We start from the raw sequence: 914,177 nt of genomic DNA, 5'->3' as shown, positions 1-914,177 counted from the left end.
CCTACCTCAGTCGCGCCGGTTTCCAGGTGCGTGGCGTGCCGGATGGCGCGGGGTTCCGCCAGGCGATGAACGAGGCGCCGTGCGACCTGGTCATCCTCGATGTGATGTTGCCGGACGAAGACGGCTTCAGCCTCTGCCGCTGGATTCGCCAGCATCCGCGCCAGGCGCAGGTGCCGATCATCATGCTCACCGCCAGTTCCGACGAAGCCGACCGTGTGATCGGCCTGGAGCTGGGCGCCGATGACTATATCGGCAAACCGTTCAGCCCTCGCGAGTTGCAGGCGCGGATCAAGGCCCTGTTGCGCCGCTGCCAGTTCGGCCAGGAGCGCAGTGGGAATGCTGATGTGCTGGTGTTCGATGAATGGCGCCTGGACATGATCAGCCACCGCCTGTTTCACGTCGACGGCGAGGAAGTGATCCTCTCCGGTGCCGACTTCGCGCTGCTCAAGTTGTTTCTCGACCATCCGCAACAGATTCTCGACCGCGACACCATCGGCAACGCCACCCGTGGCCGCGACCTGATGCCGCTGGACCGCATCGTGGACATGGCAGTGAGCCGGCTGCGCCAACGCCTGCGCGACACCGAAAAACCCCCGAGGCTGATCCGCACCGTACGTGGCAGCGGTTATCAACTGGCAGCCAGCGTGGTTGCCGGCAATGTCCAATGAGCCGGTGACAGAACGCCGTCGCCGCTTCCCGGTACCGCGCTCGCTGTTGGGGCGCATGCTGCTGTTGACCTTGCTCGCGGTGTTGTTCGCCCAAGCGTTGTCCAGCGTGATCTGGGTCTCGCAGTTGCGCGCCACCCAGCTTGAGGGCCTGGTCACCAGCGCCCGCAGCCTGGCGCATTCGATGACCGCCAGTGTGAGTTACTTCCGTTCGTTGCCCGTGGCCTATCGCCCGCTGGTCCTGGACCAATTGCGCAGCATGGGCGGCACCCGGTTTGTGGTGACCCTCAATGACCGCCCGCTGGACATGCAGGTCTTGCCCGAAACCCCGCGCAAACAGGCGGTACTGGTGGCAGTGGACGAAGTGCTGCGCCAAACCCTGGGCGCCGACGTGCATATCTCGGTGGAGTTCGTCAGCGCCGAAGACCTGCGCATCTTCAACGCCGGCCTCAAGCTCGATGAGCTGCCGCGTTCCTGGGCCCATTACGCACTGACCCTGGAACCGGTAAACCCGCCGGTGCTGGTGACCCAGATCCAGCTCGCCCCCGGCGAATGGCTGTACATCGCTTCGTTGCTGCCTGAGCCTTACACCAGTCTTGAAGAACAGGGCCTGCCATCGCAGCAGGTGTGGTTTATCGTACTGACCAGCGGTTTTCTGCTGTTGTTTATTGGCCTGCTGGTGCACTGGCAAAGCCGGCCGCTCAAGCGCCTGGCGCGGGCGGCGCGGGATATGTCCCTGGGCGCCGACGTAGAACCTGTGGCCGAAGGTGGCGGTAGTGAAGTGGTGGAAGTGGGACGCGCATTCAATGCCATGCGCGAGCGCATCAGCCGCTACCTGACCGAGCGCAGCCAGCTGTTCAGCGCGATTTCCCACGACCTGCGCACACCGATCACCCGTCTGCGCCTGCGCGTGGAGCTGCTGGAAGACGAGAATCTGCAAACCAAGTTCGGCCGCGATCTGGATGAGTTGGAACTGCTGGTGAAGGGCGCGCTGCAATGCGTGAAAGACACCGATATCCACGAGAACATCCAGCCCGTCGATCTGAACCATGTGCTCGAATGCCTGGTGGAACCTTATGTTGCGCCCAACGGTAACGGCCGCGTGACCCTGAATGGCGCTGCATTGGTGGCCTATCCGGGCAAGCCGCTGGCGCTCAAGCGTTGCATTGGCAACCTGATCGACAACGCCTTGAAGTACGGGCAGAACGCGCATTTGCATGTCGAGGATGATGGCGCGGAATTTGTCCTGCACGTCGACGATGAAGGTCCTGGCGTGCCGGAGCAGCGCCTGGAGCAGGTGTTCGAGCCGCACTTCCGCCTGGCCGGGCAGCAGCAGGGCTACGGGTTGGGTCTGGGGATTGCGCGCAATATTGCCCACAGCCATGGTGGCGAGGTGAGCTTGCAGAATCTGCGCGAGGGTGGGTTGCGGGTCACCTTGCAGCTGCCGCGCACCCTGGACTGAAAAACACTGAAGATCAGATGCTTTGGCGCAGTCTGGCTAGATCCCGCAACGGCGGCGCACCAAATAGTCGGCTGTACTCCCGGCTGAATTGCGACGGGCTTTCATACCCCACCCGATAACCGGCTGCCGAGGCTTCAAGCCCTTCGGCAATCATCAACCGCCGCGCTTCCTGCAAGCGCAGTTGCTTCTGGTATTGCAGCGGGCTCATGGCAGTGATCGCCTTGAAGCGGTGATGCAGGGTCGAGACGCTGAGGTTCACTTCCCTGGCCAGGTCATCAATGCGCAGCGGTTGCTCATAGTTGCCGTTGAGCCACTTGATCGCCTGGCTCACCCGATGGCTCTGACTATTGGCCACGGCAATTTCATACAGGCGATACCCCTGCGGCCCCCGCAGCAGGCGGTAGAGAATTTCCCGGTTGATCAGCGGCGCCAGTATGGCGATGTCTTTGGGCGTATCCAGCAAGCGCGCCAGGCGCAGCACGGCGTCGAGCAATTGGGTGTCGATGCGGTCCACGTACATGCCGCGTGATGTCGGGCGCGTGGGGACGCCCATGGGGCCGGCCTCTGCAATCAGGGCTGTGAGTTGCGCCGGGTCGATGTTGATGCGTACCGACAGGTTCGGATCTTCCGGCGTCGCATCGATGATCCGCCCGGCCACCGGCATCGCCACCGAGAACACCAGGTAGTTGAGCGGGTCGTAGGCAAAGATTTCATCGGCCAGGCGCACTTCCTTGCTGCCGTTGGCGAGGATGCACAGCGCGGGCTCCACCAGCACCGGCATAAAGTCGCGCGGTGTGTTGTGGCGGTTCAGGTACAGCGAGGTGATCGCGGTGCCGTAGGAGCCATCTTCCCAGGTATGCCGGTGCACAATACTGGCCAGTTCGGCGCGCTGTTTTTCCATCTCGGCATCGAGGGGAATGGGCTGATGTTCGGGCGACGACATGAAGCGTCCTCTGCAGGCGGCTTTGATGGGGTCAGCTTAGCGGCGGCTTTTCAAAGAGTGTTAGGTCGATTCTGCATAATCCTTGCCTGATCCTGCGCCATGTGGGCAATCAGGCAAGCGCGAGGCCTGTCATCTCCCTGAAACACGGCGTTCGCCCCTGCGTAAAACCGCTGGGCCGAATACCCGGTTTACGCTTCTCGCAGGATTGTGCAATAAGCCGGCAGGAATCGACTAACCGCGTCCACCCCCGCGCCGTTATCGTTGATCCTGTGGCAACACACCCTCACAGTGCTTGCCGAGCATCACTTCTCAACGGGAGAGTCGAACATGTCCACCCCCATTCCCGCGAGCCATATGGCCTTTATCCGTGCCCGCACCGGGTGCAGCACCGAACTCGGTGCACGTTTGAGCAGTTTGATCGAACCAGGGCGTCAGGCTCAGGGTTGTCTGCAATTCTCGTTGCAGCATTCCCAGGTCGACCCCGATGTGTGGCTGGTCTCGGGTTTCTGGAGCAGCGAGCAGGCGATGAGCGCCTACTTCAGCTCGCCGGCGCTGATGCTCTTCACCGAGTTGTTGAACGACATGGTGGTGCGCAGCATGGACTTTCAGACCTTCACCGATGCATCCGCCGCCCACGCCTATGGCGAGTACCTGCAACTCGCCGGTTGAACCGGTTTAGAATGGCCGCCTTTCCATTGGCCAGGACCTGCAACATGGCACGTAAACAATTTGCCCACCACGAAGCCGTTTCCGCCGTAGTACCGGGTGAAGGAGGCTACAGCGCCGCCGTCGCCGTCAAGGCACTGGATGGCATGGGCGCACCGCAGTTTCACAAGATCCTCGATGGGCAGACGTTCAAGACCGCTTCGGATGCCGATGATGCGGCGACGCTGCAGCTTGCAGGCTTGGTCGACGTGGATGCAGAGGGTCAACTGATTTGGGCGCCTGCCGCTGACTAAATGTGGGAGGGGGCAAGCCCCCTCCCACAATTGATCGCATTCCGATCAGCGTTGGGTGGCGCCTGGGCGGTGCATCTTGAACAGTGCCTCTGGCCCTAGCTGGAAGTAATCCGCCGGGCCACCGCCGCGCAAAATCGGCTCGGCGGCGGCGGTGTCGTAGACGCCGTCCTTGAGCAGCCACTTGGCAATATGCACCGCAACCACCTCGCCCAGCACCAGCCAACTCGGTACCAACCCTTTGTCGGCGCGTTGCAGCTGGATGATCTGCGTCACCTTGCATTCGAATGACACCGGGCTTTCGCCCACCCGTGGCACGGCGACGATTTTCGAGGCCACCGGCGTCAGGCCTGACAACTCGAACTCATTCACGTCTGGCGCGACCGCTGCGCAACTCTGGTTCATCTGCTCGGCCAGCGGGCGGGTAGCGAGGTTCCACACGAACTCGCCGGTCTGTTCGATGTTGTTCAGGCTGTCTTTGCGCCCGACACTGGAAAACCCAATGATTGGCGGAATGTAGTTGAACGCATTGAAAAAACTGTAGGGCGCCAGGTTCAGGCGGCCTGCGCTGTCGTGGGACGAAATCCAGCCGATAGGCCGTGGGCCGACGATGGCGTTGAACGGATCATGGGGCAGGCCGTGGCCGTTGGCGGGTTCGTAGAAATGGATATCGTCAGACATGGGCCGGGTTCCTGCTACGCAATTCTGGGAGGCGGTCATAGTGCAACCCGTGGCAGCGAATTTCCATTGGCCCATGGAATTTTCATTCATCGCCCACCTATTTTTCACAGCGCCCCGTTCAGTCTGCGCCCAAGGTCGACACCCCCATAAGTCGGCCATCGAAAGACTGAATCTCGGAGCCTTCTACCCCATGAATAAACTTCCTCAGATCACCCTGGCGTTCTGGGTCATGAAAATCTGCGCAACCACCTTGGGCGAAACCGCCGGGGACTTGTTGTCGATGACCCTGAATGTCGGTTATGCGATCAGTTCGATGATTTTGATCAGCGTGTTCCTGGTCACTCTGGTGACGCAACTCTGGTCGAAAACCTACAACCCGGTGCTGTACTGGATCGTGATTTTATCCACCAGCACGGCCGGCACCACCATGTCCGACTTTATGGACCGCACCCTGGGCTTGGGTTACGCCACGGGGTCGATGATCCTGATCGTGATCCTGATGATCATTTTCGCGCTGTGGCACCTCAGCGGTGACTCGCTGAACGTGAACAAGGTGCAGACTTTCCGGGGTGAGTTGTTCTATTGGATGGCAATTCTGTTTTCCAACACCCTCGGCACGGCGTTGGGCGATTTCCTGGCGGACGATTCGGGGTTGGGGTTTGCTGGCGGGGCACTGTTGATCGGCTCGACCATCGCCGCAGTGGTGGCGCTCAAATACTTCACGCAGATTTCGTCGGTGCTGTTGTTCTGGGTAGCGTTTGTGCTGACCCGGCCGTTTGGCGCGACGTTGGGGGATTTCCTGACCAAGCCCCATGAGCAGGGTGGCCTGGATTTTGGCACCATTGGTTCATCGGCGGTGTTGGCGGGAATATTGGTGATGATGATTGCAGGGGCGTCGTATGCGCAGCGGCGGTATGGGCGTAGTGAGGTGGCGGAACTGCGCTGATTAACTAAGCGATGTAAAGCCAATGTGGGAGGGGGTAAGCCCCCTCCCACATTTTTTAGTCCGTGGTAATGCGCGAATGCTTGCGGGTGTCCTTCATGGTCACGTAGACCACCAGCGACACTGCGATACACGCAGTCACATACCAGTAGTAACCGGTTTCCATGCCGATGCTCTTGAACCACAGCGCGATGTATTCAGCGGTGCCGCCGAAGATCGATACGGTCAGTGCATACGGCAGGCCCACGCCCAAGGCACGGATTTCGGTTGGGAACAATTCGGCTTTCACCACTGCGTTGATCGAGGTGTAACCGCTGACGATGATCAGCGCCGCCATGATCAGGAAGAACGCGCCCCACCAGGATTGGATGGTGTGCAGGGTGGTGAGGATCGGCACAGTGAACAGCGTGCCGAGGATGCCGAAGGCGATCAGGATTGGACGACGGCCGACTTTATCCGACAGCCCGCCGACGATCGGTTGCAGGCACATGAACAGAAACAGCGTAGCTGCCGAGATGGTGGTGGAGTCGGAGATGCTCATGCCGACCGTGTTCACCAAGTACTTCTGCATGTAGGTGGTGTAGGTGTAGAAGGCCAGGGTGCCGCCCATGGTCAGGCCGACCACGGTCATCAGTTCCTTGGGGTGACGCATCAAGGTGCGCATCGCGCTTTCCTTGGCTTTTTCTTTCTTGGTGAACGACTCGGTTTCTTCCATGCCACGACGCAGGTAAAGCGCGACCACTGCGCACAGGGCGCCGATGGCGAACGGGATACGCCAGCCCCAGGCATACAGTTGCTCGGTGGTGAGCACCTGTTGCAGCACGATCAGCACCGCCAAAGCGATGAGCTGGCCGGAGATCAGGGTCACGTACTGGAAGCTGGAGTAGAAACCACGGCGTTCCTTGGTCGCCATCTCGCTGAGGTAGGTGGCGGAGGTGCCGTATTCGCCGCCGACTGACAGCCCCTGCAGCAAACGGGCAAACACCAGCAGGATGGGCGCACCGATACCAATGACTTCATAGCCTGGGCTCAGGGCAATCAGCAACGAGCCGAAGCACATCAGGTAGACCGAGGCCATCAGGGCTTTTTTACGCCCGACCTTGTCGGCGTACAGGCCCATCAGCCAGCCGCCGATCGGACGCATCAGGAAGCCCACGGCGAAGATCGCGGCGGTGTTGAGGAGTTGGGCGGTAGTGTCGCCTTTCGGGAAAAAGGCTTTGGCGAAGTACAGTGAAAAAGCGGCGTAGACGTACCAGTCGTACCACTCGACCATGTTGCCGACTGATCCGCTGAAGATCGACTTGATGCGGCTGGAAGTGGTGCGTGGTTGTGCCGGCGCGGCCGCCGACCCCAGAGGCAAGGTGTTGGAGTTATCCATTGAAGGATCCTTCATCTAGTTGTTTTTATGGAGCGGCGCGAGCGCTGCCTGGCTGGGGCTATAGCAGGAGCTGTGCCAGTTAGATGAAGGCCCGGTCTAGAAGGGTTTGTGGTTTTTTTTGAGCGGAATATCGCTGGTTATTCTGGAGTGATGAGCGGAAATCCGCTCATTCATCCTTGATGAACATGTCGCGTGCCAGGCCATGGCGTTGCATTTTTTCATTGAAGGTACGGCGGGGCAGTTGCAATTCCGCCAGCACGGCCTTGATGTCGCCTTTGTGCCGGGTCAGCGCTGCCTTCAGGCAATGGGCTTCGAAGGCTTCTTGCTGTGCCGCGAGGGATTGCCCGGCCTCGATGCCTTCCGGTTCCGGGTCGCCAAGGCCCAACACCTGGCGCTCGGCGACGTTGGCCAGTTCACGCACATTGCCGGGCCAGTCATGGCTGAGCAGGCGCCCCAGCGCCGGCCCGCTCAATGGCTCGGCCGTACGCCCCAAACGTTCAGCAGCGCTCTGGGCAAAGTGCTCGTACAGCAGCGGAATATCTTCACGGCGCTCGCGCAACGGCGGCAGGCGCAATTGTGCGACGTTGAGGCGATAAGCCAGGTCTTCGCGAAACCGCCCCGCTCGGGCCTCTTCCAGCAGGTCCGGCTTGGTCGCGGCGATGATGCGCAAGTCCACGTGGATGCTCTGGTTGGAGCCCAGTCGCTCCAGCTTCTGTTCTTGCAGCACCCGCAACAACTTCACTTGCTGGGCCAGGGGCATGCTTTCGATTTCATCGAGGAACAGCGTGCCGCCGTGGGCGTATTCCAGCTTGCCGATGCGCTTGCCCTGGGCGCCGGTGAACGCGCCGCTTTCGTGGCCGAACAACTCGGCTTCAAACAACTGCTCGGGAATAGCCGCGCAGTTGAGCGCCACAAACGGCTTCTTGGCCCGAGGGCCGAAATCATGCAGGCAGCGGGCAACCAGCTCCTTGCCGCTGCCGGTCTCGCCACGGATCAGCACGTTGACCGGCAAGCTCGCCAGGTCGAGCACCTGACGGCGCAGGTTCTGCAAGCCGCGGGACACGCCGAGCAGGCTGGATTCGAGCTTCGAACGGTGGTCGGCCTGTTGGTGCAGGCGACGGTTTTCCAGGATCAGCCCACGTTTGTCCAACGCCCGGCGCAGGCTGTTGAGCAGGGCTTCAGGGCTGAAGGGTTTTTCCAGAAAATCGTAGGCGCCGTCGCGCATGGCTTCGACAGCCATCGGCACATCGCCATGGCCGGTCAGCAATATCACCGGCAAGTCGGCGTCGCGACGCTGCACCTCGGCCAGCAACTCCAGGCCGCTGAGCCCTGGCATGCGCACGTCGCTCAAGATCACGCCGGGAAAGTCCTTGGGCAGGTGTGCCAGGCATTCTTCGGCGCGGCTGAACAGCTGCACCTCAAACCCGGAGAGGCTCAACCACTGCTCTACGGCCGTGCGAATGCTGGCTTCGTCATCGACCACAATCACCGCATTCAGCATAGGTCCGGCGTCTCCAGCGCGATGGGCAGGGTCAGGGTGAATATCGCGCCGTCGCCGTGGTTGCCGGCGATCAGGCGTCCACCGAGTTCATGCACGATAGCGTAAGACACCGCCAGTCCCAAACCGAGACCATCGCCCACCGGCTTGGTGGTAAAGAACGGGTCAAACACGTTGTTCAGGTGTTCCTCGGCAATCCCGCCGCCGCTGTCGCTGACGGTCAAAAGCCAGAGCTGCTGGTCGGCGTGCAGGCGGATTTCCAGGCGCTTGCGCGGCTTGTCGGCCATGGCGTCCAGGGCGTTGCGCAGCAGGTTGATCAGCACCTGCTCCAGACGAATCGCGTCGCCGCGCACCCAGGCCGGGCGGGTCAGGTCCATCACCACGCCGATGCCTTCATCGCGCAGGCGTGCGTCGAGCAGGTGCAGGGATTGGTCGACCACCGTGGCCAGGTCCAGGCGTTCGCGCAGGCCGCTGGGGCTTTTGCGTGCGAAGGTCTTGAGGTGGCCGGTGAGCGCGGCCATGCGCGTGAGCATATCGTCCAGCGGCGTGAGCGCCTTGTAGGCGTCGTCCACGCGGCCGTGATCCAGCAACAGGCGCAGGGTGGCAAGCTGCATGCGCTGGGCAGTCAGTGGCTGGTTGATTTCGTGGGCGAGGGCGGCGGACATTTGCCCCAGCGCCGCCAGCTTGGCCGATTGCACCAAGCCGTCCTGTGCGGTGCGCAGGGCCTGGGTGCGTTCTTCCACCAGTTGCTCCAGCTCTTCGCGGCTGCGCTGGCGCAAGCGGGCCAGGCGCCAGCGTTGGCTCAGGAACAGCACGAGGAACACCAGCGCCAGCCAGGAGCCCGCGGCGGCCAGGCCCGCGTTGCGTTGGTCTTCAAACGGCAATTGCGGTTTGCGCAGCAGGTGCAGGGTCCAGCCTTCTGCCTTCAGCGGCAGCGATTCCCAGATGTACCGGGCACTGCCGTCGGGGCCGTTGACGCGCATCAGGTGGCTGTTTTCGTCAAAGCGCTGCAGGGTTTCGGTTTCCAGCGGCTGCAGTTGTTTCTTGTCGTATTGGCGAGTGGCCTTGAGCTCGGCGAGGTCATTGGCCGATAGCGGCCTCAGATTGCGATAACGCCAGCCCGGCTGGTTGGCAATAAACACGATGCCACGTGCATCACTGACCAGCAGCAAGTCATCGCCCTGAGCCCATTCGCGCTCCAGCTCGGGGAACTCCAGTTTCACCACCATGGCGCCCAGGAACTGCTCGTTTTCATCCAGTACTGCGCTGGAGAGGAAGTAACCCGGAATCCCGGTGGTCACCCCCACCGCATAAAAGCGCCCGGTGCCCTGGCTCTTGGTCTGGCTGAAATACGGCCGGAATGCATAGTTGTGGCCCACATAACTGCTCGGCAGCGCCCAGTTGCTGGCGGCCACGGCGAGGCCGCTGCGGTCCATCAATTCCAGGGTGGACGATTGCGCGGCACCGTTGATGCGTTCCAGTTTGCGATTAAGCACGTCCTGGGTAGCGGCATCCAGCGGGCCTTTGAGCGCGCTGATCATTTCCGAGTCCAGCGCCAGCACGGCGGGCAGGGCGCGGTAGCGTTCGATCAGGGTGTGCAGCGAGTTGGCGTACAGCGCGAGCTGTTGATTGGCGCGTGCGGCATCGTCGGCCAGGGCCTGGCGCTCGGCATGACGCGTGGCCAAGGCAGCGGCCAGCACCGCTCCGGCGATGATCAATAACGAGTAGAAGGTCAGGCGCAGGGGGCGAGGGATCGCGATCATACGGATATGAACAGCTGCAATATGGGGCGAGCACCATACCATGAGCCATAAAAAAGGCGACTGGGCCATGGGGCCGCAGTCGCCTTTATCCTTGCAGTAAAGTGCTTACTGCACTTCTACCGCCAGGCTTTCACTGATCTTTTTCTGCCAGATGGCAGGACCGGTGATGTGCACGGATTCGCCTTTGCTATCAACGGCAACGGTGACCGGCATGTCTTTGACGTCGAACTCGTAGATCGCTTCCATACCCAGTTCGGCGAACGCGACAACCCGCGACCTCTTGATGGCTTGCGCCACCAGGTAAGCAGCGCCGCCCACGGCCATCAGGTACACGGCCTTGTTGTCCTTGATCGCTTCGATCGCAGTCGGGCCGCGCTCGGACTTGCCGATCATGCCCAGCAGGCCGGTTTGCTCAAGGATCTGGCGGGTGAACTTGTCCATCCGCGTGGCGGTGGTCGGGCCAGCTGGGCCAACCACTTCTTCGCGCACTGGATCTACCGGGCCGACGTAGTAGATGAAGCGACCCTTGAGGTCCACCGGCAGGGTTTCGCCCTTGTTCAGCATCTCGACCATGCGCTTGTGCGCGGCGTCGCGGCCGGTAAGCATCTTGCCGTTGAGCAACACGGTTTCGCCCGGCTTCCAGCTCTGCACGTCTTCCGGGGTCAGGGTGTCGAGGTTGACGCGACGGGCCGACGGGCCGGCTTCCCAGACGATTTCCGGGTAGGCGTCCAGCGGTGGTGCTTCCAGCGACGCCGGGCCGGAACCATCGAGCACGAAATGCGCGTGACGGGTGGCGGCGCAGTTGGGGATCATGCACACCGGCAGCGAAGCTGCGTGAGTCGGGTAGTCCATGATCTTCACGTCGAGCACGGTGGTCAGGCCACCCAGGCCCTGGGCGCCGATGCCCAGTTGGTTGACCTTCTCGAACAGCTCCAGGCGCATCTCTTCGATACGGTTGGACGGGCCGCGCTTGATCAGCTCGTGGATGTCGATGGATTCCATCAGCACTTCCTTGGCCATCACTGCGGCTTTCTCGGCGGTGCCGCCGATGCCGATGCCGAGCATGCCCGGCGGGCACCAACCGGCGCCCATGGTCGGAACAGTCTTGAGTACCCAGTCGACGATCGAGTCGGACGGGTTGAGCATGGCCATTTTCGACTTGTTCTCGGAACCACCGCCTTTGGCAGCTACGTCCACTTCCACGGTGTTACCCGGGACGATGGAATAGTGGATCACCGCTGGGGTGTTGTCCTTGGTGTTCTTACGCGCACCGGCCGGGTCGGCGAGGATAGACGCTCGCAGGACGTTTTCCGGCAGGTTGTAGGCGCGACGCACGCCTTCGTTGATCATGTCGTCCAGGCCCATGGTGGCGCCATCCCAACGTACGTCCATGCCCACGCGCACAAACACGGTGACGATACCAGTGTCCTGGCAGATCGGGCGATGGCCGGTGGCGCACATGCGCGAGTTGATCAGGATCTGCGCCATGGAGTCACGGGCTGCTGGCGATTCTTCGCGCAGGTAGGCCTCGTGCATCGCCTGGATGAAGTCAACGGGGTGGTAGTAGGAAATGAATTGCAGGGCGTCGGCAACGCTCTGAATCAGGTCGTCTTGCTTGATCACGGTCATGAGTCGCGCTCCTCTATAAGGGAACATTCAATAAAGGTGGCTTCAGTGGGGTGTATCGGTCGGCTGAAGCCACCTTTCCAAGGCACGCCAAGTGGTGCAGGCGCGACGCTAAAAAGGCGCGGCAGTATAACCCGACGCGGTGGCCGATACACCCGACTATGGTCAAACTGTCGCAGGCATGATTCCCTGTGCGCCTCCCCTGTGATTGAGCCCTTATATGCCTGAACTGTACGTCGGCGAACGCCATTGGTCGGTAACTGCCGGCAGCAACCTGCTGGATGCCTTGAACCAGGCGGGAGTGGCCGTGCCCTACAGTTGCCGCGCCGGCAGTTGCCATGCATGCCTGGTACGTTGCCGGGGCGAGGTCGAGGACAGGCAGCCCGATGCCCTGAGCCCTGCGCAACGCCAGGACGGTTGGCGGTTGGCCTGCCAGTGCCATGTGACGGGTGATCTGCAGGTCGAAGCGTTTGATCCGCAACGCGATGGTCTGGCGGCTCGGGTGGTGGGCGCCGACTGGCTGAACTCGAATGTTGTGCGCGTGCGCCTGCAACCCGAGCGCGGCCTGCGATATCGGGCCGGGCAGCATATGGTGCTGTGGGCCGGGCACGTGGCGCGGCCGTATTCCTTGGCCAGCTTGCCTCAGGAAGATGCATTTCTGGAGTTTCATATCGATTGCCGGCAGCCCGGTCAATTCAGTGATCTCGCTCGGCAGCTGCAGGTCGGCGATCCATTGCGCCTGGGCGAGTTGCGCGGCGGCGCTTTGCAATACGATCCAGACTGGCAATCCCGCCCGCTGTGGCTGCTGGCCTCCGGCACTGGCCTTGGTCCGTTGTGGGGCGTGTTGCGCGAGGCCTTGCGCCAGAATCATCAAGGCTCCATCCGTGTGATTCACGTGGCCCATGATGCCGACGCTCATTACCTGGCCGAACCCCTGGCAGCGCTGGCCGCGCAGCATTCAAACCTGTCGGTGGAGTTGTGGACGGCGGCTGAGTCGACCCAGGCATTGGCGCAACTGCGGCTTGTTTCCCGGCAAACGCTGGCCTTACTCTGCGGACACCCCGCGAGTGTCGAGGCGTTTTCCAAGCGCTTGTTCCTGGCGGGACTGCCGCGCAATCAACTGCTGGCCGATGTGTTCCTGCCCCGTGGTTGAGCGCTGAACCCTACAGCCGCGAGACGCACCATGACCGACGCCATCCTGCTGCACCGCGAGCGCGGGTTGCTGACCCTGCAGCTCAACCGCCCGGACAAGAAAAACGCCCTGACCCGCGCCATGTACACCCAGCTCGCCGAGGCGCTGGAGTTGGCGGATGCCGATTCAGCGATCAGCGCCGTGCTGATCCAGGGCAGCAGCGAGTGTTTTACCGCCGGTAATGACATCGGCGATTTTCTTGAACAGCCGCCCAGCGACCTCGACAGCCCACCGTTTCACTTTATGAAAAGTCTGCTCAACTGTCGCAAGCCCGTAATCGCTGCGGTGGCAGGAGCGGCGGTGGGGATTGGCACAACCCTGCTGCTGCACTGTGACCTCGTGTATATCAGCCGTGATGCGCGCTTGCGTATGCCGTTCGTCAACCTGGGGCTGTGTCCTGAGTTTGGTTCGAGCCTGATCCTGCCGCGTTTGCTGGGGCATGCGAAGGCGGCTGAATTGTTGTTGCTGGGCGAGGGGTTTACCGGGGAGCAGGCTGCTGCATGGGGGATCGCCACCGAGGCGTTGGGCAGTGGCGAAGCGGCGTTGGCCAAGGCGCGGGAAATCGCCGAGCGCTTTGAAACCCTGGCGCCGGGGGCGGTGCAGGTGACCAAGCAATTGATGAAGAGTGTGGATCGTGAGCAGTTGCGGCAGGTGATTGAGGAGGAGGGCGCATTGTTCGTCCAGCGTTTGAAGTCACCGGAGGCGATTGCGGCGTTATCGGGGTTTATCACCAAACGCTGAGCCACATCAAAAACAAAAAGCCCTGCCATTCACATGGCAGGGCTTTTGTTTTTCAGCGTTTGACTCAGACCATTGGATCGCCAACGTGCAGGATTTTCATGCCGTTGGTGCCGCCGATGGTGTGGTAGCTGTCGCCCTTGGTCAGGATGACCCAGTCGCCTTTCTCCACGACGCCACGCTTGATCAACTCGTCGATGGCCGCCTGGCTGACTTCATGGGGCGGCAACGAAGCCGGATCGAACGGTACGGTGTACACGCCACGGAACATCGCCGCGCGGGCCTGGGTTTCGCGGTGTGGGGAGAACGCGTAGATCGGCACCGAGGAACGGATGCGCGACATGATCAACGGCGTGTAGCCACTTTCGGTCAAGGCGATGATCGCTTTAACGCCCGGGAAGTGGTTGGCGGTGTACATGGCGGCCAGGGCGATGCTCTGGTCGCAGCTTTCGAAGACCTTGCCGATACGGTGGCTGGAGGTCTTGCTGGTCGGGTGCTTTTCGGCGCCGACGCAGATGCGCGCCATGGCCTGCACGGCTTCCAGCGGGTACGGGCCAGCGGCGCTTTCAGCCGAGAGCATCACGGCGTCGGTGTAGTCGAGCACGGCGTTGGCCACGTCGGACACTTCGGCGCGGGTCGGCATCGGGTTCTGGATCATCGACTCCATCATCTGGGTCGCGACGATCACCGCTTTGTTGTGGCGGCGTGCGTGCAGGATGATCTTCTTCTGGATACCGATCAGCTCGGCGTCGCCGATTTCCACACCCAGGTCACCACGGGCAACCATCACGGCGTCGGATGCCTTGATCAGGCCGTCGAGGGTTTCGTCATCGGCCACGGCTTCGGCGCGTTCGATCTTCGCCACCAGCCAGGCGGTACCGCCGGCTTCGTCGCGCAGTTTACGGGCGTATTCCATGTCAGCGGCGTCACGCGGGAAGGACACGGCGAGGTAGTCCACTTCCATTTCAGCGGCGAGCTTGATGTCGGCCTTGTCTTTTTCAGTCAGGGCTGGAGCAGTCAGGCCACCGCCGCGACGGTTGATGCCTTTGTGATCGGACAGCGGGCCGCCGATGATCACGGTGCAGTTCAGTTCGGTCGGGGTGGCAGTGTCGACACGCATGACTACGCGGCCGTCATCCAGCAGCAACTCGTCACCGACGCCACAGTCCTTGACCAGGTCCGGATAGTCGATACCCACGACGTCCTGGTTACCTTCGGTCAGCGGATGGCTGGTGGAGAAGGTGAACTTGTCACCGATCTTCAGCTCGATACGCTTGTTGGTGAATTTGGCGATACGGATTTTCGGGCCTTGCAGGTCACCCAGCAATGCGACGAAGCGACCGTGCTTGGCGGCCAGGTCACGCACCAGCTTGGCGCGAGCCTTGTGCTCGTCCGGGGTGCCGTGGGAGAAGTTCAGACGGGCAACGTCCAAACCAGCCAGAATCAGCTGTTCGAGGACTTCCGGCGAGTTGCTGGCCGGGCCAAGGGTGGCGACGATTTTGGTACGACGGACGGACATGCACAGACTCCTGAGTTCAAGCGCTGAGGAAGGCTACTATGCTCTTTGGTTGTAGTCATTGTTCGTTTGCACTACTTATCGACGATTCGCTTGTTTTCGCTCCGATTGAATAGACCAACATCCTTGAAGATTTTCGACGAGGGGTCGATACACTGCACAAGACAGGAGAACCCTCATGCGAATTTTGCTCATTGCTGCCCTGGCCGTCAGTGTTGTCGGCTGCACCCGCTGGTCGATGGACCATCATTTGAACAACGCTTACCGTGCGTACAAGGTCGGTGACTGCGAGCGTGTCACGCTGGAATTGTCCCAGGTCGACCGCGAGAGTCGTACCCGGCGCTATGTGCAGCCGGAGGTCTCGATGTTGCGCGGGCAATGCCTTGAACGACAGAAGCTGTTCGTTGATGCGGTGCAAACCTACCAATTCATCATTAATCAGTACCCGTCGAGCGAATACGCCTACCGTGCACGCGCAAGGTTGGACACCTTGCAACAACTGGGGCATTACCCCGGTGCAAGCGTTGCAAAGCCGCGTCCGGCCTCGTTGTAATGGCGTTCGTCATTTAATAACTGGCCCCTTGCCAGTCTTGGGCTATCCTTTGAATGGGCGTTTGTATAGGTTTTCTATTCGAACGAATGCGGGGCCCGGATTCGGCAGCTGTCTAGTGACAAGGCGTTGTCTTTCGTCACACCGAGATCCAGGGAGAGCGAGCAATTGCGCTCGTTCCGAATCACTGGCACGGCCAGAGTCATGGCCACTGGATGGCGATCTCACCATGTTTACCGACCGACGGATCGAGCGGCATCAACTTCCTTATTTCCTGCAGGTGTTTAACCGCGTCACCGACAAGCCCATCGGATATTTGGGTAACCTCTCTGACGACGGGCTGATGTTGATCAGCCAGTTACCCATGATGGTCGACGCAGAGTTCGAGTTGCGCTTGAAAATTCCTGGGGCTGACGACACCTTCCATGCCATTGACCTCACGGCGACCTGCCTGTGGAGTCATGAAGATATCAACCCGCAGCATTACGATTCCGGGTTCAGCGTGCTTCAGGCGCCCGAGGAATATGGGCAGCTCATCAAGGTGCTGTTGCATTACTTCAGCTTCGATCCCTTGGAGGCCTCGGCCTAGAAGCAGCATGCAGTCGACATGTCCGGGGGAATGGTGCTGTCCCCCAGCAATCGTGCGCTTTTTTCAGAAGACTCCAGCTTTTTTCCAGCCCAGGTAGCGTGTTACCAGGGCGGCGCCCATGGCTGATGGCAGCGTATCCAGCACCGACAGGCCGTGTGCGTTCAAACGGTCATGCAATTCGTCCCGCATGTTGAGGTAGTCGACAGTGCCGCTGTAGGCCAAAGCCTCGGGCAACGTCTGTACGGGAGACTGGCGCAGTAGATCGAGGACTTCCTCCCGCATACTCGCCACCAGCACCCGATGTTGACGGCTGATGCGTTTGACGGCGCTGAGTAGTGCTTCATCGTCCTCATCCCGCAGGTTGCTGACTACGATCACCAATGCCCGCCGCTTTTGCCGGGCCAGCAGTTGGCTGGCCGCCGCCTCGTAGTCGGCAGTTCGGCGGGTGGTGTCCAGGTCATAGACCGCATTGAGCAACAGGTTCAACTGACTACTGCCCTTGACCGGCGCCAGGTAGCGTGGGTGGTCGCAAGCAAAGGTGCACAATCCCACCGCATCGCCCTGGCGCAAGGCTACATAACTGAGCAACAGGCAGGCATTGAGGGCGTGGTCGAAGTGTGACAGTTCATCATCCTGGCTGCGCATGCGTCGGCCGCAATCGAGCATGAACACGATCTGCTGGTCGCGCTCGTCCTGATACTCTCGTGCGATGGGAGTACGTTGCCGCGCAGTGGCTTTCCAGTCGATCTGCCGCAGGCTGTCACCCTCACGAAATTCGCGCAGTTGATGAAACTCCAGCCCCAAGCCCCGTCGTTGGCGTTGACGCACCCCCAGTTGGCTCAGCCAGTTATCCACCCCCAGCAGCTGTGCTCCGTACAGTCGGGCAAAATCCGGATAGACGCGGGTGGCATCCTCGACTTCGATAAAGCGCCTGGCGGACCAGAGGCCCAATGGGCTGGGCAGGTGGACTTCGCATCGACTGAACGTGAAATGCCCGCGCCGTAAAGGCCGTAGCCGATAGCCCAGCTCGCTGCCTTCACCGGGGCGTAACTCGATGGACTGGGGCAGGTTTTCCAGGCTCAGCCCGTCGGGAACGTGATCGAACACCTGCACCGTCAACGCTTGTGGAGAGCCATGTTCCAGGACCAGGCGTACTTCGCCCCAGCGTCCCAGCGCCAGGCTGCCGGGCATATGCCGATGCACGTTCGGTGATGGTCTGCGGCGCAGTCGCAGCGCGTCCAGCAACGCCAAGAGGAGCAGCGCCAGGAGCAGACCCCACGCCACCGAGTGCAGGGTGTCGGGCACCTTGAACTGCAAGGCTGCCGCAGTGCCCAGCAGGATGTTCAAGCCCAGCAGCACGCCAAGCCAGACTAATAACAGACGGGTCGGTTTCATGGGCGCTTCATTGCCGGGGTGCCGGAATCTGGTCGAGCAGTTGCTTGAGCACCTGGTCGACCTCCAATCCGTCGATGTCCAGTTCTGGTGCAAGGCGTACCCGATGACGCAGTACCGCAAGGGCGCAGCTTTTGATGTCATCCGGCGTGACGAACTCGCCCCCACGTAGCAGTGCACGGGCGCGGGCGCCGCGTACCAGGGCGATTGAAGCTCGTGGGCCGGCGCCGATGGCCAGGCCTGGCCAACTGCGTGTGGCTCGCGCCAGGCGCACGGCATAGTCGAGTACGTGTTCATCCAGGGCCAGTTCACTGGCGATCTGTTGCAGTTGCAACACGTCTTCGGCCTGCAGCACTGTACGCAAAGGTTGCACATCCAGCATGTCGGCCCGTGACGAGCGCGTCACTTCTCGCACCATATCCAGTTCCTGCTGCGCGTCGGGATAGTCCATGCGTACCTTGAGCATGAACCGGTCCAGCTCGGCTTCCGGCAGGGGGTAGGTGCCTTCCTGTTCGATTGGGTTCTGCGTGGCCAGCACCATGAACGGCTGGCCGATGGGCAGGGCTTCACCTTCGAGGGTGACTTGCCGCTCCTGCATGGCTTCGAGCAGGGCCGCCTGGGTCTTGGCTGGGGCCCGGTTGATTTCGTCGGCCAACAAGAGGTGGGTGAACACGGGACCCTTGCGCAGTTTGAACTGCTCGGTATGCAGGTCGTACACGGCATGGCCGGTGACATCGCTGGGCATCAGGTCCGGAGTGAACTGGATCCTCGCGAAGTCCCCGCCAAAGCAACGGGCCAGGGCGCGCACCAGCAAGGTCTTGCCCAGCCCGGGTACACCTTCGAGCAAGACGTGGCCGCCGGCGATCAGTGCGGTCAGTACGTCATCGATCACCTGATCCTGCCCGATCACCGCCTTGCGCAGTTCAATACGCAGAGCTTGGGCTTGCTTGCTGGCGCGTTGCAGGGGTTCGCCGGTCGAGGCTGTGGTGCTGGGGAAATCGCTCATAGGGCATTCCTGAGGGTTTGCAGGCATGCCACCTGCCGGCTGAAATCGGCGCTGGAAAGCCGTTTTGCCGGGAGTGGGCCGAGGGCCTGGCTGATGACGTGAGAGGGTTGGCGCGTCAGGTGTTCCAGTACCCGCCATTGTTCTGCTGTGTCGAGATGTTCGAAGCCTGGATGGCGACGTCGGGCCGCACGCAGAATATCGTGCTGCAAAGCCTGCAATAGCGTGCCTTGACCGCTGCGGCGCAGCAGAAAGTCGGCGCTGGCTTTCAAGTGTTCCTGCAATTGCCGGCGCGCCTTGGAGGCTGGGGCCTGGATCGGGCCCTGGCGCATCCAGGCCTGCCAGAGTGCCAGGGCTATCAGTGCAATGAGCGCAACCACTGCCTGGGGGAAGTAACGCAACAGCAGGGTGAACAGATCATCCACGTTGCTGTTGGACAGCAAGGTGACGGCAGTGCCCTGGTTCAGATACCACAGCAGCCAGGCATTATCGTGTTTGCCGATCTCGGGTGTTTTCCACAGTTCGCTGTCGGTGATTACCGTAACGCGGCCTTGCCCGAGGTCAAGTTGCATAAGGTGACTCGACCTGGCGCTATTGGCTGAAAATTGTGCGAGGTGCCTGGGGTCGATAAGGTTGAAGTCGGTATCGAAGCTGAAGTAGGCCGGGGCGGTGTCATTGTCGATGTAGAGTTTCGTCAGGTCCGGCGCTTTCTTTTTACTGGCGGGTGCGGGCTCTTCGGGTTCGTCACTCAGCACTTGGTGGATATGCAGGCGATCGAGCAACAGGTCGCCGCTTTTGCCGGTCTCTTCATCCCAGAGTGCTTCGGCCACTAACAACAGATGTCCACCGGACTTGGCCCAATCCAGCAACTGTTCGACCTGGCGTGGCGACATGTTGCTGCGTTCTTCCAGTAGCAACAGACTGTTGCCTGCGGCCGGCAGGGTGGCCAGGCGTTCGAGGCTATTGGCATGTTCCACGGGCAGGCCTTGCTGGCGCAGAAAGTGTTCGGCAGCCAGGTAGGGATTGGCCAGGGCTTGCGGAGCGGGACCGCGGTCCACCACCTCTTCATAGGGGATCGCCTTGCTCCAGGCATAAAAGCCGCCCGCAGTGATCAGGCATGCCAGCAGCAGTCCTATCCCTAGTAAGCATCGGTTCATTGGGCGCCCTCCGAACTGAACAGGGCACGCCAATCGTTGCATAGTTTTTGCTGGGCCGAGGCGGGTGGGAGTTGATGACCGTAGGCCAGGTTTTGCCAGTGTCGGGTCAACTCATCGCTGAACGCCATCAGTTGTGGTTGCTGTAACAGGTGAACGCGTTCCAGCACCTGGCCTTCGGTGTCCGCGCTTTTAAGGGGCAGGTTGAAGTCATGCAGCAAGCGGCTCAGCAGGCCACGATATAACAGGCCAAGGGCTTCCCGGGGTTGGCTCGACCAGAGTTGCTCGGCAGTGCTGGCGATGTCCCTGGGCAGGCTCTCTGTGCCCAGCTCCAGACCGAACAACTGGGCGGGTACTGGTTTGGCGGCTTTGGGTTTCCCTGGCCCGCGCCGGCTGACAAAAGTACGCAGCCATTCCCGATAACGCCATATCAATAGGACCAGGCCGCCGATCAGTACGCTCCACAACAGCACTTCCAGGCCCTGGGCGACATGCTTGAAAGTATTGCCGTTGAAGTTGTCCAGCAGTGCCTGCAGCCACGCCGGAAGTTTGCCGTCACTGTGTGTCTGGTTTTTAACGACGGGCTTTTCTTCGCCAAAGCGATAGCGAGTGACGGTCTCCGGGTTTTTGAAGGGGGGCTGGTCCAGAAGCGACTTGATGGATTGGCTTGCGCTTTCATGGCTCAGTGGTTTGCCTTCCTCTGCCATGGCGTGCGGGCTGTATGGCAGGAATGTCAGCCCGAGCGCCAGCAATAAAAGCGACGCTACGTTGCTCAGGCGCTGGCGCAGGCGGCGGAATACAAGCTCCAGGTCCCACGCTTCCAGCACGGTGCGGCGATTGAGATAAAGGCTGAAACCACAGGCGACATAAATGGGCTCCCAAAACACCAGTATCAAGGCATAGAACGCGTTGCCCAGATGCTCCAGCCACAAGGCTTCGGAACCCGTAGCCAGCGCCAACCGTTGCCAGTCCCAATCCAGTTCAAGTTGCTGCGGAATGAGTAGGTAGAACAGCGCCATGCAGCCAAACCACAGCCCGACTTCCAGGTGCACCCCGACAGTGGTCAACCAGCGCGCGGCACCGGCGTTACGTTGCAGCAGCACGCCCAGGCGTTGTTGACGCGCCTGGCCGTCGAGGCCTTCGAGCTGACTGACCGGCATCACAAAACTGCGGCTGAGGCTTAGCCTGCGCCAGGTCAGGCTGGCCAGCAGTTGGCTGTTAAGCAGTTTTGGCCATTGGCGCACAGCCTGCTTGAGGCTAGGCGTTTCACCGAACAGGGCTTTGGAGAGAATGTATAAAGGCAAGCGGTCGAACGCCGGTTTGAACCACCAGAACAGGAACATGGCCGTGGATGGGTAGTTCCATAGCAACGTGGTGAGCACGGCAAACACCGGCAGGGTCACCAGCGCCCAGCTCCCCATCAACAGCAGGCGATGCTCCCGGGCCATTGATACGCCAAGGTCCATGGCCTCCCATGCGGTTCGCGGGCGAATCGCCACGCTGGCATCACTCAGGCGCATGGCGAGTCCGTCCGGCAAAGGTCAGGTAAGCAGCCACCAACAGCCAAAGTGCAGTGCCCACAAGGTATTTTATCCAAGGGTCGATGTGGGTGGTGGAAGACCAGTAGGCTTCGATAAAGGCTGCGATCAGCAGGAACACCATGACACCGCACAGCAGTTGCACGCTCTTGCGAGCGGCAAGTCGCAAGGATTCGCTGCGTGTCAGTTGCCCAGGCGCAATCAGCGCCCAGCCCAGTTGCAAGCCTGCGGCGCCAGCGAGGGCGATAGCCGTCAGTTCAAAGGCACCATGGCCGATGACAAATGACCAAAAGGTCTGCCCATAGCCGATTTCGGTCAGGTGCCCGGAAATCGCGCCGATGATCAGCCCGTTGAATATCAGGAAAAACACACTGCCCAAGCCGAACAGCAACCCCGCGGCGAATGTCTGGAAGGCGATGCCGACGTTGTGCATCACGTAGTAGCCAAACATCATCCAGTCTTCGCTTGACGCCCGTTCGGCGGCGCGACCCAGGCGGCTGGCATCGGGGTCATACATGCCCTGCATTTCGGCTACCTGCTGTGGGCTGACAATGCTGTAGATCAGGTCGGGAAACAGGTAGACCAGCAGGGCAATGCCCAGCAGGCTGCCAAAGAACAGCAGGCTGGCAATCAACACGAAGCGCCATTGTTCCCTTACTTGTCGCGGAAAGTCGGCCAGTAGGAAACTCAGTACATTCGCCGCCAATTGGCTGCGGTGGCGATAGAGTTGTTGATGGCCGCGCAATGCCAATTGTTGCAGCGGGTCCACCAGGTAACTGCTGTAACCACGCTCCTGGGCCAGGGCCAAGTGCTGGCATAGATGGCGGTATTGATGAGGAAAGTCGGCGAGGTCACCGGCCTTGGCCTTGCCTTGTTCCAACTGCTTAAGTTGTTCGGCAAAGGCTTGCCATTGGGGCTGGTAACGGCTTTCGAAGAGGCTCTGTTTCATGCTGGCCCCAGCAGGCCACGGGCCACGCCATTGAGTTGCTCCACGGCACGTGCTGGGGATACTTGCAGCGGTGTCGCGAGGATGGAGGCGAGTTCGTGTACCCGCTCGGGGGACAGCTCAGCCTGGCGTTCGGCGAAACCCAGGATCGCCCGCTGCTCACTCAGGTCCAGGGCAAACGGTAGGCGCAGTGCTGCAGCTTGAGGTATCTGGGGTCGTGCCAGGGGCTGCTCGCGATAGACCACCAAGGTGCCGGCGGCCAGGTCGCCAAGGCGTTTGAAGTGAGGGTGCTGCAGGCAACTGATGGCGCCGAGGAAGTAGCCGAACGGAAGCATATCGACGAACCGCAGCAGGTTGCGGATCAGTGACGCTGACCAGCCTATGGGCGTGCCATCGTCCTGCACTACCCGCAGGCCCATGACCTGTTTGCCCGGTGAACAGCCCTGGTTGAGGACCTCGAACAGCACCATGTACCACCAACTGACCAGGAACAGCAGCAGCGAGCCCAGGCCGATCCCAATATTGCCGAGCAGGGCTAATGGCACCATAAATACGCCCATGATCACTGCGCGTGCGCCGAGGTCGAAGGCAAATGCCAGCACCCGTGGCACCAGGCCGGCGGGGCGCAGTGGCAGGTCGATGCCCTCTGGGGTTTCGATCTGGTAGCGGGTATCCAATGGGGCTGATGGCATCGCGATCCTTGGCAGTGCAGAGCGGCTGGGTGACACGGATGCTAACAGCGTCGGCGATGGAAGCAACCACTCAAGGTTTTGCTGGATGTTTGTACAGTTGATTTGGTGCTGGCCCCGAACCAGGCTCAGCGCCTAGACTTTGTCGATCTTCAGCACAGGAATAGCCCGTGACCACCATTTTCTGGTACGACTATGAAACCACCGGCATCAACCCGCGCAGTGATCGACCGCTCCAGGTAGCGGGGATTCGTACGGATCTCGAACTCAACGAGGTCGGCCCGCCGGTCAACATCTACTGTCAGCCCAGCGACGATATCCTGCCCCATCCCGCCGCGTGCGCGATTACAGGGATCACCCCCGCCATATTGGCCGAAAAGGGCCTGGCCGAGGCTGATTTCATGACCCGCGTACATGCCGAACTGGCAACTCCGGGAACATGTGGTGCCGGCTATAACACATTGCGGTTTGACGATGAAATGACGCGCTACAGCCTGTATCGCAACTTCTTCGACCCTTACGCGCGCGAATGGCAGGGCGGTAACAGTCGTTGGGACTTGATCGATGTGGTTCGCACCGCCTACGCCCTGCGTCCGGAAGGCATCGATTGGCCGCAGCAGGACGGGCGTGTGACCCTCAAGCTTGAACGTTTGACGGCTGCCAACGGCATCGATCATGGGCAGGCCCACGATGCGTTATCCGACGTGCGCGCCACGATCGCCCTGGCTAGATTGGTGCGCGAGAAGCAGCCAAAATTGTACGACTGGCTGTTTCAATTACGCAGTAAACAGCGAGTGATGGACCAGGTGCGCCTGTTGCAACCAATGGTGCACATATCAGGGCGTTTTTCCGCCGAGCGTCATTACCTTGGCGTTGTCCTGCCCTTGGCTTGGCATCCGCGCAACCGCAACGCGTTGATTGTCTGCGACCTTGGCCTGGACCCTCAGGGGCTGCTTGACGCTGACGCCGCCACCTTGCGCCAACGCCTGTACACCCGTCGTGATGACCTTGCCGAAGGTGAGTTGCCGGTGCCGCTGAAGCTGGTGCATATCAATCGCTGCCCAGTTGTCGCGCCCTTGAACGTATTGCGGGTCGAAGATCGTGAACGCCTGCAATTGGATATGGACATTTATCAGGCGCGCGCGCTGCGGCTAACTGACGCACAGGAACTGTGGCGCGATAAGTTGGCGGTCATTTATGCCGACGAAGATTTTTCAGGGAATACCGACCCGGAACAGCAGCTTTACGACGGCTTTATTGGCGATCGTGATCGACGCTTATGTGAACAAGTCCGGATGGCAGAGCCCGAGCAATTAGCAAGACAGCAGTGGCCTTTTGATGATCATCGATTGCCGGAATTATTATTTCGCTACCGAGCGCGTAACTTCCCCGATACGCTGAACAGCGAGGAGCTACAACGCTGGAAACTTTTCTGTCGGCAACGTTTGTCCAGCCCTGAATTTGGCGCTCCCAATACCCTTGAGGCATTTAATCAGGCGCGGCAGGAGTTGGCTGTTAGTGCGACGCCGTTGCAGCAGCAGGTGCTGGTGCAGTGGCAGGAATATGCCGATGCTTTAGCGGCCCGTGTGAATCTGTAATTAGGTTGTGCAGAATTGACGGCCAATAAAAAACGCCAGCAAGCTGGCGTTTTTAATGTGTTGCGTATCAGGCGCAGGCCTGGCAAAGCTTAGCCCAGCAGGGTAGCCCAGCCTTCAACCACGTCACCGCCCCACTTGGCTTTCCACTCTTTCAGCGTTTTGTGGTTGCCACCTTTGGTTTCAATCACTTCGCCGTTGTGCGGGTTTTTGTATTGTTTGACCTTGCGAGCACGCTTGGTACCGGTAGTTTTCACGGCGCCACGAGGTGCTTTAACTTTCGACTCTGGATCCAGCAGCGCGATGATGTCACGCAGGGATTTGGAGTATTCACCCATGAGGGTGCGCAGTTTGCCTTCGAATTCCAGCTCGGTTTTCAGCTTGTCGTCTTGGGACAGGTTCTTCAAACGGGCTTGCAGCTCTTTGATAGCTTCTTCGGTGGCACGGTATTCGTTGATCAGAGACATGTGGACTACCTTATGTAGAACGCTGATTGACAGGGACAGTGGCCCAATAATAGTCAGGCAGTTTCCCCAAGTAAACATTTAGGTCGCATTTATGTGAATTACTTTGAATGTTTTTAGCACACCTAATGCAATCGAGTTAATTATCACGGTGTAAACCTAAAGATAATATTGCTGACATCAGGGAACAGCCTTGGGTACAGTAAATTCATAGTAGCGGTGGTAATCCTTGGGTTGGCGAGGGGGAGGTCGCGGGCAGGTGAACAGAATAAGCGCTAACGAATACTGCAGTTTTCCTGCGTAATCGCTAGAATGGCGGCCTTTGCGAAGTTCTGGAGTTTCCCCCTAATGCGCACTTTTCGGCTGGTGATTGCTTGCCCGGACCGGGTCGGCATCGTTGCCAAAGTCAGTAATTTTCTGGCCTCCCACAACGGTTGGATCACCGAGGCGAGCCATCACTCGGACAATCTCAGCGGTTGGTTCTTCATGCGTCATGAAATCCGTGCCGACACGCTGCCCTTTGGCCTTGAGGCTTTTCGCGAGGCCTTTGCGCCAATCGCCGAAGAGTTTTCGATGACCTGGCATATCACCGACACCGAGCAGAAGAAGCGCGTGGTGTTGATGGCCAGTCGCGAATCCCACTGCCTGGCCGACTTGCTGCACCGCTGGCACAGTGATGAGCTGGACTGCGAGATCGCGTGTGTAATCTCCAACCATGACGACCTGCGCAGCATGGTCGAGTGGCACGGGATCCCGTACTACCACGTGCCGGTCAACCCACAGGACAAGGAGCCGGCGTTCGCCGAGGTTTCTCGCCTGGTCAAGCAGCATGAGGCTGATGTTGTGGTGCTGGCGCGCTACATGCAGATCCTGCCGCCGGAACTGTGCCGCGAATACGCCGGCAAGGTGATCAACATTCACCACAGCTTCCTGCCGTCATTTGTGGGGGCCAAGCCATACCACCAGGCGTCCCTGCGGGGCGTGAAGTTGATTGGCGCAACCTGCCATTACGTCACCGAAGAGCTGGACGCCGGTCCGATCATCGAGCAGGACGTAGTGCGCGTCAGCCATAGCGACAGCATTGAGGACATGGTGCGCTTCGGCCGCGATGTCGAGAAAATGGTGCTGGCCCGTGGCCTGCGTTACCACCTGGAAGACCGCGTGCTGGTACACGGCAACAAGACTGTCGTGTTCTGATCAAGGCGTTCTGATTGAAGAATGAAGGGCCTGGGCGTTAAATCGCTGCAGGCCCTTTTTCTTTGTGTGCCATTGAGGATTGACCGATGAGTGACCCACTGGACAAAGCCACCTCCAAAGCACCTGCGACATTGGGTGAAGGGTGCTTGAGCCGGTACGATCCGGATGACCTGGACAGTGAAGACGGCACCGAATTTCCGGGTGCCGCCGAGCTGTGGGAGCGTGAGCAGGCCAAACCGGATCCCGCTGCTGAATAAAGCAGATCAGATCCGGAAGCTGCCCACCAATTGTTTCAACCGTGCCGCCTGCTGTTCCAGGTCGGTGCACGCGCGCAGGGTGGAGTGCAGGTTTTCCACGCCTTCTTGATTGAGGGTGTTGATCTCGGTGATGTCCATGTTGATTGACTCCACCACCGAGGTCTGTTCCTCCGTCGCAGTCGCCACCGACTGGTTCATGCCGTCGATCTCGCCAATGCGTTGAGTCACGCTGTTGAGGCGCTCACCCGCCAGGTTGGCAATCTCTACGCTGTCATGGCTGTGGCGCTGGCTTTCGCTCATGGTGCTCACCGACTCCCGCGCGCCGACTTGCAGTTCCTCGATCATCTTTTGTACTTGTTGCGCCGATTCCTGGGTGCGGTGCGCCAGGTTGCGCACTTCGTCGGCGACGACCGCAAACCCGCGTCCGGCTTCACCGGCACGGGCCGCTTCGATGGCAGCGTTCAACGCCAGCAGGTTGGTTTGCTGGGAAATGCTGGTGATCACTTCGAGAATCTGGCCGATGTTCACGGTCTTGCTGTTAAGCGCTTCGATATTGCTGCTGGAGGCGCTGATCATTGCAGACAACTGAGTCATCGCCTTGATATTGCGCTCAACCACCTGTTGACCGTCTTCGGCCAAGTGCCGTGCATCGCTGGCCTGGTTGGAGGCCTGCGCAGCGTTGCGTGCGATTTCCTGGGCGGCGGCGCCCAGCTCGTTGATGGCGGCAGCCACGCTGTTGGTGCGGTTGGCCTGTTCGTCAGAGTTGACCATCGACGAGTTGGACGCGCTGACCACCCGCAGTGCCACTTCATTCACGTGCTCGGTGGCTGAGGACACTTCGCGGATGGACGTGTGAATCCGCTCTACGAAGCGGTTGAAGGCATTGCCCAGAGTGCCGAATTCATCGTGGTTCTGGATGGTCAGGCGGCGCGTCAGGTCACCCTCGCCGTCGGCGATGTCCTGCATGGCACGGGTCATCACATGCAGTGGTTGCAACAAGACACGAATCAGCATGCCCAGCAAGGCAATGATGATCACCACGGCAATGATCGTGGCGATCACCGCCGAGGTGCGGAATTCGCTGAGCATGGCGTAGGATTTATCTTTATCCACCGAAATACCCAAGTACCAGTTCACCGACGGCAGGCCTTTGATCGGTGTGAAGGTCACGATGTTGTCCTTGCCGTTGGCTTCGACTTCACTGAAGTCGCCACTGATCTTCGGCGTATGTTTTGGATACACATCGGCCAGGGTTTTCATCACCAGGTTTTTGTCCGGGTGTACCAGCACTTTGCCGTCGGCGCTGACCAGGAACGCATAGCCCATGCCGCCGAAGTTCAGCGCGCCAATGTTATCCACCAGGGTTTGCAGGCTCAGGTCACCGCCCACCACGCCAATGCTCTGGCCGCCTTTGGCGCTGGGGGTGGCGATGGAAATGATCAATTGCCCGGTAGCGGCATCAATGTACGGCTCGGTCAGGGTCGAGCCGTTGCTGTTCTGGGCGCCCTTGTACCAGGGGCGAACCCGTGGGTCGAAGCCGTCCGGCATCTTGGTGTCGGGGCGGATGGTGAAAGCCCCTTTGCTGTCACCCACGTAGGTCGCCATGAAGGAGGATGTCAGGCTTTTCTGTTCCAGCAGGCTGGCAACGGTCGAAGGCTCAGGGTTGATGGCGATGTTTTGTGCGGCGTTTTCCACCAGCGCAATGCGCCCGGTCAGCCAGGTCTGAATGTTGCTGGCGGTGACATCGCCCATTTCGTGAAGGTAATTGTTGAGGTCGTCACGGATAGCGTTACGTTGTAGGTAGTCGTTGTAGAGGGTGAACAGGGCAAAGGCCGCGATGACGATAAGGGAGGCTGCAAGCAGGATCTTGTGGCTGAAGCGCAGATTTTTATTCATAGCTTGAAGGGTCCGCTAAGGTCTTAATATCCGAAGCGCGTCCTTGTGGAACACGCGAAAGGGTGCGTAAAAAAAGTTTGATATTTCCGTTGGTCCCTGTAGGAACTATCTGAGCGATTTTTAGACTTTATGGGTCTCACATCTTTCTTATCGACCTGGCGACACTAAAGCTTAACCATGGGTGACGAAATGCCTGATTCCACGCAACTCCTAATCGGTGCCGGTCTTGATGGCCAGCCCATTGCCCAGGCCATGCGCCTGGCCAACCGCCACGGGCTGATCGCCGGCGCCACGGGCACCGGCAAGACCGTCACGTTGCAACGCCTGGCTGAAGCCTTCAGTGATGCGGGCGTGGCGGTATTTGCGGCGGACATCAAAGGTGACCTCTGTGGCCTGGGTGCCGCTGCCAATCCTCAGGGCAAGGTGGCCGAGCGTATTGCCGGAATGCCTTTCCTTAATTACACGGCCAAGGCGTATCCCGTTACGTTGTGGGATATCCACGGGCAGTCCGGTCATCCGTTGCGCACCACCATCAGTGAAATGGGGCCGTTGTTGCTGGGCAGTCTGCTGGAACTGACTGACAGCCAGCAGTCGGCCTTGTACGCAGCGTTCAAGGTGGCGGATCGCGAAGGCCTGTTGCTGCTGGACCTCAAGGACCTCAAGGCACTGCTCAACCATCTACGCTATCATCCGGAACTGCTCGGTGAAGACGCGGCGCTGATGACCACCGGTTCCAGCCAGGCGCTGTTGCGGCGCCTGGCTGTCTTGGAACAGCAGGGGGCGGAGGCGCTGTTTGGCGAGCCGGCCCTGCAGCTTGAAGACATCTTGCAGCCCACGGCTGACGGGCGTGGGCGCATCCACTTGCTGGACGCCAGCCGCCTGGTGCATGAGGCGCCGAAGGTGTATGCGACCTTCCTGCTGTGGCTGTTGGCGGAGTTGTTCGAGCAGTTGCCGGAGCGCGGCGACGCGGATAAACCACTGCTGGCGCTGTTCTTCGACGAGGCACATTTATTGTTTGCCGACACGCCCAAGGCATTGCAAGAGCGCCTGGAGCAAGTGGTGCGGCTGATTCGTTCCAAAGGCGTGGGTGTGTATTTCGTCACTCAATCGCCGGGCGACCTGCCGGACACTGTGCTGGCGCAACTTGGTTTACGGGTGCAGCACGGCCTGCGGGCGTTCACCACGAAAGAGCAGAAATCCCTCAGGGCGGTAGCGGACGGTTTCCGGCCCAACCCGACATTCGATGCCTTGTCAGTGTTGACCGAGCTGGGCACGGGTGAGGCGTTGGTGGGTACGTTGCAGGAAAAAGGCACGCCGGAAGTCGTCCAGCGCGTACTGGTCGCGCCACCGCAATCGCGGATCGGGCCGCTCAGCACGGCGGAGCGCGCCGCACTGGTGGCGAGTTCGCCGTTGCAGGGCCGCTATGACAAGCCGATTGATCGGGAGTCTGCCTATGAAGTGCTGATGGCGCGTAAGGAACTGGGTACCACGGAAGAGGCCAGTCAGCCCGCCGAGGAGCCCAGCTTCACGGACAAGGCGGGTGCGTTCCTCGGAACCGCCGCAGGCAAGGCGCTGAAATCAGCCATGCAGCAGGCAGCCAATCAGATGGGGCGCCAATTGGTACGGGGTTTGTTGGGGTCTTTGTTGGGCGGCAGCAAGCGCAAATAGCGCTTCAGGCCTTGGGCTTGCCATGGGCGGCCAGGCGCTCAAGCGCGGCGCGCAAGCCTGGATCGCTGATGCCGTCGGCCGTGGCCTGAATAGTCTCGGCCGCATTTTCCGACAGGTCCATAGTATGGCCGGCTGCCCCTTGCTGCACGGTCGGTGGTTGCACCTTGAACTGGATGCGGGTCAGGCTGGCGAACTCATCGAATGCCATCAATTGACGCTGCAGACGTTTTTGCTGATAGCGCAACCGGGTGGCCCAATGACCGTCGGTGACAATTAACAGCAAATTACCCTCACGCCACGACGCTACATGGCAGTGCTCGCGGGCGGCGGGTTGCAGTTGGCTTTCGAGCAGGCGTTGCAGGTGGCCCAAGCGTTGCGCATGGCCAAAGATGGCTTTCAACGGCTTGGCTTCGCGAAGCAACACGCTGGGTGCGCGGGCTGTAAGAGGGCGAAATGCCATGATTGGACACCTTAAGTAACAGAGCGGCCATCTTAGCAGAATGCGTCTGCGCGGCCCCGGACAATGCATTGCCGGGGGGTTTCCCATGAAATCAATCGGCTCCATGGGTTGAAGTTCGCGCAAAAGCCCTTATTTTAAACAAGCCCTCTCACAGCACCATGCCAGCGTCGGGGAACAACGCCACTTTCCTCACCCACGATTCCGGGTAGAATGCGCGTTCGCATGCGGCCGTGAGGGCTGCTCGGGCCACTCACGGTGCGCCCTCCATCCCTATGTGTGGAAGAACCTGCCGATATGTTTGCGCCTTTGTTAAAGAAACTTTTTGGAAGCAAGAATGAGCGCGAAGTCAAACGCATGCTCAAGACGGTGCAGCTGGTCAATGCCTTCGAAGAGCAGATGGTTGCCCTGTCGGACGAGCAATTGCGCGCCAAGACCCAAGAGTTCAAGGCCCGCATAGCTAAAGGTGAAACCCTCGACAAGCTGCTTCCCGAAGCCTTTGCGGTCGCCCGTGAAGCCGGTAAGCGTGTCATGGGCATGCGCCACTTCGACGTCCAGTTGATCGGCGGCATGACCTTGCATGAAGGCATGATTGCCGAAATGCGTACCGGTGAAGGCAAGACCCTGGTCGCGACCCTGGGTGTTTACCTCAACGCACTGTCCGGCAAGGGCGTGCACGTTGTGACGGTGAACGACTACCTGGCTCGCCGGGACGCCAACTGGATGCGCCCGCTGTATGAATACCTCGGCCTGACCGTCGGTGTGGTCACACCGTTCCAGCCGCCGGAAGAGAAGCGCGCTGCCTACGCGTGCGACATTACCTACGGCACCAACAACGAATTCGGTTTCGACTACCTGCGCGACAACATGGCGTTCAGCATGGATGAAAAATTCCAGCGCGAACTCAACTTTGCCGTGATCGACGAAGTCGACTCCATCCTCATCGACGAAGCCCGCACCCCACTGATCATCTCCGGCCAGGCCGAAGACAGCTCGCGCCTCTACACCGAGATCAACAAGTTGATCCCGCGTCTGGAGCAGCACATCGAGGAAGTGGAAGGCGTGGTGACCAAAGAAGGTCACTTCTCCATCGACGAGAAGACCCGTCAGGTCGAACTCAACGAGGCGGGTCACCAGTTCGTCGAAGACATGCTGACCCAGATCGGCCTGCTGGCTGAAGGCGAAAGCCTGTACTCGGCGCACAACCTGGGCCTGCTGACCCACGTGTACGCCGGCCTGCGCGCCCACAAGCTGTTCCATCGCAACGTTGAATACATCGTGCAGGATGGCCAGGTGGTACTGGTCGACGAACACACCGGTCGTACCATGCCGGGTCGTCGTCTGTCCGAAGGCCTGCACCAGGCTATCGAAGCCAAGGAAGTGCTCAACATCCAGGCCGAAAGCCAGACGTTGGCCTCTACCACCTTCCAGAACTACTTCCGTCTGTACAACAAACTGTCCGGCATGACCGGTACAGCGGACACCGAAGCGTTCGAATTCCACCAGATCTACAGCCTGGCCGTGATGGTGATTCCACCGAACAAGCCGCTGGCACGTAAAGACTTCAACGACCTGGTGTTCCTGACCGCCGAAGAGAAATACGCGGCGATCATCAACGACATCAAGGACGGCCTGGCCCAGGGCCGCCCGATCCTGGTGGGTACCGCAACCATCGAGACTTCCGAGCACGTGTCCAACCTGCTCAACAAGGAAGGCATCGAGCACAAGGTCCTCAACGCCAAGTTCCACGAAAAAGAAGCAGAGATCATTGCCCAGGCCGGTCGCCCAGGCGCGCTGACCATCGCCACCAACATGGCCGGTCGTGGTACCGACATCCTGTTGGGCGGTAACTGGGAAGTGGAAGTGGCGTCCCTGGACAACCCGACTCCTGAGCAGATCGCCCAGATCAAGGCTGACTGGCAGAAGCGCCACCAGGCCGTGTTGGAGTCCGGTGGCCTGCAGGTGATTGCGTCCGAGCGTCACGAATCGCGCCGTATCGACAACCAGCTGCGTGGTCGTGCCGGCCGTCAGGGTGACGCCGGTTCCAGCCGCTTCTACCTGTCCCTGGAAGACAGCCTGATGCGCATCTTCGCCTCGGATCGGGTGAAGAACTTCATGAAAGCCCTGGGCATGCAGTCCGGTGAAGCGATCGAGCACCGCATGGTGACCAACGCCATCGAGAAGGCGCAGCGCAAGGTTGAAGGCCGTAACTTCGACATTCGCAAGCAACTGCTTGAGTTCGATGACGTCAACAACGAACAGCGTAAAGTGATCTATCACATGCGTAACACGTTGCTGGCCGCCGACAACATTGGCGAGACCATCGCCGATTTCCGCCAGGACGTGCTCAACGCCACCGTCAGCGCACATATCCCGCCACAATCCCTGCCAGAGCAGTGGGATGTTGCCGGTCTGGAAGCCGCGTTGAAGAGCGACTTCGGTGTCGACTTGCCGGTCCAGCAATGGCTCGACGAAGACGATCACCTGTACGAAGAGACGCTGCGCGAGAAGCTGATGACCGAGCTGCTGGCCGCGTACAACGAGAAAGAAGAGCAAGCGAGTGCCGAGGCACTGCGCACCTTCGAGAAACAAATCGTGCTGCGCGTGCTGGACGACCTGTGGAAAGACCACTTGTCGACCATGGACCACCTGCGTCACGGCATCCACCTGCGTGGCTACGCCCAGAAGAACCCGAAGCAGGAGTACAAGCGCGAGTCGTTCACGCTGTTCTCCGAGTTGCTGGATTCGATCAAGCGCGATTCGATTCGTGTGCTGTCCCACGTTCAGGTGCGTCGCGAAGACCCGATCGAGGAAGAAGCCCGCCTGCGTCAGGAAGCCGAAGCACTGGCGGCGCGCATGCAGTTCCAGCATGACGAAGCGCCGGGTCTGGAAGCACCTGAAGTGTTGGGTGAAGAGGTCGATGTGGCCTTGGCTCAGGCTCCGGTTCGCAATGATCAGAAGCTGGGCCGCAACGAACTGTGCTACTGCGGTTCGGGCAAGAAATTCAAACACTGCCATGGCCAGATCGAATAAGATTTTCGCCTGACGCTGCAATACCCTGCGCCGCGACCGGCCTCTGCCGTCGCGGCGTTTTGCCATTAATTTCACCGTCGATTACGACGGCACAGACATCATCTATTTATAAGGAGCGCGTTCATGGCTGTTGGTCTTGGTCCTTTGCCCACATTGCACCCGGTTGCCGGTTTTGAGCTCGGTATCGCGTCGGCCGGCATCAAACGCCCGGGGCGCAAGGATGTGGTGGTGATGCGCTGTGCCGAAGGTTCGACCGTCGCCGGTGTGTTCACCCTCAACGCCTTCTGCGCCGCTCCGGTGATCCTGGCCAAGCAGCGTGTTGCCGGCACCATCCGTTACCTGCTGACCAACACCGGCAATGCCAACGCTGGCACCGGTGAGCCGGGTTTGGTTGCAGCAGCGCGTACCTGCGCCAAGCTGGCCGAGTTGACCGGCGTGGATGCCAGCCAAGTGCTGCCGTACTCCACCGGCGTCATCGGCGAGCCGCTGCCGGTGGAGAAAATCGAAGGCGCCTTGCAAGCCGCGTTGGACGACCTGTCTGTGGATAACTGGGCGGCCGCCGCCACTGGCATCATGACCACCGATACCCTGCCCAAAGGCGCGAGCCGTCAGTTCGTGCACGACGGTGTGACTGTTACCGTCACGGGTATCAGCAAGGGCGCGGGCATGATTCGCCCGAACATGGCCACCATGCTCGGCTACATCGCCACCGACGCCAAAGTCTCCCGCGACGTGCTGCACAGCCTGATCCTGGATGGCGCCAACAAATCGTTCAACCGCATCACCATCGATGGCGATACCTCGACCAACGACTGCTGCATGCTGATCGCCACCGGCCAGGCCAACCTGCCGCAAATCACCGAGGCCAGCGGCCCGTTGTTCGCAGCATTGAAGCAGGCGGTGTTTGAAGTCTGCATGGACGTGGCCCAGGCCATCGTGCGTGACGGCGAAGGCGCCACCAAGTTCGTGACGGTTGAAGTCAACGGCGGCGGCAATCACCAGGAATGCCTGGATGTCGGCTACACCGTGGCCCACTCGCCGCTGATCAAGACTGCACTGTTCGCCTCCGATCCGAACTGGGGTCGCATCCTCGCCGCCGTCGGCCGTGCCGGTGTGCCGGACCTGGACGTGAGCAAGATCGACGTTTTCCTCGGTGATGTGTGCATCGCCAGCCGTGGCGCCCGCGCCGAGAGCTACACCGAAGCCCAGGGTTCGGCGGTGATGCAGCAGGAAGAAATCACCATCCGCATTGAGTTGGGTCGCGGCGACTGCAGCGAAACCATCTGGACCACCGACCTGTCCCACGAATACGTGAAGATCAACGCGGAATACCGTACCTGAGCCTGGAGGATAAGCGCGGTGAAACGAGTGCATGTAGCAGCAGCGGTGATCCGCGGTGTCGATGGCAGGATCCTGCTGGCGCGCCGCGCCGATACTCAGCATCAGGGCGGTCTCTGGGAGTTTCCCGGCGGCAAGGTCGAGGCGGGCGAGTCCGTCGCTACGGCCTTGTCCCGCGAGTTGCAGGAAGAACTGGGCATCCAGGTGACCACGGCGCGGCCGTTGATCAAGGTGCAGCATGACTACCCGGACAAGCAGGTGTTGCTGGATGTCTGGGAAGTCTCGGCCTTTACCGGCGAGCCCCACGGTGCCGAAGGGCAACCCCTGGAGTGGGTGGCACCTCGGGATCTGATCAATTACGAGTTCCCGGCCGCTAACGCTCCAATCGTTGCCGCCGCGCGCTTGCCCGCCGATTACCTGATTACCCCCGGCGAGCTGGAAACCCCGACCCTGTTGCGCGGGATTCAGAAGGCTATCGCGGGTGGCATCAAGCTGGTCCAACTGCGTGCGCCCAACGGTTACGACCCTAAATATCGCGACTTGGCGGTGGATGCGGTGGGGCTGTGTGCGGGCAAGGCACAGTTGATGCTCAAGGGACCGTTTGAATGGTTGGGGGATTTCCCTGCGGCCGGTTGGCACATGACCTCGGCCCAATTGCGCAAATACGCGAGCAAGGGCCGGCCGTTGCCGAAAGACCGTTGGTTGGCGGCGTCCTGCCACAACGCTGAGGAACTGGCGCTGGCAGAAATGATGGACGTGGATTTTGTCACGCTGTCGCCGGTGCAGCCGACCCAGAGCCACCCAGATGCCCAGCCTTTGGGTTGGGAGCAGGCGGCGGAGTTGATTCGTGGGTTCAGCAAGCCGGTGTTTCTGTTGGGCGGGGTTGGACCTGCAGAGCGGGAACAGGCTTGGGAAGCCGGGGCTCAAGGTGTTGCTGGGATTCGGGCGTTCTGGCCTGAGGGTTGATGTTGTCCTGACTGGCCTCATCGGGGGCGAGCCCCCTCCCACACTTGAATGCATTCACAAATCAAGGGTGGGAGGGGGCTTGCCCCCGATAGGGCCCTAAAGGTCACCCAAAAAACATCAGTGTGGCTTGGCGGCAGCTTGCCACAGCACTTCAGCCACACCCTGGCGGCTGGCGATCACTCGCGCCGCCACAAACAGCAAGTCCGACAGCCGATTGATATACGCCAGCCCCACGCCCTCCAACGGCTCCACTGCATTGAGGTGCTGACAACGTCGTTCTGCAGTGCGCGCCAGGCTGCGACATACATGGGCCTGGGCGATCAGCGCCGAGCCACCGGGCAGGATGAAGTTCTCCAGCGGCCCGACCTCGTCATTCCAGCGATCAATCGCGGCCTCCAGCCGATCCACTTCCGCTGCGTTCAACGCCTTGTACACCGGCATCGCCAGCTCACCGCCGAGGTCGAACAGTCGATGTTGGCAGGGCGCCAGCACCTCGATCACATCTTTCAGTTCTGGATGCTTGCCGCTCTGTTCTTCCAGCCCCGCCAGCAATAGTCCCAGCTGGCCGTTCAACGTATCGACTTCGCCGATGGCCTCCACGCGCGGGTGGTCCTTGGGCACACGGCGGCCGTCGCCGAGGCCGGTTTCGCCCTTGTCTCCGGTGCGGGTGTAAATCTTCGACAGGCGAAAGCCCATGGTCAGTGCTCCAGTTGGGTCAGTTCGTAGGGCGGCAGTTGGCTGCCGGCCAAGGGTAAGCGCAGGGTAAAGCAGGTGCCCTGGCCGAGAGTGGAGTGCACCTCCATCTGGCCTTTGTGATTGTTGGTGATGATGAAGTACGACACTGAGAGCCCAAGCCCGGTGCCCTGGCCGATTTCCTTGGTGGTGAAGAACGGTTCGAAGGTGCGTTTGCGCACGTTTTCACTCATGCCAATGCCGTTGTCTTCCACCTGGATCTCTGCCCACGGCGGGTTGAGACGTGTGCGCAGGATGATGCGCCCCGGTTCGCGATCGTCTTCACGTAAGTGAATGGCCTGGGCCGCGTTTTTCAGCAGGTTGAGCAGCACTTGTTCCAGTTCGTTGGCGGTGCCCGGCACCGGACCCAACTGTGGGTCGAACTGGCGGGTGATCGCCTGGCCCTTGAAGTCGAAGCCGATGGCCAGGTCGAAGTCGTTGCCGGCAATTTCCACGGCCTGGTCGATCAGCGCTGGCAGGTCGCAAGGCGCCATCTGCCGGTTGCTGCGGCGGCTGAAGCTGAGCATATGGGTAACGATCTTGGCCGCCCGCGCTCCAGCCTGCTGGATACCGTCGAGGAGTTGCGGCACCTCACGGCCTTCAAGGTAGCGGTTGACGATGTCCAGCTCGATACCTGCCTGCTCGGCGTATTCCAGGTTCTTGGGCAGGTCGGACGACAACCGGCGTCGGATGTTTTGCACGTTATGCAGGATCGCCCCCAGCGGGTTGTTGATCTCGTGGGCCATGCCGGCGGCAAGCCCGCCGACCGAGAGCATTTTTTCCGACTGCACCATCATTTCTTCCAGGGACAGGCGCTGGGTGATGTCGTCGATGCGGATTACCACGCCACGCCCGGCGCCGCCCATCAGTGGGTAGAAGGTCAGGGCGTAATGCTTGGGCTCGTCGTCCTTGATCCAGGTGACGCGCTCGATGCGCTCTACCGTGTGTTGCTCCACCGTGGCCTTGATCTGCGGCAGGTAGGGTTTGAGCGGTTGGAACGCGAGGTAGATCGGCTGATTCAAGGCCTCGTCCAGACGTGTACCGGAAAGCGCGCTGGCTTCCTGGTTCCACTGGGTGACATAGAGCTGCTCGTCCAGGGCGATCAGTGCCGACGGCATCGAGTCGATGATGCTGTTCAGGTAATTCTGAAAACCGGTGAGTTTTTTCTCGATCTTGCTGCGAACCTGGACTTCCAGCTCCAGTTTCCGGTTGGTGTGGCGGGTCTCTTCGGCCAGGCCTTGGGCTTGGTCGTAAGCCGCTTGAGAGTCGTCCCGTGCGCGCTTGAGTTGTTGTTCGCGGGCTTCGATGCGCGACAGCATGGTGTTGAAGGCTTCGGCCAGGCTGCCGATTTCATCGTGGTTGCCACGGCCGGCGCGCAGGGCGTAGTTCTCTTCGCGGGTGACCTGGCGTGACAGTTCTTCCAGCTCGTGGATCGGCCGGGTGATCAGGCGTTTGATCTGCCGGGCGATGATCAGCCACAGCAACACGCTGAAAATCAGGATCCCCAGGCTCGCCGTCAGCGTACCGGTGTAGAAGGCCACCGGCAGCTCACTGCTGGCCACCAGCAGCAAGTGCCCGGAAGGCTGGCCAGCGCGGGGCAGGGTGATGATCTGGTTGCTGCGAAACTCCGTCACGCGCCACGCCTCGATATGCCGATAGTTGTCTGGCAGGTGCAGGCGGTCACCGTGTTGCATCTGCGCCAGGCGGTTGCCTTCGCCGTCATACAGCGCGGCGGCACGCAATGGCGAATAGCTGGTCAGCTCACTGAGCAAGGCGTCGGCGTTGGCGGGGGATTCGAGGGCTTCGGCGGCAAGGGCGGGGTTGGAGACCAGGCGACCGATGGCCTGCAGGGCCTGGGGCGCCATGCTTTCCTGGGAGATCCAATAGGCGGCGCTGATAAACGTCAGGTTGGCCACCAGCAATACGGTGGTCAACAACACCAGCAGGGCCGCCAGCAGTTTCTGCCCTACCGGTAGATTTTCAAGACGCTGGCGCAGTGGCATCAGGGTTTTCCCAGGTGATAGACAGGTAGGCAGGGTAGCGCGTGCCTCAGTCGCTGGCCAATCCGTGTGCGCGCAAATGCTCGACCAGGCGCGCTTGCAACTGTTGCAGGTGCGGCAACACCAATTGATGGCGGGCCGCTGCCTGGCAGGCGTAGCCCAGCAGGTAGCTGATCTCGGTACGCCGTGCGTTGGCCACGTCCTGGTGCATGGACGAGTAATTGGCCGCCGTGGCCTGGATCACCCGCAGCACTTCGCTGTGCAGGTCCTGTGCGGCGGCGGGCTGGCCGCAGCATTCGAGCAGCTCGGCCAGTTCAGCGCACAAGGTCGCCACTTCACACGCGTGGGCTTGCAAGCCGCCGTTGCGGCACTGGTAAAGCACGGTCAAGGGATTGATGGCGCAATTGAGCGCCAGCTTGCGCCACAGGCGCGTGAGGATATCGCTGGCCCAATCGTGGGGAATGCCGGCCGCTTGCAGGTCGTCCAGCCACAGCGGTGGCGTGGGGTGGCTCGCATCCCCCAGCCAGGTGTAGCCATGGCCGGCAAATACCACCCGCCAATCGCCTTCGCGAAACGCGCCTTCGGTACTTGAGGCATAGATGCAACGGGCCGACGGTACCTGTGCAGCCACTGCGTCCTGGCTGCCGAGGCCGTTTTGCAGCAGGATCAGTTCGGCGTCGGGCGCCAGTCGAGGTTGCAGCTGGGCAATGGCGCTTTGGGCGTCGTAGGCTTTGCACGCCACCAGCAAGCGATGAATCGGCTCTGGGCTGTCAGGCGTTTCGCCGACTACCGGGTAAGTCTGTTCCACACCCTGCTCGACTAGGGTCAGGCCCTGGCCGGCTCGATAGTCGGTCAGGCGCGCCTCATTGCGCAGGATCAGCCTGACGGGCACGCCTGCGCGCGCCAGCCGAGCGGCCCATAGGGTGCCCAGGCTGCCGGCGCCAAGAATATGCCAGGGGGTCGCCATCAGTGTGTACTCCATAAGCTCGCCAGCGGTGAACGGCGCGAAAGAACCGCTATAATGCCCCGGCATTTTAGCTCGGGCGCGCTCCATCTCTACTGAACCCGCCCCTTATATTGGAGAAATCACATGCCTTCGTTCGACGTGGTATCTGAACTGGACAAACACGAAGTCACCAACGCCGTCGAGAACGCCGTCAAGGAACTGGACCGTCGCTATGACCTGAAGGGCAAGGGCAGCTTCGAGTTCAAGGAAAAGGAACTGACCGTCAACCTGACCGCTGAAGCCGATTTCCAGCTGGAAGCGATGATCGAGATCCTCAAGCTGTCGCTGGTCAAGCGCAAGATCGACGCGCAGTGCCTTGAAATCAAGGACGCCTACGCTTCCGGCAAACTGATGAAGCAGGAAGCCGTGCTCAAGGAAGGCATCGACAAGGAGTTGGCAAAGAAGATCGTCGCTCATGTCAAGGACGCCAAGCTCAAAGTCCAGGCCGCCATCCAGGGCGAGCAGGTTCGTATCACCGGCAAGAAACGTGACGACCTGCAAGAGGCCATCGCGGCCCTGCGCGCCAAGACCTTCGACATGCCGCTGCAGTTCAATAACTTCCGCGACTGATGGCACCTTGGGGAACCCGTAGGCGATTTTGACGTCCCACGCCCCATAACCAGTGCCTACACTTGAGCCCTACGGGGCTCATTTGCGTTTTTAGGCAGTCAATAAAGCCGCACATCCGCCAAACAGGAGAAGCTACATGGATTTGAACGCTGAAATGGATCACTTGATCAAGACCTCACAGTCGTGGATCCCGATGATCATGGAATACGGCAGCCGGGTATTGCTGGCGGTGCTCACGCTGGCCATTGGCTGGTGGCTGATCAACGTATTGACCAATCGCGTGGGGCGCCTGCTGGCCATGCGCAATGCCGATCTTGCGTTGCAACACTTCATCACCAGCCTTGCGAATATCGCGCTCAAAGTCATGCTGGTGGTCAACGTGGCGTCGATGATCGGTGTGGCAACCACCTCGTTCGTCGCCGCGATTGGTGCCGCGACCCTGGCTATCGGCCTAGCGCTGCAAGGCAGCCTGGCGAATTTCGCCGGTGGCGTGCTGATTCTGTTGTTCCGCCCGTTCCGCATTGGTGACTGGATCGAAGCACAGGGCACCTCGGGCACTGTCGACAGCATCCAGATTTTCCACACCGTGCTGCGCACCGGTGACAACAAGACGGTGATTATTCCTAACGGCAGCCTGTCCAACGGCCTCATCACCAACACCAACCGTCAGCCGACCCGCAAGGTGGTGTTTGACGTGGGTGTGGATTACGACGCTGATTTGCAAAAAGCCCGTGAAGTGCTGCTGGAGCTGGCAAAAGATCCACGCGTGCTGACCGATCCGGCTGCGGTGGCAGTGGTTTCGACCCTGGGCGATAGCTCGATCACGGTTTCCCTGCGCTGCTGGACTAATACGCCGGATTATTGGGACGTAGTGTTCATGTTGAATGAACTGGCACGTGATCGCTTGAAGGCCGCTGGGATTGATATTCCGTTTCCGCAACGGGTGATTCGCGTGGTTCAGGAAGCTGCTGTGTAATCGGTCGCATTGTTAACTTGGCCACTCGGTCAGTTATAGCGGTTAAAAACAAGGGGCTTCAGGCCCCTTGTTTGTTGTCAGTCTCTATTTGGTAACTATCAAGTCCTAATTGTGTTGAGTGGCATAATTAGCGAAAGTGACTTGCTTAGTTAGCTTGCTATGTAAGTACTCGGTCCCATCAATACACTTTTTATTGGGCATAAAAAAACCGGCGACCTGATCAGGGCGCCGGTTTTTTATTAGCGTTACGCGTTAGCGCAATCAGCTGACCACTGAAATTACAAAATGCTCAGTGGGTATTCCACGATCACACGAGTGTCGATCAGGTTGTCGTAGTTGGTCGCACGGTAGTCGCTGTTGGTGCCGCTGTAGATCGCGTTACGTACGCGGAAGGACAGGCCTTTGGCCGGGCCTTCTTGCAGCACGTACTTGGCTTCCACGTCCCACTCGTGCTCTTTGCCATCGCTGGAATCGGCAACGGTAACGTTGCTACCGCGAGTGTAGCGGGTCATGAAGCTCAGGCCTGGCACGCCGAAGGAGGCCATGTTCAGGTCGTAGCGAGCTTGCCAGGACTTCTCGTCTTCGCCAACGAAGTCGGAGATCTGCACGGAGTTGGCCAGGTAAACGGTACCGCCACCGTCGACGCCGTAGTTGTAACCGGTTTTACCCGAGGACTGCTGGTAAGCCAGGGTGAACTTGTGGGCGTCGATGCTATAGGCAGCTGCCAAGCTCCAGACGCGGTTGTCCAGTTCGCCGGCCAGTTTCTTGCCGTCGTCATTGCTGCGGTAGCCGTTGAAGTCGAAACTCAACGATTGCTTGTCGCTCAGCGGCAGGGTGTAGAAGACGTTGACGTACTGCTTCTTCCAGTAGTCTTCAACATCGGACGCGTGGAACGCGAAAATGAAGTTCTCAAGACCCGAGTAGGTGAAGCCCGCGATGTTTGCTGCGGTCAGACCTGGGTTTTGCTTGCCGGTAACACGGCTGCGACCGTTGATGGTGTCGCGGCCCATACCGGTTTGCGCGCTCAATGCGCTGAAGCGGCCGGCGGTCAATTCGAGACCTTTGATCTCGTTGCTGGTGATCAAGGTGCCGGTGGCGACTTCAGGCAGCAGACGGCCGTCGTCGGTGGTGAAAACCGGGCTGGAAACGAATTGGTTGCCATATTTCAGTACGGTGTCGGAGATGCGCAGTTTCGCCGCACCAGCCACTTTGGACTGGGTGGTTTCTGGCTCGCCGGCGCCATTGGTTGCGAACAGGCCGTTACCGGCGCGGTCCGAAGTACCGTCGAGTCTGAAGCTGCCCATTGCCATGGCATCGATGCCGAAGCCGACGGTGCCTTGGGTGAAGCCGGATTGGTAGGTGACCAGCTCGCTGATGCCGGTGTCCTGGCGGTAGCCGCTGACTTTGTCGTCGGTACCGGTGGTGTAGGTACCGTTACCACGACGTACGTTGCCCACGCCGTCCTTGTAGTCACGGTTCATGTACATTGCACGGGTTTTCGCGGTCAGGGTGCTATCTTCGATAAAACCCTTTGCGTCGTCCTGGGAGGACGCGATTGCGAACTGCGAGGTGCCTGCAGAAACAGCCAGGGCGATCATGCTCCACTTCATCACGCGCATCGTGATTTGCTCCTTTGGTTTTCGGAAGAGTACTGCCGTCCCACCTGTATTTTTATCTGGGCGGCTCTTTCTTTTTTGTGTCGGCGCAAAGTTATATCACGCAGACTCTATTGACGATACTTACCAAACTTTCCTTTCAGCTTCTTTACGAGGCTGTCGTAAATTGCTAGCTCCATGTCGCAAATTCACAGCCCTGAATGCAACGGGACTGACAACTTCAATGCTGTTTCCAAACCGCTTTCGAAGTTTGGAATCTTCCTTGGGATGCATTGAAACGCTGGTGTTCTTCTATCGCGAAACACCTGCTTCCAAACGGGTGTCGTTGCCGACGATGTGAGTGTGAATGCAACAAGCGCGCCCAAACCGGTAACCGAATGTCATTTTTTCGTGAAAAACGTGACGGGCGCGTAAAAACCTCATAAGTACGGGCTTTTTACGCCGTTTTGTTTGGCCTTGACGTGCATGTGTTACGTCCGTTCAGTGGTACTGAAAAGCTGTGCCAGGGAAAAACGTTACCGGTCCACCCTACAAGTGGGTAGTCCGCGGATCCCTTTGATGCACAAGTGGGTCATTTTGGTGCGCCTTTGGGAGGCCCGGATTAGCGTAGCTCAAATAGTTGCCTGCCTCTAAAGGGTGCAGGTTTTTATCGGTTTGCGTTACGTTGCCGCCATTCGCCGTGAAGCCGGGTGCGTTCAACGGTATGCTGGTGCCCTGAACCTGACCTGCCGAACGGAGTGCCCGTGGTGTTCGCCTTAGATCAACGCCTGCAACAAGACACACTGGTCATCGGGGACTTCCCGCTGTGCCGCCTGCTGCTGTCCAATGACGCTAACTATCCCTGGTTCATCCTGGTGCCGCGTATCAAGGATATCAGCGAAGTATTTCAACTGGATGTCTCCAATCAACACGCGCTGTGGCAAGAGACCACGGCCCTGGCGCAGTGGCTGAACGAGGGGTTTGGCGCTGACAAGATGAACATTGGTGCACTGGGCAACGTGGTCAGCCAGTTACATGTGCATGTGATCGTACGCAAACGTGACGACGCCGCCTGGCCCGCCCCCGTGTGGGGCAAGCATCCGGCCCGGCCGTACACGGAGGAGCAAGTGGCGGCCGTTCGTGCACGTCTGCGTGAACGGCTACCTGCCGACTTTATCTTTACCCAGGGCTGAACCATGGATCTGCAAGACCGCGTCACCGACCTCGAAAGCCGCCTGGCCTTCCAGGACGACACCATCGAGACCCTCAATGACATTCTGGTCACCCAGCAGCGGGCCGTCGAACGCCTGCAGATGCAGATGACCGCGCTGCTCAAGCGCCAGGAAGAAATGGGTGGGCAATTCGAGTCGTCCGAAGAAGAAGCGCCGCCGCCTCACTATTGATCGGCAGGCTATAAAAAACCGCGATCCAGCCAGGCTGGATCGCGGTTTTTTGTTGCTGCGATCGCTGGAATCAGCGACGCGGCAATGCTGCGATCACGTCTTCGGCTTGCAGGCCTTTGTCGCGATTCATCACGGAGAACTCCACGCGCTGGCCTTCAACCAGAACACGATGGCCTTCGCCGCGAATAGCCCGGAAGTGGACGAAGATATCGTCGCCCGAATCACGGGAAATAAAGCCGAAGCCTTTGGACGTGTTGAACCACTTGACGGTACCGGTATCCCGATTGGTCATGTCGTAGTTTTGCGACGCGGCAGCTGGGGACGAACGGTAGAAGCTGATGGCCAGGTGAAGAGCAATGGCGACCACAGCAATCACCAGGCTGAGCAGGATGGCCGGATGGCCGCCGACTTCAGGCATAGGTGCCAGGAGGGTGAGGGTTTGTACGACAACGGTCAGTACCAGCAGCGCGCTGACCAGATTTTGCAGTTGATGACGTGTGCCTTTGTTCCAGTAAGGGATTACTGGGGCGAGCGTCAGGTTAAGAAGGCCGAACAAGGCCAGGTACAAAGCATCATGTTGTTGCAGGTAGGGCAGGCTTTCAGGCTGCAGGCTCGGGATAAAGGACAGCAGCAACGCTGCAACGCCCGTTAGCAGGTGGACGATTTTCAACATTTTGATTAACTCACGTTAAGACGGATCGCAAGGAAGAGCTGACTGGCACGGTTCGCTTCTGAACAATGGGAGGCGTTGGGCACGTGCACGGGTATCAGCCTATGCCGCTTGCCGTGGGAAAAAACGACGGCGACACGCTGCCTATTTAACAGCAAAGGCTGTGCCTACTCAAATCCAGCATTTGCACGGTGTGCAGGGAGCAGGGCATTTGCGCGTCAAACGTTGGTCCTAGACGGGTGCAGGTGTTTTTAAAGGACGGCGGTGAAACTCCGGCCGTGCTCAAAGACGTGCCTGCCGCCGAAGAGAGCGTGAAGCGCGGGACCATTTGCCGCACCTTGTGCACGGCGGGCTGCGCGTCAGCAGCACTCTTGCTACAGTGGTCCTGCACCTGATCAATGAATGCTAGTCAATTGAAGGGGATAAACATGGCAATCGATATCGGTATCAGCGAAGAAGATCGTAAATCCATCGTCGATGGGCTTTCACGCCTGCTTTCCGATACCTATGTACTGTACCTGAAGACCCACAACTTCCATTGGAACGTCACGGGCCCGATGTTTCGGACGCTGCACTTGATGTTCGAAGAGCAGTACAACGAACTGGCGCTGGCGGTGGACTCCATTGCCGAGCGTATCCGTGCCCTGGGTTTCCCGGCGCCGGGTGCCTATTCGATCTATGCCCGTCTGTCTTCCATCAAGGAAGAGGAGGGTGTACCCAACGCAGAAGAAATGATCAAACAGTTGGTGGCGGGCCAGGAAGCGGTCACCCGTACCGCGCGCGGTATCTTCCCGTTGCTCGACAAAGTCAGCGATGAGCCGACGGCGGACCTGTTGACCCAGCGCATGCAGGTTCACGAAAAAACCGCGTGGATGCTGCGCTCGCTGCTCGAAAACCAGTAAACCTCGAACCGGAGTGGCGCCGATCGGGCGCCACTTGCTGGTTTCCACGCATTTCCTGGCGTTGTCCTACGCTTATCAACGTCCCGTCTTCTGGCTGCCTGTCTCGTCCTGCTGTTTTATAGGGCCACTGCCCCATGGGAGACCCCGTGGGCTGCTGTTTGGCAATGGAGTGTCAGGTGTATGTCACGTGGAGTGGATACTGGAGTGATGGAAACCGGTGGTTTTCATAAGATAAACGTCGACCCCTTCGCCAAGGGGTTCGATATGGGGCTGGCCAAGCCGTTGTCCCGATCGGTGCGTCTCAATGGGTTTTCCACATGTCTGCGGCTTGAGCAGATCTATTGGAATATCCTCACGGAAATCGCCAGGATCAATGCCTGCTCTGTCAGTGCATTGCTGTCTTATGTCGATCGGGAAGTGCACTTGCGCTATGGAGGCGTGAAGAACTTCAGTGGCTTGGTCAGGGTGGTGTGCGTGGTTCATCTGTTAAAAGGTCGTGCTACGTCGCCTACCCCGGAGTGATCGGTAGGCTTTGGGGCCGGTCCGCCGTCGAGGTGGACCAGGCTCCGGGCAGAAAGCCGGCTGCGCTGCCTCGATTTACCAGATATAATCCCGCGCTTTGCTGCGCGTGCCGAGGCTTTATCTTTTGGGCAGGCGTGGCGCAGTAACGATTTGATCGCCGAGACATCGCCATGCCCATGTACGACTATCAATGTGCTTCCTGTGGTCACCAGTTGGAAGCCATCCAGAAGATCAGCGCCGCGCCGCTGGTCGATTGCCCGGCCTGCCAGGCACCCGAGCTCAAGAAGATGTTGTCCATGCCAGGCTTCCGCCTGAGCGGCAGCGGCTGGTACGAGACCGATTTCAAGACCGGCTCGAAGAAGAATCTGGCCGGCGGCGACAAAGCCGACTGAGTTGAACTCCATGCGCAGGCTCCTGCATTATCCGTCCCCTGCTTAACTGTGCGGTGACGAGGCAAGCCTCCACCGAATTTCGAATTACGAGAAGTGAAACCACGACCATGATGCGCAGCCACTATTGCGGCCAACTGAACGAGACCCTGGATGGTCAGGAAATTACCCTTTGCGGATGGGTTCACCGTCGCCGCGACCACGGCGGGGTGATCTTCCTCGATATCCGTGATCGTGATGGTCTGGCCCAAGTGGTATTCGACCCGGACCGCGCCGAGAGCTTCGCCGCCGCTGACCGCGTGCGCAGCGAGTACGTCGTGAAGATCACCGGCAAGGTCCGCCTGCGTCCGGCCGGTGCCGTGAACGCAAACATGGCGTCCGGTGGCATCGAAGTGCTGGGTTATGAGCTGGAAGTGCTGAACGAGTCGGAAACCCCGCCGTTCCCACTCAACGAATACTCCGACGTCGGCGAAGAAACCCGCCTGCGCTATCGCTTCCTGGACCTGCGTCGTCCGGAAATGGCCGAGAAGCTGCGCCTGCGTTCGCGCATGACCACCAGCATCCGCCGCTTCCTCGACGAAAACGGCTTCCTCGACGTCGAAACGCCGATCCTGACCCGGGCCACCCCGGAAGGCGCACGCGACTACCTGGTGCCTAGCCGTACTCACGCCGGTTCGTTCTTCGCCCTGCCGCAATCGCCGCAGTTGTTCAAGCAACTGCTGATGGTGGCCGGCTTCGACCGTTACTACCAGATCGCCAAGTGCTTTCGCGATGAAGACCTGCGCGCCGACCGTCAGCCGGAATTCACCCAGATCGACATCGAGACCAGCTTCCTCGATGAAAAAGAGATCATGGGCCTGACCGAGCAGATGATCCGCAACCTGTTCAAGGAAGTGCTGGACCTGGAATTCGGCGAATTCCCGCACATGACTTTCGAAGAAGCCATGCGCCGCTACGGTTCCGACAAGCCAGACCTGCGTAACCCGCTGGAACTGGTGGACGTTGCCGACCAACTCAAAGAAGTTGATTTCAAAGTCTTCAGCGGCCCGGCCAACGACCCGAAATGCCGCATCGCCGCCCTGCGCGTGCCTGGAGGCGCGAGCATGCCGCGCAAGCAGATCGACGACTACACCAAGTTCGTCGGCATCTACGGTGCCAAGGGCCTGGCGTACATCAAGGTCAACGAGCGCGCCAACGGTGTTGACGGTCTGCAATCGCCGATCGTGAAAAACATTCCGCTGGACAACCTCAACGCGATCCTGGATCGCGTCGGCGCAGTCGACGGCGACATCGTGTTCTTCGGTGCCGACAAAGCCAAGATCGTCAGCGAAGCCCTGGGCGCGCTGCGCATCAAGCTGGGCCACGACCTGGACCTGCTGACCTGCAAGTGGGCACCGATGTGGGTGGTCGACTTCCCGATGTTCGAAGAGAACGACGACGGCAGCTTCAGCGCCTTGCACCACCCGTTCACTGCACCGAAGTGCTCGCCCGAGGAGTTGGAAGCCAACCCGGCCGGCGCGCTGTCCCGTGCGTACGACATGGTGCTCAACGGTACCGAGCTGGGTGGCGGTTCGATCCGTATCCACCGCAAAGAGATGCAACAAGCGGTCTTCCGCCTGTTGGGCATCAACGAAGCGGAACAGGAAGAGAAATTCGGCTTCCTGCTCGACGCCCTGAAATATGGCGCGCCGCCTCACGGTGGCCTGGCCTTCGGCCTTGACCGCCTGGTGATGCTGATGACCGGCGCCCAGTCGATCCGTGAAGTGATCGCCTTCCCGAAAACCCAGAGTGCTGCGGACGTCATGACCCAGGCACCGGGCGTGGTGGATGCCAAGGCGTTGCGCGAACTGCATATCCGTCTGCGCGAGACGCCAAAGGCTGAGTAAGGCTGCTGCGCGAAAGCGCTATAGGGTTTTACACAGTCAAAAAGGCGCATCTTCGGATGCGCCTTTGCGTTAAAGAGCTGTATCTCGCCTGGGGCGGGATTGATCAAGGTTTCTAGAGAATTTCGGAGTTGTGTTATGGCTGGCCATTCCAAGTGGGCGAACATCAAGCACCGCAAAGAGCGTCAGGATGCCAAGAAAGGCAAGATTTTTACCAAGTGGATCCGCGAGCTGACCGTCGCTGCCCGTCAGGGCGGCGGTGATCCAGGCTCCAACCCGCGCCTGCGCCTGGCGCTGGACAAGGCTCTGGGCGCCAACATGAGCCGCGACATCATCGACCGCGCCGTGGCCCGTGGTGCCGGTGCGGCCGACACCGACGACATGGTCGAGTTGACCTACGAAGGCTACGGCCCGGGCGGTGTGGCGGTAATGGTCGAGTGCATGACCGATAACCGCAACCGCACGGCCGCTGCCGTGCGTCATGCGTTCAGCAAGTGCGGTGGCAACCTCGGCACTGACGGTTCGGTGGCCTACCTGTTTGAACGCAAGGGCCAGATTTCCTTCGCTCCGGGTGTGGATGAGGATGCGCTGATGGAAGCGGCGATGGAGGCTGATGCCGACGACGTTGTCACCAATGACGACGGCTCCATCGATGTGTTTACCTCGTTTGCCAGCTTCTACGCCGTGCGTAATGCGCTCGAAGCTGCCGGTTTCAAAGGTACTGACGCGGAAATAGTGATGCTGCCGACCACCAGCGCCGAATTGGACCTGGACGGTGCACAGAAGGTACTGAAGCTGCTGGATATGCTGGAAGACCTGGATGATGTGCAGAACGTCTATTCCAACGCTGATATCCCCGAGTCCGTAGCTGAACAGTTGGTCTGACGGACGATGTAGATCCAGATGTGGGAGGGGCAAGCCTCTCCCACATTGGATTTTCTCTGTATCAAAATAGTTTTCATCCAACCCGCAGGCGTTATGACTTTAATCCTAGGTATCGACCCCGGTTCGCGCATCACCGGTTTTGGTGTGGTGCAACACACCCCGCGCGGCTGCGTCTATGTCGCGTCGGGGTGCATCCGCACCGGCGCGGGCGAGTTGGCCGAGCGCCTGCAGATTGTCTATCGCGGTGTGCGGGAAGTAATCCAGACCTACGGGCCGGTGACCATGGGCATCGAAAAGGTGTTCATGGCAAAGAACGCCGATTCGGCGTTGAAACTCGGCCAGGCCCGTGGCGCCGCCATCGTCGCCGGCGCCGAAGAGGGCCTGGAAATCGCCGAGTACACCGCGACCCAGGTCAAGCAGGCCGTGGTCGGCACCGGCGCGGCCAATAAAGAACAGGTGCAGATGATGGTTATGCACATGCTCAAGCTGACGTCGAAGCCGCAGATCGACGCCTCCGACGCCCTGGCCATCGCCATTTGCCATGCGCACACCCGTTCCAGCCTGCTGCCGCACGGCTTGGGCACTGCACGCAGTCGTGGCGGGCGGCTGCGTCTCTGATAGCATCGGCGCAATCGAAATGTGCGGTCAGGCCTTGATCTGACCCCCACGCTTTAAGGATCTGAACCGTGATTGGACGTTTGCGCGGCACCCTGGCTGAGAAACAGCCGCCGCACCTGATTCTGGATGTAAACGGGTTGGGGTATGAGCTTGAAGTGCCCATGACCACCCTGTATCGCCTACCGTCGGTCGGTGAGTCGATAACGCTGCACACCCATTTGGTGGTGCGCGAAGACGCGCAACTACTCTATGGTTTCATCGGCAAGCGTGACCGGGACTTCTTCCGTGAGCTGATTCGCCTTAATGGCGTAGGGCCGAAACTCGCGCTGGCCTTGATGTCGAGCCTGGAAGTGGACGAATTGGTACGTGCCGTTTCAGCCCAGGACACCTCGGCGTTGACCAAGGTGCCTGGCGTCGGAAAGAAAACCGCCGAGCGCCTGTTGGTAGAACTCAAAGACCGCTTCAAGGCCTGGGAGGTCGTGCCGAGCATGTTTGCCCTGGTGCCGAACCAGCCGGACATGCCTGCTGCGCAAGTCGCCAGCGCTGAAAGTGATGCCGTCAATGCGCTGATCTCCCTCGGCTACAAGCCTCAGGAAGCCAGCAAGGCGGTGTCGGCCATCAAGGACAAGAACCTGAGTGCTGAAGACATGATTCGCCGCGCCCTGAAGGGAATGATTTAAGTGATTGAAGCTGATCGTCTGATCGCGGCCACTGGCCCGCGCGACCGTGAAGAAGTCCAGGATCGGGCCATCCGCCCCCTGAGCCTGGCCGACTACATAGGCCAGCCCACCGTGCGCGAACAGATGGAGTTGTTTATCCAGGCTGCGCGCGGGCGCAGTGAGTCCCTGGATCACACGCTGATCTTCGGTCCGCCGGGGCTGGGTAAAACCACCCTGGCGATGATTATTGCCAATGAGATGGGCGTGTCGATCAAGTCCACCTCCGGGCCGGTGCTGGAGCGGCCGGGTGACCTGGCGGCGCTGCTGACCAACCTTGAACCCCACGATGTGCTGTTTATCGACGAGATTCACCGACTGTCGCCCATTGTCGAGGAAGTGCTGTACCCGGCGATGGAAGATTTCCAGCTCGACATCATGATCGGCGAAGGCCCCGCGGCGCGCTCGATCAAGCTCGACCTGCCGCCGTTCACCCTGGTGGGCGCGACCACCCGTGCGGGCATGCTGACCAACCCGTTGCGAGACCGTTTCGGCATTGTTCAACGTCTTGAGTTCTATAGCACGACGGACCTGGCAACCATCGTCAGCCGTTCGGCGAGCATCCTTGGCTTGCCGCTGGACCCGGAAGGTGCGTTCGAGATTGCGCGCCGGGCCCGTGGCACGCCACGGATCGCCAACCGTTTGCTGCGCCGGGTGCGCGATTTTGCCGAAGTGCGGGCCAAGGGGCATATCACCAAAGCCGTGGCTGACCTGGCGCTCAACCTGCTGGACGTGGACGAACATGGTTTCGATCACCAGGATCGACGTCTACTCTTGACCATGATCGAGAAGTTCGACGGTGGGCCGGTGGGCGTCGACAGCCTGGCTGCGGCCATCAGTGAAGAGCGTCATACCATTGAGGACGTGCTGGAGCCTTACCTGATCCAACAGGGCTACATCATGCGCACGCCAAGGGGGCGGGTGGTGACGCGTCACGCTTATCTGCACTTTGGGTTAAACATTCCGTCACGATTGGGTGAGATGCCCGTGGTAGACGAATTCCTCGATGCAGTGGACGATTAAAAGCATAAGTTGAGTCGATTTATTCGAGGTTTGTGCTGTCCCAGTGTCTGGCGTCGTCATTCAGTCATTGGAAATGTTCGCGAGAATGCAAAAACAGTTGCCCAGCCGGATTGGCAACCTCAGGAGTAAGCACTAGAGTATGCGCGCGCAAAACGGGGATCAGTCGTTCGCACATCGCTGTCGCGTTTATTACGAGGACACTGATGCTGGCGGCATCGTTTATTACGTCAATTACCTCAAGTTCATGGAGCGGGCTCGAACCGAGCGGCTACGGGAGCTGGGCTTTGCCCAATCCCAGCTGGCAGGGGAGGACCTGTTATTCGTCGTGCATTCCAGCGAGGCGCGTTACCACGCGCCGGCGCGACTGGACGACGAGCTGCTGGTCAGCGCTGAAGTAATCGAATTGAACCGTGCCAGCCTGCGTTTCAAGCAGCAGGTCAGGCGGGCCACGGATGCAACGCTGCTCTGTGAGGGGCAGTTCCTGGTGGCGTGTGTGCGCACCAACAGTTTGAAACCTCGGGCCATTCCCGAAACTCTACGTGCGGCCTTTGCCGCCGTGAGCGGCGCGGGTAAACAATCAAAGCAGGAGATTTAGCGTGGAACCTACCGTCGTCGACCATTCCTCCATGTGGAGCCTGGTCAGCAATGCCAGTGTTGTGGTTCAACTGGTGATGCTGATCCTGGTAGCCGCATCGGTTACCTCTTGGGTCATGATTTTTCAGCGCAGCAACCTGCTGCGTGCCGGTCGACGTGCCCTGGAGAGCTTTGAAGAGCGCTTCTGGTCGGGTATCGACCTGTCCAAGCTCTACCGCCAGGCCGGCAGCAACCCGGACCCGGACTCAGGCGTGGAGCAGATCTTCCGTGCCGGCTTCAAGGAATTTTCGCGCCTGCGCCAGCAGCCGGGTGTTGACCCGGAAGCGGTGATGGAAGGCGTGGCCCGTGCCATGCGCGTCGCCATCTCCCGCGAGGAAGAGAAGCTTGAGCAAAGCTTGCCGTTCCTTGCCACCGTCGGTTCGGTCAGCCCCTACATCGGTCTGTTCGGTACCGTGTGGGGGATCATGAACTCCTTCCGTGGCCTGGCCCAGGCCCAGCAAGCGACCTTGGCCACTGTGGCCCCCGGCATCGCCGAAGCCCTGATCGCCACCGCGATCGGTCTGTTCGCCGCTATCCCGGCCGTTATCGCTTACAACCGTTTTGCCGCACGCGGCGAGAACCTGATTGGCCGTTACTACACCTTCGCCGATGAATTCCAGGCGATCCTGCACCGTAAAGTGCACACCAGCGAAGAATAAGCAGGTACTCCCCGATGGCTTTAATCACTCGAGCTCGAACCAAGCGCAAGCCGGTCGCCGAGATGAACGTAGTGCCTTACATCGACGTGATGCTGGTGCTGCTGGTGATCTTCATGGTGACCGCGCCGATGCTCAACCAGGGCGTGAAGGTTGATCTGCCCAAGGTTTCCAGCGAAGCCTTGCCCCAGGACAACAACACCCAGGTACTGACCATTTCGATCAAGGCTGACAAGACCTATTACTGGAACCTTGGCAGCGAAGTCGACACTCAGAAGCAGCAGGACAAGGCTCTGACCCTGCCGGCGATGACCGATGCGGTGACCAAGATCATTCGCTCCGGCAACGAAGGCGGCAAGCACACGCAGGTGTTCATTCGCGGCGACAAGTCGGTCGACTATGGCTCCGTCATGGGCGCCATGGGCGGGCTGCAGAAGGCCGGCGTCGGTAACGTTGGCTTGATTACCGAGGCGCCCTGATGCAGCAACAGCGAGAGCCGTCCGCCTCGGAAAGCTACTTCTGGCCTAGCGTCTGGGCAATTGCCCTGCACGTCCTGGTGTTTGGCATGCTGTTCGTCAGCTTTGCCATGACCCCGGACCTGCCGCCAGCCAAGCCGATCGTGCAGGCGACCCTGTATCAGCTGAAATCGAAGAGTCAGGCCACCACCCAGACCAATCAGAAGATTGCGGGTGAGGCCCAGAAGTCGGCTGCGCGCCAGACTGAAGTCGAACAGATGGAACAGAAGAAGGTCGAGCAGGAAGCGGTGAAGGCTGCTGCGGAACAAAAGAAAGAAGAGGCGGCTCAAAAGGCCGAGGAATCGAAAAAGGCTGACGAAGCGAAGAAGGCCGACGAGGCGAAAAAGGCTGATGAAGCCAAGAAGTCCGAGAAAGCTGCCGAAGCTAAAAAAGCTGAAGAGAAACAATTGGCTGATATAGCCAAGAAGAAATCTGAAGAAGAAGCGAAAAAAGCTGCCGAAGAAGAGGCCAAGAAAAAGGCCGCTGAAGAAGCCAAGAAGAAGATAGTCGAAGACGCGAAGAAGAAAGCCGCCGAAGACGCCAAGAAAAAAGCTGAAGCAGACGAGGCGAAGAAGAAGATCGCCGACGACGCGAAGAAGAAAGCTGCCGCCGATGCCACCAAGAAAAAGGCCCAGGAAGCAGCGCGTAAATCCGCCGAAGAGAAAAAGGCCCAGGCCTTGGCAGATTTGCTCTCCGACACGCCGCAGCGTCAGCAAGCCTTGGCCGATGAACGTGGTGATGAAGTCGCGGGCAGTTTCGACGACCTGATTCGGGCACGGGCAGCAGAAGGCTGGACACGTCCACCTTCGGCACGCAAAGGCATGACAGTAGTGCTGCAGATCGGCATGTTGCCGGACGGTACGGTGACTTCGGTCAGCGTGGCCAAGTCCAGTGGTGACGGTTCGTTCGACAGTTCGGCGGTTGCCGCGGTCAAGAACATTGGCCGGTTGACCGAGATGCAGGGAATGAAACCAAGCGACTTCGCTCCCTATCGTTCATTCAAGATGACATTCACACCTGAGGATCTAGCCTTGTGAGAAACCTTCTTCGAGGAATGCTTGTCGTTATTTGCTGTATGGCAGGGATAGCGGCGGCGGATGAAAAAAACATCCTGGTAACCAGCGGTAGCGACCGGGCCACCCCGATTGCTGTAGTTCCGTTCGGTTGGCAGGGCGGTAGCGTGCTGCCGGATGACATGGCCCAGATCGTCAGCGACGACCTGCGTAACTCCGGTTACTACGCGCCGATTCCGAAAGGCAACATGATCAGCCAGCCGAACCAGGCCAGCGAAGTTGTGTTCCGTGACTGGAAAGCCGTTGGTGCCCAGTACCTGATGGTCGGCAACATCGTGCCGGCCGGCGGTCGCCTGCAAATCCAGTACACCTTGTTCAACGTGGCCACCGAGCAGCAGGTCCTGACCGGCAGCGTTTCGGGCACCACCGAGCAACTGCGCGACATGGCCCACTACATCTCGGACCAGTCGTTTGAAAAACTCACCGGTATCAAAGGTGCGTTCTCGACACGCCTGCTTTACGTAACGGCTGAGCGTTTCTCTGTAGATAACACTCGCTACACCCTGCAGCGCTCGGACTACGACGGCGCACGTGCCGTGACCCTGCTGCAATCGCGTGAGCCAATCCTGTCGCCGCGCTTCGCGCCGGACGGCAAGCGTATCGCCTACGTGTCTTTCGAACAGAAGCGTCCGCGCATCTTCGTCCAGCATATCGATACTGGCCGTCGTGAGCAGATCACCAACTTCGAAGGCCTCAACGGTGCGCCAGCCTGGTCGCCGGATGGTTCGCGCCTGGCGTTCGTGCTGTCCAAGGACGGCAATCCGGATATCTACGTGATGAACATGGCTTCGCGCCAGATCAATCGTGTGACCAGCGGCCCGGGTATCAACACTGAACCGTTCTGGGGCAAGGATGGTTCGACCATCTATTTCACCTCTGACCGGGGCGGCAAGCCACAAATCTACAAATCGAGCGTGAGTGGCGGCGGTGCGGAACGAGTGACCTTTATTGGTAACTACAACGCCAACCCTAAGCTTTCGGCTGATGAAAAGACGTTGGTGATGATTCACCGTCAGGATGGTTTCACTAATTTCCGGGTTGCGGCCCAGGATTTGCAGCGCGGAACCGTAAAAATCCTCACAGATACCAACCTTGATGAGTCAGCTACTGTTGCGCCCAACGGCACCATGGTAATCTACGCCACCCGCCAGCAGGGCCGGGGAGTCTTGATGCTCGTGTCCATTAATGGACGCGTAAGGCTCCCGCTTCCTACCGCTCAAGGCGAAGTCAGAGAACCGTCCTGGTCCCCTTACCTGAACTGACGCGGCGCTACAAAAAGAAGTACTTAACACACTGGGGTTCATTAGGAGTTTCACGATGGAAATGCTGAAGTTTGGTAAGTTTGCTGCTCTGGCTCTGGCTCTGTCCGTAGCCGTTGGTTGCTCGTCTAAAGGCGGCGACAATGCCGGTGAAGGCGCAGCTGTTGATCCAAACGCTGGTTACGGCGCTAACACTGGTGCAGTTGACGGCTCCCTGAGCGAAGAAGCTGCTCTGCGCGCTATCACCACTTTCTACTTCGAATACGACAGTTCGGACCTGAAACCAGAAGCCATGCGCGCTCTGGACGTTCACGCGAAGGACCTGAAAGCTAACGGCGCTCGCGTTGTTCTGGAAGGTAACACCGACGAACGTGGTACTCGTGAGTACAACATGGCACTGGGCGAGCGTCGTGCGAAAGCCGTTCAGCGCTACCTGGTACTGCAAGGTGTTGCTCCAGGCCAACTGGAACTGGTTTCCTACGGTAAAGAGCGTCCAGTTGCTACTGGCCACGACGAGCAGTCCTGGGCTCAAAACCGTCGCGTCGAACTGCGTAAGTAATTCGTCATGCGAACGTGCCGTCGTGCTCTAACTGTATTGGCTCTCAGCTTTGCACCGCTTGCGGTGTGGGCTGCGGTTCCTGTGGAAGATAGCAACTCTGGCTATAACAATAGCGGGAGCAGCTATCCGCCAGCAGGTTATGGCACGAACGGCGCCTATGCTGGGGGGGCGGCTACGTCCGCCCCCTCGGCACAGGGCGAACTGTTCAACCAGCTGCAACGCATGCAGGATCAATTGGCGCAGCAACAAGGCACCATTGAAGTTCTGCAGAATGAAGTGCGTCAGCTGAAGCAAGAAGGCCTGGAGCGTTACCAGGATCTTGATCGACGTATAGGAGCCGGTGTTACACCTGCCGCTACTCCTGATAATTCTTCTGCCGGTGGTGCGCCAAGCGCCGCTGCCGGTGGTGCAGCAGCAGGGGCCGCAGCCGCGAGCCAAGCCCCCGCAGCCAGCAGCGAACCGGGTGATCCGGCGAAGGAAAAGCTGTATTACGATGCAGCCTTCGACCTGATTAAAGCCAAGGATTTCGACAAGGCCAGCAAGGCCTTCACCGCATTCCTGGGCCGTTACCCAAACAGCCAGTACGCGGGCAACGCCCAGTACTGGTTGGGTGAGGTGAACCTGGCAAAAGGTGATTTGCAAGGGGCGGGCCAGGCATTTGCCAAGGTCAGCCAACTGTACCCCAAGCACGCCAAGGTGCCGGACTCGCTGTACAAACTCGCTGACGTAGAACGCCGCCTCGGTCATGCCGACAAGGTTAAAGGCATTCTGCAGCAGGTTGTTGCCCAATACCCGGGCACCTCTGCCGCACAGTTGGCCCAACGGGATCTGCAACGCTTGTAAGCGATGCCGCCCGTTTAGAAGAAACCCGCGCCTGGCGCGGGTTTTTTCGTTAGAATCCACGCCCTTTTATGACACCCGCTTCCTGGGGCCTACGCGTTGGCGGGGTTTCTTGAAGTGCCTGACGGAGGCGGACAGCCTGTTTAGCTGTTACGCCCGTGGCGACTATGCAAGACACATTACGCATCACCGAAGTTTTTTACTCGTTGCAGGGTGAAACGCGCACCGCCGGCCTGCCCACAGTATTTGTGCGCCTGACCGGCTGCCCGTTGCGTTGCCAATACTGTGACAGCGCCTACGCCTTCAGTGGCGGCACCGTGCGCACTCTTGACGACATTCTTGAGCAAGTTGCCAGCTACCGGCCGCGCTACGTCTGTGTGACCGGCGGCGAGCCCCTGGCCCAGCCCAACGCCATTCCTTTGCTCAAGCAGTTGTGTGACGCCGGTTACGAGGTGTCCCTGGAAACCAGTGGCGCCCTGGATATTTCCGCGGTAGATCCGCGTGTGAGCCGAGTGGTCGACCTCAAGACCCCTGGTTCCAAGGAAGCGCACCGCAACCTTTACGAGAACATCGAACTGCTGACGCCCAACGATCAGGTCAAGTTCGTTATCTGTTCCCGTGAGGATTATGACTGGGCCAACTCCAAGCTGATCCAGTACGGCCTCGACCGCCGTGCCGGTGAAGTGCTGTTCTCCCCCAGCCACCATGACTTGAACGCACGCGATCTGGCCGACTGGGTAGTTGCCGATAACTTGCCCGTACGCCTGCAATTGCAGCTGCATAAATACCTGTGGAACGACGAGCCAGGGCGCTGAGATGACGGATCAAAAGCGTGCAGTCATTCTGCTGTCCGGTGGTCTCGACTCCGCCACGTTGGTGGCCATGGTCCGAGCACAAGGCTACAGCTGCTATTCCATGAGTTTCGACTACGGGCAGCGTCACCGCGCTGAATTGAACGCGGCTGCGCGTGTCGCCCGCGACCTCGGTGTGGTTGAGCACAAGGTGGTTGGCCTGAATCTGGGGGGCATGGGCGGTTCGGCCTTGACTGACAGCACCATCGGCCTGCCAGAGGCGCCCTCGGAAGGCATCCCCGTCACTTACGTACCGGCACGCAACACAGTGTTTCTATCCCTGGCCCTCGGCTGGGCCGAAGTGCTGAACGCCCGCGACATCTTTATCGGTGTCAACGCGCTGGATTACTCCGGTTACCCGGACTGCCGCCCGGAGTACGTCGAATCGTTCGAGCGCATGGCCAACCTTGCGACCAAGGCCGGTGTGGAAGGGCAGGGGTTTCGTATCCAGGCGCCGCTGCAAAACATGACCAAGGCCGATATCGTGAAGGCTGGCGTAGGACTTGGCGTCGATTACGCGCTGACTGTTTCCTGCTATCAGGCAGACGAAGGCGGTCGTGCTTGTGGGAAATGCGACGCCTGCCGACTGCGTGCAGAGGGCTTCAAAATGGCCGGAATTACGGACCCAACGCGTTATTTCTGATTTATTTCAAATAAGGTGTTGAATAATCCTTAGAAATCAGTATTATACGCGCCACCACACAGCGGGTCGTTAGCTCAGTTGGTAGAGCAGTTGGCTTTTAACCAATTGGTCGTAGGTTCGAATCCCACACGACCCACCATTTTTGGCGGTTTAGAAAATCCGGAAGGCCCACGCAAGTGAGGATTTCCGGGTTTTTTTTTGCCTGCGTTTTGGGGCTTACCTGCCGGTGCGCAATGCACCCAAGCTATACCAGCATTTGGCAAACCTCCCTGTTGACTCTCCTGTTACGGGCACACCCTATCCTGGCCGCTCGACTTTTCAGGATGAAGTGATGATGAGCAAGCGAGTACTGGTGATTCTGGGGCACCCCTCAACCGACAGTTTCTGTGGGGCATTGACCGACACCTATGTGAAGGCGGCCACAGAGGCCGGGCACGATGTGCGTCTGTTACGCCTGGATGCACTGCGGTTTGATCCAGTGCTGCATGATGGCTACAAACAGGTTCAGTTGCTGGAGCCCGATCTGCTCAAGGCCCAGGCCGATATCACGTGGGCTGAGCACCTGGCGTTTGTCTATCCCATCTGGTGGGGCGGAATTCCGGCCCTGATGAAAGGCTTCTTCGATCGGATATTCCTTCCCGGATTTGCCTTCAAGTATCGCGAAGGCAAAGCCTTTCCCGACAAGCTTTTGAAGGGGCGCACGGCCCACCTGCTGGTCACGATGGATACCCCGCCGTGGTACTACAAGTGGGTCTACTGCATGCCGGGCCTGCACCAGATGCGCAAGACTACCCTGGAGTTCTGCGGCATCAAACCTTTGAAGACCCTCACGTTCGGGCCGATCCTCGGTTCCGGCGACTCCCAGCGCGAAGCCTGGCTCAAGCAAGCCCAGGCTATTGCTTGCCGCTGACATAGCCGTTGCACAGCATCGCCTTGCAGCAGGCGATGCCGGCTTTATCCCTGCCAATTACACTGCCTTTTGCCACCTTCGGGTTTCCGACCCCGTAGACATGTGTGAAGATGCGGCGCGCCAAAGTACGCGCCTCTTCTGCGCCATAAAAAAGGACTTTTACATGTATATCGGCAAAGCTGCCCAGTTGTCGGGCACGACAGTCAAGACGATCCGCCACTATGAAGACATTGGTTTGCTGCCGCCGCCGGTGCGCGAAGGGAAGTATCGGGTCTATAGCCAGCAAAGCGTTGAGCTGCTGACGTTTATCAAATGCGCTCAGCAGTTGGGCTTCAAGCTCAAGGAAATGCAGGCGATCCTTCAGGATCACCGGGGCCAGGAGCTGCCGTGGGATTTGGCCAACCAGGCGATTGCGGATAAAAAGCTGGAACTGAAAAACCAGATCGAAGGCTTGCAAAGTATCTACGACGGCCTTGAACAGTTCGAGAGCAGCCTCAAGGACGCCCAGTATCAATGCCAGTTTGAACATCTTTCCAAAACGGCCTGAACGAACGTGCTGCATGACCTCATGAAGCGTTGTGTGCTGTTCGGAAACGCCGGCAACCCCTGGTTACTCAATGGCTATGGCCGGCGTCGTCCGTTCCAGCCTCTAGCTCAAGGCGCCCTCGCGTCCTGGGTGCTCGCGTTCATCAGTGCTCTGCTCGGGCACAATGGCTGCAAAGAACCACGGAGATATCAAGGTCACTAACAGGATGGTCATGACGCCGCTGGAGAAGAGGGCCAGCGCTACCAGTGTTCCCAAGTCAATGACCGGCTTGTAGGCGGAAAACAGCAGGGCAAGGAAGCCCACCGAGAAAATCACCACGTTGACCACTGTCGAACGCCCGACACTGTGCATCGCCGTCAGGATTGCCTCGTCCACGTGGATACCTTGCTGAACCAGCAGCTTGATGCGCGACAGCAGGTGCACCGCGTAATCCACCACACCCACGACCAGGAACGTCACCAGCGTCGTGCCGATATTCAGCTCGATGCCCAACAGGTACATAAAGCCATATACCGTCACCGACGTGGTCAGCAGCGTCAGCATGCCCAGAATGCCCAGCCGGACGGACTTCAGCCAGAACATCATCATCAGCGTGACCACCAGCAACGCGAGCGAGAAGCTCAGGACCTGGCCCTGGGTGATCTCGGCCAATATGCCGGTCCATATTTTTGGCGTACCGGCATGGGTAACCTGCAGATTGGCCGGCTTGTTTACCAGCAGCCAGGCGTCCAGGCGATCGAGCATGGCCTTGTAGTCGCTGGCCACCGAAGAGGTCATGGTGTAGAGCGTCAAGGCTTTGGAGTAGTCGGCATTCAGTACGTTCTGCAAGTCTGAACCACCGCCGTTCTCGAACATCATGATGTGTTGCTCGATAAGCGAGTTACCGTCGACCTCAAAGGTTTCCGCCTGCCCCTCATCGTTGACCGATGTCACCTGCTCCAGGGCCTGTGGGACCCGCAGGTACTCGGGGTTCATATCATTGAGCACCAGGTTCATGCGCTTGACGTAAGCCGCCACCGAATAGGTGTAACTGACGTTTGGCTGAGACTTGAGAAAATGATCGAGCTTGTCGAGGAACTGCACGGTCTCCGTGGTCAACGCCCCACGCGGGGTCTTGGTGTCGAACGCTATCCAGCCGGGGGACGTGCCCGCGATCCGGGAGCGGTTGATGAACTCATCGGACACGCGCACCGGGCTGTCTTTCTTGAAGTATGCGATGCCCGAGTCTTCGATATCGACCATGAAGGTAAACACCGTCATCAGTGCCAACAACGGCAAGCTGACCAGCAGCACCGGTTTGCGCCAGCGGATCAGGCGGGCACAGAAAGCTACCAGGTAGCGCGAGATGATCGACTCTTTGTGCACGGTTTTACGCGGCGGCTGATCTTTGCCCCAGATGGAAATCCAAGCCGGAATCAACAGCAGCGAGATGATCAGGGCGGCCGTCAGCCCGATGGACATGAACACCCCGAAGTTTCGGATGCTGACGATGTTGTTGGTGGTGGAGATCATAAAGGTGGCGATGGTGGTCACGGTGGTCAGCACCACCGGTACGACCATGCGGCGCATGGTCTCGCGGTTGGCCTCGCGGTACGTCTTGCCGGCATTGAGTTGCTCATAGTACTCAGCCATCACATGTATCGCGTCGGCGCAGCAGATGGTGAACAAAAATACCGGCAGCACACTGGTGAGCAGGTCGATGGGCACTTTTAACAAGGCCATCAGCCCCAGCGTCCAGATCGTGCAGAAGAGGATATTGAACAGCGGCAGGAACACACCCAGCGGCTTGCGAAAGAAAAACACCAGCATGGAAGTCACAAGCAGGAACACGATAGGAAACAGCAGCGCCAGGTCGTGATCGATGATCTCTTGTTGGGCTGCGATGAAGATCGGCGTCCCGGCAATAAACACTTCATCGGTGAATTGCGGATGTTTGCTCTGATAGTCCGCGACGATCTGGCGTACCTGCTGGTACGCCCGCAGTTGCGCCTGGGCGTCGTCCTGCTTGGTGCCCAGCTCGGCCACCACCACCGCGACTTTCTTGTCAGGGGAGACCACCCCGCCAACCATTTGCTCGTTGCCCATGATCTGCGCTTCGACGACCTGCGGGTCCATGTCCAGGCCGTGCAGGGTCTTGTGAATCCACAGTTCGCCATCGGCGCTCAGGCTGATGTTTTCCAGGTCGGCCATCGAGGCCATTTCCTGGATGGGGTTAATCCGCTCCGCCAGGAACGTCAGAAACTGCTGGTCTCGTTCTGCCCAGCCCTGGTTGCGGGCGTGATCGCGCAGAGCTTTGGCTTGGGCATAGTCGTTTTGGTTAAACCCGCCGCCGAGGATATCGCTGGCCAACAGTTGGGCGCGGCTGTCGTTTTCGTGCTGGCCGACAACACGGCGCAACTCGACTTCATCGTCGGCATTGGCCAGCATCAGCCGTCGAAGGGCCTGGGAGATTTCGAACTGCGCGTTGAGCGACTGCGTGTTAAATACACTGTGCGCATTGCTCTGGGCCACCATGACCGAGTCATAGGTGCCGGTGAACTCGTGCTGCAGGTCGATAATGGTTTTGCGCGCCGGGTGGCTTTCCTTGAGCAAGTAGGGGTTGGTGTCCGACATCAGCGAGCCGAGGGTATAGGTGAAGTAGGCCGTGATCGCCACCAGCACAAATACAATCGTGCGCGCATAGCGCTCAACGAAGTTCAGGTATCTTTCCATAGTTCAATCGGTTCCACGAAAGGCAGGCGCAGTATTCAGCGGGCGGATACGGCGAATTCAGGCAGGTCGCCGGTTTTCAGGCCGCGCTTGATTGCGGTCTGGTTGAACAGCCAATCGTCCAGTTCGACGTTGTACTGCAACTGGTTGAACCGCAGTTGGGAGCGCGTGCCGGCGATGAAGTCTTCGGTTTCGCTGAGGGTGATGCTGTCGATTTGATCGACCGTCTCGACTTTCAGCGTACGCATCTGCTTGAACATCACGCCTTTGACGTCGAAGAAATCCTGGCGCATGACCAGGTTGTTTTGCTTGTCGATCCACACCTTGAGCTGGTTGTAGCCAGTCTTGGCGAGAATCTGCGCAGACACCGGCGTGCGCTCGATGACGTAGCACTCGCGCCCGCCCATGCTCTCCTCGCCCACCAGTGTCTGGCGGTAGTCTTCGGCGCGGATCTTGTCCAAGTCCGCGTAGGAGTAATCGCTGCCCATAAACGCGCCACGCTTATCGGTGGTCGAGATCCGACGGGTCTGTCGGCTGACCGGCAGGTACATCCACTGGCTGTCCTCGGCATTCAGTGCTTCGTGGGGGTTTTCGATGTGGAAGGCGACGTTGCGCACATCGTTGGGCGCCGAGAAGTACATGGTGAACTTGTCACTGTCCGGGTAATCCTTTTGCAGGTAGCTGAACTCCCGCACCCGGCTATTGCCTTGCTTGTCGAGCAGGATCAACGACACCTGCGACATGAAACTCTTGCCGTCATTGCGGTCACGGGCCTGACGAATGATGTCGTCGGCGTTCGGGGCGGCCAATGCCCCCATGCTGGTCAGCATCAGGAGGCTGGCGGTCAAGACCTTGAGGGGCGGCAACATAGAATTTCCTTTTCTTGAAGAGGGTTTTATTGAGATCAGTTCAGGGCTCAGAACAGGTAGCCGGCGGACACGCGCAGTTGATCGCGTTGGCGGTACTGGCCAAAAGTGCGGTCTTCCTTGCCAAAAAACACATCCACCTCCAGGCCCAGCTTCAGCCAGTCCACTGGGGTGTAGGTGAAGATGCCTTGCAGCAAAGCGTCGTCTTTGGCAGGCGGTGACATGGCCAGGACCAGGCGGGACTTGAGGCGGTCACGCAGGTGATTGCCCTCGGCGGACAGGGTGAACAACGGCTGGCGTTTGTCCTGCACCATGCCCATTTGCCAGTCCAGTAACTGCTGCTCCTGCCATTGCACGGAAATCAGCCAGTTGCGCAGCAGGTAGTCGACCCCCAGCAATGACTTGAACATCGGGCTCTGGCTGCTGCCGTGGGTGCGGTAGGGGTTGGTGACGTGCCAGCGATCGAAGTAGGCCACCTCGCTGCGCACCACGAAGCTGTGGCCGGCATCGATCGCCAGGCCTGCGCCGCCCATGCTGTAACGTGGGAACTGGCGCTCCAGGAGCACGCGCTGATCGTCGGCGATGCCTTCGACCGCATACACCGGGTCCTGCTGGCGGGCGTTGAGGGCGACAAAACTGGCGTCCACCGAGCCGATCCTGCCGTTGGCGCTCATGCCATAGGAAAAACCTTTCTGCCCGCTGTAGTCCGGCTTCGAATCGATCACGAACAGGTCCGGGTCCGGGACTGCGAACAGCGGTGCGTCGAACTCGCTGCCCTGGGCCGGTGCCTGGTTTTTCAGGAAGTCGTTGATCCACAGGGCTTCCACTTCCCACTCGCCCACGGGCTGGGTCAGGCGCACCATCGGCACTGCGATGCGGCTGTCTTCAAGCAAGGCCGTGACCCCTTCGCGATAGTCGATGGGGTTGACCTGGTCCAGCACCCGCAGCTCGTCGGCGCGGCCCCAGACCACTTGCTGCCAACCTACGGTGACTTCACCGTCGCCCAGGTACTGGCCCCAGTAGAGGTGTCGCCAGTCGGCACTGAAGCGGTAGTCATCCCGTGCCTCCTGGCTGTAAGGGTTATGCCCGTCATAGCGCGCGTCGTAGCGCACCCGGCCCTTGGCCTTGTAGTAGCCGCTGTCCCAGTTGTCTTCCAGGTTGGCCTTGAAATACGCCGCCTTCTGGGTGACAGGATCGTCGCCGTGCAGGCGCAAGGCACTGGCCAGTCCTACTTCCGCATCGGCATGGGCGGGCAACAGGTCTGCACCGGCCAGTCGCGGCGCCAGCGATACCAGGCCGAGCAACAGGCTGCGCGTGAACAATGCTGTGCTCATGACTACATCCCCAACCCGGCGCCGCCATCGATCATCAGGCTCTGAGCCGTGACCCCGGAGGCCTCAGGGCTGACCAGGTAACGCACCATGGCGGCGACTTCATCGGCCTGGATAAAACGGCGCAAGGGCAGCTTTTTCTTGGCATTGCGCAGGATCTGCTCCTGGCTGATCCCGGCAATACTGGCTTGCGTTGCCAGCTCGCCCTGCAGCATCGGCGTATCGATCCAGGCTGGCAGAATCGCGTTTACGGTAATTCGGCGCGGCGCCAGGTCCAGTGCCAGAGCCTTGGTCAAGCCGATAATGCCGTGCTTGGAGGCACAGTACGCGGTGTTGCGGACCTTGCCGATGCGACCAAGGATCGACGACAAGTTGATGATGCGGCCGCGATCCGCCAGCAGTGGCAGGCACAGCGAGGTGACATAAAAGGTGCCGTTCAGATTGACGGAAATCACCTTGTGCCAGTTGTCCAGGTCCTCTGGTTCATTCTCGTTGCAGACCCCGGCGCTGTTGACCAGTACATCGATAAAACCGAGGCGCGCCGACAGGTCGTTGAATAACCCCTGCACGCTGGCAAGGTCAGCGATATCGACGCCATGGGTCTCGACGCTCGCGGCAAAGGTTGCGGCGCCGACCCAGTCCTGCAGCGATGCCACGTCACGGTCCACCAGGATCAGGCGGTGGGCCGGGTCGTTGGCGAAATGTTCCGCCACTGCCCGGCCGATACCGTTGGCGGCGCCGGTAATCAAAAACGTTCTGGGTGTATTCATGGCATTTTCAGCCCGCCGTTGACCGACAGCACTTCGCCGGTCACATAGGTTGCGCGCTCGGCGAGGTACAGCACGGCTTCGGCAATGTCCCCCGGCACGGCAAAACGCTTGATCAACAGTCGCGACTGTACTTCCTGCTCGTGGGTTTCGAGCAAGGCGGCGGTCATGTCGGTGCTGACGATTCCCGGTGCGACCGCGTTGACGCGGATATTGCGCGGTGCCAACTCAACCGCCAGGGCGCGTGTCAGTGCCTCCACACCGCCCTTGGCGGCGGCGTAGCTGCTTTGCCCTTTGCCAGGCTTTTGCGCAGCTACTGAACTGAGGTTGATGATGCAGCCTTGACGCTGGCGCATCATGCCGGGCACCACCTGCTGGCAGCAGAGCAGAGTGCCGATCAGGTTGGTCTGGATCACCGCGCAGATGGCCTCGGTGGAGAGTGTCGCCAGCAATCCATCGCGCGTGATGCCGGCGTTATTGACCAGCAGGTCGATGCGCTCGAAGCGCTGTTCAACCTGTTCGAAAAACACCTTGATGCTGTGGGCGTCACTGATGTCGCACTGCGCCGTGAAGCATTCGCCACCGAGCTTTTCGACTTCATCACGTACCGCCAGGGCCGCCGCCTCGTCACGCACGTAGTTGAACGCGACCTGGTAGCCGGCCTCGACCAGTGCCAGGACGACCGCTTTGCCGATGCCGCGACTGCCTCCGGTGACTACCGCTGTTTTAGAAGACATGGCCGTTCCTTAGAGTGAGTTGTGGGTCTTGAACTGCGCCAGGCCAAAGCCATGGATCGCCGCCAAGGCACGAATCTGCTGCACTTGCTCGCGGCTGATGTCGCCGTAGGAGTAATGCTGGGTGATCCCCGCCAGGCCCATGAGCACAGACTCGGCCATGCAGGCATACAACTGGCCCTGTTTCAGGTAGGCCCGCACATTCGGCGCCAACCCATCGTCGAATGGCGTCTGCACGATGCCGCCGTGCATGTACAGCACGTCGCTGCGCTGGCTATTGATCGCCTGATCAACGTTCAACGGCACGGCGATGTCACAGATCACGCTGTGTTCGGCAAAATGCCCGGCGTCGAGAAACGGCTGCGCCGCGTTTGCCGCACACAGGACGATGCGCGCCTGCTTGAGGGCATGCAGGTCATCGGTGACGGTAATGAACGCGTTGGCACCCAGTCGCTCCTGCACCAAGCGCGAGACCTGCAACCCCAGCTGTGTGCTGTTGCCGTATTCGCTCAGCAGTGCACGGATACCGTCGATTTTGAGCAGGCGCTGCGCCAGCAGATCCTCGGTGGCCGTGCCCTTGATAATCGAGCGGGCAGCGTCGGCGTAGATCAGTTGAGCGGTTTTTTCCAGGCGGCGTACCGAGCCATCGCGGCCGCTGCCGATCAGGATCAAGTGGTCGACCGTGGCTGACAGCAGCGACGCATAGGTCGACGCCACGTTGCCGGCCGCGCCGACCACGGCCGCCGTCTGCGCCTGCAGCTCCAGCCCCTGTTGCTTGCAGCCTTGCTCGATGGCTTCCAGGCCCATGCCGATGGTCAAGGCGTTGCCGGAGGTCAGCGCCATGTCCGGGATTTTCAGGGCCTGGCAGTTGTTGGTCACGATGGAGGTATACATACCCAGGCCCGCGACGCGGTAGCCATCGGCGCGGGCATCCAGGATGCGATTGCCGACTTCTTTGCGAATCACGTCGAGGTCGCCACTGATGATGTAGTCCGCCATGGCGTTGGAGTCCATGCACAGCGGGTACAACGTGAACTCCACGGCCATGCCCAATTGCGAGCGGATCACCACCGGGCCCACGGGGGCTGCCCGGCGTTCCGGCGCAGTGCGTTGCATGAACACACGTTTTTGCTCGGTGCTCAGTTGGCCCAGGGAAGGGTCGACATCACCGAGGATGTCGGCATCGATCAAATGATTGATAAAGGCCACGCGGGCGACGATGGGGGTGTCCTGCGGGGCATTGGCATGGGCGGTGACCTGGAAGCCGGTGTCGCGGGGCGCCACAGCGGGGATCAAGTCATGACAAATGGTGGCGGCCAGCGGGAATGCATCCCCGCGTTGCAACAAGTCACAGACCTTCTGCAAGGCTTTGATCAGCCCGTCGATCTCGGCGAAGCTGATGCAGGCGGGCGGTTCCAGGCGGATCACATTGGAGTTGCTGCCCGACGGCGCCACGCGCAGGGCTTCGAATTGCAGCAGGTAGCCGGCAATCAGGTAACCCAAGGCATCGTTGTATTGGGCCGACGCCTGTACCAGCGAGCTGTTGGTGCTCTGGTCGTGCAGTTCAATGCCGAGCAACAGCCCGCGACCTCGCACGTCGGCGATCACCCCGGGGTAGGCCGCCTTCAACTCAAGCAGCGAGGCCTTGAGGTATTCGCCCTTGGTGTGCACGTCCTTGAGCATCGCCTGGTCATCGGCGAACAGACGATTGAGCGCCGCCAGGGCGATATGGCAGGAGGCGTCGTCTTCGGCGAAGGTCGAGCTGTGGATATAGCTGAAGTCTTTCTCATAGTGGCTGCTGCGAATCACGGTGGCCGCAATCTTCATCAAGCCACCACCCAGAGCCTTGGACAGGCAGTAGTAGTCGCCTTGCAGATTGAAATGACTGCTGGCCAGGAAGGTGCCGGTACGACCGAAACCGGATTGCACCTCGTCGATGATCAGCGGGCACTGCTGCTCATTGCACAGGCGGCGCAGGGCTTTATAAAAATCGGCCGCGAACTCGATGATGCCGCCTTCGCCCTGAATAGGCTCCATCAATACGGCGGTGATTGCGCTGAACGCATCACGCTTGACCAGCAGTTGATCACCGCACCATTGCAGGTTCAGCCAATGGCGGGTGTGGCGCGCCGGCAGCTCCTGGAGTTGATGGGGTTGCTGGGGGTCAATGAACTCCACGTTCAGGCCGAAGCGCGCGAACGGCTGGCGATACTGTCGGCCATAGGTCAGTTGTACCGTGTTGACCAACTTGCCGTGAAAACTGCCGCGCAACGCGACGAACACCGGCTCGACGTGCAGCTCGGCGAGGTTGTGCTGACGCACCGCCTCAACCACCTGGCGCACCGTGGCCGTGGTCAGGTGGGCAGGCAGCAGGCCTGCCGGCAAGTCGAGGTCAGTCACATCCACTTCGCGGTAGGCGCGGTCGCTGGAGGTCAGTTGGGCCAGGGTAAAGTCCAGTTCGTCGAACTGGCGCTGCAGGTTTTTCTGGCGGCGAAACTCGGCGTGCTTGACGGCAATTTCTACTGCTTCGGCACCGCTGTTGGAAAAGGTCGAGATGTACGGTTCGTTGTTCTTCAATTCACGATTGAAGGCTTCGCTCAACGCGCGTCCCAGCGTACCGGCCGTGGCGCGGACCGACATCTGGGCGTTAAAAGGCACGTCATTGCGCAGCAGTGTGCAGAGCTGTTCGACAAACTGCGGGTCGTTATGGCCAAACAAGGCCGCGCCGTAGCCCCCGAGGAAATCGGTGACGGTCACTTCGTCACCTTGGCGGTTGCGGTAGAACAATTTGCTGCCCAGTGCCCGTTTGAACTCACACTCAAGCCCCAGGGCCTGAAGCAGATCGACAAACTTGGGGCGAACAAAATCACGGTAATCCATCACAGCCATGTCCTTTAAAAGAGGGAGGGGGGTACACACACGTCAGGCGCTGTTGGCCTGTTCGCTGTACTTCAATTGGTAGCAAGCGCTGAAACCGTTGTCGTCGCGGTTGAGCACCAGGCCATCGTCGAGCCGCGTCGAGCAGGGAGCCCCCAGCACAAACGGCAACTGCGCGGCCACGGGTTGGCTTAATCCGGCAATCGGTGGCACACGCTGGGCGAGCAGGGCGCAGCGGGTCAGGATCAGGTCCGCCAGGCTGGGAGCCGCACTCAGCAGGCCGGTCAGCGGTACGCCACTGGTGATGTGGGTGGCGCCGGTTCGGGCCAGTGTGTGGCTCAACTGTCGGTCTTTGTCGGGCGTGCCGGTGCCGCTGCACACCAGCACGTCGACTTGCTGGTCTGGCAAGTTCAAGTGCTCGATCGCGGCGTCGGCGGTCATTGTCTGCAGGCAGACCTGGGGTTCATCGCCCAGATCCTCGCGACGGCGCAGGACCAGGGCCGCCGCGCCTTCGCCAGCGATACCGCCGGTGCCGTGCGCATCGAAAGCGCGCAGGGTGTCCGAACCGTCGGCGCTGATCGTGCCGGCCTGCACCAGGGCGCTGAGTGCCAGCGCATCGAGTTCGCTGCCCGCACCGACGATGATCGCCACGTCAATTCGTCCGCTCTGCAACGCGGCGCACGCTTCACGCAAGGCCGCCAGGTTGCCGGAGACCCCTTGCATGTAGGCGTTGCATTCACACTCAAGCTTGAGCGCCAGGCTGACCACGCCCAGGAGGATATTGCTCAGGCCCTTGAGCACCAGGAACGGGTCCTGTGCCCGCTCGTGCAAGATACGCCGGGCCAGGTGCTGCATGTCGGCACCTTCGCCCTGGCGGCATTCGTGGAGCAACTCGCCGTAGGACGCCAGTGACGGGTGGGTATAGCCACCCTGGCAGCAATAGAGGCCGTAGGTCAGGCCGTCGGCGCCCGGCGTCAGTTGGGCTTCGGCCAGTGCCTGTCGAACGGCGCTGACGCCCCAGATGACGGCGGGCGTGCAGTAACGTTGCAGATTTTGGGCGAGGTCCTGGCGACTGCGCTGGTGGTCGTCATAGTGAATCTGCCCGAAAGCCGTGACCCGTTCACTGTAAAACTGCAAAGAGCGCAAGGGCTTGATCCCGCTGCGCGACTCACAGGCCGCCGACCAGAAGGCGTCCACGCCCCAGCCGCTGGCCAGGACACAGCCGCTGCCGGCAATGGCGATGGGGGGCGGTACGCCGCTCATTGCGCGTGCTCCTGGTATTTGCCCAGCACCAGGCAGGTATTGAGCCCACCGAAGCCGAATGAATTGCTGAGTGCCACATCGACCCGGCGGTTGACGGTCTGATGGGCGCAGTAGTCCAGGTCACAGTCGTCGGCGGCACTGTGCAGGTTGAGGGTCGGGGTAATCCTGTCCTGTTGGCAGGCCAGTGCGGTGACGATGAATTCGGGGGCGCCGGCGGCCGCGATCAAGTGGCCGAATTGGGATTTATTGGCGCTGATCGCCAGCCGTCGATAGTGCTCGTCCTGGGCGAACACCGACTTGATCGCCAGGGTTTCGGCGGCATCGTTGAGCGGGGTGGAGGTGCCGTGGGCGTTGATCAGGTCCACCTGTTGCGGGCGGATGCCGGCGTCGTGCAAGGCGGTCTGCATCGCCAGGGCGGCGCCTCGCCCTTGCGGGTCGGGCGCGGTGACCTTATAGCCGTCCAGGCTGCTGCCGAAACCCAGCACTTCGGCATAGGGCACGGCGCCACGGGCAAGTGCCCGCTCGAGGGTTTCGAGCACCACAAAACCTGCGCCCTCACCGGCAACCAGACCGCTGCGATGGCGATCGAACGGGCGGCAAAGCCCGGTGCCCCAGCGTTGCTCGCTGCTCGCCGCACCCAATAGGTAAAGCGCGGTCATGGTGTCCAGGCTCAGCACCGAATCGGCGCCGCCAGCGATAGCGACGTCGACTTCTCCCCGGCGGATCATCTGGAATGCGTTGCCGATGGCCTGGGAAGCCCCGGCACAGGCGCTGCTGATGTTGATCACCGGGCCTTCGCAACCTATGTCGTCGGCGATCACCCGGGCCAGGCGGTCATTGCTCTGGCACAACGAGTGGGCGGCATCGACCTGCTCAGCCTTGGCCATCAAGTAGCGCCAGGCCGGAGGGGCATTCGGCTCATCGGCGACGGTCAGCAGCATGTCCTGGATCTTGTGCGCCGGTGCGCCGGAAGCACACAGCACGGCGGCATCCCGCAACTGCGCGGGGCTCAGGCCGCTGTCGCTGATGGCTTGGCTGGCCGCCACCCAACCCAACTGGCTGCGTTTTTCCAGGGGCGTCTGCCAGGCGCGGTGACCTTGCAGGTAGTCCGGTAGTTGGCGAGTGTCCACCGGCGCCGCGTAGCGCACCGGGAAGGTGCCGTCGGCCACGCCTTCGGGCTGCCAGGGGCGGATGCAGTGCTCACCGAGCAGCATCTGCGCCCACATGGTTTGCCATTCGAAACCGAAACCGGTCACGGCACCCAGGCCGGTGATCACAATCCTTGGTGGACTCATGCCTGTTTCTCCATGGCTTCATTGACCAGTAATACGGCGCCCCAATGGCCCGTACGGCTGTGATTGAGCAGCAGCGTGTAGCCATCGTGTTGATCGTGAAAGGCCAGGGCAATTTCAGTCAGCAGGGCGCTGGCGCCCAGGTTGCCGGTCATGGGCTGGCAGCTGTGGAGAATCGCCTGGGTGTCTGTGAGTAGACGCGCCAGGGATGGAGTGTCAGGCGCGGCGACAATATGGGCTACGTCGCGCAAACCCAGTTTTTCTCTGCTTAATGTCTGTTGGATGACCTTGCTCGCCACGGCGTGGGAACGTTCGGGCGAGGCGCTGTAGCCACGGGCGAAGCCGGCGATGCGCAGGGCGCGTGCACCGTTTGCAGGAGGGCAGGCGGTCAGCAACAGCGCTGCGGCGCCTTCGCCGTAAACGTCCGGGGTCGCGAGAGGAGGGCGTTCGGTGGTGTCGCGCAGGTACAGGGCCGGCGAGAGATTCGGGCTACTGCTGACCACGACCCCTGCATCGGCACGCCCCTCGGCGATATGTTCGAAGGCCTCGATCAGCGCGTCGACCCCGGCATTACTCTGTGAGCAGAAACCGCCCATCGGACCATGGCAGTGCAACGCTTCGGCGACATAGGCCATGACACTGCTGTTGAGCATCATCAATGCATGCAGCGGCGGGGTATAGGCAAACAGTTGCGTGAGCAGCGCATCCGGTTGCTCGGCGATGGCCTGCACGGCCTCCCAGCAGGAACTGGGGCCGTCCACTTCCGGGATGGCAGCCATCAGCGCCACCCGTTCGCCAGGCAGCTGCAAGTCCTTCAACGGGCCGGCAATCTGCCCGGCGCAGTACAGCAGCCGAGCGCCCTGAGGTTCGACACTGCGTTGAATCTTGCGGTCGAACACCGTGGTCGGCAAGCGCGGTACGCTCACGGGGTACGCCAGCTGGTCCGGGGCAAAATCCAGCGGTTGTGCCGCCTGCACCGGGCCGTGCAAGTCGGTGCACTCAGTGCCGGCGTGGTTGAACACCGAAGCGGCGATCAGGTAGACGGGTTTTGCTTGAAGGCTGTTCATCTCATGCTTTTCCCAAAACCAGCGAACTGTTGACGCCACCGAAACCGAACGAATTGGACAGCACCACATCGATGGGCTGGCGCTGCGTTTCGGTCAGGAAATTCAACTCAGGGAACTCGGCGTTTGCCGGGTCATAGTTAAGGGTGGGTAGCAGCACGCCCTGTTGCAGGCTCATCAGTGACAGCACCGCCTCGATCGCGCCGCTGGCCGCAAGGGAGTGGCCGATCGCCGATTTGTTGGCTGTGAAGGTCATCGTGCTTACGCCGGTGCCGAATACCTGCGCAATCGCCAGGGCTTCACTGCGGTCATTAGCCTGGGTCGACGTGCCATGGGTATTGACGTGATCGACCGCGTCGCAGCCCAGGCCTGCATGGGCGAGTGCTGCCTTCATGCAATGGGCGTAATGGCTGCCATCGCGGCTGCTGGAGGTGATCTTCTGCGCTTCGCAATAGTTGGCGTAACCCAGGACGCGGCCGATTGGCGTGGCCTTGCGGCGCTCAGCATGTTCCCTGGACTCCAGCACGATCATCGCCGCACCTTCGCTGAGGACGAACCCGCAACGGTCGTTCATGAACGGGCGGCTCTGTTGTTCGGGCGCGAGGTCGGCACGTTGGCAAATGGCGCCCAGGCCGTCGAAGCTGTAATACGACAGTTCATGGGCCATCAACTCGACGGCGCCACATAGGGCCAGGTCGATGTCACCGCGCTCAATGGCGCGAAACGCGGCGCCGATTGCCATGGTGCCGGCCGCGCAGGCATCGGAGTGGGTGCTGATATGGTCGCGAATGCCGAGCAGGCGGGCGATGTGCACCGTCTGCTGGTCGATCCGACGAGCGAATGGGCCGCCCACCAGGGTGTGGTTGTCCAGGTAGCGATCCAGGTCGACGCTGCCGACGTCGTCCATATAACGGCTGGCCTCTTGCAGGTTACGGCTTACACAATGCTTGTTGGCGCCGAGGAACACGCCGCTGGGCACGCGGGCGAAGTCGGCGCGAACCAGGCCTGCCTGCTGCAGCGCCTGCCTGGCCACGAACTCGGCGAGCAGGCTCTGGCGCGGCAGGATTGTGTCACCCGTCGCCACTTGTGCGCTGATGGCTTGCCATTGAACGGGGTCAATGTAACCCGCGGCGCTCGCCGCAAAACCCAACTCGGCAAACACCGGGTGTTGGCGAATGCACGAACGCTTTGCGCCGATCTGCGCAAACAGCGTTGCAGCGTCCAGTGCCGTGGGCGCTACCAACCCATAGCCCGTGACTAAAACCTCTCGCGGCCCCATGAAGAAACTCCTAGACCGCTTCCGGCAAGCGGGACGCGGCAAACTGCTCAACCAGATGGCGAGAAATGTCGTCGCCTTCCATCGGCGTCAAGCGCGCGCTGCAACCGCCGCACACCACCTGGCGACGCTCATTCAGACGCGCCTGGTCGGCATTGCATTCAGGGCAGGTCGCGGGCAGGTGGTCGAACATCCGGTAGCATTGCACGGCCCAGTTACGCACCGTCGTGGCCGCGAACACGTCCGCCGGCTGCATGCCGGCGCGCAGTTGCCCGGGTGCAAATGCGCTCAGGCTCTGCTCCAGGAGCGCTACCCCAGCTTGGGTGATACGGCCTTTTTCGACCAGTTCGCTGACGTCGCCAAACACGGCTACCGCATGGTCCAGCACGCTGGTTTTAGGCAACGTGCAGCCATAGTTACGGCCAAGCTGAAAACTCAGGTCGACGATATCCAGGGAGTCGGCATTCAGATCCTCCACGATGCTGCTGTGCTCATCGACCTCTGCGAGGTCCATCACCAATAGCTGCGCGAGGATTTCGCGGGTGGTGGTGATGACGCTGTCCAAGTCCAGTGGATTGTTCAAAGGTTATTTCCCTATAACGCATAAATGAAGGGTATGAGCATTGGCCCTGACGGGGATTTGCTTGAGGTGATTTTTGACGGCGGGTAGCGTAAACCCTCCTGCCAGGGGGAGAGTCAATGTGCTACTACTGTTTTTATCGCTTGCCCTGTGCCGGGCTGGTTGGATTTAATCAAGGCAGTTCAACTCAAGACAGGGATCGTCATGACTACGCTTTCGCCTATCAGCTCCGTCAATACATTGGTTATCCGGCCTGCTGAACCTTCCACCGTCGGTCTTGCGCAGACCACCTCTACCGCCGTTGTACGACCCTCTTCGGTCGTCAGCCTGGGCAATGTGATGTCTGATAAGCTTGCCGACACCTACTCGCGTCGCGGCCAACTGCCTGGCCAGGAGGTCGTGCGAGCGTGGGAGAGCGACAGCCAGGACGCCCTCAGCAAGGCGATCAATACCAATTTCAATTCATTGTCGACAGCCAATCGCTTCAATGGCCTGGGCGCCGGCCTTGTGGAGCTGTTCGCCAAGAGCGGTACGAACATTTCTCAGTCTGTGCTCTACGCGAGCGCCGACCGCGCGCAAAATGCTGGTGAGATCAAAGTCGACCAGACGCTGCTGCACAGCAGCGCCGACAACTTGGTCAGCCTCAGTATCAAGACCGCCAGCGGCAAGACCGTCACCTTCAGCCTGTCCAGCCAGAGCGACGGCCTGGGCGTGCAGGCAACGGTGGAAGGGGGCAGCCTGACCGACGACGAACTCAAGGCGGTCGGCCAATTGGGCAGCGCCTTCCAATCAGCGATCGATGGCCTTACCGCAACGCCGCCTAAAATTGATCTGGGTAACCTGACCAGGTTTGACCCCAAGGTACTGGCCTCGGTTGATCTCAACGCTAAAGTGAAGACGCTGGACGGTCAGAACCAGACCTTGGCCTTCCACGCCGACGCCCAGCGCCGCACCACGCGCATGAGTGGTCCGGACGGCGAAGTGAACGTGGCGGTAGACCTGAAAAACGCTGCGATCCTGGGCAATGCCCAGCAGCAGGCCAAGGCCCTGAAAAGCTACCTGGCCCAGTTTGACCGGGCGCAGGAGCGTGGCAATGCCAAGGCGGACCTGATGACGATGTTCAAGGACGCGTTCAGCGCGATGAACAGCAACTACCCACAAGGTATAAGCCTTCCTGACGCGCTGACCCGTAACCCGACTGACCAAGGCCTGCTGACCGGCCTGGCGGACTTCAAGGCCTCTCTCAGGCAAGCCAGCGAATCCTCCAACCCGATACGCCCCTCTGAAATCGACAGATTTGCCTACAGCGTGTCGCAGAAGACCCGTGTCAGCGGCAGCAGCGCACTGGACCGCAGCGTGACTCAGGACCAGCAATCGAGCCTTTCGGCCAGTTATCACAAGGGCCTTGATGGCAGTAAAAATCCGGGGCTGACTCGCGATGAAAACTCGCAAAACTACCTTTATGTGCAGGTTGAGGACAACGCGAGCAGTTCGGCCAACCTCGCCTATAAGGATGGCCTGCTGACCAACGCCTCTGTTTCGCAAGAGGCCAGCCAGTCCACCCGCACGCAGAAATACGTGTTGGGCAAGTTGGTCGACGAGACCTTTGTGCCCAAGCAAGCCTCGGTCCAGCGCGACTATTTGGTGCTGCTGGAGTACGCGGCGACGCAAAGCAAGAAGTCCAAGGACGCGCTGCAAGAGTCGACCATGAAGGACGCCCTGGCGAACATGCATGAATCGGTGATGTTGCAAGAAGATCCCTCTGCACTGATACGCTGACGGCCGTCGTAAAAAACGGGAAACCCCACTGTCGGGGGTTCCCGTTTTTTTGCCCGACGGACGCACTCGCGAATGCCAGATTAGGCTTTTGAAACCATTGGATATTCTGTAGCCTTGCGCAGCTTCACCTTTACCCGTGCTTGATGAACACAATCACTTCGTCCGGCGGCGCCCGAAGGGCTCCAGAGCCGGTGGTACACTCGACTTTCGCGCAACTGCGCCTGCAGGTCTTGCGAACATGACGCAGATATCTGAACGCCTACTGGTTCAAGCCCACCTCGACGCCAAGCAGCCCAAGGCCCTCAGCGCCGATGAAGAGGCGAGCCTGCGTGCCGCCATCGCCGCCGAGCTGAAAGCTCAGGACGCGGTGCTGGTTGCCCACTTCTATTGCGATCCGGTGATCCAGGCCCTGGCCGAAGAAACCGGTGGCTGTGTCTCCGACTCCCTGGAAATGGCCCGCTTCGGCGCCGCCCACCCGGCCAAGACCGTACTGGTCGCCGGTGTACGTTTCATGGGCGAGACCGCCAAGATCCTCACCCCCGAAAAACGCATCCTCATGCCCACCCTGGAAGCCACCTGCTCCCTGGACCTGGGTTGCCCGGTGGATGAGTTTTCGGCCTTCTGCGACCAGCATCCCGAACGCACCGTGGTGGTGTACGCCAACACGTCGGCGGCGGTCAAAGCCCGGGCCGATTGGGTGGTGACCTCCAGCTGCGCGCTGGAAATCGTCGAAAGCCTGATGGACAACGGCGAGACCATCATCTGGGGCCCGGACAAGCATCTGGGCACTTACATCCAGCGCCAGACCGGTGCCGACATGCTGCTGTGGGACGGTGCGTGCATCGTCCATGAAGAGTTCAAGTCCAAGCAACTGGAAGACATGAAGGCGCTGTACCCGGATGCTGCGATCCTGGTGCACCCGGAATCGCCGACAGCGGTGATCGAACTGGCGGATGCCGTGGGCTCTACCAGCCAACTGATCGCTGCAGCGCAACGCTTGCCCAACAAGACCTTTATCGTCGCCACCGACCGCGGCATCTTCTACAAGATGCAGCAGCTGTGCCCGGACAAGGTCTTCGTCGAAGCGCCTACGGCCGGTAACGGCGCCGCGTGCCGCAGTTGCGCGCACTGCCCGTGGATGGCGATGAACACGCTGGAACGCACGTTGCAGTGCCTGCGAGAGGGGAGCAACGAGGTCTTCGTCGAGCCTTCGGTGATTCCTCATGCCGTGCGACCACTCAAGCGCATGCTGGACTTTACCCACGCCGCGCGCCTGAAGCTGGCCGGCAACGCCTGAGCCAGCTGTGAATACAGTCCAAATGTGGGAGCGGCAAGCCCCCTGCCACATTTGGATCTTCAGTGTTCCTGGGATTACTTTTTCTGCTTCGGAACCCGCACCAGTTGCGTGTTTGAGTAGATGTCATGCCAGCCGCGTTTCTGCTTGTCGAACAACGCCCAGATAAACCCCAGCCCCACGCACAACCACGACGCAATCGACACCACAAAGCGCAACAGCGCCTGCCACAAGCTGATGCGCGAGCCGTCGGCGTTCTGTACGCGCACGCCCCATACCTGCATGCCCAGGGTCTGCCCGGAATGGGTCCAGAACTTGGCGAAGAAGCCGAACAGCACAAAAAACAGAATCGTCGACAGCAGCGGGTCCCCATCCAGGGCGCCGGACTCGGTGAGGGTGCGCATCCTGGCTTCGCCCAGGAACGCCACCCACACCAGCTTGTAGATAAACGCCGTGACGATCAGCAGGGCGGTGCACAACAGGAAGTCATAGAACATCGCTGCCAGGCGACGGCCCAGGCCAACGGCGGGAAATTCGCCTTGGGGGCTCAGCAAGGGTTTGGACATGGCAGGACTCTCTGAGGAAAAAACGCATTTTACGGAATCGCGCCCATAAAAAAGCCCCTGATGTCATGTCAGGGGCTTTTTGTCGCAGGAAGGATCAGGCTTCTGCTTGTACTTCGTCGGCCTGCATGCCTTTTTGGCCTTGCACAGCAATGAAGGTCACTTTCTGGCCTTCCTTGAGGCTCTTGAAGCCGTTGCCCTGAATGGCGCGGAAATGCACGAACAGATCCGGACCGCTCTCCGGCGTGATAAAACCAAACCCTTTCTCGTCGTTGAACCACTTGACGGTACCGCTCTGACGTTGGGACATTTTCTTCTTTCCTTTGACGCTAAAATTAATGACAGCCCCTTTCACATGAAAGAGTACTGGGCTGGGTTGCAGGAAAGTAAGAGACGTCGAACGGGTTGTAGCATAACGACTTCAGCTACTGCCCAGGTCCAGGTTCCAAGCGACCCATGCAAACACAGTGGGCAAACTCTACGCCAACTAATATGAAAAAAACAAGCCCTGGAAAACCCCAGGTTTTGCTCGGTTTGATGACGCTTGGTTGAATAATCCGGAACCGACTTATTCGATAGAGTTGGTCACTTGTTATAGGTGGACACCTATAAAAATGACTATCGTGAGTGCACTGTTTTATGGCGGTTGCGTTACAGATTAGTGCACGTTAACGCAACCGCGTTACTTATAGGAACAGTCAATCAACCACGGTAGTAACGCTGTGGCACGAATGGCATTTTACTTACACGAAGTGGCACCTTTTTCCCACGCACCAACGCAGAGACTTCGGTATCCAGTGCGATAAACGCGCTGTCTAGGTAACCCATGGCCAACGGGCCGCCGAGGCTTGGGCCAAAGCCGCCGCTGCAGACGCTACCGATCACCGTGCCCTGCGCGTCGACAATCTCGGCGCCTTCGCGTACCGGGGTGCGTTCCTGGGGTAGCAGGCCGACGCGCTTGCGGCTCACACCGGTCTGCTGCTGGGTGAAGATCTGGTCGGCACCCGGGAAGCCGCCGGCACGCGGGCCATCGGCGCGACGGGCCTTGGAGATCGCCCACAGCAGGCTGGCTTCAATCGGCGTGGTCTCGGTGTTCATGTCATGGCCGTACAGGCACAGACCAGCTTCCAGGCGCAGGGAGTCGCGGGCGCCCAGGCCGATGGCCTGTACTTCGCTTTCGGCCAGCAGGCTGCGCGCCAGGCTTTCGGCATTGGCGGCAGGTACGGAGATTTCAAAGCCGTCTTCACCGGTATAACCGGAGCGGCTGACGTAGCAATCCACGCCCAGCAGGCGCAGGGAGGCGAACTGCATAAAGGTCATCCCGGTCACTTCCGGCGCCAGGCGCGCCAGCACCTTCACTGCCGCCGGGCCTTGCAGGGCGAGCAGGGCGCGTTCTTCGAACAGTGGCTCGATGGTGCACTGATCGCCAATATGTTTGCGCAGGTGCGCCAGGTCCTGGTCCTTGCAGGCGGCGTTGACCACCAGGAACAGTTCGTCGTTGCCCAGGTTGGCGACCATCAAGTCGTCGAGGATGCCGCCTTGCTCGTTGGTGAACATCGCGTAGCGCTGCATGCCCACCGGCAGGTCAATGATGTCGACCGGCACCAGGGTTTCCAGGGCCTTGGCCGCGTTGGCGCCGGTGAGGCGGATCTGGCCCATGTGGGACACGTCAAATAACCCGGCCTGTTCACGGGTGTGCAGGTGTTCCTTCATCACACCCAACGGGTACTGTACCGGCATTTCATAGCCGGCGAAGGGCACCATACGCGCCCCCAATTCGATGTGCAGGGCGTGCAATGGGGTTTTCAACAGGGTTTCGGTGGACATATTCAGCTCCTGAAAAACGTGCTGCCGCGCCTTGGGCGTCAGCACTCGATAATGTTGACCGCCAAACCGCCACGGGCGGTTTCCTTGTATTTGCTTTTCATATCGGCGCCGGTCTGGCGCATGGTGCGGATGACCTTGTCCAGCGAGACGAAATGCTGACCGTCGCCGCGCAAGGCCATGCGCACGGCGTTGATGGCCTTGACTGAGCCCATGGCATTGCGCTCGATGCAGGGCACTTGCACCAATCCGCCAATCGGGTCGCAGGTCAGGCCGAGGTTGTGTTCCATGCCGATTTCGGCAGCGTTTTCCACTTGGGACACGCTGCCGCCCAGCACTTCGCACAAAGCGCCTGCGGCCATGGAGCAGGCTACGCCGACTTCGCCCTGGCAACCGACTTCAGCCCCGGAGATCGACGCATTTTCCTTGTACAAAATCCCGATGGCGGCGGCGGTGAGCAGGAAACGCACCACGCCGTCTTCGTTCGCGCCCGGGATAAAGCGCATGTAGTAATGCAGCACCGCCGGAATGATCCCGGCCGCACCGTTGGTGGGCGCCGTCACCACGCGCCCGCCATTGGCGTTTTCCTCGTTGACCGCCAGCGCGTACAGGTTGACCCAATCGAGCACCGACAACGGATCGCGCAGCGCCGATTCCGGGTGCTTGCACAGTTGGCGATGCAACGCGGCAGCGCGGCGTTTTACCTTCAAGCCGCCGGGCAGGATCCCTTCATTGCGGCATCCGGCGTCGACGCAGTCCTGCATCACCTGCCAGATCTTCAGCAAGCCGGCGCGGGTTTCGGCTTCCGGGCGCCAGGCACTTTCATTGGTCAGCATCACCTGGCTGATGGACAGGCCGTAGGTGGCGCAATGACCGAGCAAGTCCTTGGCGTGCTTGAAAGGGAAGGTCAGCGGCGTGGCATCTTCGACAATCCGGTCGGCGCCGGCGGCGTCTTCATCCACCACAAAACCGCCGCCCACCGAGTAGTACTCGCGGCTGCGGATCTGGATGTTGGCGGCGTCGAAGGCACGGAAAATCATGCCGTTGGGGTGGTAGGCGAGGGGTTTGCGAATCATCGCCAGGTGTTCTTTCTCGTTGAACGCAATGCTGTGTTCGCCGAGCAGGTTCAGGCGGCCATCCTTGCGCATCTGCGCCAGGCGGGCGGCCACGGTTTCAGTGTTTACGGTGTCCGGGTGTTCGCCTTCGAGGCCCAGCAGCACGGCTTTGTCGCTGCCGTGGCCTTTGCCGGTGGCGCCGAGGGATCCATAAAGCTCCACCTTGATGCTGCAGGTGGTGGTCAGCAGGTTGTCGCGCTTGAGGCCTTCGACGAAGCGGGCAGCGGCGCGCATCGGGCCGACGGTGTGGGAACTGGAGGGGCCGATGCCAATCTTGAACAGGTCGAACACGCTTAAAGACATGAGTTGTTCTCCGGTTTCTTATTATTGAGGTGGTCAAATGTGGGAGGGGGCAAGCCCCCTCCCACATTTTGACTGAGTGCGTCCTCAGATTATGCGTAGCTCTCGATTGACGGGCACGCACACACCAGGTTGCGATCCCCAAACACGTTGTCGACCCGGCCAACCGGCGGCCAGTACTTGCCTTCGATCAGCGAGACAACCGGGTACACCGCTTGCTCACGGCTGTAGGGGTGGCTCCATTCGCCCACCAGTTCCGCCGCCGTGTGCGGTGCGTTCTTCAGCGGGTTATCGTCCTTGTCCAGCGTGCCGTTTTCCACTGCGCGGATTTCTTCGCGGATGGCGATCATGGCGTCGCAGAAGCGGTCCAGTTCTTCCTTGGATTCACTTTCGGTCGGCTCGATCATCAAGGTGCCGGCCACCGGGAACGACATGGTCGGTGCGTGGAAGCCGAAGTCGATCAGCCGCTTGGCCACGTCATCCACACTGATGCCGCTGCTGTCTTTGAGTGGGCGCAGGTCGAGGATGCATTCGTGCGCCACCAGGCCGTTGCTGCCGGTGTAGAGCACGGGGTAGTGCTCTTCCAGGCGACGGGAGATGTAGTTGGCATTCAGGATCGCCAACTGCGAAGCGCGCTTGAGGCCCGCGCCGCCCATCATGCTGATGTACATCCAGGTGATCGGCAGAATGCTCGCACTGCCGAACGGTGCCGCGCAGACCGCGCCTTCCTTGCGTGCCATGGCCGCGTGGCCCGGCAGGAATGGCGTGAGGTGGGATTTGACACCAATCGGGCCAACGCCCGGGCCGCCACCGCCGTGGGGGATGCAGAACGTCTTGTGCAGGTTCAGGTGGGACACGTCGCCACCGAACTTGCCCGGTGCGCACAGGCCAACCATGGCGTTCATGTTGGCGCCATCGATGTAGACCTGGCCGCCGTTGTCGTGGATGACGCCGCAGATTTCGCGGATGCCTTCTTCGAACACACCGTGGGTGGACGGGTAGGTGATCATCAGCGCGGCGAGGTGCTCGCGGTGCTCGATAGCTTTGGCGCGCAGGTCTTCGATGTCCACGTTGCCACGGGCGTCGCAGGCGGTGACGACGACGCGCATGCCGGCCATGTTGGCGGTCGCCGGGTTGGTGCCGTGGGCCGACGAGGGGATCAGGCAGATGTCGCGGCGTTCTTCGCCACGGCTCTGGTGATAGGCACGGATGGCCAGCAGGCCAGCGTATTCACCTTGGGAGCCGGCGTTCGGCTGCAGCGAGATCGCGTCATAACCGGTGGCTGCGCAGAGCATGGCTTCCAGGTCGGAGGTCAGTTGCAGGTAGCCGGCGCTTTGTGCGGCTGGGGCGAACGGGTGCAGGGCACCGAATTCGGCCCAGGTCACCGGGATCATTTCGCTGGCGGCGTTGAGCTTCATGGTGCACGAGCCCAACGGGATCATGGTGCGGTCCAGGGCCAGGTCTTTATCCGCCAGCTTGCGCAGGTAGCGCATCAGCTCGGTTTCCGAGTGGTAGCGGTTGAACACCGGGTGGCTGAGGATCGGCGACTGGCGCAGCAGCGCGGCTGGCAGGGTGCTCTCAGTGGCGGCGAAGGCGGGCAGGGCCTTGCCGTCGGCAAAGATCGACCACAGGGTTTCGATATCGGCTTGGGTGGTGGTTTCATCCACCGACAGGCCGACACGCTCGGCATCCACCACACGCAGGTTGATGCGCTGGGCGCGGGCCTTGTCGTGCAGCGCGGCGGTGTTGGCGCCGGTGTTGAGTGTGAGGGTGTCGAAGAAGTGTTCCTGCTCGACCTTCAAGCCCAGGGCGGTCAGGCCCTTGGCCAGGATCGCGGTCAACTGGTGAATGCGCTGGGCAATCTGAGTCAGGCCTTTGGGCCCGTGGTACACGGCATACATGCTGGCGATGTTGGCCAGCAGCACTTGGGCGGTGCAGATGTTGCTGGTGGCTTTCTCACGGCGGATATGTTGCTCGCGGGTCTGCATGGCCAGGCGCAGGGCCGGCTTGCCGAAACGGTCAACGGACACACCGACCAAACGGCCAGGCATATCGCGCTTGAACGCATCCTTGGTGGAGAAATACGCCGCGTGCGGGCCACCAAAACCCAGCGGCACGCCGAAGCGTTGCGCGCTGCCGATGGCCACGTCGGCGCCGAACTCACCCGGCGGGGTCAGCAGGGTCAGGGCCAGCAGGTCGGCAGCCACGGCCACCAGGGCGTTGGCGGTGTGGAAGCGCTCGGTCAGCGCGCGGTAGTCGAATACGTCACCGTTGCTCGCCGGGTATTGCAGCAGGGCGCCGAAAAACGGGCTCACGTCGGTCAGTTCACGCTCGTCGCCGACTACCACCTCGATACCCAGCGGCTCGGCGCGGGTGCGCAGCACGTCGAGGGTCTGCGGATGGCTGTGCACCGAGGCGAAGAAGGCGTTGCTGCCTTTGTTCTTGCTCAAGCGCTTGCAGAAGGTCATGGCTTCGGCGGCGGCGGTGGCTTCGTCGAGCAAGGATGCGTTGGCAATCGGCAGGCCGGTGAGGTCGCTGATCAGGGTCTGGAAGTTCAGCAGCGCTTCCAGGCGGCCTTGGGAAATTTCTGGCTGGTAAGGTGTGTAGGCGGTGTACCAGGCCGGGTTTTCCAGGAGGTTGCGCAGGATCGGCGATGGCGTGTGGCAGTTGTAGTAGCCCTGGCCGATGTAGGTCTTGAACAGTTGGTTCTGGCTGGCAATGGCCTTGATCTTGGCCAGGGCCTCGGCTTCGCTCAGGCCGTCTTCCAGGCCGAGCACGCTGGTGCCCTTGATGCTTTCCGGGATCACGCTGGCGCTCAAGGCTTCCAGGGAGTCAAAGCCCAGGCTGGCGAGCATTTGCTGCTCATCTTCCTGGCGCGGGCCGATGTGGCGGGCGATGAATTCGTTGGCGGTGCTCAAATTAACAGTCATGGCGCGCTCCTCAGGCTTCAGCGTTGGCTTTGATCAGGCGGTCGTACGCATCCTGATCCAACAGTTTAGCTACAGCCTCGGCGTCGGCCGGTTTAAAGCGGAAGAACCAGCCTTCGCCCATCGGGTCTTCGTTGACCAGCTCCGGGCTGCCGTCGAGTTTGTCGTTCACTTCCAGCACTTCACCGTCCAATGGCATGTACACGCCGCTGGCGGCTTTTACCGATTCCACGGTGGACGCTTCAGCGCCCTTGGCGTAGGCCTGCAACTCCGGCAGTTGCACGAAAACCACATCACCCAGCGCGTTCTGCGCAAAAGCGGTGATACCCACGGTGACGCTGCCGTCAGCTTCGGCGCGCAGCCATTCGTGATCTTCAGTGAAACGCAACTCGCTCATGGAAACTCCTCGGGGCCAGATTCGTCTGGTGGACGGGATTGAAATAATGGGAAGTTGCTTAGCAAGATCGCGGCCAATCCAAATAAGTTGTTATAAATCAAAAGGTTAACCAATAGGGTTATAAGCCTATGCGTTTTGGCTGTAGCGATTTCGCTACAGTCGGGCCGGGTAAAAAAAGCCTATGTGGATCAAAGCGTTGCATGGCGTGCAAAAACTAGGGTTGTAGCGAAATCGTTACGCTGTAGCGCTTTCAGTACGGGTCGGCGTCGCTTTTGGCGCTGCCAAGGAGATCTATCTACCGTAATGCCCGCCTGCCCGCGTTTTAACGTGCACTCATCTCGTTATCAGGATGCGATCCATGCGTGCTTCAACTGCAAATCCCCCGGAGGCCACCCAGGCCCGGAAGTCCCGCGATTACTTATCCAAACTGTTTGCCCACCGCCTGAGCCTGACTCAGGTGGCCCAATCAATGATCCAGGCGTGGATAGGCGAGTGGTTTACCGAATCCCGTCTGCAGGCGAGCAACAGCTGGATCGGTGTGATACAGCCAGGCGGTCGCTACACGCAGCTCATCACCTTGAGCGATGCGCTGATCAAACGCTGCATGAGCGGCGAAGCGTTGAACTACACGCCAGGCCATCATCAGTTGTTGATCCGTTTGGGAGAGGAGGTGTTCCAACCGGTGACCCAAGCCATCAGCGTGGACGACATCGAATTGATGCTCAACACCCTGGCCCCCGGCGTGCTCGTGGGGTTTGGCCAGCGGTTGGTGGACTATTGGAATGCCCGCGTGCCTCACGATCCGGCCCGCAGCCGTTGGAACGCGGTTGGCAGCCAGTTGCGAGCATGCCTGCTCACGGCGCGGCAAAATCCACCGCTGCTGCCCGAGCACGCGCAGTCGTTGCTGGGGCTGGGTGTCGAGGAGACCGTGCTATGGGGATATCGGGCGGATCGAGAGGTGGTGGGCAGCCCCGATGCGCTGCATATCTATCAGGTGTATGCCGTGCAGGCAGAGCGCGCGGGCGAGTGGTTGCCACTGCTGGTCCTGCAGCGTCGGGTTCTGGGGCAACAGATCAGCTTGGTTTACGTCCCGGCGATGAACCTGCTGAAGCTCGATACCCTGGACGCGTTGGGTAACCTGTTGCCTCGCTATATGAACCACTACCGGCCTGGCATGCCCATCAACTGGGTGCTTCGTGAGCCCGACGGTAATGTGTTCGATGCCTTGGCCCAGACCTTGCTCGAGCGTCAGCTTCGCAACGTTTATCGTCTCGACTGGTCGGCACTTCCCTACATCAGCAGCTATGAACAGCTGTTCATCAAACTCACGTCGCCGTTGGCCTGGTTCGATCCTGATTACCTTCAGCAACCTCATGAAGAACAGTTGCCTGTCTGGCTGCAACTAGCCAACCGTGCTGATCGCCTGGTTTATGGCCAGTGGCTCGAACGCCTGGAGCACCTGCAGCGAGCCACCGGTGGAGCGTCGTTCCTGGAGGGCCTCGACCCTATCGATGTGTATGCACGCAAAGCGCTGCAACGGCAAATGCGCCTGGACTACCCCACTCAAGCGCCCATTAACCCGGACGATTACCTCCTGACCTTCGAGCGCACCCAGGGCGCCACCGTCGGCTGGACGCAACGCACCTCCAGGACCTTGACCCAATGGTCGTTGGAAAACCCCTTCGCCACGGCCTATGCCCGTGTGCAGATCAGCAACCAGGCCATGCCGGGCCAGGTGCCCGGCCGGATCACCCCGGCATACCTCAAGCACCTGATCGAAAGCGTGGATGTGGGTAAGCACTACCCCGCGCTGCTTGAGCACGCGTTGATCGCCGACCCGGCGGAGTCCGCACGGCGGCGGCGATTGTTCGTTGATCAGATGGCGATCCAGTTGCCGATGCTCGCCTTTGAACACAGCCTGCGCCAGCGCTACGGTTTTACCCGCGCTGGCGCCTTGGTGGTGCAAGCGATGTTGCAGGGCGATCCGCAAAAGCGCGTGATCGACGGTGAAGTGATAGTGGCCCGGCCGCTGGCGTTCCTGGTGCACGCCGGGGGGCGTGCCCATCAAACGGACAACCTGTATGTCATCGGCCCGCGTGACAACGGCCAGTTGCCGCACATTCTTTATCGCCCGGATCACACCGAAGCGGTTTTACAACAGTTTGCCAGTCGCCAGGCGTTGCTCGACGAGATCGCGCGAGTGGGCAGCGACCTGCAATGCCTGGTGCTGCAGCGTTTGCCGGATGGCAGCCGGGCCATGTTTGGCAATGGCGGCTTTGTGAACCCCCATGTTCAGCGGTTTCTTCAGGGCGATGAATACGACGCGCTGCCCGGCTCTAGCCCGGCGCTGCTCAGCGATGCATTGGTGCAGGGCGATTTTCTGACGACCGTCTTCAATGAAAACGCCAAAAGCCTGTGGCAGCTTGCCATGAAGCAATCTGCTTCCAACGAGGCATTGCGCTGGACCGTGTTCAAGAATGATCTCTGGCAGTTGTTCAATGCGCTGTTGCCCATGATCAGAGGGCCTGTGGCGGTAGCGGGCTGGCTGTTCCAAACCTTCAGGACCTTTCGCACAGTGCTGGCGTTACCGGCACAGGCCAGTCGGGAAGAGACTGCCAATGCCCTTGCCGAGCTGATGGGCAGTGTGGCCGGCCTGCTGATGAGCCCCGTGGTCACGCTGGATCAGCGTTTACGCCTGGACGCGATCAAAACCGTGACGACAGGTGCGGCCCAAGGTTCGGAGGTAATTCCGGTCAGCCACACGCTTGAACCCGTGTGGAAATTCGCTTGGCAGCGTTCACACGCAGATATCACGGCCATGGATTATGCCTGGGCCAACTCTCGGCTCAAGCTTGACACGGCGCAGCGAGCACAGCTCGAAACCTTCCAATGGTCGCCAGAACCGGGGGAAACCTGGCCTGCAAACCCCAGCGTGATCTCGACAGACAGTCCTGTGCGCGGTCGGGTGAGGGTCCAAGGCCGTCATCAGGATTACACGCTGATAGACAGCAAGCTATATGGCGTCAAGCCCGATGGCGATCGCTGGCGGATCGCCGACTTGAGAAACAACCAACGCTTGGGCCCATGGCTCAGGCAAGACTCAAAAGGTATCTGGAAGATTGACCTGGGCCTGCGATTGCTCGGCGGGCAGCCAAAAAAGACCACGGCCGCCGAGCGGCGTCTGCACCTTCAGAATGAAAACCGCAGACTGGAGGGTGACTACGACCGCGCGTCAGCCAGGCTCGCTGAGGTCCTGTCTCGGGTGGCGCAGGCCCAGAAGCGTTACAAAGAGGCTCACGCTGCGGGCGCCACTACGTTCACTGATCACCAACGGCGCGACATCAGCACCGAGTATTTGATCGAGTTGGAAAACGAATACCGGCTGCAGTGCGACAGGATAAATGCGTTGAATGCACTGAACACCCACAAACCTGTGAGTGCTTTCGAGCGGGAGAAGATGAAGCAGTTGGAGGCCATGATCGAGAACTTGCGCGACCAGATGACGGTGGTGATCAACGTGCGGGCAGACGCAATTCTTCCCGATGAGCGTTTGATTGAGTTGGACGCGCAAATGGATGGCGCCGACGAGGTTATTGCCCAAGCGGCACATCGCACCTTTGTTCAATCCTCGCGGACGATCGCAGGGTACAACGTTCAACTGATCGAACTGAGTACGCTGGAGCAGAATGCCCGTGAGCGATTGATGGGCGTGCCTGGGTTTGAGCCGTATGCACATTTAAAGGCCCCCTCGGATATGGGCACGCCTCTGGACTGGCAGTCCATGCAATTAAAGGCTTTATATGGGGCAGTGCTGCGCCGTTTGCCGTCCTCTGAAGAGTCTGCGCCCTTCGAGCAGGTTCACGGGTTGCTAGGTGAGGCGATCCAATCGATTCAGTCGCAAAAAACCTTGCAAGAGCCCGGTTTGCTGAGCATGCAGCAACGAATCAATGGGTATGAAGCGATTGCCAGGGAGTATCGCCGGTCTCAGGCAGGGGTGCGGGAGTACGGTGATATGGCCGCTGACGTGGTTGACGAGCGTGTTATCGAACAACTGAGCCGTTTGCTCGAAGAGTTGGGGCAGCAAGCGGCGCAGTCTTTGTCGGGGCTGCTTCGCGAACAGGAGGAACATTGCGCGCCTCAACCAGTGTCGGTGCTCAGTGCCGACAAACGTTTGTTTCGCGACCGGAAAAATCGCTATCAGCTCGGGAAGGTAAGGGCCCGCACGCCCGAATCGGATGATGAGATCGTGGATATCCTCAATCCCATCGATAAGCGCGTACAGACCAGCTTTCGGCGTAGCCCCAGCTCCAATGACTTTGAACCGGTTATCGAGGCGACGGCGCCCGTACCACGCCCGACACGCTCACTGGAAAACCTCAAGGGCGACGCCCGTCGGTTGTTGGACAGGGAACCCATCGTGTTGCAGCAGGCGCGTGCCGAGGCTCTTGGCTCCAGTTTGCCGGACAGTGTCGAGACGCGGTTGATACGTCAATCCACGACTATCCAGGCGGTTGCCGAGAAAATTCGCAAGGCGTTGCCCTCAACCCCCGATACCGCGTCCCAGGCGCTGCTCGATGAGTTGGAGCAGGCTGCGCGCCGTTATCTGGAGGCGGGACGTCGGATGCGTATCGACATGATCAAACGTCTGCCGCCCGATGAGGACGGGATTGCCTGGCTCCAGGCCCAGGATCAGGTGCAGATACTGCGCATTGAGGGCCGTATCGCACTCAAGCGTGTCGATGATTTTTTGCAGGAGTATGTGGTCAAGGACAAGCAGGGCAAGGTTCTGGCGTATGCGCATTTTCATTACTCGACGCCCACCGCACCTGACACCGCCTACAACGCCGGCCATTTGAAACGGCCGGAGCAGCGCTTCATGAGTTTCCGCAGCCTCGCGGACAAAACCGACAGGGATGTTATCGAGATCTACTATTCGCGCATCAGTGCACCTAAGGCCGCGCAGTTGTTCTTCAACACAACGGGCTCGGTCAAGCACCGCGGGCGGCGCTCATTCTGGTGATGAGTGGGTTCAGGGTTTGCCGGGAATGCCGTACTTGCGCAAGCGGTGGGCGATGGCGGTGTGGGAGGTCTGCAAGCGGCTGGCCAGCTGTCGTGTGGAGGGATAGCTGGTGTAGAGCTTCTCCAGCAGGCTGCGTTCGAAGTCTTCGACGGCCTGTTCGAGGCTGTCGATTTCACCGTCGCTTTGGCGGGCCACCGAGGTCCCGGCGATGTCCAGGTCGCCGATGTCCACCAGGCTGCTTTCGCAAATGGCGGCGGCGCGGAAGATGACGTTCTGCAACTGGCGCACATTGCCCGGCCAACGGTTGCCCAACAGCGCCGGATAGGTACCGGGCGCCAGGCGGCACACCGGGCGCTGGATCTGTGCGCAGGCCTGCTGCATGAAGTAGCGGGCCAGCAACAGAATGTCCTGGCCGCGTTCGCGCAGGGGCGGCACCTCGACGTTGAGCACATTGAGGCGATAGAACAGGTCTTCACGAAAGGTGCCTTCGCTGACCATTTTTTCCAGGTTGCGGTGGGTGGCGCTGAGGATGCGCACATTGACCTTCACTTCGCGGTCGCCGCCCACCCGGCGGAAACTGCCGTCGTTGAGAAAACGCAGCAGCTTGGCTTGTAAATACGGCGACATTTCGCCGATTTCATCGAGGAACACCGTGCCCTGGTTGGCCAACTCCATCAGCCCCGGCTTGCCGCCGCGCTGGGCGCCGGTAAAGGCGCCGGGGGCGTAGCCGAACAACTCGCTTTCGGCGAGGTTCTCCGGCAGCGCGGCGCAGTTCAACGCCAGGAACGGCGCACTGTGGCGCGTACTGATGGCATGGCAGGCCCGCGCCACCAACTCCTTGCCGGTGCCGGTTTCGCCCTGGATCAACAGCGGTGCATCCAGCGCGGCCACCCGTTGCGCGCGGGCCTTGAGGGTACGGATCGCCGGCGACTCGCCCAGCAGTGCGTCAAAGCCTTCGGCATGGTCATGGTGCAGCGCCGAGAGTTGTTCACCGATGCGGTTTGGCTGGTAAAGGGTGAGCAGGGCGCCGGCATCGGTGATCGGTGTAGCGTCCAGCAGGAGGGTCTGGCCGTTGACGCTGATCTCGCGCAGGGGCAGGCGAAAGCCGTTTTCCAACAAGGTATCGAGCAGCGCCGGGTCATTGAACAGCTCTGCGATGCTTTCCCCGGCCGGTTCACGCCCGTACAGGGCAATCAGCGCCGGGTTGGCCAGCAGGATCGTGCCCGCGCTGTCCAGGGCCAGCACCGGGTCGGTCATGGCCGCCAGCAGGGCGTCGAGTTGCAGGTGGCGGCGTTGGCCGGGGAGGATGTCCACCACCTTCACCGCCCGCACGCCGTGTACGCTGAACAGTGCGTCGCGCAGCTCTTCGAGCACCTCGGCGCTGAGGGTCGGGGCGTCGATGTAGACGTTGGGCGGTACCATTTCCACCGCATCCAGGTTGAGATTGCGCCCACCAAGCAAGGCCAGGACTTCCTGGGTAATGCCGACGCGGTCGATGAAGCTGACGTGGATACGCATGCAGTGGCTGACGATTCTGAGGTGCGAGAGGCCGCAAGTATGCCTGACAGGCGATGCAGATCAAAAAATGTGGGAGGGGCGAGCCCCCTCCCACACTTGTTCCGCGTTACTCCAGGTGTTCGGGTTTGACCGGATCACCGGATTTCATATCCAGTTGATGCCGCACATCTTCGAACATCATGTCGTAATGCTTGTGTTGCGAGCCGACGCTGCTGTGGGTCTTGGGAATGCCGTATTTCTCGACGATCTTGGTCACATTGCTGGCGAAGTTGTAAGCCTGGTCCTTGGGGAGGAAAAAGGTTTCCTTCACGTCCTTGCCCTGGATGTTGCCGTGCAGGGTGAATTGCATGCCTTTGCCTTCCGCCTCATGTGTGACGACTTCGTAGTCCAGGCAAAGGTCGTAGCTGACATCGTTATTGTTGAGCGCGTGACGTTCGATATGCAGGTGACCGGGTTTAAAGGTGGCCATAGGCGTATCTCCTCTACTTCACAGATAGGTGATGCCAGGTGTTGCCGTGCTGATGCGCGTGCCGGCGCTGCCCTGGACGATGGCTTCGATGTCCGAGAGTGAACCGATCACTGCGGTTTTGCCAGTCTGGCGGGCGAACTCACAGGCGGCCTGGACCTTGGGGCCCATGGAGCCGGCGGCGAAGCCGAGTTTTTCCATTTCGTCCGGGTGCGCCTGGCCGATGGCTTTCTGGGTCGGCTTGCCGAAGTCGATAAAAGCGGCGTTGACATCGGTGGCAATCACCAGCAAATCGGCGTCCAGTTGCGAGGCCAATAGCGACGAGCACAGGTCTTTGTCGATGACAGCTTCGACGCCGCGCAGTTTGCCGTCTTCGCCGTACAGGGTCGGGATCCCGCCACCGCCGGCGCAAATCACGATGCTGCTTTTTTCCAGCAGCCACTTGATCGGGCGAATCTCAAAGATGCGTTTGGGGCGTGGGCTGGCTACCACCCGGCGGTATTTATCGCCATCGGGGGCAATCGCCCAGCCTTTTTCGGCCGCCAGTTTTTCCGCGTCGGCCTTGGAGTAGACCGGGCCGATCGGCTTGGTCGGGTTCTGGAATGCCGGGTCCTTGGCGTCCACTTCCACCTGGGTCAGCAGCGTGGCGAACGGCACCTCAAAGTCCAGCAGGTTGCCCAGTTCTTGTTCGATGATATAGCCGATCATGCCTTCGGTTTCGGCGCCCAGCACGTCCAGTGGATACGGTGAAACCTGGGTGTAGGCGGCGGCTTGCAGGGACAGCAGGCCGACTTGCGGGCCATTGCCGTGAGCAATCACCAACTCGTTGCCGGGGTGGATCTTGGCAATCTGTTCGGTGGCGATGCGGATGTTGGCGCGTTGATTGTCCGCCGTCATGGGTTCACCACGGCGCAGGAGGGCGTTGCCGCCCAGGGCTACGACGATGCGCATAATACGATCCTTCTAGAATTCAGCTTTGGGACACAAGGCACAATGTGGGAGGGGGCAAGCCCCCTCCCACATTTTATTGTGTTCCGACAGTGAGAGTTAGATATCCGCCAGCGCCGACACCAGGATCGCCTTGATGGTATGCATGCGGTTTTCCGCTTGCTCAAAGGCGATGTTGGCCGGCGACTCGAAGACTTCCTCGGTCACTTCCACGCCGTTTGCCAGGTTCGGATACCGCGCGGCGATGTCCTTGCCGACCTTGGTTTCGCTGTTGTGGAACGCCGGCAGGCAGTGCATGAACTTCACCCGAGGGTTGCCCGAGGCTTTCATCATCTTGGCGTTGACCTGGTACGGCAGCAGTTGCTCGATGCGCTCGTCCCATGCCTCCACCGGCTCGCCCATGGACACCCAGATGTCGGTGTGGATGAAGTCCACGCCCTTCACGGCTTCTTTCGGGTCTTCGGTGATGGTGATGCGTGCGCCGCTTTCCTCGGCAAATGCCTGGCATTGCTTGATGAAATCTTCATGGGGCCACAGGGCTTTCGGTGCGCCGATGCGCACGTCCATGCCGAGCTTGGCGCCGATCATCAGCAGCGAGTTACCCATGTTGTAACGGGCGTCGCCCAGGTAGGCGTAGCTGATGTCATGCAGCGGCTTGTCGCTGTGTTCGCGCATGGTCAGGGTGTCGGCGATCATCTGCGTCGGGTGGAATTCGGCGGTCAGGCCGTTGAACACCGGCACCCCGGCGAACTTGGCCAGTTCTTCGACGATTTCCTGCTCGAAGCCACGGTATTCAATGGCATCGAACATCCGACCGAGCACGCGGGCGGTGTCTTTCATGCTTTCCTTGTGGCCGATCTGCGACGACACCGGGTCGATATAGGTGACGTGAGCGCCTTGGTCGTGGGCCGCGACTTCGAACGCGCAGCGGGTGCGGGTCGAGGTTTTTTCGAAGATCAGCGCGATGTTCTTGCCCTTCAGGTGCGGACGCTCGGTGCCGGTGTATTTGGCGCGTTTGAGGTCGCGGGACAGGTCCAGCAGGTAGTGCAGCTCGCGCGTGGTGTGGTGCATCAGCGACAGCAGGCTGCGGTTGCGCATATTGAAAGCCATGATGGAATCTCCTTAATAGTCGATAGGGTCGCGGATGATCGGGCAGGTCATGCAGTGGCCACCGCCACGGCCCCGGCCGAGTTCACCGGCACTGATGGTGATGACTTCCACCCCGGCCTTGCGCAGCAGCGTGTTGGTGTAGGTGTTGCGGTCGTAGCCGATCACCACGCCGGGTTCCACAGCCACCACGTTGTTACCGTCATCCCATTGCTCGCGTTCGGCGGCGAAGCTGTTGCCGCCGGTCTCGACGACACGTAGCGCCTTGAGGTTGAGCGCTGCGGCGACGGTTTCCAGGAAGTTGGTTTTCTCCCGTTGGATGTCGATGCCGTGTGGCTTGCTTTCGTCAGGGCGCAGGGTGAACGGCACGATCTGGTTGACCACTTCGGGGAAGACGGTGACCAGGTCGCGGTCGCAGAAGCTGAACACGGTATCCAGGTGCATTGCGGCGCGGGATTTGGGCAGGCCGGCCACAATGACTTTTTCCACGGCCTTGTTCTTGAACAGATTGCGCGCCAGTTGGCCGATGGCCTGGTGGGACGAGCGCTCGCCCATGCCGATCAGCACCACGCCATTGCCAATCGGCATCACGTCGCCGCCTTCCAGCGTCGCGGCGCCATGTTCCTGGTCGGGGTCGCCGTACCAGATCTGGAAGTCGGCGTTGGTGAATTCAGGGTGGAATTTGTAGATGGCGCTGGTCAGCAGGGTTTCCTGGCGACGCGCCGGCCAGTACATCGGGTTGAGCGTCACGCCGCCGTAGATCCAGCAGGTGGTGTCGCGGGTGAACTGGGTGTTGGGCAACGGCGGCAGAATGAAACTGGCGTGGCCGAGGAAATCGCGGAACATCTCGATGGTCTTGCCACCGAAGCTGCTCGGCAGGTCATCGGCCGATACGCCGCCGATCAGGTACTCGGCGATCTTGCGCGGCTCCAGGCTGCGCAGCCACGAGCCGACTTCCTCGACCAGGCCCAGGCCCACGGTGTTGGCGGTGATCTTGCGTTCCAGGATCCAGTCCAGGGCCTCGGGATTGGCAACGATGTCGGTCAGCAGGTTGTGCATTTCCAGCACATCAATATCCCGCTCGCGCATCTTGGTCACGAAGTCGAAATGGTCGCGCTTGGCCTGGGCCACCCACAACACGTCATCGAACAGCAGTTCATCGCAGTTGTTGGGGGTCAGCCGCTGGTGGGCCAAGCCTGGGGAGCACACCATGACTTTGCGCAGTTTGCCGGCTTCGGAATGTACGCCGTACTTCACTTTTTCCGTGGTCATTACAGATCCTCCAAGGAGCAACAATTACAGAGTCAGGAAGCCGTCGTAGAGGCCATAGGCAGCCACCAGGGCGCCAATGACTACCGCGGCGAAAATCAGCTTCTCGACGTTGGTGAAAATCGGTTTGCCCAACTCACGCTTGGCCTTGGCGAACAGGATTGCGCCGGGGGCATAGAGCAGGGCGGAGAGCAGCAGGTATTTGGTGCCGCCGGCATAGAGCAGCCACACCGCGTAGATCAGCGCGACGGCGCCGATGAACAGGTCTTTCCTGCGCTCTTTAAGGGCGTTTTCGTAGGTCTCGCCGCGCACCGCCAGCAGCAGCGCGTAGGCCGCCGACCACAGGTAGGGCACCAGGATCATCGAGGTGGCGAGGTAGATCAGCGACAGGTAAGTGCTGGCGGAAAACAGGGTGATGATCAGGAACAGTTGCACCATGGCATTGGTCAGCCACAGCGCATTGACCGGCACGTGGTTGGCGTTCTCCTTGCGCAGGAACTCCGGCATGGTGTGGTCCTTGGCGGCGGCGAACATGATCTCCGCACACAGCAGCACCCACGACAGCAACGCCCCCAGCAGCGAGATGATCAAGCCGACGCTGATCAACACCGCGCCCCAATGGCCGACCACATGCTCCAGCACCGCAGCCATCGACGGGTTCTGCAGCTTGGCCAGTTCCGGTTGGGTCATGATGCCGAGGGACAACACATTCACCAGCATCAAAAACAGCAGCACGGTGATAAAGCCGATCACAGTGGCCTTGCCCACGTCGGAGCGTTTTTCCGCACGGGACGAGAAGATGCTCGCGCCTTCGATGCCGATGAACACCCACACGGTGACCAGCATCATGTTGCGCACCTGGTTCATCACGCTGCCCAGGTCCGGGTTTTTCACGCCCCAGATGTCAGCGGTGAAGATCTCCAGCTTGAACGCAAACAGCGCGATCAACACGAACAGCACCAGCGGCACGACCTTGGCGACGGTGGTCACCAGGTTGATGAACGCCGCTTCCTTGATCCCGCGCAGCACCAGGAAATGCACGGCCCACAGCAACACCGAAGCGCCAATCACGGCCGCGGGGGTGTTGCCTTCGCCAAAGACCGGAAAGAAGTAACCGAGGGTGCTGAACAGCAGCACGAAGTAGCCGACGTTGCCCAGCCAGGCGCTGATCCAGTAACCCCAGGCCGACGAGAAACCCATGTAATCACCGAAGCCGGCCTTGGCGTAGGCGTAGACGCCGCCATCGAGGTTGGGCTTGCGGTTGGCCAGGGTCTGGAATACGAACGCGAGGGTCAACATGCCAATGGCAGTAATCACCCAACCGATCAATACCGCACCGACGTCGGCGCTGGCGGCCATGTTTTGCGGCAGGGAGAAGATCCCACCGCCAATCATCGAACCCACGACAAGTGCAACCAACGCGCCTAATCGAAGTTTTCCCGGAGATTCAGACATTGCATAACTCCAATGCAGGAGAAGAGAGACCACAGAATAATTCCGTGTGCTAATCAAACAGCTGACTCAGATCACTTCATTGGCACATTCCATTGTGAATTAATGACTTAGGGTGGGAACTCGTGGGCGATAAGAATCCTCGGAAACACGCTGTGCAGAGCGGTTACGCCATTGGAATTAATTATTTAGCCAGGGCTATGGACGTTTGAAGCTAGACCGTTTTTGCGGATGTGCAAACTTTTCAGCGTCGCTTCACGTATTGGCTATAAAGGTTAAAGGTGATGCAGTATTTAAAATATAAATAAGCCTGAATAGCGTTGAGTTGACATGCCATTAGGTTATGAGTGTGCCAGTTTTATCGCTGTCTCTAATAACCGCTACACTCGCTGAGTTAATTAGTGGAGTGCACGGTGGTCAGCTAAAACTGTTAATTCTTCAGGAGTGTTCATGTCCCAACCGGCCCAGAAACTTCGACTCAGCGCCCTGATCGCCTTGGTGGTGGGTTCTATGATTGGCGGGGGGATCTTCTCCCTGCCGCAAAACATGGCCGCCCGTGCCGAGGTCGGTGCCGTTCTGATCGGCTGGGCAATCACTGCCGTCGGCATGCTCACCTTGGCGTTTGTGTTCCAGACCCTGGCCAATCGCAAACCCGAGTTGGATTCCGGGGTGTATGCCTACGCCAAGGCCGGTTTTGGCGATTACATGGGGTTCTCGTCGGCCTGGGGTTATTGGATCAGCGCGTGGATGGGCAACGTCGGTTACTTCGTGTTGCTGTTCAGCACCCTTGGCTACTTTTTTCCGGTGTTCGGCCAGGGCAATACGCCGGTGGCCATCGGCTGTGCCTCGGTGCTGCTGTGGGCCGTGCATTTTCTGGTGATGCGCGGGATCAAAGAGGCGGCGTTCATCAACCAGATCACCACTGTGGCGAAGATCGTGCCGCTGCTGATGTTTATCGTGATCGCAGCGGTGGCGTTCAAGGCCGATATCTTCAGCCGCGATATCTGGGGCCTGGGCAACCCGCAGCTCGGCAGCGTGGTGGACCAGGTGCGCAACATGATGCTGGTCACGGTGTTTGTGTTTATCGGCATCGAAGGCGCCAGCGTCTATTCGGCGCGGGCCGAGAAACGCTCGGACGTGGGCCGGGCTACGGTGATCGGTTTTCTTGGCGTGCTGGCGCTGCTGGTGCTGGTCAATGTGCTGTCCCTAGGGATCATGAGCCAACCGGAACTGGCCAACCTGCAAAATCCCTCCCTGGCGGGCGTGCTGGAGCATATCGTCGGGCCTTGGGGCGCGATGCTGATCAGCCTCGGCCTGGCGGTGTCGCTGTTGGGCGCATTGCTGTCGTGGGCGCTGCTCTGCGCGGAAATCCTCTACGCGACTGCCCAGGACAAGACCATGCCTGCGTTCCTGAAGAAAGAAAACGTCAACCAGGTGCCGGTCAATGCGCTGTGGCTGACCAATGTGATGATTCAGGTCTTTCTGGTGATCACGCTGTTTTCCCACAGCACTTACACCACGCTGATTTACCTGGCTTCGTCGATGATCCTGGTGCCGTACCTGTGGTCGGCGGCCTACGCGGTGCTGTTGAGCGGGCGCGGCGAAACCTATGAAGGTGCCCAGCGTCAGCGATTCAAGGATCTGTTGGTGGGCGTGATTGCCCTGAGTTACGCGGTATGGCTGCTCTACGCCGGGGGGTTGAAGTATTTGCTGCTGTCGGCGCTGCTCTATGCGCCGGGCGTGATCCTGTTTGCCCTGGCCAAGCGTGAACAGGGGCGGCCGTTGTTTACTCACATGGAGAAAGGCATTTTCAGTTGCGTGATCGCCGGTGCCGGGCTGGCGGCGTATGGGCTGTACAGCGGGGTTCTTTCGTTATGATTGGGTTGGCTGTACTTGCCCCATCGGGAGCAAGCTCCCTCCCACATTTTGATTTGTGAACACAGTCACATGTGGGAGGGGCGGTGCGACGGTTCGACTTGCCCCCGATAGCGGCCGCCAGATCACCACTGTGCTCGGTGCGAGCCTAATTCCCCGGCCGGCAAATCCCACTGCAATGGCGTACCGCTGATGGTCAGCGGGGGGAGCAACCGGTGGGCCTGGCCCCAGGGGGGCTGTTCCACGACCAGACCTTGATCACACGGCTCTTCGGCCCGCAACGCTGGTTGCTCCGGCGCTTGTCCCGCTTCTACCAACAACGTTGCCGTGCGCGCCAAGGACAACCGCGCCGACCCACCACGGCCGGATTCCAAACGCTCGCTCAAGGCCTGGATCGCGCTGGCCGCCATCAAATACCCGGTGGAGTGGTCCAGGGCCTGCAACGGCAGCGGCACCGGTTTATCCGCTTGTTTCCAGGCCATGCCCGCGTCGGCGATGCCGCTGCTCATCTGCACCAGACTGTCGAAGCCTCGGCGGTTGCGCCATGGGCCGCTCCAGCCGTAGGCGTTGAGGCTTACGTCGATCAGACCGGGGGCGCGGGTTTGCAGTGCACTTGGGGTGTAGCCCAAGTGTTCCAGGGCATCGGCGCGGTAACCGTGCAACAGAATGTCGGCGTCCTTGAGCAGGTTTTCGAAAATCTGCTGGTCTTCGGGTTTTTTGAGATTCAGTCGGGCGCAGCGTTTGCCGAGGGTCATTTCCGGCACCACGCCGGGCTCGTTCCAGGTGGGCGAGTCGATTCGCAATACATCTGCGCCCAGGCCCGCCAGAAAGCGGCTGGCCACGGGACCGGCCAGTACGCGGGTCAGGTCGAGCACCTTGATGCCGGCCAGCGGACGGGCGACCGAGCCGAGCCAGGGCGTGCCACGGCTGGTGTCGAAGGTCTGGCGCTGTATCAGCGCTTCAGCATTCACCGCCAACCCCTGCGGATGGATTTGCCAGGCCTGCCACGTGCGCATCTGCGCCGCGCAACCACCGGCATCGACAATCGCCTGTTCCAGCTCTGCGGCATTCCACGTTGAGACTTTGGCTGCCATCTCGGCGCGATCTGCGACGTTGCCCAGCACCTGTTCGGCGGCGGCACGGTGATGGGGCGCGTTGGTGTGCAGGCGAATCCAGCCATCGGCGCTGGCGTAGTCGCCAGCCACCGGGTCCCACAGTGGCGGCACTTGCCAGCCCAGCGGGCGAATTGAGGAAGAGAACCAGAACGACGCGAGGCGGCGGTCGACACTCACGCTGGGTAAACGTCCGGTCTGTTGTTGGATCAATCGGGCGACGGCCTGTCCGGCGGCGCCGATGCTGGCGCTGGCCAGTTCGGTAACGGCGAAAATCGAGGGCAGGGCGCCAGCCTCGGTCAGGGTCAGCGGTGTTTGGGGCAGATCGAGTGCGGCTTGGATGGGAGTCAGCAGGTCAGTCATCAAAGGCCCTCCATAAGAGAAGGGCCACTATAAAAGAACATCACACCGGTGTGACAACCCCAGGTTCCAACGGCAGGTCGATGCTGGCGATAAAGCCACCGCCGGGGTGATTGGCCAGAATCAGGCTGCCGCCATGGCGTTCGGCTGCACGCCGCGCAATCGCCAGGCCCAGGCCGTGGCCTTGGGCGGTCTGGCCGGGCGCGCGGTAGAACGGCTCGCCCAGTTGGCTGAGGTGCTCGGCGTCCACGCCGGGGCCATGGTCGCGCACGCTGATCAGGATTCGTTCGTCGTGGCGCTGCGCCCGCAATTCGATGGCCTCGCCTGGCGGGTTGAACCGTTGGGCATTGCGCAGCAGGTTGTCGACGGCGCGTTCGATCATGGTCGGCCAGCCCTTGAGCTGCAGGTCGTTTTCGCTGGTCAGTTGCACCACCTGGTCGGGCGCGCTGAGCTGGGCGTCTTTTTGCAGGGTCTTGAGCAGGGGATTGAGGTCGACGTCTTCGGCGCTGGCGTTATCGGCATCGACGCGGGCCAATACCAGGATCTCGCTGATCAAGGCCTCCAGGCGGTCGCATTCGCGGGTCAGGCGAGGCCAGAGTTTTTCCCGCTCTTCGGGGCTGGCGCGTTCGGCCAGGGCCAAGGCTATCCGCAGGCGCGCCAGGGGCGAGCGCAGTTCGTGGGACACGTCGCGCAGTAATTGGCGTTGACTGCCGATCAGGCTTTGCAGGCGTGCACCCATGCGGTTGAAGTCGGTGGCGAGTACGCCGAACTCATCACGACGGTTGGCCAGGCGCGCCAGGCTGTTTTGCTGGTAGGTGGCCTGGCCAAGGTCATGCACCGCACCGCGCAGCCGGCTCAGCGGGCGGGTGATGGATAGGGTGACGAACAGGCTGAACAGGGTCAGCACCACCAGGGCAATCGCTAGGGCGCTCAATGGCCACGTGAGGCTGCTGCGGTGCCATTCGTCGAGCTCCGGGTGGGCGATGCGGTAGATCAGCAAGTACGTGTCGCCGGTTTTCTCGCTGGTGTACTCGGCGGTCAGGCGGCGCCAGGGCAGGTGGCCTTCCTTGCTGTCGTTTTGCCGTGCTTCAAAGGCGGCGGCGCGGCGCGGGAAGGTGCCACGCACCACGGGCTCGCCGCTTTCGTTCAGCACTTGCACATCGATGTGGTACTGGCGCTTGCGCTGTTGCAGCAAGTCCTGGGCAGCGTCTTCGCCCTGGGTTTCGTAGAGTTGGGTCCACTCTTGCGCCAGGTTTTTGAGGCCGGGGTGGCGGCTGAGAATCCAGGCATCTTGATTGAGCATATGCCCAAGCAGGATCGACAATCCGGCAACCAAGGCGATGGCCAGCCAGAAACTGGCCAGGATGCGCCAGAACAATGAACGCACAGGAAACCCTCAAACAGGAAAAGCCCAGTGGCGGGGGCCACTGGGCTGGGAGCGTTAACGCGGGGGCATTATTGCGCTTTTTGCGGCTGTTGCGCTTTCCATGCCTGGAATTCCTTCCATTCGGCGCGGCGCTGTTCCTGCTTCTTGATGATCTCGTCGAACTGCTTCTGCTGGTCAGGCTTGAGCACGGCCCGGATATCGGCCTGGGTCTTCTGCTTGCCGGCGGCGATTTCATCCTGCATGGCTTTCTGGTCAGCGGCCGGGAGTTTGTCCAGGTACTTTTTGGTCAGGTCTTTGCGAGCGTGCCATTGGTCGCCCATCAGCTTGCCGATCTGCTGGCGCTGTTCCTTGCTCAGGTCCAGCTGGCTGAAGGGGCCGCCTTTGCCACGCGGACCGTGTTCACCGCCGTGGCCCGGGCCGCCCATCATGTGGCCTTCAGGACCGCCCATCGGGCCTGGGCCTTCGGGCATCGCGGCCATGGCAACGGTTGGCAGGGCTGCGGCGAACATCAAAGCGATAAGGGTCTTGCGCATGGTGATTCTCCTGTCTCTATTCCGGTGAGTCCGGATGTGAGTAGATTACCCAGAGCAAGGTCAGCGGCGGTCAGGGGAGCGTAAAGCTTGGGTAAAGAGGTTTTTGATGCGAGCTGACAAAAGGTTCGCGAGCGCAGAGGTAAATAGTGGGAGCGGGCTTGCCTGCGATGGCCATGCGTAGCGTACGTATTGACACCCCGCGATCACCGAGACCCCAACGCAGCCTCGCTTGCGCTCGGCAGCTGCTACACATGGGGCTTGCTCAGGGGGGCGGGGATGCTTAGATGCTGTAGTAATAGCCACGACTGCGCAACGCCACGATCCGTGGCCGGCCATCCGGGTGCGGGCCGATTTTTTTGCGCAGGTTGCTCACGTGCATGTCCAGGCTGCGGTCGTACAGGGTCAGCTTGCGGCCCAGGGCGATCTGCGCCAGTTCCTGCTTGTCCAGCGGCTCGCCGGGCTGGCGCAGCAAAGCTTCCAGCAGGCGGCTTTCGGAGACGGTGAGGGTGAATTCCTGTTCATCGATACTGACCACGCCGCGCACCGGGCTGAAGCACAGGTCGCCCAGCTCAAGCTGGCTGGATACGGCGGCCGGGTGGCTGCGGCGCAATACGGCGCGCAGGCGGGCGGTCAGTTCCCGTGGGTCGCAGGGTTTGGCGAGGTAATCGTCGGCGCCCAGTTCCAGGCCGAGGATGCGGTCCAACGGTTCGCCCCGTGCCGAAAGCATCAGCACCGGCAATTCAGGGTGATCGTTGCGCAATTGCTTGAGCAGCTCCAGGCCACTGCCGTCGGGCAGCATCACATCGAGCACCACGGCGGCCGGAGCGCTGTCGGCCAAGGCCTTGCGCGCGCTCAAACCGTCGTGACAGGCATGCACCTGAAAGCCTTCCTGGCTCAACCAACTGGTCAGCAGCTCACAGAGCTCCTGGTCATCATCTATCAGTAACAGCTCGCTCATGACTCACTCAATTTAGCCATTGTCGACGGCGACGGTGCCCACCGCTGGCGAAGATCCCGCACAGCAAGGCGATCAGTGCGACGGCCCCGCCGGTGACAAACCATTGCTGTTGCTCGGTCAGCCATCGGGTCAAGGCACCGCCCTGTGAATCTTTGAGTTGCTGGGCCAGCTTTTGGTTCTCTTGACGAAGGCGACTCAATTGAGCGCTTTCGCGGGCAGCATCCGCGTTTTGCAGTTGCTTGTTCAGTTCTTCACGCTGGCGCTCGCTTTCTTTCAAACGTTGCTGCAACTCGCTGATCTGGCTGCCGGCACTCAAGGACAGCGGCGTGGAACTGCCGGTGTTCGAGGTTTCTTCAGCATGGGCCGTAGCCCCGATCGTTAACACTGCCAACAGACACAACTGACGTAAGCGCATCGGAACTCCTGATTCCACACGAATATTCAGACTGTTGTCGGCCGGTTACCGAGAATAATGAGCAATTAGCAGCGCGCCGAACGCAATGTGTCCGGCGCAGCATGGGTCACGGCAGGACCTGCTTGAACGGCTTGATCACGACATCGGCGTAAACGCCGGCCGCGACATAAGGATCAGCCTTGGCCCAAGCCTGGGCATCGGCCAGGGAGGCGAACTCGGCGACAATCAGGCTACCGGTGAAACCGGCGTCACCCGGATCGTTGCTGTCCACGGCCGGGTGCGGGCCGGCCAGTACGATGCGGCCTTCGGCTTGCAGCTGCTTGAGGCGCTCGACGTGGGCCGGGCGTACGGACAGGCGTTTTTCCAGCGAGTTGGCAACGTCAGTGGCAATGATTGCGTAGAGCATGTCAGTCCTCGGTTTTCGGCGTGGTGGGCTCGGCGTCATGCAGGTGGCGCGACAGGTAAATACCCTGGGCGACCAGGAACAACACGGTCATGCCCAGGCTGCCGAACACTTTGAAGTCGACCCAGTATTGCTGGAAGGTAAAGGCCACGAACAGGTTGGCCGCGCCGCAGAAGATGAAAAACACGATCCAGGCCACGTTCAGGCGTACCCAGACCGGTTCCGGCAGGGTCAGCGCGTGGCCCATGATCCGCTTGATCAGCAGGCGGTCGCCGATGAAGTGGCTGCCGATAAACGCCAGGGCAAACAGCCAGTTCACCACCGGGGCTTTCCATTTAAGGAAGGTTTCGCTGTGAAAAGCCAGGGTCAGGCTGCCGAAAACCAGGCACGCGACCAGGGTCAGCCATTGGCTTTTTTCCAGTTTGCGCTGGGAGATGAAAATCGCGCCGTAGACCACGACAGAGCTGATGATCAGCACGGCAGTGGCGCTGTAGATGCCGCCGACAGTGAGCTCATGGCCGGCCAGATCGACGACCCGAGGGTCGAGTTTGTAAACGATGAAGAACAGCAACAGCGGGATGAAGTCGATGAATTGTTTCACAGTAAGAGCCAGAAGCTGGATGTGGCGGCATAATAACAAACATCCTTGGTTGCGAAAGCGCCAGCTGACTTGAGGTTACACACTCCCGTGAATGTTGATTTGCACTGCCACAGCACGGCCTCCGACGGCGCCCTGGCGCCCGCGGTACTGGTTGCGCGTGCGTTTGAAAAAGGCGTGCGAGTTCTGGCGTTGACCGACCACGACACCCTCGAAGGCCTCGACGAAGCGCGTGTAACCGCCCATTCGTTGGGCATGCAGTTGGTCAACGGCGTGGAATTGTCCTGCACCTGGGGCGGCGCGACCATTCATGTGCTCGGCTACGGCTTCGATCAGAAAGCCCCGCCGCTGGTGGAGGCTATCGCGCAATTGCACGACGGCCGCTGGCTGCGGTCCGAAGAAATAAGCCGCAAATTGGCCCTCAAAGGCATGCCCAATGCCCTCGACGGCGCCCGCGCCATCCAGCAGGAACTGGGTGACAGTGGCAATGCACCGGCCCGTCCGCACTTTGCCGACTGGATGGTGCGTGAAGGTTTTGTCAAAGACCGCGCTGAAGCCTTCCGCAAATGGCTGGGGGCTGGCAAGTTGGGTGATGTGAAGCAACATTGGCCGACCCTTGAGGACACCGTCGAGACCCTGCGGGCCTCCGGGGCCTGGGTCAGCCTGGCGCATCCCTGGCATTACGATTTCACGCGCAGCAAGCGTCGCAAGCTGATCAGCGACTATATTGGAGCGGGCGGCCACGCGATCGAAGTGGTCAACGGGCATCAACCCGCCGAACAGGTCGGCAGCCTGGCGATTCTTGCCCGCGAATTTGGTCTGCTGGTCAGTGCCGGCAGTGATTTTCATGGCCCAGGCGGCTGGTCCGAGATCGGCGAGTACCGCGCGGTCCCGGAAGATTTGCCGCTTTTGTGGGGGCGATTCAAGCATGACCCCATTATTGCCACCGTCTGAACAGGTAGAACCCGTGAGTCAATTCTTCCAGATTCATCCGGAAAACCCCCAGGCACGCCTGATTAAACAGGCCGTGGAGATCATTCGCGCCGGCGGCGTGGTGATCTACCCAACGGATTCGTCCTACGCCATCGGTTGCCAGATCGGCGACAAGGGCGCGGTCGAACGTGTGCGCCGTTTGCGTCAATTGGACGACAAGCACAACTTCGCGCTGATCTGCAGCGACTTGTCCCAACTGGGCCTGTTCGCCAAGGTCGACACCGGCACTTTCCGCCTGCTCAAGGCGCACACGCCGGGCCCGTACACCTTCATTCTCAACGCCACCCGCGAAGTGCCGCGCCTGCTGTTGCATCCGAAGAAGCGCACCATCGGCCTGCGTGTGCCGGAGCACCCGATTGCCCTGGCGTTGCTGGCTGAGTTGGGTGAGCCGCTGATGAGTGTGTCGTTGATCATGCCCGGCGACACCGAACCCCTGGAAGACCCGTACGAAATGCGTCAACTGCTGGAAAAGCAGGTGGACCTGATCATCGATGGCGGCTTCGGCGGCGGCAAAGCCTCCACCGTGATCAACCTGGCCGATGGCGATCCAGAAGTGATCCGTGTGGGTTGTGGTGATCCGGCGCCCTTTATGGTCGAGGCCTGAATGTCGTCAGTGGAAACCGTCGACCCTCAGGCAGGCGCCCAGCAGGAACTGCCGTTTGCCATGGTGTACGGCCAGGCCGTGCTGGAAATGCCCCTGGATCTGTACATCCCGCCGGACGCGCTGGAGGTCTTCCTTGACGCCTTCGAAGGCCCGCTGGACTTGTTGCTGTACTTGATCCGCAAGCAAAACATCAACATTCTCGACATCCCGGTGGCGGAAATCACGCGCCAGTACATGGGGTATGTCGAGCTGATGCAGTCGGTGCGCCTGGAACTGGCCGCCGAGTACCTGGTAATGGCCGCCATGCTGGCCGAGATCAAGTCGCGCATGTTGCTGCCGCGTTCGGAGACGGTCGAAGCCGAAGAAGACGACCCACGGGCCGAACTGATCCGCCGTCTGCAAGAGTACGAACGCTTCAAGGCCGCCGCCGAAGGCATCGACGGTCTGAGCCGCGTGGGCCGCGACGTGGTGGTGCCCAAGCTGGATGCTCCCGAAGCCCGCGCGCGCAAACTGCTGCCAGACGTGAGCCTGGAAGAATTGCTGATGTCCATGGCTGAAGTGCTGCGCCGTGGCGATATGTTTGAACACCACCAGGTCAGCCGTGAGGCCCTGTCCACCCGCGAGCGCATGAGTGATGTGCTGGAGCGCCTGAAGGGCGGTGGGTTTGTGCCGTTTGTCGAGCTGTTCACCAAGGAAGAAGGGCGCCTTGGGGTAGTGGTGACCTTTATGGCGGTGTTGGAATTGGTCAAGGAGTCCTTGGTCGAGCTGGTCCAGAATGAGCCTTTTGCGGCTATCCACGTGCGGGCGCGAGCCGAATAAAGAGCTGAATCGATGAATCTGACTGAACCCCGCGAACTGGCGCCCCTGCTGGAGGCCTTTCTCCTGGCCTCGGGCAAACCGCAATCCCTGGAGCGCCTGTTCGAACTCTTCGAAGAGGCCGAGCGCCCCGAACCGCCGGTGTTCAAAAAGGCGCTGGAGATTTTGCGCAAGTCCTGCGAAGGCCGCGCCTTTGAACTGCGCGAAGTGGCGTCGGGTTATCGCCTGCAAATCCGTGAGAAATTTTCCCCGTGGGTCGGCCGTCTGTGGGAAGAGCGCCCGCAGCGTTATTCACGGGCGATGCTGGAGACCATGGCACTGATCGCCTATCGCCAGCCGATCACTCGTGGCGAGATTGAAGATGTGCGGGGCGTGGCGGTCAACAGCCATATCGTCAAGACGTTGCTGGAGCGCGAGTGGATCCGCATCGTCGGCTACCGCGACGTGCCGGGCAAACCGGCGATGTTCGCCACCACCAAGGTATTCCTCGACCACTTCAACCTGAAAAACCTCGACGACCTGCCGCCGCTGGCCGAATTGCGCGAGATGGAAGCCGAGCCGGTGCTGGACTTCGACGACGCCCCGGTGCCGGCAAGCCTGCAGGAACTGGCCGATGCCAGTGCCGAGCCGGAAGAGCCCAAGGACGAAACCAGTTTCCACACGTTGTTGCTGGAACTGGACGACATGGAGCAGGGCATCAAGACCGACTTTGACGATCTGCTGCGTGATGGGGTGGCGGAGCCGGAAGCCGAAGCCCAGCCTGAACCAGAGCCAGAGGAAGACATCCTCGGTGTGGCCGAAGCCCGGGAAAAACTCCTGGCCGCCGTCGCCGCGCTCGAACAGCCGCCGTTGAGCGATGAAGAAGACGAAGCTCGCGCGTTGGCCGAAGCTATCGAGGCCGAACGTCGCGAATTCGAAGACTGATGAGGGCATATGTGGGAGGGGGCTTGCCCCCGATTGTGGTGTGTCAGTTTGCACATGTATTGACTGACCCACTGCCATCGGGGGCAAGCCCCCTCCCACATTTTGATCTCCATTTGACTGGGAGAAACCATGAGCTCAACCAAAGACCCGTGCATCAGCATCTGCAAATTCAGTGACGACATCTGCGTCGGTTGCGGTCGCAGCAAACGCGAAATCCGCGCCTGGAAGAAACTCGACAAAGTCGACAAACGCAGTGTCCTGGCCGAAGCCGAACTGCGTTTGCTGGCCCTGGGCGCCACCGGCCGGCGGAAAAACAAATGACTTGGCGCATATCGACTAGTCTCTGATGCGCAACGCTCACCATGAGCGTATGATTCGCGACCCTTTGCCGACCTATTCGGCCAAAGCCCCGCTTTCAACACTCTTCAGGCCACGCCTGAATCGACCCACCGGGAGGTGCTTAAGATGAACGACAAAGACCAGAACGACAGCCAGGAAATCGGCCCAGCAGGTGAAAAACTGCAAAAGGTGCTGGCGCGTATCGGCGTGGGCTCGCGCCGCGACGTCGAAGCCTGGATCACCCAGAAGCGCATCAAGGTCAACGGCGTCGAGGCCACGCTTGGCCAGCGCGTCGACCTGCACGATGCAATCACCATTGATGGCAAGGTCATCAAGCGTGAAGAGGCCGCCGAATCGGTGCGCCGCGTGATCATGTACAACAAGCCCGATGGCGAGATCTGCACCCGTGACGACCCTGAAGGCCGTCCGACCGTGTTTGACAAGATGCCCAAGCCTAAAGAAGGCCGCTGGATCAACATCGGTCGCCTCGACATCAACACCACCGGCTTGCTGATGTTCACCACCGACGGTGAACTGGCCAACCGCCTGATGCACCCGTCTTACGAGATGGACCGTGAATACGCGGTACGTGTACGTGGCGAAGTCGATGACGAGATGATCGAGCGCTTGAAAGCCGGCGTCGTGCTGGAAGACGGCCCGGCCAAGTTCACCGATATCAAGCAGGCTCCAGGTGGCGAAGGTTTCAACCACTGGTACCACTGCGTGGTGATGGAAGGCCGTAACCGTGAAGTACGTCGCCTGTGGGAGTCCCAGGGCCTGGTGGTCAGCCGCCTGAAGCGCGTGCGTTTCGGTCCGGTGTTCCTGAACTCCGACCTGCCGATGGGCCGCTGGCGCGAAATGAGCCAATACGAAGTCGACATCCTCAGCGCCGAAGTGGGCCTGACGCCGGTCGCCATGCCGCAGATGAACGCCAAGAGCAAAGACAAGCTTGAGCGTATGCAGCGTAAATCGTCGCGTCCTGTGGCGCGTACCGAGCGTGTTGCGCGTACCGTACGCCCGGCGCTGGATGCCCCGGCGACCGGCGGGCGTATCTCCCGTCAGCCGCATATCGAAGGTGAGCGCCGCCCAACGGCCCCATCGCGTCAGGAAGGCGAGCGCGCACCGCGTACCCCGCGTCCGGCGCCGGCCGGTGGTCGCAGCAACCGTGGCGAGGCAGATCGCCCAGCCGACAACGCCAGCACCAAGCGCCCAGCCAAGCCGGCGGCGAACAAGCGCCCCGGCCCGAAACTGGTGGCCGACGAGCCATCGGGCAAGCGCCGTGGCGCTCCGGCGGGTTCGGGTCAGCGTCCGGGTTTTGGGCGCAAGAAGCCGCAGTGATGCGCTAAGCGCTGCGCAAAAACGCCAACCCTCGGGTTGGCGTTTTTTTTAGATCTGGATTTGAAATGCATTCAATTGCGGGCAAGCCCGGCTCCCACAGGGGGCCTCGTCATCCTGATGTCCTTCTAAAACGCGAAAGTGCCATCAAACACCGGCTTGTCGTCGAGTGCCAATACCCCGCTGGCAAAGATCAGATCCAGGTGATGGCTGCCTTTCTGCCCGCCGCCCAGGCCCAGGTGCAAGCCGCAATGGCGCTCCTCAAACCCGGCATTGCGTGCATACAGGTCCTTCACGCCTTCATTGGTACCAATCCCCAGTTCTTCCACACGCCGGTTCGACGGGTTGGCGTTCAGGTACTTATTGAAATCATCCACCAGCCCCGGCACATCGCTGGCGACGCTGCAGACGGTCGAGTTCTCGATCCACAACTCCAGCGGCGATTGCAGCACGCCGTATTTGCGCGCAAACGGGATGGTGCTGAGAAAAGTGCCGACAAACCGAACCTGGCCGTTGATGGCTTCGCTGTGGGTGGCGATCTCGCCGGGGGCCAGGTCGTGGTTACCGACGCCGTTGATATTGGTCCACTTCTTGATGCTGCTCAGTGGCGCCTCAAGGCGCGAGCCATGTTTGTCGGTAAAGCTGAGCACATTGGCCTGGCCCATGCGCCGGATCAGCGTGGCGTTGAGATCGGCAATACGCTGCGGCTCCACGCTGAAGGTGTCGTAGAAGTAATCGCCGTAATCCTTGAACAGCAGGGACTTCTTCCAGTGCTCAGCCATTACACCCTGCAAGGCGCGGATAAAGTCCGGGCCTTCGGCGCGTGGGTTTGGCAGGGTCGAGGAATCGTAGAGAAACAGGTACAGGTCACAGGTTTCGATGGAGTGGGCCAAGGTATCGCTGGCGGTCAGGTCCAGGCGCTGTACCTGGAAGTTGAAGCGGGCGGCGCTGCGGTGGGAGATGGCCTGGGCGATGGCGTCGTAACGCTCGGTATGGCCCAGCAGCACGGTGGGGCAGTTCAGGCCGCTGAGAGCCGGGTGGTGGGCGAGGTAGTAGAGAAAGTGTTCGACGGCGCGGGCCTTGTCCATGACGTGTGTCCTTGTGTGCCTTGGGAAAGGGGGCAGGCGCCGTGCACAGCACCTGCCGGATGCCTGCCGGTTAGAACGGCCACATCGCGGTGCCGAACGGCACCACGGCATCGGCTTGCATCATTTCAACGGCGGCCTCGTGGGTCGGTGCTTCAAACCAGTCGTCGAGTTGCAGTTCGGTTTCCAGGTCGTTTTCCAGTACTTGCATGGTGTATCTCCTAGAGGACGGTGTTTGAGTACGGCCTGCCAACGGGCTTCGCTGGCAAGTGGAATGAACCTAGGAGAGGCTGTTACTTAATGCAAAATATTTATTGACACGGTTTCATTTGGATTTTTTCTTCTGTTTTTTTAGCACGCATTTTTTCTGAGGAAAAACAGTGAGCTGGCAGCCTCTTGTTGACGGAAATTTCGGATCGCCAATTTTCCCAAAGATGACAGCTGTAACGCAGGTTTTCCGCGATGTAACGATTAGTTTACGACTAAACGGTGGCGTTATTGGGCGACTCGAAGCTGTAAGGAATCCCTGACAGATCGTCGCATGCACCGTTCGGGGGCGGGCGTAAGCTGTCGAGCGGTGTACAATGCGCCGCGTTTTACTGTGACCCCCTTTGCGTAACCCGCAAAAGGCCAAGACCTTGGGGTTTGCCGACCCCGATCACTCCGCCCGGCCACGAGCCTGGCGGGTTCGATTTCGTCACAGATAAAAACAAACAGGTGACGCATGACCATTAGAAAGACGCTGTACTCCTGGTGCCTGCGCTGGGGTTTGAGCGGCGCTGCTTGAGTCGAGATTCCAGGCAGCAACCTGCATTCAATATCCTCAAACCTTGCGTGAGACCCTTTTCATGAGTGGACCCCATTCCCCTTCAGGCGAGCTGAAACGCGGCCTGAAAAATCGGCATATCCAGTTGATCGCCCTCGGTGGCGCCATCGGCACCGGCTTGTTCCTCGGCTCGGCCGGGGTGCTCAAGTCCGCCGGCCCGTCGATGATCCTGGGTTATGCAATCTGCGGCTTCATCGCCTTCATGATCATGCGCCAGCTCGGCGAAATGATCGTCGAAGAGCCGGTCGCCGGTTCCTTCAGCCACTTTGCCCACAAGTATTGGGGCGGTTTCGCCGGCTTCCTGTCGGGTTGGAACTGCTGGATTCTGTACATCCTGGTGGGCATGTCCGAGCTGACCGCCGTGGGCAAGTACGTGCACTACTGGTGGCCGGAGATCCCGACCTGGGTCTCGGCGGCGGCGTTCTTCGTATTGATCAACCTGATCAACCTGGCCAACGTCAAAGTCTTCGGTGAAGCTGAGTTCTGGTTCGCCATCATCAAGGTCGTGGCCATCGTCGGCATGATCGCACTGGGCAGCTACCTGCTGGTCAGCGGTAGCGGCGGCCCGCAGGCCTCGGTGAGTAACCTGTGGGAACACGGCGGCTTCTTCCCCCATGGCGTGGGCGGCTTGGTGATGGCCATGGCGATCATCATGTTTTCCTTCGGTGGCCTGGAAATGCTCGGCTTCACCGCCGCCGAAGCCGACCAGCCACGCACCGTGATCCCCAAGGCCATCAACCAGGTGATCTACCGCATCCTGATCTTCTACATCGGCGCCCTGGTGGTGCTGTTGTCGCTGACGCCGTGGGACAGCCTGCTGGCGACCCTCAATGCGTCCGGCGATGCCTATAGCGGCAGCCCGTTCGTGCAGGTGTTTTCGATGCTGGGCAGCAACACCGCTGCACACATCCTCAACTTTGTGGTCCTGACCGCAGCGTTGTCGGTCTACAACAGCGGCACCTACTGCAACAGCCGCATGCTGCTGGGCATGGCCGAGCAGGGCGACGCGCCCAAGGCCCTGGCCAAGATTGATAAACGCGGCGTGCCGGTGCGCTCCATCCTCGCCTCGGCGGCAGTGACCCTGGTGGCGGTGCTGATGAACTACTTCATCCCGCAACACGCGCTGGAACTGCTGATGTCCCTGGTGGTGGCCACGCTGGTGATCAACTGGGCGATGATCAGCTTCTCCCACTTCAAGTTCCGCCAGCACATGAACCGCACCGGTCAGGTGCCGCTGTTCAAGGCGCTGTGGTACCCGTACGGCAACTTCGTTTGCCTCGCGTTTGTGGTGTTTATCCTGGTGATCATGCTGATGATTCCGGGGATCCAGGTGTCGGTGTACGCGATCCCGGTGTGGGTGGCGTTTATGGCGGTGTGTTACTGGCTCAAGAACAAGCGCAGTGCTGAAGCCGCGTTGAACACAGCGAGTGCTGCGTTGAAGTAAACAGATGCACGTCCACAGAAAACCCCGCGTCCTGTAGTCCTCTATCGGGAACTCAGGACGCGGGGTTTTTGAGTTTTCAAGTCGTCAATTTTTTGAAATCACGCCGCTCATGTATTCATTCAAATCGCGAAAGTCCTTGACGGTCCAGGCATGCGGCGCGACCTGCACCCCGTTCTCGCGCAGCGTTTTCGGGATCAAATCTCCATTCGGGCGAAGTATGACCGAAGACACAATAACGCCCGGATAAGCCGCCAGCCGTTTTTTGAAGGCGGGCGTTGTAAGGTCGGGTGTAGGCGGGTTGCTTTTCTTCGCCAACGGCCCCGTGGCCTTGAGGTCTGGCCCGTGGCACATGGCGCATCGCTGTGAATAGAGGTTTTTGCCATTGGCATTATCTGCAAAGGACAGTGATGTTTGAATGAGTGATAAGGTGCCGAGCAAAGTGATCAGTAGTGTTTTCATGTTCATGCGTCCTTGTTGATGTTGTCCGAATTGGGCGTGTCCGTTGCCTAAGGTTTTTGATTGATGCTGGTAATTTCCAATAACGTCCACCTGCCCGACGCCGAGATCGAGTTGACCGCCATTCGCGCCCAGGGGGCGGGTGGGCAGAACGTCAACAAGGTGTCGAGCGCGGTGCACCTGCGTTTTGATATTCCGGCGTCGTCGTTGCCGGACTTCTACAAGGAGCGCTTGCTGGCGCTGCGCGACAGCCGCATCACCAGCGAAGGGGTGCTGATCCTCAAGGCCCAGCAATACCGCACCCAGGAACAGAACCGCGCCGACGCGCTGGAGCGCCTGGTGGAGTTGATCCTCAGAGCCACCAAAGTGGAGAAGAAGCGCCGTCCGACCAAGCCGACCCTGGGCTCGAAGAAACGCCGTCTCGAATCCAAGACCAAGCGCGGCAGCATCAAGGCCGGGCGCGGCAAGGTCGACTTTTAGTCAGTCGCCACGTGCCTCGCGGGCCTTGGGTGCCTGTCGGTACAGGTACACGCTCAGCAGCAAGCCGCCGAGGGCGGCGAGAGCGGCGAACAGGAAGATCGAGGCAAAGCCGAAGCCAGCCGCCACAGCCCCGGCCAATGGGCCGGTGATGCCCAGCGACAAGTCAATAAACAACGAGTAGGCCCCCACGGCGGAGCCTCGGCTGGACGCCGGCACCAGGTTGACGGCCTCCACGCCAAGCGCCGGGAACACCAGGGAAAAGCCAAAGCCGCTCAATGCGGCGCCAGCCAGGGCCAGGTTGGCGTCCGGCGCCAGCCACAGCAACAGCAAGCCGAGAATCTCTACTGACAGGCAGGCAATCGCCACGCGAAAGCCGCCGATGCGGTTGATCAAATTGCCGAACAACAACCGTGCACCGATGAAGCTGGCGCCGAACAGGCTCAGGGCCCACACCGCGTTATCCCAGTGCTGCGTGGTGTAATACAACGTGATAAAGGTGGCGATGGTGCCAAAGCCGATAGAACCCAAGGCCAACGCGCAGCCGTGGGGCAGTACGCGGCCCAGCACGTTCATGAACGGCAGGCGCACGCCGGCCACAATCGGCGCGGCGACCTTGTTCCAGGCCAGCAGCAGGCCGACGATGGCCAGCAGGATAATGCTGACGCCCATGCTCCAAAGGCCGAAACTCTTCACCAGGACCACGCCCAGCGGCGCGCCAACGGCCAGCGCGCCATAGCTGGCAATGCCGTTCCAGGAGATGACCTTTGCCGTATTCGCCGCGCCTACCCGGCCGATGCCCCAGCCGATGGCGCCCGAGCCCACCAGGCTTTCCGCGCTGCCCAGTACCAATCGACCGACAAGCAAGCTGCCCAGGCTGACGGCCGGCAGGTTTGAAAACCACGCTGCGAGCAGCATGAACACGCCACTCAGGCCGCAGCCCGCCAGGCCGATCAGCACGGCGCGCTTGCTGCCCAGGTTATCGATGATTTTGCCGGCGTAAGGACGGCTCAGCAGGGTGGCCAGGTATTGCACGCTGATCACCAGCCCTGCGATCACCGCGCCATAGCCCAGCTCACTGTGGACATAGCCCGGCAACACGGCCAGGGGAATGCCAATATTCAGGTAGCCGATAAAGGTGAACAACACGATGGAAACAACTTGCAGCGTGACCGCCATGGGGCGCTGGGTATCTGGCATGGGGAGAGGTCCACTGTCGCAGCAGGTAAAGATAGGCTGCTAATGATACCGGGGCTTTGGCGTGCGCAGGGCGGTAAAACGCAAAAACGTCAGATCAAAAAGACGTCAGGTTTTGGCAGGCGCCACTAATTGGGTGGTGACCAGGGCCGCCAAGGCGTTTTCCTGGGTGCCGAAGCGCTTGAGCAGCACGGCTTGTTTGTCCGCGCTGAGACGGTTCCACACGTCGACCATTTGCAAGGCAGCATCGAGTACGGCGGTGTCGGGGAGGGTGTCGGTCATGATGGGGAATCTCGGGTGATTCAGGCAGTGTGGAAAGCGCTCAAAGCTGCGCTTTCCACACGGTCTGGTACGGCGTCAGTCCTGGCTTTTGCTGTCGACTGGTTTTGCTTCTTTGGCCTCAGGCTGCTTGGCGCTGGCCTGCTGCGGTGTTGGCTGCTCAGTTTCGTGCAGGCTTGGGAAGGGGAGATTAGGTATCTCGTGCATCGTCGTCGCTCCTCGCAAGGTCTGTTTTTTCAATCGCAGGTGATTCCGCGCTCTCAAAAAGCCTTGGCAGGATACAGCACTGTAAATGACAAAAAGACTTTTATATCGACGGATGCACGAACCTTCATGGTTTTTACGCAAGTGACAAGAGGTCACACCGTTCAGAACGGCACTTTGCCCAGGATCATGTCGCGGTACATCACAAAATCCCCTATCAAGCTGTAGAACGGGTGCTGAAAGGTGGCCGGGCGGTTCTTTTCGAAGAAGAAGTGGCCAATCCAGGCAAAGCTGTAGCCCGCGATAGGCAAGGCGATCAACAGGCCCAAGGAGCCCCGGCCGATGGCATACGCCAGGATCCCGATCACCAGCGTGGTGCCGATAAAGTGCAGGCGCCGGCAGGTGCTGTTGGCGTGCTCGGCCAGGTAATAAGGGTAAAACTCGGCGAAGCTGTTGAATCGCTTGACGTTTTCCACGGTGATCGGCCCTTTGGTTGTTATGCCGCCCAACAGGTGTTCGGCGGGGAGCTTATTTGAGTCTAGAGTGATCAGTGGTAACAGCCAGTGACATTAGATGCCACTTTAGTATCCTTGGCTTCCTGGCTGCCGTTTTGAGCCTGCTTTATTAAGAAGACGCCATGAGCGAACGAACAACTTCTGCAAGCTGGGCAATGGGGATAGTCAAGGCACTGGAAATGGATGGCCTGGATTGCCGCGCTCTGTTCAAACAGCTGGGCCTGGACTACGCCGCCCTCAACGACCCCGACGCGCGGTTCCCGCAGGATTCCATGACCCGCCTGTGGCAGCGCGCAGTGGAGCTGTCGGGCAACCCGGCGATTGGCCTGAACATGGGCAAGGTGGTGCGCCCGGCGTCGTTTCATGTGACCGGTTATGCGTTGATGTCCAGTAACACACTGGCTGAAGGTTTTATGCGGCTGGTGCGTTACCAGCGGATCATCGCCGAAAGCGCCGACTTGAGTTTCCGACTGTTACCTGAAGGCTATGCGCTGATTCTGACGGTGCATGGCGACCATCTGCCGCCCACCAGGCAAAGCGCCGAAGCCTCCCTGGCCTGTGCGTTGGCGCTGTGCGGCTGGCTGACCGGGCGCACCCTGCAACCGCGCAAAGTCCTTTTGCAAGGTGAACAGCCGGCGGACCTGGAGCCCTATAAGCAAGCGTTTCATGCCCCGTTGGAGTTCAACGCGGCCTATGACGCGTTGATTTTCGAGCGCGCCGACATGGACGCGCCGCTGCCCACGGCCAACGAGGCCATGGCGCTTTTGCACGACCGGTTTGCCGGTGAATACCTGGCGCGCTTTTCCGAGAGCCGCGTGACCCACAAGGCGCGCCAGGTGCTGTGTCGCCTGCTGCCCCAGGGCGAACCCAAGCGTGAAGTGGTGGCCCAGACGTTGCACCTGTCCCAACGCACCTTGCAGCGGCGTTTGCAGGAGGAGGGCACGAGTTTCCAGACCCTCCTTGACGACACCCGCCGCGAACTGGCCGAGCAATACCTGGCGCAGCCAAGCATGACGCTGCTGGAGATTGCGTACCTGCTGGGCTTTGCCGATCCCAGCAACTTCTTCCGTGCGTTCCGCCGCTGGTTCGATGCCACGCCCGGCGAATACCGGGCGCGGTTGCAAGACACGGCGCCCGTCAGTGACGCCAGAACGCCGGGATGCACAGAACAAAGACTGTGATGATTTCCAGGCGGCCCAGCAGCATGCCCAGGGACAGGATCCACTTGGCCGCATCCGGCAGGCTGGCGAAGTTGCCCGCCGGGCCAATGGTTTCGCCAAGGCCGGGGCCGACGCCGGAGACGGTACTGGCGGCGCCGGTGAGTGCGGTCATCCAGTCCAGGCCCAGCAGCGACAGGGCCAAAGCGATCGCGCAGATGGTGATGGCGAAGAAAAACGAGAAGGTCAGGATCGACCGTACGATTTCTTCGTCGAGACGGTGGCCGTTGTACTTCTGCTTGATCACGGCACGCGGGTGAATCAGCTGGTTCAAGTTGGCCTTGAGCAGGATGTAGGCAACCTGGAAGCGGAAAATCTTGATCCCGCCAGCGGTGGACCCCGAGCAACCACCGATAAAGCCCAGGTAGAAGAACAGCATCAGTGAGAAGTTGCCCCAGAGGCTGTAGTCCCCCAGTGCAAAACCGGTGGTGGTCACGACTGACGTGACGTTCAGCGCCACGTGGCGCAAGGCATCCAGCCAATGCAAGTTGGTGGTCCACCAGTACCAAGTGCCGAGCACCAGCCAGGTCACCACCAGCAAACCGAGCAAACCCTGTACCTGTTGGTCGCGGATCAAGGCCTTGCGATTACCGCGCAAGGTGGCCACGTACAGGGTAAACGGCAGGCTGCCGAGGATCATCACCACCACCGCCACCCAGTGCACCGCCGGTTGTTTCCAGTGCGCGAGGGATTCGTCGGAGGTGGAGAAACCACCGGTGGAAATCGCCGACATCGCGTGGTTGATCGCATCGAACAGGCCCATGCCGGCCCACCAGAACGCCAGGCTGCCCAGAATGGTGATGCCCACATACGCCGCCACGATCAGCCGCGCCACCATGTGCGAGCGGGGCATGACCTTTTCCGAGCGGTCCGAGGACTCGGTCTGGAACAGGCGCATCCCACCAATGCGCAGCAGCGGCAGGATCGCCACCGCCATGCCGATAAAGCCGATACCGCCCAGCCAGTGCAGCAGTGAACGCCACATCAGGATGCCCGGCGACATGCTGTCCAGGCCGCTCAGTACCGTGGAGCCGGTGGCGGTGATGCCGGACATGCTTTCGAAAAACGAATCGGTGTAACTGATGTGCTGAGTCAGCAAAAACGGCAGCGCAGCGAACACGCACACCACCACCCAACTGGTGACCGTGAGCAGGTACATGTCGCGTGGGCGCAGGTGCACATGTTCGGGACGGCCTGGGATAACCAGCGCCAGCCCCGCGATAAAGGTGATCAGGCTGGCCCACAGGAACGAGGGCAAGTCGCTGGTGCGTTCGAAGATCACCAGGGTGGCCATGGGCACAACCATGGCGATCGCGAGTGTGATCAGGAAGATGCCGATGATGAAACCGATGATGCGCAGGGTCGGCAACGCCATGAAGTGAACTCGAAATAGGGCAGAGGCGCCATTCTACCTGGGGTGCGGGGCATGTAAACCCGGGGCTGGCGGTGCGCCGCGAGTCTCATCGTTCCGGTTGCGCAAGACAACTATGTAATTCATCCGCGGCCCTTGATCCAAGCAGCATGGAGGCTTCTCAGTCAATGGCTCCAAGGTGGTTCCATGTTCTCTAATCACGTGCCGCTGCATCCCTCGATCAGGCGGCGACTGTCGTCGATCGATACGCCGCTCCAGGTTTCCCAACTGAACGACCTGGTTGCGCTGAATGTCACGATCCGACGTTTTTTCCAGCAACAGCCAACGTTCCACGGATTTGTCCAGGACGCACTGGAACAGGCGTTCCCCGCGTTGGGTTCCCACAGCGATCCTCAGGCGATCTTCATCCGCGAGGGCAACACCAACCCGTTGTTCGACCGTGACCACACCCACAACCTGCCTGCCCATGTGTTGGATGCCGTGGTCCGGCGAATTGTCCATCAGCAGCCGTCGGACTATGCCAAAGGCAAGACTGTCTTTGAGCGCCGGACCGGAACGGGGGATGCCACCACGCCGGTGACCGAGTTGACCCCCGCCACTTTCGATCGTTTTCTGGACGCCTTGGCGGGCGAGCTGCCGGTGCGTTATGAGCGTTATCTGCAGCATTATTGGTCGAGCCCGGTCGGCCTGACCGACACTCGAACGCGCAAGGCCTGGCTGATCGCCCAGAGGTCCGAGCAACTGCGGCTTGAGGCCGAGTTGCTCAAGAGCGATGGCACCTTGAGCGACGGTGCCTACGTGCTGCTGACTAAAATCCTGCGCTATCCCGATAACGCGTCCCGGCAGCAGCACCTCAAGGGCTACCGGCCCTCTGTGTTCAGTGTGGCGCTCAAGGGTGAGGGCGCCGCGCCGAATTTGCTGCTGCACGGTGCGTTGGTGCTGACTGCCAGGGAGCCCGGCGGTCAATCCGCCAGCTCGGCACCAGATCGTGAGTTGGCGAGTGATGCCTCGGTCGGCACGGTTGTGTTGTTCACCCCGGAAAGAGGGCTTGAAGGGTTTGAAACGCTGGCGCAGCTCGATCAGGAGCTGCATCGCCGATTGAGCGCCGAGACGACCTTCGAAGAGCTGTTGATGATGATTGCCCAAAAGCACCACATCCGTGGGATGGGCACGCACAAGCAGGCGAACGCACAGAACCAGTGGCTGTACCGGGAAATCACCGACTCGGCCTGTGCGGCAAGCGTTGAGGCGCAATGTGAGCGACTGCGTGAGGACTTCGCCACCCAGATCGAGCATTTTCGCGGTCGTGAGCTGTTTGACGGGATCAGTGACCTGCCCGATAGCCTGAACCGCGTCACTGATTTGGGCGATACCTTCGGCCTGCAATCCATTGAGCTGGCGCGAGAGCCCAAGCGCATCGCCGGGCGACTCAAGGCGTTCCTGAAGTCGGCATCACCGGCCGAGCAAACCGCATGGACGAACGCTTTCACACAGTATCAACACGAGCTTGCGCGTGTGCTTGAATGGGACGGCTTGCCCTCCCTGCAGCAGTTCGGTGACAAGGCGACGTTGCTGGCCTACGCCAATGAGCAACTGCGCAACGCCTTGAAAGCCGAGCATGGGCTTGAGGTGGACCCCGATCACATCAAGGTCCAGACCAGAACGCCACGCCTACCGTCGGCGGTGTATGGCGCCGGCGCCAGGCCGGTGGTACCGGATGAAGGACCGCGCCACCTGACGCACACCCGCAGCTTGACCCAAGTGGCCCTGGAAAACGTCGGCGGGTTGGATTTCAACTTCGTCAATTTCTCCACGATCACCGATAACCAAGGCAAACCCTACGAGGGCCTGAGCGCTTCCCAGGTCAAGGACCTGGTCCGAGGCCTGAACATCGGTGAAAAATATGATGCCTTTCTCAAGGACCGCTTGCTGACATCGCCCGCAGCCCTTGCCCAGCGAGACAGTTACGCGACGCTCATGCAATACCAGGTGCGTCTGGATGCCGTTGAGGCAAAGATCGCCGGGGATTTCCTGCCCAATCGACACGACCGGGGATTCAACTGGGTCAATTGCGCTCTGGACCACCCTGAAGATACCAGTGAGCGTGCCCTGGTCGAGGGCCATCGCATTTTGGTGCGCAGCCTCAAACTGCGCGGTGCCCGGGTGCGTGGTGTGTGGGTGTTCAGTACAGCGTCGGAGTCTGTCGGCTCGCTGGTGGTGTATATGCCCCAGGCGCCTTTGGGGCGTGTGTTTTACGAGTTCAGCGATCGCGCTGCCTTTTATCGCGAGGTGATCAACCACAGCGCCTGGCACGACTACCTGGTGAGTCGCGTCAGTCGAGATGAACAGTCGAGCGTGCGTAACCTGTTGAAGACGCTGGTGCCCGGCACGCTGGTGCATCTGGCCAGGATTGCGGACAACATTTTTCTGGAGGCTTACGAGATCGAAGCCTCGGCGGCCATCAATTCAGCCGCCGCCCAATCGACCACGACCCAGGAAACCAACATCGACACGGTGTCTGGTGTGACTGAAGTGGCGCTGGATGTGGTCATGGCGATCCTGCCGATCAAGGTGACCATGGTGATCGGTTTGGCCAGGAGCCTGTATTCACTGGTCAAGGCCATCGAAGCGGCGAAACAGGGTGACCGGGAGGTGGCGGCCCATGGCTTTGTCAGAGCTTTCGCCGAATTGGTTGGCACGGTGTTTGACGGCTGGATGGGCCATGCACCGTCCCGCAAACCCTCCCAGCCCTGGAGCTTGAACAGCAAAATGGCGCAACGCACAGTGCCTTCGCGGTTAACGCCATTGAAGGGCTGGGAGCGCCAGAACGTCTTCACCCAGGCGCCCGTAAACGGTGGTTTGGCGAGGCATTTTCTGAAGGATGCCGGGCATTGGTACCTCGTCAAGTACGACGCCGATGTGCACGTCTGGCGCGTAATCGATGCACGCACGCCGTTCGCTTTTCATCATGCGCCGATCCGCCGACATGCCTTGGGGCATTGGGAAATCGCTGCACCGGCCATTGGCTTGAAAGGTGGTTTCCCCGTTGAGCGGACATTGATGAATGCCTTTCCCTATTTGTCTCGAACCCGTGCGCGGCAAGTGCTCGACTCGTTCAGCTTCCCTCAGGGGCGGGTCCTGGAACTGGAGTTGGAGTTTGCGAGGGAAATAAGTACCTGGCGTGAGATCCCCAGCCGTTTTCAGGCCTACCTGAACCGCCCCGTGGATGATGTGTGGGACTTGTTGAACGGCTACCAACCGCTTGGCGCGTCGACCGTCACGGTCAGCGAACCTGCCGTCGTGGTGCCAGGCCCCGGTTTCCCCATAGTGCCAAGTGTGTTGCCGGGCAAGTACGTATGGTCTGGCTGGAGGCTGGAGCTGGATGCTTCGCAGTTGACGCCCAATGCATCTCGTCCTCACACGTTCAAGGTACCTCAAGCGTCAGGCGTTGCAGCCGCAGATGTCATCCAGGTGGAGCAGCAGTTCTATCCAATCCTGCCCAAGGGGGACAGTTTTCCCGACAATTGGGTTCATATCTATGATCCGCGCTTGCCGCCGAGTGTCACCGCTGACATTGACGTGATGGTGAGCCGCAACATCTTTCAACAGCCTCGCTTGGCGTGTTTCGATGTGTCTAGCAATCAATGGCTGATCGATAGCAGTCGGCACTTTAAGCGAACTCCAGCTGGCTATGCGATGGAGGCCTTTCCGGTCTTGACCACACGCGCCGCTAAAAAATTGGTCGGTGCGCTGTCCGATTACTGCAATCCTGGCGGCGTTGTCAGCTCAAGCGGGCTGACGGCGTTCCTGGCTCAGTTGAACAGATGGCGTGCAAAAGGCATGGGGTTGGGGCTTGATCCATTGATGCTGCTTCAGCCTTTATCGATTATCGACAACCAAGCCCTTTCAGGGTTTGTAACGCTGAATTTCAACTTGCCCAAGGCGTACGGGAATAATCTGCTGGACCCATGGGGTGCAGTCCAAGCCAGAGCATTGCTGAAGGGCCATTTGGGCGCGATGGGCTACCAGTTCATTGCCGACGGAGGGCCGAGCCCGGAGTTGTTATTTCGATGGCCGCAAGGTGACACGGTGTACTGCATGATTCCGAGGGGCGGCGTGTCCTCGGCGCGTCACTTCGTCCCAGGTGCGCCATCGCAGTTGAGCCTGAATGTTCTGGATGAGGTGAGCAAAACGCTCATCAGGCAAAGTCAGGACAGCGGGAAGTTTGTAGTGCTGCAGGGCGGGCTGATCAATCGTTATAACAGCGCTATTGCTTCCATCATCAGGGGCTGACGCAAAGGCGGGAGACTTGTGACCAGGCACCGCAAGCATTGCGCTTGCGGTGCGCTGCTTTGATCAGAACTCGTGATCAGCATTATCCGGATTGAGGTCGCTGATGCCCAGTTTGCCCGCTGCGGCTTCGATCGAACCGGTCTGCTTGACCAGCGAGGCGATCGCGTCGCGCACGATCTGGTTGCCTGCGTCATTGCCGGCCGCGATCAACTGGTCGTAGTGCTCACCCTTGTTGGCGTGATCAACGATGACCTGCATCTTGGCTTCGGTCGCAGCCAGGTCTGCCTTCAGCGCGGTGTCGGCAGCCGGATCGGCCTTGGCCACCAGGGATGCCAGGCTCGCGCCGGTCATCTTGGTGCCGTCGACGCGTGTGTACTCGCCCAGGTAGACGTTGCGGATGCCCTTGGCGTCATAGAACTGCGAGTTGTGGGTGTTATCGCTGAAGCAATCGTGTTCGTCTTCCGGCGAGTTGGCTTCCAGGGAAACCTTCATGCGTTCACCGGCCAGTTCGCCGAGGGACAGGCTGCCCATGCCGAACAGCATTTTGCGCAGGCCGTCGGTGGCAGGTTCTGCCTCCAGGGTGGCGCGGTAGTTGTCTTCGACGTTGGGTTTCCAGTTGCCGACCATTTCCTGCAGGTCGCTGACCAGCAGTTGGGTCACGGCGCTCAGGTAGGCACGGCGGCGCTCGTTGTGGCCGCCCGTGGCGCCATCACCGGTCAGGTAGTCCGACGCAGGACGGTTGCCGGCGCCAGGGCCGGTGCCGTTCAGGTCCTGGCCCCAGAGCAGGAATTCGATGGCGTGGTAGCCGGTGGCGACGTTGGCTTCGGAACCGCCCAGCTCATTGAGGCTGGCGAGTTTTTCCGGAGTGATGTCCTTCACGTCGATCTTGTCTTCGCCGACCTGGATCTCGGTGTTGGCGATGATGTTGGCCGTGGCACCTGGGTTACCCAGGGCGTGCTCGTAGGATTTGTCTACGTAGTCGATCAGGCCTTCGTCCAGGGGCCAGGCGTTAACCTGACCTTCCCAATCGTCGATGATGGTGTTGCCGAAGCGGAACACTTCGCTCTGCAGGTAAGGCACGCGAGCGGCAACCCAGGCGGCACGGGCGGCTTTCAGGTTTTCGTCGTTCGGCTTGGCGAGGAACGCGTCGATAGCGGTCTGCAGGGTTTTCGCCGTGGACTCGGAATCGCTGTACACCGCGAATACCATGTCGGCGTAATGCGCGACCACGGCCTTGGCAGCCGCTTCGTCGACCTTGCCGGCAGGGGTGGCAGCCGCTGGAGCGGTAGTGCTGGCAGCCGGGGTCGGCGCCTGGGGCGCTGCGGCCTTGTCTTTACCTTCGCCGCAACCGGCGAGAGAAATGGCAATGGCCAGCAGACTGGCGGTGGCCAGGGGCATACGAATCATGGCGAACATCCTGCTTCGGTTGTTGATAGGGCGCGCGCGAGAGCGCAAAAACTGCGACATAATGCGAAAGATTTGCATTTTGTGTAAAGGGTTAAACGCGGGAAATATTCAGTATCGTTTTGCCGCGTCAGAGAATGGCTGCGTTATTGCGCTCGGCCTGCTTCAAAAAAACCGCCAGCTCCCGGGCCTGCAGGGGTTTGCTGTAGTAGTAGCCCTGACCTTCATGGCAGCCCTCGGAGATGATGTAAGCCTCCTGCTCGGCGGTTTCCACGCCTTCGGCGATGACCTGCATGCCCAGGCTTTTGCCCAGTTGGATAATCGCCCGCACGATCGTCGCATCGTCGTCATCGTCCAGCAGGTCCTGGACGAAGCTCTTGTCGATCTTGATCTTGTCCAGCGGCAGGCTCTTGAGATAGCTCAGCGATGAATAGCCGGTGCCGAAGTCATCAATGGCGATCAATGCCCCGGAACGGCGCAGGCTCAGCAGGTGCTGGGCGGCCGTGCTGATGTCTTCCATCAGGCCGGTTTCGGTGACTTCCAGCTCCAGGCTGCGCGGCGGTAGCCGGTAGATTTGCATCAGGTTATTGACCACCCGTGGCAACTCGGCGTGGTGCAACTGCACGGTAGACAGGTTGACCGCCATGCGCAGGTCGGTGAAGCCCTGGTCATGCCATTCGCGCAATTGCCGGCAGGCCTGGTCCAGCACCCATTCGCCAATCGGGATGATGGTGCCGTTCTGCTCGGCCAGCGGAATAAACAGGTCCGGCGGCACCAGGCCGTGTTCCGGATGTTGCCAGCGGATCAGCGCCTCTACACCCACTACATGTTGGTCGCGATAGCTGATTTGCGGCTGGTATACCAAGTGGAACTGCTCACGGCCCAAGGCGTCGCGCAGGTCTTTTTCCAGCTCGCGGCGACGGCGCATTTCGCTGTCGACGCTGGCGATATAGAACTGATAGCGGTTGCGCGAACGGCTCTTGGCCAGGGTCATGGTCTGTTCGGCTTTTTGCAGCAACTTCTCGGTGCTGTCGCCGTCTTCCGGGAACAGGGTGATGCCGATGGTGGCGCGCAGGCGAATTTCCTCATGATCGAGGGCAAACTCCGCTTCCAGGTCGTCGAGGATACTTTGCGCCAGCTCCGCCGCTTCGTAGGGCTGGTCAATATCGGCCTGTACCAGGGCGAATTGGTCGCCGCCCAGGCGGGCGAGGGTGCCGAGGCGGCCGCTGTGGGCACGCAACCGGTCTGCCAGGGCCAGCAACAATTTGTCGCCAGCCTGGTAGGTGAACTGCTCGTTGACGCTTTTGAAGTCATCCAGCCCCACGCACAACACCGCCACGCGGCGCTGGCGGCGGCCGGCGTCGATGAGGATCCTGTCCAGTTGCTCCTGCAGTTTCTGGCGATTCGGCAGGCCGGTCAGGAAGTCGTATTGAGCCATGCGCAACAGGCTGCTTTCTGCTTCATGGCGCAGGTGGGTGTTGCGCTCGATGGATTCGAGCAACTGGTTGGCGGTGTTGATCCACAACCCCAACTCGTTGTGCTCGTGGCCCTTGAGTTGCGGGATCTTGTGCTCGCTGGGGCGGTCCGGGTTGATCGACGTCAGGTGCTCGATAATCCGCGAGAGCGGCTTGGTCAGCAGCCAGTGGTAAACCAGATACAACACCAGGCCCATGGCCAAGGCACGTAACACCCCGGAAATAAAGATGATCACCGAGCTGACAATAAAACCTTTGCCATAGGTGGCCGTGTCCAGAGTGATGCTCAGGTCGCCGTAATACTCGCTGTAGGGGCCCTTACCGACCAATGCGGTGGTGAAGGTGCGTTCCCGTCCCAGGATCAGATCGGTCAACCAGCGGCTGGAGGATTGCTGCAAGGCACGGCTTTTTTCCGCGAGCATGGTTTCGTTGGGATGACCGATGGAGGCCATGCGCACGGCGTCGTCCTGAAACAGCCCTTCGATCACCTGCATACCCATCTCGCGGTCCAGGCTGTAGACGGCCTGGGTCGAGGGGTCGCGAAACATGTCGAGGATGCGCTGGGCATCGCCCGCAACGGCCTGGCGCGTCTTGTACGCATCGAAAACGATCTGCGCCACGCTCAGCGCCACGCCCACGATCAACGCCGACAGCAGCACAACCCGTAGCAACTTCACCGACAAGCTGTTCTTGAGTTCCAGCTTCAAAGGGGCATTCCTTGTCTCATGCGGGTGGCCTTCACTATGCCATGAGTATTGGCAATCTGGTGATGGCAGTCAAAGGGACATTGGGCCATCCGTAAAAAGTTACGAAAAACGGAACCGAAGACTCGGAACTGGCCACCCAAGCCATGAAAGGAATACCCCTTTCACACATTTCGGAGTATTGACGGATGATCGCAGCAGGAGCAGGAATGGCAGCAGCATCGGCGCTGGCCCCTATGGTTCTTCCACTGGTGGGCCAGGCGGCAAGCATGGCAGCGGACCTCGCAAAAACCGTGTTGAGTGGCTCAGTGGGTTCTGCCGGCGGGAGTTCGAGCCAGCCGCCGCAAATCACATTCTAATGGCGCAGGCCTGGTGCCCGCGCCGAAAAGCCCTGAGCGAGGGGGCAAGCAAGACTGCTTGCCCCCTTGAGCTACCAGCGTCTTCTTGTTTATTGCGAGAACGTGACCGTCATCTTTTCAGCCTTTGGCGCGGAAAAATCTACGGGTTTGTCTGAAGCCTCAGTGTCCTCGCCTCCAATTTTCTTTGCCATCGCATCCGCAAAGGGTTGAAGCAGTGGCGCAATCGCCTTGACCACATCTCCCACGACGGGAATGGCTGCTTTCAACAGGTCTCCAACCACCGGAATTGCTGCCGTTGCACCATTAATCATTGTTATTTCTCCGACAGGTAGTAGAGGAAAATTCCTCTCGCTGATTGCGTGGCAAAAACTGCCTGTTGGGTTCCGCCTTTTTTACAGCATAAAAAAGCCCGGCAATCGCCGGGCTCTTTTTACTGCAAGGGTTGCTTAGGCAGTGAAGGTCTTGCCTTCGAACTGCTCAGCCACGAACTTCCAGTTGACCAGGTTCCAGAACGCTTCCACATACTTTGGACGCACGTTGCGGTAGTCGATGTAGTAGGCGTGTTCCCATACGTCGCAGGTCAGCAGCGGGGTGTCGCCGCTGGTCAGCGGGTTGCCGGCGCCGATGGTGCTGGCCAGGGCCAGGGAACCGTCAGCCTTTTTCACCAGCCAGCCCCAACCGGAACCGAAGGTGCCGACGGACGTCTTGGTGAACTCTTCCTTGAACTTGTCGAACGAACCGAACGCAGCGTTGATGGCTTCAGCCAGTGCGCCGGTAGGTTGGCCGCCGGCGTTAGGCGCCAGGCAGTTCCAGTAGAAAGTGTGGTTCCAGACCTGAGCGGCGTTGTTGAAGATGCCGCCCGAAGAGGATTTGACGATCTCTTCCAGGGTCTTGCCTTCGAACTCGGTGCCAGGCACCAGGTTGTTCAGGTTCACGACGTAGGTGTTGTGGTGCTTGTCGTGGTGGTATTCCAAGGTTTCCTTGGAGATGTGCGGCTGCAGGGCATCGTGTGCGTAGGGCAGCGGCGGCAATTCGAAAGCCATGATGATTCTCCTAATCAGGTCAGTTGCGGTGAGCGCAAGGCCGATCACGGGCGGCCAAACAAGCGCCGGGGAGTTTGTACTCTTTGCGGCGCAGGGGCAGGATCATAGCACCGGGGGTGCGGCAAAACCACGCAACAACTGTGTGGAATAGAGGTTCCAGAGCCTTTTGGAATAAGTTCATGGCGCGCTTATTAATTGGTAGGCCACGCTGAACATCATCACCGCCACCAGCAGGTCCAGCAGGCGCCAGGTGGCGGGGCGTGCAAGCCAGGGTGCGAGCCACGCCGCGCCGAGCGCCAGGGTGGTGAACCACAGGAATGATGCGCTTGCGGCCCCGGCGACATAGGCGCCAGGTTCGGTCTGTTGTGCGCCGAGCGAGCCGATGAGCAGCACGGTGTCCAGGTAAACGTGGGGGTTGAGCAGCGTCACCGCCAAGGCACTGAGCAACACGGCGCGCAACGAGCGCACTTTCAGGTTGCCGCCTTGTTCCAGGCTCTGCGTGGAGAACGCCCGCCGCAGTGCCAGAGTGCCATACCACAACAGGAATGCCGCGCCGCCCCAGCGCGCAATCGCCAACAGCAGCGGGTTTTGCGCAAGCACCGTGGCCAGGCCGAACACCCCGGCGGCCACCAGTAGCGCATCACACACCACGCACAATGCCGCCACGGGTAAGTGATGTTCGCGGCGCAGGCTTTGTGCCAGGACAAAGGCGTTCTGGGTGCCAATGGCCATAATCAGGCCGAGGGCGACCAGCAGCCCGTTCAGATAGCTTTGCCACATAGGATTTACTCCGCGTCCGCCGCCAGTTGCCCCAGCACGTGCATTGCGCGCTCGGCATCGGCGCGCCCGACAAACAGATGATCGTGGTAGTAGCCGGTTGGGATCCGGTGGTCGGGCAGGGTGCAGAACACGTAGTCACCGTCATTGAGGTGCGGGCTCATGCTGCGCAGCAGGGTTGCCAGGGCGGTTTCGCCAGCCATGGGAGGTTCCTTATAGAGGTAAGCAATGCTGGTCATTCTCACGGGCGAGGCTGTATAAGAAAAACCAATATTGCTGATCGCTCATTAGAGAAACTGATGTTCGACTATAAATTGCTTTCCGCCCTCGCGGCGGTGGTGGAACAGGCTGGCTTCGAACGCGGCGCCCAAGTGCTCGGGCTGTCGCAGTCGGCCATTTCCCAGCGCATCAAGTTATTGGAAGCGCGTATCGGCCAGCCGGTGCTGGTGCGTGCATCACCGCCCACGCCCACCGATATCGGGCGGCGCCTGCTTAACCATGTGCAGCAAGTGCGGTTGCTGGAGCGCGACCTGCAAAGCCAGGTGCCCGCGCTGGACGACGAGGGCATGCCCGAACGCCTGCGCATCGCCCTCAATGCCGACAGCCTTGCGACGTGGTGGGCCGAGGCCGTCAGTGACTTCTGCGCCGAACAGCATTTGTTGCTGGATCTGATTGTGGAAGACCAGACAGTCGGCCTCAAACGCATGCGCGCCGGTGAAGTGGCGGCGTGTATCTGTGCCAGCGAACGCCCGGTGGCCGGAGCCCGCAGCCTGTTGCTGGGCGCCATGCGATATCGGGCGCTGGCCAGTCCGGCCTTTATTGCTCGTCACTTCCCGCAAGGCGTGCGCGCCGATCAACTGGTTCGCACCCCGGCGCTGGTGTTTGGCCCGGATGACTTCCTACAGCACCGCTACCTGGCATCCCTGGGCGTGGACGGCGGTTTCGAACACCATTTATGCCCATCTTCCGAAGGCTTTATCCGCCTGGCGGAATCCGGGCTTGGTTGGGGCCTGGTGCCCGAATTGCAGGTGCGCGACCAACTTGAAAAGGGCGTGCTGGTGGAGTTGTTGCCAGATAAGCCCATCGATGTACCGTTGTACTGGCATCATTGGCGCAGCGGCGGGCAGTTGTTGGGCCTGCTGACCGACCATCTGGCCCAGGCATGTGGCCAATGGTTGGTGCCGTTGGACTGATGGCGGTCGTCAAGGCAACAGCGATGAAAAACGAAAGAACACGGGGTAATACATGAAGATTCTGGTCACCGGCGCAAGCGGCTTCATCGGCGGGCGCTTTGCGCGTTTCGCCCTGGAGCAGGGCCTGGACGTGCGGGTCAACGGGCGGCGCGCCGAGGGTGTGGAGCACCTGGTACGGCGCGGTGCCGAGTTTATCCAGGGTGATCTGAATGACGCCGACCTGGTGCGCGACCTGTGCCGCGATGTCGAAGCCGTGGTGCACTGCGCCGGTGCCGTGGGGCTGTGGGGGCGTTACCAGGACTTTCACCAGGGCAACGTGCTGGTCACCGAAAACGTTGTCGAGGCCTGCCTTAAACAGCGGGTCGGGCGCCTTGTGCACCTGTCGTCGCCGTCGATCTATTTTGATGGCCGTGATCATTTGGGCCTGACCGAAGAACAAGTGCCCAAGCGCTTCAAGCATCCCTACGCCGCGACCAAATACCTGGCGGAGCAGAAGGTCTTCGGCGCCCAGGAGTTCGGTCTCGAAGTGCTGGCCCTGCGCCCGCGTTTCGTCACCGGCGCCGGGGACATGAGCATCTTCCCGCGCCTGTTGAAAATGCAGCGCAAGAAGCGCCTGGCGATCGTCGGTGACGGCCTGAACAAGGTCGACTTCACCAGCATTCACAACCTCAACGAAGCCCTGCTCAGCAGCTTGCTGGCGCCCGGCTCGGCGTTGGGCCGGGCCTACAACATCAGCAACGGCGCGCCCGTGCCGGTGTGGGATGTCGTGAACTACGTGATGCGCCAAATGGAATTGCCCCAGGTCACCCGATATCGGTCCTATGGTTTGTCCTACAGCGTGGCGGCGCTGAACGAGGCCGTCTGCTCGATGTGGCCTGGGCGGCCGGAACCCGCGTTGTCGCGCCTGGGCATGCAAGTGATGAACAAAGATTTCACCCTCGACATCAGCCGCGCCAGGCATTATCTGGATTACGAGCCCAGGGTCAGCCTGTGGACCGCCCTCGACGAGTTCTGCGGTTGGTGGAAGGCCCAGGATCCAGGGTTCAAGTAAGGTCACACCAGGCAACACATGGGGAACCGAATTCGCGGTTCCGAGTCGATCAGTGCGACGGGGCTGCGGTTTATACTCCCGTCGTTCGGCGTTCCAGCCACTTCAGCGATTCAGGGTTGATTCATGCGTAACGATGCTAAAGACGACTTCGACAACGTTCCCAGCCTGCGGGCCGATACTGGGGATGACGACGATTTCGAACCTTCCCCGGCCACCTCGGTGCGTTCGCGCAACACGCCAGTGGTCAAGGTCAAGGGCGCCAACACCGGCCCGCTGTGGGCATTGATCGGCGCGCTGCTGATCGCCTTTGCCGGCCTGGCCTGGTGGAGCTTCCAGCAGATATCCCTGATGGGGCAGCAATTGGTTGCCACCCAGGAAAGTTTTGCACGCATCAGCGAAGAAGCGGCGGGGCGCCTGCAGGATATTTCCGGCAAGGTCGTCGCCAGTGAAGCCAGCGTGAACAACGGCAGCGAAGCATTGAAACTGCAGATCAAGCAGTTGGAAAGCCAATTGCTGGAGCAGGGCAAGCAGCAGCTCGGCGTCGCCGGCCAGGCCACCGAACTGGACAAACGCCTCGCCCAAATGACAGCCAGCACCACCGAGCTGTCGAGCGCCAACGCCAAGCTGCAAGGCCAGGTCCAGGCCCTGACCGACGCGGTAGCCACGCTCAAGGCGGCACAGGGTGATGCGGGCAAGCGCGACACAGAGATCAAAGAGCTGGTCGCCGACGTTGCTGCGTTGAAAAAACAAGGCAACCCAAGCGCCGCCATCGCGCGTCTTGAGCAGGATTTGGTGGTGCTCAAAAGCGCGCAGGACAACCAGCCGGCCAATAGCGATGCGCCGACCAACAAAGAGTTCGACGTGTTCCGCATCCAGACCACGCGCAATATCACTACGTTGCAAAGCCAGGTGCAGAACCTGCAGCAACAGCTCAACGCGCCGGCGAAGGTCACCCCGCTGGGCCAATGACGTCTGGCATCCGGGGTGACTGACCCTTGTGGTGAGCCCGCTCACCACTGGAGTCATCTGTCCTTTTGCAATGTCACCACTTGGTGACATTTCCCATCCCCTTCGTTACTTGCCCACCTCCCGCCCTTGTTTAGACTCCGGTCATCCCACAAAAAATAATAAGGGCCACCCATGACCATGCAACCACTGCCTGCCAGCAGTTGGCTTAACGCGCCTGCCCACCATGCCTGGCTCGCTGCCGAAGGCCAGCGCCTGCTGTCATTTGCCAAGGCGTCGCGCCTGCCAGAAGGGTTTGGCAACCTTGACGACAAAGGCCTACTGCCGGCCAATGCCCACGCCGAAACCATGAACACCGCCCGCATGACCCACAGCTTCGCCATGGCCCATGCCATGGGTCTGCCGGGCTATGCGGCGCTGGTCGAGCACGGGGTCGCGGCCCTCAGTGGCCCTTTGCGTGATAGCAAGCACGGCGGTTGGTTCGCCACGCCCCAGGCCCAGGATGGCAACACCGGCAAGGCCGCCTACCTGCATGCGTTCGTCGCCCTGGCGGCCAGCTCGGCCGTGGTGGCGGGAGCAGCGGGTGCGCAAAACCTGCTCAATGACGCGACCCACATCATCGACCAGTTTTTCTGGAGCGAAGAAGAGGGCGTGATGCTCGAATCCTTTGCCCAGGACTGGAGCGGCGTCGAAGCCTATCGCGGCGCCAACAGCAATATGCACGCGACCGAAGCCTTCCTCGCCCTGGCCGATGTGACGGGCGATACCCGCTGGCTGGACCGTGCACTGCGGATCGTCGAGCGCGTGATTCACACCCATGCGGCCAGCAACCAGTTCATGGTCATCGAGCATTTCGACCCGCACTGGCAACCGCTGCTCAACTACAACGAAGACAACCGCGCCGACGGCTTCCGCCCCTATGGCATCACCCCCGGCCACGGTTTTGAATGGGCGCGGCTGGTGCTGCACCTGGAAGCCGCTCGCCTGCAAGCCGGGCTTGTCACGCCAGAGTGGCTGGTGAGCGACGCCGAGGGCCTGTTCGCCAGTGCCTGCGAATATGCCTGGGCCGTGGATGGCGCCCCCGGCATCGTCTATACCCTGGACTGGCACCACCAGCCGGTGGTGTGCGAACGCCTGCATTGGACGCACGCTGAGGCCAGCGCTGCAGCCCAAGCCTTGCTTAAACGCACGGGCGAACTGCATTACGAGACCTGGTATCGGCGCTTCTGGGAGTTCTGCGAAACCCACTTTATCGACCGTATCCACGGCAGTTGGCACCACGAACTCAATCCGGACAACCAGCCCAGCAGCAACATCTGGGGTGGCAAGCCGGACCTGTACCATGCCTGGCAAGCGGTGGTGCTGCCTGCACTGCCCTTGGCGCCGAGCATGACCAGCGCGTTGAGTGCTGGGCGCTATGTCACCAAGTGGTGACATTTGTGCATCCCTTTGTTACCTGCGCTCGAAAAAACCATGTTTAAACTCCGTGCAGCGCAAGCCCTAGACTTGCATGCATAACAACAAGAAAAGGTATTCAGATGAACGCGATTAATCGCCTCGCCGTAGCTATTTCCGTTGCCTCGTTGTTTCCCCTCAGTGCATTTGCCGCCGACTCCAAAGGGACGGTTGAAGTTGTGCATTGGTGGACCTCGGGTGGCGAAAAAGCGGCTGTAGATGTCCTGAAGGCCCAAGTTGAGAAAGACGGCTTCACCTGGAAAGACGGTGCCGTCGCAGGTGGCGGTGGCGCCACGGCCATGACCGTGCTGAAAAGCCGCGCGGTCGCCGGCAACCCGCCCGGCGTTGCCCAGATCAAAGGTCCCGACATCCAGGAATGGGCGTCCACCGGTCTGCTCGACACCGACGTGCTCAAAGACGTCGCCAAAGCAGAAAAATGGGATTCTCTGCTCGACAAGAAAGTCGCCGACACCGTGAAGTACGACGGTGACTACGTTGCCGTACCGGTCAACATCCACCGTGTGAACTGGCTGTGGATCAACCCGGAAGTCTTCAAGAAAGCCGGCATCACCAAGAACCCGACCACCCTCGAAGAATTCTACGCAGCCGGCGACAAGCTCAAGGCCGCAGGCTTCATCCCGCTTGCCCACGGTGGTCAGCCTTGGCAGGACAGCACCGTGTTTGAAGCGGTCGTGCTTTCGGTGATGGGTGCCGATGGTTACAAAAAAGCCCTGGTCGACCTGGACAACGCTGCGCTGACTGGCCCGGAAATGGTCAAGTCCCTCACCGAGCTGAAGAAAGTCGCGACCTACATGGACGTCGATGGCAAAGGCCAGGACTGGAACCTCGAAGCTGGCAAAGTCATCAACGGCAAGGCCGGTATGCAGATCATGGGTGACTGGGCCAAGTCCGAATGGACCGCCGCCAAGAAAGTCGCCGGCAAGGATTACGAGTGCGTAGCCTTCCCGGGCACCGACAAAGCCTTCACCTACAACATCGACTCCCTGGCAGTGTTCAAGCAGAAAGACAAAGGCACCGCCGCCGGTCAGCAGGACATCGCCAAAGTCGTGCTGGGTGAAAACTTCCAGAAGGTGTTCAGCATCAACAAGGGCTCGATTCCTGTTCGTACCGACATGCTCAACGAAATGGACAAGCTCGGCTTCGACTCCTGCGCCCAGACCGCCGCCAAGGACTTCCTGGCAGACGCCAAGTCCGGCGGCCTGCAACCAAGCATGGCGCATAACATGGCCACCACCCTGGCTGTGCAAGGTGCGTTCTTTGATGTCGTGACCAACTTCATCAACGACCCGAAAGCCGACCCGGCCGACACCGCCAAGAAGCTCGGCGCTGCGATCAAGTCAGCCAAGTAACAGCTGACCTTGTGAGGGGGACCCCTGACCCCTCACAAGGCCTGTTTCTGTAGTCCTTTTTCCCTGTATTGGATTTTCCCATGAGTTCTGTTGCTGTGTTCAGCAAAGCCTCGCCGTTCGATGCACTGCAGCGCTGGCTACCCAAATTGGTGCTGGCGCCCAGCATGTTCATCGTGTTGGTGGGCTTCTACGGCTACATCCTGTGGACGTTTGTACTGTCGTTCACCACGTCTACGTTCCTGCCGAGCTACAAGTGGGCGGGCCTGGCGCAGTACGAGCGTTTATTCGACAACGATCGCTGGTGGGTGGCGAGCAAGAACCTGGCGCTGTTTGGCGGCATGTTTATCGGCATCACCCTAGTGATCGGCGTGACCCTGGCGATCTTCCTCGACCAGAAAATCCGTCGCGAAGGCTTCATCCGCACTATTTACCTGTACCCGATGGCGCTCTCGATGATCGTCACCGGTACCGCCTGGAAATGGCTGCTCAACCCGGGCATGGGCCTGGACAAACTCCTGCGTGACTGGGGCTGGGAAGGCTTCCGTCTCGATTGGCTGATCGACCCGGACCGTGTGGTCTATTGCCTGGTGATCGCCGCTGTCTGGCAAGCCTCCGGTTTCATCATGGCAATGTTCCTTGCCGGTTTGCGTGGCGTTGATCAATCGATCATCCGTGCCGCCCAGATCGACGGCGCGAGCCTGCCGCGCATCTACTGGAGCGTGGTGTTGCCCAGCCTGCGTCCGGTGTTTTTCAGTGCGGTGATGATCCTGGCGCACATTGCGATCAAGAGCTTCGACCTGGTGGCGGCCATGACCGCGGGTGGTCCGGGCTATTCGTCCGACCTGCCGGCGATGTTCATGTATTCGTTCACCTTCAGCCGTGGCCAGATGGGCATGGGCTCTGCCAGTGCCATCCTGATGCTCGGTGCGATCCTCGCGATCATCGTGCCTTACCTCTACTCCGAGCTGAGGACCAAGCGTAATGACTAGTCTCGCTAACAAACCGGCCATCAGCCTGAGCCGCGTTGCGATCTACGCGGTGCTGATCCTTGCGGTGCTGCTGTATCTGGTGCCGCTGGTGGTGATGCTGCTCACCAGCTTCAAAACCCCGGAAGACATCACCAACGGCAACCTGCTGAGCTGGCCCACCGTGGTCACCGGCATTGGCTGGGTCAAGGCCTGGGACACCGTCGATGGTTACTTCTGGAACTCGATCAAGATCACCGTTCCCGCCGTACTCATTTCCACCGCCATCGGCGCATTGAACGGCTATGTGCTGTCCTTCTGGCGCTTCCGTGGTTCACAGCTGTTCTTCGGCCTGCTGTTGTTCGGCTGCTTCCTGCCGTTCCAGACCGTGCTGCTGCCGGCGTCGTTCACCCTCGGCAAGATGGGCCTGGCGAGCACCACCACCGGCTTGGTGTTCATCCATGTGGTCTACGGCCTGGCGTTCACCACGCTGTTCTTCCGTAACTACTACGTGAGCATTCCGGACGCGCTGATCAAGGCCGCGCGCCTTGACGGTGCGGGATTCTTCACCATCTTCCGTCAGATCATTCTGCCGATGTCGACACCGATCATCATGGTCTGCCTGATCTGGCAGTTCACCCAGATCTGGAACGACTTCCTGTTCGGCGTGGTGTTCTCCAGTGGCGACTCCCAGCCCATCACGGTGGCGCTGAACAACCTGGTCAACACCAGCACCGGGGCCAAGGAATATAACGTGGATATGGCGGCGGCGATGATCGCCGGGCTGCCGACCCTGCTGGTCTATGTGATCGCAGGCAAGTATTTCGTGCGCGGCCTCACGGCCGGCGCGGTCAAGGGGTAATCATGGCTACGCTTGAACTTCGCAATGTAAACAAGACCTATGGCGCCGGCCTGCCCGACACCTTGAAGAACATCGAACTGTCGATCAAGGAAGGTGAATTCCTGATCCTGGTCGGCCCTTCTGGCTGCGGTAAATCCACGCTGATGAACTGCATCGCCGGCCTTGAGACCATCACCGGCGGCGCGATCATGATCGGTGATCAAGACGTCAGCGGCATGAGCCCCAAGGACCGCGACATCGCCATGGTGTTTCAGTCCTACGCGCTGTACCCGACCATGAGCGTGCGCGAGAACATCGAATTCGGCCTGAAGATCCGCAAGATGCCTCAAGCCGACATCGACGCGGAAGTCGCGCGCGTGGCCAAGCTGCTGCAGATCGAACACCTGCTCAACCGCAAGCCGGGCCAACTCTCCGGCGGCCAGCAGCAGCGCGTGGCCATGGGCCGGGCGTTGGCGCGTCGGCCGAAGATCTATCTGTTCGACGAACCGCTGTCCAACCTCGACGCCAAGCTGCGCGTCGAGATGCGCACCGAAATGAAACTGATGCACCAGCGCCTCAAGACCACCACGGTCTACGTGACCCACGACCAGATCGAAGCCATGACCCTGGGCGATAAAGTGGCGGTGATGAAGGACGGCATCATCCAGCAGTTCGGCACGCCGAAAGAGATTTACAACAACCCGGCCAACCAGTTTGTGGCGAGCTTTATCGGCTCGCCGCCGATGAACTTTGTGCCGCTGCGCCTGCAACGCAAGGACGGTCGCCTGGTTGCTCTGCTCGACAGCGGCCAGGCGCGTTGTGAGCTGGCGCTGAACGTGACAGATGCCGGCCTGGAAGACCGCGACGTGATCCTGGGCCTGCGCCCGGAGCAAATCCTGTTGGCGGCGGGCGAGGGCGACAGTGCGTCGAGCATTCGTGCCGAAGTCCAGGTCACCGAGCCGACCGGGCCGGACACCCTGGTGTTCGTGCAACTCAACGACACCAAAGTCTGCTGCCGCCTGGCGCCCGATGTGGCACCTCAGGTGGGCGAGACCCTGACCCTGCAATTCGATCCGGCCAAGGTGCTGCTGTTTGACGCCAACACCGGTGAGCGTCTGGGCACGGCTACTTCAGTGCCGACACAGGGGCACGCCGATAACGTGGCCCAATTCAAGGGTCGCTGAACGAGATAAGTTGTTGTTTTAGTTAAAAAATGTAACCCGCGTTAGATAAAAACAGTTTAATAACAATAAAGACGAGGATGTAGGGATGAAAAAGCAACACAACAACACCCGGCTGATCTGCCAACTGTCAGCTGCAGCAGCCCTTGTATTGTCCGCCAATGCGATGGCGGCCGATGCGTTCAGCGCCGATTCCAAATGGATGACCGGCGATTGGGGCGGCGAGCGTACCAAGCTGATCGAGCAAGGTATCGATATCAAGGCCGACTACGTAGGGGAAATGGGCTACAACGCCCACGGTGGTTACAACAACGACAAGACCGGTCGCTACGCTGACCAGTTCGGTCTGGGCGTTGCCCTGGACCTGCAAAAACTGTGGGGCTGGGACAACACCCAGGCCAAGATCCAGTTCACCAACCGTAATGGCCAGAACATCTCCAACGACCGCATTGGCGACCCGCGTGCCGGCACGCTCAGCTCGTCGATGGAAGTCTACGGCCGTGGCCACATGGTGCGTCTGACCCAGTTCTGGATCCAGCACCAGATGTTCGACAACAAGTTGGACGTCAAGCTCGGCTATTTCGGTGAAGGCGAAGACTTCAACACCTTCCCATGCGACTTCCAGAACCTGTCGTTCTGCGGCTCGCAAGTGGGTAACTACGTCAGCACCTGGTACAACTGGCCGGTCAGCCAGGCCGCGATCCGCGTGAAGTACAACATCACGCCTGAGCTGTATGCGCAAATCGGCGCGTACAACCAGAACCCGTCGCAACTGGAGCACGGCAACGGCTTCAAGCTGAGTGGCAGCGGCACCAAAGGCACTGTGATCCCGGTGGAATTGGTCTGGTCGCCGAAGGTTAACAATCTGCCGGGCGAATACCGTGTGGGTTACTACAAGAGCGCCGCTGACGCCAGCGACGTTCGTGAAGACGTCAACGGTAACGATGCTGCCACTACTGGCGCAGACTACCGTACCCGCAGCAGCAAAAAAGGCTACTGGTTTGTTGCCCAGCAGCAACTCACCAGCCACAACGGTGACTCTTCCCGTGGCCTGAACATTGCCGCCAATGCCACGTTCCACGACAAGGAAACCAACACCGTCGACAACTACCAGTCGATCATGCTGGTGTACAAAGGCCCATTCGATGCGCGTCCAAAAGATGACGTCGGTATTGGTGCCGCGCGTCTGCACGTCAACGATGACGTGAAGAAAGACGCCGAACTGCTCAATGCCTCCAACGGCGTGAGCGACTACGACAACCCGCTGTACCGGCCGATTCGCGAGACCGAGTACAACTTCGAAATCAACTACGGTTTCCACGTCACCAACTGGCTGACCGTGCGTCCCAACCTGCAATACGTTGTCCAACCGGGCGGCGTGGATAAAGTCGACAACGCGCTGGTGGCTGGCCTGAAAATTCAGTCTACGTTCTAACGCTGTTGCGATAAGCTCCTTCTCTCTGTGCGCATTTGCGGGTAGCCATGGCTATCCGCTTTTTTTTGGGCTGCACTGTGATATTCAGGACCGTGGCACATGCATGAGCATCCGCTGCAACGCTTTTTCAAATCCCTGCGCGAGCGTCCGGTGTTCGCCTGGGAGCGCTTTCAGATGCGCGATGTGTTGGTGATTGACCACCCGCTGTGCCAGGCGGTGTTCAGCCGCCAGGGTGCGCAACTGTTGCATTTCCAACCCCGTGGTCAGAAGCCCTGGTTGTGGTGCGCGGCCAAGTGGCCGCAAGTCGGCGCCATCCGTGGCGGCGTGCCGGTGTGCTGGCCGTGGTATGGCCGCCATCCGAGCGAAAACGCATGGCCATCTCACGGCTGGGCGCGGTTGATCGACTGGAAGCTCCTCGACAGCAGCACCGACGACGACGGCGTGCGTCTGCACTGGCAATTGCAGCTGTGCGACTGGCAGGTCGACCTGCACGCGCACCTGGGCGACACCCTCGAACTGCGCCTGAGCACCGAGCATCAGGACGAACTCCCATGCCAGTTGAGCCATGCTTTGCACGCTTACTGGCGTATTGGTCACGTCGACGAGATAGCGCTGTCTGGGCTCGACGGTGCGCAAGGTTATGACCAGCTCAGTCGCCAGGTTTGCCAGCAGGAAGGCGAGTTGCGGGTGGACGGTGGGTGTCAGCGGGTGTTCCAGCACGAGGGTGAATTGCAGCTCAAGGATCATGCTTGGCAGCGTGAACTGTGCATCGACACGGGTGACAGTGCGGACACCGTGGTCTGGCATCCGGGCAGCCGGCCGTTGCTGGGCGTGAGCTTCAACGAGGCGTCGGGGTTTGTGTGTGTGGAATCGGCGATGGCCGGGGCCAGTTTGGCGCCGGGGGAGAGGGCGCATTTGAGTTTGCAGGCTCGGGCTGGGGTTTAGCGGTGTGGCTGATGGCCCTATCGGGGGCAAGCCCCCTCCCACACTTTGACCTGTGAATACATTTCAAATGTGGGAGGGGGCTTGCCCCCGATAGGGCCAGTAAAGCCAACACACATGCTGGCTTAGTTAAACTCATCCCCCACCGGATACCGGCTGTCATTCAAGCTCTCTTTGATCTTGCGCAAATGCGGCTGGAAATCCACGCCACGGCGCAAGGTCATGCCGGTCGCCAGCACATCCAGCACCGTCAATTGGATGATCCGCGAGGTCATCGGCATGTAGATGTCGGTGTCTTCCGGCAGCGGAATGTTCAAACTCACGGTGCTGGCCTTGGCCAGCGGTGAGTTCTCTGCGGTGACACCCAGTACTGACGCACCGTTTTCCCGCGCAATACGCGCCACTTCCACCAGCTCGCGGGTACGCCCGGTGTAGGAAATAATCACGAATAGCTCGCCCGTATGCGCCACCGAGGCGATCATGCGTTGCATCAGCACGTCGGCATGGGCGGTCACTGACAGGTTGAAGCGGAAGAACTTGTGCAGCGCATCCATGGCCACCGGCGCCGAGGCGCCCAGGCCGAAGAAGTGGATCTGCCGCGCCTGGATCAACAGGTCTACGGCCTTGCTGATCAGGTTCGGGTCCAGGGCCTGGCAGGCGCTGTCCAGGGAGGCGATGGCGCTGCCAAAGATCTTCTGGGTGTAGGCCTCGGGGTTATCATCGGCTTCCACTGCGCGGCTGACATACGCCGCGCCGCTGGCCAGGCTTTGCGCCAGTTGCAATTTAAGTTCAGGGTAACCGCTGACGCCGAATGAACGGCAGAAACGGTTGACCGTCGGTTCACTGACCGAGGCGGCCTGGGCAAGGGCGGCGATAGAGAAGCGGGTCGCCTGCTGCGGGTTGAGCAGGATGACCTCGGCGACTTTTTTCTCGGCCTTGTTTAATTCTTCGAGGCGGTTCCGGATCTGTTCCAGAAGATTTCGCACGCGGTCCATTCAGTCTTTCCTTCGGGCGACGATGCAAATAAAGGGCGGTAGCCAATCGACGAGTGGCATTTCGCGGTGGCCTATCCTACTGAGGGTAGCTGAACACCACCACTCGGAATGCGTATTTCGGGAAAATGTTGTGGTTATTACTACATTTTTCCTTGAGTGATGCCTTGAAAAAAGGTATTTGTAGCTTAACTTGATAAAAGAACAAACATCATGCCTTCGATAACCGTAGAACCCTGCACCTTTGCCCTCTTTGGCGCCTTGGGTGATCTGGCGCTGCGCAAGTTATTTCCTGCCCTCTATCAACTTGATGGCGCCGGGCTGCTGCACGACGACACGCGCATCCTGGCCCTGGCCCGTGAAGCCGGTTCCGAGCAACAGCACCTGGCCCATATCGAAAAAGAACTGCGCAAGTACGTCGGCAAGGAATTGGACGAAAGCATCGCCCAACGTTTCCTGGCGCGCCTGACCTATGTCCACGTCGACTTCATGAAGGCCGACGACTACGTGGCCCTGGCTGAACTGGCCGGCACCGAGCAATGCCTGATCGCCTATTTCGCCACGCCGGCGGCGGTGTATGGCGCGATCTGCGAGAACCTGTCAAAGGTCGGCCTGGCCGAAAACACCCGCGTGGTGCTGGAAAAACCCATCGGTTCGGACCTGGAGTCCTCGCGCAAGGTCAACGACGCCGTGGCGCAGTTTTTCCCGGAAAACCGCACCTACCGCATCGACCACTACCTGGGCAAAGAGACCGTCCAGAACCTGATCGCCCTGCGTTTCGCCAACAGCCTGTTCGAAACCCAGTGGAACCAGAACTACATCTCCCACGTGGAAATCACTGTGGCCGAGCAGGTGGGTATCGAAGGCCGTTGGGGCTATTTCGACAAGGCCGGCCAACTGCGGGACATGATCCAGAATCACCTGCTGCAACTGCTTTGCCTGATCGCCATGGACCCGCCGGCCGACCTGTCTGCCGACAGCATCCGTGATGAGAAGGTCAAGGTGCTCAAGGCCCTGGCGCCGATCAGCCCGGATGGGCTGACTACCCAAGTGGTACGTGGCCAGTACATCGCCGGTTACAGCGCCGGCAAGGCCGTGCCGGGTTACCTGGAAGAAGACAACTCCAACACCCAGAGCGACACGGAGACTTTCGTCGCGCTGCGTGCCGATATCCGCAACTGGCGTTGGGCCGGGGTGCCGTTCTACCTGCGTACCGGCAAACGCATGCCGCAAAAGCTGTCGCAGATCGTTATCCACTTCAAGGAACCGTCCCACTACATCTTCGCCCCCGAGCAGCGCTTGCAGATCAGCAACAAGCTGATCATCCGCCTGCAGCCGGACGAAGGGATTTCCTTGCGTGTGATGACCAAGGAGCAGGGCCTGGACAAAGGCATGCAACTGCGCAGCGGGCCGCTGCAACTGAATTTTTCCGACACCTATCGCAGCGCACGCATCCCCGATGCCTACGAGCGTTTGCTGTTGGAAGTGATGCGCGGCAATCAGAACCTGTTTGTCCGTAAAGATGAAATCGAAGCCGCGTGGAAGTGGTGTGACCAGTTGATCGCCGGGTGGAAAAAATCCGGTGATGCGCCCAAGCCGTACGCGGCGGGTTCCTGGGGGCCGATGAGCTCCATTGCACTGATCACGCGGGATGGGAGGTCGTGGTATGGCGATATCTGAATTGAAACTGCCTCGGGGCGTAACGGCCCACGAGTACCGCACCCCGGTGCTGTTGGCCGAAGGCCTGGCCCTGGATGTAGCCGAACAACTGCGCGCGGCCATCAGTGCCCGTGGCGAAGCAACGTTGGTGGTATCCGGTGGCCGCAGCCCCGTGGCGTTTTTCCAGCACCTGGCCAAGCAAGGCCTGGACTGGTCCAACGTCACCATCACCCTCGCCGACGAGCGCTGGGTGCCAGTGGAACATGCCGACAGCAATGCTGGCCTGTTGAAACAGCACCTGTTGCAAGGTCCTGCGGCCAAGGCCAGGTTCCTCAGCCTGTACAGCGCCGCCGCCAATCTCGAAGACGCTGCCGAGCAGGCCGATCGCCTGCTGGCCGAATTGCCGGCAATTGACGTGCTGGTACTGGGCATGGGCGATGACGGCCACACCGCCTCGCTGTTTCCCAACAGCCCGAACCTTGCCCAAGCGTTGCAGGCCGACGGTACCCGCCGTTGTTGGCCGATGCTTGCGCCAACCGTGCCGCACCAGCGCCTGACCATGAGTCGTGCGCTGCTGGCCACGGCCAAGTACACCGTGCTGTCGATTTCCGGCAGTTCGAAATTGACCACCTTGAGCGCCGCCCTGGCCAGTGACGACGTTGCTGCCATGCCGATTCGCGCGTTTTTGCAACCTACATTAGAGATTTACTGGTGCCCATGAGCCAAGGATCAGCCGCTATGAAAAGCCCTCAACCGACCGTGTCCATGGCGGATAAAGTTGCCTTGATCGACAGCCTCTGCGCCAAGGCGCGGATCCTGCCGGTGATCACCATCGCCCGCGAACAGGACATCCTGCCGTTGGCCGATGCCCTGGCAGCCGGTGGTTTGACCGCATTGGAAGTGACCCTGCGTTCCGAGTTCGGCCTCAAGGCCATTCAGGTGCTGCGCGAGCAGCGTCCTGAACTGTGCACCGGTGCCGGCACCGTGCTCGACCGTCACATGCTCGAAGCAGCCGAGGTTGCCGGCTCGCAATTTATCGTCACCCCCGGCATTACCCGCGACCTGCTGGAAGCCTCGGTGCACAGCCCGATCCCGCTGTTGCCGGGCATCAGCAATGCCTCGGGCATCATGGAAGGCTATGGCCTGGGTTATCGCCGCTTCAAGCTGTTCCCGGCGGAAGTCAGCGGCGGCGTGGCGGCCATCAAGGCCCTGGGCGGCCCGTTCGGCGAAGTGAAATTCTGCCCGACCGGCGGCGTCGGCCCGGCCAACATCAAAAACTACATGGCGTTGAAAAACGTGATGTGCGTGGGCGGTAGCTGGATGCTTGATCCTGAGTGGATCAAGAACGGCGACTGGGCCCGCATCCAGGAAGTCACCGCCGAGGCGCTGGCGCTGCTGGATTGATCTGATTTACCGAATCGTTGTTGCTGTGCTTAACGGCATTTTTGCGGTGCACTTGGTCGGTGTACCGCTTTTTTTTGCCTGCAAAAAGCCGTGAGGCCACCACATTTTCAGTCTGTGCTCAGTTCGGTAATGGCGTTGACCAGCACATCAATGTCCGCCTTTGATGTGAGCAACCCTGGTGTCACCCGGATGCACGTACCAAACGCCGCCCCGGTGCGCGTGGTGGTGAACAGGCCGTAATCCTTGAGCAACCGATCCACCATCACCTGCTGGTCACGCCCGCTGAATTTGAGCGCGGTAATCCCGCAATACAGCCGTGGATCATCCGAAGTCAGCACCTCAATGCCTTTGAGGGGGCGCGCCTGGCTTACCCACAGATCGCGCAGGTAATTGACCCGCGCACCTTTGGCCGCCGCGCCCCCCAATGCCCGATGTTCTTCAAACACCAGTGGCAAGGTCATCAAGGCCGGAAAGTTTGGCGTGCTGTAGGACGTGCGTGCGCGCACGTCCGTGATGGGGTAGTGGAACTCACCCATGTCCGGGTCGATATCTGCGAGGCGCTCCGGGGCGATGTACAGAAAACCCAGGGTCAGCGGCGCGCCGATCCATTTATGCAGGTTAAAGCCAGCGAACTGGATGCCCAGCTCGGCGAGGTTGAAGTCGATCTGGCCCAGGGCATGGGCGCCGTCGAGAATCACGTCGATACCCTGTTCACGCGCCGCCTCGGCGATGGCTGCAATGGGCATCACCAGGCCTGTGCGGTGGGTGACGTGGGTCAGCGCCATCAGCTTTATACGCGGGTACTCAGCGAAGGCCGTGCGATAGGTCTGCAACAGGTTGTCGAAACTGGCCGGGTGCGTGTGGGAAAGCTCAATCACCTCGACACCGCGAACCCCGGCCAACCAGCGCATGGCGCCCTTGACGGTGTCGTACTCCAGATCACTGATCAGCACTTGGTCGCCCGGTTGCAGGCGGTTGTAGTTGCGAATCAGCGACTGCAAGGCTTCGGTGGCGTTGCGGGTGAAGGCGACCGACTCCGGGTCCACATCGATCAACTCGGCCAATTGGCGGCGGATCTCGACGTTTTCGCCTTGTTCGAAGCGCTGGCGCACGTGCAACGAATTGCTGCGGTTGATAAACGCCACGTGGTCCAGGTACTGCGCCTGGACTGCACGGCTCATGCGCCCGAAGTAGCCGTTTTCCAGATTGATCGGACCCGGTTCCAGGTCGTAGCGCTGGGCGATGGCCTGCCAGTGCAGTTCGTTGTCAGCATTGCGTGGCATGGCGACGCTCCTGATTAATGACGCGGGGCAGGCTTGCCGTGCTTGGCGCGCAAGGGGTCGAGCAGTTCCGACAAACCGTTGTGGTCGATTTCCTGCATCAAGGCCAGCAAACCGCCCAGCTCGCCGTGGGGGAAACCCTCACGGGCAAACCAATTCAGGTAAGGGCCCGGCAGGTCGGCGATGATCCGGCCCTTGTATTTGCCGAAGGGCATTTCGCGGGTGATCAGCAATTCGAGTTTTTCGGGGTTCATGGGGACGTCAGTGGCGTGAGTCGAGACTTCGGAAAATACAGGCATTCTGCATGAAGGCCAAATGACAGATCATGCAAATAACGTACATACAGATGGTTCAAATATTTTTAAGTTGTTGAAATTAAACATAAAAACTGTTTTTAAAAACCTGGCACGAGCGCTGCAATCATTAAGACAACCCTTCGTAACCTGCCTGAGGAATTGAAAAATGACTGACATCAATAAAGAATCGATCTCCGTACTCAACGACCTGATCGAGACCAGCATCGACGGCCAGAAAGGTTTCAAAGAATGCGCAGAAGACATCAAGCACCCAGAACTCAAGGCGCTGTTTGCCAAGCGTTCCGCTGATTGCGCAACCGCTGCCGCCGAGCTGAAAACCGCCGTACGTGCACTGGGCGGTGATCCGGAAGACTCCGGCAGCATGGCCGGCGCGCTGCATCGTGGTTGGGTCGATGTGAAGTCGATGCTCACCGGTAAAGATGAAGAGGCTGTGCTGAACGAAGCCGAGCGCGGTGAAGATCACGCACTCAAGGCTTACAAGGAAGCGATCGAGAAGATCAACAAGCACAACCTGCTGGGCATCCGTGACCTGGTTGAGCGTCAGTACCATGGCGTACAGCGCAACCACGACCAGGTGAAAGCCCTGCGTAACCAGGCTCGCGCTCAGTCGTAAGCCAAATGCGGTAAAAAAATGTGGGAGGGGGGAAGCCCCCTCCCACATTTGTGTTGTGTGGGCCTTGAGTCAGCCGATGCTGATTGGCGGCAGCTCGGTCAACGTTACAACCTGCTGCTTACGCGGGGCGAGAATCTCGGCTTCGCCATCCACTACCAGCTCATCGCGCTGGTTGAACACGCGAGTGGCAATACGCACGCGGAATTTCGGCAGTTTTTCAAGGATTTCCAGGCGCACCGTCAGTGTGTCGCCGATCTTGACCGGCTTCTGAAAGGTCATCTGCTGGCCGATATAGATAGTGCCCGGCCCAGGCAGCTCGCAGGCCACCGCCGCGCTGATCAGCGCACCGCTGAACATGCCGTGGGCAATACGCTCCTTGAACATGGTCGCCTTGGCGTATTCGGCGTCCAGGTGCACCGGGTTGTGGTCGCCGGACATGGCGGCGAACAGCTGGATATCGCGCTCTTCTACAAGTTTGCTGTAGCTGGCGGTCTGGCCGACTTCCAGGGCTTCGTACGGGGTGTTGGTTACCTGTGTCATCTAAAGGTGCATCCTGTGGCTAATCGGTAATTATCGGCCGATTTTAAACGGCTGATTTTAAAAGAAAAGTTATTCGCAGTGAGCCGGCCTGCGCAAGGTCAGGGCCTGGTCGAGCCACGTCAGTACATCCGCGACAACGGCATCGCGGTTGGTTTCGTTGAACACTTCGTGACGCGCCTGCGGGTAGATATTCAGTTGCAGATGCTGACAGCCGGCCTCACGCAGCGCATGGGCCAGGCTTTTGAGACGCTTGCCCTCACTCACCGGATCACATTCGCCCCCTATCACCAGGATCGGCAGCCCCGGATCGATCTGGACGAGATTGGACGCTTTGCTGATTTGCTGCAAGCCGCCCAGCAGGTCGATCCACAGTTGGTTGGTACACCGGAAGCCGCACAGTGGATCGTTGATGTACTTGTCCACTTCAGCCGGGTCACGGCTGAGCCAGTCGAACGCCGTGCGGTTGGGCTTGAATGCTTTGTTGAACGAGCCAAATGACAGGAACTCGATCAACGCACTGCGCCCGCGCGCACCCTGGCGCAAACGCTCGGCCCGCGCGATCACCCGTGCGGCGCGGTACAGCGCCACCGGCTGGAAATTCGAACCACTGAGAATCGCCCCGTGCAGGCTGGCGCTGTGATGCAGCAGGTAGGCCTGGGCTATATAGCTGCCCATGCTGTGGCCCAGCAGGATAATCGGCAGCCCCGGTTGCTGCTGGCCGATGTGCTGATTGAGGCTGGCCAGGTCGCCCACTACTTTGTTCCAGCCATCCTTTTCGGCGTAGAGCCCCAAGGTGCCTTCGTCGGCGGTGCGGCCGTGGCCACGCTGGTCCGGTGCATACACGCCATAGCCAGCGCCACATAACGCTTCGGCCAGCCGCGCATAACGCCCGCTGTGCTCAGCCATGCCGTGGGACAGCATGACCACGGCGTGAACCGGGCCTTCAGGCATCCACTGATTGACGTACAGGCGACTGCGGTCATTCGCGGTCAGCCAGAAGGTGCTGTGGTTCATGGCGCTTCCTTTCTTCAAGGTCTGCTCGGGGTCGTTGCAGTGTATAGCTCATCTGCCGAGGGCCGGGGTATCTGCCTACGCATCAGCGGCAAGATTCATACAATCAATGACACGATTTAGCGTATTTGCCTGTTTGGTCATAGCTGCTAACGTCCCCAAAGCTCCGCTTTTTTTAAGCGGCCGGACACACTCAGGTAAGGGGACAAGAATAATGCAACCTGGTTTCTGGAATGACAAACGCGCGGCGGGCGTTCCCAATGATATCGACCTCACGGCCTACAAGTCGGTGATCGAAGTCTTCGAACGCTCGTGCAAGACCTTCGCCGACCGTCCGGCCTTCAGCAACATGGGCGTCACCCTGACCTACGCCGAGCTTGAGCGCCAGAGTGCGGCGTTCGCCGGTTACCTGCAACAGCACACGGACCTCAAGCCCGGCGAGCGCATCGCCGTACAGATGCCCAACGTGCTGCATTACCCGATTGCCGTGTTCGGCGCCCTGCGCGCCGGGCTGATTGTGGTCAACACCAACCCGCTGTACACCCCGCGCGAGATGCGCCACCAGTTCAAGGACGCCGGCGTGCGTGCGCTGGTCTACCTCAACCTGTTCGGTGCGCGGGTGCAGGAGGTGTGCAGCGACACCGAGATCGACTACCTGATCGAAGCCAGGATGGGTGACTTCCTGCCCGCCGCCAAAGGCTGGCTGGTCAACACTGTGGTCGACAAGGTCAAGAAGATGGTCCCGGCCTACAGCCTGCCGCGTGCGGTGTCGTTCAAGCGTGCGCTGCGCATGGGCGCCGGCTTGGGGATCACGCGTCATCCGGTGACCCTCGATGACGTCGCCGTGCTGCAATACACCGGCGGCACCACCGGCCTGGCCAAGGGTGCGATGCTGACCCATGGCAACCTGGTGGCGAACATGCAGCAGGCCCGTGCGTGTATGTCCCAGGTTGGCGACGACGGCCACCCGTTGATCAAGGAAGGGCAGGAGGTGATGATCGCGCCGCTGCCTCTGTACCACATCTATGCCTTCACCGCGAACTGCATGTGCATGATGGTCACGGGTAACCACAACGTACTGATCACCAATCCACGGGACATCGGCGGGTTTATCAAGGAGCTGAAAAAGTGGCGCTTTACCGGGTTGCTGGGGCTTAACACACTGTTTGTGGCGTTGATGGACCATCCGGAATTCAAGACGCTGGATTTCTCCCACCTCAAACTCACCAACTCCGGTGGCACGGCACTGATCAAGGCCACAGCCGAACGCTGGCAGCAAATCACCGGCTGCACCATTGGCGAAGGCTACGGCCTGACAGAAACCTCGCCAGTGGCCAGCACCAACCCTTATGGCAACAAATCGCGCCTCGGCACCGTGGGCATCCCCGTGCCGGCTACCGCGATGAAAGTGATTGATGATGAAGGCGTCGAGTTGCCGCTGGGCGAACGCGGCGAGCTGTGCATCAAGGGCCCGCAGGTGATGAAGGGTTACTGGCAGCAGCCGGCTGCGACCGCCGAGACCCTGGACGCCGAGGGTTGGCTCAAGACTGGCGACATTGCGGTGATTGATGAGGACGGCTTTGTACGTATTGTCGACCGCAAGAAAGACCTGATCATCGTCTCGGGTTTCAACGTGTACCCCAACGAAATCGAAGACGTGGTGATGGCGCACCCGGCGGTAGCCAACTGTGCGGTGATCGGCGTGCCGGACGAGCGCACGGGGGAGGCCGTGAAGCTGTTTGTGGTGGCGCGGGCCGAAGGCGTGAGCCTTGAAGAATTGAAGACCTACTGCAAGGCCAACTTCACGGGGTACAAGGTGCCCAAGCAGATTGTGTTGCGCGATTCGCTGCCGATGACGCCGGTGGGCAAGATCCTGCGGCGGGAGCTGCGCGACATCGCCTGATCTTGAATTGAAATGTAATTCAAATGTGGGAGGGGGCTTGCCCCCCGATAGCAGAGTATCAGTCACCGCATCTGGTGACTGGTCCGCTGCCATCGGGGGCAAGCCCCCTCCCAAATTTGTTTGATGTTGTTCTGGAAGCCTTGTTCCAGAGCCTTCTGTCGGGGGATTTCAGCTACGATTAAAGTGTGACTAAATATTGTAGGACAGTCATGTTTATGACTGTCGAGCCCTCTTTAGGCTCTAGTCGGCCCTTGGCAAAGCTGCTACTCTCGGCGCGCTTTGTGACGTCTAGGCCTGCTTGAAAGCGCCAGATTCACCTTAAAAAAACATACACCAATAATAATCGCATCAAATGCGATGATGAATTCGCGTCGCTGACGTCGCTGAGGAGTGGGCTTCCATGAACGAAGACTTTTGGAAGGATAAGTACCCCGCCGGGATTGCTGCACAAATCAATCCAGACGAGTATCCGAATATTCAGGCGGTACTGAAGCAGTCCTGCCAGCGCTTCGCCAACAAACCGGCCTTCAGCAACCTGGGCAAGACAATCACCTACGGTGAATTGTATGAACTGTCCGGCGCCTTCGCCGCGTACCTGCAACAACACACCGACTTGAAGCCCGGCGATCGAATCGCTGTGCAACTGCCCAACGTCCTGCAATACCCGGTCGCGGTATTCGGCGCCATCCGCGCCGGCCTGATCGTGGTCAACACCAACCCGCTGTACACCGCGCGGGAAATGGAACACCAATTCAACGACTCCGGTGCCAAGGCCCTGGTCTGCCTGGCCAACATGGCCCACCTAGCGGAAAAGGTGGTGCCCAAGACCGCCGTCAAGCATGTGATCGTCACCGAAGTCGCCGACCTGTTGCCGCCGCTCAAGCGCCTGCTGGTCAACAGCGTCATCAAGTACGTGAAGAAAATGGTCCCGGCGTATCACTTGCCTCAGGCGATCAAGTTCAACGACGTGCTCGCCAAGGGCCACGGTCAACCGGTCAGCGACGCCAGCCCGGCCAGCAGCGACGTGGCCGTGTTGCAATACACCGGCGGCACCACCGGCGTGGCGAAGGGCGCGATGCTCACCCACCGCAACCTCGTCGCCAACATGTTGCAGTGCAAGGCGCTGATGGGCTCCAACCTCAACGAAGGCTGCGAGATCCTGATCACGCCGCTGCCGCTGTACCACATCTATGCCTTCACCTTTCATTGCATGGCGATGATGCTCATCGGCAACCACAACATCCTGATCAGCAACCCCCGCGACCTGCCTGCTATGGTCAAGGAGTTGTCGAAGTGGAAGTTCAGCGGTTTTGTCGGCCTGAACACGTTGTTCGTGGCGCTGTGCAACAACGAAGGCTTCCGCAAGCTGGACTTCTCCGCGCTGAAAGTCACCCTGTCGGGCGGCATGGCCCTGCAGCTGGCCGCCGCTGAGCGTTGGAAGGCCATGACCGGCTGTGGCATCTGCGAAGGTTACGGCATGACCGAAACCAGCCCGGTAGCCACCGTCAACCCGATCCAGCATATCCAGATCGGTACCATTGGCATTCCGGTGCCGTCTACCGTGTGTAAAGTCATTGCCGACGACGGCACTGAGTTGGCGCTGGGTGAAACCGGCGAGCTGTGCGTCAAGGGCCCGCAAGTGATGAAGGGCTACTGGCAGCGCCAGGACGCCACCGACGAGATGCTCGACAGTGAAGGCTGGCTCAAGACCGGCGACATCGCGATCATCCAGCCGGACGGCTACATGCGCATTGTCGACCGCAAGAAGGACATGATCCTGGTCTCCGGTTTCAACGTGTACCCCAACGAGCTGGAAGACGTGCTGGCAGGCCTGCCGGGCGTGCTGCAATGCGCGGCCATCGGTGTGCCGGACGAAAAATCCGGGGAGATCATCAAGCTCTTCATCGTGGTCAAACCGGGCGCCACCCTCACCAAGGACCAGGTGATGGAGCACATGCGCGCCAACGTCACTGCCTACAAGGTGCCCAAGGCGGTGGAGTTCCGTGATGCATTGCCGACCACCAACGTGGGCAAGATCCTGCGTCGTGAGTTGCGTGATGAAGAACTGAAGAAGCTGGGCCTAAAAAAATAACCCGCCAAATTGAAATGCAGTCCAATGTGGGAGGGGGCTTGCTCCCGATAGCACTGGTTCAGTCAACACATACTGTGACTGACCCACCGCCATCGGGGGCAAGCCCCCTCCCACATGTTTAACCGTGTTTTACAGCGCGAAATGCGCGAAGCTCACGTTAGCGCCTGATGGGCGCACGTCTTTCAAGAACGAATCCTTGTCTGCGCTCAGCTCCAACGTAATCTCCGGCTTGCGCTTGCCCGCATTGCGCACCACCAACCCTTCGATGTGCTCGCGCAGAAACGCCGTCGGCACCTTCAGGTGCAGCAACTGGTCGGTCTCGGCGTTGTGCATCAACAGGTGGATCCACTCGTACTGGCCGACGGCAATGCGGCCCAGCGGCAGGTCGAACCACCAGATATTGCGCTTGCGGTCCAGGTCGGTGAAGTGGCAGTTGTTGACGCCGAGTACGGCACCGCCCAGTTCGGTATTTCTGCGGGCAATGGCCTGTGCTTTATTGAGTTTCATAACCTTCCTACGGGATCTGTTATCCAGCGTTATAGCCTGAATGTGCCGGGCATTCTCGTGGGTTGGCTCCCAAACATAAAGCCAAACCTGCCGCTTTCGACGAAATGCCCGCCGAAAATAATTGAAACTCTGCCGAAGGGCCCCGGGTCAATCTCTAGGTAATCACCAAAACCCTTGATTGTTCTTTCGGAGAAACACCATGAGCAGCACATCGGATAAGGCAAAAGGCTTGGCGAACGAAGCGGTCGGCAATATCAAGCAAGGCGTCGGCAAAGTCACCGGCAACGACAAGCTGCAAGCGGAAGGTGTGATCCAGGAAAAGAAAGGCGAAGTGCAGAAAGCGGTCGGCGATACCAAAGATGCGGTAAAAAAAGCCACCAAGTAAGCCTGCGTCACTGGCTGTGTTCCTACAGCCCGGCGGCCATCCACGGATGGCCGTTTTTGTATCTGACGATGCAACTAAACTTTCGTAATTGTTTCAAAGTCGCCAAATGGGCTACTTTGATGTAGAAAACGGCCCCTGAGTCGCCCACGAACTTAACCTTTTTGCGGCGAAAGGAGACGCTATGATCTTTCCGGTTCTCGATGGTCTCAAGCTGCACAAAGTGCTGATACGCACCGTCAAGGAATTCGTCGACGACGAAATGCCCACCTACGCCTCGGCACTGGCCTACCAGATGCTGTTCTCGCTGTTTCCCTTCCTGCTGTTCCTGATTGCCCTGATCGGTTTCCTGCACTTGCCCGACTTTTTCACCTGGCTGCGCCTTCAGTCGGAACTGGTGTTGCCGCCCCAGGCCCTGGAGCAGGTCAACCCGGTGATTGACCAGTTGCAGCAATCCAAGGGCGGCCTGCTGTCGGTGGGTATCGTGATTGCGCTGTGGACTGCTTCGGCGGGCGTGCGGCTGATGATGAGTGCGATGAACGCGGCCTACGACGTGGTGGAAGGCCGGCCGATCTGGAAGCGTTTTCCGCTGTCGATTTTCTACACCGTGGGCATCGCCGGCATGCTGCTGGCCGCTGCTGCCTTGATGGTGCTCGGCCCACAAGTGATGGAATGGGTGGCGGGGCAGATCGGCATGCAGGAGTTCGTGGTCACCTTGTGGACCATTCTGCGCTGGCCGCTGATTGTGATTTTGCTGATGTTCGCCGTGGCCCTGATGTATTACGTAATGCCCGACGTCGAACAGAAATTCCGCTTTATCACCCCAGGTTCGGTACTCGCGGTGGTGGTCTGGATCGTGGCCTCACTGGGCTTTGGCTATTACGTCAAAACCTTCGCCGACTACAACGCCATGTATGGCAGTATCGGTGCGATCATCGTGTTGCTGCTCTATTTCTACATTTCCGCTGCTGTGCTGCTGCTCGGTGCGGAGATGAATGCGGTGATCGAACACATGTCGGCCGAGGGCAAGGATCCTGGTGCAAAAGAGTTCGACGAACCCGGCCACACCGATGAAAAACAGCACGTCTCTGGCCTCGGCCGTGACCACTCCAAGCCCACTCCCGTTGAGCCTGATCAATGATCCGTGAAATCCTGAAAATGGGCGACGAGCGCCTGCTGCGTATCGCGCCACCGGTCCCGCCGGAGATGTTCGACAGCCCCGAGCTGTGGCAATTGATCGATGACATGTTCCAGACCATGGAACACGTCGGCGGCGTAGGCCTGGCAGCGCCGCAAATTGGCGTCGACCTGCAATTGGTGATCTTCGGTTTCGAAGCCAGCGAACGTTACCCGGACGCGCCGCCGGTGCCGCAGACCATCCTGATCAACCCGTTGATCACGCCCCTCAGCCCCGTGCTGGAAGAGGGTTACGAAGGCTGCTTGTCGGTGCCCGGCCTGCGCGGTGCGGTGGATCGTTACCAGCAGATCCGCTACGAGGGTTTCGATCCCAAGGGCGAGCCGATCGTGCGCATTGCCGACGGTTTTCATGCGCGGGTGGTGCAGCACGAGTGCGATCACCTGATTGGCCGGTTGTATCCGTCGCGGATTACCGACTTCAGCAAGTTCGGGTTTATCGAAGTGATGTTTCCCGACATGGACCCCACGGCTGACGACTAATCTCACTCTACCCGCCGATCACACATTATCCGAGGTCGGCCTCACCAACGGTTCTAAGCCCATGGCAATCATCGGTTTGTTGCGCTTGTAACGCACCAGCCGTTCGCTGAGAGATTGGGGCAGGATGGTGTCCTGGCTGAACCCCATGCGCTGATACAGGCGTTCCAGGTCTGGATGGCACAACAGCCATACTGTGCCTTCCACTTCCGCCACTGCTTGATGCACCAAGCGCGCCGCCAACCTCTGGCCGCGATACGCCGGCGCCACAAACACCCCCGTCAGCCACTGACCGCCTGTCACCGGCGTCAAGCACAAGCCGGCGACAATCTCGCCCTCGCGTACCACCCATAAACGTCCGCCTTTGAGCGCCTTCATCGACGAGTTGTGGCTGCGGTAAAACTTGTTCAGCAGCGGCCACAAAGGCTCTGCCAGCAGATCGATGGACAACTCAGTCATGGTGTTCAGACAGGCGTGATAAAGGGGCGGGGATTATAAACCCCTTCTGCCGGGTGATCGGTGTTATACCCAGTGCTACATCCCCTTTCAGTGGAGCACGCATCATGGCCAAAGGTATGGATTCAAAGAAAGCCGCGAAGAAAAAACCGGCAAAGACCGCCGATGAAAAACGCGCCGACAAGAAAACCAAGAAATCCGAGAGCGGTTTGTTTGGGCACTGATCACCGTCCAGCCCATGGATCTTCAGCGGCTTTTAACCCCTGTGCGGCTTAGATCGCTGCCAGGGTCTCTTTTACGCTATGCGCCGGATCAGTGGCTTTCGCCGCTACCTGCTGCTCTTGCTGCTGCTTCAGCCGCTCGGTCACTTGCTTGGAAATCGCGTCCTGTTTTTCCTGGGACATGTTCTGTACGTCCGCCTCGGTCAAACCCTGCTCCTTGAGCAATTGCTCACGGATGCGCTCGGCCGGGGATTTGCTCATGTACTCAGTGAATTCCGAGCGCGCGCCAGTGGTGGACGTGGTGGCTGGCGTTTCGGTCGAGGAGGTGGCGGCGGTCGTGGAGGCTTGCAACTGCACACGAGTCTTGGCAAAGGCTTCGTCGATGCGGTCGGTGGCTTTGTCCAGTTCCTTCTGCGCGACGGGCACAGTCACACTTTGTTGTGCGGCTTGCACGGCGCCGCTGTACAGCGCGCTGGCGGCGGCGTTGGCGGGGTCCATGTCGGGGCGCTTGAGCTGTTGGACGGTCGATATAGCTTGGGTGTTGTTGTTAACCAACATGATCGGTCACCTGGGAAAATAGACGGTGCGACAGCTGGAGCAAATAACATGCCGGGCCTAAAAACCCATGTTTTACCGGGGCAGGCCCGACCGTAGCGGCAAGTGTTGGCCCGCCGACGGCCAGCCATTGCCGCCTGCGTTCGTGAGGGCCGGAACACTCAATAGGTGATGGGCATCTCAAATACCCGGAACGCATCATCCACGGGTTGGTAACCCAGTACCCGCGTGGTTTCGCTGAGGTCCAGGCGTTTGAAACGGTTATTGGAAATGCCGTGGGCAATCAAGTGTTTTACGCCGATGGTCTCTACCGAACGTTGCAGTAATTGCACCGCATCCCGTGGGCTGAGCCAGGCGCTGAGGTCGCGGGCGTTGTTCAGGTCATGGGTTTCGGGGAATTCGAAGGCGCCGATGCGCAGGGCGATAGTCGACAGCGGGGTTTTCGCCGCGTAGTAGCCGCACAGCGCCTCGCCATAGCATTTGCTCACGCCATACAGGTTGGCGGGCAACACCGGCATGCCGGGGGTGATCTGGCGGTCCACGGGGTAGCCTTCGATGGTCTGGGCGCTGCTGGCGAATACCAGGCGCTGCACGCCAGCGGCCACGGCGGCTTCGAACAGGTAGGTAGTGGCAAGGAGGTTGTTGGGCAGCAGTTCGTCGAACGAGGCGCTGGCGTGGGGGATGCCTGAGAGATGCACGATCACGTCGATGCCATCGAGCAACGCGGCGAGGGTGGATTTGTCGCTCAAGTCGGCGTGTATGAAGCGGTGGTCGCCCAGTTCGAAGTCCGGTGTGATGCGGTCGGTAAGGGTGAAGCGGTAGCGGTCTTTCGAGGCCTCGAAAAACGTCCTGCCGATTCTGCCGCAGGCGCCGGTGAGCAATACGTTGAGTCCTTTCACGTGCATGTCCTTAGTTGTGGCCGTCGAGGGCGAAGGTCTGAAAGCCCGAGTGCTGGCTGAGGCGTTCGTAGTACGCCGCGATGGCGGGGTAGGGTGGGCGTTCCATCGGGGTCATCTGCCAGCGGTGCACCGAGAGCCCGATAAGGATGTCGGCGAGGGTGAATTCGTCGCCGGCGACGTAGGCATTTGTGCGAATAAGCTGCTGTTCCAGCAGGCCCATCTTGTCGTTCCAGGCCTGTACGCCGGCGGCGAGGCGGTGCGGGTCCTGGTAGTCCGGGTGCTTGCGTACCAACGCATGAAACGCATAGCCCCATGAAGGGTTGAGCTCGGTGGCCTGCCAGTCCATCCATTGCTCCACCCTGGCCCGTGGCGCGGGTTCGGCGGGCAAGAGGTCGTGGCGTTGGTAGAGGCTGACCAGGTAGCGGCAGATAGTGTTGGACTCCCACAACACGCCGTGGTCGTCGATCAATACCGGTATTTGCGCATTGGGGTTCAGGGCAAGGAATTCGGGGGATTGGGTGGGGGTGTAGCCGATGCCCCAATCTTCACGCACGTAGTCGATGCCCAGTTCGTGGCAGGTCCACAGGACTTTGCGCACATTGATCGACGAAGTACGGCCCAGAATCTTCAGTGAGTGTCCCATGGTGCTTCCCTTGCATTTGGAGAGCAGCCAATCTAGCAGGGGTCGCAATCGACGGCGATATTTCCAGGCGGGAGCGGTAAAAAATACGGGTCTCAACAGCGCGGTGCGTGCTGGTCCATGGCCTTGCCAACCAGCAGGACCGAGAGCTCACTCAGCTGATGAATAGCCAATGCCACATCACGCTGTTTTCCGCTGAGGTCATCGGACAGGTCAAGCAACAAGGTGCTGACCGAACATACGGTTTCGTAGCTGTTGATCAACAGTGTTTCGGTGGAGACATCGGGGATTACGGTGAAGAGCGTGCATGATGGTTTTTCGACGGCTTTCAGCATTTCAGTGCTCCTGGTCCAGGGAGTCCAAAGGTGGGCTTCTAAACCCGATCACCGAAACATTCAGCGACCGGTAAACCTTAGAGACCGCCACCCAGGTGCACAAGCCAGCTGATTCTGACGTAAGTGTAGGCAATCGGGCCAAGTGCTCACAGCAATGTCAGCCCGGTCCTACAAGCGTCCTACGTGCTTTCCCGCACCTGCAACTCAAACCCCATATCAACCACCGGCTTGGCGATCTTGTTGCCCGCCATGATCGTCAATAAATGCTCCGCTGCACGTCGACCAATCGCCTCACGTGGTGTGCTGATGCTGCTCAAGCGCGGCACCATAAAGGACGACGCGGGCAGGTCGTTGAAGCCCAGCACCGCCACGCGCTCTGGCACCTTGATGCCATGGCGCATGGCTTCGAGCAGCGCGCCCTGGGCCAAGTCATCGTTGCCGAAGAAAACTGCATCCACGTCCGGATGGGCAGCCAGCAACTGCAGGAACAACTCGCCGCCCAGGCCCACGGAGGAAGGACGCGGCGTCAGCAGTTCCAGCGCAGGGTCGTACCTCCCCGCCTGTTGCAGGGCGCGGCGGAAGCCTTCGCCACGCAGCAGGGTGCGTTGGTCCAGTTGTGCGCCGATGTAGGCCAGGCGCTTGCGGCCACGGGACAGCAAATGCGCCGCAGCTGTTTCGCCGGCGGCCAATTGCGAGAAGCCCACGCAGTTCACGCCTGCATTCGGGTCCAGATCCATCATATAAACGCAGGGCACATTGCTCGCCTCGACCATTCGTCGGGCGCTTTCGGTGCGGTCGAAACCAGTCAGCAGCAAACCCCGTGGCTGGTAGGCCATGTAGTTGCGCAGCAGGTTTTCTTCTTCATCGCGGGAATAGTGAGAGTTGCCGATCAGCACTTCGAAGCCCTTGGGCCGCAGCACCTGGTGGATGGCTTCGAGGGTTTCGATAAACAGCAGGTTGGACAACGACGGCACCAATACCACCACCGAATGGCTCTGGGCCGAGGCCAGGGCGCGGGCGGCGGGGTTGACCACGTAGTTGAGTTCGGCGGCGGCCTGCTGCACTTTTTCTACCAGTTCAACGGCCACGGTGCTGATGCCGCGTAGCGCGCGTGAAGCGGTAATCGGGCTGACGCCAGCCAGACGGGCGACTTCGTTGAGGGTCGGGCGACCCGTAGTGCGCGTATTTTTATCGTTCTTAGAGGTCATCAGGCGGCTTGCCAAACAAAAATCGAGGCACTAAGGTAGCGCTGTCTCCAAATGGCTGCAAATTATTGAATGCTGGGTTGCCTGATCCGGTTCAAATGATTGGAGCGGATGCACGCGTCACTCCATAAAAATGACAAGACGGCGCGGGAAAAGCCTGTTTTTGCACTAGCCTTACAGCGTGCAAAGGTAGCGCTATCTGCGTCCTGAGGTGTTTCATGAGTCAACCTGTTACTGCCCTGGTCATCATGGGTGTTGCCGGCTGTGGCAAGACCAGTGTCAGCGAGGCCCTGTGCCGGCTGAACGGCGCCACCGCGATTGAAGGCGACAGCTTTCACCCTGCCGCGAACATCGAAAAGATGAGCGCCGGCCACCCTCTCAACGACGACGACCGCGCCGGCTGGCTCGACATCCTGTGCGCTGAACTGCGCCGCTCGCTCAAAGCGGGTGAACATCCGGTGCTGACCTGTTCGGCGCTCAAGAAAAAATACCGCGACCACCTGCGCGAAGCCGCGCCGGGCCTGGGTTTCGTATTTCTTGAGCTGACCCGCGAAGTGGCCTCCGACCGTGTGTCCCATCGGCCCGGTCATTTCATGCCGGCAAGCTTGATCGACAGCCAGTTCGCCACCCTTGAATCGCCCGTGGGCGAGCCGCTGACCCTGGCTCTCAACGCCAGTGAAGACAGTGTCGAGAAACTGGCCGAGCAGACCAACGCCTGGTGGCTGCGACACGGTTTTGAACGAACTCAATAATTTTTTGCCGGAAAAGATAGCGCTATCCCCGGCGATAAATTGAATACCCGCTTTAATAACAACAACAAACAGGAGAGACCCCCCATGTTTGGCATGTCCCACGAGTCGTACCTGCTACTAGACGCAGTCGTCACTATCATCGGGTTGATCGTTCTGATCACCAAGTTCAAGGTCCACCCGTTCATCGCACTGATCATCGCGGCCGGTTTCCTCGGCCTGACCTCGGGCATGCCCGTGGACAAGATCATCAAGGCCTTCCAGGACGGTTTCGGCGGGGTGCTCGGCTTTGTCGGCATCATCCTCGCGCTGGGCACCATGCTCGGCAAGATGATGGCCGAGTCCGGCGGCGCCGATCAGATCGCCCAGACCCTGATCCGCGCCTTTGGCAAAGAGAAGGTCCAGTGGGCCATGATGTTCGCCGCGTTCCTGGTGGGCATCCCGCTGTTCTTCGAGATCGGTTTTGTACTGCTGATCCCGCTGGTGTTCATCGTGGCGCGCCGCACCGGCGTGTCGCTGATCAAGATCGGCATCCCGCTGCTCGCCGGCCTGTCGGCAGTGCACGGCCTGGTGCCGCCGCACCCTGGCCCGTTACTGGCCATTGGCGTGTTTGGCGCGGACATCGGCAAGACCATCCTGTACGGCCTGATCGTCGCACTGCCGACCGCCATTATCGCCGGCCCGATCTTCGGTACGTTTATCGCCAAGTACATTCCGGGCAACCCGTCTCAGGAACTGGTCGACCAACTGGCCCGCGAGACCGATAACAAGTCGCTGCCGAGCTTCAGCGTCACCCTGATCACCGTGCTGCTGCCGGTGTTCCTGATGCTGCTCAAAACCTTCGCCGACATCGCGTTTGCCGAAGGCAATGTGGTACGCAACTGGATGGACATGATCGGTCACCCGATCAGTGCGCTGCTGTTGGCGTTGCTGCTGTCGCTCTACACCTTTGGCACGCGCCAGGGCATCCACTCCAAGCAAATCCTCAAGCTGCTCGACGCCAGCCTCGCGCCGACCGCCGCAATCATCCTGATCATCGGTGCCGGTGGTGGCTTCAAGCAGATGCTGGTGACCAGCGGCGTGGGTGACGTGATCGGCCATATGGCGGTGAACGCGCAGATCAACCCGATCCTGCTGGCGTGGCTGGTGGCGGCGGTGATTCGTATCGCCACGGGTTCGGCGACGGTCGCCACCATCACGGGCGCGGGCATTGTGGTGCCGGTGGTGGGGATGATCCCAGGGGTCAACCGCGAGCTGCTGGTGTTAGCGACGGGGGCGGGTTCGTTGATCCTGTCGCACGTCAACGATGCAGGGTTCTGGCTGGTGAAGCAGTACTTCAACATGACCGTGGCCGAGACCTTCAAGACCTGGACGGCGATGGAGACCATCCTGTCGGTCGTGGCGCTGATCTTCATCATGTTGCTGTCGTTGGTGGTGTAAGCCACACCACCAGACAAATGTTGGAATGCAATCAAATGTGGGAGGGGGCAAGCCCCCTCCCACATTTTGATCGCGTCAAGCTACAGGTTTTTGCACCGCCCCATCTGCCCTGAACATCCCGCGAATCCCCCGCACCGCCTGGCGAATCCGGTCCTGGTTTTCGATCAGCGCAAAGCGCACATGGTCATCGCCATATTCGCCAAAACCAATCCCCGGCGACACACACACCTTCGCTTCCAGCAGCAGTTTCTTGGCAAATTCCAGCGAGCCCATGGCCGCGTACTGCTCGGGAATCTTCGCCCAGACGTACATCGACGCCTTGGGATTCTCCACCATCCAGCCCAATTCATGCAGGCCTTTGACCAGCACATTGCGGCGCTGGCGGTACTGCTCGGCGATGTCTTTCACGCATTGCTGATCGCCTTCCAGCGCAGCGATCGCCGCCACTTGCAGCGGGGTGAAGGTGCCGTAATCGTGGTAACTCTTGATCCGTGCCAAGGCGTTGACCAGTTCCGGGTTGCCGACCATGAAACCGATGCGCCAGCCGGCCATGTTGTAGCTCTTGGACAGGGTGAAAAACTCCACCGCGATGTCTTTGGCGCCGGGCACCTGCATGATCGACGGGGCTTTCCAGCCGTCGTAGACGATATCGGCGTAGGCCAAATCGTGGATCACCAGCACGTCGTACTGCTTGGCCAGCGCAATCACGCGCTCGAAGAAATCCAGTTCCACACACTGCGCGGTGGGGTTGGATGGGAAACCCAGAATCATCATCTTCGGCTTAGGGATCGAACCGCGAATCGCCCGTTCCAGCTCAGCGAAGAAGTCCACGCCCGGCACCAGCGGCACCGAACGCACTTGGGCGCCGGCAATCACCGCACCGTAGATGTGAATCGGGTAGCTCGGGTTGGGGACCAGCACGGTATCGCCTTGGTCCAGGGTGGCCAGCATCAAGTGCGCCAGGCCTTCCTTGGAACCGATGGTCACGATGGCTTCCGACTCGGGGTCGATGTCCACTTCATAACGGTCTTTGTACCAGCGCGAAATCGCCCGGCGCAGACGCGGAATGCCTTTGGACGTGGAGTAACCGTGAGTGTCTTCACGCTGGGCGACTTGTACGAGTTTCTCGACAATATGCGGCGGCGTGGCGCCGTCGGGGTTGCCCATGCTCAAGTCGATGATGTCTTCGCCGCGCCGACGCGCAGCCATCTTCAGCTCGGCAGTGATATTGAAAACATAAGGGGGGAGTCGATCTATGCGCGCAAAGCGGCGCGGCGAACCTTGGTCGGCCATTGTTGCCTCGAAGTACGTAAGCGCCCGGAACCGTCCGAGCGACGTCGGCCACTGCGGTGGCCTGCGGGGCAGACAATACGACCCGTGATGGCCAGTTGTCCAGATGTGTAGGAAAATTTTCTGCGTGGAGCGAAGCCTGGATATGCCCCTATACTCGATGCGGGTTTGTTCCCTTATAAGAAGGAGACTGTTCGTATGGATCAGCAGACAAAACAACCGTTAGAGCCACGCATGGAAGCAGGCAAGGCGCTGGTAATCGCCGGGGTGAAGGGGCGTTATTCCAAGGCGACGGTGGGCGATATTCCCAGGTTGTGGGAACTGTTCGACACCTGCATCAAAGACATCAAAAAGCGTATCGGCGGGGTGACCTACGGCGTTTGCCATAACCCCCAGCACGGCGAATTCGACTACATGGCCGGTGTGGAAGTCCCCGGCAAAAGCGACGTGCCGAGCAACTTCGAAGTGATCGAAATTCCACCGCTCAACTACGCCGTGTTCGCGCATTACGGCCCGGTGCAGGCGTTGGAACAGACCTACGAGCGCATCATGTTCGAGTGGTTGCCGCACTCGGGCTACAAGGTAATGGGGGCGGATTTCGAGCGCTACAGCGCGGATTTTGATGCGAGGAAAGGCACGGGAACAGTGGAGATCTGGCTGCCGGTTGGAGAGAGGGGCTGACTGCTCTCATGGAGGCGCTGGCTTGCTGGCGCCCGCAGAGGCGCGTCAGCCGCCAAAGCTGCGTTGGTACACCTCAGCCAAACACCCAACTCAAACGCCGCTCATAGCCAACTCGCGCTTTGTAAGCCTCCCCGCAATCTACCCACCCGAGCCCCAGATACAAGCCCATCGCCGCCACATTCTCCCTGTCCACCGACAACTCCAGCCCCTTGATCTGCGGCCACGCCTCAAGCGCTACCGCCGGCAGCGCCTGTAAACACGCTTTACCAAACCCCATGCCCTGCTGCCGCCGATCCACCTGCAGTGCATGCAGCGTGGCGCTGTGTTCATCCGCCCAATGGGGCAGGCAGGGCGGGCGTTTGAGCAAAAGGAAGGCGACCGGGATGTCATCGGCCAGCAGGGCAAAGCCTTTGACGCCAGGGCTGGGCTTGGCCAGCAGCGAATTGAGCGCGCAATACATGTCGCCGCAAAACGGCAGTTGCTCAGGGTGGACTTCGATGGCGCTGACTTGCTGTTGTTGCACGGCATTCAGCGCCTCATAGGCGACAAGACAGGTTTGCATCGGAACGTCCGAACGGCTGCAAATAAGGGCGCAGTCTATCGGGTTTACCGAAGGCGAAATTATTTTTCAGTGGGCTGTCGATTTGCTCCGAGCACGTTCGACTAAGGGTGTCTTCGATGATTTTTGCACCCCAAGGAGTATCGCCATGAGCACTGCAATCAATACCCTGATCGAACAATGGAAACAGGCCGTCATCGGTGGGGATATCGATAAAATTGTCAGCTTTTACGCCGACGATATCGTCTCGTTCGACGCCGTCACCGCCCTGCAATTCAAAGGCAAGGCGGCCTACCGCGCACACTGGGAGGAATGCATGAAGCATTGTCCTGGCCCCGGTATTTTCGAGTTCCACGAACTGCGCATTGTTGAGGCCCAGGACAGCGCCTTCGCCCACTGGCTGGCGCACTGCGGCGGTGCAGACAAGGCGTGCTGGATGCGCGTCACCGCAGGTTACCAGCGCTTCAGTGGTGAATGGAAAGTGGTGCATGAGCACTGGTCGGCCCCCTTCGACATGCAAAGCGGCGCTGCGCTGTTCGACCTGAAACCTTGAGCGTCGCGAACTATAGTCAGTAGTTGCTAAAACGGAGAACGCCATGAAATACCTGTGCCTGATCTACAGCAACGAACAGGTGCTGCACACCTCGCCTGACAGCCCGGCCGACCCGGAGTGCTTTGCCTACGCCCAGTCGGTGCAGGCCAGTGGCCGCATGCTCGCCGCCGAGCCGCTGGAATCGGTGAGCACCGCCACCACGGTGCGCATGCGCAACGGCAAGCTGTCGATCACCGACGGGCCGTTTGCCGAAACCAAGGAGCAGCTCGCCGGGTTTTACCTGATCGAAGCCCGTGACTTGAACGACGCGATCCAGGTGGCCGGTGGCATTCCGGCCGCCAGGGTCGGTAGTGTCGAAGTACGCCCCGTGCGTGAATTGAATCTCTGACAACAACAAAACCACTACTCAGGAGGTTTATCCCATGTCCCAGCAACCTGCCGAATTTGAACTGTCCATCAGCCGCTTGATCGATGCCCCGCGCAGCCGGGTGTTCCGCGCCTGGACCGAGCCCGCCTTGCTGCAACAATGGTGGGGCCCCCACGGCATGACCACCCCCGAGTGCGAAATGAACCTGTGGGTCGGCGGACTGTTTCGCACCCTGATGCGCGCACCGGATGGCTTTGAGTACCCGACCCAAGGCGTGTTCCTGGAGATCGACGCGCCCAATCGCCTGGTGTTCACCGATGCCTTCCTGCCGGGCTGGATCCCGTCGGGCAAGCCGTTCATGAGCGCCGAAGTGATCTTTGAAGAACAGGCCGGCAAAACCCTCTACACCGCCCGCGCCATGCATTGGAATGCCGAAGACAAACACGCCCACGAAGCCATGGGTTTCCATGATGGCTGGGGCCAGAGCCTGGACCGCTTAGTGCAACTGGTGACCGAAGAGATGCGTGATTGACGCCGCAGATCGAGGCGATCTACCGCAGCGAATCGCGGCGTGTGCTCGCCACCCTGATCCGCCTGCTCGGCGATTTCGACCTCGCCGAAGAAGCCTTGCACGAGGCGTTCTTCGTCGCGGTCGAGCGCTGGCCGCACGACGGCGTGCCGAGCCATCCACGGGCCTGGCTGGTGTCGACCGGGCGCTTCAAGGCCATCGACCGCCTGCGCCGCCAGGCACGGTTTACCCCGTTATTGCAGGCGCAGGCCGACGCATTGGAGGCCGCTGATTGGAGCGATGAGGATGTGGAAGACGACCGCCTGCGCCTGATCTTCACCTGCTGTCACCCGGCGCTGGCGGCCGATGCCCAGGCAGCGCTGACCTTGCGTGAGATCTGCGACCTCACCACGGAGGAAATCGCCCGGGCTTTCCTGGCCACGCCCGCCACCATTGCCCAGCGCATCGTGCGGGCCAAGGGCAAGATCCGTGAGGCCGGAATTCCCTATCAAGTGCCATCACTGGCCGAATTGCCAGAGCGCCTCGACAGCGTGCTGCGGGTGATCTACCTGGTATTCAACGAGGGCTATTCGGCGTCCATCGGCGCAGACCTCACCCGCGAGGACTTAACCCGCGAAGCCATTCGCCTGGCCCGCTTGCTCATGGAGTTGCTGCCCGAGCCGGAAGTGATGGGCCTGCTGGCGCTGATGCTGCTGCACCAATCGCGGCGGGCGGCGCGCACCTCGGCCAGCGGCGAACTGGTGTTGCTGGAGAAACAGGATCGTTCGCTGTGGGATAAGTCCTTGATCGCTGAAGGCTGCACGCTGGTGGAACAGGCGCTTATCACACAACGCTTTGGGCCGTATTGCCTGCAAGCCGCGATTGCCGCAGTGCATGCCGAAGCGCCGAGCGCCGGGGCGACCGATTGGCCGCAGATTGTCGGGCTCTACGACGTATTGCTCAGGGCGTGGCCGTCGCCGGTGATTGAGCTCAACCGTGCCGTTGCCGTAGCCATGCGCGATGGCCCGCTGGCGGGATTACAGGAGGTGGAGGCGATTCTGGCGCGGGGCGAGTTGCTGGATTACCACCTCGCGCATTCGGCGCGGGGCGAGTTTTGTCGGCGCTTGGGGCGGGGCGAAGACGCGCGCGTCGCCTACGAAAAAGCCCTGTCCCTGACCCAGCAGATCCCCGAAAAACGCTTCCTCGAAAGCCGCCTGACTGAACTCGAATCTTCCTCCCGGCATTAATCTCCAGTGTCGCCAGGGCGGGTTCGTCACTCCAGCATCTTGCCCAACAACCAACTCCCCGCCGGCCCCGGTGGGTGGTGGCGTGACCACAGTGCATCCACGGCCACCGAGCGCGGCCAACCACGCGCTTTGAGCTCCACCAACTGGCCTGCGTCAAACCGCTCTACCAGCCAGCGCGGCAGGGGCGCCCAGCCGAAACCCAGCTGCGCCATCTCCATCAGCATCAGGTAACTGGGGGCTGACCACACGCGGCCGCTGGCGCGGGTTTCATTTGGGTTGATGATGCTGGCCAGGCGCAGCTCGCGGTGTTGCTGCAAGGTATCGGCGGGAATGCTGTCCAGTCGGGCCAACGGGTGGCTGGGTGCCACATACAGCGCGATTTCGGTGCGCTCTTCCACCGGTGCGCCGGTGAGGTCGGGCGGATAGGTGTCTTGTTGTTCGATAAACGCAATGTGCGCCCGGCCGCTCTGTACCAGGGCGATCAAGTCTTCGCATTCGGCAATCAGGCATTCAAGTTCAAGGTCCGGGTAGCGCTCGTCGAACGACCGCAGGGCGATTTCGAAGCGGTCCGACTGGTAGGTATCGGACATGGCGATGGTCAGTTTCGGCTCCAAGCCTTGAGCCAACTGGCTCGCCGCCAGCTCCAGGCGGCTGCTGGCCTCCAGCACCTGCTCGGCCCGTTGCAGCAACACGTGGCCGGCCTGGGTCAGCGTCGGCTTGCGGCTGCTGCGATCAAACAGCACCACATCCAAGTCAATCTCCAGGCTGGCGACTGCCGCACTGACTGTGGATTGGCTTTTGCCCAGCTTGCGCGCCGCCGCCGAAAACGAGCCTTGGGTGGCCGCCTGGACAAACGCCTGCAGCACTTCATTGGAGGCCATGACTATCGCCTTGATCGATGGTTGTTGGTTATGAAGTATCGAGTCAAAGGGTAATGATGGCAACCATCCTCACTCACGGAGACGGCTCATGAGCCCTACCAAATCCCTCACCGAACGCGTTTGCCAGGCCATTGGTTTCGAGGCCCTGGCGTTGTTGATCTGCACCCCGTTGCTGGCGTGGATCATGGACAAACCCGCCCTGGAAATGGGCATGGTCACCCTGGCGATCAGCCTGATGGCGTTGACCTGGAACGTGATCTTCAACGGCCTGTTCGACCGCCTCAAGGCACGCCTGCAACTGGCCAACAACGCCTGGACCCGCGTGCTGCACGCGCTGATGTTTGAAGGAGGCCTGATCCTGGTGTGCGTCCCGCTGATTGCGGCGTGGCTGAATATCAGCCTGATGCAGGCGTTTATCCTCGACATAGGTGTGCTGCTGTTTTTCCTGCCGTACACCTATGTGTATCACTGGGGCTATGACGTGCTGCGCGACAAGCTCCTACAGAAACATGCCGCCCGACGCCTCGATGCGTTGCCCGGTGATCCACTGGCTGCCGTCTGCCAGCAGGCTGGCAATCGCGCCACCGATATCGTCCGGTAAGCCGGCGCGGCCCAGGGCGGTGTTGTTCGCGACCATCGCGTTGAGGTTGGCGTTGTCACGCACGGCGCCGCCGCCGAAGTCGGTTTCAATCGCACCCGGGGCCAGGATGTTGACGCTGATCCCGCGCCCACCCAGCTCTTTGGCCTGGTAGCGGGTCAGCACTTCCATCGCGCCTTTCATCGCCGCGTAGGCGGCATAGCCAGGCAGGCTGAAACGCGCCAGGCCACTGGAGACATTGAGGATGCGGCCGCCGTCACGGATCAACGGCAACAGCTTCTGCGTCAGGAAAAACGGGCCCTTGAATTGGATCGCCACCAGTTGGTCGAACTGGGCTTCGGTGGTCTCGGCAAAACTGGCGTGAATGCCAATCCCGGCGTTGTTGATCAGAAAGTCGAAGTGTTCCTGTGCGAAAACATCCTTGAGCACGCCGGCAACGTCGCCGACAAAACCTTCAAACGTCGCGCTTTGGCTTACGTCCAGTTGCAGCATGGCGGCGCGGCCACCCAATTGTTCGATGTCGGCCACCAATGCCTGCGCCTCGTCGGCCTTGCTGTGATAAGTGCCAATGATGTCCACGCCTTGCGCCGCCAGGTGCAAAGCGGCGTTTCTACCCAAGCCACGGCTGGCGCCGGTGATCAATGCGATTTTACGGGTCATGGTGCAGTCCTCTTCAGATGTGAGCGTGGGATTGAGTGTATTTGTCCGTCGCTAACGTGATAAACAGGGCTGAGCCGGAATCACTGGCCGGATAAGGCGAACAATCCCATGAACAAACTTGAGCTGCTGCGCACCTTCGTGCGGGTCACCGAACTGTCGAGTTTCACCCAGGCGGGCGAGCGCCTGGGGCTGCCGCGCTCCACCGTGTCCGAGCATGTGCAGGCGTTGGAGGAACTGCTCGGCGCGCGCCTGTTGCAGCGCACCACACGCAAGGTACAGGCGACCCAGGACGGGCGTGTGTTGTACGAGCGCAGCAAGGATCTGCTCGCGCATATGGAGGAGCTGGAAGGACTGTTTCGTCAGGACGAAGCGCAACTGAGCGGGCGCGTCCGCGTCGATATGCCCAACGTGATGGCACGTGACCTGATACTGCCGCGCCTGCCGCAGTTCATGGACGCACACCCGTTGATCGAGCTGCAAATCAGCACCACCGACCGTCAGGTGGACCTGCTCGCTGAAGGCTTCGATTGCGTATTGCGCGTGGGCGCGCAGCCCGACCAGACGGTGGTGGCGCGGTTGCTGTGCAGCATGCCGATGATCAACTGCGTGAGCGCCACCTACCTGCAACGTTTTGGTGTGCCGCAGACATTAGCCGACCTGGCCGACCACCATCTAGTGCACTACGTGCGGCCGTTGGGTTCGCGCTCTGCGGGGTTCGAATACCAGCAGGGCAACAAGGTGCAGCGCATTCCCATGGCTGGGCGGATCACGGTCAACAGCACCGATGGCTACAAGTCAGCGTGCCTGGGTGGCTTCGGGATTATCCAGGTACCGGCCCTGGGCATGGGCGATGAGTTGGCCAGCGGTGAGTTGGTGGCGATACTGCCGGACTACCCGGCACCGTCGCTGGATGTGTCGCTGCTTTACGCGGGGCAACGGCATTTACCGTTGCGGGTGCGCGTGTTTATGGATTGGCTGGCGGATACGTTGCAGTCACAGCTTTAACGCCTTGCCGACAACTGCTGCGGTGCCAGGAACGCATCGTGAAAGTAATCCCGGAACGCCTGCATCGCCGGGGTAAATGCCCGCTCGCGGTGCCATGCCAGGCCGACACTCATGGGCGTGACCGGGTCGGTGACCGTCAGGGTTTCGATGCGCTTGCCTTCCAGTGACCAAGGGCGGTGCACCAGGTCCGACAGAATCGCCACGCCGCTGCCATTGGCGACCATGCTGCGCACCGCTTCCACCGAGCTGGTGCGCAGCCGCACCTTGGGCGCTTGCCCTGCCTGCTCCCAGTAGCGCATGGCGCTGTGTTCGGCTTCATCGACGGTCAGCAGAATGTAGGGTTCCTGGGCCACATCGGCCAGGCTCACGGCGCCGCGTTCGCACAACGGATGATGGCTGGGCAGCCACAGGCGACGTTCCGAGTTGAACAGAATCTCGGAAACGATCGCGGGGTGAGTCAGGTTGGCGGTGAGCACCACGGCCATGCCGAACTGGCCGTCGAGCAGGCCTTGCTCGATGGCCTGGCGCTCCTGCTCGAACACCTCGATGGTCACGTCCGGGTGCCAGTGCTCCATGCGCTGCAAGTGATGGGGCAGGAAGTAACCGAGCACCGTGTAACTGGCCGCCACCCGCAGCACACCGCTGGCGCGGTAGTCGGGCAATGGGCTGTTCAGCGCATCGTCCACACTGCGCGCAATCACATAGGCGCGGTTGAGAAAGTGCCGCCCGGCGTCGGTCAGGTTCATGCCCTGGGCCGAGCGCACAAACAGCTGCACGCCGAGCATCGCTTCCAGCTCCTTGATCGCCGTAGTCACCGCTGACTGGGAGATATTCAGGTGGAGCGCCGCCTGGGAAATCTGGCCGATCTCGGCGGTGGCGACGAAGTAGCGGATTTGGCGCAAGGTGAGTGACATCTGCCTCTCCAATACCTAGGGTTATCTGATTTTCAGAAGATAGGGCATCTGATAATAGATCTTCCCAAGGGGTCAAGCGCTAGCCTACTTTTCAGCATGACCTTTTGCGGAGCGACCCCGATGCAGGCAGTAGATTTCAATTCGGACATGGGCGAAGGCTTCGGGCCCTGGACCATCGGTGATGGCGTCGACGCCGAGCTGATGGCCTACATCAGCTCGGCCAATATCGCCACCGGCTTCCACGCCGGCGACCCTGGCACCATGCGCCGCACCGTCGAGCGCGCCAAGCAATTGGGCGTGGCTATCGGTGCCCATCCGGGCTTTCGTGACCTGGTGGGTTTTGGCCGTCGGCATATCAATGCACCGGCCCAGGAACTGGTGGACGACATGCTCTACCAACTCGGCGCCCTGCGGGAAATCGCCCGCGCCCAAGGTGTGAAGCTGCAACATATCAAGCCCCATGGCGCGCTTTACATGCACCTGGCCCGCGACGAAGAAGCCGCCCGATTGCTGGTGCAAAACCTGCAACTCATCGAGCCAACGCTGTTGCTTTACTGCATGCCCAACTCGGTGATCTGGCGGGTGGCCAAGGAACTGGGGCAACCGGTGGTGCGCGAATTTTATGCTGATCGTGAGTACGACCTGACGGGCTCCATCGTGTTTACGCGCAATGTGCGTGCACTGGATCCTGCGACGGTGGCGGCACGTGTCCTGCGTGCGTGTCAGACCGGACTGGTACGAACCGTGGAAGGCGAAGACCTGTTTATCGAGTTCGATTCCATCTGCCTGCACAGCGACACGCCCGGTGCGCTGGAGTTGGTGGAAGCTACCCGTGAAGCGCTGGATCGAGCGGGCATTGAAGTCAAAACCCCCTAATAAGATCGACCCATCAATTTTTGCCTGCCTTTCTACAATGATTCCAAGAGGAACAGACATGGCTGAAACGTCCCCCATCCGCTACAGCTTCGGCGGTGATGAGCACCTGTTTGCCGAGGTCAGCGACAGCATGTCGTTGGAGGCCTTTTTCAAGGGCATGGCCGTGACTCGTGCGGTGGAGCGCCTGGCGCTGGAAGGCGTGCTGGATGTGTGCCTGGCCAACGCCTCGTTCCAGATTCGCTTCGACCCCGACCGCATTGCGCCCCACGCCTTGCTGGATGCCGTGCAAAGCGCCGAAGCCCAGGCCGTGGCCGAACGCACCTTGCACACGCGCATCGTCGAGATCCCGGTGTTGTACAACGACCCCTGGACCCACGAAACCCTGATGCGTTTTCGCGACCGCCATCAAGACCCCAGCGGCACCGATCTGGAGTACGCCGCGCGCATCAATGGCCTGGCGGATGTGGACGCGTTTATCGCTGCCCACAGCGGCGCGCCGTGGTTTGTGTCGATGGTCGGGTTTGTCGCGGGCCTGCCATTCATGTTCCAGATGGTCGAACGTGAACGGCAGTTGCAGGTGCCCAAATACCTGCGCCCGCGCACCGACACGCCGAAACTCACCCTCGGCCACGGCGGCTGCTTTGGCTGTATCTACTCGGTGCGCGGCGCGGGCGGTTACCAGATGTTCGGTGTGACCCCGGCGCCGATCTACGACCCGGCGCAGCAGTTGGCCTACCTCAAGGAACACATGGTGTTCTTTCGCCCCGGCGACATCGTGCAGTTCAAGCCTATAGAACGTGATGCCTACGACCAGGCCGTCGCCGAGGTGGACGCAGGACGTTTCGACCTGCGCATCCGCCCGGTGGAATTTTCCCTCGACGCCTTTCTCGCCGACCCGGTTGGCTATCCGAAAACCCTGCAGGAGGCGCTGGCATGATCAAGGTCCTCAAACCCGGCCTCGCCACCTCCGTGCAGGACCTTGGCCGTGAAGGCTATTACCACTTGGGCATCCCGCCGTCGGGCGCACTGGACCAGTACGCGCTCAGCGCGGCCAACCATCTGGTGGGCAATCCGGTTGGTGCGGCGGGCCTGGAGTGCACGTTGATCGGGCCTGAATTGGCGTTCCAGCAGGACGCGTTGGTAGCGCTCAGCGGCGCCCTCATGTCGCCGCGCCTGGACGGTGAAGTGGTGCATCAGGACACCGCGTTCCAGGTGCGTGCCGGGCAAGTGCTGCGTTTCGAATTCCCCAAGGCCGGCGCGCGGACATACCTGGCGGTGGCCGGCGGCATTGATGTACCAGTGGTGCTTGGCAGTCGCTCCACTTACACCCTCGGCGCGCTCGGTGGGTTTCACGGTCGGCGCTTGCAGGAGGGCGATGAGCTGCCTATCGGCAAGGCGTGTGGGCAGGGAAGGGCAGGCAACAGTCTGCCCATGGCCTTGCGCCGCTCGGTGGGCGGCGATATCACCCTGCGCGTCGTGCCTGGCCTGTATTACGAGCGTCTGAGCGCAGCCGCCAAAAGCAGCTTTTTTGCCGAGCCCTGGACCGTGGGCTCCGAGGCGGACCGCATCGGCTATCGCTTCAAGGGTGGCAGCGCGTTGAGTTTTGAACCAAGGGAACAGCCGTTTGGCGCGGGCTCGGATCCCTCGAATATCGTCGACAGTTGCTACCCCATCGGCTCGATCCAGGTGCCGGCGGGGTTGGAGCCGATTGTGCTGCATCGGGACGCCGTGTCGGGAGGTGGCTACGCGATGATCGGCACGGTGATCAGTGCGGATCTGGATTTGATCGGGCAGATGCAACCGAACCAGCGGGCGGGATTTGTGGCGGTGACGTTGGAGGAGGCCCTGGAGGCGCGGCGTATCTACAAGAAGCGGCTGAAGGCGATGGCTGGTTTGTTCGCAGGCTGAAAATGTGGGAGGGGCTTGCCCCTCCCACATCTGGATTTTTGTCGGGTCAGAAGAGTTTGGTAAACAGCCAGTAGAGGCTGCCTGAAAGCACAATCGCCGCCGGTAACGTCAACACCCACGCCATCGCCAAATTGCGGATAGTCCGCATCTGCAATCCACTGCCATTGGCCACCATGGTCCCCGCGACACCCGAGGACAGCACATGGGTTGTCGATACCGGCAAGCCATACATATCCGCCGCGCCGATGGTCAGCATGGCCACCGTTTCCGCCGCGGCACCCTGGGCATAGGTCATGTGGGTCTTGCCGATCTTCTCACCCACCGTCACCACGATGCGCTTCCAGCCCACCATAGTGCCCAGGCCAAGCGCGATGGCCACGGCGATCTTCACCCACAGCGGAATAAAACGCGTGGCGTTGTCTATCTGTTGCTTGAACAGTTGCAGCTTGTCTTGGGTGTCGGCGTCGAAGTTGCCGACCTTGCCTTTGTCCATCAGGCGAATGGTTTCGCTGGTCAGGTACATGTCATTACGCACGTTGCCGACGGCTTCGGCGGGGACTTTGGCCAGTGAGCCGTAGCCTTTGACTTCTTCACCGATATGCCCGGTGAGCGAGGCGAGGGCCGGTACCAGTTCCGGCGTGGCGTCCTTGGTGCGCACGTAGGTTGACAGGATCGGACGCGGGTCGCCCGGCAACGTCTGCGGCGCGGTTTTCAGCAGGGCGGCCTGGGTCACTTCGGCCACCGCCGCGAATTGCAACGATTGCTCTGCGGGCATGGTGCGGTTCAGCGCGTAGGCCATTGGCAATGTGCCGACCAGGATCAGCATGATCAGGCCCATGCCTTTCTGGCCATCGTTGGAACCATGGGCGAACGACACGCCGGTGCAGGTGGCGATCAGCATGCCGCGAATCCACCACGGCGGCGGGGTGTCCCCTTTGGGCGCTTTGTACAACGAGCGGTTTTTCACAAAGGCGCGCAGGGCCAGCAGCAACAAGGCCGCAAACGCGAAGCCTATCAGCGGCGACAGCAGCAATGCGTAGCCAATCTTGGTCGCCTGGGCCCAATCCACCCCGCTGGTGCCGTCACGCCCGTGCATCAAGGCATTCGCCACGCCGACGCCGATGATCGAACCGATCAGCGTATGGGAGGACGAGGCCGGCAAGCCCAGCCACCAGGTGCCGAGGTTCCACAGGATTGCAGCGATCAACAGCGCGAAGATCATGGCGAAACCCGCCGATGAACCCACTTGCAAAATCAGCTCTACCGGCAGCAACGCAATGATGCCAAACGCTACCGCGCCGCTGGAAAGCAGCACGCCGAGGAAATTGAAGAAGCCCGACCAGACCACCGCGAAATGCGGCGGCAGCGAGTGGGTGTAGATCACTGTCGCCACCGCGTTGGCGGTGTCGTGGAAACCATTGACGAACTCGAACCCCAGGGCGATCAACAACGCCACGCCCAGCAGCAGGAACGGCGTCCAGGTGGTGACCACCGTGCCCAGTTCGTGCATGTCCTGCATCAGGCTGTAGGCGGTGAACAACAGGCCCATGGCGAGCACGGCGAAGAAAATGATCACGGTGACCAGGCCGGGCTTCTTGTCCAGCCTGGGTTTGGGTTCGGTGTGTGAGGCGGTCAGGGAAGAAGTAGCCATGCAGGAGCATCCAGGTAATGAAGGATGCCGTTCATAGTCATTGCAGAATGTTACAGAGGTGCTGCCGCAGGTCAGTGTTTAGGTCATTGGATTTGCCACTGGTCTACTGACACTGCAGGTCAGAATGCGGGAGGGGCAAATCCCCTCCCACAATCACTGGCATTTCAATTTGAAAATTTTCGGAACGCCCAGCGCCCGGCAATCAAGGTAAACGTCGCCACCAATGCCACCAGTATCCAGAACCCCTCCGGGTCCTGGGAAAGTGGCACACCGCCCACGTTCATGCCAAAAAAACCGGCGATGATGTTGATCGGCAGCGCCAGCACCGTCACCACCGTCAGGGTGAACAGCGTGCGGCTGCTTTGCTCGTTGAGGTTGGCGGCGATCTCTTCCTGCAACAGTTTGATCCGTTCGCCCAGGGCCATCAGGTCGTTGATGATCAGCGCAAACTCCTCGGTGGATTTGCGCAACTCCTTCACGTCTTCTTTTTGCAGCCATTGTGGCGGGCGGTTGAGCAGGCGCAGCAATGAGCCCGGCTCCAGCGCCAGCAGGCGTTGCAGGCGCACCAACACCCGGCGCGCGGCACCGAGTTCGGCGCGGTTGGTGGACAGGCGCGAGGAGAGCAACTGGTCTTCGATATGGTCGACGCTGATGCTGGTCTTGCGCACGATCTGCGTCAGCACTTCGCCCTGATCGCGCAGTAAATGCACCAACAATTCCAGCGGCGAGCGAAAGTGTTCGCCGGCCTTCACCGACGAACGCAGCTTGTCCACCGAGTGCAGCGGTTGCAAACGTGCGCTGATCAACAGACGGCTGCGGGCGCACACCCACAGCGTGGAAATATCCGACGAGACCATGCTGCTGAAGTTGAACACCACATCGTTGACCACCGCCAGCAAGGCCGAGTCGACGTGTTCGATGCGCGTGGAGCGCGAGCCCTCGTGCAAGGCCTCGAAAAACTCTTCCGGCAGTTCCAAGTGCGCCTGCATCCAGCGTTCACAGGCGGCGTGGGCCAGGTTCAGGTGCAGCCACAAAAACTCGTCCGGGTCTTGCGGTTGCTTCAATGCCGCCAGGGCGGCGGCGGAATCAATCTGCTCGCCCTTGACGCCTGGGCGAAAACGAAAACCGTAAAGCAAGCCAAACAGATCGGAGTCCTGATGGCTGTGGTCGAGGCTGTGGTTCATGGAGGCTCGCAGAGAAAAGGCCTGTAGGACATTTCACAGGTCGCGTGGCGAATCATTACAGGGTTGTTTGACATTTTTATGACAGCTTTCTGTTTATTTCGCTTTGGTGACATTTTATTGACCGGCCATCGAAAACCCTTCAAGAAGCCTCTATTCCGGCCGATTCAGCGCATTAACAACCGTCAGGGATGAGCGGTGCCTTTGTCGACACGGCGGTCAAGGCGTGCATGCGCTACTTACTTGTATCGAGGCTTTCCCGATGAATGTTTTGCGAACCTCCTTGAGAGCACAAATTTTGTCGCTGCTCGGCGGCAGCTTGCTGGCGATATTGTTGATCGCCCTGGCCTGTTTCAACTTCCTCTCCAACGGGGTGCAGAGTTACCGCAGTTTGATTGACGGGCCGTTGCTCACTTCGCAACTGATCGACGAAGCCAACCTGCAGTTCAAGGTGCAGGTGCAGGAATGGAAAAACGTGCTGCTGCGCGGCAAACAGCCTCAGGATATGGAGAAGTACTGGGGCCAGTTCCAGGACCGCCAGCGTGATGTGCAAGGTATCCTCGCACGCTTGGTGGCCCAGACCAGCAGTGACGCGCCGTTGAGCCGACGCATCGAAACCCTGCGCCAGGAGCATCAGCAACTGGGCGTGGCCTATCAGAAAGGCCGCGATGCCTATGTGGCGGCGGGCGGGGATGCAACGGTCGGCGACATGGCAGTCAAAGGCGTGGACCGCGCCGCCAGTGAGCAAATGAGTGCCCTGGTCAGCGACCTGCGGGCCCAAGGCAGCCAGCAATCTCAGACCATCACTGCCTATGCCGAGCGCACCGTAATGGTGGGCCTGGCGATCATGTTGCTGTCCGGCGCGTTGATCGGCCTGTTCAGCCTGTGGTTGATCAACCGCAACCTGATCCTGCCGATCCGTGGCTTGATCGACTACGTGACCCAACTCAGCCACGGCCGCTTTGCTGAGCGCGTGGCCAGCCGCCGCCAGGACGAACTGGGCCATCTGGCCGCCGCCGCGAATACGTTGCGCGACTTCCTCGCCGAAACCTTCAGCCGCGTGCAGCGCAGCGCCACCGACCTGGTCAGCGCCAGCGGCGAGTTGAATGCAATCGCCGGACAGATGGCAACCGGCACCCAGGAACAATTCAACCGCACCGATCAAGTGGCCACGGCCATGACCGAAATGTCGGCCACCGCCCAGGAAGTGGCGCACCACGCCGCCAGCGCCTCACGTGCCGCCGACGAGGCGGATCATTCGGCCCGCGAAGGCGGCGAAGTGATGCAAGTGACCATTGCCACCATCGGCCAGATGCGCAATGAAATCCTCAATACCGGCACCATCATCCGCCGCCTGGAAACCGATAGCGTACGCATCGGCAAGGTGCTGGAAGTGATTCGCGGCATCGCCGAACAGACCAACTTGCTGGCGTTGAACGCGGCGATCGAGGCGGCACGCGCCGGCGAGGCGGGCCGGGGTTTTGCGGTGGTGGCCGATGAGGTACGCAGCCTGGCGCAACGCACGGCGGCGTCGATCATCGAGATCAACCAGATCATCCAGGCGGTGCAAACCGGCGCGGTGGATGCGGCCGAGGCGATTGTCAGCGGCCAGTCGTGCAGCGACGAGAGCGTGGAGAAAGTCACCCAGGCCGGTGCGATGCTTGCGCACATCACCCAGGCGGTGGAAGCGATTCGCGATATGAACCGTCAGATCGCGACGGCGGCAGAGGAGCAGACCTCGGTGGCCGAGGATATCTCGCGCAATATCACGCAGATCACCACGGTAGCCACGGCTAACCTCGACAACGTGCGACGTACTGAGGCGGCGAGTCAGAACTTGCGTGGCTTGTCCGCAGAGTTGAATGAAGTGACGGAGCGCTTGGGTGGCTGATCAGGCGGTCGGCAGGCTGAAGATAAAAACGGTGCCTTGCAGGGCGTGGGTGGTCACGCTCAGGTGACCGCCATGGGCATCGGCAATCTGCTTGACGATATACAACCCCAGGCCGAGCCCGGCTTGGGGCGCGTTTGAGGTGGGGCGTGAGTAAGGTTGAAACAGCCGGGGCAGGGCCTGGTCGTTGATCTGCCCAGCGTTCTTCACCGTCAGCTCGAACCGATCGTGCTCAACCTTTGCGCTGACTTCCACAGGGCCATCAGGGCTGCCGTGATGGAGCGCATTGGCAACCAGGTTAGAGAGCAATTGCGCCAACCGATCCCGGTCGCCTTTGACGCCCTGAAGATCGCCGATATCGGCCCGAACCTCGCGTTGCGTGTGCGCGCTTTGCACTTCTGAAACCACATGTAGCAACGCCGCCTGCAGATCCTGGCAGTCGGTGATGCTCAGCGGGATGCCGTTGCCCATTCGGCCCCGCGCAAAATCCAGCACGTCCTCGACCAATTGTGCAGCGCGGCGCCCGCTGGCGAGTATGTGACGTATGAGCGTGTCCGTGGCGGGGTGCGGGTGTTTGCGCAGCAGCCGCTCGGCGCTGAAATTGATCGCGAACAGCGGGTTGCGCAGGTCGTGCCCGAGCACGGCGATGAACTGCTCGCGCAGTTCGGCGGTGCCGCGTTCTTCCTGCAAGTCGGCTTCCGTTTGCTGCTGGTTTTCCTCGGCTTCGATCTGCAACGACAACACACGGGCGAAGGATTCCATGGTCGATTGGATCGTGCTGCTGCGCAATGGCGCCGGCTTGGGATCGAGTGCACAAATGGTGCCGAAAAAACGCCCGTCGGTGCGGAACACCGGCACCGAGATATAGCTTTCAAACTGGTAGAGACGCGGGGTGTGGTGGTCGTGGTAGATCGGGTCTTCGCTGGCCTTGTCGATCACTACGGGAATGTGGGAACCGCGAATCTCGTGGCAGATGGTCGTGGTGAGGTCCAGCTCGCCGCCGACGCCGAGGCCGAAGTCCAACTGGTCGAGCACGGCGCAGGCGGTCCAGGTGTCATCGGTCACCCGCGCAACAGCGGCAAAGCGCAGGCCAGTCATGTCGCTGATCACTTGGAGCATTGCGGGTACAGCACTGATTCGGCCGATGGTGGCAATGTCGGCGGCTTTTTGCTCCATGGCGTGATCTCGGTGTGCTGCGCAATGGCGTAATGCCCTGGCTGATGCTGGGAAGTCTAACGACCTGGAATTGAGTAGGGGAAATTTGATTCATCGCGGCCACGCTTTTCTTGGACATTGCCGACGAGCGCCCACAAAAAAACCGCGCCACCCGAAGGTGGCGCGGTTTTGGGGATTCAACTCAGGTGTCTTGTTTGTTTTCCAGTACAGCGCCGGTCTTGGCGTCGAGCTTGACTTCAAACCGCTTGCCAGCGGTATCAGTCAGGTCCACTTCGTAGACATATTCGTTGGCTGCACCGTGTTTGTTGTCCAGCTCAGTGTCGGTAATCGTTGCGCCAGGGTGAGTGGCTACGGCAGCGGCGTTGAGCTTGTCGAAAGACATCACTGCGCCGGATTTGACCAGGCCTTCAATCTGATCCGGACGAACATCTGCCTGGGCCAGGCCGGCAGTCAGGGTCAGGGCAGTGGCGGCGAACAAAGTGGTCAAGGTTTTCATGGTGTGTCCTTCTTGGGTGAGCTGTTTAAGTGGGTTCAGATTAATCGTCGCAACTTAATTCACCCTTAATTAGTTCAAGCAGTTGCGCAGTTCGTTCAATTCGAGCAACGCGGAAAATTTCATGCTGAGGGCTCACATGATGGGAGACTCGGATGAAGCAGTTAGTGAGCGGGATCTATGCGCCTGTGTTCTGGACAGGGTTTATCGGCTGGGCACTCGCGCAGCCAGACTGGCTGGTGCTGGTGTTTGCGACGGCGGTGGTAGTGTCATTTGCCATGGAGCAGTGGTTGCCCTACGAGCCGCAGTGGAATCGCAGCCTGGGTGATCGCTGGCGTGACAGCGTGCATGCCTGTGTCAATGAAGGCCTGAACGTCCTCGGCTTGCTGGTCCTGCCGGGGCTTACGGCGTTGCTGGCGTTCGACGGGATTTGGCCGCGTGGCTGGCCATTGTGGGAGCAATTGCTGCTGGCCATCGTCCTCGCCGATGCAGGCATCACCTTGATGCATTACGCCAGCCACCGCATAGCGCCGCTGTGGCGCTTGCATGCCGTGCACCACAGCGTGCAGCGGCTCTATGGGTTCAACGGGTTGATGAAGCATCCGTTGCACCAGATGCTGGAAGCCACGGCAGGCCTGCTGCCGTTGATCCTGCTGGGGATCCCGCTGGAGGTGGCGCAGTTGCTGGCCCTGGCCATCGGCATTCAATTGCTGTTGCAGCACTCCAATGTCGATATGCGCCTGGGACGGTTGCGCTGGGTGTTCGCCTGGGCGCCGGTGCATCGGTTTCATCATATGAAATACGGCCGTGCCGGCGACGTGAATTTCGGGCTGTTTTTCAACCTGTGGGATTGGCTGCTGGGCACCGCGTTTTATCGCGAGGGTTATCGCATGGGGCCTGGGGATTTGGGCATCGGCAGCCGGCCGGATTTTCCCGTGGCGTATGGGGCGCAACTGCGTGATCCATTTGTGCCGGTACGCGTGGGCAAGGAACCGCCGCTGCCCGACGATCTACGCTAGCAGTTGCACCTCCAGCTGACGTAACGACGCAGCGGCCGTCACGCCGAACAACTGCTTCATGGTCCGCGAAAAGTGCGCCGAATCGGCAAAGCCCGCAGCGTGGGCGGCCTCGGTCAGTGTGCTGCCGGCGAGGGCCCATTGCAGCGCGACACGTAATCGCCGCCACAGCACCAGGCGGCGTACGGGCAGCCCGAGTTGATCGGTGAACAGCCGCTCCAGCTGGCTCAATGACAGGTGCGCCACCTCGGCGAGTGCCTGGGCCGACACTTTGCCGGTGAGGCGCTGATCAAGCGCACTGAGGGCGCGTTCCAGGCGAGGGTCGACAAGCTGGCGCCTGGGGAGCTGCTGCACGGCTGTCAGGGACAAATCGCCAGCGCTCGACAGGTGCTGCAAGGCGGCGATCTCAAAGACTGCAGGTTCGGCATACAACACGCTCACTTCACCGTGTGTATCGAGAATGGCGTGGGTTTGTCGCGAAGGAATCAGCAGGCGATGGGCCGTGATGACTTGCCCCTCCAGGCTGACCGTGATGGGCTCGCCCAGGCACTGCATCAACTGATGGGCGTAGTGCGCATGGGGCGCGGTGCGCCCCAGCTCGCCGATGATCAGGCCGTAGTCAGGCCCCAACCACAGGCGGCCTGACCATTCGGGCTTCACTCAGTACTTATGGTCGTTGAGCAAATCCTGCACGCTGGACGAAGGCCAGCGCTTGTAGAACTTCAGCAGTTCGGCGGCGCGGTTAGTGAAGATGCCGTCGACGCCGGCGTTCATCACTTTCTCGAAATCCACCGGCTCATCCACGGTGTACACATGCACCAGCAGGCCTTTGTCGTGGGTCAGCTTGTTCATTTCGGGCTTCACCAGGTCCGAATAGCTCTGGTCGCCGTGGTCGGTCAGCTCGGCCGAAGGGCCAGTGCCGATGGCGCCGAGGCTCTTGGCTTCGTCGACCCACTTTTCGAACTCGGCGGCGTCTTTCGGCTCTTGCTTGGCGTAGTAGGCGGCCTTGGTCGGCTCGCCGGATTCGGCGAAGGTCTGCTTGGATTTCGGCTCGATGCTGCCTTCACCCACCCACAACAGCAGGATCTTCGGGGTGTTCGGCATTTCTTTCTGCAGCTCTTTGAGGCTGGCGGTCTCGAAGGTTTGCAGCACGACGCGGCCCTTGCCCTGGCCGACGCCGGTGTTGCTCTTGCCCAGTTTGGAGCCGGCGGAACTCAACCAGCCTTTATCCAGCAACTTGTTTTTCAGGTCGGCTTCGATGCCCGGGAACTGCTTGGGCTCCTTGGTTTCGATGTACAGGCCGGGTTTGTGCTGCGGGTTGCCTTCGGCGATCTTGATGATGTCGTCCAGGCTCAGGATCTTCAGGCCGACGAACCCTGGGCGCGCACGGTCCGGGTAAGCAGCGTTGAACCAACTGCCGGCGTCGAGGCTTTGCAGTTCTTTCCAAGTGAATTCGTTGGCCGGCGCGTCTTTGCGCTCAGGGAACTTGGTGGCCACGTCGGTGGTGCGCTGCAGGTTGTTGTCGTGCAGGGCGAACAGCACGCCGTCCTTGCTGCGCTGCAGGTCCAGTTCCAGGTAGTCGGCACCCAGGTCGCGTGCGACCTTGTAGGCAGCGGCGGTGGACTCCGGCGCGTCGTAGGAGGCGCCTCGGTGTGCGATCACGGCAGGGTAGGGAATGCCTTCGTTAGTTGCCAATTCAGCCGGGCTGATCGGGTCGGCAGCCTGCGCCTGGCCAAGGCCGAGCATCAGGGCCAGCAGCAGGGCGCTCTTGGTAAACGTGACAGGCATATGCGAAGTCCTTTCGTGGAGGTAGCTTTGAGAAGGCCTCCTTTTTAACAATTGATTGCGAAAGGCGCTATCACCAAACCGACATTAACGTGCGTACCCGTCAATTTTCTCGGTTGTTTTGCCAGGCATTGCAGTACTCTTGAACGCAGCCGCCCCGCTAGAGGGCAGTACTTTCCGCCACGCGTGTAAACCATCTTTCCAGTCCCTGTGGGACTTTTCAGTGAGGTTTACCATGCGCATCACTTCCGAGCTTATCTGCCAGGCCGCCGACCAACTCCACGGGTTTGTGGGCCTCAACCGCAAGACCGGCCAGTACATCGTACGTTTCAGCGAAGACTCTTTCGGCATGGACGTGGCCGATGACGGCATCATTCCTACCGCCGAATTTGTCTGGCTGCCTGCCCCCGAGCAGACCATGACCCTGTCCCGTGAACGCATCCAGTTGCTGTTGGACCAGAACATCGACGACCGCATCAATATCACTGAGCCGCTGCGGGTATATATGCGCCGGGTGGAGATTCCACAGATCAGTGCGTTGCGCAGTCTGGTGAGCTAGTTCGCTTCAAAACCGTAGGCCCGCTCCACCTTGCACACCCGTGTCTGAAACGCCGAGTACCAGGTGGCGCGGCCCTGCTCGCGCACGTCGCGGTGCTCGGCCTGCTGCTTCCACGCCAGGATCGCCGCTTCGCTGCTCCAGTACGACACCGTAATCCCCAGGCCATCTTCCCGCGCCGACTCCACGCCGAGAAAACCAGGTTGTTGCCGCGCCAGTTCCAGCATGCGTGTGGCGGCCTCGCCGTAGCCGTGATCGCCGTCGGTGCGCAGTGAGCTGAAAATGACCGCGTAGTAAGGCACCGCGGGAGTCTTGGCGATCATGCCGATTGCTCCTGGCAGGCCTTGAGCAGCGCGAGTGCCAAGGGTGGTGTGATGCCCTCGAGCGCTGCGCGTTCTGGCTGGAACAGGGTGGCGACGAAGAACGGATGGTCGAGCAATTCCACCGCACGCAGGTCGCCTGCGCTGTCGTGGCCGCTGGCGATCAGATCGCCCTCCAGCAACGCGCTGGCAAATTCGGGGTTCATCCCATAGCGGCAGCGATATCCTTCTTCAAGATCATGGGTGCCGTAGGCGTCGGCGATGCGCGTGTAAGGCACTAAACGTACGGTGTCGGTGGCTTCCACCAATGCGCAGGTCAAGGGTGTGATCACGGCGCGTTTTGCGTTGGGGACCATTTCGCCGTGTTCGGCGTCGACCCAGCCCAGCACGTTGCGGGCATATTCCAGCAGCGCATGTTGAAAACCACCGCAGGTGCCAAGGAAAGGGCGGCGCTGCTCGCGGGCAAAGCGGATGGCCCGCAGTGCGCCGTCGGTATCCCGGTAAGGGGTGGCCGGTACGCACCAGAAACCGTCGAAGTCGTGCAGGGGGGCGGGCAGGGTGTCGGTGTCGAGCCATTGCATATGAACCGTGAGGCCGAGAATGTCTGCCGCCCGTTGCAGAGCCACGGGGATCGCCTGGTGCGCGGTGACGTCCGGGTTGTAATCGCCAATCAAGGCGAGGCGTAGGGCGTTGGCTTTCATCGTGTGCGTTCCATGGCTTGTTGGGGGCTGAGGCGCACTATAGATTGGCGTCCACGCAATCAATATTGGCGTTTGCCCATATGCTTAATGCACCGACGCACTATTCAATGGATTACCCCGATCTCTCGCTGATCCTCGCCCTGGTGCGCGGCGGCTCTCTGGCGCGGGCGGCGGCGCTGCTGCGGGTGGATGTGTCCACCGTGTTCCGTGCGATACGGCGCCTGGAGGCGGCACTGGGCCAGACATTGTTTGAAAAGAGCCGCGCCGGTTACCTGCCCACCAGCCTGGCCAGCAACCTGGCACAGCAGGCAGAGCGCGCAGAGCTGGCTCTGGAAGCGGCGCGTATCGGAGTGGAGCAGGGCGGCGAAGTGATCAGCGGCACGGTGCGCCTGACCTGTACCGACTCAGTGCTGCAAGGCTTGCTGCTGCCGGCGTTGGCGCAGTTCATGCCGGACTACCCGGCGCTGATCCTGGAACTGAGCACCTCCAATGATTTTGCCAACCTCAGCCGCCGCGACGCGGATATCGCCCTACGCCTGACCAAGACACCGCCGGAGCATCTAGTAGGACGTTGCCTTGGCAGCGTGTCGTACCAAGTCTGTGCGAGCGCCGACTATGCCCGCCGCCATACAGGCCGTGAGCTGGCGGACCTGGCCTGGATCGCACCGGATGACTTCCTGCCCGACCACCCCACCGTCGCCTGGCGCCGCGAACACTTGCCGGGCGTGCGGCCCGGTTATCGCTGCAACAGCATGTTGTCGGTGACCGAACTGGTACGGGCGGGACTGGGTGTGGCCGCGTTGCCGGATTTTCTACTGGATGACGGACTGCAACCGCTGGGCCCTGCACTGGCAGGGCATGACACCGCGCTGTGGTTGCTCACGCGTCCCGATTGCCGCGCATTGCGCTCGGTGGTGACGTTATTCGATGAGTTGGGCCGGCATGTGCGACTGCCGAGTCGTTAGGTTTTTCGTACGAGCTGCTCATGCATTTCGCACGTCCGGCTTTCGAGCGAATGACCCAAGCCCTGCTTAGCGGCCGCCACGGTCATTGGCAAACGCACTCACCGCCTGTAACGCCTCGTTAGTGCCTTGGCGAATTTGCAGGATCACGGTGCCGGCGCGGTTGGCCAAGTCCACGCCTTGGGCTGCGCGGTCGCGGGTGCCGTCCATGCTATCGATGGCCTGGCGGGTTTCGTCCTGGATCATCGCGATCATGCTGGAAATTTCTGCTGTCGAACCACTGGTGCGCGCCGCCAGTTGCCGAACTTCATCGGCCACCACGGCAAACCCACGCCCTTGCTCACCTGCGCGCGCGGCCTCGATGGCTGCGTTGAGCGCCAGCAGGTTGGTCTGGTCGGCAATGCCACGAATGGTGTTGACGATGGTGGTGATCTGCTGCGAACGCTCACCCAGCCTGGCGATCAGTTGCGATGATCCGTCAATGTCGGCGGCTATTTCGCGCATGCCGCTGGCACTTTGCTGAATCACCTCGGCGCCTTTTTCCGCGATGTCCTGGGTGTTCAAGGAAATGTGATACGCCTGGGAAGCGCTCGCTGCATCGGCGGCATGTTGCTGCACCTTGGCGGTCACGTCCGAGGCGAATTTGACTACTTTGCACAAACGTCCGCTGGCGTCATACACCGGGTTGTAGTTGGCTTCCAGCCATACTGTCCGGCCGTTTTTATCGACGCGCTCGAATTCGCCGCTGAACAATTCGCCTTGGTTGAGGCGCTGCCAGAACTCGCTGTAGGCCGGGCTGCTGGCCAGCTCCTGTGTACAGAACAGACGATGATGCTTGCCCTGGATTTGCGCGAGGCTATAGCCCATGCGCTGCAGGAAGTTGGCGTTGGCGGTGATGATGGTGCCGTCGAGGTTGAACTCGATCACCGCCATGGCCCGACCGATCGCCGCCAATTTGGCGTTGGCCTCGCTCTCGGCTTGCAGACGCGGGGTCACGTCCATGGCGAACTTCACCACCTTGATCACCTGGCCTGCTTCATCCCGTACCGGGTTGTAGCTGGCTTCCAGCCACACCGATTCACCATTGCTCGCCTGGCGCTCGAATGTACCGGATTGAAATTGGCCATTGCGCAGGTTCGCCCACAGCTGTTGATACTCGGCGCTGCGGGCGAACGCTGGTGTGCAGAACATTCGATGGGGCTGCCCCATCACCTGCTCGGCGCGATAACCCATGGCTTTGAGGAAGTTGTCATTGGCCCGCAGCACATTGCCTTGCGGGTCGAATTCGATCACCGCCATGGACCGTTCGATGGCATCCAGCATGCTGGCCTGATGGGCCACAGTGTGTTGCAGGGTGTTGATGGTTTTTTTATGGGCGTTGAATAGCATGGTTGGGGCTCGGGCAGGCAGCATCGGGGGTTTTCCATGTATGGGCGCTTGCCCCGTTCGGCGCCTGGCCTACGGTTGACGTGCTCATTGTCGGCTTCCTGATGCCGACAGAGGGAGTTGGAACAAGGTGTTCAGAGTGATCAGCCTGACAAGAAGTTCGCCCCAAGGGCAGGACCTTTTTTGGGTAGGCGACAAATGGTGGCTCTGTGCTATCTCTGCGGGGGGTATCAGGCCGAATAAGCCACTCTTTCGTCGCTCATATTCACCCGGTTACGCCCGGTATCTTTCGCTGCATAAAGCGCCCGGTCCGCCGCGTTCAGCCACATGGCCGCGTCCTTGAAAGAGGGCTGGAAGTCCGCCAGGCCGATGCTCAGGCTCACGCGCAGCTCGGGGATGTTCGGGGCGCGATAGTTGCTGAACGTTTCGCGCATGCGTTCCATGACCCGTGCGGCTTCGTGCTGGGTCATTTGCGGAAGAATCACACAGAACTCATCGCCCCCGTAACGCCCAGCCAAGTCGTTTTCCCGCAGGTTGCGCCTTAATTCCAGGCTCAATTGGCGCAATACGGCATCGCCGACAATATGCCCATGGGTGTCGTTGATCTGTTTGAAATGATCGATATCGATCAGCGCGATCGTGGCGTGGGTGTGTTGTTGCTGGCACTTATGGAACTTGAGGTGCAGCAAGTCTTTCCAGGAGCCGTGATTGAGCAACCCCGTGAGGCTGTCGATACGGCTCAAGGCACTGAGGGCGCGCTTGTGGTCGGATAGTTTGATCGCCAATTGATAGCAGATCATGCCGATGGACATGGGGTAGAACGTCAGCATCGGCAGGCACGCGTAGACCTGAGCCAGGCTGACGCCGGGGTTGAAGTGCAGGCCAAACAGCAATACCGCGACCCCGGCACCCAGCAGTTGGGCCAGTGCGCCACGTATCAGCAGGCGTTTGCCGCCGGCGGCGACGTTGTTCATGGACACCATCGACAGCAACGTCACGGTGGTCAGGGGCGCGAACTGCAACGTCGCAGCCCAGAAACCACTGAATAAAGCGTCATACACTAAGTTGCGTCGTTCGGCGTCGTAGGGGACTTTGGCACGGGTTGCCAGTTGATACGCCAGGTGCGGCCAGACGAAACCATTGACCAGCAGCGCTGCCCAGATCCACCCAGGCGCAGTCATTGGATATAAGGCGGCGATCACACTGATGCTGCACAGGGCAGAGCCGATGATCCTGGGCCTGTAGATGCGCTTGGCAAACGAGAGACCCTTGCCTTGTCTGTTTTCCATAAAGTCCTGGGTGAGCTGCTTTTTATACCTATACGGCGGCGCCCGTTCACTGGATGAACCGTTGATCGGAAAAGGCTTATGAATATTGTCAGTTATTCCCGTGGGAATAATCAGTGGCCTTCCAGGCCATTTACGCAAAACAGAGGGCGAAAGCGTCAAAAACGACCATAAGTGTCGCTTAGGCAACAGGCATTACGGTGCAGGCATGGGCGTGACTTCGTAGCCAGCCAGGAACAGGTCAATGGCGGACTCGATCACACGGGCCTGGTTCTCGACATCCAGTGTCGGCTGGCCGAGGGTGATCTGCGGCCAGAACGCGAAGGCTTTGAGCAGGCTCTGGATCTGGTGCGCGGCAAACGCCGGGTCGGTACAGGAGAGGCGGCCGTCTTCCTGGGCGGCGCGTACCCACTGGGTGAAGCCTTCTTCGCGCTGGCTCAGGCGGGTGACCATGTCTTGCGCACGTTCCGGCGAATGGATGGTGGCGGCGATGGCGACTCGGGCGAGGTCAAGGAAGTTGGCGTCCGCCATCATCTTCATCTTTGCCTCCAGCAATCCGCGTAATTGCTCACGCAGCGGGCGGTCACTGGCGTAGCAGACATCGAGTTGGGCGACGCTGCTCGCCCAGAGCTGGTGAAGAATTTCGGCGAACAACTCTTCCTTGCTGGGAAAATGGTTGTACACCGTGCGCTTGGAAACCCCGGCGGTGGCGGCGATCTTGTCCATGCTGGTGACCTCGAAACCGTTATCGCGAAACTCAGCGATGGCCGCCGCCACGATGGCTTGGCGTTTGCGGTCAGTGAGGCGTTGAGGGGCAGTCATGGATGGCGCTCGGCTCTTGAAGGAAAATTACACTCGGTAGTTTACTTGCTCCCGGTTTTGTTGCAATCTTGAAACTACACTGTGCAGTGTAATTTATGCGCGGACCTAGGAGTCACTCTGCAATGGCCACCCACTCACCCCGTGTCGACCGCGCGCCTGCAGCGCTCAAGCCTGCCGAGCAGGGCAAGACGCATTTCAGCAACGAGGCCCCTGTACAACACGGCGGGCTTGGCAAAACGTTGCGTATCTTTTGGAACATGTTGTTTAACAAACCACGCACCACGCGGCCGGTGGGGGCGATCCCGGTACAACCGCTGACTCGCGAGCAACTGCTGGCGGCACCCGATCACAGCGTGTTTCGCCTGGGGCATTCCACCGTACTGCTGAAAATGCGCGGCAAGTTCTGGGTGACCGATCCGGTATTCGCCGAGCGTGCCTCGCCGTTCAGTTGGGCCGGCCCCAAGCGCTTCCATCAGCCGCCGATCAGTCTTGAAGCGCTGCCTGATCTGGAAGCGGTGATTCTTTCCCACAACCATTACGACCATCTTGACCGCAGGGCTGTCGTCCAATTGGCCGCCAAGACCCGTTACTTTCTCGCGCCGCTCGGCGTGGGTGACATTCTGGTCAAGTGGGGCGTCGACGCCAGCAAGGTTCGCCAGCTGGACTGGTGGCAAGGGGTCGAGGTTGAGGGCATCCGTTTTGTGGCAACGCCGGCGCAGCATTTTTCTGGGCGTGGCTTGTTTGATGCCAACCAGACCCTGTGGTGTTCATGGGTGATGATTGATGGCGCACGGCGGATCTTTTTCAGCGGCGACACCGGTTATTTCGATGGCTTCAAGCGCATCGGCGAGCAGTACGGCCCGTTCGATCTGACGTTGATGGAAACCGGTGCTTACAACGTTGACTGGCCCCACGTGCACATGCAACCGGAACAAACCCTGCAAGCGCATATCGACCTCAAAGGGCGCTGGCTGCTGCCGATCCACAACGGTACGTTCGACCTGGCGTTTCATGCCTGGCATGAACCGTTTGACCGCATCATGGCGCTGGCTTGGGAGCGCAATGTGTCGATTACTACGCCTGCCATGGGCCAGGCGTTCAGCTTGAATCAGCCTGAGCGTGGGTCTGCCTGGTGGCTGGAAGTAGAGACGCGAAAAGATTCACAAGAGCACCTTTTGAGCTGATGGAGGAGGTGTGGGAAAAAGGAGTTTTCAGGTTGTTTCAGGGCTGCGACACACGCCAGCGAAGGATGCGATGATCCCCGGAAATTGACGGTTCTGGGGGCGTTCTGATGGAAAGCAAATGTAGTAAAAATCCGCGAATGGCGGCGACTTGCCTGCTGGGGCAGCCGGTGGCTGCGCTTACGGATATGGCAGGTCGGGCGCCGGCCTGTTCCCCTCCGCCCGCCGATCAAACCCCTCCCCGCAGCATCGCTTTTGGTGGCGATCAACACCTTCAAGTCCATCCCAAGGATGGTGTTTTGATACCCGGCTATAACGTACCGGCACTCCCTATCAAACCCGTGCGCGACCCCGCGTTGACGCTGATTGCCTTGAGTGGCATCGAACCTGAGGGGCCGGTAATGGTAGAGGTGCCTCTGGTGCAGAACAACAGCACCTTTACCCCCGACAGCGCGCTGGCTGGTCGACGCGTTGGTTTTGCCGACCGGTATGGGCGCGGCGGTGAACATGAACCCATCAAGCACCGGGCACCGTTCACGCGAGCGTTGGCACTGTTACGACAGGCCGGGGTGCTGCTGCTGCCGGTGCCAGCACAACGGGTCGATGACTCGCTGCAATTCGACCTGCACACGCGCAATGAAATCGATGACCTTATGAATGAGTACCGGCTGGATGCGCTGGTGTCTGACAGTCAGAGTGCCGCGTTCCATGGGGCCTGCTGGAGCGGATACCCGAGGCTGGGTGAGCCATTGGGGGAGGGGACTACGTTGTGGTTCTACGGGGCGCGATGGTCGAAGGATTCGCTGGCTACCCTGGTGCAGGGCTATCGCAGTGTGCGTGGCCTGGCGGATGCACAGTAGGGGCTACCTGCGGTGATGAACAATCCTACGTGATGAGTTACCTGCGTCATGCAGGCTGGGCTGAGGGAAGTTTTTAGACTGGCGCAAGGGTCAACGGTGATCCTGCGTTATTTCAGATTCTTCCCTAGAGGTCGTTCATGTTTGGTATTGGTTATGGTGTGAGCAGGTTCGTAAACCACGCAGCCTCCTGGATGGTGCTTCAGTCGACAGATGTGGCTCCAAAACCGGTGCCGCCAGGAACGGAATACGCCAGTGTTCGCGAGCTCAGTGAACAAATGGCCCGGCCAGGTGGGCTGACCTCGCAAGACCTGGTCAGTTTTCTGCAAACGCGTATTCGAGAACGCGATCCTGCATTAAACGCGATCATCGAACTCAACCCCCAAGCGCTGGAGATTGCTCGCGAACTGGACCTTGAACGCGCCAACGGCAAGGTGCGGGGACCACTGCACGGCATTCCGGTGCTCCTCAAGGACAATATCGAGACGGGCGACACCCAGCAAACCAGTGCAGGCGCCTATGGATTGGTGGGCGCCGCTGCGACTAAGGATGCGTTTATCGTCGAGCGCCTGCGTGAGCAAGGCGCAGTTATCCTGGGTAAAACCAACCTGACTGAACTGGCCGGCTTTCGCGGCTGCCCCGATGGTTTCAGCCAGCGGGGCGGGCAAACGTTCAATCCTCATCAGGCGGATGCAGAGGTCGGTGGGTCAAGCTCAGGCTCGGCTGTCGCGGTCGCCGCGGGCTTTGCACCCTTGGCCGTTGGGACTGAAACCAATGGTTCGATCATCGTACCGGCGGCGTTTAACGGCGTGGTCGGTTTGAAACCCAGCGTGGGCTTGTTGAGCCGCAGCGGCATCATTCCGGCCAGCCATCGACAGGATACGCCGGGGCCCATGACGCGCTCGGTATTTGATGCTGCGCTGATGCTCAACGTCATGTCAGGCAACGACCCTCAGGATGCCCAGAACGCGAATGCCCCAACAGCAATTGACTACACGGCGCTGCTAAAGCCTGGCGCCTTGAAGGATAAGCGCATCGGTTTTCCCTCGACCTTTTCCGCGAATGGTGAAAGCTCGGCGGTGGACGATAGCCCACAGTTCAAGAAAACCCTCGAAGTACTTCGCGCACAAGGTGCCGTACTGGTACCGGTGAACTTGCGGATAGCGGACTCCACAGGTTATGACGAGTTGCTGCTCGCCGATGTAAAGGATGAACTGAATGAATACCTGGAAAAGCGCAATGGGTTGCCGGTCAAGTCAGTGTCCGAGTTGATCCAGTTCAATGAGCAGCGTGATGGCACCGAGACTGACCACCAGCCTGTACTCAGGGATATCGATGCGTCCACCTTGACGGCCGAGGAACGCAAGCCTCTATGGGATGCCCTTATCCAGGGTTTTCGAAGCACCGTGGATGAGTTGATTGACGGGCAAAAGCTCGACGCCATGGTGTCGGACTTCGAAACGAACAGCTACTTTGCGGTTGCCGTCGCCGGCTATCCAGGGATTTCGGTCCCTTCCGGCAAGGATGAGCGGGGCGCGCCAACCAGTGCGTACTTCTTTGGGGCCCGCTGGACCGAACCCACGCTGCTGGCCGTGGCCCATGGTTACGAAGAGGCCGCGAAAGAACATCCCAAGGTCGGACGCTAAGTCTCGGTATTGGCTTGCCCGACCCTATGCACCATTGGGTTGGGCAGTGGCCGAGTCGATTGATACGCTAGTTGAACTCATCAACCGAGACATGATGCCCCGTGCCATGGGTTCAGCTGGAGCGGTGTCAAAGCGGCGCGCACTCATTCCCCACCCCGGCGCAAACCCCGGGAAAAACACCAGCCCTTCCGCTTCCAACCGAAACGCCAGGATCAAACGGGTTTCATCATCCACCTCGCCCTGGCTTTCAAGCTGTTGAACCAACTCCACAGCCACGCCCGCGTGACGGGCCAGGTCTTGCCTGCTCCAGCCCAGCATCGCGCGGGCCTGTGCACTGTGCTTGGCGGTGAATTGGTGCAGGACGATCTGCTGTTCTACGAAAGAGCTCATTGCCAGGGAGGACATGGGGTTTCTCCAGGGTTCGACGGGGGAGGACAAACTATACTGTGTTTTTGTACAGTTGTTTTGACCGCTCATCAACTGGATTTTTTTGCTGTCCTCTGTGCGGGCTTTTACCCAGCGCTGGACTGAGGGGGTTTTGAACATCGCATTGAAGCGGCGCTCACACTGAAGTACTGATGCCTTCAGAGTCCCGGCGCCTCTCGAATAATCAGGTGATCCAGGTTCTCGATATTCGCGCTGAACACCCCGAACGTCTGCTCGGGGTTCTTCTTGCTGGGCACGTGTTTCAGCTCCGGCGTCACCCCGTAGAAAAAGCAATACAGCGCCCGCTCACTGTCCACTGCCGCCTTGATCTGCTCCAGGAACGCCGTGCGCTTGCGGTAGTTTTCGATAAGTTTTTTGCTCAGGTAGACATTGACCGAGTAGGGCTTCTTGTCGAGCCATACCTTCTTCTCGAAGTCGATGCGAAAGCTGCTGGTGTAATCCTTGATCGCCTTGATCTTGCCCCAGTAGATCAGACCCTTGTTGTCTTGCAGGTATTCGATCTTCTTGAAAAACGTCCAGTAGGTCGCGGTGTGCTCGCCGATTTTCAGCGGCATGCGCTTGAGCGTGTCTTTGTCGTCGATATTGGACACAAAGCATTCCACCGGGTGGGCGAATACGCTGGTTTTATCCGGGGTGGTGTCGCTACTGCTGGCAGATGGGCCGGCGAGGTTTGAGGGAGTTTTCGCCGGCTCCTGTGGGATCTGCGTCTCGGCACCGGCCACCGGCGTGCTGCGCGGGTACGTCCGTCGAGTCAGTAAAAATTCCGACGGGAAATGGTCCTCGCGCTCGTCATCGGTTTCATCGGTAGCGCCCTTGTGCGTGCTGGCGTAGCGGCACCCTTCGATATGCCGGGTGCTGGTCTTGTTCTTGAAATGCGGCGTGCGCACGTAGTTGACGTTTTTTGCATTGAACGTGCTCAACGCACTGCCCGTATCGAACGCCCCTCGGCACGCATCGTTGGGGCAGAGGAAACTGTCCTTGTCGGAGTCGTAGGCAGCGGTCTCGTCGAAATTCAGGTCTCGTACGTCGTAGATCGACAGCTTGTCATCTAGACTCAGGCTGTAGGCCGTGTCGAATTTCATGGGGCTCGGGTCCGTGAGAAGTTTCGCTATTAATAGCGGTATCCCATGTAAATATCAGCAAGAACCTGCACCCCGCCGCCCACTCAGAAACATAAGGTGCCACCCACCGCCGTCAATGCACCCAACGCATAGAACATGCTCGTGGGCGCTGCATTGATCAGCAAGCAACCACTAATCACCGGACTCATCGCCCCGCCAAACGCCGCCAGGTTCTGGGCGCCGTAGTAACTGCCGCGCAGCCAGATCGTAAAAGCCTTTGCGACGGCGTTGGGCGTAGAGCTCAAAGCCTCTGTTTGATCAACCTGTGGTGAGCGGGCTTGCCCCGCGCTGGGCTGCGTAGCAGTCCCAATAAAAACGCCGCATGCTGTCAGACAGAATGCGGCGTTTGGTTTTAGGGCCGGTACGCGCCCCAGCGCGGGCAAGCCCGCTCACCACAATGGTCAGCGCAGCACTTTCGCCCGCTTCTTCTTCGCATGAAAATGCCGAAAATGCGCATCCTGCGCCGCCGCCAGCAACTCCCGATCCCCACGCGTATCGCCCCAGGCCCGCAGCCGATACTCGCCCAGGTCGCCATACACCGCTTCAAGCCGCAACACCTTGTTCTCACACCGGCAATTATTCCCGGTGAGCTTGCCGGTCAACACACCGTCGACCACCTCAAGCTCAGTGCCAATCAACTTGATACCCAGCCGATCCGCAAACGGCTGCAACACCAATGCCGGCGACGCCGAACACAGCGTCACCACGGCGCCCGAGCCCAACTCCTGCTCCACCGACAACACCCCCGTCGGGCGCATCAACCGCGCCCAATTGCGCTGGCAATACTCCTCGGCCTTCTGCTGCACCCACGTCTTCTCCACCCCAGTCATAAAGGTGCGGATCAACTGAGCCTTCAACTCATCCCGGCTGATCTGCCGCACCAAAAAGCGCAGCCCAGGCACGGCGAGCTTGACCATCCGGCCATAAAACTCGCCGGGGCCAAAGGCAAACTTGAGGAAGGGCACGAAACTGTCGTGGTGGGTGAGGGTGCCGTCGAAGTCAAAGACGGAGAGTACTTTGGCGTCGATGGGGCCGGCTTCGAGCATGTCTGGGTTCACGGGTGGTCCTTGATCGTTTGGAGCGGTTCTCATAACTGTGTGACTGGTACCCACTGCATGGGTTCAGGCTGATAACGGTTATGCGATTCAGATCTGCCAGAGAGTGTGATGTTGTGCTTTTACTGGCAATGATCAAGGGAGTTTACCCGGTCGGGCATAGGAATAAACGTCTGAAGGTATCCGGCATTGTTACAGCGCGGACCAGGAAGATCGTGTTGGTTGTCCGTCCGAACACCAGCCCGGACGGAATCCCCTTCAAGATTCAGCGTGTCGAATGACTCGCAGACTGGAAATACTCAGCTACTTTTTGCAACCAGGTCTTACTCGGCGGAACTCGTCGACGAGTCCTGTTAAGCAACAGATACGGCATATCTCGCAACCGAATCCAGCCTTCATCCTGCCAATGCAGCAGGCTCAGCGACATCTCCGGCCAATCCAGCAAGCTAAGCATTGGGCGGTCTTTGGACCGAGGTTGATACTTGTCGCGCAAAGTCGGCACCACCTGATGGGTCAGCCATTCACGCAGCAGGCGATGCCCGGGTGAGTAGTGATATACCAGCAATGCATACACACCGGATTCGCTGATCATCAGCATGTTTTCAGGCTGCCCGTGATAGCAGATTTCCAGCGTTTGCCGCTGATCCTCATCGAGCTTGCTGACCATTCGTTCATCCAAGTACAGCCCCGTCAGACGACCAAGGTCGCGAGCACAGAGCCATGGCTGATTCTCCAGCAGCAGTGCATGCAGTTGCAGGTTCTGGCGGGTAAAGACAGTAGGTTCATGCATGGCACACCTCCGAGCCGGAGCGTGTTTGAGAAATAGTGCAGGTGCTGCGAATGACCTTCGCAGGGGATGCAAAGTATCCAGGCATTTCCGTTACCTCTGGTTGCTTTCTTAGGGCATGCGTTATGGGTGTCGGGAGCTAAGAAACCCACCAGAGACGGGCCGGACATATTCCCCTTTCGGGTCTTGTATTCGCCCACTCCCGACATAACGGGGATTTTTTCACACACGTAGAGAAACCGCTGGCGAAAAAAAGCCGCATGGCTGTCGGGTGCGGAGGACCGCTCTGGTTTGTAGAGTTTCTTAGGCTCATGAGGAGCCTAATCTGTCTCAAAATTGCGGTCAAGCACGGTAAATTTTGAGGAGGACGGGCGTGTTAAATCACGGCATTTTGCTATGGTGGCACTTCATGTACATTATGCAGCAGAGACTCAAAGCATCGTCTATAGGTCTACCGAGTGATTTGGTGGGTTTATACAACTTAAGGACTGAAAATGGCGAAGTTAAGGCCCAGAGCAAGGATTGTAAGGACAATTGGAGACCAGTTAATAAGCGGACCGGAGGCTGCCCTCATAGAACTGGTGAAAAACGCTTTTGACGCAGATTCGCCATCAGTGAGCATCACTATTAAGCCACCGTCACACGGCGACTGGAGTGCCGGAGAAGGTGCAATAATCGTCGAGGATTGCGGTCATGGAATGAGTGCTACTGAGTTGCTTGAAAAGTGGTTTGAGCCCGCTACGAGCGATAAGGTATCTAGGCGTCACAGCCCAACAAAAAAAAGAAATATGTTGGGGGCAAAAGGTGTAGGTCGTTTCGCTACAGCTCGGCTTGGGAATAAGCTACACCTCAAAACAATCAGCGTTGTTAAAGGGGGGGCTCTAGAAGTAAGTGAAATTGTCGTTGATTGGAACTTGTTTGAGCAGACACTCTATCTAGATCAAGTAGATATTGAGGTTCTCACGAGAAGCGGTAAAAGTACAGAGCGACCTGGAGTGACATTAAATATTCAAGGTCTGAGAGATCAGTGGACTAAAAAACAACTTGAGTTACTTGTTCGAGAGTTGCGTCGTCTTGCATCACCTGTAGAGGCGAGAGAGGATGATTTTAAGATTTATCTAAATATTAGTGGCTTTAAAAAAGACATTCATGGATTTGATGGGCAATCTATAATTGCAGGCGCTCTTGAGGGAATCGCGGAGGACGAAGACGACTTTAATCCCGAAGAAATAAAACCGTTTGCTATAAACAAGATCTTTCACTATATGGTTGAAGGAACTTTTGATTTTCAAGGTCAGTTTATTGGAAGTTTTATTAATCAGCGGGGTGATGGGAGGCGACAGGAGCTTATTGTTTCGGCCACTCAACTTTCATCGGATGAAGAGTTCTGCGGGAAGGTTTCGTTAAAGTTAAATATCTATGATAGGGAGGGAGCCGCGGTTGTTGAGTTGTTTGAAAAGTTAGGGCTAGGGAGTATTGGAAGGCTTGAAGCAAAAAAAGTACTTGATGAGAATATCGGTATAGGTATTTACCGAGGGGGATTCAGAATACGGCCTTACGGCGATGCTGAAACTGATTGGCTAGAGCTAGAGCGAATGAGAGTTCAGAATCCGTCTAGAAAAATCGGCCTAAATCAGGTGTGGGGGTTGGTGGAAATTGAAGACGAGAAAGACTCGGGACTAATCGAGAGAAGTAGCCGAGAGGGGCTGGAACACAATGGCTCATTTGTTCGTTTAAAACGAATGGTATCTGAGGTATTGACTCATGTTGAGACGATCAGACAAGATTTTAGACAAGCTGCGGGTTTAAGTAGAAAATCAGCTACTGATACAGACGTAGTCAGAAGTAAAGCTAATCTCAGTGCGATAACGAGAGCAGCCGCTAACTTACCAACTCAGTATCGAAATAAGATGGAGCGAGCGATAAAAGCAGATAGCCTCGCACTTAAAACGTCAATTGCGGAGCTGGAAACTTATCAACAGGCCCTATCATCGCGTTCGACGCTCGGTTTGGTTGTCGCGCAGATATTGCATGACGGAAGAAGGTTTCTGTCAGATATTGCCACTCGATCTAAGCGGCTATCAGACGGGGCGCCTAGATTAGAAGAGAACTCTAAATTTGGAGAGCATTTTCGAACTATATTTAGTAAGGAAGCTTTCTCGATTCATCATTCTTCGGGTCAGCTCAGTAAATTATTTAAGTCTTTGGATCCTATTTCCGGGAAGCGCCGAGGAAAGAGTCAGGTATTCAAAATAAGAGATGTACTAGATCGGTGTTTGGCGCTGTTTAATGACAGTATTTCGGATGTTGGAATAATTTTAGACCTTCCGGAAAGTGACGTAGAGTGCTTTGTTACGGGATATGAGTCAGATCTGATGGCGGCACTGATTAATATTATTGACAATGCCGTTCATTGGTTAGGGGTTAGTAATAATCACCCGAGGATATTAATGTTCCAAGTAACATCATCAAAGAAATATGTGAGAATCACTGTTTCTAATAATGGTCCTATTATAGCTGAGCGGTTTTATGGGAATCTTTTTAATCCGGGGTTTTCTCTGAAGTCAGAAGGTTCAGGAATTGGGTTGGCTATTGCTAGGGAAGCTATGAGAACAAGCAAGGGAGATGTCGCTTTTGATTCTTTAGCGGATCAAACGACTTTCGTAATTGAAATGCAGAGGGCGCCAACATAATGAATTCCGTAGTTATCTCATTAAAAATACTAATTGTAGAAGATGAAGATTCAAAGCTTGTGGAGTGGCAAGATGCTATTGATTCACATAATGCTGATGCGGAAAATAAGGGGTATACGCTTGATTATAAAGTGGCTAAGTCAATCACTGACGCAGAAAAAATATTGGAGTTATTCCGATTTGATGCGGCAGTTGTAGATTTACGTTTACAAAAAGAGGTTGGGGTCGCTGATAATAATACGGATGGCAATAAATTAGTTCACTACATTATCAAAGCACAGCCCATGGGCGTTGCTGTCTACACGGGGCAACGTGGTGATGCTGATGTCGCAAATTATGGAAGTCCTCAAGTTGAGGTAATGGACAAAGGAGATGGGTTCGAGCAGGTTTTTATTTGGCTTGAGAAAAATAAAGATATTTTTTTGAAATTGCGGGGTGTTAAAGCTATATACAATCGCGAAACTGCGAGGATATTTTATAAATCCATTTGGCCTCGCTGGCAACATTGGAATTTAGATCTTACTCAAGATTTGACTGAGGTAGTCGCTAGGCACATCATTGCTCATGTACATGATGCCCTTTTAGTTGCCGGTGGCGATTCTACTCATCCGGAGGAGTCCTATTTTGTACCTCCTATGAAAGAACGACTTGATACCGGAGATTTGATTAATTTTAATGATCGAAGATGGATTGTTGTATCTCCACGTTGCGATTTAGCTAATCAAGGGAAAGTTAAAACCATTCTTTTGGCAGCATGTGAAGATATTTCGGAAGTTTGGGATCCGTTGTTTATATCTACTTCAAAGGGTTCTAAGGAGAGAGTTAAGAAGCTAATTCAACACGATGGATCACTTAAGCAGCATTTTCTTTTGCCTATGCGAGACGGGATATCAGGATCCAAGGGGCCTTGGATGGTTCAGTTTGACGACATCTGCGCGCTCTCCGCCGACCAAGCGTTAAATAACGTTGTAAATCTCCGATTCGCTTCACTTTCACCAATGTTCGTGCCATCTCTTGTTGAACGATTTGGCGCATATTTTAGTAGAATTGGCACACCGGGTTTTTCAAGTGAGTAGTTAACGTAATTATTAGACGTCTGTGTTAAGGGGAGTCGTTCAAGAAAATATGTGTTAGCAATTCAGAAATATATCTGGTTTGCCTTGAAAGGCTATTACAAATGAGTCCAAAAGCGGAAACTATAGAATGAGAGAGTTATTTAGATATTGTTTATGAATGGCCGTATTTGTCGTTTCTGATATTAGGCATAGTCAGTGATTTTATTTATATTTACAATGTCCACTATTATGCCCATAAAGTTAAGTTGCTCATGCAGTTAGGTTTTCAAAGATTTATGAAGCTATCGAGCCCGATACAAATTGTAGACCTCTTTGCAGGACCTGGGGGATTAGGTGAGGGGTTTTCATCCTTTTTAGATGCTCAGCGCTTTCGTATCATTGTTTCCGCAGAAATGGACTCTAATGCGCGAAACACTCTTAGGTTGAGGTCTTTTTTTAGGTTGCTTAAAAGCGATAATCCTGATGCACTAGGTGATTATTATAATTTCTGTAATGGCCTTTCAGAAACACCTTGGTCAGAAAGAAGCAAGAAAGAATGGGATGAAGCTGGCAAAGAAGCTCGGTGCATTACTTTAGGGACGAAAGAAGGAAATGCCGAGCTAGATGAAATATTAGACCGAAAGTTAGATAAGACTCGTCCATGGGTTTTAATTGGCGGTCCTCCTTGCCAAGCATATTCTATGGCCGGCCGCTCTAGGAACAGAAGCAAAGCGAATTACAATCCTGAGGATGATCATCGGCATTTTTTATATAAAGAGTATCTTCGCATAATTCATGAAAGGCAGCCTGCTATCTTCGTAATGGAGAATGTTAAAGGTATACTTTCTTCAACGATAAATGGGGAAAAGATTTTTAAAAAAATCCTTGAGGATCTTTCAGATCCTGATAAGGCCTTGGGGGGCCGGAGGTCTGGAAGGAGGTATAAAATTTGCTCATTCGTAAGAAACAGTAGTCACGATGAGGCGCCTATTCGCGAGATTGATCCTAAAGACTACATAATTCGGGCTGAGAAGTACGGTATTCCTCAAGCACGTCATAGAGTAATCTTATTAGGGATTGCAGTTGATGCCATGGGAGAGATTCCAAAGTATGTGGAATTAGAAAAAATTAAAGATTCGGTAAGCGTACGATCTGTATTGCAAGGCCTTCCCGCTATTCGGAGTCGATTAACTAGGGGGGAAGACACAGATGAGCGTTGGTCTGAAGTGGTGCGAGAAGAATTAATCTCCCTGATGTCTAGTGTAGATAGAAAGAAGAATCATAGGCTGGGTGAAGAGCTTGATTCAACTTACAATAAAATATTAGCTAGTAAGTTGCGAGTTGGTGCATTACGCACTCCGATAGATACCGATGTTATCCAAGAACTAGGGGCGCTTGATAACTGGTACTTAGATAAAACTCTTACCAAATGGTTGAATCACGACGCACGCGGCCATATGCCTTCAGACCTACGTCGTTACGTATTTGCCGCAAGCTTTGCGCATGTAAAGGGGTATTCTCCGAAGGGACATCTAGATTTCAATTTGCCGGGGCTGGCACCTGCTCATAAAAATTGGACTACAGGGAAGTTTAGTGATCGTTTTCGGGTACAGTGTGAGAATTTACCTTCTTCTACTATCACAAGCCATATCTCAAAAGATGGGCACTATTTCATACACTATGATCCAGTTCAATGTCGTAGCTTGAGTGTGCGTGAAGCTGCAAGACTGCAAACCTTTCCTGATAATTATTTTTTCCAAGGAAATCGGTCTCAACAGTACCATCAAGTAGGGAACGCGGTGCCCCCACTGTTAGCCTATAAGATAGCTTCAGTAGTGTCTAATATCTTGAGCTATATAAAAGTTTAAATAAATTATTATGTTGTGGGCGTTACCCAAAAAGCTGATTGATATGGGGAGTTAATATGGATTACATGGAAGCTATTAGGAAGGGAGGTGAGGCGAAAGTTTCTTATAATGAAATTGCTCGTAAGATATTTTTGACTTATCCAACTCATGCATTCGTCGGGGAGGAGGAGCGTCAGTATAAAATATATAATGAAATTGCAAATTTTTTCGAGGTATCCATTTCCTCAATTCATGTTGTTGGATCGGCGAAAATAGGTAAAAGTTTTCATAAAGGAAGAGATTTTATTCCGGGATCTTCAGATTTGGATATAGCGATAATTGATGCGAGACTTTTTATAAAGTATATGGAGCTTGTTTCTCGTATTTCCAAGGGGTATTCTGATTTGACAAGATTTCCTGTGATAAAAACGGTACCTGCACACGAGACCTACTTGAGTTACCTGTCGAAGGGGATATTTAATTTTGATCTAATGGTTATGGGCCCGGAGAGAGCTAAGGTTAATAATTTTTTTGGTGGTCTATCCTCTAGATATAGTGATTTATTTGGTTCTATAAGTGCTGTTTTATATTTGTCTCAATCATTTTTTGAAAGTAAGCAGCGCTCGGTAATTAAGAATTTTTTTGATAGGGAGAGTTATTAATGGTTGAGTATCGTGTGCGGTCCGTATCACTTCTTAACTTGGTCAGTGATATTAGATCGGGAAGATTGATACCCGACGCCTATTTTCAGCGTAATTTAGTGTGGAGAGATGTGCATAAAAAAGATTTTATTCGAACTATTCTTCTAGGTTTTCCATTTCCTCAAATTTTTATTTCAAAGGGTAAAGTAGATGTAGAGACTATGTCTACTGTTTCGTGCATAGTTGACGGCCAGCAGAGAAGTAATGCAATTGTTACTTTTATTGCAGATGAATTAGATGTTGATGGTAAGAGGTATAGTGACCTGCCAGAGTCTCAGAAGTCTGAATTTCTTAAGTATGAAATCGCGGTGATCGAGCTGGATCTTGAAAACGACGATCCAAAGGTTCAAGAGATTTTTCAACGAATTAATAGAACTTCTAATTCTCTTACGTCTATTGAAAAGCTTGCTTCCGAATATTCGACCTCTGACTTTATGCTGGTCGCAAAATTTCTATCTGATCATATTTCATTGGATCGCCGTGAAGAAGATGATTTTCGTGAGGATCCCAATATTCCGGAAGAGTTTTTCGTGTGGGCGAATTCTAAAAATATAAAAAGCTTTCCAAAAATAGTTAATGAGAAAGGAGTGTTTAATAGTTACGAGATTGCTCGAAAGACTAATTTGATGCATGTGCTGAATATCATGTCTGCTGTGTTAGGTGGCTTTTCTAACCGCAACGAAAAATCAATTCAGCACCTTGATGACTATTCTGCATCTTTTAACGAGCGAGATTATTTGGTTGACGTAATGGAGCAGGCAGCTGAGTTTTTATTGAAGCTAGGGTTTAGAGGTAAGTCGTACTGGCTAAATAAAGCAAACTTCTTTTCGTTAATTGTCGCATTGGTCTCCCTGCAGCAGCGCGGGCTCGTCCTAGATGTTAGCAAAGTCAAAGCGTTACTAGATAAGTTTGAACGAAATCTGCCAGATGACTATAAATTGGCAGCTACTGAGGCGGTTAATAGCACTCGAGCCAGGCAGTTACGAAACAAATACTTGCAGGAGCTTTTGATAGAGGGTGCTGCGTAGGTGTAAGCGGATATTCAAGGTTTTTTGTGGATTGCTATTTTTTATAATAAAGGCCTCACGCGGAGGCCTTTATTCTTTCTATCAATCCCAGCTCAACGCCCCACCCGTCTGATACTCAATCACGCGAGTTTCGAAGAAGTTCTTCTCTTTCTTCAAGTCCATAATCTCACTCATCCACGGGAACGGATTCGTTGTCCCCGGATACTCTTCCTTCAACCCAATCTGCGACAGACGACGGTTCGCGATGAACTTGAGGTAATCCTCCATCATCGCCGCATTCATGCCCAACACGCCGCGAGGCATGGTGTCGCGCGCGTATTCGATCTCCAGCTGAGTCCCTTGCAGGATCATCTGGGTCGCTTCTTCCTTCATCTCGGCATCCCACAAATGTGGGTTTTCGATTTTGATCTGGTTGATTACGTCGATACCGAAGTTCAGGTGCATCGACTCGTCACGCAGGATGTACTGGAACTGTTCCGCCACGCCGGTCATTTTGTTGCGACGGCCCATGGACAGGATCTGGGTGAAGCCGCAGTAGAAGAAGATGCCTTCTAGGACGCAGTAGTAGGCGACCAGGTTGCGCAGTAGTTCTTTGTCGGTCTCGACGGTGCCGGTTTCGAACTTCGGATCGGAGATGGAGCGGGTGTACTTCAGGCCCCAGGCTGCCTTTTTGGCGACCGATGGGATCTCGTGGTACATGTTGAAGATCTCGCCTTCATCCATGGCCAGCGATTCGATGCAGTACTGGTAGGCGTGGGTGTGGATCGCTTCTTCGAAGGCCTGGCGCAGGATGTACTGGCGGCACTCCGGGTTGGTGATCAGGCGGTATACGGCCAGCACGAGGTTGTTGGCAACCAGGGAGTCGGCGGTGGAGAAGAAGCCCAGGTTGCGCATGACGATGCGACGCTCGTCGTCGGTCAGGCCTTCGGGGTTTTTCCACAGGGCGATGTCGGCGGTCATGTTGACCTCTTGCGGCATCCAGTGGTTGGCGCAGCCGTCGAGGTACTTCTGCCAGGCCCAGTCGTACTTGAAGGGTACGAGTTGGTTGAGGTCGGCGCGGCAGTTGATCATGCGCTTTTCGTCAACGGCGACGCGGGCGGCGGAGCCTTCGAGTTCGGCGAGGCCTTCGGCGACGTCGAGTTTGTCCAGGGCGGCCTTGGCGCGCACGATGGCGGCGGAGTCACTCGCGGTGACGGCGCGGGCTTCGATGGCGGCAGCAGCGCCGGCACCGTCGAGGCGGTCCATGTTGGCTTCGGTGGCGTGGCCGGCGTTGGCGCCTTTGGTGGCTACTTCGCCTTCTTCTTCTTTGTCGAATTCGTCCCAGCTCAGCATGACGTGTCGTCTCCTGCGTGAGGGCTCAAAGGTGCCCGTGTGAAACCGGATGGTTGGGTGTTCACACGACCCTCAGGCCGCGGTGGTTCTTTAAAGGAATCGTTTGTTGCAACAGCTCGCGCAGGCAAATAAACGCAATTGGGTAACGGGTTCTGCGTGAGGCTTGAGGTGCGGAGCGCTAGGTGCATGCTCCAGCGGAGGCCTCAGGTCTGGCTCTTCGTCCCTGTGTAAAGGGATATTGCAGGCCTGATTTACCCGCGCATTATAGGGAAAAATTCGGCTTTGTGTTGCGGCGGATGGTCTCGGATCGCAGACAAAAAGCCTGCTTTTCGGGCCAAGGCGCGAGTTTGTTGGGGTTGGTTGAAGGGACGAGCGGCAGGATTTTTTTCGAGGGGGGCGACGAGGGGACGGAGTGCCGGCTCTTTGCCGCAAGAACGATTTCTTGCGGCGAATAAGAATCCAACTTCAGACGTTATTATCCGTTAGAGCAGCCATTGCCCATGATCTTGTAATTAAGAATATGGCGCTGACCGTGGGAATCTTCATATTCCATCTTGGCCGGTACAACTTCACATACATTAGGAACTTCACTCATGGACACTACTTTGGCAACGTCCAAGTGGGTGCTGTAGGTGTAATCCTCAACAATCGGGGCGTTGTGGCCGGCCAGCTCGGTCGGGGCTTCGTCGGCCAGGGCGGCGGTGGCGCACAAGCTGCTGAGGGCCATAACTACGAGAGCTTTCATTTCTGTACTTACCTTCTTCAGGGCGAAAGGGGTCACGTGGCCCTTGTGAGGCCGCGTGTGTAACTTAGGATTGGTTAGTTGCGATTAACGTTGCCTTCGTGGGGGCTGTTACGTTGTTAATCACTGCTGTGTAAACCACAGTGCCTTGGTTGGCGGAGTTGATTTTAGGCCTGCGGGTTATATTCATATACCCGTGCTTTTGATAAACACTATTGGCGGTTTTTGTAACAATCCCGTGGTAAAGGTTTTTTCACACAACGACAAAAGCCTTGCAGGCCTTAGGCCAGAGGCCTGTCAGTCGATACCAGGGCAATGTGTAGGGGCTTGTTACTACCATCGTCGAATGGTTCTATGGGGCCGCCCCGGCTACAACAGGGCATACAAAAACAACTATTGTCACCGAGGTAAGAAAGATGAGTGCGGCTTCCCTGTACCCCGTTCGCCCCGAAGTAGCAGCCAACACGCTGACCGATGAGGTGACCTACAAGGCCATGTACCAGCAGTCGGTGGTCAACCCCGACGGTTTCTGGCGTGAGCAAGCCAAGCGCCTCGACTGGATCAAGCCTTTCACCACGGTGAAGCAGACCTCGTTCGACGATCACCATGTCGACATCAAGTGGTTCGCCGATGGCACCTTGAACGTGTCCTACAACTGCCTGGACCGTCATCTCGCCAAGCGTGGCGATCAGATTGCGATCATCTGGGAAGGCGATGACCCGGCCGAGAGCCGCAACATCACTTACCGCGAACTGCATGAGCAAGTCTGCAAGTTCGCCAACGCCCTGCGTGGCCAGGACGTACACCGCGGTGACGTGGTGACTATCTATATGCCGATGATCCCCGAAGCCGTGGTCGCCATGCTGGCGTGTACGCGCATCGGTGCGATTCATTCGGTGGTGTTTGGCGGTTTTTCCCCGGAAGCCCTGGCCGGTCGCATCATCGACTGTAAGTCGAAGGTGGTGATCACTGCCGATGAAGGCATTCGTGCCGGTAAGAAAATCCCACTCAAGGCCAACGTCGACGACGCCCTGACCAATCCGGAAACCAGCAGCATCCAGAAGGTCATCGTGTGCAAGCGCACTAACGGCCAGATCAAGTGGAACCAGCATCGCGACATCTGGTACGAAGACCTGATGAAAGTGGCGGGCACTGTCTGCGCGCCGAAAGAGATGGGCGCCGAAGAAGCGCTGTTCATCCTCTACACCTCCGGTTCCACCGGTAAGCCTAAAGGCGTGCAGCACACCACCGGCGGCTATCTGTTGTACGCCGGCCTGACCCACGAGCGCGTGTTCGACTACCGCCCAGGCGAAATCTACTGGTGCACCGCCGACGTCGGCTGGGTCACTGGCCACACCTATATTGTCTATGGCCCTCTGTCCAACGGCGCGACCACCGTGCTCTTCGAAGGCGTGCCGAACTACCCGGACATCACGCGGGTGGCGAAGATCGTCGATAAGCACAAGGTCAATATCCTCTACACCGCCCCGACCGCAATCCGCGCCATGATGGCCTCGGGCACCGCCGCCGTTGAAGGGGCAGACGGCAGCAGCCTGCGCCTGCTCGGCTCCGTGGGCGAGCCGATCAACCCGGAAGCATGGGATTGGTACTACAAGAACGTCGGCCAATCCCGTTGCCCGATTGTCGACACCTGGTGGCAGACCGAAACCGGCGGCAACATGATGAGCCCGCTGCCAGGCGCCCACGCGCTCAAGCCGGGTTCGGCGGCACGGCCGTTCTTCGGCGTGGTGCCGGCGCTGGTGGATAACCTGGGCAACCTGATCGAAGGCGCTGCCGAAGGTAACCTGGTGATCCTCGATTCGTGGCCGGGTCAGGCGCGTACGCTGTTTGGCGATCACGACCGCTTCGTCGATACCTATTTCAAGACCTTCCGTGGCATGTACTTCACCGGTGATGGCGCGCGCCGTGACGAGGACGGTTACTACTGGATCACCGGGCGTGTGGATGACGTGTTGAACGTGTCCGGCCACCGCATGGGCACCGCCGAGATCGAAAGTGCCATGGTTGCCCACCCGAAAGTCGCCGAGGCGGCGGTGGTGGGTGTGCCGCATGACATCAAGGGCCAGGGTATCTATGTGTATGTCACGCTGAAAAATGGCGAAGAGCCGAACGAAGCGTTGCGCCTGGAGCTGAAAAACTGGGTGCGCAAGGAGATCGGGCCGATTGCTTCGCCGGATGTGATCCAGTGGGCGCCGGGCTTGCCGAAGACCCGTTCGGGCAAAATCATGCGCCGTATCCTGCGCAAGATTGCCACGGCTGAGTACGATGGGTTGGGCGATATCTCCACCCTGGCGGATCCGGGTGTGGTGGCGCATTTGATTGAGACGCACAAGACCATGAACGTCGCGTAAGGCGGGTGAGTGGGACAAAGCCCCATCCGGCGTGTGTCGGGTGGGGCTTTTTTGTGGGCTCTTGAAACCAATGTAGATCCAATGTGGGGGGGGGGCTTGCCCCCGATTGCAGTGGGTCAGTGCCAAATTAGCCCACTGACACTCCCTCATCGGGGGCAAGCCCCCTCCCACATTTGGATTGCATTCCAAGGTGGGTATGGAGGAGTAGCTGACAGATCTGCATGACCACCAGGCCAATAAATATCGGTTTTTCGCGTAGGAGGTTTCTGAATGTTACCGAGCGGCGCAAATGTGTAACCCCATGCCCAAACATGAGGCAAAGCGCTACGCCCGTGCCCCGAAAAACCCCATTCCAGACACACCAATAAATAAGATTAAACGCCAGACTTGCCGTGCCAGAAGGGTTTGCGAATAATAGGCCCGCAATTTGCAGCGTCTACAGGTTTAATGTCTTTTGTCTCTGCATAAAATTCAGAGGCTGTCAATGAGCTGGAACCGCTTTCTCGGTGCTTCTGTAAATTGTTGTCGCATTGAGGAAATATCGGCTTCCGGCCTGTCGTTAGAATGCCGATCACTCGCTCGTCGTCGCCGTTGTTGAATTGGTGTAGGACGCAGCACCGCAATTCGGTTTCACCTTCGCCGCATCGTGGGCCATGGCTCATACTGCTGTTTTGCCCTATACCGATGGAGTCCCAAGATGAAGAAACTCGTGCTGTTGGGCGCCCTGGCGCTGTCCGTGCTGTCCATGCAGGCTTTCGCTGAAGGCAAGCCTCTGAAAATTGGTATCGAAGCGGCCTACCCTCCGTTTGCCTCGAAGGCGCCGGATGGCAGCATCGTCGGTTTTGACTACGACATCGGCAACGCCTTGTGCGAAGAGATGCAGGTCAAGTGCACGTGGGTCGAGCAAGAGTTCGACGGTCTGATCCCTGCGCTCAAAGTGCGCAAGATCGACGCGATCCTGTCGTCCATGTCCATCACTGACGACCGCAAGAAGTCTGTGGACTTCACCAACCGCTACTACCTGAGCCCGGCGCAGCTGGTGATGAAGCAAGGCACCACCGTCAGCGATAGCCTGGACGAACTGAAAGGCAAGAAGATCGGCGTGCAGCGCGGTTCGATCCACGACCGTTTCGCCAAGGAAGTCCTGGCGCCTAAAGGTGCAACCGTTGTGCCTTACAGCTCGCAGAACGAAATCTACCTGGACGTGGAAGCCGGTCGCCTCGACGGCACCGTGGCGGACGCTACCCTGTTGCAGGAAGGTTTCCTCGACACCCCTGCGGGCAAAGGCTACGCGTTCGTAGGCCCACAGTTCACCGACGTTAAATACTTCGGCGAAGGCATCGGCATCGCGGTACGCAAGGGCGATAAGGAAAACTTGGAGCGCATCAACGCAGCCATTGCCGCGATCCGCGCCAACGGCAAGTACAAGGCTATCCAGGACAAGTACTTCAACTTCGACATTTACGGCCCAGAAGCCAAGTAAATCGTCGCAGCGATCTGTCCCAAATGGCGCAAGCAACAGAATTCCTGCGGTTTGCGCCATTTTTTCATCCCCCTTTTCGAGGACCTGAATCATGTTGAAAGGCTACGGGGCCGTCATCCTCGATGGCGCATGGTTGACGCTTCAGCTCGCCTTGTCGTCCATGGCCTTGGCCATTGTTCTGGGTCTGATCGGGGTCGCGTTACGCCTGTCGCCGGTGCGCTGGTTGGCCTGGCTGGGTGACTTGTATTCCACGGTGATCCGCGGGATCCCCGACCTGGTGCTGATCCTGCTGATTTTCTACGGCGGCCAGGACTTGCTCAACCGCGTCGCGCCGATGCTCGGCTATGACGACTATATCGACTTGAACCCCTTGGCCGCCGGTATCGGCACCCTGGGTTTCATCTTTGGCGCCTACCTCTCGGAAACCTTCCGTGGCGCCTTCATGGCCATTCCCAAGGGCCAGGCCGAAGCCGGGCTTGCGTATGGCATGAGCAGTTTCCAGGTGTTTTTCCGGGTGATGGTGCCGCAGATGATCCGGCTGGCGATCCCTGGTTTCACCAACAACTGGCTGGTCCTCACCAAGGCCACTGCGCTGATTTCGGTGGTGGGCCTGCAAGACATGATGTTCAAGGCCAAGCAGGCGGCAGATGCCACCCGCGAGCCTTTTACCTTCTTCCTCGCAGTGGCGGCGATGTACCTGGTGATCACCAGCGTGTCGTTGCTGGCCCTGCGCTATCTTGAGAAGCGCTACTCGGTAGGCGTAAGGGCGGCTGATCTATGATCTTCGACTACAACGTCATCTGGGAGGCCATGCCGCTGTACCTTGGCGGCCTGCTGACCACCCTGAAACTGCTCGCCATCTCGCTGTTCTTCGGCCTGCTTGCCGCCTTGCCCCTGGGCTTGATGCGTGTGTCCAAGCAACCGGTCGTCAACGGCGCGGCCTGGCTCTATACCTATGTGATCCGCGGCACGCCGATGTTGGTGCAGCTGTTCCTGATCTACTACGGCCTGGCGCAGTTCGAAGCGGTACGCGAGAGCTTTATGTGGCCGCTGCTGTCCAGCGCGACCTTCTGCGCGTGCCTGGCCTTTGCGATCAACACCAGTGCCTACACCGCCGAGATCATTGCCGGCAGCCTCAAGGCCACGCCCAACGGTGAGATCGAAGCGGCCAAGGCCATGGGCATGTCGCGCTACAAACTGTACCGCCGCATCCTGCTGCCGTCGGCCCTGCGCCGCGCGCTGCCGCAGTACAGCAATGAGGTGATCATGATGCTGCAGACCACCAGTCTCGCGTCCATCGTCACCCTGATCGACATCACGGGTGCCGCGCGCACAGTGAACGCGCAGTTCTACCTGCCGTTCGAAGCCTATATCACCGCTGGCCTGTTCTACCTGTGCCTGACCTTCATCCTGGTGCGCCTGTTCAAGTTGGCCGAGCGCCGCTGGCTGAGCTACCTGGCTCCACGGAAGCACTGATATGGAACGTATCGACCACCTGTTGCCCTGGGGCCACCTGGGCTGCGAGCGCCAACTGAGCGTGTTCCGTTTCGGCAGCGGCGAGCGCAAGGCCTATATCCAGGCCAGCCTGCACGCCGATGAATTGCCCGGCATGCGCGCTGCGTGGGAGCTGAAAAAACGCCTCACCGAGCTCGAACAGCAAGGCGCCCTCAATGGGGTGATCGAACTCGTGCCGGTGGCCAACCCGATGGGCCTTGGCCAGCTGTTGCAAGGCAGCCATCAGGGGCGTTTCGAGATCGGCAGCGGCAAGAATTTCAACCGCGATTTCGTCGAGTTGAGTGAACCGGTCGCCGCGTTGCTGCAAGGCAAGCTGGGCGATGATCCTCACGCCAACGTGCGCATGATCCGTCAGGCCATGAGCGACGCACTCAACGCCTTGCCCGCGCCGAGCAGTCAACTGCAAGGCATGCAACGCGTCCTGCTGAGCCACGCCTGCATCGCTGATATCGTTCTCGATCTGCATTGCGACGCCGAAGCCGCGCTGCACATGTACGCGCTGCCCCAGCACTGGCCGCAGTGGCGTTCGTTGTCGGCGCACTTGAATGTGAAAGTCGGTTTGCTTGCGGAAGACTCCGGCGGCAGCTCGTTTGATGAGGCTTGCTCGTTGCCGTGGCTGCGTCTGTCCCGCGCCTTCCCCGACGCGCAGATCCCACTGGCCTGCCTGGCGACGACGCTGGAGTTGGGCGGTCAAGCGGACACTGGCCGTGACGAAGCGATCTTCCACGCCGAAGGCATCCTCGCGTTCCTCGCCGAGCAAGGTCTGATCAAAGGCGAATGGCCGGCGCCGCAGCACGAACCGTGCGAAGGCGTGCCCTTCGAAGGCACCGAATTGCTGTTCGCGCCCCACGCCGGGGTGATCAGCTACCTGCGTAAAGTCGGGGACTGGATCGAGAAGGGCGAGCCGATTTTTGAAGTGATTGATCCCCTGGAAGACCGCGTCAGCGTGATCTGCGCGGGCACGTCCGGGGTGTTGTTTGCCGTTGAACGGCTACGTTATGCCCAAGCGGGTTTCTGGCTGGCCAAGGTGGCGGGGCGCGAAGCGCTGCGGCACGGGCGCTTGCTCAACGACTGACCACCTGTTTTTGTGAGAACCGACAGCATGTACAAACTTGAAGTCCAAGACCTGCATAAACGCTATGGCAGTCATGAAGTGCTCAAAGGCGTGTCCCTGGCCGCCGCGGCGGGTGATGTGATCAGCATCATCGGTTCCAGTGGTTCGGGCAAAAGTACCTTTTTGCGCTGCATCAACCTGCTGGAGCAGCCGCATGCCGGCAAGATCCTGCTCAATAACGAAGAGCTGAAGCTGGTGGCCAACAAGGACGGCGCCCTGAAGGCTGCCGACCCGAAACAGTTGCAGCGCATGCGTTCGCGCCTGTCGATGGTGTTCCAGCATTTCAACCTGTGGTCGCACATGACCGCGCTGGAAAACGTCATGGAAGCGCCGGTGCACGTGCTGGGCATGTCGAAGAAAGACGCCCGCGAAAAGGCCGAGCACTACCTGGCCAAGGTCGGCGTGGGCCATCGCAAGGATGCGTTCCCCGGCCATATGTCCGGTGGCGAGCAGCAGCGTGTGGCGATTGCCCGCGCCTTGGCGATGGAGCCGGAGGTGATGCTGTTCGACGAACCCACCTCGGCCCTCGACCCCGAGCTGGTGGGCGAAGTGCTCAAGGTGATGCAGGACCTGGCCCAGGAAGGCCGCACCATGGTGGTGGTGACCCACGAAATGGGCTTTGCCCGTGAAGTGTCCAATCAGTTGGTGTTCCTGCACAAAGGTATTGTCGAGGAGCGTGGCAACCCGCGCGAAGTGCTGGTCAACCCGCAGTCCGAGCGGTTGCAGCAGTTCCTGTCCGGCAGTTTGAAATAGTTTCCCTGTGGGAGGAGGCAAGCCCCCTCCCACATTGATCTTCATCAGTTTTTGAGCTTTGTGTTGGTTTACGGGCTAGCATTGGCCTTTGTCTTCATTACTGTTACTCGCTTCGGATAGCACTCCATGACCGCCCACAAAATTGGTTTCCTGATTTGGCCCAGCACAAAAGCACTCACGCTTGCGCTGGCTGAGGAGGCCTTGCGCGTTGCCCAGCGGGTGCATCCGGATGTGGTCTACGAACTGTCGTTTTTGCTCGCCGAGCCGGCTACCGACGGCGCCTGGCAATTGCCCGGCGAACCTTGGGCCGGCAAGTTGGAAGGTTTCCAGAAACTGTTCCTGCTGGCCGATGAGCCGCCCACCGTGATCGCCTCGCAACTCGGCTCCGCCCTCAAGCAACTGGTGCGTGCCGGGTGTGTAATTGGCGGATTGTCGGCTGGGGTCTACCCATTGGCGCAACTGGGTCTGCTCGATGGTTATCGCGCCGCCGTGCACTGGCGCTGGCAGGACGACTTTGCCGAGCGCTTCCCCAAGGTTATCGCCACCAGTCATCTGTTCGATTGGGACCGTGATCGCCTGAGCGCCTGTGGCGGCATGTCGGTGCTCGACCTGTTGCTGGCGGTCCTGGCCCGTGACCACGGCGCCGAACTGGCCGGCGCGGTCTCCGAAGAGTTGGTGGTGGAGCGCATCCGCGAAGGCGGCGAGCGCCAACGCATTCCACTGCAAAACCGCCTGGGTTCCAGCCATCCGAAGCTGACCCAGGCGGTGCTGCTGATGGAAGCCAATATCGAAGAGCCGCTGACCACCGACGAAATTGCCCAGCATGTGTGCGTATCCCGACGACAACTGGAGCGAATCTTCAAGCAATACCTCAATCGCGTCCCCAGCCAGTACTACCTGGAGTTGCGCCTGAACAAGGCTCGCCAGATGCTCATGCAGACCAGCAAGTCGATCATCCAGATTGGCCTGTCGTGCGGTTTCTCCTCGGGGCCGCATTTCTCCAGCGCCTACCGTAACTTCTTCGGTGCCACGCCCCGTGAAGACCGCAACCAGCGGCGCAGCAGCAGCCCGTTTGAGTTGTCGTCGGCGCCTTCCGAGCGCGGTTGAAGCCTACTCTTCCATGGGATCCGGTGTGCCGGGCGGCGTCAACGCCACGCCGTGCTCATCATACATAGCCTCTTCCACCCCCAGCTCATAGCCCGTTTGACGGTAATAGGTGCGCAATATCGCCAGGCTCTCGGCGGACAGGGGGTTGCCGCTCAGATCGGTGTCATCGTTGAGCGGCAGGGGCATATCCAGCAGGTCTGTGGGCAAGTGCTCGATCAGGTTGTCGCTCAGGTCAAGGGTGCGCAGTCGCGGCAGGTTGAAGGTGCCCAGCGGAACCTCGGTCAACCCGCAGTTGTGCAGGTATAACGTGGTCAGGTGTGACAGGTTGCGCACATCGAGTCGGTTGTTGAGCGGGTTGTCGCTCAAGTCCAGATGAATCAGATCGCCCAGGCGCGACAATTGATCGGTGCTGTCGGGCGTCAAGCGGATCAGGTTTTCGCTGAGGTTGAGAAGGTGCAGTTGATTGAGACTGAACACGCTGTCGGGAATCGCAGTGAGGGCATGTCGCTCCACGGACAGGCTCTTGAGGTTTGGAAAGCCGCGCAACAACCCGTCGATTTGCTGGTTGGTGCCTTCGCCCAGCAATTCCAGGAGCGTCACATGTTCGAAACGCGCGCTCAAGACGGGCAAATCCCCCAGTAGTTGGCCGTGAAAGACCAACTTGTAGGTGTGCCGTTGCAGCGTTTCGCTGTCGTCCAGCTCCACCTCTCGCCGCCAGCAACGCAGTAGTAAATCCTTGAAATGCAGGCGTCGGATCTGTTCCTCCGCGCGGCTGTTTTCATCCAGCACGGTATCGAGCAGCGGGTCTCTGAGCGGCACATCCAGGACCCAGGCATGCAGGTCGGTTTCCAGCTGTGCGTATTCAAGGCCCAGTCGGGTGATGTGCTCACTGGCATCCTGTAGCTCGCTGGGCAATAGGAGCAGCTCCCGTTTGGCGTCTTCCTCCGACAGCATGGGGAACAGTGCCTTGATACGTTGCAAATTACCGTCCGCAAGGCTGACGTTCCAGTGCTCCCGGGTGGCTTGGCAGTAGTGTTTCACACGGTTCAAGGTGGCGAGCGACAGCGGGTTGTCGGCCAGGTCGAAAGAGGCGCTGATGCTGGCCGGCAACATGAACGCTTCGTCCGGCAGTTCGCTGATGCTGTTGTGGCTCAAATCTACCCGTGCCCTTACGGTTGGCGGGGTGATGAGTGACGCTGGAAACGCTGTCAGCCCGGTGTTGTGCAATGACAGGTTGGTGAGTTGGGGCATTTGGCCAAAGTCTGGCAGCCACCCCAGTGGGTTGTTGCTCAGGTCCAGCAGTTTCAGGTCGTGCATGCTTTGCAGCGTAGTGGCCGAAGAGGGGGATAAGTGAATATCGCATTGGTTCAGGGTTAGCTCGGCAAGCTGGTGCAGAGGGCTGAGATCGGGGAGTTCGCCCAAACTATAGTGCTCAAGGGTGAGGGTGTTGATATTCGGGAAACTTTGCAGGAACTCCCCCAGGCGCAACGTTTCGCCCGTGCCCTTGAGGGTCAGGGCAGCGATATGGTTGAACCGTGTGCGCAGGCGGGGCAATTCGCCGCTTATCGGTCTATGCAGGATGAAGGCGTAGCTTGCAGCCCCGTCCTCAAAGTGCTCTCCAGAGGTGATTTCACGGCGCCAGCCGGCTTCAAGGGCAGTGATGAAATAATGGCGGCTCTCTCGCTCCTGGGTGTCGATTTCGCTGTGTTCAGCCCAGGGCGTCAGGTCTTCGCGGATCTTCAGCAGATCCGCTTCCATTTGCGTCATCTCTGCTCGTCCTGCCGCCAGATCTCCAGGCAGGCCGAAGATAAAACGGTTGACTGTATCGTCGTCCGAGCGGGGAAACAGACGTTTGGCCTGGGCGACATCGGCGCTATCAGGGGTTGCCTCCAAGTACCTGCCGGTGCGTCGGAAGTAAGCCTTGACGTGCTCCAGGGTCTGGTATGAAAACGGGTTGCCAGACAGGACGTAGTGATCGGTGGTAGCGGTGGGCAAGTCGAAAAGCGGTAGTGGCAGTTCGCTGATGTGGTTGTTGGAAAGTATTACCAGGGAGGGTTGGTTGAGGTTTAGCAGGCCCGGCGGCAGTTGGCTGATACCGGTATTACCCAGGTCCAGGTAGTTCAGGTTCGGCATTTGCTCCACGCTGGGCAGCAGCGTCAGCGGGTTGTTGTACAGGTCCAGCGTGAGCAGGCGGTTCATGCCATTGATGGTCGCCTGGCTGCTGGGTGTGAGGGTGATGTTGCAATTGTTCAGTATCAGTTCATTGAGGTGGCTCTGTGATGAAATCGAGGCTGGTAATTCGCCTAGGCGCAGGTCGCGAATGCTCAAGTTGCGCAGTCTCGGGAAGTGCGACAGGAACGGGTTGACCTCCACTGTCTGGTTCACGCCTTGCAGCTCCAGGTAGGCGATATGATCGAAGCTGGCGTTCAAATGGGGTAACTCGCCAATCCGTGGCACGGTCAGTCGCAGAACGTGACCGTTGAGGGTTGGCGTTTCGTAGAAAGCGTCGATGGGTGTTTCCTGGCGCCAGGCACGTCGCAGTTGATGGCTGAATAACTGGCGATCGCGGCGCAGGTACTCGCGGTCTGTATCGCTCAGCGGTACGCCGGACTCCGGATGTACGCTGGGTGTGCTCGACTCCCAGGCCAGCAGGTCGATGTCCAGGCGCATGTACTCGTTTCTCAACCTGTCCAGCCCCAGTTGCGCGCCTTCGGGGCCGCGTCCCAGTGTGGTGAGCAACTCCCGGATCGGTTCTTGGGTGAGAGCGGGCCGCAAGGTCTGAATCTGCTGTTCAAGTGAGGGCAGTTGACTGGGGCCCGGTTGTTCGGGAGGGCCAGGGCGATAGCCTTCCATGCCGCCCCGAAGACGCATGACGCTCGGGTTGTAGGTGGGTTTGAGCAGCGGGTCGCTGCCCAGCAACTGGCGCAGGATGTTGCGGTCCAGTGGGTGTTCGCCAATCGCCTGCTTGAGGCGTGGGCCCTGGCCGATATGAATGCCCAGTGCATCCCTTGCGGTATCGGGAAGCGCCTGGAGAATTGCGGTGTACAGGTCGGTGGTGCCAAACAATGTGCCTTGATCGTCCTGTGGTATGTACTGGCCGTCGGGGGTTTCCACCAAGGTTCGCTGGGTCAGCGCATAACGTGGGCCAATAGCGTCCAGCAGCTTGCCTGCGGCGTGGTATTGCCGCATTTCAAGGCGTATCCAGTTCGGCCAGCCTGGCAGGTTTTCCAGGGAATGCAGGGCCAGGCGAGCAGTGTCAGGGGGCTCCATGGTTTCCATGTACAGCCCCTCGTAGGCACGGGTAGTGCGGACTTCATGCAGCGACCATTCGGCCAGTTCCACCAGGCGCAGCGGAACCTTGCCGGCATCTATCGCTTTGAGTTCATCGCCGGTGGCATTGGCCAGCAGTTCTTCGGCGATGCAGGTGGGGAGGCCGGGGCGTGATGCACTGTCGATGATCTTTTGCAGGCGGGCGTTGCCGGCACGATTCTGGCCTCGGTAGTGTGAGTCGAACAGGCTGTAGCGCTTGTCTTGGGCGAGCCTGGCCAGTTTCTTGCGCAGGGTGGCGGCACGGGTGTGGGGCGAAGAGGGCGGCACGCCAAATTCCTCTTCCAGAAGTTGCTTGCGTTCTGTTTCGTTGAGGCCCTCGATCAGGGTGGGTAACAAGTCGCCGTTGCGCAGTTGGGCATCGAGCACCTGCACCACGCTGGCACCTTCCTCGCCTTTGTACTGCCAGAGGGTTTCGCCCCTGGTGTCGACGACGCGCAGGGTCTTGCTGGTGGGCCACCAGCCATAGCTGGTCAGCAGTTGCAGCTGGGTTTGTGCATCGGCTTTGGTGTAAATCGCCGGATCATCGCTGTTCATCTGGGTAATGAAGTCTTGCAACTGCTGGTCGATCTTGAAGCGCTTGAGGGTGTCGGCCAGCAAGGGTGGCGGCGTTTGCTGGGTGGCGTGCATGTGTCGCAGGGTGTTGTCGTGGGTGGCGCTGACGTCACGGGCTCGCGCCAGTTGTGTGTCGCTGAGTGTTTCGGTCTGGTCGCCAAGTCGGCGCAGCAGGGTGCTGCGGTCCCAACCCAGAGGATTCTCTAGCTCGGTGAGCCAGGCGCCCTGGCCGTTAGTCATCACTGGCGGTTGGTAGGCGCCGGGGCGTGTGGGGTGCTGCAGGTAATAGCGACCACTGCGCGCATCTTGCTGCACTTGATAATGCTCGCCGTCGAGACGCAGCAGCGTTTTACCGGCGTGCTGGTGCAGGCCCTGCGCATCGGCGCGGGCGTCGGCCGGCAGCCTCAGTTCCTGACGGTAGGGTGTCAGGTCGGGGCGCCACAGGCGGCGGTTGCCATTGGGCAGCGTGACTGGCTTGAAGCGATCGATAAACTGCAACAGCTCCTTGGGCAGTTTTTGGCGTAACAGGGCTTCGGCAATGGGCAGGCCGGTGGCAAACAGGCCCAGTTGTACAAGCTGTTCCATGAGCCCGAGGGCATGTCCCAGCGCCTCATGTTGCAGGCCCTCGGCCCACTCGATAACGCCTTCGAAGGCCTCGTCGAGCACTTGGTAGGCGGTGTACGCCAGCATCAGCGCGCCCAGAGGCGGTATGAAGGGCATGGCCACAAAGGCGATAGCTTGCAGCAGCGCCTCGCCGATTTTCTGGAGAAAGGCCCAGCGCGCCCAACGGGCCTTCTGGTTGGCGGTGGCAGTGGATACGGCGCGGCTACGGGCGTCGTCCAGCAGCTTGCTCAGTTTCATCTCGAACAGGTGTTCGAACAGGCCGCTGTCGATTTTCGCGCTGCTGAGTTGCAGCTTGGGGCGCGACACTGGCGTCTCACGCCAACTGGGGCGCGGATCGCCCACGGTGTGCGGGTGCCACTCTACATGGCTGAGACGCTGATTGAGGTTGGCAAAGAACACCCCGGCATCTGCGTGGCGTACAAAGCGACTGAAGAAGCGTTGATAGTCCGTCGAGCGCAGTTTTGTCGCCAGCGCCTGGCTGAACTGTGCACTGCTGGCGTAGTACTTGATGGGGTGTTCCGGGTCGTCGGGAATGTAGGCGACCACCGGCTCCACGCCGCGACTGGCTTGCAGGTCCTGGGCAAACAGCACAATGCCAGTGAGTCGGCAGCCCATGATAAACAGGTCATGCCCCAGCACATGGGGGCAATCGCTGTGCCCTGGGTGATCCTGATTGATCAGGTTGAGTAGCCTCAGGTAGTGGTCCGTGGGCAGGTCCTTGTTCAGCACGGCCATGAACAAAGCCAGCTTCAGCGCTGCGAGGTGGCTTTGTTTGAGCCAGTACTGCAGGGCGGTGCGGGCCACCGGGTTGTCCAGATCCAGGGCCTGGTCCAGGTAGCGCTGGTACTGGCCGCCGATGTCCAGGCGCCGGCACAGGGTGGTGAATTGCACCACGCTGATCTTCTCGTCGAAGCCGGGCAGGCTGACGAACTGGCCGGTGGCGCTGGGCGCGGTGGTGAAGCCGGAGTTGCGCTCATAGGCGCCATCGGTGGCTTCAGCGGCTTCGAAGTTATGCAGGGCGGCGTCGAGCAGGGAGACCGACCAGGTCCTGGCGGCGCCTGGTTTAACAGTGATGCCTGCCAGAGTCAGCGGGATATAGAGTTGCAGGTAAGTGGTGCGTACGTTGGCGTCGAGGTCGAACTCATCCTTGAGCGCCTTTTGCAGTAACTCGGCGCCGAAGTCTTCGGGGCTCTTGATGACGGAAAATGCCTGGTCCACACGGTTTTGTGTGGTCCAGGCTTCGCCGTTGAGGCGTTTGAGCTTTTCATGTTGCAGGTCGGTGATCGTGCTGTACCAATCGGCAATGGCCGGCGGGTTGGCTGCCAGCGCCCCGCGCTTGGCGGCAGAGGCGCCGCCCAGCCAAGGGGCGATGGCATTGCTGAGGATTGTCAGGTGGAGGGCGTCGGGAGGAGCTTGCAAAGGCATGGTGCCTGTCCTTGATAGCTTTAGAAGTGAGCCCAGCAGATCAGATCAGGTAGCAGCGCCGGCGGTAGACAATTAGCGCGGCCAGTCTTGGCGGATTTGCGAAGATCCCGTCATCCCCTGCCCACGAAGCCCTTGCACGGTTTAAACTGCGCCTTTGCGACGCTATTTGTCGCATTGGCGTAAACCCGCCAAAAACGGGGGTTTGCGCTATAAGAAGTTGTCGCTTGGCGGCAAGGCCGCGCTGAAAACTGTCCTTACAATCCCTGCATCGCCCGCCAGTTCCAGGCAGGCGTTCCTCTTCAGGAGACTCCGATGTCCGTTGAGCAAGCCCCGGTGCAACGTGCCGATTTCGATCAGGTCATGGTGCCCAACTACGCACCTGCCGCATTCATCCCTGTGCGTGGCGAAGGTTCGCGCGTGTGGGACCAGGCGGGTCGCGAGCTGATCGACTTTGCCGGCGGCATCGCAGTCAACGTGCTGGGCCATGCCCACCCGGCGTTGGTCGGTGCGCTGACCGCACAGGCCAACAAGCTGTGGCACGTCTCCAACGTCTTCACCAACGAGCCGGCCCTGCGCCTGGCCCATAAGCTGATCGACGCCACGTTTGCCGAGCGTGTGTTCTTCTGCAACTCCGGCGCCGAAGCCAACGAGGCCGCCTTCAAGCTGGCCCGTCGCGTGGCGTTCGACCGTTTCGGCAGTGAGAAGTACGAAATCATCGCCGCGCTCAACAGCTTCCACGGCCGTACCCTGTTCACCGTCAACGTGGGCGGCCAGTCCAAGTATTCTGATGGCTTCGGCCCTAAAATCACCGGCATCACCCACGTTCCTTACAACGACCTGGCCGCGCTGAAAGCCGCTGTGTCGGACAAGACCTGCGCTGTGGTGCTGGAGCCGATCCAGGGCGAGGGCGGCGTACTGCCAGCTGAGCTGGCTTACCTGCAAGGCGCCCGTGAACTGTGCGACGCCCATGACGCGCTGCTGGTGTTCGACGAAGTGCAAACCGGCATGGGCCGCAGCGGCCACCTGTTCGCCTACCAGCATTACGGCGTAGTGCCAGACATCCTCACCAGCGCCAAGAGCCTGGGCGGTGGTTTCCCCATCGCGGCGATGCTCACCACTGAAGCACTGGCCAAGCACTTGGTAGTCGGCACCCACGGCACCACCTACGGCGGCAACCCGCTGGCGTGCGCGGTGGCCGAAGCAGTGATCGACGTGATCAACACCCCTGAAGTGCTGGCTGGCGTGAACGCCAGGCACGATCAGTTCAAGGCGCGCCTGGAACAGATCGGCAAGCAGTACGGCATCTTCACCGAAGTACGTGGCATGGGCCTGTTGATCGGTTGCGTGCTCAGCTATGCCTTCAAAGGCAAAGCCAAGGACGTGTTCAACGCGGCCGAGAAAGAAAACCTGATGATCCTGCAAGCCGGCCCGGACGTGGTGCGTTTTGCGCCGAGTCTGGTGGTGGAAGAGGCGGATATCACTGAAGGTCTGGATCGTTTTGAGCGGGCTGTAAAAACGCTGACGCAAGCCTGATACACATTTATTGCCGGACTGTGTCATGTGAGAGGGGGCTTGCCCCCGATGCGGTGGATCAGTCACCAGATTTATCAAGTGACAGACTGCTATCGGGGGCAAGCCCCCTCCCACATTTTGGCCCTGTGTTGAATCAGGAGCTGTCCGGTATTTTTTCCTATGAGTTTTTCGAGTTAAAGGAGTGACACCATGCTGGTGATGCGCCCCGCGCAAATGGCTGATCTGGGCGAGGTACAGCGTCTGGCCGCAGACAGCCCGATTGGTGTTACCTCCTTGCCGGATGATGTCGAACGCCTCAGCGACAAGATCGCCGCCAGCGAAGCGTCCTTCGCGGCCGAGGTCAGTTTCAACGGTGAAGAAAGCTATTTCTTCGTGCTTGAAGACACCGAGACCGGCAAGCTCGCCGGTTGCTCGGCCATCGTCGCCTCGGCCGGTTACTCGGAGCCTTTCTACAGTTTTCGTAACGAGACCTTCGTGCACGCTTCCCGCGAGCTGAAGATCCACAACAAGATCCACGTGCTTTCCCAGTGCCACGACCTCACCGGCAACAGCCTGCTCACCAGTTTCTACGTGGTGCCCGAGCTGGTCGGTTCGCCGTGGTCGGAACTCAATTCCCGTGGCCGCCTGCTGTTCGTCGCCAGCCATCCCGAGCGCTTTGCCGACTCGGTGGTGACCGAGATTGTCGGCTACAGCGACGAGAACGGTGATTCGCCGTTCTGGGACGCCATCGGTCGCAACTTCTTCGACCTCAACTACGCCGCCGCCGAGCGCCTGTGCGGGCTCAAAAGCCGCACCTTCCTCGCCGAGCTGATGCCCCATTACCCGATCTACGTGCCGCTGTTGCCGGACGAAGCGCAGGAGGCGATGGGCCAGGTACACCCGCGTGCGCAGATCACCTTCGACATCCTGATGCGCGAAGGCTTCGAGACCGACCATTACATCGACATCTTCGACGGTGGCCCGACGCTGCACGCACGGGTTTCAGGCATTCGCTCGATTGCCCAGAGCCGCGTGGTGCCGGTGAAGATCGGCGAGATGGTCAAGGGTGTCGGCCGCCAATACCTGGTGAGCAACGCGCAGTTGCAGGATTACCGCGCGGTGATGCTGGAACTGGACTACGCGCCCGGCAAACCGGTGACCCTGGACCTGGCAACCGCCGAAGCCCTGGGCGTTGGCGAAGGCGCGAGTGTGCGCCTGGTAGCGGTTTAAAAAGAGAGTTTCGCGGGTGGCTGACAACAGCGGCCCGTTCGAGGAGATAGCATGATCGTTCGTCCCGTACGCAGCAGCGATTTACCGGCCCTGATTGATCTGGCGCGCAGCACTGGCACCGGCCTCACCACCTTGCCGGCCAACGAAGAGCGCCTGACCCATCGCGTGGGCTGGGCGGAAAAAACCTTTCGCGGCGACGCCGGGCGTGGCGATGCCGACTACCTGTTCGTGCTGGAAAACGACGAAGGCCGCGTGGTGGGGATTTCTGCCATTGCTGGCGCCGTTGGCCTGCGTGAGCCCTGGTACAACTTCCGGGTCGGCCTGACCGTCAGCGCCTCCCAGGAGCTGAATATCTATCGCGAAATTCCGACGCTGTTCCTGGCCAACGACCTCACCGGCAATTCCGAGCTGTGCTCGTTGTTTTTGCATGCCGATTACCGCACCGGCCTCAACGGCCGCATGCTGGCCAAGGCGCGCCTGCTGTTTATCGCGGAATTCCCGCAACTGTTCGGCAACAAGATCATCGCCGAGATGCGTGGCGTATCCAACGATGCCGGGCGTTCGCCGTTCTGGGAAAGCCTGGGCCGGCACTTCTTCAAGATGGAATTCAGCCAGGCCGACTACCTCACCGGCGTGGGCAACAAGGCATTTATCGCTGAGCTGATGCCGAAGTTTCCGTTGTACAGCTGCTTCCTGTCCGAAGACGCGCGCAACGTGATCGGCAAGGTCCACCCGGACACCGAACCGGCGCTGAGCATGCTCAAGAGCGAAGGCTTCAGCTACCAGGGCTATGTGGATATTTTCGACGCCGGCCCGGCGGTGGAATGTGAAACCAGCAAGATCCGTGCGGTGCGCGACAGCCAGTCACTGGTGTTGGCCATCGGCACGCCGGGGGACGACGCTACGCCGTTCCTGATCCATAACCGCAAGCGCGAGGACTGCCGCATCACCGCCGCACCGGCACGTCTGGCGGCAGGCACCCTGGTGGTCGATCCACAGACCGCCAAACGCCTGCAACTGGTGGTGGGTGATCAAGTGCGCGCTGTTCCGTTGTCTGCTGCTCGGGAGTCGAAGTAATGAATTCGCTGTATATCGCAGGTAGCTGGCTGGCTGGCCAGGGTGAGCTGTTTGAATCGCGCAACCCGGTGACTCAAGGCGTGTTGTGGGCTGGTAATGGCGCCACCGCCGAGCAGGTCGAGTCCGCGGTGCAGGCTGCGCGCCAGGCGTTCCCGGATTGGGCCAAACGTTCGCTGGAAGAGCGCATCAGCGTGTTGGAAGCCTTCGCCAATACACTGAAAAGCCGCGCCGATGAAATTGCCCGCTGCATCGGTGAGGAAACCGGTAAGCCGCTGTGGGAATCGGCCACTGAAGTCACCAGCATGGCCAACAAGATTGCAATCTCGGTACAAAGCTACCGCGAGCGTACCGGCGAAAAGAGCGGCCCCCTGGGCGACGCCACCGCCGTATTGCGCCACAAACCCCATGGTGTGGTGGCGGTGTTTGGCCCTTACAACTTCCCTGGCCACCTGCCCAACGGGCATATCGTCCCGGCATTGCTGGCGGGTAACACCGTGTTGTTCAAGCCGAGCGAGCTGACGCCCAAAGTTGCCGAGCTGACGGTGCAGTGCTGGATCGACGCCGGCCTGCCGGCGGGTGTATTGAACCTGCTGCAAGGCGCACGGGAAACCGGCATCGCGTTGGCGGCCAACCCAGGCATCGACGGTTTGTTCTTTACCGGTTCGAGCCGTACCGGCAATCACCTGCACCAGCAGTTCTCCGGGCGCCCGGACAAGATCCTGGCACTGGAAATGGGCGGCAACAACCCGCTGGTGGTGGACGAAGTGGCTGATGTGGATGCGGCGGTCTACACCATTATCCAGTCGGCGTTTATCTCTGCCGGCCAACGTTGCACCTGTGCCCGGCGCCTGCTGGTGCCGGAAGGCGCCTGGGGCGATGCGTTGCTGGCGCGCCTGGTGGCGGTGAGTGCGACGATCGAAGTGGGTGCGTTCGACCAGCAACCGCCGCCGTTCATGGGCTCGGTGATTTCCCTCGGTGCGGCGAAAGCCCTGATGGAGGCCCAGGAACTGATGCTGGCGAATGGCGCTGTCGCACTGCTGGAAATGACCCAGCCACAGGCTCAGGCCGCCTTGCTGACGCCAGGCATCATCGACGTGACCGGCGTGACCGAGCGCGAAGACGAGGAACTGTTCGGCCCGCTGTTGCAGGTGATCCGCTACGCAGATTTTGCCGCGGCGATTGCCGAAGCCAACAACACCCAGTACGGCCTGGCCGCGGGTTTGCTGTCGGACTCCGAAGCGCGTTACCAGCAGTTCTGGCTGGAAAGCCGCGCCGGGATCGTCAACTGGAACAAACAACTGACCGGCGCCGCCAGCACCGCGCCGTTTGGTGGGGTAGGGGCCTCGGGCAACCATCGCGCCAGTGCGTATTACGCGGCAGATTATTGCGCGTACCCGGTGGCGTCGCTGGAGACCCCAAGCTTGGTAGTCCCCGCCACGCTAACCCCCGGCATTACACTGATCTAAATGTGGGATGGGCTTGCCCCCGATAGCGGTGGATCAGTCACCTGATTTATCAACTGACAGTCAGCTATCGGAGGCAAGCCTCCTCCCACACTGGATTTGTGGTGTGTTGAAGAATTCTGATGCCTATAAAAACAGATGTTCGTGGAGCCTCGCCGATGAAATCCTATGAAGTCAATTTTGACGGTCTAGTGGGGCCGACCCATAACTACGGCGGTTTGTCCTTCGGCAACGTCGCGTCCCAAAGCAACAGCCAGCAGCATTCCAACCCCAAGGAAGCGGCGTTGCAGGGCCTGCAAAAAATGAAAGCCCTGATGGACAGGGGCTTTGTGCAAGGTGTGCTGGCGCCCCAAGAGCGTCCAGACGTGGCCGCTTTGCGCAGCCTCGGCTTCAGCGGCACCGATGCGCAGGTGATCCAGCAGGCGGCCAAGCAGGCCATGCCGTTGCTGGTGGCAAGCTGCTCGGCATCGAGCATGTGGGTGGCCAACGCCGCCACCGTCAGCCCAAGCGCCGACACGGCAGATGGCCGCGTGCACTTCACCGCCGCCAACCTCAACTGCAAATACCATCGCAGCATCGAACACCCGACCACCAGCCGCGTGTTGGGGGCCATGTTTGCTGACAGCAAGCACTTTGCCCACCACGCCGCGTTGCCGGCCGTGGCGCAGTTCGGTGACGAAGGCGCGGCCAACCACACACGTTTTTGCCGTGAGTATGGCGAGGCCGGCGTGGAGTTTTTTGTGTTCGGCCGCAGCGCGTTCGATCCCCGTTACCCGGCCCCGCAGAAATACCCGGCACGCCAGACCCTCGAAGCCTCCCAGGCCGTTGCGCGCCTGCATGGCCTGAAGGATGAAGGCGTGGTCTACGCCCAGCAGAACCCGGCAGTGATTGACGCCGGTGTGTTCCACAATGACGTGATCGCGGTCGGCAATGGCGAAGTGCTGTTCTATCACGAGGACGCGTTCCTCAATACCGAACAGATGCTCGCCGAACTGCAAGGAAAGCTAGGCAAACTGGGGGGCAACTTCCAGTCGGTGTGCGTGCCACGCGCCGAGGTCAGCGTCGAGGATGCGGTGCGTTCCTACCTGTTCAACAGCCAGTTGCTGACCCGTCCTGACGGCTCGATGCTGCTGATCGTGCCGGAAGAATGCCGTGCCAACGAGCGTGTGTGGCAGTACCTGCAAGGCCTGACTGCCGCCGGTGGGCTGATCCGCGAAGTGAAGGTCTTCGACCTCAAGCAAAGCATGCAGAACGGCGGTGGCCCGGCGTGCCTGCGCTTGCGCGTGGCGTTGAACGAAACCGAGCTGGCGGCCGTGAACCCAGGGGTTATCATGACCGCGCCGTTGTACGAAACCCTGACCCAATGGGTGGGCAAGCACTACCGCGACAGCCTGCGTGAAACCGACCTGGCTGACCCGCAGTTGCTGCTTGAGTGCCGGACGGCACTGGATGAACTGACGCAAATCCTTAAACTGGGCTCGGTTTATCCTTTCCAGATCAATTAACGCCACGTGGCTGAGATATTTTATTTATGACCGACACCCTGAAGCTGATCCTTGAAGACACCGACGGCACCCAGCTGGAAACCTCCTGCACCCGCGTCGCCGTGGTCTGGCAGGGCAAGGAAATCTGGATCCAGCACGACGGCCGTGGCCAACTGCTGATCGGTGTGGACGTTGAAGAAGGCGACGCTGAATACGCCAACCTGCTGATGCGCCCATTGGCCACCAACCTGATGAGCCTGCAACTGGAAATGGAACCGGCCGACGTTGAAGGTGATGACGACGATCACGTCCACGGCCCAGGCTGCAACCACTAAGGAAGCTGCGTATGCTCGCCCTCGGCAAATTGCTTGAACTGACCCTCGCCGGTCGTGAACCGGCGCAAAAAATTCAATCGACTGTCGACGGCGTGCAGATGCGCTGGCTCAGCGAGGGCGCGCTTGAAGTGCGTCCTCCTGAAGCACGGGACAACGGCAGCGACCTGCTGCTGTCGTCCGGCATCCATGGCAACGAAACCGCGCCGATCGAACTGCTCGACCGCCTGTTGCATGGTATTGCCCGTGGGGAGATCAAACCCCGTACCCGCATTCTGTTCCTGTTCGGTAACCCCGAGGCCATGCGCCGCGGTGAGCGTTACCTTGAACTGGACGTCAACCGGCTGTTCAACGGCCGACATGAAAAAAACATCGGCCCCGAAGCCATGCGCGCCGCCGAGCTTGAGCAACTGGCCCGCAGCTTCTTCAGCCAGCCCGGCCGTTCGCGCCTGCATTACGATTTGCACACCGCCATCCGTGGTTCGAAGATCGAGCAGTTCGCGCTGTACCCCTGGAAGGATGGGCGCCAGCATTCGCGTCATGAGCTGGCGCGTCTGAACGCTGCCGGCATGGAAGCGGTGCTGCTGCAGAACAAGACGTCGATCACTTTCACGGCGTTTACCTACGAACAGCTGGACGCCGAGGCCTTCACCCTGGAACTGGGCAAGGCACGGCCATTCGGGCAGAACCAGGGGGTTGACGTGTCACGCCTGGAAACGCGCCTGAAGCACATCATCGAAGGCACTGAGCCGGCCACCGAGAGCCTCGATGGCCTGCAACTATTTGCCGTCTCCCGTGAAGTCATCAAGCACAGTGACGGGTTCCTAATGCACCTGCCGGCGGATGTGGAGAACTTCTCACCGTTGGCCAAGGGTTACCTGCTGGCCGAAGATGTCGCCAAGACCCGCTGGGTGATCGAGGAGGAGGGCGCACGCATCATCTTCCCTAACCCGAAGGTGAAGAATGGTTTGCGCGCAGGCATCCTGATCGTGCCGACGACCGAGCAGGGGCTGGCCTAGAGCCTGTACTGCTTGCGCGGGGGCAGCCCTAGCTCCTGGCGTAGCCCGTTTTCACTGAACGCATGCGGGTTGGTGTTGGTGCTTGGGGTGGTGGGGTCTGCGTCAAAGTCGAAGGGCTGTGCTGTCGTTGGCAAGCCGACTGCTTGCAATTCGATGTTTCGTATTTGGTGACGTGGCTTGCGACCGTCGACGCCATCCGGGCTTTCACCCGGCATGATCGAGCCGGTTACGTGGTTGTAGGCATGGCACAGTTCATGGAACAGGTTGATGACACTGGGCGTGCCCGGAACGATGTCCGTGGTGTTGTACCAGATCTTTCCTCCGTATGACGGGCGCCCTCGCTGGTCATTGTTGATATACGGCCCAGCAGCACTCGTTGGGTCCGGTACGAACAGGCCATTCGGCTGCGGGTAGAATTCATGGATCGTGACGGGCTGCCCGCTGGCCAGTGACGCGCGCTCCAGTTCTGCCAGCAGACGTTGTCCGGTCGGTGAGCCCAGCAGCAGGCGCAGGTCATCGTTGACCCGGTCGATGAACAACGCGCTGCCCTGCACGCTGACCCCACTGCGGCTCAGTGCTTCAGGCTCCAGGTGAATAGCGTGCGAGGCCAGTGCCCCTGGAGGCAAGTCTGCGGGGACGTCCGTGTGCATCATCAGCGCGCAGTCCACTGTCAGGGTGCTCTTGTAGTTGTAGTAGGTCACATCATCGGCTTTGAGTTGGGTGACATCGTTAAGGCCGTCGCCGGTGTAGATGACATTACTGCCCGGACCCGCCTTGATGCGGTCATCGCCGCCGGCACCGCTGATAATGTTGTGACCCGCGCCGCCAACGATATGGTCATCACCTTCTCCGCCATCGATGAAGCTGGATCCTTGGCCACCACTGATGTCGTCATTACCGGGGCCACCGTACACCGTCATATGGATGTCCTGGTAACCGTGGACCTCATCGTCACCTTCACCCGCTTCGATATGGCATGAGCCGTTGATGGCCGAGATGAAATCATCGCCACGGCCCGTATACAGGCTGGCATTCTTTGCAGCGCTCAAGACACGATCATCGCCGTCGCCGCTGAAGACAAACACGGGAATGATCACGTTGTCATCGATATGAATGCGGTCGTTGCCACCCTGGGTATTCAGTAAAAGCGTCTGGCTTTTCCAGTTCAGCGTGATTTCGTAGCGCGGTTGGTTGAGCTGCACAGTCAGCGTCAACGAGGTGTCGATTGCGGGAGCGGCAGCGAAGATATTGACCGTGTCGTGCCCATCGAAACTGGTGATGCACAGTTGGTCTACCGCTTCCTCCCTGAAAATTCTGCGCTCGATGCGCACATTTTCGTCTTCGAGAAGCCGATGGACTTCGATAAAGCCCGGGCCGCTGGGGCGCTCGTTGGTGGGCTCGTGGCGGGGGTTGTCGGTGAGCGTGTTGGCATCGATGACGTAGATGCCATCAGCCCTTTGGGTTTGAGTCATGTTGCACGACCTGTCGAGTCAGTAAGGAGAAGGCCTTACTTAACGGGAAGTGCGCGGCGATGATGCGGTAGATATACACGCGGATAACGAAAAGCCCCGGCGCCTGAAGGTGTCGGGGCTTTTTTTCAGCGGCGTGTCAGACCGCCAGTTTCTGTTCGCTGCGACGGATCGCCCGTACCTTGTGCAGCGTGTCGGCGCAGGTGCGTGCAGCTTCCTGGCCCTTGTGCACAAAGTGATCATGGAAGAACGCATGATGCTCGCTGCCCGCATGGAAGTGATGCGGCGTCAGCGATACCGAAAACACCGGCACTTCAGTTTCCAGCTGCACCTGCATCAGGCCGCTGACCACCGATTGGGCGACGAACTCGTGACGGTAGATGCCACCGTCCACCACCAGCGCGGCGGCAACGATACCGGCGTAGCGGCCGGTCTTGGCCAGCAGCTTGGCGTGCAGGGGCATTTCAAAGGCGCCGCCGACTTCGAAGAAATCGATGTCCGATTCCTGGTAGCCCTGGGCGATCATTTCGGCGAGGAAGCCTTTACGGGATTGATCGACGATATCCTTGTGCCAGCAGGCCTGGATAAACGCGACGCGCTCGCCGTGGTGGTTTTTGCTTTTGCTGTCGATAGCGGTGGGTTGCATGTTCTGACTCCTGTTTAAGAAAAAAACAGGGCGTTATGAATCGAATGGGATTTAAGGGTACGCATGCGTCAACAGACGCGCGGCCCTTAGGTGCCAATCCCGTTCTCTCTTCATCCGGACTATGACCGTCGGCCCCGGAATCACACCGGGTCTGCTGACCTTGTCGCCGTCCCGCGTGAGCAGTTCGAGGCGCCAAGCGCTCGCGGGCTATACACATTGCGTGTAATTACCGCCGGTGGGGAATTGCACCCCGCCCTGAGAACGTTGCCACCAGAACCCTGGCGGCGGAGAGTTTTTAACATGCTTTTTCAAAAACTGCACGAGCGTCGTATTGATAGCCTATATCGGTTTGTTTGGTTGGTATTCGATTGAATGTAAACGGGGCTTGATATTCCGTGGCGTTGCCCGCAGTAATCACTGACAAAAGGACGTATCCAATCTGTTAGAGGCCTGTTTCATGACTGTGATTGACCTGCGCAGCGACACCGTGACCCAACCCACCCCCGGCATGCTCGACGCCATGGCCACCGCCGTCAGCGGTGATGACGTCTACGGCGAAGACCCCAGCGTCAATCTGCTGGAAGCCGAACTGGCCAAGCGCCTGGGGTTTGCGGCCGCGTTGTTCGTGCCCACCGGCACCATGAGCAACCTGCTGGCGTTGATGGCCCATTGCGAACGCGGCGAGGAATACATCGTTGGTCAACAGGCCCACACCTACAAATACGAAGGCGGTGGCGCAGCGGTTTTGGGCTCGATCCAACCGCAACCGCTGGAAGTGCAGGCGGATGGTTCCCTGGATTTGCACCACGTACTGGAAGCAATCAAACCGGACGATTTCCACTTCGCCCGCACCCGCTTGCTGGCCCTGGAAAACACCATGCAGGGCAAAGTGCTGCCCTTGGAATACCTGGTCAAGGCGCGGGCGTTTACCCGTGAACATGGCCTGGCCCTGCATCTGGATGGCGCGCGCCTCTACAACGCGGCGGTCAAGCTTGGGGTGGATGCGCGGGAGATCGCCCAACATTTCGATTCGGTGTCGGTGTGCCTGTCCAAGGGCCTCGGTGCGCCCATCGGCTCAGTGCTGTGCGGCTCCACGGCGTTGATCGCCAAGGCCCGGCGGCTGCGCAAGATGGTCGGCGGCGGTATGCGCCAGGCCGGCTCCCTGGCAGCAGCGGGGCTGTACGCCCTGGATCACCAGGTGCAGCGCCTGGCCGACGACCACGCCAACGCCCAGTGGCTGGGCGATGAACTGCGCAAAGCAGGGTATGAGGTGGAGCCTGTGCAGACCAACATGGTCTACGTGCAGATCGGCGATCAGGCCCAGGCCTTGAAGGCCTTTGCCGCCGAGCGCGGGATCAAGTTGAGCGCCGCGCCGCGCCTGCGTATGGTCACGCATCTGGATGTCAGCCGGGCGCAGATCGAGCAGGTGCTTGGGGCATTCGTCGAATTTTCGCGCAAATGACCGTGCAGGCCGTCTAATTGAGCCTCTCTATCGCATAAACACGCTGTACCACCGGCAAAGGGCCGATATAATGCGGCCTTTTGCCGTCGCTCCGTCTGATGATGTTGCGCACTGGCCTTTGGCCGCAGCCTCCGTGGAAGAACCTAATGAAAAGCGCAGAAATCCGTGAAGCCTTCCTTCGCTTCTTCGAAGAGCAAGGTCACACCCGTGTCGCCTCCAGCTCTCTGATCCCTGGCAATGACCCCACCCTGCTGTTCACCAACGCGGGGATGAACCAGTTCAAGGACTGCTTCCTGGGCCAGGAAAAGCGCGCCTACACCCGCGCCACCAGCAGCCAGAAGTGCGTACGCGCCGGCGGCAAGAACAGCGACCTGGAAAACGTCGGTTACACCGCACGCCACCACACGTTCTTCGAAATGCTGGGCAACTTCAGCTTCGGCGACTATTTCAAGAAAGACGCGATTACCTTCGCCTGGACCTTCCTCACCGGCGTGCTGAAGCTGCCCAAGGAAAAACTCTGGGTCACCGTCTACGCGACGGACGACGAAGCGTATGACATCTGGACCCAGCAAATCGGCGTGCCTGCCGAGCGCATGATCCGCATCGGCGACAACAAGGGCGCGCCGTACGCCTCCGACAACTTCTGGACCATGGGCGATACCGGCCCGTGCGGCCCTTGCACCGAGATTTTCTACGATCACGGCGCCGACATCTGGGGTGGCCCGCCGGGCTCGCCGGAAGAAGACGGCGACCGTTACATCGAGATCTGGAACAACGTGTTCATGCAGTTCAACCGCACCGCCGATGGCGTGTTGCATCCGCTGCCGGCGCCGTCGGTGGACACCGGCATGGGCCTGGAGCGGATCAGTGCGGTGATGCAGCACGTTCACTCCAACTACGAAATCGACCTGTTCACCAACCTGCTGAGTGCCTCGGCGGCAGCCATTGGTTGCGCCAATGAGAGCCAGTCTTCGCTCAAGGTTGTGTCGGACCACATTCGTTCCTGCGGCTTCCTGATTGCCGATGGCGTGCTGCCGTCCAATGAAGGCCGGGGCTATGTGCTGCGTCGCATCATCCGTCGGGCCTGCCGCCACGGTAACAAGCTGGGCGCCACCGGCAGCTTCTTCTACAAGATCGTTGCCGCGCTGGTGGCCGAGATGGGCGAAGCCTTCCCGGAACTCAAGCAGCAGCAAGCCAATATCGAGCGCGTGCTCAAGGCCGAAGAGGAGCAATTCTCCAAGACCCTGGAACACGGCCTGAAGATTCTGGAGCAGGACCTGGCTGAGCTCAAAGGCACCGTGGTGCCGGGCGATGTGGTGTTCAAGCTCTATGACACCTATGGCTTCCCGATGGACCTGACTGCCGACATCGCCCGTGAGCGCGAGCTGACTATCGATGAAGCCGGCTTTGAACGTGAAATGGAAGCCCAGCGCGTACGTGCTCGTTCCGCCAGCTCCTTTGGCCTGGACTACAACACCCTGGTCAAGGTTGATGTGCCGACCGAATTCACCGGCTACAAGGCGACCGTTGGCTCGGCCAAGATCGTTGCCCTCTATAAAGATGGCAAGTCGGTCGACGTTCTGAATGAAGGCGACGAGGCGGTTGTGGTCCTGGACCAGACGCCGTTTTACGCCGAGTCGGGCGGCCAGATTGGTGACTGTGGGTTCCTGAGCTCGACGTCGGGTCGTTTCGAAGTGCGTGACACGACCAAGACCGGCGGTGCGTTCCTGCACCACGGCGTATTGGTGCTGGGCAACCTGACGGTCGGCGCACCGGTTGATACCCAGGTTGATGCCGACGTACGGCACGCAACTGCCTTGAACCACTCGGCCACTCACCTGTTGCACGCTGCATTGCGCCAGGTGCTGGGCGAGCACGTCCAGCAAAAGGGTTCGTTGGTCGATAGCCAGCGCTTGCGTTTCGACTTCAGCCACTTCGAAGCGATCAAGCCAGAGCAGATCAAGGCCCTGGAAGACATCGTCAACGCACAAGTGCGCAAGAACACCCCGGTTGAGACCGAGGAAACCGACATCGAGACCGCCAAGGCCAAAGGCGCCATGGCGCTGTTCGGCGAGAAGTACGGCGACAACGTGCGTGTACTGAGCATGGGCGGCGACTTCTCGGTGGAACTGTGTGGCGGTATCCACGCCAACCGCACCGGCGACATCGGCCTGCTGAAAATCATCAGCGAAGGCGGTGTGGCGTCGGGCGTACGTCGTATTGAAGCGGTGACCGGTGCTGCGGCCCTGGCCTACCTCAATGCGGCCGAAGAGCAACTCAAGGAAGCGGCCAGCCTGGTCAAGGGCAGCCGCGACAACCTGATCGACAAACTGTCCGCCGTGCTGGAGCGCAACCGTGCGCTGGAAAAACAGCTGGAGCAGTTGCAGGCCAAGGCCGCCAGTGCGGCGGGCGACGATCTGTCGGCTTCTGCGGTGGACGTCAAGGACGTGAAAGTCCTGGCGGCTCGCCTGGATGGCCAGGACGGCAAGGCGCTGTTGGCCCTGGTCGATCAGTTGAAGAACAAGCTCGGCCGCGCAGTGATCCTGCTCGGCAGTGTCCATGAGGATAAGGTCGTTCTGGTTGCTGGTGTAACCAAAGACCTGACTGGCCAACTCAAGGCCGGTGATTTGATGAAGCAAGCCGCTGCGGCAGTGGGCGGGAAGGGCGGTGGTCGTCCGGACATGGCACAAGGCGGTGGTGTAGACGCCGGTGCCCTGGACGCGGCCCTGGCCTTGACCGTGCCGTTTGTCGAGGCAGGTATTTAAGGCATTGTTAACCGGCCCGTGGTCTAGTCGCGGGCTTGTTCGGTGCTGGTTGATTGGATATTTAGGCGCCCCTTTACGGGCTGAGGCGGCTTGGAAATGGCTTTGATCGTACAGAAATTTGGAGGCACCTCGGTCGGCTCTGTCGAAAGAATCGAGCAGGTGGCCGACAAGGTTAAGAAATTCCGCGATGCCGGTGACGACCTGGTGGTGGTGCTATCGGCCATGAGCGGCGAGACCAATCGCCTGATCGAGCTGGCCAAGGCAATCAGTGGCGACCAGCAACCGCTGCCGCGTGAGCTGGACGTGATCGTGTCGACCGGTGAGCAGGTGACCATCGCCTTGCTGGCCATGGCCCTGAACAAGCGTGGCGTGCCAGCGGTGTCCTACACGGGCAGCCAGGTGCGCATCCTCACTGACAGCGCGCACACCAAGGCGCGCATTCTGCAGATCGATGATCAGAAAATTCGCACCGACCTGAAAGCCGGCCGCGTGGTAGTTGTAGCTGGGTTCCAGGGTGTGGATGAGAACGGCAACATCACGACCCTGGGGCGTGGCGGTTCGGACACCACCGGCGTGGCTCTGGCAGCGGCCCTCAAGGCTGATGAATGCCAGATCTACACCGATGTGGACGGCGTCTACACTACCGATCCGCGTGTCGTGTCCGTGGCCCAGCGCCTGGACAAGATCACCTTCGAAGAGATGCTGGAAATGGCCAGCCTCGGTTCCAAGGTGTTGCAGATCCGTGCGGTGGAATTCGCCGGCAAGTACAACGTTCCGCTGCGCGTATTGCACAGCTTCAAAGAGGGTCCGGGCACCCTCATTACTATTGATGAAGAGGAATCCATGGAACAGCCGATCATTTCCGGTATCGCTTTCAACCGTGATGAAGCCAAGCTGACGATCCGTGGCGTGCCAGACACCCCGGGCGTGGCTTTCAAGATCCTGGGTCCGATCAGCGATGCGAATGTTGAAGTCGACATGATCGTGCAGAACGTCTCGCACGATAACACCACCGATTTCACCTTCACCGTGCACCGCAACGAGTACGATGCGGCATTGAAAATCCTGGAGAACACCGCGAGCGAGATTGGCGCCCGTGAAGTGGTCGGCGATACCAAGATTGCCAAGGTGTCGATCGTGGGTGTGGGCATGCGTTCCCATGCCGGCGTTGCCAGCCGCATGTTTGGGGCTCTGGCCAAGGAAAGCATCAACATCCAGATGATCTCTACCTCGGAAATCAAAGTCTCGGTAGTGATCGAAGAGAAGTACCTGGAACTGGCTGTACGTGCGCTGCATACCGCGTTCGAGCTGGACGCTCCGGCCCGCCAGGGCGAATGAAGTAATGCCAGGAAGGCGCGGTCTACCGCGCCTTTCCTTTTTTTGTAGGGCGCATGGTCTTTTGCGTGCGCTCGACAATACTTAGGCCGTTGGGGCTATGACTCTCGGGTCGTAGGTCGAACGCCTTTTTTTTGCAGACTGTTGTTCCTGAAATGAAATGCGTGAGGAGAAAGGTATGCTGATTCTGACTCGTCGGTGCGCAGAAAGCCTGATTATCGGTGATGGCGAAATCACCGTGACCGTGCTCGGCGTCAAAGGCAATCAAGTACGTATCGGGGTTAATGCTCCGAAAGAGGTAGCGGTCCACCGCGAGGAAATCTACCTGCGGATCAAGAAAGAGAAGGACGAAGAACCAAGCCTTTAATTTTTATCGTTTTTTATGTTTGCAAACGGGGAGGAACGTGGTTAATATACGCCCCGTGTTGCGGAGAGCTGGCCGAGTGGCCGAAGGCGCTCCCCTGCTAAGGGAGTACACCTCAAAAGGGTGTCGGGGGTTCGAATCCCCCGTTCTCCGCCATTATTTGTTTAGTACGTTGCAATCTGGTTTTTTCGGTAAGTTGTTGAAAATTAACGAAAAAATAGCTTTACATAGAGATTGAACGGCCTATAATGCGCGGCAACAAATGCACTCGTAGCTCAGCTGGATAGAGTACTCGGCTACGAACCGAGCGGTCACAGGTTCGAATCCTGTCGAGTGCACCATTTAAGAGTTAACTGCAGCAACGCAGGTAACTTTGCTTCAACCAGTTGTGATCTGGTCTAAAAACACAATCTGCACTCGTAGCTCAGCTGGATAGAGTACTCGGCTACGAACCGAGCGGTCACAGGTTCGAATCCTGTCGAGTGCACCATACAAACAAAAAGCCCGCCTAGTGCGGGCTTTTTGCCGTCTGGCGTTTGTGTCGGACTTTATCTTTTTCTCCTTCCTCATGTGTTTTCCGTTCAGGCGGTGGCGTCGCAGTTCTTATATGCAGCCAATACTCAGCTTTGGCTCGCAAGCGCTTGTTCTTTCCAGTTTTTTGACGTTAAAGACGGCCGGGCGGTGTATCATTGCGCCCGTCAGCCCCGCCGGGGCTTGTGGAATACCTCCATGGACTTACCCAGTAGTTACTCAGTACCCCGCTTTACCAATCATGAATTGACTGATTGATCCTTCCGGCGTGCCCCGCTGCTGGGAGTGGAGTTCGCCTATGACCGAAGTAGAAGTAAAGAAAACACAGGACAGCCTGCAGGATCGCCTGGCTCAAGTCATCGAGCTGCTGCAGCGCCAGCGCGTGGTCGAAGACCTTACCCATCGCCAGGAAGGTCCGAACCACGACCGCGTTGAAAACCTGGTCCACCGGCAAAACCTCGTCGAGTTGCAACGCAAACTCGATGACCTGCACTCCGCCGACGTTGCCTACATTCTCGAAGCGTTGCCGCTCGATGATCGACTGACCCTCTGGCAGTTGGTCAAGGCTGACCGCGACGGCGACATCCTGCTCGAAGTGTCCGATTCGGTTCGTGAAACCCTGATCGCCGACATGGACGATCACGAGCTCCTGGCTGCGGCCAAAGAGATGGATGCCGACGAGCTGGCGGACCTCGCGCCTGAGCTGCCCCGTGATGTTGTCCATGAGCTGATGGAGGCTCTTGATGGCCAGCAGCGTGAGCGCGTGCGCTCCGCGTTGTCCTATGACGAGGATCAGGTCGGCGCCCTGATGGACTTCGAGATGGTCACCATTCGCGAAGACGTCAGCCTGGAAGTGGTTCTGCGTTACCTGCGCCGCCTGAAAGAGCTGCCTAGCCACACAGACAAACTGTTCGTGGTCGATTACGAAGGCATTCTCAAGGGCGTGCTGCCGATCAAGCGGCTGCTGGTCAACGATCCGGAAAAAAGGGTTGCTGACCTGATGGCCAGTGATACCGTGAGTTTTCACCCGGATGAAGACGCCTACGACGCGGCTCAGGCCTTCGAGCGTTACGACTTGATCTCGGCGCCCGTGGTCGACAAGAACGGCAAGCTGATTGGCCGTCTGACCATTGACGAAATCGTCGACCTGATTCGTGAAGAGAGTGAAACCGAAGTCCTCAACATGGCGGGTCTGCGTGAAGAGGAAGATATTTTTGCGTCGGTCTGGCGTTCACTGCATAACCGCTGGGCGTGGCTGGCCGTTAACCTGATTACGGCGTTCATCGCTTCCCGTGTGATCGGGCTATTTGAAGGCTCCATCGAAAAACTGGTGGCGCTGGCGGCGCTGATGCCGATTGTGGCGGGTATTGGCGGTAACTCCGGCAACCAGACCATCACCATGATCGTGCGCGCCATGGCGCTGGATCAGGTGAGTACTGCCAACTCTTCTCGGCTGCTGCGCAAGGAACTGGCTGTGGGCCTGATCAACGGCCTGGTGTGGGGCGGCGTGATTGGTGTGGTGGCCTACTTGCTGTATGGCAGCTGGTCGCTCGGGGTGGTGATGACCGCCGCCATGACGCTCAACCTGCTGCTGGCCGCGCTGATGGGGGTGCTAATCCCCATGACCCTGGCGCGCCTCGGTCGTGACCCGGCCATGGGCGCCAGCGTGATGATCACGGCCATGACTGACAGTGGTGGCTTCTTCATCTTCCTGGGCTTGGCGACGATTTTCCTGCTCTGACCTGTCTCCCCTGCGTTGGCGTCCCCGCTGGTCGCGGGGTGTCAATGCGTCCGCTACACCGCCTCGAAAAGGCTCGACAGCTGCGTGCTAACGCTGTCGAAGCCTGTCTAAATCCCAGGCAAAAAAAAGCCAGCACATGGCTGGCTTCGGCTTTCAGTTGCAGATCAATTGGCTTCTGCGGCCGCCTCGACGTCGTGCGCGATAAGCGAGACGAGGGCATTTTGCTGGCGGTGGGAGAGCTGACGAAAACGCTGCAGCAGTTCGCGTTCGTGCAGCGACAGCTCAGGGCTGTCCAGGCGCATGCTTAGCTCGTCACCCAGCGCACCTTCCTGAATAAGGCTCTGTTCCAGGCGCGCGATGATTTCGGAGTTCATGCTGCGGTGATGATTGCGAGCCACCTCGGCAATGCGTTCCCGCATTCCGTCTGGCAGACGTACGACGAACTTGTCAGCCGTACGGCTGGAATAAATTGCCTGTTTCAATGGGCGCATATATTTAACCGGTTAGTTCAGGGGAGCGGTTTTTGGAATTGGCCGCAAGCGATGAGAGTTAAGACAAGACTCACGACCAAAGTTCAACCCGAATTGCAAAGAGGCCGCATCATGCCTCAGATTTGCCAGTTCCTTGGCGTCAATTCTGTGACAAATATTGAACTGCCTAAAGGCTTTATGCCAGCACTCATTTGTATTTTTGCGGACTGGTTGGAAATCTTTTCTGCGAGGACGACAGATACTCGATCATCCCGCAGGCCGGGCCGCAACGGGGTTTTGAGGCCGCACGTGGTGTAGCAAAGTGGCCTTTTGCCCTTGTGTTAAGACTAGTGGCAATTTGCCGATTTACTAGGGCGAGGCGACATAAGGTAGGGCGAAGGGGAGGGGGATCAGCGCAAAACCGGGTCGAATTTGATGCGGCGACCCATAACCAGGCTTAGCAGCAGAAGGCTTGCGCACACACCGCTGGCGATCAGTGAGGTGAGTTGAACGTCTTGGGAGTCGGCCACCAAGCCATAGATTCCAGTCACGGTGGTCATGCACACAAACAGCCAGGCAAATTTGGTCATGAGCGGTTTCCTCAGAAAACCCAGTGTTCAGCGGCTGGGGCGGCCTGGGTAGCTTGGGCCAAGCGTACCGGCGGTTGGGCATTCGGCGTCATGACTGCCAATTGCGGGCGTTGTTGCAGGTGATGTGGTACCGCTTGGCTGATCTGAGCCGGGTCGTTGCTGCCAGTCGACTGAAAGTGAAATGTCACCAGTGCCGTCAGGGCAACGGCGTTAAGGACTAACAGAAGGGCACTGTTCATGGTCATGTTCTCCGCTTAACGCCGTAGTTGAAAGGGGTGTTGCAGGAGAAGTATTGCAGGTCTCGTGCCAATCTATTAAGTCAATATAATCAATGACTTGAGACTTGATTTATGCGTCGGGAGGTTGCAATTTGCAATGCCGGCATTTTGGGGGAGTGCATTTTGCACGATTGGGCGAAGTGCCCGTATTTATGGGGCGAAACGGCAACTATCCGGCCGCATCTCGTCCTACACTCAAAAAGCCCACGGACGACATGACAAAACCGACCTCGGCCGTTAACATGCACGCCGTCCGTCACAACGCCACTGGCCCGACGGCTGTCATAAGTCCCAGTAGCTCAATTGGATAGAGCATCCCCCTCCTAAGGGGAAGGTTGGCCGTTCGAACCGGCCCTGGGACACCAGATTCAAAGCCCCGCACAGCTTATTCTGTGCGGGGCTTTTTTGTGCGTGTGCGGTCTTTTCAAACATCAATCGAACCTTGCCGCCGATCAATGTTCACAGCAGGTGTTGCCGGGTATTTTTCGCCACGGTGTACCTCTCACGCCACCCCGCGTCGTCTGAGCTGTTCAAGCAAAATAATCCCCGGAAACAGCTCGTACCGCCTGTCCGGAACCGGCCACCCAGGACTATCATGCCGATAGCCCTGTCTCTCACTGCAAGGAGCCGCTCGGAACGCCGATGCGCCAGATCTGGAAATCTTTTCGAGCCCTTTATTTCGCCTCCTTGATGATGCTGATCGGCTCCGGCCTGCTCAGCACTTACCTGGCTTTACGCCTGGCGGCCGACCATGTCGACAGCCTGTGGGTCGGTGCGCTGATGGCGGCCAACTACTTCGGCCTGGTGCTGGGCGGCAAGATCGGGCACCGCCTGATTGCCCGTGTCGGGCACATCCGTGCCTATGCCACTTGCGCCGGGATCGTCGGCGCCGCGGTATTGGGGCACGGCCTGGTCGACTGGTTGCCGGCGTGGATCGTGCTGCGGATGATCGTCGGCCTGGGCATGATGTGCCAGTACATGGTCATCGAGAGCTGGCTCAATGAGCAGGCGGATGCCAAGCAGCGGGGCGTGGTGTTCAGTGGCTATATGATCGCGTCCTACCTTGGGCTGGTGCTGGGTCAACTGATCCTGGTCATGCATCCCCAGCTCGGCCTTGAACTACTGATGTTGGTGGCGCTGTGCTTTGCCCTGTGCCTGGTGCCGGTGGCCATGACTCGGCGCATTCACCCGGCCCCCCTGCATCCGGCGCCGATGGAGCCGCGCTTCTTCATAAAGCGCGTGCCGCAGTCGCTGAGTACGGTGTTGGGCGCGGGGCTGATTGTTGGTTCGTTCTACGGCCTGGCGCCGCTTTATGCATCTCAGCAGGGGCTGACGACGGAGCAAGTCGGTCTGTTCATGGGTAGCTGCATTTTTGCCGGGCTGCTGGTGCAGTGGCCGTTGGGTTGGTTGTCGGATCGCTATGACCGTGCGCTGCTGATCCGTTGCTTTGCCCTGTGCCTGGCGGTGGCGGCATTACCGCTGGCGATCATGACCCAGGTGCCGCTGGAAGTGCTGTTCGTCGCGGGATTCCTGTGTTCCCTGGTGCAGTTCTGCCTGTACCCGCTGGCGGTGGCGTTTTCCAATGACCATGTGGAAGGCGATCGTCGGGTGTCGCTGACCGCCATGCTGCTGGTGACTTATGGCGTCGGCGCGAGTATCGGGCCGTTGCTGGCTGGTGTGATCATGAAGATGTTCGGCAGTCATATGCTGTATGCCTTCTTCAGCCTGTGTGCGTTGATCCTGGTATGGCGCATCCGGCCGAAGGCGGTGACCAACCTGCATCAGGTGGAAGACGCACCGCTGCATCACGTGGCGATGCCCGACAGCATGTCGAGTTCGCCGCTGGTGGCCGCGCTTGACCCGCGCGTCGATGAGCAAGTGGTACAGGAGCAGATGCAGACTGTCCCCGACCCCGAGCCGCAAGTTGATCCGCAGCCGCCGGTGGACGAGCCCGCCTTTGTTGGGCCCCCGGAACCCCTGGGGCCAGAGGAACATCCTCACGACTTGAGCAGGGCGCGCCCCTGAAAGCAAAAAACGGGCAGATCCCCTAAGGGGCTGCCCGTTTTTTTTGCCGCGATCTTCAAGGATTAAAAATCGTCGTCCTTGTCGAAGCGTCGCGCTTCACGCTGCAATTGGTATACAAAGCGCTCGACCTGACGCTGCACCAGGCCGCTCATGTTGTGGAAGCGCACACCGGCGAAGGTGGTGTTGATCTTGTCTTCGAAGTGCAGGTACCGCAGTTCGACCGAGGTCGTCATGCTGCCAAACGGCAGGGCGGCGACAAAGCGGTCGTAGACCTGGCCCAGTTGCAACCGCTCGGAGATGTCGCCTTCAAAGCGCAGTTTGCAGCCGGTGGCGGAGATATCCAGCAATTTGCCGTTGACCGGCGCCTTGAGTTTTTCGCCGCCGAGTTCGATGTTCACCAATTGCGCCAGCTTCAGCGCGGCGCGGAAGGCGTTGCGGCGCTGATGGTAGACCACCTCGTCCGGCAGGCTGCCGGTGTAGATACGGTGGCCATCTTTTTCGCTGATGGTCAGGGTGCCGCTGCTTTCCCAGGCGACGCGCACGCCGTCGTGGAAGCCTTCGATACGGAAGGGTTCACCGTTTTCGAGGTAGCGTTCGCCATCACGGGGGATCATTTCGTCCAGCGCCAGCGTGTTGCTGTCGCGGTTGACGTCCACCAGATAGCTCTGGAAGCGCTGGCTGCGCTCGTGGAAGGTGATGATCAGCGGGTCATGGCTGTCTTGCAGCATCCGCAAGGTGCCGGCGATTTCCAGAGGCGTGGTGAGGACCTTCGGTGGCTGCGGGGCATCTTCCGCATTAAGGGCGTTGAACACGGTTCTTCCATCTCCAGACAAAATACGACTACACGCAAGAACCGGCATTTTGCCAGCATGTGGCGCGCCTTGGATAGGGCGCACGGTAAACCGGCGTCAGGCTTGGCTGCGGGTGCTTGGCTTGACCAGGCGCGAGGTGGAACCTTGGGCGTTATACAGTGCCGGCGGCTCGCCGCCGTGGAGTATACGCAACTGGTTGGCGGTCGTGGCTTGCTGAAGCTGGATCGATTGACCGTTAAGCAGGTTGGCTTCCTGGCACTGGGCGAGCACTTGATTGAGTTCTTTGCTCTGGCTCAGTAACTGATCGCCGACCGAAGAGTGGCTGGCCAACTGCGCCAGGCCATCGTGGTCTGCCGGCAAGCCAAGGCTGATCAGGATCTGGCTGCGTTTTTTGCCATGCTGTTCCAGCAGGACAATCAACGACTGCTTGCGCGCCAGAATTTCTTCCAGCAGCGGCATATCCCGGCCGTAAAGGGCCAGTGACTCTTCTCTTAGCAGCTCCAGCAATTGTTGCGTCGGCGCTAGATCATCAATGATCAGTTGCAGCAAATGTTCGTCGTGATGCATGGCTGGCCTTGGGTTTTAAGCGTCCAAAAGCCCTGCGCAGGCCTTTGCCTAGCGCTCGGCTTCGAAATTAAGCAGCTTGCTGGCTACACGGTTGCTGTCGACTTTATAGCTGCCATCGGCGATTGCCTGTTTCAATTCGGCCACACGGGCTTTATTGACCACCGGTTGATCGCGCAGCGAGTCAGTGACCTTCTGCAACTGTTGAGCCTCATTGCTCAGGTGTACGGATTCCCCGCTCTGGCTGGCCTGTTCTGCCTTGGCGGGCAGTGGCGGGGCCTTGGCTTCTACGCTTTCCTTGGTGCCGGTGGTACGCGTAGTGCCTGACGTTGCCGGGGTGTTATTTAAACGACTGAAATCGATGACCATGATAAAAAACCTCTGGGTATTTGGACGCTTGCCATGTTTTCGGCCATACCCGGATAAACTTTAGACGCAAATGACAATAAATCTGCGTATGGGCTACCTCCTGCACAGTGTAGGAAAACCCGGCGTCCTGTACCAGTCATCTATAGAGCGACCTCGACTTGCCCTGGGGCTGTTACCCGCGCCTTGATCACGCGGTTGGAGTTGAGGTTCTTGACGCGAATCTGTTCACTCATGCCGCCATTGGACAGCGCTTCACCGGGCATTTTCACGTTCAGCGTACCGCTGCTGGCGGAAATCACCACCTGGTCGCCCTTGCGAATTACCTCGGCCTGCTCCAGATGCACCAACGTGATGACCTGGTCGGTGACCACTGGTCGGGTTAATTTTTGCCCGACGGCCTGGTCCACAGACGTCAAGTAGCCCTGGCTGATCAGGCTGATGTCGCGTTCGCGCAGTACAACGTCCTCAAAACCGATGATGCCGGTGCGTTTGAGCGGCCGGGCCACTACCACTACATCGCGGAACAGCTTGACCTGAGCCGGCACAAACACCGTCCAGGGCGAGGCGCCGTCGCAGCGCACCCGCACCGTTACGCGGCCGATGGGCTGGGCGGGGCTTTCCAGGGTGGCTGTCAATTCCTTGTCGCACATGGGCATGCGCAGCCGTGGGTCCAACTGGTTGACCTGGATTTCATAACGCCCTGGTGTCTGGGTGGTTGCCAGATAATCTTCTACAGTGAACTCAAGAAAGCCCTGAGTGACGCCGATAAGTAGATCAGGCAAGGTGACGTTATCTGCGCGGGCCGTGGTGTTCAGGCTCAACGCAAGCAGCGCCACCAAGGCGCAGAGCAATCTGCGGTCCTGTGGGAATCGAAGGCGTCGGGAAACTGTCGTTTTAATATCCATGGCCAATAAATAGCAAAGCTCGTGCCGTTTAGTGTTGGGTGCGCGTCGCACCTTCAAGGTTTTAGCGTAGGAGTCTGGGCATGGCAGGAGTAATGGATTCAGTAAACCAGCGCACACAGCTGGTAGGGCAGAATCGCCTGGAGTTGTTGCTTTTTCGCCTGGATGGCAAGCAGCTGTATGGCATCAACGTGTTCAAGGTGCGGGAAGTGCTGCAATGTCCCAAGCTGACGATCATGCCCAAGTCCAGCCCCGTGGTGTGTGGCGTGGCCAACATCCGTGGCGCGACCATCCCGATTCTTGACCTGGCCCTGGCCACCGGTTCGGCTGGCCTGCAGGACCGCGAAAACCCGTTCGTGATCATCACCGAGTACAACACCAAGACCCAGGGTTTCCTGGTGCGCTCGGTGGAGCGCATCGTCAACATGAACTGGGAAGAGATTCATCCGCCGCCCAAGGGCACCGGCCGCGACCACTACCTCACGGCAGTGACGCGGGTCGATAACCAATTGGTGGAAATCATCGACGTGGAGAAGATCCTCGCTGAAGTGGCGCCGACCTCGGAATCGATTTCCGTGGGTGTGGTGGATGCCGAAACGGCGCACAAGGCGGTCTCGCTGCGTGTGCTGACGGTGGATGACTCCTCGGTGGCGCGCAAGCAGGTGACCCGTTGCCTGCAAACCGTCGGCGTGGAAGTGGTGGCGCTCAATGATGGCCGCCAGGCGCTGGATTACCTGCGCAAGCTGGTAGATGAAGGCAAGAAACCGGAAGAAGAATTCTTGATGATGATCTCCGACATCGAGATGCCGGAAATGGACGGCTACACCCTCACGGCTGAGATACGCAGCGATCCACGCATGCAAAAATTGCATATCATCCTGCATACTTCGTTGTCGGGCGTATTCAACCAGGCGATGGTCAAGAAGGTCGGTGCCGATGACTTCCTGGCCAAATTCCGTCCTGATGACCTGGCATCCCGGGTAGTCGCCCGGATCAAGGCAGCAGATCACAGCTAAGGGCTTTTTTCCCCTGGCGATCACACGATTTTAGAGGCGGTATCAGTGTCTACGGGTAATTTGGATTTTGAACAGTTCCGGGTCTTCCTGGAAAAAGCCTGTGGCATATTGCTCGGTGAAAACAAGCAATACCTGGTATCCAGCCGTCTTAATAAACTGATGGAGCAGCAGGGCATCAAGTCCCTGGGCGAGTTGGTTCAACGGATCCAGGGGCAGCCGCGCAGTGGCCTCAAAGAGATGGTGGTCGATGCCATGACCACCAACGAAACCTTGTGGTTTCGTGATACCTACCCCTTTGAAGTGCTCAAGAGCAAAGTGCTGCCGGAGGCCATCAAGGCCAGCCCGGGCCAGCGCTTGCGCATCTGGTCGGCGGCCTGCTCTTCGGGGCAGGAACCGTATTCGATCTCGATGTCCATCGATGAGTTCGAGCGGACCAACATGGGCCAGTTGAAGGCCGGGGCGCAGATTGTTGCCACTGACCTGTCCGGCACCATGCTCACCAACTGCAAGACCGGTGAGTACGACAGCCTGGCCCTGGGCCGTGGTTTGTCCCAGGAGCGCCTGCAACGTTACTTCGACCCCAAAGGGGCAGGACGTTGGGCGATCAAGGCGCCGATCAAGAGCCGCGTGGAGTTCCGTTCGTTCAACCTGCTCGACAGCTACGCCAGCCTGGGCAAGTTCGACATGGTGTTCTGCCGCAACGTACTGATCTACTTCTCGGCAGAAGTGAAGAAAGACATCCTGTTGCGCATCCACGGCACCCTCAAGCGTGGCGGTTACTTGTTCCTCGGTGCTTCCGAGGCACTGAACGGCCTGCCGGATCACTTTCAGATGGTGCAGTGCAGCCCGGGGATCATCTACCAGGCCAAATAAAAATGTGGGAGGGGGGCAAACCCCCTCCCACATTTGTTTCTGCGGCAAAGTTGATGAAAGCGGCAACTCCCCATTGCCGCTTTACTGGCGCCACGCGGAAACCCGTTGCCGCTTTTCTGGCATTGCCGCCGGCAACCTCCTCGCAACCCCTTGATTCATGGGCTTTTCAGAAACTGGCATGCGCCTTGCTATAACCCAGTTAACGAACAGCAGGTCAGCCTAAAGGTTTCCGCCATGAGCATCAGCTTCGATAAAGCGCTCGGTATCCACGAACAAGCCCTGGGCTTCCGCGCCCAGCGTGCTGAAGTCCTGGCCAATAACATTGCCAACGCCGACACCCCGAACTACAAGGCTCGGGATCTGGACTTCTCCGCCGTGCTCGCCGCACAGCAGGACAAGACCAAGAACGGCACCTTCGCCTTGAACATGACCAACAACCGTCATATCGAAGCGCAAGGCCTGAGCAGTGGTGACGAGTCGTTGCTGTATCGCACGCCGATGCAGCCGTCGATCGACCAGAACACCGTCGACGCCCAGCTGGAGCAATCGGCGTATGCCGAGAACTCGGTGAACTTCCAGGCCAGCTTTACCCTGCTCAACAGCAAATTCAAAGGGCTGATGTCAGCCCTGCGTGGAGAGTAAGCCATGTCCCTGTCCAGTGTTTTCAATATTGCCGGTAGCGGCATGAGCGCCCAGACCACGCGGCTCAACACCGTCGCCAGTAACATCGCCAACGCCGAGACCGTGTCGTCGAGCATTGACCAGACGTACCGTGCCCGTCACCCGGTGTTTGCCACCATGTTCCAGGCCGGTCAGAACGGCGGCAGCGACTCGCTGTTTCAGGAGCAGGACGCAGCCGGCAAAGGCGTGCAGGTGCTTGGCGTGGTCGAAGACCAGAGCAACCTCGAAGCCCGCTACGAGCCTAACCACCCGGCGGCGAACGAAAAAGGCTACGTGTACTACCCGAACGTCAACGTGGTCGAGGAAATGGCCGACATGATTTCCGCCAGCCGCTCGTTCCAGACCAACGCGGAAATGATGAACACCGCCAAAACCATGATGCAGAAGGTCCTGACCCTGGGTCAGTGATAAGGGGCGCCAAATAATGGCCATCGTTGATACGACTACTAATTCAGCAGTCCAGGACCTTTTCAATTCCAAGGTCAGCACTGCAACAAACAATGTCGCAAGCACGGCTTCTGCGGCCACCGGCAATCAGTCGTTGGGCAAGGACGCATTCTTGCAACTGCTGGTCACCCAACTGAAAAACCAGGACCCGCTGTCGCCTCAGGACAACGGTGCATTCGTGGCCCAGTTGGCTCAGTTCAGCAGCCTGGAAGGCATCAACACCCTGAACGACTCGGTGAATGCAATCTCCAGCAACTTCAGCTCTTCGCAGGCGCTGCAAGCTTCGTCGCTGGTAGGGCGTTCGATCATCACCCAGACCGACAAGGCCCTGGTGGATACGAGCAAGAGCATGAACGGTTCGGTGGCGGTGACTGCTGCCACCGGCAACGTCGCCATCAAGATCACCGACAAAGACGGCAACGTGGTGCGCACCATCGACATGGGCGCCCAGAGCGCCGGCACCTCGGACTTTATCTGGGATGGCAAGAACGACGCGGGTGAGGTGGCTCCAGCGGGCACCTACACCTTCGCGGCCACGACCAAGAACGACAAGGGCGATTCAGTGGCCCTGGCCACTTCGCTGCCGGCAACAGTGACCAGCGTTACATTGAGCAAGACCGGCGGCGAAATGCTGCTGAACCTTGCAGGCGGCATGGGCAGCGTCAAACTGTCGCAAATTCAGACTATCGGTACATAGAGCCGGCTAACTACGGCAGAGGGAGAGAAACATGTCTTTTAATATCGGCCTTAGCGGCCTCTATGCGGCCAACAAACAATTGGACGTGACCGGCAACAACATCGCCAACGTCGCGACCACTGGCTTCAAGTCGTCCCGTGCGGAATTCGCCGACATCTACGCCGCGTCCAAACTGGGCACCGGGCAGAACAGCATCGGCAACGGCGTGAACCTGGCGGCGGTGTCCCAGCAGTTCACCCAGGGTGACGTCAACGGCAGCGGCGGCGTGCTGGACATGGCGATCCAGGGCGGCGGCTTCTTCGTGCAGAAGGGCAGCGACGGTTCCCTGGAATACACCCGTAGCGGTGCGTTCCGCGCCGACAAAGACGGCTACATCACCAACAACACCGGCACCTCGCGCCTGCAAGGCTACGCGGCGGATGACGACGGCAAGATCATCAAAGGCGGCTTGACCGACCTGCAACTGAACTTGTCTTACCTGCCGCCGAAGGCGTCCACCAAAGTGGACTCCACCAGTAACCTGAACTCGTCGGAGCCGGTGATCAACCAGACTACCAAGCCGTTCAACCCTGCCGACACCACCACGTTTACCACTCAGTACAGCACCACCTTGTACGACTCCCAGGGCAACTCCCACGCCATGGTGCAGTACATGGTGAAAACCGACGCCAACGAGTGGAACGCCTACACGTTGATCGACGGCCGTAACCTGGATGGTTCCAAGCCGACAACGACCGGCACCACTGCTCCTGTGCCGTCGACCATTACCTTTGATGGCGCGGGTAAGCTCAAGGACGTTGTGACCGGCGGCGTGAGCAGCAAGACCTTGACGCTCACTGGCTGGGTTCCAGGGTCGGTGACCGATGGCACTTGGACGCCGAACGACGCGACTGCCGGCCCTATTGCCGTGAACATGGGCAATATCACCCAGTACAACTCGGCCAGCTACCGCAACCCGCCGACCACTGACGGTTACGCTACCGGCCAGATCACCGGCCTGAAAATCGACGGCAACGGTGTACTGTTCGCCACGTTCAGCAACCAGCAGAGCAAGGCTATCGGCCAGATCTCCCTGGCCAGCTTCAACAACGAACAGGGCCTGCAACCGGCAGGCGGCACTACCTGGAGAGAGACCTTCTCCTCGGGCCAGCCGGGTTACGACACCCCGCAAGCCGGCACCCTGGGTTCGATCGTGGCCAACTCCCTGGAGAACTCCAACGTTAACCTGACCAACGAGCTGGTGGACCTGATCAAGGCCCAGAGCAACTACCAGGCGAACGCCAAGACTATCTCCACCCAGAGCACCATCATGCAGACCATCATCCAGATGACGTGATGCGGTAACGCTCCACAAAAAAGCCCCTCGCAAGAGGGGCTTTTTTATGGACGGTGGAAATGTATCTGGCAAAAAAAGCCCCCGATACACCGTAGGCATATCGAGGGCTTTTCAGCCTTGGGAAATCAGGCCCAAGGCGGATTCAGCTTATTGGCAAGCTTCGCAATCCGGCTCGTCAATCGCGCAGGCCTTTGGCACAGGTGCCGGGCCGGCTGGAGCAGCGAGTACCGAGTCATCACCATGGTTGCCGCTGGACACAGCGTTCAGCTTACCGGTGTTGATGGTCGACTTCTCGGTGCTGGTCGCGGCCAGGGCACGGAGGTAGTAAGTGGTTTTCAGGCCACGGTACCAAGCCATGCGGTAGGTCACGTCCAGCTTCTTGCCCGAAGCGCCAGCGATGTACAGGTTCAGGGACTGAGCCTGGTCGATCCACTTCTGACGACGGCTGGCGGCGTCAACGATCCACTTGGTGTCCACTTCGAAGGCAGTCGCGTAGAGCTCTTTGAGTTCTTGCGGGATGCGCTCGATCTGCTGCACGGAACCGTCGTAGTACTTCAGGTCGTTGATCATGACCGAGTCCCACAGGCCGCGGGCCTTGAGGTCGCGAACCAGGTACGGGTTGATCACGGTGAATTCGCCCGACAGGTTCGATTTCACATACAGGTTCTGGTAAGTCGGTTCGATCGACTGCGATACGCCAGTGATGTTGGCGATGGTCGCGGTCGGCGCGATGGCCATGATGTTGGAGTTACGAATGCCTTTCTGCACACGGGCACGTACCGGCGCCCAGTCCAGGGATTCTTCCAGGTCAACATCGATGTACTTCTGGCCACGTTGCTCGATCAGGATCTGTTGCGAATCCAGCGGCAGGATGCCTTTGGACCACAGCGAACCCTGGAACGTCTCGTAGGCGCCGCGCTCGTCGGCCAGGTCGCAGGAAGCCTGGATCGCGTAGTAGCTGACCGCTTCCATGGACTTGTCGGCGAACTCGACTGCTGCATCCGAACCGTAAGGAATATGTTGCAGGTACAGCGCATCCTGGAAGCCCATGATGCCCAGGCCGACCGGACGGTGCTTGAAGTTGGAGTTCTGCGCCTGTGGCACCGAGTAGTAGTTGATGTCGATCACGTTATCGAGCATGCGTACTGCGGTGTTGACGGTGCGTTCCAGCTTGGCGGTGTCCAGCTTGCCGTTGACGATGTGGTTCGGCAGGTTGATCGAGCCCAGGTTGCAAACGGCGATCTCGTCCTTGTTGGTGTTCAAGGTGATCTCGGTGCACAGGTTCGAGCTGTGAACCACGCCCACGTGCTGCTGCGGGCTGCGCAGGTTGCATGGGTCCTTGAAGGTCAGCCAAGGGTGGCCGGTTTCGAACAGCATGGACAGCATCTTGCGCCACAGGTCTTTGGCCTGGATGGTCTTGAACAGCTTGATCTTGCCTGGGTACTGGGACAGGGCTTCGTAGTACTCGTAACGCTCTTCGAAAGCCTTGCCGGTCAGGTCGTGCAGGTCCGGCACTTCGGATGGCGAGAACAGGGTCCATGGGCCGTCATCGAAGACACGCTTCATGAACAGGTCCGGGATCCAGTTGGCGGTGTTCATGTCGTGGGTGCGACGGCGGTCATCACCGGTGTTCTTGCGCAGCTCGATGAACTCTTCGATGTCCATGTGCCAGGTTTCCAGGTACGCACACACAGCGCCTTTGCGCTTGCCGCCCTGGTTGACCGCTACGGCGGTGTCGTTCACGACTTTCAGGAACGGCACGACGCCTTGCGACTTGCCGTTGGTGCCCTTGATGTACGAACCCAAGGCACGCACCGGAGTCCAGTCGTTGCCCAGGCCGCCAGCGAATTTGGACAGCATGGCGTTGTCGTGGATCGCGTGGTAGATGCCCGACAGGTCATCCGGCACGGTGGTCAGGTAGCAGCTCGACAGCTGTGGACGCAGGGTACCGGCGTTGAACAGGGTCGGCGTCGACGACATGTAGTCGAAGGACGACAGCAGGTTGTAGAACTCGATCGCACGGTCTTCTTTGTGCTTCTCTTCGATCGCCAGGCCCATGGCCACGCGCATGAAGAACACTTGCGGCAGTTCGAAGCGGATCCCGTCCTTGTGGATGAAGTAACGGTCGTACAGGGTTTGCAGGCCCAGGTACGTGAACTGCTGGTCACGCTCGTGGTTGATCGCCTTGCCGAGTTTTTCCAGGTCGAAGGTGGCCAGGATCGGGTTCAGCAATTCGAATTCGATACCCTTGGCGATGTAGGCAGGCAGGGCCTTGGCGTACAGGTCAGCCATCTCGTGGTGGGTGGCGCTGTCGGCCACGCCCAGGAAGCCCAGGCCTTCGGCACGCAGGGTGTCCATCAGCAGGCGCGCGGTCACGAACGAGTAGTTCGGCTCACGTTCAACCAGGGTACGGGCGGTCATCACCAGGGCGGTGTTGACGTCGGTCAGGGCCACGCCGTCGTACAGGTTCTTCAGGGTTTCGCGCTGGATCAGGTCACCATCGACTTCTTCCAGGCCTTCGCAGGCCTCGGTGATGATGGTGTTCAGGCGGCCGAGGTCCAGCGGTGCAAACGAACCGTCGGCCAGGGTGATGCGGATCGACGGGTGCGCTTGCACGGCGGCTTCTTCGGCCGGGGTGCGCACGGCACGCTCCTTGGAGCGGGCGTCGCGGTAGATCACGTAGTCGCGTGCGACTTTCTGCTCGCCGGCACGCATCAGGGCCAGTTCGACCTGGTCCTGGATTTCTTCGATGTGGATCGTGCCGCCCGATGGCATGCGACGCTTGAAGGTCGCGGTGACTTGTTCGGTCAGGCGGGCAACGGTGTCGTGGATGCGCGACGAAGCGGCAGCGGTGCCGCCTTCAACTGCAAGAAACGCTTTGGTGATGGCGACGGTGATTTTGTCATCGGTGTAAGGAACGACAGTGCCGTTACGCTTGATCACGCGCAGTTGGCCAGGTGCAGTGGCGGACAGATCCATATTCGAATCTGCTGCCTGCGGCACGGAGCCCTGCGGGTTCTCGCGAGTTGTGTCGGTTTGCATGGGGGGTTGTCTCCACATTCTGTATTTATTTGGGCACCATCAAGGTGCCCACCGTTCCGTCCTGAAGCATTTACAACAGGCCTGGGCCTGGCATAACAACTTCGGGACAGGAGGAAGGGGGCTGTTCGCGCCGCTTCCATGCCGAAGTCTTCGGTTCGGGGCTTGAATGCCCTTGGCCGTATTCCTGATGGGTGACAGTTGCCAGCTTCCAGCACTGCAACACCCGTACCGTTTTCCGCTGTTGGAGCTTGAAAACGGCTGCCATCCGCTTGAGCGGTTTGGGCTTTCAAAAAATGCTTGGGTTCGACCAAACAGGAGCAAGAAAGGGCTTGAGTTTCTTGTCTGATTTGTGTTGGGTCTTTTCGCTCAAAACCCTACATGTAGGGTTTTTTTAGCGCCGAGGTACAAGATAATGCGTTTTGGGGGGCTTAGCAACGCACTGCCTGTGGATAACGCTGTGGGTAAAATGTGTATGAAACGTAGAACACCCGTGTAGGCCGCAGTGCTGCTGGATTCGGCCGTTTGTCACTGAATATTCCAAGTTAAAAACAGCCGGTTGGATTTTTGAGGGCGCGAACCCTATCACAAAAAAACGCGATCACCGAATGGATTTACCGGCTTGTGTTTGAGGGTTGGGGCATGGCTACAATCGACCTTCAATAGAGGCAGTAGTGTGCTTCCCGTACATGACAATAATTAGAATCGAGGTAGCGCATGGAGCAAGAAGCCTGGCAAATCCTGATCGTCGAGGATGACGAGCGATTGGCTGAACTGACCCGTGAGTACCTGGAAAGCAACGGCCTGCGCGTGGCGGTTGAAGGCGACGGATCCCTGGCCGCCGCGCGGATCATCGCCGAGCAACCCGATCTGGTGATCCTCGACCTGATGTTGCCCGGCGAAGATGGCCTGAGCATCTGCCGCAAGGTACGCGAGCGCTACGATGGGGTGATCCTGATGCTCACCGCCCGCACCGACGACATGGACCAGGTGCTGGGCCTGGACATGGGCGCCGATGACTACGTGTGCAAGCCCGTGCGCCCGCGCCTGTTGCTGGCGCGCATCCAGGCGCTGCTGCGGCGCAGCGAGCCGGCCGAACCCGCCACCGTGGAAAACCAGCGGCGCCTGCAATTCGGCCCATTGGTAGTAGACAACGCCCTGCGCGAAGCCTGGCTGCACGACGGCAGTATCGAACTGACCAGCGCCGAATTCGACCTGCTGTGGCTGCTGGTGGCGAATGCCGGACGCATCTTGTCCCGCGAAGAAATCTTTATCGCCCTGCGCGGCATCGGCTATGACGGCCAGGACCGCTCCATTGATGTGCGCATCTCACGCATCCGCCCGAAAATCGGCGACGATCCGATCCATCCGCGCCTGATCAAGACCATTCGCAGCAAAGGCTACCTGTTCGTCCCCGAAGCCTGCGCCGACGTGCCGCTGTGAACTCGATCTTCCTGCGCATCTATGGCGGCATGTGCGCGGCGCTGATCCTGGTGGCGCTGCTGGGCGTGCTGGCTCTGCACCTGCTTAACGAGGTGCGCAGTGGTCAGTACCGCGAGCGCCTGGCCCACGGCACCTTCGCCCTGATGGGCGACAACCTGCAGCCTATGAGCGCCATCGAACGCCAACGCGCCCTGGCAGTGTGGGAGCGTTTGCTGGGCATCCCCCTGGAGCTGTGCAGCCTCACCGACGCGCAGTTGGACCTCAGCCAGCGCAACCGCCTGCAACGCGGCCAGGTACTGGTCGAGCAGACTGGGCCCCATGCCGCCCGGGTGCTGCGCCTGGTCAGCGATAAAGAGCAATGGGTGCTGACGGGTGAGGTGCAGCAGATCAGCGAACAACTGGCCCGTGCGACTATTTACCTGCTGGCCGACGAATTGGTGCGCTTCCCCGTGGCCGAGCAGCCGCAACGGTTGGCGGATATAAAGCAAGCCAAGGGCTTTGGCTTTGAAATGCACCTGATGACCGTCGATCAGGCCGACATGGACGACGACCAGCGCCGTCGTGTGTCGGAGGGTGACACGGTGATGGCCCTGGGCAAGGGCGGCGACTCGATCCGCGTGTTCTCCGGCATCGTTGGCACGCCCTGGGTACTGGAACTTGGCCCGCTGTATCAAATGAACCCGTATCCGGTGCAATGGCTGGTCCTTATCGCCTTGATCGGCCTGACCCTGATCGGCCTCATCGTCTATTTATTGGTACGCCAGCTTGAGCGCCGGCTCCGTGGCCTGGAAGCCGCGGCGACACGCATCGCCAAGGGCAACCTGGAAGTGCGCGTGCCGGCCCGGGGCGCGGACTCGGTGGGCCGCCTCGCCGCCGCCTTCAATGGCATGGCCGAGCACTTGCAGCAATTGCTGGCGATCCAGCGCGAGCTCGTGCGTGCGGTGTCCCACGAACTGCGCACACCGGTGGCGCGCCTGCGCTTCGGCCTGGAGATGATCGGCGATGCTGCCACCCCCGAGGCCCGGCGCAAGTACCTGGAAGGCATGGACGGCGATATCCAGGACCTCGATGGACTGGTGGATGAAATGCTCACCTACGCACGGCTCGAACAGGGCGCGCCGCAGCTGACTTTTCAGCGGGTCGACCTGAGTGCGTTGCTGGATCAGGTGATTGGCGAATTATCGCCACTGCGTGCGCAGGTGGCGGTGGCGCGGGGAATCTGCTTGTCATCGGCCCATTGGGACGACGCCTGGGTCGACGCCGAGCCCCGCTATTTGCACCGCGCCCTGCAAAACCTGGTGAGCAACGCAATGCGCCATGCCAAGGGCCAGGTGCTGATCAGTTATCAGGTGGGGCAGGTGCGCTGTCGCATCGATGTGGAGGACGACGGCCCTGGTGTGCCGGAAAGTGCATGGGAGCGTATCTTTACGCCGTTCCTGCGACTGGACGACAGCCGCACCCGCGCTTCCGGCGGCCACGGTCTGGGCTTGTCGATTGTGCGGCGGATCATCTATTGGCACGGCGGGCGGGCGCTGATCAGCAAGAGCAACAATCTGGGCGGGGCGTGCTTCAGCCTGAGTTGGCCGAGGGATCAGGACAAAACCTGACACCGCCATCGGGGGCAAGTCGAGTCGTCGATGGCGATCAATCAGGCACCAACGGCCACCAGGCTCAACAACTGCCCGTTATCCACCGCAAACTGCCCAGTCAGCTCCTTGCCGTGGCACCACTCGCTGGACAGGTCAGTCAGCAGCCGCAAGCGCACATGGCCGGCCTCGGTCCATTCAACCACCTCGGCATGCTCAAAATAGAAGCGCTTCTGCACAATCGGGTAGAGCGCCTTGAACAGGCTTTCCTTGACCGAAAACGTCAGCGTCACCAGCAACGCAATCTGCTCTCGCGGCACGTTGGCCATCCGTTGCAGCTCATCAGCCGTCAGAATTTCCCCGGCCAGCCGCTCCGCCCGTTCCAGCGTCAGTACATTTTCCAGGTCCATTCCCAGCCCGCGCCATTGCGCCTTGTACCCGACAACCGCCGCAGCATGCCCGGTGCTGTGGGTGATGGAGCCACTGATGTGCCCAGGCCAGACCGGTGCACGGTCTTCGCCAATGGCCGGGACGCATTCAAGTTGGTCAAGCTGTTGCAAGGCTGCGCGGGCGCACAGGCGACCGGCCAGGAACTCGGCCTGGCGCTTGGCCACCGAGCGCTGGATGCTCGCCGGTGGCGGCACGGCGCAGTGCTCGAAATCACCCGCCGCCAACAATGCCGGGTCGAAGCGGGTGCCGATAAACACCGTGCCCGGTAAAGGTTCGGGCAGCGGCCAGTGGTCGTTGAGTGGGGTGCAGCAAGCAGGTAGACGGTTCATGGGCGGTAGTTTGCCGAGTTGACGCGCCAGAGGATACCCCGCAGCGGTGTGCCGCCTGTTCAGGGGGAGTTCAGGGGCGTTTGCGTAGGCTGGTTCCAACAGCCAAACGCGTATGAGGTAACACCATGACTGCGATCAAAAAGCTGATGTTGGCGTTGACCATGCTTAGTGCCACCGCCGGGGTCCAGGCCTCTGATGGTGACTTTGCCGCATTCGGTCGCGAGAAAACCAAGAAAACCAGCACCTTGATTCAACGCGTCAGCTTTGATGACGCAAGCAGTCAGCCTGCGCCTTGGGGTCAGTCACTGGGCGTTACTGCACCACAGCCGGCGTACCGCACCGGTTATGCGCACCTGAGCGGCCGGTTCAATGGCATTAAACTGCGCCCGCAAGACCTGCAGGGCCGCTATGATGTCCCCCTGTCGGACAGTTGATTTGCTTTGGAGAGCCTTATGAAATTGCTGGTGGTGGAAGATGAGGCGCTGCTGCGTCATCACCTGTTTACCCGCCTGACCGACAGCGGCCACGTGGTCGAGGCTGTGGCCAATGCCGAAGAGGCGCTGTACCAGACCGGTCAATTCAACCATGACCTGGCGATCATCGACCTCGGCTTGCCCGGCATGGGCGGCCTGGACCTGATCCGCCAACTGCGCAGCCAGGCCAAGACGTTTCCGATCCTGATCCTCACCGCGCGCGGCAACTGGCAGGACAAGGTCGAAGGCCTGGCCGCCGGCGCCGACGACTACGTGGTCAAACCGTTTCAGTTCGAAGAGCTGGAGGCGCGCATGAACGCCTTGCTGCGTCGCTCCAGCGGGTTCACCCAGTCGACCATCGTTGCCGGGCCCTTGCTGCTGGACCTCAACCGCAAGCAAGCGTCCCTCGACGAACAGCCGCTGGCGCTGACTGCCTACGAATACCGCATCCTTGAATACTTGATGCGCCATCACCAGCAAGTCGTCGCCAAAGATCGCTTGATGGAACAGCTCTACCCGGATGACGACGAGCGCGATCCAAACGTCATTGAAGTCCTGGTCGGTCGCCTGCGCCGCAAGCTGGAAGGCCCGGCCGGGTTCAAGCCGATCGACACCGTGCGTGGCCTGGGCTACCTGTTCAATGAGCGCTGCCGTTGATCCGCTCGTTACGCGTGCGCTTGATGCTGGCGGCCGCGACCTTGGCCGTGTTGTTTATGCTCGGCCTGCTACCGGCCATGCAGGGCGCATTCAGCCTGGCGTTGCAGGATTCCATCGAGCAGCGCCTGGCGTCGGACGTGACGACGCTGATCTCCGCCGCGCGGGTCGAAAATAATCGCCTGATGATGCCGGCGCAGTTGCCGGACGAACGTTTCAATCTCACCGACAGCCGCTTGCTCGGCTATATCTACGACCGCGAAGGCCACCTGGTGTGGCGCTCGCGGGCGACTCGGGAAGAAAACATCAATTACAAGCCGCGCTATGACGGACGCGGCAATGAGTTTGCGCGGATTCGCGAGGCGGACGGCCAGGAGTTCTTCGTCTACGACGTGGAAGTCAAACTGCTCGGCGGCAAGAGCGCGGCGTTCAGTATCGTTGCCCTGCAACCGGTGCGTGAATATCAGTTGACCCTCGAAGGCCTGCGCGAAAACCTCTACCTGGGCTTCGGTGCCGCCTTGCTGGTGCTGCTCACATTATTGTGGCTGGGCCTGACCTGGGGTTTGCAAGCCCTGCGGCGCTTGAGCCAAGAGCTTGACCAGATCGAAGGCGGCACCCGCGAAAGCCTGTCCGAACAACACCCGCGCGAACTGCTGCGCCTCACCGGTTCCCTTAACCGCTTGCTGCACAGCGAGCGTGAACAACGGGCGCGGTACCGCGATTCCCTTGATGACCTGGCCCACAGCTTGAAAACGCCGCTCGCGGTGTTGCAAGGCGTGAGCGAAGACATGGCCAAGCGCCCCGAAGACCGCGACCAGGCTTGGGTGCTGCAATCTCAGATCGAGCGTATGAGCCAGCAAATCAGCTACCAGTTGCAGCGCGCCAGCCTGCGCAAAAGCGGCCTGGTACGCCATCAGGTGCGCCTGGAACCGGTGCTGCAAAGCCTGTGCGATACGCTGGGCAAGGTCTACCGCGACAAGGGCGTCAGGGTGTCCTTTGAGTTGCCGCACGCCTGCGACGTACCGATCGAGAAGGGCGCCCTGCTCGAATTGCTCGGCAACCTGCTGGAAAACGCCTATCGACTGTGCCTGAGCGAAGTGCGCGTCAGCCTGACGGAGAATCTCGAAGGCATCGAGTTGTGCATCGAAGATGATGGGCCAGGCGTGCCGCCCGACCAGCGTGCGCGGATTCTGCAACGGGGCGAGCGGCTGGACCGCCAGCATCCGGGGCAGGGGATTGGGTTGGCGGTGGTCAAGGACATCATCGAAAGCTACGGCGCGCGGCTGACCTTGGGGGATTCGCCGTTGGGTGGGGCGGCGTTCAAGATTCATTTTCCGGCGGTGTAATCTGCAGTGTCTGGGCTTGCCCCCGATGAGCCCCTCACACACAACACACTTCTAACTCTCCTGCGCGCGATAGGCCCCCGGCGTCAGCCCCGTCCACTTCTTGAACGCCCGATGAAACGCCGACGGCTCGGAAAACCCCAACTGCTCGGCAATCTCCTGTAACGACAAATCCGCCCGTCCCAGATGGTAGATGGCGATGTCCCGTCGCAACTCATCCTTGAGCGCCTGAAAGCTGGTGCCTTCTTCACGCAAATGCCGACGCAGGGTTTGCGGGCTGATGTGCAGGTGCTGCGCAACGGCTTCCAGGTCCGGCCAGGGCGTGCGGTCGCGGCTCAGCAAGCGACGCAACTGGCTGCTCAAGCTGTCGCCTTCGTCCGGGCGTGACAGCAGGTCGGCGGGGGAGCGCTCCAGAAAGTGCTTGAGGGTGCGCTCGTCCTGTAACAGCGGCAGGCTCAGGTAGCGGGCGGGAAATACCAGGCTGCTGCTCGGTGCGCCAAACACTTGGGTGCAGGGAAACAGCAGGTCATATTCCCCGGCGTGGGCAGACATCGGGTAACTGAACGTGGCCTGGTGCAAGCGAATACGCTGGCCGATCAGCCAACTGCCCAGGCGATGCCAGATCACCAGCAGGCATTCGCTGAGGAAGTGATCCGGGTCCCAGAGTTGTGAGTCATCCAGGCTCAGTCGGGCCATTTCGCCTTCCCGCGTCAGCTGCCAGCGCGGGCCTTGCGGGAATAGGCTATAAAATAATAAGCCGCGTTCCAGAGCCTTCTCCAGGGTGCGGCAGTGGATCAACGCATGGCACATCATGGCGAAGGTGCCACGTTTGCTTGGACCGTCGGCAAAACCCAGGTACTCGTCGTCCAATGCCAACCAGAGCATTTGCAACAGCCGGGTAAATTGCTCCGGCGCCATTCGGGCGCGAGGTTCAGTCAGCAGCTCCGGGGTGATGCCCAGTTGTTGCAGCAGGGCCGAATAATCGTAACCGGCCCGACGCGCACCGCCGAGGGCGGCCCGGGCGTAGTGACTGGCGATGGTACGTTCACGCATGCGGGGCCCTCGTCCATGGAATGGCGGATGGTAGTCAGCACCCGGCAGGGCGACAAGGCGGATATCCGCCAAATTGTAGGACGCGATTGGGCACAGTGGCGGAAACTCGCCAACAGATCTGGCGCTTGGGAGGGCGCCTGAAAACCCTCAGCCCTTATGCCTGAAGGCGTTTGGCGTTTTTCGGCAAAGTGGCACGACGTTTGCGATAAGGATTACAGCGCAGGCCTGAACCTACAGGCTTCGCAAACAACAAATCCCTCCAGTGCAGGAGGGTTCGCAATTCAAGTGTCGTGGGCAATGGCGGATATTTGCCACACGGGACGATTGAGGAATTTTGCAATGACGACTCGTCAGCCAATCTACAAATCCCTGTATTTCCAGGTGATCGTTGCAATCGTTATCGGTATTTTGCTCGGTCACTTCTACCCGCAGACCGGTGTGGCCCTCAAGCCGCTGGGTGACGGGTTTATCAAACTGATCAAAATGGTCATCGCCCCGATCATCTTCTGCACCGTTGTCAGCGGCATCGCTGGCATGCAAAGCATGAAATCGGTCGGCAAAACCGGTGGCTACGCGCTGCTGTACTTCGAAATTGTTTCCACCGTTGCCCTGCTGATCGGCCTGATCGTGGTGAACGTTGTGCAACCGGGCGCCGGCATGCACATCGACGTCGCGACCCTGGACGCTTCCAAAGTCGCGGCCTACGTGACCGCCGGTAAAGACCAGAGCATCGTCGGCTTTATCCTCAACGTGATTCCGAACACCATCGTCGGCGCCTTCGCCAACGGCGATATCCTGCAAGTGCTGATGTTCTCGGTGATCTTCGGTTTCGCCCTGCATCGCCTGGGTGCCTACGGCAAGCCGGTGCTGGACTTCATCGATCGCTTCGCCCACGTGATGTTCAACATCATCAACATGATCATGAAGCTCGCGCCAATCGGTGCCCTGGGCGCCATGGCGTTCACCATCGGTGCCTACGGCGTAGGTTCCCTGGTGCAGTTGGGCCAACTGATGATCTGCTTCTACATCACGTGCCTGCTGTTCGTGCTGGTGGTGCTGGGTGGTATCTGCCGTGCTCACGGTTTCAGCGTGATCAAGTTGATCCGCTACATCCGTGAAGAGCTGCTGATCGTGCTGGGTACTTCCTCCTCGGAATCCGCGCTGCCACGCATGCTGATCAAGATGGAGCGTCTGGGGGCGAAGAAATCCGTAGTGGGCCTGGTCATCCCGACTGGCTACTCCTTCAACCTCGACGGCACTTCGATCTACCTGACCATGGCTGCCGTGTTCATCGCCCAGGCGACTGACACCCACATGGACATCACCCACCAGATCACCCTGCTGCTGGTGCTGCTGCTGTCCTCCAAAGGCGCAGCTGGCGTGACCGGTTCGGGCTTCATCGTACTGGCTGCAACCCTGTCGGCCGTAGGCCACCTCCCGGTTGCCGGCCTGGCGCTGATCCTGGGTATCGACCGCTTCATGTCCGAAGCCCGCGCACTGACCAACCTGGTCGGTAACGCGGTTGCCACTATCGTTGTGGCCAAGTGGGTCAAAGAACTGGACACCGACAAGCTGCAAAGCGAGCTGGCGTCCGGCGGTACCGGTATCTCGGAAACCCGCGAAATCGATGACCTGGGCGTGGCCGAAGGCCCGGCACCTGTCGTCAAGTAAGTCGCCGATGGCGTGAATCCGCGCCAACAGCTATCCGCAAACGCCCCGACTGGTTCGGGGCGTTTGCGTTTCTGCCCGGCCACTTTTGAATCGGTTTGCTTTACAGTAAATGAATACTTCATCAACAACGCTGGCGGGAGACTGAATGGACAGTGTGGATTTGAATGTCCTGCGCAGCGTGCTTGAGTGGCGCCGCGCCGGGCAGCGAGTGGTGTTGTACAGCGTGGTCCAGACCTGGGGCAGTGCTCCGCGTCCACCGGGGGCGATGCTGGCCCTGAGGGGCGATGGGGTGGTGATTGGCTCGGTCTCCGGCGGTTGCATCGAGGATGACTTGATCGCCCGGCTGCAGGACGGCCGCTTGCCCGATGACGGCCCGCCGGTGCAGTTGGTGACCTACGGTGTCACCCGCGATGAGGCGGCGCGTTTTGGCTTGCCCTGTGGCGGTACGCTGCGCCTGACCGAAGAGCGGGTGGACGACTGGGGCTGGGTCGCGCAGTTGCTGGCGCGCTGCGAGGATCATCAGATTGTTGCGCGGGAGCTTGATCTGGCAACTGGCGAAGTGACACTCAGCGGCGCGAGCAAGACCGATGTGGTCACGTTCGACGGCGAACGCCTGCGCGCCATCTACGGCCCACGCTGGCGCCTGCTGCTGATTGGCGCCGGGCAGCTGTCGCGCTATGTGGCAGAAATGGCGCGCCTGCTGGATTTCGAAGTGCTGATCTGCGACCCACGCGAAGAGTTCGTGTACGGCTGGGAAGAGCAACATGGCCGCTTTGTGCCGGGCATGCCCGATGAAGCGGTGCTGAATATCCAGACCGACGAACGCACGGCCATTGTCTGCCTCACCCACGACCCGCGCCTGGACGATATGGCGTTGCTGACGGCGTTGAATTCCAGTGCCTTTTATATCGGCGCGCTAGGTTCACGGGTCAATACCCAAAAGCGCCGCGAAAACCTCGCCGCGCTGGGTCTGTCGGCAGAGGCGATTGCCCGTTTGCATGGGCCGATTGGCTTGCATATCGGCAGTCACACGCCGGCGGAAATTGCGCTGTCGCTGCTGGCGGAAATTGTCGCGATCAAGAACGGCGTGGCGCCGATGCAGAAAAAACCGTTGCCGGCGGTGGCTGAGTGACCGTGACGGCGATTGTGCTGGCGGCGGGGCAGGGCAGCCGGTTCCGTGCCGAGACGGGTCAGGACAAACTCTTGGCACAATGTATCGGCCTGGACGGCGTGACGCGGCCAATGATCGAGCAGGTGCTGATGAATTTGCCGGCGAGTGTAGTGGATCGCTGGGTGGTGACCTCGCCGGGGCGTGTGGAGGTTATCCGCTTAGCTGAGGCTTATGGCTGTCAGGTCTTGCTGTTGCAATCAGCGGGGATGGGCGACAGCATCGCGGCTGCGGTTGCGGCCAGTGCATCAGCCGAGAGTTGGCTGGTGGTCTTGGGCGATATGCCGTTTATCCAGCCAGCGAGTATTGAGCGCGTGATTGGCGCGGTGTCGGCAGAGCGTATTAGTGTGCCGGTGCAGCTGGGGCAGTATGGGCATCCCGTCGCGTTTGGCCGGGCGTTCGGGCCGCACCTGATGGCGCTGACCGGTGATCGCGGTGCCAAGCTGCTGTTTGACCAGGCAGCGTTGCAGGAGGTGCAGGTGGAGGATCCAGGCGTGTTGTGGGATGTGGACGTGCCCGCGAAGTTGCAATACCGATAAATCGGCAGATAAAAAAAAGCCCCGCCTGATCACTCAGGCGGGGCTTTTTAGTAGCTACTGGAATCAGACGAGGGATTAGTCTCGTGCTTCTGTTTCCTGAGCTGCCGCAGCGGCGGCCTCAGCTTCCTTGCGACGGCGACGCACTTCACGTGGGTCGTTCGGCGCACGGCCGTTTTCGGTCAGGGCGCTGGCCGGCGCGGCTTCAACCACCGGGGCGGCGACTTCGGCAACCACTGGCGCTTCAACCACTGGCGCGGCCTCAACGACTGGGGCTGGCTCGACAACCACGGCTTCGACAACCGGCGCTGGCGCTTCTTCTACAACAGGTGCTGGAGCAGGTGCTTCAACCGGGGCGGCAGGTTCGGCAGTCCACTGGAAGGCGGTCTGTTCTTCGCGAACTTCACGCACCGCCGGGGCAGCTTCTTCGGCAGCCGGGGCTTGAACCGGAGCTTCTGCTACGGCTTCAACCACTGGTTGAGGCTCAGCAGCCGGTGCAGGTTCAACGGCAACCACTTCGGTTTCTGGCTGTGCGTCGCGAACCGGTGCTACTTCCACTTCCACTTCCGGAACCACTGGGGCTTCGATCGGGGTGGTGGCTTCGACAGCAGGGGCTTCAACAACTGGAGCTTCAACCACTGGGGCCTCGGCAACGGGTGCTTCTTCTACAGCAGGAGCTTCAACCGCGGCGGTAGCGCGTTCAGCTTGCTCGTGAGCCTGGGCTTCAGCAGGTGCGCTGATGACCGAGCTGGCAACGGCAGCGGTAACGGCCAAGCCGGCAGCCAGTTCGGCACCTGTTGGTTCGTTGGCTTCGTGAGTCGCGCCTTCAGCGTTCTCGCCGGTCTCTTCCGAGCCTTCGATCACGTTGCCGTTGGCATCACGCTGACGCTCACGACGGTTGCTGCGACGACGCTGGCCACGGGAGCGGCGGCGTGGACGATCGCCTTCGGCGTTGTCCTGGCCGTCTTCCTGCAGTTGCTCTTCGCCGGTCAGTACTTCTTCTTCGTCACTGGCAGCAGCAGCTTGCTCGGCGCGTGGTTGACGCTCCTCACGCGGTGGGCGCGGCTGGCGCTCTTCACGGGGGGCGCGCTCTTCACGCGGCTGGCGGGCCGGACGCTCTTCGGTGGTTGCAGCGGCGGCGGCAACGGCAGGTGCAGCGTCCAGTGGCTCACGCAGTTCACGCACGCGTTCTTCACGCTCGCCACGCGGCTTGCGATCTTCACGCGGAGCACGTGGGGTACGTGGTGCGCGCTCTTCACGCGGTGCACGTTCTTCACGGGCTACGGCCGGGGTTTCTTCACGGGCTTCGCGAGGTGCGCGCTCTTCACGTGGCGCGCGTTCTTCACGCGGTGCACGTTCTTCGCGAGGCTTGCGCTCTTCGTCACGGCGACCGTTGCGGTTACGGCTTTGCTGACGGCCGTTGCGACGCTCTTCGTTACGTGCAGGGCGCTCGGAAGCTGGTTTTTCAACCACAACCGGAGCCGCAGGCTCTTCCTTGGTGGCGAACAGGCTGACCAGCGACTTCACCAGGCCTTTGAACAGGCTTGGCTCAGGCAGGGCGGCTGGCGCGGCAACCGGGGCGGCAGCTTCAACCGGGACCGGTGCGTTGGCACGGGCTGGCGCGGTTTTCACGGCAGCTTCCTGGCGAACCAGGGTGCGGGTCGCGGCGGCCGGCTGGACTTCTTCCACTTCGGCGGCGGCAGCGGCGATTTCATAGCTGGACTGGCCGCTGTGGGCTTCCGGGCTGTCGTCACGCAGGCGCTGTACTTCGAAATGCGGCGTTTCGAGATGATCGTTCGGCAGGATCACGATACGAGCACGGGTGCGCAGTTCGATCTTGGTGATCGAGTTGCGTTTTTCGTTGAGCAGGAAGGCGGCAACCGGAATCGGCACTTGGGCGCGAACTTCGGCGGTGCGGTCTTTCAGGGCTTCTTCTTCGATCAGGCGCAGGATCGCCAGGGACAGCGATTCAACGTCACGGATGATGCCGGTGCCGTTGCAACGCGGGCAGACGATGCCGCTGCTTTCGCCCAGGGATGGACGCAGGCGCTGACGGGACATCTCCAGCAGGCCGAAGCGCGAGATGCGGCCGACCTGTACGCGGGCACGGTCAGCTTCCAGGCATTCGCGGACTTTCTCTTCCACGGCGCGCTGGTTCTTGGCAGGGGTCATGTCGATGAAGTCGATCACGATCAGGCCGCCGATGTCACGCAGGCGCAGTTGGCGGGCGATTTCTTCAGCCGCTTCCAGGTTGGTCTGCAGGGCGGTTTCTTCGATGTCGCTGCCTTTGGTCGCACGCGCCGAGTTGATGTCGATGGACACCAGGGCTTCGGTCGGGTCGATCACGATGGAGCCGCCGGAAGGCAGTTCGACCACGCGCTGGAAGGCGGTCTCGATCTGGCTTTCGATCTGGAAACGGTTGAACAGCGGAACGCTGTCTTCGTACAGCTTGATCTTGCTGGCGTACTGCGGCATCACCTGGCGGATGAAGGTCAGGGCTTCGTCCTGGGCTTCAACGCTGTCGATCAGCACTTCGCCGATGTCCTGGCGCAGGTAATCGCGGATGGCGCGGATGATCACGTTGCTTTCCTGGTAGATCAGGAACGGCGCGGAACGATCCAGGGACGCTTCTTTGATGGCGGTCCACAGTTGCAGCAGGTAGTCGAGGTCCCACTGCATTTCTTCGCTGCTGCGGCCCAGGCCGGCAGTACGAACGATCAGACCCATGTCGGCTGGTGCGATCAGGCCGTTCAGCGCTTCACGCAGTTCGTTGCGCTCTTCGCCTTCGATGCGACGGGAGATACCGCCGGCACGTGGGTTGTTCGGCATCAGCACCAGGTAACGGCCGGCCAGGGAGATGAAGGTGGTCAGGGCAGCGCCCTTGTTGCCACGTTCTTCTTTTTCGACCTGGACGATGACTTCCTGGCCTTCGCTCAGGACGTCCTTGATGTTCACGCGGCCTTCAGGAGCTTTCTTGAAGTATTCGCGGGAGATTTCTTTGAGGGGCAGGAAGCCGTGGCGCTCGGAGCCGAAATCGACAAAGGCAGCCTCAAGGCTTGGTTCGATGCGAGTAATACGGCCTTTATAGATGTTGGCCTTCTTCTGCTCGCGTGCACCGGATTCGATGTCCAGGTCGTAGAGGCGCTGGCCATCTACCAGTGCAACACGCAACTCTTCGGGTTGAGTTGCGTTAATCAGCATTCTTTTCATGTTGTACCGTCGGTTTCCGGGCTGCCGGAAACGGCGTTCGGCACACACGACTTCTCACGGTCGGTGTCAGGTGCGTCAAGAGTGGTTGGCCACTCCAGTGTCCAGCAAAATCGGCCAATGTGGGCCGGTATCGCGACGGACGCGTCCTGCTTGTTAGCGGTGGTGACAAAGGCACCACTTCAACAAAAGCTAAGGTCAGGAGGAGGAATCAACCGGCGACTGTGGACGAGATGAAGCGTCTAAATATAAGCCTAGTGCTACACGGTCCGACGGTTGTGCATCTCCACCCTACACGTATCCCTGATAATTCGGGTGCTGCCGCGCGCAGAATCCGCAGCGGGTTGGCATTTACCGTGTTCTCCAATGGGGAGTTCACGCTCATGGCTAAACAAGACTGAATGTGGGCGACTGCGCTCACACTCAGCTCTTAACAGGCGTTGTTTCCGAAGCATTCGCCGTGGTCTGGCACAAGACTGACTGCACTTTGTGAACTGGCCGTAAATATCGGCGCAGAACGCGAGTATTCACTCTGCTTTCTGCACTCGCTTCAGGCCTCATGTCACCTGCGCTTGTTACAATCTCGAACCTTCCAGGGTGACGAAAGCCCCGTAGGACGGCCTCGCGTCCTGATGAATTGCGATGGTCAGGGCCGGCAGTTTGCCGCAAGTCCTCTGTCCAGGCCGCTTTTGGCGGCGTTCGCGACTATAGCAGCAATGATTAAGTGCTTCAATTCCATAAAAAATTGTTATCATCGCCGCCATGACGACTACCGCCCCCCAGACCCCCAGCGTCCAGCTGCTTGAGGTCTCGCCGGAATATGCCGGCCAACGCATCGACAACTTTCTCCTGGCCAGGCTCAAAGGCGTGCCCAAGACCTTGATTTACCGCATTTTGCGTAAAGGCGAAGTGCGCGTGAACAAGGGTCGGATCAAGCCCGAGTACAAGCTGCAGGCGGGCGATATCGTCCGTGTGCCGCCGGTACGCGTGCCCGAGCGGGACGAACCTGTGCCCCTGGCCCAGGGCCTGCTGCAACGCCTTGAGGCGTCGATTGTCTTCGAAGACAACAAGCTCATCGTGATCAACAAGCCCTGCGGCATTGCGGTCCATGGTGGCAGCGGCCTGACGTTCGGGGTGATCGAAGCCTTTCGTCAGTTGCGCCCTGACGCCAAGGAGTTGGAGTTGGTCCACCGATTGGACCGCGACACCTCCGGGCTGTTGATGATCGCCAAGAAACGCAGCATGTTGCGCCACCTGCACACCGCCCTGCGTGGTGATGGCGTGGACAAGCGCTACATGGCGCTGGTGCGTGGCAACTGGGCCAGCTCCATCAAAAGCGTTCGTGCACCGTTGCAGAAGAGCAACCTGCGTTCCGGCGAGCGTATGGTTGAAGTGGACGAGGAGGGCAAAGAAGCCCTGACCCTGTTCAAGGTGCTGCGCCGCTTCGGTGACTTCGCCACTATGGTCGAGGCCAAGCCGGTGACTGGCCGTACCCACCAGATTCGTGTGCACACCTTGCATGCGGGCCACTGCATCGCTGGCGATACCAAATACGGCGACGAAGACTTTTCCAAGGAAATTCGGGACTTGGGCGGTAAGCGCCTGTTTCTCCATGCCTACATGCTGACTGTACCGCTGCCGGATGGTGGCGAACTGAAATTGCAGGCGCCGGTGGACGAGATGTGGGCCAAGACCGTGGAGCGTTTGAGTGTCGCACCTTGACTACAAGCTGCTGATTTTTGATTGGGACGGGACGCTGGCCAACTCCATTGGTCGCATTGTCGAGTCGATGCACATGGCGTCCACCCGCTCAGGCTTTGCGCTGTGCAGCGACTTGGCGGTCAAGGGCATTATTGGTCTGGGCCTGCCTGAAGCGATCCGTAGCCTGTACCCCGAAATCAGTGACGCTGAGCTGATCGCCTTTCGCGAACATTACGCTGATCACTACATTGCGCTGGAAGCTGAGCCTTCGCCGCTGTTTGAGGGCGTTGTGCAATCGCTGGAGGTGTTTCGCGCCGAGGGTTATCACTTGGCTGTCGCCACCGGCAAGGCTCGGCGCGGGCTGGATCGGGTGCTCAAGGCTCATGGCTGGGAAAATTACTTCGACATCACCCGCGCAGCGGATGAAACCGCCAGCAAACCTCACCCTCTGATGCTGGAGCAGATCCTGGCTCATTGCGGCGTGTCGCCGCGTCAGGCGCTGATGGTGGGCGATGCCTCCTTCGACCTGATGATGGCGCGCAACGCTGGCATGGACAGCGTGGCGGTCAGCTATGGCGCCCAGGCTGCCGAGGCCTTGCAGCAATACGAGCCTCGGCTGACGATTGATCATTTTTCCGAATTGCAGGCCTGGCTGAGTCGGGCCCAATAAGTCTTTGCTGGGGTTGATGGTATGAGTGACGAGTGGAAAGCGCCTGAAAAGGCTGGAAGTAGTGACGATAAAAGCTGGAAGCTGCTGGAGAAAACCCTCCTGGCTGGCGTCCAGGAGCAGCGTCGCGCACGGCGTTGGGGGATCTTCTTCAAGCTGCTGACCTTCACGTATCTGTTGCTCATGCTGGCGCTGTTCAGTCCGCTGATGGATATGGAGAAAAGCGCAACCCGTGGCGCCAACTACACCGCGTTGATCGAAGTGCGCGGCGTGATTGCCGACAAGGAGCCAGCCAGCGCCGATAACATCGTCGGCAGCCTGCGCGCTGCCTTCGAAGATCCCAAGGTCAAAGGCGTGATCCTGCGCATCAACAGCCCTGGCGGCAGTCCGGTGCAGTCGGGTTATGTGTATGACGAGATTCGTCGTCTGCGCGGCCTGCATCCAGATATCAAGCTGTACGCGGTGATTTCCGACCTGGGTGCTTCGGGGGCCTATTACATTGCCAGTGCTGCTGACCAGATTTATGCCGACAAGGCCAGCCTGGTGGGTTCCATTGGTGTGACGGCGGCCGGTTACGGCTTTGTCGGTGCCATGGAGAAGCTTGGCGTTGAGCGTCGCACCTACACGTCGGGCGAGCATAAGTCGTTCCTGGATCCGTTCCAGCCGCAAAAGGCCGATGAAACCCAATTCTGGCAAGGCGTGCTCGATACTACTCATCGCCAGTTCATTGCCAGCGTGAAGCAGGGGCGTGGTGATCGTTTGAAGGATAAAGACCATCCGGAGCTGTTCTCCGGGTTGGTGTGGTCCGGCGAGCAGGCGTTGCCGCTGGGCTTGATCGATGGCCTAGGCAGTGCCAGTTCGGTGGCGCGGGACGTGATTGGCGAGAAGGAGTTGGTGGATTTCACGGTTGAGGAATCGCCGTTTGATCGCTTCTCCAAGAAGCTCGGTGCCAGCGTGGCGGAGAAGCTGGCCTTCTATATGGGCTTCCAAGGCCCGACCTTGCGCTGAGCCGCAGGTTACATGTAGATCAAAATGTGGGAGCGGGCTTGCCCCCTCCCACATTTGGTTTTGTGGCGTTCTCAGGGGGTCTGTACGCCTTCGGCCAGCAGCATATCTACCAGTCGGATCAGTGGCAGGCCTACCAGGCTCGTCGCATCCGGTCCTTCGGTGCTTTGAAACAGGCTCACGCCCAACCCTTCAGCCTTGAAACTGCCTGCACAGTCATAGGGCTGCTCTATGCGCAGGTAACGCTCGATGCGTTCAGCGTCCAACTCGCGCATGTGCACCGTAAAAGGTACGCAGTCGACCTGGCAGCGGCCTGTCTCAGCATTGAGCAGCGCCAGGCCAGTCAGGAAGCTCACGCGCTTGCCGCTGGCGGCCAGTAACTGCTCGCGGGCGTTTTCGAACGTGTGCGGCTTGCCGATGATGCGGCCGTCCAGCGCAGCGACTTGATCCGAGCCGATAATCAAGTGGCCAGGGTGACTGGCGGCGAGGGCGCGCGCTTTCTCTTCTGCCAGGCGCTTGACCAGCTCCACGGCGGATTCATTTGCGCCGTGGCTTTCGTCGATATCCGGCGAACTGCACGTGAACGGCAGCTGCAGTCGGCTGAGCAATTCCCGGCGGTAAACCGAGCTGGAAGCGAGCAATAAAGGCAACATATACGACTCCTCAAGGCAGCCGCCGATTCTAGCGGGGCGACCGGCTGACGCACAGGGCTGAATTTCCTTTGACATGGCTGGGTGCATCCCTATAATGCTGCGCCTATGTTGAATGACCCGATTCCACCTCACGTTGACCCGCGCAAATTGGCTGATCGTGGCACTTCCCTTCAAGGTGAATTGCTGCTGGCCGATTTGGAGAGACTCTGCGACCCGCTTTCCGACACTGTCGGTACGGTGCAGGCCAAATTCGTTTTTGAACGAGATGAACGTAAATCTGTGGTAATCCACAGCTTTATCGACACCGAGGTCAAAATGGTTTGCCAGCGTTGTCTTGAGCTGGTCACCCTGCCGATTCACAGCGAATGCAGTTACGCTGTGGTGAAGGAGGGTGCGAATACCCAGTCGTTGCCGAAAGGTTATGACGTGCTGGAACTGGGCGAAGATCCATTGGATCTGCATGCACTGATCGAGGAGGAGCTTCTGCTCGCCTTGCCCATTGTGCCTGCTCATCATCCGGAAGAATGCCAGCAGCCGGAGGGTCTCGATGACGAGGCCGAACCGAGCGAGGACGAGGTAACGCGGTCCAACCCGTTCAGTGTATTGGCGCAGTTAAAGCGTGACCCAAACGTTTAGGAGTTAATCAATTATGGCTGTTCAGCAGAACAAAAAATCCCGTTCCGCCCGTGACATGCGTCGTTCGCACGATGCCCTGACGGCGAGCACTCTGTCTGTAGAAAAAACCACTGGTGAAATTCACCTGCGTCACCACGTATCGCCAGAAGGCGTATACCGTGGCCGTAAAGTGATCGACAAGGGCGCTGACGAGTAATCACTTGTCTGCTCAAGTCATCGCGATTGACGCAATGGGCGGGGACTTCGGTCCCCGCAGCATTGTTCAGGCCTGCATTGCCAGCCTGATTGCTACGCCCTCGCTGCACCTGACCCTTGTCGGTCAACCCTCACTCCTTGAAGAATTGATTGCCAGCCATCCGGTTGTGGATCGCGCGCGCCTGACAATTACGCCGGCCAGCGAAACCATCAGCATGGATGACAAGCCGGCGACGGCCCTGCGCGGCAAGCCTGACTCTTCAATGCGCGTGGCCTTGGAATTATTGCGTGATGGCAAGGTGCAGGCCTGTGTCAGTGCCGGTAATACCGGAGCGTTGATGGCATTGTCGCGGCATGTGCTCAAGACGCTGCCCGGCATTGATCGGCCGGCGATGGTTGCGGCGATTCCAACGCAGAAAGGCTATTGCCAGTTGTTGGACTTGGGCGCGAACGTGGATTGCAGTGCCGAGCACTTGTTCCAGTTTGCCGTGATGGGCTCGGTGGCCGCTGAGGCGCTGGGTGTGGCCCGACCGCGCGTGGCCTTGCTGAACATCGGCACCGAAGACATCAAGGGCAATCAGCAGGTCAAGCTTGCCGCCACGCTATTGCAGGGCGCTCGGGGCTTGAATTACATCGGTTTTGTCGAGGGTGACGGCTTGTACCGTGGCGAAGCGGATGTGGTGGTGTGCGACGGTTTTGTCGGTAATATCCTGCTTAAATCCAGCGAAGGCCTGGCAACCATGATCGCCACGCGCATCGAGACGTTGTTCAAGCGCAACCTGGCATCGCGCCTCGTAGGGGCCTTGGCGCTGCCGTTGATGCGGCGTCTGCAGGCTGACCTGGCTCCGGCGCGGCACAATGGTGCGAGTTTTCTCGGGTTGCAGGGCATCGTGGTGAAAAGCCACGGTTCGGCCGGCGTGGAAGGTTTTCAAAGTGCGATTGCGCGGGCCTTGATCGAAATCCAGGAGAACCTGCCGCAACGCTTGCACGGACGTCTTGAGGATCTGTTGCCTTAGGCGAATTGGCCCCGGAGTGCTTAAATGTGACCGGCCAGTTCAATTGACCATCCAATCTGTCAGTTTCGTGCGCTCCCACAGTCGGCGCGCGCATTTTTGACGACCAGATCATTAGGGGCTTGTTACATGTCTACATCCCTCGCATTCGTCTTTCCAGGGCAGGGTTCGCAGTCCCTCGGCATGTTGGCCGAGCTGGGCGCGCAATACCCGCTGATCCTGGATACCTTCAAGGAAGCTTCCGAGGCCCTGGGTTACGACCTGTGGGCGCTGACCCAGCAGGGGCCGGAAGAACAGCTCAATCAAACCGATAAAACCCAGCCGGCCATCCTGACCGCTTCGATCGCCCTGTGGCGCTTGTGGTTGGCCGAAGGCGGCGCGCGCCCGGCATTCGTCGCCGGTCACAGCCTGGGCGAATACAGCGCCCTCGTTGCGGCGGGCAGCCTGACTCTCGCGGAAGCGGTCAAGCTGGTCGAGCGCCGTGGTCAACTGATGCAGGAAGCCGTTCCGGCCGGGCAGGGCGGCATGGCCGCTATCCTGGGGCTGGACGACGCGGTGGTGATCGAAGCCTGTGCCGAAGCGGCTCAGGGCGAAGTCGTCAGCGCGGTGAATTTCAACTCTCCTGGCCAGGTGGTGATTGCCGGTGCCAAGGCGGCGGTCGAGCGTGCCATCGAAGGCTGCAAAGCCCGTGGCGCCAAGCGCGCGCTGCCGTTGCCGGTGAGCGTGCCGTCCCACTGCGAATTGATGCGCCCGGCGGCCGAGCGGTTTGCTGAGTCCATTGCAGCCATCAACTGGCAGGCACCGCAGATCCCGCTGGTGCAGAACGTCAGCGCGGCCGTCGCCGCCGACCTCGACACCCTCAAGCGCGACCTGCTGGAGCAGCTCTACAAGCCGGTACGCTGGGTTGAGTCGGTCCAGACGTTGGCCGCCAACGGCGCGACCGAGCTGGTCGAGTGTGGTCCGGGCAAAGTCCTGGCCGGCCTGAACAAGCGTTGCGCTGACGGCGTGTCGACCGCCAACCTGAATACCCCGGATGCCTTCGCTGCCGCTCGTGCGGCACTGGCCTGAACTCAGAACCCTGAAGAATTAGGAGAAGCCTGCATGAGTCTGCAAGGTAAAGTTGCACTGGTTACCGGCGCGAGCCGTGGCATTGGCCAGGCGATCGCCCTGGAGCTGGGCCGTCAGGGCGCCGTTGTGATCGGTACCGCCACTTCTGCTTCGGGCGCCGAGCGTATCGCCGCGACCCTGAAGGAAAACGGCGTGCAAGGCACTGGTCTTGAATTGAACGTAACCAGCGATGAATCCGTGGCGGCTGTATTGGCCGAGATCACTGCACAGTTCGGTGCGCCGGCTATTCTGGTGAACAATGCCGGTATCACCCGCGATAACCTGATGATGCGCATGAAAGACGACGAGTGGTACGACGTGGTCGATACCAACTTGAACAGTCTGTTTCGCCTGTCCAAGGGTGTTTTGCGCGGCATGACCAAGGCGCGTTGGGGCCGAATTATCAATATTGGCTCCGTAGTGGGTGCCATGGGCAACGCAGGCCAAGTAAACTACGCAGCCGCCAAGGCTGGTCTGGAAGGTTTCAGCCGTGCGTTGGCGCGTGAGGTCGGTTCGCGGTCGATTACGGTCAACTCGGTAGCCCCAGGGTTCATCGACACCGATATGACCCGCGAACTGCCGGAAGCACAGCGTGAAGGCTTGCTGACGCAGATTCCGCTGGGCCGTCTGGGCCAGGCTCAAGAGATCGCGAATGTGGTCACTTTCCTGGCATCCGACGGTGCGGCATACGTGACTGGGGCTACAATCCCGGTGAACGGCGGGATGTACATGAGTTAAATTGTGACGGATCGCTTCAAAAAAATGTCATACGAGCTGTCTAAAATCCGTTATAAAGCTGCAACTTAATTTATAGGCAGGTGGCCGACCGGGTACAGCGTGAAGCTTTCAGTTGAAAAGCTGAAATGGCTTTCTATACACTTACCCACTGGCCAGCTGCCTGAATTTGTCCATTAGGAGTTAAACAAGGTATGAGCACCATCGAAGAGCGCGTCAAGAAAATCGTTGCCGAGCAACTGGGCGTTAAAGAAGAAGAAGTGGTCAACACTGCTTCCTTCGTCGAAGACCTGGGTGCCGATTCCCTTGACACCGTTGAGCTGGTGATGGCTCTGGAAGAGGAATTCGAGACCGAGATCCCGGACGAAGAAGCTGAAAAAATCACTACTGTTCAAGCTGCTATCGACTACGTTACTAGCCACCAGGCGTAATAGTTTGTAGTCGTCGCTTGCTGTTAGGGAAAACCGCACTGCTGTAACGGCGTGCGGTTTTTTCTTTAAGCGGTGATGAAAAGTAAGCCCTGAAGCAAAGTGTCGTCATTAGAAAAAGGAGAGTGCTGTGTCGCGTAGACGCGTCGTAGTCACCGGTATGGGTATGTTGTCGCCACTGGGTACGGATGTGCCGAGCAGTTGGCAGGGCATTCTGGCTGGCCGCAGTGGTATTGGTCTGATCGAACACACGGACCTTTCTGCCTATTCCACCCGTTTTGGCGGCTCGGTAAAGGGTTTCAATGTCGAGGAATATCTCTCGGTCAAGGAATCCCGCAAGCTCGACCTGTTCATTCAATACGGCCTGGCAGCCGGTTTTCAGGCGGTGCGTAACGCCGGCCTGGAAGTCACCGACGCCAACCGTGAACGCATCGGCGTGGCCATGGGTTCGGGTATTGGCGGTCTGACCAATATCGAAGAAACCAGCCGCACGCTGCATGATTCCGGCCCTCGTCGAATTTCACCGTTCTTCGTGCCTGGCTCGATCATCAATATGATTTCCGGCTTCCTGTCCATCCATTTGGGCGCACAGGGGCCTAACTACGCGATTGCCACGGCGTGCACCACGGGTACTCACTGCATCGGCATGGCGGCGCGCAATATCGCCTATGACGAAGCTGACGTGATGATCGCCGGTGGCGCAGAAATGGCTGCCTGCGGCCTTGGCATGGGCGGCTTCGGCGCGTCCCGTGCATTGTCGACCCGCAATGACGAGCCGACCCGTGCCAGCCGTCCGTGGGACAAGGGCCGTGACGGTTTCGTACTGTCCGATGGCGCCGGTGCCCTGGTGCTGGAAGAGTTGGAGCACGCCAAGGCGCGTGGTGCCACCATCTACGCCGAGTTGATCGGCTTTGGCATGAGCGGCGACGCCTACCACATGACCTCGCCGCCGTCTGACGGTGCCGGCGCTGCGCGTTGCATCGCCAACGCCCTGCGGGATGCCAAGGTCAATGTCGACCAGGTGCAGTACATCAACGCCCATGGCACTTCCACGCCGACCGGTGACCTGGCGGAAGCCGAGGCCATCAAGTCGGTGTTCGGCGAGCACGCCTATAAGCTGGCGGTCAGCTCCACCAAGTCCATGACCGGCCATCTGCTGGGTGCGGCGGGCGCGGTCGAGGCGATCTTCAGTGTGATGGCCATCAAGGACCAGGTCGCTCCGCCGACCATCAACCTGGATGAGCCGGACGAAGGCTGCGACCTGAACTTCGTGCCGCACGAGCCGCAACAGATGCCGATCGACGTCGCGATCTCCAACTCGTTCGGCTTTGGTGGCACCAACGGTTCCCTGGTGTTCCGCCGGTACGCCGAGTGATGCACAGCTGGGTCGACGGTCAGCCAGCGGACAGCGTGCCCCTGAAAGATCGCGGCCTGGCGTATGGCGATGGCCTGTTCGAGACCATCGCCGTTAAGGTCGGGCAGCCCATGTTGCTCGACCGCCACCTGCAGCGCCTCGATGAGGGCTGCAGGCGTTTCGCGTTCGAGGTGGATCACGGTGTGATCCGCAACGAAGTACTTTCCTATGCCGCCGCCCTCGGCGACGGTGTCCTCAAATTGATCCTGACCCGTGGCGATAGCCTGCGCGGTTATGGCGTCAATCCCGGCGCACCGGTGCGCCGTATCCTGCAGGGCAATCCGCCCGGGAGCTATCCCCACGCCCATGGAGCCGAAGGCATCCGCCTGTTTGCGTGTACGACGCGCTTGGCCGAGCAGCCGCTGCTGGCCGGTCTCAAGCACCTCAACCGCCTGGAGCAGGTGATTGCCCGCGCCGAGTGGCAAGATGTCGAGCACGCCGAAGGCCTGATGCTGGATATGTCCGGGCGTGTGATCGAGGGCGTATTCAGCAACCTTTTCCTTGTACGCAACGGCTTGTTACTAACCGCTGATCTGACTCGTTGCGGGGTTGCGGGCGTCATGCGCGCCGAGATCCTGGACCAGGCACAAGCGCTGGGTATCCCGCTGGCCGTGGCTGACATCACGGTCGAGCAGTTGCAGCAGGCCGACGAGGTCTTCGTCTGCAACAGCGTATATGGCATTTGGCCGGTGCGCGGCTGTGCGGCGATGAGCTGGCCGGTTGGGCCGCTCACCCGTAAACTGCAGGGCATTGTTCGCGCACTATTGGATATTTGAGTTGATACGAAAACTGGTTGTACTGCTGCTGATTGCTCTGTTCTCGGCGGCTTTGCTGTTGGGGTTTTCCGCCTGGAAATACGACGCTGCCTTGAAGCAGCCGTTGAACCTGACCCAGGAGCAGTTGCTCGATGTGCCGGCAGGGGCGACCCCGACCGGCACCTTTAATCGCCTGGAAGCAGACGGCGTGCTCGACGGTGCGTTCTGGCTGCGCCTGTACTGGCGCTTCAACCTTGACGGCCAACCGCTGCACAGCGGCGAGTACCGCATGACGCCTGGCATGACCGCCGAGGGCCTGATCGGCCTGTGGCAGCGTGGCGAAGTGGTGCAATACAGCCTGACCCTGGTGGAAGGCTGGAACTTTCGCCAGGTGCGCTCGGCCCTGGCCAAGCATGAAAAGATCGTGCAGAGCCTCTCCGGCCTGAGTGACAGCGAAGTGATGGAGAAGCTCGGCCACCCTGGCGTGTTTCCTGAAGGGCGGTTCTTCCCGGATACTTACCGCTTCGTGCGCGGCATGACCGATGTCGAATTCCTGAAAAAAGCCTACAACCGCCTGGACGATGTACTCGCTCAGGAGTGGAGCAAGCGCGCCGCTGATGCGCCATACACCGACCCTTACCAAGCGCTGATCATGGCCTCCCTGGTGGAAAAGGAGACCGGTGTGCCGCAAGAGCGTGGCCAGATTGCCGGCGTATTCGTGCGCCGCCTGAAGATCGGCATGCTGCTGCAGACCGATCCTACGGTGATCTACGGCTTGGGTGAGCGTTACAACGGCAAGTTGACCCGTGCTCATCTCAAGGAAGCCAACCCTTACAACACCTATATGATTGCCGGGCTGCCGCCGACGCCCATCGCCATGGTCGGCCGCGAGGCGATCCATGCCGCGTTGAACCCGGTGCCGGGCAGCAGCCTGTATTTCGTCGCCCGTGGCGATGGCAGTCATATTTTCTCCGATGACCTGGGTGCGCATAATGCCGCCGTGCGTGAGTTCCAGCTCAAGCGCCGCGCCGATTACCGCTCCAGCCCGGCACCGGTGGTCACGCCGCCGGAAGATGTAGCACCGCCAACGGATGCTCCCGCCGAGCCCGCGCCGGACACCACCGCGCCGCAAAGCCCGCAATGACTCTGACTAAGGACTGCCTGTGACTGGCTTGTTTATTACCCTGGAAGGCCCCGAAGGCGCCGGCAAGAGCACCAACCGCGATTACCTGGCCGAGCGTTTGCGCGCGCAAGGGATCGAGGTGGTGTTGACCCGTGAGCCCGGCGGTACGCCGCTGGCCGAGCGCATCCGCGAAGTGTTGCTGGCCCCAGGCGAAGAACAAATGAACCCGGACACCGAGCTGCTGCTGGTGTTCGCCGCCCGTGCGCAACACCTGGCCGAAGTGATACGCCCGGCCTTGGCACGCGGTGCCGTGGTGATTTGTGACCGGTTTACCGATTCCACCTACGCCTACCAGGGCGGCGGCCGCGGCTTATCCCTGGAGCGCATCGCTACCTTGGAAACCTTTGTGCAGGGTGATCTGCGCCCTGACCTGACCCTGTTGTTCGACCTGCCGGTGGAAGTGGGCATGGCCCGCGCCAGTGCCCGTGGTCGTCTCGATCGCTTCGAGTTGGAAGGCCAGGCGTTTTTCGACGCTGTGCGCAGCGCGTTCCTCAAGCGTGCCCACGCAGAACCTGCGCGGTATCACCTGTTGGACGCGGCCCAGCCGTTGACCCAGGTGCAGCAGGCCATCGACGGCCTGATGCCAACGCTGTTGGAGCGCGCCCGTGGCTGAAGCCTACCCGTGGCAGGACAGTCTCTGGCAACAACTGGCCGGTCGTGCCCAGCACGCCCACGCTTATTTGCTGCACGGCCCAATCGGGATTGGTAAACGGGCCCTTGCCGAGCGCCTGATGGCCAGCCTGCTGTGCCAGCGCCCGGTCAACCTGGAGGCGTGCGGCGAGTGTAAATCCTGCCTGTTGCTCAAGGCCGGCAGCCATCCCGACAATTACCTGCTGGAGCCTGAGGAAGCCGACAAGGCGATCAAGGTCGACCAGGTGCGTGACCTCGTCAGCTTCGTGGTGCAAACCGCGCAGATGGGCGGGCGCAAGGTGGTGCTGATCGAGCCGGTGGAGGCGATGAACATCAACGCCGCCAACGCCCTGCTCAAAAGCCTTGAAGAACCCTCCGGCGACACGGTGCTATTGCTGGTGAGCCATCAGTCCAGCCGCCTGTTGCCGACCATCCGCAGCCGCTGCGTGCAGCAGGCTTGTCCGTTGCCAAGCGAGGCGATGAGCCTGCAATGGCTGGCGCAGGCACTGCCGGACTGCTCCGCAGACGAGCGCGTCGAACTGCTGACCCTGGCTGCCGGTTCGCCCCTGGCCGCCGTGAAGCTGCAAGCCCAAGGTGTCCGTGAGCAACGTGCGCTGGTGGTGGATGGCGTTAAAAAACTGCTCAAGCAGGAAATGTCCGCGACTCAACTGGCTGAAAGTGCCTGGAAAGACATTCCCCTGTTGTTGCTGTTCGACTGGTTCTGTGACTGGTCGAGCCTGATCCTGCGCTACCAACTGACCCAGGATGAAAATGGCCTGGGCCTGCCGGACATGCGCAAGGTGGTGCAGTACCTCGCGCAGAAAAGTGCCCAGGACAAAGTGCTGGCTATCCAGGACTGGATCCTCGCCCAGCGCCAGAAGGTCCTCGGCAAGGCCAACCTCAACCGTGTGCTGTTGCTTGAAGCGCTGCTGGTGCAGTGGGTGGGCTTGCTCGGCCGCCGTTAATTTCCGTGGCCGACGGGTGTATCGTCGGCCAGACCCTCTCCGTGACTCAAGTTGTAACTTCCTATGCTCGTAGATTCCCATTGCCACCTTGATCGCCTTGACCTCGCCCAGCACGGCGGCTCCCTCGACGCCGCCCTGGACGCTGCTCGCCAGCGTGGGGTAGGGCACTTCCTGTGCATCGGCGTCAGCGCGGACAACGCCGCCGACGTCAAAGCCCTGGCTGATCGTTATACCGACGTGGATTGCTCCGTGGGTATCCACCCGCTGGACCTCAAGCCCGGCGAAGCGCCGGCTCTCGACTGGTTGCTCGGTGAACTCAACCACCCGCGCGTGGTGGCCATCGGCGAGACCGGCCTGGACTACCACTACGAACCCGAAGCCGCCGAGTTGCAGCAGGCGTCCTTTCGTTTGCACCTGCAAGCCGCCCAGCAGACGGGCAAGCCGGTGATCGTCCACACCCGTGGCGCCCGTGCCGACACGCTCACGTTGCTACGCGAAGCCGCGTTGCCACAGGCCGGCGTATTGCACTGCTTCACTGAAGACTGGGGCATGGCCAAGGCGGCGTTGGACCTGGGTTTCTATATTTCCCTGTCGGGCATCGTCACTTTCCGCAATGCCGACGCGCTGCGTGATGTGGCGCGCCAAGTCCCGGCCGATCGCCTGTTGGTGGAAACCGATTCGCCGTACCTGGCGCCCATCCCCCATCGTGGCAAGCCGAACCTGCCGGAGTATGTGCGTGATGTGGCGGAGTTTCTGGCGATGCTGCGGGGTGAGTCCTACGAGCGTTTTGCCGAGCAGACTACCGAGAACTTCAAGCGTCTGTTTCCATTGGCTCACGTTGCTGCGTAGGCCCGCGCTCAAATCGCAGGCAAAAAAAACCCGGGTTCTGGGGGGTGAATCCGGGTTAAGACCATTAGGAGTAAAACAAGGGCACACAGTCCGTCGGTACCCAGGTCGGCGCTTCACTTGGGGGAGATGTCACGCCAACAGTTCAAGTATTGATCAGTATCTGATTCAGTCCAGTCGCGACTGATCGTTTTTTAAACAGATTTGGAATACAGGGGCTTCGCTTGAGTTCTCATTGGGCCGGTGCACGGGTGCAGTTGTTGCGTATTATTTCTGACTGATAGCCATGAATTCGTTGGCACTCTGAAAGTAAAGTGCGTAGCGGGTTCACATAGACGTTGCCCAGCGACCGTTCAGTCGGGATAATCCCTCGCACTGGGTAAATCGTATCGCCATGTATTCGTGGCCCTGCGCGACCCTCCCTATTCCGACCTTTGCAGACCTCTTCCTCATGCACAAAGAACCCCGTAAGGTCCGTGAGTTTCGCCGCCGTGAGCAGGAAATTCTCGACACCGCACTCAAATTGTTCCTCGAACAGGGCGAAGACAGCGTCACCGTCGAGATGATCGCGGATGCCGTGGGTATCGGCAAAGGCACCATTTATAAGCACTTCAAGTCCAAGGCCGAGATCTACCTGCGCCTGATGCTCGACTACGAGCGCGATTTGAACGAGCTGCTGCACTCTGCCGATGTCGACAAGGACAAGGAAGCGCTGTCCCGCGCCTACTTCGAGTTCCGCATGCGCGACCCGCAGCGCTACCGCCTGTTCGACCGCCTGGAAGAGAAAGTCGTCAAGGGCCATCAGGTGCCGGAGATGGTCGAGGAACTGCACAAGATCCGCGCCTCGAACTTCGAACGCCTGACCCTGTTGATCAAGGGTCGCATCAGCGAAGGCAAGCTTGAAGACGTGCCGCCGTACTTCCACTACTGCGCCGCCTGGGCCTTGGTACACGGCGCCGTGGCGCTGTACCACTCGCCGTTCTGGAGCAATGTGCTGGAAGACCAGGAAGGGTTCTTCCAATTCCTGATGGACATCGGCGTGCGCATGGGCAATAAGCGCAAGCACAGCACCGAGCCAGCAGCTGTCGACTCTGCGCGTGTTGAGACGCCGGCGTCGTAATCTTTACTGCCAGGCGTAGTACCCCAGGAATATACTCAGGCAAGGATCTTGCTAAAAGCTGATTTATCAGTCAGCTTTTAGCGCGCCCGAATCATCCTCTGCCGGAGTGATCCATGATCGTTGATCGTCAAGGCAGGCGTTTTCGCAATTTGCGGATCAGCCTGACCTCAGCCTGCAACTACGCGTGTACCTACTGCGTGCCCAACGGCAAGCGGCTGGTGGCTGCCCAGGACGAACTCTCGGCCGAGGCCATGGCCCGTGGCGTGGCTTACCTGATCGAAGCGGCGGGCATCGACCGCCTGCGCATCACGGGCGGCGAGCCGTTGGTCAGCCCCAAGCTGGAAGCCTTTATGGGCGCAGTCGGCGGTATGGGGCTCAGCGATATCAGCCTGACCACCAACGGCCAGTTGCTGGCGCGCAAACTGCCACTGCTGGTGGATGCCGGCATTCGACGTATCAACGTCTCCCTCGACACCTTGGATGCCGATGCCTTCCGCAGCATCGCCCGTGGCGGCGACCTGGCCACCGTGCTCGATGGCATGGACCAGGCTCGCGCCGCTGGAATCAACATCAAGGTCAATATGGTGCCGTTGCGCGGCCAGAACCTCGACCAGGTCATGCCGCTGCTCGACTACTGCCTGGAGCGTGGTTATGAACTGCGCTTTATCGAGTTGATGCGCATGGGCCACCTGGCCAAGGATTCCAATGCGTTCCTGCAACAATTCGTCAGCCTGCAGCAACTGCTCAGCCTGATCGGCGAACATCACGAATACCTGCAAGCCAACGCCCCTGTGGATGCAACCGCCGTTCGCTACGAGGTGCCGGGCAAGGGCTACTTTGGCGTGATCGCTAATGAAAGCGTGCCGTTCTGCCGTACCTGCTCGCGATTGCGCCTGTCGTCCACCGGCTGGTTGCATGGTTGCCTGTCGTCGAGCAACCGTCACTACGTCGGCGACCTGCTCGACAAGCCGCGCCACCAGGCGCTGCCGGCGCTGCAAGGATTGCTGATGAAGGCCCTGGGCGACAAACAGGAAGTGGCGTTCTCGGGCGGGGCCACCATCATGAAGATCATCGGCGGCTGACGCCGAGCGTGTAGCTTAAAGCTGCTCCCCTGGCCCAGAACCTGCATCTCACGCCCATTCGCCGGTTTTCCGTCACCGGCTTCTGGAGGATTAGGATGCGTAGTCTGGTTTTGTTGCTGGCGTCGTTGACGCTGAGTGGTTGCATGACCGTCAGCGATATGGCCGAAGGCACCCGCTATCAGATGAGTGATGCCGGGTTGCTCGACCACAGCGATACCCGCCGTACGGCGTCGGTTCGCATACAGCCGGACTCCTTTGTCTTTATCGCCCAGGGCGCCTTCGTGCCGCCGGGCAGCGCCTATCCGCGTCCGAACGTGGTAGCCGAGGAAGCCTTCAACGGCTTCGTCGAATACTTCCCTATGGTGCGCCGCGCCCGTCAGCCTGAAGGTCTGGAGCAGGCGATGGCCGAAGCCCGTGCGGCCGGTGCCCACTACCTGCTGTACTGCCGATTCGCCAAGGCGGATGACCGTATCGGCAACGCCGATGAGTGGGCCGATCAAGAGGCCCTGGACCGGGTTGGGCTGGACAGCGGCGTGATCCAGATCATGTTGATCGAGACCAGCACCCAGTATTTGATTGATACTGCACGCATTCGCAGTCGTGGCGGTTTACTGACGTTCCACGACAATCGGCCACAAGACCTGATTGCCCGCCCGCTCGCGCAGTACGCCCGAGGTCTGCTGGGCATGGGTGATCAGTAGGGCCAGATCAAAAAAAGGGAGAACCTCATGACCGATTCCGCCAAGGCCAACGACTTGTTGGCCCAGTTGCCCAAAGGCAAGGGACCGGCGCCGGTGCACCTGTGGAACCCGGATTTCTGCGGCAATATCGACATGCGCATCGCCCGCGATGGCACCTGGTTCTACCAAGGCACGCCCATCGGGCGCAAGCCGATGGTCAAGTTGTTCTCCAACATCATCCGCCGCGACGGCGATGATTACTTCCTGATTACTCCGGTGGAAAAAGTCGGCATCACCGTCGACGACGCGCCCTTTGTCGCGCTGACCCTGGAGGTCGAAGGGCAGGGCGAAAGCCAGTTGCTGCGCTTCACCACCAACGTCGATGAACAGATCGAAGCCGATATCGAACACCCGCTGCGGGTGGTCATCGACCCCGTCACCCAGGAACCTGCGCCCTATCTACGGGTACGCACCAACCTCGAAGCCCTGGTGCATCGCAACGTGTTCTACCAATTGGTGGAGCTTGCTGTAAGCCGCCCGATCAACGGTCAGAACTGGTTGGGCGTCTGGAGCGGCGGCGAGTTTTTCCCGATTGGCCTGGAACCCTGAGGCCGCTTTTTTCATCTTCCTGAAATAATTCGCTTGCTGCATAAGGACCGTTTCGGTTATCAATTTGTACATGATTAGACATGTCCGATTTGACAAGAAAAAACGTGTCGTCGACGAGCTCATCCGCCGTATCGAGGGTGGAGTGATGGCCGACGGTTTCCTGCTGCCGGGCGAGCACCAGCTCGCCGAGGAGTTTGCGGTCAGCCGCGGCACCTTGCGCGAAGCCCTGGCCGAACTCAAGCGGCGCAATTACATCGCGACCCAGAGTGGCGTCGGCTCCATCGTCACGTTTGACGGCATGGTGCTCGATCAAAACAGCGGGTGGGCACAGGCTCTGGCGGACACCGGTGCATTGGTGACCACCGATATCCTGCGCCTGGAAGCGGTGACGCGTCCCGATCTGTTCAGCCGGTTCGGCACCGAGCGCTTTATCGCCCTCGACCGTCGCCGGCGCACCAGCGATGGCACTGCGGTGTCCCTGGAGCGTTCGCTGATGCCCGAGTCCGGTGGCCTGGAAAGCCTGCCCCGTGTCGGCCTGATCGACAATTCCCTGACCATCACCCTGGCGGCCTACGGCTATATCGGCGCTGAAGGGGACCAGTGGATAGGCGCCGAACCCCTCAGCGATGAAGACGCCCAGTTGCTCGGCCGCCCGGCGGGCAGCGTGTTCCTCAAGGCCTCGCGCACCACCTACGACCGGCGCGAGCGCTTTATGGAATACGTCGAAAGCTTGCTCGACCCTCTGCACTTTCGCCTGCACCTGCAATTTGGATCTTCGAAATGACCACGGATACTCGCGCCCTCGGCGCTTTCTACGGCCTCGCGCTGGGCGATGCCCTAGGCATGCCCACTCAGTCCCTGAGCCGCGAGCAGGTGCTACAGCGCTTCGGTGCGATCACCGCCCTGGAGGATGCCGGTGCCGATCAACCCATCGCGCCGAATATGCCCGCTGGTTCCATCACTGATGACACCGAGCAGGCCATTCTGGTCGGCGAGTTGCTGGTCGAAGGCCAAGGCACGATCGAGCCCATCGTGCTCGCCCAGCGCCTGATCGACTGGGAAGCGGTGATGCGTGCCAAGGGTTCCCAGGACCTGCTCGGCCCGTCGACCAAACGCGCTATCGACATGATCCTGGCCGGGCATACCCCTGAGGAATCCGGCCGCTACGGCACCACCAATGGTGCTGCCATGCGCATCACGCCCGTGGGTATCGCCGCCGATGTCAGCGACCCGGCAGCGTTTATCCAGGCGGTGATCCAGGCGTGCCAGGTCACTCATAACACCACGCTGGGTATCTCCAGTGCGGCGGCGGTGGCGGCAGTGGTGTCCGCTGGCATCAACGGTGTGGACCTCGGCGAAGCGCTGAACATCGGCACCCAGATCGCCCAGCAGGCGGAAGGCCAGGGTCATTGGATTGCCGGCGGACGCATATCCACCCGCATCAGTTGGGCGCGCACCTTGAGTGTCGGCAGCGGTGACACAGCATTGTTTGCCGACCTGCTCTACGAGTTGATCGGCACCTCCGTTGCTTCCCAGGAATCGGTGGTGGTGTCGTTTGCCCTGGCCCAGCAAGTGGCGGTGGGGGTTATGAACGCCTTCGAGGCCCTGTGCCTGGCCGCCAGCCTTGGCGGTGACACCGACACCATCGCAGCGATTCTGGGGGCGATGCTCGGCGCTTGTCTGGGCATGCAGTGCTGGCCTGTGGCAATGATCGAACAGGTCAAGGCCGTGAACGGCTTGGACTTGCAGCCGTTGGTTGAAGCGCTGTTGAAACTGCGCTGAGCCAGGACGACCGGAATACCGATTCACCTTGCATACCTGCCACAACCACAATAATACAGGCACCAGGAGCGCCCCTCATGAGCAGCACATCTTCCGGCCAAAACGCCGGGCAATTGGAAACACGCGGCATCGAGCCCGTCCCCGAAGGCGAGTGCAATGGCCATCCGCTGCAACTGTTCTGGGTGTGGTTCGCCGCCAACATCAGCATCCTCGGCTTGCCGCTGGGCGCGACGCTGGTGGCGTTCCGGGGGCTGGCGATCTGGCAGGCAATCATCGTGGCGATCCTCGGCGCTGCTGGCTCCTTTGCGGTGGTGGGCATCATCTCCATCGCCGGTCGTCGTGGCCGTGCGCCGAGCCTGACCCTGTCCCGCGCCATCTTCGGCGTGCGCGGCAATATCGGCCCGACGCTGGTGTCACTGATGTCGCGCCTGGGCTGGGAAACCGTCAACACCACCACCGCCGCCTTTGTGCTGCTGTCGTTGTGTTCGATTCTGTTCGGCTCGCCAGTCGAGGCCAAAAGCGCGCCGGTGCTGACCTTGATCTTTATCGCCATCTTCGTGCTGCTGACCCTGTCCGTTTCCGGCCTGGGCCACGCCACCTTGCTGGTGATCCAGAAGTGGGCCACCTATGTGTTCGGCGCCTTGAACATCCTGGTCGGCGGTTTCCTGTGCGCCACCATCGACTGGAGCGCCGTGTTCAACGCCACGCCGGCACCGCTGAGCGCAATGATCATCGGCGTCGGCACCATGGCCGCCGGCACCGGTATCGGTTGGGCCAACGCCGGTGCCGACATGTCGCGCTACCAGCACCGCAGCGTCAAGGCCGTGCGCCTGGTGGCATCCGCCGCGTTTGGTGCGGGGATTCCACTGGTGCTGCTGATCACCCTCGGTGGCCTGCTGTCGGTGGGCAACAATGACCTCGCCTCGGCCACCGACCCGATCATTGCGATCCGCGACATGCTGCCCACCTGGATGGCTGTGCCGTACCTGATCACCGCGTTCGGTGGGTTACTGCTGTCGAATAACCTGTCGGTGTACTCGGCCGGTCTCACTACCTTGACCCTCGGTTTGAAGGTCAAGCGCGTACACGCGGTGATCGTCGACATCGTGGCGATTTTCGCAGGCTCGATCTACTTCATGCTGATCGCCGACAGTTTCTACGGCCCGTTCATCACCTTCATTTCGTTGCTGGCGGTGCCGATCACCGCATGGGTCGGGATTTTTGTGGTCGACCTGATCCACCGTCACTACTACAGCCCCAAGGATCTGCTCGACGTCAGCCCAAGCAGCGCCTACTGGTACCGCGGTGGTGTGGAATGGCGTGCGTTTGGCGCCTGGGCCGTGGCGATTGTTCTGGGTTTCACCTTCACCACCATTGGCACCACCGCCGAGAACATCTGGTTCGCCGGGCCGTTGTCCGACTCCTGGCTGGGCCACAACGGCCTGGGCTGGATCGTCACCTTCCTGGTGGCCGGCGGGATTTATGCCGTACTGGGCGGCGCGGCTGATCGTCGCCCGGCGTTAGTCGAGAGCCCCAATGTCTAGATTGCTGCACACCGGCCAGGTCATCGTCGACCTGGTCATGGCCCTCGATACCTTGCCCGCCAGCGGCGGCGACGTGCTGGCGCAATCGGCCAGTTTCGAAGCCGGCGGCGGCTTTAATGTGATGGCGGCGGCGCGACGCAACGGGTTGCCGGTGGTTTACCTGGGCCGCCACGGCGATGGCCGTTTTGGCGACCTGGCCCGCGCGGCGATGCAGGCCGAAGGCGTGGAAATGGCTCAGGCGGCGAGTAAGGGCAAGGACACCGGGTTGTGTGTCTCGCTGACCGAAGCCACTACCGAGCGCACCTTTATCTCCCATATCGGCGTTGAGGGCGACTTGAGTGCTGAGGATTTGGCTCGCGTTGTGCCGCAAGCCGACGACTATGTTTACGTCAGCGGGTACAGCCTGTTGCTGGAGGGCAAGGCCCAGGCATTGCTCGACTGGTTGCTGGGTTTGCCGCGTGAGATCACCGTGGTATTCGACCCGGGCCCGTTGGTCAAGGCGCCGGATTCAGCGCTGATGGCCGCCTTGTTGCCACGCATCGATATCTGGACCAGCAATGGCCCGGAAGCCTTGGCATTTACCGGTGCGAAAACACTGGCGGACGCACTGCTCGACCTCAATCGGCATCTGCCTAAGGAGGCGCTGCTGGTAGTGCGTGATGGGCCGAACGGGTGTTGGGTCAGCCGCGCGGGGCGCGCCGAGCATGTGCCGGGTTTCAAGGTGAAGGCGGTGGACAGCAATGGGGCGGGTGACGCGCACGCAGGGGTGTTTATTGCCGGGTTGGCTGCGGGTTTGAAACCTGCTGAGGCGGCGCGCAGGGCGAATGCGGCAGCGGCGCTGGCAGTGACACAGTGGGGCCCTGCAACCTCGCCGGGCACCGAAGAGGTTGACGCCTTGCTCACCCAATAAACGCAGATCAAAAATGTGGGAGGGAGCTTTCCCCCTCCTACATTGGGTTTGCGTGAAGGCTACTGAAGGGCGTCCAACTTACGCGCTTCATCTACCCCGGACGCCGTCAGCTTGATCGGCAGATTCAGTGAATATTCACCGGCATCGTCGGTGGTCACATGCCCATCCTTGATCAGCCCGCGGTCCTGCAGAAATGCCAACACACTGGCCACCTCTTTTTCGCCGCGGTAATTATCCAGCACCTCCTTGCCCAAACCTTGCGGGTGGGCGTGCAGCAGGCGGGTGAGGACTTCTTTTTCAAGGTTTCTATCGACGTTCATGCGTACCTCTTCACGGGGAAATGATCGGGTGTTCGTCTAACGGTCGAGGGCTTAGGGCGCAGGTTGTTTTGGCGCGCCCGGCAGGTTCGAGTCGTCGCCTTTGTTGATCTTCGGCTCATTGACCGACGGGCCCATCTTGCCGTTGCCGACTGCGGCGGGAGCCTGGCGCTCGGTGTCATGCCCCTTGGTGTGCGGGTCGGCGCCGTTGGTGTTATCGATGATGGCGCCGCCATTGGTATCCAGGCCGGTGCCCATGGATTTCTGCGACTCGGTGGTGGCGTCCGGCGTCGGATCGGTCGGGCCGGTGGTCGAGCTGGCAGCGATGGCGCTCAGCGAGGCAGCGGACAGCAGGCCGGTGAGGGCGAAGGCAGCAAACTTTGAAGGCTTCATGAGGATATCTCCGTAGAATTAATGTCCTTACCCTCTATTGGTCAGCCGCCATTTGTTGAAGGTGCCTGGATGGCGACGAACGGTATCAGACTACCTGTAAGATTTTGTGTGACGTTGCCCGACGCCAAATCAGACGCGCCACGCTGATCAACCAATTGCCCAAGGCCACGGCCAGCACGCTGAGCATCAGCGCCGGCAGACCGAAATCGACGATGATCCAGCCCGCCAGCCAGGGAAACCCGAAGACCCCGACAAAATACGCCAGGCTGAACAACAGCAGCGCCTGGGACGTGGTGCCGGCTGGCGCCTCATTGGCCACCAAGCCGTTGATGACCGAATACGTCAGGCCGTATCCGACCCCCAGCGTCACGGCAGCCAACAGGTAACTCGCGTTGCCGCTGACGCCAAAGGCAAACAGCAGAATCGACCCCAGCATCACCCCGGACAGCACGCAGGCGGCCACATAGGCATCACGCTTGACCACATAGCCGGCGATCAACAGGCGGCTGCTGATCGCCGCACTGACAAAACCGGCAAAGAACAGCGAATAATCCAGGCCGTGGGCCGCCGCGTAGCTGGTCTGGAAGGAAGACAACCCACCAAACACGCAACCCCCGAGCCCGACCATGACGATGGCAAACACTGCCCGTGAAGACAGCACGCGACGGCAGGCGCCCCAGGAAATTTTCGACACCGGCGCCGTGGCATGACGCTTGAGTGCCGAGCCCAGCAACCAGAACATCCCCACCCCGACCAGGCTGGCCAATGCGGCAATGTAGAAGGCGCTTGTCAGAGGCAGCCCCAGTGCATTCGCGGCTCGGCCCAGCAGAGGGCCAGAACCGATGCCGCTCATCATGCTGCCCGACAACAGTGCGAAATATTTGGCGCGCTGCCGGGGCTCCACCAACATGGTCACGATGATTGGCCCTAACGTGTAGAACACCCCCCAACCCAAGCCCAGGGACAATCCGAACAGCATCAATCCTTCACCAAACCCCGGCATCAACGCAAAGCCCAGGCACGCCACCACCAGCAACACGCCCATCCCGGCAATGGCCCGCGCCGCGCCCAAGGCATCCGCCAAGTGCCCGGAAAGCAGCACTGCGACGAAGGTGCTGAGCATCGCCGTGGAAATCACACTGCCGGCATCGTGTTCATTGCCACCGCGTGTATGAATCAGCAACGACAACAAAAACGTCGAGCCGTAAGACAGCGACAACAGGAAACTGGCGAGGCAAAACAGGGCGAACAGTTGGTTGCTCACCGGGGACTTGGACTGCATTGGGGCCGCCTGGAGATGGTTGGAGTAGTGGCCACTGTTTATCACGCACCTTGAGCGGGTTTGTTCTGTAGTTGCTGGTGCTTGCATCAGTGCCGGCCGGAGTAACGGCGCGGCGCATGAAAATGCGCTGCAATCCGTCATCAAAGCGCCTTAGTATGTCGGCTTTGAAATTGCCCAAGGCGTGCCCATGACCATCGAGATTCGCCCCGCCGTGCCCAGCGATGCTGCGCAGATCCTGACGTTCATCACCGAACTCGCCGAGTACGAGAAAGCCCGGCATGAAGTGATCGCCAGCGTGGTGGATATCGAGCGTAGCCTGTTCAGCGAGGGCGCCACCGCCCATGGCCTGATTTGCCTGCGCGATGGCCTGCCGATTGGTTTTGCGGTGTTCTTCTTCAGCTATTCCACCTGGCTGGGCAGCAACTGCCTGTACCTGGAAGACCTCTACATCAACCCCGAGCAACGCGGTGGCGGGGCGGGCAAGAAGCTGCTGCGCCACTTGGCCAAGATCGCGTTTGATAACGGCTGCGGGCGCTTTGAGTGGAGCGTGCTGGACTGGAACGAGCCGGCGATTGCTTTCTACAAATCCATCGGCGCCCAGCCACAGGAAGAGTGGGTGCGCTATCGCATGGAAGGTGACGCATTGCGCGATTTTGCCCTCGGCTGAGGGTCATCCCGTCTCAAAAAAACCGGCTAATCCAAGGCCGGTTTTTTTATGGGTCAGCTCACAATATGGGATGCAAATTTATATATTGAGATGTTTCAAGATCTGGGTTTATAGTCGGCGGCATCAGCACTCACTACCAAAAATAAAACAGGTGAAGCGATGCAGGCACAACCATTGTCACTCCCCGCCGTGCCCGAGCCCACTTACGGCGAGCGGCTCAAAGGCAAGGTGGTGATCATCACCGGCGCCGCCCAAGGCATTGGCGAGGCAATCGTCGCGTGCTTTCAGGCCCAGCAGGCGCGCTTGGTCATCGCCGATATCCAGGGCGAAAAAGTCGAGAAGGTGGCCGCCCATTGGCGCGAACGCGGCGCTGAAATTGTCGCGCAAGCCGTCGACATCACTTCAAAAGAGCAATGGCAGGCGCTGGTCAATGTGGCCATCGAGCGCTTCGGCCGCGTGGATGTGTTGGTCAACTGCGCGGGCGTCAATGTGTTCCGTGACCCCCTGGAAATGACCGACGAAGACTGGCGCCGCTGCTTCGCCATCGACCTCGACGGCGCCTGGTTTGGCTGTCGCACGGTGCTGCCGCACATGATCGAGCAGGGCATCGGCAATATCATCAACATCGCCTCCACCCATTCCAGCCACATTATTCCCGGTTGTTTCCCGTACCCGGTGGCCAAACATGGCCTGCTGGGCCTTACCCGCGCCCTCGGCATCGAATACGCGCCCAAAGGCATTCGCGTCAATGCTATCGCGCCGGGCTACATCGAAACCCAACTCAACGTCGACTACTGGAACGGTTTCCCCGACCCTCATGCCGAGCGCCAGCGTGCCTTTGACCTGCACCCGCCCAAACGCATCGGCCAGCCGGTCGAGGTGGCGATGACGGCGTTGTTCCTGGCCACCGACGAGGCGCCCTTTATCAATGCCACCTGCCTGATGATCGATGGCGGGCGGTCTGTGATGTATCACGACTAGAACTTGTAACGCTCAATAACAACAAGAGGTGGTCCATGTTCAAGAAAGCAGTTGGCACTCTGGCACTCGCCCTGGCATTCAGCGGGGCGGTATCGGCCGAAGAAGTAAAGATCGGCTTCCTGGTCAAACAAGCCGAAGAACCCTGGTTCCAGACCGAATGGGCCTTCGCCGAAAAAGCCGGTAAGGAACACGGTTTTACCGTGATCAAGATCGCCGTGCCCGATGGCGAAAAAACCCTCTCTGCCATCGACAGCCTGGCCGCCAACGGCGCCAAGGGCTTTGTGATCTGCCCGCCGGACGTGTCGCTTGGCCCGGCCATCGTGGCCAAGGCCAAGCTCAATGGCTTGAAAGTCATGGCCGTGGATGACCGCTTCGTCGACGCCAAGGGCAATTTCATGGAGGACGTGCCGTACCTGGGCATGGCCGCGTTTGAAGTCGGCCAGAAACAGGGCGCCGCCATGGCCGCCGAAGCGAAAAAACGTGGCTGGGATTGGAAAGACACCTACGCGGTGATCAACACCTTCAATGAACTCGACACCGGTAAAAAACGCACCGACGGCTCGATCAAATCCCTCGAAGAAGCTGGCATCCCGAAAGACCATATCCTCACCGCCGCGCTGAAAACCCTCGACGTGCCCGGCAGTATGGACGCCACCAACTCGGCGCTGGTCAAGCTGCCCAGCGGCGCGAAAAACCTGATCATCGGCGGCATGAACGACAACACCGTGCTCGGCGGCGTGCGCGCCACGGAAAGCGCCGGCTTCAAGGCGGCCAACGTGATCGGCATCGGCATCAATGGCACCGACGCCATCGGCGAACTGAAAAAGGCCGACAGCGGCTTCTTCGGCTCGATGCTGCCAAGCCCGCATATCGAGGGCTACAACACCGCGCTGGCGATGTACGAGTGGGTGACCACCGGCAAGGAACCCGCCAAGTACACCGCGATGGATGAAGTGACCCTGATCACCCGCGCCAACTTCCAGGAAGAACTGACCAAGATCGGGCTGTGGAAATGAGTACGGCGGCCCTGCGGTTCGAGGGGATCGGCAAGACCTTTCCCGGGGTCAAGGCGCTGGACGGCATCAGCTTCAGCGCCCAGCCGGGGCAGGTGCATGCGTTGATGGGCGAAAATGGCGCGGGCAAGTCGACGCTGCTGAAAATCCTCGGCGGCGCTTACATCCCAAGCACGGGCACCGTGCAAATCGGCGAGCAGACCATGGCGTTCAAATGCGCGGCGGACAGCATCGCCAGCGGTGTCGCGGTGATCCATCAGGAGCTGCACCTGGTGCCGGAAATGAGCGTCGCCGAGAACCTGTTCCTCGGCCATCTGCCGTCGCGCTTCGGCGTGGTCAACCGGGGGCTGCTGCGCAAGCAGGCCCTGGCTTGCCTCAAAGGCCTGGCGGATGAAATCGATCCTGAAGAAAAGCTCGGGCGGCTGTCCCTGGGCCAACGCCAACTGGTGGAAATCGCCAAGGCGTTGTCCCGTGGCGCCCATGTGATTGCCTTCGACGAGCCCACCAGCAGCCTGTCGGCGCGGGAGATCGACCGCTTGATGGCGATCATCACGCGCCTGCGCGATGAGGGCAAAGTGGTGCTCTACGTGTCGCACCGCATGGAAGAAGTGTTCCGCATTTGCAACGCGGTGACGGTGTTCAAGGACGGCCGTTACGTGCGCACCTTTGACGACATGAGCGCGTTGACTCACGACCAGTTGGTGACCTGCATGGTCGGCCGCGACATTCAGGACATCTACGACTACCGCCCGCGTGAGCAGGGCGAGGTGGCGCTCAAGGTCGATGGTTTGCTCGGCCCCGGCCTGCGTGAACCGATCAGTTTTGACGTGCGCAAAGGCGAGATTCTCGGCCTGTTCGGCTTGGTCGGGGCAGGGCGCACGGAGTTGTTCCGCTTGCTCAGCGGCCTGGAGCGTTCAAGTGCCGGCAGCCTTGAACTGTGTGGGGAGCCGTTGCAACTGCGCTCCCCGCGCGACGCCATCGCCGCCGGTGTTCTGCTGTGTCCCGAGGACCGCAAGAAGGAGGGCATCATTCCGCTTTCCAGCGTCGCCGAGAACATCAACATCAGCGCCCGTGGCGCCCATTCCTCGTTCGGCTGGTTGCTGCGCGAGACCTGGGAAAAGGGCAACGCTGACCAGCAAATCAAGGCGATGAAAGTCAAGACGCCGGATGCGCAACAGAAAATCATGTACCTGTCCGGCGGCAATCAGCAGAAGGCCATTCTGGGCCGCTGGCTGTCGATGCCGATGAAGGTGCTGCTGCTGGATGAACCGACGCGGGGCATCGACATCGGCGCCAAGTCGGAGATTTACCAGATCATCCACAACCTCGCGGCCAGCGGCATTGCGGTGATTGTGGTGTCCAGCGACCTGATGGAAGTGATGGGGATTTCCGATCGCATCCTGGTGCTGTGCGAAGGCGCCCTGCGCGGTGAACAAACCCGTGAACACGCCACCGAATCCAACCTGCTGCAGCTGGCCCTGCCGCGCCGCGTGACGAACTGAGAGACGACCATGACCACTCAAAACAACGCGTTGCCAACCGCACGCAAACCCCTCGATATGCGCGCACTGCTCGACAACTGGGCGATGCTGTTGGCGGCGGTGGGCATCTTTGTGCTGTGCGCCTTGCTGATCGACAACTTCCTCTCGCCGCTGAACATGCGCGGCCTGGGCCTGGCGATTTCCACCGTCGGCATCGCCGCCTGCACCATGCTGTTCTGCCTGGCGTCGGGTCACTTTGACTTGTCGGTGGGCTCGGTGATTGCCTGCGCCGGCGTAGTCGCAGCTATCGTCATGCGCGACACCGAAAGCGTGATGCTCGGCATCGGCGCCGCACTGCTGATGGGCCTGATCGTCGGGCTGATCAACGGCATCGTCATCGCCAAGCTGCGGGTCAACGCGCTGATCACCACCTTGGCGACCATGCAGATCGTGCGCGGCCTGGCCTACATCTTTGCCGACGGCAAGGCGGTCGGCGTGTCCCAGGAGCAGTTCTTTGTGTTCGGCAACGGCCAGTTGTTCGGCGTGCCGGTGCCGATCCTGATCACCATCGTGTGCTTCGTGTTTTTCGGTTGGCTGCTCAACTACACCACCTACGGGCGCAACACCATGGCCATCGGCGGCAACCCGGAAGCGGCGCTATTGGCCGGGGTGAACGTTGACCGCACCAAGATCCTGATCTTCGCCGTCCACGGCTTGATCGGCGCACTGGCCGGGGTAATCCTCGCCTCGCGCATGACCTCGGGCCAGCCCATGATCGGCCAGGGTTTTGAACTGACGGTGATCTCGGCATGCGTGCTGGGCGGGGTGTCGTTGAGCGGCGGGATCGGCATGATCCGGCATGTGATTGCGGGGGTACTGATTTTGGCGATCATCGAAAACGCGATGAACCTGAAGAACATCGACACGTTTTACCAGTACGTAATTCGCGGCTCGATCCTGCTGCTGGCGGTGGTCATCGACCGCATGAAACAACGCTGATTTGAATCATATGAAGGCCAAATGTGGGAGGGGGCTTGCCCCCGATGAGGGTGCGTATCTACACAACTCTCACCGGTTTATACAAAACTCTGTGGTGAGCGGGCTTGTCCCGCGCTGGGCTGCGAAGCAGCCCCAAAACCTTCACCTCGATTGGTTCTGGCACTCTGCTGTGACCTTATTGGGGCCGCTTCGCAGCCCAGCGCGGGACAAGCCCGCTCACCACAGTGTTATGTGTAAGCCTTTGAGAGTTGTGTAGATACCCATGGCTATCGGGGGCAAGCCCCCTCCCACATTTGGATCTCCACTGCATTGAGGTTTTTGCCATAATGCCCGCGCTTTTTTACTTATAGGCCTGATATGCAACAACCTCCCGACAGCCCGAGCAAAGACACCGCCCCCACCGGCACCCAGACCCTGCTGCGTGGCCTTGGCGTGGTGCAGGCAGTGGCGGCCGGAGCACGGGATCTGAAAGAGATCGCCAAGCGCATCGGCACCACCCGCAGCACCACCCATCGCCTGGCCAGTTGCCTGGTGGACGAGCGTTATCTGCGCGTGGTGCCGCAAGTCGGTTACCTGCTGGGGCCGAAGTTGATCGAGCTGGGGTTCCAGGCCCGTGAAGAGCTGCCGTTGGTGAGCCTGGCGGTGCCGTACCTGGACGAGCTGTCGGCACTGACCGGCGACACCATCCACCTGGCGATTCGCGAATACGACGACGTGCTGTACCTGCACAAGAACCCTGGCCGTAACGGCCCGGAAATGCGCTCGCGGGTCGGCCATCGCATGCCGCTGGCGCGCACGGGCGTGGGCAAAGCGATGCTGCTGGATGACACGGTGCAAGAGTGGCAACGCTTGTACGAAACCAGCCTGCCGGCGGGCGGAAAAAACCTGCAGTGGCCGCAGCACCCGGAACAGTCCTGGGCACAGTTCGAGCAGCGCATGCATGAATACGTGGTGGGCGGGTATGCGTTCGATCTGGAAGACAACGAACCGTCGATCCGTTGCGTCGCGGCACCGGTGCGCGATGCAAGCCGGCGAATCGTCGCCGGCATCAGCATCGCCAGTACCGTGCCCTACATGCCGCTGGAGAAAATGGCCGAGCTGATCCCTGTGATCAAACAGGTCGCAGCGCGGCTGTCAGCGGAGTTGGGCGCGAAGGCCTGATCAGGCCTTCAGGGTCGCCATGTCGATGACAAAACGGTACTTCACATCACCGGCGATCATGCGGGCGTAGGCCTCGTTGATCTGGCGGATGTCGAGCATTTCGATGTCGCAGGTGATGCCATGCTCGGCGCAGAAATCCAGGACTTCCTGGGTTTCGGCAATGCCACCGATCAGCGAGCCGGCCAGTACCTTACGGCCGAGCACCAGTTTGGCGGCGTTCACCGGCGGGTCTACCGGCTCGATCAAACCGACCAGGATGTGCACGCCATCAAAGCGCAGCACGTCGAGGTAGGGGTTGAGGTCGTGCTGTACCGGGATGGTGTCCAGCAGGAAATCGAAGTGCCCGGCAGCGGCTTTCATCTGCTCGGCGTCGGTGGACACGATCACATGATCGGCGCCCTGGCGACGGCCTTCTTCAGCTTTGCTCGCCGAGCGGGTGAACAGCGTGACTTCTGCGCCCATGGCCTTGGCGAACTTGATGCCCATGTGACCCAGGCCACCCATGCCCAGAATCCCGACTTTATCGCCGGCTTTTACGCCGTAGTGCTTGAGCGGCGAGTAAGTGGTGATGCCGGCGCACAGAATCGGCGCGGCGCTGGCCAGGTCGAGCTTGGCCGGGATCTTCACCACAAAGTGCTCGCTGACCACGATGCTGTCCGAATAGCCGCCCATGGTGTTGCTGCCGTCCACGCGGTCCGGGGTGGCGTAGGTCATGGTCGGGCCTTCGAGGCAGTACTGCTCCAGGTCCGATTGGCACGCTTCACAGTGACGGCACGAATCGACCATGCAGCCCACGCCGACCAGGTCGCCGACTTTATGCGCGGTGACGCTGGCGCCGACGGCAGTGACCTTGCCGACAATCTCGTGGCCCGGCATCAGTGGGTACACGGCAATGCCCCATTCGTTGCGTGCCTGGTGGATGTCGGAGTGGCAGACGCCGCAGTACATAATCTCGATCGCCACGTCATCGGCGCGCGGGCTGCGGCGTTCAAACGACATGGGGGCGAGGGGAGTGGTGGCCGACTGGGCGGCATAACCGATGGCGGTGTACATGATGATACCTCGCAAAAAGCAGTGACAAGTGAGGCGGGCCATTCTCCCCATCGACCCTCGGAGCAGCCATGGCGATTGCTCCGAGTCTCATGCCTATTCGTCCGGGAGTGCCCCTTGTTTGGATTTATGTGTCGCCAGACCTGCGATGATGTTCAAATCCCTTTTTCGCGAAGTTTTTTGCCATGTTGTTGACCCGCCATCTCGACGCCAACGCCACGCTGGTTTCCCTGATTGAGGGGCTTACGCCCTGTGACGGTTTTTCCCCGACCCACCTGCCCGGTGTGAAGGTGCTGCGCGCCAGTTGTGACGTGGCGCGTGGGCCGCAGATCTATGAGCCAAGCCTGATGTTCGTGGCCCAGGGCAGCAAACTCGCGTACCTGGGGCCGCGGACCCTGGAGTATGGCGCCGGGCATTACCTGATCCAGGCGATGCCGGTGCCGTTTGAGTGCGAGACATTCGCCATGGCGCCTGGCGCGCCGCTGTTGGGGGTGTCGGTGGGGATCGACCGTGTGGTGCTGGGGGAATTGGTGATGGCCATGGGCATGCAGGCCGGGCCGCCGCCGACCGCGCAAACCCTGGAGTCGATGAGTTCGGTGATACTCGATGACGCCATGCGCGGTTGCGTCGAGCGGCTGTTGCAGTGCCTGCACGATCCGCTGGAAAGCCGGATCATGGGCCCGGCGCGGGTGCGCGAGTTGTTGTTCACCGCGCTGCGCGGGCCGCAGGCGGATGTGCTGCGTGCGCTGGTGGAGCAGCAGGGGCAGTTCTCGCGGATCGCCACTTCACTGAATCACCTGCATGCCCATTTCGCCGAACCGCTGAATATCGAGACGTTGGCCGGGTATGCGCACATGAGTGCGTCGACCTTTCACGAGCACTTCAAGCGCTGCACCTTGCTGTCGCCGGTGCAGTACCTCAAGCGCCTGCGCCTGCTCAAGGCCCAGCAATTGCTGCTGGTCGAAGGCATGGGCGTGGCCCAGGCAGCGCACAATGTGGGCTATCAGAGCACGTCGCAGTTCAGCCGCGAGTACAAGCGCTACTTCGAGCGCAATCCGGGCGAAGAGCGCGCAGCCTAGTAGTAACGTCGCGGGTCGGAATCGATCAGGCTGGCCAATTTGGTCAGGGCGAAACGCAACTCGTCCTGGCTGGTGGGCGACATCAGTACCAGCCGCACACTGCGCGTCACCCCGGAACGTTCGGCCTGGAACTGTGTGCCACTGAGCACCAGCACCCCATTGGCCCGCGCCAGCATGGTGAATTCGTCAGCGGTCCAGGGCTCGGGCAGCGTCAGCCACACATGGTAGGAATACGGCTGGGTCTTGAGTTCGTAATTGGCGAAGATCTCCTGGGCAATCGCCTGGCGTCCGGCGGCTTCGTTGCGCTGGATGCGGATCAGTTTTTTGTCCAGGCCTTCGGTGACGACATTGCTGGCCAGTTGCGCCGTCAGTGGCGATGGCATCCACACACTGCTGCGGACCATCGAGGTCAGGCGTGACAGCAGTTTTGGCGGGCTGTACAGATAGCCGATACGCAGCGCCGGCATCACCGACTTCGACAGGCTGGTCAGGTACACCGAACGGTCCGGGGCAAACGCCGACAGCGGTTTGATGGACGGATCGGTGGCGAGAAAACCATAGATGTCGTCGTCGAGGATGATGAAGTCGAACTCTTCGGCCAGCGCCGCGATTTGCGCCCGGCGCTTTTGCGACATGATCGCCGCCGTCGGGTTCTGGCAGGTTGCCACGCACACCAGCATCGCGGGTTTTTCGCGCTGGCACAGCTCGCGCAATGCTTCGGGAATGATGCCTTCGTCATCCATCGGCACGCCCCGCAGGCGGCGCTCCAGGCCATGGGCCAGGGAGATGATGCCGGGGTAGCAAAGTGCTTCGCAGAGCACCAGGTCGCCGGCGTTGGTCAGGGCGCTCATTGCCACCATCAAACCGTGCTGGGCGCCGGCGGTGATGATCACCTGCTGCCACTGCGCGTCGGGCAATGAATGCCGCAACCACTGTGCACCCGCCTCGCGATGCGCCGGATGGCCGCCATCCGGGGCGTAGTCCAGGGCACGGGCGAAATCGGTGCTCTTGGCCATGCCCACCAGCGCGTCGCGCAGCCAGTATTCCAGGGTTTCGCTGTAGGGCTTGATGATCGACAGGTCGAGCAGTTCGGACTGCCCCAGGTTCAACGGCATCGACGCGCTGTTACTCGCCGGTAACTCCAGCTGCTTCTGATTGAGCACATACGTCCCGCGCCCCACTTCACCCTGCACCAGGCGACGGCGCTGGGCTTCGCTGTACGCGCGGCTGATGGTGCCCGGCGTGACATTCAGGGTCGTGGCCAGCTCCCGCAGGGTCGGCAGGCGATCGCCTTCGTTCAATACACCGTTGCCGATATCGCGTGCCAACGCATCGGCAATCGACAAATACATCGGCTGGCCGAATTCGCTTAGCTGGGGAACCCACATGAATGATCACTGCCCATCGTAGAAATGATGAATATCCGAGCATATCACAGGGAGGTTAGGCAACTAATAAATCGACACAATCGATAAATTGAGTCGATTGATGTCGTGATTGAATCGATGTTGATCGCCAGGTTCAGATATTTTTTGGTTTTTTAATCGCCTTATAAATCAATCTATTAACTGCTTAATAGCAGAAAAACCGGCGTCAATGGCAAAAAAACATCTCGTAACAACCTTGTCGCCTATTGAATCAACTCAATTCCTTCAAATACACTCATCTCGAATCGAAGCAATCGACTCAATCTCCCCACGTTCACCGCCGGCACCGCCGCGCCAAGTCGAGACATCATGGACACACTCAGAAAGGATCTATCCCTGTCAGCCGTCATCGCGGGCTTTATTGCCGTGATCATTTCCTATGCCGGCCCGTTGATCATCGTGTTCCAGGCGGCCAAGGAAGCGCACCTGCCCAATGACGTGGTGTCTTCGTGGATCTGGGCGATTTCCATCGGCAGCGGCATCACCGGCCTGTTTCTCAGCTGGCGCCTGCGGGTTCCGGTGATTACCGCGTGGTCCACACCCGGTGCGGCATTGCTGGTGTCGATGCTGCCGACGGTCACGCTGCCACAGGCCATCGGCGCGTATGTGGTCGCCTCGGTGATCATTGCCGTGGTGGGCTTGTCCGGCGCCTTCGACAAGTTGATGAGTCGTCTGCCCAAGGCCATCGCCGCCGCCATGCTTGCGGGCATCCTGTTCCGCTTCGGCGCCGAGCTGTTCACCTCGATCAAGCTGCAACCCGCGTTGGTGCTGGCGATGATTGCGGCGTACCTGATCTTCAAACGTCTCTCGCCGCGCTACGCGATTCTGTCGGTGCTGATTGTCGGCTGCGCCGTCGCCGCGTCGTTTGGTGAATTGAACAGCGGTGCAATCACCATTGCCGTGGCGCACCCGGTGTTTATCGCGCCAGAGTGGAGCTGGCACGCCATTATCAACATCGGCCTGCCGTTGGCGCTGGTGACGCTGACCGGGCAGTACGTGCCAGGCATGGCCGTGTTGCGCACCTCGGGCTACAACACCCCGGCGCGCTCGATCATTTCGGTGACAGCCATTGGTTCGGTGCTGATGGCGCCGTTCGGCTCCCACGGCTTCAACCTGGCCGCGATCACCGCCGCCATCTGCACCGGCCGTGAAGCCCACGAAGATCGCGACAAGCGCTACATCGCCGGGATCGCCTGCGGGGTGTTCTACATCCTCATGGGCACCTTCGGCGCAACCCTGGCCTCGGTGTTTTCCGCCTTGCCTAAAGAGCTGATTGCGTCCCTCGCCGGGCTGGCACTGTTCGGTGCTATCAGCGCCGGGCTGACCGGCGCGATGGCCGATGAGAAGCAACGGGAAGCCGCGTTGATCACCTTCCTGGTCACCGCCTCGGGCATGAGTTTCCTCGGCCTGGCTGCTGCGTTCTGGGGCTTGATCTTCGGTCTCGTCGCGCACTTCGTGCTGACCTACACCCGCGAAAGCAAGGCCGTCGCGATGGCGCAGGGCAGCCGACCATGACCGCACGTTACGATTTCATTGTGGTGGGCGGCGGCATCGCTGGGGTTTCTGCGGCGTATGAGCTGGCGGCCCACGGCAGCGTTTGCCTGCTGGAGCAGGAGCAGCAACTGGCCTATCACACCACCGGCCGCTCGGCGGCGATCTCGATGGAAAGCTACGGCAACCAGCAGATCCGCTCGCTGACCTGCGCTTCCCGAGGCTTTTTCGAGAACCCGCCCGAAGGCCTGGCCGAACACCCGTTGTGGTCGCCACGGGGTGCGTTGATCGTGGCGCAAGCGGCGCGAGTGGACAAACTGGCCGCCCGGTTTACCGCCGTACTCGGGCAAGTGCCCACGGCGAGATTCCTCGACGACAAACAGGTGCTCGAACTGGTGCCCTACCTGGCCGAAGGCGCCTGGAGCGCCGGCATCTATGAGCCCAGCGCGTTCGATTTGGATGTGCACGGCATTCATGGCGCCTACCTCGGCGGCCTGCGGGCTCGCGGCGGAGTGGTCAAGCGCGAAGCCGAAGTGCTGCGCGGCGAACACCGCAACGGTCACTGGACCTTGCACACCGCGCACGGCCAACTGCTGGAGGCGGCGATCGTGGTCAACGCGGCCGGGGCCTGGGCTGATGAGTTCGCCCAGCGTTGCGGCGTGCCCAAGGTCGGTGTGCGGCCGCTGCGCCGCACGGTGCTGGCGGTGGACCCACAGTGCGACGTGCACCACACGCCGTACCTGGGCACCGTGGACGAAGACATTTTCATCAAGCCGGAAGCCGGGCGCCTGATCGTCTCGCCCTGCGATGAAAACCCGTCGTTGCCCTGTGATGCGCTGCCCGACGAGCTGGACCTGGCGATCACCATGGACCGTCTGCAAAGCACCACGCGCCTGCGGCCACGCTCGATTATCAACAAGTGGGCGGGCCTGCGCACTTTTGTCGCCGACCGCTCCCCGGTGCTCGGCCAGGACCCGCAGCACGAGAGCTTTATCTGGCTCGCTGCCCTCGGGGGCTATGGCATTCAAGCCGCGCCGGCCATCGCCCGGTTGTGCAGCCACGCGGCACTGGGGGTCGCCATGCCGGCGGACCTGGCGGCGCTGCAACTCAACTACCAGCATTTCTCCCCGGCGCGTTGCCGCGACGAGGCGTTTTCCAGCCTGGCCGTCAAACAGGTTGCTGATTTGCACTAACCCTTCACCCACTTCACAAGGAACGTCACCATGCAGACCAACGCTCAACTCCAGTCCGTCGCCAAGCCTTTCCTGGGCGAAGAAAACGTGATCTTCACCGACAAGGCGCCGCTGCCCCTGGGCACGTATTCCCAAGGGATCAAGGTCAGTCACGGGCAAACCATCTACCTGTCGGCACAGACCCCGGTCTCGGCGCTGAACAACGAGGTACTGGCCCATGACTTCGAAGGCCAATTGCGTCAGACCCTGGACAATCTGCAACAAATGGCCGAAGCCGCAGGCGGTACCCTGGCGAACGTGGTCAAGGTCACCGCATTCATCACGGACTTGAGCGAGTTCCCGACCCTCAACCGAGTGATGGAGGAGTACTTCACCCAGCCATACCCGGCGCGCACCACCGCCGGTGCCAGCGCCCTGGCGCGCAATACCCTGGTCGCCATCGACGCCATCATGGTGGTCTGAAGCCCACTCTCCGCGTGCAGTGCCCGTCGGTCCGCAGCAATGGGCCGACGTCGGCAGCAAAAGCACCCGCACCGCGTATTTTCAGGGGCTTGGCCATGAAGCATTCGTACAGCGAATATGTGTTGCAGTGCCTGGTCTGCGATCGCAGCTACCAGCCGCATGAGGTCAGTTACTACTGCCCCCATTGCAAAACCGAAGGTGCCCTCGATGCGCTTTACGATTACTCGACGCTCAAGCGCGAATGGTCCAAGGACAGCCTGGCCCAAGACCACGCCCGTGGCATGTGGCGCTATGACCGGCTGATGCCGTTACGTTCGACGCAGTTCATTCCGCCGCTGCTGGTGGGGAACACGCCGCTTTATTCGCGCCCGGAACTGCTCGGCAGGGGCGCGCAGATCAAGGTCTTTATCAAGGATGAATCCCGCCAACCCACCGGCTCGCTGAAAGACCGCGCCAGCGCCCTGGCGGTAGCCCATGCCTTGCAGTCCGGCGCGCGCACCGTGGCGGTGGCCAGTACCGGCAACGCCGCCTCGGCCCTGGCCGGGATGAGTGCGAGCCTGGGCCTGCATAACGTGATTTACCTGCCAAAAAGTGCACCCCGCGAAAAGCTCGCGCAGATGCAGGGCTATGGCGCCGAGATTGTGTTGGTGGACGGCCAATACGACGAAGCCTTCGACCAATGCCTCGACGCCTGCGAAACCCACGGCTGGTACAACCGCACCACCGGGATCAACTCCTACATGAGCGAAGGCAAGAAAACCGTCGCCTTCGAGATGTGCGAGCAACTCAATTGGCAGGTGCCGGACCTGGTGTTCGTGCCGGTCGGCAATGGCTGCATTCTCGGTTCGGTCTACAAGGGGTTCTACGACCTGCTGCAACTGGGCTGGATCGAGCGCATCCCGCGTTTGATCGGCGTGCAGGCCGAGCACAGCAACTTTATGTACCGGGCCTGGCGCAGTGAGCGGCCGATGCAGCAGATAGAGCGCATTGCGCCGACAAGCCTGGCCAGCAGCATCAATGTGGCCTTGCCGCGTGATCGTCTCAAAGCCATGCGCGCCGTCACGGCCAGCGGCGGCGAGTTCATGTGCGTCAGCGACCCGAGCATTGTCGCGGCGGCGTCCCGCTTGGCCGCCAGCACCGGTGTGTTTCCCGAAGCCGGCGCCGCCAGTGCCTTCGCCGGGCTGCTCAAGTACGCCGAAGCCCACCCTGATACCCCGCAGACCGCCGTGATCCTGATCACCGGCAGCGGTTTGAAAGACACCTCGATTTTTCTCTCCAACTCGACCAGGGGCCAGACACGCTTGCAATCCCAGCCCCTGGCCGACCTGCTGACCTAGGAACCTCATCATGAGCCTGCAAAATTTCGACCCCGCCGTTGCCCGCCTGATCGACCGTGAACGCAATCGCCAGGAAACCCACCTGGAGCTGATCGCTTCAGAAAACTATGTGAGCGACGAAGTGCTCCAGGCCCAGGGCTCGGTGCTCACCAACAAGTACGCCGAGGGCTATCCGGGCAAGCGCTATTACGGCGGTTGCAAGGTGGTCGACGAGATTGAAAACCTGGCCATCGAACGCGCCCGCAAGCTGTTCAATTGCGAATACGTCAACGTTCAGCCGCATTCCGGGTCGCAGGCCAACCAGGCGGTGTTCCTTGCGGTGCTGGAGCCTGGAGACACCATTCTGGGGATGTCCCTGGCCCACGGCGGACACCTGACCCATGGCGCCTCGGTGAATTTTTCGGGCAAGTTCTACCAGGCGTTTTCCTACGGCCTGGACCCGGACACCGAGACCCTGGACTACGCCGAAATGGAAGCCCTGGCCCGGCAACACAAACCGAAGATGATCATCGCCGGGGCCTCCGCCTATTCACGCACCCTCGATTTCCAGCGCTTTCGCAAGATTTGCGATGAAGTTGGCGCCTACCTGATGGTGGACATGGCGCACTACGCAGGCTTGATCGCGGCGGGGCTGTACCCATCGCCGGTGGGGATTGCCGACTTCATCACCTCGACCACCCACAAAACCCTGCGCGGCCCGCGGGGCGGACTGATCCTGGCCAAGGCGCAATACGCGGCGCTGCTCGATAAGACCATCTTCCCGGTCTATCAGGGCGGGCCGCTGATGCATGTCATCGCGGCCAAGGCCGTGGCGTTCAACGAGGCGCTGAGCGAGGGGTTCAAGCATTACCAGCAACGGGTGATCGACAACGCCCGCACCATGGCCGATATCCTCACTCGCCGTGGTTTGCGCGTGGTCTCCGGGGGTACCGATTGCCACATGTTCCTGCTCGACTTGCGTGCGATGGACATCACCGGCAAGGATGCCGAGGCGTTGCTGGAGAGTGCGCACATCACACTGAACAAGAATGCGATCCCCAACGACCCACAAAAACCGGCGATCACCAGCGGCATCCGTATCGGCACCCCGGCGCTGACGACGCGGGGTTTTGGGGAGGCTGAGTGTGCGGAAGTCGCGAATTTGATCGCCGACCTGTTGGCGCAACCGAACAACCCGACGCTGCTTGAGAATACCCGGCGCCGGGTGATGCACCTGTGTGAATGCTTTCCGGTTTACCTGCTGAGCTGACGCAAACAAAAAAGCCAACGCGCTGGGGCGTTGGCTTTTTGTGTTTCTGGCAACCGTCTTACATGTTCGGGTAAGTCGGCCCACCTGCGCCTTCCGGCGTGACCCAGGTGATGTTCTGCGAAGGGTCCTTGATGTCACAGGTCTTGCAGTGCACGCAGTTCTGGGCGTTGATCTGGAAGCGTTTCTCGCCGTCTTCCTTGGTGATCACTTCATACACACCGGCCGGGCAGTAGCGCTGCGCCGGTTCATCGTAGAGCGGCAGGTTGGTGCCGATCGGGATGCTCGGGTCCTTGAGCTTCAAGTGGCACGGCTGTTCTTCTTCGTGGTTGGTACCGGAGATGAACACCGAGCTCAGCTTGTCGAAGCTCAGCTTGCCGTCGGGTTTCGGGTAGTCGATCTTCGTGCTGTCCTTGGCCAGCTTGAGGCAGGCGTAGTCCGGCTTGGTGTCGTGCAGGGTGAACGGCATTTTGCCGCCGAGGATGTTCTGGTCGAACCAGTTGAAGCCGGCGCCGATGATCGGGCCGAACTTGTGCATCGCCGGGCCGAAGTTACGGGTGGCGAACAGTTCTTCGTAGAGCCAGCTGGCTTTGAAACCGTCGACGTAGTTGGTCAGTTCGTCACCGCCTTCGGACTCGGCGAACAGGCGCTCGGCCACGGCGTCGGCGGCGAGCATGCCGGACTTCATGGCGGTGTGGCTGCCTTTGATCTTGGCCACGTTCATGGTGCCCAGGTCGCAGCCGATCAGCGCGCCGCCCTTGAAGACCATTTTCGGCAACGAGTTGATGCCGCCCTTGGCCAGCGCACGTGCGCCGTAGCTGATGCGCTTGCCGCCTTCCAGGTACTGGGCCAGCACCGGGTGATGCTTGAGGCGCTGGAACTCATCGAACGGCGACAGGAAGGTGTTGCTGTAGGACAGGTCGACGATCAGACCCACGACCACCTGGTTGTTTTCCAGGTGATAAAGGAAGGAGCCGCCGGTGTTCTCGTTGCTCATGATGTCCAGCGGCCAACCAGCGGTGTGGACCACCAGGCCTGGCTGGTGCTTGGCCGGGTCGATTTCCCAGATTTCCTTGAGGCCGATGCCGTAGTGCTGGGCGTCGGCGTCGCTGTCCAGGTTGAAGCGCTGGATCAGTTGCTTGCCGATATGGCCACGGCAGCCTTCGGCGAACAGCGTGTACTTGCCACGCAGTTCCATACCGGGGGTGTAGACGCCTTCTTTGGGATTGCCTTCGCGGTCGACGCCGAGGTCACCGGTGATGATCCCGCGCACCACGCCGTTCTCGTCGAACAGCGCTTCCTGGGCGGCGAAGCCTGGGTAGACTTCCACGCCCAGGTTCTCGGCCTGCTGGGCAAGCCAGCGGCACAGGTTGCCGAGGGAGATGATGTAGTTGCCTTCGTTGTGCATGGTCTTGGGCACAAAGAAGTCAGGCACCTTGGTGGAGGCTTCGGGGCTGCGCAGTACATAGATGTCGTCGCGCACCACGGGAGTGTTGAGCGGGGCGCCGAGTGCTTTCCAGTCCGGGAACAGTTCGTTCAGGGCGCGCGGTTCAAACACGGCACCGGAGAGGATGTGTGCGCCGACTTCGGAGCCTTTCTCGACCACGCAGACGCTGATTTCCTTACCGGCTTCGGCGGCCTTCTGCTTCAGTCGGCAGGCGGCGGACAGGCCAGCCGGGCCAGCGCCGACGATGACCACGTCGAATTCCATGTATTCGCGTTCCACAGGCTATCTCCTACTCAAGGCTCAACAGGCTTTTTTTCTAATGGGTGGAGGTTCGGTGTCGTCTTGCGGCAACGGCAAGACTCGCCTTTCTCTCTAGGTGGCGCATTATATATAGACCACTGTCAGCGTCCAATACAAACGTTTGTTTGAATTGCCCGCAGGCTAGGTAAATCAAAGCAACGCGGCTTATGACTGACCATTTTGCCGTATTGACCAGAATAGGCGTTCCGGTCAATATACGGTCGGTTTTGCGCTTACCGTAGGCAGACAGCAGGTTTCAAGAGCACGTCCAAAAGCGAAACAGGTGACGCACGCCCGAGCACCGGCGCGCAGTTTACACGCCGCGATAAAGAATGACCTCTCAGTCACCACTGACGAACGGTCATCATTTCCCGTGAGCAAGGTCATTTGTCCAGGTTTTTGGAGGTGCCCTTGTGTGCCGATGAGCATCAACCGCCAGGTTCGCCTAGGCGACTTTCTTTTCACCGGAGAGTAACGAGGAATCCATGAAGGTTCTTGTAGCTGTCAAACGCGTTGTCGATTACAACGTGAAAGTTCGCGTCAAGGCGGACAATTCCGGCGTCGATCTTGCTAACGTCAAGATGTCGATGAACCCTTTCTGTGAAATCGCCGTGGAAGAAGCCGTACGCCTGAAAGAGAAAGGCGTGGCGACTGAAATCGTCGTGGTTTCCATCGGCCCGACCACTGCCCAGGAGCAACTGCGTACCGCTCTGGCACTGGGCGCCGACCGCGCCGTGCTGGTTGAGTCCGCTGAAGAGCTGACCTCCCTGGCCGTGGCCAAGTTGCTCAAGGCCGTTGTCGACAAGGAACAGCCTTCGCTGGTGATCCTCGGCAAACAAGCCATCGACAGCGACAACAACCAGACTGGCCAGATGCTGGCTGCACTGACCGGTTACGGCCAGGGCACCTTCGCTTCCAAAGTGGAAGTGAGCGGCGACAGCGTTGCCGTGACCCGCGAAATCGACGGCGGTGCACAGACGGTTTCCCTGAAACTGCCGGCCATCGTCACCACCGACCTGCGTTTGAACGAGCCGCGCTACGCGTCCCTGCCAAACATCATGAAAGCCAAGAAGAAGCCTCTTGAAGTGCTGACTCCGGACGCTTTGGGCGTTTCCACCGCCTCTACCAACAAGACCGTCAAAGTCGAAGCGCCGGCTGCACGCAGCGCGGGCATCAAGGTCAAGTCGGTGGCTGAACTGGTCGAGAAACTGAAAAACGAAGCGAAGGTAATCTGATCATGACTATCTTGGTAATCGCCGAACACGACAACAAAGTGCTGGCCCCGGCCACGCTGAACACCGTGGCTGCTGCTGCCAAAATCGGCGGCGACATCCACGTTCTGGTTGCAGGCCAAGGCGCTGGCGCCGTGGCTGAAGCCGCTGCGAAGATTGCTGGTGTGAGCAAAGTCCTGAACGCTGACAACGCCGCTTACGCGCATCAGCTGCCGGAGAATGTTGCGCCATTGGTTGCAGAGCTCGGCGCTGGCTACAGCCACATCCTGGCCGCCGCCACCTCCAACGGCAAAAACATCCTGCCACGCGTTGCCGCGCAGCTGGACGTTGACCAGATCTCCGAGATCGTTTCGGTTGAAAGCGCCGACACCTTCAAGCGCCCGATCTATGCCGGTAACGCCATTGCCACCGTGCAATCGACCGCTGCCATCAAAGTCATCACCGTACGCGCCACCGGTTTCGATCCGGTTGCCGCTGAAGGTGGTTCGGCTGCCGTTGAAGCCGTCGCTGCTGCACACGACGCTGGCACCTCCAGCTTTGTTGGCGAAGAGCTGGCCAAGTCGGATCGTCCTGAGCTGACCGCTGCCAAGATCGTCGTTTCCGGCGGACGTGGCATGCAGAACGGTGACAACTTCAAGCACCTGTACGCCCTGGCCGACAAGCTGGGCGCTGCGGTCGGCGCTTCCCGCGCTGCCGTCGACGCAGGTTTCGTACCCAACGACATGCAGGTCGGCCAGACCGGCAAAATCGTTGCGCCACAGCTGTACATCGCGGTCGGTATCTCCGGCGCGATCCAGCACTTGGCCGGTATGAAAGATTCCAAAGTGATCGTTGCGATCAACAAGGACGAAGAAGCACCGATCTTCCAGGTGGCTGATTATGGCCTGGTGGCGGACTTGTTCGAAGCTGTACCTGAGTTGGAGAAGCTGGTCTAATCCAGCCGCTTCACTTATAAAGAGCCCGGTCGTGTGACCGGGTTTTTTTTGCCCGGCTTTTTGTGAATATCGGAGAAACCGCCATGGAACTGCGCCCTTGGGCCGTGCTGCTGGGCCTGTCGCTGCTGCCGAGCCTGACCCTGGCCGCTGGCAAATGTGAGCGCCTGGTCATCACCGGCAGCCCTGACGCACCGCCGTTGCTATGGCGTGACCCCCAAGACCCCACGCACTTGATCGGCGCCACCGCCGACGTGCTGCAATATGTGGCCAAGGACCTCGGGTTGAAAATCGACCTGCTCTATGGCGGCAGACGCTCCCTGGCCCTGGACGAGGTGCGCAGCGGTCGCATGGATATCCTCGCGGATACGCCGCTGAACCTTGGTGAGCTGGACAACCTCGACTACATCCACCCGGCGTTGGTGCAGACCGATTATCTGGTCTGGACGCGCAAGGATTCGGCACTGGTCTACACCACGGCTGCCGACCTGCACGGGCACAAGGGTGCAGTGTCGGAACGTTCACGTTTGAGTGCCGGATTTGAAACCTTTGCCAGCGAGCAACTGACCTTGCAGCGTCTGCCAACGTTGACTCCGGCGTTCCAGAAACTGCTGTTGGGGGAAGTGGACTACGTGCTGGCCGGACGTTACTCCGGCATGGCCATGGCCCAGACACTGGGCATGAACAACGACCTGATCGCCCGTGATACGCCTGTCGACCAGCCGGGCCTGTACCTGGCGATTTCCCACAACTCGGCCTGCAATGATCCTTGGTTACGCGGACAGCTCACCAAAAAGATGACAGAATTGCCCGGGTCTGGTGTGGCGCAAGCCGCGCTGCAGCGCAATCTGGAGCGTTGGAAAGCGCAATTGCAACAACCCGTGGGCACCCCAACAAAGTAGGGATTTTCAGTGACTCTTCGACCTTTTTTCGCGGCCCTCGCCGTTGTCGCTCTGGCGGGATGTGCGGCCGATCCTGCGCCGAATGAACAGATTCGTCTTACCCAGCAAGCCCTGGAGCAAGCCAATGCGGTGGGCGCCAGCGCCGATGAATCCGCCGAACTGAAACTGGCCGAAGACAAATTCGCCCAGGCCAAGGCCGACATGGCCGACGAGTCCTACAAGGACGCGCGCATGCAGGCCGAGCAGGCCGAGTTGGACGCGCGCCTGGCCGAAGCCCAGGTGCTGACCCGCAAGAGCCAGGAGCAACTTAACGTGCTTAACACCCGCATCACGCGCCTGCGCAAGCAATTGCAGTTGGGAGAAGCCCAATGAGCCGGATGATCCGTGGGTTGGGCTGTGCCGTGTTGCTGGGCAGTGCAGTCTTGGGCGGTTGCGCCAGTCATCCGAATGGCGAGCACGCCTTGCAACAGGCCGGCAGCGATTTCCAGAAGGTCAAGGAAGACGCCAACGTGCTGCGCATCGCGCCCAAGGACGTGATTCGTGCCGGTGAGTCCCTGGCTCGCGCCGACCGTTTGTCCAGCTACTGGGGCAGCGGTGCAGACGTGGTGCATTACGCTTACCTGAGCCAGCGATACAGTGCCATCGCCCGTGAGCACACTGAGCAGACACTCAACGAAGAACGCGCCGCCAAGCTCGAACTGGAACGCCAGCGCCTGCAATTGGCCCTGCGAGAAAGCAAGCTGATCAGCGTGCAGCAACAGGGCAAATGGCTTGAAGAGCAAATCGCCAGCCTGACCACCACTCAGACCGATCGCGGTTTGGTGATGACCTTGGGCGACGTGCTGTTCGATACCGGCGAGGCAGAGCTGAAAAACTCGGCCAACCGCACTGTGCTGAAGATCGTGCAGTTCTTGCAACTGAACCCCAAGCGCGTAGTGCGCATCGAGGGTTATGCGGACAATACCGGCGGCCAGCAGGAAAACCTCAAACTGTCCCGCGACCGTGCGCAGTCGGTAGCCGATGTGCTGGTGGACCTGGGGATCGATGAAAAACGCATCCAGGTAGAAGGCTATGGCGACCAGTACCCGGTGGAAGCCAATGCTTCCGAGCGGGGCAGGGCGCAGAATCGTCGCGTTGAAATAGTCTTCTCTGACGAGAAAGGCCAACTGGGCGCCGCGCGCTAAAGCGCTGCACACACCTGAAAACTCTATCCGCCACCCTTACAGTTTTTACTGTCACTCCCACGCGCGCTCGACTATTGTGGCAACTGTCCCCGTACACTTCTAAACTGTGCCGGTATGTTTCACACAAAAATAAAATACCCGTGAAATCGAGTGCTGCGTCATGACCAATCTGTTGCTTTACCAACGTATCGCCCAGCAACTGGCTGAGGACATCCGACGCGGTGTCTATCAGCCGGGTGAGCGTGTGCCTTCGGTGCGCAAGATGAGCTCCCAGCTCAATGTGAGCCACGCCACGGTCTTGCAGGCTTACGCCAACCTGGAAGACCAGGGGCTGATCCGGGCGCGGCCGCAGTCCGGCTACTACGTGCACCAGACGCCGGCCCTCACGGCGCCGACGCCGGATATTGCACGGGTCGAGCGCCCGGGGTTGGTTACGCGCAGCAGCATCATCCAGCAGGTATTGGGCGAGTCGCGCCGCGAAGGTGTGTTCCCGCTGGGTGCCGCCGTGCCGAGTGTCGACTACTTGCCGGTGCGCGCGCTGCACCAGCAACTGGCCAAGGTCACGCGGTTCCAGAGCCCTCGCGCGTTCAGCTATATGTTCAGCCCGGGGTTTGAACCGCTGCGCCGCCAAGTGGCGATCCGCATGCGTGATGCAGGCGTTGTGGTGGACCCGTCCGAGGTGGTCATCACCCACGGTTGCGTCGATGCTTTGCAGATGTCTTTGCGCGTGCTGACGCGCCCTGGCGATTTGATTGCAGCGGAATCACCGACGTATTACGGCTTGTTGCAACTGGCCGACTTGCTGGGTCTCAAAGTCATTGAGATCCCCAGCGATCCGTCCACCGGCATGAGCCTGGAAGCCCTGCAACTCGCCGCCAACCAATGGTCGATCAAGGCGCTGGTGCTGACCACGCGCCTGAGCAACCCGTTGGGTGGCACCATGCCCGAGGAGCGGCAGAAACAGTTGCTGCGCCTGGCCTCGGATTTCGACATTCAGATTGTCGAGGACGATATCTACGGCGAGCTGATGTTCGAAATCGGTCGCACCAAGGCCCTCAAGGCCTACGACCGCCTGGACCGGGTCATCTATTGCTCCAGCTTCTCCAAGACGTTGTCGCCGGGTGTGCGCATCGGCTGGATGATCGCCGGCAAGTACCAGCAGGAAATCCAGCGTCTGCAAATGTTCAGCACCCATTCGGCGTGCAGCGTCACCCAGATGGGCGTGGCGGCGTACCTGGAGAACGGCGGCTACGACCGGCACCTGCGCTATATCCGCCAGGAATACCGCAAGAACCTCAGCGCCTTCCAACTGGCAGTGCAGCAGTATTTTCCCGAAGGCACCCAGATGACCCGTCCGACCGGCGGTTTTATCCTGTGGGTCAGTTTGCCCGGCCGGGTCAATACCCAGGAACTGCACGTGCGCGCCCTGCAGCAGGGCATCAGCATTGCGCCGGGGTTGATCTTCAGTAATACCGAACAGTTCAACCACTGTATTCGCCTTAACTGCGGCACGCCGTGGAACCGCGAGGCAGAGCGGGCGCTGATGACGCTGGGGATGTTGGCCAGCCAGTTGTGTCAGGAAACCGCAGCAGGACTTTGAGGCGCAGAAAGGGGACAACTCCGATAGCGGGCTAATCACCGGGCTTGTCATGCCGCGCACAACAAGCGAGCATATGGCCCTCTGCCGTTAATGCTGTAGGCAATATGACCTCAATTGTTCGCGCTGCTTTGGTGATTGGCCTGTTGAGCCTGTGCAACGTCAGCACAGTGCTGGCGGCGGCACCTGTGACTGAAAACAAGCCTGCTGCCACGACCGAGCAGAACACTCCCGCCAAAAAGCCAATCGCTGCCAAGCCAGCCGCCGCTACCAAGAAGCAAACCGCCACGGCGAAAAAACGTGCCGCGAAGGCGAAAAAATCCAAGTCGGCCCAAGAGGTCGCGCAAACCAAATTGCCACCGGCACAGTTGGACCTGACACTGCCATCGGACATGGTCAGGCACCTGCAACCCCTCGGTACGATGCCCAAGCCCCAGAGCGTGCCGTTGCTGCCGCCGATGTTTGGCGAAAAGCCCACCGACAACAGTGCGTTCCAGATCAACGGCCGTTTGCTCAGTAACGAGATGAAACTGCAACTGCGCAACGAAGAACGCCGTGACGTGGAAGGTGCTGCGCTGGAATTCGAGTTCAAGCAGTAAACTTTTCCCACAGACGTGACGCAGGCCACCGACCATCTGTCGCAGACTGGTCAGTCATGTTTGTTTTGTGCGGAAAACCCCTGTTAGACCATTTTAAAACGGCTGTTTAAGGGCGTAGTCTAGCCCGGCCATCCCCATTGAGTCGTCGAGGACCTGCTGGTCATGAATTGCCGTGAAGGCTGTGGCGCATGCTGCATCGCCCCCTCCATCAGTTCGCCGTTACCCGGAATGCCCCATGGCAAACCGGCGGGCGAACGCTGCCTGCACCTATCGGTCGAACAGCTGTGCCAACTGTTCGGCCAACCGGAGCGTCCGGCGGTGTGCAGTGATTTCAAGGCGGATATCGATGTCTGCGGCACCGACCAGGCCGATGCGATCCGGTTGATCGGCTGGTGGGAGCAGATGACGGCGGCTTGATGGGCTTTACTATCGCAACGTCAACAATAAGGAATACAACAATGGGTTCGCTGAAACGAATGGCTGTGCTGTGCGGGTTTACGGTGTTGTTCGCGGCTACTGCGCAGGCTGAGGATTGGCAAGTCGCCAAGGATGAAGACGGTATCAAGGTGTCGTTAAGCGAAGTCGCTGGCTCCAAGTACAAGGCCTATCGCGGTGTGACGGTGATCAAGGCGCCTGTGGCCAGGATCCAGGCGCTGCAGGAAGATGTGGCCGGTGCCTGTTCGTGGATTCACGAGTGCAAATCCCAGAAGCTGGTGGACAAGAAAGGCGATGAGGCTTGGACCTATACTCAATTCAAGGCGCCGTTCCCGGTGACCGATCGCGATTCGTATATCCATGTCACCACCACCAAGAATGCAGATGGCAGCGTAACGCGCAAGTTGGAGGGCGTACCGACCTACAAGCCGGAAGAAAAAGGCTACGTGCGTGTGGCCCAGGTTGAAGGCTTCTGGAAACTGGTGCCCAAAGGCGACAACCAGACCGAAGTTACGTATCAGGTCCACACCGAGCCAGGCGGCAGCGTGCCATCGTGGCTGGCCAACAAGTTCGTGGTGGATGCGCCGTTCAACACCTTGAAAGCCCTCAAGGATCACGCCGAGAAGTAAGCGCAGTTGATCCGGTGCCTGTGACCTTGAGTGGAACGTTTGGCGATCCCTCAAGGTCCAGATAGATGTGAGCCCACACACGGGCTTTATCGAGGAGGCACCGATGCAAACGTGGCAAATTACCTTCGTTGATGATCACGGTGAAACGTCCGTGGAGCAGTTCACCTGCGAACAAAAGCCCAGCCTCGAAGATGCTGCGCACATGATCCGCAGCAAGCTGGTGCCCGTCGCCGCCGAACTCGACCTCAATGACCTTGAGGGCCGCCAGCCCGAGCCTACGGTCAAGATCCTGAAAGACCAGAACAGCATCCAGATCCTCGACATTTCCCCCGCCGCCTGAATATTCCTTGTATGCCATCCAACCGCCTCTGGTGGAGGTGGTAGCTTCGCGCTACTCTGCAAGAGAGATCAGCGAATGAATCGCTAAGGTCTGGTCTTGTCAGCTACATGCTTGTTTTCCCTCAGTGACTTGTTTCATTGCCATAGATTCCGCGCCAGCCAGGCGCGGATTGGGGAAGCACGGAAAGTCTATCCATCGGTTTGAGGAGGACGTTTCATGAGCACAGCCTATCAAGAAGACATCAGCACCAACGTTCTGCGCCGCATGAAAGAAGGCGGCTTCGACTTTTCACGTTTCCACCCCATCGAGTTCTACGCCATTTTCCCGGATGAGGAACGGGCGCGCAGGGCTGCGGGTGAGTTTCGTGGAGAATCCCTGAATGCCCAGGTCAGTGCGCGCGATGATGGCGCCTGGTACCTGGAACTGAGCAAAATCATGTTCGCCACCTACGACGGCATAGGAGACTTCGAGCAAGACTTTGAGGCGGTGGTCGAGCCGTTGGGCGGGATTATCGAAGGATGGGGCGTCAAGCAGGAGGTGCGTGGGTTACCCATGTAGCGAGATTGTATGAGTAACGCAGCGTATCGGCTGACCTTAGGGTCGGCCGATTTTGTGTGCGCTGTATGAAAACTCCCGGAACTTGAGCTGCCTTTTCGTGCACAAAAAAAAGCCACCCAAAGTGGGTGGCTGAAAGGGAAGACCGAGGAGCCGGTCGGTACACGAGCTGTCACGGTACCGAGTGCGTAAGGGTTAAAGCTGTAGGACACATCCTGTTCAGCTGATGGAGGCGATTATCCGCAGGCTTGGCCGGGCAGTGAAATCAACTCTGACTATGCTGTTGATAGGCAAAGCCTGCATTGCGATGAAGCGTGCAGCAATGCGACGGGCATTCCGCGCACCAGGACGGTGCGGTCAGCTGTTCGCTTATATTTAACTCACTGTTTTTTAAGTGTTTATGCCGCTGGCACGGGCCTTGCGATGGTTCTTGCGTCCGGGTGACAAGGAGTACGGCATGATCCGCACTTATTACGACGAAATGTACGACGGGGCAGGGCAGGTCCGCCCCCATTACCGCGAGTTCGCCCGCTGGTTGGCCGAAACCCCCGCAGAACTGCTGGCCCAGCGCCGGCGTGAAGCCGATTTGCTGTTTCACCGCGCCGGGATCACGTTCACGCTCTATGGGGACGAGCAGGGCACCGAACGCCTGATTCCCTTCGATACCATTCCCCGCAGTATCCCCGCCAGTGAATGGCAAATTGTCGAGCGCGGCTGCATTCAACGGGTCAAGGCGCTGAACATGTTCCTTGCCGACCTGTACCACGAACAACGCATCATCAAGGCCGGCATCATCCCGGCCGAACAGGTATTGGCCAACGAGCAATATCAGTTGGCGATGCAGGGCTTGGACCTGCACCGCGATCTTTATTCCCACGTCTCCGGAGTCGACCTCGTACGCGATGGTGACGGCACCTACTACGTGCTGGAGGACAACCTACGCACACCGAGCGGCGTCAGCTACATGCTCGAAGACCGCAAGATGATGATGCGCCTGTTCCCCGAACTGTTCGCCGCCCAGCGCATTGCGCCCATCGACCATTACCCCAACCTGTTGCTCGACACCCTGAAAAGCTCCAGCCCACTGGATAACCCCAGCGTGGTGGTGCTGACGCCGGGACGCTTCAACAGTGCGTTCTTTGAACATGCGTTTCTCGCCCGGGAAATGGGCGTAGAGCTGGTAGAAGGTGCCGACCTGTTCGTGCGCGATGACCGCGTCTTCATGCGCACCACCGACGGCCCCAAGGCGGTAGACGTGATCTATCGCCGTCTTGATGACGCGTTCCTCGACCCGCTGGCCTTCAACCCGGACTCCATGCTCGGTGTGCCCGGCCTGCTGGCGGCCTATCGCTGCGGCAACGTGGTGCTGGCCAACGCCATCGGCACTGGGGTGGCGGATGACAAGTCGGTGTACCCCTTCGTCACCGAGATGATCCGTTTTTACCTGGATGAAGAACCCATCCTGAAGAACGTTCCTACGTTCCAGTGCCGCAAGCCTGACGAATTGTCCCACGTGCTGGCTAACCTGCCGGACCTGGTAGTCAAGGAAACCCAAGGCTCGGGCGGCTACGGCATGCTGGTCGGCCCTGCGTCGACGGCGGCGGAAATCGAAGCATTTCGTGCGCGCATCAAGGCCAAGCCCCATGCCTATATCGCCCAGCCGACCCTGTGTTTATCCACCTGCCCGACCTTTGTCGAAAACGGCATCGCCCCGCGCCATATCGACCTGCGCCCGTTTGTATTGTCCGGCAAAGAAACCCGCGTGGTACCCGGCGGCTTGACCCGCGTGGCGCTGCGCGAAGGTTCGCTGGTGGTCAACTCGTCCCAGGGCGGCGGCACCAAAGACACCTGGGTGGTTGAGGACTGAATGCCATGTTGAGTAGAACTGCCTCGGATTTGTATTGGATGTCGCGCTATCTGGAGCGCGCCGAAAACCTCGCGCGCATGCTCGATGTCAGCTATTCGCTGTCGCTGATGCCTCAGGATGGGCGCGGCGATGGCTTGCACGAACTGGCCATGCCGCTGCTGATCACCGGCACCCTGGAGGATTACCGCGAGCGCCACGGTGAATTGCACGCTGAGCACTTGCTGCACTTCTTTGCCCTGGACGCGGCCAACCCGGCGAGCATCTATAGCTGCCTCGGCGCGGCGCGAGCCAGTGCCCACGCGGTGCGTGGGCGAATCACCGCCGACATGTGGGAAAACATCAACGCCACCTGGCTGGATATCCGCGATATCGCCCAGCAAGGCCTGAGTCGCTATGGCATGAGTCGCTTCTGTGAGTGGGTCAAGGAACGCTCCCATCTGTTTCGGGGCGCTACATACGGCACCATCATGCGTAACGATGCTTTCCGTTTCATTCGGCTGGGCACCTTTATCGAACGCGCCGACAACACATTGCGGTTACTCGATGCGCGCTATGAAATGGCCGGCGACCGTGCCGAAGCCGTCACCGATGGCACGGCCCACGCTTACTATCAATGGAGCGCCTTGCTGCGGGCGTTGTCGTCGTTCGAGGCCTACACCGAGATTTATCGCGATGCTCCCGGCGCCCGGCAAGTGGCGGAGTTGCTGCTGTTGCGCGCCGATGTGCCGCGCTCACTGCGGGCGTGCAGCGAGGAAATCGACCAGATCCTCGCCAGCCTGCCTGGCCTCAACGGTCGACCGGCCCAGCGCTTGGCCGCCGAGATGGATGCCCGCCTGCGCTTTACGGCCATCGATGAAATCCTTGAGGAAGGCCTGCACGCCTGGCTGACCGACTTTATCCCCTTGGTCCGCCAGTTGGGCGACGCCATCTACAGTTCCTACCTGGAGGCTGCATGAGACTCTCCATCAGTCACGAAACCACCTACCACTATGACGACCAGGTGCGCGCCAGCATCCAGTATCTGCGCCTGACGCCCCATGACAGCGAGCGTCAGCATGTGCTCAGTTGGCAACTCGACCTGCCGCGCCCGGTGCGTGCCCAGGTCGACCCCTTTGGCAACATCCTGCATGTGCTGACCCTGGACGAACCCCACGACGCCATCATCATCGGCGCCCGTGGCCAGGTGGATATCGACGAATTACGCGAGGCCGAGCATGAGAGTCAGTCGGCGTTCCCGTTCCTGCGTTGCACCCGCCTGACCGAGCCGGATGAAGCCTTGCGTGGCTTTGCCGCGCAGCATTGTCACCAGCGCCGCGACCGCACGGCGTTGATCGACCTGATGCACGCGCTCCACCAGGCGATGGTCTACACGCCGGGTGTCACCGAAGTCGACACCTGCGCCGCCGAGGCCTTTGCTGGTGCTGCGGGCGTGTGCCAGGACCATACCCACGCGTTCCTGGCCTGCGCGCGCAGCCTCGGGATTCCGGCGCGGTATGTGTCGGGGTATTTGTACACCGAAGACAGCACGCACCTGGCCAGCCACGCCTGGGCCGAAGCCTGGCTGGATGACGCCTGGTACAGCTTCGACGTGACCAACCAACTGGCGCGCCCGGAGCGGCATCTCAAACTGGCGGTCGGCCTGGATTACCTGGATGCGTGCCCGGTTCGAGGCATGCGCCGTGGCGGCGGGCATGAGCAAATGCATGCCAAAGTGTTTGTGGCGCCGACGCCGCTGGTGTCCGTACAGCAGCAGTAAGCGACAAGTTGATAGCGGTTTCGGTGGTGACCAGGCTTTTGTGGTGAACGGGCTTTTGTGGTGAGTGGGCTTCTGTGGTGAGCAGGCTTCTGTGGTGAGCGGGCTTGCCCCGCGCTGGGGTGCGAAGCAGCCCCAAAACCATCCGCCGCCTAATGTCTGGCACACCGCATTCTGCTTTTATTGGGGCTGCTTCGCAGCCCAGCGCGGGGCAAGCCCGCTCACCACAGAAGCTCGCTCACCATCAACCTAACCAGCCAGTTCACTTGCTTCACGGCTGCTTACGGCTCGCCATATGCTTCAAATAGCCCACCAATAAATCCAGCTCGCTGTCAGGCAACACGCTGGCAGCGAAAGCTGGCATCTTCGCCTGTGGCCAATGCCTCAAACTCTGTGGGTCACGGATATAGCGCTTGAGGAAATCTGCGCTGAAATATTCCGTAGGGCTGTAGGGAATATTCAGATCCGGACCCACCTGCGCAGCGCCCGCGCCATTGAGGCGGTGACAGGCCAGGCAGTTTTTCTGGAAGAGTGCAAAGCCCTGGTTGATGGGATCATTCGCTGCCAGTTTCGGGTCGGGCAACAGCGCCGGAAACCGCTCCGCCACGGTCTTTAATTGTTTGATCGCCGAGACTTGGAACGGCCACTGCTCAGGGCTGATAGGCCCGGCTTGCGGGTCGGTCCACACCAGGTAAAACGGCCCGGCGCTGTGTTTGCCTTCGCCCAGGGCGGGCCACGGTTGGGCGGGGTCTTCCACCGCAAGCCAGGCGCGGGCGCCGTGCTGTTCCAGCAGCGGTGCGGCGCTGAGTTCGGCAGCGAAGCCATCCAGGGCAACCGCTTGCAGATGGCTCTGCGGTGTAAGGCCTGGTAGGAGCACCGCCAGCGGCACTGCACGATAGGTCATGCTGCGTTTGTAGGACACGTCATCGATGATTTGCACCATCTGCGCATCCGGGTGTTTGAGCAAGTCGGCGGTCTGCCAGGTCTTGCGGCTGTGGTCCAACTCGATGGTCAATTGCGCCGCAGCAGCGGGGAGGGCGAGCAGCAAGGCCAGGAGTGCGATGATCGGTTTCAAGACAGAGGCCCCGTGTTAAGTGGCGATAGGGCTCACGATACCGGAAAAACGCCCGTAAAAAGGCAGCCCCTGCAACGGGGTCGCTATGCACGAAGTCCCGGCAGGTGCTGCCAAAAGCTGCAATCCTGATGCAAAAAATGCGGAGGATAAGGAGGTTACCCAATGACCTTGGTCAAGTTGGGCAAGATCAGAATCAGTGTGGTGGCGAAAAGAATAAGTCCCGCCTGACGTACTTTCGAGTGCTTGAACATGGCTGACTGCCTTTTGTTGTTATTCCTGAGCGTCAAATACGTGCCGTTTTATTTCAGTATGGCGCTTTGACGTGTCACTTTTCTTACAGCTGCTCCAGCAAAACCCGGCAGCAACCTCTTACTGATTGAACCTTAGAGCCCTCGTTCTTCGCGGCTTAGATCCATTTCATATCAGCTAATCAGTATTTCTGCTTAAAAGCGCATGAGGCAGAACGCCATCTTGGCGCCAATGCCTTGGCTAGACAGCTAAAACGATTAATCGGCTTCGGCGCTTAGGGACCTACCGTTCGTCCGAGCGTGGGGGTCAAAAGCAATGAGCGCATCCGTCATTGAAACCGTGTCAATCGGGCCTAAGGTAAGGGCACTACTGCGCAATGGTTCGAGGATGTCATGACCCAAGCTTTGATCTTTGATGCGATCCGCACGCCCCGAGGCAAGGGCAAGGCCGACGGCGCCCTGCACAGCGTCAAGCCGGTAAACCTGGTGGCGGGTTTGCTCACGGCGTTGGCGCAACGCAGCGACCTCGATACCCAGCAAGTCGATGACATCGTGCTCGGCTGCGTGACCCCGGTGGGCGACCAAGGCGCGGACATCGCCAAGACGGCCGCTCTGGTGGCGGACTGGGCCGTCAGCGTCGCGGGCGTACAGGTCAACCGTTTCTGCGCCTCGGGCCTGGAAGCAGTCAACCTGGGCGCGATGAAAGTGCGCTCCGGCTTTGAGGATCTGGTCGTGGTCGGCGGTGTGGAGTCCATGTCCCGCGTGCCCATGGGCAGTGATGGCGGTGCCTGGGTGCTGGACCCGCAGACCAATCTGCACAGTCACTTCACGCCCCAAGGCATCGGCGCGGACCTGATCGCCACCTTGGAGGGTTTCAGTCGCGAAGATGTCGATACCTTTGCCCTACAGTCCCAGCAGAAAGCGGCCAGGGCAAGTGCCGACGGTTCCTTCAGCAAGTCGCTGATTGCAGTGCAGGACCAGAATGGGATTGTGCTGCTGGGCCATGACGAATTTATCCGTGGCGACTCGACGCTTGAAGGTCTGGGCAAGCTTAAGCCCAGCTTCGAGATGATGGGGCAGATGGGCTTCGACGCTACTGCACTGCGGGTCTACAGCCAGGTAGAGCGCATCAACCACGTACATACTCCAGGTAACAGCTCCGGCATTGTCGATGGCGCCGCATTGATGTTGATCGGCTCCGAAGCGAAGGGCCGCGAGTTGGGCCTGCAACCCCGGGCGCGCATTGTCGCCACGGCGGTCACCAGCACCGACCCCACCATCATGCTCACCGGCCCCGCGCCAGCCACCCGAAAAGCCCTGGCCAAGGCCGGTTTGCGCGTGGAAGACATCGATCTGTTCGAGGTCAACGAAGCCTTTGCCTCAGTGGTGCTCAAGTTCATCAAGGACATGGGCATTGATGCTGCACGGGTCAACGTCAACGGCGGTTCCATCGCCATGGGCCATCCGTTGGGGGCAACGGGCTGCGCGATCCTTGGCACCTTGCTCGACGAGCTTGAAGTGCGCCAGCAGCGCTACGGCCTGGCCACCCTGTGTGTTGGCGGTGGCATGGGCATCGCCACGATTATCGAACGCCTCTGAGCCTAAGGAATTTCTGATGACCGATGCCATTCGTTACGAAAAAGGCCAGGACCGGATCGTGGTGCTGACCCTCGACATGCCAGGCCAGAGCGCCAACACCATGAACAGTGTTTACCGCGAGGCCATGGCCGCCACGGTCCTGCGCCTGGAGTCGGAAAAGGACCACATTGCCGGTGTAATTATCACCTCGGCCAAGAAGACCTTTTTCGCCGGCGGTGACCTCAATGAACTGATCAAGGTCGACAAGGCCCACGCCAAGGATTTCTACGACAACGTGCAACTGCTCAAAGCACAACTGCGCCGCCTGGAAACCCTCGGCAAGCCGGTGGTGGCTGCAATCAATGGTGCAGCCCTGGGCGGCGGCTGGGAGATTTGCCTGGCGTGTCATTACCGCGTCGCGCTGGACGACACATCGGTGCAGCTTGGCTTGCCGGAAGTCACCCTGGGCTTGCTGCCGGGCGGCGGTGGCGTGGTGCGTATGGTGCGCATGCTGGGATTGGAAAAAGCTCTGCCGTATTTGCTGGAAGGTAAAAAAGTACGGCCGCAACAGGCGCTGCTGGCCGGGTTGATCAACGAGTTGGCGGTGGGCCGCGATGAGCTGCTGGCCAAGTCCCGCGCCTGGATTCTCGGCAATCCAGAGGCTAAACAACCCTGGGACAATAAGGCGTACCAGATTCCCGGCGGCACACCCTCGAACCCAAAAGTCGCGCAGATGCTGGCGATTGCACCGTCGATCCTGCGCAGTAAAACCAACGGCTGTTTCCCGGCCCCGGAGAAAATCCTCTGTGCCGCCGTTGAAGGCGCCCAGGTGGACTTCGACACCGCACACCTGATCGAAACCCGTTACTTCACCGAGCTGGTCACCGGGCAAGTGGCGAAAAACATGATCGGCACCTTCTGGTTCCAGCTCAATGACATCAACGCCGGCCGCTCGCGGCCCCAGGGCTTTGCACCTTATGTGACTCGTAAAGTGGGTGTGCTGGGCGCCGGGATGATGGGGGCGGGAATCGCCTATGTCAGCGCCTGCGCAGGGATCGAGGTGGTGCTCAAGGACATCCACCTTGCTGCCGCCGAGAAGGGCAAGGCTCACTCGGCCGCGCTGCTGGACAAGCAGGTTGGCCGTGGGCAATTGACCGCCGAGCAGCGGGAAACCACTTTGGCGCGGATTTATCCTACGGATTCGGATGCTGATTTGGCAGGCTGCGACCTGATCATCGAGGCCGTCTTTGAAGACCGCGAACTCAAGGCCAAGGTGTCAGCCGCCGCCCAGGGCGTGGTCGGCGCCGATGCGGTAATCGCCTCCAATACCTCCACCTTGCCCATCAGCGGCCTGGCCAAGGCCGTGCCGGATCAAGGCAGATTTATCGGCCTGCATTTCTTCAGCCCGGTGGACAAGATGCACCTGGTAGAAATCATCAAGGGCGCGCAGACCTCGGACGAAACCCTGGCCCGAGGGTTCGATTTCGTCATGCAAATCAAGAAGACTCCGATTGTGGTCAACGACAGTCGCGGCTTTTTCACGTCGCGGGTGTTTGGCACGTTCACCAACGAGGGCATCACCATGCTGGGTGAAGGTGTGGCTGCGCCGATGATCGAGACCGAGGCGCGCAAGGCCGGTATGCCGGTGGGGCCGCTGGCGGTTTCCGATGAAGTGTCCCTCAGCCTGATGAGCCATATCCGACAGCAGGCGGCGAAGGATCTGCAAGCCGAAGGTAAGTCGGTGCCTGGGCATCCGGCAACGGCGGTCATCGATCTGTTGGTGAATGAGTACAAGCGCACAGGCAAGGCGGCGGGAGGCGGTTTTTACGAATACCCCGCAGGAGGGCAGAAGTACTTGTGGCCTGAGTTGAAACACCGCTTTGAACGGCCGGGCCAGCGGATTTCAGCGCAGGATGTGCGCGACCGATTGCTGTTTATCCAGGCCATCGAAACCGTGCGCTGCGTGGAGGAGGGCGTGTTGATGTCCACGGCTGATGCCAACGTCGGTTCTATCTTTGGGATTGGTTTCGCGGCGTGGAGCGGCGGCGCGTTGCAGTTTATCAATCAGTACGGTTTGAATGATTTCATTGCCAGGGCGCGCTACTTGGCTGAACAGTACGGTGAGCGGTTTGCGCCGCCGGTGTTGTTGCTGGAGAAAGCGGCGAGGGGTGAAGTGTTTCGGTGATCAAGGGAGGGGCTTGCCTTGAAGGGGTGTTTCAAGGCAGGCTCTGGGTGTTCAATATTCCCATCGCCGTGTCAGGTATTTTTTATGTCGCTACGCGTCTGCATCCTGGAAACCGATATCCTGCGTCCAGGTTTGATCGATCAGTACCAAGGTTACGGGCAGATGTTCAAGCGCCTGTTCTCCAAGCAGCCGATTGCCGCCGAATTTGTGGTCTACAACGTGGTGCAGGGCGAATACCCGTCAGACGACGAGGTGTTTGACGCCTACCTCGTGACGGGCAGCAAGGCCGACTCCTTCGGCACCGACCCCTGGATCCAGATCCTCAAGACCTACCTGCTGAAGCGCTATGAGCGTGGCGACAAATTACTCGGCATCTGCTTCGGCCACCAGTTGTTGGCATTGCTGCTGGGCGGCAAGACCGAGCGCGCCAGCAAAGGCTGGGGCATGGGCATCCACGACTACAAACTCGACGCCAAGGCCCCGTGGATGAGCCCTGAGGTGCCCGAGTTGACGCTGCTGATCAGTCATCAGGATCAGGTCACCACCTTGCCGGACAATGCCACGGTGATCGCTTCCAGCGATTTTTGCCCGTTCGCCGCTTACCACATCGGCGACCAGGTGCTGTGCTTCCAGGGCCACCCGGAGTTTATCCACGATTATTCCCGCGAACTGCTGGAGATTCTTCAGACAACCCTGGGTGAAACGGTCTACACGAACGGCGTCGCCAGCCTGGAGCGCGACCACCACGGCGCCACCGTTGCGGAATGGATGATGCGCTTTGTCGCGCACAAAGCCTAAAGCCAGCCCGAGCGTTTGAAACTGGCCCACAGGCTGGTGCACCCCACCGCGATAAACCCGAGTACCGCAAAATAGCCGTAGTGCCATTGCAGCTCGGGCATGTTCTGGAAGTTCATCCCATAAATCCCTGCCACCGCGGTGGGGAATGCCAGGATCGCCGCCCATGCCGCGAACTTGCGCTGTACCACGCTCTGGCGCGACGCCTCCAGCAATACACCGATCTCGATGGTCTGGCTGGCGATGTCGCGCAGGGTGGTGAGGTCTTCCATCTGCCGGGTCACGTGGATCTGCACATCACGGAAGTACGGGCGCATGTTCTTGTCGATAAACGGGAAACTCAGCTTCTGCAACTCCTGGCTGATCTCCACCATCGGCGCCACATGGCGCTTGAGCCGCAGCACATCGCGGCGCAGGCCATGGATTTTCTGGATATCGCGCTCGCTCAATGAGCTGCACAGCACGTTGCGCTCCAGTTCATCGATCTCGGCGTGGATCGCCTCGCTGACCGGCTGGTAGTTTTCGGTGACGAAATCCAGCAACGCATACAGTACGAAATCTTCCCCGTGCTCCAACAACAGTGGCCGTGCCTCACAGCGTTGGCGCACAAAGCCGTAGGACGCCGAATGCCCATTGCGTGCGGTAATGATGTAGCCATTGCCGGCAAAGATATGGGTCTCGATAAACTCCAGCTTGCCGTTCTCGCGCACCGGTGAGTAGGTGACGATAAACAGCGCATCGCCGAAGGTTTCGAGCTTGGGGCGGCTGTGTTTTTCCAGCGCGTCTTCGATGGCCAGTTCATGCAGGTTGAACTGGCGTTGCAGGTTGGCCAGCTCCTGCGCGTCGGGCTCTTCCAGGCCGATCCACACAAAGTGCCCGGGCTTGGCGGCCCAGGCGGCGCCTTCATCAAGGGTGATATCAGTGACTTTCTTACCGGCGCTGTAGACGGCGGCCGCAACAACTCTACCCATGGTGCTGATCACTTCTTGTTAGGAGGACAGATGTTGGGCAGCTTAGCCTGAATGACGTTCCGTTGTAGCCGCCGTTGCGGTGCGCTTTGTGTGGCGAGCGAGCTGGCCCGTGCTGGGGTGCGAAGCGCGCCTCAACGGTGTTCAGGCGGATTGCACTTCGCGATCCATCTGCGAAATACATTCATCCATCTGCGCCTGACACGCCTGCATCAACGCCGGGACGTCATCCACCGTCAGCCCGGCTGTAGGAACTGGCGGCAACGAACGTATGAGCACATCACCACTGTTCCAGCGATTGAGCTTCATATGGACAACATAATTGCTGACGCACACCTGCACGATGGGTACGCCCGCCGCAATCGCCATGTGAAACGCGCCTTTCTTGAAGGGCAGCAGGCCCTTGCCCAGGTTGCGCGTGCCTTCCGGGAACACCCAGATCGACGTGTCTTTGTGTTGCAGCGTATGGGTGGTGGTCAACATCGCACGACGCGCCTTGTGCGCATTGCCGCGGTCAATCAACACATTGCCCGCCAGCCAGAACAACTGGCCGAACAACGGCACCCATTTCAGGCTCTTTTTCGCGATACACACCGTGCGGTACGGCACCACATTGCCGACCACGAACAGGTCATAGTTGGACTGGTGGTTGGCGATCACCACACAGGTGCCGGGCTTGTTGCGCAACGAGTCGACATCGGCCGTCACGTTCAGCCCCAAGATGCGCATTGCGGGCAGTGCATATAAACGCGCGCACAGGCGACTGTTGTCCGGGTTGAACGGCCGGCAGATACCCAGCAGCACCCCCAGCACGCCCGCCACCATAAAGTGCAGGCTCATCAACAACATACGCAGCAGAAAAAGCATCGACACGGCCTATCGGGACAAAAGGTGGCGCAGTGTACGGATGTGCACTGTCTTCGGCAATTAGCCGGGTAGAGGTCGGAGATAGGCGATGTTTAAGTGCATGTTTCAACATGTGCCAACACTGGCTGGCTAGAGCGGTTGAGGGCGTTTCGGATTTACGTGTAAGAAAAAGCCCGACACAAGGTCGGGCTCTGGCACGGCAGGTGTAGGATTTAGCTCAGGTTGTGCCCCTGATCCTGAATAATCGCATCGTCCAAGGCTTCAAGCAGAGCCTTACGCACCTTCAGCTTAGTGTGCTTGTGGGCGTTCATATTGATCTTCTTCAACTGGCGCGCCGCTTCCAGTGCGGCCGCGTGCAACTCTTCAGGCGCCACCACCTTATCGAGGAAACCGGCCTGCAATGCGCCCTGCGGGTCAAACATCTCGGCATTGATCACCGAGCGGTGGAACGCCGATTTGCGCAGGCGATCACGCGCCAGCTCGATCCCGGCGTGGTGCATGGTCATGCCGATCGCCACTTCATTCAGGCCGATGCTGAACGGGCCCTCCACACCAATCCGGTAATCCGCCGACAGCAACAGGAACGCGCCCTTGGCCACCGCATGCCCTGGGCACGCCACAATCACCGGGAAGGGGTGCGACAACAGGCGGCGCGCCAACGTCGAGCCCGACGTCACCAGGCCGATGGCCTCTTTAGGGCCTGCCGTCATCACCTTCAAATCATAACCACCCGACAAAATCCCCGGCGTCCCGGTGATCACCACCACTGCCCGATCTTTCTCGGCCTGATCCAGCGCCGTATTAAACGCACTGACCACATCCGGAGAAATGGCATTCACCTTGCCGTTGCTCAGGGTCAGGGTCGCAATACCGTCTTCGAGGTGGTAGGCAATCAACTCACTCATGACGCGGTTCCTTGTAGGACTTGTTATAGAAGAATGCAGCAGACGTTACCCACCACGCCCGCCCCGGTAAAGCGCCGTGACTGACTGGCCAGTCAGCCTTTTCCCGCATCCCCGGTCGCAAATGGCCTGCAACAGGGCACAGCACCCAGCCTAGACCATCAAAACCCTGCCCGAGATTGGCACAATCACCGCCCTGTACCGGGACCATTCCTGCATAACTGCCTAACCGCATGAAAATTCTCAAAAAAACCTTTGCCATCAGAAAGGCTTTCGACTACATTAGCGCGCCTCGACAGACTGAACTTGTTTGACGAGATACGGTGAAGTGTCCGAGTGGCTTAAGGAGCACGCCTGGAAAGTGTGTATACAAGAAATTGTATCGAGAGTTCGAATCTCTCCTTCACCGCCAAATTCGCAAGGCCCCGGTAGTTAACAGCTCCGGGGCTTTTTGCTGTCTGGCTCCCACAAAGCTCGCCCGAAACGCGTACACCGGACGAGTACACCGCATGGTTTTAGCTATGACCCGACCTACCCTGGATTCCCGTGGGGTTTATCAGTTTCGACGCAAGGTTCCCAAGCACCTTATTGCGGTTGTGGGCAAGGTGGACTGGAAGCGAAGCTTGAGCACCCGTGACCCCGCCGTTGCGCTCCGTATGGCCCGCGCTGTCAGTGAGGAGTGTGCCCAGGTATTCGCGCTTGCGCAGGGGATATATGACGGTAGCGTGCGTTTGGATGCTTCAGACGTTCAGCAGTTAGCCGCCCGCTGGTTTCGGGAGGAGCTGTCGCAGTTGGAAGCCACTGGGGAGTATTGGCGCTGGCTTGTCGAGGCGGATGATGACTCTCTAGACTTAAGAACCGGCGAGCCAATTGGTCGGCACTTCAGTACGTTCCAGTCCGAAGTCAGCGTTGACTCCGCCGCCGATTTGAGCCGGCATACTTCTCCTTTCATTGCTGCAATGTTGGAAGCGCACAAGCTGCCCCCTGTGGCTGTTGGAACGTCTTTGCACGCGCAGTTGGCCGAAGCCTTTTGGTCCCACCTTTGTGATCTGTCGACGCTTTGCCTGGCGCGCATTGAGGCCAGTGGGCGTTATGTTCCTTCCCCTGTGATAGCTCCTGTTGCACCGTTGTCCTTCGAACGTGCGGCAGTCACCAAAATTGAGGGCCGCACCCTTCTGGCTGTTTGGGAGGCCTATAAAACAGACCGTATTGCCAGCAAGGGAGCCGCTACGGCCACAACGCTCAATGACTATAGGGGTATCGTCCAACACTTCGTTGAATTGTTCGGTGATATTCCAATTTCCAGTTTCACTAACGAGCTGGCCCAGGAGTACAGGCTGAAGCTGGCCAGGACTCCCGTTAGTAAGGGCGAGGGAATTCGTGGGATGACCGCGCTGGAGCAAATCGCGTTAGCGGATGCCCAGGGCTTGCCACGTATTAGCCCGGCAACCACGAAGAAACGTCTTCGGGCCATGTCGTCGATCCTCACTTTCGCGAAGGATATGGGTTGGATTCAGACGAACCCAATTGTCGACTCTGGGGTATCAAAGCGCGTAGCACGGGATATTACTAAGGCAGGTGTCAGTCGTCGTCGCAAAGACTACAGCCGAGATGAATTGAAGACCATCCTGTCTAGCCCTGTATTCGTCGCGGACTGGAAACCGCCGGTTACGGATCTTGGCCAAGCGCTTTACTGGATGCCGTTGCTAGCTGCGTATACAGGTGCCCGTCAGAATGAATTAGCCCAGCTCTACGTTCGTGACGTGCGCCAGACTCCAGAAGGGCTTAATTACTTGAGTATCCTGAACGACGACGCTGATGACGGACATGGCCGACGTGTCAAAACCGCCAGTAGCCGAAGGGATGTTCCGCTCCACGCTGATCTATTTGCCTTGGGCTTCGGCGCCTACGTGGAGTCTTTGTCGTCGTCGGGTCAGCTGTTTCCGAAGTTGGTACAGGACACTCTAGGGAAGTTCGGCCAGTCTTTCGGTCGTCATTGGGGGCCTTACCTGGTGAAGGTAGTGGGTCTTGAAAGTCCAGCTGCCCCAATGCACGGTTTTCGACACGCATTCAAAACCTTGTGCCGTGGGGTGGGAATTCCCGATGACGTCCATGAAGCCATCACAGGCCATAGTGGAGGCACCGTTGGCAGGTCTTACGGAAGTATGCCCCTCGCCCGGATGGCCGAGGAGTTACGAAAGTTTCCGAGCCTGGCGCATGAAGCAGGGTTATTGCCATTACCTTGACCCGCAACGGTAAGGTCGAGCGCTGGACCAAACGAAGCCGCCGAGTAGTACGGGACTGAAAGGGGCGCTACTATCCGTCACTTCTGAAAGGGACTTCATCATGATTAAACGCATTGCACTGCTTGCGCTGTTGGGCTCCGTATTGACCGGCTGCGTGTCCGCGCCCCCCACCAACTTTTCCGTGCCGGGGGTCCAGCGGTCTACGACTCAGCAACCAGTGGAGCTAAAGGCCGTATCGGTCTCTTATGGCCTTCCGAGTGAAATCAAAGGGGACATCCCAACCTACGGGGAAGGGTTTCCAATCTTGTGGGAAAAGTCGTTGGTAGAGGCAATAGACAAGGCCGGTATCTTCAATGATGACGCCCCGGAAAAGGTCAATATCTTCGTCAAGGTGCTGGAGCTAGATCCACCTGCGGGCGGCATCACTATGGTCACACCGGCAAGGGCACGTTACAGCGTTGTAAGCCGACGCACAGGGAAGACCTTGTTTGAAAAAGAGGTCTACACCGAAGGTACTGTCCCACCGGGTTACGCCTTCTCCGGCCTGGTACGTCTCAAGGAGTCGCTCAACCGTTCGGTGCAGGCAAACATTGCTCAGTTTCTTGAGTCGTTATCAGCGGCTAAGCTTTAGCCGTATGGCCCACCTTCCTCTGTAACTCGGGCCGTACGCAAGCGCAATGGAGGTTGCCATGAACACAACCGAACATGAGAAACAGGCCGATGCGCACCGTGAAGCAATGGAGCGGCTATGCCGTGAATACGGCGAAGCCTTGAAGACCTATGACATGGCGAAGGCGGCGGGGGATTCTGCATTAGCCGCCCAGTTGGAGCTGGTCGTGGCTGAAAAGTCCAACGTTATGCAGGCCTACATGGAGCGCCACTTAGAGTCACGCGCCGTCCTGCACTGAAGCTCCAGCTAAAACGACAGGGGGGCGGACCCGCAAGCCCACTCCCTGGCCGGTGATTATGCTGGCTTTTCATTGTCAGTCCATGCCCGCGTCCCCCATTACCCCCTGGGCAGCCCAAACCTTCTGTTTCTCAAGTAATACACTGTTAGGGGCGCTCTCGACCCAAGCAAAACCAACTTCCCGCTTCTTGGCGTACTCGAAGTTCGACCACCATATGTGGGGCAGTGGGCATCCCATGCCCGTGGGGGAAGGGAGCCCCCTAGGGGCTGGGCCCTACAGAAAAGGTAATTAGACCATTCTTGTCCGGCCCAGCGTTGTCGGGGCCGTGAGCCCATTGAGAGCTCTCAGGTCCCCTATTGTGGAGCCCCCGTTAGAAGTCTCCAGGTTCCCTGGATTCGACCTCCTCAGCGCGCATACGGGCGACCTCCAGTCCAAGCTGGTGATAGTCAACGTGGTCACTCTCGGCTGCGTCGTCGTCCGTCGTCACCGGCTGATATATCTTCGGTTTGTACTTCGACTCCAGGTACGCGGCGCCATCTGGCCGTTCGGCTTCTCTACCCATATCAATCAACGCTGCAACGACGAGCTTGAGGTCGTGTCGCCCTTCTTCGCCGAACAGCAACTGGGCAATCTCCATCTTGATCCGGTGCTTCTCGGCCCCGGCGCTGATTGGGTTATTCGGCTCCCTGCGCGCCCTCTTGAGCACGTGCCAAGGCATGATGCTGAAGCGCCCCCACGTACTTTTCCTGTTCCAGTAAGCCTGGAGCTGCTGCTCAACTTTATCCCGTGGGGCTTTGGGCTCAATCTTCCGTGACTGAATACCTTCTTGTCGTACCGCGTCACGGAACCGCTTGATGGTGGTCTCTGAAACACTGAACGTCGCTGCCGCCGTCTTGACGCTCATCCGGCGGTAGGTGTCGCGCTCAAGGTTTAATGCGGTCCAGGCGTTCTCCGTGCGTTCCAACGGTGACAGAGACTGGACCACCTGTTGGTTAGCTAAGCGGGCCGCATCCAGTGCGTCAGCAAAACCTTTTCCAGGCACAACCTCTACCTGGACCGCATCGCTGCCAATCTTCTTCAGTGCTTCCAAGCGGTGGTGCCCGTCTACCAGCCAGTAGCATGTGGGGACAAAGTGCGCTTGGTCTGCGCCGGAGGCAAGGTGATAGGAGCCGCCTTCTTCGGCAGCGACTACCGTCAATGGCGTTAGCTGCCCATTTGTCCTGATGTCCCGTGCCAAGTCGTTAACGTGGTGCTTGTATCGCTTTGCGTCGCTGTGCTCCTTGAACTTCTGCATCCCGACGTTTCTGTTTTGGAGCTTCGGGTTAGTTCGGATAGCCGTTACGGGGATAGATTGAAGTCGTCCCGTCATATTCAGCGACTCCGCACAACGGGGCCGAGGGCCTTCCAGTAAGGGGCCTCCCAGTCTGGCGGGAGAAGGTCGAGCATGTCGGCGTCGGTCCAAGTAAGGCCACTTACCAAGGCCAGCTCCAAGGCTTCAGCAAGCCGTGTGTCGCGCCCTTTACGCCTGCTGATAGCAGTGGCAAGAGAGGTAAGGCGGTCAAGGTGGTCCGCACGTAGGTGTAGATTGAGGCGCACAAGGCGCATGGGTTGTTTCATGGGATAGAAGTCCTGTGATAGCAAACGCCAAAGCCCCGCCGTGGTTTTCCAGGCAGGGTTCATGGTTTGCAGGAGTTGGGTTTGAGGTGCTGCCGGACGGGATGCCAGCAAGGGGGTATACAAGGATGGGCACTAATAGCCCTTGACCGCTTGAAGGGCTAACACGGTGCATTAGTCTATGACGGGCCCCATTACCGCCATTCAAGTCAAAACCCGTTAGGGATGGGGGTTGCGAAGGATGTGGGAGGGGAAGGATTAAGGCCTGACTTCCGTCTCGAACGCGGCCTCTACTGTGCTGTGCTGTGCTGTGCTGTGCTGTGCTGTGCGCCGCGTTCCGCAAAGCCAAACGCCTACAACTTCGGGGGTGCCCTCTAGACGCTGCCCCTCCAGCTTTAACCTCCCGCGGACTCCTTATCCAACTTCTTTGCCCGGATGACGGTGGATGTGCTGGTGCCGGTGGTCTCGGCTGTTTCGCGGATGCTCATGCCCTTGGTAAGACAAGCCAGTATGCGCTTGTGCTTATCCTGGTCGATGGACTTGCCCTGATAGCGCTTCTCCTTCTTGGCCTTCTCGATGCCCTGGCGTTGACGCCTGATACGGTCTTCATAGTCCTTCCTGGCAACAGCGGCGAGCATGTCCAGCAACATGGCGTTCACGGCCTCTATGACGCGCCCTGTGAAGGCGTCTGCGGCGTTGTTTGTTGTAGTGGGGGCCATTGCCATGTGCGAAGTCGGCAAGTCCAGAGACACGACCTTAACGCCCTTGGCCTTGATGATGGTCAGGAGCTGTTGCCAGTCTCCTTCGGTCAGGCGTGATAGCCGGTCAACCTGCTCGACCAAGAGGACGTCCCCCGGCTCGGCTACCTCCAGGAGGCGGAACAGCTCTGGACGTTGGAGCGATGCACCGCTGACGTTCTCGGTGTAGTACAGGACGCGGGAGTGGCCGTGTTGGACGGCGAAGTCCTTCAGTTGCTGCTTGGCGCGGTTGGCGTCCTGGTCTGCTGTACTGGCGCGGAGGTAGGCGTGGATAAGCATGGCGGGCAGCCCTTGTTGTCGTTGAAGTGGTGTCACTATGCGCGTTGTCGTATACATGGTCAACACGAACTAAACGATAACACCTTGACTGGCCTCCAGCCGTTGCCGCTGAAGCATACCCTAATGACTGCGTGACGTTCGCACGTTCAACGTGTTCAGCGCCTAGCCTCTATCGTGTTATTTCTGCTTTATTCTGAAGCTGCGCCCGCCAACAGCCGTAAGCACGAGGCTTAGATAGGCCCCGTTCGAGTCTGCGTCAGCTAAGGCATAATGGTCGATGGTCGCGGCCCCCGGGAGGGGGGAATCACATGGCCTCAACACAGTTAAAGATCGCACAGGTTTTTTGGACCAAAAACAGCTGGGGCGTCACGCCAATTTGAAGCCCTCATGGAGCTATTGACACCTGAAGGCATACGGCATTAACGTCAATCACGGCCCATGGGGCTGGGGCTCCAAGGAACGGACCAGGGCGGTGAAAATACACATACGCGGAACGCCTTCAGACGCTCATGTCGTGCGGTAACGCTTCCATACCTGCAAAGCAGGTGGAGTGTGTATGCCTAAGCTAAAATCCCCCAAAACTGAAACGTCCTTGCTCCTTTGCTTCATCGTGTCCGCGATAGGGTACGTCCTCCTTTCTGAATCCCCCCCCTTCGCTCTAGAGCAGGTCTGTAGCTGGTGCGTGTTTATGTTGTCTGCCCGAAGCTTGGCTAGAACGGGCTAATACTACGGGTGTAAAGGGCGGGAGTCATACGGAGCCCGCCTGGCTCCCGCAAACCTTCAATCAGTGAGTCATGGAAGAAAATGATGCTGAAACAGTTTTTTGTCGCTTTACTACTCACACTTATCGCCCAGCAGGCTCATGCTTTCCTTTCCACTGAGAAGACTCTCAACTGGCTTGACAAAGAAGGACAAGAAGCTGCTGCTGCGCGAATGTACCTGAGTGGGATGGCTGAGGCCTTCTGGATGGGGTCTTTGGCGGCTCAGACCATGGGGAAGCAGGCGGTAATTTGTTTTCCTGAAAACCAGAATCTTCAGACTGAGGAGCTGCGTTTGATGGCCGTATTGTCACTGAAGAAAGCGTTGAACAATTTTGAGCTCAACAAAGATGTAAAGGGGAAGATTACGTTCCTAAATAACCCAGTTTCGCTGAGTTTGCAGATGGTTTGGCAATTTGAATTTCCGTGTGACTAGCTGTTCCAGATGGTTTGGCGTTGGCTTTTTTACGTACCCGGAATCCGTACATTTGGAATGATCGGTTGGGGTTGAACCGCAGCAAACGTTGGGCTTTGTAGGTCTTTGGTAGAATCGAAAGTACAGTGCTGTTTCGAGCCAGTGACCGTCACATAGATTTGTTATAAGTGTTGATGACTTTAAATACTACTATATTCACATTGCATAAAATGCGCGAGCGTTCTGCGCTTTCGCATGCCAGATGAATTGAAAGCTGGCGATAAACTGATAAAAAGAAGGCGGCATCATTGATGCTTGTATGCACAATAATCACAATTTTATGCCGCCCTTAAATTAAACTTGTAAGTATTAAAAGTATTATCGGCTCTTCATTTAATGGACAGGTTGCTTATTAGTTTTTCAAGTCCCAAAAAATTCATTTTATGGATGGAGGGTATATGCTCTTCTAAATAAGCGTCATGTCCACGGCTCGCTGCGGCAACAACTCCCGCCGCAAACTTTTCGAATGCCTTTTCAATATTAATATTTTCTGCCCCTTGCGCCCTTACCTCAACGAAGTGCCTGTTGAAATATTCTTGGCTTTCCGCACTGTGCATCGCGCATTTACCCAGAATTGCAATGGCCATGCGTGCATCACGAAACGAAGGGTCTCCGTATGCGTCATAAAGAGCGCCGAGAGGTACTCCAATTGCAGAGAGGGCTTTTACACAAGTTTCCCTGTCAACACTGCTGAAAGCACATTCATCGCTTAATGAATAGGCTACAAGAAGAATATTGGCGACGTGATTTTTACACTCTCCCTCTGCAACTCCCCACTCTGTGTAGAAGGCTCGATTGTTATCTATAACGCCCACAGTGGCCAAACAAATTCGCACACTCTCTTCTGGGGCGCCTGCTCTACGATAAAGACTGACCAAGTTTGTGCGGGTTAATGAATTTCCTGGCTCCTGAGATAGGATCGTGTTAGCAATTTCAAGTGCTAGCTCTTTCTTCCCTTTTTCAAAAAAGTTGCTTGCGAAGTCAAAGCGCCAGCATCCAAGCTCCAGTATATAGGCGCCACTATGGTAAGCGCTTAACGCAGCTCTAGCGAGAGAAACATACCGTGATCCTACATCATCGAGGAACTCTTCCTCTAAAACGTAAACGAGAGCTTCTGCAATGCGTCGATGACGAGTAAAAAGAAAGGATGAGGTAGAAGTGGCTGCTGCCTCCTGTCCTAACGGGATAAGTACATCTCGGCGTAGTTTATCTAAAGGGCAATTTAAAGCTTCGGCAAGGACGGCGCGAGAGAGAAAGTTGAATCCCTCCGAATGCATTGCGGCAATGAATGCAAGCGCATCGTACAACGTACTTCCACCCGGAGTTTCCCGATGACTCAGTCTTTCGAGTAGATGTCTAGCGTGGTTGTGTAAGTCAGTGCCATTTCGTACGGTGAGCAATGCTCCGAAAAAGGCTCCAGCCTCAGTCTTAGCCTCAGCAGTGGCTTGATATCTTAGAGCATTAACTCGCTGGTCACTTGGTAACTTTGCTAGGTCTCCCAAGCCCTCCTCACCAAAACTCTGCCAAGCGGAAACGATACTTTCAGCATCGGATTGGCCCAATCCATTTAGCCGCTCGGTATGAAAAATAGTATCCCTTGACCAGTCCAATGCTTCCGCGCCAGAGGATCGCCAGTCGGAATCTCGACAGCCCAGAATGCAATGGACTCTGCCACAAAGTTCTGGAGGGAGTTTCGCTATCAACTTCAATAATGCAGGCGCAACACGATCAACTTCGTCCAAAACTATCAGCCAATTGAAGGCAGGATTCAACACAGGGATTATTTCTTTCTCCAAAAACTCTTGAGAATCATCACGGCGCTGTAAGATTCTCCAGTTAGCTTTACCTTTAATAATTTCGTAAGCTGCTTGTAGTAGAGCGGTTGTTTTTCCCTCGCACCCGGCGGCCAACAAAACAGTGGCAATAGGCCTCGATGCAGTATCTGCATCGTGATAGTTGCCAGTTAAATCACCAACAATTTTACGGCGGGGAATTGATGATGACAAGGCTGTATTCCAATCAGGAACTGCACCATCAAAAAACCTAAGGGCAACTTCCTTCTCCAAATCAACGTGATAACTACTAAGCTTTTCGGCATCGAATATGCCCCATCCTCTCGGTGGTGTTATTTCTCGAGTTGCCCGAGTGTAATCAACAGTCATTAATTTGGCGTGGGGCAATTCGTAATGCCACCAGCCTTCCCTGAGTTTACTTGCGTGAAATGCCTCAGAGGCGGGAGTCCATGCTTGCTGGCTTGGGGTCCAGCTCCAAGCTTGGAGTTTAACTTCTCCAGTCTTAAGATCAGCTTCCCCCCAAACTAATCCATTGCGCCACTTTTCATTTTCTCTCGCTTGAAATCCCGCGCCCGCTTGAATCGCAAGGTAGGGATAGCCACCGCCATAGTTTGGCTCTGCCCACGCCTCATGTAAATGCCCATGCAAATAAAGGACATTATGTTTTCCTAGTAGGCTGTGAATTGATTTTTGTTGGTCTGGGTAAAGCCAGCTTACTGGATGATGACCGAGAACGATATTAAGATGTGCTCCCTTTATTTGGTTTAATGCTGCTTCCAGAAGGGACTTTCCTGGAGACAGCCTGCGCTCGTCTTTATCATCTTTGCTAATCCAAGCTGTATTGATACCTGCGACTCCAACTTGTATGCCGCGGACGCTAATGGTTTGCGCAAACGCACCATTAGCATCACTGAATGCTCCTGCTGTTTCAGTAATATCATTTTCGATATACGCCTTGAAGCGAGGGGCAAGCATCTTCCGGAGATGCATGCCCTCATCAGTCGGATCAAAATAACGGCTATTTGGGGCGTTGATTTCATCAGGACTGAAAGCTGGGTGTTCTTTCCGATTTACGTCATGGTTTCCAGGGACGGCAAAAGTACGCTGAGAAATATCACCCCCTATCGCGGTATGAAGCGGATCCACAAACTCCAACCAAAAAACTTCATACTCAGCTTGTAATCCGTTATTTGCCAAGTCGCCAGTTAGAAAAATGAAATCAGGAGTGAATCCTCGTGCTTTTTGTTCTAGTACATGCTCTATAATGTACTCGAACATTTTACGACTTGCGTAGTCATCCTTGCCTACATGGAAGTCAGACAAATGTAGCCAGCGTATTGTTTCAGTATTAGTAGTCATATTTTCAGAGGCGGCTGTAGAAAGAGTAATTGTTTAGCACGAGGAGTGGCGAATTGCCAGCAGTGTGAGCCCCCGTGGCGTTTTGATATTTCTGAATCGCTACTCTGTACCCGAAACGGAACCGGGCCCAGCGTCGGCTATTGGCCGGTAGCTGCCTATCCGACCGTCCGTATCGGGTCGGATACGCGCAGCTTTTCATGCGTACCTCCCATGCGTACACTCTAGCCTCTGTGGCAACGCTGTAGGCCACGTAAATACTGGGCTTTGTTGAACGTCGGTAGAATCGAGAGTTCGAATCTCTCCTTCACCGCCAAATTCGATGTAAACAAAACCTCTGGTTTCGAAAGAAACCAGGGGTTTTGTGATTTCTGGGGTTTGAAAACCAACCGGTTTCAAGTCATGGGCTTGGTGTATCCATCCTTCGTCCTACGGCGTCCAGCAAGTCACACCCATCGCGTAAAGGGATTGAGCACAGTAAGGCGAAGTCGCTGAGTACGACCGCATCACTACTTATTTCATTACGCAGCGCAAGGTTCTCCAAGACTTGTGTAACGGCACGAAGTCGATAGGTTGCGGCGTCGAGGAGAATTTCCATTGGCGCTGCTGTATCGATAAAAAGAGTAGGGGTGGCACTGTCGTTGCTGGTGAGGGGCATATAGTTGTTCATATTTGGAGCTCCGGTTGTCGAAGGGTAGCAACCACACATTTGTCGCCAAACAAAAGGGTGGCAGCTGTACGCAGGTTGGCGAACCGGGACAATCGGAAAAACCGGCAGACCCGAAGGTCTCCCACGCACAGCTACCGTCGAGCAGCTTATTGCGCGCAGAAGCATCCCGCAAATCGCCGGGAGGCATCTGTCGATTTATCCTCGGGTCGCCAAACCCGTTCGCCATGTGGGCGACCGAGCGACTATAGGCTCTGCAATTTTGAAGCGGGAGGCTGACGCTTCTGAATGGAATGTAGGACATTACCCAAACACTGTTATGCGCATGTAATCACCGCCCTCAATGCCTATGCCGATGATGCACATCCGGAAAATGCGCATGACTATGCCTCACCGGGCTGTGCACATGCACATGGCTGTGGGGCACATCCGGATCCCACTCAAACCCATGCTCATGCTGATGATGTTCATCATGCACATGCCGATGCCCGTGTTCCGTCGCCTCATGCTGATGTTCATGGGCGTGCCGCTCCGTCAGGTGCAGCCACACGCCCACGGCCATCAGCGCTGAGGCGATCCAGAACGCCGTCGTCACCGATTCCCCCAACACCAGCATTGCAATCGCGGCCCCCAGGAACGGTGCGGTCGAGAAGTATGCCCCGGTGCGTGCACTGCCCAGTCCACGCAATGCCAGTACAAACATGACCAGGCTGATGCCATACCCCAGAAATCCAACCAGCAAGATCGGCGCGAGTTGTGCCGCTCCGGGGATCTGCGCGCCGAGATAGAGCGCCACTGCGGCATTCACTGCACCTGCGATCAACCCCTTGGTACTTGCGATAAACAACGCGTCGGATGCCGACACTTTGCGCGTCAGGTTGTTGTCGATGCCCCAGCACAAGCAGGCGAGCGCGACTGCCAGGGGGCCTGTCCAGTCATGGCTGCTGCCGCCGCCCTCAGGCCATGACAACGCAACGCCGCCCAACACAATCGCGATCATCCCAAGCACGATTCGGCGGTCGGCGTTTTCTCTGAATACCAGCCAGGCGATCACGGCGGTCAACACCGATTCGAGGTTGAGCATCAGGGACGCGGTCGCGCCAGTGGTGCGGGTGAGGCCGAACATCAGGGCCACGGGGCCAAGGATGCCGCCGAAGGCGATGGCGCCGAGCAGCCATGGCCATTCGGTGGGGGTGAGGCCGGAGGATTTCCAGCCGCGGTCACGGACAAGGCGTACGCCGGCGAGCCCGATGCCGCTGCCCAGGTAGAGCAGGCCGGCGAGCAGCACCGGTGAAAGACCCAGGCCGAGATTTTTGGCAAGCGGGGTACTGGCGCCGAACAGGGCGGCTGCCGCCAGCGCGTAAACAATGCTGAGGTTCATGGGCACTTCCTCGAAAGGTGGACCCATGATACGTCGCTCGCCCTGGTTAAATCTTCGGCAGTTAAGCGAGTAAGTCTTCGTAGAAAGCGCCGTAAGGTCTGCTCGGGTGCGCGATCTGGATCTCCAGGATCCACAACCTGGCATTGGGGTAGTGCTCGAAATCTCCCAGGTCGCCGCCGCGATGAATGGCCTGGGCGTAGCACATGCGGACACCGGTCTCTCCTTGATAGCGCTATGACATTTACTATATAGCGATTGAGGTAGCGGGCCCAAATGAAAATATCAAAGATGCAGCCCGGCCAGGCTGCCTAACACCACTGCCACGCCCGCCGCCGTATACGCCATGCGCTTCAACCACTCCTTGCGTGTGAGCAACGTAATCGCCGCCAACGAAATCGCGATCTGAATCGCGGTCATCGCCTGGGCCCAGCGGTGGTGCTGGTGCAAAGCCTGCTCTGATTTTTCATCCCATTCCCGCGAGGTGGCCTCAAGTTTTTCTGCCTGCTGGCGCACGTCTTCCTTCTGGCTTTTGTAGCGTTCGATTTCATCCTTGTAATGCGCGGCGTCCACGCCCGGAATATGGGTGGCCAGTTCCGCCAGGTTCTGGCGGCCGGATTTGGCCTGGTAGTAGTTCCACTGGTTGGCGGCTTCGGTCTTGAAGATGGCCGCGTTGTTTTTGTCCATCGCCGCTTCGCTTTCGGTGGAGCCGGCCTGGTAGCTGAGCATGGCGCCGAGGGTGGCCATCAGCGCGGTCATGACGGCGATGCGGCTGGCGAAATTGTCCCCGCGTGCGTGGGCATGTTCAGTGGTGTGTTCGATGTGTTTTTCGTGGGGGCTGGGGACTTCGAAGGCTTCGGACATGGTGGCGGCTATGAACGGACTGAGGGAGTCTGATTCTTCACCTCTGCGGCTGTCTCAAGCCTGTACGTAACGCCGAATCAGCTGCGTATACACCGCGATGTTGATCAATAGCACCAGGGCACCCAGCCCCAGTTGAATCTGCGGGGTCAGCCCCGCTGGGTAGATGAGCGCAACAATGTAGTGTTCGATAAACCCGCCGCCATAGCCGTCTTGACCGGCCAGATGGCGAAGCAGGTTTTCCCAGCGCGTCAGTGGGCAGGGCAGGTGGAAAACCTCGACGGCCACGCCCCACGCGGCGGCGGGCAGGTGCAGCCAGATAACCGGCCGCCACTTTAGGGCCAGCAGCCCGCCGAACAGGACGAACAGGATGAAGCAAAGGTGGAACAGCACGAGGCTGTCGGCAGCTAGGCGGTAGAGCATTGTGTGTGCTTCAAAAGGGGGAGGGCATAGTCTAAAGGGTTGCCCGCAGGTAAGTGGGGCCGTTATTGTGCTGAATCCTTTTAGTCCTTCGCCCCAAGGATCTGTTGTGATGAATCCACCGCGTACCGTTGCCCCGATCAAGGCTGTGATTTTCGATATGGACGGGTTGTTGCTGGACACTGAAGGCATCTACACCGAAGTCACGCAGATCATCGCCGAGCGTTATGGCCGTACCTATGACTGGGGGATCAAACAGCACATTATTGGTCGCGGGGCGCAGGACTTGGCGGAGTACGTGGTCAAGGCCCTGGACTTGCCGATTACGCCGGCCGAGTTTCTGGAAATTCGCGAACCGTTGATGAGTGAGCGTTTTCCCAGGGCTCTGGGCATGCCCGGTGCCGAGGCATTGGTGCGGCATTTGAAGGCGCACAATATTCCGATTGCCGTGGGCACCAGTTCGTCGCGCAATTCGTTTGGCCACAAAACCACGTTGCACCGCGAGTGGTTCAGCCTGTTCGGTACCATTGTCACCGCCGACGACCCCGAGGTGGGCGCCGCGAAACCTGCGCCGGATATTTTCCTCACCGCCGCCCGCCGCCTGGGTGTGGCGCCGCAGGATTGCCTGGTGTTTGAAGATTCACCGTTCGGCGTCACCGCCGCGAAGGCCGCTCATATGACCGCCATCGCCGTGCCCGATGAAGCCATGGCTGACAGCAAGTACCACCACGCCGACCAGATCATCCGCAAGCTGGCGGACTTTGATCTGGCGGCTTATGGTTTGCCACCGATGTCCTGATTCACCGCAGGGCAGAAAATGTGGGACGGAGCCCCTCCCACATTTGATTTCATTGCTCCCGAACTATCAGGCGCTGAACCCGCCATCAATGGTCAGGCTGGCACCGGTGATATACCCCGCTTCCGGCCCGGCCAGGTACGCCACGAAACTGGCGATCTCTTCCACATGCCCGTAACGCCCCACCGCCATCAGCGCCATCAGGCTCTCGGCAAAATCGCTGTTCGCCGGGTTCATATCCGTGTCCACCGGCCCAGGTTGCACATTATTGATGGTGATGCCCCGCGGCCCCAGGTCCCGCGCCAGACCCTTGGTCAACCCCACCAGCGCCGCCTTGCTCATCGCATACGGCCCGCCACCGCCAAATGGCATGCGCTCGGCATTGGTGCTGCCGATGTTGATCACGCGGCCACCTTCACCCATATGTTTTGCCGCTTCCTGGGTAGCGATAAACACGCTGCGCACGTTGATTGCCAGGGTCTGGTCGAAGTCTTCCAGCTTGAAGTCTTCCAGCGGTGCGATGGCCAGTACGCCCGCGTTGTTCACCAGAATATCCAGGCGTCCAAAGGCTTCGACGGTGGCGTTGACCGCATTGCGAATCGCTGTCGCGTCTGCGCTGTCAGCGTGGATCGCCAGGGCTTTGCCGCCGGCACTGATCACGCTGTTTTGCAGTTCTTCGGCCTTGGCCGCCGAGCTGACGTAGGTAAAGGCGACGGTTGCACCTTGTGCGGCAAGGCGCTTGACGATAGCGGCGCCGATGCCGCGGGAACCGCCTTGAATCAAGGCGACTTTGCCGCTGAGGTTGAGTGTGGTCATGTCGATCTCCTGGCTGTTCAAGGCGGTATGCCTTGTTGTTGGAGTCGAGTATCGACCTCACCCAACCCTACCGGTAGACCGTGATTGCTATAGTCTGTGTAAACCAAAAGTTTAGAGTGGGCGCAGATGGAGAGCTTTGGGAGTATCGAATGCTTCGTGCGCAGCGCCGAAGGCGGCAGCTTTGCCGAAGCGGCGCGGCACCTTAGCCTGACTCCGGCAGCGGTCGGTAAAAGTGTCGCCAAGTTGGAAGCGCGCCTCGGTGTGCGGCTGTTCCAGCGCAGTACCCGGCGCCTTACGCTGACCGAAGCGGGCAAGCTGTTCCTCGAAGAGGTCAGCGGCAGCCTCACCACCATCCAGAACGCCGTGGCCAACCTGGCCAGTGCCGAAGGGCGGCCGGTGGGCACGCTCAAAGTCAGCATGGGCACGGTGTTCGGCAATCGTTATGTGGTGCCGCTGCTGGGGGAGTTTATGCGCCGCTTTCCGGATATCAGTCCGGACTGGCATTTTGATAACCGCCAGGTCGATCTGATCGGCCAAGGCTTCGATGCTGCAATTGGCGGTGGTTTTGAACTGCCCCAGGGCGTGGTGGCGCGCAGGTTGACCCCGGCGCATCGGGTCCTGGTGGCGTCTGCTGCTTACCTGGCGCAGTGCCCGCCGGTAGTGGCGCCCGAGGACCTGGCGCACTGCGATGGCATCCTCATCCGCTCGCCGCAGACCGGCCGCGTACGCTCCTGGCAATTGACCAGCCGCGAGCGTGAACACCGCCCGCTGGTGCTCAAGCCCGGCATGACCATGAGCGACTCCGAAGCCGCCTGCTGTGCCAGCGCCCAGGGTCTGGGCGTTGCGCTGGTGAGCATGCCCATGGCCGTGCCGTTCTTCGACAGCGGCGCGGTGGTGCGGGTGTTGCCGGACTGGTATGTCGACGACGGCAATATTTCCATTTACTACGCCGAGCACAAGTTACTGCCCGGCAAGACCCGGGCGTTTGTGGATTTCATCATTGAGCGGTTTGCCGAGCAGGGTTTGGCACAACAATTCAGCGCGATCTAATGTGGGACGATTCCACATTTTGGACCTTCAGCGGCCGAACATGCCGGGCCAACCAATGACCCTCTTCGGCCGTGGCGTCGCGTAAGTCCTGACCTTCGACGTCGACAACCCCAACCGCACCAGCGACTCGGCAATGGTCACCGCCGCCGTCACCCCATCCACCACCGGCACTCCGGTGCGTTGTCTGATCTGCTCATCCAATCCCGCCATGCCACCGCAGCCCAGGCAGATCACCTCCGCTTTGTCCTCGCGAATGGCCAGTTCCGCCTGGCGCACGATGGCTTCCATGGCGGCCAATGGGTCTTCTTCCAGCTCCAGGACCGCCATGCCACTGGCCCGCACTGAGGCGCAGCGCTGGTACAGACCGGCGAGTTTCAGGCGGTCTTCAATCAGCGGCACGGTGCGGTCCAGGGTGGTCACCACCGAATAGGCATGGCCCAGGAACATCGCCGTGCTGGCGGCGGCTTCGGTGATGTCTACCACCGGCACGTTCAACAACTCCTGCAGACCTTCGCGGCCATGTTCGCCGTAGCCGGCCTGGATCACGGCATCGAACGGCTGGTCGTAGGCCATGACCCGGTCCATCACTGCAATGGCGGCCAGGTAGCTTTCAAAGTTGCCTTCCACCGATTCGGCGCCGAAGAAAGGCGTGAGCCCGACAATCTCGGTGCCCGGTGAGGCCACGCCCCGCGCTTGCTGGGCGATGGTGTCGGTGATGGATTCGGTGGTGTTGACGTTGACCACGAGGATGCGCATGGAATGTCCTTGTTTAATGACTGACGTTATCTACTGCAATGCTTTCGCCGCTGACATCGGCGTAGAACGGCTGGCGTTTGGCGATCAGCAGGTACAGCAGCCCTGCAATACCGGCGCCAAACAACCAGGAAAACGGCGAGACGCTGGCAAACCCTGGCAGCAGCGCCAGCAGAATGGCGATCACGGCTGCAGGAACAAACGCAGCCACCGCGCGTAAATTGACCCCTCGGCTGTAGTAATAAACGCCTTTCGGGTCTTCGCTGTACAACTGCGGTACGTCCACCTGGCTTTTACGGATCAGCCAGTAGTCGACCATGATCACCCCGTACAACGGCCCCAGCAGCGCGCCCAGGCCGGAGAGGAAGTACACGATCACCAGCGGGCTGTTGTAGAGATTCCACGGCAGGATCAACACCGCCACAGTGGCGCTGATCAGGCCGGCACGACGGAAGTTCAGGTACTTGGGCGCCAGGTTGCTCAGCACAAAGGCGGGCGCAACGAAGTTGGCCATGATGTTTACCGCCACGGTGACGATCAGGAACGCCAGGCAGCCCAGCACGAGGAAGAAGGTATTGGGGATGGCCGCGATGATTTCGGTCGGGCTTTCGATCACCCGGCCGTTGAGTTGGAACTGCCCGCCGCACAACAGCACGGTGATCGCCGCGAACACCAGGATGTTCACCGGCAGGCCCCAGAAGTTGCCGATCTGGATCGTCTTGCGGCAGGGCGAGGAACGGGCGAAGTCGCAGAAGTTGAGGATCAGCGTGCCGTAGATCGACAGCCACAGTGCGCCACCGGCAAAGATATTGCGCCACATTTCGCCACCGCTCAGCGGCTCGCGGATCGACCAGGCAATGTTGCCGCCCGCCTGGAAGTACATCCAGCCGGCCAGCGCGGCCACCGTCAGCAAAATCACCGGTCCGGCGAAGCCTTCATAACGCCGCACCATCTCCATGCCGTAGGCCAGGATCACCAGTTGCACGAACCAGATGGCCACAAAACACGCCCAGCCAAGGGATGACAGGCCGAGAATCGAGTTGTGGTCATAGTCAGCAAACCCTGGATGAATCGCCGTCAGCAGCACGCGGAAAACCACCGAGGCCAGGTAGGTCTGGATACCAAACCAGGCAATCGCAATCACTGCCCGGATCAACGCGGGAATCTGCGCGCCGTGAATGCCGAAACTGATGCGGCTGATTACCGGGAACGGAACGCCGGTCTTCTGCCCCATATACCCCGAAAGGTTCATGAAAAAGTACACCAGCGCCGCACCGATCCCCAGGGATAACAGGATCTGCCAACCGCCCAGGCCCAACGCATATAGGCCTATCGCGAACGAATAGTTGGCGATGTTGTGCACGTCGTTGGTCCACAGCGCAAAGATGCTGTAGCGCCCCCAGCGTCGGCCTTCGACCTTGGTTGGCGCGAGGTCTTTGTTGTGCAGGCGTGGGCTGAGCACCAAGGGGGCGGGGCTTGCGGCGTCTGGGTTCAGGGCAGAGGAGGGCAGATCCAGTGCGATATTGTTCGAGAGGCTTGTACGCATTCCGGCAGGCTCCAGCACATCTGCTGGAAGTCCGCAGATGGCAAAGTGTATGTAGGTTTTGTATTTATTGTATACAAAGCGCACTTCACCTTAAGCCACATACGTGCCACTTTCCGATCTATGAAAATCGTGGGTAATTTCGTTTTTATAGGATGATTAAATAAATAGCTGAATTCAAAGAGATATAAATTGACCGGTTGAACAGCTATTTATTTTTTGGTTGCGAGCTGTGGATTCACCGTAGCAATCGATAAGCCGGGGAGGGTGTTACGTTATGGTGCGGGTCAAGGCAGATTGCACACATAAATGGCACCGATGGTTACATGTGTGTGTACATCTCTAACACTCCACCCAAAACAAAATGTGGGAGGGGGCTTGCCCCCGATAGCGGTGTGTCAGTCACTGATGCAGTGCGTGACACTCAGCCATCGGGGGCAAGCCCCCTCCCACATTTTCCAACTGCGTCAGCCCTTAGGCCTTGCTGATGATATTCCCCGCATGCAGCCCGCACTCCTTCTGCGTGGCCTCTTCCCACCACCAACGACCCTCTCGCTCATGCTGGTTCGGCAGCACAGGCCGGGTGCACGGCTCGCAGCCGATGCTGATAAACCCGCGCTCATGCAGGCTGTTGTAAGGCAATTCCAGCATGCGGATGTATCCCCAGATCTCCTCGCTGCTCATCTGCGCCAGCGGGTTGAACTTGTACAGGGTGCGTTCCGGGGTGGAAAAGGCGGTATCGATCTCCAGCGCCGCCACCTGGCTGCGCGTGCCTGGGCTCTGGTCACGGCGTTGGCCGGTGGCCCAGGCCTTCACGCCGGACAGCTTGCGGCGGAGCGGCTCGATCTTGCGCACGCCACAGCATTCGCCATGGCCGTCCTTATAGAAGCTGAACAGGCCCTTTTCCTTGACGAAGGGTTCCAGCTTGCTCTGGTCCGGCGAGATCAGTTCGATATCGATCTTGTAGAAGTCACGCACCTGCTCGATAAACCGGTAGGTCTCCGGGTGCAGGCGGCCGGTGTCGAGGCTGAACACCTTGACGTTCTTGTTCAGCTTCCAGGCCATGTCCACCAGCACCACGTCCTCGGCACCGCTGAAGGAGATCCACAGGTCATCGCCGAACTGGCTGAACGCCAGTTTGAGAATATCCTGGGCGGATTTGTTGGCGTAAGTCGCGGCGAGTTCAGCGACATCGAAGGCTTGGTTCATCAGGACGGTTCCTACAGGTCAGTGGCGCTGAGCGCTCTATAGGGGAGCGATGGTATCAAAATCCGCTCTGCGTTGCGGCGGGGAGCTTGAATCGCTAGAGTTCGGCAGTCCTTTTGCTCGCTCAACCAATAACATCCAATAGGAGTGTCTTGTGGAAATTGCCTGTCTTGACCTGGAAGGGGTGCTGGTTCCGGAAATCTGGATCGCCTTCGCCGAAAAAACCGGTATTGAATCGCTGCGGGCCACCACCCGGGACATTCCCGACTACGACGTGCTGATGCAGCAACGTCTGCGTATCCTCGACGAACATGGCCTCAAGCTCGCCGACATCCAGGCCGTGATCGCCACGCTCAAGCCACTGGACGGCGCCATCGAATTCGTCAACTGGCTGCGCGAGCGTTTCCAGGTGGTGATTTTGTCCGACACCTTCTACGAATTCTCCCAGCCGCTGATGCGCCAACTGGGTTTCCCGACTCTGCTGTGCCACCGGCTGATCACCGACGAAACCGACCGCGTGGTGAGCTACCAACTGCGCCAGAAAGACCCCAAGCGCCAGTCGGTGCTGGCGTTCAAGACGCTCTACTACCGCGTGATCGCCGCCGGCGATTCCTACAACGACACCACCATGCTGGGTGAAGCGGACCGTGGGATCCTGTTCCATGCGCCGGAAAATGTGATCCGTGAGTTCCCGCAGTTTCCGGCGGTGCACACGTTTGAGGATCTGAAGAAAGAGTTCATAAAGGCGTCGAATCGGCAGTTGAGCCTGTAAGTCATTTTGTGATGCTGATGGCCCTATCGGGGGCAAGCCCCCTCCCACACTTTGATCTGTGAATACATTTCAAATCTGGGAGGGGGCTTGCCCCCGATAGGCCCGGCCCCGCCATCGCTTATCCCTCTGCCAGCAACCGCTCGTAAGGAATGCTCAAGCCTTCATGCAGCCGCTTGATCATCGACAGGCTGAGCTTGCGCTTATGGTTCAACACCTCTGACACCCGTCCGCTGGTGCCGATGAATGGCTCCAGGTCGCGAGCCGTCATGCCGAGCTGCTCCATGCGAAACCGAATGGCTTCCACCGGATCAGAAGGTGGCATTGGAAAATGTTCCGCTTCGTACTTTTCAATGAGTACGGCAAGAATCTCCAGCTCGTCACCCTCTGGCGAGCCGATCTGCGCCCCCCAGAGCTGCTCCACCCGTGCGAGCGCAGCCGTCAGGTCTTCCTGGGAATGTATGGGTTTGATGTTCATTACACGGTCTCCGCATTGATCTGGTCGTACTGCGCATGGGTCCCCACGAAACGGATGAACCCAAGTTGTCGCTGATAATCGATCGCCATGATCACTCGATACTTGTTGCCGCCGACGTTGAATACAACCCTGCCGCCTTTGAGGATGCTCGCTGTCCTGAGCACTGCCTTCAGTGCTTGTGGCGTGGGATAAGTGGTCCTCTCCATATGGCGATAGAGCTCGACCAGCGGCGTTCTGGCATCGCCATACATAGGATGGCTTTCCCAGAATATTCGTAAGGTGGAGAGGGCGATTACCCGCATCGCTGTGTCCTCCCGTTTTGGGAGATACTAGAGGTGGTGGCGTGGAGATGCAATCTCGGAAATAATTCCTGACGAATAGGCAGTCGCTTCATGTGATCCTTCACAGGTGGCGGGTGGACGGTCGGAGCTGGACGCTATCCTCCGGCTCATACCTCGTCCACAGCGTTTCTGATTCAGGCTTTTTCTGCTGGTGGGCGTTGCGCCCCCCCTGCCAGGAAGTAGCTGTGTACTACAGGCTTTCCAAAGTGTGTAACAAAACCCGCACCTTCGTCAGCGACTCCTGATACTCCGCCTCCCACTCGGAATCCGCCACGATCCCACCGCCGCCCCAGCAGCACACCTGGCCGTCCTTGACCAGCAAACTACGGATGGCAATGGAGCTGTCCATCTCGCCGCGCACGTCCAGGTACACCAGCGAACCGCAATACAAACCGCGTCGGGTCGGTTCCAGTTCGTCGATGATCTGCATGGCGCGAATCTTCGGCGCGCCGGTGATGGAGCCGCCGGGGAAGCTGCCGGCGATCAGGTCGAGGGCGTCTTTGTCGTCGGCCAATTCGCCGATCACGCTGCTCACCAGGTGGTGCACGTTGGGGTAGCTTTCCAGGCTGAACAACTCCGGCACGCTCACCGAGCCGGTGCGGCAGGTGCGGCCGAGGTCATTGCGCAGCAGGTCGACGATCATCAGGTTTTCGGCGCGATCCTTGGGGCTGGCCAGCAGTTCGGTGGCGTGGGCAGCGTCTTCTTCAGGCGTGGCTCCGCGGGGGCGGGTGCCTTTGATCGGGCGGGTTTCGACCTGGCGTTCGCTGATACGCACGAAACGCTCGGGTGACAGGCTCACTACCGCGCCGTTATTCGGCAGGCTCTGGAACCCGGAGAAGGGCGTCGGGCAGGCTTCGCGCAAGGCGCAATAGGCGACCCAGGGATCACCGCTGCACGGTGCGCGAAAACGCTGGGCGAAGTTGACCTGATAGCAGTCGCCGGCCTGGATGTAGTCCTGGATGCGTTCAATGGCCAGGCGGTAAGCCGCGACGCTGAGATCCGCTGCCATGGGGCCCTGCAATGTGAAGCGTGCAGGGGCGGCGGCAACGTCACCGCTGAACAAGGTGATCAGCCGCTGCCGTTCGCTATCGGCCAGCGCCGGGTGAAATACCAGTTGGCTGGTCTGCGCCGAGTGATCACTGATCAGTGCCCAGGCATACAGCCCGAAACGCGCATCCGGCAGGTGCAAATCATCCACGGCCAGCTGGGGCAGCTGTTCCAAGTGTCGGCCAAAGTCGTAGCTCAGGTAGCCGATCAAGCCGCCGGCAAACGGCAACTCGTAGCCGTCGGGCAATCTCGCCTCACCCAGCTGTGAAAGGTTTTTCCGTAACCGCTGTAGGAAGTGGCTGCCGCTTTCGTCAGGATCCACCGCTAGAGTCGCCTCAGGCCAGGCGCTGAGCAGGTCATAACGACCGCGTTCGGCCGCCGGTCGACCGCTGTCGAGCAGCACCGCGCCGGGGGCATGGCGAATCGCCGCAAAGTACTCGGCGGGGTTGGCCCGATAGGGCAGCGGGTGTACGGAACAGGTCGACATGCGAGGGTGGATCAGCCAAGGCGCGGGGGAGGGGATTGTAGTCCCCCGTAGGGCTTGCTCCTAGGGGGGATGTCGGGGATAGACAGATTGAAGGCTGGATCAGCCCTCTACAGGCGGAATATGCCCAAACATTTCCTGCACGAACTTGACTCGCTCTTCCGGGGTTTCCGTCACGCCGGCGGCTTTCAGCGCTTCCAGTCGTGCTTCTACCGCGTGGGTGCGCAAGGTCAGGCCGCAGTCGTTGGCGATCTGGATGTTCAGCCCTGGCCGCGCATTCAGTTCGAGGATCAGCGGGCCTTTTTCCTGATCCAGCACCATGTCCACACCGATATAGCCCAGCCCGCACAGCTCGTAACAGCCGGCGGCCAGTTTCATGAAACCGTCCCAGTTGGGCAGTTGCACGCCATCCACCGCATTGGTGGTATCGGGGTGTTTGGTGATGATGTTGTTCAGCCAGGTGCCGCGCAGGGTCAGGCCGGTGGCCAGGTCCACGCCGACGCCAATCGCGCCCTGGTGCAGGTTGGCCTTGCCGCCGGATTGGCGGGTCGGCAAGCGCAACATGGCCATCACCGGGTAACCCATCAGCACAATGATGCGGATATCCGGCACGCCTTCGTAACTGATGCTCTTGAAGATCTGGTCGGGCACCACGCGGTACTCGATCAGCGCACGGTCGCGGTGGCCGCCCAGGGAATACAGGCCGGTGAGGATGCTGGAAATCTGATGTTCGATTTCCTCATGGCTGATGATCTTGCCGGACACCGTGCGATAGCGCCCTTCGAAACGGTCGGCTACCACCAGAATACCGTCGCCGCCCGCGCCCTGGGCCGGCTTGATCACGAAGTCGCTGCGCCCGCCGATAATTTCATCGAGCTTGTCGATTTCTTTTTCGGTCGAGATCACCCCGTACATTTCCGGCACATGGATGCCGGCAGCGATCGCCCGCTCCTTGGTGATGATCTTGTCATCCACGATCGGGTACAGGCTGCGTTTGTTGTACTTGAGCACGTAGTCGGCATTACGCCGGTTGATGCCCATGATTCCCCGCGCTTCCAGGGCTTTCCAGGTCTTCCAGAAGCCGAACATTATGAGTCAGCCTTCAAGAACGCCTTGAAACGCACCAACTCGGTCAGGCGGTAGCCGCGATAACGACCCATGGCCAGCATGAAGCCCACCAGGATCAAAAGGATCGCGGGGAAGGTGAACACGAAGTACACCAACTCGGGCACGCTCATGATCAGGTGCGCCAGGGAAGCAGCGAACAACGTACCAATCGCCACCTTGAGCGCATGGTTGGCCCCGCGCTCTTCCCAGGTGATCGACAGGCGTTCGATGGTCATGGTCAGGATCACCATCGGGAACAGCGCCACCGACAGCCCGCGTTCCAGGCCGAGTTTATGGCTGAACAGGCTGATGGCCGCGATAAGCACCACCACGAATGTCAGCACCACCGACAGTCGCGGCAGCATCTGCAACTTCAAGTGTTCCAGGTAGGACCGCAGCGACAGCCCCAGCGCCGTGATGATCGTAAACAGCACAATCCCGAAGCCCAGCTGCGTTTCGCGGAACGCCAGGGCAATCAGCACCGGCGTGAACGTGCCCAGGGTCTGCAGGCCGATCAAGTTGCGCAGGATCAGAATCACCAGCACGCCAATCGGGATCATCACCATGATCATGAAGGTCTGCTGGGTTTGCAGCGGCAGGCCGTACAGCGAGTATTCGAGGAAGTTGGCGTCGGTGTTCTCGTCGGTCAGCTTGGCCAGGCGAATTGCGTTCATTTCGCTGTTGTTCAGACTGAACGTCACCATGGCCTTCTTGCCGCCGTCGACCGTGATCAGGTTTTCATCGCCGGTCCACCACAGCAGGCGGTCGGTGGGCAGGCCCTGTTCGCCGGTTTCCGGATTGAAGTACAGCCAGTCATTGCCATTGAAGCTGCGCAGCCACAGTTCCGGGGATTGCGGCTGGTCGGCGACCAGCCGGATGGTGTGGACCTTTTCCACCGGCACATGGGCTATCGACAGCAGCAACTCGACGATCTTGGCCTTGTGCGGTACGGAAGGGTCGCCCGCCAGCAGCAGCTTCACATTGTCGTCGTTGAGGTTGTTGGTGCGCTTGATGGCTTCGGTAATAAAGGTTTCGACGTCGGCCGAGTGCTGGCGGATCGGCGCCAGCAGGGCTTCGGCGGCGATTTTTTCAGGGCCTTCCACGGCAATGCTGTCGCGGAAGGTCGGGCCTTTGATCTTGGTTTTTTCGCCGCTGTAACGCTTGGTCAGCACCAGGCGGTAATACAGGGTCTGATTGCCCTTGGCTCGGCGGGCAGACCAGGTGACCTTGCGGTTGCCGTCGGTACGGTTGACGCTCACCCCGTAGTTATTCGAGATAAAACTCTCATTGAGGCTGACAAAGTCGCGGCTCAACGGTGGCACGAACATCTGGATCTTTACCGGGTCCTTCGGGTTGGCGACGAACTCGACCTTGGCGTCGATGTTCCACAGGTCGTCGGTGGCGTCCTCGGTGACAGGAATGCCCAGCACGAAGATCTGGTAGGCGGTGACCGAAATACCCAGCACCACCAGGATGGCGATCAGGATTTTCAGGTGCAGGGTAAGAGAGCGCATTCGGTTTACTCGGCGGTATGAGCGTCGGCGGCGCAGGCGGGTTTGCCTGCTGCGTATTTAAGACTGGGGTCGACCAGCGCATCAAAGCGTTTCAACGCTTCGGAGCCGATCAGCAGCGGGTATTGGAATGCGCTGCGGTCAGTCAAGTTCACTTCGATGCTGCGTAAAGCGGTGCCCATGCAGATATCCAGGGCAATCACTGGTCGGGCGGTGTAGTTCTTGTCCTCATCGGGGTCGTAATCGCCGGCACGGCGCTTGATCTTGCTGACGCGGGCCAGGGGGCGTTCGATGGGGTGGGAATGGGCGGTGTCGATCGCCAGGTAGAAACGCACCCAGGATTCGCCGTTGCGCTTGAAACGCTTGATATCGCGGGCGCTGAGGGAGGCGGTCTTGGCGCCGGTGTCCAGCTTGGCGGCGACTTCCAGGTTGATGCCAGCCAATTGGGCGTATTCGTTGAGGCCATACACGGTCTTCTCGGCGGCAACGCCAAGGCCCGGTACGAACAGTAGGCAAAACAGGGAAAAGGGCTTGAGTCTCATAGATCCTGAGGCGATGCAGTGCGATGTTCAATTCAAGGCGACTGGCATTACTGCGCAAGCTCCCTCGTGCGCCGTTTCATCCAATGATGTCAGGCAAATTCGGCGGGCATTCTAACATGATGCTTTTTTGGCGCCAGCGCTGGCAGGCGGCCATGCCTTGAGAGAGGTTAGTCGTGGTTATTAGACGATTGTCGACAATGTGGATTTATTCTTTGACTATGCAGGTCTGATTAGCTAGTTTTTGCCACATTGCTTTTAAAGGTGTCGACAATATGCTGGATCAGCTGCAAACGCCGGTGGTGGCGCAGGACGATTCCCAGACCATGTCCGAGAACGTCTTCCGGCGCATCCAGGCCGCCATCGTCAAGGGTGAGATTGCCCCCGGCAGCAAGATTTCCGAGCCTGAGCTGGCGCGCACCTACGGCATCAGCCGTGGCCCGTTGCGCGAGGCGATCCATCGCCTGGAAGGCCAGCGCCTGCTGGTCCGCGTGCCTCACGTCGGCGCTAGAGTGGTGTCCTTGAGCCACGCCGAGCTGGTCGAGCTGTATGAGATCCGCGAGTCCCTGGAAGGCATGGCCTGCCGCCTGGCCGCCGAGCGCATGACTGACGCTGAAATCGAAGAACTGCGCCAGGTGCTGCACACCCACGAACGGGATGCCGCGTTCCAGGCCGGTGTCGGCTATTACCAGCAGGAAGGCGACTTCGATTTTCATTACCGGATCATTCAAGGCGCCGGTAACCGCACCCTGACCCAAATGCTCTGCGGCGAGCTGTACCAGTTGGTGCGCATGTACCGCATCCAGTTCTCCGCCACTCCCAATCGTCCACGCCAGGCCTTTGCCGAGCACCACCGCATTCTTGATGCGATTGCCGATCGCGACGGTGAACTGGCCGAACTGCTGATGCGCCGTCATATCGGCGCGTCCAAACGCAACATTGCCCGTCACTTCCCGGACGGCGCCCCTGATAGAGGTGAGTCATGAGTTCGAATAATAAAAGCACACCCGGCCAGCGTTTCCGTGACGCGGTCGCCAGCGAACAGCCGTTGCAGGTCGTCGGCGCAATCAACGCCAACCATGCGCTGCTGGCCAAGCGTGCGGGCTTCAAGGCGATTTATCTGTCGGGCGGCGGCGTTGCGGCCGGCTCCCTGGGCGTGCCTGACCTGGGCATCACCGGCCTGGACGACGTGCTCACCGACGTACGCCGCATCACCGACGTGTGTGACCTGCCGCTGCTGGTGGACGTGGACACCGGTTTCGGCTCGTCGGCGTTCAACGTGGCGCGCACCGTCAAGTCGATGATCAAGTTCGGCGCCGCTGCTATTCATATCGAAGACCAGGTCGGTGCCAAGCGCTGCGGTCATCGCCCGAACAAAGAAATCGTGTCCCAGCAGGAAATGGTCGACCGCATCAAGGCCGCCGTGGATGCGCGCACGGATGACAGCTTCGTGATCATGGCGCGCACCGACGCCCTGGCCGTCGAGGGCCTGGAGTCCGCGCTGGAGCGCGCCGCCGCCTGTATCGAGGCCGGCGCCGACATGGTGTTCCCGGAGGCCATCACCGAACTTGAGATGTACAAGCTGTTTGCCGCCCGGGTGAAAGCGCCGATCCTGGCCAACATCACTGAATTCGGTTCGACCCCGCTGTACACCACCGAACAGTTGAAATCTGCCGATGTTTCCCTGGTGCTGTACCCGCTCTCGGCCTTCCGCGCCATGAACAAGGCCGCCGAGAACGTCTACACCGCGATCCGTCGCGACGGCACCCAACAGAACGTGATCGACACCATGCAAACCCGCATGGAGCTTTACGACCGCATCGACTACCACACCTTCGAGCAGAAGCTCGACGCGCTGTTCGCCGCGAAAAAGTAACGAACGGCCTCCCTGAATAACTACAAGATTGGAGAACGAACATGGCTGAAGCAAAAGTATTGAGTGGTGCCGGCCTGCGTGGTCAGGTAGCCGGGCAGACTGCATTGTCCACCGTGGGCCAGGCCGGTGCCGGCCTGACCTATCGCGGCTACGACGTGCGTGAACTGGCCGCCGAAGCGCAGTTTGAAGAAGTTGCCTACCTGCTGCTGTACGGCGAACTGCCGACCCAGGCCGAACTGGCCGCCTACAGCAAAAAGCTGAGCACGCTGCGCGACCTGCCCCAGGCCCTGAAGGAAGTGCTGGAACGCATCCCCGCCGACGCCCACCCGATGGACGTGATGCGCACCGGTTGCTCGTTCCTGGGCAATATCGAACCCGAGAAAGACTTCAGTGTGCAGCGCGATGTCACCGACCGCCTGCTCGCCGCCTTCCCGGCGATCATGTGCTACTGGTACCGCTTCAGCCACGACGGCAAGCGCATCGACTGCGTGACCGACGAGCCGAGCATCGGTGGCCACTTCCTGCACCTGCTGCACGGCAAGAAGCCGAGCGAGCTGCATGAAAAGGTCATGAACGTGTCGCTGATCCTTTACGCCGAGCACGAATTCAACGCCTCGACCTTCACCGCCCGCGTGTGTGCCTCGACCCTGTCCGACCTCTACTCCTGCGTCACCGCCGCCATCGGCTCCCTGCGTGGCCCGCTGCACGGCGGCGCCAATGAGGCGGCGATGGAAATGATCGAGCGCTTCTCCTCGGCCGAAGAGGCGGTGGAAGGCACCCTCGGCATGCTGGCGCGCAAAGACAAGATCATGGGCTTTGGCCATGCGATCTACAAAGACAACGACCCGCGCAATGAAGTGATCAAGGGCTGGGCGAAAAAGCTCGCCGATGAAGTGGGCGACACGGTGCTGTTCCCGGTCTCCGAAGCCATCGACAAGACCATGTGGGAGCAGAAGAAACTGTTCCCCAACGCCGACTTCTACCATGCCTCGGCGTACCACTTCATGGGCATCCCGACCAAGCTGTTCACGCCGATCTTCGTCTGCTCACGCCTCACCGGCTGGGCCGCGCATGTGTTCGAGCAGCGTGCCAACAACCGCATCATCCGTCCAAGCGCCGAGTACACCGGCGTAGAGCAGCGCAAGTTCGTGCCAATCGAACGTCGCTGAAGACCGGCGATTCCAGGGTTGGAATGAGCTCAAAAGTGGGAGGGGGCTTGCCCCCGATAGCAGTGTGTCATTCAACACATGTATCAACTGATACACCGCCATCGGGGGCAAGCCCCCTCCCACATTTTGATTCCATTCCAGCCTCGGATCGGCGCAGGTCTTCCTTTTTGCAACTACCGTGACCGAGTCCTGACGATGAACACTGAATTCCGCAAACCGCTCCCCGGCAGCCGCCTGGATTTCTTCGATGCCCGAGCGGCCGTCGAAGCCATCACCCCCGGCGCCTACGCCACCTTGCCCTACACCTCCCGTGTACTCGCCGAGAATTTGGTGCGCCGTTGCGACCCGGCCACCCTTGACGCGTCCCTGAGCCAGTTGATCGAACGCAAGCGCGACCTCGACTTTCCCTGGTTCCCGGCCCGCGTGGTGTGCCATGACATCCTCGGCCAGACCGCCCTCGTGGACCTCGCCGGCCTGCGCGATGCCATCGCCCTGCAAGGCGGCGACCCGGCGCAGGTCAATCCGGTGGTGCCGACCCAACTGATCGTCGACCACTCCCTGGCCGTCGAAGCCGGTGGTTTTGACCCCGATGCGTTCGAGAAAAACCGCGCCATCGAAGACCGTCGCAACGAAGACCGTTTCCACTTTATCGAGTGGACCAAAAAGGCCTTCAAGAACGTCGACGTGATCCCGCCGGGCAACGGCATCATGCACCAGATCAACCTGGAGAAAATGTCCCCGGTGATCCAGGTGCGCGACGGCGTGGCGTTCCCTGATACCTGCGTCGGCACCGACAGCCATACGCCCCACGTGGATGCGTTGGGTGTGATCGCCATTGGCGTTGGCGGCCTGGAAGCGGAGAGCGTGATGCTCGGCCGCGCCTCGTGGATGCGCCTGCCGGAAAGTGTCGGTGTCGAGCTGACGGGCAAGCTGCTGCCGGGCATCACCGCCACCGATATGGTGCTGGCGCTGACCGAATTCCTGCGCAAACAGAAAGTCGTCGGCGCCTGGCTGGAGTTCTTCGGCGAAGGTGCCTCAGCCCTGACCTTGGGCGACCGTGCGACCATCTCCAACATGGCCCCGGAATACGGCGCCACGGCGGCGATGTTCTATATCGACCAGCAAACCATCGCCTACCTGAAACTTACCGGCCGTGAAGACGAACAGGTTGCGCTCGTCGAGCAATACGCCCGCCACACGGGTTTGTGGGCTGACGACCTGAAAGGCGCGCAATACGAGCGCGGCCTGACCTTCGACCTGTCCAGCGTCGTGCGCAACATGGCCGGCCCGAGCAACCCTCACGCCCGTGTTGCCACCCGCGACCTGGCGGCCCAAGGCATCAGTGGGCAATGGGATGACGTGCCAGGGCAAATGCCCGATGGCGCGGTGATCATCGCCGCCATCACCAGTTGCACTAACACCAGTAACCCGCGCAACGTGATCGCCGCCGGCCTGTTGGCGCGCAATGCCAACAAACTGGGGCTCAAGCGCAAGCCGTGGGTCAAGTCCTCGTTGGCGCCCGGTTCGAAAACCGTGGCGATGTACCTGGAAGAGGCCGGCCTCGGGCATGAATTGGATCAGCTCGGTTTCGGCGTGGTGGCGTTTGCTTGCACCACCTGCAACGGCATGTCCGGCGCGCTCGACCCGGTGATCCAGCAAGAGATCATTGACCGCGACCTCTACGCCACCGCCGTGCTCTCGGGCAACCGTAACTTCGACGGGCGTATTCATCCCTACGCCAAGCAAGCGTTCCTTGCCTCGCCGCCGTTGGTGGTGGCCTACGCGATTGCCGGCACCATCCGTTTCGACATCGAGAAGGACGTGCTCGGCCTCGACGCCGACGGCAAGGAAATCCGCCTGCAGGACATCTGGCCGAGCGACGAAGAGATCGACGCCGTGGTCAAGGCTTCGGTCAAACCGGAGCAGTTCCGCGCCGTGTATATCCCCATGTTCGCCATCCACGAAGACACCGGCCCCAAAGTCGCGCCGCTGTACGACTGGCGCCCGCAAAGCACTTACATCCGCCGCCCGCCGTACTGGGAAGGCGCGCTGGCCGGGGCGCGTCCGCTCAAGGGCATGCGCCCGCTCGCGGTGCTGCCGGACAACATCACCACCGACCACCTGTCGCCGTCCAACGCGATCATGCTCGACAGCGCCGCCGGCGAATACCTCGCGAAGATGGGCCTGCCGGAAGTCGACTTCAACTCCTACGCGACTCACAGGGGCGACCACTTGACCGCGCAACGCGCAACGTTCGCCAACCCGAAACTGTTCAACGAAATGGTCGTGGAAAACGGCAAGGTCAAGCAGGGCTCCCTGGCGCGCATCGAGCCCGAAGGCAAGGTTACGCGCATGTGGGAAGCCATCGAAACCTACATGGAACGCAAGCAACCGCTGATCATCATCGCCGGCGCCGACTACGGCCAGGGCTCGTCCCGCGACTGGGCGGCCAAGGGCGTGCGCCTGGCCGGTGTGGAAGCGATTGCCGCCGAAGGCTTCGAGCGCATCCACCGTACCAACCTGGTGGGCATGGGCGTGTTGCCCCTGGAGTTTTTGCCGGGCACCGACCGTCACACCTTGCACATCGACGGCAGCGAAACCTATGACGTGGTCGGCGAGCGCACCCCGCGTGCGCAACTGACCCTGGTGATCAACCGCAAAAATGGCGAACGTGTCGAAGTGCCGGTGACCTGCCGCCTGGACACCGCCGAAGAAGTGTCGATCTACGAGGCGGGCGGCGTGTTGCAACGTTTTGCCCAGGACTTCCTGGAATCGGCGGCGACGGCTTAAGAGGACGACCATGGCACACGCACCGCAAATCAAGATCCCCGCCACCTACATGCGTGGCGGCACCAGCAAGGGCGTATTTTTCAGCCTCCAGGACCTGCCCGCCTCGGCGCAGGTACCGGGCGCGGCACGCGATGCCTTGCTGCTGCGGGTGATCGGCAGCCCCGACCCCTACGACAAACAGATCGACGGCATGGGCGGCGCCACGTCGAGCACCAGTAAAAGCGTGATCCTGGCCAAAAGCACCCGCGCCGACCACGACGTGGACTACCTGTTTGGCCAGGTCTCCATCGACAAGCCCTTTGTCGACTGGAGCGGTAACTGCGGCAACCTGTCGGCGGCGGTGGGCTCGTTCGCCGTCAGCGCCGGGCTGGTCGATCCGGCCCGCGTCCCGCACAACGGCGTGGCCGTGGTGCGGGTGTGGCAGGCCAATATCGGCAAGACCATCATTGCCCACGTACCGATTACCGACGGTGCAGTGCAGGAAACCGGCGACTTCGAACTGGACGGCGTGACCTTCCCGGCCGCGGAAGTGCAGTTGGAATTCCTGGACCCGGCGGCAGAAGAAGAGGGCGGCGGTGGCTCGATGTTCCCCACCGGCAACCTGATAGACGACCTTGAAGTGCCCGGTGTCGGCACCTTCAAGGCCACGCTGATCAATGCCGGTATCCCGACGATCTTCATCAACGCCGAAGACCTCGGTTACACCGGCACCGAGCTGCAAGGCGCGATCAACGGCGACCCCAAGGCCCTGGCCATGTTCGAGACCGTGCGGGCTTATGGCGCACTGCGCATGGGCCTGATCAAACATCTGGACGAAGCCGCCCAGCGCCAGCACACGCCAAAGGTCGCGTTTGTGGCCAAACCTGCGGATTACGTGGCGTCCAGCGGCAAAGCGATCAAGGCTGGCGATGTGGACCTGCTGGTGCGCGCACTGTCCATGGGCAAGCTGCATCACGCGATGATGGGCACGGCGGCGGTGGCGATTGGCACCGCGGCGGCGATTTCCGGAACCCTGGTCAACCTCGCCGCAGGCGGCATTGAGCGTAATGCGGTGCGCTTCGGGCATCCGTCGGGCACGTTGCGCGTGGGTGCCGAAGCTACCCAAGTGAACGGCGAATGGGTGGTGAAGAAAGCCATCATGAGTCGTAGTGCACGGGTGTTGATGGAAGGCTTCGTGCGCGTACCCGGCGACGCCTTCTAAAACCCTGCACACATCCAATATGGGAGGGGGCTTGCCCCCTTCCACAGTCATAAACAGGCATTCAGACCTGCGAAACGATCAACCCTGACCCTGAGGATGCAACAACCCTAACTCACTTTGGAGATCTGCCATGAGCGCCAACGTCGACCAGAACAACCGCCCCGACTACGACCAGGTCCTGCAAGACATCGCCGACTACGTCCTCACCTACCGGATCGACTCCCCAGCCGCGCTGGACACCGCGCGCAACTGCCTGATGGACACCCTCGGCTGCGGTCTGCTGGCCCTGCGGTTTCCCGAGTGCACCAAGCACCTGGGGCCGATCGTCGAGGGTACGGTGGTGCCGTTTGGTGCACGGGTGCCGGGCACGTCGTTTCGTCTGGACCCGGTCAAGGCGGCGTGGGACATCGGCTGTATCGTGCGCTGGCTCGACTACAACGACACCTGGCTCGCCGCTGAATGGGGCCACCCTTCGGATAACCTCGGCGGCATCCTCGCCGTGGCCGATCACCTGTCGCAAAAACGCGTGGCCAATGGCGATGCGCCGCTGACCGTGCGTGCGGTGCTGGAAGCGATGATCATTGCCCACGAAATCCAGGGCGTGATCGCGCTGGAAAACTCCTTCAATCGTGTCGGCCTCGACCATGTGTTGCTGGTGAAAGTCGCGTCGACAGCGGTCACCGCCAAGCTGATGGGCGCCAACCGTGAGCAATTGCTGGCGGCCTTGTCCCACGCGTTTGTGGACGGACAGGCGCTGCGCACTTACCGCCATGCGCCGAATGCTGGCTCGCGCAAATCCTGGGCGGCGGGCGATGCATCGAGTCGAGGCGTGCGCCTGGCGGATATCGCGCTGCGTGGCGAGATGGGCATCCCCGGCGTATTAAGCGCGCCGCAGTGGGGCTTTTACGATGTGCTGTTCAGCCACACCAACAAGGACTTGGCGCTCAAGCCAGAGGACAAGCGCGTATTCAGCCTGTCACAGGCGTACGGCACTTATGTGATGGAAAACGTGCTGTTCAAGATCAGCTTCCCCGCCGAGTTTCATGCCCAAACGGCTTGCGAAGCGGCGGTGATGCTGCATCCGCAGGTGAAAAATCGGCTGTCCAACATCGATCGCATCGTGATCACCACCCATGAGTCGGCGATCCGCATCATCTCCAAGGTCGGCCCACTGGCCAACGCTGCCGACCGCGACCACTGCCTTCAATACATGACCGCCGTGCCGTTGGCGTTCGGCACCCTGGTGGCCGAGCAATACGAGGATGACTTCCACGCCGCACACCCGATCATTGATGTACTGCGCGACAAAATGGTCATCGTCGAAGATCCGCGCTACAGCCGCGAATACCTGGAAGCCGACAAGCGTTCCATTGCCAATGCGGTGCAGGTGTTCTTCAGTGATGGCACCTGCACCGAGCAGGTGGCGGTGGAATATCCGATTGGTCATCGCCGCCGTCGGATGGACGGTATTGCTTTGCTGGAAGACAAGTTCAAGGCCAACCTGGCCACACGGTTTACCGCGCATCGCAGCGCCGAGATTTTTGCGTTGTGCAAGGACCCGGCGCGGCTTGAGGCCACGCCGGTGAATCGCTTCATGGACCTGTTCGTGATCTAAAAACCTGTGCAGGACTAAAGTGTGGGAGGGGGCTTGCCCCCGATAGCGGTGTTTCAATCAGCATATGCAGTGACTGACACCCTGCTATCGGGGGCAAGCCCCCTCCCACTTTGTCCTCCACTGTTGCGCTATTGAGTCAGGTTCAGGAATCACTCAAACCGCAGGATCACCCTGCGGTTGTGCTTGCTCTTCTTCTCGATCTTCTCGCAGAACACCCGGCCGATTTCCTCGGTGTTGATCACGTGGGTGCCGCCACACGGCTGGATGTCGATCCCGGCAATTTCAATCACCCGTACCGAGCCTTGGATCACCGGCGGCGCGACCGCCTGGGTGCGGGTTATCTGCAGCAGCGTGGAGTATTCCGTGGCGGCCATCGACAGGGTTTTCACCGGGTGAGCCTGTTCGATCAGCGCGTTGAGGTCGCGGGTGATGCTGTCTTTGTCGAGGGTCATTTCCGGCAGGTCGAAATCCAGGCGGCCCTTGTCGGCACTGATGCTGCAACCCGTCACCGGCGCATCGATGATCGAGCACAGCAAGTGCAGGCAGGTGTGCATTTTCATGTGCTGATAGCGCCGTTCCCAATCGAGGCCGGCATCGACCTGGCCCCCCGCAGTCAACTGCTCGGGGCAGTGTTCCACCTGGTGCCAGATGATCGAACGCAGCACCGGGTCGCGTACGGTGCCGGTCACGGCCACCTGCGTCCCGTCGGGCAGGGTCAAGTGGCCGGTGTCGCCCGGCTGTCCGCCGCCGGTTGGGTAGAACAACGTGTGTTCCAGGGCAATGCCGTGTTCGCTGACGGCAATCACCCGGGCGCTGAAGGCGTTCTGGTAGGGCGCGCTGTCAAACAGCGCCAGGGTTTCCATGGTGTGCACAGACATGTTCAACCTCCGACGATCAGTGGGCTGGCTTGCAACAGGTGGCGCACCATTGCACTCAAGCCAGGGGGGGAAAGCAGGGTGATTTCAAACTCCGGACCGCAGATTTTCAGGTTCAGCGGCAGGCGTGGCAGCTGATTGCCGGCTTCAACGCGGTGCAGGCGAAACTGCAGGTGGTGACGCTCCTTCACCGTCGGTTCCAGCATCAGCCCCTGCAGAGGGTGGAAGTCGGCGTCCAGTACCGTGACCTTGTGGCTGGCATTGACCTCGCCGACCACATGCAAGCGCTCATCCAGGGCGAAGGCGCCGAGGTAGTTGCTGTGGTCCGATTCATCGTTTTTTTGCAGTTGGATCTGGTTCACCACCTTGACCTTGGTCCCGGCGGGTACGTCCTGGGTGATCACGCAGGACGGGCTGATAAACACGTTGTCGCCAATCAACACATACCCCAGCACACGGGCGCCGGAGCCGACTTCGACGTTGTTGCCCAGGCGTGGATGGCGCTTGCCGTCGGGGTTGTTGGCGATGCCCCGGGCGCCGAGGGTCACGCCGCAGAGGATGTAGCAGTCGTGGCCGATCTCGCAGGTTTCACCGATCACGGTGCCGTAGCCGTGGTCCAGCACAAAGCGGCGGCCGATGCGCGCCGCCGGGTGAATCTCCGCACCGGACAGCACTTTGCCCTGATTACTGAGTTTGAGGGCGATGCGTGAAAACACGCCGTTGGTCTGGTCGGGGAAATTCCACACAAGGTGTGCCAGGCGGTAATACAGCACCGCCTTGAACGAGGCATAGGATTCCAGGATCAGCTCGCCGCGCCCGCGTGATGCCGGATCGCGGTAGGCGTAGGCGATCAGGTCTTCGGCCACCGCCTGGGCGGCGTTCTGGATCAGCGGCGCCAGGTGCGGTTCCAACTGCTTCATCTGCGCAGGCGTGAGGGTCTTGATGAGCTGGGTGAGCAACTCATCATGCAGCTGTTGCATGTCGATAAAGCCACCCATGGAGGCACCCCCGCAATCTGGCTGGTTGGAAAACCGGTTATTCAAAACTGGGAAGGTAGCTGTCGGCATTGTCGTAGACCATGGTCAACACCACCGTTTCGGGTGGCAGTTCGGGGGCGAGCCGGGCGATGGCGACCATGTTGGCAGCGGAGGACAGGCCCAGGCTGATGGCGTCGGTGCGCATGATGCGTTTCATCATGTCGATGCAGTCCTGGCGCGAAACCTTGAGCATGCCGTCGATCACATTGAGGTTGAGGATGCTCGGGATCAGGCCAATCGACAGGCCCTGGATATGGTGCGGCGCGTGCTGGTCTTTCAGCAGGTCGCATTCCTCCGGTTCCACGCCCATGACGCGGATCGCCGGCCAGGCGGCTTTGAGGGTTTCGCCGATACCGGTGATATGGCCACCGGTGCCGATGCCGCTGACAAAGTAGTCCACACGGCGCTCGCCAAAGGCGCGGAGGATTTCCGGCGCGGTGGTGTCGCGGTGGGTCTGCGGGTTGGCGCCGTTGCGTTGCTGGTTGAGCATCACGTAGCTGGGATTTTCCAGCTGCAGCTCCATGCACTTTTCGCCATGGGAATTGTTGCCCCGGCGGCTGTCCGACAGCACCACCTTGGCGCCGTACAGGCGCAGCAGCTTCTGTTTTTCGGGGCTGTAGTTGTCGGGGATCACCAGCACCACTTTGTAGCCCAGCACATTGCCGGCCATCACCAGGCCGATGCCGGTATTGCCGCCGCTGGGCTCAATGATGGTTTGCCCGGAATCGCGTATCAGCACGCCCCGGCGCTCGGCGTCGAGGATCATGCCCAGGGCGATGCGCGCCTTGTGGCTGCCACCGGGGTTGAGGGATTCGAGCTTGGCGTAGACCTCGATGCCGAGGTCTTCGGAAAACTGCGCCAGCCGCACGATGGGCGTGTGGCCGATGGCGTCGAGGATCGAGTTATGCAACATCAGTCGGTCCTCGGCTCAGTACAAGGGCATGTCAGGTTCGACGTCGCGAACCCAATGTTTCATGCCGCCTTGCAGGACTTTGGTGTTGGCAAAGCCCGCCGCCAGCAGCGTACTGGCCGCTTGCTCGGCGCGGGTGCCCGCGTAGCAGATCAGGTAATGGGTGTTGTCGCGGTTGAGGCGGTCGAGTTGATCGTCCAGCTCGGCGAGGGGGATATGCAGCACCCCCGGCAACTTGCACACCTCCAGTTCGCTGGCGTCGCGCACGTCCAGCAGTACGTCGGCGCTGCGTGGGTGTTCGAGCAGTTGCTTGAGGACGCGGGGCTTGATGTAGCGTTCTTCGGCCAGTGACGGGGCGCTGGGCACGGCGTCGGCGCACACGGCCGGCGCGATCGTTTCACTGTGGCGCAGTTCGGAACAGCACGGGCAGTCGGCGCGGCGCTTGAAGCGGATTTCGCTGAACTTCATCGCCAGCGCATCGAAACGCATCAAACGCCCGGACAGCGGCTCGCCAATGCCGATCAGCAGCTTGATGGCCTCGGTCGCCTGGATCATCCCGACCACGCCGGGCAGCACGCCGATCACGCCACCGGCGCTGCAATTGGGTGCCAACTCTGCGGGCGGTGCGCTGGGGAACAGGCAGCGGTAGCACGGCCCGCCCTTGTAGTTGAGCACGCTGATCTGCCCGTCGAAACGGTAGATGGCGCCATACACCAAGGGTTTTCCAAGCTGGACGCATGCGTCATTGACCAGATAGCGGGTGTCGAAATTGTCGGTGCCGTCGATCACCAGGTCATAGGCGCCCACCAGTTCCAGGGCGTTATCGGCATTCAGCGCGGTGTTGTGGGCATTGATCTGGATGTGAGCATTGAGGTCTTGCAGGCGCTGTTTGGCGGATTCGACCTTTGGCAGGCCCAGCGTGCTGTTGCCGTGGACGATCTGGCGTTGCAGGTTGCTGCTTTCCACCACGTCGAAATCCACCAGGCCCAAAGTGCCGACGCCGGCCGCCGCCAGGTACAGGCTGATGGGCGAGCCCAGGCCGCCGGTGCCGATGATCAGTACCTTGGCTTTCTTCAGGTTCAACTGACCCTCGCGGCCCACGCCCGGCAGGGTGATATGGCGCACGTAGCGCTGGACTTCTTCGTTGCTCAGGGATTCGACGTCGATGCCGCCGGACGTGGCGAGCAGCACTTCGATCCTGGCTTTTTCCGGCAATGGTTCGTCGGCCTCGATCAGCGCTTCCTCGGCGGTAAACAGGAAGTGTTCCTTGAGCTGGTTGTTCTTCTCGTGAAACAGATGCGTGCGCAACTGCGGGTGGCTGTTGCAGAGGTTTTCAATGACTTCGCGCAATGTCGATCCGGTGCTCTCAAGGGTCGATTCCGGCAGCTTGGCCACGCGAACCAGGATATCGGGGAAAGAGACAGCGTTCATGGACAACTCCGTGTGCAGGTCGTTGAAGGGTTGAAGGGCGAACTGTGTGCCATCCCAGGCAAACAGCTTGGAACCGAGAGCCTGGCCCTGGCGAACATCGACTACCAGGTAGCTCACGGGGTAGATCGGTTCACCCAGGAACAGCGCCTTGTCCTGGTCCTCATCGCTGAAATAGGCGCCGACGTCAGGGTGAGAGTGGTAGATCACCACCACGGGGTTGTCGCTGCGAAACGCCTTGTTCAACAGTAGGGTGTCGGCCACCGAGAAGGTGTAGCCGTTGGCTGCGCTGCGTGGGTACATCTCGGGGTTCTTGCGGTGCAGTTCATTCTGGATATTGCTGCCCAGGTACACGCTGCCGTCGGCGAAGACGTAGCCGCAGCATTCCTCGGGATAGCTGCGGCTGGCGTGGGCGTAGATCTGTTCCAGGGCGGTGTGGCGGAGGACGTCCATGTTTCTCTCGCGTTGGTGGGTGGTCAATTTTTCTTGGCCATGAGTTTTTCGATGGGCAACTTGGTGATCGCAAAACCGGCCAGCAGGATGGCCGAGTACAGCATCAGGTCGCGGGAAATCGCCACGCCTTCGTACCAGGCGCCGATGATCACCGCGAACACCGGGAAGATAATGAATACGAACGACAGGATGATCGGGCTCAAGCGCTTGAGCAGCATGAAGTACACGATGAACCCGCCCACCGAGGCCACCAGTCCGAGGTAGAACAGGGCGCTCCAAGAACGCAGGGTGATGTCTTCAAAGGTGGGTGTTTCAAACCACAGCCCCGCGACGAACAGCATCAACCCGGCAATGCCGATGGGCAGGGTGTTGTAGGTGATCACGCTGATGGCGCTGCCTTTCTGCTTGGTAATCACATAGCACAAGGCATGCATGATCGCGGCCGTTAGAATCGCCAGCACCCCGAAAAACTCGGCGTGGTCCAGGTGCAGGCCCTGGCTGCGGATGATCATGTACAGGCTGCCGAAGCCGATGCCGATGCCGACCACCTGGGAAAAGTAGATGCGCTCGCGCAGGAACAGCGCGGAGAAAATCAGGATGAATACCGGCATGCAACTGAAGAGCAGGGCGGTGAGGCCGGACGAGACATGCATCTCGCCGTAGTTGAGCAGGTAGTAGGGCACGCTGAAGTAGGACAGGGTCACGAACACGAAAAACCAGCGGCTTTCGCGAGGGAACAGGATCGGCTCGCGGCGCACCATGGCGAAACACAGGAACAGCGGGAAGGCGATGAGGAAGCGCAGGCCGGCGGAGGTCAGCGGTGGCACGCTTTCCACGGCAATCTTGATGCCCAGCCAGGTCGTGCCCCAACTCAGGCACACGATCAAGAACATCACACTGGTGATCAGCCCGGCCAGCCACTGCTTTTGGGTTTTGGTTTTGGCGGTGTTTTCGATAACGGCGGACATTGGCATCGTTTATTGCTTCCCTGAGCCGGAATTGAACTCTATATTGAACTTGTAATGAGTGATTAAATTCGGCGATTGAACCCGTAAAAGCACACTATTAGGGCGAAAGATGGCTGTCAAAACAAATATTGACATGGTGTCAATTATGCGTGAGGGCTTGTCCAACGGTCAGGGCGTGAAGTACAAGCGCCTGTCCGATGTCATGGAACGGGGCATCCTCGAAGGCTTGATTGAACCGGGACGAAAACTGCCGCCCCATCGGGTGCTTTCCGACAATCTCGGGGTGACCATCGGCACCATCAGCCGGGCCTACGGTGAGTTGGAACGCCTGGGTCTGGTGGTCGCCCGCGTTGGTGACGGAACATTCGTGCGCAAGCGTGGTATGGAGCGCCAGCGCGATGAAGGCTTTCGCAACGTCAGCGAGGAGCCGCGCCAGTACTTCGATATGAGCCGCAACATGCATATCCCCGGGCAGGAGACGGCCTTCCTGGCCCAGAGCTTCCAAACCCTGTCGACCAACGCCAAGTTCCTCCAGGACATCAGCGCCTACACCCCGGACGCTGGCCTGCCTCGCTACCGCGAAGCCGGTGCGCAATGGTTGGTGCAGCGTGACTTTCATCCCATTCCTGAACAGGTCATTTGCGTGAATGGCGGCCAGCACGGCCTGCTCTGCGCGATGATGGCGCTGCTGCGGGCAGGCGATACGGTGGTGACCGAACAACTGACGTACCCAGGCCTGATCACCGCAGCGCGCATGCTCGGCATACGCTTGATCGGCCTGGAGATGGATGACGAAGGCGTGCTGCCGAATGCGCTGGATGAAGTCTGTCGAAACCACCGGATTTCGGCGCTGTACTGCACGCCGACGATCCAGAACCCCACCACCGCCGTGTTATCGGTGGCGCGCCGCGCTGCGCTGGTCAAGGTATGCCGCGAGCACAATCTGCTGATCCTGGAAGATGAAGCCCACGGTGTATTGGTAGAAGATCGGCCGCCGCCTCTCAGCCATTTCGCCCCCGAGCGTACGATTTTGATCAGTAGCCTGAGCAAGGCGGTGTCCGCCGGACTGCGCGTGGGGTATGTACATGCACCGCCGGCGCTGGTCAGCCGGATCTCGGCAGCCCTGCGCTCAACCTGCTGGATGGCCACGCCAGTAACCCTGGAACTGGCCACCCAGTGGATCGAAAACGGCACGGCGGAGTACTTGCTGCGCCAGCAGATCAACGAGATCAGTCGGCGTAAAGCCCTGGTGCGTGACCTGCTCGAAGGCCTGCAATATCGCACTCACCTCAACAGCCCGCACTTCTGGATTGAGGTGCCCGAGCCGTGGCGTGCGTCGGAAATCGAGGCTGAACTCAAGCAGAACAACTACCTGATCGCCACCGCCGAGGCATTTGCCGTGGGGCAGACGGCAGTGCCGCAGTTTATTCGGGCGAGTATCTGCAATACGTCAGGCGACGATCAGTTGTTGCGCGAGGGGTTTGACGCGTTGGCGACGGCGTTGGGGCAGGGGGGTGGCCGGTTTCACCTGTAGGCCTTGGTCTTTGTGGTGAGCGGGCTTGCTCCGCGCGAGGCAAGCTCGCTCACCACAAAAGTGCCAGGCAGAAAATATTACTTGAAGCGCCGCTCCACACCCTTCTCCACCAGAATCTTCGCTGAAATCTCTTCAACCGAAAAATGCGTGGAATTGATGTGCGCAATATTCTCGCGACGGAACAGATTTTCCACTTCACGCACTTCGAACTCGCACTGGGCATAGCTTGAGTAGCGGCTGTTGGGCTTGCGCTCGTTGCGGATGGCCGTCAGGCGGTCCGGGTCGATGGTCAGGCCGAACAGCTTGTGGGAGTGGGCGCGCAGGGCGGCCGGCAGCGTCAGGTGTTCCATGTCGTCTTCAGTCAGCGGGTAGTTGGCTGCGCGGATGCCGAATTGCATGGCCATGTACAGACAGGTAGGCGTTTTGCCGCAGCGCGACACGCCCACCAGGATCAGGTCGGCCTTGTCGTAGTAGTGCGTGCGGGCGCCATCGTCGTTGTCGAGGGCGAAGTTCACCGCCTCGATACGCTCCATGTAGTTGGAGTTGTGCCCAATGGAATGGGACTTTCCGACGGAGTAGGAGGAGTGCTCGCTCAACTCCTGCTCCAGTGGCGCCAGGAAGGTCGAGAAAATGTCGATCATGAAACCATTCGACGTTGCGAGAATCTCACGGATGTCTTGATTGACGATGGTGTCGAAAATGATCGGCCGAAAACCGTCTTTTTCAGCCGCCAGATTGATTTGTTGTACCATGGCCCGCGCTTTATCCACGCTGTCGATATAGGGCCGCGTGAATTTGGCGAAGGTAATGTTTTCGAACTGCGCGAGCAGGCTTTGACCCAATGTTTCGGCTGTGATGCCGGTGCCGTCGGAGATAAAGAAAGCAGATCGTTTCATTTGAGCCCTGGGCCTTAAGCTGATGGCGAATCTTGGATATGATAGGCGCGATTTTGCCGTCCCGCAGTGGGCCGCATTCTCACTTATTTTCCAGGTCCAGGCCACAAGCGCTGGCGAACGCTCCTACTGAGCAGCCGGCGTCCTGAGCTTTTCCAACACAGAAAGTGGAGAGATCACCTTGGTAGAGTACGTAGTTTCCCTCGATAAGCTCGGCGTCCATGATGTAGAGCACGTAGGGGGCAAGAACGCATCCCTCGGCGAGATGATCAGTAATCTTGCAGGCGCTGGTGTCTCGGTGCCCGGTGGTTTCGCCACCACGGCCCAGGCTTACCGCGATTTTCTCGAACTGAGCGGCCTCAACGCCCAGATCCACGCCGCGCTGGACGCCCTGGACGTCGATGACGTCAACGCCCTGGCCAAGACCGGCAGCCAGATCCGCCAATGGATCATGGACGCCGAGTTCCCCGAGAAACTCAACGAAGAAATCCGCACCGCCTTCGCCGCTCTGTCGGCCGGCAACCCGGATATGGCCGTTGCCGTGCGCTCCTCCGCCACTGCCGAAGACTTGCCGGACGCCTCCTTCGCGGGTCAGCAAGAGACCTTCCTTAACATCCGTGGCGTAGAAAACGTGATCCGCGCCGCCAAGGAAGTGTTTGCCTCTCTGTTTAACGACCGCGCCATTTCCTACCGCGTACACCAAGGTTTCGACCACAAGCTGGTGGCTTTGTCTGCCGGTGTGCAGCGCATGGTGCGTTCGGAAACCGGCACCGCCGGCGTGATGTTCACCCTGGACACCGAGTCAGGCTTCCGTGACGTGGTGTTTATCACCGGCGCCTACGGCCTGGGCGAAACCGTCGTACAAGGCGCGGTCAACCCGGACGAATTCTACGTACACAAGCACACCCTTGAAGCCGGCCGCCCGGCCATCCTGCGCCGCAACCTGGGCAGCAAGGCAATCAAGATGATCTACGGCGACGAGGCCAAGGCCGGTCGTTCGGTCAAGACCGTTGATGTGGACAAGGCCGAGCGCGCACGTTTCTGTCTGTCCGACGCTGAGGTCAGCGAATTGGCCAAGCAAGCGATGATCATCGAAAAGCACTACAAGTGCCCGATGGACATCGAATGGGCCAAAGACGGTGACGACGGCAAGCTGTACATCGTGCAGGCCCGCCCGGAAACCGTGAAGAGCCGCACTTCGGCCAATGTCATGGAACGCTACCTGCTGAAAGAAACCGGCACCGTACTGGTGGAAGGCCGTGCCATCGGCCAGCGCATCGGCGCCGGCAAGGTGCGGATCATCAAGGACGTGTCCGAGATGGACAAGGTCCAGCCAGGTGACGTATTGGTCTCCGACATGACCGACCCGGACTGGGAACCGGTGATGAAGCGTGCGAGCGCCATTGTCACCAACCGCGGCGGGCGTACCTGCCACGCGGCGATCATCGCCCGTGAGCTGGGGATTCCGGCCGTCGTGGGTTGCGGCAACGCCACCCAGCTGCTGAAAGATGGCCAAGGCGTGACCGTGTCCTGCGCCGAAGGCGACACCGGTTTCATCTTTGAAGGTGAGTTGGGCTTCGATATCAAGCAAAACTCCATCGACGCCATGCCCGACCTGCCGTTCAAGATCATGATGAACGTCGGCAACCCGGACCGCGCCTTCGACTTCGCGCAGTTGCCGAACGCCGGTGTGGGCCTGGCCCGCCTGGAATTCATCATCAACCGCATGATCGGCGTGCACCCCAAGGCCCTGCTGAACTACGACGGCCTGCCGCTGGACATCAAGGAAAGCGTCGACAAGCGCATCGCCGGTTACAACGACCCGGTGGGCTTCTACGTCGAGAAGCTGGTTGAAGGCATCAGCACCTTGGCGGCGGCGTTCTACCCGAAAAAGGTCATCGTGCGCCTGTCGGACTTCAAGTCCAATGAATACGCCAACCTGATCGGCGGCAAGCTCTACGAGCCGGAAGAAGAAAACCCGATGCTGGGTTTCCGCGGCGCCTCGCGTTACATCAGCGAAGCGTTCCGTGATTGCTTCGAGCTGGAATGCCGCGCGCTCAAACGTGTACGCAACGAGATGGGCCTGACCAACGTCGAGATCATGGTGCCGTTCGTCCGCACCCTGGGCGAAGCGAGCCAGGTGGTCGACCTGCTGGCTGAAAACGGCCTGTCCCGTGGCGAAAACGGCCTGCGCGTGATCATGATGTGCGAACTGCCGTCCAACGCCATCCTGGCCGAAGAGTTCCTGGAGTTCTTCGACGGCTTCTCCATTGGCTCCAACGACCTGACCCAGTTGACCCTGGGCCTGGACCGCGATTCGGGGATCATTGCCCACTTGTTCGACGAGCGTAACCCGGCCGTCAAGAAGCTGCTGGCCAACGCTATCCAGGCCTGTAACAAGGCCGGCAAGTACATCGGCATCTGCGGCCAAGGCCCTTCCGACCACCCGGACCTGGCCAAATGGCTGATGGAACAGGGCATCGAAAGCGTCTCGCTGAACCCCGACTCCGTGCTGGAAACCTGGTTCTTCCTGGCGGAAGGCCAAGCGCCCGCTTAAGGTCGTTACGTCAAAAGTGCCGGTCACTCGTTGTGGGTGACCGGCATTCTTATCTGTACAGGGCGGAATCCTTGCGGGCGTCGCCCTTTTTTGTGCAAGAGCATTATGCAAAGCAGCAGCAACCTGTTTCCCGTCGCCCTGATCAGCGCTGAACGTCGTGGCGACCTGAGTGAAGACGTGTACCGCCTCAAACCCGGTAACAGCCCCGACGGCACTGTCGAGCTGGCGGTTACCCGTTTAGGCTTGGCCGATGTCCCGGAAAACCGGGGCATTCCGGTTATTTTGTTGCACGGCAGTTTTTCCAACCGGCGCTTCTGGTATTCGCCCAAAGGCATCGGCCTGGGCGCTTATCTGGCGCGCCAGGGGTTTGATGTGTGGATCCCGGAAATGCGCGGCCATGGCCTGTCCAAGCGCAACCATGACTATGCGAAAAATCGGGTTGCCGACTACGCGCGCTATGATTTGCCGGCCATCGGTGCGTTTGTGCGCGAGCAAAGTGCCCAGATCCCCCATTGGATCGGCCACTCCCTGGGCGGTACAGCCTTGGCGGCGGCGCTGGGTGGTCAGCACCTGGGCGCACCGGCAGTGGCGTCGGTGGCCTTGTTTGGTTGCCAGGTCAGTCGCACCCACTGGCCCCTGAAACTGCCGCCGGTGGAATGGACCGGTCGATTGCTTCTGAAACGCATTGGAGAGCTGTCCGGCTCACGCCTCAAGCGCGGCCCGGAGGACGAACCGGCGGGCGTGCTGATCGAAGCCATGCGTTGGAATGGCCTGTTTGGACGCTTTGGCGAGGGTAAGCAGGATTGGTGGAAAGGCCTGGCAGACGTCGATGTGCCAGTGTTGGCCGTCAGTGCGGCCGGTGATCATCAGGACCCTGACTGGGCCTGTCGCAAGCTGTTCGAGCAAATCGGTTCTGAGCATCGCCAATACCTTTGCCTGGGTCGCCAGCAAGGGTTTACCGGTGATTTCGGGCATGTGGAAATGCTTGTGAGCAAGGCCGCCCAAACCGAAGTATGGCCACTGGTGGCGCAATGGTTGAAAGACCCGCTCACACCGTTGTTTGGCGCCCCGGCCGAGGTGCTGGCGACGGTTTGACGCAGCGCTCTGCCAAGGGCGTTTCGCTCGTGCAAGGTTGCGGCTAAGATATGACGCGCTGAACGCTTCTGGTCATATTCAGTCGCGCAGTGGCTCTTGCGTTGCGGCGAAGCGAATGGGATGTTCCCCGTCCGCTTCGACCGATACTTCTTTGAAAGACACTTCTTTGGCAGAAAGGAATTTTTCGATGAACCATTACGTGACCCCCGACCTGTGCGACGCCTACCCGGAACTGGTGCAGGTGGTCGAGCCGATGTTCAGCAATTTCGGCGGCAGAGACTCCTTCGGCGGCGAGATCGTCACCATCAAGTGCTTCGAAGACAACTCGTTGGTCAAGGAGCAAGCCGACCAGCCGGGCGCCGGCAAGGTGCTGGTGGTCGACGGGGGCGGTTCCCTGCGGCGGGCGTTGTTGGGCGACATGATTGCCGAAAAGGCCGCGAAAAACGGCTGGGAAGGGCTGGTGATCTACGGTTGCATCCGTGATGTCGATGTCATAGCGCAGACCGATCTTGGCGTGCAGGCCCTGGCCAGCCATCCACTGAAGACCGACAAGCGCGGTATCGGTGACCTGAACGTGGTGGTCACGTTTGCCGGCGTGACCTTCCGTCCGGGTGAGTACATCTATGCGGACAATAATGGCGTGATCGTGTCGCCAAATCCGTTGAAAATGCCTGAATAAACCGCAATAAACGACGGGGTGAGGATGTTCGAGGAAGAAAACGCGCAGTGGGGCCTGGTGCATGCCCTGGTGCTGGACGGTAAAGGCGGTGCGCGTTCGATTGCCCGGACTGAGCTCGATGAATTGCAACTGCAGCCCCAGGAAAGCCTGTGGCTGCATTGGGATCGCAGCCACCCGCAAACGCAGACCTGGCTGCGTAAATCCAGTGGCCTGAGCGAGTTCGCCTGTGACCTGCTGCTGGAGGAGAACACCCGCCCGCGCCTGTTGCCGTTGCCGGAGGCCGAGCTGCTGCTGTTCCTGCGTGGGGTTAACCTCAACCCCGGCGCGGAGCCGGAAGACATGGTTTCGGTGCGTATCTTCGCCGCCGCCAGCCGTGTGATTTCACTGCGTCTTCGCCCGTTGCGGGCGACCGATGAACTGCTGGTGCAACTGGCAGAGGGCAAAGGGCCGAAAACCGCGTCCGAACTCATCCTTTATATGGCGCAGTACCTGACCAATAAGGTGCAGGATCTGGTCACGGACCTGTCTGAAATCGTGGATACCGAGGAAGAAAAACTCGATACCGACGAACGGTACACTCCGGAGCACGGCAGCGTGTTGCAGATCCGCCGGCGAGCGGCCGGGCTCAAGCGATTCCTGGCACCGCAGCGGGACATCTTTGCCCAACTGACGCGGATCAAATTGCCGTGGTTCTGCGACGACGATGCCGACTACTGGAACGAATTGAATAACAGCCTGACCCGCTATCTGGAAGAGCTCGAATTGACCCGCGAGCGCGTGGGGCTTGTGCTGGAGGCCGAAGACAGGCGCTTGAGCGTGCGCATGAACCGCACCATGTACCGCTTCGGGATCATCACCGGGATCTTTTTGCCCATGAGCTTTTTGACGGGGTTGCTGGGTATAAATGTGGGCGGTATACCGTTCTCTGAGAGCCCTTACGGATTCATGGTGGCGTGCCTGTTAATGGTGTCTGTAGCGCTCGGACAATGGTGGCTATTTCGACGATTACGCTGGGTTTGAGCTGAATATCAGCTGAACGTAGGAAGGGTCCTATGTGACCCCAGGAATTTTACCCTCGTCTTTTAAATCACTTGCGAGAGGTCTCTATGCACGATCCGTTCGAACAGTCTTTACGTGACATGCTCAATGCCTCGCCGTCCAACCGTGACGACGATGCCTGCCTGGGCCGCGTGTTGAAAACCGCTAACCGCCAGGTGGGCGCGGGTGACCTGTTCGGTCTGCTCGGCCGCTGGGTGCCGGCCTTGATGATGGCCCTGAACAACGGTTCGGCCCACGTATCGCCGGTTTCTCGTCGTAAACCTCTTGCTCGCACTGCTGATAAGGCTGATTGAATATGGAACTTGATCTCTGGACCCAGAGCCTGGTCACCGCGATGACCGCATTGTGGACCAAGGTGGCGAATTTCATTCCCAACCTGTTTGGTGCGCTGGTCCTGGTATTGCTGGGTTTTGTCGTCGCCAAATTGCTCGACACCCTGTTGTCCAAATTGCTTGCAAAACTCGGCCTCGACCGCCTGATGGCAGGTACAGGTCTGACCAAGCTGCTGGGACGCGCCGGGCTGCAGGTGCCGATCTCCACGTTGATCGGCAAGATCGTTTATTGGTTCGTTTTGCTGATTTTTCTGGTTTCTGCGGCTCAATCCCTTGGACTTGAGCGAGTTTCAGCTACGCTCGACATGCTGGCGCTGTATTTGCCGAAGGTTTTCGGTGGTGCGCTGGTGCTGCTGGTAGGTGTTCTGCTGGCGCAACTGGCCAATGGGCTGGTGCGCGGCGCTGCCGAAGGCGTGGGGCTGGACTATGCTGCTGGCCTGGGGCGGATCGCTCAGGGGCTGGTGATCATCATCAGTATTTCGGTCGCGATCAGCCAGTTGGAGGTCAAGACTGACCTGCTCAACCATGTGATCGTGATCGTTTTGATTACCGTTGGTCTGGCCGTTGCGCTGGCCATGGGCTTGGGAAGCCGGGAAATTGCCGGCCAGATTCTTGCGGGAATCTATGTGCGTGAGCTGTATCAGGTAGGGCAACAGGTGCGTGTAGGCGAGGTCGAAGGGCAAATCGAAGAGATCGGCACAGTCAAGACGACAGTGCTGACCGATGACGGTGACCTGGTGTCGTTGTCCAATCGGATTCTCCTTGAGCAGCAGGTCAGTAGCCGCTAACCCGGTAAACCCTGCTAATGTACGCCGCCGCAAACCCGGCTGACCGGGCTGTAGCGGACATTGACCTGACTGTCGGCACGACTTGTTTTGAATAAAGCCCAAACGCTGTCTACGCGCTACGACCCCCGTGAGCTCTCTGATGAGGAGTTGGTCGCGCGCTCGCACACGGAGCTGTTTCACGTAACTCGCGCGTACGAAGAATTGATGCGCAGGTATCAACGCACTCTGTTCAACGTTTGTTCAAGGTATTTAGGGAACGATAGAGATGCGGACGATGTCTGTCAGGAAGTGATGCTGAAGGTGCTGTACGGCCTGAAGAACTTCGAGGGTAAATCGAAGTTCAAGACATGGCTGTACAGCATCACCTACAACGAGTGCATCACGCAGTATCGGAAGGAACGGCGAAAGCGTCGCTTGATGGACGCTTTGAGTCTGGACCCCCTTGAGGAGGCGACCGAAGAGAAGGCGCCGGCACCCGAGGAGAAGGGCGGACTCGATCGCTGGCTGGTGTATGTGAACCCGATTGACCGAGAAATTCTGGTGCTACGTTTCGTCGCAGAGCTGGAATTCCAGGAAATCGCTGACATCATGCACATGGGTTTGAGTGCTACAAAAATGCGTTACAAACGTGCTCTAGATAAATTACGTGAGAAATTTGCGGGCGAGACTGAAACTTAGTGCGTGGCAAATATCTCTTACGTGTAGGCAAGTTCTGTTAGACTTGTCGCCGAGTTGTCCCCCGGTTTGTGGGACTGCTTTACAATCACCAGATGGGGATTTAACGGATGAAACTGAAAAACACCTTGGGCTTGGCCATTGGTTCTCTTATTGCCGCAACTTCTTTCGGCGTTCTGGCACAAGGCCAAGGCGCAGTTGAAGGCGAGCTGTTCTACAAGAAGCAGTACAACGATAGCGTCAAGCACATCGAAGACGGCTTCAATCCTGGCGCTCGCATCGGTTACTTCCTGACCGACGACCTGTCCTTGAACCTGTCCTACGACAAAACCAACCACACCCGTTCGAACGACGGTACTGGTAACCAGAAGATCAAAGGCGATACCGGCAGCCTGGTTGCCCAGTATCACTTCGGTCAAGCTGGCGTTGACAGCCTGCGTCCATACGTAGAAGGCGGTTTCGGCCACCAGAGCCGTACCAACGTTCAAGCTGACGGCCACAGCGGTCGCGACCAGACTACCTTCGCTACCGTTGGTACTGGCGTGAAGTACTACTTCACCAACAACCTGTACGCTCGTGCCGGTGTTGAAGCTGACTACGGTCTGGACAACGGCAAGTGGGACTACTCCGCACTGGTCGGCCTGGGCGTAAACTTCGGCGGTAACGCTGGCGCAGCTGCTCCAGCTCCTACCCCAGCACCAGCTCCAGAGCCAACTCCAGAGCCAGAAGCTCCAGTTGCTCAGGTTGTTCGTGTTGAGCTGGACGTTAAGTTCGACTTCGACAAGGCCGTTGTTAAGCCTAACAGCTACGGCGACGTGAAAAACCTGGCCGACTTCATGGCTCAGTACCCAGCTACCAACGTAGAAGTTGCTGGTCACACTGACTCCGTAGGTCCAGACGCTTACAACCAGAAGCTGTCCCAGCGTCGTGCTGACGCTGTTAAGCAAGTCCTGGTTAAAGACGGCGTTGCTCCTAGCCGTGTAACTGCTGTTGGTTACGGCGAATCCCGCCCAGTTGCTGACAACGCAACTGAAGCAGGTCGTGCTGTTAACCGTCGCGTAGAAGCGTCGGTTGAAGCTCAAGCTCAGTAATTACTGAGTAGAAAAAAGCCCGGCTCAGGCCGGGCTTTTTTTCGCCTGGAATTTGCCTCAGGCGCTGGCCTGTGCTGCGAAGTGAGCAGCCGGCTCCGTGGCGGCAACGCTGCCGATCACCAGGATTGCCGGGCTCTTCAACGCGAAGGCGTGGGCATCCTCGTGCATCCGCGACAGCTCGCTGCGGCATTCGCGCTGCTGGGGCAGTGATGCATTTTCGATCATCGCCACCGGCATATCCGCTGCCATCCCACCTTCGAGCAATTGCTGGCGAATCTCCTCCAGCTTGGCCACCCCCATATACACCACCAATGTCGTGCCACCTTCAGCCAGCGCGCGCCAATTGAGCCGGCTGTCGTCCTGAGTGTGCGCCGTGACCAGGGTCACACCTCGGCTGACACCGCGTAACGTCAGAGGAATCGCGCAGTTCGTCGCTCCCGCCAACCCTGCGGTGATCCCATTGACCAATTCCACCTCGACGCCGCGCTCGCGCAACCATATGGCCTCTTCGCCACCCCGTCCGAAAATGCACGGGTCGCCGCCTTTGAGCCGAACTACGCATTTTCCTTGGCGGGCATAACGCAGCATCAGGCGGTGGATAAAGTCCTGCGGTGTAGAACGGCAGCCGCCGCGTTTGCCCACGGTAATCACGCGAGCCCCGGCGCAGTGCTCCAGCACGGCCGGGTTGACCAGATCATCGATCAACACCACATCGGCTTCGTTCATGGCTCGTACGGCCTTGAGGGTCAGCAACTCCGGGTCGCCGGGGCCTGCGCCCACCAGCCAGACTTTTGCGTTCATGTGTTTTCCCTCGCGTTGAGACTGCGTCAGCTGTGAAAGAGTGAGTAGAGGAGCACCAGATTGAGCAACATCGACAGCAGCGCCAGGGTTCGCCAGACCTTCAACGGCTCTCGCTCCAGCAACGGCCGGGGGCGAATGTTCAATTCCTGGCGATCCGCCTGCTCCAATACCCGCAACCACTCTTCGGCGGTTTCGTAGCGTTGCGCGGGTTGAGCGGCCACGGCCCGTTCCAGGCTCAGCGGTAGCCAGTCCGGCAGGTCGGGGCGATAACGGCTGGCGCTGACCGCCTGGGTAAACCGGGGCCGTTGGAAGGCTTCGATTTCACCGTAGGGGTAATGCCCGGTCAGCAGGTAATACAAGCTGACGCCTACGCTGTATAAATCCTGCTGGGGCGTAGGACTGTCGCCATTAAACGCTTCGGGCGCGATAAAACTAGGGGTGCCAGGCAGCACATGGGCGCGGTCCTCTGAAAGGCCGGGGCAGTAGGCCAGACCGAAATCCAGCACGCGCAATTCACCGTCCTCCCCCAGCAGCAGGTTTTCCGGTTTGATATCGCGGTGCAGAATCTGCCGTCGATGCAGCATGCCCACTGCGCGCAGCAAGCGCTCGGCCACCGCCTGCCATTGCGCCAGAGGCAGCGGGCCTTGCCGCTCAAACAGCTCGGCGAGGGTCTGCCCTGGATATTCACGCATCACATAGTACAAATGCTGACGCCCGCTGGCCGCATGGACTTCAGGAAACGCCCGACCGGCGACCCGCCGCAAAAACCACTCTTCCGACAGCAATGCCTGGCCGGCGTCGCTGTCATCGTCGCGGCTCAAGGGCAGGGTTTTCAGCAGCCAGGGTTGCTGCTGGGCGTCGCGTACCCGGTACAACAATGACTGCCTGCTTTGCGCCAGCACGGCGTCCACTTGCCAGCCTTCAAAGTGTTGCCCGGCCTTCAGCGGCGGTGGCAAGGGCCATTGCTGCAACTGCACCAAAGCATCGCCGAGGGTGGCTTCGCCGAGGGTGTCGACACGCACCAACAGCGCGCTGGCATTGTCCTGGCTACCTGCCAGATGCGCGGCGTTGACTAGAGTGTTTACCGCCAGATCCAGGTCACTTTGTTCACGCAGGATTGCGCTGATGCTGTGATCGCCCAGGGTCGCCCACACGCCATCGCTGAGCAGCAGGAAACACTCACCCTCGCGCAACTGACCGTCGAGAAAATCCAGCACCAGGTGCTGATCCAGGCCGAGCGCGCGCTTGAGCACATGCTGCATGCCCGGCTGCTCCCACACATGGTCTTCGCTGATGCGCTGCAACTCGCCGTCCAGCCAGCGATACACCCGGCAATCGCCGACATGGGCCAGGGTGAAGCGCTGCCCGCGAAAGACCAGGGCACTGAGGGTGGTGAGCAACGGCTGACCACCGCCATTGGCCTGCAGCCAGCGGTTCTGTGCGAGCAGCAAGCGCTCCAGTGCCTGGGCCACGCCCCAGGTTTGCGGCGTGGCGTAGTAATCCAAAGCCAGGGCCTGCAGGGTCGAGCGGGCGGCCAGGCCACCGTCAGCACACTGGCTCACGCCGTCAGCCATGGCGCAGAGGTAGCCTTTGCTCGCCGCCAGTTCGGCGGCGGGGGTCACCACCCGCAGCGCGTCCTGGTTTTCCGCCCGTGGGCCGATGGCGCTGGCGTGGGCGACGCTCAGTTGCAGGCTCATCAGACGCGCGCGGCGGTCACGGCCGCCGAACCCCAGGTGGTCCTCCAGCGGCGCTTGACGCCATGCAGGCCGAACCAGGCCAACACGCCCAGGCTCGCGAACAACCACAGGGCCAATTGATAGCTTCCGGTGCTCTGCTTGATAGCACCCATGCCCGCCGCCAGGGCGAAACCGCCGATGCCGCCGGCCATGCCGATCAGGCCGGTCATCACGCCGATCTCACGACGAAAACGCTGTGGCACCAACTGGAACACGGCGCCATTGCCCGCGCCCAGACCGAGCATGGTGCAGACGAAAAGAGCCAGTGCCGCGTAGGAGCTGGGCAGGTTGAAGCCGACTGCCGCAATGCAGATGGCAGCGACGCTGTACATGCCGAGCAGCGTGCGAATCCCGCCGAAACGGTCGGCCAGTGCGCCGCCCAGAGGGCGCATCAGGCTGCCACCGAACACGCAGGCGGCGGTGTAGTAGCCGGCGGTCATGGGGCTCAGGCCGTATTGGTCGTTGAAATAGCCGGGCAGGGCGCTGGCCAGGCCGATAAAGCCGCCGAAAGTCACGCTGTAGAAAAACATGAACCACCAGCTGTCGCGGTCGCCCAGGGCCTTGAAGTAATCAGCCATGGACTTGGCTTTTGGCCGCTCAGGGGCATTTTTTGCGAGCCAGGCGAAGACGATCAGGGTCAGGATCAGCGGGATCAGCGCAAAGCCGAACACGTTGCTCCAGCCGAATGCCGCCGCCAGTACCGGGGCCAGCAACGCCGCGAACACCGTGCCCGAATTACCGGCACCGGCAATGCCCATGGCCTTGCCCTGGTGCTCGGCCGGGTACCACTGGGACGCCAGCGGCAATGCCACAGCAAAGGATGCGCCGGCCATGCCGAGGAACAGTCCCAGCAACAAGGCTTGTTCGTAGCTGTGAACGCCTAGTTTCCAAGCGCCGAACAACGCCACGATCACGATCACCTGGCCAATCAGCCCGGCTGTCTTGGGCGACAGTTTGTCGGCCAGCATGCCCATCAAGAAGCGCAACACAGCGCCCGCCAGGATCGGCGTCGCTACCATCAGGCCGCGTTGTTGCGTGGTCAGGTGCAGGTCGGCGGCAATCTGCACTGCCAGCGGGCCCAACAAATACCAGACCATGAAGCTCAGGTCGAAATACAGGAACGCGGCAAACAGGGTCGGGGTGTGCCCGGATTTCCAGAAGCTTGATTTCATCACGCACCTCAACGGTTGGGAGTCTTGTAAGAAGGCCTGGTGATGGAACAGCCAGCTAAGGCCGCCCCACCGGCCCCGTGCTGCGGGGGCCAAAACGAAAAAACGCCGCCACCGGGTTCGCGAGGGCAAACCGGATGTGCGACGTCTTTGTCGTGGAGGGGCAACCGCCGTTGGTTACCTGTGATGATTACTTAGCAAGTCCTGCGCCAACCTTTTATGTGTGTTCAGCCGAGCAACTCACTCATGGCGATAATCTGCTCGGCCACCTGGATCAGTTTCTGCTGGCGGCTCATGGCTTGGCGGCGCATCAGGGTGTAGGCCTCTTCCTCATTGCAGGCTTTCATTTTCATCAACATACCTTTGGCCAACTCGATGCGCTTGCGCTCGGCCAGTTGCTGATCACGCTCCTGAAGCTGGGCGCGCAAGGCCTGGTCGCTTTCAAAACGGGCCATGGCCACGTCGAGGATCGGTTGCAGGCGCTGGGCCTGTATGCCCTCGACGATGTAGGCACTGACCCCGGACTTGATGGCCTGGCGCATCACATTCGGGTCGTGCTCATCGGTAAACATCACGATCGGCCGGGGCTGGTCGCGGCTGACCAGCACCACTTGCTCCATCACATCGCGGCCCGGTGACTCGGTATCGATCAGAATCACATCTGGGCGCACTGTTTCGACGCGTGCTGGCAGGTCGATGGTCAGTCCGGACTCATCGATCACCTCGAAGCCGGCTTCGATCAGTGCTGTGCGCAGGCGCCCGACCTTGCGCGGGGTGTCATTGATCAACAGGATTCGCAGCATAGATGTGCTCCTGTCAGCGCAAGGCTTGGCGGTTGGCGTGGTCGGCGAGGGCATGCAGCCGGAAGCTGTGGGCGTAGCCGACGGGATCCGAGCCGTCCCAGACCTTGCCGTCGATCAACTGGCTGCTGCGCATGTCCTGGCTTTGCGGGGCGATGCCCAAGGCGTCGGCCGCCTGGCGATAAAGCGCCAATTGCTGGACCTGGCGGGCAACGCCTAGATAGTCAGGGTCATCGCGCAGCAGGCCCCAGCGTCGAAACTGGGTCATGAACCACATGCCATCGCAGAGGTACGGCAGGTTCACTTCGCCACCGGCAAAAAAACGCAGGGCATGGGGGTCCTGCCAGTGGTTGCCCAGGCCGTCATCGTAAGTACCCAGCAGACGGGGTTCGATGCAGTCGAGAGGTGCGTCAAGGTACTCGCGGCCGCTGAGCAATTGCGCGGTGGAACGCCGGTTTTCGGTACTTTCTTCAATAAAACGGCTGGCTTCGAGAATGGCCATGACCAACACACGGGCAGTGTTGGGGTATTGGTCGACGAAGGCTTGGGTACAGCCGAGCACTTTTTCCGGATGGTTCGGCCAGATCGTTTGGGTGGTTGCCAGGGTAAACCCCTGATTTTGCGCGACTGCGCTGGCACTCCACGGCTCTCCGACGCAAAAGCCATCAATCCGCCCGGCTTGCAGGTGCGCGACCATTTGCGGGGGCGGTACCACCACGCTGTCCACATCCTGTAACGGATGAATGCCCTGACTCGCCAGCCAGTAGTACAGCCACATGGCGTGGGTACCTGTGGGAAAGGTCTGGGCGAAGGTCAGTTTTGTTCGGCTTTGGTGCACGTGACGGTCCAGCGCCTCAGGAGTGACCACTCCTTGCTGTTGCAGGCCGTGGGACAGGTTGATGCTTTGACCGTTCTGGTTCAATCCCATCAACACGGCCATGTCGGTGGGCGCAACGCCGCCAATGCCCAGGTGAACGGCATAGATCAGCCCGTACAGACTGTGGGCGGCGTCCAATTCACCACTGACCAGTTTGTCCCGCAGGTTGGCCCACGAAGTTTGGCGCTTGAGGTTGAGTGTCAGGCCATAGGGTTGTGCGAAGCCCTGGGTGGCGGCCACCACCAGTGAGGCGCAATCGCTCAGAGCCATGAAGCCCAGGTCGAGGCTGCTCTTTTCCGGAGCATCACTGCCGTTGACCCAGGCCCGCGGGTCGTTCGTCGGGCTGCTGCCTACCGAATCGTTCATCAACACCTACCTTTTCTTTCAAAAAAAAGCGTCGTTCCCTCAGATGGCGATGCGAGGCCATTGCGGGTAACGACGCCTTTGTCCGTAAGCCCGTTCCGCCGTTGGAGTGGGCTCTGATACAGAGTGCAAAGCAAGGCACATGCCACGGGCCGACAAGGACGGTCGGCCGTCAACTTTCCATCAAGATTGAAAGTGGGCGCCCTCTCAGTATGGCCGCTTCTCACTGCCGGACCGGCCAGGAAACCCAAGGTGTACGCTGACTTCACCGTAATGATGCCCCGCTTCTGGCTCCTGCTTGCCGCATTGATGCTGGGCGGCAACGGCGCCTGGGGGGATACCTATCAGGCACAGGACGAAAGCCTGCATACCGTCTTTACCGTCTTGTCCGTGCCTTTAGGCCTGCCCATCGTTGTGAGCCGTGACGTAGCGCGGACACGCATCAGTGAACTCATTGATCTCGATACGCCTCAACACGCGCTGGAGACGCTTGCATTGCAATACAGCTTGATCTGGTACAGCGATGGCCAGGTGCTTTATCTCTATGACGCAAGTGAGGAAAAAAGCTCGGCAGTGGCGTTGCGGCATATCTCCGTTGACAGGTTTCGCAGCCTCATGCGTCGCGCGGGGATTGATGAAACACGCTATCCGTTGCGGGTGAGTGGGGCGCGGACGTTTTACGTGTCAGGCCCGCCCAATTATGTCGACCACGTATTGCACTTGGCCCAATTGATGGACCGCGAGCGTGCCGATTTACGCGCAGGTACCCAGGCGTTCGCAGTGGTGCAGGTGCTCAATACGCATGTGGCAGACCGCGAGTACGGCATGGGCAACGAAACGGTCACCGTGCCGGGAATCGCGTCGACGATCAAAACCGTGCTGGCTGCTGAACAGAAGGGGCCGCTGGCAGACAAGAGTCTGGCCGTAATCGCCTACCCGGATACCAACAGCCTGCTGATCAAGGGCAAACCTGCGCAGCTGAGTGTTATCGAGCGACTGGTGGCAGAACTGGATACACCCAAGCGGTCTGTCGAGGTTTCGTTATGGATGGTGGATGTCGATCGTGACGAACTGAAAAAGCTCGACCCTGCCTGGGATAAGGACGCCAAGACTCAGGCCACGCGAATTCTGGCGCCGCTGGACGATAAGCGTCTGATGGCGCAAATCGCCGCTCTGGAGCGCCGGCGGCGAGCGAGGGTGACGACGTTACCGGTGATCCTCACCCAGGAGAACGTGCCGGCGGTGTTTCAGGACAACCACACCTTTTACCTGCCCCATCCCGGAGATGACTCAACCGACTGGAGGCCTGTGCGTTATGGCGCACAGGTCAGCGTGCTGCCGCGTTTCGCCGAAGCGAACCAGATCGAGATGCTGCTCCACATTGAGGATGGTCGCCAACTGAGCGAAGCAGGGCGGGGCGCAAAACCGGCTGCGGTCGCAAGGGTGGGTATCAGCAGCGTGGTGCGGGTGCCACAGGGCAAGCGCCTGTGGCTGGGCGCGTTTAGCCGCGAGGCGCGCGAGTCGAGCCGTAGCACGGTAGCGTCGGGAGCCGCCAAGGTTCGCCTGTTTGTGATTCAGGCCAGGGCCGTGGACAGCGAGTTGAAGTCGCCGGGATCAGGCCTTGGTGCGCCCCCGTTGACGGCGGCTCAATACGAGCGTGTGCAGCGTGCGTTTGTGCGTCCGGGTCGCGATATCTCTCCGTGAACAAGGTGTTAGCCCATGCATTTGGAAATTCTTCTACAGGAACAACGGGTCAGTCGCAGGCGCCTGGCAGCCTTTGCGCCTGGGAAGGTGCTGCCGTTGGCGCCTGAGGTTATTCACTGTGTGGAATTACGGGTTGATGGCCTGTTGTTCGCCTTGGGTGAACTGGTGCAGTTGGAGGACCGACTAGGGGTAGAACTGCACGAAGTTTACGAGGGGGTGGGAGCCGCTGGCGGGTAGAGAAAAGTCTTACGGGTAGGCCCTGAAAAGTCCTGAATATATGGGCTTTTTCTTACGGTGGAATGTAAGGCAGGTTTTTATAGTTGTGAGATGGGCGCTAGAGCCGGTAGTGGAAATAGGGGCTTCAATGTCAGTAGTCGGATGCCGAGGTAGATATGGCCGTCGTGAGTGATGGGGTGACGGTGACTTCCCAAGTCTTTTCCCAGTGGACCCTGCATGTCGATGGCCGTCTCACCGGCGAGGGCACTGATGTGCAACTGCCGCCCAAGGAGTGGCATGTGTTGCGTTTGCTGCTGGTCTCAGGGGGCGTGCTGATGACCAAGGATCAATTGCTGGAGCTGGCCTGGCCCCAAGGGGAGGTCGCCGAAGAATCGCTGACGCGGTGCATTTATTCGTTGCGCAAGCACTTGGGTGCAGACAAAGGGTTTATCAAGACGATATACGGTCGAGGGTATCGCTTTACCTGCCCGGTGAGGGCTGTGTCGCCAGTTCAAGGTCGCACCGGGCACCAGGAGCATGTGTGTTCGGCCTGTGGTCAAGTCAACCATGGGTAAGGTGTGGCGCGCAGTGCTGTTGCTTGGAGTCTTGATGAGTGGCAATCAGGCCTTGGCCTTTTGCTGGGAGGAAACGGCCCGTCGCTACGATATCGAGCCGGAGTTGCTGCAAGCGATCGCTGCCGTGGAGTCAGGCTATCGACCAGACGCGATGAATAATGCCAACAGTAATGGCACCCGGGATATTGGTCTGATGCAGATCAACAGCATCCACTTGCCTCGTTTGCTCAAGCTGGGCATCACCGAAGAGCGACTGTTGAGTGAACCCTGCCTCTCGGTGGAAGTGGCGGCGTCGATACTGGTCGAGTTCATCCAGCGCTTTGGTTATAACTGGACGGCGGTGGGGGCCTACAACGCCGGACCAGGTCCCGGGCCACTGCGTGAGGCGCTGCGCATGCGCTATGCAGAAAAAGTCTGGGGGCGTTATGAGGCTTTGGTACAGCAGCGCTATTGACGTTTGGGCGGCACGCCTCGCGTGCAGCCCGTCACCCCGGCTATAATCGCCGCCACCTTTCGCCGCCATCCGAGTCTAGCCCGCCCATGTATACCCTGGCCCGCCAGCTGTTGTTCAAACTCTCCCCGGAAACCTCCCACGATCTGTCCCTGGACCTGATCGGCGCCGGTGGCCGTCTGGGGCTTAATGGCCTGGTATGCAAGGCCCCGGCAAAGATGCCGGTGTCGGTAATGGGGCTCGACTTCCCTAACCCGGTCGGACTGGCCGCCGGCCTGGACAAGAACGGCGCGGCCATTGATGGTTTTGCACAACTGGGCTTTGGTTTTGTCGAGATCGGCACCGTGACGCCGCGACCGCAACCGGGTAACCCCAAGCCGCGTATTTTCCGTTTGCCGGAAGCGGAGGCGATCATCAATCGCATGGGGTTCAACAACCTCGGCGTCGATCACCTGCTGTCGCGGGTTGAGGCAGCGAAGTACAAGGGCATCCTGGGCATCAATATCGGCAAGAATTTCGATACACCGGTCGAGCGTGCAGTCGATGACTACCTGATCTGCCTGGACAAGGTCTACGCCCACGCCAGCTACGTCACCGTCAACGTCAGCTCGCCCAACACGCCGGGCCTGCGTAGCTTGCAGTTTGGTGATTCCCTCAAGCAATTGCTCGAAGCGTTGCGTCAGCGCCAGGAAGACTTGGCCCTGCGCCATGGCAAGCGTGTACCGCTTGCAATCAAGATCGCCCCGGACATGAGCGACGAAGAAACTGCGCTAGTGGCTCAGGCCCTGGTGGATTCCGGTATGGACGCGGTGATCGCCACCAATACCACCCTCAGCCGTGTTGGCGTCGAAGGGTTGGCCCATGGCGATGAAGCGGGTGGCCTGTCGGGTGCGCCGGTGCGGGACAAGAGCACTCACATCGTCAAGGTACTGGCTGCTGAGCTGGCCGGGCGTCTGCCCATTATTGCGGTGGGTGGTATTACCGAAGGCAAGCACGCGGCCGAGAAGATCGCCGCCGGCGCAAGCCTGGTGCAGCTGTACTCCGGCTTTATCTACAAGGGCCCGGCGCTGATTCGTCAATCGGTGGATGCCATCGCCGCATTGCGTTGAAGGATCGCCCATTAAAAAGGGCTCCATAAAGGAGCCCCCTGGGCCGAAGCCCGCCGCCCGGATAGGACGTGCGTGGTTAAGTCGTTACATATTCGTGGTGATGTCGGAATTAAGTGCCCTTGATTAGCCGACGGCGTGAAGTTCGTTGAGTCTGTGGATTCCCGCAGTGCCAGTCATACCGTCCCAGTTGTCGCCGCGTCCTTCTCGCCAGCCGTTGATCCAGGCTTGGCGTACCGACGGTAGAGTAAATGGGCAAAGCTCACGGGATTTGCCATGAACGCCATATTGATATCCGCGTAAAAATGCTCTTTCCAACGGATCACGCTTAAGTCTTCTCATAGGGTGTTTCCCTCACTTGTTGACTGTCTTGATATCCTTCGGCCTCGTCTGAGGCCGGGCAGAGTTTTTCTGCCGTTGGTGGGCTCGCTGCCGGCGTGGCGAGCCTAGGTGTCGACGTCGTTACGGCGCCAACCTGTGTTGAGTTCTAACCAATAGGTCACATGGATTCAATGATCGTTTTGTCATAAGCACGTAACGATAACGATGCTATAGCCATAAGCTGGGATGGCTTTTCGCCCCATTTGTGCAGCAAAGCCAGCTATGATGCACCCTGCACAGAGGAAGGATTTAATCCTTTAGTGAGAATGTCCCCCTGTTGCGGTCGGTTACTATTCGACGAAGGGTCGGAATATTTCTTTTTGTTGCTTCAAAAATTCACTCTGCCCCGTCAATAAAGGCTCAAGGGCCCGTCAGACGGGGTGGGACGGCACATTCGTGCCACGCGGGCACTCTTCAAGAAAAGTGCTTGATTGAAAACCGAGCCGGCGATGCGTCGCCCGTTCATTTATTGCTGAAAAGCCTGGATTGCCCCATGTCGGACCGTTTTGAACTCTTCCTCACCTGCCCCAAGGGCCTCGAAGGCCTGCTGATCGAGGAAGCCGTCGGGCTTGGCCTTGAGGAAGCCCGCGAGCACACCTCGGCCGTGCGCGGCATGGCCGACATGGAAACCGCCTACCGCCTTTGCCTCTGGTCGCGCCTGGCCAACCGCGTGTTGCTGGTACTCAAGCGTTTCCCGATGAAGGACGCCGAAGACCTTTACCACGGCGTGCTGGATATCGAGTGGGCCGACCATATGGTCAGCGACGGCACCCTGGCCGTGGAATTCAGCGGTCACGGCTCGGGCATCGACAACACCCACTTCGGCGCGCTGAAGGTCAAGGATGCAATCGTCGACAAGCTGCGCACCCCGACCGGTGAGCGCCCGTCCATCGACAAGATCAACCCGGACCTGCGCATCCATCTGCGCCTGGACCGTGGCGAAGCGATCCTCTCCCTCGACCTTTCCGGCCACAGCCTGCACCAGCGCGGCTATCGCCTGCAGCAGGGCGCAGCACCGCTGAAGGAAAACCTGGCGGCCGCGATCCTGATCCGTGCCGGCTGGCCGCGCATCGCTGCCGAAGGCGGCGCGCTGACCGACCCGATGTGTGGTGTGGGTACGTTCCTGGTCGAAGGCGCGATGATTGCCGCCGACATGGCGCCCAACCTCAATCGCGAACTGTGGGGCTTCACCACCTGGCTCGGCCACGTGCCGGCGCTGTGGAAGAAACTGCACACCGAGGCCACTGAACGTGCCGCCATCGGCATGAACAAGACCCCGCTGTGGGTGCGTGGCTACGAAGCTGATCCACGGCTGATCCAGCCTGCGCGCAACAACATCGAGCGTGCTGGCCTGAGCCATTGGATCAAGGTGTACCAAGGCGAAGTCGGCACTTTCGAGCCGCGCCCGGACCAGAACCAGAAAGGCCTGGTGATCTGCAACCCACCCTACGGCGAGCGCCTGGGTGACGAAGCCAGCCTGTTGTACCTCTACCAGAACCTCGGCGAGCGTCTGCGCCAGGCGTGCATGGGTTGGGAGGCGGCGGTGTTCACCGGCGCGCCGGACCTGGGCAAGCGCATGGGCATCCGCAGCCACAAGCAGTATTCGTTCTGGAACGGCGCCTTGCCGTGCAAGCTGCTGCTGATCAAGGTCAACCCAGACCAGTTTGTCACCGGCGAGCGCCGCACCCCGGAGCAGCGCCAGGCCGAACGTGAGCAAGCCGCTTACGATCAGGCCCCGGTCGAGCCACAAGAGCGCCAGTACAACAAGAACGGCAATCCTATCAAGCCAGCCCCGGCCCCCGTGGTCGAGCAGGCGCGCCTGAGCGAAGGCGGGCAGATGTTCGCCAACCGCCTGCAGAAGAACCTCAAGCTGCTGGGCAAGTGGGCCAAGCGTGAAGGCGTGGATTGCTACCGTGTGTACGACGCCGACATGCCGGAATACTCCATGGCCATCGACCTCTACCACGATTGGGTGCACGTACAGGAATACGCCGCGCCGAAGTCCATCGACCCGGAAAAAGCCTCCGCACGCATGTTCGATGCTCTGGCGGCTATTCCCCAGGCGCTGAACATCGACAAGAGCCGTGTGGTGGTCAAGCGTCGCGAGCGCCAGAGCGGCACCAAGCAGTACGAGCGCCAGAGCGCCCAAGGCAAGTTCACCGAAGTCAGTGAAGGTGGCGTGAAGCTGTTGGTCAACCTCACCGATTACCTGGATACCGGTCTGTTCCTCGACCACCGCCCGATGCGCATGCGCATTCAGAAGGAAGCGGCCGGCAAGCGCTTCCTCAATCTGTATTGCTACACCGCTACCGCCAGCGTGCACGCTGCCAAGGGCGGCGCGCGCAGCACCACCAGCGTTGACCTGTCCAAGACCTATCTGGACTGGGCGCGTCGCAACTTCTCCCTCAACGGTTTTTCCGACAAAAACCGCCTGGAGCAGGGCGACGTGATGGCGTGGCTGGAAGCCAGTCGTGATGAGTTCGACCTGATCTTCATCGACCCGCCGACCTTCTCCAACTCCAAGCGCATGGAAGGTATCTTCGACGTGCAGCGTGACCACGTGCAGTTGCTGGACCTGGCCATGGCACGCCTGGCACCGGGTGGCGTGCTGTACTTCTCGAACAACTTCCGCAAGTTCGTGTTGGAGGACAACCTCAGCGAACGCTACGCCGTCGAGGAAATCAGCGACAAGACCCTCGACCCGGATTTTGCGCGCAACGCCAAGATCCACCGCGCCTGGAAAATCACGGCGCGCGGATAACCAACAACCTAAAGCCGCAAGCCTGGTTTATTCCGGTCTTGCGGCTTTTTTGCGCTGGTCAAACCCTGGGCCGATGGCTATAACTTAAGGCCTAGCCAAAGTGACACCCCCGCACGCTGGCGTTGTGAGTGTTGCTTATGCCGATGCAAGCCGTTCGCCCGAAAATCCTAGGTTTTATCAGTGAGCAGGCGTCGGCTTGGCTGGTGGCATTGGTGGTGTTTCTGGCCGGCGGTGCGCTGACGCTCATAGTCGCCTGGGCGGCCTCCGACCTCTATCAACAACAGGTGCGCCAGCGTTTTCAGTTGCTGGTCAACGAGCGCTATACCCGTCTGCAGGAACGCTTCGACGATCAGGAGCAGCGCCTCAACAGCATTCGGCGGTTTTTCGTCAATTCCGACGAAGTGTCTCGCGAAGAATTCGATGGTTTCGCCCAGCCTTTACTGTTGCGCACCCGTGCCTATTCCTGGGCGCCGCGGGTGTTTCGCGATCAGCGCAGCCAGTTTGAACACGCGGTGTCCCAGCAGCGCGGCGTGTCTTTTGTCATCCGTGAATTAAATACTGCCGGTGAGCTGGTTCCGACGCGCGAACGCGATGAATACGTGCCGGTGCTCTACAGTCAGACCCAAAGCCTGCTGGGCTCACCCCTGGGTTTTGATCTGCTGGCTCAACCGCTGCGGCGTTCAGCCCTTGAACGTGCACAAAAGAGCGGCAAGCTGGCGGTGTCCCAGCCCATGCAACTGGTCGGCGTCGAGCCTGCCTACGCCACTGGGGTGTTGCTGGTGGCGCCGGTCAGCCACCTGCCCACTTCCGATCAGTCCCAGAACGAGCCCTTTGGCTACGTGATGGCGGTGATCAGCATGCGCCAGTTAGTGGCCGATGGTTTGCCCAAGCCAGAACGGGACAACCTGGTGATGCAGATCGTCGACACATCCGACCTGGACAAACGCGTGCTCTATGAGACCAGCAATACCGTGGGAAGCAGCGATCTGCTCGGTGCGCGACGTCTTACCCTGGGTGACCATGTATATGCCCTGACCCTGCGTCCGAGCCAGGTGTTCGACCAGTCCAACCATTCCTCCCTGACCACCATCCTGACCATGGGCGGCTTGCTCAGCCTGTTGCTCGGCGCTTTGCTCTATGTGCTGGTCAGTCAGCGTCAGCGCGCCGTGAAACTGGTGGAGCAGCGCACCGTGCAGTTGCGTCTGCGTGAGCAGGAGTTGCGCGGTGCCCACGGTCAATTGCGCAGCGTGCTGAATGCTGCGACCCAGGTGGCAATCATTGCCACCGACTTGCGCGGTGTTATCAATACCTTCAACGCCGGTGCCGAGCAGATGCTCGGGTTATGCGCCCAGCAGGTGGTGGGCAAATTGACCCTGGAAAGCCTGCACCTGGCGCCGGAACTGGAAGCCCGTGCTGCCAGCCTGAGCGTGGCCCTGGGCAAGCGAATCCCGGCCAGCCAGGCGATGCTGGTGGAGAGCCCCGACAACCTGCACGAAGCCCGCGAATGGACCTTGGTGCGCGAGGACCGCAGCCAGTTGACCGTTACCATGCTGGCCACTGTGCTGCTGGATGATCACGGTTTGTGGATCGGGCACCTGGCGATCTACCTGGACATTACCGAGCAGAAACGGGCTTACGAAGCGTTGGCGGCCCGCGACCGCCTGCTCAAGAAACTCAGCGCCCATGTGCCGGGCGGGATCTTCCAGTTCACCCTTGAGCCCCACGAAAACTGGCGGTTTATCTATGCCAGTGATGGCATGCGCGACATTTATGAAATCGAAACCGGGGTGTTGCAGCAGGACGCGAAGAAGGTCTTCGAGCGTATCCACCCCCTGGACCTGGAGCGGGTGCGCGCCTCGATTCGCCTGTCGGCATTGCAGTTGAGCCATTGGCGTGAAGAATACCGGGTGCTGTTGCCGCAGCGCGGGTTGCGCTGGATTCGCGGCGAGGCCACCCCGGAAGAATTACCGGGTGGCGGTACGCTGTGGCATGGCTATGTGTCGGACATTTCCGATTTGAAGCGGGTTGAAGAGGAGTTGCGTGCGCTGTCCATCACTGACTCACTGACCGGGATCCACAACCGCCGCTACTTCCAGGACCGCCTCAGGGCCGAAATGGCGCGACTCAACCGGACCAATGGGGCGTTGTCGGTGATCATGCTCGATATTGACCACTTCAAGCGCATCAACGACAAGCATGGGCACGCGGTCGGCGACGCGGTGTTACAGGAATTGTGCAAACGCATCAGCGAACGCTTGCGCCGCACCGATGTGTTCTGCCGGCTGGGTGGTGAGGAGTTCATGGTGCTGTGCCCCCACACGGATGGGGAGCAGGCGTATAGCTTGGCGATGGAGTTGTGGCAGTCACTGCGCAACGAGCCGATGGAAACGGTGGGCATCGTCACCGCGAGCTTTGGCGTGGCCAGTTGGCGGATCGACGAGGGTATTGACGGGTTGTTGCTGCGCGCCGACTCGGCTGTGTATGTGGCCAAGCAGGCGGGCAGGGATCGGGTGGAGGCGGAGCGGCTTCGGGCTTGATTAACAGGGTCTTTCAGGCAAGCCAGCTCCCACCTTGGATCGATGTCGTTATTTAGAGCACAGGCGCAGCCGCTGCCAGTTTAGGCTGGCGATACAGGTCCAGCAGCACCTGATCCAGCACCGACGAGGCGCCCCATGGCTTCGGATCGTTGAGAATCGCCACCACCGCCCAGGTATTGCCGTTGTTGTCGCGGCTGAACCCGGCAATGGCGCGCACGGTGTTCAGGGTGCCGGTCTTGACGTGGGCTTCGCCGCGCATGGCCGTGGTCTTCAGGCGTTTGCGCATGGTGCCGTCGGTGCCGGCAATCGGCATCGAACTGATGTACTCCGCAGCGTAGGGGCTTTTCCAGGCTGCTTGCAGCATCGCCGCCATCTCGCGGGCGCTGACCCGTTCGGCACGGGACAGGCCGGAGCCGTTCTCCATCACCAGATGTGGCGCAGTGATGCCTTTTTTCGCCAGCCATTGGCGCACTACGCGCTGCGCGGCCTTGGCATCATCGCCGTCGGCATCGTTGCGAAACTGGGCGCCCAGGCTCAAGAACAGCTGCTGGGCCATGGTGTTGTTACTGTACTTGTTGATGTCGCGGATGATTTCCGCCAGGTCCGGCGAGAATGCACGGGCCAGCACCTTGGCATCCTTGGGCACGGGCGCCTGGATATCACGGCCCTGGATGCTGCCGCCCAGTTCCTGCCAGATTGCCCGCACGGCGCCGGCGGTGTAGGTGGCATGGTCGAGCAGCGACAGGTACGTCTGCGAGCTGCAGCCTTCGGCCAACTGTCCGCTGACGGTCACTGTCATGCTGCCATCGGCGGCAGTGACGGGGTTGTAGCGCACGTCGCCGGTGCACTGCTTGGCGTTGGAGACTTTGACCTGGTTGTCGATGCGGATGCTGGCAATGGGGGGCTCGACCGACACAATCACGCGGCCCGAGTCGTTGCGCGTCACAAAGCGCAGCGCCTTGAGGTTGACCAGCAGCGCATCCGGCTTGACCAGGAACGGTTTGTTCTCGTCGTTACCGTCGTCATTGAATTCAGGCAATTGCGGTTGGTTGAAGAAACTGCGGTCTAGCACCAGGTCGCCGGTGACTTGCTGCACGCCATTGGCGCGCAGGTCACGCATCAGCAGCCAGAGTTTTTCCATGTTCAGCTTGGGGTCGCCGCCGCCCTTGAGGTAAAGGTTGCCGTGCAACACGCCACCACTGAGGGTGCCGTCGGTGTAGAACTCGGTTTTCCACTGGTGGTTGGGGCCGAGCATCTCCAGGGCCGCGTAAGTGGTGACCAGCTTCATGGTCGAGGCGGGGTTCACCGAGACGTCAGCATTGAAAACCGTGGGGGTGCCGGGGCCATTCAGAGGAATCATGACCAGGGACAGGGCGGTGTTTTGCAGCTTGGCTTTGGCAAGTGCCTGCTGGACATTTGGTGGCAGGGTGGTGTTGACGGGGGCAGCGGAGACGGAAAACGCCAGTGGCAGAATAAAACCGGCAAAAAATACGGAACGCAAAGATTTGATCATAAGAAGTAAAACCCTACTGCTGAGGAGGGTGAAAAAGGCGAGGGGTAAATAAGAAAAATCCCTCATTGGTCATGAAAGTGTCGGCATTATGCCCCAAGGTGGGCGCACTTGTAGCTGAACCATAGCTGGAAATCGGCGTTTTTTTGCAGGCATTGCACCGCCTGTCCCAGAGAGTCGGGCAATTGCCGCCTTAAACTGCTAAAGTGCCGCCCGTTATTACTTATGAGGATTGTTCCAATGGCGACTAACCGTTCCCAGCGTCTGCGCAAAAAACTGTGCGTTGATGAATTTCAAGAGCTGGGTTTCGAACTGAACCTGGACTTCAACGAAGGCCTGAGTGAAGAAGCTATCGACGCTTTCCTCGAAGCATTCATCAAAGAAGCCATGGAAGCCAACGGTCTGGGCTATGTCGGCGGCGATGACTTCGGTCTGGTTTGCCTGCAGAAGCGTGGTTCGGTCTCCGAAGAGCAGCGCGCTGCCGTCGAAGCCTGGCTGAAAACCCGTTCCGAGCTGACCAAGGCTGAAGTCAGCCCGTTGCTGGACGTGTGGTATCCGGAAAAGCCGATCAACGCGGCTAAGTGATACTGAAAAAAACGGCGACCTGAGGGTCGCCGTTTTTTTATGCCTTGCGCCAGTTCAGAATCAGCAGCGTCAACACCCCCGCCACAATTCCCCAGAACGCCGACCCGATGGAAAACAACGTCAAGCCTGACGCGGTGACCATAAAGGTGATCAGCGCCGCTTCCCGTTCCTTCGGCTCATTCATGGCGATACTCAAGCCATTGATGATCGAGCCAAACAATGCCAAGGCCGCAATCGACAGCACCAGTTCCTTGGGCAGTGCTGCGAACAATGCCGCCAATGTGGCGCCGAACACGCCTGCAATCCCGTAGAAAACCCCGCACCACACCGCTGCGGTGTAGCGTTTATTGCGGTCTTCATGGGCATGGGGTCCGGTGCAGATGGCGGCGCTGATCGCCGCCAGGTTGATGCCGTGGGAGCCGAACGGTGCCAGCACCAGCGAGGCCAGGCCGGTGGCCGTGATCAGTGGCGAGGCGGGCACGTTGTAGCCGTCGGCGCGCAGTACCGCGACGCCGGGCATGTTCTGCGAGGTCATCGCTACCACGAACAGCGGAATGCCGATGCTGATCGTCGCCGCCAACGAGAAGTGCGGCGTGGTCCAGACCGGCGTCGCCACTTCCAGGTGGAAGCCGCTGAAATCCAGCAAGCCCATCAGCCCCGAGAGCGCGGTGCCGATCACCAGCGCGGCCAGCACCGCATACCGTGGCGAAAGGCGTTTGATGATCAGGTAGGTGAAGAACATCCCCAGCACCAGGCCGGTGCGATGCTGCGCCGCGACGAAAATCTCGCTGCCGATCTTGAACAGGATCCCCGCCAGCAAGGCTGCCGCCAGTGAAGCCGGAATGCGCTTGACCAGCTTTTCAAAGCTGCCGGTCAACCCGCAGAGGGTCACCAGCACCGCGCAGGTGATGTAGGCACCGATGGCCTCGCCATAACTCACGCCGCCCAGGCTGGTGATCAACAGCGCCGCGCCCGGTGTGGACCAGGCAATGGTGATCGGGGTGCGGTAGCGCAGGGACAGGCCGATGCTGCATACCGCCATGCCGATGGAGATTGCCCAGATCCACGAGGAAATCTGTGCGGTGGTCAAGCCGGCAGCCTGGCCGGCCTGGAACATCAGCACCAATGAGCTGGTGTAGCCGGTCATCATCGCGATAAAGCCTGCGACAATGGCCGAGGGAGAAGTGTCGGCCAGTGGGCGCAAAGGCGCTTGGGTGGCGTCGGTCATGGAGAGGTGTTCCTTTTACCTGGGTGTTTGCCGGTGAAGGCGCAGATTCAAGCCTAAACTCAAACGTAACGACTCATTGCAATACAGCCGCTGGCGCAAACAGCCGTACAGTGTGTTGGCGCATTCGGTTGTGTACAATGTGCCCTGTTTTTAGGTGATACTTGCCAGCGACCGTCGCTTGCCGTATTACCGTTAATTCGCCGCCGTTCTCCAAACCCGAGTGCCCATGAACGAACAGTTGCAACCTCTCAAGAAACAACCGCGAGCCGGCAAGGCCGGTCGCAGCGGAACCCAGGACGATATTGTCTACGCGCATATCTTCGAGGCCATCCTCGAACAACGCCTGGCGCCCGGCACCAAATTGAGCGAAGAGGCACTGGGCGAAATCTTCGGCGTCAGCCGCACCATCATTCGTCGCGCCCTGTCGCGCCTGGCCCATGAAGGCGTGGTGCTGCTGCGGCCCAATCGCGGTGCGGTGGTGGCGAGTCCAAGCGTCGAGGAAGCACGCCAGGTATTCCTCGCTCGGCGCCTGGTGGAGCGGGCGATCACGGAGTTGGCGGTACAGCATGCGACCGCCGAACAACTGGCCGAGCTGCGCCAGATGGTCAACGACGAGCGCGACAGTTTCTCCCGTGGTGATCGAGGTGCGGGTATCCGCCTCTCCGGCGAATTCCACCTCAAGCTGGCCGAAGCGGCGAAGAACGCGCCGCTGATCAGCTTCCAGCGCAGCCTGGTGTCCCAGACTTCATTGATCATCGCCCAGTACGAAAGCGGCAATCGCTCGCACTGCTCCTACGATGAACACACCCAGTTGATCGACGCGATTGAAGCGCGGGACGCGACACTGGCGGTGAATTTGATGATGCACCACATGGATCACATCGACAGCAAGCTCAACCTCGATGAGGAAAGCGCGTCGGATGATTTGCATGCGGTGTTTTCTCACCTGCTACAGACTAAAAAGCCTGGGCGCTCTTCTGTAAAACTGTAATTTCCCTGATTCACTTGGGACAAAAATGTGGGAGGGGGCTTGCCCCCGATAGCGGTGGATGAAGTCAGCCTATGTGTAGCTGACCCACTGCAATCGGGGGCAAGCCCCCTCCCACTTTGGTTTTGTGTTGTGGCTGAGATCAGCGTTGGTGTACGAGCTGGCCCGCCGCATACGTCTGCAACACCGTCCGATCATCCCCCAGCGTCATCAGCACAAACAACCTCTCGGCGATGTCGTTCGCCTGTTTCAAGCGATAGCTGAGCAGCGGCGTGGCGTTGTAGTCCAGCACCAAAAAGTCCGCATCCGTACCCGGCCGCAACGTACCGATCTTGTCCTCCAGACGCAGCGCCCGCGCACCACCCAGCGTCGCCAGATACAGCGACTTGAACGGGCTCAACCGAGCGCCCTGCAACTGCATGACCTTGTACGCTTCGTTCAAGGTTTGCAGCAGCGAGAAACTGGTGCCGCCGCCCACGTCCGTACCCAAGCCCACATTCAGTTTGTGCTTCTCAGCCATCGGCAGGTTGAACAAACCGCTGCCGAGGAAGAAGTTCGAGGTCGGGCAGAACGCGACAGCCGAACCGGTCTGCGCCAACCGCGCACATTCGTCATCACACAGGTGCACGCCATGGGCAAACACCGAACGCTCGCCCAGCAGTTTGTAGTGGTCGTACACGTCCAGATAGCCTTTGCGCTCCGGGAACAGTTCCTTCACCCACTCGACTTCCTGCTTGTTCTCACTGATGTGAGTCTGCATGTACAGGTCCGGGTATTCCCCCAACAGTTGCCCAGCCAGCGCCAGTTGCTCGGGTGTGCTGGTCGGTGCAAAACGCGGGGTGACCGCGTAGTGCAGGCGGCCCTTGCCGTGCCAGCGTTCGATCAGCGCCTTGCTTTCCTGGTACCCGGATTCGGCTGTGTCTGTCAGGTAGTCCGGCGCATTGCGGTCCATCATCACTTTGCCGGCAATCATGCGCAGGTCGAGTTTCTCGGCCGCTTCGAAGAACGAGTTCACCGACTGCGGATGCACGCTGCCGAACACCAACGCCGTGGTGGTGCCGTTGCGCAGCAGTTCCTTGATGAAAATATCCGCGACTTCATCGGCGTGGGCCTTGTCGGCGAACTGGCTTTCACACGGAAAGGTGTAGGTGTTGAGCCAGTCCAGCAGTTGCTCGCCATAGGCGCCGACCATGCCGGTTTGCGGCAGGTGGATATGGGTGTCGATCAGGCCGGGAGTGATCAGCGCGTCCTGGTAATGGGTGACTTCAATATCGGCCGCCAAGGTCGGCAGTAGGTCGCTAGCATGGCCGACGGCGCTTATCTGGCCGTTGTCGATTACCAGCAGGCCGTCTTCAAAATACTCGTAGGACGCTTCGATCCCAACGATGGCGGGGTCGGCGATGCTGTGCAGGATGGCGGCGCGGTAGGCTTTGCGAGTCAAAGGCATGGTGATCTCAATTTGTGGCTTGGCTGCGGCGTGACACCGGCAGCAGTTTGGCAATCGGTTCGGCGCTCGCAGTGTGCTGGCCGAAATTGGCGTTATAGGTGGCGATGATTTCGCCGGCGATGGAGATGGCGATTTCCACCGGTAATTTGCCCTTCACCTCGGTGAGGCCCATAGGGCAGCGCATGCGTTGCAACTGCGCGGCATCGAAGCCACGGTCACGCAGGCGGTGTTCGAACTTGACGCGTTTGGTCTTGGAGCCGATCAGGCCGAAGTAGGTGAAGTCGTTGCGCTTGAGCAGAGCGGCGGTGAGTTCCAGGTCCAGCGCGTGATTGTGGGTCATGACGATGCAGTAACTGCCCACGGGCAAGTCGGCAATTTCGTCGACCGGTTCTTCGCTGACGATTTTACGCACGCCCTGGGGGATATGTTCCGGGAACTCCTGATCACGGGAATCGATCCAGCGCACGCGGCACGGCAGGCTCGCCAGCAGTGGCACCAGTGCGCGGCCGACGTGGCCGGCGCCAAATACCGCAATCTGTGCCTGCACCTGGCCCATGGGTTCGAACAGCAGCACGGTCACGCCGCCGCAGCACTGGCCCAGGCTGGCGCCGAGGCTGAAGCGCTCCAGATGGGTGCTTTGCTGGCCGCGCACGAGCATGTCCCGGGCGATTTGCATCGCCTTGTATTCCAGATGCCCGCCACCAATGGTGTCGAAGGTCTGCGCGGCGCTGATCACCATCTTCGAACCGGCATTGCGCGGCGTGGAGCCGAGCTCTTCGATGATGGTCACCAGTACGCAGGGTTCGCCCTGGTTTTGCAGGTCGGCGAGGGCGCTGATCCAGTTGTTCATAGTCACCTCTTGTGGTGTCTGTCAGGCCGTCATCGGGGGCAAGCCCCCTCCCACATTTGATGGCATTCACAGATCAAAATGTGGGAGGAGGCTTGCCTCCGATGGCAGCGCCTCGGTCCTAAAGCGGAGCCATCTCGGTTTCGGTTTCAACCGGCACAACCGCCTGCAACTTGCGCATCTGCTCACACCCCCACAGCACCCGCTCCGGCGTTGCCGGCGCATCAATCTTCGGCTGATGGCGATAGTCACCCAGGCTCGCCACCGCATCCTTGATTGCACACCAAGACGCGATCCCGAGCATGAACGGCGGCTCACCCACGGCCTTGGAATGGAACACCGTGTCTTCCGGGTTTTTGCGGTTTTCCACCAGCTTCACCCGTAGGTCCAACGGCATGTCCGCCACCGCCGGGATCTTGTAACTGGCCGGGCCGTTGGTCATCAGCTTGCCCTTGTTGTTCCACACCAACTCTTCCATGGTCAGCCAGCCCATGCCCTGGATAAAGCCGCCTTCCACCTGGCCGATGTCGATGGCCGGGTTCAGCGAGGCGCCCACGTCATGCAGGATGTCGGTGCGCAGCATTTTGTATTCGCCGGTGAGGGTGTCGACGATCACTTCGCAGCAGGCCGCGCCGAATGCGAAGTAATAGAACGGCCGCCCGCGTGACTGGCTGCGGTCGTAGAAGATTTTCGGGGTCTTGTAGAAGCCAGTGCTCGACAGCGAGACCTGGGCGAAATACGCCTGTTGAATCAACGCCTCAAAGGTCAGGATCTGGTCGCGCACGCGCACATGGCCGTTGTGGAATTCCACGTCCGCCTCACTCACGTCGTATTTGCGCGCGGCAAACTCCACCAGCCGTTGCTTGATGGTTTCGGCGGCATTCTGTGCGGCTTTGCCGTTCAGGTCCGCACCGCTGGAGGCAGCGGTCGGCGAGGTGTTGGGCACCTTGTCGGTGTTGGTGGCGGTGATCTGTACGCGGTCGATTTCCACCTGAAACACTTCGGCCACCACTTGCGCGACCTTGATGTTCAAGCCCTGGCCCATCTCGGTGCCGCCGTGGTTCAGGTGGATGCTGCCGTCGGTGTAGATGTGGATCAGCGCACCGGCCTGATTAAGAAAACTGGCGGTGAACGAGATGCCGAATTTCACCGGGGTCAGCGCCAGGCCCTTTTTCAGGATCGGGCTGTGGGCGTTGTACAGGCGGATCGCTTCGCGGCGCTCGGCGTATTGGCTGCTGGCTTCCAGTTCGGCGGTCATCTCTTCGAGCATGTTGTGCTCGACGGTCTGGTAGTAGTGGGTGACGTTGCGCTCGGTCTTGCCGTAGTAGTTGGCCTTGCGCACCGCCAGCGGGTCCAGCGCCAGATGGCGGGCGATGGCGTCCATCACTTCTTCGATGGCGACCATGCCTTGGGGGCCGCCGAAACCACGATAGGCGGTGTTGGACGCGGTGTTGGTCTTGCAGCGATGGCCGTTCACCGTGGCATCGCCCAGGTAATACGAGTTGTCGGCGTGGAACATGGCGCGGTCGACAATCGAGTTGGACAGGTCCGGCGAGCAGCCGCAGTTACCGGCCAGCTCCAGGTTGATCCCATGCAGGCGGCCGCTGTCGTCGAAGCCCACGTCGTATTCGATATAGAAGGGGTGGCGCTTGCCGGTCATCAGCATGTCTTCCACACGCGGCAGGCGCATCTTGGTCGGCTGGCCGGTGAGGCGTGCGACCACCGCACACAGGCACGCCGGGCTCGCGGCCTGGGTTTCCTTGCCGCCGAAACCACCGCCCATGCGGCGCATGTCGACGACGATTTTGTTCATCGACACATCCAGCACTTCGGCCACCAGCTTCTGCACTTCGGTGGGGTTTTGCGTGGAGCAGTAGACGATCATGCCGCCGTCTTCGGTGGGCATCACCGAGGAAATCTGGGTTTCCAGGTAGAAGTGCTCCTGGCCACCGATGTGAAGGGTGCCCTGGATACGGTTTTTCGCCGTGGCGAGTGCGCCGGCCGAATCGCCGCGCTGGTGTGTGTGGCTGTCGAGCACGAAGTGTTTGTTGCGGTACGCCTCGACCACATCCAGCACCGGCTCCAGGTCTTCGTATTCGATCACGGCGGCCATGGCGGCCTTGCGTGCGGTGTCCAAATCCCGGGCGGCTACGGCGAGCACCACTTGGCCGACAAACTGCACCGTGTCGATGGCCAGCAGCGGGTCGCCGGGCATCAGCGGGCCGATGTCTTTCAGGCCCGGCACGTCTTCGTGAGTGATGGCGATGCGCACGCCTTCGAAGGCGTAGCAAGGCGCGGTGTCGATGCTGATGATCCGGGCGTGGGCGCGGTCGGACATGCGCGCATACAGGTGCAATTGGTTGGGGAATTCCAGGCGGTCATCGATGTACTGCGCCTCGCCGCTGACGTGCTTGGCGGCGCTGTCATGCTTGACGCTGCGACCGACCCCGGACGTCAGGTCCTGGGCGAACAGTTCGGCGAGTTCGGCCTGGGTTTTTTCCACGGCGTGATGGTTAGACATAAGCGGTCACCCGAGTCTCGATGTGCGACGTTTGCAGCTCGATGAAGTATTTGCGCAGCAGGTTCTGTGCGCTGAGCAGGCGGTATTCCTTACTGGCGCGGAAGTCCGACAGCGGGGTGAAATCCTCGGCCAGGGCGGCGCAGGCTTTCTCCACGGTGGCAGCGTTCCAGGTGGCGCCGACCAATGCGGCTTCGCAGCGCTTGGCGCGTTTAGGCGTGGCGGCCATACCGCCGAAGGCCACGCGAGCTTCGCCGATCACGCCGTTATCGAGCTTAAGGTTGAAGGCTGCGCACACGGCTGAAATATCATCGTCCAGGCGCTTGGAAACCTTGTACGCCCGGAACAGTGTGTGGCCCTTCGGCACGATGATTTTCTCGATGAATTCGCTGTCCTGGCGTGCGGTCACGCGGTAATCAATGAAGTAGTCCTCCAGCGCCAGGGTACGGCGCACATCGCCTTTGCACAGCACGATCTGCGCGCCGAGGGCGATCAGCAGCGGCGGCGAATCGCCAATCGGCGAGGCGTTGCCGATATTGCCGCCCAAAGTGCCCTGGTTGCGGATTTGCAGGGACGCGAAGCGGTGCAGCAACTCGCCGAAGTCCGGGTATTCGTGGTGCAGCGCGGTGTAGCAGTCGGACAAAGCGGTGGCGGCGCCGATTTCCAGGCGGTCGTCGAAGGCTTCGATGCGCTTCATTTCTTCGATGTTGCCGACATAGATCATCACCGGCAGCGTGCGATGGAACTGGGTGACTTCCAGCGCCAGATCAGTGCCGCCGGCAAGCAGGCGGGCTTGCGGGTAGGCGTCATAGAGGTCGGCCAGGTCGGCCACGGTCAGCGGCACCAGGCAGCGTTTGTCGCCGCTGTTGAGTTCGCCGGTCTGGGTCGGCGCAATGGCTTTGAGGCGCGCGATGGTCTCGGCCTGGCGGCTGTCGAACTGATCCACGGGTTTGTTGCAGCAGGCCTGCTCGGCGGCGGCCAGAATCGGGCGGTAGCCGGTGCAGCGGCACAGGTTGCCGGCCAGGGCTTCGTGGGCCTTTTGGCTGTCGGGGGCGTCGCTGTTCTTTTGCAGGGCGAACAGCGACATCACAAACCCAGGGGTGCAAAAGCCGCACTGCGAACCGTGGCACTCGACCATGGCCTGCTGCACGCTGTGCAATTGGCCTTGGTGCTTGAGGTCTTCGACGCTGATCAGTTGCTTGCCGTGCAGCGACGACACAAAGGTCAGGCACGAGTTAAGGCTGCGATAACGAATCTGCTCGACGCCTTGATCGTCGCAATGCAACTCGCCGACCACCACGGTACACGCACCACAGTCGCCGCTGGCGCAGCCTTCCTTGGTACCGGATTTGCCCACGTGCTCGCGCAGATAGTTGAGCACGGTCAGGTTGGGGTCCAAGGCGTGCTCGCTACGGAGTTCCTGGTTGAGTAAAAACTGGATCACGGAAGGCCTCGCAGACTCATTATTGTTGTTAACCGCTTTGCGCCGAATCTAGTCATGTCTGACTTTTCGGTCAATGGTTTTCTGACCTAAGGGTCAAGAAAATGCGATCACAACACATTCAATTATGGTCCAGTCTTCTAGAACCGGCGTTTTTTGCGGGCTGGCGCCGCTCAACCGCTGCTTGTTTCATGCCAAATTCGCCACGGTGGGCGTAGCGCCATCAGCCAGCCAATGCGCTACACTGCCGCGCTTGTACCGATAGAAGATTTTGAAGGGAAAACATGACGTTCAAGGCGCCGGACAGTCTCGCCGAGCAAATCGCTCACCACCTCGCCGAACGCATCATTCGCGGCGATCTCAAGCCTGGGGAACGCATCCAGGAACAGAAAGTCACGCTGGCGCTGAATGTCAGCCGTGGTTCCGTGCGCGAAGCCTTGCTGATCCTCGAACGGCGCCACCTCATCGCGATCCTGCCACGCCGTGGTGCCCACGTGACCGAGCTCACCGCACACAAGGTCCAGAGCCTGTGCACGCTGATGAGCGAGCTGTACATCCTGCTCGGCAATGCCGTCGCTGAAGGCTGGCAGACCCAGGCCGACATGGCGCCGTTCGTGCAGATCCAACAGCGCCTGGTGACCAATTTCGAGCGTGAGGACATCCGCGCCTTCGTCGAAGAATGCTTCAACGTGATGCGCGCCGCGTACCCCTTTGCCAATAACCCTTACCTGCAGGAAACCGTCGAGAACCTGCAACCGGCGATGAACCGTGCCTATTACCTGGCCCTGGATCAGCGCAAGGCGTCCATGAGCGAGTACCTGGCGCTGTTCGAGCAACTGCTCGCCGCCGTGCTGGCCCGTGACGTGCCGCAGATTCGCCAGGTGCTGTCGGCCTACTGCCAGCGCAGCAGCTCGCTGGTCATCGCAGCGTTGGCGGACGCCTAAGCGTGCGGCTCAAGTGCATCAAGCTGGCGGGGTTCAAATCCTTCGTCGACCCGACCACGGTGAACTTCCCCAGTAACATGGCGGCAGTGGTCGGGCCCAATGGTTGCGGTAAGTCGAACATCATCGACGCTGTACGTTGGGTGATGGGCGAGAGCTCGGCCAAAAACCTGCGCGGCGAGTCGATGACCGACGTCATCTTCAACGGCTCCACCAGCCGCAAGCCGGTGAGCCAGGCCAGTATCGAGCTGGTGTTCGATAACTCCGACGGCACCCTGATCGGCGAATACGCGGCCTACGCGGAAATCTCCATCCGCCGCAAAGTCACGCGCGACAGCCAGAACAGCTACTTCCTCAACGGCACCAAGTGCCGTCGACGCGACATCACCGATATCTTCCTCGGCACCGGCCTGGGCCCGCGCAGCTACTCGATCATCGAGCAGGGCATGATCTCCAAGCTGATCGAAGCCAAGCCCGAAGACCTGCGTAACTTCATCGAAGAAGCGGCCGGCATCTCCAAGTACAAGGAGCGCCGCCGCGAGACTGAAAACCGCATCCGCCGTACCCACGAAAACCTCGCCCGCCTCACCGACCTGCGCGAAGAGCTGGAGCGCCAGTTGGAACGCCTGCACCGCCAGGCCCAGGCCGCCGAGAAGTATCAGGAATACAAAGGCGAAGAACGCCAGCTCAAGGCGCAACTCTCGGCCCTGCGCTGGCAGGCGCTGAATGAGCAGGTGGGGCAGCGCGAAGCAATTATCGGCACCCAGGAAATCAGTTTCGAAGCACTGGTGGCCGAGCAGCGCAACGCCGATGCCAGCATCGAGCGACTGCGCGACGGGCACCATGATCTGTCCGAACGCTTCAATCTGGTGCAAGGCCGCTTCTATTCGGTGGGCGGCGATATCGCCCGCGTCGAGCAAAGCATCCAGCACGGCCAGCAGCGCCTGCGCCAATTGCAGGACGATCTCAAGGAAGCCGAACGCGCGCGGCTGGAGACTGAATCCCACCTGGGCCACGACCGCACCTTGCTGCTGACGCTGGGTGAAGAGCTGGACATGCTCACCCCCGAGCAGGAAATTACCAGCGCCGCTGCCGAAGAAGCCGCAGCGGCGCTTGAAGAATCTGAAACCACCATGCACGGCTGGCAGGAGCAGTGGGACGCTTTCAACCTGCAATCGGCCGAACCGCGTCGCCAGGCCGAGGTGCAGCAGTCGCGCATCCAGCAACTGGAGACCAGCATGGAACGCCTGGCCGAGCGCCAGCGTCGTCTGCAGGAAGAGCGTGTGCTGCTCGCCGCCGACCCGGAAGACGCGGCGATCATGGACCTCAGCGAGCAGCTCGCCGAAAGCGAGATGACCCTCGAAGAGCTGGAAGCCAGCGAAGAGCAGCAAGTGGAGCGCCTGGAGCAATTGCGTCAGCAACTGCAACAGGCAACCCAGGCCCAGCAACAGGCCCAGGGCGATTTACAGCGGCTTAACGGGCGGCTGGCGTCCCTTGAAGCCTTGCAGCAAGCCGCGCTGGACCCTGGCACCGGCACCGCCGAATGGCTGCGCGACCAGCATCTGGCCGAGCGCCCGCGCCTGGCGGAAGGCCTGAAGGTCGAAGCCGGTTGGGAGCTGGCGGTGGAAACCGTGCTCGGCGCCGATCTGCAAGCAGTGCTGGTGGATGATTTCGGCGGCTTTGACCTGGCCGGGTTTGCCCAGGGCGACCTGCGATTGCTTAGCCCCGCCGCCGATGGCACGCGGGTGCCGGGTAGCCTGCTGGACAAGGTCGAGGCCGCGATTGACCTGTCGCCATGGCTGGGCCAGGTCAAACCGGTGGATTCTCTGGAGCAGGCCCTGGCCCAGCGCGGTCAGTTGGCGGCCGGTGAAAGCCTGATCAGCCGCGACGGCTACTGGGTCGGCCGGCATTTTTTGCGGGTGCGCCGCGCCAGTGAAGCCGAGAGCGGCGTGCTGGCCCGTGGCCAGGAAATCGTCAGCCTGATCGCCGAGCGCGAAGAGCGTGAAGCCACCCTCGAAAGCCTGGAAACTGAATTGCAGACCCTGCGCGCCACCCAGCGCCAGCAAGAGACCGGTCGCGAACACCTGCGCCGCCTGTTGCAGGACGAGGCGCGCCAGCAAGGCGAACTCAAGGCGCAACTGTCGGCGAGCAAAGCCAAAGCCGAGCAACTGACCCTGCGCCGCACCCGTCTTGATGAAGAAGTCGCCGAGATGGGCGAGCAACGCGCCCTGGAACACGAACAGATCGGCGAAGCGCGCCTGCACTTGCAGGAAGCCCTCGACAGCATGGCCCTCGACACCGAGCAGCGCGAACTGCTGCTGGCCCAGCGCGACAGCCTGCGCGAACGCCTTGACCGCGTGCGCCAGGAAGCCCGGCAGCACAAGGATCACGCGCACCAACTGGCGGTACGCCTTGGCTCGCTGCGTGCCCAGCATGATTCGACACGCCAGGCCCTGGAGCGCCTGGAGATGCAATCCGAACGCCTCACCGAAAAGCGCGAGCAACTGAGCCTCAACTTGGAGGAGGGCGAAGCGCCGCTGGAAGAGTTGCGCCTCAAGCTCGAAGAGTTGCTCGACAAGCGCATGACCGTCGACGAAGAACTCAAGACCGCACAGATCGCCCTGGAAGATGCCGACCGCGAGTTGCGCGATGCGGAAAAGCGTCGGACTCAAGCCGAGCAGCAATCCCAACTGATCCGCGGCCAGCTCGAACAACAGCGCATGGAATGGCAAGCCCTGACCGTGCGCCGCAAAACCCTGCAAGACCAGTTGCTGGAAGACGGCTACGACCTGCACGGCGTGCTCAACACCCTGACCGCCCAGGCCAACGAGAAAGACGCCGAAGAAGAGCTTGAGCGCATTGCTGCACGGATCCAGCGCCTGGGCGCGATCAACCTCGCGGCCATCGATGAATATCAGCAGCAGTCCGAGCGTAAACGTTATCTGGATGCCCAGGACGCCGATCTGGTCGAAGCCCTGGACACCCTGGAAAACGTGATCCGCAAGATCGACAAGGAAACCCGTAACCGCTTCAAAGATACCTTTGATCAGATTAATAGCGGTTTACAGGCGTTATTCCCAAAAGTTTTCGGCGGTGGCAGCGCTTACTTGGAACTGACGGGCGAAGATCTACTCGATACAGGGGTAACGATCATGGCGCGGCCTCCGGGCAAGAAGAACAGCACCATCCATTTGTTGTCCGGCGGCGAAAAAGCCCTGACCGCACTGGCCCTGGTATTTGCCATCTTCAAGTTGAACCCGGCGCCGTTCTGCATGCTCGACGAAGTTGACGCACCGTTGGATGACGCGAACGTTGGACGCTACGCACGACTGGTCAAAGAGATGTCCCAGACCGTGCAGTTCATCTATATCACCCACAACAAGATCGCCATGGAAATGGCTGATCAGTTGATGGGCGTGACGATGCATGAACCGGGCTGTTCGCGTTTGGTCGCGGTGGATGTCGAAGAAGCGATGGCGATGGTGGAATCTTGAGTTGCGCCATGACAGAAAGTTTTCAGCGCGTTGAAGGGTGATTTACCGGTCTAGGGAAAGTGGCAAATGGACATATTTGTTCAAGGCATTTTGACAGACGGTGTAAAGTTATCTTTGGTCGTGCTAGTTTAATGTCAATTTTTCGTGTGCGTGGGCAAAACGTCAGTCAGAACATAGAGTTGGCGCCACGTTTTAAAGCGGTTTGCACGGTGCTAAACCCCTTATTTTTCAGCATTTTTTATTAGAGGCACGGGATTACATGGAAATCGGTCTGCGCGAGTGGCTGATCGTCATCGGCATTATTGTCATTGCCGGTATTCTTTTTGATGGCTGGCGCCGCATGCGCGGTGGCAAGGGCAAGCTCAAATTCCGTCTGGACCGCAACCTGTCCAACTTGCCTGACGACGACGGCAGCGCCGAGCTGTTGGGGCCGCCCCGTGTGCTGGATACCCATAAAGAGCCGCAGCTGGACGAACACGACTTGCCGTCGATGAGCGCGCCGTTGCGTGAAGCCCGTGAACCGTCTTCCAAGCGTGGCAAGCGCGCCAACGCCGCCGTGGCCGAGCCCCATCAGGGTGACCTGAACCTCGACGTCGACGAAGGCCCGAGCTTCAGCAGCCGCGACGATGATTTCCCGGACGAAAACGTCGGCAAGACCAGCAGCGCCGCGCGCCAGTCGGTCAATGATCAGCCTGCCGCCGAAGAAGTCCTGGTGATCAGCGTGATCTGCCGCGACGCCGCCGGCTTCAAAGGCCCTGCGCTGTTGCAGAACATCCTCGAAAGCGGCCTGCGTTTTGGCGAGATGGATATCTTCCACCGTCACGAAAGCATGGCCGGCAACGGCGAAGTGCTGTTCTCCATGGCCAACGCGGTCAAGCCGGGCACTTTTGATCTGGACGACATCGACCTGTTCAGCACGCCGGCGGTAAGCTTCTTCCTCGGCCTGCCAGGCCCGCGTCACCCGAAACAAGCGTTCGACGTGATGGTGGCCGCAGCCCGCAAGCTGTCCCAGGAACTCAACGGCGAGCTCAAGGACGACCAGCGCAGCGTCCTGACTGCCCAGACCATCGAACATTACCGTCAGCGTATCGTCGAGTTCGAGCGTCGCGCCCTGACACAGAAACGCTGAGGTTCGATCTTAAGCGTTGTCTGTAGAATCCGTGCACTAACATATTGAGCAGCTTCGGCTGCTCTTTTGCTTTATGAGAGAACACCCATGACCGCCGCCCATACCCGCATCCTCGAACTGCGCGCTGAACTGGATCAGCACAACTACCGTTACCACGTCCTCGACGAGCCGAGCATTCCGGACGCCGAGTACGACCGGCTGTTCCACGAGCTCAAGGCTCTGGAAGCCGAGCATCCGGACCTGGTCACGCGGGATTCGCCGACGCAGCGGGTCGGCAGTGCGGCGTTGTCGGCGTTTACTCAGGTCAAGCACGAGATTCCGATGCTCAGCCTGGGCAACGCCTTTGATGAAACCACCATGCTGGAGTTTGATCGCCGGGTGACCGAAGGGCTCGACCTGCCGGTGGGTGATCTGTTTGGCGGTGGCGCAGCGGTCGAATACAGCTGCGAACCCAAGCTGGACGGCCTGGCGGTCAGCCTGCTGTATCAGGATGGCGAGCTGGTACGCGGCGCCACCCGTGGCGATGGCACCACGGGTGAGGACATCAGCGTCAACGTGCGCACGGTGCGCAACATCCCGCTGAAGCTGCATGGCACCGGCTGGCCGGCGACCCTGGAAGTGCGCGGTGAAGTGTTCATGTCCAAGGCCGGTTTCGAGCGGCTCAACGCCTCGCAGCTGGAAGTCGGTGGCAAGACCTTCGCCAACCCGCGCAACGCCGCCGCCGGCAGCCTGCGTCAGTTGGATTCGAAGATCACCGCCAGCCGCCCGCTGGAATTCTGCTGCTATGGCGTGACCACGGACATCAGCGACACCCATATCGGCAACCTGCAACAGTTGCAGAAATGGGGCATGCCGATCAGCCATGAGCTGAAGCTGGCCAAGGGTATCCAGGATTGCCTCGACTACTACCGGGATATCGGCGAGCGGCGTAACAGCCTGCCCTATGAAATCGACGGCGTTGTCTTCAAGGTCAACAGCATTGCCGCCCAGCGTGAACTGGGCTTCCGCGCCCGTGAACCGCGCTGGGCCATCGCCCATAAATTCCCGGCCCTGGAAGAGCTCACCGAACTGCTCGACGTGGAATTCCAGGTCGGCCGCACCGGGGCCGTCACCCCGGTGGCACGCCTGAAGCCGGTCAAGGTCGCGGGTGTGACCGTGTCCAACGCCACCTTGCACAACATGGACGAAGTGGCGCGCCTGGGCGTGATGATCGGCGATACAGTGATCATCCGCCGCGCCGGTGATGTGATCCCGCAAGTGGTGTCCGTGGTGCTTGAGCGCCGTCCGGCCGATGCCCGCGCAGTGCCGATCCCCGAGCGTTGCCCGGTGTGCGGCTCCCACGTGGAGCGCACGCAACTGGTCAAGCGCAGCAAGGGCAAGGAAACCATCAGTGAGGGCGCGGTGTACCGCTGCGTTGGGCGGCTGGCCTGTGGGGCGCAGCTCAAGCAGGCGATCATTCATTTCGTCTCGCGCCGGGCCATGGACATTGATGGCCTCGGCGACAAGACCATCGAGCAACTGGTGGATGAAAAACTCATCGGTTCGCCAGCCGACCTCTACAAGCTAAAGTACGAGCAGATCATCGACCTGGAAGGCTTCGCCGATGTTTCCAGCAAGAAGCTGATCGCCGCCATCGAAAACAGCAAGACGCCGACCCTGGCGCGCTTTATCTACGCCCTGGGCATTCCGGATGTGGGCGAGGAGACCGCCAAGGTGCTGGCGCGCTCCCTGGCTTCTCTGGAGCGCGTGCAGCAGGCCTTGCCGCAAGTGCTCACGTACTTGCCCGACGTGGGCCTGGAAGTGGCGCACGAGATCCACAGCTTCTTTGAAGACACTCATAACCAGCAGGTAATCGGCGCACTCCTGTCGCCAAACGAGTGTGGGCTGCAATTGCAGGATCAGGGCGACCTCAGTGCCGAGTTCGCCGCCAGCACCACACTGGGCGGGTTGCTCGACAAACTGCACGTACCGTCCGTGGGCCCTGGCGCCGCGCAGAAACTGGCGGACAAGTTCGGCACACTGGAAGGTGTGATCAAGGCCGACTGGCTGGACATGCGCCAGGCGTTGCCCGAGAAGCAGGCCAAGGCTGTGCGCGACTTCTTCGACAACCCGGACAACGCTAACCTTGCCCTGGCCATCGAGCAGCAGCTCAAGGACTTCGGCATGCACTGGCAAAGCGAGAAAAAGGTCGTCGAAGGTTTGCCGGAGGCCGGACACACCTGGGTCCTCACCGGCTCCCTGGAGCTGATGAGCCGCGACGTGGCCAAGGAGAAACTCGAAAGCCTCGGCGCCAAGGTGGCCGGTTCTGTCTCGGCGAAAACCCACTGCGTGGTGGCGGGGCCGGGCGCGGGTTCGAAGTTGGCCAAGGCCAGCGAGCTGGGCCTCAAGGTGCTGGACGAAGAAGCCTTCGTAGCCTTCCTGGCCAAGCACAACATCACCGTCTGACGTGGCATGGTTTTCTGTAGTGAGCGGGCTTGCCCCGCGCCGGGCTGCGCAGCAGCCCTGTAGGAAAGTGGAACGATCCCAAGCGCTAAATGATCTAGTCTCAGTCACCTAGGGAGAGATCGCCATGTTCCGCTACTTCGAGCAACTCAGTTCGCGCATCGCCGCACCGTTCATGGCCGAATCCTCGCGTAACAGCAAGGTCTGGCAGTGCCGTTGCGGCCAGTCCTTGTTCTTTCGCAACAGCCAATGCCTGGCCTGCGCAGCGCTGCTGGGCTACCAACCCCAGCAAAGCCGCCTGTCCTCATTGCAGCCCGGCCCCGTCGATGGCACCTGGTTGCAGGACGACAACCTGGACGCCGGCGCCTTTCGCCGTTGTGCCAACCTCGACACCCCGGCCGCCTGCAACTGGCTGATCCCGGCCCACAGCACCGCACCGCTGTGCGTGGCCTGTAGCCTCAATCGCACCATTCCCGACCTGTCGATCCCGGAAAACCCCGAACGCTGGCGCAAGGTGGAAACCGCCAAGCGCCGGTTGGTGGCGCAACTGATCAGCCTGGGCCTGCGCGTCGTGCCCAAGAGCGTTGACGAAGACACCGGCCTGGCCTTCGACTTCGTCGGTATCGACCTGGAAGGCAACGCGCCCATGACCGGCCACGCCAACGGCCTGATCACCCTCGACATCAAGGAAGCCGACGACGCCCACCGCGAGAAAATCCGTGTACAGATGCGCGAGCCGTACCGCACCTTGCTCGGTCACTTTCGCCATGAAGTCGGCCATTATTACTGGGACCGCCTGATTGCCAATACCCACTGGCAGCAACCTTTTCGCACCCTGTTTGGCGACGAACGCGCCAGTTACGCCGACGCCCTCGACCAGCATTACCAGAATGGCCCGCGTCCGGACTGGCAGCAAACCTGCGTCAGCGCCTACGCCACCATGCACCCGTGGGAAGACTGGGCCGAAACCTGGGCCCACTACCTGCACATGATGGACGCCGTCGACACCGCCCTGGGCTTTGGCATGAGCGCCCGTGAGATGGACCTGGATTATCAACCGTTCCCCCTCACCACGCTGTATGACCCCGAACACCCCAGCGGCCCGGCATTCCTGTCGTTCGTCAACGCCTGGATCGAACTGGCCGGCATGCTCAATGAACTGTCACGCGCCATGGGCCAGCCGGATTTCTACCCGTTCGTGCTGCCACCGGCGGTGATCGCCAAGCTGCACTTCATCCACCTGGTGATCCAGGAAGAGGGCGGCCGGGCGGATGAGGTACTGCAGGCACAATGATCAGCCAATGAGGGAGACGCTGGTGACCATGGCAAGTGCTTGAACCCCTTCATATTTTTAATCCGTCACCAACGGTTGTAACTTCCGATGAGATCGGTACAATGGCCCCGCTTGCCGAGAGGCAGGCGTCGTTATGGTGACCCCATCGGTCCCCCCGCAACGATTACCCGTGAACCTGGTCAGAGCCGGAAGGCAGCAGCCACAGCGGGAACATTGTGTGCCGGGGTGTGGCTGGTGGGGTTGCCTCCATAACGCTCTTCCTTGCAATACCCCCTTCGATTCAAATCCAAATTATTTATTTTCAGTCAACTGCCATTGTTTTATTGCGCGGTCGATGACGGCTGTTTCACAACTTTCCAAACCCTCTCTGGACAACCCCAGACCGCCTTGTTAGTTTGCGCCGGCCACTTGTTTCAGAGTGTGACAAGGGTACTGATTTGATATTGAAGTGCTATCACTTCTTTAACTAACAAGGATGTCTGTGATGAAAAGCCTGCAAGGGTTACCCCGTCTTATCACTGCGTCGGTAGGTGCGGCCGGTAAAGCCCGAAACTTGCCTGCCGATGTTCAGTGCATCCAGTATTTATTCAATTTGATCATTCCCAAGATGGGGTTCCCGCTGGCTGAAAACGGCAAGTGCGACGGCCAGTTGGTGCAGTGCATCAGCCAGTATCAGTTCCGTCATCTCAAGTATGCCCACCCTGATGGCGTGATCGACCCCACCGGCCGCACCTTCAACAGCCTGATCGAAGAAGCGGTGAAAGTGCCGGTGAAGGCCTTTCCGAGCATGCGCATCCCGACTTTTCTCAACGTGTTCGGCAACAATCAGGGCGATGCGGTGCAGGCCACGGTCAACGTGTACCTGGACCGCATGCGCGCGATGATCGAGGCCGAGCGGCGTAACCGGCAATTGATGCTCCAGGCCACGTGCGACGGGGGCATGACCCTCAGCGAAACGGACTTCCAGAACGCCGCCACGCAACTGGGCAGCGGTATTTCGGTGAATATCATCAAGGCGTTCGCAACCGTGGAGTCGGGCGGGCGCTCCGGCTTCGGGCCGGCCAAGTTGCCGGTGATCGCCTTTGAAGGGCACCTGTTTCGCAAATACACCAAGCACATCTACGACCAGGCGCACCCGCTGCTGTCCTACCCCTACAAGAAAAAGGCCGGGCCGCAGTGGCAGGCGAACAACAAGGACCAGGCCAAGGCCTGGGAAACCATGGCCACCGCATTTGCCCTGGACCAGGAAGCCGCCTTGATGTCGGCTTCGTGGGGCATGTTCCAGATCATGGGCTTCAACTTTGCGTCGTGCGGTTACAAGACGGTGTTTGAGTTTTCGGCGGCATTAAAGGTCAATGCCGGCAATCAACTAAAGGCATTCCTCGGCTTTTGCAGCAAAAGCCCGTCGCTGATGAAAGCCATGAAGGCCAAAGACTTTACCGGCATGGCGCGTAACTATAACGGTGAGGACTACGGCAACTACGACGTCCTTATGCAAAAAGCCTACGAAAAACTTGAAGGGAAAAAATAGGATGATCCGTTTACTCGCGATAGGTGTGTTGTCGTTGTGCGCTGTGGCGCCAGCCATGGCCGGTTCGGCCGCGCTGCATTCGGGCAAGTACGAAGGGCTGATGCTGGCGGTGACGCCGGAGCATCAGGTCGAAGGTTTCTACGCAGAATCAATGGGTGAGGGCGTAACACGCAGTTGTGCGTTCTACCTGCAAGGCAAGCCCGGCGCGCTCACCACCTGGCTCGACGACGCCTACCCTGGCAGCGTGGCGCCGTCGTCCGACGGCGTGACCCTGACCGTGGAGGAAGGCCGTCAGCATCCCGGCTGCATCAACGTCCTGATGCCGGAGATTGCCACCGGCCTGGACCTGACCCAGACCGCCAGCAAGCAGTGGATCGGTCTGGTCACTGTATCTGTCGACAAGGCTTACCTGCAGAAAACACCGGGCGCCAAGGTGGCCAAGCGCCCCTATATCGTCAAGAACGATGTGGTCGGTGTGCTGGCGTTCAAGGATGGCTGGGCCCAGGTTGAGTTCGTCAATGCTGACGACCGCTCGTTCAAGGGCTGGATCAGTCAGGATCAGTACGCGCGGTTGGCTGCACCCAAAAGCTGATCTCCATCAGCCGAACGTTTCGCGCAACAGCCCCGCAAACGCATCCCGCGCCAAGTGGCGCTGGGTGTCCTTGTGCCAGAACAGCAGGTTGTCCACGGCCTGCAATTCGTCAAACCGATAGGACGCCAATTGATTGGCCTGCTCATAGCGGGCCAGGATGCCTTCCGGTGCCAGCGCCACGCCAATTCCCGCACTCACGCAGCCGATAATCGTGCCCCAGCTGGCATAACTGGCGATGGCCGGCTTGACGTCATGGGGCTTGAGCCAGTTTTCCAGCGCCGCCCGGTAAGGGCAGCCCGATGGCCACACCAGCAGGGTACGGCCCGCCAGGTCTTCGGCACTGTGGATCGGCGCGCTGGACGCGCTGGCGATCAGCACCAGGCGTTCGCTGTAGACCACGCTGTGTTCAAGTTTGGAGCGCTTGTTGCTGGCGGCCACCAGTGCCACATCCAGGCGATGGTGGTGCAGATCGTCGAGTAACTGAGCCCAGGCGCCGGTCACCAGTTCCAGGCTGACATCCGGGTAGCGTCGATGGTATTCCGCCAGCAGCGGTGGCAGGCGGCCGCTCGCGCTGGACTCCACGGCGCCGATGCGCAAGGTGCCACGGGGGATGGCATTGGCGTCCACCGCGCGCTTGGACTCCTCCACCAACGCGAGAATGCGTTCGCAGTAGTCCAGGAAAATTTCGCCGGCCGCGCTGATGGCCAGCCCACGCCCGGCACGGATAAACAGCGGCGTGCCCAACTCGCTTTCCAACTGCTTGATGCGTGTGGTGATGTTGGACGGCACGCAGTGCAGTTGCACGGCCGCCTGGGCCACGCTGCCGGTTTGCGCGACGGCTCGCACCATTTTCAGTTGGGCCAGTTCCATTGCTCAGTTCCGCTGATTTCAGAAGTCAGAAACACTTAATTGTCCTACGGCATGCCGGGGCCAAGACTGATGGCATTCCTTCTTAGTTTCTGGACGCCATCGATGAACACCCCGTCACCCGTGAAGCTTACGCTAGTCATCGCCAGCGTGATCCTCTGTTGGGCCTATTCGCCGATTGGTGTGCACATGGGCTTGCACAGCTACAGCCCCGGTCATCTGGCGTTGCTGCGGTTTCTGATTGCCTCGGTGTTCATGGGCGGTGTGGCGCTGGTGGTCGGTATCGGTCGGCCGCGCCTGCGGGATGTACCGTGGTTGTTGGTACTGGGTTTTTTCGGCGTTTTCTTGCACCACATGAGCCTCAATGCCGGGCAGCAATGGGTGATGGCGGCGGCGTCCAGTGTATTGGCGCAGTCGGCGCCCTTGTTCAGCGTGCTGATCGCGTTTTTCTGCTTGAAGGAGCGGGTCAGCGCCTGGCGTTGGGGCTGCGTACTCTCGGGGTTGTTCGGTGTGCTGGTGGTGATCTGGGGCGACCAGGGCGTAGGTGATATCGACCCGCGGGGATTGCTGATCCTGCTGGCGGCGTTGTCGTGGAGCGTGTATTTCGCCATTCAGAAGCACTACGCCCTTCGCTACAGCCCGCTGACCCTCGCGTGCTACATGGTGTGGGTGGGCACCCTGATGCTTTGCGTCAATTTGCCTGGCTTGCCGGCGGCCGTTGTGCGAGCGCCGTTGCCGGAGAACCTGGCGGTGCTGGTGCTGGGTATTTTCCCCAGCGCCCTGGCCTACCTGGCCTGGGGCTATGTGCTCAAGTATGTCGAGGTGAGCCGCGCATCGGTGGCGATGTACCTGATTCCGCCGGTGGCGATGGTGATGGCCGCAACGCTGCTGGGTGAACAGATTGCACGGCAGGTGGTGCTCGGTGGGGTGATGGTGCTGGCCAGTGTGGCCGCCATCAGTCTGGAAGGGCGCTGGAGGCGGGCTGTCCGGTATACAACTGGATAATGTCGTCGATCTCCCCCGACATCTTCATCTGCAACAACGTGCGCAAAATCCTCTGCACCGGCACGTCCGGGTCATTGCGCACGATGCAGCCCAGGTTTTGCTCGTTGATCACCGCCACTTTGTGCAGCCGTCGGCCGACGGGCATGTTCTGGTTGAACCGGTCCAGGATCCACTCATTGATAACCGCATATTTGAAGCGCCCGGCCACCAGCTTGTGCAGCACCTGCTCTTCACTGCGGGCATCGTCGCGGGTGAGTTGGCCGCTGGCAAACAGCGGGTCGAGGGTGGCGTAGCGGTAATTGAGCACCGTGCCGATGGCCTGGGGCGCCAACTGGGGGAGGGACACCGCCTGCACTGGGATGTGCGTGCTCACCAGTACGTTGCGCTGCACCATCAGCGGCAGGCTCCAGGTGTAATTGCCGGAAAAATTATCGACCCACGCCTGGGTGACATAACAGCGCACATCAACCTCGCCGTGTTCCATGGCGGCTGCGATGCGTGCCCGGGCCAGCACCTTGAACTGCGCCGGGTGGCCGACCTGGGTGGCCAGGCTCAACATCACGTCATACAAAATACCCTGGGTTGGCCGACCGTTCTCCAACTGCACCATGGGCATCGCCCAACTGTCGGAAACCGAGAAACGCAACGGTGCAGGCGCCGCCAGGCAGGCCGTGGTCATCATCCATAAAGCGCCCAGGACTACGCGCATACACTCTCCGGGTTCAGGCCTTTGAGGGGCCAGTCAGGACAGCTTAGTCAGATTAGGCGAGCGTGCCGGATGCAATTTCCCCCTTGCTCCGCTAGCATTACCGGCTTCCGCTTCCCAGTTGCGACGGTTTTCGATGAGTTATCAGGTTCTTGCACGTAAATGGCGTCCGCGCTCGTTCCGCGAAATGGTCGGCCAGACCCATGTGCTCAAGGCTCTGATCAATGCCTTGGACAGCCAACGGCTGCACCACGCCTACCTGTTCACCGGTACGCGCGGGGTGGGCAAGACCACCATTGCGCGCATCATCGCCAAATGCCTGAACTGTGAAACCGGTATCACTTCGACGCCCTGCGGGACTTGCTCGGTGTGCCGGGAAATCGACGAAGGGCGTTTTGTCGACCTGATCGAAATCGACGCCGCGAGCCGCACCAAGGTCGAAGACACCCGCGAACTGCTCGACAATGTGCAGTACGCGCCGAGCCGCGGCCGCTTCAAGGTCTACCTGATCGACGAAGTGCACATGCTGTCCAGCCATTCCTTCAACGCGCTGTTGAAAACCCTGGAAGAGCCGCCGCCCTACGTCAAATTCATCCTGGCCACCACCGACCCGCAGAAACTTCCCGCAACGATTCTGTCGCGGTGCCTGCAGTTCTCCCTGAAAAACATGACCCCCGAGCGTGTGGTCGAGCATTTGACCCACGTGCTGGGCGTCGAGAACGTACCGTTCGAAGACGACGCGTTGTGGCTGCTCGGCCGCGCCGCCGATGGCTCGATGCGTGATGCCATGAGCCTCACCGACCAGGCCATCGCCTTTGGTGAAGGCAAGGTCATGGCCGCCGATGTGCGCGCCATGCTCGGCACCCTCGACCATGGCCAGGTGTTCGACGTGCTGCACGCCCTGATCGAAGGTGACGCCAAGGCATTGCTCGAAGCCGTGCGCCACCTCTCCGAGCAAGGCCCGGACTGGAACGGCGTGCTCTCGGAAATCCTCAATGTGCTGCACCGCGTTGCCATCGCCCAGGCCTTGCCTGAAGGTGTCGACAACGGCCATGGCGACCGCGACCGCGTGTTGGGTCTGGCTCAGGCGTTGCCGGCCGAAGATGTGCAGTTCTACTACCAGATGGGCCTGATCGGCCGTCGCGACCTGCCCCTGGCGCCGGACCCACGTGGTGGCTTTGAGATGGTCTTGCTGCGGATGCTGGCCTTCCGGCCCGCCGATACGGCCGACGCGCCGAGACAGCCGCTAAAGCCAGTGGGGATCAGCCAGGCCACAGTTGATTCCGCCAAACCAGTGGCTGGCGCGGCGGTGGTTGCGCCAGTGGTCGCGGCCCCTGCGCCTGTTGCGCAGGCTCCTGAGCCTGAGCCCGTTGTGGTCGCGCCAGTGGTTGAGCCGGCACCGGTGGTGGAGCCGGAACCTGCGCCCGTGGTCGATCTGCCCTGGAACGACCCGGTAGAGGCCGAAGCCGAGCCCGAGCAGCAGCCCGCCGTGGAGCCTGTACTGGAAACCACTGGCGAGCAGCCCGAATTGACCCCGATGCCCGCGCCAACGCCGGACAGCGTGGTGCCGGATGCCCCGGAGTGGGTGTCCGCACCGGTCCCTGAGCCGACCGTCGCTCAGGTTGAAGCCGCAACCCCAGGCATCGACCTCGACGACGAGCCGCCGCTTGATGAAGACTACATCGAGCCGGACATGGATTCGGCCTACAGCTACCTGGACGACCTTGCCAGCGAACACACTGCCGAGCCGGCCCCCGAGCCCGAAGCAGAGCCTGCCGCAGCCCCGGCCACCGGCCTGGCGTTGCAATGGCTGGAACTGTTCCCGAAACTGCCGATCTCCGGGATGACCGGCAGCATCGCCGCCAACTGCACACTGATTTCCATTGATGGCGACCACTGGCTGTTGCACCTGGACCCGGCCCACAGCGCCCTGTTCAACGCGACCCAGCAGCGTCGCCTCAACGATGCGCTGAACCAGTACCATGGGCGCACGCTGACCATCGCCATCGAGTTGATCAAGCCCGAGCAGGAAACCCCGGCCCAGGCCGCGACCCGCCGGCGTATCAACCGTCAGCGCGAGGCTGAGGATTCGATCCACGCAGACCCGCTCATCCAGCAAATGATGCAACAGTTTGGGGCGGTCGTCCGTCACGATACTATTGAACCTGTCGAAGCCCCGGTGCCCCAAGCGTCATGACACCGGGCTACTAACTTGATCCACGTACTTTTGAGGTGATTCCCATGATGAAAGGTGGCATGGCCGGCCTGATGAAGCAGGCGCAGCAGATGCAGGAAAAGATGGCCAAGATGCAGGAAGAACTGGCCAACGCCGAAGTCACCGGTAAAGCCGGTGGCGATATGGTCAGCGTGGTGATGACCGGTCGTCACGACATCAAGCGCGTGAGCATCGACCCAAGCGTGCTGCCGGGCGTGGGTGAAGATGACCTGGAAATGCTTGAAGCGCTGTTCGCCGCGGCCGTCAACGACGCCGTGCGCAAGATCGAAGCCAACAGCCAGGAAAAAATGGGCGCCGCGACCGCCGGCATGCAACTGCCGCCGGGCATGAAGATGCCGTTCTGATTATCCAGCGTTAGCTAGACTCCAATGCCAGGCCCAGTGCCTGGCATTTTTGTTTGTGCCGCTTCAATCAAACCCCGATCGAACCCTGGCACGGCACCGATGGTCTGCACCCTATACCGATCAATTCGATAAGGAGCCCCCTGATGCCTCAAGAACTGACCCTGAACCAACGCATCGTGCTGGTCTCGCGGCCCCAAGGCGCGCCCACTCCGGAAAACTTTCGCCTGGAACGCGTGAGCCTGCCGGAGCTGGCGGACGGCCAGGTCCTGCTCAAGACCCTCTACCTGTCCCTCGATCCCTACATGCGCGGGCGCATGAGCGACGCACCTTCCTATGCCGCACCGGTGGAAATCGACGAGGTGATGACCGGTGGTGCTGTCAGCCGTATCGAGCAGTCGCGTAATCCAAAATTCGAAGTGGGTGATCTGGTGGTCGGCGCTACGGGTTGGCAGAGCCACAGCATTTCTGACGGCCGCAACCTCATTCCGGTGCCCAAGGGGCTGGCGAGCCCATCCATGGCACTTGGTGTGCTGGGCATGCCCGGCATGACCGCCTACATGGGCCTGATGGACATCGGCCAGCCCAAGGCCGGCGAAACCTTGGTGGTGGCTGCGGCATCCGGTGCGGTCGGCTCGGTAGTGGGGCAGGTGGCCAAGCTCAAGGGCTTGCGTGTGATCGGTATTGCGGGCGGCGCCGACAAGTGCCGCTATGTGGTGGACGAGCTGGGCTTCGATGCCTGTATCGACCACAAGAGCGCAGACTTCGCCGATCAACTGGCCCAGGCCTGCTTCAAGGGCGTGGACATCTATTTCGAGAACGTCGGCGGCAAGGTATTCGACGCCGTGCTGCCCTTGCTCAACCCCAAGGCGCGCATTCCCCTGTGCGGCCTGATTGCCGGCTACAACGCCCATGAAGCCCCCAGCGGCCCTGATCGCCTGCCGGCGCTGCAACGCACCTTGCTGACCAAGCGGGTACGCATCCAGGGCTTTATCGTGTTCGACGACTACGGTGATCGCCAGCCCGAGTTCCTCAGTGCCATGGCGCCTTGGGTGCGTGATGGCAAGATCAAGTTCCGCGAGGACGTGGTCGATGGCCTGGAGCAGGCGCCCGAAGCCTTTATCGGTCTGCTTGAAGGGCGCAACTTCGGCAAGTTGGTGGTGCGGGTCGCGCAGGATTGAGGATTTGACGCTAATCCGGGGCGCGGGTATAAACCGCGTCTCGTTGTTTTGTCGGACCAATGCCCATGAGCTTCAGCCCCCTGATTCGCCAACTGATCGACGCCCTGCGCACGTTGCCGGGCGTCGGCCAGAAAACCGCCCAGCGCATGGCGCTGCAACTGCTGGAGCGTGATCGCAGCGGCGGCACCCGGTTGGCCCAGGCCCTGAGCCAGGCCATGACGGGCGTCGGCCACTGCCGCCAATGCCGCACCCTCACCGAAGAAGACCTCTGCCCGCAATGCGCCGACCCGCGCCGCGACGACACGTTGCTGTGCGTGGTGGAAGGCCCGATGGACGTCTACGCGGTGGAGCAGACCGGCTATCGCGGGCGCTACTTTGTACTCAAGGGGCACCTGTCGCCGCTCGACGGCCTGGGCCCGGAAGCCATCGGCATTCCGCAACTGGTAGCGCGGATTGAAGAGCAGGGCACCTTTACCGAGGTGATCCTGGCCACCAACCCGACCGTGGAAGGCGAAGCCACCGCCCATTACATCGCTCAACTGCTGAGCAACAAAGGCCTGATCACTTCGCGTATCGCCCATGGCGTTCCGCTGGGGGGCGAGCTGGAATTGGTGGATGGCGGCACCCTGGCCCACTCCTTTGCCGGTCGCAAGCCCATCGCCCTCTGACGATCAGCGCAGGGCTGAAAATGTGGGTGTCTCAGTCAACACATTCTTTGGCTGAGACACTGCATCGGGGGCAAGCCCCCTCCCACATATTGAATGTATTCACAGATCAAAGTTGGGAGGGGGCTTGCCCCCGATGGGGCCGGCCCCGACAACCACTACCTTTCAGTCAACGCAAACTGCGTCAGGCAAAACGTCGGAATCCCCATATCTTCCAACCGCTGCGAGCCACCCAGCTCCGGCAAATCAATAATCGCTGCCGCTTCAAAAATCTTCGCGCCCATGCGTCGCACCAGGTTCGCCGCGGCAATCAGGGTGCCGCCCGTGGCGATCAGGTCATCGAACATCAACACCGAGTCGCCTTCGCACAGGCTGTCGGCGTGCACTTCCAGGAAGGCTTCGCCATATTCGGTCTGGTAACCCTCGGCCAGCACGTCCGCCGGCAGCTTGCCTTGCTTGCGGAACAGGATCAGCGGTTTGTTCAGTTGATAGGCGATGATCGAGCCGATCAGGAAGCCGCGGGCATCCATTGCGCCGATGTGGGTGAAGTCGGCTTCGACATAGCGATGGGCAAAGGTGTCGGCCACCAGGCGCAGGGCCTTGGGCGATTGGAACAGCGGCGTGATGTCACGGAAGATCACCCCAGGCTTGGGGAAGTCGATGACGGGGCGGATCAGGGATTTGATGTCGAACGAATCGAAGGTCATCGTCGAAGAGTCCTGGGAGGAAAACGGACCCGAAGTATACCTGCGGCCTTGCCAAATGGCCCGGCCGCAAGTGTCTGTATCAGCCCTCTAGAGAACCACCCGCCAGCGCGCACAGCTGGATCGGGTCGAGGATGTGCACTTCCTTGCCTTCGGCGGCAATCAACTCGTTCTGCTGGAAACGGGTGAACACGCGGGACACGGTTTCCACCGCCAGGCCCAGGTAGTTGCCGATTTCATTGCGCGACATGCTCAGGCGGAACTGGTTGGCCGAGAAACCACGGGCCCGGAATCGCGCCGAGAGGTTGACCAGGAATGTCGCGATGCGCTCGTCGGCGGTTTTCTTCGAAAGCAGCAGCATCATCTGCTGATCGTCACGGATTTCGCGGCTCATCACGCGCATCAGCTGACGGCGCAGTTGAGGCAACTGTATGGCCAGTTCATCCAGGCGTTCGAAGGGGATTTCGCACACCGACGTAGTTTCCAGCGCCTGGGCCGACACGGGATGCATCTCGGTGTCCATGCCCGACAAACCCACCAGTTCGCTCGGCAGGTGGAAGCCGGTGATCTGCTCTTCGCCGTTGTCGCTCAGGCTGAAGGTCTTCAGCGCGCCCGAACGTACTGCATAGACGGAGTCGAACCTGTCGCCCTGGCGAAACAGAAACTCGCCTTTTTTCAGCGGGCGACCGCGTTTAACGATGTCGTCCAGCGCATCCATGTCTTCCAGATTCAGCGAAAGTGGCAGGCAGAGGGGGGCGAGGCTGCAATCCTTGCAGTGAGCCTGGCTGTGAGCGCGCAGTTTGACTGGCTCGGACATTTCTTAAATCCTTGTGGGAAAACACACATAAGACGTAAGGGTAACGCACTGGGGGGCAGTCAGGCCAGCCTGTACAAAAAACCGGCAGCGGTATAAAGCTTTTTGTACCGATGCCGATACAAGGGCATTCCCATACGCCGGAGCTCGTACGATGTCTGTCATCGCCGCCTACAATCCTGCCATCCGAGTTCCTACAGTGTCGGGCGCGAAGTCAGCGGCCGAAACCGCCGTAAAAGATCAGGCCGCTGCACCCGCTGCCGAAACCAACGTGCTGGAAGGCGTGAAGGTGACGATTTCCGGCGCGGCGTTCAAGGCGGTGGCGGTGGCGAGTAAAGCCAACTCCGATATTGATGGCAGTGGCCTGGACGACAGCGTTAAACAGATCCTCAAAATGATCCGCAAGCTCAAGCAACAGATCGCCGAGAAAATGGCTGAGCTTCAGGCGGTCGCGAATGACAATAGCCTGACGCCGGAGCAGGCCCGGGTTAAGACCAACAACATCCAGGGCGCTATCAGTTCGCTGCAGGCCGGGTTGATGACCTCCCAGGGCTCCCTGCTCAAGGCGATGAAAAGCATGAGCGCTGATGGTGCCCTCAAGGCCGCTTCGTTGTAGATGTAACTAGATCACCCGTGAAAATCGTTGCCTGTTCTGGTGCTCCAGGTAGGCATCGAACACCATGCACACCGAGCGCACCAGCAAGCGGCCGGCGGGCAGCACCCGAATGCCCTGGGCGTCGAGCTCGATCAGGCCGTCCTCGGCCATGGCCTCAAGTTGCGGCCAGATCTCGTCGAAGTACCCACGAAAATCAATGTTGAAGGCCTGTTCGACGGGTTCGAATGCCAGGCTGAACGTGCAGATCAACTGCTGAATCACCTCCCGCCTCAGCCGATCATCCGTGGTGCAGACCAGGCCGCGGCTGGTGGCCAGCTGCGCACCGGCCAAGGTGTTCTGGTAGCCGTTGAGGTCACTGCTGTTCTGGCAATACAGGTCGCCGATCTGGCTGATCGCCGACACACCGAGGCCGATCAGGTCGCAATGGCCGTGGGTGGTGTAGCCCTGGAAGTTGCGTTGCAGGGTGCCTTCTTCCTGGGCGATGGCCAGTTCGTCATCCGGCAGCGCGAAGTGGTCCATGCCGATGTAGCGATAGCCGGCCTGGGTCAATTGCTCGATGGTGGTTTGCAGCATCAGCAACTTTTCCGCCGGCGCCGGCAGCTCGTCGCTGTTGATGCGCCGCTGGGGCATGAAGCGCTCCGGCAGGTGCGCGTAGTTGAACACCGACAGGCGGTCCGGTTGCAGTTTGATCACCTCTTCCACGGTGCGCGCGAAGTTGATCGGCGTCTGCTTGGGCAGGCCGTAGATCAGGTCGATATTGATCGAGCGAAACTGCAGGGTGCGCGCCGCATCAATCACCGCACGGGTCTCTTCCAGGCTTTGCAGGCGATTGACCGCCCGCTGTACCTCGGGGTCGAGGTCTTGCAGGCCGATACTGACGCGGTTGAAGCCCAGCTCACGCAGCAGGCCCATGGTGGCCCAGTCCGCTTCGCGTGGGTCGATCTCGATGCCGTAGTCGCCGGAATCATCATCGAGCAAATGGAAATGCTGGCGCAGGCGGCCCATTACCTGGCGCAGTTCGTCGTGGCTGAGAAACGTCGGGGTGCCGCCGCCGAAATGCAGCTGTTCCACCGGCTGTTTCGGGTCAAGGTGGCAGGCCACCAATTGGATTTCCTGCTCCAGGCGTTGCAGGTACGCCTGGGCGCGGCCACGGTCCTTGGTGATCACCTTGTTGCAGGCGCAGTAGTAGCAAATGTTGGCGCAGAACGGCACATGCACATACAGCGACAAGGGGCGCACGGCCTTGCGACTGTCGCGCAGGGCGTGGAGCAGGTCGAAGGTGCCGACCTGGCTGTCGAATTGTACGGCGGTGGGGTAGGACGTATAGCGTGGTCCCGCCAGGTCGTAGCGATGAATCAGATCGGTGTCCCAACGAATGGCGTCGAGCATGCGGGCGTCCCCCGGATAGGCTAATGGGCCGAGTCTAGGGGTGGGGCGGGGATGGCATCTTGATTTGCATCAACGGGGAGCGGCGCTATGCCACATGGCGATTCAATGGCCCATCAGCCAGTGCTGGTGCGGTCCTGGCAAGGTCCAGATCCCGAACACGATGACCAGCAAGCCACCGGCCATGCGCACGCTGCGTTTGCGCAATAACGCGGTAACGCGCTCGGCTGCCAGCCCGGTCGCCAGCAGCACCGGCCAGGTGCCCAGCCCGAACGCGAGCATCAGCAGTGCACTGTCCAGCGCATTGCCCTGGCTCGCGGCCCACAGCAGGGTGCTGTAGACCAGTCCGCACGGCAACCAGCCCCAGAGCGCGCCCAGCAGCAAAGCGCGGGGCAGGCTCGACACCGGCAGCAAGCGCGTGGCAACCGGCTGGATATGCCGCCACAGGCCGCGTCCGAGGCTTTCAATGCGGGTAAGGCCGCTCCACCAACCCGCCAGATACAGGCCCATGCAGATCAGCAGTAAGCCGGCGAGCACGCGCATGAACATCGCCGCCGGGCTATTGGCCACGGCCCAGCCAGCCAGGCCGACCAACAGCCCGGCCGTGGCGTAACTGAGGATGCGCCCCAGGTTGTACGCCAGCAGCAGGCGAAACCGGCGGCTGCGTTGTTCCTTGGGAATCGCCAGGGTCAGCGCGCCCATCAGCCCGCCGCACATGCCCAGGCAATGGCCGCCGCCCAGCAGGCCGAGGATCAGCGCGGAGACCAGCAGCGGCGCCAATTCAAGCATGAGGCGGGTCTTTGGGCGGTTGATCCGGGCCGTTGGCTTCGTCGATGGCGGCCAGGTGGTTCGGGTCCTGGTCGTCGAACAGCACGCTGTGGGCCGGGCCGTCGAGGTCGTCGTACTGGCCGCTGTCCACGGCCCAGAAGAAGATGTAGATGGCGATGGCCACTATCAGCAGCGCCGCCGGAATCATCACGTATAAAGCTGGCATCTGCACTCCAGGCCCGCGCGGCTCATACGGGCAGCGGGCGGGTGATTGAGGGCGCGCTGACGGCCTGCGCGCTCGGCAGGCGAGTCAGGCGCAGGGCGTTGAGCACCACGGTCAACGAACTGATGGACATGCCGACCGCCGCCCAGATTGGCGTGATCCAGCCCAAGGCAGCAAACGGCAACATCAGGCCATTGTATAGGCCTGCCCACAGCAGATTTTCAATAATCACTCGTCGAGTGCGCCGCGCCAGACTGAAGGCCTGCACCAGGGCGTCGAGGCGATTGGAGAGCAGCACCGCATCGGCGCTGGTCTTGGCCAGGTCGGTGGCCGAGCCCATGGCCACGCTGATATCGGCGGCGGCGAGCACGGGGACGTCGTTGACCCCATCGCCGAGCATCAGCACCTTGCGGCCTTCCTTGTGCAACTGTTGCAGCACCTGCAGCTTGTCGTCGGGGCGCAGGCCGCCGTGGGCTTCGTCGATGCCCAGCTCAAGGGCGACACTGGCGACCATCGGCGAACTGTCCCCGGACAGCAGCAATGTGCGCCAACCGCGCGCCTTGCACGCGGCGAGCAGCGCCGGGGCGTCGCTGCGCAGGCGGTCATCCAGCACGAACCAGGCGAGGGCGCCGCTGCGGTCGCCGAGCAGCAGCCATTGCCCAGCATCGTCCGGCGAGGCGGGGATCGGGCAGCCACTGAGTGCGCAGACAAACGCCGGCTGGCCGATGCGCAGCAGACGCTCGCCCACGCGACCTTCCAGGCCCAGGCCGGGGGTGCTGAGTACTTCGTCAGCGGCCAATGGCGCACGGCCAAAGGCGCGGGCAATCGGGTGTTCGGAGCGGTTTTCCAGGGCGGCGGCGAGGCCCAGGCAATCGTCGCTGCCCAGCTCGCCCAAGGGACGGATGGCGCGTAGGGCCAGGCGGCCTTCGGTCAGGGTGCCGGTCTTGTCGAAAATCACCGTGTCGATCTGGTTCAGGCCTTCCAGCACATGCCCACGGGTCAGCAGCAGCCCGAGTTTGTGCAGGGTGCCGGTGGCGGCGGTCAGGGCGGTTGGTGTCGCCAGGGACAACGCACACGGGCAGGTCGCTACCAGCATGGCCAACACGATCCAGAACGCCCGTGATGAGTCCAGTTCCCACCACAGCAGGCCGATCAATGCGGCGGCAATCAGCGAACACAGCAGAAACCATTGCGCGGCGCGGTCGGCGATTTGCGCCAGGCGCGGTTTCTCGGCCTGGGCGCGCTCCAGCAGACGCACGATGGCGGACAGGCGTGTCTCGTGGCCGAGGGCGCGTACTTCGACGGTCAGCGCGCCTTCGACGTTGAGGGTGCCGGCGGTGACGCTGTCGCCGACCCGGCGCGGTTGCGGCAGGTATTCGCCAGTGAGCAGGGACTCATCGATGCTTGACTGGCCGTCGAGGATCACGCCATCCGCTGGCAATACCGCGCCCGGATGCACCAGCACGCAGTCGCCCAGGGCCAGCTCGCTCAACAGGATGCGTTCGCTCTGGCCGTCGCCTTTCAAGCGCAGGCACGAAGCCGGCAGCAGGTTGACCAGTTGGGCAGTGGCCGCCGCTGTGCGCTCGCGGGCGCGCCGCTCCAGGTAGCGACCGGCCAGCAGGAACAGCGCAAACATGCCCACGGCATCGAAATACAGCTCGCCGACCCCCGTGATCGCGGTCCAGATACCCGCCAGGTAAGCCCCGCCAATGGCCAGGGACACCGACACGTCCATGGTCAGGTGGCGCGTGCGCAGGTCACGCATGGCGCCCTTGAAGAACGGCGCACAGCTGTAGAACACGATGGGGGTTGTCAGAAACATCGCCACCCAGCGCAGGATCACATGCAGTTCCGGGCTCAGGTCGATATTGAATTCGGGCCAGGTGGCCATGGTTGCCATCATCGCCTGAAACCACAGCAATCCGGCCACGCCGAGTTGGCGCAAGGCCAGGCGGTTTTCGCTGGCCAGTTGCTCGGCGGCGCGGTCGGCTTGATACGGGTGGGCGGCATAGCCGATATGGCGCAATTCGCTGAGCACCTGGCTCAACGGCAGTTGCCCGTCGGCCCAGCGCAGCTGCAAGCGATGGTTGGACAGGTTCAACCGCGCCTCGGCCACGACGGGCAGGCTGCGCAGGTGTTTTTCGATCAGCCAGCCACAGGCGGCGCAGCTGATGCCTTCCATCAGCAGGGTGGTTTCGGCCAGTTCGCCCTGGTGGTGCACGAAGGGTTTTTGCACATCGGCGCGGTCGTACAGCGCCAGTTCGTCCACCAGTTGCACCGGTAGCGACTCGGGATTGGCCGAGGCTTCGCTGCGGTGCCGGTAGTAGCTTTCCAGTCCTCCGGCCACAATCGCTTCGGCTACGGCCTGGCAGCCCGGGCAGCAGAGCTCGCGGCGCTCGCCGAGGATGTCGGCGGTGAACCGGCTGCCGGGCGGGACGGGCAGGGCGCAGTGGTAGCAGGGGGTTGGGCTGGTCATGGTCAGGGATCTTGGTTGGCTGGGAGGGCCTCATCGGGGGCAAGCCCCCTCCCACCTTTGATCTGTGAATACATTCAAAATGTGGGAGGGGCGGTGCGACGATTCGACTTGCCCCCGATGCGCGAAGCGCGGCTTTATTTTTTCAGGTCTTCGGCGCCCTGCAACGGCTCATCCCCCAACAGCAAGTCCTTGTCGTGGCTGACCTCTTCTTCTTCGAACAGGCGCCAGGTCTTGTCGCCTTCCACGCCGAGCAGTTCCACGAAGCGGCGGCCTTCGACTTTGTCGGTGACTTGGCCGATGTAGCGGCCAGGTTCGCTGTCGCTGCGAGCCAGGTTGATCTTGCGGTCCTTCTCCGGCTGGGTCGGGGAGATCAGGTTCAGTTCCAGGGTGTTCGGGTTGCTGTAGCCGGTGAGGTTCAGTTCGACTTCGCCGGTCAGTTCATCCAGGTGCAGCTTGGCGCGAAGTTGCAGGGTCTGGGCCAGGCGTTCGCGGTCGAGGGAGCGGTTGATGCCTTTGCCGGCCTCGTAGTAGTTGTCGTTGACCAGGTTGTCCGGGTTGTTCACCGCGATGGTCACCATGGACAAGGTCAAGGTCACCGAGCAGGCGAGGATGCCGATGATGATCCAGGGCCAGATGTGCTTGTACCAAGGGCTTGCGGCAGTGGCTAGGGGCATTGTTCCGTTCTCTCTTTATCGGACTTGTGGGCCGATGAATCGGCTCTTGGCTTCAATGTGGACGCTGGCGTCATCGGCATCGGTGAGGATGAACTTCACCTCGTTGGTGCTCGATGGCAGTTGTTCCGGCGCACTCGACAGCTCCACCGGCATGCTGACGATATCGCCGGCCGCTACCTTGATTTCGCGTCGGCCTTGCAGCTTGAGGTCGGGCAGGCCGGCGGCGTCGAGCACGTAGGTGTGGTCTCGCTGGTCCTTGTTCATGATCTTCAGGCTGTAGACGTTTTCGATGCGGCCTTCGGCGTTCTCGCGGTAGAGCACGCGGTCCTTGCTCACGTCGAAGCCCACCAGCGAGCGCATGAAAAACGCAGCCGCCAACAGGCTGATCATCGCCAGCAACACCAAGGCGTAACCGATCAGGCGTGGGCGCAGCTTATGGGTTTTTTGCCCGGACAGGTTGTGTTCGGTGGTGTAGCTGATCAGGCCGCGCGGGTACTCCATCTTGTCCATGATGTTGTCGCAGGCGTCGATGCACGCGGCGCAACCGATGCACTCGATCTGCAGGCCGTCGCGGATGTCGATGCCGGTGGGGCACACTTGCACGCACATTGTGCAGTCGATGCAATCGCCCAGGCCCTGGGCCTTGTAGTCGCTCCCTTTTTTACGCGGGCCACGCAGTTCGCCACGGCGTGGGTCGTAGGAGACGATCAGGGTGTCTTTGTCGAACATCACGCTCTGGAAGCGCGCGTACGGACACATGTAGATGCACACCTGTTCGCGCAGCCAGCCGGCGTTGCCATAGGTGGCGAGGGTGAAGAAGCCGACCCAGAAATACGACCAGCCGTCGGCCTGGCCGGTGAAGAAGTCGAACACCAGTTCGCGAATCGGCGAAAAGTAGCCAACGAAGGTCATGCCGGTGGCAAAGCCGATCAGCAGCCACAGGCTGTGCTTGCTGAATTTGCGCAGGAACTTGTTGGCGCCCATCGGCGCCTTATCCAGTTTGATGCGTTGGTTACGGTCGCCTTCGGTGACTTTTTCGCACCACATGAAGATCCACGTCCACACGCTTTGCGGGCAGGTATAACCACACCACACGCGGCCGGCGTACACCGTGATAAAGAACAGGCCAAACGCGGCGACGATCAGAATGCCCGACAGCAGAATGAAGTCCTGGGGCCAGAAGGTCGCACCAAAAATGAAGAACTTGCGCTCCGGCAGGTTCCACCATACGGCCTGGTGACCACCCCAGTTCAGCCACACCGTGCCGAAGTAGAGCAGGAACAACGCAGCGCCGCCGAGCATGCGCAAATTGCGGAACAGGCCGGTGAACGCGCGGGTGTAGATTTTCTCGCGCGGGGCATAGAGATCGACGGTGGTGGTCGAGTGTTTGGCAGGCGGGGTAACGTCATGTACCGGTATTTGGTCGCTCATCATTGCATCCCACGGCGGTGGAGATTTGCCTCGGCCAGTACGTGCCAACCGGGGTCAAATTAGGGGTCTTGCAGTGGCGTAATGATACGCCCCCGATGCGGTGCAAAGGGTGCGACCTTTGGTCGCGTTGGGAGAAATCAATTGATGGTGTACGTGATCTGGATCAATTGACTTGGCAAGTATGGTCGGTTTTTGCGAGTGGGACGGTCATTCGTCCCACGGATTAATCAGCGGGACACCGCTGGATTTGAAATCGCTGACGTTGCGCGTGACCACCGTGAGCCCATGGACCAGGGCGGTCGCAGCGATCAGTGCGTCACTTTCATTGGCGCGGTCGGGTACATGCAGGCGCGCACAACGTAAGGCGACGGCGGCGTCGATTGGCAGGATCCGGGCATCGAACGCGGGCATCACATGCCGCTTGAGCCAGGTGCGCAGTACCTTCCCTTGCGTGGGGTCGCGGCGCTCAATGCGCAGCACTCCGGTTTCCAGTTCCTTCAACGTAATCGCTGAAATAAACAGGTGGGACGCGATGACACTTTTTGCCCAGGCCACGACATTCGCATCCGCCTGGGGTTTACGAAGTTCAGAGATCACGTTGGTGTCGAGTAGATACATCAAGAGAGGTCCACGGGTCGATGAGTGATCACGGCACGTTCGGTTTCGAATTCCATATCGGCCGCTTCCGGCATCACCAGCAGGTCCACGATGTCGGCGTTGAGACCTGTCAGTTTCTGGTAGTCCTCAATGCTTAGCAGTACATGGGCAGGTTTGCCGCGATCAGTGATGAAAACCGGCCCTTGCCGGGCCGCTTTTTTGGCACCGCTTGTGTCTTGATTGAATTCGCGGCTGGAAATAGTGGTGATGGTCATGGGGGAACCCCCTTTATCAGATGCAATGTAGGTACGTTACTACTTAGTCAGCAGGGACCACAACCCGGGGTTATCAACGGTCGCCCAGGTCCTGGCCCAGGCTGCAGAAATAACAAAGCCCCGCCAGCGTTCGCCAGGCGGGGCTCGGTTGTGTCCGAGGCCTTTACTGTTCCTCGGCCTTCTTGTCCCCATGGGACAAACTGTAAACATACGCCGCGAGCAGGTGCACCTTGTCATTGCCTTGCAGTTGTTCCTGCGCCGGCATCTGGCCCTGACGGCCGAAACGGATGGTCTGCTGCAGTTGGGCGTAGCTCGAACCGTAGATGAAGGCGCCGGGGTGGGTCAGGTCTGGCGCGCCCATTGCCGGGGTGCCTTTGCCGGCCGGGCCGTGGCAGGCCACGCAGTTGGCGGCAAAGAGTTTTTCGCCGTTGGCCACGTCGGCCTTCACACCCTCCGGCAGCTTGCGACCGTCAAGTTGGGTGACCACGTAGGCGGCCACGTCGCTGACGCCTTCTTCATGAATGACTGGCAACCAGCCCGGCATCACGGCATGGCGGCCCTTCATGATGGTTTCCTTGATGGTGGCCGGCTCGCCACCCCAACGCCAGTCGGCGTCGGTTAGGTTGGGGAAACCGTAAGCGCCCTTGGCGTCGGAACCGTGGCACACCGAGCAGTTGGAGGCGAACAGGCGGCCACCCATCTTCAGGGCTTGCGGGTCCTTGGCAACTTCCTCAATCGGCATCGAGGCGAACTTGGCGAAGATCGGCCCGAACTTGGCGTCCGACCTGGCCATTTCCTTTTCCCATTCGTGCACGCCGGTCCAGCCGGTCTGGCCGTTGGCGAAGGGGGTTTGCTTGTCGTTGTCGAGGTAGTTGTAGCCCGGCAGCAGGCCTTTCCAGTTGCCCAGGCCGGGGTACAGCACGAGGTAGCCGAGGGCGAAGATGATGGTGCCGACGAACAGCATGAACCACCACTTGGGCAGCGGGTTGTCGTACTCCTCGATGCCATCGAACGAGTGGCCGACGGTCTCGTCGGTTTGCTCGGCGCGCTGGCCCTTGCGGGTCGACAGCAGCAGCCAGGTCAGGGCGAAAATGGTACCCAGACTGAGGACTGTGACGTACAGACTCCAGAACGTAGTCATTCTTTGTTACTCCTAGAAGCTTGCTCGACGTGCTTGATGGCTTCGGGATCATCCGCAAAGGGCAGCAAGGTCGCGTCCTCAAACTCCGACTTGCGCTTGGGGCTGAACACCCACAACGCCAGGCCGATAAAGGCCACCATCACCACAACGGTGCCCAGGCCACGAATCATCCCGATATCCATGTAGGTCACCGTTTGCTTTTGATGATGGTGCCAAGGCCTTGCAGGTAGGCCACCAATGCGTCCATTTCGGTCTTGCCCTTCACGGCTGCGGCTGCACCGGCGATGTCTTCGTCGGTGTAGGGCACGCCCAGGGTGCGCAAGACTTCCATCTTCTTCGCGGTGTCCTTGCCGTCGAGCTTGTTTTCCACGAGGAACGGGTACGCCGGCATTTTCGACTCAGGCACCACGTTGCGCGGGTTGTACAAGTGCGCACGTTGCCAGTCGTCGGAGTAACGCCCGCCCACGCGGGCCAGGTCCGGGCCGGTGCGCTTGGAGCCCCACAGGAACGGGTGGTCCCACACGCTTTCACCGGCCACCGAGTAGTGGCCGTAGCGTTCGGTTTCGGCGCGGAACGGGCGGATCATCTGCGAGTGGCAGCCCACGCAGCCGTTGGCGATGTAGACGTCGCGGCCTTCCAGTTCAAGGGCGGTGCGCGGCTTCATGCCTTCGACCGGCTTGTTGGTCACGTCCTGGAAAAACAGCGGAACGATTTGGGTCAGGCCGCCGATACTCACGGCGATGACCATGAAGAAGGCCAGCAGGCCGATGTTCTTCTCGACTACTTCATGCTTCATCAGTGGGCTCCCACAACGGCGATCTGGGCGGCGGCTTCGGCTTGCGCCGGGTCGGAGGCACGCACGGTGCGCCAGACGTTGTAGGCCATGAACAGCATACCGGTGGCAAAGAACGCACCGCCCAGGGCGCGGACGATGTAGCCCGGATGGCTGGCTTGCAGCGCTTCGACGAAGGAGTAGGTGAGGGTGCCGTCATCGTTGATCGCACGCCACATCAGGCCTTGGGTGATGCCGTTGACCCACATCGAGGCGATGTAGAGCACGGTGCCGATGGTGGCCAGCCAGAAGTGCGTGTTGATTAGCCCGACGCTGTGCATCTGCGCACGGCCAAACAGTTTGGGGATCATGTGGTACAGCGCGCCGATGGAGATCATCGCCACCCAACCGAGGGCGCCGGCGTGTACGTGGCCGATGGTCCAGTCGGTGTAGTGGGACAGCGAGTTGACGGTCTTGATCGCCATCATCGGCCCTTCGAAGGTCGACATGCCGTAGAACGCCAGGGAGACCACGAGGAAACGCAGGATCGGGTCGGTGCGCAATTTATGCCAGGCGCCCGAGAGGGTCATCATGCCGTTGATCATGCCGCCCCAGCTTGGCGCCAGCAGGATAATCGACATCGCCATACCCAGGGATTGCGCCCAGTCCGGCAGCGCGGTGTAGTGCAAATGGTGCGGACCGGCCCAGATGTACAGGGTGATCAGCGCCCAGAAGTGCACGATGGACAAGCGGTAGGAGTAGATAGGACGTTCGGCCTGTTTCGGCACGAAGTAGTACATCATCCCCAGAAAACCCGTAGTCAGGAAAAACCCTACGGCGTTGTGCCCGTACCACCACTGGATCATCGCATCTGTCGCACCGGCATAGGCCGAGTAGGACTTGAACAGGCTGACCGGCAACGATGCGTGGTTGACGATGTGCAGCATCGCCGTGACCACGATGAATGCGCCGTAGAACCAGTTGCCCACGTAGATGTGCTTGGTCTTGCGCTTGACGATGGTGCCGAAGAACACCGCACCGTAGGTCACCCACACAATCGCCAGCAAAATGGCGATCGGCCATTCCAGCTCGGCGTATTCCTTGGTGGTGGTGTAGCCCAGCGGCAGGCTGACGATGGCGCCGACGATGACTGCTTGCCAACCCCAGAAGGTAAAGGCGGCGAGGCCGTCGGAGATCAGTCGCGTCTGGCAGGTGCGTTGCACGACATAGTAGGAGGTGGCAAACAAGGCACATCCGCCGAAGGCGAAAATCACCAGGTTGGTGTGCAGCGGGCGCAGGCGACCGAAGGTCGTCCATGGCAAGTCGAAATTCAATTCCGGCCAAACCAGTTGCGAGGCGATGAACACCCCGAGCCCCATGCCAAGGATCCCCCAGACCACCGTCATGATGGCGAACTGGCGGACTACCTTATAGTTATAAGCAGTCGGACTGATTGCTGTGCTCATTCTAAGGTTCCACGGTTTAGGTTTTTTTATAGGTAAAATCGGCCGCAAGTATGTAGAAAGCGAGGGGCCATTGCAACGCAATGGCTGACCTGGATCAATGCGTTCAACGCCAGATTCTGCGCCCTTTCCATGTTTGGCGTAAGGACAAAATCAGAAATCGAAAGCTGATCGAGTGGACAGGAAATTTACGGGGTCGCAACGCTAGCCGTTGCGTACGCCGGAATCGGTCCGCTGTGGGTCAAGCGTAGACCCGAATGGCGAGGGGGGAAAGTTGTGCTTTGGAAGGGTGTGACACTCGGTCACACGGCTCGGTCACTGTGGAGAGGGAGCAAGCACCCTCTCCACAAGTAACAGTTATTGAGGTTGGCTTTCTGGCGTTGCGCCATCAGCGTTGTGGGACAGGCTGTACACGTAGGCGGCCAGCAGATGCACCTTGTCATTGCCTTGCAGCACTTCCTGCGCAGGCATCTGGCCTTGACGGCCATGGCGAATGGTCTGTTGCAACTGCGCCAGGCTGGTGCCGTAGATATAGCCGCCTGGCAGCGTCAGGTTCGGCGCCCCCATGACTTCCATGCCGTGGCCTTCCGGCCCGTGGCACGCCACGCAAGTGGTGTTGAACGCGGCTTTGCCCGCATCCAGGTCGGCAGTGCTGTTGGCCGGCAGCGGCAACTTGGCCAAATCGTGGCGGACATAGGCAGCAACGTTCTTCACACCGTCATCACCCAGCATCTCACCCCAGGCCGGCATCGCCGCGTGGCGACCGTTCAGGATGGTGGTCTTGATCGCCTCAGCCGAACCGCCCCAGCGCCAGATGTTGTCCGCCAGGTTGGGGAAGCCGAACGCGCCCTTGGCATCCGAGCCGTGGCACACCGCGCAGTTGGAGGCGAACAGGCGACCGCCCATCTTCAGCGCCTGCGGGTCCTTGGCCACTTCTTCCACGGGCATGGCCGAGAATTTGGCGAAGATCGGCCCGAACCTGGTGTCGGCCTTGGCCATTTCCTTGTCCCATTCCTTGGCCGACGTCCAGCCGTCTTCATAACCCGGCAGCACGCCTTTCCAGTTGCCCAGGCCGGGGTAGAGGACCAGGTAGCCGACCGCGAACACCAGAGTGCCGGCGAACAGCATGAACCACCACTGGGGCAGCGGGTTGTCGTATTCCTCGATGCCATCGAAGGCGTGGCCCATGGTCTGGTCCACGCTGCCTTTGGTCTCGCCCTTGCGGGTGCCGATCAACAGCCAAGTCAGGCCGATCAGGCTGCCGAGGGTCAGTACGCAGATCCATGTACTCCAGAATAGGGTCATGGCCGGTTGCTCCTTGTTGCAGGCGCTTCTTGAGCGTCGGATGGAGAAGGTTCATCGGCGAAGGGCAGCAGGCGCGCCTGCTCGAATTCCTCATTGCGCCGGTTGTTGAACACCCACAGCGACAGGCCGATAAAGGCAATGGCGACGACCAGCGTGCCAAGGCCTCGGATGGTGCCCGCATCGAATTCAAATCCCATGGCTCACCTCTTGCTCTTGATGGCAGTGCCGAGCACTTGCAGGTATGAAACCAGCGCGTCCATCTCGGTCTTGCCCTTGAGGCTGGCGACCGCGGCAGTGATGTCGTCGTCGGTGTACGGCACGCCGAGAGTGCGCATCACCTTCAACTTGGTCTCGGTGTGGCTGCTGTCGACCTGGGCCGTGACCAGCCACGGGTAGGCCGGCATTTTCGACTCGGGCACCACGTTGCGCGGGTTGTACAAATGCGCGCGGTGCCAGTCGTCCGAGTAGCGGGCGCCGACGCGTGCCAGGTCCGGACCGGTGCGCTTGGAGCCCCACAGGAACGGGTGATCCCACACGCTCTCGCCCGCCACGGAGTAGTGGCCGTAGCGTTCGGTTTCGGCGCGGAACGGGCGGATCATCTGCGAGTGACACTGCACACAGCCTTCGCGGATGTAGATGTCGCGGCCTTCCAGTTGCAGCGCGGTGTAGGGTTTCATGCCTTCCACCGGCTTGTTGGTCACATCCTGGAAGAACAGCGGGACGATCTGGGTCAGGCCGCCGATGCTCACAGCAAGCACCATGAGCAGCATCAGCAGGCCGACGTTCTTTTCAATCGTTTCGTGTTTCATCACAGACTCCTCAGGCCAACTGCGCAGTGGTAGTGGCTTCGACTGGCTGCGGCGAACGCACGGTGCGCCAGGTGTTGTAAGCCATCAGGAACATGCCGCTGAGGAACACCGCACCGCCCACCAGCCGCACGATGAAGCCTGGGTGACTGGCCACCAGGGTTTCGACGAAGGAGTAGGTCAAGGTGCCGTCTTCGTTGATCGCCCGCCACATCAGGCCTTGGGCAATGCCGTTGACCCACATCGAGGCGATGTAGAGCACGGTGCCGATGGTGGCCAGCCAGAAGTGCGCGTTGATCAGGCCGAGGCTGTACATCTGCTCGCGACCGAAGATTTTCGGGATCATGTGGTACAGCGCGCCGATGGAAATCATCGCCACCCAACCGAGAGCGCCGGCATGTACGTGGCCGATGGTCCAGTCGGTGTAGTGGGAGAGGGCGTTGACGGTCTTGATTGCCATCATCGGGCCTTCGAAGGTCGACATGCCGTAGAACGCCAGGGAGACCACGAGAAAACGCAGGATCGGGTCGCTGCGCAACTTATGCCAGGCGCCCGACAGGGTCATCATGCCGTTGATCATGCCGCCCCAGCTCGGTGCCAGCAGTACCAGCGACATCACCATGCCCAGGGACTGTGCCCAGTCCGGCAGCGCGGTGTAGTGCAAGTGGTGCGGGCCAGCCCAGATGTACAGGGTGATCAGCGCCCAGAAGTGCACAATGGACAAGCGATAGGAATACACCGGACGTTCGGCCTGCTTGGGCACAAAGTAGTACATCATCCCCAAGAAGCCAGCGGTGAGGAAAAAGCCTACCGCGTTGTGCCCATACCACCACTGCACCATGGCATCCGTCGCACCGCCGTAGAGGCTGTAGGACTTGGTCAGGCTGACCGGGATTTCCAGGTTGTTGACGATATGCAGAATCGCCACGGTGATGATGAACGCACCGAAGAACCAGTTGCCGACATAGATATGCTTGGTGTTGCGCTTCATCACCGTGCCGAAGAACACGATGGCGTAGGCCACCCAGACAATGGTGATCAGGATGTCGATCGGCCATTCCAGCTCGGCGTATTCCTTGGAACTGGTGTAGCCCAGTGGCAAGGTGATCGCGGCCAGCAGGATGACCAGTTGCCAGCCCCAGAAGCAGAACGCGGCGATTTTCGGCGCGAACAGTTGAGTCTGGCAGGTGCGTTGCACCGAATAGAACGAGCTGGCAAACAGCGCGCAGCCGCCGAAGGCGAAGATCACCGCGTTGGTGTGCAGTGGGCGCAAACGGCCAAAGCTGGTCCAGGGCAAATCGAAGTTGAGCGCGGGCCAAACCAATTGGGCGGCGAGAAAAACCCCGAGCCCCATGCCGACGATGCCCCACACCACCGTCATAATGGCGAATTGGCGGACCACCTTGTAGTTATAGGCGGTACTTAAAGTAGTGTTCATGGTTCCCCATCCACGGTTCAACCCAAGCAAGTGCGGCACTTGGGCTGGAGTTATAGGCAGACTAAATAGCGAGGCAAGCATGGGCAAAGAGTACAAGGCCAGTATTGACGGGGATCAATGGGCGCAGTGTGTGCGGGAACGCGGCTGGTTGTGGGATGGGGCGAAAGGGTCTATCGCGCGTCCGCCGGTGACGCTGATCCTGGCTCACGGCGCCGGTGCGCCGATGGACTCATCCTTCATGAACGACATGGCTGCACGCCTTGCCGGGCATGGCGTCAACGTGCTGCGCTTCGAGTTTCCCTACATGGCCCAACGCCGGTTGGACGGCGGCAAACGCCCGCCGAACCCGGCGCCGAAACTGCTGGAAGCCTGGCGCGAGGTATATGCCGAGGTGCGACGCCATGTCGCTGGGAAACTGGCCGTTGGCGGCAAGTCCATGGGCGGGCGCATGGCCAGTTTGTTGGCCGATGAACTGGGCGCAGAAGGGCTGGTGTGCCTGGGCTATCCGTTCTATGCCGTGGGCAAACCGGAAAAACCACGGGTCGAGCACTTGGCGGGGCTGAAAACGCCGACGCTGATCGTGCAGGGAGAGCGCGATGCATTGGGCAATCGGGCGGCGGTGGAGGGGTATGTGCTGTCACCGAGCATCGAGGTGATGTGGTTGGTGGCGGGAGATCATGACTTGAAGCCGTTGAAGGCATCGGGGTTCAGTCATGAGCAGCATCTGGAGGCTGCGGCGGTGCAAGTTGCCAGGTTTCTCGGCGGCTGTTAGGGCCTTATCGGGGCATAGGTATCTACACAACTTCCCGTGGATGCTGAATCTATGGCAACTGGGCTGTTGTGGTGAGCGGGCTTGTCCCGCGCTGGGCTGCGAAGCAGCCCCATCAAAGCCACCGCGTTTTTTCAGAAAAACCAAGTTGCCTGGTTTTGGGGCTGCTGCGCAGCCCAGCGCGGGACAAGCCCGCTCACCACAGAGTTATGTATAAGCCTTTGAGAGTTGTGTAGATAGCTATGCTTATCGGGGGCAAGCCCCCTCCCACATTTTGACCACATTCCAAAGTTGGAACTCGGTCCAATGTGGGAGGGGGCTTGCCCCCGATAGCGGTCTACCGGTTAAACCGCTCTACCAGCGAATACTGGGTATTGGCCGTATGCGTCAGCTCTTCACTCAATTGCGCCGAATTCAGCGCCTGCTCCGACGTCTGGTCCGCCAACAACGCAATCGTACTGATGTTGCGGCTGATCTCTTCAGCCACCGAGCTTTGCTCTTCAGTCGCTGCTGCAATCTGCGTCGTCATGTCAGTGATATGCGCCACCGCTTCGCTGATTCCCACCAACGCCTGATCCGCTTCCATCACCCGCGCCACACCTTCTTCAGCCTGGCGATGCCCGGCGTCCATGGTTTGCACGGCCGCGGCGGCGGTTTGTTGCAGCTTGGCGATCAGGGCATGAATCTGCCCGGTCGACTCGGCCGTACGCTGCGCCAGCTGGCGCACTTCGTCGGCCACCACGGCAAACCCTCGGCCCATCTCGCCGGCACGCGCCGCTTCGATGGCGGCGTTCAACGCCAACAGGTTGGTCTGGTCGGCAATGCCTTTGATCACGTCGACAACGCCGCCGATCTCGTCACTGTCCTTGGCCAGTTGGGTGACGGTCACGCCTGTCTCACCCACAGCCACCGACAGGCGCTGAATCGCCTCGCGGGTTTCCCCGGCGATATCGCGGCCGCGACCGGTCAGGCGATTGGCTTCCTGGGTGGCATCAGCCGTGCGCTGCACATGGCTGGCGACTTCCTGGGTGGTCGCCGCCATCTGGTTGACCGCCGTGGCCACCTGCTCGGTTTCCACACGCTGGCGCTCCAGACCGCTGGAGCTGTTGTGCGCCAGGGTGTTGGACTGCGCCGCCTGGTCGTTCAGATGCTCGGCAGTGTCCTGCAAGCGCGTAAGACAGGTCTTCAGACGTGCTTCCTGGCTGAGGATCGACATCTCCAACCGCGCCTGTGCGCCACGGCTGTCGGTGTACATCTGCGCGATCAACGGGTCGGAGGTGGTCTGCTCGGCCAGGCGGAGCAGGCGCTTGAGGCCGCGCTGTTGCCAGCTCAGGCCCAGCAGGCCCAATGGCACCGACAACCCTGCCGCCAGGGCAAAGCCCCAGTGGGAATTGAGCGACGCACCGATCATGAAACTCAACTGGCTGACCAGGATAAACGGCAGCCAGTCCTGCAACACCGGCAGCCACTTGTCCCGCTGGGGAACGGCCGACTTGCCTTGGTTGATGCGTTGGTAGAGCGCTTCGGCCCGGCGGATCTGCTCGGCGGTGGGCTTGATGCGCACCGATTCGTAGCCGACCACCTGGTTGCCTTCGAAGACCGGCGTCACATAGGCGTTAACCCAGTAATGATCGCCGGTCTTGCAGCGGTTCTTGACGATGCCCATCCATGGCAAGCCTTGTTTGAGCGTGGTCCACATATGCCCGAACACCGCCGCCGGCACATCCGGGTGACGCACCAGGTTGTGCGGCGCGCGCAGCAGTTCTTCACGGGTGAACCCACTGATCTCGACGAAAGCGTCGTTGCAGTAGGTGATCACGCCTTTGGCATCTGTGGTTGAGATCAACCGTTGCTGAGCGGGGAAGGTGCGTTCGCGCTGGGTAACGGGTTGGTTATTACGCATGGTTGTTCAATCCGCAAGGCTTTCAGGGGGTATCGGCCGGAACGGAGGTTTATTTAACTTATTTTTGCAACAATCAGCTGCCAGCACCCACATGAAACCTGTCTATAGCGCCCTAGCCAGCTTCCCCGGTCGCAGCACCAGCCACAACGCCCCCGCGATGAGCACCCCGCCATACACATGCGCCATGGACAACGGCTCATTCAACAGCAGCGCGCCCCATAGCACGCCAAACGGCGGAATCAGGAACGTTGTGGTCATCGATCTCACCGGCCCAATGGCGGTAAGCAAGCGGAAATACAACACGTACGCAAACGCCGTACACCCCAATCCCAACCCCAGCAACGACACCCACACCTGCCCGCCGCCCCAACTCGCAGGCGGATGGCTGATCGCACTGTAGGCAAACAACGGCAGCAGGAACAACGTCGCGCCGAGCATGCTGCCCAAGGCCGACAGGCGACTGTCCAACCCACCCCGCTGGTCCAGCCAGCGCCGTGCGAGGAAACCGGCAAAGCCATAGCAGGTGGTGGCCAGCAGGCAGGCCACGGCGCCCATCAACAATTCCAGGTCAAACGCCACCGGTCCCGCACGGGTCAGCACACCAACGCCAAGCAGGCCCAGGCTGACCCCGGCGATTTTCGACGCGGTCAGGCGTTCGCTGAAGAACAGCCCGCCGATCAACACCCCCATCAACGGCGTGGTGGCGTTGAAGATCGCCGAGTAACCGGCCGGCAGCACTTGGGCGGCCACTGAATACAGGGTGGCCGGGATGCCGGAGTTGATCACACCCAGTAGCAGGACGGTTTTGAATTTGCCCTGGAAGTCCCACTTCACTCGCATCACCGCCAGCATTACGAGCAAGCCGACGGCGGCTATGGATACGCGAAAAAATGCGGTCGGGATGGGGCCGATTTCCGGCGCGATGATGCGCATGAACAGAAAGCTCGCGCCCCAGATGGCAGCCAATCCCAGCAGGTAAAGGGTGTCGACAGGTCTCACGGAATATTCCTAAATCAATCAGGCGGCGAGTGTTGCACGCCGCTTTGACTGATTACAGAACAAACCGCGTCACCAGCCCATTCAGGTCCACGGCCAGGCGCGACAGTTCCTGGCTGGCGGCCGAGGTCTGGGTCGCACCGGCGGCGGTCTGGGTGGACAGGTCGCGGATATTCACCAGGCTGCGGTCCACTTCACGGGCAACCAGCGCTTGCTGCTCGGCGGCGCTGGCGATTACCAGGTTGCGCTGGCTGATTTGTGAAATGGCCGCGGTGATTTTCTCCAGGGCGTTGCCCGCGCTGTTGGCCCGTTGCAGGGTCTGGCCGGCGTGATCGGCGCTGCTGTTCAGCGCTTCGACGGTATTTTGGGTGCCTTGCTGGATACCGCTGATCATTTGCTCGATTTCTTCGGTGGAGTCCTGGGTGCGCTGCGCGAGGGAACGCACCTCATCGGCGACCACCGCAAAACCGCGCCCGGCTTCACCCGCACGCGCGGCTTCAATCGCCGCGTTGAGGGCCAGCAGGTTGGTTTGCCCGGCGATGCCACGGATCACTTCCAGCACCTTGCTGATGTCCTGGGCCTGCACCGCCAGGCCTTCGGCCTTGTTCGAGGCGCCGAGCACTTCGTCCACCAGGTTCTGGATCGAGCTGATGGTTTCGCTGATCTGGTAGTGACCGTGCTTGCTGTCTTCATCCGAGGCCTGGGACGCTTCAGCGCTGGACACCGCATTGCCCGCCACTTCGTCCACGGCCGCACTCATTTCGGTGACCGCGGTGGCGGCTTGTTCGATTTCATCGTTTTGCGCTTGCAGGCCACGGGTGCTTTGTTCCATCACCGAACTCATTTCTTCGGCGGCCGACGCCAATTGCTGCGCCGACTCGCTGATGCCTCGGATAGTGGTCTGCAACTGTGTCTGCATGGTGGCCAGGGCACTGAGCAATTGGGCCGGCTCGTCATGGCCTTGCACCTTGATCGGCTGGCTCAAGTCGCCGGCGGCGATGGTGCGCGCCACGGTCAGCGCCTGGCTGAGCGGCGCGGTGATGCTGCGGGTCAGCAGCCAGGCCAGCAGCAAGGTGGCGATCAGTGCAATCACAATGATCAGGCCGACCACCCATTGCGCGCTCGAATACATCTGTGCAGCGGAATCGGCGGCGGCTTCGACACCGTTCTGGTTGAAGACGATCAGCTTTTCCAGGCTCTGGCTGAGCAACGTGCCTTGAGGGGCGAGACGGTTGTTGAGCAGGTCAATGGCGTCTTGCTGCTGATCCTTGTCGATCAAATCAACCATCTGGCTGACGATCGCCAGGTAGCCGGCCACGTCGGTTTTCACCTGCTTGAGCATCTCGCGCTCTTCGTCGTTGGTCAGCAGGGTTTCATGGTGATCCAACAGGGTTTGCAGGTCGCTGCGCTGGCGGGTGATCAGGTTTCTGCTCGTGTCGCGAACCCTTGATTCATCGGTGGTCACCAGGCGCAAGGCCTCCAGGCGGATGCTGGCCACGAAGGCGGCGCTGTCGTGGATATTCTCGATGCTCGGCATCCACGATCGTTCGATGACCAGCGCGCTTTCGCGCAGCTTGGCCATCTGCCCCAGGCAGAACAGCCCGACAATCACCAGCAAGCTGGCCAACACCCCAAAACTCAGACTGGCACGCAGACCGATCCTCATGTTCCTCAATGACATCTCAATGCTCCTTGTGCGATTAGAACCTGCTCCCGGATCGGTCTTTTGACCTTGTTAGGGTGGGAGAGGGCGCGCTATATATCAAAGTGCCACTACCGTGGTAATCGGGGTTTCCCTTAGTTGGATCCAATCCTTGAGGTGGAATCAGTAATGGAAACGGGTCTGCTATTTTTGCTGCCGGGTGCCAAGCCCCGCCGTTAGCGGCTATTGGGCGAACGCAAGGCGACAATGCGGTGTTTTTATTGACCGTATGGTCGAATTAAATAAATTGAAAACAAATGTACAAAGTCAGCGAAGGGGTACAGCGCCGCGCAAAAATTCACCCTTCTCCTGCTTACGTACACTGGCTAAGCTCAAGGCTTCCCGATGCCCGTTCGAGGTTTCCCGCATGTCGCAACCCACGCCCGCCCTCGCGATTGCCCGCAAGATCCTCGACGGCTTCGACGATTACCGTGAGCACTTTCGCCAGATCACCGATGGCGCCCGCGAGCGGTTCGAGAAGGCCCAATGGCAGCAAGGCCAGGCCGCCTCGGCGGCGCGGATCAACCTCTATGAAGAGAAGGTGTTTGAGGTGATCGCAGGCCTGCACGCCCGCTTCGATGACGTGGACTTATTGGATATCGACCTGTGGCCTTTGGTGAAAAGCGCCTACATCAGCCTGATCGACCCGCGTTTCGACGATGAGCTGTCCGAGACCTGGTACAACTCGATCTTTTGCGGCCTGTTCAGCCACGACCTGATCAGCGACGGCTGCATGTTTATCCACACCACCCGGCCAAGCCTGCGCAAGGCGCGGGCCGCGCAGACCCGCACCTACCTGCCCGCCGGCAACATCGGTGAGATGCTCGCGCAGATGTTTGCCGACTACCGTTTCAGCGAACCCTATGCCGACCTGAACGCCGACCTGCAGCGCCTCGAAGCGCAACTGCGGGAAAGCCTGCCCGACTGGGTCTGCAAGGACCCTGACCTCAAGGTCGAGCTGTTTTCCTCGGTGCTCTACCGCAACAAAGGCGCCTATCTGGTAGGGCGCCTTTATACCCGCGACGAACAATGGCCCCTGGTGATCCCGTTGCTGCACCGCGAAGGGCAAGGCATCCAGATCGATGCGCTGATCACCGACGAAGCCGAGGTGTCGATCATCTTTTCGTTTACCCGTTCCTACTTCATGGTCGACGTGCCAGTGCCGGCGGAATTCATCGGCTTCCTCAAGCGCATCCTGCCGGGCAAGCACATCGCCGAGTTGTACACCTCCATCGGTTTCTACAAGCACGGTAAGTCGGAGTTCTACCGTGCGCTGATCAATCACCTGGCCACCACTGACGACCAGTTCATCATGGCCCCCGGCGTGCGCGGCATGGTCATGAGCGTGTTTACCCTGCCGGGCTTCAACACCGTGTTCAAGATCATCAAGGACCGCTTCTCACCGTCGAAAAACGTCAACCGCGCCACGGTGATCGAGAAATACCGCCTGGTTAAAAGCGTCGACCGCGTCGGGCGCATGGCCGATACCCAGGAGTTCGCCGACTTCCGCTTCCCCTTGAGCAAGTTCGAGCCCGAGTGCCTGGCCGAGTTACTCGAAGTGGCCGCCGGCACGGTCGAAGTGGAAGGCGACACGGTGCTCATTCGCCACTGCTGGACCGAACGGCGCATGACCCCGCTCAACCTCTACCTGGAAAACGCCAACCCGGCCCAGGTGCGCGAAGCTTTGGAGGACTATGGACTGGCGATCAAACAACTGGCGGCGGCGAATATCTTTCCCGGCGACATGCTGCTGAAGAACTTCGGTGTTACCCGTCATGGTCGCGTGGTGTTTTACGACTACGACGAAATCTGCTACCTCACTGAAGCCAACTTCCGGCATATCCCGGCGCCGCGTACGCCCGAAGATGAGATGGCCTCCGAGCCCTGGTACTCCATCGGCCCGCTGGATGTGTTCCCGGAGGAGTTCCCGCCGTTCCTGTTTGCCGATGCCGGCCAGCGCAAGTTGTTTGATGAGCTGCATGGTGAGTTGTACAACGCCGACTATTGGAAGGGCCTGCAAGAGGCGATTCGGGAGGGGAAGGTGATTGATGTGTTTCCGTATCGGCGCAAATCAGCTTAAGGGGCTGGATGTTTAGCGGGGCAACATACAACCGCTGCCCCAGAAAACCGGCTTATTTGAGCGCCCACTGGCGGCTGAGCGGGGTGTTTTCGGCGCCGTCGTCCAGGGCTTGCAGGTACGCTTCATAACCTTTCCTGACGGATGCAGGCATGCCGACGACTGGCGTATGCACCGGCGTCGTGCCTTCCGACTTTGCCTTGGCGATGAATGCATCGCTGCCAAGATGGCGCAGATTGATGACCTCATCAATGAAGCGGCCCGCTCTGGCATTGTCGATGTTGGGGTACCGGTCTGCGATACCTGCGCGCAGCATGGTGCGGTCGTCGGTGGTGTAATTGTTTTCGCCGTTGGCTACGTAAGCGGGAATCAGGCCTGATAGGGCGGCTGTAGAGCCTTTCACCGTGCCCAACTGAGGGGAAACGACCACGGAAGGCACTTGGTTCGAGACCTGGTTCTCTACTTCGCCAACGACGCCGCGAACACCTTTTTTCGTGCTCTGTTGCTGGAAATACTCGCGGGCCGCCAGATAGTCCGACACGTGGTTGCTTAAAACCTGCAGGGCTGACGCGTGCGCGGTCTGGGCCGGCCAGGCCTGTAACTGCGCCGTGATGGCAGGACTCTCTGCGCCTTGCATGATCAGGCGTGATAGCTCTTCACCGGCCTCTCCTGGTAGTTTTTCCAGCTGCTGTAAAATACGATCAGCCGCATGATCCTGGTAGCTGTGCTGAACATTGGCGGCCAACTGCGCCACGGCGGCACCGACAATCAACAGGCCGCTGCTGCTGTTGCTGCCCCGGGTTTGCAGGCCCAGGACAGTCTTGAAAGGCTGGTCGCCATAGACTTGATCGTAGTCGTAGACGGGTTCGAGCTGATGCCGCAGATCGCCGAGTATGGCGCCGCTGCTTCCCGGCTTGTCGATATCCTGGCCAAGGGCATAGACGTAGTAGTCGGCATCCAGAACGCTATGAGGGGCCTGCGGGTCGCTGCCGGGCTTGCTATAGCTCAATTGTAAAGGCGCGCCATCAGGGCTCGGGTTCGGACGGATATCGAGCGCGTCCACGCAGACCAGATTGTTCTGGGCCACTTGCGGCGCAAATTTCAGTTGATGGCCATCCAGTAGGACCGGCTTGGTACTGCGGATCAGCCAATTGACCTTTGCTCCCAGCTCTTTCGCACGCTCCACGGCATCAATGCCCGCGTTGGGGCCGTGCACCACCACATGTTTGCCTGCGAATTTTTCGGGGGTGCGGTCGGTGGCCCGCATGAACTCATCCAAGTCCATGACTTTGCCCTGCAAGGCCTCCTGCTTATGCAGACGAATATTACCCAAGCGTTTTTCTGCCTGGGTCTGCGTGCAGTCGGTTTTCAACAGGCTTGTATGCGGACCCGCTCCCATGCCCAATACCACTTGGCGGCTTTCTATGGCCTGGCCGTTGCCTAAGCTGATCCGGTAGAGGCCATTTTTCAAGCGGCTTATACCGGTTATCTGCTCCGGCACATGTTCCGCGCCTAACGCTTTCACGCGTTCCAGTTGCAACTGGTTACTTGCTGAAAATTCGCCCCGGTCGGCATAACCCGCATTGTAAGCAGGTACCGTTGAGCCCCATTGGTCGATAATTTCATGTTGATGGTTGATGTAGCCGAGACCGCGAACATTGGCCGACCAGGGATCTTCCTGGCCGATGATGCTGACTTTTCCCAGCAAGGGATTAGTGCGGCCGTCTGAGGAAACCCGCTGGTTTAATTCATTGATCAGGTAGGCGACGCTGCTGCCCGCGCCCACAACTGTCAGATCACGCACCCGGTGAGGGTTCAGTGGGGCGTCGGTGTTGCCAAGGGCTTGGGCGCCTATCGGCCTGTGTGACTGCTGCAAGGGTTGGGAAGCATACAAATTTTTTCCAAGAAGCATCGGGATAATCCTATTTTGAAAGGCCTCATCCGCAGGCGTAAGTACTCATCCTTGGTGCTGGGAATCACAGGGGGGCGAGGATCAACGCCTCATTAAAGCGATTTCTCCCGGAACAGCCGCAAGGATTGCTCTGAGTGAATTGAGGAATCTGCCGTCTTCCGACGTAAGAAAGTTCATCGCTGTGTCAGCTGGCGGTGAGCTTAACGAACACCCAAATTAAGGGCGGGGGTATCCGCCTGTTTTTAAGCGGACGCGATAGCCCTTAAATGCGAAGACGGGATGCCAGGCCGCTTATGTTGAAAGGCCTGTAGGACGTGATCCGCGCCGGTAAGTTCATCGATGTATTGTCTTGCCGGCGCAGGTGGGGCGGAGTTTCTTGAAACGCTAACTCATCGCGTATCAGTAGTTTAAAGGGCAGTCATTTACACGTTGACGCAAGTACTGGTCGACGTTGGTTTACCGCTTACCATCTACTATGCTTTTTAATACAATGTCACTCCAATTGCTCGCTCGGTTCCTGTCTGTCTCGTTGGGGGCCTTGCTCTGCGCGTTCGAAGTTTCCTTGTACAAGTCCTTCATGGAATCTTTATAGGATTGATCGATATTTTTGGTCGAGCCGCCCTTGCTTTCCAGTTCTAGTTTTCTTTGTAACAAGCCTATAGGCCTATCCAGGGAGCTTTGCTTGATGCTAGACGTAGGGAAGTCTGTGGGAAGCTTCTTAAGCGTCTCGATTGTTTTCCATGAGCTAGAAGAAGCCGATGCACCCTGTGGTGCTTGTTCTGGAGTGCGTTGGTGCTTTTCCGCAAAGGAATGACCATAACCACCCACGCGAGAAGAAGACATACGATCTATAGGCATAAAAACTCCGATTGGTAATGTTGGAGCGCGCTAAAAAATAGGCACTGCTAAAAATGAGTTGGCGCGTTCAGCGGCAGTATCAAAGACCGCTCATAAAGTTCATTCCCCGATTGGTCTGGCTCGTCGTGTGGTAGTTCGAGATCCGAGCGGCCGTCAAATTAGTTGCAGGCGCCGATGACGTCCGGTCGTTCGAAGTCGACGAGGACTTTTGCGTATAGGGTGGAGGGAATTCGTATTGCGGCGGCGGCAGCGATTCGCTTGAGCGTGGTTGCGCCCTCATGGCATCTGTGTAGCTCGGAAGTTTTGGTGTGGAAGTGGAGGAATCGATGGGCATATAACGCTCCGAGTTCAAGGTGGAATATTCTGACTGTCCAGATGAATCTGGACGGTGTATTTGAACTGCACATACCTAACCCAATACATCGGACTTCAGCTTTTAAAGAGTCGGAAAGGAGGCCTGTTTTTTGTAGGAGCAGTCGTTGTGATTCGGTTGCCAGCGCCGCTACCCGATGATGCAACGTCTCCAGTCGTGTCGAAATCTGCGACAATCGCTTCCATTCCATCGACTCATGCTGCGCAGGCCTCACCTGCCTCACCCAAAAGACCCTTGCCGCCCTGATGACTGACCAAGCGCCCGCTATCGACCAACTGCTCAAGAACCTCGATCACGCCATGCTCGCCGACCGCCACCGCTTGCGGCGGCAGTTGCTTGAGCTGCGCAAAAAGCCCGACGAGGAAAAACTGGCGCAGTGGGTCACGCGCATGCAGGCGTCCTGCGCCCAGGTCACGGCGCGGCGCGCCAGCCTGCCGGTGATTCGCTACGACGACAGCCTGCCGATTGCCGCCAAGCGCGACGAGATCAAAGACGCGCTGAACAAGCATCAGGTCCTGATCATTGCCGGCGAAACCGGCTCGGGTAAAACCACCCAGTTGCCGAAGATCTGCCTGGAAATCGGCCGCGGCCAGTACGGTTTGATCGGCCACACTCAACCGCGCCGGATCGCGGCGCGCAGCGTGGCCAGTCGGGTTGCCGAAGAACTGGCCACGCCTTTGGGCGCGTTGGTCGGTTATCAGGTGCGGTTTGAAGACCAGAGCGATTCCAACACCCTGATCAAGCTGATGACCGACGGCATCCTGCTGGCGGAAACCCAGAACGACCGTTACCTGGAACGCTACGACACGATCATCGTCGACGAAGCCCACGAACGCAGCCTGAACATCGACTTCCTGCTCGGTTACCTGAAAACCCTGCTGCCACGTCGCCCCGACCTCAAAGTCATCATCACCTCGGCGACCATCGACCTGGAGCGCTTTTCCAAGCACTTCGACGATGCGCCGATTGTCGAGGTCTCGGGCCGCACGTTCCCGGTGGACACCTGGTACCGCCCGCTGACCCTGGAGCAGGACGAAGAGGGCAACCGCGTCGAGGACGACCTGACCGTCGACCAGGCGATCCTCGCCACCCTTGATGAAATCGCCGCCTACGAGCGCAGCGAACGGCGCAGCCCCGGCGATGTACTGGTGTTTTTGCCGGGTGAGCGCGAGATCCGCGACGCCGCCGAGATGCTGCGCAAGGCCCAGCTCAAGCACACCGAAATCCTGCCGCTGTACGCGCGCCTGTCGCCAGCCGAGCAACAACGGATTTTCCAGTCCCATCCGGGCCGGCGCGTGGTGCTGGCGACCAACGTCGCGGAAACCTCGCTGACCGTGCCGGGCATTCGTTATGTGATCGACAGCGGCACCGCGCGCATCAGCCGCTACAGCTACCGCGCCAAGGTGCAGCGCCTGCCGATCGAGGCCATTTCCCAGGCCAGTGCCAACCAGCGTAAAGGCCGGTGCGGGCGAGTTGAGCCGGGCATCTGCATCCGGCTGTTCAGCGAAGAGGACTTTATCGGGCGCCCGGAGTTTACCGATCCGGAAATCCTGCGCACCAACCTCGCCGCCGTGATCCTGCAGATGCTGCACCTGCGCCTGGGTGAAATCACCGACTTCCCGTTTATCGAGCCGCCGGACGGCAAGGCGATCAGCGACGGCTTCAATCTGCTGCAAGAGTTGTCGGCAGTGGACCGCAACAGTCAACTGACGCCCTTGGGCCGCCAGTTGGCGCGTCTGCCGGTGGACCCGCGCATGGGCCGCATGTTGCTGGAGGCCGCCAAACTTGGCAGTTTGCAGGAAGTGCTCATCGTCGCCAGCGCCATGTCGATCCAGGATCCGCGTGAGCGCCCGCCGGAGCGCCAACAGGCCGCCGACCAGGCCCATGCCCAGTGGAAAGATCCGGACTCGGACTTCGCCGGGCTGGTCAATCTGTGGCGTGGCTTTGAAGAACAGCGCCAGGAACTGACCGCCAGCCCGCTGCGCAATTGGTGCCGCAAGAACTTCCTCAACTACCTGCGCCTGCGCGAGTGGCGCGATTCCCATCGCCAGTTGAGCCTGATCTGTCGCGACATGCAGTTGACGATCAACAAAGAACCGGCGGATTTCCCGAAACTGCACAAAGCGGTGCTCTCCGGGCTGCTCAGCCAGATTGGCCAGAAAACCGAAGACGGCGATTACCTGGGGGCGCGCCAGCGGCGCTTCTGGATTCACCCGTCATCGGGCATCGGCAAGAAGCGTCCGCAATGGCTGATGACGGCCGAGCTGGTGGAAACCACCAAACTGTATGCGCGCATGGTCGCCAAGATCGACGCTGATTGGATCGAGCCGCTGGCCGGGCACCTGATCAAGAAAAATCACTTCGAACCGCATTGGGAGAAAAAGCGCGGCCAAGTGGTGGCGTTTGAGCAGATCACCCTGTTCGGGCTGATTGTGGTCGGGCGCCGGCCGGTGCATTACGGGCCGATTGACCCGGTGGTGTCCCGCGAGCTGTTTATCCGCGAGGGCCTGGTGCGCGGTGAGATCCAGTCCCGGGCCAAGTGCCTCACCGCCAACCAGCAACTGCTGGAACAACTCGACGAACTGGAGGCCAAGGCGCGCCGCCGCGACATCCTGGCCGACGAAGAAACCCTGTACGCCTTCTACGACGCACGCCTGCCAGCAGAGATCCACCAGACCGCGACCTTCGACAGTTGGTACAAGGTCAACAGCCAGAAAGACCCGCAGTTGCTGATCATGCGCGAAGAAGACGTGCTCGCCCGCGAGGCCAGTGAAGTCACTGCCACCCATTACCCGGACACCCTGCACCTGGGCGACCTGGAACTGGCCCTGAGTTATCACTTCGAACCCAACCACCCGCGTGATGGCGTGACCCTGCGCGTACCCGCGCCGCTGCTACCGGCCTTGCCGCCGGAGCGCCTGGCATGGCTGGTGCCGGGGGTGATCGAAGCCAAGTGCATCGCCCTGGTGCGCAACCTGCCGAAGGCGCTGCGCAAGAACTTCGTGCCGGTGCCGGACTTCGTCAAGGCCGCGCTGCAACGCATCGAATTTGGCCAGGGCTCGCTGCCCCAGGCGCTGGGGCGCGAACTGTTGCGCATGACGGGCGCGCGGGTCAGCGATGAGGCATGGGCCGAGTCCGCGCAACAGGTGGAGAACCACCTGAAGATGAACCTGGAAGTGGTCGACGGCCAAGGCAAGTTCCTCGGTGAAGGTCGCGACCTGGCCGAGCTGACCGCACGTTTTGCCGAAGCCAGCCAGGCTGCGTTGGCCGTGCCGCAAACAGCGAAAAGCCAGCAGCCGGTGGAAGCCAAGGTGTTCGCCGCCGTGGCCGAGAAGACCCAACAGAAGATCGCCGGGCTGTCGATGACGGTGTATCCGGCGCTGGTGGAAGAAAACGGTACGGTCAAGGAAGGCCGTTTCTCCACCGCCGCCGAGGCTGAGTTCCAGCATCGCCGCGCTTTGCAGCGCCTGCTGATGCAGCAACTGGCGGAACCGGTGAAATTCCTGCGCGGCAAGTTACCCGGTCTCACCGAGTTGGGGCTGATGTACCGCGAATTGGGGCGGATCGACGCGCTGGTGGAAGACATCCTGCTGGCCAGCCTCGACACCTGCGTGCTGGAAGGCGAAGCCAGCTTGCCGCGTGATGGCGCAGGCTTGGCCGCCTTGGCCGAACGCAAGCGCGGCAGTTGGACCGAGCACGCCGAACGCCAGGCGCGCTTGACCTTGGAAGTACTGAAGCTCTGGCATGGCTTGCAAAAACGCTTCAAAGGCAAGATCGACCTGGCCCAGGCGGTGGCCTTGAATGACATCAAGCAGCAATTGAGTAACCTGGTGTATCCGGGTTTTGTACGGGAAACCCCGGCGCAGTGGTTCAAGGAACTGCCGCGTTACCTCAAGGCCATCGAGTTGCGTCTTGAAAAACTGCCGAGCCAGGTGCAAAAAGACCGGGTGTGGAGCGGCGAGCTGAGTGGGCTATGGGCGCAGTACCAGAACCGCCTGAACAAACACGCCCAGGAAGGCAAGCGCGATCCTCAACTGGAGCTCTACCGCTGGTGGCTGGAGGAGTATCGGGTGTCGTTGTTTGCCCAGCAGTTGGGCACCAAGGTGCCGATTTCCGACAAGCGCCTGAGTAAGCAGTGGACGCTGGTCGAGGCCTGATTTCTGTCCCACATTTAAGCGGTGTTTGTCTGGAAGTGGCGCCAAATCCCTGGGTTTGTGGCAAACTTCGCGCCCATAAATGCCGGGATTGTCGTGAAGTACTGCGACGCGATGGAATAAAGCGATGCCAGTTTGATGTCCGCTGGACGGAATAAAACTACTTAAAGTTTGGTACGACGGTACCAATATCTTCTGCCTGACAGATTTAGAGGAACGACCGTGCATAACGTCGTCATCAGCGGCACTGGCCTTTACACCCCTGCCAACAGCATCTCCAACGAAGAGCTGGTGCAGTCTTTCAATACCTACGTGCAGCAGTTCAACGCTGACAACGCCGCTGCCATCGAGCGCGGCGAGGTGCAGGCGCTGACTGAGTCCAGCGCGGCCTTTATCGAAAAGGCGTCCGGCATCAAGAGCCGCTTCGTGATGGACAAAGACGGCATTCTCGACCCGCAGCGCATGGCCCCACGCCTGCCTGAGCGCAGCAACGACGAATGGTCGGTGCTCTGCCAGATGGCCGTCGGCGCCGCTGAACAAGCCTTGAAGCGCGCCGGCAGGACCGCCGCCGACATCGACGGCGTGATCGTCGCCTGCTCCAACCTGCAGCGCGCCTACCCGGCCATCGCCATCGAAGTCCAGGAAGCCCTCGGTATCGCAGGCTTTGGTTTCGACATGAACGTGGCGTGCTCTTCAGCCACCTTCGGCATCCAGAACGCCGCCAACAGCATCCAACTGGGCCAGGCGCGGGCGATCCTGATGGTCAATCCGGAGGTCTGCACCGGCCACCTGAACTTCCGCGACCGCGACAGCCACTTCATCTTCGGTGATGCCGCGACGGCTGTGGTCCTGGAGCGTGCCGACCTGGCAACGTCCGAGCACCAGTTCGACGTGGTCAGCACCAAGCTGTTGACCAAGTTCTCCAACACCATCCGCAATAACTTCGGCTTCCTCAACCGTGCGGCGGAAGAGGGCATTGGCGCCCCCGACAAATTGTTCGTGCAGGAAGGCCGCAAAGTCTTTCGCGACGTGTGCCCGATGGTGGCCGAACTGATCGGCGTGCACCTGGAAGAAAACCAGTTGAACGTGGCCGATGTGAAACGCTTCTGGCTGCACCAGGCCAACCTGAGCATGAACCACCTGATCGTGAAGAAACTGCTCGGCCGCGAAGCCACGGTGGAAGAAGCCCCGGTGATCCTCGATACTTACGCCAATACCAGCTCCGCAGGCTCGGTGATCGCGTTTCACACGTACCAGGATGATCTGCCCAAGGGCTCCGTCGCGGTACTCAGTTCGTTTGGCGCGGGCTATTCGATCGGCAGCGTGATCCTGCGCAAGCGCTAAGACAATCGAGGTCTAAATGGCAGCAGCGGACGACACGCACCTGCTTGAACGGCTGCTCAAGGGCGAGCAACAGGCCTATAAGGAATTGGTCACCACCTACCAGAGCGCCATGCGCGCGGTGGCTTATGCGATCGTCGGCCAGCGCCATGCCGATGAGGTGGTGCAGGACGCCTGGCTGTCGGTGGTCCGCAACGTCGCCAGGTTTGAAGGGCGCTCCAGCCTCAAGACCTGGCTACTGACCATCACCGCCAACGCCGCCAAGGGGCGCTACAAGCAAAATCGTCGCGAGGTGTTGCTCGACGATTTGCCTTCGCCCCACGGCACCATCGGCGATGAGCGCTTTACCCCCGACGACGGCCACTGGGCAGTCGCCCCGTTTGCCTGGCATCAGGACACCCCGGAAGCCTTGCTGACCGAGGATGAGCTGCGCGAATGCCTGGAGCATACGTTGCTGAGTTTGTCGCAGTTGCAAAGCAGCGTGCTGGTGTTGCGTGAACGCCAGGGCCTGGAGTTGGAAGAGATTTGTAATCTCCTGACACTCTCTCTGTCCAATGTTCGTGTGCTGTTGCATCGAGCGCGGCTTAAAGTCTTCGCCACGGTGGAGCATTTTGAGGAAACGGGCGAATGTTGACTTGTAAAGAACAAGTGGCACGTTCCAGTGACTATCTCGATGGGCAATTGACCTTTCGCGAGCGCCTGCTGGTGCGTCATCACTTGATGTTCTGCCCGAACTGCCGCCGGTTTATCCGTCAGATGCGCCTGATGCAGGCGACGCTGAAGATCATGCCGGATGAGCCGGTGAAGGATGTGGATGCCTTGGCGCAGCGGCTGGCTGCCGAGCGGCTCAAGGATCAATAAAGGCGGGGTGGAAGCAGGCTCGCGTGGCTGGATCGAACGGATGATGGGGACCGATCTCGCCACGCAAGGCTGTTGCAGCTACCTCGGGCCGTCCTGGCCCAAGGCGTATTACACGTACTATCAGAACTTGGCTTCTGCATCCAACTGCAGGGTATTGGCGTTGGCATCGCGGTAACCCGCGACGCTGGCGTAATCCGCCTTGGTCAGGAAGTACGTCGCGCCGATGGCGAAGTTCTTGTCGATGTCGTAACCGACCTTGAACTTGTGACCCCGTGCACCGGTGAAGCCGCCGGCGAAGTCCGAGTCGGTGAGGGCACCGACCACTGCGTAGCGCTGTACGTCGCGGTAGTTGTAGTCCAGGTTCAGGCCAAATACCTTGGACTTGGCACCCAACAGCCAGGCGGTGTCCTGGTCTTTATCCGTGGCTTTGGTGTTTTGCACGTACTGGCCGTAGAACGATAGCGGTACGGCCAGGCCGCCGATATCCACTTGGCTGAAGCCTTCGTACAGACGGTACTCGCTGGCATTGCCTGCGGTGGTGTTGGCGACCGTTTCGGCTGGGGTCAGGCAAGCGGTCGAACCAGCGGTCGGGCAGCGGCTGTCTTCGTCGTTCTGGAACGCATACACACTGCCGCCCAGGGTCAGCTTCAGGTTGTCGGTCAGGGCGAAACGCGAGCCCAACTGGCCTGCGGTCATGCGCAAGTCATTGCGAAATTGCACGCCGTCGCCATTGACGTTGTCTTTGAGGTTGTAGTTACCCAGGCTGCCGAACAGCTCGGCGCTGCTCCCCAGTGGGTATTTGTAGGTCAGGGCCAGGCCTTCCGGGTTGATATCGCTATCCCAGATCACGTCGCCCATGCTCACCCACGGTTGCAGCATCTTGCCGCCGATCACGTGCAGGTTTTTGATCTGGTCCGGGTGGTAGTCGATGTAGCCCAGGTCCAGCCAGATCGACTTCTTGTTGAAGTAGCCATCCAGGTCCTGGTTGGTGGAGCGGGCGTCGTCGCTGCTGCCGGTCGCAATACGGATGCCGGTGTCCACTTGTGGGTTGATTTCGGTGTAGGCGCCCAGACGCGCACGGATGCGCTCACGGTCCTTGTCCTTGCCGCCATTGTTAGGGGTGCCATCAATCTTGACGGTCTCGTGGCGGAAACGCACATCACCCTTGAACTGAGTCTTGGCGGCCCACGCCAGCTTCTGGTCGAAGCTGCTCAGCTCGTTGGTTTTCTTCGCGGTGGCCGCGATCTGTTCGTTGGTCTCTTGTTGAGCTTGCCGGGCGATCTGCTGTTCTTTCTGGTCTTTGGCCAACTCGCTTTGCAATTCGGTGTACTGCGAAGCGGTGATCTGGCCGTTGGCCTTGAGCATGTCGAGCAATTTAGCGTCGACTGCAGCGCTGGCCGGAACGCTCAGGGCCAGTAACAGGCCGCCGCACAGGGCCGCCGCAGTTTTAGTGGAAGCAAGACGCATATCAATCTCCGAAAGTGAGGAGGGATGGCAAACCATCCAGGACACAACCGACCGATGACGGACGGAAAAATAGCCACCCGGTAGAACCAGGCGCTCTAAAAACAGGCGTCAGTATCGCGATGGTTTATGACGCAACAGTGGCTAAGTGATGTCATCTAGATGACAAATGCGTGGGGATCGGAACTATTGCTTTAGAGCCTTGTCGGGCGATTTGAGGGTGTGCTGGGGGCGGCGATAAGCGATACTCGCGAGGCTTTTACGCCCTGATGCAGTGAGGATGCCGATGCCGTTGCAACGCCTGCAAAGCTTGTCCGAAATAGCCCCGCAGACCTGGGACGCCCTGGTGCCGCAGACCCAACCGTTCGTGCGGCATGCGTTCCTGAGCGCGCTGGAGGACAGTGGCAGCGTCGGCCCGCACTCGGGCTGGCAGCCTGAGCATTTGCTGCACTGGGAAGGTGATCGGCTGGTGGCGGCACTGCCCGGTTATCGCAAGTGGCATTCCTACGGCGAGTACGTGTTCGATCACGGTTGGGCCGATGCCTGCCAGCGGGCGGGTATCGAGTATTACCCCAAGTTGCTGACGGCCGTACCGTTCAGCCCGGTCAGCGGCCCGCGCCTGTTGGCGGCCAATGCCGAAGACGGTTTTGAATTGCTCAACAGCCTGCCGGGCTACCTGGAAATCGAAGGGCTCTCCAGTGCGCATATCAACTTCACCGACACCTTGGCCGACGAGGCCTTGGCTCGGCAGGCGGGCTGGATGCAACGGCTGGGCTGCCAGTTTCATTGGCAGAACCGTGGCTACCGCGACTTCCAGGACTTCCTCGACGCCCTGAGTTCACGCAAGCGCAAGCAGATGCGCAAAGAGCGTGAGCAAGTGGCGGGGCAGGGCATCGACTTCGAATGGCTGCAAGGCCATGAACTGAGCGAAGCGCAGTGGGATTTCGTCTACGCCTGCTACGCCAATACCTACGCAGTACGCCGCCAATCACCCTACTTGACCCGCGCGTTTTTCAGCCTGCTGGCCGAACGCATGCCCGAGGCGATCCGCGTCGTGCTGGCCAAGCAAGGCACGCGGCCGGTGGCCATGGCGTTCAGCCTGATCGGTGGCGACAGCTTCTACGGTCGCTACTGGGGTTGCCTGGCGGAATTCGACCGCCTGCATTTCGAAACCTGTTTTTACCAGGGCATGGACTACGCCATCGCCCAAGGCCTTCAACGTTTCGACGCCGGCGCGCAGGGCGAGCATAAATTGATTCGCGGGTTTGAGCCGGTGATCACCCGTTCCTGGCACTACTTACGCCATCCGGGGCTGAAGAATGCCGTGGAGGATTTCCTGGAACGTGAGCGAGTTGGGATCCTGGCGTACGCCGAAGAGGCAAGGGCAGCGCTGCCGTATCGACAAGCCTGAACAGCGCCTGATGGGCAACCGCAAGTTTCGGGTCGTAGTGACTCTCACCGGGCAACCGCAAGTTTCGGGTCGTAGCAGCTGTCGAGCGCAAGCGAGGCTGCGTTTACGGTTTGCCTGACACACCGCAACGCAGCCTCGCTTGCGCTCGACAGCTGCTACGACTCGGTACGTTTCAGGCCGGGTCCTCCTGGCCAACCCATCGATAGACAAAACCGCCCACCACCGCACCGATGATCGGCGCGAGCCAGAACATCCACAGTTGCTGGATCGCCCACCCGCCCACGATCAGCGCCGGGCCGGTACTGCGGGCCGGGTTGACCGAGGTGTTGGTCACGGGAATGGAGATCAGGTGGATCAGGGTGAGCGCCAGTCCGATGGCGATGGGGGCGAGGCCCTTAGGGGCGCGGTGATCGGTGGCGCCGAGGATGATCAGCACGAACATGGCCGTCATCACCAGTTCGCAGACCAACCCCGCCGCCATCGAATAACCCCCCGGCGAATGCTCGCCATAGCCGTTGGAGGCCAACCCGCCGGCCAGTTCAAAGCCCGGCTTGCCGCTGGCGATGAAGTACAACAAGGCGGCCGCGACGACGCCACCGATGACCTGAGCCACGATGTACGCCGGCAACTCCTTGGCGGGAAACCTCCCACCGACCACCAACCCCACCGACACCGCCGGGTTGAGGTGGCAACCGCTGATATGCCCGATGGCAAACGCCATGGTCAGCACCGTGAGCCCGAACGCCAGGGACACGCCCAACAACCCGATCCCGACAGCAGGAAACGCGGCGGCCAACACCGCACTCCCGCAACCGCCCAACACCAGCCAAAACGTACCCAGCCCCTCTGTGACTGAACGCTTGAACAAAGACATGCCGCACGTCCTTGATAGATCGCTCTACCGAATCCGTAAATCAGTGATGCTCCCTGCAGATTTACTTCAGCGCCCGTCTGGGCACTGCACTGAGTACAGCAGGGTTTTTACACAAATCCAGGCGACCAATGTGAGGGCCTCAGTCGATGCCGACGAACCCCCCTGTCTGGTGCTGCCACAACCGCGCATACAGGCCCTTATGGGCCAGCAACTCGGCATGGCTGCCGCTTTCGGCAATCTGGCCTTTCTCCAGCACCACCAGGCGATCCATCCGCGCAATCGTCGATAACCGGTGGGCGATCGCGATCACCGTCTTGCCTTTCATCAGGGTTTCCAGGCTTTCCTGGATTGCGGCTTCCACTTCCGAATCCAGGGCCGAAGTCGCCTCGTCCATGATCAGGATCGGCGCATCCTTGAGCAGCACGCGGGCGATGGCGATGCGTTGACGTTGACCACCGGAGAGTTTCACTCCGCGTTCGCCCACGTGGGCGTCCAGCCCGGTACGGCCTTCGGCGTCCGACAGCAGCGGGATGAACTCATCGGCGCGGGCCTTGTGGATGGCGGCCCAGAGTTCTTCGTCGGTGGCGTCGGGCTTGCCGTAGAGCAGGTTGTCACGGATCGAGCGGTGCAACAGCGAGGTGTCCTGGGTGATCATGCCGATCTGTGCGCGCAGGGATTCCTGAGCCACTTCGGCGATGTCCTGGCCGTCGATCAGGATACGCCCGCCCTGCAGGTCGTACAGGCGCAGCAGCAGGTTGACGAGGGTCGACTTGCCCGCACCGGACGGGCCGATCAGGCCGATCTTTTCACCGGCCTTGATCTCAAGGTTCAGGCCGCCAATGATCCCGCTCTGTTTGCCGTAGTGAAAATCCACCTGTTCAAAGCGTACTTCGCCACGGGGTACTGTCAGGCGTGGGGCGTTGGCGCGGTCGATCACCGCCAATGGTTGCGCGATCGTCTTGAGACCGTCCTGCACCATGCCGATGTTTTCGAAAATCCCGTTGACCACCCACATGATCCAGCCGGACATGTTGACGATGCGGATCACCAGACCGGTGGCCAGGGCAATCGCGCCCACGGAAATCAGCGAATGGGTCCACAACCACAAGGCCAGGCCCGTGGTAGTGACAATCAGCAGACCGTTCATGGTGGTGATCACGATGTCCATGCTGGTCACCACGCGGCTGGCCAGTTGGGTTTTTTCGGTCTGCTCGATGATCGCTTCCTTGGCGTACTCCTGTTCGGACTGGGTATGGGCGAACAGCTTCAAGGTGGTGATGTTGGTATAGCCGTCGACGATGCGGCCCATGAGTTTGGAGCGCGCCTCGGAGGAAATCACCGAGCGCTCCTTCACCCGTGGCACGAAGTAGCGCAGCGCCAGGCTGTAGGCGATGATCCAGGTCACCAGCGGGATCATCAGGCGCCAGTCGGCTTCGGCGAACAGCACCAGCGAGCTGATGGCGTAGATCGCCACGTGCCAGATGGCATCCACCGCCGCCACGGCGGAGTCGCGCAGGGAGTTGCCGGTCTGCATGATGCGCTGGGCGATGCGCCCGGCGAAGTCGTTCTGGAAGAAATTCAGGCTCTGTTTGAGCACGTAGCTGTGGTTCTGCCAGCGGATCAGGCTGGTCATGCCGGGGCTGATGGTCTGGTGCACCAGCAGGTCGTGCAGGGCGCCGAAGATCGGGCGCAGCAGCAGCGCGACCACGGCCATCCAGATCAGCTCGGTGCTGTGCACCTGGAAGAAGTCGGCGGGTGGCGTGCCCTGGGCCAGGTCGATGATGCGGCTCAGGTAGCTGAACAGCGCGACTTCGATCAACGCGCCGATCAGGCCCACCACCAACAGCGCGGCAAAATGCGGCCACACCTGGCGCAGGTAGTAGAGGTAGAAGGGCAGGACTTTATCGGGAGGGGCTTCGCTGGGCGCGTCGCGGAAAATATCGATCAGTTGTTCAAAACGACGATAGAGCATTAGGGTTGACGCCCGCCGGGCGGGCTCTCCTTTCAAATGCGCACGCGGCCTTGTGGGCCGCGTGCGGAGTTTCCTGCAGACCTCAGTCGATGCGCTTGGCCGACTTGATCAGGACAGGATCGATTGGCACGTTCTGCATGCCCTGCTTGGTGGTGGTCTGGGAGTTGACGATGATGTCGACCACGTCCATGCCCTTGACCACTTTGGCGAACACGGCGTAGCCGGCATCGCGACCTGGATCGAGGAAGGCATTGTCAGCCACGTTGATAAAGAACTGGCTGGTGGCCGAGTCCGGGTTCGAGGTGCGGGCCATCGACAGCGTGCCGCGTACGTTATGCAGGCCGTTGCTGGCTTCGTTCTTGATCGGTGCTTCGGTCGGCTTTTGCGACATCTGCTGGGTGAACCCGCCGCCCTGGACCATAAAGCCCGGGATCACCCGGTGGAAAATCGTGTTGGTGTAGAAGCCCTTGTCGACATAGGCCAGGAAGTTCTTGGTACTGATCGGCGCCTTGACCGGGTCCAGTTCGATTTCAATGTCGCCGTTGGTGGTAGTGATCAGGACGTGAGGCGCCTTGGCGGGTTCAGCCGCCATCAGGTTGGCAGCGAACAGAACGGAACCGGCAAAGAAGGCGATTTTTTTCAGCATGGGTCAGTGATCCTGGGTAGTGGTTTCGACTGTCTTTAGAAAATCGAGCAGGGTGGCGTTAAAGACTTCGGGTTGATCCAAAGGCGTGGCATGGCGGGAATCCTCGATCACCACCAGTCGCGCATCGGGTAGCAGTTTTACATAGTTTTCCTTGTGCGCCACGGGGGTGTAGTCGTGGTCGGCGCTGATGACCAGGGTTGGACAGGCAATCCGCGAAAGTCGTTCCTGCACGCCCCAGCCCACAATCGCATCGAAGCTGGCGAGATAAGCACGTTTGTCGTTTTTTGCCCAGCGTTCGGCCATCTTGCGGCGCAGGTCGGCCTGCTCGGGCTTGGGGAACAGTCGGTCGCCCAGGCCCTTGCCGATGGTGGCCAGGCTGAGCACGCGGGCGAGGGTCCAACGCTGGGCCCACCACCAGTATTCATGGGGGCGGCGCACCTTGACTTCGGGTGCGCTGTTGACGATACAGAGGCTCCTGACCCGGTCGGACTCGTCCACCGCCAGTTGGAAGGCGATCATGCCGCCCATGGACAGGCCCACCACATGGGCGGGCGGCAGGCTCAGGTGTTCGAACAGTGCCACCAGGTCATGGGTGAAACCCTGGATGCTGTAGCGCTCGCGGGGTTTGTCGGAGCGACCATGCCCGCGTACGTCCACCACGATCAGGCGGTAGTGCCTGGCCAGTACCGGAATCTGCAATTCCCAATCCTGGCTGCTGGAGCCCAGGCCATGGATCAGTACCAGCGGTGTGCCGTGGCCGTATTCCTCGTAGTGCAGGCTGCAGCCTTCGTGGTCGAACCAGGCCATGGATGAACTCCGTTTCAGGCTTGTTGGGGGGCGGCGAAAGGCGCATCCAGGGGCGCCGTGTCAAACGTGCGCAGTAACTCCACGAGGATCTGCGTTGCCGGCCCCAGGGGTTTGTCCTTGTTTGAGTACAGGTAAAACGTGGGGTGGCGGCTGCCGCCCTGTTCCAAGGGTAGCTGCTTGAGCACGCCTTCGGCGAGTTCGCGCACGATCATGTGCCGCGGCAACCACGCAAAGCCCAGGCCGCTGCCGACGAAGGCTGCGGCGGTGGCCAGGCTGCCGACAGTCCAGCGCTGTTCGGCGCCGAGCCAGCCCACATCGCGAGGCTGCTGGCGACCGGAGTCGCGGATCACCACTTGCATCTGGCTTTCCAGGTCCTGGAAGCTCAGTTCACGGTTCATGCGGTGCAAGGGGTGTTCGGGGTGGGCCACGGCGACGAATTCTACGTCGCTCATTTCCGTGCCGAGGTAACCGGGGATGCTGAAGCCGCAAATCGCCAGGTCGGCCACGCCTTCCATCAGCAGTTCCTCGACGCCGGACAACACCTCTTCGCGCAGGCGCACGCGGCAGCCACGGCTCTGCGGCATAAAGGCGGTGAGGGCGCGGACCAGGCGCGCGTTGGGGTAGGCAGCGTCCACCACTAGCCGCACTTCGGCTTCCCAGCCCTGTTCCATATGGTGGGCGAGGTCTTCCAGCTGGCTGGCGTTTTTCACCAGTTGCCGCGAGCGGCGCAACAGCACTTCACCGGCATCGGTGAGCACGGCCTTGCGCCCGTCGATGCGCAGCAACGGCACGCCCAGTTGGTCTTGCATACGGGCCACGGTGTAGCTCACCGAGGATTGCGAACGGTGCAGGGCTTCGGCCGCCTGGGCGAAGCCGCCATGGTCGACCACGGCTTGCAGCGTGCGCCATTGATCGAGGGTAACGCGGGGCGCTTTCAAGATGGGTTCCTCTTGTCCTAAGCTGGCAGTCCTTATTGGAGACTGCCGAATGAGAAAATTCTGTTGTGTGTTGCTGGCGCTGCTGCCGATGAGCGCGTTTGCCTACCCCACCGACGTCACCAAAAAGATTGACGGTGTCAGCATTGATTACACGGCGACTGACGTCGACAAGGACATCAGTTCGATTCAGCTCAATAACTACGGCACCACTGATGCGGTGTGTTCAGTAATCTTCACCAACGGCCCGGAGTCGCCACGTCGGCGCACGGTCACCGTGCCTGCGGGCAAAAGCACCAACACTACGGTCAAGTTCAACCGCGCCATTATCAAGATGCGTATCGCATTGACCTGCGCGCCTAAATAAAGCGGCAGCGGAGCATGTCCACAGGAATACTCCGCTTATCAACAGATTTCTAGATGGGTTATAGCAGTTTTTTGCGCTTTTTAATCGAATGAGCCCTGGTTAATCTTTTCTCCATCGACTTACAGCAATTACAGATGGAGCCTACGAAGCCATGTCCAACGTTCTGATCATCGAAAGCAGTGCCCGCCAGCAGGACTCTATCTCCCGCCTATTGACCCAGCAGTTCATCAGTCAATGGCAAGCCGCCCACCCGGCGGACCGGATCACCGTGCGTGACGTGGCCCTCAACCCGGTTCCGCACCTGGACGCCAACCTTCTGGGCGGTTGGATGAAGCCTGCTGATCAGCGCAACGACAGCGAGCAGGTATCCCTCGATCGCTCCAACGAATTGACCGACGAATTGCTGGCCGCCGACGTGCTGGTGATGGCTGCGCCGATGTACAACTTCGCCATCCCCAGCACCCTCAAGGCCTGGCTGGATCACGTGTTGCGCGCTGGTGTGACCTTCAAGTACACCCCCACCGGGCCTCAGGGTCTGTTGACCGGTAAGCGTGCCATCGTCCTGACCGCACGCGGCGGCATCCACAGCGGCGCCAGCTCCGATCACCAGGAACCGTACCTGCGCCAGGTGATGGCCTTTATCGGGATTCATGACGCCACTTTCATTCACGCGGAAGGAGTGAACCTGAGCGGTGACTTCCATGAAAAGGGCGTCAACCACGCCAAGGCCCAGTTGGTACAGCTCGTGGCATGAGCCGCTTGATCCTTTAATCGTCAGATAATCGCGCGGTGTTTATATCGCTCCACGCAAACCCTTCAAGTACGCGTACGAACCTCCCTTTGCACTTGTTGCTCCTAAGTGCTCCTGCCCGACTGACGCTTTAGCGAGGTCGGGTTTTTTTTGCCCTGAGTTTCTTCAAACCCTGAAAACCTTTAATGTCGCGCCCATTCGAAGCGAGGCGTACATGGGCTATCTACTGGTTGTCACCCTGATTCAGGCATTTTCCTTCAGTTTGATCGGCGAATACCTCGCCGGTCATGTCGACAGTTACTTCGCGGTGCTGGTGCGCGTCGTGCTGGCCGGTCTGGTATTTATCCCGCTGACCCGCTGGCGCTCGGTAGAACCGGCCTTCATGCGGGGCATGCTGGTGATCGGCGCATTGCAGTTTGGCGTGACCTACGTGTGCCTGTACCTGAGCTTTCGCGTGCTGACGGTGCCGGAGGTATTGCTGTTCACCATCCTCACGCCGTTGCATGTGACCTTGATCGAAGACGCGCTGAACCGGCGCTTCAACCCTTGGGCACTGGTTGCCGCCCTGGTGGCAGTGGCGGGCGCTGCGGTGATCCGTTTCGACCAGATCACCCCGCACTTCCTGATGGGCTTTTTGCTGCTGCAACTGGCCAACTTCACCTATGCCGTCGGGCAGGTGATGTACAAGCATCTGGTGGCGCGTTATCCGAGTGACCTGCCGCACTACCGGCGCTTCGGTTACTTCTACCTCGGCGCGCTGCTGGTGGTGTTGCCGGCGTTCCTGCTGTTCGCCAAGGCCGACTTCCTGCCACAGGCGCCACTGCAATGGGGTGTGCTGGTGTTCCTCGGGCTGGTCAGCACGGCGCTGGGCATGTACTGGTGGAACAAGGGCGCGTGCCTGGTGCATGGCGGCACGCTGGCGGTGATGAACAACCTGCACGTGCCGGCAGGGTTGTTGCTGAACCTGTTGATCTGGAACCAGCACGAGCCGCTGGGTCGTCTGGCCTTGGGCGGGTTGGTGATTCTGGGGGCGGTGTGGATCAGTCGATTGGGCATAAAACCCGTGCCTGGCGTAAAGTCTGCGACGTGATGGCCCCAAGGCATGCGTGAGCGGCTATGAAAGTCTGTTATAGAAAAGAACGGTGTGGGGGCGGCAGAGTGGACAAGATTGATGAACTGATCATTGCAGCCTTGAAGGATGACTCCCGGGTCAGCCTGGCGCAATTGGCGCGGCAAGTTCACAAGTCGCGAACGGCGGTGGAGTCGCGTGTCCAGAAGTTGATTGAGAAGGGCATCATCCTGGGCTTCACCATCAACGTCGCCGAGGACGACGAGACGCTGCAATCGGCGTTTTTGATGCTGACCCTCAATGGCAGCAATTGCCATCTGGTGTTTCCGAAGATCCAGCAGTTCAGCCAAGTGGTGCACGCCTACTCCCTGTTTGGCGACGTCGACATGATGCTCGATGTCCGCTACAGGAACTTTGAAGAATTGATGGTCTTCAAGGAAAGCCTGTTGAACATCGAGCATGTGAAGGAAGTCGTGGTCAACCCCGTGCTGAAGGCCTGGCGCTAGGCATGATCGCGAACGGTTTCAAGAAAGTGATGGCTCAGGTTCGGCATTTTCTGACGAAGCGTGTCCACCAGTTCTTCGATGACGCCCTGGTTGAATTGAAGCGAAGTGTCGTCATGCCCCAGGATCACCACCAATAACCTCGACGAGTCCTTCGTCAGGCGGAAATCATGGGCATCGGCGTCCACCTTGCCGATGCTCGCCAACGGCACATCCCCACAGGTATAGACGATATCGCCCACCGGAATCGTGATGGCCTTCTTGGCGAACAGCGGGCGTAGCACCCTCGGTTTTTCCGAGCGCATCACGTAGATGTCGTCCTTCTGATGATAGGTATGCACACCAATGCTGACCCCATGACGGATCGAAACGGCGTTATAGGCGTCGACGATGTTGTTGATGGGGTATACGCCTTTGGCGATGAAGCGGCGCAGCAGTTTTTCGTTGGCGCTGACGGTGTTTTCGTAGCCGAGCTTTTTGAGCTGCCTGGCAAACCCTTCATACACGATGTTCGAGTCCAGCTCATTGAGGCGCGATGCCACGTGGTTCAGGTTACTTTGCAACACGCCGACGAAACACTGGTCGTCCGAAACGGTGATGTCTTCGATAACGGCGGCGCACGCATTATTGATACCCAGCTCACAGGCCGATTTCTTGATGATCAAGCGACTTTGCATAACCTTAGCCCCACAGTTGTTTACGCAGGTTCGCCGTACTGGCGTCCAGTTGCAGCGCCGAAGGGCTCTGTAGCCAGAACAGTCCCGGACAGGTGGCGAAGTCAATCGTGACCGGCGTGGTGTGGCCGGCTGCGATGAAGTACCGATGGCCGCAATAGGCTTCGTCCGCCTGGGCACTCTGGAGGGCCTGGGTTAAGGGTGGGGCAAAAGTGCGGCGTGCGTCGGAGCAAAAGAAACCGATTCGGCCATGGCTGATCTCACTGACTGCATCGGCTTTGGGGCGCGGCTGGCCGAGGTAGCTGTCGATCGACAGCGACAGCAGGTCGGGCAGATATACCTGTTGGAACAACAGGGGCGCGATGCCGCCGTGCAAGCGGCCACCGGCCTCAATCATCACCGGGCCAGCGTCAGACCAGATGATTTCCATGTGAATCGGCCCGACCCGCACGCCGAGAGCCGCCGCTGCCTGGCGGGCATAATCGGTCAGCGGCTTGAGCTCAACAGCCTGGGGATCAAGGGTGTCCAGGCTTTCGTAGACAAACATGCTGCCGTTCTTCTGGACCTTGGTGTACTTGCAGACGCTGGCAATGATGTACATGCCGTTGAAGGCGACCATGTCCACCACGTACTCCGGCCCTGCGATAAACGACTGCACGATGAAGCCGAGGTTGGTTTCACCCAGGTCGTTTTTCTGCTGCCAGGCCGCGTTTCTCAAGGCGGTCTCTGCTTCGCCTTTGCCTTGGGCAAACACCACGCCTTCAGTGGCGGCCGAATTCAGCGGCTTGACCACATAAGTGGCCGACTCCTCCAGCTTGGCCACGACTTCGCCAATGCGACTCGGCGAGCTCAACAGATACGAGTCGATGTGCGCCAACTCGTGCTTTTTCAACGCCTCTTGCATGGAGAATTTGTTACGGCGCAGGTCGCTGGTCATGCGGCTGTTGCCGGGAATGCTGAGCAGCTCCGTCAGGTAGTCCGTGAGGTAGATCGCGGTTTCGCAACCGGCGATCACCGCGCTCAGTGACAAGCTTTCCAGGGTGATCAGCAGGCTTTCTTCCCAGTGATACACCTCATGGAAATTTTCGGCGACCAGGTCGTTGGTAAAGTGTTCAGGCAAGTCGCGTGTGGAGATCACGGCGATGCAGCGTACGCCCTGCGCGTTGAGCAAGGGCGCATAGAGTTTGCCCGTGGAGAATGGGTCAACAATCAGTACGGTTTTCACGTCGTGCAATCCTTATTCCGTGGTGGCGGCAGGCGAGGCGGCGGGGGTCAGGTTCCATGCCAGTACGGCAGTGGCCAGCAAGCCGGCGGAAACGATCATCAACAGGCGTGCGCCTTCGAGTCCGAGGAACCCCGAGGTGGTAAAGAACGTCAGGATCATTGGCGCCGAGCCACTGACCAGCAGGTAGTAGAGCGAGCTTTTTGCGGCGATCACGTCGGCTACCCGGGCGTTGGGCGCCGATTCGATCAGGGTTTTACGCAGCTGGATCCGCAGGCTGTTGATACAGAAGCCCAGCAGGAACGCAGCGGCCATCATCACGTAGAGGTGCTGGAAGTAGACGATTGCCACGTCCGCCAATATCACCAGCGCGATGGCCCCGTAGCTGTTGAGCTTGATGCGCGGCAACACGGCGGCACTGAAAGCCCCCAGGCCCGCCAGGCCACTGGCGACGCCAAACAGGGTCGCGTTCCAATCATTGAGCTTTTGGAAAACGATCGGCACCAGGCTGTTGAACGCGCCGATATGGAAACCGATCATGCTCAGCACAATGATCAGAATGTAGAGGTTGCGCGGCAAGTCCAGCGGCGCGGCGCTGGTGGCGGCTGCGGTCTGGTCGGCGGCTCCGGCGCTGGGGCGGTCGGCCACCAGGTAGACGCCGGCCAATGACACAATTGCCGCCAGGCTGATGATCTGCAGCGTCTGGTTGACCGAGAACACATCCACGATCAAGCCGCCGAGGAGCGCGCCGCCGAAGGCGCCGATCTGGATGGAGGTTTGCATCAACCGTGCGCAGGTGTCGCTGTCGGTGAGGCCGGCCAGCACCAGCTTGGTGTTTTTCGATTCCAGGGTGCTGATGGTGAAGTAGTCGGTGACGCCCACCACAAACGCGATCGCCAGAAAGCCGATCGGCAGCATGGCGGCTTGGGTAAACGACAGCCCCAGTACGGCGGCAAAAGCAGCCAGGCGAATGTACAGCAGCCGTTTCAGGCTCAGCTCAATCGTGAAGAACTTGCCGATGTACTGTTCGCATAAATAGGGCACTACGGTCGCCACGCACAAGGTGGCGCCTACCAGGAATGTCGAGCCGGTGGTCTCCAGGCCGAACCAGACCATCGCGATCACTATCGCCATGTCGAGGCCGGTGAAGAGGGTCACGATTGAATAGAACGCGGTCAATGTCGATTTAGTCTTCATGGGCTTCATCCGTCGTAACGGGAGAGTTTAAGCAGCGGCACGCACCGTTCGGTGTCGCCGACCACGGTGCTGATCTGGTTTCTGACGCGCACGGTGGGCAGCGCCTTCTTTTCCAGGTTGCAGACCTTGTAGGCGTTGTCGTGCCAGGGGCAGATCACGCTTTGGCCGTCGCCCGTCATTTCGCCCATGTGCAGCGGCCCGCCACGATGGGGGCACGCCGTGGGCAGCAATTGCGTCGAATACGCATGACGCTTCAGAAAGTAGGTTCTGTCCTCCACGGCCACGTAATGGGCGTGGGTGATATTCAGGCTGATGGCTTTCATTGGGTGGCCCATTCAGATGGCGGTGACGGTGTACGTGCAGGACGGGCTGACGATGCGCGTGCCATGGAGCATTCCCTTGGGAATCACCACGCCTTCGCCGGCAGTCAGGCGCAGGGTCAGTTCGGGGCTGGCGACAAACTCCAACTCGCCTGATTCGACCCAGAACAGCTCGTCATTGGGGTGGGTGTGCAGCACCGAGAGTTCGTGTTCCGCTTCGGTGATTGTCAGGTCCACCGGCTTGAGACCCTGCAGGGCCGTGGCCTTGGCGCGGTGTTCATCTATCTCGTCATGCCATTTGATATGGGCATACATTTCTTCGTCGGCGAGGTCCTGAAGGAGCTTGAACTCTTCAAAGCCACGGATGAGGTCGGGGATGATCTTGGTGCCGAACTGCTTGATCATGGGAATGATCAGGCGCTGGAGGGCCATTCTGCCGTGGTGCACATCGATGTGAGCATGCTCATCGAAATAGGCCGTGGAGACCTGGCCGTCGAAGAGGGTCTTGATCGCGCGTGACTGGTGCTTGGTCGTCAGCGCCAGCGTGGCTTCGGTGTAGTACATGGCGCCGATGTACCGAAACAGCTCGCCATGGTTGGCCGATACATAGTGGAAATAGTTGGTGAGTGACAGCGACGCCGGCGTGTAGAACTGCCAGTAGTGGTGCACGTGATGCGACATGTCCATGTCCTGGAGCATGTCTTCAAAGATGGTGCTGTGCTTCTTCTTGTCGACGCCGTAGCCGTATTCGTCGATCAGGATCTTGAACAACTCGCTGGTGTACAGGCCGCAGTTGCCCAACACGTTGCGCGCCATGGCCGAGGCTTCGCTGAGGAAGTCTCCCGCGCATTGGGTCATGAAAAACCGGGCGGCACGCTGGGGGTGGCGACTGGTGGTGAGTACCTCATGCAGTTTTGACTCGGCCTGGGCCACGTCATCCAGGACTTTATCGGTGTGGGCGATAAACGAGTCCAGGCACCAAGGGCCATTGATGTGCACTTCTTCCTTGAGCCAGTTGTATAAGTAGTGTTCCAGTAAGGGGCGGATTTTTTTGCCACTGGCGGCGTGCTGGGGATCATAGAATTGTTTGAATGCCTTGAAGTCGAGTTCCAAGGGCGGCTTGGGTAAGAAGACTAAGTCTTGCTCGTAGATATTCAATAACAAGCGTTGCGCCAACAGATGTTGACTGTTTGAAAGTTGGTCGCTGGTCAGGCTGGTGGTGATGATTGCATCGGTCACGTCCTGCGGCCTGGAAGGGCGCTGGTAGGGACTTTGGGTATAAAAGTCGCGAGGTTGAGCAAAGGCAGCAGCGCCACAATAGTGGGTCAACGCTTCGGCATTCGAAGTTAATACAAAGTCTGCCGCATTATCAGAAAGCTGAGTTGTCCATAACATGAGGATGGCCTTTATCTGGCGTTGTTTGATGGCCAGATGCTAAGGCGTTGGTTTTTTTTAAAACAGATTAGAAATAGTGCGCGCAAGTAGTGAAATTCACTAAAGGCGTAGGAAGAAATTTCCTTTATTGGTCCTGTCAGTTGATTATTCGGCGGCAGCGGCTACACATAGTTGCCGGCTTTACCGGGATACTGCTCCGGCGAGGCGCTCATTTGCGCCTCGCCGGTTTCACTACTGCAGGGCTGGTGAGACCTGGGAGGTGGGCGTCAGTGCCAGTATCCCGTTACGTAGATCGGTGCCACTAGGCTGCTGATACAGGCTCAGTCCAAATTCCGGCAACACCGCCAACAGGTAATCGAAGATGTCGCCCTGGATCCGCTCGTAATCCGCCCACGCCGTGGTGCGGGTGAAGCAGTAGATCTCCAGCGGCACGCCTTGGGCGGTGGTTTGCATCTGGCGCACCATGCACGTCATGTTCGGCTGGATGTCCGGATGGCTTTTCAGGTAGGCCAGGGCATAGGCACGGAAGGTGCCGAGGTTGGTCATGCGGCGGCGGTTGGCCAGCAGTTGCGCGCTATGGCCCTGGGCTTCGTTCCAGGCCTTGAGTTCGGCCTGCTTGCGCCCGATGTAGTCGGTGAGCAGGTGCACCTGGGTCATGCGCACCTCTTCGTCATCGCGCAGGAAGCGCACGCCGCTGGCGTCGATGAACAGGCTGCGCTTGATCCGACGCCCACCGGAAGCCTGCATGCCGCGCCAGTTCTTGAACGACTCGGACATCAGGCGCCAGGTAGGAATCGAGACGATGGTCTTGTCGAAATTCTGCACCTTGACCGTGTGCAGGGTGATATCCACCACGTCGCCGTCGGCGCCGACCTGGGGCATTTCGATCCAGTCACCAACCCGCAACATGTCGTTGCTGGTGAGTTGCACACTGGCGACGAACGACAGCAGCGTGTCCTTGTACACCAACAGGATGACCGCCGACATCGCACCCAGGCCCGACAGCAGCAACAGCGGCGAACGGTCGATCAAGGTAGCGACGATGATGATCGCGCCGAACACGAACAGCACCATCTTCGCCAACTGTACGTAACCCTTGATCGAGCGGGTGCGCGCATGTTCGGTGCGGGCATAGATGTCCAGCAGGGCGTTGAGCAGGGCGCTCATGGCCAGGACCAGGAACAGGATGGAGATGGCCAGTGCCACGTTGCCGATAAACAGGATCGCGGTTTTGCTCAGGGCCGGCACCAGGTACAGGCCGAACTGGATCACCAGGGATGGCGTCATCTGCGCCAGGCGATGGAAGACTTTGTTGTGCCGCAGGTCATTGAGCCAGTGCAGCGCCGGTTGGCGGCCGAGCAATTTGACGGCGTGCAGGATGAGGTATCGCGCTATCCGTCCCAGCAGCAGGGCGACCACCAGCAACACCAGGAAACCGAGGCTGGCATGCAGCAACGGGTGTTCGTCGAGGGCGCCCCAGAGGTCTTGGACGTTGAGCCAGAGCTGTTTGATATCCATGGGTGAAACCGATTCCTCTGTAAGACAAGACGGGGCGATTAGAGCATCTAAGTGCGACAAAGTTGGCGTCACGGACAAAAGCCCTAACAAAAAAGCAGCTGATTAGCGCCGTTCGCGTAAAGAAACTCGGTTTGGGCGCCCGAAACCGTTACCCTATGCAGCTGATATTTTGTAATTCTTCGAGGTAGCACCCGTGTTTTCCCAATTCGCCCTGCACGAACGCCTGCTCAAAGCCGTGGCCGAGCTTAAATTTGTCGAGCCTACGCCTGTGCAAGCAGCGGCCATCCCGCTCGCGCTCGAAGGGCGTGACCTGCGGGTGACGGCTCAAACCGGTAGCGGCAAGACCGCCGCTTTCGTCCTGCCGGTTCTGAATCGTCTGATCGGCCCGGCCAAAGTCCGTGTGAGTATCAAGACCCTGATCCTGCTGCCAACCCGTGAGCTGGCGCAGCAGACCTTGAAGGAAGTGGAGCGTTTCTCGCAGTTCACCTTCATCAAGTCGGGCATCATCACGGGTGGTGAAGACTTCAAGGTCCAGGCCGCCATGCTGCGCAAGGTGCCGGACATCCTGATCGGCACCCCGGGCCGCATGATCGAGCAACTCAACGCCGGCAACCTCGACCTCAAGGAAGTCGAAGTGCTGGTGCTCGACGAAGCCGACCGCATGCTCGACATGGGCTTTGCCGACGATGTGCAGCGTCTGGTTGCCGAATGCGTCAACCGTCAGCAGACCATGCTGTTCTCCGCCACCACCGGGGGTTCGACCCTTCGTGAGATGGTCGCCAAGGTGCTGAACAACCCGGAGCACCTGCAGGTCAACAACGTCAGCGACCTGAACGCGACTACGCGCCAGCAGATCGTCATGGCTGACCACAATGTGCACAAAGAGCAGATCCTGAACTGGCTGCTGGCCAACGAGACCTACCAGAAGGCCATCGTGTTCACCAACACCCGTGCTGCGGCTGACCGCATCTACGGTCGCTTGGTGGCCCAGGACTACAAAGCGTTTGTCCTGCACGGTGAGAAAGACCAGAAGGACCGCAAGCTGGCCATCGACCGCCTCAAGGCCGGCGGCGTGAAAATCCTGGTTGCTACCGATGTAGCTGCCCGCGGCCTGGACGTCGATGGCCTGGACATGGTGATCAACTTCGACATGCCACGCAGCGGCGACGAGTACGTACACCGTATCGGCCGTACCGGGCGTGCCGGCAACGATGGCCTGGCCATCTCGCTGATCTGCCATGGCGACTGGAACCTGATGTCGAGCATCGAACGCTACCTCAAGCAGTCGTTTGAGCGCCGCACCATCAAGGAAGTCAAAGGCACCTACACCGGGCCGAAGAAGGTCAAAGCGTCCGGCAAGGCCGTTGGCGTGAAGAAGAAAAAGACCGACGCCAAGGGCGAAAAGAAGAAAACCGGCGCCAAGTCGCCGACCAAGCGCAAGATCGCCAACCGTCCGAAGACCGACAACCTGTCGCTCGTCAGCAAGGACGGCATGGCGCCGCTCAAGCGCCGCAAACCAGAAGCACCGGCCGCCGAATAAGCCGGGGCTGATGTGAAAAAACCGGACGTCGTCCGGTTTTTTTATGCCTTCAATTTTTCGCTTTTGCGGCAGCTTCTCTCAGCTCTTCAAGACGGGCGTCGATCAACTGGCACTTGTCAGGGAATTCGGCGCTCTCGGTGTCCAGGTCCATCTTCTGCAGCTCGTCGTTCATCTCTTTGGCTTTGCTGGGGTTCTGCTCGGTGAGCTTGGCCACTTGCATGGCTAACTGCTCTCGTTTGGCCGTGGCCTCGTCGGGCGTGCAGGCCCAGGCGGGCAGGGCGGTCAGCAGGGTGGCGGCGAAGGCCAGATTTCTCAGGGTATTCATGGTTCGAACCTCCTTGGCAATGATGTGCGGTTGAGGGGGCGAACGTCTGGAAAGTTCAGAGAAATGACGCCCGTCCGATGGGCTGAACGGCGGATGACGATACGAGTCACACCTTTTGACGGGACACTTTTCCATGCCCGCAGGAGGAATCAGGATGACGACTTACAACTGGGATTTGATCGAGCGTTTGCTGCACGAAGTGCAGAATGGCGAAGGCAGCTTTGCCCCGCGTAAATACGCCGAACAGGAAGCGGCCGAGAAGGCCACGGCGGGCCAGGACACTGGCAATCTGGATGCGTTGAAAAAGACTGCGGCAGATTATGAAGCGCTGCTGTTCAAACGCGGCTTTATTGAATCGCGCCCCGAGGAAGAGGGCGGCAATGGCGAGAATTTCATTCTCACGCCGCTGGGTGCCCAACTGCTGGCGCTGATCGACAGCTCCATTCCCGGCAACGATCATCCGCGCCAGGTACTGGATGAGCAGGACGATGCGCTTGATCCACAGACCTTTGCTGACGTGGCGTCCAAAGCACAGATCGCCTGATTCTTTTCACGCCCCGGCGCCCCAGGGCGCTGGGGCGAAACTGTCGGATCGGTAATCTGCCGCTAAGGTTGCTGACAGCCGGCGCCGCCTAATCTGCTGCCATTCAACTGACGGGCTTGAATTGGCATGCACCCTCTCACTTCTCGACGTACCTTCGTCAAATGCCTGGCCGCCGGCGGCCTGCTGGGCGGGCTCGGGATTTGGCGCCCACCGGTCTGGGCGCTGAGCAGCCCAGGCCAACCCACGGTGCTGGCCGGCACTGACTTCGATCTGTCTATCGACCAGACGCCGGTCAACCTCACCGGCCAGGCACGCACCGCGTTGACCATCAACGGCAGCCTGCCGGGCCCGCTGTTGCGTTGGCGCGAGGGCGACACGGTGACCCTGCGAGTGAAAAACCGCCTGGCCGAGCCGACCTCGATCCACTGGCACGGTATTCTCCTGCCGTCGACCATGGACGGCGTACCGGGCCTGAGTTTCAAGGGCATCGAGCCGGGCGGCGTGTTTGTCTATCAGTTCAAGGTCAAGCAGCACGGCACGTACTGGTACCACAGCCATTCTGGATTCCAGGAACAACAGGGCGTGTACGGCCCCTTGGTGATCGACCCCAGGGAGCCCGAGCCTTACGCCTACCAGCGCGACTACGTGGTGATGCTGTCGGATTGGACTGACGAAGACCCCGTCGCCCTGATGAAGACGCTCAAGAAGCAGTCCGACTACTACAACCTGCACAAACCCACCGTGAGTGATTTTGTGCGCGACGTGGGCAAGCAGGGCTGGTCGGCCACCCTCGCCGACCGCCGGATGTGGGCGCAGATGAAGATGAACCCTACCGATCTTGCCGACGTCAGCGGTGAAACCTACACCTACCTGCTCAACGGCCAAGCGCCGGGCCTGAACTGGACCGGGCTGTTTCAGGCCGGGGAGACGGTCCGTCTGCGCTTCATCAACGGCTCGGCGATGACATATTTCGATGTGCGCATTCCGGGCCTGAAAATGACCGTCATCGCCGCCGACGGCCAGCCGGTGCAGCCGGTCGACGTCGACGAATTGCGCATTGCTGTCGCCGAAACCTTTGACGTACTGGTGGAACCCACCGCTGAGGCATACACACTGTTTGCCCAGTCGATGGACCGCACCGGCTTTGCCCGAGGCACCCTGGCCCGTCAGGCAGGCGCGATGGCCCCAGTGCCGGCGCTTGACCCGCGTGTCTGGCTGAGCATGCAAGGCATGGCCATGGGCGGCATGGACCACGGAGCCATGGCGGATATGCCCGGTATGGAAGGCATGGACCACAGCGCCATGGGCGCAATTGCGATGCAGGCCCACCCGGCAAGCGAAGCGAACAACCCGCTGGTGGACATGCAAGCCATGAACCCGGTGCCCAAGCTCGACGACCCTGGCATCGGCCTGCGCAACAACGGCCGGCGGGTGCTGACTTACGCCGATCTGCGCAGTACGTTCGAGGACCCTGACGGACGCGATCCTGCGCGGACCATCGAGCTGCACCTTACCGGGCACATGGAAAAATTCGCCTGGTCATTCAATGGTGTGAAGTTTTCCGATGCCGAGCCCTTGCAGCTCAGCTATGGCGAGCGCGTGCGGCTGGTGCTGGTCAACGACACCATGATGAGCCACCCCATCCACCTGCACGGACTGTGGAGCGACCTGGAGGACGAGAACGGCCAGTTCCAGGTGCGCAAGCACACCATCGACATGCCGCCGGGCTCACGCCGCAGCTACCGCGTGACCGCCGACGCCTTGGGCCGGTGGGCCTATCACTGCCACCTGCTGTACCACATGGAAATGGGCATGTTCCGTGAAGTGCGCGTGCATGAATGAGGAGGCCAGTATGAGTCAGCGTGTTTTAGCGGTTTGCATGGCGCTGGTGTTCAGTCCGCTGGCGACTGCCGAGGAAGAGTTCCAAGGGATGAGCCCGGCGGTGCCGGCGTTGACTGAAAGCCGCACACCGATCCCGGTGCTGACCGATGCGGACCGTGCGGCGGTGTTCCACGAGCCGGGCGGGCATCGGGTGCATGACAGCGCCGTGCATTCGATGCTGCTGCTCAACCAGTTGGAATGGCAAGGCGGTGAAGGCAGTGGTGCGTTGAATTGGGACGCCAAGGGCTGGATCGGTGGTGACGTCGACCGCCTGTGGCTGCGCAGTGAAGGCGAGCGCAGCGCCGGGCGTACCGACAGTGCCGAAGCCCAGGCCCTGTGGGGACATGCGATCAGTCCGTGGTGGGATCTGGTAGGCGGCGTGCGCCAGGACTTCAAGCCCGATGACAACCAAACCTGGGCCGCTTTCGGCGTGCAAGGCATGGCGCTGTACAACTTCGAAGCCGAGGCGATGCTGTTTGTCGGCGAGTCAGGGCGCACCGCCGCACGACTGGAAGGGGACTACGACATCCTGCTGACCAATCGCCTGATCCTGCAGCCGACCGCCGAACTCAACTTTCATGCGCAAAACGACCCGCAACGCAGGGTTGGCGCGGGCTTGTCGGGTAGCGAGCTGGGCCTGCGGTTGCGTTACGACGTTCGCCGTGAGTTTGCGCCTTACGTGGGTGTCAGCTGGAACCGAACCTATGGCCAGACGGCGCACTACGCCCGTGAGGAAGACGAAGACATCAGCCAAGTACGCTGGGTCGTCGGCGTGCGCCTTTGGTTTTGAGCTTTTTCCTATACCTATAACTCGCCGCCTGGCGCGGCCCGGAGTCTTGCATGTCTGTGTTGAAAACTGCGTTAGCGGGTGGTGCGCTGTGGACCGGATTACTCATCAGCCTGCCGGCCTCGGCCCACCCGAAACTGCTGTCGTCCATTCCGGCGGCCGGCGCCCAGGGCGCGGCGCCGGCCGTGATTGAGCTGCGTTTCTCGGAGAACCTGCTGACACAGTTCTCTGGCGCCAAGCTGACCATGACCGATATGCCCGGCATGCCCAATTCGCCGATGCCGATGAAGGCCAGCGTGGCAGCCAGCGTCGACCCCAAGGTGATGCTGATCAAACCGGCTTCCATGCTGACGGGTGGCACCTACCGGGTCGACTGGCGGGCAGTGTCATCCGATACCCATCCGATCACCGGTAACGTGGTGTTCAGTGTCCAGCCATGAGTGAACTGAGCCAAATATTGCTGCGCTTTGCGCTGTATCTGGACTTGATGCTGGTGTTTGGCCTGGGGCTTTTTGGCCTCTACGGCCTCAATGCTGCAGAACGTCCTTTATTGAATTTCAAGAAGCTGCTGGGAGGGACGGCGAGCCTTGGCGTGCTGCTTTCGATCACGTCGATGTTAAGTATCACCCAGGCCATGAGCGGTGCCACGGATTGGCCGACGTTATGGCCGCACCTGCAGATGATGCTGACGCAGACTGACCTGGGCTGGACAGCGTGCCTGCGCATTGTGGCGCTGGTGCTGGTCACCTTCGTCAACCTATCTCTGGCCACGCTGTTTGGCGGTGTCGCACTGGTGACCCTGATGTGGACCGGGCACGGCGTGATGCACGAGGGCGCGCCTGGGGCGTGGCACATGCTAAGCGACAGTGCGCACCTGTTGGCGGCGGCGGGGTGGCTGGGCGCGTTGGCGGCGTTTGCACTGTTGCTGATGCGCGCATCATTGGGAGATGCCCGCCGCGTGGAGGCATTGGCTGCCGCACTGGCGGGGTTCGAGCGCACAGGTGCGGGGTTCGTCGTCGTGCTGATCGTCAGCGGCGTGGCGAATTATCTGTGGGTGGTCGGGCCGAATCTGGACGGTCTCACCGGCGGTATCTATGCGCGCCTGTTGAGCCTGAAACTAGGCGTGTTCGGCGTGATGCTGGGGCTGGCGACGCTCAATCGCTTCCACCTGACGCCGTTTCTGCAACGCGCCCTGGCAGCGGGCGACCCGGCGCCGGCCATTGCCGCGCTGCGGCGCAGCATGGCCCTGGAGTTCGGCGCCGTGATGCTGATTCTTGCACTGGTGGCATGGCTGGGCACTCTGTCGCCTACTTAGGCCTCGGCGCTCTTCAGGCATTTGAGTGCCTTGAAGTCGCTGCGTACGCCGTCGATTTTCTGCGTGAGTTTCAAGCGTTGCTGCGGCGTACTTTCCGCCATCACGTCGACAATCAGGCTGCGCGCCGCGGCTTCGGTCTGGGCGTAAGCCGCACGATATTGCGGGGTCCACAGGCTTTCGCGGTCCACCAGCAATTGCTGCATTTTCTTCGGGAAGTCGGTGCTGTGGCGTTGCTGCACGGCGTCGATAAATTGCGCCTGCCAATGGGCGCGGTTGCCGATCCATTCCTGATTCTGCTCGCCCAGGGCGATTGACCAGGCTGTGACACGATTCTGCTGACTGGTGCTCAGCGGGCCCATCCAGGTGTCCAGGCGTTTATTCATGCGCTCGGCGCGGTCCTTGATTTGCTGAGCCAGCGGCGGCTTCAGGTAATCGTCCTGGCGTTTGCGCAGGTCCTTGGCCAGGGCGTCGTTCATTTCCTTGACCTGTTGTTCATCCAATCCCTGGAGCAGTTCAATGGCCGAGGGAGTGATCTCACGTGCGATTTCAGCAATGGCTTGTTCGGCTTCGGCGGTACGCATCTTAAGCGCCGCGTCGGTAACCTGGTTGTCGTCGACCATCTGTTGCAGGCGATCGAGCCAATCCAGGTAACCGGGCAACTGTGTGGTGCAGTGCCAGGCCAGGTGCTCCTTGAGTTTGTCGTTGAACCAGCTCTTCTGCCCGGCGTTCATGTCCAGGTAGTCATTGAGGGTCCAGGGGATGATCACGTCCAGGTTGCGATAGGCCAGCCCCACGCGATTGCAGCCGGCGAGTGCCAGGCTCAGGGTCAGGAGTACCACCAGCAGTTTGAGCCGATGCAGCATGGGCGTGTCCTTGGGCAGAGAGAGTCAATGCATGTGAACCCGCGTCGGGCGCGACAGTTCAGCCCATCAATAAAACGACCGCACGGCCTTCAAGGTCAACAGCCCGTCGCATTGCGAATTGTGTCCGGAGTACGCCGAGCAATCGCCGCCGCTGAGGCTGGAGTCGCTGTAGATCAGGTCCAGGTCGATGCCCTTCCAGGCACGGGAGAATTGCACCGACCAGTCGCTGAAACTGCTGATGGTGCCGCCGTCTACCGAAGCCGGCGTGCCCAACTGATGAGTGGTGTACTTCATGCTCACGCCGATGCCGAAGGGCTGGGTGCCGCCGAGATCGGCAAAAATTGTGCTGTCCTGGCGGTCCGGGTCGTTGCTGAAAGAGGCGCCGAAGCGATTGCCCAACAGGTTCAGGCCGCCATAGAACTCCTGGCTGTCGAGGGGGCTGAGCTTGGGGTAGCTGTAGTGGATCAAGCCGACTTCATAGCCGAGTGTCTGGTCGAAGGGGTGTTTAAAGCCCATGTAGGAATCGACTTCGAGGGTGCTTGCTGAGGACAGGCCCATGTTGGGCGAGAATTGGCCGAAGTACAGGCCACTGTCGTGGCTGAGGTCAAGGCCGCCGTGGAAAGAATCGCTACCCGGTGAGGTCGGCTTGACCAGGCCCTGGGCCATGCTGCGGCTGGGGGTAGTGCCCAATTTCAGGTCGAAGTCGCCCAATTCGCGCTGGAAGATCTGCGCTTCGGCAAGAGGGCAAGCCACTAATGTGCTGACCAGAAAAATGCAGGACTTGAGCATGCTTCACTCCATGAAAAGCGAGGAGCAGTAATGGAGAAGATCGGGCAGATGCCCGCGCTAGACGTGTGCAAGGATACCGGCGAATGTCAGGCGATGAGGCCCGTTCGTCGATTAGCGCACTATTGAATGTTAGGGGAGGGTGCTTCGGGCTCTAGTCCTAGCGCCTTGAAGGCAAGACGCTTAGGGACCAGGTGTGCTGCGCGGTATTACTTTTTACCCAGGCTGATCTGCTTGGACGGGCCGAAAGTCTGGCCGCTCACGCCCTTGGCAATTTGCTGGATTTCACCACCGGATTTGAGGAACGCAGCGATTTGGCTGTTGATCGATTCGCTGGTTTCAACGGCGGGAGCTGGCTTTGCTTTGCTGTTGGATGCTTTTACGCGCATGGCGGCCACTAACCTGTAGAAAATTAACTTGGCCAGGCATCGTACAGGAAATACTTGACAATTGCTTGGCAAATATCCCCTGGGAATAAGTGCCGCAGCTGGAAATAAACGAAGTTCATCGTTGAAATTACCCCGTAACTTGCTGTTTTGGCTGCAAACCCTGGGGCGAAGCAGCGCTGGCGCAGGAGTAAAATCCAGCCAAATGATCGGACGAGCGGAGCGATGCCCTTTGGAAGACTCACCCGACTGTGATTTTTCAGGCGCGCGCGCGTGGCGCACGCAACTCGGGTAGAATGCCGCCCACGCAATGAGGGTATTGGAAATGGCTCTAGTCGGGCGCTACAACAGCTTACAAGTGGTAAAACACACTAACTTCGGTTTGTACCTGGATGGTGCGCAAGATGGCGAAATCCTCTTGCCTAATCGGTATATCCCCAAAGATATTCCCAGTGAAGATGAAGACTGGCTTAACGTTTTCATTTACCTGGACAGCGATGACAAACTTATCGCCACTACCGAGAAACCCAAAGTTCAAGTCGGCGAGTTCGCCAGTTTGAAAGTGGTGGAAGTCAACAGCATTGGTGTATTCCTCGATTGGGGTTTGCCAAAAGACTTGTTGTTGCCGTACTCGGAAGAAAAACGCCAGATGACTGCCGGTGAATATTGCGTGGTGCACGTCTACCTCGACAAGCACACCAAGCGCATCACCGCCACCGCACGTCTTGATCGCTACCTGGACAAGACCCCGGCCAACTACGTCGTAGGCCAGGAAGTCGACCTGCTGGTGGCCGAAGCCACTGACATGGGCTTCAAGGCGATCATCAACAACAAGCACTGGGGCCTGATTCACAAGAACGAGGTGTTCAAGTTCCTGCGCCCGGGCAAGGAAGAAAAAGGCTTCATCAAAGAGATCCGCGCCGATGGCAACATCAGCCTGAGCCTGCAACCGGTTGGCCAGGAAGCGGCCTCCAGCCTCAACTCGAAGATTCTCGCCAAGTTGCGCGAAAACAACGGCACATTGCCGGTCAGCGATAAAAGCGACCCGACCGTAATCAGCAATTTGTTCGGCGTGAGCAAGGGCAACTTCAAGAAGGCTATTGGTGCGCTCTACAAGCAAGGTCAGATTGTGATCCATGCGGATCGTATTGAACTTAGCTGAGTAGGGTTTGCTCTTCTGTAGGAGCAATGGGCTCCTACAGAGGTTGCGTCGATGTCCAAGAAGTCTGTGTTTGCTTACCTCGGCACCTTGCTTGCTTTCCTGGTGCTCGACGGCCTGTGGCTCGGTGTCCTTATGGGCCCCACCTACAAATCCCTGCTGGGTCCGCTGATGCTTGATCAGCCCCGCCTATTGCCCGCAGTGCTGTTCTATCTCCTGTATGTCCTCGGTTGTGTGGTGTTCGTGGTCTTGCCCAGCATCAGTTGGCAGCGCGCGGCGCGTATGGGGGCCTTGCTGGGGCTTGTGGCCTATGGCACCTACGACCTGAGCAACTGGGCCACGCTGCAAGGCTGGTCTACTGGATTGGCGCTGATGGACATGGCCTGGGGCACCGTTTTGACGGCGGTGTGCTGCACGGTTGGGCACCTGTGTGCACATCGGGTGCACCGATGATTGTGTACAGGATTTATTTGCACCGTTGCTGAGCGTGGTCCCCGCTACGAAGGTACCTTCATCTCCTTTGAAACGCCGTTGTAGAGGGATTGTGTGCCATTGGCACGTATTCTGCTGACTGTCTCGTATACAAAACTTGCCGCCTTCCGTATGCACCCCTGCGACGGAAGCGCAGGCCGGTATGACGAGGAGCCCAGCGATGACCGAACAATTGCCCAAAGGCTATAGCCCACGCCTGTATAACCAGGATCTGGGCCCGCTGCCGCAGAAGTGGAACTGGTACAACATCTTCGCCTTCTGGATGAGTGACGTGCACAGCGTTGGCGGGTATGTATTCGCCGCCAGTCTGTTTGCTCTGGGGCTGGCCAGTTGGCAGGTGTTGATCGCCTTGCTCGCCGGTATTTGCATCGTGCAACTGATCGCCAATCTGGTGGCCAAGCCGAGCCAACAGGCTGCCGTTCCTTACCCAGTGATCTGCCGGCTCGCCTTTGGTGTCTTTGGCGCGAATATTCCTGCAGTGATTCGCGGTCTTATCGCCGTGGCCTGGTATGGGATTCAGACCTACCTGGCGTCCAGCGCGCTGATCATTGTGGTTTTACGATTCTTCCCACAGATGGCGGTGTATGCAGAGCCGCATTTCGCCGGGCTGTCCTACCTGGGCTGGTTTGGTTTCCTCAGCTTATGGGTGCTGCAAGCGGCAGTTTTCTGGGCCGGCATGGAGTCCATCCGCCGCTTTATTGATTGGGCGGGGCCGGTGGTCTACGCAGTGATGTTTGCCCTGGCCGGTTGGATCGTCTGGAAGGCGGGCTGGTCGAACATCAGCTTTACCCTGGCGGAAAAATCCCTGTCGGGCTGGCAAGCGTTCGGCCAAGTGATCGTGGCCACTGCGCTCGTGGTGTCGTACTTTTCGGGACCAACCCTGAATTTCGGTGATTTCAGCCGCTACTGCCGCAGCATGCAGGATGTGCGACGCGGAAACTTCTGGGGCCTGCCAGTAAATTTCCTGGCGTTCTCCCTGGTGACCGTAGTGATCGTCTCGGGCACGTTGCCGGTGTTTGGCGAGATGCTCCACGATCCGATTGCCACGGTGTCGCGTATCGACAACAACATGGCCGTGCTGCTGGGTGCGTTTGCCTTTGTGACCGCGACCATCGGTATCAATATCGTCGCCAACTTCGTGTCCCCGGCGTTTGACTTCGCCAACGTCGCACCGAGCAAAATCAGCTGGCGCGCCGGTGGCATGATCGCGGCGGTCGCCTCGATCTTTATCACCCCATGGAACCTGTTCAACAACCCGCTGATGATCCACTACACCCTGGATATCCTCGCGGCGTTTATCGGGCCGCTGTTCGGGATCCTGCTGGTGGATTTCTACCTGATCAAAAAACAGAAGATCGACGTGGATGCGCTGTTCGATGACAGCCCAAATGGCCGCTATTACTTCGACGGTGGCGTGAACTGGACAGCGGTCAAGGCCCTGGTGCCCGCGACACTGGTGGGCGTCGCGATCACCTTCACCCCGGCGTTGCAGGGCATGGCCAACTTCGCCTGGTTTACCGGCTGCTTCCTGGGAGGGCTGTTTTTCCTGGTGCTGGCACGGCGCGAGCAGGTGCGCACGCAAGCGCCGCTGGTTGCCGGCTGACCAATATTGCTCCCGCCAGTAACAGGCCTGTGCCGGCAATGACCAATGCCGGTCGCAGGCCACCGCTGAGGTGGCTGCTCACCGACGCCAGCAAGGGCCCGCTCAATTGGCCGATGGCAAAGCTGGCGGTCAGCAGCCCGGTACTGCGCTGATAGCCGTCGGGTGCCACCTCCCGCATGCGCGCCATTACGAGCTGCATGCAGGCCAGGAATGGTCCGCCGCACAACAGAACCCCCAGCGCCAACCCCCAACCATTACCCAGCAAGCAGGCGAACACCCCGGCCGCTTGGAGCCAGAGGGTGGTCATCAGCCAGCGGCGGGTCGTGTCCGGGTCTTTGCGACGCAAGGTCGCCACCCCCACTCCAACCGCTGCGAGCAGGCCGAAGCACGGCCAGAACAGATCGGCTTGCCAGGCGCCTTTGAATTGGGCGCTGGCCATCTGCGACAGGAAGGTTGCTGGAATGATGTAACCCAGTCCGAACAGGACATAAATCCAACACAGGTGCTTGATGCTGCCGTTACTGCCCGCGTCGTTATGGCTGGCGACAGGGGCGCTGGCGCACGGCTGCGGCAAAAACGGCAGGATCGCGAGCAACATCACCAGTGCCACCGCGCCATAGACCAACCATAAGGTGGCGGAGTCTTGTCCCAGCAGGTTTGAGCCGAGCGCCAATAACCCGGTCAACAGAATCCCCAGGCCCGGCCCGGCAAATACCAGGGCGCCCAGACGCGGCCGTCCGGCGGCGAGTGCCAGTGGTTGGCTCAAACTGGTGATCATCACCAAGGCCCAGGCACTCGCCACACCCGTGCCAAAGCGCAACAGCAGGTGCGGCCAGAATGCGTGGGCCCAATACGATGCAAAGGTCAGCAACACACACAGCCACAGCCCGCCGTACAGACGACCGCGTACATGGCGATGGCCGCGGGCGAAAATCGAGTCTACGGCGCCCACGAAATAGCCCAGGTAATTGGCGGCGGCGATCAGACCGGCGTCGGTCAGGTCGACCTGCCCTTCGCTGAGCATATGGGGCATTTGCGGGGTGAGGGCGAAGCGGCCAATGCCCATGGCCATCATCAGGGCGATGGAGCTGGCGAGTAAGCGAATGAGGGGTGACATGGTCAGGTGTCCTGCTGAGAAACGAATGACCGTCAGCCTAAAGTGGATTGACTTTCTGTAAAATTGAATAATAGTGAGTAACTTGTTCAGTTTTGGAGAAAGGTATGGAGTTCAGTCAATTGCGGATTTTCCAGGCCGTGGCGCAAGAGGGCTCCATCACCCGTGCGGCAGAGCGCCTGCACCGCGTGCCGTCGAACCTGTCGACCCGTCTCAAGCAAATGGAAGAGCAACTCGGCGTAGAGCTGTTCGTGCGTGAACGCCAGCGCTTGCAGCTGTCTCCGGCAGGCAAGATATTGCTGGACTACAGCACTCGCCTGCTGGCACTGCACGACGAAGCCCACGGCGCGGTGCAAGGCGGCCAGCCGGCCGGTGATTTTGTGCTCGGCAGCATGTACAGCACCGGCGCGGTCCATCTGCCCAAGCTGCTGGCGCGTTATCACAAGGCTTATCCGATGGTGAATCTGCAGGTGCAGTCCGCACCCAGCGGTGAACTGCTGGAAGGTCTGATCACGGGACGCCTGGACGCCGCGTTTGTAGACGGCCCGCTGAGCATCGCCACACTGGACGGCGTGCAGTTATGCGAGGAAAAACTGGTGCTGATCTGCGAAGCCGAGCACCCACCCGTGCGTGGTCCGCAGGATGTTGCCGGCCGCTCGGTGTTCACGTTCCGACGCAGTTGTGCCTATCGCACACGCCTGGAAAGCTGGTTTTCCCACGGGCGCGTGGCCATGGGACGGGCGATTGAGATCGAATCCTATCAAGGCATGCTCGCTTGCGTGATCGCCGGTTCCGGGGTGGCGTTGATGTCCCAATCCATGCTCGACAGCCTGCCGGGCAAGGACAGCGTGTCCGTTCATCCGCTGACCGGGCAATTTGCCACTGCGACCACCTGGCTGATGTGGCGAAAGGGTATGCTCGGCGCTAACCTCAATGCGTGGATTGATCTGCAGCAGCTCGGTCAGCCCGAGGTCATGAAAGACAGTCGCGCCATTGCTTGACCGGTTCGTCAGCATTTGGATGGATTTGGTAATAGTTCATTGTGGTTTCGTTCAAGCAATACGTAGGACTTAGGGCTACTATCAATGTAGGAAAGGGCGACAGAACATGCGCCTACCAGCATTACCCTCAAAGGGGGCAAACCATGAAAGAGAAAATTCAAAACTGGCTCCATGATCTGGGTGTTGCACTGGGCTTGATCGAGCCTCCGCTGCAGCCGGTGCCGATTCGTACGGATGATGAGCAGCGGCGTCCACGTCGTAGGTAAGGCCCGATCTCCGACCGCAGCGGGTTTAAATGTGGGAGCGGGCTTGCTCGCGAATACGGTGTGTCAGTTGATGGTTAAGTTGACTGATAAACCGCATTCGCGAGCAAGCCCGCTCCCACATTTGCTTTGCATCAAACGAAAAAGCGGCTGCGATATCCAGCGTCGTGCCCGCTGACATATCCGTTTGTATTCTCTTCTCATCGCCTCTTGCGTATCAGTCTTTGTATTAGCTATCGGAATCGGACTACCGTGATGTCAGAATTATCTGGCTTATTTTATTTTTAATCTAAGCGTAGGTTGAATTTTATTAGGAATAGATATGTATCGTTTACGTTTCTGTAATTTCCTAAAGAGGGCAGATGTATGAGTTAATTAAAAATCGCTGGAGACAAAGTTATGATGCGCTCGCCCATCCCGCCAGTTGCCGCCTCACTTATCGCCATTGCTGAACATGTTTTGCATATCGCACCTGTATCGAGAGCCTGGAAGGCAACCGCACCCAGCAATGTTGTTTTTATTCCCCCATCATTAACCAAGCAAGCTCTGCTCATACAGATCGCATTACTGCGTCCGTCAACCCTCATAGTCGGCGACCAATCCATTGATGGAGATGTTATCGAGCAATGGCGTGTATCCCACCCATTTGGAGACCTCTGTTTGATCCGAAGAGGTACAAGCCTGGATAAGATACGGATAGATCTATGCGAATCCAACGGTATCCGAGTGGTCAATACGCCCGGGGTCAACGCACCGCATGTTGCAGCTTATATTCTGTACTGGCTGACACTGGCCAATGGTTCCGTCCCCCATGACATCAGTGTGCTGGGATACGGCAATGTGGGCAAAGAGTTGGTCAAGCGGTTACTTGATCGAGACCCGGATGTTCGGATTAAAGTGTTGAGTCCACGCGGCCGCGCGCCGGATCCTACCGGAATAGCGTCTACCGATGGTCGAGTGTCATTTGTGACGGACTGGTTCGAGGCGCTGCAGGGTGCCAGTGCTGTCGCCATCTGTTTATCCCTGAATGATGAGTCCACCCATCGTATCGACCAAGCCCTCATTCGTTGTATGCGTAGAGATGCCCGTCTGATATGCGTCGCCAAACCGGACGTGTTCAGCGACGATGCTTTACAGGCCCTGTCAATGGCTGAAGACATCCAATTGGTCTTGGATTACGGGCCTACAACATTGGACGCGTTTCGCATGCGTACCCATGCGCTCGGTTGTAGTGTCACCACTTGGCGCAGACCAGCGACGCTGACTGTGCAGGCGGCAACCGGCGAAGACTGCCATTGCGACCTTGATTATGCTGTTTCTGTTCAACTGAGTTTGATGACCTTGCGCGGCCTTGTCAGGCGTAAACTTGCACACTCATTGGCGATTCCTTCCCTGCATGCAAATACCGATGCGCCGCATGTATCGATTATCGGCAGAGGGATTAACGGTCTGCTCCAGGCTGTGATTTGTCGTTTGGCGAATTATCAGGTCACCGTCTATGGGAGAAGTCGGGAGAGTGATGGTGCCAGTCATAAGCGTGTGAACATGCGCCATCTGTCAGCGACGGAGACGACTGCAAAGCCGCTACATAACGACTATCTACTTTCCGGAAATCAATGTCTTGCAGTTGAGTGCAACCGCGCCGGCATTGAGTTGTTTGAAAAGCTCCTGGCTGACAACCCGTCGCTGGCGCAATTCGCGCGAGCGCGGGTTGTACGCTGTTACAGGGAGGACGCGAGTGACGTAGCTGCTGCGATATGTGAGCAACGCGACATCGAAAACAGGCCGTGGCCTAGTGGCAAAACTAAGGGTGAATTCGCAGAAATCAGTCAGCAACAGTTTCTGGCGCGTTATGGCGTCCCAGGAATAAGTCGAGCAATTGAGGTATCAGGCTACGATGTCGAATTTATCCATCTAATGGATGAAATAGAGGCGCTGCTGCAGCGCTCGGGGGTTCAGTTCCATATTCAGCATCTGAGTTCAGTCGAGATTGCTGAGCTGAGCAGAGAACACTTCGTCATCACTGCTATGGGCGTAGAGGAACCAGAAGTTATTCCGATCATCGGCTGGTTTTTCAAGCTGCGCGCTGTGGGTAATGAAGGTGCCGAAATGCGTGGTCTCAAGCTGCAATACGATCTGCCAATTGGCGTCATGAACTGCCGCTTGGACGGTGACTGTATTCTTGTCTCCGGTGGTCAGGTTCCGCCTGATTCTACGCCGGATTACAAGGAGCAAATCCTGGCAGCGTGTCTGGCCGCTGTTTCTTTGCACTTTCCAATGTCTTACCGCAGCGCAATCGAAAATGGCGATTTGCGCATAGTCGAATGTGCCAGGCCTGGTACCTCAGATGGACTATCGATTGTTTATTGGGCCGCCCACCATCAAATCGCCGCCGGTGGCACCTATGCCGCGGGCACAACCCAAGGATTGGTCTGGGCCTCCCTGGTCCAGGAAATCATTCAGGCAAACCAAAACCTGTCCGTTGAGCGATAAAAAAACGGGCGCGACATCCGACGTCGCGCCCGCTGAAGAAACCGTTTCAATGCTGTTGGACGTCAAGCCACCCGAGTCGCCACCGCCTCCGGCCGACGCGACAGCAAGCTCACCAGCACAAAACTCACCAACCCAACCGCCAGGCTGTAGTAAATCGGCGTGTTCGCATCCAGCCCATCCTTGAACATGAACACCAACGCCGTCACAAAACCCAATGTCATGGAGGTAATTGCCCCCGCCGTGGTGGCGCGCTTCCAGAAGATCGCCCCGATCAACGGGATCAACATGCCGCCGACCAACAGGTTGTAGGCCAGGGTCAGCGCGCTGATCACATCGCTCACCACCAGTGCGATACCCAGCACTGCGATACCGGTCAGCATCGTGAACAGGCGGTTGATGTTGAGGCTCGACTGTTTTCCGCCACGCAAACGCGGCAGCAGGTCTTCGGTCAGTACGGTGGAGGCAGCCAGCAAGCCAGCGCTGGCGGTGGACATCATCGCCGCCAGTGCTGCGGCAATCACCAGGCCACGAATCCCGTCCGGCAGCGACATTTTAACGATGGCGGCAAATGCGTTGTTGACGTTGTCCAGGTCCGGAATCAACACATGGGCCGCCATGCCGATCAGCGCACAGGCCAGGCCATAGAGGATGCAGTAGAAACCGGCGAAGGTGCCCGCGTACTTGGCGACCTTTTCGTCGCGGGCGGTGAACACCCGCTGCCAGATGTCCTGGCCGATCAGGATGCCGAAGAAGTAGATCATGAAGTAGGTGATGATGGTGTCCCAGCCAATCGCGGTGAAGCTGAAACTGGATGCCGGCAACTTGGCCACCAGTTCATCCCAGCCGCCGACGCGGTACAGGCAGATCGGCAGCAGGATAAACATCAGGCCGACGGTCTTGATCACGAATTGCACGATATCGGTAAGGGTCAGCGACCACATGCCGCCGATGGTCGAATACACCACCACCACGCCACCGCCCAGCAGCACCGAGATCCAGAACGGCAGGCCGAACAGCACTTGCAGCACGGTGCCGATGGCCAGGATCGAAGTCACGCCAATCATCAGCGCGTAGGCCAACATGATCACCGCGCTGGCCTGGCGGGCCATGGGGTTGTAGCGTTTTTCCAGGACCTGGGTGACGGTGAAAATCTTCAACTTGAGCAGCGGCTTGGCCAGGAACAGGTTCAGCGCAATGATCCCCATGCCCAGCGCGGCACACAGCCAGAAGCCGGAGATGCCATGCACGTAGCCCAGCCGCACGGTGCCGACGGTGGACGCACCGCCCAATACCGTAGCGGCCATGGTGCCCATGTACAGCGTCGGGCCCAGGTTGCGACCGGCCACCAGGTAGTCTTCGTGGGTCTTGGCGCGGCGCATGCCGTAATAGCCGAGCACGAGCATGCCGGCGGCGTAGATGAGTACGACGAATAAATCCAAAGCCATGACGGCGAGTCTCCGATTATTTTTTATTGTGCTGAAGGCACTTGCAGTGCAGAAGGAGCTTGCAGCGGCGAGGGCGCTTGCTGTGGCGAGGGGCCATAGACGGCCGCCGGTTCCGGAAACAGCCGCAGCAGCGTCAGGTACACCACCGACGCCAACCCCAACGTCACCGGCAAGCTGATATCAATGCCCTGCGCCAAATTGCCCAGCGGCCCCACAAACTGCCCTGGCAAATTGACGAAGCACAGCCCCACCAGCGCACTCGGAATCCATGCCCCCAGCCCGCGCCAGTTCCAGCCATGGCTGAACCAGTAGCGCCCGCCGGTTTCACCGCGGGTGAACACTTGCAGGTCATCCGGGCAGTAGAAACCGCGACGCACGATCAGGCCGATGATCATCATCACCATCCACGGTGTGGTGCAGGTGATGATCAGCACGGCGAAGGTCGACACGCTCTGCACCAGGTTGGCGGCGAAACGTCCGATAAAGATGAAGGCAATCGACATCACCCCAATCAGCAACGTCGCCTTTACCCGTGAGAGCAAGCGCGGGAACACGCTGGACATGTCCAGCCCCGTGCCATACAGCGAGGTCGTGCCGGTGGACATGCCGCCGATCACCGCGATCAGGCACACCGGCAGGAAGAACCAGGTCGGTGCCACCGCCAGCAAGCCGCCGACGTAGTTGTTGGCCGCGATATAGTCCGGTGCCTTGATCGCCACGATGGTCGCGGTGGCCAGGCCGAACAGGAACGGGATCAGGGTGGCGATCTGAGCCGCAACCACCGCCAGCATGATGCGCATTTTCGGCGTCTCACGTGGAATGTAGCGCGACCAGTCTCCGAGGAATGCGCCGAAGGAAATCGGGTTGCTCATGGCTACCAGCGCTGCGCCGATAAACGCCGCCCAGAAGCCGGTCTGGCCCATGGCGACGCTGCCCGCGAAGTGGCTGTCGAAGGCTGGCGCGAACGCGAAGATCCCCAGCAAAAACAGCAGGCTGGCCGCCCACACCGCAATGCGATTGACCCACAGCATGAAACGAAAACCGTAGATGCACACCGTCAGGACGAGCAGGGCGAACAGGCCATAGGCCAAGCCCAGGGTCAGGTCAGTTTCCGGCAGGCCTATCAGACGTTTCGCACCACCTACCAACGCATCGCCTGAACTCCACACCGACAGTGAGAAGAAGGCAATCGCCGTCAGCAATGACAAAAACGAACCGACAATCCGCCCGTGCACGCCAAAGTGCGCCCCGGAAGACACCGCGTTGTTAGTGCCATTGATCGGCCCGAACAGGCCCATGGGCGCCAGGATCACAGCACCCACCAGCACGCCCAGCACAATCGCCCAGACACCGGCCTGGAACGACAAGCCAAACAGCACCGGGAACGAGCCCAGTACGGCAGTGGCAAAGGTGTTGGCACCGCCGAAGATCAGGCGGAACAGATCCTTGGGGCTGGCGGTACGCTCGTGGTCGGGGATCTGTTCGACCCCGTTGGTTTCAATCTTGCGAATACTGTTTTGGTTGTTTTTATTATTCATGATCAGCTCCGATCACATTGGCTAAGGGGGCGGCAGCCCTTCCGGCACAGCGGACAAATGTTCGTGACAGGCCAGCCACAGGCCTTCTTGTTGTTCTGTGCGTAGCCCTTGCCTTTTGAAGACAATGGTCTCGCGTTCCTGGCTAGAGAATTGCTCCCCGTTCATGCGCAGCTCGGTGGCCACGTCATGCACAAATATCGCCACGTCACCCTGCAGGCTGACAAAGGCATTACTCGACGTACACGACAGCACCTCGAATCCCTCGTCCGTGCGCCAGCTGTCCCACAACGCCTGGTAGGCATCGCGACTGAGCAGCGGCTGGGGGAGGGTGTAGAACACAAAGCTGGCGTCGGCCGTGAACGCGCCGAAATAGGCGGCGCGATCATTGCGGGCGAAGGCCGCCACCAGCTCGGCGGCGGCTTGCAACACCGCTTGCGTGCTCATCAGCGATGCGCCACGCCGGGCAGTACGCAGAGCATCTCGTACAGCAGGTTGGCGCCGAGCAGTGAGGTGTTGCCGGTGGTGTCATAGGGCGGTGAAACTTCTACCAGATCACAACCAATCAGGTCGAGGCCCTGGCAGCCTCGGATGATCTCGATCGCCTGGATGGTGGTCAGCCCGCCGATTTCCGGGGTACCGGTGCCGGGTGCCCACGCCGGGTCGATGCCGTCGATGTCGAAGCTCAGGTAAACCGGGCCGCCACCGACTTTCTCACGCACTTCGGCCATCAATGGCGCGAGGGAGTGATGCCAGCATTCTTCAGCCTGGACCACACGGAAACCCTGTTTGCGGCTCCAGTTGAAGTCTTCGGCGGTGTAGCCCTGAGCGCGCAGGCCAATCTGCACCACGCGGTCGCAATCGAGCAGGCCTTCTTCCACGGCGCGGCGGAAGGTGGTGCCGTGGGCGATTTTCTCGCCGAACATATGGTCGTTGACGTCAGCGTGGGCATCGATGTGTACCAGCCCGACTTTGCCGTGTTTCTTGTGGATCGCCCGCAGGATCGGCAGGGTGATGGTGTGGTCACCGCCCAAGGTCATGGGGACCACGTTGTGTTCGAGGATCTCGTCGTAGGCTTCTTCGATGATGCGCACGGCGTCGAGCAGGTTGAAGGTGTTGATCGCCACGTCGCCGATGTCGGCCACCGACAGCGAGTCGAACGGTGCGGCGCCGGTGGCCATGTTGTACGGGCGGATCATCACCGACTCGGCGCGGATCTCACGCGGCCCGAAGCGGGTGCCGGCGCGCAGCGAGGTGCCGATGTCCAGGGGCACGCCGACAAAGGCGGCGTCCAGGCCCTTGGCCGATTGCAGGTGGGGAAGACGCATCATGGTGGCGATGCCGGCGAAGCGCGGCATTTCGTTGCCGCCCAGTGGTTGGTGGAAAATCTTGTCCACGGGATTGCCTCATCGTTGTTTTGTTTATTAGAGGCCGATTCTGCGAAAAGCCCGTGGCGGGAAGAATCGGCAGGGGCAAATACTTAGTTCAGATTTTTCTAAACTAATGCCTGGGGTAAACTGCGTTCAAATGTGGGAGGGGGCAAGCCCCCTCCCACAGGATTTTGTGTATGCCTCTGGAGACCTCATGGCCAACGCCTTGCCCGACCTGAAACTCCTGCGCATCTTCGTCAGCGTCGTGCGGCACCAGGGGTTTGCCAATGCGCAGCACGAACTCAACCTGTCCACGTCGGCCATCAGCACGTATATGAGTCAGTTGGAGTCGGCGTTGGGCCTGGTGCTGTGCCATCGCGGGCGTGGTGGCTTCAGTCTCACCAGCAAGGGCGAGTTGTTCCATCAGGAAACCCTGCGTCTATTAGCCGAGCTGGAAGGCTTCGAGCAATACGCCGCCGCACTCAAAGGCGAGCTGCGCGGCACCCTCAAGCTCGGCGTGCTCGACTCCACCGTCAGCGACAAGGCCTTGCCGTTCGCCGAAGTGATTGGCGCCTACAGCCTGGAACACCCGGCGGTGCACCTTCATTTATCGGTGATGAGCCCTTACGAGCTGCAGCTAGGTGTGCAGGACAATCGCCTGGACCTGGCCATCGGCGCCTTCTCCAATCGCATGAGCGGGCTGATCTACATGCCGCTGTACCGCGAGCAGCACTGGCTGTATTGCAGTACGCGGCATCCTTTGTTTAATGAACGACGCATTCCCGAACAAGTGATCACCCAGCAACGCATGGTTGGACGCGGCTACTGGAGCCAGGCGGAACTGGCGCGCCACGGTTTCAAGCACAGTGCCGCCACGGTGGAAAGTATGGAGGCGCAACTGATCCTCGTGCTCTCCGGCGCCTATATCGGCTACCTGCCGGAGCATTACGCCCAGGCCTGGGCCGACAAGGGCGATCTGCGCGTGCTGCTACCGGCCACCTTTGGTTACCAGGCGCCGTTCTCGATGATCATGCGCCGTGGCCGCAGCCGCGAGCCGCTGATCCAGACCTTCCGCGATTTGCTCAAAGCCCAGCTCAACCAGGCCTGATAAACCATGTCCAGACCCCAATGTTCCCGTTGCCTCAGGCCCGTCACCCATTGCCTGTGCCCGCTGATCCCCAGCCTCGACAGCCGCACCCGCGTGTTGCTGTTGCAGCACCCGAGCGAGGTCAACCATGCGCTCAACACGGCGCGGTTGGCGGCGTTGGGCTTGAACAATGCACAGTTGGTGGTGGGTGAGGTGTTTGATGATTTGGCGACATTATTGAACCCGCCGGGTTATCAGGCGCGCCTGCTGTTCCCCGCCGACGACGCGCAGCCGCTGCAGGCCTATGTGCCCGGGGAGCAGCCTCTGTTGTTGGTGGTACCCGATGGCACCTGGCGCAAGGCGCGCAAGTTGCTGCACCTCAATCCGTTACTGGCGGCGTTGCCACGGGTGACCTTGGCCGACGGCGGTGTATCGCGCTATCGGCTGCGCAAGGCGCCCGGGCCGGGGGCCTTGTCGACCATTGAAGCCATCGTGCAGGCGTTGCAGGTATTGGAAGCGCCATTGTCGTTCGAGCCGTTGCTCAAACCCTTTGAAGCGTTGATCGAAGGGCAGATTGCGGCGATGGGGGATGAGGTCTTCCATAAAAATCATGGCGACGGTCGGCCTGGCTAGCAGGTTCATCGAGGTGCGGCGATCGGGGGCAAGCCCCCTCCCACATTTGACTGTATTCACAATTCAAGGGTGGGAGGGGGCTTGCCCCCGATAGGGCCCCCCCAGTCACCTTATTCCTTTAAGCCATAAGCACCGCACTTTGCGTGATATGGCCCGCCGGCCTTTCCCGGTATGATGTGCGCCCCGCAGTCTGGATTGCGAATACGCCATGACCTTGCAGTACCCTACAATCGCCGATTGCGTCGGCAACACGCCCCTGGTCCGCTTGCAACGCATGGCGGGTGAAACCAGCAATACCCTGTTGCTCAAGCTCGAAGGGAACAACCCCGCAGGCTCGGTCAAGGACCGCCCGGCGCTGTCGATGATCACCCGTGCCGAATTGCGCGGGCAGATCAAGCCTGGCGACACCTTGATCGAAGCCACCTCGGGTAACACCGGGATCGCCCTGGCCATGGCCGCTGCGATCAAGGGTTACAAGATGGTGTTGATCATGCCCGACAACGGCAGTGCCGAGCGCAAGGCGGCGATGACCGCCTATGGCGCCGAGCTGGTGCTGGTGACCCAGGAAGAAGGCATGGAAGGCGCTCGCGATCTTGCTGAGCGCATGGCCGCCGAAGGCCGTGGCCAGGTGCTGGACCAGTTCGCCAATGGGGACAACCCCGAGGCGCACTACACCAGCACCGGCCCGGAGATCTGGCGCCAGACCCAAGGCACCATTACCCATTTCGTCAGCTCCATGGGCACCACCGGCACCATCATGGGCAACTCGCGCTATCTCAAGGAGCAGAACCCGGCGATCCAGATCGTCGGCCTGCAACCGATGGAAGGCTCGGCTATCCCTGGCATTCGTCGCTGGCCCGAAGAGTATCTGCCGAAGATCTACAACGCCACGCGCGTGGATCGCATCATCGACATGGCCCAGCGCGAAGCCGAAGACACCACCCGCCGCCTGGCCCGTGAAGAAGGCATCTTCTGCGGCGTGTCCTCCGGCGGCGCAGTGGCCGGTATGTTGCGTTTGTCCAAGGAAGTGGAAAACGCGGTGATCGTCGCGATCATCTGTGACCGAGGCGACCGTTACCTGTCGACCGGCATTTTCGACGAACCCAACTGATGGCCAAGCACGAGAGAGGCCTGCGCTTCCAACCGACGGGCGGCAGCCGGGCCCCACAGATCCCCGTGGGCAAGAAGCAGCGCCTGACCATCGAGCGCCTGGCCAATGACGGCCGTGGCATCGTGTTCTTTGAAGGCCGCACCTGGTTCGTCAATGGCGCGCTGGCTGGCGAAGAAGTCGAAGCGCGGGTGCTGGGCGCCCACGGCAAAGTGGTCGAGGCCCGCACCGAGCGGGTGTTCAAGGCCAGCGAACTGCGCCGCCCGGCGCCCTGCGCCCACGTTGGCCGCTGCGGCGGTTGCAGCGTGCAGCACTTGCCCCACAACGAACAACTTGCCCTGAAACAGCGCATGCTCGCCGAGCAACTGTCCCGTGTGGCCGGTGTCGAACCGCAAGAGTGGGCCGCGCCGTTAAGCGGCCCCGAGTTCGGTTACCGACGCCGTGCCCGCGTGGCCGTGCGCTGGGATGCCAAGGCGAAAAAACTCGAGGTGGGTTTCCGCGCAGTGGCCAGCCAGGACATCGTCGCCATCGACGATTGCCCGGTGCTGGTACAGGCCTTGCAACCGATCATGCAACGTCTGCCGAACATGCTGCGGCGTCTGAGCAAGCCTCAGGCACTGGGGCATGTGGAGTTGTTCAGTGGCTCGTCCGTCGCCGTGTTGCTGCGGCACATGGCGCCGTTGTCGGAAGCGGACCTGCTGATCCTGAAAGAATTCTGCAGTTTCCATGAAGCCCAATTGTGGCTGCATGGCGAAGGCCAGCCGGAACCGGTTGAGCCCGATCAGTCACTTGGGTTTCGATTGGACGCCTGGGACCTGGCGCTGGCGTATCGACCAGGGGATTTTGTCCAGGTCAACGCCGGGGTCAACGAGGCGATGGTTGCCCAGGCCCTGGACTGGCTGGCGCCGCAGCCCGATGAACGGGTGCTGGACCTGTTTTGTGGGCTGGGCAACTTTGCCCTGCCACTGGCAAAACAGGTGCGAGAAGTGGTGGCGGTGGAAGGTGTGCAGACCATGGTGGACCGGGCCGCACAGAACGCTATCAGCAACAATTTGCATAAAGCACAGTTTTTTCAGGCCGATTTGTCCCAGCCTTTGACTGACGCAGATTGGGCCAAACAGGGCTTTTCTGCGGTACTCTTGGATCCACCCCGCGATGGTGCCCAAGAGGTTGTGCGCAAGCTCGCTACCCTGGGGGCCAAGCGCCTGGTGTATGTGTCCTGCAACCCGGCGACGCTGGCGCGGGACACGGTTGAGTTGGTCAAGCAAGGCTACCGGCTAAAACGTGCCGGGATCCTCGACATGTTTCCGCAGACAGCGCATGTCGAGGCCATGGCGTTATTTGAAGCGGGCTAGGATGCCCGTTTAATCCGACTGGCCTGCATTCTCCAAGGCCGTGATCTGCCAGGGAGTTTGCAGCAAAAGGTCGGCATGATTTTTGGCGCATCCAAGGTGCGTCGTAGGGAAGGTAAGCAAGATGGTACAGGTGAGAGCACACCAGCCGATCAACACTGACGGCAGTATCAACCTGGAGGCATGGCTGGATCATGCCATCAGTGTCGACCCGGCACTGGACCGTGAAGCCTTGAAAGCAGCCTGCGAGTTCGCTCGCGAGTCTGAGCAGCAAGACAATGCGGCCAAGAACCTGTGGGCCGAAGGCACTTCCAGCTTTCGCACCGGGTTGGAGATCGCCGAGATCCTTGCCGATCTCAAGCTGGACCAGGATTCGCTGATCGCCGCCGTGCTCTATCGCGGCGTGCGTGAAGGGCACATCCAGTTGCCGACCGTCAGCCAGCGTTTCGGCGCGGTGGTAGCCAAACTGATCGACGGCGTGCTGCGTATGGCCGCCATCAGCGCCAGCCTCAGCCCGCGTCAGTCCATGGTGCTGGGCACTCAGGGCCAGGTCGAGAACCTGCGCAAGATGCTGGTCGCCATGGTCGACGACGTGCGCGTCGCTCTGATCAAACTGGCCGAACGCACCTGCGCAATCCGTGCTGTGAAAACCGCCGACGACGAGAAACGCAACCGCGTCGCCCGCGAAGTCTTTGACATCTACGCGCCGTTGGCCCACCGCCTGGGCATCGGTCATATCAAATGGGAGTTGGAGGACTTGTCCTTCCGCTACCTGGAACCTGATCAATACAAACAGATTGCCACGTTGCTGCATGAGCGGCGGCTCGACCGTGAGCGCTTTATCAGCGACGTGATGGGCCAGCTGCGCGCCGAGTTGCAGGCCACCGGTGTCGACGCCGACATCAGCGGCCGCGCCAAGCACATCTATTCCATCTGGCGCAAAATGCAGCGCAAGGGCCTGGCCTTCAGCCAGATCTATGACGTGCGTGCGGTGCGCGTGCTGGTGCCGGAAATGCGCGACTGCTACACCGCGCTGGGCATCGTCCACACCCTGTGGCGGCACATTCCCAAGGAGTTCGACGACTACATCGCGAACCCCAAGGAAAACGGCTATCGCTCGCTGCACACGGCGGTGATCGGCCCCGAGGGCAAGGTGCTCGAAGTGCAGATCCGCACCCATGCCATGCACGAAGAAGCAGAGCTGGGCGTGTGCGCGCACTGGCGCTACAAGGGCACCGACGTCAAGGCCGGGTCCAACCAGTACGAAGAGAAAATCTCCTGGCTGCGCCAAGTGCTGGAATGGCACGAAGAACTCGGCGACATCGGCGGCCTGGCCGAACAACTGCGGGTGGATATCGAGCCGGACCGGGTCTACATCTTCACCCCTGACGGCCACGCCATCGACTTGCCCAAAGGCTCCACGCCCCTGGACTTCGCCTACCGCGTGCACACCGAGATCGGCCACAACTGCCGTGGCGCCAAGATCAACGGGCGCATCGTGCCGCTCAACTACAGCCTGCAGACCGGTGAACAGGTCGAGATCATCACCAGCAAGCACGGCACGCCGAGCCGCGACTGGCTGAACCCGAACCTGGGCTACATCACCACCTCGCGGGCGCGGGCGAAGATCGTCCATTGGTTCAAGTTGCAGGCGCGGGACCAGAACGTCGCTGCCGGCAAGACCCTGCTCGAACGCGAACTGGGCCGCCTGGGCCTGCCTCAGGTGGACTTCGACAAGCTGGCCGAAAAAGCCAACATGAAGATCGCCGAAGACATGTTCGCCGCCCTCGGGGCTGGCGACCTGCGCCTGGCGCAACTGGTCAACCTGGCCCAGCAACTGGTCGAGCCGGAACGCGGCAACGAACAGCTTGAGCTGATCCCGCGCAAAGCCACCGGCTATAAGCCCGGCAAGCGCGGCGATATCCAGATCCAGGGCGTGGGCAACCTGCTGACGCAAATCGCCGGTTGCTGCCAACCGTTGCCCGGCGACGCCATCGTCGGCTACATCACCCAAGGCCGTGGCGTCAGCATTCACCGCCAGGACTGCGCCTCGGTGCTGCAACTGGGCGGGCGCGAGCCGGAGCGGATTATCCAGGTCAGTTGGGGCCCGGTGCCGGTGCTCACGTACCCGGTGGACATCATCATCCGCGCCTACGACCGTTCCGGCTTGCTGCGAGACGTGTCGCAAGTGCTGCTCAACGAGCGGATCAACGTGCTGGCGGTCAACACCCGCTCGAACAAAGAGGACAACACCGCATTGATGTCCCTGACCATCGAGATTCCGGGATTGGACGCATTGGGCCGGTTGCTGGGGCGGATTTCCCAGTTGCCGAACATCATCGAGACACGGCGTAACCGCACACCATGATGTATTCGCTGGAAGACCTGCTGCACTTGATGAGCCGCCTGCGGGACCCGAAATACGGGTGCCCGTGGGACATCAAGCAAACCTACGCGACCATCGTCCCGCACACGCTGGAAGAAGCGTATGAAGTGGCTGACGCCATCGAGCGCGGCGACTTCGATCACCTGCAAGGTGAGCTGGGCGACCTGTTGTTCCAGGTGGTGTATTACAGCCAGCTGGCGCGGGAAGAAGGGCGTTTCGAATTTGCCGGAGTGATCGACAGCATCACGCGCAAGCTGATCCGACGCCATCCTCACGTGTTTCCCAGCGGCGATCTGTACGCGCCGCTGGATACCCCGCAGTTGAGCGAAGAGCAGGTCAAGGAACGCTGGGAGCAGATCAAGGCCGAGGAGCGCGCGGAAAAATCCGACGCGCCGGAGCAACTGTCCCTGCTCGATGATGTGCCCACCGCGCTGCCGTCCTTATCCCGTGCCGCCAAGTTGCAAAAGCGCGCCAGCCAGGTTGGTTTCGACTGGCCATCGGCGTTGCCGGTGGTGGACAACGTGCGCGAAGAGCTGGATGAAGTGCTCGAAGCCATGGCCGATAACAACTCGGTGGCCATTGCCGATGAAGTCGGTGACCTGCTGTTTGCGGCGGTCAACCTGGCCCGTCACCTCAAGGTCGACCCGGAAACCGCGCTGCGTGGCGCCAATGCCAAGTTCGAACGACGTTTCCGATTTATCGAACAGGCATTGCGCGACACCCGTCGTCCCATAGAAGATTGCACCCTCGAAGAGTTGGACGCCCTGTGGGGCGAAGCCAAACGTCAGGAAAAGAATGTGTCCAGCTGCGGTTGAGCAGTTGCCTAAGTGAGTAAGCACCATGAGCCTTTCCCTTCGCGACCAGTTGCTCAAAGCAGGTCTGGTCAACCAAAAGCAGGCCAAACAGGTCGGCAAAGAGAAACAGAAGCAGCAGCGCCTGGTCCACAAAGGCCAGATCGAGGCGGATGACACCCAGGCTCGCCTGGCCATTGCGGCGCACGCCGAGAAGGTCAAGCGCGACCAGGAACTGAACCGCCAGCAGCAGGAAAAAGCCGAGGCCAAGGCCCGCACGGCCCAGGTCAAGCAATTGATCGAAACCTCGCGCCTGCCCAAGCTGACCACCGAGGACTACTACAACTTTGTGGATGACAAGAAGGTCAAGCGCCTGTCGGTCAACACGCTGATGCGCAACAAGCTGAGCAACGGCTCCCTGGCGATCGTGCACCACGGTGGCGGCTACGAGGTGATCCCGCGCGAAGCGGCGCTGAAGATCCAGGAGCGCGCACCGGAGCGTATCGTGCAGCTCAACATCCTCACCGAAAGCCAGGTGCCGGATGAAGACGATCCATACGCGGCCTACCAGATCCCCGATGATCTGATGTGGTAAGGCTGTAAAACAACAAACCCCGCACTTAACAGGCGGGGTTTTTGTTTGCAGGCACTCCAGCTGCTGTGTGGGGCCGGGTGCCTGCGGGATTTCAGTGTTTCAGGAGCTTTGTGCCTGGCGTTTCATCTCAAGCGATTCAAGCTCGTTTTTATAATTATGAGCATCGCTCTCGTTGTGAAACATGCCGACCAGCAGGTCTTGTTGGTGTACATCCCAGATGTGAATCCCATGGCCCAAGGCTTCGTGGGACATATGTTCGTCGTCGCGTTCAGTTACTTTTACAGTCATCTGCTTGCTCCAATCTCTGGTGGGTCTGCGGCAAGTCGTCGCAGGCGTTTTTTATACGATTTGTTAGCTTGCTAAGTAAACCGCTTTAGCGGTTTATGACAGAAGTTTCATGTTGATGTCAGGCTTTGAAGAAATGTACTAGCCCCTCCCACACTTGAGAATGCGGTCGAATGTGGGAGGGGGCTTGCCCCCGATAGCGCCAGAAGCTTCAAGGCAAAACCACCAGGCGAAAAAAAGCCCCGCATTCAGCGAGGCTCCCGTTCAGCTCATCCGCGCAATCAGTTGCCTTTGACAGCCTTGCCGTCAACGGTACCGTCCTGCAGCATGATGTTGTACTCCTTGCCGTCAGTCTCAACCTGGCGCAGGGCAACCAGGATGCCGCCCTGGTCCTTGGCAAACCACATCTGGGTGATGCGCTTGCTTTGGGTCGGGTCACGCACGCGCTCGACCTTGATCGCGTCGATGGAGCCTACTTTGGTCTGGACCTTTTCCGGGCCGATCACGCGGAAGTCGTAGGTGTCGACGTCGGTGCCTTCCACCACGTTGTAGCTCATGCTCTTCTTGCCGGCCGCCACATCGCGTTGCAATGCCAACTGGTAGGTCGACTTGTCGAGCATGCCGCTTTGCAGGGGCACGTTGACCGGGTCTTTGTTTTCAAAGCCGGTGACTTTCTTGGCGGTCTGGTCGAAGTCCAGGTTGATCTTCTTCGCCTTGCCCAGGCCGCCGCGCTCGAAGGTGTAGCTCTTCGGTTGCAGGGCGTCCTTGTCAAACAGGATCACGCTGGTTTCGGTGAGGCTGGCGATCATCATGGAAGCCTTGAAGTTCAAGGTCCAGGTACCATCGCCATTCTTGGCCAGGCTGCGTTCAGCCGAACCACTCATGGGCAACTGTTTCCAGTCGGCGGTGTAGCTGACGGAGAAGGGGTGAAGGTCTGCCGCTTGCACGGCAGGCAAGGCGAACAGCGCAAAAGCGAAGAGCAAGGCGCGACGCATAAAATCTCCTAGGTTCGAATCAAGTGGCCGCTGGCCGCGAGTAACTGACCGTCCAATAATGCACCCTGGTCACCGAGAATCAACCGCCCTTCGGCAAACCAGCGCACAGCCAGCGGGTAAATCCTGTGTTCCTGGGTATGAACCCGTTGCGCAAGTGTCTGCGCCGAGTCGTCAGACTCTACCGGAACCACTGCCTGTACGACCAGAGGCCCGCCATCGAGTTCCTCGGTCACAAAGTGCACGCTGCAACCATGCTCGCTGTCACCGGCGTCGAGGGCGCGCTGATGGGTGTGCATGCCTTTGTATTTGGGCAGCAGGGAAGGGTGGATATTGAGCAGGCGCCCGTCGTAATGCCGTACGAAATCAGCGCTGAGGATGCGCATGAAACCGGCCAGTACCACGAGTTTGGGGTTGAAGGCGTCGATGAGTTCGATCAAGGCGCTGTCGAAGGCCTCGCGGCCCTCGAAAGCCTTGTGATCCAGCGAGCGGGTATCGATACCCGCGTCCCTGGCGCGTTGCAGGCCGTAGGCGTCGCTGCGGTTGGAGATCACCGCCGCGATGCGCACCGGGCTGTCGCCGGTGCGCGTGCTGTCGATCAGGGCCTGCAAGTTACTGCCGGTGCCGGAGAGCAGCACCACGACATCACAGGTCTGGGACATCAATGAGCCTTGAGGTTCTTCAGTTCAACCTGGGCCGCGCCTTCGGCAGCGGTGGCGATCTGACCGATGACCCAAGGCTGCTCGCCGGCTTCACGCAGGACGTTCAGCGCGGTTTCCACGTGCTCTTGCGCCACGCAGATCACCATGCCCACGCCGCAGTTGAGCACGCGGTGCATTTCGGTTTCGTTGACGTTGCCTTTCTCTTGCAGCCAGTCGAAGACCGCAGGACGCTGCCAGCTGGCCACGTCGACAATCGCCTGGGCGCCTTTTGGCAGCACGCGCGGGATGTTGTCCAGCAGGCCGCCGCCGGTGATGTGGGCCATGGCCTTCACCGCGCCGGTGTCCTTGATCAGCTTGAGCAGTGGCTTGACGTAGATGCGGGTCGGGGCCATCAGCAGGTCGGTCAGCGGCTTGCCGTCGAGTTGGATGTTCTCGATGTCGGCGCCGGACACTTCGATGATCTTGCGGATCAGCGAGTAGCCGTTGGAGTGCGGGCCGGAGGACGGCAGGGCAAGCAGGGCGTCGCCGGCAGCCACTTTGGAGCCGTCGATGATGTCGGCTTTCTCGACAACGCCAACGCAGAAACCGGCCAGGTCGTAGTCTTCGCCTTCGTACATGCCTGGCATTTCAGCGGTTTCGCCGCCGACCAGGGAGCAACCCGACAGTTCGCAACCCGCGCCAATACCGGTAACCACCTGGGTAGCGGTTTCGACGTTGAGCTTGCCGGTGGCGTAGTAGTCGAGGAAGAACAACGGCTCGGCGCCGCATACCACCAGGTCGTTGACGCACATGGCAACCAGGTCAATGCCGATGCTGTCGTGCTTGTTCAGGTTCAGCGCCAGGCGCAGCTTGGTGCCCACGCCGTCGGTGCCGGACACCAGAACAGGCTGCTTGTAGCCGGCCGGGATTTCGCAGAGGGCGCCAAAACCGCCCAGGCCGCCCATGACTTCGGGGCGCGCAGTGCGCTTGGCGACGCTCTTGATGCGTTCGACCAATGCTTCACCGGCGTCGATGTCTACACCGGCGTCCTTGTAGCTCAGGGAGGGTTGCTTGCTCATGATCCAGGCCTTTAGGGGGGATTCAGGGGTAACGACCGAGCGGGCAGGCGCTTTTGGTAAAAGGCCCGGCCGGGGACGGTCTGCGAAGGCGCGCGATTTTATCAGGCTTGAGGGGCAGCGGCCATCCTCGGGCCGACGGGCAGGGCCATATAGGTTAAAAAAATGCTAATCGCCTCAGCCGTGGCGCGTATTAAGGTATAGCCTTGAACCCGCTATCGTTATGACAGCATGAAAACTTACCAGGACCCTGTGAATGTTTTGCCGGTCGCCGTGGTCACAGCCATGGCAAACCGAGTTCACGCGGTCTGTTCCAGCCGCTAAATTTGTCGTTCGGGAATCTTCCATGCGTCTGTGTAAATTCTTCTTTGTGGGCTGCTTGTCGTTGGTCAGCCTGGCGAGTCATGCCGAAACCCTCAATGGCCTGTATCAAGTACTTGAACCCGTCACCAGCCAATCGCCCCAAGAGCGCGATCAGGCGACCCAGCGCGCTGTGCAGACCCTGGTGATCCGCCTGACCGGCGACGCCAAGGCCGCCGATGGCGCAGGCCTGGCGGCGATTCGCAAGGATCCGCAGCAAATCATCACTCAGTACGGCTACGACGCCGGCCCGCCCGAGAGCTTGCAAGTGGACTTCGACCCCGTCACCACTGACCGTGCGCTGCGTGATGCGGGCCTGTCGATCTGGGGTAGCAATCGGCCGTCGATCCTCGGCTGGTGGCTGAACGATTCCACCGAAGGCAGCAGTCTGGTGGGGGATGGCCAGACCGTTGCCCAGGCGCTGCGGCGTGCCGCGCAACACCGTGGCTTGCCGTTGCGTCTGCCGCTGGGGGATCTGGATGAACAGGTCGTCGCCACGGCGCCGAACCTGGAGAGCGCTGACGCCACGCCGTTGCGCGCCGCGTCCGAGCGCTATGGCGCTGATGCCTTGCTCGCCGTGCACGCACGTCAGGAAGGCAATCAATGGCAGGCCAAATGGCGTCTCTGGCTGGGTGAGAAGAGCGATCAGGGCACTGTGCAGGGCGCCGACACCGGCGCGGTCGCCGATGCCGTGATGCTGGCGGTCAGTCAAAAACTGGCGCCGCGTTTTGCGGTCAAGCCGGGCGTGAGCACCGAACAATTGCTGGAGGTGCAGGGGATGACCCTGGAGCGTTATGCCGCGCTGGGTCATCTGCTGGAGCCGTTTGGTGGTCAGCCGCAGCTGGTTGATGGCAATCGCATTGTGTACCGGGTCAATGGCAGCGCCGATCAGTTGCGTACCCAGTTGAGCCTGGCCAAGTTGCAGGAGATTCCTGCGGGTGAGGCGCAGGCCGCGCAGCCGGTCGTTGAAGGCGCGCAACCGGCTGGCGCCCCTGAGCCTCAGGCACAACTGCGTTTTCGTTGGTAACAGTTCTTCCTTATATAGAAGCAATGGAGTGGTTTATGGCGGATACGCGTCGTTGGGTGTGGCTTGGCGGGATCGTCCTGCTGTGCGTTTTTGTGTTCTTGCTGCATTCGATCCTGACGCCGTTCCTGGTTGCGTTGTTGCTGGCCTATCTGTTCGATCCGGTGGTGGATCGCCTGGAAAAAGCCGGCCTGTCGCGGACCTTGGGCGTAGTGGCAGTGTTTGCGCTGTTCACCTTGATCATCACCGCGCTGGTGCTGGTGCTGGTGCCGATGCTGGCCAAACAACTGTTTCGCCTCTATGAGCTGGCGCCGCAGATGCTCGACTGGTTGCAGCACACGGCAATGCCGTGGGCCCAGGCCAAGTTGGGGCTATCGGACGGTTTCTGGAAGTTCGACAAGGTCAAGGCGGCGATCAGCGAGCATATGGGGCAAACCACCGATATCGTCGGTGTGATCCTCAGTCAGGCCACGGCGTCGAGCCTGGCATTGATCGGCTGGTTGACCAACCTGGTGCTGATTCCTGTGGTTGCGTTCTACCTGCTACGCGACTGGGACATCATGATGGCCAAGATTCGTAGCCTGCTGCCGCGTGATCGTGAGGAGCGCATCGTGTCCCTGGCCGGTGAATGCCATGAAGTGCTGGGTGCATTCGTGCGTGGCCAGTTGTTGGTGATGTTGGCCCTGGGGGTTATCTACGCCGCAGGCCTGATGGCCATCGGGCTGGAGCTGGGCCTGTTGATTGGCTTGATCGCTGGTCTGGCTGCCATTGTTCCTTATATGGGCTTTGTGATTGGTATCGGTGCGGCGCTGGTAGCTGGTCTGTTCCAATTTGGCGGCGACCTGTACCCGATGCTCGGGATTATTGCGGTGTTCATGGTCGGCCAGGCCCTTGAAGGCATGGTGCTGACGCCGTTGCTGGTGGGGGATCGGATCGGGCTGCACCCGGTTGCGGTGATCTTTGCGATCCTGGCGGGCGGCGAGCTGTTTGGCTTTACTGGCATCTTGCTGGCATTGCCTGTGGCCGCGGTGATCATGGTGCTGGTGCGCCATATGCACGATCTGTACAAGGATTCGGATGTGTACACGGGCGTCGAAGACCCCGACCTGTAACCGCTGCGTCACAAACCCGGCTCCGGCCGGGTTTGTTGTTTATGGGGTGGTGGCGTCAAACAATCCGCGTAAAACCGGCAAGTTAACGCAAACCTTTGATTTTGCTTGTGGTCTGCTGCATTGTGCACCCGGCGTCACGGGTATAAACTTTGCAAACTTTACACAGAGGCCACTAGCGGTTCGATGGGAGCCGTTCAGTCAGCATGAAACCGATTCAGCTGCCCTTAGGTGTGCGTCTGCGTGATGACGCCACCTTTATCAATTACTACCCAGGCGCCAATGCCGCTGCACTCGGCTATGTCGAGCGGCTCTGCGAAGCCGACGCCGGGTGGACTGAAAGCCTGATCTATCTGTGGGGCAAGCACGGCGTGGGGCGTACCCACCTGTTGCAGGCCGCTTGCCTGCGCTTCGAGCAGATCGGCGAGCCGGCGGTGTACCTGCCCTTGGCTGAGTTGATGGATCGCGGCATCGGCATCTTCGATAACCTTGAGCAATACGAACTGGTGTGCCTGGATGACCTTCAGGCGATTGCCGGCAAGGCCGATTGGGAAGAGGCGCTGTTTCATCTGTTCAACCGCTTGCGTGACAGCGGTCGGCGTTTGTTGATCGCTGCCTCCACCTCGCCGCGCGAGTTGCCCGTCAAGCTGGCTGACCTCAAGTCGCGCCTGACCCTGGCGCTGATCTTCCAGATGCGCCCGCTGTCCGACGAAGATAAATTGCGCGCCCTGCAATTGCGTGCCTCCCGTCGCGGCCTGCACCTCACCGACGAAGTCGGGCACTTTATCCTCACCCGTGGCACTCGCAGCATGAGTGCGCTGTTCGACTTGCTCGAACAGCTCGATCAGGCCTCCTTGCAGGCCCAGCGCAAGCTGACCATCCCGTTCCTCAAAGAAACCCTAGGCTGGTAGCCAGCCCTTTGTTTTCAAGGGTTTTGGCAAATTCCAGGCGTCAGAAAACCCGCGTTTGGGCCGGTTTGGCCACGCGAAAGGCGTCTATAGGGTGTTAAGGGCTTAGATGTCATAGTCCAAACAAGAAGTCACATAGATCACGATTGAATTTGCAAATCGATGTGATAGAGGGCATAGTCTCGGCTTCTTTACACATCAGCCACGGTCGTGCCCATGCTAAATCGCTTCGCACCCCTCGTGCCTCTCGCACTCGTTACCCTGTTGTTTGGTTGCGCCTCCCATCCTCAACAGGTGGTTGAGCAGCAAAAGCCTCAACAACATGCCCAGGCAAAATTCGTTGCAGCGCAGTCTTCCACTGTCTATCAGGAAGCTCTTTATAAAGAAGAGCAGGCAACCGAGAAAGAACTGGCCGACTTCTCCGGCAACAAGCCTTATCAGCTTCCAGTTCTGGCCGACAGCATCCTCGAACGTGGCATGTCCCTGATCGGTACCCGTTACCGTTTCGGCGGTACCTCTGAAGCCGGTTTCGATTGCAGCGGTTTCATCGGTTATCTGTTTCGTGAAGAGGCTGGCATGAACCTGCCACGCTCCACTCGCGAAATGATCAACGTGAAAGCACCGTTGGTCGCGCGCAACAACCTCAAGCCCGGTGATCTGCTTTTCTTCAGTACTGCAGGCCGTGGTCGTGTCAGCCACGCCGGTATCTACCTGGGCGATAACCAGTTCATCCACTCCAGCAGCCGTCGCAGTGGCGGTGTTCGAGTCGACAGCCTGGGCGACAGCTACTGGAGCAAAACCTTCATCGAAGCCAAGCGTGCACTCGCCATGGCCCCGACGACAGTTACCGCTAGCAAGTAAACTTAAAGTGATACTTGAAGTTTGACGTGTAAGCGCTAGAATCCCTGGACATTGTTGTAATCCGTTCGCGCGAGCTTTGCTTGCGCGTTCTGGTTTTCAGCGTTCGGCAGCGAAAGCCGCATCCAGACCAGGATTGTTTTGCACATGTCGACGTCAGCCCGCCTTGTTCTCCTCGTGTGCGCCGCGCTGCTCAGCGCTTGCGCCAGCCGTCCACCGCCCGCTCCTGTCGCGGTCAAGCCCAAGCCGGTGTTCAACTACTCCACCCAGAATTTCTCACCTGCTGCCGAAGACGTGCTCTTCCGTGCGCTGGGCCTGGTCGGCACGCCTTATCGCTGGGGCGGCAACACGCCGGACTCGGGCTTTGATTGCAGCGGCCTGATCGGCTTTGTGTTTCGCGACGCCGCCGGGATTTCCCTGCCGCGCACCACCCGCGAACTGATCGTGATGCGCGCCCAGGACGTGAGCGAGCAGAACCTGCAAACCGGCGACCTGCTGTTCTTCGCCACCGGCGGTGGTTCGCAGGTCAGTCATGCCGGGATCTACGTGGGCGAAGGCCGTTTTGTCCATGCGCCGCAAACCGGCGGTACGGTGAAGCTGGATACCTTGTCCAAGGCGTATTGGCAGAATGCCTACCTGAGCGCCAAGCGTGTGTTGCCGGGGAATCTGGCGCGCAATCCTTAAAAGCAGCTGCAAGCTTGAAGCTTGCAGCTAGCCCCTCAACCCACTAACCTTCGCCGCTTGTTCCAGGTGCTCTGTGACCCATGGGTCGACGGAGTGAAACAGGGAAGCCGGTGAGTGAGCGCGCTTGTACACAGCGCCGCCGCAATTCCGGCGCTGCCCCCGCAACGGTAAATGAGTCAAGACGCTGCTTTTGCCACTGTATCGCTCGCGATATGGGAAGGCGCAGCGTTGGCCTGTGTGCTCTCTATAAGAGCAGCGCCACTCATGAGCCCGGAGACCGGCCTGGATCATTCAACAGCATCACGGTGGGCGATGCTTGGCTGTCTGTTTTTTCTTTTTCCTGCCCGCCGTTTTTGTCCAGCCCCAACGGAGAGCTGCCATGACCTATACCCCCGACCGCGACGAACGCCACCTGGCGCGCATGCTGCGCAAAAAAGCCGTGATCGACGAGCGCATTGCCAATTCCCCCAACGAATGCGGCTTGCTGCTGGTACTTACCGGCAACGGCAAAGGCAAGAGCAGCTCGGCGTTTGGCATGCTCGCGCGCGCCATGGGCCATGGCATGCAGTGCGGCGTGGTGCAGTTCATCAAGGGGCGCAACAGCACAGGTGAAGAGTTGTTCTTCCGCCGCTTCCCCGAGCAAGTGCGCTTCCATGTCATGGGCGAAGGTTTTACCTGGGAAACCCAGGACCGCCAGCGCGATATCGCCGCCGCCGAAGCTGCCTGGGCGGTGTCCCGCGAGCTGCTGCAAGACCCAGCCATTGGCCTGGTGGTGCTGGACGAACTGAACATCGCCCTCAAGCACGGCTACCTCGACCTGGACCAAGTGCTCAGCGACCTGCAAGCCCGCCCGCCGATGCAACACGTGGTGGTCACCGGCCGTGGCGCCAAGCCGGAACTGATCGAGATGGGCGACACCGTCACCGAAATGGGCATGCTCAAGCACGCATTCCAGGCCGGTATCAAGGCACAGAAGGGCGTCGAACTTTGAATCAGCCCCGTCATTGCCCAGCCGTATTGATCGCCGCACCGGCGTCCGGCCAGGGCAAAACCACCGTCACCGCTGCGCTGGCGCGTTTGCACCGCAACCTGGGGCGCAAGGTGCGTGTGTTCAAATGCGGCCCGGACTTCCTCGATCCGATGATCCATGAGCGCGCCAGCGGTGCACCGGTGTATCAATTGGACATGTGGATGGTGGGTGAACAGGAAAGTCGCCGCCTGCTGTGGGAAGCAGCGGGGGAGGCCGACCTGATCCTGATCGAAGGCGTGATGGGCCTGTTCGACGGCACGCCCTCCAGCGCCGACCTGGCGCGCCACTTCGGCGTGCCGGTGCTGGGCGTGATTGATGGCACCGCCATGGCCCAGACCTTTGGGGCCCTGGCACTGGGCCTGGCGCGCTACCAGCCGGATCTGCCGTTCGCCGGCGTGCTGGCCAACCGCGTCGGCACGTTGCGCCATGCGCAGTTGCTTGAAGGCAGTCTCACCGAAGGCCTGCGCTGGTATGGCGCACTGTCCCGCGAGACCGGAATCGAGCTGCCGAGCCGTCATCTGGGTCTGGTGCAAGCCAGCGAACTGAATGACCTCGATGCACGGCTGGATGCCGCCGCCCAAGCCTTGGGCAGCAGTTGCGAAGTCGCCTTGCCGCCGCCCGTTACCTTCGCCGCGCCTGAAGTGATCGACGCCGAGCCGCTGTTGGCCGGTGTCCGCATTGCCGTGGCCCGCGACGAAGCCTTCGCCTTTACCTACGGCGCCAGCCTCGACCTGTTGCGGGCGATGGGCGCTGAACTGACGTTTTTCTCGCCGATCCATGACCACGCGTTGCCTGACGCCGACAGTCTCTATCTGCCCGGCGGCTACCCTGAATTGCACCACCAGGCGCTGTCTGAAAATACCCCGATGCTCGACGCCATTCGCGCGCACCACGCGGCGGGCAAGCCGTTGCTTGCTGAGTGCGGCGGCATGCTCTACCTGCTGGACTCGCTCACCGACGTCGATGGCCACCGCGCCGAACTGCTTGGCTTGTTGCAGGGTGATGCGGTGATGCAGAAAAAATTGGCGGCACTGGCCCTGCAAAGTGTCGACTTGCCGGAAGGCACATTGCGCGGGCATACCTATCACCATTCGTTGACCACGACCGCGTGGGAACCGATTGCTCGCGGCCTGAGCCCCAATGGAGGGCGCGGCGCCGAAGCGGTTTACCGACAAGGGCGCATGACGGCTTCCTACGTGCACTTTTACTTTCCGTCGAACCCGCTTGCGGTGGCCGCATTGTTTTTGCCTCTCACAGGGGAATGCATCCGAAATGTGGGAGGGGCGGTGCGACGATTCGACTTGCCCCCGATGAAGCCATGACCGACAACGCCTTCCCCGAGGCCGACCGCGATGCCGTCTACCGCGCTATCGCCGAGCGTCGCGACATGCGCCATTTCAGCGGCGGCACCGTCGCCCCAGAGTTGCTCCACCGCCTGCTCCAGGCCGCGCACCAGGCCCCGAGTGTGGGCCTGATGCAGCCGTGGCGTTTTATCCGCATCAGCAACCGTCACCTGCGCGGGGAGATCCAGCAACTGGTCGAAGAAGAACGTGTGCGTACCGCCGAGGCCCTCGGCGAGCGCTCCGACGAGTTTATGAAACTCAAGGTCGAGGGCATCAATGACTGTGCCGAAGTACTGGTGGCGGCGCTGATGGATGATCGCGAGCGCCATATCTTCGGCCGGCGCACCTTACCGGAAATGGACATGGCTTCGCTGTCCTGTGCGATCCAGAACCTGTGGCTGGCGGCCCGTGTGGAAGGCCTGGGCATGGGCTGGGTGTCGTTGTTCGAACCCCAGGCCCTGGCCAATCTGCTGGGCCTGCCGCCCGGCGCCAAACCCCTGGCCGTGTTGTGCCTGGGGCCGGTCGCCGAGTTCTATCCGGCACCGATGTTGCAGCTCGAAGGCTGGACCGAACCGCGTCCGCTGAGTGACATGTTGTATGAGAATACGTGGGGAGTGAGTCAATGAGTGTGGCCTTGCTGTGTGTCGCTGCAGTGGCGCTGGATGCGCTGTTGGGCGAGCCCAGGCGCTGGCATCCGCTGGTGGCGTTCGGCAATTTCGCCGGGCGCATCGAGCAGCGTTTCAACAGTGGTGGTCGTGGCTGGCGCAGCCACGGCGTGACCGCGTGGTTTATCGCCGTGGTGCCGTTGACCCTGCTGGCCACCGCGTTGTCGTGGGCGCCCTATATCGGTTGGGTGCTGGAGATCCTGGCGCTGTACTGCGCCCTCGGCATGCGCAGCCTCGGCGAACATGTAATCCCGGTGGCCCAGGCGTTGCGCAGCGATGACCTGGATGAAGCGCGCACACGGGTCAGCTACCTGGTGAGCCGCCAGACCAGCGAGTTGGACCGCACCGAAGTCGCCCGCGCCGCCACCGAGTCGGTGCTGGAAAACGGCAGCGACGCGGTGTTCGCCGCGATTTTCTGGTTTGTCGTCGCGGGCGTGCCGGGCGTGGTGCTCTACCGCCTAAGCAACACCCTCGACGCCATGTGGGGCTATCGCAATGAACGCTTCGAGCGCTTCGGCTGGGCCGCAGCGAAAATCGACGACGCGCTCAACTACATTCCTGCACGCTTGGTGGCGTTGACCTACGCCGTACTTGGCAACACCCGCCTGGCCCTCAAATGCTGGCGCACCCAAGGTCCGACCTGGGACAGCCCCAACGCCGGGCCAGTGATGGCTGCCGGCGCAGGCGCCTTGGGTGTTGAATTGGGCGGCGCTGCCATCTATCACGGCGAAGTGCACCAGCGCCCGCAACTGGGCGAAGGTCCGGCGGCGGATGCCGATTCCATCGACCGAGGCTGGCAACTGGTGCAGCGCGGCGTATGGTTATGGCTGCTGATCCTATGTGCGGGGGCGCAATTCTATGCTTGAACACGGTGGCCGACTGCGCAAGGCGTCCATTCAATACGGGATCCCCGAGGCCGATTGGCTCGACCTGTCCAGCGGCCTCGCGCCCTGGCCCTGGCCGATCCCGGAGATTCCCCTGCGGGCCTGGGCGCGGTTGCCAGAGACGGACGACGGCTTGGAGCAGGCCGCCAGCGAATACTACGGGGCCGCGCATTTATTGCCGGTGGCCGGTTCCCAGGCGGCGATCCAGTTGCTGCCGCGCCTGCGCCGGTCCGGCAAGGTCGGCGTGCTGTCGCCGTGCTACGCCGAGCATGCCGAAGCCTGGCGCCGCGCCGGGTATGTGGTGCGCGAAGTGCAGGAGCAGGAAGTCGACTTCTTCCTCGACGGCCTCGACGTTTTGGTGGTGGTCAACCCCAACAATCCCACGGGCCAGAGCCTGACGCCCCAGCGTCTGCTGGACTGGCACACGCGGCTGGCCCAGCGCGGCGGCTGGCTGGTGGTGGACGAGGCGTTTATGGACGTGACGCCGGAGTTGAGCCTGGCGGGCCAGGCCCATCAGGTCGGCCTTATTGTGTTGCGTTCGTTCGGCAAGTTCTTCGGCCTGGCCGGTGTGCGTCTGGGCTTTGTGCTGGCCGAACGCAAGTTGCTCAAGTTACTTGCTGAACAGGTCGGCCCGTGGGCCGTAAGCGGGCCGACGCGGGTGCTGGGGCAGGTGTGTTTGCGCGACACCGCCGGGCATGCGCGCCAGCGGGCGCGTTGCGTCGAGGCTGGCCAGCGTTTGTTCACACTGCTTGAGCACCACAGCTTTCAGCCCCAAGGCGGCTGCGCGTTATTCCAATGGCTGATCACACCCCACGCTGAACGCATGCACGAATTCATGGCCCAGCGCGGCATCCTGCTGCGGCTGTTCGTCCACGACAGCAGCCTGCGCTTCGGCCTGCCCGACACCGAAGCCGATTGGTTGCGCCTCGACGCCGCCCTGGCCGCCTATAAGGACGCTTCATGAGTACGCTGATGGTGCAGGGCACCACGTCCGACGCCGGTAAAAGTACCCTGGTGACTGCGCTGTGCCGCTGGCTGGTGCGCCAAGGCATCGCCGTGGCGCCCTTCAAACCCCAGAACATGGCGCTCAACAGTGCCGTGACGGCCGAAGGCGGCGAGATCGGCCGCGCCCAGGCGGTGCAGGCGCAAGCGGCCAACCTGGCGCCCCACACCGACATGAACCCGGTGCTGCTCAAGCCCAATAGCGACACTGGCTCCCAAGTGATCATCCATGGCCGCGCCGTGACCACCATGAACGCCGTGGCCTATCACGACTACAAAGCCATCGCCATGCAGGCGGTGCTCGCCTCCCACGCACGTTTGAGCCAAGCCTACCCGGTGGTGATGGTGGAAGGCGCGGGCTCCCCGGCAGAGATCAATCTGCGCGCCAACGACATCGCCAACATGGGCTTCGCCGAAGCGGTGGACTGCCCGGTGCTGCTGATCGCCGACATCAATCGCGGCGGTGTGTTTGCCCATCTGGTCGGCACCCTTGAGTTGCTTTCCCCCAGTGAACAGGCGCGGGTCAAGGGCTTCATCATCAACCGCTTTCGTGGCGATATCGCGCTGCTGCAACCGGGCCTTGATTGGCTGGAAGCGCGCACCGGCAAGCCGGTGGTGGGTGTGTTGCCTTACGTGATGGACCTGCACCTGGAAGCCGAAGACGGTATTGACCAACGCCAGATCGACAAAGTGGCGCAGGTGCTCAAGGTGGTGGTGCCGGTATTGCCGCGCATCAGCAATCACACCGACTTTGACCCGTTGCGCCTGCATCCCCAGGTGGATTTGCAGTTTGTCGGGCCGGGTCAGGCGATCCCTGCTGCCGACCTGATTATCTTGCCGGGCTCCAAAAGTGTGCGCAGTGACTTGGCGTATCTGCGTGCCAATGGCTGGGATACGGCCGTGGCGCGGCACTTGCGCTATGGCGGCAAGGTGCTGGGGATTTGCGGCGGGTTGCAGATGTTGGGTGAGCAGGTGCATGACCCGCTGGGGTTGGAGGGGGGCGCCGGGTCTAGTGATGGGCTGGGGTTACTGGCGTTCAGCACGACCCTGGAAGAGGAGAAGCAGTTGCGCAATGTGCGTGGGCGGTTGGTGCTGGAGGATGCAGAGGTCAGTGGGTATGAGATTCATGCGGGGGTGACGTCGGGCGATGCGTTGTCTCATGCGGCAGTGAGGCTGGACGATGGGCGCAGTGATGGGGCTTTGAGTGCTGACGGGCAGATTCTCGGCACGTATCTGCACGGCTTGTTCGAGACCCCGGCGGCCTGCAGTGCGTTGCTGCGTTGGGCCGGGTTGCCGGATGTGCAGGAGGTTGACTACCACGCCCTGCGCGAGCGCGATATCGAGCGCCTGGCGGATCTGGTGGAGAACCACTTGGACACCGATTTGTTGCGCAAACTGTGTGGGGTTTAATGGTGTACTCACGGTCCAAATGTGGGAGGGGGCTTGCCCCCGATAGCGGTCTTTCGGTGTACATATCCATTGCTGCGGTAACGGCCGCTTATGGTTCCGCTCTTACAGCGGCTCACTTTTGGAAAGGCCGGAAGCCGGCCCAGCCAAAAGTAAGCAAAAGGCCTTCGCCCCACCACTCGGCACCTCGCTCAGGCTCGGTGTGCCCGAACGCAGGCTTGAATCCGTGGGCCGCCGCGATGGGCCATCCATGGCCCAGCGCGGCTAACCCGGCGTCCTGCCGGGTTACCCACGGATTCAAGCCCGCGTTCGGCCAGCGTGGTTTACGGGGCGATCTCAGATCAAAAGCCAGATCAAGAGCGACTCGCTTCGCATCGTGGGTTGGTGGGTGGTTTGGTGGGTGGATTGGGGGTGTCTCATGCTTCAGCTGATTTTGGGCGGTGCTCGCTCCGGTAAGAGCCGACTGGCTGAGAGGCTTGCAGTTGATAGTGCGTTGCCGGTTATTTATATCGCCACCAGCCAACCGCTTGATGGCGAGATGAATGCCCGCGTTGCCTTGCATCGCGAGCGTCGTCCTGATGACTGGGGCTTGATCGAAGAGCCCGTCGAGCTGGCGCGCGTGCTGCGTGAGAATGCCGCCGCCGACCGCTGCCTGTTGGTGGATTGCCTGACCCTGTGGCTGACCAATCTGCTGATGCTCGACGACGCCGAGCGCCTGGCGTTCGAGCGCGATGAGCTGTTGCAAACCCTGGCTTCGCTGCCGGGGGAAATCATTTTTGTCAGCAACGAGACCGGAATGGGTGTCGTGCCGCTGGGCGAATTGACTCGCCGCTATGTGGATGAAGCCGGTTGGCTGCATCAAGCCTTGGCCGAGCGATGTCAGCGTGTTGTCCTGACCGTTGCCGGCCTGCCCCTGACTTTGAAAGGTACTGCGTTATGACTGACACTTGGTGGCTCAACCCTTGTAAGGCGATTGACGCCTCGGCGTACGAACAGGCCCTGGCGCGCCAGCAGCAGTTGACCAAGCCGGCCGGTTCCCTAGGCCAGTTGGAAGCGCTGGCGGTGCAATTGGCCGGTTTGCAGGGGCAGGTCAAACCGACGGTTGATCAGCTGTGGATTGCCATTTTTGCCGGCGACCATGGTGTGGTTGCCGAAGGTGTGTCGGCGTTTCCCCAGGAAGTGACCGGGCAGATGCTGCATAACTTTGTCGCCGGCGGCGCGGCGATCAGTGTCTTGGCGCGGCAGTTGGAGGCGCAGTTGGAAGTGGTCGACCTCGGTACGGTCAACCCGTCGCTGAGCCTGCCGGGCGTGCGTCATTTGAATCTCGGCGCGGGCACTGCCAACTTCGTCAATGGCCCGGCCATGACCAGTGCCCAAGGCCGACTGGCGCTGCAAGCGGGTCGCGACAGCGTTTTGCGTGCCCGTGAAAGCGGTACGCAGTTGTTTATCGGCGGCGAGATGGGCATCGGCAACACCACCGCCGCCAGTGCGTTGGCGTGTGCGTTGCTCGACTGCCAGGTCAGTGACCTGACGGGCCCCGGTACCGGGCTTGACGCCGCAGGTGTCAGCCACAAAGTTGCCGTGATCGAGCGTGCATTGGCGTTGCATGCCACGCAGCGCGGTGATGCGCTGGACACGCTGTTCAACCTGGGCGGCTTTGAGATTGGCGCGTTGGTAGGGGCTTATCTGGCGTGTGCCCAGGAAGGCGTGGTGGTGTTGGTGGACGGGTTTATCTGCACGGTCGCCGCGCTGGTGGCTACGCGCCTTAATCCGGGCTGCCGCGACTGGCTGCTGTTCGGCCATCGTGGCGCCGAGCCCGGCCATCGTCATGTGTTGCAAAGCCTTGATGCACAGCCTTTGCTGGAACTGGGCCTGCGGCTGGGCGAAGGCAGCGGCGCCGCATTGTCTGTGCCGTTGTTGCGCCTGGCGTGTGCGCTGCACGGGCAGATGGCGACGTTTGCCGAGGCGGCCGTGGCAGATCGTCCGGCATGACCTTGCACCTGGACCTGCTGCGCCACGGCGAAACCGAGCTTGGCGGCGGCCTGCGCGGTAGCCTGGACGATGCACTCACCGTCAAGGGCTGGGAGCAGATGCGCGCCGCCGTGGTTGCGCAGGGGCCTTGGGACCGGCTGGTCAGTTCGCCGCTGCAACGCTGCGCGCAGTTCGCTGATGAGTTGGGGGCGCGGCTGAAGGTGCCGGTAAGTCTGGAAAAGGACCTGCAAGAGTTGCACTTCGGCGCCTGGGAAGGGCAGAGCGCGGCGGCGTTGATGGAAACCGACGCCGAAGGTCTGGGCCTGTTCTGGGCCGACCCCTACAGCTTCACGCCACCCGAAGGCGAGCCGGTCAGGGATTTTTCCGAACGGGTTTTAGCCGCCGTCTCACGCTTGCATCAGGCTTATGCCGGTGAGCGGGTGCTGTTGATCAGTCACGGCGGGGTGATGCGTTTGCTGCTGGCCCAGGCCCGAGGTTTGCCTCGCGAACAATTGCTGAATGTCGAAGTCGGCCATGGTGGCCTGTTCAGCTTGCAGGTCTGCGCCGATGGCGTGTTGAAGGAAGGAATCTGACGATGCTGCCGTTCTGGATCGCGCTGCAATTTCTCAGCAGTTTGCCGATTCGGTTGCCGGGTATGCCGCAACCTCAGGAGCTGGGGCGCTCGTTGCTGTTCTATCCGGTGGTCGGGTTGCTGTTCGGGCTGTTGCTGTGGGGGCTGAATACGGTGCTGACGGGCGCGCCGCTGTTGCTGCATGCCGCACTGCTGCTGACGGCCTGGGTGCTGCTCAGCGGCGGCTTGCACTTGGACGGCCTCGCGGACAGCGCGGACGCCTGGCTCGGTGGTTTCGGCGACCGTGAGCGCACCCTTACCATCATGAAAGACCCGCGCAGCGGGCCGATTGCGGTGGTCACCCTGGGCTTGGTGTTGCTGCTCAAGTTCACGGCACTGGTGGCCTTGATCGAACAGCACAACGGCGCTGCACTGATTCTGGCGCCGCTGATCGGGCGGGCGTCGATGCTGGCGTTGTTTCTGACCACACGTTACGTACGTGCAGGTGGATTGGGTCAGGCATTGTCGGATCACTTACCTCGGCTTGTCGGCCAACAGGTGCTGATCCTCAGTGGGCTGGCCTGCATTCTTATCGCAGGTTTCAGCGGTGGGGTTGCGGTGCTGTTGGCGGCGATCTGCTTCATGGGCCTGCGCCAGTTGATGGTCAATCGCCTCGGCGGCACCACAGGCGACACTGCAGGGGCCTTGTTGGAGCTGCTGGAAGTCGTCGTACTGGTCGGCCTGGCGCTGTAACACTTTCTTGCATTTCCATAATCGCGGGTATATACACGTTCCATGCTTGCCTCCCAATGTTTATGCACCAACCTGCGACGTGCCGCCCGTGGCGTCAGCAGGCATTACGACGGCGCCCTCGACGGCTTCGGGATCAACGTTGCCCAGTATTCTTTACTGTGCAACTTGCAGCGTCTCGATCAGCCGAGCATCTCAAGCCTGGCGGATGCCATGGGCCTGGATCGCAGCACCCTGGGGCGTAATTTGCGGGTGTTGGAGTGCGAAGGGCTGGTGCAGTTGGTCGAGGGCAATGATTTGCGCAATCGCTTGGTGTTGCTGACCGACGCCGGTGCAGAACGGCTGGCCGCCGCCTTGCCGGCCTGGGAAGCGGCGCAACAGAAATTGATCGATCAACTCGGCGCGGATAAACGCGAAACCTTGTTGGCCTTGCTGGATGAACTCGCCTGACGGTGAGTTTGTTCGAACACAAGCGGGTATATACCCGCGAGCGGAGAATAAGAAATGACCTCGATGTGGCGCACCAGTGGTTGGATCCTTGTAGGGAGTGCGCTGATCCTGGCGTTGTCGCTGGGCGTTCGACACGGGTTCGGCCTGTTCCTGGCGCCGATGAGCAGCGAGTTTGGTTGGGGCCGAGGCACCTTCGCCTTGGCAATCGCGCTGCAAAACCTGATCTGGGGCCTGGCGCAGCCATTTGCCGGCGCGTTGGCCGACCGTTTCGGCGCGACCAAAGTGGTCTTTGTCGGCGGGGTACTGTACGCCGTGGGCCTCGTGTTGATGGGCTTGTCCGATTCCGCGTGGTCGCTTTCGCTGAGCGCTGGCCTGCTGATTGGTATCGGTCTGTCCGGCACCTCGTTTTCGGTGATTCTGGGCGTTGTCGGGCGTGCCGTGGCGCCGGAAAAACGCAGCATGGCCATGGGCATCGCCAGTGCCGCCGGTTCGTTCGGCCAGTTCGCGATGGTGCCTGGCACCTTGGGCTTGATCAGTTGGCTGGGCTGGTCGGCGGCGCTGCTTGCGTTGGGCCTGATGGTCGCGTTGATCCTGCCGCTGGTCAGCATGCTCAAGGACCGGCCGCTGCCGGTGCTGGCCGGGCAGCAAACCCTGCGCGAGGCCTTGCACGAAGCCTGCGGACATTCCGGATTCTGGTTGCTGGCCTTTGGCTTTTTCGTCTGTGGTTTCCAGGTGGTGTTTATCGGTGTGCACCTGCCGGCCTATCTGGTCGATCAGCACTTGCCGGCCAGCACGGGCACCACGGTGCTGGCGTTGATTGGCCTGTTCAATATCGTCGGCACCTACACCGCCGGTTGGTTGGGTGGGCGCATGTCCAAGCCGCGCTTGCTGACCGGGTTGTACCTGCTGCGCGCGTTGGTGATTGTGCTGTTCCTGTGGGCGCCGGTGACGCAAATCAGCGCCTATCTGTTCGGCATGGCGATGGGCTTATTGTGGTTGTCCACCGTGCCGCTGACCAACGGCACCGTAGCCACCTTGTTTGGTGTGCGAAATCTTTCGATGCTCGGTGGGATTGTGTTCCTGTTCCATCAGATCGGTTCGTTCCTCGGCGGCTGGTTGGGCGGGGTGGTCTATGATCGAACCGGTAACTACGATGTGATCTGGCAGGGTGCCATTGTGTTGAGCCTGCTCGCAGCCGCCCTCAATTGGCCGGTTCGCGAGCGGCCGGTGGCGCGTTTGCAGGCGCAAATGGAGGCGGCATGAGCCTGACAGCACGGGGTTTATTGATCACTGGGGGGCTGATCCTGCTGATACTGGCATGGTGGGGCTGGCAACGCGGTGGGCTGGCATTGATGCAACTGGGTATGTCGATCTGTTAAGTTCGATCCCTGAACTCTAGAAAGGACGTTTCGACATGCAGATGCGCTGGCTGGCTGTACCTGTGCTGATGGCGGCTTTTGGTGGTGTGGCGCTGGCTGCCGATTGCCCGCCTTTGCTTGAAGGCCAATTGCCCAAACTGCGCGCCAAGGAGTCCATCGACCTGTGTCAGCGTTTTGCCGGTAAACCTCTGGTCATCGTCAATACCGCGAGTTTCTGTGGGTTCGCGCCGCAGTTCAAAGGTCTCGAAGCCTTGTATCAGCGCTACAAGGATCAAGGGCTGGAAGTAATCGGCGTGCCGTCCGATGACTTCAAGCAGGAAGCCAAGACCGGCGAGGAGACCGCTAAGGTCTGCTACGTGAACTACGGGGTAACCTTCACCATGACGGAACCGCAGAAGGTCAAGGGGCCGGACGCGGTGAATCTGTTCAAGGTGTTGGCGCAGCAAAGCAATGCGCCGAAGTGGAATTTCTACAAGTATGTGGTGGATCGCCAGGGTAAGGTGATCGGCGATTTTTCCAGCCTGACCAAGCCGGACAGCCCGGAGCTGATCAAGGCCGTTGAGGCGGCGATAGCGTCCAAGCCCTGAACGTCGGTCACTAAAAAGCCCCGCCTCCTGTGCAGGAGAGCGGGGCTTTTTTACACCTGTCTGAATTAGAAGGTGTAGGTCATGCCCAGGCCGAAACCGTTGGCACTGTTTTCGTATTTGGCGCTGTAGTTGAACGGCGCAGACGTGTTATTGACCTTGACGTCTTCTTCCTTGAGGTAGGAGTAAGCCAAGTCTACCGTCATGTTATCCATCACTTTGTAGCCCAGGCCAACACTGAAGATTGTACGGTCGCCGGTAGGAATACGTGGCGAGCGATCTTTGTTATTGGTGGGCGACTGATCGAAGGTCAGGCCGGTACGCAGTACAACCTGCTTGGTCAACTGGTACGAAGTACCCACGGCGTAAGCCCAGGTGTCGTGCCAGTTCTGCTCTTCGGTGATGCTGCTGATACGGGTTGGGGCCAAGGCACCACCGTTTGCCGCAGTCACACCCTCGTTGTTGACGGTGATCTCTTTCAGACGGCTCCAGCGTGTCCAGGTCGCACCGCCGTACAGTTTCCAGGCATCGGTCAGGTCTTGAGTGACCGACAGATCGTAGGATTCCGGCGTTTCGATTTTCAACGAGGCGTCGTAACGGTTGTTTCTCAGGAAGCCCTGGGTCAAAGGAGGGCCGGACACCTCGGTGTGGCCTTCAAGCTTGTACTTGACCTTGGAGTGGTAGGTCAGGCCCACGCGGGTGGTGTCGGTGGCCTGGACCAAAACACCTACGTTGAAGCCGATCGCAGTGTCGTCGCCTTTGATTTTGACGTTGGTGTCGGGCTGCGTGAGGCTCAGGGTCTTGTCCGACTCCAGCACACCGGAAATCCGGTTGATGGTAGGGCCAAAACCGATAGATACCCTGTCGTTGAACGCATAGCTGACAGTTGGCTGGAAGGTCATGACCTTCACTTCGCTCTTGCTGCCGAAACCACGGCCTTGGAAGCCGTTTTCATAGTCGGTCACCAGGCCGAATGGTGCATACACACCAAAGCCGATGGCCCACTGATCGTTGAGTTTGTTGGTGTAGAAGCCGAAGGGCACCGCGGTGAACGGAACCATGTCGCCTTTGTTGGAGCCGCCTGGAAGGCCATTCGCATCTTTGATATTGGTCGATGCATCAATCGCCGCAACACCGCCCGTGATCTGCTGGCCATTAAGGCGAGACATACCGGCAGGGTTACCGTAAACAGTGCTTGCATCATCGGCAGAAGAAGAGCGACCTGCGAAACCCGTACCCATCCCGCTGACGCTCTGTTCGTTCAGTGCGAAACCGCTCGCGAACAGTTGGGAGGATGCCATGGCAACGGCGAGGCTAAGTGTGGTCTTGAGCATTACTTTTTTCATTATTAGAACTCCGTGGTGATCACCGCTGCGGAAAGTACCAATAAAATTAACATCGCGCTATAGGCTGTAATGTAGGAGATAGAGCGGTTTTGTAGGACAATCCGACCAAAATTCAGCGTTTTTGGCGAATCTTGCAAATTGCCCGGTCAGCAAACCGCGTGATTCATGGGTGAAACACAGGTTTGCCAGGTTTGAGTGAAATCGCGCAGCCTTCCTTGCGGATGAAATATTTCTTTCCAGATACGTGCCATGGCTAAAACATCACCGGCCGCCGGCAGTGCGGGGCTGTGTTGTTCTACCAGGAGCCAGGCGATTGCCGTGGCGTAACGCAGGTTGACGGTGAGCTCCAACTGGGGCGCGCTGAGGAACGCATGTTGGCTGGCCAAGCCGCGTACCAGGCTGGCACGTTCCGGATCGAGCGCCAGATAGGTGTCCCACAACGCGCGATGGCGGGGTTCGGTGATGCTGTACAGGCCGTGGCCGCGTCGATCGTGCAAGGCTGAACCCAATTCCGACTGGCTGGCGGCAATACCCAGCAGCAGGGACTCAGCCGTAGGACTTTCCCGGCCGAGGTACATCAACGTCGGCCGGATTACATAACGACACAATTCACTGGCAGCGATACCCATACAAGCCTCAATCCGTGAAAGTGGTGGGCGAGGCCTGAGAAGGAGGGGGCTTGGCAGCAGTGGATCGGATCTCAGGCTCGCCGCAAGCGGATCATGCCGCTTGAGTTGAAGTGTAGTGTCATATTCGTGATGTAAAGGACTGTTTTTAAAACATCTTATTCATCCAGTTATAACGTTTATATCGATTTGAACTTAGTGAATCTGCGCAAAACTCAAATCGCGGGCAATAAAAAACCCTGTGTTTTAAACAGGGTTTTTTGTGTTTCAGCGACTCGGGTCGATCAGGCAACCAGTGCCTGACGGGTACGCTCGATCACGGCCTGCAGCGGTTCTGCGCTGGAGTATTGATCGGGGTACAGGCGTTCGCTGTGACGAGCGATGCCGTGTTCGTTGACCAGGGTGAAGCTGAAGCAGCCTTTGCGAGCGGCCATGATCAGGCAGTTCATTGGAGCAAAAGCATTGGTGAGGGTGCGAATGGCATCCTGAGTATGGATTTGAGCGTTCATATTATTGGTGTTCCTACAAATGACACGGATTAAGAACCGTGCAACGTTAAAACGTTCCAGTAACGTTGATCACCATTGATCAAACGAAGAACCCGACTGGAACAAAGCAGCCAGTTTGAAGCGCTAATAAGTTAGGCGCGCTTGGGCTGGCAGGTAGGTACTTAGGAGGGCAGGCAACACAACAGGGGCAAAGGTTCTGGGCCCAGGGTGAAGATCCTGATCAATTTGCAGGTTGGTTCGGTCAGAGTATGGAAACTTCGCAACACCCTTTGCTTGTTCAAAGGCAGTGTCGTCGCAAGTGATACCTGGAAACCATCGAGGTGGTCGATCCCGTGTTGTTCAGGGGAGTTGTTCGACCAGAATTGACTTTCAGCTTGGTACTAACGCCGCGGATAGTAACGGATTGAAACAGGTAAGGGAAGTGTGTTAGCCAAAAAACTTCAATCAGCTGCCCAGCAGGCTGCGGTAGACCAATACGGTGACGGCCGCCGCCATCGAGCAGCCCAGCCCATAGGCGGCAAGGGTCAGACGCAGTGATTGGCCGGTCTCGACCGCCTTCATCACATCGGCCATATCGTTGATGCGGCCTTCACCCAGCTCGATGCACAGGCTTACGGCCGTGAAAGCGGCCGACAGCAGGATCGCGATGGCAAACAGCGCCCCATCCGGGGATGGCAGCGCGACATTGATCCCCAATGAGATGGCGCAGATGGCCAGTAACCACACGGCGAATAACAGAATTCCTTTCATCGACCTACCCAGCGTTGCGTTGCCCGTCGGGCAGTGTGGCGAGCCGGTATGGATTTGAAAAGTCCCCGTTTTGCGGCGGCGGTAACATTTTTGAAGTCAGTCGCTTCAAAAAAAGCCGGGGATATAACCATCGGAGCGGTACTTGTGCACATTAGTTGCGAGGTGTGTAACCTAGCTGTCAACTGCGTCGCCGGGCCGGCATTTGCCTGCAATGAAAATTTAAGTCAATGAAAAATCTGGCTTTTTTTTATTGGTGAAAAAATCGTCAGTTTGACTGCGAGCCCCGTTCCATGGGCCTTTGCGCGAGTTAAAGGTGGGTTGTCCACTGAGTTATCCACAGCTTCTGTGGATTGTCCCGAGCGCTTGCTCTAGAACGGGCGTGCACGGTTTTTTCAGCTTTACCTGTACGAAAAAAAGAGTAGAGTGGCGCGCCTTCCGTTCTGCCCCACAGTGCTTTATGAAGTTTCGCTCAGTATCAACTCCTGTTACCGATACCCCACAGACTGTTACCGCACCCAAGCGCTTCTCCTTGAAGGTTGCCCTGTGGTTGCTCGACAGCCCGCGCCTGGGGCACAGCAACAACGTCAAACATTTCGCCGGGCGCTTGCTCAAGCAGCCGGCCCGTGAAGGCGTGGTCGCCGCGCAGAGCCGCCTCGGCCAATTGATGTGCCGTGAGTGCGGCAACGCCCGCGACCGTCGCATCGGCCACGACCTGCTGCGCCTGGCAGCCCGTGCCGGTGACCGTCGCGCCCAACGCGAACTGGGCCAGGTCGAAGACTGAGCTGTCTTCGCGCCCTATGCTTGGTTAACCTTGCTCTTTTTCGGTGATGGCAGAAATGGCTATGGCTTTTGACTGGACCAGTATCGCCTTGGGCGTTGCTGGCGCTGCAGTGCCTTTATTGGCCGTGTGCTGGCAGATCCAGCGGCGGTTGAGCGCGCGCACCACCGGCTGGGAACTGCTCGAAGAGCGCCTGGCCAACGCGCAACTGGCGCAGGAGGGGCTCGCCGCCCAACTGGATGCCAGTCGCGATGAAATCAGCGACCTGAGCCAAGCCAACGCCGCCAAGCAAGCCGACCTTGCCGCCGTGCGCCGTGAAGTCGAGCTGTTGCAGATCGACCGTGACAACGCCCGCGATGCCGCCCACGCCTGGAACCTCGACCGCAGCGCGAAGGACACCGAATTGCGCCGCCTCGACGCCCTGGCGGCCGGCTTGCGCGCTGAACTGCGCGAGCAGCAGGACAGCCATCAACAGCGCCTCACTGACCTGCAAGGCTCGCGGGATGAGCTGCGCGCACAGTTCGCCGAGTTGGCCGGCAAAATCTTCGACGAACGTGAACAGCGTTTTGCCGAAACCAGTCAGGAACGCCTGGGCCAGCTGCTCGACCCGTTGAAAGAGCGCATCCAGTCCTTTGAAAAGCGCGTGGAAGAGAGCTATCAGAACGAGGCCCGTGAGCGTTTTTCCTTGGCGAAGGAGCTTGAGCGCCTACAGCAACTGAACCTGCGCCTGTCAGACGAAGCCACCAACCTCACCCGCGCCCTCAAGGGCCAGAAAACCCAGGGCAACTGGGGCGAACTGATCCTCGAGCGGGTCTTGGAACATGCAGGTCTCGAAAAGGGCCGCGAATACCAGACCCAGGTCAGCCTCAAAGGGCCGGACGGCGAGCGCTTCCAGCCGGATGTGCTGATCATGTTGCCCGGCGACAAGCAGGTGGTGGTGGACTCCAAGGTCAGCCTGACGGCTTATCAGCAGTACGTCGCGGCCGATGATGAAGTGATCGGCCGGGCGGCACTGAAGCAGCACGTACTGTCGCTGCGCAATCACGTCAAAGGCTTGGCCGGCAAGGATTACAAACGCCTGGAAGGTTTGCACAGCCTGGATTTTGTGTTGCTGTTCGTGCCGATCGAAGCGGCATTTTCCGCCGCGTTGCAGGCCGAGCCGAATCTGTTTCAGGAGGCCTTCGACCGCCATATCGTGATCGTCAGCCCCACCACATTGCTCGCTACGCTGCGGGTGATCGACAGCTTGTGGAAGCAGGAACGCCAAAGCCAGAACGCCCGTGAAATCGCCGAGCGTGCGGGTTGGCTGTATGACAAGTTTGTGCTGTTTATTCAGGATCTGGACGAAGTGGGCAACCGTCTGCAGCAGTTGGATAAGGCTTACAGCGCGGCGCGAAACAAGCTGACAGATGGGCGCGGAAATCTGGTCAGTCGTACCGAGCAATTGCGGTTGCTCGGCGCTCGCGCGAGTAAAAGCCTGCCGGCCGATCTGTTGGAGCGGGCGATGACCGATTCAGATGGAGTAGCGCACGTCCCCGAGTAAACGCAGATCGAAGTGTGGGAAGGAGCAAGCCCCCTCCCACATTTTGGTTGAGTACAGACAGCCTATAAGGGCAAATGCCGACTCAACAACGCCCGTAACGCCGCAGGCTTCACCGGCTTGGCGAGGTAATCCAACCCCGCCGCATGCACCTCGGCCAGCATCTCCGGGCGGCCATCGGCACTGATGACCACGCCGGGAATCGGCTCCGCCAATTGCGCGCGCAGCCAACCCATCAATTGCGTACCGGTCTCGCCATGGTCCAGGTGGTAATCCACCAGAGCCAGTTGCGGCCGCACCCCTTCAGCCAACAATGCCGCGCATTGCGCCTGGTCGGTGGCGGTCCACACCTCGCAGCCCCAGCGCGTCAGCAGGCTGCGCATGCCGATCAGGATGCTCTCTTCATTATCCACGCACAGCACCTGCGCACCGCTCAAGGGTTGGCCGTTTTCCGCTGTCGGCTTGGGCTGCGGGCTGGCCTGGTTGCGCGCCAGCGGCACGCGCACGCTGAATACGCTGCCTTTGCCTGGCCACGAGCGCACGCTCAGGCGATGGCCCAGCACGCGGCACAGGCCGTCGGCGATTGCCAGACCCAGGCCCAGGCCTTTTTCGGCGCGGGTCTGGTGGCTGTCCAGACGCTTGAATTCTTCAAAGATCACCTTCTGTTTATCCTGCGGAATGCCGGGGCCTCTGTCCCACACTTCCAGGCACAACCCACCCTTGCGCCGGCGTACGCCAAGCAGCACCGGGCCATCGGCGTAACGGAAAGCGTTGGTCAGGAAATTCTGCAGGATCCGTCGCAGCAGCTTGATGTCGCTGTCGACCCGCAGGCGACTGCCGCGCAGGCGGAAACGCAAACCCTGCTCCTGGGCCAGCGCCTTGAATTCCGCGCCCAGGGTGTCGAAGAGTTCGTTGAGCACAAAGGGCTGGCGCTGTGGGTTGATCTTGCCGTTTTCCAGGCGCGAGATATCCAGCAGGTCGCTGATCAGGTCTTCAGCCGAGCGCAGCGAGCTGTCCAGGTGTTGCACCAGTTGCCGGGCTTCAGTGGACAGGCCGTCGTTCTGGTGGGAGAGGGCGGCGGAGAACAGGCGTGCGGCGTTCAAGGGTTGCATCAGGTCATGACTGACGGCCGCGAGAAAGCGTGTCTTCGACTGGCTGGCGGATTCGGCCACGCCTTTGGCATCGGTGAGCGCCACATTCAGCTGCGACAGTTCATGGGTGCGCTCGGTCACCCGCTGCTCCAGGCCTTCGTTGGCTTCAGTGAGGGCCTGCTCGGCTTCGCGGAACGCGGTGATGTCGGTGAAACTCATGACAAACCCACCGCCGGGCATCGGGTTGCCGATCAGCTCGATCACCCGTCCGTTCGGGAACAAGCGCTCGGAGGTGTGCGCGCGGCCCTGGCGCATCCAGTGCAGGCGTCGCGCCACATGCACTTCAGCCTCGCCGGGGCCACACAGGCCGCGCTCGGCGTTGTAGCGGATGATGTCGGCGATAGGCCGGCCCACGCTGATCAGCCCGTCGGGATAGTTGAACAGTTCCAGGTAGCGCCGGTTCCAGGCTACCAGCTTGAGCGACTGGTCGACCACGCTGATGCCCTGGGTGATGTTCTCGATGGCACCTTGCAGCAGCGCTCGGTTGAACTGCAGGACTTCCGACGCTTCATCGGCGATGCGTACTACGTCCTCCAGTTGCATTTCCCGCCCTTCAATCGCAGCTTTTACTACCGCGCGAGTCGAAGAGGCACCGAGCACACCGGCCAGCAGGCGCTCAGTATGGGCGATCCAGTCGTTATCGGCATTCTGATTGGGGTTAAAGCCTTTGCCCTGGCGATAGGCGAAGCGGATAAAACTTTGCTGTGCCCGTTCTTCACCGACAAAACGCGCCGCCAGGCTCAGCAGGTCGCTGATCTGTACCGACAGCATCGAACGGGCATTGGCACGCTGGCTGATCTCTTGACCGATAAAACGCCCGGCTTGCCAGTGCTCCGACACCCGCGTGCGCGACAGCATCGACACCCACACAAACAAGGTGAAGTTGCCCGCCAGGGAGAACACGGTGCCCAAGGTGAGGGGCGTGACGGACAACCCCAGTGGGTGGGAATGCATCCACGTAAGGCCGGGGAAAAGGCTGAGGGACCAGCCCAGGCTTTTCGCCGTTACGGGTAGGACCAAGGTGTAGAACCACAGGAATGTGCCCGCCGCCAACCCGGCAAACACCCCGCGCCGGTTGGCCTGTTTCCAATACAGTGCGCCGAGCATGGCCGGGGCGAGCTGGGTCACGGCGGCAAACGCGATCTGACCGATAGTCGCCAGGCTCGCCGTAGAACCCAGCAAACGGTAGCTCACGTAAGCCAGCAGTAGAATGATCACAATGCTGACCCGGCGCACCGAGAGCATCCAGTGGCGGAACACCTCGAACGGCCGCTCGGCGCTGGAGCGGCGCAACAGCCACGGTAGCAACATGTCGTTGGAAACCATGGTCGACAAGGCAATGCTCGCCACAATCACCATGCCGGTGGCCGCCGAGGCGCCGCCGATAAATGCCAGCACCGCCAGCGCCGGATGGGCTTCGGCCATGGGCAGGCTGATCACATAGGAATCCGGCAACACCGAGCCCGGCAGCAGCATCTTGCCGCCGAGGGCGATGGGGATCACGAACAGCGCAGCAAGGATCAGATACGCCGGGAATACCCATTTGGCGACGCGCAAATCCTGTGGGTCGATGTTCTCGACGACGGTCACATGAAACTGTCGCGGCAAGCAGATGATTGCCATCATCGCCACGCCGGTCTGCACCACCATCGACGGCCAGTTGACGGTTTCCTTCCAGTATTCTTCCAGCCGTGGAGCGAGCATTGCCTGGCTGAACAGGTCGCCGAAACCGTCATAGAGGCCGTAGGTCACAAACGCGCCCACTGCGAGAAACGCGAATAGCTTGACCAGGGATTCAAACGCAATCGCCAGCACCATGCCACGGTGGTGCTCCGTGGCGTCGAGGTTGCGCGTGCCAAACACAATGGTGAACAGCGCCAACACCAGCGACACGATCAGCGCCGTGTCCTGGGCCCGCGTGCCGGTGGTGTCGGCGCCAGCGCCGATCAGCAGGTTCACCCCCAGCACGATGCCTTTGAGTTGCAGGGCGATGTAGGGCAGCACGCCGACCAGGCAAATCAACGCGACCACCACGGCCAGGGACTGGGACTTGCCGTAGCGTGCGGCGATAAAGTCTGCGATGGAGGTGATGTTTTCCTGCTTGCTGATCAGAATCATCTTCTGCAGCACCCAGGGTGCCAACACCAGCAACAACACCGGTCCGAGGTAGATCGGTAAAAACGCCCACAACTGCTCGGCGGCCTGGCCTACGGCGCCGAAGAAGGTCCAACTGGTGCAATACACCGCGAGCGACAGGCTGTACACCCAGGCGCGCACACGCGGCGGCAAAGGCGCACGGCGGCGGTCACCGTAGAAGGCGATGGCAAACATAATGGCCATATAGGCCAGGGCAACGGCGGCGATCAGCCCGCTGGACAGCGTCATGGTAACTCCGAGCATAGGAACACCCAGGCATTCCAGGCCCGGTTGGACAGTCTCGCATGATGGCTGGGGTTAGTCAGTGTCGACCAAGGTCGTGTGGGATCTAATGTCGCAGGGCGGCGTTTAGCGTGGGGGCAGGGTTTTCTGACGCAGGATGTAGATCGTCACCAATACCGCGCTGGTCAGCATGAACCCGCGTGCCCATGGCAGTGGCACGAGGTAGCAGGACAGGCCGATGCTCAGCCACATCAAGCCGATGGCGTAGACCTTGCCCTTGAGCGGGATGCCGTTGCCGTCCAGATAATCTCGAATCCATGGGCCCAGGCGCGGGTGTTGTACCAGCCAGTGGTAGAAACGTGGGGAGCTTCGGGCGAAGCAGGCGGCGGCGAGCAGCAGAAAGGGCGTGGTCGGCAATACCGGTAGGAAAATGCCGATCACCCCCAGCGCTACGCTCAGCCAGCCGATAGCCAGCAGCACGTAGCGCAGGAGCAGCGAGCGATTGCCCATGGGTGTCACGGGCAAGGGACTCAGTGGTGACGTGGCTTGAGGATCGCCGGTTTTTCGTCAGGGGCGTTGCACAGCAGGTACAGGGCGGTCAGGGCTTCCGGGATCTGGACGATCATGTCGTCCATCAGGTTGGCGTCGGCGGCGATATCAGAAAATTCAGCTTCTTCTTCAAACAGCCCTGAACCGACCATGATCGGCAGGAGCATTTCGCTGACTTCTTCCTCGGCGGTTTCGAACCAGGCGGCTTCACGCAGGAATACGCCTTCCATGAAGCCGATGCACCAGCCGCGCAGGTCGGAGTCGTCCGGGTCGTCGCCCAGGTCCAGTTCGCAAGGCAGCTCGAACTCTTCATCAGACGCCAGTTGGCGAGCGATGTGGGCCTTGAGGGCCAGCAGGGTGGATTCGATTTCTTCGCGATGGGCGTCGTTTTCGTAATGCGGCTCTTCGGCGAACAGCGCATCGATCCATTCGCGGTCGGGAACGACTTCGGAGCAGATCGACAGGGCGGTCAGGTAGCCGTGGGCGGCCACGTAGTCCAGCGCCTCGTCATGCAGCTCATCGGCGTCGAGGAAGGCTTGCAGGCGGGTTAGTTGCTCAGCGAAGGACATTGAAGAATTACCTTGGGAATAAACGATGCTGAATTCTAGGCTTTCTTGCGCGCCCAAGCCAGTCGGCGTGCACATTTGCCAGGTTTTAGAGACGGGCTGCAATTCGTCAGCGGCGCCCTTTGCCGGATGGCGCTCGGGTATACTGCCGCGTTTTGTGATGCCCCTGCAGGCCAAGCGCCAGGTCGAGAAAACTTCGCTTACGGATTATTTTTCGTGAATCCGCGTTTTTTCGACCAGCCTGTACAGAGGGATTTCGGCACTATTTTGTTGGAGTTATACATGCTCGATCAGGCTCAACGCGTCCTCAAGGACATCTTCGGCTACGACAGTTTTCGTGGCCGCCAGGGTGCGATCATTGAGCGCGTGGCCAAGGGTGGTGATGCCCTGGTACTGATGCCTACCGGCGGCGGCAAGTCATTGTGTTTCCAGGTGCCGGCGTTGTTGCGCAACGGGCTGGCCGTGGTGGTGTCGCCGCTGATCGCGCTGATGGACGACCAGGTCGCGACCCTGGAAGAGCTCGGCGTCGCCGCGGCTGCCTTGAACTCCACCCTCAGCGCCGAGCAGCAGCGCGACCTGGCCGCACGCATCAAGCGCGGCGAAGTCAAAATGCTCTACCTGGCCCCCGAGCGCCTGGTGCAGCCGCGCATGCTGGCGTTTTTGCAGAGCCTGGAAATTGCCCTGTTCGCCATCGACGAAGCCCACTGTGTCTCCCAGTGGGGTCATGATTTCCGCCGCGAGTATTTGCAGCTGGGTCAATTGGCCGAGCTGTTTCCCGACGTTCCGCGCATTGCCCTGACCGCCACGGCCGACAAGCGCACCCGCGAAGAAATCGTCGAACGCCTGCACCTGCAGAATGCCGAGCGTTTCCTGTCGAGCTTTGACCGGCCGAATATTTTCTACCGCATCGTGCCCAAGGAGCAGCCGCGCAAGCAGTTGCTCGCGTTCCTCTCTGAACGGCGCAGCGATGCGGGCATCGTCTACTGCCTGTCGCGCAAGAAGGTCGATGAAGTCGCTGCATTTCTCTGTGAACAAGGCTATCCGGCGCTGCCGTATCACGCTGGTTTGCCCAACGAAACCCGCTCTGCTCACCAGAAGCGCTTCCTCAACGAGGAAGGCTTGATCATGGTGGCCACCATCGCGTTCGGCATGGGCATCGATAAATCCAACGTGCGCTTCGTGGCCCACATGGACCTGCCCAAATCCCTTGAGGCGTACTACCAGGAAACTGGCCGCGCCGGCCGTGATGGCCTGCCGGCGGATGCATGGATGGTCTACGGCCTGCAGGACGTGGTGATGCTCAAGCAGATGCTGCAGAACTCCGAAGGCGACGAGCGCCACAAGCGCCTGGAGCAGCACAAGCTCGACGCCATGCTCTCGCTGTGCGAAGAGACCCGCTGCCGCCGCCAGACCCTGCTGGCGTATTTCGACGAAGACATGCCGCAGCCGTGCGGCCACTGTGATAACTGCATGGATGGCGTGCAGACGTGGGACGCCACCGAGCCGGCGCGCCAGGCGCTGTCGACCATCTACCGCACTGGCCAGCGCTACGGCGTGGGCCATCTGGTGGATGTGTTGCTGGGCAAGGACAACGAAAAAGTCCGCAGTTTCGGCCATGAGAAACTCTCGGTCTACGGTGTCGGCAAAGCCCGCGCCGAGGGCGAGTGGCGTTCGCTGTTCCGTCAGATGGTCGCACGCGGCCTGGTGGACATCGATATCGAAGGCTACGGCGGTCTGCGTCTTAACGACAGCTGCCGCCCGCTGCTCAAGGGTGAAGTGAGCCTGGAACTGCGTCGCGACCTCAAGCCGCAAACCACCGTCAAGACCAGCACCAGTCAGGCCAGCCAGCTTGTACGCGGCGAGGAGCGCGAACAGTGGGAAGCCCTGCGTACCCTGCGGCGCAAGCTCGCCCAGGAACACAGCGTGCCGCCGTACGTTATTTTCCCCGATTCCACCTTGCTGGAAATGCTGCGCGAGCAGCCCACCACCATGGCCGAGATGGCGCGGGTCAGCGGTGTTGGTGCGCGCAAGCTGGAGCGCTACGGCCAGGCGTTCCTCGAAGTGCTCGGCGGCCAGGCCGAAGCGCCGAAGGAAATCGCCGATATCCGCCACGAACTCATCAGCCTGGCACGTGCCGGCATGACCCCGATCCAGATCGCCGGCCAGCTGCAATGCTCGGAGAAGAACGTCTACACCTTGCTCGCTGAATCGATCGGCAAGCAGCAGCTGTCCTTGGAGCAGGCCCTTGATTTACCGGAAGATTTGCTCGGTGAAATCCAGGACGCATTCCTCGACGGAGAAGGCGAATTGCCACCCGTTGCTGAGATCGCCCCCCTGTTTGCCGGACGTGTACCTGAGGGCGTTTTGTACTGCGTAAGGGCCGCTTTGCAGTCTGAATTCGAAATTTAGTGTGCCAATTACGACAACGTAACGATTCAGTACATAGCAACTCTTGCCTAGTGGCGGGGCTCATGCTTAGCTGGCTAATAATTAGCCACACTTTATTTTCAGTCTAACCCATGAGTTTTTTATGCCGTTAACCGATCAACACCGCTTTGGCATGCAACTGGCGCAAATGTCCCGAGGTTGGCGCGCCGAGCTCGACCGCCGTTTGGCGGGGCTGGGCTTGTCCCAGGCGCGCTGGCTGGTGCTGCTGCACCTGGCCCGTTTCGAAGAAGCCCCCACTCAGCGCGAGCTGGCGCAAAGCGTTGGTGTAGAAGGGCCGACCCTGGCGCGCTTGCTCGACAGCCTTGAAGGCCAGGGCCTGGTGCAACGCCAGGCGGTGGTGGAAGACCGACGCGCCAAACGCATCCTGCTGTGCGACACCGCACGGCCGTTGATCGAACAGATTGAAACCATTGCCACCGCGCTGCGCCACGAGTTGTTCGTGGGCGTGGATGAAGCGGATTTGAGCGTGTGCATGCGCGTGCATGGGCACATTCTGGCGAATCTGGAAAAGTCCTGATCTAAACGCTGATTATGCCCGGCTGGCTTGCTGTGGTTAGCGGGCCTGTTGTGGTGAGCGGGCTAACCACAATTAAGCGCTTCAACACGGGTTCGGCGTAGCGTCAGAACGTCTGCCCCAGGTTCAGGTACACCGCCTTCTGATTATCGTCGTTGAACCCATAGCTGAAATTCAGGGGCCCCAACGGCGTATCAAACCCCAGGAAAATACTTGCAGCGTTGATATATCCGCTGTCGAACTCATTGTCGTTGTTCCATGCCCGGCCCCGCTCCAGGGATGCGCCCATATACAGTGGGAAATCCAACGGCAAGTAGGAACGCGGCGTCAGTCGGCGGTAGTAGACCGCACGCATCAGGCTGATGTTCTGCCCGGAAATTGCATCCTGGCGGAAGCCCGACAACTGCCGCGCACCGCCCAGCAGGAAGCTGGAAATCACCACATCCGAATCATCCAGGGTGCGCCCGTAGCGACCGCCCAGCACCAGCGTGTCCGGGCCATGGCTCATGGCCTTGTCCAGTTTGAATTCCCACTGTCGATAGCGCTGGTCCGAACCCAGTCCCGGTTCGAACTCGCGGTAGGCCAGGCCGATGTCTTCGCCGGTATGCGGGAAGTACACGTTATCGAGGGAGTCGAAGGAGTACTTCAGCTCATAGAAGCCTTCGCTGAAACTCACGCTCGGCAGGTCGCGGTCGCCGATGCGCACATCCGCCTTGCCCCAGGCCTCGCCGACGCCGAAGCGGATCTCGCCGCTGTTACCGATCTGGCGCCCCACGTTCAGGCCGAAACCATAGCGCTCCAGGCGGTATTCGGAGATGGGGTCGTTGTCCAGAATCAGCTCGACGTTCTGCGCCTGGGCGCTGAGGTAGGGCGCGATGAAGTAGCGTGAGCCCGCGTCCATCGGTTGGTAGAACTCGCTGTACAGTTCTTGCCGATCACCGATCTGTACCCGCGTGAGCCATTCAGCGCCGAGGCGGTTGATGCCGTTCATGCGGTAGCTCGCGCCAAGGTTGAAGGCGCTGTCGCCGCGCATATCGTCTGACAGGTTCAAGCCCAGGCGCAGGTAGTCGGTGCCGCTGCGCTTGCCGCGTGCACTGATCACCAGGGTGTTGTCCTGGCCCTTTTTCACCACGCGGTATTGCACCTGCTCGAAGTAATCCAGGCCATACAAGGTACCCATGTCGGTTTGCAGGCGGCCGAGGTTCAAGGGTTCGCCCAGCGGTTGGCGGATGTAATAGCGGATCACGTCGTCGCTGACTTTCGAGTCGTTTTCCAGCCGGATCGCAGTGATCACCGGGGTGCGCTCGCCCGGCGTACGCGCGGCCGCCAGTTGGGGGTCAACCGGTTCGGCGGGGCGTAAATGGGCCAGGCGCAGATCGAGGGCGCGGGTGGCGCGGTAGCCGGCGTCGATCATGTCCTTGGCGCGGCCAAAGTCGGTCACGCCATAGGCCGCCAGGGGCGGCTGGATCAGCACGTCCTTGGGGTTGAGGGCCTTGAGTTGTTCCTCGGAGTTGCGCCGGGTCATCAGGGTGATGGACTGGTTGAGTACGTCCACCACGGTGGCGAGTTGCTTGCGCGAGCGCAGCGGGGTGCCGATGTCGACCACGATGGCGATATCCACGCCCATCTCCCGCGCCACATCCAGCGGGATGTTATCGGTCATGCCGCCATCCACCAGTAGCCGGCCATCCAGCTCGACCGGGGCGAACACTGCCGGAATCGACATACTGGCGCGGATCACCTGGGGCAGATGGCCCTTGCTGAACACCACTTTCTCGCCAGTCGTGATGTCGGTGGCCACGGCGCGGAAGGGGATCGGCAGCTTGTCAAAATTGCGCGTGTTGCTGCTGTGGGCGAACATGCTTTCCAGCAGCAGCGCCAGGTTCTGGCCCTGGATCACGCCGAGCGGAAGGCCGAGGCTGCCGTCATCGCGAAAGCTGAGCTTCTGCTTGACCAGGAAATCCCGGTCATCCTGCTTGCGCCGAAACGGCACGTCTTCACGCGGCGGTGCGTCGGACAGCGCCTGCTGCCAGTCGATGCCGAGGGCGAGCTTTTCCAGTTCGTCGATCTTGTAGCCTGAGGCATACAGCCCACCAATCACCGCGCCCATGCTGGTGCCGGCGATGGCGTCGATATGGATGCCCTGTTCCTCCAGGGCCTTGAGCACGCCAATGTGCGCCAGCCCGCGGGCGGCACCGCCGGACAGCACCAGGCCGATTTTCGGGCGGGGCGGCTCTACGGCATCGGCAAGCAGGGGGACGAGGCACAGAAACAGGCAGGACAGCAGGCGGCGCATCAGGAATCTCAGGGCTGGGCGAAAAAGGCCGGTATTATAGCCACTCGAACCTCATCCCTCGTCATGCCAGGAACTTGTCAAATGATGTCCGCCAGCAAACCCGAGATCGTGATCACCTATTGCACCCAGTGCCAATGGCTGCTGCGCGCCGCGTGGTTGGCGCAGGAGCTGTTAAGCACCTTTGCCGATGACTTGGGCAAAGTGTCCCTGGAACCGGCAACCGGTGGTGCGTTTCGCATCACCTGCGATGGCGTGCAGATCTGGGAGCGCAAGGCTGACGGCGGTTTCCCTGAGGCCAAGGTGCTCAAGCAGCGCGTGCGCGATCAGATCGACCCGCAGCGCGACCTGGGGCACAACGACCGCACGCCGTGAAGGTCACCGCCATCGGCTGGCGGTGACGGATGGAGGCCGCTACTTGGCGGCCATCTTGCTTTTGATGAAGCCCACGAGCCACGTCAGCAACAGGCCGCCGACGCCGCCGCCGACAATATTGCTGCCGACCGCCGCCACATCCAGCGCCTCGCCGCCCGAAGTGCCCGTCAGTGCCGCAGCGACCTGGCCCAGTACGAGCCCGCCGATACCGCCCAGCATCGTATTGAGCCCGGTGCCCAGGCTTTGTTTGGTCATGCCGGCCACATTGCCGCCGACGACACCGCTGATGATTTGAACCAGCAAGCTGATAAACATTTCCATGGTGTAACCCCTGCATTGCGTTTAAGGAGTGACCACTCGCTTACAGCAACTGCAGAGCACATCAAGGCTGTTGTCGAGCTGTCAGTTATCCGTTGAACGACTACAGACTGTTGCGGATGTTTAAAGTATAGATCAGGCCGTTGCTGTCGGCTGTTTGGCCTGGCTGGCACTACCCATCAGCCCTGAAAGCACGATGGCGACGATGATCAACGCGCCTCCCAACAGCATGCGCAGTGTCGGGGTTTCGGCGAACAGCAGCCAGGCCACTGTGATGCCGTAGACCGGCTCCATGGCAAAAACCACGGAGGCGGTGCGCGCCTTGATCACCGCGAGGCTGGCGACAAACAGACTGTGGGCCAGGCCGGTGCAGAACACGCCGAGCAGGCCGATCCACAACCAGTCCAGCGCACGCACATCCGCAAGTCCCGGTGCGGCTACGGGCAGCAGGCACACCGCGACTACCACGTTCTGACACAGTGCAGCCTGTACGGCAGGAATTCGCCCGGAGCTGGCGCGGTTATTCAGCGACAACAACGAGAACAACAGCCCCGAGGCGATGCCCCAGAGCAAACCGCCGGTGGCTTCGCTGGCCAGGTTGAAGTCCGGCGTCACCAGCACCAGGCCGACGGTGACGAGCGCCACCAGCACGACTTCATTGGCGCGAATGCGCTCGCGGAAGATCAGCCCTTCAAGGATCACGGTAAACGCCGGGAACGCGGTGAAGCCAAGGGTGGCGACGGCCACGCCCGCCACCTTGACTGCGATAAAGAAGGTTACCCAATGCGCGGCCAGTAATACGCCGCTGACCAGCAGGCGTTTCCAGTCGCGCAGTTCCAGGGTTTTCCACGGGGCATTGCTGGCGAAGCGCGCAAACACGGCCAGGGCAATGACGGCGAACGCGGCGCGACCGAAGACGATAATGGCCGGCGAGGCGGCCGCCAGCTTGCCGAATACACCGGTAAGGCCAAACATCAATGCGCCGATATGCAAGGCGCCGAGGGCTGAACGGGGAGTCATTGCGATCCTTGAACCAACGGGTTAACAGAATCGCAGTCTAGAGGGTACAGGTGCGGACGTCTGTCGCGCAGCTCGCGATTTTTAGCGTAAGACTCGCCTTATGCCGAGCGCCGCAACGCGCCGGGAGAGGCGCCAAACGCGCGCAACGTGGTGGGCAGAAAAGGGCAGCACCATCACGCTGCTTTCGCGCACCTGGCTGCCACGGCCATCGACTTCCAGGTCCAGATGACCGGACAGCCCGAACACCAACTGCGCATGGTCATGGCTGTGGGCGACAGACGCTGTCATCAGACTGACGCACAGTTGTCATGGGCTATTAATCGCCAGGGCGCAAGCTCGCGAAAACAGCGTCGAGGGATGCCCATGACCAGTGCCGAGTTCACCAAACCCAGCCGCAAGCAGCGCGTACGCACCCTGTGGATTTCCGACGTGCACTTGGGCACCCGGGATTGCCAGGCCGAACATTTGTCGCACTTCCTCAAGGGCTACCACGCCGACAAGGTGTATTTGGTGGGCGATATCATCGACGGCTGGAAAATGCGCGGCGGCATGTACTGGCCCCAGGCTCACACCAACGTGATCCGCCGCTTGCTGACCATGGCCAAGCGTGGCACTGAGGTGATCTACGTCACCGGCAACCATGATGAGTTCCTGCGCCGCTATTCCAAACTGATCCTGGGCAATATCCAGTTGGTGGATGAGGCGGTGCACGTGACCGCCGATGGCCGGCATTTACTGGTGATCCACGGTGATCAGTTCGATGTCATCACCCGCTATCACCGCTGGCTCGCCTTCCTCGGCGACTCGGCCTACGAATTTACCCTCACGTTGAACCGCTGGTTGAACCACTGGCGTGCGCGGTACGGCTATGGCTATTGGTCGCTGTCGGCGTACCTGAAGCACAAGGTCAAAACCGCCGTGAGCTTCATCAGTGATTTCGAAGAAGCCATCGCCCATGAAGTGACCAAGCGCGAATTACATGGCGTGGTGTGCGGGCATATTCACCATGCGGAGATTCGCAAGGTCGGCGAGGTGGACTACCTCAACTGCGGGGATTGGGTGGAGTCGTGCACAGCGTTGATCGAACACTGGGATGGGAGCATCGAGTTGTATCGCTTGGCGGATGCACAGGCCAAGGAAGCGCTGCTCAAGGCAGAAATGGTCGCGGGCTAGCGGTCAACGCAGTCTAAAAGTGGGAGGGGGCAAGCCCCCTCCCACTTTGAGTCCCGGTTTTTTCAGTTGGAGACGTCGGCGATGGCCTGGGCCAGCTGAGCCAATCGCGTCGCGTCCGCCCCGGCCACATTCGCCCGCCCTGAACTGACCATATACACGCTGTGCTTCTCACGCAGTTGCTTGACCTGCTCGGCACTCAAGCCGGTATAGGAAAACATCCCGCGCTGCGCGCCAATGTGCGCAAACCGTTCGGCCAGACCATGGGGGGCCAGCGCCTCGACCAGTCCGGATCGCAACTGGGCGATCCGCGCACGCATGGTTTCGACTTCTTCACTCCAGAGTTTTTTCAGCTCCGCATCACCGAGGATGGTCGCGACCACCGCAGCACCATGATCCGGCGGCGTGGACCACAAGTTACGCGCGATATTCGCCAGTTGGCTGCGCACATCCGTGAGCTTCTCGGCATCTGCCGCACATACGATCAGTGCGCCGACCCGGTCGCTGTACAGGCCGAAGTTCTTCGAACAGGAACTGGTGACCAGCACTTCCGGCAATTCTGCAGCAAACAGCCGCACTGCCCAGGCGTCCTGCGCCAGGCCGTCGCCAAAACCCTGGTAGGCGAAGTCGATCAGCGGCAGCAACTGGCGCTCGCGCACGATTTGCAGCACCTGGCGCCAGTCGTCCTGGGACAGGTCGAAACCGGTCGGGTTGTGGCAGCAGGCATGCAGCAGGACCACGTCGCCCTGGGGCACGGTGGAAAGGGTGGCCAGCATCGCCGCCACATCCAGGCGATTGTCGGCGCCTACATACGGATAGTGACTGACCTTGAGCCCGGCCTTGGCGAAAATGCTTTCGTGGATCGGCCAGGTCGGGTTGCTCAGCCACACACCACGGCCTGGCAGGCTATGGGCGATGAAGTCGGCGCTCAGGCGCAGCGCGCCGGTGCCGCCTGGGGTCTGGGTGGCGCCGGCGCGGCGGTCGCGGATCAGTGTGGAGTCGGCACCCAGCACCAGTTCGCGGATCAGCGCGCCGAAGCGGGCATCGCCATGGCCGCCGATGTAGGTCTTGGTGGTTTGGGTGTCGACCAGACGCTGCTCGGCGAGCTTCACCGAGTGCAGAATCGGCGTCAGGCCCTGGTCGTCTTTATAGACGCCTACGCCGAGGTCGAACTTGTCTGGGTTGGTGTCCTGGGCATACAGGTCCATCAACCCGAGGATCGGGTCGCCGGGCACGCGGCCAATGGCATCGAAGTGCATTACTTGCGGCCCTCGGCGTCCTTGGCCACTTCGTCGGTGCGCGCGGCCATGATGAAGTCATTGCGGTGCAGGCCCTTGATGGAGTGGCTCCACCAGGTCACGGTGACCTTGCCCCATTCGGTGAGCAGGCCAGGGTGATGGCCTTCGGCTTCGGAGATCTCACCCATGGCATTGGTGAAGGCGAGGGCGAATTTGAAGTTCTTGAACAGGAAAACCTTTTCCAACTGCATTACGCCGTCGCGGACTTCGATGTTCCAGTCGGGGATCTGCTTGATCAGCACCGGCAACTCTTCATCGCTGACTTGCGGGGCATCGGCGCGGCAGGCTTCGCAGTGGGCTTGGTTCAAGGTGGTCATGTGGGATGTCCTGAATTCGAATGAGTGAAGATCAGTGGGCGTAACCCTAAAGCAACGCGGGGCCAGGGAACAGACTCACCTGGCCTTAAAAGACGCAGTTCAAGCAGCCTTTGGTTTGGGCGGGAATTTGGGGGCGTGCAAGCCAAGCTGCATGCCGTGCTCGACCATGCCCATGATGTCTTCCTGCGCCACGTCGAACAGGCGCTTGAGTTCGGGCAGTACGAAGTAGAGCGGTTGCAGGATGTCGATGCGATACGGCGTGCGCATCGCTTCCAGCGGGTCGAAGGCTTGATGCTCGGGCTCGTCCGACAGGCAGTACACGCTTTCCTTGGGCGACGACAAAATCCCGCCACCGTAGATGCGTCGACCTGCGGGCGTGTCCACCAGGCCAAACTCGATGGTCATCCAGTACAGGCGCGCCAGGTACACCCGTTGCTCTTTGGTGGCCGCCAGGCCGAGCTTGCCGTAGGTGTGGGTGAATTCGGCGAACCAGGGGTTGGTCAGCAGCGGGCAGTGGCCGAAGATCTCGTGGAAAATATCCGGCTCTTGCAGGTAATCCAGTTCTTCGCGGGTACGAATAAACGTCGCCACCGGAAATTGCTTGCTGGCGAGCAGTTCGAAAAAGGTCTGGAAGGGGATCAGCGCGGGGACGCGGGCGACTTGCCAGCCGGTGGTCTCGGCCAGGACTTTATTGATTTCGCCCAATTGTGGGATGCGATCCAGGGGCAGGCCGAGTTTGTCGATGCCGTCCAGGTATTCCTGGCAGGCGCGGCCTTCGATCACTTTCAACTGGCGCGTGATCAGGGTGTTCCACACCGCGTGTTCTTCCGGCGGGTAATGGATAAAACCTTGCGCATCGGGCTCGCGGGCCACGTAGTGCGTCTGTTTCATACGGCTCTCCTGCTAGGCATTCGTTCTTGTTATGTCCTGCGATGAACCTATTGATAACCCTTGCAAGGCGAGATTCCATCCGCCGGTAAAGTGGATTTGTAGGAAATAACGCGGATTTTCGTAAAGTAATCGTTACGCATGTGCAGTTCGTCGCGGCATTGGGCTGGGAAAGGCACACAAACTGTCACATAATCTTGACGACTATCTGCGCCCAGCGTCAAAAAGACCCGGCGCCTACCCATTGTTCGGGCCCTTTCATGCGTATCAAAGTGCACTGCCAAAACCGCATCGGCATCCTGCGGGACATCCTCAACCTGCTGGTGGAGTACGGCGTCAACGTCGCCAAGGGCGAAGTCGGCGGCGAGCATGGCAATGCCATTTACCTGTTTTGCCCGAACCTGGTGAACATGCAGTTCCAGGCGCTGCGCCCGCAGTTCGAGGCGATTGCCGGGGTGTTTGGCGTGAAAAGGGTAGGGCTGATGCCCAGTGAGCGTAGGCACATGGAGCTCAATGCCTTGCTCGGCGCCTTGGAATTTCCAGTGCTGTCCATCGACATGGGCGGCTCCATCGTCGCTGCCAACCGTGCGGCGGCGCAGTTGCTCGGGGTGCGGGTGGACGAGGTGCCGGGCATTCCACTGTCGCGCTACGCCGAGGACTTTGACTTGCCGGAACTGGTGCGTGCGAGCAAGTCGCGGATCAATGGATTGCGGGTCAAGGTCAAGGGTGACGTGTTCCTGGCGGACATCGCGCCGCTGCAGTCCTCCGAGCACGATGACAGCGAAGCCATGGCCGGCGCCGTGCTGACCTTGCACCGCGCCGACCGCGTGGGAGAGCGCATCTATAACGTGCGCAAGCAGGAGTTGCGCGGCTTTGACAGCATCTTCCAAAGCTCCAAAGTCATGGCGGCGGTAGTGCGTGAAGCCCGGCGCATGGCACCGTTGGATGCGCCGCTATTAATAGAAGGCGAAACCGGCACTGGCAAGGAACTGCTGGCCCGCGCCTGTCACCTGGCCAGCCCCCGTGGGCAATCGCCGCTGATGGCGCTCAATTGTGCCGGTCTGCCGGAGTCGATGGCCGAGACCGAGTTGTTCGGCTACGGCCCCGGCGCGTTCGAAGGCGCGCGGGCCGAAGGCAAGCTGGGGCTGCTGGAGTTGACGGCGGGCGGTACGTTGTTTCTCGATGGTGTGGGGGAAATGAGTGCGCGCCTGCAGGTGAAACTGCTGCGCTTTCTGCAGGACGGTTGCTTTCGTCGGGTGGGCAGTGATGAAGAGGTGTATCTGGATGTGCGAGTGATCTGCGCGACCCAGGTGGATTTGTCCGAACTCTGCGCCCGTGGCGAATTCCGTCAGGATCTCTATCACCGCCTTAACGTGCTGTCGCTGCACATCCCGCCGCTGCGCGAATGCCTGGATGGGCTGGGGCCTTTGGTTGAACACTTTCTCGATCAGGCCAGCCGCCAGATCGGTTGCCCGCTGCCCAAGCTCGCGCCGGCGGCGATGGAGCGGCTCAGCCATTACCATTGGCCGGGCAATGTGCGGCAGTTGGAAAACGTGTTGTTCCAGGCGGTGTCGCTGTGCGAGGGCGGGACGGTGAAGGTCGAGCATATTCGCTTGCCGGATTACGGCGCGCGTCAGCCACTTGGCGATTTTTCCCTGGAGGGTGGGTTGGAGGCGATTGTCGGACGCTTTGAGAAGGCGGTGCTGGAAAGTTTGTATGCCGAGCATCCGAGCAGCCGCCAGTTGGGGAAGCGCTTGGGGGTGTCGCACACCACCATCGCCAACAAACTGCGCGATCACGAAATTCTCAAGGTCGAAAAATAATCAACTGACGCTGTGGGGGCAAAATGTGGGAGGGGGCTTGCTCCCGATAGCCGTGTGTCACTCATACATCAGCAACTGAACCACCGTCATCGGGGGCAAGCCCCCTCGCACAATTGATCTTCGTCGTTTTCCTGACCGGTAGTTGCCGGAAGCGGCAGTAGTCCGCCGTTTTTTCGACTCTGGTACAACCTCGAAATACTTGCGCGTCCGTGAAAACCCTTGCCCTGCCTGCACTTTAGCCACTTTCACAAAGTTGGTTCGCAAATTGCTTAAGCCTCATCAGTACAGCGGTGGGCGGCAAGCCTGCGTCAGAAAGAGGAAAGAGTGTGGACAAGTACCTTTATGTGGCAATGACCGGCGCCAGCCAGAATGCACTGGCGCAGAAGGCCCATGCCAACAACTTGGCGAACATTTCCACCAACGGTTTTCAACGTGACCTGGAGCAGGCGCGTTCGATGCCGGTGTTCGGTGACAGCTTTCCGGCGCGGGCGTTTGCCTTGACCGAGCGTCCAGCCACTGACTTCACCCCTGGCGCGATGATCGAGACCGGCCGTGACCTGGACGTGGCCGTCAGCGGCGACGGCTGGATGGCGGTGCAGACCCCGGACGGCAGCGAAGCCTACGTGCGCAGCGCCAGCATGAACGTCGATGCATTGGGCGTGCTGCGCGCCGGCAACGGCATGCCGATCATGGGCAACGGTGGCCCGATTGCCGTGCCGCCCCAGCAGAAGATCGAAGTCGGCTCCGACGGCACCATCAGCATCCGCGCCATGGGCGAAGGCCCGCGGGTGATGGCGGAAGTGGACCGGATCAAGCTGGTCCAGCCCGACCTCAAGAATATGAATAAAGGCCTCGACGGCACCATCCACACCAAGGATGGCCAGCCTGCCGTAGCCGATGCGACTGTCAAGCTGACCTCGGGTTTCCTGCAGGCAAGCAACGTCAATGCCGTGGAAGAGATGACGGCAGTGCTGGCGCTTTCCAAGCAGTTCGAGCTGCACATCAAGATGATGAACAGCGCCAAGGAAGACGACCAGGCCATGACTCGCGTCATGCAGATGAGCTGATCAGCGCTCACTCACTAATTTGCTAAACGGCGCCAACAAACAGGCGCACGAAGGAGAACACCATGCTTCCGGCTCTATGGGTTGCCAAAACAGGTCTGTCCGCCCAGGACACCAACCTGACCACCATTTCCAACAACCTGGCGAACGTATCGACCACGGGCTTCAAACGTGACCGCGCCGAGTTCCAGGACTTGCTCTATCAGATCAAGAAGCAGCCGGGTGCCCAGTCGACCCAGGACAGCGAACTGCCGTCGGGCCTGCAATTGGGTACCGGTGTGGCAATCGTCGGCACCCAGAAGAACTTCAGCGCCGGTAACCTGCAACAGACCGGTCAGCCGCTGGACATGGCCATCAACGGCCGTGGTTTCTTCCAGATCCTGCAACCGGATGGGACTACGTCCTACACCCGCGACGGTACTTTCCACCTGGATTCCAATGGCCAGATCGTCACCGCCAACGGTTTCGCCCTGGAGCCGGCCGTGATCGTGCCAGCCGATGCCAAAACTTTCACCGTCGGCAACGACGGCACCGTGTCCATCACCGTGGCCGGCAACCCGGCATCACAAGTGATCGGCAACCTGCAAACCGCCGACTTCATCAACCCGGCCGGCCTGCAGGCCATGGGTAACAACCTGTTCCTGGAAACCGCCTCCAGCGGCGCGCCGCAAATCGGCACCCCTGGCCTGAACGGTTTCGGCACCACGCTGCAAAGCACCCTGGAAACCTCCAACGTGAGCACCGTGGAAGAGATGGTCAACATGATCACCACTCAGCGCGCCTACGAAATGAACTCCAAGGTGATTTCCACCGCCGACCAGATGCTCTCGTTCGTAACGCAGAATCTGTAATCAAGTCTATGGGGCGCTCTTGAGGGCGCCTGCTACACCGTGAGGTATGGGTCATGAATCGCTTTGTTTCCGTTTTGGCATTGAGTGGGATTGCCGTGCTCGCGGGCTGTGTCGCCCCGACGCCCAAACCCAATGACCCGTACTACGCGCCGGTGTTGCCGCGCACGCCGTTGCCGGCGGCTGCCAACAATGGCTCGATCTACCAGGCCGGTTTCGAACAGAACCTGTACAGCGACCGCAAGGCGTTCCGGGTGGGTGACATCATCACCATCACCCTCAACGAGCGCACCCAGGCCAGCAAGAACGCCAACTCCCAAGTGGGCAAGAACAGCACCGCCAGCCTTGGTTTGAGCTCGCTGTTTGGCGCTGTGCCCAACGTCAATAACCCGTTGAGCGATGGTGACCTGACCCTGAACGCCGGCTACAGCGGATCCCGTGCCACCGACGGCAAGAGCGCGGCAGGGCAGGGCAACAGCCTGACCGGTTCGATCACCGTGACCGTGGCCGATGTATTGCCCAACGGCATCATCGCCGTGCGCGGTGAGAAGTGGATGACCCTCAATACCGGTGACGAGCTGGTACGCATCGCCGGCATGGTGCGCGCCGATGACATCTCCACCGACAACACCGTACCGTCCACGCGGATTGCCGATGCGCGCATCACTTATTCCGGCACTGGCGCCTTTGCCGATGCGAGCCAGCCGGGCTGGTTCGACCGTTTCTTCCTTAGCCCGCTGTTCCCTTTCTAGGTGGCCACTTTGAAATTCAAACAGCTGATGGCGGCCGCACTCCTGCTTTCGTTGAGCGCTGTCGCCCAGGCCGAACGCCTGAAAGACATCGCGAGCATCTCCGGCGTGCGTTCCAACCAGTTGATCGGCTACGGCCTGGTGGTGGGGCTCAATGGTACGGGCGACCAAACCACCCAAACCCCGTTTACCTTGCAGACCTTCAACAACATGCTCTCGCAGTTCGGCATCAAGGTGCCGGCGGGCTCGGGCAATGTGCAGCTCAAGAACGTCGCGGCCGTGTCCATCAGTGCCGACTTGCCGGCGTTCTCCAAACCGGGCCAGGTGGTGGACATCACCGTGGCTTCCATCGGTAACTCCAAAAGCCTGCGCGGCGGCACCTTGCTGATGACGCCGCTCAAAGGTATCGACGGCAACGTCTACGCCATCGCCCAGGGCAACCTGGTGGTGGGCGGGTTTGACGCCGAAGGTCGCGACGGTTCGAAGATCACCGTCAACGTGCCCTCGGCCGGTCGGATTCCTGGCGGCGCCACGGTGGAACGTACCGTGCCCAGCGGTTTCAACCAGGGCAACAGCCTGACCCTGAACCTCAACCGGTCCGACTTCACCACCGCCAAGCGCGTGGTCGACAAGATCAACGACATGCTCGGCCCTGGCGTGGCCCAGGCCATCGACGGCGGCTCGATCCGCGTGACCGCGCCGCTGGACCCAAGCCAGCGCGTGGATTACCTGTCGATCCTGGAAAACCTTGAAGTCGACCCAGGCCAGGCAGTGGCCAAAGTCATCATCAACTCGCGCACCGGCACCATCGTGATCGGCCAGAACGTCAAGGTATCGCCGGCTGCGGTGACCCACGGCAGTCTGACCGTGACCATCACCGAAGACCCGATCGTCAGCCAGCCTGGGCCGTTGTCCAATGGCCAGACGGCGGTCGTGCCGCGCTCGCGGATCAATGCCCAACAGGAAGCCAAGCCGATGTTCAAGTTCGGCCCCGGCACCACGCTGGATGAGATTGTCCGCGCGGTGAACCAAGTGGGCGCGGCGCCTGGCGACCTGATGGCAATCCTTGAAGCTTTGAAACAGGCCGGCGCCTTGCAAGCCGACCTGATTGTGATCTGAGGCCATGGCCATGGATATGCGCAAGAGCGGGATCAGCAGCACGGCGGATTCGGGGTCTTACTCCGACCTGAACAGGCTTAACCAGCTCAAGGTCGGCGGCGACAAGAACAGCGAAGGCAACATGCGCAAAGTGGCGCAGGAGTTCGAGTCGCTGTTCGTCAGTGAGATGCTCAAATCGATGCGTTCGGCCACCGAGGCCCTGGGCAAAGACAACCCGATGAACACCCCGGCGGCCAAGCAGTACCAGGAGATGTACGACCAGCAACTGGCGGTGTCGATGTCGCGCGAGGGCGGTGGTATCGGCCTGGCCGACGTGCTCATGCGCCAGATGCAGAAGAACAAGCCGGTGGACGCTGCTGCGGCCACCTTGCAAGGTCCGGCAGCCGCAGAACCCGTCAAGAAAGTCGACGTGCCGACGGAAATTGCCGCCGGCACCCAGGCCGAAGGTCCGCTGGGTCGCTCCAATGGCCAGCGTCCGCTGTGGGCCTACCGTGTGGCCGAGCCCCAGGCCGGTGCCGCTGCTGCCCACAGCAACGACATGGAACTGATGAACCAGCGTCGCATTGCCTTGCCAAGCAAGCTGGCCGATCGCCTGCTCGCCGGTATTGTGCCGAGCACCCAAGTGGCGGCCGAGGCCAAGACCGCGCCGCTGCGTAACAGTGCCGCCGACGACAACGTCATCAACAGCACCGCACGCAGTTTTGCCGTGCCCAACGACCGTATGCAGATCTACAGCCGCGCCGTGGCCCAGCCGCCACTGGCACCGGCGAAAAAGGCGTTCAGTTCGCAGGATGAATTTGTCGCCACCATGTTGCCGATGGCCAAGGCCGCGGCAGCGCGTATTGGTGTCGATCCGAAGTACCTGGTGGCCCAGGCCGCCCTGGAAACCGGTTGGGGCAAATCGGTGATGCGCGCCGAAGATGGCAGCAGCAGCCACAACCTGTTCGGTATCAAGGCCGGCCAGAGTTGGCAGGGCGGCCAGGCCCGTGCGATCACCAGCGAGTTTCGCGATGGCGCGATGGTCAAGGAAACGGCGCAGTTCCGTTCCTACGACTCCTACCAGGACAGCTTCCACGACCTCGTGACCTTGCTGCAAAGCAATGATCGCTATAAAGAAGTTGTGAAGTCGGCCGACAACCCGGAACAGTTTGTGCGCGAGTTGCAAAAAGCCGGTTACGCCACCGATCCGGCCTACGCCAGCAAGATTTCGCAGATCGCAAAAACGATGAACAGTTATCAGGATTACGCTGCCGCGGGCGCGACCACTCATTTATAAGGTCTGAACCATGAGTTTGCTCAATATCGGGATGTCGGGGCTAAACGCCGCTCAAGGATCGTTGTCGGTTCTGAGTAACAACATCGCCAACGCCAATACCGCGGGCTATTCGCGTCAGCAGACCACCCAGAGTGCGAACGCGAACAACCAGTACGGCGGCGTGTTCATCGGCAGCGGCACCACCCTGGCCGACGTGCGCCGGGTCTATAACGAATACCTGGACACCGCCTACCAGAACAGCACCTCGCTCAACAGCGACGCCAAGGCGTATCTGGACCAGGTCAGTGCGGTCGACAAGACGCTGTCGGACAAGACCACCGGCATGTCCGCCGTGCTCAGCTCGTTCTTTGCCGCAGTGCAGACCGCCTCGGCCAGCCCGAACGATACGTCGGCCCGCCAGATCCTGCTCACTAACGCCCAGACGCTGACCAACCGGTTCAATGCGATCTCCAGCCAGTTGAGCCAGCAGAAAGAGACCATCAACAGCCAGTTGACCTCGATGAGCGATCAGGTCAACCAACTGACGTCGTCGATTGCATCCCTCAACAAGCAGATCGCCCAGGTCCAGGGTTCGTCCAACACCACTCCGGCCAACCTGCTCGATTCCCGGGCTGAGGCCGTGCGTTCGCTCAATGAGTTGATCGGCGTGACCGCCACGGAAAAGAACGGCGTGTTCAGCGTCAGCACCGGCAGCGGCCAGTCCCTGGTGCTGGGCGATCAGTCCAGCAGCATTTCCGCCGTGCCGAGCAACAGCGACACCAGCCAGTACACGATCCAGCTCAATGCGCCGGGCGGTACGACCCTGGACCTGGGCAATGTGATCAGTGGCGGCAGCATCGGTGGCCTGCTGCGTTATCGCAGCGATGCGCTGATGCCAGCCATCAATGACCTGGGGCGTATCGCGCTTGTCACTGCCGATGCCCTCAACAGCCAATTGGGCCAGGGCCTGGACCTCAATGGCGAGTTCGGCGCCTCGATGTTCACCGACATCAACAACGCCGCCTCCGTTGCCCTGCGCAGCCAGGCAGCCCAAGGCAACCTGGGCGACGGCGCGCTGGGTGTGACGATCAAGGACAGCAGCCAGCTGACCAACTTCGATTACAAGGTCAGCTTCAACGATGGTGCCAACCTCAATAAGGTCACGGTGCTGCGTTCCGACGGCAAGGCCATGGGCACGTATGACCTGAGCGCCACGCCGCCGCCGGTTATCGATGGGTTCACCCTGGCGGTCAAGACGGGAACAAACGTGCAGGCGGGCGACAGCTTCAAGGTCAGCCCGACGGCCAACGGCGCCAAGGAAATCGGCACCATCCTGACCGACCCGAGCAAGATTGCGTTTGCCGCGCCGTTGCAGGGCGAGGCGGGTAAAACCAACCAGGGCACCGGCACTTTTACGCCGCCGACGCTCACCGTGCCCTTGGACATCCAGGGCGGCGCCGACACCGCACAACTGCGCACCGGCATCGAACACTCGATGCCGGTGACGATGGTCTTCGCCAAACCGGCAGCCGATGGCACGCAGGCCTACACCCTCAGCAACGCCCAGGGTGATCCGATCGGTTCCGGCAGCATCGTGCCGGGGCAGACCAACAAGATCAGCATCAGTGTACCGATGCGTGATGCCAGCGGAACCTTGTTGTCGCCGGCCAAGAACTTCAGCTTCGACACCACGGTGGGCGGTTCGCCGGCCAACGGCGACAGCACCTCCTTCTCGTTCAATGCCTCCGGCAAGTCCGACAACCGCAACGCCCAGGCCCTGCTCAACCTGCAGACCAAGGCAACCGTAGGCCTGGCGGCCGATGGCAGTGGCGGCACCAGCCTGGTGGGGGCCAACAGCAAGTTGGTCTCGACCGTTGGCGCCAAGGCCGCAGCGGCCACCACGGACACCACGGCCACCAACGCGCTGTTGACGGCCAACAAGAACGCGCGCAACTCCGTCTCCCAGGTCAACCTGGATGAAGAAGCGGGCGACATGATCAAGTTCCAGCAGTACTACACAGCGTCGTCGCAGATCATCAAGGCTGCGCAAGAAACCTTCAGCACGCTGATCAATAGTCTTTAAGGGAGTCTGGGACGATGCGCATTTCTACACAGCAGTATTTCGACACCAGTGCCAGCAAGTATCAGAACAACTATTCGGGTGTGGTGCAGGCCCAGCAGCAAGCGAGTTCCGGCGTGCGTGTGCAGACCGCTTCGGACGATCCGGTAGCAGCCCAGCGCTTGCTGATGCTGCAACAGCAGAAAGACATGCTGTCGCAGTACAGCGGCAATATCACCAGTATCCAGAACAAGCTGACCAACGAAGAAAGCATTCTGGATGCGATCAACACCACAATCCAGGCCGGCAGCCAACTGGCGCTGCGTGCCGGCGGCGTGACCAGCGATGCTGACCGCAAGTCCATTTCGGTCGAAGTGGGCGCGCTTGAGGATCAACTGTTGGGCTTGCTCAACAGCAAGGATTCGGCCGGCAACTACCTGTTCTCCGGCTCCAAGACCGACACGCCGCCGTACTCGCGCAACAACGATGGCACATACAGCTATCAGGGTGATGAGAACGAGCTGAGCCTGCAGGTTTCCGAGACGCTGACGGTGCGCACCGGCGATACCGGCAAGACGATCCTGGAAGGGGCGGTCAACACCAGTCGCACCCAGGCCAATTACCTCGCGCCGGCTGCTGCGCCGGTGGCGCCGGCGATTTCGCCGCCGCTGGTCGACGACCACAAGGTCGCTATATCGAGCGGCCTGGTCACGTCGGGCTCCGACTACACCCGGCAGTTTGCCGACGGCCAGCCGTACAAGCTGACCTTCACCAGCAGCACCCAGTACGTCATTACCGACAAAGACAACAACGACATTACGTCGCAGGTTGACGGTAACGGCACGTTCGACTCCACCAAGGAAGGCAGCGCCAGCGTCAACCTGCGCGGCGTCAAGTTCGATATCACGGTAGACCTCACCGACCGCGCCACCGGGCCTGATGCCGATGCGCTGGTCAAGGGGCGTGAGTTCAGCCTCAGCGCCAAGCCTGATGGGTTCAACATCGCGCGGACCGCGAGCAACACGTCCAGTGCGCAATTGACCAACGCCAGCGTCAGCAGTGCGGCCAGCTATTCGAGCACCTTTCCCAACAGCGGCGTATTGATCAAGTTCGACGACACCGACCCGAACGCCTACAAGGTCTATGCCCAGCCGTACACCGCTGGCAGCAAGCCGATTGTGGACAATGGCGTGGTCACCCCTGGCACCGGCACCCCGCCGGGCCCGAGCACCATCACGGCGGCGGGCGTCACCTTCGAACTGAGCGGTACGCCGAACGTCGGCGATCAGTTTTCGGTGGGCAACACCACCCAGAAAACCCAGAACGCCCTCGATACCCTGGGCCAACTGCGCAAGGCGCTGGAACAACCGGCGGACGGTATTCCGGGGGCGCGGGTCAAGCTTCAGAACGCACTGAACGCTGCGGTCAGTAACCTCACCAGCTCGGCCGACCAGGTGGACAACGTGCGTGGCTCCATCGGTGCGCGGGAGAATGCGTTGACGGTGCAGGCCAGCGCAAACGCCAGCATCAGTTTGGCCAACAACACCACCATGAGCGCCTTGGCCAACGTCGACATGGGCGAGGCGGCGATCAACCTGACGCTGCAGCAAACCATGCTCGAAGCCTCGCAGCTGGCCTTCGTGAAAGTCTCGCAGTTGAGTCTGTTCAACAAGATGTAAGTGGCTTCAAGTCAAGCGGCCCGCTCTGGAAACAGAGCGGGCCGTTGTCGTTTCTGGGGCTAAATTGTTGAAACGTTTTGCATAAAGCACACAAAATTGAGTGACCTGTGAGTCATAAAGCGCATCTTCACTGTATCGTGTGAAAAGGATAAGTCGTCACAGGGTCCTTGCGGGGCGGCTTTCAGCGAGATTGTTATGGGGTTATCCCCTTTATTGTCAGCACTCCGGGCGCAGTCCTCGGGGTGTTCTCCAGCTATTTAGTATTGGGAAGCCACAATGATTGGCATAAAAAGCATCGCCAGTTACGTGCCGGCAGACGGGATCGATAACTACGCCCAGGGTGCCAAATTCGCCAAGGATGAAGAATTCATCATTGGCAAGATCGGTTCGGCGTTCCTGCCGCGCAAGGAAGCCGCCCAGGAAACTTCCGATCTGTGTGTCGAGGCGGTCAACGCTTTGTTTGCCAACAACCCGGATCTGAAGCGCGAATCGATTGACGCGCTGATTGTCGTCACCCAGAACGGTGATGAAGAGGGTTTGCCCCACACCGCCGCCATCGTCCAGGACAAGCTGGGCCTGCCGACGCATGTGGCGGCCTTTGATATTTCCCTGGGCTGCTCCGGCTACGTCTACGGCATCTACGCGATGAAGGGCTTCATGGAAGCCACCGGCCTGAAAAACGGCCTGCTCATCACCGCCGACCCCTATTCGAAGATCGTCGACCCGGAAGACCGCAACACCACCATGCTGTTCGGCGATGCCGCCACCGCCACCTGGATGGGCGAAGACGCGCCGTGGTTGCTGGGCAAGTCCAAGTTCGGCACCGACGGTTCCGGCGCGCCGCACTTGAAGGTCAGCGATGGCGTGTTCTTCATGAACGGCCGCCAGGTGTTCAACTTCGCTTTGCTCAAGGTGCCCGCGCATCTGCATGAGCTGCTCAACGAGTCGGACCTCAAGGCCGATGAGATCGACGCGTTCTGCATCCACCAGGGCAGTGCGGCGATTGTCGACGCCGTGGCGCGCCGCTTTGAAGATGCACCCGTGGAGAAGTTCATCAAGGACATGGTCGAGACCGGTAACACCGTGTCGTCGAGCATTCCACTGCTGCTGGAAAAGCATGTGATGGACGCCACCTGGAAGCGCGTGGCCATCAGCGGTTTTGGTGTGGGCCTGTCGTGGGGTTCGGCGATTTTGTATCGCCCTTGACCCTTTGGCAGGGCCTATAAAAAAACGCCGATGATCGAGAGATCATCGGCGTTTTTTATTTGGCGCCAGAAACACCAATGAAATAGGGGGGTTGCGTCTGCGTAAACCCTTGAATTGCAAGGGGTGGCACGGCGCCAGTAAAAAAAATCAAAAAAATCCTCAAGCAACTGCCCACCACGACGATAACTATTACGTAGGTTCTCAGGCCACACCCGGCGGTTGCCAGGGCCGGAAGCCGCAGTATCCATCCAACGAGGATTTCGTCATGGCTTTAACAGTAAACACCAACATTGCTTCGATCACTACTCAGGGCAACCTGAACAAAGCTGGCGGCGCCCTGGCCACTTCCATGCAGCGCCTGTCTTCCGGCCTGCGTATCAACAGCGCTAAAGACGACGCTGCCGGCCTGCAGATCGCTAACCGCCTGACCAGCCAAATCAACGGCCTGGGCCAAGCAGTAAAAAACGTGAACGACGGTATCTCCATCGCTCAGACCGCTGAAGGCGCGATGCAGGCTTCGACCGACATCCTGCAAAAAATGCGTACCCTGGCTCTGTCTTCCGCTACTGGCTCCCTCAGCGCTGACGACCGTAAGTCGAACAACGACGAATACCAGGCTCTGACTTCGGAACTGACCCGTATCTCGCAAACCACTACTTTCGGTGGCCAGAAGCTGCTGGACGGTTCGTACGGTACCAAAGCTATCCAGGTTGGCGCCAACGCTAACGAAACCATCAACCTGAGCCTGGAAAACGTTGCAGCCAACAACATTGGTTCGCAGCAGGTCAAAACCAAGGCCATCGTGCCTAGCGCAACTGGCCTGGCTGGCGGCGACATCACTGTTACCGGCAACGGTCAGACCAAAACCGTAACTTACGCTGCAGGCGCTTCGGCTAAAGACATCGCTGCGGGCCTGAACGGTTCGATCGGTGGCCTGACCGCTACCGCCAGCACTGAAGTCAAACTGGAAGTAGGCGCTGCCACTCCGTCGAACTTCAAACTGGCTGTAGGTAGCGGTAATGCTGTTGATTTCGTCGGCGTGAAGGACCTGGCCGGCCTGGCTGACCAGCTGAAATCGAACGCTGCCAAACTGGGCATCAGCGTTAACTACGACGAATCCAACAAAACCCTGTCGGTCAAGTCGGATTCCGGCGAAAACCTGTCGTTCTCTGGTGCTGATGCCAACGCCCAGACCAACATCCTGGTTGGCGCTAAAGACGGCGCTGGCGCATTCGCCACCCCGGCTGCTCTGGGTGCTGCTGCAATCGTTGTGACCGGTCAGGTTTCCCTGGATTCGGCCAAAGGCTACTCCCTGAGCGATGCTGGTACTGGTGTATCGGACCTGTTCTCGGCTGCTACCGTTTCGTCGACCAAGACCACCATCTCTAACACCGACGTGACCGACGCTACCAACGCTCAAAACGCGCTGGCTGTTATCGACAAGGCCATCGGCACTATCGACGGCGTTCGTTCGGGCCTGGGTGCTACCCAGAACCGTCTGACTACCACTGCAGACAACCTGCAGAACATTCAGAAGAACTCCACCGCTGCACGTTCCACCGTTCAGGACGTCGACTTCGCTTCCGAAACCGCCGAACTGACCAAGCAACAAACCCTGCAGTCGGCTTCCACCGCGATCCTGTCGCAGGCTAACCAGCTGCCATCCGCTGTACTGAAGCTGCTTCAGTAATCCCAGCGCTTGGTAACTAACGGAAGGGCGCGTCTACGTGCCCTTCCGTTTTTTCGGTTTAGAGGAGATTGGACATGGACATGAGTGTAAAGCTGAACCAGTCTTATCCGCCGGTTGCACCTCAAAGCGCACCTGCCAAGGTAGTGACTGACAACAGTGTCAAGAATGTCCAGGCAACGCCCGCGATCAGCCAAGAGCCCGCACGCGCCGACCTGGAAAAAGCAGTAACCGATATTCGTGATTTCGTTCAGGCCACTCAGCGTAGCCTGGACTTTTCCATTGATGACTCCACCCACCGCGTGGTGGTCAAGGTCATCAATACCGACAATGGTGAAGTGATTCGCCAGATTCCGTCGGAAACAGCCTTGAAGCTGGCACAGAACCTCAGCAGCGCAAGCAACTTGTTGTTTGACGACAAGGTCTGAGCTGGCATGAAACTTGTTGCTGTCTGGTCTTGAGGCGTAATAAGTCAAGATAACGGCAGCCACCGAACAGGAGATAGATGATGGCGGGTTCAACGGTAAGTGGTATCGGTTCGAACATCGATACGCAAGCGATCGTGACATCCTTGGTCAACGCCGAAAAGGTGCCCAAGCAAACGCAGATCAATACCGCGTCTGCGAAGGCGACCACCACGCTGTCTTCGATCGGCAAGGTTCAGGCCGCTCTGGATGCGTTCCGCAATGCTCTGGACACCATGTCCAAGGACAGCAGTTTCACCGGCTTGAGCGGTTCGTCGTCGGATGAAAAGACCGCGACCATGACGGCCAGCAATACGGCCTCGAACGGCAGCTTCCGGTTGATCGTCGACCAGTTGGCCCAGGCGTCCAAGCTGTCGAGCAAGAACTTCAGCGGTGGCACCTCGACGGTAGTCAACGCGACGGACAAGTCGACGACACTGACCATTACTCAGTCGGGCAAGGCTTACGACCTCAATGTTCCAGCGGGGGCGACCCTGCAGCAGGTGCGTGACTCGATCAATACCCAGTTTGGTACTTCGGGGCTGAGCGCCAACATTCAAACCGACTCCAACGGTTCGCGATTGATCCTGACCTCTACCACCATGGGGACCGGCTCGGACCTTACTCTCTCTGGCACCTCGGGGCTGGATGTGGGTGCCACGGTCGTCGAACAGCCCAAGGATGCGCTCTACAGCATCGATGGGGTTGCGTCTGTGTCCAAGACCAACAGCATCGAGGGCGCGCTCAGTGGCGTGAACATCAAGCTGGTGGCTGTATCGGCAGTCAAAACCGGTGACACAAGTGATCCGCCGGTGAAAAACGCCACGCTGATTACCGTAAGCACCAACAACACCGCACTCAAGTCCGGGGTCAAGGGTTTCATTGACACCTACAACGCCCTGATCACCGCCATGAACGCCGAAACCAAGGTCACTACGAACCTGGACGGCAGCACCACGGCGGCAGCGTTGACCGGCGACTCGACCATGCGTTCGTTGCAGAGCACGATCCGCAATGAGTTCAACACGCTGTCGGGCACCGGTGCGTTCAAGTCCCTGGCGCAGTTCGGCGTGACCACCAGTTCGAGCACGGGCCTACTGGCGATCGATGACAAGAAGTGGGACGCGGCGGTTAAAACCAACGGCGCCGACATCAACAGCATGTTCAGCGGTAAGGACGGCATGTTGGCGAGGATGAAAAGCGCCACGGATGACTTTGCCAAGGCGAGTACCGGTATCCTGGCGACGCGTTCGACATCCTTGTCGAATACGCTGAAGGACCTGACCAAGGACCAGGCCACGCTCGACGAGCGCATGACCCTGCTCACCAACAGCCTGTCGGCCAAGTACAACGCCATGGACACCCTGGTCGCCCAACTGCGCCAGCAAAGCACCAGCGTCATGACCACGCTCAATGCGCTGAATAACGTCAAGACCAATACTTGATCCCCTGCTGACCAAAAAAAGGCCAGGCAATCTGCCTGGCCTTTTTTTATCGCGGGACGACGGGGGCTAAAGCTTTTTGCGAACCCGTCGACATATTGGTTACTAGAATCCTTTTCGCTGTCGCCTGTCACGAGGTAGAAACATGAATCCCATGAGAGCCCTTCGCCAATACCAGAAGGTCAATTCCCATGCTCAGATCTCCGAAGCCAGCCCGCATCGCCTGGTGCAAATGCTGATGGAAGGCGGGCTCGACCGTATGGCCCAGGCCAAGGGCGCGCTGGCGCGTGGCGACATCGCCCAGAAGGGCCTGATGCTCGGCAAGGCCATCGACATCGTCATCGGCCTGCGCGACGGCCTGGACGCTGAAAAGAGTGATAACCCGGCTTACGTCCAACAGCTGGAGAGTCTGTACGCCTACATGACCAACCGTCTGATGGAAGCCAACCTGCATAACGACGTCGACATGATCGACGAAGTGGCTCGTTTGATGATTACCGTTAAAGAAGGCTGGGATGCGATTGGCGCCCCACAGGCTACCGCAGAATAAGGCCTGGGTGCCTTGAGGAACACGTCATGAGCCACGCACTGCAACGCATTGATGAAACCCGTGAGGCGCTGATGGGCGCGCTGGCGGACCGTAACTGGGACGCCATCGGCGAGCTGGATATGGGCTGTCGCGACGTGATCGAGCAGGTGCTCAGTGAGGCGCCGGTAGACGAAGATGCGTTGCGTGAGAAGCTTGAGAGCCTGTTGGCGGTCTACCAGCAATTGCTGCAGGTGACGACGGGCGAAAGGCAGGCTATTTTTGAAGAGATGTCGCAGATCAACCAAGCTAAAAATGCGTCAAAGGTTTACCATCTGTTCGGCTGAATGGCTCAGTTAATCCGAACGGCGCGTCATATATTTGACTGTGCTCGCATTTTTGACTTAACTAGTGCTGTTTTCAGATTTCAGACGTCTAGTAGGGTAAGAAGTCTTACAGGCGCCTCGATTGCCCTCAATCTCGGGGCAGGAAGTTTTACTAGGGAAGTTGCTATTGCATGTGGCGTGAAACCAAAATTCTGCTGATCGATGACGATAGCGTCCGCCGCCGCGACCTGGCGGTGATTTTGAATTTTCTTGGCGAAGAAAATCTGCCCTGCGGTAGCCATGACTGGCAGCAGGCGGTCAGCTCGTTGTCATCGAGCCGTGAAGTCATTTGTGTGCTGATCGGGACGGTAAACGCTCCAGGCGCTGTTTTGGGCTTGTTAAAGACACTGTCTACCTGGGATGAGTTCCTTCCCGTGTTGCTGATTGGTGATATTTCTTCTGTCGAGCTGCCGGAAGACCAACGCCGCCGCGTACTTTCCAGCCTGGAAATGCCCCCCAGCTACAGCAAATTGCTGGATTCCCTGCACCGTGCCCAGGTCTATCGCGAGATGTACGACCAGGCCCGCGAGCGCGGTCGCCACCGCGAACCCAACCTTTTCCGCAGCCTCGTCGGCACCAGCCGCGCCATCCAGCACGTGCGCCAGATGATGCAGCAAGTGGCCGATACCGACGCCAGTGTGCTGATCCTCGGCGAGTCGGGCACCGGCAAGGAAGTGGTCGCACGCAACCTGCACTACCACTCCAAGCGCCGCGACGGGCCATTCGTGCCGGTCAACTGCGGGGCGATCCCGGCAGAGCTGCTTGAAAGCGAACTGTTCGGCCACGAGAAGGGCGCCTTTACCGGGGCGATCACCAGCCGTGCCGGGCGTTTCGAGCTGGCCAACGGCGGCACCCTGTTCCTCGACGAAATCGGCGACATGCCGCTGCCGATGCAGGTCAAGCTGCTGCGCGTGTTGCAGGAGCGCACCTTCGAGCGCGTGGGCAGCAACAAGACCCAGAGCGTCGACGTGCGCATCATTGCCGCTACCCACAAGAACCTTGAAAGCATGATTGAGGTGGGCAGCTTCCGCGAAGACCTCTACTACCGCCTCAACGTCTTCCCAATCGAGATGGCCCCGCTGCGTGAGCGCGTGGAAGACATCCCGCTGCTGATGAACGAACTGATCTCGCGCATGGAACACGAAAAGCGCGGTTCGATTCGCTTCAACTCTGCCGCGATCATGTCCCTGTGTCGCCACGGCTGGCCGGGCAACGTGCGCGAGCTGGCCAACCTGGTGGAGCGCATGGCGATCATGCACCCGTACGGTGTGATCGGCGTGATCGAGTTGCCGAAGAAATTCCGCTACGTTGATGATGAAGACGAGCAGATGGTCGACAGCCTGCGCAGCGACATGGAAGAGCGTGTCGCCATCAACGGCCACACGCCGGACTTCGGTTCAACCGCCATGCTGCCGCCCGAAGGCCTGGACCTCAAGGACTACCTCGGCAACCTGGAACAAGGCTTGATCCAACAGGCCCTGGACGACGCCAACGGCATCGTCGCCCGCGCCGCCGAGCGCTTGCGCATCCGCCGAACCACCCTGGTGGAGAAGATGCGCAAGTACGGCATGAGTCGTCGGGAAGGCGATGAACAGGCGGATGATTGACGCCTGATTCCAGAGACCGCTGATTTATCAGCGGTTTTTTTTCGGCACAAGTATTGCTACAGCCCTCGCAACGTTCCGTTTAACTGACGGTCAGCCAGCGAGAGAGCATGATGCCCCACGCCGCCCAGCAATCTTCCAGCCCCTCTATCCCGGGGCTTATGCCCTCTGTGGAGCAGCAAAGCCGTCAGGGTCTCGAACAGGCGTTTTCGCTGTTCAACCAGATGTCGAGCCAATTGACTGACTCCTACAGCCTGCTCGAAGCCCGCGTCTCGGAGCTTAAAGGCGAGTTGGAAGTGGTGAGCGCCCAGCGCATGCAAGAGTTAGCCGAGAAAGAGCGCCTGGCCAACCGTCTGCAAAACCTGCTGTCGCTGCTGCCCGGTGGCGTGATTGTCATCGATGAAGAAGGCCGCGTGCGCGAGGCCAACCCTGCGGCCTGCGACATGCTCGGCCTGCCGCTGGAGGGCGAGTTGTGGCGCCATGTCATCACCCGTTGCTTCGCGCCGCGTGAAGATGACGGTCACGAAATCTCCCTCAAGGACGGGCGCCGCCTGTCCATCGCCACCCGTTCCCTGGACGCGGAGCCGGGGCAACTGGTGTTGCTTAATGACTTGACCGAAACCCGTCACTTGCAAGACCAATTGGCGCGCCACGAGCGCTTGTCATCATTAGGGCGGATGGTCGCTTCTTTGGCGCATCAGATCCGCACGCCGCTGTCGGCGGCGTTGATCTACGCCAGTCATTTGACTGATGAGCAATTGCCTGTCGCCACCCAGCAGCGGTTTGCCGGCCGTCTCAAGGAGCGTCTGCACGAACTGGAGCACCAGGTGCGCGACATGCTGGTGTTTGCCCGCGGCGAATTGCCGCTGACCGACCGCGTGACGCCCGCTCAACTCATGCAGGCCCTGCAAGCGGCTGCGAGCACCCATATTCAAGACACTCAGGTGCGCTGGCAGTGCGACAGCCACCTCGGCGAGTTGCTGTGCAATCGAGACACCCTGGTGGGCGCGCTGCTCAACTTGATCGAAAACGCTATCCAGGCCAGCGGCCCGGGTGCGCGGCTCAAGGTCCACCTGTATAGCCGTGAGCAAACCTTGCGCCTGTGCATCAGCGACAGCGGCGCCGGCATCGACCCTGTGGTGCTCAAGCGCCTGGGCGAACCCTTCTTCACTACCAAGACCAACGGAACCGGCCTCGGCCTGACCGTGGTCAAGGCCGTGGCCCGTGCCCATCAGGGAGAATTGCAACTGCATTCCCGACTGGGGCGTGGCACCTGTGCACTGATAAGCCTGCCGCTGTTTTCATGCGCGGCAGGCGCGGAGTAAAAAGTAATGGCTATCAAGGTTCTGTTGGTGGAAGACGATCGCGCCCTGCGTGAAGCATTGGCTGACACGCTGCTGTTGGCGGGCCATGACTACCGGGCGGTCGGTTCTGCCGAGGAGGCCTTGGAGGCGGTGGAGCACGAAACCTTCAGCCTGGTGGTCAGTGACGTGAACATGCCAGGCATGGACGGCCACCAGTTGCTGGCCCTGCTGCGTGCGCGCCAACCGCAACTGCCGGTGTTGCTGATGACTGCCCATGGCGCCGTGGAGCGCGCGGTGGATGCCATGCGCCAGGGCGCGGCGGACTACCTGGTCAAGCCCTTCGAGCCCAAGGCGCTGATCGAACTGGTCGCGCGGCACGCCCTGGGCGTGATCCCCGCCAGCGAAGGCGATGGCCCGATTGCCTTCGAGCCGGCCAGTGCGCAATTGCTGGAGCTGGCGGCCCGCGTGGCGCGCAGTGATTCCACGGTGCTGATTTCCGGCGAGTCCGGCACCGGCAAGGAAGTGCTGGCGCGTTATATCCACCAACAATCCAATCGCGCCAAACAACCGTTCATCGCCATCAACTGCGCGGCGATCCCCGACAACATGCTGGAAGCCACTTTGTTCGGCCATGAAAAAGGCTCGTTCACCGGCGCCATCGCGGCCCAGGCGGGCAAATTCGAACAGGCCGACGGCGGCACCATCCTGCTGGACGAAATCTCGGAAATGCCGCTGGGCCTGCAAGCCAAGCTGCTGCGCGTGCTGCAAGAGCGCGAAGTGGAGCGCGTGGGCGCACGCAAGCCGATCCAGCTGGACATCCGTGTGGTCGCCACCACCAACCGTGACCTCGCCGGCGAAGTGGCGGCGGGGCGCTTTCGTGAAGATCTGTTCTACCGGCTTTCGGTATTTCCCCTGGCCTGGCGCCCGCTGCGTGAGCGCCCAGCGGACATCGTCCCGCTGGCCGAGCGCCTGCTGAACAACCACGTCAAAAAAATGAAGCACGCCCAGGCGCGACTGTCGGCCGAGGCGCAAGCCTGCCTGATCAGCTATCCCTGGCCGGGCAACGTGCGGGAACTGGACAACGCCATCCAGCGCGCGCTGATTCTGCAGCAGGGCGGTTTGATCCAGCCCCAGGATTTCTGCCTGTCCATGGGCAGTGGTGCGGCGCCATTGCCTACCTTGGCGCCTGCGCCCGTGGTTGCCGAGGCGGAGCCCGGCGGTGCCCTGGGCGACGACCTGCGTCGCCGCGAATTCCAGATGATCATCGACACCCTGCGCGCCGAGCGCGGCCGCCGCAAAGAGGCCGCCGAGCGCCTGGGCATCAGCCCGCGCACCCTGCGCTACAAGCTGGCGCAAATGCGTGACGCCGGGATGGACGTGGAAGCGTATCTGTTCGCCACCTGACCGGTAACAAGGTCGACAAGGTTTGTCGCCTTTTCTTACGACTTGATACAGAGCTGGCACCCTTGTTGCTACCTCCCCTAGTAATCGCTGCGTAGTGTCAAAAATTTGCGGGTTGGAGAGAGAAGTTCATGAGCCAGGGTATTGAGTTCAATCGATTGATGTTGGATATGCGCTCCATGCAAATGGATGCCATGGCTCAACCGAAATCCGTCGCGCCAGCGCCGCAATTGGGCCAAAGCAGCTTCGCCGACATGCTCGGCCAAGCCATCAACAAAGTCAGTGACACCCAGCAAGCCTCCAGCCAGTTGGCCAATGCATTCGAGATCGGCAAAAGCGGCGTGGACCTCACCGATGTGATGGTCGCCTCGCAAAAGGCCAGCGTCTCCTTCCAGGCTCTGACCCAAGTGCGTAACAAGCTGGTTCAGGCCTATCAAGACATCATGCAGATGCCGGTTTAAGGGCGAGATTTAAGTCATGGCAGAAGCAGTCTCCGACAACGTACCCGCCAAGGCAGATGGCAAGCCGCCGCTGTTTGGCCTGTCGTTCCTGGAAAACCTCTCGGAAATGACCATGCTGCGTCAGGTGGGCCTGATGGTCGGCCTGGCTGCGAGCGTGGCAATTGGTTTTGCCGTGGTGTTGTGGTCGCAACAACCCGATTACCGTCCGTTGTATGGCAGCCTGGCGGGCATGGATTCCAAGCAGATCATGGAAACCCTCGCCGCCGCCGACATCGCCTACACCGTGGAGCCCAATTCCGGCGCGCTGCTGGTCAAGGCCGATGACGTGGCCCGTGCGCGCATGAAGCTCGCCGCCGCTGGCGTAACGCCGTCCGACAGCAATATCGGTTTTGAAATCCTCGACAAGGACCAGGGCCTCGGGACCAGCCAGTTCATGGAAGCCACGCGTTACCGTCGTGGCCTCGAAGGCGAGCTGGCCCGCACCATCTCCAGCCTCAACAACGTCAAGGGCGCCCGTGTGCACCTGGCCATTCCGAAAAGCTCGGTGTTTGTGCGTGATGAACGCAAGCCAAGTGCTTCGGTATTGGTCGAGCTGTTCTCCGGCCGTTCCCTGGAGCCGGGCCAAGTGCTGGCGATCGTCAACCTGGTGGCGACCAGCGTGCCTGAGCTGAGCAAATCCCAGATCACCGTGGTCGACCAGAAGGGCAACCTGCTGTCGGATATGGCGGAAAACTCCGCGCTGACCCAGGCCGGCAAGCAGTTCGACTACAGCCGCCGCATGGAAAGCATGCTGACCCAGCGTGTGCACAACATCCTGCAACCGGTGCTGGGCAACGACCGCTACAAGGCTGAAGTGTCCGCCGACGTGGACTTCAGCGCGGTCGAGTCGACCTCCGAGCAATTCAACCCGGACCAGCCGGCCTTGCGCAGCGAGCAGTCCACCAGCGAACAACGCACCGCCGCCAATGGCCCGCCGCAAGGCGTGCCGGGTGCCCTGAGCAACCAGCCACCGGCCCCGGCCTCGGCCCCGCAAACCACCGGTGGCGCTGCTGCTGCCGCTGCTGCGATCCAGCCTGGCCAGCCATTGTTGGACGCCAACGGCCAGCAGATCATGGACCCGGCCACCGGCCAGCCGATGCTCGCACCGTACCCGGCGGACAAGCGTAACCAGTCCACCAAGAACTTCGAACTCGACCGTTCCATCAGCCACACCAAGCAACAACAGGGCCGCGTCAATCGCCTGTCGGTGTCGGTGGTGGTCGATGATCAGGTCAAGGTCAATGCGGTGGATGGCGCCGTTACCCGTGCGCCGTGGAGCGCCGACGAATTGGCGCGCTTCACCCGCCTGGTGCAGGACGCTGTCGGTTTTGACGCCAGCCGTGGTGACAGCGTCAGCGTGATCAACATGCCGTTCTCCGCCGAGCGTGGTGAAGTCATCGCCGAAGCGGCGTTCTACACCCAGCCGTGGTTCTGGGACATCGTCAAGCAAGTGCTGGGTGTGTTGTTCATCCTGGTGCTGGTGTTCGGCGTGCTGCGTCCGGTGCTCAACAACATCACCGGCAACGGCAAGAACAAACAACTGGCGGCGTTTGGTGGCAGTGACGTCGAGTTGGGTGGCATGGGCGGCCTGGACGGCGAACTGGCCAACGACCGCGTCAGCCTCGGCGGCCCGCAAAGCATCCTGTTGCCAAGCCCGAGCGAAGGCTACGACGCACAGTTGAACGCAATCAAAAGTCTGGTGGCAGAAGACCCGGGCCGTGTGGCCCAGGTCGTGAAAGAGTGGATCAACGCAGATGAGTGATAATCGAGCCGCTGTTGCCAAGCTCACCAAGGTCGACAAAGCCGCAGTCCTGCTGCTGTCCCTCGGTGAAACCGACGCCGCCCAAGTGCTGCGCCACATGGGCCCCAAAGAGGTTCAGCGGGTGGGCGTGGCCATGGCGCAAATGCGCAATGTGCACCGTGAGCAAGTCGAACAGGTGATGAGCGAGTTCGTCGAGATCGTCGGCGACCAGACCAGCCTGGGCGTCGGCTCCGACAGCTACATCCGCAAGATGCTCACCTCGGCCCTGGGCGAAGACAAAGCCAACGGCCTGATCGACCGTATTCTGTTGGGCGGCAATACCAGCGGTCTGGACAGCCTCAAGTGGATGGAACCGCGTGCGGTCGCCGACGTGATCCGCTTCGAGCACCCGCAGATCCAGGCCATCGTCGTCGCGTACCTCGACCCGGACCAGGCCGGTGAAGTGCTCGGCCACTTCGACCATAAAGTGCGCCTGGACATCATCCTGCGGGTGTCGTCGCTGAACACCGTGCAGCCAGCGGCTCTGAAAGAATTGAACACCATTCTGGAGAAACAGTTCTCCGGCAACTCCAACGCCGCACGGACCACCTTGGGTGGCATCAAGCGCGCGGCGGACATCATGAACTTCCTCGACAGCTCGGTCGAAGGCCAGTTGATGGACTCGATCCGCGAGATCGACGACACCCTGTCCGGCCAGATCGAAGACCTCATGTTCGTCTTCAACAACCTATCCGATGTCGACGACCGTGGCATCCAGGCGCTGCTGCGCGAAGTCTCCTCCGACGTGCTGGTGCTGGCCCTCAAAGGCTCGGACGAAGGCGTCAAGGAGAAGATCTTCAAGAACATGTCCAAGCGTGCTTCGGAACTGTTGCGCGACGACCTGGAAGCCAAGGGCCCGGTGCGCGTCAGCGACGTGGAAACCGCGCAAAAAGAAATCCTCACCATTGCCCGCCGTATGGCCGAAGCCGGAGAAATCGTTCTCGGCGGGAAGGGCGGCGAAGAAATGATCTAAGGCGCCCCTGATGTCGAACAAAGATGAGGCGCCCAGCGATCTGATTCGCGCACGGGATGTCGGTGGGTTCGACATCTGGTCGTTGCCCAGTTTCGATCCGCACGTGCCGGAGCCTGAGCCGGAACCGGTTGAAGAGCTGCCGGTGGAAATGGAAGAAGTGCCGCTGGAAGAAGTCCAGCCACTGACCCTGGAAGAGTTGGAAAGCATCCGCCAGGAGGCTTACAACGAAGGCTTCGCGGCCGGTGAAAAAGACGGTTTTCGCAGCACCACCCTCAAGGTGCGCCAAGAGGCCGAAGCGGCGCTGAGCGTCCAGCTGGCCAGCCTGGAGCGCTTGATGGGCGTGTTGTTCGACCCCATCGCCGAGCAGGATTCGCAGATCGAAAAATCCATGGTCGGCCTGGTGGAACACATTGCCCGCCAGGTGATCCAGCGCGAACTGGTGCTCGATTCCAGCCATATCGAAAGCGTGATGCGCGAAGCCCTCAAGCTGCTGCCGCTGGGTGTCGGCAATGTACGGCTGTACATCAACCCGCAGGATTTCGAGCAGGTCAAAGCCCTGCGCGAGCGCCATGAAGAAACCTGGCGCATCGTCGAAGACGCAGCGCTGCAGCCCGGTGGTTGCCGGGTCGAGACCGAACACAGCCGCATCGATGCCACGGTGGAAACCCGCATCAGCCAGATCATGGCCAAGTTGCTGGATCAAGTTCACGAGCAGGTATTGAACCCCGCCGAACCTGACCTCAGCGTGGACCTGGACGCTACCGATGCGCCTTGATCGCACCAGCTTCGCCAAGCGCCTGAGCGGCTACGTCGAAGCCACTGAACTGCCCGGCCAGCCCATCCTCGAAGGGCGCTTGTTGCGTATGGTCGGCCTGACCCTCGAAGCCGAGGGCCTGCGCGCTGCCATGGGCAGCCGCTGCATGGTGATCAACGACGACAGCTACCACCCGGTGCAGGTCGAAGCGGAAGTGATGGGTTTTTCCGGCAGCAAGATTTTCCTGATGCCCGTGGGTAGCCTGGCGGGCATCGCCCCCGGTGCCCGCGTGGTGCCGCTGGCCGATACGGGTCGCCTGCCCATGGGCATGAGCATGCTCGGCCGCGTGCTGGATGGCGCCGGTCGCGCACTGGACGGCAAGGGCGGCATGAAAGCCGAAGACTGGGTGCCGATGGACGGCCCCACCATCAACCCGCTCAACCGCAACCCCATCAGCGTGCCGCTGGACGTGGGCATTCGCAGCATCAACGGATTATTGACGGTCGGCCGCGGCCAGCGTCTGGGCCTGTTCGCCGGTACCGGTGTGGGTAAATCGGTGTTGCTGGGCATGATGACGCGCTTTACCGAGGCCGACATCATCGTGGTGGGGCTGATCGGCGAACGGGGCCGCGAGGTGAAGGAGTTCATCGAGCACAGCCTCGGTGAAGAAGGCCTCAAGCGCTCCGTGGTCGTCGCCTCTCCAGCGGACGATGCGCCGCTGATGCGTTTGCGCGCCGCGATGTACTGCACGCGCATCGCCGAATATTTTCGCGACAAGGGCAAGAACGTCCTGTTGCTGATGGACTCGCTCACACGTTTCGCCCAGGCCCAGCGGGAAATCGCCCTGGCCATCGGTGAACCGCCGGCGACCAAGGGTTACCCGCCGTCAGTGTTTGCCAAGCTGCCCAAGTTGGTGGAGCGCGCCGGTAATGCCGAGGCCGGTGGCGGCTCGATCACCGCGTTCTACACCGTATTGTCCGAAGGTGATGACCAGCAGGACCCCATCGCCGACTCGGCGCGGGGCGTGCTCGACGGTCACATTGTGCTGTCGCGCCGTTTGGCCGAAGAAGGGCACTACCCGGCCATCGATATCGAAGCGTCCATCAGCCGGGTCATGCCGGCGGTGGTCACGCCGGAGCATATGGTCCGTGCGCAACAATTCAAGCAGTTGTGGTCGCGCTATCAACAGAGCCGCGACCTGATCAGCGTCGGCGCCTACGTGGCCGGTGGTGATCGCGACACCGACCTGGCGATCGCCCTGCAACCGCAGTTGGTGACCTACCTGCGCCAGGGCCTCAACGACAAGATCAGCATGGGCGAAAGCGAAGCCCATCTGCACTCCATCTTCGCGCCTGCGCCAGGCGGCTAAGCCATGGCCAACAGCCGCGCCGCGCGCCTGGCCCCGGTGGTGGACATGGCCGAAAAGGCCGAAAAAACCGCCGTGCAGCGCCTGGGTTATTTCCAGGGCCAGGTTCGCCTGGCGGAAAGCAAGCTGGGCGACCTGGAACGCTTTCGCGGCGAGTACCAGCAACAATGGATCGAGCGCGGCACCAAGGGCGTTTCGGGCCAATGGTTGATGGGCTACCAGGGCTTTCTCAATCAACTGGAAACCGCCGTCGGCCAACAGCGCCAGAGCCTGGCCTGGCACCAGAACAACCTCGATAAAGCCCGCGAAAGTTGGCAGGAAGCGTTTGCGCGGGTCGAAGGCTTACGCAAGCTGGTGCAGCGCTATATCGATGAGGCGCGGGCCCTCGAAGACAAGCGCGAGCAGAAGCTGCTGGATGAGTTGTCCCAGCGCATGCCGCGTAAAGATGTGTATTGATCTTGGCGAGAAGTTGCCCACAGCCCCATCACCTGCTACACCTTGTTGCATATCGCCAATGACAAGGAAGCCGTCGTATGTCAGTCGAGTCAGAAGTATCCCTGGATGGGAAGAAGTTGATGATTGCAATCAAGGGCCGGTTTGATTTCGGCAGTCATCAGGACTTTCGTGAGTCCTACGAGCGTTTCTACAAGGTGCCTGAGTCGTACGTGGTCGACCTGAAAGACACCACGTATATGGACAGTTCGGCCCTGGGCATGCTCCTGCTGCTGCGCGATCACGCGGGTGGGGACGATGCGCAAGTTGAGGTGATCAACAGCAACTCCGACGTGCGCAAGATCCTCGCCATCTCCAACTTCGACAAGCTGTTCGACATCAATTGAGCGCCCTGGCCCCTGCGGTTGAGGCGCTGACGATCTTGATCGCCGATGACAATGCGACCGATCTTCTGCTGCTGTCGACCATTGTGCGGCGCCAGGGGCATCAGGTGCTTACTGCCACCAACGGCGAAGAAGCTGTCGAGCTCTTTGCCCGCGAGCGTCCGCAACTGGTGCTGATGGATGCCTTGATGCCGGTGATGGATGGCTACGGCGCCGCGCGGTGGATCAAGCAACTGGCGGGGGAGGAGTTGGTCCCCATCATTTTCCTCACCTCCCTGCGCGATAGCGCCGCCCTGGCCGATTGCCTGGATGCCGGCGGTGATGACTTCCTGCCCAAGCCCTATAACCAACTGATCCTGGCGGCCAAGATCAACGCGATGGACCGCCTGCGCCGCCTGCAAGCCACGGTGTTGCAACAGCGTGACCTGATCGCCAGGCACCATGACTATCTGCTGCATGAGCAGCGGGTGGCCAAGGCGGTGTTCGACAAGGTCGCCCACTCCGGCTGCATCAACGCCGCCCCGAACATCCGCTACCTGCAATCGCCCTATGCGCTGTTCAATGGCGACCTGCTGCTGGCGGCCTACACGCCGTCGGGCGACATGCACGTGCTGCTCGGCGATTTCACCGGCCACGGCCTGCCGGCGGCAGTGGGCGCCATGCCCCTGGCGGAAGTGTTCTACGGCATGACCGCCAAGGGGTATGGCCTGTCTCAGATCCTGCGGGAGATGAATGCCAAGCTCAAGCGCATCCTGCCGGTGGACATGTTCTGCTGCGCCACGCTGTTGTGCCTGAGCACCGAGCGGCGTGCGCTGGAGGTGTGGAACGGCGGTATGCCCGACGGTTATGTGCATGACGTCGCCAGCGGCAAGCGCACGCCGCTGCAATCGCGGCATTTGCCGTTGGGGGTGCTGTCGGCGCAAGCCTTTGATGACCGCACCGAGGTGTGGCCCATGGCCTTGGGCGACCGGGTGTTTTTGCTGTCCGACGGCGTGCTGGATACCGCCGATGCCCACGATCAACTGTTCGGCGCCGAGCGTTTGCAGCAGGTCTTCGCGGCCAATCGCGAGCCTAATCGCCTGTTTGAGGATATCGAAGAGGCCCTGGCGGCGTTTCGGGGTGAGGCGCGTGATGACGTGAGCATGGTGGAAATCACCCTGCGGGCCGGCCAGTCACTGCGTGCCACCGGCCCGTTGTATGCCGACAGTGGCCAATCGTGCCCGCTGGATTGGTCGGTCAGCTTCGAATTCCGTGCCGAGACCCTCAAGCGCTACAACCCTTTGCCTTATCTGCTGCAGCTGCTGCTGGAAATCCACGGCCTGCGCGAGCAGAGCGGGGCGCTCTACAGCGTGATGGCCGAGTTGTATTCCAATGCCCTGGAGCACGGCGTGCTCGGGCTGGACTCGCGGCTCAAGTGCGATGCCCAGGGTTTCGCCGAATATTATCGCCAGCGCAACGACCGTCTGACGCAGTTGAACAGCGGTTACGTGCGGGTACATGTGCAAGTGGTACCCACCCCGATGGGCGGCAAAATGACCCTGCGCCTGGAAGACAGCGGGCCGGGCTTCGACGTGGAACGGGTACTGGCGCGGCCGCTGGACGTGGACCGTCTGTCTGGTCGGGGCCTGAGCCTGGTGCGCCAGCTGAGTAGCGAGGTACGCTGGTCCGACGGTGGGCGCAGTGTCTGCGTGGAGTTTTGCTGGGGGGCTCTGGCATAATCCGCCGATTCTTGATCAGGGAGCGAGCAAGTGGCAGAGATTCATATGGACCCGGATGTGTTGTCGGGTTTGCAGGAGGTGATGGAAGGCGAGTATCCCAAGCTGCTTGATACCTTTCTGGACGACTCCCGCAAACGCGTCGAGGCGCTGCGCCAGGCGCGGGATGATGCCAAGGCGCTGGGGCAGATTGCGCACAGTTTCAAGGGCAGCAGTGGCAACCTTGGGGCGGTGCGTTTGGCGCAGTTGTGTCAGTTGCTGGAGGCTGAGTCTGTTGAGGCTGCTTCGGACCTGGGGGGCTTGGTGGATCAGATCGATCGGGAGTTTGAGTTGGTTCGGCCGTTGTATGAGCATGAACGGGAGCGGTTTGCCGGGGTTTGATCGAGCGTGCCATTGGCCAGGCACCGGCTATGCACCCGTTGCACAGCGCATCCCGCAAACCTGGCCCAACTCTTGCTATATCTCCTGATACTGCATCCCCGATCCCCATGCAGTGGAGACCTTTACTTATGCCAGTCGCCCCTAATTCGCTTCTTCAGGCTGCTCCTGCGGCCAAGCCGCAAGCGCCTGCCGCTAATGCACTGGTCACGGCCGCGGACCCACGGGACAAGGGCCCTGGCTTCGCTCAAGTGTTCGCCAACCAAGGCACGAAAGCCCCGGTCAAGGCCGACGACAACTCGGTCAAACCAGCGCGGGACAAGCCTGCCGATGCCGCCGCCAAACCGGCGACCGGCAGCGACAAGCCTGCCGCCAGTACGCCCGCCGTTGCCGATAGCGGCAATACCTTGCCTGCCAAGCCGCCAGTCGCGTCCGACGACAGCGCCAGCGCGGATGAGGAGGCGCCGGCTGACCCGACGCTGGTGGTGCAACAGCCCGCCGTTGATCCGGTTGTCGACCCGGCGTTGATTGCCGCCGTCACCCCGGTGGCCGTGCCCGTTCCGGTGGCAGTCCCGGCCCCTGTCGCTGACGCAGCCGACACCAAGGCTCAGCCCGTGAGCGCAGCGCCAATTGCGGCGAGCGAAGAAGCCAAGCCGGTGTTCGACCCCGAGGCCGATCCCCTGGATGCCTTGCCGACCCTGCGCCTGGCGATGGAGCAGGGCGGGCATGTGTCGGCCAGCAGCCAGGCGCAGGCCAAGACTGCGCCGACGACCACCCAGGACCAGCCAACCGCCGCGCAGAACTTTGCCGCCGGGCTGGCCACGATGGTCGACGAGCAAGCCACCAAAGACAGCACTGACCAAGGCGGCGACAAAGCCTTCAGCGGCTTGATCGAGGGCGGCCTCAAAGACCTGAAAAACGCCAGCAGCGACACCCGTGTCGATGACTTCGCCAATCGCTTGGCGGCGCTGACCCAGGCGGCCACGCCGAGAACGGCCAACGCCTTGCCGCCGACGACGAATGCGCCACTGGCCATGCACCAGAGCGGCTGGACTGACGAGATCGTAAATCGGGTGATGTACCTGTCCAGCGCCAACCTCAAGTCGGCGGAGATCCAGTTGCAGCCGGCTGAACTCGGTCGCCTGGATATCAAGGTCAACATGACCGCCGATCAGCAGGCCCAGGTCAATTTCATGAGTGCTCATCCGGTGGTGCGTGAGGCGCTGGAAAGCCAGTCGGGCCGCCTGCGGGAGATGTTTGCGCAACAGGGCATGGGGCAGGTGGACGTCAATGTGTCCGACCAGTCCCGTGGTCAGGAGCAGCAGCAACAGCAGGCCCAGACCGGTGGCGTGAGTCGCGCTGGGCGCGGTGGCGACAGCGGTGACAGCGGCAGCCACCTTGATGTGGCTGAAGCGGTTGCGCCCGTGACGTCTACGGTGGTCGGCTCCAGCGCCGTCGATTACTACGCCTGACCTGAGCCTGGCATGGGTCAAAATGTGGGAGGGTGCTTGCCCCCGATGAGGTGTGTCAGTCAACTGATGTATGAACTGAAACACCTCATCGGGGGCAAGCCCCCTCCCACATTTGTTTTGTGGTGCCCTTCATCCCCGCTTGCCCGGACAACTCTGGCATAACACTTGCTCTTGCCTTTCCGTAGATCTATGAATCCCCGAATAGTGACGGATTATTGGCATGGCGAAGAGCGAAGACGCAGCAAAAGCACCCGCAGGCAAAGGCAAGCTCAAGCTTATCCTGATGATAGTCGTGGGCCTGCTCCTGGCCATCGGCGCCTCCGTGGGCGGCACCTGGTACATCATGCACAGCAGTGCAAGCAAACCGGCACCCGCCGCTGAAACCGCCAGTAACGTCAAGCAACCGGCAATCTTCGAGCCGATGCTTCCGGCCTTTGTCGCCAACTTCAATCAGAACGGTCGTCAGCGCTACCTCCAAGTGAGCATCACTTTGCTGGCGCGCGACAAAGGCGACCTTGAATCCCTCAAAGTGCATATGCCGGTGATCCGCAACAACCTGGTGATGCTGTTCTCCGGGCAGAGCTTCGACACCCTGGCCACCCCGGTGGGCCAGGAAATGCTGCGCCAGAAGGTCACTGCCAGCGTGCAGGAAGTGGCCCAGAAAGAGCTCGGCAAAGTCGTGGTCGAGCAGGCGCTCTTCACTAACTTCGTATTGCAGTAGGATCACGACATGGCCGTGCAAGACCTGCTGTCCCAGGATGAAATCGACGCGCTGTTGCATGGCGTCGACGATGGTCTGGTACAGACCGAAATGGCTGCCGAGCCCGGCAGCGTCAAAAGTTATGACCTGACCAGCCAGGATCGCATCGTCCGTGGACGCATGCCGACGCTGGAGATGATCAACGAACGTTTCGCCCGTTACACCCGGATCAGCATGTTCAACATGCTGCGCCGCTCGGCGGACGTAGCGGTGGGCGGCGTGCAGGTGATGAAGTTCGGCGAGTACGTGCACTCGCTGTACGTGCCGACCAGTCTCAACCTGGTCAAGATCAAGCCGTTGCGCGGCACCGCGCTGTTCATCCTCGACGCCAAACTGGTGTTCAAGCTGGTGGACAACTTCTTTGGCGGTGACGGCCGTCACGCCAAGATCGAAGGCCGCGAATTCACCCCTACCGAGTTGCGCGTCGTACGCATGGTGCTGGAGCAGGCCTTCATCGACTTGAAGGAAGCCTGGCAGGCCATCATGGAAGTCAATTTCGAGTACATCAACTCGGAAGTAAACCCGGCCATGGCCAACATCGTCGGGCCGAGCGAGGCCATTGTGGTGTCCACGTTCCACATCGAACTCGATGGCGGCGGCGGCGACCTGCACGTGACCATGCCGTACTCGATGATCGAGCCGGTGCGCGAGATGCTCGACGCCGGTTTCCAGTCCGACCTGGACGACCAGGACGAACGTTGGGTCAAGGCCCTGCGCGAAGACCTGCTGGACGTCGACGTGCCCTTGAGCGCCACCGTGGCCCGTCGCCAACTGCGCTTGCGGGATATTTTGCACATGCAGCCGGGGGACATCATCCCCGTCGAGTTGCCGGAAGAAATGATCATGCGCGCCAACGGCGTGCCGTCGTTCAAGGTCAAGCTGGGTTCCCACAAGGGCAACCTGGCTCTTCAAGTGGTCGAGCCGATCAATCGTCGCTGATCAACACTCATTTTTGCTTCGCCGAGGACATGCAATGGCTACCGAACACGAAAACACTTCCGCCGAAGACCAGGCCCTGGCTGACGAATGGGCTGCGGCCCTGGAAGAAACCGGCGATGTGGGCCAGGACGACATCGACGCCTTGCTGGCCGCCGATGCCGCCACCGCACCCGCAGGAAACCGCATGCAAATGGAAGAATTCGGCAGCGTGCCGAAGAACAACGACCCGGTGACCCTTGATGGGCCGAACCTGGACGTGATCCTCGACATCCCGGTGTCGATTTCCATGGAAGTGGGCAGCACCGACATCAATATCCGCAACCTGCTGCAGCTCAACCAGGGCTCGGTGATCGAGTTGGATCGCCTGGCCGGTGAGCCATTGGACGTGCTGGTCAACGGCACCCTGATTGCCCACGGTGAAGTGGTGGTGGTCAACGAGAAGTTCGGCATCCGCCTGACGGACGTGATCAGCCCGAGCGAACGCATCAAGAAGTTGCGCTGATATGAAGCGGCTGATGGTGGGACTCGGGGTCGCGCTGCCATTGAGCGCCTGGGCGGCAGAACCGGTGGCTCAGGCGGCCGTCGCTGCGGCGCCGGTCGGCAGCGGCCTCGGTGGCCAGTTGACCCAGCTGGTGCTGGGTCTGTTGCTGGTGGTGGGCCTGATCTTTGTGCTGGCCTGGCTGTTGCGCCGCGTGCAGCAGGTCGGTCCGGGCAACGCGCAGGTGATCGAGATGATCGGCTCCCGCGCCCTCGGCCCGCGTGATCGACTGGTGCTGGTGCAAGTGGGTGAAGAACAGATCCTGTTGGGCCTGACCCCTGGCCGCATCACCCCGCTGCATGTGCTCAAGACCCCGGTGAACGTGGATCAGTCCAAGCCCGCCACGCCCGAATTCGCTCAGCGCCTGATGGAATTGCTGGGCAAGGATCAGAAGGATACGAAGTAATGCGCGTTTTATTGACGCTCATGCTGTTGCTGGCTGCGCCGTTGGCGATGGCCGCCGACCCGTTGTCGATCCCGGCGATCACGTTGGGTACCAACGCGGCCGGGGCCCAGGAATATTCGGTCAGCCTGCAGATCCTGCTGATCATGACCGCGCTGAGCTTTATCCCGGCGTTTGTGATGCTGATGACCAGCTTCACACGGATCATCATCGTGTTCTCGATCCTGCGTCAGGCCCTTGGCTTGCAGCAGACGCCGTCGAACCAGATTCTCACCGGCATGGCGTTATTCCTGACCATGTTCATCATGGCGCCGGTGTTCGACAAGGTGAACCAGCAAGCCCTGCAGCCCTATCTGGCGGAAACCATTACCGCCCAGGTGGCGATTGACCGGGCCCAAGTGCCGATCAAGGATTTCATGCTGTCGCAGACCCGCTCCAGCGACCTGGAGCTGTTCATGCGCCTGTCCAAGCGCACTGACATCGCCACGCCGGATCAGGCGCCGCTGACGATCCTGGTGCCGGCCTTCGTGACGTCTGAGTTGAAGACTGCGTTCCAGATCGGCTTCATGATCTTTATCCCGTTCCTGATCATCGACCTGGTGGTGGCGAGCGTGCTGATGGCCATGGGTATGATGATGCTGTCGCCGCTGATCATCTCGTTGCCGTTCAAGATCATGCTGTTTGTGCTGGTGGACGGCTGGGCGCTGATTATCGGCACCCTGGCCGGCAGCTTCGGCGGGGTATAGGTCGATGACTCCAGAAGTTGCCGTCGACCTGTTCCGTGAAGCGCTGTGGCTGACCACCGTGATGGTCGCCGTGCTGGTGGTGCCGAGCCTGTTGGTGGGCCTGCTGGTGGCGATGTTCCAGGCCGCCACGCAGATCAACGAACAGACCCTGAGCTTCCTGCCGCGCTTGCTGGTGATGCTGGTCACCCTGATCGTCGCCGGCCCGTGGCTGGTGCAAACCTTTATGGAATACATCCTGCAGCTGTACGGCAGTATTCCGCACTTGATCGGCTGATCGGGTGAACTCCCTGCTGGCATTGACCGACACCCAGATCAGCACCTGGGTGGCTTCGTTCATCCTGCCGTTGTTCCGCGTGACGGCCATGTTGATGGCCATGCCGGTGTTCGGCACGACCCTGGTGCCGCGCCGGGTGCGCCTGTATTTCGCCGTGGCGATCACGGTGGTGCTGGTGCCTGGCTTGCCGCCCATGCCGCCGGTGAACGCCCTGGACCTGAGTGCGCTGATGCTGATCGCCGAACAAGTCCTGATCGGCGCCATGCTGGGCTTCTCCCTGCAACTGTTCTTCCAGGCATTTGTGATTGCCGGGCAAATCATCTCGATCCAGATGGGCATGGGCTTCGCTTCCATGGTCGACCCCACCAACGGCGTGTCGGCGGCGGTGATCGGGCAATTCCTGACGATGCTGGTGACCTTGCTGTTTCTGGCCATGAACGGACACCTGGTGGCGTTCGAGGTGCTGACCGAAAGCTTCACCACCTTGCCGGTGGGTTCCGGCTTGGTCGTCAATCACTTCTGGGAAACGGTCGGGCGCCTCGGTTGGGTGCTGGGCGCGTCGCTGTTGCTGGTGCTGCCGGCGATCACTGCGTTGTTGGTGGTCAACATCGCGTTTGGCGTGATGACCCGTGCGGCGCCGCAGTTGAACATCTTTTCGATTGGTTTCCCGTTGACCCTGGTATTGGGCATGGGGATTTTCTGGGTCGGCCTGGCCGACATTCTCAATCAGTATCAACCGCTGGCGACCGACGCCTTGCAGTTCTTACGTGATCTGGCACGGGCGCGCTGAGCCATGGCCGAGAGCGAGAGTGGTCAGGACAAAACAGAAGACCCCACGGAGAAACGTAAAAAGGACTCCAGGGAAAAGGGCGAGATTGCGCGCTCCAAAGAACTCAATACCGTCGCCACCATGATGGCCGGTGCCGGCGCCCTGCTGATTTACGGCGGTGGCCTGGCGCTGGATCTGCTGGAGTTGATGAAGCACAACTTCACCTTGCCCCGCGAAGTGTTGCTCAATCCTGATGCCATGGGGCAATACCTGCTGCACTCGGGCAAGATCGCGATCCTGGCGGTGCAGCCGATCCTTATCACTTTGCTGCTGGCTGCGTTGATCGGCCCGGTCGCCCTCGGCGGTTGGCTGTTCGCCGCGGGCAGCATGGCGCCCAAATTCAGCCGCATGAACCCGGCGGCGGGCCTCAAACGCATGTTCTCTGCCAAGGCCCTGGTGGAGCTGCTCAAGGCCCTGGCCAAGTTCATCCTGATTCTGTTTGTAGCGCTGATGGTATTGTCGTCCGACATCGACGACCTGCTGCGTATCGCCCATGAACCGCTGGAGTCGGCGATCATCCACAGCGTGCAAGTGGTCGGCTGGAGCGCGCTGTGGATGGCCGCCGGGCTGATCATCATTGCGGCCGTGGATGCGCCGATCCAGCTGTGGGAAAGCCACAAGAAACTGCTGATGACCAAGCAGGAAGTGCGCGACGAACACAAGGACCAGGAAGGCCGGCCCGAGGTCAAGCAACGCATCCGCCAACTGCAGCGCGAAATGTCCCAGCGCAAGATGATGGGCGCGGTGCCCGACGCCGATGTGGTCATCACCAACCCGACGCACTACGCCGTGGCCCTCAAGTACGACCCGGAGAAGGGCGGCGCGCCGATGCTGCTGGCCAAGGGCAGCGACTTCACGGCCTTGAAAATCCGCGAAATCGCCGTCGCCAACGACATCCTGTTGCTCGAATCCCCGGAACTGGCGCGGTCGATCTTCTACTCCACCGACCTCGACCAGGAAATCCCGGCCGGGTTGTACCTGGCGGTGGCCCAAGTACTGGCGTATGTCTATCAGATTCGCCAGTACCGCGCAGGGAAGGGCAAACGCCCGGATCCGCTCAAAGACCTGCCGATCCCTCCGGAATTGCGGCGCGATTCCTGATTTATTCGATTACCACTGATCGCCAATCTCCGTCTACCTGTCAACTTTGACAGTAGCCAGCATCACCTTCTCGCTGTTTTATAGCCTTCAGGCACTGCGCAATAAGATGCAGGAAGTGAGGTGATGCAGTTGTTTACAGGCAGAGTCAAATCTTATGACCCACAGACCGGTAGAGGCTCTATTGCGCCGGATGGTGGTGGGGATGAGGTGTCAGTAGATCTGCGCAGCTCGGATGGCCGCAGGCTTTCGCAGGGCCAGAATGTGTCGTTTCGGATGATTCATCGGCCCGATGGCATCTATGCATGCGACATCAAACTGATCTGACGAAACCGGTGCAGGTCCTTAATTGAAGTGTACGGAGAACGGCGATGGCGACGGGTACGGTGAAGTGGTTCAACGCGGAGAAGGGCTTTGGTTTTATTACCCCCGATGACAAGAGTGCTGACTTGTTTGTCCACTATTCGGCAATCACTGGGGAGGGGTTCAAGACCCTTGAAGAAGGCCAAAAAGTAGAATTCGAGGTGTCACAAGGACAAAAAGGCCCGCAGGCCGCAAATATAAAGCCTGTTTAAAGGCTCGAATGTGGGAGCGGGCTTGCCGCCTCCCACATTTGGATTTCTTGCATCCGCGATATTTCGGGCGTCTGTAGCGATCCACACCCTCAAAGGCAAAGTTGGAAGGCTTCTTGCAATACCGCCTTCAGGACGCCTCCCGGCGTCAAAAGTTTGCTTCAAGGAAACGAGGAATACCGGTGGTGGATCGCTCTCAAATGCTCGGCACGGCCCGTACGACCCTGACTGACCTCTCGCGAGGCAATCTGGGTGTGCCGTTGTTGTTGCTGGTGATGCTGGCAATGATGATGTTGCCGATGCCACCGTTCCTGCTGGACGTGTTCTTCACTTTCAACATTGCCCTCTCCGTCGTGGTCCTGCTGGTCTGCGTGTACGCCTTGCGGCCGCTGGATTTTGCGGTGTTCCCGACGATCCTGCTGGTGGCAACCCTGCTGCGACTGGCGCTGAACGTGGCCTCCACCCGCGTGGTGATGCTCCACGGCCAGGACGGTCACGCCGCCGCCGGTAAGGTGATCCAGGCGTTCGGTGAGGTGGTGATCGGCGGTAACTATGTGGTCGGTATCGTGGTCTTCGCGATCTTGATGATCATCAACTTCGTGGTGGTGACCAAGGGCGCCGGGCGGATCTCCGAGGTGAGCGCGCGCTTTACCCTCGATGCCATGCCCGGCAAACAGATGGCCATCGACGCCGACCTCAACGCCGGCCTGATCGACCAGAACCAGGCCAAGAGCCGCCGCCTGGAAGTGGCTCAGGAGGCCGAGTTCTATGGTTCCATGGACGGTGCCAGCAAATTCGTGCGCGGTGACGCCATCGCCGGCCTGTTGATTCTGTTCATCAACCTGATTGGCGGTATCGCCGTCGGTATCTTCCAGCACGGCATGACCTTCGGCGATGCGGGCAAGGTGTACGCCTTGCTGACCATCGGTGACGGTTTAGTGGCGCAATTGCCATCACTGTTGTTATCTACAGCTGCGGCCATCATGGTGACCCGTGCGTCGGGCTCCGAAGACATGGGCAAGCAGATCAGCCGGCAGATGTTTGCCTCGCCCAAGGCCCTCGCCGTGGCGGCGGGCATCATGGCGATCATGGGCATCGTGCCGGGCATGCCTCACGTCTCGTTCCTCAGCATGGCGGCCCTGGCCGGCGGCGCTGCGTACCTGTTCTGGAAGAAGCAGAACCAGGTCAAAGTGATTGCCCAACAGGAGATCGCCCGTCAGCAGGAACTGTTGCCATCCCCGGCCCGCGCCCAGGAAACCAAGGAGTTGGGCTGGGACGACGTGACCCCGATCGACATGATCGGCCTGGAAGTCGGCTACCGTCTGATTCCGCTGGTGGACCGCAACCAGGGCGGCCAATTGCTCGCGCGGATCAAGGGGGTGCGCAAGAAGTTGTCGCAGGACCTGGGCTTCCTGATGCCCACTGTGCACATCCGCGACAACCTCGACCTGGCCCCGAGCGCCTACCGCCTGACCCTGATGGGCGTGATCCTGGCCGAAGCCGAGATCTACCCGGACCGCGAGTTGGCGATCAACCCCGGCCAGGTGTTCGGCAGCCTCAACGGCATTACCGCCAAAGATCCGGCTTTTGGCCTGGAAGCGGTGTGGATCGAAATCAGCCAGCGCAGCCAGGCGCAATCCCTGGGCTACACGGTGGTCGACGCCAGCACCGTGGTTGCGACCCACCTCAACCAGATTCTGTACAAGCACTCCCACGAGCTGATCGGCCACGAGGAAGTCCAGCAATTGATGGGCTTGCTGGGCAAAGCCTCGCCGAAACTGGCAGAAGAGCTGGTGCCGGGTGTGCTGTCGCTGTCGCAATTGCTCAAGGTGCTGCAGGCGTTGCTGGCCGAACAGGTGCCGGTACGCGACATTCGCAGCATTGCCGAGGCCATCGCCAACAACGCCGCCAAGAGTCAAGATACTGCCGCGCTGGTGGCTGCGGTGCGTGTCGGATTGTCCCGCGCAATCGTGCAAAGCATTGTAGGGCTTGACTCCGAGCTGCCTGTGATCACCTTGGAACCAAGGTTGGAACAAATATTGCTCAATAGTATTCAGAAGGCAGGACAAGGCCAGGAAGAGGGCGTTCTGCTGGAGCCAAGCATGGCTGAAAAGCTGCAGCGCTCGTTGATCGACGCCGCGCAGCGCCAGGAAATGCAGGGCCAACCGGTGATTCTGCTGGTGGCAGGCCCGGTCCGCGCGATGTTGTCGCGTTTTGGACGCCTGGCAGTACCGAATTTGCACGTTTTGGCTTATCAGGAAATTCCTGACAACAAGCAAGTGACTATCGTCGCGACAGTAGGGCCCAACGGCTGAGGGTAGTGGGTTATGCAAGTGAAGCGTTTTTTCGCCGCCGATATGCGTCAGGCCATGAAACTGGTCCGTGATGAGCTGGGCGCCGACGCCGCGATTATCGGCAACCGTCGTATTGCCGGTGGTGTCGAGCTGACGGCTGCCCTGGATTACACCCCCTCGGCACTGGCGCCCCGTGTGCCGAACATGGAGCTCGAAGACGAGCTGCGCAAGACCGCCTCGCGCATCGTCTCGGCCCAGGCTGAACTGAGCATGCGTGGCGACAGCGATACCACCACCAATCGCCAGTTGTTCGCCGGCCTGCCGCTGACCGCTGCCGAGCCCCTGGTTGAGCCGACCTTCGTCGAGCCGCCGCGTCCTGCCGCGCCAGCCCCGGCCGCGGCTGTCGACCAGCGTGTGTTCGACTCGATGCGCTTTGAACTCAACGGCCTGCGCGAACTGCTCGAAGTGCAGCTCGGCTCACTGGCCTGGACGCAACTGCAAGGCAGCAAACCGCAACAGGCCAACCTGTGGCGCCGCCTGCAACGCATCGGCTTGTCCGGCCCGTTGTCCCGCGACCTGCTGGCCCTGACCACCGAAATCGAAGAACCACGCCAGGCCTGGCGCATGTTGCTGGCCCACTTGGCGCGGATGATCACTACCCCGGAAATCGAACCCCTGGAAGAGGGCGGTATCATTGCCATGGTCGGCCCTGCCGGCATGGGCAAGACCACCACCCTGGCCAAGCTGGCAGCGCGTTATGTGCTCAAGTACGGCGCGAACAACATCGCGCTGGTGAGCATGGACAGCTACCGCATCGGCGCCCAGGAGCAACTCAAGACGTTGGGCCGCATCCTCAATGTGCCGGTGACCCACGTCGACCCGGGCCAATCCCTGGCCAACGCCCTCGACCCGCTGCTGCGCAAGCGCGTGGTGCTGATCGACACCGCTGGCCTGCAAGCCAGCGACCCGGCGTTGCGCATGCAGCTGGAAAGCCTGGCCGGGCGTGGCATCAAGTCGAAAAATTACCTGGTGCTTGCAACCACCAGCCAGAAACAGGTTCTTACCGCTGCGTACCATAGCTACAAGCGCTGCGGCCTGGCCGGTTGCATCCTGACCAAACTGGATGAAACCGCCAGCCTGGGCGAAGTGTTGAGCCTGGCTATCAGCCATGAACTACCGGTTGCCTACCTGACCGACGGGCCGCGGATCCCGGATGATCTGCATCTGCCGCGCCGTCATCAGTTGGTCAGCCGCGCCGTCAGCGTGCAAATGCAAGAAGAGCCTAGCGAGGAAGCGATGGCCGATATGTTCGCCGACCTCTACCACAACCCGGCAAAACGGGTCGGTTGAAGTCAGGATGAACACCGTGAAATGTACCTACATCGATGGTCTGCAAGCGATTCACGCGGCCAAGCCATGTAGCCTGCGTCTAAGCAAGACAAGGTAAAGAAATAAAATGGGCAGCATGCATCCCGTACAGGTGATCGCGGTGACCGGCGGCAAAGGTGGCGTCGGGAAAACTAACGTGTCAGTGAATTTGTCCCTGGCCCTGGCAGAGCTTGGCCGTCGCGTCATGCTGCTGGACGCTGACCTGGGGTTGGCGAACGTCGACGTTCTGCTGGGACTGACGCCCAAACATACCCTTGCCGATGTGATCGAAGGGCGCTGCGAGCTGCGCGATGTGCTGCTGCAGGGCCCCGGTGGGATCCGCATCGTGCCGGCCGCCTCTGGCACCCAGAGCATGGTGCACCTGAGCCCGGCGCAACATGCCGGCCTGATCCAGGCATTCAGTGATATCGGCGACAACCTCGACGTGCTGGTGATCGACACCGCCGCCGGGATCGGCGAGTCCGTGGTCAGCTTCGTGCGCGCCGCGCAGGAAGTGTTGCTGGTGGTCTGCGATGAACCCACCTCGATCACCGACGCCTACGCCCTGATCAAACTGCTTAACCGTGACTACGGCATGAACCGCTTCCGCGTCCTGGCCAACATGGCCCAGAGCCCGCAGGAAGGGCGCAACCTGTTCGCCAAGTTGACCAAGGTCACGGATCGCTTTCTCGATGTCGCCTTACAATACGTCGGCGCAGTTCCCTACGACGAGTGTGTGCGCAAGGCTGTGCAAAAGCAGCGTGCGGTCTACGAAGCGTTCCCTCGTTCCAAATGCGCACTGGCGTTCAAGGCTATTGCCCAGAAGGTCGATACCTGGCCGTTGCCCGCCAACCCACGGGGGCATCTGGAGTTTTTCGTCGAGCGATTGGTACATCAGACGAGCGCAGGACCGGTGCTATGACAGCGAACGGCTACAACGCCTACAAGAAGTCTGCCCGTGACAGTCAGGGTGAGTTGATTGAGCGCTATGCGCCGCTGGTCAAGCGTATCGCCTATCACCTGTTGGCACGCCTGCCTGCCAGCGTGCAGGTCGAAGACCTGATCCAGGCCGGCATGATCGGCTTGCTCGAAGTGTCGACCAAATACGACGCCAGCAAAGGCGCGAGTTTCGAGACGTATGCGGGCATCCGCATCCGTGGCGCGATGCTCGATGAGGTGCGTAAAGGCGATTGGGCACCGCGTTCGGTGCACCGCAATACGCGCATGGTCAGTGACGCAATTCGTGCAATTGAAGCAAAAACCGGCCGCGACGCTAAAGATCACGAAGTTGCGGCCGAACTCCAATTGAGTCTCGACGATTACTACGGGATTTTGAACGATACCTTGGGCAGCCGCCTGTTCAGTTTCGACGACCTGTTGCAGGACGGCGAACACGAAGGGTTGCACGAGGACGGCGCGAGCGCGCACATGGAGCCGTCACGTGACCTGGAGGATGAACGCTTCCAGGGCGCATTGGCGGACGCCATTGCCAACTTGCCCGAGCGCGAGCGGTTAGTGTTGGCGCTGTACTACGACGAAGAGCTGAACCTCAAGGAAATCGGTGAGGTCCTGGGGGTCAGCGAATCGCGTGTCAGCCAGTTGCACAGCCAATGCGCAGCCCGCTTGCGGGGGCGTTTGGGAGAGTGGCGAGCGCGCTGACAGGCAGTGTGGGGAGCACTGCAAAGCGATACCGCGATGGTGATAGGCCGTCGCGGGTTCGATCCGTGGTGCCCCCGGCAGTCCTTTTTGTGTAATGCCTGTTGATTGAAATGGCGCGTCCAGGTGCTGGGCGCGTTTAAGACTGCTTGGAGGTCGAATTGGACAAGAACATGAAAATCCTCATCGTTGATGACTTCTCAACGATGCGGCGGATCATAAAAAACCTGTTGCGTGACCTTGGGTTCACAAACACGGTCGAGGCGGATGACGGCCTTACGGCGATTCCGATCCTCAACAGCGGGAGCATCGACTTTCTGGTAACGGACTGGAACATGCCGGGCATGACGGGCATCGACTTGTTGCGCCACGTGCGCGCCGACGAAAAATTGCGCAGTCTTCCCGTGTTGATGGTAACCGCCGAAGCCAAGCGTGAGCAGATCATCGAAGCCGCCCAAGCCGGGGTCAACGGTTACGTGGTCAAGCCATTCACTGCACAGGCCTTGAAAGAGAAGATCGAAAAGATCTTTGAACGCATCCACGGCTAATGCCATCGCGGGGGAGCTATGGAGCATAACGAATCGTCACAGGGAGACTTCGAGTCCACCCTGAAAAAGCATGCTCACCAGTTGGTCGACAGCCTTGAAAAAGGCCATTTCGGCGACGCGGTGCAGTTGATCCATGAGCTCAACCAGACCCGTGACCGCGGCCTGTACCAGGAAGTGGGCAAGCTCACACGCGAGCTGCACAGTGCGATCGTCAATTTTCAGATTGACCCGCACATGCCCCAGGCCGAAGAAATCTCGCAGATCACTGATGCCACCGAACGCCTGTCCTATGTGGTCAGGCTGACCGAGGCCGCGGCCAACCGCACCATGGACCTGGTGGAAAACGCCACGCCTCTGGTCAATGGCATGGCCACTGAAGCCCAGGCGCTTAGCGTTGACTGGGGCCGCTTCATGCGTCGTGAAGTGGGGGCTGAAGAGTTTCGTGAATTGGCCCGTCGGGTTGACGGTTTCCTGTCGCGCAGCGAACAGGAAAACCGCACGGTCGCCAGCAACCTCAATGACATCCTGCTGGCCCAGGATTACCAGGACCTCACTGGTCAGGTGATCAAGCGCGTGACCCAGTTGGTCACCGAAGTGGAAAGCAATCTGCTCAAATTGGTGCTCATGGCTGGCCAGGTAGACCGTTTTGCCGGCATCGAACATGACCGCGAAGCGATCCTCTCTGAAAAAGATCCACAAAAACATCTCGCCAAGGGTGAAGGTCCGCAGATTCATGCCGATAAACGTGAAGACGTTGTGTCAGGTCAGGATGACGTAGATGACCTGTTATCCAGTTTAGGCTTCTAAGGAGCACCCACATGAGCTTCGGCGCCGATGAAGAGATCCTTCAGGATTTCCTTGTAGAGGCCGGCGAAATTTTAGAGCAACTGTCCGAACAACTGGTCGAGCTGGAAAGCCGACCGGATGATGCGAACCTGCTCAATGCAATTTTTCGCGGTTTTCATACTGTAAAAGGGGGCGCCGGCTTCCTCCAGCTCCATGAGCTGGTGGAGTGCTGCCACATCGCCGAGAACGTGTTCGACATCCTGCGCAAGGGTGAGCGTCACGTTGATTCGGAGTTGATGGACGTGATTCTCGAAGCACTGGATGCGGTCAACGGCATGTTCAGCGAAGTTCGCGAACGTGCCCCGATCACCGCGGCCACCCCGGAACTGCTGGCCGCCCTGGCGCGCTATGCAGAGCCGGCCGACACCACGGCAGCGCCGGTGGTCGAGGCTGAGCCTGAGCCGGTGGCGGAGCCTGAAGCGGACGTGACCGACAGTGAGTTCGAGCAGTTGCTCAACTCCCTCAGTGCCGTCAAGGCCGAGGCTGAAGCGCCGGCCGCCGTTGCCCCGGCAGCGGCGCCGACCAGCGAAGACATCACCGACGCCGAGTTCGAATCGCTGCTCGACCAGTTGCACGGCAAGGGCCAGTTCGCCGCCGATGCGGTGGCGCCTGTCGCGGCTGTCGAAGCACCTGCGGCCCCGGCCAGCACCGACATCACCGATGACGAATTCGAAGCCTTGCTGGACCAGTTGCACGGCAAAGGCACGTTTGCGGTCGACGCCCTGCCGGAAGTGGCGGCAGCGCCTGCTGCGGCCGCCAGTGCCAAGCCTGCGGACGATGGGTTGATCTCCGATCACGAATTCGAAGCGCTGCTGGACGATTTGCACGGCAAGGGCAAGTTCACCGAAGTCGCCTCGACGGCGGCTGTGGCCACGGCGGCACCGGTTGCCGCCAAGGCCGCCGCGCCTGCACCTGCCCCTGTGGCAGCGGCCAAGCCAGCCGCCCCGGCGCCAGCACATGCGCGGGCTGCGGCGCCACCGCCACCGGAAAAACCTGCCAGTGAAGCCGAAACCACCGTGCGGGTTGATACCGCGCGCCTGGACGACATCATGAACATGGTCGGCGAGCTGGTGCTGGTGCGTAACCGCCTGGTGCGCCTGGGCCTGAGCAGTGGTGATGAAGCCATGCAAAAGGCCGTGTCGAACCTCGACGTGGTGACCGCTGACCTGCAAACCGCGGTGATGAAGACCCGGATGCAGCCGATCAAGAAAGTCTTCGGCCGCTTCCCGCGCCTGGTTCGTGACCTGGCGCGCCAACTGAAGAAAGAGATCAACCTGGAACTGGTGGGTGAAGAAACCGACCTCGACAAAAACCTTGTCGAGGCCCTGGCCGACCCGCTGGTCCACTTGGTGCGCAACGCTGTCGACCACGGCGTCGAAACGCCGGAAGAACGCGAAGCCTCGGGCAAGTCCCGTGGCGGCAAGGTGATTCTGGCGGCGGAGCAGGAAGGCGACCACATCCTGCTGTCGATCACCGATGACGGCAAGGGCATGGACCCGGCGATCTTGCGCAATATCGCGGTCAAGCGTGGCGTGATGGACAAGGACGCCGCCGACCGCCTGACCGACACCGAGTGCTACAACCTGATCTTCGCCCCAGGCTTCTCGACCAAAACCGAGATTTCCGACGTGTCGGGCCGTGGCGTGGGCATGGACGTGGTGAAGACCAAGATCAGCCAGCTCAATGGTTCGATCAACATCTACTCGACCAAGGGCCAGGGCTCCAAGATCGTGATCAAGGTGCCGTTGACCTTGGCGATCATGCCGACCCTGATGGTGATGCTGGGCAACCAGGCGTTCGCCTTCCCGCTGGTCAACGTCAACGAGATCTTCCACCTCGACCTGTCGCGCACCAACGTGGTGGACGGCCAGGAAGTGGTGATCGTGCGCGACAAGGCGTTGCCGCTGTTCTACCTCAAGCGCTGGCTGGTTGCATCGGCTGCCCATGAAGAACAGCGCGAAGGCCATGTGGTGATTCTCTCGGTGGGCACCCAGCGGATCGGCTTTGTCGTCGACCAACTGGTTGGCCAGGAAGAAGTGGTCATCAAGCCTTTGGGCAAAATGCTGCAGGGGACCCCGGGCATGTCGGGTGCGACCATCACCGGTGACGGTCGGATCGCGCTGATTCTCGATGTTCCGAGCATGCTCAAGCGTTACGCCGCACGGCGTATTTGATTCTGGTGGGGCAGGGCGGTAATGCCCGCCCCACCTAACGGAGTGTTTATGGCAGTCAAGGTCCTGGTGGTGGACGATTCGGGTTTCTTCCGCCGCCGCGTCTCGGAAATTCTTTCCGCCGATCCAAGCATCCAGGTGGTCGGTACGGCCACCAACGGCAAAGAGGCGATTGATCAAGCCATTGCGCTGAAGCCGGACGTGATCACCATGGACTACGAGATGCCGATGATGGATGGCATCACGGCAGTCCGGCACATCATGCAACGCTGCCCGACCCCGGTATTGATGTTCTCCTCGCTGACCCATGAAGGCGCCCGAGTGACCCTCGATGCGCTGGATGCCGGTGCGGTGGACTTCCTGCCGAAGAATTTCGAAGACATCTCGCGCAACCCCGAGAAGGTCAAGCAAATGCTGTGCGAGAAAGTCCACAGCATTTCCCGCAGTAACCGTCGCAGCCTGTTCAGCGCGCCTGCGCCAGCGCCTGCCCCGGTAGCGCCTGCGGCTGCACCTACCAGTTCCTCGTTCAGTCGCCCGGCGCCTGCCCCGGTTGCCCGGCCCGCGCCGCCGCCGGTACGCACCTCGGCACCGACGGCTGGGCATTCCCATTCGCCAGCGCCCAAGCGCAAGGCCTACAAACTCGTTGCCATCGGTACGTCTACCGGCGGCCCAGTGGCCTTGCAGCGCGTACTGACCCAACTGCCGGCCAACTTCCCGGCGCCGATCGTGTTGATCCAGCACATGCCGGCGGCGTTTACCAAAGCCTTTGCCGAGCGTCTGGACAAGCTGTGCCGCATCAGCGTCAAGGAAGCCGAGGATGGCGACATCCTGCGTCCGGGCCTGGCGTTGCTGGCCCCGGGCGGCAAGCAGATGATGGTCGACGGCCGTGGCGCAATCAAAATCCTGCCGGGTGACGAGCGCCTCAACTACAAGCCGTGCGTGGACATTACCTTCGGTTCGGCAGCCAAGTCCTACGGCGACAAAGTTCTGGCGGTAGTGCTTACCGGCATGGGCGCCGACGGCCGTGAAGGCGCGCGTCTGCTCAAGCAGGGCGGCAGCGCAATCTGGGCCCAGGACGAAGCCAGCTGCGTGATCTATGGCATGCCGATGGCCATCGTCAAGGCTGACCTGGCCGACGCCGTGTACAGCCTGGACGACATCGGCAAGCATCTGGTGGAGGCCTGCCTCTGATGGATGTGTTGAGCCTGATCGGCATCACCATGGCGTTTGTCGCCATTATCGGCGGCAACTACCTCGAAGGTGGTCACCTCGGCGCGCTGGCCAACGGCCCGGCGGCGCTGATCGTGATCGGCGGCACGGTGGGCGCTGCGTTGTTGCAGTCACCGATGAGTTCGTTCAAGCGTGCGATGCAGATCGTGGTCTGGATTATCTTCCCGCCACGTGTCGACTTGGCCGGCGGCATCGACCGGGTGGTCAACTGGAGCCTCACCGCACGCAAGGAAGGCCTGCTGGGCCTGGAAGGCGTGGCGGATGCCGAACCCGACAGCTACTCGCGCAAAGGCCTGCAATTGCTGGTCGACGGCGCCGAGCCGGAAGCGATCCGCAGCATCCTTGAAGTGGATTTCTACACCCAGGAAAGCCGCGACATCAACGCCGCCAAAGTCTTTGAAAGCATGGGCGGCTACGCGCCGACCATCGGCATCATCGGCGCAGTCATGGGCCTGATCCACGTGATGGGCAACCTGGCCGATCCTTCCCAATTGGGCAGCGGTATTGCGGTGGCGTTCGTCGCGACTATCTATGGTGTGGCCAGTGCCAACCTGGTGCTGTTGCCGGTGGCGAGCAAGCTCAAGTCGATTGCCATGCGCCAATCCCGTTACCGCGAGATGTTGCTCGAAGGCATCCTGTCGATTGCCGAGGGCGAGAACCCGCGCTCCATCGAATTGAAGCTCCAGGGCTTCATGGATTGATGGGGATGCTTTCTGTAGAGGTGAGCTGCCAATGAGCCGTCGCCGTCGCGAGCCTGAAGAACACGTCAACCACGAACGCTGGCTGGTGTCCTACGCGGACTTCATCACCTTGCTGTTCGCGTTCTTCGTGGTGATGTATTCCATCTCGTCGATCAACGAAGGCAAGTACAAGGTCATTTCCCAGGCGTTGATCGGCGTGTTCAACGATGCCGACCGCTCGCTCAAGCCGATCCCGATTGGTGAGGAACGGCCCAAGAGCGTGACCCCGGCCAAGCCGCTGGTCAACGACAGCGACGAAACCGCTGCCGGCGTGGGCGGTACCAGCGACCCGCTGAAAAGCATTGCCGATGACATCAGCGCCGCGTTCGGCGACCTGATCAGCTCCAACCAGATGACCGTGCGCGGCAATGAGTTATGGGTGGAGATCGAGCTCAATTCCAGCCTGTTGTTCGCCAGCGCCGATGCGTTGCCCAGCGATCAGGCGTTCACCATCATCGACAAGGTGGCGGCGATCCTCAAACCGTTTGAAAACCCGGTCCACGTCGAAGGCTTTACCGACAACGTGCCGATCAGCACCGCGCAGTACCCGACCAACTGGGAGCTGTCCTCGGCCCGTGCCGCCAGCATCGTACGTATGCTCGCGATGCAGGGCGTGAACCCCGGACGCCTGGCGTCGGTAGGCTATGGCGAGTTCCAGCCGGTGGCCAATAACGCCACGCTCGAAGGCCGTGCGCGCAACCGTCGGGTGGTGTTGGTCGTTTCACGCAACCTGGATGTGCGCCGCAGCCTGACCGGCACCGGCACTGCCAATGCAACACCGGACGCGGCCTTGAAGCGTGCTGGCACACAAACTGCACCGGCCCCTGCAAAGCCGCCGGTTCGGCAGAGTGCCGTCAATTCTCCGTCACCGGCTCAATAACCTATGCAATGTCTCGGTCGCGCGTGTGTCCACCGGGAGGAATCATCCGAATGAGAGTCTGGGCAGTTGCCAATCAAAAAGGTGGGGTCGGCAAGACCACCACCTCCATCGCTTTAGCCGGCTTGCTGGCCGAGGCGGGCAAGCGTGTGGTCGTGGTCGACCTCGACCCCCATGGCTCGATGACCAGCTATTTCGGTTACGACCCGGACGCGCTGGAGCACAGCAACTACGACCTGTTCCTGCACAAGGGCAATGTGCCGAGCGACTTGCCCGGCCAATTGCTGCTGCCGACCAGTAACGAGAGCATTTCCCTGCTGCCGTCCAGCACCGCGTTGGCCACCCTTGAGCGCCAATCGCCGGGGCAGAGCGGCCTCGGCCTGGTGATCGCCAAGACCCTGGCGCAACTGTGGCAGGACTTCGATTACGCGATCATCGACAGCCCGCCGTTGCTCGGTGTGCTGATGGTCAACGCCTTGGCGGCCAGCCAGCAACTGGTGATCCCGGTGCAGACCGAGCACCTGGCGGTCAAGGGCCTGGAACGCATGGTCAGCACCCTGGCAATGATCAACCGCTCGCGCAAGCAGGCGCTGCCGTACAGCATCGTGCCGACCTTGTTCGACCGCCGGACCCAGGCGTCGCTGGGCACCTTGCGCGTATTGCGTGACGCCTACCCGGAGACCATCTGGAACGGCTACATCCCCGTGGACACGCGCCTGCGTGACGCCAGCCGTGCCGGGCTGACGCCGTCGCAGTTCGACGGCAAGAGCCGTGGGGTGCTGGCCTACCGCGCATTGCTCAAGCACCTGCTGTCCCAGCAGCTTGTCGCGCAGGTGGCCTGATGAACCGTCCTGTCCAACTCAAGACCCGGCCGCAACTGGCACTGGAATCCTACCTGGATGCCTTGCTGCAGGAAGCGACCGGGGAAGAACTGCCGGAACCGATCCTGGTGCTGGAGCCTGCGGTAGAAGAACCGTCGGCGAGTATTCTGGATGAGTTCCAGTTGGCCGTATTGGAAGAGCAGGCGCGTGACGCGTATACCGCGCCGGTGATCGTGCCGGTCGCCGTGCCGGTGGCCATGCCTGTCGCGCCGGTGGTGGTCGAACCGGTTGTGGAAGTGCATATGCCACCGAGCATTACGCCGCCACCCGTAAGCGGCGATGATCGTCCGGCCTGGGCGGCCGAGCCGTTCGAGTGCCTGCTGTTCGACGTCGCCGGGTTGACCCTCGCGGTGCCGCTGGTGTGCCTGGGTTCAATCTATTCCCTGGAAGGCCAGGAATTGACCCCGCTGTTCGGGCAACCGGAGTGGTTCCTCGGGATCCTGCCGAGCCAGGCCGGTAACCTCAAGGTCCTGGACACCGCACGCTGGGTGATGCCCGACCGCTACCGCGATGACTTCCGCCAGGGCTTGCAATATGTAATCTCGGTGCAGGGCTACGAATGGGGGCTGGCAGTGCATCAAGTCAGCCGCTCGTTGCGCCTGGACCCGAACGAAATCAAATGGCGCAGTCACCGGGGCCAGCGGCCTTGGCTGGCCGGCACCGTGATCGAACACATGTGCGCGTTGCTCGACGTCGCCGAACTGGCCGAGTTGATCGCCAGCGGTGCCGTCAAGTCGATGCCCGTAAACATACGCAGTTGATTGAACAATAAGGGCCGCGCGCGAGTGCGGCCAACGAAGCACACACGCCGTACGCAACGGCATTTGAAGGGGTCATGAGTATGAGCAGTAATCCAAGTAAGAGCACTACAGACGATCCGATCCTGCAATGGGTTACCTTCAAGCTGGACAACGAAACCTACGGCATTAACGTGATGCGCGTGCAGGAAGTGCTGCGCTACACCGAGATCGCCCCGGTTCCAGGTGCGCCAAGCTACGTGCTGGGCATCATCAACCTGCGCGGCAACGTGGTGACGGTAATCGACACCCGCCAGCGTTTCGGTCTCGATGCGACCGAGATCAGCGACAACACGCGTATCGTCATCATCGAAGCCGACAAGCAAGTGGTCGGGATCATGGTCGACAGCGTCGCCGAAGTGGTTTACCTGCGCCAATCGGAAGTGGAAACCGCGCCGAACGTGGGTAACGAGGAATCGGCCAAGTTCATCCAGGGCGTGTGCAACAAGAACAACGAACTGCTGATTCTGGTTGAGCTGGACAAGATGATGAGCGAAGAAGAGTGGTCGGATCTGGAGAACATCTGATTGTTTTTTGAAGCCTTGGTGATTGTCCTGGCCCTGCTGTGGGCCGGGACGCTGGCGTTTTTGCTGCGCTACGTGCGTCAGCAGCGCGAATTGGCGATGCAGCAGGCCGAGCGCGATGCAGTGCGTGACCGGCGCATCCTGGAATTGGTCAGACGGGTTGATCACTTCCAGCAAAGTGCGGTGAAGGTGGGGGATGAGGTGCATGAACTGCGCGCCATCCTCGCGCCGTTGCCGGACAAGCTGGCGCAGATCGAACAGCGCGACCCGGCGAGCCTGTCGTTTGCCCAGGCGGCGAAGCTGGTGGGCATGGGCGCGACGGTGGATGAGCTGACCCAGTCCTGCGGCTTGACCCAGGCTGAAGCGCAATTGATGAGTAAATTGCACAAAAGCTGAGGATGGGTCCACGCCTGCCAATACCGCTCTGACCCCTGAGTTAGAGCGTTGCAGTGTGAAAGTTGGGGCAGCCGGGAATGGCTGCTTTTGCGAAATGTGTCACAGTGCCATCTTTTATCAGGGCACTTTTGTGTCGTTGTGGTGACAAAGCCTGCGCATGTAGGAAGTTTCACTCACAAGGATGCGAAATGTCTGTCGTCGCTGTACCTAGAACAAAACCATCAGTGTTGCTGCAGTCCTGCATTTCCACCTGTACTGCGGTTGGTTTGCTGGTCAGCGTGGCTGCGTCGGCGGCCGAGCCGCAGGCACCGGCCCAGCAATTGATCCAGCAGCAACAGCGCGAGCGTGCACAACGCGAGCAGTTGGAGCCGTCGCCCGACGTGCGCCTGCAAGCGCCTCAAGATACCGATGCCAGCCTGCGCCTGCCGCGCGATGAAGCGCCGTGCTTCAAGATCGACCGCGTGGTCCTCAGCGGCGACCAGGCCGAAGATTTCCAGTGGGCCCTGCGTGCCGCCAACCCGTCCGATGATCCCGTGCAGGGCCGTTGCGTCGGCGCGCGCGGGATCAACCTGACCATGAAGCGCATTCAGAACGCGATCATCGCCAAAGGCTTTATCACCACCCGCGTGCTGGCCCAGGCCCAGGACTTGAACCAGGGCACCCTGTCGCTGGTGGTGGTGCCCGGCCGGATCAAACACATCCGTTTTGCCGCCGGCACCTCCGCCCGCGCCCACTACTGGAATGCGATGCCCGCGTCCGATGGCGATGTGCTGAACCTGCGCGACATCGAACAGGCGCTGGAAAATTTCAAGCGCGTGCCCACTGCCGAAGCCGACGTGCAGATCACCCCCGCTGAAGGCGCCGATGCGCAGCCGGGCGAAAGCGATGTGGTGATCGCCTGGAAGCAGGCCGTGCCGGTACGGGTCAGCCTGTCGGTGGACGACTCCGGCAGCAAGCAGACCGGCAAGTACCAGGGCAACGTCGCGCTGTCACTGGACAACGTGGCGACTCTCAACGACCTGTTCTATATCAGCTTCAACCATGACCTGGGCGGCGGTGAAAGCGGCGACCGTGGGTCCAAGGGCCACACCATTCACTATTCGGTGCCCTACGACTATTGGCAGTTGAGCCTGACGTCCAGCGAGTACGACTACCACCAGACTATCGCCGGGGTGAACCAGGCGTATTCCTACAGCGGCCGCAGCCGGACCAATGAGGTGCAGCTGTCGCGGGTGATCTATCGCGATGCGGTGCGCAAGACCACCGTGTCCTTCGGCGGTTGGAGCCGTACGTCCAGCAACTACATCGAAGACACCGAAATCGAATTTCAGCGCCGGCGCATGGCCGGTTGGCAGGCGGGGATCAATCACCGTGAGTTCATCGGTGCGAACACCCTCGACCTCGGCGTCGGCTATCGCCGTGGCACCGGTGCACGGGATGCCTTGCGCGCGCCCGAGGAAGAAAACGGCGAAGGCACGTCGCGCTCGCAGATCATTTCCGCCAACGCACAATTGCAGGTGCCGTTCAGCGTCGGCCAGCAGAAGCTGCGTTACATCGGCGGCTGGCGCGGGCAATGGAACCGCACGCCGCTGATCCCCCAGGACCGCTTTTCGATCGGCGGGCGCTACACCGTGCGTGGGTTTGATGGCGAGCAGATTCTGTCTGCCGAACGCGGCTGGACCTTCAGCAATGACCTCGGCCTGAGCCTGGGCAACACCGGCCAGGAACTCTATGTGGGCGTGGATTACGGTCAGGTTGGCGGGCATTCCACCGAGTACCTGCTGGGTCGCCGCCTGGCCGGTGCAGTGGTGGGCCTGCGCGGCGGCTACAAGCAGTTTTCCTATGACATCTATACCGGCAAACCCCTGGAAAAACCCAAGGGTTTCCAGACCGCCGACGTGACCAGTGGCTTCAGCGCCAACTGGTCATTTTGAAGGAGGCCAGCATGTCCGACGACACCCTCGAAGTGCTCGCGCCCACGGCGCCTGACAGCCCCATCGACGAAGCCCAGGTGCTGGGTTCGGCGGTGTGGTTGTGGATGCACTCGGCGGCGCATCGCGATGCGCCGTTGCACAGCCTGTCGACCCTGTTGTTGCCGGCGATCAAGCTCCGCCAGTTCATCCTGATCAGCGAAGCGGGGCGCCCGGTGTTTTTCCTGTCGTGGCTCAACCTCAGTGCCGAGGCCGAGGCGCGTTATCTGCGCGAGCCGGCCGTTTGCCTGCCCGCCGCAGACTGGGACAGCGGCGACCGCCTGTGGATCAACGACTGGGTCGCGCCGTTCGGGCATACGCGACGGGTCAGCGGCCTGTTGCGACGGCGGTTGTGGCCTGGACGGATCTTCCGTTCGCTGTACCACCGAGGCGATGAGCGCGGACTGCGCGTCATGAATTTCCAGGGGATCGCCGTCCTGGACCTGGAGGCGCAAGCCTGGTTTGCCACTCACCCGTTACCCAGTGACGCGCTCTGATCAGCCACCGCGCAAAGGATCTGCATGAATAAGCATCTGTATCGAATTGTCTTCAACCAGGCTCGCGGCCTGCTGATGGTGGTGGCCGAAAACGTCAAGAGCGTGTGCAAGGCCCCCGGCACTTCCGGCGCCGTGGCGCGTCCGGGTACGGCGGTTGCCACGCTGACGCCACTGCGGTTTGCGCTGATGCTGGGCATGGGCTGGGTCGCGCTGGTGGCGCCGGTTCAAGCGCAGGTGGTGGTCGACGGCTCCGCACCCGCAGGCCAGCGCCCGACCATCGGTGCCGCCGGCAACGGCACCACGGTGGTGGACATCACCCGGCCGAGCGGCGCGGGCGTGTCGCGCAACACCTACACCCAGTTCGACGTGGACAAGCGCGGGGTGATCCTCAACAACGGCGTGACCAACAGCCAGACCCAGCTGGGCGGCTGGATCGAAGGCAACCGCAACCTGGTCAACGGCAGTGCACGGGTGATTCTCAACGAGGTCAACTCGAACAATCCCAGTCAGTTGCGCGGCTTTGTCGAAGTGGGCGGCTCCAAGGCGCAGGTGGTCATTGCCAACCCGTCGGGCATCACCTGTGAGGGCTGCGGGTTTATCAACGCCGACCGTGCGACCCTGACCACCGGCCGCGCACAGTTCGAGAACGGCCTGATCAGCGGCTACCAAGTCTCGGGCGGCAAGGTCAGCATCGGCGGCGAAGGTATGGACGCCAGCCGTGCCGACTACACCGAAATCATCGCGCGCACCGTCGAGGTGAACGCGGGTATCTGGTCCAAAGACTTGACCATCAATGCCGGCACCACCGGCGCGGCGCCGACCGACACACCCACCGTCGGCATCGACGTGGCGCAGTTGGGCGGCATGTACGCCGGCAAGATCACCCTGGTCGGCAACGGCGCAGGCGTCGGTGTGCGCAACGCCGGGCAGATCGGTTCCAGTGCCGGAGAAGTAGTGATCGGCAGCGACGGCCGTATCGAAAACCACGGCCAGATCAGCAGCGCCACCGACTTGACCGTCCGCGCCGCCAAGGGCATCGACAACGACGGCACGCTGTACGCCCAGGGCAACCTGGACGCGCACACCGCTGGCGACATCGACAACCGTGGCATCGTGTCCGCCCAGGGCAATGCCGCGCTGACCGCCACCGGCGCTAATTCGGCGATTCGCAGCCACGCAGGTTCCGCATTGGCCGCAGGCGTGGACAGCGCCGGCAAGCTCGGCAGCAGCGGTTCGCTGACGCTGACCTCGGCCGGCACCCTGAGCGCCAAGGGCCAGAACCTCGCCGCGCAGACCCTCAAGGCCAGCGCCGCGCACGTCGACCTGAGTGACAGCCAGACGTCCGCCCAGACCGTCGAGTTGACCAGCACCGCCGGCAACCTCGACCTGCGTCGCAGCCGCGTCACCGCCAGCCGGACCCTCACGGCCGACGCCAATCAGAGCCTGCTCAGCGATGCCGCACAGGTCGGCGCGGCACAGATCAGCGTGACCGCGCTGGACTTGTCCAACGTCGCCGGCAAGTGGGTGCAGACCGGCAGCACCGGTATGCAGATGACCGTCGCGCGCAGCCTCGACAACAGTGGCGGTACGCTTTCCAGCGGCGGCGCCCTCGGCGTCAGCGCCGACACCCTGAACAACGCCGGCGGCCTGGTGCAGTCGGGCGGCCTTGGCGACCTGGCCGTCAGCGCGCGCCAGCACCTGAACAATCAGAACGGCAAGCTGGTCACCGCTGCAAAACTGACCCTTGACGGCGGCACCCTCGACAACAGCAGCGGGCAGATCACCGCCGGCGGTGCGCTGGGGATCAAGGCCGCGCAGTTGAACAACGCCAACGGCACCGTCGCCGCCGCGCAAACCCTGACGGTCAAGACCGACAGCCTGTTGAACCAGGGCGGCACCCTTGGTTCGGTGGCGGCCGACCTGATCGTCAACAGCGACACCGGCGTGCTCAACAACCGTGGCGGGCGTCTGGAGGCGGCCACGGCGCTGACTCTCAACGCCTTCGGCCTGAACAACCAGAGTGGCGTGATCACCGGCGCGCAACTGCTGCTCGATACCCATGGCCAGCAGCTCGATAACAGCGCAGGCACCGTCAACGCCAGCGATACGCTGGGCGTCGACAGCGGCGCGTTGATCAACGACGGCGGCATCATGCAGGCCAAGTCGGACCTGAGCGTGGATACCCACGGCCAACAGCTGAGCAACCGCAATTCCGGCAGTACCGGCGGCATCCTCGGCCAGCGCGACGTCACGGTGCGCGCCGGTCAGGTGTTCAACGACCAGGGCTTTATCGGCAGCGCGCGCACCCTGGACATCAACGCCCAGCAACTGAGCAACCAGGCGGGCCTGTTGCGCGCCGACGGGCATCTGTTGCTGACCGCCGCGAGCGTGGACAACAGCGCGACCCAGGGCGCGAACCAGGGCATCAAGGGCCAGAGCGTCGACCTGGACACCGATACGCTGACCAACCGCGTCGGCTCAATCGTGTCCGACACCACGCTGAACCTCAAGGGCAGCGGCAGCGTGGACAACGACGCGGGCATCCTCTCGGCGGGCAGCGTGTTGACCCTGGCCGATCGCAACCCGGCGCAGAAAAGCCTGGCCATCAATAACGGCGCGGGCACCCTGATTGCGGGCCAGTCGGTGCTGATCGACAGCGCCAGCTACAGCGGCGCCGGCAGGGTCCAGAGCCTGGGCGACCTGACTTTTCGACTGACCCAGAATCTCATCAACAGCGGCCTGGTGCAGAGCAACGGCGACCTGTCGCTGCAGATCGGCGGCACCCTGAGCAACCAGGGCGCGGTGCAGTCCGGCGCACTGGTGCGCGTGGATGCCGGCGCCATCGACAACGGCGCCAGCGGCGTGATCAGTGGGCGGCGCGCGCAGGTCAACGCGGTCAACCAGTTCGACAACCGTGGCGTAGTCGATGGCGAGAGCACTCGCCTCAGCGCCGCGACCCTGAACAACCTCGGCACCGGGCGCCTCTACGGTGATCATTTGTCGATCAGCGCCGGCACCCTCAACAACACCCTCGAAGGCGCCACGGCGGCGACCATCGCGGCACGCAACCGCCTGGATATCGGCGCGCAAGTCATCAACAACCGTGAACACGGGCTGATCTTCAGCGCCGGCGATACGGTGATCGGCGGCTTGCTCGACGCCAACGACCAGGCCAGTGGCCAGGCACAGGTGCTGAACAATGCGAGCGCCACCGTCGAAGCGCTGGGTCATCTGAGCGTCAACGCCAGGCAGATCAACAACACCAACGAACACTTCGCCACCCAGCGCGTGCTGGTGTCCAATCAGGTACTGCAGGAGTTCCTGCTGTCGGGCTCGACCAACCGTTACACGCCGGACCAGATCTCGCTGTACAACGACGAGGTGCTGCACCTCGTCACGCCGGAAAGCTCCGGTACGCGCTGGAACCGCTATGACTACACGCGCAGCGTCACCGAGACGCAGATTGTCAGCTCCGACCCGGCGCAGATGCTCGCCGGTGGCAACCTCAACTTGATCGCCGACCAGGTGCTCAACGACAAGAGTCGGATCATCGCCGGCCAGGCGTTGAATGCCAGCGGCGTCGGCAGCGTGATCAATACCGAGTTGAATGGCGAGCGCATCACCACCGACAGCGGCACGCTGAGCAACTTCTATCGTATTCAGCGCAAAGGCCGCGACCGTCAGGGCCGCGGCGTCACTGCGTACACGCCGGCACCGTTGATTCAGCAGATCTCGCTCAAACCCTCGGTGTACACCGAGTACGCGGCCATCAACGGCAGCGGCACCCAGGTCGGCGCGCTGGTGCTGGCCAACGTTACCGACAGCACGGCGGGCACCGGTGCGCTGGCGGGCGCTGGCCGCACCCACGCCGTGAGCCCGATCAGCGAAGTGAAGGCGCTGACCCAATTGGACGCGGCAGGCGCCGTGGAGCAGATCCGCACCGGCGGTTTCAACCCCGACCTGCCTAACAGCAGCCTGTTCCAGACCAACCCGAACAGCACCGCCAGCTACCTGGTGGAGACCGATCCGCGTTTTGCCAACTATCGCAAGTGGTTGTCTTCGGACTACATGCTTGGGCGCCTGAACCTGGACCCGGCTGCCACGCAACAGCGCCTCGGTGACGGTTTCTACGAACAGAAGCTGATCCGTGAGCAAATCGCGCAACTCACCGGCCGGCGCTTTCTCGACGGCTACGCCAGTGATGAGGAACAGTATCGCGGCATGATCGACAGCGCCGTGACCCTGGCGGGTCAGTGGAAGCTGATCCCCGGCGTCGCCCTGACTGCCGAGCAGATGGCGCAGCTGACCAGCGACATCGTCTGGCTGGTGTCCAGGGACGTGACGCTGGCCAGCGGTGAAGTCCGCCAGGTGCTGGTGCCGCAGGTCTATGTGCGGGTTCGCGAAGGCGATCTGGATGGCTCCGGCGCACTGATGGCCGGGCGCACCTTGAACCTTGATGTGCGCGGTGATCTGGTGAACTCCGGCAGTCTGTCCGGGCGCGATGGCGTGAACATCAGTGTGCAGAACCTCGACAACCTCGGCGGGCGCATCCAGGGCAACAACGTGGCCCTGAGCGCCAGCCAGGACATCAACAACATCGGCGGCCTGATCAGCGCCAACAGCCGGCTGGCCCTGAGCGCCGGCAACGACATCAATGTGCGTTCGGTCACCACCGACAGCGAGAGCGCGCAGGGCACCCGCACCGGCCTGTCGCGGGTGGCAGGGCTGTATGTGTCGGCACCGGCGGCGAGCCTGATTGCCACTGCCGGCAACGATATCAACCTGCAAGCGGCGCAAGTCAGCAATACCGGCGCCGGCGGCAAGACGTCGCTGGTGGCGGGCAACGACATCAGCCTGGCCACCGTGAAAGAGTCCTACACCCAGGCCAACCAATGGGATGGCGACAACTGGCGCAAGGAAGCCGGGCGCAATGAAGTCGGCAGTTCGGTGCAGGCCAACGGCGACATCCGCGTGGGCGCCGGGCGTGACGTGCAGGTGCGCGGGGCGCTGGTCAACAGCGACGCGGGGGCTGTGGCCGTGAGTGCGGTGCGCGATATCAACGTCGAGGCTGGCGAGCGCTTCAACAGCGCCGATGAAGCGCACAAGGTCAAGGGCAGCAACGGGATGTTTTCGAGCAAGACCACCACGACTCGTGACACGGTCAGCCAGACCACCGCCCAGGCCTCGACCTTCAGTGGCGAGCAGGCGGTGATGCAGGCCGGCAACAACATCACGGTCACCGGCAGCAACGTGGTGTCCACTTCGGGCACGGTGCTGGCGGCGGGCAATGACATCAAGGTATTGGCGGCCACCGAGCAGCTCGACGAAAAACACATGAAGGATGTGAAGACCAGCGGCATGTTCAGCGGCGGCGCGATCGCCGTCACCGTTGGTTCCAAGCAACAGACCAACAAGGACAGCGGTCAGCAGACCACGGCGGCCGCGAGCAACATTGGCGCAACCGACGGCAACGTGCTGATCAGCGCCGGCGGCGAGTACCGTCAGGTGGGCAGCAATGTGAACGCGCCCAATGGTGATGTGTCGATCGAGGCGTCCGAGGTCAATATCCTCGAAGCGCGCAACCTCAGTGCGCAGCAGCAGGAGCAGCGCTTCAAGCAGACCGGCGTGAGCCTGACCCTGACCAACCCGATTGTGAGTGCGGTACAAACCGCCCAGCGCATGAACAAAGCCGCCGAGCGTACCGACGACAAACGCATGAAGACCCTGGCGGCGCTGAGTACCGCGTGGTCCGCCAACGACGCCCATACTCAGGTCATGGCCGACCCGGCGGCGGCAGGTGGGATCAACCTGAGCATTGCCCTGGGCATGAACAAGAGCGAGAGCAAAAGCGAGCAGACCAGCAACACGGCGGCCGCTTCGACGGTCGCCGCCGGAGGGGATGTGACGATCGTGTCCTCGGGCGGCACGCGCAACAACGACCTGACCGTGCAGGGCAGTGAGATCACGGCGGGCAACAATGCGTTGTTGAAAGCCGACGGCAATATCCTGCTGGCGGGTGCGCAGAACACCATCGAGCAACACAGCACCAACAAAAGCGTGAATGGCAGCCTGGGCATCGGCATCTCGTTTGGCAGCGAGAAGAACGGCCTGAGCTTCAACGCGTCCGCCTCCCAGAGCCGTGGCAATGCCGATGGCAATGACCTGGTGTGGAGCAACACCCACGTGACGGCCGGCAAACAGGCCAGTCTGATTTCCGGCAAGGACACCACGCTGCGAGGTGCGGTGGTGTCGGGCGAGACGGTCAAGGCCGACATTGGCGGCAACCTGAATGTCGAGAGCCTGCAGGACACCAGTACCTTCGCGTCCGAGCAGAAGAGCATGAGCGCCGGGATCAGCATCTGCATCCCGCCGGTGTGTGCCGGTGCGGCGACCGCCAGCTTCAGTTCCACCAACGCCAAGCAGAAGTCCAACTTTGCCAGCGTGATCGAGCAATCGGGCATCCGGGCCGGCGACGGTGGTTTCGACATCAACGTGCGCGGCAATACCGACCTCAAGGGCGGCGTGATCGCCAGTTCCGACAAGGCCATTGCCGACGGCAAAAACAGCCTGACCACCGGCACGCTGACCGTGTCCGACATCCACAACGTGTCCGAAGCCAGCGCCAAGACCTCAGGCGTCGACCTGAGCTCGGACATGCTCGACGGCAAACTGGGCACGGCCAAGGCGCTGCTCGCCAACAGCCTCAACAACGGCTCGGACTCCGATTCCGAATCCAGCGACACCCGCAGCGCGATCAGCGCCGGCACATTGGTGATCACCAACGCCGAGCGCCAGCGTGTGGTAGGTGGCATGACGGTGGACCAGACGATTGCCAACCTCAACCGCAACACCGAGGCTGCCCACGTCGCCGTGGGACGCTTGGATGTGGCGGAAATGGGGCGCAAGGTCGAGGCCGAGCAGGAGATCAAGCGCGAGTTCTATCATCAGGTTTCGTTGTTGGCGGATGAGGCGTATCGCAAGATCTTTATCGAGAAGGCGCGGGTGTATGAGGTCTTGAAGGACAAGGATGGCAAGGCGATTGTTGATCCAGACGGCACAGTTCACCGTCGCGAACTGAGCGACGAAGAGAAACAGAACCTCAAGAAAGGGCCTGACGGCAAAGTGCATATCGCCAACAATGGCATTTTCAACGATATCGATGGTGCGGCCAAATACGCCGAGCAGCACAGTTCGGCCGATACCGGGCCGCAATACTTGATCCACTTCGAGAAGGCGAACAACTTCACTTCCGAGTTGATGATCGCGGCTTATCAGAAGAATCTGGAGAATGATTTCTGGGGGTTGTCCAATGCAGCTGTGCAAACCAAGGAGTACATGACGCAGTTTGGCCAGAGCGGGTTGCACATCGATGGTCACAGCCGGGGCACTTTGACTACTGGCAGTGCCATGGAGTCGCTGGCCCGTGATCCGGCCAACGCAGGCATCCTCGGCAAAACGTCGATGAACTTCTTCGGTGCTGCCTACGGTGTGCAGAAGGCCGACTCGTTGTTGGGCGTCTTGCAGAATCGTTCAGGGTTGGACTCCGAGTCACAGCGTGAGGCGATGGAACTGCGCTACCAGAATCACTATCTCGATCCGGTTGCGCGCTTGCCGCTCGTGGGGTTCAACGCCGCTACAGGCGGTACGGTCCCGGACGGCAGCGTTCGTCTATGGGAGTGGCTGAAAGTGCTTGGCGGCGATAAGACAGCGCACAACTGCTACGGCAACGGGGGGGATGCCTGCAAGCCTTTCTGGGGTGATTCAACCGACGGCATGCCACACTTCAAGCGCGCCGGAGAATAAGGAGGACGTTATGTTGAGAAGTTGCCTGCTGTTGAGTATTGGCGCTCTGTTACTGACCGGCTGCACGGGTAGGGGCTTTCAACCACCGCCGCCGGAATTCACCAATTGGAAAAAAAGCGGGGTCTCGCAAGCAGGCGTCAAGAGCGCTATGACCGCTTGCGGCTATACCAACCTGACAGGGACGGGGGACAAGACGCCGATTGACCAGGTACTCAAACGGTTTTATTGCATGAAAGACGCCGGTTTCAAGCGTACGGACAACATTGACTTGTGCAAGGAAGGCCGTATCGGCGAATCGCCGGTGTGTGAAGGCCGCCGCTGATCCATCACTAAAAGGGCGTAGTGAATGAACGATCTACGCAAACCATGAGGAAGATCGCGGTGTTCAGGAAGAGCCTGCTGTTGAGTGTTTGCGCTGTGTTATTGATCAGTTGCACGGGCAGGGGCTTCCAACCACCGCCCCCGGATTTTACCTATTGGCAAAAGAGCGGGGTCTCTGTCGATGGCGTCAAGAACAGCATGCTCGCGTGCGGGTACGAGAATGTGGCGGGCACGGGCGGCGGCTCAATTGATGAGAGGCTCAGGAGCTTCTATTGCATGAAAGATGCGGGCTTCACACGCAAAGATAACTTGGACCTATGCAAGCTTGGCCGCGTTGGCGAATCACCGGTGTGTGAAGGTCGCCGCTGATCCATCACTAAAAGGTCGTAGGGAATGAACGATCTGCGCAAACCCTTAGGAAGAACACGATGTTCAGGAAGAGCCTGCTGCTGAGTGTTTACGCGGTGTTATTGATCGGCTGCACGGGCAGGGGCTTTCAACCACCGCCTGGGGATTACACCCAATGGAAAAAAAGCGGCGTTTCGCAACAAGGGGTCGACGATGCCATGCGTGCCTGCGGGTATACCAATCTTGATGGCGCGGGGGACACGTCGCCGATCGATGTGGTCCTGACGCGCTTCTACTGCATGAAAGATGCGGGCTTCACACGCAAAGATAACTTGGACCTATGCAAGCTTGGCCGTATCGGCGAATCACCGGTGTGCGAAGGCCGCCGGTAATCCATTACTGAAAGGAAGCAGGGAATGAACGAGCTACGCAATGGACTGTACGGCGTCGCGCTGGCATTGGTGGCGGCAGGGTTGGGTGGTTGTGCCTCGTCGATGACGGTCACCGGCGAGCCAGGGGTGAAAATGGGCCAGAGCTATGCCCAGGTGCTCGCGGTGGTCAGCCGCAACAACGCCGTGACCAAGCGGGTCGAGGGCGAAGGCTTTCGGGCTGAGGGTTACTCGCCGATGTTCAAGGACTGCCGTATCAAGTACTTCATCTTCCAGGGCGCCGATGGCTTGCAGATGGTGAAGTACGAGCCGGCGCCGCAGCTGTCGGTCAACCAGAATTGCCGTCAGCCGTAAGCGGCTCTTTTTTTCCTTTGCGAGTTGATTGCCGATGAATGTTTTACGTGGGGTTCCCGTGGTGTTGCTGGTGCTGCTGACGGGCTGCGGCCAGGTGGCGAACATCCGCTCGCTGTCCACCGGCTACGTCGCCCCGACGTCCGGCGAAACCGCTCGCGTGCGGTTGATCACCGACGGTCTGGTGCGCGCAGTACCGGGGCGTGATTGCCTGGATTGGAATGTGCCGGGCGCCGGGGTGATGGCGTCGACGAAGGCGGGCTTCCCCGATCACAACGGCGAAAGCCTGGGCATGCCAGGGCCGATTTACTCGTGGGACGCTGCCGTGTCGTCCGAGCTGGTGGTGCCGGCGAACACGCCGATCGCGTTTCATTACCTGGGGAAATTGCAGTATTCCCGGCAATGCTCCAGCACAATGACCTTCGTGCCTCGGCCGGGGATGGACTACATGGTGCAGGCGTCCATCTATGCAAGCTGTTCGTTCCAGCTGCACGAACTGCCGGCGGGCGCTAAGCAATGGGTTGCGGTGGAGCCTGCGCCCAGGGGCAAGGTGTCGATGTGCAACGCGATGGATAATTTCTAACAGGCCAATTATTTTTCGGCCTGAATGACTTTTTCCTACTCCTCAAAGGTCAACATCCTTCAAGCACCATTGAACCCAGGAGTACGCCCCCCATGACCACCCCCAAGGCATTGTTGATCCTCCACGGCAAGCAAGCCCTCAATGAGGACGTGCGCGCGGCGGTGCTGGCCCGGCGCGAGCAGGGTTGGGAGTTGGCGGTGCGGGTGACGTGGGAGGGCGGTGACGCTCAACGGCTGGTCAAGGAGGCCCTGGACGTTGGGTATACCCATATCATTGCCGGCGGCGGCGACGGCACCTTGCGTGACGTGGCCGAAGCCATGGCCCAGGCCAAGAGCGACGCCAGCCTGGTGCTGATGCCATTGGGCACCGCCAATGATTTTGCCAAGGCCGCCGGCGTGCCGTTGGAGCCGGCCCAGGCCCTGGCGTTGCTGGATGTGCCGCCCAGGGCAATCGACTTGGGCCGTGTCGGCGGGCAGATTTTCCTGAACATGGCCACTGGCGGCTTCGGCAGCCAGGTCACGGCCAATACCTCCGAAGACCTGAAGAAAGTCCTCGGCGGCGCGGCTTATCTGTTCACCGGCCTGACGCGCTTCAGCGAGTTGAAGGCCGCCTATGGCGAGCTGGAAGGCCCGGACTTCCACTGGAAGGGCGAGCTGCTGGCGCTGGGCATCGGCAACGGTCGCCAGGCGGGCGGGGGGCATGTGCTGTGCCCTGGCGCATTGGCCGATGACGGCTTGCTCGACGTCAGCATTCTGCCGGCGCCCCAGGAAGTGGTCGGCACGCTGCTCAATCTGATGAGCGACGGCGGGCTCGACAATATGTTCGTGCGGGCGCGCCTGCCGTGGGTCAACATCAAGGTGGCGCAGGGCTTGTACATCAACCTTGATGGCGAGCCGCTGGAAGGGGACGACCTGCGTTTCGAAGCGCTGCCCAAGGCGCTTCGCGTGCATTTACCGGTGGGTTCGCCCCTAGTCGTCCAGGCTGATGATCTGCTCGCGCACGGCAAATAATACGAGCCCCGCCACGTCGAATATCTGCAGGCGCTTCATGATCTGCGACCGGTGCGCTTCCACGGTCTTGATGCTCAGGCCCAGGCCGTGGGCGATCTCGCGGGTGGATTTGCCGCGCACGATCAGACGCAGTATTTCCAGTTGGCGAGCCGTGAGGTTATGGCTGTGACCAGCGGGTGTGACTGACCCCTGGCTGCGCACCAGCGCCTGATTGATCACCGTGTGGGCGATCGCCGGGCTCAGGTAACGCTCGTTGTTGCGCAGGGCCTGCAGCGCGTGTTCCAGCTCATTGGCGGTGGTGTCCTTGAGCAGATAGCCGTGGGCGCCGGCCTCCAGCGCGCACATGATCAGCTCCGGGTCGGTGTGCATCGACAGGATCAGCACCTTGCTCTTGGGGTGCGCACGCTTGAGTTGCTGCAAGGCGTCCAGGCCGCCGGTGTGCTTCATCGACAGGTCCAGCAGCACGATGTCCGGCAGCAGCGTATTGAATTGCTCCAGCAACTGCGCGCCATCGCTGGCTTCCCCCGTCACGGTGTAGCCGGGAATATCCTGGATCAGTGCACGTACGCCGGCCCGGATCAGGGCATGGTCGTCCACCAGCAGTAATGTGCAGCTCACTCGATAACCTTAGGGGCGCTGGCCCGTTCGAGGGCGCGGGGCGCCCAGGGGAAGAGCGCGTCGATGCGTGTTCCGTTGCCTGGCTGGCTGCTCACGGATAATGAACCGCCAAGCTGATCGATCCGCTCGGACATGCCCGCCATGCCTCGCTGGCCTTCCAGGCTGGGATTGATGGCGGGCGAAAAGCCCTGACCGTCATCGCAGATGGTCAGCGACAGTCCCTCGGGCAGGCGTTGCAGGCGTACCAGCAGGTTGCGCGCCTGGGCGTGGCGCAGCATGTTGGTGACGGCTTCCTGGGTGATGCGAAAAGCCGCCACGGCCATTTCTTCCGGGATGCCGGTCAGCCGTTGCTGGCATTCCAGGCTCCAATGCACCGGGGTGTTTTCCAGGGTCTTGAGCAGGTGCGCGCGCAGGCTGGCTTCCAGGCCCAGGCTGGCGAGCTGGCGAGGGTTGAGGATGGCGGACACGTCGCGCACCTTGGCCAGGGTCTCGTTCAAGGTGTTGCACAGGACGTTGCACTGGGTTTGCAGCTCATCCGGCAGGCGGCGCTTGAGCCATTCGCTTTGCAGCTTGGCGGCGGTCAACAGTTGACCGATATCGTCATGCAACTCGCGGCTGAGGCGGTGGCGTTCGTTTTCCTGCACTTGCAGCAGGCGATCGGCCAATTCCTGGGGCTGGAACTTGATGGATTTGCGCGAGTACCACTGTTGCACGCTCACCACCAACACGGTGGCCAGGTTGAACAGCAGGATCATCAGCGGCAACGGTGCCGAGTGGGAATAAGCCCACAGGCTCAGCAGCAGCGAGCCAAGGCAGAGGGTGAGGATCAAACGGCGTGCATTGCTGCGGGACGCGGACCTTGCGATGAATGTCTTGAGGCTGGCATGCATAGCGGATGTAGCCAATGAAGGTTCGCTGCTGGAAGACCGGTCGACGCTGACCGGACGCTGTTTGGAATACGTGATTGAATCGTTTTCAAAGTGGCAAAAGTTCAGCCACTTCGAGCGGGTGATAGTACCACTACTCTTACCGTTGGTCGCCAGGTGCCTGTCTGGCGGGCTTATTTAGACGCGCAAACACCCCGGGACGCTAATCCCAGAGTTAATGAAGTGAGGTTTATTGTTTTAAAAGGCCTGTAGCCTTAATGGCTAATTGATATCCATGCAGGGGGCATTCAATTTCAGCGCGTTAATTAAATCTGTCGTTTTTAGACAACTTAGCGCTGAATCCGACTGGATAACCCCTCAAGAAGCGTGGTGAATACGCTGCTGCGGTTTATATCTGAAGTCCTTTTGTGGAATCTGCAGTGTGACCGTGGCGATCAATGTGGTTTGTTCCGCTTCATCCAGTGCCAACAGGCCTGTCTTCGCATCGATCAACTCCAGCTGCCAGGCCAGCAGTCTCAGGCAATCCTCCAAGGCATTGAGGGCCTCATCGTGCAGCTGCAGAGGGTTTTCGGCGTTGGCGATCAGGTATTGGATATGCCGCGAAAATTCGCTGATCGCCCCCAGAGCCAGGCAATCGGCCTTTTCGGCGAGCTTGATCAGGCTGACTTTCATGCAGTCGATGGCGTCGTTGTCGTTGCGAATCAAATGCAGGTGACTCAGGCACTCCTCCGACTTGGCCAGCAGCTTTTCAGCCTCGTACAGGAACTCTGGAAGTGCAAATTGCCACTCGTTACCGTCGTTCATCATGCAAATCTCCGCAACATAAGGTTGGGTGATGAGAGGTCGCACAGGGTGAATGGCGTAAAACTACTGCTGAAAGATAACTGGAGTATGTAGGTCGCTTCTGATTGTTCAGTAGGACGTTTATTTGAATGACGGCGACGGCTGCGCGTGGCCCTTGTGAGCAGGCTCAATTGCACACCATCAGTTGCCGCGACGTGAGCGTCCGGAAGACCCGTGGGCCGAGGGCTTGCGATGACAAACAAAAGCCTGACTCCATTCATGCAATGAGAATGGCGTCACATTAATGGCTATTAGATATTGCGAATATCAGGTTGGGCCTGATTGTGTATAGGGGAATCCCTTACGTGGCGGAACCTTGCACCGATTTGAATGTCGTGCAATGCCGCAGTACCGCTGTCTGGAGACGTGCGTGCAGTAGAGCATGATGTCAGTGTGACATCAATGAATTTGCGTGGCATTTTAAGGGGGTCAAGGTCTGGCTTACGCCGCCGATAACAGCAGTAATGAATTGCACAATCCCTTCGCGCATTTTCCAGCGCACACCAGGAGCTTTTAATGGCCGGCATTCTCGACACGGTAGACCAACGCACGCAACTGGTGGGTGAGAATCGCCTGGAGATCCTCATGTTTCGCCTGGCCGGGCGGCAGCTGTTCGCAATCAACGTATTCAAGGTGCAGGAAGTCCTGCAACTGCCCAAGTTGACCCTGATGCCCCAGCGCCATCCCTTTGTGTGCGGTGTGGTCAACCTGCGTGGCCAGACCCTGCCGGTGATCGACCTGTCCCAGGCCATCGGCATGCGCCCGCTGGTGCCTGGCCCGAACAGCACCATCATCGTCACCGAATACAACCGTTCGGTGCAGGCGTTCCTGGTGGGCGGCGTGGACCGCATCGTCAACATGAACTGGGAGTCCATCCTGCCGCCGCCGACCAGCGCCGGGCGTCAGCACTACCTCACCGCCATCAGCAAGGTCGATGATCAACTGGTGGAAATCATCGACGTGGAAAAAGTCCTTGCCGAGATCGTGCCCTACAACGCCAAGGTTTCCCGCGAAAAGCTCGAAGACCCGGTGCTGGAACGAGCCTGTGGCCGCGAAGTGTTGCTGGTGGACGACTCCAACGTTGCCCTGTCGCAATTGCGCGACACCCTGGGCCAACTGGGCGTGAAGATGCACATCGCCAGCGACGGCCTCAAGGCACTGAACATGCTCAAGGCCTGGGCCGACGCCGGCCACGTGATGACCGACAAGCTGCTGATGATTTTCACCGACGCCGAAATGCCCGAGATGGACGGCTACCGCCTCACCACCGAGATCCGCAACGACCCGCGTCTGCGCAAGCTGTACGTGGTGCTGCATACCTCGCTGTCGGGCAGCTTCAACGACTCGATGGTGAAGAAGGTCGGATGCGACAACTTCCTGTCCAAATTCCAGCCCGACAAACTGGTGGATGTGGTGCGTCAGCGACTGATGCTGGACGAAGCCACCGCTTGACCTTAGGGTTGCATCTTTGCCCCCTCAGGAATGCAGGCCCATGCTTCGTCTCAGTGCGTTGTACCGTTACCCTTTGAAGTCCGGCAAGGCCGAAACCTTGCAGCAGATCGGCCTGGATAAACTCGGGTTGGACGGGGATCGACGCTGGATGCTGGTGGATGAGGCCAGCGGGCGTTTCCTTACGCAGCGGGCAGTGGCGAAGATGAGCCAGCTCTCGGCCCTGTGGAGCCGCAGCGGTGGCCTGACCTTGAGTTCGCCCGGCCATGCGCCGCTGGACGTGGCACTGCCCGGCAGCGATGCCGAGTTGCGCGGCGTGACCATCTGGCGCGACACCTTGCGCGTGCCGGACGCCGGTGATGAAGCCGCCGCCTGGGTCAGCGCCTTTATCGGCAAGCCGACGCGGCTGGTGCAGATGCCCCTGGACCGTGCCCGCACGACCGAGGCCGGTTACGGTCGCGATGACGACCAGGTGGCGTTTGCCGACGGTTATCCGTTGCTCGTTATCGGGCAAGCGTCGCTGGACGACCTCTCGCAAAAAATCGGCCGCCCCATGGAGATGCTGCGCTTTCGTCCCAACCTGGTGATCGAAGGCGGTGAAGCCTTCGCTGAAGACGGCTGGAAGCGCCTGCGCATCGGTGATGTGGAGTTTCGTGCGGTGAAACGCTGCTCACGCTGCATTCTCACCACCATCGACCCGCAAACCGGCGAGCGCAGTGCCGACCGTGAGCCTTTCGCCACACTGGATACCTACCGCAAGACGGAGGACGGCGCGATGTTCGGCCAGAACCTGGTCAACGAGGGCAACGGCCGCCTGGAAGTGGGCATGCCAGTGACCATTCTCGAATAGTTTTCAGCGCCCATTAAAAATGCCCGTCTCGCAGGAGACGGGCATTTTTTTGAGCGGGCGAAGGCTTAGCCGCGGTATTCGCACAGGTAAGCGGTGTCCACGGCGACCTTCAGCTGGAACTTGCTGTTGGCCGGAACGTTGAACTGGCTGCCGGCGGCGAAGGTTTCCCACTCGCTGGCGTCAGGCAGTTTGACGGTCAGGGCGCCGGAGACCACGTGCATGATTTCACGCTGGGCGGTGCCGAATTCATATTCACCCGGAGCCATCACGCCGATGGTCGCCGGACCTTCTGCAGTGCCGAAAGCGATCGACTTGACGGTGCCGTCGAAGTACTCGTTGACTTTGAACATGGGCGAATCCTCGGAAAAAGGGTCTGGAAAGGTCGGCCAGTATGCCCAAGGGCGGGGGAGCTGCCTAGACCGGTAAAATCAACGGCAGCAGGCGTGCGGTATTGCGTGCATCTTCCAGTGCCCGATGTTGCTGGCCATGGAACTGCATGCCCGCCAATTGCAGCGCGCCGTTTAGCCCCAGGGGCTTGTCCAGGCGACGGGCCTTGGCGAAGCGCTGCTTGAGGTTCACATAGGGCGTCTTGGCGAGTGCACTGACCAGGCTATTGCGCTGCCATTCAAGTTCAAGCTGCGCACGGTCATAATCGCCCCAACTGGCCCAGCCTTCCAGGCGCGATAGATGCTGGCCCAGCCAGCGTTCGAACAGCGGCCACACCTCGGTGATGGGCGCGGCGGCGTCGATATTTGCCTGGGTGATGTGGGTCAACTGACGGCAAAAAGGCGTCAGCAATGGGCGGCGCAACGGCCGCACAAAGCGCTGGAAGTGGTCCAGTTCGCGGCCCTGGCGGTTGACCAGGCTCGCGCCGATCTCGATGACTTCCATCTCCGTCACGGGCCAGCCGCCTTCATCCGTTGTGGCTTCAAGGTCAATAATCAGCCAATGAGGCATTGTGCAGGTTCCCGTACTCGTCCCTTCTTGATGGGGATAGAGCGTAGCCCGGCCCTGTAGTTCCGCCCAGGGCCTATTCGATCTCCAGCAAAACCTGGCGATTGCGCACCGGGTTGGCGTCAATCACCTGTCCAGCCTTTGCAATCTCGTGAATGCCGACCGTGAGTGAATGTTCCCTGTTCATCGCGTCGAGCAAGATTTGGCCAAGCGCTTGCTTGGTTGGCGCACACGGCCTAAATTGCCGGCCAAGACGTCAGTGGAAGTAGAGGAGAGCAGCATGGATGAGCACCAAGCCCTGCGGGTGATGCGCACCATGGTCGATGGCGGCCAATTGACCGATCCCGACAGCGCCCGGGGCAAATTGCTGCAAACCGCGGCGCACCTGTTTCGCAACAAGGGTTTCGAGCGCACCACCGTGCGTGACCTGGCCAGTGCGGTGGGCATTCAGTCCGGCAGCATCTTTCATCACTTCAAGAGCAAGGACGAGATCCTGCGGGCCGTGATGGAAGAAACCATCCACTACAACACAGCGATGATGCGGGCTTCGCTGGAGCACGCGACGAACGTGCGCGAGCGTGTGCTGGCGCTGATCCGCTGCGAGTTGCAGTCGATCATGGGCGGCAGCGGCGAAGCCATGGCGGTACTGGTGTACGAATGGCGCTCGTTGTCGCAGGAAGGCCAGGCCCAGGTCCTGGCGCTGCGTGACGTGTATGAAGACCTCTGGCTGCACGTGCTGGGCGAGGCCAAGGCCGCAGGCTATATCAAGGGTGATGTGTTTATCGCGCGGCGCTTTCTCACCGGCGCCTTGTCCTGGACCACCACCTGGTTTCGCGCCGAGGGCAACCTGACGCTGGAGCAGTTGGCCGAAGAAGCCCTGCTGATGGTTCTGAAAGCTGACTGAGGCGCAAGCTATTAATTTGGTGGTGGAAAGTTGTCTCGCCAGACAAAAACGCCTAGCTTATCGCCATCAATCGGTTGAACGGTGTGTGCCTTGATGTTTTCGCCATGGCGGCTGGCTGCAGGACTAACAATATGGGCACTGGGCGCCGTGTGGTGGATGCCGGCTTCGGCTGCGCAATTGGTGCGCGTCGGCGCGGCGCATTTCCCGCCTTACACCGTGCGCCCGGAGCAGGGCGCCGACACCGGGTTGCTGCCGCAATTGGTCGAGGCCTTGAACGCCTTGCAAACCGACTACCAGTTTGTGCTGGTGCCCACCTCCATTCCCAGGCGTTTCCGCGATTTAGAGCAGGGCCGGATCGACATGGCCATCTTCGAAAACCCCGCCTGGGGCTGGCAGAAAATCCCCCACACCAGCATCGACATGGGGCTGGAAGACGCAGAGATTTTCATCGCCCAGCGTGAGCCCGGTCGCGGCCAGGACTATTTCGCCGACCTTGCGGGCAAACGCCTGGCGGTGTTCAGCGGATACCACTACGCCTTCGCCAGCTTCAATCCCGACCCCAGGAACATGGCCGAGCATTTCAACGCCACCTTGACCTACTCCCATGACAGCAACCTGCAGATGGTTGCGCGTGGGCGAGCGGACATTGCCTTGGTCACCCGTTCGTACCTGAGCGACTTTATGGTGCGCAATGCGGATATGGCCGCGCAGTTCCTAGTGTCGGAGCGTATCGATCAGGTCTATCACCATTACGCCTTGCTACGGCCGAAGGCGCCGATCACGGGGCCTGCGTTTGCCGAAATGCTCAAACGCCTGCGTGATAACGGCCAGATGCTGAAGATTTTCGAGCCGTACCGCATCGACGTGATGGCGGTACCTTGATCGGCTAAATTTCTTCCTCCGGCTCACGTCACTTCCTTATCTGTCGACGATTACGTGAGCCCCTCCCATGTCCAATCTCAATGACCTGTCGGTCCTGCCATTGCCGGCCGGGCCTGCCTTGAATGCTGATGAAACCGAAAGCCACCTGAGCCTGACCCTGGAAGGCCAGCCGCTGGCGCGTTTGCGCCTGGAACGTGGCGATGAATTGCAGGTGCATTTGCAGAACCCCGGCGATGTGCCTTCCGCCCGTGCCTTGTGGGCCGCCTGCTACTGGTTGTTTGCCAGGGAACCCGCTCGGCAGCGCCTGACCTGGCACCTCGCACATGCGCCGCAAGAGGCCTTGAGCACTGGTTTGCTGGTGGTCGCCGAGACCGCCGGGCAGTACCGCTGCGAGCGCACCCTGTTCTGGCAACTGCCCCAGCCGTGGTTGGGGCAATCGTCCAGTGGCAGCTACCCGCAACAGATGATTGTCAGTGCGGGCAAGCGCCACCCGGTCCGCGCACCGAAACCCCGAGGTGAAGTCTACCGACGTTACGACGCACGCCTCGGCGCCTGGATTTCCCTGCGCACCGTTGAAATCGATGTGGACCTGGCGCGCTTCAGTCGCTGGCAGAACAGCGCGCGCGTGGCGAGTTTCTGGCAGGAAAGCGGCAGCCTGGAGCAGCATCGGGAATACCTCGACAAGCTCGCCGCCGATCCGCACACCCTCACGCTGATCGGCTGTTTCGACGATGAACCCTTTGCCTATTTCGAAGCCTACTGGGCCAAGGAAGACCGTATCGCACCGTTCTACGATGCGGCCGACTACGACCGTGGCATCCACATGCTGGTGGGGGAGGAACATCATCGCGGTCCGCACAAGGTCGCCAGCTGGCTGTCGGCGCTGGTGCACTACCTGTTCCTGGATGACCCGCGCACCCAGCGCGTGGTGGCGGAACCGCGTGCCGATAACGCGAAGATGATCGGCCATATGCACAACCAGTGTTTCCACTGCGAAAAGGAATTCGATTTTCCGCACAAGCGCGCGGCGCTGATGATTCTGGGGCGGGAGCGGTTTTTTGAGCGGTGCGGATTGATCTGAGGCGAGGTTCACAGCCGGGAGCGGGCAGGCCGCTCCCCATTTTTTGCCTCAGACCCGGCGTGCGAAGGTATCGCTATGGCTGCCCGACACCTTGCGGCAGTGCACCAGCGCATCGCGGATCATGAAGTTGACCAGCGTTGGCGACACCCCCAGTTCCTTGGCGATGTCCTTTTGCGGCACGCCGTGCAAGCGGTACATCTCGAACGCGTAGCGGGTGCGCTGGGGCAGCTCGGTCAGCGCGTCGGCGATGTTTTCCAAGGTGTTGAAATTGATGTGGGAGGTTTCCGGTGATGCGCCGTGAATAACCACATTCAAGCCTTCCTCTTCCGGCCCGGAGTATTTGAGTTCCAGGGCCTGCTTGCGGTAGTGATCGATGGCCAGGTTGCGCACGATCTGGAACAGGTAACTCAGCTGGGCCTTGAACGATGAGGTGATCGTCGGCGCCGATTGCAGGCGAAAGTAGGCGTCCTGCACGACATCTTCGGCGCGGGAGCGGCAGCCGGTAATACGTGCTGCGATCTTCACCAGAATCAATCGATTGTCGACGAACGCCTGGAGAAGTGGTGAGTCGCACCTGCCTGTGGATACTTGTTCCGTCATGGAAATCACCTTGATAAATAGGTTGGGGGAGGGCGTCCTTGCTGAGGCCTCCTACACATCGGGCAACAAATTAGGCTGAATGATAATGATTGTCAAATGAGAAGGCGAACTAATCTTATGCTTTCTTGTTCGGTGTGAACCACGTCTCGCTCATCCCCGGCGACTAATTATTTGCGGTTGCCGTCCGTTCTTCTGGGTGACAGGTCCGTTAGCAAGGCGGCCAAGGATCAGCACCCGCAGGAGGACGAAATGGGTTTTTACCGTGCACACAGCGTGTTTCAGTTTGGAGTCTTCGAGCGATGAGCACGCCGACCCTACTGCGCCTGTTCTGCCTGCCCTATTCAGGCGCCAGCGCCATGGTCTACGCACGGTGGCGCCGAGCGTTGCCCGAGTGGCTGCAGGTTTGCCCGCTGGAATTGCCTGGTCGCGGCATGCGCATGGACGAGCCCTTGCAGCGCGATATCAAGGCCTTGGCTGCGCAACTGGCGGATGAAATCAGCCACGATTTGAGTGGCCCCTACGCGTTGTTCGGCCACAGCCTTGGCGGCCTGCTCGCCTTTGAGCTGGCCCACGCATTGAACGCCCGCAACGTCCCTGCGCCGCTGGCGCTGTTCGCCTCCGGCACTGCCGGCCCGGCGCGCCGCGATGTCAGCGAATACGCCATCGAAAAGACCGATGAGCAACTGATCGCCCGCCTGCGTGAACTGCAGGGCACCGCCGAAGCAGCCCTGGCCAACCCCGAATTGATGCAACTGATGCTGCCTATCCTGCGTGCCGATTTCCTGCTGTGCGGCAGCTTCAACTATGGCGAACGCACGCCGCTGGCCATGCCGATCCATGTGTTCGGCGGCAAGCAGGACAGCGTGCGCGCCGACCAATTGCTCGACTGGCAACTCGATGCCGCCAGCGGCTTTTCCCTCGACATGTTCGACGGCCACCACTTCTTTCTCGTGCAGCACGAAAGCGCGGTATTGCGCTGCCTGCGGCGCTATGCCGACGAACACCTGGCCCGCTGGCGCAATGGCGTGACGCGGCAACTGGTCGCCGGCTGACAGCTACTCAATTCCCGAATTTCCCGTAAGCCGATTTCAGGCAGGAACCCCAAGATGGACGCCTTCGAACTTCCCCGCACCCTGGTCCAGTCCCTTCAACGTCGCGCCGCGCAGACCCCGGACCAGGTGGCTCTGCGCTTCCTGGCCGAGTCCGCCGAGCACAGCGTTGTGCTCAGTTACCGCGACCTCGATCAGCGCGCCCGCACCATCGCCAGCGCCCTGCAGGCCAATGCCGAATTGGGCGACCGCGCCGTGCTGTTGTTTCCCAGCGGCCCGGACTACGTCGCGGCGTTCTTTGGCTGCCTGTACGCCGGGGTGATCGCGGTGCCGGCCTACCCGCCGGAGTCCACCCGCCGTCATCACCAGGAGCGTTTGCTGTCGATCATCAGCGACGCCGAACCGCGCCTGCTGCTGACCGTCGCCAGCCTCGCCGAGGGCCTGGCGCAGATCGAACATGCGCCGCCGGTGTTGAGTGTCGACACCTTGGACGGCACTGACAATTGGGTCGCCCCCGAGCTGCATCCCGACGACATCGCCTTCCTGCAATACACCTCCGGCTCCACGGCGCTGCCCAAGGGCGTGCAAGTCAGCCACGGCAACCTGGTGGCCAACGAAGTGCTGATCCGTCGTGGTTTTGGCATCGACCTCAACCCCGACGACGTGATTGTCAGCTGGCTGCCGCTGTACCACGACATGGGCCTGATCGGCGGCCTGCTGCAACCGATCTTCAGCGGCGTACCGTGCGTGCTCATGTCGCCGGCGTACTTCCTTGGCCGGCCATTGCGCTGGCTCGAAGCGATCAGCGAATACGGCGGCACCATCAGCGGCGGTCCGGATTTCGCCTACCGCCTGTGCAGTGAGCGCGTCAGCGAGTCCGCCCTGGAGCGCCTGGACCTGAGCAAGTGGCGCGTGGCCTATTCCGGTTCCGAGCCGATCCGTCTCGACACCCTGGAGCGCTTCGCCGAAAAATTCGCCGCCTGTGGTTTCAGCTCAGACCATTTCTTTGCGTCCTACGGCCTGGCCGAGGCGACGCTGTTTGTCGCTGGCGGCACCCGTGGTCATGGCATCCCGGCGCTGCGCGTCGACGAGACGGCGCTGGCCGCCAACCGCGTAGAGCCGGGGCAGGGCAGTGCGATCATGAGTTGCGGCACCAGCCAGCCGGAACACGCGGTGCTGATCGTTGATCCCCACACGTTGGATGAATTGCCCGACAGCAGCGTCGGCGAACTCTGGGCCACCGGTCCGAGCATCGCCCACGGCTACTGGCGCAATCCTGAAGCCTCCGCCAAGACCTTCGTCCAGCACGCCGGGCGGACCTGGCTGCGTACCGGCGACCTGGGCTTTATCCGCTTTGGCGAGGTGTACATCACCGGCCGCCTCAAAGACCTGTTGATCGTGCGCGGTCACAACCTCTATCCGCAAGACATCGAGCAAACCATCGAGCGCGAAGTGGAAGTGGTGCGCAAAGGCCGGGTTGCGGCGTTTGCGGTGAATGACCAGGGCCTGGAAGGCATCGGCATCGCCGCCGAAATCAGCCGCAGCGTGCAGAAAATCCTGCCGCCCGAAGCGCTGATCAAAGCCATCCGCCAGGCCGTGGCCGAGGCGTACCAAGAGGCGCCGAGCGTGGTGGTGCTGCTCAACCCCGGCGCGTTGCCCAAGACCTCCAGCGGCAAGGTGCAACGTGCGGCCTGTGCGCTGCGCCACGCCGATGGCAGCCTCGACAGCTACGCGCAATTCCCCGATCTGCAAGGGCAGGCTGGGGATGTGGCGCTGGACGGCGGTTTGCAACAGCAGATCGCGGCGATCTGGTGCGAGCAGCTGCAGGTCGCGAGTGTCGCTGCCGATGATCACTTCTTCCTGCTCGGCGGCAACTCCATCACCGCCACCCAAGTGGTCGCACGCCTGCGTGAAACCCTTGGCCTGGAGCTGAACCTGCGCATGCTGTTCGAGGCACCGACCCTGTCGACATTTGCTGCCCATGTTGCGCAATTGCAGCAGGACGGCGGCGTCGCCCAAGGCGCCATTCATGCCTTGTCACGCCAGGACGAATTGCCCCAGTCCCTGGCCCAGAATCGCCTGTGGATCACCTGGCAACTGGACCCGCAGAGCAGCGCCTACACCATTCCTGGCGGCCTGCGCCTGCGTGGCGAGCTGGACGAAGACGCGGTGCGCCTGAGTTTCCAGCACCTGATCCAGCGCCACGAAGCCCTGCGCACCCGCTTCTACGAGCGTGATGGCCAAGCCTTCCAGCGCGTTGACGCCAACGCAGCGTTCGACCTGCAAGTCATCGACCTCAGCGACCTGCCCGCCGCCGAGCGCGAAGCCCGTGCGCAGCAGATCCGCGAAGACGAAGCGCGCACGCAATTCGATCTGGAAAAAGGCCCGCTGCTGTGGGTGACCCTGGTGCGCCTGGACGATGAAGACCACCAATTGCTGGTGACGCTGCACCACATCATTGCCGATGGTTGGTCGCTCAACATCCTGATCGATGAGTTCTCGCGCCTGTACGCCGCCGCTTCCCAGGGACAATCCCTGGCGCTGCCGCCGCTCGCCCTGCAATACGCCGACTACGGCAGCTGGCAGCGCCAATGGCTGGCCGAAGGTGAAGGCCAGCGTCAACTGGCGTATTGGAAAAACCAACTGGGGGACGAGCATCCGACCCTGAGCCTGGCCACCGACCACCCACGCTCCGCCCACCACCTGCACAGTGCTGCGCGCCATAGCGTGCGCCTGAGCGCCGGCCTCAGCGAAGCGATTCGCCAGACCGCCCAGGCCAACGAATCCACGCCCTTCATGCTGTTGCTGGCGGCATTCCAGACCCTGCTCTATCGCTACAGCGGCCAGCGCGATATCCGCATCGGCGTGCCCAACGCCAACCGCCCGCGCCAGGAAACCCAAGGCCTGATCGGCTTCTTTATCAACACCCTGGTGCTGCGTGCCGAGCTGGACGGGCGCCTGCCGTTCAACCAGCTATTGGCCGCCACCCGCGAAACCGCCTTGGGCGCCCAGGCCCATCAGGACCTGCCCTTCGAACAGCTGTTGGAAGCCTTCCCTCAGGCCCGCGAGCAGGGCCTGTTCCAGGTCATGTTCAACCACCAGCAACGCGACCTCAGCGCTTTGCGCCGCCTGCCGGGCATGCTCGCCGATGAGTTGCCGTGGCACAGCCGCGAAGCCAAGTTCGACCTGCAACTGCATACCGAAGAAGACCGCAACGGCCGCCTGAGCCTGTCGTTTGACTACGCCGATGAGCTGTTCGAAGGCGCAACCATCCAGCGCCTTGCCGAACACTTCATCAACCTGCTGCACGCCATCTGCGAGCAACCCCAGCAAGCCCTCGGCGACCTGCAGTTGCTGCTGGCGGACGAGCAGCAACCGTGGAGCCAGGCGCCGTGTGCGCCCGCTGAGCAATGGTTGCCCGAGCTGCTCAACCAGCAGACTTCGGACACCACCGCGCTGGTCTGGCAGGGCGGCAGCCTGACCTTCGCCCAACTGCACACCCAGGCCAACCGCCTGGCCCATTACCTGCGCGACAAAGGCGTCGGCCCGGACGTGTGCGTGGCCATCGCCGCCGAGCGTTCGCCGCAACTGCTGATCGGCCTGCTGGCGATCATCAAGGCTGGTGGCGCCTACGTGCCGCTGGACCCGGATTACCCTACCGAGCGCCTGGCCTACATGCTCAAGGACAGCGGCGTGCAACTGCTGCTGACCCAAACCGCATTGCTGGAGCAACTGCCGAGCGCCGACGGCGTGTGCGTCATCGCCATGGACAGCCTGCACCTGGACCGCTGGCCGACCCAGGCACCGGGCCTGCACCTGCACGGCGACAACCTTGCCTACGTGATCTACACCTCCGGCTCCACCGGCCAGCCCAAAGGCGTGGGCAATACCCATGCCGCGCTGGCCGAGCGCTTGCAGTGGATGCAGGCCACTTACCAACTCAACGACACCGACGTGCTGATGCAAAAGGCACCGATCAGTTTTGACGTGTCGGTGTGGGAGTGCTTCTGGCCGTTGATCACCGGCTGCCGCCTGGTGCTGGCCGGCCCGGGTGAGCATCGCGACCCGCACCGCATTGCGCAGTTGGTGCAGGAACACGGCGTGACCACCCTGCACTTTGTGCCGCCGCTGTTGCAGTTGTTTATCGACGAGCCGTTGGTGGCCGAATGCACCAGCCTGCGTCGCCTGTTCTCTGGCGGTGAGGCGTTGCCCGCCGAACTGCGCAACCGCGTATTGGCGCAGTTGCCGGCGGTGCAGTTGCACAACCGCTATGGCCCGACCGAAACCGCGATCAACGTCACCCACTGGCACTGCAGCGCAGAAGATGGCGAGCGCTCGCCCATTGGCCGACCGCTGGGCAATGTGATCTGCCGCGTATTGGACGATCACCTCAACCTGTTGCCAGTCGGTGTGCCGGGCGAACTGTGCATCGGTGGCATCGGCCTGGCGCGGGGTTACCTCGGGCGCGCCGGTTTGACCGCCGAACGTTTTATTGCCGACCCGCTGGGCGAGGCCGGCGCACGCCTGTATCGCACCGGTGACCGCGTGCGCTGGAACGCTGACGGCGTGCTCGAATACCTCGGCCGTCTCGATCAACAGGTCAAGTTGCGTGGCTTCCGTGTGGAACCGGAAGAAATCGAAGCACGCCTGCTGGCCCTGGACGGTATCGCCCAGGCCGTGGTGCTGGTGCGCAACGCCACGCTGATCGGTTACTACACCGCCAGCACCGCACTGGATGAACAGGACGTGAAAGCCGCCCTGGCCGCCGAGCTGCCTGAGTACATGGTGCCCGCGCAACTGATGCGCCTGGACGCCATGCCCCTGAGCCCCAGCGGCAAGCTGGACCGCCGCGCATTGCCGGAGCCGGTGTGGCAGACCCGCGAACACATTGAACCCGAAACAGTGCTGCAGCAGCAGATCGCCGCGATCTGGCGCGAAGTGCTCGGCCTGCCAACAATCGGCCTGCGCGACGACTTCTTCGCCCTTGGCGGCCACTCGTTGCTGGCCACGCAAATCATCTCCCGTACCCGCCAGGCCTGTGACGTCGAACTGCCGCTGCGCACCTTGTTTGAAGCCAGCGAACTGGGCGCGTTTGCCGAGCAAGTCGAGCAGATCCAGGCATCGGGCCAGCGCAACCAGCAAACTGCGATTGCCCAGGTCGACCGCAGCCAGCCGGTGCCGTTGTCCTATTCCCAGCAGCGCATGTGGTTCCTGTGGCAGATGGAACCGGATAGCCCTGCCTACAACGTCGGCGGCATGGCGCGCCTGCGGGGTGTGCTGGACGTGGGGCGTTTCGAAGCCGCGTTGCAGGCCTTGATCATGCGCCACGAAACCCTGCGCACCACGTTCCCGAGCGTCGACGGTGTGGCCTGTCAGAAGGTCGCGCCGCAGACTGGCCTGCGCATGGACTGGCAGGATATTTCCACGCTGAACGAAACCGAGCGCCAGCAGCGCTTGCAGCAACTGGCCGATCATGAGGCCCACACGCCGTTCAACCTGGAAACCGGGCCGTTGCTGCGCGCCTGTGTGGTCAAGGCCGGCGAGCAGGAACACTACCTGGTGCTGACCTTGCACCACATCGTCACCGAAGGCTGGGCCATGGACATCTTTGCCCGTGAACTCAGCGCGCTGTACGAAGCCTTTATCGACGAGCGCCTGTCGCCGCTGGCGCCGTTGCCGGTGCAATACCTCGACTACAGCGTGTGGCAGCGTCAGTGGCTGGAATCCGGCGAGCGTCAACGCCAACTGGATTACTGGACCGCGCAACTGGGCACTGAACATCCGCTGCTGGAGCTGCCGAGCGACCGTCCACGGCCACCAGTGCAAAGCCACCAGGGCGAGCTGTACCGCTTCGATCTGAGCGACGAACTGGCCGCCCGCGTGCGCGCCTTCAATGCCGAACGCGGCCTCACGCTGTTCATGACCATGACCGCGACCCTGGCCGTGTTGCTCTACCGCTACAGCGGCCAGACCGACCTGCGCATCGGCGCCCCCGTGGCCAACCGCATCCGCCCGGAAAGCGAAGGGCTGATCGGCGCGTTCCTCAACACCCAGGTGCTGCGCTGCCAGCTCAATGGGCAGATGAATGTCGGCCAATTGTTCGAGCAGGTGCGTCACACTGTGATCGAGGGCCAGTCCCACCAGGACCTGCCGTTCGACCATCTGGTGGAAGCCCTGCAACCACCGCGCAGTGCCGCCTACAACCCGCTGTTCCAGGTGATGTGCAACGTGCAGCGCTGGGAATTTCAGCAGAGCCGCCAACTGGCCGGCATGACCGTCGAATACCTGGCCAACGATGCCCGTGCGACCAAGTTCGACCTCAACCTGGAAGTCACCGACCTCGACCACCGCCTGGGTTGCTGCCTGACGTACAGCACGGATCTGTTCGACGAACCGCGCATTGCGCGCATGGCTGAACATTGGCGCAACCTGCTGGAAGCGTTGATTGCCGACCCGCAACAACGCCTCAGTGAACTGCCGCTGCTGACCGCCACCGAACAACGCGCATTGCAGGACAGCCTGGGCGTCGAGGCCGGTGAGCACCGTCTTGATCAGTGTATCCACCAGTTGTTCAGCCAGCAGGCACTCAAGCGTGCGGATGCGCCGGCCCTGACCTTTGCCGGCGTGACCCTCACTTACGCAGAACTCAATGCCCGTGCCAATCGCCTGGCCTGGATGCTGCGCGAACGCGGCGTCGGCCCGCAGGTGCGGGTCGGCCTGGCGCTGCCGCGCTCCCTGGAAATGGTCGTCGGCCTGCTGGCGATCCTCAAGGCCGGCGGCGCCTATGTGCCGCTGGACCCGGAATACCCGCTGGATCGCCTGCACTACATGATCGAAGACAGCGGCATCGGCCTGCTGCTCAGCGACGCGGCGATGTTCGAAGCCCTCGGTGAACTGCCGGCCACAGTGGCGTGCTGGTGCCTGGAGGATGACTCGCCCGTGTTGGCGAACTACCCGGCCGATGAGCTGCCGTTTATCAGCCTGGCGCAACACCAGGCGTACCTGATCTACACCTCCGGCTCCACCGGCAAACCGAAAGGCGTGGTGGTGTCCCACGGCGAAATCGCCATGCATTGCCAGGCCGTGATCGAGCGTTTCGGCATGCGCCCGGATGATTGCGAGCTGCATTTCTATTCGATCAACTTCGACGCCGCCACCGAGCGTTTGCTGGTGCCGTTGCTCAGCGGCGCGCAAGTGGTCTTGCGGGCCCAGGGCCAGTGGGATGCGGAGGAAATCTGCGGGCTGATCCGCACCCATGGCATCAATATTCTCGGTTTTACCCCGAGCTACGGCAGCCAATTGGCGCAGTGGCTGGCGACTCAACACCAGACCCTGCCGGTACGCATGTGCATCACTGGCGGCGAAGCCCTGACCGGCGAACACTTGCAGCGCATTCGCGCAGCCTTCCAGCCCGAGGTGTTTTTCAACGCCTATGGCCCGACCGAAACCGTGGTGATGCCGCTGGCCAGCCTGGCGCCGCAGCAGTTGGAGGAGGGCGCCGGCAGCGTGCCGATCGGCAGCATTATCGGCGACCGCGTGGCGTACATTCTCGACGCCGATCTGGCGTTGGTGCCCCAAGGTGCGACCGGTGAGTTGTTCGTCGGCGGCGCGGGCCTGGCCCAGGGTTACCACGAGCGTCCGGGCATGACGGCGGAGCGTTTTGTCGCCGATCCGTTTGCCGCCAATGGCGGCCGCCTGTACCGCACCGGCGACCTGGTGCGCCAACGCGCCGATGGCCTGGTGGAGTACCTGGGGCGTATCGACCATCAGGTAAAAATCCGTGGTTTCCGCATCGAGCTGGGCGAGATCGAAACCCGCCTGCTGGAACACGAAGCCGTGCGCGAGGCAGTGGTGCTGGCGCTGGATTCGCCGAGTGGCAAACAGCTGGTGGCGTACCTGGTCAGCGACGCAGAGCACGGCCCATTGCGCGAGGCGTTGAAGACCCACCTCAAGGCGCAATTGCCGGACTACATGGTGCCGGCACACCTGATCGTGCTCGACAGCATGCCGCTGACCGCCAACGGCAAGCTCGACCGCCGCGCCTTGCCGCAACCGGACCCCGAGGCCAATCGCCAACAGTACGTGGCCCCGCGCAACGAACTGGAGAGCACCTTGGCCGCGATCTGGTGCGCGGTGTTGAACGTGCAGCAAGTCGGTCTGGACGATAATTTCTTTGAACTGGGTGGCGACTCGATCCTGTCGATCCAGGTGGTCAGCCGGGCGCGGCAGGCGGGGATTCATTTCAGCCCCCGCGACCTGTTCCAGCATCAGACCGTGCAAACCCTGGCCGCCGTCGCCACGCGCTCCGAGCAGGTCACGGCGGAGCAGGGCGTACTCACCGGCAGCTCGGGCCTCACGCCGATCCAGCATTGGTTCTTTGACACCGACGTCCCGGCGCGTCAGCACTGGAACCAGGCGCTGGTGCTCAAGCCGCTGCAATTGCTGGAGCCTCATCGCCTGGAGCAAGCGTTGCTGGCGGTGCTGGAGCACCACGACGCGCTGCGCCTGAGCTTCACCCGGCGCCATGCGCAATGGCATGCCGAGCATTTGGCCGTGCCCCAGGGCGGCGTGCTGATGCAGGCGCAAGTGCGCGATATGGCGCAGTGCACCGCGCTGTTCACCGATACCCAGCGCAGCCTCGACCTGGAACACGGCCCGCTGCTGCGCGCCTTGCTGGTGGATGGCCCCGAAGGCCAGCAACGCTTGCTGATCGCGATCCATCACTTGGTGGTGGATGGCGTGTCGTGGCGGGTGTTGCTCGAAGACCTGCAGAACGTCTATCGCCAACTCAGCGAAGGCCAATCCGTCAGCCTGCCGGCCAAGACCAGCGCGCTACGTGACTGGGCCGCACGCTTGCAGGCCTATGCCAGCAGCGAATCCCTGCGCGAAGAATTGAATGTGTGGCAGGACCAATTGGCGGGCCCGGCCGTGGCGTTGCCGGTGGACCGTGCGCAGGGCTCGTTACGCAATCGCGATGCCGAAACCGTCAGCGTGCGCCTGGATGCCGAACACACCCGTCAGTTGCTGCAACAAGCCCCAAGCGCATATCGCACCCAGGTCAACGACCTGTTGTTGACCGCCTTGGCCCGCGTGTTGTGCCGCTGGAGCGGGCACGACTCGGCGCTGATCCAACTGGAGGGCCATGGCCGCGAAACCCTGTTCGACGAGATCGACCTGACCCGCAGCGTCGGCTGGTTCACCAGTGCCTACCCATTGCGCCTGACACCGCAGGCTGAACAGGGCGACTCGATCAAGGCCATCAAGGAACAACTGCGCGGCGTGCCGCACAAGGGCCTCGGTTATGGCGTGCTGCGCTACTTGGCGGACGACCTGTGCAAGCAGACCATGGCCGCGCTGCCGACCGCCGACATCACCTTCAACTACCTGGGGCAGTTCGACCAGAGTTTCGGCAGCGAGGCGCTGTTCCATCCGCTGGATGAATCGGCGGGCCTGGCCCACGACCCGGATGCGCCGCTGCCCAACGTCCTGAGCGTCGACAGCCAGGTGTATGGCGGTGAACTGGTGCTGCGCTGGACCTTCAGCCGCGAACGCCACGATGCACACACCGTCCGCGAGTTGGCCGAAGCCTACCTGGCCGAGCTGCACAGCCTGATCGCGCATTGCCTCAGGGACGATGCCGGCGGCCTTACGCCGTCCGACTTCCCCCTGGCGCACCTGACCCAGCCGCAACTCGACAGCTTGCCGGTTCCGGCCAGCGTCATCGAAGACGTGTACCCGCTGACCCCGATGCAAGAGGGCCTGTTGCTGCACACCTTGCTCGAACCAGGCACCGGCCTGTACTACATGCAGGACCGCTACCGCATCAACAGCGCCCTCGACCCGGAGCGCTTTGCCCAGGCCTGGCAAGCGGTGATCGCCCGTCATGAAGCCTTGCGCGCCTCGTTCTGCTGGAACGTCGGCGAAGACATGCTGCAAGTGATCCACAAACCCGGCAGCACGCCGATTGAGTACCTCGACTGGAGCCAGGACGCCGAGGCTGAGCAAGAGCCGCGCCTGCAAGCGCTGCTCAAGGCCGAACGTGAAGCCGGCTTCGATCTGCTCAACCAGGCGCCGTTCCACCTGCGCCTGATCCGCGTCGGCGAAGCGCGCTACTGGTTCATGATGAGCAACCACCACATCCTCATCGATGCCTGGTGCCGTTCGCTGCTGATGAATGACTTCTTCGAGATCTACATGGCCCTGGGCGAAGGCGTTGAGGCGCAATTGGCCACACCGCCGCGTTATCGCGACTACATCGCCTGGCTGCAACGCCAGAACCTGAATGAAGCACGCCAGTGGTGGCAGCAGAACTTGCAAGGCTTTGAGCGCACCACGCCGATCCCGAGCGACCGGCCGTTCCTGCGCGAGCACGCCGGCCACAGCGGCGGCATGGTGGTGGGCGACTGCTACACCCGCCTGGATGCCCGTGATGGCGCGCAACTGCGGGAACTGGCCCAGGCCCATCAGCTCACTATCAACACCTTTGCCCAGGCGGCATGGGCCCTGGTGCTGCGCCGCTTGAGCGGCGACCGCGACGTGCTGTTCGGCGTTACCGTGGCCGGGCGCCCGGTGCAAATGCCGGAGATGCAACGCACCGTCGGCCTGTTTATCAACAGCATTGCGCTGCGGGTGAAGCTGCCGCAAGACGATCAACCGTGCAGCGTGCGCCAATGGTTGAGCGGCCTGCTCGACAGCAATATGCAGCTGCGCGAGTACGAATATTTGCCGCTGGTGACGATCCAGGAACACAGCGAACTGCCCAAGGGCCAGCCGCTGTTCGACAGCCTGTTCGTGTTCGAAAACGCCCCGGTGGAAACCTCTGTGCTGGACCGTGCGCAAAGCCTGAATGCCACTTCGGATTCCGGTCGCACCCACACCAACTTCCCGCTGACCGCGGTGTGTTACCCCGGTGATGACCTGGGCTTGCACCTGTCTTACGACCAGCGTTACTTCGACGAAACCACCGTGCAAGGCATGCTCGGCGAGTTCAAGCGCCTGCTGTTGGCGCTGGTGCAGGGCTTCCATGGCGACATGGCCGACCTGCCGTTGATTGGCGAGCAGGAGCGCGAGTTCCTGGTAGAAGGCTGCAACCAGAGTGAGCACGCCTACCCGCTGGACCGCAGCTATATAGAGCTGTTCGAAGCGCAAGTCGGCGAGCATCCGCAGCGGATCGCCGCCAGTTGCCTGGACCAGCAATGGACGTTCGATGAACTCAACCGTCGCAGTAATGGCCTCGGCCATGCGCTGATCGCGGCGGGCGTCGGCCTGGATCAACCGGTGGCACTGTTGGCCGAGCGTAACCTCGACCTGCTGGGCATGATCATCGGCAGCTTCAAGGCCGGTGCCGGTTACCTGCCGCTGGACCCAGGCCTGCCAAGCCAGCGTTTGAGCCGCATCATCGACATGAGCCGTACGCCGTTGCTGGTGTGCACCGAGGCGTGCCGTGAGCAGGCCATCGAGTTGCTTGACGGTGTCGACTGCCAATTGCTGGTATGGGAAGACGTGCCGGCGCGTGGTGAAAACCCAGGCATCTACAGCGGCCCGGACAACCTCGCCTACGTGATCTACACCTCGGGCTCGACCGGCCTGCCCAAAGGCGTGATGGTCGAACAGCGCGGCATGCTCAACAACCAATTGAGCAAACTGCCGTACCTGGACCTGAGCCCGGCGGATGTGATCGCGCAAACTGCGTCGCAGAGCTTCGATATTTCCGTGTGGCAATTTCTCGCCGCGCCGTTGTTCGGCGCGCGGGTGGACATCGTGCCGAACACCATCGCCCACGATCCCCAAGGCTTGCTGGCCCACGTTGAGGCGCAGGGCATCACCGTGCTGGAGAGCGTGCCGTCGCTGATCCAGGGCATGCTGGCCCAGGACCGCATCAGCCTCGACGGCCTGCGCTGGATGCTGCCCACCGGTGAAGCGATGCCACCGGAACTGGCGCACCAATGGTTGCTGCGCTACCCGCAGATCGGTTTGGTGAATGCTTATGGCCCGGCCGAATGCTCGGATGACGTGGCGTTCTTCCGCGTCGATCTGGCGTCGACCCGTGGCACCTATCTGCCGATCGGCACACCGACCGACAACAACCGCCTGTATCTGCTGGATGGCGCGCTGGAGCTGGTGCCCCAAGGCGCTGTCGGTGAGTTGTGTGTGGCCGGCACTGGCGTCGGCCGTGGTTATGTCAGCGACCCGTTGCGCACGGCCGCAGTGTTTGTGCCGAACCCGTTCGGTGCACCGGGCGACCGGCTTTACCGCACGGGCGACCTGGCGCGTCGGCGCAGCGATGGCGTGCTGGAATATGTTGGGCGTATCGACCATCAAGTGAAGATTCGCGGCTATCGCATCGAACTGGGTGAAATCGAAGCGCGCCTGCACGAACAACCCGAAGTACGCGATGCCGCAGTGGGCGTGCAAGAGGGCGTCAACGGCAAGCACCTGGTGGGTTACCTGGTGGCGGCCGATGAAGCGCTGAGCCCAAGCGAGCGCCTGGACCGCATCAAGCAACGCCTGCGCGCCGAGCTGCCGGAATACATGGTGCCGTTGCACTGGCTATGGCTTGACCGCCTGCCGCTCAACGCCAACGGCAAACTCGACCGCAAGGCCCTGCCGGCACTGGAGATCGGCCAGTTGCACAGCCAGGACTACCTGGCGCCGCGCAACGAACTGGAAACCTCCTTGGCTGCAATCTGGGCCGAAGTGCTCAAGGTCGAGCGGGTGGGCGTCGAAGACAACTTCTTCGAACTCGGCGGGCATTCATTGCTGGCCACACAGATTGCCTCGCGGGTGCAGAAGACCCTGCAGCGGGATGTGCCGCTGCGGGCGATGTTCGAGTGCAGCACAGTGGCGCAACTGGCGGAGTACATCGACGGGTTGGCGGCCAATGAGATCAGCGCGGAGAAGGTGGGTCGGCTGAGTGATTTGATGGCGGAGTTGGAGGGGTTGTAAGCCAGCCGCTGGTCTGGAATACCCATTTTTTTCGGTAGAACTGTCAAATCTGACAGTAGGCAAGCTTCCTGTATCACGTGTTAGATAACCGGAGTTTCTGGCCCACTCGGCCAGGCCCGACGGTGATCTAACGCTGGACAGGAGTCTTGTCATGGTTAAAAAAACGCTCTCTGAAAAACCTATTTCCGCTCAGGCCTCTGGCGTGTTGCAAGCGACTGAAGCGGAGTTGCCCTATGCGATTATCCAGTACGCCACCAATAACAGTGTGCTGTATCCGATCGATGCGATCGATGGCGCTACGGCGACACTGACCTTGCCGGCGAATGCCACCCATGTCACGTTCTACCTAGCGATCAAGGATCAAGACGAGCCCATCTTCGAGCCTGTTTCTGTCGCAAACGGGGTTGATGTCGTCGATATTCCTGCAAACTGGATCAGTTACTGCATCGGGCACACGGTATTGATCAAGTACACGGCCAATGCAGGTGGCCGAGCGTTGGAGTCCTTGACACTGGAGTTGGAAGTCCAACAGATCCGGGAGGAGCACCTGGTGGTATCAAGGCCGGTGTTTGAGCATTCCAAAGAGGAGGAGCCGAACACCTGGCGGCTGAGGATGCTGAGCTTCACTGGCGATGAAACCGTTCACATTAAGGCGTGGCCAATGATTAACGCAGGTCAGCGCCTGTTTGTCACCGTCGCGGGTAATCAGCATGTCACGCCGTATCGCTTCAGATGGGTGGCGTTGGATCACGTCGTACAGCCTCATGAGGCTCATGCTGATCACGTTTTCAGGTTCTCTCTGTCGCGAGGCTGGTTATCCAGACTCGACGACTATTCGTCTATCACTGCCCATCTGGGGGTGATTTGGGACAAGACTGCGCCTGTGTTTCCCGAGCCGGGCAACCCGCTTCTGGAAAATCCGCTGCCTGTAAATGCGCAGGATTTTCACCTGCGCACGACCTCGCTCTTGCACGTAGACCCGGCCCAGGATCTGGACCCACCCCATTTGCGCGAATCGGTGGAGCTGCCTCCAGGCCAATGGCAGGTCAATCCCACCAACACGGTCAACGGTGGGCATGTCATTGTCAGTTATGAAGGCATGTATGAAGGTGACCATGTATGTGCTTACGCGTCCGGGCCAAATTACGGGCCTGTGGCACTCGGTTGCCAGGATGTGAAGAGCGGTGAAACGGACCTGTCCTTCGATGTTGCTCCAGACATTATCGCAGCCCTTTTCAACAAGACCTTGACGCTGAACTACAGCCTTAAATTCAACAGTTACGAGCCCCAGTATTCGCCTGAGCGCTTGGTCAAAGTACTTGCGCCAAAACTGACCAGACCAGGTATTGAACAGGCAACGGGGAATACCCTGGACCTCAACAACTTTAGCGGGAATGCGACGGGGGTGGTGCCTGTTTGGGATTATGCGGTAGAGAAGCAATGTTGCTGGATGTGGGTAACCGGTACGCTTGAGGATGGCAGCGACTATTGTTTTTATGTGTTGGAGGGTGAGCCGCTTGACGCTGCCTGGTTACACGATGGGGTCGATACGCCGATGGACAGGACCAAACTGCAAAAGTTGGCGGATTGCAGCGAGTTTGAGCTGCATTTTGCGGCGAACTTCGATGGCCAGTGTGCGCTGGAGACAGCCGTTGAGTTCCCTGTTGGGAAATTTAGCATCGAGCAAGAGGCTTTGACACTACCCCCTCCAAGTGTGTGCCAAGCGGTGGAGGACCAACTGACTATCTGGAATGGTCGGAACGGTGTGACGGTGCGGGTGGAGTATGAGCGGATCAGCTCCAATCATACGATCGGCGTGAAGTGGGTCAAACCGGACGGTACGAGCCTGCCATTGGAACCAAAGCCGGGCAACAGCGATCCTGGCTATGTCGATTTCGAGATCCCGCGTAAAGCGGTGATCCAGGGGGCGGGTAAAACAATCCTGATCAATTACATAGTGACCAGTACTTGTAAACTGGTGCCGTCGAAGACGCTTGCGTTGAAGATCAGTGTACCGACGAGATTGCCTACACCGGTGGTGCCTGAGGCGACGCCACCGGCTACCCAAGGCGGGCTTTTAGACCTGCAGACTTTTAACGGTGATGCGCATATCACCGTGTATGACGCAAACTTCGACAAGGCGTGGTGGTTTGCTTTTGAAGGCCAAAATGCTTTTCTGCGTGTTGTTGGGACTCTCGAAAACGGTGCTCCTCATACGATCAACGTGCGTATAGACCCACGCGTAATTTCAGAGGAAGTCGATAACGGGTTGTCGGCAGTACTGCTGCGATCTGAATTGGAAAAATTGAAAGATCACAGCCCGTTGACTGTTTTTTGCGAGGTCACGACTGACGGCAGTTCAAGTGCGACGGACGCAGTGCGGTTTCCATCTTTGGAATTGACAGTTATTGTGCCCCCCAAAATTCGCTATGAGAACTTTACGGGTCAGTCAAGCCGTTTTATCTCGGCGGGGCAGCGTTTTAGTGTCCCTACCATGGATATAACCTTCGTTTCGGGTCCTGAACAGGCGGGTATTCATACTTATGAAATGTCACCGTTCAGTTCCGGTCCAGCCATTTTGATGTCCTATCTCGTTAACGGTCTGCCGCGACCACAGGTTTTACGTTTGGATTTAAAGTTTACATGCAAAAAAGTTCAGTTCGGTATTGCCGGGCTTAATCAGACCTTTCATGCGGACTTTTTTGATAGCGCTGATGGTTGGCTAGGACGCGCTACTCGGCACTATGCATCTGGAGGGCATAATCAATGGGTGGGATTCTCGGGGGACGGTAGGGAGATAGCAAGGATAGATCTCATCGTTAGCGATTGGATCTATGTAGATAACTTTACATTCTGGTTGTAAATGAGCCAGAGCGATGTAAGCGCCCTCGCATGAGGCGAGGGCGTTTTATAACGGTTGTACTTTTATAACTTTACTTAGGCCCGAGAATCTTCACCAACTTATCCGGCGACGGCGCCCCCTGCTGTTGCTGCAACCCACCCTTGTCATCCAGGTAGAAAATCGCCGGGGTGGCGGAATTGGAGGGGCTGTGAGTTAACCGTTGATCGGGAAAGTCGTGAGTCTTCGTCAGAACTGTCAATTCTGACAGTAGGCGCGAACTCGTTAAATAGAGCTCACTACAGGGGAAACCCTCGGCCTCGGACTGGCTGAGGGTGCTGACCCTGAATACGGAGTTCTTATCATGGCTAAAGCAAAAGCAACGCCTCGATCGACCACGCCAAATGCTCAGGAAGTAGATGCCCCGGTAGTGTCCAGTGAAGTGGATAGCATCGTTGTTCCCTCTCTGATGCCGGGTTCGTACTTGACGGTCGACGCTCGTATGGACAGTTCGCCTATCACCGTCAAGTTCAGTGCAAAAGAGGTAGCGGAACTGGTATTAGAGGACATTGTGGATTCAAGCGGTGAAGCTGGGGCCAGGCACATCGATATTCCACTGGATTATCTGACAAAGCTGATGGGGTTTACGGCCCTCATTTCCTATACGGGAAGGACGCAGGGGCAAGCAGCAGCTTCGCTGGTGACAGAAGTAGGCATATCGTTTTACCCAGCAGACGAAAGTGACGACCTTGCGCCCCACTTGCTTCACGAAAAAATTGTTCATAACACGCCAACGTATGACATGCGTGATCACACAGGCGACGAGACGGTACTTGTGCCGGTCCCACCTCTTGCCAAAGCAGGGGATAAGCTCTACTGCACGGTCGCTACCGAGCAAGATGCGGCTCGACACGTGTTCTACACGGTGGTGTATGACTATGTATTGACTGCTGCGGATGCCGTGGCGGGGAATGTGCTGCGTTTCTCGATTTCCCGGGGGTGGTTGGCGCGCCGCAAGCCGTGGCGATCACTCACGCTGCAATGTGCGTGGATCACCAGCGGTTTACCGGCCGAGCCCCCCGCTGAGGTTGACCCGCACCTGGAGACGCGCCTGCCGAGAAACGCGCTCGAAATCCAACGTCGTCGTACAGCAGCTTTAATTGTTGATCCTGGGCTGGACCTGAAGCCCCCGCACCTGCGGCAGTCGGTGGAATACAACGGCGAGTGGTGTCTGAACCCAGAATTGACCAAGCAAGGCGGCAATGTAGACACCCCAGCGCTGGAGACGTATGCCGGTGACCATGTCTGTTTTTATGCCAGTGGGGCGGGTTACGGGCCTGAGCCGCTGGGCTGTGTAACGATTGAAAATGACGGGTACCTGGCATCCGTCAAGCTGTCGCCCTGCATCATCGCTTGTTTCTTCAACAAACCGATGACGCTGGACTACACGGTCAAGACCCCCAATGGTGAGGCCTCACAGCGATCGCCCGAACAGGTGGTCAGCGTTTTGGTGCCTCAATTCCCCCACTCGGGCATTGAAGAGGCAACGGACGGTAAAGTGGATCTGCGCACGTTCGCAGGGGATGCAATGGCGACTGTGCCCGTCTGGGATTATGCAGAGTGCTCGAACACGTGTTGGATGTGGATCACGGGGACGCGTGAAGACGGCAGCGCTTACCGGTTCGACATTTTGACGAATGCCGCTGTTACGGATGACTGGAAGACGCATGGGGTTGATGCGTCTATCCCGAGGGCAGAGCTGCAAAAGCTGGCGGATTGCAGCAGTTTTGAACTGCATTTTTCAGCGACTTTTTGTGATGCCGATGATTTGGCTGAGGCTCATGCATTCCCGGCCCAAGCGTTTGAAATCGAGCAAGAGGCTCTGGTCCTGCCTGCGCCTGAAGTTGTCGAAGCGGTGGGCTCTGATTTGACTGCCTGGAATGGGCGTAACGGTGTACAGGTCAAAGTGGATTACGTCGGCAACAACCCCAAGCACTCCATCAGTCTTTGCTGGAAAAAGGCGGACGGTACTTGCTGGCCGCTGGCTTCCAAACCGGGGATTACAGCGGGCGCTGTGATCTTTGAGCTGCCGGCGGAAGCGGTGATCGAAAGCATGGGTAAAACAGTGCCAATCACCTATACCGTGAATACAGCGTGCAAGGTGCAGACCTCGCCGCCTTTGAACTTGAAGATCAGTAAGCCGGTGCGTCTACCCACTCCCGCAGTGAGGGAGGCCACGCCATACGCCACTCAAGGTGGGGTTTTAGATTTGCGTGCTTTTGCCGGTGATGCTCATATCACAGTGGAAAAGTGGTGGTTCATATTGTTAGGGCAGGTCGGATGGCTCAAATGTACGGGCACCGCCGACGCGAATGGATCCCCTTACACCATCAATGTGGCAATTGCCGCACCGATCACCTCTAGTGATCTGTCCGGTGGCTTGGAAAAACTACTTCCACGTGCAGAGCTGGAGAAGTTGCGTAACTTAACTCCGTTGGTGGTTGAATACATGGCGACGCCAGATGTCGGTGGTGTTCAGAGCAATGCGATTACGTTCCCCGTATTGAACCTGAAGTTCACTAAACCCTTCCGCGATCTATCGGACTTTACTGCTAATGGAGATCTCAACGGTTGGCAGCGGGGGCCTGCGGCGGCGGACCCAAGGGACTTGGTACATCATCGGGAAGAGGACGGTAACGGGTGTTTGTTTAATTACACCTATTCAGAGACCAGTAATGGCGTTTTATTGTCAAAAGCCATTCATGGATTCGAGGTAGGTCGCAAATATAGTTTCAGTATTGCGGTGAAGCGTTTCAATCTGGCAGGTGCTGCTCCGCGTTTTTCGTTGAACGTAAATAGTGTTCCTGTTACCGCGCAAACTGATTTTCCAAATATGGTTTGGGCCGCACTGACGGGCACGTTCACAGCGACCTCAGCGAGCATGTCGCTGAACATCTACTCTCATGTTTACACTGGTATAGGGAACGATTATCTCTTGGATAAGATTTATGTGAGAGAGGTGTAACGGTAAGCTCTAAACGACGGAGTAAAGTCGAACACTTCTATTTTTTTGAGTAGAAGTGTTCGATAGTTGTGCGGGTGGCACATTTGTCATTCCCGCACGAACCTGTCGGCATTATTTCGGCCCTAATATCTTCACCAACTTATCCGGCGACGGCGCCCCCTGCTGTTGCTGCAAGCCACCCTTGTCATCCAGGTAGAAAATCGCCGGCGTCGCCGACAACTCCAGCTCATCCATCAACTTCATATTGGCATCGAGCTTGGCTTCGATATCGGCCGGGATCTTGGCCATTGCCTGCAATTTACTGCCCTTGCCGGCTGCTTCGTGTTCTTCCAGGGCTTTTTGCGGGTCTTTGGCGGCGAACAGGGCGGCGGACTTGGCCGCGCTGTCTTCGCGGATGATGCCGACCATGATGTGGCGCAACTGCACCTTGCCGGCCTTGACCCATGGCCGCGCCTGTTCCCAGAACATGTTGCAGTACGGGCAGTTAGGGTCGCTGAACAGGTAGACGATGCGTGGCGCTTTAACGTCGCCGTCCTGGATCCAGTTGCTGTGTTCCATCTTGGCCCAGACTTCCTTGGCCATCGGCGCGTACACCAGTTTTTCCAGGGGCGCGGTGCTCAGGTCATTGCCCTGGGCGTCGTACAGGTTGCCGGCGATCACGCTTTTGCCGTCGGCGGTCAGGTACAGCGCCATGCCGCGGTTCTGGTATTGCGCGGCGTAGCCGGTAAGGCCGCTGGGGGCGTCGAATTTGCCGATGATCCTGGCGCCCTTGGCTTCGATCTGTTTGATCGGCGCCGGCCAGTCTTCGGCCTGGGCCAGGGTGGCCGCCATCGTCAGTGGTAAGAGGCTCAGCAGGTGGCGGAGGCTTGGCATGTCGGTTTCCTTGTGGCAGCAGGGGCGGTGTCGAAGGGTTCCATGGCACGGGCCAGGCTGGCCTGGGACAACTCGCCCAAGTGGCTGTTGATCAGGCGTCCGTCGGCTTGGTAGAACAAGGTGGTCGGCAGGGCCATGGAACCCACGGCCTGGCCGAGGCGGCCGCTGGCGTCAAACAGGACGTTGTCCAGGTTCAGGCCCTGGGTGGCCAGGTAGGTGCTGACGCTTTGCATGCTTTCGGCCTGGTTGACGAACAGGAAGGTCACGTCAGGGCGCATGCGTTGGGCACTTTCCAGCACCGGCATTTCGCGGCGGCAGGGCGGGCACCAGGTGGCCCACAGATTGATCACCAGCGGGCCGCCCTGGTAATCCGCCAGTTGCACCACTTCGCCATTGGCGTTGCGCAGGGTGATGTCCGGCAGGCGCGTGCCTTTTTCATACACGCTCAAGGACAGGCTGGTCATGCCCCAGAACAGCAGGCCGGTGATGACCCCGGCGCTCAGTGGCTTACGCAGCGCCGGGCGGCGCCAGCCGTAGGCCAGCGCACCGAGGATCAGGGTGATGATGCCGGGCCAGGCGAGGAAGCCGCCGTCGCGCAGGTCGACCATCTGCAGCCAGTCGCTGCTGTAGTAGCTCCAGTACATCAGCACAAAGCTGACGCGTGCCGCGAGCATGCCCAGCAGGAACAGGCTGAACAGCACCGATTCCGGGTTCTCACCGCCACGCTTGGCCACGCGCCAGCCCACCAGGGTGGCGAGAATCAACGCGCTGATCAGCAGAATGTGATTCAGCGCGATGGCGAAGGTGCCGATGGTCAGGGTCAGCATCAGAGGGCGTCCCGGGCTTGGGTCCAGCGTTGCAGGAAGGCGTCGGCATTCACTTCGCCGGTGATGCGCTGGGCGCGGCGCTCTTCACCGTCGGGGCCGATCCAGACGAAGCTCGGTGGTCCCGGTACTTTGTAGCGGCCCAGCAGTTCGCGGCTGGCGGCATTGTCGGCGGTGACGTCCAGGCGCAGCAGGCGTACGTCTTTGAGGGCATCGAGGACTTTGGGTTGGCCGAACACCTGTTTTTCCATGATCTTGCACGACACGCACCAGTCGGCGTAGTAGTCCACCAGCACCCATTGGCCCTGGGCCTTGGCGCTGTCGAGTTGATTTTGCAGGACGGCGGGGTCGTTGATGGTCATGAAGGCGTCATGGGCGGTGGGCGCACCGGCGACTTGCGCGCCGCGGTACACCTTCAGCGGTTGCAACAGATCGTCGCCGCCACCGGCCGCGCCCACCACCAGCACTGCGCCCCACAGGCCCAGCACCAGGGAACCGGCACCGAATACCTTGGCCGCCAGGCCGTACTCGCGGGCCAGGGTCCAGCCGCAGTAGGCCATCACCAGCGCCAATGCGCCCCACAGGCCGATCCACAGGCTTTCGCCGACCACCGGGCGAATCATCAGCACGGCGGTACCCAGGAACAGGAAGCCGAAGATGCCCTTGAGCACGTTCATCCAGTTGCCCGGCTTGGGCAGGAAGCGGTTGCCCACGGTCACCAGCAGCAACAGTGGAACACCCATGCCGATGCCCATGTAGAACAGGATCAAACCGCCGTGCAGCGCATTGCCACTTTGCGCGATATACAGCAGCACGCCCGCCAGTGGCGCGGTCATGCAAGGGCCGACCAACAGGCCGGACAGCGCGCCCAGCACCCCGGCGCCGATCAGGCTGCCACCGCTTTGCTTGCGGCTGACGTTGTCCAGGCGATCGCGCAGGAAGGCGGGCAGTTGCAGTTCAAAGAAGCCGAACATCGGCAGGGCGAGGATCACGAACAACGCGGCGAAACTGCCGAGAATCCAGGGAGTTTGCAGCAGCGCGGCGAGATTGGCGCCGAGCAATGCCGCCAATACGCCGAGCGCCGCATACACCAGCGCCATGCACACCACGTAGCTGCTGGCCAGGGCAAAACCACGGCGAGGACTGGCGCCACTGCCCGCCACCAGGCCGGCGAGGATTGGCAGCATCGGCAGTGAACACGGCGTAAATGCCAGCAGTAGGCCCAGGCCGAAGAACACCAGCAGGCTCCAGCCCAGGCTGCGCTGTTGCAGGCCGCTGGCCAGGCTCTGGTCCTGGGCTTGCGCGGTGGCGGCGACGGCGGGGTTGCCGCCCAGGTCTACAGTGATCGACTGCGGCGGGTAGCACAGGCCTGCATCGGCGCAGCCCTGCCAGCCCAGTTTGACCTGGCCGGTGGCCCCGGCGGGCAGCTTCACTTCCAGGCCCTGGCGATACACTTCCTGCTCGCCAAAGAACTCGTCGCTATGGGCCTCGCCTTGCGGCAGTGCCGGCTGGGCGGCCAGGCCTTCGAACTTCATGCGCTGCTTGTACAGGTAATAACCGTCGGCAATTTGCCAATACAACTGGGTCTCGCCACTTTCAAGACGTTCGGAAGTAAAGGTAAAGGCCTTGCCCACCGGGAGGAAATCGGGTTTGGTCTCAAACGGGTTGCCCGGCGCGGCCTGGGCCAACCCGGCGAACAACACCAGCAGAAAGGTAAACAGATGCCGCATGGTCAAGCCTTAGTCCGATACAAGTGAGGCACACAATGTGTGGCGTTGATTAACCGATGATTAACCGAGGGCTATTCTAAAGTGTACGGAATATCTGAGCGTGACTCTTTTCACGGCATAATCTGCGCTTAATCCGCTGCACCTTTAATCCCCCCATCTTTCATGAAGGGTTCACCATGCACGTACTGGTCTGTGAAGACGACGAACTGATTGCCAGCGGCATCGTGGCCGGCCTCACCGCCCAGGGCTTTACGGTTGAGCGCGTGGCCACGGCGGCGGCTGCGCGGGCGATGCTCAAGGCGGCGACCTTCGACATCATGGTGCTCGACCTCGGCCTGCCCGACGAAGACGGCCTCAAGCTGCTGCAGCAACTGCGCAGCCAGGGTCTGGAGATTCCGGTGCTGATCCTCACTGCGCGGGATTCGGTGACCAACCGCGTCGACGGCCTGCAAGCCGGCGCCGATGACTACCTGCTCAAACCCTTTGACCTGCGCGAACTGGCTGCCCGCCTGCAAACCCTGCTGCGCCGGATGGCGGGGCGCAGCGTCAACCTGATCGAACACGGCCGGTTGACCTATGACCCCAGCAGCCGCGAAACCCTGTTGGGCGGCCAGCCGGTGGATCTGTCCCGGCGTGAACAAGCGCTGCTGCAGGCGCTGCTGCACAACAAGGGCCGCGTGCTGTCCAGCGAGCAGCTCAAGGACAGCGTTTACGGCTTCAACGATGAGCTGGAGAGCAACGCCCTCAACGTGCATATCCACCACCTGCGGCGCAAATTGGGCAATGGCATTGTCGAGACCGTGCGCGGCCTGGGCTATCGCCTGGGCCCGGCGGATGACGGCGAGAACGCTTCGTGAAAAGCCTGCGCCTGCGCCTGACTTTCAAGCTCGGCGCCGCCTTCGTGCTGATCTGGGCCCTGGCAGCGGCCTGGATGCTCAACGACCTGCGCAACCAGATGATGTTCTCCCTCGACCAGCGCCTGGTGGCGTCGGCACGCATGGTGGCGGGGCTCACCGAGCAGATGCCGGGCCTGGCCAGTGTCAGCGGCGGCGCGCATTTCAGTGCCGAGCAACTGCACGTGCCGGGCGGCATGGCCTGCCAGGTCAGTTCCTTGCGCGGGGAAATCCTGGCGCGCAGCCACACCACGCCGGATCAGGGCCTGGAGTCGCAACGCAGCGGTTTTCGCGACCAGATGATCGACGGCGTGGGCTGGCGCAGCTTTACCCTGTCCCGTGGCGACCTGCTCATTACCACCGCCGACCGCCAGGTTGAGCGCGAGGCCCTGAACCTGTCGATCCTGCTGGCGGCTTCGGTGCCGGTGGGCGTGGCCATGCTCGGTTGCCTGTGCCTGCTGTGGCTGGGCATCGGCCAGAGCCTGCTGCCGCTCAACCGCATGCGCGACGCGCTGATGCGGCGCAGTGCCGATTCCCTCGAACCGCTGCAGATCCACCCGCTGCCCAGCGAACTCAAACCGCTGCTGGACACCCAGAACCAACTGTTGCAACGCATCGCCAAGACCATCGAGCGTGAACGCCGTCTCACCGGCGATGCCGCCCACGAACTGCGCAGCCCGCTGACGGCGATCAAGACCCACCTGCAAGTGGCGCGCATGACCGAAGGCGCGGCCCGCGACCAGTCCCTGGCCCACGCCGAGGAGGGCGCCGACCGCTTGCACCGTACCCTGGAGCAGTTGCTGCTGTTGGCCCGGGTGGAAGGCAGCCTGTCGTTTGACGATGGCCTGCAGTCCAGCGCCGAAGAAGTCGCACGGCTGGCGATCCAGGATGCCAATGCTGGCGATAATTCGCGCATCGATCTGATCCTGCCGCACAACCTGTCCGCTGCCCCGGTGGAAATGCCCGTGGGCCTGGCGGTTGCCGCCCTGCGTAACCTGCTGGACAACGCCTTGCGCCATACGCCGGCGGACACGCGGGTAGAGCTGAGTGTGTTCACCGCGCCAGATCAAGTGGTGTTCCGCGTGCGCGACCATGGCAAGCAGATTTCCAGTGAAGACCTGCAATACCTGACCCAGCGCTTCTGGCGCAATGGCAACAGCGAAGGCTGCGGCCTGGGCCTGGCGATCGTGCAAGCAATTGTGCAGCGCTGCTCCTGTTCACTGACATTCGACAGCCAGGCCGATGGCCTGCGTGTCGAGTTGGGCATGCCGCTGCGACGCTGAACGCCGTCCTTTCAAGTGCCAAATAATTACCACCCTCCTGACGTTCAAGTCTTCAGGATGGCGCTAATTTTTTTGCGCTTGAACGGGCCGAATGACTCGGCCTGTATTGAAAAGGATGGTTCTTATGTTGGTCATCGACACCAGTTTCCCAGCCAGGCACTTCAACGACCGCAACGGCGAGCCTGTGGGGCAACTGATCCTGCATTACACCGCCGCGCCGTTCGCGTCCTCCCTGCGAACCCTGACCCAGGACGGGGTCAGCGCCCACTATCTTCTGCCTGATCCCGATGAGCCCGGCTACCGCGCTGCCGGGTATGACGAACTGCGCGCGTTTCGTCTGGTGGATGAAACCAAGCGTGCGTGGCATGCCGGGGCGAGCCAATGGGCTGGGCGGGATAACCTCAATAGCCGTTCGATTGGTATCGAGATCGTCAACCTGGCGCGGGATGACGCGGGGGTGTTTACCTTTCCTGCGTACGCCCCGGAGCAGGTTTCGGTGTTGATTGCACTGGTGCGCGACATCCTCGGGCGTTACCCGCAGATCGGCCCGGCGGATATTCTGGGGCATTCGGACGTGGCGTATTGGCGCAAGAGTGATCCAGGGCCCCGGTTGCCTTGGCGATGCTTGTACGACGCCGGGGTTGGCGCCTGGTTTGATGAGGCGACGCGGGCGATGTATCAGCGTCGGTTTGGTGTGGGGCTGCCACCGGAGGTAGAGGTCGAGCGGGCGTTTGAGCGGTATGGGTATAAGCCTGCGCAGAACCGACAGGCGTTTGCACAGCGCACGCGGGCGTTCCAGATGCACTTCAGGCCGCGAGATCACCGGGGTGTGTTGGATGCCGAGACGTGCGCGATCCTGTATGCCCTGAACGAAAAATACCGAGGACTTTGACGCCGAGTACCGTTCAACTGCATCCGCTAACGATCAATAGCCCTAAATCCCTCAGCCGCTGATGCGTTTCCAGAACAGGAAATCCGTGCGCATGCCCTTGGGCCAGACGCCAACGGATTGGCAGTTTGGTCACCATCATCAGCGTATTGAGGGACAGAGAGATGTCAGTCGCTACCAGCCGTATCGAAAGCGCCCCGGTGCATGGCAGCCCGGCGCCTGCGGAAACGCTCTACCAGTTCGATGAAACACCGCTGTTGGCCCGTCAACGCCAGCAGGAGTCCAACGCCCGCAGTTACCCCCGGCGCATTCCCCTGGCGCTCAAGCGTGCCAAGGGTATTTATGTGGAAGACGTGGAAGGCCGCCAGTTCATCGACTGCCTGGCCGGCGCTGGCACGCTGGCGCTGGGGCATAACCACCCGGTAGTGATCGAAGCCATCCAGCAAGTGCTGAGTGACGAACTGCCGTTGCACACCCTCGACCTGACGACACCGGTCAAGGATCAATTCGTACAGGATCTGTTTGGCCTGTTACCGGCCGAGCTGGCGCGGGAAGCCAAGATTCAGTTCTGTGGCCCTACCGGCACCGACGCGGTGGAAGCTGCGCTGAAACTGGTACGTACCGCCACCGGGCGCAGCACCGTGCTGTCGTTCCAGGGTGGCTATCACGGCATGAGCCAAGGCGCCTTGAGCCTGATGGGCAGCCTGGGGCCGAAGAAACCCTTGGGTGCGTTGCTGGGCAATGGCGTGCAGTTTCTGCCATTCCCCTATGACTACCGCTGCCCGTTCGGCCTGGGCGGTGCGCAAGGTGTGCAGGTCAATCTGCATTACCTGGAAAACCTGCTCAACGACCCGGAAGCCGGGGTATTGCTGCCCGCAGCGGTGATTGTTGAAGTGGTGCAGGGTGAGGGCGGCGTCATCCCGGCCGACCTCGACTGGCTGCGCGGCCTGCGGCGGATCACCGAGCAGGCGGGCGTGGCGTTGATCGTCGATGAAATCCAGAGCGGTTTTGGGCGCACCGGCAAGATGTTCGCCTTTGAACACGCCGGCATCATTCCGGACGTGGTGGTGATGTCCAAGGCCATCGGCGGCAGCTTGCCGCTGGCGGTGGTGGTGTACCGCGATTGGCTCGACACTTGGCTGCCGGGCGCCCATGCCGGTACGTTCCGTGGCAATCAGATGGCGATGGCGGCGGGTTCGGCGGTGATGCGCTACCTCAAGGAACACGATCTGCCCGGCCATGCGGCAGCGATGGGCGAGCGCCTCGGCGAACACCTGCGCATCCTGCAAAGGGACTTCCCGCAGTTGGGCGATATTCGCGGCCGCGGGCTGATGCTCGGCGTGGAGTTGGTGGACCCGGACGGTACCCTCGACATCCAGGGCCACCCACCGGTGCACCGCCAATTGGCGCCGCTGGTACAGCGCGAGTGCCTCAAGCGCGGACTGATCCTGGAACTGGGCGGCCGTCATGGCAGCGTAGTGCGCTTCCTGCCGCCGCTGGTGATCACCGCCGCAGAAGTCGACCGTGTGGCCGAGATCTTCGGGCGCGCCCTGGCCGCCGCTGTGGCCAGCCTCTAATTTTTCGACGGCTTGGTACGTTTCTACAGATATCAGTGCTGCGCGTGGTGCGCAGCCAGTTTTTTTGCGATGGAGAACAGCAATGACCTCAGTATTTGACCGCGACGACATCTTGTTTCAGGTAGTGGTCAACCATGAAGAACAGTATTCCATCTGGCCCGACTACAAGGCCGTGCCGGAAGGCTGGCGCACCGTAGGCAAGAGCGGCCTGAAGAAAGAGTGCCTGGCCTACATCGAAGAAACCTGGACCGATATGCGCCCGCTGAGCCTGCGCCAGAAGATGGATGGCGCGGCACTGGCCTGAGGTAATCAGGCTTTATGTGGCGAGCTCGCTTGTTGTGGTGAGCGGGGCAGGCCCGCTCACCACAACAAGCGAGCTTGGCAACAGTGGGTGCGATGCCTTCAAGCTTCCTTCTCTTTCTCCAACCCACCCGACGCCCCCGTGACCACCTGCACACTCAAGCGCGGTGTGGCCAGGTCCAACCCCGCTTCGTCCAGATGCCGTTTCAGCGACAGGTTGAACGCCCGCGACACTTCCCACTGTTTGATCGGCGCCGTTTTGAACCGTGCCCGCAGGATTGCGCTGCCTGACTCAAAACTTTCCACGCCCTGAATCTCCAGCGGCGACCAGATGTTGCGGCGCTGCAGCGGGTCGTTGCGCATTTTCTGGCCGACATCGCGGATCAGCTTGATCGCGTTATCAATGTCCATGTTGTACGGGATCGCCACGCGGAAGATCGCGTAGCCGAACTCCCGCGAGTAGTTCTTGATGCTCTTGATCTCGCTGAACGGAATCGTGTGCACAATCCCGTCGATGTCGCGCAGGCGCACGGTGCGGATAGTCAGGCCCTCGACGGTGCCGAGGTGGCCGCCCACGTCCACGTAGTCATCGATTGCCAGGGAGTCTTCGATGATGATGAACAGGCCGGTGATCAAATCCGCCACCAGCGACTGCGCACCAAAACCGATGGCCAGGCCGATTACACCGGCACCGGCCAGCAGCGGCGTGACGTTCATGCCCATATTCGCCAGGGCGACGATGGCGGCGATGATGAAAATCGTCACGAACAGCACGTTGCGGATCAACGGCATCATGGTCTGCGCCCGCGCATTGGCCAGGCCTTTGCGCGAGCGGGTGAGGGCGTGGTGAATTGCCGTGTCGCTGAGGATCCAGATCAACCAGGCAAACAGCAGCGTGCCTGCCAGGCCGAACAGTTTGACCGCGATTTCATGGCCGTCGCCTTCGGTAAAGCCAATCAGCGACAAGCCCCAGACCCGCAGGCCCAGTTCGATAAACACCAGCCACACCACCAGGTGAGCCAGGGTGTAGATGAAGCTTTTCAGGCGCTCGGAGTACAGCGCATGGCGCTTGTGCCCGCGTTGCGGCTTGAGGGCATGGCGACGCACCAGGCCATTGATCACCATGCACAACACCAGCAATACCGTGCACAGCAGCGATTGACGCAGGGCGGTGCTGGTGTCGCCGGCAGAGACGAACGTGGCAAACAGGGAAATACCCACCAGCAGCAGGGCCGGGATGTACCAGAACGAGCCGATGATCTCGATGGTGTCACTGAGGGCGCGCCGTGTGAGGCGGCGTGACAGCGGCTGGTTGCGGATCAGGTGGGCGATCGGCCGGCGAAAACGCAGGATAAACACGCCGGTGGACAGCGCCGCCATCACATTGGCGACGGTTGCGGCGGTGTGCGACAGGTGTTGGCCGAGGGCCGTTACCAGGCGCGGGTCGCTCAGGGCTTCGCCAAAGGCGGCGAAGCTGCCGATCCACCACAGCGGACGAAAGGCCTGGTGCCGCAGGATGTACAGCGCGCGATGGCGGTGCGGGCCGTCGAGCAGCGAGAAGGCGATCACGCAGATGGCCGAGAAACAGGTGCCGACCACCAACGCATAAGCCAGTACCATCGCCAGGGACTTGCCCAGAGACGAGGGCAGCGCGTAGCTCATGTACACGGTGATCACCAGCGCGATCAGCCACGGCCCGAGTTTGCGCAGGGCAAAGCGCACCATGTCCCAGGTACGTGGGTGCTGCGGCAACTCTTCAGGCAGGCCGAACCGTTCGCGGATGCGGTGGCTGAGCCATATCAACGCATAGGCCAGCAGGCTCCACACCGCCAGAATCAGCGCGAAACCAAAGATGATCGGCAGCCATTCGCTGGCCGGCAGCATCAGCGCATCGAGCTCGTCCTTGGCCAGGTCGATCTCATTGGACCAGCGCCCCAGAGGGCTGTCGTTACCGGAAAACTGTTGCTCAAGGGTCGACAGCGTGTTGCCGATCAGCCCAAGCACACCTTGCTCGGCGGCCGGCTGGGCTTTTTGCGTGGCGGCACGCAGCTTTTTCAGGTCGCTGAGCAGTTGGGTGCGTTGCTGGTCGTTTTCCAGGGTCTTGATCACCTCGTCCAGCGATTGGCCGAGGGGCACTTCTGCCTGGGGCTGTGACTTGTTGGTGCTGCCCAGCAGGCCGGGCAGGCCGACCGCCTGGGCAGACGCCAGGGGCAGCAGGGTGAGCAGGGCGATCAGCAGGTAGCAGGGCAGAGCAAACAGACGGGAAAACACGAGGCGTTCAACCTTGGAAACGACGGGTTGAGCGAGTGTACGAGTGCACGGGTCATTCGGCCAGTTTGGCGAGGATCTTGTACACCACAGTGCCCAGGATCAGCAGCATACCGATCCACATGCCGAACACGCCGAGGGGTTTGTCGCGAAAATTGAAGCCGACCGCGAGCATGATCATGCCGATCAGGATAGGGATAAGCATGGCGTGGAAGGAAGACATGGAGATCATGGGGCGACGGCCTTGTCGGAGTGGGAATACTGACAAGTCTAGGTCGGATTGCGGGAAGTGCAGGTGATATAGATCAGGTGTACGCAAAACCAAATGTGGGAGGGGGCAAGCCCCCTCCCACATTTTTGACTGTATTCAGCCTTTGGATCAGGGCAAGTCGTGGCTGGCGTAGAACGCGCCCAACACCTTCACCAGATGCGCCAGGTCATGGCTGCCGCACAGTTCACGAATGGAATGCATGGCAAACGTCGGCAGGCCGATGTCCACGGTGCGCACGCCCAGGTGGCTGGCGGTGATCGGGCCGATGGTCGAGCCGCAACCCATGTCGCTGCGCACGACAAAGCTCTGTACCGGCACTTCCTCGGCCATGCACAGATGGCGGAAGAACCCGGCGGTTTCGCTGTTGGTGGCGTAGCGCTGGTTGCTGTTGACCTTGATCACCGGGCCGGCGTTGAGCTTGGGACCGTGGTTGGCGTCGTGCTTGTCGGCGTAGTTCGGGTGCACGCCGTGGGCGTTGTCCGCAGACACCAACAGAGATTTCTGAATGGTGCGTACGAACTCATCACCTTCGGGCAACAGGCGGCGCAGGGTCTGTTCCAGCATCGGGCCATCGGCGCCGCAGGCCGAGCAGGAGCCGACTTCTTCGTGGTCGTTGCACACCAGCACGCAGGTTTCGTCGCTTTCGCTGGTGAGCAAGGCTTGCAGGCCGGCGTAGCAGGACAGCAGGTTGTCCAGGCGCGCGCCGGCGATAAAGTCGCCATTAAGGCCAATCACGGCCGCACTCTGGGTATCGTAGAAGCTCAGCTCGTAGTCGAGCACCACGTCGGCGTTCAACCCATGCTCGCGTGCCAGTTGCTCGGTGAGCACGGCACGGAAGTCCACGCGCTCGTCACCGGCAAATTGCGCGAGGATCGGCGGCAGTTCGGTCTGGGCATTGATCGCCCAGCCCTGGTTGGCTTCACGGTTCAGGTGAATAGCCAGGTTGGGGATGATGGCGATGGGCAGTTTGAAGTCGATCAGCTGGCTTTCGACCTTGCCGTCGCGGCGGAACGTCACGCGGCCGGCCAGGGACAGGTCACGGTCGAACCACGGGGCCAGCAAGGCGCCACCGTAGACTTCCACACCTAATTGCCAGAAACCCTGGCGTTGCAGCTCGGGCTGGGGCTTGACCCGCAGGCACGGGCTGTCGGTATGGGCGCCGACCAGGCGAATCCCGCCCTGCAGCGGCGAGTGGCGGCCGAGCTTGAAGGCGATGATCGAGGAGTCATTGCGGGTCACGTAATAGCGACCGTTGGCTTCGGTGGTCCAGGTTTCGCGCTCGTCGAGACGCTGGTAACCGGCCGCTTCCAGGCGCTGGGCCAGGGCGGCAGTGGCATGAAAAGGAGTAGGGGAGGCCTTGAGGAAGTCGATCAGGCCTTGATTCAACGCTTCGCGCATAAATAGCTCCAGACAGCAGTGCGCGGAGTTTACCGTCCGATGGCCAGAAGTGCACAGAACAAATGTGGGAGGGGGCTTGCCCCCCGATAGCGGTAATCCGTAGCAGCTGCCGAGCGCAAGCGAGGCTGCGTAGCGGACGTATTGACACCCCACGATCTGCGGGGCTCCCAACGCAGCCTCGCTTGCGCTCGGCAGCTGCTACACCGCAATCGGGGGCAAGTCCCCTCCCACATTTGACTGTGTTCACAGCTTAAAAGGGGGCAGGGCACTCAAAGCGCAAGCGCTCACCGCTTTGCGGGTGCGTGAAGCTCAGCATGCTCGCGTGCAGACACAGGCGCGGCCAGGCAGCCAGTGCCTGTTCATGTGCGTACAAGCCATCACCGAGCAACGGGTGCCCAATGGACAGCATATGCACACGCAGCTGATGCGAGCGCCCGGTGATCGGCGTCAGCTCCACGCGGCACCAGTCCCCACAGCGCTCCAGCACTTTCCAGAAGGTCAGCGCATGCTTGCCGAACTCATGGTCCACCACATGGCGGGGCTTGGTCGGTGGGTCGTAGCGCAGGGGCAGGTCGATGCTGCCGCTGTCCAGTTCCGGCTGACCCCAGGCCAACGCGGTGTAGGCTTTTTCGGTTTCGCGGTCGTGAAACTGACGGGACAGTTCGCGATGGCTATCGGCGTCCCGGGCCAGCAGGATGATCCCCGAGGTTTCCCAGTCCAGTCGATGGACGATGCGGGCTTCGGGGTAGCCGTTTTCCTGCAGGCGGGTGATCAGGCAATCCTTGTTGTCGTCGGCGCGGCCAGGCACCGAGAGCAGCAGGGTCGGCTTGTTCACCACCAGGACAGCGTCGTCCTGATGCAGGATATGGATATTGGACAGCGGCATTAAACAGCCTCGCAACAAACGCCAACGGCGGCTCGACCACCCGGTTCCCGCAAGGGGATCAAGGTGATCGAGCCGCCGTGGCGGCCGCCTGTTCGATCAACGATCAGGCAGGGTGATATTGAGTTCCAGAATCGAGCAACTGCCGTCATTTTCCAGAGCGACATGCACGTCATCGTTGCCGATATTGACGTACTTGCGGATCACCTCGACCAGTTCCTTCTGCAAGGCGGGCAGGTAGTCCGGGGTGCTGCGTTGGCCGCGTTCGTGCGCCACGATGATCTGTAGACGCTCTTTCGCGACCGACGCGGTGCTTGGCTTTTTGTTGGCGCGAAAGAAGTCGAGAAATTTCATTGTTTAGTTGCCTCCAAAGATACGCTCGAAGAATCCCTTCTTCTTTACATCGAGGAAGCGATGTTCCACGGACTTGCCCAGCAAGCGATCAACCGCATCGCTGTACGCCTGGCCGGCGTCGCTCTGGTCGTCAAGAATCACCGGCACGCCCTGGTTGGAAGCCTTCAGGACTGCTTGGGATTCCGGGATCACGCCCAGCAGGGTGACCGCGAGGATGTCCTTGACGTCTTCAACGCCAAGCATTTCGCCATTGCTGACGCGCTCAGGGTTGTAACGGGTGAGCAGCAGGTGCTCCTTGATCGGGTCTTCGCCTTTTTCGGCGCGTTGGGACTTGCTGGCCAGCAAGCCGAGCATGCGGTCCGAGTCACGCACGGAGGACACTTCCGGGTTGGTCACCACGATCGCTTCATCGGCGAAGTACATCGCCAGGTGAGCACCGGTTTCAATACCGGCCGGGGAGTCGCACACCACGTATTCGAAGGTTTCCTTCAGTTCAGCGAGGACTTTGCCTACGCCTTCCTTGGTCAACGCATCTTTGTCACGGGTCTGGCTGGCGGCCAGCACGTACAGGTTCTCAAGGCGCTTGTCCTTGATCAGGGCCTGTTGCAGGTTGGCTTCGCCGTTCACCACGTTGACGAAGTCATACACCACGCGGCGTTCGCAGCCCATGATCAGGTCGAGGTTACGCAAACCGACGTCGAAGTCGACGATCACTGTCTTGTGGCCGCGCAGAGCGAGACCGGTACCGATAGCGGCGCTGGTGGTGGTCTTACCCACACCACCCTTGCCGGATGTAACCACGAGAATCTTGGCCAAGGTGTTTCACCCCTAAGGAAAAAGGACTTTTCAGTCCCTGAAAAACATCTCTTGGAACTCGCCGCAGGCGGACAGCCATTGTAGGAAAAAGATGTGGTTTCCATGGGGAAACGCCAACTTCCAATTATTCCTACGCAAGTCTTGCCGGTTTCGCTGTGCTATCAGAGTCTAGAGATGCTTGGAAAATGCGGCAGTATCCGTTAAAGACGGATGATGTTCAACACGTCGCCCGAAAGGCTGACCTGCACCCCGGCCCCCCACAGCGGATCACGGCGCAAATCTTCGGAAACCTTGTACCGACCCGCGATGGACACTAGCTCAGCGGTCAATTGCTGGCAAAAAATACGGGCCTTGGTATCGCCCTTGATGCCGGCGAGGGCACGTCCGCGCATCGGGCCGTATACATGGATATTGCCATCAGCCAGAAGTTCCGCGCCGGGACTGACCGAGGAGATCACTACCAGGTCGCTTCCCTCTGCGTAAATTTGCTGCCCACCGCGTACGGGCGAGGTGATGATCTTTGTAGGCTTGATCGTCGGCTCCGGTGGTTTTTCCGGTTTTTTCTTCTCTTCACCGACCAATGGTTCGAGCGGACGCTCGCGTGCGCCGGACGGTGGCAGTACTGGCAGTTCAATGGCGATGGCTGCGGCAATGTCTTCGATACGGCTGGCACGAATGGCCAGCGTCCGCAGGCCGTGGGAGCGGCACACGCGCATCAGGCCGGGCAGATCGACCGCGCCCTGGCCGGCAGGCAGTTTGTCCAGGGCCAGCACCAGCGGGGCGTTGTTGAAGAAATTGGGCGCCAGGGCGACCTTGGCGGCGAGCTGGCGGTCCAGGGCGTCGAGGTCGTTGCGGGCGAGTTCCAGCACGGTGATGGCGAGCATGCTGCCTTTCAGCTGGAACACGGGATCTTGGTCTAGCGGTTCGGTTTGGCTCATGGTCGGCATAAAGCGGCTTGTCACGAAAAGTGTCGAGACTTATAACGAGAACATCCACTGGCCGCAAGCCGGGTCGAACCGTTGTAGAATGCGCGGCCCTGTCTTTACCGGAATCTGTAATGGATCGCCCGCGTTTTCGAGCTGCATTTTTTCACCCGCGTTTCTGGCTGTTATGGCTTGGGCTCGGCCTGCTGTGGCTGGTCACCCAATTGCCGTACCGCGCCCTGCTGGCCATTGGTCGGTTGTTGGGTGCGGGCATGTACCGTGTGGCTGGCGAACGTCGCCGCATCGCCGCACGAAACCTGGAACTGTGCTTCCCGGAAAAAACCGCCGAAGAGCGTAAGCAGTTGCTCAAGGAAAACTTTGCCTCCACCGGCATCGCCTTCTTTGAGATGGCCATGAGCTGGTGGTGGTCGCGCCAGCGTCTGTCGCGCCTGGCCCACGTCGAGGGCCTTGAACACCTAAAGCAGGCCCAGTTGGATGGCAAGGGCGTGATCCTCATGGCCCTGCACTTCACCACCCTGGAAATCGGCGCGGCACTGTTGGGCCAGAAGCACACCATCGATGGGATGTACCGCGAGCACGGCAACCCGCTGTTCGACTTTATCCAGCGCCGTGGCCGCGAGCGCCACAACCTCGATTCCCTGGCCATTGAGCGCGAAGACGTGCGCGGCATGCTCAAGCTGCTGCGCGCCGGCCGCGCCATCTGGTACGCACCGGACCAGGACTACGGCGCCAAGCAAAGCATCTTCGTGCCGCTGTTCGGCATCCAGGCCGCCACCGTCACCGCCACCAGCAAGTTCGCCCGTCTGGGCAAGGCGCTGGTGGTGCCGTTCACCCAGGAACGCCTGGCGGATGGCAGCGGTTACCGCCTGGTGATCCACCCGCCGTTGACCGACTTCCCTGGCGAAAGCGATGAGGTGGACTGTCTGCGCATCAACCAGTGGGTCGAAGCCTCTGTACGCGAATGCCCCGAGCAATACCTGTGGACCCATCGCCGCTTCAAGAGCCGGCCACCGGGCGAACCCAAGCTGTACGAAAAACGCCGCCGATAAGACAGATTTTTCCCCGACACGGAGTGATGCGATGCGCCCAGCTGAACCGGTAACAGGCTTGATTCTTTCCGGCGGCGGGGCGCGAGCGGCGTATCAGGTGGGGGTGTTGGCGGCGATTGCCGAATTGCTGCCACCGGGGGCACCCAACCCGTTTCCGGTGATCGTCGGCACGTCGGCGGGGGCGATCAATGCGGTGAGCCTGGCCAGTGGGGCGATGGATTTCACGGCAGCCGTCCAGCGCCTTACAGCATTCTGGCAGGGCTTTCGCAGCCATCTGGTATTGCGCAGCGATTGGCCCGGTGTGATCCGTCAGGCGAGTCGCTTCCTGATCCACAGCCTGCTGGGTCTGGGGCGGCAATTTCCGGTAGCGCTGCTCAACAGTTCGCCACTGCGTGATCTGCTGCAGGACAAGCTGCATCTGGCAGGTATCGACGAGGCGATCCGGAACAAACATCTGCATGCGGTTGCGGTCACGGCGTTCGGCTATGAGTCCGGGCAAGCGGTGACCTTCTATCAGGGCGGCGGCACCATCAATGCCTGGCTGCGTCACCGCCGCATTGGCGTACCCACCGCGCTCACGGTAGAGCACTTGCTGGCCAGTTCGGCGATCCCGTTATTGTTTGCCCCGGTGAAACTCGACCAGGAGTATTTCGGCGACGGCGCAGTGCGCCAATCAGCACCGATCAGCCCGGCCCTGCATCTGGGCGCCAGCCGCGTGCTGGTGGTGGGCGTCAGCGGCAACCCACGGGGCAATGAACCGGCGGTGCAGCGCAGCTTCACCGGCCAGGAACCGACCCTGGCGCAGATCGGCGGGCATATGCTCAACAGTACGTTCATTGACAGCCTGGAAAGCGACATCGAGTTGCTGGAGCGCTTGAATCAGTTCAGTCATGCCGCGCCTGGGTTGGCGGCGGTAGAGGTGCTGGTGATTGCGCCGAGCCAGCCGATCGATGAAATTGCGGCGCGGCATCGCCAGGAATTGCCGGCGGCGTTGCGTCTGTTTCTGAGGGGGCCGGGGGCGACCAAGACGAGCGGGGCAGGGGTGTTGAGTTACCTGCTGTTCGAGGCGGGGTATTGCAGCGAGTTGATTGAGTTGGGTAGGAAAGATGCGCTGGCCAAGCGCGAAGAAATCAGCCGGTTCCTGGGACTTGAATCAATCTAAATGTGGGAGGGGGCAAGCCCCCCCCACTAATTTTTTAGTGTCGGTTAGAAGTGATACTTGACCAGGAAGCTCGCTGTGTCCTGAGTCGTCTTGAACGCCCCAGAATCTTCGATCCCGTACTTGTTCTTCCAGTAGTCGTATTCAAAACCTACATACAATTGCTTGTCGCCCCAATGCAGCGCCTTGCCCAGGTCGTATTTAACCTGTGGGTTGAAGTGCAGGTTGGCGTGGTAGGTGCCACGGGCGTTCTTGTCGTTGTCCACCACCCAATCCATAAAGCCATCGATCAGGATGTCGGAGTTGCCCACCGGCAGGGTGTACGACCACACCGGGGTGATCTGCCAAACGCCATCACCCGGGCGATTGCCTTCGGTCTGGCGCTGGTAGAAGTTCAGCTGGAAGTAGTCGAAACCAGGGATGTTCAAATCGAACGCCGGGCCGAGCAGGTACGATTCGTTATCGCCTTCGCCGAACTCGTAAGTGAAGGCCAGCAGCACATCCTTGATCGGGCCGAAGGACAGGTCTTTGTCGAGGATCTTGCCGAATGACAACCGTGGGCTGATCTCGCCGTAGTAGGTGCTTGGGCCGACGTTGCCGTCTTCCTTGCCGTTGTAGAAGATGCGGTCGACGAATACAAAATTGTCGCCGTACTTCCACGCATCGGCGTGTTCGAACGTGACGGTTTGCTGGATCTGCGGGTTGACGGTAAAGCTCTTGCCCCACAGGTACGTCAGGCTGTTGTTCTGCCACTGCAACAAGTCACCGGCCACGGCCTGGCCACCCGCCAGCAGGGATCCTGCCAGCATCAGGCCTTTGAACATAGGTTTCATTCGGTTGCTCCCGAGTTAAGATTTTGTGGTTTTTCTTCTACGCAGGCGCTCTAGTGCGGCGCCTTTTGGATCGCTGAAAGTGGTCTGAATGGTCAGCTTTATGGTCATAGCAAGAGCCGCGCCAAGGCGCTAAACAACCGTCAATTCAAGCGGGCGCGGAGAATACTGGCTCTCACGTCTTGGCTCAAGTGCGCCGTTACAGCGCGCACAGGACAACAATGGAGCACTTGTCAGGTGTGGGCGGGGTCGACGGCGGGGCGTTCTGAACCGCCGAGGATGTTGAACAGGATATTCAGCGACAAGGCGCTGAGGGTGGCCATGGCGATGCCACTGTGGGTTATCGGGCTCATCCACAATGGCAGTTGCGCGAAGAACTCCGGGCGCACCACGGGGATCAGGCCCATGCCGATGCTGACGGCCACCAGCAACTGGTTGCGACGGTCGGCGATATCCGCCTCCTGGAGGATCTTGATGCCGGTGGCCGCGACCATGCCGAACATCGCAATCGCCGCCCCGCCGAGTACTGCCGGTGGAATCGACGCCACCAGGTACGCGGCCTTGGGCAGCAGGCTGAGCACAATCAGGAACGCGCCCGCCATGATCGTCACCGAGCGGCAGCGCACGCCGGTCATCTGCACCAGGCCGATGTTCTGTGCAAACGAGGAGTGGGTGAAGGTGTTGAAAAAGCCGGCGAAGAACGACGCACCGGCATCACACAGCAAACCGCGACGCAGCATCCTGGGCGACACTTCCTGGCCGGTGATCTTGCCCAGGGCGAGGAACATCCCGGTGGATTCCACGAAGATAATCACCACCACCAGGCACATCGACAGGATAGGCGCCAACTCGAACGTGGGCATGCCGAAGTGCAGCGGTGTCACCACCTGCACCCATGGCGCCTGGGCCAGGCCGCTGAGGTCGACCATGCCGATGACGCCGCACAGACCGTAGCCCAGGCCCATGCCGATCAACACCGAAATGTTCACCCAGAAACCGCGCATGAAGCGGTTGATCAACAAGATGGTGCCCAGTACCAGCGCCGCAATCGCCAGGTAAATCGGCGAGCCGAAGGTGGCTGCCGCGCTGCCGCCGCCGGCCCAGTTCACGGCCACGGGGAACAGCGACAGGCCGATGGCGGTAATCACGGTGCCGGTGACCAACGGCGGAAAGAAGCGCACCACCTTGGACATGAACGGCGCGATGATCATGCCGAAGAACCCGGCGGCGATGGTCGCGCCGAAGATCCCCTGCAGGCCGATACCCGGCATGCCGGCCATGGCAACCATGCTGCCGACGGCGGCGAAACTGGCGCCCATCATCACCGGCATGCGGATGCCCACCGGGCCGATGCCGAACGACTGGACCATGGTGGCGATGCCGGCGACGAGCAGGTCGGCATTGATCAGGAACGCGATTTCTTCACGGCTCAGGCCGGCGGCCTGGCCAATGATGAGGGGCACGGCGACCGCGCCGCCGTACATCAGCAAGACGTGTTGCAGGCCTACCAGAATCAGTTGCAAGAGGGGCAGCCGCTCCATGGCAGGCGCGGCAGGAATCTGCGGTTCGACTAACTCGGTCATGCAACACCTCGGATCTTTTTATTGTTGTGTTGTGTGGAACGCAATCTTCAAAACGCAGTAGGGCCAAATGTGGGAGGGGGCTTGCCCCCGATTGCAGTTGTTCAGTCACTGATGTTTTGAATGACACGCCGCCATCGGGGGCAAGCCCCCTCCCATATTGGATTTGCACAGGCTATTAGTTGGTATGGGCCCCCTGGTTGATCCAGGTGCCGATCAAATCGCGCTCCTGCTGGGTCATCTGGGTGATGTTGCCCAGCGGCATGATCTGGCTCGCTACGGCCTGCGCTTGAATGCGTGCCGCTTGCTGCTGGATCTGCGCTGGCGTATCAAACATCACGCCGGCCGGCGCGGTGCTGAACAGTGGGCTGGTCGGCTTGGCCGAGTGGCACACGGTGCAGCGTTGCTCGATCACGCTGTGCACCTGGCCGAAGTCCGTAGAGGCTTGTGCCGGTGCCGGTGCCGGTGCCGGTTCGGCGGCGGGAGCTGCGGGTGCGGCGGGTTTCAAACCACCGCCCAACGCCGTTTCAGGCAATGGCTGGTACTCGATGGCCGCCGGAGCCTTGGCAATCGGTTCGGCCGGTTTTGGCCCGGTGACGTACGCCAGGCTGATCATCGCCAACGCGCCCACCGGCAAGGTCCATGCGTACTTCTGGCTGTTATGCCGAGTATTGAAGTAGTGCCGTACCAACACTGCCGCCACCGCGATACCGGCCAGGATCAGCCAGTTGTATTGGCTGCCGTAGGTGCTCGGGAAGTGGTTGCTGATCATGATGAACAGCACCGGCAAGGTGAAGTAGTTGTTGTGGCGTGAACGCAGCAAGCCCTTGGCCGGCAGGGCCGGGTCCGGCGTGCGGTTCTCGGCGATGGCCGCCACCAGGGCGCGCTGCGCCGGCATGATAATGCGGAACACGTTGCCCACCATGATGGTGCCGATCACCGCACCGACGTGCAGGTAGGCGCCACGGCCGCTGAACACTTTGCTGAAGCCGTAGGCTGCCGCAATCAACAGCACAAACAGAATGAACCCGAGCAGGGCAGGGCGTTTGCCCAAGGCCGAGTCGCAGAGGAAGGAGTAGATGAACCAGCCGGCGAACAGTGAGCCGATGCCCAGCAACACGCCTTCGGTGCCGCTTAGGCTGCTGCCGGGGGCGAGCAGGTACAGCGTCGGATTGAGGTAGAACACCACGCACAGCAGCGCGACGCCCGACATCCAGGTGAAATAGGCTTCCCATTTGAACCAGTGCAGGTTGTCCGGCATGGTTGGCGGGGCCAGTTTGTATTTTTCCAGGTGGTAGATACCGCCACCGTGGATCGCCCACAAGTCACCGGCCAGGCCGCTCTTGGGGTTGACGCGATTGAGGTTGTTTTCCAGCCAGACAAAGTAGAAAGAAGCGCCGATCCACGCGACGCCAGTGATCATGTGAACCCAGCGCACGCTAAGGTTCAGCCATTCCAACAGATGTGCTTCCACAGTCTTTACCTCTCGCCTGTCACCCTTGTTGTCGGGTGATCCGGCCTTCTCTTATTGGTGGGGGGCGAGGATCAACCGCTCATCCTCTTTGAAAAAATGCTCATCGCAGTTATTGCCTGTGCCACTGCGATCAACCACCAGGAAGTCATCCCGCTTTTCGATCGTCAGCACCGGGTGGTGCCAGACGCCGCGATGGTAATTAATGCCCTGCCTGCCGTTGGTAACGAAGGCGCGGACCAAGCCCGATACAGGTGCATCGCCAAGTGGCGCGACCACGATCAGAAAGGGGTTGCCGAGCAGCGGTATGAAAGCCTGGCTGCCCAGCGGGTGTCTCTCCAGCATGCACACGGTCAGCGGCATGTCCTGCGCATCGGCGCGGAAGATGCTGATGATGGCGTGGTCTTCCGGCTTCGCGGTTTCGACCGTGGCCAGTTTGTGAAAGCGCATGGTCGACCCGTTGTTGATCATGAAGTGATCGCTGCCGTCGGTTTCGATAACGTCTCCGAAAGGGGCGAAGGCTTCTTTGGTCAGGGGTTCGATCATCAGTGTGCGCATGGCTGTCTTCTTATCCAAATGCTGTGTTGTTTGGTCTATTGCTATCGCGGGCAAGCCCGCTCCCACATTTTGATTTGCGAATACATTCAAATGTGGGAGCTGGCTTGCCTGCGATGGCATCACCGCTTATTTCGACACTTTGCCCAGAACACGCAGGCGGCTCACACCGCCATCCGGGAACACGTTCAGGCGGATGTGGGTAATCGGCCCCAGCGCCTTGATCTGCTCGGCGAAGCTGTGTTCAGCGTGCATTTCCAGCTTCTGCGCCGGCAGCAGTTCGCGCCAGAACAGCGATTGGGTTTCGATCTGGCTGTCGGTGCCGCCTTTGACGAAAGCGCCCTGGATCGAGCAGGTGTCCGGGTAGTTGCCCTTGAAGTGCAGGGTGTCGACGATGATTTTCTCGATCTCGCCTGGGTGGCCCAACGCGACGATCACCCAGTCATTGCCCGGTGTACGACGACGGGCGGTTTCCCAGCCGTCGCCCATGTTGATGCCACGGCCTGGGTTGAGGATGTTGCTCATGCGGCCGAAGTGTTCATCGGAGCACGCCAGGGCACGACCGCCGTTCAGTGCGGCAGCCAGGTCGACCTGTTCGTTGTCGCCCACCGAAGACCAGTCGCGGAACGGCACCCCGTACACCCGCAGACGTGCGACGCCGCCATCCGGGTAGATGTTGAAACGCAGGTGGCTGAACGCCTGGTCGTTGCTGATTTCGTGATAGTGGTGGCTGTTGCCTTGCAGCTCTACGGCCGACAGCACTTCGGTCCACTGGGTGTTGTCATCCGGCTCGCCCGAGGCCAGGAAGCAGGCTTCCAGGGAGGCCGACGGCGGGAAGTTGCCGGTGAAGAATGAAGTGTCGATGTCCACGCCCTTGATCGAACCGGGCACACCCAGGCGGATCACGGCGCTGTCGTAGCCTTCGAAGCGCTTGCGGCGCGACTCCCAGCCGTCCATCCACTTGCCGTTGTCATCGAAAACGCCCTCCTTCCACACGGCCGGGGTCGGCTGGAACAGGCGGTTGGCGTCAGCGAACCAGTCATCGGTGACCGAGATGATCTTGGTGCCCAGGCGGGCGTCGGCCAGGTTGACGAACTTTTCGAAAGGTACGGCGTAAGCTTTCATTCTTCTTGTCTGCCTTGGATAGAGTGGCTGGGGATGGTCGTTTAGAGGGTCAATAAACGGAACAACGCGATCTTGTTGATCTCGGCCAGGGCGCATTTGAATTCGGCGTCTGCCGAGTTGTGAATGCGCGTCTCGAACGCGGCCAGGATCTGATGCCGGTTGCTGCCTTTTACCGCCATGATGAAGGGAAACTTGAACTTGGCCTTATAGGCATCGTTCAGCTCGGTGAAGCGCGAGAACTCTTCGGCCGTGCATTGGTGAATCCCCGCGCCAGCTTGCTCATCGGTGCTGGCTTGGGTCAGTTGGCCCTGGACGGCAGCTTTGCCGGCCAGGTCCGGGTGAGCATTGATCAGCGCCAGTTGCGAGGCGTGATCAGCGCTCAACAGGATGTCGCTCATGCGCTGGTGCAGGGCTTCGATCTGGTCGATCGACGGGTCCTGGCCCAGGTCGTAGGCCCTTTCGGCCACCCATGGCGAGTGTTCGTAGATATCGGCGAAGGCGGCGACAAACTCATCGCGGCTCAGGGCCGATGGCTTCAGGGTCTGGAACGCAGTCATTTGGCCGCTCCCGTGTACGGGTGGGTTTCATGCCAGTGGCGGGCAATATCGACGCGGCGGGTGAACCACACGTGTTCATGGCCCTTGGCGTATTCGATAAAGCGCTTCAACGCAGCCAGGCGCGCCGGGCGGCCGATCAAGCGGCAATGCAGGCCGATGGACAACATCTTCGGTGCCTCGGCACCCTCGGCGTACAGCACGTCGAACGCATCCTTCAAGTACTCGAAAAAGTCATCGCCCTTGTTGAAACCCTGCACCTGGGTGAAGCGCATGTCGTTGGTGTCCAGGGTGTAGGGAATGACCAGGTGCGGCTTGCCGGTGGGGTTGTTCGGTTCCCAGTAGGGCAGGTCGTCGTCGTAGGTGTCGCAGTCGTACAGGAAACCGCCTTCTTCCATCACCAGTCGGCGCGTATTGGGGCCGGTGCGACCGGTGTACCAGCCCAGTGGGCGTTCGCCGGTCAGTTCAGTGAGGATGCGGATGGCTTCGAGCATGTGCTCGCGCTCCTGGGCCTCGTCCATGTACTGATAGTCGATCCAGCGGTAGCCGTGACTGCAGATCTCATGGCCGGCCTCGACCATGGCGCGGATCACGTCCGGGTGGCGCTGGGCGGCCATGGCCACGGCGAAGATGGTCAGCGGGATATCAAATTCTTTGAACAGCTTGAGGATGCGCCACACGCCGGCACGGCTGCCGTATTCGTACAGCGACTCCATGCTCATGTTGCGCGCGCCTTGCAGCGGTTGGGCCGAGACCATTTCCGAGAGGAAGGCTTCGGACTCTTTGTCGCCGTGCAAGATATTGCGCTCACCGCCTTCTTCGTAATTGAGTACGAAAGACAGCGCGATGCGTGCCTTGCCCGGCCAGTGGGGGTGAGGAGGGTTACTGCCGTAACCGATCAGGTCGCGTGGGTAGTCAGCGCTCACTGCAGTCTTCCTTCTTGTTCGTGGTCAGTCATGTGGCGGCCGGGCAGTGAAAAGACTGGGTGGCGTCACAGCGATGGACTGATTGTATACAACTTGATAGTCACTTTGTAAGCCTGTATTTCTGCATTTTTTCCAGACGGTTGCCACGGGCTTGTACTGCAAGAAACTTGCCTGATGGGTCAATAAAAGGATGAAAGGTCGTTTAAAAGCAAGGCTTACTGAGAATCTTGCGCAAGAATCTTCCATTGCAACCGTCAGCAAATTTTTGTGATTTTTATTGTGTACAATTTTTATTAAAGGTGTCTTAATCAGCCCATCGCCGGCTTTTGCATGCCCTGCAAAGGTGCGGCCTATCTTCACTCCACTCAAGGGAGCCCCGTTCCATGGGACGACTGACCACACACGTACTGGACGCCGCCCACGGCTGCCCCGGCAGCGCCATCCAGATTGAACTGTACCGCGTCGAAGGCGCACAGCTGGAGTTGGTCGCCAGCGCCCTGACCAACAGCGACGGCCGTTGCGACGCACCGCTGCTGCAAGGCGACGCCTACCGCAGCGGCGTGTACCAGCTGCAATTCAGCGCCGGCGATTACTACCGTGCCCGTGGCGTGCAATTGCCGGAGCCGGCCTTCCTTGATGTCGTCGTACTGCGTTTCGGCATCAGTGCCGAACAGGATCACTACCACGTGCCCCTGCTGATTTCGCCTTACAGCTACTCCACCTATCGCGGTAGCTGAGTCGTCACCTCGCTTCACACCCCCAAAGCTCTTCGTTGGTTTCGCCCGCGCACACTGCGGGCTTTTTTTCGTTTAACTATCTAGCGCCTCATGGGCGTTTGCGCTGCATAGGCGGGTGTTTTCCTTGAAGAAGATACCGCGCGTTGCGGCTTATGACGTGGCCTTCGTTGTCGATCAACGTCAACCAATTCACGGCCCAGCAGTCATCCAACGTTGGCACCACTTGCGCAGGTCAAGCAGGCGATGGAGCACAATCGCCTGGTTCGGATTGTGGCAGGCATTCAATGGCCTACTACGGGCACGGTCCCTGCGAGCGTCTATTTCGTCAAAGTGAGCCGGTCCTGACGTGGATCAGCGACAAGACGCCAGCGCCTGAAAACAGTGCGGCGCTGACGCGGTTGAACCAGCTCTGGCCGGCACCGCTGCGCAGATACCGTGCAGCGCCGTGGGCACCCAGGCCGTACGCCAACTTGCACAGCAGGTCGAGGGCGGCCCAGGTGGCGATCATGATCAGCAATTGCGGCAGGAACGCCTGCTCAGTGCTGAGAAACTGCGGCAGGAACGCGGCAAAAAACAGGATGTCTTTCGGGTTGCTGGCGCCCAGCACAAAGGCGCGGCCGAACAGTGCGCGAAAGCGTGGCACTGGCGCAGCCTGCGGCACGGTTGCACCCTGGGCTGGTTGCCGCGACTGTTGCCAGCTTTGCCAGGCGAGGTAGAACAGGTACAACGCGCCGACGATTTTCAGCGCGCTGAACAGTTGTTCGGAAGCGAGCAGCAATGCGCCCAGGCCCAGGGCCGACGCGCTCAGCAGGCAGATCGAGGCGATCACCCCGCCGAGAAACGCCGGGTACGAGCGGCGCAGTCCGTAGTTCAGGCTGTTGCTGATCATCAGCAACGACAGCGGCCCCGGGATCAGGATCACCACCAGTGCAGCGCCGCTGAACAGCAGCCAGGTTTCCAGACTCATTGCTTGCTCCTTTTGTTATAGAAAGACGAACTTGGCGATAAAGATCACGCACAGCACCCACAGGCTCACGGAAATCTCGCGGTACTTGCCGGTGCCGGCCTTGAGCGCCACGTAGGTGATAAAACCCAGCGCGATGCCGTCGGCGACCGAGAAGGTCAACGGCATCATGATCGCCGTGACGATCGCCGGAATGCTGTCGGTGGCCTCATCCCAATTGATGTGGGCCATGCTTGCCATCATCAGCATCGCCACGTAGATCAACGCGCCGGCGGTGGCGTAGGCCGGAATCATGCCGGCCAGCGGGGCAAAAAACATCGCCGCCACAAACAGAATGCCCACGGTCACGGCGGTAAGGCCGGTGCGACCACCTGCAGCAACACCGGCGGCGCTTTCCACGTAGCTGGTCACCGGCGGCACGCCGACCATGGCGCCAAACACGCTGGAAGCACTGTCGGCCTTCAACGCGCGGGACAGGTTATCGATCTTGCCATCGGCATTCACCAACCCGGCGCGCTGTGCAACGCCCATGAGTGTACCGGCGGTATCGAACATGTGCACAAAAAGAAACGCAAATACCACGCTGATCATGCTGATATTGAATACACCTTTTACGTCCATCGCCATCCAGGTCGGCGCCAGGCTCGGCGGCGTGGAGAGGATGCCGTTGTAGTGCACCAGGCCCAGGCCCCAACCGGCCAGCGTCACAGCGATGATGCTGATGAGGATCGCGCCGAACACACGGTGGTAGCTGAGGATCGCAATCAGCAGAAAGCAGATCGCCGCCAGCAGGGGTGCCGGTTCATGCAGTGAGCCGAGTTTGATCAGCGTGGCCGGGCTGTCGACGATGATGCCGGCGGTTTTCAGGCCAATCACCCCGAGGAACAAACCGACCCCCGCGCCCATGGCATGGCGCAGGCTTACCGGAATGCTGTTGAGCAACCATTCACGCACCCGCGACAGCGTGAGGCCCATGAACAGCACTCCGGAAATGAACACCGCACCCAGCGCGGTTTCCCAGTGGTAGCCCATGGTGCCGACCACGGTGTAGGTGAAAAACGCATTCAGACCCATGCCCGGCGCCAGGCCAACCGGCCAGTTGGCGTACAGGCCCATCAATAGGCAACCCAGCGCGGCGGCGATGCAGGTGGCGACGAACGCCGCGCCGTGATCGATGCCGGCATCGGCCATGATGTTGGGATTGACGAAGATGATGTAGGCCATGGTGATAAAGGTGGTGAGGCCGGCGATCAGCTCGGTCTTCACTGTGGTGCCATGCAGGCGCAGTTTGAACAGGCGTTCCAGCCAGCCACCCTGCGAGGGGGAGAGATCCAGCGTTGGTGCTTCGGATTTGCGGCTATCCACAGCGAGTACTCCTCAAGAGTTTTATTGTTATTTCCAGCGCCGGTCACATGAGTGGGCAACAGCGCTTTGAGGTACTGGCGGGTTTTGTTGACCAATAGGTCAGGAACTCGCACGAAGCGAATTATGCTTTTGTATACAAAGAAAGCAAATAATGTTTTCGATTAACTGTGCGAAAGGGGATGAAAGGCTAATTCCCGGCACTCAGTGCCTGGTTGACCGCCAGCCAGCCCATCACTGCTTCTTCCCCGGCTTCACTGAACGCGCGCTGCAACAGCTTCACCTGTTCACGGCGCAGCGACTGCTCGAAACGCAGGCCTTCTTCGGTCAGTTGCAGCAGGCGTTTGCGCTTGTCGGCTTCGGACGCCACGCTGTCCACCAGATGCATTTCCTGCAATTGGCGCAGCGGCATGTTCAGCGCCTGCTTGCTGACCCCGAGCAACTCCAGCAACTCCTTAACGCTCAGCGCCGGGTAACGCGCGATAAAAAACACGATGCGCTGGTGCACCCGACTCAGGCCTCGGCGTTCAAGCATCTCGTCAGCCTTGGCGGTAAACGCCTGGTAGCCGAAGAAGAACGCTTCCATGGCCTGTTGCTGGCTGCTTTGGTTTTTAAGGTCAAGCATGTTGACGTATCCACTCAAGCTGTCGTAATTTCGGTCAACCAGTTTGACGTATTTCCCACAGCCTTCGCTAGCGGTGACCTCCATGGCCTTCTCTGAACGTGTTACGCGCCTCAAAAGCTCCTTGATCCGTGAAATCCTCGCGGCGGCCCAGCGTCCCGAGGTGATGTCCTTCGCCGGAGGCCTGCCGGCCGAAGCCATGCTGCCTGCGCTGAACTGGGATGAAATGCCGCTGAACATTGGCCAATACGGCATGAGCGAAGGCGAGCCGCAATTGCGTGAATTGCTTGCCGCCGAGGCGCGGGCACTGGGCTTGCCGTGCGAGGCCAGCCAGGTGTTGGTGGTCAGCGGTTCCCAGCAGACCCTGGATTTGGCGGCCAAGTTGTATATCGACAAAGGCACGCAGATCCTGCTGGAAGGCCCGACCTACCTGGCGGCCTTGCAGATTTTCCAACTGTTCGGTGCCGAGTGCCTCACGGTCCAGCTGGAAGCCGATGGACCGAACCTCGCCGCGCTGCGCGCCAACCTCGAACGCCATCGCCCGGCGTTCATCTATCTGATTCCCACGTTCCAGAATCCGTCGGCGGTGCGCTACAGCGAGGCCAAGCGTGAGGCCGTCGCAGCCTTGCTTGATGAGTTCGGCGTGACGCTGATCGAAGACGAACCCTACCGCGAGCTTACTTTTGATGGCGGCAGCGCCAAACCCATCGCCGGTCGCTTGAAAAAGGCCAGCTGGATCTACACCGGTACCGTGTCCAAGACCTTGTTACCTGGCCTGCGCGTGGGTTACCTGATCGCCAGCCCGGACCTGTTCCCGCACCTGCTCAAGCTCAAGCAATCGGCGGACCTGCACACCAACCGTGTCGGCCAATGGCAGGCGATGCAATGGATTGGCAGCGAAAAATACCAGCAACACCTGGTGGAACTGCGCCGTTTTTACCGCCAGCGCCGCGATGCATTCCAGGTCGCGCTTGAGCGTCATTTCGGCGAGCTGGCCGACTGGCAAGTGCCCCAGGGCGGATTATTCTTCTGGCTGACCTTGAAACAGCCGCTGGACACCCGCACCTTATTGGCCCAAGCGCTGGAGCAGAACGTCGCGTTCATGCCCGGTGAACCGTTCTTTGCCGAGCCGGACCAACATCTGGGCTCGTTGCGCCTCAATTTCAGCCATATCGACCCGGCCCGCCTGGACGAAGGTCTCAAGCGTCTGGCCGCGGTGGTCCGTCACGCACAGCACGCGCAAGCGGCATAAGGGGAGCCCCATGTACAAGGTTTATGGCGATTACAAGTCGGGCAACTGCTACAAGATCAAATTGATGCTCAACCTGCTGGGTATCCAGTACCAGTGGGTGGATGTCGACATTCTCAAAGGCGGCACCGAAACTCCCGAGTTCCTGGCCAAGAACCCCAATGGCAAAATCCCGGTGCTGGAACTGGAAGACGGCACGTGCCTGTGGGAGTCAAACGCGATTCTCAACTTCCTGGCCGATGGCAGCGAGTTCCTGCCGACCGAGCCGCGTTTGCGCACGCAAGTGTTGCAGTGGCAGTTCTTCGAGCAATACAGCCACGAGCCGTATATCGCGGTCGCGCGGTTTATTCAGTTTTACCTGAACATGCCCGAGGATCGCCTTGAGGAATACAAGACCACCCACAAGGGCGGTTACAAGGCATTGAGGGTGATGGAGCGCCAGTTGCAAACCACGCCGTACCTGGTGGGCGAGCGGTATTCGATTGCCGACATCGCGCTGTATGCCTACACCCATGTGGCCCACGAAGGTGGTTTTGATTTAGCGCCGTACCCGGCCGTGCAAGCCTGGTTGCAGCGCGTGGCGAGCCATCCCAAGCATGTGGCCATGCTCGACTGATCACCGCGGTCAAAAAATAGGGGAGGGGGCTTGCCCCCTTCCACATTCAGATCGCGGCGAAGCGCTTGTCCAGGTAATCGATGATGACCTTGGAGTCGTACATCCACGTGGTCTGGCCATTCTCTTCGATACGCAGGCACGGCACCTTGATCTTGCCACCTTGCTCCAGCAGGGTCTGGCGGTCCTGCTCGTTGTTCTTCGCGTCCTTCAACGCCACCGGCACATTCAGACGGTGCAGGGTGCGGCGGGTTTTCACGCAGAACGGGCAGGCGTGGAATTGATACAAGGTCAACGCCTTGGCCGCCTCGTTCACCTTGGCCTGTTGCTCGGCAGGGCGCTGCTTTTTACGTGGGCGGGTCAGGAAGTCGCCCGCGATGATGACGTGGCCGAGGCCCACTCGAAGTGCTTTGACGAACATGGCTGATACCTCTTGCCCATAACTGAGGGGGCGCAGCTTACCTGATTTCTGCGGGCGAAAAAAAACCGGCGATGAACGCCGGTTTTTTCCTGCTCGGCCGGTTACTTGATCAGGCTGAGGAATTCGCTGCGGGTGGCCGCGTTTTCGCGGAACTCACCGAGCATCACCGAAGTGATCATCGACGAATTCTGTTTCTCCACACCGCGCATCATCATGCACATGTGCTTGGCCTCGATCACTACGGCCACGCCCAGGGCGCCGGTCACTTGCATCACGGCATCGGCGATCTGGCGGCTGAGGTTTTCCTGGATCTGCAGGCGGCGCGCATACATGTCGACAATCCGCGCGACCTTCGACAGGCCCAGCACTTTGCCGCTCGGGATATACGCGACGTGGGCCTTGCCGATAAACGGCAGCAGGTGGTGTTCGCACAGCGAGTACAACTCGATGTCCTTGACCAGCACCATTTCGCTGTTGTCGGAGCTGAACAAGGCACCGTTGGTGACTTCTTCGAGTGTCTGCTCATAGCCGCGGCAGAGGTACTGCATCGCCTTGGCGGCACGCTTTGGCGTGTCGAGCAGGCCCTCGCGGGAAACGTCCTCGCCGAGTTGGCCGAGGATCGCCGTATAATTCTGTTCCAGGGACATGAAACTACCTGTGGGATTATCGCAAAGCGCAAGGTTACGGTGGCGGACACATCGCTGCAAGCCTGACGATGGCCTTGTTACTCGTCGCGCCCTTCCATCATGGTGCGCTTGAGCATCACATACACCGCCCCCGCGCCGCCGTGGCGGGCCTGGCAGGAGGTAAAACCGAGCACCTGGGCATGCTGGCGCAGCCAGGTGTTGACGTGACTTTTGATCATCGGCCGCTTGCCGTCCAGCCGCACGGCCTTACCGTGGGTGACGCGCACGCAGCGGATTTCGAATTTGGTCGCTTCGGCGAGAAAGGCCCACAGGGTTTCCCGGGCTTTCTCCACGGTCATGCCGTGCAGGTCGAGGCTGCCTTCGAAGGGGATCTGGCCGACCTTGAGCTTGCGCATCTGGCTTTCCTGCACGCCATCTCGGGCCCACATCAGTTCGTCTTCGGGGCCTACGTCGATGACGAACTGGTCTGACAGGCCATCCACCGTGGTGGCGTCGGTGCGCACGGTCGCGGCCTGGCGCAGTTTGGCGATTTGCGCCCGGTCAGCCTTGGGTTTGCCGGTGTCGGCGCGGTCGTGCTTGATCGGCTTGACGCCGCGCAGCTCGTTTTTGAACAGGGAAAAATCGTCGTCTTGCATGTCGGCCTCCGCGAAGGGCGGGCAGTTTACCTAATTCGCGGCAGCCGGGCGCAGGAAACGCTATCCAAGCGCCATCAGTCGTGTTTTTTCATCAGGTGCGCAGCGATATTCAGTGACAACGGCTGACGCATTTTGCGACGGCTACGACGCCACAACCACACGCCCAACCACAACACCAGCAGGCCGATGCCCAGCAGAAGAGCAGAGCCACCGGGGCTGGCATTCAGTTCGCCAAGGGCCGGCGAATGGCCAAACAAACCGGCGCCACCAGCACCGGCCAACAATAAACCAACCATCGCCAGCAGCGCGGCAATGCACGCCACCAGGCGCAGACGCCAGTTGCTCGGGCCCTTGGGGCGCAAGCGACGAGCGTCAAAACCATCGGATATCTTCATTCCGACCTTTCCTCCAGGGTATCGGCCCTTCGACCGGAAGATACACAGGTTGTTCCTGTACCCGAGGTAAATGCGCCAAATGAGAGGGCTTAGCGGATGAGCGGGGCAATAAACAGTGCCGCGCCGCTCATCAGAAGGACGATCAGATCAGATCTTTGGTCAGCGCAAGGGTGGCGAAGTTGTCAGCCATGATGGCCATTTCGGTCTGCTGTACATGGTCGGCACTCAGGACGCCGCCCTTGTAAGGCAGATCGCGTGTGGCGCAGGCGTCTTCCACGAGGGTGCAGCGAAAGCCCAGGTTCTTGGCGGCGCGCACCGTGGTGCTGACGCTGGAATGGCTCATGAAACCGCAGACGATCAGGTCCAGGGAGCCGAGGTCTTGCAGGTGTTTTTCCAGGCCGGTGCCGTGGAAGGCGCTGGGCAGCAGCTTGCCGATAATGGTTTCGTCACCTGCAGGCTCAAGGCCGGGAATGAACTCACCGCGTTCGCCCTGCGGGTCGAACAGGCCACCGACGGTACCCAGGTGGCGCACATGCACGATCGGACGGCCAGCGTTGCGGGCCGCATCAACCAACTGCTTGATATGGTCAACCGCCGCGTCCATGCCCGAGAGAGCGAGTGGACCGCTGAGGTATTCCTTCTGGGCGTCGATGATCACGAGGGTCGCATGATTCAGGTTGGCTGCTGCGTAACCGCGACCGCTGAGTTGAAACATCGTCTTTGGAACGGACATTCTGGGGCTCCTGTGAGGGGGGCTTTTGCGACATTGTCCACTGGCTGAGCGGTTCTGTGAATCGCTACTATCGTAAGGTACGCCGTTGCTGGCGTGCAGCTCTGTCAAGAGGGTCGCGTATTTAACCGAATGATGGCGATTTGGACAAAATCCGACGTGCGGTGCCAGGTTTTCGTGGATCGTCGGTGCAGGTGAAGGCTGTTAGAATCGCCAGTCGTTTTTTCCAGGAGTCTGCCCCCGTGATCACTTCCCGCCTGCGCACCTTGCGCGACCACATCCGTTGGGCTGTCAGCCGTTTCCATGGGGAAGACCTGTTTTTCGGCCATGGCACCGACAATGCCTGGGACGAAGCCCGGCAATTGGTGCTCGGCGCCGTGAACCTGCCCTGGGAAATTGCTGATAGCTACCTGGACTGCAACCTGGAAGAAGAGGAAATCTCCCATGTGCAGCGCCTGCTTCACCGCCGTATCCATGAGCGTGTACCGACCGCCTACCTGTTGGGCGAGGCGTGGTTCTGCGGCATGTCGTTTATCGTCGACGAGCGTGTGTTGATCCCGCGCTCCCCCATTGGCGAACTGATCGAAAACCGCTTCGAACCGTGGCTGGCCCAACCCCCGGCGCGCATTCTCGACCTGTGCACCGGTTCCGGTTGCATCGGCATTGCCTGTGCCTACGAGTTCCAGGACGCCGAAGTGGTGCTGGGCGATTTGTCCTTCGAAGCATTGGAAGTGGCCAACCAGAACATCGAGCGCCATGGCGCTGACGAGCGCGTCTACACCGTGCAGGGTGATGGCTTCGACGGCCTGCCGGGCCAGCGTTTCGACCTGATCGTGTCAAATCCTCCGTATGTGGACGCCGAAGACTTCGCCGACATGCCGGACGAATACCAGCACGAACCGGAACTGGGCCTTGCCTGTGGCGACGACGGCTTGAACCTGGTGCGCCGGATGCTCGCCGAAGCGGCGGATCACCTGACCGAAAAGGGTTTGCTGATCGTTGAAGTGGGCAATAGCCAGGTTCACGTCGAGGCGCTGTACCCGGAAGTGGACTTTGCCTGGCTGGAATTCCAGCGCGGTGGGCATGGTGTATTCATGCTCACGGCCGAGCAGTGCCGGGAACATCAGGCAGTCTTCGCCGCCAGGATCTGACTGAAGAAACACGGTGAGTGTGGGAGGGGCTTGCCCCCTCCCACATTTTTATTGCATTACAACCCATCAGCGGTGCGTGGCAATCCAGATCAACAACCCCGCCTGAAACACGGTAAACGCCACCAGACACGTGATGGTAAAGCGCAAGCCGCTGTCCTCCCGCTTGAATTTGGTGACCTTTTCCTCTTCCTTGCGCAGCTTCACTTCCTGCTCCAACAGGTTCTGATCGGCCTGTTGCAGCATCTGTGCGGCTTCGAGGATCTCGACGAACTGCACCTTCTCAGTGTTCCAACTGTCCAGCACATCGCTGACCTTGCCCGGCTGTACGTTGCCTTTGAGGTGCTGCACGTCGGCGTAGGCCACATCAAAGCCCTGCACGCGCAGGAAGTGATCGCGGCGCAGGCGCGTGGCTTCGTTGAGCGCGTCCTTGTTGGCCAGGTCGACGCCGTCAACGCGGTAGTGTGACCACTTCTTTTTCGCCCAGGCCGCGCCTTGAGCCACCAGGAAACGGCCGATGCCCCGGTTGGCCGGCTCGATTTCCAGGCTGTTGCCCGGACCGAAATGCACGCGATGGGTGTCGTGGTCGACCCAGATATCCAAATGGTTTTGCTCGCGCCGTACACGCTGGCCGGGCAATTGAATGACCATGCGCAACAGACTGTGGTGTTTGTCATTGCGCTCGGCATAGCCGAACTGCACAAACCGCAACGGCCGCACGCCGGTGGCGCGATCTATGGCCAGGGGCGCCAGGCGCAGCATCTTGAAGTGTTCGGCCTGGACATCCGCCCACGGCAACGACGCCGCGTCGACGGCCTCGGTATTTTCAGCCGGGGTGTCGGCGGTCTGTTCGGGTGTTTCTTCAGTGGTTGTCATGCGGCGCGATCCTGTCCATGCCCAGCGAGCCGACAGTCTTTTTTGCTGTCGACACTGGGCTTATCGGCCGGTTTTCCCAGGACTGGAGGCAAATTGTCGCTTAACGGGGTTGAAGTCCGTCGATAAAGCGCACCACGCGGTTGCCCAGCTCCGCGGCGAGGGGTAATTGCGGGTCATTGTAGGAGGCCAGTTGCTGCTTCACGTTGTTGGGCACGATGCGCATGACGTGGTTCATGCCTTCGATCACGGTCAACTCGGCATCGGGCTTGGCCCTCTTCAGTTGCTGGGCGTCGCCGACACCGACCTGAATATCGTTGGTGCCCTGGACGATCAAGGCGGGCATGCGCAGTTTGGCAAAGGCTGCCGACGGATCAGCGCGAAACAGACTGATCAGATAAGGCTGCACACTGGGTCGGAAAATAGCCTCCAGCGGGCCAGGTACATCGGCATCCACTTGGCCGGCCTTGAGGTGATCGAGGATTTCATTGCTGCGCAGCAGCAGGGCAGGGGGCAGGTGATCGGCCAGTTGCTGGCGGATCACCTGGTCCACCGGGCGGGCGCTGCCGGACAGGGAAATCACGCCCGCCGGGTCGAGTTGCGGGGCGGCGAGGGCGGCGACCAGCGCACCTTCGCTGTGGCCCAGCACAATCAGCGGGCCCAGGCGTTTGTCGGCCTTGAGCATGTTGCCCCATGCCACCGCGTCGGCCACATAGGCGTCCAGGGTCAGGTTGCGTTCGTCCGGTGTAGCGGCGAGGCTCGCGGCCACACCGCGCTTGTCGTAGCGCACGCTGGCGATGTTGTGCCGGGCCAGCACCCACGCCAGGCGCTTGAGGCTGTCGTTGCGCGCGCCGTCGGCACTGTTGCCGTTGCGGTCGGTGGGGCCGGAGCCCGCGATGATCAGCACCACGGGCACAGGTTTGTCGGACTGGGGCAGCAGCAGCGAACCAAACAGTTCGCTGCTGCCGGTGTCCAGGCTGATGGGCCGTTGCAGTACGACGGGGGACGCGGCATGAGCCAGGGCGGTGAACAGGGTGAGGGTGAACAGCAAAGCTCGCAGCATTATCGTGCCATTATCCGGGGAGTGCCGGTTGGACCCGTGTCGACCGGTAAGGTTTCGAGGATGAACTAGTCGGTTAGCCTGCGTATACTGGCCGCCTTAAGTTATTACGGTTGACTTGGTTCAACTGATTTCACGGAGCGCCCTGCATGTCTGGCAATACCTTCGGCAAGCTGTTCACTGTCACCACCGCGGGCGAAAGCCATGGCCCGGCGTTGGTCGCCATTGTCGACGGCTGCCCGCCCGGCCTGGAACTGTCCCTGGAGGACCTGCAGCGCGACCTCGACCGCCGCAAGCCTGGCACCAGCCGCCACACCACCCAACGCCAGGAACCCGACGAAGTCGAGATCCTCTCCGGTGTCTTCGAAGGTCGCACCACCGGTTGCGCCATCGGCCTGCTGATCCGCAACACCGACCAGAAGTCCAAGGACTACTCGGCGATCAAGGACCTGTTCCGCCCGGCCCACGCCGACTACACCTATCACCATAAATACGGCGAGCGCGACTACCGTGGCGGTGGCCGCAGTTCGGCGCGCGAAACCGCCATGCGCGTGGCCGCCGGTGCCATCGCCAAGAAGTACCTGGCCACCCAGGGCATCGTGGTCCGTGGCTACATGAGCCAGTTGGGCCCGATTGAAATCCCGTTCAAGACCTGGGACAGCGTGGATGACAACGCTTTCTTCAGTCCTGACCCGGACAAAGTGCCTGAGCTGGAGGCCTACATGGATCAGTTGCGCCGTGACCAGGATTCCGTCGGAGCCAAGATTACCGTGGTCGCCGAGGGCGTCAAGCCGGGCCTGGGCGAGCCGATCTTCGACCGCCTGGACGCCGAACTGGCTCATGCGCTGATGAGCATCAACGCCGTCAAAGGCGTGGAAATCGGCGCAGGCTTCGCGTGCGTATCCCAGCGCGGCACCGAGCACCGTGACGAGATGACCCCACAAGGCTTCCTCAGCAATAACGCCGGCGGCATCCTTGGCGGCATTTCCTCCGGGCAGCCCATCGTTGCGCATCTGGCGCTCAAGGCCACGTCGAGCATCACTACCCCAGGCCGCTCGATTGACGTCAACGGCAACTCGGTGGACGTGATTACCAAGGGCCGCCACGATCCGTGCGTCGGCATCCGTGCCACGCCAATTGCCGAGGCAATGATGGCCATCGTGTTGATGGACCACTTGCTGCGCAACCGCGGGCAAAATGCTGATGTACAGGTGGACACCCCGGTACTGGGCCAACTGTGACGATGTGTGGCGGGCGAGCTTGTTGTGGTGAGCGAGCTTGCTCGCGCCGGGCTGCGAAGCAGCCCCCTGCATGACTCCTCTTCCATACTGGCGCCTCTCCAGCTTCTACCTGTTCTACTTCGCCCTGCTGGGGGCGACGGCACCTTTCCTGGCGTTGTACTTCGATCACTTGGGCTTCTCCAGCGCGCGCATCGGCGAGCTGGTGGCCATCCCCATGCTGATGCGCTGCGTGGCCCCCAACCTGTGGGGCTGGCTGGGCGACTATACCGGTCGCCGCCTGGCCATCGTGCGCTTTGGCGCAGTGTGCACCCTGATCAGCTTTTCGCTGATTTTCGTCAGCAAGACTTACGCCTGGCTGGCTCTGGTGATGGCCCTGCACGCGTTTTTCTGGCACGCGGTGCTGCCACAGTTTGAAGTGATCACCCTGGCGCACCTGCAAAAACAGACGTCGCGCTATAGCCAGGTTCGGTTGTGGGGCTCCATCGGGTTTATCCTCACCGTGGTGATCATGGGCCGGCTATTCGACTGGCTGAGCCTGGATATCTACCCGGTGGTGGTCGTGGTGATCATGGCCGGGATCATCGGCGCCAGCCTGTGGGTGCCGAATGCGCTGCCTGCCACCCAGGGCAATCGCCTGGCCGGTGATGGTTTCCTCAAGCAGTTGCGCAGCCCCGGCGTACTGGCGTTTTACGCGTGCGTCGCGTTGATGCAGATGAGCCATGGGCCGTATTACACCTTTCTCACCTTGCATCTGGAGCACTTGGGTTACAGCCGTGGCGTGATCGGCATGCTGTGGGCCCTCGGGGTGGTGGCAGAAGTGCTGATGTTCCTGGCCATGAGCCGCATCCTCACGCGCTTCTCGGTACGCCGCGTGCTGCTCGCCAGTTTCCTGTTGGCGGCGCTGCGCTGGTTGCTGTTGGGCTCGTTTGCCGAATTCCTCTGGGTACTGCTGCTGGCACAGGTGATGCACGCCGCCACCTTCGGCAGCTTCCACGCGGCGGCGATTGCCTTTGTGCAACGCAGTTTTGGCGACAAGCAACAAGGCCAGGGCCAGGCGTTGTACGCCGCTTTGGCGGGCACCGGCGGTGCGCTGGGCGCGCTGTACTCCGGCTATAGCTGGAACCTGCTGGGGCCGACCTTCACCTTTAGTATTGCCAGCGTCGCCGCCCTGGCTGCGGCCGTTATCATTGGCCTTCGATTGCACGAGCAGAACCAAGGAACCCTTCAATGAGTTATGTCGCTGTCTACCACGTTGCTACGCCGGACACCCCGAACAAGGTCCTGACCCACACCGACGACATCGCCGCGACGCTGGCCGAGCACGGCGTGCGGTTCGAGCGCTGGCAGCCCGCCCTGATCGAGAAGGGCGCCAGCGAGGCGCAACTGATTGCGGCCTATAAGCTGCAGATCGATGCGCTGAGCTACGGTGCGGTGGCGGTGTTCAGTGTCACGAGCGACCATCCGCAGAAGGACGAATTGCGTGCCGGGTTCCTCCATGAGCGCCGTTACAGCGAAGATGAAGTACGTTTTTTCATCGCCGGCCAAGGCCTGTTCACCCTGCACATCGGCGACTACGTCTACGCCGTGCGCTGTGAGAAAAACGACCTGCTGGTGATCCCGGCCGGCATGGCGCACTGGTTTGATATGGGCGAGAACCCCCACTTGGTCACACTGCACTTGTTTAACTGCGCGCAAGGGGCGGTGCCGGCATTCACCGGCGACGATATTGCCAGCCGTTTCCCTGGTTTGGACGATTGAAACCAGGCAACTGGAATCTTCAACCCCGGCAAGTTGGAAGTTGTTGTGGGAAGAAGCTTAGTTGCTTGTAGGGTTTGGCTGTTTATCGCGACCCATGCGCACTGTAACCGTTCGTTATGTAACTCTTTGCGGCACCAGCTGTATCGCCTGTCAATAGGAGGAATCCGAGAGGTGATTGGGCATCAGCCAATAAATAGGAGAGATGTAATGAATGGCCCAGAGGAGCCGTCTCAGTCGTCGTATTTCGTGCCCAATGCCGTCAGGAGACGCCTGAGTTTGTCCGGCAAGCCGCTGACCCCTGCGGAACTGGAGATCTTGCGCTGGGCCTCGGAGGGCAAGACCGTCTGGGAAATCAGTCAGATTCGTGCCACTTCCGAAGCCACGGTCAAATTTCACTTGCGCAACATCTACGGCAAATTGGAAGTCAACAACCGTGTGCAGGCGATGAACGAGGCGACTCGCCAAGGCCTGTGCTGACTTCAACGAAAAAGGGCCGCGACGCTCAACGGCGTCGCGGCCCTTTTTATAGTGCAGTGCTTAAGCCGAATGGTAGGTCGGCAGTGCAAAGCGGTTCTGGCTTTGCAGCATCGAAATCTGTGGCAGGTCACTGGCTTGTTCGGCCAGGTCGCGGCGGATGGCGCTGATCACCCAGGTGAGTTGATCGGCAGTGTGCAACTGCTGGTAGGAAATCGAGCGCTTGACCTGTTTGCCTTCACTGTTGCGCAGGGTCAACAGGATACCGCCGTCGGGACGTGGCTGGGTGGTCACGTCGTAGTTGGAGAATACTGAAGCGAATTTATCTTGGATCAGGCTCATGTCTATCAGCTCCGTTGGCTCAAGTTGGCAAGCATGGAGTGATAGGTGCAGTGATTGTGCCAGCTTCTGATTTATTAAAATATCGTTATAAATCAGTAGGTTATAAAAATATAAAATTTTCGGTTTCGTGCAATTTGCATGAATGGCCATCATGCATCCTGCATTTTGCGCTACTCGGGACGCTCGAATCGGCGCCCCGTTATTTATGAAGACTGCCTTTGCGCCGCTAAATTCCGTTATTCCGCTGTCGTCGGTCGGGATACAAAACTTTTCAAATCCCGCGTGTACAGTCGAAGAAGGGCTGACGTATTTTCCTGCAATGCATTCGGCCTCCCTCTTACCGAGGTATGGATGCGTTGGGATCATACGAACAATAAGAAAAAGGATGTTCCGCCATGAGCCACCCGCAGAACGACATGATCACCTGGGGCAAGTTGCTGCGTAAGGTGCCCTCCATTGTTCGTGCCCTGCCACGCGTCGTGCGTGGCATGCGTGCCGCCAATGTCACCGACCCCGCGCAGCCTTGCGGGTTGGGGTGGCACTTTGAGCAAGCTACCCTGCGCAATCCCGATGGCAATGCGTTGCTGTACGGCGACCGGGCGCTCAGCTATACCGAAGCCAACCAGCGTGCCAATCGTATCGCCCATCATCTGCATGCCCAGGGCATTGGCAAAGGCGACGTAGTGGCGTTGTTTGTCGAAAATCGCCCCGAATTACTCTTGAACGTGCTGGCCGTGGCCAAGCTGGGGGGCGTCTGCGCGATGCTCAATACTGCGCAAACCCAAGCGGCCCTGGTGCACAGCCTGAACCTGGTGAGCCCGGTAGCCATTATTGTCGGTGCGGAACTGGTGGCGTCCTATCAAGACGTGCGTGATCAGGTCGCGATCACGGCTGATCGAACCTGGCTCGTCGCCGACCAGCCGTCCAGCGAGGTGCCGGACGGTTATATCGACCTGATGGCGGCCAGTGCCGGGTGCTCGGTGCAGAACCCGGCCAGCACCGCGCAGATCTTCTTCAATGACCCGTGCTTTTATATCTACACGTCAGGCACCACCGGCCTGCCCAAGGCCGGGATCATGAAACATGGTCGCTGGACCAAGACTGCCGTCAGCTTCGGCGGCATCGCCTTGGACATGGGCCCGGATGACGTCCTCTATTGCACCTTGCCGCTGTACCACGCCACCGGATTATGTGTGTGCTGGGGCTCTGCGATTGTCGGCGCGTCGGGCTTTGCCATCCGCCGCAAGTTCAGCGCCAGCCAGTTCTGGGATGACGCGCGTAAGTTCAAGGCAACCACCCTCGGTTACGTCGGCGAGTTGTGCCGTTACCTGCTTGACCAGCCGCCCGGCGAGAACGACCGTGACAATCGCGTCACCAAGATGGTCGGCAACGGCCTGCGCCCTGGCGTGTGGGCGCAGTTCAAGACGCGCTACGGCGTCGAGCATATCTGCGAGTTGTACGCGGCCAGCGACGGCAATATCGGCTTTACCAACGTCTTGAATTTCGACAACACCATTGGCTTTTGCCTGCAGCATTGGGCCCTCGTCGACTACGACCACGAAGGCGGCGAGCCGCTGCGTGGCAGCGATGGCTTCATGCATAAAGTGCCCACGGGCGGGCAGGGCCTGTTGTTGGCACGAATCGATGAAAAATCCCCCTTCGACGGCTACACCGACCCGGAAAAGAACCGCAAGGTCGTGCTCACCGACGTGTTTGAAAAGGGCGACCGCTACTTCAATACCGGCGACTTGTTGCGCAGCATTGGCTTCGGCCATGCGCAATTTGTCGATCGCCTGGGGGACACCTACCGCTGGAAAGGTGAAAACGTCTCCACCACCGAGGTCGAGAACGTCCTGCTGCAACACCCGCAGATCGCCGAAGTGGTGGCTTATGGCGTCGAGATCGAAAACACCAACGGCCGTGCGGGCATGGTCGCCATCACCCCGAGCGAATCCCTGGCCGCGCTGGATATGCGCGAACTGCTGCAGTTCGCCCACGGCCAATTGCCGGCCTATGCGGTGCCGCTGTTCCTGCGGATCAAGGTCAAGATGGAAACCACCGGCACCTTCAAATACCAGAAGGTCAAGCTCAAGGAGGAGGCCTTTGATCCGGGCAAGTCGGGCAATGACCCGGTGTATGCCTGGCTGCCGGGTTCGGACTGCTACGTGCCGGTCACCGGGCAATTGCTGGCGCAGATCCAGGGCGGTCAATTCCGCTATTGATTGTGCCTATCGGGGCTTTTGACAAAAAAACCATGACAGGTGGGAACTCCCTCGCGACACTTGGCGCCCTATAAGCACCAGATAAGGAGCCCCACATGTCCGACCAGCCGAAACAAATGACCGAAGATGAAGCCGCTGAATTTGCCGAGCAAGTCTTCGACGTTGCCCGCCGCGGTGACGCGGCCATGCTTGCCGCGCTGCTGGCCAAAGGCTTGCCGGCCAATTTCCGCAATCACAATGGCGACACCCTGCTGATGCTCTCGGCCTACCACGGCCACGCCGAGGCGGTAAAAGTCCTGCTGGAGTTCAAGGCCGACCCGCTGATCGCCAATGACAAGAACCAACTGCCGATTGCCGGTGCCGCCTTCAAAGGCAACCTGCCGGTGGTCAAGGCGCTGATCGAAGGCGGTACGCCGGTAGACGCCGCGTCCTCTGATGGCCGCACCGCGCTGATGATGGCGGCCATGTTCAACCGCGTCGACATGGTTGACTACCTGCTGGGCCAGGGCGCCAACCCCAAGGCCACGGATGCCCAAGGCGCAACCGCGTTGGCAGCCGCCCAGACCATGGGCGCAGTGGATACGGCGGCGCAGTTGCAGAAACTGGTGTAGGCTTTGCGCCCTCAAAAACCAGCCCGCTACAGGATCGCCCCATGAAAACCAGCCTCGTCGAACTCATCAGCAAAATCAGCGCCGGGGTCATGGGCGACGACGAGGTCGCGACGATCGCCGATGAGGCTGCCCAAGCCTACGCGGATCCTGCTGCATTTCTGGCCGCCAACTCGGACATCAACTACGACGACAGCTTCCCGATTCCGTTGGGGGAGTGGGTGGTGGTGGGCAGCCTGCCGGAGACCGTGCTGTTTCAGGCCGACACGTACGGTGAGCTGTTTGCGCAGATCGTCGCCTCGTTCGGCCCGGGCGTTGCGTTCAACCTCAAGCCCAAGCAATTGGCCAAGACCGAAAGCCTCACTGCCCTGAACCGCATTCAGATCCAGATGAGTGCCCTGAGCCCGGAAGATGGCGGCTATGTGCTGCTTGATTTCAGCCAGCCGCTGGATGATGAGATCCAGGCTGTATTGGTGTTCGGCAACGACCTGCCACGGGTGCTGGAGCTGTGTGGCGAAGTCGGCATCAAGGCCGAGCCATCCCTGGAAGCGCTGAAGGTGGCAATCCACGTCTGAAATAAAACGGAACCCCGGCCAGGGCTGACTATCCTACAAGGGCATGCCCTCACTTAGGAGCGACACCATGGGTTCCACTTTTAATGGCTTGATTGGGTTGATCATCCTCGCGCTGGATATCTGGGCGATCATCAACGTGTTCAAAAGCGGCGCAAGCACGGGCGCCAAGGTGTTGTGGATCCTGTTGATCCTGCTGCTGCCGGTACTGGGCCTGATTATCTGGGCGATTGCCGGGCCACGGGGCAACGTGCGGATCTGATCGCCTCACTCTACCCGGAGTAGGCACTACCCAGTGTGGGAGGGGGCTTGCCCCCGATGACGGCCTGACAGCCGACCAGGATGTTGGATCTGACCGAGTACATATCCGTTTCTGCGGTAACGGCTACTTAGGGTTACGCCCTTACGGCGTGTCACTTTTGTAAAGCGGTGTGTGTCAATGTAGTTGTCGCGTCAGTCTCAAGCAGTTGTGTAGATACCTATGCCCCGATAGCGGTGTATCAGCCACTCATCTGGCACTGACACACCGCTATCGGGGGCAAGCCCCTTCCCACATTTGGTTTCAGGGTGCCCTCTAGATTTGTGTATCGAAATATTCGCTGCACACAATTTTCACAACTCATCCAAGACAATTCCCCGGCTTTTTCTGCCTGCCATTAAAGGCGCTGCAGCGGCGCACGTTCAGTAATTAATAGCCTTGCTGTGACTGATCGGGCACCATTCGCGCCACTGCGATATTTCGTCACTTAAACTTCCAATGGGTCCTGAAACGACATGGCAAACCCGGACGCCCTGAGTCAGCAGCGAGCTTCTAATCGCCTGCTGCAACCGACCGTCAAATCCCATCTGGCGTACACGCTGCTCTGCGCACTGGTCATGATGGTGATGTTCTCCCTGCTGCGCCTGGCGCTGCTGGTCTACAACCGCGAGATGATCCTCGACACACCGGCTTCGACTTTCCTGGAAGCGTTCGCCAACGGTCTGCGTCTTGACCTGCGCCTGGTGGTGTACCTGCTGATCCCGCTGCTGCTGGCACTGTTCAGCGTACGGGCCATGGCAGCGCGGGGCTTCTTCCGTTTCTGGTTGACCATCGCGTCCAGCATCGCCCTGTTCCTGGGCTTGATGGAGATGGACTTCTACCGCGAGTTCCACCAGCGCCTCAACGGCCTGGTCTTCCAGTACGTGAAGGAAGACCCGAAAACCGTGATGAGCATGCTCTGGTACGGTTTCCCGGTGGTGCGCTACCTGCTGGCCTGGGCCGTGGGTACGCTGATCCTGAGCATCGCGTTCAAAGGCGCCGACCGCGCCACGCGCCCACGCGGCCCGTTCAGCGGTGGCAGCATTGGCACGCGCCAGGTGGCGCCGTGGTACAACCGCATCGCGGTGTTCGTGGTCTGCCTGCTGATCGCCGTGGTTGCCGCTCGTGGCACCCTGCGCCAGGGCCCGCCGCTGCGTTGGGGGGACGTGTACACCACCGACTCGAACTTCGCCAACCAGTTGGGCCTCAATGGCACCTTGTCGCTGATCGCGGCGGCCAAGGCCCGGTTCGGTGAAGACCGTGCCAATATCTGGAAGGCCACCCTGGATCAGCCGCTGGCGACTCAGACCGTGCGCGACATGCTGGTACTGCCCCAAGAGAAACTGGTGGATACCGACACCGCCGCCGTGCGCCGTGACTACATGCCACCGGCCGAGAAGACCCTGCCGATCAAGAACGTCGTGGTCATCCTGATGGAAAGCTTCGCCGGTCACTCGGTGGGTGCATTGGGTCGTCCGGGCAACATCACGCCATCCTTCGACAAACTGTCCAAGGAAGGCCTGCTGTTCGACCGCTTCTTCTCCAACGGCACCCATACCCACCAGGGTATGTTCGCCACCATGGCCTGCTTCCCGAACCTGCCGGGTTTTGAATACCTGATGCAGACTCCCGAAGGCAGCCACAAGCTGTCTGGCCTGCCGCAGTTGCTCAGCGCGCGTGATTTCAACGACGTGTATGTCTACAACGGCGACTTCGCCTGGGACAACCAGTCGGGCTTCTTCAGCAACCAGGGCATGACCAACTTCATCGGCCGTAACGACTTCGTCGACCCGGTGTTCTCCGACCCGACGTGGGGCGTGTCCGACCAGGACATGTTCAACCGTGGTCTGCAGGAGTTGAAAGCCCGCGAAGGTGGCAAGCCGTTCTACGCACTGCTGCAAACCCTGTCCAACCACACGCCGTACGCGTTGCCAACCCCATTGCCGGTTGAGAAAGTCACTGACCGTGGCAGCCTCAACGAGCATTTGACGGCCATGCGCTACTCCGACTGGGCCCTGGGCCAGTTCTTTGAAAAGGCCCGCAAGGAGCCGTACTTCAAGGAAACTCTGTTTGTGATCGTGGGCGACCACGGCTTTGGCAACGAACAGCAGATCACCGAGATGGACCTGGGTCGCTTCAACGTGCCGATGCTGATGATCGCACCGGGCATGCAGGAGAAGTTCGGCGAGCTTGACCACACCGTGGGCACTCAGATCGACATTGTGCCGACCATCATGGGCCGCCTCGGTGGCGACACCCTGCACCAGTGCTGGGGCCGTGACTTGCTGAACCTGCCGGAAGGCGATAAAGGCTTCGGCGTGATCAAGCCTTCGGGCAGCGACCAGACCGTGGCCTTGGTTACCGCAGACCGCATCCTCGTGCTGCCCAAGGAGATGCCACCGAAATTGTGGCAATACGAACTGGGCGCCAACCCGACCGGTAAGGTGATTGCTGAATCGCCGGACGAGGCCGCGCTGAAGCAGAAACTTGAATCGTTCCTGCAGACGGCCACCAAAAGCCTGTTGGATAACACCGCCGGCGTAATTGACGGCAAGCCGGACTAACTAACCGGCAATAAAAAAGAGGCCTTTTCAGGCCTCTTTTTTTATGCGGTTTTTATATCCGGCCGAGCAACAACAAGACCAGCAGGACAACCAGCACGACACCCAGGATACCCGACGGGCCATAGCCCCAGTTGCGCGAATGCGGGAACACTGGCAGACCACCGACCAGCAGCAGGATCAGGATGATAATTAGAATGAGGCTCATGGTTTTATTTCCTTATAGGCCTTGTGCAAGGACTGATGATTAAACATTAGGACCGCAGGTTTAATTACGGGCGCCTTAACAACTCCGACTGCTGCGCGTCGCAGAAAATTCCGTGTTTTTTTAAAGCATTTTGCAAACGTGCTTATTTCTTTTAATACGCTCGCGACTACCCCGTCCTAGTTGAAAAAGATTGAACTTAGGCTATAGGCAGGCATCCGACCGGGCCCACGGTTTGCCTGGGGCATTCAGCAGTCTAATGGTGCGTGGGTGGGGGAAAAACCTTCGCTACACTGCCGGTCACTTCTTCTGTGAACCACAAGGCTACTTCCTATGCAAAATCGCATGATGATCACTGGCGCCGGGTCCGGTCTGGGTCGTGAAATCGCTCTGCGCTGGGCCCGTGAGGGTTGGCAGTTGGCCTTGTCGGATGTCAGCGAGCCGGGCTTGCAGGAAACCCTCAAACTCGTACGTGAGGCCGGGGGCGATGGCTTTATCCAGCGTTGCGACGTGCGCGACTACAGCCAGCTCACCGCGTTCGCCCAGGCGTGCGAGGTGAAGCTGGGCGGCATTGATGTGATCGTCAACAATGCCGGCGTCGCCTCAGGCGGCTTCTTCGCAGAATTGTCGCTGGAGGATTGGGACTGGCAGATCGCGATCAACCTGATGGGCGTGGTCAAGGGCTGCAAGGCGTTCCTGCCACTGCTGGAAAAGAGCAAGGGCCGCATCATCAACATCGCTTCCATGGCGGCGCTGATGCAAGGGCCGGCCATGAGCAACTACAACGTGGCCAAGGCCGGTGTGGTGGCGCTGTCGGAAAGCCTGCTGGTCGAGCTCAAGCAACAGGAAGTCGGCGTGCATGTGGTGTGCCCGTCGTTCTTCCAGACCAACCTGCTGGACTCGTTCCGTGGGCCGACGCCGGCGATGAAGGCCCAGGTAGGCAAGTTACTGGAGAGTTCGCCGATCTCGGCGGCGGATATCGCTGATTACATCTATCAACGTGTGGCTGAAGGGGAATTCATGATCCTGCCCCACGAGCAGGGCCGCATGGCGTGGGCGCTAAAGCAGAAAAACCCGCAGTTGCTCTACAACGAAATGACCACCATGGCCGACAAGATGCGCGCCAAGGCGCAGGCAGTGAAGGGCTGATTCAGTGTTGGTCTGTCAGGCAATTTACCTGCGTTTGTAGGTATTGCCTGATTTGGCTGCCAGCCATTGAAGCCACTCCAGTCATCGCGCATGGTCGGGGTCCTGTCACTCCAAAAGGACAACCGCCATGCTGGTCTTAAGCCGCGCTGTAGGCGAAATCATCTCCATCGGGGATCACATCACCTTGCACGTCCTCGAACTGAACGGTACCCAGGTGAAATTCGGCATTGTCGCGCCAGCGGGAATCAATGTGCACCGCGCCGAGGTGCATCGCAAAATCCTCGAACGCCAAGCCACTCAACCCCAACCTGCTACCAACCCTTGACCCCCTCAATCGAACAGATGCTTGGGCACATCGTGCTTGAGCATCAACTGGCATTGCTCGCTTTCCGGGTCGAACACAATCAGCGCCTGGCCCTTGGTCAGCGCCTGGCGCACGCGCAGTACGCGGGTTTCCAGGGGCGTGTCGTCGCCATTGTCGGTGCCGTCGCGGGTGACGAAGTCTTCGATCAGGCGTGTCAGGGTGTCGACTTCAAGTGCATCGTAGGGAATCAGCATACAAGCCTCAGGGGTTAAGTCCCGGCGATGCTACTGCGCCGGGACGCTGGTTGCCAGTATCAGGACTTCTGACCCACCAGACTATCCACCGACGGCACGCGGGTGTCGCTCTCCATCTGCGTCTCATGCTCCAACTGATGACTGAACCGATCCAGTGAACCCTGGGCCGGTTGCGCATCACTGGCGAACACCGGCGGGCTGAGGATGTACGCGCCCAACAGGCGACTCAGAGCGGCCAGGCTGTCGATATGGGTGCGCTCGTAGCCGTGGGTAGCGTCGCAACCAAACGCCAGCAGCGCCGTGCGGATATCGTGGCCAGCGGTCACTGCCGAGTGCGCATCGCTGAAGTAATAACGAAACAGATCGCGGCGTACCGGCAGGTCGTTTTCCGATGCCAGGCGCAGCAGGTGGCGGGACAGATGATAGTCATACGGCCCGCCGGAATCCTGCATTGCCACGCTGACCGCATGCTCGCTGGAGTGCTGGCCGGGGGCGACCGGCGCAATGTCGATGCCGACAAACTCACTCACATCCCACGGCAGGGCGGCGGCGGCACCGCTGCCGGTTTCCTCGGTGATGGTGAACAGCGGGTGGCAATCGATCAGCAACGGTTCGCCGCTGTCGACGATGGCTTTGAGCGCGGCGAGCAGGGCGGCGACGCCGGCTTTGTCGTCCAGGTGACGGGCGCTGATATGCCCGCTCTCGGTGAACTCGGGCAGCGGGTCAAAGGCTACATAATCGCCCACGCTGATGCCGAGGGAATCGCAATCGGCGCGAGTCGCGCAGTAGGCGTCCAGGCGCAGTTCTACGTGGTCCCAGCTCACCGGCATTTCGTCCACGGCGGTGTTGAACGCATGCCCGGACGCCATCAACGGTAATACGCTGCCGCGAATCACGCCGTTATCGGTGAACAGGCTGACGCGGCTGCCTTCGGCAAAGCGGCTGGACCAGCAGCCCACGGGCGCCAGGGTCAGGCGGCCGTTGTCCTTGATCGCGCGCACGGCGGCGCCGATGGTGTCCAGGTGCGCAGAGACAGCGCGGTCGGGGCTGTTCTTCTGCCCCTTGAGGGTGGCGCGAATGGTGCCGCGCCGGGTCATTTCAAATGGGATGCCCAGTTCTTCCAGGCGCTCGGCGACATAGCGCACGATGGTGTCGGTAAACCCGGTGGGGCTGGGAATGGCGAGCATTTCCAGCAGCACTTTTTGCAGGTAGTTGAGATCCGGTTCGGGGATGGTTCGGCTCATGGAAACTCCTGATCAGATAAAGGCGCTTGTGTGGCAAGGGAGCTTGCTCACCACAGGTCATTGGGCAGTCGGTTGGCTGTGCGGGAAGAGAAGATCCACAAACTTTTCCGCAGTCGGTTGCGGCTCATGGTTGGCCAAGCCGGCCCGTTCATTGGCTTCGATAAACACGTACTCGGGTTGGTCGGCGGCGGGCACCATCAGGTCCAGGCCCACCATGGGAATATCCAGGGCGCGGGCGGCCCGCACGGCGGCGTCCTTGAGGGTGGGATGCAGGATCGCAGTCACGTCTTCCAGGCAACCGCCGGTGTGCAGGTTGGCGGTGCGGCGCACGGCCAGGGTTTTACCGGGGGGCAGGATGCTGTTGTAGTCGTAGCCGGCGGCGGCCAGGGTGCGTTCGGTTTCGGCGTCCAGCGGGATTTTGCTTTCGCCGTCCGTGGCCGCCTGGCGGCGTCGGCTCTGGGCTTCGATCAACGCACCAATGGAGTGATGGCCGTCACCAATCACTTCAGCGGGACGGCGGATCGCGGCGGCGACCACTTCGAAGCCGATCACCAGAATGCGCAGGTCCAGGCCTTCGTGGAAGCTTTCCAGCAGCACGCGGCTGTCGAATTGGCGCGCCGCTTCGATGGCCTGTTGCACCTCTTCGATGCTGTGCAGGTCCACCGCCACGCCCTGGCCTTGTTCGCCATCCAGCGGCTTGACCACGATGCGCTGGTGTTCGTCGAGGAACTCCAGGTTGTCATCGGCGCTGCCCGCCAGTTGCTGCGACGGCAATTGCAGACCGGCGGCCTTGAGCACCTTGTGAGTCAGGCTCTTGTCCTGGCACAGGGTCATGCTGATGGCGCTGGTCAGGTCGCTCAATGACTCACGGCAGCGCACACGGCGCCCGCCGTGGCTGAGGGTGAACAGGCCCGCGTCGGCATCGTCCACCTGCACATCGATGCCACGACGATGGGCTTCTTCGACAATGATCCGCGCATAGGGATTGAACCCTGCCTGCGGGCCGGGGCCGAGAAACAGCGGTTGGTTGATGCCGTTCTTGCGCTTGATCGCAAATGTGGTCAACGCCCGAAAACCGAGCTTGGCGTAGAGGCTCTTGGCCTGACGGTTATCGTGCAGCACCGACAGGTCCAGGTAGCTCAGGCCCCGGCTCATAAAGTGCTCCACCAAGTGGCGCACCAGCACTTCGCCGACGCCGGGCCGCGTGCATTGCGGGTCGACCGCCAGGCACCACAGGCTGCAACCGTTCTCCGGATCGTGAAAGGCTTTCTGGTGATTGAGGCCCATGACGCTGCCGATCACCGCGCCGCTGTCTTCATCCTCCGCCAGCCAGTACACCGGGCCACCTTGATGGCGTGGCGTGAGGCGCTCGGCGTCGACGGGCAACATGCCGCGTCCATGATACAGCTGGTTCACGGCCAGCCAGTCAGCTTCGGTTTGCACCCGGCGGATACGAAAGCCGCGAAACACCCGCGTAGCCGGGCGGTAGTCGGTAAACCACAGGCGCAGGGTGTCGGACGGATCGAGGAACAACTGCTGCGGGTCGATCCCGAGAATCTGCTGGGGCGCGGCCACATACAGGGCGATGTCGCGCTCACCGGGCTGCTCGTGGAGCAACGCCTGCGCCAAGCTTGCTGGATCAGGAAAGGTATGCCCGATCAACAACCGGCCCCAGCCGCAATGCACCGCAATCGGTTCGGCGGCCAGGGGGCTGCCATCTTCGGCCAGTCGGGCTTGCAGGCGCTCGTAGGTCGGCGCCTGGCCCTTGAGCAAGCGTTGGCTATAAGCCGCTGCGTGGGGTTTCATCAATCAGATTCCTTGTTCGCTGAGCCACAGGTTCAGCGCCGCCAATTGCCACAGCTTGGAGCCGCGCAACGGGGTCAATTGGCCTTGCGGGTCGGTCAGCAGGCGATCAAGCATGGCCGGGTTGAACAGGCCACGATCCTGGCTCGGGTCCAGCAACAGTTCACGCACCCAGTTCAAGGTGTCGCCTTGCAAATGCTTGAGGCCGGGCACCGGGAAGTAGCCTTTCTTGCGGTCGATGACTTCGCTCGGGATCACGCGGCGCGCCGCTTCCTTGAGTACCTGCTTGCCACCGTCGGGCAACTTGAACTGGCCTGGCACGCGGGCCGAGAGTTCCACCAGGCGGTAGTCGAGGAACGGCGTGCGCGCTTCCAGGCCCCAGGCCATGGTCATGTTGTCGACGCGCTTGACCGGGTCGTCCACCAGCATCACGGTGCTGTCCAGGCGCAAGGCCTTGTCCACCGCTGCATCGGCGCCGGGCATCGCAAAATGCTCGCGCACGAAGTCGCCAGCGGCGTCATTGGCGGTCAGCCACTTAGGCGCGACGGTGGCGGCGTAGTCGTCGTAGCTGCGGTCGAAAAACGCCTCGCGGTACGCCGCATAGGGGTCGCTGGCGCCATCGACGTGCGGGTACCAGTGGTAACCGGCGAACAGCTCATCGGCGCCCTGGCCGCTTTGCACCACTTTGCAATGCTTGGCGACTTCCCGCGACAGCAGGTAGAAGGCGATGCAGTCGTGGCTGACCATCGGTTCGCTCATGGCGCGGAACGCGGCCGGCAGTTGTTCGATGATCTCGCTCTCGGCGATGCGCAGTTGGTGGTGACGGGTGCCGTAATGCCTGGCGATCAGGTCCGAGTACTGGAACTCGTTGCCCGCTTCGCCGCCGGCGTCTTCAAAACCGATGGAAAAGGTCGATAGATCCTGTACGCCGACTTCCCGCAGCAGGCCGACGAGCATGCTCGAATCAACGCCGCCGGAAAGCAGCACGCCCACATCCACCGCCGCCCGTTGGCGGATCGCCACGGCGTCGCGGGTGCTGTCGAGCACGCGGTCGGTCCAGTCTTGCAGGGTGAGGTTTTTTTCATCCTCACGCGGGCCGTAGGGCAGGGTCCACCAGGTTTTCTGTTCAGTCTTGCCGTCGGCGTCGATGCGCATCCAGGTCGCTGGCGGCAGTTTTTCGATCCCCGCCAGCAGGGTGCGCGGCGCAGGTACCACAGCATGGAAGTTCAGGTAGTGATTGAGCGCCACCGGATCGAGGATCGGGTTGATATCGCCGCCCTTGAGCAGCGCCGGCAAGCTTGAGGCAAAGCGCAGGCGCTGGCCGGTGCGCGACAGATACAGAGGCTTCACGCCCAGGCGGTCACGGGCGATGAACAGGCGCTTGGCGTCGCGTTCCCAAATGGCGAAGGCAAACATGCCATTGAGCTTGGGCAGCAGCGCTTCGCCCCAGGCGTGGTAGCCCTTGAGCAGCACTTCGGTGTCGCCGCCGGAATAGAAGGCGTAGCCCAGGGCTTCAAGCTCTTCACGCAGTTCCGGGAAGTTGTAGATCGCACCGTTGAAGGCCAGGGACAGGCCCAATTGGGCGTCGACCATCGGTTGGGCGGAGCCGTCCGACAGGTCCATGATTTTCAGGCGTCGATGGCCCAGGGCAATCGGCCCTTGAGCCTGGAAACCCCACGCGTCAGGTCCGCGTGGCGCCAGGTGATGGGTGATTCGCTCCACGGCTGCCAGGTCGGCAGGTTGGTGATCGAAACGCAGTTCTCCAGCTAATCCGCACATAAAGTCCTTACCGGTTTTTCCGTTGGGGAGGGAAGAAGTACCAAGCGCCAAAACGGCGGGTACCCAGAAACTGACCGGGGTGGATGCGCGGAGTTTTAGATCAATCTGTTATAAGGCAGATGGCCGCAGCCCTTGAAAGGCCTTGGAGCAAGCGTACAACCAGCGGCTTTTTATACCGCCTTTGGCCGTGATACCGGACCTATTGTTAGAGCCCATTCGACTCAATAAGGACCCCTGCTGATGACACAGCAACACTCACTGGCGCAAGTCACCCACCCGTTGACGCAGGACCAACTGCTCGGCGCGCTGTTGGAAATAACCGGCGACCTGGATAAAGCCATGGTGCTCCAGGCAACGCTGCCGCCTTGGCTGATCAAAGCCAAACCTGAGGTTTTGAAAGCCCTGGAAGACGATTATCGCGATAGTCAGTTCCCACGCGAGCGTGCTTTGCGGCTGCTGAAGCAGATCAAACCGCTCGACGAATTTTGCCGCGAAAAGCTCAAGGCGTATTTAGCGGCCAAGGGCCTTGGCTCTTTGGACCTCGACCATGATCTGCTGGAAATTCCCTGGCGCACCATCAGCGGCATAAGTCCTTTGTTGGGCGGCATGCTTATCGAGACGCAGACCTTGGAGCACCACAGCCTGCTGCAGGCGGCCATGCAAAACTTTCCCGCATCCCGCGCCGAACCTGATGGTCTGCCGCAAGGAACCGTGATCCGCCAGGGTGCCAAAGGGGAGGTGCTGGCAAGTCCCAAGGCCCATGAGTTCATTGGTTATTGCCGGGAGCTGGATGTGGGCGAAGCCTACCAGGCGCATTTGCGTGAGCACTTCAACCTGCCGGGCCCCGATGAAGCGCCCATGGAGGCTTTGCGAGGTTACAACCCGGCAGTCTCCGATATTGGCCAATCGCGCTGCAGTGATATGAAAGTTGATTTGCACATCGCCTGCGCCAAGGGCGACATCGCGGAATCGACGTATGGTCTGTTACTCAAGGCCGTCAACACCGGCCTGGCAGCCAGTCAACTCAACGAACTGTTGTTCAATGGGCGGCCGCTGGTATGGCATGGCCTGAAAATTCGTGGCGCGTGTGTATGGAGTGTGTTGGTGTTTTGCGGTAACTCACAGACCGACTTTGTCCAAGGTCCGTTGGTGGTGTACATGCCCAAAGATCCGCTGCGTCCGCTCTTCGAGTACTCGACGCTGCACGATTTCAGCACCTACTTGACCTCCAGACTCGAAGTCGCCAGCTATCGCAGCGCATTCGCCGCTTATTTGGATGAGTCCGAACGGCTTAGTTTTTTTGAGCAGTTCGATAAAGACAAAAACCTGAATCAAATGAATCCCTTGCCGGTGCTCACCAGCCTGACCACATTCTTTTTCAACAGTTGTGTCGGAAAACTGCAGTTGGATGCCAGGGAGCTGGCAGTACCGGTTGCGGACGTCGACGAAGACGCGCGTAAGCAGCGTCTGCAGCGCTACCTGAATATCGGTTTGACGCTGTTGAATGTCGCCGGGCTGGTGGTGCCGGCGTTGGGGCAGTTGATGATGGGCGTGGCCGTTGGCGAGTTGTTGGGTGAGGTGTTTGAGGGCGTGGAAGACTGGAAACATCGCGACAACGCCCACGCCCTTGAACACCTGATTAACGTGGCGCAAAGCATCGCGTCCATGGCGCTGTTCGCCACTGGGGTCCAAGTGGTAGGCGGGGTGGCCAGGCGGGTACTCAGCAGGGCACCCGATTTTTTTGAAGGCGTGGAGGCTGTCAGTCCGTCGGATGACGCGGTGCGCTTGTGGCGTAGAAGCAGTACACCGTATCGACAGCCGTTGACGCTGGAAGGCAAGGTTGCCAGCCCAAAAGGGGTGTATCAGGCCAATGGCCAGTCATACGTCAAGATCGATGGCGGCGTTTACTCGATTGCCTACGATGAGCGGATCGGTCGTTGGCGAGCCCGTCACCCGAAACGCGACACTGCCTACCGACCCTCGTTGCAGCACAACGGCCAGGGCGGGTGGCAGTTTGGGTTCGAACGCCCTGAAGAATGGGATAACCCCAACTATATCTTGCAGCGATTGGACCCCAGCCTGGCCTCGTTGCCAGAGGGGCACCTGCAGGATATTGCCGCCATCACCGATATGACCCTGGCGCGCTTGCAACAACTGGCGAGGCAGAACCGCCCGCTGTCCGAGCGATTTCATGAATGCGCGTTGCGCTTTGAATACAACCAGGAGGTGCGTGATCTGCGCTGGCAAATGGAACACGATGCGCCGCTTGATCCCACTACCGCAAAGGTCCAGATGATGGCCCTGCCCTTTATGGAGGGATGGCCCAAAGGGCGCTTTTTCGAGGTGCTGGACCCTGAAGGGTATGTGCTTGAGTGTCACCCCGATACGGCGCCGTTTGACTATGAAGACTTGAGCATCCACCTCACCGAGCAACAACTGAAGGACGGCGAGGTGATGTCAACCACGCTGGCCGCGCTTGATCACGAGGAGAAGGCGCTGTTGCTGGGGGGAGCTGTTGAGTCCGGCGCGGAGCACGGCGTGCTCAAGCAACGATTGATGGCATCGCTGCAGCAACGCCATCGACAGGTCTATGAGGCGCTTTACCAAAACGGCGATGTTATCGATCAGACCGATCATGGGTTGCTCAAGGGCCATTACCCGCAGTTGCCTCTGGGCGTGTCAAGGGAGGTTGTAGGTCAGGCATCGGCCGCCAATCGCTGGCGGTTGCGCCAGACCGGGCGGGTGCCTCTGCGGCTGGCTCAGCAGGCGCGCGAGGCCTTGGATACATTGGTCGAGGACCAAGCGCTGATCGGCTTGTACCTGCCGGAGTTGGCTAACGATGCGACACGCCGCATGGTGCTCGGCTTGGCCCCTGGCCTTGAGGGGTGGCCGGCTGACCTGAGGCTGCAATTGCGCGACGGGTCGCCCACAGGACGGCTGCTGGGCCAGGTCGGCAGCGATACGGCCACGGCATCGCGTACCCTGGTCAAAGTGGGCGCAGACTTCCAGGCGTTCGATGAGACGGGGGCGCCGCTGGGGATACGTAGCAATGGGCGTGAGGGGCAGTATCAGGCCCTCGTCGATGCGTTGCTCCCTGTTGATTTGGCCGGTATGGACGTGCAAAGCGCGAGTCAGTTGCGTTATCGGCTTACCGAGCAGGCGCAGAAGCAGCGAAGGCAACTCTCGCGTTTCGTCTGGCCCGAACGTGCCGAGCCCAAGGAAATGCCAGCATCCTGTATTCAGTCCTGGCCTGGGGAACCGGCCCGGTTTCCCAGGGGCCTGGTGCGCAAGGTGCGCAAACTCTACCCGTCGTTCAACGATCAGCGCATCGCGACATTCCTCCAAGCGCTGGGAACCGATCACTTGTCTCGCGCCAGAGCGGTCAAGGCGCTTAAAGAACAGTTTGAGCAATTGCGTCGAGCATTGGGCCGGTGGGCCAGGGAAAGGGTTGCGTCGACGCCGGCGGGTTATACGTCGGCGGACTATCGACTCAGTCGCCTGCAAGCGGTGCAGGCAATCGAGAGCAGTTGGCAGCACGCCTCGTTGCTGCCCGATGAGTTGGGGGAAAAGGTGCCCGGCCTGATGCTTGATGGCATGGCCTTGGGCTCACTGCCGACCTTGCCGCCAGGGGTCAACTTTGATCATGTCCAGCGCTTGTCGTTGAATCATATGGGGCTTGATGATGATGTGGCGTACTTCCTCAAGCACTTCAAGCAATTGCGCACGCTGGAACTCTCCGACAATCAGCTCACGCGGCTGCCTGAGGTGCTGTCGCGGATGCCGGAACTCAAGCGTGTGTACCTGGACAGCAATCGCTTGCAACTGACGGAGCACAACCGCGCAAAACTGGCCGGCCTGACTGGCCTTACATTGCTCAATCTGAACAACAACCCTCTGATAGATCCGCCTGCGATCAGCAAAATGTTTGATCTGCGCACCCTGGCGTTGCGAAATTGCCGGTTGAGAAACGTGCCCGTCGGCTTGTTGCGCTTGCCCTATCTGGAGCAGGTCGATCTTCGTGAAAATGATCTGCTTGAGCTGCCGGATTGGCTGTTCAGCGCGCCACGCACGCGCGCCGAGGTGATTAATCTGCGCCATAACCCGCTGGGCCTGCGCAGTCGTCAATTGTTGCGCGACTATCGCAACAACGTAGGCGTGGGCATGGGGTTCCTGGAGGACGACATTGCCCGTCTGAATGAGCAGAAAGCCCGGGAGTTGTGGCTGGCGGATGAGTGGCTTGCCCACTACTCCCAACGGAGCACGACGTGGTCAGGGCTGCGGGATGAACCGGGATCTGATGGTTTGTTCAAGCTGCTGGCGGAGTTGGGGGGGACGGCGGACTCCACCCATGTGCGTGAGGACCTTGAACACCGGGTCTGGCGGGTGCTGGAGGCTGCGAGTGCCCACGCGGAGTTGCGTGAGGAGGTGTTTGAGCGCGCAGCGACACCTTTGAATTGCGACGATGCTGCCGCCACGAGCTTCAGTAACCTGGAGGTATTGGTCGAAATTCACGAGGCGGCGCAACAGGTCGAAGGCGGCCACGTGACGGCCCAGTCACTGTTGAGGCTGGGCCGAGGTCTGTTCCGTCTGGACCGGTTGGAGCGCATGGCGCAAACCCACAGTACGGAGCATCCCACTGCCGATCCGTTGGAAGTCAGCCTGGCGTACCGAACGGGGCTGGTCGACAAATTCTATTTGCCGGGGCAACCCCGGCACATGCGCTTTTCCCGTTTGGCCGGGGTTTCGCAAGCGGCGCTGAGCACCGCCGAACTTAAAGTCAAAGCGGATGAATTGTCTCCCAGGCTTATAAAGTTTTTGATGGAATTACCGTTTTGGACGCGTTATTTGAAACGCACCTCCAGCGCTTCCTTCGACGCCTTGAATGAGCCGTTTGACCAGCGCATGCAAACGGTCTTCGACCAGAGCCTGACCCTTGACGACGTTGATTACCGTGATCAGATGAACGAAATACTGCGCGAACAAGGGCTGGCGGAAAAAGCCGAAATTGAGCGCTTGACCCTCGAAGCGCTGAAGCTCGATGAAACGCCCCAGGTGTGTGCGCTCCCCATTGGTTAAGGATGCCTGATCAACCTTGCTCGGGTTTGGCCGCGTTGCTTCGAATCAACGACCGAATGGCGAATCGATTGGGGTGACAGGCCTCGGCCACGCTTCGCGGCAGGGGCAGGGGCTCGTTATCCAGCCAGGCCGCCAAGAGTTCGCCGGACAGCGGCGCGGTGATCAACCCACGGGAGCCGTGGCCGCTGTTGACGTAAAGGCCTTGCAGCCACGGGCAAGGCGTCTGCGGCACATGGCGCGCGTCTTTGCGCAGCGCGTCAAAGGTGTGAGCAAAGGCTGGGTGATCCGCCAACGGGCCGACAATCGGCAAGTAGTCCGGGCTGGTGCAGCGGAATGCGGCGCGACCGTCCAGCGTCTCCGGGGCGAGCGTGTCAGCGTGCAGGCGTTGCGTCAGGTCGGTGGAGATCTCCTGCAGCAAGGCCAGGTTGCTGGCGTGTTCGGCGGGCGTCGGGGCCAGGTCATCGCTCTTGAAGTCGAAGCTGGCTCCGAGGGTATGTTCCCCCAGGCGTGCGGGCGCCACATAACCTTCGGCACACACCACCGTGGCCAGCGCGGCGCTGGCGGCGGTTTGCGGCAACCGGGTGATCTGCCCACGGATGCGCTTGAGCGGCAGCTCGGCGCAGGCGGCAAAGCGCTTGACCTCCGTAGCGCCGGCGAGCACCACCACCGGCGCGCTGGCCAGCAGCGTCTGGCCTTCCCAGGCCTGCCAGTGTCCGTCGACTTTGCGCAGTTCAAGCACCTCATGGTGAGCCAGCACCTGAACCCCAGGTTGCTGCGCCTGCCACTGGCAGAGCGCCGGCGGATGAACCCAGCCACCCTCGGGGAAAAACATCCCGCCCGTGGCCAAGGTAACGCCAGCCTGAATCTGGGCCTGGTCTTTATCCAGCAGATGCAACAGTTCCGGCGCGAACGCCTGGGCCAGCTGCGCCTGGCGCTCGGCCTCCTTGGCATTAAAGGCCAATTGCAGCACGCCGCAGCCGTCCCACTCCACACCGCGTTGTAGGTGTTGCAGCAGGCGCCGGGTGTGGCCGAATCCGCTGACAATCATCTGCGACAAGGCCGTGCCATGGGCCGACAGCTTGAGATAGAGCACGCCCTGCGGATTGCCGGAAGCCTCCTGAGCGAGCCCTGCGTGACGTTCCAGCAGGCTGACCTGCCAACCCCGCGCCGCGAGGCTGGCGGCACTGGCGCAACCGGCCAGCCCGCCGCCGATGACCAAGGCGCGGCGCTCGCCCGTGTGCACGGGCGGGCGGGCAAACCAGGGCTTGAGGGCGGCGGGAGGTGGCACGTCGTCCGGCCAGCCGAGGAACTCGCCGCGCAGCACTTCCCATTTGTGGCCGATGCCGGGGGTGCGTTTCATCTTGAAGCCAGCGGCATTGATCAGACGCCGGACCCAGCCGGTGCTGGTGAACGTGCTGATGGTTGAACCGGGTGCCGCCAGCCGGGCAAGCTCGGCGAACAGCTCGGCGGTCCACATGTCGGGGTTTTTCGCCGGGGCGAAACCGTCGAGAAACCACGCGTCGACCTGGGCATCCAGCTGAGGCAATTGCTCCAGGGCGTCGCCGATCAACAGGGTCAGGGTGACGCGCCCGCTGTCCAGCACCAGGCGCTGGAAACCTTGATGAATCGCGATGTACTGCGCCAGCAGTGGCTCGGCCAGGGCCTTGAGCTCCGGCCATAGGGACAAGGCGCGGGTCAGGTCGGCGGGGCTGAGCGGGTATTTTTCAACGCTGACAAAATGCAGTCGGGCGCTGGCCGGTGCGTGCTCATTGAACAACTGCCACGCGCAGAGGAAATTCAACCCGGTGCCGAAGCCGGTCTCGCCGATCACAAAGCACGCGCCCTCGGGCAGGTCGGCAAAACGCGCCTGCAGACGGTTCTGTTCGAGAAACACGTAGCGGGTTTCTTCCAGGCCCGACTTGTCGGAGAAGTACACATCGTCGAAGACCCGCGAGTGCGGGCGGCCTTGGTCATCCCAGTCGAGCTGGGCGTGGGATACGGGGTTCATGGGCGGCTCGAAGAAGACAAGGCGGCCATTCTAGCTGATCAACCGCCATTGAATTGACCCATGGCAAGCGCATGTGCAATTTCCTCCCGCGTGTTGCGGCCCAATCCGCTAGTCTTGAGCCATCTTGAAACGGAGCTGCCCATGTTCGAATCCGCCGAAATCGGTCACGCCATCGACAAAGACACCTATGAGGCCGAAGTGCCGGCCCTGCGCGAGGCCTTGCTGGAAGTGCAGTACGAGCTGCAACAGCAGAAACGCTTCCCGGTGATCATCCTGATCAACGGCGTGGAAGGCGCGGGCAAGGGCGAGACCGTCAAGTTGCTCAATGAATGGATGGACCCGCGCCTGATCGAAGTGCGCACCTTCGACCAGCAGACCGACGAAGAACTGGCCCGACCACCGGCCTGGCGCTACTGGCGACAGCTGCCGGCCAAGGGGCGCATGGGCATCTTCTTCGGCAACTGGTACAGCCAGATGCTGCAGGGCCGTGTGCACGGGCAGATCAAGGACGCACGGCTCGACCAGGCCATCGCCGGCGCCGAGCGCCTGGAAAAAATGCTCTGCGACGAAGGTGCTCTGATCTTCAAGTTCTGGTTCCACCTGTCCAAGAAACAGATGAAAGCGCGGCTCAAGGCCCTGGCCGACGACCCGCTGCACAGCTGGCGCATCAGCCCGCTGGACTGGCAGCAGTCCGAGACCTACGACAAGTTTGTGCACTTCGGCGAACGCATTCTGCGCCGTACCAGCCGCGACTATGCGCCTTGGCATGTGATCGAAGGTGTGGACGCGCATTACCGCAGCCTGACCGTGGGCAAGATCCTTCTGGATGGCCTGCAAAATGCGCTCAAGCAGGCCAAAGGCAAGGCCAGCGGCATGAACCCCGCACCTCTGATCCCTTCGGTTGACCAGAAGAACCTGCTGGACAGCCTCGACCTGTCCCTGCGCCTGGACAAGGACGACTACGAAGAACAGCTGATCACCGAGCAGGCACGGTTCTCTGGCCTGATGCGCGACAAACGCATGCGCAAGCACGCGTTGATCAGCGTCTTCGAAGGCAATGATGCAGCGGGCAAGGGCGGTGCGATCCGTCGGGTGGCCGCGGCGCTGGACCCGCGCCAGTACCACATCGTGCCGATAGCTGCGCCCACTGAAGACGAACGCGCCCAGCCTTACCTGTGGCGGTTCTGGCAGAAGATCCCGGCGCGCGGCATGTTCACCGTGTTCGACCGCTCCTGGTACGGCCGCGTGCTGGTGGAACGCGTCGAAGGCTTTTGCAGCACGGCAGACTGGATGCGGGCCTATGGCGAGATCAATGACTTCGAAGAGCAACTGCGCGATGCGGGGGTGATCGTGGTCAAGTTCTGGCTCGCCATTGATAAGGACACCCAGCTGGAGCGTTTCCAGGCCCGCGAGGAAATCCCGTTCAAACGCTTCAAAATCACCGAAGACGACTGGCGCAACCGCGACAAATGGGACGACTACCGTGCTGCGGTGGGCGATATGGTGGACCGTACCAGCACCGAAATCTCGGCCTGGACCCTGGTGGAGGCCAATGACAAGCGCTGGGCGCGGGTCAAGGTGCTGCGCACGATCAACCGTGCGTTGGAGGAGGCGTTCGACAAAACCGACAAGCACTATAAGAAGAAAAAGAAATAACGTTTTTGTAGTGAGCAGGCTTGCCCTGCGCCGGGCTGCGAAGCAGCCCCAACACTGCCGATCAGTTTTGCCTGAAAAAACGCGTCGACTGGATTGGGGCCGCTTCGCGCCCCAGCGTAGGGCAAGCCTGCTCACCACAGGGATCAGGTTCACCAGAGGGATCAGGTTCACCACAACGAGCCGGTTCCCCCAATAGCCCCATCGCCTCGCCCGGCCATGGTTTTGTATATGCCGGATGAATGATCATCGCGGCTGTGGGGGCCTGCATCTATTCTCGATCCATACCCCATAACCACAAGATCGAGGTAGCCCATGCGTGAAGTAGTCATCGTCGACAGCGTACGAACCGGCCTGGCCAAGTCCTTTCGCGGCAAGTTCAACCAGACCCGCCCGGATGACATGGCGGCCCATTGCGTCAATGCGCTGCTGACCCGCAACGGCATCGACCCGGCCACGGTGGAGGATTGCATCGTCGGTGCCGGCTCCAACGAGGGCGCACAGGGCTACAACATCGGGCGCAACGTGGCGGTGCTGTCGCAGTTGGGTACTGGTACGGCGGGCATGACCCTCAACCGATTCTGCTCGTCGGGCTTGCAGGCGATTGCCATCGCGGCCAACCAGATTGCGTCGGGGTGCAGCGACATCATTGTCGCCGGTGGCGTGGAGTCCATCAGCCTGACCATGAAAAGCGTCAACACCGACAACCTGATCAACCCGCTGCTGAAAGAGCAGGTGCCGGGCATTTACTTCCCCATGGGCCAGACCGCCGAAATCGTCGCGCGCCGCTACAACGTCAGCCGTGAAGAGCAGGATCAATACGCCCTGCAAAGCCAGCAACGCACGGCCCAAGCCCAGGCTGATGGCCTATTTGACGATGAAATCGTGCCCATGGCGGTCAAGTACAAAGTCGAGGACAAGAACACCGGCGCGGTGCAGATTCTCGACGGCGTGGTTGAGCGCGACGACTGCAACCGCCCCGACACCACCCTGGCCAGCCTGCAGGGTCTCAAGCCAGTGTTTGCCGAGGACGGTTCGGTGACCGCAGGCAACTCGTCGCAACTGTCCGACGGCGCGTCGATGACCCTGGTGATGAGCCTGGAAAAAGCCCTGGAACTGGGCCTCAAGCCCAAGGCGTTTTTCAGAGGTTTTACCGTGGCCGGCTGTGAGCCGGACGAGATGGGTATCGGCCCGGTGTTCTCGGTGCCCAAGCTGCTCAAGGCGCGTGGCTTGCAAGTGGCGGATATTGATCTGTGGGAACTCAACGAAGCGTTCGCTTCCCAGTGCCTGTATGCGCGCAATCGCCTGGAAATCGACAATGCCAAGTACAACGTCAACGGGGGCTCGATCTCCATCGGCCACCCTTTCGGCATGACCGGCTCGCGGCAAGTCGGGCATCTGGTGCGTGAGCTGCAGCGACGCAACCTGCGTTACGGCATCGTCACCATGTGCGTGGGCGGCGGCATGGGGGCGACGGGTTTGTTCGAAGCCGTTCGCTAGTCGTCGAGGGTTCCTGGCGCATCGATACAGAGGGGGAGCGTGCTCCCTCTCTGCGCATCTACTGTTCAGTAATAACAAGGCACCACTTTTTTAACTCGGTAGTTAGTGTTGGCCCGCCACTGCGGTTATTTTTAGTGCCTGTAGTTTGGTTCTTACAGCTAAGTCGCACGATTAAGTTTTGATACTTATCGGCGTGTAGTTCATTTCCTTCAGCTATTTTAATTTTTGTTGGAAAACAGCCATGTTTTCCTGCGCGTCCTAGTGCCTTGCGACTACTAAGTTATAGGACGTATACGACTTATATTTTTAAAGTGCAGGGTGGAGACTTTCCTGGCGTTGAGCGGAGCCTGAATAGCAATACAAAAAGTTGTAAATGTACTTCAGGATCAACCGACTTAATGGCGCGGGCGACACCGCTCGTTTAAATCAGCCCTGCACTTATCGGCTGCCGGGCGCCTTTAATGACATTTGTTAAGTGGGAATCTGTGAATGAAAACCAAAATGAAAGTTGCGCTGTTGGCTGGCGGTCTGTTGGCGGGCTCGGTGTCCGTTGCTCAGGCGGCAGACGGTACGGTCACGTTTTTGGGGTCAGTCCACTCGGGCGCTTGTTCCATCAAGCCGGACTCTGTCGACCAGACCGTGCGCCTGGGTGCGATTGCAAAGCATCAGTTGCAAGCGGGTGGCAAGTCTGAGGCCCGGCGTGTATTGATCGAGCTTGAAGGCTGCGATCTATCCGACCTCACCGATAACACCGTGACCACCACATTCACCGGTGCACCCTCCAGCGTTGTGCCTGGCGCGATCGGTACGGTCGGTGGCGCAGGCGGCGTGGGCATCATGATGACCCACGGCGGCGACCTGGTTCAGTTGGGCGTTCCTACCGCCCCGCAGATCATTTCCACTGGCGACAACACGCTGGAGTTCGGTGCCTACGTGCAAGGCGCCGCGACGGCCCCCATCATTCCTGGCGATTTCAGCGCCATCACCAATTTCACCTTGGCTTATCAGTAAGTTTCTCCCCCGTCACCCAGTGTGGCGGGGGACGCTGACGGGAGTTCCAGGTGAAAACATTCATACGTTTCGCTCTCGCTTCTTCCTTGACGACCCTTATCAACCCCTGCGTTTTCGCCCAGGTGTCTTCGCAGGGCGAAGGGGTCGTGCTGTTAGGGGGAGAGGTTGTTGACTCAGCCTGCGGGCTGGAACTGGGCAATGCCGATCAAACCATCGAGATGCCGCCGGAGCCGGTTGGCCGGCTGTTACGCAACGCGCGTGGGGAGGACCATCCCTTCCAGTTGCGTCTGGTCAATTGCTCATTGACTCGTCCGGACCCGTTGCGCCCAGGGCAAACCCTGCCGGATTGGGAGCATATGCGAGTGACATTTGACGGCCCTACCGACAGGTCCGGGCTCTCCTTTGCTGTCTTTGGTGCCTCGCAGGGCGTTGCCTTGCACATTGTGGACGCTGCTGGCGAAGAAAGTATTCCCGGGCAGCGCATGACGCCGACTCCGTTGAGAGAGGGCGATATGACACTCAACTACAGATTCTTTCTGGTCGGTAATGGATTGCCGCTGGTGGTGGGGGCCCACAGTGCCGCAGTGCGGTTCAAGTTGGAATATTTTTGAATATTGACGGGCAGGCTTTCATGTTGAATACAGCGAAGATTAAAAATACGCTGCGCCCTGGACTGTTTGGCGGGCTCATGTCACTGGCGGGAACTGCATTGGGTGGCGCGGATATCGAGTTCAATACCGACGTCCTCGACCTGATTGATCGCACCAATATCGACTTGTCTCAATTTGCGCGCAGCGGGTTTATTTTGCCCGGCACGTATTCGATGGTAGTGCACATCAACGGCCAGCCTATTGCGGAACAACCGGTGGCGTTCTATCCCCCCGATGAAGATCCCAAGGGCAGTCAGGCCTGTTTATCCCGCACACTTGTGGAACAGTTGGGCCTGAAAGTTTCCGATGCCAGCAAACTTATATGGTGGAAGGACGGGGAGTGCCTGGATATTCAAAGTATGCCTGGCATGGAGGTCACTGGTGATCTGGCCAGTTCCACGCTGAGCATCAACCTGCCACAGGCGTATCTTGAGTACAACGCCACTAATTGGGATCCACCCTCCCGGTGGGATGAGGGGGTCGCGGGGGTGTTGATTGACTACAGCCTGACGGCGCAGTCCAACTACCAGAGGGGCGATGGCAGTCGCAGGAACCTCAGTGGCAATGGCACCGTCGGGGCCAATGCTGGCGCCTGGCGCTTGAGGGCGGATTGGCAGGGGCGTGTCGAAAGTGGTCGGCAAGAGGCGGCAGGGCCTCAAAAGCTGGAGTGGAGCCGCTACTACGCGTATCGCGCAATTCCTTCGCTGAAGGCGCGTCTGCTGGTGGGCGAGAACTACCTGTATTCGGATCTGTTTGACAGCTTTCGTTTTACCGGTGCCGCGCTCAACTCGGATGAGAGCCAGTTGCCGCCCAACCTGCGTGGTTATGCGCCGGAAGTGGTTGGGGTAGCCAAAACCAATGCGAAAGTCATCATCAGCCAGCAGGGGCGTGTGCTTTACGAAACCCTGGTCGCGGCAGGTCCGTTTCGTATTCAAGACTTGCAGGACGCGGTAACGGGCAAGCTGGACGTGCGTGTGGAGGAACAGGACGGCACGGTACACAGCTTCCAGATCGATACGGCAGGTGTCCCCTACCTGACGCGGCCCGGGCAAGTTCGCTACAAATTGGCGGCCGGGCGACCGTCCAATCTTCAGAACGGCTCTGATGGGGACTTTTTCGGTACCGGAGAGTTTTCCTGGGGGATCAGCAACGGCTGGTCGTTGTTTGGCGGCGCAGTGAGCGATAACAACTATCGGGCGTTATCCGTTGGGGCGGGGCGCGACTTGCTGGCGTTCGGGGCCGTCTCGCTGGACGTGACGCAGTCCCATGCGAGCGTGTGGGGCGAGACGCTCTCGGGCAAATCCTATCGCCTTCAATATTCCAAGAACTTTGAAGAGTACGACAGCCAGGTGACCTTCGCCGGTTACCGGTTTTCCGAGAAGAATTTCTTGACCATGAGTGAATACCTGGATGCCCGGTATTACGGGTTGAACGGCGAACTTGGCGGGCGCGGGGATTACCGGGATCCCGATGAGGGGTGGAGGCCTATTGGCGGCAGCAAGGCGCTGTATACGGTAACGGTCAACAAGCAGCTGCGTGAGCTGAGTGCGACGGTCTACGCCAGCTACCACAAACAAACCTACTGGGACCGGCCGGACACTCAGCGTTGGAACCTCTCGCTGTCGCGGTACTTCAATGTGGGCTCGGTTAAAAACATGAGCCTGTCCATGAATCTGTTTCGCACCCAGGAATACAACTACCGCGACAACGGGATGGCAATCACGGTCAGCCTGCCATTGGGGCGTTCCGGCACATTGTCGCTGGATGCCAACAGGACCGCCGGCAAAAACGGCGGTGCAGCGCGCTACAGCGATCGCCTCGATGAGCGCAACAGTTATCAGCTCAGTGCCAGCGACACGTCCGTCAGTGGTTACCTGAACCACATGGGCGACCGGGCCGACATCGATCTAAGCGCCAGTACCCAAGAGGGCGACTCCAGAACCCTCGGTGTGTCTGCGCGGGGTGGCGGCACGCTCACGGCCTATGGCGCTGCGTTGCACCGGACCACGAGTACGGGCGGCACTCGCCTGATGATCGATACCGGCGGTGTGCCCGATGTTCCAGTGCGCGGTTACGGCTCACCGACGCGCAGTAACGCGTTCGGCAAAGCGGTCATCGCCGATATCAGCAGCTATCAGCGTACGGCGGCCAGTGTTGATCTGGAGCGCTTGCCGAGCAATGTCGAAGCGACTCAATCCGTCACGCAACTCACGCTCACAGAGGGGGCGATTGGTTATCGCACGCTGGATGTGATTGCCGGGGAAAAGGCCATGGCCGTTCTGCGTCTTCCAAATGGCAGCTCACCGCCCTTCGGCGCGACAGTGAAGAACCTGAAACAACAGGACACCGGGATTGTGAATGACGGCGGCCATGTCTACCTGAGCGGTATTCGGGCCGGCGAGCAAATGGTCGTCAGTTGGGGCGGTGATGAGCGATGCGTCCTCACGCTCCCGGTCATTTTGCCCGCTGATGGCTTGACCGATGCCCTGCAACTGCACTGCCAGCGCGTAGCCGCTGCCCCATCCTCGCCCGAGCCGGCCGCGATGACCGGCCAGCCCAACGATACGGAGAACACAGCCTCATGATGCTTGACACACGCTTTACCTCCAGCGCCCTGGTGCTGCTGGCACTGGGCTTGAGCCAAAGCGCCAGCGCCGCAATCGGCCTGGATCGTACCCGAGTGATTTTCGATGGTGGCAAAGACGCTACCAGCGTGAACATCACCAACAACAATAAGCAGTTGCCGTATTTGGCCCAGGGCTGGATCGAGGACGAGTCGGGTAACAAAATCACCTCGCCCTTGATCGTGCTCCCACCGGTTCAACGATTGGAGCCCGGCAAACAAAGCCAGGTGAAAGTCCAGGCGTTGCCGGCGGCCAAGTCGTTACCGCAGGATCGAGAGACGGTCTATTACTTCAACTTGAGGGAAATCCCGCCACGCAGCGATAAGTCCAACACGCTGCAGATCGCGTTGCAGACCCGCGTCAAGCTGTTCTACCGACCGCAGGCGATCACGCCAAGCCAGCAGGACTTTTCCAACCCTTGGCAGCAACGATTGACCCTCACCCGAGAGGGCGATCAATACCGGGTCAATAACCCTACGCCTTACTACGTGACCCTGGTGGATGCGCGCAGCAGCAAGGATGGCAAGACCGTGCCGGGCTTCGCGCCCCTTATGGTCCCGCCCAAAGGTGCGATGACGCTGGGGCCGACGGCCACTGCATTGGGCGCCACGCCTCACCTGACCTACGTGAATGATTACGGCGGTCGTCCCCTGCTGGTCTTCACCTGCAGTGGCGGCACCTGCAACGTGAACGTGCAGGCTATATCGCCTGAATAAGTCTTGCCTGCTGCTGGAGAACGTTATGACCTCGCAACGTGTGAAAGTCCTGGGCGGCCTGCTGTGGGTCCTGGCGGTGGGGGCGCATGCCGAGGATGGAGAGGATATCGAAGGCTTGAGTGGGCTGCTCAATGTACTCGGCGCCATGCATGAATCGCCGTGCAGTGTGGAGATGGCATCACTGCATCAGACGGTTGACCTGGACGCTGTGTCGACCAGCCAGTTGCAGCGGCCGGGTGACCAGGCGCCGGCCAAGGCATTCCAGCTGCGTTTTACCGATTGCCAGCGCACCGCAGGCCGGGTGCGCAGCGAACGTACGGGGAACCTGACATGGAGTGCCTACCAACCCGTGCTGTCGGTGGCGTTCAGCGCGCCTGCCGATGCGCAGGATTCACGGCTGGTCAAAGTCCAGGGCGTCACCGGGATGGGCCTGCTTTTGACCGATGCCCTGGGCCGTGATGTGCAGTTGGGTTCAAGGGGCGAGCCGCTGTTCTTGCCCGTTGGCCGAAACACCCAGACCTGGAATGTTCGGCCCACGCGCACCGCTGCGCCGTTGACCAGTGGGGTATTTAGGGCCGTGGTGGAATTCAGGCTCAATTATGAGTAAGGGCAGAGCAATGGCGAAATCAATTGGCCCGCTGGTCATTTTTGTCGGCAGCAGCATGCTGTGGGCTGTCAGCCAGGGTGTGCAGGCCGAGACCAGCCTGACCGTCCGTGCGGTCATCGTTGCGCCACCGCCGTGTGTCATCAACGGTGGCAGTACGTTGGATGTGCCATTTGGCAATGACCTGCTGACGTCACGGGTTGACGGGGTCAACTATCGGCGGGACGTGCCTTACACCGTTACCTGCGGCGCACCGTTCAGCAACGCGATGACGCTGGAACTCAAGGGGGCGGGAGCTGCGTTCGACAGCCGGGTGCTCCTGACCCGCAAGCCGGACCTGGGGGTAAAGCTGTTTGTGAATGGCGCCGACTGGCCGCTCAATACCGCGGTGAATTTTACGCACCCCAACTTTCCGGTGGTGCAGGCGGTGCCTGTCAAACGCGCGGGCAGCACACTGACGGGCGGGGCGTTCGATGCCGCCGCCACCCTTGTGGTCGAATACCAATGAAGAGGAACGATCAATGAGCGATTGGCAGCGGCGAGCGTTGCTCGCCTTGTGTTCCCTTGGCCTCTGCGGTGGTGCGTCAGCCAATTTGACGTTCAGTGGAACGCTCAACGAGCCTCCTCCCTGCACGATTGATGCGGGGAACACGATTGAAGTCGACTTTGGGGATGTCGGGGTACAGCGCGTCGACGGCGAGAAATACCGTAAGGGCGTTGGTTACACCATCAGTTGTGGTAGCGACACACTGCCGTGGGTCTTGAAATTGAGCGTCAACGGCACCTCAACGACGTTTGATGGCGCCGCAGTGCAAACCAGCGTGCCTGAGTTGGGCATTCGGATTTTCCAGGACAACCTGCCGTTTGCGCTCAATAAACCGCTGAACATCACCCTGTCATCACCGCCGACATTGGATGTGGTCCCGGTGAAACGGCCAGGTGCCATTTTGACGCCCGCCAGGTTTTCGGCGGTGGCCACGTTGTTGGCCGAATACCAGTAGGAGTTGAGTCCATGGGACATGAAATGACGCTGAAGTGCTGGTCCTGTGTTGGGCTGATATTTCTGCTCACCTTCGGCCTGATGCCTCAGGGGCGGGCGGCGGACAACCTGAGTTTCAAGGGCAACCTGGTTGAGCAGGCCTGCACCATTCGGCCCGGCGACGAGGCCATTACGCTGGAGCTCTGGAATTTGACCAGCAAGCATCTGTACCTCAACACCCGTTCACAGGGAAAGGGGTTCAGGCTGCACCTGGACGACTGCAATACCACGGTCGGCAACACGGTCACCATCATGTTCGGCGGCAGGGAAAACACGGCACTTCCCGGCTTGCTCGCGCTGGACGGTGGCAGTGGTGCCTCGGGTATCGGGGTGGGTATCGAGACGCTGAGCGACAAGCCGCTGCCCTTGAATGCCGTCAGCGACGAACAGGTGCTGAGCAATGGCAACAACGTGATCGAGCTCAAAGCCTATGTGCAGGGGGAGCCGGACGCCATCCGCGACCAAACCATAGGGCATGGCGCGTACACGGTGACCTCCACGTTTACGTTGGATTACCCGTAGCTGCGAACCGCCATTTATAGGTTGAAAACAGCCTCAGATAAACCTCAACTCTCTGCCAGGCGGCTTAAAACCCGGACGTAAGTCTGCGTTGGGCTGTGCCTGGGGGGAGGGGCAACGAGAGATCAAAATGAAACGACTATATGGAGCCGTTGTGCTTCTCGTCTTGATTGGTGTTACTACGACCGTGAGAGCAGCCGATTGCCGGGTAAATGGTGGACAGTGGGTACACGTAGGGGCTGGTGGTACTCTGAACCTGCAGGTCCCTGTAACTGTCCGATTGGACTCGGATAGTAGCCGTGTCGTGCTGGAAGGAGCCAGGTTGGAATGCCGATTCACTCCCGGTCAACCGTTCCCTTCGTTTGTGGATTTCTGGAGAACCTCAGCGCTAGCCGGTGCTCCTTGGACGCCCGGCCCAAAATTCGCTAGCCAAGGCACTGGCTTACGAATAAACGGAGCGTACTTGAACACCCCTGTCCCGTATGAAATACACCTGGCCTCCATGCCCAACAACGGGGTGGGCGTCCCGATCAATGCAACACCTTATATTTTGATACGCAACAACCCGACTAACCCGATTGATGTGCGCATAGGGGACGTTCTTGGTGTGTTACGACTGCGCCAGACTAATAATTACGCCTCCACGAGTACGGTGCTTGTACTCACGTACACCGCTGCCAACAACTTCAGTATTTCTCCGTCAACCTGCACGATCAATAATAACAACCCTATCGAAATCAACTTCGGCAACGTACACCAGCGAGCAATCGGCACCGACCCGCTGACATCGACCATTGTCAGCAACCGCAGACTCACCTACTCATGCCCGGACGGTGGGATTAACACACCGATCACCATTACCTACAAAGGCATTTCAACGGGGTTTGACTCGCGCCTGCTGAGGATGACCAACCCCGACGTGGGCACTGCCCTTGTCCGTGCGGGTTCTGCGGTTCAAGTGAACGGTTCGTTCCTGACCCGCATCACCAACAGCGTGGGTGGCGACGACGTCACGTTTTCCCTGGTCCGGCGAAACGGCTCCCTGCCGACCCCAGGGGCGATCAGCGGCAGCGGTGTGCTGGTGATGGGGGTGCCATGACGCCTGCGCGAGGGCAGGTTTTGCGGCAGTACCCAAAGGGCACTGCATACCCCTAGAATGCGTGCTCCTACACCTCTGGCTTTTGGGGCACTCATGCACATCTCCTCCGGCCGCTGGGTCTACGGTTTTCTCCTGACCCTGCTGACCGCATTCCTCTGGGGCATTCTGCCGATCAAACTCAAGCAAGTGCTGCAAGTGATGGACCCGGTCACCGTCACCTGGTTTCGCCTCACCGTGGCCGGTGCTTGCCTGTTCGTTTACCTCGCAGCGACCAAGCGTTTACCCAGCCGCAAGGTGCTCGGCCCCAAGGGCGGCTGGCTGGTAGCGATGGCCGTGTGCGGGCTGGTGGGTAACTACGTGCTGTATCTGGTGGGCCTGAAGCTGCTCAGCCCCGGCACCGCCCAGTTGGTGGTGCAGATGGGCCCGATCTTCTTGATGATCGCCAGCGTGTTTGTGTTCAAGGAGCGTTTCAGCCGCGGGCAAGTGCTGGGGTTGTTCGTCTTGATCGCGGGTTTCGGCTTGTTCTTCAACCAGCGCCTGGAAGAATTGCTGACGTCCCTCGGCGCTTACACGGCCGGCGTGCTGACGGTCCTGCTCGCCACCTCGGTCTGGGTGTTCTATGCCCTGGGCCAGAAGCAATTGTTGACGGTGTGGAATTCGCTGCAAGTGATGATGGTGATCTACCTCACCTGCGCCTTGTTGCTCACGCCTTGGGCCCATCCGCTGGAGGCGCTGCAACTGAGTCCTCTGCAAGGCTGGCTGCTGCTGGCGTGCTGCATGAATACGCTGGTGGCCTACGGCGCGTTCGCCGAAGCCCTGGCCCACTGGGAGGCCTCGCGGGTCAGTGCGACGCTGGCGCTCACGCCGCTGGTGACCTTTGTGGCGGTGGCCCTGGCAGCCTGGCTGTGGCCGGATTACGTGCAGGCCGAAGAGATCAACGCCCTGGGCTATGTCGGGGCGCTGGTGGTGGTGCTGGGTTCGGCGGCTGTTGCGCTGGCGCCGTCGCTGCTCGCCGGGCTCAAGGCCCGGCGGCTGCGTTTGGCGTCTTAATGCCCGGCTTCCAGCATGTTTTCCGGGCGTACCCACTGGTCGAACTCTTCGTCAGTGAGGTAGCCCAGTTCCAGCGCCGCTTCCCGTAGCGTCAGGCCTTCGGCGTAGGCTTTCTTGGCGATCTCTGCCGATTTGTCGTAGCCAATATGCGGGTTGAGCGCGGTCACCAGCATCAGCCCACGCTCCAGGTGTTCGGCCATTTGCGCGGCATCGGGCTCAAGGCCCGCGATGCAGTGTTCATGGAAGTTGTTGCAGCCATCGGCCAGCAGGCGGATCGACTCCAACAGGTTGTGAATGATCACCGGCTTGTACACGTTCAACTGCAAATGCCCCTGGCTCGCGGCGATGCCGATGGTCACGTCGTTGCCCAGCACCTGGCAGCCCAGCATCGACAGCGCTTCGCACTGGGTCGGGTTGACCTTGCCGGGCATGATCGAACTGCCCGGCTCATTGGCCGGCAGCTTCACTTCCGCCAGCCCGGCGCGCGGTCCGGAACCCAGCAGGCGCAGGTCGTTGGCGATTTTCATCAGCGCCACCGCCAGGGTTTTCAGCGCGCCGTGAAGGGTTACCAGCGGCTCATGGCCGGAGAGCGCGGCGAATTTATTCGGCGCGGTGACGAACGGCAGCCCGGACAGTGCCGCCAACTCGGCGGCAATCGCCTCGCCGAAACCATGGGGCGAATTGAGCCCGGTGCCGACGGCCGTGCCGCCCTGGGCCAGCTCACACACCTGGGGCAAGGCACTGCGGATGGCGCGTTCGGCGTAGTCGAGCTGGGCGATAAACGCCGAGAGTTCCTGGCCGAACGTGATCGGCGTGGCGTCCATCATATGGGTGCGGCCGGTCTTCACCAGCTTCATATGCCGTGCGGCCTGCTCGGCCAGACCGCCGGAAAGCGTGGCGATCGCCGGTAACAAGCGTTGGTGGACAGCCTGCACCGCCGCAATGCTCATGGCCGTCGGGAAGCAATCGTTGGAACTCTGGGAGCGGTTCACATGATCGTTCGGGTGGACCGGGCTCTTGCCGCCGCGTTGGTTGCCTGCCAGTTCGTTGGCACGACCGGCGATCACTTCATTGGCGTTCATGTTGCTTTGAGTGCCGCTGCCGGTCTGCCACACCACCAGCGGGAACTGGTCGTCATGGGTGCCGGCGAGCACTTCGTCGGCAGCCTGTTCGATCAGGCGGGCGATGTCGGCGGGCAGGTCGCCATTGCGGTCGTTGACCCGTGCGGCGGCCTTCTTGATCAGGGCCAGGGCGTGCAATACCGCCAAGGGCATGCGCTGCTCGCCGATGGCAAAGTTCACCAGCGAGCGTTGGGTCTGGGCGCCCCAGTAAGCATCATCCGGGACGCTCACGTCTCCCAGGCTGTCGGTTTCGATACGGCTCATCGGGCACTCTCCTTGAAGTCAGTTAGCGCAGTTTAGGCCGTGATCGGCCAGGTGGGTTCCCTAAAAGACTTTTCATCGGGCAATCCGCGCCCGACAAGGCTCGGGGTTGAGCCGCGAGGTTTTTTAGGCGCAGAATGGGCGCCCTTGGGGTCTTACCTCGCCAGCTAGAAAGGAAACTCGATGACTCGTCTTCGTGCCATCTGTACCGCGGTTGCTCTGGTTTGCGCCAGCGGCCAGGTTTTTGCCGATACCGCCAGCCACAACGCCAGTGCCGAAGCCTTCCTGACCCTGGCCCATGCCGACAAGCTGGGTACCCCGGTGTACATGCAAGTGCAGCAGATGTTCGCCCAGCGTTTCGAACAGACCAAGGCGCCAGCCGCCAAGCAGTCCGTTCTGGACAGCTACCAGGCCAAGGCCAACGCCGCCCTGGACCAAGCCATCGGCTGGCCGAAGCTCAAGCCGGACATGGTCAAGCTCTACACCACCAACTTCAGCGAATCCGAGCTCAAGGACCTGGTTGCGTTCTACCAGTCGCCACTGGGCAAGAAAGTCCTGGAAAAAATGCCGCAACTGACCCAGCAATCGGCCCAGATGACCCAGGCCAAACTGGAAAGCGCCGTACCGGTGGTCAACAAGCTGTTGGAAGACATGACCAACGAGCTGTCGCCCAAAGCTGCCCCGGCCAAGAAGAAGTAAGCAGGAATGACCATGCAACAGCGTATCGAAACGGCGCTCGCCGCCCTGGACCCGCAACACTTGAGCGTGCTGGATGAAAGCCACATGCACAGCCGTGGGTTGCAGACCCACTTCAAGGCCGTGCTGGTCAGCCAGCAGTTCGAGGGGCTCAACCGCGTCAAGCGCCACCAGAAGGTCTACGCCACCCTGGGTGACCTGATGAGCGAATTTCATGCGCTGGCGCTGCATACCTACACCCCTGAAGAGTGGGTGCAAATCGGCGCGGCGCCTGCTTCGCCGACCTGTGCTGGCGGGCATTAAACCCCCGCCCTGGCTTCAACCGGCAGCCGCCGGTTGAAGCGGGCTGCCATAACCCGCTACCTCTTTTTCCTTTCCTTGATCCCTAGGCTCTGCTGACCATAGTGCAACTTGGGTCATGTGATCATGTCTGCTTCACTCCATCGAAACACCCCCACGATTGTGGCGTTCGACCCCCGCGGGTTAACGGTCCGCACCCTGGCCTATCATCGCGCCAACGCCCAGACTGAACCGCAGCCGCGTATCAGTCGCCAGGTGTATGGCGCCAGCGGTTTTGTGCAGCAACAGTGGGATCCGCGTCAGTATGCCGCGAGTGCCCAGGCGCCCCGGGCACGGGCTTGCGAAACCCTGGTCCACAGCCTCTCCGGGACGACGCTTTTGCGCGACAGTGCGGACGCCGGCCGCCGCCTGATGCTGCTGAGCGAGGCGGGGCAATTGCTGCGTACCTGGGACAACAGGGGCGCCTGTCAACGCTACGCCTACGACACGTTGCAACGCCCGGTCGCCGTATTCGAACAGGCGGCCGACGAGCCTCGCGAGCGGTGTGTCGAGCGCCTCACATACGCGGGGGCCACCCCCGAAGCCGCAGCGCTGAACAGCTGCGGTCGCCTGGTCCGGCATGCCGATCCTGCCGGTACCCTGCTGATCAATGCCTATGCGATTGACCAGAGCGAGCTGCAGCAAACCCGGCGCTTTCGGCTTGATGCCGCACCGGTCGACTGGCCTGCAACGGTCGAGGCGCAGGATCTGCTGTTGGAAAGGGCGGCATACACCACCACTCGTCGTTATGACGCTGTGGGTGGATTGCTGGAGCAGATCGATGCAAAGGGCAATCGCCAGCATCGGACCTATGGGCTGCATGGGCGTCTCCAGGCTCTCGCCATCACCCCTGAGGGGGGCGTGCGCAACCTGCTGCTGCACGAGCGCGCGTACAACGCCAACGGGCAGCTGACCTTCGAACGGGCCGGCACCACGTTGAACAAGACCCTGCGTTATGCCCCGCAAAGTGCGCGGCTCTTGCAGATGAAGACCTATCGTCAGGGCGAAGCCGACACGCCCTTGCAGGACCTGGCGTACACCTACGACCCGGTGGGCAATATCCTCAGCCTCAGCGACCGGGCACAGCCCACGCAATGGCACAGCAACACGCGCATCGAGGCGCGCAACCGTTACGAATACGACACGCTGTACCAACTCACCCTCGCCACGGGGTGGGAAAATGCCCGCAGCACGGCGGGTCAGGCGCCGCCGCCGCAGGTGTTGTTCGGGGCGACGGATGATGGGTTGTGGCGCCCTTACACCCAGCGTTACACCTACGATGAAGGTGGCAACCTGACGCTGGTGCGCCATGCCTCGGGCGTTGGGTCCGGTTATACCCGACGCATGACCCTCGCCCCCGACAGCAATCGCGCCGTGCCCGGCGACTCGCCGCCTACCGCTGCGGCGTTTGATGGCAATGGCAACCAGCGCATGCTGGGCAGCGGCCAGCAGATGGTCTGGAATGTGCGCAACCAGTTGGCCTACGTGACCCAGGTCGTGCGCGCGGAGGGCGAGCCGGACGTCGAGGCCTACCTCTACGATGCCCAGGGCCAGCGTGTACTCAAGGTCAGGCGCAATCAGGTCGGCGACACCTCGCATACCCAACGCACCTATTATTTGCCGGGCCTGCAGATGCACTGGCGCAGGGGCCAGCGCCTCAACCTGCTGGACCTCGACGTGGAGGGCAGTCGAGTGACGGTGCTGCAATGGGAGCATGGCCGCCCCGATGGCCTGGACGCCGAGCAGGTTCAGTTTCACGTGCTCGACCATCTCAACAGCAGCCTGTTGGTGGTTGACGAGCAGGGGCGGTTGCTGAGCCAGGAAGGCTACTACCCTTATGGCGCGACGTCATGGAGCGCCAGCAGGACGGCGATCCAGGGCGACGACAGGCTTTACCGGTATGCGGGCAAGGAGCGCGACGCCACCGGGCTGTATTACTACGGCGCGCGGTATTACGCGCCCTGGCTGCAGCGCTGGATCAGCCCGGACCCGGCGGGGGATGGGGATGGCTTGAATCTGTACGCCATGGTGAGGGGCAACCCCTTGCGTTTCACCGATGCATGGGGTGGGCAGGCGACGTTTGGTGAGCAGTTCCAGCCCAGCCGTGGCGACATGATTTTTGGACTCAGTGCTGCGGTGACCCACTACAGGAGCTTCTGGTCGAAGCTGACTGCGCGGGGGGATATTCTGGCGGCGTATTTTTCTGGTCCCGATGTGGAGCGGTGGACAGGTGGATTAGCGAGCACGTTGAGTGAGTTCGGGCGTTTTCGAGAAATGGGCACACCCGAACCCCAAGAGCGCGACACCGGACGTGAGCGCACTCTTGCCATTCAAGTTTCAGCGGTTGCGCGACAGTTCTATCAAAATATTCTGGCGCGTTATTCAGGTTGTTCATCAACCACCGCCAATCGGCAGTTCGTCAGGCGTTTTGTCGAAGAACTGGCTGAAAGCGCTTATTCGTTTACCACGACTGTACGTCAGCACATGGGCCATGGGCTGAGGGCGATTCAAGAAAAGGTGATCAGCCGCAGCAGCAAGTCGGCACTGGCAACCCTGACGAGCCCGCAGAGCAGGGCGGTGGTGCATTTTGCGCTGGAGGGAGTGGATATGGAGGCAGTGATTCGCAAGACCCGGCGCTCGGTGACCGGTTCCGAACTGCGCTGGCTCTACCGGCATCGCCAGCAACTGGCAGGCAGGGTGATTTTCTATCGAGGCCAGCAGCGTGTCGATGCGCCCTGGGACACACGTGCGTCAGCCTGGAAAGCCTACCGTCCACGCAGCGCCGCTGTGCGAACGGCCGCCCGGCGCTGACTACACATTTCGAGTGAACCCCTTATGTAGCAGCTGCCGAGCCTTGGCGCGGCTGCGTGGCGTACGTATTGACACCCCGCGATCTGCGGTGCGCCAACGCAGCCTCGCTTGCGCTCGATAGCTGCTTGTATGAAGAAGTGCGGATACCTGTGCCATTCGGGTCAAGTGCCGCCGGCCGTTTCCTCCCAGGTGTCGTTTTCATCCTCGCTGACCACATACCATCCGCAATAGCGCATGCGCTTTATCGCGCCGTTGGCGGTGTCGGTGCGTATGGCACGCCCCAGGGCATCATGGAATTGCCGGTCGCTGTGGGCGATGTCACGTAAGGCGCGACCGTGGCTGTAAGAGGGCCGGCTGGCGAAGTAAGGGCGGTAGATGCGCGTCATCGCGTCCTGGTGGTTGTATTCGACGCGTTCGTCGACGCACCAGCGCGGGTTGGCGTGCACCTGGTTGATGACCCCGTGTTCAGCGCTCACCTCTCCGGTGGGCAGGATCAGGCAAGCGTCGCCCGGCTCGGTTTGGTGCAGGCGCTGCAAGGGGCGACCCCTGCCATCCCAATAGGTGAGGCTGAGGCGCACAGTGCGTTCGGGGTCGTCGGGATAGCGATCGGCCAAAAGCGTCAGGCGATGGGCCGGCTCTCGGCGTGCCTGGGCAATCAAGGTGGCGAGCCGTTGGGTGTCAGCGTGGGTTATTTGCGCCGGGTTGCTTGCGCGCAATCTGGCTTTGGCGCGGATCTGTCCACCGGGCAGCAGATAACCCTTAGTCACCCATTCGTCTCGCCTATCGGCCTCGGCGATCGTGCCCATCCAACTGAGTACCGCGTAAAAATGCGCACTGGCCGCCTGCCCCAGGCAGCTTTGAGGGGTCTCAATGGCCTGTTCGACAGTGGTGTCCAGCAACCGCGTGCTCTGCGGCAAGGGGCCGAAGCCTTGGGTCTTGCCTGATTCGCGTCCCTCATAACGTGTAGCGATCAGTCGGCCGAAGCCGTCATACAGCGCCTGCTGCACGGTGCCATTGGGGTCGGTGAGGCTGACCGGCAGCAGCAGCCGGTAATCATGCTCGGCTCGGCTGACGCAACCGTCGGCCTGCTGTACCTGGGTGACCTGGCACCCGTATGGGTCGTAGGTCAGCGTGGTTTCACCCAGGGCTTGCGTCAGGCGCCAGCTGTGCAACTGGTAAAACCCCGTTGCGTCCAGATACCGAGACCTGTGTTGGCACATCGACCAGAGCTGCGGTGGCGCCTGTTGTTCGGCGTCGCCGATAGAGAAAAATACGCTCATCGGGCGATAGCCGATCTGTTGCAACTGGGCCGTGAGTTTCCAGGGCGCCTGGCCGGGCATTTGCGGTATCGCCTGGTAAGCCTGCAGCGCCTCGGGTCCCAGTTCAGCGGTTTCCAGGCCGTCGCTCAGGGCCTGCAGCGTGGCAGTGCCGGCCTCCAGTGCATGACCGCCGGGCCCGGCTTCGCGGTAATACTGGACCGACAGCCCGCTCAGCACCCGTGGCGCCTGCGGTCCTAACGGCCCGGAGCGCCGGTCGATAAAGTGTTCATAGGACAGCGCCGAACCGCTCAGCCCACCTGGCTGGCCTTTGGGCAACACCCAGGCGTTGTCACGCTGGCGATAGGGCAGGCCCAGGCGCCATTGCGAGTCCTGTGTCAGATGAATCCACTGTGCCAGGGTTTCGTTCAGGTAATAGGCTTGTTGCGCCGGGTCATGGCTGTCGCGCCACCACTGTTGCCGATGGCCGTCATCCAGGGTGTCGGGCGGAGCGTCGTCGGCGGTCTTGTTACGTGCCAGGTGCACGGTGACGCTGTGGACCAGGCTGCCAAACGCATCCCAGCGCAGGTTGATCTGCTGTTTGCACACGGGGTCATCGGGCACTTGGTCGTATTGGCAGTCGATGGATTCCACGGGCAATACCAGCATGCGCGCCCACGGTTGTGTGTTGGCAAGCTGGCGTACCAGATAGCGATGCTGTTGCACCGAGTAGGGCACATTCTGCGCGGCGTCATCGGCGAAAATTTCCTCGCGCAGCAGCACGCCTTTGAGCGCGTAGGCCGCGTCGTCCAGGGTCTCTGGCGTGGGGGCGGGCAATTGCACGTCGTTGTGGTCGGTGGGGTGCGCTTGCCCCGGCGCCTGATAACTGCACAACAGGGTTTTACCCAGGCTGATCGCTTGTAAATCATGCTGGCTGTAGCCCGCAACCGGCATATCCAGCGCTTGGCCGGTATGGAACCAGCGCTTGGTCAGGCGTCGCGTTTGCGTCGCGCCGTCAGCGGCGGTCTCGGTGTCGGTCTGGAGGATCAGGCCGAAGCCCTGGAAGGCCCGCTCAACGGCGTTGTAATACGCCTGTCGGTAACTGAAACGCCGCTTCAGGGTGCTGTCGTTGATTTCGTCGTGCTGGGTTTGACGGCTGACCACAGGCATGGCCACCGGAGATTGGCTGATGGCCGGGTTGCCCTGGTCTTTGCACTGTTTTTTTTCGTCCAGCCATTCCTGGGCGCTGCTGCGGTAGAACACCCTTGACCGGTTGCCGAGGTGGTGGGTGGTGTACGCGAGCAGGTAGGGCCGGTCGGTGTAGAAGTCATAGCGCCAATGGCGAGGCTGTGGGTGCATGACGCTGATGATCAGGCTGGGGCAGCCCAGGCCGTTCAAGTCGGCCAGGCTGACCTGGCTGAGTGCGTCATACCGCACGCCTTCAGGCCATGACAACACGCGGGGCGTGATGTCGAAGCGGTTGCCGCCCTGGTTGCTGAAAATGCGCAGCTCATCGGGCGTCAGGTACAGCAGGTCGGCGCCGCCATAGCCATCCAGGTCCGCCAGCACTACGTGGGCGGCGTCGAACGTCTCGTGGTCGAAGGGCAGGTTTGCCAGCACAAAACCCTTGCAGAATCGACCACGCCCCAGGTTGGGCCAGCATTCGATCCGGTCGTGGCGGATGCGCACCAGATGCTGCTGACCACTGCCGAGGACATCGCTGAAACCGACCCATTCCCGGTTTGAGCGGGAGACGGTGGGCAGCGCGTCATCGGCTGGCGCGTGGGGCACGTCGATACCTGGGGCGAACCCGGCGTGTTGGCGGTTGGCATACAGGCGCACGCTGCGCGGACCGACCAGGGCCAGGTCGTTATTGCCGCGGCCCATCAGGTCGCCGAAGACCGCGTCGGGGTGAAAATACTCCTGGGGGAGTGCGTCGAAGCCGATGAACCCTGACCAATTGAGCTGGGCGCTCAGGCTGAAAAAACCTCTGAGGCCGGGGCGGCCGCTCACCCAGTCAAGGCGTCCGTCACCTGTGACATCGGTCAGTTGCTGGCGCATGGGATAGGCGCTGTCCGCTGTCGGGATTGCGGGGATTTTCCGGGCGGTGCCGTAGCTCACCTCATCCGCCGCGGCGGATTCGGCCCGTTGCGGTTCGCGGTAGTACCAGGCCTTGTCAGAGCGGTACAGGATGCCCGGCAACCCTTCACCGTACAGATCGACCAGATGATAGCGCTGGCCGTCGTTAAGTCCGGGGAAGTCGTCAAGGCGTTGGAAACGCGCGGTATCAAGCTTGAGGTCGACTTTCTGGTACAGGCATTCGAAGGGGGGCAGGCTGCTGATCCTGCCGTGCCGGTCGATGGCATGTTCGTGGGTGGCGAGCAGGAGGTTCACACCATTGCGCAGCGTCTGGTATTCAAGCACCACGCGCTTGACCAGCACCGGTGAGCCGCCCAGTTGGGCTTCGTCGGGAAAATGATGAAACAGCAGCACCTGCCGGCACAGGCGCAAGGTTCGGCATTCAAAACCGTCGGCGAAGCTGGAGAAGGGGTCTTTGCGCAGCGTCCAGGGCGTGTCCGGTGCGTAGGACGGCACCTTGTCCAGTTCGGCGGTGCGTTGCCCGTAGTCGAACAGCAACTGGAAGTGCCAGCCCCTGGATGCAGCCTCGTCGGTTTCAAGCAGGTACAGACGCTCCTTGTCCCGAGCGGTGAAATTCCCGTAGCAGACCTTGTCCAGGTAGCGCTGGGCGCGGCAGTCGCGTGGCGCGCGCGACGTCTCGGTTTCTTGTATGTAGTGGTAGTAAATGTGCTCACCGTGGGCACTCAGGCTTTCCTGCAAGAGCCACTGTGCGACGTGTTCAGGCTGGTCCGGGTCGGCAATCCGCGCGGCGGCGGTTTTGCCATAGAGGTGCTGGCTGCCGTCGGCACTGTGAATCAACCAGAACCCCGTCGGGTCGCCCGCCGATTGCCAGCGCTCAATGCGATCAAACTCACGCTCGGCCCTGGGCCAATAGCGGGTCACGGCGTAACGGGTAGCGGCTTGCCCAGTCTCGTGGCGGCTGATCGGGTTGCCCTCGGCGTCCTGTTCGGGCAGCAGGGGCTGGCCATTGGGGCCTATAAACCGGTCGTGGACGGTGTAGGCCGGCACGCCCAGGGAGGTTTGCCGGCTCACCGTGTTCACGGGGACCGTCCAGCCCATTCCGAATGGGCTGTTACCCGCTGCGCTGTGGTACGCCAAGGTCATGGCGGGAGCGAAGCCGCGCGCCGCAGAAACGGGCAGGGGGATTTCAAGCGTTGCGCCACCGCTCAAGCCGATATCGCCCCAGCCCTTGCTCGTGGCCTGAATCGAGGCGCCGTCCTTGGGCAGCGCCGGGGCGTTGATGGGCGTGCTGTTCATAAGCGCTCACCCTTGCCTGTTGCCCTGGCGGTGTAGCGCACGTGAATCACGATGTCGTTGATCGACTCCAGCATGGCTTTCTGCCGGGCCGGTTCGGGAAACATCAGGGTCCAATTGGAAATGGCGCCGGTGTATTCGAACGGCAGGTAACGATCATTGCCTTCGAACATCAGCGTGAACAGGCCGTTGTCATCCAGGCCGGTAGACAGGGCGATTTGCTGGTGCGCGCGGACATCCTTGCGCGAGACCCCGTTGGGCAGTTCGATTTCGTTACCGGTCTGGGTCAGGAGGGCCCTGATGTCCTGATAGGGGCCGAGTATCGCCGGCAATGACACGCTGATGCTCTTGATTCGCCGCAGCACGTGGCCGGGGTAGTCCTGGTCAAACAGCGCCTTGGTCAGCTTGAAGCCAAGCGTGCCTTTTTCAACCAGGTTGCCTTTATGCAGGCTCCACGGGTCCCGTGTGTCCACTGGCTGGATGGCACCAAAACTGTTGACTTCGCATTCGCTCAAGCGATCACGCAGGGACAGGGTTTTGACGATCTCCAGGTCGCGAACGTGATGGCTCAGGTAGTCCCGGTTCATGTTGAGCAGGGACAACTTCAGCGCCTCGCCTGCCAGATACCCGCGATAACTGTTAGTCCAGGCGCCGGGCCTGATGAACGTGCGCTCGAAGTCCGCCATTTCATATTGCCAACAGGCTTCGGCCGCCTGGCACAGGGACAGGCACAGGTCATAGGCCTGGTAGAAAAACTGGCCGAGTTGGACATTGAGCCAATCGTAGAGTCGCGCCTTGGCAAAACGCTTGGTCAGCAATTGATAGCTGGACCACGCTTGCGCCAGCGAAGTCTCGGCCAGGCGCAATTGCAGGCGCGTGGCTTTTTCCTGTTCGGCATAGGCTTGTTGCTGCACGTCGATCTGGGCAAGTTCGAGGTGCGCTTGATCCCGCGCGAGGGTCCACTCCTGCGCACGCCGGTTGAACTGCTCGGTACGGTCGAGGTCGGCGGCGCTGCTGCGCATGGCGCCGGCGGCGCCCTGGGCCACGGCTTGCGCCGCATGGAAGGGGCCTTCCCAGCGCGAACCACCCACCGACGTGCCGACGATATTCGGCGCCAGCATCGCGACGCCCGCGGCTGCGCCGGCGATTGCGGCGGCGGCCTCGAAGCCGGCGCTGCGCAGGTGCAGCAGGCCGGCCTGAGCCTCCGCGCCGCTGACCCCTTCGGCGAGTTGGCGCTCGTAGTAATGCGCCCTTTGCTCAATGACCCGCCGGCCGGCAGCGAGCGCCTGGCGGTTTTTTTCGTCCAGCAATACGGCCTGCTGCTGTTGGCTCACGATGATATTGGCCAAGTCCCAGGCCTGCTGTTGTTGCAGCTCAAGCAATTCAGCCTGCTCCTTGCGTTCGTTGAGGCTGAGCATCGTGTTGCCGAACTGGATAAGCGTCTCGGTGGCTTCTCTGGCGTGGCTCAGCATCACCTGGAAGCGATAGTGAGTGGACGGCGCAGGCGTCAATGACGCGAGGCTGTCCTGGTCCGGCGCGCCTTTGGCCTGGCTGACCAACAGCCGCTGGGGTGACAGTGGGGCGGCATACAGCGCCAGGCGCAGCGGCTTGCCGCTGATGTCCAGATTGTGCCGCAGGTTGTGCAGGCGGCTTTCCAGCTTGTCCCACCGCGCAACCAGCTCAGGGTTGAAGGGCAGGCACAGGTTGTCGGTGTCGGTCAGTAATGGCAACGAACACCCGTCAACCGCGAGGTTTTCGTCGATGTGCGGGCTTTGCCACTCAAGGCGTCTCAACGCGGTGGATTGGCTCTTTGCCAATGCATCCAGGGTGATGCTGGCCCAGGGCTCGACCTGTGTAATCCGCGGCCGAGCCTCCAGCAACTGATTGACGCGGGTGTACCAGAGCTTGGCCTGCGTCAGGCTGTCAGCGGTCAGTTGCCGGTATGCCGCATCGCCGCGATTGAGCAGGATATCGAGGTAAAACTGGTAGACCGCTTTACGCAAATGCACCGGCGCTGCCAGCGCCAATTGATGGGGATCAGCGCTCGCTTCACCCGTAGCCTGATCGTGGCGCGTCAGTTCGCGAAAGCCCCAGTACGCGGGGCGATCACTGGCGGCGTCGGCGCTTCGTCCCGGGTCGAAAATGTACTTGAGCCACGCCAGGGCCTCGACGTATTGCTGTTCATGATTCAGTCGGTGGGCCACCAGCCAGGGCAGGTAAAGGAACAATTCCCAGAAGTACTTGCCGTTGGCGCCCTGGAAGTCAACGTCCTGGGGCGGGCCATTGGCTGTCAGCGGCGGTTCTTGCCACTGCTTTGGCGTCAACGAGAACAGACGTTCCAGGCTGATGTTGGCGGCTTCTGCCAGTTTGCCGGCAAAGCAGGTATTCAAGCGGATGGCGGCCAGCGGGTCCTTGATCAGCGTGCTGGCGGAGAAGTCAATGAATTCGGCAGTGCCCAGCGCGTCTGAAGACAGCCGGGTGATGGTGGGTGCGCGTTGCCGCACCGGTGCGGCGCCGGGAATGGCGGCCGCGACGTTGATTGTGACGGCCTTGAGTGCATAGCCCAGGATCTGCGGCCCGTCTTCGCTGGGCCTGAGGGTCAATACGCCGTGGATCAGCGTGATCAGCGATTCAGTGGAATCTGGCACTGGAATGTGTGCGGTGACCCGATGCCCTGCCGGCAACTCCGGGCTCGATCCAGCCAGGCTGTCGTGGGCCGTGTCCTGGAAATTGAGGATGCGGTTCGAGTTGGCATCAATGGTGTCGGTGAGTGGGTAGTCATCAAAGTTGGCGCTCATGATGATGTGTTTGTAGGCCCGCAGCGGGGAGGTGGTCACGTCTACATTTGTTAGCTTCAGCGCGTTTTGCAGATGCAAGCCTGTCTGTGGTTCCGCATAAATGCCGTAGCGATTGAGGGACACATGCATAGGGGTATGCGCGTGGGTAAAGAGGTGCACAAAGGCCGATTTGTCAATGAACTTGCCCGCCAACGAAATCGATTCATTCGGCGCGGGTGTTGTATCGGCGGTGATCAAGAGTTTGTCTTTGTCGTGCACAAAGTTGGGGAACTCTTCATGGGTGAGCGAGTTTCTGAAGTACAGCGCATAAAAATCAGTTTTATGTATTTCCCCTGTGCTGGTGATGGCCGAGCCTTCGCCCAGTTCGAGCTGCATGGCTTTTGGGTCGTCAAGCGAAGATTGGGTCATCAAGGTGAGGGTGATATTTTCTTTTGTTAGCGTGACGCTGTAGTTTTGGCGAAAGTTGTCCTTGAGCGTTGAGGTAATAATCAGTTTGTTGGTGTTTGAGTCGAACGTTGGCGAGCCGGCAACTACCTCATCAATATGGGGTTGCTTGTTATCAAAGTTCCAGTTGTCTTTCTCTGAAAAAGGCGCGTGCTGGTGTTTGATCGTGACATGCCGTTGGGTGTAAGGCGCAATCTTGAACTGCAAGTTACCTTTGTTGATATAACCAAAGTACGTGAAGTACTGCCGCGCCGTATCAGGCAGTAGCTCGCTGTAATACCCGTTGTGGTCGCTCGCTTCCCCGCGGAGCACGTTCTGTACTGTTTCGCGCTGGTTAAAATCGAAGGCTTCCAGCAGGCGACTGATCTCTTCGGACAGTTCTGACCCCGGCAGTACTTTGTAGCGCTCGGGACTGCCGCCGTCGGCGACTTTGGTAATGTTGAAATGCGGATCGAGGTGGACCGCCTGGAAAAATTTGCCGGTGAACGAGTCCTGCTGTTTTGGATCCTTGCGCATCGGCACATGCAGGCCCAGGAACAAGGTGGCCGGTGAGTCGGCATCGACAATGGCGACGGTCTGGGTGACGGCTTTCAGAAACGCGGCCGTGCAGGCATTGACCTCCTCGGTTGCGCAGTGCTGATTGATGCATGCCAGGGGCACGCTCCAACGGTCATCGTATTTTTTGTAGGAGTAATTAAGACGAAACCTGACGTAGTGGCTGTTGAGCCATTCGTCCAGGTGATTGTCGTCGTCGTCCTTGTTGCCAGGCGTCTTGAAGCTGCGGGTTGGTTCGGGCTTGACGCATTCGGCCCAGATTAAATACAGACGGTTATTGAGGAAGACCGGGCGGATGCTCTGCTCGACCGTGTCATCAGAGAGCGTCAGGTTGATTTTCTTCCAGTCCGACCAGGCCTGTATCGAGGGCTTGAGGGGATTGCTGGGCGAGCGTTTGGACAGGTCGAGCGAGCGCCAGTAATAGGCTTTTTCGGAGGTGGACTTACCGACAAAGTAATAGCGGCTGGTGTGCAGCTCAGAGGCATTGCCATCGATGTACCCATTCAGGGTGCGGATGTTAGCCATTTCCTCGAACCGGCCCAGGTAGCTCTGCACGGCGGTGAGCACCGTGTCTGGTTGCAGCCGGTATTGGCTCAGGTCGTTTTCCAGTTGCTGGAAACTGTCGGTCTTGTTACGGCGCAGCGTGGGGTCCAGGTAATTGGCCGGGTGGTAGCGCAATTGCTGGCTGGCGCTCCATAGAGGGTAGGCGTGCAGTTGTTCACGCCACACCTGGTCCTGCTGCGCGGTCATGCCTTGTTTTTCGTAACCCGGCTCCAGGCCCAGCTGGATGCGGGTGATGTATTGCTGAAGGCTGGCAATCGCGCAGGCCACCGGGCTGGTGGGCACAGCCTGGCTGACTTGCACGTCGAGCAGCCAGTACTCGTAGAGGTCGTCCGGGTTATTGATCTTGCCCTTTTGGGCGGCAGGTATTGTGTGCGCCAGGTAGTACGCCAGCATGGCGTCGCGCAGGCTTTCATTGAGGCGTTGATTGAGCACGTGAGACATGATCAGTCCTTGAACAGGTCGTGTAAGAGGGCTGCCAGGCAGCGTTATTGATGGGTACTGGTGAGCGCTTCACCCACGGCCTGCCATTCATCGAACGTCGAGCCGCCGTGCAGGCCGCAGACCTCCAGCAACTGTTCAACGGGCAGGCCGGTGTCGGCGCTGGCCTGGCGACAACGCAGGATCCATTCCAGACGTTCGACGGAGGTGACATGGGGGGGCTGCAAGGCGCGGCTCAAGACCTCGATTTCACTGGCGCTCCAGCCCAGCAACCGGGCGAGTTGGCTGTTGGCTTCGGCGCTGCTTGACTCCGGTGCGTCGGAAACGGCGTTGGCCTGTTTGAAGTAGTCCAGCAGTTGTTCTTCCGACACGCCGTAGTGGTCGATGCAGTGTTTGAACTGTTCCATCAAAAACAGGTTGTGCAGGGTCAGTTCGAGCAGTGAAGGGCGTTGATAGATGTCATTGAGCCAATGGGGATTGGCCAGCAAGTGGTCCAGCGCCTGCCGGCTGACGGGCAATTGCAGTAGATCCACGGCGTGAGGCAGCAGCAACATCAAGTGGCCGAGGGTTCGCAGCGGCGAACCGGCGGCTCCGGCGGGGGCGAGCAGGCGCAGTAAATGATCGTCTTCGTCGTATTTCAAATAGCGGATTTGATTGCCCTGCGCGTGGGGCAGGCTCTGCAGGGTTTGTTTGAGGTGAGCGTACAAAGGCCGTAAGTCGTGCTTGAGTGAGTCCAGGGTCGACAGCAGTGTGTCCTTGGCCTGCCTGATCAGCATGGACGCGTGGCTGCTGTTATTGCTCAGTTTGAGCGTGGCCAGGGCGTCATCGAGTGCGGCACTCTGGGATTTGCCCTGGCGCATCAGCTTCAAGGCGCGATGGGCGGTGGCTTCCCAATCAACCGCCGGCAAGCGCGGTTGTTCTTGCGCAGGTTGCGCTACGAAGGTGTGCTCTTTGAGCTTCGTTGAGAGCGATGGTTGTGGATGGCTGTTGAACACGTTGAGCAGCATGCCGACGCCCGGGTCCGGGCTCACCGGTTCCAGCAGTAGTTGGTGACGCACCCGTGCGAGGGTGCCGCCGTTGTTTTTGATCCAGCGACTGACCCAGTCCAGATGCATCAGTACATCGAGTACGTCCGGCGACCCTTTCAAGGTTGTGCGCAGTGTCGGTTTGGACAGTTGCTGCTGGTAGCCCCCGGGTTTGAGCAGGTGCAGCAGGTGTTTGCAGTCCATGAGCGACAAACCGAACAACCTTGCGATGCGCGCATGCCGATAGAGGATGCTGACCGTGACAACGGTGCGCCTGGGGTGCCGGTCGGCGCTGAGCACCAGTTGCAGCGAGTTCGGCGAGTCCTGCAGGCCCAGGCCGGCGCATAGCTGTTGCCGGGTCGTGGCGTCGAAGGGCTGTGAATCCAGTTGTAGAGGCGGCAGCGCCGAGTCGGCCGGGTTGAATACCTGATCGAACAACGACAGGCGCTCGCCCGAGGCGTCGACCGGCAATTGGTGCAGTATCGCGGCGAATTCTTCGGCTTGCAGCCCGTAGTTCGTGTGCAAATAACGATAAACCCCCAGCGCCCGCAGGGTGTTGTGGGTGATCAACAGCGAGGGGTTGGCGTCACCTTCGCAGCGCATGGCGCTGACCAGTAGCGTGTCGAGTTGGGCGAACGGAATATCCAGCCAGCGCTGTAGGCGAATCATGCGTTGCAGGCGATCGAAGCCTTCGACCGTGACATTCACAAGCCGGGCCGGACGGCTGCTGGCCTGGTTGATCGCTGGGCCGGTCGGACCATTGATGTAACAGGCCCCATACGCCATATCGGCGACCAGTAAGCAGTTAGGAGAGCGACGCGGCTTGTGGGTGGTCTGCGCGAGCAATACCTGAAGCGTGTCGGCATTGAGGCCGGTGAGGCGCAGGAAGTCAGCGACCTGTTCCGGGCCCTTGAGGTCTGCGTCTGGCTCCCAGTTGTAGTAGTCGTGATAAAAACCGAGGGCCCCGGACGTACTTGCCAGCGGCTGCTTGAGCAGGGCCTGCTGCTGTGGGCTCAGCCCGGATAATAGAGGCAGGGCGTCATCATGGTCGGCGATGACGTGCCCGTAGGCGTGCACGGCGCGGGTGGTGATGGGCAGCTTGCGGCTGATTCGGTAGTTCAGTTCACCCAGCGACAGCCCGCTTTCAGACAGCCCCAGCACGCACTGATGGTGATGGGCGTGATAGGGCAAGGAAAACGGATACCACGTGGTGCTCAAGAGCTGGCAGGCTTTTTTCTGATCGCCCCCGGTGAGATTGTCGAGCAGCGTCTGGTTGATGATCGACAGCATGGGGCGTTGGCCGGACACGCTGTGGGGGTTGATCTGCAGGTCCTTGAGGTCGGGTCGACGTTGCTCCAGTGTGGTCACTGCCGTGCCGTGGGCGTTTTTTTCCAGTTGCAGGGCGAACAGATACAGCGCCCGCAGATACGCCACGGGTGAGTCCATCGCGGCAATGGAGGTGCTGGCGCAAAAGTGTTGCCAGTCCTCCTTGAACAGGGCGTTGTAGGTCACGCCGCTGGTGGCCTTTGCGGGGGAGGGTGGCGATACCTGTTGCTCGCGAAACAGCGTTTCCAGTTGCGCGGCAGCGCTGCGGGCCTTGAGGTGCAGGCTTGTGGCATCGTCATCGGTGTGCTGGGCCACTTGTCTGGAAAACTCGGTTTCGGGCAGTCGGACGATGTCGAATACCGAATTGATGCTCAGCAGTTGCAAGGTGTCTTTCATGTCGCGGCGGCCGGGCGCCGGCGCCGGCGGCAGCGATTCATCGATCAGCCGGGCGAGCAGCGGGCTGCGTTCATCTTCCATGTACATGCGTCTCCATCGGTCCCACCGGCGGGTCCGGTGAGTGACGAGGGACGCTATCACGCAGGTTGCGAGGGCCGGGGTCAGCCGACGCCGCGACGACAGTGAGGAAATATCAACAAGCGTGCCGATGCCATCGAGACCAGGGATTTGTTAGAATGCGTTACGCGCCGCCAGTCGGCGCATTTTTTTTGCATCCGGTTCACCCTTTGCGAGGGTAGCCACCTGGAGAGAACACCCATGACTCAACCGATTGTCGTGGCGGCACTGTATAAGTTCGTCACCCTCGAAGATTACGTCGCCCTGCGCGAGCCCTTGTTGCAGGCGATGGTCGACAACGGCATCAAAGGCACCTTGCTGATCGCCGAAGAAGGCATCAACGGCACCGTTTCCGGTAGCCGCGAAGGCATTGATGGCCTGATGGCCTGGCTCAAGAACGACCCGCGCATGATCGACATCGACCACAAAGAGTCGTATTGCGACGACCAGCCGTTCTACCGCACCAAGGTCAAACTCAAGAAAGAGATCGTGACCCTGGGCGTCGAAGGCGTCGACCCGAACAAAAAGGTCGGCACCTACGTCGACCCGAAGGATTGGAACGCCCTGATCAGCGATCCCGAAGTACTGTTGATCGACACCCGTAATGACTACGAAGTGTCCATCGGCACCTTTGAAGGCGCAATCGACCCGAAAACCACCAGTTTTCGCGAATTTCCCGACTACATCAAAGCCAACTTCGACCCGGCCAGGCACAAGAAGGTCGCCATGTTCTGCACCGGCGGTATTCGTTGCGAGAAGGCGTCGAGCTACATGCTCAGCGAAGGCTACGGTGAGGTGTATCACCTCAAGGGCGGCATCCTGAAGTACCTTGAAGAGGTGCCCCAGGAAGAAACCAAATGGCAGGGCGACTGCTTTGTTTTCGATAATCGCGTGACCGTACGCCACGACTTGAGCGAAGGCGACTACGATCAGTGTCATGCCTGCCGTACACCGGTAAGTGTTGAAGACCGCGCCAGCGAGCACTACGTGGCTGGCATCAGTTGCCCGCATTGCTGGGATAAACTGCCGGAGAAAACCCGTCGCAGCGCAATCGACCGGCAAAAGCAGATTGAACTGGCCAAGGCCCGCAATATGCCGCACCCGATTGGCTTCAACTACAAGCAAACTCCATCCGAGGCCTGACCCATGTCCGCGCGCCTGCTCTATGTAATGGACCCGATGTGCTCCTGGTGCTGGGGCTTTGCCCCGGTGGCGCAGGCGCTGGTTGAGCAGGCCCACGCGGCCGGTGTGGACGTGCACCTGGTGGTGGGCGGCCTGCGCACCGGCAGCGGCGCGGCGCTGGAGCCGACCACGCGGCGCTACATCCTCGAACACTGGCAGGCCGTCACCGACGCCACCGGCCAGCCGTTCAAGCGCGAAGGCGCACTGCCCGACGGTTTTGTGTATGACACCGAACCTGCCTGCCGCGCCATCGTCACTGCCCGCAGCCTGGCGCCGGATTGTGCGTGGACACTGTTGGGCCTGATCCAGCGTGCGTTTTATGTCGAGGGCCGCGACGTGACCCTCGCCAGCGTGCTGGTGGAACTGGCCGAGCAGGCGGGCATCCCGCGTATCGAGTTTGCCGGCGAGTTTGACCGCGCCGAGCAGCACGCCGCCACGGCCGCTGATTTCACCTGGGTGCAGGACCTGGGGATCGCCGGTTTCCCGACGCTGTTGGCCGAGCGCAATGGTCAACTGGCGCTGCTGACCAACGGCTACCAGCCGCTGTCCGAGCTGTCGCCGTTGCTCGCCCGATGGCTGGAGCGAGCAACCTGTGCATGAGCAAGCCCCACGCACCGACCGCCTGACCTGGGCGGAAATTCGCCGCCTGGCCCTGCGTCACAAGAAATCCCTGTGGATCGCCAATGGCGTCGCCGTGCTGGCGACCCTGTGCAGTGTGCCCATCCCCTTGCTGTTGCCATTGTTGGTGGACGAAGTGCTGCTGGGCCACGGCGATGCCGCGCTCAAGGTGATGAATCACGCGCTGCCACTGGGTTGGCAGAAAGCTGCCGGTTATATCGGCCTGATGCTGCTGGTCACCCTGGCCCTGCGTTGTGGCGCACTGGTGTTCAACGTGGTGCAGGCGCGGCTGTTTGCGCGGTTGGCCAAGGACATCGTGTACCGCATCCGCGTGCGCCTGATCGAGCGGCTCAAGCGCATCTCCCTGGGCGAATACGAAAGCCTGGGCAGCGGCACGGTCACGACTCATCTGGTCACCGACCTGGATACCCTGGATAAATTCGTCGGCGAAACCCTCAGCCGCTTTCTGGTGGCGATGCTGACGCTGGTCGGCACCTCGGCGATCCTGGTGTGGATGCATTGGCAACTGGCGTTGCTGATATTGCTGTTCAACCCGCTGGTGATCTACGCCACCGTGCAGTTGGGCAAGCGCGTCAAACACCTCAAGAAGCTGGAAAACGACAGCACCTCGCGTTTCACCCAGGCCCTGACCGAAACCCTGGATGCCATCCAGGAAGTCCGGGCCGGCAACCGCCAGGGCTTTTTCCTTGGGCGCCTGGGCCAGCGCGCCCAGGAAGTGCGTGACTACGCGATCCATTCCCAATGGAAAACCGACGCGTCGAGCCGCGCCAGCGGGTTGCTGTTCCAGTTCGGCATCGACATCTTCCGCGCGGCGGCGATGCTCACCGTACTGTTTTCCGACCTGTCCATCGGCCAGATGCTCGCGGTGTTCAGCTACTTGTGGTTCATGATCGGCCCGGTGGAGCAGTTGCTGAACCTGCAATACGCCTACTACGCGGCGGGCGGCGCACTGACCCGTATCAATGAGTTGCTGGCACGTGCCGATGAGCCGCAATACGCGGGCGGCGAAGACCCGTTCAGCGGGCGTGAAACCGTCAGTATCGAAGTGCGCGGCCTGGACTTCGGTTATGGCGACGACCTGGTGCTCAATCAACTGAACCTGCAGATTGCGCCTGGCGAGAAAGTCGCGATTGTCGGCGCCAGCGGCGGCGGTAAAAGCACCCTGGTGCAACTGCTGCTCGGGCTGTACACGCCGCAGGCGGGCAGCATCCGATTTGGCGGTGCAACCCAGCAGGAGATCGGCCTGGAGATGATCCGCGAGCACGTCGCGGTGGTGCTGCAACACCCGGCGCTGTTCAACGATACCGTGCGCGCCAACCTGACCATGGGCCGCGAGCGCAGTGACCAGGCTTGCTGGCAGGCCCTTGAAATTGCCCAGTTGGAAGCTACGGTTAAAGCGCTGCCCCACGGCCTGGACAGTGTGGTGGGGCGCTCCGGCGTGCGTTTTTCCGGTGGTCAGCGTCAGCGCCTGGCGATCGCGCGGATGGTGTTGGCCGAACCCAAGGTGGTCATACTCGACGAAGCGACCTCCGCCCTGGACGCCGCCACCGAGTACAACCTGCACCAGGCATTGGCGCGGTTCCTCAGCGGGCGTACTACACTGATCATTGCGCACCGTCTGTCGGCGGTAAAACAAGCCGATCGGGTCTTAGTGTTTGACGGTGGTCATATCGCTGAGGATGGCGACCATCAGCAATTGATTGCCGATGGCGGTTTGTACGCGAAACTCTATGGGCATTTGCAACAAGTACGTTGATTTAGCCTAGGCTGTGCTATCGGAAGTGGGTGTTTGCGTGCGTATCCAGCAGTGCATATGCAAGGGACTTCATGAAGCAAAAGCGGACTCTCGGAACGCCTCGGCTGTTGGGCATTGTCTGGCCCTTTATCGCCGTGGTGCTGTTCCAGGCATTGTTGGGCTGCGGAAGTCTCTACATGCTTTCAGCGGTACGAGGCTATGTGGGCGGCGAGAGCTTATGGTCCAAGGGCCAGAAGGACGCTATCTATTACCTGACGCTGTACGCCGATGACCGCAACCAGGCCACCTATCTCAAATACCAGCAAGCCATCGCCGTGCCCCAGGGCGGCCATGAGTTGCGTATCGCCCTGGACCGTCCCACTCCCGACCTGGATGCCGCGCGTCTGGGCATCCTCAAGGGCGGCAACCACCCGGATGATGCCACCAGCCTGATCTGGCTGTACCTCAACTTTCGTCATTTCAGCTACCTGGAAAAAGCCATCGAACTGTGGACGGTGGGTGATCGCTATCTGGTTCAGCTGGACGAACTGGCCCGTGAGATGCACAGCGCGATCAGCGTCGACCAGGTCAACCCTAACGATGTGCGGCAGTGGAAGGCCCATATCACCGCCATCAACGAAGGCGTGACGCCGGCCGCCAAAGCCTTCAGCGATGCCCTGGGCGAAGGCTCGCGGATGATCCTGCGGTTGCTGCTGATCACCAACCTGGCGACGGCGCTGGGCCTGATCGTCCTGGCGCTGTTACGTACCCATAAGCTGCTGACCCAGCGCCATGCCTTCGCCGATGCCCTGCAGGCCGAGAAGGAGCGCGCGCAAATCACCCTGGAGTCGATTGGTGACGGGGTGATCACCACCGATGTCGACGGTGCCATTACCTATATGAACCCGGCAGCCGAGGCCATGACCCACTGGAATTCAACCCAGGCCCAGGGCCTGCCCCTGGCGGCGCTGTTCAACCTGCTGGATGACAACGCCCAACCCGACGGCTTTACCCTGATCGAACACATCGTCAACGGCCACTTCCGGGGCGGCAGCGAGCATTCAAAAACCATCCAGCGCCTGGACGGCAGCACGGTTTCGGTCACCTTGGTGGGGGCGCCGATCCGCAGCGCCGGCAAGATCAGCGGCGCAGTGCTGGTGCTGCATGACATGACCCAGGAGCGCCAATATATTGCCAACCTGTCGTGGCAAGCCACGCATGACGCCTTGACCGGCCTGGCCAACCGCCGCGAATTCGAATATCGCCTGGAACAGGTCCTGCACATGGCCGGGCAGCCTGAAGGCGGTCGGCATGCATTGATGTTCCTCGACCTCGACCAGTTCAAACTGGTCAACGACACCTGCGGCCATGCGGCAGGTGACGAGTTGCTGCGCCATATCTGCGCGCTGCTGCAATCTGCCTTGCGCGAAGGCGACACCTTGGCGCGCCTGGGCGGCGACGAATTCGGCATCCTGTTGGAACACTGCCCGGCGGCGGCGGCGGAAAAAATCGCCGAGAGCCTGCGGCATACGGTGCAGAGCCTGCATTTTGTATGGAAGGGCCGGCCGTTCATGACCACCGTGAGCATCGGGCTGGTGCATATCTCCCAGACCCCGACCACCCTGGAGACCTCGCTGCGCGCCGCCGACATGGCCTGCTATATGGCCAAGGAAAAAGGCCGCAACCGGGTGCAGGTGTACCACGCCGATGATTCGGAGTTGTCCCTGCGTTTTGGCGAAATGGCCTGGGTGCAACGATTGCACATGGCGCTGGAAGAGAACCGGTTCTGCCTGTACGCCCAGGAAATCTCGCCTCTGGGAAATACCGACGCGGGCAACGGGCATATTGAAATCCTGCTGCGCCTGCATGACGAGGCGGGTCGGATCATCCTGCCCGACAGCTTTATCCCGGCCGCCGAGCGTTACGGGTTGATGACGTCGCTGGATCGTTGGGTGGTGGAGAACGTGTTCAGGATCATCGCCCGTTGCATGCACGAGCGTCCGGGCCGACCTATGGCCATGTGTGCGATCAATCTGTCAGGAATAACCATCGGCGATGATGACTTTCTCGGGTTTTTGCATGAGAAATTCGACACTTACAGCATTCCGCCAGAAATGATTTGTTTTGAAATAACTGAAACCAGTGCTATCGCCAATTTAGGCAGTGCTATTCGCTTTATTAATGAACTCAAAGCCTTAGGTTGCCACTTTTCCCTGGACGACTTCTGCGCCGGAATGTCCTCGTTCGCGTATCTGAAACATTTACCTGTAGACTTCCTGAAGATCGATGGAAGTTTCGTAAAGGATATGCTGGACGACCCGATTAACCGCGCAATGGTCGAAGTGATCAATCACATCGGCCACGTCATGGGTAAGCGCACAATTGCCGAATTTGTTGAAACACCGCAAATCGAACAGGCATTGCTCGATATTGGTGTGGATTACGCTCAGGGCTACCTGATTGAACGACCGCAATTGTTTACCTTTGATAGCTTGCAGTGTCGACCTGTGCGGCCGCAGCCTCTGTTGTTCAGGGCGCCCGGCACATTCCGCTGAAACATTTGCTGGTCTGTAAATCACACTTAAAAAGGAGCCTTAACAGTGATCGACACCTTCAACAGAACCGGCCCGCTTATGGAAGCCTCAAGCTACCCCGTCTGGGCTCAGCAATTGATCCAGGACTGTAGCGAGAGCAAGCGCCGAGTTGTCGAGCACGAACTGTACCAACGCATGCGTGACAACACGCTCAGCGCCAAGACCATGCGTCACTACCTGATCGGTGGCTGGCCCGTGGTGGAACAGTTTGCCTTGTACATGGCACAGAACCTCACCAAGACCAAATTTGCCCGCCATCCCGGCGAGGACATGGCGCGACGCTGGCTGATGCGCAATATCCGTGTGGAGCTGAACCACGCCGACTATTGGGTGCACTGGGCCCGCGCCCATGGCGTCAGCCTTGAGGAGTTGCAGGCCCAGAACGTGCCGCCGGAGCTGCATGCCCTGAGTCACTGGTGCTGGCACACCAGCTCCTCCGATGCGTTGATCGTAGCCGTAGCCGCGACCAACTACGCCATCGAGGGTGCGACAGGGGAATGGTCGGCCGTGGTGTGTTCCACGGGTGTGTATGCGGCGGCTTTCCCCGAGGAAGACCGCAAGCGTGCGATGAAATGGCTGAAGATGCACGCCCAGTACGACGATGCCCATCCTTGGGAAGCCCTGGAAATCATCTGCACCCTGGCCGGGATGAACCCGACCAAGGCTCTGCAGACAGAGCTTCGCCAGGCCGTGTGCAAGAGCTACGACTATATGTACCTGTTCCTGGAAAGCTGCATGCGCCTGGAAATGGACAAGCCGGCCAGCGTCGTGCGTGAACGCCCGCTGCGCGTCGCCAGCGAGGCATGAGGTAACGGCGATGGCGGGGGTTTTACCCCGCCATCGCCAGGCGATTACGGCCTTCGCGCTTGGCTACGTACAAGGCATTGTCCGCCCGGCGCAACAGGCTCTCGGCCGACTCGGCGGCCAGCAAAGTCGAACAGCCGAGGCTCACCGTCAACTCAATCCGTGTGCCATCGACCCAGTAATCCTGGGCCTGTGCCGCCTGGCGCAGCCGTTCGCCGACCATCGCTGACGCGTCCCGGCCCGTGTTGGACAGCAGGATCAGAAACTCTTCCCCGCCAAACCGAAACACCATGTCCACGTTCCGCAACTGGCCCTTGATGGCCGACGCGACACTGCGCAGGACGCTATCGCCGGCGGCGTGGCCGTGGGTGTCGTTGATTACCTTGAAGTGGTCAATGTCGAGCATCAGCAAGGACAATGGGTTCAGGTGCCGGCGCGCCATGTCGATTTCCCGCTGCAGGGTCTGGTCCATGGCAATACGGTTGCCCGTATCGGTCAATGGGTCACGCAGGGCGCTGCGGGTCGCGGCGCGGTAGAGCAGGGCGTTGCGCATCGGATAGAGCAGGGTGGCCAGCAGGGATTCGAGTTGGCCGAGTTCGTCTTCGGCCAGGCGCTGGTTGCGACGGAAAATCAGCTCACCCAAGTGCTCGCCTTCATGGCTCAGGCTGTAGCTCACCGAGTGGTGGCCGCGCTGACCGAATTCCAGGCGCAGGTCACTGGCTTGGTGCCGGTAGTGCAGGGCGTCGAGGGGCACCAGGCGCTGGATCTCACGGAAGAACACCGCCAGGATGCGCTCCGGCTCCAGGCTGGTCTGCAACTGCATGCCCAGTTGCTGGCGAAGTTGCGCGACGGTCGTCGGGCGGTGGGGCAGGATCGATGGCTGACCAAAGCCCAGGCGTTGCAATTTAGCGCTGTCAAAGTCAATTGCGTTGGTCTGGGTAGGTGTTTTCATAAGCGATCGGCCTCTAAGCACTTAGCTGTCTTACAGGCTCGATGAGAGTGGCGAGTGCCAAGCGTCTAACTGTTCCTTCAGTTCCGTAAAACATGAGTAACAGTCTAGACCGCTTTACAGAGGGTTATAACCCCTGGGTACCGCCGCACGTCTTGTCATCGCTTGACCTGCTTGAAGGTGGTTAGAGCTAGATTCATGCCACTTCGTTTACTTTAATAAAAAACCTTATAAATCAAAGGCCGTTTTCTAAGCAGAAAACGGCTGTTGGCGCATGACGTCAGTTATTTGGCTGATTGGACCAACGTGGAGTGGTCAATCTGGTCAATCGACGTGACGCCGGTCAGCGTCATCGCCACGCGCATTTCCTTGGCAAAGATGTCCAGCAGGTTCTCCACCCCCTGCTGGCCGTCGGCGGCCAATGCGTAAGCGGTGGCGCGGCCCAGCAGGCAGGCCTTGGCGCCCAGGGCCAACATGCGCACCACGTCGAGCCCGGAGCGGATGCCGGAGTCCACGAGCACCGTCAAGTCATCGCCCACGGCTTCGGCAATCGGTGGCAACGCTTTGGCAGTGGACAGCACGCCGTCCAGCTGGCGGCCACCATGGTTGGAGACCACGATGGCATCGGCGCCGAAACTCACGGCGTCCCTGGCGTCCTGGGGGTCGAGAATGCCTTTGATAATCATCGGGCCCTTCCAGAACTCGCGGATCCACTCCAGATCTTTCCAACTGATGGAGGGGTCGAAATTGTTGGCCAGCCAGCCAATGTAGTCTTCCAGGTGAGTGGGTTTGCCGAGGTACTTGGAGATATTGCCCAGGTCGTGGGGCCGGCCCATCAAGCCCACATCGAAGGCCCATTGCGGCTTGGTGACCGCCTGCAGCATGCGCCGCTGCGCCGCGAACGGCCCGGACATGCCCGAGTGGGCGTCGCGGTAACGTGCGCCCGGCGTCGGCATGTCCACTGTGAATACCAACGTGGTCACCCCGGCCGCCTGGGCGCGCTCCAGCGCATTGCGCATAAAGCCGCGGTCCTTGAGCACATACAGCTGGAACCAGATCGACTGCGGGCTCTGGGAGGCCACCTCTTCGATCGGGCACACCGACACCGTCGACAGGCAGAACGGGATGCCCTTGTTGGCCGCCGCCTTCGCCGCCTGCACTTCGCCGCGCCGCGCATACATGCCGGTCAGGCCTACGGGGCTGAGGATCACCGGCAGGTCCAGCGTCTGGCCGAACAGCGTGGTCTTGAGGCTCAAGTTGTCGACATTGCGCAGGATGCGCTGGCGCAGGCTGATCTCGGCCAGGTCCGAACTGTTCGCCCGCATCGTGTGCTCGGCGTAGGCGCCGCCGTCGATGTAGTCGAACAGGAAGCGCGGCAGCTTGCGTTTGGCGGCTGCGCGGTAGTCAGAGGCGGACGAAATGATCATGCACGTAATCTCGGCAAGGCAAGGTGCCTCCAAGATAGGCAAACTTCTGTCATGATAAAAGCAACTTTTATCGCTAGTGGTCAGTCGAAAAGGGAATACTGATGAACCTGAGAACACTGCGTGCCTTTGTCGAAGTGGTGCGCCAAGGCGGTTTCTCCCAAGCCGCCGATGTGGTGGCGTTGACCCAGTCGAGCGTGAGCAAGGCGATCAAAACCCTGGAAGATGAATTGGGCATGCCACTGCTCAACCGCCTCGGTCACCGCAATGAACTCACCGCCGCTGGCGAAATCGCCTACAGCCGCGCCCTGATCCTGCTCGCCGAACACAGCGACCTGGTGGCCGAGATCAACGACCTGCGTGGCCTCAAGCGCGGCGTATTGCGCATCGGCCTGCCGCCGGTGGGTTGCGGCGTGCTGTTTGCGACAATGTTCGCCACCTATCGCCGCCGTTACCCGGACATCGACATCGAACTCACCGAATACGGCAGCAAACGGCTGCGCGAGTGCCTGGAGGCAGGCGAGGTCGACCTGGCGGCCCTCCTGTTGCCCATCGACGAAGGGTTCGACTACCAACCCGTACGTAACGAACCGCTGATGGCTGTCCTGCCGATCAGCCACCCGTTGGCCCAGCGCAAACGGATCGATTTCAGCGACCTGGCAGATTCGCCATTTATCCTGTTCGAAGCCGGCTTCGCCCTTAACGCCAAGATCCTTGCCGCTTGTGAGCGTAAAGGCGTGCAACCTCGCGTGGCGGCGCGCAGCGGCCAGATCGACTTCATTGTCGACCTGGTATCCGCCGGCCTCGGCGCGGCCTTCCTGCCGCGCATGCTGGCGCACAAGCACCAACACCCCGGCATCGCCCTGATCCCCCTGGACGAACCCCATACCGACTGGCACATCGCCCTGGCCTGGCGTGCCAGCGCCCACCTCCCACCCGCTGCCCGGGCCTGGTTGGAGTTGGCCAAGGAGTCGCAGCGTTCAACCGGCCATCCGGATTAATCGCCAGGATTGTCAGGGAAAGCTTGACTTCTCCTTTTCAATCAGTAACATACGGCGCATTCCGCGATAGCTCAGTTGGTAGAGCAAATGACTGTTAATCATTGGGTCCCTGGTTCGAGTCCAGGTCGTGGAGCCAGATAGGAAAAGCCTGCAGCGATGCAGGCTTTTTTTTGCCTTGGATTTCTCCGGGGTGATCAAAGCGCACTGCGTGACCTGCATGAACGCGTCTCTAATCCTACGATTCGGGGGTAAGTATCATGAAAGTCGCTGCAGTCGTTTCAACCAAAGGCGGGCCGGGTAAGACCACGGTTGGCGTCAATCTGGGCGCGTTCTGCGCCGATGCAGGGATCCGTACCCTGCTCATCGATCTGGATAACCAGCCGTCGCTGTCGTCGTTTTATGCGCTATCGCATGAGGCGCCTGGTGGCACCTATCAACTGATCGCGAATAACGAAACTCGGGCCGACCAGGTCATTTCGCAGACCTGCATTCCTAATCTCTCGCTGATCCACTCCAATGATCCGTTCAATCAGCTGGGAAATTTGTTACTGCATGCTGCTGACGGGCGCCTTCGTCTCAAAAATCTGTTGCCGACTTTCGAGCAGGACTTTGATCTGATTCTGATCGATACCCAAGGCGCTCGCTCCATCGTGCTGGAGATGGCATTGCTTGGGGCACAAATGGCTATTTCGCCCATCACGCCCGATATGCTGACTGCACGAGAGTTTCAGCGTGGAATGCTTCAGCTTTATCGAGACCTTGAGCCGTTGGCAGCACTGGGCGCAGTGACGCCAATGCTGAATGTCGTGATCAACAAGCTTGATGCAACCAATGATGCAAACCTGATTTATCACACGCTGACCGAAACCTTTGCTGATCATCCGAAGGTTCAGATGATCCAGACCACGATCCCGGCGGCAGTGAGTTTTCGTCGGGCTGCCACAGAAGGCATTCCTGCGCACCGCCTGGAGTATCGCCTCCCGACTCACCGCCGTTCACCCACCGCCTTCAAAGTCATCAAAGACCTCTCAATCGAGCTATTTCCCGAATGGCGCTCGAAATTTGAAGCGCTGAACGAAGAGCGTCTGAGTCAGAACATATCGTTGTTATCGAATAGGGTGGCCTTGGGGAGAGCTGCGGTATGAGTCTTCTTGATCTAGCCCCACCTCATTCGGTTGAGGCCGAGCAAGGCGTGATCGGTGGCCTGATGCTCGACAATTCCACATGGGACCTCATCGCGGACGTCCTCTCTGCGGACGATTTCTTCAGACGTGATCACCGCCTTATTTACCAGGCAATTGAGCAGCTCGCTTCACGCAGTTCACCTATTGACGTTGTCACTGTCCTTGAGTCCCTGGAGGAACCTGATGAAGTTGGAGGCTTGAGTTATCTGGCAGAGCTGGCAAAGAACACGCCCTCCGTTGCCAACATTTCGACCTACGCCGCGATCGTCCGTGAGCGCTCCCACCTTCGTCGTTTGGTGATGCTCGGTTAGCAATCTAAATGTGGTGGGCAGTCGGATTGACGCAGGTGGCGACGCCAACCTTAAGGCTGACGGCAAAATCAATTTGCTGGCTGCACAAAATACGGCACATCAGGAGAGCACCAATAACAACAGCGGTTGGAGTGCTGGAATTGGTTTCAGTTTTGGTGGGCAGCAAAACGGGTTCACATTGGACCTGGCGGCCAATAAAGGTCGAGGTATGTCCGATGGTGATGACGTCACTCAGACCAACACGACCGTTAAGGCTGGACAGACGGTGCGCCTTGACAGCGCTGGGGATACCAACCTCAAGGGTGCGGTCGTTACCGGTCAGCAGGTTCAGGCCAAAGTGGGCGGCGATCTCAACATCGAGAGCCTGCAAGACACCAGCACCTATCGCTCGGAACAACTGAGTGCGAACGTTGGCGTCAGCATTTGCATACCGCCGTTCTGCATGGGCATGAGCAGTGTCAGTGGTGGCATTGGTCAGCAAAAAATGCACAGCGACTATGCCAGTGTCAGTGATCAATCGGGCATCAAGGCGCACGACGGTGGATTCCAGGTTGAGGTTAAGGGTAATACCGACCTCAAGGGCGCAATTATCGCCAGCACTGATAAGGCAGTCGCTGATGGTAAGAACACGCTCACAACGGGCACGTTAACCACTTCGGACATCAAGAATAAAGCCGATTACGACGCTACCAGTATCAATCTGAGCGGTGGCTATAGTGCTGGCGGGAAGGTTGGCAGGGATGCAAACGGCAACGTTGATGCCACCAAGACCGGTACGCCAGTGGCTGATAAAGGCGGATTTGGCGTCAACGCGCCTGTTGCGCTGTATGCCGGTGACAGCTCCAGCAGTAAAACCTTAAGCGGTATCAGCGGCGCAGCAGTGACGGTGACTGACAGCGCGAAGCAGCAGGCGTTGACCGGCCAGACGGCCGACCAAGCTGTGGCTGCAATCAATACTGATGTGTCCAGTGATCGAGATGGCAGCAACAAGCTAAAGCCAATTTTCGACGCGAAGGAGATTCAGGTCGGTTTCGAAATTACCGGCAAGTTTGTTCAGAACGTAGCTGCGTATCTGGAGACCCGCGCCCGCGAGGCGGATACGCTGCGTAGCGACGCTGAAAAGGAATACGCCAAATCCCGCGACCCTGAAGTCGACCCTAACGTACAAGCGGTTCATCGACAGAAATACCTGGACCTGAATAAACAAGCCAATGCCGTTGCTGCTGATTGGGGAGCAGGCGGCACCTACCGACAAATCGCCACCGCATTGGTCGCGGGTGCAAGCGGTAACGTAACCGGTGGTGGTGCGCAGTTTGCGCAGAATATGGTCGTTAACTACGTCCAGCAGCAGGGCTCGGACTACATCGGCAAACTGGTCATCAAGGGGATGAAAGAAGGCAGCCCTGAGCACGCCAGCTTGCATGCCATTCTCGGCTGTGCCGGTGCTGCTGCCAGCAGCCAGAGTTGCTCGGCGGGTGCGCTGGGTGGTTCGGCCAGTAGTTTGCTCGCAGGCCTTTTTAACGAAACCAGCCCTAATGAAACGAGCGAGGAGCGAGAGGCCAAGCGCAACATCATCGCGTCGATGGTGACCGGCATTGCTGCAATGAGCAACCCGAACGGCGCGGCGACGGCTACCAACGCCGCGGTTGCGAACGTCGACAACAATTGGCTGGCGACCCAACAAATAGTCCAAATGATCAAGGAGGTCGCAGAGGCGGAAACGTTCGCTGAAAAAATGAAGGTGACGGGCAAGTGGTTATCCATTTCTGGTAGTCAAGATATGACTTCAGCCAGCGCGCTCTTCAATAGTTTCAAAGACAGTATGGCCGGCGCGGGTGTAGACACGCTAAACAGCGCCGTGGGAGTGCTACGCGATCCAATAGCAAGCATTGACGCTATGAACGAGTTCATATTGTCAGTGGAGGGGGAGAAACTTTTCGGCTCGGCAGCTGCTGGCTTCAAATCGCAAATCACGCAGCTTCGCGATGCACTGGTTGTTGGCGGTGATGACAACGCCGAGAAGCTGGGTAAGCAACTCGGTGAGGCGGTGGCCTTGTATGCACAAGTCGTGGCTACCGGCGGCTCAGGGGGGGGCGGCTCAGGGGGCGTCAACGCTTTCTAAAGCAGGTGTCGACGTCTCTATCAATGGTTTCAAAGAGATTGCCGCCGCCACCAAAGCTTCGGGTGGTGTTGAGGGGAAGCTGGTCAAGTTTGAACGTGTTGGGCCAAACCCTGATGCGCCACGTCCGATCGATGTGCCCAATCACGTGCCGGTGGGTGGGTCCCAATACGTTAAAAGCGCTACGATTCAGGCCAATACGACCGTCGAACTCAGTGAGAGCATAACGCTTCAAAGTGGGAAGGTGATTCCCAAGGGCAGTATTGTCACGGTCAGTGACGACACGATGAAGGTTGTGTACGCTGACGGGCGCAGTGAGCTTGCTTCATATTCGAAGGTGAATACGCCGCCGTTGCTACTGACGGATGGTACAAAAGGGCTAGGTCAGACAGGTGGAGCCGTTACTTCGGGTACGACACTTGATCTGTTTTCAGCCACCCGAGGTAAAGATCATTCGAAGCTAACCAATCAGCAGGTTGGTGACCTAGGTGAAGATATCTCCAAGGTCTTCTTGCGTGACAACAACCACACTGACATCTTCGCTGTGCAGAACCGCAGTGGTAACGGTATCGACATTGTCAGCCGTACACCGGATGGCCGCCTCGCGTTCACTGAAGTAAAAACTTCGCGAACGGGGAATGTGGGAGATCTTTCTGTACGACAGCAGAACATGACAACGTTCATCGAGGATGTTCTGGGTCAGGCAGCTAGTCGACAAGGTCGTTACAAGAGCATCAGCGTGGCAGAGCAGCAGCAGGCTAGGCAGATGCTTCGGGAGTTCAGGCGTGCCCCTGAAAATGTGAGTGGTAATTTGATCGGCGTTGACCTACAGGGTGAAGTATTGCGGGTCTCACCTTGGGCGCGTAATTGACTGATGGGGCGTACCAGAATGAAAAAAATACAAGGAATCCTAGAGCAGCATCGGCACTGGCTGTCTCAGTCGGATGGGATGGTGGCTCAAGAGCTTGAGTACCTTGAAGAGGATCTTGCCTGTGACTCCTTGGAGGGGTTGGGCAATGTATCTGATTCATTGGGGATACTTGCAGTTTGTCACGGTATACAGGGAGAGGTTTCTATTTGTGCCGGTGATATTTCTGGTTGGGAGGAAGTATCCCGCGCGATGATTTACCGCTATTGGGTGCTAATGCTCAGAGCTAAGACCTTTTCTAATACGAGCTTTCTTCAAGGCATTAGAAACGCCCCGAATCTGACTAATCAGTTGAGCAATGCAGGTTGCTTACTTGCAGGTTTCATTGCTGCGGATAGGCATGATCTAGCAGAGTCGGTCGCCGATGTGCTTGTCGGGATGTTAACTGTTGATGGAGCTGTTGATCCCGGCTATCTCAAAGAGCGTCGATTCGAACCTTTCATGCTGTGGCTCTATTCTGTCTATTCGGGTGGGAGTGCACCTGCCCTGATTGAGTCTATGGATCTCGGCATTTACAAGAAAGTGATAGACAGTTGGGCAGATGAGCGAAGGCTTGCCGGTGTACTGGACGAGGTATGCCAATATCACTTAGCTAACTCCGAAGATAAGGGCGGGGATTGGGACCCTGAGTTCAAAAACCCACCTTTTGATTTGCTGCCTTTGGAGGTTTTCGCAATTTTTAAGGTTCGCCAACAGTGCGGGTTGAAGTCACTTGCAGTTGCGAATCCCCTGGTATCTATTGAAGTGGCTGCATTGGAGAATCTGGCTTTCAAGCCTGATGACGTTTCTGTAAGGGTTGAGACTGCCTATAGAAATTTCTTCAGCTAAAGCACAGATAGAACGATCGGGAACTGACCCTGATAAACGATAGGGGACAGACCAGAATGGCACTTACTTAACCTTCTTCGAGTGTCCATTTTTCCTGACCTCGGCCCTGCCGCCGAACGCTTCTGCATCAGCATCGGGTAAGGCTTGGGCCTTCGCTTTATGGCACGAGCCTCAATGCGCCCAGGCAGGTTCCCCACACGTTTCCTGGCGATCAACTTGAGCAAATCCCGGGCCCCATCGCCTTGTGGATCGGCACCGTACTGGCACATCGCAAGGCATAATTGAAGGCTATGTTTGAAGCTCAGCTCTCGCGGCAAACAATCTGCTAATAGTGCTGATTGGGCCATTACCATCCGAATCAAATCGTGCGCCAGCAGATTCGCCCATAACTCTTTGACGGCCATGTCAGACGTCTTGCAGCTCAGTGTTTCAAGCCCCAACGTTGTCTTGAGATTGCGCAAGTCCAGCTAAACATGCCAGCGGTCTTTGTACAGTGATTTTAGCGCTGCCTTGGATGCTTGTTGTGGGCACTTCAAGGTAGTTATCAGGATTTTCCCGCCGGTTTTCAGTTCACGTACTGTCAGTGTTTCAGGTACATCGTCGTAATAAGTTTGGCTCATCCAGGTGGGCCGTTGCCTGGGCTTCTTCAACGCCACCAAATGATCCTCCGAGCCCAGTGATTGCCCCAGTTGAAAGTCCGTACTGCGCCGCCTGGCACCGTATTGTTCGAACACACCGTCGATTCCACGACGTTGCAGTTCGCACAGCAGAAAGTACGTCGCGTAGTAGGCGTCCCTCAACACAACGTCGCCTCGATTAAGCGTGTCGAGCATCGTTCTGAGCAGTGTCTGCTCATCGCCACCCTTGCCTCGAAAGCGCCCCAGCGAGGGATCTAAAACGGCACCGCTGGCCAGGCAAAAATGATCCCCACCAAACGGCAGATAGGGAAACCCAACCCGACTTTCTAGCCACGAGACTGCGGATAGGCATTTTGGTTGGCCGTGGTGTCCGGCATGGTCACCGTAGTGCCGTCCACTAGACGCACTGGGCGCCCCATCCAGCGCCATGATGGTGGCGCGTTGTGGCTCATTGATAATTCCGTTGAGCGCAACAACGTTGAAACCATTTCTACCGGCAACCGTGCCCGTGCTTTGCAATAAGCGCCGGTGTGCACGCTGTTGGGCTTCAAACCATCGCAGCAACGTTTGATCGAGAAGTCATACACGGCATTCTGGCAAGAACGGTCGGCATTCATGGCTTGGGCCAGAAACATCGACAGGGTCTCGGCCGGTGTGAACAACCGTTGACGATGCCTGGGCATCACGGGCTCGACACGCTGCAGCTGTGGGTCGGCGAGCAACTTGAGGAATGCTGGAGCATTGCTGTTTTTGGCGTGCTGATGAATGCGCTGCTGTTGATGATTGACGATTTGACGTCTACGGTTCACGCGGGCTGTGTCCTTGTTCTATTGGTGTGTGTTCGCAACTATCACCGTAGACCAAGGCCAGCCTTTTTCAATTTTTCAGCAGGATCAGAGGGTTACCTGTAAAGTAAGTGCCATTCAAATCTGACCCCTTTCTCACTCTCCGTGGACATGTCCTGCTTATGCACCTTTCATCTATTGGTGTGGGGCTAAAATGAAAATTCGTTTTTTTATGGACGAGTCAGCTAGTGTCTCAACTCCCTCGTGCAGCACTGATATGGTGGGAGCCGATGGTGTAGATCTTCTCGCATGCCTATTGATCGACGATGGTGGAGTGCCTTTCAACAAAACCATTTCTTGGTTGGATGAAGGGGGTGAATAAACTATTGGCAGTGAGGCGTGGCGAGGAAGTCTTCGCTGAATGGGCTCGTGATGCTTGGGGTGCTAATATTTCGAAAAGTGGAGCGAAAATCTATTCGCTTTATGATGAGGACTTTTCAGTCACTATAAGCTTGGGCGACTTTGAAAAAGCTTTGCAAGGTTGGAAAGATTTTCTAGTGTCACTGTAGAAACGGGCGAAGCTTGCTGCATAGTGTGGTCACGGGGCGGCGCTTATGTAAGCTCAGCGATTGCGTGCAGCGAGGGGCAAGTTCTTACGAATTATCCTAAAGTCACTACGACTGTTTTCGATACACGAATCCGGCGAATTCTGATAGGTGAAATATGTTTAAAGAATATGAGTTTTTGCTGGATTCAATAGGGTCAGAAGATTATTGGTCGGATGTAGGAATTGATATCGCGGCCTCCAAGATCTCTCAGTTTGATAACTCAAGCTGGAGCGACCTTGAATCTGCTCTTCTGGCGAAGTCTGAAGTCTGGCGAGGTCGGTGCGCGGAGTCTCTCGGTGACTCGAATGATGAGCGGGCGTTGCGTGTTTTGCTAACGCTTCTAAAAGCTGGAGAGGAGTCGGTTGTCATTCATGCAATTGAATCAATTGAGTCAGTTTTTTTTGCTGGCTACATTCTTGACAGGGCACAGGTCATACGCGCTCTAGATGAGGGGTTTGAGGCAGATAGCAGAACCTTGAAGCTAATGGCGGCTACGTTGGTCAGGAAGTTAAGTGAGACATGAAAGTTGCTCGGTAGCTGACAGAGGGCGCCTCCTTTTCCTACAGGTCATTGTTTTGCCACGCTTTGACAAGCCAACCCAACCCGACTAACTTTCGTGGCGTGACGTATTCATGTACTCACGCTGTACAGCGTTTCAGTGTCTCCAGCACGTTTTTCGTGGCTCCGTTGCGACCAATCGGTAGCAAATGACTGTTAATCATTGGGTCCCTGGTTCGAGTCCAGGTCGTGGAGCCAGATAGGAAAAGCCTGCAGCGATGCAGGCTTTTTTTTTGCCTTGGATTTCTCAAGGGTGATCAAAGCGCACAGCGTGACCTGCATGATCGCTTCAGACACCGGTAATCTCAAACTGGATACAGGGACGCTTGGGTTCAACGACATCGCAGGAAAAGATAATGAGCATGGTTACTACCTGAGTGTTGGCGGCTCCTACAAAGAGGGTCAGAGCACCACACAAGACCCAAGCCAAGTGGGTAAGGGGAAGGCCGGCGATAGCGGTTGGAGTGTTTCGGGCTGGAAGTACGACAAGGAACGTGAACAGTCGGTCCGTGCGACGGTTGGCTCGGGAGAGATAATTGTTCGAGATGCTGCTGACGCGGCTTCGGCTGTCGCAGGCCTCAATCGTGATGTAAGTAAAGCTTACGAAGTCACCAAGGATAAAGAAAAGCGCACAGATCTTTACATAACTGACTCTTCATTGACGGCGGTGACAAACCCCACTGCAACGATTGCGCAATGGACAACTGACGCTAAGAAAATTGGAGACCGGGGTGAGGAAACCATTCACCAATTGCCGGATCTTTTGGGCGCGGGTGCAGAGATTACCGTAGGGATGAACCCTGATGACGTCTCCAAAGAGATGCTCGGCAAAGCTTTGGTTAGGCAGTTAGGTAGTCGTCATGCGGAAGATCGCGCAGCGCTGATCACTAAAGCGATAGGGGGAATCACCGGAAAAGAACAGGCACCTGAAAACCAAGCGCTGATTGATAAGCTCACTCAAATTGCGGGCGATGATCCCAATAAAGCTCTGATCGTTATGAGCTTGTTAATGACCTTGAACGGTCCTAAAACTGGCGCAAGCAATTTAGTGGCGATTCCTGTGGCGGCCGAAGCAGTCGTCGTGGCTGTCGGTGCTGTTCTGGTAGCGTCAGATGCGACATTTCAGGAAAAAGCGCGTATTGCTGCGAATTCGCTGGTGGAGTCAGGTGCGAAGGCTGGAAAGGATGCGGCCCAACAGATCAGGATTTCCGCCGCTGTTTGGGAGATTTTGCTTGGCACCTCCTTTCCGATTCATCAACTCGACCCTGAGCATTTGGCCTATATCACCCCTATTCTTGAGATTAACGGAGCAAATCCGAGCAGTGGTGGTTTCGCTAATGGCGGCGTTGTTAACCCTGCTACCAATACCGGTGGGACCCCGCTGGACGGGCAGCGGGACGATGGGAAATACGTAACGCCTGAGCATCGACTCGATCCTGGTAATATGTACAGTGATAGAGTGGAGCTAAAGCGCTTAGCACAAAATCGACCCCTACAGGATCTTACTCATCAGGAGTTGATGGGTATCTTCGGTAACGCAGGAATAGATTTGTCGAACCATGCTATTACTAGGCTAAAAGATTCCAGAACGAAAAATATCGGATTTGAAACACCCAATGATATTGCGCAGATATTCAACAATGGAATTAGGTTTGACGCAGGGGATGGTACCGTAGGGTATGGGTATAAAGGACTTGAGGCGATAGTCAATCCAGTGACTAATAAGATTATTACCTTTAGGCCGGCAAAAAATAGGGAGTAATGTATGATCAGTCTATCCGACCGAGGTAATAAATTTTCGTGCGAAGTAAAAACATACGAGTTTCCTAACGCGAAAGATGACTTAGATGCTAATTGGTTGATAATTTGTATAAAGGCGGAGCAGGAAGTCGAGGGCTCTTGGACTGCGTGTGGACCTTGTTTACGCACTCGTGAGTTAGTAAGTTTGTCGAAATGGCTTAAAAGCTTGCAGGTTGAAATGCTGCCATCGAGGATTGAATTTATGGAGGGTGAATTAGCGTTCGAGTTTTCAGGTGATATGAAATTTGTAGTGATGCTCGATTTTAATTTCCATCCTAGAAGTGCAGTATACGATTACTCAAGTGATCGAGAATTTCCTTTGTATTTTAGTATTGATGAGAACACAATAACTGAATTGATCTGTTCTGTTGAAAAAGCTATAAGGGTGTTTCCGAAACGCTAAGGACGGTATAAAGCAGGCATATTGCCTTCGCTTTTTATGTTAGGGCGTCATGTTGCGTCCACCAAGGAAGACTCTGTGATGGAAGAAAGAGTGAATTACGCTGAAATTAGAGCTTGGTTTTTAGGCAGCTACTACAGCTACTGCAGACTAAAGCTTAGGCATCGAAGCGCTTGGGTGACGGTGAAAGCGAAGTAGGCTTTGCCTATAGCGAACTTGAAAGTTCCTTCGACCTGCCAGTTGAGAAATTGATGCTTGAAGTTTCAGCCCTTATTCTTTCTGCGGGTCGATCTTCTGAGAGTGTCAAGAAATATCATATGGATGCTGCCTTAGAGCTGGTCGAGCAGATTGACCTTTCCTCTATGCTGAAAGAGCTGCCTCCGGAAGAGGCCGCAGATCTTGTTGAGGATCTTCGATTATTAGAGATTTGTTAGGCTCTGTACGAACAGTAATGTCGATAATACTGCATAGCGCAGGCCAGCGATCTAAATGTAAGGACTCGATTCTTTTTAATCGCCATACGTCAGCAATGAAGGGGGTGATTTTTGAGTGGCTCCATCCACGCCAGATCTTTAAAAGGCGATCGAAAAGATTTGAGTGCTACGCAGAAGCTTTGTCTGGCCTCGTGTAGCCGACAGTAATTGTCTCCTTTTCCTACAAGTCATTGACTTGTCTCGCTTTGACAGGCTAACCCAACCCGACTAACTTTCCTGGCGTGACGCATTTTTGCGATCCGCGCTATGCAGCAATTCTATCCCTTTGCCACATTTCGTCGTGGCCCCGGTGCGCCTAACAGCTAGCAAATGACTGTTAATCATTGGGTCCCTGGTTCGAGTCCAGGTCGTGGAGCCAGATAGGAAAAGCCTGCAGCGATGCAGGCTTTTTTTTGCCTCGGATTTTTCCAGGGTGATCAAAGCGCACAGCGTGACCCAGCATGAACGCGTCTCTAATCCTACGATTCAGAGATTTGGCAAGGCCCCGTGCGCTCATCTGTCTAGTCCGCAATTGCTGTTTCGCTATGTGCCTTTCACGAATTGCCCTAGCTCAGAATCGACCCCTCCCATCGTCGCGAAAATTTTTTTGTGGATGCCGCTTGAAATTTTCCCCCCTGATCCTACTTAGGGTTTACGCGATGCCGAATGCGGGTCGCGGATCAAATCACTTGGAGAAAACTCAGGAGATTTCGCAATGGCTACTACTCTCTCGTTGGCCCCACTGTTCCGTCATTCCGTTGGTTTTGACCGGTTCAACGACCTTTTTGAATCGGCGCTTCGCAGCGAGGCCGGTACCACCTATCCACCTCACAACGTCGAAAAGCACGGCGATGATCATTACCGGATCGTCATTGCAGCTGCAGGGCTGGTTGAGGATGACCTGGAGATCCAGGTGGAAAAAGGCGTGTTGACCGTCGCCGGTGGCAAGCGTGAACACGATGAGGGCATTACTTACCTGCACCAGGGCATCGCCCAGCGTGCGTTCCGGTTGTCGTTCCGCCTGGTCGACCACATTGAAGTGCAGGGCGCGCAGCTCGCCAACGGGTTGCTGAGCATTGACCTGCTGCGTGTGGTCCCGGAGGAAGCGAAACCCAAGCGCATTGCGATTGGCGGTGCAGCCAAGGCTGAGGTGAAATCCATCAGCGAGCAATAATGCCGCGATGAATAAAGGCGCTCTTCGGAGCGCCTTTATTATTTGTGCCACCGATGATTAACGGTGTTTGTTCCCGCCCGGTTACCAGCGGTAGGTCACCGAACTGACCAGCTGCCGCTCATCGCCATAGCGGCAAATCGCAAACTCGCAGTAGGTGTAGCGCTTATTGGTGACGTTATTGGCGTTAAGCGCGACCTCCCAATTGGGGTCGATCTCGTAACTGGCGCGGGCGTCGTACAGCGTGTAAGCCGGCATCGAAGACGGCACGCCGGATGCCTGCGTGGTGCCCTTGTAACGCGCGCCGCCGCCGATGCGCAGTTGCGGCACGCCCAGCGCGGCCAGGCGGTAATCGGCCCAGAGGGCGGCCTGGTGATAGGGCGTGTCTTCGCTGCGTTGGCCGACTTCGCTGGCGATATCGCTTTTGGTGATGCGTGCGTCGATGTAGGCGTAGGACGCGATCAGACTGAGGTTGGGGGTGACTTCGCTCTTGGCTTCCAATTCGAAGCCTCGGGAGCGCACCTCGCCGACCTGCACCGAGAAATTGATATCGGTGCGGTCCTGGCTCAACACGTTGCGCTGTTCCAACTGGTACACCGCCGCACTCAGCAGCGTGGCGCTGCCCTCGGGCTGATAGCGGATACCGATTTCATACTGCTTGCCCTGGGTGGGCACAAAGCTTTCACCCGCCTTGTTGGTGCCGGCTACCGGGAAGAACGATTCGCTGTAGCTGATGTAGGGCGCCAGGCCATTGTCGGCCTTGTACACCAGGCCCGCGCGCCAGGTGGTGGCTTCATTGCTTTTGCCACTGTCGTCGCCATTGCGGAACAGTTCGGTGTGCTGGTCCGCCCAGTCATGACGGCCACCGAGTAGCAGGATCCAACGCTCGTCGAACTTGATCTGGTCCTGCAAGTAGATGCCTTTTTGCAGCGTGTCGATTTGCGAGCCACGGTCGGTCGCAGGGTTTTTATTCACCACCACCGGCTGGCCGTACTGGTAGGTCGCCAGGTTCAGCGGCTGCGCAGTGCCCCGGAAGTTATGGGAGTCGTAGCTGGTGTCATACCCATCAAAGCCCAGCAGGAAGGTGTGCTGCCAGTCGCGGAACTGCCATTTGCTTTCGATGTGGGTGTCGCTGGCCAGGCCCCGTGAGCGTTCTTCGCGGTCGCTGTACTGGCGACGCAGCAGGCCGGAGGTCTGCGCAGTGGCGATGTTGGTGCCGGAGGTGTTGACCTGCAGGTAGCGCCAGGTCACATCCGATTGGTAGTACCGCAGCTTATGGCTGATGCGCGTGTGTTCATCGAAGCGATGCTCGAACTCGTAGCCCAGCGCCGACATCTCGCCGTTCATCTCGTCGTAGTCCGGTTCGCCGATAAAGTCGTGGCGGCCGATCTGGAAATTGCCGCTGCCCACACCTTTGGTCAATTGATAGGGCAGGGGCGCGGAGAAGCCGGTTTCGGTCTTCTGGTAGAACGACAGCAAGGTCAGCGAGGTGTCGTCATTCGGTCGCCAGGTCAGGGCCGGGGCGACATAGACCTTATCGTTCTGGATATGGTCGGCGGCGGTGTCGCTTTTGCGGTCGAGCAGGGTCAGGCGGTAGCTCAAGGTGTCGCTGTCGCCCAGGGGGCCGGTGAAGTCGGCGGACAGTTGCTTGCGGTTGTTCTGCCCGGCTTGCAGGTTGACCTCATGGTAAGGCGTCTGGCTCGGGCGTTTGCTCACGGTATTGATCAGGCCGCCCGGCGACAGTTGCCCGTACAGCACCGACGCCGCGCCGCGAATCACTTCGGCGCGTTCCAGGCCATAGGGTTCCTGCACGCCATCGTAGGAGTTGTTTTGCAGGCGCAGGCCATCGCGCAGGGAACCACCGGTGGCGGATTCCACATCGAAACCGCGAATGCGAAAGCGGTCCGAGGTGCGGTTGAAACTGGTGGGTTGGCTGGTGAAACCCGGCGTCAGGTCGAGGGTTTGCGACAGGGTTTCCGATTGCCGGTCGCGGATCTCGTCGCTGGTGACCACCGACAACGATTGCGGGGTTTCGATGATCGGTGTGTCGGTCTTGGTCGCGCTGAGGTTGCGCGTGGCCACGTAGCCCTTGACGTGCTCGGTGCTGCTTTCTTCGCTCAAACCGGTGATCGAGGTCGGCCCCAATTCCAGGGCGCCGCCGGTGTTGACCGGTACCAACACATACCCGTTGGCGCCTTGCACCGCTTGCAAGCCACTGCCACGCAGCAACTGGGCAAAGCCCTGGTTGATCGGGAAATCGCCTTGCAAACCCGCGGTGTTCAAACCGGCGACGGTCGTGCTGTCGAACAGCAACGCCACATGCGCCTGCTGGGCGAACAGGTTCAGTGCCGGGCCCAGCGGGCCAGCGGCGATGGCATACCGCGCCGCCTCTTGTGCGGCCACCGGGCTGCACAGGCCCAGGCTCAGTGCGCTAAGGCTGGCCAGGTTGATCGCCAGGGCGAGAGGCAAGGGAGAACGCTTGAGGTGGCGCGGCATGGAAGAATTCCTGTTATTGAGGTGCTTTCTTCCTTGACGGGGCAGTGCTGAAAAGCGGAACCCGGCACGCGAAACTATTTTTCGTGACGCTCGATCTGCAACCACAGCGGACTGAACGAGCGAAGGCGCACCGGCAGACCATCGGCAATCAATTGCAGGGCGCGACGCGGGTTATCCAGCGGCAACACGGCAGACACACGCAGGTCGGCCAATTGCTCGCGATTGAACTGCACATGGCCGCCGTACTGGCGTGCCAACTCATCCAATACTTCCGGCAACGGCCGGTCCTGTACTACCAACTGGTGGTGTTGCCAGGCGTCGTTCGTGGCGCGGGGATCGACCTTGCCCAGCAGCGTCACCGCGTCCGGCGTAATGCGCGCCTGTTCGCCGGCACTGACGTTCACAGCCGTGTGTTGACCGGCATCGGTGGCGGCGACGGTCGATTCGAGCATGGTCAGCAGCGTGCCCGGCGTTTCGCGCCTGACCGTGAAACGCGTGCCGAGGGCGCGCATCTGGCCGTCGTCAGTCACCACGGTAAACGGCCGCGTGGCATCGTGGGCCACCTGCACCAGTATTTCGCCGCGCAGCAAGCGCACCTGGCGTTGCTGGCCGTTGAAAGTCAGGTCCACGGCGCTGTTGCCGCTGAGGGTCAGTTGCGAACCGTCTTCCAGATTGATTCGCTGCCAGTGCGCCGGGGCGGTGCGTTGGTCGGCCAGCAGGTAACTGGGCGGATAAGCCCGCAATGCCAGGGCCACCGGCAACGCCATCAGCAAGCCCAGCAGGACGCGGCCGGCCGGGTTGCGCCGGCGTACCCGGGCCGCTTCCAGTGCGGCTTGCACCGGTGCCTGTTGCGGGCGCAAGGCTTGCAAGCGCCCGACAAACCCCTGCAAGCGCTCAAAGGCCGCCGCGTGCTGTGGGTCGGCGATCTTCCAGCGTTCGAATTGCTGCTGCTCGCGCTCGCTGAGGTTGCCTTCATTCAGGCGAATCACCCAGTTGGCGGCCTGTTGGTCGAGGTCGGCGCTCATACGTCCAGCACGTGGTTGCAGTGCAGCAGGGCATTCATCAGGTGCTTGCGCACCATGCGCTCGGAAATCCCCAAGCGGCTGGCGATGTCGCTCTGGCGCAGGCCTTCGAGGAAGTACAGTAGGAACGCCTGTCGCGCATTCAGGGCCAGGCCGTCGAGCACAAAGGCGATCTGCTCCAGCGCTTCGAGAGTGACCAGGATCTGTTCCGGCGACTGCTGGCAGTGCTCCATCATGTCGATGGTCAGCGCCAGTTCGCGCAGGTAGGCGTCTTCCAGCTGACGGCGGCGCGCCCGGTCGATGATCAGGTGGCGCGCGGTGGTCGTGAGGAACGCGCGCGGTTCACGCAGGGCGCCGAGGGCGTCCCGGGACGTAAGGATGCGTACGAAGGTGTCGTGGGAAAGGTCCGCAGCGTTCTGTGGGCAACCGAGTTTTTTTCGCAGCCAGCCGAACAACCAGCCATGGTGCTCGGTGTAGAGCACATGGACAGCCTGATTCAAGGGAAGGTCGCTGGCCGACATGGGAGGCTACGTCTGCGGATAAGAATTATTCGCAAGATTAGCGGTGTGCCATCAGCGAAAGCAAGCGTGGCCAGCAGTGATTGTGTATTTAAGCCTTCGGTTTGGATAACGGGGACGTGACAGACGTGGCGACATCCCATGTCAGCATGATCTGGCTGATCGCTGCATCGATGGCTGAATGCGCCATCCCATCGCGTGCCAGGATCGACACCCCCTGCAGGAAACTGTCAAACACCGTCGCCATCACCACCGGTTGGGTATGCGCCGGCAATTGCCCCAGGCGCACCGCCCGCTCTACACACGCCACGATCCCGGCCCGTGTGCGCAACCGCGATTGGGTCAAGCCATCTGCCACCCGTGCGTTCTCCGGGCTTGGCGCGCTCATCACGCCCAGCGCCACCATGCAGCCTTTGGGATGACCGTCTTCACACTGCATGCGCGCCGACTGGCGCAACGCGGTCTCGATCGCCCGACGCGGTTGCAGGGTTTCATCCCACAAGCATTCGGTGACTTGGGCGTAGGTTGTCAGGTAGCGCTGCACGCATTCGTCGAACAAGGCTTCCTTGGAGCCGAACGCGGCGTAAAAGCTCGGCGCGGAGATGCCGCCGCCCAGGCCCGCCTTGAGCTGAGCGAGAGAGGTGGCGTCGTAGCCGTGCTGCCAGAACAGGTGCAATGCCTGTTCCACAGCCTGTGCACGGTCGAAATTACGCGGGCGGCCCATTTGTGCCATATGAAGACTCCGGTGGAAAGCGAGATAAATACTAGTCGATACATAAGTCGTTGACAATGTGCGCCGGTCACCTGCAACATTTGTATCGATCAGTATTTAAATCTGTTTCCAAGGAGCTTCCCGTGACGCCTTCACTCACTCTACCGGCCTCGTCCGAACGCCTGCCCATTGGCGCCTTGCTCGCCCTGGCCATGACCGGCTTCATCTGCATCGTTACCGAAACCCTGCCCGCCGGCCTGTTGCCGTTGATCAGCGAAGGGCTGGCGATTTCGCCGTCCATGGCCGGGCAGATGGTCACGGCCTATGCATTGGGTTCGGTGCTGGCGGTGATTCCCATGACCATCGCTACCCGTGGCTGGCGGCGGCGCAATGTGTTGCTGCTGACCATCGTCGGTTTCCTGCTGTTCAACTCGATCACCGCGTTGTCATCTCACTACGGCGTGACACTGGTGGCGCGTTTCTTCGCCGGAGTCGCGGCGGGGTTGGCCTGGAGCCTGCTCGCCGGTTACGCCCGGCGCATGGTCGCGCCTCATCAACAGGGCAGGGCGCTGGCACTGGCCATGGTCGGCACGCCGATTGCGCTGTCGCTGGGTGTACCGCTGGGTACCTGGCTTGGCGGGCTGGTGGGATGGCGTACCGCCTTCGGCCTGATGTCTGGGCTCACCGTAGTGTTGATCGTCTGGGTGTTGGTGAAAGTGCCGGACTATGCGCCGCAACCCGCACACCAGCGACTGTCGCTGGGCCAAGTGCTGACCACGCCAGGCGTGCGCCCGGTGCTGGCGGTGGTGATCAGTTGGATGCTGGCGCACAACATTCTGTACACCTACATCGCCCCCTTCGTGGCGTCGGCGGGGTTGGCGGAGCGCGTCGACCTGGTCCTGCTGGTGTTCGGTAGTGCCGCGTTGGCGGGGATCTGGATCACGGCCAGGCTGGTCGAGCCGTTGTTGCGCAAGACCGTGCTGGTGAGCCTGGCGGCCTTTGCGCTGGTCTGTGTGGTGTTTGGCTGCCTGAGCTCAATGGCTGAGGTGATCTACTGCGGCGTGGCGGTGTGGGGCCTGAGCTTCGGCGGCGCCGCGACCTTGCTGCAAACCGCCCTGGCGGATGCGGCGGGCGAGGGCGCGGATGTGGCGTTGTCGTTGAATGTGGTGGCGTGGAACAGCGCGATTGCCGGCAGCGGCGTAGTGGGCGGGGTGCTGCTGGACACGTGGGGAGTGGGGTCGTTTCCGTGGGCGATGCTGGGGTTGGTGGCCGTGGCGCTGTGCATCGCGTGGACGGCGCGGGTCCATGGGTTCAAACCGGGTAAGCGGTCCGCCGATGGGCCCGCAGCAGTGGGACATTGAGCCGGGCTTAAGCCAGCTTCACGTTCATGGTGATACGCGCGGTAAACACGTTGACGTCGCTTTCATCGAAGATGTCCACCGGCACAATAAGGAAGGGCTGGTGGCCGCTCTGTTTTTTGCCGCGCTTGAAGACCAGGCCGCCCTGCGTGATCGCTACCTGCAAGAGGCGAACACCGCACGCGAGGGCATCGTTGCGTTGGTGTACAGCTACGTGGAGTGGGTAGACGCACAGCCGGACTGGGCGCGCTTTGTCTTTCAGAGCCGCTTTGCGGTGTCCAACGGCCCGTTCAAGGACGAACTGGTGTCGCGCAACAAGCAGCGAAACAAGCAAATGAAGGACTGGATGAGCGTCGAGGGACGCCAGGAGTATTTCGGCCACTTGCCTGCCGAATTGATCCCCTCGTTGATCATCGGCGCGGCAGAAAACTACTCGCGGGCCTGGCTTTCGGGCAAGGTTAAAAAGAGCCCTCAGGCGTATCGAGAGCCGCTGGCCGAAGCCGCGTGGAATTCGATTCTTCAGGGTCGGCACTAAAGTGCAATGTGAGGGTCCATAGGTCCCGCTTGATCCTCACGAAAAGATTTAAAAACATGCACTTACGCAATATTGCAGCCGCGCTCTCGACCCTTTTGCTGCTGTCCACCGGGGCGCAGGCCCGTGGTGCGATGGACCTCTATTCCAGCCAGGAACAGCGCCTTTCGTTCGACAGTTGCGCCGATATTTTCCCCGCCGCGACACCAATCAAAACCGCCACCATTCCCGCCAGCATGAAACCCCTGGCGCTGTGCTCCGACCATTTTGCGGTGCTCTATTCGCAAACCAGCAAGACGCCGCTGGTGGTGGTCGAACGCCTCAACGCCCGCCAGCTCAAGGACGCCAAAGGCGAAGAGCGCACCAACCACTTCTACGCCGACCCGCGCATCCCCAAGGGCGCGCGCGCCGAGTTGAGTGACTACCGTGGCCAGCAACCGGCCATGGACCGTGGCCACCAATCTCCGGCCGCCGATGCACCGGACGCCAAGGCCATGGCCCAGTCGTTCGCGCTGTCGAACATGGTGCCCCAGGACCCCACCAACAACCGCAAGATCTGGAGCAAGGTCGAGGCCGACGTGCGCAAATTCGCCGTGCGCGCCGGTGGCGATGTGTTTGTGTTTACCGGGCCGTTGTTTGATTCGGGCTACAGCACCATGGGCGACAACCAAGTGTGGGTGCCGACGCGTCTGTTCAAGTTGGTGTACGACGCCTCGTCCCAGCGGGCCTGGGCGTATGTGTTGCCCAATGCTGAAACGCGGATTCAGCGGCCGATGGATTACGACACCTTTGTGAAGGCGACCGGGCTTAAATTGCTGGGCAATCTTCCGGTGTCGGGGTCGGTGGGGCGCGGCTGATTTGTAGTGAACGGGCCAGCCCGCTCACCACTGGGTTCTGGGTCTATACTCTGCGGCCTCGTATTCCATCCTCTTCAAATGAACTGAGATCCCGATGAGCACCTCTCTTTCCATAACCCCCACGCGCAAACCCGTCGCGCCGCTGGTGGCCTTTATCATCCTGGTGCTCGGCGCCTTGTTCCTGCAAAACAGCGTCGGCTCGCGCCAGGTAGTGTTGCTGGTGGTTGGCGCCGCATTGGGCCTGACGCTTTATCACGCGGCCTTCGGGTTCACTTCCGCCTGGCGCGTGTTCATCAACGAACGCCGTGGCGCCGGCTTGCGCGCGCAGATGGTGATGCTCGCGCTGGCGGTGCTGCTGTTCTTCCCGGCATTGGGAGCGGGCACTTTGTTTGGGCAACCGGTGGTTGGGCTGGTGGCGCCGGCCGGGGTGTCGGTGGTGTTCGGTGCGTTTATTTTCGGCATCGGCATGCAGTTGGGCGGTGGCTGTGCTTCGGGCACGCTGTTTACCGTGGGCGGCGGCAATGCGCGCATGCTGGTGACGCTGTTGTTCTTTATCTGCGGCTCGTTGATCGCCACGCACCATGTGGATTGGTGGTTCGCCCTGCCGGCGTTCCCGGCGGTGTCCATCGTCAAGAGCTTTGGCGTAGTGCCGGCCTTGCTCGCCAGCCTGGCGATGTTCGCTCTCATCGCGACCGTCACCGTACGCCTGGAAAAGCGCCGTCATGGCCAGCTTGAAGAAGGCGTGAAGAGTGAACACCAAGGCCTGCGCCGTTTCCTGCGCGGCCCGTGGCCCTTGGTGTGGGGCGCGATTGGTCTGGCGCTGCTCAACTACGCCACCCTGGCACTGGCCGGTCGGCCGTGGGGCATCACCTCGGCCTTCGCCCTGTGGGGCGCCAAGGTGGCGAGTGGTCTGGGTGTGGACGTAAGCGCCTGGGCGTTCTGGCAGATGCCGGGTAATGCCAAGGCCCTGGCGGCGCCGGTGTGGCAAGACATCACCAGCGTCATGGACATCGGCATCGTCCTCGGCGCGCTATTGGCCGCCGGCTTGGCCGGGCGTTTCGCCCCCAGCCTGAAGATCCCGGCCCGCTCGCTGATCGCTGCGGTGATCGGCGGCCTGCTGCTCGGTTATGGTTCGCGACTGGCGTACGGCTGCAACATCGGCGCGTACTTCAGCGGCATCGCCTCGGGCAGCCTGCATGGCTGGGTGTGGTTGGTGGCGGCGTTTATCGGCAACAGCGTGGGCGTGCGCCTGCGGCCGTTTTTCTTTGCGGGCGAGCGCCGGCCGGTGGCGCTGAGCGGCTGCTGAGTCAGTCCTGCGGGGAAACGCCTGGCGCCTGATCGGCTTCAGCCGCCAGCTTTTCCCGCTCCGCCTTGCTGATGTATTTGTCCTTGGATTTGGGCGCCAATTTGGCGCTGGCCTTTTTGGCCTTGGCCTTGAACAACTGCTGCAGTTTTTTCTGGCGATTCATGGGTGTCTACCTGGGTTAAACGTGCCCGGATGATACCAGCTTAAAAACCGCAGCCAATGGCTAGCAAGGCTGCGCCGCCAAGCTGTTGCTGACGCTGCGACCCAACACCAGCACCGTCACAAACCCGCAACCCACCAGCGCCGTGGCCAGGCTCAGCAGCACCGCGCTGCCCATCTGGTCGACGATCTGCCCGCCAAAGAACGAGCCCAGGGCAATAATCACCTGGAACAACGCCACGAACAGTGGCATGCCGCGCTCGACATCCTTGGGCGCCACCACGAACATCCAGATACTCGCGCAGGCCGGGAACGCGCCAAAGGCAAAGCCCCACAGCGCGATCAGCATCGCGGCGCCGGTCATGCCAGTGGCGAAATACGGGAACAGCGCGGTGCTGGTCCCGATCATCAGCGCCACCAGCAGCAAGGTGTTACGCACGCTGCGGTTAGCGGCGAACCCGGCGAAAATATTACCCATCACCCCTGCGACGCCATACAACAGCAACAGCGAACCAATGGTCGGCCCATCAAAACCGGAGCTGTGCTTGAAGAACGGTGCGACATAGGTGTAGGCCGCAAAGTGCGCCAAACCGATCAGCAACACCGCGATCAACCCGACCCGCGCTTGTGGGTTGATAAACAACGCAGGCAGATCACTGACGCGAATGGCCTTCTCCGGCGTGAGCTTCGGCAACAGGAACATCTGCGCCAACAGCACCGGAATGCCCACCAGCGCCGTCACCAGGAACGTCATGCGCCAGCCCATCAAACCACTGAGCCAGGTGCCGACGGGCACGCCGAGTACCGTGGCCAGGGTCACACCCATCATGATGATCGAAGTGGCCTTCGCCACGCCCACACCCTTGGGCGCCAGGCGGCCACTGAGGGCAATCGCCGTCGCCCAGAAACCGCCGATGCTGATACCCAGCAGCACACGGCCGAACAGCAGCAGGTTGAAGTCGCTGGCGAAGGCCACGACCGTGTTGGCGATGATCATGATCAACGTCAGGCCGATCAGCAGATACCGCCGATCCATGGTGCCAATGCTCACTGACAGAAACGGCGCCGCGAGGGCCGCCATGATGCCGGGCAGCGTCACCATCAAACCGGCGTGGCCGGCGCTGATACCGAGGTCGGCGGCGACGTCGTTGAGCACGCCCACCGGCAGGAATTCACTGGTCACCAGGGCAAAGGCACCCACGGCAACCGAAAGAATCGCCAGCCACTGCTGTTTGACGCTTTGTTGATTATGTTCGGGAAGGCCGCTAGGGGCCTGGCTCGCGCTTGGCATGTGAGGAGTTCCAAGAGGGGATGTGGCCTTAAGACAGGCGCAGGAAGACGTGGGAGGCGATTATAGGAACGGGGGTTGGTGAGCCTATAGGCGAGTGGTTCGATAGTAATCATCAGTGCTATCGATGTGACGGCACTGCGCTGGAACTTTTATCAAGCAAACACAATCACTCCGGCTCAATACTCCTCGCCAGCCCCTTCTCCCATGCGCAGATCATTTTTTCCCCCACGGCGTCAAACTCGTGATGGGCGATTCGATAATCAGAAAGTTCCCCCATGGCGCGGCTCATTCCACCGTGCACTCGTGCAAGCAATTCGTTGCAACGAGACTCCGTCAAATTGCATGAGCTGCGACCGAACTTGACCAGCATCTTACGTTTGGGCCAAGCCTTTGAACCGCCAAGCAAGAGGCCCATGATGTCCTGCTCCTGGTAGAGACACCTGAGTAGGCTGCATAAGTTTTCATCAGATCGGCGAATAGATCTTTCGCCCCGTCATAGACCAACAGCTCAGAGAGTTTGATCTCAGGCAGTGATTTGCCATCGCTGTCGTGGGAGACGCTGATGCGACCAAGCTGGTGTGGGCCGACAATCCCCAGCGTTCCCGCATCCACTCCTCCAGCACCGATATACAGCCTGTCATTTTGCCTAGTCATGGATATTTCCTGATTTCAGTTCATCGAGCGTCTTACGTCGGCGCTTGGGTGTCGCGGTCAATTCATACCCCAAACCCTCAAGGATTGCTGCGACCTTGCGAATCCCTACTTCAGGTATGGTGTTGTTCTCGATGCCTGAAATAGTTGCACGGCTCATTCCGTGCCGTTGCGCGAGTTGGCTTTGTGAAAGACCGGCTGCCTTGCGCAGATTTTTAATAAGGGTCCCCAAGTCATTCATTTTTTGCATCCTATACGGTGCATTTTTGATTTAACTAATTAAATGCATCGTATTCGATGCATTTTTGCTTGGGTAGCACTTTCTTTTAATTGTTGTCTGGTCGCCCCAAAAATCCAGTAATCAGCCCCACAATCTGCTGCTGAATTACCCCTCGCGCCCGAGCCCCTTCGCCATCCCGGCAAATCATGCCATCCCCCGGCGAGCTCTCTTCAATCAAGGCAATCGCCCCCGGCTTGCAGATCGACATGAAGCTGAAGTGGGTAGCGTCGGCAATCTCCACATACTGCGTCGAAGCTTTTGCCATGCGCCGGACCATATCGGCGGACTCCAATTCAGGCGCCATATCCTCCGTTGGCACACCCCCCGCAATTACCAGCGCCGGCACTGGCAAGGCGGCGAGGCTGGCGTCGGTGAAGCCGCGCGACAGGCCCAGGTCCAGCGACACAATGGCGGTGACACGTTTGTCCCTCAAATCAGCAGCCAGCCTGGCCTTGCCCGCTGGCGTGGCGGCGGGGTTCATCTCGTGGTAACCGATGCAACCGCCCAGCTTGGGGTAGGTGCTGCACTCCCTCGCGAAGAGATCAGGATCGAAGCGCGCCCCGGCGATTGCCAGCACGGTCCAGCCGCCGAGGGAATGGCCCACGGCGGCGATCTGTTTGCTCGCTACCGCGCCAAATCGGGTTGGCTGATCCAACACCGCATCGATAGCCCGGCTCAGGTCCGCCGGGCGTTGCCATAACTGCGCGGCGGCTTGCGGGCTGCGATCCTTGGTGGTGGTGCCGGGGTGATTGACCGCCGCGACGATATAACCCTGATGGGCCAACGCACTGGCCAGCCACACCTGTTTACCCCAGTTGCCGCCGTAGCCGTGGGAGAGCACGACCAGGGGATGTTCACCGCTGGCCGGTGGCGCATCGGGCACGGCGAGGGCGCCGATAAAGACCGCATTGTCGGCAATCAGCTGCGGTTGAGCGGTGGTAGTGGCGGGGTACCAGACGGCCAACTCAAGTGGACGTTGGTTGTGGGGGGCGGGAAGCACGCTGGTTTTGAAGCCGATGGGACTTTCGTCAGCGAAGGCAGGAGCGGTCAGGCACAGCAGGAACAGGGCGCAGAAAGCCGTTCTCATTGTTTTTATCTTCCTTGATGGGGTCGAACCTTCGTGGGTTTACGGTATTGCGTAAACCTCACGGGCGAGCGCGATCGTATCGTCTTTTGGGACACGGGTCGCCGTGGCTTGTTGTGGTGAGCGGGCTTGCCCCGCGCCGGGATGCGAAGCAGCCCCAACCCATGCGCCGAGGTTTGTCAGATTTAACTCAGGGCGTCTAAAGGGGCTGCTTCGCATCCCGGCGGGGCAAGCCCGCTCACCACAGAGGTGGTCGTCAAACTTGGACTTGCGATTAATCAGCCTATCGGCGCGGGGGAGGTTGGCTATCAACTCAACACAACGATGCCATTTTTGGGGATGTTTACAAATGGCAATAAGCCGCACTGTTTCTGATACGTATCTAGAGCAAGCGCCTCATACCAATGCAAATAGCCGTTGAGCATATGTCGCGGAATGTCCGAAGTGGGAAGTGGGAAGAATGCAATGAACATCTGGCGATGCTTTTTTTCATGCCAACGCCAACCCGCTGAATGACCTCGCGCTCGTTCACCCCAGAATCCAGCTGACCAACCAAACTGTTCAATACGTGTTTTGAACGAGCTTGTCTGGCCGATGTACTGGATAGCGCGGTTATTGGGGAACGCCTCTCCATCAGCTCTCCAGGCGATGCAATAAACGCCTTTCGCTGGGATGACCTGCGCGAGGATAGGGTCCACATCTACGGATTTCTTGCCGGCTCCTGGCCAGAAGCAGCTGCTGATATCCTTCCAGGAGTACCACCCGGCGCCATGTGCAGTGAGGTCAAACGTTTCTGGAGCTCTCATCGCTACTGCCTTGTTCGGTCTGTGAATTCGTGCGTCAGCATACGAGCGAAGGTTAATGCGCTGTGAACCAGCTGGGGTGTAGCACAGGAAAATGTTCCTTCAGCCAATCCACGAATGCGTCGACCTGAGGCGCAAGATGCGTTCTGCTTGGATAAAGCACGGATACCAGGCGAGGCTTTGGACGAAATGCCCTGAGCACTTCAACCAGTTCTCCGCTTGCGAGGAATGTCTCCACGGCTATTCCAGGAGCTTGAACAATGCCGAAGCCTGCAACACCGCATTGAACGTAGGCATTCGACTCATTCACCGTGATTCCACCATGAGGCGTGTGTGGCCGATCTTCGCCGTCTACCGAGAAGTGCCAAGGCAGTGGTCTGTTATTTTGACCGGAAAGGAAGCTGACACATTGGTGGTCTGCCAGATCTTGCAGGGTTATGGGTGCCCCGCAGGCTTGGAGATAACCTGGAGACGCACAGGTCACCATGGTGGCGGCGCCAATTTCTCTGGCCACCATGCTTGAATCCGGGAGGTCACCAATTCGCAATACACAGTCGATGCCCTCGGCGACGAGATCTACCGTACGGTCGGTCACGCCTAGCGCAAGCTCGATTTCGGGAAATGCCTCTTTAAATTTCCTAAGGCTTTCCATGAAGCTGCGCTGGGAAAATGCAGTGGGAATGTCAATTCGAAGTCGTCCGCGCAAGGTCGGCCCACTACGGTCGAACATGGAAGTGGTTTCTGCAATGGTTGCCAAAATCTCTTTGACGCGTTCGTAAAACCGCTCGCCCTCAGCCGTCAGTTTTACTTTACGCGTAGTGCGCTGGAACAGACGGACACCCAGCGAGGCTTCCAGATCCTGAATGGTGCGCGTGACGTGCGGGCGTCCGGCCTGCATTGCCTCAGCGACTTTGGTGAAGCTCCCCAACTCCGCTAGCTTGGCGAATACTTGCATCGACTGTAGAAGCTCCATAAGTCTCTTCTCGGCAAGCGTGTTAACTGGATGATTGTTGCTGATCAGGATAACAATCCTGATCGTTTCTGCACATTTATCTACAGCCGGTAAACCTCAACAATGTCTTCAGCGTAAGGGAGGAGCCTTCCTCACCTGCACATTCAAAATTGTTGGAGACAGAAAATGAAAGCGTGGCTTCTGAAAGATTTCGGCCTGGATCATCTGGTGCAGGGCGAAACGGAAACCCCTGTGCCCCAAGCTGGTGAACTGCTGGTTAAAGTAGGCGCTGTATCACTCAATTTTCGGGACAAGGCCATCGTTGACGGTATCTACGAACCTCACCTAGTGCCCAAGCCACTGATCCCGGTCAGCGATGCGGCGGGAACTGTCGTGGCTGTTGGTGATGGTGTCAGCCGCTTCGCTATCGGAGATCGGGTCAACTCACACCTCTACTCACGTTGGTTGGACGGTATGCCCGGGCCAGATGAGCCCAACTACTGCTTCGGCTCGCCATTGCCTGGTGGACTGGCGGAATACATGATCATCCATGAAGACAGCGCGGTGCGTGCCCCCGACAACATGTCAGATGAGGAAGCCGCGACCCTTCCAATTGCCGCGCTGACCGCATGGTATGCGCTCGTCGATTATGGCCGGATCGAGGCCGGCCAAACCGTTTTGGTTCAGGGATCTGGAGGTGTTTCTGTTTTTGCAGCACAAATTGCCACAGCTCTGGGGGCCAAGGTTATCGTCACCTCCAGCCGTGATGACAATCTGGAAGCTGTAAAAAAGCTCGGCGCTGTGGCTGGTGTGAATTATCGCACTACCCCTGAGTGGGCGGAGGAAGTTCTAAAGCTCACTGACGGCAAGGGAGTGGATCTTCTGCTGGATGTGGCAGGCGGTGACGGCATCAATCAATCGATTGCTGCAACAAAGGTAGGTGGACGTATCGCACAGATCGGCTTTCTGACAGGCCAAACCTCTGCCCTGAGCCTGATGCCTATGATTTTTCGACAAACAACGATTCGCGGCATAGCCGTTGCTCCACGCTCGTCATTTGACCGAATGAACGAGTTCTTGAATGAGCACAAGATTCGCCCGGTAATCGACCACGTGTATCCATTCGATCAAGCACGCGAAGCGTACGAACATTTGGCCAGAGGCGCCTTTGGTAAGGTGGTAATCAAAATTGCATAGGATTAATCCACTTGGAGTTACGCCGCAAATTTCCGCATTGAAATATGTGCGGTCAGATAGCCACCCAGTTATGGGGTAGCAGATCGGCAATCTCATTCGCCCGCTACGATGGCAGGCGGTGTCTTCGAGGAACGGAAGTGCAGGTGTTCGTCCTTGATTGACTGATACCCGGCTGCTGCCCTGTTTTTCCTTGATTCACCTTGGTATTGCCCAACATCACCCCATAACTACCCTGTCTCCATTAACCGCAAGGACAGACCATGACCAACCCAACCGAAACCGCCATCCTCGCCGGCGGCTGCTTCTGGGGCATGCAAGACCTGTTGCGACGCTACCCCGGCGTACTGCACACGCGAGTCGGCTACACCGGTGGCGATGTGCCGAATGCCACCTACCGCAACCATGGCAACCATGCTGAAGCGATCGAGATCGTGTTTGACCCGGCGGTGATTTCCTACCGGCAGATCCTTGAGTTCTTTTTCCAGATCCATGACCCCAGCACGCCGAATCGGCAGGGCAATGATCTGGGGCCAAGCTATCGTTCGGCGATTTACTACCTGAGCGAGCAGCAAAGGGATATTGCCGAAGATACCGCAGCTGACGTGGATGCCTCCACGCTGTGGCCGGGGCGTGTGGTCACGCAAATAGAGCCCGCCAGGGAGTTTTGGGAGGCGGAGCCGGAGCATCAGGATTATCTGGAGCGGATACCGAACGGGTATACCTGCCACTTCATACGGCCGAACTGGAAGTTGCCCAAGCGGTGCTGACGCGGCTGGACCGAGCCGAGGAAAACAATTTCGGCGATTGTGCACCCGTAGGCGATGGGGTGAGTGAAATGCGTGTGTTTGTCGGGCCGGGCTACAGAATTTTTTGAAGCGTCGCGCTTTCTCGACAGTCCGGAGATCATCAGTGCATACCTTGCACAAAGCATGAAGTCTCAAGACCCGCAGGCCGATTGCGGCGGTGGCGGGCGACCACAACCCTTGAAATACACCGGGGACCAATGTGGGAGGGGGGCTTGCCCCCGATGGCTGAGTGTCAGTCGATACATGTCTGGCTGATACACCGCTATCGGGGGCAAGCCCCCTCCCACATTTGACCGACTTTGTCTTGAGCGCTCAGCGCACCAGGCAAGGCTGCTTGTTGTTATAGCGCCACCCCGGAATCAAGAACTGCATCGCCACGCTGTCATCCCGCGCCCCAAGCCCCATGCCTTTATAAAGCTCGTGCGCCTTGGCCACAGCGTCCATGTCGATGTCCACGCCCAGGCCCGGTTTGGCCGGCACCTTCACATAACCGCCTTCGATCTTCAGCGGTTCCTTGGTCAAGCGTTGGCCGTCCTGCCAGATCCAGTGGGTGTCGATGGCGGTGATCTCGCCCGGTGCCGCAGCGGCCACTTGGGTGAACATCGCCAGGGAAATATCAAAGTGGTTGTTGGAGTGCGAACCCCAGGTCAGGCCCCAGTCGTTGCACATCTGCGCCACGCGCACCGAGCCTTGCATCGTCCAGAAGTGCGGGTCGGCCAGGGGAATGTCCACCGATTGCAGCTGGATCGCGTGGCCCATTTCGCGCCAGTCGGTGGCGATCATGTTGGTGGCGGTCTTGAGGCCCGTGGCGCGACGGAATTCGGCCATGACTTCACGTCCCGAGTAACCATTTTCGGCCCCGCACGGGTCTTCGGCGTAGGCGAGCACGTGGTGTTGGTCGCGGCACAGGCGGATGGCTTCCTTGAGTGACCAGGCGCCGTTCGGGTCGAGGGTGATGCGTGCATCGGGGAAGCGTTCGGCCAGGGCGGTGACGGCTTCGATCTCTTCGTCGCCGCTTAAAACGCCGCCCTTGAGCTTGAAGTCATTGAAGCCGTATTTGGCCTTGGCAGCCTCGGCCAGGCGCACCACGGCTTCGGCTGTCAGGGCTGTTTCATGGCGCAGGCGGAACCACTCGTCGTCGGCGTCCGCTTCGTTGCGGTAGGCCAGGTCGGTGGCATTGCGGTCGCCCACATAAAACAGATAGCCAAGCATTTTTACCGCGTCGCGCTGCTGGCCTTCGCCGAGCAAAGCGGCCACCGGCACTTCAAGGAACTGCCCCAGCAGGTCGAGCAGGGCCGCTTCCATGGCGGTGACGGCGTGGATGGTGATGCGCAGGTCAAAGGTTTGCAGGCCGCGGCCGGCCGAGTCCCGCGAGGCAAAGGTGCTGCGCATCTGGTTGAGGATGCGCTGGTACTGGCCGATGGGTTGGCCGATCACCAGGCTGCGCGCATCTTCCAGGGTTTCGCGGATGCGTTCGCCGCCCGGCACTTCACCGACGCCGGTGTTGCCGGAGCTGTCCTTGAGAATCACGATGTTGCGCGTGAAATACGGGCCGTGGGCGCCGCTGAGGTTGAGCAGCATGCTGTCGTGGCCGGCCACGGGGATGACCTGCAAGTGAGTAACGACGGGAGTAGTCATGGCAAGTTCCTAAAGAGGCTCAAAGAGGTTTGCTGAGGGCGGCGCCGGTTGGCGTCACGCTGGGCGAGGTCAATGGGGCAGAGGGCGCGGTCTTGGCGAAAAACACCAGGATCGCCGCGAGCACCGAGGTGCCGGCCAGGCCGTAGAGGCCACCCTGGATCGAACCGGTGGTCTGCTCCAGAAAGCCAAACGTGGTCGGCGCGACGAAGCCGCCCAGGTTGCCGATGGAGTTGATCAGCGCGATCACCGCCGCCGCGATGCGCACATCCAGATAGCCCTGTGGGATCGGCCAGAACAGCGAAGACGCCGACTTGAAACCGATGGCCGCAAAGCAGATCGCCACAAAGGCAAACACCGGCCCGCCAGTGGTGGACATGAACATCCCCGCCGCCGCAATCAACAGCGCCGCCGCGACCCACGCTTGCTGGAACTTGAACTTGCCCGACAGCGACGCGAAGGCGTACATGGCGATGATCGAGATCAGCCACGGGATCGAGTTGAAGAAGCCGACTTGCACATCACTCAAGTCACCCATCTTCTTGATGATGCTCGGCAGCCAGAACGTCGCCGCGTAAATGGTCAGCTGGATGCAGAAGTACAGCGCGCAGAACAGCAGGATCTGGCGGTCTTTGAGCAGCTTGCCGATGGTGGGCTTGACGCTGGTCAGCGCCTCACGCTGGCGTTGTTCCTCGTCGATGGCGCCGACCAGCGCGTCCTGTTCTTCGCGGGTCATCCATTTGGCGTCGTGGGGCTTGGAGTCCAGCCAGAACCACACAAAGAAACCGATCACCACCGAGGCCAGGCCTTCGATGGCGAACATCCATTGCCAGCCGTGGAAGCCAAAGCCTTCGATCTGCAACAACACGCCCGACAGCGGGCCCGAGATCAACGAGGCCACCGCCGAGCCGCTGAGGAAAATCGCAATCGCCTTACCGCGTTCCACACCCGGCAACCAGCGCGTGAAGTAGTAGATCACGCCAGGGAAGAAGCCAGCTTCGGCCACGCCCAGCAGAAAGCGCAGGATGTAGAAGTGGGTTTCGTTCTGGATGAACGCCATCATCGTCGCGACGATGCCCCAGGTGAACATGATGCGGGTCAGCCAGATACGCGCGCCGACCTTTTGCAGCAGCATGTTGGAGGGCACTTCGAAGAGGGCATAACCGATGAAGAACAACCCGGCACCGAACCCGTAGGCCGCTGCGCCGATGCCCAGGTCATGCTCCATGTGTGTGCGCACAAAGCCGATATTGACCCGGTCGATGTAATTGAGGATGAACATGATCACGAACAGTGGGAGCACATGGCTCTTCACTTTGCGCACGGCGCGCGCGAGGACCGGATCACTGTGTGGAGCGGCAGATGCATGGCTTGAATTGTTCACAATTCAAAACTCCCCCTGGTTATTTTTATGTGGGTTTGCGTGTCTTGTTGATAGACATCATACAAGTGCATTTCTGTAGTCCGCAATCCGGTGCTCGATGTTTTTGTGCTTATAAGGTCTTTCGTCGAGTAAGTGTTTTGGTTATTTGTCAGTATTTATTGGGTTTTTTATGGGTTTGCAGGCCGTGAAAGAACCCAGCGTTGACGGTGGTGGGAGCTGTCGAGATACCTGTCAGCCAGATTGGTTGTCATACAAGTTGGGTGGTTATTCAATCAACCTCGGCGGCGTGCCGGGTCTGGGTGTTAAGCTCCCCCCAGCCCAACCCTGTGGACCTGCAGCAATGCCCAGTGAAGCCCCAATCCCCGTGCGTAAACGTTCCACCAACCTGGCCCAGGGCGTGGTCGATGCCCTGACCCAGCGCATCCTGCTCGGTCAGTTGAAACCGGGGGAGAAGCTGCCGTCGGAATCCACCATCGTGCTGGAGCACGGCGTCAGCCGGACGGTGGTGCGTGAGGCGCTGTCGAAGTTGCAGGCGGCCGGGCTGGTGGAGACCCGTCACGGCATCGGCACCTTTGTGCTGGAGCAGAGCGCCCAGCAAGGCTTGCGCCTGCACGTGGATACGGTCGCCAGCGTGCGCAACATGCTGGAGCTACGCCTGGGCCTGGAGGTGCAAGCGGTGGCGCTGGCGGCGCTGCGCAGGAGCGACGCGCAACTGGCCCACATGCGCGAAGCGCTGGACGATTACCAGGCCTCCCTGGCCAACAACGACAGTTGCGTGGAAGAGGACAAACGCTTCCACCAGTTGATCGCCGAAGCCACCGGCAATACCTTCTTCACCGAAATCATGCAGCACCTGGGCAATGCGATGATTCCGCGCACCCAGGTGAAGAGTGACGAGCGTGGCGGCGCGGATTTTGCCAAGCTCGGGCAACTGGCGAACCGGGAGCATGAGGCGATTTTCAATGCAATCAAACGCCAGGACCCGGACGCCGCACGCGCCGCCATGGTGTTGCATCTGACTAACAGCCGGGATCGATTTTCCGGGGAATGATAAGGAACACAGGTTGAACGAACACACCTTGTCCATGCGCCTGGAGCGCGTGGCCGCGCAGGTGCCGCACGGCGCGCGGCTGGCCGATATCGGCTCGGACCATGCCTACCTGCCAGTGGCATTGCTGCGCCGTGGCGTGATCGAGGCGGCGGTGGCGGGGGAGGTGGCGGCTACGCCGTTCCAGGCGGCCGAACGGACCGTGCGTGAAAACGGCCTGGAGCAGCAGATCACCGTGCGGCTGGCCGATGGTCTGGCGGCCGTCCAGGCGAGTGACGGCATCACGGCCATCAGCCTCTGTGGCATGGGCGGCGAGACGATTCGCGACATCCTTGAAGCTGGCAAAGCCCACCTGAACGGCCTTGAGCGCCTTGTCCTGCAACCCAACGGCGGTGAGCAACCGCTGCGCCTGTGGTTGATGAACAACGGCTATCGCATCGTCAGTGAAGAGCTGCTGCACGAAAGCCGCTTTTATTATGAAATCATCGTGGCCGAGCGTGCTGGACCGGTGAGCTATACCGCCGAGGAGCTGTATTTCGGCCCGCTGCAACTGCAGGCCCGCAGCCCGGTATTTTTGGCCAAGTGGCAGCGCGCGTTGCGCCTGAAACACCAGACCCTGGCGGGCTTTGAGCAGGCGTCGCAAGCCGTGCCCGAGGCGAAGCTGCAAGAAATCAGCCGGCAGATCAGATGGATCACCACGCTGCTGGCTTGATAACCCTTCATTCAATCGTGATTACCCAGGAACCCCGCAATGGCAGACGCTATCGACCAAGCCTTCTATGAGCGCGCCGACGCGCATATCGAACTGTCGAACGAACAGCTCAAAACCTTCGAAAACCTCGGCCAGGTCAGCGCCTCGATGATGTTCGGCACTACCCGCTTCAATGCCTGGGCCCTCGCGCGCAACTTCAAGTCCGGTGCGCACATGGCCGAGGAGCGTGAGGCGATGCTCAAGTATTGCTGTGACCAGTACCGGATGATGCTTGAGGATAATCTGGATGATCACATCAAAAATTTTGACCAGTACATGCAGGCCAGGTAGGCCGGCGGCACGGGTGTTTTGATCATGTCCATGGGGCGCCTGCGCCATCGGTTACAGGTGTGTCCTTGACCGTGAGTGCTTTTGCCCCATTTTCGAGCACGCTGCGGGCGCCATTAACGCACAGCACGCCCTGTTTCAGGGCTGCGCGCCAACGGCCCGTATCTTGCTAGAGCCAAGCCAATCAATGACATGGCACTTTGCCGTTAGTCATTTCAAGGCTTCGCCCACCGTGCACCACGTGGGTTGTTTGAGGGAGTAGTCGGACATGCACAGCTTGTTATCACCCGGTATCCGCCTGCTCGGACGTATGGGGTTTGCACGCAAATTCCAGTTGTTGTTTTTCCTGTTCATGCTGCCCCTGGCCGGGAGCCTCTGGATGATCGGCCAGGACTATCGCGATAAATTAGGCGTGATTTCCACCGAGCAGTCCGGCGTGCGCCAACTGTTGGCCCTGGATGCACTGGACGGCCAATTGACGGCCCAGCGCAACCTGGCTGCGCGTTGGAAAGCGGCAGACATCCTGCACGCACCGACGCCGGCGGCGAAGGCGGCGATGGACAAGGTCGATACGAATTTCCCGCTGATCCAGCAAAGCCTGCAAGCCTTGGGCGATGCGCTCAACGCCCAGAACGCCAGCGCCGACATCCTCGCGCGCTACGAGGCGTTGCAGGCCACCGTCAAAGGCATGGACTCCGCTTCCCTGCGCACGGTGGGCTGGTGGCCGGATGGCTACGACCGTTTCACCTCGGCGCTGAGCGCGATGCAAACCCTGCGCGAACAGATCACTCTGGACGCCGGCCTGATCCTCGATCCCTGGCTGGAAACCTACATGCTGATGCAGATGGGCACACAGCAGACGCCTGACCTGATCGAGCGTATCGGTCGCATGGCGGGCGTCGGGCAGTCGTCCATCGCGTCGGGGCAGTTCACCCTGCAAAGTCGTTTGCAAATGCGCGACCTGCGCAGCCGCATTGGCGACGCGCGCGACCAGTTGGTCAAGGCGGCGGCTTCGCTCAAGGCCAAGCAATTCGAGGGCATGGAGCCTTGGACTGCACAGTACGACAACAGCCTGCAACTGTTGGATAACGAGCTTAAAGTGCTGGATGACGGCGTGTTCGGTGGCACCATCAAGCTCGATACCGCCGGTTTCGAACGCAGTGTCGACGCCATGCTCGGTTCGCTCAGCGCACTGCGCGTGCAGTCGCTGACCTCCCTGGACGAGCGCTTGAGCTACTACCACCGCGACGCGAACAAACGCTTCATTCCTCTTGCAATGGTCTTCGGCGTACTGGCCCTGGCCGCGCTGTACTTGTTCATGTGCCTGCAGGCCTCCATCCGCCGTAGTGCCAGCGGCATCACCACCCTTGCCGAATCCCTGCGCGACGGTAACCTGTGCGTCGAAGTGGCGGTGCAAGGGCGTGACGAACTGGCGCTGATCAGCACCGCGCTGAACGTCGCAGTGGTGCAATTGCGCACCAGCCTGTTGGGGGTCAATCACGAAACCCAGCAGCTCGGCTCGGCGGTGCTCACCCTCAATTCCCAATCGGGCAGCACCCTCAGCGAAGTCGAAGACCAGCAGCATCAAATCAGCCAGATCGCCGCCGCTGCTACCCAGTTGGCCGCGACCTCCATGGGCGTCGCCAGAAGCTGTGAACAAGCGTCGGGCAGCGCCCAGCAAACACGACGCATCGCCGAAGACAGCAGCCGCGACAGCCAGCGCACCACGGCCAGCATCCAGCAACTCAACCAACGCCTTACCGACACCGCCGATGCACTGCAGCAAGTCAGCCAGCAGGGGCAGCAGATTCAGTCGGTGGTCGACACCATTCGCGGCATTGCCGAGCAAACCAACCTGCTGGCGCTCAACGCGGCCATTGAAGCGGCGCGCGCCGGTGAGCAGGGGCGGGGCTTTGCGGTGGTGGCCGATGAAGTGCGCAGCCTGTCCCAGCGCACCCAGGCGTCCACGGCGCAGATCGCCGGCACCGTCGACAGCCTGCGCGCGACCGTGAGCCAGGCGGTGACGCTGATGGGCGCCGCGTGCGAGCAAGCGTTGACCGACGCCGAGTCCGTCACCGGCCTGGGCACGCGCTTGGGCGAGATTGCCGGCGCGGTGCAGAACGTCACCGACACCCTGGCGCAAATCGCCACAGCGGTGGAAGAGCAAGCGGCGACGGCGGATGAAGTGAGTGGCAACATCCAGCAAGTCGACCAGGCGGCAGGGCGTTTGCTGGATGGCGCACGGGCGGTCAACCGAGCGGCGGACACCTTGAGCAAGGGCAGTCAGGCGTTGAGTGACAACACCGCGCGGTTCCGTTTGAGCTGAGTGCTATTGGGCCGCGGTCTGCAGGACTTCAATCCACAGCGCACCTTTGCCTGAAGCCGCCTCACCCACGCGCTTCAAGGCGCCGGTGTTGCTGACCGCGTAGGTACCGACCTTGTCGCTTTTCTCGCCGGTAACCAGCAACCACCGGCCATTGGGCGAAAACGCGATATTGCGCGGCTGCTGCTCTTCGACCGGGTAGTTGTCGAGGAACTTCAACGCGCCCGTCGCCGCGTCCACCGCAAACGCCGACACCGAACTGCTGGTGCGCTCGCTCATCAGCAGCAGCGAGCCATCCGGGGACAGGCGCAGGTCGGCAGCCCAGATTCGCGGTGTTGGGTCGTCCTTCAAGTCATTGTTGCGTGCATCGCGCACTTCGCCGTGGGCCAGCTTCAAGCGAGCGGGAATGCCATTGGCGACACCGATCTGCGTCAGCGCGCCGGTGCTGTCGTCGATGGCAAACGCAGTGACCGTGCCGCTCATTTCGCCGACCACATACAGGTATTTACCGTTGGCCGAAAACGCCAGGTGCCGGGGCCCGGTGTTGCTCGGCACGCTCACGTAGCCGGTGCCGATTGGCGTGAGTGCGCCGGTGTTGGCATCGAAGCGGTATTGCAGCACGTGGTCGTTGCCCAGGTTGCCGGCGTAGGCAAAGCGATTGCTTGGGTCGGTGCGCAGGGAATGCGCGTGCAGCCCGGTTTTGTAGGTGAGGATCGGTTCCGGCTTGTCGATGGGCTGCACGCTGAGGGTGTCGGCACCGTAAGAGGCCGCGAGCAGGAAACGTCCGGCGCGATCGGTGGCGAGGTAGGCCATGCTTTCGGCCAAGGGCGCTTTGGATTGCGGCGTCAAACGCCCGCTGGCCGGGTCAATGCTGAAGCCCTGCACTTGAAACGGCTTGACCCGCAACGCGGCATACAAGGTTTTACCGTCGGGGCTCAGCGCCATGGGGTTGACCTGGTCACCGGCGGTCACCTGGTTTACCAGGCTCAACGCGCCGTTGCTCTCGTCCAGGCGGTACTGGGAAATCAAGCCATCGCCGGGGCTGGAAATGTACGCGAAGGTTGCGGCGTTGGCGTGTGCACTGAGACCGCAGGCAATAGCGGCGGCCATGATGAGGGGTTTATTCACGAGTGAGCCTTTATTGTTATGGTTGTGGTCAGTCATCGTATGACTGTATTTCGATCTGGGCAATAGACGGTGTATCTTGCGGCGCGTCACGGGCATGATGCGCAGCATGAATCTCGACCCCAACGCACGGTACTGGCGCTTCCACACCCCTGATCCCGGCATTGGCCCGCGTGAACGCAGGCCGATGCGCGCCGAGGAACTGGCCTGGGCGCATGAACACGCAAGCGTGCATCGCTTCAGCTGGATTGCAGTGTTACTGCCACCGCTGTGTTTCGGCGTGTTCCTGCCCAGCCTGGTTTTTTTGCTCAGCCTGCTGCTGTATCGCGCCGTCTTCTCACCGGGGTTGGATGTTGACGGCATCCTCGGCCATTCATGGGCATGGCAGGCCCTGGCGACGCTGGTGTTCATGGCGGCCTGGGCATTGCGTAACTACCTGCGCGACACCCGCGACCCGATCAAGCGTTACTGGCAGACGCTGCCGGGCCAAGGCGTGGTCGAGTTGGAGCGTCATACCCTGGTATCGGGCACCAGCCTGTGGTCTTCGGACTTCGACCCGGACCGCAATACCCTCATGCAATGGAAAAACGGCCGGCTTGAACAGGCCCAGAGCAGCGGAGTGGCGCAATGGGTCGTGGCCATGACCACGACGGGTCGCTGGCTGGTGATCAAGGACGAATACCCCGGCCCTTTCACCTACGACCGGGTGGGGCGCATGCCCGCTGCGCAAAAACGCATGCACCCCTGCCGTGACCTGGTCTTGGCGTTCGCTCCCCGCACGAACGTACTGCTTGGGCGACGGTTTGACGGTGCACCGATAGCCTTGACCCACACGGAGTATTGGCTGTCGGCCGAAGAACTCACACGCCTGGTTGAGGTTGCGCATCACTGGCGGTTTTTCCCGCCGGACCGATATGGCGTGGTCAATCAGCAAGATGCGCCGTGGGTGCAACAACTGCTAGAGAAAGCCCACTCGCCTCCTCAAATCCACGCCGCATCCCACAACGAGTAATCGCCCACCCGATCCACCAAACCGGCTCGTAAAGGGTTGGCAATGATGTACCGCGCCATCTTGCGAAGATCATCTTCCGCACGCACCGCTCTATCGTGATAGCCGGGTTGCCAAACGCGCTCTTTGCTTTGACGCCGCCGGTTGATGACCAGCGTGCTGCGCGACTTAATACGTCGCACCACGCCTGCCAAATCCTGTTGTTTCAACTCAAACAACCAGTGAATGTGGTCAGGCATGATGACCCAGGCCAGAGACTCAACCAGCCCCAGCTCATGAACCTGCCGGAGTTCGGCAACCAGCAGACGGCTCAGGTAAAGGTCAGTGAACAAGCGCTGACGCTGATGAACGACGACGGTGATGAGGTAGCTACGACCCTGTTCTGAATAACGACCGTGACGCAGACGATGGGATTGAGGTGTGGGGCGCATTCCGGTGCTCTTGGTGGAATTCCTGAAGAGCCTTAACGCTAGCGCGCAGTAGGGGATGAACAAGTATCACTTGTTGGCTGAATGTAACCTTGTGGTGAGCGGGCTTCTGTGGTGAGCGGGCTTGCCCCGCGCTGGGCTGCGAAGCAGCCCCAACACCAGGCGCTGCGGTTTTCCTGAAAAATCGCGGCGGCCTTCTGGGGGCCGCTTCGCTGCCCAGCGCGGGGCAAGCCCGCTCACCACAAAAAAACTGCTCACCAGAAAGAACCGGTTCACCAGAAAGAACCGGCTCACCAGAAAGAACCGGTTCACCAGAAAGAATCGGGTCATCACAAAGAACCGGTTCACCAGAAAGAACCGGGTCATCACAAAAAAACCGGTTCACCACAAAAAACGCTCACCACACAGAGCCTTCTCTTCAAAAAGCGGACGGGCTTTACGCGGCTCTTCTGTTTTGCCGATTCAGGAACCTTCAGGGCCCAGAGGGCTCACTTGTTAGGTCGCCCTGTTTCATCGCCGAAAGGAATCCGCATGCTTTCAGCCCCGCCCGCCATTCCCCAGTACGCCCCCGTCGAACGCGAACTCAGCCTGCGTGCCGTCATTACCGGTACGGTGCTTGGCATCTTGCTGACCCCTTCCAATGTGTACGCCGGCCTGAAGATCGGCTGGTCGTTCAATATGTCGATCATCGCGCTGCTGGTGGGATATGCGATCTGGCAAGGCCTGGCCAAACGTTCCACCGATCAGTTGCCCTGGACCCTGCATGAAAGCAATATCAACCAGACTGTCGCCTCGGCCGCCGCCTCGATTATCTCTGGCGGTCTGGTGGCGCCGATCCCGGCCTACACACTGCTGACCGGCAACCAACTGGATGCGCTGCCGATGATCGCCTGGGTGTTCTCGGTGAGTTTCCTGGGCATCTGGATTGCCTGGTACCTGCGGCCGTCATTGCTCAATGACAAGGCGCTGAAGTTCCCCGAAGGCATGGCCACCCTGGAAACCCTGCTGCACATCTACAACCATGGCCGCGAAGCCGCGACGCGTCTGAAGGTGTTGCTCAGCGCGGCGTTGCTGTCCGGGGTGGTGAAGTGGGTGGACACCTTCATGTGGGCCTTCCCGCGCTGGTCGCCGACGGCCCAGTTGGAGCGCCTGACCTTTACCGCCGACCCTTCGCTGTTGCTGCTGGGGTTTGGCGGCATCATCGGTATTCGCGTTGGCCTGACCTTGCTGCTCGGCGCCTTGCTCGCGTGGGGTGGCCTGGGCCCGTGGCTGTTGGCGCAGAACCTGGTGACGTTGCCGGCCGACAGCAGCGGCCCGCAATTTGCCGCGTTGGTGGAGTGGTTGCTGTGGCCGGGGGTGAGCCTGATGGTGTGTTCCACCTTGGCCTCTTTGGCGATTCGCTTGTGGGCATTACGCACCTCCACCAAGGCCGAAGGCGGCAAGATCTGGAACGTGCCCAAGCCCGGTCCGGCTGCGGGTTTTATCCTGTCGATAGGCTTGGTCGTCAGCCTGCAAGCGCTGTTGTTCGGCATCAACCTGTGGATGGCACTGCTGACCATTCCCTTGGCGATCTGCCTGGCCGCCGTCGCCGCCCGTGTGGTGGGCGCCACTGGCATTCCGCCGATTGGCGCCATCGGGCAATTGTCCCAACTGAGCTTCGGCATCGTCGCCCCCGGCCAGGTGCCGATCAACCTGATGAGCGCCAACACCGCTGGCGGCTCGGCCGGGCAATGCACGGACTTGATGAACGACTTCAAGGTGGGCAAAGCCATTGGCGCAACGCCGCATAAACAAGTGATCGCGCAGATCCTGGGGATTTTCATTGGCAGTATCGTGGGCGTGTTGGCGTACCTGGCGCTGATTCCGGATCCGCAGTCCATGCTGCTCACCGAAGAATGGCCGGCGCCCGCAGTGGCAACGTGGAAAGCCGTGGCGCAAACCCTGACCCATGGGCTGGAGTCCTTGTCGACGAGCATCCGCTGGGCGATTGCCATCGGCGGCGGGGTAGGTGTGTTGCTGGGCGTGCTCGACAGCCTGTTGCCGGCCCATCGCTCCCGTTACTTGCCGAGTGCCGCCGCGTTGGGGCTGGCCTTTGTCCTGCCGGCCTCGGTGTCGTTGATGATGGCGCTGGGCGCGGTGCTGACCTGGCTGGTGAGCTGCCGTTGGCCGAGTCTCACCGAGCGCTTCGCGATTACCGCCGCAGCGGGGTTGATCGCCGGAGAGAGCATCACCGGCGTCGGGGCGTCGTTATGGCAGATGGTGGGGTAGTCGCACACCCACCGTGCCCGCGTTCACTTATTTGGCAAATGCATACTCGCCACCCTGTTCCAGCGCCTGGCGATACGCCGGTCGCGCCTGGAAACGCTGCACCCACGCCGCCAGGTGCGGGTAGGCCTGCAACTTGCCCTGGGACTTGGCGATTTCACCGATAAAGCTCATCTGGATATCCGCACCGCTCAGCTCATCACCCAGCAGGTACGGCGTGTGTCCCAGCGCATCGTTCAGATAACCCAGGTAATTGGCCACTTCGGATTCGATACGCGGATGCAACGGCGCCCCGGCCTCACCCAGGCGACCCACATACAGATTGAGCATCAGCGGCAACATGGCCGAACCTTCGGCGAAGTGCAGCCATTGCACGTACTGGTCGTAGTCGGCGCTGGCAGGCTCGGGTTGCAGGCGCCCGTCGCCATGGCGGCGGATCAGGTAGTCGACGATGGCGCCGGACTCGATCACCACGTTGGCGCCGTCTTCAATCACCGGGGACTTGCCCAGGGCGTTGATCGCCTTGAGTTCAGGCGGCGCGAGGTTGGTCTTCGGGTCGCGCTGGTAGCGCTTGATCTCGTAAGGCAGGCCAAGTTCTTCCAGCAGCCACAGGATGCGCTGCGAGCGTGAGTTGTTGAGGTGGTGAACAATGATCATGGGAACTCCGCTGGGCAAGGGGTGTGTTAGGAGCAGACTGCTGTGCCGCCGTAGAGTGCCCTTAATCGGCGCTAAACGCCTCTTCGATGAAGGCCTCCAAGCCTTTCTCTTCCAGAATTTCCATAGAGAAATGCCCAAAGCGCTTGGGCAGCCAGATAATGCGCCCGCCGGACGGGCTTTGCAGGTTCTCCCGCGCTAACGGCTGGCCGTTTTCATCTTCGGGTTGTACGCCCGACGCGATCAGTTCGTCGTAGGCCAGCTCAATGTCGGGCGTCGAGTAGCAGTGGCGGTAAATCATGCCCTCGCCGTGGGCGTCCAACAGCGCCCGCAAATTGCCGGCAATCGGCTGTACCAGCATGAACCGCTCCTGGCCCATCAGCGCCACGGCGTAGCGCACATGCAGGCCGCCGCGGTCCCAGACGAAGGTCTTGGAGATACGCGCCTTGAGGATCTGCGCGTAGTAGGCGCAGGCCTCTTCAAGGTCGTTGACCAGCACATCGACGTGACTGAATTTCAGTTCCATGGCCTGCCTCCCAATAGCTCGATCAGCGCACGACTTCCAGCGCAGTGTATTGATTCACGTAGTGGAACTGGCTCGACGTCGACTCCAGCGTCAACGCCACTCCCAAATCCTCGATAAACGCACGCGAGGTCTTGTAGTCGCCCTGGTCGCACTCAAGCTTGATGGCGTCTCCGGTCAGCGAAGCAAACACCTCGCGCGCCGGGAAGCGTTCACCCACCTTGCACACCAATGAGGTGGCGGTAGGTGTGTCGGTGGGCTTGGCGGGCACGTTCAGCATCTGCATGTCTGCGCGCAAGGTTTGGCCAGGGGCCCAACTGCTCGGCGCGTTCAATTCGACGGCGAGGGTTTGCAGCACGCGCCCATCGCCGACGCCGTTCATTTTTGACTTCAACTGGATCAGGTCGGCCAGCATCAGGCGATCGACGTTGAAGGTGTCGCCGTAGACCTCGTTCTTCTTCAGCAGGCCGCCGTCGGCGGTGAAGGTGACCGAGGTCGGGCTGTCCTGGCTGCCGTCGCCTTTCTTGGACAGGTAGGTGTAGCTCAACCTCTTGAACTTCGGTTGCAACAGTGGCGCGGCAAGGCCTTGGAGCACACTGGCGGGTACCTCGACATCGTTGATGCTGGTTTCCACCACGGTGCGCGGGTAGTCGACCGGCGCGATGTCCGGCCGCAGCCACGCCAGCAGCGCCGCATCGACACCGCCCTGTACCGAGCAACTGACGCGTGTGTGCTCGCCATCCGGCTCAACGATCAGCACCCGCTCAACGTGGCGCGTGCCCGGCGCCTTGCCGGGTCGCGGCTTGATCGCCTGCCAGTGGTCGTCGACTTTGAGTTCGCTGCGAATATAGGCCCCGTCGATTTTTTGCAGCCGTGCAGGTTGGTCCAGCAGCGGGGCAAGGCGTTGGGCAACTTCGTCGACGCCGCCTTGCACAACGAAACCCCAGTAATAGTAGCGCCCCAACTGATCGAGGTCGGTGGCCTCATCGGCATACGACAACAGCTTCAGGCCCGCAATGGGCGGCGCGCTGACGGGCACTTGGTTGGCGTTGCGGTCGGCACGGTTTCTAACGGCGATCCAGGTGAAGTCCTTGTCCTGCTTGAGCGGCGCATAGGCCTGCCATGCGGCGTGGTGGGTGTTCAGGCGGCTGAAGAACGTTGCGTCGCAGCGGGTGAAGGCCTTGAGTGTGTCGGCGAGCGCGGCGTCGTCGGCGTGGGCGATGGCTGGCAGCAACAGGGCAGACGCGAGGAGCAGGGCGGACGCGGGCGACTTCATAAAACGGGATATCCGTATCGGGGCGGGAGGAGGGTATTATCCAGAGATTGCAGGGTGGCCACTAGCGTTGCAGGCGTACACGCCAATTGCTGCGGTGCGAGGCGCTGTCACGCGGTTGGAAGAAATCAAGGGCAAATAGCCAGTCATGGATAACAAAGCACAACTGATCAGACTTGCGGAACAGGCCTCAGACGATCTGTTCTGCTGGAGCCGTTTTGTCGCCCACACCGAGTTCCTGTGGCACGACACCACTCTGGTAACGGACGCTGCCGGGTGGCAGCGCCAGTGGTTTGAGCTGGAAATCGTCAACGGCTTGGCGTTATCGGCTTGGGAAGAGGACGGTCGGCCGCAGGATTGGTCGGCGCGCTGGCGGGAGGGCTATCAGCGAGAGGCGGTTGAGTTGGTGAATGAATTACTGGCGCTGGTGGGGGGCGCTGCTGATCAGATCCACTGATCATTTTCAGCTGTGCGTTCACCGCCTTCGTGACCGGTATTCAAGGTGCCGCGTGGTTCAATCATCATCAGCTTGGCTTCGCCTTCTGCGGCGGTGCGGTGTTCGACGCCACGCGGCACCACATACAGTTCGCCCGCCGCCACGTATACCGGGCCGTCCTGCAGGTCGATACGCAGCGTGCCTTCCAGCACCAGAAAGGCCTCATCGGTTTCCGGGTGCGTGTGCCAGATGAATTCACCCTCGATACGTACCACCTTGAACTGGTAGTCGTTCATTTCCGCGACCACTCTAGGGCTCCACTGCTGATCGATGAGCGAGGCTTTGTGGGTGAGATTTACCGGATGCTGAGTCATGGTGGATCCTTGGATGGGTGAGAAGCCCAAGGCTACCCAAGTAGCGAGTTGGCAGGCTTGTACGATCCTGCAAGCAGAGGCGTCTTGATTCAAGCTTGCCCGGTTCCCGTCGATAACCTTCAGGAACCCGCTAATCATGGACCGATTAAATGGCACTCTCCGTCAGCTCCGCCTATCTCCCCCCAGCCAGCACCAGCCTCGCACCGTCCGACCAAAAGCTGGTGCCCCAACCGCTGACGGATGTTGCCAAGGACGCCCTGGCAAACGCGGCGCCAGCCGCCATCTACCACCCCAGTGAAGACACCAGCACCACGGCAAAACCGTTGGAGGTCGTCGACACCTGGATAGGTCGCTCCGAATCGCCCGAGTACCCTCGATACGCCGAGCTCTTCAGGGCTGCGCACAGCACGCTTAAAGCCTCATTCCAGGCGTTCCAGGCAACGCTTTCTACCACCGCCCCCGACCTTGCCAGCAAGAAATATGGCTTCACGGTAGACGCTGACGGCAGTCTGAAAGTGCTTAATACCGCCGGCCAGCTCAACAGCTCCGACACCCACCGGCTCACGGATCTGCTCAACAAATCCCTGGGCCTCAAGACCGCCGCCGTCACGTACCGTGATGCCGCCATCGACATGACAGACGCCAGCTCGCCCTGGTCCGGCAGTGTCATGGGCTACTACAGCCTGACCCGGGAAAACTTCGCCACCTCCCTTGATCTGGCGCCGCTGTTCAAAGACAAGCACAGCATGGTACCGGCCGAGTTCAGGGACGCAGAGTTTGTGACCCAACTGGCCTACAAAGGCGAACGGGCGACTGAAGCGACGGAAGCGGCGATGTTGGCGCGGCGGGCAGCGCAGCGGTTCAGTACCCAGGCGTGACCCGCGCACGCAGGTTTTTTTAGTGAGCGGGGCAGCCCCAATGCCGGTCAGTTAAGAGATAAAAAGGCAAAAAGTAACCTGTGGCGAGGGAGCTTGCTCCCGTTGGACTGCGCAGCAGTCCCCTTCTTTGTGAACAAGGAGCGGGTGCGCTTCGCGGCCCAGCGCGAGCAAGCTACCTCGCCACAGGTACGGTGTTCGTCCTTTGAATCGTTAGGGAAAACTCAAGATGTGGAGCGTAATCGTTAACAGTTTGGCGGTTCTCAGCATGGCAATGTTCTGCGCCGGCTGTACTTCATATGCGTCCAAACCGCCCATCAACGAGCCTGTTGACGCCGCAAGCAATGAAAATGTCCCCAGCTTCACTTATGCAGTTGATGCGCCTTGGAAAGACAGCCGCTTCGGCAAGCGCGCCTACCAAGCGACACAAAAAATCATTCCACACGCCCAAGACATCAGTTCAACCCCAGCGGCTGCGAACTTCCCTGCACTGGCCATAAAAATCTCGGCGTTTTCCTCGGGCGGGGCGTGCGCGCAGGAATATCTCACGGGCTTGAGTCTTGGCTTGATTCCCAGCTGGTGTACCCGGCCGGAACTGTTCAAGTTTCAGTTCATACTCAACGGCAATCACGGCGTGTGCAGGCAGAAAACCTATTCAATAAGCGCCCAGACGTTTTCACATATCACCGTGATTCCATTTGCCATGCTCGATACCGAAGACCAACCCTTAACACTCTATTCGGCAGCGCTAAAAACGTTCCTTCAAGACGCGCCCTGTGCACCCTGACACACGCTTCAAATCGGCCTCTCCACCACTCGCGCATTCCACACAGACCGATAGCGCTCCCGCCAACCCGGACTGCCTTGATCCAGCCACACCAGCGTCGCCTCAATCGTATCCGCGCTGATGACGAAGTGATTGATGTGTTCCGCGATTCGCTCCTGGGACAAATGCAGCAAGTCCAGGTAGGCATTGAACGAGTCCGCTAATACCACGTACTCATCGCCTTGCTGGCGACGCCCGGTCCAGGCGGGTAAACCTGCGACCATTGCGCCCACGTCCTGGCGACCGTCGCGCAGGTCAAGCAGCAACACACTGGCGCCGCCATCGCGGCCGATCGGCAACAACCCCGTCGCGGGGAAACCCGATTGCTGGCGCAGTTGTTCCAGTTCAAAAGGGTTGGACTCGTAGGTTTCACTGGGGGCCAGGCCATACAGCAAGAAACTCAGCAACTCCTTGTCGCCATTGCTCATGGTCGCCAGCACGTCGTAGTCTACGGTGGCGCCGTTGCAGGTCTTGAGAAACTGCCGGTAATCATCCGGCAGGCGGGCGCCGAGCGTGGCTTCCAATTGCGCGAGGGCCTGGTCGGATGCGCCTTCTCGGGTGTCGTCGAAGATCAGTCCACGGTAGTCAGTCATTGAGGGCTCCCGGCGCCTTAGTAAAAATCATAATAGAGTGCCCATTCACCGGTTTGGTTGTGCTTCCAGAACATCAGGCTGCCACTGTGGACCACATTGAGGTTGATCTTCGCGTCTGATGAGAGCTGGAACACAAACTCGAAACCTTCGCCCGGATCAACGCCCGACTGGCAGAACGAGGGGTAACCGCCGATCTTGTGTTGGTAGGTATGGGTGATCAGGTCGTAATAGCTTTCTATCTTTCCCGCCCGCTCCAGCGTCAGGACGGCTTGCTCAAGGTCCGCCGGGACACCACCGCCATCCCACAATGGGTAGTCCTCGGGCACTGTTTCTGCTTTCAGTGGGAAGGGCTTCAGAAATGCCCCCGCCACCGGCAGTGCCTTGCGCACCAGCACGTCATCAGGCCCGTATTCGCGGATCACCCAGTTATTCCCCATCGGTTCCAAGCACTCTGGAAACGGGTTCGACATGAACACCGTCAGTACCCGAACCTCGGCCAACAACGGGCTGTTGAAGGGCAGGGCGGGCAGGTAAAACTGCGCGAAGGGGAGCAGCGGTTGCCCCGCATGATTGGTCGGTACGCCTTCGTCAGGCCGGAACAGGAAGACATTGCCCAGCCAGCTTTCCTCATCGGTACCGAGCGGGCGAAAGCCGCCGGCAGTGAACTTGACGGCAGGGCGGGCCAGGCGTTGCTTGATTTGTGGAATATCCATGACGATGCAAAGCTTCCTTTTGCTACAGGCTCAAGGGCCGCAGATTAGCAGTGTGCGGGTGCCATACCGTTAATGATTGGCCTTCATCCGCCCCAGAATCGCCGTACGCACACACCCCCAGGCGATCACGCCGATAATCAGCACCTCGACCACACCCACCAGTACATTGAATGAAAACACCCACGGCTGCTCGGCCCAGTAAAAGCTCGCCGAGCCTGAGCGAACACCGCTGACCCGCAGCCGCCCAGTGAACAGCGCGCGCACCAAGCCGACTACATGCGTCAGCTCCAGCACCGCGAAGAATGCACCCAGCAGTGAAAGCAGGGCACGTGCCGCAATGCCGAGCTTATCGGTGGACTCAGCCGCAGGCGTGGGCCCCCCGAGTTTGCGCCGCCTGGCGACCTTCGCCGGTGCTGGCGCAGGCCTATAGGGCGCCGGCGTTGCAGACCCCACGACCACCTCAGTGGGCACCGCCACGCCCAGGTAATCGGCCAGTTCACGCAGCCACACATCGGTGCGTTTGCTCCCCGGCACCACCGGCACGTTATCGGTGGTCAACCGTTGCTCGGTGCCGTCGCGCATCACCAGCCACAGCTGGGTGTAGGCGGGCTCGGCCTGCGGGCGGCGGCGAAGTTCGAGGTGGTGGGGTTTATCGATGCTGAAGACCGACTGCACACGCTCGCGGCCGCCGAAAAAGTTTCGGGTGCGGCGCTTGCCCTCACCGTTCACTCGCGACAACAGCAACGTCTCGCGGGTGCCGGTGTACACCATCAGCAGCAGGCCAAGGGCGGGAATAAGCAGCAGCAGGAGTACGATCAGCAGCGAACTCAGCGGATCCACCTCTGCCAACTGCGAGCCGCCGTCGGTGAACCAGAACAGCACGAAGGCCAAAGGCAGGATGAACGCCATTGCGCCGGTCAGCAGCACAAACACGCTTTGCACGCCGTTGCGCGAGTGGACGTGCAAGTCATCCTGGGCGGTGCGCTCGAAGCGATGGCCAATCAACATGCAACTCTCCTGATGCGCGTTTAAAGCAGGCCGGGGGCGGGTTTGACGCTGGGCAGAATACCTGATGCCTGTAGGTTTTGATCTGCTGGCTTGTAGCTTCTTTCTGAAAGTGAGTTTTTGCCCCGTTGATTTCTGCCCACGTAGAAAAATCCGATTTTATATTTTGAACGCTGTCTTCGTTGAGGTCGGAGTTCGGACACGACAGCGGCGTATATCAATCAAAAAATCGTTGACTACTGAATCGTGTGCGAACGGGGGCGAGGTGGCGTGTCGTGAGGCGCAGCCTGTGAGAGGGGGTAAGTTGGTGGGTGTACCCAGGAACCTATTCGGTGGTCATGGCGCACAGCTGGGCGAAGAACTTTATATGGCAGATAACCTATGGATATAGCTGGCTACAAGGTCATCACATTTCTGTTGGGTGTGGAGGTCGTTATTGCCGTCGCGTTACTGCTGTATTCGTACTACTTCAAGCTTGAAAAGCTGGAGCAGTATTTTGCGGGCAATAAGATTGTTCAACACAATAAGCGGCTTTGGCCCGGTAATCGACCGAGGGATAAAGCCATGCGCATGGGGCAGATCGGTTTGTTTTTTATGTTCCCCAAGAGTTACACCCGGCTGGGTGATGTGAGTGAAGAAGAGCTTGTTTCCGTTCCGATTTCCCTCAAGCGTTGGGCGCTGTGGCCGGACTACTTGATTGTGCAGATAGTTTTGTTGTCGGTGGGGCGTTATGTTTTGTAGGTGATGTGGTTTCTATGAAAATAAATTAAAGCTGGCCGAGTTTCTGTAGCTGTCAGAAACTGCCCGCCTGCACACATTCGCGTTTTGAAATGGAAGTCATCTCATGTTCGAGCGTAATAAACTGGTTCCGGAGTTAATGGTCAACAACCTGGAAAGCAGCTTGGCTTTTTGGGTTTCTTGCCTGGGGTTCAACGTAGCGTATCAACGCCCGGAAGATGGATTTGCCTACCTTGATTTGAACGGAGCGCAAGTAATGCTTGAGCAAATTGATTCGGACGCGGGTCAATGGCTGACGGCGCCGTTGACCAGGCCGTTTGGAAGAGGCATGAACCTACAGATTGATGTTGAGGCTGTCGCCCCCGTCATCCAAAGACTTGAGCAGGCTGGATTTACGCTCTACCGAGAATGCAAAGACACCTGGTATCGGGCTGAAAACGTAGAAGTCGGTCAGCGAGAATTTATCGTCCAGGATACCGACGGTTATCTCGTAAGGTTGGTAGAGCGGCTGGGCGAGCGACCGGCCCGCTCAATCTGAATCTGAGCCAAGACGATCGTCAACTTCGGGTTGTGGCGCATGAGTCTTGGCCGAACACCGCCCCTCACGACGGCAGAGTGTCCGGCGGCTGCCAGCGCGTCGCTATCGGCTCCCACGAATTTATCACCTGTTATGCAATGCGCCTCCTTTCTCGTGGTCTCTACCCTGACTCCGCAAAAGGACAGGCTTCATGTCGATACGCATTGCGCTCTGCCTGCTGGCCCTGCCGTTGTTCGCAGGCTGCCAGTATTTCCCCCACACCGATTACTTCACGGCCCCTGCAAACGAGCCCAACCCCGCCTGGATACGCATCGTCAACTTCACGCAGCATGCCGACCTGTACCAATACGAAAACGGTAAACGTTCGGGTGGCGTGATTCGCAGCGGGCTGCTTCCGTTCATCCATACCCAGGATCAGGGGATGCCGAAAGCGGGGCAAAACCTCACGTCGGACTATTACGAAACGCAAATTCGGCCCGGCATCGAAACGCACGTGGGCATGTCCTGGGAGGGCGCACGTACGCGATCCTGCTTCGTCACGGCGAAGTTCACGCCCCAGGCTGGGCGCTTTTACCAGTTCAGGCTGACATCAGGTTCCTCAGGCACTTGCACGTTGTACCCGTCGCTGATCGAGCGCGACAAAGACGGAGAGGGGTGGCATCTCACGCCAAACTCGCAGGTGACGTACAAGGGCGAAGGGCCGACAGCCAAAACCCATTACAACAATAGCCGCTTCGAGGATCCCGATTACCATCCGCCTGCGGACCTCTATCCAGGCGTTGACGTTTTATAAATAGGCTAACCACGGGATTAATATGGGCTATCACGTCAGCCACAGATACGGTGCCATGAACGCTGATCCTGGCATACACACATTCCCTGAGCTTCTCGCCGAACTGCAAACGCGCGGGCAAGATGATGAGCATGGGCAGGTGTCGGTGACCAACGATGCAGAGTGGTGCATCGCTGTAAACCTGTCGGGCACCGTCATTTTTGAAAATCTGGAGACCGGTGATCCTCGCCACATGAGGCAAGTACCGGGAGGCAAGATTCTGGAATTGTGGGGGTTATTGGCGGAGGGGGATGTTGCGACTATTGAGCAGGAGCCGTGGGTGGCTGGTTATGGGTGAGTTTATGTGTTCGGTGGGCGCTGTGAGTTGAGGTCTTTGGGTTGGCAGGCAGTAGGGACGCGATTCTGCCTTCTCTTGGGCTTTGGTGGCTGGCAGTTATCGGCCAAAGGCGGGCATCGAGCATTGATCTGTATAGCCAATGGTTCATCTCCATCAAATTTTCCTCATTCATGATCTCAAAATGCCGCAGGCGCCAGCGAACTCCGCCGACTATGCGGACAATAACGAGACGTTGACTATGTGGTGGCAGTATGATATCAAAACGCCTGATCGTCTTATGAATTGTCTAGCTTTTCAATGGGAATATTATTGAAGATATAAAACGTGAGACGGTCGCAAAACTGCGATTATAAATATAATAATAGTGAGGTCAGCATGTTGCCTTTCATTAGAATCAGCAGTTCCGATCATTGGCGCCCACCGTTAAAATCTTGTGTGAGCGTTATTTCCGACTTTAACTTTGTCTGAGTTGGCAGGAAGCCATGAAAAAACCTTTATATCTTGTAAGCGTGGTCGCCCTTGCAGCTCAGATATCAGGATGTTCACAAAACGTCGTCGCTCGTGGAGCGGAGGGGCTTGCTAATGATACAAGCGCCTACTTCAAGTCCGATAATGATTGGTCCTTGGGCGGACTATCAACTACCGTGATTGCTATATACCCAGTCGTGGGAAAACCTGTGTTAGAGCCCAATTCCCTTGTGGATTACGGTCAAGTAAAAGTGGCTCCTGGGATATACAGTGTCGCATTAAGAATCAATTATGGATACGGGATAGCCTTTCCTTTGGTTAGAGTCGAAGCCAAACCTGGCAAGACCTATCTATTCACAGCCAGACCTGTGATGGACGGAACCGCGGTCAAAGCTGAGTATAAAGAAAAAAATACCTTTGATTAAATCCAGGGAGGGGCGCATGAGGCTAAATTTATCACTTATTAGTTTGGTATTGCTCGTCGGAACAGCAGGGTGCGTGTCTCAGAATATTCCAATAGCCGAGGACAGTAGCGAATCTTCAACTAAGGTTCGTTTTGTTTCGCCGCGAGAGATGGGGTGGATTAACCTATACCCCGAGACAGACTGCAACAACGGCGCACTTGTGGTTTTTGACAATCCTGTCGACAACTTTATAGATTCACTGCGGGCGCGAGCGCCTAAAAGAATTGGAATGATTGATTCTCCCGATCCGAACTCGCGAGAAGCAGCAGAATACTCGTTCAAAGGAGGTCAAACGCTCAACATTGCTGTTACCCATTTCCCAGGACGCTGTCTTGGCGGTTTAAGCTTTAGCACTGAACCTGGGTCACAATATGAGGTTGTCCTAGTGAGCAATACATCGAACGGTTGTAAATTCGAGATCAGTAAACTAAGCATTCTCAATGGCGCGCCGCATCGGGAACCTGTTAAAAAAATAGCTCCACTGATTTGCAAATAGCGTGCGAAGTTTAAAGGGGGATACCGGGCCGCTTTATTTACTGGATTGATTTCCTGTCATTTCGGAAGCAGTCGCTCACGATTACTCGGTTCTGGGCGAAGGATTAGGCCTGGGTGTCCGTCGCGTACCTTCGAGCATCGACAACTGATCATGATGCAAGCTGAGCGCTCTAACCCATCGCGTCGGACAAGGAGGTGGTTGTCTCGGCCTATATCGAGGTTGAAGGTTATCTTGTGGTCGATTGCTGCCTCTGACGAGAGGCAGCTAACGGCCATAAGCAGACCTTCGCCCGCATATTTACGATGCCCTACCGTTCTAATTGGCGTTGCCTCAGAATATCGGTCCACTAGCGGCTGGATGGAACCACCATGCGCATCGTCACAGACTCCCGGCCAAACGAAATCCTCAGGCTTGAGGATCTCCTGGAGGGCTACAACTATACTGTCTGGATAAATACCTACGGGCCTTTTGACTTGGACCGGACACTTGAAGAGCAACTGGTCCACTCCGTAAGCAAAAACGCCATCGTGAGTAACCAGACTAGCGTGTCTGCAAGCAAAGCACGTCGCGAAGCATTAGAACTACTTTTGCACCCGGGTGATGACGCCTACGGCCCGATAGACCTGGCTTCAAAACGCTCAGAAATCCTAGCGCTGGCCAAGTCCCTGTTTACTTCTGTGAATCTCGACCAAGCCAAAGCCATCACTTCATTCTGGCTTGTTAAGGGCCATCCGGCTGATCCGGTGTACTCGGGTTTTTCCTTCGATATCCAAGCCCATGGAAAGCGATGGATTCTGATGGGCAGCAGCAGTGACTGAGGTGGAGGCCTGGCTTTCAAAGTCCGCTTTGGGTCGATAGAGGCCTGTCGCGACTGACCGCTTCCGACCCTAAGCGGTCAGTAACGACAGGCAGAAATCGGCCAAAAACAGATATTCAGACGAGGGCCACCTCTAGGCAATAACCGTCATTGTGGAGATCTTTAATCTACCCACTCCTTCGCCCAAGAGGCTGCAAAACCAGTGGTGATTAGCTTTATGAAGAACCAGCGTACAGCCACCGCTAAGCGACTGCCCGACAACCTGCTAGCTCTAAACTAGGAAATATTGCGTAAATATAGCTTTTAACCAAGGAAAATAGTCATCATCAGTCATTACTTTTGTAATGCTCTCGCCTTTTTGGCCAATCGTGAAAGAATCTAGGCTGCCGCTGTTCATTTTAAAGGTAAAATTATCCGGCAACTCCAACGTCGGATCATAATACTCATCTTGCATCAGGGAAAAATCGATCTCGTATGGAAATCTATCGAGGATTTGCCCGACCGCGAAGATGAATAGCTCCACAATATCGAGGTAGTCCTCCACCTGCTCTGTAGTAGGGACAATGTATTCGTGCTCGACACGATTTCGTGTCTTATTTAATCTAGACAAGATGCGAGGTGACAATATCCCGCATTTCGAAAGGTACTCCAGCCGCTTATCAAACCCTAGCTTCTTATTTTTGTAGGCAACTTTCCATCCTAGGGCATCGCACAGTGTTTCTGTCTGCAGATGAAAAGCTCTTTTAGCGTTTCCAACAGCGTTAATTAAAGCCCGCTCCCCATTCTGCTCGTCAAAGTCTTGCCTTGCGTATTCCAAATAAGCTGATGGCAAGATTTTTGCCTGATGACTCACCCAACTATAAGTGCCTCCATCATTGATATAGTTGGAGATGTACTCCGGCTTTAAGTTTTTAACGTTCATTCACAGTTCCCGAATACCAGTAAAATTCATATCTATAGTAAACAGACGCTCGACAGTAATGAATCGCGCCGGGCTCCCTAGACACATCTGAATGACCGATTTTGGTCGATAGCGGCCGCTTTCGACCAGAAGGAGTCAGTCGAACGTGCTCAGTAAATCAGAGGCGATACAGGGCAGGATAAAGAGTTTAAACCGATGAACATTAGTATAATGAATATCCAAGTGACATGTCATTTAAAACCGAGCCGAACTCCAAGTTTTTCTTTAAATACTCGACCGAATGGTAATCCATAAATTGAACAGAAATCATTATGAGTCGAAGGAGAGCAAAGTCGCTGAAGTTTATTAGCGTCACATAATGAGCAGTACGATCACTTTTCTCAAAGCCATTACCATCACTTAGTTTGTCAGTGATTAGCTTGACTATATTATAGAAAATACGAGTAACACCAAAGATTTTATCGGTGGCGTCCACTTGCTCCAGAAATTCGCGTATACGATCATCACCAAGCTGATCCAGATCAAATTCTTTTCTAATTCTTATGATCTCATCCTCTATTGCTATAACCGCATCCGCACCAAATTTTTCAATATCTTCGCCATTCAAAGAGATTTCCAAGCGCAAGGAATCAAACAATGATCGCTGAGATTCGATCATGTGAAACAGCTGCGCTTCGAAGGACCGAAGCCTTTCAGTTTTTCTAGTGTTTCGAATCTCATCTCTAAGATCACTATTGGCATCATTTTGCAGTGCAAGTGACTTGATCAATAAAACAATCGATACGAAACTGAGCAATGGGTTTAGGACGCCGCCGACGTAATCTCCCAACTGCCCCCAAGCTTCAGGACTGTCCGAAACCACATACCCTAGGCGGAAATAGAAATTCCCTAGATAAAGCATACTAACCAGCGCAATCAACCCGGCAGCAATGCTTATGTATCTACTACTCATCGTGAAAGCCCAATACAATGTACTTCACGATTTTCTCATCTTGAAGTTTCACTGGGGCCACGATTATCTCCAAATACTTCCAGTGCTCAATATCAATGCCATTATTGTAGTCCAGATTTTCTGAGAACTTTTTCTTGGTCGCCAGCCTTACGTCTCGATACATTGTAGAAAAACCAAATGCGACTGTTTCCTCACCGCCTTTCACTTGAAGTCGGCCGTTTCCCGTATTGGTATTAAGTCTTCGAATACTTGCCAGCAGGGTGACCCTTTCATCAGTTTTTTTTGCATCCAGCACTAGAGATGTTTCTTTGTCAAACTGGACAAGTACTTCTCTGTTGTGGGCGCTACTCCGGCGATTCAACAGCACTTTGTAACCGAATTTCTTAGGAACCTCGTGAATGTTACGAAGTGGTGATTCTCGCAATTGCTCTATCAGTTTTTCAGTATTTTCGCCAAGAGCCTCAAGAGTTTTTTGAGCTTTTTCTGATAGCGAATCCACGTCTACATCTATATGCAACGCTTCTTTAGTAAAGTATGACATAAGTTCTGAAAAAGTAGCGGAACCAATTTTTCGGTACTGCTTTTTAAGTTCTTCACTCATTAAGTCTAAACTGAATATGTGACCGTACGATCCAGGGAAGGTTTTTTTAAGAGTTGTTCTCACATCGCTTTTGTAGCTGATACGTTGCGGTACCTTTTGAGTCAACAACGTCTCACCAATAATTCGGGTCGCGTCTGAAATCCCTTGGAGGGTATCCAGTCCAGCCTTCATATCTACTTCGTATTCAGGTGTTTCAATAACCACATCAAAATTTATTGCCATTGCTCCCTGCACTCCAATCGTACCTATTGTATCTCTCTTGGTCTGTCAATGCTGCGGGAGAAAACTCCCCAACCTCGACTCGACCCTCCTAGACGCCTAAAGTAGCACAGTGCCATCCTTCGGGCTGTTTATCAATCTGGCTTGGAGGAGATGTCCATCTACCGCTCAGCGGCGCTTGTGTCGTGGTCTACTAACATGGGTACTGACGAATGTTTCTTTCTGGAAGTCCGCGGCTGCTTGCGAACGTCCGCTATTGGCCGAAAGCAGACCCTTAGCGGCTAAAAGTTTCACCATGTACGCTCGGTAGTGATTTCACTCCTTACCGCCTCGCCGTCTAGGTTGCTGGCATGATCATTTACCCAATCCATCAAAACCTGAATCGCCGAATCGTTGCATATGCCTTACAGCGATACGGCGAGTGATCACGCTATTGAATGAAAGGCCCGGTATCAGCCGGCGCAAGGCACTTCGCGGTCGAGTAATTTGGCGGTCATGAGCACGCCCAATTCACTCAGTTGGTGAATCGCCAGCGCAATGTCGCGGTGTTTGCCGTTGAGGTCTTCGGACAGGTCGAGTAGCAAAGTGCTGACGGAGGTGAAGGTCTCGTAGCTGTTGGTGATGAGGGTTTCGTTGCTGGCGTCGGGGGCGACGGTGAAGAGGGGGGTTGAATCCGGTGTGACGTTGAGCATGTTTGAATTCCTGTTTAGGGCCGCCGTCCTTTAGCTACTAAACAGAAGGGTGGCAGCTGTGCGCAGGTTAGTAGACCGGGGAATCCAAACGAAAGCCGGCGCGTCCGAAGACGCCCTGCGCACAGCCACCATCAAGTACAGACTGGACTGTCTGATGGATGACGCTTGTGCACTTTGTCTGGATAAACCATCAGGCTACTAAACCCGATCACCGAGATGTCGGCGACCGGGCAACCTTAGAGACGGCCACCCCAGCGCACAAGCTGGCGGATTCTGACGCAAGCGTAGGCAATGGAGCAAGGCGATGTCGCCTGGTTATTCGTCTGTGTGGCTGATGGTATTGGGGCTGCTGCGCAGCCCAGCAAGAGCAAGCTTCCTCGCCACAGAGGGATCAGTTTAGTGAGCCCTCTGCGCGTTTCTTGGCACGCAGTGCCAGGCAGCGGTCGTATTCGAGGGTGAAGGCTTGGTTGGGGGTGTCGTTGGCGTGGGTCAGGCGCACGACGCGGATGGTGCTGCGCATGTCTTCGGCATCCTGGCCTTTGAGGCCTCTCATATCCACCAGGACTTGCTCGGCGCGTTCGATCGACATCCCTTGGTTGTTGGCGTCGGTGGCCACTTTGTTCATGGCGGCGTATTTGTAGCAGAAGTGCACGTCTTCGTTTTGTTGGTTGTCCCTGTTCACTTGTTCGGGGGGGCGGGCGGCCAGGGCTTGTTGGCGGGTTTGTTCGGCGCGTTGGGCCTTGAGGCGTTGTTCTTCGCGTACGGCGGCCTGGTCGGCGAGGATTTTTGCGTCGCGGGCGTCTTCGGCGGCTTGGTAGGCTTTGTCCTGCTCGGCTTTGCGGGCGAGGGCCTTGCGGTCGATGTCTGCGCGGCGGGCGTCTTCGGCGTTTTGTTCCGCGTTGGCCTGCATGCGGTGCTGGCTCAGGCGGGCGGTGCTGGCGATGTAGGGCTGCGCTTTTTGCAGGGCTTCCAGGAATTCTTTGAAGGCGGCGGTTTGTTTGCGTGACGGCGAGGCTTCGCACATCTTCATCAGCACGCCCAGGTCTTGCGCCAGGAAGTGCTTGGACACATCGACCAGTTGGGCGTGGAGCGCGGGGTCGTTGCGGGGGATGACGATGTCGGGGGCCATGATGCGCAATAGGTTGGCGACGGTGGACGGGTACAGAAAGGTGCTGGCCACTGCGCAGGTGTCGGCCGTGGCGCTGAAGTTTTTGCGCTGGATCTGCTCGATGGCCGCGGCGCGGTAGGTGTCGATGTTTTTCAGGTGCAGGGTGTCGGCGTTGTACAGGGCGACGGGCACGCCCATGTCTTTTTCCAGGATCTCGGCGTAGACGCGTGAGAGCTGGTGCAGGGTTTCAAAGTTGTCGCCTTCGCTGCTGGTCGACACCAGCGCGGCGTAGCGGTACTTGCTGGCGTCGGTGAGGTTGGTTTTCAGGATGCCAAAGTTGTTGTTGTCCGAACTGTACAGGCCAGCACTGGCAGCGCTCGGCAGGAGCGAGATCAGCAGCAGGCTGGCGGCGAGCAGTGTTTTGAGTGGCGGCATTGCCTGTCCCTGGTCTTGATTGAATGAGGTGTGCGGGCATGCGCGGTGAAGCGGTGCCGGGCGCTGCATGATAGTGAAATGCCATTACGAGCGCATCTGGAGTTTCAAACCGGTTCACTCGCAAACGCCCCGTTGCAGGGCATATCGGTCTACCATGCCACCCCCTCGGCAGTGGTTCCACGCGCTACCGATCTCTCTCTTGCAAGGTATCGCCCATGTCCATCGACCAAATCAGCCTGCCCAAGGGCGTCGGCCCGCACGCCACCAAGCTGCTCGACGCCATCACCGGCGCCGCCACCCATGAAGAACTCAACCGCGCAGGCGGCAAGGCAGAAGGCTTTGTGTTGGGGCTGGAAGCGTCCAAGGCGATCAAGAGCCAAATCGCTGAGTCGCTGTATGTGGCTTATGACGATGCCGCGAGTCATCGCGCCAGTGAGTTGAAGGGCTGATTAAATCAGGGATCCCCATGACCTTGACCGTCGACACCTTGCTCCACCTGGCCATGGCCAACCCCATCAATGCTGAAATGACCAAGCGCCTGCCCGACCTCGGTGTGGAGCAGTGCATGCTCACGGCGGGGTGTCTGTTCCAGGCGGTGTGGAATCACCAGTGCAATCTTCCTGCCGCGCAGGGCGTAAAGGACTACGACGTTTTCTACTTCGACACCGACTTGTCCTACGAGGCCGAGGACGCGGTGATTCGTAGGGCCGAGCGGTTGTTCCAGGATTTGGGCGTGAATGTGGAGGTCAGGAACCAGGCGCGGGTTCACCTCTGGTATGGGCAGCGGTTTGGCCGACCTTACCCGCAGCTGCACTCGGCTAAACAGGGGGTTGATCGTTATCTGGTGGCTGGCACGTGCATCGGGTTGGAGATCGCCACCGGCGAGGTGTATGCGCCCTATGGATTGGCGGATGTAGAACAGGGACTGTTGCGGATCAATCCACTGCATTCGGAACCGGCGTTGTTTGCGCAGAAGGCCAGGAGTTATCAGGCGCGGTGGCCGTGGCTAAGGATTGTTGAGCCTGGCTCAGCCGACGCTGACGCTTAACAACCCTCCCAATCCGCCGCACGCGACCACTACCAGCCACGGCGGCAGTTTCCAGACCATCAGCGCGACCAGTGCAAGCACCGCCAGGCCGATGTCGTAGACGCTGTAGATCGCGCTGGTCAACACCGGGTGGTACAGCGCGGCCAGTAACAAACCCACCACGCCCGCATTCACGCCCGCCAACGCGGCTTGGGTGCGCGGGCTACGGCGCAGGGTTTCCCAGAACGGCAAGGCGCCGAACACCAGTAAAAACGCGGGGGCGAAGATTGCCAGCAGGCAGATCAGGCCGCCCAGCCAGCCGTTAGGGGGCGAGTACATCGCGGCGCCGAGGAACGCGGCGAAGGTGAACAAGGGGCCGGGCACGGCTTGAGCGGCGCCGTACCCGGCGAGGAACAGGTCGTTGCTGATCCAGTGCGGTGCCACCACTTCGGCTTGCAGCAGCGGCAGTACCACGTGACCACCGCCGAACACCAATGCGCCGCTGCGGTAAAAGGCATCCACCAGCGCCAGGCCCTGGTTGGGCAGCGCTTCGGCGAGCAGCGGCAACCCTACCAGCAACAACACAAACAGCAGTAGCCACAGGGCGCCGGTGCGCCGGCGGATCGGCATGGGCAGCGCTTCGTGTTCGGTGTTCGGCGTGGGCGTCAAGAACAGCAGGCCGGCAACGCCAGCGACGGCAATCGCGCCGACCTGGCCCCACGCGGACGTCGTCAACAGCGCCACGCACGCAGCTATCAGCATGAGGCTTACGCGCGCCACGCCCCGGCACAGGGTGCGCGCCATGCCCCACACGGCTTGGGCGACCACGGCCACGGCGACCACTTTAAGGCCGTGCAGCACGCCGGTTGGCAGGGCTTCGCTGTGCTGGGCAATGCCCAAGGCAAATACGATCAGCAGCAAGGCAGACGGCAGCGTGAACCCGGCCCACGCCGCCAGTGCACCGCCGTAACCTGCCCGTTGCAGGCCCAGCGCGATGCCGACCTGGCTGCTGGCCGGGCCGGGTAAAAATTGGCAGAGTGCGACCAGGTCTGCGTAGCTGCGTTCGCTCAACCAGCGGCGCCGGGTGACGAACTCGTCACGAAAATAGCCCAGGTGCGCGATGGGGCCGCCGAAGGAGGTGAGGCCCAGGCGCAGGAAGACAAGGAACACCGACCACGGGCTGTCTGGGTGATGGGCGAGGGGGATGGCCACGGTCAAGATTCCACATTTGATCATCGGGTAGGGCGCAGACCCTACCCAGTTTTCATGACGCGCAGCGCCATTTTTGGGGGATTCATTGAATTTATGCGCAGCAGTTTGAGTCATTCAAGCATAGCGTTGCTTTATTCCCTCCGAACTCAAGGACCGACCATGACCTTCTTCATCTTCCTGCTCGCCTGCGCCGCCGCCGCCAGCACCGGCGTGATCTTCAAGCCCGGTGCCTGGTATGAATCCCTCGTAAAACCCAGCTTCACCCCGCCCAATTGGCTGTTCCCAGTCGCGTGGACGATCATCTACCTGCTGCTGGCCTGGGCCGGTTACCGCCTGAGCCTGATCCCCGGCAGCCAAATGGTGCTGGCGCTGTGGGCCGCGCAGATCGCGTTGAATACGTTGTGGACGCCGGTGTTTTTCGGCGCCCATCGCCTGCTTGCCGGGATGGTGATCATCGTGTTGCTGTGGGTCACCGTGGCGGCCATGGTGGTGCTGGCGGTGCGCCTGGATTTGATCACCGGCTTGATCCTGTTCCCGTACCTGGCGTGGCTGTGTGTCGCGGCGGCGTTGAATTTCTCGATCCTGCGCAATAACCGCTGATGGCTTATCAACCTTGGCCTGCCAGCGAGCCGGAACTGGCCCAGATGCGCCGCTTCAATCAAAAGCTTGCCTGGATGCCGCGCTTTAAAATCCGCAACCGGGTGACACCGCGCTTGATCCAGGCGCTGTTGCGCGTGAGCCAGAAGGTCAGGCGCGCAACGCCCGCTGAAAGCCGGACCGTGGACGGCGTACCCGTGCGTATCCTGCGGCCCGTCGGCAAGCCCAAGGGCGTGGTGCTGGATATCCACGGCGGCGGCTGGGTGATCGGCAACGCGCAGATGGATGACGACCTCAACCTCGGCATGGTCAACGCCTGCGACGTGGCGGTGGTGTCGGTGGATTATCGGCTGGCGGTGGACACACCGGTTGAGGGGTTGATGGAGGATTGCCTGACGGCGGCGCGTTGGTTGCTCAGCGACGATGAGTTCAAGCACCTGCCCGTTATCGTCGTGGGCGAGTCGGCCGGCGGGCATTTGGCGGCAGCCACGTTGCTGGCGCTCAAGCAATGGCCCGCGCTGCTCCAGCGTGTGAGCGGCGCGGTGCTGTATTACGGCGTTTATGATTTGACCGGTACGCCGAGTGTACGCAGCGCCGGGCCGGAGACCTTATTGCTGGATGGGCCGGGCATGGTTGAGGCCCTGCGCATGCTGACGCCGGGGATCAGCGATGACGAGCGCAGGCAACCGCCGTTGTCACCTCTGTATGGCGACTTCGACGACCTGCCTCCGGCATTGATGTTTGTGGGGGAGCTGGACCCGCTCAAGGACGACACGCTGTTGATTGCGCAGCGCTGGCCCCAGGCCGAGGCCCATCTGCTGCCGGAATCGGCCCATGGGTTTATCCATTTTCCGGTGGCGATGGGGGAGGCGGTGTTGGCGTACAGCCGCAAGTGGATGACTGAGCGCATCGATGGCAAGCGGACAACCTTGTTTATGCCGCTTTAACGATTGCCCTCAACCTCTGCGTCGGACCGGCCTGTTGGGGTGAGCAAGCCTGTTGTGGTGAGCGGGCTTATTTGGGGTGAGCCGGTTTTTGTGTGGTGAGCGGGCTTGTTGTGGTGAGCGGGCTTGCCCCGCGCTGGGCTGCGAAGCAGCCCCAAAACCAGGCAACTCGGTTTGTCTGGAAAAGCGGGGGTGGTTCTGATGGGTCTGCTTCGCAGCCCAGCGCGGGGCAAGCCCGCTCACCACAAGTATCACCCAGGCTCAGTAGCCGAGTGGTGCACCTCAGAGCGCAGGGTAATCGATGTAACCCTCGGCACCTGGCGCGTAGAAGGTGTCCTTGTCGGGCACATTCAAGGCGGCACCGCTGCGAAAACGCGCTGGCAGGTCCGGGTTGGCCAGGAACGCGTTACCAAAAACCGCCGCATCGGCGTTGCCTTCGGCGATCAAGCTGTCGGCGCTGTCCCGAGTCAGCCCGCTGCCCACCAAATAGCGGCCATCGAACAACGGGCGCAACGCGGCGTGGTAGTCAAAGCTAGCCCCGAACAGTGCCACATGCAGGTAGGCCAACTTCAGCCCGCGCAGTTGCGTGACCAGGTAGGTGTAGGTTTCCTGCGGGTTGGCATCGCTGATGTCGTTGAAGTTCATCTCGGGGGAAATCTTGATGCCCACGCGATCAGCGCCTACTTCATCGGCCATCGCCTTGAGGACTTCCAGCACGAAGCGGCTACGGTTTTCCACCGAACCGCCGTACTGATCGTCGCGTTGGTTGCTGCCGCTGGAGAGGAATTGCTCGGGCAGGTAACCGGAGGCGGCGTGCAACTCCACACCGTCAAAGCCCGCTTCGATTGCCCGGCGTGCGGCCTGGCGGTAGCTGTCAACCACGCCACCGATCTGCGTCACGCTCAGTGCTTGGGGTGTGACGAAATCCTGCAGGCCGGTCGCGGTCCAGGTCTGGCCCGCCGGTTTGATCGCCGAGGGGGCCAGCGGTAGCCCACCGTCAGCCAACAACGAGGGGTGAGACACCCGTCCGCAATGCATCAGTTGCATGAAAATGTGGCCACCTTGGGCATGTACGGCGTCGGTGACGGATTTCCAGGCGGCCACCTGTGCGGCGGTTTCGATGCCTGGGGTGCGCGCATACCCTTTGCCCGATGCGTCGGGGAACACACCCTCGGAGATGATCAAACCGGCTGTGGCGCGCTGCGCATAATAGGTGGTCACCAGGTCGGAAGGCACACCGGCGTCGTCGGCGCGCGAGCGGGTCATTGGCGCCATGACCAGGCGATTGGCGAGGGTGTAGCGACCGAGGGCAAGGGGAGAAAAAAGAGCATTCATGGCGGTGTTCCTCATCAGTGATGGGGTTATGATTGATCAATCCGATTTCGGGATAAATGGCTCAAACGCGAAATGACTAATCCACTGATGGGATAATGTTGTGGAATTTCTCAACGATATGGCGCTGTTTGTCGAGGTGGTGAAGGCTCGCAGTTTCAGCCGTGCGGCCGAGACCCTGGGCATGCCGAACTCGACGCTGTCCCGGCGCATCAGCGAGCTGGAAAAAGGCATCGGCCTGCGGCTGTTGCACCGCACCACGCGCAAGATCGAGCCCACCGAGGCTGGCCAACTGTACTTTGAGCGCTGCAAGCGCATTGTCGATGAGGCCCGCCTGGCCCATGAGCAACTCGGCGAAATGCTCGCCCAGCCCAACGGCGTGCTGCGCGCCTCGTTGCCGGTGGATTTCGCGATGGTCTACCTGGCGCCGTTGATTGCCGAATTTTCCCGGCTGTATCCGGGTATCACCTTCGAACTCGATTTAACGCCACGCCAGGCCGACCTGATCAGTGATCCGGTGGACGTGGTCATTCGCATGGGCGAGCCCGCCAATTCCAATCTGATCGCACGCAAACTCGCGAACATGCGCCGAGCGCTGTACGCCTCGCCCCAGTACCTGGAACGCGCTGGCCTGCCTGCGCAGCCCGCAGACCTGGCGCATCACGAATGTTTGCGCATGCGCGGTTCAAGGGCGCATCAATGGGGCTTGGTGTCGGGTGTGGATAAGGTGGAAGTCGACGTAAGCGGGCGGTTTGAACTCAACAGCGTAGGCATGCTCCGGCGGCTGGCCGCATTGGACCTGGGCATTGCGCTGCTGCCTGAGGGCATTGCCGAACAGGATGTGGCCAGCGGCATACTGCGTAGAGTGTTGCCCGATTGGCATGGCACATCGGTGCCTGTCTATGCGCTCACCGAAACCCGCCTGCTGCCGGCGAAGACTCAACGGTTTATCGATTTTTTGCGCGACAGGCTGGAGGATGCGTGACAGGCCCGGTAACTTTCTGCACTACCAACGAATGGGTGAATGATGAATATTCAGACGGTCACCGTTGCCGAGATTCCGCCAGGGGTTTGAGATTGTGGATGTCGAGGACGATCCGGTGTGGTGCACGACGCCTATGCAGCGGTATTTATAGGGCTGTGGTGAGCGGGCCTGCTGTGGTCACAGGGATTGTTGTGGTCACCGGGCCTGTTGTGGTGAGCGGGCTTTTTGTGGTGAGCGGGCTTGCCCCGCGCTGGGCTGCGAAGCAGCCCCCAACCAAACGCTGAGGTTTTGCTGAAGAATCGTGGCGGTCTTATTGGGGCTGCTTCGCAGCCCAGCGCGGGGCAAGCCCGCTCACCACAGAGAGCTCACATACCACTAAGAACTCACCTGCCCCAAAGCACTCACATGTCACAAAGAACTCATGTGCCACAGCAGGCCAAGGTGCCACAAAGGACTCATCAGCCACAACAACCCTGGTGACTCAGTTGGAGCGCAACCGCAAGATCTGCGCCCCATCAAACGGGTCGGTCAGGTAATGTCCCTGCACCCCAAACGTGTCCTGCAAGCGTTGCGGCGTCAGCACCTGCAGCGGTGTGCCCAACGCCACCAAACACCCGCGATCCAGCACGGCCAAGCGATCACAGGTCAGCGCCTGGTTAAGATCATGCAGCGCAATCAATGTCGTCACCGGCAACCCCTGCACGCCCTTCAGGATCGCCAGTTGATGCTGGATATCCAAGTGATTGGTCGGCTCATCCAGCAACAGGATCTGCGGCCGTTGCGCAAGGGCGCGGGCGATGTGCACGCGTTGGCGTTCGCCGCCGGAGAGGCTGCGCCAGGCGCGTTGGCTCAGGTGGGTGGCGTCGACGTCGTGCAGGGCCTGGACGACGATGGCGTTGTCGTCGCTGGACCACGGGCTCAGCGCCGACAGCCACGGCGTGCGGCCCAGCGCCACGGCGTCGAACACGCGGATGGCGTCGTCGGTGTCGGCTTGTTGCTCCACCACGGCCAACTGCTGCGCAATGGCGCGGCGCGAAAGGTCGCCCAGCCGCTCGCCGCCCAGCCGCACCTCACCTGACGCCGGTGTGCACAAGCCCGCCAGCAGTTTGAGCAAGGTGGATTTACCGGAGCCGTTCGGGCCGACAATCCCCAACGTCTCGCCCAACTGCACCTCCAGGTGAATGTCGCGCAGCAACTCGGCGTCGCGCACCTTGAAGCCCAGGCCGGTGCAACTGAGTACGCTCATCGTGCATTCCTCCGGCCGATCAGGATCAGCGCAAACACCGGCGCGCCGACCAAGGCGGTGACCACGCCCACCGGAATCACCTGGCCTTTGATCAAGGTGCGCGACAGCACATCCGCCGCGATCAAAAACAGTGCGCCGCCCAAGGCGCTGGCCGGCAGCAAACGCGAGTGCCCAGTGCCGAGCAGCAGGCGTACCGCGTGGGGGATCACCAGGCCGACAAAACCGATGGAGCCGACAATCGACACCATTACCGCCGTCACCAGTGCCGCGCAGCCCACCAGCACAAATTGCACGCGGCGTACCGGAATGCCAAGGGACGCCGCCGAGTCGCTGCCAAAGGTGAACGCATCCAGCGCACGCCGATGCCACAGGCACACCGCCAAGCCGGCCACTGCCACCGGCACCGCCAGCCACACCGACGGCCAGCGCACGCCGCTGAGGTTGCCCAGCAGCCAGAACATGATGCCGCGGGCCTGCTCGGAACTGGCCGACTTGGTGATCAGGAATGCGGTGAGCGCATTGAACAGCTGCGAACCGGCGATGCCTGCAAGGATGATCTGGCCGGTGCCGCTCATGGAGCTGCTGGCCCGCGCCAGCAGGATCACCAGGGCAAACGCCGCCATGGCGCCGACAAACGCGCCGGCCGACAGCGAAATCAACCCGCCGCCCACGCCCATCAGCGCGACCAATACCGCGCCGGTCGATGCGCCGGCGCTGATGCCCAGCAAGTAAGGGTCAGCCAGCGGGTTGCGCAGCAACGACTGCAAGATCACCCCGCAGGTGGCCAGCCCCGCACCGCACGCGGCGGCGACCAGGGCGCGGGTCAGGCGGTAGTTCCACACCACGCCTTCGTCGATGGGGTCGAGCAGGTAGCCGGCGTTCCACAGTTTGTTGGCGAGCACTTGCAGCACCACTTGCGGCTCGATGGCGGTTTCGCCGATGGCCACGCCGGCGAGTACGGCGATCAATAGCAGCGTCAGGGCGAGCAGGGTGCGGATCACGCTTTTATTCATTTGTGCAGGTCGTAGCCGTCGATGGCGCCAGCCAGTTGTTCAAGGCCATCGAACGTGCGGATGCTGGCCTGCAGCGCCAGGGCGTCGAGGATGATGATGCGGTTGTTTTTCACCGCGTCCATGTTGCGCGTGACCGGGTCGCTGCGCAGGAAGGCGAGTTTCTTTTCATGGTCATCGGCGGGGTAGCGGCGGCGGTCCATGCGGGCGATCACCAGGAAGGTCGGGTTGGCCTTGGCGATGGTTTCCCAGCCGACGGCGGGCCACTCTTCATCGGACTGCACCACGTTGTGCAGGCCGAGGGTTTCGAGCATGAATTCGGGGACGCCCTTGTGGCCGGCCACATACGGGTCGCTGGCCATCTCGGAGCTGGAGAACCACACCAGCGCGCTGGCGTGCTTGAGGCCCTTGCTCTGCACGGTGGCGACGGACTTGGCCAGGCGCGCCTTGAGGTCATCGTTGAGCTGTTGGCCGCGCGCCTGTACGTCGAAAATCTCGGCCAGCTGGCTGATGCTTTTGTAGATGGTCTCGATGCGGAACGGCTCCAGCCGCGTGCCGTCGGCGCCCACCAGGTTGTCCTTGCCTTCGCAGTCGGAGGGCAGCAGGTAGGTCGGGATCTTCAGTTCATGGAATTGCTCGCGGGTGCCCACCACACCTTGCGGGCCGACCACCCATTCCAGCTCGGCAGCCACCAGTTGCGGGCGCTTGGCGATCACGGCTTCGAAGCTCGGCTCGTTGTTGGCCAGGCGTTCGATCTTGTCGTTCTGCGCCTGGTACTGGGGCAGCACACGGTTGAACCACAGCGAGGTGCCGACCACTTTATCGCCGACGCCCAAGGCATACAGCATTTCGGTGGCGGCCTGGCCGATGGTCACGCTGCGCGCAGGAGCTTGCGGGAAGGTCACGGCATTGCCGCAGTTTTCGACCGTCAGCGGGTAGTGAGTGGGCGCCGCTTGGGCCAGGGCACAGAAACCCAGGCCGGTGATCAGGGCAATAACGCGTGGCAGCATCGGGCGATCTCCGTGTGAACCGTAGTTGAAACAGGGGCAGTACGGCTCGGAAATACGCCCTCGAACGCTGCCGGTCGGGCAGGCAAGGATGTCCTTCCCGGACACCCCGCCGGTTAGTGATTGTGCTGGGCCGGCAGGTCTCCTGACTGATGCGTCGTCGCCACGCTCCGACCTTCCCGGACGAGGTCCAGTGGCGTTAAGGAGCAGGCTCGGCACCTACAGTTGCGGGGGCAGTTTCGATTGGCGCCGCGGGCGGCGTTTCGAATTCCCTATTAGTCCCGTGGGGGAACCGGCGGCGGTATGGTAGTTGATTCAGCCTCGCAGAGGGAGGCTGAAGTTCAGTGGCTCACAGACGAATGTCTTGGGGGCCCTGGATCAGCGCTTCAATTCGCGTGCCGGTGGCGCGCTCTTCGTTGCTGAACCCGTCGTAGTCGGCCAGGTTGCCGAAACGGATGCCGGTCAATTGCTCGATCTGGATCACGCTGCGCTGGTAGGTCCGCAGTTGGCCAAATACCAGCTCAAGCTGACCCAATTCGCGGCTTTGGTCGATCATGTAGGCACTGGCCGACGGCTTGCCGTCGTCGCTGAGGTAGGCGACCACTTTCCAGAACGCCTTGGGGATTTTGACGCCCCGGTACACGCGGTCATCGTCGCCGAACACCGGCCCGGTAAACACCGTGGCCCGCGCTTTCCAGCGTTGCGTGTTGTCGAGGATGTAGTCTTCAAGCTCCAGCCAGGTCTTCTGGTTAAAGCCGCTCATCTGCGGTGAGCAGTTGGTGAAGTGGAACGTATCGAGGTTGGCGGTTTTTGCCTCGTCGCCCCAATTGGGATCCTGGCGCCGCACCAAGTGGCCGCGATCCAGGCCATTGCCGGCGTAGAGGTCTTCGCCTATCTGGGCGTCGGTGGGCAGGCGGCCGTCGTAGGCCCAGGTGTCGTTGCTGCGCACGATATCCACGTGTTTCCCGCCGTCGATATTGACGCCCACGTAGAGTGCCAGTCGTCGGGCGCGTGACATCGTGATGGAGAAATGCGTGTAGTCCAGGCGCTTTGGCTGCGCATCAGGCGCCAGGGCCTGCGCCACGGTGGGCCAGGGCACCTCGAAGCTACCGAGGAAATCGTCGGCGTACCCCTGGCGGTTTTTCAGGTCTTTGGCCGGGGTGACACGCGGCGTCGCGGCCCGGGCTTCCAACAGGGTTGGGCTGGCCGCGAGCAGCGGCCGCAGGTCGGCGAGCCGGGGGCGATAGGTCAGGTCGGCGTTGGCTTTACGTGCTGGCATCGGGCGGTCCTCACGGGGGTTGGATCAACATGACTGCAACATAGGTTGATGACAATTGATGTCGAGTCAAGCCATGGCGGCTATCCTGAAAACGGTCGTCCAGACGCTCACCCCTCGCAAAAGGAGCCAGCCAATGTGTGTTCGCCAGCCTCATCGCAATCCGATTTTTTGCCTGATCCCGCCGTACATGCTCGACCAGATCGCGCGCCACGGTGATAAAGCCCAGCGCGACGTCGCGTTGCGTACGCGGGCCAAGGACAGCACGTTCCGTTCGCTGCGCATGGTCGCGGTGCCCGCCAAGGGCCCCGCGCATATGGCCCTGGCCATCGGCGCCGAAAAACGCCGCTCGATCTACAGTGCCGAAGGCTCCGACAGCCTGCCTGGCAAGCTGATCCGCGCTGAAGGCCAGCCTGCCAGTGGTGATGCCGCAGTGGACGAAGCCTATGATGGGTTGGGCGCCACCTTCGACTTTTTCGACCAGGTGTTCGACCGCAACTCCATCGACGATGCCGGGATGGCGCTGGACGCCACCGTTCATTTTGGCCAGGACTACAACAATGCGTTCTGGAATTCGACGCAGATGGTGTTCGGGGACGGTGATGCGCAGTTGTTCAACCGCTTCACCGTGGCCCTGGACGTGATCGGCCATGAACTGGCCCACGGCGTGACTGAGGATGAGGCCAAGTTGATGTACTTCAATCAATCCGGTGCGTTGAACGAGTCGCTGTCGGATGTGTTCGGCTCACTCATCAAGCAGTACGCGTTGCAGCAAAAGGCCGAGGACGCCGACTGGCTGATCGGCAAAGGGTTGTTCACCAAGAAAATCAAAGGCACTGCCTTGCGCTCGATGAAGGCACCGGGCACCGCGTTTGATGACAAGCTGCTGGGCAAGGACCCGCAGCCGGGGCATATGGATGATTTTGTGCAAACCTATGACGACAATGGCGGCGTACATATCAATTCCGGGATTCCCAACCATGCGTTCTATCAGGTGGCGACGAAGATCGGTGGGTTTGCCTGGGAGCGGGCAGGGCGCATCTGGTATGACGCCCTGCGCGATGCACGGTTGCGGCCGAACTCGGGGTTCCTGCGTTTTGCGCGTATCACCTACGACGTCGCCGGTCGTTTGTACGGGGCGAACAAGGATGAGCAGAAGGCCGTCAAGGTAGGCTGGAAAGCCGTGGGCATCAACGTCTGACATGCCGCCAGGGCGGTGAGGAACAGCCATGCGAATTTCGATCAAGGAAAACGGCGGCCCGGCATTTTTTCCGGGCCTGGCGAAACCGAACAGTGTGGAGCTGGAGAAGCTGCCCGAGCCGCAACAGCAGGAGTTGCGGCAACTGATCGAAGCTTCAGACTTCTTCAAGTTGCCGCAAAGCACGGCGCCTGAGCCTGGCAAACCGGGCCAGGTGCATTACACCCTGACGGTCAGCGAGGGTGAGCGCGAGCACACAGTGTGTGTGCTCGCGCCGGTGAAGTCCCAGGCCCTGGATGGGTTGGTGCAGTGCGTGCGGCGGCATGTTCGCTGTTGAACCCCGAGGGGTTACTTGCGATCCAGCCATACCGTCTGCGCGTTGCAGAACTCGCGCACACCAAAGTGCGACAGCTCGCGGCCGAATCCACTTTTCTTCACGCCACCAAACGCCACCCGTGGGTCGGAGACGCTGAAGGCGTTGACAAAGATCCCGCCGGTTTCCAGTTGATTGGCGATGTCCCGCGCCTTCGCCGCGTCAGTGGTGAAGATGCTCGCGGTAAGGCCGAACTCGCTGTCGTTGGCCAGGGCCACGGCGTGGTCGGCGTCGCGGGCGGTGATGATCGAGGCTACCGGGCCGAACAGCTCCTGTTTGAACGAGGTCATCTGGTCGGTGACGTTGGCCAAAACGGTCGGCGCGTAGTAGTTGCCGTTGCCTGCGACTTTATCGCCACCCAGCAGCAGGGTCGCGCCTTCTTCCAGGGTGGCCTGGACCTGGCCGTGCAGCTCGTCGCGCAGGTCGAAACGGGCCATTGGGCCGATGTAGGTGGCCGCTGACGTCGGGTCGCCCATGACCAGGGCGCGGCTGGCTTCGACGAATTTGGTGGTGAAGGCTTCAACCACGCCTTCTTCGATGATCAGGCGCTTGGCGGCGGCGCAGACCTGGCCGCTGTTCTGGAAGCGGCCGATCAGCGCGGCCTGTACGGCGGCATCGAGGTCGGCGTCGTTGAGCACGATGAACGGGTCGGAGCCACCCAGTTCCAGCACGCATTTTTTCAGCGCGGCACCGGCCTGGGAGCCGATGGCGATACCGGCGCGCACGCTGCCGGTGAGGGTAACGGCGGCGATGCGTGGGTCGGCGATGGCCTTGGACACGCCTTCGGTGGTGACGTTGATCACTTCGAACAGGCCTTCAGCGAAGCCGGCTTTCTGAAAGGCTTGCTGGATCAGGTAGGCGCTGCCCATCACGTTTGGCGCGTGTTTGAGCACGTAGGTGTTGCCGGCCAGCATGGTCGGCACGGCGCCGCGCAGCACTTGCCACACTGGGAAGTTCCACGGCATCACCGCGAGGATCGGGCCCAGCGGGCGGTATTCGATGTGGGCGGTGCCGTTGTCGACGAGGGTCGGCTCCGGGGCGAGCATGGCCGGGCCTTGGGCCGCGTACCATTCGCTCAGTTGCGCGCATTTTTCCACTTCGGCACGGGCCTGGGCGATGGGTTTGCCCATTTCCAGGGTGATCATCTGCGCCATGGCTTCGGCTTGCTCGCGCAGGGCAGCGGCCAGGGCCAGCAGCAACTCGGCGCGCTGGCTGACCGGCTGGCGGCGCCAGGTGCGGAAGGCGCTGGTGGCGCGGTCCAGGGCGGCGTCCAGTTGCGCTGTGGTTTCGTACGGGTAGCTGCCGACGGTTTCGCCGTTGGCGGGGTTGATCGATAAAGCGTGGGTAGTCGCGTTCATGGCACCGTCCTGCGTGTACGTTGGAATGGAGGTCAGCGTACGGGGCTGGCTCTTTTCTGGAAACTGAATAATATTAAGCAATACATTCACGAATGGAGAATGACTTGGACCTGGTGCAGCTGGAAATCTTCAAGGCCGTTGCCGAGCAAGGCAGCATCAGCGCCGCCGCGCAGTTGATTCATCGCGTGCCGTCGAACCTGACCACGCGGATCAAGCAGCTGGAGCAGGATCTGGGCGTGGAGCTGTTTATCCGCGAGAAGAGCCGCCTGCGGCTGTCACCGGCCGGATGGAACTTCCTCGGTTATGCCCGGCGCATCCTCGACCTGGTGCAAGAGGCCCGTGCGACCGTGGCGGGGGAAGAGCCCCAGGGCGCGTTTGCCCTTGGCTCGCTGGAGAGCACGGCGGCGGTACGTATCCCGGCGTTGCTCGCGGCGTACAACCAGAAACACACCAAGGTCGAGCTGGACCTGAGCACCGGCCCGTCGGGCACCATGATCGAAGGCGTGCTGTCGGGGCGCCTGGCCGCCGCCTTTGTCGACGGGCCGGTGCTGCATTCGACCCTGGAAGGCGTGGCGGTATTTGAAGAGGAGATGGTAGTGATCGCGCCCCTGCACCACGCACCGATCACCCGAGGGCAGGACGTGAATGGCGAGAACATCTATACGTTTCGCTCGAACTGCTCGTATCGCCATCACTTCGAACGCTGGTTTTCACAGGATGGCGCGGTGCCAGGCAAGATCTTCGAGATCGAGTCCTACCACGGCATGCTCGCCTGCGTCAGCGCCGGGGCCGGGCTGGCGCTGATGCCGCGCAGCATGCTGGAAAGCATGCCGGGGTTTGCGGCGGTGAGTGTGTGGCCGTTGATGGACAGTTTTCGCCTGCTGAATACCTGGCTGATCTGGCGGCGGGGCACGGTGTCGCAGAGTTTGAGCAGCTTTGTGAAGTTGTTGGAGGAACGCAATCTGGAAGCGTCGGTGTCTTAATGTGGGAGGGGGTTGCCCCCTCCCACATTGACCCGGTTTCAGCCGCCGAACTGGAAGGTGCCCATGGCCAGTTTGGCCATTATTGCTGTCGCGCCCAACTGCACCAGCCACAACGCCAATCCACCCAGGAACACCCCCAGTGCCACTTGCAGCACCAGGCTTTTCTGGCGCTTGGGTTGCGGGGCGCGGGGTGCGTAGTCATGCAGTTCGTCGCGGTCGGCGCGCAGGTCCAGGTCGTCGTTTCTCATAAGGCTCTCACAGCAAAGGGGCGTTCGGTCTTCAGTCTAGTGGCTTGGCCAACAAAAAGGGGGAAGCCATTGGCTTCCCCCTTTGTATGGCGCTGGCCGGGTTATAGAACCTGAACAATCGCTTTTGTTACCGCACCAATGTTCGACTGGTTCAGCGCCGCCACACAGATACGCCCGGTATCCAGCGCGTAGATGCCAAACTCGCTGCGCAGACGGGTGACTTGCTCAACGGTCAGGCCGGAGTAGGAGAACATCCCACTCTGGCGGCCGACGAAGCTGAAGTCGTGGCCCGGTGCAGCCTTGGCCAGTTCGGCGACCATCTGCTCGCGCATGCCGCGGATGCGCAGGCGCATTTCGGCCAGTTCGGCTTCCCACTGGGCGCGCAGCTCAGGGCTGTTGAGCACAGCGGCCACAATCGCGGCGCCGTGGGTCGGCGGGTTGGAGTAGTTGGTGCGGATCACGCGCTTGACCTGGGACAGGATGCGCGCGCTTTCTTCCTTGGAATCGCCAACGATGGACAGCGCGCCCACACGTTCGCCGTACAGCGAGAACGACTTGGAGAACGAGCTGGAGACAAAGAAGGTCAGGCCCGATTCCGCGAACAGGCGCACCGCAGCGGCGTCTTCGTGGATGCCGTCGCCGAAGCCCTGGTAGGCCATGTCGAGGAACGGCACCAGGTTCTTGGCCTTGACCACGTCCAGCACGTTCTGCCAGTCGGCCGGGCTCAGGTCGACGCCGGTCGGGTTGTGGCAGCAGGCGTGCAGCACCACGATGGACTGCGGCGGCAGGGCGTTGAGGTCTTCGAGCAGGCCGGCGCGGTTTACGTCGTGGGTGGCGGCGTCGTAGTAACGGTAGTTCTGCACCGGGAAACCGGCGGTTTCGAACAGGGCGCGGTGGTTTTCCCAGCTCGGGTCGCTGATGGCGACGACGGCGTCTGGCAGCAGTTGCTTGAGGAAGTCAGCGCCGATCTTCAGGGCGCCGGTGCCACCCACGGCCTGGACGGTCACGACACGACCGGCTTCGAGCAATGGCGAATCGTTACCGAACAGCAGGGTTTGCACGGCCTTGTCGTAGGCGGCAATACCGTCGATCGGCAAGTAGCCACGGGCGGCGTGTTGCGCCACGCGAATGGCTTCCGCTTCGGCAACGGCACGCAAGAGTGGAATCTTCCCCTCCTCGTTGCAGTAAACGCCTACGCCAAGGTTGACCTTGGTGGTTCGTGTGTCGGCGTTGAATGCTTCGTTGAGGCCCAGTATAGGATCGCGTGGTGCCATTTCGACAGCGGAGAACAGGCTCATTTTGCGGCAGCTCTATGGGGGAAAGGAGGGACGTGTCGCGCTCCAGCCGAATGCACTAGAGCGGTGCACAAACGGGGAGCTAGTATAGAGGCCATCACGGCTGAGGGCGACAACCGAAACGGCTTTTCGGCCAAGTTTTTCGGTTTATTTGCTGACCGTTAGTCTTATTGCAACATTGATCCTGGACGGCAGATAGGACGATTGCCTTGAAACCCGTCACATTCGCCACCACTTGTATGGCTATCATGGTTTTTTCCTACCGCTTGCTCTGAATATTCGCGAGGGGTGGTCTATTTCGTCCTCGGCGGGTTTACAGTCCGGGGTGACTTCAAGAGGTACGTTATGTCGGATTTCCAACTAGTCACCCGCTTTGAACCTGCCGGCGATCAGCCGGAAGCCATTCGCCAGATGGTCGAAGGCATCGAGGCCGGCCTGGCGCACCAGACGCTGCTCGGGGTGACCGGTTCAGGCAAGACGTTCAGCATCGCCAACGTGATCGCGCAGATCAACCGCCCAACGCTGGTGCTGGCGCCCAACAAGACCCTGGCCGCGCAGCTTTACGGCGAATTCAAGGCGTTCTTCCCGAATAACGCAGTCGAATACTTCGTTTCCTACTACGACTACTACCAGCCCGAAGCCTATGTGCCGTCCTCCGATACCTTTATCGAGAAGGATGCGTCGATCAACGACCACATCGAGCAGATGCGGCTGTCGGCGACCAAGGCGCTGTTGGAGCGCAAGGACGCGATCATCGTCACCACCGTGTCGTGCATCTATGGCCTGGGCAGCCCCGAAGCCTATTTGAAGATGGTGCTGCACGTGGACCGTGGCGACAAACTCGACCAGCGCGAGTTGCTGCGCCGCCTGACGAGCCTGCAGTACACCCGCAACGACATGGATTTTGCCCGCGCCACTTTCCGGGTGCGCGGCGATGTGATCGACATCTACCCGGCTGAGTCCGACCTGGAAGCGATCCGCATCGAGTTGTTCGACGATGAAGTCGAGAGCCTGTCGGCTTTCGACCCATTGACCGGCGAGGTGATCCGCAAACTGCCGCGCTTCACCTTCTATCCGAAAAGCCACTACGTAACCCCGCGTGAAACCCTGATGGGCGCCATCGAGGGCATCAAGGTGGAGTTGGCCGAGCGTCTGGAATACCTGCGCGCCAACAACAAGCTGGTGGAAGCCCAGCGCCTGGAGCAGCGCACGCGCTTTGACCTGGAGATGATCCTGGAGCTGGGCTACTGCAACGGCATCGAAAACTACTCGCGCTACCTTTCGGGCCGTGATTCCGGCGCGCCGCCACCGACGCTCTACGACTACCTGCCTGATGACGCGCTGCTGGTGATCGACGAATCCCACGTCAGCGTGCCGCAAGTGGGCGCGATGTATAAGGGCGACCGCTCGCGTAAAGAAACTTTGGTGGAATATGGTTTCCGCCTGCCGTCGGCGCTGGATAACCGGCCGATGCGTTTCGATGAATGGGAGGCGATCAGCCCGCAGACCATCTTTGTCTCGGCCACGCCGGGCAACTACGAGGCCGAGCATGCCGGCCGCGTGATCGAGCAGTTGGTGCGCCCGACGGGGCTGGTGGACCCGGAAATCGAAATCCGCCCGGCGCTGACCCAGGTGGATGACCTGCTGTCCGAGATCACTAAGCGCGTCGCGCTGGAAGAGCGGGTGCTGGTCACCACGCTGACCAAGCGCATGTCCGAAGACTTGACCGACTACCTGGCCGATCACGGCGTGCGCGTGCGCTACTTGCACTCGGACATCGACACCGTGGAGCGCGTGGAGATCATCCGCGACCTGCGCCTGGGTGTGTTTGATGTGTTGGTGGGGATCAACCTGCTGCGCGAAGGCTTGGACATGCCGGAAGTGTCGCTGGTGGCGATCCTCGATGCCGACAAGGAAGGCTTTCTGCGTTCCGAGCGCTCGCTGATCCAGACCATCGGCCGGGCGGCGCGTAACCTCAATGGCCGGGCGATTCTCTACGCGGACCGCATCACCGGCTCCATGGAACGTGCGATTGGCGAGACCCAGCGCCGTCGCGACAAGCAGATCGCGTTCAACCTGGAGCACGGTATTACGCCTAAAGGTGTGTTCAAGGATGTCGCCGACATCATGGAAGGCGCCGTGGTGCCCGGCTCGCGCAGCAAGAAGCGCAAGGGCATGGCCAAGGCCGCCGAGGAAAGCGCCAAATACGAGAACGAACTGCGCTCGCCGAGTGAGATCACCAAGCGGATCCGCCAGTTGGAAGAGAAGATGTATCAGTTGGCGCGGGATCTGGAGTTTGAGGCTGCGGCGCAGACTCGGGATGAGATTGGCAAGTTGCGTGAGCGGTTGCTGGCTGTGTGATCTGCGGTGGCTGGACTGGCCTCTTCGGGGGCAAGCCCCCTCCCACATTTGACGGTGTCCACAAGTCAAAGTGTGGGAGGGGGCTTGCCCCCGATGGCCGCGCCTCGGTTTTCCAGAAATCACCCAGGCTGTTACCATTCGCCCCTTGTTTCAATTTTTAGTTTTATCGCCCATTCGAGACCTGCCATGACCACCGTCCGCACGCGCATCGCGCCATCGCCTACTGGGGATCCCCACGTCGGCACTGCCTACATCGCCTTGTTCAACTACTGCTTTGCCAAGCAGCACGGTGGTGAATTCATCCTGCGGATCGAGGACACCGACCAACTGCGCTCCACCCGCGAGTCGGAACAGCAGATTTTCGATGCCTTGCGCTGGTTGGGCATCACCTGGGCAGAAGGCCCGGACGTTGGCGGCCCGCACGGCCCGTATCGCCAGAGCGAGCGCAGCGACATCTACAAGCAGTACACCCAGCAACTGGTCGATATGGGCCATGCGTTCCCGTGCTTCTGCACCGCCGAAGAACTGGACCAGATGCGCGCCGAACAACAGGCCCGTGGCGAAACCCCGCGCTACGATGGCCGCGCGTTGCTGCTGTCCAAGGAGGAAGTGGCCCAGCGCCTGGCTGCCGGCGAGCCGCACGTTATCCGCATGAAAGTGCCGAGCGAAGGCGTGTGCGTGGTGCCGGACATGCTGCGCGGTGACGTCGAGATCCCGTGGGACCGCATGGACATGCAGGTGCTGATGAAGACCGACGGCTTGCCGACGTACTTCCTGGCCAACGTGGTCGACGACCACCTGATGGGCATCACCCACGTACTGCGTGGCGAAGAGTGGCTGCCGTCGGCGCCGAAACTGATCCTGCTCTACGAATACTTCGGTTGGGAACAGCCGCAGTTGTGCTACATGCCGCTGCTGCGTAACCCGGACAAGAGCAAGCTGTCCAAGCGCAAGAACCCGACTTCGGTGACCTTCTACGAGCGCATGGGCTTCATGCCCGAAGCGATGCTCAACTACCTGGGCCGCATGGGCTGGTCGATGCCGGACGAGCGCGAGAAATTCTCGTTGCAGGAAATGGTCGACAACTTCGACCTGTCGCGCGTTTCTCTGGGCGGTCCGATTTTCGATGTCGAGAAGTTGTCGTGGCTCAACGGCCAGTGGTTGCGTGATCTGCCGGTGGAAGAGTTCGCCAGCCGTCTGCAGCAGTGGGCGTTGAACCCTGAGTACATGATGAAGATCGCGCCACTGGTGCAGGGCAGGGTGGAGACGTTCAGCCAGGTCGCCCCGTTGGCCAGCTTCTTCTTTGCCGGAGGCGTGAACCCGGATGCCAAGCTGTTCGAGTCCAAAAAGCTCTCGGGCGACCAGGTTCGCCAGTTGATGCAGTTGATCCTGTGGAAACTCGAAAGCCTGCGCCAGTGGGAGAAGGACGCGATCACCGCGACGATCCAGGCGGTGGTGGAATCCCTGGAGTTGAAGTTGCGTGACGCCATGCCGCTGATGTTTGCTGCGATCACCGGGCAGGCCAGTTCGGTGTCGGTGCTGGATGCGATGGAAATTCTTGGTCCGGACCTCACTCGTTTCCGTCTGCGCCAAGCCCTTGATTTGCTTGGTGGTGTGTCGAAGAAAGAAAACAAAGAGTGGGAAAAGCTGCTGGGCGCTATCGCGTAAGCAGGCCGTTGCAGCGACGAAACCCCGGTTTTCCGGGGTTTCGTCGGTAAGTGATTGTTATCCCGGCAAAAAACTTTGGAAAATGTTGAAAATAAATTTGACACACTTCCAAACCGCCATTAAGATTCGCCCCGTCCTCACCGATGAGGGGCTATAGCTCAGCTGGGAGAGCGCTTGCATGGCATGCAAGAGGTCAACGGTTCGATCCCGTTTAGCTCCACCAATTTACAGGTTCAAGGTCTGGCCACACCGTCCTTGAATCGATCAGAACTCAGCTCTGATCAGCTGTACAGAAGGTTTTGTCCCCTTCGTCTAGTGGCCTAGGACACCGCCCTTTCACGGCGGTAACAGGGGTTCGAGTCCCCTAGGGGACGCCAATTTCAACAAGCAGCTCGAAAGGTCTGCTGCGCCGCGAGGCGAAAAATCCGGGGCTATAGCTCAGCTGGGAGAGCGCTTGCATGGCATGCAAGAGGTCAACGGTTCGATCCCGTTTAGCTCCACCAATTTACAGGTTCAAGGTCTGGCCACACCGTCCTTGAATCGATCAGTTATCAGCACTGATCAGTTGTACAGAAGGTTTGTGTCCCCTTCGTCTAGTGGCCTAGGACACCGCCCTTTCACGGCGGTAACAGGGGTTCGAGTCCCCTAGGGGACGCCACGATTACCCGCTCTGCGGGATTTTTAAGGGTCATTCAATTATTGAATGGCCCTTTTGTTTGTCTGGCGTTTGGCCAATTCTCCCTTCACTTCCTTTCTTCCTGTTCTGACCAGTGGTCGTGACTGTCGCTTGCTAAATATTATTATGGTAATAATATTCAACCCATGAGAGTCGGAGGCTTTGATGAACGATAAAAAAGCGCAAACCCGCGAACGCATTCTGCAGGCCGCCAGCGCGGCGTTGATCCAGCGCGGCCCGGCCGAGCCGAGTGTCGGTGAAGTCATGGGCGCGGCTGGGCTGACCGTTGGTGGTTTCTACGCGCACTTTGAAAGCAAGGATGCGCTGATGCTGGAGGCGTTCAGCCAATTGCTGGCGCAGCGTCGCGCTTCAATCGACGATATGGACACCCAGCTCACCGGCGAGGAGCGTCGTACGCTGGTGGCGGCCTTTTATCTGTCGCGCAAGCACCGCGATTCAACCTCCCAGGCATGCCCGTTACCTGCAACGGTGGGCGAGATGGGCCGTCTGCCGGACGCCTTTCGCGAGGTATTGAACGAGCACGTCGAGTTGATGGCTGCGCAGTTGGCCGGCAGCCCGGAAGACACTGACAAGGCCCTGGCGGACATGGCCTTGATGGTCGGCGGGCTGACCTTGGCGCGGGCGCTCGGGCCGGGCGAGTTGTCGGATCGTGTGATACGCGCTGCCAAGTCGGCTGTGCGATAGGAAGAGGGCTCGCAGAATGGGCGCGTTAACCTGGATTCGTCGTTTCAACGGCACGCTGGGGCATGTGGCACCGCACACGGTGGCCAACAAGATGCGTCGCGCCTTCATGACCCCGCGCAAGCTGCCGCCCCGTGACTGGGAATTACCGCTGCTGGCGCAATCGGAGCGCATCACCCTGCGCTTTGGCTTGTCGGCCCTGCGCTGGGGGCAAGGTCCTGCCGTTTTGTTGATGCACGGCTGGGAAGGCCGTCCAACCCAGTTCGCCAGTCTGATCACGGCCTTGGTCGACAACGGCTACTGCGTGATAGCCCTGGATGGACCTGCCCATGGCCGCTCACCAGGGCGTGAAGCCCATGTGCTGTTGTTCGCTCGCGCCATGCTGGAGGCGGCTGCCGAGTTGCCGCCGCTGCATGCGGTGGTCGGTCATTCCATGGGCGGCGCCAGTGCGATGCTGGCGGTGCAGTTGGGGTTGCGTACCCAGGCGCTGGTGAGCATTGCCGCCCCGTCGCGCTTCCTGGATGCGCTGCGTGGTTTTACCCGGATGGTCGGTTTGCCGGCGCGGGCACGTTCGGCGTTTATCCAGGAGGTGGAGATGACGTTCGGCATGCCGCTCAAGTACTTGGATGTGGCCCATTACCAGATGAATATCCCCGGCCTGATCGTGCACGCCGAAGACGACACCTTCGTCCCCGTCAAAGCCTCTCAAGCCATTCACGACGCCTGGTTCGACAGCCGTCTGCTGCGCCTGGAACAAGGCGGCCACCAGAAAGTGCTGGCCGATCCTCGCGTGATCGAGGCCGTGTTGACGCTGTTGGCCGGCTGCTGTCTACAGGAGCGGCAAAGCGCCTGATACACTGCCCCCGCCGACATTAATCGACTGGGAGCACCGCATGGGCTGGGATTTGGCAACGCCGTTTATCATTGATCTGCAGGTTGCGCCTGAAGACATCGACGGCCTGGGGCACGCCAATAACGCGGTATACGTGTCCTGGCTGGAGCGTTGCGCCTGGCGCCACTCCCAACGACTGGGGCTGGACCTGACCGAGTATCGCCGCCTGGATCGCGCGATGGCAGTGGTGCGCCACGAGATCGATTACCTGGCGGCCGGTTACGAAGGCGACGAGCTGCAACTGGCCACGTGGATTGTCGACTGGGACCAGCGCCTGAAGATGACCCGCCGCTTTCAACTGGTCCGCCCGCGTGACGGTGCAACCCTGCTGCGCGCGCAAACCACCTTCGTTTGCATCGAGCTGTCCACGGGCAAGCCTAAGCGCATGCCCGCCGAGTTTCTCGATGGCTATGGCCCCGCCCTGACAGCGGGTTAACGGTTGCCGTAGGAAACCCAGTAAACTGCGCCACGATTTTTGTTGAGTGTTTCCCATGCAAATTGCTTTGGCGCCCATGGAGGGGTTGGTCGACAACATCCTGCGGGACGTGTTGACCCGCGTGGGCGGTATTGACTGGTGCGTGACCGAATTCATCCGCGTCAACGACCGCCTGCTCACCCCGGCCTATTTCCACAAGCTTGCTCCTGAGTTGCTGCACGGTGCCCACACCGCGGCGGGTGTGCCCTTGCGCGTGCAGCTGCTCGGCTCCGATCCTGTGTGCCTGGCGGAAAACGCCGCCCTGGCCTGCGAGCTGGGTTCACAAGTGATCGACCTGAACTTCGGCTGTCCGGCCAAGACTGTCAACAAGTCCCGAGGCGGTGCCGTGCTGCTCAAGGAGCCGGAGTTGCTCAACCAGATCGTCGAGCACGTTCGCCGAGCAGTTCCCGCGCATATCCCGGTGACCGCCAAGATGCGCCTGGGCTTCGATAGCCCCGACGGCGCGCTGGTGTGCGCCACGGCCCTGGCCGAAGGCGGTGCGGCGCATATCGTGGTGCATGCGCGGACCAAGACCGATGGCTACAAGCCGCCAGCTCATTGGGAATGGATCCCGCGTGTGCAGGACGTGGTCAAGGTGCCCGTGTTTGCCAATGGCGATATCTGGAGTGTCGAAGACTGGCGCCGATGCCGCGAGATCAGCGGCGTAGAAGACATCATGCTCGGCCGTGGCCTGGTGGCGCGCCCTGACCTGGCGCGGCAGATTGCGGCTGCGCGGGCGGGCGAGGAAGTCGTGCAAATGACGTGGGTGGAGATGCAGCCCATGCTCCGCGAGTTCTGGACCCAGTCGGTAGCGCAGCTCACCGAGAAGCAGGCGCCCGGCCGTTTGAAGCAATGGTTGGCGATGCTGACACGCAATTATCCGGAGGCGGTGGAGCTTTTTACCGCCCTGCGTCGCGAGACCGATCTGGAGCAGGTCAGCCGTTTGCTCGGCATGCCTCATCCCGGTCGTCACTGAGTCATGTTGTAACGCTTGGGGGTGAGTCGGAGGGGGCTTCAAGCGCCGAGCCCTCTGTTGGGTGTTGCAAAAAAATGCTCCGTATCGAAAGAGGCGGGGCATTTTGCGTTTATGGGGGGCAGAGCGGATTTTTATTGGGGGTTCTACCTGTTTCTTTCTTGGATTACATAAACAGATAAGGGGCTGTTTTTAGTTTGCAGAATAATTGTTTATGTAAATTTAATTATCTTCTGACATTTTATTAATATTAAGTACGTTGTCGGTTCGGACGGTTATCACTTCGTGCGCGAAATATCACAATCGGCCGCTTTACGTCGTGTGGATTTATGTCGCTGAGTTGCCTGGCGGACTGTTTATTAGCGTGTGTGTCAATAGGTTGTGCATGCGAACCGCTTAATTCAGGGGCTTTGTGCGAAGGTCATGAGGCAAATTCCGAAAGTTTGGTTTGATTTCTTTATATGAGTCGCGATTTTTGGAACCCAATGGCGCTGCTGCCCACGAATATATCGGCAGCAAAGTAGTGCTGTTGTTCTAAGTCCATAAATCCATCGCCATCCCGGTCGTTAAAAGTGTCGGGTTGTGCTGAGTAAGGAACTTACTTATGTCTCTATCGATTAATAACTCGCCTTTCGCCAAAGTTGGCACAACGCTCTTGGAGCAGTCCTCCTCTGTGACGCCTAAAATAGGCGTGAACCCGTCTCCGGGTACTTCCAATAACAATACGAGTCCCACGCTCCTACGCCACGACAATTCGCGAGCGCCACAGGGTGAGGCCATGCTGACCTCCGCGGCGTTCGCAAAGTTGTTCGACATGCTGGATATGGTGTTCAGGGCAATGCGCGAAATGCTGTCCGGCAGAGCCATGAACGCTGACCTGTCCCCTGACAAGACAAAGCTGCCAGGGAGCAAACCTGAGGCCCGCGAGCAGCCTGTAAAGCCGGATGTGGGCAAACAGCCGGTAAGGCCGGGCACACCTGGGTTACCAGTGAATCCGCAGCCAGCTGACCCCCGCACAGTTTGGCTTGATGGCCGTAAACCGGATTCGTTGCAAGTCATGCCGGCAACGCCAAGACCAGAGGTTTCCGTCACCAACGATGCCAAGGCTAACGTGCAGGTAAACGTTAGTCTCAGTCATTGTCATTGCCCTGATACGAAAGGGCGGCACACAGTTGACGTATTTCCCAGGCCTGACGCAATCCCCACGCCCAAGGCACAAGTGCTACCAACCTTGAAATCTGAGGTTACGCCACAGCCGACCCCGTCTGTTACTCCGGATATCAAGCCCACACCGCGACCGGCTACACCTGTCCCGGATTTAACCAGTCCGGGTCCTGCTGATAATCGATTTGATCCAAGAGACTGGCGATTCAGTCCCCGACCCAAGTTTAAGTCCTGACGTTAATTTCCCTGGTTAAAATTTTTGGCTGAGGCGTGTACTTCTTCGGAATGCAAGGTCTGGAGAAGTGCGTGCTCTAGGAGAACAAAAATGTCCTGTTGCTCAATTATAAATGTTGCGTACGTCGTTGATGTAAGACAGTTCGGTCCCGTTGACGACTTGGGTGTCAGTAATGATAAAAGTTATCAGCCGGAGCCTCTTGAGGGTATTGCAAGTCCAAGTTCTCATGCCGCACCTGCCACACACAAGAGCGATGCAGGTGTAGGTGACCCTTCAGAAGTCTTGGCCACACTGACTGCTCTTTTTAGCTATTTTTTCACGCAATTAATCAACTTGATTTCAGGTAATAAGGCCAAAACAGTTCTTGATACACCTACTCCGGCCCCACCGCCACGCCCGCAAGTCGCCCCAAGGGTAGTCCCCGAACCCGTGGCGCCAAGGCCCGCTGAGAATATTCCTGGCCTGTCAAACAAACGAAACGGCGCCAAGCCGGACAATATCTGGAGCGGGTTTCGCCAGGGGCCCGATGGCAACTGTGTGACGGTATCGGCCATCAAGGCCGCCATGTATCGGTTTGGGCAAAGTCCCACGGATATTTTCAGGCAAGTAACCAAAGTCAGTGAAGGTTATCGAGTTGTCATGCGTGATGGCTTTCAACTCACCCTGACAGACCGCGAACTGATCGAAGGTGCACGCGGTTCGCGCTTTGTCGGAGGCGATCAAGGGATGCTCAAGGATGCGCAGTTCCTTTTTGCCGTGAGTGCCAAGCGCGCACAAATGGAGAATAACGACCGCACGGCGGGCAGGAGCTATCAGGCGGCGGTGCGTAGCTTGAATGACGGTGAGGATGAGTCCGGACCCGGTGAGGGGTTCCTGCGACTGGGGCTGAGGCAGCACATGAAGAGGGTGTCTGTACGCGAACTTGCCGCTGGGCAATTGGGCATGTGTAACCGCACCGGGCATTCGGTGGCAGTTATCAATGGTCGCGAAGAACTATGGGGACGACAAGGGAGGGCGCCCACCCAGGGGCACGCTGTGGCCCTGGTTTGATCTTGAGTGCGTCGATGTGGTCAGGGCCTCAGGCGTCGGTTCAGCCTAGGCTGCTCCGTGTAGCCCTGGCCGCATGAGCGACAGACAATTCTTTGAGTGTCAGGAATCCCGAAAATGAATATTTCAATGGCTGATCAGCCGGTTTTTCCGGTTGATATGGGGCATGAGGCGTTTGCACCTGTTGCTGCGGCGCGCAGCGAGGGACCGCCAGCGGATATTGCCCCGGCGTTCAACACGACTGAGCGACGGTTTGGCGAGAACTTTGATAGCAGCACGCATGCCGCAGTCATCAAATTGATGATGATGACGTTCGGTCGCCACCCTGCTGCCATGTTCAGTGAGTTGATTCGCGCCGGTGACGGCTATCACGTCACCATGAAGGATGAATTCAAGGTTCACTTGTCTGCCAGCGAGTTGGCGCAGGCGTCGAAGGCTTCGCGATTTCAGGGGGCGGATTCCGGCGCCGTAAAGGACGCCAACTTTGTGTTTGCGGCCTTTGTGAAACGCAAGCAACTGGAAGGGGATTACTCGACGTTCGAGGTCGCTCTGGCAAAGACACTCGAAGGGGAGACGACCCAGCGGTGCCTGCAGGGCATGGGGGTTTTCGGGCTTTCTCAGTTTGTGTCGTCGGCTGACATGGCGGCCAAGGGCGCGATCGGAGTCATGGGGACCCATAACCACGGCTCCGCCTTGGTCGTGGAGGGGGTCAAACATAATTACGGTGAACGGCAGTCGGTCGATGGGGGGTATGGCTACGTGTTGTTCAACGATAAATCCGCGCCCCGCAGCGACGCCAGGACGGTGTCTCATGTGGCCACCGACGCGGCGCCTGAGCAAATCTGGAGTGGCTTTTATCAAGGCGCGCAAGGCAATTGCGTCACCGTGTCGGCGATCAAGGCAGCCATTATCCGGTTCGCGCAGGACCCCGTGGGGATCTATAAGCACATCCAGGTCACGCCGGACGGCTTTGAGGTGACGATGCGGGATTCTTTCCCGCTTAAGTTGACCCATGCTGAGCTGCGCCAGGCCACGGCGGCCTCGAACTTCTATGGCAGTGATCCCCAGTTGCTCAGTTACGCCAACTTTCTCTACGCGGTCAGTGCCAAGCGCGCGCAGATAGAGAACAACGACTTTCGGGCTCGCGAGAGTTATGAGGTGGCGCTGCAGACCCTCAATGACGGCGAATACCCCGGCGAGGCACTTCGCCGGCTGGGCCTGTTTGGTTACATCCGTGAAAGCACGGTAAAAGAGCTGGCTGACGGCGCGATCGGCACCCTGGCGGACAGTGCCCATTCGGTTGCAGTGATCAATGGCGCGCTTGATGACTATGGGCGAAAACTGGCCCTGGCTTCCTCACGCTGGATGTCCGCGGGGATGCGGGCATTGAAGCTGGCCTGAGGGTTACTCCAGCAGCCGTCTGAACCCCTCGATCGGCAACGGACGGCTGTGCAAATACCCCTGGAACAAATGGCAGCCCAGTTTTTGCAGGAACGCCAGTTGCTCCGGGGTTTCCACACCCTCGGCAATCACCTCCAGATTCAAACTGCGAGCCATCGCCACGATGGCGCGAATGATTTCGGCGTCGTTGGGGTCGTGGGTTGCGTCGCGCACGAACGATTGATCGATTTTCAGCGCATCCACTGGCAAACGCTTAAGGTAGGTCAGAGATGAGTAGCCGGTACCAAAGTCATCCATCGCAAAGCTCACGCCGAGCTTTTTCAGGCGGCGCATCTTGTTCACGGTGTCGTCCAGGTTCTGGATCACGATGCCTTCGGTGATTTCCAGTTTCAGCAGGCTATAGGGCAACGAGTGCTGCTTGAGGCTGTGCTCTACCCGCTCCACGAAGTCGTTCTGACGAAACTGCCGAGGGCTGATGTTTACGCACAGGCTGAAGTTCAGCGGGTCCACCTTGCCGTCTTTGATCAATTGTTCGAAAGCGGCACAGGCTTCATCGAGGATCCAGGTGCCCACTTCAAGGATCAGGCCGCTGTCTTCCAGCACCTTGATAAATTCCGACGGTGACTGCGCGCCCAATTGTGGGTGCTGCCAGCGCACCAGTGCCTCTGCGCCGACGATCTTGTTGCCGCGCGCATCCACCTGGGGTTGGTAATGCACACTGAACTCGCCACGCGCCAGGGCCAGGCGCAGGTCGGTTTCCATGCGCAGGCGTTCGCTGGCGGTTTTTTGCATGCTGTTGTGGAACATCTGCGTGGTATTGCGCCCTGAATCCTTGGCGCGGTACAGGGCAATGTCGGCGCGCTTGAGCAGATCCGCCGGGGTGGTACCGTGATCGGGAATCAACGCCACACCAATGCTCGGCGTGACCTGCAGGCGGTGCCCGTCCAGGAACATCGGCTCCGAAAGCAACTCGCGTAGGGTGTCGGCCAACGCCTGCACCTGTTTGCTGACCTCCATGCGCGAGCCATTCAGGCCGCTGAGCAGTACCACGAATTCATCACCACCCAGGCGTGCCACGGTGTCCTCCATGCGCACGCTGGCTTCCAGGCGCGCGGTGACGATTTTCAGCACGGTATCGCCCACCGGGTGACCAAGGGAGTCGTTGATGTGCTTGAAGTGGTCAAGGTCCAGGAACAGCAGCGCGCCGCGTAAATTATGGCGCTTGAGCAGGGCGATCTGCTGGCTCAGGCGATCCATCAGCAGCGCCCGGTTGGGCAGGTTGGTCAGCGGGTCGTGGTAGGCCAGGTGGCGGATCTGCGCCTGTGCGTTTTTCAGCAGGCTCACATCCCGCGCGGTCAGCAGCAGGCACGGAGTCTCGTTCAGGGTGATGGGCTCAACGGAGACTTCCACTGCCAGCACGTCGCCGCGTTTGTTGTGCCAGAGCATTTCCAGGTGGGTGATACGGCCCTTGATCTGCAACTCGGCCAATAGCGCCGAGCGTTGGTTTTCGTCGGCCCAGATGCCGATCTGATACAACGTCAGGCCGATGGCGTCTTCAGCGCGGTAGCCGGTGAGGCGGCAGAAGCCGTCGTTGACCTCCACATAGCGGCCGGTGTCGCGCTCGGTGATGGAAATTGCGTCAGGGCTGGAATGGAAGGCCTTGGCGAATTTTTCCTCGCTGGCCTTCAGCGCGGCTTCAGAGCGTTGTTGCTGGGTGATATCGCGCAAGGTGGTGACAATGCACGGTTGATCGCCGACCTTGATCAAGCGGCTGGAAATCATACAGGTCAGGCTCTGGCCATTCTTGTGATGCACCACCACGGCCACGTTGCTCAACGCCTGCTCGCGAATCACCCGTTCGATACGCTCCAGACGCTGGCTGGGATCGTCCCACAGGCCGATCTGGTCGGCGCTCTTGTCGATGACCTCGTCGGCGGTCCAGCCAAAGGTCTGGGTGAAGGCCGGGTTGATCTCGATAAACGCGCCGCTGTCCATGCCGGTGACGCAAATCGGGTCGGGGCTGGCCTGGAACAGGCTGGCGAATTTCTCTTCGGAGGCGCTCAGGCGTTGCTCGCGCTCTACCTGGTCGGTGATGTCGAGCAACGTCCCGGCCATGCGCAGCGGCGCGCCTTGCTCGTTGCGGTACAGGCGCGCACGGCTTTCCAGGTAGCGTGAGCTGCCGTCCTCCATGGGCACTCGATAGGTCAATTGGTAGTTGCCGGCCGGCCCTTCTCGCAGGGTGCGGTAGGCGCTGCGCATATTGTCCCGTTCCTCATCGGGCATGCCTTCAAAAAAAGCATCGAAGGATTCGTGGAACGGTTCGAACGGCAGGCCGTGCAGTTGGGCGGCGCGTGCCGAGCCGTAGAGCATGCCGCTGGGAATGTGCCAGTCCCAAGTGCCCAGTTGCGCCGAGTCCAGCGCCAGGTCGAGGCGTTCCTGGCTGTCCTTGAGTGCCTGTTCGGCATTCTTGCGTTCGGTGGTGTCGAGGAAAGTGCTGATCAGGTACGCCTCACCCTCCAACTCGATTTTTTGCGCGCTGAGGGTGCCATCGTGGACCTGGCCGTTGCTGGCGCAAAACTGCACCTCCATGCTGATGGGCTCGCCCTTGCGCTGGGTCGCCTTGATGAGTTCAGCGCGCTGCTCCGGATCGCACCACAGGCCCAGGTCCAGGGTGGTGCGGCCGATGGCGTCGCCCAGGGGCCAGCCGAAGAGCATCTCGAAATACTGGTTGGCTTCGCTGATCAGGCCGTCGGCCTGACGGGTCAGCAGCACCATGTTCGGGCACAGGTGGAACAGCGTGGCGAAGCGTTTTTCGGAGTGGCCCAGGGCGTTCTCACGTTCGCGCTGGTGGGTGATCTCGCGGATCACCCCGATCATGCGGCGTCGACCGGCTTTGTCCGGCTGCAGGCTGCCGTTGATTTCCAGCCAGTGAAAGCTGCCGTCGGGCCATTGGATGCGGTGATGCATGGCCTGCTCGAACGGCTCGCCGGCCAATACGGCGTGAAAAGCCCGTACCACGCGGGCGCGATCCGATTGGGCGAGCAGGTCGAGGTAATCCAGATCCTTGGGCAACGGTTGGCGCGGGTCAAACCCAAACAGCGCCTGGGTGCCGCGTGACCAACTGATTCGTCCGGTGTCGATTTCCCAGCACCATGCGCCCAGGCGGGCCGCATTGAGGGCGGCCAGCAGTTGTGGGGCGCTGTCCCAGCTCTCTTCCGCCGCCTGGGGGTCGAGGGCGTAAATGCGGGGCAGGGGTGGCACGGAATCGACGGGGTTGCGCATTATCATCGGGCCTTGATTCGATGGGCAAACAGCACGGTTTTAATCAGAACCCAGGCCGCACGGCGTCATGCCGGCATTCCTGGCAGATCCACCTGTGCATCCAATAGGCTCATGAAAGCCCGCGCAGCGTTCGACAGCGTCCTTTCTGTGTGCACGATATAGCCTAGCTGGCGACTGAGTTGTATGCCCGGCAAAGCGATACTTGCCACCTGATCATCGAGCATGGTGCGCGGCAACACGCTCCAGGCCAGGCCGATGGAAACCATCATCTTGATGGTTTCCAGGTAGTTAGTGCTCATCGCGATGTTTGGCGTCAGGCCCTGGGCCTCGAACAGCCGGCTGACAATATGGTGGGTAAAGGTGTTGCCGCCAGGGAAAACCGCCGGATGGCCGGCAATATCCGCCAGGCTGATAGAGCCATTACTGATCAGGCTATGTTCGGGCGCCACCACAAAATCCAGCGGGTCGTCCCACACCGGCGTTGCGCGTACCAGGTTGTGAGGGTCCGGTGCGAGGGTGATCACCGCCACTTCGGCGCGCCCGTGGAGAATTTCTTCGTAGGCAACTTCCGAATCGAGAAACTGAATATCCAACGCCACGTTCGGGTATTCGCGGGTGAACGTGCGCAGGATCGGCGGCAAGCGGTGCAGGCCGATATGGTGGCTGGTGGCCAATGTGAGCCGCCCGCTGACTTCGCCGGTGAGGTTGGTGAGGGCACGGCGGGTGTCGTCGAGCACGTTGAGAATCTGGTAAGCGCGCGGCAGCAGGGCGCGCCCGGCCTCGGTCAGGCCGACTTCGCGGCCCAGGCGATCAAACAAGCGCACCTTCAATTGCTGCTCCAGGCCGGCGATGCGTTTGCTGATGGCCGGTTGGGTCAGGTGCAGGCGTTCACCGGCGCCGGAAAAGCTACCGATCTCGGCGATGGCGATAAAGGCATTAAGATTGGCCAAGTCCATGGTGGTATTCCAGTTGGTAATCCAAAGCATAAAAAATATGAATTTGAGTTATTTAATGTAGCGCCATACCATCAGCCTCACAAGCCAAAGGGTTATTGAAAAGCCCGGCGCATGAAATACCGCTGATGAGGACCGACTGATGGCCGGCAAAACGCTTTACGACAAGCTTTGGGATTCCCATGAAGTGAAACGGCGCGATGATGGGTCGTCGCTGATCTATATCGACCGTCACATCATCCATGAAGTGACCTCGCCCCAAGCGTTCGAAGGCCTGCGACTGGCGGGGCGCAAGCCTTGGCGCGTCGACTCGATCATTGCCACCCCGGACCACAACGTGCCGACCACCCCTGAGCGCAAGGGCGGTATCGACGCCATCGTCGACACCGTGTCGCGCTTGCAGGTACAGACCCTCGACGACTATTGCGACGAATATGGCATCACCGAATTCAAGATGAATGACGTGCGTCAAGGCATCGTCCACGTGATCGGCCCGGAGCAGGGTGCCACCTTGCCGGGCATGACCGTGGTCTGCGGCGACTCCCACACGTCCACCCACGGTGCCTTCGGCGCTTTGGCCCACGGCATCGGCACCTCGGAGGTCGAACACGTGTTCGCCACCCAGTGCCTGGTCGCCAAGAAAATGAAGAACATGCTGGTCTCGGTCGAAGGCACCTTGCCGTTTGGCGTGACCGCCAAGGACATCGTGCTCGCCGTGATCGGCAAGATCGGCACCGCCGGCGGTAACGGCCATGCCATCGAATTCGCCGGCAGTGCGATTCGCGACCTGTCCATCGAAGGCCGCATGACCATCTGCAACATGTCCATCGAAGCCGGTGCCCGTGTGGGCATGGTGGCGGCGGACGAAAAGACCGTCGAATACGTCAAGGGTCGTCCTTTCGCCCCGGCCGGCGCTGATTGGGATGCCGCCGTTGAGGCCTGGAAGGACCTGGTCTCCGACGCCGATGCGGTGTTCGATACCGTGGTCGAGCTCGACGCAGCCCAGATCAAGCCGCAAGTCAGCTGGGGCACTTCCCCGGAAATGGTCTTGGCCGTCGACCAGAACGTGCCGGACCCGGCCCAAGAGGCCGATTTGGTCAAGCGCGGCTCCATCGAGCGCGCCTTGAAGTACATGGGGTTGAAAGCCAACCAGGCAATCACCGACATCCAGTTGGATCGTGTGTTCATCGGTTCCTGCACCAACTCGCGGATCGAAGACCTGCGCGCCGCCGCGGTGATCGCCAAGGGCCGCAAGGTAGCCTCGACCATCAAGCAAGCCATCGTGGTGCCGGGTTCTGGCTTGGTCAAAGCGCAAGCCGAAGCCGAAGGCCTGGACAAAATCTTCCTCGAAGCCGGTTTTGAATGGCGTGAGCCGGGCTGTTCGATGTGCCTGGCGATGAACCCGGACCGCCTGGAGTCGGGCGAGCATTGCGCGTCGACCTCCAACCGTAACTTCGAAGGGCGTCAGGGCGCTGGTGGGCGTACCCACCTGGTCAGCCCGGCCATGGCCGCTGCGGCTGCCGTCAACGGTCGTTTCATCGACGTTCGCGAATTGATCTGAGGAATACCCGATGAGAGCTTTTACCCAACACACAGGTCTTGTCGCGCCGTTGGACCGTGCCAACGTGGACACCGACCAGATCATCCCCAAGCAGTTCTTGAAGTCGATCAAGCGCACCGGTTTTGGCCCCAACCTGTTCGACGAGTGGCGCTACCTGGACGTGGGCTATGCCTACCAGGACAACTCCAAGCGCCCGCTGAACAAGGACTTCGTGCTCAACGCCGAACGTTACCAGGGCGCCAGCGTCCTGTTGGCCCGGGAAAACTTCGGTTGCGGCTCCAGCCGTGAGCACGCGCCGTGGGCCCTGGAAGAATATGGCTTTCGCAGCATCATCGCGCCGAGCTACGCCGATATCTTCTTCAACAACAGCTTCAAGAATGGCCTGTTGCCGATCATCTTGACCGACGAAGAAGTCGACGAGCTGTTCAAGCAAGTCGAAGCCGACGTGGGCTACCAGCTGACTGTCGACCTGGCCGCGCAAACCGTGACCCGTCCGGATGGCAAGGTGTATCACTTTGAAGTGGACGCCTTCCGTAAGCACTGCCTGATCAACGGCCTGGATGATATCGGCCTGACCTTGCAGGACGGCGATGCGATTGCAGCGTTTGAGGCCAAGCACCGGGCTAGCCAGCCTTGGTTGTTTCGCGATGCCTGATTTGCGGTAACCGTGCGGGCCCCATCGCGGGCAAGCCCGCTCCCACAGTTGACCGAGTTGTTCAGGAGAACACCGATCAATGTGGGAGCTGGCTTGCCTGCGATAGCGCCCGTACAGCCACCCCAAAACCCAAGGAAAACCACCATGACCAGCACCGCCCACACCCAAGTCGTGCAAAAACAATTCGGCGAACAGGCCTCTGCCTACCTCAGCAGTGCCGTGCACGCCCAAGGCAGCGAATTTGCGCTGCTCCAGGCCGAACTGGCCGGGCAGGGCGGTGCACGCCTGCTGGACCTGGGCTGCGGCGCCGGTCATGTCAGCTTTCATGTGGCACCGCTGGTTAAAGAAGTGGTGGCCTACGACCTGTCCCAGCAGATGCTCGACGTGGTGGCCGCTGCTGCGCAAGATCGCGGCTTCACCAATATCAGCACTGTCAACGGCGCCGCAGAACGCCTGCCGTTTGCCGACGGCGAGTTCGACTTTGTGTTCAGCCGCTACTCGGCTCACCACTGGAGCGACCTCGGCCTGGCCCTGCGTGAAGTGCGTCGCGTGCTCAAGCCGGGCGGCGTGGCGGCCTTCGTTGATGTGTTGTCACCGGGCAGCCCGCTGTTGGACACTTACCTGCAAACCGTCGAAGTACTGAGGGACACCAGCCACGTGCGCGATTACTCTGCTGCCGAGTGGATGCGTCAGCTCAGCGAAGCCGGTCTGCATGTGCGCAACAGCAGTCGCCAGCGCCTGCGCCTGGAATACACCTCGTGGGTCGAGCGTATGCGCACGCCGCAAGTCCTGCGCGCCGCGATCCTGGAGCTGCAACAGGCGATGGGCCAGGAAGTGCGTGACTATTACGAGATTCAAGCCGACGGCACCTTCAGCACTGACGTGCTGGTGGTCTGGGCCGAGCGCTAGTTATTTTTCCCGACCTGCCCACGGGCGGGTCGCTTGATGAAATGAGGAACCCATGAGCAAGCAGATTCTGATTCTCCCTGGCGACGGCATTGGTCCGGAAATCATGGCCGAAGCGGTCAAGGTCCTGGAACTTGCCAACAGCAAGTACAGCCTGGGCTTCGAACTGAGCCACGACGTGATCGGCGGCGCAGCCATCGACAAGCACGGCGTGCCCCTGGCCGACGAAACCCTGGATCGCGCCCGCGCCGCTGACGCCGTGCTGCTCGGCGCCGTGGGTGGTCCGAAGTGGGACAAGATCGAGCGTGACATCCGCCCTGAGCGCGGCCTGCTGAAAATCCGCGCGCAACTGGGCCTGTTCGGCAACCTGCGCCCGGCGATCCTTTACCCGCAACTGGCTGATGCGTCGAGCCTCAAGCCCGAAGTGGTCGCGGGCCTGGATATCCTGATCGTGCGGGAGCTGACCGGCGGTATCTATTTCGGCTCGCCACGCGGTGTGCGTGAGTTGGAGAATGGCGAGCGCCAGGCCTACGACACCCTGCCATACAGCGAGAGCGAAATCCGTCGTATCGCCCGTGTCGGTTTCGACATGGCCCGCGTGCGTGGCAAAAAGGTCTGCTCGGTGGATAAAGCCAACGTACTGGCGTCCAGCCAACTGTGGCGCGAAATCGTCGAAGAAGTGGCCAAGGACTACCCGGACGTCGAACTGAGCCACATGTACGTCGACAACGCCGCGATGCAACTGGTGCGTGCGCCGAAGCAGTTCGACGTGATCGTGACCGACAACCTGTTCGGCGACATCCTGTCCGACCAGGCGTCGATGCTCACCGGCTCCATCGGCATGCTGCCGTCGGCGTCCCTGGACACTAACAACAAGGGCATGTACGAGCCTTGCCACGGTTCGGCGCCGGACATCGCGGGCCAGGGCATTGCCAACCCGCTGGCGACCATCTTGTCGGTCTCGATGATGCTGCGCTACAGCTTCAACCTGAGCGATGCGGCGGACGCGATCGAGAAGGCCGTGAGCCTGGTGCTGGACCAGGGTTTGCGCACTGGCGACATCTGGTCGCAGGGTTGCACCAAAGTCGGTACGCAAGAAATGGGCGACGCAGTAGTCGCCGCGCTGCGGAATCTGTAATCTCTCGGGCCCGCTTGCAGTTGTTGCTGCAAGGCGGCCCACTTTTTAACAAGGTGTAGTTGCGATGAAACGTGTAGGTCTGATCGGTTGGCGCGGTATGGTCGGTTCCGTGCTCATGCAGCGGATGCTGGAAGAGCAGGATTTCGATCTTATTGAGCCGGTGTTTTTCACCACGTCGAACGTGGGTGGCCAAGGGCCGTCCGTGGGCAAGGATATTGCCCCGCTCAAGGATGCCTACAGCATTGACGAGTTGAAGACACTCGACGTGATCGTGACCTGCCAGGGTGGCGACTACACCAGCGAAGTCTTCCCGAAACTGCGCGAAGCCGGCTGGCAGGGTTACTGGATCGACGCCGCGTCGAGCCTGCGTATGCAGGACGATGCGGTGATCATCCTCGACCCGGTAAACCGCAAGGTCATCGACCAGCAGCTGGATGCGGGCACCAAGAACTACGTCGGCGGCAACTGCACCGTCAGCCTGATGCTGATGGGCCTCGGTGGCCTGTTCGAAGCGGGTCTGGTCGAGTGGATGAGCGCCATGACCTATCAGGCGGCCTCCGGTGCCGGCGCGCAGAACATGCGTGAGCTGATCAAGCAGATGGGCGCGACCCACGCTGCAGTCGCCGATCAACTGGCCGACCCGGCCAGCGCGATCCTCGACATCGACCGCCGTGTGGCCGAAGCCATGCGCAGCGACGCCTACCCGACCGAGAACTTCGGTGTGCCATTGGCTGGCAGCCTGATTCCGTGGATCGACAAGGAACTGCCGAACGGTCAGAGCCGCGAAGAGTGGAAGGCCCAGGCCGAAACCAACAAGATCCTCGGTCGTTTCAAGAGCCCGATCCCGGTCGACGGCATCTGCGTGCGCATCGGCGCCATGCGCTGCCACAGCCAGGCGCTGACCATCAAGCTGAACAAAGACGTGCCGATCGCCGATATCGAAGGGCTGATCAGCCAGCACAACCCGTGGGTCAAGCTGGTGCCGAACAACCGCGATATCAGCATGCAGGAGCTGAGCCCGACCAAGGTCACCGGCACCCTGAATGTACCGGTTGGCCGTCTGCGCAAGCTGAACATGGGCAGTCAGTTCCTCGGCGCCTTTACGGTTGGCGACCAGCTGCTGTGGGGCGCGGCTGAGCCGTTGCGTCGCATGCTGCGGATTTTGCTGGAGCGTTGATCGCTTGAGGCAGTAAGAGAAACCCGCGCTCTGGTGACAGGCGCGGGTTTTTTGTTGTTCTTTCGGCCGCTATCGGGGGCAAGCCCCCTCCCACATTTTGGTGGGAGGGGGCTTGCCCCCGATAGGGCCATCAGCCACACCATAAAACCCAGGTTAATTGCCTCACCCCCGGCCACCCGGTAAAGTGCCGCTCCCCCCGCAATGCCCGAGGCAGCCCCCATGACCCAGACCTTTGAAATCGCCGTGATCGGCGCCACCGGTACTGTTGGCGAAACCCTGGTGCAGATTCTCGAAGAACTGGCATTCCCGGTGGGCACCCTGTACCTGCTGGCCGGCAATAATTCCGCCGGTGCCTCGGTGCCCTTTCGCGGCAAGAATGTGCGGGTCAAGGAGGTTGATGAGTTCGATTTCAGCAAGGTGCAACTGGCGTTCTTCGCCGCCGGCCCCGCCGTCACCCTGAGTTTCGCACCACGTGCGACGGCAGCCGGCTGTTCGGTGATCGATCTGTCCGGTGCCTTGCCCGCCGAGCAGGCGCCACAGGTGGTGCCGGAAGCCAATGCCCATGTCCTGAAGGGATTGAAAAAACCGTTCCAACTCGGCAGCCCAAGCCCGTCCGCGACTAACCTTGCGGTGGTGCTGGCGCCGTTGCGTGGCTTGCTGGATATCCAGCGTGTCAGCGTCACGGCCAACCTGGCGGTGTCTGCTCAAGGGCGTGAAGCCGTGAGCGAACTGGCCCGTCAGACCGCCGAGTTGTTGAACGTACGCCCGCTGGAGCCGAAGTTCTTCGACCGGCAAATGGCCTTCAACCTGTTGGCACAAGTCGGCACGCCAGATGCGCAAGGTCATACAGCCTTGGAGAAGCGTCTCGTACACGAACTGCGCACAGTGCTTGAATTACCGTCGCTGAAGATTTCAGCAACCTGCGTTCAAGCTCCGGTGTTTTTTGGCGATAGCCTGACGGTGTCGTTGCAATTGGCCGCACCGGTCGACCTGGCTGCGGTCAACCTGGCCCTTGATGCCGCTGCGGGTGTAGAACTGGTGGAGGAGGGCGATTACCCGACAGCCGTGGGCGATGCGGTCGGCCAGGATGTGGTCTATGTCGGCCGGGTTCGTGCTGGCGTGGACGACCCGGCGGAACTAAATCTGTGGCTGACGTCAGATAACGTACGCAAAGGTGCCGCACTTAACGCGGTGCAGCTGGCGCAGTTGTTGATAAAAGGCCTTGCGTAAAAGATACTTGGCGTCAATTTGTAGATTGATTCTAGCCAGGCGCTATGCTTGGTCCGAAGTGCAACAGAAGCGTGTCGGTAACCTATCGGCTCGCCATGCCTTATGGCAAGCGGTTACCAACCTTCTCGCAGGCCGGGGAGTGTTCAGACAAAGGATGAGGCTATGGTTCAAGTTCGCAAACTGGTGTTAGCAATAGCGGCCGCCTCGGCGCTGTCCTCCGGTATGGCGCAGGCGCTGCAGCTGGGGGAAATGACCCTCAAGTCGAAGTTGAACCAGCCCTTGTCGGTGGAAATCGAATTGCTCGATGTCGGCGGCCTCACAGCGTCCGAGATCACGCCTAGCCTGGCGTCCTCCCAGGCGTTTGTGGATGCTGGCGTCGATCGCCAGGCATTCCTCAATGACCTGACATTTACCCCGGTGATCAACGCCAATGGTCGCAGCGTGGTGCGTGTCACCTCCAGCAAGCCGCTGCCTGATTCCTATGTGCGTTTCCTGCTGCAGGTGCAATGGCCAAACGGTCGATTGATGCGCGACTACAGTGTGCTGCTCGATCCGGCCAAATTTGACCAGTCTGCCCCGGCCCCGGTCGCAGCGGCGCCAGCCCCACGCTTGGGCGCACCTGTCAGCGCCGCGCCTGTTGCGAGCAAGCCGGCCCAGCACACCACGACCTCCCGCGACACCCTTTGGGAAATTGCCGAGAAGCACCGCAATGGCGGTTCGGTGCAGCAGACCATGCTGGCTATCCAGGCGCTGAACCCCGGCGCCTTCATCGACGGCAATATCAACCGCTTGAAAACCGGCCAGGTGCTACGCCTGCCGGACACCGTACAAAGCACCGCACTGCCGCAACCCCAGGCGATTGCCGAAGTCCGGGCGCAGAATGATGCCTGGCGCCAGGGGCGTCGCACGGCCTCCAATCAGGCCGCAGGCAAGCAACAACTGGACGCCACCAAGCGTACCCAGGCCGGTAATGCGCCCTCGACCACCAATGCCCAGGACAAGCTGAGCCTGGTCTCGGCAGAAGCGGCCAAGAAGGGCGGCAAGAGCAAGGCCGGCGACAGCCAGGGCCTGAGCGACAAGCTGGCGATGACCCAGGAGCAGTTGGACACCACTCGCCGTGATAACGAGGAACTCAAGAGTCGTGCGGCGGACCTGCAAAGCCAGCTGGATAAACTGCAAAAGCTGATTCAACTGAAGAACGATCAACTGGCTCGTTTGCAGGCGGAGAAAGGCGACCCGGCGACGGCGGCGACAGCGATGCCTGCACAGCTGGCCAGCGACCCGGCGGCCACTCCGGCAGCCCCCGCACAGACCGCTGCGCCAGCGCCGACACCGGACGCTCCGGCACCCGCGCCGGAAGCGGCCAAACCGGTCGCCACCACTGACGCCGAGGCCCCGGAAGGCAAGTTCAACGACCTGCTGACCAACCCGGTTGTCCTCTCTGTTATCGGGGGGGCAGCGGGCCTGGTGGTCTTGTTGCTCCTGCTGCTGTGGGCGCGCCATCGCAACGCCCGTCGCGAAGAGGAAAAGCACCTGCGCATGGCGCGGGCGCTGGCCGAAGAACCGGAATTCACCTCGGATATCGAGCACGACCTGCCGTCGGACAGTTTCGAGGGCCTTGAGGTGCCGCCACCGAACGTCAAGCTGGCCGCTGCTCCGGCGCCCGCGCCAGTGGTTGAGCCTGCTGTGGTTGTACCAACAGTCGCCTCCGTGCTCGCGCCGCTGGCTGTTGCCGTCGCCCCGCAGAATGCCAACGATGCCTTGGCGCAAGCCCAGTCCCATATCGACCGTGGTCACCTGAACCAGGCTGCCGATGTGTTGGAGCAAGCGATCAAGCACGAGCCCAAGCGCAGCGACTTGCGTTTGAAGCTGATGGAAGTCTATGGCCTGCAAAGCGACAAGGACGGCTTCGTGACCCAGGAGCGCCAACTCGTGGCCAATGGTGAAAACCATGCCCAGGTCGAGCAGCTCAAAGCGCGCTTCCCGGCGATGGCCGTATTGGCGGCAGGTGTCAGTGCGGCGGTTGCTGCGGCGGCACTGGATGCTCAGTACGTCAAGGATCTGCTCGAAGACAAGCCGGCTGCACCAGAGCCGGAGGCTTTTGACAGTGATTTTGATCTGAGCCTGGACGATCTGGAGGCTGCCTCACCGGCCGAGATAAAGGACGATCAACAGACGTTCGAGTCGCTTCTGAAAGAGCAAACCGCCGCCAAGCCGGCCTCGGATGACCTGTCTGACTTTGACCTGGACCTGCAGTTGGATGCGCCGTCGTCAACGCAGTCCGACGATGACTTCCTGTCTGGTCTTGAAGGTCAGATGAACGACGTTCCAGCTGTCGAACCGCCTACGCTGAAGCCTGCAGCGTTGGATGACTTCGATCTGCCGGAAGATTTTGATCTGTCCCTGGCGGACGAGCCGCAAACGGCGGCCAAGCCTGATGCTTTCGCCTCGGAGCTGGACGATGTCAACGCCGAGCTGGATCGCCTGTCCCAGAGCCTGGAACATCCCTCCATCGAGCCTTCTTTCACGGCTGAAGATGCGGCGCTTGGCGGTGATGAGCCTGAGTTCGACTTCCTGTCTGGCACCAATGAGGTCGCTACCAAGCTGGACCTGGCCCAAGCCTATATCGACATGGGCGATGCGGACGGAGCGCGGGATATCCTTTCCGAAGTGCTCACCGAAGGCGATGAGATTCAGCGCGGCGAGGCCAAGGAAATGCTCGGTAGAATTTGAAGGCTGATACAACACACAGGTGGGAGGGGGCTTGCCCCCGATAGCGCCGGGCCATTCAGCACAGCTAGTTGCTGACCCCACAGCTATCGGGAGCAAGCCCCCTCTGGCATTCGGTCCGCGTCAATCCTGAACAAAAGCGCCCGTCACACGGCTGCCGCATTTATAATGGCCGCCTTTGCGCAACTCATCAGGCTCTCAGTTCTTGGCAAATATAGATAACGCAGCCGCCGAAATGGCGGCCGCAGGCTTTTACCGCATCGCCCTGGGCGTTGAATACAAAGGTTCACGCTATCGCGGCTGGCAGCGCCAGGCGTCGGGCGTGCTGACGGTGCAGGAAACCCTGGAAAAGGCCCTGTCCAAAGTCGCCGATTCGCCGGTGTCGTTGATGTGCGCCGGGCGTACCGACGCAGGGGTGCATGCCTGCGGCCAGGTGGTGCATTTCGATACCCAGGCCGAGCGGACCATGAAGGCTTGGGTGATGGGCGCCAATATCAATTTGCCCCATGACGTCAGCGTCAGTTGGGCCAAGGTCATGCCGGCGCATTTTCATGCGCGGTTCAAGGCCATCGCCCGGCGTTACCGCTATGTGATCTACAACGACCAGATCCGCCCGGCGCACCTCAACGAAGAAATCACCTGGAACCATCGCCCGCTGGACGCCGAGCGCATGGCCGAGGCCGCGCAGCATCTGGTGGGGGTGCATGACTTCAGCGCGTTCCGGGCCGGTCAGTGCCAGGCCAAGTCGCCGATCAAGGAAGTCCATCACCTGCGGGTGACCCGCCACGGCAAGATGATCGTGCTGGATATCCGCGCCGGCGCTTTTCTGCACCATATGGTGCGCAATATCGCAGGAGTGCTGATGACCATCGGCACCGGCGAGCGCCCGGTCGAGTGGGCGAAGGAAGTGCTGGAGAGCAGGGTTCGCCGGACCGGCGGCGTGACGGCGCATCCATTTGGCCTTTACCTGGTGGATGTGGAGTATCGCGACGAGTTCGAACTGCCCCAGCGATTTATCGGGCCACACTTCCTCACGGGTTTCAGCGAACTTGGCGGCTGACGCCCGGAAAAGCTTTTGTTACCATCCGGGACTTTCTCGGTCCAACCCTGGAGTTTCTGCGCTATGTCCGTCGTTCGCAGCAAGATTTGCGGGATTACCCGCATAGAAGATGCGCTGGCGGCAGTCGAGGCGGGAGCGGATGCCATTGGTTTCGTGTTTTATGCCAGGAGCCCGCGAGCGGTGAATGTGTTGCAGGCGCGGGCGATCATCGCCGCATTGCCGCCCTTCGTGACCACCGTGGGTTTGTTCGTCAATGCCAGTCGTTGCGAACTCAATGAAACCCTGGACGCCGTACCGCTGGACATGTTGCAGTTTCATGGCGACGAGACCCCGGATGAATGTGAAAGCTATCAACGCCCGTACATCAAGGCGCTGCGCGTCAAGGCCGGGGACGATATCGCCGGTGCGTGTGCAGCTTATGGTGGCGCGCGCGGGATTTTGCTGGATACCTATGTCGAAGGCGTACCCGGTGGTACCGGCGAAGCGTTCGATTGGTCGCTGATCCCCGAGGGATTGAGCAAGCCGATCATTCTGGCCGGTGGGCTCAGCCCCGCGAATGTCGCGGCGGCCATCGAACAGGTTCGCCCGTATGCCGTGGACGTCAGCGGTGGGGTGGAGCAGGGCAAGGGCATCAAGGATCACGACAAGATTCGCGCATTTATGCAGGCTGTGCGCGGGATGTGACGGCTGGCAGTCTGCCGCCGTCCATAACTACCACTGTGTAAAACAGCCCGGTGCCGCCTTAGGTGGCCCGGAAATGAAGTGGCAAACCTGCACGGGCAGGTTGTCTGGAAGGCTGAGGGTGCAGGCTGGAAATGGCAGGTCGAACGTCTGACCCCGTCCAGCTGGCGTCATCGCCACATATGAATTTAGCTCAAGGGCATACGCGGGGCTGTGTTCAAGCCACCGGTACTGGAGAAAGAAAGCATGAGCAACTGGTTAGTAGACAAACTGATCCCTTCGATCATGCGTTCCGAGGTGAAAAAAAGCTCGGTTCCTGAAGGTCTGTGGCACAAATGCCCATCCTGCGACGCGGTGCTGTACCGTCCGGAGCTGGAAAAGACCCTGGACGTTTGCCCCAAGTGCAACCACCACATGCGTATCGGCGCCCGCGCCCGCATCGACATCTTCCTGGACGCCGACGGCCGTAACGAGCTGGGCGCTGACCTGGAGCCGGTGGACCGTCTCAAGTTCCGCGACGGCAAGAAGTACAAGGATCGCCTGACCGGCGCGCAAAAGCAGACCGGTGAGAAAGACGCACTGATCTCCATCAGCGGCAAGTTGCTGGGCATGCCGGTTGTGGTCTCGGCGTTCGAGTTCTCCTTCATGGGCGGCTCCATGGGGGCCATCGTCGGTGAGCGCTTTGTTCGCGCTGCCAACTACGCTCTGGAAAACCGTTGCCCGATGATCTGCTTCGCCGCCTCCGGTGGTGCGCGTATGCAGGAAGCCCTGATCTCCCTGATGCAAATGGCCAAGACCTCTGCGGTGCTGGCGCGTCTGCGTGAAGAAGGCATTCCGTTCATCTCCGTGCTGACCGACCCGGTCTACGGTGGCGTTTCCGCCAGCCTGGCAATGCTGGGTGATGTAATCGTCGGCGAGCCAAAAGCCCTGATCGGCTTTGCCGGTCCGCGCGTGATCGAGCAGACCGTTCGCGAAAAACTGCCGGAAGGTTTCCAGCGCAGCGAGTTCCTGCTGGAGCACGGCGCTATCGACCTGATCATCCCGCGCGGCGAACTGCGTCCGCGTCTGGGTAACCTGCTGGCGCAAATGATGGGCCTGCCGACGCCGGTGTACGTCGCGCCTAAAGTCGAGCCGATCGTCGTGCCGCCGGTGCCTGCGAACCTATGACCCAGCGTACCCTTGGCGAATGGCTCGCCTACCTTGAGCAGTTGCATCCTTCCGCCATCGACATGGGCCTGGAGCGCTCGCAACAGGTAGCGGCCCGCCTCGGGTTGGGCCGGCCGGCACCGCGTGTGATCACGGTGACCGGCACCAACGGCAAAGGCTCTACCTGCGCCTTTGTCGCCGCGCTGCTGCAAGCACAAGGGCTGAAAGTGGGCGTGTACAGCTCACCGCACCTGCTGCGCTATAACGAGCGGGTGCAGCTCAATGGCGTCGAAGCCACTGATGAGCAGCTCTGCGAAGCCTTCGCCGCACTGGATGCGGGCCGGGGCGAGACCTCCCTGACTTATTTCGAGATGGGCACCCTGGCGGCGTTCTGGCTGTTCGAGCGTGCGCGGTTGGATGTGGTCGTTCTGGAAGTTGGCTTGGGTGGGCGTCTCGACACGGTCAACGTGGTGGATGCTGACCTGGCGTTGGTTACCAGCATTGGCGTGGACCATGCTGACTATTTGGGTGATACCCGCGAGTCGGTGTCCTACGAAAAGGCCGGGATTTTCCGTCAGAGCAGGCCCGCATTGTGTGGTGACCTGGACCCGCCGCAACCCTTGCTCGACAAGGTGCGCGAGCTGGATTGCCCGTTTTTCCTACGCGGTCGCGACTTCAATCTCGAAATTGGTGCGCAACACTGGCAATGGCGTGGGCACGATGCTCGCGGCCAGGCAGTAGAGCTGCGTGACTTGCCGCTGCTGAACCTGCCAATGGAAAACGCCGCGCTGGCGCTGCAAGCCTATCTGCTGCTGGATCTGCCTTGGCAGGCTGAACAGATTGCCGCGACGTTGCTGGCGACCCGTATGGTGGGGCGTTTGGATCGTCGTGCGTTCGAGTGGGAAGGCAAGCGCCTGAACCTGCTGCTGGATGTGGGCCATAACCCCCATGCGGCCGAGTACCTGGCGCAACGCCTGGCGCGCACGCCGCCGGCGGGGCGTCGTCTTGCTGTTTTTGGTTTGCTTGCCGATAAGGATCTGGGTGGCGTGGTTGCGCCGTTGCTGGGCAATGTGCAGGCGTGGGCCGTAGCACCGCTGGACACTCCGCGCAGCCGTCCGGCTGTTGAGCTTGAAGTGGCGTTGCAGAACCTTGGTGCGCCCGTGACGTCGTATGCAAGCGTAACTGCCGCCCTGGAGGCGCAGTGCGCGGTAGCGACGGCCGAGGACGAGATTCTGTTGTTCGGATCATTTTATTGTGTTGCCGAGGCGCTTGAGTGGTTGGCCCGGCGCTCCACGGAGGAAGCTGCAGATGGCATTACTGGATAGCGCATACAAGCAGCGAATGGTCGGCGCCCTGGTGCTGGTGGCACTGGCGGTGATTTTCCTGCCGATGCTGTTTTCCCGTCAGGACGAACAGCGCCAGGTAGTTGTCGAGGCCCCGGCTGCGCCCGAAGCGCCGGCGTTGCCACAGGTGCAGGTTGAGCCGGTGGTGGTGCCTGAGCCTCAGGCCTTGCCCGAGGAAGCGCCTGTGCCTGTGGATGAAGAGATTGCAGCGCCGTCCACGCCTGTGCAGCCGAGCGTGCCAGTGGTCAAGCCCGCTCCGGCGCCTGTCGTAGTCGCCAAGCCGGCTGTTCCGGTGCCTGCGCCCAAGCCGGTGGCGCCGCAACCCGCTGCGCCGGGCAAGCCGGACGTGGGTCAGAGCCGTATCGACCCGAATGGCCTGCCGATCAGCTGGTCGATCCAGGTGGCCAGCCTGGGCAATCGCGAGGGTGCCGATGCCTTGCAGAAGAAGCTGCGTGCCCAGGGCTATAACGCCTATATCCGCAGTGCCGATGGCAAGAATCGCGTATTCATCGGGCCGTTGATCGAGCGTGCCGAGGCGGATCGCCTGCGCGACTTGCTGGATCGTCAGCAGAACCTGAAGGGATTTGTTACCCGGTTTCAGCCTGAGCGCGGCTGAGTTCGCAGGGTGTCAGCCTGGAATGCAATCAAATGTGGGAGGGGGCAAGCCTCCTCCCACATTGGTTTTGTGGTGGGGTTGAAATCGGGCTGGCTCACCACAAACTATTGATTTGCAAAGCAGCCGCAATCACCGCTTACCGATAGCCCGGCGCTCTGCTAAAATGCGCCGCCTCATCCGTCCGTAGGCTCAAACGTGCCATTTACCTGGGTTGACTGGGCGATTGTTGCAATCGTCGCCATCTCCGCTTTGATCAGTCTAAGCCGCGGCTTCGTTAAAGAAGCACTGTCGTTGCTGACGTGGATCATCGCAGGAGTCGTAGCCTGGATGTTCGGTGGATCACTGTCTGTCTACCTGGCCGGATACATAGAGACACCTTCGGCTCGCGTCATCGCGGGCTGCGCCATCATGTTCATCGCCACGCTGCTGGTGGGGGCAATGGTCAATTATCTTATTGGCGAATTGATACGTGTCACTGGCCTCTCCGGGACCGATCGATTTCTCGGCATGGCCTTCGGCGCCGCGCGTGGCGCGTTGCTGGTGGTCGTGGCGGTCGGGCTGTTGAGCCTGGGGCCGGTACAGCAGGATTCGTGGTGGCAGGAGTCGGTACTCGTGCCAAAATTTCTATTGGTTGCAGATTGGTCCAAGAACCTCATATTGGGGTGGAGCAGTCAGTGGCTGGCCAGCGGAATCAGCGTACCCGCTGATCTTCCGTTCAAGGAACACCTCTTGCCGGCCAAAACGCCGCAGTAAGCTGTGTTCAGTCAAGATTCATTAAGTAGGGGTTGCGTCGCATGTGTGGCATCGTCGGTATCGTCGGTAAGTCGAACGTCAATCAGGCGCTGTATGACGCGCTAACCGTCCTCCAGCACCGCGGCCAGGATGCTGCCGGTATTGTGACCAGCCACGACGGCCGGTTATTCCTGCGCAAGGACAATGGGCTCGTGCGTGACGTGTTCCATCAGCGTCACATGCAGCGTCTGGTCGGGCACATGGGCATTGGCCATGTGCGTTATCCGACTGCCGGTAGCTCGACTTCGGCCGAAGCTCAGCCGTTTTACGTCAACTCGCCTTACGGCATCACCCTGGCGCACAACGGCAACCTGACCAACGTTGAGCAACTGGCCAAGGAGATTTACGAATCTGACCTGCGCCACGTCAACACCAGCTCCGATTCGGAAGTACTGCTTAACGTGTTCGCCCACGAGCTGGCACAGCGTGGCAAGCTGCAGCCGACCGAAGAAGACGTCTTCGCCGCCGTGATCGACGTGCACAACCGCTGCGTCGGTGGTTATGCCGTGGTTGCGATGATCACCGGCTATGGCATCGTCGGCTTCCGTGACCCGCACGGCATCCGCCCGATTGTGTTCGGCCAGCGTCACACCGACGAAGGCGTCGAGTACATGATCGCGTCCGAAAGCGTGTCCCTGGACGTGCTGGGCTTCACCCTGATCCGCGACCTCGCGCCGGGCGAAGCGGTGTACATCACTGAAGACGGCAAGCTGCACACCCGTCAGTGCGCGGTGGCGCCGAAGCTCACCCCGTGCATCTTCGAACACGTCTACCTGGCGCGTCCGGATTCGATCATCGACGGCGTTTCGGTCTACAAGGCGCGTCTGCGCATGGGCGAGAAGCTGGCCGACAAGATCCTGCGCGAGCGTCCTGAGCACGACATCGACGTGGTGATCCCGATCCCGGACACCAGCCGTACCGCTGCGCTGGAACTGGCCAACCACCTGGGCGTCAAGTTTCGCGAAGGCTTCGTGAAGAACCGCTACATCGGCCGTACCTTCATCATGCCGGGCCAGGCTGCACGCAAGAAGTCGGTGCGCCAGAAGCTCAACGCCATCGAGCTGGAGTTCCGCGGCAAGAACGTGATGCTGGTGGATGACTCCATCGTACGTGGCACCACCTGCAAGCAGATCATCCAGATGGCCCGCGAAGCCGGTGCGAAGAACGTGTACTTCTGTTCCGCAGCGCCCGCCGTGCGTTACCCGAACGTGTACGGTATCGACATGCCGAGCGCCCACGAACTGATCGCCCACAACCGTACTACCCAGGACGTGGCTGACCTGATCGGCGCCGACTGGCTGATCTATCAGGACCTGCCGGATCTGATCGAAGCGGTCGGCGGTGGCAAGATCAAGATCGCTGAGTTCGACTGCGCCGTGTTCGACGGCAAGTACGTGACCGGTGACGTCGACGAGGCCTACCTGAACAAGATCGAGCAGGCGCGTAATGACTCGTCGAAGATCAAGACCCAGGCGGTCAGCGCGATCATCGATCTGTACAACAACTGAGTAAACACCGGCCCTGAGGGGCCGGTTTTGTATCATAAATAAAGAATTGAGTAAGGAGTGGCAGCATGAGTCAGGAATGGGATGCCGGTCGGTTGGACAGCGACCTCGATGGCGTAGCTTTCGATACCCTGGCTGTGCGTGCCGGCCAGCACCGCACTCCGGAAGGTGAGCACGGTGATCCGATGTTCTTCACTTCCAGCTATGTGTTCCGTACCGCGGCCGACGCCGCTGCGCGCTTTGCTGGTGAAGTGCCGGGCAACGTGTATTCGCGCTACACCAATCCAACCGTGCGCGCGTTCGAAGAGCGCATCGCGGCCCTGGAAGGCGCTGAGCAAGCTGTGGCCACGGCCACCGGCATGGCGGCGATCCTGGCGGTGGTGATGAGCCTGTGCAGCGCTGGCGACCACGTGCTGGTGTCTCGTAGCGTGTTTGGTTCGACCATCAGCCTGTTCGAGAAGTACTTCAAGCGCTTCGGTATCGAAGTGGACTACGTGCCTCTGGCGGATCTGTCCGGCTGGGACGCAGCAATCAAGGCCAACACCAAATTGCTGTTCGTCGAGTCGCCATCCAACCCGCTGGCCGAACTGGTGGATATCGCCGCGCTGTCCGAAGTGGCTCACGCCAAGGGCGCGATGCTGGTTGTCGACAATTGCTTCTGTACGCCGGCGTTGCAGCAGCCGCTGAAGCTGGGTGCCGATATCGTTGTGCACTCGGCCACCAAGTTCATCGATGGTCAAGGCCGTTGCATGGGCGGCGTGGTTGCCGGCCGCGGCGAGCAGATGAAGGAAGTAGTGGGCTTCTTGCGCACTGCCGGCCCGACGTTGAGCCCGTTCAACGCCTGGATCTTCCTCAAGGGCCTGGAAACCCTCAGCCTGCGCATGAAGGCTCATTGCGCCAACGCCCAGGCCCTGGCCGAGTGGCTGGAGCAGCAGGACGGTATCGAGAAAGTGCACTACGCCGGCCTGAAGAGCCATCCGCAGCACGAATTGGCCCAGCGCCAGCAGCGTGGTTTCGGTGCCGTGGTGAGCTTTGAGGTGACGGGCGGCAAAGACGGTGCCTGGCGCTTTATCGATGCGACGCGCTTGATCTCCATCACCGCCAACCTGGGTGACAGCAAGACCACCATCACGCACCCGAGTACCACCTCCCACGGGCGCCTGGCGCCGCAGGAGCGTGAAGCGGCCGGTATCCGCGACAGCCTGATCCGCATCGCGGTCGGTCTGGAAGATGTCGCCGACTTGCAGGCAGACCTGGCCCGCGGGCTGGCTGCCTTGTGATCGAGTGGTCCATGGAGGCTGCAGCGGCCACTAACGGCCGCGTCGCGCTCGTCACAGGGGCTGCGCGGGGCATTGGTCTTGGGATTGCCGCGTGGCTGATCAGTGAAGGCTGGCAAGTGGTGTTGACCGACCTGGACCGCGAGCGCGGCTCCAAGGTGTCCAAGGTGCTGGGCGAAAACGCCTGGTTTATCAGCATGGACGTGGCCGACGAGAAGCAGGTCGCTCAGGGCGTTGCTGAAGTGCTCGGACAATTCGGCCGCCTGGACGCGTTGGTGTGTAACGCGGCGGTGGCTGACCCGCGCAATATCACTCTGGAAAGCCTCGACCTGGCTTACTGGAATCGCGTGCTGGCGGTGAATCTCAGCGGGCCGATGTTGCTGGCCAAGCACTGTGCGCCGTACCTGCGCGCTCACGGCGGGGCCATCGTCAACCTGGCGTCGACTCGGGCTCGTCAATCGGAACCCGATACCGAGGCTTACGCGGCGAGCAAGGGCGGCTTGTTGGCCCTGACTCATGCCTTGGCCATGAGCCTGGGGCCGGAGGTGCGGGTGAACGCGGTCAGCCCTGGCTGGATCGATGCCCGTGATCCTGCGGCGCGGCGTGCCGAGCCGTTGACTGATGCCGATCATGCCCAGCATCCGGCGGGCAGGGTGGGTACGGTCGAGGATGTTGCGGCAATGGTGGCGTGGCTGCTGTCGCGCCAGGCCGGGTTTGTCACCGGGCAAGAGTTCGTGGTGGACGGCGGCATGAGCAAGAAGATGATCTACAGCGAGTAGTGCAGTCTTGAAGCAATTTTGTCTTTTTCAGAAAAACTTCAAGCAGGCTATTGACTTAGGTCCGCTACCTGCGTAAATTTCGCGGCCTCAACGAAGCAAAGGGTGATTAGCTCAGCTGGGAGAGCATCTGCCTTACAAGCAGAGGGTCGGCGGTTCGATCCCGTCATCACCCACCACTTCTTGAGAGTTTTACCTTCGGGTAAGACGCAACGTTAAAGGTTGCACCGACGCGCAGCGGTAGTTCAGTCGGTTAGAATACCGGCCTGTCACGCCGGGGGTCGCGGGTTCGAGTCCCGTCCGCTGCGCCATATTTTCCAGGTCTGACTTGTCGGGCTTGAGATTGAACAGCCAAGGCTGATTGATCAGATGTTTAAAAGACGGTTGAGGTGTTTTGCTCAACTGGTCAAGCGATACGCAGCGGTAGTTCAGTCGGTTAGAATACCGGCCTGTCACGCCGGGGGTCGCGGGTTCGAGTCCCGTCCGCTGCGCCATATCTGCCTCAAGGCCCACTGAACGCCTTGGAGCACAAAGCAAGCCTCTGGCTACTTTGATCCGATAGCAAAGACCCTGGTCGAAAGACCGGGGTTTTTTGTGTCTGCGATTTGATGGCGTGTTGCAAGAGCCGGCGCGCCGGCTCCCGTGGCATTGTCAGAATCCCAGTTTGTCCCGCAAGCCGTAGTACCAGGCCCCCAGCGCCGCAAACGGCGTGCGCAACAGTTGCCCGCCCGGGAACGGGTAGTGCGGCAGATCGGCAAACGCATCAAAACGCTCTGCCTGGCCTCTCAGTGCCTCAGCCAGTACTTTGCCTGCCAGATGGGTGTACGTCACGCCATGGCCGCTGCAGCCCTGTGAGTAGTAGATGTTGTCGCCCAGGCGCCCCACCTGGGGCAGGCGCGACAGGGTCAGCAGGAAATTGCCGGTCCAGGCGTAGTCGATCTTCACATCCTTGAGTTGAGGGAACGCCTTGAGCATCTTCGGGCGGATGATCGCCTCGATATTTGCCGGGTCGCGCGCGCCATAAACCACGCCGCCGCCGAAGATCAGGCGCTTGTCGCTTGTCAGGCGGTAGTAGTCGAGCAGGTAGTTGCAGTCTTCCACACAGTAATCCTGCGGGAGGAGGGTCTTGGCCAGCTCATCTCCCAGCGGCGCCGTGGTGATGACTTGCGTACCGCAGGGCATCGACTTGGCGGCCAGCTCCGGCACCAAATTGCCTAGATAGGCATTGCCCGCGACGATGATGAACTTGGCCCTCACCTTGCCCTGGGCTGTATGCACTACCGGGTTGGCGCCGCGCTCGATACGCACTGCCGCCGATTGCTCATAGATTGTGCCGCCAAGGGATTCCACGGCCGCTGCTTCGCCGAGTGCCAGGTTGAGCGGGTGGATGTGACCGCCACTCATGTCCAGCAGGCCGCCCACATAGTTGTCGCAGGCGACCACCTCGCGGATGCGGCGCTCGTCCAACAACTCCAGTTGAGTGTGGCCATAGCGTTCCCACAGGCGCTTCTGCGACTCCAGATGACCCATGTGTTTGCTGTTGAGTGCTGCGAACACGCCGCCGTCTTTTAAATCACACTGGATCTGGTACTTGGCGACCCGCTCGCGAATGATCCTGCCACCTTCGAACGCCATCTGCCCCAGTAACTGTGCCTGTTGAGGGCCGACGCTGCGCTCGATCACATCGATATCGCGGCTGTAGCTGTTGACGATTTGCCCGCCATTACGGCCCGACGCACCAAAGCCCACCTTGGCGGCTTCCAGCACCGTCACGCGAAAGCCGTTTTCCAGCAGAAACAGCGCACTGGAGAGGCCGGTATAGCCGGCACCTATTACACAAACGTCGGTTTCGACGTCACCCTGCAGCATCGGGCGCGGCGGAACGGCATTCGCGGAAGCGGCGTAATACGACTGGGGGTAGGGGGTGTTCGCCATCCTGGAACCTCTGTTTTATATTTTTTACGAGTGCGCCGATCCTACCTGAGTTGAAAATTGCCTGCCAGCCACCCGAAAAATGCCGGTATGTCGGTCGCAAATAAAAAATTCGCATATTCATAGGGTTAGCTGCAAAAAAGATGTTGACACCCCTCCACAATTCCGTAGAATGCCGCCTCACAGCAGGCACGTAGCTCAGTTGGTTAGAGCACCACCTTGACATGGTGGGGGTCGTTGGTTCGAGTCCAATCGCGCCTACCAAACAAAATCCGCTCTGCTGGGCGGTCTAGAAGGGCTCACCGAAAGGTGAGCCCTTTTTTGTTGTCTGCGATTTGCAAAACGTTTGTAAAACCTCCAGCTCAATACGGCAATTCTGCGCTTACTCCATGTTGGCTGTTTTCGGCGGTTGCGACCAAGCATCAAGGGCTGTCTAAAGTATTTGAATGCCAGGCCGATAAAGGGCGCAAACCTCCAACACTCGGACATTTGGCATGCTTATCAACATTAGCACTACCGCTTCCGTAGCAAGCACTCCAAGCACTGTCAGCTCGATGGATGCCGCGACCACCGAAAGGACGGCTACCTCCAGCAGCGCCACTGCTGGCGCAAGCACTGAGACTAAAAGTGCGGCGGGTGCAGGCGGCGGTAGTCAGGCGTCATCCAGTTCGACGGAGTCAGATACCGTCAAAGAGTTGAAAAAGCAGATCGAACAGTTGCAGAAGCAACTTCAAGCAGAGCAGCAAGCCTTGCAGAAAGCCCAGTCCAGCAACCAGAGCGCAGACGCCAAGGCTGCCGCTGTGGCGGCGGCTCAAACGCAAATTGCAGGCACTTCTGCCGCGTTGCAGACGGTGACTTCGGCGCTATTGCAAGCCGTCACCGCAGAGGGTGGCAGCACGTCGGGCTCGATGGTCAGCACCACCGCCTGATTGCCGCAAAGTGTGTTGAGCCGCTGTATTTATCAATGGTTCAACACACTTGCTCCCGCACCCTTGGGCAATCGATACACCTCCACCAGCGCCAATCCCCCTCCTGCGCCTGAACCCCATGCCCTTGAACGGTCATGGTTACGAGGTTTACGGGTTCGCAACGGTGCGCGTGCTTTGGCAACTTCGACTACAGTTCAACTACGTTTCAGCCTTGGGTAATCGCCATGATCAAGTCGTCCAAGTTTGTGTCAGTCGCGCTGTCGCTGGTCCTGTTTGCCGGTGGAGGCATGGCGCTGGCGGATCCCGGCAATGGCAAGGGGCAAGGTAACAATAAAGGCAATAATCAAGGCGGCCAGGGGCATGACAAACCCAAAGGCAAAGGTGGGTCGGGCAACCATGGCCCCAGTGTCGATCGTGGAAGCGTGCTGAATGTGTTGGATGGCTATCGCGACTACTGGCGCCCTGGACCGGCGTTGCCCCCTGGCATCCAGAAAAACCTGGCACGGGGCAAGCCGCTGCCGCCGGGCATTGCGAAGAAACTGGATGGCCGCTTACTGGGCCACTTGCCCCGTTACGATGGGTACGAGTGGCAGCAGGCAGGCACCGACCTGATATTGGTCGCCATTGCGACGGGCATCATCTATGAAGTCCTCAATGGCGCCCTTGATTGAACTCTCGGGCCGGGAAAAACAGTTCGAAACAGGTCTCGCCTGCCTCGCTGCTGACGCTGTACCGACCGTTATGCAGCTGCATGATGGTCGCCACAATCGACAGGCCCAGGCCATTGGACTGGGCCGAACGCTCCCGTGACTCATCCACCCGGTAAAACCGTTCGAACAGCCGCGATAAATGTTCCGTCGCAATGGTTTCACCCTGATTTGTGACTTTAAGGTAGATGCCTTCGGCGTCCGCAATTGTCTGGATCACTAACTCGGACGCTGGTGCGCCGTATTTGATGGCATTGGCGCACAGGTTCGCCAGGGCACGGCGCAGCAGCATCGGTTCGGCCCAGATCACACCTTCGCCCTCGGCACGAATACTGATGTTCGCGTCGCCTGCCACGCCTTCAAAGTAATCGGCGATGCGCGCCACTTCATCCGCCGCGCTCAGTTCCTGGCGCTGGCGCAGGGCGCTGGCCGGGTCGGTGCGGGCCAGGAACAGCATGTTGTCGAGCATCCGAGCCAAGCGCTCAAGCTCTTCGACATTGGAGGCCAAGAGCTGCTGATAACTTTCGATGCTGCGGTTCTGTTGCAGGGCGACCTGGGTTTCCCCCAGGAGATTGTTGATCGGCGTGCGCAGTTCGTGGGCCATGTCGGTAGACACTTGCCCCAGTTGCGCAAAGCCCTTGGCGAGGCGCTCAAGCATGGTGTTGAACGAGTCGATCATCGGCAGCAGTTCTTTCGGTACTCCCTGGCTGTCGAGGCGTTCGGCCAGGTTGCCGACGCCGATGCCTTGAGCGTGTAGAGCCAGCCGACGCAAAGGCAGCAGGCCGCGATGCACCAACAGGTAGCCGGCCAGTGCGAGGAGGATCGCGGCAACGCTCGCCAGGAGATACACGCTCAACCGGTAGCTGGCGAGCAGGGCGGTCCGCTCGGTCATCAGGCGCCCGCTGGTGACTTGCAGGCTGCCCAGGTCGCCGGAGTCGATGGACGCGGCCAGGGTGGAGAAGGGCACGCCATTCACACCGGGCAGGTGTTGCACGTCGTTCAATGTGAGGATGTGGTCTTTGGGGACTGGCTTGATGGCTGGCAGCTCGATGTTGCCGGGGTTCACCAGCAGCAGTGGCTTTTGGCCGGGCGCGGCGATGCTCAGCACGGATTCGCGGTTGCCCAGCATGTTCTGGAACAGTTCCGGCTTGGTCCTGATCAGGTCCAGTGTGTTGCTGTCGTTGAGCAGGTTGCGCAGTTGATTCACCCGGGAAATCAATTGCACGTCGTCGCTCAGGATCAGCTCGCGCTCCAGCTCCCGGTACAGCACCACGCCGAGGGTGGCGAGCAGGGCAAAGGCGAGCAGGGCGAAGATCACGGCCAGGCGCAGGGTCAGGGAATAATGACGGCGGTGGGTCATGGCTGGGTATCGAAACGGTAGCCAATGCCCCGCACGCTGTGGATCAGCTTGAGCGGGAACGGGTCGTCGATTTTCAGGCGCAGGCGCCGCACGGCCACGTCCACCACGTTGGTATCGCTGTCGAAGTTCATGTCCCACACCCGCGAGGCAATCAACGAACGCGACAGTACCTGGTCCTGGTGAGTGGCAAACAGGTGCAACAGGGCGAACTCTTTATTGGTCAGGGTGATGCGTGTACCGGCGCGTGTGACGCGGCGTTTCATTACGTCGATGTGCAGGTCAGCGATCTGCAGGTGCTCTTCTTCCCGGCTCGGGCCGCGACGGTTCAGGGTGCGCAGGCGTGCTACCAGCTCGGCGAAGGAGAAGGGCTTGATCAGGTAGTCATCGGCACCCAGTTCCAGGCCTTTGATGCGGTCGGCAATATCGTCGCGCGCCGTCAGAAAAATCACTGGAGTATCGGCGTCCTTACGCAGGCGACGCAGTACTTCCCAGCCGTCCATTTTCGGCATCATTACATCGAGCACAATCACGTCGAACGGCGTTTCCAGCGCTTGGTGCAGGCCGTCCACGCCATCCCGGGCCAAGCTGACGGAGTGGCCCAACTCCTGGAGGCCGTTGAGCAGGTAATTGCCGGCCTTGGGTTCGTCTTCGATAACGAGGATGTTCATGGGAAATGCCCTGATTCAATACTGGCGCCAGTGTAGCCGGATCAATTGTCGTTGGCGCATTGAGTCGTGCCAGTGCGTTCACGGTAACCCGCGGCCGCGTACAGCCAACCAACAGGATGATGACAAGTTCGTAATGATTGCCTCGCGGTGCTGGCATCAGCGTTTACAACTCAGGAGGTGATCCGTAGATTGCAACGGGCCGATTATTCGTTTCAGCTCACGAGGAAGCCCTGCAGTGTCTATCCGAGGTTCAGCCGTACTTGCCCGCCCTTACCGCGCCTTCTTGTTCGATATGGACGGAACCCTGCTCAACTCCATCGCCGCCGCCGAGCGCGTTTGGAGCACCTGGGCTGAACGCCATCGGCTGGATGTAGCGGCCTTCCTGACCACCATTCATGGTGCGCGGGCAATTGACACGATCACGCGCCAGGCATTGCCCGGTGTCGATCCACAGGTTGAAGCGCAGTGGATTACCGAGGCGGAAATCAATGACGTGGACGGCGTTGTGGCGATTTCCGGTGCTGTCGAGTTTCTTAATAACGTGCCCGGTGATCAGTGGGCGCTGGTCACCTCTGCACCGAAGGCGTTGGCATTACGTCGGTTGAAGGCAGCGGGCATTACGCCGCCGGCGGTGCTGGTCACGGCTGAAGACGTGGCCATCGGCAAGCCGAACCCCGCTTGTTATGTGCTGGGTGCGCAACGCCTGGGTGTGTCGGTGCAGGACTGCCTGGTGTTTGAAGATGCGACGGTAGGGATTCGTGCGGGGGAGGCGGCTGGAGCAGATGTGCTGGTCGTCACGTCGACGCACCTCAAGCCCATGCTCACTGAGCACCCATCGATTGAAGGGTATGAACAGGTGCAGGTGCAACGCGGCGCTGATGGCTTGTTGTACTTGCAGAGCGCGGCGGGCTGACACTAAAAAAAACGGGTCGTGCCATTAACCCAAGAACAGTTCGAAGAGGTTTTCGCCAGCCGTTACCTGAACGAAAGGGCTGGCTACTGAGGGTACTTCAAGGCGTCTGGTTTTTGTCCGGAGCGGTCAGGCCGGCCTGGATGCGCTGGTAGATTTCCTCGCGATGCACGGCAACATCCTTGGGCGCGTTGATGCCGATTCGTACTTGCTGGCCGCTGACGCCGAGGATGGTGATCGTAATGTCATCACCGATGTTTATGCTTTCACCGACTTTGCGGGTGAGTATAAGCATGGACTTCTCCTTGATTGCTTTTAGGACACATGTTTCAAACAGGGCAGGTGTCGGATGTGTGTAGCTTACTGCTAAGCGCTTCCCTGTGACTGCCTCTTTTAGGACGCATAGAGGCGACATTAATTCCCATGGCGGCATCATACAGGTCTGGGATACATCATTCGCATTGTTTAAGCCAACGTTTATGACGGCCAGAATAGACAGTGAATGATAAAGTCGCCTCTTTATCCTTAAAGGAGCAGGGCAGTGCGTAAAGTAGCGATGGCAATTGCGGTGTTGGCGTTGGCCGGTTGCGGTGAAGGTAAACCTGTCGACGCCCCCAAGGCCAAGCCTGCCGTGACCGAAAGCCAGCCACAGACCGGCGCGATTGCTGCTCAGGAGTGGGACCTGCGAGTCGGTCCGCCTGACCACAAACTCCAGGCGATCACCGACCTGACCGCCTGGTTGCTCGAACATGGTTTCAATTTTTATATCGTGAAAGTCGACGGCAAGGACGACGTGCTGCTGGGGCCGTTTGCAACCAGGGCCGAAGCTGAGGCAAAGCAGACGCTGCTTAACGAAAAGATGGCCCGTGCCAAGAAAACCGACACGGTGTCCGAGATCATCGAACACCAGCCCGCGCAGTAACGGGCCGCTTGGGCGGCAGTGCCGCCCCTGTTCAACCGCAGGCTTTCAGATTGACCGGGCCGACAAACTCATTGCCACGCCCCATCACGCACGCCACCGTCTGGTTACGCTGGCGTTCCCAGGTTTGTACCGGGTAGGTCTTGTTCCAGGCTTCGTACAACTGGCGATCCTGTTTCGACAAGCGCAAGCCGTATTGTTTGCTCATGTAGAAGTAGGTGCGCGCGATCATCCCGCGAATGGACGGGCGCGGCATCACCTTCTTTGCCTTGAAATCCACTTGGGTCAGGCATGAACCGTACTGCCCGTTTTGCACCGGCAGCCAGCCAAAACTGAAGTTGCTTCGGTCGCCGTTGACCTCGCCGATACTCGGCACCAAATTGTGCAGGTCTGCTTCGGCACGCTTGAACACGTCGTCATGGCGCGTGCAGTTCTTGCGCCCGCCATCCTGCCAGCACTGACGCTGGTGCCCAATCTGCCAGGCCGGAACAATGTGCTCCCACTCGATGCGTGCGGCGCGGCTGGCGTTTTTGCGTGGGATATAGCCGCAGGCTTTCAAGTCCACGCGGTTGCCGCTGTACTTGCAGCCGCAATAGAACTCGGTGGATTGCGGGGCGTAGAGTGTCCAGGCGACTTTCTTGGCTTCACTGAAGGTTCTGGGTGCCTGCGCATGAGCGGTAACGGCAAAAAGCAGGCAACACACAGCAATAAAACGGGCACTCATTCAATCAATCTTCCTTCGGCACAACCCAGAAAATCTGTACGCCACCGTCATCTCGATAGGCGAGGGTGACGTTGTCGTTCTCCGCGATTTCTTCCAGCAAACGCTGCCACTCGTCTTCCGGTTCTTCCGGCAAACGGAAGAGCAAGGCTGCCTTGGCTTTTTGCGCGTTGGTGGAATTGATGATTTTTTGCACGCGAGTTGCCAGGCGTGTGTAGGCATCAGGCGGGGTCGGCGCTGCGGAAGAGGATTTTGCCACGGAATACTCCTTGGTAAGCTGTATGTGCATACAGTATTTAACTGTGGGCAATTTCGCAACTGCTTAAAATTCAAGAAGTTCGTCTGACAACGAATTAGGGAGTGAGGTGTAGGGCGGGGAGAGAGGAATAGCGAGGTTGTTGTGGCGAGGGAGTTTGCTCCCTCGCCACCTATACAGTCAGGAATCAATATTCCCAAAAGATTCGTTGCAGTTCTTTGCTGTCCTGGGTCTTGGTCATGGCAACCATCGCCAGGATCCGCGCTTTCTGCGGGTTCAGGTCGAGGGCAGCAACCCAGTCATACTTGTCGTCTGGCTGCTCGGCATTACGCAACACCATGCCGCCGGCATTCACGTGGGAAGAGCGAATGATCTGCACGCCCTGCTTGCGCAGTTCCACCAGCGCAGGCACCACTTTGGACGACACCGAACCATTGCCGGTACCGGCGTGGATGATGGCTTTGGCGCCAGCCTGGGCCAGGGCTTTGTAGGCGGTGTCGCTTACGTTGCCGTAGCCGTAGGCGATTTCCACATCGGGCAGGCTTTTGATGGTCTTGATGTCGAATTCCGAATCCATGGTGTGGCGCTTGGCAGGCAAGCGGAACCAGTAGGACTTGCCTTCGACCACCATGCCCAGCGGGCCCCAAGGGCTCTTGAAGGCTTCGGTCTTGATATTGATCATCTTGCTGACGTCGCGGCCCGATTGGATCTCGTCGTTCATGGTGACCAGCACGCCTTTACCACGCGCGTCTTTGCTGCCGGCTACAGCCACGGCGTTGTACAGGTTGAGCATGCCGTCGGCCGACATGGCGGTGCCCGGACGCATGGAGCCGACCACTACGATTGGCTTGTCGGTTTTTTCTACCAGGTTCAGGAAGTAGGCCGTCTCTTCCAGGGTGTCGGTACCGTGGGTGATCACGATGCCATCCACGTCTTTGTTGTCGGCCAGTTCGGCGACCCGGCGACCCAGTTGCAGCAGGTTTTCGTTGTTGATGCTTTCGGACGCAATTTGCATCACTTGCTCGCCACGCACATTGGCGATCTGGCTAAGCTCAGGAACACCGGCGATCAATTGCTCGATACCGACTTTGGCCGCCTGGTAAGTGGCACTGTTGGCGGCGCTGGCGCCAGCGCCGGCAATGGTCCCACCAGTGGCGAGGATCACCACGTTGGCCAGCTTGGCCTTGGATTCGACTTCTTTTGCCTGAGCGGCAACGGGGAACAGCAGCAGCAGGGCTAACGCGCCCGGAACAAAATTCTTCAGTGCAGATTTCATTATTTTTCTCTCTGGTTTTTGATGAGTGCTGTAGCAGGTTCATCTAGAGCGCCCGGGCGATTCTGAATGCCACGAGGTGCTGGGTAGGAGCAGGATCTGTACCAGGCTGATTGTGTTTGCGGATATAAAATAACTTATTGATTTATAACGATTATTATTGGAGGGCTGACAGGTGGGGCGATGCGGCTGTCCGGCTTTCCGAACAAGCTGCGCGATTGCGTTCGGTTGTCCGAAAATGATCACCAGAAAATCCTGGGTCGCCTGTTGAAGTCTGTTGTTTCAGAGGACGAAACGGTGGGGGAAATGTTTAATAACGTCCTTTCGCCGCACGGGAGGCCAGGAGCTAGAGGCCTTGCATGAAAGGGAGTGTTCTACCGTTGACAAATCTCGACAAGGTTCTCATAGTTCGACCAACGCAAACGTTTGCGAGATGTTTCACGGCGTACTTCAAGAGCGCTGTGAAGGCTCTTATCAGCCACCCGGGTGGGAGGGTTGCCGAAGCATTCTTCGGTGCAAGCGTTGCTCACAATAATCATAAGATCGGAGTGAACCCATGAAGCTGCCATTTGCTGGACGTCTTCTTGCTGTCGCTGTGCTTGCTGCCGCATCCGCCGCTTTACCCCTGTCCTCCGCATTCGCTGACACCGCCGCCAAACCCAAGGTTGGCCTGGTGATGAAGTCCCTCGCCAACGAATTCTTCGTCACCATGCAAGACGGTGCCAAGACGTACCAGAAAGACCACGCCGCCGATTTCGACATGATCACCAACGGCATCAAGAACGAAACCGATACCAGCGCGCAGATCGACATTGTCAATCAAATGATCCTTGCCAAGGTCAACGCCATCGTCATCGCGCCTGCTGACTCCAAGGCGCTGGTCACCGTGCTGAAAAAAGCCTCCGACGCCGGTATCAAGATCGTCAACATCGATAACCGCCTGGACCCGGGCGTGTTGAAAAGCAAAAATCTCGAGATTCCCTTCGTCGGCCCTGACAACCGCAAAGGCTCCAAACTGGTGGGCGACTACCTGGCCAAGCAACTGACGGCAGGCGACAAGGTCGGCATCATTGAAGGCGTACCGACCACCACCAACGCCCAGCAGCGCACCGCCGGCTACAAGGATGCGATGGACGCTGCCGGTATGAAGATCGTTTCCACCCAATCCGGCAACTGGGAAATTGACCAGGGCCAGAAAGTCGCCTCGGCCATGCTGAGCGAGTACCCGGACCTCAAGGCCTTGTTGGCCGGTAACGACAACATGGCCCTGGGCGCCGTCTCCGCCGTACGTGCGGCAGGCAAGGCGGGCAAGGTAATGGTCGTGGGTTACGACAATATCGAAGCGATCAAGCCGATGCTGAAGGACGACCGCGTCCTGGCGACTGCCGACCAGGCGGCTGCCCAGCAAGCAGTGTTCGGTATCCAGAATGCGCTCAAGCTGGTCAAGGGTGAGAAAGTCGATGCCAAAGACGGCGTGATCGAAACCCCGGTCGAACTCGTCCTCAAGAAGTAATCCTGGCGGTACCCAACAGCGCCCGCTCGCTCTGAGCGGGCGCCTGGAGATTTTCCTATGTCATCTTCCGCCCCGAACGCTGTCCTCTCGGTCAGCGGTATCGGTAAGACCTATGCCCAACCGGTTCTGTCCGACATCACCCTTACGCTCAACCGAGGGGAGGTGCTGGCGCTGACCGGTGAGAACGGCGCAGGCAAAAGCACCTTGTCGAAGATCATCGGCGGGTTGGTCACGCCGACCACCGGGCACATGCAATTCAATGGTCAGGATTACTGTCCCGCCAGCCGTACCCAGGCTGAGGCGCTGGGCGTGCGCATGGTCATGCAGGAACTCAACCTGCTGCCGACGCTGACCGTGGCCGAAAACCTGTTCCTGGATAACCTGCCCAGCCACTGTGGCTGGATCAGCCGCAAGCAACTGCGCAAAGCGGCGATCGAGGCGATGGCCCAGGTCGGCCTGGATGCCATCGACCCGGACACGCTGGTCGGTAGCCTGGGTATCGGCCATCAGCAAATGGTCGAGATTGCCCGCAACCTGATTGGCGACTGCCACGTACTGATCCTCGACGAACCCACGGCCATGCTCACGGCCCGTGAAGTCGAGATGCTGTTTGAACAAATCACCCGCCTGCAGGCTCGGGGCGTGGCGATTATCTACATTTCGCACCGGCTGGAAGAGTTGGCCCGCGTCGCCCAACGCATTGCGGTATTGCGCGACGGCAAACTGGTCTGCGTCGAGCCGATGGCCAATTACAACAGCGAGCAACTGGTCACCTTGATGGTCGGTCGCGAGCTGGGTGAACACATCGACCTGGGGCCGCGCAGCATTGGTGGCCCGGCCCTGACCGTCAAAGGTCTGAGCCGCTCGGACAAAGTCCGCGACGTGTCCTTTGAGGTGCGTGCGGGCGAGATCTATGGCATTTCCGGCCTGATCGGCGCTGGCCGTACCGAATTGCTGCGTTTGATCTTCGGTGCTGACCTGGCCGACAGCGGCACCGTGGCCTTGGGCTCACCGGCCCAGGTGGTGAGCATTCGCTCGCCGGTGGATGCAGTGAGGCATGGCATCGCCCTGATCACGGAAGACCGCAAGGGCGAAGGCCTGCTGCTGACCCAGTCCATCAGCGCCAATATTGCTCTGGGCAACATGCCGGAGATCTCTGGCGGCGGTGTGGTAAACAGCCGCGACGAAACCGCGTTGGCCAAGCGCCAGATTGACGCCATGCGTATCCGCAGTTCCAGCCCGGCGCAATTGGTGTCGGAACTGTCCGGCGGTAACCAGCAGAAAGTGGTAATTGGCCGCTGGCTGGAGCGCGATTGCTCAGTGATGTTGTTCGACGAGCCCACGCGCGGTATCGACGTGGGTGCCAAGTTCGACATTTATGCCTTGCTCGGTGAATTGACCCGCCAGGGCAAAGCGCTGGTGGTGGTATCGAGCGACTTGCGTGAACTCATGCTCATCTGCGACCGCATCGGCGTGCTCTCTGCCGGGCGCTTGATTGAGACCTTCGAGCGCGACAGCTGGACCCAGGACGAATTGCTCGCCGCCGCCTTTGCCGGCTATCAGAAACGTGATGCGCTGCTCAACGATGCAGTGCTTAGGGATACCCCATGAAAACCACAACGACCCCCGGTAAAACTGGCGGCAACTTCTACGGCCTGGGTACCTATCTGGGGCTGGCGGGTGCCTTGCTCGCGATGATTGCGCTGTTTTCGGTGCTCAGCGACCACTTCCTGTCCTATGACACCTTCAGCACCCTGGCCAACCAGATCCCGGACCTGATGGTGCTGGCGGTGGGCATGACGTTCATCCTGATCATCGGCGGTATCGACCTGTCGGTAGGTTCGGTCCTGGCGTTGGCGGCGTCGGCGGTCAGCGTGGCGATTCTTGGATGGGGCTGGAGCGTATTGCCCGCCGCGCTGCTCGGCATGGGTTGCGCCGCGTTGGCCGGCACTATCACTGGCTCGATCACCGTGGCCTGGCGAATCCCGTCGTTTATCGTGTCCCTCGGTGTGTTGGAAATGGCTCGCGGTGTGGCGTACCAGATGACGGGGTCGCGCACGGCCTACATCGGTGATTCGTTTGCCTGGCTGTCCAACCCGATTGCGTTCGGTATTTCACCGTCCTTCATCATTGCCTTGCTGGTGATCATCGTTGCGCAGCTTGTACTGACGCGTACCGTGTTTGGCCGTTACCTCATCGGTATCGGCACCAATGAGGAAGCCGTGCGGCTGGCGGGGATTAATCCAAAGCCCTACAAGATTCTGGTGTTCAGCCTGATGGGTCTGCTGGCCGGCGTGGCCGCGTTGTTCCAGATTTCGCGCCTGGAAGCCGCAGATCCGAACGCCGGCTCCGGCCTGGAGCTGCAAGTGATCGCCGCCGTGGTGATCGGCGGCACCAGTCTGATGGGCGGGCGTGGTTCGGTAATCAGTACCTTTTTTGGTGTGTTGATTATCTCGGTATTGGCCGCCGGCCTGGCACAGATCGGCGCCACCGAGCCCACCAAGCGCATCATTACTGGTGCCGTGATCGTGATTGCGGTGGTCCTCGATACGTACCGCAGCCAACGCGCCAGTCGGCGCGCCTGAGCCATGGCAACGATCAAGGATGTGGCGGCGCTTGCGGGAATTTCCTACACCACTGTGTCCCACGTGGTGAACAAGACGCGCCCAGTGAGCGAACCGGTACGGGTCAAGGTCGAAGCCGCTATCAAGCAGCTCGACTATGTGCCCAGCGCCGTCGCACGCTCGCTCAAGGCCAAGACCACGGCCACCATTGGTTTGCTGGTGCCCAACAGCCTCAACCCGTACTTTGCCGAGTTGGCGCGGGGCATCGAGGATTACTGCGAGCGCAACGGCTACTGCGTAATTTTGTGCAACTCCGACGACAACGCAGAAAAGCAGCGCAGCTATTTGCGGGTGTTGCTGGAAAAACGCATCGACGGCTTGATCGTGACTTCAGTGGGCGGCGATGACAGCGGCCTCGCCGCCGGGTTGAGCGCGGTGCGCACGCCCATGGTGATTGTCGACCGGGCGCTGGACGGCATTGATGTCGACTTGGTGCGTATCGACCATGAGGAGGGCGCTTACCTGGCGACCCGGCACTTGCTGGAGCTGGGGCACCGCGACATCGCCTGCATCGGCGGCCCGGCCCATACCCGTGTCGCGCAAATGCGCCTGGCGGGATACCACCGCGCGCTCCATGAGGCAGGCGTGGAAGTGTTGGCCAATCGCACGCAGGAAAGCGACTTCACCAGCACCGGCGGTTATGCTGCTGCCGTGCAATTGCTTGCGGAAAACCCGCCCAGTGCGATTTTTGCGAGTAACGACATGATCGGCTTCGGCGTGTTGCGTGCCGCAGCCGAACGCAATATCCGCGTGCCGGGCGAGCTGTCGGTGATCGGTTTCGATGACATTCAAATGGGCCGCTACGTTTACCCGGCGCTGACCACGGTCGGCCAGTCGATCCTGCAACTGGGCGAGATGGCCGCCGAGCTTTTACTGCGACGTATTGCAACACCCCAACTGCCGATCGATCAACGCATCGTGACGCCGAGCATCGTATTGCGCGAGTCGACGGCGCCCGTCGCCGGTGTGTTCGCGCAATACCGCTGAACCGAATTGATGAGTACTGATGTATGCCAGCAAAAGTAGTGGTAGTAGGCAGCTTGAACATGGACCTGGTCACCCGCGCCAGCCGGCTGCCCCGCGCCGGTGAGACACTGATCGGCCAAACGTTTTCCACGGTGCCGGGCGGCAAGGGCGCCAACCAGGCCGTGGCATCGGCGCGACTGGGGGCAAGCGTGGCGATGATCGGCTGTGTTGGCTCCGACGCCTACGGCACTGAGTTGCGTGGTGCATTGCTGGTGGAAGGTATTGATTGCCAGGCCGTCAGCACCGTGGACGGTTCCAGCGGGGTGGCGTTGATCGTGGTGGATGACAGCAGCCAGAACGCGATTGTGATTGTCGCCGGCAGCAACGGTGAACTGACACCCGCATCACTGCAGGCGTCTGATGCGGTGTTGCAGGCCGCCGATGTGATCATCTGCCAGCTTGAAGTGCCGATGGATACCGTGGCGTATGCCCTCAAGCGCGGCCGTGAGCTGGGCAAGACGGTGATCCTCAATCCTGCGCCGGCCAGCGCGCCGTTGCCTGCCGATTGGTACGCCTCGGTCGACTATCTGATTCCCAACGAAAGCGAAGCCACCGCACTGAGCGGTGTGACAGTCGATTCTCTGGACAGCGCCAAAGTGGCTGCCACACAACTCATCAAGGCCGGGGCGGGCAAAGTCATTATCACCCTCGGCGCCCAAGGCGCATTGTTTGCGAATGGCAAAGGCTTTGAGCACTTGGTCGCGCCCAGGGTCAAGGCGTTGGATACCACGGCTGCCGGCGATACCTTTGTCGGTGGTTTCGCAGCAGCCCTGGCCAGCGGTAAAAGTGAAGCCGAGGCCATCCGTTTTGGTCAGGTCGCGGCAGCATTGTCAGTCACCCGTGCCGGTGCGCAACCCTCCATTCCTACGCTGCATGACGTTCAAGGTTTTGTACCTTTATGAAAAAGACCCCTCTGCTCAATATCGCACTGTCGCGGGTGATCGCCTCCCTGGGCCATGGCGACATTCTGGTGATCGGTGATGCGGGCTTGCCGGTGCCGCCGGGCGTCGAGTTGATCGACCTGGCATTGACCAAAGGTATTCCTGATTTCATCAGCACCTTGCGTATCGTGCTCAGTGAGATGCAGGTGGAAAGCCACGTGCTGGCGGAGGAAGTCCTGCTCAAGCAGCCGCCCGCTCTGTCTGAACTGAATGTGCTGAATGAGCAGGCCGCTCTTGGCGAGCAACGTTTGCTCAGTCATGAAGCCTTCAAGCAACTGAGCCGCCAGGCGCGGGCCGTTGTACGCACTGGCGAATGCCAGCCTTACTGCAATATCGCGCTGGTGTCCGGCGTAACTTTCTAGAGTTCCCCAACGACAAGGAGTGTTTTATGCAACGTGGTATTCCAATCCTGAGAAATCTGTTTCGGAGTGTCCTGCTTTTGTCCGCGCTCACTGCTGCAAGCGCCCACGCGGCGGAGAAAATCGACCTGATCATCGACACCGACCCAGGTGCCGACGATGTGGTGGCCTTGCTCTTTGCCATGGCCTCCCCGAACGAATTGAACATCCGTGCCTTGACCACCGTCGCCGGCAACGTGCGCCTGGACAAGACTTCGCGCAACGCTCGCCTGGCCCGCGAGTGGGCAGGGCGCGAGGACATCCCGGTCTACGCCGGTGCGCCAGCGCCGCTGCTGCGCAAGCCGATCTATGCCGAAAACATTCATGGCAAGGAAGGCATTTCCGGCGTCACCGTGCATGAGCCTAAAAAGGGCCTCGCCGAGGGCAATGCCGTTGATTACCTGATCAAGACCTTGCGCGCCGCGAAGCCTCACAGCATCACGATTGCCATGCTTGGCCCACAGACCAACCTGGCGCTGGCATTGACCCAGGACCCGGAAATTACCCAGGGCATCAAGGAAGTCGTAGTTATGGGGGGTGCGCACTTCAATGGCGGCAATATCACGCCGGTTGCCGAGTTCAACCTGTTTGCCGACCCGATTGCGGCGGAGATTGTGCTCAAGAGTGGCGTCAAACTGACTTACCTGCCGCTGGATGTGACCCACAAGGTGCTGACCAGTGAAGCGCGTCTGAAAAAGATCGCCGACCTCAAGAACAATGCCAGCAAGGTCGTCAGCGATATTCTCAACGAATACGTCAAAGGCGATATGGAACACTACGGCATCCCCGGCGGCCCGGTGCATGACGCCACCGTTGTTGCCTACCTGCTCAAGCCTTCGCTGTTCAGTGGCCGTGAGGTCAATGTGGTGGTGGACAGTCGCGAAGGCCCGACTTTCGGCCAGACCATCGTCGATTGGTACGACGGCCTTAAACAACCGAAGAACGCGTTCTGGGTGGAGAACGGCGACGCCCAGGGCTTTTTCGATCTGTTGACCGAGCGCCTGGCGCGTCTGAAGTAAACCGCTTGCCGGTCGACGTTCGTCGGCCGGTTCTTATTCGCGCTCGGGGTTGTGTGCCCCCATGTGATCGGCCGGGTATTTCTCGAATACCTGGCCGATGAAGGCTTGTGCCGCCTGGGTGCCGAGTTCCTTGACCAGCAGGTCGATACCGATGATTGCCAGTTCCTCCGGGCTTCCGGGGCTGTAGGAGCTTTGTCCTTGTGGCCACTTGGCTTTGATGTCGGCTTGCAGCGTTACGGTGGTCATGGAAATCTCACGGGTTGAAATACGGGGCAATGCGCTGGCGCGCGGTTCTACCGGGCGCAGTTAAGCATTTTGCGCGGTGTTTGGCACTGCTACTTAGGCATGACGCGAGTGCTGTGCGACACTGTCCCTCTGTTTAATTGCCGGGGAAACCGTGTGCAAATCGATTTGAATAACCCCGATAACCTCACGCTGGCCGCCGTAAAGCAATTGATCGCCAGCGCCAGTGACGACGAACACACCCAACTGCGTGTGACCAAGGCCGGGATTGCCTACCTGTCTTCTGGCGTGGTGGCGGGCACTGACACGGAGGGCCTGCTGTTTCGCCTGGAGACCTGGGCCAAGGGCTCCGGTTACGTCGGCAATGTCGCGGCGAACGACGAGGTCTGGGTCATGCAGATTTTCAATGCCCTGCAGCAGAACTGGCCTAATCCACCGTTTGACTATATCGATATCTACTGATTGCGTTCATATCTGGTCACGATTGTCCGGGCGAACGCTGCTTGAGAGTCAGGCAGACTTGCCCAACGACGGTTTACGTCTTGAAACCAATCCGCCAGACCACTGTCGCACGATCTCTGTCCATTTTTTAATCATAGGAGGCTTCATGCCTTGGAAGCTCGCATCATTCGGTACTTTGTTGGCAGCACTCGCGTTGGCGGGTTGCAGCACCCCAGGTACCTCTGAGCCAGCCAAAGACACCGCCGTGACCGATGCCGGTCATAGCCGCTGTGAGTCAAAGGCTGCCGAGTTCACAATCGGCCAGAAAGCTTCGCCCCAGTTGCTGGAGCAGGCCCGTAGTCGCGCCGGTGCGCAGAATGCGCGGATCCTCAAGCCCAACGACATGATCACGCTTGAATACCGCTCCGACCGCTTGAATCTGAACACCGACGACAACCTGGTGATCACGCGCGTCAACTGCGGCTGATCGCTGCTTTTGCAGCGCCCATAAAAAACCCCGTCACATGGACGGGGTTTTTTTAGCTCAGCGGAGAATTACTCGCCGCGAACCTGTGCAGCTTGCATACCCTTTTGGCCTTTCTCAGCCACGAAGGAAACGGTCTGGCCTTCTTTCAGGCTTTTGAAACCGTCGCTTTCGATAGCTTTGAAGTGTACGAACAGGTCGTCACCGCCACCTTGAGGAGTGATGAAGCCGAAGCCTTTTTCATCGTTGAACCATTTAACGGTGCCGGTTTGGCGATTAGACATGGTGTATCTCCAAGAAACATATATTTTCAGTAGTGCTGTGCTGCTCAGGCCAACTGGGCACACCGGGCTATCATAGTCGAAATGTTCGGCTTGGGAGCCCCCCCTGGGCACTGTTTGCTAATCAATAGCGTTGCGTTTAGGCGCTGTGTTGGCTGAAAGCCCCGATTTACGGGGCTTTCGCACGAAATATCAGCTGGTAAAAAAAGCCGTAAAAGCTGCGTAATTTGTGAGAAATGGCAGTTTTCAGGCTGTTTTTACGGCTGAAAATCCGTCTGATCGCGGGGCATACTTACTTTTTCTTCACGACTTTGCAGGAAGAAATAGCCGCCACGGCTTTGTTTTTGAGCTCAGGGCTGGCGTTCTGGTTGGTCATCAGCTCCTTGATTTCGGCGGTGCTCAATTCGGCGTTGATCTTGTCGGCGCCGCATTCGCAGTGGGCTTTGGCGGTCTTGGCGTCCACGTTCTGGCTGGCGGCCGCGCTGCAATCGCTGACGAAACTGTCGCGGGCACCGGCAGGCCAGTTCGACGGGGCCGCAGCATGTGCGCCGAGGGAAAGCAGGGTCAGGGAAGCGGCTAGAGCGAGGGTAGAGGTAAAACGCATCATGAGGATGCTCCTTTGGGTCGAGGACGAACGGCGATTCTCAGTGGGTTTGAGGGCATGCGTACAGCCCAAGTTCACTTTCGCCGCTATTTTGTCTTTGCGTAAGAAGGCGTGGGCGCGATGACCGTTCATCTGTGCTAGCATCGATGCCCTGGCAATTCCCAGGCGCGCCATTTGCCGTCTTGCCAGTTTCTTTTTAGTTCACTCCAGTCACTCTGGTTCGATTATCGGTTGGCCGAAAGGCTCCTGCCGCTGTAAGGCAGGCGTTCATCACTGAACGGCCTGGTGTTGGATCTTGTACTGGCTCATCCCAACCCACGTGACCTTTGGTAGGGGTCACCACTAGGAGAGGAGGCGCCATGCCAACTATTACTCTTCCCGATGGCAGTCAACGTTCATTCGATCATGCGGTTTCCGTAGCCGAGGTCGCCGCATCCATTGGTGCCGGTCTGGCCAAGGCCACCGTAGCAGGCAAGGTCGACGGCAAACTGGTTGACGCCAGTGACCTGATCACCTCCGATGCCACCTTGCAAATCATCACGCCCAAGGATCAAGAGGGGCTGGAGATCATTCGCCACTCTTGCGCGCACCTGATTGGCCATGCGGTCAAGCAGCTGTACCCAACGGCGAAGATGGTGATTGGTCCGGTTATCGAAGAAGGCTTCTATTACGACATCGCCTACGAGCGTCCTTTCACGCCGGACGACATGGCGGCCATCGAGCAGCGCATGCACGCGCTGATCGAAAAAGATTACGACGTCATCAAGAAAGTCACGCCGCGCGCCGAAGTGATCGACGTGTTCACTGCTCGTGGTGAGGACTACAAGCTGCGTCTGGTGGAAGACATGCCGGACGAGCAGGCCATGGGCCTGTATTACCACGAAGAATACGTCGACATGTGCCGTGGCCCGCACGTGCCGAACACGCGCTTCCTCAAGTCGTTCAAGCTGACCAAGCTGTCCGGTGCCTACTGGCGCGGCGACGCCAAGAACGAGCAACTGCAACGTATCTACGGCACCGCCTGGGCTGACAAGAAGCAGCTGGCCGCCTATGTCCAGCGCATCGAAGAAGCTGAAAAACGCGACCACCGTAAGATCGGCAAGCGCCTGAACCTGTTCCACCTTCAGGAAGAAGCGCCGGGCATGGTGTTCTGGCACCCGAATGGCTGGACCCTGTACCAAGTGCTTGAGCAATACATGCGCAAGGTTCAGCGTGACAACGGTTACCTTGAGATCAAGACCCCGCAGGTCGTTGATCGCAGCCTGTGGGAGAAATCCGGGCACTGGGCCAACTACGCCGACAACATGTTCACCACCCAGTCGGAAAACCGCGATTACGCCATCAAGCCAATGAACTGCCCGTGCCACGTGCAGGTGTTCAACCAGGGCCTGAAGAGCTACCGCGAGTTGCCGATGCGCCTGGCCGAGTTCGGTGCCTGCCACCGTAACGAGCCATCGGGTGCACTGCACGGCATCATGCGTGTACGCGGCTTCACTCAGGACGATGCTCATATCTTCTGCACCGAAGAGCAGATGCAGGCCGAATCCGCTGCGTTTATCAAGCTGACCATGGACGTCTATCGCGATTTCGGTTTCACCGACGTCGAAATGAAACTGTCCACTCGTCCGGAAAAACGCGTCGGTTCCGACGAGCTTTGGGATCGCGCCGAAGCCGCACTGGCCGCAGCACTCGACAGTGCGGGGCTTGCGTACGACCTGCAGCCGGGTGAAGGTGCGTTCTACGGTCCGAAGATCGAGTTCTCGCTGAAAGATTGCCTTGGCCGCGTCTGGCAGTGTGGTACCCTGCAGCTCGATTTTAACCTGCCGATCCGTCTGGGAGCCGAATACGTCTCCGAAGACAACAGCCGTAAACACCCGGTTATGCTGCACCGGGCGATCCTCGGCTCGTTCGAACGGTTCGTCGGGATCCTGATCGAGCACTACGAGGGTGCATTCCCCGCGTGGCTGGCGCCGACCCAGGCAGTGATCATGAATATCACTGATAAACAGGCAGATTTTGCCGCTGAAGTTGAAAAAACACTCAACGAAAGCGGATTTCGTGCCAAGTCCGACTTGAGAAATGAAAAGATCGGCTTTAAAATCCGCGAGCATACTTTGCTCAAGGTTCCCTATCTTTTGGTTATCGGAGATCGGGAAGTCGAGATGCAGACTGTCGCTGTGCGTACTCGTGAAGGTGCTGACCTGGGCTCGATGCCCGTCGCCCAGTTCGCTGAGTTCCTCGCGCAAGCGGTTTCCCGGCGTGGTCGCCCAGATTCGGAGTAATTATTATTAAGCGTGAAATGAGACAAGATAAACGAGCTGCACCGAAAGCCCCGATCAACGAGAATATCTCGGCACGCGAGGTTCGGTTAATTGGCGCTGACGGCGAGCAGATTGGCATCGTCTCGATTGATGAAGCGCTTCGTATTGCAGAAGAGTCCAAACTGGACCTGGTGGAAATCTCCGCCGATGCAATCCCACCCGTTTGCCGGGTGATGGACTACGGCAAGTCGATCTTCGAAAAGAAGAAGCAGGTTGCCGCGGCGAAGAAGAACCAGAAGCAGATTCAAGTAAAAGAAATCAAGTTTCGTCCAGGGACGGAGGAAGGGGATTACCAGGTAAAACTGCGCAACCTGGTACGTTTCCTGAGTGATGGGGACAGGGCCAAGGTATCCTTGCGATTCCGCGGCCGTGAGATGGCCCACCAGGAGCTGGGGATGGAACTCCTCAAGCGGGTTGAAGCTGACTTGCTCGAGTACGGTTCGGTCGAACAGCATCCTAAGATGGAAGGACGCCAACTGATCATGGTCATCGCCCCGAAAAAGAAGAAGTAATCAACAGGGCACGGCAGGCCTTCTGATTATGTTTATCAACTGAATGCGGAGTATCCGAACATGCCAAAGATGAAGACTAAAAGTGGTGCTGCTAAGCGGTTTCTGAAAACCGCTAACGGTATCAAGCACAAGCACGCTTTCAAGAGCCACATCCTGACCAAAATGTCGACCAAGCGTAAGCGTCAACTGCGCGGTAGCAGCTTGCTGCATCCGTCTGACGTGGCAAAAGTCGAGCGCATGCTGCGCCTTCGTTAATTTTTGGATCAAGACTAGAGGAAGTAACTCATGGCTCGTGTTAAGCGTGGCGTCATGGCCCGTAAGCGTCACAAAAAAATTCTGAAACTTGCTAAAGGCTACTACGGCGCGCGTTCACGCGTATTCCGTGTTGCCAAGCAAGCGGTAATCAAGGCAGGCCAATACGCCTACCGTGACCGTCGTCAGAAAAAACGTCAGTTCCGCGCTCTGTGGATCGCTCGTATCAACGCCGGTGCACGTGTTAACGGTCTGTCCTACAGCCGTTTCATCGCTGGCCTGAAAAAAGCGTCCATCGAAATCGACCGTAAGGTTCTGGCTGAACTGGCCGTGAACGAAAAAGCGGTGTTTGCTGCGATTGTCGAGAAAGCTAAAGCCACCTTGGCTTAAGTACCCCCGACAGTCACCCTGGGTTGCTCCTGTAGCTCAGGGTGGTAAACGTCATAAATAGGGGAAGAGCCTTCAAGCTCTTCCCCTATTTTGTATCTGGAGTCTGTACATGGAAAACCTGGACGCGCTCGTCGCTCAAGCTCTTGAGGCTGTGCAAAGCGCTGAAGATATCAATGCCCTGGAGCAAATCCGGGTTCACTACCTTGGCAAAAAGGGTGAATTGACTCAGGTGATGAAGACCCTGGGGAATTTGCCGGCTGAAGAGCGTCCGCAAGTCGGTGCGCTGATCAACGTCGCCAAGGAGCGCGTCACAGAGGTGCTCAATGCACGCAAGGCGACGATGGAGGAGGCCGATCTTGCGGCCAAACTCGCCGCCGAGTCCATTGACGTAACCTTGCCTGGCCGTGGCCAGGCCTCGGGCGGTCTGCACCCGATCACTCGGACTCTGGAACGTATCGAGCAGTTCTTCACCCATATCGGCTACGGCATTGCCGAAGGCCCAGAGGTCGAAGACGACTATCACAACTTCGAGGCGCTCAACATCCCAGGCCATCACCCGGCCCGGTCGATGCACGACACCTTCTATTTCAACGCCAACATGCTGTTGCGCACCCATACCTCGCCGGTACAGGTCCGCACCATGGAAGCGAACAAGCCGCCGATCCGCATCGTCTGCCCAGGCCGTGTGTATCGCAGCGACTCGGATATCACCCACTCGCCGATGTTCCACCAGGTCGAAGGCCTGCTGGTGGATCGCGATATCAATTTCGCCGACCTCAAAGGCACCATCGAAGAGTTCCTGCGGGTGTTCTTCGAGAAAGAACTGGCGGTGCGTTTCCGTCCATCGTTCTTCCCGTTCACCGAGCCTTCCGCTGAAGTCGACATGGAATGCGTGATGTGCAGCGGTAAAGGCTGCCGCGTCTGCAAGCAGACCGGTTGGCTGGAAGTCATGGGCTGCGGCATGGTTCACCCCAACGTGCTGCGCATGTCCGGGATCGACCCTGAAGAGTTCTCGGGCTTTGCCTTCGGCATGGGCGTTGAGCGTCTGGCCATGCTGCGTTACGGCGTGAACGACTTGCGTCTGTTCTTCGACAACGACTTGCGGTTCCTCGCGCAATTTCGCTAGTCGTAACGAATCATTAGGAGAGCAGGATGAAATTCAGTGAACAATGGCTGCGTGGCTGGGTAAGCCCGCAGGTAGATCGCGACGAGCTGGTAGCTCGTCTGTCGATGGCCGGTCTTGAGGTCGATAGCGTTACGCCGGCCGCCGGTGTTTTCAGTGGCGTGGTCGTGGGTGAGGTGCTGAGCACCGAGCAGCACCCGGACGCCGACAAGCTGCGTGTGTGCCAGGTCAGCAACGGCGCGCAAACGTTCCAGGTCGTGTGCGGAGCGCCCAACGTGCGCCCGGGCCTGAAGATCCCGTTTGCCATGATCGGCGCCGAACTGCCGGGCGACTTCAAGATCAAGAAGGCCAAGCTGCGCGGCGTTGAGTCCAACGGCATGCTGTGCTCCCAGGCCGAGCTGCAGGTAGGCGAAGGTAACGATGGCTTGATGGAACTGCCGGCCGATGCGCCAGTGGGTCAGGACATCCGCATTTACCTGGAACTGGAAGACGCCAGCATCGAGGTCGACCTGACCCCGAACCGTGGCGACTGCCTTTCCCTGGCCGGTCTGGCCCGTGAAGTGGGCGCGCTGTACAACGCCCCGGTTACCCGTCCAGTGGTGGCCACTGTGCCTGCCGTACATGATGAAGTGCGGCCGATTGAGGTGCTGGCGCCAAACGCCTGCCCGCGTTACCTGGGCCGCGTGATCCGCAACGTTGACCTGTCCAAGCCAACCCCGCTGTGGATGGTTGAACGCCTGCGCCGCGCCGACGTGCGTAGCATCGACGCTGCCGTCGACATCACTAACTACGTGATGCTGGAGCTGGGCCAGCCGCTGCACGCATTCGATCTCGCCGAGATCAACGGCGGCATCCGCGTGCGCATGGCTGAAGAAGGCGAGAAGCTGGTATTGCTCGACGGTCAGGAAGTGGCTCTGCGCGCCGATACTCTGGTAATTGCCGACCATTCCCGCGCTCTGGCGATTGCCGGCGTGATGGGTGGTGAGCACAGTGGTGTGTCCGCGACCACGCGCGATATCTTCCTCGAAAGCGCGTTCTTCGATCAAATCGCTATCGCTGGCAAGGCCCGTTCCTATGGCCTGCACACCGATGCATCGCACCGTTACGAGCGTGGCGTGGACTGGCAACTGGCCCGTGAAGCCATGGAGCGCGCCACTGGCCTGCTGCTGGATATCACGGGTGGCGAAGCCGGCCCTATCACTGAGACGGTCAGCGAACAGTATCTGCCGTCGGTGGCACCGATCACCCTGCGCGCCAAGAGCGTCGAGCAAATGCTCGGCCTGGTTATCGAGCCTGCTGAGATCGAGCAGCTGTTGTCTGCCCTCGGCCTCGGTATTTCCGCAGGTGGGGAAGGGCAGTGGCAGGTTGAAGTGCCAAGCCATCGCTTCGATATCAGCTTGGAAGTCGACCTGATCGAGGAGCTGGCTCGCCTGTACGGCTACAACCGGCTGCCGGTTCGTTACCCGCAAGCTCGCCTGGCACCGCAACCCAAGGCCGAGGCGCGTGCGCACCTGCCTGAGTTGCGTCGTCTGCTGGTTGCCCGTGGTTATCAGGAGGCGGTGACCTACAGCTTCATCGACCCGAGACAGTTCGAACTGTTCAACCCTGGCGTCGAGCCGCTGCTGCTGGCCAACCCGATCTCCAACGACATGGCCGCCATGCGCTCGTCGCTGTGGCCGGGTCTGGTGAAAGCGCTTTCCCATAACTTGAACCGCCAGCAAGACCGCGTGCGCATGTTTGAAAGCGGCCTGCGTTTCGTGGGTCAGCTCGATGGCTTGAAGCAAGAACCGATGCTGGCCGGTGTGGTTTGTGGCAGCCGTTTGCCTGAAGGTTGGGCACAGGGCCGCGACGCCGTGGACTTCTTCGACGTCAAGGCTGACGTGGAAGCGGTGCTGGGCTTTGCCGGTGCCTTGGATGCGTTCACCTTCGTTCCAGGCAGCCACCCGGCGTTGCATCCGGGTCAAACCGCACGTATTGAACGTGACGGTCGCCTGGTCGGCTTCGTTGGCGCTATCCATCCAGAACTGTCGAAAACCCTCGGCCTTGACCGTCCGGTCTTCGTTTTCGAGCTGGTCCTGGCTGAAGTGGCCTCGGGCAAGATGCCTAAATTCAGCGAGCTGTCGCGCTTCCCCGAAGTGCGCCGCGACCTGGCCCTGATCGCCGACCGTGAAGTCGCCGCCACTGCTGTTCTGGATGTAATCCGTGAAAATGCAGGGGAATGGCTGACAGACCTCAGGCTATTTGACGTCTATCAGGGTAAAGGCATTGATCCGCATAGAAAAAGCCTTGCAGTTGGCTTGACCTGGCAGCATCCATCGCGCACTCTTAATGACGATGAGGTGAATACCACGACACAAAATATCCTCACCTCGCTCGAACAAAGGTTGAACGCCACGTTAAGGAAGTGACGTATGGGGGCTTTGACGAAAGCTGAGATGGCGGAACGTCTGTACGAAGAGTTGGGTCTGAACAAGCGCGAGGCCAAGGAATTGGTCGAGCTGTTTTTTGAAGAAATCAGACACGCTCTGGAAGACAACGAACAGGTCAAATTGTCCGGTTTCGGCAATTTTGACCTGCGGGACAAACGCCAGCGGCCTGGCCGCAATCCAAAAACGGGAGAAGAAATCCCGATCACGGCTCGCCGTGTGGTCACCTTTCGTCCAGGGCAGAAGTTGAAGGCCCGAGTTGAGGCTTATGCTGGAACCAAGTCATAACGACGAGCTACCCGTCATCCCAGGCAAACGCTACTTCACCATCGGTGAAGTCAGCGAGCTTTGTGCGGTAAAACCGCACGTGCTGCGCTATTGGGAGCAGGAGTTTCCTCAACTCAACCCCGTCAAACGCACCGGGAACCGTCGGTATTATCAGCGCCAGGATGTGCTGATGATCCGACAGATCCGTGCGTTGCTGTACGACCAGGGGTTCACCATCAGCGGCGCGCGCCAGCGCATGTCCGGTGATGAAGCCAAAGACGACACCACCCAATACAAGCAAATGATCCGCCAGATGATCTCCGAACTCGAAGATGTGCTGGTGGTTTTGAAGAAGTGATACAGGCTTTTAAAATACTTCCACATTTCAAAAGCTTGCGGTATATTCCTGATCGCTTCGTTGCGAAGCAAACCCAGTAACACGCCTAGTCGGGGCGTAGCGCAGTCCGGTAGCGCACTAGCATGGGGTGCTAGGGGTCGAGTGTTCGAATCACTCCGTCCCGACCACATATTTCAATGACTTAGCCCAACCCGAAAAGGTTGGGCTTTTTCATGCCTACTAAATTACTCCCACATTTACTCCCACGGAGAATCTGTACCCTCGCAATAAAGAGCACTCGCTAATCCGCCTCATCTCTTCAGCTGAACATCTCGTTGATTTCCGTATCAGCACGGCCCAAGGATTTCATCGAGATGTTGCCTGCTTCGTTTTCACCAACGTGCCAGAGCGAAAATTTCGGAAGGTTGAGCCAGGCCGGACGCTGTGCCGCGACTGGAAACGCCGAGCGGGTTTCATAGGTAGCTGCACCGTCGATAATCGAAACCAGCGCAATACCGTGAGCTTTGGCATATTTGATCGCTCCTGATTGAAATCCTGATGTGGTGAACAGCATTCCTTTATGAGCGCCCACAGATCTGACCTTGTCGTGCAGCACTTGAACCAACTCTCGTTCGACTGCGCTACGGTATTTTTTGCACTCAATCAGAACCTTGAATTCGGCGCCTCCAAAGGCTTGGAATTTCGCTAGTACGTCGATCTGGTAGGTTGAATCGTAGCTCTCCACCTTCGCGTCATGAGTCACCTCTAGCGAGGTCAGCTCACCACCTTGCTTGAGGATCCAGTCCCTGACCAACCGCTCAAATTCAGTGGCTGTGATTTCGAGATAGGAGTTCGCCATTGGTGGAAACATTTGTCGTCCTTAAACTGAGAGATTGCCCGTCCAGCTTGCGGCTAGTGGGTAAATTTAGTGCGACGGCGCGCAACTTGAGGTGTTGGGTTGGCATGACAGGAGAGCCATGCCCTCCATAAAAGAAATATAGCCCTATGCCATTCAAACTCACTAGGATGAGTTAAATTCGCCTAGCAAGGTCAGTGGTGCCCCGCGAGCTCTTAGCGCTTGGGGTTCGCTGAAGCGTACGGACAGCTTAGCGGAGTGAGCTCATGCTCGAGAAAATCATAAGCATCGACAACGTCGGGGTTCTGAAAAAAGCAGCTCAGCGACCTGTCGAGCTTCAGAAAGTCAGTCTAATTTATGCCGATAACGCTAGGGGGAAGTCGACGTTGTCGTCTGTGCTACTAGCCTGCTCTACTTTCGATGCCAAGGATGTCTCAGATAGGAAGACTGTCGGGGCGACACTCCTTCAAAAAGTCGCTTTACGGTTCAACCAAGGGGCACCGGGCGGGGCCTTCAACGTCCAGTTTGACGGCAATGCCTGGGCGGGGCAGAAACCCAATTTGCATGTGTTTAACCAAGCTTTCGTTGATCGGAATGTGTATGCCAGCTCAGGTGTGCTTCCGGAGCAGAGGGAGGCGCTGCTAGATCTTGCACTAGGTGACGCAGCAGTAGCACAGCGCACTAAATTTGATGCTGAGACCATTGCCGTGAAGGAGAGCACAGTAACGGTCAACTCTGCGGAGGCAGCTCTTCAAGGCTATCGAGGACAGCTTCCGCTCGCTCAGTACATCAAGCTTGCTTCTATTCCAGATGCGGATGACCTGATTGTTCAAACCGATAAGCTAATAGCCGAAGCTCGAGCCTCTGATCAAATTCGTCGGCGTCCTGAATTCCGGCCAGCGCCGTATCCAGTTTTCAATTTTGACGATATTCCTAGCCTGTTGGAGAGCTCGTTCGAGAGTATCTCCATCACTGCAGAGGAAACAGCGAAAGCTCACTTCGCGAAGCATAATGGAACAGCGACAGAGCGCTGGGCTGCTGAAGGGTTGCAGCACCAACCAGATAATGAATGTCCATTCTGTGGCCAGCCAACTCGGGATCTCGGCCTGCTCAAGGCATTCAAACTCTACTTTGACGGTTCCTATTCGGAGTACCAAAAACGTATCAATCAGCTTCGCCATTTGGTCAAGGAGCGTGTCGGAGAACAGCAACTTGCAAGCTGGCGCGCATGCAATGAGTACAACCAAGGGCTACGCAGCGTCTGGTCTGAGACCTCGCTAATTGATGAAATTCCCGAGCTGGATTTCGAGAAAGCCGCCTCGCTGCTTCAATGTGTTGAGGTGGCGTTGCTCGAAATCGTAGCCGCCAAGGAGGGCAATCCTCTCGATGCTTTGGATTCAAAGCCATTTATGGCTGCCGTCGCTATGCTTAGTGAGCTGAGCGATCAAGCTCGCATCTTCAATGAGCAGATTGGTGAACTCAATGGTCGCATCTTGGCATATAAACAGAGGCTCGCAGCACCTGATATAGCAGCTCTGAGTGAACAAAGGGAAATGCTTACAATCACCAAAAACAGATTCAGTGCTGAGGTGCTGAAATTGATTGATGGGCTGGATGCTGCAAAGACTCAGTTGCGGACTGCAGAGCGTGCGAGAGAAGCTGCACGCACTGAGTTAGACCATTTGATGGCCGCAACATTGCTAACTTTCCAAGATGCGATTAACGGTTGGTTACGAAGCTTTTCAGCGCCTTTTGAAATCGATTCCCTAGGCTCCACTCATTTAGGAGGCGGCCTGCGTTCGGAATACGTGCTCAAGATCAGAGGTGCTCGTGTGGTGATCGGGCCTAAAACTACCGGCGACTTGTCGTTCCATGCAGCCTTGAGTGAGGGTGACAAGCGAACGCTCGCTTTCGCTTTCTTCCTTGCACGCCTATTTGCGGATCCGAAGCGAACTGAAACGACAGTCGTCTTGGATGACGTGTTCACCAGTTTGGATAGACACCGACGACACAACACAGTGGAAGCGGTACTAAAAATGGTAGCTGAATGCTCGCAGGTAATCGCCCTTGGGCATGATGCGCACTTCCTCAGGGAGGTGAAACGTCGTGTAGAGCGAAAAAAAATTGCGATTGTCGGCGAATACTCTCTCCATCGCGATGCTGAAGAGTACAGCTACTTGGACAGCTTTGATCTGGATGAATACTGTTCATCGGATTACTACAAGCACTATCAGCTTGTTGAGCGCTTCATCGCAGGGGATCAAACCTGCAGCATGCTTGAAGTGGCGAAGGCTCTGCGCCTGCTGGTAGAAGGGCATCTGCATCGATGCTTTCCGAAGAAGTTCAAGGAAGGCCAGACGGTGGGAGATATGTTGGGCCAGGTCAAAGCTGCTGCGCCCCCGAACCCCCTGGCTTTGCTGCTGCCTTTGCATGCGGATCTAGTGAGTTTTAATGAGTTTGCTGCTGCCTTCCATCACGATACGTCAGGGGGCTACACCAGGGTTGAGATCAATCAGGCAGAGCTACTTCCGTTTGCCAAAGGTGCTCTGGGCTTCATCCAGATGAGAACGTTTCGGTAAGCCTGTTTACGTGAGCGGTGAGCGGTGACGCCTCATATTGAGGGTCACCGCAGGGGGCTTAGTGATGTTATTGTCAGCTAGCTTTTATCATTCATGGAGGAGGGGTACAGTGAGGAAGCATTACTTATTCATCGATGAGTCTGGTGGGAAAGGATATGCAGATAATCGGGAGCGTTTTCCTGGTGAGCTAGGCGTGATCGCAGGGTATCTCATTCCTGATGTATATATAAAGATTTATAGGGATGAAATTGAAGGTTGCCTATCTAATATTGAAAGTTCAGGGAAGATTCATATAGCTGAGATGGAAGATAAGCGTGAAATTAGGGGCAAGGTATTTGAGACCTTCGGAAGGCTGGCAATACCGTGGATGTATGAGGCGATCTTCGTGGAGGGGTTCTATCAGTCAGAATTCTGCGAAGGTAGAGGTGGCTGTCGGTCGCACACTGAACTATTACATGCAAAGATCTTCATCGGCTTGATGCTTAAGGTTTTTGCATCTTTACATAAGTTTAAGGAGCTGGGTGTAGAGCTTGTGGTTGTTTCTGATAATCTAGATAAGGGTGTCATAAAAAAACTTTTCAAAGAGCTCGAGGATCACCTAGCTCTGCTCAAGGAGGGTGAGTTAAAACGTCAGTTTAAAGTTTATGATAAAGCTACTGGCGAATTACTTCACTGTACGTCTCGGGCTACAATGGATAATGTACCTCACTATCCTGGTCTTGATATAAGCATCACGTGCGAAAATTCGTCAATGACATTCGTGTCTGACGTATTAGCTAATAGTGTAAATTATTATCTCATGGAGAAATTCAAGGTTGATCCTCAATTGTTACCAAACTCAAGGCAGGCGATAGCCGATCACCCAATGGTTCGGTCACTTTTGTGGGCGTACGATGCCAATGAGCAAGAAATTTCAAATCTGAGTGACATCCTGTATAGGAGGGAGCAGAAGCATCTATCGCTCTCGAATGCTGATCTATTACCAAGTAATAATCCCTCAACGCTAATTGGCTTTCAAAACTGAGTTTTCTCATGCTTGACGACATAGAAAATCAAGAGCGGAACGAGCCGAACCGAAATCATCCGGGCGTCGATATCGACGCCTTCCGCTAAGCTGCTTTGGTTGAACGTCACAGCGCCGGCATCGGTATTGTAAGGCTAGCGTTCCGCAGCACTGATGAAAACTTGGTTGCTCGAGCCCATCCAGCAAACCTAGCAGGTACTCATGAAAAGTGACTGCCGTTCCGAAATGCCACGTCGTGGACGACGAAATTTGGGCGGTAGCTGGTAGCATAGGTAAGCTCATAATGGAGCTGCCGGCCATGCAATTGACGGGCTGAAGAATGTGACAGGTCATTCTGGGTAGTAATTAACTCTTGGTATCAATGAATTTTTCAAATCTCCAAGCCGCAGATATCCCTTGATGATCTAGTATCGAATAAATGCTTGCGAAAATGGTTTCACCCTCACTAATGTCAAGGGTGCTGATTTGAGCAATATTTTCTTCGGTCAGATCTACGATGACGTACTGGTATGAAGGAATATGACGTAGGGTGGTTTCTTTTGGCGAACTTTCAAGGTCGATTTCTTCGACACGAAAGAAACCCGCTTGCGAGACTTTATCGCCTGGATCGGAAATGGCTATGTCTAGCTTGAGTTCATCTGCCATAAAGTACCGAAGCTTCATGGTGAACTCTTCCTGATTTAACGTATCCCCGAACGAAGTTTTGTAAGTCTGTTGGTGAGCAAAATCCTCAATGATTCGAGTAATAATTTCGCCTGTTTTGTATGATATGTTCGAGGCAGCGAAAAGTTCTTTGTAGATGGCTTTTAGGCTGTTAATGCAGTTCAGAGCTTCGGTGGCGAGACTATTGTGGTCTCGGATTTTAAAGTCGTCATTGAAGTGTAGGCATTCGTTCCTAATTATTCGTATGGCATCAAAGGCCTTGTGCGTCGTTTCGGATAGCTCGCCTCTATCTTTTAACTTTTGAAGTCGTACATGTTGCGTCAAGCCGGCTAGGTCAGGGTGGTTAATTTTGATAGCATAATATTTGCAGAGGTCTTCACTGGCAATGCCTGTCAATGCGATAGTGCTATAAAACGCTCCAAGTGAGTATGTTAGCTCCGCCTCTTTGATGAGACGAATAAAGTCTCCCGTTTCCTCGACGATGCCGATATTGTTGATCTGCCATTTTCGGTCGGTTATTTTGTCAATCTCACTGTTTACCCATGTTTTAAATGAGTATTTGTAAGCTGATTTATCTCGTTCGATTAAATTCGCAAGCTCATCAGTGTCAGCATCTTTGTAGTCAAACTTAGTGCAGTCAAAATAGCGCATGTAAATTCCTTTTGATGAATCGTGGTGTGGTCGTTGCGGCTACTGATGTAGTCATGCGATTTTTTCATTATTCTTGGTAGCGAGAGCTGTAACCGTCGCAATGATCACACCCGCTGTAGTAGGTGTCCTCCTCAATATGAGTCGACTCATCATTGCAATATTCACAGGTGCCGTAATTGTCAGCAATATCAAAGCATTCAGCACAAAGATATTCATTTTCACTAACCTCTACTACTGACTCATAGCCTTGGCATGCGCCGCAGTTGACAGGGAAAGGATAATGGCCGCCATCTTTCACTGCGAGATAAGCTTCGCCTTCGTCGATAAAACTTGAGATTAAGTCATCTTGATCGAAGGCGTGTTGGCATTGGTTGCATGTGCTGGAAGAATCGCCCTGAAATATCACAGGATGACTACATTCACTACACTCAATTTGTACGCATGTCTGAGTAAATTGGCATACTAGGCATTCGGACTGATAAACTTCTTTAATTCCACCTTGGTGCTCGCTGGCATCAAAGGCGCATGATATGCAGGGCGTATAGATCCATCCTTCTGCCTTGCCCTTGTTTATACGGGGCTTACTGTCATCGTAGATGGCCTCCAGATAAAAAAGGTGGTTTCGTAGTTTTTTATCTAACGCTCCAATTTTTGTTCGCCAAGGTTGGTAGGTTTCTTTCCATTGTTGAAGCATCAAAATGTGTAGGTAATACCACGAAGTAAGCTGTAGCTTAACTATCTCTTGAATTTTACTGGCCTGTTCTTTTTCATCACCAGTTGAGTGGAAGAAATGAACCATTCGATTGCGATGCTTTGTGATGGCCTTGAAGGCTTCGATCTGCTGCTTGTTTAATCCTGGTGGAATAATTTTGTTTATTCTATTTATCGAGTCATCGAGAGATACCGATACAAAGCTTCCTGAAAGAAACTCACTGAGGTCAGGGTCTTTTCTCGGGGATACTACTAGGCTCCAATGCTCTTCCAATAATCTCGATTTTAGGATTAGTTCAATTGCAGCGTGAAAATGAATTACTGAGTATTTAGGTTTTTTTCTTAGATCGCGTATGGACTGGTTAAGAAAGTCTATAGCGTTATCCATAAGCTGATGTAGTACGATATTCTGGTTTTTGTTTGTCATAGGATAGCCAAGGTGCCTTTAGTTATTAGTTGTCTCTAGTGATGCTCTCGGGCATCTCAAAATTCTCCAGATTCTTAGTGGGGTATTGGCGTGAGCACTCAACGCACTGGCTCAACGAACGCTGATTTACGATGAGTGATGTTACAAGTTGCCGCCCGATGATATGGAGCATTCCATTGAGCGGCTACTTGACCATTTATCTCGAAAGCCGAACCCTTAGTCGACGAGCGCGCTCCTTGAAGGCAGTTTCTCCCCCCTCAAGAATTTCGCATACGCGCTCTCGGATCAACCTGTCCTCCAGTCCGCCCGATAAGTAGGTAATCGGAGGCAGTTGCCCGTTACCATGTGGGCCACACTCAGCGATGATGATCTGGTCGGCATCCGTATTCACCACCAGGTTGGCGTTATGGGTCACCATAATGACTTGCCGAGTCGACTTGGCGGCCATGAACAAAGGGACGAGATCGTTGTAGATTGACTTGGGGTCAAGGTTCTCTTCTGGCTGGTCAATGATCAGTGGCCGACTGTCATTCGCATCGAGCGAAAGGTAAAGCAGCAACAGTACAATTCCTCTGGTGCCAGGAGAGAGCTTCTGGATTTCAACGCCGTCGTAATTTATGGCGTAACGAACAGAAATGTGGCCGGTACCGTAGAGCCATTGAGCCAGGCGCTTAGTCCACCGTCGATACTCTGCCAGATCCGATGTGGCTACCGGCGCATGCTCAACGAGCTGTTCATGATAGTTCTTAATAAACTCTCTCAGCGCAGCAAGCACGGACTCGTCATCTCCGTAGAGCCAAGGAGCATTCAATGACTCGAGCACTTTCTCGCGCAAGGTACCCCGGCCTCTGAATGGGCCCTTTTTGGAGAGGTTGAGCAACGACTCACCCTCGGCAGACCAGGCCTCAATGTCAACAGTTCGGGCTACCGAAAACGACAGTTTGTTGAGCGTCCCTTGGGCACTATCCAGCCGCTGTTTGATGGGTGAGTAGAGCTCCTGAAGAACTTGCTCCTCAGCCACCAGGGCAGAGAAAACCCGTTTGTATGACTCGCACCTTTCGCTCACCAAAACTTCGAGACGTTGGGAGGCTCCGACATGGTCGGTTAGCTTCTCCCTGCTGGCTCGTAATAGCTCAGTTTCTGTGGTTATTTTTGTTGAAAGCTCCTTGAATCGATTCGCGGTATCTTGGTCAATGCTGACTAGTTGTTGTAGCCGATTAATTTCCGCCTGCAGCAGCGAGAGATTGCATTCTTCAAGCTTGGCACCTTCAGAAATATACTCGCGATGAGGGTCTTCGTTCTGAGTCGGTGGCACTCCTATCCATGCGTCTCTGTTCTTTTGAGCCTTGAGCAACATCTTTGACAGGATGGCTCCGACGTCGCCTTCGTAGTCCCTGAAAAAAGCACTCCACTCGTCATTTCCTAGACCACTTTTGGTATGGCGTGCCTGGATGTCTCTAAGATCATTGGGTGCCACGACTTGGCGAACATTGTTGACCTCGTCCTGCATGAGAAGAATCTGCTGCTCTTGGGCTTTGTAATACCTCACATAGCCGGCAACCTTTTCTGAGGCGGCAGTTAGTAATTGCAGCCTGGACAATCTGACCTCTGAGCCTTTAGCGACAAGCTTGCTTCTGTCTTCGGTTAACCTTTTGACCAGCGAATCTTTTTCCTGCACCTGAGTAGTCAACTGTGGCACGAGACTGCGTTTTTCGAGTTCGGTATTAATTCTCTCTGACAGACCGCTGAGGGATTCTTCCTCCCGACGCCTAGCCTCTCGATAACGCTCTGAACGAATGTCTCTCAGGTCATTGAAGCTGATGGCACCGTCACGCTCGGTGGGCGAGTGCGCTTCGTAAATTACCCGTTCTACCTCTGCCAGGAGGCCGTCCGTCATACCATCGGCTGAGCAAAGCTCCTCCACGAACTGCTGCGACAGATACCGGGCTCTTGGATATACGATTTCATCGTCAGTCATCTGGTTAAGCGGGCTGGCCTGCGTGTCCCCGTTGCACCAGGTGATATTCACTTCAGCATTTTGTAGGTGGTCTTGGGCTCTCACCAAGAATGAGTGCCCTGTAATTGCATTGCCCCGCGCATCACAACCTGCCGCCAATATGTCAGCCAGCGCGGTCTTTCCTGAACCTCTTGCGCCTACCACGGCAATTAGGCCCGGGTTCAGAGCTAAGGATGGTGTCTTGAGCCACGGTGCGTTAGTGATGTCGACCCGGGAAATCACCTCGGAGGCGTTTCCGTAGGGCGGTGGTTCCTCTCCAATAAAAGCCCTGCCTGCCGGGTCGATACAAGCTTGCCGAAGTGTGTCGAAAGTAGGGCTGCCTTTAAGCCAGCTATATCTATTTCCGTCCGGAACTCCGGCTTTGGCAGTTTGATGAGCATCACTGCCGTGCAAACAGGGTTTCAGGCCGTTGTATCGCTCTATTAAGCTCTCCGCTGATAAAGCTTTCCTTCCTAGCCAAAACTCGCGTTGATTCGGGTTAGAAGCGAAAATCACATGGGCAAAACGCTCTAATTCTTGGCGCAGCACCTCGTCTGCACCATCCTGCAATGCAGCGGTACCATCATTCTGCTTAGCCGCGACCGCAATGATGAGGTTATCTTGTGCCCACTGGCTGTGTTTGTACTTGTCCCTCAACTCTTGGAACGAAACCTTGAAACGTTCAGCTCCATGTCTCAACGCCGATTGGTCATCTTTGATTTCCGCATTTGCTCTTCTCCCAAGCCTCTTCAAATCACTTGGCGTGCATCTGAACTCATCATCAAAGGCTTTGAACGTAAGCGACGCGAGAAAACGCTCAAGCTCCTCAAGGTGATTATCCTCATCGGGGCACACCAAAAGGTGAGCGTTGATCCAGGATTTAGCAGTTCCAATGTCGAAGCGAATTTCGACGTTGGGGAAGAGAAGCTCGCATTTCTCGAGCCGCCCTGACTGCTTGTGTTCAACCAGTTGCCTGTAAGTGTCAAGCAGGTAGTAATCCGTTACCGCGATCACACTTATGGGGGGAAACGAATCTTCAAGAGCCTTGAGATATCCGTCCCAGTCACCTTTGAACTGATCGTTGAACAACGTGCCTGGTGCGTGTACGTGAGGATCCCATCGAAGCCAGCGAGACCCTGAGGAGAGTGGCTTGGGTACAGTCTGCATTTTTACGTCCGAGTAGGCAGATAGATGATGCATGCCCCGACACACTATGAGTCATGGCTGTGCGCGAGGATGGATATCGCCGTGCCACTATTTTGTATTCGTCCGTATGTGTCAATCTCAAGTAGATAAAGCGCGTGCTTTTATCTGCGAGCGAGTTCGGTTTGACCAACCGCGCGGCCGGGCTGCATCAATCAGTAGGGCTCCCTCCAATCTCCTATTGTGCAGACGGCTTGGAGAATTCGGATATTCGCAAATCGGTTTGTGACATTTTGGAAGGCGGAGAGTCGGCGTTCCGAGAGCACGCAAGACGTCTTTGTGTTCGTTTGGAGAGATGAGGCTTGAATGGCTTTGCAGCGGGCGCGCCAACCTCCAATGTTCGGCTGGCGTGATGCTCCTTTTTATTGTGGGACTCAAGCGCTTGATCCTGCTTCATCCTGCGCTACCGGACCTGAGCACCGGACAACAGGATCGCAAGCTCGACGACGTTTCAAAGATAGAGGGCTGCGCGCCGGTCGAACTTGGACATCTCGATGCCGAGCGTTGGATGTCGTCGCACCAGAAAAGCATCCGTGCGTGATGCGGGAGCACAAGTCATCATCACGGGTGCTTCCTTCCAACGCCTAAGGCGTTCATAGGAACAAACTTCACTCACCAAGCCTTACGTCGGATGACACCCTCATACCATGTATTAAAGTTCTGCGATTTTAAGAAAAGGATTGTCGGGTGGTATCAATTCAAAAAAATGCTTCGGATCCTCTATCAAGTACCCCTTCAAGGTGGTTCTCTTCCTAGGGCCCTGCACTTGGCATGCCCAGATGTTTAGGCCATTGTCTCGCTTTCTGTGTACCTTCAGTTTCTCGAACTGCTTCTGTACCCAACGCCATTCTTCAATCTCTTGATCGACACTCTTGGCGATGCCAGGAAACTCCTGGACATAACGTTGGAAGAGACCAGGCGTGACCAGAAATACGCTGCCACTCACCGTGTGGATTTTGGCCTTGCTGTCATTGATGACTAGCTGGTGGCTCAGGATGCCTTCCTTGACCCAATTCAAGAATACGTAGCCAGGGTTGTCCGAAAGGAGGGTTGAAGTTTCAAGAGCGTTCTCTGACGGTGCATCACTGGCCTCAGGCTTTTCCAACTCGAACATGTCCAGCAACGTTCCGAGGTAATCGGCATCCTCCATCGCCAGGGGATCGGGTTGCGATGTGCTTTGAGTTGATCTTGTACTGACTGCATTCGGCGGTGGTGATACCGGAGCATCAGTCGGGTGGTCATCGACTGCAATGCTCACCGTTCCGCTGAAAGCTTTTGGGCGGTCTTCGCTTCCCCAAATCAACGCCGGTTGAAGGCGCAGAAAAGTAAAGGTTTGCTGCCAGTTCCCCTGTGCGACGAGAGCGGTCCAGATGGCTTTGCCTTCTGGGGTGGCCTCGATCAGTCTATGCGATTGCAGTTCGTCAAACACGGCGATGTTCGACGAGGGAATACCCTCAATTGATTGCGACAGAAGATAGGCTCGCAGCTTGTCCGTGACCGTTTTGCTGACCAGCCACAGTGCGTCTTGAGTCAACCAACCCGCGGCGCCCGGCTGGTTGAGTTTCAGTTCTTGTTGAACCAGATGACGCAGTCCGCTGATCAAGTGATGTTGCAACGAATGAATCGGCGCTTGCAGCGCCTTGCTCGGGTTGCCACCGATGTTCTGTGCAGTGGAAACACGATCGGCCTGAATGACCAACTCACCGAGCACGCCGGCACGTTCGTACTGGCCCGCCAGGACATACAGCAGACTGGCCCACAGTGGCGGAAATCCACTGAGCCAATCGAGGATTGGGCGGTCGAGAATTTGGGTGTAGAGCAAGCCTGCGGCGGCACCGTGCAAGTGGTAATCACGAGCCTTGATGTAACGAAAACGGTAGGGCTGATCCAGGGAGCCCTGCCAAGGATGCCAAACACGACCATCCTGGCGTTCGACCAGCAGGTCCACGGCGATCTTGCCGATATCATGGAGCAGGGCGCCATAAGCAATACCCGCCGACCAGGCATCGGTCTGGGCGGCCTGGTCTTCGGGCGCAGCGCCGGTCGGAAGCAGATACGACTGACGCAGTTTCAAACTGCAGGCGACCAGTTCTAGTCCATGGTCGAGCATGCCGCCGAGATAAGCATGGTGGTGCGTCTCGCTGGCCGGGAGTTGCTGGACTTGTTCGGCGTAGCGATGGATCGGATTTAAATAGAGTTGGATGAACTGCGCGTGGGAGAGGGCGGTGTATTGCCAGATGCGATCGAGCAACTGGCGGCGATGCTCCGCTGCCAACAAGCTGTGGGCCGACTCGATGGGCACGTAACCTTCGGCCACGCTCACGGTCGGTGGCGGAGGTGGCTTCTGCTTTTTGTGGCGAAACAGACTGAGCATCGTGACCCCCGGGAGGTGGCTGGGTCAGTGGCCTTTTAGCCTTTTCGGATAGAGCTCTTACCCTTGAGTCCCCATTCCCTTCCAACCCTTACCCGTCCTTTTTGGCTCGTGTCCCTTTGCGCGGCAATCGGGATATCGATACTGCTACACATCGTTTTGTTGGGGCTGGTACGAAAAAGAAAAGAGTCGGTACACTATGGTGCCTATTTTTTGGGTCTTGCCATGAACCTTACTGACGCCACGCTCGTGCTGCTGCTCGCGGCACGTATCCATGGGACCGACGAAGCCGTCAGGGCTTCAGCGAAGAGCATGGTCAAGAAGTTGCCGCGCAGTAAACGCGATCTGATCTACAAGGTTATCGACAGCCGGAGTCCGCTCGATCTGGTGGATTTTCTGGCGCAGAACCTGGATGCGGAATGACAGGTTGCGGGTGTGCGCCCATCCCTGACCCGTTGTATCAGAGCCTCGCGGCATGGGTTTTCTGGGTGTCAGAAAAAAGGGCCCAACTTGCGTTGGGCCCTGTGATGCGATTGCAGCGGTGAGATAACTTTCAAACTCCATCGTACATGCATCGTGAGTCATCCATTATCATTTGCTTCCGTTGCTGCTCCAGGTTGAGTACAAACTCCGAGGCGCTTCGGGCCTGACCACTGGCGCGAAAGATCGCGCGTTTGTCAGCCTTGAGCAGGCCGAGCCAGGAGTCGATGTAGCCCTCGTGCCGCAACTCCCCCTTTATACCGGCGTAGGCACATAAAAAAGCAGCGCCCATCTCGGCGATCAACTCCTCAAACGCGTAGCCTGGCGAGCCGAACGGACAGGCTGACGTCACGCCTTCGCGCTGCAACCGAGTGTGATGCCCAGTCCAGTGCGTCAGCTCGTGCAGTGCGGTGGCGTAGTACCCGCTTTCATCGTGAAATTGTGCCTTTGTCGGCAGTTGGATGAGATCCCTGATCGGGTGGTAAAAGGCTTCGTCGGCAGGCCGATGAACGATGCGTGCACCTGAACTTAACAGCAGACTTTCCGCGGCGCTGTTGGGCTGGAAGGGACCACTCGGTTCCGTCTCGAGCAGGGTGTCATTGAGCATTTCGAGCCCTTCCGTTTGCTCGATGTTGAACAGAAAATGCGTCCTGAGAATACCGAAGTGAGCGACCTTGGGCTGACCATGTTCATCAAGTACGGGTTGGCCTGACTCGGTCTTTTCCTCGCGCTCCATCGGCTTGTAGAGCACCGCCAGGGCGCTGTGCTCACCCTTACGGATGTGCCCACCCGCTTTTTTGGCTTGATTGAAGGTCAGCCAACGATCTTGAGTGAACCCCTGCAACCTGGCCTCGGCCCAGAGCAGTGGTAAATTGATGCCCGAATACGGACGTCGCGTGATGGCGTTGACGGGGTAGAGTTGATGACTGATGCAAGCGGAACCACTTAAGGACCAGGGTTTGATCCATGGTGCAACACCTTGGTCTAACGCAGTAACGATCTTGTCTGTCACGTCTTGGTAGATATCGCGCATGGCAATTTCCTCGAGAGAAAAAACGGAGGAACGCCTTGCCAGTCGGGGGAGGGTTCCCCGGTTGGGTGATGGGTTGGATTGATGCAGGTCTTGCATGCCGTCCGAATGTGGAGGTGGGCGCCGCCCATTGCGCTTAGCGCTGTTCTCCTGCAAGCGCGATCAGCAAGGCGCCAGGTTGACCCGGTTCTTGGAGTAAGCTCAGACTCAATTGCAGCAACGGGTCGTGGTCTAAGTGATCGGCTGGTTCAATATGCATTACCTCGAACAGCACGTAAGACTTATGTGGATAGGCCAGGTGGGCTTCGAAGGCTGCGCGCAACACGTGGCTCAACCGATCGACCTGCAGCTTCTCAGCATGATCGGATTGCTCGAGCAGTACAGCACGTTGCCACGCGCCAGGTGTGAACACGATGGGTAACCGAAGGGTGTTCAGTATTTCCGGTGTAAGTGAGTCGGGCATGGTATGTCTCCGTTGAAAACTCGAAGAAACCTGTCCCGCGCGGGGAAAGATTTCCCTGCAGTGGGTTGAAGAAAAACAAGAAGCTTGCCTGGCGAGCGAAGCTCGGAAGGCACTTAGATGAGGCGTAGGCGTTCATCACCGCGGCAACGGTCACCGTGCGAGCCACCGAACGCTAATCGCACTTGGGAAGAACCATCATCGAAGTGACGTAGCCTTGAAGGTTCTGGCTACCTGGGAAAGTGCTGTCGATAACAGCGATCCGTACCTTGTATTTAATCGTACGATTTATCTGGGTCAATCACTGTAGAGACGCTGGTTCACGGGACTTGTCTTCTGGCTTCCAATGAGGATTTTTCGACCGGGGAAACTGATATACGGTCAGGCATGGGCCGTTTTCGGTAGTAGGCTATTCCTCAAGGCTCAACCATGAAAACGCTCAGAAGAGGGCGAGACCATGCCGACTCAACAACCTGTTCAGAATTCACGTGCCCACCGCTGGGCGTATGTCTGTGGTCTGTCGGTGAAGCGTGGTTACCTTAGGTTGAAAACTTTTGAATCCCACGTGGTTGAGCGTGCGGAGGCCGCAGGTGTGCCCGCAAGTAAATTTCTTGTTCTCGGGAGTTTTCTGACTGCCAAGCTCGCTCTGTTCGGAGCATTTCTTTTTGTCAGCTTCTGGTTGTTTATGCTGATGTGCACAATTGTCGTATTAGCAGCTATCCCATTTCAGGGTTCAGACGCTCCAGGTAGTGACGATCTCGACGATCCAATGCATAGACCGTCTCGGCCTGAGCGTTACGATAAATGGGGTTCTCTGAAGTAGGCTATTGGTTATTTTGAGCTCTATTTACGCGAAACAATTCTTGCACCGCTCATCAACTGAGAGGTCCCTTTAGAGCTCGCTGTCTGTGCTGCGTGGGTTCCCCTGGTGAGCATTCCTTCTACGCCTGAACCCACGCTATATCCGGCCCAACTCATTGCCCCGAGAAACAGCATCGGTAGCACGATGAACATCGCCCCCATCACATACTCGATCACCTGCGCGGTGACAGTCCCATCCATGAAGCCGGATGTGGGCAGCGACAACAGTACCTGATTGGAAGCCGAAACTTGGTTGTACAACGTATCGAGCATGCTGGAGTCGACCCAGCGCGCCAGTTCCCACCAGAAGCTCAGCATGTGTAAGGTGAACAGCGCGAACGTCACCGTCATGACGGTCTTCAACTGGTAGGTACTGACCAGCAGGATCAACGGCAAGCTGATGATGACGCCCATGATCAGGAACGCCTGCACCATCGGCAGGGCGGCGCGAAGCGCATTCATTGCGGGAAAATTACTGAAGGAACCCAGTGCCAATCCAGTATTGGTGGCCAGGTTATTGAGACCCTGATTGATCGAACCTCCACGAGCGCTAGAGCCGTAGTCCTGATACACCTGTCCGGGCGACATGGACATCGATTGCTGGCGCGGGCTGACCAGCTGACGCAAGGTGGCATCTTCGATCTCGTTGCTCGAACGGCCAGTCAACCAACCTTTCAGCTGAGTCAGCAGCGAAGGATCGACCTGCTCGATCAAGCGCTCGCGTAGCCCAACACCACTGTCGCTCCACCACTGCTTGCAGGTGGGGTAGCCCGCGCCATTCTCCAACCGCGGCAAGGAAACATCGCGGTTGTCGTCATACGGCCAGTTGACGCGCGGTGTACGTGAGCGATCGGTGTCGTAGTAGCCCGGAGTGTCGAGAAAATAGCTTGAGCCGATCCAGGACGCGTCGTGACTTTGTGCCTTGTCCAACTGCGGACGGTTGGTGAACAGCCGAGAGCGGGAATAGCCGTAGCAGTCGCGGGTGAAGTCGGCAACTTCCTGCTGCAGGACCTGACTGTCGATGCGCGAGCTGTCGATCTCCATGCGCATTTGTCGGATATCCGGTGCGCAAGGGATGGAGGCGGTGGCCGCCGCAGTCACGCCTTTGCTCAAGGCATGTACCAGGAACCACCAGATCGGCACATTGGCAGAGCGTCCGCCAATGGTATTGAAGGTCGTCCCCCAGGCAGTTTCTTCTGGTTTGGCCACACTCACGCCGCAGCGCTGACTCGCCGCATCATCGAACGTCATTGACGAGAGGCTCAACGGAAACACAGGCGCGCAACCGAACAACACGACGATGTAGGCCAGCCACAACCGGTTCTCGATCCGCGGTACCGAGAGCAGTCCCTTGTTGCCTTCATCCGCGCCTTGCTGACGGGCAGACAACCATTCCTGCAAGATGATTGCACCAAAGGGCGCGGCGAATAGCCCGGTGTCGGACAGGACACTCCAGAGGCCGTTATTGATGATCCAGGCCAGCAGAGAGAGGTAAAACTCGAGGTAGCTGTTGGTGCTCATGAGTATGGTGGTGGCCTCACAGTCGGGTGAGTTCGACGCAAGTAACGAGCACGAGCCCTAATGCTCCGATGCACTTCACGCGCAATCGATCCTGTGGTCGATGTCGGTAGCGTCGAAGTAGATCCCACCAGATCGCAAAGAGGGCGCTGTATAGCAAGGCACGCCACCACCGCAGATAAGGTCTTACGGATGCGAATGCCTGCTGCCAGGCCTCGAAACTACCCAGTGCAGTGAGGCCGATCCAGGCGACCAGTGCGACGCTCAGGATCATCGCCGCGGTAATTCCCAGACCTGAAAGCAAAGTGAATAGCCGTGAACGTTTCATGGCTTACTTTCGTCTGGCGTCAGCATCATTGAGTCGACCGGGCTCGGGGTCGCCTTGCTCGACTGAACGCGAAGCATCGGCACCACCGGCATGCCGATCGAGCACAAGGCTGGCGGTGTTGGTAGCCAGCATCTGGCGAACCTGCATCTCGGTCTGCAGCAGGCGTATTTCGCGCTCCAGGGCGTCGATGTTTTTCGTTAAGGCGATTTGCGCCGGCTCGGCGGAAGCGATGTTCGGTTCGTGACTGCCCGCCAGCAGCGTACGCAGTAGCAGGAGCGCCTTGTCGAGAACGCTGGACAAGGCTGTCTCGCTGGCCAGGCGTCGTGCCAGCAGATCCTGGTCGGGATCGTCGCGCAGGGCTTCAACCACGCCACGGGTCACCGGCAGCATTGGGCTCGAGGCTTTCGCAAGGTTGTCAGGGGTAGGCGGCAGAGAGCCCGATAGCAACCCTTGCAAGGATTTCAGTCGCTCGCTGTAGGTCTCCTGGATCAACGGCGTCAATCCGCTACCCGCGGTCGCGCGCAGGGTTTCGCAGCTGTCACAGGTCGCGACTTCGCTCTCGCCCAGTACGCGAACGGCCCATTCGGCTTCCTCTTGGGGCGAAGCCCAGGTCTGACAAATAGTCCCACCTAAGCAGTCGCTGCTATTGATTGAGGTGCTGTCATCTACTGACCGGTTATGCAGCAGGTTATAGCCCGCGCGCACTACGTCGGAAGTCACACGAATGGGCGTCTGCCCATCACCTCCGGCCTTTGAACCGCCGACCCAGGCCACTCCATTGTTGCCGTTATGGGCCTCGGTGTTTTTCACCGCGGCCACCGCATCACCGCCGGTTTGCTCCAGATTACCTTGCATTTCTTGGTTCTTGGCCAGCGCGCCCCAGCCAGCTTGACCGACCTTGTCCGCCATCTTTTCGGCCATGGCCTGGCAGGTCAGCTTGGAGCGGTCGAAGTCGATGCGCCCCTGCATCACCCCGTTACTTAGCAACTCATAGAGACCTGGGTTGGCGCGCTGTATGATCAAGGCCGGCAGCGACATAACGGCTTGGGTCGCGTTCTGCACGATACTGCCCATGATCTGCTGGAAACCTTCGGTGGCGCCGTTCAGCTGGTTTTGCAGGGTGTTGGTGAGGCTCATGTTTCCGCACATCATGTTCGCTCGCCAAGAACCACCGACACCGAGACCACTGGGTCGATAGAGCGAACTCGGTGAACCGACTGCCGAGCCGCCACCAATGGTGTACATCACGCGGTCATCAAGCACTTCGCCTTGAGTGCCCAGGCGGTAATCGCCTTCGGCGGAGTGGGCATGCGTGGCCATGGCAAACAGTCCACAGAACAACAGACTCATCGCGCCCAACCATGGTCGTGCGAGAAGCCGACTCATGAAGCACCTCCTTCGAAGTCGATGCTGAATAGAAACGTCTGTCCCTCACGTTTGCAGCAGCTATAGGGACGCCAAAGCGACCAGGCGTAGCCGCCATCCGCGCTCTGGGCTGGATTGCTGGGGAAGATGGCGCACGTGGGCTGAATTTGGGGGGAGAGCAATTGCCATTTGTGGGTCGAAGCGTCGTTTTCGACGATCGGGCCAGGTGGCCAGTAGCCGTCGCGTTTGGCTGGTGTGAGTGGTAAGTACACATGCGGCTGCCAGTTTCGGGTAACCACATCACCGGCCCGTTGTGCCATGACTGCGGCTGCCTTGAAATCGTCGGGCTGTACCAGAAAACCCTGCCGGGGATAAATGTTTCCCCACATGATTCCCAAGACTTGACTGCCGACTTCGCGGGCACCGGGCACAAGTGACTCGGGGTAGAAATTTTCCGGTATCCCATGGCGCCAGGCCAGTGAGTCCAAGGTACTCAAGTAGTAGGGCATAAATGCAGTTGCACCGCTGGCGCAGGCGTAGCCGGATTGCGAAGCCAGTTGCGTGGCTGCCCATCCGCCAGGGTGGCCGATACCATCAACGTTCTTGAAACGGGGCAGGTTGTTGCGCTGAGCGCTCGGCGTGATCAGATTGCCGCCACCTTCCGCACTGCTGATAGGAGAGGAGAGGGTGGCCATCTCGGTCCATGGGTTATTGCCCGTAGCGGTGTAGCTTGAGACCACCAGTTCAGGAATGAAATGACGAACCTTGGTCGAGGTTTTGATTGTGCAGCCGAATGGCGTGCAGAGTAGCCAGAAGCAAATGCCGACGACCCTGTATTCGAGACAGTCTGGCGAAAGCACGGAGGACGTGATGCTTCCGGTGTCCAGCGCCACGCTTGGGCCGCATGCCAGCATGATGCTCAGCGCCAAGGGGCGTAGTCTTGCGGGCGATATTGACGAATAGACGGCAGTCATAATCCAGGCTCAATATGTATGGCCTGGGCAGAATCGGTGAGGGGCTGGAGATTGTCAGCGGAAATTATGAAGGCCAATCTATCGGCTTTGTGATACGTAAGACTATTATTTGACGTGAAGGGAGCTACGCAGTACCTCGGGTTCCACAAGTAACTGATCTGCGGTAATTTCGAAAACGCTCGCGAGCTTACAAAGAACTAACAACGACGGATTGCCCGTGCATCGTTCAATTTGACTAACGTAGGTGCGATCGACCTCGGCCATTAGCGCGAGCTGCTCTTGGGAAAGGTTTTTCACGCGCCGCATCAAGCGGATGTTTTCCGCCAGTTGCAGACGCAGCTGTTCGTAGTCTTGAGTCATGCGCGCAAATTGCGCCTTGAGGGACTCTCAATCCACGGGATATAGTCTGCATTAGTGCTGATCTATGCCATTTGAAGGCTTATGGCTGTAAGCGAGCGCTTAAAAGTTTTCGAAGCTGGACTTTGCGTCTAAAAATAAATCAGAAATTTAGGTGTGTATGGACGAAAACTACGTTTCAATTCCAGCGGCGGATGGTTGCCCAAGTCTTCTGACTCCGTGGGGTAGCGAATTTTCCTCAATGATTGAGCGTGGCGTGCAATGCGCTCAGGCTTGGCTAGATGCGCCCGGCGACGTTCCACTGTGGTGGGAGCTAGCGCAAACACGCAAGACCTTTCCCGCAGGTTGCTGCCAAGACGCTTTTGAAGCTGGATTCTTATTGAGGATTCAGCAGCGGCTTCAAGGAACATCACGATAACCCGCCGTTGGCTTTAGGGCGCGCGCGATCAAAATAGACTCACCTATTCGGGTTTATCCCTCGTGCGCTATCGATCCGTTCAGCTACTCGATACGCTGCTTCCAGTTCTGAGCAGCCGAGGTCCTGCATCAGTGTCCAGCGCTCGGCCTTCTCTTCAGGTTCCGTCATCGCCAGGGCAAGATAAAGACTGGGTGGTACGGCCCGAAACAGCGTCTCAATTTTTTGAGATAGCACGACCCCTTCAGTGTATTTCCCCGGCTCCTTACCAGCGGAAAGCAGCAAGGCTTTCTGCGCCGGCGTGAGCTTTTTGAACCTTGCGATTTCCTCAATCTCCGCGGGCGGCATATTCAAGCAAATCCACCATTCGATCATGTTGAGCATGGTCTGCGCAGCCGTGGGAAAGTCCGCAAGGTTTTGCGTGGCTAGCCAGAACCAGGCGCCGAGCTTGCGCCACATCTTCGTGCCCTTGACCACGAAAGGCGCCAGCAGCGGATTCTTGGTAATGATATGCCCCTCGTCGGTGACCATGATGATCGGTCGGCCCAAGTACTGGTCGCGCTCGGCGAGGTTGTTTACGGTGTTCATCAGGCTGATGTAGCTAATAGACATCTGAGCCTCATAGCCTTCGCGAGCGTAAGTGGCGAGATCAACGATGGTCACATCGCTCTCCGGCCACGGAGTGCCTTCACGGTCGAAGAGCTCACCCTCGAAGCCCTGGCAAAAGAGATCGATGGACTCGCCCATTTCCTGTGCACGTTCGCGACGCTTTTCCGGTAAGCGCGAGTCCTTGGCGACGCGCAGTAAAGCGTTGCGCACATCGCGGGTCAGTACTTGACTGTTCGTTGCGACACAGGTTTGCGCCGCATCGAGAATACACTCACGAATCAAGCTACGATCAGCTCGACTCAGTCGCGCCTCTTCTTTGGCCTCGCCTCCGGTGATCATCAGGCGAGCGGTGATTTCCAACTCGCCGAGCACATCGCGCTGGTCCTCTCGACTGGCGACTGCTTCATCGTCCCACTCATCAATGGAAAGACTCGCCACTTGATCCGGTTGTTTGACCAGGCGCCAGGCATCGCCGAATGGGGCGAGACTGACCGGGGCACCAGGTTTCAATTGGACCTTGTTGATCGACAAGCCCTGGGTCGCGAAGTAGTCACCCTGCAGGCCGAACGAGTTGCCAGCCTCTATGATAAATAGGCGAGGGCGGTATATAGCCATGATCTGCATCAACAAGGTGACTAGGGTCGCTGACTTGCCGGCGCCGGTGGGGCCGAATAACAGCAGATGGCCGTTCATTGCCCTGTCTAAACGTGACAACGGATCAAAGCTCAAAGGCGACCCACCACGATTAAACAGCGTAATACCCGGGTGGCCGGTGCCAATGCTGCGTCCCCAGACTGGAACGAGGTTTGCTAGGTGTTGGACGAACATCAGACGTGTGTACCAGTTACGTGTGTCGCGGGCTGGGTTGTAAGCCATCGGTAACCAACGCAGGTAGCTGTTGCAGGCCGCGACTTCATCGCCTTCGCGTACCGGCTGCAGGCCCGCACCCAGCAGCGCATTGGCTAGGCTGACCGAGCGCTGGCGCAGTTGCTGTTCATCGTAACCGCGCACGTAAAACGCCATCGTGCCGCGGTACAGCTTGTGCTGACGGCCGATGATCGCACGAGCCTCTTCAACATCCTGACGGGCTTGGGTCGAGGCAAGGTTTTCACCGATCGCTTTGCGGGCTAAACGGTTCAACTGATCCTCGAGTACATCCTGCGGTTTGACCACCAAGGTCAGGCTCATCACCGTGCCTTCGGGTAGCTGGTCGAAAAGGGCATTCACCGCGTCGCCCTTGCGGATTTCGCCAGTGAGTTGACCAATCAATGGCGCCCGGCGCAGCTTGTCCACGACCATTACCCGGTGGGGGTGATCATCAAAAAGCCAGAGTCCATGCTGCACGTCCGAACGCGGTTCGTTAAAGAACAACCGTTCGGCAAAGTCATGATCGAAAGGTAGTTCCAGCGACTCGCTCTCGTCAGACCCCGGATAGGCCACGCGGCGGTAAAAGTCTTCGGGCGATTCATCTGTGAGCTTGGGGGCTGGATTGAACCAGGGCAACAACCATGCATACAAACCTCGGCCATCGACTCGCGTCGATTGCACCCCGCACGCCTGCAACGAAACAGCGACACGTTCGCAAGTTTGTTGCAGCGATTGCACTGGGTTGAGTCCCGCCTCCTCACCGTCAGACTCAAGCCAGCGATAGATCACCAATCGCACCCGACGGTTGTTTCCTCGCCAGGGCAGGCGCGTGATTGCCTTATCTTCGAACAGGCCGCCAGGCTTGGAGATGGCTTTCAGATGTCGGCGAATAAGTTCCAGGTATGCTTCGGTGAAAACTGTGCCTCGGGCGCTGTCCTGAATATAATCTGTTAGCCAAGTCAGATAGGAGGTGAAGTCATTGTCGTCCTGGCAGAAAAACTGCGCCACCCAAGGCGCTTGATCCAGCTCGTCAAAGCTATCCTGCAGGGCATCCTCGAGGGCATCGCGGGCTGCCATCAGCCAATCGGGTTCGCGCCCTTCGGTACCGATGGGCAGTAGCTCGAAAACCGCACCCACAGAGCGATTGTCATCTAGTAGAAAACACTGCTCGGTTTCGAGGTATTCGACCCACGGCAGATGATCGGTGAAGCTGGGATTGTGCGCATAGAGCGCAGCTTCATCGGCCAGTGTGGCGCGGGCGCGCAATGGGTTGCGCCAGGCTTTCCATGCAGACGTGCAGTTGCCCGTATCGTCGCTACACATTACAGGTTTTCCTGACGTTCACCCGGCAGTGCGTACTGCACCCGTTGGTAGAATGGAAAGACGGTCGAGTACCCCGGCACTGGTGCCTGCTCGGTACCACTCAGATGCGGATACACGTACATCACCAAATCAGGATTGGGCAGGCGAGGGAACAGGTTGCGAATTTCGTTCGCTGCTGTACGCGTATACGGTTCCTGGAGCGCAGCGGAGAGATCTGTTTGAGCCAACGGTCGACGCAACTGTTGCCGAGCATCCAACAGTTGCTGTTGAGTACCCTGTGAGCCGGCGCCGTTCCAGATGTCCAGCATGGTTTGCTCGCCATGCGGCAAAAGTGTGTCCTTGTCGGTGGAACACCCCGTCAGGACCCAGCAGAGCAAGCTAATCCAGATCAGATAGAGACGTAGGATCTTTTTCATGGCGAACGCTCCGGCCCTTGGGCTCGTAGTCGATGGTGATCTCATGGTCGAGGTGTAGGGCGACCTGTGCTGCAGGTGGTACATACACGGCAGCAAAGGCTTCGCCATACAGTTTGTTGACCCACTCGCGAATGTCGCTGACCCCACCACTGAGAATTGAGTTCAGTGTGCTATTGCCACTGCTGCTGGTGACCCCGAAGGCACTGCCGCCAGAGCTGATCACGCTGCTGTTGTTTTGCTCATTCCCGAGCAAGGCAGCGACACCCGCGCCGGCAGCAGTGATCAGGCTCTGGCTACCGAGGTACTGCTGGGCGTTCGAGCGGCGGTCGCCGGCGATGCAGGGAATGCCATACGGATCGGACAGGTAACCAAGTCCACCGCGGATCTTGTCGGTGTTTGAGCTCTGGGTGGTGGAGGCATTGCGGCTGGATACCGCTTTCGGCTGAGGCACCGTGCGGATGGTGCCATCAGTAAACACAAAAGTGATCGACTCGACCTGTCCGCGTACGCATGACAGGGTCCAGTCACCGGACGCCGTGCCGCTCATCACAGCACCCGCGACGTCTGGCAGGTCGATGCCGTTGGCCGTCAGGTTTTCCGGACCGACCAGCACCTTGAATGGATAGGGATCATTCACGGTGCCATCCACCGGGACTCGGCCAATCAGCGCGGTCATGGCGACCGAGCCCATCAATGTCGCATTTTCGGGAATGGTGTAGACCGGCTTCGCACCTTCGGTACGATCACCGGATCGCGTCATGTCACGCTCACCCTTGGTGACCTCGCGTAACTGCTTTTGGCTGCGGTCGATGGCATTGTCCTTCAAACTCTCGAGCGAGTTGAAGGCATTAGGCAGAATCGGTGCGGAGGAGGTCTTGGATTTGCCTCGGGCTTCGGTGGAGGGAGCATCCGACGGTTCAATCCACTGCAGCGCATCGTTGGCAGAATGCCGCCCATCGAACTGAGCGCCGTCGCCCGGCTCAAGCCCCAGTCCGATCGGCATATCCTTGCCTTTGCCGCTCAGCCCCGACAACTGTTCCTGCAGTTGCGTCAGCAGACCGCGAGCCTGACGACTGTCTTGTTCTGCTTTGAGTCGGGCTTCGTTGGCCTGTCGGCGACCTTCGTCGACCTGTTGGGTCACACTGCCAAGCGCCGTCTGGATTCGCGAATCAACACTGTTTTCTCGCTCGCGAAGGCGGTTGTTCTCCGTCTGCAGCGAATCGTTGTGTTTTTTCAGGCCGAGCATGTCGCTACGCATGGCCTTCACCTGGCCGACCAAGGTGGCAACCGTGTCGCGTGGGGTATCACCCGCAATACCGAGCGACTTGGCTTGCTCGGCGGATAACTGAAGGTTGCCCTGATCAACTGCGTGCTCTGGAGAGGGAGTACTACCCGCTACCCAGCTTTTCAGGATGATAAACACCACGGCCAACAGCGCAGCCGGTACCAACCATTTGAGCAATGCGTTAGCCTTCATCGTCAGCACCTCGCGCAACGGGCGGGAGCACCACTGCGTGTTCGAGGCCGGCACCGCGGGTGATAAGGTAGGCAATTGTGGTGTCTTCAGGGCTGCCGACAGGCCCGAGGAAAGCATGCTGGAAGGACGCGGCGAACAACTTGGCCTGAAGCTGACGCGGATCAAGTTGCACCGGCGCTGAACCTAGGTTGCGTAACTTCACCGCCGTCACCCAGTAATCACCGAGTCGCCAGGCGGCGATGGGCGTGCTGGACACGTTTTCAGTCGACAGCAGGGTCGGCAGTGCGGTGCGCAGCTTGAGCGGGACGCGACGTATGCCGGGCAGAGGCTCAACGGTACGTAGAGGTGCGTACAGGCTTTGCGCGGCGTAGCGCGTCAAAGCGACCGGGATCGGCGTACGCTCTGGAACAGGGGCGGTGCTGGATTCCGCCTCAGTAGCCTGCACCGGAGCATTCTTGATAATACGCACGGGTTCCAGCGGTTGGTCGCCAGGCGTGGCTGCAATGTCCAAGAGGATGATCTCGCCTGTCGCGACCGATTGCAGTTGTAATCGGGTAGGTGCAATGGCTTCTGACGCGCGCAGGTACAGCGTGCCGCCGGTGGATTGCACGCGCAGCTTGCCGGTCAGAGTTGAGGGCACACCGACTCGAACATCCTCATCGACAAAGACCACCCGCTCCTGATTGATCACCAGCGGGACCGCGAGCGGTAGGCGTCCCCAGTGCATCAGTTCGACGGCCTGCGCTGTAGCGCCCCATATCGTCAGTGTGAGAGTGAGTCCCAGGGTAGAAATACGCTTCATGGCTCACCTCCAGGCAGGGAGAGTTTTTGCGGCGTACCCTGATAGCAATCCAGTGCCAGCCCCCACTTATTGCGTTCGGGGTCCAGATCAAAACGCACCACCCGTAATGGATAACGCACCATTACCCGCTTCACCGGTTCGGCGGCGTAATACTCATCGGCATTGAGGTCGAGGGTGACCAGCCAGCTGTCGCGATCGAGTTGCTTCACCCTGAGTTCCGGATCTTCGCTGTAGCCGCGGCCCAGAATTTCGTAGACGCCACGCACCCGCTGGCGCAACTCGCCGGCGGCCTTGCGGTACTCGTAGTCACCGTCGAGGAAGGCCTTGCAGGCGGGTGTCAGGTAGGACTGCAAGCCATAGATGGCGCGGCGATAGTCCTGCTCTCCGTCCGAGGGCCAGCGGTTGAGCTGACCAAAGATGTACAGGGCAAAGGCATACACATTCTCCGAGGGGATATCCCACCACTTGCGCGTGCTGCCCGAGCGCAGATCTGGCGGTACATGTACGGTCAGATCGGTCGGTGCCGAGCGCCAGCCATACCAAAGTCCGGCACAGACCAGGGCAAGGATCATTACCGCCAGACGCAGGCTGAAGATATGGGCTTGTTGGGCATCGACCTTGTTCCGAAAACGACTCATGGCTGCCACCGGGACAGGGCAGGGCGCATTCGACGCGAACGGCGAACCGTCCAGGCGCCGGAGTGGAGAATCAAACTTCCGCGCCCCAGGCGCCAACGGCTGGCGAGTACCCATTCGAGTTTGCGGTACAGCCAGGTCTCGGGGCGGGACCGTTTGGCCCGACGCAGTAGCGTGCCACCGGCCAATAGCACCACGGCCATGCCTGCGATTATGTTGGTCAGTGCCACGGCAATGGAGGCGGTGGCGATCGCCAGAGGAACGCCCAACAGCAGGCCAATGACGGCGCCGATGCCAAGCGCCACCCACATCTCATCATTGGTCAAACCGCGCAGTACGGCAGGATCGCGATTGAGTCGCTCCGGCAGAAAGACCAAGGTACCGTCAGCCAGACGTTCGATAGTGTCGTTCATTCCGACCTCACAGAATTGCGGCAGCCTTGGTCAGGAACCAGATGATGATCACCACCAACAGGGCGCCAATACCGACCACTGCACCCAAGTCCTTCCAGGTCTTACGCTGGTTTTGCACGTCGGCGTACACGGTCAACGAGTGCCAGGCCACCCCCAAGAAAGCCAGCAGTGCGATCAGCAGACCGAGCAGGATGCCGCCGTCGTAGGCGTAGTTTTTGATCGTCTCGATCAACCCGGAGCCTTCGCCGCGCGAGGGAGCTTCCATGGTCGGTAGTTCGGCAAAAGCCAAACTTGGACCGAGAAGCAGCAGCAGACCGATCAAGCGTTGGCTCGCACGATCACGCAGATTGTTTTTCAGAGGGGCAAGGCACTTGAGCATGGCGGCGATCTCCTGGATTAGGACAGGGTGAAGAACATCAATACGAGCAGGGCGAGCAAGACGCGCACGGCGCTGCCGCCAAAGGCTCCAAAGCGCACACTCCCGGCGGCCCACCCCCGGTAAGCCGTCCACATCACCCAGGCGCACCAAAGCAAAGCCAGAACGAGAACCAGGGACAGCCACAGCGTAGAACTGCTCTGTGCCGAGAAACCGGAGGCGTTTTGAAATGCTGCGATCTGGGCGTCAGTCATGCTCATGGCGAGGACTCCGCAGACGGGGTGTCGATGCGGTAATTGCCAACCAATTCAGCGGGATCGCGGGGTTGAGCGCGGGAAGGGGAAACATAGCCCCGCACACCAGAACGGATGCTCTGCAAGTCTCGTATCAGTCGGGAGTAGTCGAAGCGATAGCGATCGTCGGGTTCAGCCGTGCTGGCTGCCTCAGCTTGCGTTGCAAGGCGTTCGAGAGTGTCGAATTGCTGCAAAATCAGACTCAACTGATCTTGTTCATGAGCAGATGCCGCATAGCCGCCACTATTGAATGTGATCAGTAGGAATAGAAAGCAGCTTCGGAAAAATGTATATGGCATGGCGACAGCCCGTTTGATTATTGGTGTCAGCATTCAGCTAACGGCACGGGCCCAGCAGTAAGAAACACGAAAAATGCTGCGTCGTTTTATTTGAATGCTCCCCTGACCTTGTTGCGGGCTCGGATATCGTATTAAGGGCTATGAAACGCGAAGAAATGAAGGGATGGGACCACTGGCACGGTCTCGACTGCTCATGAAAAACGATTAGCGGCCGTTAACGTTTGGTTCCGCTAACAACTCGTTAGTCGGGGCGCAGATAAGCTTCGACGACTTCAGTTAACAAAGAGTGAGTGCAAAGAGTGAACATCCAACAAGCAATTCGGCGGTATCGTATTCGACAGGGCGTGGGCCTTTCCTTGATGGTCTTCGGTGCGTTATTTTATTTTGTCTCGTTGTTAAGTTCTCTACACCGTCAAGCGGAGAAACTCGCTGACTCAGAGATTTTTGGGCATTTGGGTGGTCTGATGCAAAACTTGGTAGCCGACATTTACCAGATCACATCGCCCTTCATCGGTTTTGTATGGAACAACGCGCCTACTCTCAGCCAAGAAAAACCACTCAGCTATGGAAATTTGCTGTTTCTCGGCTTGCTGGGCGTGATGATTGTTGGAAAGCAGTTGCTCCTTTCCGCTAGACATCTCAGAGAGCGTGTTCAGGTCCAGCTCGAACGTCTTGAGGAAGCCCAGTGGCGCAGCTCGATGCAGAATGGGGCCGCAACCCAGGTCAACGCAAACCAGATCGGCCAAATCAATTTTTATCAGCAATCAATGCCGCCATCCCCTAGCGGTGATTGGTGGCAGCGGCCGTGGGGTATTGTTGGTTTGTCTATTATTGGCGGTTACATCGTTGCGGTGTTCGCTAAATTAACCGGCATGGTCTAACACGCCAACAATACGCTCTATCAGATGTATTTTTTAAACGTCGCCGCGGTGATAGCTGTCGTTACTCCGAGCATCACCGCGCTAGGCAAAAAAACGGCCATGGGATTGAGCGAAAAGGGCAAGGACAGGTACATGATCCAGGGCACGAGCAGCAGGGGTATCACTGCTCGTTTAGCGCGGTGGTAGACAAAACTGCTTTCTCGCCCGGCTCCAAACTTGCGAAGGTCGCGGCGCATCAAACCATCGACAAAACCAGTGAGCATAGCCAACAAAAATAGTGGTGTTGCCAGGACTAGAATGGTCAGGCGCACTACGAAGGTAAAAGTCACGTACACCGCCGCCAGCACGAAATCCTCAATGCTCACGTAGAGCTGGTTCATCCAGCTCCAGAAGCCGTTGCCCTGGCTCGATACACGCACCTGCTGAGCAAAATCCGCAAAGCCAGTCTTGACCAGCAGCCACTGATTTAGAAAATCCAGCCACTGGACAATCGTGTGTCCGGGTTGTTGGATGATGAGTGAAGCTTTGAAATGCTCACTGAGCCAGCCCAGTTCGCTCGTCAACATGTCTTGGCTGTGCCGCCAACCCTGATCGCCCCAAAACAGTAGCAGCCCGACGAACTCGATCAGGATCGAGAACAGCAGCGAGGCGATCAGCAATCCGACGATGCGCAGGACCAGACTGATCACCGAGACGATCAATCCTGGATGCTGGATCGGCTGTGGCGGCGTGTTCTGGGTGGAAGTCGCCATTGTTCGCTCCACTGCGCGCTACAGAGTTGATGTGGTAACCACGTCTTCTGGATAGTTTTCTGCTAAATAAAAATCCGTAGCGAGGGCGGCTACCCCACCTTATCCAAATCGAAGTTAGTTGTTGGACCGCCACCGCTGGAGCTCCACCACTGCCCCGCCTGCGCGTTGTACTCCGCCCGCATCCGTTGAGTGAGTTCCTGCAGGTCCTTGGGCATGGCGTCATCGTTGGAGGGTTTTGGTAAGGGCATGCGGACTTTCCAGAGCTGCCCACCGGTCTGGAAGGAGAACATTTGGCCCTTGGGCAAACTGACGATATGTGCTGGCTCGATTAGCGGCACACTGGTGCTGCTAACGCGATCCTGCGAGGACGAAGTGAAGTCTGTATTGGCCTCAGGATCGGAGGTGTCTGTGGCTCCGGATACCAGCGTCTTTGTCAGTACATTCACCATAGGCAACTGCTTGGTGAGTAACTCTGCGGTAGCGGTTTCGCGCACTCGGAGCATCTGCAGGGTGTTGAAGTTGCCAATCACTTGACCGGCTTTGGCCCGGTTGCCAATTCGCGCCTCGATATCGCTGAGGGTCTGGGTGTAGGCGGTTACCTGGATGCCGGCACCGCCACCCTTGTTAATCAGCGGGATGAATTCATCGCCCATCAACTCGTTGAATTCATCGGCGTGCAGGTTGATCGGCAGCTTGTCGCCGCTGCCGCCCGATTGGGGTAGGCCATGCTCAATGCCATGTTTGTAGATGTGGCCCGCGACCGAGACCAAGTCGGCGAACATGGAGTTGCCGACGGCGGCAGCCACCTCAGCATCGGTCAGTGCATCCAGGCCGACGTAAACGATGCCGCGTTTTCGGATGATCTGCATCCAGTCGAAGATCGGCCGCGGGTCATCTAAATCGGTGTAGTTGGGGGCCAGTAACTGTGCGGTCTTGCCGGTGGTGAGTTTCTCCAGCAGCGGCAGTAGCGAGGCAACGATTTTGTCGAAGTAAGTACGGTCGTAGCGTACAGCCGAACGCAGCCCGTCCATTACTGGATCAAATACCCGCTTCACCGCCAGGTACTGCTCGATGGCCACCACGCGTTTTTCGCGTCCCACCATATGCCGGGGAATATTTTTCTCGGTGAGCTTTCCTTCAAGCTGGACGATTACTTCCCATGCTTTCGGATCGGTTCTGGCGAAAAATTGCTGGGCATACTCAATGAACAATGCGTCGATGTTGACCACGTGCCGTTGGATTTGCAGGTAGTCCGGACGTCGACCCAACTCAATCAGAGCTCGGGCGATGATGTTGACGAAACGCCAAGCAAATTCACGGAAGGCTGCTGAGTTACCTTCGCCACTAAGCTGTCCGGCGATGCGCGACGCCACTTCCGAGATGCGCCCGAAACGTCCCACGGCGTTGTAGCGGGCGGAGATCTCCGGCCAACCTAGATGGAAAACATAGAACTCATTTTCTCGACCGGCGCGTTTGGCTTCTACGTACATGCGTTTGAGCAAATCGGCATCGCCCTTCGGATCGAAGACGATCACCACCTCATTTTCGATGCGATGAATGTCCTGGGTGATGTACACCTCGGCGAGTCGGGTCTTGCCAACACGGGTAGTGCCCAGCACTAGGGTGTGTCCGACCCGCTCACCCAGGGGCAAACTGACTTCCGTTTCGTTGGGTTCGACCCCGTGCAACAGCGAAGAGCCACCGACTGGGTGTAAAGGGCGCAACGGATTAAAGGCGCTGTCCCAGGCCGTGACACGGGCCAGTGTCGAGAGCGGAAACGGTGCATGTTCTAGGCGACGTTCGAGTCCACGTGCCAGGCGATAACGGGTCGGTTGGTCGACGTAGTGAGCGACGGCCGGATCCTGGGCCTCGACCAAACGCTGGGTGTGCAGGCGGGTCCAGCGAAAGCCGCGGCCCATGAACAGACGCTTACGGCTGACCGGAATCTGCCGGCTGGTCAGCTCGTAGCGAGGCAGCCGGCGGATATTGCGCCGATAGCGCAACACCTCCCAGGCTTGTCGGAGGCGGATCGAACCGAACAGGGCATAGGCCAGAGCCGCAATCAGACCAATCTCGGGTGATAGGGCCACGGCCCAGGGCGAATACACACATAACACCGCCGCGGCGACGCAGATCGCCACGGTATACAGCTCAACTGCGGGCCGGAGTTTGGACTCCATCGCATGCTCGGCCATGACCCAGACTCACTGTTCCAGTGAGGTGGCTGTGATTAAGACAGGGTAGTGCTCAATTTTCAGGCGAGAGGCGATGTCGTTGCCGTTGACCGGCAGGATGGTGATGCCCGGCGCGGCTGCTCGAATTCGGGCCAGGGCTTCAGTATCGGTCACTTCGACGGCGAGGCCGGCCGCCCCCATTTCTTGCAGTTCAGTCGCACGCTGATGCAGCCAAGCCAACGATTGGGGATCCTCTCCGACAAGGAAAAATGGCTGCAAGCCCAGCATGTCCAGGGTGCGAGTTGTGATTTGGCCTGGACTCAAGTGAGAACTGCGCACGGGCAGTATCCAGGTCTGATCGGCAAATGCAGATAGGTCCGTATGTCTGGCCCGAGCAGGCTGGGTCTTGTTGTTTATTGGCGGCCTGACAGCTTCAAACTGGGGGCCGGTGAAGCCGCCAGGCTGATGTTCTGCAAATGACAGTCCCGGCTGGGCGAGCGCAGCCAAGAGCACGGCGAAGTAATACGCACTGGGAATTCGCTTCATGGTGGTGTGCCCTGTTTAAAGGAAACCTGCAGTCGTTCGAGTTGTTGAGAAAAACCGGCGCGGTATCGCGCTGCCGGCGTTCCTCCAGCCGGGCGGTGATATCGGCCGGCAGCTGACGCCCAATCACCGGTGACGGCGTGATGCTCCCGCAACAGCGCGGCGGTTGCGGCGAGATTTCGGTAGGGATCGAGGGCTTCGCAAGGAGTTGGAAAACGTTGTCCGTGGTAACCCAGGTTGGTTTGTCCAAGACCGACATCAACCCGCTTGGCGTCATGCCGGACGAGTGCTTGAAGCAAGGCGTGACAGGCGGCCGCTCTGGTGGTGAATCGGTAAGGTATTCCGGAGATGTTCAGGGTCCAGGGCCAGGGCAGCAGTTGATCCCGGACGCGGATACCACTCTCTTGCAGCGCAATCGCGAACAGCACCGTGGAGGGGACGTTGGCGTCATGCGCTGCCAGTTGATAAGCCGGAGGCGGAAGTTCGTCTGCCCGGACGGCGTGTACCGTCAGCAGGAGCGCAATAGCAATCAATCGAGACGTTGCCATTGTCCGTTCACCTGATGAAATGTGACGGGTAAAGGTCTCGGGGCTCCCAGGCTGAGCCAGCGCCCGCGATCATGGTTCAGGGTGATTTGCCGGTGTTGGACCTTGCTCGCATCAATGCCTGCTTGCCGCGCCCAGCCACGGAAATGTTCATCCTCACCTTGGCTGCCCACCAGGTAGATATCGAACGCTGTATCACTGCTTTGCAGACGCTGCGCTTCAGCGGTGCACGCAGGGCAATGGTCTTCGACAAACAGAGCACGGCGCGGCTCTACCGGTGAGCTAGCAGCGGGCGGGGATGCCATACCCTGGATCGGCAGCAGTCCGGGGAACAGCCTGGCCCAGGCCGCGTTGTAAGCGTTTTGATAGGCCAACTCGCGCTCGGCTCGTTTGGCTTCCAGCGCTACCTGCAATTCGGCATAGCGCTGGCGCTCTTGGTCGGTCTCTGCTTCGACGCCGAGCGCGGTCAGCGGATCCAGATTCGGGCTCCAGAAACCACGCGGGCCGGCTTGGATCTGTTCGAAGCGTGTCCACTCTTGCTCCGTTAGACCCCAGCTTGCCGCCTGTTCAGAGTGCGAGCGCCCCAGCGGAGTGGACTGTGTGTCCTGGACCTGTGACGGTGTCGTGACAGGGTTGCCCATCGCAGCGCCCGTGCTAAGCAATGAAACGAGACAGACGATGGGGGACAGTAGCGCTCGGTTCATAATCGTTTCTCAAGGGAGTTGCACGGTCTGGTCTGGCTGAGCGGTCACGGCGAAGATGGCCGCGTTCGGCTCCAGCGCCTTCAGCTGCCATGCGCCGAGCTGCTCGCCGTTGTGCAGCAACTGGATATCCTTGAGTGAGCGACTATCAGGAGGTGCGACCGCCAGAAAGCGCTCGCCACCGCGGTACTCGACGCTTAACACTGAAAATGGCGGCAGGAGCGGGGCAGGCTTGGGCTGAGCGGTTTTTTTCGGCTTGACCGAGGAGAGCGTCGGTGGTGGGAGTGGTGGCTGGCTTTTGAGGTCTAGGAGTCGCTGCTCAACGTTCTCAAGTCGTGCGCGTAGCGCGATCATATCGGCTGCGGTGGCACGGTCTGCCAGACCGTCGCGTAGCTCCTGAATTTCTTGCGCCCATTGACCCAGCATCGGATCGAGGGTATTGGCCTGTCGCTCACCGGTATCGACCATTTGCTTCAGGTCTTTCAGTGCGTACTGCAGCTTCTCCTGTGCATCCATGAGGGTGCTTGAATCACGTTGCAGGGTATCCAGGGTCTGTAAGCGTTGGGCGTTCGCATTTTCCAGCTCGGTCACGCGTTGATACTGGTTATAAAAGCCACCACTCAGCCCGGAGATCGCCAGACAAAGGGAGCCGACAATGAGAGTTTGAAATGTCGAGGCTTTCATGGGCGTGCCTCCGACTGATGGGGCGAGGTTGGTGTGACCTGCACGTTGCCAGCGTCATTTTTCTCCCGTTTGAAGCAGACCGAACGGCTGACCTCATCGGTCGTGAGTTGCCAGGCGGGGCCAGCCAGTACCTGCAGTGCGCTGCGTAATGGAATCGGGCCGAGCCGGTAATGGGCTGCTGGCAGAGGCCTGGTGAAAAGTATTTTTACTTGCTTCGCAGCAGGGCAGAGCGAATAACCTGAGCGCTGCAGCACGTAGTGCATCGCTTCCTGTACCGAAGGATTCAGGTTGAGCGGAATGCTCACGTCAATGATTTGAGCGAGAAGATCACGTTGCTCTGCTGTGGGCTCGGTGCTGACCAGCGTATAGCGGCCATAGCGGAGCTCTGTCGGGTGACTCTTTTCGGCTGTACTCCTCGAAAGCTGGGCCCGATTGGAACTACCTGCATTCTCTGGACTAGTCGGTAATGGGGTGGGGATCTGCGCCGTGCAGGCGCTCAATAAACCCAGCAGGCAGACAGGCGTGAAAAAACGCTCCATGGAAAAAACCTCATGTCAGATTCAGTGCAGAACCTGACATGAGGTGAAGGAGCGATTCAGTGAGTAAGTTGATTCAAGGCGGGTCGTATTTAAGTTGAACGCGTTGCTATTTCGTCATAAATGGCGAGTCCATCCAAGACGGCAGCGTCGGGGTCGAAAATCAACAACCTCACATCCGCCAATGCCGCCAGATACAGTACGTTGACCAAAGCCTCCGGCGTACCGTCGTCGAGCTGTTCTTGCCTCAACGACGAGTAAGGATTGCCCTCGATCTTAACCAAATTATCGTCAGTCCAGGGCGTGCCTATCAGCTTACATCCGAAGCCATTGCAGTCTCTCAGGGCGAAGGGTTCAAACAGCAGACCGGTTGGTCCAGTGTTGAAACTGCCAGCTCGGTGTTCCAAGTAGCGCAATGCATCTTCAGTGAGGTGTGCGGTACTGATTTCCCAGGCTCGACTGTAGTGTCCCGTTTCGAAGTTCAAGCGATGGACCATGGCTTGGGCTTCTTCCAGAGAGTACAAGTCACCGACGTGATGTCGCTCGTTGAGCATCTCGCCAATCACGGAATAGACCACTTGGCGTACCAGCCCGGTGGACGGACAGCGTTCATCCAACTCATCCGGAAAGAATTGGCCTTCGCTGATCAAGGCGAAATCATCGTTGAAAAGGCAGGGGAACAGTTCCAGCGCATCGTCGGGTAGATGAGCTTGTGAGCCGTGTATTGAGCGAAAGCAGGGAAGGCAGTCGTTCGCGTAGGTGATCAGCAGCAGCCGTTCGATAGATAGATTGTCATAGCCGCGAACAAATGGGTTTGAGGCCCCCAGCATCGCTGGGGCTTGGGTAGTGGTGTTCATGACTATCCTCCAAGATGAAAATGAACAAGGCGCCCGAAGGCGCCTGTAAGGGTTAAAGCCAACCGTATTCGGCAAGAGAAAGTGGGCGACCTTCACCCACGATGAAGTGATCCAGTACGTGAACCTCGATCAACGCCAAGGCCTCCTTCAACCGTGCGGTCAAGACGCGATCTGCCTGGCTGGGTTCCGTACATCCCGAGGGATGGTTATGAACAAAAATGGCGGCTGCTGCGTTATGTGCTAGGGAGCGCTTGACGACCTGGCGGGGATAAACACTGGCGCCATCGATGCTGCCGTGAAAGAGGATCTCGAATGCCAGAACGCGATGACCGGCATCAAGAAAAATCACACCAAAAACTTCATGCTCTTGTTGCGCAAGATGAAGTTTCAGATATGAGGCCACGGCGTCAGGTGACGTCAGGTTGGGGCCGCGGGTGAACAGCCGACGATCCAGAATGTGCAGCGCTTCGTCGATTAGCTGGTTTTCCTGGGCGATACGATCAGCCTCGATATCCGAGGTTTCAATCAGGGTGAGCTGGGTGTTCATGAGGTACCTCCGAAGGGAACAATCCGGGGGTACACGCCCGAGGGGAGTGGTGTCCCCGAGGTGGATATAGAATGACGGGCATTGCGCGATGACGCGCTGTTTACAGCCGAGTGAATCGGTGGCGTTGTCCGTGCAGGTGTGAGTCACAACCGTCGCAGGGCAATGGAGAGACAGTTCTTATACCCTGGCCAGTTTCGGGGTCGAAGTCGGCACTTACGGGCATTAGCCGAACCAGCCCAAGATGGAGGCCAGCAATGCGTTTTGCGATCTCATCTGTCGTGTAGTAGAGCGATAACGTGCTGTAGTCCTCGTAAGCCGCAGCGAACAGGCAATCGTCGCAAAGCCAGAAGGATTCCATATGGGGTCTCCTGTGCTGATTAAAGAAAGGCGCTCAATTGAGCGCCTTGATGTAAACATCGTGGATTGTTCAGACGGACTGAACAGTACGTGTGGCGACACGGCGGGCCGTGCGGGGAATGGGTGCAGATTCAGGCTCAATCCTGGACTCTGTTGGGTTGTCGGTATCCTCAGCTTCGGCATCAGCCGACGTTGGGGAAGGCTCATTGTTTGGCGCTGGCTCAACAGGTGCTGTTGCTTCCTGCCTGGCGGGCGCTTTGTATTCGAACGTGCCGTTGACTTTGATCCAGTCGATGTACAGCAGACGACCTTTCAGGCTGGCGCCCGGTTGGCCTTGTTTATCGCCTTTCTCATAGAGAAATGGATCGATCCACAGGTCGCCAATCCGGAACGATAGCAAAACCTTTTTCTCGGCTTTGACGGCGTCCATATAGAGACGAATCAAGCGTTCAGCTTCGCCCCCAGCGACTTTACAGTCGAAGCGGGTGTACTCGACTGCATCAGTGGCGCCGTGCAGAGCCGCGATATCGCAGGCCATGAACGGCTGGCCGCGGCGGACTTGTACTTCGCGGACACGGTTGAGGTAGCCGATACCGACGGTGTGCAGGTTGAAGTAAGTGGTCGCTTCTTGGGATTGGTTGGCGTGGGCCATGGTGGTTCTCCTTTCAAGGGAAAACGGCGACGCACAGCCCCGGCGGGGAAGTGAGCCCCCGTCAGGGTGGGTAAGATGAAGGCGAGCGATGAAAGACTCGTCAGCGGCAAGCCGATGACCAGCAAATCGATGCGCCTGGAGAATAGCGGTGCAGCCAAGGAGAAATCCGCAGCAGGTCTGCGAACCTAGGGTAGTGGGCATTCATCACCGCTGAAGCGGTAATCGTGCGAGCCTCCGAATGCTGATCGCACTTGGGTAAACCACCACAAGCGTGGCGTAGCCTTGAAGGTTCAAGCTACCTGGGCTGGGCTGTCAACGACAGCGAACCACGCCCTTTATATAAGCCTGTCAAAGGGGAGCGTCAAGGCGCTGCAACCCGATTTTTTATGGCCGGAATTAAGTGGCAGTCACTGGACGAAACAAGTGAAGAGTGGGCCTGGCGGGGTGCCAGGCGAGGAAGAGAAAAAAACCACCTTTAGCGAACTTACGCAGTCGACAAGCTCCTCGCAAAACTTGTTTTAACTACGCCGTGATTCGCCAACCGACCCTTGTCGTGGCTTGGGTCCGAACATGCTGGCACGCATCCGCGCACAAAGGGTGCCCAGTGTTTCCCCGGCGGGCTCCGGGACTGAATGCGATCGCCGTAGCGGATGACCGCTGATGCCTGGCAGAGGCAACAGTGGTCATCCGCCACATTGATCCGGTCGAGCACAAAGCGGGAATGAAATTCCGCAGAAGAGAAGGCTCCGAACTCTAAGAGTCCGACCGAGCTACCCGGAGCGAATCGGTCTTGGGTCGCCGTAAGCGATGATCCTGAGGCACTACAGCAGAGCGGGTGTGACGACGTCAAGCGAGTGTGCGAAGCGGTTATTTGCTACTGAGATGAGCGGCCAGCTGTTCGACGGTCGTCAGGATAAAGGCACGGTCGCTTTCTTGAAGGCCGCTCAGCAGACCCGCGATCATCTGGCCCTGGTCGTTGGGGCGACTGCTCGACTCCGTTAGCAGTTCATCCATCCGGCAGTCGAAGATGTCCGCCAGTTGCATCAGCTTGACCACGGAAAGCTCCACCACGCCCCGCTCAAGGCGCGAAATGGCTTCGCTGCCGATCCCCAGCCGTTCAGACACCTCTTCCTGGGTCAGATTACGCTGAGTGCGGTGCTTCGCGATCATGCGCCCGATTTGGGCTTGGGTTGGATGTTTATGTGCCAAGTGATGAGTTCTCCAATTCAACCCGAATGGTTGAGCAAAGACCCATTGACATGAACATCCTTATCGGTTGAGTATCAACTTATAAGGTTGTTATACTGACTGAAATAGCTGTTTGTCGCGACGTGACATCTATTCCTCCAGGAATCAGAGGCCGAAGTGACCAGCGAGACTGAGCGGTCTGATAGGGCCAAAGGGAGGTAAGGTTGAGCATGGATGAGCCGCGCGAGAACGTCATGGACCTGATCTGGGATCGAACACTGGAGCTGTTCATCAAGATCCATGACTGCCCTGATAGCCCTGAACATCTCGAGAGCCTCGTTCATTGGCTAAACGAAGATCCTGCTCACCTGAAAGCGTTCAACGAACTGGGGCAAATATGGATCGCGACAGGCATCGCCTTGGCCCGTGAAATCGGACAACCGCTAGACGACTTGGAGAAGGATCAGGCGCGGTTGATGATGCACTGACAACACCCCCGAGGTTCATGTGCGCGCCAATAGTGCCTCATGAACGACGCGTACCTTTGCTGATCGGCACAGTGCCTTTGCAATCCGGGTAGTAGGAACATGACCAGAACGGTCCTGATTTTCCCTTTCGCCTGAGCATTGAGGCATTGCAATTGGGGCAAGCCGGCCCGTCTTCGATCGGTACCGATAAAGTAAGCGCTCCGCAGTTCGCGATCAGCTGCGTAATCCAGTGCGCCTGCTTGGCAACGAATGCATCCAAGGGCAGACGTCCCGCTTCGATCTCATCCAGAGCTTGCTCCCAGATCGCTGTCATACCCGGATCCGCGACTGCAGCGGGTACCGCTTCGATCAGGGTATGGGCCGCTGCGGAGGCCGTTAACGCACGTTTTTTCTTCAGCAAGTAACCGCGATCAATCAACCCTTTGATAATGCCGGCTCGCGTGGCTTCGGTGCCGATACCGGTGGTGTCCCGAAGTTTCTGTTTCAGGCGCGGGTCGTTGACCAGCTTGGCGGCGTTTTTCATCGCCTTGATCAGATCGCCCTCGGTGAGCGGTTTGGGCGCAGTGGTGCGCATGGACTTGAGTTCGACGTCGTCCACCGCGCACTGTGTTCCCTGTTGTAGGACGGGCAATACCTGGGACTTTTGACTGGGTTCATTGTCTTCGGCGTTGTCGGAGAGCAAGCCTTTCCAGCCTTGGACGAGGATCTGTTTTCCAACAGCAGTCAAACATTCGGCGCCGCACTCCAGTTCGACCTCGGTTCGATCAAACTCGTGATGCGGCAGAAATTGCGCGAGGTAGTGGCTACGAATCAACTCATAGACGTGGTGCTCTTGTTCGGACATCCGCGCAAGGTTCGCCGGCTCGGTGGTGGGGATGATGCCGTGGTGCGCCGTGACCTTGGCATCGTTCCATGCTCGTGAGCGCAATGATCGATCAATGCTTCCGAGCGCTGGGCGTAACGCGGGGTCCATTCTGAGCAGGGCATCGAATACTGCGGCTACCTCGTTGAACATGCTCTCTGGCAGATAACGGCAATCGCTGCGCGGATAGCTGGTGGCTTTGTGGGTTTCATACAAGGCTTGGGCGATGTTCAGGGTTTCCTGCGCGCCGAGTCCCAACTTGCGTGAACAGACTTCTTGCAGTGTGCTCAAGTCGAAAGGCAGGGGTGGCGCTTCGCGTAAATGCTCAGTCTGCAGCGAGACTACGGTGGCGGTCTTGCTGCCAGAAAGCGCTTGGACGGTCTGACTGGCGAGCGCCTGCTGCAGGCAGCGACCGGCTTCGTCACGTCCTGAGCTTGGCGGTATCCACGACGCGATGAAGGGTTGCCCCATTGAAGACAGGTGCACATCCACCACCCAGTACGGCACAGAGACGAAGCTGGCAATCGCGCGGTCTCGTTCAACCACCAAGCGCAAAGTGGGTGTTTGGACGCGTCCAACCGACAGCACGCCGTCATAGCCCGCCCGCCGTCCTAAGAGGGTAAACAAACGACTGAGGTTCATACCAATCAGCCAATCGGCGCGGCTGCGGGCGAGGGCTGAGTGATAGAGCGGGAAGGTCTCCTGGCTAGACTTCAGCGAGGACAGTGCTTTGCGAATCGACGCCTCGTTGAGTGCGGATAACCAGAGGCGCTCAACAGAACCACGGTAGTTGCAGAGCTCTAGTAACTCCCGGGCAATCATTTCACCTTCGCGATCGGCGTCGGTGGCGATGACGACGGTGGTAGCTTCGCTGAGCAGCTGTTTGATGATTTTGAACTGCGCGACAGTCTTGGGTTTGACCTCAACCCTCCACTGCGCGGGAATGATCGGTAGATGATCCAGCGACCAGGTTTTGTACTGATCGCCATAGGCTTCAGGTGGGGCCGTTTCCAGCAGGTGACCAATACACCAAGTGACGGTTGTCTCGGTGCCGATCAGGCAGCCATCGCCACGTCGGCTGGCTCCGAGAACCTTGGCGATGTCACGACCTTGGGAGGGCTTCTCGCAGAGAAAGAGACGCATAGAACTGCTCCGGGTTGAGTTCGGAGCAGCGTTGTTGGAAACAGCAGTGGCGAGCTATGAGAAACCCGAATGGCAGGTTCCTCATATTAGTCGGTGAGGGCAGTCTTGGTTGGGGGCGAGGCTACTACCTTGTAGTCACGTGGACGACAGTGCTTCACGAGCAGCGAGTAATGACAGGCCAGTAACTTCGCGCAAAGGCGCAATTTTTATGCCTCAAGCCAGTCATGCCGATGGTGGCTGCCCTCTGCGCTTTTTGGACTTCGACGCAGGCGAGCTGGCCTGGTCTGTAGCCTGCCCGACGGGAGCAGCAGACGAGGCTGATTCACTTGAGCGCTCCCGCATGACCACGTTCTGCACGCGATGAGGCAGGACGCCGACACGACGCGCCTCGATCTTGAAGGTGACCCGCGCATTGTCTTCGCTGTCCTCCCATTCATCGCGTACGGTGCGGCCTTCGACCAGCACACGCATGCCTTTTTGATACAGCGTGCCCCAGTGTTCAGCATCGCGGTGCCAGAGCTCAACCGGTGCCCAATAGCCACCTCGATCTTCATAGCTGCCTTCGCGTGGCACGGGGTTGTCGAAATACACGTTCAGCCGTAGCAAACGCCGTGGCTCGTCATTGCCTGAGGCGAACTCCTGGAACTCTGGCGCGCTGCCGATATTGCCTTCACCGATGAAAAAAGTACTCATCCTGATACCTCCACTGCTGGTGTGAACTGGCGCAGCAGCCGTTCGGCACTGGCCATTTTGATCGCGCAGGTCGAGGCCTGGCGGTAGAGCGAATGCACCACGCTCATCTGTAGGTTCAGTGCAATGCGCTCGCATTCGAAACGGTGCAATCCCTCGCGCACGACCTGCGGCAGGGCTTGGTTGCCGACCTGGCGTTCCCAGACCGCAACCCCCATGCGGGCGAAGTCACGGGTGCGCCAACGCAAAAAGGTGCTGCCCGCGCTGGTGTTCTGCAGCACCAATCGAATATCCAGCAGTGAGTAAGGGGGCTGTCCGGCTTGCTGCACCACAGCCGCCATCAGGCGACATAACTGCGCCTCGATATCCCTCGCCACCTGCGCCAGGTATTCCAGCTCCCCCTTACCCTTAAAAGGTTTTAAAAGGCCTTTTAGGGAGGCAGCGTGTTCGAGCTGTCGATAGGCATCCGGTGTCAGTGTTTCGAGGGGCATTGGTTGAGCCGGTATCATGGGACTCATGCTTCGTCCTCCGGCTCATCGACTGTCGCAGATGGCTCTATCGCGTTCTCCGCCAACGCTTCAGCGTCATCCACCGCCACAGCACCATGACGAACGATGGGTGGCGCGAACTGAGAGCGGCGATGCCCCTCAAGGATGTCCATAGGGGGTAATCCAAACTTCTCCATAGCCGCAAGAGCACGAGCGTTATTCGCCGCCATATCATCACGGGTGACGCCGGCATGCCGATAACGCTGCGCCTGGCCAAACAAGCTGCGCAGCAGATGGGCACCGTCGTCGATCCAGGCTTCCATGTCTCTGCGACCGATCAGGGCGGTGTGATGGGCCAATAGGGTACGACGCACCAGGGTGTCGTAATCGGTCAGCAGGTAGACCGCCAGAAAACCCAGCTGGCTGCCGATATACAACGGCAAGGTCACGGGGTGGATATTGAGGTTGTCGCCCATATCGATCTGCGTCGGCAGGTCTTGTCTGATCCGATCCAGCTGTTGGGTCAGTTCCAGCATTCCGATCTTGGCTTGCGTCAGTTTTTCTTCGAGTTGCACGATGGCCCAGTCGGCATAGGGATCATCCTGGGCCGCGGTTTGTTTGATCAGGTTGGTGGCACTGATGTAACCGGCCATGCCCATGATCGAGTGGACGCCTTCGCGTGCGGTCCGACCTTGCCAGATACGGGCGGCGTGGTGAGTGTGCAGGGTCAGGGTAATGCTGCTGCGCAATGAACCCAGATTGAGTTGATAGTGATCGGCCACGGTGATGTCCTCGCATTCGCTTGGAGGGGAACGTTGCGACAGATGAGAGGTAAAGACAGCCAAAAAGCTGAATGCGGTCTGTTCGGTTTGGTTTAAGAGTGCTAACTATGTAGACGTCAGTAGATTTGATGCCAGTGGCATCAAATCTACTGACGTCCACCGCGTTTGCCACGCAGTTGGCGTAGCTCATTCAGGCACGCTAGTGCGAGGGCGGATGCGGGTTCGCCCTGTTGTCGAGTTGATCGCGAGGTGGCCGGTAGGGGCGGTTCTGCAATGGGTAAAGGTTCTGCCTGACCTGCCCAAGGACGAAAATCGCCTTTCAGCGCACGCTGGATTAGACCCATCAGATAGGCCGCTGGCTTGCGGATTCCACCGGCCGCACAGCGTGCCCCCGCTTCGTTGAGCACCGCCTGCCGATCCGCTGGTTTAAGTTTGT

Annotated in this window: 837 protein-coding genes, 17 tRNA genes, 1 other RNA gene, 15 pseudogenes and 3 riboswitches (2 of these 873 only partly in view); of the genes and pseudogenes, 506 read left to right on the top strand and 364 right to left on the bottom strand. The window is 59.9% G+C overall.

The features are described from left to right. A protein-coding gene (locus DNK50_RS25925; RefSeq protein ID WP_099585536.1) for a response regulator crosses the window boundary here: on the top strand, positions 1-668 show its 3' portion. It extends 67 nt beyond the left edge of the window; only the last 668 of its 735 coding nucleotides appear in the window; the start codon falls outside the window, past its left edge; the stop codon is at positions 666-668. After that, positions 658-2,127, top strand: a complete 1,470-nt coding sequence (locus DNK50_RS25920; protein ID WP_112196619.1) for an ATP-binding protein — start codon at positions 658-660, stop codon at positions 2,125-2,127. The genes DNK50_RS25925 and DNK50_RS25920 overlap by 11 nt, the downstream gene beginning before the upstream one ends. 13 nt (positions 2,128-2,140) lie before the next feature. On the opposite strand, the gene DNK50_RS25915 is transcribed toward DNK50_RS25920, so the two are convergent. Further along, positions 2,141-3,070, bottom strand: coding sequence for an AraC family transcriptional regulator (locus DNK50_RS25915; protein WP_112196618.1), 930 nt, complete (start codon positions 3,068-3,070; stop codon positions 2,141-2,143). A gap of 327 nt (positions 3,071-3,397) precedes the next feature. Between DNK50_RS25915 and DNK50_RS25910 the strand changes: the two genes are divergently transcribed. Next, positions 3,398-3,739: an antibiotic biosynthesis monooxygenase family protein gene (locus DNK50_RS25910; protein WP_017139773.1), complete on the top strand. Its 342-nt coding sequence runs from the start codon at positions 3,398-3,400 to the stop codon at positions 3,737-3,739. A 44-nt stretch (positions 3,740-3,783) separates the two neighbouring features. Continuing rightward, entirely contained in the window at positions 3,784-4,029 is a 246-nt protein-coding gene (locus DNK50_RS25905; RefSeq protein ID WP_099585533.1) for a hypothetical protein, read from the top strand. 45 nt (positions 4,030-4,074) lie between these two features. Here the strand turns inward: DNK50_RS25905 and DNK50_RS25900 are convergent, their stop codons facing one another. Further along, positions 4,075-4,707, bottom strand: a complete 633-nt coding sequence (locus tag DNK50_RS25900) for a flavin reductase family protein (protein WP_099585532.1) — start codon at positions 4,705-4,707, stop codon at positions 4,075-4,077. A gap of 190 nt (positions 4,708-4,897) precedes the next feature. Between DNK50_RS25900 and DNK50_RS25895 the strand changes: the two genes are divergently transcribed. Then, positions 4,898-5,653 carry a hypothetical protein gene (locus tag DNK50_RS25895; protein ID WP_112196617.1) on the top strand — a complete coding sequence of 252 codons (756 nt, stop codon included), beginning with the start codon at positions 4,898-4,900 and terminating at the stop codon, positions 5,651-5,653. A gap of 55 nt (positions 5,654-5,708) precedes the next feature. Here DNK50_RS25895 and DNK50_RS25890 read toward each other — a convergent pair whose 3' ends face one another. The 4 genes from DNK50_RS25890 to DNK50_RS25875 all read right to left on the bottom strand — a co-directional run bounded on the left by DNK50_RS25890 (position 5,709) and on the right by DNK50_RS25875 (position 11,918). Further along, positions 5,709-7,028: an MFS transporter gene (locus DNK50_RS25890; protein WP_099585530.1), complete on the bottom strand. Its 1,320-nt coding sequence runs from the start codon at positions 7,026-7,028 to the stop codon at positions 5,709-5,711. Between the two features lie 166 nt (positions 7,029-7,194). Beyond that, entirely contained in the window at positions 7,195-8,529 is a 1,335-nt protein-coding gene (locus tag DNK50_RS25885; protein ID WP_099585529.1) for a sigma-54 dependent transcriptional regulator, read from the bottom strand. Next, positions 8,523-10,289, bottom strand: a complete 1,767-nt coding sequence (locus DNK50_RS25880) for an ATP-binding protein (protein ID WP_099585528.1) — start codon at positions 10,287-10,289, stop codon at positions 8,523-8,525. The genes DNK50_RS25885 and DNK50_RS25880 overlap by 7 nt, the downstream gene beginning before the upstream one ends. Before the next feature lie 105 nt (positions 10,290-10,394). Further along, positions 10,395-11,918, bottom strand: coding sequence for a fumarate hydratase (locus DNK50_RS25875; RefSeq protein ID WP_112196616.1), 1,524 nt, complete (start codon positions 11,916-11,918; stop codon positions 10,395-10,397). A gap of 217 nt (positions 11,919-12,135) precedes the next feature. Here DNK50_RS25875 and DNK50_RS25870 point away from each other — a divergent pair, with 217 nt between their 5' ends. Both DNK50_RS25870 and DNK50_RS25865 read left to right on the top strand, forming a co-directional pair. Then, positions 12,136-13,068 carry an iron-sulfur-binding ferredoxin reductase gene (locus tag DNK50_RS25870; RefSeq protein ID WP_112196615.1) on the top strand — a complete coding sequence of 311 codons (933 nt, stop codon included), beginning with the start codon at positions 12,136-12,138 and terminating at the stop codon, positions 13,066-13,068. Between the two features lie 30 nt (positions 13,069-13,098). Next, positions 13,099-13,848: an enoyl-CoA hydratase-related protein gene (locus DNK50_RS25865; protein WP_099585526.1), complete on the top strand. Its 750-nt coding sequence runs from the start codon at positions 13,099-13,101 to the stop codon at positions 13,846-13,848. Between the two features lie 64 nt (positions 13,849-13,912). Here the strand turns inward: DNK50_RS25865 and pyk are convergent, their stop codons facing one another. Then, positions 13,913-15,364: a pyruvate kinase gene (gene pyk / locus DNK50_RS25860; protein ID WP_032890873.1), complete on the bottom strand. Its 1,452-nt coding sequence runs from the start codon at positions 15,362-15,364 to the stop codon at positions 13,913-13,915. Positions 15,365-15,539: 175 nt separating this feature from the next. Between pyk and DNK50_RS25855 the strand changes: the two genes are divergently transcribed. Further along, on the top strand, positions 15,540-15,914 hold the full coding sequence (locus tag DNK50_RS25855) for a hypothetical protein (RefSeq protein WP_099585525.1): 375 nt from the start codon (positions 15,540-15,542) through the stop codon (positions 15,912-15,914). 226 nt (positions 15,915-16,140) lie between these two features. Next, positions 16,141-16,500 carry a PilZ domain-containing protein gene (locus DNK50_RS25850; protein ID WP_099585524.1) on the top strand — a complete coding sequence of 120 codons (360 nt, stop codon included), beginning with the start codon at positions 16,141-16,143 and terminating at the stop codon, positions 16,498-16,500. Between the two features lie 63 nt (positions 16,501-16,563). On the opposite strand, the gene DNK50_RS25845 is transcribed toward DNK50_RS25850, so the two are convergent. Genes DNK50_RS25845 through DNK50_RS25820 form a run of 6 tightly spaced genes read right to left on the bottom strand, consistent with a single transcriptional unit; the run spans position 16,564 to position 23,225 of the window. After that, positions 16,564-17,895: a DUF58 domain-containing protein gene (locus tag DNK50_RS25845; protein WP_112196614.1), complete on the bottom strand. Its 1,332-nt coding sequence runs from the start codon at positions 17,893-17,895 to the stop codon at positions 16,564-16,566. Between the two features lie 7 nt (positions 17,896-17,902). Beyond that, complete coding sequence (locus DNK50_RS25840; RefSeq protein WP_099585522.1) at positions 17,903-18,898, bottom strand: MoxR family ATPase; 996 nt, start codon at positions 18,896-18,898, stop codon at positions 17,903-17,905. After that, positions 18,895-20,052 (bottom strand): DUF4350 domain-containing protein, encoded by a 1,158-nt coding sequence (locus DNK50_RS25835; protein WP_112196613.1) that lies wholly within the window; start codon positions 20,050-20,052, stop codon positions 18,895-18,897. Before DNK50_RS25835 ends, DNK50_RS25840 begins: the two co-directional genes overlap by 4 nt. Then, entirely contained in the window at positions 20,049-21,569 is a 1,521-nt protein-coding gene (locus DNK50_RS25830; RefSeq protein ID WP_112196612.1) for a DUF4129 domain-containing protein, read from the bottom strand. Before DNK50_RS25830 ends, DNK50_RS25835 begins: the two co-directional genes overlap by 4 nt. Then, positions 21,556-22,536, bottom strand: coding sequence for a stage II sporulation protein M (locus tag DNK50_RS25825; RefSeq protein ID WP_112196996.1), 981 nt, complete (start codon positions 22,534-22,536; stop codon positions 21,556-21,558). Before DNK50_RS25825 ends, DNK50_RS25830 begins: the two co-directional genes overlap by 14 nt. Continuing rightward, positions 22,533-23,225: an RDD family protein gene (locus DNK50_RS25820; protein WP_112196611.1), complete on the bottom strand. Its 693-nt coding sequence runs from the start codon at positions 23,223-23,225 to the stop codon at positions 22,533-22,535. The genes DNK50_RS25825 and DNK50_RS25820 overlap by 4 nt, the downstream gene beginning before the upstream one ends. A 167-nt stretch (positions 23,226-23,392) precedes the next feature. On the opposite strand from DNK50_RS25820, the gene sbcB reads away from it, so the two are divergent. After that, positions 23,393-24,820 carry an exodeoxyribonuclease I gene (gene sbcB, locus DNK50_RS25815; RefSeq protein WP_112196610.1) on the top strand — a complete coding sequence of 476 codons (1,428 nt, stop codon included), beginning with the start codon at positions 23,393-23,395 and terminating at the stop codon, positions 24,818-24,820. Between the two features lie 89 nt (positions 24,821-24,909). Here the strand turns inward: sbcB and mvaT are convergent, their stop codons facing one another. Continuing rightward, entirely contained in the window at positions 24,910-25,284 is a 375-nt protein-coding gene (mvaT, locus tag DNK50_RS25810) for a histone-like nucleoid-structuring protein MvaT (RefSeq protein ID WP_003175830.1), read from the bottom strand. 345 nt (positions 25,285-25,629) lie between these two features. Between mvaT and purU the strand changes: the two genes are divergently transcribed. Together purU and DNK50_RS28990 are read left to right on the top strand one after the other, a co-directional pair. After that, positions 25,630-26,478, top strand: a complete 849-nt coding sequence (purU, locus tag DNK50_RS25805; RefSeq protein ID WP_015885632.1) for a formyltetrahydrofolate deformylase — start codon at positions 25,630-25,632, stop codon at positions 26,476-26,478. An 86-nt stretch (positions 26,479-26,564) separates the two neighbouring features. Continuing rightward, positions 26,565-26,735 carry a hypothetical protein gene (locus DNK50_RS28990; protein WP_177411569.1) on the top strand — a complete coding sequence of 57 codons (171 nt, stop codon included), beginning with the start codon at positions 26,565-26,567 and terminating at the stop codon, positions 26,733-26,735. A gap of 6 nt (positions 26,736-26,741) precedes the next feature. On the opposite strand, the gene DNK50_RS29665 is transcribed toward DNK50_RS28990, so the two are convergent. Together DNK50_RS29665 and DNK50_RS29660 are read right to left on the bottom strand one after the other, a co-directional pair. Then, positions 26,742-27,506 carry a methyl-accepting chemotaxis protein gene (locus DNK50_RS29665; protein WP_371929531.1) on the bottom strand — a complete coding sequence of 255 codons (765 nt, stop codon included), beginning with the start codon at positions 27,504-27,506 and terminating at the stop codon, positions 26,742-26,744. 141 nt (positions 27,507-27,647) lie between these two features. Continuing rightward, positions 27,648-28,487: pseudogene (locus DNK50_RS29660) on the bottom strand (cache and HAMP domain-containing protein); the annotation flags it as partial. 333 nt (positions 28,488-28,820) lie between these two features. On the opposite strand from DNK50_RS29660, the gene DNK50_RS25795 reads away from it, so the two are divergent. Further along, on the top strand, positions 28,821-30,299 hold the full coding sequence (locus DNK50_RS25795; protein ID WP_099585631.1) for a helicase HerA-like domain-containing protein: 1,479 nt from the start codon (positions 28,821-28,823) through the stop codon (positions 30,297-30,299). Between the two features lie 4 nt (positions 30,300-30,303). Here DNK50_RS25795 and DNK50_RS25790 read toward each other — a convergent pair whose 3' ends face one another. Beyond that, on the bottom strand, positions 30,304-30,759 hold the full coding sequence (locus DNK50_RS25790) for a DUF721 domain-containing protein (RefSeq protein ID WP_099585516.1): 456 nt from the start codon (positions 30,757-30,759) through the stop codon (positions 30,304-30,306). Positions 30,760-31,053: 294 nt separating this feature from the next. Between DNK50_RS25790 and secA the strand changes: the two genes are divergently transcribed. From secA to DNK50_RS25775, 3 genes are all read left to right on the top strand, one after another. Then, positions 31,054-33,789, top strand: coding sequence for a preprotein translocase subunit SecA (gene secA, locus DNK50_RS25785; protein ID WP_099585515.1), 2,736 nt, complete (start codon positions 31,054-31,056; stop codon positions 33,787-33,789). A gap of 123 nt (positions 33,790-33,912) precedes the next feature. Next, on the top strand, positions 33,913-35,130 hold the full coding sequence (argJ, locus tag DNK50_RS25780) for a bifunctional glutamate N-acetyltransferase/amino-acid acetyltransferase ArgJ (RefSeq protein ID WP_099585514.1): 1,218 nt from the start codon (positions 33,913-33,915) through the stop codon (positions 35,128-35,130). Between the two features lie 18 nt (positions 35,131-35,148). Then, the gene (locus DNK50_RS25775) at positions 35,149-36,093 is read left to right on the top strand and encodes a Nudix family hydrolase (protein WP_112196608.1); all 945 of its coding nucleotides are present in this window, start codon (positions 35,149-35,151) and stop codon (positions 36,091-36,093) included. 117 nt (positions 36,094-36,210) lie between these two features. Here DNK50_RS25775 and DNK50_RS25770 read toward each other — a convergent pair whose 3' ends face one another. From DNK50_RS25770 to DNK50_RS25760, 3 genes are read right to left on the bottom strand one after another with little or no spacing between them, the layout of a single operon-like run. Then, positions 36,211-36,789, bottom strand: a complete 579-nt coding sequence (locus DNK50_RS25770) for a cob(I)yrinic acid a,c-diamide adenosyltransferase (protein WP_112196607.1) — start codon at positions 36,787-36,789, stop codon at positions 36,211-36,213. A gap of 2 nt (positions 36,790-36,791) precedes the next feature. Next, entirely contained in the window at positions 36,792-38,828 is a 2,037-nt protein-coding gene (locus DNK50_RS25765) for an ATP-binding protein (protein WP_099585511.1), read from the bottom strand. 46 nt (positions 38,829-38,874) lie between these two features. Then, positions 38,875-39,792: a putative 2-dehydropantoate 2-reductase gene (locus DNK50_RS25760; RefSeq protein WP_112196606.1), complete on the bottom strand. Its 918-nt coding sequence runs from the start codon at positions 39,790-39,792 to the stop codon at positions 38,875-38,877. Positions 39,793-39,915: 123 nt separating this feature from the next. On the opposite strand from DNK50_RS25760, the gene DNK50_RS25755 reads away from it, so the two are divergent. After that, a complete protein-coding gene (locus DNK50_RS25755; RefSeq protein WP_003209785.1) occupies positions 39,916-40,401 on the top strand; it encodes a YajQ family cyclic di-GMP-binding protein in 486 nt (161 codons plus the stop codon). Positions 40,402-40,537: 136 nt separating this feature from the next. Next, complete coding sequence (locus DNK50_RS25750; protein ID WP_099585509.1) at positions 40,538-41,377, top strand: mechanosensitive ion channel family protein; 840 nt, start codon at positions 40,538-40,540, stop codon at positions 41,375-41,377. Between the two features lie 278 nt (positions 41,378-41,655). On the opposite strand, the gene DNK50_RS25745 is transcribed toward DNK50_RS25750, so the two are convergent. Beyond that, positions 41,656-42,996: an OprD family porin gene (locus DNK50_RS25745; protein ID WP_099585508.1), complete on the bottom strand. Its 1,341-nt coding sequence runs from the start codon at positions 42,994-42,996 to the stop codon at positions 41,656-41,658. A gap of 743 nt (positions 42,997-43,739) precedes the next feature. Between DNK50_RS25745 and DNK50_RS25740 the strand changes: the two genes are divergently transcribed. Both DNK50_RS25740 and DNK50_RS25735 read left to right on the top strand, forming a co-directional pair. Then, complete coding sequence (locus DNK50_RS25740) at positions 43,740-44,165, top strand: HIT domain-containing protein (RefSeq protein ID WP_112196995.1); 426 nt, start codon at positions 43,740-43,742, stop codon at positions 44,163-44,165. Between the two features lie 3 nt (positions 44,166-44,168). Next, positions 44,169-44,375: a SlyX family protein gene (locus DNK50_RS25735; RefSeq protein WP_017475674.1), complete on the top strand. Its 207-nt coding sequence runs from the start codon at positions 44,169-44,171 to the stop codon at positions 44,373-44,375. A 70-nt stretch (positions 44,376-44,445) separates the two neighbouring features. On the opposite strand, the gene DNK50_RS29385 is transcribed toward DNK50_RS25735, so the two are convergent. After that, complete coding sequence (locus tag DNK50_RS29385) at positions 44,446-45,048, bottom strand: cold-shock protein (RefSeq protein WP_032890906.1); 603 nt, start codon at positions 45,046-45,048, stop codon at positions 44,446-44,448. A gap of 425 nt (positions 45,049-45,473) precedes the next feature. Between DNK50_RS29385 and DNK50_RS25725 the strand changes: the two genes are divergently transcribed. The 20 genes from DNK50_RS25725 (at position 45,474) to DNK50_RS25630 (ending at position 60,469) form a co-directional block, all read left to right on the top strand. Next, the gene (locus tag DNK50_RS25725) at positions 45,474-45,947 is read left to right on the top strand and encodes a Dps family protein (RefSeq protein WP_099585507.1); all 474 of its coding nucleotides are present in this window, start codon (positions 45,474-45,476) and stop codon (positions 45,945-45,947) included. Positions 45,948-46,127: 180 nt separating this feature from the next. Continuing rightward, positions 46,128-46,469: a ribbon-helix-helix domain-containing protein gene (locus DNK50_RS25720; RefSeq protein ID WP_099585506.1), complete on the top strand. Its 342-nt coding sequence runs from the start codon at positions 46,128-46,130 to the stop codon at positions 46,467-46,469. 170 nt (positions 46,470-46,639) lie between these two features. Further along, complete coding sequence (locus tag DNK50_RS25715; protein ID WP_010208103.1) at positions 46,640-46,861, top strand: FmdB family zinc ribbon protein; 222 nt, start codon at positions 46,640-46,642, stop codon at positions 46,859-46,861. Positions 46,862-46,968: 107 nt separating this feature from the next. Next, a complete protein-coding gene (gene aspS / locus DNK50_RS25710; RefSeq protein ID WP_099585505.1) occupies positions 46,969-48,744 on the top strand; it encodes an aspartate--tRNA ligase in 1,776 nt (591 codons plus the stop codon). A 135-nt stretch (positions 48,745-48,879) separates the two neighbouring features. Beyond that, positions 48,880-49,626: a YebC/PmpR family DNA-binding transcriptional regulator gene (locus tag DNK50_RS25705; protein ID WP_099585504.1), complete on the top strand. Its 747-nt coding sequence runs from the start codon at positions 48,880-48,882 to the stop codon at positions 49,624-49,626. Positions 49,627-49,719: 93 nt separating this feature from the next. Continuing rightward, positions 49,720-50,244: a crossover junction endodeoxyribonuclease RuvC gene (ruvC, locus tag DNK50_RS25700; protein ID WP_099585503.1), complete on the top strand. Its 525-nt coding sequence runs from the start codon at positions 49,720-49,722 to the stop codon at positions 50,242-50,244. A gap of 68 nt (positions 50,245-50,312) precedes the next feature. Then, positions 50,313-50,924, top strand: coding sequence for a Holliday junction branch migration protein RuvA (gene ruvA, locus DNK50_RS25695; RefSeq protein ID WP_099585502.1), 612 nt, complete (start codon positions 50,313-50,315; stop codon positions 50,922-50,924). Next, positions 50,925-51,983 (top strand): Holliday junction branch migration DNA helicase RuvB, encoded by a 1,059-nt coding sequence (ruvB, locus tag DNK50_RS25690; protein WP_099585501.1) that lies wholly within the window; start codon positions 50,925-50,927, stop codon positions 51,981-51,983. Between the two features lie 139 nt (positions 51,984-52,122). Then, positions 52,123-52,578: a tol-pal system-associated acyl-CoA thioesterase gene (gene ybgC, locus DNK50_RS25685; protein WP_032890914.1), complete on the top strand. Its 456-nt coding sequence runs from the start codon at positions 52,123-52,125 to the stop codon at positions 52,576-52,578. A gap of 1 nt (position 52,579) precedes the next feature. Then, entirely contained in the window at positions 52,580-53,275 is a 696-nt protein-coding gene (gene tolQ / locus DNK50_RS25680) for a protein TolQ (protein WP_032890916.1), read from the top strand. Between the two features lie 23 nt (positions 53,276-53,298). After that, positions 53,299-53,751: a protein TolR gene (tolR, locus tag DNK50_RS25675; protein ID WP_160384999.1), complete on the top strand. Its 453-nt coding sequence runs from the start codon at positions 53,299-53,301 to the stop codon at positions 53,749-53,751. Next, positions 53,751-54,824: a cell envelope integrity protein TolA gene (gene tolA / locus DNK50_RS25670; RefSeq protein WP_032890917.1), complete on the top strand. Its 1,074-nt coding sequence runs from the start codon at positions 53,751-53,753 to the stop codon at positions 54,822-54,824. Before tolR ends, tolA begins: the two co-directional genes overlap by 1 nt. Before the next feature lie 17 nt (positions 54,825-54,841). After that, positions 54,842-56,122, top strand: a complete 1,281-nt coding sequence (tolB, locus tag DNK50_RS25665; RefSeq protein ID WP_174244834.1) for a Tol-Pal system beta propeller repeat protein TolB — start codon at positions 54,842-54,844, stop codon at positions 56,120-56,122. 55 nt (positions 56,123-56,177) lie between these two features. Continuing rightward, positions 56,178-56,678, top strand: coding sequence for a peptidoglycan-associated lipoprotein Pal (gene pal, locus DNK50_RS25660; RefSeq protein WP_003209827.1), 501 nt, complete (start codon positions 56,178-56,180; stop codon positions 56,676-56,678). A gap of 6 nt (positions 56,679-56,684) precedes the next feature. After that, the gene (gene ybgF / locus DNK50_RS25655; RefSeq protein ID WP_099585499.1) at positions 56,685-57,521 is read left to right on the top strand and encodes a tol-pal system protein YbgF; all 837 of its coding nucleotides are present in this window, start codon (positions 56,685-56,687) and stop codon (positions 57,519-57,521) included. A gap of 164 nt (positions 57,522-57,685) precedes the next feature. Next, positions 57,686-58,333: a 7-carboxy-7-deazaguanine synthase QueE gene (queE, locus tag DNK50_RS25650; RefSeq protein WP_099585498.1), complete on the top strand. Its 648-nt coding sequence runs from the start codon at positions 57,686-57,688 to the stop codon at positions 58,331-58,333. Position 58,334: 1 nt separating this feature from the next. Continuing rightward, complete coding sequence (queC, locus tag DNK50_RS25645; RefSeq protein WP_112196605.1) at positions 58,335-59,012, top strand: 7-cyano-7-deazaguanine synthase QueC; 678 nt, start codon at positions 58,335-58,337, stop codon at positions 59,010-59,012. 63 nt (positions 59,013-59,075) lie between these two features. Then, a tRNA-Lys gene (locus DNK50_RS25640) sits at positions 59,076-59,151 on the top strand. Between the two features lie 192 nt (positions 59,152-59,343). Next, a complete protein-coding gene (locus DNK50_RS25635; RefSeq protein ID WP_065925899.1) occupies positions 59,344-59,922 on the top strand; it encodes an NAD(P)H-dependent oxidoreductase in 579 nt (192 codons plus the stop codon). Between the two features lie 163 nt (positions 59,923-60,085). After that, the gene (locus tag DNK50_RS25630) at positions 60,086-60,469 is read left to right on the top strand and encodes a MerR family transcriptional regulator (RefSeq protein ID WP_074847541.1); all 384 of its coding nucleotides are present in this window, start codon (positions 60,086-60,088) and stop codon (positions 60,467-60,469) included. A 102-nt stretch (positions 60,470-60,571) separates the two neighbouring features. Here the strand turns inward: DNK50_RS25630 and DNK50_RS25625 are convergent, their stop codons facing one another. Genes DNK50_RS25625 through DNK50_RS25575 form a run of 11 tightly spaced genes read right to left on the bottom strand, consistent with a single transcriptional unit; the run spans position 60,572 to position 75,231 of the window. Then, positions 60,572-63,181 carry an RND family transporter gene (locus DNK50_RS25625; protein WP_112196604.1) on the bottom strand — a complete coding sequence of 870 codons (2,610 nt, stop codon included), beginning with the start codon at positions 63,179-63,181 and terminating at the stop codon, positions 60,572-60,574. Between the two features lie 35 nt (positions 63,182-63,216). Beyond that, positions 63,217-64,047, bottom strand: coding sequence for an outer membrane lipoprotein-sorting protein (locus DNK50_RS25620; RefSeq protein ID WP_112196603.1), 831 nt, complete (start codon positions 64,045-64,047; stop codon positions 63,217-63,219). A gap of 47 nt (positions 64,048-64,094) precedes the next feature. Beyond that, positions 64,095-65,378 (bottom strand): DUF1302 family protein, encoded by a 1,284-nt coding sequence (locus DNK50_RS25615; protein ID WP_112196602.1) that lies wholly within the window; start codon positions 65,376-65,378, stop codon positions 64,095-64,097. Between the two features lie 2 nt (positions 65,379-65,380). Further along, on the bottom strand, positions 65,381-66,145 hold the full coding sequence (locus tag DNK50_RS25610) for an SDR family NAD(P)-dependent oxidoreductase (RefSeq protein WP_112196601.1): 765 nt from the start codon (positions 66,143-66,145) through the stop codon (positions 65,381-65,383). Then, positions 66,142-66,879, bottom strand: a complete 738-nt coding sequence (locus DNK50_RS25605) for a 3-oxoacyl-ACP reductase family protein (RefSeq protein ID WP_099585493.1) — start codon at positions 66,877-66,879, stop codon at positions 66,142-66,144. Before DNK50_RS25605 ends, DNK50_RS25610 begins: the two co-directional genes overlap by 4 nt. Before the next feature lie 9 nt (positions 66,880-66,888). After that, positions 66,889-69,756, bottom strand: coding sequence for an aminotransferase class III-fold pyridoxal phosphate-dependent enzyme (locus DNK50_RS25600; protein ID WP_112196600.1), 2,868 nt, complete (start codon positions 69,754-69,756; stop codon positions 66,889-66,891). A gap of 42 nt (positions 69,757-69,798) precedes the next feature. Then, complete coding sequence (locus DNK50_RS25595; protein WP_112196599.1) at positions 69,799-71,016, bottom strand: beta-ketoacyl synthase N-terminal-like domain-containing protein; 1,218 nt, start codon at positions 71,014-71,016, stop codon at positions 69,799-69,801. Next, positions 71,013-72,311: a beta-ketoacyl synthase gene (locus tag DNK50_RS25590; RefSeq protein WP_099585490.1), complete on the bottom strand. Its 1,299-nt coding sequence runs from the start codon at positions 72,309-72,311 to the stop codon at positions 71,013-71,015. Before DNK50_RS25590 ends, DNK50_RS25595 begins: the two co-directional genes overlap by 4 nt. Continuing rightward, positions 72,308-73,375 (bottom strand): beta-ketoacyl synthase, encoded by a 1,068-nt coding sequence (locus tag DNK50_RS25585; protein WP_256595392.1) that lies wholly within the window; start codon positions 73,373-73,375, stop codon positions 72,308-72,310. Before DNK50_RS25585 ends, DNK50_RS25590 begins: the two co-directional genes overlap by 4 nt. 1 nt (position 73,376) lies before the next feature. Then, on the bottom strand, positions 73,377-74,651 hold the full coding sequence (locus tag DNK50_RS25580) for a beta-ketoacyl-[acyl-carrier-protein] synthase family protein (protein WP_112196598.1): 1,275 nt from the start codon (positions 74,649-74,651) through the stop codon (positions 73,377-73,379). A 10-nt stretch (positions 74,652-74,661) separates the two neighbouring features. Continuing rightward, positions 74,662-75,231, bottom strand: a complete 570-nt coding sequence (locus DNK50_RS25575) for an acyl carrier protein (protein ID WP_074847530.1) — start codon at positions 75,229-75,231, stop codon at positions 74,662-74,664. 336 nt (positions 75,232-75,567) lie between these two features. On the opposite strand from DNK50_RS25575, the gene DNK50_RS25570 reads away from it, so the two are divergent. Beyond that, complete coding sequence (locus DNK50_RS25570) at positions 75,568-77,007, top strand: lactate dehydrogenase (RefSeq protein WP_112196597.1); 1,440 nt, start codon at positions 75,568-75,570, stop codon at positions 77,005-77,007. Between the two features lie 238 nt (positions 77,008-77,245). Next, the gene (gene nadA / locus DNK50_RS25565; protein ID WP_112196596.1) at positions 77,246-78,304 is read left to right on the top strand and encodes a quinolinate synthase NadA; all 1,059 of its coding nucleotides are present in this window, start codon (positions 77,246-77,248) and stop codon (positions 78,302-78,304) included. A gap of 74 nt (positions 78,305-78,378) precedes the next feature. Here the strand turns inward: nadA and DNK50_RS25560 are convergent, their stop codons facing one another. From DNK50_RS25560 to gcvH, 6 genes are all read right to left on the bottom strand, one after another. Then, positions 78,379-78,867 (bottom strand): RDD family protein, encoded by a 489-nt coding sequence (locus DNK50_RS25560; protein ID WP_099585485.1) that lies wholly within the window; start codon positions 78,865-78,867, stop codon positions 78,379-78,381. A gap of 94 nt (positions 78,868-78,961) precedes the next feature. Continuing rightward, on the bottom strand, positions 78,962-79,174 hold the full coding sequence (locus tag DNK50_RS25555) for a cold-shock protein (RefSeq protein WP_007977299.1): 213 nt from the start codon (positions 79,172-79,174) through the stop codon (positions 78,962-78,964). 392 nt (positions 79,175-79,566) lie between these two features. Continuing rightward, positions 79,567-80,691, bottom strand: a complete 1,125-nt coding sequence (gene gcvT / locus DNK50_RS25550; protein WP_112196595.1) for a glycine cleavage system aminomethyltransferase GcvT — start codon at positions 80,689-80,691, stop codon at positions 79,567-79,569. 38 nt (positions 80,692-80,729) lie between these two features. Then, positions 80,730-82,106, bottom strand: coding sequence for an L-serine ammonia-lyase (locus DNK50_RS25545; RefSeq protein WP_112196594.1), 1,377 nt, complete (start codon positions 82,104-82,106; stop codon positions 80,730-80,732). An 89-nt stretch (positions 82,107-82,195) separates the two neighbouring features. After that, positions 82,196-85,033 (bottom strand): aminomethyl-transferring glycine dehydrogenase, encoded by a 2,838-nt coding sequence (gcvP, locus tag DNK50_RS25540; protein WP_112196593.1) that lies wholly within the window; start codon positions 85,031-85,033, stop codon positions 82,196-82,198. A gap of 10 nt (positions 85,034-85,043) precedes the next feature. Continuing rightward, positions 85,044-85,427 carry a glycine cleavage system protein GcvH gene (gene gcvH / locus DNK50_RS25535; RefSeq protein ID WP_057007158.1) on the bottom strand — a complete coding sequence of 128 codons (384 nt, stop codon included), beginning with the start codon at positions 85,425-85,427 and terminating at the stop codon, positions 85,044-85,046. 358 nt (positions 85,428-85,785) lie between these two features. Here gcvH and DNK50_RS25530 point away from each other — a divergent pair, with 358 nt between their 5' ends. Beyond that, complete coding sequence (locus DNK50_RS25530) at positions 85,786-90,447, top strand: dermonecrotic toxin domain-containing protein (protein WP_112196592.1); 4,662 nt, start codon at positions 85,786-85,788, stop codon at positions 90,445-90,447. 9 nt (positions 90,448-90,456) lie between these two features. Here the strand turns inward: DNK50_RS25530 and DNK50_RS25525 are convergent, their stop codons facing one another. From DNK50_RS25525 to arcD (DNK50_RS25500), 6 genes are all read right to left on the bottom strand, one after another. Continuing rightward, positions 90,457-91,965, bottom strand: a complete 1,509-nt coding sequence (locus DNK50_RS25525) for a sigma-54-dependent transcriptional regulator (protein WP_099585479.1) — start codon at positions 91,963-91,965, stop codon at positions 90,457-90,459. A 106-nt stretch (positions 91,966-92,071) separates the two neighbouring features. After that, positions 92,072-92,434 (bottom strand): DUF5064 family protein, encoded by a 363-nt coding sequence (locus DNK50_RS25520; RefSeq protein WP_112196591.1) that lies wholly within the window; start codon positions 92,432-92,434, stop codon positions 92,072-92,074. A gap of 18 nt (positions 92,435-92,452) precedes the next feature. Then, entirely contained in the window at positions 92,453-93,382 is a 930-nt protein-coding gene (arcC, locus tag DNK50_RS25515; protein WP_112196590.1) for a carbamate kinase, read from the bottom strand. 96 nt (positions 93,383-93,478) lie between these two features. Continuing rightward, on the bottom strand, positions 93,479-94,489 hold the full coding sequence (locus tag DNK50_RS25510) for an ornithine carbamoyltransferase (RefSeq protein ID WP_071484378.1): 1,011 nt from the start codon (positions 94,487-94,489) through the stop codon (positions 93,479-93,481). Positions 94,490-94,501: 12 nt separating this feature from the next. Then, positions 94,502-95,758: an arginine deiminase gene (gene arcA, locus DNK50_RS25505; protein WP_112196589.1), complete on the bottom strand. Its 1,257-nt coding sequence runs from the start codon at positions 95,756-95,758 to the stop codon at positions 94,502-94,504. 24 nt (positions 95,759-95,782) lie between these two features. Next, the gene (gene arcD, locus DNK50_RS25500) at positions 95,783-97,210 is read right to left on the bottom strand and encodes an arginine-ornithine antiporter (protein ID WP_099585474.1); all 1,428 of its coding nucleotides are present in this window, start codon (positions 97,208-97,210) and stop codon (positions 95,783-95,785) included. A gap of 447 nt (positions 97,211-97,657) precedes the next feature. Here arcD (DNK50_RS25500) and arcD (DNK50_RS25495) point away from each other — a divergent pair, with 447 nt between their 5' ends. Continuing rightward, complete coding sequence (gene arcD, locus DNK50_RS25495) at positions 97,658-99,085, top strand: arginine-ornithine antiporter (protein WP_112196588.1); 1,428 nt, start codon at positions 97,658-97,660, stop codon at positions 99,083-99,085. A gap of 122 nt (positions 99,086-99,207) precedes the next feature. Here the strand turns inward: arcD (DNK50_RS25495) and DNK50_RS25490 are convergent, their stop codons facing one another. The 7 genes from DNK50_RS25490 to DNK50_RS25460 all read right to left on the bottom strand — a co-directional run bounded on the left by DNK50_RS25490 (position 99,208) and on the right by DNK50_RS25460 (position 104,851). Then, on the bottom strand, positions 99,208-100,557 hold the full coding sequence (locus tag DNK50_RS25490; RefSeq protein ID WP_112196587.1) for a CoA transferase: 1,350 nt from the start codon (positions 100,555-100,557) through the stop codon (positions 99,208-99,210). Between the two features lie 40 nt (positions 100,558-100,597). Next, on the bottom strand, positions 100,598-101,941 hold the full coding sequence (locus DNK50_RS25485; RefSeq protein ID WP_112196586.1) for a HAMP domain-containing sensor histidine kinase: 1,344 nt from the start codon (positions 101,939-101,941) through the stop codon (positions 100,598-100,600). A gap of 68 nt (positions 101,942-102,009) precedes the next feature. Beyond that, positions 102,010-102,474, bottom strand: coding sequence for an LTXXQ domain protein (locus DNK50_RS25480; RefSeq protein ID WP_099585470.1), 465 nt, complete (start codon positions 102,472-102,474; stop codon positions 102,010-102,012). Positions 102,475-102,754: 280 nt separating this feature from the next. Then, complete coding sequence (locus DNK50_RS25475; protein ID WP_112196585.1) at positions 102,755-103,432, bottom strand: response regulator transcription factor; 678 nt, start codon at positions 103,430-103,432, stop codon at positions 102,755-102,757. A 7-nt stretch (positions 103,433-103,439) separates the two neighbouring features. Then, complete coding sequence (locus tag DNK50_RS25470; RefSeq protein ID WP_099585468.1) at positions 103,440-103,847, bottom strand: translation initiation factor 2; 408 nt, start codon at positions 103,845-103,847, stop codon at positions 103,440-103,442. A 106-nt stretch (positions 103,848-103,953) separates the two neighbouring features. After that, entirely contained in the window at positions 103,954-104,253 is a 300-nt protein-coding gene (locus DNK50_RS25465) for a YciI family protein (protein WP_015885584.1), read from the bottom strand. A gap of 1 nt (position 104,254) precedes the next feature. Beyond that, entirely contained in the window at positions 104,255-104,851 is a 597-nt protein-coding gene (locus tag DNK50_RS25460; RefSeq protein WP_112196584.1) for a septation protein A, read from the bottom strand. A gap of 87 nt (positions 104,852-104,938) precedes the next feature. Here DNK50_RS25460 and DNK50_RS25455 point away from each other — a divergent pair, with 87 nt between their 5' ends. The 6 genes from DNK50_RS25455 (at position 104,939) to rluB (ending at position 109,862) form a co-directional block, all read left to right on the top strand. After that, a complete protein-coding gene (locus tag DNK50_RS25455) occupies positions 104,939-105,802 on the top strand; it encodes a PHP domain-containing protein (RefSeq protein ID WP_099585466.1) in 864 nt (287 codons plus the stop codon). Between the two features lie 13 nt (positions 105,803-105,815). Further along, the gene (locus DNK50_RS25450) at positions 105,816-106,445 is read left to right on the top strand and encodes an L-threonylcarbamoyladenylate synthase (protein WP_099585465.1); all 630 of its coding nucleotides are present in this window, start codon (positions 105,816-105,818) and stop codon (positions 106,443-106,445) included. Positions 106,446-106,565: 120 nt separating this feature from the next. Beyond that, positions 106,566-107,264: a ScpA family protein gene (locus DNK50_RS25445; RefSeq protein ID WP_174244890.1), complete on the top strand. Its 699-nt coding sequence runs from the start codon at positions 106,566-106,568 to the stop codon at positions 107,262-107,264. Between the two features lie 12 nt (positions 107,265-107,276). Further along, complete coding sequence (scpB, locus tag DNK50_RS25440) at positions 107,277-108,185, top strand: SMC-Scp complex subunit ScpB (RefSeq protein ID WP_112196583.1); 909 nt, start codon at positions 107,277-107,279, stop codon at positions 108,183-108,185. Positions 108,186-108,314: 129 nt separating this feature from the next. Beyond that, the gene (locus tag DNK50_RS25435; protein WP_112196582.1) at positions 108,315-108,506 is read left to right on the top strand and encodes a DUF1289 domain-containing protein; all 192 of its coding nucleotides are present in this window, start codon (positions 108,315-108,317) and stop codon (positions 108,504-108,506) included. A 144-nt stretch (positions 108,507-108,650) separates the two neighbouring features. Next, positions 108,651-109,862 (top strand): 23S rRNA pseudouridine(2605) synthase RluB, encoded by a 1,212-nt coding sequence (rluB, locus tag DNK50_RS25430; protein ID WP_099585462.1) that lies wholly within the window; start codon positions 108,651-108,653, stop codon positions 109,860-109,862. A 125-nt stretch (positions 109,863-109,987) separates the two neighbouring features. Here rluB and DNK50_RS25425 read toward each other — a convergent pair whose 3' ends face one another. After that, complete coding sequence (locus DNK50_RS25425) at positions 109,988-110,947, bottom strand: leucyl aminopeptidase (protein WP_112196581.1); 960 nt, start codon at positions 110,945-110,947, stop codon at positions 109,988-109,990. A gap of 70 nt (positions 110,948-111,017) precedes the next feature. Then, positions 111,018-111,155: a hypothetical protein gene (locus DNK50_RS28985; protein WP_034100099.1), complete on the bottom strand. Its 138-nt coding sequence runs from the start codon at positions 111,153-111,155 to the stop codon at positions 111,018-111,020. A 637-nt stretch (positions 111,156-111,792) separates the two neighbouring features. Here DNK50_RS28985 and DNK50_RS25420 point away from each other — a divergent pair. Then, positions 111,793-113,214: an amino acid permease gene (locus DNK50_RS25420; protein ID WP_112196580.1), complete on the top strand. Its 1,422-nt coding sequence runs from the start codon at positions 111,793-111,795 to the stop codon at positions 113,212-113,214. An 84-nt stretch (positions 113,215-113,298) separates the two neighbouring features. Here DNK50_RS25420 and DNK50_RS25415 read toward each other — a convergent pair whose 3' ends face one another. Next, a complete protein-coding gene (locus DNK50_RS25415; RefSeq protein ID WP_099585459.1) occupies positions 113,299-113,673 on the bottom strand; it encodes a cytochrome c in 375 nt (124 codons plus the stop codon). 63 nt (positions 113,674-113,736) lie between these two features. On the opposite strand from DNK50_RS25415, the gene arfB reads away from it, so the two are divergent. Then, the gene (gene arfB, locus DNK50_RS25410) at positions 113,737-114,150 is read left to right on the top strand and encodes an alternative ribosome rescue aminoacyl-tRNA hydrolase ArfB (RefSeq protein ID WP_112196579.1); all 414 of its coding nucleotides are present in this window, start codon (positions 113,737-113,739) and stop codon (positions 114,148-114,150) included. On the opposite strand, the gene DNK50_RS25405 is transcribed toward arfB, so the two are convergent. The 4 genes from DNK50_RS25405 to DNK50_RS25400 all read right to left on the bottom strand — a co-directional run bounded on the left by DNK50_RS25405 (position 114,151) and on the right by DNK50_RS25400 (position 116,303). After that, positions 114,151-115,347: an MFS transporter gene (locus DNK50_RS25405; RefSeq protein WP_099585458.1), complete on the bottom strand. Its 1,197-nt coding sequence runs from the start codon at positions 115,345-115,347 to the stop codon at positions 114,151-114,153. A 105-nt stretch (positions 115,348-115,452) separates the two neighbouring features. Beyond that, complete coding sequence (locus DNK50_RS28980; RefSeq protein ID WP_177411568.1) at positions 115,453-115,626, bottom strand: hypothetical protein; 174 nt, start codon at positions 115,624-115,626, stop codon at positions 115,453-115,455. 75 nt (positions 115,627-115,701) lie between these two features. Beyond that, the gene (locus DNK50_RS29335) at positions 115,702-115,830 is read right to left on the bottom strand and encodes a hypothetical protein (RefSeq protein WP_024077105.1); all 129 of its coding nucleotides are present in this window, start codon (positions 115,828-115,830) and stop codon (positions 115,702-115,704) included. 161 nt (positions 115,831-115,991) lie between these two features. Further along, positions 115,992-116,303, bottom strand: a complete 312-nt coding sequence (locus DNK50_RS25400; RefSeq protein ID WP_112196578.1) for a DUF962 domain-containing protein — start codon at positions 116,301-116,303, stop codon at positions 115,992-115,994. Between the two features lie 161 nt (positions 116,304-116,464). Between DNK50_RS25400 and DNK50_RS25395 the strand changes: the two genes are divergently transcribed. Continuing rightward, on the top strand, positions 116,465-117,523 hold the full coding sequence (locus DNK50_RS25395) for an AraC family transcriptional regulator (protein ID WP_112196577.1): 1,059 nt from the start codon (positions 116,465-116,467) through the stop codon (positions 117,521-117,523). On the opposite strand, the gene DNK50_RS25390 is transcribed toward DNK50_RS25395, so the two are convergent. Continuing rightward, positions 117,480-118,934 carry a TrkH family potassium uptake protein gene (locus DNK50_RS25390; protein WP_099585456.1) on the bottom strand — a complete coding sequence of 485 codons (1,455 nt, stop codon included), beginning with the start codon at positions 118,932-118,934 and terminating at the stop codon, positions 117,480-117,482. The two genes, DNK50_RS25395 and DNK50_RS25390, sit on opposite strands and share 44 nt — an antisense overlap. A 183-nt stretch (positions 118,935-119,117) precedes the next feature. On the opposite strand from DNK50_RS25390, the gene DNK50_RS25385 reads away from it, so the two are divergent. Next, positions 119,118-123,224, top strand: a complete 4,107-nt coding sequence (locus tag DNK50_RS25385) for a dermonecrotic toxin domain-containing protein (RefSeq protein ID WP_112196576.1) — start codon at positions 119,118-119,120, stop codon at positions 123,222-123,224. A gap of 63 nt (positions 123,225-123,287) precedes the next feature. Here the strand turns inward: DNK50_RS25385 and DNK50_RS25380 are convergent, their stop codons facing one another. From DNK50_RS25380 to DNK50_RS25355, 6 genes are all read right to left on the bottom strand, one after another. Beyond that, complete coding sequence (locus DNK50_RS25380; RefSeq protein WP_112196575.1) at positions 123,288-124,631, bottom strand: imelysin family protein; 1,344 nt, start codon at positions 124,629-124,631, stop codon at positions 123,288-123,290. A gap of 127 nt (positions 124,632-124,758) precedes the next feature. Further along, positions 124,759-126,810 carry a bifunctional diguanylate cyclase/phosphodiesterase gene (locus DNK50_RS25375; protein WP_099585453.1) on the bottom strand — a complete coding sequence of 684 codons (2,052 nt, stop codon included), beginning with the start codon at positions 126,808-126,810 and terminating at the stop codon, positions 124,759-124,761. 445 nt (positions 126,811-127,255) lie between these two features. Next, positions 127,256-127,477, bottom strand: coding sequence for a hypothetical protein (locus DNK50_RS25370; protein ID WP_099585452.1), 222 nt, complete (start codon positions 127,475-127,477; stop codon positions 127,256-127,258). Positions 127,478-127,612: 135 nt separating this feature from the next. Next, positions 127,613-128,209 (bottom strand): superoxide dismutase, encoded by a 597-nt coding sequence (locus tag DNK50_RS25365; protein ID WP_003212997.1) that lies wholly within the window; start codon positions 128,207-128,209, stop codon positions 127,613-127,615. 177 nt (positions 128,210-128,386) lie between these two features. Continuing rightward, a complete protein-coding gene (locus DNK50_RS25360) occupies positions 128,387-128,989 on the bottom strand; it encodes a LysE/ArgO family amino acid transporter (RefSeq protein ID WP_099585451.1) in 603 nt (200 codons plus the stop codon). 5 nt (positions 128,990-128,994) lie between these two features. After that, positions 128,995-129,189 carry an ACT domain-containing protein gene (locus DNK50_RS25355; protein WP_112196574.1) on the bottom strand — a complete coding sequence of 65 codons (195 nt, stop codon included), beginning with the start codon at positions 129,187-129,189 and terminating at the stop codon, positions 128,995-128,997. Positions 129,190-129,285: 96 nt separating this feature from the next. Between DNK50_RS25355 and DNK50_RS25350 the strand changes: the two genes are divergently transcribed. The 10 genes from DNK50_RS25350 to DNK50_RS25305 all read left to right on the top strand — a co-directional run bounded on the left by DNK50_RS25350 (position 129,286) and on the right by DNK50_RS25305 (position 140,388). After that, positions 129,286-130,179, top strand: coding sequence for a LysR family transcriptional regulator ArgP (locus DNK50_RS25350; protein ID WP_112196573.1), 894 nt, complete (start codon positions 129,286-129,288; stop codon positions 130,177-130,179). Positions 130,180-130,231: 52 nt separating this feature from the next. Further along, positions 130,232-131,230, top strand: coding sequence for an NAD(P)-dependent oxidoreductase (locus DNK50_RS25345; protein WP_112196572.1), 999 nt, complete (start codon positions 130,232-130,234; stop codon positions 131,228-131,230). A gap of 123 nt (positions 131,231-131,353) precedes the next feature. Further along, the gene (locus DNK50_RS25340; RefSeq protein WP_099585447.1) at positions 131,354-132,199 is read left to right on the top strand and encodes an ATPase; all 846 of its coding nucleotides are present in this window, start codon (positions 131,354-131,356) and stop codon (positions 132,197-132,199) included. Between the two features lie 171 nt (positions 132,200-132,370). Next, positions 132,371-133,630, top strand: a complete 1,260-nt coding sequence (locus DNK50_RS25335) for an AGE family epimerase/isomerase (protein WP_112196571.1) — start codon at positions 132,371-132,373, stop codon at positions 133,628-133,630. A gap of 104 nt (positions 133,631-133,734) precedes the next feature. Next, positions 133,735-135,021, top strand: coding sequence for an ABC transporter substrate-binding protein (locus tag DNK50_RS25330; protein ID WP_112196570.1), 1,287 nt, complete (start codon positions 133,735-133,737; stop codon positions 135,019-135,021). A gap of 80 nt (positions 135,022-135,101) precedes the next feature. Further along, on the top strand, positions 135,102-136,010 hold the full coding sequence (locus tag DNK50_RS25325; protein WP_003175732.1) for a carbohydrate ABC transporter permease: 909 nt from the start codon (positions 135,102-135,104) through the stop codon (positions 136,008-136,010). Further along, the gene (locus DNK50_RS25320; protein WP_099585444.1) at positions 136,003-136,848 is read left to right on the top strand and encodes a carbohydrate ABC transporter permease; all 846 of its coding nucleotides are present in this window, start codon (positions 136,003-136,005) and stop codon (positions 136,846-136,848) included. The genes DNK50_RS25325 and DNK50_RS25320 overlap by 8 nt, the downstream gene beginning before the upstream one ends. Before the next feature lie 2 nt (positions 136,849-136,850). Then, positions 136,851-138,011, top strand: coding sequence for an ABC transporter ATP-binding protein (locus tag DNK50_RS25315; protein WP_099585443.1), 1,161 nt, complete (start codon positions 136,851-136,853; stop codon positions 138,009-138,011). A gap of 85 nt (positions 138,012-138,096) precedes the next feature. Beyond that, positions 138,097-139,443 (top strand): carbohydrate porin, encoded by a 1,347-nt coding sequence (locus tag DNK50_RS25310; RefSeq protein WP_112196569.1) that lies wholly within the window; start codon positions 138,097-138,099, stop codon positions 139,441-139,443. Positions 139,444-139,542: 99 nt separating this feature from the next. Then, a complete protein-coding gene (locus DNK50_RS25305; protein ID WP_099585441.1) occupies positions 139,543-140,388 on the top strand; it encodes a D-hexose-6-phosphate mutarotase in 846 nt (281 codons plus the stop codon). Positions 140,389-140,510: 122 nt separating this feature from the next. On the opposite strand, the gene DNK50_RS25300 is transcribed toward DNK50_RS25305, so the two are convergent. Then, positions 140,511-141,371, bottom strand: a complete 861-nt coding sequence (locus DNK50_RS25300) for a MurR/RpiR family transcriptional regulator (RefSeq protein WP_169851198.1) — start codon at positions 141,369-141,371, stop codon at positions 140,511-140,513. A 219-nt stretch (positions 141,372-141,590) separates the two neighbouring features. Between DNK50_RS25300 and zwf the strand changes: the two genes are divergently transcribed. The 3 genes from zwf to DNK50_RS25285 are packed head-to-tail and all read left to right on the top strand — an operon-like array spanning position 141,591 to position 144,440. Next, a complete protein-coding gene (gene zwf / locus DNK50_RS25295) occupies positions 141,591-143,057 on the top strand; it encodes a glucose-6-phosphate dehydrogenase (protein ID WP_112196568.1) in 1,467 nt (488 codons plus the stop codon). Continuing rightward, on the top strand, positions 143,044-143,757 hold the full coding sequence (gene pgl, locus DNK50_RS25290; protein WP_099585439.1) for a 6-phosphogluconolactonase: 714 nt from the start codon (positions 143,044-143,046) through the stop codon (positions 143,755-143,757). Before zwf ends, pgl begins: the two co-directional genes overlap by 14 nt. A 17-nt stretch (positions 143,758-143,774) precedes the next feature. Beyond that, the gene (locus DNK50_RS25285) at positions 143,775-144,440 is read left to right on the top strand and encodes a bifunctional 4-hydroxy-2-oxoglutarate aldolase/2-dehydro-3-deoxy-phosphogluconate aldolase (RefSeq protein WP_099585438.1); all 666 of its coding nucleotides are present in this window, start codon (positions 143,775-143,777) and stop codon (positions 144,438-144,440) included. A 107-nt stretch (positions 144,441-144,547) separates the two neighbouring features. Here the strand turns inward: DNK50_RS25285 and DNK50_RS25280 are convergent, their stop codons facing one another. Together DNK50_RS25280 and DNK50_RS25275 are read right to left on the bottom strand one after the other, a co-directional pair. Then, positions 144,548-145,723, bottom strand: a complete 1,176-nt coding sequence (locus DNK50_RS25280) for an aminotransferase class V-fold PLP-dependent enzyme (RefSeq protein WP_112196567.1) — start codon at positions 145,721-145,723, stop codon at positions 144,548-144,550. 14 nt (positions 145,724-145,737) lie between these two features. After that, positions 145,738-145,974 carry a DUF3820 family protein gene (locus DNK50_RS25275; RefSeq protein ID WP_099585436.1) on the bottom strand — a complete coding sequence of 79 codons (237 nt, stop codon included), beginning with the start codon at positions 145,972-145,974 and terminating at the stop codon, positions 145,738-145,740. Positions 145,975-146,182: 208 nt separating this feature from the next. On the opposite strand from DNK50_RS25275, the gene DNK50_RS25270 reads away from it, so the two are divergent. Then, the gene (locus DNK50_RS25270) at positions 146,183-146,650 is read left to right on the top strand and encodes a PA2169 family four-helix-bundle protein (RefSeq protein ID WP_099585435.1); all 468 of its coding nucleotides are present in this window, start codon (positions 146,183-146,185) and stop codon (positions 146,648-146,650) included. A 69-nt stretch (positions 146,651-146,719) separates the two neighbouring features. Here DNK50_RS25270 and DNK50_RS25265 read toward each other — a convergent pair whose 3' ends face one another. Then, positions 146,720-147,190 (bottom strand): MaoC family dehydratase, encoded by a 471-nt coding sequence (locus tag DNK50_RS25265; RefSeq protein WP_015885544.1) that lies wholly within the window; start codon positions 147,188-147,190, stop codon positions 146,720-146,722. Positions 147,191-147,259: 69 nt separating this feature from the next. Continuing rightward, on the bottom strand, positions 147,260-148,204 hold the full coding sequence (locus DNK50_RS25260) for an alpha/beta hydrolase (protein ID WP_112196566.1): 945 nt from the start codon (positions 148,202-148,204) through the stop codon (positions 147,260-147,262). A 211-nt stretch (positions 148,205-148,415) separates the two neighbouring features. Between DNK50_RS25260 and fadD2 the strand changes: the two genes are divergently transcribed. Continuing rightward, positions 148,416-150,104: a long-chain-fatty-acid--CoA ligase FadD2 gene (gene fadD2 / locus DNK50_RS25255; RefSeq protein ID WP_099585433.1), complete on the top strand. Its 1,689-nt coding sequence runs from the start codon at positions 148,416-148,418 to the stop codon at positions 150,102-150,104. A gap of 400 nt (positions 150,105-150,504) precedes the next feature. After that, positions 150,505-152,196, top strand: a complete 1,692-nt coding sequence (gene fadD1, locus DNK50_RS25250) for a long-chain-fatty-acid--CoA ligase FadD1 (RefSeq protein ID WP_112196565.1) — start codon at positions 150,505-150,507, stop codon at positions 152,194-152,196. 129 nt (positions 152,197-152,325) lie between these two features. Here the strand turns inward: fadD1 and DNK50_RS25245 are convergent, their stop codons facing one another. Further along, positions 152,326-152,703: a hypothetical protein gene (locus DNK50_RS25245; RefSeq protein WP_099585431.1), complete on the bottom strand. Its 378-nt coding sequence runs from the start codon at positions 152,701-152,703 to the stop codon at positions 152,326-152,328. A 199-nt stretch (positions 152,704-152,902) separates the two neighbouring features. Here DNK50_RS25245 and DNK50_RS25240 point away from each other — a divergent pair, with 199 nt between their 5' ends. The 3 genes from DNK50_RS25240 (at position 152,903) to def (ending at position 154,762) form a co-directional block, all read left to right on the top strand. Beyond that, positions 152,903-153,088 carry a CsbD family protein gene (locus DNK50_RS25240; protein WP_099585430.1) on the top strand — a complete coding sequence of 62 codons (186 nt, stop codon included), beginning with the start codon at positions 152,903-152,905 and terminating at the stop codon, positions 153,086-153,088. Between the two features lie 181 nt (positions 153,089-153,269). Further along, the gene (locus tag DNK50_RS25235; protein WP_099585429.1) at positions 153,270-154,226 is read left to right on the top strand and encodes a YihY/virulence factor BrkB family protein; all 957 of its coding nucleotides are present in this window, start codon (positions 153,270-153,272) and stop codon (positions 154,224-154,226) included. Next, positions 154,223-154,762: a peptide deformylase gene (gene def / locus DNK50_RS25230; protein WP_099585428.1), complete on the top strand. Its 540-nt coding sequence runs from the start codon at positions 154,223-154,225 to the stop codon at positions 154,760-154,762. Before DNK50_RS25235 ends, def begins: the two co-directional genes overlap by 4 nt. A gap of 18 nt (positions 154,763-154,780) precedes the next feature. On the opposite strand, the gene DNK50_RS25225 is transcribed toward def, so the two are convergent. The 6 genes from DNK50_RS25225 to DNK50_RS25195 form a co-directional block, all read right to left on the bottom strand. Further along, complete coding sequence (locus DNK50_RS25225; RefSeq protein ID WP_112196564.1) at positions 154,781-155,218, bottom strand: GNAT family N-acetyltransferase; 438 nt, start codon at positions 155,216-155,218, stop codon at positions 154,781-154,783. Positions 155,219-155,487: 269 nt separating this feature from the next. Next, positions 155,488-155,994 (bottom strand): hypothetical protein, encoded by a 507-nt coding sequence (locus DNK50_RS25220; RefSeq protein WP_112196563.1) that lies wholly within the window; start codon positions 155,992-155,994, stop codon positions 155,488-155,490. A 158-nt stretch (positions 155,995-156,152) separates the two neighbouring features. Beyond that, positions 156,153-156,890, bottom strand: coding sequence for an NAD(P)-dependent oxidoreductase (locus tag DNK50_RS25210; RefSeq protein WP_112196562.1), 738 nt, complete (start codon positions 156,888-156,890; stop codon positions 156,153-156,155). A 10-nt stretch (positions 156,891-156,900) separates the two neighbouring features. After that, complete coding sequence (locus tag DNK50_RS25205; RefSeq protein WP_112196561.1) at positions 156,901-157,533, bottom strand: glutathione S-transferase family protein; 633 nt, start codon at positions 157,531-157,533, stop codon at positions 156,901-156,903. Between the two features lie 92 nt (positions 157,534-157,625). Further along, a complete protein-coding gene (locus DNK50_RS25200) occupies positions 157,626-157,865 on the bottom strand; it encodes a DUF6124 family protein (protein ID WP_112196560.1) in 240 nt (79 codons plus the stop codon). A gap of 179 nt (positions 157,866-158,044) precedes the next feature. Continuing rightward, positions 158,045-159,076 carry a LacI family DNA-binding transcriptional regulator gene (locus DNK50_RS25195; RefSeq protein ID WP_162633418.1) on the bottom strand — a complete coding sequence of 344 codons (1,032 nt, stop codon included), beginning with the start codon at positions 159,074-159,076 and terminating at the stop codon, positions 158,045-158,047. A gap of 212 nt (positions 159,077-159,288) precedes the next feature. Between DNK50_RS25195 and DNK50_RS25190 the strand changes: the two genes are divergently transcribed. Continuing rightward, positions 159,289-159,822: a gluconokinase gene (locus DNK50_RS25190; protein ID WP_112196558.1), complete on the top strand. Its 534-nt coding sequence runs from the start codon at positions 159,289-159,291 to the stop codon at positions 159,820-159,822. Between the two features lie 84 nt (positions 159,823-159,906). Next, positions 159,907-161,259 (top strand): GntP family permease, encoded by a 1,353-nt coding sequence (locus DNK50_RS25185; RefSeq protein WP_099585421.1) that lies wholly within the window; start codon positions 159,907-159,909, stop codon positions 161,257-161,259. 75 nt (positions 161,260-161,334) lie between these two features. On the opposite strand, the gene alaC is transcribed toward DNK50_RS25185, so the two are convergent. Further along, a complete protein-coding gene (gene alaC / locus DNK50_RS25180) occupies positions 161,335-162,552 on the bottom strand; it encodes an alanine transaminase (RefSeq protein WP_099585420.1) in 1,218 nt (405 codons plus the stop codon). 195 nt (positions 162,553-162,747) lie between these two features. On the opposite strand from alaC, the gene DNK50_RS25175 reads away from it, so the two are divergent. Further along, positions 162,748-163,230, top strand: a complete 483-nt coding sequence (locus DNK50_RS25175; protein WP_112196557.1) for a GyrI-like domain-containing protein — start codon at positions 162,748-162,750, stop codon at positions 163,228-163,230. A 73-nt stretch (positions 163,231-163,303) separates the two neighbouring features. Here DNK50_RS25175 and DNK50_RS25170 read toward each other — a convergent pair whose 3' ends face one another. Next, positions 163,304-163,792 (bottom strand): N-acetyltransferase, encoded by a 489-nt coding sequence (locus DNK50_RS25170; RefSeq protein WP_099585418.1) that lies wholly within the window; start codon positions 163,790-163,792, stop codon positions 163,304-163,306. Positions 163,793-163,937: 145 nt separating this feature from the next. Here DNK50_RS25170 and DNK50_RS25165 point away from each other — a divergent pair, with 145 nt between their 5' ends. The 4 genes from DNK50_RS25165 to DNK50_RS25150 are packed head-to-tail and all read left to right on the top strand — an operon-like array spanning position 163,938 to position 166,464. Beyond that, positions 163,938-164,342, top strand: coding sequence for a nuclear transport factor 2 family protein (locus DNK50_RS25165; protein ID WP_112196556.1), 405 nt, complete (start codon positions 163,938-163,940; stop codon positions 164,340-164,342). 43 nt (positions 164,343-164,385) lie between these two features. Next, positions 164,386-164,730, top strand: a complete 345-nt coding sequence (locus tag DNK50_RS25160) for a YciI family protein (protein ID WP_112196555.1) — start codon at positions 164,386-164,388, stop codon at positions 164,728-164,730. A 34-nt stretch (positions 164,731-164,764) separates the two neighbouring features. Continuing rightward, positions 164,765-165,241 (top strand): SRPBCC family protein, encoded by a 477-nt coding sequence (locus DNK50_RS25155; protein WP_112196554.1) that lies wholly within the window; start codon positions 164,765-164,767, stop codon positions 165,239-165,241. Then, positions 165,238-166,464 carry an RNA polymerase sigma factor gene (locus tag DNK50_RS25150; protein WP_112196553.1) on the top strand — a complete coding sequence of 409 codons (1,227 nt, stop codon included), beginning with the start codon at positions 165,238-165,240 and terminating at the stop codon, positions 166,462-166,464. The genes DNK50_RS25155 and DNK50_RS25150 overlap by 4 nt, the downstream gene beginning before the upstream one ends. A gap of 26 nt (positions 166,465-166,490) precedes the next feature. On the opposite strand, the gene DNK50_RS25145 is transcribed toward DNK50_RS25150, so the two are convergent. Beyond that, the gene (locus DNK50_RS25145; protein WP_112196552.1) at positions 166,491-167,345 is read right to left on the bottom strand and encodes a LysR family transcriptional regulator; all 855 of its coding nucleotides are present in this window, start codon (positions 167,343-167,345) and stop codon (positions 166,491-166,493) included. 88 nt (positions 167,346-167,433) lie between these two features. Here DNK50_RS25145 and DNK50_RS25140 point away from each other — a divergent pair, with 88 nt between their 5' ends. After that, positions 167,434-167,946: a multidrug/biocide efflux PACE transporter gene (locus DNK50_RS25140; protein WP_112196551.1), complete on the top strand. Its 513-nt coding sequence runs from the start codon at positions 167,434-167,436 to the stop codon at positions 167,944-167,946. Here the strand turns inward: DNK50_RS25140 and DNK50_RS25135 are convergent. Next, a complete protein-coding gene (locus DNK50_RS25135; RefSeq protein WP_112196550.1) occupies positions 167,845-168,603 on the bottom strand; it encodes an SDR family NAD(P)-dependent oxidoreductase in 759 nt (252 codons plus the stop codon). The genes DNK50_RS25140 and DNK50_RS25135 overlap by 102 nt on opposite strands. Positions 168,604-168,711: 108 nt before the next feature. Here DNK50_RS25135 and DNK50_RS25130 point away from each other — a divergent pair, with 108 nt between their 5' ends. Then, entirely contained in the window at positions 168,712-169,608 is an 897-nt protein-coding gene (locus DNK50_RS25130) for a LysR family transcriptional regulator (RefSeq protein ID WP_112196549.1), read from the top strand. Here DNK50_RS25130 and DNK50_RS25125 read toward each other — a convergent pair. Beyond that, positions 169,605-170,522, bottom strand: a complete 918-nt coding sequence (locus DNK50_RS25125) for a LysR family transcriptional regulator (protein ID WP_112196548.1) — start codon at positions 170,520-170,522, stop codon at positions 169,605-169,607. The two genes, DNK50_RS25130 and DNK50_RS25125, sit on opposite strands and share 4 nt — an antisense overlap. Before the next feature lie 120 nt (positions 170,523-170,642). On the opposite strand from DNK50_RS25125, the gene DNK50_RS25120 reads away from it, so the two are divergent. From DNK50_RS25120 to DNK50_RS25110, 3 genes are read left to right on the top strand one after another with little or no spacing between them, the layout of a single operon-like run. Then, on the top strand, positions 170,643-171,398 hold the full coding sequence (locus tag DNK50_RS25120) for a 5-oxoprolinase subunit PxpA (protein WP_099585408.1): 756 nt from the start codon (positions 170,643-170,645) through the stop codon (positions 171,396-171,398). 58 nt (positions 171,399-171,456) lie between these two features. Continuing rightward, positions 171,457-172,335 carry an allophanate hydrolase subunit 1 gene (locus tag DNK50_RS25115; RefSeq protein ID WP_112196547.1) on the top strand — a complete coding sequence of 293 codons (879 nt, stop codon included), beginning with the start codon at positions 171,457-171,459 and terminating at the stop codon, positions 172,333-172,335. Then, positions 172,332-173,306 carry a biotin-dependent carboxyltransferase family protein gene (locus DNK50_RS25110; RefSeq protein ID WP_112196546.1) on the top strand — a complete coding sequence of 325 codons (975 nt, stop codon included), beginning with the start codon at positions 172,332-172,334 and terminating at the stop codon, positions 173,304-173,306. The genes DNK50_RS25115 and DNK50_RS25110 overlap by 4 nt, the downstream gene beginning before the upstream one ends. Positions 173,307-173,352: 46 nt before the next feature. On the opposite strand, the gene DNK50_RS25105 is transcribed toward DNK50_RS25110, so the two are convergent. Together DNK50_RS25105 and DNK50_RS25100 are read right to left on the bottom strand one after the other, a co-directional pair. After that, positions 173,353-174,957, bottom strand: coding sequence for an inorganic phosphate transporter (locus tag DNK50_RS25105; RefSeq protein ID WP_112196545.1), 1,605 nt, complete (start codon positions 174,955-174,957; stop codon positions 173,353-173,355). 164 nt (positions 174,958-175,121) lie between these two features. Continuing rightward, positions 175,122-176,141, bottom strand: coding sequence for a transporter (locus tag DNK50_RS25100; protein ID WP_099585404.1), 1,020 nt, complete (start codon positions 176,139-176,141; stop codon positions 175,122-175,124). A 259-nt stretch (positions 176,142-176,400) separates the two neighbouring features. Here DNK50_RS25100 and DNK50_RS25095 point away from each other — a divergent pair, with 259 nt between their 5' ends. After that, positions 176,401-178,029 carry a methyl-accepting chemotaxis protein gene (locus tag DNK50_RS25095; RefSeq protein WP_112196544.1) on the top strand — a complete coding sequence of 543 codons (1,629 nt, stop codon included), beginning with the start codon at positions 176,401-176,403 and terminating at the stop codon, positions 178,027-178,029. Here DNK50_RS25095 and DNK50_RS25090 read toward each other — a convergent pair whose 3' ends face one another. Together DNK50_RS25090 and DNK50_RS25085 are read right to left on the bottom strand one after the other, a co-directional pair. Beyond that, entirely contained in the window at positions 178,030-179,202 is a 1,173-nt protein-coding gene (locus DNK50_RS25090) for a GAF domain-containing sensor histidine kinase (protein WP_112196543.1), read from the bottom strand. A gap of 181 nt (positions 179,203-179,383) precedes the next feature. Then, positions 179,384-179,698 (bottom strand): PepSY domain-containing protein, encoded by a 315-nt coding sequence (locus DNK50_RS25085; protein ID WP_112196542.1) that lies wholly within the window; start codon positions 179,696-179,698, stop codon positions 179,384-179,386. A gap of 152 nt (positions 179,699-179,850) precedes the next feature. Here DNK50_RS25085 and DNK50_RS25080 point away from each other — a divergent pair, with 152 nt between their 5' ends. Beyond that, positions 179,851-180,714 (top strand): sterol desaturase family protein, encoded by an 864-nt coding sequence (locus tag DNK50_RS25080; RefSeq protein ID WP_112196541.1) that lies wholly within the window; start codon positions 179,851-179,853, stop codon positions 180,712-180,714. Here DNK50_RS25080 and DNK50_RS25075 read toward each other — a convergent pair. Together DNK50_RS25075 and DNK50_RS25070 are read right to left on the bottom strand one after the other, a co-directional pair. Next, positions 180,706-181,371 (bottom strand): helix-turn-helix domain-containing protein, encoded by a 666-nt coding sequence (locus DNK50_RS25075; protein WP_099585399.1) that lies wholly within the window; start codon positions 181,369-181,371, stop codon positions 180,706-180,708. The two genes, DNK50_RS25080 and DNK50_RS25075, sit on opposite strands and share 9 nt — an antisense overlap. Further along, positions 181,372-182,499 carry a glycerophosphodiester phosphodiesterase gene (locus DNK50_RS25070; RefSeq protein WP_112196540.1) on the bottom strand — a complete coding sequence of 376 codons (1,128 nt, stop codon included), beginning with the start codon at positions 182,497-182,499 and terminating at the stop codon, positions 181,372-181,374. 232 nt (positions 182,500-182,731) lie between these two features. Between DNK50_RS25070 and DNK50_RS25065 the strand changes: the two genes are divergently transcribed. Next, positions 182,732-183,055, top strand: a complete 324-nt coding sequence (locus DNK50_RS25065) for a DUF2025 family protein (protein WP_032891062.1) — start codon at positions 182,732-182,734, stop codon at positions 183,053-183,055. Here the strand turns inward: DNK50_RS25065 and DNK50_RS25060 are convergent. Continuing rightward, entirely contained in the window at positions 183,052-183,375 is a 324-nt protein-coding gene (locus tag DNK50_RS25060) for an antibiotic biosynthesis monooxygenase (RefSeq protein WP_099585397.1), read from the bottom strand. The genes DNK50_RS25065 and DNK50_RS25060 overlap by 4 nt on opposite strands. Beyond that, complete coding sequence (locus tag DNK50_RS25055) at positions 183,372-184,073, bottom strand: CTP synthase (protein ID WP_112196539.1); 702 nt, start codon at positions 184,071-184,073, stop codon at positions 183,372-183,374. The genes DNK50_RS25060 and DNK50_RS25055 overlap by 4 nt, the downstream gene beginning before the upstream one ends. An 80-nt stretch (positions 184,074-184,153) precedes the next feature. Between DNK50_RS25055 and DNK50_RS25050 the strand changes: the two genes are divergently transcribed. After that, the gene (locus DNK50_RS25050) at positions 184,154-185,038 is read left to right on the top strand and encodes a LysR family transcriptional regulator (protein WP_112196538.1); all 885 of its coding nucleotides are present in this window, start codon (positions 184,154-184,156) and stop codon (positions 185,036-185,038) included. 66 nt (positions 185,039-185,104) lie between these two features. Here DNK50_RS25050 and DNK50_RS29655 read toward each other — a convergent pair. From DNK50_RS29655 to DNK50_RS25035, 4 genes and pseudogenes are all read right to left on the bottom strand, one after another. Continuing rightward, positions 185,105-185,542 (bottom strand): annotated as a pseudogene (locus DNK50_RS29655) (methyl-accepting chemotaxis protein); the annotation flags it as partial. A gap of 159 nt (positions 185,543-185,701) precedes the next feature. Next, positions 185,702-186,334, bottom strand: a pseudogene (locus DNK50_RS29650) (PAS domain-containing protein); the annotation flags it as partial. A gap of 317 nt (positions 186,335-186,651) precedes the next feature. Continuing rightward, positions 186,652-187,710: a diguanylate cyclase gene (locus DNK50_RS25040; protein WP_112196537.1), complete on the bottom strand. Its 1,059-nt coding sequence runs from the start codon at positions 187,708-187,710 to the stop codon at positions 186,652-186,654. A 192-nt stretch (positions 187,711-187,902) separates the two neighbouring features. Further along, positions 187,903-188,529, bottom strand: a complete 627-nt coding sequence (locus DNK50_RS25035; protein ID WP_112196536.1) for a TetR/AcrR family transcriptional regulator — start codon at positions 188,527-188,529, stop codon at positions 187,903-187,905. 122 nt (positions 188,530-188,651) lie between these two features. Between DNK50_RS25035 and DNK50_RS25030 the strand changes: the two genes are divergently transcribed. The 3 genes from DNK50_RS25030 (at position 188,652) to DNK50_RS25020 (ending at position 192,213) form a co-directional block, all read left to right on the top strand. Beyond that, positions 188,652-189,713 carry an MBL fold metallo-hydrolase gene (locus DNK50_RS25030; RefSeq protein WP_112196535.1) on the top strand — a complete coding sequence of 354 codons (1,062 nt, stop codon included), beginning with the start codon at positions 188,652-188,654 and terminating at the stop codon, positions 189,711-189,713. A gap of 296 nt (positions 189,714-190,009) precedes the next feature. Beyond that, the gene (locus DNK50_RS25025; protein ID WP_244653921.1) at positions 190,010-190,570 is read left to right on the top strand and encodes a hypothetical protein; all 561 of its coding nucleotides are present in this window, start codon (positions 190,010-190,012) and stop codon (positions 190,568-190,570) included. Positions 190,571-190,707: 137 nt separating this feature from the next. Then, positions 190,708-192,213 carry an amidase family protein gene (locus tag DNK50_RS25020; RefSeq protein WP_112196534.1) on the top strand — a complete coding sequence of 502 codons (1,506 nt, stop codon included), beginning with the start codon at positions 190,708-190,710 and terminating at the stop codon, positions 192,211-192,213. 24 nt (positions 192,214-192,237) lie between these two features. Here DNK50_RS25020 and DNK50_RS25015 read toward each other — a convergent pair whose 3' ends face one another. The 5 genes and pseudogenes from DNK50_RS25015 to DNK50_RS24995 all read right to left on the bottom strand — a co-directional run bounded on the left by DNK50_RS25015 (position 192,238) and on the right by DNK50_RS24995 (position 195,626). Beyond that, positions 192,238-192,618 (bottom strand): transcriptional regulator, encoded by a 381-nt coding sequence (locus DNK50_RS25015; RefSeq protein WP_099585390.1) that lies wholly within the window; start codon positions 192,616-192,618, stop codon positions 192,238-192,240. Positions 192,619-192,797: 179 nt separating this feature from the next. Continuing rightward, positions 192,798-193,742 (bottom strand): hypothetical protein, encoded by a 945-nt coding sequence (locus tag DNK50_RS25010; protein WP_112196533.1) that lies wholly within the window; start codon positions 193,740-193,742, stop codon positions 192,798-192,800. 54 nt (positions 193,743-193,796) lie between these two features. Next, positions 193,797-193,981: pseudogene (locus tag DNK50_RS25005) on the bottom strand (MFS transporter); the annotation flags it as partial. Positions 193,982-194,182: 201 nt separating this feature from the next. Then, positions 194,183-194,827 (bottom strand): HAD-IB family hydrolase, encoded by a 645-nt coding sequence (locus DNK50_RS25000; RefSeq protein ID WP_112196532.1) that lies wholly within the window; start codon positions 194,825-194,827, stop codon positions 194,183-194,185. A gap of 274 nt (positions 194,828-195,101) precedes the next feature. After that, positions 195,102-195,626 carry a Bro-N domain-containing protein gene (locus tag DNK50_RS24995; RefSeq protein WP_112196531.1) on the bottom strand — a complete coding sequence of 175 codons (525 nt, stop codon included), beginning with the start codon at positions 195,624-195,626 and terminating at the stop codon, positions 195,102-195,104. A gap of 491 nt (positions 195,627-196,117) precedes the next feature. Between DNK50_RS24995 and DNK50_RS24990 the strand changes: the two genes are divergently transcribed. The 5 genes from DNK50_RS24990 (at position 196,118) to DNK50_RS24970 (ending at position 202,947) form a co-directional block, all read left to right on the top strand. Beyond that, positions 196,118-198,316 (top strand): sensor histidine kinase, encoded by a 2,199-nt coding sequence (locus DNK50_RS24990; RefSeq protein ID WP_112196530.1) that lies wholly within the window; start codon positions 196,118-196,120, stop codon positions 198,314-198,316. After that, positions 198,316-199,392: a histidine kinase gene (locus DNK50_RS24985; protein WP_112196529.1), complete on the top strand. Its 1,077-nt coding sequence runs from the start codon at positions 198,316-198,318 to the stop codon at positions 199,390-199,392. The genes DNK50_RS24990 and DNK50_RS24985 overlap by 1 nt, the downstream gene beginning before the upstream one ends. Before the next feature lie 251 nt (positions 199,393-199,643). Further along, positions 199,644-201,239, top strand: a complete 1,596-nt coding sequence (locus DNK50_RS24980; protein ID WP_256595387.1) for a DNA cytosine methyltransferase — start codon at positions 199,644-199,646, stop codon at positions 201,237-201,239. A 56-nt stretch (positions 201,240-201,295) separates the two neighbouring features. Then, positions 201,296-201,880, top strand: a complete 585-nt coding sequence (locus DNK50_RS24975; RefSeq protein ID WP_112196528.1) for a hypothetical protein — start codon at positions 201,296-201,298, stop codon at positions 201,878-201,880. Then, complete coding sequence (locus DNK50_RS24970; RefSeq protein ID WP_112196527.1) at positions 201,880-202,947, top strand: DUF262 domain-containing protein; 1,068 nt, start codon at positions 201,880-201,882, stop codon at positions 202,945-202,947. Before DNK50_RS24975 ends, DNK50_RS24970 begins: the two co-directional genes overlap by 1 nt. 81 nt (positions 202,948-203,028) lie before the next feature. Here DNK50_RS24970 and DNK50_RS24965 read toward each other — a convergent pair whose 3' ends face one another. Then, complete coding sequence (locus DNK50_RS24965) at positions 203,029-204,279, bottom strand: ribonucleotide-diphosphate reductase subunit beta (protein ID WP_005790649.1); 1,251 nt, start codon at positions 204,277-204,279, stop codon at positions 203,029-203,031. A 475-nt stretch (positions 204,280-204,754) separates the two neighbouring features. After that, a complete protein-coding gene (locus tag DNK50_RS24960) occupies positions 204,755-205,024 on the bottom strand; it encodes a DUF2790 domain-containing protein (RefSeq protein WP_099587215.1) in 270 nt (89 codons plus the stop codon). Positions 205,025-205,437: 413 nt separating this feature from the next. Here DNK50_RS24960 and acs point away from each other — a divergent pair, with 413 nt between their 5' ends. From acs to DNK50_RS24925, 7 genes are all read left to right on the top strand, one after another. Then, positions 205,438-207,393: an acetate--CoA ligase gene (acs, locus tag DNK50_RS24955; RefSeq protein WP_112196526.1), complete on the top strand. Its 1,956-nt coding sequence runs from the start codon at positions 205,438-205,440 to the stop codon at positions 207,391-207,393. Between the two features lie 697 nt (positions 207,394-208,090). Beyond that, complete coding sequence (locus tag DNK50_RS24950) at positions 208,091-208,876, top strand: ABC transporter substrate-binding protein (protein ID WP_112196525.1); 786 nt, start codon at positions 208,091-208,093, stop codon at positions 208,874-208,876. A gap of 91 nt (positions 208,877-208,967) precedes the next feature. Next, a complete protein-coding gene (locus DNK50_RS24945; RefSeq protein WP_032886746.1) occupies positions 208,968-209,657 on the top strand; it encodes an ABC transporter permease in 690 nt (229 codons plus the stop codon). Further along, complete coding sequence (locus DNK50_RS24940) at positions 209,654-210,352, top strand: ABC transporter permease (protein WP_099587212.1); 699 nt, start codon at positions 209,654-209,656, stop codon at positions 210,350-210,352. Before DNK50_RS24945 ends, DNK50_RS24940 begins: the two co-directional genes overlap by 4 nt. 1 nt (position 210,353) lies before the next feature. Next, positions 210,354-211,466 (top strand): succinylglutamate desuccinylase/aspartoacylase family protein, encoded by a 1,113-nt coding sequence (locus DNK50_RS24935; RefSeq protein WP_112196524.1) that lies wholly within the window; start codon positions 210,354-210,356, stop codon positions 211,464-211,466. Positions 211,467-211,493: 27 nt separating this feature from the next. Further along, on the top strand, positions 211,494-212,258 hold the full coding sequence (locus DNK50_RS24930; protein WP_090400457.1) for an ABC transporter ATP-binding protein: 765 nt from the start codon (positions 211,494-211,496) through the stop codon (positions 212,256-212,258). Positions 212,259-212,384: 126 nt separating this feature from the next. Then, positions 212,385-213,365 (top strand): GlxA family transcriptional regulator, encoded by a 981-nt coding sequence (locus DNK50_RS24925; protein ID WP_099587210.1) that lies wholly within the window; start codon positions 212,385-212,387, stop codon positions 213,363-213,365. Between the two features lie 3 nt (positions 213,366-213,368). On the opposite strand, the gene DNK50_RS24920 is transcribed toward DNK50_RS24925, so the two are convergent. After that, positions 213,369-219,296, bottom strand: coding sequence for a dermonecrotic toxin domain-containing protein (locus DNK50_RS24920; protein ID WP_112196523.1), 5,928 nt, complete (start codon positions 219,294-219,296; stop codon positions 213,369-213,371). A gap of 312 nt (positions 219,297-219,608) precedes the next feature. Between DNK50_RS24920 and DNK50_RS24915 the strand changes: the two genes are divergently transcribed. The 7 genes from DNK50_RS24915 (at position 219,609) to astE (ending at position 227,413) form a co-directional block, all read left to right on the top strand. Further along, complete coding sequence (locus tag DNK50_RS24915; RefSeq protein ID WP_112196522.1) at positions 219,609-220,829, top strand: aspartate aminotransferase family protein; 1,221 nt, start codon at positions 219,609-219,611, stop codon at positions 220,827-220,829. A gap of 189 nt (positions 220,830-221,018) precedes the next feature. Further along, positions 221,019-222,038, top strand: a complete 1,020-nt coding sequence (aruF, locus tag DNK50_RS24910) for an arginine/ornithine succinyltransferase subunit alpha (RefSeq protein ID WP_032886753.1) — start codon at positions 221,019-221,021, stop codon at positions 222,036-222,038. 51 nt (positions 222,039-222,089) lie between these two features. Next, positions 222,090-223,115, top strand: a complete 1,026-nt coding sequence (gene astA, locus DNK50_RS24905; RefSeq protein WP_060757323.1) for an arginine N-succinyltransferase — start codon at positions 222,090-222,092, stop codon at positions 223,113-223,115. Then, entirely contained in the window at positions 223,115-224,581 is a 1,467-nt protein-coding gene (astD, locus tag DNK50_RS24900; protein ID WP_112196521.1) for a succinylglutamate-semialdehyde dehydrogenase, read from the top strand. The genes astA and astD overlap by 1 nt, the downstream gene beginning before the upstream one ends. A gap of 155 nt (positions 224,582-224,736) precedes the next feature. Then, the gene (gene astB, locus DNK50_RS24895; RefSeq protein ID WP_112196520.1) at positions 224,737-226,083 is read left to right on the top strand and encodes an N-succinylarginine dihydrolase; all 1,347 of its coding nucleotides are present in this window, start codon (positions 224,737-224,739) and stop codon (positions 226,081-226,083) included. 26 nt (positions 226,084-226,109) lie between these two features. Continuing rightward, a complete protein-coding gene (locus DNK50_RS24890) occupies positions 226,110-226,397 on the top strand; it encodes a hypothetical protein (RefSeq protein WP_003175651.1) in 288 nt (95 codons plus the stop codon). Positions 226,398-226,408: 11 nt separating this feature from the next. Continuing rightward, positions 226,409-227,413: a succinylglutamate desuccinylase gene (gene astE, locus DNK50_RS24885; RefSeq protein ID WP_112196519.1), complete on the top strand. Its 1,005-nt coding sequence runs from the start codon at positions 226,409-226,411 to the stop codon at positions 227,411-227,413. Here the strand turns inward: astE and DNK50_RS24880 are convergent. Then, positions 227,410-228,885 (bottom strand): M91 family zinc metallopeptidase, encoded by a 1,476-nt coding sequence (locus DNK50_RS24880; RefSeq protein WP_112196518.1) that lies wholly within the window; start codon positions 228,883-228,885, stop codon positions 227,410-227,412. The two genes, astE and DNK50_RS24880, sit on opposite strands and share 4 nt — an antisense overlap. 136 nt (positions 228,886-229,021) lie before the next feature. Then, positions 229,022-229,528: a 6,7-dimethyl-8-ribityllumazine synthase gene (locus tag DNK50_RS24875; protein WP_112196517.1), complete on the bottom strand. Its 507-nt coding sequence runs from the start codon at positions 229,526-229,528 to the stop codon at positions 229,022-229,024. 97 nt (positions 229,529-229,625) lie between these two features. Then, positions 229,626-229,795, bottom strand: a riboswitch (FMN riboswitch). Positions 229,796-229,985: 190 nt separating this feature from the next. Between DNK50_RS24875 and ltaE the strand changes: the two genes are divergently transcribed. From ltaE to mgtE, 8 genes are all read left to right on the top strand, one after another. Continuing rightward, positions 229,986-230,990 carry a low-specificity L-threonine aldolase gene (gene ltaE, locus DNK50_RS24870; RefSeq protein ID WP_112196516.1) on the top strand — a complete coding sequence of 335 codons (1,005 nt, stop codon included), beginning with the start codon at positions 229,986-229,988 and terminating at the stop codon, positions 230,988-230,990. A gap of 146 nt (positions 230,991-231,136) precedes the next feature. Then, entirely contained in the window at positions 231,137-233,755 is a 2,619-nt protein-coding gene (gene alaS / locus DNK50_RS24865; RefSeq protein WP_099587200.1) for an alanine--tRNA ligase, read from the top strand. Between the two features lie 96 nt (positions 233,756-233,851). Beyond that, a complete protein-coding gene (locus DNK50_RS24860) occupies positions 233,852-235,093 on the top strand; it encodes an aspartate kinase (protein ID WP_112196515.1) in 1,242 nt (413 codons plus the stop codon). Between the two features lie 175 nt (positions 235,094-235,268). Further along, on the top strand, positions 235,269-235,457 hold the full coding sequence (gene csrA / locus DNK50_RS24855; protein ID WP_003175645.1) for a carbon storage regulator CsrA: 189 nt from the start codon (positions 235,269-235,271) through the stop codon (positions 235,455-235,457). Positions 235,458-235,519: 62 nt separating this feature from the next. Continuing rightward, positions 235,520-235,610 (top strand) — tRNA-Ser (locus DNK50_RS24850). Between the two features lie 108 nt (positions 235,611-235,718). Next, a tRNA-Arg gene (locus DNK50_RS24845) sits at positions 235,719-235,795 on the top strand. 72 nt (positions 235,796-235,867) lie between these two features. Continuing rightward, positions 235,868-235,944 (top strand) — tRNA-Arg (locus DNK50_RS24840). A gap of 339 nt (positions 235,945-236,283) precedes the next feature. Then, positions 236,284-237,726, top strand: coding sequence for a magnesium transporter (gene mgtE, locus DNK50_RS24835; protein WP_099587199.1), 1,443 nt, complete (start codon positions 236,284-236,286; stop codon positions 237,724-237,726). Between the two features lie 164 nt (positions 237,727-237,890). Here the strand turns inward: mgtE and DNK50_RS24830 are convergent, their stop codons facing one another. The 3 genes from DNK50_RS24830 to DNK50_RS24815 form a co-directional block, all read right to left on the bottom strand. Next, positions 237,891-238,217 carry an Arc family DNA-binding protein gene (locus DNK50_RS24830; RefSeq protein ID WP_003175643.1) on the bottom strand — a complete coding sequence of 109 codons (327 nt, stop codon included), beginning with the start codon at positions 238,215-238,217 and terminating at the stop codon, positions 237,891-237,893. 389 nt (positions 238,218-238,606) lie between these two features. After that, on the bottom strand, positions 238,607-238,786 hold the full coding sequence (locus DNK50_RS24820) for a PA3371 family protein (protein WP_099587197.1): 180 nt from the start codon (positions 238,784-238,786) through the stop codon (positions 238,607-238,609). An 11-nt stretch (positions 238,787-238,797) separates the two neighbouring features. Beyond that, a complete protein-coding gene (locus DNK50_RS24815) occupies positions 238,798-239,025 on the bottom strand; it encodes a hypothetical protein (protein WP_099587217.1) in 228 nt (75 codons plus the stop codon). 327 nt (positions 239,026-239,352) lie between these two features. Between DNK50_RS24815 and DNK50_RS24810 the strand changes: the two genes are divergently transcribed. Both DNK50_RS24810 and DNK50_RS24805 read left to right on the top strand, forming a co-directional pair. Further along, positions 239,353-239,429 (top strand) — tRNA-Arg (locus tag DNK50_RS24810). Between the two features lie 277 nt (positions 239,430-239,706). Continuing rightward, positions 239,707-241,089, top strand: a complete 1,383-nt coding sequence (locus tag DNK50_RS24805) for an MFS transporter (RefSeq protein ID WP_112196513.1) — start codon at positions 239,707-239,709, stop codon at positions 241,087-241,089. Positions 241,090-241,151: 62 nt separating this feature from the next. On the opposite strand, the gene DNK50_RS24800 is transcribed toward DNK50_RS24805, so the two are convergent. The 4 genes from DNK50_RS24800 to flgA form a co-directional block, all read right to left on the bottom strand. Further along, positions 241,152-241,901, bottom strand: coding sequence for a flagellar brake protein (locus tag DNK50_RS24800; protein WP_099587195.1), 750 nt, complete (start codon positions 241,899-241,901; stop codon positions 241,152-241,154). A 96-nt stretch (positions 241,902-241,997) separates the two neighbouring features. After that, positions 241,998-242,468: a flagella synthesis protein FlgN gene (locus DNK50_RS24795; RefSeq protein WP_112196512.1), complete on the bottom strand. Its 471-nt coding sequence runs from the start codon at positions 242,466-242,468 to the stop codon at positions 241,998-242,000. Positions 242,469-242,516: 48 nt separating this feature from the next. After that, positions 242,517-242,834 (bottom strand): flagellar biosynthesis anti-sigma factor FlgM, encoded by a 318-nt coding sequence (flgM, locus tag DNK50_RS24790; protein WP_099587193.1) that lies wholly within the window; start codon positions 242,832-242,834, stop codon positions 242,517-242,519. Positions 242,835-242,974: 140 nt separating this feature from the next. After that, positions 242,975-243,739: a flagellar basal body P-ring formation chaperone FlgA gene (gene flgA / locus DNK50_RS24785; RefSeq protein WP_112196511.1), complete on the bottom strand. Its 765-nt coding sequence runs from the start codon at positions 243,737-243,739 to the stop codon at positions 242,975-242,977. Between the two features lie 80 nt (positions 243,740-243,819). On the opposite strand from flgA, the gene DNK50_RS24780 reads away from it, so the two are divergent. The 6 genes from DNK50_RS24780 (at position 243,820) to flgE (ending at position 248,786) form a co-directional block, all read left to right on the top strand. Continuing rightward, positions 243,820-244,752, top strand: a complete 933-nt coding sequence (locus DNK50_RS24780; protein WP_099587191.1) for a chemotaxis protein CheV — start codon at positions 243,820-243,822, stop codon at positions 244,750-244,752. A 45-nt stretch (positions 244,753-244,797) separates the two neighbouring features. Continuing rightward, positions 244,798-245,625: a protein-glutamate O-methyltransferase CheR gene (gene cheR, locus DNK50_RS24775; RefSeq protein ID WP_032886774.1), complete on the top strand. Its 828-nt coding sequence runs from the start codon at positions 244,798-244,800 to the stop codon at positions 245,623-245,625. A gap of 234 nt (positions 245,626-245,859) precedes the next feature. Further along, positions 245,860-246,267, top strand: coding sequence for a flagellar basal body rod protein FlgB (gene flgB, locus DNK50_RS24770; RefSeq protein ID WP_017529461.1), 408 nt, complete (start codon positions 245,860-245,862; stop codon positions 246,265-246,267). A gap of 3 nt (positions 246,268-246,270) precedes the next feature. After that, a complete protein-coding gene (gene flgC, locus DNK50_RS24765) occupies positions 246,271-246,714 on the top strand; it encodes a flagellar basal body rod protein FlgC (protein ID WP_003175632.1) in 444 nt (147 codons plus the stop codon). Positions 246,715-246,730: 16 nt separating this feature from the next. After that, on the top strand, positions 246,731-247,450 hold the full coding sequence (gene flgD / locus DNK50_RS24760) for a flagellar hook assembly protein FlgD (protein WP_099587189.1): 720 nt from the start codon (positions 246,731-246,733) through the stop codon (positions 247,448-247,450). Positions 247,451-247,481: 31 nt separating this feature from the next. Further along, entirely contained in the window at positions 247,482-248,786 is a 1,305-nt protein-coding gene (flgE, locus tag DNK50_RS24755; RefSeq protein WP_099587188.1) for a flagellar hook protein FlgE, read from the top strand. Positions 248,787-248,933: 147 nt separating this feature from the next. Here the strand turns inward: flgE and DNK50_RS24750 are convergent, their stop codons facing one another. Continuing rightward, entirely contained in the window at positions 248,934-251,828 is a 2,895-nt protein-coding gene (locus DNK50_RS24750; protein ID WP_099587187.1) for a ribonucleoside-diphosphate reductase subunit alpha, read from the bottom strand. Positions 251,829-252,542: 714 nt separating this feature from the next. On the opposite strand from DNK50_RS24750, the gene DNK50_RS24745 reads away from it, so the two are divergent. Both DNK50_RS24745 and DNK50_RS24740 read left to right on the top strand, forming a co-directional pair. After that, a complete protein-coding gene (locus DNK50_RS24745) occupies positions 252,543-253,268 on the top strand; it encodes a response regulator (RefSeq protein ID WP_112196510.1) in 726 nt (241 codons plus the stop codon). Further along, positions 253,265-254,875 carry an ATP-binding protein gene (locus DNK50_RS24740; RefSeq protein ID WP_112196509.1) on the top strand — a complete coding sequence of 537 codons (1,611 nt, stop codon included), beginning with the start codon at positions 253,265-253,267 and terminating at the stop codon, positions 254,873-254,875. The genes DNK50_RS24745 and DNK50_RS24740 overlap by 4 nt, the downstream gene beginning before the upstream one ends. Positions 254,876-254,916: 41 nt before the next feature. Here the strand turns inward: DNK50_RS24740 and DNK50_RS24735 are convergent, their stop codons facing one another. Then, positions 254,917-255,633 carry a 4'-phosphopantetheinyl transferase gene (locus DNK50_RS24735; RefSeq protein WP_112196508.1) on the bottom strand — a complete coding sequence of 239 codons (717 nt, stop codon included), beginning with the start codon at positions 255,631-255,633 and terminating at the stop codon, positions 254,917-254,919. 125 nt (positions 255,634-255,758) lie between these two features. On the opposite strand from DNK50_RS24735, the gene DNK50_RS24730 reads away from it, so the two are divergent. The 3 genes from DNK50_RS24730 to DNK50_RS24720 are packed head-to-tail and all read left to right on the top strand — an operon-like array spanning position 255,759 to position 258,106. Next, the gene (locus DNK50_RS24730) at positions 255,759-256,067 is read left to right on the top strand and encodes a hypothetical protein (RefSeq protein ID WP_099587183.1); all 309 of its coding nucleotides are present in this window, start codon (positions 255,759-255,761) and stop codon (positions 256,065-256,067) included. Positions 256,068-256,085: 18 nt separating this feature from the next. Next, on the top strand, positions 256,086-256,763 hold the full coding sequence (locus tag DNK50_RS24725) for a response regulator (protein WP_017138377.1): 678 nt from the start codon (positions 256,086-256,088) through the stop codon (positions 256,761-256,763). Next, a complete protein-coding gene (locus DNK50_RS24720; protein WP_112196507.1) occupies positions 256,760-258,106 on the top strand; it encodes an ATP-binding protein in 1,347 nt (448 codons plus the stop codon). The genes DNK50_RS24725 and DNK50_RS24720 overlap by 4 nt, the downstream gene beginning before the upstream one ends. Before the next feature lie 51 nt (positions 258,107-258,157). On the opposite strand, the gene DNK50_RS24715 is transcribed toward DNK50_RS24720, so the two are convergent. Continuing rightward, positions 258,158-259,156: an AraC family transcriptional regulator gene (locus DNK50_RS24715; RefSeq protein WP_112196506.1), complete on the bottom strand. Its 999-nt coding sequence runs from the start codon at positions 259,154-259,156 to the stop codon at positions 258,158-258,160. A gap of 339 nt (positions 259,157-259,495) precedes the next feature. On the opposite strand from DNK50_RS24715, the gene DNK50_RS24710 reads away from it, so the two are divergent. The 3 genes from DNK50_RS24710 (at position 259,496) to DNK50_RS24700 (ending at position 262,534) form a co-directional block, all read left to right on the top strand. Next, on the top strand, positions 259,496-260,827 hold the full coding sequence (locus DNK50_RS24710) for a dicarboxylate/amino acid:cation symporter (protein ID WP_099587180.1): 1,332 nt from the start codon (positions 259,496-259,498) through the stop codon (positions 260,825-260,827). A gap of 145 nt (positions 260,828-260,972) precedes the next feature. Continuing rightward, positions 260,973-261,959 carry an XdhC family protein gene (locus DNK50_RS24705; RefSeq protein WP_112196505.1) on the top strand — a complete coding sequence of 329 codons (987 nt, stop codon included), beginning with the start codon at positions 260,973-260,975 and terminating at the stop codon, positions 261,957-261,959. After that, complete coding sequence (locus DNK50_RS24700; RefSeq protein ID WP_112196504.1) at positions 261,956-262,534, top strand: NTP transferase domain-containing protein; 579 nt, start codon at positions 261,956-261,958, stop codon at positions 262,532-262,534. Before DNK50_RS24705 ends, DNK50_RS24700 begins: the two co-directional genes overlap by 4 nt. Before the next feature lie 75 nt (positions 262,535-262,609). Here DNK50_RS24700 and rne read toward each other — a convergent pair whose 3' ends face one another. Beyond that, positions 262,610-265,741, bottom strand: coding sequence for a ribonuclease E (rne, locus tag DNK50_RS24695; RefSeq protein WP_177411565.1), 3,132 nt, complete (start codon positions 265,739-265,741; stop codon positions 262,610-262,612). Between the two features lie 759 nt (positions 265,742-266,500). Here rne and rluC point away from each other — a divergent pair. From rluC to DNK50_RS24680, 3 genes are read left to right on the top strand one after another with little or no spacing between them, the layout of a single operon-like run. Then, positions 266,501-267,460 (top strand): 23S rRNA pseudouridine(955/2504/2580) synthase RluC, encoded by a 960-nt coding sequence (rluC, locus tag DNK50_RS24690; RefSeq protein ID WP_071483181.1) that lies wholly within the window; start codon positions 266,501-266,503, stop codon positions 267,458-267,460. Next, positions 267,447-268,109, top strand: coding sequence for an HAD-IA family hydrolase (locus DNK50_RS24685; protein ID WP_112196502.1), 663 nt, complete (start codon positions 267,447-267,449; stop codon positions 268,107-268,109). The genes rluC and DNK50_RS24685 overlap by 14 nt, the downstream gene beginning before the upstream one ends. A 21-nt stretch (positions 268,110-268,130) precedes the next feature. Continuing rightward, positions 268,131-269,114, top strand: a complete 984-nt coding sequence (locus DNK50_RS24680; protein WP_099587175.1) for a S49 family peptidase — start codon at positions 268,131-268,133, stop codon at positions 269,112-269,114. 71 nt (positions 269,115-269,185) lie between these two features. On the opposite strand, the gene DNK50_RS24675 is transcribed toward DNK50_RS24680, so the two are convergent. Continuing rightward, positions 269,186-269,764: a nucleoside triphosphate pyrophosphatase gene (locus DNK50_RS24675; RefSeq protein WP_099587174.1), complete on the bottom strand. Its 579-nt coding sequence runs from the start codon at positions 269,762-269,764 to the stop codon at positions 269,186-269,188. A gap of 105 nt (positions 269,765-269,869) precedes the next feature. Here DNK50_RS24675 and DNK50_RS24670 point away from each other — a divergent pair, with 105 nt between their 5' ends. From DNK50_RS24670 to DNK50_RS24575, 20 genes are all read left to right on the top strand, one after another. Beyond that, positions 269,870-270,400 carry a YceD family protein gene (locus tag DNK50_RS24670; protein WP_032886799.1) on the top strand — a complete coding sequence of 177 codons (531 nt, stop codon included), beginning with the start codon at positions 269,870-269,872 and terminating at the stop codon, positions 270,398-270,400. A 13-nt stretch (positions 270,401-270,413) separates the two neighbouring features. Further along, a complete protein-coding gene (gene rpmF, locus DNK50_RS24665; RefSeq protein ID WP_008152339.1) occupies positions 270,414-270,596 on the top strand; it encodes a 50S ribosomal protein L32 in 183 nt (60 codons plus the stop codon). 4 nt (positions 270,597-270,600) lie between these two features. Beyond that, positions 270,601-271,611, top strand: a complete 1,011-nt coding sequence (gene plsX / locus DNK50_RS24660; protein ID WP_099587173.1) for a phosphate acyltransferase PlsX — start codon at positions 270,601-270,603, stop codon at positions 271,609-271,611. Positions 271,612-271,737: 126 nt separating this feature from the next. After that, positions 271,738-272,676, top strand: coding sequence for an ACP S-malonyltransferase (fabD, locus tag DNK50_RS24655; protein WP_090400419.1), 939 nt, complete (start codon positions 271,738-271,740; stop codon positions 272,674-272,676). A gap of 33 nt (positions 272,677-272,709) precedes the next feature. Further along, on the top strand, positions 272,710-273,453 hold the full coding sequence (gene fabG, locus DNK50_RS24650) for a 3-oxoacyl-ACP reductase FabG (RefSeq protein WP_032886802.1): 744 nt from the start codon (positions 272,710-272,712) through the stop codon (positions 273,451-273,453). 191 nt (positions 273,454-273,644) lie between these two features. Beyond that, entirely contained in the window at positions 273,645-273,881 is a 237-nt protein-coding gene (acpP, locus tag DNK50_RS24645; RefSeq protein ID WP_003175607.1) for an acyl carrier protein, read from the top strand. A 127-nt stretch (positions 273,882-274,008) separates the two neighbouring features. Then, positions 274,009-275,253, top strand: coding sequence for a beta-ketoacyl-ACP synthase II (gene fabF / locus DNK50_RS24640; protein ID WP_099587171.1), 1,245 nt, complete (start codon positions 274,009-274,011; stop codon positions 275,251-275,253). Beyond that, positions 275,253-276,068 (top strand): aminodeoxychorismate lyase, encoded by an 816-nt coding sequence (gene pabC, locus DNK50_RS24635; RefSeq protein WP_112196501.1) that lies wholly within the window; start codon positions 275,253-275,255, stop codon positions 276,066-276,068. The genes fabF and pabC overlap by 1 nt, the downstream gene beginning before the upstream one ends. Before the next feature lies 1 nt (position 276,069). Continuing rightward, a complete protein-coding gene (gene mltG / locus DNK50_RS24630; protein ID WP_112196500.1) occupies positions 276,070-277,191 on the top strand; it encodes an endolytic transglycosylase MltG in 1,122 nt (373 codons plus the stop codon). Between the two features lie 19 nt (positions 277,192-277,210). Beyond that, the gene (tmk, locus tag DNK50_RS24625) at positions 277,211-277,843 is read left to right on the top strand and encodes a dTMP kinase (RefSeq protein WP_112196499.1); all 633 of its coding nucleotides are present in this window, start codon (positions 277,211-277,213) and stop codon (positions 277,841-277,843) included. Continuing rightward, positions 277,836-278,825 carry a DNA polymerase III subunit delta' gene (locus DNK50_RS24620; protein WP_112196498.1) on the top strand — a complete coding sequence of 330 codons (990 nt, stop codon included), beginning with the start codon at positions 277,836-277,838 and terminating at the stop codon, positions 278,823-278,825. Before tmk ends, DNK50_RS24620 begins: the two co-directional genes overlap by 8 nt. Before the next feature lie 63 nt (positions 278,826-278,888). Beyond that, positions 278,889-279,674, top strand: coding sequence for a TatD family hydrolase (locus DNK50_RS24615; protein ID WP_099587166.1), 786 nt, complete (start codon positions 278,889-278,891; stop codon positions 279,672-279,674). Positions 279,675-280,122: 448 nt separating this feature from the next. Next, a complete protein-coding gene (locus tag DNK50_RS24610; protein WP_099587216.1) occupies positions 280,123-280,791 on the top strand; it encodes a TetR/AcrR family transcriptional regulator in 669 nt (222 codons plus the stop codon). Positions 280,792-280,904: 113 nt separating this feature from the next. After that, complete coding sequence (locus DNK50_RS24605) at positions 280,905-281,873, top strand: GTP 3',8-cyclase MoaA (RefSeq protein WP_112196497.1); 969 nt, start codon at positions 280,905-280,907, stop codon at positions 281,871-281,873. Between the two features lie 95 nt (positions 281,874-281,968). Continuing rightward, positions 281,969-282,574, top strand: a complete 606-nt coding sequence (locus DNK50_RS24600) for a DUF4823 domain-containing protein (protein ID WP_099587164.1) — start codon at positions 281,969-281,971, stop codon at positions 282,572-282,574. A gap of 27 nt (positions 282,575-282,601) precedes the next feature. Next, positions 282,602-283,162, top strand: coding sequence for a DUF1285 domain-containing protein (locus DNK50_RS24595; protein ID WP_099587163.1), 561 nt, complete (start codon positions 282,602-282,604; stop codon positions 283,160-283,162). A gap of 70 nt (positions 283,163-283,232) precedes the next feature. Then, positions 283,233-283,946 carry a GntR family transcriptional regulator gene (locus tag DNK50_RS24590; RefSeq protein ID WP_099587162.1) on the top strand — a complete coding sequence of 238 codons (714 nt, stop codon included), beginning with the start codon at positions 283,233-283,235 and terminating at the stop codon, positions 283,944-283,946. Beyond that, the gene (locus DNK50_RS24585; protein WP_112196496.1) at positions 283,943-284,944 is read left to right on the top strand and encodes an ADP-ribosylglycohydrolase family protein; all 1,002 of its coding nucleotides are present in this window, start codon (positions 283,943-283,945) and stop codon (positions 284,942-284,944) included. Before DNK50_RS24590 ends, DNK50_RS24585 begins: the two co-directional genes overlap by 4 nt. Positions 284,945-285,021: 77 nt before the next feature. Next, positions 285,022-286,488, top strand: coding sequence for a cytosine permease (locus DNK50_RS24580; RefSeq protein WP_112196495.1), 1,467 nt, complete (start codon positions 285,022-285,024; stop codon positions 286,486-286,488). Then, positions 286,481-287,398, top strand: a complete 918-nt coding sequence (locus tag DNK50_RS24575; RefSeq protein ID WP_112196494.1) for a PfkB family carbohydrate kinase — start codon at positions 286,481-286,483, stop codon at positions 287,396-287,398. Before DNK50_RS24580 ends, DNK50_RS24575 begins: the two co-directional genes overlap by 8 nt. A 59-nt stretch (positions 287,399-287,457) precedes the next feature. On the opposite strand, the gene DNK50_RS24570 is transcribed toward DNK50_RS24575, so the two are convergent. From DNK50_RS24570 to DNK50_RS24560, 3 genes are all read right to left on the bottom strand, one after another. Beyond that, positions 287,458-287,718 carry a hypothetical protein gene (locus tag DNK50_RS24570; protein WP_112196493.1) on the bottom strand — a complete coding sequence of 87 codons (261 nt, stop codon included), beginning with the start codon at positions 287,716-287,718 and terminating at the stop codon, positions 287,458-287,460. 51 nt (positions 287,719-287,769) lie between these two features. After that, the gene (locus tag DNK50_RS24565) at positions 287,770-288,108 is read right to left on the bottom strand and encodes a hypothetical protein (protein ID WP_099587157.1); all 339 of its coding nucleotides are present in this window, start codon (positions 288,106-288,108) and stop codon (positions 287,770-287,772) included. An 85-nt stretch (positions 288,109-288,193) separates the two neighbouring features. Beyond that, positions 288,194-289,390 carry an MFS transporter gene (locus tag DNK50_RS24560; protein WP_112196492.1) on the bottom strand — a complete coding sequence of 399 codons (1,197 nt, stop codon included), beginning with the start codon at positions 289,388-289,390 and terminating at the stop codon, positions 288,194-288,196. A gap of 187 nt (positions 289,391-289,577) precedes the next feature. On the opposite strand from DNK50_RS24560, the gene DNK50_RS24555 reads away from it, so the two are divergent. From DNK50_RS24555 to DNK50_RS24530, 6 genes are all read left to right on the top strand, one after another. Next, entirely contained in the window at positions 289,578-290,057 is a 480-nt protein-coding gene (locus DNK50_RS24555; RefSeq protein WP_010208407.1) for a GNAT family N-acetyltransferase, read from the top strand. Positions 290,058-290,216: 159 nt separating this feature from the next. Beyond that, positions 290,217-291,038, top strand: a complete 822-nt coding sequence (locus tag DNK50_RS24550) for an SDR family oxidoreductase (RefSeq protein WP_099587155.1) — start codon at positions 290,217-290,219, stop codon at positions 291,036-291,038. A 35-nt stretch (positions 291,039-291,073) separates the two neighbouring features. Beyond that, complete coding sequence (locus DNK50_RS24545; RefSeq protein WP_112196491.1) at positions 291,074-292,054, top strand: substrate-binding domain-containing protein; 981 nt, start codon at positions 291,074-291,076, stop codon at positions 292,052-292,054. Then, positions 292,051-293,553 carry an L-arabinose ABC transporter ATP-binding protein AraG gene (araG, locus tag DNK50_RS24540; RefSeq protein WP_112196490.1) on the top strand — a complete coding sequence of 501 codons (1,503 nt, stop codon included), beginning with the start codon at positions 292,051-292,053 and terminating at the stop codon, positions 293,551-293,553. Before DNK50_RS24545 ends, araG begins: the two co-directional genes overlap by 4 nt. 9 nt (positions 293,554-293,562) lie before the next feature. Next, on the top strand, positions 293,563-294,531 hold the full coding sequence (araH, locus tag DNK50_RS24535) for an L-arabinose ABC transporter permease AraH (protein WP_112194770.1): 969 nt from the start codon (positions 293,563-293,565) through the stop codon (positions 294,529-294,531). A gap of 357 nt (positions 294,532-294,888) precedes the next feature. Beyond that, on the top strand, positions 294,889-295,692 hold the full coding sequence (locus DNK50_RS24530) for an IclR family transcriptional regulator (protein WP_099582760.1): 804 nt from the start codon (positions 294,889-294,891) through the stop codon (positions 295,690-295,692). On the opposite strand, the gene DNK50_RS24525 is transcribed toward DNK50_RS24530, so the two are convergent. Then, positions 295,693-296,745, bottom strand: coding sequence for an NAD(P)-dependent alcohol dehydrogenase (locus tag DNK50_RS24525; RefSeq protein WP_099582759.1), 1,053 nt, complete (start codon positions 296,743-296,745; stop codon positions 295,693-295,695). Between the two features lie 182 nt (positions 296,746-296,927). Here DNK50_RS24525 and DNK50_RS24520 point away from each other — a divergent pair, with 182 nt between their 5' ends. Then, entirely contained in the window at positions 296,928-297,821 is an 894-nt protein-coding gene (locus DNK50_RS24520) for an AraC family transcriptional regulator (RefSeq protein ID WP_099582758.1), read from the top strand. Here the strand turns inward: DNK50_RS24520 and DNK50_RS24515 are convergent. Continuing rightward, positions 297,818-299,209: a PLP-dependent aminotransferase family protein gene (locus DNK50_RS24515; protein WP_112196489.1), complete on the bottom strand. Its 1,392-nt coding sequence runs from the start codon at positions 299,207-299,209 to the stop codon at positions 297,818-297,820. The two genes, DNK50_RS24520 and DNK50_RS24515, sit on opposite strands and share 4 nt — an antisense overlap. A 348-nt stretch (positions 299,210-299,557) precedes the next feature. Here DNK50_RS24515 and DNK50_RS24510 point away from each other — a divergent pair, with 348 nt between their 5' ends. The 5 genes from DNK50_RS24510 to glyA all read left to right on the top strand — a co-directional run bounded on the left by DNK50_RS24510 (position 299,558) and on the right by glyA (position 304,980). Next, a complete protein-coding gene (locus tag DNK50_RS24510; RefSeq protein WP_099582756.1) occupies positions 299,558-300,763 on the top strand; it encodes a benzoate/H(+) symporter BenE family transporter in 1,206 nt (401 codons plus the stop codon). After that, positions 300,760-301,932, top strand: coding sequence for an FAD-binding oxidoreductase (locus DNK50_RS24505; protein ID WP_112196488.1), 1,173 nt, complete (start codon positions 300,760-300,762; stop codon positions 301,930-301,932). The genes DNK50_RS24510 and DNK50_RS24505 overlap by 4 nt, the downstream gene beginning before the upstream one ends. Before the next feature lie 30 nt (positions 301,933-301,962). Then, positions 301,963-302,394 (top strand): Rid family detoxifying hydrolase, encoded by a 432-nt coding sequence (locus DNK50_RS24500; RefSeq protein WP_112196487.1) that lies wholly within the window; start codon positions 301,963-301,965, stop codon positions 302,392-302,394. 95 nt (positions 302,395-302,489) lie between these two features. Then, a complete protein-coding gene (thrC, locus tag DNK50_RS24495) occupies positions 302,490-303,731 on the top strand; it encodes a threonine synthase (RefSeq protein WP_099582753.1) in 1,242 nt (413 codons plus the stop codon). Positions 303,732-303,741: 10 nt separating this feature from the next. Next, complete coding sequence (gene glyA, locus DNK50_RS24490; RefSeq protein ID WP_112196486.1) at positions 303,742-304,980, top strand: serine hydroxymethyltransferase; 1,239 nt, start codon at positions 303,742-303,744, stop codon at positions 304,978-304,980. A gap of 58 nt (positions 304,981-305,038) precedes the next feature. Here the strand turns inward: glyA and DNK50_RS24485 are convergent, their stop codons facing one another. Beyond that, a complete protein-coding gene (locus DNK50_RS24485) occupies positions 305,039-306,703 on the bottom strand; it encodes an electron transfer flavoprotein-ubiquinone oxidoreductase (RefSeq protein ID WP_099582751.1) in 1,665 nt (554 codons plus the stop codon). A gap of 506 nt (positions 306,704-307,209) precedes the next feature. On the opposite strand from DNK50_RS24485, the gene DNK50_RS24480 reads away from it, so the two are divergent. The 14 genes from DNK50_RS24480 to DNK50_RS24415 all read left to right on the top strand — a co-directional run bounded on the left by DNK50_RS24480 (position 307,210) and on the right by DNK50_RS24415 (position 318,752). Continuing rightward, complete coding sequence (locus DNK50_RS24480) at positions 307,210-307,959, top strand: electron transfer flavoprotein subunit beta/FixA family protein (protein ID WP_099582750.1); 750 nt, start codon at positions 307,210-307,212, stop codon at positions 307,957-307,959. 2 nt (positions 307,960-307,961) lie between these two features. Next, a complete protein-coding gene (locus tag DNK50_RS24475; protein ID WP_112196485.1) occupies positions 307,962-308,891 on the top strand; it encodes an electron transfer flavoprotein subunit alpha/FixB family protein in 930 nt (309 codons plus the stop codon). An 83-nt stretch (positions 308,892-308,974) separates the two neighbouring features. Further along, complete coding sequence (locus DNK50_RS24470) at positions 308,975-309,790, top strand: ABC transporter substrate-binding protein (protein ID WP_112196484.1); 816 nt, start codon at positions 308,975-308,977, stop codon at positions 309,788-309,790. A 9-nt stretch (positions 309,791-309,799) separates the two neighbouring features. After that, on the top strand, positions 309,800-310,162 hold the full coding sequence (locus DNK50_RS24465; protein ID WP_099582747.1) for a DUF4398 domain-containing protein: 363 nt from the start codon (positions 309,800-309,802) through the stop codon (positions 310,160-310,162). Beyond that, on the top strand, positions 310,159-310,974 hold the full coding sequence (locus tag DNK50_RS24460; RefSeq protein WP_099582746.1) for an OmpA family protein: 816 nt from the start codon (positions 310,159-310,161) through the stop codon (positions 310,972-310,974). Before DNK50_RS24465 ends, DNK50_RS24460 begins: the two co-directional genes overlap by 4 nt. A 160-nt stretch (positions 310,975-311,134) precedes the next feature. Then, positions 311,135-312,574, top strand: a complete 1,440-nt coding sequence (locus DNK50_RS24455) for a PLP-dependent aminotransferase family protein (protein WP_099582745.1) — start codon at positions 311,135-311,137, stop codon at positions 312,572-312,574. Positions 312,575-312,678: 104 nt separating this feature from the next. Beyond that, positions 312,679-313,170: a translation initiation factor 2 gene (locus tag DNK50_RS24450; RefSeq protein WP_112196483.1), complete on the top strand. Its 492-nt coding sequence runs from the start codon at positions 312,679-312,681 to the stop codon at positions 313,168-313,170. Between the two features lie 162 nt (positions 313,171-313,332). After that, positions 313,333-313,587 carry a YkgJ family cysteine cluster protein gene (locus DNK50_RS24445; protein ID WP_032887441.1) on the top strand — a complete coding sequence of 85 codons (255 nt, stop codon included), beginning with the start codon at positions 313,333-313,335 and terminating at the stop codon, positions 313,585-313,587. Between the two features lie 41 nt (positions 313,588-313,628). Next, the gene (locus DNK50_RS24440; protein ID WP_112196482.1) at positions 313,629-314,234 is read left to right on the top strand and encodes an START domain-containing protein; all 606 of its coding nucleotides are present in this window, start codon (positions 313,629-313,631) and stop codon (positions 314,232-314,234) included. Between the two features lie 103 nt (positions 314,235-314,337). Then, on the top strand, positions 314,338-314,574 hold the full coding sequence (locus DNK50_RS24435; protein ID WP_099582742.1) for a hypothetical protein: 237 nt from the start codon (positions 314,338-314,340) through the stop codon (positions 314,572-314,574). A gap of 216 nt (positions 314,575-314,790) precedes the next feature. Beyond that, positions 314,791-315,132 (top strand): ribonuclease E inhibitor RraB, encoded by a 342-nt coding sequence (locus tag DNK50_RS24430; protein WP_015885395.1) that lies wholly within the window; start codon positions 314,791-314,793, stop codon positions 315,130-315,132. Positions 315,133-315,586: 454 nt separating this feature from the next. Continuing rightward, a complete protein-coding gene (locus tag DNK50_RS24425; protein ID WP_099582741.1) occupies positions 315,587-316,996 on the top strand; it encodes a circularly permuted type 2 ATP-grasp protein in 1,410 nt (469 codons plus the stop codon). Positions 316,997-317,001: 5 nt separating this feature from the next. Next, positions 317,002-317,952 carry an alpha-E domain-containing protein gene (locus tag DNK50_RS24420; protein ID WP_065909369.1) on the top strand — a complete coding sequence of 317 codons (951 nt, stop codon included), beginning with the start codon at positions 317,002-317,004 and terminating at the stop codon, positions 317,950-317,952. Then, positions 317,949-318,752 carry a transglutaminase family protein gene (locus DNK50_RS24415; protein ID WP_099582740.1) on the top strand — a complete coding sequence of 268 codons (804 nt, stop codon included), beginning with the start codon at positions 317,949-317,951 and terminating at the stop codon, positions 318,750-318,752. Before DNK50_RS24420 ends, DNK50_RS24415 begins: the two co-directional genes overlap by 4 nt. 268 nt (positions 318,753-319,020) lie before the next feature. Here DNK50_RS24415 and DNK50_RS24410 read toward each other — a convergent pair whose 3' ends face one another. Then, on the bottom strand, positions 319,021-319,824 hold the full coding sequence (locus DNK50_RS24410; RefSeq protein ID WP_112196481.1) for a cytochrome c: 804 nt from the start codon (positions 319,822-319,824) through the stop codon (positions 319,021-319,023). 641 nt (positions 319,825-320,465) lie between these two features. On the opposite strand from DNK50_RS24410, the gene DNK50_RS24405 reads away from it, so the two are divergent. The 3 genes from DNK50_RS24405 to DNK50_RS24395 all read left to right on the top strand — a co-directional run bounded on the left by DNK50_RS24405 (position 320,466) and on the right by DNK50_RS24395 (position 324,633). Next, a complete protein-coding gene (locus DNK50_RS24405) occupies positions 320,466-321,671 on the top strand; it encodes an acetyl-CoA C-acetyltransferase (RefSeq protein WP_112196480.1) in 1,206 nt (401 codons plus the stop codon). A gap of 16 nt (positions 321,672-321,687) precedes the next feature. After that, entirely contained in the window at positions 321,688-323,835 is a 2,148-nt protein-coding gene (locus tag DNK50_RS24400) for a 3-hydroxyacyl-CoA dehydrogenase NAD-binding domain-containing protein (RefSeq protein WP_112196479.1), read from the top strand. An 84-nt stretch (positions 323,836-323,919) separates the two neighbouring features. Continuing rightward, positions 323,920-324,633 (top strand): amidotransferase, encoded by a 714-nt coding sequence (locus DNK50_RS24395; RefSeq protein WP_112196478.1) that lies wholly within the window; start codon positions 323,920-323,922, stop codon positions 324,631-324,633. On the opposite strand, the gene DNK50_RS24390 is transcribed toward DNK50_RS24395, so the two are convergent. From DNK50_RS24390 to DNK50_RS24380, 3 genes are all read right to left on the bottom strand, one after another. Continuing rightward, positions 324,630-325,601, bottom strand: a complete 972-nt coding sequence (locus DNK50_RS24390) for a magnesium and cobalt transport protein CorA (RefSeq protein WP_099582735.1) — start codon at positions 325,599-325,601, stop codon at positions 324,630-324,632. The two genes, DNK50_RS24395 and DNK50_RS24390, sit on opposite strands and share 4 nt — an antisense overlap. A gap of 141 nt (positions 325,602-325,742) precedes the next feature. Further along, positions 325,743-326,465 (bottom strand): 1-acylglycerol-3-phosphate O-acyltransferase, encoded by a 723-nt coding sequence (locus tag DNK50_RS24385; protein ID WP_112196477.1) that lies wholly within the window; start codon positions 326,463-326,465, stop codon positions 325,743-325,745. 212 nt (positions 326,466-326,677) lie between these two features. Further along, entirely contained in the window at positions 326,678-327,370 is a 693-nt protein-coding gene (locus DNK50_RS24380) for a crotonase/enoyl-CoA hydratase family protein (RefSeq protein ID WP_032887461.1), read from the bottom strand. Positions 327,371-327,689: 319 nt separating this feature from the next. Here DNK50_RS24380 and DNK50_RS24375 point away from each other — a divergent pair. The 4 genes from DNK50_RS24375 (at position 327,690) to DNK50_RS24360 (ending at position 330,521) form a co-directional block, all read left to right on the top strand. Further along, a tRNA-Ser gene (locus tag DNK50_RS24375) sits at positions 327,690-327,779 on the top strand. 109 nt (positions 327,780-327,888) lie between these two features. Further along, complete coding sequence (locus tag DNK50_RS24370; RefSeq protein WP_162633402.1) at positions 327,889-329,613, top strand: site-specific integrase; 1,725 nt, start codon at positions 327,889-327,891, stop codon at positions 329,611-329,613. A gap of 100 nt (positions 329,614-329,713) precedes the next feature. Continuing rightward, on the top strand, positions 329,714-330,244 hold the full coding sequence (locus tag DNK50_RS24365) for a UDP-N-acetylglucosamine acyltransferase (RefSeq protein ID WP_112196475.1): 531 nt from the start codon (positions 329,714-329,716) through the stop codon (positions 330,242-330,244). 58 nt (positions 330,245-330,302) lie between these two features. Next, positions 330,303-330,521, top strand: a complete 219-nt coding sequence (locus tag DNK50_RS24360; RefSeq protein ID WP_112196474.1) for a hypothetical protein — start codon at positions 330,303-330,305, stop codon at positions 330,519-330,521. A 370-nt stretch (positions 330,522-330,891) separates the two neighbouring features. On the opposite strand, the gene DNK50_RS24355 is transcribed toward DNK50_RS24360, so the two are convergent. Both DNK50_RS24355 and DNK50_RS24345 read right to left on the bottom strand, forming a co-directional pair. Further along, positions 330,892-331,815: a ParB N-terminal domain-containing protein gene (locus DNK50_RS24355; protein ID WP_162633401.1), complete on the bottom strand. Its 924-nt coding sequence runs from the start codon at positions 331,813-331,815 to the stop codon at positions 330,892-330,894. Between the two features lie 715 nt (positions 331,816-332,530). Next, the gene (locus DNK50_RS24345) at positions 332,531-333,172 is read right to left on the bottom strand and encodes a recombinase family protein (protein ID WP_112196471.1); all 642 of its coding nucleotides are present in this window, start codon (positions 333,170-333,172) and stop codon (positions 332,531-332,533) included. 804 nt (positions 333,173-333,976) lie between these two features. Between DNK50_RS24345 and DNK50_RS24340 the strand changes: the two genes are divergently transcribed. Then, positions 333,977-334,366 carry a hypothetical protein gene (locus DNK50_RS24340; protein WP_162633400.1) on the top strand — a complete coding sequence of 130 codons (390 nt, stop codon included), beginning with the start codon at positions 333,977-333,979 and terminating at the stop codon, positions 334,364-334,366. Between the two features lie 368 nt (positions 334,367-334,734). On the opposite strand, the gene DNK50_RS24335 is transcribed toward DNK50_RS24340, so the two are convergent. The 6 genes and pseudogenes from DNK50_RS24335 to DNK50_RS24310 all read right to left on the bottom strand — a co-directional run bounded on the left by DNK50_RS24335 (position 334,735) and on the right by DNK50_RS24310 (position 340,883). Next, a complete protein-coding gene (locus tag DNK50_RS24335; protein WP_256595384.1) occupies positions 334,735-337,476 on the bottom strand; it encodes a metallophosphoesterase in 2,742 nt (913 codons plus the stop codon). Between the two features lie 478 nt (positions 337,477-337,954). Beyond that, positions 337,955-338,224 carry a short-chain dehydrogenase gene (locus DNK50_RS24330; protein WP_112196468.1) on the bottom strand — a complete coding sequence of 90 codons (270 nt, stop codon included), beginning with the start codon at positions 338,222-338,224 and terminating at the stop codon, positions 337,955-337,957. A gap of 337 nt (positions 338,225-338,561) precedes the next feature. Then, entirely contained in the window at positions 338,562-339,602 is a 1,041-nt protein-coding gene (locus DNK50_RS24325; RefSeq protein WP_112196467.1) for a DMT family transporter, read from the bottom strand. A gap of 61 nt (positions 339,603-339,663) precedes the next feature. Then, positions 339,664-339,801, bottom strand: a pseudogene (locus DNK50_RS24320) ((Fe-S)-binding protein); the annotation flags it as partial. Positions 339,802-339,884: 83 nt separating this feature from the next. Then, on the bottom strand, positions 339,885-340,463 hold the full coding sequence (locus DNK50_RS24315) for a DUF4337 domain-containing protein (RefSeq protein WP_112196466.1): 579 nt from the start codon (positions 340,461-340,463) through the stop codon (positions 339,885-339,887). Positions 340,464-340,517: 54 nt separating this feature from the next. After that, on the bottom strand, positions 340,518-340,883 hold the full coding sequence (locus tag DNK50_RS24310; protein WP_099582729.1) for a DUF2784 domain-containing protein: 366 nt from the start codon (positions 340,881-340,883) through the stop codon (positions 340,518-340,520). A 109-nt stretch (positions 340,884-340,992) separates the two neighbouring features. Between DNK50_RS24310 and DNK50_RS24305 the strand changes: the two genes are divergently transcribed. Then, positions 340,993-341,679 (top strand): HAD-IA family hydrolase, encoded by a 687-nt coding sequence (locus DNK50_RS24305; RefSeq protein ID WP_112196465.1) that lies wholly within the window; start codon positions 340,993-340,995, stop codon positions 341,677-341,679. Positions 341,680-341,745: 66 nt separating this feature from the next. Here DNK50_RS24305 and DNK50_RS24300 read toward each other — a convergent pair whose 3' ends face one another. Continuing rightward, the gene (locus DNK50_RS24300; protein WP_099582727.1) at positions 341,746-342,492 is read right to left on the bottom strand and encodes a 3-oxoacyl-ACP reductase family protein; all 747 of its coding nucleotides are present in this window, start codon (positions 342,490-342,492) and stop codon (positions 341,746-341,748) included. A 126-nt stretch (positions 342,493-342,618) separates the two neighbouring features. On the opposite strand from DNK50_RS24300, the gene DNK50_RS24295 reads away from it, so the two are divergent. Beyond that, positions 342,619-343,542, top strand: a complete 924-nt coding sequence (locus DNK50_RS24295; protein ID WP_112196464.1) for a LysR family transcriptional regulator — start codon at positions 342,619-342,621, stop codon at positions 343,540-343,542. 27 nt (positions 343,543-343,569) lie between these two features. Here the strand turns inward: DNK50_RS24295 and DNK50_RS24290 are convergent, their stop codons facing one another. From DNK50_RS24290 to DNK50_RS24280, 3 genes are all read right to left on the bottom strand, one after another. After that, positions 343,570-344,298 carry an aspartate/glutamate racemase family protein gene (locus DNK50_RS24290; protein WP_112196463.1) on the bottom strand — a complete coding sequence of 243 codons (729 nt, stop codon included), beginning with the start codon at positions 344,296-344,298 and terminating at the stop codon, positions 343,570-343,572. A gap of 13 nt (positions 344,299-344,311) precedes the next feature. Continuing rightward, positions 344,312-345,841 carry an NCS1 family nucleobase:cation symporter-1 gene (locus DNK50_RS24285; RefSeq protein WP_112196462.1) on the bottom strand — a complete coding sequence of 510 codons (1,530 nt, stop codon included), beginning with the start codon at positions 345,839-345,841 and terminating at the stop codon, positions 344,312-344,314. Between the two features lie 471 nt (positions 345,842-346,312). Next, positions 346,313-347,047, bottom strand: a complete 735-nt coding sequence (locus DNK50_RS24280) for a phosphoadenylyl-sulfate reductase (protein ID WP_099582723.1) — start codon at positions 347,045-347,047, stop codon at positions 346,313-346,315. Between the two features lie 151 nt (positions 347,048-347,198). Here DNK50_RS24280 and thrH point away from each other — a divergent pair, with 151 nt between their 5' ends. Then, positions 347,199-347,816 (top strand): bifunctional phosphoserine phosphatase/homoserine phosphotransferase ThrH, encoded by a 618-nt coding sequence (gene thrH, locus DNK50_RS24275; RefSeq protein WP_099582722.1) that lies wholly within the window; start codon positions 347,199-347,201, stop codon positions 347,814-347,816. A 118-nt stretch (positions 347,817-347,934) separates the two neighbouring features. Here the strand turns inward: thrH and DNK50_RS24270 are convergent, their stop codons facing one another. The 6 genes from DNK50_RS24270 to DNK50_RS24245 all read right to left on the bottom strand — a co-directional run bounded on the left by DNK50_RS24270 (position 347,935) and on the right by DNK50_RS24245 (position 353,323). Further along, a complete protein-coding gene (locus tag DNK50_RS24270; RefSeq protein ID WP_099582721.1) occupies positions 347,935-348,291 on the bottom strand; it encodes a type II toxin-antitoxin system HigA family antitoxin in 357 nt (118 codons plus the stop codon). Then, on the bottom strand, positions 348,291-348,593 hold the full coding sequence (locus DNK50_RS24265) for a type II toxin-antitoxin system HigB family toxin (RefSeq protein ID WP_112196461.1): 303 nt from the start codon (positions 348,591-348,593) through the stop codon (positions 348,291-348,293). Before DNK50_RS24265 ends, DNK50_RS24270 begins: the two co-directional genes overlap by 1 nt. 229 nt (positions 348,594-348,822) lie before the next feature. Continuing rightward, positions 348,823-350,166, bottom strand: coding sequence for an aminodeoxychorismate synthase component I (gene pabB, locus DNK50_RS24260; RefSeq protein WP_099582720.1), 1,344 nt, complete (start codon positions 350,164-350,166; stop codon positions 348,823-348,825). A gap of 99 nt (positions 350,167-350,265) precedes the next feature. Then, the gene (locus DNK50_RS24255) at positions 350,266-351,252 is read right to left on the bottom strand and encodes an alpha-L-glutamate ligase-like protein (RefSeq protein WP_032887562.1); all 987 of its coding nucleotides are present in this window, start codon (positions 351,250-351,252) and stop codon (positions 350,266-350,268) included. After that, complete coding sequence (locus tag DNK50_RS24250; RefSeq protein ID WP_099582719.1) at positions 351,252-352,784, bottom strand: inactive transglutaminase family protein; 1,533 nt, start codon at positions 352,782-352,784, stop codon at positions 351,252-351,254. The genes DNK50_RS24255 and DNK50_RS24250 overlap by 1 nt, the downstream gene beginning before the upstream one ends. A 5-nt stretch (positions 352,785-352,789) precedes the next feature. After that, complete coding sequence (locus DNK50_RS24245; RefSeq protein WP_099582718.1) at positions 352,790-353,323, bottom strand: ATP-dependent zinc protease; 534 nt, start codon at positions 353,321-353,323, stop codon at positions 352,790-352,792. Between the two features lie 272 nt (positions 353,324-353,595). Here DNK50_RS24245 and DNK50_RS24240 point away from each other — a divergent pair, with 272 nt between their 5' ends. The 6 genes from DNK50_RS24240 (at position 353,596) to prpD (ending at position 361,971) form a co-directional block, all read left to right on the top strand. Further along, entirely contained in the window at positions 353,596-354,306 is a 711-nt protein-coding gene (locus tag DNK50_RS24240) for a GntR family transcriptional regulator (RefSeq protein ID WP_099582717.1), read from the top strand. Beyond that, the gene (gene prpB / locus DNK50_RS24235) at positions 354,303-355,196 is read left to right on the top strand and encodes a methylisocitrate lyase (protein WP_099582716.1); all 894 of its coding nucleotides are present in this window, start codon (positions 354,303-354,305) and stop codon (positions 355,194-355,196) included. Before DNK50_RS24240 ends, prpB begins: the two co-directional genes overlap by 4 nt. Positions 355,197-355,237: 41 nt before the next feature. Continuing rightward, a complete protein-coding gene (gene prpC, locus DNK50_RS24230) occupies positions 355,238-356,365 on the top strand; it encodes a 2-methylcitrate synthase (RefSeq protein WP_099582715.1) in 1,128 nt (375 codons plus the stop codon). 195 nt (positions 356,366-356,560) lie between these two features. Next, positions 356,561-359,155, top strand: coding sequence for a Fe/S-dependent 2-methylisocitrate dehydratase AcnD (gene acnD / locus DNK50_RS24225; protein WP_112196460.1), 2,595 nt, complete (start codon positions 356,561-356,563; stop codon positions 359,153-359,155). Positions 359,156-359,165: 10 nt separating this feature from the next. Beyond that, complete coding sequence (prpF, locus tag DNK50_RS24220) at positions 359,166-360,356, top strand: 2-methylaconitate cis-trans isomerase PrpF (protein WP_099582713.1); 1,191 nt, start codon at positions 359,166-359,168, stop codon at positions 360,354-360,356. A 130-nt stretch (positions 360,357-360,486) separates the two neighbouring features. Beyond that, complete coding sequence (gene prpD, locus DNK50_RS24215) at positions 360,487-361,971, top strand: 2-methylcitrate dehydratase (protein ID WP_112196459.1); 1,485 nt, start codon at positions 360,487-360,489, stop codon at positions 361,969-361,971. A gap of 149 nt (positions 361,972-362,120) precedes the next feature. Here prpD and DNK50_RS24210 read toward each other — a convergent pair whose 3' ends face one another. From DNK50_RS24210 to DNK50_RS24190, 5 genes are read right to left on the bottom strand one after another with little or no spacing between them, the layout of a single operon-like run. Then, positions 362,121-362,849 (bottom strand): alanyl-tRNA editing protein, encoded by a 729-nt coding sequence (locus DNK50_RS24210; RefSeq protein ID WP_112196458.1) that lies wholly within the window; start codon positions 362,847-362,849, stop codon positions 362,121-362,123. A gap of 2 nt (positions 362,850-362,851) precedes the next feature. Then, positions 362,852-363,844, bottom strand: coding sequence for a serine O-acetyltransferase (locus tag DNK50_RS24205; protein WP_099582710.1), 993 nt, complete (start codon positions 363,842-363,844; stop codon positions 362,852-362,854). A 37-nt stretch (positions 363,845-363,881) separates the two neighbouring features. Then, positions 363,882-364,796 carry a PLP-dependent cysteine synthase family protein gene (locus DNK50_RS24200; RefSeq protein WP_112196457.1) on the bottom strand — a complete coding sequence of 305 codons (915 nt, stop codon included), beginning with the start codon at positions 364,794-364,796 and terminating at the stop codon, positions 363,882-363,884. A 15-nt stretch (positions 364,797-364,811) separates the two neighbouring features. Beyond that, complete coding sequence (gene moeB / locus DNK50_RS24195; protein ID WP_112196456.1) at positions 364,812-366,674, bottom strand: molybdopterin-synthase adenylyltransferase MoeB; 1,863 nt, start codon at positions 366,672-366,674, stop codon at positions 364,812-364,814. A 23-nt stretch (positions 366,675-366,697) separates the two neighbouring features. Then, on the bottom strand, positions 366,698-367,591 hold the full coding sequence (locus DNK50_RS24190; protein ID WP_160385034.1) for a DMT family transporter: 894 nt from the start codon (positions 367,589-367,591) through the stop codon (positions 366,698-366,700). 160 nt (positions 367,592-367,751) lie between these two features. On the opposite strand from DNK50_RS24190, the gene DNK50_RS24185 reads away from it, so the two are divergent. Continuing rightward, positions 367,752-369,176 carry a PLP-dependent aminotransferase family protein gene (locus tag DNK50_RS24185; protein WP_099582706.1) on the top strand — a complete coding sequence of 475 codons (1,425 nt, stop codon included), beginning with the start codon at positions 367,752-367,754 and terminating at the stop codon, positions 369,174-369,176. 77 nt (positions 369,177-369,253) lie between these two features. Here the strand turns inward: DNK50_RS24185 and DNK50_RS24180 are convergent, their stop codons facing one another. Beyond that, positions 369,254-370,072, bottom strand: a complete 819-nt coding sequence (locus DNK50_RS24180; RefSeq protein WP_003193298.1) for a pyruvate, water dikinase regulatory protein — start codon at positions 370,070-370,072, stop codon at positions 369,254-369,256. A 178-nt stretch (positions 370,073-370,250) separates the two neighbouring features. Here DNK50_RS24180 and ppsA point away from each other — a divergent pair, with 178 nt between their 5' ends. The 8 genes from ppsA to DNK50_RS24140 all read left to right on the top strand — a co-directional run bounded on the left by ppsA (position 370,251) and on the right by DNK50_RS24140 (position 378,345). Further along, positions 370,251-372,626, top strand: a complete 2,376-nt coding sequence (gene ppsA, locus DNK50_RS24175; protein ID WP_099582705.1) for a phosphoenolpyruvate synthase — start codon at positions 370,251-370,253, stop codon at positions 372,624-372,626. A 105-nt stretch (positions 372,627-372,731) separates the two neighbouring features. After that, positions 372,732-373,721, top strand: coding sequence for an alpha/beta fold hydrolase (locus DNK50_RS24170; RefSeq protein WP_112196454.1), 990 nt, complete (start codon positions 372,732-372,734; stop codon positions 373,719-373,721). A 187-nt stretch (positions 373,722-373,908) separates the two neighbouring features. Further along, positions 373,909-374,400 carry a ribonuclease E activity regulator RraA gene (gene rraA / locus DNK50_RS24165; RefSeq protein WP_112196453.1) on the top strand — a complete coding sequence of 164 codons (492 nt, stop codon included), beginning with the start codon at positions 373,909-373,911 and terminating at the stop codon, positions 374,398-374,400. A 24-nt stretch (positions 374,401-374,424) separates the two neighbouring features. Next, the gene (locus DNK50_RS24160) at positions 374,425-375,420 is read left to right on the top strand and encodes a zinc transporter ZntB (RefSeq protein WP_112196452.1); all 996 of its coding nucleotides are present in this window, start codon (positions 374,425-374,427) and stop codon (positions 375,418-375,420) included. An 86-nt stretch (positions 375,421-375,506) separates the two neighbouring features. After that, positions 375,507-375,752, top strand: coding sequence for a hypothetical protein (locus tag DNK50_RS24155; RefSeq protein WP_025854229.1), 246 nt, complete (start codon positions 375,507-375,509; stop codon positions 375,750-375,752). Between the two features lie 2 nt (positions 375,753-375,754). Further along, positions 375,755-376,579, top strand: coding sequence for a mechanosensitive ion channel domain-containing protein (locus tag DNK50_RS24150; protein WP_003175519.1), 825 nt, complete (start codon positions 375,755-375,757; stop codon positions 376,577-376,579). A gap of 87 nt (positions 376,580-376,666) precedes the next feature. Further along, positions 376,667-377,257, top strand: coding sequence for an RNA polymerase sigma factor SigX (gene sigX, locus DNK50_RS24145; RefSeq protein ID WP_099582702.1), 591 nt, complete (start codon positions 376,667-376,669; stop codon positions 377,255-377,257). 107 nt (positions 377,258-377,364) lie between these two features. Continuing rightward, positions 377,365-378,345: an OmpA family protein gene (locus DNK50_RS24140; RefSeq protein WP_003175517.1), complete on the top strand. Its 981-nt coding sequence runs from the start codon at positions 377,365-377,367 to the stop codon at positions 378,343-378,345. A gap of 57 nt (positions 378,346-378,402) precedes the next feature. Here the strand turns inward: DNK50_RS24140 and cobA are convergent, their stop codons facing one another. From cobA to DNK50_RS24115, 5 genes are all read right to left on the bottom strand, one after another. Next, on the bottom strand, positions 378,403-379,146 hold the full coding sequence (cobA, locus tag DNK50_RS24135) for a uroporphyrinogen-III C-methyltransferase (protein WP_112196451.1): 744 nt from the start codon (positions 379,144-379,146) through the stop codon (positions 378,403-378,405). Positions 379,147-379,172: 26 nt separating this feature from the next. Next, positions 379,173-380,843: a bifunctional protein-serine/threonine kinase/phosphatase gene (locus tag DNK50_RS24130; protein ID WP_112196450.1), complete on the bottom strand. Its 1,671-nt coding sequence runs from the start codon at positions 380,841-380,843 to the stop codon at positions 379,173-379,175. Further along, entirely contained in the window at positions 380,843-382,054 is a 1,212-nt protein-coding gene (locus tag DNK50_RS24125) for a NarK/NasA family nitrate transporter (RefSeq protein WP_099582699.1), read from the bottom strand. Before DNK50_RS24125 ends, DNK50_RS24130 begins: the two co-directional genes overlap by 1 nt. A 224-nt stretch (positions 382,055-382,278) precedes the next feature. Further along, positions 382,279-382,854, bottom strand: coding sequence for an ANTAR domain-containing response regulator (locus DNK50_RS24120; RefSeq protein ID WP_112196449.1), 576 nt, complete (start codon positions 382,852-382,854; stop codon positions 382,279-382,281). 13 nt (positions 382,855-382,867) lie between these two features. After that, entirely contained in the window at positions 382,868-384,094 is a 1,227-nt protein-coding gene (locus DNK50_RS24115; protein WP_112196448.1) for a CmpA/NrtA family ABC transporter substrate-binding protein, read from the bottom strand. Positions 384,095-384,367: 273 nt separating this feature from the next. Here DNK50_RS24115 and sctC point away from each other — a divergent pair, with 273 nt between their 5' ends. From sctC to DNK50_RS24090, 5 genes are all read left to right on the top strand, one after another. Further along, positions 384,368-385,795: a type III secretion system outer membrane ring subunit SctC gene (gene sctC, locus DNK50_RS24110; protein ID WP_112196991.1), complete on the top strand. Its 1,428-nt coding sequence runs from the start codon at positions 384,368-384,370 to the stop codon at positions 385,793-385,795. Positions 385,796-385,810: 15 nt separating this feature from the next. Beyond that, entirely contained in the window at positions 385,811-386,032 is a 222-nt protein-coding gene (locus DNK50_RS24105) for a FliM/FliN family flagellar motor switch protein (protein ID WP_099582696.1), read from the top strand. Positions 386,033-386,187: 155 nt separating this feature from the next. Then, positions 386,188-386,586, top strand: a complete 399-nt coding sequence (locus DNK50_RS24100) for a winged helix-turn-helix domain-containing protein (RefSeq protein ID WP_112196447.1) — start codon at positions 386,188-386,190, stop codon at positions 386,584-386,586. Continuing rightward, positions 386,579-387,040, top strand: coding sequence for a transglycosylase SLT domain-containing protein (locus tag DNK50_RS24095; RefSeq protein WP_177411563.1), 462 nt, complete (start codon positions 386,579-386,581; stop codon positions 387,038-387,040). Before DNK50_RS24100 ends, DNK50_RS24095 begins: the two co-directional genes overlap by 8 nt. 86 nt (positions 387,041-387,126) lie before the next feature. After that, positions 387,127-388,146, top strand: a complete 1,020-nt coding sequence (locus DNK50_RS24090) for a quinone-dependent dihydroorotate dehydrogenase (RefSeq protein WP_112196446.1) — start codon at positions 387,127-387,129, stop codon at positions 388,144-388,146. Between the two features lie 123 nt (positions 388,147-388,269). Here the strand turns inward: DNK50_RS24090 and rmf are convergent, their stop codons facing one another. Then, on the bottom strand, positions 388,270-388,485 hold the full coding sequence (rmf, locus tag DNK50_RS24085; RefSeq protein WP_002553055.1) for a ribosome modulation factor: 216 nt from the start codon (positions 388,483-388,485) through the stop codon (positions 388,270-388,272). 532 nt (positions 388,486-389,017) lie between these two features. On the opposite strand from rmf, the gene rlmKL reads away from it, so the two are divergent. Further along, positions 389,018-391,285 carry a bifunctional 23S rRNA (guanine(2069)-N(7))-methyltransferase RlmK/23S rRNA (guanine(2445)-N(2))-methyltransferase RlmL gene (rlmKL, locus tag DNK50_RS24075; RefSeq protein ID WP_099582693.1) on the top strand — a complete coding sequence of 756 codons (2,268 nt, stop codon included), beginning with the start codon at positions 389,018-389,020 and terminating at the stop codon, positions 391,283-391,285. A 137-nt stretch (positions 391,286-391,422) separates the two neighbouring features. After that, positions 391,423-393,822, top strand: coding sequence for a diguanylate cyclase (locus DNK50_RS24070; RefSeq protein ID WP_112196445.1), 2,400 nt, complete (start codon positions 391,423-391,425; stop codon positions 393,820-393,822). A gap of 52 nt (positions 393,823-393,874) precedes the next feature. On the opposite strand, the gene dacB is transcribed toward DNK50_RS24070, so the two are convergent. Next, on the bottom strand, positions 393,875-395,335 hold the full coding sequence (gene dacB / locus DNK50_RS24065; RefSeq protein WP_099582691.1) for a D-alanyl-D-alanine carboxypeptidase/D-alanyl-D-alanine-endopeptidase: 1,461 nt from the start codon (positions 395,333-395,335) through the stop codon (positions 393,875-393,877). Positions 395,336-395,572: 237 nt separating this feature from the next. Here dacB and DNK50_RS24060 point away from each other — a divergent pair, with 237 nt between their 5' ends. After that, complete coding sequence (locus DNK50_RS24060; protein WP_016979277.1) at positions 395,573-395,917, top strand: YggL family protein; 345 nt, start codon at positions 395,573-395,575, stop codon at positions 395,915-395,917. A 37-nt stretch (positions 395,918-395,954) separates the two neighbouring features. On the opposite strand, the gene DNK50_RS24055 is transcribed toward DNK50_RS24060, so the two are convergent. After that, entirely contained in the window at positions 395,955-397,145 is a 1,191-nt protein-coding gene (locus DNK50_RS24055) for a benzoate/H(+) symporter BenE family transporter (RefSeq protein ID WP_099582690.1), read from the bottom strand. A gap of 226 nt (positions 397,146-397,371) precedes the next feature. Here DNK50_RS24055 and DNK50_RS24050 point away from each other — a divergent pair, with 226 nt between their 5' ends. Further along, positions 397,372-398,136 carry a GntR family transcriptional regulator gene (locus DNK50_RS24050; RefSeq protein ID WP_017134778.1) on the top strand — a complete coding sequence of 255 codons (765 nt, stop codon included), beginning with the start codon at positions 397,372-397,374 and terminating at the stop codon, positions 398,134-398,136. A 139-nt stretch (positions 398,137-398,275) separates the two neighbouring features. Here DNK50_RS24050 and guaD read toward each other — a convergent pair whose 3' ends face one another. The 4 genes from guaD to xdhA all read right to left on the bottom strand — a co-directional run bounded on the left by guaD (position 398,276) and on the right by xdhA (position 404,389). Next, on the bottom strand, positions 398,276-399,580 hold the full coding sequence (gene guaD, locus DNK50_RS24045) for a guanine deaminase (RefSeq protein ID WP_112196444.1): 1,305 nt from the start codon (positions 399,578-399,580) through the stop codon (positions 398,276-398,278). 7 nt (positions 399,581-399,587) lie between these two features. Continuing rightward, positions 399,588-400,430 (bottom strand): xanthine dehydrogenase accessory protein XdhC, encoded by an 843-nt coding sequence (gene xdhC / locus DNK50_RS24040; protein WP_099582688.1) that lies wholly within the window; start codon positions 400,428-400,430, stop codon positions 399,588-399,590. A gap of 118 nt (positions 400,431-400,548) precedes the next feature. After that, complete coding sequence (xdhB, locus tag DNK50_RS24035; RefSeq protein ID WP_099582687.1) at positions 400,549-402,948, bottom strand: xanthine dehydrogenase molybdopterin binding subunit; 2,400 nt, start codon at positions 402,946-402,948, stop codon at positions 400,549-400,551. Next, the gene (gene xdhA, locus DNK50_RS24030) at positions 402,941-404,389 is read right to left on the bottom strand and encodes a xanthine dehydrogenase small subunit (RefSeq protein ID WP_112196443.1); all 1,449 of its coding nucleotides are present in this window, start codon (positions 404,387-404,389) and stop codon (positions 402,941-402,943) included. The genes xdhB and xdhA overlap by 8 nt, the downstream gene beginning before the upstream one ends. A gap of 281 nt (positions 404,390-404,670) precedes the next feature. Between xdhA and DNK50_RS24025 the strand changes: the two genes are divergently transcribed. The 8 genes from DNK50_RS24025 to DNK50_RS23990 all read left to right on the top strand — a co-directional run bounded on the left by DNK50_RS24025 (position 404,671) and on the right by DNK50_RS23990 (position 415,809). Continuing rightward, positions 404,671-405,330: a GntR family transcriptional regulator gene (locus DNK50_RS24025; RefSeq protein ID WP_099582685.1), complete on the top strand. Its 660-nt coding sequence runs from the start codon at positions 404,671-404,673 to the stop codon at positions 405,328-405,330. A gap of 2 nt (positions 405,331-405,332) precedes the next feature. Next, positions 405,333-408,821, top strand: coding sequence for a chromosome segregation protein SMC (gene smc / locus DNK50_RS24020; RefSeq protein ID WP_112196442.1), 3,489 nt, complete (start codon positions 405,333-405,335; stop codon positions 408,819-408,821). 259 nt (positions 408,822-409,080) lie between these two features. Then, a complete protein-coding gene (zipA, locus tag DNK50_RS24015; protein ID WP_099582683.1) occupies positions 409,081-409,950 on the top strand; it encodes a cell division protein ZipA in 870 nt (289 codons plus the stop codon). Positions 409,951-410,037: 87 nt separating this feature from the next. Beyond that, positions 410,038-412,395: an NAD-dependent DNA ligase LigA gene (gene ligA / locus DNK50_RS24010; RefSeq protein WP_112196441.1), complete on the top strand. Its 2,358-nt coding sequence runs from the start codon at positions 410,038-410,040 to the stop codon at positions 412,393-412,395. A gap of 124 nt (positions 412,396-412,519) precedes the next feature. Then, the gene (locus DNK50_RS24005) at positions 412,520-413,686 is read left to right on the top strand and encodes a putative zinc-binding metallopeptidase (RefSeq protein WP_099582681.1); all 1,167 of its coding nucleotides are present in this window, start codon (positions 412,520-412,522) and stop codon (positions 413,684-413,686) included. 143 nt (positions 413,687-413,829) lie between these two features. Further along, positions 413,830-413,926: signal recognition particle sRNA small type (gene ffs, locus DNK50_RS24000), an RNA gene on the top strand. A 244-nt stretch (positions 413,927-414,170) separates the two neighbouring features. Beyond that, positions 414,171-415,217, top strand: a complete 1,047-nt coding sequence (locus tag DNK50_RS23995; protein ID WP_112196440.1) for an N-acetylmuramidase family protein — start codon at positions 414,171-414,173, stop codon at positions 415,215-415,217. Between the two features lies 1 nt (position 415,218). Beyond that, positions 415,219-415,809: a hypothetical protein gene (locus DNK50_RS23990; protein ID WP_112196439.1), complete on the top strand. Its 591-nt coding sequence runs from the start codon at positions 415,219-415,221 to the stop codon at positions 415,807-415,809. A gap of 6 nt (positions 415,810-415,815) precedes the next feature. On the opposite strand, the gene DNK50_RS23985 is transcribed toward DNK50_RS23990, so the two are convergent. After that, the gene (locus DNK50_RS23985) at positions 415,816-416,679 is read right to left on the bottom strand and encodes a LysR family transcriptional regulator (RefSeq protein ID WP_112196438.1); all 864 of its coding nucleotides are present in this window, start codon (positions 416,677-416,679) and stop codon (positions 415,816-415,818) included. Between the two features lie 102 nt (positions 416,680-416,781). Here DNK50_RS23985 and DNK50_RS23980 point away from each other — a divergent pair, with 102 nt between their 5' ends. Then, positions 416,782-417,681 (top strand): DMT family transporter, encoded by a 900-nt coding sequence (locus DNK50_RS23980; RefSeq protein WP_112196437.1) that lies wholly within the window; start codon positions 416,782-416,784, stop codon positions 417,679-417,681. Here the strand turns inward: DNK50_RS23980 and DNK50_RS23975 are convergent. Then, positions 417,632-418,390, bottom strand: coding sequence for an ABC transporter substrate-binding protein (locus DNK50_RS23975; RefSeq protein ID WP_112196436.1), 759 nt, complete (start codon positions 418,388-418,390; stop codon positions 417,632-417,634). The two genes, DNK50_RS23980 and DNK50_RS23975, sit on opposite strands and share 50 nt — an antisense overlap. A 133-nt stretch (positions 418,391-418,523) precedes the next feature. Here DNK50_RS23975 and dnaX point away from each other — a divergent pair, with 133 nt between their 5' ends. The 4 genes from dnaX to recR all read left to right on the top strand — a co-directional run bounded on the left by dnaX (position 418,524) and on the right by recR (position 422,813). After that, a complete protein-coding gene (gene dnaX / locus DNK50_RS23970) occupies positions 418,524-420,584 on the top strand; it encodes a DNA polymerase III subunit gamma/tau (protein WP_112196435.1) in 2,061 nt (686 codons plus the stop codon). Between the two features lie 44 nt (positions 420,585-420,628). Next, positions 420,629-420,967, top strand: coding sequence for a YbaB/EbfC family nucleoid-associated protein (locus tag DNK50_RS23965; RefSeq protein ID WP_099582674.1), 339 nt, complete (start codon positions 420,629-420,631; stop codon positions 420,965-420,967). A 143-nt stretch (positions 420,968-421,110) separates the two neighbouring features. Continuing rightward, the gene (locus DNK50_RS23960) at positions 421,111-422,145 is read left to right on the top strand and encodes an NADP-dependent oxidoreductase (RefSeq protein WP_099582673.1); all 1,035 of its coding nucleotides are present in this window, start codon (positions 421,111-421,113) and stop codon (positions 422,143-422,145) included. Between the two features lie 65 nt (positions 422,146-422,210). Further along, positions 422,211-422,813 carry a recombination mediator RecR gene (recR, locus tag DNK50_RS23955; RefSeq protein WP_032887656.1) on the top strand — a complete coding sequence of 201 codons (603 nt, stop codon included), beginning with the start codon at positions 422,211-422,213 and terminating at the stop codon, positions 422,811-422,813. A 155-nt stretch (positions 422,814-422,968) separates the two neighbouring features. Here the strand turns inward: recR and DNK50_RS23950 are convergent, their stop codons facing one another. Both DNK50_RS23950 and fnr read right to left on the bottom strand, forming a co-directional pair. Continuing rightward, on the bottom strand, positions 422,969-423,517 hold the full coding sequence (locus tag DNK50_RS23950) for an adenine phosphoribosyltransferase (RefSeq protein WP_112196434.1): 549 nt from the start codon (positions 423,515-423,517) through the stop codon (positions 422,969-422,971). 79 nt (positions 423,518-423,596) lie between these two features. After that, positions 423,597-424,331 (bottom strand): fumarate/nitrate reduction transcriptional regulator Fnr, encoded by a 735-nt coding sequence (gene fnr, locus DNK50_RS23945; protein WP_099582671.1) that lies wholly within the window; start codon positions 424,329-424,331, stop codon positions 423,597-423,599. A 151-nt stretch (positions 424,332-424,482) separates the two neighbouring features. Between fnr and DNK50_RS23940 the strand changes: the two genes are divergently transcribed. Then, on the top strand, positions 424,483-424,944 hold the full coding sequence (locus tag DNK50_RS23940; protein WP_112196433.1) for a hypothetical protein: 462 nt from the start codon (positions 424,483-424,485) through the stop codon (positions 424,942-424,944). Between the two features lie 6 nt (positions 424,945-424,950). Here the strand turns inward: DNK50_RS23940 and hemN are convergent, their stop codons facing one another. The 16 genes from hemN to ccoN (DNK50_RS23860) form a co-directional block, all read right to left on the bottom strand. Next, positions 424,951-426,333: an oxygen-independent coproporphyrinogen III oxidase gene (gene hemN / locus DNK50_RS23935; RefSeq protein WP_112196432.1), complete on the bottom strand. Its 1,383-nt coding sequence runs from the start codon at positions 426,331-426,333 to the stop codon at positions 424,951-424,953. Between the two features lie 102 nt (positions 426,334-426,435). Next, positions 426,436-427,119, bottom strand: a complete 684-nt coding sequence (locus DNK50_RS23930) for a sulfite exporter TauE/SafE family protein (RefSeq protein WP_099582668.1) — start codon at positions 427,117-427,119, stop codon at positions 426,436-426,438. Beyond that, positions 427,112-427,324: a cbb3-type cytochrome oxidase assembly protein CcoS gene (ccoS, locus tag DNK50_RS23925; RefSeq protein WP_099582667.1), complete on the bottom strand. Its 213-nt coding sequence runs from the start codon at positions 427,322-427,324 to the stop codon at positions 427,112-427,114. Before ccoS ends, DNK50_RS23930 begins: the two co-directional genes overlap by 8 nt. A gap of 22 nt (positions 427,325-427,346) precedes the next feature. After that, positions 427,347-429,797 carry a heavy metal translocating P-type ATPase gene (locus tag DNK50_RS23920; protein WP_112196431.1) on the bottom strand — a complete coding sequence of 817 codons (2,451 nt, stop codon included), beginning with the start codon at positions 429,795-429,797 and terminating at the stop codon, positions 427,347-427,349. A gap of 134 nt (positions 429,798-429,931) precedes the next feature. Then, the gene (locus DNK50_RS23915) at positions 429,932-430,471 is read right to left on the bottom strand and encodes a FixH family protein (RefSeq protein WP_112196430.1); all 540 of its coding nucleotides are present in this window, start codon (positions 430,469-430,471) and stop codon (positions 429,932-429,934) included. A gap of 15 nt (positions 430,472-430,486) precedes the next feature. Further along, the gene (gene ccoG, locus DNK50_RS23910) at positions 430,487-431,902 is read right to left on the bottom strand and encodes a cytochrome c oxidase accessory protein CcoG (protein WP_112196429.1); all 1,416 of its coding nucleotides are present in this window, start codon (positions 431,900-431,902) and stop codon (positions 430,487-430,489) included. Positions 431,903-432,109: 207 nt separating this feature from the next. Next, positions 432,110-432,520 carry a type II toxin-antitoxin system VapC family toxin gene (locus DNK50_RS23905; protein WP_099582663.1) on the bottom strand — a complete coding sequence of 137 codons (411 nt, stop codon included), beginning with the start codon at positions 432,518-432,520 and terminating at the stop codon, positions 432,110-432,112. After that, on the bottom strand, positions 432,520-432,774 hold the full coding sequence (locus DNK50_RS23900) for a type II toxin-antitoxin system Phd/YefM family antitoxin (protein ID WP_099582662.1): 255 nt from the start codon (positions 432,772-432,774) through the stop codon (positions 432,520-432,522). The genes DNK50_RS23905 and DNK50_RS23900 overlap by 1 nt, the downstream gene beginning before the upstream one ends. A 163-nt stretch (positions 432,775-432,937) precedes the next feature. Continuing rightward, positions 432,938-433,915 (bottom strand): cytochrome-c oxidase, cbb3-type subunit III, encoded by a 978-nt coding sequence (gene ccoP, locus DNK50_RS23895; RefSeq protein ID WP_099582661.1) that lies wholly within the window; start codon positions 433,913-433,915, stop codon positions 432,938-432,940. Then, the gene (locus DNK50_RS23890; protein WP_003175465.1) at positions 433,912-434,097 is read right to left on the bottom strand and encodes a CcoQ/FixQ family Cbb3-type cytochrome c oxidase assembly chaperone; all 186 of its coding nucleotides are present in this window, start codon (positions 434,095-434,097) and stop codon (positions 433,912-433,914) included. Before DNK50_RS23890 ends, ccoP (DNK50_RS23895) begins: the two co-directional genes overlap by 4 nt. Positions 434,098-434,102: 5 nt before the next feature. Beyond that, positions 434,103-434,711, bottom strand: a complete 609-nt coding sequence (gene ccoO / locus DNK50_RS23885; RefSeq protein WP_003193167.1) for a cytochrome-c oxidase, cbb3-type subunit II — start codon at positions 434,709-434,711, stop codon at positions 434,103-434,105. After that, positions 434,711-436,153, bottom strand: coding sequence for a cytochrome-c oxidase, cbb3-type subunit I (gene ccoN / locus DNK50_RS23880; RefSeq protein ID WP_112196428.1), 1,443 nt, complete (start codon positions 436,151-436,153; stop codon positions 434,711-434,713). Before ccoN (DNK50_RS23880) ends, ccoO (DNK50_RS23885) begins: the two co-directional genes overlap by 1 nt. 354 nt (positions 436,154-436,507) lie before the next feature. Beyond that, positions 436,508-437,455, bottom strand: coding sequence for a cytochrome-c oxidase, cbb3-type subunit III (ccoP, locus tag DNK50_RS23875; protein WP_099582659.1), 948 nt, complete (start codon positions 437,453-437,455; stop codon positions 436,508-436,510). Further along, on the bottom strand, positions 437,452-437,652 hold the full coding sequence (locus DNK50_RS23870) for a cbb3-type cytochrome c oxidase subunit 3 (protein ID WP_099582658.1): 201 nt from the start codon (positions 437,650-437,652) through the stop codon (positions 437,452-437,454). Before DNK50_RS23870 ends, ccoP (DNK50_RS23875) begins: the two co-directional genes overlap by 4 nt. A 3-nt stretch (positions 437,653-437,655) precedes the next feature. Beyond that, entirely contained in the window at positions 437,656-438,264 is a 609-nt protein-coding gene (gene ccoO, locus DNK50_RS23865; protein WP_099582657.1) for a cytochrome-c oxidase, cbb3-type subunit II, read from the bottom strand. A gap of 10 nt (positions 438,265-438,274) precedes the next feature. Continuing rightward, positions 438,275-439,699, bottom strand: coding sequence for a cytochrome-c oxidase, cbb3-type subunit I (gene ccoN / locus DNK50_RS23860; protein WP_099582656.1), 1,425 nt, complete (start codon positions 439,697-439,699; stop codon positions 438,275-438,277). Positions 439,700-439,778: 79 nt separating this feature from the next. On the opposite strand from ccoN (DNK50_RS23860), the gene DNK50_RS23855 reads away from it, so the two are divergent. Continuing rightward, positions 439,779-440,471 carry an alpha/beta family hydrolase gene (locus DNK50_RS23855; RefSeq protein WP_112196427.1) on the top strand — a complete coding sequence of 231 codons (693 nt, stop codon included), beginning with the start codon at positions 439,779-439,781 and terminating at the stop codon, positions 440,469-440,471. A 334-nt stretch (positions 440,472-440,805) separates the two neighbouring features. Here the strand turns inward: DNK50_RS23855 and DNK50_RS23845 are convergent, their stop codons facing one another. The 4 genes and pseudogenes from DNK50_RS23845 to DNK50_RS29640 form a co-directional block, all read right to left on the bottom strand. Further along, on the bottom strand, positions 440,806-442,371 hold the full coding sequence (locus DNK50_RS23845) for a PAS domain-containing methyl-accepting chemotaxis protein (protein ID WP_112196426.1): 1,566 nt from the start codon (positions 442,369-442,371) through the stop codon (positions 440,806-440,808). A gap of 102 nt (positions 442,372-442,473) precedes the next feature. Continuing rightward, complete coding sequence (locus tag DNK50_RS23840) at positions 442,474-443,370, bottom strand: DMT family transporter (RefSeq protein WP_112196425.1); 897 nt, start codon at positions 443,368-443,370, stop codon at positions 442,474-442,476. A gap of 52 nt (positions 443,371-443,422) precedes the next feature. Next, positions 443,423-444,019: pseudogene (locus tag DNK50_RS29645) on the bottom strand (methyl-accepting chemotaxis protein); the annotation flags it as partial. 309 nt (positions 444,020-444,328) lie between these two features. After that, positions 444,329-445,033 (bottom strand): annotated as a pseudogene (locus tag DNK50_RS29640) (MCP four helix bundle domain-containing protein); the annotation flags it as partial. A 403-nt stretch (positions 445,034-445,436) separates the two neighbouring features. Between DNK50_RS29640 and aceK the strand changes: the two are divergent. Continuing rightward, on the top strand, positions 445,437-447,149 hold the full coding sequence (gene aceK / locus DNK50_RS23830; RefSeq protein WP_099584025.1) for a bifunctional isocitrate dehydrogenase kinase/phosphatase: 1,713 nt from the start codon (positions 445,437-445,439) through the stop codon (positions 447,147-447,149). A 52-nt stretch (positions 447,150-447,201) separates the two neighbouring features. On the opposite strand, the gene DNK50_RS23825 is transcribed toward aceK, so the two are convergent. Further along, positions 447,202-449,058, bottom strand: a complete 1,857-nt coding sequence (locus tag DNK50_RS23825) for a restriction endonuclease (RefSeq protein WP_112196423.1) — start codon at positions 449,056-449,058, stop codon at positions 447,202-447,204. Positions 449,059-449,514: 456 nt separating this feature from the next. Further along, positions 449,515-449,916: a hypothetical protein gene (locus tag DNK50_RS28880; RefSeq protein ID WP_143522407.1), complete on the bottom strand. Its 402-nt coding sequence runs from the start codon at positions 449,914-449,916 to the stop codon at positions 449,515-449,517. 618 nt (positions 449,917-450,534) lie between these two features. On the opposite strand from DNK50_RS28880, the gene hrpA reads away from it, so the two are divergent. From hrpA to DNK50_RS23800, 4 genes are all read left to right on the top strand, one after another. Beyond that, positions 450,535-454,446: an ATP-dependent RNA helicase HrpA gene (hrpA, locus tag DNK50_RS23815; protein WP_112196421.1), complete on the top strand. Its 3,912-nt coding sequence runs from the start codon at positions 450,535-450,537 to the stop codon at positions 454,444-454,446. A gap of 219 nt (positions 454,447-454,665) precedes the next feature. After that, positions 454,666-455,787: a beta-ketoacyl-ACP synthase III gene (locus tag DNK50_RS23810; protein ID WP_099584028.1), complete on the top strand. Its 1,122-nt coding sequence runs from the start codon at positions 454,666-454,668 to the stop codon at positions 455,785-455,787. A gap of 16 nt (positions 455,788-455,803) precedes the next feature. Further along, a complete protein-coding gene (locus tag DNK50_RS23805) occupies positions 455,804-456,418 on the top strand; it encodes an RNA polymerase sigma factor (protein ID WP_112196420.1) in 615 nt (204 codons plus the stop codon). Further along, positions 456,412-456,645, top strand: a complete 234-nt coding sequence (locus DNK50_RS23800) for an anti-sigma factor (protein ID WP_032887702.1) — start codon at positions 456,412-456,414, stop codon at positions 456,643-456,645. The genes DNK50_RS23805 and DNK50_RS23800 overlap by 7 nt, the downstream gene beginning before the upstream one ends. Positions 456,646-457,236: 591 nt before the next feature. Here the strand turns inward: DNK50_RS23800 and DNK50_RS23795 are convergent. Next, positions 457,237-458,112 (bottom strand): annotated as a pseudogene (locus DNK50_RS23795) (putative porin); the annotation flags it as partial. Positions 458,113-458,395: 283 nt separating this feature from the next. On the opposite strand from DNK50_RS23795, the gene DNK50_RS23790 reads away from it, so the two are divergent. Beyond that, positions 458,396-459,520, top strand: coding sequence for a GNAT family N-acetyltransferase (locus tag DNK50_RS23790; protein WP_112196419.1), 1,125 nt, complete (start codon positions 458,396-458,398; stop codon positions 459,518-459,520). A 172-nt stretch (positions 459,521-459,692) separates the two neighbouring features. Here DNK50_RS23790 and aqpZ read toward each other — a convergent pair whose 3' ends face one another. The 5 genes from aqpZ to DNK50_RS23765 form a co-directional block, all read right to left on the bottom strand. Further along, positions 459,693-460,394, bottom strand: coding sequence for an aquaporin Z (aqpZ, locus tag DNK50_RS23785; RefSeq protein ID WP_112196418.1), 702 nt, complete (start codon positions 460,392-460,394; stop codon positions 459,693-459,695). Between the two features lie 139 nt (positions 460,395-460,533). After that, on the bottom strand, positions 460,534-462,366 hold the full coding sequence (locus tag DNK50_RS23780; RefSeq protein ID WP_099584033.1) for an ABC transporter ATP-binding protein: 1,833 nt from the start codon (positions 462,364-462,366) through the stop codon (positions 460,534-460,536). An 82-nt stretch (positions 462,367-462,448) separates the two neighbouring features. Continuing rightward, positions 462,449-463,012: a peptidylprolyl isomerase gene (locus DNK50_RS23775; protein ID WP_112196417.1), complete on the bottom strand. Its 564-nt coding sequence runs from the start codon at positions 463,010-463,012 to the stop codon at positions 462,449-462,451. Between the two features lie 3 nt (positions 463,013-463,015). After that, entirely contained in the window at positions 463,016-463,819 is an 804-nt protein-coding gene (locus DNK50_RS23770; protein WP_112196416.1) for an alpha/beta fold hydrolase, read from the bottom strand. 14 nt (positions 463,820-463,833) lie between these two features. Beyond that, positions 463,834-464,757, bottom strand: a complete 924-nt coding sequence (locus tag DNK50_RS23765; protein WP_099584035.1) for a LysR family transcriptional regulator — start codon at positions 464,755-464,757, stop codon at positions 463,834-463,836. A gap of 49 nt (positions 464,758-464,806) precedes the next feature. On the opposite strand from DNK50_RS23765, the gene DNK50_RS23760 reads away from it, so the two are divergent. From DNK50_RS23760 to DNK50_RS23745, 4 genes are all read left to right on the top strand, one after another. Continuing rightward, positions 464,807-465,121 carry a 3-phosphoglycerate kinase gene (locus tag DNK50_RS23760; RefSeq protein ID WP_099584036.1) on the top strand — a complete coding sequence of 105 codons (315 nt, stop codon included), beginning with the start codon at positions 464,807-464,809 and terminating at the stop codon, positions 465,119-465,121. Between the two features lie 151 nt (positions 465,122-465,272). Continuing rightward, entirely contained in the window at positions 465,273-465,875 is a 603-nt protein-coding gene (locus DNK50_RS23755; protein ID WP_112196415.1) for an FMN-dependent NADH-azoreductase, read from the top strand. A gap of 211 nt (positions 465,876-466,086) precedes the next feature. After that, positions 466,087-466,962 carry a carboxylate/amino acid/amine transporter gene (locus DNK50_RS23750; protein WP_112196414.1) on the top strand — a complete coding sequence of 292 codons (876 nt, stop codon included), beginning with the start codon at positions 466,087-466,089 and terminating at the stop codon, positions 466,960-466,962. Between the two features lie 68 nt (positions 466,963-467,030). After that, positions 467,031-467,447: an Lrp/AsnC family transcriptional regulator gene (locus DNK50_RS23745; RefSeq protein WP_099584039.1), complete on the top strand. Its 417-nt coding sequence runs from the start codon at positions 467,031-467,033 to the stop codon at positions 467,445-467,447. Here the strand turns inward: DNK50_RS23745 and DNK50_RS23740 are convergent. The 6 genes from DNK50_RS23740 to DNK50_RS23715 all read right to left on the bottom strand — a co-directional run bounded on the left by DNK50_RS23740 (position 467,444) and on the right by DNK50_RS23715 (position 473,770). Then, the gene (locus DNK50_RS23740) at positions 467,444-468,121 is read right to left on the bottom strand and encodes a phenylalanine--tRNA ligase beta subunit-related protein (RefSeq protein ID WP_099584040.1); all 678 of its coding nucleotides are present in this window, start codon (positions 468,119-468,121) and stop codon (positions 467,444-467,446) included. The genes DNK50_RS23745 and DNK50_RS23740 overlap by 4 nt on opposite strands. Positions 468,122-468,125: 4 nt before the next feature. Then, positions 468,126-469,343 carry an ATP-grasp domain-containing protein gene (locus tag DNK50_RS23735; RefSeq protein ID WP_099584041.1) on the bottom strand — a complete coding sequence of 406 codons (1,218 nt, stop codon included), beginning with the start codon at positions 469,341-469,343 and terminating at the stop codon, positions 468,126-468,128. A 12-nt stretch (positions 469,344-469,355) separates the two neighbouring features. Further along, on the bottom strand, positions 469,356-470,537 hold the full coding sequence (locus DNK50_RS23730; protein WP_112196413.1) for an MFS transporter: 1,182 nt from the start codon (positions 470,535-470,537) through the stop codon (positions 469,356-469,358). Between the two features lie 5 nt (positions 470,538-470,542). After that, a complete protein-coding gene (locus DNK50_RS23725; RefSeq protein WP_099584043.1) occupies positions 470,543-470,860 on the bottom strand; it encodes a Rieske 2Fe-2S domain-containing protein in 318 nt (105 codons plus the stop codon). 12 nt (positions 470,861-470,872) lie between these two features. Next, positions 470,873-472,096, bottom strand: a complete 1,224-nt coding sequence (locus tag DNK50_RS23720; RefSeq protein WP_256595375.1) for an iron-containing redox enzyme family protein — start codon at positions 472,094-472,096, stop codon at positions 470,873-470,875. 387 nt (positions 472,097-472,483) lie between these two features. Next, the gene (locus DNK50_RS23715; protein WP_099584044.1) at positions 472,484-473,770 is read right to left on the bottom strand and encodes a mechanosensitive ion channel family protein; all 1,287 of its coding nucleotides are present in this window, start codon (positions 473,768-473,770) and stop codon (positions 472,484-472,486) included. Positions 473,771-473,963: 193 nt separating this feature from the next. Between DNK50_RS23715 and DNK50_RS23710 the strand changes: the two genes are divergently transcribed. Continuing rightward, positions 473,964-475,310 carry a DEAD/DEAH box helicase gene (locus tag DNK50_RS23710; protein ID WP_112196412.1) on the top strand — a complete coding sequence of 449 codons (1,347 nt, stop codon included), beginning with the start codon at positions 473,964-473,966 and terminating at the stop codon, positions 475,308-475,310. 49 nt (positions 475,311-475,359) lie between these two features. Here the strand turns inward: DNK50_RS23710 and DNK50_RS23705 are convergent, their stop codons facing one another. Continuing rightward, complete coding sequence (locus DNK50_RS23705) at positions 475,360-475,635, bottom strand: hypothetical protein (protein WP_112196411.1); 276 nt, start codon at positions 475,633-475,635, stop codon at positions 475,360-475,362. Positions 475,636-475,789: 154 nt separating this feature from the next. Here DNK50_RS23705 and DNK50_RS23700 point away from each other — a divergent pair, with 154 nt between their 5' ends. The 5 genes from DNK50_RS23700 to copD all read left to right on the top strand — a co-directional run bounded on the left by DNK50_RS23700 (position 475,790) and on the right by copD (position 480,162). Then, positions 475,790-476,179 (top strand): transcriptional regulator, encoded by a 390-nt coding sequence (locus DNK50_RS23700; RefSeq protein ID WP_112196410.1) that lies wholly within the window; start codon positions 475,790-475,792, stop codon positions 476,177-476,179. A gap of 126 nt (positions 476,180-476,305) precedes the next feature. Next, positions 476,306-478,021 carry a copper resistance system multicopper oxidase gene (locus DNK50_RS23695; protein ID WP_112196409.1) on the top strand — a complete coding sequence of 572 codons (1,716 nt, stop codon included), beginning with the start codon at positions 476,306-476,308 and terminating at the stop codon, positions 478,019-478,021. Positions 478,022-478,031: 10 nt separating this feature from the next. After that, the gene (locus tag DNK50_RS23690; RefSeq protein WP_112196408.1) at positions 478,032-478,850 is read left to right on the top strand and encodes a copper resistance protein B; all 819 of its coding nucleotides are present in this window, start codon (positions 478,032-478,034) and stop codon (positions 478,848-478,850) included. A 50-nt stretch (positions 478,851-478,900) separates the two neighbouring features. Next, positions 478,901-479,287, top strand: coding sequence for a copper homeostasis periplasmic binding protein CopC (gene copC, locus DNK50_RS23685; RefSeq protein ID WP_112196407.1), 387 nt, complete (start codon positions 478,901-478,903; stop codon positions 479,285-479,287). After that, complete coding sequence (gene copD, locus DNK50_RS23680; RefSeq protein ID WP_099584051.1) at positions 479,284-480,162, top strand: copper homeostasis membrane protein CopD; 879 nt, start codon at positions 479,284-479,286, stop codon at positions 480,160-480,162. The genes copC and copD overlap by 4 nt, the downstream gene beginning before the upstream one ends. Here the strand turns inward: copD and DNK50_RS23675 are convergent. The 3 genes from DNK50_RS23675 to DNK50_RS23665 form a co-directional block, all read right to left on the bottom strand. Next, complete coding sequence (locus DNK50_RS23675; RefSeq protein WP_112196406.1) at positions 480,159-481,025, bottom strand: DUF6279 family lipoprotein; 867 nt, start codon at positions 481,023-481,025, stop codon at positions 480,159-480,161. The genes copD and DNK50_RS23675 overlap by 4 nt on opposite strands. 66 nt (positions 481,026-481,091) lie before the next feature. After that, on the bottom strand, positions 481,092-481,814 hold the full coding sequence (locus tag DNK50_RS23670) for a TorF family putative porin (RefSeq protein ID WP_099584053.1): 723 nt from the start codon (positions 481,812-481,814) through the stop codon (positions 481,092-481,094). Between the two features lie 206 nt (positions 481,815-482,020). Beyond that, on the bottom strand, positions 482,021-482,200 hold the full coding sequence (locus tag DNK50_RS23665; protein ID WP_003193095.1) for a hypothetical protein: 180 nt from the start codon (positions 482,198-482,200) through the stop codon (positions 482,021-482,023). 322 nt (positions 482,201-482,522) lie between these two features. On the opposite strand from DNK50_RS23665, the gene DNK50_RS23660 reads away from it, so the two are divergent. The 3 genes from DNK50_RS23660 to DNK50_RS23650 all read left to right on the top strand — a co-directional run bounded on the left by DNK50_RS23660 (position 482,523) and on the right by DNK50_RS23650 (position 485,451). Then, positions 482,523-483,359: a S1 RNA-binding domain-containing protein gene (locus DNK50_RS23660; RefSeq protein WP_099584054.1), complete on the top strand. Its 837-nt coding sequence runs from the start codon at positions 482,523-482,525 to the stop codon at positions 483,357-483,359. A 51-nt stretch (positions 483,360-483,410) separates the two neighbouring features. Continuing rightward, positions 483,411-483,809 (top strand): DUF2177 family protein, encoded by a 399-nt coding sequence (locus tag DNK50_RS23655; protein ID WP_112196405.1) that lies wholly within the window; start codon positions 483,411-483,413, stop codon positions 483,807-483,809. A gap of 199 nt (positions 483,810-484,008) precedes the next feature. Continuing rightward, positions 484,009-485,451, top strand: coding sequence for an NCS1 family nucleobase:cation symporter-1 (locus DNK50_RS23650; RefSeq protein ID WP_112196404.1), 1,443 nt, complete (start codon positions 484,009-484,011; stop codon positions 485,449-485,451). Here DNK50_RS23650 and DNK50_RS23645 read toward each other — a convergent pair. Next, positions 485,363-486,568 carry an MFS transporter gene (locus tag DNK50_RS23645; protein WP_112196403.1) on the bottom strand — a complete coding sequence of 402 codons (1,206 nt, stop codon included), beginning with the start codon at positions 486,566-486,568 and terminating at the stop codon, positions 485,363-485,365. The two genes, DNK50_RS23650 and DNK50_RS23645, sit on opposite strands and share 89 nt — an antisense overlap. 104 nt (positions 486,569-486,672) lie before the next feature. On the opposite strand from DNK50_RS23645, the gene DNK50_RS23640 reads away from it, so the two are divergent. The 3 genes from DNK50_RS23640 to DNK50_RS23635 all read left to right on the top strand — a co-directional run bounded on the left by DNK50_RS23640 (position 486,673) and on the right by DNK50_RS23635 (position 490,322). Next, entirely contained in the window at positions 486,673-487,566 is an 894-nt protein-coding gene (locus tag DNK50_RS23640) for a LysR family transcriptional regulator (RefSeq protein WP_112196402.1), read from the top strand. 143 nt (positions 487,567-487,709) lie between these two features. Further along, positions 487,710-487,832: a PA1414 family protein gene (locus tag DNK50_RS29325; RefSeq protein ID WP_003193089.1), complete on the top strand. Its 123-nt coding sequence runs from the start codon at positions 487,710-487,712 to the stop codon at positions 487,830-487,832. Between the two features lie 396 nt (positions 487,833-488,228). After that, complete coding sequence (locus DNK50_RS23635) at positions 488,229-490,322, top strand: FAD-dependent oxidoreductase (protein WP_112196401.1); 2,094 nt, start codon at positions 488,229-488,231, stop codon at positions 490,320-490,322. Between the two features lie 62 nt (positions 490,323-490,384). Here the strand turns inward: DNK50_RS23635 and DNK50_RS23630 are convergent, their stop codons facing one another. The 4 genes from DNK50_RS23630 to speB are packed head-to-tail and all read right to left on the bottom strand — an operon-like array spanning position 490,385 to position 494,699. After that, positions 490,385-491,767, bottom strand: a complete 1,383-nt coding sequence (locus tag DNK50_RS23630; RefSeq protein ID WP_112196400.1) for a sodium:solute symporter — start codon at positions 491,765-491,767, stop codon at positions 490,385-490,387. A 23-nt stretch (positions 491,768-491,790) separates the two neighbouring features. Continuing rightward, entirely contained in the window at positions 491,791-493,305 is a 1,515-nt protein-coding gene (locus tag DNK50_RS23625) for a cytosine permease (RefSeq protein WP_112196399.1), read from the bottom strand. Positions 493,306-493,326: 21 nt separating this feature from the next. Next, positions 493,327-493,749: a nuclear transport factor 2 family protein gene (locus DNK50_RS23620; RefSeq protein ID WP_112196398.1), complete on the bottom strand. Its 423-nt coding sequence runs from the start codon at positions 493,747-493,749 to the stop codon at positions 493,327-493,329. Further along, a complete protein-coding gene (gene speB, locus DNK50_RS23615; protein ID WP_083357426.1) occupies positions 493,749-494,699 on the bottom strand; it encodes an agmatinase in 951 nt (316 codons plus the stop codon). The genes DNK50_RS23620 and speB overlap by 1 nt, the downstream gene beginning before the upstream one ends. A gap of 187 nt (positions 494,700-494,886) precedes the next feature. On the opposite strand from speB, the gene DNK50_RS23610 reads away from it, so the two are divergent. From DNK50_RS23610 to DNK50_RS23580, 7 genes are all read left to right on the top strand, one after another. Then, positions 494,887-495,780, top strand: a complete 894-nt coding sequence (locus tag DNK50_RS23610; protein ID WP_003175387.1) for a LysR family transcriptional regulator — start codon at positions 494,887-494,889, stop codon at positions 495,778-495,780. A gap of 6 nt (positions 495,781-495,786) precedes the next feature. Continuing rightward, positions 495,787-496,392 (top strand): tRNA-uridine aminocarboxypropyltransferase, encoded by a 606-nt coding sequence (locus tag DNK50_RS23605; RefSeq protein ID WP_112196397.1) that lies wholly within the window; start codon positions 495,787-495,789, stop codon positions 496,390-496,392. 208 nt (positions 496,393-496,600) lie between these two features. Continuing rightward, positions 496,601-497,503 carry a cysteine synthase CysM gene (gene cysM / locus DNK50_RS23600; RefSeq protein ID WP_099584064.1) on the top strand — a complete coding sequence of 301 codons (903 nt, stop codon included), beginning with the start codon at positions 496,601-496,603 and terminating at the stop codon, positions 497,501-497,503. Next, positions 497,503-498,855 carry a 23S rRNA (uracil(1939)-C(5))-methyltransferase RlmD gene (gene rlmD, locus DNK50_RS23595; RefSeq protein ID WP_112196396.1) on the top strand — a complete coding sequence of 451 codons (1,353 nt, stop codon included), beginning with the start codon at positions 497,503-497,505 and terminating at the stop codon, positions 498,853-498,855. The genes cysM and rlmD overlap by 1 nt, the downstream gene beginning before the upstream one ends. A 121-nt stretch (positions 498,856-498,976) precedes the next feature. Continuing rightward, positions 498,977-501,220, top strand: a complete 2,244-nt coding sequence (gene relA / locus DNK50_RS23590; protein WP_099584066.1) for a GTP diphosphokinase — start codon at positions 498,977-498,979, stop codon at positions 501,218-501,220. Next, the gene (gene mazG, locus DNK50_RS23585) at positions 501,220-502,053 is read left to right on the top strand and encodes a nucleoside triphosphate pyrophosphohydrolase (protein ID WP_112196395.1); all 834 of its coding nucleotides are present in this window, start codon (positions 501,220-501,222) and stop codon (positions 502,051-502,053) included. The genes relA and mazG overlap by 1 nt, the downstream gene beginning before the upstream one ends. A 25-nt stretch (positions 502,054-502,078) precedes the next feature. Further along, entirely contained in the window at positions 502,079-502,624 is a 546-nt protein-coding gene (locus DNK50_RS23580) for a DUF2058 domain-containing protein (protein WP_099584068.1), read from the top strand. A 99-nt stretch (positions 502,625-502,723) separates the two neighbouring features. Here DNK50_RS23580 and DNK50_RS23575 read toward each other — a convergent pair whose 3' ends face one another. From DNK50_RS23575 to purM, 4 genes are all read right to left on the bottom strand, one after another. Continuing rightward, complete coding sequence (locus DNK50_RS23575; protein WP_003175379.1) at positions 502,724-502,912, bottom strand: hypothetical protein; 189 nt, start codon at positions 502,910-502,912, stop codon at positions 502,724-502,726. Positions 502,913-503,190: 278 nt separating this feature from the next. Then, positions 503,191-503,904 (bottom strand): DUF3108 domain-containing protein, encoded by a 714-nt coding sequence (locus tag DNK50_RS23570; protein ID WP_112196394.1) that lies wholly within the window; start codon positions 503,902-503,904, stop codon positions 503,191-503,193. An 8-nt stretch (positions 503,905-503,912) separates the two neighbouring features. Further along, entirely contained in the window at positions 503,913-504,563 is a 651-nt protein-coding gene (gene purN, locus DNK50_RS23565; protein WP_099584070.1) for a phosphoribosylglycinamide formyltransferase, read from the bottom strand. After that, on the bottom strand, positions 504,563-505,621 hold the full coding sequence (gene purM / locus DNK50_RS23560; RefSeq protein WP_017527563.1) for a phosphoribosylformylglycinamidine cyclo-ligase: 1,059 nt from the start codon (positions 505,619-505,621) through the stop codon (positions 504,563-504,565). The genes purN and purM overlap by 1 nt, the downstream gene beginning before the upstream one ends. A 343-nt stretch (positions 505,622-505,964) precedes the next feature. Here purM and DNK50_RS23555 point away from each other — a divergent pair, with 343 nt between their 5' ends. The 18 genes from DNK50_RS23555 to DNK50_RS23465 all read left to right on the top strand — a co-directional run bounded on the left by DNK50_RS23555 (position 505,965) and on the right by DNK50_RS23465 (position 522,600). Beyond that, positions 505,965-507,005 carry a DUF2066 domain-containing protein gene (locus DNK50_RS23555; protein ID WP_112196393.1) on the top strand — a complete coding sequence of 347 codons (1,041 nt, stop codon included), beginning with the start codon at positions 505,965-505,967 and terminating at the stop codon, positions 507,003-507,005. A gap of 35 nt (positions 507,006-507,040) precedes the next feature. After that, the gene (locus DNK50_RS23550) at positions 507,041-508,114 is read left to right on the top strand and encodes an AI-2E family transporter (RefSeq protein WP_112196392.1); all 1,074 of its coding nucleotides are present in this window, start codon (positions 507,041-507,043) and stop codon (positions 508,112-508,114) included. Positions 508,115-508,317: 203 nt separating this feature from the next. Then, positions 508,318-509,022 (top strand): DnaA regulatory inactivator Hda, encoded by a 705-nt coding sequence (hda, locus tag DNK50_RS23545; protein WP_099584072.1) that lies wholly within the window; start codon positions 508,318-508,320, stop codon positions 509,020-509,022. 213 nt (positions 509,023-509,235) lie between these two features. After that, positions 509,236-509,880, top strand: a complete 645-nt coding sequence (locus DNK50_RS23540; RefSeq protein ID WP_099584073.1) for a C40 family peptidase — start codon at positions 509,236-509,238, stop codon at positions 509,878-509,880. 144 nt (positions 509,881-510,024) lie between these two features. Further along, positions 510,025-510,561 (top strand): C40 family peptidase, encoded by a 537-nt coding sequence (locus tag DNK50_RS23535; protein ID WP_112196391.1) that lies wholly within the window; start codon positions 510,025-510,027, stop codon positions 510,559-510,561. A 47-nt stretch (positions 510,562-510,608) separates the two neighbouring features. Then, a riboswitch (cobalamin riboswitch) is annotated at positions 510,609-510,862 on the top strand. A gap of 78 nt (positions 510,863-510,940) precedes the next feature. Then, entirely contained in the window at positions 510,941-511,552 is a 612-nt protein-coding gene (cobO, locus tag DNK50_RS23530; protein WP_112196390.1) for a cob(I)yrinic acid a,c-diamide adenosyltransferase, read from the top strand. Then, positions 511,549-512,913 carry a cobyrinate a,c-diamide synthase gene (locus DNK50_RS23525; RefSeq protein WP_112196389.1) on the top strand — a complete coding sequence of 455 codons (1,365 nt, stop codon included), beginning with the start codon at positions 511,549-511,551 and terminating at the stop codon, positions 512,911-512,913. The genes cobO and DNK50_RS23525 overlap by 4 nt, the downstream gene beginning before the upstream one ends. Beyond that, on the top strand, positions 512,910-513,560 hold the full coding sequence (bluB, locus tag DNK50_RS23520; protein WP_099584077.1) for a 5,6-dimethylbenzimidazole synthase: 651 nt from the start codon (positions 512,910-512,912) through the stop codon (positions 513,558-513,560). Before DNK50_RS23525 ends, bluB begins: the two co-directional genes overlap by 4 nt. After that, positions 513,557-514,465 carry an adenosylcobinamide-phosphate synthase CbiB gene (cbiB, locus tag DNK50_RS23515; RefSeq protein ID WP_099584078.1) on the top strand — a complete coding sequence of 303 codons (909 nt, stop codon included), beginning with the start codon at positions 513,557-513,559 and terminating at the stop codon, positions 514,463-514,465. Before bluB ends, cbiB begins: the two co-directional genes overlap by 4 nt. Next, entirely contained in the window at positions 514,458-515,447 is a 990-nt protein-coding gene (gene cobD, locus DNK50_RS23510; protein ID WP_112196388.1) for a threonine-phosphate decarboxylase CobD, read from the top strand. Before cbiB ends, cobD begins: the two co-directional genes overlap by 8 nt. Beyond that, complete coding sequence (locus tag DNK50_RS23505; RefSeq protein WP_099584080.1) at positions 515,444-516,895, top strand: cobyric acid synthase; 1,452 nt, start codon at positions 515,444-515,446, stop codon at positions 516,893-516,895. Before cobD ends, DNK50_RS23505 begins: the two co-directional genes overlap by 4 nt. A gap of 415 nt (positions 516,896-517,310) precedes the next feature. After that, on the top strand, positions 517,311-517,832 hold the full coding sequence (gene cobU, locus DNK50_RS23495; protein ID WP_112196387.1) for a bifunctional adenosylcobinamide kinase/adenosylcobinamide-phosphate guanylyltransferase: 522 nt from the start codon (positions 517,311-517,313) through the stop codon (positions 517,830-517,832). Further along, positions 517,829-518,884: a nicotinate-nucleotide--dimethylbenzimidazole phosphoribosyltransferase gene (gene cobT, locus DNK50_RS23490; RefSeq protein ID WP_112196386.1), complete on the top strand. Its 1,056-nt coding sequence runs from the start codon at positions 517,829-517,831 to the stop codon at positions 518,882-518,884. The genes cobU and cobT overlap by 4 nt, the downstream gene beginning before the upstream one ends. Then, positions 518,881-519,456: an alpha-ribazole phosphatase family protein gene (cobC, locus tag DNK50_RS23485; protein ID WP_112196385.1), complete on the top strand. Its 576-nt coding sequence runs from the start codon at positions 518,881-518,883 to the stop codon at positions 519,454-519,456. Before cobT ends, cobC begins: the two co-directional genes overlap by 4 nt. A gap of 2 nt (positions 519,457-519,458) precedes the next feature. Further along, positions 519,459-520,187, top strand: coding sequence for an adenosylcobinamide-GDP ribazoletransferase (locus tag DNK50_RS23480; RefSeq protein ID WP_112196384.1), 729 nt, complete (start codon positions 519,459-519,461; stop codon positions 520,185-520,187). Positions 520,188-520,229: 42 nt separating this feature from the next. After that, positions 520,230-520,634 carry a MarR family winged helix-turn-helix transcriptional regulator gene (locus DNK50_RS23475; RefSeq protein ID WP_099584085.1) on the top strand — a complete coding sequence of 135 codons (405 nt, stop codon included), beginning with the start codon at positions 520,230-520,232 and terminating at the stop codon, positions 520,632-520,634. Between the two features lie 63 nt (positions 520,635-520,697). After that, entirely contained in the window at positions 520,698-521,897 is a 1,200-nt protein-coding gene (locus DNK50_RS23470; RefSeq protein WP_160385062.1) for an MFS transporter, read from the top strand. A gap of 151 nt (positions 521,898-522,048) precedes the next feature. Continuing rightward, positions 522,049-522,600, top strand: coding sequence for a glutathione peroxidase (locus DNK50_RS23465; RefSeq protein ID WP_099584087.1), 552 nt, complete (start codon positions 522,049-522,051; stop codon positions 522,598-522,600). A gap of 65 nt (positions 522,601-522,665) precedes the next feature. On the opposite strand, the gene DNK50_RS23460 is transcribed toward DNK50_RS23465, so the two are convergent. The 4 genes from DNK50_RS23460 to DNK50_RS23440 all read right to left on the bottom strand — a co-directional run bounded on the left by DNK50_RS23460 (position 522,666) and on the right by DNK50_RS23440 (position 525,828). Continuing rightward, positions 522,666-523,943, bottom strand: a complete 1,278-nt coding sequence (locus DNK50_RS23460; RefSeq protein WP_112196383.1) for an OmpP1/FadL family transporter — start codon at positions 523,941-523,943, stop codon at positions 522,666-522,668. A gap of 146 nt (positions 523,944-524,089) precedes the next feature. Then, the gene (locus DNK50_RS23455) at positions 524,090-524,572 is read right to left on the bottom strand and encodes a hypothetical protein (RefSeq protein ID WP_099584089.1); all 483 of its coding nucleotides are present in this window, start codon (positions 524,570-524,572) and stop codon (positions 524,090-524,092) included. 281 nt (positions 524,573-524,853) lie between these two features. Next, on the bottom strand, positions 524,854-525,078 hold the full coding sequence (locus tag DNK50_RS23450; protein ID WP_003175353.1) for a hypothetical protein: 225 nt from the start codon (positions 525,076-525,078) through the stop codon (positions 524,854-524,856). 444 nt (positions 525,079-525,522) lie between these two features. Beyond that, a complete protein-coding gene (locus DNK50_RS23440; RefSeq protein ID WP_099584090.1) occupies positions 525,523-525,828 on the bottom strand; it encodes a hypothetical protein in 306 nt (101 codons plus the stop codon). Positions 525,829-526,285: 457 nt separating this feature from the next. On the opposite strand from DNK50_RS23440, the gene DNK50_RS23435 reads away from it, so the two are divergent. Together DNK50_RS23435 and rmuC are read left to right on the top strand one after the other, a co-directional pair. Then, the gene (locus DNK50_RS23435; RefSeq protein ID WP_099584091.1) at positions 526,286-526,609 is read left to right on the top strand and encodes a hypothetical protein; all 324 of its coding nucleotides are present in this window, start codon (positions 526,286-526,288) and stop codon (positions 526,607-526,609) included. 61 nt (positions 526,610-526,670) lie between these two features. Further along, entirely contained in the window at positions 526,671-528,149 is a 1,479-nt protein-coding gene (rmuC, locus tag DNK50_RS23430) for a DNA recombination protein RmuC (protein ID WP_112196382.1), read from the top strand. Between the two features lie 62 nt (positions 528,150-528,211). On the opposite strand, the gene DNK50_RS23425 is transcribed toward rmuC, so the two are convergent. The 3 genes from DNK50_RS23425 to DNK50_RS23415 form a co-directional block, all read right to left on the bottom strand. After that, positions 528,212-531,682: a PAS domain-containing hybrid sensor histidine kinase/response regulator gene (locus DNK50_RS23425; RefSeq protein ID WP_099584093.1), complete on the bottom strand. Its 3,471-nt coding sequence runs from the start codon at positions 531,680-531,682 to the stop codon at positions 528,212-528,214. 120 nt (positions 531,683-531,802) lie between these two features. Beyond that, positions 531,803-532,186: a YbaN family protein gene (locus DNK50_RS23420; RefSeq protein WP_099584094.1), complete on the bottom strand. Its 384-nt coding sequence runs from the start codon at positions 532,184-532,186 to the stop codon at positions 531,803-531,805. Positions 532,187-532,206: 20 nt separating this feature from the next. After that, positions 532,207-532,794: a YecA family protein gene (locus tag DNK50_RS23415; protein WP_112196381.1), complete on the bottom strand. Its 588-nt coding sequence runs from the start codon at positions 532,792-532,794 to the stop codon at positions 532,207-532,209. 279 nt (positions 532,795-533,073) lie between these two features. On the opposite strand from DNK50_RS23415, the gene recQ reads away from it, so the two are divergent. Together recQ and DNK50_RS23405 are read left to right on the top strand one after the other, a co-directional pair. Next, entirely contained in the window at positions 533,074-535,200 is a 2,127-nt protein-coding gene (recQ, locus tag DNK50_RS23410) for a DNA helicase RecQ (RefSeq protein WP_099584096.1), read from the top strand. A gap of 121 nt (positions 535,201-535,321) precedes the next feature. After that, positions 535,322-535,756, top strand: coding sequence for a MarR family transcriptional regulator (locus DNK50_RS23405; protein ID WP_028617350.1), 435 nt, complete (start codon positions 535,322-535,324; stop codon positions 535,754-535,756). A gap of 103 nt (positions 535,757-535,859) precedes the next feature. Here DNK50_RS23405 and DNK50_RS23400 read toward each other — a convergent pair whose 3' ends face one another. Next, positions 535,860-538,049: a patatin-like phospholipase family protein gene (locus DNK50_RS23400; protein WP_099584097.1), complete on the bottom strand. Its 2,190-nt coding sequence runs from the start codon at positions 538,047-538,049 to the stop codon at positions 535,860-535,862. An 84-nt stretch (positions 538,050-538,133) separates the two neighbouring features. Here DNK50_RS23400 and DNK50_RS23395 point away from each other — a divergent pair, with 84 nt between their 5' ends. Next, the gene (locus tag DNK50_RS23395) at positions 538,134-538,421 is read left to right on the top strand and encodes a SelT/SelW/SelH family protein (protein WP_099584163.1); all 288 of its coding nucleotides are present in this window, start codon (positions 538,134-538,136) and stop codon (positions 538,419-538,421) included. A 39-nt stretch (positions 538,422-538,460) separates the two neighbouring features. On the opposite strand, the gene DNK50_RS23390 is transcribed toward DNK50_RS23395, so the two are convergent. From DNK50_RS23390 to DNK50_RS23380, 3 genes and pseudogenes are all read right to left on the bottom strand, one after another. Then, complete coding sequence (locus DNK50_RS23390) at positions 538,461-538,742, bottom strand: hypothetical protein (protein WP_112196380.1); 282 nt, start codon at positions 538,740-538,742, stop codon at positions 538,461-538,463. Positions 538,743-538,874: 132 nt separating this feature from the next. Beyond that, positions 538,875-539,759, bottom strand: coding sequence for a DMT family transporter (locus DNK50_RS23385; protein WP_099584099.1), 885 nt, complete (start codon positions 539,757-539,759; stop codon positions 538,875-538,877). Positions 539,760-539,906: 147 nt separating this feature from the next. Then, positions 539,907-540,047, bottom strand: a pseudogene (locus DNK50_RS23380) (AraC family transcriptional regulator); the annotation flags it as partial. Positions 540,048-540,122: 75 nt separating this feature from the next. Between DNK50_RS23380 and DNK50_RS23375 the strand changes: the two are divergent. Next, complete coding sequence (locus tag DNK50_RS23375) at positions 540,123-540,932, top strand: UDP-2,3-diacylglucosamine diphosphatase (protein ID WP_099584100.1); 810 nt, start codon at positions 540,123-540,125, stop codon at positions 540,930-540,932. A gap of 62 nt (positions 540,933-540,994) precedes the next feature. On the opposite strand, the gene DNK50_RS23370 is transcribed toward DNK50_RS23375, so the two are convergent. The 3 genes from DNK50_RS23370 to phhA all read right to left on the bottom strand — a co-directional run bounded on the left by DNK50_RS23370 (position 540,995) and on the right by phhA (position 543,435). Further along, the gene (locus DNK50_RS23370; RefSeq protein WP_112196379.1) at positions 540,995-542,188 is read right to left on the bottom strand and encodes an amino acid aminotransferase; all 1,194 of its coding nucleotides are present in this window, start codon (positions 542,186-542,188) and stop codon (positions 540,995-540,997) included. Continuing rightward, on the bottom strand, positions 542,188-542,544 hold the full coding sequence (locus tag DNK50_RS23365; RefSeq protein ID WP_017134918.1) for a 4a-hydroxytetrahydrobiopterin dehydratase: 357 nt from the start codon (positions 542,542-542,544) through the stop codon (positions 542,188-542,190). The genes DNK50_RS23370 and DNK50_RS23365 overlap by 1 nt, the downstream gene beginning before the upstream one ends. A 99-nt stretch (positions 542,545-542,643) precedes the next feature. Beyond that, on the bottom strand, positions 542,644-543,435 hold the full coding sequence (gene phhA, locus DNK50_RS23360; RefSeq protein ID WP_099584102.1) for a phenylalanine 4-monooxygenase: 792 nt from the start codon (positions 543,433-543,435) through the stop codon (positions 542,644-542,646). A 257-nt stretch (positions 543,436-543,692) separates the two neighbouring features. Here phhA and DNK50_RS23355 point away from each other — a divergent pair, with 257 nt between their 5' ends. From DNK50_RS23355 to yegS, 59 genes are all read left to right on the top strand, one after another. Beyond that, on the top strand, positions 543,693-545,255 hold the full coding sequence (locus tag DNK50_RS23355) for a sigma-54-dependent transcriptional regulator (RefSeq protein WP_112196378.1): 1,563 nt from the start codon (positions 543,693-543,695) through the stop codon (positions 545,253-545,255). A 326-nt stretch (positions 545,256-545,581) separates the two neighbouring features. Continuing rightward, positions 545,582-546,322, top strand: coding sequence for a flagellar basal body rod protein FlgF (locus DNK50_RS23350; RefSeq protein ID WP_099584104.1), 741 nt, complete (start codon positions 545,582-545,584; stop codon positions 546,320-546,322). 62 nt (positions 546,323-546,384) lie between these two features. Then, positions 546,385-547,170, top strand: coding sequence for a flagellar basal-body rod protein FlgG (gene flgG, locus DNK50_RS23345; RefSeq protein WP_076952969.1), 786 nt, complete (start codon positions 546,385-546,387; stop codon positions 547,168-547,170). A gap of 53 nt (positions 547,171-547,223) precedes the next feature. Then, complete coding sequence (gene flgH, locus DNK50_RS23340) at positions 547,224-547,919, top strand: flagellar basal body L-ring protein FlgH (protein ID WP_099584105.1); 696 nt, start codon at positions 547,224-547,226, stop codon at positions 547,917-547,919. A 27-nt stretch (positions 547,920-547,946) separates the two neighbouring features. Next, entirely contained in the window at positions 547,947-549,035 is a 1,089-nt protein-coding gene (locus DNK50_RS23335) for a flagellar basal body P-ring protein FlgI (RefSeq protein ID WP_162633417.1), read from the top strand. A 4-nt stretch (positions 549,036-549,039) separates the two neighbouring features. Then, positions 549,040-550,311: a flagellar assembly peptidoglycan hydrolase FlgJ gene (flgJ, locus tag DNK50_RS23330; protein WP_099584107.1), complete on the top strand. Its 1,272-nt coding sequence runs from the start codon at positions 549,040-549,042 to the stop codon at positions 550,309-550,311. Between the two features lie 10 nt (positions 550,312-550,321). Next, entirely contained in the window at positions 550,322-552,373 is a 2,052-nt protein-coding gene (gene flgK, locus DNK50_RS23325) for a flagellar hook-associated protein FlgK (RefSeq protein WP_112196376.1), read from the top strand. 14 nt (positions 552,374-552,387) lie between these two features. After that, positions 552,388-554,028, top strand: coding sequence for a flagellar hook-associated protein 3 (locus DNK50_RS23320; protein ID WP_112196375.1), 1,641 nt, complete (start codon positions 552,388-552,390; stop codon positions 554,026-554,028). A 276-nt stretch (positions 554,029-554,304) separates the two neighbouring features. Next, a complete protein-coding gene (locus DNK50_RS23315) occupies positions 554,305-555,234 on the top strand; it encodes a ketoacyl-ACP synthase III (RefSeq protein ID WP_099584110.1) in 930 nt (309 codons plus the stop codon). 265 nt (positions 555,235-555,499) lie between these two features. Continuing rightward, positions 555,500-556,924, top strand: coding sequence for a flagellin (locus DNK50_RS23310; protein ID WP_053133208.1), 1,425 nt, complete (start codon positions 555,500-555,502; stop codon positions 556,922-556,924). A gap of 74 nt (positions 556,925-556,998) precedes the next feature. After that, positions 556,999-557,349 carry a flagellar protein FlaG gene (locus DNK50_RS23305; RefSeq protein WP_099584112.1) on the top strand — a complete coding sequence of 117 codons (351 nt, stop codon included), beginning with the start codon at positions 556,999-557,001 and terminating at the stop codon, positions 557,347-557,349. Positions 557,350-557,429: 80 nt separating this feature from the next. Further along, a complete protein-coding gene (gene fliD / locus DNK50_RS23300; protein WP_112196374.1) occupies positions 557,430-558,830 on the top strand; it encodes a flagellar filament capping protein FliD in 1,401 nt (466 codons plus the stop codon). A 142-nt stretch (positions 558,831-558,972) separates the two neighbouring features. Beyond that, the gene (fliS, locus tag DNK50_RS23295; protein WP_099584114.1) at positions 558,973-559,377 is read left to right on the top strand and encodes a flagellar export chaperone FliS; all 405 of its coding nucleotides are present in this window, start codon (positions 558,973-558,975) and stop codon (positions 559,375-559,377) included. Between the two features lie 26 nt (positions 559,378-559,403). Then, the gene (fliT, locus tag DNK50_RS23290; protein ID WP_099584115.1) at positions 559,404-559,700 is read left to right on the top strand and encodes a flagellar protein FliT; all 297 of its coding nucleotides are present in this window, start codon (positions 559,404-559,406) and stop codon (positions 559,698-559,700) included. Positions 559,701-559,870: 170 nt separating this feature from the next. Next, the gene (locus DNK50_RS23285; RefSeq protein ID WP_099584116.1) at positions 559,871-561,346 is read left to right on the top strand and encodes a sigma-54 dependent transcriptional regulator; all 1,476 of its coding nucleotides are present in this window, start codon (positions 559,871-559,873) and stop codon (positions 561,344-561,346) included. Between the two features lie 110 nt (positions 561,347-561,456). Further along, positions 561,457-562,668 carry an ATP-binding protein gene (locus tag DNK50_RS23280; protein ID WP_112196373.1) on the top strand — a complete coding sequence of 404 codons (1,212 nt, stop codon included), beginning with the start codon at positions 561,457-561,459 and terminating at the stop codon, positions 562,666-562,668. Positions 562,669-562,674: 6 nt separating this feature from the next. Then, complete coding sequence (locus tag DNK50_RS23275; RefSeq protein ID WP_112196372.1) at positions 562,675-564,051, top strand: sigma-54 dependent transcriptional regulator; 1,377 nt, start codon at positions 562,675-562,677, stop codon at positions 564,049-564,051. A 128-nt stretch (positions 564,052-564,179) separates the two neighbouring features. After that, positions 564,180-564,509 (top strand): flagellar hook-basal body complex protein FliE, encoded by a 330-nt coding sequence (gene fliE, locus DNK50_RS23270; RefSeq protein ID WP_099584119.1) that lies wholly within the window; start codon positions 564,180-564,182, stop codon positions 564,507-564,509. A 16-nt stretch (positions 564,510-564,525) separates the two neighbouring features. Further along, positions 564,526-566,310: a flagellar basal-body MS-ring/collar protein FliF gene (gene fliF, locus DNK50_RS23265; RefSeq protein WP_112196371.1), complete on the top strand. Its 1,785-nt coding sequence runs from the start codon at positions 564,526-564,528 to the stop codon at positions 566,308-566,310. After that, positions 566,303-567,322, top strand: a complete 1,020-nt coding sequence (gene fliG, locus DNK50_RS23260; RefSeq protein WP_017735208.1) for a flagellar motor switch protein FliG — start codon at positions 566,303-566,305, stop codon at positions 567,320-567,322. Before fliF ends, fliG begins: the two co-directional genes overlap by 8 nt. A gap of 10 nt (positions 567,323-567,332) precedes the next feature. Then, positions 567,333-568,097 (top strand): flagellar assembly protein FliH, encoded by a 765-nt coding sequence (gene fliH / locus DNK50_RS23255; RefSeq protein WP_099584121.1) that lies wholly within the window; start codon positions 567,333-567,335, stop codon positions 568,095-568,097. After that, positions 568,087-569,445: a flagellar protein export ATPase FliI gene (fliI, locus tag DNK50_RS23250; RefSeq protein ID WP_099584122.1), complete on the top strand. Its 1,359-nt coding sequence runs from the start codon at positions 568,087-568,089 to the stop codon at positions 569,443-569,445. Before fliH ends, fliI begins: the two co-directional genes overlap by 11 nt. A 3-nt stretch (positions 569,446-569,448) precedes the next feature. Beyond that, the gene (fliJ, locus tag DNK50_RS23245; protein WP_099584123.1) at positions 569,449-569,898 is read left to right on the top strand and encodes a flagellar export protein FliJ; all 450 of its coding nucleotides are present in this window, start codon (positions 569,449-569,451) and stop codon (positions 569,896-569,898) included. A 77-nt stretch (positions 569,899-569,975) separates the two neighbouring features. Continuing rightward, the gene (locus tag DNK50_RS23240) at positions 569,976-570,281 is read left to right on the top strand and encodes an STAS domain-containing protein (protein WP_112196370.1); all 306 of its coding nucleotides are present in this window, start codon (positions 569,976-569,978) and stop codon (positions 570,279-570,281) included. Continuing rightward, positions 570,278-571,996: a fused response regulator/phosphatase gene (locus tag DNK50_RS23235; RefSeq protein WP_112196369.1), complete on the top strand. Its 1,719-nt coding sequence runs from the start codon at positions 570,278-570,280 to the stop codon at positions 571,994-571,996. The genes DNK50_RS23240 and DNK50_RS23235 overlap by 4 nt, the downstream gene beginning before the upstream one ends. A 30-nt stretch (positions 571,997-572,026) precedes the next feature. Further along, positions 572,027-572,374, top strand: a complete 348-nt coding sequence (locus DNK50_RS23230; protein ID WP_112196368.1) for an Hpt domain-containing protein — start codon at positions 572,027-572,029, stop codon at positions 572,372-572,374. Positions 572,375-572,502: 128 nt separating this feature from the next. After that, on the top strand, positions 572,503-573,843 hold the full coding sequence (locus tag DNK50_RS23225; RefSeq protein WP_099584127.1) for a flagellar hook-length control protein FliK: 1,341 nt from the start codon (positions 572,503-572,505) through the stop codon (positions 573,841-573,843). A gap of 220 nt (positions 573,844-574,063) precedes the next feature. Beyond that, a complete protein-coding gene (fliL, locus tag DNK50_RS23220) occupies positions 574,064-574,564 on the top strand; it encodes a flagellar basal body-associated protein FliL (RefSeq protein WP_099584128.1) in 501 nt (166 codons plus the stop codon). A gap of 9 nt (positions 574,565-574,573) precedes the next feature. Continuing rightward, positions 574,574-575,542 carry a flagellar motor switch protein FliM gene (gene fliM, locus DNK50_RS23215; RefSeq protein ID WP_010208755.1) on the top strand — a complete coding sequence of 323 codons (969 nt, stop codon included), beginning with the start codon at positions 574,574-574,576 and terminating at the stop codon, positions 575,540-575,542. 34 nt (positions 575,543-575,576) lie between these two features. Beyond that, a complete protein-coding gene (fliN, locus tag DNK50_RS23210; protein ID WP_099584129.1) occupies positions 575,577-576,044 on the top strand; it encodes a flagellar motor switch protein FliN in 468 nt (155 codons plus the stop codon). A 1-nt stretch (position 576,045) separates the two neighbouring features. Then, positions 576,046-576,486: a flagellar biosynthetic protein FliO gene (fliO, locus tag DNK50_RS23205; protein WP_099584130.1), complete on the top strand. Its 441-nt coding sequence runs from the start codon at positions 576,046-576,048 to the stop codon at positions 576,484-576,486. Then, positions 576,486-577,229: a flagellar type III secretion system pore protein FliP gene (gene fliP, locus DNK50_RS23200; protein WP_112196367.1), complete on the top strand. Its 744-nt coding sequence runs from the start codon at positions 576,486-576,488 to the stop codon at positions 577,227-577,229. The genes fliO and fliP overlap by 1 nt, the downstream gene beginning before the upstream one ends. Positions 577,230-577,233: 4 nt before the next feature. After that, positions 577,234-577,503: a flagellar biosynthesis protein FliQ gene (gene fliQ, locus DNK50_RS23195; protein ID WP_099584132.1), complete on the top strand. Its 270-nt coding sequence runs from the start codon at positions 577,234-577,236 to the stop codon at positions 577,501-577,503. A gap of 4 nt (positions 577,504-577,507) precedes the next feature. After that, positions 577,508-578,293, top strand: a complete 786-nt coding sequence (fliR, locus tag DNK50_RS23190) for a flagellar biosynthetic protein FliR (protein ID WP_099584133.1) — start codon at positions 577,508-577,510, stop codon at positions 578,291-578,293. Between the two features lie 3 nt (positions 578,294-578,296). Then, entirely contained in the window at positions 578,297-579,433 is a 1,137-nt protein-coding gene (gene flhB / locus DNK50_RS23185) for a flagellar biosynthesis protein FlhB (RefSeq protein ID WP_099584134.1), read from the top strand. Positions 579,434-579,801: 368 nt separating this feature from the next. Then, positions 579,802-580,005: a cold-shock protein gene (locus DNK50_RS23175; RefSeq protein WP_099584136.1), complete on the top strand. Its 204-nt coding sequence runs from the start codon at positions 579,802-579,804 to the stop codon at positions 580,003-580,005. Between the two features lie 197 nt (positions 580,006-580,202). Continuing rightward, positions 580,203-582,317: a flagellar biosynthesis protein FlhA gene (gene flhA, locus DNK50_RS23170; RefSeq protein ID WP_194733730.1), complete on the top strand. Its 2,115-nt coding sequence runs from the start codon at positions 580,203-580,205 to the stop codon at positions 582,315-582,317. Between the two features lie 12 nt (positions 582,318-582,329). After that, a complete protein-coding gene (gene flhF, locus DNK50_RS23165) occupies positions 582,330-583,646 on the top strand; it encodes a flagellar biosynthesis protein FlhF (RefSeq protein ID WP_099584137.1) in 1,317 nt (438 codons plus the stop codon). Between the two features lie 106 nt (positions 583,647-583,752). Continuing rightward, positions 583,753-584,586: a flagellar synthesis regulator FleN gene (gene fleN / locus DNK50_RS23160; RefSeq protein WP_003192912.1), complete on the top strand. Its 834-nt coding sequence runs from the start codon at positions 583,753-583,755 to the stop codon at positions 584,584-584,586. Next, complete coding sequence (gene fliA / locus DNK50_RS23155) at positions 584,583-585,323, top strand: RNA polymerase sigma factor FliA (RefSeq protein WP_015885174.1); 741 nt, start codon at positions 584,583-584,585, stop codon at positions 585,321-585,323. Before fleN ends, fliA begins: the two co-directional genes overlap by 4 nt. Before the next feature lie 170 nt (positions 585,324-585,493). Then, positions 585,494-585,868 (top strand): chemotaxis response regulator CheY, encoded by a 375-nt coding sequence (locus tag DNK50_RS23150; RefSeq protein WP_160385018.1) that lies wholly within the window; start codon positions 585,494-585,496, stop codon positions 585,866-585,868. An 18-nt stretch (positions 585,869-585,886) separates the two neighbouring features. Beyond that, positions 585,887-586,675, top strand: a complete 789-nt coding sequence (locus tag DNK50_RS23145) for a protein phosphatase CheZ (RefSeq protein WP_099584138.1) — start codon at positions 585,887-585,889, stop codon at positions 586,673-586,675. Positions 586,676-586,686: 11 nt separating this feature from the next. Beyond that, positions 586,687-588,888, top strand: coding sequence for a chemotaxis protein CheA (locus tag DNK50_RS23140; RefSeq protein WP_112196366.1), 2,202 nt, complete (start codon positions 586,687-586,689; stop codon positions 588,886-588,888). A 48-nt stretch (positions 588,889-588,936) separates the two neighbouring features. Further along, positions 588,937-590,076 (top strand): chemotaxis response regulator protein-glutamate methylesterase, encoded by a 1,140-nt coding sequence (locus DNK50_RS23135; RefSeq protein WP_112196365.1) that lies wholly within the window; start codon positions 588,937-588,939, stop codon positions 590,074-590,076. Beyond that, positions 590,076-590,816: a flagellar motor protein gene (locus DNK50_RS23130; protein ID WP_099584141.1), complete on the top strand. Its 741-nt coding sequence runs from the start codon at positions 590,076-590,078 to the stop codon at positions 590,814-590,816. The genes DNK50_RS23135 and DNK50_RS23130 overlap by 1 nt, the downstream gene beginning before the upstream one ends. Positions 590,817-590,847: 31 nt before the next feature. Beyond that, positions 590,848-591,735: a flagellar motor protein MotD gene (gene motD, locus DNK50_RS23125; protein WP_099584142.1), complete on the top strand. Its 888-nt coding sequence runs from the start codon at positions 590,848-590,850 to the stop codon at positions 591,733-591,735. A 50-nt stretch (positions 591,736-591,785) separates the two neighbouring features. Continuing rightward, positions 591,786-592,574 carry a ParA family protein gene (locus tag DNK50_RS23120; protein WP_090399980.1) on the top strand — a complete coding sequence of 263 codons (789 nt, stop codon included), beginning with the start codon at positions 591,786-591,788 and terminating at the stop codon, positions 592,572-592,574. Further along, entirely contained in the window at positions 592,574-593,374 is an 801-nt protein-coding gene (locus DNK50_RS23115; protein WP_099584143.1) for a CheW domain-containing protein, read from the top strand. The genes DNK50_RS23120 and DNK50_RS23115 overlap by 1 nt, the downstream gene beginning before the upstream one ends. A gap of 80 nt (positions 593,375-593,454) precedes the next feature. Further along, a complete protein-coding gene (locus DNK50_RS23110) occupies positions 593,455-593,937 on the top strand; it encodes a chemotaxis protein CheW (RefSeq protein WP_099584165.1) in 483 nt (160 codons plus the stop codon). Further along, positions 593,938-594,330 carry a DUF2802 domain-containing protein gene (locus DNK50_RS23105; protein ID WP_099584144.1) on the top strand — a complete coding sequence of 131 codons (393 nt, stop codon included), beginning with the start codon at positions 593,938-593,940 and terminating at the stop codon, positions 594,328-594,330. It begins immediately after the preceding gene. A 188-nt stretch (positions 594,331-594,518) separates the two neighbouring features. Beyond that, entirely contained in the window at positions 594,519-596,264 is a 1,746-nt protein-coding gene (locus tag DNK50_RS23100) for a ShlB/FhaC/HecB family hemolysin secretion/activation protein (RefSeq protein ID WP_244643504.1), read from the top strand. Between the two features lie 11 nt (positions 596,265-596,275). Continuing rightward, positions 596,276-596,797 carry a toxin-activating lysine-acyltransferase gene (locus DNK50_RS23095; protein ID WP_099584145.1) on the top strand — a complete coding sequence of 174 codons (522 nt, stop codon included), beginning with the start codon at positions 596,276-596,278 and terminating at the stop codon, positions 596,795-596,797. A 24-nt stretch (positions 596,798-596,821) separates the two neighbouring features. Further along, on the top strand, positions 596,822-604,600 hold the full coding sequence (locus tag DNK50_RS23090; protein WP_112196364.1) for a hemagglutinin repeat-containing protein: 7,779 nt from the start codon (positions 596,822-596,824) through the stop codon (positions 604,598-604,600). Positions 604,601-604,610: 10 nt separating this feature from the next. Next, entirely contained in the window at positions 604,611-604,922 is a 312-nt protein-coding gene (locus tag DNK50_RS23085) for a hypothetical protein (RefSeq protein ID WP_112196363.1), read from the top strand. A 59-nt stretch (positions 604,923-604,981) separates the two neighbouring features. Beyond that, positions 604,982-605,290, top strand: a complete 309-nt coding sequence (locus DNK50_RS29320) for a hypothetical protein (protein WP_099584167.1) — start codon at positions 604,982-604,984, stop codon at positions 605,288-605,290. A gap of 59 nt (positions 605,291-605,349) precedes the next feature. Continuing rightward, complete coding sequence (locus DNK50_RS23075) at positions 605,350-605,661, top strand: hypothetical protein (RefSeq protein ID WP_112196362.1); 312 nt, start codon at positions 605,350-605,352, stop codon at positions 605,659-605,661. Between the two features lie 24 nt (positions 605,662-605,685). Continuing rightward, entirely contained in the window at positions 605,686-606,012 is a 327-nt protein-coding gene (locus DNK50_RS23070; protein WP_099584149.1) for a hypothetical protein, read from the top strand. A 34-nt stretch (positions 606,013-606,046) separates the two neighbouring features. Further along, positions 606,047-606,592: a hypothetical protein gene (locus DNK50_RS23065; RefSeq protein WP_099584150.1), complete on the top strand. Its 546-nt coding sequence runs from the start codon at positions 606,047-606,049 to the stop codon at positions 606,590-606,592. A gap of 92 nt (positions 606,593-606,684) precedes the next feature. After that, positions 606,685-607,602: a lipid kinase YegS gene (gene yegS, locus DNK50_RS23060; protein WP_099584151.1), complete on the top strand. Its 918-nt coding sequence runs from the start codon at positions 606,685-606,687 to the stop codon at positions 607,600-607,602. Here the strand turns inward: yegS and DNK50_RS23055 are convergent. The 3 genes from DNK50_RS23055 to DNK50_RS23045 all read right to left on the bottom strand — a co-directional run bounded on the left by DNK50_RS23055 (position 607,561) and on the right by DNK50_RS23045 (position 609,914). Then, positions 607,561-608,220 carry a response regulator transcription factor gene (locus DNK50_RS23055; RefSeq protein ID WP_099584152.1) on the bottom strand — a complete coding sequence of 220 codons (660 nt, stop codon included), beginning with the start codon at positions 608,218-608,220 and terminating at the stop codon, positions 607,561-607,563. The two genes, yegS and DNK50_RS23055, sit on opposite strands and share 42 nt — an antisense overlap. Further along, positions 608,217-609,110, bottom strand: a complete 894-nt coding sequence (locus tag DNK50_RS23050) for a sensor histidine kinase (protein ID WP_112196361.1) — start codon at positions 609,108-609,110, stop codon at positions 608,217-608,219. The genes DNK50_RS23055 and DNK50_RS23050 overlap by 4 nt, the downstream gene beginning before the upstream one ends. 354 nt (positions 609,111-609,464) lie before the next feature. Next, positions 609,465-609,914 carry a hypothetical protein gene (locus tag DNK50_RS23045; protein WP_177411557.1) on the bottom strand — a complete coding sequence of 150 codons (450 nt, stop codon included), beginning with the start codon at positions 609,912-609,914 and terminating at the stop codon, positions 609,465-609,467. A gap of 552 nt (positions 609,915-610,466) precedes the next feature. Here DNK50_RS23045 and DNK50_RS23040 point away from each other — a divergent pair. Both DNK50_RS23040 and DNK50_RS23035 read left to right on the top strand, forming a co-directional pair. Beyond that, the gene (locus DNK50_RS23040; RefSeq protein ID WP_112196360.1) at positions 610,467-611,402 is read left to right on the top strand and encodes a chemotaxis protein CheV; all 936 of its coding nucleotides are present in this window, start codon (positions 610,467-610,469) and stop codon (positions 611,400-611,402) included. A gap of 40 nt (positions 611,403-611,442) precedes the next feature. Next, the gene (locus DNK50_RS23035) at positions 611,443-612,249 is read left to right on the top strand and encodes an MOSC domain-containing protein (RefSeq protein WP_099584155.1); all 807 of its coding nucleotides are present in this window, start codon (positions 611,443-611,445) and stop codon (positions 612,247-612,249) included. 65 nt (positions 612,250-612,314) lie between these two features. Here the strand turns inward: DNK50_RS23035 and DNK50_RS23030 are convergent, their stop codons facing one another. Together DNK50_RS23030 and DNK50_RS23025 are read right to left on the bottom strand one after the other, a co-directional pair. Beyond that, positions 612,315-612,599 (bottom strand): pyrimidine/purine nucleoside phosphorylase, encoded by a 285-nt coding sequence (locus DNK50_RS23030; protein ID WP_010208796.1) that lies wholly within the window; start codon positions 612,597-612,599, stop codon positions 612,315-612,317. 64 nt (positions 612,600-612,663) lie between these two features. Next, complete coding sequence (locus tag DNK50_RS23025) at positions 612,664-613,206, bottom strand: exonuclease domain-containing protein (protein ID WP_112196359.1); 543 nt, start codon at positions 613,204-613,206, stop codon at positions 612,664-612,666. 277 nt (positions 613,207-613,483) lie between these two features. On the opposite strand from DNK50_RS23025, the gene DNK50_RS23020 reads away from it, so the two are divergent. From DNK50_RS23020 to DNK50_RS23010, 3 genes are all read left to right on the top strand, one after another. Next, positions 613,484-614,107 carry a TetR/AcrR family transcriptional regulator gene (locus DNK50_RS23020; protein ID WP_112196358.1) on the top strand — a complete coding sequence of 208 codons (624 nt, stop codon included), beginning with the start codon at positions 613,484-613,486 and terminating at the stop codon, positions 614,105-614,107. 93 nt (positions 614,108-614,200) lie between these two features. Next, the gene (locus DNK50_RS23015) at positions 614,201-614,989 is read left to right on the top strand and encodes an ABC transporter substrate-binding protein (protein WP_112196357.1); all 789 of its coding nucleotides are present in this window, start codon (positions 614,201-614,203) and stop codon (positions 614,987-614,989) included. A gap of 67 nt (positions 614,990-615,056) precedes the next feature. Continuing rightward, positions 615,057-616,070: a GNAT family N-acetyltransferase gene (locus tag DNK50_RS23010; protein ID WP_112196356.1), complete on the top strand. Its 1,014-nt coding sequence runs from the start codon at positions 615,057-615,059 to the stop codon at positions 616,068-616,070. Between the two features lie 48 nt (positions 616,071-616,118). Here the strand turns inward: DNK50_RS23010 and DNK50_RS23005 are convergent, their stop codons facing one another. Then, on the bottom strand, positions 616,119-616,670 hold the full coding sequence (locus DNK50_RS23005; RefSeq protein ID WP_034117025.1) for an RNA polymerase factor sigma-70: 552 nt from the start codon (positions 616,668-616,670) through the stop codon (positions 616,119-616,121). 299 nt (positions 616,671-616,969) lie between these two features. Here DNK50_RS23005 and DNK50_RS23000 point away from each other — a divergent pair, with 299 nt between their 5' ends. The 3 genes from DNK50_RS23000 (at position 616,970) to DNK50_RS22990 (ending at position 633,527) form a co-directional block, all read left to right on the top strand. After that, positions 616,970-617,722 (top strand): thioesterase II family protein, encoded by a 753-nt coding sequence (locus tag DNK50_RS23000; protein ID WP_112196355.1) that lies wholly within the window; start codon positions 616,970-616,972, stop codon positions 617,720-617,722. Between the two features lie 54 nt (positions 617,723-617,776). Continuing rightward, positions 617,777-630,664, top strand: coding sequence for a non-ribosomal peptide synthetase (locus tag DNK50_RS22995; RefSeq protein WP_112196354.1), 12,888 nt, complete (start codon positions 617,777-617,779; stop codon positions 630,662-630,664). Positions 630,665-630,815: 151 nt separating this feature from the next. Further along, entirely contained in the window at positions 630,816-633,527 is a 2,712-nt protein-coding gene (locus DNK50_RS22990; RefSeq protein ID WP_256595362.1) for a hypothetical protein, read from the top strand. Between the two features lie 70 nt (positions 633,528-633,597). On the opposite strand, the pseudogene DNK50_RS22985 reads toward DNK50_RS22990, so the two are convergent. Beyond that, a pseudogene (locus DNK50_RS22985) lies at positions 633,598-633,702 on the bottom strand (thiol:disulfide interchange protein DsbG); the annotation flags it as partial. Positions 633,703-633,867: 165 nt separating this feature from the next. On the opposite strand from DNK50_RS22985, the gene DNK50_RS22980 reads away from it, so the two are divergent. After that, positions 633,868-636,528: a hypothetical protein gene (locus DNK50_RS22980; protein ID WP_112196353.1), complete on the top strand. Its 2,661-nt coding sequence runs from the start codon at positions 633,868-633,870 to the stop codon at positions 636,526-636,528. A gap of 111 nt (positions 636,529-636,639) precedes the next feature. Here the strand turns inward: DNK50_RS22980 and dsbG are convergent, their stop codons facing one another. From dsbG to dsbD, 3 genes are read right to left on the bottom strand one after another with little or no spacing between them, the layout of a single operon-like run. Beyond that, the gene (gene dsbG / locus DNK50_RS22975; protein WP_112196352.1) at positions 636,640-637,401 is read right to left on the bottom strand and encodes a thiol:disulfide interchange protein DsbG; all 762 of its coding nucleotides are present in this window, start codon (positions 637,399-637,401) and stop codon (positions 636,640-636,642) included. After that, positions 637,377-638,228: a TlpA disulfide reductase family protein gene (locus DNK50_RS22970; RefSeq protein ID WP_112196351.1), complete on the bottom strand. Its 852-nt coding sequence runs from the start codon at positions 638,226-638,228 to the stop codon at positions 637,377-637,379. The genes dsbG and DNK50_RS22970 overlap by 25 nt, the downstream gene beginning before the upstream one ends. Beyond that, entirely contained in the window at positions 638,228-639,955 is a 1,728-nt protein-coding gene (gene dsbD / locus DNK50_RS22965; protein ID WP_112196350.1) for a protein-disulfide reductase DsbD, read from the bottom strand. The genes DNK50_RS22970 and dsbD overlap by 1 nt, the downstream gene beginning before the upstream one ends. A gap of 176 nt (positions 639,956-640,131) precedes the next feature. Between dsbD and DNK50_RS22960 the strand changes: the two genes are divergently transcribed. The 5 genes from DNK50_RS22960 (at position 640,132) to DNK50_RS22940 (ending at position 644,901) form a co-directional block, all read left to right on the top strand. Continuing rightward, positions 640,132-640,812, top strand: a complete 681-nt coding sequence (locus DNK50_RS22960; protein WP_099586384.1) for a response regulator — start codon at positions 640,132-640,134, stop codon at positions 640,810-640,812. Beyond that, the gene (locus DNK50_RS22955; RefSeq protein ID WP_112196349.1) at positions 640,809-642,131 is read left to right on the top strand and encodes an ATP-binding protein; all 1,323 of its coding nucleotides are present in this window, start codon (positions 640,809-640,811) and stop codon (positions 642,129-642,131) included. The genes DNK50_RS22960 and DNK50_RS22955 overlap by 4 nt, the downstream gene beginning before the upstream one ends. A 124-nt stretch (positions 642,132-642,255) precedes the next feature. Beyond that, positions 642,256-643,023, top strand: a complete 768-nt coding sequence (locus tag DNK50_RS22950; protein WP_112196348.1) for an N-acetylmuramoyl-L-alanine amidase — start codon at positions 642,256-642,258, stop codon at positions 643,021-643,023. Positions 643,024-643,184: 161 nt separating this feature from the next. Beyond that, on the top strand, positions 643,185-644,597 hold the full coding sequence (locus DNK50_RS22945) for an aspartate aminotransferase family protein (protein WP_112196347.1): 1,413 nt from the start codon (positions 643,185-643,187) through the stop codon (positions 644,595-644,597). An 82-nt stretch (positions 644,598-644,679) separates the two neighbouring features. After that, positions 644,680-644,901 carry an MbtH family protein gene (locus tag DNK50_RS22940; protein ID WP_017527671.1) on the top strand — a complete coding sequence of 74 codons (222 nt, stop codon included), beginning with the start codon at positions 644,680-644,682 and terminating at the stop codon, positions 644,899-644,901. Between the two features lie 98 nt (positions 644,902-644,999). Here DNK50_RS22940 and DNK50_RS22935 read toward each other — a convergent pair whose 3' ends face one another. The 7 genes from DNK50_RS22935 to minC form a co-directional block, all read right to left on the bottom strand. Further along, positions 645,000-647,168: a mechanosensitive ion channel family protein gene (locus tag DNK50_RS22935; protein ID WP_099586380.1), complete on the bottom strand. Its 2,169-nt coding sequence runs from the start codon at positions 647,166-647,168 to the stop codon at positions 645,000-645,002. A gap of 52 nt (positions 647,169-647,220) precedes the next feature. After that, positions 647,221-647,397, bottom strand: coding sequence for a hypothetical protein (locus DNK50_RS28975; RefSeq protein ID WP_010208820.1), 177 nt, complete (start codon positions 647,395-647,397; stop codon positions 647,221-647,223). Positions 647,398-647,544: 147 nt separating this feature from the next. After that, positions 647,545-648,834: a M18 family aminopeptidase gene (locus DNK50_RS22930; protein WP_099586379.1), complete on the bottom strand. Its 1,290-nt coding sequence runs from the start codon at positions 648,832-648,834 to the stop codon at positions 647,545-647,547. Between the two features lie 250 nt (positions 648,835-649,084). Further along, positions 649,085-649,720, bottom strand: coding sequence for an RluA family pseudouridine synthase (locus tag DNK50_RS22925; protein ID WP_057721392.1), 636 nt, complete (start codon positions 649,718-649,720; stop codon positions 649,085-649,087). A 96-nt stretch (positions 649,721-649,816) separates the two neighbouring features. Then, positions 649,817-650,071: a cell division topological specificity factor MinE gene (minE, locus tag DNK50_RS22920; RefSeq protein ID WP_003175252.1), complete on the bottom strand. Its 255-nt coding sequence runs from the start codon at positions 650,069-650,071 to the stop codon at positions 649,817-649,819. A gap of 3 nt (positions 650,072-650,074) precedes the next feature. Further along, positions 650,075-650,887: a septum site-determining protein MinD gene (gene minD, locus DNK50_RS22915; RefSeq protein ID WP_092486440.1), complete on the bottom strand. Its 813-nt coding sequence runs from the start codon at positions 650,885-650,887 to the stop codon at positions 650,075-650,077. 200 nt (positions 650,888-651,087) lie between these two features. Then, positions 651,088-651,825, bottom strand: a complete 738-nt coding sequence (gene minC, locus DNK50_RS22910; protein ID WP_099586400.1) for a septum site-determining protein MinC — start codon at positions 651,823-651,825, stop codon at positions 651,088-651,090. A 119-nt stretch (positions 651,826-651,944) separates the two neighbouring features. On the opposite strand from minC, the gene DNK50_RS22905 reads away from it, so the two are divergent. Further along, positions 651,945-652,880 (top strand): lipid A biosynthesis lauroyl acyltransferase, encoded by a 936-nt coding sequence (locus tag DNK50_RS22905; RefSeq protein WP_112196346.1) that lies wholly within the window; start codon positions 651,945-651,947, stop codon positions 652,878-652,880. A 31-nt stretch (positions 652,881-652,911) separates the two neighbouring features. Next, positions 652,912-654,042, top strand: coding sequence for a patatin-like phospholipase family protein (locus tag DNK50_RS22900; RefSeq protein ID WP_099586376.1), 1,131 nt, complete (start codon positions 652,912-652,914; stop codon positions 654,040-654,042). 44 nt (positions 654,043-654,086) lie between these two features. Here DNK50_RS22900 and DNK50_RS22895 read toward each other — a convergent pair whose 3' ends face one another. The 8 genes from DNK50_RS22895 to DNK50_RS29315 all read right to left on the bottom strand — a co-directional run bounded on the left by DNK50_RS22895 (position 654,087) and on the right by DNK50_RS29315 (position 661,449). Then, positions 654,087-654,872, bottom strand: a complete 786-nt coding sequence (locus tag DNK50_RS22895) for an outer membrane protein OmpK (protein WP_099586375.1) — start codon at positions 654,870-654,872, stop codon at positions 654,087-654,089. Between the two features lie 230 nt (positions 654,873-655,102). Continuing rightward, positions 655,103-656,452 carry a nucleobase:cation symporter-2 family protein gene (locus DNK50_RS22890; protein WP_112196345.1) on the bottom strand — a complete coding sequence of 450 codons (1,350 nt, stop codon included), beginning with the start codon at positions 656,450-656,452 and terminating at the stop codon, positions 655,103-655,105. Positions 656,453-656,627: 175 nt separating this feature from the next. Further along, the gene (locus tag DNK50_RS22885) at positions 656,628-657,923 is read right to left on the bottom strand and encodes a urate hydroxylase PuuD (RefSeq protein WP_112196344.1); all 1,296 of its coding nucleotides are present in this window, start codon (positions 657,921-657,923) and stop codon (positions 656,628-656,630) included. Positions 657,924-657,974: 51 nt separating this feature from the next. After that, entirely contained in the window at positions 657,975-658,478 is a 504-nt protein-coding gene (locus DNK50_RS22880) for an ureidoglycolate lyase (protein ID WP_099586372.1), read from the bottom strand. 126 nt (positions 658,479-658,604) lie between these two features. Next, the gene (gene alc / locus DNK50_RS22875; RefSeq protein ID WP_112196343.1) at positions 658,605-659,600 is read right to left on the bottom strand and encodes an allantoicase; all 996 of its coding nucleotides are present in this window, start codon (positions 659,598-659,600) and stop codon (positions 658,605-658,607) included. A 41-nt stretch (positions 659,601-659,641) separates the two neighbouring features. Continuing rightward, the gene (gene uraD, locus DNK50_RS22870; protein WP_099586370.1) at positions 659,642-660,157 is read right to left on the bottom strand and encodes a 2-oxo-4-hydroxy-4-carboxy-5-ureidoimidazoline decarboxylase; all 516 of its coding nucleotides are present in this window, start codon (positions 660,155-660,157) and stop codon (positions 659,642-659,644) included. Beyond that, complete coding sequence (puuE, locus tag DNK50_RS22865) at positions 660,154-661,080, bottom strand: allantoinase PuuE (RefSeq protein ID WP_032888005.1); 927 nt, start codon at positions 661,078-661,080, stop codon at positions 660,154-660,156. The genes uraD and puuE overlap by 4 nt, the downstream gene beginning before the upstream one ends. Before the next feature lie 24 nt (positions 661,081-661,104). Then, positions 661,105-661,449: a hypothetical protein gene (locus tag DNK50_RS29315; RefSeq protein ID WP_256595361.1), complete on the bottom strand. Its 345-nt coding sequence runs from the start codon at positions 661,447-661,449 to the stop codon at positions 661,105-661,107. A gap of 14 nt (positions 661,450-661,463) precedes the next feature. Here DNK50_RS29315 and uraH point away from each other — a divergent pair, with 14 nt between their 5' ends. Next, the gene (gene uraH, locus DNK50_RS22855; RefSeq protein WP_099586368.1) at positions 661,464-661,817 is read left to right on the top strand and encodes a hydroxyisourate hydrolase; all 354 of its coding nucleotides are present in this window, start codon (positions 661,464-661,466) and stop codon (positions 661,815-661,817) included. Between the two features lie 325 nt (positions 661,818-662,142). On the opposite strand, the gene DNK50_RS22850 is transcribed toward uraH, so the two are convergent. The 3 genes from DNK50_RS22850 to DNK50_RS22840 all read right to left on the bottom strand — a co-directional run bounded on the left by DNK50_RS22850 (position 662,143) and on the right by DNK50_RS22840 (position 664,768). Next, the gene (locus tag DNK50_RS22850) at positions 662,143-662,784 is read right to left on the bottom strand and encodes a LysE family translocator (protein WP_112196342.1); all 642 of its coding nucleotides are present in this window, start codon (positions 662,782-662,784) and stop codon (positions 662,143-662,145) included. A 15-nt stretch (positions 662,785-662,799) separates the two neighbouring features. Next, positions 662,800-664,146, bottom strand: a complete 1,347-nt coding sequence (locus DNK50_RS22845) for an NCS2 family permease (RefSeq protein WP_099586366.1) — start codon at positions 664,144-664,146, stop codon at positions 662,800-662,802. 187 nt (positions 664,147-664,333) lie between these two features. Next, entirely contained in the window at positions 664,334-664,768 is a 435-nt protein-coding gene (locus DNK50_RS22840) for a MarR family winged helix-turn-helix transcriptional regulator (protein WP_099586399.1), read from the bottom strand. Positions 664,769-664,850: 82 nt separating this feature from the next. On the opposite strand from DNK50_RS22840, the gene DNK50_RS22835 reads away from it, so the two are divergent. Both DNK50_RS22835 and DNK50_RS22830 read left to right on the top strand, forming a co-directional pair. Then, positions 664,851-666,017, top strand: a complete 1,167-nt coding sequence (locus DNK50_RS22835) for a PLP-dependent aminotransferase family protein (protein WP_112196341.1) — start codon at positions 664,851-664,853, stop codon at positions 666,015-666,017. A gap of 10 nt (positions 666,018-666,027) precedes the next feature. After that, positions 666,028-666,630 carry a glutathione S-transferase family protein gene (locus DNK50_RS22830; RefSeq protein WP_112196340.1) on the top strand — a complete coding sequence of 201 codons (603 nt, stop codon included), beginning with the start codon at positions 666,028-666,030 and terminating at the stop codon, positions 666,628-666,630. 46 nt (positions 666,631-666,676) lie between these two features. Here DNK50_RS22830 and DNK50_RS22825 read toward each other — a convergent pair whose 3' ends face one another. The 5 genes from DNK50_RS22825 to DNK50_RS22805 form a co-directional block, all read right to left on the bottom strand. Continuing rightward, a complete protein-coding gene (locus DNK50_RS22825; RefSeq protein WP_099586363.1) occupies positions 666,677-667,048 on the bottom strand; it encodes a glutathione S-transferase N-terminal domain-containing protein in 372 nt (123 codons plus the stop codon). 101 nt (positions 667,049-667,149) lie between these two features. Beyond that, positions 667,150-667,695 (bottom strand): GTP cyclohydrolase I FolE, encoded by a 546-nt coding sequence (gene folE, locus DNK50_RS22820; protein WP_003442011.1) that lies wholly within the window; start codon positions 667,693-667,695, stop codon positions 667,150-667,152. A gap of 77 nt (positions 667,696-667,772) precedes the next feature. Next, positions 667,773-668,330, bottom strand: coding sequence for a Smr/MutS family protein (locus DNK50_RS22815; protein ID WP_032888029.1), 558 nt, complete (start codon positions 668,328-668,330; stop codon positions 667,773-667,775). Positions 668,331-668,404: 74 nt separating this feature from the next. Then, complete coding sequence (locus DNK50_RS22810) at positions 668,405-668,725, bottom strand: hypothetical protein (RefSeq protein WP_099586362.1); 321 nt, start codon at positions 668,723-668,725, stop codon at positions 668,405-668,407. 142 nt (positions 668,726-668,867) lie between these two features. Further along, entirely contained in the window at positions 668,868-669,458 is a 591-nt protein-coding gene (locus DNK50_RS22805; RefSeq protein WP_099586361.1) for a cysteine hydrolase family protein, read from the bottom strand. A 239-nt stretch (positions 669,459-669,697) separates the two neighbouring features. Between DNK50_RS22805 and prmB the strand changes: the two genes are divergently transcribed. Next, on the top strand, positions 669,698-670,606 hold the full coding sequence (gene prmB / locus DNK50_RS22800) for a 50S ribosomal protein L3 N(5)-glutamine methyltransferase (RefSeq protein ID WP_099586360.1): 909 nt from the start codon (positions 669,698-669,700) through the stop codon (positions 670,604-670,606). Between the two features lie 66 nt (positions 670,607-670,672). Here prmB and DNK50_RS22795 read toward each other — a convergent pair whose 3' ends face one another. Next, complete coding sequence (locus DNK50_RS22795) at positions 670,673-671,479, bottom strand: hypothetical protein (protein WP_099586359.1); 807 nt, start codon at positions 671,477-671,479, stop codon at positions 670,673-670,675. Positions 671,480-671,579: 100 nt separating this feature from the next. Then, positions 671,580-672,542: an alpha/beta hydrolase gene (locus DNK50_RS22790; protein WP_112196339.1), complete on the bottom strand. Its 963-nt coding sequence runs from the start codon at positions 672,540-672,542 to the stop codon at positions 671,580-671,582. Between the two features lie 143 nt (positions 672,543-672,685). On the opposite strand from DNK50_RS22790, the gene aroC reads away from it, so the two are divergent. The 4 genes from aroC (at position 672,686) to DNK50_RS22770 (ending at position 676,012) form a co-directional block, all read left to right on the top strand. Then, positions 672,686-673,777, top strand: coding sequence for a chorismate synthase (gene aroC, locus DNK50_RS22785; RefSeq protein ID WP_099586357.1), 1,092 nt, complete (start codon positions 672,686-672,688; stop codon positions 673,775-673,777). A 70-nt stretch (positions 673,778-673,847) separates the two neighbouring features. Further along, positions 673,848-675,008, top strand: a complete 1,161-nt coding sequence (locus DNK50_RS22780) for an MFS transporter (protein ID WP_112196338.1) — start codon at positions 673,848-673,850, stop codon at positions 675,006-675,008. Then, complete coding sequence (locus DNK50_RS22775) at positions 675,005-675,535, top strand: acireductone dioxygenase (RefSeq protein ID WP_112196337.1); 531 nt, start codon at positions 675,005-675,007, stop codon at positions 675,533-675,535. The genes DNK50_RS22780 and DNK50_RS22775 overlap by 4 nt, the downstream gene beginning before the upstream one ends. Before the next feature lie 207 nt (positions 675,536-675,742). Beyond that, positions 675,743-676,012 (top strand): response regulator transcription factor, encoded by a 270-nt coding sequence (locus DNK50_RS22770; protein ID WP_099586354.1) that lies wholly within the window; start codon positions 675,743-675,745, stop codon positions 676,010-676,012. A gap of 60 nt (positions 676,013-676,072) precedes the next feature. Here DNK50_RS22770 and DNK50_RS22765 read toward each other — a convergent pair whose 3' ends face one another. Beyond that, positions 676,073-676,351 carry a DUF3509 domain-containing protein gene (locus tag DNK50_RS22765; protein ID WP_010208870.1) on the bottom strand — a complete coding sequence of 93 codons (279 nt, stop codon included), beginning with the start codon at positions 676,349-676,351 and terminating at the stop codon, positions 676,073-676,075. Positions 676,352-676,746: 395 nt separating this feature from the next. Here DNK50_RS22765 and DNK50_RS22760 point away from each other — a divergent pair, with 395 nt between their 5' ends. The 5 genes from DNK50_RS22760 to DNK50_RS22740 all read left to right on the top strand — a co-directional run bounded on the left by DNK50_RS22760 (position 676,747) and on the right by DNK50_RS22740 (position 682,615). Then, entirely contained in the window at positions 676,747-678,573 is a 1,827-nt protein-coding gene (locus tag DNK50_RS22760) for a long-chain-acyl-CoA synthetase (RefSeq protein ID WP_112196336.1), read from the top strand. A 95-nt stretch (positions 678,574-678,668) separates the two neighbouring features. Further along, complete coding sequence (locus tag DNK50_RS22755; RefSeq protein ID WP_112196335.1) at positions 678,669-679,184, top strand: ankyrin repeat domain-containing protein; 516 nt, start codon at positions 678,669-678,671, stop codon at positions 679,182-679,184. 41 nt (positions 679,185-679,225) lie between these two features. Further along, positions 679,226-679,756: a hypothetical protein gene (locus tag DNK50_RS22750; protein ID WP_112196334.1), complete on the top strand. Its 531-nt coding sequence runs from the start codon at positions 679,226-679,228 to the stop codon at positions 679,754-679,756. A gap of 67 nt (positions 679,757-679,823) precedes the next feature. Then, on the top strand, positions 679,824-680,015 hold the full coding sequence (locus tag DNK50_RS22745) for a PLDc N-terminal domain-containing protein (RefSeq protein ID WP_003172956.1): 192 nt from the start codon (positions 679,824-679,826) through the stop codon (positions 680,013-680,015). Between the two features lie 512 nt (positions 680,016-680,527). After that, positions 680,528-682,615, top strand: a complete 2,088-nt coding sequence (locus DNK50_RS22740) for an LTA synthase family protein (RefSeq protein ID WP_112196333.1) — start codon at positions 680,528-680,530, stop codon at positions 682,613-682,615. 52 nt (positions 682,616-682,667) lie between these two features. Here DNK50_RS22740 and DNK50_RS22735 read toward each other — a convergent pair whose 3' ends face one another. After that, positions 682,668-682,820, bottom strand: coding sequence for a DUF3309 family protein (locus DNK50_RS22735; RefSeq protein ID WP_015885095.1), 153 nt, complete (start codon positions 682,818-682,820; stop codon positions 682,668-682,670). Between the two features lie 330 nt (positions 682,821-683,150). On the opposite strand from DNK50_RS22735, the gene DNK50_RS22730 reads away from it, so the two are divergent. Together DNK50_RS22730 and DNK50_RS22725 are read left to right on the top strand one after the other, a co-directional pair. Further along, on the top strand, positions 683,151-683,966 hold the full coding sequence (locus DNK50_RS22730; RefSeq protein WP_099586349.1) for an SDR family oxidoreductase: 816 nt from the start codon (positions 683,151-683,153) through the stop codon (positions 683,964-683,966). 127 nt (positions 683,967-684,093) lie between these two features. Further along, a complete protein-coding gene (locus DNK50_RS22725) occupies positions 684,094-684,291 on the top strand; it encodes a carbon storage regulator (RefSeq protein ID WP_099586348.1) in 198 nt (65 codons plus the stop codon). A gap of 5 nt (positions 684,292-684,296) precedes the next feature. Here DNK50_RS22725 and DNK50_RS22720 read toward each other — a convergent pair whose 3' ends face one another. From DNK50_RS22720 to DNK50_RS22705, 4 genes are read right to left on the bottom strand one after another with little or no spacing between them, the layout of a single operon-like run. Further along, the gene (locus DNK50_RS22720; RefSeq protein ID WP_003192759.1) at positions 684,297-684,524 is read right to left on the bottom strand and encodes a YheU family protein; all 228 of its coding nucleotides are present in this window, start codon (positions 684,522-684,524) and stop codon (positions 684,297-684,299) included. Positions 684,525-684,583: 59 nt separating this feature from the next. After that, a complete protein-coding gene (locus tag DNK50_RS22715; RefSeq protein ID WP_099586347.1) occupies positions 684,584-685,768 on the bottom strand; it encodes an osmoprotectant NAGGN system M42 family peptidase in 1,185 nt (394 codons plus the stop codon). Positions 685,769-685,825: 57 nt separating this feature from the next. Continuing rightward, positions 685,826-687,574, bottom strand: a complete 1,749-nt coding sequence (gene ngg / locus DNK50_RS22710; RefSeq protein WP_112196332.1) for an N-acetylglutaminylglutamine synthetase — start codon at positions 687,572-687,574, stop codon at positions 685,826-685,828. A 3-nt stretch (positions 687,575-687,577) separates the two neighbouring features. Further along, entirely contained in the window at positions 687,578-689,350 is a 1,773-nt protein-coding gene (locus DNK50_RS22705; protein WP_099586345.1) for an N-acetylglutaminylglutamine amidotransferase, read from the bottom strand. A 240-nt stretch (positions 689,351-689,590) separates the two neighbouring features. On the opposite strand from DNK50_RS22705, the gene DNK50_RS22700 reads away from it, so the two are divergent. Further along, positions 689,591-694,426, top strand: a complete 4,836-nt coding sequence (locus DNK50_RS22700; RefSeq protein WP_112196331.1) for an NEL-type E3 ubiquitin ligase domain-containing protein — start codon at positions 689,591-689,593, stop codon at positions 694,424-694,426. 10 nt (positions 694,427-694,436) lie between these two features. Here the strand turns inward: DNK50_RS22700 and mnmC are convergent, their stop codons facing one another. Further along, the gene (gene mnmC / locus DNK50_RS22695) at positions 694,437-696,434 is read right to left on the bottom strand and encodes a bifunctional tRNA (5-methylaminomethyl-2-thiouridine)(34)-methyltransferase MnmD/FAD-dependent 5-carboxymethylaminomethyl-2-thiouridine(34) oxidoreductase MnmC (RefSeq protein ID WP_112196330.1); all 1,998 of its coding nucleotides are present in this window, start codon (positions 696,432-696,434) and stop codon (positions 694,437-694,439) included. Positions 696,435-696,575: 141 nt separating this feature from the next. Here mnmC and pap point away from each other — a divergent pair, with 141 nt between their 5' ends. From pap to DNK50_RS22635, 12 genes are all read left to right on the top strand, one after another. Next, complete coding sequence (gene pap, locus DNK50_RS22690; protein WP_112196329.1) at positions 696,576-698,090, top strand: polyphosphate:AMP phosphotransferase; 1,515 nt, start codon at positions 696,576-696,578, stop codon at positions 698,088-698,090. A gap of 312 nt (positions 698,091-698,402) precedes the next feature. Further along, positions 698,403-699,587: a thiolase family protein gene (locus tag DNK50_RS22685; RefSeq protein ID WP_112196328.1), complete on the top strand. Its 1,185-nt coding sequence runs from the start codon at positions 698,403-698,405 to the stop codon at positions 699,585-699,587. Between the two features lie 489 nt (positions 699,588-700,076). Next, complete coding sequence (locus DNK50_RS22680) at positions 700,077-700,598, top strand: fimbrial protein (RefSeq protein ID WP_099586340.1); 522 nt, start codon at positions 700,077-700,079, stop codon at positions 700,596-700,598. 50 nt (positions 700,599-700,648) lie between these two features. Further along, entirely contained in the window at positions 700,649-701,209 is a 561-nt protein-coding gene (locus DNK50_RS22675; RefSeq protein ID WP_099586339.1) for a fimbrial protein, read from the top strand. 20 nt (positions 701,210-701,229) lie between these two features. Continuing rightward, positions 701,230-703,833, top strand: coding sequence for an outer membrane usher protein (locus DNK50_RS22670; RefSeq protein ID WP_162633415.1), 2,604 nt, complete (start codon positions 701,230-701,232; stop codon positions 703,831-703,833). Further along, positions 703,830-704,588, top strand: coding sequence for a fimbria/pilus periplasmic chaperone (locus DNK50_RS22665; RefSeq protein ID WP_099586338.1), 759 nt, complete (start codon positions 703,830-703,832; stop codon positions 704,586-704,588). The genes DNK50_RS22670 and DNK50_RS22665 overlap by 4 nt, the downstream gene beginning before the upstream one ends. Positions 704,589-704,613: 25 nt before the next feature. Continuing rightward, a complete protein-coding gene (locus tag DNK50_RS22660) occupies positions 704,614-705,195 on the top strand; it encodes a fimbrial protein (protein WP_112196327.1) in 582 nt (193 codons plus the stop codon). 10 nt (positions 705,196-705,205) lie between these two features. Then, positions 705,206-705,700: a fimbrial protein gene (locus DNK50_RS22655; RefSeq protein WP_112196326.1), complete on the top strand. Its 495-nt coding sequence runs from the start codon at positions 705,206-705,208 to the stop codon at positions 705,698-705,700. A gap of 13 nt (positions 705,701-705,713) precedes the next feature. After that, on the top strand, positions 705,714-706,193 hold the full coding sequence (locus DNK50_RS22650) for a fimbrial protein (RefSeq protein ID WP_112196325.1): 480 nt from the start codon (positions 705,714-705,716) through the stop codon (positions 706,191-706,193). 11 nt (positions 706,194-706,204) lie between these two features. Further along, entirely contained in the window at positions 706,205-706,753 is a 549-nt protein-coding gene (locus DNK50_RS22645) for a fimbrial protein (RefSeq protein ID WP_112196324.1), read from the top strand. A 127-nt stretch (positions 706,754-706,880) separates the two neighbouring features. Then, positions 706,881-707,849: a fimbrial protein gene (locus tag DNK50_RS22640; RefSeq protein WP_112196323.1), complete on the top strand. Its 969-nt coding sequence runs from the start codon at positions 706,881-706,883 to the stop codon at positions 707,847-707,849. 93 nt (positions 707,850-707,942) lie between these two features. Beyond that, positions 707,943-708,899 (top strand): DMT family transporter, encoded by a 957-nt coding sequence (locus tag DNK50_RS22635; RefSeq protein ID WP_112196322.1) that lies wholly within the window; start codon positions 707,943-707,945, stop codon positions 708,897-708,899. On the opposite strand, the gene DNK50_RS22630 is transcribed toward DNK50_RS22635, so the two are convergent. Continuing rightward, on the bottom strand, positions 708,896-710,284 hold the full coding sequence (locus tag DNK50_RS22630) for a class II fumarate hydratase (protein WP_112196321.1): 1,389 nt from the start codon (positions 710,282-710,284) through the stop codon (positions 708,896-708,898). The genes DNK50_RS22635 and DNK50_RS22630 overlap by 4 nt on opposite strands. A gap of 180 nt (positions 710,285-710,464) precedes the next feature. On the opposite strand from DNK50_RS22630, the gene DNK50_RS22625 reads away from it, so the two are divergent. The 3 genes from DNK50_RS22625 (at position 710,465) to DNK50_RS22615 (ending at position 714,127) form a co-directional block, all read left to right on the top strand. Further along, positions 710,465-710,980 carry a DUF2059 domain-containing protein gene (locus DNK50_RS22625; protein ID WP_099586330.1) on the top strand — a complete coding sequence of 172 codons (516 nt, stop codon included), beginning with the start codon at positions 710,465-710,467 and terminating at the stop codon, positions 710,978-710,980. Between the two features lie 6 nt (positions 710,981-710,986). Then, the gene (locus DNK50_RS22620) at positions 710,987-711,280 is read left to right on the top strand and encodes a BolA family transcriptional regulator (RefSeq protein ID WP_099586329.1); all 294 of its coding nucleotides are present in this window, start codon (positions 710,987-710,989) and stop codon (positions 711,278-711,280) included. A 123-nt stretch (positions 711,281-711,403) separates the two neighbouring features. After that, positions 711,404-714,127, top strand: a complete 2,724-nt coding sequence (locus DNK50_RS22615) for an RHS repeat-associated core domain-containing protein (RefSeq protein WP_112196320.1) — start codon at positions 711,404-711,406, stop codon at positions 714,125-714,127. A gap of 161 nt (positions 714,128-714,288) precedes the next feature. Here DNK50_RS22615 and DNK50_RS22610 read toward each other — a convergent pair whose 3' ends face one another. From DNK50_RS22610 to DNK50_RS22600, 3 genes are read right to left on the bottom strand one after another with little or no spacing between them, the layout of a single operon-like run. Beyond that, positions 714,289-718,779 carry a SpvB/TcaC N-terminal domain-containing protein gene (locus DNK50_RS22610; RefSeq protein ID WP_112196319.1) on the bottom strand — a complete coding sequence of 1,497 codons (4,491 nt, stop codon included), beginning with the start codon at positions 718,777-718,779 and terminating at the stop codon, positions 714,289-714,291. Next, the gene (locus DNK50_RS22605) at positions 718,776-723,578 is read right to left on the bottom strand and encodes a neuraminidase-like domain-containing protein (protein WP_112196318.1); all 4,803 of its coding nucleotides are present in this window, start codon (positions 723,576-723,578) and stop codon (positions 718,776-718,778) included. Before DNK50_RS22605 ends, DNK50_RS22610 begins: the two co-directional genes overlap by 4 nt. A 44-nt stretch (positions 723,579-723,622) precedes the next feature. Then, positions 723,623-726,403 (bottom strand): Tc toxin subunit A, encoded by a 2,781-nt coding sequence (locus DNK50_RS22600; protein ID WP_256595354.1) that lies wholly within the window; start codon positions 726,401-726,403, stop codon positions 723,623-723,625. Between the two features lie 237 nt (positions 726,404-726,640). Between DNK50_RS22600 and DNK50_RS22595 the strand changes: the two genes are divergently transcribed. The 5 genes from DNK50_RS22595 to DNK50_RS22575 all read left to right on the top strand — a co-directional run bounded on the left by DNK50_RS22595 (position 726,641) and on the right by DNK50_RS22575 (position 733,396). After that, complete coding sequence (locus DNK50_RS22595; protein WP_099586324.1) at positions 726,641-727,582, top strand: rhodanese-related sulfurtransferase; 942 nt, start codon at positions 726,641-726,643, stop codon at positions 727,580-727,582. Positions 727,583-727,585: 3 nt separating this feature from the next. Then, positions 727,586-728,221 carry a DsbA family protein gene (locus tag DNK50_RS22590; protein WP_112196316.1) on the top strand — a complete coding sequence of 212 codons (636 nt, stop codon included), beginning with the start codon at positions 727,586-727,588 and terminating at the stop codon, positions 728,219-728,221. Continuing rightward, complete coding sequence (locus DNK50_RS22585) at positions 728,214-730,016, top strand: ABC transporter ATP-binding protein (RefSeq protein ID WP_112196315.1); 1,803 nt, start codon at positions 728,214-728,216, stop codon at positions 730,014-730,016. Before DNK50_RS22590 ends, DNK50_RS22585 begins: the two co-directional genes overlap by 8 nt. Before the next feature lie 71 nt (positions 730,017-730,087). Beyond that, positions 730,088-732,550 carry an EAL domain-containing protein gene (locus DNK50_RS22580; protein WP_099586321.1) on the top strand — a complete coding sequence of 821 codons (2,463 nt, stop codon included), beginning with the start codon at positions 730,088-730,090 and terminating at the stop codon, positions 732,548-732,550. Positions 732,551-732,628: 78 nt separating this feature from the next. Then, complete coding sequence (locus DNK50_RS22575) at positions 732,629-733,396, top strand: TenA family transcriptional regulator (RefSeq protein ID WP_194733786.1); 768 nt, start codon at positions 732,629-732,631, stop codon at positions 733,394-733,396. 22 nt (positions 733,397-733,418) lie between these two features. On the opposite strand, the gene DNK50_RS22570 is transcribed toward DNK50_RS22575, so the two are convergent. Together DNK50_RS22570 and lldD are read right to left on the bottom strand one after the other, a co-directional pair. Further along, a complete protein-coding gene (locus DNK50_RS22570) occupies positions 733,419-734,345 on the bottom strand; it encodes a GGDEF domain-containing protein (RefSeq protein ID WP_112196314.1) in 927 nt (308 codons plus the stop codon). 281 nt (positions 734,346-734,626) lie between these two features. Beyond that, positions 734,627-735,769, bottom strand: coding sequence for an FMN-dependent L-lactate dehydrogenase LldD (lldD, locus tag DNK50_RS22565; protein WP_112196313.1), 1,143 nt, complete (start codon positions 735,767-735,769; stop codon positions 734,627-734,629). Positions 735,770-735,870: 101 nt separating this feature from the next. Between lldD and DNK50_RS22560 the strand changes: the two genes are divergently transcribed. The 7 genes and pseudogenes from DNK50_RS22560 to DNK50_RS22530 all read left to right on the top strand — a co-directional run bounded on the left by DNK50_RS22560 (position 735,871) and on the right by DNK50_RS22530 (position 742,137). After that, positions 735,871-736,767 carry a LysR family transcriptional regulator gene (locus DNK50_RS22560; protein WP_099586317.1) on the top strand — a complete coding sequence of 299 codons (897 nt, stop codon included), beginning with the start codon at positions 735,871-735,873 and terminating at the stop codon, positions 736,765-736,767. Between the two features lie 60 nt (positions 736,768-736,827). Continuing rightward, a tRNA-Asn gene (locus tag DNK50_RS22555) sits at positions 736,828-736,903 on the top strand. Positions 736,904-737,024: 121 nt separating this feature from the next. Continuing rightward, entirely contained in the window at positions 737,025-737,912 is an 888-nt protein-coding gene (locus DNK50_RS22550) for a ParA family protein (protein ID WP_112196312.1), read from the top strand. After that, positions 737,909-738,259, top strand: a pseudogene (locus DNK50_RS22545) (DnaB-like helicase N-terminal domain-containing protein); the annotation flags it as partial. The gene DNK50_RS22550 and the pseudogene DNK50_RS22545, both read left to right, overlap by 4 nt. A gap of 16 nt (positions 738,260-738,275) precedes the next feature. Then, complete coding sequence (locus DNK50_RS22540) at positions 738,276-740,384, top strand: hemagglutinin repeat-containing protein (RefSeq protein ID WP_162633399.1); 2,109 nt, start codon at positions 738,276-738,278, stop codon at positions 740,382-740,384. Beyond that, positions 740,320-741,252, top strand: coding sequence for a hypothetical protein (locus DNK50_RS22535; RefSeq protein WP_112196310.1), 933 nt, complete (start codon positions 740,320-740,322; stop codon positions 741,250-741,252). Before DNK50_RS22540 ends, DNK50_RS22535 begins: the two co-directional genes overlap by 65 nt. Positions 741,253-741,270: 18 nt before the next feature. Next, positions 741,271-742,137 carry a hypothetical protein gene (locus DNK50_RS22530; protein ID WP_256595353.1) on the top strand — a complete coding sequence of 289 codons (867 nt, stop codon included), beginning with the start codon at positions 741,271-741,273 and terminating at the stop codon, positions 742,135-742,137. A gap of 63 nt (positions 742,138-742,200) precedes the next feature. On the opposite strand, the pseudogene DNK50_RS22525 reads toward DNK50_RS22530, so the two are convergent. Next, positions 742,201-743,584 (bottom strand): annotated as a pseudogene (locus DNK50_RS22525) (IS4 family transposase). Between the two features lie 350 nt (positions 743,585-743,934). On the opposite strand from DNK50_RS22525, the gene DNK50_RS22520 reads away from it, so the two are divergent. The 7 genes from DNK50_RS22520 (at position 743,935) to DNK50_RS22490 (ending at position 748,573) form a co-directional block, all read left to right on the top strand. After that, positions 743,935-744,129, top strand: a complete 195-nt coding sequence (locus DNK50_RS22520; protein ID WP_256595352.1) for a hypothetical protein — start codon at positions 743,935-743,937, stop codon at positions 744,127-744,129. A 154-nt stretch (positions 744,130-744,283) separates the two neighbouring features. Beyond that, on the top strand, positions 744,284-744,691 hold the full coding sequence (locus tag DNK50_RS22515) for a HEAT repeat domain-containing protein (RefSeq protein ID WP_112196307.1): 408 nt from the start codon (positions 744,284-744,286) through the stop codon (positions 744,689-744,691). A gap of 157 nt (positions 744,692-744,848) precedes the next feature. Then, positions 744,849-744,924: transfer RNA gene (locus tag DNK50_RS22510), tRNA-Asn, on the top strand. Between the two features lie 82 nt (positions 744,925-745,006). Further along, complete coding sequence (locus DNK50_RS22505; RefSeq protein WP_162633398.1) at positions 745,007-746,488, top strand: hypothetical protein; 1,482 nt, start codon at positions 745,007-745,009, stop codon at positions 746,486-746,488. A gap of 3 nt (positions 746,489-746,491) precedes the next feature. Beyond that, positions 746,492-746,929 carry a hypothetical protein gene (locus DNK50_RS28875; protein WP_162633397.1) on the top strand — a complete coding sequence of 146 codons (438 nt, stop codon included), beginning with the start codon at positions 746,492-746,494 and terminating at the stop codon, positions 746,927-746,929. A gap of 170 nt (positions 746,930-747,099) precedes the next feature. Next, entirely contained in the window at positions 747,100-747,360 is a 261-nt protein-coding gene (gene imm2, locus DNK50_RS22500) for an Imm2 family immunity protein (protein ID WP_177411555.1), read from the top strand. 754 nt (positions 747,361-748,114) lie between these two features. After that, positions 748,115-748,573 carry an Hsp20 family protein gene (locus tag DNK50_RS22490; RefSeq protein ID WP_112196305.1) on the top strand — a complete coding sequence of 153 codons (459 nt, stop codon included), beginning with the start codon at positions 748,115-748,117 and terminating at the stop codon, positions 748,571-748,573. Positions 748,574-748,654: 81 nt separating this feature from the next. Here DNK50_RS22490 and DNK50_RS22485 read toward each other — a convergent pair whose 3' ends face one another. From DNK50_RS22485 to DNK50_RS22470, 4 genes are all read right to left on the bottom strand, one after another. Then, complete coding sequence (locus tag DNK50_RS22485; protein ID WP_112196304.1) at positions 748,655-751,066, bottom strand: TonB-dependent siderophore receptor; 2,412 nt, start codon at positions 751,064-751,066, stop codon at positions 748,655-748,657. A gap of 74 nt (positions 751,067-751,140) precedes the next feature. Next, the gene (locus DNK50_RS22480; protein ID WP_112196303.1) at positions 751,141-752,091 is read right to left on the bottom strand and encodes a FecR family protein; all 951 of its coding nucleotides are present in this window, start codon (positions 752,089-752,091) and stop codon (positions 751,141-751,143) included. Next, positions 752,088-752,609, bottom strand: coding sequence for a sigma-70 family RNA polymerase sigma factor (locus DNK50_RS22475; protein WP_112196302.1), 522 nt, complete (start codon positions 752,607-752,609; stop codon positions 752,088-752,090). The genes DNK50_RS22480 and DNK50_RS22475 overlap by 4 nt, the downstream gene beginning before the upstream one ends. An 88-nt stretch (positions 752,610-752,697) precedes the next feature. Next, on the bottom strand, positions 752,698-753,339 hold the full coding sequence (locus tag DNK50_RS22470) for a TetR/AcrR family transcriptional regulator (protein ID WP_112196301.1): 642 nt from the start codon (positions 753,337-753,339) through the stop codon (positions 752,698-752,700). Positions 753,340-753,461: 122 nt separating this feature from the next. Here DNK50_RS22470 and DNK50_RS22465 point away from each other — a divergent pair, with 122 nt between their 5' ends. The 4 genes and pseudogenes from DNK50_RS22465 (at position 753,462) to DNK50_RS22445 (ending at position 757,371) form a co-directional block, all read left to right on the top strand. Next, positions 753,462-754,679: an MFS transporter gene (locus DNK50_RS22465; RefSeq protein WP_112196300.1), complete on the top strand. Its 1,218-nt coding sequence runs from the start codon at positions 753,462-753,464 to the stop codon at positions 754,677-754,679. A 76-nt stretch (positions 754,680-754,755) separates the two neighbouring features. After that, a pseudogene (locus DNK50_RS22455) lies at positions 754,756-755,211 on the top strand (TetR/AcrR family transcriptional regulator); the annotation flags it as partial. A 56-nt stretch (positions 755,212-755,267) separates the two neighbouring features. After that, on the top strand, positions 755,268-756,065 hold the full coding sequence (locus DNK50_RS22450) for a DNA/RNA non-specific endonuclease (RefSeq protein WP_099586306.1): 798 nt from the start codon (positions 755,268-755,270) through the stop codon (positions 756,063-756,065). 94 nt (positions 756,066-756,159) lie between these two features. Further along, positions 756,160-757,371, top strand: a complete 1,212-nt coding sequence (locus tag DNK50_RS22445; RefSeq protein WP_112196299.1) for a YeeE/YedE family protein — start codon at positions 756,160-756,162, stop codon at positions 757,369-757,371. A 1-nt stretch (position 757,372) separates the two neighbouring features. Here the strand turns inward: DNK50_RS22445 and DNK50_RS22440 are convergent, their stop codons facing one another. The 7 genes from DNK50_RS22440 to DNK50_RS22410 form a co-directional block, all read right to left on the bottom strand. Further along, positions 757,373-757,534, bottom strand: coding sequence for a DUF2986 domain-containing protein (locus DNK50_RS22440; RefSeq protein WP_099586304.1), 162 nt, complete (start codon positions 757,532-757,534; stop codon positions 757,373-757,375). 60 nt (positions 757,535-757,594) lie between these two features. After that, positions 757,595-758,821 (bottom strand): MFS transporter, encoded by a 1,227-nt coding sequence (locus tag DNK50_RS22435; protein WP_112196298.1) that lies wholly within the window; start codon positions 758,819-758,821, stop codon positions 757,595-757,597. A gap of 166 nt (positions 758,822-758,987) precedes the next feature. Then, a complete protein-coding gene (locus DNK50_RS29310; protein WP_256592865.1) occupies positions 758,988-759,236 on the bottom strand; it encodes a hypothetical protein in 249 nt (82 codons plus the stop codon). A 231-nt stretch (positions 759,237-759,467) separates the two neighbouring features. Beyond that, positions 759,468-759,713: a helix-turn-helix transcriptional regulator gene (locus DNK50_RS22425; RefSeq protein ID WP_099586302.1), complete on the bottom strand. Its 246-nt coding sequence runs from the start codon at positions 759,711-759,713 to the stop codon at positions 759,468-759,470. 85 nt (positions 759,714-759,798) lie between these two features. Then, a complete protein-coding gene (locus DNK50_RS22420) occupies positions 759,799-760,839 on the bottom strand; it encodes an alpha/beta fold hydrolase (protein WP_112196297.1) in 1,041 nt (346 codons plus the stop codon). Between the two features lie 305 nt (positions 760,840-761,144). After that, positions 761,145-761,642, bottom strand: a complete 498-nt coding sequence (locus DNK50_RS22415; protein WP_112196296.1) for a hypothetical protein — start codon at positions 761,640-761,642, stop codon at positions 761,145-761,147. A gap of 52 nt (positions 761,643-761,694) precedes the next feature. Then, complete coding sequence (locus DNK50_RS22410) at positions 761,695-762,594, bottom strand: LysR family transcriptional regulator (RefSeq protein WP_112196986.1); 900 nt, start codon at positions 762,592-762,594, stop codon at positions 761,695-761,697. A 183-nt stretch (positions 762,595-762,777) separates the two neighbouring features. Here DNK50_RS22410 and DNK50_RS22405 point away from each other — a divergent pair, with 183 nt between their 5' ends. The 4 genes and pseudogenes from DNK50_RS22405 to DNK50_RS29300 form a co-directional block, all read left to right on the top strand. Beyond that, positions 762,778-763,788: an NAD(P)-dependent alcohol dehydrogenase gene (locus tag DNK50_RS22405; protein ID WP_112196295.1), complete on the top strand. Its 1,011-nt coding sequence runs from the start codon at positions 762,778-762,780 to the stop codon at positions 763,786-763,788. A 260-nt stretch (positions 763,789-764,048) separates the two neighbouring features. Next, the gene (gene msrA / locus DNK50_RS22400; protein ID WP_112196294.1) at positions 764,049-764,555 is read left to right on the top strand and encodes a peptide-methionine (S)-S-oxide reductase MsrA; all 507 of its coding nucleotides are present in this window, start codon (positions 764,049-764,051) and stop codon (positions 764,553-764,555) included. Then, positions 764,546-764,659, top strand: a pseudogene (locus tag DNK50_RS29305) (type II toxin-antitoxin system RelE/ParE family toxin); the annotation flags it as partial. The gene msrA and the pseudogene DNK50_RS29305, both read left to right, overlap by 10 nt. After that, positions 764,619-764,738, top strand: a pseudogene (locus DNK50_RS29300) (putative addiction module antidote protein); the annotation flags it as partial. The pseudogenes DNK50_RS29305 and DNK50_RS29300, both read left to right, overlap by 41 nt. Positions 764,739-764,906: 168 nt before the next feature. On the opposite strand, the gene gudD reads toward DNK50_RS29300, so the two are convergent. Next, complete coding sequence (gudD, locus tag DNK50_RS22385) at positions 764,907-766,232, bottom strand: glucarate dehydratase (RefSeq protein WP_112196293.1); 1,326 nt, start codon at positions 766,230-766,232, stop codon at positions 764,907-764,909. A gap of 19 nt (positions 766,233-766,251) precedes the next feature. Continuing rightward, positions 766,252-767,613, bottom strand: coding sequence for an MFS transporter (locus tag DNK50_RS22380; RefSeq protein ID WP_099586297.1), 1,362 nt, complete (start codon positions 767,611-767,613; stop codon positions 766,252-766,254). 340 nt (positions 767,614-767,953) lie between these two features. Between DNK50_RS22380 and DNK50_RS22375 the strand changes: the two genes are divergently transcribed. From DNK50_RS22375 to DNK50_RS22360, 4 genes are all read left to right on the top strand, one after another. Next, on the top strand, positions 767,954-768,664 hold the full coding sequence (locus tag DNK50_RS22375) for a FadR/GntR family transcriptional regulator (RefSeq protein ID WP_112196292.1): 711 nt from the start codon (positions 767,954-767,956) through the stop codon (positions 768,662-768,664). A 13-nt stretch (positions 768,665-768,677) separates the two neighbouring features. After that, entirely contained in the window at positions 768,678-769,373 is a 696-nt protein-coding gene (locus tag DNK50_RS22370) for a tRNA (adenine(22)-N(1))-methyltransferase TrmK (RefSeq protein ID WP_112196291.1), read from the top strand. A 39-nt stretch (positions 769,374-769,412) separates the two neighbouring features. Beyond that, on the top strand, positions 769,413-769,703 hold the full coding sequence (locus DNK50_RS22365) for a DUF3144 domain-containing protein (protein ID WP_112196290.1): 291 nt from the start codon (positions 769,413-769,415) through the stop codon (positions 769,701-769,703). 265 nt (positions 769,704-769,968) lie between these two features. After that, a complete protein-coding gene (locus tag DNK50_RS22360; RefSeq protein WP_112196289.1) occupies positions 769,969-772,026 on the top strand; it encodes a methyl-accepting chemotaxis protein in 2,058 nt (685 codons plus the stop codon). 3 nt (positions 772,027-772,029) lie between these two features. Here the strand turns inward: DNK50_RS22360 and DNK50_RS22355 are convergent, their stop codons facing one another. After that, a complete protein-coding gene (locus tag DNK50_RS22355; protein ID WP_371929459.1) occupies positions 772,030-773,187 on the bottom strand; it encodes a lactonase family protein in 1,158 nt (385 codons plus the stop codon). Between the two features lie 70 nt (positions 773,188-773,257). Here DNK50_RS22355 and DNK50_RS22350 point away from each other — a divergent pair, with 70 nt between their 5' ends. Beyond that, positions 773,258-774,160 carry a hypothetical protein gene (locus DNK50_RS22350; protein ID WP_256595350.1) on the top strand — a complete coding sequence of 301 codons (903 nt, stop codon included), beginning with the start codon at positions 773,258-773,260 and terminating at the stop codon, positions 774,158-774,160. On the opposite strand, the gene DNK50_RS22345 is transcribed toward DNK50_RS22350, so the two are convergent. Together DNK50_RS22345 and DNK50_RS22340 are read right to left on the bottom strand one after the other, a co-directional pair. Next, complete coding sequence (locus DNK50_RS22345) at positions 774,130-774,588, bottom strand: transposase (protein ID WP_099586292.1); 459 nt, start codon at positions 774,586-774,588, stop codon at positions 774,130-774,132. The genes DNK50_RS22350 and DNK50_RS22345 overlap by 31 nt on opposite strands. 66 nt (positions 774,589-774,654) lie before the next feature. After that, positions 774,655-774,951 carry a hypothetical protein gene (locus tag DNK50_RS22340; RefSeq protein ID WP_112196288.1) on the bottom strand — a complete coding sequence of 99 codons (297 nt, stop codon included), beginning with the start codon at positions 774,949-774,951 and terminating at the stop codon, positions 774,655-774,657. 165 nt (positions 774,952-775,116) lie between these two features. Here DNK50_RS22340 and DNK50_RS22335 point away from each other — a divergent pair, with 165 nt between their 5' ends. Next, positions 775,117-776,853: an OPT family oligopeptide transporter gene (locus DNK50_RS22335; RefSeq protein ID WP_112196287.1), complete on the top strand. Its 1,737-nt coding sequence runs from the start codon at positions 775,117-775,119 to the stop codon at positions 776,851-776,853. 27 nt (positions 776,854-776,880) lie between these two features. On the opposite strand, the gene DNK50_RS22330 is transcribed toward DNK50_RS22335, so the two are convergent. The 3 genes from DNK50_RS22330 to DNK50_RS22320 all read right to left on the bottom strand — a co-directional run bounded on the left by DNK50_RS22330 (position 776,881) and on the right by DNK50_RS22320 (position 779,303). Beyond that, positions 776,881-777,507: a glutathione S-transferase family protein gene (locus tag DNK50_RS22330; RefSeq protein ID WP_112196286.1), complete on the bottom strand. Its 627-nt coding sequence runs from the start codon at positions 777,505-777,507 to the stop codon at positions 776,881-776,883. 61 nt (positions 777,508-777,568) lie between these two features. Continuing rightward, complete coding sequence (locus tag DNK50_RS22325) at positions 777,569-778,030, bottom strand: VOC family protein (protein WP_112196285.1); 462 nt, start codon at positions 778,028-778,030, stop codon at positions 777,569-777,571. Between the two features lie 22 nt (positions 778,031-778,052). Beyond that, complete coding sequence (locus DNK50_RS22320; protein ID WP_112196284.1) at positions 778,053-779,303, bottom strand: hypothetical protein; 1,251 nt, start codon at positions 779,301-779,303, stop codon at positions 778,053-778,055. A 145-nt stretch (positions 779,304-779,448) separates the two neighbouring features. Here DNK50_RS22320 and DNK50_RS22315 point away from each other — a divergent pair, with 145 nt between their 5' ends. Then, complete coding sequence (locus DNK50_RS22315; protein ID WP_099586392.1) at positions 779,449-779,757, top strand: hypothetical protein; 309 nt, start codon at positions 779,449-779,451, stop codon at positions 779,755-779,757. On the opposite strand, the gene DNK50_RS22310 is transcribed toward DNK50_RS22315, so the two are convergent. Continuing rightward, positions 779,745-780,110, bottom strand: coding sequence for a cupin domain-containing protein (locus DNK50_RS22310; RefSeq protein WP_112196283.1), 366 nt, complete (start codon positions 780,108-780,110; stop codon positions 779,745-779,747). The two genes, DNK50_RS22315 and DNK50_RS22310, sit on opposite strands and share 13 nt — an antisense overlap. 149 nt (positions 780,111-780,259) lie before the next feature. Between DNK50_RS22310 and DNK50_RS22305 the strand changes: the two genes are divergently transcribed. After that, entirely contained in the window at positions 780,260-780,988 is a 729-nt protein-coding gene (locus tag DNK50_RS22305; RefSeq protein ID WP_112196282.1) for a hypothetical protein, read from the top strand. Between the two features lie 226 nt (positions 780,989-781,214). After that, positions 781,215-781,772, top strand: a complete 558-nt coding sequence (locus DNK50_RS22300; protein ID WP_112196281.1) for a hypothetical protein — start codon at positions 781,215-781,217, stop codon at positions 781,770-781,772. 8 nt (positions 781,773-781,780) lie between these two features. On the opposite strand, the gene DNK50_RS22295 is transcribed toward DNK50_RS22300, so the two are convergent. The 3 genes from DNK50_RS22295 to DNK50_RS22285 form a co-directional block, all read right to left on the bottom strand. Further along, entirely contained in the window at positions 781,781-782,404 is a 624-nt protein-coding gene (locus DNK50_RS22295; protein ID WP_112196280.1) for an SMI1/KNR4 family protein, read from the bottom strand. A gap of 17 nt (positions 782,405-782,421) precedes the next feature. Further along, complete coding sequence (locus DNK50_RS22290; RefSeq protein ID WP_112196279.1) at positions 782,422-783,117, bottom strand: DUF1963 domain-containing protein; 696 nt, start codon at positions 783,115-783,117, stop codon at positions 782,422-782,424. Between the two features lie 69 nt (positions 783,118-783,186). Then, positions 783,187-784,125 carry a hypothetical protein gene (locus DNK50_RS22285; protein WP_112196278.1) on the bottom strand — a complete coding sequence of 313 codons (939 nt, stop codon included), beginning with the start codon at positions 784,123-784,125 and terminating at the stop codon, positions 783,187-783,189. Between the two features lie 378 nt (positions 784,126-784,503). On the opposite strand from DNK50_RS22285, the gene DNK50_RS22280 reads away from it, so the two are divergent. From DNK50_RS22280 to DNK50_RS22260, 7 genes are all read left to right on the top strand, one after another. Continuing rightward, entirely contained in the window at positions 784,504-784,863 is a 360-nt protein-coding gene (locus tag DNK50_RS22280) for a hypothetical protein (RefSeq protein ID WP_112196277.1), read from the top strand. Between the two features lie 103 nt (positions 784,864-784,966). Next, positions 784,967-785,398, top strand: coding sequence for a VOC family protein (locus DNK50_RS22275; RefSeq protein WP_112196276.1), 432 nt, complete (start codon positions 784,967-784,969; stop codon positions 785,396-785,398). 190 nt (positions 785,399-785,588) lie between these two features. Continuing rightward, the gene (locus tag DNK50_RS22270; RefSeq protein ID WP_112196275.1) at positions 785,589-786,191 is read left to right on the top strand and encodes a hypothetical protein; all 603 of its coding nucleotides are present in this window, start codon (positions 785,589-785,591) and stop codon (positions 786,189-786,191) included. Between the two features lie 55 nt (positions 786,192-786,246). Beyond that, entirely contained in the window at positions 786,247-786,528 is a 282-nt protein-coding gene (locus tag DNK50_RS22265; RefSeq protein ID WP_162633396.1) for a hypothetical protein, read from the top strand. A gap of 482 nt (positions 786,529-787,010) precedes the next feature. Next, the gene (locus DNK50_RS28870; protein ID WP_162633395.1) at positions 787,011-787,421 is read left to right on the top strand and encodes a hypothetical protein; all 411 of its coding nucleotides are present in this window, start codon (positions 787,011-787,013) and stop codon (positions 787,419-787,421) included. A 16-nt stretch (positions 787,422-787,437) separates the two neighbouring features. Beyond that, positions 787,438-787,956: a hypothetical protein gene (locus DNK50_RS28865; RefSeq protein ID WP_162633394.1), complete on the top strand. Its 519-nt coding sequence runs from the start codon at positions 787,438-787,440 to the stop codon at positions 787,954-787,956. A 368-nt stretch (positions 787,957-788,324) separates the two neighbouring features. Further along, positions 788,325-788,774 carry a hypothetical protein gene (locus DNK50_RS22260; protein ID WP_112196273.1) on the top strand — a complete coding sequence of 150 codons (450 nt, stop codon included), beginning with the start codon at positions 788,325-788,327 and terminating at the stop codon, positions 788,772-788,774. Positions 788,775-789,044: 270 nt separating this feature from the next. Here DNK50_RS22260 and DNK50_RS22255 read toward each other — a convergent pair whose 3' ends face one another. The 5 genes from DNK50_RS22255 to DNK50_RS22235 form a co-directional block, all read right to left on the bottom strand. Further along, positions 789,045-789,695 (bottom strand): hypothetical protein, encoded by a 651-nt coding sequence (locus DNK50_RS22255; RefSeq protein WP_112196272.1) that lies wholly within the window; start codon positions 789,693-789,695, stop codon positions 789,045-789,047. A gap of 202 nt (positions 789,696-789,897) precedes the next feature. Further along, positions 789,898-790,647: a hypothetical protein gene (locus tag DNK50_RS22250; protein WP_112196271.1), complete on the bottom strand. Its 750-nt coding sequence runs from the start codon at positions 790,645-790,647 to the stop codon at positions 789,898-789,900. Further along, positions 790,640-791,470, bottom strand: a complete 831-nt coding sequence (locus DNK50_RS22245; RefSeq protein WP_112196270.1) for a hypothetical protein — start codon at positions 791,468-791,470, stop codon at positions 790,640-790,642. The genes DNK50_RS22250 and DNK50_RS22245 overlap by 8 nt, the downstream gene beginning before the upstream one ends. Positions 791,471-791,919: 449 nt before the next feature. After that, complete coding sequence (locus tag DNK50_RS22240) at positions 791,920-792,159, bottom strand: DUF6124 family protein (RefSeq protein WP_112196269.1); 240 nt, start codon at positions 792,157-792,159, stop codon at positions 791,920-791,922. Between the two features lie 391 nt (positions 792,160-792,550). Next, on the bottom strand, positions 792,551-793,702 hold the full coding sequence (locus DNK50_RS22235) for a hypothetical protein (RefSeq protein WP_112196268.1): 1,152 nt from the start codon (positions 793,700-793,702) through the stop codon (positions 792,551-792,553). 215 nt (positions 793,703-793,917) lie between these two features. Here DNK50_RS22235 and DNK50_RS22230 point away from each other — a divergent pair, with 215 nt between their 5' ends. Both DNK50_RS22230 and DNK50_RS22225 read left to right on the top strand, forming a co-directional pair. Beyond that, complete coding sequence (locus DNK50_RS22230; RefSeq protein WP_099586275.1) at positions 793,918-794,151, top strand: hypothetical protein; 234 nt, start codon at positions 793,918-793,920, stop codon at positions 794,149-794,151. Between the two features lie 17 nt (positions 794,152-794,168). Next, on the top strand, positions 794,169-794,750 hold the full coding sequence (locus DNK50_RS22225; protein WP_112196267.1) for a nucleotidyltransferase family protein: 582 nt from the start codon (positions 794,169-794,171) through the stop codon (positions 794,748-794,750). On the opposite strand, the gene chrA is transcribed toward DNK50_RS22225, so the two are convergent. Continuing rightward, the gene (chrA, locus tag DNK50_RS22220) at positions 794,730-795,941 is read right to left on the bottom strand and encodes a chromate efflux transporter (RefSeq protein WP_371929458.1); all 1,212 of its coding nucleotides are present in this window, start codon (positions 795,939-795,941) and stop codon (positions 794,730-794,732) included. The genes DNK50_RS22225 and chrA overlap by 21 nt on opposite strands. Before the next feature lie 159 nt (positions 795,942-796,100). Between chrA and DNK50_RS22215 the strand changes: the two genes are divergently transcribed. Further along, the gene (locus tag DNK50_RS22215; RefSeq protein ID WP_099586272.1) at positions 796,101-796,541 is read left to right on the top strand and encodes a TspO/MBR family protein; all 441 of its coding nucleotides are present in this window, start codon (positions 796,101-796,103) and stop codon (positions 796,539-796,541) included. After that, positions 796,541-797,485 carry an alpha/beta hydrolase fold domain-containing protein gene (locus DNK50_RS22210; protein WP_112196265.1) on the top strand — a complete coding sequence of 315 codons (945 nt, stop codon included), beginning with the start codon at positions 796,541-796,543 and terminating at the stop codon, positions 797,483-797,485. The genes DNK50_RS22215 and DNK50_RS22210 overlap by 1 nt, the downstream gene beginning before the upstream one ends. A gap of 279 nt (positions 797,486-797,764) precedes the next feature. Here DNK50_RS22210 and DNK50_RS22205 read toward each other — a convergent pair whose 3' ends face one another. Further along, on the bottom strand, positions 797,765-798,817 hold the full coding sequence (locus DNK50_RS22205) for an alkene reductase (RefSeq protein WP_112196264.1): 1,053 nt from the start codon (positions 798,815-798,817) through the stop codon (positions 797,765-797,767). Between the two features lie 100 nt (positions 798,818-798,917). Between DNK50_RS22205 and DNK50_RS22200 the strand changes: the two genes are divergently transcribed. Continuing rightward, positions 798,918-799,799: a LysR family transcriptional regulator gene (locus DNK50_RS22200; RefSeq protein WP_112196263.1), complete on the top strand. Its 882-nt coding sequence runs from the start codon at positions 798,918-798,920 to the stop codon at positions 799,797-799,799. Between the two features lie 481 nt (positions 799,800-800,280). Here the strand turns inward: DNK50_RS22200 and DNK50_RS22195 are convergent, their stop codons facing one another. From DNK50_RS22195 to DNK50_RS22180, 4 genes are all read right to left on the bottom strand, one after another. Continuing rightward, positions 800,281-801,045, bottom strand: coding sequence for an ABC transporter ATP-binding protein (locus tag DNK50_RS22195; protein WP_099586268.1), 765 nt, complete (start codon positions 801,043-801,045; stop codon positions 800,281-800,283). Beyond that, positions 801,042-802,058 carry an iron ABC transporter permease gene (locus tag DNK50_RS22190; RefSeq protein ID WP_099586267.1) on the bottom strand — a complete coding sequence of 339 codons (1,017 nt, stop codon included), beginning with the start codon at positions 802,056-802,058 and terminating at the stop codon, positions 801,042-801,044. Before DNK50_RS22190 ends, DNK50_RS22195 begins: the two co-directional genes overlap by 4 nt. Further along, positions 802,055-803,065 carry an ABC transporter substrate-binding protein gene (locus tag DNK50_RS22185; protein WP_099586266.1) on the bottom strand — a complete coding sequence of 337 codons (1,011 nt, stop codon included), beginning with the start codon at positions 803,063-803,065 and terminating at the stop codon, positions 802,055-802,057. The genes DNK50_RS22190 and DNK50_RS22185 overlap by 4 nt, the downstream gene beginning before the upstream one ends. A gap of 114 nt (positions 803,066-803,179) precedes the next feature. Further along, a riboswitch (cobalamin riboswitch) is annotated at positions 803,180-803,374 on the bottom strand. A gap of 37 nt (positions 803,375-803,411) precedes the next feature. Continuing rightward, positions 803,412-804,341, bottom strand: coding sequence for a DNA/RNA non-specific endonuclease (locus DNK50_RS22180; protein WP_112196262.1), 930 nt, complete (start codon positions 804,339-804,341; stop codon positions 803,412-803,414). 133 nt (positions 804,342-804,474) lie between these two features. Between DNK50_RS22180 and DNK50_RS22175 the strand changes: the two genes are divergently transcribed. Then, the gene (locus tag DNK50_RS22175) at positions 804,475-805,539 is read left to right on the top strand and encodes a M4 family metallopeptidase (RefSeq protein ID WP_112196261.1); all 1,065 of its coding nucleotides are present in this window, start codon (positions 804,475-804,477) and stop codon (positions 805,537-805,539) included. Between the two features lie 28 nt (positions 805,540-805,567). Continuing rightward, positions 805,568-805,873 carry a protealysin inhibitor emfourin gene (locus tag DNK50_RS22170; RefSeq protein WP_112196260.1) on the top strand — a complete coding sequence of 102 codons (306 nt, stop codon included), beginning with the start codon at positions 805,568-805,570 and terminating at the stop codon, positions 805,871-805,873. A gap of 11 nt (positions 805,874-805,884) precedes the next feature. Here DNK50_RS22170 and DNK50_RS22165 read toward each other — a convergent pair whose 3' ends face one another. Then, positions 805,885-807,267 (bottom strand): aldehyde dehydrogenase family protein, encoded by a 1,383-nt coding sequence (locus tag DNK50_RS22165; RefSeq protein ID WP_112196259.1) that lies wholly within the window; start codon positions 807,265-807,267, stop codon positions 805,885-805,887. Between the two features lie 104 nt (positions 807,268-807,371). Here DNK50_RS22165 and DNK50_RS22160 point away from each other — a divergent pair, with 104 nt between their 5' ends. Further along, on the top strand, positions 807,372-808,250 hold the full coding sequence (locus tag DNK50_RS22160) for a LysR family transcriptional regulator (RefSeq protein WP_099586389.1): 879 nt from the start codon (positions 807,372-807,374) through the stop codon (positions 808,248-808,250). Positions 808,251-808,288: 38 nt separating this feature from the next. On the opposite strand, the gene DNK50_RS22155 is transcribed toward DNK50_RS22160, so the two are convergent. Both DNK50_RS22155 and DNK50_RS22150 read right to left on the bottom strand, forming a co-directional pair. After that, positions 808,289-808,498: a hypothetical protein gene (locus DNK50_RS22155; protein WP_112196258.1), complete on the bottom strand. Its 210-nt coding sequence runs from the start codon at positions 808,496-808,498 to the stop codon at positions 808,289-808,291. Between the two features lie 101 nt (positions 808,499-808,599). After that, a complete protein-coding gene (locus DNK50_RS22150; protein ID WP_112196257.1) occupies positions 808,600-809,796 on the bottom strand; it encodes an amino acid aminotransferase in 1,197 nt (398 codons plus the stop codon). Positions 809,797-810,138: 342 nt separating this feature from the next. On the opposite strand from DNK50_RS22150, the gene uvrB reads away from it, so the two are divergent. From uvrB to DNK50_RS22085, 12 genes are all read left to right on the top strand, one after another. After that, a complete protein-coding gene (gene uvrB / locus DNK50_RS22145) occupies positions 810,139-812,154 on the top strand; it encodes an excinuclease ABC subunit UvrB (protein ID WP_099586259.1) in 2,016 nt (671 codons plus the stop codon). 186 nt (positions 812,155-812,340) lie between these two features. Then, positions 812,341-813,822, top strand: coding sequence for a glutamate--tRNA ligase (gltX, locus tag DNK50_RS22140; protein ID WP_099586258.1), 1,482 nt, complete (start codon positions 812,341-812,343; stop codon positions 813,820-813,822). A 147-nt stretch (positions 813,823-813,969) separates the two neighbouring features. Then, a tRNA-Ala gene (locus DNK50_RS22135) sits at positions 813,970-814,045 on the top strand. Between the two features lie 78 nt (positions 814,046-814,123). Then, positions 814,124-814,199, top strand: a tRNA-Glu gene (locus tag DNK50_RS22130). Between the two features lie 50 nt (positions 814,200-814,249). Next, positions 814,250-814,325: transfer RNA gene (locus DNK50_RS22125), tRNA-Ala, on the top strand. Positions 814,326-814,404: 79 nt separating this feature from the next. Continuing rightward, positions 814,405-814,480 (top strand) — tRNA-Glu (locus tag DNK50_RS22120). A gap of 183 nt (positions 814,481-814,663) precedes the next feature. Further along, complete coding sequence (locus DNK50_RS22115; RefSeq protein WP_099584017.1) at positions 814,664-815,203, top strand: TetR/AcrR family transcriptional regulator; 540 nt, start codon at positions 814,664-814,666, stop codon at positions 815,201-815,203. Positions 815,204-815,219: 16 nt separating this feature from the next. After that, complete coding sequence (locus DNK50_RS22110) at positions 815,220-816,053, top strand: alpha/beta hydrolase (RefSeq protein WP_112196256.1); 834 nt, start codon at positions 815,220-815,222, stop codon at positions 816,051-816,053. Positions 816,054-816,093: 40 nt separating this feature from the next. Further along, positions 816,094-816,528 carry a thioesterase family protein gene (locus tag DNK50_RS22105; protein ID WP_099584015.1) on the top strand — a complete coding sequence of 145 codons (435 nt, stop codon included), beginning with the start codon at positions 816,094-816,096 and terminating at the stop codon, positions 816,526-816,528. A gap of 55 nt (positions 816,529-816,583) precedes the next feature. After that, positions 816,584-817,543, top strand: coding sequence for a tRNA-dihydrouridine synthase (locus tag DNK50_RS22100; protein ID WP_099584014.1), 960 nt, complete (start codon positions 816,584-816,586; stop codon positions 817,541-817,543). 1,678 nt (positions 817,544-819,221) lie between these two features. Continuing rightward, the gene (locus DNK50_RS29295; protein WP_371929457.1) at positions 819,222-819,989 is read left to right on the top strand and encodes a hypothetical protein; all 768 of its coding nucleotides are present in this window, start codon (positions 819,222-819,224) and stop codon (positions 819,987-819,989) included. Positions 819,990-820,103: 114 nt separating this feature from the next. After that, positions 820,104-821,387 carry a hypothetical protein gene (locus DNK50_RS22085; protein ID WP_112196254.1) on the top strand — a complete coding sequence of 428 codons (1,284 nt, stop codon included), beginning with the start codon at positions 820,104-820,106 and terminating at the stop codon, positions 821,385-821,387. 3 nt (positions 821,388-821,390) lie between these two features. On the opposite strand, the gene DNK50_RS22080 is transcribed toward DNK50_RS22085, so the two are convergent. Both DNK50_RS22080 and DNK50_RS22075 read right to left on the bottom strand, forming a co-directional pair. Then, entirely contained in the window at positions 821,391-824,669 is a 3,279-nt protein-coding gene (locus DNK50_RS22080) for an EAL domain-containing protein (protein ID WP_112196253.1), read from the bottom strand. Positions 824,670-824,734: 65 nt separating this feature from the next. Next, the gene (locus tag DNK50_RS22075; RefSeq protein ID WP_099584009.1) at positions 824,735-825,625 is read right to left on the bottom strand and encodes a LysR family transcriptional regulator; all 891 of its coding nucleotides are present in this window, start codon (positions 825,623-825,625) and stop codon (positions 824,735-824,737) included. Positions 825,626-825,764: 139 nt separating this feature from the next. Here DNK50_RS22075 and leuC point away from each other — a divergent pair, with 139 nt between their 5' ends. From leuC to DNK50_RS21980, 19 genes are all read left to right on the top strand, one after another. After that, the gene (gene leuC, locus DNK50_RS22070; RefSeq protein WP_112196252.1) at positions 825,765-827,183 is read left to right on the top strand and encodes a 3-isopropylmalate dehydratase large subunit; all 1,419 of its coding nucleotides are present in this window, start codon (positions 825,765-825,767) and stop codon (positions 827,181-827,183) included. Between the two features lie 10 nt (positions 827,184-827,193). Next, on the top strand, positions 827,194-827,838 hold the full coding sequence (leuD, locus tag DNK50_RS22065; RefSeq protein WP_032888286.1) for a 3-isopropylmalate dehydratase small subunit: 645 nt from the start codon (positions 827,194-827,196) through the stop codon (positions 827,836-827,838). A 144-nt stretch (positions 827,839-827,982) separates the two neighbouring features. Then, positions 827,983-828,747 carry a class I SAM-dependent methyltransferase gene (locus tag DNK50_RS22060; protein ID WP_112196251.1) on the top strand — a complete coding sequence of 255 codons (765 nt, stop codon included), beginning with the start codon at positions 827,983-827,985 and terminating at the stop codon, positions 828,745-828,747. A 52-nt stretch (positions 828,748-828,799) separates the two neighbouring features. Then, positions 828,800-829,882 (top strand): 3-isopropylmalate dehydrogenase, encoded by a 1,083-nt coding sequence (gene leuB / locus DNK50_RS22055; RefSeq protein ID WP_017530190.1) that lies wholly within the window; start codon positions 828,800-828,802, stop codon positions 829,880-829,882. A gap of 64 nt (positions 829,883-829,946) precedes the next feature. Further along, complete coding sequence (gene asd, locus DNK50_RS22050; RefSeq protein WP_032888280.1) at positions 829,947-831,059, top strand: aspartate-semialdehyde dehydrogenase; 1,113 nt, start codon at positions 829,947-829,949, stop codon at positions 831,057-831,059. A 219-nt stretch (positions 831,060-831,278) separates the two neighbouring features. Next, entirely contained in the window at positions 831,279-832,289 is a 1,011-nt protein-coding gene (locus tag DNK50_RS22045; protein ID WP_112196250.1) for an aspartate-semialdehyde dehydrogenase, read from the top strand. 162 nt (positions 832,290-832,451) lie between these two features. Then, on the top strand, positions 832,452-835,022 hold the full coding sequence (locus tag DNK50_RS22040; RefSeq protein WP_112196249.1) for a FimV/HubP family polar landmark protein: 2,571 nt from the start codon (positions 832,452-832,454) through the stop codon (positions 835,020-835,022). Positions 835,023-835,254: 232 nt separating this feature from the next. Further along, entirely contained in the window at positions 835,255-836,079 is an 825-nt protein-coding gene (gene truA / locus DNK50_RS22035; RefSeq protein WP_099584004.1) for a tRNA pseudouridine(38-40) synthase TruA, read from the top strand. Between the two features lie 63 nt (positions 836,080-836,142). Then, a complete protein-coding gene (locus tag DNK50_RS22030; RefSeq protein ID WP_112196248.1) occupies positions 836,143-836,763 on the top strand; it encodes a phosphoribosylanthranilate isomerase in 621 nt (206 codons plus the stop codon). A 243-nt stretch (positions 836,764-837,006) separates the two neighbouring features. Further along, complete coding sequence (accD, locus tag DNK50_RS22025) at positions 837,007-837,927, top strand: acetyl-CoA carboxylase, carboxyltransferase subunit beta (protein ID WP_099584002.1); 921 nt, start codon at positions 837,007-837,009, stop codon at positions 837,925-837,927. Beyond that, positions 837,924-839,231, top strand: a complete 1,308-nt coding sequence (folC, locus tag DNK50_RS22020) for a bifunctional tetrahydrofolate synthase/dihydrofolate synthase (RefSeq protein WP_112196247.1) — start codon at positions 837,924-837,926, stop codon at positions 839,229-839,231. The genes accD and folC overlap by 4 nt, the downstream gene beginning before the upstream one ends. Beyond that, positions 839,215-839,865, top strand: a complete 651-nt coding sequence (locus DNK50_RS22015; protein ID WP_112196246.1) for an SPOR domain-containing protein — start codon at positions 839,215-839,217, stop codon at positions 839,863-839,865. Before folC ends, DNK50_RS22015 begins: the two co-directional genes overlap by 17 nt. A gap of 195 nt (positions 839,866-840,060) precedes the next feature. Further along, complete coding sequence (locus DNK50_RS22010) at positions 840,061-840,618, top strand: CvpA family protein (protein WP_003192538.1); 558 nt, start codon at positions 840,061-840,063, stop codon at positions 840,616-840,618. Positions 840,619-840,659: 41 nt separating this feature from the next. Next, positions 840,660-842,165, top strand: coding sequence for an amidophosphoribosyltransferase (gene purF / locus DNK50_RS22005; protein WP_099583999.1), 1,506 nt, complete (start codon positions 840,660-840,662; stop codon positions 842,163-842,165). A gap of 65 nt (positions 842,166-842,230) precedes the next feature. Continuing rightward, complete coding sequence (locus tag DNK50_RS22000) at positions 842,231-843,442, top strand: O-succinylhomoserine sulfhydrylase (RefSeq protein ID WP_112196245.1); 1,212 nt, start codon at positions 842,231-842,233, stop codon at positions 843,440-843,442. Between the two features lie 11 nt (positions 843,443-843,453). Further along, positions 843,454-844,218: an SDR family oxidoreductase gene (locus DNK50_RS21995; RefSeq protein ID WP_099583997.1), complete on the top strand. Its 765-nt coding sequence runs from the start codon at positions 843,454-843,456 to the stop codon at positions 844,216-844,218. 100 nt (positions 844,219-844,318) lie between these two features. Next, positions 844,319-844,394 (top strand) — tRNA-Val (locus tag DNK50_RS21990). A 55-nt stretch (positions 844,395-844,449) separates the two neighbouring features. Then, positions 844,450-844,526 (top strand) — tRNA-Asp (locus DNK50_RS21985). A gap of 106 nt (positions 844,527-844,632) precedes the next feature. Continuing rightward, positions 844,633-844,709, top strand: a tRNA-Asp gene (locus DNK50_RS21980). A gap of 157 nt (positions 844,710-844,866) precedes the next feature. Here DNK50_RS21980 and DNK50_RS21975 read toward each other — a convergent pair. After that, positions 844,867-846,150 (bottom strand): FAD-binding oxidoreductase, encoded by a 1,284-nt coding sequence (locus DNK50_RS21975; RefSeq protein WP_112196244.1) that lies wholly within the window; start codon positions 846,148-846,150, stop codon positions 844,867-844,869. A 184-nt stretch (positions 846,151-846,334) separates the two neighbouring features. Between DNK50_RS21975 and DNK50_RS21970 the strand changes: the two genes are divergently transcribed. The 3 genes from DNK50_RS21970 (at position 846,335) to DNK50_RS21960 (ending at position 847,747) form a co-directional block, all read left to right on the top strand. Continuing rightward, positions 846,335-846,411 (top strand) — tRNA-Val (locus DNK50_RS21970). A gap of 230 nt (positions 846,412-846,641) precedes the next feature. Continuing rightward, positions 846,642-847,076 carry a hypothetical protein gene (locus tag DNK50_RS21965; protein ID WP_112196243.1) on the top strand — a complete coding sequence of 145 codons (435 nt, stop codon included), beginning with the start codon at positions 846,642-846,644 and terminating at the stop codon, positions 847,074-847,076. Positions 847,077-847,300: 224 nt separating this feature from the next. After that, positions 847,301-847,747 (top strand): anti-virulence regulator CigR family protein, encoded by a 447-nt coding sequence (locus DNK50_RS21960; protein ID WP_112196242.1) that lies wholly within the window; start codon positions 847,301-847,303, stop codon positions 847,745-847,747. Here the strand turns inward: DNK50_RS21960 and DNK50_RS21955 are convergent. Then, the gene (locus DNK50_RS21955; protein ID WP_112196241.1) at positions 847,728-849,143 is read right to left on the bottom strand and encodes a heavy metal sensor histidine kinase; all 1,416 of its coding nucleotides are present in this window, start codon (positions 849,141-849,143) and stop codon (positions 847,728-847,730) included. The two genes, DNK50_RS21960 and DNK50_RS21955, sit on opposite strands and share 20 nt — an antisense overlap. Then, the gene (locus tag DNK50_RS21950; protein WP_099586452.1) at positions 849,140-849,811 is read right to left on the bottom strand and encodes a heavy metal response regulator transcription factor; all 672 of its coding nucleotides are present in this window, start codon (positions 849,809-849,811) and stop codon (positions 849,140-849,142) included. Before DNK50_RS21950 ends, DNK50_RS21955 begins: the two co-directional genes overlap by 4 nt. Positions 849,812-850,046: 235 nt before the next feature. Here DNK50_RS21950 and DNK50_RS21945 point away from each other — a divergent pair, with 235 nt between their 5' ends. After that, positions 850,047-850,724: an HAD-IA family hydrolase gene (locus DNK50_RS21945; protein ID WP_112196240.1), complete on the top strand. Its 678-nt coding sequence runs from the start codon at positions 850,047-850,049 to the stop codon at positions 850,722-850,724. Between the two features lie 97 nt (positions 850,725-850,821). On the opposite strand, the gene csrA (DNK50_RS21940) is transcribed toward DNK50_RS21945, so the two are convergent. Continuing rightward, positions 850,822-851,016: a carbon storage regulator CsrA gene (gene csrA / locus DNK50_RS21940; protein ID WP_003192511.1), complete on the bottom strand. Its 195-nt coding sequence runs from the start codon at positions 851,014-851,016 to the stop codon at positions 850,822-850,824. 246 nt (positions 851,017-851,262) lie between these two features. Here csrA (DNK50_RS21940) and DNK50_RS21935 point away from each other — a divergent pair, with 246 nt between their 5' ends. After that, the gene (locus DNK50_RS21935) at positions 851,263-851,643 is read left to right on the top strand and encodes an SPOR domain-containing protein (protein ID WP_099586454.1); all 381 of its coding nucleotides are present in this window, start codon (positions 851,263-851,265) and stop codon (positions 851,641-851,643) included. A gap of 31 nt (positions 851,644-851,674) precedes the next feature. Here DNK50_RS21935 and DNK50_RS21930 read toward each other — a convergent pair whose 3' ends face one another. The 3 genes from DNK50_RS21930 to DNK50_RS21920 all read right to left on the bottom strand — a co-directional run bounded on the left by DNK50_RS21930 (position 851,675) and on the right by DNK50_RS21920 (position 853,893). After that, positions 851,675-852,364: an endonuclease gene (locus DNK50_RS21930; RefSeq protein ID WP_112196239.1), complete on the bottom strand. Its 690-nt coding sequence runs from the start codon at positions 852,362-852,364 to the stop codon at positions 851,675-851,677. Positions 852,365-852,368: 4 nt separating this feature from the next. After that, positions 852,369-852,620 (bottom strand): DUF1654 domain-containing protein, encoded by a 252-nt coding sequence (locus DNK50_RS21925; RefSeq protein WP_099586504.1) that lies wholly within the window; start codon positions 852,618-852,620, stop codon positions 852,369-852,371. A gap of 184 nt (positions 852,621-852,804) precedes the next feature. Beyond that, positions 852,805-853,893: an asparaginase gene (locus DNK50_RS21920; RefSeq protein WP_112196238.1), complete on the bottom strand. Its 1,089-nt coding sequence runs from the start codon at positions 853,891-853,893 to the stop codon at positions 852,805-852,807. Between the two features lie 553 nt (positions 853,894-854,446). On the opposite strand from DNK50_RS21920, the gene DNK50_RS21915 reads away from it, so the two are divergent. The 7 genes from DNK50_RS21915 to DNK50_RS21885 are packed head-to-tail and all read left to right on the top strand — an operon-like array spanning position 854,447 to position 861,411. After that, complete coding sequence (locus DNK50_RS21915; RefSeq protein WP_112196237.1) at positions 854,447-855,403, top strand: sugar ABC transporter substrate-binding protein; 957 nt, start codon at positions 854,447-854,449, stop codon at positions 855,401-855,403. A 57-nt stretch (positions 855,404-855,460) separates the two neighbouring features. Further along, a complete protein-coding gene (locus DNK50_RS21910) occupies positions 855,461-857,014 on the top strand; it encodes a sugar ABC transporter ATP-binding protein (RefSeq protein ID WP_099586507.1) in 1,554 nt (517 codons plus the stop codon). Beyond that, positions 857,011-857,988 (top strand): ABC transporter permease, encoded by a 978-nt coding sequence (locus DNK50_RS21905; protein WP_099586508.1) that lies wholly within the window; start codon positions 857,011-857,013, stop codon positions 857,986-857,988. Before DNK50_RS21910 ends, DNK50_RS21905 begins: the two co-directional genes overlap by 4 nt. Before the next feature lie 3 nt (positions 857,989-857,991). Continuing rightward, a complete protein-coding gene (locus DNK50_RS21900) occupies positions 857,992-859,014 on the top strand; it encodes a LacI family DNA-binding transcriptional regulator (RefSeq protein WP_099586509.1) in 1,023 nt (340 codons plus the stop codon). A 23-nt stretch (positions 859,015-859,037) separates the two neighbouring features. Then, on the top strand, positions 859,038-859,955 hold the full coding sequence (gene rbsK, locus DNK50_RS21895) for a ribokinase (protein WP_112196236.1): 918 nt from the start codon (positions 859,038-859,040) through the stop codon (positions 859,953-859,955). Beyond that, the gene (gene rbsD / locus DNK50_RS21890; protein ID WP_112196235.1) at positions 859,952-860,356 is read left to right on the top strand and encodes a D-ribose pyranase; all 405 of its coding nucleotides are present in this window, start codon (positions 859,952-859,954) and stop codon (positions 860,354-860,356) included. The genes rbsK and rbsD overlap by 4 nt, the downstream gene beginning before the upstream one ends. Positions 860,357-860,382: 26 nt before the next feature. Continuing rightward, positions 860,383-861,411 (top strand): nucleoside hydrolase, encoded by a 1,029-nt coding sequence (locus DNK50_RS21885; RefSeq protein WP_112196234.1) that lies wholly within the window; start codon positions 860,383-860,385, stop codon positions 861,409-861,411. Positions 861,412-861,444: 33 nt separating this feature from the next. Here DNK50_RS21885 and DNK50_RS21880 read toward each other — a convergent pair whose 3' ends face one another. Then, positions 861,445-861,657, bottom strand: a complete 213-nt coding sequence (locus tag DNK50_RS21880) for a hypothetical protein (protein ID WP_032886978.1) — start codon at positions 861,655-861,657, stop codon at positions 861,445-861,447. A 153-nt stretch (positions 861,658-861,810) separates the two neighbouring features. Here DNK50_RS21880 and DNK50_RS21875 point away from each other — a divergent pair, with 153 nt between their 5' ends. Both DNK50_RS21875 and DNK50_RS21870 read left to right on the top strand, forming a co-directional pair. Continuing rightward, on the top strand, positions 861,811-862,116 hold the full coding sequence (locus tag DNK50_RS21875) for a hypothetical protein (RefSeq protein WP_112196233.1): 306 nt from the start codon (positions 861,811-861,813) through the stop codon (positions 862,114-862,116). Between the two features lie 145 nt (positions 862,117-862,261). Beyond that, positions 862,262-862,582 carry an I78 family peptidase inhibitor gene (locus DNK50_RS21870; protein ID WP_099586514.1) on the top strand — a complete coding sequence of 107 codons (321 nt, stop codon included), beginning with the start codon at positions 862,262-862,264 and terminating at the stop codon, positions 862,580-862,582. A gap of 68 nt (positions 862,583-862,650) precedes the next feature. Here DNK50_RS21870 and DNK50_RS21865 read toward each other — a convergent pair whose 3' ends face one another. Next, a complete protein-coding gene (locus DNK50_RS21865) occupies positions 862,651-862,863 on the bottom strand; it encodes a cold-shock protein (protein ID WP_003234260.1) in 213 nt (70 codons plus the stop codon). A gap of 289 nt (positions 862,864-863,152) precedes the next feature. Then, the gene (locus DNK50_RS21860) at positions 863,153-863,467 is read right to left on the bottom strand and encodes a hypothetical protein (protein WP_078825416.1); all 315 of its coding nucleotides are present in this window, start codon (positions 863,465-863,467) and stop codon (positions 863,153-863,155) included. A 356-nt stretch (positions 863,468-863,823) separates the two neighbouring features. Here DNK50_RS21860 and thrS point away from each other — a divergent pair, with 356 nt between their 5' ends. The 9 genes from thrS (at position 863,824) to DNK50_RS21815 (ending at position 871,280) form a co-directional block, all read left to right on the top strand. Next, a complete protein-coding gene (gene thrS / locus DNK50_RS21855; RefSeq protein WP_099586515.1) occupies positions 863,824-865,746 on the top strand; it encodes a threonine--tRNA ligase in 1,923 nt (640 codons plus the stop codon). Next, on the top strand, positions 865,746-866,297 hold the full coding sequence (infC, locus tag DNK50_RS21850; RefSeq protein WP_015884933.1) for a translation initiation factor IF-3: 552 nt from the start codon (positions 865,746-865,748) through the stop codon (positions 866,295-866,297). The genes thrS and infC overlap by 1 nt, the downstream gene beginning before the upstream one ends. 60 nt (positions 866,298-866,357) lie before the next feature. Then, positions 866,358-866,552, top strand: coding sequence for a 50S ribosomal protein L35 (gene rpmI / locus DNK50_RS21845; RefSeq protein ID WP_002553160.1), 195 nt, complete (start codon positions 866,358-866,360; stop codon positions 866,550-866,552). A 30-nt stretch (positions 866,553-866,582) separates the two neighbouring features. Then, on the top strand, positions 866,583-866,939 hold the full coding sequence (rplT, locus tag DNK50_RS21840; protein ID WP_003234252.1) for a 50S ribosomal protein L20: 357 nt from the start codon (positions 866,583-866,585) through the stop codon (positions 866,937-866,939). A gap of 109 nt (positions 866,940-867,048) precedes the next feature. Further along, on the top strand, positions 867,049-868,065 hold the full coding sequence (gene pheS / locus DNK50_RS21835) for a phenylalanine--tRNA ligase subunit alpha (protein WP_017737822.1): 1,017 nt from the start codon (positions 867,049-867,051) through the stop codon (positions 868,063-868,065). Positions 868,066-868,091: 26 nt separating this feature from the next. Next, a complete protein-coding gene (gene pheT / locus DNK50_RS21830) occupies positions 868,092-870,470 on the top strand; it encodes a phenylalanine--tRNA ligase subunit beta (protein ID WP_112196232.1) in 2,379 nt (792 codons plus the stop codon). Positions 870,471-870,473: 3 nt separating this feature from the next. Then, positions 870,474-870,776, top strand: a complete 303-nt coding sequence (gene ihfA / locus DNK50_RS21825; protein ID WP_002553164.1) for an integration host factor subunit alpha — start codon at positions 870,474-870,476, stop codon at positions 870,774-870,776. Then, positions 870,757-871,113: a MerR family transcriptional regulator gene (locus DNK50_RS21820; RefSeq protein ID WP_003219935.1), complete on the top strand. Its 357-nt coding sequence runs from the start codon at positions 870,757-870,759 to the stop codon at positions 871,111-871,113. The genes ihfA and DNK50_RS21820 overlap by 20 nt, the downstream gene beginning before the upstream one ends. Before the next feature lie 90 nt (positions 871,114-871,203). After that, positions 871,204-871,280: transfer RNA gene (locus DNK50_RS21815), tRNA-Pro, on the top strand. Positions 871,281-871,411: 131 nt separating this feature from the next. Here the strand turns inward: DNK50_RS21815 and DNK50_RS21810 are convergent. Continuing rightward, positions 871,412-871,963, bottom strand: a complete 552-nt coding sequence (locus DNK50_RS21810; protein WP_112196231.1) for a restriction endonuclease — start codon at positions 871,961-871,963, stop codon at positions 871,412-871,414. 251 nt (positions 871,964-872,214) lie between these two features. Between DNK50_RS21810 and DNK50_RS21805 the strand changes: the two genes are divergently transcribed. Continuing rightward, positions 872,215-874,527 (top strand): AAA family ATPase, encoded by a 2,313-nt coding sequence (locus DNK50_RS21805; RefSeq protein WP_112196230.1) that lies wholly within the window; start codon positions 872,215-872,217, stop codon positions 874,525-874,527. Between the two features lie 109 nt (positions 874,528-874,636). Continuing rightward, on the top strand, positions 874,637-875,551 hold the full coding sequence (locus DNK50_RS21800; RefSeq protein WP_112196229.1) for a hypothetical protein: 915 nt from the start codon (positions 874,637-874,639) through the stop codon (positions 875,549-875,551). Between the two features lie 345 nt (positions 875,552-875,896). Here the strand turns inward: DNK50_RS21800 and DNK50_RS21795 are convergent, their stop codons facing one another. The 3 genes from DNK50_RS21795 to DNK50_RS21785 form a co-directional block, all read right to left on the bottom strand. After that, on the bottom strand, positions 875,897-876,865 hold the full coding sequence (locus tag DNK50_RS21795; RefSeq protein WP_112196228.1) for a hypothetical protein: 969 nt from the start codon (positions 876,863-876,865) through the stop codon (positions 875,897-875,899). 67 nt (positions 876,866-876,932) lie between these two features. Continuing rightward, positions 876,933-878,003, bottom strand: a complete 1,071-nt coding sequence (locus tag DNK50_RS21790) for a hypothetical protein (protein ID WP_112196227.1) — start codon at positions 878,001-878,003, stop codon at positions 876,933-876,935. A gap of 196 nt (positions 878,004-878,199) precedes the next feature. After that, positions 878,200-881,166, bottom strand: a complete 2,967-nt coding sequence (locus tag DNK50_RS21785; RefSeq protein ID WP_112196226.1) for a TrlF family AAA-like ATPase — start codon at positions 881,164-881,166, stop codon at positions 878,200-878,202. Positions 881,167-881,554: 388 nt separating this feature from the next. On the opposite strand from DNK50_RS21785, the gene DNK50_RS21775 reads away from it, so the two are divergent. Further along, a complete protein-coding gene (locus DNK50_RS21775) occupies positions 881,555-881,743 on the top strand; it encodes a hypothetical protein (protein WP_141718203.1) in 189 nt (62 codons plus the stop codon). A gap of 111 nt (positions 881,744-881,854) precedes the next feature. Here the strand turns inward: DNK50_RS21775 and mobH are convergent, their stop codons facing one another. Continuing rightward, a complete protein-coding gene (mobH, locus tag DNK50_RS21770) occupies positions 881,855-883,576 on the bottom strand; it encodes a MobH family relaxase (RefSeq protein WP_112196224.1) in 1,722 nt (573 codons plus the stop codon). Between the two features lie 222 nt (positions 883,577-883,798). Here mobH and DNK50_RS21765 point away from each other — a divergent pair, with 222 nt between their 5' ends. Next, positions 883,799-883,996 carry a hypothetical protein gene (locus DNK50_RS21765; protein WP_112196223.1) on the top strand — a complete coding sequence of 66 codons (198 nt, stop codon included), beginning with the start codon at positions 883,799-883,801 and terminating at the stop codon, positions 883,994-883,996. Between the two features lie 130 nt (positions 883,997-884,126). Here DNK50_RS21765 and DNK50_RS21760 read toward each other — a convergent pair whose 3' ends face one another. After that, positions 884,127-885,086, bottom strand: coding sequence for an ArdC family protein (locus DNK50_RS21760; protein ID WP_112196222.1), 960 nt, complete (start codon positions 885,084-885,086; stop codon positions 884,127-884,129). Between the two features lie 133 nt (positions 885,087-885,219). Beyond that, positions 885,220-885,546, bottom strand: coding sequence for a hypothetical protein (locus DNK50_RS21755; protein WP_073162545.1), 327 nt, complete (start codon positions 885,544-885,546; stop codon positions 885,220-885,222). Between the two features lie 454 nt (positions 885,547-886,000). On the opposite strand from DNK50_RS21755, the gene DNK50_RS21750 reads away from it, so the two are divergent. After that, positions 886,001-886,366: a DUF3742 family protein gene (locus DNK50_RS21750; protein WP_112196221.1), complete on the top strand. Its 366-nt coding sequence runs from the start codon at positions 886,001-886,003 to the stop codon at positions 886,364-886,366. A 20-nt stretch (positions 886,367-886,386) separates the two neighbouring features. Here the strand turns inward: DNK50_RS21750 and DNK50_RS21745 are convergent, their stop codons facing one another. The 5 genes from DNK50_RS21745 to DNK50_RS21725 all read right to left on the bottom strand — a co-directional run bounded on the left by DNK50_RS21745 (position 886,387) and on the right by DNK50_RS21725 (position 890,949). After that, on the bottom strand, positions 886,387-887,931 hold the full coding sequence (locus DNK50_RS21745; RefSeq protein WP_112196220.1) for a conjugal transfer protein TraG N-terminal domain-containing protein: 1,545 nt from the start codon (positions 887,929-887,931) through the stop codon (positions 886,387-886,389). Positions 887,932-887,941: 10 nt separating this feature from the next. After that, positions 887,942-888,250, bottom strand: a complete 309-nt coding sequence (locus DNK50_RS21740; protein WP_073162538.1) for a hypothetical protein — start codon at positions 888,248-888,250, stop codon at positions 887,942-887,944. Positions 888,251-888,253: 3 nt separating this feature from the next. Further along, positions 888,254-889,636 carry an integrating conjugative element protein gene (locus DNK50_RS21735; RefSeq protein ID WP_112196219.1) on the bottom strand — a complete coding sequence of 461 codons (1,383 nt, stop codon included), beginning with the start codon at positions 889,634-889,636 and terminating at the stop codon, positions 888,254-888,256. Next, complete coding sequence (locus DNK50_RS21730; protein ID WP_112196218.1) at positions 889,633-890,589, bottom strand: TIGR03756 family integrating conjugative element protein; 957 nt, start codon at positions 890,587-890,589, stop codon at positions 889,633-889,635. Before DNK50_RS21730 ends, DNK50_RS21735 begins: the two co-directional genes overlap by 4 nt. Positions 890,590-890,694: 105 nt before the next feature. Further along, on the bottom strand, positions 890,695-890,949 hold the full coding sequence (locus tag DNK50_RS21725; RefSeq protein WP_112196217.1) for a helix-turn-helix domain-containing protein: 255 nt from the start codon (positions 890,947-890,949) through the stop codon (positions 890,695-890,697). Between the two features lie 157 nt (positions 890,950-891,106). Between DNK50_RS21725 and DNK50_RS21720 the strand changes: the two genes are divergently transcribed. Further along, a complete protein-coding gene (locus DNK50_RS21720; RefSeq protein WP_073162531.1) occupies positions 891,107-891,364 on the top strand; it encodes a LasR-specific antiactivator QslA in 258 nt (85 codons plus the stop codon). 39 nt (positions 891,365-891,403) lie between these two features. Here DNK50_RS21720 and DNK50_RS21715 read toward each other — a convergent pair whose 3' ends face one another. Genes DNK50_RS21715 through DNK50_RS21675 form a run of 9 tightly spaced genes read right to left on the bottom strand, consistent with a single transcriptional unit; the run spans position 891,404 to position 898,871 of the window. Then, positions 891,404-894,160, bottom strand: coding sequence for a conjugative transfer ATPase (locus DNK50_RS21715; RefSeq protein WP_112196216.1), 2,757 nt, complete (start codon positions 894,158-894,160; stop codon positions 891,404-891,406). Continuing rightward, positions 894,160-894,576, bottom strand: coding sequence for a TIGR03751 family conjugal transfer lipoprotein (locus DNK50_RS21710; RefSeq protein WP_073162528.1), 417 nt, complete (start codon positions 894,574-894,576; stop codon positions 894,160-894,162). The genes DNK50_RS21715 and DNK50_RS21710 overlap by 1 nt, the downstream gene beginning before the upstream one ends. Continuing rightward, positions 894,539-896,053, bottom strand: coding sequence for a TIGR03752 family integrating conjugative element protein (locus DNK50_RS21705; RefSeq protein ID WP_112196215.1), 1,515 nt, complete (start codon positions 896,051-896,053; stop codon positions 894,539-894,541). The genes DNK50_RS21710 and DNK50_RS21705 overlap by 38 nt, the downstream gene beginning before the upstream one ends. Next, positions 896,043-896,855, bottom strand: coding sequence for a TIGR03749 family integrating conjugative element protein (locus DNK50_RS21700; RefSeq protein ID WP_112196214.1), 813 nt, complete (start codon positions 896,853-896,855; stop codon positions 896,043-896,045). Before DNK50_RS21700 ends, DNK50_RS21705 begins: the two co-directional genes overlap by 11 nt. Then, a complete protein-coding gene (locus DNK50_RS21695) occupies positions 896,852-897,493 on the bottom strand; it encodes a PFL_4703 family integrating conjugative element protein (protein ID WP_112196213.1) in 642 nt (213 codons plus the stop codon). Before DNK50_RS21695 ends, DNK50_RS21700 begins: the two co-directional genes overlap by 4 nt. Further along, on the bottom strand, positions 897,490-897,903 hold the full coding sequence (locus DNK50_RS21690) for a TIGR03750 family conjugal transfer protein (RefSeq protein ID WP_112196212.1): 414 nt from the start codon (positions 897,901-897,903) through the stop codon (positions 897,490-897,492). Before DNK50_RS21690 ends, DNK50_RS21695 begins: the two co-directional genes overlap by 4 nt. Positions 897,904-897,910: 7 nt before the next feature. Then, a complete protein-coding gene (locus DNK50_RS21685) occupies positions 897,911-898,282 on the bottom strand; it encodes a TIGR03745 family integrating conjugative element membrane protein (protein WP_112196211.1) in 372 nt (123 codons plus the stop codon). 17 nt (positions 898,283-898,299) lie between these two features. Continuing rightward, positions 898,300-898,539 (bottom strand): TIGR03758 family integrating conjugative element protein, encoded by a 240-nt coding sequence (locus DNK50_RS21680; protein WP_112196210.1) that lies wholly within the window; start codon positions 898,537-898,539, stop codon positions 898,300-898,302. After that, a complete protein-coding gene (locus DNK50_RS21675) occupies positions 898,536-898,871 on the bottom strand; it encodes an RAQPRD family integrative conjugative element protein (RefSeq protein WP_112196209.1) in 336 nt (111 codons plus the stop codon). Before DNK50_RS21675 ends, DNK50_RS21680 begins: the two co-directional genes overlap by 4 nt. Before the next feature lie 299 nt (positions 898,872-899,170). Here DNK50_RS21675 and DNK50_RS21670 point away from each other — a divergent pair, with 299 nt between their 5' ends. Then, complete coding sequence (locus DNK50_RS21670; protein ID WP_112196208.1) at positions 899,171-899,752, top strand: YniB family protein; 582 nt, start codon at positions 899,171-899,173, stop codon at positions 899,750-899,752. A gap of 20 nt (positions 899,753-899,772) precedes the next feature. Here the strand turns inward: DNK50_RS21670 and DNK50_RS21665 are convergent, their stop codons facing one another. The 12 genes from DNK50_RS21665 to DNK50_RS21610 all read right to left on the bottom strand — a co-directional run bounded on the left by DNK50_RS21665 (position 899,773) and on the right by DNK50_RS21610 (position 909,309). Beyond that, positions 899,773-900,504 carry a TIGR03747 family integrating conjugative element membrane protein gene (locus DNK50_RS21665; RefSeq protein WP_112196207.1) on the bottom strand — a complete coding sequence of 244 codons (732 nt, stop codon included), beginning with the start codon at positions 900,502-900,504 and terminating at the stop codon, positions 899,773-899,775. 89 nt (positions 900,505-900,593) lie between these two features. Further along, positions 900,594-902,699: a type IV conjugative transfer system coupling protein TraD gene (traD, locus tag DNK50_RS21660; RefSeq protein ID WP_112196206.1), complete on the bottom strand. Its 2,106-nt coding sequence runs from the start codon at positions 902,697-902,699 to the stop codon at positions 900,594-900,596. A 9-nt stretch (positions 902,700-902,708) separates the two neighbouring features. Further along, the gene (locus DNK50_RS21655) at positions 902,709-903,224 is read right to left on the bottom strand and encodes an integrating conjugative element protein (RefSeq protein WP_112196205.1); all 516 of its coding nucleotides are present in this window, start codon (positions 903,222-903,224) and stop codon (positions 902,709-902,711) included. Next, positions 903,221-903,769 (bottom strand): lytic transglycosylase, encoded by a 549-nt coding sequence (locus DNK50_RS21650; protein WP_112196204.1) that lies wholly within the window; start codon positions 903,767-903,769, stop codon positions 903,221-903,223. The genes DNK50_RS21655 and DNK50_RS21650 overlap by 4 nt, the downstream gene beginning before the upstream one ends. Then, positions 903,751-904,470, bottom strand: coding sequence for a TIGR03759 family integrating conjugative element protein (locus tag DNK50_RS21645; RefSeq protein ID WP_112196203.1), 720 nt, complete (start codon positions 904,468-904,470; stop codon positions 903,751-903,753). Before DNK50_RS21645 ends, DNK50_RS21650 begins: the two co-directional genes overlap by 19 nt. 9 nt (positions 904,471-904,479) lie before the next feature. Continuing rightward, the gene (locus DNK50_RS21640; RefSeq protein WP_112196202.1) at positions 904,480-905,151 is read right to left on the bottom strand and encodes a chemotaxis protein; all 672 of its coding nucleotides are present in this window, start codon (positions 905,149-905,151) and stop codon (positions 904,480-904,482) included. Next, complete coding sequence (locus tag DNK50_RS21635; RefSeq protein ID WP_112196201.1) at positions 905,148-905,690, bottom strand: PilL N-terminal domain-containing protein; 543 nt, start codon at positions 905,688-905,690, stop codon at positions 905,148-905,150. Before DNK50_RS21635 ends, DNK50_RS21640 begins: the two co-directional genes overlap by 4 nt. Positions 905,691-905,779: 89 nt before the next feature. Next, positions 905,780-906,544: an ABC transporter substrate-binding protein gene (locus tag DNK50_RS21630; protein WP_112196200.1), complete on the bottom strand. Its 765-nt coding sequence runs from the start codon at positions 906,542-906,544 to the stop codon at positions 905,780-905,782. A 52-nt stretch (positions 906,545-906,596) separates the two neighbouring features. Next, the gene (gene radC, locus DNK50_RS21625; RefSeq protein WP_112196199.1) at positions 906,597-907,091 is read right to left on the bottom strand and encodes a DNA repair protein RadC; all 495 of its coding nucleotides are present in this window, start codon (positions 907,089-907,091) and stop codon (positions 906,597-906,599) included. A gap of 100 nt (positions 907,092-907,191) precedes the next feature. Beyond that, positions 907,192-907,449 (bottom strand): hypothetical protein, encoded by a 258-nt coding sequence (locus DNK50_RS29290; RefSeq protein WP_112196198.1) that lies wholly within the window; start codon positions 907,447-907,449, stop codon positions 907,192-907,194. A 69-nt stretch (positions 907,450-907,518) separates the two neighbouring features. Further along, complete coding sequence (locus DNK50_RS21615) at positions 907,519-908,100, bottom strand: STY4534 family ICE replication protein (protein WP_112196197.1); 582 nt, start codon at positions 908,098-908,100, stop codon at positions 907,519-907,521. A gap of 867 nt (positions 908,101-908,967) precedes the next feature. Beyond that, on the bottom strand, positions 908,968-909,309 hold the full coding sequence (locus DNK50_RS21610; RefSeq protein ID WP_112196196.1) for a helix-turn-helix domain-containing protein: 342 nt from the start codon (positions 909,307-909,309) through the stop codon (positions 908,968-908,970). 209 nt (positions 909,310-909,518) lie between these two features. On the opposite strand from DNK50_RS21610, the gene DNK50_RS21605 reads away from it, so the two are divergent. After that, positions 909,519-909,776 (top strand): hypothetical protein, encoded by a 258-nt coding sequence (locus tag DNK50_RS21605; RefSeq protein ID WP_112196195.1) that lies wholly within the window; start codon positions 909,519-909,521, stop codon positions 909,774-909,776. Positions 909,777-909,813: 37 nt separating this feature from the next. Here DNK50_RS21605 and DNK50_RS21600 read toward each other — a convergent pair whose 3' ends face one another. From DNK50_RS21600 to DNK50_RS21580, 5 genes are all read right to left on the bottom strand, one after another. Further along, positions 909,814-911,781, bottom strand: a complete 1,968-nt coding sequence (locus DNK50_RS21600; RefSeq protein ID WP_112196194.1) for a DNA topoisomerase III — start codon at positions 911,779-911,781, stop codon at positions 909,814-909,816. Between the two features lie 222 nt (positions 911,782-912,003). Continuing rightward, a complete protein-coding gene (locus tag DNK50_RS21595) occupies positions 912,004-912,474 on the bottom strand; it encodes a single-stranded DNA-binding protein (protein WP_112196193.1) in 471 nt (156 codons plus the stop codon). Further along, positions 912,471-912,989, bottom strand: a complete 519-nt coding sequence (locus tag DNK50_RS21590) for a DUF3158 family protein (RefSeq protein WP_112196192.1) — start codon at positions 912,987-912,989, stop codon at positions 912,471-912,473. The genes DNK50_RS21595 and DNK50_RS21590 overlap by 4 nt, the downstream gene beginning before the upstream one ends. Then, positions 912,986-913,741, bottom strand: coding sequence for a PFL_4669 family integrating conjugative element protein (locus tag DNK50_RS21585; protein ID WP_112196191.1), 756 nt, complete (start codon positions 913,739-913,741; stop codon positions 912,986-912,988). The genes DNK50_RS21590 and DNK50_RS21585 overlap by 4 nt, the downstream gene beginning before the upstream one ends. Positions 913,742-913,887: 146 nt before the next feature. Beyond that, positions 913,888-914,177, bottom strand: the 3' portion of a protein-coding gene (locus DNK50_RS21580) for an STY4528 family pathogenicity island replication protein (protein WP_029290894.1). 901 nt of this gene lie beyond the right edge of the window; the window shows 290 of its 1,191 coding nt (coding positions 902-1,191); its start codon lies off the right edge, out of view; its stop codon occupies positions 913,888-913,890.

Origin of the sequence: Pseudomonas sp. LG1E9, from assembly GCF_003290225.1 — a bacterium.
Taxonomy (GTDB): domain Bacteria; phylum Pseudomonadota; class Gammaproteobacteria; order Pseudomonadales; family Pseudomonadaceae; genus Aquipseudomonas; species Aquipseudomonas cyclaminis.
This window is presented reverse-complemented; position numbering and strand designations above follow the sequence as displayed.

What these genes read in the sequence shown, in the direction of transcription:
- DNK50_RS25920 (WP_112196619.1), top strand. Translation starts at nt 658, where the DNA reads ATGTCCAATGAGCCGGTGACAGAACGCCGTCGCCGCTTCCCGGTACCG.
- DNK50_RS25915 (WP_112196618.1), bottom strand. Translation starts at nt 3,070, where the DNA reads ATGTCGTCGCCCGAACATCAGCCCATTCCCCTCGATGCCGAGATGGAA.
- DNK50_RS25910 (WP_017139773.1), top strand. Translation starts at nt 3,398, where the DNA reads ATGTCCACCCCCATTCCCGCGAGCCATATGGCCTTTATCCGTGCCCGC.
- DNK50_RS25905 (WP_099585533.1), top strand. Translation starts at nt 3,784, where the DNA reads ATGGCACGTAAACAATTTGCCCACCACGAAGCCGTTTCCGCCGTAGTA.
- DNK50_RS25900 (WP_099585532.1), bottom strand. Translation starts at nt 4,707, where the DNA reads ATGTCTGACGATATCCATTTCTACGAACCCGCCAACGGCCACGGCCTG.
- DNK50_RS25895 (WP_112196617.1), top strand. Translation starts at nt 4,898, where the DNA reads ATGAATAAACTTCCTCAGATCACCCTGGCGTTCTGGGTCATGAAAATC.
- DNK50_RS25890 (WP_099585530.1), bottom strand. Translation starts at nt 7,028, where the DNA reads ATGGATAACTCCAACACCTTGCCTCTGGGGTCGGCGGCCGCGCCGGCA.
- DNK50_RS25885 (WP_099585529.1), bottom strand. Translation starts at nt 8,529, where the DNA reads ATGCTGAATGCGGTGATTGTGGTCGATGACGAAGCCAGCATTCGCACG.
- DNK50_RS25880 (WP_099585528.1), bottom strand. Translation starts at nt 10,289, where the DNA reads ATGATCGCGATCCCTCGCCCCCTGCGCCTGACCTTCTACTCGTTATTG.
- DNK50_RS25875 (WP_112196616.1), bottom strand. Translation starts at nt 11,918, where the DNA reads ATGACCGTGATCAAGCAAGACGACCTGATTCAGAGCGTTGCCGACGCC.
- DNK50_RS25870 (WP_112196615.1), top strand. Translation starts at nt 12,136, where the DNA reads ATGCCTGAACTGTACGTCGGCGAACGCCATTGGTCGGTAACTGCCGGC.
- DNK50_RS25865 (WP_099585526.1), top strand. Translation starts at nt 13,099, where the DNA reads ATGACCGACGCCATCCTGCTGCACCGCGAGCGCGGGTTGCTGACCCTG.
- pyk (WP_032890873.1), bottom strand. Translation starts at nt 15,364, where the DNA reads ATGTCCGTCCGTCGTACCAAAATCGTCGCCACCCTTGGCCCGGCCAGC.
- DNK50_RS25855 (WP_099585525.1), top strand. Translation starts at nt 15,540, where the DNA reads ATGCGAATTTTGCTCATTGCTGCCCTGGCCGTCAGTGTTGTCGGCTGC.
- DNK50_RS25850 (WP_099585524.1), top strand. Translation starts at nt 16,141, where the DNA reads ATGTTTACCGACCGACGGATCGAGCGGCATCAACTTCCTTATTTCCTG.
- DNK50_RS25845 (WP_112196614.1), bottom strand. Translation starts at nt 17,895, where the DNA reads ATGAAACCGACCCGTCTGTTATTAGTCTGGCTTGGCGTGCTGCTGGGC.
- DNK50_RS25840 (WP_099585522.1), bottom strand. Translation starts at nt 18,898, where the DNA reads ATGAGCGATTTCCCCAGCACCACAGCCTCGACCGGCGAACCCCTGCAA.
- DNK50_RS25835 (WP_112196613.1), bottom strand. Translation starts at nt 20,052, where the DNA reads ATGAACCGATGCTTACTAGGGATAGGACTGCTGCTGGCATGCCTGATC.
- DNK50_RS25830 (WP_112196612.1), bottom strand. Translation starts at nt 21,569, where the DNA reads ATGCGCCTGAGTGATGCCAGCGTGGCGATTCGCCCGCGAACCGCATGG.
- DNK50_RS25825 (WP_112196996.1), bottom strand. Translation starts at nt 22,536, where the DNA reads ATGAAACAGAGCCTCTTCGAAAGCCGTTACCAGCCCCAATGGCAAGCC.
- DNK50_RS25820 (WP_112196611.1), bottom strand. Translation starts at nt 23,225, where the DNA reads ATGCCATCAGCCCCATTGGATACCCGCTACCAGATCGAAACCCCAGAG.
- mvaT (WP_003175830.1), bottom strand. Translation starts at nt 25,284, where the DNA reads ATGTCTCTGATCAACGAATACCGTGCCACCGAAGAAGCTATCAAAGAG.
- purU (WP_015885632.1), top strand. Translation starts at nt 25,630, where the DNA reads ATGCGCACTTTTCGGCTGGTGATTGCTTGCCCGGACCGGGTCGGCATC.
- DNK50_RS28990 (WP_177411569.1), top strand. Translation starts at nt 26,565, where the DNA reads ATGAGTGACCCACTGGACAAAGCCACCTCCAAAGCACCTGCGACATTG.
- DNK50_RS29665 (WP_371929531.1), bottom strand. Translation starts at nt 27,506, where the DNA reads ATGGTCAACTCTGACGAACAGGCCAACCGCACCAACAGCGTGGCTGCC.
- DNK50_RS25795 (WP_099585631.1), top strand. Translation starts at nt 28,821, where the DNA reads ATGCCTGATTCCACGCAACTCCTAATCGGTGCCGGTCTTGATGGCCAG.
- DNK50_RS25790 (WP_099585516.1), bottom strand. Translation starts at nt 30,759, where the DNA reads ATGGCATTTCGCCCTCTTACAGCCCGCGCACCCAGCGTGTTGCTTCGC.
- secA (WP_099585515.1), top strand. Translation starts at nt 31,054, where the DNA reads ATGTTTGCGCCTTTGTTAAAGAAACTTTTTGGAAGCAAGAATGAGCGC.
- argJ (WP_099585514.1), top strand. Translation starts at nt 33,913, where the DNA reads ATGGCTGTTGGTCTTGGTCCTTTGCCCACATTGCACCCGGTTGCCGGT.
- DNK50_RS25770 (WP_112196607.1), bottom strand. Translation starts at nt 36,789, where the DNA reads ATGGGCTTTCGCCTGTCGAAGATTTACACCCGCACCGGAGACAAGGGC.
- DNK50_RS25765 (WP_099585511.1), bottom strand. Translation starts at nt 38,828, where the DNA reads ATGCCACTGCGCCAGCGTCTTGAAAATCTACCGGTAGGGCAGAAACTG.
- DNK50_RS25760 (WP_112196606.1), bottom strand. Translation starts at nt 39,792, where the DNA reads ATGGCGACCCCCTGGCATATTCTTGGCGCCGGCAGCCTGGGCACCCTA.
- DNK50_RS25755 (WP_003209785.1), top strand. Translation starts at nt 39,916, where the DNA reads ATGCCTTCGTTCGACGTGGTATCTGAACTGGACAAACACGAAGTCACC.
- DNK50_RS25750 (WP_099585509.1), top strand. Translation starts at nt 40,538, where the DNA reads ATGGATTTGAACGCTGAAATGGATCACTTGATCAAGACCTCACAGTCG.
- DNK50_RS25745 (WP_099585508.1), bottom strand. Translation starts at nt 42,996, where the DNA reads ATGCGCGTGATGAAGTGGAGCATGATCGCCCTGGCTGTTTCTGCAGGC.
- DNK50_RS25735 (WP_017475674.1), top strand. Translation starts at nt 44,169, where the DNA reads ATGGATCTGCAAGACCGCGTCACCGACCTCGAAAGCCGCCTGGCCTTC.
- DNK50_RS29385 (WP_032890906.1), bottom strand. Translation starts at nt 45,048, where the DNA reads ATGTTGAAAATCGTCCACCTGCTAACGGGCGTTGCAGCGTTGCTGCTG.
- DNK50_RS25725 (WP_099585507.1), top strand. Translation starts at nt 45,474, where the DNA reads ATGGCAATCGATATCGGTATCAGCGAAGAAGATCGTAAATCCATCGTC.
- DNK50_RS25720 (WP_099585506.1), top strand. Translation starts at nt 46,128, where the DNA reads ATGTCACGTGGAGTGGATACTGGAGTGATGGAAACCGGTGGTTTTCAT.
- DNK50_RS25715 (WP_010208103.1), top strand. Translation starts at nt 46,640, where the DNA reads ATGCCCATGTACGACTATCAATGTGCTTCCTGTGGTCACCAGTTGGAA.
- aspS (WP_099585505.1), top strand. Translation starts at nt 46,969, where the DNA reads ATGATGCGCAGCCACTATTGCGGCCAACTGAACGAGACCCTGGATGGT.
- DNK50_RS25705 (WP_099585504.1), top strand. Translation starts at nt 48,880, where the DNA reads ATGGCTGGCCATTCCAAGTGGGCGAACATCAAGCACCGCAAAGAGCGT.
- ruvC (WP_099585503.1), top strand. Translation starts at nt 49,720, where the DNA reads ATGACTTTAATCCTAGGTATCGACCCCGGTTCGCGCATCACCGGTTTT.
- ybgC (WP_032890914.1), top strand. Translation starts at nt 52,123, where the DNA reads ATGCGCGCGCAAAACGGGGATCAGTCGTTCGCACATCGCTGTCGCGTT.
- tolA (WP_032890917.1), top strand. Translation starts at nt 53,751, where the DNA reads ATGCAGCAACAGCGAGAGCCGTCCGCCTCGGAAAGCTACTTCTGGCCT.
- tolB (WP_174244834.1), top strand. Translation starts at nt 54,842, where the DNA reads ATGCTTGTCGTTATTTGCTGTATGGCAGGGATAGCGGCGGCGGATGAA.
- pal (WP_003209827.1), top strand. Translation starts at nt 56,178, where the DNA reads ATGGAAATGCTGAAGTTTGGTAAGTTTGCTGCTCTGGCTCTGGCTCTG.
- ybgF (WP_099585499.1), top strand. Translation starts at nt 56,685, where the DNA reads ATGCGAACGTGCCGTCGTGCTCTAACTGTATTGGCTCTCAGCTTTGCA.
- queE (WP_099585498.1), top strand. Translation starts at nt 57,686, where the DNA reads ATGCAAGACACATTACGCATCACCGAAGTTTTTTACTCGTTGCAGGGT.
- queC (WP_112196605.1), top strand. Translation starts at nt 58,335, where the DNA reads ATGACGGATCAAAAGCGTGCAGTCATTCTGCTGTCCGGTGGTCTCGAC.
- DNK50_RS25635 (WP_065925899.1), top strand. Translation starts at nt 59,344, where the DNA reads ATGATGAGCAAGCGAGTACTGGTGATTCTGGGGCACCCCTCAACCGAC.
- DNK50_RS25630 (WP_074847541.1), top strand. Translation starts at nt 60,086, where the DNA reads ATGTATATCGGCAAAGCTGCCCAGTTGTCGGGCACGACAGTCAAGACG.
- DNK50_RS25625 (WP_112196604.1), bottom strand. Translation starts at nt 63,181, where the DNA reads ATGGAAAGATACCTGAACTTCGTTGAGCGCTATGCGCGCACGATTGTA.
- DNK50_RS25620 (WP_112196603.1), bottom strand. Translation starts at nt 64,047, where the DNA reads ATGTTGCCGCCCCTCAAGGTCTTGACCGCCAGCCTCCTGATGCTGACC.
- DNK50_RS25615 (WP_112196602.1), bottom strand. Translation starts at nt 65,378, where the DNA reads ATGAGCACAGCATTGTTCACGCGCAGCCTGTTGCTCGGCCTGGTATCG.
- DNK50_RS25610 (WP_112196601.1), bottom strand. Translation starts at nt 66,145, where the DNA reads ATGAATACACCCAGAACGTTTTTGATTACCGGCGCCGCCAACGGTATC.
- DNK50_RS25605 (WP_099585493.1), bottom strand. Translation starts at nt 66,879, where the DNA reads ATGTCTTCTAAAACAGCGGTAGTCACCGGAGGCAGTCGCGGCATCGGC.
- DNK50_RS25600 (WP_112196600.1), bottom strand. Translation starts at nt 69,756, where the DNA reads ATGGATTACCGTGATTTTGTTCGCCCCAAGTTTGTCGATCTGCTTCAG.
- DNK50_RS25595 (WP_112196599.1), bottom strand. Translation starts at nt 71,016, where the DNA reads ATGAGCGGCGTACCGCCCCCCATCGCCATTGCCGGCAGCGGCTGTGTC.
- DNK50_RS25590 (WP_099585490.1), bottom strand. Translation starts at nt 72,311, where the DNA reads ATGAGTCCACCAAGGATTGTGATCACCGGCCTGGGTGCCGTGACCGGT.
- DNK50_RS25585 (WP_256595392.1), bottom strand. Translation starts at nt 73,375, where the DNA reads ATGAACAGCCTTCAAGCAAAACCCGTCTACCTGATCGCCGCTTCGGTG.
- DNK50_RS25580 (WP_112196598.1), bottom strand. Translation starts at nt 74,651, where the DNA reads ATGGGGCCGCGAGAGGTTTTAGTCACGGGCTATGGGTTGGTAGCGCCC.
- DNK50_RS25570 (WP_112196597.1), top strand. Translation starts at nt 75,568, where the DNA reads ATGTCTGATAAGCTTGCCGACACCTACTCGCGTCGCGGCCAACTGCCT.
- nadA (WP_112196596.1), top strand. Translation starts at nt 77,246, where the DNA reads ATGACGCAGATATCTGAACGCCTACTGGTTCAAGCCCACCTCGACGCC.
- DNK50_RS25560 (WP_099585485.1), bottom strand. Translation starts at nt 78,867, where the DNA reads ATGTCCAAACCCTTGCTGAGCCCCCAAGGCGAATTTCCCGCCGTTGGC.
- DNK50_RS25555 (WP_007977299.1), bottom strand. Translation starts at nt 79,174, where the DNA reads ATGTCCCAACGTCAGAGCGGTACCGTCAAGTGGTTCAACGACGAGAAA.
- gcvT (WP_112196595.1), bottom strand. Translation starts at nt 80,691, where the DNA reads ATGTCCACCGAAACCCTGTTGAAAACCCCATTGCACGCCCTGCACATC.
- DNK50_RS25545 (WP_112196594.1), bottom strand. Translation starts at nt 82,106, where the DNA reads ATGTCTTTAAGCGTGTTCGACCTGTTCAAGATTGGCATCGGCCCCTCC.
- gcvP (WP_112196593.1), bottom strand. Translation starts at nt 85,033, where the DNA reads ATGACTGTTAATTTGAGCACCGCCAACGAATTCATCGCCCGCCACATC.
- gcvH (WP_057007158.1), bottom strand. Translation starts at nt 85,427, where the DNA reads ATGAGCGAGTTGCGTTTCACTGAAGATCACGAATGGCTGCGCGCCGAA.
- DNK50_RS25530 (WP_112196592.1), top strand. Translation starts at nt 85,786, where the DNA reads ATGCGTGCTTCAACTGCAAATCCCCCGGAGGCCACCCAGGCCCGGAAG.
- DNK50_RS25525 (WP_099585479.1), bottom strand. Translation starts at nt 91,965, where the DNA reads ATGCGTATCCACGTCAGCTTCATCGACCGCGTCGGCATTACCCAGGAA.
- DNK50_RS25520 (WP_112196591.1), bottom strand. Translation starts at nt 92,434, where the DNA reads ATGGCCACCTTTAAACCCGGTCACCTGCATATCGAACGTCACGCGCTC.
- arcC (WP_112196590.1), bottom strand. Translation starts at nt 93,382, where the DNA reads ATGCGCATCGTCGTAGCCCTGGGCGGCAACGCCCTCCTGCGCCGTGGT.
- DNK50_RS25510 (WP_071484378.1), bottom strand. Translation starts at nt 94,489, where the DNA reads ATGGCTTTCAATATGCGCAACCGCAGCCTGCTGTCGCTGATGCACCAC.
- arcA (WP_112196589.1), bottom strand. Translation starts at nt 95,758, where the DNA reads ATGACCACGGAAAAAGTGAAGTACGGCGTACATTCCGAAGCCGGCAAA.
- arcD (WP_099585474.1), bottom strand. Translation starts at nt 97,210, where the DNA reads ATGTCTGAATCTCCGGGAAAACTTCGATTAGGCGCGTTGGTTGCACTT.
- arcD (WP_112196588.1), top strand. Translation starts at nt 97,658, where the DNA reads ATGTCCCAACCGGCCCAGAAACTTCGACTCAGCGCCCTGATCGCCTTG.
- DNK50_RS25490 (WP_112196587.1), bottom strand. Translation starts at nt 100,557, where the DNA reads ATGACTGACCTGCTGACTCCCATCCAAGCCGCACTCGATCTGCCCCAA.
- DNK50_RS25480 (WP_099585470.1), bottom strand. Translation starts at nt 102,474, where the DNA reads ATGCGCAAGACCCTTATCGCTTTGATGTTCGCCGCAGCCCTGCCAACC.
- DNK50_RS25475 (WP_112196585.1), bottom strand. Translation starts at nt 103,432, where the DNA reads ATGAGCGAGCTGTTACTGATAGATGATGACCAGGAGCTCTGTGAGCTG.
- DNK50_RS25470 (WP_099585468.1), bottom strand. Translation starts at nt 103,847, where the DNA reads ATGCGCTTACGTCAGTTGTGTCTGTTGGCAGTGTTAACGATCGGGGCT.
- DNK50_RS25465 (WP_015885584.1), bottom strand. Translation starts at nt 104,253, where the DNA reads ATGCTCTACGCAATCATTGCCACTGACGTTGCCAACTCGCTGGAAAAA.
- scpB (WP_112196583.1), top strand. Translation starts at nt 107,277, where the DNA reads ATGAATCTGACTGAACCCCGCGAACTGGCGCCCCTGCTGGAGGCCTTT.
- DNK50_RS25435 (WP_112196582.1), top strand. Translation starts at nt 108,315, where the DNA reads ATGAGCTCAACCAAAGACCCGTGCATCAGCATCTGCAAATTCAGTGAC.
- rluB (WP_099585462.1), top strand. Translation starts at nt 108,651, where the DNA reads ATGAACGACAAAGACCAGAACGACAGCCAGGAAATCGGCCCAGCAGGT.
- DNK50_RS25425 (WP_112196581.1), bottom strand. Translation starts at nt 110,947, where the DNA reads ATGGACAAGGCCCGCGCCGTCGAACACTTTCTCTACTACCTCGCCCAC.
- DNK50_RS28985 (WP_034100099.1), bottom strand. Translation starts at nt 111,155, where the DNA reads ATGCAAGTACTGGAAAACGACCTGGAAACCGAACTGCAACTCGACGAC.
- DNK50_RS25420 (WP_112196580.1), top strand. Translation starts at nt 111,793, where the DNA reads ATGAGTGGACCCCATTCCCCTTCAGGCGAGCTGAAACGCGGCCTGAAA.
- DNK50_RS25415 (WP_099585459.1), bottom strand. Translation starts at nt 113,673, where the DNA reads ATGAAAACACTACTGATCACTTTGCTCGGCACCTTATCACTCATTCAA.
- arfB (WP_112196579.1), top strand. Translation starts at nt 113,737, where the DNA reads ATGCTGGTAATTTCCAATAACGTCCACCTGCCCGACGCCGAGATCGAG.
- DNK50_RS25405 (WP_099585458.1), bottom strand. Translation starts at nt 115,347, where the DNA reads ATGCCAGATACCCAGCGCCCCATGGCGGTCACGCTGCAAGTTGTTTCC.
- DNK50_RS28980 (WP_177411568.1), bottom strand. Translation starts at nt 115,626, where the DNA reads ATGACCGACACCCTCCCCGACACCGCCGTACTCGATGCTGCCTTGCAA.
- DNK50_RS29335 (WP_024077105.1), bottom strand. Translation starts at nt 115,830, where the DNA reads ATGCACGAGATACCTAATCTCCCCTTCCCAAGCCTGCACGAAACTGAG.
- DNK50_RS25395 (WP_112196577.1), top strand. Translation starts at nt 116,465, where the DNA reads ATGAGCGAACGAACAACTTCTGCAAGCTGGGCAATGGGGATAGTCAAG.
- DNK50_RS25390 (WP_099585456.1), bottom strand. Translation starts at nt 118,934, where the DNA reads ATGGCGTTGCCGACCCTGCGCATCATCGGTTTCATCATCGGCATCTTC.
- DNK50_RS25385 (WP_112196576.1), top strand. Translation starts at nt 119,118, where the DNA reads ATGTTCTCTAATCACGTGCCGCTGCATCCCTCGATCAGGCGGCGACTG.
- DNK50_RS25380 (WP_112196575.1), bottom strand. Translation starts at nt 124,631, where the DNA reads ATGATTCGTATGCCCCTGGCCACCGCCAGTCTGCTGGCCATTGCCATT.
- DNK50_RS25370 (WP_099585452.1), bottom strand. Translation starts at nt 127,477, where the DNA reads ATGATTAATGGTGCAACGGCAGCAATTCCGGTGGTTGGAGACCTGTTG.
- DNK50_RS25365 (WP_003212997.1), bottom strand. Translation starts at nt 128,209, where the DNA reads ATGGCTTTCGAATTGCCGCCGCTGCCCTACGCACACGATGCCCTGCAG.
- DNK50_RS25360 (WP_099585451.1), bottom strand. Translation starts at nt 128,989, where the DNA reads ATGTGGCAAAGCTATCTGAACGGGCTGCTGGTCGCCCTCGGCCTGATT.
- DNK50_RS25355 (WP_112196574.1), bottom strand. Translation starts at nt 129,189, where the DNA reads ATGGCTGGCGAAACCGCCCTGGCAACCCTGCTGCGCAGCATGAGCCCG.
- DNK50_RS25350 (WP_112196573.1), top strand. Translation starts at nt 129,286, where the DNA reads ATGTTCGACTATAAATTGCTTTCCGCCCTCGCGGCGGTGGTGGAACAG.
- DNK50_RS25345 (WP_112196572.1), top strand. Translation starts at nt 130,232, where the DNA reads ATGAAGATTCTGGTCACCGGCGCAAGCGGCTTCATCGGCGGGCGCTTT.
- DNK50_RS25340 (WP_099585447.1), top strand. Translation starts at nt 131,354, where the DNA reads ATGCGTAACGATGCTAAAGACGACTTCGACAACGTTCCCAGCCTGCGG.
- DNK50_RS25335 (WP_112196571.1), top strand. Translation starts at nt 132,371, where the DNA reads ATGACCATGCAACCACTGCCTGCCAGCAGTTGGCTTAACGCGCCTGCC.
- DNK50_RS25330 (WP_112196570.1), top strand. Translation starts at nt 133,735, where the DNA reads ATGAACGCGATTAATCGCCTCGCCGTAGCTATTTCCGTTGCCTCGTTG.
- DNK50_RS25325 (WP_003175732.1), top strand. Translation starts at nt 135,102, where the DNA reads ATGAGTTCTGTTGCTGTGTTCAGCAAAGCCTCGCCGTTCGATGCACTG.
- DNK50_RS25320 (WP_099585444.1), top strand. Translation starts at nt 136,003, where the DNA reads ATGACTAGTCTCGCTAACAAACCGGCCATCAGCCTGAGCCGCGTTGCG.
- DNK50_RS25315 (WP_099585443.1), top strand. Translation starts at nt 136,851, where the DNA reads ATGGCTACGCTTGAACTTCGCAATGTAAACAAGACCTATGGCGCCGGC.
- DNK50_RS25310 (WP_112196569.1), top strand. Translation starts at nt 138,097, where the DNA reads ATGAAAAAGCAACACAACAACACCCGGCTGATCTGCCAACTGTCAGCT.
- DNK50_RS25305 (WP_099585441.1), top strand. Translation starts at nt 139,543, where the DNA reads ATGCATGAGCATCCGCTGCAACGCTTTTTCAAATCCCTGCGCGAGCGT.
- zwf (WP_112196568.1), top strand. Translation starts at nt 141,591, where the DNA reads ATGCCTTCGATAACCGTAGAACCCTGCACCTTTGCCCTCTTTGGCGCC.
- pgl (WP_099585439.1), top strand. Translation starts at nt 143,044, where the DNA reads ATGGCGATATCTGAATTGAAACTGCCTCGGGGCGTAACGGCCCACGAG.
- DNK50_RS25285 (WP_099585438.1), top strand. Translation starts at nt 143,775, where the DNA reads ATGAAAAGCCCTCAACCGACCGTGTCCATGGCGGATAAAGTTGCCTTG.
- DNK50_RS25280 (WP_112196567.1), bottom strand. Translation starts at nt 145,723, where the DNA reads ATGCCACGCAATGCTGACAACGAACTGCACTGGCAGGCCATCGCCCAG.
- DNK50_RS25275 (WP_099585436.1), bottom strand. Translation starts at nt 145,974, where the DNA reads ATGAACCCCGAAAAACTCGAATTGCTGATCACCCGCGAAATGCCCTTC.
- DNK50_RS25270 (WP_099585435.1), top strand. Translation starts at nt 146,183, where the DNA reads ATGACTGACATCAATAAAGAATCGATCTCCGTACTCAACGACCTGATC.
- DNK50_RS25265 (WP_015885544.1), bottom strand. Translation starts at nt 147,190, where the DNA reads ATGACACAGGTAACCAACACCCCGTACGAAGCCCTGGAAGTCGGCCAG.
- DNK50_RS25260 (WP_112196566.1), bottom strand. Translation starts at nt 148,204, where the DNA reads ATGAACCACAGCACCTTCTGGCTGACCGCGAATGACCGCAGTCGCCTG.
- fadD2 (WP_099585433.1), top strand. Translation starts at nt 148,416, where the DNA reads ATGCAACCTGGTTTCTGGAATGACAAACGCGCGGCGGGCGTTCCCAAT.
- fadD1 (WP_112196565.1), top strand. Translation starts at nt 150,505, where the DNA reads ATGAACGAAGACTTTTGGAAGGATAAGTACCCCGCCGGGATTGCTGCA.
- DNK50_RS25245 (WP_099585431.1), bottom strand. Translation starts at nt 152,703, where the DNA reads ATGAAACTCAATAAAGCACAGGCCATTGCCCGCAGAAATACCGAACTG.
- DNK50_RS25240 (WP_099585430.1), top strand. Translation starts at nt 152,903, where the DNA reads ATGAGCAGCACATCGGATAAGGCAAAAGGCTTGGCGAACGAAGCGGTC.
- DNK50_RS25235 (WP_099585429.1), top strand. Translation starts at nt 153,270, where the DNA reads ATGATCTTTCCGGTTCTCGATGGTCTCAAGCTGCACAAAGTGCTGATA.
- def (WP_099585428.1), top strand. Translation starts at nt 154,223, where the DNA reads ATGATCCGTGAAATCCTGAAAATGGGCGACGAGCGCCTGCTGCGTATC.
- DNK50_RS25225 (WP_112196564.1), bottom strand. Translation starts at nt 155,218, where the DNA reads ATGACTGAGTTGTCCATCGATCTGCTGGCAGAGCCTTTGTGGCCGCTG.
- DNK50_RS25220 (WP_112196563.1), bottom strand. Translation starts at nt 155,994, where the DNA reads ATGTTGGTTAACAACAACACCCAAGCTATATCGACCGTCCAACAGCTC.
- DNK50_RS25205 (WP_112196561.1), bottom strand. Translation starts at nt 157,533, where the DNA reads ATGGGACACTCACTGAAGATTCTGGGCCGTACTTCGTCGATCAATGTG.
- DNK50_RS25200 (WP_112196560.1), bottom strand. Translation starts at nt 157,865, where the DNA reads ATGCTGAAAGCCGTCGAAAAACCATCATGCACGCTCTTCACCGTAATC.
- DNK50_RS25190 (WP_112196558.1), top strand. Translation starts at nt 159,289, where the DNA reads ATGAGTCAACCTGTTACTGCCCTGGTCATCATGGGTGTTGCCGGCTGT.
- DNK50_RS25185 (WP_099585421.1), top strand. Translation starts at nt 159,907, where the DNA reads ATGTTTGGCATGTCCCACGAGTCGTACCTGCTACTAGACGCAGTCGTC.
- alaC (WP_099585420.1), bottom strand. Translation starts at nt 162,552, where the DNA reads ATGGCCGACCAAGGTTCGCCGCGCCGCTTTGCGCGCATAGATCGACTC.
- DNK50_RS25175 (WP_112196557.1), top strand. Translation starts at nt 162,748, where the DNA reads ATGGATCAGCAGACAAAACAACCGTTAGAGCCACGCATGGAAGCAGGC.
- DNK50_RS25170 (WP_099585418.1), bottom strand. Translation starts at nt 163,792, where the DNA reads ATGCAAACCTGTCTTGTCGCCTATGAGGCGCTGAATGCCGTGCAACAA.
- DNK50_RS25165 (WP_112196556.1), top strand. Translation starts at nt 163,938, where the DNA reads ATGAGCACTGCAATCAATACCCTGATCGAACAATGGAAACAGGCCGTC.
- DNK50_RS25160 (WP_112196555.1), top strand. Translation starts at nt 164,386, where the DNA reads ATGAAATACCTGTGCCTGATCTACAGCAACGAACAGGTGCTGCACACC.
- DNK50_RS25155 (WP_112196554.1), top strand. Translation starts at nt 164,765, where the DNA reads ATGTCCCAGCAACCTGCCGAATTTGAACTGTCCATCAGCCGCTTGATC.
- DNK50_RS25145 (WP_112196552.1), bottom strand. Translation starts at nt 167,345, where the DNA reads ATGGCCTCCAATGAAGTGCTGCAGGCGTTTGTCCAGGCGGCCACCCAA.
- DNK50_RS25140 (WP_112196551.1), top strand. Translation starts at nt 167,434, where the DNA reads ATGAGCCCTACCAAATCCCTCACCGAACGCGTTTGCCAGGCCATTGGT.
- DNK50_RS25135 (WP_112196550.1), bottom strand. Translation starts at nt 168,603, where the DNA reads ATGACCCGTAAAATCGCATTGATCACCGGCGCCAGCCGTGGCTTGGGT.
- DNK50_RS25130 (WP_112196549.1), top strand. Translation starts at nt 168,712, where the DNA reads ATGAACAAACTTGAGCTGCTGCGCACCTTCGTGCGGGTCACCGAACTG.
- DNK50_RS25125 (WP_112196548.1), bottom strand. Translation starts at nt 170,522, where the DNA reads ATGTCACTCACCTTGCGCCAAATCCGCTACTTCGTCGCCACCGCCGAG.
- DNK50_RS25120 (WP_099585408.1), top strand. Translation starts at nt 170,643, where the DNA reads ATGCAGGCAGTAGATTTCAATTCGGACATGGGCGAAGGCTTCGGGCCC.
- DNK50_RS25115 (WP_112196547.1), top strand. Translation starts at nt 171,457, where the DNA reads ATGGCTGAAACGTCCCCCATCCGCTACAGCTTCGGCGGTGATGAGCAC.
- DNK50_RS25110 (WP_112196546.1), top strand. Translation starts at nt 172,332, where the DNA reads ATGATCAAGGTCCTCAAACCCGGCCTCGCCACCTCCGTGCAGGACCTT.
- DNK50_RS25105 (WP_112196545.1), bottom strand. Translation starts at nt 174,957, where the DNA reads ATGGCTACTTCTTCCCTGACCGCCTCACACACCGAACCCAAACCCAGG.
- DNK50_RS25100 (WP_099585404.1), bottom strand. Translation starts at nt 176,141, where the DNA reads ATGAACCACAGCCTCGACCACAGCCATCAGGACTCCGATCTGTTTGGC.
- DNK50_RS25095 (WP_112196544.1), top strand. Translation starts at nt 176,401, where the DNA reads ATGAATGTTTTGCGAACCTCCTTGAGAGCACAAATTTTGTCGCTGCTC.
- DNK50_RS25090 (WP_112196543.1), bottom strand. Translation starts at nt 179,202, where the DNA reads ATGGAGCAAAAAGCCGCCGACATTGCCACCATCGGCCGAATCAGTGCT.
- DNK50_RS25085 (WP_112196542.1), bottom strand. Translation starts at nt 179,698, where the DNA reads ATGAAAACCTTGACCACTTTGTTCGCCGCCACTGCCCTGACCCTGACT.
- DNK50_RS25080 (WP_112196541.1), top strand. Translation starts at nt 179,851, where the DNA reads ATGAAGCAGTTAGTGAGCGGGATCTATGCGCCTGTGTTCTGGACAGGG.
- DNK50_RS25070 (WP_112196540.1), bottom strand. Translation starts at nt 182,499, where the DNA reads ATGCCTGTCACGTTTACCAAGAGCGCCCTGCTGCTGGCCCTGATGCTC.
- DNK50_RS25065 (WP_032891062.1), top strand. Translation starts at nt 182,732, where the DNA reads ATGCGCATCACTTCCGAGCTTATCTGCCAGGCCGCCGACCAACTCCAC.
- DNK50_RS25060 (WP_099585397.1), bottom strand. Translation starts at nt 183,375, where the DNA reads ATGATCGCCAAGACTCCCGCGGTGCCTTACTACGCGGTCATTTTCAGC.
- DNK50_RS25055 (WP_112196539.1), bottom strand. Translation starts at nt 184,073, where the DNA reads ATGAAAGCCAACGCCCTACGCCTCGCCTTGATTGGCGATTACAACCCG.
- DNK50_RS25050 (WP_112196538.1), top strand. Translation starts at nt 184,154, where the DNA reads ATGCTTAATGCACCGACGCACTATTCAATGGATTACCCCGATCTCTCG.
- DNK50_RS25040 (WP_112196537.1), bottom strand. Translation starts at nt 187,710, where the DNA reads ATGGAAAACAGACAAGGCAAGGGTCTCTCGTTTGCCAAGCGCATCTAC.
- DNK50_RS25035 (WP_112196536.1), bottom strand. Translation starts at nt 188,529, where the DNA reads ATGACTGCCCCTCAACGCCTCACTGACCGCAAACGCCAAGCCATCGTG.
- DNK50_RS25030 (WP_112196535.1), top strand. Translation starts at nt 188,652, where the DNA reads ATGGCCACCCACTCACCCCGTGTCGACCGCGCGCCTGCAGCGCTCAAG.
- DNK50_RS25020 (WP_112196534.1), top strand. Translation starts at nt 190,708, where the DNA reads ATGTTTGGTATTGGTTATGGTGTGAGCAGGTTCGTAAACCACGCAGCC.
- DNK50_RS25015 (WP_099585390.1), bottom strand. Translation starts at nt 192,618, where the DNA reads ATGTCCTCCCTGGCAATGAGCTCTTTCGTAGAACAGCAGATCGTCCTG.
- DNK50_RS25010 (WP_112196533.1), bottom strand. Translation starts at nt 193,742, where the DNA reads ATGAAATTCGACACGGCCTACAGCCTGAGTCTAGATGACAAGCTGTCG.
- DNK50_RS25000 (WP_112196532.1), bottom strand. Translation starts at nt 194,827, where the DNA reads ATGCTCGAAGCCGGCCCCATCGACGCCAAAGTACTCTCCGTCTTTGAC.
- DNK50_RS24995 (WP_112196531.1), bottom strand. Translation starts at nt 195,626, where the DNA reads ATGCATGAACCTACTGTCTTTACCCGCCAGAACCTGCAACTGCATGCA.
- DNK50_RS24990 (WP_112196530.1), top strand. Translation starts at nt 196,118, where the DNA reads ATGGCGAAGTTAAGGCCCAGAGCAAGGATTGTAAGGACAATTGGAGAC.
- DNK50_RS24985 (WP_112196529.1), top strand. Translation starts at nt 198,316, where the DNA reads ATGAATTCCGTAGTTATCTCATTAAAAATACTAATTGTAGAAGATGAA.
- DNK50_RS24980 (WP_256595387.1), top strand. Translation starts at nt 199,644, where the DNA reads ATGCAGTTAGGTTTTCAAAGATTTATGAAGCTATCGAGCCCGATACAA.
- DNK50_RS24975 (WP_112196528.1), top strand. Translation starts at nt 201,296, where the DNA reads ATGGATTACATGGAAGCTATTAGGAAGGGAGGTGAGGCGAAAGTTTCT.
- DNK50_RS24970 (WP_112196527.1), top strand. Translation starts at nt 201,880, where the DNA reads ATGGTTGAGTATCGTGTGCGGTCCGTATCACTTCTTAACTTGGTCAGT.
- DNK50_RS24965 (WP_005790649.1), bottom strand. Translation starts at nt 204,279, where the DNA reads ATGCTGAGCTGGGACGAATTCGACAAAGAAGAAGAAGGCGAAGTAGCC.
- DNK50_RS24960 (WP_099587215.1), bottom strand. Translation starts at nt 205,024, where the DNA reads ATGAAAGCTCTCGTAGTTATGGCCCTCAGCAGCTTGTGCGCCACCGCC.
- acs (WP_112196526.1), top strand. Translation starts at nt 205,438, where the DNA reads ATGAGTGCGGCTTCCCTGTACCCCGTTCGCCCCGAAGTAGCAGCCAAC.
- DNK50_RS24950 (WP_112196525.1), top strand. Translation starts at nt 208,091, where the DNA reads ATGAAGAAACTCGTGCTGTTGGGCGCCCTGGCGCTGTCCGTGCTGTCC.
- DNK50_RS24945 (WP_032886746.1), top strand. Translation starts at nt 208,968, where the DNA reads ATGTTGAAAGGCTACGGGGCCGTCATCCTCGATGGCGCATGGTTGACG.
- DNK50_RS24940 (WP_099587212.1), top strand. Translation starts at nt 209,654, where the DNA reads ATGATCTTCGACTACAACGTCATCTGGGAGGCCATGCCGCTGTACCTT.
- DNK50_RS24935 (WP_112196524.1), top strand. Translation starts at nt 210,354, where the DNA reads ATGGAACGTATCGACCACCTGTTGCCCTGGGGCCACCTGGGCTGCGAG.
- DNK50_RS24930 (WP_090400457.1), top strand. Translation starts at nt 211,494, where the DNA reads ATGTACAAACTTGAAGTCCAAGACCTGCATAAACGCTATGGCAGTCAT.
- DNK50_RS24925 (WP_099587210.1), top strand. Translation starts at nt 212,385, where the DNA reads ATGACCGCCCACAAAATTGGTTTCCTGATTTGGCCCAGCACAAAAGCA.
- DNK50_RS24920 (WP_112196523.1), bottom strand. Translation starts at nt 219,296, where the DNA reads ATGCCTTTGCAAGCTCCTCCCGACGCCCTCCACCTGACAATCCTCAGC.
- DNK50_RS24915 (WP_112196522.1), top strand. Translation starts at nt 219,609, where the DNA reads ATGTCCGTTGAGCAAGCCCCGGTGCAACGTGCCGATTTCGATCAGGTC.
- aruF (WP_032886753.1), top strand. Translation starts at nt 221,019, where the DNA reads ATGCTGGTGATGCGCCCCGCGCAAATGGCTGATCTGGGCGAGGTACAG.
- astA (WP_060757323.1), top strand. Translation starts at nt 222,090, where the DNA reads ATGATCGTTCGTCCCGTACGCAGCAGCGATTTACCGGCCCTGATTGAT.
- astD (WP_112196521.1), top strand. Translation starts at nt 223,115, where the DNA reads ATGAATTCGCTGTATATCGCAGGTAGCTGGCTGGCTGGCCAGGGTGAG.
- astB (WP_112196520.1), top strand. Translation starts at nt 224,737, where the DNA reads ATGAAATCCTATGAAGTCAATTTTGACGGTCTAGTGGGGCCGACCCAT.
- DNK50_RS24890 (WP_003175651.1), top strand. Translation starts at nt 226,110, where the DNA reads ATGACCGACACCCTGAAGCTGATCCTTGAAGACACCGACGGCACCCAG.
- astE (WP_112196519.1), top strand. Translation starts at nt 226,409, where the DNA reads ATGCTCGCCCTCGGCAAATTGCTTGAACTGACCCTCGCCGGTCGTGAA.
- DNK50_RS24880 (WP_112196518.1), bottom strand. Translation starts at nt 228,885, where the DNA reads ATGACTCAAACCCAAAGGGCTGATGGCATCTACGTCATCGATGCCAAC.
- DNK50_RS24875 (WP_112196517.1), bottom strand. Translation starts at nt 229,528, where the DNA reads ATGCAACCCACCGCTATCGACAGCAAAAGCAAAAACCACCACGGCGAG.
- ltaE (WP_112196516.1), top strand. Translation starts at nt 229,986, where the DNA reads ATGACTGTGATTGACCTGCGCAGCGACACCGTGACCCAACCCACCCCC.
- alaS (WP_099587200.1), top strand. Translation starts at nt 231,137, where the DNA reads ATGAAAAGCGCAGAAATCCGTGAAGCCTTCCTTCGCTTCTTCGAAGAG.
- DNK50_RS24860 (WP_112196515.1), top strand. Translation starts at nt 233,852, where the DNA reads ATGGCTTTGATCGTACAGAAATTTGGAGGCACCTCGGTCGGCTCTGTC.
- csrA (WP_003175645.1), top strand. Translation starts at nt 235,269, where the DNA reads ATGCTGATTCTGACTCGTCGGTGCGCAGAAAGCCTGATTATCGGTGAT.
- mgtE (WP_099587199.1), top strand. Translation starts at nt 236,284, where the DNA reads ATGACCGAAGTAGAAGTAAAGAAAACACAGGACAGCCTGCAGGATCGC.
- DNK50_RS24830 (WP_003175643.1), bottom strand. Translation starts at nt 238,217, where the DNA reads ATGCGCCCATTGAAACAGGCAATTTATTCCAGCCGTACGGCTGACAAG.
- DNK50_RS24820 (WP_099587197.1), bottom strand. Translation starts at nt 238,786, where the DNA reads ATGACCAAATTTGCCTGGCTGTTTGTGTGCATGACCACCGTGACTGGA.
- DNK50_RS24815 (WP_099587217.1), bottom strand. Translation starts at nt 239,025, where the DNA reads ATGAACAGTGCCCTTCTGTTAGTCCTTAACGCCGTTGCCCTGACGGCA.
- DNK50_RS24805 (WP_112196513.1), top strand. Translation starts at nt 239,707, where the DNA reads ATGCGCCAGATCTGGAAATCTTTTCGAGCCCTTTATTTCGCCTCCTTG.
- DNK50_RS24795 (WP_112196512.1), bottom strand. Translation starts at nt 242,468, where the DNA reads ATGCATCACGACGAACATTTGCTGCAACTGATCATTGATGATCTAGCG.
- flgM (WP_099587193.1), bottom strand. Translation starts at nt 242,834, where the DNA reads ATGGTCATCGATTTCAGTCGTTTAAATAACACCCCGGCAACGTCAGGC.
- flgA (WP_112196511.1), bottom strand. Translation starts at nt 243,739, where the DNA reads ATGGATATTAAAACGACAGTTTCCCGACGCCTTCGATTCCCACAGGAC.
- DNK50_RS24780 (WP_099587191.1), top strand. Translation starts at nt 243,820, where the DNA reads ATGGCAGGAGTAATGGATTCAGTAAACCAGCGCACACAGCTGGTAGGG.
- flgB (WP_017529461.1), top strand. Translation starts at nt 245,860, where the DNA reads ATGAGCATCAGCTTCGATAAAGCGCTCGGTATCCACGAACAAGCCCTG.
- flgC (WP_003175632.1), top strand. Translation starts at nt 246,271, where the DNA reads ATGTCCCTGTCCAGTGTTTTCAATATTGCCGGTAGCGGCATGAGCGCC.
- flgD (WP_099587189.1), top strand. Translation starts at nt 246,731, where the DNA reads ATGGCCATCGTTGATACGACTACTAATTCAGCAGTCCAGGACCTTTTC.
- flgE (WP_099587188.1), top strand. Translation starts at nt 247,482, where the DNA reads ATGTCTTTTAATATCGGCCTTAGCGGCCTCTATGCGGCCAACAAACAA.
- DNK50_RS24750 (WP_099587187.1), bottom strand. Translation starts at nt 251,828, where the DNA reads ATGCAAACCGACACAACTCGCGAGAACCCGCAGGGCTCCGTGCCGCAG.
- DNK50_RS24745 (WP_112196510.1), top strand. Translation starts at nt 252,543, where the DNA reads ATGGAGCAAGAAGCCTGGCAAATCCTGATCGTCGAGGATGACGAGCGA.
- DNK50_RS24735 (WP_112196508.1), bottom strand. Translation starts at nt 255,633, where the DNA reads ATGAACCGTCTACCTGCTTGCTGCACCCCACTCAACGACCACTGGCCG.
- DNK50_RS24730 (WP_099587183.1), top strand. Translation starts at nt 255,759, where the DNA reads ATGACTGCGATCAAAAAGCTGATGTTGGCGTTGACCATGCTTAGTGCC.
- DNK50_RS24725 (WP_017138377.1), top strand. Translation starts at nt 256,086, where the DNA reads ATGAAATTGCTGGTGGTGGAAGATGAGGCGCTGCTGCGTCATCACCTG.
- DNK50_RS24715 (WP_112196506.1), bottom strand. Translation starts at nt 259,156, where the DNA reads ATGCGTGAACGTACCATCGCCAGTCACTACGCCCGGGCCGCCCTCGGC.
- DNK50_RS24710 (WP_099587180.1), top strand. Translation starts at nt 259,496, where the DNA reads ATGACGACTCGTCAGCCAATCTACAAATCCCTGTATTTCCAGGTGATC.
- DNK50_RS24705 (WP_112196505.1), top strand. Translation starts at nt 260,973, where the DNA reads ATGGACAGTGTGGATTTGAATGTCCTGCGCAGCGTGCTTGAGTGGCGC.
- rne (WP_177411565.1), bottom strand. Translation starts at nt 265,741, where the DNA reads ATGAAAAGAATGCTGATTAACGCAACTCAACCCGAAGAGTTGCGTGTT.
- rluC (WP_071483181.1), top strand. Translation starts at nt 266,501, where the DNA reads ATGACGACTACCGCCCCCCAGACCCCCAGCGTCCAGCTGCTTGAGGTC.
- DNK50_RS24680 (WP_099587175.1), top strand. Translation starts at nt 268,131, where the DNA reads ATGAGTGACGAGTGGAAAGCGCCTGAAAAGGCTGGAAGTAGTGACGAT.
- DNK50_RS24675 (WP_099587174.1), bottom strand. Translation starts at nt 269,764, where the DNA reads ATGTTGCCTTTATTGCTCGCTTCCAGCTCGGTTTACCGCCGGGAATTG.
- DNK50_RS24670 (WP_032886799.1), top strand. Translation starts at nt 269,870, where the DNA reads ATGTTGAATGACCCGATTCCACCTCACGTTGACCCGCGCAAATTGGCT.
- rpmF (WP_008152339.1), top strand. Translation starts at nt 270,414, where the DNA reads ATGGCTGTTCAGCAGAACAAAAAATCCCGTTCCGCCCGTGACATGCGT.
- fabD (WP_090400419.1), top strand. Translation starts at nt 271,738, where the DNA reads ATGTCTACATCCCTCGCATTCGTCTTTCCAGGGCAGGGTTCGCAGTCC.
- fabG (WP_032886802.1), top strand. Translation starts at nt 272,710, where the DNA reads ATGAGTCTGCAAGGTAAAGTTGCACTGGTTACCGGCGCGAGCCGTGGC.
- acpP (WP_003175607.1), top strand. Translation starts at nt 273,645, where the DNA reads ATGAGCACCATCGAAGAGCGCGTCAAGAAAATCGTTGCCGAGCAACTG.
- pabC (WP_112196501.1), top strand. Translation starts at nt 275,253, where the DNA reads ATGCACAGCTGGGTCGACGGTCAGCCAGCGGACAGCGTGCCCCTGAAA.
- DNK50_RS24615 (WP_099587166.1), top strand. Translation starts at nt 278,889, where the DNA reads ATGCTCGTAGATTCCCATTGCCACCTTGATCGCCTTGACCTCGCCCAG.
- DNK50_RS24610 (WP_099587216.1), top strand. Translation starts at nt 280,123, where the DNA reads ATGCACAAAGAACCCCGTAAGGTCCGTGAGTTTCGCCGCCGTGAGCAG.
- DNK50_RS24605 (WP_112196497.1), top strand. Translation starts at nt 280,905, where the DNA reads ATGATCGTTGATCGTCAAGGCAGGCGTTTTCGCAATTTGCGGATCAGC.
- DNK50_RS24600 (WP_099587164.1), top strand. Translation starts at nt 281,969, where the DNA reads ATGCGTAGTCTGGTTTTGTTGCTGGCGTCGTTGACGCTGAGTGGTTGC.
- DNK50_RS24595 (WP_099587163.1), top strand. Translation starts at nt 282,602, where the DNA reads ATGACCGATTCCGCCAAGGCCAACGACTTGTTGGCCCAGTTGCCCAAA.
- DNK50_RS24590 (WP_099587162.1), top strand. Translation starts at nt 283,233, where the DNA reads ATGATTAGACATGTCCGATTTGACAAGAAAAAACGTGTCGTCGACGAG.
- DNK50_RS24585 (WP_112196496.1), top strand. Translation starts at nt 283,943, where the DNA reads ATGACCACGGATACTCGCGCCCTCGGCGCTTTCTACGGCCTCGCGCTG.
- DNK50_RS24580 (WP_112196495.1), top strand. Translation starts at nt 285,022, where the DNA reads ATGAGCAGCACATCTTCCGGCCAAAACGCCGGGCAATTGGAAACACGC.
- DNK50_RS24575 (WP_112196494.1), top strand. Translation starts at nt 286,481, where the DNA reads ATGTCTAGATTGCTGCACACCGGCCAGGTCATCGTCGACCTGGTCATG.
- DNK50_RS24570 (WP_112196493.1), bottom strand. Translation starts at nt 287,718, where the DNA reads ATGAACGTCGATAGAAACCTTGAAAAAGAAGTCCTCACCCGCCTGCTG.
- DNK50_RS24565 (WP_099587157.1), bottom strand. Translation starts at nt 288,108, where the DNA reads ATGAAGCCTTCAAAGTTTGCTGCCTTCGCCCTCACCGGCCTGCTGTCC.
- DNK50_RS24560 (WP_112196492.1), bottom strand. Translation starts at nt 289,390, where the DNA reads ATGCAGTCCAAGTCCCCGGTGAGCAACCAACTGTTCGCCCTGTTTTGC.
- DNK50_RS24555 (WP_010208407.1), top strand. Translation starts at nt 289,578, where the DNA reads ATGACCATCGAGATTCGCCCCGCCGTGCCCAGCGATGCTGCGCAGATC.
- DNK50_RS24550 (WP_099587155.1), top strand. Translation starts at nt 290,217, where the DNA reads ATGCAGGCACAACCATTGTCACTCCCCGCCGTGCCCGAGCCCACTTAC.
- DNK50_RS24545 (WP_112196491.1), top strand. Translation starts at nt 291,074, where the DNA reads ATGTTCAAGAAAGCAGTTGGCACTCTGGCACTCGCCCTGGCATTCAGC.
- araG (WP_112196490.1), top strand. Translation starts at nt 292,051, where the DNA reads ATGAGTACGGCGGCCCTGCGGTTCGAGGGGATCGGCAAGACCTTTCCC.
- araH (WP_112194770.1), top strand. Translation starts at nt 293,563, where the DNA reads ATGACCACTCAAAACAACGCGTTGCCAACCGCACGCAAACCCCTCGAT.
- DNK50_RS24530 (WP_099582760.1), top strand. Translation starts at nt 294,889, where the DNA reads ATGCAACAACCTCCCGACAGCCCGAGCAAAGACACCGCCCCCACCGGC.
- DNK50_RS24525 (WP_099582759.1), bottom strand. Translation starts at nt 296,745, where the DNA reads ATGTACACCGCCATCGGTTATGCCGCCCAGTCGGCCACCACTCCCCTC.
- DNK50_RS24520 (WP_099582758.1), top strand. Translation starts at nt 296,928, where the DNA reads ATGTTGTTGACCCGCCATCTCGACGCCAACGCCACGCTGGTTTCCCTG.
- DNK50_RS24515 (WP_112196489.1), bottom strand. Translation starts at nt 299,209, where the DNA reads ATGTGGGTTCCCCAGCTAAGCGAATTCGGCCAGCCGATGTATTTGTCG.
- DNK50_RS24510 (WP_099582756.1), top strand. Translation starts at nt 299,558, where the DNA reads ATGGACACACTCAGAAAGGATCTATCCCTGTCAGCCGTCATCGCGGGC.
- DNK50_RS24505 (WP_112196488.1), top strand. Translation starts at nt 300,760, where the DNA reads ATGACCGCACGTTACGATTTCATTGTGGTGGGCGGCGGCATCGCTGGG.
- DNK50_RS24500 (WP_112196487.1), top strand. Translation starts at nt 301,963, where the DNA reads ATGCAGACCAACGCTCAACTCCAGTCCGTCGCCAAGCCTTTCCTGGGC.
- thrC (WP_099582753.1), top strand. Translation starts at nt 302,490, where the DNA reads ATGAAGCATTCGTACAGCGAATATGTGTTGCAGTGCCTGGTCTGCGAT.
- glyA (WP_112196486.1), top strand. Translation starts at nt 303,742, where the DNA reads ATGAGCCTGCAAAATTTCGACCCCGCCGTTGCCCGCCTGATCGACCGT.
- DNK50_RS24480 (WP_099582750.1), top strand. Translation starts at nt 307,210, where the DNA reads ATGAAGGTTCTTGTAGCTGTCAAACGCGTTGTCGATTACAACGTGAAA.
- DNK50_RS24475 (WP_112196485.1), top strand. Translation starts at nt 307,962, where the DNA reads ATGACTATCTTGGTAATCGCCGAACACGACAACAAAGTGCTGGCCCCG.
- DNK50_RS24470 (WP_112196484.1), top strand. Translation starts at nt 308,975, where the DNA reads ATGGAACTGCGCCCTTGGGCCGTGCTGCTGGGCCTGTCGCTGCTGCCG.
- DNK50_RS24460 (WP_099582746.1), top strand. Translation starts at nt 310,159, where the DNA reads ATGAGCCGGATGATCCGTGGGTTGGGCTGTGCCGTGTTGCTGGGCAGT.
- DNK50_RS24455 (WP_099582745.1), top strand. Translation starts at nt 311,135, where the DNA reads ATGACCAATCTGTTGCTTTACCAACGTATCGCCCAGCAACTGGCTGAG.
- DNK50_RS24450 (WP_112196483.1), top strand. Translation starts at nt 312,679, where the DNA reads ATGACCTCAATTGTTCGCGCTGCTTTGGTGATTGGCCTGTTGAGCCTG.
- DNK50_RS24445 (WP_032887441.1), top strand. Translation starts at nt 313,333, where the DNA reads ATGAATTGCCGTGAAGGCTGTGGCGCATGCTGCATCGCCCCCTCCATC.
- DNK50_RS24440 (WP_112196482.1), top strand. Translation starts at nt 313,629, where the DNA reads ATGGGTTCGCTGAAACGAATGGCTGTGCTGTGCGGGTTTACGGTGTTG.
- DNK50_RS24435 (WP_099582742.1), top strand. Translation starts at nt 314,338, where the DNA reads ATGCAAACGTGGCAAATTACCTTCGTTGATGATCACGGTGAAACGTCC.
- DNK50_RS24430 (WP_015885395.1), top strand. Translation starts at nt 314,791, where the DNA reads ATGAGCACAGCCTATCAAGAAGACATCAGCACCAACGTTCTGCGCCGC.
- DNK50_RS24425 (WP_099582741.1), top strand. Translation starts at nt 315,587, where the DNA reads ATGATCCGCACTTATTACGACGAAATGTACGACGGGGCAGGGCAGGTC.
- DNK50_RS24420 (WP_065909369.1), top strand. Translation starts at nt 317,002, where the DNA reads ATGTTGAGTAGAACTGCCTCGGATTTGTATTGGATGTCGCGCTATCTG.
- DNK50_RS24415 (WP_099582740.1), top strand. Translation starts at nt 317,949, where the DNA reads ATGAGACTCTCCATCAGTCACGAAACCACCTACCACTATGACGACCAG.
- DNK50_RS24405 (WP_112196480.1), top strand. Translation starts at nt 320,466, where the DNA reads ATGACCCAAGCTTTGATCTTTGATGCGATCCGCACGCCCCGAGGCAAG.
- DNK50_RS24400 (WP_112196479.1), top strand. Translation starts at nt 321,688, where the DNA reads ATGACCGATGCCATTCGTTACGAAAAAGGCCAGGACCGGATCGTGGTG.
- DNK50_RS24395 (WP_112196478.1), top strand. Translation starts at nt 323,920, where the DNA reads ATGTCGCTACGCGTCTGCATCCTGGAAACCGATATCCTGCGTCCAGGT.
- DNK50_RS24390 (WP_099582735.1), bottom strand. Translation starts at nt 325,601, where the DNA reads ATGGGTAGAGTTGTTGCGGCCGCCGTCTACAGCGCCGGTAAGAAAGTC.
- DNK50_RS24385 (WP_112196477.1), bottom strand. Translation starts at nt 326,465, where the DNA reads ATGCTTTTTCTGCTGCGTATGTTGTTGATGAGCCTGCACTTTATGGTG.
- DNK50_RS24380 (WP_032887461.1), bottom strand. Translation starts at nt 327,370, where the DNA reads ATGAGTGAGTTGATTGCCTACCACCTCGAAGACGGTATTGCGACCCTG.
- DNK50_RS24370 (WP_162633402.1), top strand. Translation starts at nt 327,889, where the DNA reads ATGACCCGACCTACCCTGGATTCCCGTGGGGTTTATCAGTTTCGACGC.
- DNK50_RS24365 (WP_112196475.1), top strand. Translation starts at nt 329,714, where the DNA reads ATGATTAAACGCATTGCACTGCTTGCGCTGTTGGGCTCCGTATTGACC.
- DNK50_RS24360 (WP_112196474.1), top strand. Translation starts at nt 330,303, where the DNA reads ATGAACACAACCGAACATGAGAAACAGGCCGATGCGCACCGTGAAGCA.
- DNK50_RS24355 (WP_162633401.1), bottom strand. Translation starts at nt 331,815, where the DNA reads ATGCAGAAGTTCAAGGAGCACAGCGACGCAAAGCGATACAAGCACCAC.
- DNK50_RS24345 (WP_112196471.1), bottom strand. Translation starts at nt 333,172, where the DNA reads ATGCTTATCCACGCCTACCTCCGCGCCAGTACAGCAGACCAGGACGCC.
- DNK50_RS24340 (WP_162633400.1), top strand. Translation starts at nt 333,977, where the DNA reads ATGATGCTGAAACAGTTTTTTGTCGCTTTACTACTCACACTTATCGCC.
- DNK50_RS24335 (WP_256595384.1), bottom strand. Translation starts at nt 337,476, where the DNA reads ATGTTCGAGTACATTATAGAGCATGTACTAGAACAAAAAGCACGAGGA.
- DNK50_RS24330 (WP_112196468.1), bottom strand. Translation starts at nt 338,224, where the DNA reads ATGAACAACTATATGCCCCTCACCAGCAACGACAGTGCCACCCCTACT.
- DNK50_RS24325 (WP_112196467.1), bottom strand. Translation starts at nt 339,602, where the DNA reads ATGAACCTCAGCATTGTTTACGCGCTGGCGGCAGCCGCCCTGTTCGGC.
- DNK50_RS24315 (WP_112196466.1), bottom strand. Translation starts at nt 340,463, where the DNA reads ATGTCCGAAGCCTTCGAAGTCCCCAGCCCCCACGAAAAACACATCGAA.
- DNK50_RS24310 (WP_099582729.1), bottom strand. Translation starts at nt 340,883, where the DNA reads ATGCTCTACCGCCTAGCTGCCGACAGCCTCGTGCTGTTCCACCTTTGC.
- DNK50_RS24305 (WP_112196465.1), top strand. Translation starts at nt 340,993, where the DNA reads ATGAATCCACCGCGTACCGTTGCCCCGATCAAGGCTGTGATTTTCGAT.
- DNK50_RS24300 (WP_099582727.1), bottom strand. Translation starts at nt 342,492, where the DNA reads ATGACCACACTCAACCTCAGCGGCAAAGTCGCCTTGATTCAAGGCGGT.
- DNK50_RS24295 (WP_112196464.1), top strand. Translation starts at nt 342,619, where the DNA reads ATGGAGAGCTTTGGGAGTATCGAATGCTTCGTGCGCAGCGCCGAAGGC.
- DNK50_RS24290 (WP_112196463.1), bottom strand. Translation starts at nt 344,298, where the DNA reads ATGCGCATCCTCGTGGTCAACGTCAACACCACCGAATCCATCACCGAC.
- DNK50_RS24285 (WP_112196462.1), bottom strand. Translation starts at nt 345,841, where the DNA reads ATGCGTACAAGCCTCTCGAACAATATCGCACTGGATCTGCCCTCCTCT.
- DNK50_RS24280 (WP_099582723.1), bottom strand. Translation starts at nt 347,047, where the DNA reads ATGAACCAAGCCTTCGATGTCGCTGAACTCGCCGCGACTTACGCCAAC.
- DNK50_RS24270 (WP_099582721.1), bottom strand. Translation starts at nt 348,291, where the DNA reads ATGAACATCAAACCCATACATTCCCAGGAAGACCTGACGGCTGCGCTC.
- DNK50_RS24265 (WP_112196461.1), bottom strand. Translation starts at nt 348,593, where the DNA reads ATGCGGGTAATCGCCCTCTCCACCTTACGAATATTCTGGGAAAGCCAT.
- pabB (WP_099582720.1), bottom strand. Translation starts at nt 350,166, where the DNA reads ATGTCGACCTGTTCCGTACACCCGCTGCCCTATCGGGCCAACCCCGCC.
- DNK50_RS24255 (WP_032887562.1), bottom strand. Translation starts at nt 351,252, where the DNA reads ATGTTCGGCTTCTGGAAGACCTGGAAAGCCCTGGAAGCGCGGGGAATC.
- DNK50_RS24250 (WP_099582719.1), bottom strand. Translation starts at nt 352,784, where the DNA reads ATGCGCTCTCTTACCCTGCACCTGAAAATCCTGATCGCCATCCTGGTG.
- DNK50_RS24245 (WP_099582718.1), bottom strand. Translation starts at nt 353,323, where the DNA reads ATGAGACTCAAGCCCTTTTCCCTGTTTTGCCTACTGTTCGTACCGGGC.
- DNK50_RS24240 (WP_099582717.1), top strand. Translation starts at nt 353,596, where the DNA reads ATGCTGGATCAGCTGCAAACGCCGGTGGTGGCGCAGGACGATTCCCAG.
- prpB (WP_099582716.1), top strand. Translation starts at nt 354,303, where the DNA reads ATGAGTTCGAATAATAAAAGCACACCCGGCCAGCGTTTCCGTGACGCG.
- prpC (WP_099582715.1), top strand. Translation starts at nt 355,238, where the DNA reads ATGGCTGAAGCAAAAGTATTGAGTGGTGCCGGCCTGCGTGGTCAGGTA.
- acnD (WP_112196460.1), top strand. Translation starts at nt 356,561, where the DNA reads ATGAACACTGAATTCCGCAAACCGCTCCCCGGCAGCCGCCTGGATTTC.
- prpF (WP_099582713.1), top strand. Translation starts at nt 359,166, where the DNA reads ATGGCACACGCACCGCAAATCAAGATCCCCGCCACCTACATGCGTGGC.
- prpD (WP_112196459.1), top strand. Translation starts at nt 360,487, where the DNA reads ATGAGCGCCAACGTCGACCAGAACAACCGCCCCGACTACGACCAGGTC.
- DNK50_RS24210 (WP_112196458.1), bottom strand. Translation starts at nt 362,849, where the DNA reads ATGTCTGTGCACACCATGGAAACCCTGGCGCTGTTTGACAGCGCGCCC.
- DNK50_RS24205 (WP_099582710.1), bottom strand. Translation starts at nt 363,844, where the DNA reads ATGGGTGGCTTTATCGACATGCAACAGCTGCATGATGAGTTGCTCACC.
- DNK50_RS24200 (WP_112196457.1), bottom strand. Translation starts at nt 364,796, where the DNA reads ATGTTGCATAACTCGATCCTCGACGCCATCGGCCACACGCCCATCGTG.
- moeB (WP_112196456.1), bottom strand. Translation starts at nt 366,674, where the DNA reads ATGGACGTCCTCCGCCACACCGCCCTGGAACAGATCTACGCCCACGCC.
- DNK50_RS24185 (WP_099582706.1), top strand. Translation starts at nt 367,752, where the DNA reads ATGGCTGTCAAAACAAATATTGACATGGTGTCAATTATGCGTGAGGGC.
- DNK50_RS24180 (WP_003193298.1), bottom strand. Translation starts at nt 370,072, where the DNA reads ATGAAACGATCTGCTTTCTTTATCTCCGACGGCACCGGCATCACAGCC.
- DNK50_RS24170 (WP_112196454.1), top strand. Translation starts at nt 372,732, where the DNA reads ATGCAAAGCAGCAGCAACCTGTTTCCCGTCGCCCTGATCAGCGCTGAA.
- rraA (WP_112196453.1), top strand. Translation starts at nt 373,909, where the DNA reads ATGAACCATTACGTGACCCCCGACCTGTGCGACGCCTACCCGGAACTG.
- DNK50_RS24160 (WP_112196452.1), top strand. Translation starts at nt 374,425, where the DNA reads ATGTTCGAGGAAGAAAACGCGCAGTGGGGCCTGGTGCATGCCCTGGTG.
- DNK50_RS24155 (WP_025854229.1), top strand. Translation starts at nt 375,507, where the DNA reads ATGCACGATCCGTTCGAACAGTCTTTACGTGACATGCTCAATGCCTCG.
- DNK50_RS24150 (WP_003175519.1), top strand. Translation starts at nt 375,755, where the DNA reads ATGGAACTTGATCTCTGGACCCAGAGCCTGGTCACCGCGATGACCGCA.
- DNK50_RS24140 (WP_003175517.1), top strand. Translation starts at nt 377,365, where the DNA reads ATGAAACTGAAAAACACCTTGGGCTTGGCCATTGGTTCTCTTATTGCC.
- cobA (WP_112196451.1), bottom strand. Translation starts at nt 379,146, where the DNA reads ATGAACGCAAAAGTCTGGCTGGTGGGCGCAGGCCCCGGCGACCCGGAG.
- DNK50_RS24130 (WP_112196450.1), bottom strand. Translation starts at nt 380,843, where the DNA reads ATGAGCCTGCAACTGAGCGTCGCCCACGCCAGCGCCATCGGCCCACGG.
- DNK50_RS24125 (WP_099582699.1), bottom strand. Translation starts at nt 382,054, where the DNA reads ATGAAATCAAGCTTCTGGAAATCCGGGCACACCCCGACCCTGTTTGCC.
- DNK50_RS24120 (WP_112196449.1), bottom strand. Translation starts at nt 382,854, where the DNA reads ATGCTGCGAATCCTGTTGATCAATGACACCCCGCGCAAGGTCGGGCGC.
- DNK50_RS24115 (WP_112196448.1), bottom strand. Translation starts at nt 384,094, where the DNA reads ATGAACGATTCGGTAGGCAGCAGCCCGACGAACGACCCGCGGGCCTGG.
- sctC (WP_112196991.1), top strand. Translation starts at nt 384,368, where the DNA reads ATGCCCCGCTTCTGGCTCCTGCTTGCCGCATTGATGCTGGGCGGCAAC.
- DNK50_RS24105 (WP_099582696.1), top strand. Translation starts at nt 385,811, where the DNA reads ATGCATTTGGAAATTCTTCTACAGGAACAACGGGTCAGTCGCAGGCGC.
- DNK50_RS24100 (WP_112196447.1), top strand. Translation starts at nt 386,188, where the DNA reads ATGGCCGTCGTGAGTGATGGGGTGACGGTGACTTCCCAAGTCTTTTCC.
- DNK50_RS24095 (WP_177411563.1), top strand. Translation starts at nt 386,579, where the DNA reads ATGGGTAAGGTGTGGCGCGCAGTGCTGTTGCTTGGAGTCTTGATGAGT.
- DNK50_RS24090 (WP_112196446.1), top strand. Translation starts at nt 387,127, where the DNA reads ATGTATACCCTGGCCCGCCAGCTGTTGTTCAAACTCTCCCCGGAAACC.
- rmf (WP_002553055.1), bottom strand. Translation starts at nt 388,485, where the DNA reads ATGAGAAGACTTAAGCGTGATCCGTTGGAAAGAGCATTTTTACGCGGA.
- rlmKL (WP_099582693.1), top strand. Translation starts at nt 389,018, where the DNA reads ATGTCGGACCGTTTTGAACTCTTCCTCACCTGCCCCAAGGGCCTCGAA.
- DNK50_RS24070 (WP_112196445.1), top strand. Translation starts at nt 391,423, where the DNA reads ATGCCGATGCAAGCCGTTCGCCCGAAAATCCTAGGTTTTATCAGTGAG.
- dacB (WP_099582691.1), bottom strand. Translation starts at nt 395,335, where the DNA reads ATGATCAAATCTTTGCGTTCCGTATTTTTTGCCGGTTTTATTCTGCCA.
- DNK50_RS24060 (WP_016979277.1), top strand. Translation starts at nt 395,573, where the DNA reads ATGGCGACTAACCGTTCCCAGCGTCTGCGCAAAAAACTGTGCGTTGAT.
- DNK50_RS24055 (WP_099582690.1), bottom strand. Translation starts at nt 397,145, where the DNA reads ATGACCGACGCCACCCAAGCGCCTTTGCGCCCACTGGCCGACACTTCT.
- DNK50_RS24050 (WP_017134778.1), top strand. Translation starts at nt 397,372, where the DNA reads ATGAACGAACAGTTGCAACCTCTCAAGAAACAACCGCGAGCCGGCAAG.
- guaD (WP_112196444.1), bottom strand. Translation starts at nt 399,580, where the DNA reads ATGCCTTTGACTCGCAAAGCCTACCGCGCCGCCATCCTGCACAGCATC.
- xdhC (WP_099582688.1), bottom strand. Translation starts at nt 400,430, where the DNA reads ATGAACAACTGGATCAGCGCCCTCGCCGACCTGCAAAACCAGGGCGAA.
- xdhB (WP_099582687.1), bottom strand. Translation starts at nt 402,948, where the DNA reads ATGTCTAACCATCACGCCGTGGAAAAAACCCAGGCCGAACTCGCCGAA.
- DNK50_RS24025 (WP_099582685.1), top strand. Translation starts at nt 404,671, where the DNA reads ATGACGTTCAAGGCGCCGGACAGTCTCGCCGAGCAAATCGCTCACCAC.
- zipA (WP_099582683.1), top strand. Translation starts at nt 409,081, where the DNA reads ATGGAAATCGGTCTGCGCGAGTGGCTGATCGTCATCGGCATTATTGTC.
- ligA (WP_112196441.1), top strand. Translation starts at nt 410,038, where the DNA reads ATGACCGCCGCCCATACCCGCATCCTCGAACTGCGCGCTGAACTGGAT.
- DNK50_RS24005 (WP_099582681.1), top strand. Translation starts at nt 412,520, where the DNA reads ATGTTCCGCTACTTCGAGCAACTCAGTTCGCGCATCGCCGCACCGTTC.
- DNK50_RS23995 (WP_112196440.1), top strand. Translation starts at nt 414,171, where the DNA reads ATGAAAAGCCTGCAAGGGTTACCCCGTCTTATCACTGCGTCGGTAGGT.
- DNK50_RS23990 (WP_112196439.1), top strand. Translation starts at nt 415,219, where the DNA reads ATGATCCGTTTACTCGCGATAGGTGTGTTGTCGTTGTGCGCTGTGGCG.
- DNK50_RS23985 (WP_112196438.1), bottom strand. Translation starts at nt 416,679, where the DNA reads ATGGAACTGGCCCAACTGAAAATGGTGCGAGCCGTCGCGCAAACCGGC.
- DNK50_RS23980 (WP_112196437.1), top strand. Translation starts at nt 416,782, where the DNA reads ATGAACACCCCGTCACCCGTGAAGCTTACGCTAGTCATCGCCAGCGTG.
- DNK50_RS23975 (WP_112196436.1), bottom strand. Translation starts at nt 418,390, where the DNA reads ATGCGCGTAGTCCTGGGCGCTTTATGGATGATGACCACGGCCTGCCTG.
- dnaX (WP_112196435.1), top strand. Translation starts at nt 418,524, where the DNA reads ATGAGTTATCAGGTTCTTGCACGTAAATGGCGTCCGCGCTCGTTCCGC.
- DNK50_RS23965 (WP_099582674.1), top strand. Translation starts at nt 420,629, where the DNA reads ATGATGAAAGGTGGCATGGCCGGCCTGATGAAGCAGGCGCAGCAGATG.
- DNK50_RS23960 (WP_099582673.1), top strand. Translation starts at nt 421,111, where the DNA reads ATGCCTCAAGAACTGACCCTGAACCAACGCATCGTGCTGGTCTCGCGG.
- recR (WP_032887656.1), top strand. Translation starts at nt 422,211, where the DNA reads ATGAGCTTCAGCCCCCTGATTCGCCAACTGATCGACGCCCTGCGCACG.
- DNK50_RS23950 (WP_112196434.1), bottom strand. Translation starts at nt 423,517, where the DNA reads ATGACCTTCGATTCGTTCGACATCAAATCCCTGATCCGCCCCGTCATC.
- fnr (WP_099582671.1), bottom strand. Translation starts at nt 424,331, where the DNA reads ATGTCCGAGCCAGTCAAACTGCGCGCTCACAGCCAGGCTCACTGCAAG.
- DNK50_RS23940 (WP_112196433.1), top strand. Translation starts at nt 424,483, where the DNA reads ATGTCTGTCATCGCCGCCTACAATCCTGCCATCCGAGTTCCTACAGTG.
- hemN (WP_112196432.1), bottom strand. Translation starts at nt 426,333, where the DNA reads ATGCTCGACGCCATTCGTTGGGACACCGATCTGATTCATCGCTACGAC.
- DNK50_RS23930 (WP_099582668.1), bottom strand. Translation starts at nt 427,119, where the DNA reads ATGCTTGAATTGGCGCCGCTGCTGGTCTCCGCGCTGATCCTCGGCCTG.
- ccoS (WP_099582667.1), bottom strand. Translation starts at nt 427,324, where the DNA reads ATGCCAGCTTTATACGTGATGATTCCGGCGGCGCTGCTGATAGTGGCC.
- DNK50_RS23920 (WP_112196431.1), bottom strand. Translation starts at nt 429,797, where the DNA reads ATGACCAGCCCAACCCCCTGCTACCACTGCGCCCTGCCCGTCCCGCCC.
- DNK50_RS23915 (WP_112196430.1), bottom strand. Translation starts at nt 430,471, where the DNA reads ATGCCCCTAGCCACTGCCGCAAGCCCTTGGTACAAGCACATCTGGCCC.
- ccoG (WP_112196429.1), bottom strand. Translation starts at nt 431,902, where the DNA reads ATGAGCGACCAAATACCGGTACATGACGTTACCCCGCCTGCCAAACAC.
- DNK50_RS23905 (WP_099582663.1), bottom strand. Translation starts at nt 432,520, where the DNA reads ATGTATCTACTCGACACCAACGTGATCTCTGAACTTCGTAAACCCCAG.
- DNK50_RS23900 (WP_099582662.1), bottom strand. Translation starts at nt 432,774, where the DNA reads ATGACCATCACCACTATTTCCAGCCGCGAATTCAATCAAGACACAAGC.
- ccoP (WP_099582661.1), bottom strand. Translation starts at nt 433,915, where the DNA reads ATGACTACGTTCTGGAGTCTGTACGTCACAGTCCTCAGTCTGGGTACC.
- DNK50_RS23890 (WP_003175465.1), bottom strand. Translation starts at nt 434,097, where the DNA reads ATGGATATCGGGATGATTCGTGGCCTGGGCACCGTTGTGGTGATGGTG.
- ccoO (WP_003193167.1), bottom strand. Translation starts at nt 434,711, where the DNA reads ATGAAGCATGAAGTAGTCGAGAAGAACATCGGCCTGCTGGCCTTCTTC.
- ccoN (WP_112196428.1), bottom strand. Translation starts at nt 436,153, where the DNA reads ATGAGCACAGCAATCAGTCCGACTGCTTATAACTATAAGGTAGTCCGC.
- ccoP (WP_099582659.1), bottom strand. Translation starts at nt 437,455, where the DNA reads ATGACCCTATTCTGGAGTACATGGATCTGCGTACTGACCCTCGGCAGC.
- DNK50_RS23870 (WP_099582658.1), bottom strand. Translation starts at nt 437,652, where the DNA reads ATGGGATTTGAATTCGATGCGGGCACCATCCGAGGCCTTGGCACGCTG.
- ccoO (WP_099582657.1), bottom strand. Translation starts at nt 438,264, where the DNA reads ATGAAACACGAAACGATTGAAAAGAACGTCGGCCTGCTGATGCTGCTC.
- ccoN (WP_099582656.1), bottom strand. Translation starts at nt 439,699, where the DNA reads ATGAACACTACTTTAAGTACCGCCTATAACTACAAGGTGGTCCGCCAA.
- DNK50_RS23855 (WP_112196427.1), top strand. Translation starts at nt 439,779, where the DNA reads ATGGGCAAAGAGTACAAGGCCAGTATTGACGGGGATCAATGGGCGCAG.
- DNK50_RS23845 (WP_112196426.1), bottom strand. Translation starts at nt 442,371, where the DNA reads ATGCGTAATAACCAACCCGTTACCCAGCGCGAACGCACCTTCCCCGCT.
- aceK (WP_099584025.1), top strand. Translation starts at nt 445,437, where the DNA reads ATGTCGCAACCCACGCCCGCCCTCGCGATTGCCCGCAAGATCCTCGAC.
- DNK50_RS23825 (WP_112196423.1), bottom strand. Translation starts at nt 449,058, where the DNA reads ATGCTTCTTGGAAAAAATTTGTATGCTTCCCAACCCTTGCAGCAGTCA.
- DNK50_RS28880 (WP_143522407.1), bottom strand. Translation starts at nt 449,916, where the DNA reads ATGCCTATAGATCGTATGTCTTCTTCTCGCGTGGGTGGTTATGGTCAT.
- hrpA (WP_112196421.1), top strand. Translation starts at nt 450,535, where the DNA reads ATGACTGACCAAGCGCCCGCTATCGACCAACTGCTCAAGAACCTCGAT.
- DNK50_RS23805 (WP_112196420.1), top strand. Translation starts at nt 455,804, where the DNA reads ATGGCAGCAGCGGACGACACGCACCTGCTTGAACGGCTGCTCAAGGGC.
- DNK50_RS23800 (WP_032887702.1), top strand. Translation starts at nt 456,412, where the DNA reads ATGTTGACTTGTAAAGAACAAGTGGCACGTTCCAGTGACTATCTCGAT.
- DNK50_RS23790 (WP_112196419.1), top strand. Translation starts at nt 458,396, where the DNA reads ATGCCGTTGCAACGCCTGCAAAGCTTGTCCGAAATAGCCCCGCAGACC.
- aqpZ (WP_112196418.1), bottom strand. Translation starts at nt 460,394, where the DNA reads ATGTCTTTGTTCAAGCGTTCAGTCACAGAGGGGCTGGGTACGTTTTGG.
- DNK50_RS23780 (WP_099584033.1), bottom strand. Translation starts at nt 462,366, where the DNA reads ATGCTCTATCGTCGTTTTGAACAACTGATCGATATTTTCCGCGACGCG.
- DNK50_RS23775 (WP_112196417.1), bottom strand. Translation starts at nt 463,012, where the DNA reads ATGCTGAAAAAAATCGCCTTCTTTGCCGGTTCCGTTCTGTTCGCTGCC.
- DNK50_RS23770 (WP_112196416.1), bottom strand. Translation starts at nt 463,819, where the DNA reads ATGGCCTGGTTCGACCACGAAGGCTGCAGCCTGCACTACGAGGAATAC.
- DNK50_RS23760 (WP_099584036.1), top strand. Translation starts at nt 464,807, where the DNA reads ATGAGAAAATTCTGTTGTGTGTTGCTGGCGCTGCTGCCGATGAGCGCG.
- DNK50_RS23755 (WP_112196415.1), top strand. Translation starts at nt 465,273, where the DNA reads ATGTCCAACGTTCTGATCATCGAAAGCAGTGCCCGCCAGCAGGACTCT.
- DNK50_RS23750 (WP_112196414.1), top strand. Translation starts at nt 466,087, where the DNA reads ATGGGCTATCTACTGGTTGTCACCCTGATTCAGGCATTTTCCTTCAGT.
- DNK50_RS23740 (WP_099584040.1), bottom strand. Translation starts at nt 468,121, where the DNA reads ATGCAAAGTCGCTTGATCATCAAGAAATCGGCCTGTGAGCTGGGTATC.
- DNK50_RS23730 (WP_112196413.1), bottom strand. Translation starts at nt 470,537, where the DNA reads ATGAAGACTAAATCGACATTGACCGCGTTCTATTCAATCGTGACCCTC.
- DNK50_RS23725 (WP_099584043.1), bottom strand. Translation starts at nt 470,860, where the DNA reads ATGAAAGCCATCAGCCTGAATATCACCCACGCCCATTACGTGGCCGTG.
- DNK50_RS23715 (WP_099584044.1), bottom strand. Translation starts at nt 473,770, where the DNA reads ATGGATATCAAACAGCTCTGGCTCAACGTCCAAGACCTCTGGGGCGCC.
- DNK50_RS23705 (WP_112196411.1), bottom strand. Translation starts at nt 475,635, where the DNA reads ATGAATACCCTGAGAAATCTGGCCTTCGCCGCCACCCTGCTGACCGCC.
- DNK50_RS23700 (WP_112196410.1), top strand. Translation starts at nt 475,790, where the DNA reads ATGACGACTTACAACTGGGATTTGATCGAGCGTTTGCTGCACGAAGTG.
- DNK50_RS23695 (WP_112196409.1), top strand. Translation starts at nt 476,306, where the DNA reads ATGCACCCTCTCACTTCTCGACGTACCTTCGTCAAATGCCTGGCCGCC.
- DNK50_RS23690 (WP_112196408.1), top strand. Translation starts at nt 478,032, where the DNA reads ATGAGTCAGCGTGTTTTAGCGGTTTGCATGGCGCTGGTGTTCAGTCCG.
- copC (WP_112196407.1), top strand. Translation starts at nt 478,901, where the DNA reads ATGTCTGTGTTGAAAACTGCGTTAGCGGGTGGTGCGCTGTGGACCGGA.
- copD (WP_099584051.1), top strand. Translation starts at nt 479,284, where the DNA reads ATGAGTGAACTGAGCCAAATATTGCTGCGCTTTGCGCTGTATCTGGAC.
- DNK50_RS23675 (WP_112196406.1), bottom strand. Translation starts at nt 481,025, where the DNA reads ATGCTGCATCGGCTCAAACTGCTGGTGGTACTCCTGACCCTGAGCCTG.
- DNK50_RS23670 (WP_099584053.1), bottom strand. Translation starts at nt 481,814, where the DNA reads ATGCTCAAGTCCTGCATTTTTCTGGTCAGCACATTAGTGGCTTGCCCT.
- DNK50_RS23665 (WP_003193095.1), bottom strand. Translation starts at nt 482,200, where the DNA reads ATGCGCGTAAAAGCATCCAACAGCAAAGCAAAGCCAGCTCCCGCCGTT.
- DNK50_RS23660 (WP_099584054.1), top strand. Translation starts at nt 482,523, where the DNA reads ATGGCTCTAGTCGGGCGCTACAACAGCTTACAAGTGGTAAAACACACT.
- DNK50_RS23655 (WP_112196405.1), top strand. Translation starts at nt 483,411, where the DNA reads ATGTCCAAGAAGTCTGTGTTTGCTTACCTCGGCACCTTGCTTGCTTTC.
- DNK50_RS23650 (WP_112196404.1), top strand. Translation starts at nt 484,009, where the DNA reads ATGACCGAACAATTGCCCAAAGGCTATAGCCCACGCCTGTATAACCAG.
- DNK50_RS23645 (WP_112196403.1), bottom strand. Translation starts at nt 486,568, where the DNA reads ATGTCACCCCTCATTCGCTTACTCGCCAGCTCCATCGCCCTGATGATG.
- DNK50_RS23640 (WP_112196402.1), top strand. Translation starts at nt 486,673, where the DNA reads ATGGAGTTCAGTCAATTGCGGATTTTCCAGGCCGTGGCGCAAGAGGGC.
- DNK50_RS29325 (WP_003193089.1), top strand. Translation starts at nt 487,710, where the DNA reads ATGAAAGAGAAAATTCAAAACTGGCTCCATGATCTGGGTGTTGCACTG.
- DNK50_RS23635 (WP_112196401.1), top strand. Translation starts at nt 488,229, where the DNA reads ATGATGCGCTCGCCCATCCCGCCAGTTGCCGCCTCACTTATCGCCATT.
- DNK50_RS23630 (WP_112196400.1), bottom strand. Translation starts at nt 491,767, where the DNA reads ATGGCTTTGGATTTATTCGTCGTACTCATCTACGCCGCCGGCATGCTC.
- DNK50_RS23625 (WP_112196399.1), bottom strand. Translation starts at nt 493,305, where the DNA reads ATGAATAATAAAAACAACCAAAACAGTATTCGCAAGATTGAAACCAAC.
- DNK50_RS23620 (WP_112196398.1), bottom strand. Translation starts at nt 493,749, where the DNA reads ATGAGCACGCAAGCGGTGTTGCAAGCCGCCGCCGAGCTGGTGGCGGCC.
- DNK50_RS23610 (WP_003175387.1), top strand. Translation starts at nt 494,887, where the DNA reads ATGGCCAACGCCTTGCCCGACCTGAAACTCCTGCGCATCTTCGTCAGC.
- DNK50_RS23605 (WP_112196397.1), top strand. Translation starts at nt 495,787, where the DNA reads ATGTCCAGACCCCAATGTTCCCGTTGCCTCAGGCCCGTCACCCATTGC.
- cysM (WP_099584064.1), top strand. Translation starts at nt 496,601, where the DNA reads ATGACCTTGCAGTACCCTACAATCGCCGATTGCGTCGGCAACACGCCC.
- rlmD (WP_112196396.1), top strand. Translation starts at nt 497,503, where the DNA reads ATGGCCAAGCACGAGAGAGGCCTGCGCTTCCAACCGACGGGCGGCAGC.
- relA (WP_099584066.1), top strand. Translation starts at nt 498,977, where the DNA reads ATGGTACAGGTGAGAGCACACCAGCCGATCAACACTGACGGCAGTATC.
- mazG (WP_112196395.1), top strand. Translation starts at nt 501,220, where the DNA reads ATGTATTCGCTGGAAGACCTGCTGCACTTGATGAGCCGCCTGCGGGAC.
- DNK50_RS23580 (WP_099584068.1), top strand. Translation starts at nt 502,079, where the DNA reads ATGAGCCTTTCCCTTCGCGACCAGTTGCTCAAAGCAGGTCTGGTCAAC.
- DNK50_RS23575 (WP_003175379.1), bottom strand. Translation starts at nt 502,912, where the DNA reads ATGACTGTAAAAGTAACTGAACGCGACGACGAACATATGTCCCACGAA.
- DNK50_RS23570 (WP_112196394.1), bottom strand. Translation starts at nt 503,904, where the DNA reads ATGCGTCGCGCCTTGCTCTTCGCTTTTGCGCTGTTCGCCTTGCCTGCC.
- purN (WP_099584070.1), bottom strand. Translation starts at nt 504,563, where the DNA reads ATGTCCCAGACCTGTGATGTCGTGGTGCTGCTCTCCGGCACCGGCAGT.
- purM (WP_017527563.1), bottom strand. Translation starts at nt 505,621, where the DNA reads ATGAGCAAGCAACCCTCCCTGAGCTACAAGGACGCCGGTGTAGACATC.
- DNK50_RS23555 (WP_112196393.1), top strand. Translation starts at nt 505,965, where the DNA reads ATGCGTCTGTGTAAATTCTTCTTTGTGGGCTGCTTGTCGTTGGTCAGC.
- DNK50_RS23550 (WP_112196392.1), top strand. Translation starts at nt 507,041, where the DNA reads ATGGCGGATACGCGTCGTTGGGTGTGGCTTGGCGGGATCGTCCTGCTG.
- hda (WP_099584072.1), top strand. Translation starts at nt 508,318, where the DNA reads ATGAAACCGATTCAGCTGCCCTTAGGTGTGCGTCTGCGTGATGACGCC.
- DNK50_RS23540 (WP_099584073.1), top strand. Translation starts at nt 509,236, where the DNA reads ATGCTAAATCGCTTCGCACCCCTCGTGCCTCTCGCACTCGTTACCCTG.
- DNK50_RS23535 (WP_112196391.1), top strand. Translation starts at nt 510,025, where the DNA reads ATGTCGACGTCAGCCCGCCTTGTTCTCCTCGTGTGCGCCGCGCTGCTC.
- cobO (WP_112196390.1), top strand. Translation starts at nt 510,941, where the DNA reads ATGACCTATACCCCCGACCGCGACGAACGCCACCTGGCGCGCATGCTG.
- bluB (WP_099584077.1), top strand. Translation starts at nt 512,910, where the DNA reads ATGACCGACAACGCCTTCCCCGAGGCCGACCGCGATGCCGTCTACCGC.
- cbiB (WP_099584078.1), top strand. Translation starts at nt 513,557, where the DNA reads ATGAGTGTGGCCTTGCTGTGTGTCGCTGCAGTGGCGCTGGATGCGCTG.
- cobD (WP_112196388.1), top strand. Translation starts at nt 514,458, where the DNA reads ATGCTTGAACACGGTGGCCGACTGCGCAAGGCGTCCATTCAATACGGG.
- DNK50_RS23505 (WP_099584080.1), top strand. Translation starts at nt 515,444, where the DNA reads ATGAGTACGCTGATGGTGCAGGGCACCACGTCCGACGCCGGTAAAAGT.
- cobU (WP_112196387.1), top strand. Translation starts at nt 517,311, where the DNA reads ATGCTTCAGCTGATTTTGGGCGGTGCTCGCTCCGGTAAGAGCCGACTG.
- cobT (WP_112196386.1), top strand. Translation starts at nt 517,829, where the DNA reads ATGACTGACACTTGGTGGCTCAACCCTTGTAAGGCGATTGACGCCTCG.
- cobC (WP_112196385.1), top strand. Translation starts at nt 518,881, where the DNA reads ATGACCTTGCACCTGGACCTGCTGCGCCACGGCGAAACCGAGCTTGGC.
- DNK50_RS23480 (WP_112196384.1), top strand. Translation starts at nt 519,459, where the DNA reads ATGCTGCCGTTCTGGATCGCGCTGCAATTTCTCAGCAGTTTGCCGATT.
- DNK50_RS23475 (WP_099584085.1), top strand. Translation starts at nt 520,230, where the DNA reads ATGCTTGCCTCCCAATGTTTATGCACCAACCTGCGACGTGCCGCCCGT.
- DNK50_RS23470 (WP_160385062.1), top strand. Translation starts at nt 520,698, where the DNA reads ATGTGGCGCACCAGTGGTTGGATCCTTGTAGGGAGTGCGCTGATCCTG.
- DNK50_RS23465 (WP_099584087.1), top strand. Translation starts at nt 522,049, where the DNA reads ATGCAGATGCGCTGGCTGGCTGTACCTGTGCTGATGGCGGCTTTTGGT.
- DNK50_RS23460 (WP_112196383.1), bottom strand. Translation starts at nt 523,943, where the DNA reads ATGAAAAAAGTAATGCTCAAGACCACACTTAGCCTCGCCGTTGCCATG.
- DNK50_RS23455 (WP_099584089.1), bottom strand. Translation starts at nt 524,572, where the DNA reads ATGGGTATCGCTGCCAGTGAATTGTGTCGTTATGTAATCCGGCCGACG.
- DNK50_RS23450 (WP_003175353.1), bottom strand. Translation starts at nt 525,078, where the DNA reads ATGAACGCTCAAATCCATACTCAGGATGCCATTCGCACCCTCACCAAT.
- DNK50_RS23440 (WP_099584090.1), bottom strand. Translation starts at nt 525,828, where the DNA reads ATGAAAGGAATTCTGTTATTCGCCGTGTGGTTACTGGCCATCTGCGCC.
- DNK50_RS23435 (WP_099584091.1), top strand. Translation starts at nt 526,286, where the DNA reads ATGAAGTTTCGCTCAGTATCAACTCCTGTTACCGATACCCCACAGACT.
- rmuC (WP_112196382.1), top strand. Translation starts at nt 526,671, where the DNA reads ATGGCTTTTGACTGGACCAGTATCGCCTTGGGCGTTGCTGGCGCTGCA.
- DNK50_RS23425 (WP_099584093.1), bottom strand. Translation starts at nt 531,682, where the DNA reads ATGACGCTGTCCAGCGGGCTGATCGCCGCCGTTGCCCTGGCCTATATG.
- DNK50_RS23420 (WP_099584094.1), bottom strand. Translation starts at nt 532,186, where the DNA reads ATGGGCAATCGCTCGCTGCTCCTGCGCTACGTGCTGCTGGCTATCGGC.
- DNK50_RS23415 (WP_112196381.1), bottom strand. Translation starts at nt 532,794, where the DNA reads ATGTCCTTCGCTGAGCAACTAACCCGCCTGCAAGCCTTCCTCGACGCC.
- recQ (WP_099584096.1), top strand. Translation starts at nt 533,074, where the DNA reads ATGCTCGATCAGGCTCAACGCGTCCTCAAGGACATCTTCGGCTACGAC.
- DNK50_RS23405 (WP_028617350.1), top strand. Translation starts at nt 535,322, where the DNA reads ATGCCGTTAACCGATCAACACCGCTTTGGCATGCAACTGGCGCAAATG.
- DNK50_RS23400 (WP_099584097.1), bottom strand. Translation starts at nt 538,049, where the DNA reads ATGCGCCGCCTGCTGTCCTGCCTGTTTCTGTGCCTCGTCCCCCTGCTT.
- DNK50_RS23395 (WP_099584163.1), top strand. Translation starts at nt 538,134, where the DNA reads ATGTCCGCCAGCAAACCCGAGATCGTGATCACCTATTGCACCCAGTGC.
- DNK50_RS23390 (WP_112196380.1), bottom strand. Translation starts at nt 538,742, where the DNA reads ATGGAAATGTTTATCAGCTTGCTGGTTCAAATCATCAGCGGTGTCGTC.
- DNK50_RS23385 (WP_099584099.1), bottom strand. Translation starts at nt 539,759, where the DNA reads ATGACTCCCCGTTCAGCCCTCGGCGCCTTGCATATCGGCGCATTGATG.
- DNK50_RS23375 (WP_099584100.1), top strand. Translation starts at nt 540,123, where the DNA reads ATGACCAGTGCCGAGTTCACCAAACCCAGCCGCAAGCAGCGCGTACGC.
- DNK50_RS23370 (WP_112196379.1), bottom strand. Translation starts at nt 542,188, where the DNA reads ATGCACTTCGATGCCATTGGCCGCGTGCCCGGCGACCCGATCCTCGGG.
- DNK50_RS23365 (WP_017134918.1), bottom strand. Translation starts at nt 542,544, where the DNA reads ATGACCACCTTGAACCAAGCCCACTGCGAAGCCTGCCGCGCCGATGCC.
- phhA (WP_099584102.1), bottom strand. Translation starts at nt 543,435, where the DNA reads ATGAAACAGACGCACTACGTGGCCCGCGAGCCCGATGCGCAAGGTTTT.
- DNK50_RS23355 (WP_112196378.1), top strand. Translation starts at nt 543,693, where the DNA reads ATGCGTATCAAAGTGCACTGCCAAAACCGCATCGGCATCCTGCGGGAC.
- flgG (WP_076952969.1), top strand. Translation starts at nt 546,385, where the DNA reads ATGCTTCCGGCTCTATGGGTTGCCAAAACAGGTCTGTCCGCCCAGGAC.
- flgH (WP_099584105.1), top strand. Translation starts at nt 547,224, where the DNA reads ATGAATCGCTTTGTTTCCGTTTTGGCATTGAGTGGGATTGCCGTGCTC.
- DNK50_RS23335 (WP_162633417.1), top strand. Translation starts at nt 547,947, where the DNA reads ATGGCGGCCGCACTCCTGCTTTCGTTGAGCGCTGTCGCCCAGGCCGAA.
- flgJ (WP_099584107.1), top strand. Translation starts at nt 549,040, where the DNA reads ATGGCCATGGATATGCGCAAGAGCGGGATCAGCAGCACGGCGGATTCG.
- flgK (WP_112196376.1), top strand. Translation starts at nt 550,322, where the DNA reads ATGAGTTTGCTCAATATCGGGATGTCGGGGCTAAACGCCGCTCAAGGA.
- DNK50_RS23320 (WP_112196375.1), top strand. Translation starts at nt 552,388, where the DNA reads ATGCGCATTTCTACACAGCAGTATTTCGACACCAGTGCCAGCAAGTAT.
- DNK50_RS23315 (WP_099584110.1), top strand. Translation starts at nt 554,305, where the DNA reads ATGATTGGCATAAAAAGCATCGCCAGTTACGTGCCGGCAGACGGGATC.
- DNK50_RS23310 (WP_053133208.1), top strand. Translation starts at nt 555,500, where the DNA reads ATGGCTTTAACAGTAAACACCAACATTGCTTCGATCACTACTCAGGGC.
- DNK50_RS23305 (WP_099584112.1), top strand. Translation starts at nt 556,999, where the DNA reads ATGGACATGAGTGTAAAGCTGAACCAGTCTTATCCGCCGGTTGCACCT.
- fliD (WP_112196374.1), top strand. Translation starts at nt 557,430, where the DNA reads ATGGCGGGTTCAACGGTAAGTGGTATCGGTTCGAACATCGATACGCAA.
- fliS (WP_099584114.1), top strand. Translation starts at nt 558,973, where the DNA reads ATGAATCCCATGAGAGCCCTTCGCCAATACCAGAAGGTCAATTCCCAT.
- fliT (WP_099584115.1), top strand. Translation starts at nt 559,404, where the DNA reads ATGAGCCACGCACTGCAACGCATTGATGAAACCCGTGAGGCGCTGATG.
- DNK50_RS23285 (WP_099584116.1), top strand. Translation starts at nt 559,871, where the DNA reads ATGTGGCGTGAAACCAAAATTCTGCTGATCGATGACGATAGCGTCCGC.
- DNK50_RS23280 (WP_112196373.1), top strand. Translation starts at nt 561,457, where the DNA reads ATGCCCCACGCCGCCCAGCAATCTTCCAGCCCCTCTATCCCGGGGCTT.
- DNK50_RS23275 (WP_112196372.1), top strand. Translation starts at nt 562,675, where the DNA reads ATGGCTATCAAGGTTCTGTTGGTGGAAGACGATCGCGCCCTGCGTGAA.
- fliE (WP_099584119.1), top strand. Translation starts at nt 564,180, where the DNA reads ATGAGCCAGGGTATTGAGTTCAATCGATTGATGTTGGATATGCGCTCC.
- fliF (WP_112196371.1), top strand. Translation starts at nt 564,526, where the DNA reads ATGGCAGAAGCAGTCTCCGACAACGTACCCGCCAAGGCAGATGGCAAG.
- fliG (WP_017735208.1), top strand. Translation starts at nt 566,303, where the DNA reads ATGAGTGATAATCGAGCCGCTGTTGCCAAGCTCACCAAGGTCGACAAA.
- fliH (WP_099584121.1), top strand. Translation starts at nt 567,333, where the DNA reads ATGTCGAACAAAGATGAGGCGCCCAGCGATCTGATTCGCGCACGGGAT.
- fliI (WP_099584122.1), top strand. Translation starts at nt 568,087, where the DNA reads ATGCGCCTTGATCGCACCAGCTTCGCCAAGCGCCTGAGCGGCTACGTC.
- fliJ (WP_099584123.1), top strand. Translation starts at nt 569,449, where the DNA reads ATGGCCAACAGCCGCGCCGCGCGCCTGGCCCCGGTGGTGGACATGGCC.
- DNK50_RS23240 (WP_112196370.1), top strand. Translation starts at nt 569,976, where the DNA reads ATGTCAGTCGAGTCAGAAGTATCCCTGGATGGGAAGAAGTTGATGATT.
- DNK50_RS23225 (WP_099584127.1), top strand. Translation starts at nt 572,503, where the DNA reads ATGCCAGTCGCCCCTAATTCGCTTCTTCAGGCTGCTCCTGCGGCCAAG.
- fliL (WP_099584128.1), top strand. Translation starts at nt 574,064, where the DNA reads ATGGCGAAGAGCGAAGACGCAGCAAAAGCACCCGCAGGCAAAGGCAAG.
- fliM (WP_010208755.1), top strand. Translation starts at nt 574,574, where the DNA reads ATGGCCGTGCAAGACCTGCTGTCCCAGGATGAAATCGACGCGCTGTTG.
- fliN (WP_099584129.1), top strand. Translation starts at nt 575,577, where the DNA reads ATGGCTACCGAACACGAAAACACTTCCGCCGAAGACCAGGCCCTGGCT.
- fliO (WP_099584130.1), top strand. Translation starts at nt 576,046, where the DNA reads ATGAAGCGGCTGATGGTGGGACTCGGGGTCGCGCTGCCATTGAGCGCC.
- fliP (WP_112196367.1), top strand. Translation starts at nt 576,486, where the DNA reads ATGCGCGTTTTATTGACGCTCATGCTGTTGCTGGCTGCGCCGTTGGCG.
- fliQ (WP_099584132.1), top strand. Translation starts at nt 577,234, where the DNA reads ATGACTCCAGAAGTTGCCGTCGACCTGTTCCGTGAAGCGCTGTGGCTG.
- flhB (WP_099584134.1), top strand. Translation starts at nt 578,297, where the DNA reads ATGGCCGAGAGCGAGAGTGGTCAGGACAAAACAGAAGACCCCACGGAG.
- DNK50_RS23175 (WP_099584136.1), top strand. Translation starts at nt 579,802, where the DNA reads ATGGCGACGGGTACGGTGAAGTGGTTCAACGCGGAGAAGGGCTTTGGT.
- flhA (WP_194733730.1), top strand. Translation starts at nt 580,203, where the DNA reads ATGCTCGGCACGGCCCGTACGACCCTGACTGACCTCTCGCGAGGCAAT.
- flhF (WP_099584137.1), top strand. Translation starts at nt 582,330, where the DNA reads ATGCAAGTGAAGCGTTTTTTCGCCGCCGATATGCGTCAGGCCATGAAA.
- fleN (WP_003192912.1), top strand. Translation starts at nt 583,753, where the DNA reads ATGGGCAGCATGCATCCCGTACAGGTGATCGCGGTGACCGGCGGCAAA.
- fliA (WP_015885174.1), top strand. Translation starts at nt 584,583, where the DNA reads ATGACAGCGAACGGCTACAACGCCTACAAGAAGTCTGCCCGTGACAGT.
- DNK50_RS23150 (WP_160385018.1), top strand. Translation starts at nt 585,494, where the DNA reads ATGAAAATCCTCATCGTTGATGACTTCTCAACGATGCGGCGGATCATA.
- DNK50_RS23145 (WP_099584138.1), top strand. Translation starts at nt 585,887, where the DNA reads ATGGAGCATAACGAATCGTCACAGGGAGACTTCGAGTCCACCCTGAAA.
- DNK50_RS23140 (WP_112196366.1), top strand. Translation starts at nt 586,687, where the DNA reads ATGAGCTTCGGCGCCGATGAAGAGATCCTTCAGGATTTCCTTGTAGAG.
- DNK50_RS23135 (WP_112196365.1), top strand. Translation starts at nt 588,937, where the DNA reads ATGGCAGTCAAGGTCCTGGTGGTGGACGATTCGGGTTTCTTCCGCCGC.
- DNK50_RS23130 (WP_099584141.1), top strand. Translation starts at nt 590,076, where the DNA reads ATGGATGTGTTGAGCCTGATCGGCATCACCATGGCGTTTGTCGCCATT.
- motD (WP_099584142.1), top strand. Translation starts at nt 590,848, where the DNA reads ATGAGCCGTCGCCGTCGCGAGCCTGAAGAACACGTCAACCACGAACGC.
- DNK50_RS23120 (WP_090399980.1), top strand. Translation starts at nt 591,786, where the DNA reads ATGAGAGTCTGGGCAGTTGCCAATCAAAAAGGTGGGGTCGGCAAGACC.
- DNK50_RS23115 (WP_099584143.1), top strand. Translation starts at nt 592,574, where the DNA reads ATGAACCGTCCTGTCCAACTCAAGACCCGGCCGCAACTGGCACTGGAA.
- DNK50_RS23110 (WP_099584165.1), top strand. Translation starts at nt 593,455, where the DNA reads ATGAGCAGTAATCCAAGTAAGAGCACTACAGACGATCCGATCCTGCAA.
- DNK50_RS23100 (WP_244643504.1), top strand. Translation starts at nt 594,519, where the DNA reads ATGTCTGTCGTCGCTGTACCTAGAACAAAACCATCAGTGTTGCTGCAG.
- DNK50_RS23095 (WP_099584145.1), top strand. Translation starts at nt 596,276, where the DNA reads ATGTCCGACGACACCCTCGAAGTGCTCGCGCCCACGGCGCCTGACAGC.
- DNK50_RS23090 (WP_112196364.1), top strand. Translation starts at nt 596,822, where the DNA reads ATGAATAAGCATCTGTATCGAATTGTCTTCAACCAGGCTCGCGGCCTG.
- DNK50_RS23085 (WP_112196363.1), top strand. Translation starts at nt 604,611, where the DNA reads ATGTTGAGAAGTTGCCTGCTGTTGAGTATTGGCGCTCTGTTACTGACC.
- DNK50_RS23075 (WP_112196362.1), top strand. Translation starts at nt 605,350, where the DNA reads ATGTTCAGGAAGAGCCTGCTGCTGAGTGTTTACGCGGTGTTATTGATC.
- DNK50_RS23070 (WP_099584149.1), top strand. Translation starts at nt 605,686, where the DNA reads ATGAACGAGCTACGCAATGGACTGTACGGCGTCGCGCTGGCATTGGTG.
- DNK50_RS23065 (WP_099584150.1), top strand. Translation starts at nt 606,047, where the DNA reads ATGAATGTTTTACGTGGGGTTCCCGTGGTGTTGCTGGTGCTGCTGACG.
- yegS (WP_099584151.1), top strand. Translation starts at nt 606,685, where the DNA reads ATGACCACCCCCAAGGCATTGTTGATCCTCCACGGCAAGCAAGCCCTC.
- DNK50_RS23050 (WP_112196361.1), bottom strand. Translation starts at nt 609,110, where the DNA reads ATGCATGCCAGCCTCAAGACATTCATCGCAAGGTCCGCGTCCCGCAGC.
- DNK50_RS23045 (WP_177411557.1), bottom strand. Translation starts at nt 609,914, where the DNA reads ATGATGAACGACGGTAACGAGTGGCAATTTGCACTTCCAGAGTTCCTG.
- DNK50_RS23040 (WP_112196360.1), top strand. Translation starts at nt 610,467, where the DNA reads ATGGCCGGCATTCTCGACACGGTAGACCAACGCACGCAACTGGTGGGT.
- DNK50_RS23035 (WP_099584155.1), top strand. Translation starts at nt 611,443, where the DNA reads ATGCTTCGTCTCAGTGCGTTGTACCGTTACCCTTTGAAGTCCGGCAAG.
- DNK50_RS23030 (WP_010208796.1), bottom strand. Translation starts at nt 612,599, where the DNA reads ATGTTCAAAGTCAACGAGTACTTCGACGGCACCGTCAAGTCGATCGCT.
- DNK50_RS23025 (WP_112196359.1), bottom strand. Translation starts at nt 613,206, where the DNA reads ATGCCTCATTGGCTGATTATTGACCTTGAAGCCACAACGGATGAAGGC.
- DNK50_RS23020 (WP_112196358.1), top strand. Translation starts at nt 613,484, where the DNA reads ATGGATGAGCACCAAGCCCTGCGGGTGATGCGCACCATGGTCGATGGC.
- DNK50_RS23015 (WP_112196357.1), top strand. Translation starts at nt 614,201, where the DNA reads ATGTTTTCGCCATGGCGGCTGGCTGCAGGACTAACAATATGGGCACTG.
- DNK50_RS23010 (WP_112196356.1), top strand. Translation starts at nt 615,057, where the DNA reads ATGTCCAATCTCAATGACCTGTCGGTCCTGCCATTGCCGGCCGGGCCT.
- DNK50_RS23005 (WP_034117025.1), bottom strand. Translation starts at nt 616,670, where the DNA reads ATGACGGAACAAGTATCCACAGGCAGGTGCGACTCACCACTTCTCCAG.
- DNK50_RS23000 (WP_112196355.1), top strand. Translation starts at nt 616,970, where the DNA reads ATGAGCACGCCGACCCTACTGCGCCTGTTCTGCCTGCCCTATTCAGGC.
- DNK50_RS22995 (WP_112196354.1), top strand. Translation starts at nt 617,777, where the DNA reads ATGGACGCCTTCGAACTTCCCCGCACCCTGGTCCAGTCCCTTCAACGT.
- DNK50_RS22990 (WP_256595362.1), top strand. Translation starts at nt 630,816, where the DNA reads ATGGTTAAAAAAACGCTCTCTGAAAAACCTATTTCCGCTCAGGCCTCT.
- DNK50_RS22980 (WP_112196353.1), top strand. Translation starts at nt 633,868, where the DNA reads ATGGCTAAAGCAAAAGCAACGCCTCGATCGACCACGCCAAATGCTCAG.
- dsbG (WP_112196352.1), bottom strand. Translation starts at nt 637,401, where the DNA reads ATGCCAAGCCTCCGCCACCTGCTGAGCCTCTTACCACTGACGATGGCG.
- DNK50_RS22970 (WP_112196351.1), bottom strand. Translation starts at nt 638,228, where the DNA reads ATGCTGACCCTGACCATCGGCACCTTCGCCATCGCGCTGAATCACATT.
- dsbD (WP_112196350.1), bottom strand. Translation starts at nt 639,955, where the DNA reads ATGCGGCATCTGTTTACCTTTCTGCTGGTGTTGTTCGCCGGGTTGGCC.
- DNK50_RS22960 (WP_099586384.1), top strand. Translation starts at nt 640,132, where the DNA reads ATGCACGTACTGGTCTGTGAAGACGACGAACTGATTGCCAGCGGCATC.
- DNK50_RS22950 (WP_112196348.1), top strand. Translation starts at nt 642,256, where the DNA reads ATGTTGGTCATCGACACCAGTTTCCCAGCCAGGCACTTCAACGACCGC.
- DNK50_RS22945 (WP_112196347.1), top strand. Translation starts at nt 643,185, where the DNA reads ATGTCAGTCGCTACCAGCCGTATCGAAAGCGCCCCGGTGCATGGCAGC.
- DNK50_RS22940 (WP_017527671.1), top strand. Translation starts at nt 644,680, where the DNA reads ATGACCTCAGTATTTGACCGCGACGACATCTTGTTTCAGGTAGTGGTC.
- DNK50_RS28975 (WP_010208820.1), bottom strand. Translation starts at nt 647,397, where the DNA reads ATGATCTCCATGTCTTCCTTCCACGCCATGCTTATCCCTATCCTGATC.
- DNK50_RS22930 (WP_099586379.1), bottom strand. Translation starts at nt 648,834, where the DNA reads ATGCGCGAAGCGTTGAATCAAGGCCTGATCGACTTCCTCAAGGCCTCC.
- DNK50_RS22925 (WP_057721392.1), bottom strand. Translation starts at nt 649,720, where the DNA reads ATGCCGCTGTCCAATATCCATATCCTGCATCAGGACGACGCTGTCCTG.
- minE (WP_003175252.1), bottom strand. Translation starts at nt 650,071, where the DNA reads ATGAAATTTCTCGACTTCTTTCGCGCCAACAAAAAGCCAAGCACCGCG.
- minC (WP_099586400.1), bottom strand. Translation starts at nt 651,825, where the DNA reads ATGAGCCAAACCGAACCGCTAGACCAAGATCCCGTGTTCCAGCTGAAA.
- DNK50_RS22905 (WP_112196346.1), top strand. Translation starts at nt 651,945, where the DNA reads ATGGATCGCCCGCGTTTTCGAGCTGCATTTTTTCACCCGCGTTTCTGG.
- DNK50_RS22900 (WP_099586376.1), top strand. Translation starts at nt 652,912, where the DNA reads ATGCGCCCAGCTGAACCGGTAACAGGCTTGATTCTTTCCGGCGGCGGG.
- DNK50_RS22895 (WP_099586375.1), bottom strand. Translation starts at nt 654,872, where the DNA reads ATGAAACCTATGTTCAAAGGCCTGATGCTGGCAGGATCCCTGCTGGCG.
- DNK50_RS22890 (WP_112196345.1), bottom strand. Translation starts at nt 656,452, where the DNA reads ATGACCGAGTTAGTCGAACCGCAGATTCCTGCCGCGCCTGCCATGGAG.
- DNK50_RS22880 (WP_099586372.1), bottom strand. Translation starts at nt 658,478, where the DNA reads ATGCGCACACTGATGATCGAACCCCTGACCAAAGAAGCCTTCGCCCCT.
- alc (WP_112196343.1), bottom strand. Translation starts at nt 659,600, where the DNA reads ATGAAAGCTTACGCCGTACCTTTCGAAAAGTTCGTCAACCTGGCCGAC.
- uraD (WP_099586370.1), bottom strand. Translation starts at nt 660,157, where the DNA reads ATGACTGCGTTCCAGACCCTGAAGCCATCGGCCCTGAGCCGCGATGAG.
- uraH (WP_099586368.1), top strand. Translation starts at nt 661,464, where the DNA reads ATGGGACGACTGACCACACACGTACTGGACGCCGCCCACGGCTGCCCC.
- DNK50_RS22850 (WP_112196342.1), bottom strand. Translation starts at nt 662,784, where the DNA reads ATGAGTCTGGAAACCTGGCTGCTGTTCAGCGGCGCTGCACTGGTGGTG.
- DNK50_RS22840 (WP_099586399.1), bottom strand. Translation starts at nt 664,768, where the DNA reads ATGCTTGACCTTAAAAACCAAAGCAGCCAGCAACAGGCCATGGAAGCG.
- DNK50_RS22835 (WP_112196341.1), top strand. Translation starts at nt 664,851, where the DNA reads ATGGCCTTCTCTGAACGTGTTACGCGCCTCAAAAGCTCCTTGATCCGT.
- DNK50_RS22830 (WP_112196340.1), top strand. Translation starts at nt 666,028, where the DNA reads ATGTACAAGGTTTATGGCGATTACAAGTCGGGCAACTGCTACAAGATC.
- DNK50_RS22825 (WP_099586363.1), bottom strand. Translation starts at nt 667,048, where the DNA reads ATGTTCGTCAAAGCACTTCGAGTGGGCCTCGGCCACGTCATCATCGCG.
- folE (WP_003442011.1), bottom strand. Translation starts at nt 667,695, where the DNA reads ATGTCCCTGGAACAGAATTATACGGCGATCCTCGGCCAACTCGGCGAG.
- DNK50_RS22815 (WP_032888029.1), bottom strand. Translation starts at nt 668,330, where the DNA reads ATGCAAGACGACGATTTTTCCCTGTTCAAAAACGAGCTGCGCGGCGTC.
- DNK50_RS22810 (WP_099586362.1), bottom strand. Translation starts at nt 668,725, where the DNA reads ATGAAGATATCCGATGGTTTTGACGCTCGTCGCTTGCGCCCCAAGGGC.
- DNK50_RS22805 (WP_099586361.1), bottom strand. Translation starts at nt 669,458, where the DNA reads ATGTCCGTTCCAAAGACGATGTTTCAACTCAGCGGTCGCGGTTACGCA.
- DNK50_RS22795 (WP_099586359.1), bottom strand. Translation starts at nt 671,479, where the DNA reads ATGACAACCACTGAAGAAACACCCGAACAGACCGCCGACACCCCGGCT.
- aroC (WP_099586357.1), top strand. Translation starts at nt 672,686, where the DNA reads ATGTCTGGCAATACCTTCGGCAAGCTGTTCACTGTCACCACCGCGGGC.
- DNK50_RS22780 (WP_112196338.1), top strand. Translation starts at nt 673,848, where the DNA reads ATGACTCCTCTTCCATACTGGCGCCTCTCCAGCTTCTACCTGTTCTAC.
- DNK50_RS22775 (WP_112196337.1), top strand. Translation starts at nt 675,005, where the DNA reads ATGAGTTATGTCGCTGTCTACCACGTTGCTACGCCGGACACCCCGAAC.
- DNK50_RS22770 (WP_099586354.1), top strand. Translation starts at nt 675,743, where the DNA reads ATGAATGGCCCAGAGGAGCCGTCTCAGTCGTCGTATTTCGTGCCCAAT.
- DNK50_RS22765 (WP_010208870.1), bottom strand. Translation starts at nt 676,351, where the DNA reads ATGAGCCTGATCCAAGATAAATTCGCTTCAGTATTCTCCAACTACGAC.
- DNK50_RS22760 (WP_112196336.1), top strand. Translation starts at nt 676,747, where the DNA reads ATGAGCCACCCGCAGAACGACATGATCACCTGGGGCAAGTTGCTGCGT.
- DNK50_RS22755 (WP_112196335.1), top strand. Translation starts at nt 678,669, where the DNA reads ATGTCCGACCAGCCGAAACAAATGACCGAAGATGAAGCCGCTGAATTT.
- DNK50_RS22750 (WP_112196334.1), top strand. Translation starts at nt 679,226, where the DNA reads ATGAAAACCAGCCTCGTCGAACTCATCAGCAAAATCAGCGCCGGGGTC.
- DNK50_RS22745 (WP_003172956.1), top strand. Translation starts at nt 679,824, where the DNA reads ATGGGTTCCACTTTTAATGGCTTGATTGGGTTGATCATCCTCGCGCTG.
- DNK50_RS22740 (WP_112196333.1), top strand. Translation starts at nt 680,528, where the DNA reads ATGGCAAACCCGGACGCCCTGAGTCAGCAGCGAGCTTCTAATCGCCTG.
- DNK50_RS22735 (WP_015885095.1), bottom strand. Translation starts at nt 682,820, where the DNA reads ATGAGCCTCATTCTAATTATCATCCTGATCCTGCTGCTGGTCGGTGGT.
- DNK50_RS22730 (WP_099586349.1), top strand. Translation starts at nt 683,151, where the DNA reads ATGCAAAATCGCATGATGATCACTGGCGCCGGGTCCGGTCTGGGTCGT.
- DNK50_RS22725 (WP_099586348.1), top strand. Translation starts at nt 684,094, where the DNA reads ATGCTGGTCTTAAGCCGCGCTGTAGGCGAAATCATCTCCATCGGGGAT.
- DNK50_RS22720 (WP_003192759.1), bottom strand. Translation starts at nt 684,524, where the DNA reads ATGCTGATTCCCTACGATGCACTTGAAGTCGACACCCTGACACGCCTG.
- DNK50_RS22715 (WP_099586347.1), bottom strand. Translation starts at nt 685,768, where the DNA reads ATGAGCCGAACCATCCCCGAACCGGATCTCAACTACCTGCAAAAAGTG.
- ngg (WP_112196332.1), bottom strand. Translation starts at nt 687,574, where the DNA reads ATGAAACCCCACGCAGCGGCTTATAGCCAACGCTTGCTCAAGGGCCAG.
- DNK50_RS22705 (WP_099586345.1), bottom strand. Translation starts at nt 689,350, where the DNA reads ATGTGCGGATTAGCTGGAGAACTGCGTTTCGATCACCAACCTGCCGAC.
- DNK50_RS22700 (WP_112196331.1), top strand. Translation starts at nt 689,591, where the DNA reads ATGACACAGCAACACTCACTGGCGCAAGTCACCCACCCGTTGACGCAG.
- mnmC (WP_112196330.1), bottom strand. Translation starts at nt 696,434, where the DNA reads ATGAACCCCGTATCCCACGCCCAGCTCGACTGGGATGACCAAGGCCGC.
- pap (WP_112196329.1), top strand. Translation starts at nt 696,576, where the DNA reads ATGTTCGAATCCGCCGAAATCGGTCACGCCATCGACAAAGACACCTAT.
- DNK50_RS22685 (WP_112196328.1), top strand. Translation starts at nt 698,403, where the DNA reads ATGCGTGAAGTAGTCATCGTCGACAGCGTACGAACCGGCCTGGCCAAG.
- DNK50_RS22680 (WP_099586340.1), top strand. Translation starts at nt 700,077, where the DNA reads ATGAAAACCAAAATGAAAGTTGCGCTGTTGGCTGGCGGTCTGTTGGCG.
- DNK50_RS22670 (WP_162633415.1), top strand. Translation starts at nt 701,230, where the DNA reads ATGTTGAATACAGCGAAGATTAAAAATACGCTGCGCCCTGGACTGTTT.
- DNK50_RS22665 (WP_099586338.1), top strand. Translation starts at nt 703,830, where the DNA reads ATGATGCTTGACACACGCTTTACCTCCAGCGCCCTGGTGCTGCTGGCA.
- DNK50_RS22660 (WP_112196327.1), top strand. Translation starts at nt 704,614, where the DNA reads ATGACCTCGCAACGTGTGAAAGTCCTGGGCGGCCTGCTGTGGGTCCTG.
- DNK50_RS22655 (WP_112196326.1), top strand. Translation starts at nt 705,206, where the DNA reads ATGGCGAAATCAATTGGCCCGCTGGTCATTTTTGTCGGCAGCAGCATG.
- DNK50_RS22650 (WP_112196325.1), top strand. Translation starts at nt 705,714, where the DNA reads ATGAGCGATTGGCAGCGGCGAGCGTTGCTCGCCTTGTGTTCCCTTGGC.
- DNK50_RS22645 (WP_112196324.1), top strand. Translation starts at nt 706,205, where the DNA reads ATGGGACATGAAATGACGCTGAAGTGCTGGTCCTGTGTTGGGCTGATA.
- DNK50_RS22640 (WP_112196323.1), top strand. Translation starts at nt 706,881, where the DNA reads ATGAAACGACTATATGGAGCCGTTGTGCTTCTCGTCTTGATTGGTGTT.
- DNK50_RS22635 (WP_112196322.1), top strand. Translation starts at nt 707,943, where the DNA reads ATGCACATCTCCTCCGGCCGCTGGGTCTACGGTTTTCTCCTGACCCTG.
- DNK50_RS22630 (WP_112196321.1), bottom strand. Translation starts at nt 710,284, where the DNA reads ATGAGCCGTATCGAAACCGACAGCCTGGGAGACGTGAGCGTCCCGGAT.
- DNK50_RS22625 (WP_099586330.1), top strand. Translation starts at nt 710,465, where the DNA reads ATGACTCGTCTTCGTGCCATCTGTACCGCGGTTGCTCTGGTTTGCGCC.
- DNK50_RS22620 (WP_099586329.1), top strand. Translation starts at nt 710,987, where the DNA reads ATGACCATGCAACAGCGTATCGAAACGGCGCTCGCCGCCCTGGACCCG.
- DNK50_RS22615 (WP_112196320.1), top strand. Translation starts at nt 711,404, where the DNA reads ATGTCTGCTTCACTCCATCGAAACACCCCCACGATTGTGGCGTTCGAC.
- DNK50_RS22610 (WP_112196319.1), bottom strand. Translation starts at nt 718,779, where the DNA reads ATGAACAGCACGCCCATCAACGCCCCGGCGCTGCCCAAGGACGGCGCC.
- DNK50_RS22605 (WP_112196318.1), bottom strand. Translation starts at nt 723,578, where the DNA reads ATGTCTCACGTGCTCAATCAACGCCTCAATGAAAGCCTGCGCGACGCC.
- DNK50_RS22600 (WP_256595354.1), bottom strand. Translation starts at nt 726,403, where the DNA reads ATGGAAGATGAACGCAGCCCGCTGCTCGCCCGGCTGATCGATGAATCG.
- DNK50_RS22595 (WP_099586324.1), top strand. Translation starts at nt 726,641, where the DNA reads ATGACTCAACCGATTGTCGTGGCGGCACTGTATAAGTTCGTCACCCTC.
- DNK50_RS22590 (WP_112196316.1), top strand. Translation starts at nt 727,586, where the DNA reads ATGTCCGCGCGCCTGCTCTATGTAATGGACCCGATGTGCTCCTGGTGC.
- DNK50_RS22580 (WP_099586321.1), top strand. Translation starts at nt 730,088, where the DNA reads ATGAAGCAAAAGCGGACTCTCGGAACGCCTCGGCTGTTGGGCATTGTC.
- DNK50_RS22575 (WP_194733786.1), top strand. Translation starts at nt 732,629, where the DNA reads ATGGAAGCCTCAAGCTACCCCGTCTGGGCTCAGCAATTGATCCAGGAC.
- DNK50_RS22570 (WP_112196314.1), bottom strand. Translation starts at nt 734,345, where the DNA reads ATGAAAACACCTACCCAGACCAACGCAATTGACTTTGACAGCGCTAAA.
- lldD (WP_112196313.1), bottom strand. Translation starts at nt 735,769, where the DNA reads ATGATCATTTCGTCCGCCTCTGACTACCGCGCAGCCGCCAAACGCAAG.
- DNK50_RS22560 (WP_099586317.1), top strand. Translation starts at nt 735,871, where the DNA reads ATGAACCTGAGAACACTGCGTGCCTTTGTCGAAGTGGTGCGCCAAGGC.
- DNK50_RS22550 (WP_112196312.1), top strand. Translation starts at nt 737,025, where the DNA reads ATGAAAGTCGCTGCAGTCGTTTCAACCAAAGGCGGGCCGGGTAAGACC.
- DNK50_RS22535 (WP_112196310.1), top strand. Translation starts at nt 740,320, where the DNA reads ATGCACAAGTCGTGGCTACCGGCGGCTCAGGGGGGGGCGGCTCAGGGG.
- DNK50_RS22530 (WP_256595353.1), top strand. Translation starts at nt 741,271, where the DNA reads ATGAAAAAAATACAAGGAATCCTAGAGCAGCATCGGCACTGGCTGTCT.
- DNK50_RS22515 (WP_112196307.1), top strand. Translation starts at nt 744,284, where the DNA reads ATGTTTAAAGAATATGAGTTTTTGCTGGATTCAATAGGGTCAGAAGAT.
- DNK50_RS22505 (WP_162633398.1), top strand. Translation starts at nt 745,007, where the DNA reads ATGATCGCTTCAGACACCGGTAATCTCAAACTGGATACAGGGACGCTT.
- DNK50_RS28875 (WP_162633397.1), top strand. Translation starts at nt 746,492, where the DNA reads ATGATCAGTCTATCCGACCGAGGTAATAAATTTTCGTGCGAAGTAAAA.
- DNK50_RS22490 (WP_112196305.1), top strand. Translation starts at nt 748,115, where the DNA reads ATGGCTACTACTCTCTCGTTGGCCCCACTGTTCCGTCATTCCGTTGGT.
- DNK50_RS22485 (WP_112196304.1), bottom strand. Translation starts at nt 751,066, where the DNA reads ATGCCGCGCCACCTCAAGCGTTCTCCCTTGCCTCTCGCCCTGGCGATC.
- DNK50_RS22480 (WP_112196303.1), bottom strand. Translation starts at nt 752,091, where the DNA reads ATGAGCGCCGACCTCGACCAACAGGCCGCCAACTGGGTGATTCGCCTG.
- DNK50_RS22475 (WP_112196302.1), bottom strand. Translation starts at nt 752,609, where the DNA reads ATGTCGGCCAGCGACCTTCCCTTGAATCAGGCTGTCCATGTGCTCTAC.
- DNK50_RS22470 (WP_112196301.1), bottom strand. Translation starts at nt 753,339, where the DNA reads ATGGCACAAATGGGCCGCCCGCGTAATTTCGACCGTGCACAGGCTGTG.
- DNK50_RS22450 (WP_099586306.1), top strand. Translation starts at nt 755,268, where the DNA reads ATGCACTTACGCAATATTGCAGCCGCGCTCTCGACCCTTTTGCTGCTG.
- DNK50_RS22445 (WP_112196299.1), top strand. Translation starts at nt 756,160, where the DNA reads ATGAGCACCTCTCTTTCCATAACCCCCACGCGCAAACCCGTCGCGCCG.
- DNK50_RS22440 (WP_099586304.1), bottom strand. Translation starts at nt 757,534, where the DNA reads ATGAATCGCCAGAAAAAACTGCAGCAGTTGTTCAAGGCCAAGGCCAAA.
- DNK50_RS22435 (WP_112196298.1), bottom strand. Translation starts at nt 758,821, where the DNA reads ATGCCAAGCGCGAGCCAGGCCCCTAGCGGCCTTCCCGAACATAATCAA.
- DNK50_RS29310 (WP_256592865.1), bottom strand. Translation starts at nt 759,236, where the DNA reads ATGGGCCTCTTGCTTGGCGGTTCAAAGGCTTGGCCCAAACGTAAGATG.
- DNK50_RS22425 (WP_099586302.1), bottom strand. Translation starts at nt 759,713, where the DNA reads ATGAATGACTTGGGGACCCTTATTAAAAATCTGCGCAAGGCAGCCGGT.
- DNK50_RS22420 (WP_112196297.1), bottom strand. Translation starts at nt 760,839, where the DNA reads ATGAGAACGGCTTTCTGCGCCCTGTTCCTGCTGTGCCTGACCGCTCCT.
- DNK50_RS22415 (WP_112196296.1), bottom strand. Translation starts at nt 761,642, where the DNA reads ATGAGAGCTCCAGAAACGTTTGACCTCACTGCACATGGCGCCGGGTGG.
- DNK50_RS22410 (WP_112196986.1), bottom strand. Translation starts at nt 762,594, where the DNA reads ATGCAAGTATTCGCCAAGCTAGCGGAGTTGGGGAGCTTCACCAAAGTC.
- DNK50_RS22405 (WP_112196295.1), top strand. Translation starts at nt 762,778, where the DNA reads ATGAAAGCGTGGCTTCTGAAAGATTTCGGCCTGGATCATCTGGTGCAG.
- msrA (WP_112196294.1), top strand. Translation starts at nt 764,049, where the DNA reads ATGACCAACCCAACCGAAACCGCCATCCTCGCCGGCGGCTGCTTCTGG.
- gudD (WP_112196293.1), bottom strand. Translation starts at nt 766,232, where the DNA reads ATGACTACTCCCGTCGTTACTCACTTGCAGGTCATCCCCGTGGCCGGC.
- DNK50_RS22375 (WP_112196292.1), top strand. Translation starts at nt 767,954, where the DNA reads ATGCCCAGTGAAGCCCCAATCCCCGTGCGTAAACGTTCCACCAACCTG.
- DNK50_RS22365 (WP_112196290.1), top strand. Translation starts at nt 769,413, where the DNA reads ATGGCAGACGCTATCGACCAAGCCTTCTATGAGCGCGCCGACGCGCAT.
- DNK50_RS22360 (WP_112196289.1), top strand. Translation starts at nt 769,969, where the DNA reads ATGCACAGCTTGTTATCACCCGGTATCCGCCTGCTCGGACGTATGGGG.
- DNK50_RS22355 (WP_371929459.1), bottom strand. Translation starts at nt 773,187, where the DNA reads ATGACTGACCACAACCATAACAATAAAGGCTCACTCGTGAATAAACCC.
- DNK50_RS22350 (WP_256595350.1), top strand. Translation starts at nt 773,258, where the DNA reads ATGAATCTCGACCCCAACGCACGGTACTGGCGCTTCCACACCCCTGAT.
- DNK50_RS22345 (WP_099586292.1), bottom strand. Translation starts at nt 774,588, where the DNA reads ATGCGCCCCACACCTCAATCCCATCGTCTGCGTCACGGTCGTTATTCA.
- DNK50_RS22340 (WP_112196288.1), bottom strand. Translation starts at nt 774,951, where the DNA reads ATGACCCGGTTCTTTCTGGTGAACCGGTTCTTTGTGATGACCCGATTC.
- DNK50_RS22335 (WP_112196287.1), top strand. Translation starts at nt 775,117, where the DNA reads ATGCTTTCAGCCCCGCCCGCCATTCCCCAGTACGCCCCCGTCGAACGC.
- DNK50_RS22330 (WP_112196286.1), bottom strand. Translation starts at nt 777,507, where the DNA reads ATGATCATTGTTCACCACCTCAACAACTCACGCTCGCAGCGCATCCTG.
- DNK50_RS22325 (WP_112196285.1), bottom strand. Translation starts at nt 778,030, where the DNA reads ATGGAACTGAAATTCAGTCACGTCGATGTGCTGGTCAACGACCTTGAA.
- DNK50_RS22320 (WP_112196284.1), bottom strand. Translation starts at nt 779,303, where the DNA reads ATGAAGTCGCCCGCGTCCGCCCTGCTCCTCGCGTCTGCCCTGTTGCTG.
- DNK50_RS22315 (WP_099586392.1), top strand. Translation starts at nt 779,449, where the DNA reads ATGGATAACAAAGCACAACTGATCAGACTTGCGGAACAGGCCTCAGAC.
- DNK50_RS22310 (WP_112196283.1), bottom strand. Translation starts at nt 780,110, where the DNA reads ATGACTCAGCATCCGGTAAATCTCACCCACAAAGCCTCGCTCATCGAT.
- DNK50_RS22305 (WP_112196282.1), top strand. Translation starts at nt 780,260, where the DNA reads ATGGCACTCTCCGTCAGCTCCGCCTATCTCCCCCCAGCCAGCACCAGC.
- DNK50_RS22300 (WP_112196281.1), top strand. Translation starts at nt 781,215, where the DNA reads ATGTGGAGCGTAATCGTTAACAGTTTGGCGGTTCTCAGCATGGCAATG.
- DNK50_RS22295 (WP_112196280.1), bottom strand. Translation starts at nt 782,404, where the DNA reads ATGACTGACTACCGTGGACTGATCTTCGACGACACCCGAGAAGGCGCA.
- DNK50_RS22290 (WP_112196279.1), bottom strand. Translation starts at nt 783,117, where the DNA reads ATGGATATTCCACAAATCAAGCAACGCCTGGCCCGCCCTGCCGTCAAG.
- DNK50_RS22285 (WP_112196278.1), bottom strand. Translation starts at nt 784,125, where the DNA reads ATGTTGATTGGCCATCGCTTCGAGCGCACCGCCCAGGATGACTTGCAC.
- DNK50_RS22280 (WP_112196277.1), top strand. Translation starts at nt 784,504, where the DNA reads ATGGATATAGCTGGCTACAAGGTCATCACATTTCTGTTGGGTGTGGAG.
- DNK50_RS22275 (WP_112196276.1), top strand. Translation starts at nt 784,967, where the DNA reads ATGTTCGAGCGTAATAAACTGGTTCCGGAGTTAATGGTCAACAACCTG.
- DNK50_RS22270 (WP_112196275.1), top strand. Translation starts at nt 785,589, where the DNA reads ATGTCGATACGCATTGCGCTCTGCCTGCTGGCCCTGCCGTTGTTCGCA.
- DNK50_RS22265 (WP_162633396.1), top strand. Translation starts at nt 786,247, where the DNA reads ATGAACGCTGATCCTGGCATACACACATTCCCTGAGCTTCTCGCCGAA.
- DNK50_RS28870 (WP_162633395.1), top strand. Translation starts at nt 787,011, where the DNA reads ATGAAAAAACCTTTATATCTTGTAAGCGTGGTCGCCCTTGCAGCTCAG.
- DNK50_RS28865 (WP_162633394.1), top strand. Translation starts at nt 787,438, where the DNA reads ATGAGGCTAAATTTATCACTTATTAGTTTGGTATTGCTCGTCGGAACA.
- DNK50_RS22260 (WP_112196273.1), top strand. Translation starts at nt 788,325, where the DNA reads ATGCGCATCGTCACAGACTCCCGGCCAAACGAAATCCTCAGGCTTGAG.
- DNK50_RS22255 (WP_112196272.1), bottom strand. Translation starts at nt 789,695, where the DNA reads ATGAACGTTAAAAACTTAAAGCCGGAGTACATCTCCAACTATATCAAT.
- DNK50_RS22250 (WP_112196271.1), bottom strand. Translation starts at nt 790,647, where the DNA reads ATGAGTAGTAGATACATAAGCATTGCTGCCGGGTTGATTGCGCTGGTT.
- DNK50_RS22245 (WP_112196270.1), bottom strand. Translation starts at nt 791,470, where the DNA reads ATGGCAATAAATTTTGATGTGGTTATTGAAACACCTGAATACGAAGTA.
- DNK50_RS22240 (WP_112196269.1), bottom strand. Translation starts at nt 792,159, where the DNA reads ATGCTCAACGTCACACCGGATTCAACCCCCCTCTTCACCGTCGCCCCC.
- DNK50_RS22235 (WP_112196268.1), bottom strand. Translation starts at nt 793,702, where the DNA reads ATGCCGCCACTCAAAACACTGCTCGCCGCCAGCCTGCTGCTGATCTCG.
- DNK50_RS22230 (WP_099586275.1), top strand. Translation starts at nt 793,918, where the DNA reads ATGTCCATCGACCAAATCAGCCTGCCCAAGGGCGTCGGCCCGCACGCC.
- DNK50_RS22225 (WP_112196267.1), top strand. Translation starts at nt 794,169, where the DNA reads ATGACCTTGACCGTCGACACCTTGCTCCACCTGGCCATGGCCAACCCC.
- DNK50_RS22215 (WP_099586272.1), top strand. Translation starts at nt 796,101, where the DNA reads ATGACCTTCTTCATCTTCCTGCTCGCCTGCGCCGCCGCCGCCAGCACC.
- DNK50_RS22210 (WP_112196265.1), top strand. Translation starts at nt 796,541, where the DNA reads ATGGCTTATCAACCTTGGCCTGCCAGCGAGCCGGAACTGGCCCAGATG.
- DNK50_RS22205 (WP_112196264.1), bottom strand. Translation starts at nt 798,817, where the DNA reads ATGAATGCTCTTTTTTCTCCCCTTGCCCTCGGTCGCTACACCCTCGCC.
- DNK50_RS22195 (WP_099586268.1), bottom strand. Translation starts at nt 801,045, where the DNA reads ATGAGCGTACTCAGTTGCACCGGCCTGGGCTTCAAGGTGCGCGACGCC.
- DNK50_RS22190 (WP_099586267.1), bottom strand. Translation starts at nt 802,058, where the DNA reads ATGAATAAAAGCGTGATCCGCACCCTGCTCGCCCTGACGCTGCTATTG.
- DNK50_RS22185 (WP_099586266.1), bottom strand. Translation starts at nt 803,065, where the DNA reads ATGCTGCCACGCGTTATTGCCCTGATCACCGGCCTGGGTTTCTGTGCC.
- DNK50_RS22180 (WP_112196262.1), bottom strand. Translation starts at nt 804,341, where the DNA reads ATGCCAGCACGTAAAGCCAACGCCGACCTGACCTATCGCCCCCGGCTC.
- DNK50_RS22175 (WP_112196261.1), top strand. Translation starts at nt 804,475, where the DNA reads ATGTGTGTTCGCCAGCCTCATCGCAATCCGATTTTTTGCCTGATCCCG.
- DNK50_RS22170 (WP_112196260.1), top strand. Translation starts at nt 805,568, where the DNA reads ATGCGAATTTCGATCAAGGAAAACGGCGGCCCGGCATTTTTTCCGGGC.
- DNK50_RS22165 (WP_112196259.1), bottom strand. Translation starts at nt 807,267, where the DNA reads ATGAACGCGACTACCCACGCTTTATCGATCAACCCCGCCAACGGCGAA.
- DNK50_RS22155 (WP_112196258.1), bottom strand. Translation starts at nt 808,498, where the DNA reads ATGAGAAACGACGACCTGGACCTGCGCGCCGACCGCGACGAACTGCAT.
- DNK50_RS22150 (WP_112196257.1), bottom strand. Translation starts at nt 809,796, where the DNA reads ATGAGCCTGTTCTCCGCTGTCGAAATGGCACCACGCGATCCTATACTG.
- uvrB (WP_099586259.1), top strand. Translation starts at nt 810,139, where the DNA reads ATGTCGGATTTCCAACTAGTCACCCGCTTTGAACCTGCCGGCGATCAG.
- gltX (WP_099586258.1), top strand. Translation starts at nt 812,341, where the DNA reads ATGACCACCGTCCGCACGCGCATCGCGCCATCGCCTACTGGGGATCCC.
- DNK50_RS22115 (WP_099584017.1), top strand. Translation starts at nt 814,664, where the DNA reads ATGAACGATAAAAAAGCGCAAACCCGCGAACGCATTCTGCAGGCCGCC.
- DNK50_RS22110 (WP_112196256.1), top strand. Translation starts at nt 815,220, where the DNA reads ATGGGCGCGTTAACCTGGATTCGTCGTTTCAACGGCACGCTGGGGCAT.
- DNK50_RS22105 (WP_099584015.1), top strand. Translation starts at nt 816,094, where the DNA reads ATGGGCTGGGATTTGGCAACGCCGTTTATCATTGATCTGCAGGTTGCG.
- DNK50_RS22100 (WP_099584014.1), top strand. Translation starts at nt 816,584, where the DNA reads ATGCAAATTGCTTTGGCGCCCATGGAGGGGTTGGTCGACAACATCCTG.
- DNK50_RS22085 (WP_112196254.1), top strand. Translation starts at nt 820,104, where the DNA reads ATGAATATTTCAATGGCTGATCAGCCGGTTTTTCCGGTTGATATGGGG.
- DNK50_RS22080 (WP_112196253.1), bottom strand. Translation starts at nt 824,669, where the DNA reads ATGCGCAACCCCGTCGATTCCGTGCCACCCCTGCCCCGCATTTACGCC.
- DNK50_RS22075 (WP_099584009.1), bottom strand. Translation starts at nt 825,625, where the DNA reads ATGGACTTGGCCAATCTTAATGCCTTTATCGCCATCGCCGAGATCGGT.
- leuC (WP_112196252.1), top strand. Translation starts at nt 825,765, where the DNA reads ATGGCCGGCAAAACGCTTTACGACAAGCTTTGGGATTCCCATGAAGTG.
- leuD (WP_032888286.1), top strand. Translation starts at nt 827,194, where the DNA reads ATGAGAGCTTTTACCCAACACACAGGTCTTGTCGCGCCGTTGGACCGT.
- DNK50_RS22060 (WP_112196251.1), top strand. Translation starts at nt 827,983, where the DNA reads ATGACCAGCACCGCCCACACCCAAGTCGTGCAAAAACAATTCGGCGAA.
- leuB (WP_017530190.1), top strand. Translation starts at nt 828,800, where the DNA reads ATGAGCAAGCAGATTCTGATTCTCCCTGGCGACGGCATTGGTCCGGAA.
- asd (WP_032888280.1), top strand. Translation starts at nt 829,947, where the DNA reads ATGAAACGTGTAGGTCTGATCGGTTGGCGCGGTATGGTCGGTTCCGTG.
- DNK50_RS22045 (WP_112196250.1), top strand. Translation starts at nt 831,279, where the DNA reads ATGACCCAGACCTTTGAAATCGCCGTGATCGGCGCCACCGGTACTGTT.
- DNK50_RS22040 (WP_112196249.1), top strand. Translation starts at nt 832,452, where the DNA reads ATGGTTCAAGTTCGCAAACTGGTGTTAGCAATAGCGGCCGCCTCGGCG.
- truA (WP_099584004.1), top strand. Translation starts at nt 835,255, where the DNA reads ATGGCGGCCGCAGGCTTTTACCGCATCGCCCTGGGCGTTGAATACAAA.
- DNK50_RS22030 (WP_112196248.1), top strand. Translation starts at nt 836,143, where the DNA reads ATGTCCGTCGTTCGCAGCAAGATTTGCGGGATTACCCGCATAGAAGAT.
- accD (WP_099584002.1), top strand. Translation starts at nt 837,007, where the DNA reads ATGAGCAACTGGTTAGTAGACAAACTGATCCCTTCGATCATGCGTTCC.
- folC (WP_112196247.1), top strand. Translation starts at nt 837,924, where the DNA reads ATGACCCAGCGTACCCTTGGCGAATGGCTCGCCTACCTTGAGCAGTTG.
- DNK50_RS22015 (WP_112196246.1), top strand. Translation starts at nt 839,215, where the DNA reads ATGGCATTACTGGATAGCGCATACAAGCAGCGAATGGTCGGCGCCCTG.
- purF (WP_099583999.1), top strand. Translation starts at nt 840,660, where the DNA reads ATGTGTGGCATCGTCGGTATCGTCGGTAAGTCGAACGTCAATCAGGCG.
- DNK50_RS22000 (WP_112196245.1), top strand. Translation starts at nt 842,231, where the DNA reads ATGAGTCAGGAATGGGATGCCGGTCGGTTGGACAGCGACCTCGATGGC.
- DNK50_RS21995 (WP_099583997.1), top strand. Translation starts at nt 843,454, where the DNA reads ATGGAGGCTGCAGCGGCCACTAACGGCCGCGTCGCGCTCGTCACAGGG.
- DNK50_RS21975 (WP_112196244.1), bottom strand. Translation starts at nt 846,150, where the DNA reads ATGGCGAACACCCCCTACCCCCAGTCGTATTACGCCGCTTCCGCGAAT.
- DNK50_RS21965 (WP_112196243.1), top strand. Translation starts at nt 846,642, where the DNA reads ATGCTTATCAACATTAGCACTACCGCTTCCGTAGCAAGCACTCCAAGC.
- DNK50_RS21960 (WP_112196242.1), top strand. Translation starts at nt 847,301, where the DNA reads ATGATCAAGTCGTCCAAGTTTGTGTCAGTCGCGCTGTCGCTGGTCCTG.
- DNK50_RS21955 (WP_112196241.1), bottom strand. Translation starts at nt 849,143, where the DNA reads ATGACCCACCGCCGTCATTATTCCCTGACCCTGCGCCTGGCCGTGATC.
- DNK50_RS21950 (WP_099586452.1), bottom strand. Translation starts at nt 849,811, where the DNA reads ATGAACATCCTCGTTATCGAAGACGAACCCAAGGCCGGCAATTACCTG.
- csrA (WP_003192511.1), bottom strand. Translation starts at nt 851,016, where the DNA reads ATGCTTATACTCACCCGCAAAGTCGGTGAAAGCATAAACATCGGTGAT.
- DNK50_RS21930 (WP_112196239.1), bottom strand. Translation starts at nt 852,364, where the DNA reads ATGAGTGCCCGTTTTATTGCTGTGTGTTGCCTGCTTTTTGCCGTTACC.
- DNK50_RS21920 (WP_112196238.1), bottom strand. Translation starts at nt 853,893, where the DNA reads ATGAAATCTGCACTGAAGAATTTTGTTCCGGGCGCGTTAGCCCTGCTG.
- DNK50_RS21915 (WP_112196237.1), top strand. Translation starts at nt 854,447, where the DNA reads ATGAAGCTGCCATTTGCTGGACGTCTTCTTGCTGTCGCTGTGCTTGCT.
- DNK50_RS21910 (WP_099586507.1), top strand. Translation starts at nt 855,461, where the DNA reads ATGTCATCTTCCGCCCCGAACGCTGTCCTCTCGGTCAGCGGTATCGGT.
- DNK50_RS21905 (WP_099586508.1), top strand. Translation starts at nt 857,011, where the DNA reads ATGAAAACCACAACGACCCCCGGTAAAACTGGCGGCAACTTCTACGGC.
- DNK50_RS21900 (WP_099586509.1), top strand. Translation starts at nt 857,992, where the DNA reads ATGGCAACGATCAAGGATGTGGCGGCGCTTGCGGGAATTTCCTACACC.
- rbsK (WP_112196236.1), top strand. Translation starts at nt 859,038, where the DNA reads ATGCCAGCAAAAGTAGTGGTAGTAGGCAGCTTGAACATGGACCTGGTC.
- rbsD (WP_112196235.1), top strand. Translation starts at nt 859,952, where the DNA reads ATGAAAAAGACCCCTCTGCTCAATATCGCACTGTCGCGGGTGATCGCC.
- DNK50_RS21885 (WP_112196234.1), top strand. Translation starts at nt 860,383, where the DNA reads ATGCAACGTGGTATTCCAATCCTGAGAAATCTGTTTCGGAGTGTCCTG.
- DNK50_RS21880 (WP_032886978.1), bottom strand. Translation starts at nt 861,657, where the DNA reads ATGACCACCGTAACGCTGCAAGCCGACATCAAAGCCAAGTGGCCACAA.
- DNK50_RS21870 (WP_099586514.1), top strand. Translation starts at nt 862,262, where the DNA reads ATGCCTTGGAAGCTCGCATCATTCGGTACTTTGTTGGCAGCACTCGCG.
- DNK50_RS21865 (WP_003234260.1), bottom strand. Translation starts at nt 862,863, where the DNA reads ATGTCTAATCGCCAAACCGGCACCGTTAAATGGTTCAACGATGAAAAA.
- DNK50_RS21860 (WP_078825416.1), bottom strand. Translation starts at nt 863,467, where the DNA reads ATGATGCGTTTTACCTCTACCCTCGCTCTAGCCGCTTCCCTGACCCTG.
- thrS (WP_099586515.1), top strand. Translation starts at nt 863,824, where the DNA reads ATGCCAACTATTACTCTTCCCGATGGCAGTCAACGTTCATTCGATCAT.
- rpmI (WP_002553160.1), top strand. Translation starts at nt 866,358, where the DNA reads ATGCCAAAGATGAAGACTAAAAGTGGTGCTGCTAAGCGGTTTCTGAAA.
- rplT (WP_003234252.1), top strand. Translation starts at nt 866,583, where the DNA reads ATGGCTCGTGTTAAGCGTGGCGTCATGGCCCGTAAGCGTCACAAAAAA.
- pheS (WP_017737822.1), top strand. Translation starts at nt 867,049, where the DNA reads ATGGAAAACCTGGACGCGCTCGTCGCTCAAGCTCTTGAGGCTGTGCAA.
- pheT (WP_112196232.1), top strand. Translation starts at nt 868,092, where the DNA reads ATGAAATTCAGTGAACAATGGCTGCGTGGCTGGGTAAGCCCGCAGGTA.
- ihfA (WP_002553164.1), top strand. Translation starts at nt 870,474, where the DNA reads ATGGGGGCTTTGACGAAAGCTGAGATGGCGGAACGTCTGTACGAAGAG.
- DNK50_RS21820 (WP_003219935.1), top strand. Translation starts at nt 870,757, where the DNA reads ATGCTGGAACCAAGTCATAACGACGAGCTACCCGTCATCCCAGGCAAA.
- DNK50_RS21810 (WP_112196231.1), bottom strand. Translation starts at nt 871,963, where the DNA reads ATGTTTCCACCAATGGCGAACTCCTATCTCGAAATCACAGCCACTGAA.
- DNK50_RS21805 (WP_112196230.1), top strand. Translation starts at nt 872,215, where the DNA reads ATGCTCGAGAAAATCATAAGCATCGACAACGTCGGGGTTCTGAAAAAA.
- DNK50_RS21795 (WP_112196228.1), bottom strand. Translation starts at nt 876,865, where the DNA reads ATGCGCTATTTTGACTGCACTAAGTTTGACTACAAAGATGCTGACACT.
- DNK50_RS21790 (WP_112196227.1), bottom strand. Translation starts at nt 878,003, where the DNA reads ATGACAAACAAAAACCAGAATATCGTACTACATCAGCTTATGGATAAC.
- DNK50_RS21785 (WP_112196226.1), bottom strand. Translation starts at nt 881,166, where the DNA reads ATGCAGACTGTACCCAAGCCACTCTCCTCAGGGTCTCGCTGGCTTCGA.
- DNK50_RS21775 (WP_141718203.1), top strand. Translation starts at nt 881,555, where the DNA reads ATGCTCCTTTTTATTGTGGGACTCAAGCGCTTGATCCTGCTTCATCCT.
- mobH (WP_112196224.1), bottom strand. Translation starts at nt 883,576, where the DNA reads ATGCTCAGTCTGTTTCGCCACAAAAAGCAGAAGCCACCTCCGCCACCG.
- DNK50_RS21765 (WP_112196223.1), top strand. Translation starts at nt 883,799, where the DNA reads ATGAACCTTACTGACGCCACGCTCGTGCTGCTGCTCGCGGCACGTATC.
- DNK50_RS21760 (WP_112196222.1), bottom strand. Translation starts at nt 885,086, where the DNA reads ATGCGCGATATCTACCAAGACGTGACAGACAAGATCGTTACTGCGTTA.
- DNK50_RS21755 (WP_073162545.1), bottom strand. Translation starts at nt 885,546, where the DNA reads ATGCCCGACTCACTTACACCGGAAATACTGAACACCCTTCGGTTACCC.
- DNK50_RS21750 (WP_112196221.1), top strand. Translation starts at nt 886,001, where the DNA reads ATGCCGACTCAACAACCTGTTCAGAATTCACGTGCCCACCGCTGGGCG.
- DNK50_RS21740 (WP_073162538.1), bottom strand. Translation starts at nt 888,250, where the DNA reads ATGAAACGTTCACGGCTATTCACTTTGCTTTCAGGTCTGGGAATTACC.
- DNK50_RS21735 (WP_112196219.1), bottom strand. Translation starts at nt 889,636, where the DNA reads ATGAGTCGGCTTCTCGCACGACCATGGTTGGGCGCGATGAGTCTGTTG.
- DNK50_RS21730 (WP_112196218.1), bottom strand. Translation starts at nt 890,589, where the DNA reads ATGACTGCCGTCTATTCGTCAATATCGCCCGCAAGACTACGCCCCTTG.
- DNK50_RS21725 (WP_112196217.1), bottom strand. Translation starts at nt 890,949, where the DNA reads ATGACTCAAGACTACGAACAGCTGCGTCTGCAACTGGCGGAAAACATC.
- DNK50_RS21720 (WP_073162531.1), top strand. Translation starts at nt 891,107, where the DNA reads ATGGACGAAAACTACGTTTCAATTCCAGCGGCGGATGGTTGCCCAAGT.
- DNK50_RS21715 (WP_112196216.1), bottom strand. Translation starts at nt 894,160, where the DNA reads ATGTGTAGCGACGATACGGGCAACTGCACGTCTGCATGGAAAGCCTGG.
- DNK50_RS21710 (WP_073162528.1), bottom strand. Translation starts at nt 894,576, where the DNA reads ATGAAAAAGATCCTACGTCTCTATCTGATCTGGATTAGCTTGCTCTGC.
- DNK50_RS21705 (WP_112196215.1), bottom strand. Translation starts at nt 896,053, where the DNA reads ATGAAGGCTAACGCATTGCTCAAATGGTTGGTACCGGCTGCGCTGTTG.
- DNK50_RS21700 (WP_112196214.1), bottom strand. Translation starts at nt 896,855, where the DNA reads ATGAAGCGTATTTCTACCCTGGGACTCACTCTCACACTGACGATATGG.
- DNK50_RS21695 (WP_112196213.1), bottom strand. Translation starts at nt 897,493, where the DNA reads ATGAGTCGTTTTCGGAACAAGGTCGATGCCCAACAAGCCCATATCTTC.
- DNK50_RS21690 (WP_112196212.1), bottom strand. Translation starts at nt 897,903, where the DNA reads ATGAACGACACTATCGAACGTCTGGCTGACGGTACCTTGGTCTTTCTG.
- DNK50_RS21685 (WP_112196211.1), bottom strand. Translation starts at nt 898,282, where the DNA reads ATGCTCAAGTGCCTTGCCCCTCTGAAAAACAATCTGCGTGATCGTGCG.
- DNK50_RS21680 (WP_112196210.1), bottom strand. Translation starts at nt 898,539, where the DNA reads ATGAGCATGACTGACGCCCAGATCGCAGCATTTCAAAACGCCTCCGGT.
- DNK50_RS21675 (WP_112196209.1), bottom strand. Translation starts at nt 898,871, where the DNA reads ATGCCATATACATTTTTCCGAAGCTGCTTTCTATTCCTACTGATCACA.
- DNK50_RS21665 (WP_112196207.1), bottom strand. Translation starts at nt 900,504, where the DNA reads ATGGCGACTTCCACCCAGAACACGCCGCCACAGCCGATCCAGCATCCA.
- traD (WP_112196206.1), bottom strand. Translation starts at nt 902,699, where the DNA reads ATGGCCGAGCATGCGATGGAGTCCAAACTCCGGCCCGCAGTTGAGCTG.
- DNK50_RS21655 (WP_112196205.1), bottom strand. Translation starts at nt 903,224, where the DNA reads ATGAAGCGAATTCCCAGTGCGTATTACTTCGCCGTGCTCTTGGCTGCG.
- DNK50_RS21650 (WP_112196204.1), bottom strand. Translation starts at nt 903,769, where the DNA reads ATGGCAACGTCTCGATTGATTGCTATTGCGCTCCTGCTGACGGTACAC.
- DNK50_RS21645 (WP_112196203.1), bottom strand. Translation starts at nt 904,470, where the DNA reads ATGAACCGAGCGCTACTGTCCCCCATCGTCTGTCTCGTTTCATTGCTT.
- DNK50_RS21640 (WP_112196202.1), bottom strand. Translation starts at nt 905,151, where the DNA reads ATGAAAGCCTCGACATTTCAAACTCTCATTGTCGGCTCCCTTTGTCTG.
- DNK50_RS21635 (WP_112196201.1), bottom strand. Translation starts at nt 905,690, where the DNA reads ATGGAGCGTTTTTTCACGCCTGTCTGCCTGCTGGGTTTATTGAGCGCC.
- DNK50_RS21630 (WP_112196200.1), bottom strand. Translation starts at nt 906,544, where the DNA reads ATGAACACCACTACCCAAGCCCCAGCGATGCTGGGGGCCTCAAACCCA.
- radC (WP_112196199.1), bottom strand. Translation starts at nt 907,091, where the DNA reads ATGAACACCCAGCTCACCCTGATTGAAACCTCGGATATCGAGGCTGAT.
- DNK50_RS29290 (WP_112196198.1), bottom strand. Translation starts at nt 907,449, where the DNA reads ATGGAATCCTTCTGGCTTTGCGACGATTGCCTGTTCGCTGCGGCTTAC.
- DNK50_RS21615 (WP_112196197.1), bottom strand. Translation starts at nt 908,100, where the DNA reads ATGGCCCACGCCAACCAATCCCAAGAAGCGACCACTTACTTCAACCTG.
- DNK50_RS21605 (WP_112196195.1), top strand. Translation starts at nt 909,519, where the DNA reads ATGGATGAGCCGCGCGAGAACGTCATGGACCTGATCTGGGATCGAACA.
- DNK50_RS21600 (WP_112196194.1), bottom strand. Translation starts at nt 911,781, where the DNA reads ATGCGTCTCTTTCTCTGCGAGAAGCCCTCCCAAGGTCGTGACATCGCC.
- DNK50_RS21595 (WP_112196193.1), bottom strand. Translation starts at nt 912,474, where the DNA reads ATGAGTACTTTTTTCATCGGTGAAGGCAATATCGGCAGCGCGCCAGAG.
- DNK50_RS21590 (WP_112196192.1), bottom strand. Translation starts at nt 912,989, where the DNA reads ATGAGTCCCATGATACCGGCTCAACCAATGCCCCTCGAAACACTGACA.